Origin of the sequence: Microcystis sp. BLCC-F210 (assembly GCF_042134685.1) — a bacterium.
GTDB classification, from domain to species: Bacteria; Cyanobacteriota; Cyanobacteriia; order Cyanobacteriales; family Microcystaceae; genus Microcystis; species Microcystis aeruginosa_D.
Genome location: NZ_CP169647.1, coordinates 3,681,723 through 4,604,468 on the forward strand (window position 1 = coordinate 3,681,723; position 922,746 = coordinate 4,604,468).

Below are 922,746 nucleotides of genomic sequence, written 5' to 3' on the forward strand. Positions count from 1 at the left end.
CAGGGTTCTCTTATTCTTTGTGTGATCAGTTTAACTTACTATAGAAGCGATCAATCTTTGTGTCCTCTGTGTCTGGAGTGGTTCCTTCCACTCCCTCGCCAGCAGGACTGTATCTTAGAATACATTTTACCCACCAAACCTAAGAGAGCCATTACAGTTTTAAGTGGACAGTGTTAATAGTAATACAATTAAACTAAAAATAAAATTGGCGGGGCATAATGAGCGAAACTAAAGTAATTAATCGAGAAAATTTACTGGTCAATCTCCGGCAACAACTGCGTGTAGGACAACAGGAATTAGCCGATTGGCAAGGGGGAAAAATGGCCATTTCTGCGGTGCCGGGGGCGGGAAAATCCCACAGTTTGGCCGTAGCTGCCGCTATGGTTATTGCTCGTGAGCAACTTCATGCTAAAAAACAGTTAATTATTGTCACCTACACCCGCTCGGCTGCCGCTAGTATTAAAGCTAAAATTAAACAACGCTTGCAAGATTTACAGCTTTCTGCTCAAGGGTTCAGCGTTCAAACTCTGCACGGACTGGCTCTACAATTGGCCCGTCGTTACCCGGAATTATCGGGATTAGACCTCGAATCTTCTACATTAGTTATTCCGACTCCTAGCCACAGAATTATTAGAAACTCGGTGGAAAAATGGCTAATTGCCGATCCAATTCGTTATCAAAAGTTATTAGAAGGAGTAGAATTTGATGGGGAAGAAACCGAAAGATTACGCCGTCAATCGGTGCTGAGAACCGAAATTTTACCTAGTCTTGCTTATGCGGCCATTCATGAGCTAAAAAGTTCGGGATTATCACCGCAGCAAGTCTGGGAATTAAGCCACTATAGCGACGATAATTATCAAATTCTCGCTATTGCTAGTGGTTTGTACCAACAGTATGAAATCCTGATGCGTCAGAAAAACTACATAGATTATGATGACATGATTTTAGGAGCCTTGCGAGTATTAGAGGAAGAAAAAATTCGCCAACAATGGCAAAAATCTGTCTTTGGAGTCTTTGAAGATGAGGCACAGGATTCTAGTCCTCTCCAAGAAAAACTAATTACTATTTTAGCAAAAAATAATGACGAGGAAATACCTAATTTAATTCGCGTTGGCGATCCCAATCAAGCCATTAATTCCACCTTTACTCCCGCCGATCCTGTTTACTTTAATTGGTTTTGTGAAAGTTGTCAAAATGAAGGCAATTTATCCACTATGAACCAAGCAGGTCGCAGCAATACTAAAATTATTGAAGCTGCTAATTTAGTGTTACAATGGGTCGATCGAGATTGGAAACAGGGAAAAGATAATCATAAAGTTACCGAGGCTCCTTTTCGAGTTCAAGCGATTCTTCCCGTCGGCGCTGAAGATTCCCAACCTAATCCAGTTAAGGAGGGAAAAGGATTAGAAATTTATCAACCCGATGACATTTATCAAACAGTGGAATTAATCGAAAAACGTCTAGTTAAATTACTCCAAGAAAACCCTCAACATAATGCCGCTATTCTCGTTAGAGAAAATCGACAAGGACACTTTTTTGCTCAAAAATTCGCCCATTTTTATAAAAGTTATCAGATCAGAATTTTTGAAGCTAACGAAATTGATCGCTTTTCCCAAATTCCCGCCGAAATGCTGAAACTATTGGCTTTTGTCGAACGTCCCCACTCTCCTGATTATCTGAAAGCGGCCTTAGAAGTGTTACAATTGAGGGGTTTAATTACTGCCCAAGATTTAAATCCTTTAGTTACCTATCCCGAACAATTTCTTTATCCTACTCCCCTCGATCCTGAACTGAAATCTAACGAAAAAATCGCCCGTCGTTATTGCTGCAGTTTACTAAAAGCTAGATTAGAATTACCCCATTATCAACTCCTATCTTTTTTCGCTATGACTCTCCAATATTCTGGGTCAGAATTAGCAACTTTGCAAAAATTAACCGCCCGTATTTATCAGGAAACTGCTGGTAATAGTTCTCTCAAAAATACCATTAATACTCTTAATGAAATTATCGCCTCTGAGCGATTTGAAGGGGTGGAAGAAGATAACGACGATTGTTATACTCGTCCCGGACAACTGACGATTATTACTATGCACAAAGCCAAGGGTTTAGACTGGGATTATGTTTTTATTCCCTTTCTTCATGAAGATATTATCCCGGGCAAACCTTGGGTTCCCAATGGGGCAAAGTTTTTGGGAGATTTTAGCCTTGCAGAAGTGGCCCGGGCGCAAATTCGAGCAGCAGTTCATCAACGCTATTTAAACCCCGACAGCATACCAATTATTCCCCCACCTTTAAGCGCTTGGTTAGAAGCTGGACAACTTAAAAAAGCTGAAGAATACCGACTTTTGTATGTAGCGATGACGCGAGCAAAAAGACTTTTATGGATGTCGAGTGAAAAAAAAGCTCCCTTCCGTTGGAACACTTTTCGCGGAGATGAAAGTAGTCAATTACAGGATAAAAATCCCTGTCCTGTCTTTCCTGTTTTAATCAATGCTTTCCCCGATTCTTTCTGTGTTTAACTGTTGCTGCAGCGTCCGCGGATAAAGAATTAGGAAGACAAACCACCAGAGGAGTATGGGAACAGATAAGAGTAGGGTTAACCAGAGACGCTGAGTTAAAAACCAACACCCAGCAATCAGGGTAATTCCTGTCAACAAAATCGACCAAGGTTGACACCAACGGGGTTTGTGGTCCCAAACGCTACTAGATTTCGAGTTAGACATTGGTTAAGGTTCGGTAATTTACTAACTTGATTTTAGAGCGATCGAGCTTAAAAACGCTTGGGAAGACCGAAAGAGTCAAAAATTACTCGATTTACTTATTTAAAAATAACTTCCCCCAATCATAGCCGCTAATAAAATAAAACCGACCCAAACATTTTGACCGAACATTTGACCATAAACTGGTTTAGGTAAATCCGATTGACGTAACAGCCGGTATTGACGCAGCCAAGCGATCGCAGCTAGACCCAACCCTAGCCAAAAAGAGGATGATAACTGCATTTTTTGCCCCTCCCAAGCCAATAAACCCACTGTTATGGCAAAAAAGACCCCCACGGCTTCTGGGGCGTATTTGCCGAAAAATATGGCACTGGAGTTAATACCAACCTTGAGATCATCCTCTCGATCGGACAGAGCATAAATTGTATCAAATGCCAATGTCCAAAAAATCACCGCTCCCCATAATATAAATGTATTACTATCTAACGACCCGGTGACGGCACTCCAACAGATTAAAACCGCAAAACCCCAAGCGAGAGAAAGAACCAATTGGGGTACAGGAAAAAAACGCTTGGCGAGAGGATAGCAGATAATCAAGGGAACGGCGGCTAAACATAGGCAAAAACTCAGGAAATTCAGATATAAAGCTAAAATCGCGGCGCAAAAGAAAGCAATCAGAGCGATAATCAAACCAACCTTGATCGATAAAGCTCTGGCCGCTAAAGGACGGTTACGAGTGCGATCGACTTGTGGATCGATATCCCGATCCCAAAGATCGTTAACCACACAGCCGGCGGCGCTAGTGGCCAAAGTTCCCAAAATGATCACCCCGATCAAGGGTAGTGGTGGCACCCCGTCTGCCGCCAAAAATACCGCCCATAAAGCGGGAACCATCAAAATTAACCTACCGGCGGGTTTATCCCAGCGCAAGAGGCGAATAATCGTCATCCAAGTGGGTTCTAGATCGGGTTGGGATATAGTCATAATTTCTCGTAAAAAGTAGAAACTAGGAGTTAAGGGGAATTATGAATTATAAATTATGAATTATGAAGTGGGAAGTGGGGTGTGGGGTGTGGGGTGTGGGGTGTGGGGTGTGGGGAGAAAATTAATGAATTTTGGCCAGTAGCTGCCTTTTGCCTTTTGCCTTTTGCCTTTTGCCTTTCCTAACCAAGAAGTTAATTTTGCACGACTACTTACTTAACGTGATTACCAGCCCCAACTATTGGGAACGCCTTTAAACGGACCAACTACATCGGAGGTTATCCATCCCCCGTAAAAGTTGCCCGGTTGCGGTTGTACTAATTCCCCGTCGGCATAACAAGCGGTCATTTTGGCAGGATAAAAAGCCAGATAATTCTTAATTGCTTGAAACTCTGGTGTCGGATCCGGATAATACCAAGCGACGTTAATTGCCTGTTGATCCCCAACGGTGATATTGTAATATCCCGCTAGACCTTTCCACTCACAAAAAGACTTTTCTGCTGTGGCTTGCAGGTATTCCATTTTAATATCTTGGGGCGGTAGATAATAAACTGGAGGATGACTGGTTTCTAGAACTCGATAACTGCTTTTAGTCTCGGCAATTGTCACACCATTAAAGATGATTTTTAGGTGTTTAGGCGATAATTCTAGGCGCGGGGGACGAGGATAATCCCAGACGGATTCCTGTCCTGCTTTTGCTGGTATCGGTTGGGGACGAAACATAATTTTTCTTATATTATTCTCCGAGTCAGTAAACAGTAAACAGTATTCAGTTTACTGTTTACTGTTTACTGATCACTGAAAAGAGTTTTCTCAAGGTTTCCACTCGTTCTCGATTGACATTTAAATCCGATTCTCCTAACCGGGAGGCCGAGCGAACATCGATCGCATTTTTGCTAGGATTAAGAGAAAATTCCAGATCATCGACAAATCCCATCCATTGACTGCTAAATTCGGCGTAGAGATAGTTACTATCTTGGTTAATAATTTTAGTTCTCGGTTGGGAAGCGATAATTTTAGCTAATTGCTCGATCGCTTGTTCCCCGCTACCCTGATAACTAAGGGGTTCGATCGAATGAGCCGGATCCTGACTCTGACTACTAACACAATTAGGAGTGACCGGACAAGGGGCCAGTTTACCCTCCCTGACTCCCAAATAATCGGGACGAGTACCAGCGAATAAACTGACGCTATCGGGAGCAATTAACCTAATTCCTAGCCAGATGAGCAGTATTCCCAGGAAAATAAACGGGGTTAGCCGGAAAGATTTTTTCACCGTGTCGGAAGTTTCAGTCATGCTAGTCTCACAGAATCACTTCAATTAACTTAACATTGATAGGTGTGACAATATCAGGAGATAGAATAAGATGTTTCTCGATGAATTACAACCCGTTGTTAAAGAACTGATTCAACAACCGATCGCTTTTTTCGGTGGTTTTGCCTCTGGATTACTCCACTTGAAACTTTCGGACGATCCCCTCAAAACATGGTTAGAAGAGCAGGGATTAGTCAGTTTTAACGACAATAATCAGGATAACGGCAACAGTCCCCAGTCGATCTTGATCGATTAGGGATCAGGGGTTAGCTGTTGGGGGTGAGGGTATTCTCCCATCCCCAAAACCCCCGCTTACCACCCCATCAGCTTAACTTGTTGCTGAAAGTAGATAAATTTCTTCGGCTACTCGTTTTAAGCGTCTTAATTGCGCTTCCATATCCTTTTTAGTCCATTTAGCGGCGAATTGCTGAAATCCCCACCCCACAATCGGATTAGGAATCGCAAACTCAAAACGATTGATTAAACAAGTGCCGCTGTCATTGGGTTGACATTCCCAGCGATCGCATCCGCGGAAAAAGCCTTCAAATTGCCAGACAATTAACCCCGGTTCCCTCTCAATCACCGTACTTTTTAGCGTCGGCTGAATTAGGGGAATTTGAATCAAAAAACGACTTCTCCCACCGATATCGGTCTTCCAATCGCCGATAGGTTCACAAACTAACACCGGATTCAACCAACGACGCATTAACTCTAAATCCGTGATACAACGCTCCACCGTCGTCGCACTAGCTTTAATCTGAATTGATTGTTCAAATACTTGACAAGATGACATTGATCTGCTTATAAATTGCTGGCTGAGAATTATCAGTGTTCGGACAAAAGTAAAGTTAACTATTGTTTATTTATGTGCGACTACTGACAGCGTTTTTTATTTTAACTTAAGTAAAGATGTGATCAATGGACAGGATCGGGGTAAGCTAAGACCCATTTTAACCGCCTATCTTCATATCCTTAGATTAGCTGAATCTGTCCCAATCCCTTTATTGTTGGCTGTTGCAAAAGTGCCTCATCTCAACCCGCAATTCCATGTGTGGGCAGCTTCTCTGACAATTTTTAACACCTACCTGCTTAACCGCAGAGCAGATTACACCTTGATTGTCTTTAATCGGGATGACAGGATTCGAACCTGCGGCCCCTTCGTCCCGAACGAAGTGCGCTACCAAGCTGCGCTACATCCCGAAAATTTTTAGCTAAATCATCATAGCATATTTTGCCTTGAGTGGGTCGAGACTTGCTAGGATATTAGGGATATAGGCAAAAATTATCGGAGTAGTTCAGGCGTGACGGTCAAACCAGAGTGGTTACGGGTAAAAGCACCGCAATGGCAACGAGTCGGCAGTGTTAAGGAGGTTTTACGGGATTTAGGCTTAAATACCGTTTGTGAGGAGGCTTCCTGTCCTAATATCGGCGAATGTTTCCACGCGGGGACGGCTACCTTTTTAATTATGGGTCCTGCTTGCACTCGCGCCTGTCCTTACTGTGATATAGATTTTGAAAAAAAACCGCAACCTTTAGACTCCAAGGAACCCCAACGACTAGCGGCAGCCGTGCAACGTCTTGACCTTAATCATGTAGTGATCACTTCTGTCAATCGCGATGATTTGGCTGATGGTGGCGCTAGTCAATTTGTCAGTTGTATCGAGGAAATCCGCCGTATTTCACCGAAAACCACCATCGAAGTCCTTATTCCCGATCTTTGTGGCAATTGGCAAGCTTTAGCTTTAATTCTTGCCGCTAAACCTGAAGTTTTAAACCACAATACCGAAACTGTCCCCCGTCTCTATCGTCGCGTGCGTCCCCAGGGTGATTACCAGCGTTCCCTAGAATTATTGCAGCGCGCTCGCGCTATTGTTCCCGCTACCTACACAAAATCGGGCATTATGGTGGGATTGGGGGAAACCGACGAGGAAGTGCGGCAAGTGATGGGCGATTTACGGGCCGTCGATTGTGATATTCTCACCATCGGGCAGTATCTGCAACCATCGTCAAAACATCTCGGTGTCCGGGAATTTATCACCCCTGAACAGTTCCACGCTTGGCGCGAATACGGGGAGTCGCTGGGATTTTTACAAATTGTTGCGAGTCCCTTGACAAGAAGCTCTTATCATGCTGAACAAGTCAGAGCCTTGATGAATTTATATCCGCGAGAGTCTTGAGATGGGGCAGCAATTGCTGAAAAGCTCGTCCTCGGTGGCTAATTTTTCTTTTTAATTCGGGAGACATTTCCGCAAAAGTTAAAGCGTATTCGGGGACATAAAAAATCGGATCGTAACCAAAACCACCCTCACCCCTAGGACTGGTGAGAATTTCTCCTGTACAGATTCCTGTAGAACTAAAGGCAATCTCACCATCGGGACTAGCGATCGCAATTACACAGACAAAACGGGCCGATCGATCCTGATTATCCCCTAATTCTCTGACTAGGCGATCGATTCTTTCTCGATCATTTTGACCATAGCGGGCCGAGTAGATTCCCGGGGCATTTCCTAACCCAGTTACTTCCAATCCCGAATCATCAGCGATCGACCATTCTCCCAATGTTAGGGCAATTTGAGCAGCTTTTAAATAAGCATTTTCGGCAAAAGTCGTCCCTGTTTCCTCTATCTCTAAATAATCAGGTTTTAACTGCAATTCTAGGTCGATATCGGTTAAGTATTCGCCTATCTCTGCTAATTTACCCGGATTGCTCGTGGCTAGAATTAATTTTTTCATAATCGCTACAATAATACATAAAACCCCAATTGTGAGGAAAGCCTATCGATACCATCTTCGGCAATACCCAGGGACTGAAAGCTAGTCAGATGAAACAGCTACAAAGGCTGTATCATGAACGCTTGCCTATCGACACTCTCACCACCCCAGAATTCGCCCAAAGACTCGCGGCCATTAGTACCGATATCCATCAACCCCTCTGCACCTATATCAACCGTCGCGGCCAGGTAATTCGAGTGGGAGTAGGAACCCCCCGACAAACGCAATTTTCTCTCTTGGAGTTACCCCGCTACGGTTCCGAACGTCTTTGCGGAATTCGTTGCATCGCCACGGAACTTAAGCAGGAACCGCCAAAAGAATCCAGTTTAACGGCCATGGCTTTGCAAAGATTAGACGCACTGGTGATCCTAACATTAACTGGTACAGGCATGATCCGTCGCGGTGGTGGGGCGACCGGTTATGTGGAGCAAGTCTATTTGGCGCATCTCACACCACAAAGTCAAACAAATGTCAATAGTAATATATACTGGTCTGTCTCCCCGCCCTTAAATCTAGAGGATTTAAGCAAACAGGACTTTTTAGAGTTAGTGGAAGGACTAGAGGCGGAGTTTCAGCGAGAATTTACCGCTATAACCGTTGATACAGCCGAAGATCGGGTGCTATTGGTTGGTTTAATGACCGACAACATGAGCGATCGCCAGTTTGAGGACGGTTTAAGCGAATTAGAACGTTTAGTTGATACCGCCGGTGGCAAAGTTTTGCAAGTCACCCGACAAAAACGGGATCATCCCCATCCTCAAACAGTGATCGGTTCGGGAAAAGTGGCAGAAATCGCCTTACAGGTGCAAACTTCGGGGGCTAACTTAGTCGTGTTCAATCGCGACCTTTCTCCCGCCCAAATTCGCAATCTAGAGAACCAAATCGGGGTGAGAGTGGTTGATCGCACCGAGGTGATCCTGGATATTTTCGCCCAACGGGCCCAATCCCAAGCGGGTAAACTACAGGTAGAATTAGCCCAATTAGAATACACTTTACCCCGTCTCACCGGGCGCGGATTAGCCATGTCGAGATTAGGGGGAGGAATTGGCACTCGCGGACCGGGGGAGACAAAATTAGAAACAGAACGTCGAACTATTCAACGTCGTTTATCCCGTCTCCAAGATGAGGTGGATCAACTGCAAGCTCATCGTTCCCGTTTACGCAAACAACGGCAAAAACAAGAGGTGGCCAGCGTGGCGATCGTTGGTTACACCAATGCGGGAAAATCTACTTTAATTAATGCTCTCACCGCTGCCGAAGTTTATACCGCCGATCAACTGTTTGCTACCCTTGATCCCACCACTCGACGCTTAACTATTACCGATCCCCTCACCCAAGTCTCTCACCCCCTCTTACTAACCGATACGGTGGGTTTTATCCATGAATTACCCCCCTCGCTGGTGGATGCTTTTCGGGCAACTTTAGAGGAAGTAACGGAAGCAGACGCATTACTACATCTGGTGGATCTCTCCCATCCAGCTTGGGAAAGTCAGATTGCCTCGGTATTAAAAATCCTCTCCCAGATGCCGATTCAAACCGGTCCGATGTTAATGGTGTTTAATAAGTTGGATCGGGTAAAAAGCGAGGATTTGGAAATAGCTAAGGAAAAATATCCCCAAGCTGTTTTTATCTCGGCTATTCGTCGGATCGGACTGGAAACTTTAAAACAAAAGTTAATCGATTTAATCGCCTAACTAGAGCAGTAAGGAGTCCCACAGAAATAATTTGAAGATTTAATCCTAAAAAATGATATGATAGAGATAGACACGGCGTTTATCAAGCCTGTGTGGTACAGTTAAACCTTTGCTGATTAAGCTTTTCAACATTGATAATGTACCTCTCGCAAACAGGAACCGCTATAGACTAAGCTGTACACTTCATACTTTTTCCGTCTAGGGAAGAGTATTGATCTATCTTGTCTGAGACCCTTGATTTTACCTATATGTTGTACAATGTCTCCCTTTTTCTTGGCTCCATCAGAGATTGTGATGGAGACCTATTTGATTTATTTGCCCAGTCAAGAAATCCTAACTCTCATTTATTAATCCGAGAAACTCATAACCGAAAATTGAACCATCTCGAAGAGAGGCCAATAATTGCTTCTCTTGCGGGTTTTTCAGGTGAAAAAGACGACTTTTAGGCTTCGGCCGTGAGCTAAGTAGTTCGACAAGCTCACTAACACAAACGCTAAGGCTTCGACGGTGAACCTGGCGTTAAAATAATTTATTTGAAACTGCGAAGGTTACATGACATCAGCAAAACTTGGAAGCTATCTCATCCAATTAGTTGACCTATAGAACTCCCTTGAACCCTCTTGCACAATTTTCTTTTTTTGTCAAGTTTTATGTTAAGAAAGATGTGACTAAATGGATAGCTTAATAAGGGGGAATGTGACAATTTTCAACACCTACCTACTTAATTCCTTAAAATTCATGAAAAGATCAAAGCTAGATATAGCCAAACGTCTAAATCGATCCCGAAAAAGGAAACATGATAAATTTCTGACTTCTTCCTTATATTTAACAGTTATACTGGGTTTATGTTATTTGGTTTATCTCAATCTTCCTTGGTCTTTCCATCTTTTCATGCGTTGGGTAACTAAAGGAGGTGATTTAGACAAAATTCCTGCTAAGTTTTATTCAGAACTTAATCAATTGTGTTTGACGGCAGATAGTAGGGGGGAAGTAAGAACGAGAAACTATACAGAACATACAGAAATCGCCGAATCCTTGGGTACATTCCAATGTACTTTAGTTAATGGTGGTCAAGAATGGTTAATAGAAGATTATAAATCTTTTAGTTCCGCCGATGAAGCGATTTTAGGCACTCAGTTAGCGGTTTTGATCGCCGAGATTTTGGGAACTGATTATAGTTATAGAATTCGCGCTTACATTCCCAGATACTAAGGAGCAGATGACTCCTGAAAAAAACGTCAACCTAAGGATGGGTGCAGAACCCATCCTTAGAAAAAAATTAGTTTTCCGATACGGGTTTCGGTCGGGAAGGCCTAGGAACGGGAGATTGTCCGGGGGTAAAAGGTCGTTTTTCTCCCTCCTCCGAAGGACGACGATTTTTATCAAAAGGCTTTTTAAAACCTCCCTTACCCATCGGTTTTTTCTTGCTGGCAAAACCTAGGTCTAAACCTTCCAAAATAGTTAAGGCATCCCCTTTTAGTTGTACCTGAAAATCCCAAAAACGACTGACCGGTTTACTAGGTAAAGTGCCGCGCAATTTTAGTTTAAAAAACTTGGGTTTGTCTGCTTCAGTTTTGGGCATTTGTCGGATTTTGATCACTACCGCTTGATTTTCCCGTTCGGTAAAGATGACTTCACCTCGAATCGAGAAATAACCCGGGGTAGAAGCGCGGAGAGTTTCTATCTCCTGATCATCCTCTTTTTTCAGGGTTTCTGGTTCCCAAACACCGACAATCTGAACATGAAGGGCATCATTTTCCTGACGGGTGCGCGGATAAACTACCCAGAGATGGGGTTTTTCCAGATCGAGATGATTTTTAACCAAACTGATTACCCGGCCGAGAATCACAGAATCGATCAAAGTACCATCGGCAGTTAAAATATTGCCTTTAGTTAATTGTTCCTCCGATCGCTGATAATGGCCATAGACGAGACCGATCGCCCGATACTGCCGCAGATGACTGGGAGGGGGGATCGGTTGTTGACGTTTGACTTCTGCGGGGGTGGCTGACTCTACGGCTAAATCAGCTTCGGTATGGGGGGATTCAAGGGGGACTTCCTGAATTTCCACTTCAGGAGTCGGGGGGGTTTTCGGTGATTCGGTAAACCGATTCCCAGGACGATTCATATCACACTCCTAGCGGCGGAGACACATAGTAAATTGGTAATCAATCAAGTCAAAAGAGCGATCTGGGAGGTTACAATAACCTTCTAGAGCGACTCTACTGGCATCTAATATATTAAGAACCATGATCTTTTGACTGTCAACCTGGTCAAAACCCTTTTGAGTCTTGACCGTTTGCCCATTGTACTCAATAAAGAGCGGGGAATTCGATCGATCTCCTCATCAAATCTCCAGATTTCCATAACATTTTCCTGTTTGTTCCCTCGCACCCCAGTCTATGAAAACCTCTCTCTCTAACCGTCGTTGGCTGTCCATCGGTCTCGTCCTGATGTTATTGGCCTTGTTGTCCTTCTCGATCATGCCGCTATTGACTTCTATTCTCCAGAGTCAGCAATCTTCGGGCCAGAGTCATCTGTCCGCAGTGGAACAAGAGAAATTGGCCAGTCAAGCAATGGGTTATCAGATGGTTTTAGAGCGTGAACCCGATAATCAGACGGCTTTGCGGGGATTATTAGATATTCGCTTACAGCAGGGTGATTTAAAGCAAGCGATCGAACCTTTAGAAAAATTAGCGCAACTTAACCCCCAACAATCCGATTATTTACTACTTTTAGCAGAAGCAAAACAGCAAATAGAGGACTATGCAGGAGCCACAGGCAGTTATCGCACCCTTTTGGCCTCTTATCCCCAAGATCTACGGGCTTTAACTGGATTAACTAATTTATTTCTCAGCCAAAACCGTCCGATCGAGGCGATTAGTCTAGTCAAAGACACAATTGATCGCACTTTAAAAGCCGCTGCTGATCCCAATAATTCTGCTAGTTTAATCGATATTGTTTCCCTTCAGTTACTTTTAGGCAAAATCTATTTCGAGCAGCAAAATTATCCAGAAGCTTTAACAGCCTATAAACAAGCTCAACAAATGGATGTTAACGATTTCCGACCGATTTTAGCCACAGCGATCGTACTAAAAGAACAGGGCAAAAATCAAGAGGCTCAACCCCTCTTTCAAGATGCTCTCAGTCGCGCTCCTTTTGCCTACAGACAGGAGATTCAGACCCTAGCCGATGACAATAACAAAATTCAAGCCACAGCCCCTAATTAGGGTTTGCTGAATAATGGTAAAAACCTTGTAAAATAAGGCTTTTGACCTGTTAAAATCCGATGTTAGTGCCAAAAAATCGGATGGAGACCCTCAAAAACCTTGCATTATCCCTTGAGGCTATTGGGATTCTTTGATCGTAGGTTCTCAAGAGCGGTAAATTGAATAAAGAATTGTCCAGCTTTCCTTCACCCATGACTCTCCCCTCGGATTTTCCCCTAGAACCACCGGCTACCAATAAAGATCCCCATCGTGATTATCGCGGACTCGATCGCGGTAAACTCACCCCCATGTACCAGCATTATGTGGAGGTAAAAGAAACCTATCCCAATGCTCTTTTACTCTATCGTGTGGGGGATTTTTTCGAGTGTTTCTTTCAGGATGCGGTGATTATCTCCAGAGAATTAGAATTAGTTCTTACCAGCAAGGAAGGGGGTAAAGGGATTGGGAGAGTCGCCATGACCGGGGTTCCCCACCACGCCCTAGAGCGCTATAGTCGTTTATTGGTGGAAAAAGGCTATGCTGTGGCGATTTGTGACCAAGTAGAGGATTCAACGGAAGCAGCCGCCGAAAAACGGCTAGTAGAACGCGCTATCACCAAACTGCTCACCCCCGGAACCCTCACCGATGAGGGAATGTTAAACGCAAAAAAGAATAATTTTCTGGCTGCAGTGGTGATTACCGGAGAAAATTGGGGATTAGCATATTCAGATATCTCCACCGGAGAATTCTACACCACCCAAGCCAGCGATTTAACGGCTTTAAGCCTAGAATTAACCCGTTTACAGCCCTCAGAAATCCTTTTTCCCATCAATGCCCCCGATTTAAACCGTATTTTGCGCCCCGGGGAAAAATCCGACCATCTCCCCCCCTGTTTACCCGATAGTTTTTGTTATTCTCTCCGTCCCCAAACTATCTTTACTCTCACAGAAGCGAAAAATCGTCTCCTAATCACCTATAAAATGCGTTCCCTAGAGGGGATGGGCTGCGAACATTTACCCCTTGCTATTCGCGCCGCCGGAGGCCTATTAGAATACATTGAAGAGACCCAAAAAGCCAATCAAGTCCCCCTACAACCTTTAAAAACCTACTCTGTCTCGGAATTTTTGATTTTAGATGGGCAAACCCGTCGTAACCTTGAAATTACCCAAACGGTGCGCGATGGTAGCTTCTATGGTTCTCTATTATGGGCGATTGATCGCACTTGCACGGCCATGGGTAGTCGCGCTTTACGTCGTTGGTTACTGCAACCTCTCTTAGATTCTCGCGGTATTCGCGCCCGTCAAGATACTATCCAAGAGTTAAAGGATAATCCCTCCCTGCGCCAAGATATTCGGCAAAAATTAAGGGAAATCTACGATATAGAACGTTTAAGCGGTCGTGTTGGCGCAGGAACGGCTAATGCCCGCGATTTACTTTCCCTAGCGGCATCCTTAGTCAAATTGGCCGATTTAGCGGCTTTGGTTGCTGCGGGAAATTCGCCCTATTTGAAAGCTTTACAGCAAATTCCCGCCGATTTAGAAAAATTAGGCCAGCAGGTGATAGCGCATCTGGTGGAATCTCCCCCGCTGCACCTCAAGGAAGGGGGGGTGATTCGGGAGGGAATTGATGCCCAATTGGATGCCCTGCGGCGCGACTATCAGGAAGTAATCGATTGGTTTAAGAATCTGGAGACGACAGAGAAAGAAAGAACGGGGATTAGCAATCTTAAGGTTAATTATAACAAAACTTTCGGTTATTATATCAGTTTACCCCGCAGTAAAGCTGATTTCGCCCCAAAAGATTATGTGCGTAAGCAAACCTTAGTCAATGAGGAACGTTATATCACCACCGAGTTAAAGGAGAAAGAAAATATAATTCTGACGGCAGTAGATGAATTAAATAAATTAGAATACGAGATTTTTAGCGATTTACGCCGTCAAGTAGCCGAATTTTCCCCAGAAATCCGGGAAGTGGCCACAAAAGTCGCCGCTTTGGATGTGTTGGCCGGATTGGCAGAAATCGCCGTTTATCAGGGATATTGTCGCCCAGAAATCGCCGATGGTCGTCTTATCGATATTAAAGATGGTCGTCATCCCGTGGTGGAACAATCCCTTGGGGCCGGCTTTTTTGTGCCAAATTCGATTAATTTGGGCAATCAGGAGGGTTTAGAATACCCTGACTTGATTATTCTCACCGGTCCCAATGCTAGTGGCAAAAGTTGTTATCTGCGACAGGTGGGATTAATTCAATTGTTGGCCCAAACCGGCAGTTTTGTCCCGGCAAAGTCGGCCAAAATCTCCATCTGCGATCGCATTTTCACCCGGGTGGGGGCTGTGGATGACCTCGCTACTGGCCAATCCACCTTTATGGTGGAAATGAACGAAACCGCCAATATTCTCAATCACGCCACAGACAGATCATTAGTATTATTAGACGAAATTGGCCGGGGGACAGCCACCTTTGACGGTTTATCCATAGCTTGGTCTGTGGCGGAGTATTTAGCCACGGTACTGCAATCGCGGACGATTTTCGCCACTCACTACCACGAACTGAACGAATTAGCCTCAATTTTAGAGAATGTAGCCAATTATCAGGTAACAGTCAAGGAATTACCCCATGAGATAGTATTTTTGCACCAAGTACGACCGGGAGGCGCGGATAAATCCTACGGTATCGAAGCGGGGAGATTAGCCGGTTTACCAGCTTCTGTGATCGATCGTGCCATGCAGGTGATGGGTCAAATCGAAAAACATAGTAAAATTGCGATCGGTTTGCGTCAGGGAATTAAGAAAATTAAACCAGTTAAGTCGGATAATTCCCCCTCTCTGCAGCAGTTAGATATTTTTGATGACAGTAAGTAGGGTTTGCTGAATAAATGTGAAATGTAGGCAAAGTAAGGGTTTTGGGGCTTTTCTCCCGAAACAGGTGCAAGATTTTGAGAGAATCGTCGTTCAAAACCTTGCGTCTTCATCGGCCCGCGTCCTGTAGGGGCGAAGCATTCGGGCAATAACCTATAGGTGAAACCGTAGATTTTCTATCCGAATGCTTCGCCCGTACTTTTTCAGCAGACCCTAAGTAGTCGTGGAAAGCTCAACTTTGTGTCCTTTGTGTCTCTGTGGTTCACAAAAACAAAAAAGGCTTAATTTGGCAACAGTATTAAAACTGTAAAAACTTTTTAATTTGTGTCCAAAGATTGCTAAAAGACTCTTTCATTTCCTCCTTAATTTTCCAGCGTTTAAATGCTTCTTCGTAGGCAATTCCTTGATTTTGGAAAGTTTTCCAAGCCGAGAGAGAAAGAGGTAAACCCATCAGCAAAAAGATATAAATTGCCCAAGAAATTGTTCCCGCACTAATTAAATTAATGATAATAAAAAAACTATTAATAATCAGATAGCGAACGGTTTTATTTTTTAGCTCCTCGCGACGAAAGCGATCGAATTCTTGCCGTTTATAACTGAGCATTTTTGACTCTTGCCAGTCCTTTTCTGCCGCTTCTAAGTCTTTAACTTCAATAGCTAAATCGTCGGCAATTTCTAACAACTGTTGACGGGTAATTTCTCCCTTATCCCCTTGACGGGAGATAGCCAAATAGAGAATTTCCTGCACATCCTCTTGACTATAGGATTGGGGAGGGAAAAAATCGGGGTTTGGCATAGCGATAGAGAAAGAAATAGGTTCCTTCTCTATTATGGGCGATCGATTAGCGATTGACAGTTAGACGAGACAGGGAGTTTTTAACTGATTCATCCATGCTTCTAAATCCTGCAAAGAGCGCTCGGCATATTGACCGTAACGTTCCCGTTTATTGCGGATTTTTCTGGTAAAATTCGGCAAAATGCCAAAATTTGGCGGCATCGGTTGAAAATGTTTCGGTTCGGCACTGCTGATAAACTCAAATAATGACCCCATCATCGTTGTGGTTGGCAATGTCACCGTTTCTAATCCTAAAGCTAAACGAGCGGCATTAGTTCCCGCTAACCATCCCCCAGCAGCCGCAGCCGTATAGCCTTCCGTCCCGATTAACTGTCCTGCCGCTAATAGCGTCGGTCGCGATTTAAACTGGAGACTGGAGGATAATAACTGGGGAGAATTGATAAAGGTGTTTTTGTGCATCACCCCCATGCGGACAAATTCGGCCTTTTCTAATCCCGGAATCAGACGGAAAACCCGTGTTTGTTCACCCCATTTTAAATTAGTTTGAAATCCCACCATATTCCACAATTGCCCCGCTTTATCTTCCATTCGCAACTGTATCACTGCGTAGGGACGTTGATCCGGATATCTGGGATCCGCTAATCCCACCGGTTTCAGGGGACCAAAACGCATGGTATCCTCTCCCCGACAGGCTAATTCTTCGATTGGCAGACAAGCCTCGAAAAATTTGGCATTTTCTCGCTCAAAATCCTTTAATTCTGCTTGTTCTGCCTGTTTTAACTCTTGCCAGAAGTGCAGGTATTGTTCCCGATCCATAGGACAATTGAGATAGGCGGCCTCACCTTTATCGTAACGAGAGGCCAGAAAAGCGATCGATTGATCAATAGATTCCCCTAGAATAATCGGACTAGCGGCATCAAAAAAACTCAGATAGTCCAGGCCGGCAAAATTTTGCAGATCTGCGGCTAAAGCAGCACTGGTTAACGGTCCAGTGGTTAAAACGACGATACCATCCCGGGGAATTTCCGTGATCTCCTGACGTTTTAAGGTGATTAGAGGGTGGTTGGCCAAGATTTCCGTCAAATTTCGACTAAAGACCCCTCGATCGACCGCTAAAGCCCCTCCTGCGGGGACACTATGCTGATCGGCCTGGGCAATAACTAGAGAATTTAAGCGTCGTAATTCTTCATGGAGTAACCCAGTGGCGCGATCCACCGCCATGGCACCAAAGGAGTTACTACAGACTAATTCGGCTAAAAATTGGCTATGGTGGGCAGGACTAGAGCGAATTGGGCGCATTTCGTGCAGGATCACGGGAATACCTGCTTGGGCTATCTGCCACGCCGCCTCAGTCCCCGCTAATCCTCCACCAATTACATGAATAGGGCGATCGATCATAGTTGGGAGAAAATGGCTAGAGTAGGACTATTTTAGCGTTAGTTCCCAGTCACCAAAAAATAGGACGGGCTGACGACGATCGCATAAAGATTGGGGCTGATCGCAAACTCAGGTTATAATTAAAGAGGGGATAGAATATTATATTTTATCTCGGTGCGATTTTTGCTTTCGAGAAGGTGGTAACACCGCCCCACTTTCTCACCATCTCCTTCCAGATGGGTTAGTTAGCGGTTTGACTTCTATGAACACCAATTATCTTGAAGAATACCAAAAATACCTAGCCGAATGGCAGAAACTACTTCTGTCCGCTTGGGGTAATGGTGTTCCCACGACTACACCAGTGTTTGAGTTTCCAGAAACTTTGGTTAAATCCCTCGAATATCAACAAGAATGGGTGAAATCCTACCTAACCGCCCAAGAAACCGCCACCAAAGTTGCCCTCGATAGTCAGAAACAATTCTGGGATGGTTATTTTAGTTTTGCTCGTCAGTCCATGGCTGTAATCAATAAACCGGCCTAATTTAGATATAAATTGGCTAGATAGTTCAGTTAGTGACTTAACTTACCTTAAAAAATGAAATTCCTCAAATACAATCCCCTCTGGCGTTGTATTTGAGGCTTTTTTGGTTTTATTCCCTTTAAGCAATCAGGGAATTTTGGGGTTTAGCAAAAATCATCCTTCCGGCCGAGGTTTGCAGTGCAGATGTCACCACTACCCGCAATTCTCCCCCTAGATAATCTTTTCCTTCTTCTACCACTACCATCGTGCCATCTTCTAGATAACCGATGCCTTGGGTGGGTTCTTTTCCTGCTTTGAGAATTTTTAGATCCAAAGTATCCCCAGGCAAGTAGATCGGGCGTACTGCTTGAGCGAGATCGTTGACATTCAAGATGGTGACTTTTTGCAGATTGGCCACTTTGCTGAGATTGTAATCGTTAGTGAGCAAGGTGGCGTTAATTTCTTGGGCAAGATGGACTAATTTAGCATCTACGGTGCTAATATCCTCATAATCGGCCGGATGAATGACAATGCGATCGGGAAATTCTTCTTGCATCCGGTTTAAAATATCTAATCCTCGTCTTCCTCTAACTCGTTTTTGGTCGTTACTACCATCCGCTAACTGCTGCAATTCCTGAAGGATAAATTGGGGGATGAGTATCTGTCCCTCGATAAATCCCGTGTCTAACAATTGTTCGATACGACCATCGATAATACAACTGGTGTCAACAACTTTGGTGGCGGCCGCTTGCAGGGTTCCCTCTGCCACTAAAATTGATTCCATACTATTGGGGTTAATCAGACGCAGAAAAGTGCGACCGTGGGTATCTGCTAAACTAACCCCCAGATAGGAAAACATAATACTGCCTAAAATGGCGATTATAGGCTTGATAAACGAGAACTCTCCCGGAATCGGTAGGAAGAAAATCGGAGCTAGGATCAGATTAGCAATCAACAAACCGATAACTAGACCGACCGAACGGGTTAAAATAACTTCGATCGGAGTTTGTCGTACTTGGGTTTCTAGACGACGATAGGTAGTTTGGGCAACTAAACCAAGAGCTAAACCAATAATTGAGGCAAAACCCGCCGATAACCAGCGTAAAGCTTCAATATTGCTGATTTGCGACTGGACAGTAACCGGCAGCAAGTCCACACCACTATAACCAATACTGGCAATAGCGAAGACGAATAATAAAATTATGACAGCATCAAGCATGGGGATAATACCAGAGAGGATAGGGGGGGAATGATGGTAGAAAAATGATGGGTATGGATGCTTTTATCGAAAATTTGGGTTTAAAACCTCGTCGTAGAAAGACGGCTTTTCTTGATCCCTAATATAGCGCTTGAGAACTTCTAATGGCACACCTCCCACGGAAGAAACAAAATAACTAAGCTGCCCCGCGCATTTAAATTGCTTGTTGAGACGAGGCAAGACCCCCCAACCCCCTGCCCCCCCGATGTCGGGCTTCCGGGAAACCACTGATCAGGGGGAATGGGGGGAAGTTGCTAACGGGGAGAATTGCCTTAAGGCTGTTTGGTATTTCCCACAAGACTACAATATTTTCACCAGTTGAAATTGTTCGCCTTCGTCCAGTTGCCAAGCTTGTAAATCGATCGCTCGTCCTGAAACTACGGAGACAATTAAATAAGTATATCCTGACCAGGCTAATTGACGATCAATTTCCGAGGGAATGGCGGCATGATCGGGATGGGAATGATAGATACCAATAATATCTAGCTGGTTTTCCCGGGCTGATTTTTGAGCTTGTAAAAGCACTTCTGGAGCAATACTAAAGCGGTTTTTCTTGTTGCCGGACCAGTTATTTTCTGTGGGCTGCGTGGTAATCACTTGGGATGCTGTTTCGGTAATTTTTCCTAAGAGTAACCCACAACATTCTTCGGGATAGGTGGATTCTGCGTGGGTGAAGAGCTGCTGGTAAATTTGGTCTGTAATCAGGAGCATGATGGAAAATTTTCCCAACCTATGTGTCTCAATGCCTCAAAATCAGCTATTTGCCCAGACTCCGAGGGACGAAGTTTTCCTTTTGGGGAGTCGTTCGTCAGTAGTGGATGCCAAATTAGATTATACTTTATATTTGTGGGCAACACGGTAGAGTTAATTTTAACAAAACTTTTTCAAATAAACCTGGAGGCGACTGAAGATGAGAAAAGTCATAGAATTAATTTTAAGAAAACTGTTTCAAAGAAAGCCAGAGGTGCCTGAATTGGTAGAGATTGTCCACAATCGGGAAATGTCAGCGGTGGGAATATTTGCCAAGAAAGCAGAATCGATCGATAGTGATAAGTTTAGCGGTCAAGAATTTCTCATGTTTGTCAAGATGAAATACTGTCTAGCTAGAGGAATTGAGGAATACGCAGGACTAGATCAAAGTATTAAACTACTGCAAGGAGCGATCGAAGCCAAAAATAGTTATTTAACCCTTGACCAAACAGAATTTCGTTATCGTAGTTCTAAACAACAGGATTTTTATCAATATGTAGAATCTCTGCTTGCTTCTGACTACGAAGATAAGGCAGCTTTTCAAGCTAGAGTAGCAGAAAAGTTACTGTCAACGCTGCCCCAGGTGAAAACAGAGGAAGGAAAAATTGCCCTAAAAGCCTATCAATCTGAATTAGAACGTCTGGCAGATTACGAATTAGGATTAAAACTTTTATCCCTATTTAAAACCTACCAACTAGCGGACTATTCTGTCCTGAGAACTATTTCTGATATCCTGGAGACTTTTCGGGAAAAACAAACACTAGATTATTCCAGTCTGGTTGTTTTGGTAATTAGTAAGTACGAAGTTTTTGAGAAGCTGAAAAATATTATCGGTGTGGCTGATAATAAGAACAAACCAGAAACCTATGCTCGAATGATGCAATACATTGCCCTTACCTACAGACATGGCAAATCCTACGCTCAATTTGCTGAATTATTACAGGTAATGCGTAAATGGTATCTTCCCTATCGCGCCATTCTTGATATTCGGCAACGCTATCCCCGCAGCTCTTTTAAACTACCGAAGCAATTCTCGGAAGATATTCCGGGTGTGGCAATTTATGACAAATATCGTAAGTCCCTAACCGATGCTAAAACAGGATTCACCTATGTGGATTTTGGGGATGATGACTAAAGTCCACTTATGCTCCATAATTAAGCCATTTTGGAATAGCAGGGGGATAAGCGAGCTAGAAGCTTTGCTCACAAAGGCTTTGAGCTTCTCTCGCTAGAAATAAATCTAGCGATTCTAGGCAAAAAGCTAAGGAAAGAATTAGGGATAGGAGCAAGCTTACTAGGAATTTTATTAATAAGTGAGAGATGGTGCGGCGAACTTTTTCAAGCTAAAACCATGGAAAGCTTATGATGTATGGATTTCAGTCCTCTTGTCCCCCTGTCAGATGCTTTTCCTATCAGCGTAAGCTGGAATTAATCGCTCAAGAAACGGCCTTGGATGGTGTGTATGTGTTAAGAACTTCTCTGCAGTCAACCTTGATGGATGCAGCGACCACGGTTAAAGCTTATAAAAGTTTATCTCAAGTGGAGGAGGCATTTCGCTGTTATAAGTCAATTGATTTAAAGGTACGTCCTATCTATCATTATAAGGGTAATAGAGTGGCCCTCTTGGATTTGGTGGGTAAAATGTATTCTAAGATACATTTCTTTTGGCGAGGGGGTGGAACGAACCACAAAGACACAAAGAACACAAAGATTGGTCGATCCTATGTAAGTTAAACTTATCACACAGAACCTAGAAGAGCCATTGTCCAATTGACGAAACGCTCGGCAACCCTAAAGATAGCCTGATCTCTATGCTGTTGCCAGATTTTGTTTAGCTTTCCCGTTTTTTTGACTAGAATGACACCGCAACCGATCACCAGCAATCCTGCGAGGGTTGAGGGTTCGGGTACGGTTTCCACGCCAAAGGCGAGAAATTGAGTAAATTGGAACTGGGTAAAGTTATTGTCGCTGACGAGAATTATTGATCGCTTGCCGTTCGGTAAATCGGGGCCGAAGGTAATCCCCTCCACGTTATCGATGGGGATATTTAACGAGGTCAGATCGAATAATAGGGTTTTCTGGGCGGCCACGATACCCGAAACCCCATTAATACTGGGAAAGTCACTAATATCGGTGGCCCCCTCCAGGGAAACCTCGTAGATTTTCACAGTATAGCCCGTATTCCCTGGTGTTCCCGTCGTTATGGAGAAAGAACGTTCTAGGGAGAGAAAGCGTTTGCCACTATTATCAAGTGCCAGTAAATCGACGAGTCCGTTGACATCGACTGGGCTTGGAATAATCGGGGGAAGGGCGATTGGATCGGTATTGTAGAGGAATTGAGCGATCGGCTGTCCATTAGCGAGATTGTACTGCAATATCCGCGAGGGAGAACCGTTCGTTGGTGTCGCGACCGGCCCATCCTGCACAAGCGCGTTCTCGGAGGCCGTGAACAGGAATCGCTGATCTGGGGTGGTGGTCAGACTTTCTAGAGCCAGATTATTGCGAACCCCGCTTGTGGTGGGAATCGAGTTCGGTGCGGGGATAAACTGGTTCGGAATCGGTAAAGTATCGTTCTGTTGACCGTTGGCCAGCGCGAATCGATTGACAAAGGGATTGAGAATCTGATTGCTAGAAACCTCCCCTTCGGAGGAAATATACAGATTAGAACCCACGAGCGCGATCCCCTCTGGATCGAGACTCAGCGCCGGGAAAGTTTGCCCGTTAGTCTGTAAAAGTGGGGTAACACCGGTAAAGGTAACGCCGCTATTCGTCCCATTAACATTAAATAGCGTCGGATCGATCGTTGCGGTGTAGAAACGCGCCGGGCCGTTCTGAGAGCGATCGTCCGAGATGATGTAAAAGTTATTACCCGCCGGATCGTAGGTAATGCCCGATAATCCCCCGACCGGAACGGAGACACCGTTCACGGTTCCCGCTGGGCCTGGGGGAACAAACCCCGTGGGAACAATCGATTGACCGAGAAATTGTAAATTTAAAGGCGAAGCTTGAACCGACGAGGTAGCGAGGAAACCGACCGTTATGGTTCCGGCGATCCCGATGAAAAAACGAGAGGGGGATTTCATGATTTCTATCCAAAAAAACATTAGAACTCTTGCAAATTAATTATATGTTAGAATCCTGTGTTAACTAATTTTCCCAAAAAAATTAGTTATTGAGTACATTTGCGCTAAATGAAAGCCTGAAGTTTAACTTTTAACCCAAAAATATTTAGATATGCTTTAATCTCTTCGGGTCTAATTCCCCGCCGCTCGCAGCGTATAATAGAAAAATGAGTGAATACATCCATAAGAGCCATAATGTAAGTGTTTTGCTATATATCGTAAAGCCGTTTTCGACAAACAGGTAGATAGCTTGTTGAAAGAAGTCTGTCTGGAGATGGAAAAACGATAGGAGATCAAGTTTGTAGAAATTGGGCTGTTCTCGACTTTGTCTGATAATTTTTGCTTATGAAATCGTGAAATGTTTACTGGGAAAGACTTTTAGGACTATTTTGTTAAATAAACTATCAGTATACTGAGAGGGGGACAAGCGCGGGGTTTATGTCTCTTTGTTATAATTCAAAGGCTAGGCTATAATAACTCTTCATAAACACCGATAATTTTAGTCAAAGATCTAAAAAAGGAAGAGTATTATTGTGAGAGCGTGTAATTAGTATAATTAAAGTAAAAATCATTCCAATGTAGCCATGATTAAAAACATTAATGTAACTGGACTTAAACCTGAACAAATTCAGCAGATACAGGTACTTATTGCCGCATTTAAAGCTCAAAATCAACTCAATCAAAGTGAACCTGAAATTGATATGATTGAATACCTGTTGGAAAATCCTATAGAGGTTGATAATTTAGAATTTATGAAACGAGAAGAAATTTATGACAGAACTTAAAAATCATAGTTGTTTTGTTGATTCTAATATTTGGCTTTATGCTTTTTCCACTGATAAAAAAGAAGAAAGTAAAAGAATATTGGCGAAACAATTAATTAAAGAAAAGTCCATCATTATCAGTACCCAAATAATTAATGAGGTTTCTTGTAATTTACGGTTCTTCGGTTTGTCTTATGCAATGGACGGGGGTTATAAGGGATGGAACCCTTATATACAAAGGCATTTGGCGATTTTTGTCAATTGCTTTTGATCTAAAGCGAACTAATCAATTAAATTCCTTGCCAGATAAGGATTTAGTCGATTTATGCCTCCTATCGAACCATACCAAGTAACGAAGAGCCTAATTTACTTAAAAAGCATAAGCTTGATGAAAAACAATTGTTTAAATTAATTGTTTCCTTTTATAGAAAATATCAAGTTATCTCATTTAATCTTGATATTTTTGAATCTGCATCTAATCTGAGAACTCAATACCATCTATCATTTTGGGATAGTTTAGTGATTGCTTGTGCTTTATTTTCTGATGCAAATATTTTGTATTCAGAAGATATGCAAGATGGTTTAATTGTTGATAAAAAATTAACTATTATTAATCCCTTTAAGCAATAAAATTATTTTACTGGTTAATGATGCTGTCTTCAGCATTTCTAAAACCAGTCCTAACGGTACAGTTGTCGGGACAATTAACGCCACTGATGCCGATAATAACCCCTTAACCCTACAATATCACCGCAGGTAATCCTAACCTCGATGGCGACGGTATCTCCGCCTTTACCATCAATAATAGCGGCCAAATTGCCATGGCTGACTCCGATGATAAGGCTGTAGTCATCTCCCTAACCTAACTAATCATAAAATAACTTAATTTGCTGGCTAACTTGACAAAAGTTTATCAAAATATAACCTTAGCAACATAAATCGGCTTATCCCTAGGTAAATCCTTGCAGGAGTGGCATTATACCAGATATTGTCTCTCTGCTCGATTTATTTAATAAGCTCTGCTGATGAATGAAAAAAAAAATGGTTCTTCGTTACTTGGTATGGTTCGATAGAGGGTATAAATCGACTAAATCCTTATCTGGCAAGAGACTTAATTGATTAGTTCGCTCTAGATAAAAATACTTGATAAATAACCCCCGTCGATGGCATAAGACAAACCGAAGAACCGAAATAATGCTTCTCAATTAACCCTTGATCAGGTAGTAGCGATCGCTCTAAATGCTCTTTCATCCTTAGATGGGCGTTCGCATGATATTGCTTGAACCCAGTTAAAACCCCTATTACGATAAGAATTGTTCGCACCTAGACAACCTAATAGAGAAACGTTAGAGCCGCCTAATGGGGCTGGGTGGAACTCATTTGTTCGTACACACTATACTCAAAAGAAGAAAAGATGATAAAAACCTTCATTCAAGTAGCTTCTTCTCTGTTCGTTAGTGCGATCGTTTCTTCGGGTCAACTGGATCTGATGATAGTAGGAACAGCACTCGCGACCGCCACTTCTACCTCTGCGATCATTGTTACTAAAGAAAAAAAGAAAATCAAGACTCTGATTGAAGGAAGTCTGACTAACTCCCAAACTATGATTAAGGGGATCGAAAAAGAGGTTAAAGCTGTCACACACACAACAGAAAAAGTGGCTAGAGAAGTCAGGATACTGAAAACCAGTAGCCGTTTACTGGTAGGCGCAACCCAAAAAGTTCAACATCAACAAAAGCTAACAACTGCAACTCTAAATCAGCAACAACAACAGTTAAATCAACTTACTCCCCAAGAGAAGCCAACCCCAGGGATAGAAACTGAGAAGCGAGTCATTCCCCTACCCCAAAAAAGACAGACGGTGACTCACATCTACATCGATGGTAACAATTTCAGCAAAACGACCGAAACACTAGGCTTAGAAATTGACTGGAAAGCCTTAAAAATTGCTCTGGTGGAACCAGCAAAACAGACAGATACTTTTACTTTAAAGTATTATACTGGACTCCATGAGCATCTTTCTCCGAATCAAAAACAATGGCTTCATCACTTAAAACAACTTAACTATGAGGTAATCACCTTCCCTTTATCACAACGGGAAAATGGATGGAAAACTATTGGCGATGATTTAGCGATGGGGTTGGATTTAATAGAGGCGGCTAAACCAGGCGACCGCGTTATCTTAGTAACTGGTGATGGAGATTTCATTCCCTTAATTGAGAGACTACAAGCACGCAACGTTGATGTCAATGTGGTTGGGGCTTCTGTAAACACTAATTCTCGCTTACAAGCATTACTACAACAGGACTTTATCCCCCTAGAATCTATCAGTGATCAGATTGTTAAACTTAAGAGACTAACCGCTTAAAAGTCACATCTTCCACCGCCTCTAAAGCTGGTCTTGAAATTAATTGTCCCCGCCTTTGCGGGGATTCAATGGTTAAATCAATTGTTGACAAATTTCATCTCGTAATTGGCTATAGAGATAATAGGGAGTGTTTTTATCCCAACCGACATAAGGAGATGATTTTTGTCCAAGTAACTGATAAGTATGGACAGCAATATTGAGAACTTCCCCTAAAATATTGTTAGGATGACACGCTTTATGGGGATCAGCTTTATATTTATCTTTGTCGTCAGTCCAATTTCGTTTGTCTTCTTGCAATTGATCAATCATAGTTTGTACTGATACTCCTCTGCCACTATGAATGAGCGCATTTCGATTATCAAACCAATAATCTAATTTTACCAAAGAGGCTAGAATCTGTTGCCATAATTCAAGGCGATCTCGCGTAGCGAGCGCTTTGCGTTCAGGATGATCAATTTCTATTAAGGTTTGAACAAAATTTCTCTTACTATAACGATTTCCTAATTTGTAGAAATCCCTCCTTTCAAAATCCTGTTCTAATTCCTGAAACTTATTATAAAATTCTTGAGATGCTTTGTTTCTGGCAAATGCCCAATCTTGATTTTGATTATTATTTCTCAAGTATTTTTGTCCGCGTAAGCCCATAATTAATTCATTTAAAGTGACTTCATAAAAAGAACTTAATCGGATTAGAAAGTTAGCGATTTCATCTAGTTCCCAATAAATCCGACATTGAGTATAAAGATTTAACCAAAAGTTATGCTCCATTTTATCATTATCTCTCACGGCATTTTTATCAAGGTTAAAACAGCTAACCGCTAAGTTAATTTTTTTGATAACTTCTGTTAACTTTTCTTGCTCTTTTTGGGTGTCACTGGCTATTGCAGAAACTTGTTTTGCTAAATAAATCAAAGTTTCTTGCCAATCTTTAACAATCACTCTTGCTCCATCAAAATCCCATCTTTTTTGTAATAGTAACTTAACGGTTTGATATTTTTGATTCCGTTGATAAAGCCAATAAGAAGTTAGTTGACATTCAGAGTTTTTGCCCTCTAAAAGTTGATTAAGGTCTAAAATGGGGTCAATGAACAGAATATTTTTAAAATCACTGGCAATTGCTTGAATTTTGAGTGCAGTTTTTTGGTGCAATGTTCCCCCTTTAACATTGACTAAAATAGTTGATTCTTGGGATGAATTTTCTTCTAAATAAATCTCATTCAACTGATTATAGTAGTATTCAAGAACTAAATCTTCAAGGTTAGGATTTTGCGGATCTAAATTAAGTTGTAGCTCTTTTTGAATTAATTCAAAATCAGGATATTCCTGTTGTACCCACTGTTGAATAATCTGGAACAAATAAATGGTATCTTGAGGGTGTAAAGTCGGTTGATTGGTGACGAAAATATAGGCTTTAGATGCTCCCATTGCTACTGCTTTTTGGATTACACTTCCAATTCGAGTCGGTCGAATAAGAGAATGCCATTTATGGGATTCTTTTTGATAGCTTGATTGTAGAGCTTTGGTTAATTCACGAACTGCTTGTTTTTGGGTAGGAAATCCTAAATCTTGGTAAACTTGACTATTAGGAACATAGTTAAAACCTTGATACATATTGTCCCAAATAGTTCGACGCTCATTATCTAAATCTTTGAGTTTTTTATTTAGATTAGGTTCATTCGAGAGAAAATCAATAGGAAAATAATAATTTTGGCTATCTACTGTTACTTTAATAGATAAGTCAGAAGTCCCAAGGTTCGCAAGAAGAATAGTCATATTTGTTAACTGTAAATTAATGGCTATTGACGACGTTACCCTAAATTAAAGCTTATGAGAGTATATTTGGTGCGAACACCGATATCTTCTCTGGGTTGAGTTAAGAAACTCCATATTGAAAAATTTCACCAAGAAGTGGGAGTTCGCATGAAATGGTCATTATTTCTCGTTAGCGATTATCAAGCTTAATTCAGGACATTAGCTCACCGTCTATTATATCAGGGCAAGCGCATCTTAACAATCCTTGACAAAAGGGACTTTGTGGGGATTGCTTACCCACGATTCAGGCATATTTGAGGAGAATTTGCCATCTCAATTGTTAAGCAAAAATCAACCAAACGGGTCGATTTCGTAACTATTCTGATTGACTGGTATCATCTGAAATGCCCATGCGGACTACAAAATTAGCTAATTGTCAATAGCTTTTGAGATGCTCTCACCCTGTACATATAAGACAATTCCAGACATCTTAAACATTATTCTCAATCATCCTTTATTACAATTGAGGAGAGACTATAAAGAACAGTTTATTAACGCCGATCAATACTATATCTATTCTGCGGTTAAAACACAGGTGATCGCTATTTTACTGAACGATCTTAAATGGCTAGAAAATGTACGGCGATAGAACGTACTTATATGATAGGATTGACTCGGATAGATATACTTTAATTCTTTATTCTTCTGCTGTGGAGGTTTAGATGAGTCCAGAACGAGTCACAGATTCAACCAGAATATGGGAGCATCTCATTTATGCAAGTGAGTAATTATACTTGTCCCTAAAACTTGCTTCTGGTAAGGCTTTCAAAATAGCTTGACATAAAGCTTAATTTAGGAGTTACAGATGCTCCTTAGAATATCAACTTCCTAAATCAGAAAAGGGAGCGATTAGACAAACTAAACTTACCCATAGTAACGAATCAATCAATTCTTTGACTCAAATTGAACAATTATACCGTTATTTTACGGCCTTTCAAACTATGATGAAAAAGCTTGTAATTTGTCACTTTTTGATTGGACTTCCTGCAAGCGGTAAATCAACGTTTGCTCAAGTTTTGGCAGAAGAAATTAATGCTGTCGTGGTTTCAACCGATGAAATTCGGGCGCAACTTTATGGAGATGCTGCAAATCAAGGAATTTGGGCGGATATTGAGGTAGAAGTCTTAGATCAAATTAAAACCGCCGTTGAAGAAGATCAACCCGTCATTTATGATGCCACTAATGCTATGCGCCCGTGGCGACTTGATTTTCTGTATAAAACGGTTAATTTATTTAATATTCAATGGATAGGATGGCATTTACAGACTTCTGTGGAGAAATGTAAACAAAGAAATCAACAACGTGATCGCCAAGTTCCTGACGAAGTGATTGATAAGATGAACGCTAATTTACAAGAAAATCCCCCAGAGTCTAACGAAGGACTGTTAAAAATCTATCCTGTTCCTGTTAAAGACAATAACTTTGATCTTGACGAAATTTGTACAATTCTCACAGGATTCAAGCGTCTTTTAGCTAACATAGCTAACTTGAATAAGAATAAAGTTTTTCACCCATATTCTCGTTTATTAGACTTTGAAAGATTAATGCACTTAATGTCCGTCATTATTAACTACCCAGGGATTGGGAATTTAGCGGAAACTGAACCAGAAAACCTGAAAGAAATTTTAGAAGTCGAAGAATTACCTCAGTTTAGCACTTCAATTGAGGAAATTTGTGCAGTAATTACTAAAAAGTATCATGCTATTTATGCCCATCCTGAAGCAATAGAAAAAGACTTATATTGGTTAGAAAAGAATGGGATTTTAGCCAGAGGAGATATAGCGGCTGATTTAGTTGATATTGAAACCATTCAAGTTCCTGATGTAATGACTCATCGCTATTCTAACTTAGAACAATTTGAGCGATTAATCAAAACCATTCGTTTTATTGTTCATCGTCCTTTTCTTAATAGTCCTATTAAGGGAACCCAAAAATTCTTTATTGAAAATATGCTTAAATTAGGGTTATTTGACGAAAATAAATATAACTTATATATACTCAGAAAAGACATCGAATTTGTACTAAATCCTTATCAAATTCTCCCAGAGATTTCTATGAAAAAAGGCTACTTTGCAGGAACAGGTATTTTATCTCAATATGAGTTAAATAAGCTCTATCAATCTCTCCGATCCCATTCAGTAGAGAAATATTTTAAAGATCCTCTTGCTGCCGAAATTTATGATATATTTAAACAACGATTAGAGAATTCCAAACTTTTAGAAGGAGAAGCCCCTTATTCTACTCGCTTAATTGGCACAAAATCTATTGTTGATGTGGAGAAATATCAACAACAATTTGAACAGTTAGAAGAAGCGATAAAAAAAGGAGAGCTTTTGAAATTTAGTCATATTCAAGGAAGTGCTAAATGGCCAAAAGATCAACCACACTTTACCGCTTATCCTTTACAAATTGTTTTTCATAATATTGCATGGTATTTAGGGTATGAAATAGGTGAAGGAGACAAAAAAGGTTTATTTGCTTTCGCAAGAATTGATAGAATCCGATTTCAACAAGTAAATACTCAGAGAGATATAAATGAGCAAAAGAAAGCGTTAGATAAGCTCCATAAACTTTATGATGCAAGTGCAGGAATTTATTTAGGCGATGATGTGGCAAAACAGCGTCAGTATTTAGATTCCCAACAAGGAAAGAAATTAAATGTTACTGTCATTCTCTACGCCACAGAACTTGCGTTTAAATTTATTTGTGAAGGAAATCAAAGATTTCAGAAAATAGAAATGTCTTCACCTGATTGGTTAAAAGGAACGAGTTATGAACGCAAAGCGCTCGCTACGCGAGATCGTGGAATTTTTAAGTTAGACCAAAATATTCCTCCCTATCAATATACTATTAAAGTTACTGTACCCGAATGGTCTTTAATGGACATTGATCTCATTCGTTGGATTTCGGGTTGGGGAAAAGAAGTTAAGGTGATTGAACCTCAATCATTAGTTGACAGAATTTATAGTATTGGAGAGGGAATTACTAATATTTATCAAGATATTGAACTGATTTGTTGTGACTTAGAAAAAGTCAATGACTTAGTTAAAAATAAGGAGGGAAGCGACTATCGATTTATTTCAATTAAAACCCCTAATGGCAATGCTGAACCTCAATCTGTTCAATCTGAACTTAACATGAATCCTGGGCATATTCACCCCCTTATAATAAATGATATAACTCAATTTAATGAGGAAGATATTAAAAAAACAGTGGCTTTCATCAAAAAAAAGAAAAAAGCTTCAAAAATAGTGGATGGTTTGCGGTTTTTGATCTACTCCCATTCAGGAATTAACCTTGCTAGTGAAGTGGCGATCGCTATCTATAGAGAGTTAAAGCAAGATACTGAATTAACTAACTTAAGAATATCATTGAATTATCTTTAAATCACCGTCAATAGATAAAGATTTAACAGTGTTAAATCCCTACAAAGGTTAATAAATTCCTAATTGTAGGGACATAATATCATTATGTTTTAATATTACTGTGCTGAAACGATAAAAAAATTGATGGTGGGCAATCATTTAGGCTATACCATGCAGAATTAATAGAAAAAAGGGATTGGCAATCAAGAAAACTGTGCAATCCCTTAATTGATTTTAAAGCCAAAATTAGACTTTATTTTTTACAACTGTTTTAGTTCAGCTATTGACCAAATTATTTATTGTTGTAGTAGCATTATTTTGCTGAAGAATGACTGGTTTTGGCTGTTTATTAACCATTTGTTGTTGGCGAAGTTTTTTAGTTTTTCTGGCTTTTTGGCGCGGGTTAGAATAGAGGGGATAAAAACGCTTGACGGATGAGCTTTGAGGACGTTCAAGAGCTTTTGACTTTGACTTCATTCAAAGGCATCATCAACATAATCTTCCACAGAGTCATAGACATCAGAAACATAATCTTCAACAGAGTCATAGTAGGATTCCACAGAGGTAGCAAAGGCTTCTCCACCGTTTTGCCAGATTCCCCCACTATCGTTATAGAAATGGTTCCATAGTTCTGAACTATCGCCCTTATGTCCATCGTATTCATTGGCGGTTCCTCTCATTCCTGCGTATTGATGGTTTTCGTCGATTAGATTACCTGAATCATCGTAGAAACACTCTTGTTGTGGACTTTCAGGAGAAGGGTCTTTATTTTCTAAGTATCCCTCCATTCCCCCGTGAAATGCGTATTTGCCAAAGGGATTGTCATAAGAACTCCATATATCTTTATCTTGTAGTTCTGGACTATCTATTGTGCTGGGACAAGAAGTATTAGTCTCACCGTTAGTAGATGTGTTTTGGTCAGCCATATTACTATTTCCTTTTTTTGAGATGATTGATTACTGCCAAGAGCCTGGAATATCAGGTCGATTTCTATGTCGCTCAATGTTGACTTGCTGTTGAAGAATTTCATGCAGCTTCAAGGCATCTGTAAGCGAAATTGCCTGAATAACCACGAGTTTGTTATTTCTATCTGTAGAGTAAATGTAAAGATTTGCTATTCCAAATAAACGATAAAGAAATGGCTTTAAAATGCGTAAATCTGTCACACGAAATAGCCAAACTTCGTCAATTTCTTGGTTAAAAAGTCCCGTAATAATCCTAAACCGTTGAGTTGTGAACATATATTCGGTTCGTTGTAGAGTTAGGTACTGCCAGGCTATAGAAAAAAGAGGAATTATGAAAATTATTCCACGGAGGTTTTTCCAACTTAAAAATACTGACCAAGCTTTAGGTTTCAAGGCCACGATTGGTTTTTCCGGACGAGGAGCATAGCTCGCTCCAAAAGGGGATTCATTCAATTTCATGGTGAGCAGCTCCATTTCCATATTGAAAATCTTCTACTTTTGATTCGCCGTACACAGTAACGATGGAAAACTTGGTTAATTCAAGGCTAAATTTTTTAACCTGTTCCTGCAATTCTTTCAGTCTTTTTTCTAAATCTTGCATTAGCTCTTTTATTCCCATTTCATTCAGTATTTCTTCTATCATATTGCTATCAGCTAATGAACCTGACCAATATGATGATTTTTTTAGTACTGACTTGAATTCCCATTCTAAGTCATTTAATCTGCTGATGGATTTTTCATGATTTCTGACTTGAGATTCAGCAAATTTTAAGTCTTCTTTAACTGTATTTATTGCCAAGAAATAGGAGGGATTTGGAGCGTTAACAGCCCGGGGATAACTGTGTAGAGATTCTGCTTGTTTCCGAATTTCTTCAAGCTTTTTATCTCTCTGTGATAAACAGTTTTCAAAAGACCGTCGGTGGTCTTGCTGAATTAATTTTATGGCTTTATGGAGAGAGCGGCAAGCGACTTTTTGCTGAAGGATTTCAACCATTTTAGATGGTGACAGACTTGCATCTGAGACATAAATACTGGTCAGTTCGTTTAAATCCTGAGAACTCATCTCGTTAATATTTATCAATCTAATATTCATTTTAGACCTCCTCATAATACTGCTGATATTTTTTTCTAAGCTGCTTAAGAGCTTTTGGGTAAACTATAAGATGTCCCTTGAGGATTCCCGTTCCTAAATTTAGTAATCCTGCTAGAATAGGAGCAATAGACATGAACCAGGGCAAATCCTCTCGCTCTAGTAATAAATAAGCACTCACAATAAACTCGGTGATTAGGTAAATGGTACAGCCAAGACGATTAATAATTGATATGACTGATGTTTCTAAGAAAGGTGCTTCAAAAAGTTGGAACAGATAGATATATGTTTCCAGTCTAATTGACCCTAATCGAGTTTGAGTCAGTCTTTCTCTCTGAATATTTATCCAATTTAAGGTCGCTTTCGCGAATCCTTTGAGGCGTTCACGCATATACTCCTCGCTAACTTTGTTGTCGAAAAGAATACAGGCTATCAAGGAAACTGGAATGGCAAACCATATTTTTATATCGTCCCAATCCCCCGGCACTAAAACCATAGCCGTGTTAAAATTTAAAAATGCGATGATGGTCGTGGCAAACAAAGAAAAGAAATTATCTTTCAAAGAAGAGAAAGTACCTCTATCCATAATACTCCTTTAGTACAATTCATCAATTTTAATAAGTTGAGATCGACAAAACTCCGCAGCAGCAACTCTCCTCTGTGCGATCGCATAGCAAGGAAAGCGTTGTAACAGGTCTTCCTGATCCTGGGGATGAAGGTCTTCGGCGATGAGTCGATTGAATTCCTTTGATTGATTGATATTGACTGTTGCTTCCGACTCTGGCCACGGGTTAGATTCTGATTCTCGTTCGGTGTGGCCACTGGCATTAGATACATGGGAACTATTCCAACCGGTGCCCTCAAAGTGAGGGAAACTATCTGATTTGTTCATGGTTTTGCCTCAGCTTTTCTTCTAGTTTCTTGGATAACGTTCTTAATAGCAAATTCCACGTCAGTATGAGCATATGTAACTGGGAGACCCTCCAAAGCAGTTTCGATCTCTAAGCGAAAGGATTCGCCGCCGTTGTTTGTAGCATTCAAAATGAGTACAGATCCCCCTTTTTCAATGACATTTTTAACGGTAGTTCTCCAATCTTGAGGGCAAGGTAATTCCCGCTCGTTGGTCTCTATAAGGACTAACAATACACCAGGTTTTTTTGATGACTGAAAAATTTTATGGGCTGTGCGAACAGCTGGACAGGCCAAAGTTCCCTGTTTTTGGGTGGTTCTTACGGCTCCACACTGTTTTTTCGCATCAGTTGGATTGGTGGGCGTAAGATTTTCAAAAAAGTCCTGCTCGCCATTGACTTGAATAACTTTCAATTCATCACCACGCGAAATGGATTCTGTTATACCCTTACAGGCTTTCTTGGTTGTCGTCTTAAACTCTTCGTTATTTTGTCCACTTATAGATGTGTCTTTTAAGAGAACAAGAGCGATCGGATTCTTTTGTGAACAAGATGGCAAAACGATAAGTATGGAGACAGTCATAAATCGAAGGAACGATCGTTTCAGACTCTTTTTCATAAAATGACAAGGTAATAAAGTTTTCAGACTCAGGGAACTCTATCTTCCCCTGCGTCTTGATTTCGATTCTAGAACCTATCTGAAGAAAAATCGGAGTGCTGATGCGAACACCGAAAGGATGATGAGAGATCAACCCTGAGCAACAAATACAGAGCTACCAGAGTCTGCTGCTATTAAGGTAAAGCAACTAAAATATCGGGAGCATCTCATTTATGCAAGTGAGTAATTATACTTGTCCTAACACTGGTTTCTAGCAAGGCTTTCAAAATAGCTTGACATAAAGATTTAGGGGTTATAAAGGTGAGATGCTCCCGATCGCATAGGCATTAACGTGGAACAAATTCTATTGTTTCATGCCGATGGAATGGGGGGTTTCTCAACATTTTTCGTGGGTTAGACACAATGGCTAAAAATCTAGAGTTTTCGTTGAGGTGCGTCGATGCCTTGCCCAGCAAGGCTTTGAGCCTTATGACTGAGGTAACTATTGCGAATCATTATTAATAATGTCTATGCTTTTCAATATCCCACGAAAAATTGCTGTACAATCCTTATGCAGCCTAGTTTTGCCAAGCTAGTCTTTTAACTTCTTAGCAAGTTTAATTAATGGAAACGACTGAGAGTTCATCTGTTCAGCCACCTTTTGAGCAGCTTTTAACTTCTTAGCAAGTTTAATTAATGGAAACGCGGCGTACCATTTTACAGCACGCATGTTGCCATTGTCTTTTAACTTCTTAGCAAGTTTAATTAATGGAAACTATTAAGCAGAATATACTAACAAACAAAAGCCATTGCATGTTATCTTTTAACTTCTTAGCAAGTTTAATTAATGGAAACGTCCATAAAACGCATGCCAAGCATGCAAATAAAGCTATCTTTTAACTTCTTAGCAAGTTTAATTAATGGAAACTCTTCTTTACCCACCACCGCAGATTGTCGGTGAGGGGGGTCCTTTTAACTTCTTAGCAAGTTTAATTAATGGAAACGATTAGACCGGTCGATATGTTGAGTCCGAGGTCTTTCCACTCGTCTTTTAACTTCTTAGCAAGTTTAATTAATGGAAACGCACTATTGGCCTGTTGTAGCCAATAGTTCTTTTTCTTTTAACTTCTTAGCAAGTTTAATTAATGGAAACTCGAATGTGATAAAAGTCATGACGGAAATATTGGGCTTTTAACTTCTTAGCAAGTTTAATTAATGGAAACCTCCGAGAAGGAGTGCTATTATCATTGTCAAATAGTACCTTTTAACTTCTTAGCAAGTTTAATTAATGGAAACGTGGAAAACTTACGTTTTCATTGTGAAAGTTAGTCTTTATTGCTTTTAACTTCTTAGCAAGTTTAATTAATGGAAACTACTTTTTCTGTTTTTTTCGTTTCTTCAAATAAAAAGAAACTTTTAACTTCTTAGCAAGTTTAATTAATGGAAACCATCTCTAACCTCGCACCGCGATGGTATTGTTTTTGACAACCTTTTAACTTCTTAGCAAGTTTAATTAATGGAAACAGTGCATCTCTTTGTGAGAGAGGTAGTGCCGCTCCTTTTAACTTCTTAGCAAGTTTAATTAATGGAAACAATTCGCCGAGTTCGCGAACGATCCCAGCGATTATTTTGACCCTTTTAACTTCTTAGCAAGTTTAATTAATGGAAACTGTTCGCGATACGATGAATTTGCCTGAAGAAACTTCAGCTTTTAACTTCTTAGCAAGTTTAATTAATGGAAACTCCTTGGCTCTCGCTAGGAAGTGGATTCTTTGAGCTAAGCTAGTCTTTTAACTTCTTAGCAAGTTTAATTAATGGAAACACTATTTATTGCATCCTTGCACAGGGTGATTTCCAACAATACTTTTAACTTCTTAGCAAGTTTAATTAATGGAAACATAAAATCTGCCAGAGTTTTTTCTAGGTCCGGCTTCCCCTTTTAACTTCTTAGCAAGTTTAATTAGGGTCTGCTGAAAAAGTAGGGGCGAAGCATTCGGGCAATAACCTATCGGTGAAACCGGAGATTTTCTATCCGAATGCTTCGCCCCTACAGGACGCGGGCTGATGAAGACGCTAGGTTTTGAAGCACGATTCTCTCAAAATCTTGCACCTGTGGGAGCAAGAAAAGCCACAAAACCCTTACCATGCCTACATTTCACATTTATTCAGCCAGCCCTAATTAATGGAAACGTTTTTGCTAACCAATTGTTAGCTTTAGGAACCCTCCAGACTTTTAACTTCTTAGCAAGTTTAATTTTTAAAAAATCTCTGAGTTGGTTGGCATCGGGCCAATTTACTGAATTTGCATAGGGTTTAATGAGTTTAATTGTTGAATAAATGTAGCGCGATCGCGCTGGTTAACTCCAAAAATTGTTACTGTTTGATAAGGTTCCTGTTGTGGGGGAAAATTAGATTTAATTAACACATAAGAAGGTGTAGAAGCAGTTTCTCCTCGTTGGCTGATTCGTCCGCCAACATTAGCATTTCCATTTCCTTTTTGATTGACACCTTTAAAGCCACTACTATAAAGGAAATCCAGCCCTTCTCCCCGTACTTCTGACCTTAATCCTTCGTTTTGCCAATTCTTGACATCGACAGTTCCAGGATATTTTAAACTAGGACAAGAAATTAAATAAATTTGAGTCTGACTATTCAAAACGTCTTGAGAGCGATTGCCAGGATTTCCGGGAGGGCAATTAGCAGGATCTCCTATGGCAGACTGTAGGGCAAGCAAAGAATCTCTTACCTCTCTAAGAAACTGCTGCCATCGTTCTTGATTACAAGGTAGTTTTTTAGTGTCAACTTCCCAATGGCATCCCCTTAATCCTATTGAATTATTCCAATGCAATGATCGTCTCGATCCTCTCCCAATTCCTGCTAAATGAGAAGATAATTGCAATAACTTTTCTGCTAAGTTGAGAGCATCCTGATTTTTAGCTTCTAGTAGAATATTACCTTCACAAAAATAAGGACGATTGCGATCACCTTCTTCCTCTTCCCAATCTACAGAAATACGAATTAGTCCTTCTTGAGCTTGCGGTTCAATAGTACCAAATAACCTACCTTCTAAATCTTTACATTGCTGCGGTGAATAAATACTTAATCCTACTGCACGAAACCAATAACGCAGGGTCCCTCGCACTGCTACGGGACGAAATTCATTATTTCCCTGATATTGATTATCTTTAGTGGGAGGATTTGCGCCATATATCCCTTGCGTCCATAATTTAAAAGCATGGGAAGAGTGATGAGACAAACTAGAAGCAACAGATGTTCTACCATACCCCGCACTAACCCGCGAACCAATTCCTGCTGATAAAGCTATTTGTAACCAATCTTTGACTGTGCTGACATCTTCTAATTTACCTCTGCTAGTACGAGTCAACCCAATTAAAATCTCAGGTTCTTCCATTGACAACAGATAATGGGGGACAGGTTGATAGCATACTCGGTTATTTTCCCAACTCCATTGAGGATTAGCGATATCTACAGTCAAACAAGGTGCAGTGGGAAAAGCATCAAGAAATTGAACGCAACCGATACCATCCTCTAGTTTCCCCAGAAGTCGATTTACCTCAGCTTCTGGTCGATGTTGTCTTGCCCAAGCTCTTACTACACCTTTTAAACTACTAGAAGGGATATAAGGTACACCATAGACTGGATGAAATACAGGAAGAAGTAACTCCTGAAAACCGCGCATTCCCCCTACACGCAGCCTCCAGGTGAATTCAACAGTCAGAGTTTCATCAGCTAATCGTTTAGTTTTCTCCGTTAATTGTTGGTATAAAGACTGACAAGTTTTATCCGCCGCCGCCGCTTCTATTAGAACTGGTTTAGCTGTGTCATTATTATTAAATAATCGATGATTCAGTGCTTGTAGAGGACTGGTTAATTTCCGACTGGTTGGATTATTTGTTCTTGCTGTCGATCTTGTCATTGCAGTAATGGGGGCAGCGGCTAACTGTCCAACTTTGAAATTAATCTTTTGATTTTTCCAGTGTGGCGGAAACTTGGCTTGTAATTTCTGCCATTTAGCACTTGCTTTTTTTTTCGCTTCTTCATCAGAAAAATAAATAGTTATTTCTGTACCTATTTCTAACTGACTATCTTTATACAAGTCATAAAGAGGATTTTTATCTTTTTGGAGTTTTTCCAAAAATTTCTGCCATTCTTGTTGTGCTGTCATGATTGTTCTGCCTCTCCTAAGACTGCTGGCGACCAAAAAGACCACTCTTTTGCTAATTTAATTGCCAAGTGATTGAGGGCGGTATATTTTCTTAAAGGCATATGAATTAATGTGCCTTGATCATTAACATCAAAATCTGCCTCGCTAAACTCTTTGAGCTTAGTAAGAAATTTTTGATAAACTTTCCCTTTATAGCGTGTATCTTCGGCAGTTCCACCGAGAAATTTTTGCATATCTCCACTAAGTCGATGCAGTCCCCAAGTAGATATATAAGTGCTTAATCCTTGAACTAATCCACTAGCTTTTTTGTGGTAAGTTACTGCTAACTCACTTTTTATTTCAACTAAAGCGTTATGTGCTTGTTTGCTAAATTGACGCGAATCTAATTTCATTTTTGACTTCCTGTAATAGTTTCAGTAGTTTCAATTGTTTTTAGATCGCACCAACCGCGACCTAATCCTTCTAGACCTCCAAATTGTAGTTTATTTTTAAGTAATTCGCTAGTTTTTGCTCGAATATTCTGAGTATTTTCGGTTTGTTTCATAGGTTTCATTCCCCAAGGAAAGAAAAGTACAGTTTCAGGGGGAATGGCTTCTTCCGAGCGAAAAGAACCACCTTTAACAGTTTTTTCGCCTTCATTAAGAGCAACGCGCACTTCTCGCTGCAATCCCGTTTCTACCAAAGCAATACAGTCTTCATCATCCACAATCACTAGCTTTTTCAGAAGCTGATTAATCATCCCATTAGCATTAGTAAGATTTTGAAGAGATTGTGAGATGCTATTAGAATCATTAGTATTTAGTTGCCCTAGGGCATTTTGTTGCAGAATTGCAGTTTGCAAGTAAAGGGGTTCGGGTGTAAAGCTAACTAAAGCTGGTCTTGCTTCTGTAATTTGCTCTCGACAGTTTTGAATCAATTGAGTTAAAGGGGATTTTTGTAACCAACGATTCCAACGTTCTAGCCAGAGAGGACAGGTAATCCAGACTAAGTGATGACTTAAGGATGCGATCGGAAAAAACAGGAGAGTTGCCTCAGCAAACCAAACTTCTCCTTCTGTGGGTTGTTGTCCATCTTTGATTTTTTGACCGAAAAACTGAGAGACTTCTTTTGCTAATGCTTTTTCTTCTTCACTTTGAGGATTGCTCGGTTCTAAGGCAGAGCGAATTTTACCTCTCAAGGAGGAAGCAGGAAGATAGGGAAACTCGGTATGGACTTCGCGGGCGATTCCCATTAAATTACCCTCATCAGCACTTCCGCCCGTGTGTAAAGGGGTCAGCAGATATAGGTATGTTAAATAACTATTCATAATGGTGTATTACCCCATAATAATTTACCATAGTTGAGTTTTTGAAAACTGGTTAACCAATTCCCCGTCGATTCAGGTTTAGGTAAGAGTGCCTCAGTTTCAGATGGAATCTGGTTAAAGATATAGACAGTCCCAGGTGGAACAAAGGCTCGTTGTGGCAATAAAGCAAATTCCTCATCTCCTTTTGTTTCTGAGTTAGGGGATGTGGAAGAAATCTGCGAAGCCGTGCGCTCCTGATTCTCTTTCCCACAGGAAATAACTAACTTGCGCCTAATTTGAGAAACACCACCCCACAATAAAGAACGATCGCTAACACATCCTGCTAAGATGGGTTGCCAATCACAGGGATAAACCCCATAAACGGCTTCCTCCTTAACCGCTAGTCCGGGGGTGAGTAAATAAGCAAAATCACCTGTTGTATTGGTCTTAGGATTAAGCAGTGTTTGATCAGCATCGGACAAAGTAAATGGGATGACAATCGCCCGATGTCCTTCTCCTCCCAACCGGACTACTGTTTTCGCTAACTTTATACTAATTCCCGCTACTAATCGCCAACCTGGTTTAAGACGAATCGCTACTTCAGTAAAATAGCCATCTTCATCTTTTACTTGTCGCTTATCCGCTTGCATTTGAATATGAGGCATGATCTGCACATTCCAAGGATCTTCCTGAAATTGTGTAGGGTCTGTAAGTTCTTTTCCTTGTAGATATTCGCTTAAAGCTTCTGCTGTAATCCAAGGATAGGGACGACAGAAAAATTCTCTTCTGTTCTCTTCTTCAACTAGCTCTCTAAAAGGAGCTACCATTGGAGCTAATCCCGCCTCGTCGAACAACAAATGTTCCCACGCTTCATCGGTTCGATCAACAGGTTGAAGACGTAAAGTTCGATGCCAATCCGAAGCTGTATCGTCTAAATTATCTTCTTCTCTTTCCTCTTCTTTTGTTTCCTCATCTTTTGGCTGACTCTTTTTGCTCCAACTCACTGCAACTAAATCCTTAGGAGTGGGGAAACATAATCTATCTTGGGGACTTAAGAGAAATGGCCCCATAAAATCTAAATCTTTGACATCTTTGGATAAAGTCGAGCGCAATGCTTGAAAAACTGTACTGGGAAACGGGGGAAATAGTCCTTTTGCCCAAGCACTCTCCCCTGGACTAAAAGGTTTAGCTTCCCGAAATAACAATACATCTAAAGGAGTGATCGCATACCAATACATTTGCTGTTCATCCATAGTTTATTACTCCGTTTCTCCCCATTTCATTTGTTGCATCCTTTTGTCATTCCAGAAAGCACTAAACCGCAAAAGATTAGCTAAATCCTTTTCTGTCGTGCCTAAAGGTACTTCTTTTTCAGTTTTATTTTTATTTACTTGATTATAGGTTCTATAAGCCCAGTTTTCCCACTGATCCAACCAATTTAGCAAGTTTTCTTGAATATGAGACTCTAGTGTTTGATCTCGACGGTTGATGATCACTTGTGCGGCTTTTCTCAATAAGCGATCGCTTTCAGTAACACAAGCATGACGTGGTAATTCTTCGGCTAATCGATAGAACAACGCACTCAAATCGTGCTGATCATACTGCATAAAATTCCACCATAAGTCTAATAACTCCCCTTTCATCAAGGCTTCTAAAGTATTACCCGAACCATAAATCACCCGAAAACAGAGTCCATCTTTTCCATATAACTTTTTAGCACGGTCTTTTTCAGCCGTCCACAGGCTTTCTAATACGGTAGGAAGAGGTACACTTTTATGAGCGATAACAATGCCTAGACTCATGGTTGCCCCATCTCCCATCGTAAAATAGGGACGTTGTTGTAATCCTTGCAGAGTTTGTTTAGGAGTCCAGTAACCCCCCTCTGTGCTGAATTCTCTTTCTGGATCTGGGTCAGCACACCAAGCAGCACGGAGCGATCGCAAATATCCCGGTAAATCTGCTAGAGGTAACACGGCCATCACATCATCACCGCCACTATAGACGACTTTACCACAATAACGTTCTTCCGTAAGGTAGGGTACTAAGCGATTAGAAAAGTCTAATAAGGCGCGATTTAACCCGACATGGGTTGCTGGCCCCATGCGTTTTTGCGTTGCTAGTAAATCTGGGTAATCTTGATGATTTTTGACATTTTCTGCGATCGCATCTGTGATTAAATACTCTTTGTATTTCTTTAATTTTGACCCAGAGACATATTTCCCCATCCCATCCCCATCACCGAGGACAATTACCCACCAATCGGCTGGACTTCCTTCGCCAAATTTTGCTTTTTTGTGCGCTTCTTCAACTAAACTTCTTAATGTTGCTGTTTCTTGAGCGTTACAATTCATGTCATCAGCTAACCATTTACTGGAAAACATGACTCCATTAAAATTCTGTCCATTCCTATTTTCTGCATTAATTTGCCGATCAACTTTTGATATCTGATAAGGACGACCACGAGTACGGGAGGCAAAAGTGTCTGCTTTGTTAGGCAATTGTTGGTTAATAAGCGTGTTAAGACAATTCCAATAGTTGCGTGTTTTTTGTCCTCCTTTTTTAAAATCTTCGTAAGCAAATCTTGCAGCAGCAATAGAACTTAAATTAGGAAAACGAATTAAATTATCGTAGTTAGTATCATCTTCTTGCCCTAGATTAATTCCCAAAGATTCAGCAACTCCCCCATATCGCCAAGCCATGCGTTTTGTTAATTCGATCGCATTCAATTTTTCTGAGCCATTAAATAACCCTGGATAAACTTCAGCCATTAATCGCCAAAATAGACGCATTGATCGCGCCGAAAGTCCACCTCCATTTTTAAACTGCCCGTGATAATGTAATTGGGGATGGACTGCGCTAAACTGACCCGATAAAGTGGAACGTTCCCCAGGTGCTGTAGGAATTGCCCAAGTGCGAGTATTTTTTACGGCTTGAATAGACTGTCCCAAACGAGCTTGTAATGCCCCCCACCAAGTACCAGTATTTATCTGTTCGTAAAGGTTTTCTTCGGCTGTTGTAGGTAGAGATTCAGCTAAATGAGAAGGGGCGATCGCATTTTGCGATTGTTTCCATTGCTGATAATTTTCCTCTGTAGGATTAATAGTTAAGGGCTGGTCTGGATTGCCTAGAGGCATTGCAGTCCAGTAAGTTTCCCAAGTTTTCTCTATTTGTGCTTCCCAGAGTTTATTCCACTCCCAACAACTACCATGATGTCCTATCTGCCATTTTTTTAAATCTCGTTTACATATTTCTTGTTCGCTTAAAAACTCTTTTAATAATATTTCATCTATTTTCTGCTGATTTTTAGTATCTTTAAGAAACTCTAGGGTTCGTTTTTTGATATCTTCCCTAACTTTTTTGGCAATCTCTGACCATTCTTCTATTAAACATTTTTTTAATTTCTCTCCCAATTCTCTAGCTGCTTCTTTACCAGGAACTAAAGCCATAATCACATTAGGAAATCCAGCCGTACTTAAACTTGTAGAGATGCCATTATCAAATCTACCAACTGGAGATGTTCCGTCTTGAAAAGAAGCAAAATTAGCTGCAAAATCTGGATATTTTTTAACAATTAAAGCATCGATAATTTCTTGACTCCAAAGAGAAGGAGTAATCACAGCATCAGACCCATAAGTTTCGGCAATATACCAACAGAGTTTAACACTGAGATAATGCAGTAGATAGGAACCTGCCCAAAAATCGACAAATTTTCGGGATGCTTTAATAAATTCTTGTACTGGGGAGAAGGTAAAGAGAAAAAGATAGGGATGTTGGGATTTACCTCCTTCTTGCCAATGTTCGGGATACATCGCCCCAACTAGAGCGGAAACGGTACTTTTGTAGCTATGTAGGGGACAATCAGGAAGGATGCTGTGAGCAGGATAGAGGAAAAAATCATTCTGGTTTTGTCGGATGAGTTCGGGATAAAATCGCCAAAACCACCAAAATAGTTTTTCTATATCTGTTTCTGAGGTAATCTCTGCGGGAATTTCTGGTCGTGAGTCTTGTGAAGTAATATTTCGAGTTTGTCCACTGATGGGATGTTTCACGCTATTAATATTAGTGCCTTGAGCCTCTCCTAGATTAACGCGATCAGAGGAACTAGCTATTTGCTGGGGTAACTCTTCTATCTGTCCTTGTAACTCTTCTGGGTGAATAGACTGTAATTGTTGCAAAATAGATTTGTGTTCTAGCAAGGCACAAAGTTTACGAAAATAGAAATTTCTTGAATTAATAGGGGACTCTGATTCTGGCATAATCATAAATTGCTAAGGCCTCTCTTTAAACTTTATCACGAAAACGAAAATAGTTAAGCAAAATAATTGATTAACTATCGCATCTGACAGGGGGACAAGCTAATAACCTAGAGAGCATCTCATTTATGCCAGTGAGTAATTATACTTGTCCCTAAAACTGGTTTCTAGCAAGGTTTTCAATAGCTTGACATAAAGCTTAATTTAGGGGTTACAAAAGGTGAGATGCTCCCTGTTAACCCCGTTTCCTTATGGGAGCATTCTTGAGACGACTAGCACTTAACGCTCTTAACCAAGAATCGACTTACCGACGTAGTCTAGCACAAAAAAGTAAACGGGCGGCCATGGATAATAACTATATAATGGCTGTGCTAAAAGCCTTTTGTCAAGCCTAATTGAAATGCTCTTACCCTGGCCGTATTATTCCGATTTTACTGCAAGCTTTTGCCAATCTTGTCGAAAAAGATTAGTCAACTTTCTTTAATAATTACTTGATTTGGCGAAAATTTTTAAGTCAGAAAATTTAAAAATTGCTGGATGATAAAAGCATTAAACAAATCAATAAAAAATGCCCCCACCAAAGGAACAATAATAAATGCCTGGGGAGAAGCGCCAAAATGTTCCGTCACCGCGGTCATATTGGCGATCGCTGTGGGAGTTGCCCCTAGAGTTAAACCCAAATAACCGGCGCAAACTACTGAAGCATGATAGTTTTTTCCCATTAAGGGAAAGACCAATAAAACAGTATAAATAATACTGAGTGAGAACTGCACTAATAACAGGATAGCAATCGGTCCGGCCAAATCAATCAATGTCCATAATTGTAAACTCATCAAGGACATAGATAGGAACAAACCGAGACTAACATCAGAAATTAAGGCTAAAGAGGGCGTATTAGCAGGCCAAGGAAAGCGTTTCAATAGCAAAGGTACGGTATTAGTCAGGATAATTCCTGCCAATAAACAGCTGACAAAATCTGGTAATTTTAAACCGAGGGTAGTTACCCAGTAGTTAATCTGAATACCCAAACCGATAGTTAAACCAATCACCAAGATTGAATGGAGCATTGTATTGTAATCGATATTAACATTCCTCTGGCTTTGTTTAATTCCCACCGTTAAATCTTGGTCTTGATTATTGGCTCGCAGTCGATTTCTCGTAATTAACCATCGAGCCACCGGTCCGCCAATAATTCCCCCTAAAACTAGCCCAAAAGTAGCACTAGCTACACCAATTTCTGATGCTTTGACGATGTCATAATTATCACGAAAAATAGGAGCCCAAGCAATGGCAGTCCCGTGACCCCCACTCAAAGAAACGGAACCAGCAATCAAACCGATGGGTAAATCTAATCCCATCACTTTTGCCACTCCTAGACCGGCTAAATTTTGTAGAATGAGATAAACCACGGCAGTTATCAATAAAATTAGCAAGGGTTTCCCCCCTTGCAGCAGGGTTTTTAGTTTTGAGGACAGACCGATAGTAGTAAAAAAAACGATTAACAGGGCATCCCGAACATTAAGGCTAAATTCAATTTGCCATTTAAAAACAGCAAAAAATAGACCGAAAAATAAGGAAGCCAAGACACCACCAGCAACGGCATCAGGAATGTTATAATATTGTAGAAATTTGATATTTTTGCTTAAATACTTACCGAGATAGAGGACTAGAATAGCAATAATAATTGTCTGGCGTTCGCTAAATTGGTAAATTTCCATTTTCTTAATCTTAGTCCTCCAAGATGGTTTACTTAGGGTTTGCTGAAAAAGCTTTTCCTGGGGGCAGGGTGTGGGGTGTGGGGTGTGGGGTTTTACCGATTTTGAGGTAGTCAGTTGCCTAATTTTCAGGGAAAAAGTCCAGGGATTTTGCCCCCGATCCCCGCAATGGCTGGCACTTTTTGAGGGAAAAAAAGTCTAAAAGTCTTATCCAACAAGGTTTTTAGATTTATTCAGCAAGCCCTACCTAAGTTTAGTCCTAATTTTCGGTGACAGACTTATCTTTAAGAAAGCTGCAACAAAAAAAGGACACAAGTTACCTTGTGTCCTTCCCGAAGCTAAGAACTTAATTTTTATTTAGCGTCGGAGAATTCCGCATCGATGACATCATCGCCACCACCAGCACCACCAGAGGGGCCATTATCATCATTGCCACCAGTGGGATTACTAGGGACTCCTTGCTGATACATACTGCTACCGATCGCGTAGAGGGCTTGTTGTAATTCCGGTAAGATGGTTTTGATCTTACCATCATCCTCTTGGGCGATCGCCTCTTTCAGATCTTTAACCAACGCTAGGGCTTTATTTTTCTCGGATAGAGGAACCTTATCGCCCAACTCGGCTAACTGCTTCTCTGCTTGATAAACCAAGGAATCAGCTTGATTTTTACGTTCAATGCGTTCACGACGTTCTTTATCGGCCGAGGCGTTCGATTCTGCCTCATTAACCATACGTTCCACTTCATTTTGGGGCAAGGTAGAAGCGCCGGTGATGCTGATCGATTGTTCTTTTCCTGTACCTTTATCCTTAGCGGTGACATTTAAAATACCGTTAGCATCGATGTCGAAAACCACTTCAATTTGAGGCACACCACGAGGAGCAGGAGGGATGCCATCGAGTCGGAAAGTTCCCAAACTCTTGTTATCTTTGGCCATTTCCCGTTCCCCTTGCAGGACGTGGATTTCCACGTTAGTTTGTCCATCTACTGCTGTGGAGAAAACTTCCGATTTTTTGGTGGGAATAGTGGTGTTGCGGGTAATAATCCGCGTCATCACACCGCCGAGGGTTTCCACACCCAAAGACAAGGGCGAAACATCCAGCAGAAGAATATCTTTGACTTCACCGGCGAGGACACCACCTTGAATAGCAGCGCCTACGGCTACCACTTCATCGGGGTTAACGCTTTGGTTAGGATCTTTGCCCAGAACTTTTTTAACTAATTCCTGGACGGCGGGAATCCGGGTTGAACCACCGACGAGAACCACTTCATCGAGGGCAGATTTATTGATTTTGGCATCACGGATGGCGTTTTCGACGGGAATCCGACAGCGATCTATTAAATCGGCGCAAATTTCCTCAAATTTAGCTCTGGTTAACGTGGTATCTAGGTGTTTTGGCCCTTCGGCAGTAGCGGTGATGAAGGGCAGGTTAATTTCCGCTTGGGTAACGCTAGAAAGCTCAATTTTGGCTTTTTCTGCCGCTTCTGTGAGACGTTGCAGAGCCTGTTTATCTTGACGGAGATCTATTCCTTCAACTTTTTTGAATTCTCCGGCTAAGTAATCAACGATTTTTTTATCGAAGTCATCACCACCAAGATGAGTATCTCCAGAGGTGGCAAGAACTTCAAAGACACCATCACCGACTTCTAGAACCGATACGTCAAAGGTTCCCCCACCCAAGTCAAAAACGAGAATGGTTTCGTTAGCTTTTTTGTCTAATCCGTAGGCAAGAGAGGCGGCGGTGGGTTCGTTGATAATGCGGAGAACTTCAATCCCGGCAATTCTTCCGGCATCTTTGGTGGCTTGACGTTGGGAGTCATTAAAATAAGCGGGTACGGTGATGACTGCTTGGGTAACGGTTTCGCCGAGGTATTTACTGGCATCTTCCACCAGTTTCCGCAGTACCTGGGCGGAAATTTCTTCGGGGGCGAATTGTTTGCCCTGGGCGGGACAGTCTAATTTAACGTTGCCGTTGCCGTCCTGGAGAGTTTTGTAGGATACTTCTGTGGCTTCGTTGGTAACTTCGTTGAATTTCCGGCCGATGAAGCGTTTGACGGAATAAAAAGTATTTTGCGGGTTCATTACCGCTTGACGTTTGGCGATTTGTCCTACTAGGCGCTCGCCATTTTTGGCGTAGGCGACGACTGAGGGCGTGGTTCTAAACCCTTCGGCGTTGGCGATAACGGTGGGTTTGCCCCCTTCCATAACCGCAACGCAGGAGTTAGTCGTCCCTAAGTCAATTCCAACTACTTTTCCCATAATCTTTGTGCTGCTCCGATACAACTATAGTGATTTCTAGAATCGGAACTGTACTCGGTTTTTAGGTGATACCCACCCCTATCAGTTCCTTCGTTATCTCTATAGTGCAAAACAACCTCGCTTTCTCGATAGTGTAGGTATCCGAACCTTTTTGGTAGTATTGCTCATGTCAGTTCCCCATCAAAGAGTTAGGGGTGAAGGAAAGGAGTTAGAAGGAAGACAAACTCTTATTTCTCACCTCTCCATGCTTTCTCCCCTTCTTAGTCAAGAGGGGAATTTATCTCAACGGCAAATGGCCGTCTGGCTCGGATGTCATCAAAGCACGATATCACGAGAATTAAGAAGGAATCAAAGTTTTCTCAGCTGCTATCTACCTAACATAGCACAAGCTGAAAGCGAGACGTGCCGAAAAAATGCCAAACAACCCTTTAAAAATGTCAGCGAGTCGGCCTTAGAGTTGGTGAAATAAGGATTGAAAAATTATCATAGTCCCGAACAAATAGCAGGTCATCTGAAAAAAGCTGGTCAAGAATAGCTCAGTCATGAAACCATCTATCAAATGATCTATCAAAACTACCCTTGACTGTGGAAAATATCAAGAATACCTACGTCAAGGACAAGGAAAAAGAAGGAGTCAAAATGGAGCAAAAAGTAAGCGTGGAGGGATTCCAATGCGTTTAGATATTAGCGAGCGACCAGCAATTGCTGACCAGAAAACCGAAATCGGTCATTGGGAAAGTGACACAATGATTGGAGGCAATCATCTAGGAGTTCTCGTTACATATATGGAGAAAGCCTCAAAATTTTTAGTAGCAGGATTAGCCAAAAACAAAACCGCATCGGAAATCAAGAGAGTCACTGAAAAACTTTTTCAAGAGATTCACCCTGACAAAAGAAAAACCTTTACTTGTGATACTAAATCCGTTGAGTATAGGTAACCTATCAGGATAGGCGGCTCTTCTCGACTTTGTGTGATAATTTTTGCTTATGGAATCGTGAAATGTTGACTGAGAAGGACTTTTACGACTATTTTGCCGAAGAAACTATCAGCATAGGCTTCGTTTCCACACATAAACCAGAATAGCCGATAGGCACTCATGCAAGAGGCAAAAGGGGGAATAAATAATCAGTTTTTAATAACTAGATTTAGTATGATTTGAGAGATGTTTTCTGCATAATTGTTCAGTTAAAAAATACCGTTTAATTCCTTGGCTCTCTTAGGTTTGGTGGGCAAAATGTATTCTAAGATACAGTCCCGCTGGCGAGCGAGTGAAAGAAACCACAAAGACACAAAGGACACAAAGATTGAGCGATCATATTGTAAGTTAAACTTATCACACAGAACCTAGAAGAGCCATTCCTTTTCATCGGGGTGAATCCAATCAAAAATATCTTGGATTAATTTTTTACCGTCTCGCTGGGGTTGCCATCTGGTTATAGAACTGATTTTGCCAGAATCAGTGATAAAAATTGGCATATCTCCAGTGCGATTTTCGGAAAAAGTCATGAACCAGTGTCAACTTCCCAAAGAGGTGTTACCTTTATTTCTGGGGAGAATAGCAGAGGATTACTGACAGAAAAGCTAAAAGATTTGACTTGTGGTGGTAATTTTCCTTGAAAAAATGCCATTAATTCCTGATCATTTCTTGGTAAGTGACTAAGAATAACTCCATTAGCTGAATTATCTTGAACAAAGCGAAAATTGCCTTGAGTTCCATCGAGATAATTAACGTTAATTATTACGGGAGGGATTCTAAAGAGTTGTTTGACTATTTTACCCAACCAAGAATATTCAAATTTAACTTGAACACGAGTAATCCTACTATTACGAGTAGGTAATTCATAGACTTGATCCCAAGTAATGTTAGTAGTCTCTCCTAGAGGGGTTGGACTGCAACGACTGACTTTTTGTTTTTCTAGAAGATAAAAGTTGGTTTTGATTGCGGGGACTTGGAAGGGCGAATTTACCGAGTCAAGTTGATAATTACAAACCACATAGGAAAAGGCTTTAGGTTCATCAAAAAAAGGATGTCTGCCATCAATAGCTTGAAAGTGATAAATCAGATAATCTCTGGGAGATTGAGATAAGCTTTGATAATTTAGTTCATCCAGTTTTTCTGTATAAGCAGAATAGGATTGAATAATCGGCCGCGGTTTCCAATTAAGCTGATTGCCCGGAATAAGTGAAAATTCCCAGGGAATTATATCAATAGTTTTACCTTGCACTTTTTCCAGCACAGAATCGGGTATTTTGGTAGCGGTAGCAATGACTTGTAAATTTTTAGTTGTACTCCTTTCACCTCGCATTTTTAATTCTGTGGGATTAAGCATAGAGGAAATGACAACCCCAATATTATTAGCCACTCTATCGGGACTGAAATTACTCCACTGGCGAGCATTTTCCAATATAGTCCAATTAGGACTAGAGGTAATAATAATACATCCCAAAAAAATTATTCCCCAAGCACAATAAGCAATTTTCTTAAACCGAGATTTTTTAATAATTGTTGTATAGAGAGAAGCTAAGAGAATAACCACAAGTGTAAAAACAACAACGTGAGCATCTTGCCTAACGAATCCATGCTTAAATGATAAAAACACAGGAAAAATATAGGCAATAGCCAGACTAATTTTTTGATCCATAATTGCCAGCGACATTAAAAGCAAACTTAAGGCAAAGCAGAGCAAAGCAATTAGTAAATGTGGGTAATTTCCTACAATACTCATCGCAGTAGAATAACCAGAAGAAATTTGCCAAGAATTGCTTAAATATCCCATGAGAGAGGGAAAACTATTTAGATTAATTGTTTGGAGGAGAAGTAACCCATAAAGCCCATAAAATACTAACAGAGGTAACAAGTTAAGTAAGTGATTCTGATTAAATAGAAGATAGATTTTGCCTTTGATCCCCCCTGCATCCCTTAATAAGGGCGGTGCCGATAGGCGGGCAGATCTGACGATAAACCAGAGAGTTAAAGCCACTCCTCCAGCAATGCAAAGATTAACTATAATGTGGATAAAGGCTCGGTTATAAGACGCTGGATGGAGAAAAATAAAGGCGATGGAAGGAATGGTTAAAGTTAAGTTGATACTGGCGATAATATTTTTTATAACTATCGATGATGACTTCTGAAAATATCCCCGAACAATATTAACGATTATGTAGATAAACAGGCTGCCCGCTAGATAAATTCCTAAAGTTAGTTTCGTGAGTATAGAGAACCCAGTGATCATGCCAATAGCTATAGCTAAATAGTTGATGTACTTTTGAAAAAAGTTATCAAAAGACATTAGTATCAGGAGGATAAATATCATCTGATAATCAACGGTAAAGCCGATACTGTTGTAGGGATTTCCTACTAGAGTAGCAAAAATAATTGACAGCACAAAAACTATTTGATTGCTATAGCTTTTAATAAATAATAATCTGAGAATAACCACCGCTAATAGACAAAGGTGTATCAACCAGCGAAAATAGATAATTTGGGAAAAGTTGTGGTTTAAAGATGTGCCATGAACCAGATAGCCTAGGGGTCCATAGGTGAAGATAATATCTTGGCCAAAAATTAACTGTTTATGGGCAGCATCACTAATGGCAAAAGCCCAAGAAGCATCTAAACCAATTTCTAGCCAATCAATAATAGGCAAATTTGCCAAAAAAAAGTAAGCGGTAATGATAATTAGTATTCCCTTGACGACTACAGGTGATTTGAGAGATGTTTTCTGCATAATTGTTCAGTTAAAAAATACCGTTTAATTCCTTTTCATCGGGGTGAATCCAATCAAAAATATCTTGGATTAATTTTTTACCGTCTCGCTGGGGTTGCCATCTGGTTATAGAACTGATTTTGCCAGAATCAGTGATAAAAATTGGCATATCTCCAGTGCGATTTTCGGAAAAAGTCATGAACCAGTGTCAACTTCCCAAAGAGGTGTTACCTTTATTTCTGGGGAGAATAGCAGAGGATTACTGACAGAAAAGCTAAAAGATTTGACTTGTGGTGGTAATTTTCCTTGAAAAAATGCCATTAATTCCTGATCATTTCTTGGTAAGTGACTAAGAATAACTCCATTAGCTGAATTATCTTGAACAAAGCGAAAATTGCCTTGAGTTCCATCGAGATAATTAACGTTAATTATTACGGGAGGGATTCTAAAGAGTTGTTTGACTATTTTACCCAACCAAGAATATTCAAATTTAACTTGAACACGAGTAATCCTACTATTACGAGTAGGTAATTCATAGACTTGATCCCAAGTAATGTTAGTAGTCTCTCCTAGAGGGGTTGGACTGCAACGACTGACTTTTTGTTTTTCTAGAAGATAAAAGTTGGTTTTGATTGCGGGGACTTGGAAGGGCGAATTTACCGAGTCAAGTTGATAATTACAAACCACATAGGAAAAGGCTTTAGGTTCATCAAAAAAAGGATGTCTGTCATCAATAGATTGAAAGTGATAAATCAGATAATCTCTGGGAGATTGAGATAAGCTTTGATAATTTAGTTTATCCAGTTTTTCTGTATAAGCAGAATAGGATTGAATAATCGGCCGCGGTTTCCAATTAAGCTGATTGCCCGGAATAAGTGAAAATTCCCAGGGAATTATATCAATAGTTTTACCTTGCACTTTTTCCAGCACAGAATCGGGAAGTTTTAGTCGATTATTTAACTTAACTAAATTTTCGCTCGTAATCCTTTGAACCTCTGCTTGAAATTTATTGTTATCGAGCAGTAAAACAACAATATTTATGTTATTGGCTACTTTGGCAGGATTGAGTTTACTAAATTGATAATTTCTAAGAGTTGAAATAACGACACAAGATAGTAATAAGATTAAGTAGGTAATGTATAATTTTGGTTTATTTTTAACTGGATTATCGTCAATTTTGATCAAGTACAATGAGATAATTAGCAAGACAATAATACAGAACAGCACTACATGGGAATCCTGACGAACAAATCCGTGCTTAAATCCTAAAAATAGAGGAAATAGCAGGGCAATACTTAGGCTGGTTGAACCACTATTGTACAGACGAAACAGCAGATTTATTATCACTGCACAACATAATATTGCTAAGAGAGCATTTATATCTCTGATCAAGGATATAAATGCTCTCTTAGAACCTGTAAGACTCATGGCACTGGAATAACCTGAAGATATTTGCCAAGAATTGAGTATATATTCATATAAAGAAGGAAAGTTATTTGATGAAAAACTTTGAATTAATGAAGTTGTATAAAACAGATAAAAAACTAGATAAGGTAATAATTTTTTTAAAAATGTTGTCAGCCTTGTTTTATTCAAAATTTTATCAATAACAAAAGCTACTATTCCAGAAATTATAAAATTAACCAATAGTTGTGTTAAAACTGTTATTGATTGCCCAGAATATAAAAAAATACTAGCAACGGAAATAGCGATTAAAGTAAAGTTAAACAGGCATTGAATATATTTACTCAAATTCTTTAGTTTTTGTTTTCTATAGGCTAGGTAAAAGCTGGAAAATAAAAAGAGATAAAAAGTACCCGCTATATAAATTCCCAAGGTTAACTTAGTTAAAATAGCTAACCCAGTAAACATACCTACTATAATAGAATTTACTTGTAAATATTTTACAAAAAATTTCTCAAAACTTAAAGCCAGTAAAAATATAGAAAATATTTGATAATCTGTAGTAAATCCTATAGTATTGCTGTAATGAATTCCTAGAACAAATATAAAAATAAAATTAATTAATATCAATACTTTAAGACTATTTTTTTGTAACTTTATAATCCTTAAAATCAATAATCCTAATAGGACAAAATGAACTGCAAATCTGAAAAGTATAATTTGCTTAAAATTGCTAGATAAAGCAGCTCCTTGAGTTAAATATCCCAGAGGACCATAGGTAAAAACTATCTCTTTTCCAAAAACTAACTTTTCCTTGGCTGCTTGACTAATTCCGTAAGACCAAGAAGCATCTAATCCAGGATTTATTAAGTGTATCGTCGGCAAAAATGCCAAAAATAAGTAAGTCAGAGTTAGACTAATAATTAAATTAAAAACAATTGTTTTTGAAGTAAGTATTTTGGGGATTTGCATAGCTTTATTTCCAGAATTTTTCTTTAAAAAATACCTTTTAATTCCTTTTCGTGATTATGAATCCAATCAAAAATATCTTGGATTAATTTTCTACCGTCTCGCTGGGGTTGCCATGCAGTTATAGAACTGATTTTGCGAGAATCAGTGATAAAAATTGGCATATCTCCAGTGCGATTTTCGGGAACTGCCTCAATCATTATACTATTGCCCGTGATTTCTTGACATAGTTTTGTAGTTTCATAAAGGGACAAAGAAAAATCTTTCCCACCCCCCACATTAAAAGTCTGCCCTTTGAATTGTTCTAAATTAGCAATCTGAATATCGATTAAATCGAGTAAATCAGCTACATGAAGAAAATCTCTAACCTGTTTCCCCGTACCCCCGTAACCGATATATTTTAAGGACTTATGAAAGTAATGATTAGCTACCCAAAGGGCAAAAACTCCCTGATCAACTTTTCCCATCTGCCAAGGACCGGTTAAAACTCCACAACGATTAATTAAAGTTCTTAATCCGTAGGCATCCCCATATTCATTAATAATCAATTCTGATGCTAACTTAGTGGAACCGTAGAGAGAACGGGGCAAATCTAGGGGAAATTGTTCACTGATACCAAAAGCAGAAACCCCGGGTAAATCTTGCTGTTCAGATAACTGAAAACGAGTATCTGTTTCTGTATAGTTTAATTGATTAAGATAGGCGATGGGATAAACTCTGCTGGTGGAGAGAAAAATAAAATCTGCTTGGGTTTGTCTAGCTAATTCTAAACAGTTAATCGTTCCAATTAAGTTTGTTTGCAAAACATAGCCAGGGGAAGTATAACCAGCTAAAACGGAAGGTTCTGCCGAACATTCTAGGATTAAATCCACTGGCAAAGCGGATGCTTCTAAGTCTTCCGCATTTCTGACATCTCCATGAACAAATTCAATTCCCGCCTGTTTAAGACGGGGAATATTCAACTCGGAACCGCGACGTTTTAAGTTATCTAAGGCGATAATTTTCCAATCGGGATAACGTTGGGCTAATCCTAAACCTAAAGAACTGCCCACAAAACCCGCACCACCAGTAATTAACACTTGTCTAGTCATCAAAAATCCCCCTCTAGATAATAATTATCAACCGACTTGATTCTTTTTCTGTTTGCGCTTATAGTCGCCTCTAGAAAGGTGTTTTTCTAACCAGATAGAGAGAACTATAAATAAATAACGACTGCCCATTTCTTTGAGTTTTAACTTGGAAACCCCCGTGGTACGATTGCGCCAAGTGATGGGAATTGTCGTGTAGGAATATCCTCGCACGATTGCTTTTAAGGGCATCTCTACTGTTAAATTAAAATGGTGAGACAGTAGAGGTGAGATTCCTTCGATAACCTCCTTCCGATAGATTTTAAAGGCATTAGTAGTATCATTAAATTTTAGCCCAAATAAAACTTGAATAAATAGATTAGCCAAACGATTAACGATTAACTTGTGTATGGGATAATCAATAACTTTTCCTCCCTTGATAAAACGAGAACCAAAAACGCAATCGTAGCCTTCTTGCAGTTTATAATAATAGTCCACCATGTTATCAGGAGAGTCGGAATTATCTGCCATTACTACTGCCACTGCATCACCGCTAAAATTTTCTAATCCACAGCGCACCGCAAAACCAAAACCATTGGGATAATAGTTATTGATGTAGCGAATACGGGGATTTTCTTGGTTGATTTTTTGCAGAACTGCTTCGGTGTTATCTTTGCTATTGTCATTAACCACTAGGATTTCATAATCAATTTTATCCTCTTCTAAACGTTCAGATATTAAGTGAGTTGTGCTTTCGATGCAATCTTCTTCGTTGTAAGCAGGAATAACTATTGATAAGGTTTTTACTGCATAGTTATCCCTTGATTGACGTGGGTGAGAGTAACCGTCCATCTGGAAAGCTGGTGCTAATCCTTCGGGATAGTACATTTCTGTCTCATTAGTCTTATTCTTAGGTTTAAAAATTAGGCTATCACTGGCAACATAATTAATACTAGCTCCCACTAAAACCCCAATCATTGTGTTAACTCCGGGGCTAATTCCTAACCAGTTTAAGAAGGGAAATATCAAGAAAACTCGCAGTAAAACTGCTAAACCTGCCGAGAGATGATAGAGAGGAAGTTGTATCAAAATCACATCTCTGATTGTCCAATCTCCTCCAGTCCACACCCAGATTCTATAGATAAAGAAACTAGCAATTAAAGATATTTCTATAGAGATAACGTTGGCCACATTTTTGAGCCAAGGAGTAGTAAATCCCAAGTCATAGATAAACCAGTAAATTAGGGACAGGTTAATTAGAAATGCCACTCCTCCAGCGATGAGAAATCGGAAAATTTTATTGTTGTAGATTTTAGTTAACATAAGGAACTCAACTCAATATAAATTACAGATGATTATCTCTTATTTACCGTGTCTTGTTATGTATATATCACAACGTTTGTTAGAAAAAACGGGCTTGTCATTAGGATTATACAGGCTATTTAAATATTTTTTATCTTCTCGGTTTTCTCTTGTTTTGCGGCAAAAAACTATCGCCTCAACTTGATAATTAGCTCTTGATAACTTATAGAGAGCATTTTTTGATTCTTCCTCACTTGCTTGATTATGAATCATTAAGGCACGACGTTGACTATAGTAGGGTATCAATGAACTCCAATAATCTCCGTAGATTAACAAAACACCTTCAGGAGAAGTAACAGTTTGGACTTGAGAGGCAATTTCTAAGTAATTGATACTATAAAATTTTGTTTTAGGATGCCAGAAAGCTCGATAAAATTGCAGTTGTGATAACAAAATTAAAGCTAGGAAAAACCAGCCTACAGACTGCCAAATTTTCCGTTGTTTCTCTATTAATCCCATGATGGTAAATCCAGAAGCACCGAGGAGAAAGATAGCATTAGCATAGGGATAATAGTTATGAACAAAATGCAAATTGGTAAAAATGGCAACTGTCAATATAAATAGTAAACTTAAGCCATAACTTAGTAACTTTTTTGAGGTGAAAATTGGTAATATTACTAAAGCCATAACGCTGATTATCAATCCGCCAAAAACGTCATTTAGAGTCCTAGTTAGATAATTTCTCCACTGTGACCGAGATAATTTTTGAGCGATAGTTCCAAAGTTCCAATCTCTCAAAGCTTTCGAGGTGATAAAATCTGCTGCCATGGGATTGAGTAGCTTTTGGGCATCGGTAAAGTTAACCCAAATTTTGGCTATAAGGAAGGGTATGATTATAAAAACAACGACCGGTATCAATAAATCTCTCGCTAAGTTACGAGATGACTCTTTCTTAAACCAATTAGCACCTATCCAGACAGAAGCTAAAATTAAAAATCCAGCCATAGTCGTTACTTTAGTCAGACTGGCAGCGATTCCACAAAGACAGGCTAGTAAGGCAATAATTGGCGATTTATAGCGAAAATAAACCGCAATACAGGCCAGGTAAGCTAAAGAGAAAAATAGGGCGGTTGATTCAATCATGAATGTTCGCGCCCAAAACAGATAAAGAGGACTGGCTAAAAATAAACTCAAAAACAGCCAACGGAAAGCTCGTGCTACTTGTAAATAAGATAGGATTACATATATAGGAATCAAACTTAAATAAAAGAAAAAAGCACTCACAAATCTACCAGTTTGGTCAATGGGAGTCTGAAAAAGCTTAACTAAAATTGCAACTATTCCTTGATAGAGGGGAAACTCCATTGGAATTGACCAAGGCACTCCTAAAACAGGGGTTTCATAGGCTAACCAAGGACTACCTTTGAGTAAATAAAAGACCGAGATGGCCGTTTGAGTTTGACGAAAAGCGTGGACATCTATCAAAGGATTATTCCAGCCGCCGCTAATCCCCCAAAAACTATGGATTAAGCAAACTGCAAAAATTAAAAACAATATTTTCTCAGTCCATGATTTAGAAGCAAGCATATTTGACCATCTCCAGTTTTTTAACCCCATATACGCACAGACCCAGATAGTTTTGACATAGTAATCTAATGCTCTACTATAACCAACGGCTAACGTTTTGACTAAAAATTTCTTTGAGAATATCTGTTACTGTGTAGGTTAACTGCCAATCAGGATAATGATTTTTAAACTTACTCACATCAGAAATCCACCAGATATGATCACCAATACGATTAGTCTCTACATACTGCCAGTTTAACTTTTTAGCCGCAATCGCTTCACATTCTTGAATAGCTTCTAACATGGAACAATTACTAAAGCGACTACCACCAATATTATAAACTTCTGCCACTCGCGGGGCCTGATAAAAATGATAGAAAGCATTGACGAGATCGTAACTATGAATATTATCGCGTACCTGCTTACCCTTATACCCATAAATACTGTATTCTTTGCCAATCATCGTACATTTCATTAAGTAGGATAAAAACCCGTGTAATTGGGTTCCCGAATGACTAGGACCGGTTAAACAACCGCCACGAAAAGAGGCAGTTTTCATCTCAAAATAACGCCCGTATTCCTGTACTAATACATCCGCCGCTACTTTTGAGGCACCGAACAAAGAATGTTTACAAGCATCAATACTCATCAACTCGTCAATACCTTGAGCAAAATAAGGATGACTTTCCGAGATTTCCCAACGTAATTCTTTTTCTACTAAAGGCAATTCATTCGGTCTATCCCCGTAAACTTTATTAGTGGAACAAAAAATAAATACTGCTTGGGGACAGTGTTGACGAGTATTTTCTAATAAAACTAAAGTTCCGTTAGCATTGACACTAAAATCCATATAGGGATCCTTAGCTGCCCAATCGTGGGAAGGTTGCGCCGCCGTGTGGATAATTAAGGATATATCATGACTATAGGTTTTAAATATAGCTGCAATAGCTTCATGGTCGCGAATATCTACAGCGTGGTGAATGTATTTATCCCCGTAATCTTGGGATAATTTGGCTCGATTCCACTCCGTTGAAGCGTCTTCGCCAAAAAATACCTGACGCATATTATTATCGATACCGACGACAGTATAACCCCGATCACAAAAAAACCTGACTGATTCGGAACCGATTAAACCAGCAGAACCGGTTACTAGAACGATCGCCATAACTATATCCTGAATTTTTTGCCTAGTTGTTGAGAAATTTCCCAAGTTGAGAAAACTTTACCCGACTTTACTAGATAGGTTCGCCTTTGTCAATTAAACAGGAGGAGATTCCCTTAACTGCGGCAATTCCCTCAAAAATGATCGTCTTATCCACTAGGAGCGATGTAATGGCGTTTTCTTGCCAGTAATCCCTAATTAAGTCCCCATCTCCCCCTGTTAAAATTATCCTGCTCTCTGGAGATAAATTTAACCATTCCAGACTGAATTTTTCTATTCCCGCCAAAATTGTATAAATTATCCCACTTCTTATCCCTTCTGCTGTTTCTTTTGCCCACATCTGCGGTAATCTTGCCGATAAGGACACCTCTGGTAAGGCTGCCGTCCGTTCCCTTAAACTGGCTAATTGCACCTTTAACCCGGGTAAAATTGCCCCCCCCACTAGCTTTTTATCCCTATCCACTCCCGTAAAAGTTAAAGCTGTTCCCGCATCGATGACTAAACAGGGAAATCCGTATTTTTTCCCCGCACCTAAGACAGCTAAAGCTCGATCGATGCCGAATGTTGGATATAAATCCAGTAAAGGAATATCTTTTAAAGTAATTATCCGTAAATTGCCATAATTTGCCCATAATTCTCTTTGGCTAGGAACCACGGATGCGACAATCAATGCACAGTTACATTTATTTGTCAAGAGTTTAGGGAAAATTTGTTGCAAAAATTCATTACTTAGGGGTTCCCTCAGGTGAGGAGTATCGAGACAAGCTAACAGGGTTTGACCGCGAAAATACCCCCAATGTAGGCGAGAATTGCCGATCATCAACCCTATCCAGTCAGCATCTTGCTCAGTCATTTAGTTAGTGGAAATTATGAATTGGGGTGTGGGAAGTGGGGAAGTAGGGAAGTGGGGAAGTGGGGAAGTGGGGAAGTGGGGAAGTGGGGGGGGAATTATGAATTATGAATTATGAATTGGGGTGTGGGGTGTGGGGAGAATAAACAAAATAATCTTCTGTCTCCTGACTACTGACTCCTATCTCGGAGTCTCCTGTCTCGGAGTCTCTCGATGGCTTCAAGATAGTTGATATTCGGGGGAATTATCTAGAAATCATGACACAAGTTTTTTATATGGTTGAGCAGGCAAGAGATAATATAACCTATGTATAGAATTTAACAAAAAATCTGGTTAACGGACATTGATCAAGTCGATAGCGCAGTGTCAAACAAGTTCTTTTCCCGCTCAGGTATGGCAATTAGATCACGGCTTAACCGTAATTCATCAGTACTTACCCGTGACTCCTGTGGTGGTAGTAGATGTGTGGGTGAAAGCAGGTGCGGTCGCTGAACCCGATCCATGGTTAGGTATGGCCCATTTTCTCGAACACATGATCTTTAAGGGGACGAAAAAACTTCCCCCCGGACTCTTCGACTATTTAATCGAAAATTGTGGCGGAATGACCAACGCTGCCACCAGTCACGATTACGCGCACTTCTATCTCACCACCAGTGCGGATCAAATTGAACATACCCTACCCCATCTGGCCGAAATTCTCCTCCATGCTGAGATTGACGATGAAGAATTCTATCGGGAAAAAGATGTAGTCTTAGAAGAATTACGGGCCTGTTATGATGATCCCGATTGGATTGCCTACCAAACCCTCTGCGGAAGTATCTATCAAAACCATCCCTACGGACGCTCTATTTTAGGCGATCAACCCCGTTTAGAGCAATTAACCCCCAATCAAATGCGCTGTTTCCATCGCACCTATTATCAACCAGAAAATATGTGTGTGGCGATTATCGGGGGAATTGAACCCCAAGCAGCTTTAGAAATTATCCGGCAATCTTTTCGGGAATTTCCCGTCCCCTCGGAATCCCCAGCGAATCCAGTGGCTGCCGAACCCCCCCTGATCGAAATTCGTCGCTCCCAAGTATATTTACCCCATCTAGAACATTCTCGTCTCTTGATGGGATGGACTGGACCAGGATGCGATCGCCTAGAAGATGCCTTTGGATTAGACGTGCTTTCGGTAATTCTTGCTGGGGGACGCTGTTCGCGGTTAGTGCGACAGCTGCGGGAAGAAGCGCAAATCGTCCTCGATATTAACAGTAATTTTTCCCTGCAACGAGATTCCAGTCTCTTTACCATCGGCGCTTGGCTATCTAGCTCACAAATTGGGACAATTGAAGCTATTATCTGTGAACATCTCCAACATCTGCACGATCATCCCGTCACCCCCGCAGAATTACACCGCACTCAACAGTTATTAGCTAACGATTACATTTTCTCCACAGAAACCCCAGGCCAATTAGCCGGACTCTATGGATATTATCAAACCCTGAGAGCTGCCGACCTAGCAACGATCTATCCCCAAGTTATCCAAAGTTTGCAACCGTCAGATCTCCAGCGTCTCGCTCGCCAGTATCTCTCCCCAGAGCGATATGCTATTACAATAATGCAACCCCATGAATAAACGATGTCCGCTTCCCCCATTCACCGCTTAACCTTAGAAAATGGCATCACCCTTTTAGTGGTGGAAAATACGGCCGTGGAGTTAGTTGCAGGGAGGATTTTTCTCAAAAATGCGGGTACTCGTTGGGAAAAAACCGAAAAAGCGGGTTTATTTCGTCTGTTGGCCGTGCTGCTCACCAAAGGTACAGAAAAGTTATCTTCCCTAGAAATTGCTGATCGAGTTGAGTCCACGGGGGCCGGTTTAAGTGCGGACACGGGGACCGATTATTTTGTGGTTAGTTTAAAGACCGTTACCAAGGATTTTCTAGATATATTGCGTCTAGCGGCGGAAATTATTCGTTTTCCCAGTTTTCCACCCCCAGAAATCGAATTAGAGAAAAATCTCACCCGTCAAAGCATTCGCTCTCAATTGGAACAGCCTTTTAATGTAGCTTTTAATCAATTACGCGCCGCTATGTACCCGGATCATCCCTATGGTATGTCTTTATTGGGTACGGAGGCAACGGTTTCGCAGTTGCAACGGGATGACCTTCTCGCCTATCATAGTCGCTTTTTCCGTCCCGATAACCTCGTGATTAGTCTTTCTGGCCGTATTACCCTAGAGCAAGCAGTAAAAGCAGTGACGGAAATTTTTGGCAGTTGGTCAATTCCCGATCTTCCTTTATCTAGTTTACCCCCCGCCGCTTTTGATTTTCAGCCCACCTGTTTAACTACCGTCCAAGCTAGTCAACAGGCGATCGTTATGTTAGGATACCCCGGCTCTTCTGTACAAGAGGATGATTATGCCGTTTTAAAATTATTGAGTACCTATCTGGGAAATGGCTTATCTAGTCGTTTATTCGTGGAATTGCGAGAAAAACGGGGATTAGCCTACGATGTTTCTGCTTTTTATCCCACCCGTCTCGATTCTTCCCAATTTGTCATTTATATGGGAACTGCACCCCAAAACACAGCGATCGCAGTGTCGGGATTGCGTCAGGAAGCAGAAAGGTTATATAAAGTAACTTTGAGTGAGGAGGAGTTACAGTCAGCTAAAAATAAGTTATTGGGTCAATATGCTCTCGGTAAACAAACTAACGCCGAAATCGCTCAGTTATACGGTTGGTATGAAAGCTTAGGTTTGGGGATTGAATTTGATCGCACTTTCCTGGATTCTATTAATCAGATTACTCCCGAACAAGCGCGATCGGTAGCCAGTAAATATTTTCAAAATCCCTACATTTCCCTAGTCGGTCCAGAAAATGCGATCGCAGAAATTCTCTAGGTAGTCCCACAGAAAACGGGTTTCTCCGAGAAACCCGTTTTCTACTCATGCACTCATGCAAAATGGAGAATAAATAATCAGTTTTTAATAACTGGATTTAGTATCAGGAGATAAGATATAGGAGATAGGTGTTGGGGTTTTAGGGTTTTGGGGTTTTAGTTGAAATTCCCCATTTTCCCAACCCCCGCTCCCATCTCATAGACAGTCTCAACGAGTAATTTAGATAGTCAACAGCTTAGTTAAAAACATCAAAAAGCGGCAATAAAAAACTATTGCCGCTACTATTTTTGATGAACTCCCCGGGTGGGATTCGAACCTACGACCAATCGGTTAACAGCCGACCGCTCTACCACTGAGCTACCGAGGAAAGCTACTCACAATTAACAATTATAATCATAAGTCCCTCAATAATGCAAGTGTTTTCTGGATTTTTTCTCAAAAAATTTCCGGTGCCGGTAGCGGTGGGCGGAGAATCAACTATTGTGGAGATAAGGACACCATTAAGTCTAGTCTATGCTTGCCCATCACCGCCGTCCCGTTTCCTTCTGTCTGCTCTCGACAGATCTACCCATCCTCTCCACTTTAGACACTTCCGCTACCCTCTACCAAAAGGATCGCCACCGGTTTCATCTTCTCCTCAATCAACCACCAGTCGCTCTCTCAGAAATAGAGACACTTCAACCCAAAAATAATCAAAATAAATTAATTTGGCTAGAAATTTCGGCCAATCGGGTAATTATGACCATGCAGGGCCAGGGAAAATTCGCCTATCGTCATTTTTGGGAGCAAGGGGTTTTTGGTGTCAGTCGCTACTGGTTAAATGCCGAAAGTCCTCAACCGAGTTACGCTTTTCGCGTCCGCAACTATACCCGTAGTCTCCAATTAGAGGGGAATAATTTCCCCGAATATTTGCGTCTAGAGTACGAATTATGGTCAGATAACCTGATTTTAGGTCATTATGTCCTTCATTTGCAAGTACACCAATAAATAGGCTTGGCTGAATAGAGCTAAAAATCTTGTGGGATAGGACTTTTAGGCTTTTTTGTCCTCAAAAAGTGCCAGCCACGGTAGCGATCGGGTGGCAAAATTTAGACACTTTTTCCCCGAAAATTAGTTAATTGTCGGGTGGATTGAAGACTTAGTGCTACACTTCCCGAAAAGTCTATTTTATTTCAGCTTGCTGTTAGGAATCCACTTAAAAGACGTTGTTTAATCTGGCTAATATGCTCTTGGCTATGATATGGGAAAAAGTTCCAGCAATTGAGCTAAAATGGGGTAGTATGCAGAAAATTTCCACCTATCGTTACTCTCAGGACTGTTAGACAGAAAGTTTCTGTATAATATGCAGTTGTGTGTCTATGACGAGGTAATGCTATGGCCCTTTTGGCCGAAGAAATAGTTGAAGAATGGCTGAATAGGCAGGGTTACTTCACCATACGTGGTATCCGTCTTGGCGTTAATGAAATTGATTTGGTTGCGGTGAAGTTCAGATCAGGCGAAAGTCCTGTCTGCCGTCATGTAGAGGTCCAGGCGTCGATGAGGCCAGTCAGCTACATCTCCAAGGTTCCCAAAGCTGCGCGAAAGACTGGTCGGGCTGCGAATAGCGCAGCACGTTCGCCCGAGGAACTCGTGGAAGGTGTCGCCGAGTGGGTTGAGGGGAAATTCCACGCTACCAAAAAGCGCTCCCTTATGGAAATTCTGTGGAGCGGTGAGTGGTCTTCGGAGCTAGTCATAAATAACGTCAAATCTGAGCAGGAAGTAGAGCTAATTGCCGAGCATGGAATAATCATACACCGGCTTCCAGATATTGTTCGCGAGCTTAAAATTAACAAATTCCCCATCAAGAGTGCTGCTGGTTCGGATTTTATAGACCTGTTGCAGCTATCGCCGTAGATCGCTATCGCTCGCTGTAGGGTGCGTTCCCTAATGCAAGTCCTACTACTGCAGCGATCGCTTTTGGGGAACGCATCATGCACATTGATGGAAACTGTGAAGTTAGAAGCATGAAACCCAACCCCCGATCATGTTACGCTACCGCTAACCCGTCCTAGAAATAATTGTGCCTCCCTACTTATCAAAAAAATGTTTGATATTATGCTTGAAATTCCTAAAACCTCTCTTCAAGTATTAGGCAGTGAAATATTTAATCAGATAACCAAAAGTAAATAAAAACAAAAGATTTATTAAATCAAAAAAGGTTGAACATGGTAAGAAATGCGACAAATAAATTATTGCAAAATGCTAAAAAACTAAAAAGTGACGAGTTTTATACACAACTTTCAGATATAGAAAGTGAGTTGCAACATTATAAAAGTCATTTTGAAAATAAAGTAGTTTATTGCAATTGCGATGACCCCCGAATTAGTAACTTTTTTAAGTATTTTGCTGCAAACTTCAAAAAGTTAGGTCTAAAAAAAATAATAACATCTTGTTATCGAGAACAAGTGAGAGATTTATTTAATACAGAAGAAGATGAAAAGGGTTTTTTCTTTGAATATACAGGTACAGAGAGAGAAAAAAATAAACCTATTTCCCCTGACATTGTTTACTTTAATGGAGATGGGGATTTTCGTAGTCCTGAAAGTATTGAACTATTAAAAAAGTCCGATGTTGTTGTGACTAATCCCCCATTTTCATTATTCAGAGAATATGTAGGTCAATTAGTTAAATACGACAAAAAGTTTTTGATAATTGGCAATATTAATGCAATAACCTATAAAGAAATTTTCAAACTAATTAAAGAAAACAAAGCGTGGTTAGGAATAAATCTTGGTAGAGGTATTTCTGGTTTCATTGTTCCCGAACAATATGAACTTTATGGAACAGAAGCTCGTATTGACAATTCTGGAAATAGAATAGTTTCTCCAAATAATTGTTTATGGTTAACCAACTTAGACACATCAAAACGGCACGAAGATATGGCTCTCACAAAAAGATATTTTGGCAATGAAGCTGAATATCCAAAATATGACAATTATGATGGAATTAATGTCAATAAAACCCAAGACATTCCCTTAGACTTCAAGGGTGTTATGGGTGTACCAATAACATTTTTACATAAATTCAATCCCGACCAATTTGAAATAATTAAATTCAGGAAAGGGAATGATGATAAAGATTTATCAGTAAATGGGAAATGTCCTTATTTTAGAATACTAATCAAGAATAAACGAACACAGACTGAATACATTGATTTAACTGACAAAGAAAAACAATGTATAAATCAGTCCTAGGGTGCGTTCCCTAATGCAAGTCCTGCTGCTCCAGCGATCGATTTTGGGGAACGCACCATGCACATTGATTGCAGCTGTCAGTCTAAGTGCGATCGCTATCGCCGTAGGGAGCGTTCCTTAAGGTCATTGCGATCGCATTGATGATCTTAATGCGCTTGGGATTCGGTTCACACCTGGTAGTAACTGGAGATGTCACTTAAACCGATTTACCGCAACAACAAGAATCGGGGTTAATTGCGGCTCAAAAAATCCTAAAATCAGTAGAAGGGATCGCTTTTTGTTACCTATCGCGGGCCGATGGGGTGCGTCATCCCTTAATACAAAAAATCCTCTCAGCCTACGAACAGCACGAAAAATAAGAGATTATGGATATTAAAAATGGTTTCGTCGACGCGGTGGGTAATACTCCCCTAATTCGTCTCAACAGTTTTAGCGAGGAAACCGGCTGCGAGATTCTCGGTAAGGCCGAATTTCTTAACCCCGGTGGTTCGGTCAAAGATCGCGCCGCTTTATATATTATCCAAGAAGCGGAAAAAGCCGGTACTCTCCAACCCGGGGGAACCGTTGTCGAAGGAACGGCCGGCAATACTGGCATCGGTTTGGCCCATATCTGCAATGCTAAAGGTTATAAATGCCTGATTGTCATTCCCGATACCCAATCCCAAGAGAAAATCGACTTATTAAGAACCCTTGGTGCCCAAGTGCGTACTGTTCCCGCCGTTCCCTACCGAGATGCCAATAATTACGTTAAATTATCGGGGAGATTGGCCAGGGAGATGGAAAATGCTATCTGGGCCAATCAATTCGATAATCTGGCAAATCGTCGCGCTCACTACGAAACCACCGGCCGGGAAATCTGGGAACAAACCGACGGTAAAATTGATGCTTGGGTGGCTGCCACGGGAACCGGGGGAACCTACGCGGGGGTGGCGATGTTTTTAAAAGACCAAAATCCCCAGGTGCGTTGCGTGGTGGCGGATCCGATGGGTAGCGGTTTATATAGTTATGTGAAAACCGGGACAATTATTCTGGAAGGTAGTTCAATTACCGAAGGGATTGGGAATAGTCGTATTACGGCTAATATGGAAGATGCTCCCATAGATGATGCCATTCAAATTGATGATCCCACTGCCATCAAAGTTGTTTATCAACTATTACGAAAAGATGGTTTATTTATGGGGGGTTCTGTGGGGATTAATGTCGGTGCGGCCGTCGCTTTAGCAAAACAAATGGGACCAGGCCACACCATTGTTACTGTTCTTTGTGATGGTGGGGCCCGTTATCAATCTCGTTTATATAATCCTCAATGGTTAGCTGAGAAAGGATTAGCTTAAATTGCTGTTAGGGTTAAGTCACCTGTCAGCTAGATTAAGGCGATGAACCCAGAATTTTACAGGAAAATCAGGAATTATCGAAAAAAATAGTTAATTAGTGCATTTGTTCTCAATAAAAACCTGAAGTTTTACTTTTAACTCAAAACTCTTTAGATAGGGGTTGCTGAAAAAGTTTGTTGGTGGGGTTAGGCTTCGGCGTGAAACTTCGGCGTGAGCTTTTGTCGAACGCTCAGATAAGCAAGAGGGCTACGCCACTACTACCAAATCATTACCCAGTATCTGAGTTTTACTGCTGAGGTTGATTTTTTTTAGCATTATTGACCTTCTCACCTCTAAGAGCAGAAAATAAGCAGAGACGACCTAAACCTAAGATTGCTGGTGAGAAGTTTTCTTGCCCTTCGACTTGGCTCAGCTTGCCCTGAGCTAAGTCGAGGGGAGCAAGACTGGGGGACTCTAGATTACAATCAGCAAATTCTTGCTGTATTTCTGTTAGAAAATAGGGCCAAATAGTTAAGAAAAAATTACCGCTAAAAATTATTCGATCGATATCTTCAAGACTTTTTTGCTGTTTTTCTAACAAATCATTAACTTTTTGTTTTAAATTATCTAGATATGGTAATATTATCTTCCTACTTAGATCGCTGCGACTGACCGTCCAAGTATGACCAGCTAGAGAGGAAGTAAATTCGCTTTCTTCTTGCAGGATTAATTTAGTTAATTTGGCGGCTGCCAGTAAAGATTTTTTTAAGGGATTAGTATCGGTGAGATCGGAAAGGGAAAGAGGCAAAAAAGAACGCCAGAGAGGATAAATTAACTGAGAGAGTATGGCCTGTTCGTAGGTGTTTTCCCCGTAGTTAAAATGACTCATAGCGATCGCTTGACGGGATAAAGAGCAAGTTTGCGGTGGGACTTCCACTATTGCTAAAGTGGTGATTTCTCGTTTCCCTTCGATCACCAGTAGGGTTTGGGGTTGGGGTTGGCTGCTAGTGGGAATATAGGCCAGAGCAGTAGCGATCGCTGTTTCTAGACTAGAGAGGCGATCGGGGGGTATTAGTTGCGCTCTGAGAAGGGCTTTTTTTAGGTCATCCGTGCAGGTTTCCCCGTCATCACTGATAACAATAGCTTCTAATCGTTCTAGGGCTTCCCAGAGCCAAGAATCGGCGCTAAAATCCCGATTAGATAGCCAACTAATTAGATATTCGTCCACCTGGGAGCAGGGTAAGCGATCGCTTGTTCCCGTTGCCAGACTCCAAGAAAGAGGATACAAATCGATTAATCCTTGGCTTTCCCGAAAAAAGACGATTTTTACCCCTGGTGGTTGTACCTCCATTCCCAGAGACCAACGGGCAACTTCCGGGGTTTGATCAGGCAATAATAAGGGAGAAAGCATCACTCTGGCCGATTCTAAATGTTGACGAGTGGCGATAATTGTCTCGGAAGTAACTTCCTGCGGGTGAACTAGAGATGAAATCACCCCAGAAAGAATCTGATCGATCTCGGTTAGTAGGGAGGAAAAATCCTGTTTATTGGTCACTGGATAGATAAATAAAAATACCCACAACTGTATATTGTAGAATCACCCGCCTAAAACGAACAAAATTTAAGTATTAAACCATGGAAGAAAAACGCTATCCTGCGGAAAAATCAGCAGAGATTCAAAAATTATTGGATACTGCCACTTTATTGGTGGGGTTATCGCCTGAAACCCTCAATAAAGTTACTGCTCATGCTGTGACCCTTAACCATCCTGCTAATCGGGCGATTTTATTAGAAAATGATTGGGGAGGTTCGGTTTACTTTATTTTGGATGGTTGGGTGAAAATTCGTACTTACAATATGGAAGGCAAAGAAGTTACCCTAAATATCGTCGGTAAAGGGGAAATAGTGGGAGAAATGGCCGCTTTAGAAGAATCTCCCCGCTCTACTGATGCTATCACCCTAACTGCGGCTACAATTAGCAGTATTCCCGCCCAAGATTTTGTTAATCTGCTCAAATCGGAACCTTTAGCGGGAATTCGTCTTGCTCAATTGATGGCCAAGCGTTTACGTCAACTTAACCGGCGTTTACGTTTGCGCGAGGCCGATAGTCTCTCCAAAGTCGCTGATACTTTACTCTTTTTGGCCGAAGGTCAAGGACAAAAAAACAGCCAGGGTACGATAATTCCTAATTTACCTCACCGGGAATTGAGTGGTATTAGTGGCTTGGCCCGGGAAACCGTAACCCGCTCCTTGACTAAATTGCAGAAAAAAGGCCTGATTCAACGAGAGCAGGAATCTCTGTGTATTCCCGATCTGGCCGCTTTAGAAAAAGTGATCACCTAAATTCAGTGATCAGTTATCGGTTATCATACTAAATCCGGTTATTAAAGACTGATTATCTATTCCTCCTTTTGCCTTTTGCCTGTTGCCTATTGCATTAGTGCCTATCTTCACTAGGAAATTTATTTTGCACGACTACTTATGACTGAAAAATTAACAGGTTTTGGAGTGGTGCTGGTGACAACGGCCAGCGAAACGGCAGCGGAAAACTTAGCGATCGCCTTACTTAACGATCGCCTGGCCGCTTGTGTCAGTATTTACCCGATGCGTTCCATTTATCGTTGGCAAGGACAGATTGAAAACGAGAGCGAATGGCAATTAGTAATCAAAACCGATTTAAAGCAGTTTGAGCAGTTATCGGAGAAGATACAGGAACTTCATAGCTATGCCGTCCCAGAAATCATCGCTTTACCGATTGTGGCGGGTTCTCAGACCTATTTGGACTGGTTAGCCTCCCATACCGGTGGGGTGTCAGAATAGACCAATCGGCCACTTGAGCGAAAAAAATCTATACAATTCTTAATAAACTATCTCAGGAAGCGCAAAAAGTTTTAATCTAGATGCTGATTAAATTTTTAAACATCTGGTTTTAAGACCGATCGCCTCCACGATTGGAGAACTCAGCACATCGTCAAGGGAGATAGTTAAAATCCAATGAGTCTTAAGGCAAGCGGTGGCAGCTCCTTAGCGCGTCCCCAACTCTATCAAACCGTCCCAGTATCTGCCATTACCCAAGCAGAACAACAAGACCGCTTTCTCGATAAACCCGAACTCAACGAACTGATCGCCTACTTCCAATCGGGGAGCAAGCGTTTAGATATTGCCCAAACGCTCACCCGGAACTCCGATCTGATCGTCTCGCGGGCAGCTAACCGGATTTTTACCGGTGGTTCACCCATGGCCTACCTAGAAAAACCCCCCGTGGAAGAATTGGCCCTGGTGGGTGCGGGTAAAGTAATCAACGTCCAAGAAGGGATGAAATTAGGAACCGTTACCTACGCTGAAAGCGGTTCTGGTGGCGGTGGTGGCTTCCTCGGTGGTTTAAAAGGGATTTTCGCCTCTAGCGGCCCGATTCCCCCCGGATTCCGACCGATTAACGTCTCTCGTTACGGTCCGAGCAATATGCAGAAGTCCCTCCGGGATTTATCCTGGTTCCTGCGTTATATTACCTATGCGATCGTGGCTGGTGATACCAGTATCCTGATCGTTAATACCCGCGGTTTAAGGGAAGTTCTCGAAAATGCCTGTTCTATTGATGCCACCATCGTGGCCCTACAGGAAATGCGGGCCGCTTCGATCGAGTATTTCCAAAGAGACAAGGATGCGGTCACTTTAATCAGTGACTATTTCAATATCCTACTAGGGGAATTAAAAGCCCCCACCCCCTCTAATAAACTGCGTCAGCGTCCCAGTAGTGACCAACAGGGTTTAAGTCTTCCCCAAAGCTACTACAATGGGGCTGAAAAACGACAAAAGTTTGTCATGAAAACCGGTTTATCGGAGTCGGAAAAATCTTCGATTATCAAGGCAGCCTACAGACAAATTTTTGAACGGGACATCACCCGAGCCTATAGTCAGTCCATTTCTGACCTAGAATCGAAGGTGAAAAACGGCGACATCTCGATGAAAGAATTTGTCCGTCGTCTCGGTAAATCGCCTCTCTATCGTAAACAGTTCTTTGAACCTTTTATCAATAGTCGCGCCCTGGAATTAGCTTTCCGTCATTTCCTCGGTCGCGGTCCCTCTTCCCGGGAAGAAGTGCAGAAATACTTCTCGATCGTCTCTAGCGGCGGTTTAGGGGCGTTAATCGATGCTTTAGTCGATTCTCAGGAGTATTCCGACTATTTCGGCGAAGAAACCGTTCCCTATCTCCGAGGTTTGGGTGCAGAAGCACAGGAATGTCGTAACTGGGGGATGCAGATTGACCTGTTTAACTACAGCGCACCTTTCCGCAAAGTTCCCCAATTTATCACCACCTTTGCTAAATACGATCGCCCCTTACCGGATCAGCACGTTTACGGTTCTGGAAATGACCCCCTAGAAATCCAATTTGGGGCAATTTTCCCGAAAGAAACCCGCGAACCTAGTTCTAGTCCCGCTCCCTTCGGTAAAGATAGCAAACGTATCCTCATCCACCGCGGACCGGCCACTAATAACCAAAATAGCAACCCCGGCGCCCGAGGTGAATTCCCCGGTACTTTGGGACCGAAAGTTTTCCGTCTCAATAACGAGTTACCCGGTTCTAGCAATGGGGTGAGCGTTAAATTTGGCGAAAGTTCCACCCAAAGAGTGATTTTAGCGGCTTATCGTCAGGTTTTCGGTCGAATGCCCTACGAAGGTCAGCGTTTATCCGTGGCCGAGATTAAGTTAGAAAATGGCGATATTACTCTGCGCGAGTTTATCAAAACCCTAGCTAAATCCGAGACTTTCCGGAAAATCTACTGGACTCCTCTCTATGTGGTGAAAGCGATCGAATATATTCACCGTCGTCTGCTCGGTCGTCCCACCTACGGTCGTCAGGAAATGAATCAATACTTCGATATCTGCTCGAAAAAAGGCTTCTATGCTTTAATCGATGCTCTGATCGATAGTCCTGAATATACAGAAGCTTTTGGCGAAGATACGGTTCCCTACGAGCGCTATCTAACTCCCCAAGGGATGCAGTTACGGATGGTGCGTTTGGGTAATCTCCGCGAAGATATCGGCCAAAGAGTTGATAAAGAGGAAACCCCGCGCTTTATTGAATTGGGTACACCTTCGGTCTCGATTCGCACTGAACCGGATATTCAATCTCGTGTCGGTCAAGGTGTCACGGTTCAACGGGAACAAACTAAGGTCTTTAAACTGTTAACTAATCTCGATAAAGTTGCCGTACAAAATACTGTTCGTGCTGCCTATCGTCAGATTTTTGAACGGGATCTCGAACCCTATATCATCAATGCCGAATTTACCGCTTTAGAGAGTAAATTAAGCAATGCTGAGATCACGGTGAAAGAGTTTATTGAGGGTTTAGGTGGTTCGGATCTTTACCTGAAAGAATTCTATGCTCCCTATCCGAATACGAAAGTAATTGAATTGGGAACTAAGCACTTCTTAGGTCGCGCTCCCTTGAATCAAAAGGAAATCCAGAAATATAACCAAATTCTGGCAACTCAGGGATTAAAGGCCTTTATTGGTGCCATGGTTAATAGCATGGAGTACCTACAATTATTTGGTGAAGATACGGTTCCCTATCGTCGTTTCCCAACTCTACCGGCCGCTAATTTCCCCAATACGGAACGCTTATACAATAAGCTGACTAAACAGGATAGTGAACTGGTTGTTCCTAGTTTTAAACCAGTAGTTAAGGTCGGTGGTTAGTTAGTCCTTGAAGTTAGTTAATTTAGCTCGTGTTCAACACGAGCTTTTTTCAGGACAAATTACTGTCCAAAATTTATTATCGTCAATCTAGGGGATAACAATAGGGGTTGCCTTCCGACCACCAAACTCTTTTCCATTGTAGGTTAGCTTCTTGTAATTTTTTGGTGCGACGGTGGGAGTGGGACACCGCATAGGCGTTATTGGCCTTTTTCCCCGTCATAGTACAGACTCTAGACATAATTTACTCCTGTGCGATCGATGTTTGTCAATAGTCAACCTTTCTAGTTTAACTCAAATCTCGCCAGAAGTCCTCCCTTCCCCCTGGGTGAAGTGAACGGAGATAAATTTAACAGCAAGTGGGGGGATTAAGAATAGGTTTTAAATAGTTTCTAGTATTCTAGTTAATTCATTTTTATTTTTCCACAATTTTACTTGAAAATTTTGGTATATTTTGGCGATAAAAGGGGCTTGATTACCTTGGGTTATTTTTTCAATTTTATCGATTGTTTCGACAAAAATATTAATCATGGTTTGACGAGGTAAGTTACCAGAAACTAGAACAAATACTTGAGCCTGATAACGGGCTATCTGTTGAACTTCTAAAATATTTCTACCAATGTTTACATCTTTAGTTAATACTATCCATCCTCTTTGACTAACAATAGGTAGCCACTCCGTATCCGGTGCATCTGGGGCAAAATGGGCATGATGAAATTCAATTTTAACCCCTATTTCTTGCAAAGCTTCACCGATAGATTTTCCTAAAGCGCGGTCGATAAAATAGGTGTATTGATAGGTCATGCCGCTTGCCAATTGGACTCGAATAAAATCGCTTTTTCAATTTGCCAAGGTTGACAATTATAATCATTGGCAATATCTTCTATAGAGTCCCCCACGTCATAAAGTTCTGTGACAATTTTAGTGGGAATTCCTGTTCCTGTGATCACGGGTTTTCCGAAGGAAATATTAGGGTCTATCTTGAGGACTTTATCGCTGAAGTCTTGCCCATTTATGTCGATAGTGGGAAAAAGCCGTGTGGCGATATCTTGTTCATCCCATTCAATACGAGTTAAGAGATTATTTAAGACTTGTTTCATCGTCAATTGTCCCGAACGGGAGGCATTAATTAAATGTTCAAATTGTTCGATAAAAAGGTCAATTCCATCGGTACTAAATTGTTTTTGAACCAGAGGATGATCGGTGTTAAATTGTTCACTAATATAGTCTAGGGCAAGTCTAACTTTATCGAGAGGGATATTATGAACGGTGCGAATAACTCTTAAAACGTGCGCTTCCACTAAGTTAGTAAAGGAAAGTTGCGGAATATTCGGATTAGGCCGTTGAATGAGGGGTAAAAACTCTTTTTGTCCTTTTTTTGTCGGGTAGGTGCGTCCTCGTACCCACGTTCTCAGAGTGGGTAAAGGAATATGGAGATAGCGCGCAGTATCGGCTATAGTGTAGGTGGGAACATTGTAGAGATGCTCCAGAGATAAGGGAGATGATACTTTGACCATCGTTAATATTTTGGTGAAGTTTTTGGGATGAGATTATCGCCTATTGATTATCTCATTTTAGCTGATTTTGATATCCTTGAGGATAGGGATAAAGTAGGATGAGGGCATCTCAGTGGACATTGGGGCCAAATGAGGTTATATTTTATCTATAGGAGAACGTTTGTATGTCGCAACGATAATGAGTAACTCACTGCCAAAATATCTAGAGGAAATCGCGGGAATTTATCAACAGGGTAACGCCACAGAACACAGTTATCGTCCTGCTTTAAAAAAATTAATTGAATCCCTAAATAATAACCTACAAGCTCTCAATGAACCCAAAAGGATTGCTTGTGGCGCTCCGGATTTTGTGATTAATCAGGGTATGGTAGAAGTTGGCCATCTGGAAGCAAAAGATATCGGAACTTCTCTCAAAAAGGTTGAAAATACTCCCCAAATAAAACGTTATTTACAGGCTTTGGGTAATTTAATTATCACCGATCATTTAGAATTTCGTTGGTATGTATCGGGAGAATTGCGTCTATCAGCTGCCGTGGCAAGTCTTAATCAAAAAAAGCAAATTAAACCTGATTCCCAGGGTATTTTACAAGTAGAACAATTGTTCTGTCAGTTTTTCCTCTCAAAAGTTATTCAGATCACAACACCGCGAGAATTAGCCAAAAAAATGGCCGCTTTAGCGCAGTTAATTAGAGACGCAATCGGCCAAGCTTTAAAAGATCAAGATTGTGGGGGAATGTTGCGGCAACAATTGCAATCTTTTCAACGAGTTTTAATTAGTGATCTCAATGAAGCGCAGTTTGCGGATATGTATGCACAAACAATCTGTTATGGTTTATTTGCAGCGCGCTGTAATACGGATCAAATAAGTTCTTTTTCCAGGGAAACGGCGGGATTTCGACTACCGAAAACTAACCCTTTTTTGCGGGGAATTTTTCATCAAATTGCTGGTACAGAATTAGATGAGCGGATTACTTGGGCCGTGGATACTCTAGCGACTATAGCGGTTCTCGCATCTGTGCGGCACACTTAAACCTTTGCTGATTAAGCTGTTCACAATCGTGAATGTACCTCTTGTGAATCAGAAACGCTATATTTTACAACAAACGGATATGGAGGGGATTCTCGGCAGCTTTGGAAAACGCACGCGCAAGCAGGATCCTGTAGTTCACTTTTATGAGACTTTTTTAGCCGAATACGATAGTAAAATGCGTGAGTCTAGGGGGGTTTATTATACCCCTGAACCCGTGGTTTCTTACATGGTTCGCAGTGTGGACTATATTCTAAAAAATAAGTTTCAGATTCCTAAAGGTTTGGCCGATGCCAAAAAAATTACGATTAAAAATCCTAATAATAGCCAAGAAACTCAGGAAGTTCACCAGGTTTTAATCCTCGATCCTGCTGTGGGAACTGGCACTTTTTTACACTCTGTTATCGACCATATCTATGATAGTTTTCGTCAACAGAAAGGGATGTGGTCTAGTTATGTCAGTAAACATTTATTACCCCGTCTCTTTGGGTTTGAATTACTGATGGCTCCCTACACCGTAGCACACATGAAATTAGGTTTACAACTTCAGGAATTAGGCTATGATTTTAGTGCCGATGAACGCTTGGGAATCTATCTCACTAACACCCTACAGGAAGCTTTTCAAATTCCCCCTGCTGATGGTTTTTTAAATCGTATTCGCGATGAAGCAGCCGCGGCAAAAGATGTTAAGCAAGAAATGCCAGTTATGGTGATTTTAGGCAATCCACCCTATTCCTATCAGTCGATGAATACTGACCCTTGGATTGTGAATTTGGTTAAGGATTATTATCAATTAGATGGAAAACCATTGGGAGAGAGAAACCCTAAAGGTTTATTAGATGATTATGTGAAGTTTATTCGCTTTGCTCAGTATCGGGTAGCGGAAACTGGTTATGGAGTTGTGGCGTTAATTACAAATCATGGTTATTTGGATAATCCCACTTTTCGGGGAATGCGTCAAAATTTGATGCAGACTTTTGATGAGATTTATGTTTTAGATTTGCATGGGAATAGCAAGAAAAAAGAAGTTTGTCCCGATGGTTCACCTGAACAAAATGTGTTTGATATTCAGCAAGGTGTAGCGATTGCGTTTTTTATTAAGTATCAAGATAGTCAGCAAGATTTAGCGCAGGTTTATCATGCTGATTTGTGGGGTGTTAGAGAGGTTAAAGAGCATAAGGAGTTAGTTGGGGGTAAGTATTATTGGTTAGATGAAAATGATATTAGTTCAACTGAATGGGAAATTATAAATCCCAAATCAGATTTTTACCTATTTAATCCTCAGAGCAAAGTCTCATCTGATGAATATCAAAAATATTGGGAACTTGATACAATCATGTTGACAAACGGTTCTGGTATCAAAACCCATAGAGATCACTTTGTCTATGATTTTGATAAAGCTAAATTAATCGAGCGAATCAATGACTTTAGAAATACACTTATAAATGATTCAGAAATAAAAAATAAATATAAGTTGGAAGACAGTTTAGATTGGAATTTAAATCAAAAGAGAAAATCTTTTACATCTGAATCTAATTGGCAATCTTATTTCACTCAATGTTTATATAGACCTCTTGATATTAGACCTTATTATCATCATGATGCTTTAGTAAATCGGTTGAGGCATGAAATAATTCAGCATACGATGAATAAGAATAACATTGGTATAGGTATAGGTCGTCAAGGAATTGCGGTTAATGATCCTGAATGGGCCTTGATTACTGTTTTTGAGAATGCCATTGATACTAATATTTTTAGAAGAGGTGGAGTTAATATTTTTCCCCTCTATCTTTACCCAACCAATACCCCAACCCTATTTGAAACAGAACCAACCAACTCGCCAAATGGTCGCCGTCCCAATCTAGCGCCAGAATTTATTAACAAACTTTCGGCAAAACTTGAATTAGAATTTATCAGTGATGGCAAAGGAGACGAAAAGAAAACCTTTGGACCAGAAGACATTTTTAACTATATTTATGCGGTCTTTCACTCTCCCCAATATCGCCAACGTTACGCCGAATTTTTAAAAATAGACTTTCCTCGCGTTCCTCTCACCAGTAATCAAGAATTATTCTGGGAATTAGTCAAAAAAGGTGACAGATTAGTACATTTACACCTGATGAAAGCAACGGGAAAAGAAATTAGTAGCTATCCCGTGGCGGGTTCTAATCTGGTCGAACAGGTGAAATATAACGAAAATAAACAACAAATTTCGATTAATTCTGACCAGTATTTTGCGGGGATTCCGCCCCAAATTTGGAACTTTTATATCGGCGGTTATCAAGTGTGTCAGAAGTGGCTAAAAGACCGCAAAGGTCGCCACCTTAGCTACGATGACCTAGAACATTATCAACAAATTATCTCCATTTTGGGAGAATCGATCGCAATTATGGAAACTATAGATATAATTATCAATAAATATGGTGGTTTCCCCTTTAGTTAAGCCACCGGTGAGAGAAGATTAACTTAATTTTTGCCCACTGGCAAGAGTCCCTTTTCAGCGATAAATGATTCTCTACTCCCAACCAGAGTGATACAATTGTTAACACCACAGATCAAGAGCCAATCGAAGCGAGAGAATAAAAACTGCTATGTTAAAAGCCCTACTCGGAGATCCCAACGCCCGCAAAATTAAAAAATTTCAGCCCCTCGTCACCGAAATCAACCTGCTGGAAGAAGACATTAAAAACCTGTCCGATGAGGAATTAAGGGGCAAAACCAGCGAATTTAAGGAAAGATTAGACAAAGCGAGAAATTATGACGAAAGAGAGGAGATTCTCGAGGAAATCCTCCCCGAAGCTTTCGCCATTGTCCGGGAAGCGGGAATCCGAGTCTTAGGGATGCGTCACTTTGACGTGCAGTTATTGGGGGGAATGGTACTGCACAAAGGACAAATCGCCGAGATGAAAACCGGGGAAGGAAAAACCCTGGTTGCCACACTCCCCGCTTATTTGAATGGATTGACCGGAAAAGGGGTTCACGTCGTCACCGTTAACGATTATCTCGCCCGTCGTGACGCGGAATGGATGGGGCAGGTACATCGCTTTTTAGGGTTAAGTGTGGGACTAATTCAAGCCGGCATGAGTCCAGAAGAAAGAAAGAAAAATTATGCCTGTGACATCACCTACACTACTAACAGCGAACTCGGCTTTGATTATCTGCGCGATAACATGGCCACAGTGATGGGGGAAGTTGTCCAAAGACCCTTTAACTACTGCGTTATCGACGAGGTGGACTCCATTCTTATTGATGAAGCGAGAACTCCATTAATTATATCAGGAGCGATCGATCGGCCCACAGAAAAATATATTCTCGCCGCCGAAATCGCCAAGCAATTAGTACGCCAAGAAGTAGAAGACGGACCGGGAGACTACGAAGTTAACGAAAAAGACCGTAACGTTTTAATGACCGATGAAGGCTTTAAAAAAGCGGAAGAACTATTAGAAGTCACCGATTTATACGACCAAGAAAATCCCTGGGCGCACTATATTTCTAACGCTATTCGTGCCAAAGAACTCCAGAAAAAAGACGTTAACTATATCGTTCGCAGTGGTGAAATTGTTATTGTTGATGAATTCACCGGACGGGTATTACCGGGCCGACGTTGGGGTGATGGTTTACATCAGGCAGTGGAGGCTAAGGAAGGGGTAGAAATTCAACAGGAAACCCAAACCTTAGCCACGATTACCTATCAAAACTTTTTCCTACTCTATCCGAAATTATCCGGCATGACCGGGACGGCCAAAACCGAAGAAACGGAACTAGAAAAAGTCTATAACCTGCAAGTAACAATTATTCCCACTAACCGCGTTTCTCGTCGGCAAGATTTAGCCGATGTGGTCTATAAAAATGAACAGGCAAAATGGAACGCCGTCGCCGAAGAATGTCAACAAATGCACGAACAGGGTCGCCCGGTTTTAGTTGGTACTACCAGTGTGGAAAAATCAGAAGTGCTTTCGCTGTTATTACAGGGAAGAAAGATTCCCCATAACTTACTTAATGCTCGTCCAGAAAACGTGGAAAGGGAATCGGAAATCGTCGCCCAAGCAGGCCGGGCCGGAGCCGTAACTATTGCCACAAACATGGCAGGACGGGGAACCGATATCATCCTCGGTGGTAACTCCGACTATATGGCCCGATTGAAAATTCGCGAGTATTTAATGCCCAAATTAGTTATGCCCGAAGATGACAATTTGGCCTTTAGTTTACCCAGTTTAGGAGAACGCAATCGCCCCCAAGGATTCGCTCCGGATAAAAAGAAAAAAAACTGGCGTGCCTCAGCAGAAATTTTTCCCACCGAGTTACCGAAAGAGGTAGAAAATACCCTGAAAGAAGCGGTTAAATTTGCCGTTGATACCCACGGAACTCAAAGTTTACCGGAATTAGAAGTGGAAGAAAAAATCGCCATCGCGGCTGAAAAAGCTCCCACGGATGACCCGGTTATTCAAAAGTTACGGGAAGTCTATAAATTAATTCGCAAAAGTTATGAAGATTACACAGGTAAAGAACACGATGAGGTAGTAGAAAGGGGCGGACTGCACGTTATCGGGACGGAACGCCACGAATCCCGCCGTATTGACAACCAATTGCGAGGCCGGGCGGGCAGACAGGGCGACCCCGGTTCCACACGCTTCTTTTTAAGCCTAGAAGACAATTTATTGCGGATTTTTGGGGGCGACCGTGTGGCGGGTTTAATGGATGCCTTCCGGGTAGAAGAAGATATGCCCATTGAATCGGGAATGTTAACTCGTTCCCTGGAAGGAGCGCAAAGAAAAGTGGAAACCTTCTATTATGATGCCCGGAAACAGGTGTTTGAATACGACGAGGTGATGAATAATCAACGGCGTGCTATTTATGCTGAACGTCGTCGGGTTTTGGAGGGGATGGACTTAAAAGAACAGGTGCTGCAATACGCCGAAAAAACCATGGATGAAATCGTCACGGCTTATGTGAATCCCGAACTGCCAGCGGAAGAATGGGATTTAGAAAAACTGATTAGTAAATCTCAGGAATTCGTCCATCTCTTGGCAGATACTACCGCTAAGGATATCGAGGATATGAGTGTTAATGATATCAAGATGTTCCTACACGAAGAAGTTCGCAAAGCCTACGAAATTAAAGAACATCAAGTGGATAGTATTCGTCCTGGTTTAATGCGTGATGCCGAACGTTATTTTATCCTGCAACAAATCGATATGTTATGGCGTGAACACCTGCAAGCTATGGAAGCTTTACGCGAGTCAATTGGTTTACGCGGTTATGGTCAAAAAGACCCACTAATTGAGTATAAACAGGAAGGCTACGAGATGTTTTTAGAAATGATGATTGATATCCGTCGTAACGTGGTTTATTCCCTGTTCCAATTCCAACCGCAAGGACAACCCCAAGCAGTGGCTAGTGAATAGTAAAAACTAAAAGTTTGTTTAAATTGGGGAGAATTGGCTAAGGCTGATTCTCTCATTTTTTTTTCCCTGAGAAATCAGTCACCCACAATCCACACTAGGACTAAAATTATCAGTCCGATTACTCCATAGGACAGCAACGACCCCAAAGAATTGAGGATTTGTATGGGAAAATGAATCAAAATTTGGTAAGTAAAATCCGTAACTGCCAGCAAGGCAGTGAAAAATATAGTCACAAGTGTTATCATAAGTAATATCTTCTCAATCTGATAGAATAGATAGCTATCCTTTGCGGGAATCGGCAGTGGATAGTCAGGAGTTAGGAGATTATCCCCAAGAAAAAACTCGGAGTGCGGTAGAATCGGGAGAGCGTTGGGTTTCATGCTTCAACCGTTCGGCAAAAGCTCACGGCCGAAGCCCAACCTACGTTCTTGTTAAATAAGATTTAGTATAACTCGATCGCTGTTAAAATTGCGGTAGAATCAGGAGAGCTAATTTGCTATAACCAGTCCAGAAGAGCGAGATTACTAAAAATTGACCAGTTTTTTGCGGGAACTGGGAAAATTAACAGCTAATCTGGGACAAGACGAGCTAAAAGCAGCAGAGAGCAACAATCAATGTCTAAAAACTCTATACCTCGAATCGAAAATCTGCGCGTACAAAATTACCGAGCTTTACAGGACTTAGAATTAAAAAGCATTGCTCCTTTAACCGTTTTTCTCGGTCCTAATGGGAGCGGAAAATCTACCATATTTGATGTCTTTGCTTTCCTCTCTGAATGTTTTACTGTTGGTTTAAAAAAAGCTTGGGACAAACGGGGAAGATTTAAAGAATTAAGAACCAGAGGACAAGAAGGTTACATCATTATCGAATTAAAATATCGAGAAAAATTTCCATCACCTTTAATTACCTATCATTTGGCTATTAATGAAGCTAACAATCGCCCTTATGTTGCCGAAGAATGGTTACAGTGGAGACAAGGAGCGAGGGGCAAACCTTATCGCTTTTTAAACTTTAAAGAAGGGGAAGGAATAGTGATTAGTGGAGAAAATCCCCAAGAAGAAGATGAACGAATTTATGAACGATTAGACTCCCCAGAATTTTTAGCTGTTAGTACCCTCGGACAATTGGCCAAACATCCCCGGGTTAGTGCTTTGCGTCGTTTTATCACAAGTTGGTATCTTTCCTACTTAACCGCAGATAATACTCGCACTCAACCAGAAGCAGGAGCGCAAGAAAGATTATCGCCAACTGGTGACAATTTACCTAATGTTATTCAATATTTAAAAGAAGATCATCCTCAACGATTAGAATCTATTTTACAAACCCTTTCTCGTCGAATTCCTAGATTAGAAAAAGTCGAAGCATCTATTATGCCGAATGGACAGCTTTTACTTCAAATTAAAGACGCACCTTTTCAAGAGCCAATTCTTTCCAAATTTGCCTCCGATGGCACTTTAAAAATGTTGGCTTATTTAACTATATTATACGATCCAAGCCCTCCGCAAGTACTGGGAATAGAAGAACCAGAAAATCATCTTCATCCCCGTTTATTACCTGAATTAGCAGAAGAATGTCGGGCAGCGACCGCAAGTACACAATTAATGGTAACAACTCATTCTCCCTTTTTTGTAGATGGTTTGAAACCAGATGAGGTTTGGGTACTTTATCGAGATGAAAATGGTTTTACTCAAGCTAAACGTACTTCAGCAATGCAAGGAGTTAAGGAATTTATTCAAAATGGTGCTTTGTTGGGTCAATTATGGATGGAGGACTATTTTGATGTGGGTAATCCTAGCATTTAAGTTTAATAGCAAAGGAGGGAAAAAGTGCATATTGAATTTTTAGTTGAAGAATTTTCTACCCAAGAATGTTTAAATCGAATTTTACCTAAAATATTATTTGAGAATGTCACCTATAAAATTCATGCCTTTCGAGGTAAATCCGATTTAATCAAAAAACTACCGGAGCGATTAAAAGGCTATCAATGCTGGATACCCGATGATTATCGAATCATTATTCTTGTAGATAGAGACAATGAAGATTGTCAAATGCTCAAAGAAAAGTTAGAAAATATTGCCCAACAAACAGGACTGATCACCAAAACGATTAGTGAAGATAAAAAAACATTTCAGGTGTTAAATAGAATTGCTATAGAAGAACTAGAAGCTTGGTTTTTTGGTGATATTCAGGCTATAGTCTCAGCCTATCCCAAAGTTTCTACTAATGTGGGACAGCAAGCAAAATACAGAAAACCCGATGAAATTACGGGCGGAACTTGGGAAAACTTAGAAAAGATACTTCAAAAAGCTGGGTATCATCGAGGAGGTTTAGAAAAAGTGAAAGCAGCCCGAGAAATTTCTCAATTTATGACTCCTGCTCATAATTGTTCTCCTAGTTTTCAGATTTTTTATCAAGGTTTATTGGCGATGATTAGCTAAGTATATTTAGGAAAGTAAATGATGAAACTGCTAGATCACTGTCAAGGATAAATCGATTTTTAACTGTTGAATAAATTGTTGCATAATTGTTCAAAATTCGGTGTTTAACTATAGCGTTTCCTAAGCTAGTAAGGTACACCTATTTTTCTTCCCTTTTGCATAAGTGCCTAAAACCCATAACTTTTGTACCTTAGCAGACTGAAAAACGCTATAAATCTTATTGAAAAAGAACGTAGGTTGGTTTGAAGCATGAAACCCAACCCTCTCCTGATTCTACCGCAATTTTAACAGCGATCGAGTTATACTAAATCTTATTTAACAAGTATAGAGTGGGAAGTGGGAAGTGGCAAGTGGCAAGTGGGTTTTTAAAGTTGGATTGGCAGTTAATGATACTATCAAAAATCAATTTAGTATAAGCTTTCATTGCACTGCAAAAAACTTCAGCAGAATAGTTCATCCTTCCTAGCTAATTAGCTAATAAGGACAAGTGAGGGAAAATATTTCCCCGTTTCCTGTTCCCTTTTACGATAAGATAATTAATATAACTGCAAGGGTACTACTTTATGAATATTCGTATTGGTAACGGCTATGATATCCACCGATTGGTAACAGGAAGACCTTTAATTTTAGGAGGAGTAGAAATTGCCCATACTGTCGGTTTATTGGGTCACAGTGATGCCGATGTCTTAACCCATGCTATCATGGATGCCATGCTGGGGGCGCTTAGTTTAGGCGATATCGGTCATTATTTTCCCCCCACAGACCCACAATGGCAAGGAGCGAATAGTTTAAAATTATTAGAACAAGTTAATCAATTAATTATCGATAAAGGTTGGCAGATTAATAATATTGATTCGGTAATTGTTGCCGAAAAACCGAAAATGAAACCCCACCTTAATGCGATGCGAACAAAGTTAGCAGCAACTCTTAATATTAATCCGGAACAAGTGGGAATTAAAGCCACTACTAACGAACAATTGGGACCGGTGGGACGAAAAGAAGGTATCGCAGTTTATGCCGTGGTTTTATTGGTTAAGCAGTAAGTACCTAAGCAAAATTAATTACACATTTCGATAAAGCTTTTGCCTCTTGCCTATTGCCTCTTGCCTGTCTTCACTAGGAAATTTATTTTGCATGACTACTTAGGTTAAATACGGTGTTTTCTCTGCTATTTTCCCAGCCATTCTTGTCTGGTAATACCCGCTTGATTGAGAATGCGTTTTAACAGTCCTAACCCTATTTCACCTTGATGGGGATTGGGGATAATTATCGTTAAATTATCCCGACGCATTTGAGGGTGTTTACCCCCGGCGTAGGGACCTTCAAACCCAAGTTCTCGTAATCTTTGAACTAGATTAAGCCATGATACGGCGGTTAATTTAGGCATATCTTAAATTGAAGACATGGGTTGAGGAAGAACATTAAGATCTATTCCTGCTAACACTGGAATCGGCAAACCTAAACACAGACGTAAAGCAATCCAATCGCTTAAAGCTTCGCGCAATTCTTGCCGGCAATCTTCTAGATTGGCGTGATTTGCCCAAACTCCCTGAAGGGGTGGAATTTCACCCCAATAAGTGCCATCTTCTTCGATGATTTCGTATCGAGCTAATGCCATCGCTTGATCAATATAACTGGCTAACATGGTTGTACTATTGGTAAAGCTTACTTACTATATTAAAGCAAATGTTTCCCAGCAGCAATTCTCATTTTGAAACGATTTTGCGTTGTTTCAGCGATCTAGAGATTCGTTAAGAATTATTAACCCCTCTAGGTGCAAGGGTTTTAATGTCATGAAACCTTAAAATGAGAATTGCTGGTTTCCCAGCAGCCAGCTGCATTGGATTCGCCTTCAGATTATGATAAAGTAAGACGGTCAATAACCCAAGTTATCTGGATTGTTAATCTCGTTGGCTCGAAACTATAATGAATACACCACAAAATATCATCAAAAAAGTCTTGAAAGAATACGATCAATCGGTCTCTTTAGTAGCTAATTCAACCCACAATCTAGTTACTGCTAGAAAGCTAATTGATTCCTTCTCAATTTTTGTCTAATCCCTAACTGCTAAATTCTCTCTATGACTGCCATTATCCAACAAATAAAAGAGCGTTTTTCCCAATCCCTAGTTAAATCCTTTGGGGAAAAATTCGCCGCTACCGATCCTCTAATTGTAGCCGCTAGTAACCCCCGTTTTGGCGATTATCAATGTAATATTTCCCTCTCTTTAGCCAAAGAATTAAAACAAAAACACCGGGAAGTAGCGACAACTTTACTAAAAAATCTAGAGATAGATGATCTCTGTCAAACCCCCGAAATTGCTGGACCTGGTTTTATCAATCTTACCCTTAAACCCAGTTATCTAGAAACCCAATTAAAAGACCTAATTACTGACAACCGTTTAGGAGTTGCCACCGCTAACCCCAGTCAAAAAATTATTGTCGATTTTTCCAGTCCCAATATTGCCAAAGAAATGCACGTCGGTCACTTGCGATCAACTATAATTGGTGATTGTATCGCTCGGATTTTAGAATTTCGTCATCATCAAGTAATTCGTCTTAATCACGTCGGGGATTGGGGTACTCAATTCGGAATGTTAATCACTTATCTACAAGAAGCTTATCCTAGCGCTTTAACCCAAGCAGATGCTCTTGATTTAGGGGATTTAGTTAGCTTTTATAAAAAGGCTAAAATTCGTTTTGATGAAGACGAAAACTTTAAAGAAACTGCCCGTCAAGCCGTAGTAAAATTACAGTCGGGTGATCCTGAAAGTCGTCAAGCATGGCAGTTACTTTGTCAACAATCACGACGGGAATTTCAGAAAATCTATGATATTCTCGATATAAAACTGACGGAAAGGGGGGAATCTTTTTATAATCCCTACCTTGAGGCAGTAATCAGAGAATTAGATCAACAGGGATTACTAACAGAAGACAATGGTGCTTTATGCGTCTTTCTCGATGGTTTTACCAACAAAGAGGGGGATCCTCTGCCCCTAATTGTCAAGAAATCCGACGGCGGTTATAATTACGCTACCACCGATTTAGCGGCAATTTGTTATCGAGTGCGTCAAGATAAGGCCGAAAGAATAATTTATGTTACCGATGCTGGACAAGCTAACCATTTTGCCCAAGTATTTCAGGTGGCTAAAAAAGCGGGATTTTTACCCGATAATGTAGCAGTAGTTCACGTCGCTTTTGGGTTAGTTTTAGGGGAAGATGGGAAAAAATTAAAAACTCGTTCCGGGGAGACGGTAAAATTACAAGAATTACTTGATCAAGCGATCGCCTGTTCCCTAGCTGACTTAGAAAAAAGACTAGCAAGCGAGGAAAGAGAAGAAACCAGCGATTTTATCGCTAAGACTGCCGAAACTGTCGGTTTAAGTGCCGTTAAATACGCCGATCTCAGCCAAAATCGCAATAGTAACTACGTTTTCAGTTACGACAAAATGCTCAATCTACAAGGCAACACCGCCCCCTATATGCTGTACGCTTACGCTAGGGTCCAGAGTATCAGTCGCGAAGGTGGTATTAATTTTCAGGATTTAAGTGCCAATTCACCGCTAATTCTCAAGGATGAAAGCGAATTAATTCTGGCTAAACAATTACTGCAACTGCCAGAAGTAATTAGTGCCGTGGAAGAGGATTTATTACCCAATCGTTTATGCGATTATCTTTATGAACTCAGTAAAAAGTATAATCGTTTCTACGAGAATTGTCCCGTTCTGAAAGCAGCAGAACCGATTAAAAACTCTCGTTTAGTTTTGTGTGATTTAACGGCAAGAACCCTAAAATTAGGCTTATATCTCTTGGGAATACCCGTTTTGGAAAGAATGTAAATCAGTTATCAGTTATCAGTTATCAGTTATCAGTTATCAGTTATCAGTGGAAAGTTATCAGTTATCAGTTATCAGCAAAAAACTATCCAATTCATAATTCATAATTCATAATTCATAATTCATAATTCATAATTCATAATTCATAATTCATAATTCATAATTCATAATTCATAATTCATAATTCATAATTCATAATTCATAATTCATAATTCATAATTCATAATTCATAATTCATAATTCATAATTCATAATTCATAATTCATAATTCATAATTCATAATTCATAATTCATAATTCATAATTCATAATTCATAATTCATAATTCATAATTCATAATTCATAATTCATAATTCATAATTCATAATTCATAATTCATAATTCATAATTCATAATTCATAATTCATAATTCATAATTCATAATTCATAATTCATAATTCATAATTCATAATTCATAATTCATAATTCATAATTCATAATTCATAATTCATAATTCATAATTCATAATTCATAATTCATAATTCATAATTCATAATTCATAATTCATAATTCATAATTCATAATTCATAATTCATAATTCATAATTCATAATTCATAATTCATAATTCATAATTCATAATTCATAATTCATAATTCATAATTCATAATTCATAATTCATAATTCATAATTCATAATTCATAATTCATAATTCATAATTCATAATTCATAATTCATAATTCATAATTCATAATTCATAATTCATAATTCATAATTCATAATTCATAATTCATAATTCATAATTCATAATTCATAATTCATAATTCATAATTCATAATTCATAATTCATAATTCATAATTCATAATTCATAATTCATAATTCATAATTCATAATTCATAATTCATAATTCATAATTCATAATTCATAATTCATAATTCATAATTCATAATTCATAATTCATAATTCATAATTCATAATTCATAATTCATAATTCATAATTCATAATTCATAATTCATAATTCATAATTCATAATTCATAATTCATAATTCATAATTCATAATTCATAATTCATAATTCATAATTCATAATTCATAATTCATAATTCATAATTCATAATTCATAATTCATAATTCATAATTCATAATTCATAATTCATAATTCATAATTCATAATTCATAATTCATAATTCATAATTCATAATTCATAATTCATAATTCATAATTCATAATTCATAATTCATAATTCATAATTCATAATTCATAATTCATAATTCATAATTCCCACACTCCACACCCCACACCCCACAGCTTGGATTGCGTATCTTTGACAAAAGCGGGTGATATTTTATACCCAGAAAAAGTGTACTATGCTGAGGTGAAAAAACCTGAGTTTTTGCTAACCTAGAAATAGCTTTAATCAGAGCCAATATCTTTGGGGGAAGCTTAGAGATTAATCTAGTTAAACTGACTCATGACGTTATTTTATTGTCGTCTGTTGTCTATTAGCTGTCAGGTGATAACTCGGAGATCGGAAACCAGTACAAAAGTTCAAATTTCCTCCCCGTAGCCCCCGCGTTCCTGTGCAGTCTTAACGAGCAATTTTATCCCAGAGATGTTATCGTTAAAGCGGCCAACTATCCGAACGTCCCAGGGGATTTTCGGGAAACGGTATTTGCCCTGTCGTAATCTTAGATAGAACCTTATGAGTCAATCAATTGAAGATAAAGCTATGGCCGATGCTGATGTATCAGATTATACCACAAATAAAATAATTGTCTCTAATTGGATCGCCCCTTGGTCGAAAGGCAATCGGAAAAATCCTTCACCAGAACCAAAATGGGATTTATGGCAACCCCTGCGGCAACGAATCGATCGTTTAGACATCAATACACCTGAACTAGCCCACAGGATTTGTCGCCTAATTCCGGCTCAATGTCCCTTTGCTCGGAAAATTACCCTATTTAGCTGGACAATTCTAGAGATTCCGCCCCTTTGCAAGCTAAATCCCCTCTACGAAAACCTGATGATGTTAAGATTTCGCGCTCTTTCTTACCTGGCCGATGAATGTGGAGAGGATATCGGTGCTTACTGCTAAAATAGGAGAGTGTCTTTAATCGCCACACCTATGGCCATCATCGCTCTAAAAGCTTGGTATCTGGACAAATACGAACCTATCCGCGAGGTTGTCAAACGTCCCCACGACTTGCGCTTAAGTCGCAATAGTCTCTTAAAATCGGGTTTAAGAGCCGATTTTCTCGATGATAGTCTGACGATACAGGGTTCTGTCTGGTTCCAACGCTATCTAGAAGGGGAAAGGGTGGAATTTTACCTCGAAGGTAGCGGTGGTTACGTCATCTCGAATATTGACCTGATTTCCCAAGAAATTTACTTTACTAAACAAGACCTCAGCACTTGGCTGGATCCCGTCATTTATTTTAGCTCCCAAAGCCAATTTAAGGACTCTAGCACCGCTTTAAAAACAGTTTTGACCGAAACCGTCGAAAATCTTAATAAACGCTCCCGTTTGCCCTTAAATATCGAAGAAACGCCTCGAACCGAGGGCAATGTCACCAGATTGAGTGATAGTCAATTACGCAAAATTCGCAAAAGTTTATTATTTATTGCTGATGCTACGGCGATTAGCCAACAGGAAACGGAATTACTGCCCAGTCCCCTAGTGGGTGTAGAATTAGGTTATGCGATCGCTTGTAAACAGGGCGGACAAATTCTGCTAACCTATCAGAATCGAGCAGAATTAAAGGGTAAACTAGCTTTTGACCTGCCAAGCTACCAAAAATTAATTTTCTCAGATATTAGCGAATTACGTCTCACTTTTCCGCCTTTAATGGCAACTTTATTACAAAAATTCAATCTGATTAGTTAAAAAAATGAGTAGAAAAGCTGATGAATATGCAGTACATTTGTTCTTAAGCAGTGGACATTGCGAGGAAGTCCGCTTTTTGACTATTCAAGAATTTCAAAAGTGGTACAGTAACGAATTAGTTCCCAAAGCTGATTCCCTCGATTTTATCAATGTTCCGATCAGAAATATCCAAGGGGAATATATGGTTTTGCGTCCAGCTAGTATCGTTGCTATTCGCGTGGAACCCGTCTTTTTTGGTAGTGTGGAAAGAGTCTAATTTGTCGTTATCGCTAAAAAAGATAGTTAGATAGGGAGAATTTTAGAGATTATTGATAATTCTCTCAATATCAGCTTGAATTTGATTGCTGACTTTGCCTTGCCAGCGTTCTTTTAATTCCCTTAATCCCACTTCTGCGTATTGACAGATCTTATCTAAAATTTCTTTGCCATCGCTAGGTTGAGCATAAGAATTCTTTTTACAGATAATATAAATTCCTGCGGTTAAAGCTAAAATAACTTCTGGCTCGATTTGACTAATAGTAATTAAATCTTGTCGATTGCTGAGATTGATTCCGTAGATACTGAAGTCTTCTTTAATAGCAAAAGCAGCCGCGAATAAATAGGCATCTACCATGCGCTCAAAGGTTTTATTATCTTTTAGTACCTGTAGATAATTTCTGGAAGTTTCCGAGGCATAAATCTTCAAACTGGGATCGATTCTCTGCATTAGTAATTCTCCATCACTTCAATCACGGAAGCATCTTCATCGGCAGCCAAACGGTGTATTTTGAATATATCAGTAGTGTAGGGAAGCAGCAGATTTAAAAGTGGATCGGGAAGATCGCGATCGGTGGCTAAAATAATCACTTGGGAGTTTAAATTAGGGAGAGAGTTAATAATATTTTTTCGATGTTCTTCGTCTAAATGGCCAAAAGGTGTATCCATAATTAGGGGGACACAGGTATCGGTTATTTGATTTAAACCAGTGATAAAAGCAAAAGCTAAAGCTTCCTTTTCTCCCGCACTTAAGACATCGGGATTTAATAATTTTCCTGTGATGGTACGGATTCCTAAAGTGTATTCGGGAGTAATTTCTACTCCTCTATATTCCTCTGGTTTGTTGGTTACTTGTAAATAGCGATCGCTGGTTACTTGATTAATCATTTTTTGGGAATTATCGATATTCCATTCGATTAATTCGTTAGTGGCATTTTTTAAACCTCTGGCCATTTTAACCTGATTAGATAACATCAATGTGGTTTGATTTTCACTAGCTAAAACTTCCACTTCTTTGCGTAAATTTTCTAATTGCTTTTCTTTGATTTCAATGTCCTTTTGCAAGCGTTCGATCTTTTCTTGTATCCTCTCAACATTTTTACCAGATTCGCCAACTTTTCGCCAAATATCATTAGCTGATTCTTGATTTATTCCCGTGGTTTCCTGTTTTAGCTGTTTAATATGTTGATTAATTTCTTCGATTTCTTCTTCTAAAAGATCTCTTTGTAAAAGCAATTGACTATAGTTGCTAAATTTGGCATTATCTCGGATAATTCCCTGTAAATCAATTCTAAGTTGGTCTTTTTCTATTCTGGTGGCGTTGTCCACTTCTAAGGACTCTAGTTCGGCAATTTGTTGCAGGATAAAGTCACGAGAATTTTGATCTAAACAACGACCACATAGACAGCTTTCATCGTCAAGTATTGCTTTTAAAACTGCTGTAGAATTAGTTTTATAAGTGCTTTTTAAGCTAGTAACTTGCAAATCGTCAGCCATTTCCTGCACAAAGTTAATCAGCAAAGGTATCGCAGCTTTTTTTAACCAAGAATCGATAGACTTTTGTAGGTTATTTAACTGAGTTTGTAAACCGATACGCCTTTTCTCTAAGTTATGAATTTCCTCTAATTTTTCTCGCAAACTTTCAATCTGAGCGGCTTTTTCTTGAGCATCATGATGGATAATTTGAGCATTTTTTTCCTCATCTTTAGCATTTTTACGCTGACCTTGTTGCAGATCAATTTCTTCTTCTAATTCTCGCAATTGTTGCAGCTTATCTGTAAATTTCTGACTGGTTCCCTCTGCTTTATTTAAACGTTTTTCTAATTCTTGTAAGGCTTTTTCTGTATCATCGCGCAGATTTCTTAATTCCGGGATACCCAAAACTTTTTCAATTGCTTCTTTTGCTTCTTTAGTTTGAGTTATCTGGGTATATTGTTCAATTTTTAAGCCATCAAAACAGAAAAAATCTCGAATAGATTTAGGAAGCAATGCTTCGATATATTCCCTAGAGTTACTTGCTTTTATGGTTCCATCTTCATAAAATAATGCTTCCTCTACGCTGGGATAAGAAGTGATCCCATTATCTTTTAATTTCGCTGTGCGACTGATAAAGTAATTTTTCTCGTTTCTAGTAAAATTTAATTCTACCCGCATTTCTATTGCTGGTGAAGAATCATCCTTACCTCGATAAAAATAGGTTTTCAGAGTCTCTTTAGGTACAATATCTCCACCATAGAGACACCATAAAATCCCTGTCATCAGAGAAGTTTTACCGTGGCCATTATTACCGAAGATAATCTGAATTTTTCTGTCGGGATGCAGGTTAAAAGTAATATTTTGACTAGGATAACATTTCCAATTAGTTAAGCGAATTTGTTTCAGTCTCAAAGTCATAGAGTTTATTTATTGTGAGGAGTCGGTATATTTTTCGATAAGTTCGACAATTTTAGGTGATAGCCGCCGATTTTGTAGAGTAATTTTTTCTACTTCTAAAGCCCTGGCTTCCTCCAGAAGTTGGGGAGGTATTTCATATTTTTGTGCCAGTTCTTTAATTTTAGCAGTTATGTCCATGAATTTTTTGTGGGTTGGGTAGTGGGGATTGTCAAGTCTTAATTCCTATTGGCCAAGAGATACCTTGATGACGAGAAATTTTATAACAGATCTGAGTAGGTAAGACCATAGTAACTTAATTCTTGGACTAATCTGTTAATAACTGTAGCTTGATTGCTGGCTGCCCGGGCAAAATCAATAACTCTTTTGATCTCCGATGCAATTAATTTTACCTCACCATCGCCCCAAGGGGGAACCACCAAGACATCGATTAAAGTCGCTTTCTTCTTTGCCACGGCTGCCCGGAGAATTCTGCCGCGACGTTGAATAAATTGACGAGGAGAAGCATCAGCAGCGAGGATAATTCCCTGACTGACTTGTGGGATATCAACTCCCTCATCGAGACATTTTACCGCCACTAATGCGTCAAGATTTCCCGAAGATAACTGTGATAATAACATAACTCGATCGCTGTCTAAGGAACTATAGCGAGCGACTCTTTTTCCCTGACGCGCCAATCGGGTACTAATAGCAGTTGCTTGGGCAATATCGGCACAATAAATTAATGTTTGTTCTAAGGTGTGTTCAGCCAGAATACGATCAATTATAGTTAATTTTGCCCCCGCTGCTTTAATTAATTGCGCCCGTTGAATTAATAAACAATTCACTGCTTTACTGTCTTCTTGAGTAAATAAGCGAGCAATTTTTGCAGTTAACTGACGATATTTTTCCTGTTCTTCTTCTGCGAGATAGGTGACATAAACGTGATAATCGTACTCGCACAAAATACCCTGCTGAATAGCTAACTCTAACCCGTATTCATAGACAATTCCCCCAAAATAATCTAAAACTTTTTCCGTACCGAGTTCATCGTAGGCACGCAAAGGAGTTGCTGATAAACCCAAACGATAACTAAAATCATCGCGTAAAAGACGCTGATAAACTCCCGCACCAGTAGCGTGAACTTCATCGGCAATTAATAAAGATTCTTTTGGCAAACCTCCCGCATCAGTAATTAAATCACTAATGGTATTTTTAGCCAACTCTCCATAGGTTCCCACCACAATTACAGGATATCTCTGAGAGGGCAATTCTTGATGATTAATTAACCGTAATTTGCGAAATAAAACCTCACGCCAAGCACGAGAATTACCCATCGCTACCACAGGAAAAGCATAGGTAGTTCGACAGTTTAATTCTTTCACCCACTGCTGGACTAATTCTTTAGTAGGTACACCGATAACAATTAATTCTAACCTTGATAAACCACTAGCGGCAGCCAGGGCTGTAATCGTTTTTCCCGCTCCTGTTGCCATGGCAAGTATCCCCTGATATTTGGCTTGTTTCCATGCACTTATTGCCTCAATTTGACGGGGCTGGGGTGTTATTTTTAGGGGAGAGGATAACTGATATTTGCTGGTATCGGCGGCAACTTTAAAAGTTTTTTTGCTACTGCTATCGGGTTCGGTAGTGGGTGGAAAATCAGGACGAAATTTTAAGAGAGATTGGGCTGCTGCTGCGGGAAAATCCCAAATATCTAGATGGGGAGTTTGATTGTGCCAGAGTTTTTCAAAATTATCAATTTTTCTCTGGACTCTTAGCTGTTCCTGAGATTGCCAAGAGCGAAAAACATCGATACACTCGAAATTATCCTGTAAACTGCTGTGACTTTCATTCGCAGAACCAGTAAAAGCGATCGCATTTTCAAAAGCATCAATAAATAGGCCTAACTTTTCATGATATAAGCCAAAATTAACTAAGTTTTTGGGAATAGCTAATTTAATTTCTAAGACTCCTTGACTTAATAGCCACGCTAAACAGGCAAAACGATTTTTAGTAATTTCGTCTAAGTCAATTTCTAGAACTGATAACAAAGATTTAGTAATCACTTCTTCCCTTTGCTTTAATCCCTGAGTAATCGCCTCTATATCCTCTTTCGAGAGATAGGGAGAAGCAATTAAACGCATTTTTCCACCTCCGCGAATTAAAGCGGTTAATCCTTTGGCTAGAGAGACAAGGGAAGAACTAGAAAAAAAGCCGACTGCTCGACAATAGAGGGTAGATTGTGCTAAACAAGGTAGATAAAAATCGGCTATGAGATTATGGCGATCACTACGGTATTCTTCTAATAGGTCTAACTGTTGTAGTGGCAATTTAAATTCCTCCTCGATCTCGTTTTAAGTCATAAATCACTTTTTCATAACACCAGCTTTTACTACGTTGGGGATTTCTTAATCTAATACTTAAAAGCAATCGACTCGCTAAAGCTTTATCTCCATTCACGAGGGTTAAAAGTTCTCTTTCTAAGCAGAAAAGTTGCTGCTGACTGGTTGGCAAATTTTGACGATTATTTTTAGAAGTAGCTCTTTTCGGTTTAGTGGGGGATAAAGATACGGTATCGACTAACCACCAGATAGCTACAGCTAACCCCAACAAAAGCACTCCCATAAAAGAGTATAAAACGATGCCTAGTAAATTCATTAATCGATTCCCGTATTTCTTAATGATCAAGGTTTTAGGCTAATTTACCCTATACAAAAACACCATAAAAGCTAAAATAGATAGCTGACAGTGATTCTGAACACAATATCAATATAGACTAAACCGCCTTGTATTACCGTCTTATTCTTGATTTTAACACCCTAGAAAACGGGTTAATTGCCCTAACATCCGAACAAAGTCATTATCTTAAAAAAGTTGTTCGTTTAAAATCCCATGAACGTTTTATTGCCCTCAATGGACAAGGACAAGCATGGTTAGCGGAAATAATTGATAATTCGGCCCATCTTTTAGAAGTGATAAACGAAACTAGCGAACTACCAGTACAAGTGAATTTAATGGTAGCAATTCCCAAAAATGGCTTTGATGATATCGTTCGCGCTGCCACCGAATTAGGAGTTTATCGGATTATCCCGCTGCTGACAGAACGCGGTTTAGTCAATCCTAGTCCTCAAAAAATTGACCGTTGGCGAAAAATTGCCCGAGAAGCTGTAGAACAATCAGAAAGACAGATTATTCCCATTATCGAAGAACCACAGCCATTTTTAGCCATCCTTAAGCGGGGAGCTAACCCACAGACAACTTGTTATATTGGTGTTACCCGTAGAACAGTGGCCCCGCTACTTGCTCAATTGCAAACATCAACCGAGATAACCATGGCCATCGGACCGGAAGGGGGATGGACGGAGACAGAAATAGAACAAGCGCTCGCTGCTGATTTTGTGCCTGTATCACTGGGAAAACGCATTTTGAGAACAATAACTGCTCCCTTAGTAGCTCTTGCTATCATTAACGCCTATTTAGACAGCTAATTGACCATAGTTTCTATGACCAAAACCAGCAATCGAGATAACTGAAATCCTTTCGCTTCTTACCCTAAAACAACAACTAGCAGCAGTTCCCCCGTGGTCAGATTGTCCCCTTTTTGTCGAATAGCACCCTCACATTCCCCGAAAAAACTCGTCCTACCGCAACTTTATGACCTCTAGTAGCCCTTCTAACCCCTCTTTTGACTGGTTTAACCCCTCGCCCCGGCAAGACAGCGATTTACTGGCACAAATCGGCTTTATCCCTGGTTTCAAAGAATTGCTCACCCTGCGACAGGTTCACGCCTTGGAACACGCCACCGTCTGGGTATTAAGCGAAATGGCTGCCCGTCGTCAATCGCCTTTTGACCATTCCCCAGCGGATAACGAGGCCCTGGGGGGACTGTCCACCGATAGAGGTTTTTATCTCTACGGGCATATTAATACAAATGAACTACGGATTGCGGCCAAACAGGCTCTCCATCGTCTCAAAAATGGCGAGGGGCAATTGGCATTACATCCGCGTTGTGGCACCAATTTATCGGTAACTTTAGCCTTAACCGCCGGCTTAGTCTTAGGAACTCATCTCATCTTCCCCAGAGGTCCGATTTCTCAGTTATTAGGCTTAGGTTTGGCCACCGCCACCGCTTTTCAAATCGGGCCGGATGTGGGAATGTCGGCCCAAAAATACCTGACTACGGCCATTCCCTTTAACTTAACAATCGTTAACATTGCCCCAAAGGCAGACCTGTGGGGACGTTCGGGGCATTTTGTCGAAACAGAGTGGCAAGATTTGCAATAAAACTTAAAGTAAAAACCCTTTCAGCAAACTCGCTCTGATTGTAACCTGTTAACTAAACCCTAAAAAAAAACAACACCTATGCCTGGAATCGAACGCGGAGCCAAAGTTAGAATCAAACGTAAAGAGTCTTACTGGTACAACGATGTAGGAACTGTCGCCAGTGTTGATAAAAGTGGTATCCTCTATCCCGTTATCGTTCGTTTTGATACTGTTAACTACAACGGTTTTAGTGGTAGTGCCAGTGGACTGAATACCAATAACTTCGCTGAAGGTGAATTGGAACTCGTTAAGGCTGCCCCCGCTAAGAAATAAAGCTGAGTAAAATTCGGCCTATTATCATCGACTGACTGACAGGAATTATCTCTTGTCGGTCGGTTTTTTAGGTTATATTCCACTCGATTAAAGCGCTAGTCAATCCTTCTAGGGTATATTCTCGCGCCTCGATATCAACACGACCAAATAACTCTTGACAGGTTTTTGAAGTTTGCGGACCGATAGAAGCCAGACAAACTTTTTCTAATAGGGAATTAACCGATAATTCTGCCGTTTCTTGTTCCAATAACCGATAAAAATTCTGGACGGTTTTGGAACTAGCAAAGGTGACTATATCGACTTTCCCATCTCGAAAGGCTTCCCAGATGCCCCTATCCATGCGTGCGGGACATCCGGAATAATATGCGGCCACTTCCGTCACTTGACCAGCTTTGGCCGTTAATTCCTTAACTAATATTTCTCTCCCTCCCGTTTCCACGCGAGGAAAAAGGAATTTTTGCCCCCTAATCGGGTCGGGAAACTCGTTTACCAAGGCATCAGCGACAAAATCCCCCGGGATAAAATCCGCTTTTAATCCCCGTGAGTGTAAAACTTGGCTGGTTTTTTTGCCCACTACGGCGATTTTTATGGTCGCTAAAGCTCTAGCATCTTTTCCCCAAAATGTCAACCGATCAAAGAAAAAATTAACAGCATTGGCAGATGTTAAAATCAGCCAATCAAACTCTTTTAACTTACCGATGGCATCGTCTAAACCTTGCCAACGGTCGGGGGGACGAATCTCTAAAGCAGGCATTTCTAGGACTTCTGCACCTTGATTTTGCAAAATTTCGCTAAATTGACTTGTTTGCTCGGCGGCACGGGTAATAACAATAGTTTTACCTCCTAGGGGTAGGGGAGAGGACATAATCGCCAGATCCACAACTTGACCAATGACCATAATAGAAGGTGAGAGGGACAGCCCGGCGGTTTGAGCGAGAATATTTTGTAAAGTCCCGCGCCAAATTTGTTGATCCTTGCGTCCCGCCTGACGGATAATAGCGATCGATTCGTGAATATTTCGCCCATTTTCGCATAATTTCTCGATAATTTGCCCTAAAGACTGACCAGCCATTAATAGTACCAGTGTATCAATTTTAGCTAAAGCTGACCAATCGAGAGACTCGGGATCGTGAGCGCTCAAGACCGCAAAACAGCGACTAATATCCTTTTCGGTCAGGGGAATTCCGGCCAATAAAGGAGCGGCTAAAGCGGAGGAAATACCAGTTATCAGTTCAAAATCGCAGTCAGCCTGCTTTAAGGCCAACATTTCGGGATATACTCGCCCAAAAACCCCCGGATCACCACTTTTAAGCCGAACAACTCGTTTTCCCTCTTGACAATAATTAACGAGTATGCGATTAATCTGATTCTGCTCGGCCCCGGGTTGTCCCCCCCGTTTGCCCACATCGACTAAAACACAGGTTTTCGGCACTAGGGAGAAGATTTGGCTATCCACTAGGGCATCATACAGCAAAACCTCGGCCTTGGCTAAAACTGCTCGCGCTTGCAGGGTAAGAAAACTGCTCTGGCCGATTCCCGCACCGAGAAGATAAACTTTACCCCGGGGATGGACGACTGCTGACATAATCGCAAATTTGGGTTTAAGCTTGAATTTAGCACTGGAGAAGAAACAAACTACTAACGCAACAAGGGCAGCAGTAAAGTGACGAAATAATATACTAGGGGAGCAGTGAACACATAACTATCGGTGCGATCGAGTATCCCACCGTGACCGGGGATTAACTGCCCAGAATCCTTGACCCCAGCATCTCGTTTCATCATCGACTCGGTTAAATCACCCAATAAACTGACAATACCAATTAATAAGCCCAAAATTAAGCCCGTCAGCTGCCAATAGGGCCAATCTAAATACCAAGCACCCAACTCAGCGATCGCTATACTGCCTAAAATGCCAAAAAAGGAACCTTCCACGGTTTTTTTAGGACTAATCAGCGATAAACTGGTTTTACCTAACCATTTTCCCATGATATAGGCTCCGATATCGGCGGCCCAAATGCAACCGAAAGCTAGAAAAGTCACCGTCAAAGCGGCCGGAAATAATTTCGGTTCCATCCAAGATTCCGGCCAATATCCCATCAGAGGTAAGTTACTGGCCATGGCCACGGGACTACTTTCAGGAGAAAAACCGACCCTTAAACGAATCCAATAACTAGGTAAGTAACCACCGTAAAACAGACCGAGAATTGAGGTGGAAATATCGGCAATTGTCGCCATTTTAGGCTGAAAGAGCAGATAAAAACAAATTAACGCCCCAGCAAGGGGAAACATAGCATCGGTGAGAGGGGCTGCCATCGTTGCCGTCAGTAGTAATAATTGCGAAACTACGAGAGTGGTTTTAGCAGCCGGTTCAATGCCTTTAGCGCGAACTAAGCGAAAATACTCTAATTGTCCCAAAAAGACGATAACACCGATGGCAAGGGTGAAATACCAACCCCCAACGATAATAATTCCCAGTGCGAAGGCAATAGCAAAAATGGCGCTGACAATGCGTGGCCAAGGCATGGTTAATCCAGATAAATTAGGCGGCATTATTCTAATTATATAGATTAAGAAAACTTTATGGAAGGTTATCCCGAAGTGAACTGCTCTCAGGGTTGTTGAGAGCTTCCTATTTCACCGGGGATTGCCTCAAGACGGACTAACACCCAGCTTTTGTCCTTATGTCCCCCCTATAGTCAGTATCGCTAGTTCCTAGAGGTCCCACCGAACGTCAATAACCTTCCGCTTCTCTCAGGACAAGCTTCAGCTTTCCTCAGTATAAGTAAGTATCCGTAAGACCTGATTTTTGATATTTAGGGTTGGTCAAATAAATCTAAAAACTTTATTGGGTAAGACTTTTAGACCTTGTGAAAATCAAAAATTACCAGATATGGGAGTGACCGGGGGGAAAATTCAGGTACTTTTTCCCTGAAAATTAGTTAATTGACCAGATGAAAATCGCTAAAACCCTAAACCCTTTCAGCCGTCTGGATGAACGTTCGTGTTAGTGAGCCTGTCGAAGTCTTTATGATGACACAGCTTGCGGGAATTGTCTATACACCAAGTCAGCATTGATTCCACCGCTAAAGTCGGGGGACTTCTGCTGACATTAAGTTAAAATAAATGTAAGGATATGTAAACTTTCGTAACTATCTCGCCAATCGGCTAACCAATGATCCCAACAACTTCTTTATTCGCACCCGTTGACGATGATCTCCGTCTTTTGACCGATAACTTAAAAAACCTCGTCGGCGCTCGTCATCCCATTTTAGCAGCGGCAGCAGAACATTTGTTCGAGGCCGGTGGTAAACGCGTTCGGCCAGCGATCGTGTTGCTGGTATCTCGCGCTACCATGTTAGACCGGGATATCACTCCCCGTCATCGTCGATTAGCGGAAATCACGGAGATGATTCACACTGCCAGTCTTGTCCATGATGATGTGGTAGATGAGGCAGAATTGCGGCGCAGTGTTCCCACCGTTAACAGTTTATTTGACAATCGCGTGGCGGTTTTAGCGGGGGATTTTCTCTTCGCTCAATCCTCTTGGTATCTAGCTAATTTAGATAATTTAGAAGTGGTAAAATTGCTCTCAGAAGTGATTCGCGATTTTGCTGAAGGGGAAATTCAACAGGGAATTAATCGCTTTGATACCAGTATCTCCCTGGAAGCTTATCTAGAAAAAAGTTACTACAAAACTGCTTCTTTAATTGCCAACAGTGCCAAAGCAGCTGGAGTATTAAGCGAGCAATCGGCTGAAGTTAATCATCATTTATATAATTATGGTCGCAATTTAGGATTAGCTTTTCAAATCGTCGATGATATTCTCGATTTTACCTCCCCCACGGAAGTATTAGGAAAACCCTCTGGCTCCGATTTGATCAGTGGTAATATCACCGCTCCCGCTCTCTTTGCCATGGAGGAAAATCCCTATATAGAAGTGTTGATCGAACGGGAATTTAGTCAGGAAGGAGACATCGAAAAAGCTCTTGATTTAATTCACTCTAGCCAAGGTATTCCTCGCTCAAAAGAGTTAGCCAATCAATACGGTCAAAGCGCCTTAAAACACCTTGACTGTTTAGCTTCTTCTCCCTCCAAAGATGTGTTAATCGAGCTAGTAGATTACGTTTTGAGCCGAATTTATTAGGGAATAATAGTTCTCGCCGTAGCAATAGTCCAAGCATCGACTAATAATAAAAATAGGGTGAGAGTAAAAAGAATTCCATACATCCAAGGCTGAGAAAGGGGGCGAATATCAGTCATATCCAAGTTGGTTTTTTCCTCGATTATTTTGACCATGCGATTAAATCCCACTACTCGCATCGGCAATAAATAGGCTTTTTCCGCAGATCGATCAAGGAAATAATAAACTAAACCACCCTGTCCTGTACTGCGACATTTAAGTTCTTTTATATCTGTCCAATTTAACCACCAACCAGAGCGAAGAAAAGCGGGAAACCATTGGGGATATGTAACTTGTATCCCTGTCTCTGATAAAATCACTCTTTCACTTAAAGCTCCGTATAAAGCGATTAATCCTAAGCTAATTCCTACCCAAAGAAAATTGGGATTAACGGGGGAATTAGTGACTTTTGCTAAAAAGGGTAAAGGGATGGTTAACGCCACATATAAACTTAATAAAGTTACCCGAATTATTGGTGATATCCGAAAAGTTGTTGTCTCGTTCATTTGATAACCTTAATCAGTAAACAGTAAACGGGTGCATCTCAATTTTGTAGAAATATCTATAGGACATTTTGGGCGCAATAACATCATTGTAGGGGCGAATTGCATTCGCCCTCTTTTAATGACTTCTGCTGCTCACCTATATGTGAGAGAAAGTCCCAGATATGAGATGGACTCAGAGTAATCAGTAAACAGTAATCAGTGAAAAGAAGGCTCCGAACTTGCCACTTAATACTTTAACACTTTAATACTTAATACTGCTCACTGATAACTCAAAAGTGATCACTGCTCATTGATCACTGACTCTCCTTGTCCCCAAAAACCATCGTATTTAGTCACTTCGATATCACCAAAAACTTTGACTTGACAAGCAAGACGACGGTTATTATCGGGGTTATGGGGAGGTAAAGAAAGACGCGCTTTTTCCTGCCAATTGATAGCAGAAACTTCGCCCACAATTGCCACCGCACAGGTCCCACAGCTGCCGATGCCGCGACAATTGATTAACTTGGAACCGCCATTATACAAAGAAATGTCATGTTTTAATAATATGCGACGGAGATTTGCACCTCGATCGCAGGTGATTGTTTGACCGTAAACTGTTATTCTAGGCATTAGGGACGTTATTTTAACCTTGCTACAGTTATTAATTAATATTAACATCTATTGACTATTTCTATGAACAATGGTAAACGCATTTGGGTCTATGACACTACTCTCCGGGACGGGGCCCAGCGAGAAGGTATTTCCCTCTCCCTCGAAGATAAAATTAAAATCGCCAGGGAATTAGATCGGATGGGTATTCCTTTTATCGAAGGCGGTTGGCCAGGCGCAAACCCAAGAGACGGTCAATTTTTCTGGAAAATGCACGAAGAACCCCTAAAACAAGCGGAATTAGTCGCTTTTTGTTCCACTCGTCGCCCCCAGATCGAGGCCCGGGAAGATCGGATGTTAACCGCCATTCTCGCCGCTAGAACCCGTTGGGTGACAATTTTCGGCAAATCTTGGGATCTGCACGTCACAGAGGGCTTAAAAACCAGTTTGGAGGAGAATTTAGCCATGATAGGAGATACGATCGAGTATCTACGCTGTCAGGGAAGACGAGTCATTTATGATGCCGAACATTGGTTTGATGGTTACAAAAATAACCCCGAATACGCCCTTTTAACCCTGAAAACCGCCAGGGATGCCGGGGCCGAATGGTTAGTTTTCTGTGATACCAACGGTGGCACTTTACCCCAAGAAATCGCGCCTATTGTGGAGAAAATGCGGGAGCAATTGGGCATCGATCCCGATGATGAAAATGGGACTAAATTAGGCATTCATGCCCATAATGACGCAGGAACCGCCGTAGCCAACTCCTTAGCGGCAGTTAACGAGGGCGCACGCATGATTCAAGGCACAATTAACGGTTATGGGGAACGCTGCGGCAATGCCAATTTATGTACTTTAATTCCCAATCTTCAGTTAAAAATGGGCTTTTCTTGCCTAGAAGAAAATCAATTAGGTCGATTGACGGGAACTAGCCGAAAAATCAGCGAAATGGTCAATTTAGCCCCAGATGATCATGCTCCCTTCGTCGGACGTTCCGCTTTTGCCCATAAAGGCGGAATTCACGTTTCTGCGGTGGCGAAAAATCCCCTCACCTACGAACATATTAATCCAGAAGCGATCGGTAATCAGCGCCGCATCGTCATTTCTGACCAATCGGGATTAAGTAATGTGTTAGCGAAAGCGCGTAGTTTTGGCATCGATTTAAATAAAGATGATCCCACCTGTCGCCAAATATTGGAACGTTTAAAAATCTTGGAAAGTCAGGGTTATCAATTTGAAGCAGCGGAAGCTAGTTTTGAGTTATTAATGCGGGAAGCTTTGGGACAAAGAAGCCATCTTTTTGAATTAAAAGGATTCCAAGTTTATTGTGATATGCTCCGGGATAGTGGTAATGCGATCGCAACAATTAAAGTACGGGTAAAAGAGGAAGATTTATTAGAAGTGGCCGAGGGTAACGGACCAGTGGCTGCTTTAGATCTGGCTTTAAGAAAGGCTTTAGTCAAATTCTATCCCAAAATTGCTAACTTTCACCTGACCGATTATAAAGTGAGAATCCTCGATAGTGGTTCGGGGACGGCAGCGAAAACTAGGGTTTTAATCGAGTCCAGTAACGGTCAACAAAGATGGACTACTGTGGGAGTGTCTAGTAATATTTTGGAAGCTTCCTATCAAGCAGTAGTAGAAGGAATTGAGTACGGTTTATATCTGCTGCAAAACAATAAACTAGAATTATCAGGTCAATTTTGTCCTTTAGGGATAATTTAGAGTTCAGTTATCAGTTATCAGTTATCAGATTTTTTATCCTCACTCCCCTAATTCATAATTCATAATTCATAATTCATAATTCATAATTCCCATCTCCCCTTTCTAGGATTAAATAACCCCTAGGATAATAATCGGGTAACAAAAGAATTTTGCCAACGACGGGACAAAGCCCGTAGATACATATTAACGGGAAACTGATAATATTCGATAATTAACCAGAGTAAACAAATAGCATGGCAAATAAAGGTTAAAATCGACCAAAATAGAGGCACCCATGACAGAGGACTCCCCTCGACTGGAGGAAAAAGATAGGCCCCCGTAGTCACAATTGCTGTGGGAAAAATCACAAATCCTAAACCGATAATTAAGTAAAAACCTGCTATCTCCATTCCTTCTCTCGGTAAACCCTGCCAATACTTACCATTCCAATACCAAGTTAAGGGTAATTGACTATCGGCCATTTTTAAAACCTGTTGTTCTAAATTAGCAGTAAAAATGTGTTGACAAAAGTTACAAGCATAGGCTTCCATGAGTGGTAAAGTGGCGATTTTACCATGGCGACAGACGGGACAAGAATAGGTATCGTGATAGTTTAATCGGGTTGGCTCAGTCATGGTAATGTGAGTGCGAGTAAAAAAGGCCATTGCAGATAATTAACTTTTCCCTATTGATAACGATTGAGTTATGCGGCGCTCGCCAACACTATGGCTCATTAGTATCAAACGGGTTCAAATCTTGTGGATGAGTTATTGTAATACTTGATATAAGTACCTAAGCAAAATTAATTACACATATCTAACCCCCTCTTGCCTTTTGCCTCTTGCCTTTTGCCTATCTTTACTAGGAAATTAATTTTGCACGACTACTTACCCGCAAAATCACTGGGATTAAAGGTCAACAGATGTGTAATTTCATTGGCAAGCATAGCCGCAACGAGACGAACATCATGAGTGCGTTTACCCATCACCCTGTTAGTTGTGACTAAGTTCAGCCAATTTGTAAAAATCTGCCGAGATTCTGCCAAGACTGGAAAACGCGCGAGAAGTTGATCTATCATGCTTCTGGTTTGTTCTACAGACCAACCCAAACCATTGACTTGAGTTGGTCTGGTGGCAACAACCCAAAACTCAATTATTACTTGTGTCGCCAGGAAACATTCATCTGATTGCATGAGCAGACGAGAAACTGCATTGGTTGCCAGCTTATGCTGTAGGTCGGAAGAATTGCACAATCGCATAACAATATTAGTGTCAAGTAAATATCTCGTCATCATTCGTAAATACTATCGCGACTAAAGGCTTCATCTCCTAGACTCGGACTATCTTTGGGAAGTTGTAACACCCATTCACGCAATTCCCTAGCTCTCTGGGATGGTGTTGCTCTTTGCCAAAGCGGAACGGACGATGGGACTTGTTCAGACTGAAACTCAAGGTCGGCTATGAAATCAGCAATCTTTTTCAGTTGATCATCGTTTAGTTTATCTAATTCTTTCTTAAGAGCTTCTCGCAGCATAGGTCGGTTTTGAGAAAATAGACACTTTCTATAGTAACCGATATGCTCCTAGCCGTTTGGCTCAGGTGCTTGTTTATACAATCGGCTCTAAATAATCTCCCTGATTAGGCTAGACTCAAGTTGCCAGCTTAAAAAGTCTGGTGGCGACATCTAATTCGCCTTGATTAAGGATAACTAATTAAGCAAGATTGGCAGGAATTTTCCCTAGTTTTTGCAGTTGTTTTTCAATATTAGCCTTTAATTGGGTCCGGGAGATTTCTTTTCCTGTTTGAGCGGTGTGTGCATTTTCCAGAAAAATAATACTATCTACTTTTTCTACGGCAAATAATTGGAATAAAAGATGGGTTACGGGAATTAGGAGCGTTGATAGGGGTGAATTAGCAGTATTTTCGGCAGATATAGCCATTTTTTCCGTAGCAAAGGCATAGATCACCCTTTTTTCTTGCTGAGGCTGCTGCCGATGAGCTAAGGTGGTTAGTAACCAATCACCTTGGCTATTCTGAACTACATAGTATTGTAAATGTTTTAACTGTCTAGCAAAAGCTGCAAGGACGGGATTAACCGCTTCTTCCATGACCACGGTTGCCAGTCCGTAATTGACCGCTTCTCGACTTAAAATATGCAGTTGTGCCTTTAATTTCATGGCTAATCATCTCTATAAACTAATCGATGGCGATGACATTCGGCAACCCCATTTAAAATTGTCGTCGTGAAAAGATGAGGATGGAGATACCCAATAATAGACCAGTATAAACGAGACTGTAGAGGGCATTACCGATTAGAACATCAGCACTAGGCAGCAAACCATAAACGGCCTCGTTTCTAAAATTCAATCTCTCCAAATCTGGGAGAATTAGATAAATATTTTTGGTGATAGCGAGAATATTGGGATTTTTGCTGATTATACCCAATTGGATCAGATCTTTGCTGATGTGACCCATTAGATAGACCCCAAAAGTCATTAGCGTGGCTAAAATCGAACTGGTAAATACCCCAAAAGCGATCGCCACGGCTGCGATCAGAATTAATTCCAAACCGAGATAGAAAACCGAGACAATCAGGGGTAAAGCTTGAAAAGATACTTTCATCCCCAGCAACATCAGCAGGTAAATCACCAACATTACCCCCAACATCACCGCTAAAACCCCGGACAAACCCAAGTGTTTACCGAGGATAAATTCGGCCCGACTCAGGGGTTTGGGAATCAAAACTAAAATAGTTTTCTTGTCAATTTCCCGATTGATTAGTCCTGTACCCACAAAAATCGCGACAATTACCCCTAATAACCCGATAGCGGCTAATCCCAAGTCAAGAAAGATTTTCTCATGGGTTCCCACCGCAATTTCTGGTAATAAACGCCAAGCGAAGGCCATCAACAAGGCAAAAAACCCGATAAAGTAAAGAATGCGATCGCGAATAACCTCGCGAAAACCATTAGCTGCGATCGCCCAGATTCTCAGGATGCTGATACCCATAGCCTTTCATCAAAATAATATCTGTCTTTCCTTTTGAGATTACCCATTTCCGTGACAAAAGTGGACCTCCTCTCAAAATCAAAAATTGTCACGGTAGCAGTCCGTAACGATGACTAGGTATTCTTAAAGTTAGCCAAAACAGCAGCTAATCCTTACTGTTCCATTGTCACCTTATCTTTGTCGAAATCCGCCATCAAGAATCAGCCTAGGATAAATTGATCTCCAATAACCCCGGTGGTGGCGAGATCTCGATGCGTGCCGCTTTCAGATCCACCAGTGGAACAATTTCTTTGACAAAGGGAACCAGGGCCCGGTCCTCTGAGTCGGAGGATGGACTTTTTTTCTTGACGGAGGCGAGATTTGCTTCTAGTTGCACTGCTAAAATGTCATTACCCGCCCACAAAATATCTACTACAACTCCGATTTTTTCTCCTGTCAGGTGATGATAAACCTCCAAGTTTACTAGCTCACTAACATGATATTCATCCGCTTTTAGGCGAGGTTTTTCTAGTTTATTCGCCCATAATTTATGTCCGCGCAAAGCTTCGGCCTGTTCCCGATTTTCAACCCCCTCTAACTTGATAATATAAACATTTTTGCCCGGTAGCTCACGTCCCCTAAGCAGGGTAATTTCTCGGATTTCTCCCCCTTGGGGTCCTTGTATTCCCCTAATACCTCTTTTCTGAAAACGTTCGGGAAAATCTGATACCGATAAAACTCGCAATTCTCCCTCCAGTCCCTGGGGTGCTACTATTGTCCCAATTTCTAGCCAATTCTCTTCCATTGTCTCGATATTTTTTGCTATAGCTTTCCCTAGTATATAGCCTTTTTTGTCTCGCTCCTAGATTTTTAAAGTCTTGGTAGGGTAAAATTTTTAGTTGACCTCTACTCCTGACCATTTTTTGACTTTTTACTGGTGGCTTGTTACTGAATTATGACTATTTTGCAAGCGGATTTTTATAAATCTTCATCTTCTTCTCCTCTTGGGACAGTCTGGCAATTGTTAATTTCCGATTCTCTTGGTCATCTTATCTATGAAAATTCCTGTCCCCAATCCCAAGCTAATAGTGACTGGTTAACTCAACAGTTACAGCAAGCTTGTCAAGTCTCCCCCCCAGAAATTATCCAAGTTTTTCGCCCCCAATGCGCCAATTTATTTCTCCTCGCTGGTCAAAATTTACAGATCAAAATTGAGTTAACCCGTCACGTTAACGCCCTGAAAAAACAGCTAGAATTACGGCAAATCCCCATCAATATCGACTCTCCTCCACCGCAACCCCTACCAGACCAATTTTTAGGTCAAGAGTGGCGTTTTGCTCGTTTTCCCGCCCTTGATTTAGTTAACTTTTTTGGCGATCGCAGAATACCGATTCTTTCCCTACCAGAGGCCTTTTCTCCTTTAAAATTAGGTTTAGCCTCCACTCTCATGATCCCCGGTGTGGTTATTACTGGTGGTAAAAAATCTCTTGCCATCGCTCGTTGGTTAGAGGAAATTAACCCAGTATTTATCGATCATATTCCCACAGAAAGGGGGCGATCGGGCGGTTTAGTCTTGGAATCGGGTCTAAATGAGCGTTGGATTTTTCTAACCTACGAAGATGAAGAAGTGGCCCGGGCCGCCAATATTTATCAAGCAACCAAACAGGAAAGCCAAGGTTTGCACTTTCTCCTGATACAACCGGATGATTCTGGCCGCACTTTTACCGGCTTTTGGCTACTGAAACAAGTTTAACCCCCAAGCTGTCCCCAAGAGGCAAAGAATACCCGCTAAACCCGCTAAAGGTTGGTTATAGATACCTTTAACCCAAACTAACCCAGAATCGCTGTAAGACATCAATTCGGCACTGTCTAGCAAGGCCAATCCCCACACCCAACCGCTATGAAGTCCCCAAGCTAATCCTAAACTACCATGATCGATCGCCCGCGCCCAGACCAGAACCATCCCCATCAGAAATAAACCGGGTAGTTGCGGCAGCGTTTGCTGACGTTCCCAAAGCAGATGCAGCAGGGCAAAAATTAGGCTAGAAATGGCTCCCGCCACCCAAAAACCGTATTCTTGGCTTAATTGGCTCAAAAAGATGCCCCGAAAGATTAATTCCTCGGTAATACCCACCCAGAGGGCCACTATCAACAGGGGTAAACTCAAGGCAAAAGCACGAGTTAGGTTTTTGGGCTGCCAATGTACCCAGGCCAAAATCCCCTCTAGAAAAAAAATTATCCCTAATCCCACCACTGCCAAGATTAATCCTTTGGTTAGGGAGATAAATAGGGAAAATGACCAAATTAATCCGTAATTATGGAGGCTGCTCCCCTCTATCTTCAATAACCCCCAGATGACTAAGGGAGCCAAAACGTAAAGAGAGGCCACTAGGGGCAATTTCTGCTCAGGTTTTGTCCCTTGCAGCGGTTGCCATCCCAAACGACTCCCTAAACCAATGGCAATCGGCAGCCAGAGAATTAACCAGACCAAAAGGAAAATAATAATTTTTATTAAGGCAGCTATGTCCATTGTCAATTAGGTGCTAGGGGCGGGAATTATAAATTATGAATTATGAAGTGGGGAGAGGAGTGTGGGTTTTGAGGTTTTGAGGTTTTGGGGTTTTGGGGTTTTGGGGTTTTAGTTGAAATTTCCCTATCCCCCCATTTCCCCATTTCCCTACCCCCTACCTCCTACCCCTAACACCCATAAAACAAACCCCCTAGGCATAGGATAACTGTGGAACTTTGCTCTGGGAAAGCCTAGCTCCAACAAAAATCTATCTCTAGGGGGTTGCGAAAAAGAAGAAAAAGTGCTTAGGGAAACCCCCTCAAGTTGATGAAAGGGGCGGTCAGGGGTTAGAATTAGGGATAAGAATCTATATTGTCTTTTTGGTCGGTCTTGTCAAAACTAGCCCTTTTGACTGCCGATTTTTTTTGTCCTTATCCCCACTCCGTAACCTGTTTAAGCTTCTGCCAGTTCTTCTGATTCCGTTTGTTTGAGGTGGATGTGCTTGTAACCAAGCTTGATTTCAAACTCATCGCCGGGCTGCAAGTTCATTTGTTCGGTATAGGTAGAACCGATGACGATTTGACCATTTTTGTGGACACTAACCCGGAAAGTAGGTTCGCGGCCGCGGCCATCTTTAGCACCGTCGGGATCTAGAGGAACCCCTTTTGCACCTAAAACAGCATCGTAAAAGTCGGTTAAATTAACCCGAACTTGGCCATCTTTACTTTGGGAGTAGTAACCACAACGTTTTGCCGTTTCGCGACGGGGTAAGTGGGATAACTCTTTGACTTTTTGTAGTAGAGCTTTCCCGGTTAGGGGAGTAGGAGAGATGTCACTCATGGTACTTTTTAATGTTCCTTGATTTTTTACTGACTGTCAATTAAGCTTACACTGACAAATTAATCATACCAAAAATCTTGCCAAAAATGTCTAGAGGGGAATAATAAATTTTTTAAAACTGATGGTTCGGTGATGACAATCGTGCTAAGAAGACCCCGGACTAGGTAGTAAGTGTAAACCTTGTGGGGGAGAGGAAATTTTTGGCCAAGACTCGGGCAATTTTTGGTCGGGTGCGAGGAAAACAGGGGGGAGAAAGTGAGGAGAAAAAACCGTTTAAGCTATACCTAGCAAGGAATTGAGAAACTATACTTGTGGTTGGAGTTGGCAAAAAACTAATGACCCAGAGCAGTAAATCCAGGGTGATTAAACTGTTTTCGAGCGACTTGCCCATCTATCATTAGGCCTAGATACCCACCCCTTGGCTCAACCGGCCGGGGAAAATCTTAAGGATTAATTACCATTACTAGCTCCCTCTTGGCCCGTTAACATCGATTATCCTGAGTATTAGGAGTCCCTCATCCCCGTGCCGAGTATGGAAGTTTATTTTAAAATTCTGCGTCAACAACCCAACGACACCCCTTACCTAGAAAATTTTACCCTAGAGGTGGAGGCGGGAAATACAATTCTCGACTGCCTTAATCGCATCAAATGGGAACTTGATGGAACTTTGGCCTTTCGTAAAAATTGCCGCAATACAATTTGTGGCAGCTGTGCGATGAAAATTAACGGTCGTTCGGCCTTGGCTTGTCAACAAAATATCGCCAGTGAATTAAACCATTGTAGCCAAAAAGATGCCGGAGAAATTCCCGAAATCACGATCGCCCCTCTGGGGAATTTACCGATTATTCGGGATTTAATCGTCAATATGCAGCCGTTTTGGGACGATTTAGAAAAGGTTGAACCTTATATCAGTAGTCAAGCGCGCACCATTCCCGAACGAGAATTTCTGCAAACTCCAGAAGAAAGAGCCAATCTCAATCAGATGGGTAACTGCATTATGTGCGGCGCCTGTTATTCGGAATGTAACGCCAAGCAAGTCAATCCTGATTTTGTCGGTCCCCACGCTTTAGCAAAAGCGCAGCGCACCCTAGCAGATTCCCGCGATGGTAATCAGGAAAGTCGCCTAGAACTTTATAACCAAGGCACCGCAGGGGTTTGGGGTTGTACGCGTTGCTATTTCTGTAATGCGGTTTGTCCTATGGAAGTGGCTCCCATGGATCAGATTGGTAAAATTAAACAGGAAATACTCGCTCGCAAGTCGGACGATAGTAGTCGTCCCATTCGTCACCGGAAAGTTTTAGTAGAATTAGTCAAAGCAGGGGGATGGGTGGATGAACGCAAATTCGGCCTCTATGTGCTGGGCAATTATTGGCGCGATTTACAGGGTTTATTAAGTATTGCCCCCTTGGGATTGCGGATGATTGCTAAGGGTAAATTTCCCACTTCCTTTGAAGCTTCCGAGGGAACCGAGGAGGTGAGAGGTTTAATTACTGCCATTCAAAATCCTCGCTCTTAACCACTCTCGATAGTTAGAGCAATTTTCAGATGTATTATGATCTATATCCTAATATGACTGGAGAACCCCTTATCATGTTCGATCGAGATAGTATCCGTGGTTTTTCTGCTCTGATTACCCTTGTGGGAGTCGCTTCTAGTTTGGGTTTTAGCTTCAACGCACCGGCTTTCTCCCAAGCTACCTCTAACAGTTTACCATTACTCTTAGCCCAAAAAAGCGAAAAGGTGCGCGTAGCAGTTTTAGACTTCGATTATAGCGGTCTCAGTAATCCCCAGTGGTTAACATTTCTCAATGGTGGGGCCAGTGGTGTCAGTGATATTCTCGTCAATAAATTGGTGGAAAGTGGTCGCTATACAGTCATTGAGCGCAGTCGCATTGATGCTGTCCTCAGGGAACAGAATTTTGGGGCTTCGGGACGGGTAGATGCGGCTACCGCTGCTCAAATCGGGCAAATTTTGGGGGTAGATGTGGTAATTATCGGTTCGATTACCCAATTCGATTTACAAAAAAAACAATCTGGTGGCTCGTTTATTATTTTTAGCACTGCTAAGACAGAAACCGATGCTTTTGTCAAGTTAAATGTCCGAGCAATTAATACCACCACGGCCGAAATTATTACCACCGCTCAGGGAGATGGTACTGCCAATCAATCCGATGGTTCAACCGTGGTTTTAGGGGTTGGAGGTGGTTCCCAAACCTCCAACGAAGGGAAATTACTCAGTATTGCCACTGATAAGGCAGTAGCACAGGTGGTGAATAATCTCAACAATAAAGCTGACCAAATCGCCGCTACACCTCGCTCGCTCCCGACTGTCACCGCTTTAGTGGCTGCTGTGGCAGGAAATCAGGTAATTCTCAATAAAGGTACGGGAGAGGGTTATCGTGTCGGTTTACGCATTTCCATCGAACGGACGACTCAAACGGTCAAGGATCCCCAAACGGGTAAGGTTATTCGTCAGATTACTCAACCGATTGGCACTCTCGAAATTGTCGAAGCTGATGGTCAATCTAGCGTCGGTCGCATCATTACCGGTAATGGTTTTAAAATCGGTGATTTAGCTAAACCCATCCGTTAATTATGAATTATGAATTATGAATTATGAATTAACCCCTTGTGCAACTATAGTTTTAGTCTTGATTTACAAGGCTTTCAGAAATCAGCAGAGATGAAAGTATCCTCTGGAACCCTGATTCTGTCGTTTTTAGTTGCACATCGCAGCTTAAATTCAGTACAGCTTACCATCACCTATTCCTTAGAGGAAATTCTCAAAGAAATCAAACAGAGTCTCAACAATAGACCTCTTGTAAAAATCAAAAATTGTGGCGTTGTCAGATCAGAATAGGAAAAATGCAATGCAATCCTTGCTATCCTTCGACTTGGCTCAGGGCAAGTCAAAGTAATTTGAGTTCCGAGCTGATTCGGATCATCTTTCAATTTGACAACGCCGTTTCCCTTTGCCATACTCGCTCAAGCTGAGAAACAAGAAAACCTACTGCGGCAAATTGCCCAAGAAATCGAGCAAATCAGCGATAGTCGAGAACAAAGTAATCTGGCCGCATCTACCGCAATTCTAGCTGGGTTAGTATTAGAGAAAGACATCATTCAACGATTATTGAGGAAAGACATCATGAAAGAATCCGTTATCTATCAAGAAATCTGGTCGGAAGGTTTACAAGAGGGACGACAAGAGGGACGACAAGAGGGAGAAGCTAACCTAGTTTTACGTCTATTAAATCGGCGTGTAGGGGACATTTCTCCCGAATTACTGCCCAATATTCGCAGTCTTGACCTAGAACAGTTAGAAAACTTGGGAGAAGCTTTGTTAGATTTTCAGTCACCACAAGATTTAGAACAATGGCTGGAAAATTGCCGAACTAGTTAGTACAAGTAAACTAAATGCTGTCTATCCATTCCCATGGAAGCAGCAAGCTCTCAACTCCCTTGAGAGTAGTTCGCATTTTAATCTATTCCCCGGTAGAGATCGGCGATCGCTAACTCTAGGTTAATACTTGACAGGATCACGAGATCGCCTGTCTCGTAAATAGTCGTTTCCCATATCCCCAGAGAATTACGACGACGGCATTCCACGCGCTGGATTTCTTGGGAAATTAATACATATTCTTCTAAAGTTTCTATCTGTTGATAATCTTGGAATTTTTCGCCCTTGTCAAAAGCAATCGTACTGGGGGAAAGCACTTCCGCGATCAGTTTCGGATAGCGTTTCAGATAACGATCTTGGCGATCGCGAGGATCGCAGGTAACAAAAGCATCGGGATAGTAATAAAACTGATCTTGATAGTTAACCTTGACATTACCCGAGTAAAACCGACAGTCTGTAGAGTCGCCGAAATGTTCGTCAATGACTTTGAGAAAATTGAAGGCAATGCGATCGTGATTATCCGTACCACCGGCCATCGCGTAAACCAAACCACGTCGGTATTCATGACGGATCTGGCTCTGGCGCTCGATAGCGAGATATTCTTGGGGACTGATGTAGTTGGGAACCGCGATCATAATCTCTAGGGGAAAGCCTAATCTTAATTATAGTCGGAAGGTTTAGGAGAGGGACTTCTGCTGACACTAGGTTAAATTTTGGGCGCGGACAGTTCGATCAACTCACTGACCACGATGCGCTTCTTCTAATTAGTACAATTATATTATTGTAGGGGCGAATTGCATTCGCCCTCTTTAAGGGGGAATAATAATACAATTGAGAATGCAGTCAATCCCCTTAATCTCTATGGTCAATAAACTATACTACGGTGATAACCTAGAAGTGCTGCGGAAATATATCAAAGATGAATCGATCGATCTTTGTTATATCGATCCACCCTTTAATTCTAAACGTAATTACAACCAAATTTATAACAACTTAGGCAAGGAAGATCAAGCACAAGCACAAGCGTTTGTGGATACCTGGACATGGGATAATCACGCTAACGAAGCTTTAGAAGAAATTCAAAGTAACTATCAGGGTAAATTTACCAGTCAGACTATCGATTTAATTGACGGTTTAACCAAAGTTTTGGGTAAAGGTAGTCTTCTCGCTTATCTGGTGAGTATGACTCTGAGGATTGTGGAAGTCCATCGAGTTTTAAAATCTACTGGTAGCTTTTATCTTCACTGTGATCCTACTGCTAGTCATTATTTAAAAATAGTTTTAGACACTATTTTTTGCTCTCAGAAAGGAGAATTTCAAAATGAGATTATTTGGTGTTATTCAATTGGCGGAAAATCTAAAAACAGATTTGGTAAAAAGCACGACGTAATCTTATTTTATACAAAAAGCAATAAAGAACATACATTTAATCAAAAAGGTGCGACAATTCCTAGAAAACAAAATTCTCACATGAAAGTTGGAACAGATTCTGATGGCAGACAATATCAAGAAAAAAAGGATAGTCAAACCAATAAAGTTTATAGATATTATTTAGATGAAGGAAAAATTGCTGAGGATTATTGGACAGACATTGAAACTCTTAATAGAGAAGATAGAGAACGTCTGGGTTATCCCACGCAAAAACCAGAGGCATTGTTAGAAAGGATAATCAAAGCAAGTAGTAATAAAGGAGATGTAATTTTAGATGCCTATTGTGGGTGTGGAACGACTATCGCTGTAGCAGAGAGATTAGAAAGAAACTGGATTGGAATTGATATAACCTATCAGAGTATTAGCTTAATGTTAAAGCGATTAGAGGACTCCTTTGGTAAAAATGTTTTAGATAAAATTGAACTAAATGGTATTCCCAAAGATCTAGAATCAGCCAAGGCATTAGCCACTAAACCCGATGATCGTACCCGCAAAGAATTTGAGAAATGGGCAGTTTTAACCTATAGTAATAACCGGGCTGTGATTAATGACAAAAAAGGGGCAGATAAAGGAATCGATGCTATTGCCTATTTTCAGGGAGATAAAGACAACCGGGAGAAAATTATTTTTCAAGTAAAATCCGGTAATATCAAATCGGGAGACATCAGAGATCTACAGGGAACTATGACACTACAAGGGGCGGCCCTGGGTATATTTATCACCTTGAAACTCCCCAGCAAAGATATGATCCAAACAGCCAAATCTGCGGGAATTTATCGCGGTCGTTACATGAGTCAAAGTGTCGATAAAATTGAGATTGTGACAGTACAAGAAATCCTTGAACAGAAAAAACGTCTCGATGTTATCCTCACCTTTGAAGTCCTGAAAGCTGCCGAAAAACAAAGGGAAACCCAAGGACAACAAATGAGTTTAGATATACCCTTCCCCGAATAAACCTGTTTTTGTTATTTTTTGGGATAGGGTGATAATTTTGTTAAAATATAGATCAGGCTTAACCTAGAATTGAATTAAAAATGTATGATTCTACCTGTAAATTTATCGCCCTTGAATATTCGAGAGACTTAGCCACTTGGTTACTGGGTAAACCCTTAGAATTAACAGAAATTAAACCCTCGGAATTATCCCTAGAACCAATTAGAGCCGATACTTTAATCTTTTTAGAGTCGGAAGAATTAATCTTACATATCGAGTTCCAAACCGACCCTAAAGAAGATATTCCCTATAGAATGCTAGATTATGCCACCAGACTCTATCGACGCTATCCCCATAAACCTATCCATCAAGTGGTTATTTATCTAAGGAAAAGTGAATCCCCCAAAGTCCGACAGAATGATTATAAACAAGGGAAAACCTCTCATCAATTTGAAGTGATTAGACTTTGGGAACAACCCTCGGAACCCCTATTAAAGGCTCCCGGACTGTTTCCTTTTGCCATACTCGCTCAAGCTGAGAAACAAGAAAACTTACTGCGGCAAATTGCCCAAGAAATCGAGCAAATCAGCGATAGTAGAGAACAAAGTAATCTGGCTGCATCTACCGCAATTCTAGCCGGGTTAGTATTAGAGAAAGACATCATTCAACGATTATTGAGGAAAGACATCATGAAAGAATCCGTTATCTATCAAGAAATCTGGTCGGAAGGTTTACAAGAGGGACGACAAGAGGGACGACAAGAGGGAGAAGCTAACCTAGTTTTACGTCTATTAAATCGGCGTGTAGGGGACATTTCTCCCGAATTACTGCCCAATATTCGCAGTCTTGACCTAGAACAGTTAGAAAACTTGGGAGAAGCTTTGTTAGATTTTCAGTCACCACAAGATTTAGAACAATGGCTGGAAAATTGCCGAGCAAGTTAGTACAAGTAAACTCAATGTGGTCTCTCTATTAGTCACATCTTTCCTAACATAAAATTTGACGAAAAGAGAAAAGTGTGCAGGATAGCTTAAGGGGTTTCTACAATACTAAATCCGTTGAGTAACGCACAGAAAACGGGTTTCTCGGAGAAACCCGTTTTCTGCTCATGCAAAAGTCAAAAAGGGGAATAAATAATCAGTCTTTAATAACCAGATTTAGTATAAGGATTGTATAAGTCAGCGCAAGAGGGCAAAATCTTGATAAACTGAGGGGATAACTATCCTAGACCATCCCCATGACCACTCACTTTATTAGTGCCGAAATCGACCTACAGGAAACCCCGCAACAACTGCAGCAAGAAATCGAAAAAGAATTAGCCAAACGCGGTGAACCCTTGCGTTGGGCAATCACAGAAGTGGATACCGAGAATAATCAAGTCAAAGTCGAAGCGATTGTCACCACTGTCTCGTGAATTCTCGTCCCTATACCGCCGTACTAATTATTCCCACCGGCATCGGGGCAGCGATTGGCGGTTATGCTGGGGATGGCATTCCCGTGGCCAGAGCGATCGCCGAAGTTTGCGATCGCCTAATTACCCATCCCAATGTCCTCAACGGCGCACAACTGTACTGGCCTCTGGACAACACCTATTATGTGGAGGGTTACGCTTTAGATCGTTTTGCCCGGGGGGATTGGGGATTAAGTCCCGTCCATCAAAATCGCATCGGATTACTATTCGATCGCGCCATTGAATTTGACCTCTTGCAAAGACACCTTCAGGCTGCCGATGCTGTCCGGGCTACCCTAGGCTTAGATCTCACCGATTACGTCATCACCGATGCCCCCTTAAATGTGCAGTTGCGAGAGGCAGCCTCCGGGGCCAGTTGGGGAACAATTGGCAATCCCGACAGCTTGCTGCGGGGGGCAGAAAAACTGATTAAGCAAGGCCGGGCAGAAGCGATCGCCATTGTTGCCCGTTTTCCCGACGATCCCGATAGCATTGCCCTGGCTAATTATCGCCATGGTCAGGGGGTGGATCCCCTTGCCGGGGCCGAAGCAGTGATTTCCCATCTGGTAGTCCGACAATTCCAAATACCGGCGGCCCACGCTCCCGCTTTAATTCCGCTGCCCCTCGATCCGCAACTTTCCCCCAAGGCCGCGGCCGAAGAAATCGGTTATACTTTTTTACCCTGCGTTTTGGTGGGTTTAAGTCGCGCCCCTCAATTGGTCAAGCGGCCCGGTCCCGATGCTATTTGGGGCCGGGAGGTGGACGCGCTGATCGTTCCCGCCAGTGCCTGTGGCTCTAGCACAGTTTTAAGTTTTTGTCAAGAAAAAACCGTACTGATTGCTGTGCAGGAAAATAGTACGAGAATGAAGGTGGCCCCGGAACCTCTGGGGGTGAAAGCAATTAGGGTACACTCATATACAGAGGCGATCGGTGCGATCGTTTGTCAACGGGCCGGGGTTAGCCTCCCATCTCTTCGCCCTAATTTCAACTCTTTACGCTGTTTATCCGAGAATCTGTGACTAATTCCCCTAATTCCGAATTTGATCCCCTGACACGCACACAAGTCCTCACCATTATGGCGGTAACGGCGATTATCTTGCTGGTAGTCGCCAAAGTCTGGCAATATTTCGGTGCGATCGCTATTCCCGCCATTCGCTGGACTCTCCCAGATTTCCTGTTCGGATTAGCCTTAGCGGGGGCAATTAGTGGAATTAGTGGGCTTCTCTATCGTTTTTGGCCCACTTATCGCCATAGTGCTAACGCTTACTTAGAATTAGTCATTAAACCTTTAGCATGGCCCGATTTAATTTGGGTTGGATTACTGCCGGGGTTAAGTGAAGAATTATTATTTCGCGGGGTGATTTTGCCAGCTTTAGGATTAAATATCTTTGGTCTAACCGTTTCTAGTCTAATTTTTGGTATCCTCCATTTTAGCGGTTCCCAACAATGGCCCTATGTTATCTGGGCAACTGTTGTCGGTTTTGCCCTCGCTTATACCGTCATCATCACCGGTAATTTATTAATCCCAATTCTCGCTCATATTATCACCAATCTCCTCGCTAGTTTTCTCTGGAAATTACAGCATAGTAATCAGTAATCAGTTATCAGTTATCAGTTATCAGTGGGTAAGTTATCAGTGATCAGATTTCAGTTTTAAGTGAGCAGTATTAAATAAAAGTTTCCTACTGTCTTTTCACTGATTACTGTTCACTGTTCACTTAAAATACTCCCTTCTCCCCAATTCATAATTCATAATTCATAATTCCCATCTCCCGTCTCCGAGTCTCCTCTAAAAAATATGGAAGTACAATTTCGCGAATTTAATCCTTTTGATGTCTGGTTTTGGCTGGAATTTTCGACAGTTCCCTCGAATATGGAACAGCAGTATGTAGAAGAAGTTTTTGCCTCTTGGTTTTATTTGGGTAAATTAGGAGCTTTCAATGCCGAAAACCTACAGGTACAGGAGGTGGGAATCGATATTAGTTATATGGAATACGATCCAGATATGGCCGAAAATGCCTTCATGTCACCGATGCACAATATGACCGATTTTGAATACTTAGGTACTTGGGGACGTTGTTGGTTTGATCTCGGTACTAGCGATCTTATTGCTTTAGATATTTTAATCAATGCCTTGACCCAATTAAGTAAGGATTTTGTCGATATTAAACGTTTAATTATCGGTGGAGAAAATCAAGATTGGCCAGTTAGCGATCGCAGTAATTATCTCTTTAGCGAATAATTAGGGTTGACTAAAAAAATTTCTTGGTGTGGTCAGAGATCAGATAAGAGTTTTTCAGTTTACTAGATATCTCCAAAAATTATAACCCAATCACAGCCTACTTAGGGTTTGTGTACTAGCTAATTAGTTCGATGGTTAAAATGTATATCTATCGTTGCTAATTCAATTTTACTTAGAAAATATCAGGCAATTGAAATCATTTTTTATTTGGCTAGATTCCTTAACTATAGAGACTTTTAGTCTTGAGATCATATTAGATTGATGTTCAATCCCACATTCCGCACCCTAGTCGTTGAAATCAAAAGTTGCTCTAGCCCTTGTATAGTAAGACTTTTAGCGATTACTAAGAATTATGAAGTGTCACACTCTAGTCAGCGATCGCCAGCTTAATGAGAGTTTATCTCATTAATTTGGTATCAGAGCTACCAGATTTTTAGGGCTAATTGTGCATCTGCTAGACAAACAAATTAGCCTGTAATTCAGAGCCAGCAATCGTTTTGACGATTTGGATAAAATTTTCAATGTGACACTTTAGGGTGCGGAATGTGGGTTCAATGATTACTGTTTACTTTTTACTGAATCAGTGACAAAGCACTCCCCACCCCGGCTCTCCCCTCTGAGGGCAAATGTTAAAAAGTATTACGAAAATAGTGAGAAGGTGAACCAGATGCCGCAGAATAGTTGCGTTAGGTCGCTCTAGCTAAGGAAGTCTTGAGATGCCAAGGCGGAAACGAGACAACTTGAGCGTAGTGACCACAACTGCTATAAAATGTCAGATTAAGTTTATTAATCTCACTTAGTTGGGAGGAATCCATCAATGAGTATCGTCACGAAATCGATCGTGAATGCTGATGCTGAAGCTCGTTACCTCAGCCCTGGCGAATTAGACAGAATTAAAGCCTTCGTTACCAGTGGTGCCGCTCGTTTACGCATCGCTGAAACCCTGACTGGCGCTCGCGAAACCATCGTCAAACAAGCTGGTGATCGCTTATTTCAAAAACGTCCTGACATCGTTTCCCCCGGTGGCAACGCTTACGGCGAAGAAATGACCGCCACCTGTCTGCGTGACATGGACTACTACCTACGTTTAATCACCTACGGAGTAGTTGCTGGTGATGTCACCCCGATTGAAGAAATCGGTTTGGTCGGTGTGCGTGAAATGTACAAATCCTTGGGAACCGACATCGGTGCCGTAGCTCAAAGCGTTCGCGAAATGAAAGAAGTTGCTACCGGTCTTATGTCTTCTGACGATGCTTCTGAAGCTTCTTCCTACTTCGATTACGTGATCGGCTCTATGTCGTAGAATAACTCCTTTGTGAATTGTTCTAGACACACCCCTCGTAAACCTCTTAAGATTAAGCAAAACCCAAGGAAGAACCACCATGCAAGACGCAATTACTTCTGTTATCAACTCTTCTGACGTTCAAGGCAAATACCTTGACACTTCTGCTCTCGGCAAACTGAAAAGCTACTTCGCCACCGGTGAACTGCGCGTGCGCGCCGCTAGTGTCATTAGTGCCAACGCTGCCGGCATTGTTAAAGAAGCCGTGGCTAAGTCCCTGTTATACTCTGACGTAACCCGTCCCGGTGGCAATATGTACACCACCCGTCGTTACGCCGCTTGTATCCGTGACCTCGACTACTATCTCCGTTATGCTACCTACGCTATGTTAGCTGGAGATCCTTCTATCCTCGATGAGCGCGTTCTCAACGGACTGAAAGAAACCTACAACTCTTTAGGTGTACCCATCTCCTCCACCGTTCAAGCTATCCAAGCGATGAAAGAAGTCACCGCTAGTTTAGTTGGTGCTGACGCGGGTAAAGAAATGGGGATTTACTTCGACTACATTAGCTCTGGCTTAAGCTAGAAGTAACGAACTCGGACAAAATAGGGTTCGGGAAGCCGAGGATGAGTGCTAGGTCTTTAAAGGCTGAATCTGTCCAAGATAGGTTTTGACGAGCTAGTATTGATTCTTGACTCCCGACCTTTGTTATTTTAGGAAAAAGCCTTCGTTAGTTTGAGCGACAAGTTTTTCAGCGATTAGGAGAAGTCAATCCATGCGGATGTTCAAAATCACCGCTTGTGTTCCCAGCCAAAGCCGCATTCGGACACAACGGGAATTACAAAATACCTATTTCACCAAACTCGTTCCCTACGATAATTGGTTTCGTGAGCAACAACGCATCATGAAAATGGGCGGCAAAATTGTCAAAGTGCAGTTGGCTACTGGCAAGCCCGGGACTAATACAGGTTTACTGTAATTGACGGCAACTGGAACTTAAAAAAAAGAGGTCTGGAAAGACCTCTTTTTGCTTGAGGGATTTTTTTCAAACTGTAAAAAATAAACAGAAAACTCCATATTTAAGTAATTTTGTCAAGAAAATGAGCGAATTAAAATCCAAAATCATCGCTATTGATGATCAACTTTCTAAACGTCCGATCGCTCTCGATCCCGCAGGATATTTTATTATTTATCTAGACCGAGAAGCTGGGTTAATCTGTGCCAAACATTATAGCAATATCATCAACGAAAAAGGTTTAGCCGTCGATCCAGAAACGGGAAAAGTTATCGGTGTTAGGCAAAAACTTGATCGCAATCCTGAGTCTATTTACACCGCTAGGACTGCCAAAGAATTAGCCGTCAAAGTAATCGAAGAAACCCAACCTTGTCCCATTACTATGTTCGATCATGCTGCTTATTTAGGTCGAGAATTTACCCGCGCTGAATACGCTTTAATCACCGGGGAAGAATATATTCAGGATTAAAGATTGGGCTTTTCAGTAATCAGTGAACAGTAATCAGTAAACAGTAAACAGTAAACAGTAAACAGGGATAAAGATGAAGATAAATAACTTAAAACTTAAAACTTAAAACTTACATCTGATAACTGATAACTGATAACTGTTAAACCGTGCCTTTAAATAAACCTTGGGGACGGAATAATAACAGCAAGATCATAATTAATAAAGCCACGGCTAATTTATAATCAGAACCAATTAAGGGAACACTAATTTCTTGAGCAACACCAATAATTAAAGCCCCAGCAATCGCTCCGTAGGGATTACCAATACCACCTAAAATAACGGCCGCAAACATTGGTAAGATTAAAAACCAGCCCATATTGGGACGTACTCCCCCGGTAATTAAACCGAACATACCTCCGGCTAAAGCAGTTAAAACCCCCGTAATTATCCATGTCCAGAAGACAACCCATTCGACGTTAATTCCGGTTACTCTAGCTAAATCGTTGCTGTCAGCTACGGCGCGCATCGCCTTACCAATCTTAGTTTTTTGTAATAAAAAATGGAGGGCAATAATAACTATAATTGCCAAACCAATGACTAACAAGCGATCGAAAGCTACTTTAATACCAAAAATTTCTGTAGCGGTCATCACAGGCAGATCGTAGCGTTGATTACTACCGCCCCAAATCATTAAAATACCATTGCGAAGAAATAAAGCCAAACCGATCGAAATAATAATTAAAGTGGTAGAGTCAGCCCGTCGATCGCGCATGGGTTTCCATAATAATCTCTCGGCAATGAGCATGGCAATAGCTGTCACCGCTGCCCCCACCGGCATGGCTAACCAGAGATTAATCCCTTGAGCATTTACCAGCCAAGTTATGTAAGCACCCAAAGTCATAAAATCGCCGTGGGCAAAATTAGACAGACGCAAAATGCCACAGGTAAGGGTTAACCCGACAGCAGCCAGAGCAATAATACTACCGACGGCTAAACCATTGAATAAAAGTTGCGGTGTATCCATCAAACCTCTTGTATAAATCAGAAATCGTCCTTAGAAATAGAAGTCAGGAGAGAGAAAATTAACTAACTTTTGTCTTTTACCTTATTTAACTGAAAGCTGAGGGCCTGTGGCTTAAATATTTTTGTTTAGACCAAATTGCATGACAGTATAAGCTCAGACAGCTATTATAAAGGTTTGTGTGCCAGCAATTTCTAGCGGCCAGCGAAAAGCTGATGGCTTACCAAAAATTTGGGTTTAAAGCCTCCCCCTTCTAGGGGGACTTGGTGATACAATATTAAAGTCTTCAGGTTGCAATGCCGTCGCACATCGTGAAAATTCTGCTGAAACAGTGCAGCACTTTTGAGGGAAGAATAGATAGACAAGAGCCACCGAAAACTCTTTAAACAGGGCAGTAAGTCTTCAAAAAGACTGAATGAATCGAATAAAAACTTTTGTCGTAAGACAGATAGGGTAGGGCAGATCCGAATTTTCCTTGAAATAGGAAAACGCTTGGAGAGTGAACCACAAAAAGGGAAACTAGATAGCAACTGATATTCTAGTAATCTCGGTTCAGACATAATCGTGTAAGACGCGAGTAAGGGAAACCAGAAAGCGCAGTGATGAGCTTCGAGAATCCTCACGCCTTTAGGCCTAGGAGTGTCAATGCTATAAAATCAAGAATGCCCACTGATGGAATTTGCCGCCAATGAAGACTATCTTTCGATTAGCGATCGCTTTTTTTGCCCTACTATTTATCCTATCTCCTGTCAATGCCTTAGCAGCCAGTTCTGCTGCTGTCACAGGAGCCAATGCCAGTTATGAAAACCAGAATCTGACAGGAAAGGATTTTTCGGGACAAAATTTGCAATCTGCCCAATTTACTAACGTTAATCTGCAAGATTCTAACTTTAGCTCTGCCGATTTGCGCGGGGCAGTGTTTAACGGAGCCTCTATCATCGAAGGCAACTTTCATGGAGCGGACTTAACCAATGGGTTAGCCTATCTGAGTACCTTTAAAAATTCCGATTTAAGCGATGCCATTTTTGCCGAAGCAATTATGCTGCGCACCATTTTCGAGGGGGTAAATATCAACGGTGCTGATTTTAGTTTTGCCGTGCTTGACGCTCAACAAATCAAAAATCTCTGTGAAAGAGCCGAGGGTGTCAACTCAAAAACCGGCGTCTCTACCCCGGAATCTTTAGGATGTGATCAATGATGCAAACAAGGGTTGGTGTTATTGGTGGTGGACAATTAGCATGGATGATGGCACAGGAAGCCAAGAAATTAGGCATTTCTCTAATTGTACAAACACCACACCCCGACGATCCCGCCGTTGCTTTAGCTGACGGGGTTGTCTTTGCGGAAATAGCCGACGTGGAAGGCACAAAAAAACTAGCTCAACATTGTGATCTGATCACTTTTGAAAATGAGTTTGTTAATTTAGATGCCCTAGAAGAATTAGCGGCCACAGGAGTGAAATTCTATCCTAGTTTGGCAAATCTGCGCCCCCTATTGGATAAATACGAGCAAAGATGTTATTTACGCTCCCTAGGGTTGCCTGTGCCTGATTTTTGGGCGACAGATAATTTATCCCAACTAGAAAATTATCCTTTTCCGCTAGTGCTGAAAGCGCGACGACACGGTTATGATGGTCAAGGAACCTTTATTATCCGCACTCCTGAAGAATTAAACGCCAAAAAGCCGCAATTAGAGCGTCTCGACTTGATGTTAGAAGCTTATATTCCCTATGAGCGAGAATTAGCCATCGTTGCCGCTAGGGGATTAACCGGGGAAATCGTCACCTATCCCGTGGTGGAAACCCATCAAGAGGAGCAAGTCTGTCACTGGGTAATCGCTCCCGCCGCTCTTAACCAATCTTTACACGCTCAAACCGAACCTATCGCCCATCATCTGTTAAGTAGTTTGTCGGCGGTGGGTGTTTTCGGGATAGAGTTATTTGTCACTCCCCAGGGAGAGGTATTGATTAATGAAATCGCTCCCCGTACCCATAATTCGGGTCATTACAGCCTTTCTGCCTGTCTTACCTCCCAATTTGCCCTACAACTGCAAGCAGTAGCTAATTTGCCCCTCGGAGCCACGGACTTAAAATCTGCCGGGGCAGTTATGGTTAATCTATTGGGTTTTGAGGATAGTGACGGTGATTATGCCGAAAAAAGAGCAGTTTTAGCAGCAATTCCAGACGCTCACGTTTTTTGGTACGGTAAAAAATCTCGTCCCGGTCGAAAATTAGGCCATGTCACCCTCTTAAGGGATACAAGCGATCGCTCTAAGTTATTAGCCCTAGCAAAACAGATAGAAAAGCTTTGGTATGGTTGTTAGGGAATTATGAATTATGAATTGGGGAGTGGGGAGTATTTTCAGTGAACAGTAAACAGTGAACAGTAATCAGTAAATAGTAAACAGTAATCAGTAAATAGTGAACTGATAATTGATAAAAATGTGAACTGAAACCTCACATCTGATAACTGAAACCTCACATCTGATAACTGATAACTGATAACTGATAACTGATTCAGCAACCCTAATTAAAAGACCTTTTTGATTGCCTCGGCCAGTTTTTGACTGATTAACTCGTTACCGTCTCGGCTGAGATGAATATTATCGCGATAGAGAGAATCAGGATTAGGATTGGCCTGAAAAATGGGCAGAAAATCTAGATAAAAAATCTGCTGGTTGCCGGTGAAATCCGCTAGTCTTTGACGGGCCTTTAATTCATAATCTCGCCCCTGTTTTTGAGCTTCACGAATCAGGGGGGTAATAGCGATAATTAAACCTGCTTGATTAGCCTGAGCAAGCTCCTGAATTTGGGCAAGAGCGGTTAAATTATTACCCACTCGATCGCCCCCTTCTCGCACCGGTGGCAGCGGAGGATAACGCTTAAAATATCGATCGTACAACTCAATTAACGCTAAAGCCGGCCGACGAGCGGGATAATTAATTTCTCGTCCCACCACCGTCGAACTAGGAGCTAAAGCGAACAGATCATCAGTATTCATTAATAACACAATCACCTGGGATTCAAAGGTGCCAAAACGTCGCAGATAGGCCAATTGATTGCGCGGTCCCCAAGAATTAGCCGAAGCATTGAGAACTTCCACCGAACCCCTCAGATTCTTTCTTAAATTTTTGGCGATTAAAGCAGAAATGATCTCTTTTTGATCCGTCCACCAGGAGCCATTAGCGATCGAATCACCGATTAACATTATTCTTGTCGTCTCCGGAGGCCGTTGGGGTGTAATCGGCTCGCTGCGCATCGAATACTGATTAACGGCGATAAGATTGGAAAACCGGCGAGTTTGTTGATTAGGAGCCAAAAGATAGCCAATTTCAGCATCGGCTTTGTAAATAAGCGGATTACCGAACCCCAAGACAATTCTTAAAATAGCCTCAAGGAAAAGGGCAAGGGCTAAAAGAACACCTAAAGTGATTAAAGACAGACGAATGATAGCAATTTCTAATAACAAAGATAGATAACAGTTCGCTAATTTATGATATTAACAAAATATAACACGGGAAATACCCATCGGAAAGCGAAGCAGGGTGGCGATGTGCCAAGTGTATCCTTTTCACTTTTCAAAAAACCTATAAGCTGTCAAGCATTTAAATTGCTTGTTGAGACGAGGCAAGAGGCAACAGTAAAAGGATTGGGGGAGATTCGGCTAATCTTAAGAATAGGCGGTTAAGATGCGTCTTAGCTTACCTAACTTCACGGCAGGTTAATGGTAAGTATTCAAACTTAATCAGTCTGATTTGCCCCTAAGTAAGGAAGATTTATCGAAACTATCACAAACAGTGCTAACCAATGAATCATATTTTTTCTACCATTGATTTTCAGGCAATTAAAAATAACCCTAACTTTAAGGAAGACAGCGTTAGAGAAGTGATTATTTTACCTCTTTTAACAAGTTTGGGCTACCAAGAGGATAATATCGAAAGAAGTAAAACCCTACGGCATTCCTTTTTAAAGGTTGGCAGTAAAAAACGTCCGATAAATTTAATTCCTGACTATGTTCTCAAAGTTAATCAAAGTTATGCTTGGGTATTAGAGGCTAAAAAACCAACGGAAAATATCTACGAAGGTGATTCAGTAGAACAGGTCTATAGTTATGCGACTCATCCTGAAATCAGAAGCAATTATTTTGCTCTTTGTAATGGCCTAGAATTTAGTTTATTTAAGACCCTCGATACCAGTACACCTATCTTATATTTTTCCCTTGATGAAATTGCCGATAGTTGGCAAGAGTTGACCCAGTATTTAGCGCCAGATAGATTTCAAGTGGGGAAAAGTTTTACCTATCAAAACCATTCCCCAATCAGTCGCAAAACTTTTGACTACTCAAGTCGTCCCTTGTTAGAACCAATTGAGGTAAAAAAACAACAAGCTAAAAGACATTTTGGTGTGCATGGATATTTTACTAAACAAGCATGGAATGTGGTGGCAGAATATATTAAAAACTTTAGTCAACCGGGGGATGTCATTCTTGATCCTTTTGGGGGTAGTGGAGTGACGGCAATTGAAGCTTTAATGAATAACCGTCAAGGGATTAGTATTGATATTAATCCTCTGGCTATTTTTCTTGTTAATTCTTTAATTAGTCCCGTTGATTTTGATGATTTAAGTCAAGCTTTTGAACGAGTTAAATTAGCCTACCAAGAGCGAGAACCCCAAACCAAAGAGGAAATAACAAAGGCACTCAATACCTATCCCTATCCCGAAGGATTGAAACTGCCTAAAGGTTCTGATGTGGCTACTGTTGAACAGTTATTTAGTAACAAACAATTAGCTCGACTAAGTTTATTAAAACATTTGATTAAACAAGAACTAAACGAGAATATTAGAGAGTCTTTATTGTTAATGTTTTCTGGCTTATTAACTAAAGCTAATTTAACTTATCATAACAATAATCAAAGACCTGCAGCTGGACAGGGTGACACTGCTATATTTAGATATTACCGTTATCGCATAGCACCTCAACCTGTAGAAATTGATATTTTTACTTACTTTGAATTGAGATTTAAAAAGATAGTTGCTGCTAAAAAGGAGATGACGTATTTTATTAATAAAAATACCATCAACTATGCCAAAATTGTTAAAGGAACAGCGACAGACTTAAGTTTTATTGAAAATGAAAGCGTTGATTATATTTATACCGATCCTCCCTACGGAAAAAAAATTCCCTACTTAGATTTATCAATAATGTGGAATGCTTGGTTAGATTTAGAAGTGACGGAAAAGGACTATCAATTAGAAGCTATTGAAGGTGGAACAATCCAAAAAAGTAAACAGGAATATAATCAATTAATTGCCCAAAGTATTCGAGAAATGTATCGAGTTTTGAAATTTGAGCGATGGTTATCCTTTGTCTTTGCTCACAAAGATCCTGAGTTTTGGCATTTAATTTTAGATACCGCAGAAAGTTGCGGATTTGAATATGTGGGAGCAGTGCCACAAAAAAATGGCCAAACTAGCTTTAAAAAGCGGCAAAATCCCTTTACAGTTTTATCAGGACAGTTAATTATTAATTTTCGGAAAGTTCCTACTCCTAAAGCAGTAATGAAAGCTAACTTAGGCATGGATATCACCGAGATTGTCATGCAAACTGTTGAAGGAATTATTGCTAAAAATGATGGGGCAACCTTAGAACAAATTAACGATGAATTGATTATTAAAGGTTTGGAATTAGGGTTTTTAGATTTACTAGCAAAGGAGTATTCAGACTTGACTCCAATTTTGTTAGATAATTTTGATTATGACGAAAAGACTGAACTATATACCATCAAAAAAGATAGTAAGTTTAAATCAAAAATCGATGTTAAATTGAGAATTAAATACTATTTGATTAGCTATTTGAGAAGGATGGAAAGAGATAATAAAAGCTCTAGTTTTGATGATATTGTTTTTAATATATTACCTCTGTTAAAAAATGGCACAACTCCCGAAAATCAGACGATTCTAAGCGTCCTCGAAGATATTGCTCAGAGAGTTGGTGATGATAACTGGCGCTTAAAACAAGAAGGACAATTGAGTTTATTTTAAATCCACTGGCAGCACACTTTGTTCTTTTTGTCAAAAAAACTTTCTCTTTGCAACAAAACTACACAATTAATTGATCAACGGGTTGGGTTTTAAAAGGCTCTTTAACTGCCATTGATTGCTGTTCCCAAATAGGTGAGTGTAGATTTAGCAAGGGTTTTCAGGATTACCAGACAGATAAAACCCTAAAAAGCACAGAAAAACCCATCATCTCATACTGCGAAATTATACCATAATCGCTGGAAGTATTGCAACCTCGTAAACAAATGAGAATTTTTTCAATAAATTCTTAAGAAAAGACAAATATTGCGAAATATAAATTTAAATATTCTCAACTATTAACGGCTGTTTGATATAAAAAACTTATAATACTAAATCCGTTGAGTAACGCACAGAAAACGGGTTTCTCCGAGAAACCCGTTTTCTACTCAGGCACTCATGCAAGAGGCAAAAGAGGGAATAAATAATCAGTTTTTAATAACTGGATTTAGTATAAGTAGGGAGGCACAATTATTTGTAGGATGGGTTAGCGGTAGCGTAAACTATGCGGGCGTTGGGTTTCATGCTTCAACCCAACCTACTGATCACTGATTACTGATAACTGATCACTGATGACTGATTACTGATGACTGAATTGATGATCTGAGAGAAACTTTAAACAGGAGTCACAACTGCTGTTAGAGCGGCAGTAACTGCGTCCATCGGTTGATTACCGTCGATATGGTTAAGAGTCCCCTTTTGACCGTAATAATCTAAAACGGGGGCAGTTTGGTCGATATAAACCTGTAGGCGACGGGCGATCGTTTCTTTAGTATCATCTTGACGACCCCGTTGCATGAGACGCTCAATTAAGACCGTATCTGGTACAGCCAAATTAAGCACAAATGTGTGGCTATCGGCCAATTCTTCCAGTAATGCGTCTAAAAAGCTCGCCTGTGCCACCGTGCGGGGAAAACCATCAAGAATCCAACCCTTAGCACTGTCAGGCTGTTTTAAACGTTCCTGAATTAAACCTAATAACAACTCATCGGGGACTAATTCCCCCTTTTCCACATAAGCTTGTGCTTGCTGACCAAGTTCTGTCTTCTCTGTAATTGCTTGACGTAAAATTTCACCAGTAGAAATATGGGGAATCGTTAGAGATTCCGCTAATTTTGCCGCTTGGGTCCCTTTTCCCGATCCGGGCGGTCCCAAAAATATCACACCGATCCGTTTGCTCATGGATTAAATATAGGGTTTTAAGGGAAAAAATAACCAGCAACCGCTAAAAGGTCACTGGCTGACTATCTAACTACCGTTTAATCATGTCCTCATAGCGTTGAGACATGACATAGGTTTGAATTTGTTTCGCCGTATCGATCGCCACCCCCACCAGAATTAACAGAGAAGTTGCCCCCAAACCGCGAAAAGTGGTGACACCGGTAGCGCTTTCTACCAAAGTCGGAATCGTAGCCACCAAACTTAAAAAGACAGCGCCCAAAAGGGTGAGACGATTCAGCACCCCTTCCAGATAATTAGTAGTAGCGGTCCCCGGTCGAATCCCCGGAATACTGGTCCCCATTTTTTTCAGGTTTTGGGACATATCCTTGGGGTTAACGATCAGGGAAGCGTAGAAGAAACTAAAACCGAGAATTAGTAAGCTATAAAAAGCCACATAACCCCAACTATCGGGACGCAGAGCATTAACCAACTGAACTAAAACCTGACCGACCGGGTTATCCGTGGGTAAAGCTTGCACCAATTGGAAAGGTAGCACCAACACTGCGGAGGCAAAAATAATCGGCATCACGCCCCCCTGATTGAGTCGTAGGGGTAGATAACTGGTTCTCTCCCGATAGAGACGACGACCCACCTGACGACGGGCAGAAACGATAGGAATCCGACGGGTTCCCTCCTGAACAAAAACAATGCCGATAATCATCACCAAGAAAACCAGCAAGAGAATCACCACTTGAGCGATCGCTTGTCGGCCACCCTGTTGAGCAAAAGTAATCGTATCACCGAGGGTTTTTGGTAAAACGGCAACAATGTTGACAAAAATCAGCAAAGATGCCCCATTTCCCAGACCACGTTCCGTAATCAGTTCCGAAATCCACATTACGAACATAGAACCAGCCACTAAAGCGAGAACAGTAGCGGCGATCGAGGGTAAAGTTCCGGCCACAACGCCGTTAGCCACCAATAAACCTAGAGTAATACCGATACTTTGAATAATTGACCAACCAAAGGCAATATAACGGGTAATTTGGGCAATTTTTCGCCGTCCTGCCTCTCCTTCATTTTTCTGTAAATCTTCCAAAGAAGGAAGGGCAGCGGTGAGCAGTTGCACGATAATTGAGGCGTTGATATAGGGAAGAATGCCGAGGGCAAAAATCCCTAACGTCGATAATCCTCCCCCGGTAAACAGGTCAAGGATTCCCAAAGCGGCGTTACCTTGAATAATTTCTGCTAATCTTGCCCGATCTAAACCGGGTATCGGTACAAACATCCCAAAACGCAGCAGAACCAGTAAACCCAATGTAATCAACAAGCGACCGCGTAAACCGGCCGCTTGTGCCATTTGCATAAACGTTTCCTGTGCCGTGGGAGCCTTATCACGACTGACGACCATTAACAGTTACCTCTAGTGCAGTTTTTTTATGGGAAAAAGTAATCGAGGGGGAAAACTTTGGCGATTTTTTTAAGATTTCCCCTGTGTTTCTTATGATATAGCAATCAGGTCTTGGGAATTGGGTGTGGGGTGTAGGGTGTGGGGAGAACAAAGCTGCCCTTTGCCTTTTGCCTTTTGCCTTTTGCCTCCTGTCTCCTGTCTCCGTTAAATTTCTTCCCAAGTACCTTGAGCGGCGGTAATTTTCTCTTTAGCACTATTGCTAAAAGCAGCGGCCTTAAACTTGAGGGGAACGGTAATTTCACCATCACCCAGAACTTTTAAAGGGCCGTCGTTACTGGTGAGAATGTTAGCTTTTAGGAGACTTTCCAGGGTAACTTCCGTATTAGCGGGTAAAGAAGCTAATTTTTTCAGATTAACGATTGTGTATTGACGGGGGTTAACCAAAGGAAAATGCTTTAATTTCGGCACCCGACGATAGAGGGGCATTTGTCCCCCCTCAAAACCGGGGCGAGTCCCTGTCCCAGAGCGAGATTTTTGTCCGCGCATTCCCAGACCGCAACTAGCACCCTGGCCGGCTGAGATACCCCGTCCCACACGACGACGACGTTTAGTTGACCCCGGTTGGGGGGCGATTTCGTGGAGTTTCATGGTGATTTCTTTAGGTGTACAAATGTTCTACAGATACGCCTCGATCCTTAGCCACTTCCGAGAAAGTGCGGAGGGTTTCCAAAGCGTTAACAGCGGCTCTAGCGTTATTGAGCGGGTTATCGCTACCGAGTTGTTTAGCGAGGATATTTTTCACCCCAGCTAATTCCAAAACGGTACGGACAGCACCCCCAGCAATAACCCCAGTTCCCGGAGCAGCTGGACGCATAAGCACCTGAGCGCCACCGGAAGCGCCTCGGGTGAGGTGAGTGATAGAACTAGCCTTAGTTAAGGAGACTTCAATTAGTTGTTTTTTACCATCGGCCACACCTTTACGGACGGCCCCGATAACATCCCCTGCTTTGCCGACTCCCACTCCCACCTGGCCGTTTTCATTACCGACCACGACGATAGCCCGGAAGCTGAGTTTTTTACCACCCTTAACCACTTTACTAACCCGGCGGATCTGGATGACCCGCTCTTGCCAAGTGGTTTCTTTTTCTTTTTCGCGGTTGCCTTTGCGACGTTTTGCCATAGTTTTATCAGTGTTGAAAGGATATTTTAGAAGTTTAAGCCGGCTGACCGAGCCGCTTCTGCTAAGGCTTTGACGCGACCGTGATAGAGATTGCCACCGCGATCAAAAACCACTTGTTCAATGCCTCTTTCTAGGGCCCGTTGAGCCACCAGTTTACCCACGGCAGCCGAAGCTTCTTGGGTAGCGGTGGACTCTAATTCCCCGCGCAAGGTGGCCTCTAGGGTAGAAGCGGCCGCGAGGGTATGTTGGGCCACGTCGTCGATAATTTGGGCGTAGATGTGGTTATTAGAACGAAATACGGATAAACGGGGCCGTTCAGCAGTGCCATTAATTTTGCGACGCACACGCTGGTGACGACGACGGACTGATTCTTTGCGACTAAGTTTCATGGTTTATTTTTTACCTCCTTTACCGCCTTTACCGCCAGCTTTACCAACTTTGCGACGGACGACTTCACCAAGATAGCGAATCCCTTTTCCTTTATAAGGTTCGGGGGGACGAACTTCGCGGATTTTAGCTGCGGTGTTACCGACGGCTTCTTTGTCGATGCCACTGACGATAACTTGGGTATTATTTTCTACAGCTACGGAAACACCATCGGGCATCTCCATTTCCACGGGTTTACTGTAACCAACATTAAGAACTAATTTACTACCCTGCGCCTGGGCGCGGTAGCCCACCCCTTGGATATCGAGGCGTTTTTGAAAGCCAGTAGCGACTCCTTCCACCATGTTGGCTACTAGAGTTCTACAGAGTCCGTGGCGTTCTCTGGCGGTACGGGAATCGTCTTGACGGGTAACGAGGATGGTTTCGCCATCTTTATTGATGGTGACGGCGGTGGGTAGGGTTCTCTGGAGAGTTCCTTTGGGCCCTTTCACCGTCACGGTAGCACCATCGATATCGACGGTGACTTTATTGGGAATAGGAATCGGGCGTTTGCCAATACGAGACATAACAGTTATCAGTTATCAGTTATCAGTTATCAGGGAAGAGTTATCAGTGGGTCAGCTATCAGGTTTAAACTTGGAAAGGCTGACGGCTGATAGCTTATCCTTGTTTACCAGATGTAGCAAAGGACTTCGCCGCCAACGTTTTGTTTACGCGCTTCGCGATCGGTCATAATGCCTTTAGAGGTGGAAACAATGGCGATGCCAATGCCACCGAGGACGCGCGGTAAGTCTTTACTGTTGGAATAAACTCGCAGGCCCGGTTTACTGACTCTGGTGAGGGTAGTAATGATCGGTTGACGGTTTTTGCCTTTATATTTGAGGGAAAGAACTAATTGAGATTTAATCCCCTCACCCACTTCCTCAAAGTCAGCAATAAAGCCTTCGTTCTTGAGAACTTGAGCAATACTGCGCGTCATCCGCGTGGTGGGAATTTGAGTAGTGGTCTGCCGAACCGCGCAAGCGTTACGGATGCGGGTCAGCATATCCGAGATGGTATCGTTAGCAGACATGAATTACCTGTTTTTCTCCTAAATTGGGATCAACATCAGTGGTCAGTTATCAGTTATCAGTGGTCAGTTATCAGTTATCAGTGGTCAGTTATCAGATTTGAGTATTAAGTGAGTAGTATTAAATAGCAGTTTCCTGCTGTCTTTTGACTGAATCACTGTTTACTGTTTACTGTTCACTGTTTACTGTTCACTGATCACTTATTTACTGGTCACTGTTTACTTTTCTCTTGATTGATTTATCTAAAGGGCATTCCCATCTCTTTGAGGAGGGCGCGTCCTTCTTCATCGTTTTTAGCGGTGGTGATGATTGAGATGTCCATCCCGCGAATTTGATCGATTTTGTCGTATTCAATTTCAGGGAAGATCAACTGTTCACGAATGCCTAAACTGTAGTTACCACGACCATCAAAACTGTTACCACTGATACCGCGAAAGTCGCGAATACGTGGTAAGGCCAGATTAATTAGACGGTCTAAAAAAGCGTACATTCGATCGCCGCGCAGTGTCACCATGACACCCACGGGCATTCCTTCGCGAATTTTGAAGCCAGCGATCGCTTTTTTCGCTCTAGTCACTACCGGTTGTTGTCCGGTGATGGTGGACAGTTCCTCCTTGGAGGACTCCAAAGCTTTGGCATTTTGTGAAGCTTCCCCAAGACCGCGGTTAACAGTAATTTTGATAACTTTAGGTACTTGATGGATATTGGTATAACCAAATTGTTCTTTCAGTTTCGGAACAATGGTTTCTTGATAGGTGGTTTTTAGTTTTTGGCTCATAGTTTTTCTGCTTACTTTTCCTGGGCTTGGTCAGGAACTAGAATTGATGGGAAACTAATCAATAATTTCGCCAGTTTTCTTCAGTATCCGCACTTTCCGACCGTCTTCGGTAAAGGTATAACCCACCCGACTGGCGATTTTTTTCTTCTCGGAATAAATCATCACTTTGGAACTGTGAATCGGTGCTTCGTAGGTAAGAATTTGACCCGATTCTCCTTCCTGTTGGGGTTTAGTATGTTTGGTGCGGATATTAACTCCCTTGACCACCACGGTACTTTCTTGGGGTAAAGCGCGTAAAATTTCGCCCACTTTGCCCTTATCGGAACCGGCGATTACTTGCACAACATCCCCTTTTTTAACGTGCATTTTTTGCCTTTGGGGCGGGGTTTGAATGTTTTTCTTACTCATTTTTTTGACCTCCGATTGCCTTGATAATTTTGACTTTGATCAGAGAACTTCTGGGGCTAAAGAAACAATTTTGGTGTAGTTTTTATCGCGCAATTCCCGGGCGACTGGACCAAAAACCCTAGTACCTTTGGGATTACCGTCATTATTAATAATCACGGCGGCGTTATCATCAAAACGGATGCTCATGCCACTATCGCGACGGACGGTTTGACGGGTTCGCACAATCACCGCAGTGACCACATCGGATTTTTTCACGGGCATATTGGGGATAGCATCCTTAACCACGGCGATAATTTTGTCACCGATGCCACCGTAGGTACAGTTACCTGTTCCCAGCACCCGCAGACACATTAGTTTCCGCGCCCCGCTATTGTCAGCGACATTTAAGTAGGTTTGTTGTTGAATCACGGTTTTTACCTAGGTGAAATTTAACTATCGGTTAATATTTCCGCCACTTCCCAACGTTTGGTTTTACTGAGGGGGCGGGTTTCACGAATACGAACTCGATCGCCTTGTTTGGCTTGATTCTCTGCGTCGTGAGCCTTAAATTTCTGGGTTTTCACGACGATTTTGCCGTATTTGGGGTGAGGAGAGCGGTTTTCAATGGCTACCACTACGGTTTTATCCATTTTGTCGCTGACCACTACCCCAACTCTTTCTTTAACTGCCATAACGGGTTATGCCTCCGGGGTGGACTGGGCTAGTTGGCGCTCCCGTTCTACGGTCAATAATTGGCCAAGACGGTGGCGGGTGTGTTTGAATTCGTGGGTTTTTTCCAAGCGGCGGGTGGCCTGTTGCAAACGCAATTCAAACAGTTTCTTTTTGGCATCGAGGATAGCGTCGGCGATGTCGTCATCGCTCATCTTCCTCACTTCGGCGATTTTCGGCAGAGCCATTAGACAAAATCCTCCTCGCGAGTGATAAATTTGGTCTTAATCGGTAATTTTTGGGCGGCTAGACGCATTGCTTCCCGGGCTACCGGTTCAGCTACCCCGGCAATCTCAAACATAATGAACCCCGGTTTAACCACGGCCACCCAGAATTCGGGGGAACCTTTCCCGGAACCCATCCGAGTTTCTGCGGCTCGTTGGGTGACGGGTTTATCGGGAAAAACGCGGATCCAGATTTTGCCACCCCGACGGATATAACGGGTCATTGCCCGTCTGGCGGCTTCGATTTGACGGGAAGTAATCCAACAGGGTTCGGTGGCTTGCAGGGCGAAATCGCCGAAATTAATCGTATTTCCGCCGGTGGCCAGCCCGCGCATCCGTCCGCGCTGTTGTTTGCGGAATTTTGTTCTTTTGGGACTTAACATGAGCTATTTACCACTGATAAATATTAGGGATCAGCCTTCGCTAGAGCGATCTTCAAACTGTTGACGGCGACGCTGTTGACGGCGCGGTGCTTGAGCGGGAACGGCGGCGGCAATTTCTTCTTGGCCGGGGATAATTTCGCCCTTAAATATCCAAACTTTCACGCCTAGAATCCCGTAGATGGTGCTGGCGGTTTTATAGGAGTAATCGATATCGGCCCGCAGGGTATGGAGGGGAACTCGTCCTTCCCGTACCCATTCAGTCCGAGCGATTTCTGCCCCGTTGAGACGACCGCTAACTTGAATTTTGATCCCTTTGACTTCGGCCCTTTGCGCCCGTTGGATAGCTTGCCGGACTACACGACGGAAGGAAACCCGTCTTTCTAGTTGTTGGGCGATGTATTCGGCGATCAGATTGGCATCGGCATCAACGCGAGCCACTTCGATGACGTTAATGCGAATTTGACGCTGGCCACCGAGGGTTTTTTGTAAACCTAGGCGCAGCTGTTCGATTCCCGTGCCACCACGACCGACGACGACCCCAGGGCGAGCGGTGTGGATGGAGATATCTACTTGATCGGCCTTCCGTTCGATGCGAATATCGGCGATACCGGCATTAGCGAGGTTTTTTTCGACGTAATTACGAATGCGGCGATCTTCTTGCACTAATTCGGGGTAACGTTTCGCGTCGGCATACCAGCAAGATTTGTGATCTTTGATAACGCCGAGACGAAAACCGAGGGGATGGATTTTTTGTCCCATTGTGGTTTTTTTAGTTAAGGTGATTAGTCTTTGTTGCTGGGAGCGACGGCGACGGTGATATGACAGGTGGGTTTGCGAATTTGGTAGGCGCGGCCTTGGGCCCGGGGTCGAAAACGTTTTAGGGTTGGACCGCCATCGGCAAAGGCTTGGCTAACCACTAAAGTGGCGGGATCGAGTCCTTCGTTATTTTCGGCGTTGGCAACGGCGGAACGCAGGACTTTCAGAATCGGATCACAGGCCCGGTAGGGCATAAATTCGAGAATAATTAGGGCTTCCCGATAGGAGCGACCGCGGATCTGATCGAGTACCCGTCTGACTTTCAGGGGTGACATCCGAATATAGCGGGCGATCGCTTTGACTTCGTTAGAGGTATCGATGGTCATTTCAGTTATCAGTTATCAGTTATCAGTTATCAGTCATCAGCTATCAGCTTTTATTTTTTGAAAATTAGCTAACTTGGTGATTTATGGTCACGACTCTTCGGCCTTGCTCAGAGGCCACTATCTAGCTGACGACTGAGGGAGTAGCGGCTGATTTATTTCCGTCCTGCTTTTTTGTCGCTCTTGGCGTGGCCGCGGAAGGTGCGGGTGGGAGCGAATTCACCGAGTTTATGACCGACCATCTGCTCGGAAACATAGACGGGAACGTGCTGTTTGCCGTTGTGAACGGCGATCGTGTGACCGACCATATCGGGAATGATGGTCGAGGCCCGGGACCAAGTTTTAATCACTTGTTTACTGCCCTGGGCGTTGAGTTTTTCGATTTTTTCCATCAGGTGGCCGGCGACAAATGGCCCCTTTTTCAGTGAACGACCCATAATTTTCAGTCAAAAGTAAAGTAATAATTTCTAACCCTGGTTACGACGGCGCACGATCAGATCGCTACTGCGTTTTTTCTTGTTGCGAGTTTTGCGACCGAGGGCGGGTTTACCCCAGGGAGTCATCGGGCCGGAACGTCCGATCGGAGCGCGACCCTCTCCACCTCCATGCGGGTGATCCACTGGGTTCATGACGCTACCCCGAACATGGGGGCGTTGACCGCGGTGACGGGTACGACCGGCTTTACCGAGACTAATATTTCTCGCTTCGGCGTTACCGACTTTTCCGATGGTGGCGTAGCATTCACGCCGGATCATGCGTACTTCTTTGGAGGGGAGGCGGATGGTAACGTAATCGCCTTCTTTGGCGACCACTTGGGCGAAACCACCAGCAGCCCGCACCATTTGACCACCGCGACCAGGAACGAGTTCGATGTTATGAACTTCTGTCCCTAGGGGGATGCGACTTAAGGGTAGGGCATTACCAACCTCAAAAGGAGCGTTTTCTCCGGCGATGACGGTATCACCAACGCCTAAACCGGCGGGGGCGATGATGTAGCGTTTTTCCCCGTCTTTGTAGAAAAGCAGGGCAATGCGGGCGTTACGGTTAGGATCGTACTCGATCGCCGCTACTGTGGCGGGAATATCCCGTTTATCGCGACGAAAATCGATAATCCGGTAAAGGCGCTTATGGCCGCCGCCCCGGTGACGACTGGTAACGACACCGCGATTATTACGCCCTTGTTTGCTGTGTTTGCGATGAGTTAGGGACTTTTCCGGTTCGGTTTTGGTGATCTCCTTAAAGTCGGAGATGGCCGCCTGCCTTGTCCCGGGGGTTAAAGGTCTAAAAGAACGAATACCCATAGTTTAGTTTTCCGTTATCGGGTTTCTTGGTGGTTATACGTCGGGATAGAGGGCGATCGAGTCGCCAGCTGCTAGGGTCACGATCGCGCGTTTGTATTGGGGTTTGTAACCGAGGAAACGGCCGACGCGTTTTTTCTGACGAGAGGGGCGGCTGGTGTTCACTTTCGTTACTTTTACGTCAAACAACAATTCGATCGCCGCTTGAATTTCCGGCTTAGTCGCTTTCAATGCGACATCGAAGACGTATTTATTTTGTTCTAGGAGCAGGGTGGCTTTCTCGGTGACGATCGGCTTTAGGATCAGATCGGCGAGTTGTCTGGCTTCAGTTTTAAGCACCATAGACCTCCTCAATTTTAGCTAGGGCTGCGGCGGTGGCGATAACTCGATCGGCTAGGATGACATCATAGACGTTGAGACTATCGGCGCGAATAATTTTGAGATTGCAGATATTACGTCCCGATAAATAGACATTTTCGGGAATTTCCGTCAAAATCAGCAGAATTTTTTCCTCTGGACTGGCTCCCCAGCGACTTAAGGCAGCGGTGAGTTCTTTGGTTTTGGGTTGGGAGAATTGTTCGGCGAAGCTTTCAACCACGATAAAGTTATCGGCCTGGCTGATCAAAGCGGTTCTCAGGGCTAATCTTTTCTCTTTGCGATTGACCTTAACCTCAAAATCTCTCGGTTTTGGTCCGAAGATGACACCGCCACCACGCCAGAGGGGAGAACGGATCGAACCGGCTCTGGCCCGACCGGTGCCTTTTTGCCGCCAGGGTTTGCGACCACCGCCGCGCACTTCCGAGCGGGTTTTGGTGGAGGCGTTACCTTGACGGGCCGCCGCTAGATGGCTGACGACGACGCGGTGAATTAGGTGTTTGGCGGTTTCGGGTTTAGCGGTTTTCAGTTCCAGGGTGCCTGTTCCCGCTTCTTCCCCTTGCCAATTTTTGACTGTGTAGTTAACCATGGCTTTAATCTTTCCTTGCCCTATTTACCAAATTTCTTGGCGGGGGTGATGTTTAACAGGGTTCCTGGTTTGCCCGGGACGGCTCCTTTGATCAGGATTAGGTTGCGTTCGCTATCGATTTTGACTACGGACAGTTTGCGGATGGTCACTTGGGTTGATCCGTATTGTCCGGCCATTCTCTTACCCGGGAAAACGCGGCCGGGGGTGGTACCGGCACCGGTGGAACCGGGGAGACGGTGGTTTTTGGAACCGTGGGTCATGTTACCGCGTTTGAAGTTATGGCGTTTTTGATAGCCAGAGAAACCTCGTCCGATGGTGGTTCCAGCCACATCGACTAAATCGCCTTCTTGGAAGATAGCGGCGGTAATTTCTTGGCCTAAAGTGTAGGCGGATGCGTCCTCGAGGCGGTATTCGATTAAATGCCGCAGGGGGGAGACACCGGCTTTGGCTAAATGGCCGAGTAGCGGTTTGTTGAGGGCTTTTTCTTTGACGGTTTTGTATCCCACTTGAATGGATTCATAACCGTCGGTTTTTTTCGTTTTGACTTGGGTGACGGGACAGGGACCGGCTTGAACGACGGTGACGGGAATGGCGACTCCCGTTTTGTTGTCGAAGATTTGGGTCATGCCCAGTTTTGTACCGAGGATACCGATAGACACGGATTGTTCTCTTTATCTTTACTAGACGACAATCAAAAATAACGTGGCCGTGGCTATAGGAGCGAGAAAAATCTTTCCCGCTTTATCAGCCTGCCCAACTTGAATGACTTTTTTCGAGTTATTTAAGCTGGCATCCCGTTAAATTCGTAAGTAGGACTAGACAGGGTTGCTGGTTCTGCCTAGATTGTTGCTGGTCTTTGTTTCTTGGGGACTTAAAGGGTTTATCTTCAGTATCCCGGCGAAGACCGAGCGACCAAGGCGGTTCTGCTGGGCAGTGCCTTTAGCACCACCTAAGACCGATTTTGGCCACGATCAAACATTATATAACACTTGTGACTTTTTAGGCAAGGTTTTTTTTAGTCACCGGCAATGATCCTATCTAGTCTGGAGGTTGAAGTCTAGGCTGGGTGCAGGGTCTAGGCTGTGGGGTTCTGGGAAAATCTCCTCGCTGTCACCCTTCAAATTGATTAACTTAATTCTCTCGTTTTCATTGCGGGGAAAGTCTCAAGGGTTTTCCCTACCCCCCACACCCTGTCTCACTTTCAATCTGCTTGTCACCCCTTCAGGTTTCTGGTACTTTTTTAGCCAAAAAATTTGCAAAACTCTTTCATAGCAAGGCTTAAACTGATATTCAGTAGATTGCAATTATAGTATTTATCTTAATGGTGAGGCACAAAGTTTTTCTTTGGGGGAATCGGTCGTCGGTGGTCGATATCAAATTAGGTTACACTGCTTGATGGGGATTACTTTCAATGGGGAGGGGGATGACAGCATTGTACTATCATCCCTTGTTTGGAGGTTAAATCGCTTGCAGGTCTTTTTCTCCGGTACGGATGCGGACGATCTGTTCCACGGGGGAGATGAAGATTTTACCGTCTCCGATTTCACCGGTACGGGCTGCCGAAATCAGCTTATCGACGACCATATCGACTTGCTTATCTTCGACGACGATCTCGATCTTGAGTTTTTGGAGAAATTCGACGGTGTACTCGGAACCGCGATAACGTTCCGATTGACCTTTCTGACGACCGAAACCTCTAACTTCGGAGACAGTCATGCCGACGATGCCCGCGTTAACTAGGGCGATTTTCACCTCTTCCAGTTTAAAGGGTCGGATAATCGCTTCTACTTTCTTCAAAATATCTATCTCCTCGTTGCGTGACGATACCTTCTTGGCGAATTACCTGTTAATTCTAAACGCAGAATCCCTACAATAGCGCTTAAAGTCATGATTTCTTCAATTATGGGCCTTGGCCCCGGTCTTCTGTGGTGAAAAATTTCTGGGTGGGAATTAGCCCACCCGAAGCCATGAATAAACCAACTAGAGAGATAATCCTAACTGAAGACCAAAAACACCGTGAACTAGCAGTAAAATTAGGGCAATACTGCCGATATAGGCGTGAACAGTCCGGAAAAGTTCTTTTTTCCCGCCAGCGAAGCCAGTGAGGGATAATAATCCATTGAAAGCTAATAAGCCAATCGCGATCGATCCCGTCCAGAAATGGCTGCTTTCAAGGATTAGATGTTTCTGCATGACTAGGGATAAAACACCACCGGTGTAACCGAGAGCGATAAATAAAAACAGCCAAGGGGCGAGTTTGCGGTGATCAGCCCGATTTTTGGCTACTACTTCCCCATCTTGGCTTAAACGGCTTTGCCAACCAGCATAGGCAGTATAACTACCCATAACTAAAACCACAATCCCCATCATGACTGGATGTCCCCAATGAACGATCGGTTCGGGAGTTCCGAGACTGCGAAAGGCAGCAGCGATCGGCTCTAGCGCATCACTTAAACTTTGATTCATCTTTGTTACCTAACTTTACAAAACCCTTTTGCCTAAGATTTTAGCCGATCTCTGGTCTGGAAAAACTGCGGTTAGCTGAAAAAATGTCAAGCCTTCGCTAAATTTCTTAATATTTCCGCTAGAGATGAGCGCAGAAATATAGAATAAAGGCAGGGGAAACCAGGGATCCCCACGGGGATTAACTCCTAGGAGGGCATTATGACTTATCTGTTCAAAGATCGGCGATCGGCTGGGAGACTATTAGCTAGTTACTTGACAGAATATACCAATAGTGCTGGGGTGCTAGTTTTGGCTTTGCCTCGGGGTGGGGTTCCGATCGCCTTTGAAATTGCCCAAAGGTTACATTTACCCCTGGATATGTGTTTAGTGCGAAAATTAGGTGTACTGGAGCGAAAAGAGTTAGCTTTTGGGGCAATCGGTCAGAATGGGGTGCGGGTAATCAATGAAAGTATCGTTGAAGACTTGCACCTATCGGAGGCGATGATGGAACGGGTAGCAAAGGAAGAAATGCTCGAATTAGAGCGACGGGATCGCTTGTATCGAGGTGAGCGACCCTTTCCGGTCTTGACGGGAAAAACGATTATTCTAGTAGATGATGGGATCGCTACGGGAGCAACGATTAAAGCGGCGATTCTGACCCTTAAATCTGGAAATCCTGCTGCTATTATTATTGCTGTTCCTGTTGCGCCACCGGAAGTCTGTGATCAATTAGAAAAATTAGTCGATCGAGTAATTTGCTTACATAAACCCTACGAATTGAGATCAATTTCTCTTTGGTACGAGGACTTTTCCCAAACCAGCGATGAGGAGGTGCAAACACTTTTAGCCAGCGTCGATAGTTCTTTGATTTCAGTTTAGGGAATTATGAATTATGAATTAGGAAGTGGGGAGTGGGAAGTGGGGAGACCACTTAGTGTGCGTTGCGGGGGGAGAGTAAATAACAGCAATCTCCTGAATTCAGAAGTCAAAATTGAGACTTCAGAGTTCTAACTTTTGACTTCTACGGCATCGGTATCAACGGTATTGGTTGGGGAAGAAACTTCAGTTTGATTATTTACTCTCCCCGGACGGCGATTGCGATAATCAAGAACTAATCGTGATAATTCCGTGGTTAAAAGGGTGAGGACAATCCCATCATCAATCCAACCAATAATCGGGAAAACGTCAGGAGAAATATCGAGGGGACTAAACAGATAAACCATAGTTCCCAGAATGATAATCCAACGATATTTAGGGTGACTGATTTTGCTGCTGTACCAGTTGTAAAAAGATTCAACAATCGGTTTCATTAATTTGTCCTCGTTCACTGGGATAATTTAATTGTGTCAGGTTCCACTTGGGGGTGATAGTGGGGTTTTGCCCCCCATTATGTAGGGTTATCCCCGCTAATTATCCACTAAAAATGCCCCGAAGAAAATTCACCTTTAGGGATGAGCCTGAAGTATTATTACTGGATGCTTAAGAGGGGAGATAGTGGCATCTTTATCCCCTATAATAGGCGATGACAAACTAATCAATTATCTGCCAGTGTAAGGATGGAAACCCTCTTTCATCTAGCTACTTTTACCTTTGTCTTCGCTTTTGGTGCCTCGGTGGGCAGTTTTTTAAACGTGGTCATCTATAGATTGCCCCAGGGGATATCTCTAGTTTATCCCCCTTCCCACTGTCCGAAATGTCACCACAGGTTGGGGAAAAGCGAGAATATACCCGTTTTTGGCTGGTTATGGCTAGGGGGTCGCTGTCGCTGGTGCAAAACCCCGATTTCTGTCCGTTATCCAGCGATCGAAACTTTTACTGGTTTATTATTTTGTCTGGTTTTAGAAGATTTTAGCTTTTCTTGGCAGACCCTCGGCTATTGGATTCTCCTCAGTTGGTTATTAGCTTTAGCTTTGATTGATTTTGACACGATGACGCTGCCTAACTCCCTCACCCAATCGGGATTAGTTTTAGGGATAGTTTTCCAAACTCTTTTAGGTTGGCAAAATAATCAAAGTGTTATCTATCTTTTTTCAGCGATCGCTAGTGCGGTTTTAGGAGTCTGGTTATTTGATCTGATCCGGTGGGGGGGGAGTTTTGCTCTCGGACAACAGGCCATGGGGGGAGGAGATGCGAAATTAGCGGCCATGATCGGTGCTTGGTTAGGATGGCAAGCATTATTAGTCACCGCTTTTCTGGCCTGCGCTATTGGGGCGGCGATCGGGATGACGGGCATTTTTCTGGGTAAAATGGCAAAAAAACAAGCTATACCCTTCGGTCCATGTCTTGCCCTCGGCGCTCTGATGAGTGTATTTTGGAGTGATAAGATCATCTCAGTCTATCAAACCATTTTTTTCCCTTTGTTGTAAAAAAGTTATCCTGTAATTAAATCTTGATACAATAGTCTTCCGTGTCTTGGATCACCGTCAGAACAACCCCGAGTCGTTGGGAAGCAGATTGGCTACAGGAAATGCTCAAAGCTCACGACATCCCCAGTCGCGTTATCGCTATTGGCCCTGGTATTTATTGCGGCCAAGGTCATCAGGCTGCTCTACAAGTCCGTCCCCAAGATCGCTGGATAGCACTTTTGTTATTAAGTCCTCTAGAGGAAAGTCTATAAATTGTCTTTATTTTAAACTATGTCTCTATTTGATTGGTTTGCAAATCGCCAAAAAACAGAACCCAAGGTTCAACAACAACAGGAACGAGAAATAGCCGATGGTTTATGGACAAAATGCCCAAATTGCGGCGTTTTGGCCTATACGAAGGATTTATTAGCTAATCAACTGGTGTGTCTCGATTGCGGTCATCATAATCGGGTGGAAAGTGAAGAAAGAATTCGCCAGTTAGTGGATGCTAATACTTGGAATTGCCTTGATGAACAGATTCGACCGACGGATCCCCTCAAATTTCGCGATCGAAAAAGTTATAGCGATCGCATCCGAGAAACCCAAGAAAAAACTGGTCTGACGGATGCTGTCCAGACGGGAATGGGGACAATCGATGGTTTACCCTTAGCTTTAGGGGTGATGGACTTCCGTTTTATGGGAGGTAGTATGGGATCGGTGGTGGGAGAAAAACTCTGTCGTTTGACGGAACGCGCTACCGATGAAAGTTTACCCCTGGTGATTATCTGCGCTTCTGGTGGGGCGAGAATGCAGGAGGGAATGTTAAGTTTAATGCAGATGGCCAAGATTTCTGGCGCTCTTAACCGGCACCGGGAAGCAAAGTTACTTTATATTCCCGTCTTGACTAATCCCACCACGGGAGGAGTCACGGCCAGTTTTGCCATGTTGGGAGATATTATTATCGCCGAACCGAAGGCTACTATCGGTTTTGCGGGGAAGCGGGTAATTGAACAGACTTTGCGGGAGAAATTGCCGGAAGGTTTCCAAACATCGGAATACTTGTTAAAACACGGGTTTGTCGATGCGATCGTTCCCCGTACCCATCTCAAAAAAACTCTCGCTCAATTAATTAGTTTACATCAGCCCTTTTTCCCCTTGTTATCCCCCCTGAACAGTCATCATCCATACAGTCAACCGGAGTTAATCCCCCTGAAAACAGCCCAAGGACAAATAATAGTTGAATCCCTGTAGGACAGCACTGAAGTTGCCAGTCCGAGCATTTGTACTAAAATTTTCCTGATCGGCAGTTTCAATTTAGTACATCCCACACTTAACCGGGTTGACAGTGATCGCAAAGTCCAAAAAATTCGAGAGTATGGTAATAAACCTTGAATTGGTGGGATTTTTCGAGTTTTTCTTCCAATTCGTGAACGGGACACTCATTAAAGACGATAGACCGACCGCAATGAATACAGGTAAGATGGTGTTGATCCTGCTGAACGGAACTGTAGAGGGATTCTCCTGTGACTAGGGTTCTCACCTGCACTGCACCCTGTAGCTTTAGGGATTCTAGGGCGCGGTAAACAGTGGCTAACCCCATATTTTGGTCACGCTGACGGAGTTCCACAAACAATTCCTGAGCGGATACTGCCCGATTTAAGGTTTTGAGTAAGTGGATAATGCGCTCTTGCGATCGGGTGCGTTGGGATTTCATATCAAAAAGGTCAGCGATCAAAATTAATTCTATGTCAAAAAATTATCAGTGCTTTATTTATGTTACCCTGCGTCCTTCGGTTCTCGATCCGGCGGGTACGGCGGTAGAGTCGGGACTAAAGCAATTAGGTTATGATACTGTGGCCGGGGTGCGAATTGGTAAGTATATTGAGCTTACCGTAACAGCAGCGGATGAAACCAGCGCTCGCGCGCAATTGGATCAAATGTGCGATCAACTATTGGCTAATCCTGTGATTGAAAATTATCGCTTTGATTTGCATTGTCAGGAGATAGGGGATAGAGATTAGGGGATAGGGAAATGGGGGAATGGGGAAATGGGGAAATGGGGACATGGGGAAATGGGGAAATGGGGAAATGGGGAAATGGGGAAATGGGGACATGGGGAAATGGGGACATGGGGAAATGGGGACATGGGGAAATGGGGACATGGGGAAATGGGGACATGGGGAAATGGGGACATGGGGAAATGGGGACATGGGGAAATGGGGAAATGGGGAAATGGGGAAATGGGGAAATGGGAAAATGGGGAAATGGGAAAATGGGAAAATGGGGAAATGGGGAAATTCACCCAATACCCCAACACCCATCTGATGAGAGCTTTCTGCACAATGAATTAACCAAGTTAAAAATTATGAAGTTTGGGATTATTGTTTTCCCTGGATCGAATTGCGATCGAGATGTGGCGATGGTGACGGAGGGGATTTTTCAGCAACCTACCCGCTATATTTGGCATCAAGAGACGGATTTAGGGGATGTGGATGTGATTGTGGTACCGGGGGGATTTAGTTACGGTGATTATTTGCGCTGTGGTGCGATCGCTCGTTTTTCGCCGGCGATGAAAACTGTCCGAGAAGAAGCCGAAAAAGGTAAATTAGTTTTAGGCATCTGTAACGGTTTTCAGGTATTAACGGAAATCGGGCTGCTACCCGGTGCCTTAATTCGTAATCGCGATTTACATTTTATCTGCGATCGAGTGCTGGTAAAAGTGGAAAATAATCAATCTGTTTGGACGCGGGGTTATCAACCGCAACAGGTGCTTAATTTGCCGATTGCTCACGGAGAAGGGCGTTATTATGCCGCCGAAGATACGTTAAAATCTCTAGAGGATAACGGACAAATTCTCTTTCGTTATTGTACTCCCACAGGAGAGGTAAATGAGTCTGGTAATCCTAACGGATCGTTAAATAATATTGCAGGAATTACCAATAAAGCAGGAAATGTGCTAGGAATGATGCCTCATCCCGAACGGGCTGCCGATCCGCTGCTCAATTTGACCGATGGTAGTCTATTATTTCGGGAGTTGATCAATTGTTGATGACTAGACCTCTTGTAAAAATCAAAAATTGTTGTTAGGGTTAGGAGTTAAGTAGTCAGTAGTCAGGAGAATTAAAAATGAACAATAATCAATTAAATGGGCTATTTACGGATTTTATGCAATTTAATCCTTATTTTTGCCGTTTTTAAACCATCAAATAGTTGGGTTTTTAGGGGTTTAGTTGAAATTTACCGGATGACTGATAACTGATAACTGATAATCCTGTGGCTGTTTTAAAAGATAATCGGGCTACTGTCCAAAAAGTTCTCTGGATCACCCTGCTGCTGAATATGTTGGTTATGGCGATCAAAGCGGGGGTGGGTTTGAGAATTAGTTCTTTGAGTCTGCAAGCGGATGCTCTCCATAGTGTCACCGATAGTGCTAATAATGTCTTGGGACTGATAGCGATGCGGTTTTCCTCTCCCTATCCCGATCGAGATCATCCCTACGGACATCTGAAATACGAAGCGATTGGAGCTTTAGCGATCGCTGCATTTTTGGGGATTGCCTGTTTTGAAATCTTGCAAGGGGCGATCATGCGTATTATCAAAGGCGGAAAACCCGTCGAGATTGCCGGTCCAGAATTATGGCTATTAATTATCGTTTTAGGGGTGAATATTTTTGTCACCTATTATGAAAGATCCGTGGGGCAGCGTGTCGGTAGTGTGATTTTGATTGCCGATGCTCGTCATACCATGAGTGATGTATGGGTGACAATTACAGTTTTATTGGGTTTAGTCGGGGTTTGGGTGGGTAATACGGCTAATATTTCCCAATTACAATGGTTAGATGTGATTTTGTCCTTTCCTGTTGCTTTTTTGGTGTTTAGCAGTGGTTGGAAAGTTCTCAAGGAAAATTTACCTTTGTTAGTGGATGAAATGGCGATCGCTCCTGAAGTGATTCATGAAATTGTCCTGGAGGTGCCGGGGGTGCTTAATTGTCATGCGATCGCGTCTCGGGGAGTGGTGGGAAGACAGGTATTTATAGAAATGCACCTAATTGTCTCCGCTGAAGATGTGGAAACTGCTCACGCAATCACGGAAGCGGTAGAAGCAAGATTAAGTCAACAATTTAGCCCTGTGAGAATTTTAATTCACGTTGAACCGCCAGATTATCACTCCGATCGGATCACTTTTGATGAAGAAGTGTGAAGCAAAAAAGCCTAGAATAAGTAGCGAACTTTTGCTAGAGGTGGCCATGGCGACAGAAAATCAAGCTAGAAGCATAGTAATTACTGGTGGAGCAGGATTTATCGGCTCGAATTTTGTTCATCATTGGTGCGAGAATTATCCTGAGGATCGTGTCATTGTTCTCGATGCTCTTACCTATGCGGGCAATTTGAATAATTTAGGGACACTGAAAGATAGAAAGAATTTCCGTTTTCTGCAAGGGGATATCTGCGATCAAGCTTTAGTTAATGAATTATTTGCCAGTGAAAATATCGATACGGTTGCCCATTTTGCCGCCGAATCCCATGTGGATCGATCGATTCTTGGTCCTGGGGCTTTTGTGCAAACTAATGTGGTGGGAACTTTTACTCTATTAGAAAGTTTTCGGCAACATTGGTTAAGTAATCACCAACCCGATAACTATCGTTTTCTGCACGTTTCCACCGATGAGGTTTATGGCAGTTTAGGAGTAGATGATCCAGCTTTTACCGAAACTACTCCCTATGCTCCTAATAGTCCCTATTCTGCCTCAAAAGCGGGGAGTGATCATCTAGCGAGAGCTTATTTTCATACCTACGGAATGCCGACAATTATTACTAATTGCTCTAATAATTATGGTTCCTATCATTTTCCTGAAAAATTAATTCCTTTGATGTGTATTAATATTCTTTTAGGTAAACCTTTACCCGTTTATGGTGATGGTCAAAATGTTCGAGATTGGTTATATGTGCGGGATCATTGTCAAGCTTTAGATACAGTTATTCACAAGGGAAAAACGGGAGAAACCTATAATATTGGCGGAAATAATGAGGTAAAAAATATCGATTTAGTCAGGATGTTATGTGATTTAATGGATGAATTAGCTCCCGATTTACCCGTGAAACCTGCTCAGAATTTAATTACTTTTGTCAAGGATCGCCCCGGACATGATCGCCGGTATGCTATTGATGCCAGTAAAATTCGCACTGAATTAGGTTGGCAACCCCAAGAAACGGTAGAGGGAGGATTAAGAAAAACCATTCAATGGTATCTCGATCATCGGGATTGGTGGCAACCTTTGTTATCCAAAGAATATCAAGAGTATTATGGGAAAGTTTACGGTTAGAGAAGGGTAAAAAATCTAATCTTAATTTTGGGTGTGTTAGCTAAAACTAACACACTTATTACTTTAGCTAGATTAATATTGTAATTGTCAGTGATTAAGATCACAAAAAAATCACAAAAAAATAGTTAGCTTTGAGAGATAATAGGAGCAGAGCAGACTAAGACTGGCAATCTTTACTTTTTATTAGCAGCAACCATGGCATATAAAAGAAATTATCGCCGCCGCAAGAATCGGCCATCGGGAAGGACAATTCCAGGGATTTTCATCTTTTTAGTTTTAATGTCCGTTGGGATGGCATTTAAAAACCAAAGTTCTCAACTGCTCAGTAATTTTCAATCATTTAAACCGGCAAATGACTTAATTTATAATACTAATAATCTGCAACTTTCTCAGCCAATTATTCCAGGGAATAATCCCCAAGTTAGACAGGGAAATTATCAAAATATTGATCGTCTAGCTCGCAGCATCAATTACCAAGGAAATTCTCTATCAGAATTAGCAACAATTCTATCTAAATATACCAAAACAGAAGCGGAAAAAGCCCGCATTATTTACGTTTGGATCACCCATAATATTACCTACGATGTGGCAAGTTTTTTAAGGGGTAATTACGTTGATGCTAGTCCTTATACTGTCCTCAAAAATCGTTTAGCTGTCTGTTCAGGTTATGCCAATCTTTATCAAGCTTTAGCAGAAAAAATGGGATTAAAATCAGCAGTTGTTATCGGTTATGCAAAAGGATTAGGCTATCTAGTGGGTAATTATAGTGATGCTAACCATGCTTGGAATACTGTGAGAATTAATAATGCTTGGTATCTAATTGATGCAACTTGGGGTGCGGGAGTAGTCAATAACAATCAATTTCAACGGCAATTTAATCCTCATTATTTTGCTACTCCACCCGCACAATTAATTTATAGTCATTTTCCCGAACAAACCCAGTGGCAATTATTCCCGAAAGTTTATAGAAAACCACAATTTGATTCTTGGCCGATTGTGACATCACAATTTTTTCGAGATGGTATAAAATTAGTCAATCACAAGAGTTATGATATCCAGTCTTCAGGAATGACAGAAGTTATTTTACAAGTTCCTAATCACACCCAGATTTCTGCTCAATTGCAACAAAATAATTTACCTATCAATAGCCATTTACCCTTAATTCAAAGAGTCAATGGACAAGCAATAATTCAAGTTTCCTTTCCCCAAACTGGCACTTATGATTTGATGGTTTTCTCTAAAAATAAATCCGATCAAAATAACTTTAATCATGCTTTATCCTATCGAATTACCAGCAATGCTAGGGGTGTCCCTATCCCGAAAACCTTTGCTACTTTTGAAGAAAATAATGCCTATCTTTATAGTCCCACAATAGCCAAATTAACTAAGAATCAATTGGCAAATTTTAAAATAGAAGTACCCAATGCTTTAGCTGTGGTTATCATCGATCAATCATCGGGTAACTGGACTCCTTTAACTAAGTCAGGTAATTTATTTTTCGGTAATGTTAAAGTTGGTTCAGGAAAGATAACTATCGCTGGCAAGTTTACCGAGGGTAATAACTATGCTAGTTTAGTTGAGTACGAGTAATTTGTCTTTGAGTCATTAAGGAGCAAAAAAATGAATTTTGATACTTTTAACAACTCTCGGAAAATCATTATCGAAGATGATAATAGTGTATTGATGTTTGAAGATGAAGAAGTTATTTTAGTGAGAAAATTTAGGGAAAAAATCCAAGCAGATTTTTTAAACTATATCGGCAAATATACTTCCCATGGAAGACTACGAACAGATATGCAAGATAGGTCTTCTCTATTTGGTCAAATTAATAAAATTGAATGGGTTCATTATCCGAGTGAAGGGAAGAATTGTAAATTATTAATACGGGGGGAGAAAGACTGGAGAACAGGAAAAGTTAAAACTTATGGAGAATGTACTTTTTCTAGTGTTTTAGAAAAACTGCCTAAAAAAACACCTGAACGTCCAGATTATGATGACGAATTTCTGCAGGAATTACAAAAACAGGGATTTGAGCATTTCAATGAAACTCGTCAAATAAAAATTACTCTAGAATTTATTCCCGAAAATAGCCCACTGGAACCAGAATCACCCCTAGAGGAAATTCGGCAAATGTTGCGAGAAAATACAGAAAAAACTAACTTCAATTCCTGAAAACCTAATTAGGTAATATGGCAAAAACTCCGAGAATACCGATTCCGATCGAAGTGAGAAAATATGTTTATCAAAGGGATAATTATCAATGTCAGAGTTGCGGTAAACCCGAAAAATTAGCCCAACTTTCCATAGATCATATAATTCCCTTGGCTTTAGGTGGCAGTAACGACATTAGTAACCTGCAAACCCTTTGTTTATGCTGTAATCGCCGCAAAAAAGACCATTTAGACCCTCGTTTTCGGCGTTATTTTCAATAATATCCAATGGCTGCCGACCCTTTCCTCGATCGCCACTTGTGGAAATACCGCCGGGATGAGTTAGAATCGGAAAGAAGAATTTTTGAGTAGCTATGATCAAATTACGTCTAAAACGCTTTGGTAAAAAACGCGAAGCCAGTTATCGTATCGTTGCGGCCGTTAGCACCAGTCGTCGCGATGGTCGTCCCCTAGAGGAGTTAGGATTCTACAATCCCCGCACCGATGAAGTGCGTCTGGATGAAGAAGGAATCATCCGACGCTTACAACAAGGAGCGCAACCGACGGACACCGTGCGCGGCATTCTCACCAAACAGAAAATTTTCGAGAAAATCAATGCCTAGTACCCCCAATTATCTCGAACTGGTGAAATTTATGATCGAGCCGTTTTTGGAAGATCCAGCCAGTCTGAGATTGGATATCGAGCGCTGTAAGGAAAATGAACGTCTTTGGGTGCGTGTAGCCTTCGATGATGCCGATAAAGGCAAAGTTTACGGCCGGGGAGGACGCAATTTACAGGCGATTAGAACTACCCTAGAAATGGCGGCCGCGAGTGCGGGTCGCTCTCTTTATCTAGAAGTCTATGCGGCCGAAAATGAAGGCGAACAGCGCCGCACCCGTCGTTCTAATGGTAACTTTGAAGGTACGGAAAGAAGACCGAGTAATCGACGACCACCCGCACCCCGGCAGCTCAACAACTAACGAGCGATTTTAGGAAAACAGGGAAGGGGTTTCATCCTCGACCCTCTCCAGTTGCTCTAATTGCTGCCAAACTTTGGCGAGTAGAGTGGTTAATCCGGCTCCTGTTACGGCGGAAATAGTCAAAATCTCGGCATTGGTTATTTTAGCAAACTGCTTTTGATAGTTATCTATCGTTTCCTCGTCCACAGCATCAATTTTGTTGAAAACCAGTATTTGCGATCGCTTTTCTAAGCCTCGACCATAGGCGGCTAATTCCCCTTGGATAATTTGATAATCGGCGATCGGGTCTTCTGCTGTCAAGGAGACAAGATGAATTAACAGGCGTGTGCGTTCGATATGGCGTAAAAATTCGTGTCCTAGGCCGATTCCTCGGTGCGCTCCCTCGATTAATCCTGGAATATCGGCGAATACTGTCCCGTCTCCTGTGGGTTTGCGTACCACTCCCAAGTTAGGGATAAGAGTCGTAAAGGGATAATCGGCGATTTTGGGACGAGCAGAGGAAACGGCCGAGATTAGGGTGGATTTTCCCGCATTGGGCAGCCCGATCAGTCCCACTTCCGCTAATAACTTCAATTCTAGGCGTAAATGACGTTTTTCTCCGTCTAAACCGGGTAAAGCGTATTCGGGTGCGCGGTTATTATTGCTTAAAAAGTGGCGGTTGCCTAATCCTCCTTTTCCCCCGGCAGCGACGATTAAAGTCTGTTCGGGAGTGACCAAATCGCCGATAATTTCCTCGCTATCGAGATCGTAAACCACTGTACCACAGGGAACTTTAATAATGCGATCGCTACCGTTGGCTCCGGTGCAGTTGTTCGGACCGCCCCGTTTACCGTCATCGGCCTTAAAATAGCGACTATACTGGAAATCTAGCAGGGTTTGCAGGTTCTGAGTCGCCACAAAAATCACCGAACCACCTTTTCCCCCATTCCCTCCGGCCGGACCGCCTGCGGGGACGTATTTTTCCCGACGGAAAGCGACAATTCCATCACCTCCCTTACCCCCTTCCACTTCTATTTCGGCGCGATCAATAAACTGCATAAGATTAAGTAGTTAAAGTGAAAAAATGATCAAGCTGAAAGCTTTTATAGGTTAATATCTTGCCAATTTAAAGCTTCTGCAAATCCCTGAAAATGTTTGACATTAGTAGTAGCGATGACTAGATAACGACTCGGATATTGTTTTTTTAATAACTGCCAATGAGCAAGAATAATAATATCTACGTCAATATTGTAATTATCAGCCGTTTGTTTGCCAATCTTTCGAGTTTCTACCCAAATTTGTGACGATGCTAACATCACATCGGTATCTAAATTTAAAAAATCAATCACATTGCGTAATTCATTAAGATTATCTAGGCTATTAAAGGAATTTTTTTTGACCGATTCTAATAATAGGCTTCTTCTGACTTCATAATCACAGATATCGGAACTAACTACATAAACGCCTTTAGACAAAAGTGAATAAAGCCAGTCTTCGCATTCAGCTGATTTACCCGCTTTTTTAGGATGAGTTAATAAACCCAAAACCCCCGAATCGATAAAGACAATCATCCTTGGCTATAAAGCTTTGAACCCAAAGGACGAGCATTATCAATCGCGGTCTGAAAATTGAGCAAACACTGGGAAATTTCTTGGTCTTGCTCATCGGTTATTTGTGACCGTTTTTGTCGTCTTTGTTCTAAGATAGCCAAAGCCGAACGATTTCGTTTAATTTGTTCTTTTCGATCCCAATCCGGATAATTGACGAGTTTGGGTTTTAATTGATTCATCTCTTTTAAGTAGGTAGGTGTTAAAAATTGCCAGACATCCCCCTTATCAAGGGGGGAAGGGGGGATCAAAGACAGAATCTATCTTCAATTTAATTGATTCATCTCTTTGACTGGAAATTGTCTATCACAATCTTAGCCGATCCCTTGACCAAGAACAAGAGGTAACAGGCCTCCCCTTTCAAGGGGATGAAAATTCAAATCTTGCTGATTTCAAGCTACCGACGACCGGTGATAGTCACTGATAACTGATAACTGAAATGATACCTCACAACTCCAATCACTATCCCCAAGATTTTTAGTACATTTGTTTGCTAACAAAAAAACTTGTTTCTGGGCGGGGAATCCCTACAATAGGAAACAGGATAATTAGTAGCAGATGAAAACCGATGGGACAGTTTTTTAAACAAACCTTCGCTAGTTGCTTGGGAACTTTATTGGGATTATTGGTGTTTTCGTCTTTAGGTGTGGGGGGATTGGCATTTTTACTGCTTTCCTTGCTTATTTCTAGCGATAGCTCCTCAGTTAAGGAAAAATCAGTCTTAGTTTTTAACTTAGCCACCAATATCAGCGATGCTCCTCCTAGTTCTAGTTTAGCCGATAGTTTGACCGGTGAGAGTGCGACCACTTTAAATTTGCGACAGGTGATAGCGGCGATCGAAAAGGCCGCCCTGGATGATAATATTGTCGGTCTGTTACTCTATGGTCGCGACAATATCGGTGAATATGGCTATGCTACCCTGACGGAAGTGCGGCAAGCTTTGGCAAAATTTCGTCAATCGGGTAAAAAAATTATCGCCTACGATATGGAATGGACGGAGAAGGAATATTATCTCGCTTCCGTTGCTGAAAAGGTGATTATTAATCCCGTCGGGAGAATGGAAATTAATGGTTTAAGTAGTCAGCAAACCTTTTTTGCCGATGCACTAGAAAAGTATGGTGTGGGGGTACAAGTGGTGAAAGTGGGTTCTTTTAAGGGTGCAGTTGAACCCTATACGCGTCAGGATTTAAGTATCCAGAATCGTCAGCAGCTGCAAACCCTACTCGATACAATTTGGTCTAATTATAGTTCCACAGTGGCCAAAAGTCGCAATTTAACCCCCCAACAGGTGCAAACTATTTCTGATACTCAAGGTATTCTGGAAGCAACCACGGCGAAAAAGGCGGGTTTTGTTGATGAAGTGGCCTATTTAGATCGAGTAATTGCTTTAGCAAAAGAGTTGACAGGAGAAGCAAAAAATCAAACTAATCAAGAGGAAGATTCTAGCTCTTTCTCGCAGATTTCTTTAGCTAATTATGCTAGTTCTCTTGATGAGGACGAAGATAGTAGCAATCAAATAGCGATAGTTTATGCAGAAGGGACAATCGTAGAAGGTCAGGGAGATAGAGGCGAAATTGGTGGGGATAAATTGGCGAAGGAACTGCGAAAATTACAGGGGAAGGAGGCGGTGAAAGCGGTAGTTTTGAGAATTAATAGTCCGGGGGGAAGTGCCACCGCTTCTGAGGTAATTCTACGGGAAATTAAGCGTTTAGATGCGAAAAAACCAGTAATTATTTCTATGGGTGATGTGGCAGCTTCTGGGGGTTATTGGATCGCCATGGGGGGTCAAAGAATTTTTGCCGATAATGATACAATTACTGGTTCGATTGGTGTGTTTGGATTATTGTTAAATATTCAGAAGATTGCTAATAATAATGGCATCGATTGGGATACGGTTAAAACTGGAAAATTGGCCGATATATCTACTATTACCAGACCGAAAAATCCCCAAGAATTAGAAATTTATCAAGGGGCAGTTAATCAGTTTTATGATTTATTTATCGAGACGGTGGCCCAGGGGCGAAAATTATCCCCAGACAAGGTTAGACCTGTGGCCCAAGGTCGCGTGTGGACGGGAAAAGATGCGGTTAAAATTGGTTTAGTTGATCAAATCGGTGGTCTAGAAGCGGCAGTACAATACGCAGCCAAAACAGCTAAATTAGGGGATGATTGGAGTATTAAAGAATATCCTCGATCGCAAAGTTGGCAAGAAGAACTTTTTTCTAATTTCTTGCAAACCTATCTTCCTCCTCTCACTAAAAATAATTACCCTTTGACGCAGGAATGGCAAAATTTTCAGCAGGAATTATTGAAGTTACCTACATTTAATGATCCCCATAGTGTTTATGCTAAGTTACTTTTTAATCTCGATTTTCGCTGATATTAGGTAAAAATAATTGCCGCTAATTCTGAAATTATTTGACGACAAAAATTTCTATGAATCGCCCTAATAGCGTTATTCTTGGTTTAGCCTATATTCTGGGATTATTATCTACAGGTCTGCTAGATTTTAGTCCCCAGTTAAACCGATGGCAGGAAGTGGTAATTAGAATTGTTATTATTAGTCTAATTACCCTGTTAACCACAACTTTTATCCGTCGTTTTTGGTGGCAAAGTCCCCCGAAAAAAATTTGGCTGATAGCGGGATTAATAGCTATCTTTGCCGTTGTTTATCTGGAAATTCGCACTCCTTACCCCAGCGCAAATGATATCAGTAATCTTTTAAAAAATAATGTAGTTAACTCTATTAAAATCACGGGTAATATTATATCAGAAATTCGTCTCAATCGCCGAGAAAATTTACAATTTTGGTTAGAAGTAAAGGAATTTAGCATTAGGAATTTACCCACAAAAAAATCCGAGGGTAAACTCTACGTTACTCTACCCAATCTAGCAAAAAATCAGGTTTATCCCGGACAAGAAATAACAATTAAAGGATTACTTTATCGTCCCCGTCGTGCCAATAATCCTAGTGCTTTTGACTTTGCTAATTATCTAGCGCGTCGGGGTGCTTTTGCTGGTTTAAAAGGGGAAATAATTATCAATAAAAAGTCACCGACTTGGGGAGTTTGGCAGATTCGTCAGCGCATTGTTGAGGCACAAATTCAAGGACTAGGCCAAGAAAAAGGGACTTTATTAAGTTCGATTACCCTCGGACGACAAGCGGTTAATTTACCAGCAAAAATCACCGATTTATTTATTAAAACTGGATTGGCTCACATTTTAGCAGCTTCTGGCTTTCATGTGTCTATTTTGTTGGGGTTTGTTTTAACTATTACTCGCAATTTATCCCCTAAAAAACAGTTTATTATTGCCGTTACTATCTTAATGATTTATGGCACTTTAACAGGGTTACAACCTTCAGTTATGCGGGCGATTTTGATGGGAATTGGGGCATTAATCGGGCTGCTTTATAATCGACAAGTTAATAGTTTAGGTTCCCTGTTACTAGCGGCTACAATTCTATTATTATGGCAACCTCTCTGGATTTGGGATTTAGGATTTCAGTTAAGTTTTTTGGCGACTTTGGGATTAATTATTACCGTTCCCTTACTGAAAAATAAAATTGACTATTTCCCTAATTTAATCGCTGAACCTGTAGCTATTAGTCTAGCTGCTACTCTCTGGACTATGCCTTTATTAATGTTTACATTTAACTCGATCGCTCTTTATAATATCCCCATTAATATTATCACAACTCCCCTAGTTACCCTAATTAGTTTAGGAGGAGTTTTTACTGCTTTTTTAGGCTTAATTTATCCCCCTTTGGGCAGTATCGGCGCTAGTATTCTCTATTACCCTCTAAAGTTATTACTGCAAATTACCAACTTTTTTAGTCTGCTTCCTTTTAGTACCTACTCCACGGGTAAATTATCTTTAGGAGTGATGTTAATTATTTATATTTGCCTTACCTTAATCTGCTGCAATCTCTGGTTGCGTCAACGGTGGCATTTAGTCGGTTTATTTATCCTCACTTTAATTTTAATACCGATTATTTATCAACATTTTACTTTAACTCAGGTGACAGTTTTAGCCACCAAATCGCAACCAGTAATAATTATTCAAAATCGAGGAAATACTCTCTTAATTAATGGGGAGGAACCCGCAACAGCACGTTATACAGTTTTGCCTTTTTTGCGACAGGAGGGAATTAATCAAATACAAGGAGCAATAACCGTCAATAATTCGGCGCAATTCTCAACTATCAGTGAGGACATACCAATCAAAAAAACTATTACTTTATCCCAGTTAGAAAAATTTAATTTTGGCGAAATTACTGGACAATTGATCGAGAAAAATTTATTTAAATTTCAGGTAAAAAATCAATCTTGGCTATGGATTATCAACCCGAAAATTCCCGTTAACTTATCCCAAAAATTTAGCCCCCTAGTGTTATTATGGCAGGGAAGCAATCTAGATAAACAATGGTTAGAGTCAATTCGACCGCAAACAGCGATCGCTGTCACTAATAATCTCTCCCGCAATGCCAGAAATCAACTGAGAAAAGCCCGGATTAAGACTTACTGGACCGGGAGAGATGGTGCAATTCAATGGACAGCAAAAAATGGATTTCAACCCTTTCTAATTAATGAGTGATGTGTATCACCAAAACTGAACAGGGAGCATGATGTACCACATAATTACTGACACTACCTAAGATTAACTCAGATAAACCCGATCGACCGTGACGACCAACAATAATTAAATCTATCCCTTCCTGCTGGGCAACTTGACAAATTTTCTGTCCCGGATCACCGATATAATAATCAGCCTTGGCCGTGATATTATCTTCCTTAGCTCGATCGACTAAACCGTTTAACCAAGCTTGTAATTCCCCTTGCATTTCTTCGGTGATTTGTTGTTCTAAGGCGATCATATCGGGGGGATAACCACCACCATAACCGATCAGATTACCATAAATAAAAGTTTCCGTGTAGGGTGTCAAAGGTTTAGACAGACTATAAACAATTCGCAACTCACTAGCGTAGGTTTTCGCTAAGAGAATAGCCGCATTCAAAACCTCTGGAGTGGGATCTTGATAATCCACAGCCACGAGAATTTTATTATAGAGTTTGTTGGTATCCCGATCGACTGAGATTGTTTCCGTATTATCCATAGAATTAGCCTCCTCGATAGTAGATAAGTACCTAAGCAAAATTAATTACACATATCTAACCCCCTCTTGCCTTTTGCCTCTTGCCTTTTGCCTATCTTTACTAGGAAATTAATTTTGCACGACTACTTAACGTCAGGGTTGAAGTTAATCTTTTTTCCCACCGGCTGCCAGCAATACCCTGGATCGCTGACGATCCCCTACCTCTAGTGTGACATTTTTCGGATAATGTAGCTAAATCCCCAAAAAAATTAACAATTTACCCCACTGTCACCCCTGTCCTCACTTATGGCAGTTATTTTAATGGTGAGGTATGAGGTTTTCGTTTTGAGGAGACTCCGAGACGCTCCCCGATCTGATCATACTTCATCTTTATGAGAAAAGCCATAACTAGAAAAATGGTCAATTAATGGGATAAATGCAATTTTTGTCTTTTTCTCTTGCCTTGAGAGATTTGCCTACAGCTAAAGTGTATAATCCAATTAGAGCGAGTTCTAAACCCACAGCTATGATTAGTCGCTACATTGTCCTATGGCTCCCGATGATCGTAATAGGAATTAGTAACGGTATTCTCAGGGAAAGCACCTACGGAAAATATCTCGATGAATTACGCGCTCATCAAATTTCTACCCTGACAGGAATTCTCTTTTTTAGTCTTTATATTGGCACTCTTGTCTATTTTTGGGGTCTAGAATCGTCCGGTCAAGCAATTACCATCGGTTTAATTTGGTTAGTATTAACAGTAGGTTTTGAGTTTCTGTTCGGCCATTTTATCGTCGGTCACTCTTGGTCAAGATTAGGTCAAGATTATAATCTTTTAGCGGGACGAGTTTGGATTTTTGTTCTCTTGGTCATCACTTTTGCTCCCTTACTATTTTATCAACTTTTTTCTTAATTATGAAAGCTATTATCATTAATCGCTATGGCGATAGTAATGTTCTCCAATACACAGACATAGAAAAGCCAATTCCCCAAGGAAAAGAAGTCTTAATTAAGATTATGGCAGCGGGAATTAATCCGATTGATTGGAAGATTCGTCGGGGAATGCTCAAAATAGCCACAGGTAATAAATTTCCCCTGCAATTAGGTTTTGATTATGGGGGAATTATCGTTGAAAAAGGCAGTCAGGTGGAACAATTTCAGAACGGAGATGAGGTTTTTGGTTTTCTCAATCAATTACCTGGTAGAACCTATGCTGAATATGCAATTATTCCCGCTTCCCTATTAGTTAAAAAACCGCATAATCAGAGTTTTATTGAAGCTGCTGCCACTCCTTTGGCTGCTTCTACCGCTTTGCAAGTCTTGCGCAATTTTGGCAATATTCAAGCAGGAAATCGGATTTTAGTTAATGGTGCATCGGGAGGAGTGGGTAGTTTTGCTGTGCAGATAGGAAAAATTTTCTCCGCAGAAGTAGATGGAGTTTGTAGTAGTAAAAATATCGATTATGTCACCTCTTTAGGAGCAGATAAAGTTATAGATTATACCCAAGAAGATTGGAGAAAAACTGAGCAGAAATATGATATAATCTTCGATGCTGTGGCTAAGTCTTCTTTTTGGCACTGTCGTCAGCTTTTAAAACCCCAAGGCACTTATATAACCACCCTACCAAATCCCAGAATTATCCTTTTAAATTATCTCACTTCTTGGTTGCCCCAAAAAGGGAAACTGATATTTTTTGCTCAAGCACAAGCGTCTGACTGGCAATTTCTCAAAGAAGCGATCGAATCGGGAAAATTAACTGTTAGAATCGATCGCACCTATACTTTTTCCCAGGTGATAGAAGCTCATAATTATAGTGAATCGGAAAGAGTGAGCGGAAAAATAGTCTTGATCCCCGATTAAGGATAAATAGTTAGGGATTGCTGAATAAATCTAAAAACCTTGTTAGGTAACACTTTTAGACCTTTTGTCAATCAAAAAGTACCAGATATGGGAGTGATCGGGGGGAAAATTCAGGTACTTTTTCCCTGAAAATTATGTAAGTGCGTGGGTGGAATTAAATATAAGATGAACGTAGGTTGGGTTGAAGCATGAAACCCAACGCCCGCATGGGTTACGCTACCGCTAACCCATCCTACAAATAATTGTTCCTCCCTACTTAATTGACCTCCTGAAAATCGATAAAACCCCACACCCCACACCCTGCCCCCGGGAAAAGCTTTTTCAGCAAACCCTAGTTAGGGGTTTTCCTGATTTTTGGGGGAACGAGTAAATAGTTTTAAGTAGGTAGAAACAGAGAATTCCTTAATTGGAAAGGTGATAAAAGTCAAGGGATTAATAGTAATAATAATATTGCGGCTATCCCTTTGTACCGCCTTGATAATCTGTTTAGCCACCCAATCGGCGGACATAATACCCACAGGATTTAAATTACTCTTAAAAGGGCCAAGAATTAGCTTTCTTACCACACAGGGAGCATCTAAACGACGCAGGGTAATCATATCACCGATCGCTCGTTTACTGAGTTCGTAGAGGGGACTAAAGGCAGGATTAACCTCCGCTTCCGAGGTATTCACCCAGACTTCCTTGCGAGCAATTTGCTCGTTAGTGCGGACAGTTTTAAAGAATAATTCCATTAAACGCCAGACGGAAAAAGTATTCACTTGGTAGGCTAATTCGATCGCTTCTGGGGTTCTTTGGCCGTGGACATTAACGCCATGATTTAAAATCAGTATATCTACAGACTTAAATAGGTTCTCAAGTTGCGTTTCTTCACCGATTTGCCATTTTACGGTTTTTACAGGTACTGATTCGCCGTTAATTTCAATAGCGATCGCATTTTCCCCAGAAGTGAGCGCGATCACCTTGGCTCCCTTCAGTTGTAGGTACTTTAACAGCGATCGCCCTAAAGTTCCATTCGCTCCGGTAATGGCGATCGTTTTACCCTTGAGAGAAAGTGCCGTCCCCATCAATTTATCCATAAAGGTGAAAGTTCCACAATAATAAGCCTTTTGGTTATCAAAATGGTGTCGCCAGTGGTAAGTACGATTAACGCGCCATTGAGCCGGTAAACTCTCAAATTGTCCCGGACGATGGGTTAAATCGGTTAATTCGTCCAAATTGGCGATACCTAAACCTCGACCGATCGCCGTACTGAGAAAAGCCAAAGTATAAAGGGAACCTAACCAACCCAACCAAGGGCGATCGAACCCCCAAGAGTAGGCCAATAGTACAGGTAAAACACTGGCAGCCAACATCACCAAGGCCTCCGGTACATCATTGTACCAGTGGGCCCGACGATAAATTTCCTCGCTCATTACCGACAGATCGGGACGAAAAACCCGATGATGCCAGACGTGCAGACGATAAAGGGGCTGCCAATGGTGGGCTAGAGCATGATAGCAATCACGCACGATCTCCACCCAAATAATTGAGCCACAAATCAGTCCGACACAGAGGAGCAGGTTTGACATAGGGGATAAATGTTAAATTTTCTCAACGAATGTAAACAAAGCAATCTTAACCGAAAAAGCGCATTTATCGGGTAAAAAGAACCAATAGCCTGAAAAACTGGGGTTTCTTTCCCGAAAAAACTTAAGATTCTGTTAAAAATTTTAACAATTTTCGGTAAGATAAAGCAAGAAATAAGCTTCTATTTGAACAGTTACTTAACCTGAGTCGATTATGGCAGAAAATTATTGGTCGCGAGAGGATGATAACGAAGAATTAGACCCGATTGGTTCCCTCCTATCTGACTGGTCCGATCCCGAAGATGAGGAGGACGAATTTAGGAGCGAAATTTTTCAAGGCCGATCGGGACGCAGACAGAAAGCGGCTTTTAGCCTCATGGCGATCTGGACAATAATTATCGGACTTCATTGGCTGAGTTGGGGATATTGGGCAATTATCGCCCTAACTATAGTACTATCGGGGCAAGCTTTGCGGCTGCTGTTCACGAAACCAGAAACGCCACCAATTCCTTTGCTAGATCAGGATTTAGCCTCTGTCCCCAGGGTTTCCCTCTTAGTAGCGGCCAAAAATGAAGAAACCGTAATCACGAAACTGGTTAATTATCTCTGTCATCTAGACTATCCCCAAGATAAGTTAGAAGTTTGGATCGTCGATGACTATAGCACCGATAACACCGGTGCAATTCTCGATCGCCTTGCTTTAGAATATCCCCAATTACAAATTCTCCATCGTGCTGCTAATGCCGGAGGTGGCAAATCTGGCGCCTTGAATCAGGTTTTATCCCTGACTAATGGGGAAATTATCGGCGTATTCGATGCGGATGCGGGATTATCCTCCGATTTACTGCGTCATGTGGTCCCAATGTTCGACGATCGAGAAGTGGGTGCGGTACAGGTGCGAAAAGCGATCGCCAATGCCGCCGAAAACTTCTGGACAAAAGGACAAGCGGTGGAAATGATCTTTGATAGCTGTTTTCAACAGCAACGGATCGCAGTGGGAGGGATCGGAGAATTGCGCGGAAATGGTCAATTTGTCCGTCGTAGTGCCTTAAATCGTTGCGGGGGTTGGAATGAACAAACGATCACCGACGATCTTGATTTAACTATTCGTCTCCATATCGATAATTGGAAAATTAATGTCTTAAATTTTCCCGCAGTAGCGGAAGAAGGGGTGACAACTGCGCTCGCTTTATGGCATCAGCGCAATCGTTGGGCCGAAGGTGGTTTTCAGCGTTATCTCGACTATTGGAAAGCGATTTTAAAGTCTCCCATGCCTTGGCCGAAAAAGTTTGATTTAATTGCTTTTTTGATCGTTCAATATATCTTACCTGCGGCCGCTATTCCCGATCTTTTAATCACTATTACCCAGCATCAAGCTCCGATTTTAACTCCTTTAACTGGTTTGGCTCTTTCCCTTTCTGTCTGGGGGATGGTGACAGGATTAATCCGAGTTAATACGGGTAAAAAATTGACTTTTGCTCTCGGTTTGGACATCCTTGCTCAAACCATTCGCGGCATGATTTATATGATGCACTGGTTTATTATTATTCCCAGTGTCAGCCTGCGGATGGCTTTGCGTCCTAAACGTTTAAAATGGGTGAAAACCGTTCATCTGGGGGAACATCTCCGCGCCGAAGTTTAATTTTCGAGGATAGACTCCCAAAACTTTGGCCTTATCAGACTCGAAATCCCCTGTCAGTCAAGGTTACAGCCTTTGGAACCCCCTTTCGGAAAAATTTCCAATTTCCTTAATCATGCTTGCTACCAATAATGTGTTAATTTAGATACAGAATTGAATTCCGTGACAGCACTGGGGTGGCGAAAAGCGCTCGCTCCAGTTTTTTTTCTCGAGAAAACGGGTTTCTTCAAGAAACCCGTTTTCTGTGGGGTTTTTTGCGGGAAGCATCCCCCTTTCCTTGTAGGTTAAGGGGGTGAGATCATAATAATCCGTTGCCAAAACCGACTTTTCAGAATACAATAGAGAATAGTAGTCATTCATCGCTCAGATTCGTTAAGATGATATTACATGACTAACAATATTGACCATGATCGCTTATTTAAGGAGTTAATCTCCACCTTTTTTGTCGAATTTATCGAGTTATTTTTTCCTCAATTGATGGATTATTTAGATAGGGACTCGATTACTTTTTTAGACAAAGAAGTATTTACCGATGTCACGGAAGGAGAAAGGTATGAAAGCGATTTAGTCGCACAAGTTAGGTTTCGAGGAAAGGAATCTTTTTTTCTGATTCATGTAGAGGCACAGGAAAGTTCCCGCAAGTGGTTTAATCGGCGAATGTTTACTTATTTTGCTCGCTTTCATGAGAAATTTGTCCTACCGATTTATCCGATTGTAATTTTTTCTTATTCAAAGCCAAAAAGAGAAGCGATTAGTCAATATGTAGTCGATTTTCCCGATTTTAAGGTATTAGAATTTAACTATCAAGTAGTGCAGTTAAATCGATTAAATTGGCGAGATTTTCTCAATCAACCGAATCCAGTTGCTTCAGCTTTGATGGCTAAGATGAACATTGCCCAGAAAGAGCGAGCCAAGGTAAAAGCGGAATGTCTGCGCTTGTTAATTACTTTAAGGTTAGATGCGGCGAGAATTCAATTAATTTCTGGATTTATTGATACATATCTCAATCTAAATCCGGTGGAAGAGAGACAATTTCAAGAAGAGATTAGCACATTTAGTCAACCCGTACAGGAGGGAGTTATGCAAATTACCACCAGTTGGATGCGTCAAGGTATCGAACAAGGTATTGAACAAGGTATTGAACGGGAAAAGACATTGATTCTTCGTCAACTTAAACGCAAGTTAGGGGAGATTAATCCTTCATTGGAAACTCAAATCATGCAGTTAAGTATTGATGATGTTGAAGTATTAGGAGAAGCTTTATTCGATTTCTCTAAGGTTGAAGATTTAATCAATTGGTTAAATACTTTAACTGCCTAGTTGTCACGTTAGCGATCGCATCTTCGTCATGACAAGGAGTAATACTATTAGGGGTCGAGAAGGTCGTCACCGACCTCCCCTCCCATTCAGAACCGTGCATGAGACTTTCACCTCACACGGCTCCTAGTTTGATTGTTCCTTTGTTAAGGATACAGCTTGACTTCTTTTGGTTGTCCTTGTATTGTCTATATTAACCTCTGATGATGTTAATGTAGATGATTTAAGGCTTCCATCAGTTGCCGATTTATCATCGTGACAGTGGCGGTGTAGTAATTGAAGGTTTTAATATTCATCCTTTCCGCCTAAGCTTAGAGGGTGAATGTGGTCAACTTCAATTAAATCCGATGGGGTGAAATATTGTCCACATCGGTTACACTTGCCTTGTTGCTTCTTAAGTAGTTTGGCTACTCTCGTAGGTGTGTCAATTGCTTGTCCTCTTCTGGTCGCCCAGTAAGTCCAATTTCCGTCGTAGGGTGAAGCGTCGGCGCGTACTAGGGTATGTCTGACAATTGGTGTCCAATTATGTTTCCATAATTGATAACCATCTTTGGTTTTAAATAACCAAGATTCGTGTCTTTCTTTCCCATTACTGAGTTTAACTGTACCCGGTCTAAAATAATTTCTCAGCTTTTTGTAATTCGCTTTACCGCATCTTGATACTGTCCATGCCCTTAACATTAACCAGATTGTGTAGTCTAGTTTATTGAAGGTATCTTTAGATACTGCTCCTGAGTAGTAGTTAGCCCAACCTCTAATGATTGGGTTTAATTGTCTAATCAGGGCTGATTGAGGTGCTGTTTTGTGTTTTTTGATTACACCTTTTATCACTTCTGTGTGGGCTTTAACTGCTTTTTGGCTAGGTTTAATGTGGGTTAGGAATGTTTTAGGTATTCCTTTCGTTATTTTACCTGCTTTGTATTTTCCGGCTGGGTATTGCCTGATATTGAATCCTAGAAAGTCAAAACCGGGTTCTTCCGTTTTCCCATTATATTCAATGGGTTTGATTGTATGACACACTCTAGTTTTTTCTGGTTTGAGTTCTAATCCAATAGGCTTTAGCCATTCAGAAATGGCAGTTTGGCACTGTTCGATGATTTCGAGTGATGGTGAAATCACTACGAAGTCATCGGCGTATCTTATTAAAACAGCTTGATTCCTATTTTTCTTTTTGGGGAATAGTGTTTCAATTAATCTTGCCATTCCATCCAGTGCGATGTTGGCTAGTAGTGGACTTATTACCCCTCCTTGTGGTGTCCCTGTTTCTATTTTTTCAAATACGCCGTTATCCAATACTCCTGCTTTGAGCCATTGTTTAATATCTCTTTTCAGGGAATTTGGACAATGAATTTTGGACAGTAAAAGGTCGTGATTAATGGCTCTACCGAACCTGTTATGTAAAACTATTAACAACTTATGCTTGTAAAGCTTGTATAGTAAAGCTTTGAGTTTTTGTTAGATTGATATTTATCAACTTTAGAGCATTGCTGGACAGAGAGGGAGCTTGGGGAATTTTCTACATTGTAAGTTCGGAAGAACCTGATTAATTCGGTCGAAACATTTGGCAATATCGGCATCTAATACAAAGTAACTACCTTGATTAATGGTAATGTATATCTTTGATATTGCGTCATGGGCAGACTTTCCGGGTCGAAAACCGTAGCTGGTTCCTTCCATTTTTGATTCCCATTCTGGTTCGAGTGCCGATTTAATCAACGCTTGTCTAGCCCTGTCTTTGATGGTTGGTATTCCTAATGGACGTTTTTCATCCCTACCTGGTTTAGGAATCCACACCCTTCTTAACGGTTTTGCTTTCAGTGTTCCTTTGATTTCTTCGGTTAGATTTAGCCTTTGTTCTGGGGATATTGCTATCATTCCATCGACACCTGCTGTTTTCTTTCCTTGATTGTCTTGGGTTACTTTGCGTACTGCTAATAGACGAGCGTAGTATGATACTAAATCCTGTTTTAAAAAGATGATAACAATCAGTCATAAGTTAGCCAATGATAGTTAGTCAAGTTTTTAATTTCATTAGTCATTGTTTCGAGATACTGACAACGAGTTATCAGAATTTCTTCTATTTCTTCAATTGTTTCAAAATACTCATTAACCAGAGGTTCATCTACTAGAGACCACAATCTCTCGGCTGGCTGTAGTTCTGGCGAATAAGCTGGTAGAAAATCGAGCATGATTCCATTAGGAACTTCAAGTTTTTCACTTCTATGCCACCCAGCATTATCTTGTACTAATAGGACAATTTTTTCTGCTGATAACCCGACATCTTTTGCAAAAGATTGATAGACTAAACTTAACCATTGATGATTAACTCTTGGGATTAAATACCAGAGTATTTTTCCTGTTTTTGGCTCAACAAACCCGTAAACATATAACCTTAATAACGATGATGCACTAGCGCAGAAGGCCTTTCTCCTATTGGAGCCCAGACTTTTCTAATGATTGGTTTTAAGCCAACTCGATGTTCGTCAAAGAATCAGACTTCTACTTGAGAATTGGGAAATTTATTTCTTAATTCTTGAACTTTTACTGGTAAGTTTTGCTTGAATTTTTCTTGTTCAACTGGGTCTCCCTTTTTATGTTTTGCCCTGGGTTTTTGACAAGAATATCTCGACTTTTTTAGGTAATCCCATCCTCTTTGATTCCAAACTTTTTCTCGCCCCGTTTCCTTTTCTATCCATCTGGCTACCTTCGGTCCTGTCCAAATTCCTCCATCCGCAGGACGTTCTTTCAGTTCTTCTTTTAATTTTTGAAATTGTTCTTCCTTCAATAAAGGTTCTTTTCCTCTCCGATGTTCTGCACTTTTTTTCTTGAGATTTTTAACTCCTTCTTCTCCTAATTCATTATATTTCTTGAGAATTCTAAAACTATATTGATAATCTAACCCCACAGCTACCGCCGCATTTTTGATTGTCCATCCTAAGGATATTTTCCACAATAAGTGCCATCTTCTTGTTTCCACTGAGTCTTGACTGTTTCTGTATCTATCTTTCAGTTCCTCTGAACTCAGATGTTCGGCTAAGTAAGCTTTCTTGGGCATTTTATTTCCTCGTCTTTACTTGTTTTATTATAACAGGATTTAGTATAACATATCAGGAGAGGCAAAAGGCAAAGGGGAATAAATAATCAGTTTTTAATAACCAGATTTAGTATTAGTGATAAATGACAAAAAAGGCTGAAAATGCTTCAGCCTCGTCTAAAAAATCAGATTTTACCCGCAAAATTAAGGAATAGGATTAGCCGAATCCTTGCTTGCTAGGGTTTCGGGAACAGCTTCCGTCTTACCAAAAGCGATTCTGAGGAAGGGAGGGGCCAGGAAAGTCGTCAAGATTACCATAATAATAATCGACACCTCCAAAGGCTTATCCAAAATTCCGCTGGCCGAACCAATCCCAGCAAAAACTAAACCCACCTCACCCCGGGGAATCATACCCACACCGATGGCGAGGCGATTGATGCCGGATATGCCAAAAACTGCCCAGCCTGTCACCAGTTTACCGATAATCGCCACAACCATCAAAAAGACAGCGATCAAAAGTCCGGCCCGATTCTCTGGCACCGTTGGGTTTAACACACCGAGATCGGCACGCGCTCCCACCGTCACAAAGAAAATCGGTACAAGCAAATCGGCGATCGGTTTAATTAACTCATCCAACTCGTTGCGGGTATCAGTTTCATCAAGCACCAAACCCGCAGCAAAGGCCCCTAAAATCGCTTCCAGATGAATAGCATTGCCTAAAAATGCCATAAAGAAAGCGAAGACAAATGCGGGAATAACAATATTTCCCCGAGTTTTCAGCCGCTCCACGATCGCCACAAAACTTTTGTTAAAAACACCTCCCAACAAAATTGATCCGATCAAAAAGGCCGTAGCGCTGACAATCAGATAAATAACATTGGTCACATCAATCTCACCGGTTTTGGCTAAACTAGCCACCACAGCCAGAACAATAATACCAAGGACATCATCGATCACCGCCGCACCGACAATAATTTGCCCTTCTTTGGATTTGAGTTGACCTAACTCTGATAAAACTTTCGAGGTAATACCGATACTGGTTGCCGTTAAGGCTGCCCCCGCAAAAATCGCCGGGATAGCCGCCACATGAAAGACGAGCATTAACCCGGCTGTACCTGCCGCAAAAGGTGCCGCAACCCCCACACAGGCCACCACCGTGGCTTGAATTCCCACTTCCTTGAGTTGTCGCAGGTCGGATTCTAGGCCAATTTCAAACAGCAGAATAATCACACCGATTTCAGCTAGAACCGAAATCACTTCACTTTGGGACTCAAAGATTCGGTCCACGGCAGCCGGGGCCAATTGATTTAAACCTTGCAGTACCGTCATAATCAGCGAGTCCGAGGCCGATAGTCCCCCTTCGGGAAAGATGAGCAGATGCAGGGCCGAAACGCCGACAATCACACCGGCCACCAGTTCTCCCAGTACGGGAGGAAAATCCAATCGTCGGGCGGCCTCTGCGCCGAGCTTGCTGGCCAGATAAATCACCACCAGTGTCAGCAATACGCCAGAGAGAATAATCGGTGAATCCTCGGCCACAACGGTGGCAAGCAAGGGGAGCGGAGTCATGGGGGCTGCTATCTCCCCGATCGAAGGAGGCAGAATAGGGGACAAAATCATCAGTTTAAAGGGATGAGGGTTAAAGATTTCAGGTGGTCATAAAACTGGGGGATAGGAAAAAGGGCCACCGCTCAAGGACAGTCAGGCTGAGGATGGGGTGGCCCAGATCAAGACAAGCTTAGTTGTCTAGATTTCACAGCCCTCTGGTCCACAGAAACTCTGTCCGTACAGAACCTCCGCATCACAGAGATAGATCATGCCCGCAAAATTGAGGAAAAACTGATCGGCAACCTGCTTGGCAATATTTTGGGCCATAATTCGATCGGGGGTAAGTATCTCGAACTTAACATTACTGTCGGTTTCGGAAACGTGGGGTTGTCCCGACGAGCGCACGTTGCGACTGCCTTTACCGCCAGTATCCATCACCGTGTAACCGGTCGCCCCGCATTCTTCGATGATCTTGGCGACTTTTTTCAGCAAAATCTTTTCTGTGACGATGACGAGCTTTTTGGCTGGTTTAGCCATGTTGATTATCTCCTTAAAAAATATGTACATTTATTTGCTTGGTAAGCCCCGTCAAGGGAGCGCCCACCGACCACAATCCTAGCCGCCGCTGAGGGCCTGGGCGAGACCAAGGAAGAACGGGATACATAAGCCGATCGCTACGGGCGTACCGATGGCCGTGGACGCGCCTATATAGGCGGAGGGATTAGCCGAGGGGATACCGGCCCGCAACGTGGGCGGCCCGGAGATGTCGGAACTAGAGGAAGCGATGACGGCCAGAACCACGACACCGCCCCAACTGAACCCAGTGGCGTAGTGGGCAACCATGCCGAGACCGAAGGCGATTAGACCATGCACAAAGGGTGCTAGGACGCTATAGACGACATACCACTGGGCCACCTTACGCAGTTCACCCACCCTTGACCAAGCCTCCATCCCCATGACCAGCATCAAGATCGAAAGCAAGCCGCGAAAGAGGGGATCGTAGAAGCTTTTATAGACAGTTTCCGGCTGGGTGAAGATGCCCAAAGCCAGACCTAATAACATGGCCGATAGGGCAGGTCCGCGAAGGCTTTCTTCAATGATCGGCCAAATCTTGACCCGATTATCCGCTGGCTGCTGTAGGCTGAGATATTCCTGCCGACTGCTGGGATAATCCTGCTGATCGGAATAATCCCCGGCCGCCACCGGCTGCTTGCTAAAAGACTCTTGGTCGTAGGCTGCTTCTTTCTGCTTCTTCTTGTTAAGATAAATGTTAGCCACCACGATCGCCGTTACCAGCGCCGGGATATCCATAAAAGGATAGAGTGCGCCGGCCCAGGCCTCGTAGGGGATCTTTTGTTCTTCTAGTACCGTCAGACCGGCTGCCATAGTCGAGCCACTCACGGCTCCAAATAACCCCCCAGTCGCGATCGCATCCACCACCTTCACCTTGGGCAGATTGGCCAAGGTATAGCGGGCGATGAAGACCACCAGAATCCCTACTATGACGGCAAAGATCATGGGTAATACCATTTCCGTCAGGTTGGAATTGCGGATGGCAATCCCGCCGGTCAGACCGATTTTGGTCAGCAGCATGAAGACGATGATCGTACAAATCGACTCTGGGATGACCAATTCACTACCGAGAGCGGCAATGATCATCCCACCAATCAAAAAGGCCAGCGTTGGCGACTGCAACTGCTGGATAAAGTCCATGACAAACAATGAGAAAAAATCCACGAATACCTCCTTAAGCCTCCCCTGATGAGGAGTATTGAATATAAACGGACTAAATGAACCTTCAAAAGCTGAAAGAGAGTAAGAGTAAGGCTCTTTACCCCTTAAGCAAACCTGTTGCGGGCAGAACTTTGGACAGTGTCAAGTCCGCAGGTAAGCCTAATTCGGGATTTTTGGCGGTTGAACTGGCCCCGATCGCCGTCCCAGAAGCTACCCCGAAGGCGAGAGCTAGAGGGTGATAAACGATGGCAGCTGTTAGACCACCGAAGATATCACCCCGCAAATTGTCAAAATGAATACGATTGGTTATTTCCATGAGAATCCAACTGAGCAAAGGATTTTTTGCCACAACAAAGCCGGCGGTTGACAGACCAGCCTTGATAGACAAAACTTTATGGTTTTTAAAGATCGATTGTTATAAATCTATACTAGAACGGATATCTTGACAAGCAAATTTTTGTAAATTGAGTTTGAATCGATATATCTTTACAAAAGTATTGATTTAAACCTATGATATAAGCGGGGTGGGGAGGTTTTCACTCGTTCCCCTCCATTCCTGCTTCTGTTTAGCAAAGCTCCTCAAGGCAGTAACAGAAGTGTAGCTCTCTAGAGGCCTCTCTTGATTCACGCCACTTTACATCAACTGATTGTCTTTGAAGCGACCGCTCGTCATGGCAGTTTTACCAGGGCTGCTGAAGAACTATCGATCACCCAACCCACCGTTTCTACTCAGATGAAACAACTGACTAAATCCGTGGGTTTACCCTTATTTGAACAGATAGGCAAACGTTTGTATTTAACCGAGGCCGGACGCAGTTTATTAGTCACCTGTCAAGCAGTCCTCAAGGATCTTGATAACTTTGAGATGGCGATCGCCGATATCAAGGGCATTAAACAGGGTAAACTGCGTTTAGCGGCGGTATCCACAGCCCAATATTTAATCCCTCAGATACTAGGTCCTTTTTGTCAACAGTACCAAGGGGTGGATGTGTCCTTAGAATTGACCAATCACCAAGACCTAGAAACAAGGATGATCAATAATGTTGATGATCTATATATTTTAAGCGAACCCCCCCAAGAGCTAAACCTGGAGATTCAACCGTTTCTGGAAAATCCCCTCGTGGTTATTGCTCGCAAAGATCACCCCCTAGCGGGACAGAAAAAAATTCCAATTAAACGACTGCAAGGGGAACCTTTTATTATGCGGGAAATGGGATCGGGAATTAGACGGGCAGTACAGCAAATTTTTCTCGACCATGGCATCACCCTATCTGTGCGTTTGGAAATCGGCAATAATGAAGCCATTAAACAAGCGGTCGCCGGTGGGTTAGGAATTTCAGTTCTGTCTCAGCACGTCTTAAATTTAGATCCTCCCAATGGGGAATTTACCATCCTTGACGTGGAAGATTTTCCCATCCAACGCCATTGGTATGTGGTTCATCCCAAGGATAAAAAACTATCGGTGATCGCCAAGACTTTTCTGGATTATCTCCTCTCAGGGGACGTACGGGTGTATGCACCCAGAGACCTGCGATCAAATCGAATTCCTTAAGCGCAAGCGATCGATCTATCTTCCATCCGAACAGGTGAAGATCAAGAACTCGATCGCCTAGGGAAACCGATCAGCAAACCCTAATTAGTGAGTTATACTAAATCCGTTGAGTACAGGCTAGTTATGAGGAGGGGCAAGAGGCAAAAGGGGGAATAAATAATCAGTTTTTAATAACCAGATTTAGTATTAGTATTATCTCTATCCGCAGGGAAATTAATTCCCGAAAAGCTCAACTTTTTTCTGGGTCAATATCCTACCAAGAAGACCCCCGATAGCGCATTTCTCGACGCAGAGCATAACGACGGGCAAAATTGGGAACATCGCCCCGATGACCTAATAAAATCACCGTATCGCCTTGCTGTAGAATGCTGGAATTGTCGGGATGGGTGATGACACGACCATCAAATTGACGGATAGCAACGATAATAAAAGCACCCTGTCCCCGCACTTCCATCTGACTGATGGGTTGTCCCAAAAAAGGCGAATCGCTTAAAATCGAGTATTCTTCAAATTGCAGGTCGATATCGGCTAATAATTCGTTAAGATTGCGCCTACCTTCATCTTCCTGTAAAAAATCAATCGCGGCTGGATGGGTGATTAAATGGGCCATTCTCTCTGCTCCAATGGTAGCAGGTAAAACCACTTGATCGGCTCCAGCTAGTTTTAATTTTTTCTCGGTGCTGGGATATTCTCCCCTAGCGATTATGTATAGTTGCGGACTGAGTTCTCTTGCGGTTAAAGTGATGAAGACATTTAAGGCATCATCGGGCAACACCGTCGCTAAAACTCGCGCTTTGTCGATGCCAGCTTTTTGGAGAATACTTTCATCGGTGGCGTTACCATTAAGAGTTATGTAACCTTTTTCCTGAGCTAATCTAATGCGATCGGGGTTATTATCGACGATAATAAAGGATTGGGCTGTTTTTGCCAATTTAGTCGTTAGGATGCGTCCTATACGCCCAAAACCGCAGATTATGACGTGATTTTCTAGGGATTCCATCTCTTTATTCATCCGGCGATCGCTAAAGGCTTTGTTAATTTCTCCCTCGGTGAGCATCTGAAAAAACCCTCCCACCACATAAACGGCCGAGGTAGTCCCACAGATGATAACTAACATGGTAAAAGCTCTCAGACTGGGAGTGTTAATCGGTTTAACTTCCCCGAAACCTACCCCAAATATGGTGATAATCACCATATAAACGGCATCTAGAAAACTCCAACCGTAGGCCATATAACCGATAGTTGCTCCGACTACCGTAGCGAGAAAAAAACTCGCACCGATGATAATCCTTTTCAGTGAACTTTGCATCGATTTCCGTGACCTGACCATCTAGCCATTAGCTTACAGCAGAATCGAGGACGCAGGAGACAGGAGACAGGAGACAGGAGACGGGAGACGGGTTTTGGGGTTTTGGGGTTTTGGGGTTTTAGTTCAATTTCCCCACTTCCCCACTTCCCCACTTCCCAATTCATAATTCATAATTCATAATTCCCTTGAGACTTGACATTGGGGACAAAAATGAGAGGAGCGTCCACTTAATTTAATTCTGGCAATAGTTGCACCGCAAAGGCGACAATTTTCGCCAGTACGACCATAAACCCAGGCCATCGCCCCATAATTGCCATTAACTCCCGTAACGTGGAGAAAATCGCTAAAACTGGTGCCGCCTTCAGCGATCGCTGTTTCCAGTACAGAAATAATGTTTTTTGTCAATAAGTCTATTTGCTCAATTTTTAAGAGATTAGCGGCAGTTTGGGGATGGATACCACTTTTAAAAAGAACTTCATCCGCGTAGATATTACCAATTCCTGCCACCACATTTTGATCGAGGAGAAAAGTTTTAATCGGACGACGACTTTTTTGACAGTGACTATAGAGGTAATCGGGGGTAAAATTGCGATCAAAGGGTTCCAATCCCAGTTTTTTGAGAGCAGTAATCACGCTTTCTGGGGTTTTATCGGCGGCAATCCACCAAATTTTCCCGAAAGTGCGGGTATCGACGAAGCGCAATTCTTGTTGATTGGCAAAAAAGAAGCGTAAGCGCGTATGAATCGGCAGGGGAGTGGTATCTTTTACCCAGAGCAATTGTCCGGTCATACGCAGATGAACCCCGATACTGCTACCATTATCTAAATTGGCGAGGAGATATTTGCCTCGGCGCTGCCAATTGGTAATCGTAGTCTGAGCAATTCCTTGCAGAAAAGTTGCCTCACAATTAGGATAGGCTAGGGTACGCTGTAATAATACTTCCCCACCGATAATTTTTTTGCCCTGGGTAACTTGATTTAATCCGCGACGCACCGTTTCTACTTCTGGCAATTCTGGCATATAAGTAATTGAACAAAATTAAGTTCTTGGTTAGGGTAGGCAAAAGGCAAAAGATAGATAAACAGAACTTTTCATCGGGAAACGACACCAAATTAACGTCAATTCTACTTTAACTTTAACATTTCGATAGTATCAATTATTTCCCGTTCAAAACTGACTTGAGCGCGATTAGTTTTACCACCAATATAAAAGCGATCGCCTGATTGTAAAGCCCAAATTTGCGAATGGGAAAAGTAACTCATTACCACTCCCATCATCAATAAAGCAAAACCTAAATAGACGATAGGCACTCCCGGATCTGCCTTAATTTGTAACCCTGTACTGCCCACTAATTCGACTATTTTTAGATTAACTCCATTGATAGGAATTGTCATTCCTTCTCGTACAGCAGAGGTTAAATCTCCCTTAGCATCATAGACAATTACCGTACCTTGTAAATCTCTGGTTAAAAGAGAAACTCCCTCACTAAGATCGGTTTTAGTCGGAATCCAAGTTCCCCAGATTTGTCCATTACCTTTGGTGTCTAAACTAGCCATCGGTAGCTGTAGGATCGGACTATTATTCACCTGTACTTTTACCCCGGCAATTCCCCAACTGGTTTGATAAAAAGTCACCCCTTTATGGTGCAAAGGTTGGTTAACTTGAATAGTTTTGCGATCAATCTCCTGTCCTTGATTATCGATCACCGACAAATCAGAATAAAATTGTTCTATATCACCTTTAGGACTATAATCAATCCAAAAACGATTAACTTTAATCCCCCAATCCTTAGGGAGAGAATTTTTAGATAAGGGTCCAGCTTCAATAATATTTTTAACCTGAAAACTATCGCCACTAGCTACCATTTCTTGAGCGAAAAACCCCGTTAACGCTCCCCAGATCGACCCTGCTAAAATAATTAACATGGCTGCATGAACGATAATCGGACCGATTTTACCAATCAGACCTTTACGCGCGTAAAGACTGTTATTTTCTAGAAAAACTTTGTAGCCTTTTTTTTCTAATAGGGGGGTGAGGGATTCTAGGGAACCAGTTTCTAATTCAGCACTTAAAGCTAGTTTTTGAAATTGGCGAGATTGTTGATAAAATTGCCAGTTTCTGGCCGCCTTTAAAGCGGGTAATTGTCGTCGGAAAGTGCAAGCGGTTAAACTGGAACCAAAGAGAATTAATAATGATAGATACCACCAAGTGCTATAAACATGATTTAATCCCAATAGTAATAAAACTTTCCAAGTCAGAAAGCCAAATAAAGCCGGTTTCTCAGGATAATTAGCTTGGTAAAAAGATAGGGATTGTCCCTGTTCGATTACTGTCCCAGAAATGCTAAAAATAGCGATTAAAAGTAAGAGGATAATTGCCAATCGTAGATCGGCAATAGTCTGGATAAATTTCCGTCCCCATCGGACCAGTGTATTCTTTAAATTTGAGGAAGTTTCCGATATAGTCATAGTTAAAAGTTTTGCAATTCTAGCCAATTATCTATCATAACTCTCCACCATCACAGCAGACGGGATAATAAAGAAAAAACTCCAAAACCGATTAATAAAACCCCACTGACAGGATTAATCCACCCGGACCATTGACGCAGGGAAAGAAAGCTTTTCAGCGAGGCAGTAAAAGAACCGACGATAATTAGGGGTAAAACATAACCGCCAGTGTAGGATAACAATAATCCCCCTCCTAAGCTTAAATCCCCCGTATTTGCCACCCATGCCAATAGAGTTGCCAGAACTGGTGTACTACAGGGAGAAGCGATTAAACCAAATGTTAAACCGAGAAGATAGGACCGCAAAATCGGCGGAAAATCGCCGGTAATCCAATCGGTAGCGCCAAGGGAAGGGAAGCGCAGGGGTAATAATTCCAAGAGGTTTAACCCCATCAAAATAGCGATCGCACTGACGATAATTGGTAAACCGATCCCCACCTGTCCATAGACTTTGCCTAAAGTAGCGGCAATTAGTCCCAATCCCGCTAAGGTGGTGGCTAATCCTAGGGAAAACCATGTGGACTGCCAAAAAGCCGCTAAACGGCCTTGATTTTCGTAACCCCCGATATAAGCGACGGTAATCGGCAACATCGACAGCATACAGGGGGTAAGACTGGTGAGTAAACCGGCTAGAAAAATCACGGCAATACTGACAAAACTAAGGTGAGTTAGTTGGGAAGTCACTAAGCGATCGGCGTATTGTTCAAGGTGATAGAGTTGGGTCTGTAATTGGTCTAACATATTGGGGAATTTTTCAGGCTAAATTTGGCTCATTTCTAGGATATTACCATCGGGATCACTGACAAATAATGCCTTTCTACCCGAGGCACTCATTTGAATTGTATAACCTTGACTTTCTAGATAGTTACCCATGGCTGTCACGTCATCAATAGCGAAGGCAAGATGAGGATTACGTCCCCATTTTTCGGGATTGGGACGGTAGTTTTGGTAATTGCTATCGACAATTAAATGAATTTGATAATCTCCCACTTGATACCAAACCCCATCGTATTGAAAAGGGCGATCAATTCTAGTCAATCCTAGAACATTTTCGTAAAAGTTAATGGCTTTTTCTAGCTCCGTGACTAAAATCGCCGTGTGTAAGGATTTTGTGATGTTCATAGTTAATATCTGACTCGCGGATCGAGCCAACTATAGGTTAAATCGGCAATTAAGTTAAAGATAACAATTAAAATCCCATAGATAAAGGTAATCGCCATCACTACGGGGGTATCACTGCGGGAAATAGAATCGATTAATAAAGCACCGATACCCGGCACACGAAACACTTGTTCTGTGACTAAAGCTCCAGTAAAAATTGAGGGAATATCAAGAGCAATCAGGGTGACAACGGGGATTAAAGCATTGCGAACTATATGCTTAGTTAGGACAGAAAAATTAGTTAGTCCCTTCGCTAAGGCAGTTTTAACGTACTCTTGGTGAATTTCTTCGGTTACGGAAGAACGCACGAAACGCATCAACATCGCTCCTTGATATAAGCTTAATACAGTTACAGGCATAATTGACTGTTTCACCTGCTCGACCAAACTATTAAAATCACTGATTTTTAGGGTACTGTTATAAAAAGATGGTAGCCAGTTTAACTGCACACTAAAGATAATAATTAATAACAATCCCGTCACAAAGGTGGGTAAAGAAAAACCAAGCATCGAAAAAGTAGATATAATTTTGTCTAACCAAGAATAGCGCTTGACTGCTGAAATTATACCCAAAGGAAAAGCGATTAAAACCCCGAACATATAGGCACTACCCACAATCCAGAGAGTTGTGGGTAAACGCTGCCAAATTAGGGTAAAAACTGGGCTGCGACTGGTGAAAGAATAGCCCATATCTCCTTGAAGAAATGCTAACAACCACTTGACATAACGCACGGGAAGGGGTTGATCTAATCCGAGACTTTTGCGAATATTTTCTCGCACCGCTTCCGTAATAGCAGGATTAGCGGCAAATTCCCCCATCGGATCCCCCGGCGCTAGGGCCAAGATGCCAAAAACCACCATACTAATAGCTAAAAGAGTGGGAATCGAAAATAATAATCTTTTCAGAAAATATTTGAGCATTTATTTACTACGCTTCCAGTCCTTGATGTTCCAAGTATTTCTATCCCAGGGAGTTAATTCAAACCCCGACAAACTATTGCTAATTGCCACCACATCGGCACGATGAACCAGGGGAATAATTACAAAATCATTAATTAACATATCATTCATTTTAATCGCTATTTCTCGCCGTTTTTCTGGGTTTAATTCTTGACTAAAAGCTTGCCATAATTTATCGTATTCAGGATTACAATAACGAGCATAATTATCCCCGGCCCAACCATCAGCTTTTTGGGGAATTTCGCTACAGGTAAAGGTTTTAAAATAGGCTTTCGGATCGGGACTATTATTACCGGTAGTGTACATTTGTAGGTCAGCATAAAACTTTTCTACCGTGTCATCGTTAGCAGGATCGCTAGAAAAGAAAATACTGGCATCAACAGTTTTTAATTCTACTCCTACCCCGATCGCTTGTAAACTTTGTTTGATAATTTCTTGGGTTTTCTGACGAAGAGGATTGACGGTAGTTTGAAAAACTAATTTCATTTCTACCCCATTTTTATCCCTAGTGCCATCACCATTACTATCTTTCCATCCCGCATCATCTAGTAATTTGTTAGCCTTTTCTAGATTAAATTCATAGCTAGTATTGGGCGAATTATATTCCGATGGCATCACGATAAAATTAGGAGTTGTTTTCCCAGTAATACCATAAAGTTGCGTGGCAATAGTATCTCTATCAACGGCTAAAGATAAAGCTTCTCTTACTTTTACATCACTCAAAAAAGGATGGGGAAACTTAATACTAGACCTCTCACCTTCAGGAGTAGCTTGATTAGGATCACTCAAATTAAATAAAACTCGTTCAATCAAAGAACCGAAACTAGATATTAACTGACCCCGACCCGCTTTTTCTAAATCACTTAAAACCTTAGCCTCTACTTGCAAATTATAGGCATAATCCGCCTCCTGTGTCTGTAAAACCGCTCGTGCCGCAGAAGTGGCATCACCTCCTCCTTTTAATTCTATTCTTTGAAAACCTAATTTATCTGCTTCTCGAAAGAAAGAATTTGGTTCATAAACCGCCGTATCTCCCGGTTTAAATTCTACCACTTTATAGGGGCCAGTTCCCACCGGTAATAAATTAGCAGGGGCCTGGCGTGCTGTTTCATTGCTATACTTTTCATAGAGATGAGCGGGTAAAATCATCCCTTCTGTTCCCACAAAAACTAATGACCAAGCGGGATTAACTTGCTTAAAAGTTATTTTAACTGTATGGGGATTGATCGCTTCCACACTTTTAACTATTTCATAATCGCCAGCGCTAGTAGAACCAGTTTTTGGATTGGTAATAAAATTATAGGTAGCGATGACATCTTTGGCAGTAAAAGGAGTACCATCCGACCATTTAATATCTTTTTTTAGCTTCCATGTCACCGATTTACCATCCTGGGCAACTCCCCCATTTTCAATAGTAGGAATTTCCGCCGCTAAAAAAGGAACTAATTCCCCTTTTTCATCGAAACTAGCCAAAGGTTCTAAGGTAATGCGACTCGCTTCTGAGTCTTTAAATCCCGTGGAGAGATGGGGATTTAAAATCGTCGGTGCTTGCCAATATAAAAGTTTTAAAGTTTCTGAATTATTATTGGTCGTTGCTGGGGGATTATTAGCTGTTTGTTGATGACAAGCACTAAAAAGCAGCGTACAACTAAGGGATAAAATTAACAGGGTCAAGAAAAGCGATCGCTTAAACATTTTTAATGACAATCAATAGTTCAACAGGGTGACTTAGGTGATTCCCTACCCCACCAATAACAAGTTATCAGACATTGAGTCTTGATCTCGATCGATTAATCGATTATTTGCCTTTATCCATTCCTAGTCAAGTTAAATCGATCATGCTATGGTAGCGATGCTGTACTAGACAATAAAATTCTAGGCACGGCGACGAAAATGCTTATGACCTTATTTCATCAGGGTGCGACAGCAGCGGAAATCGTTAATCGTTACCCATCACTAAATCTAGCTGACGTTTACGCCACGATCGCTTTTTACCTCAAGCACCAATCGGAAGTAGAATCCTACTTGCAACAGCGACAACAGCAAGCACAGGAGATTCGGGTAATCAATCAAGAGAGATTTGACCCCCAGGGATTGCGAGATCGCTTTCTTGCGCGTAAAGCAGCGCAGCAAGAATGATTAAGCTTCTGGTTGATGAGAACTTTGATAATACTTAACTGGCTTTCTGTGTTACGATGGTGTCAGTTTTCAAAATACCCGTTATAAATCAAGGAAAATAAAGTTATGTCAAACGGTAAAGAAATTTTAGTTATCGGTGCAAGTCATATAGACATAATTGCACAATACGGATCGGGGGAAGAACAATCAGATTCTTATTCCTATTCAGAGTTAGACAAGGAAGGTGAAGTTAATTTTTCACTAGGAGGAACTGGTCTTATTATCGCCTATAGGATTGCCACTCTACCAGATAAAGAATATAAAATCCGGTTTTTAACCACCGTCAATCCTAATACATTAAGAGGCAAGAGTATGCTAAAAGTCTTAAAAAAGTTTGATATTGACGACACATATTGCATTAAAGATAATGCTATTAAAGAGGGTTGCTTCGTCGGAATGTATAACAAAGATGAAAAAAAGATTGAAAGTGCGGTTACTCAAACTTCACTAGAGACAAATAAGATAAATGATAATCTGAGTAAAAGAATTACAGATAAGATAAAAGAGGCAATTAGTAAAGAAACTTCTATTGTGATTGCTGACTGTAATTTACATTCAAAACATTTATGTGATATTTCTAATAAATGTTTGGAAACAAAAACTTTATTATTCGTTGAAGGTGTTTCCGAATACAAGTGTAAAAGACTAATAAGAATAACTAAGCAACCCAATTATAAGCAGCCAGATAATTCCCATAACTTTATAATTAGTATTTTTTCATGTAACATGGATGAATTTATTAGTTTAGTAAACTATGCCAAAGAAGTAGGTATTATTTTAAATGGTGAATGTGAAGATTTAGTTTCTGTATTTAACGGGAGAAATAGTGCTAACCAAGATTGTATTGCTAGTGTGTGTAAAAAATTCTTAGTTGAGTGTTTTTTAATACATGATAATAATAGAGGTTATCTTATTTTGACAAAGGACGGAAGTTCTTCTTATTTTCAATTGAAAAAACCAAAAGGAAAAGGAGTTGGCGATGCAATCATTGCTGGTGCTGCTCACTATTATTTTCATGAAACTAAAGATATGAACTCAAGAACTAATTTTGAACCAGATTTTGACAAGATGAATAACTTTATCTATGCAGCGACAGAAGATATTTCATTAAAAATAGATGCTGATTTGCTAATAAAAGAAGATATAACAAAAATGGTATACGATGACTATAAGGAAGTGACTGCTTTATCTACCAATTTTATTAAAATTGGATTTTTCATGTATATGATATTGGTCAATATTGCCTGCTTTTATTTTGTTACAGTCAAAGCCCTACCAGCAACAATGCTTTTTTACACTTTCATTTTTAGTGGGATTATGATAGCTTTCTTAAGTCGTCTGATTCCTCCTGATGTATTAATTGAATTCATCAAAAAAATCACTAAAATTTAGACTTAGATTAAATTAGGATTTGAAATGTCTATTAGAGTCAAAATCTGCGGTAATCGAACTCTATCAGATGCTCTCATATCATGCCACTCTGGGGCTGATGCGATAGGACTGATACATGGTATAAACTATGCCTCTGAAGACGAAGTTAGTCTTACGAATGCATCTCAGATTTTAAAGAAAATCCCTGTTTTCGTAGATGTTGTACTAGTTACTCATTTTATGTTTGCTAATCAAATATTAGATGTTTATGAGCATATTCCCACATCTTCAATACAATTACAAGATAATATTTCTGAAAAAGAAGTTAATATTATTAGGGACAAACTTGTTTATGTAAAGCTTATTAAAGCAGTTCATGTTACCGGGAGAAATAGTATAAAAATGGCTCAAGACTATTCGACTTTTTTTGATGCAATATTACTTGATACCAAGACAGATTCACGAATAGGTGGTACCGGTAAGACTCATGACTGGAGAATTAGTCGTGAAATCGTCCAATCAATTAAACCATGTGATGTTATTTTAGCAGGAGGTCTAACAATTGAAAATGTTGAACGAGCAATAGAGTATGTTCATCCTTACGGAGTGGACGTAAATTCAGGAGTTGATGATATTAATGGTGACAAAAATCTAGAAACTGCAATTACTTTTGTAAAGCGAGCGCAGTCGAGTGCCAATCTAATCAAAAATGATTGTCAATTTTCTGGTGTACATTTGGCAAATGATTAGCTTAACATTGCTAAAAATTTCTCTTCAGAGCGATCGCAATCTTGTAGGGTGCGTTCCCTAATGTGGCTCCTACCGCTCCACTAGCAGTAGGCTAATCTGGCTAACACGCTTTTGGGCGTGATATACGGAAAAGTTACAGCAAAAAAGGAGGTTTATTATGGCTGAACGATTAGCAGTTGATGTTTCACAAACTTATGAAAGTGGATTTCTTGGTAAGTGAGGAGACGATAAATTTCCTTGCACCGGAGCAAGAATAACACGGGTGGAATTCCACAAAGAGGTTTCCAAACACCGTATTACTCCCTTTGATGATGGCATAGGACGGGGTGACGCTCACACAAATGATACTGAACTGCCAGTGCGATCGCTGATCTTGTAGGGTGCGTTCCCTAATGCAAGTCCCACTGATCCAGCGATCAATTTTGGGGAACGCACCATGCCCATTGATTAAAGCTGTGGGTTTAAGTGCGATGCCGCTCTTGTGGGACCAGTTGGGGAATGTTAGCGAAGATTCCCGATGTTTAGGTTAAAATAGAGGGCAAAAGTTGCCACAGGGTCAAGCCAATGACAATCCATCAACCCCGCTATAGCAAAGAAGAATTTGCCCAACGTGGCGATCTGATTTATCAAACTCAAATACGTCCACAAGTCGAATTGGGTAATCAGGGCAAAATTGTAGCAATTGACCTTGAAACTGGCGACTTTGAAATTGATGCGCGTGAAATACCTGCTTGCAATAGACTCGAAGCCCGTCACCCAGATGCTCAAATCTGGATTGTTCGAGTCGGTTCTCGCTATGTTCGCCGATTTGGTGCAGCAATTCTCATTTTGAAACGATTTTGCGTTGTTTCAGCGATCTAGAGATTCGTTAAGAATTATTAACCCCTCTAGGTGCAAGGGTTTTAATGTCATGAAACCTTAAAATGAGAATTGCTGGATTTGGTGGACGTACAAAGAGATTAGTATGATCGCAGGAATCGTTAACGCGGATTTTGAGGCGATTATTTCACTTTCGATATGTGACTCTGAAGGAAATATTTACGCGCAAGATGCGGTCGTTGATACAGGTTTTAATGGTTGGCTTTCATTGCCACCAGACCTAATCGATCAGCTAAACCTGAAATGGAAAAGACGAGGACGCGCTATTCAGCAATTCTCATTTTGAAACGATTTTGCGTTGTTTCAGCGATCTAGAGATTCGTTAAGAATTATTAACCCCTCTAGGTGCAAGGGTTTTAATGTCATGAAACCTTAAAATGAGAATTGCTGCCGCTGTAGGACGAGCATTGCTAAACAGGAAAAACTTTGATCGCTTTTTCGTAGTAAGCTTGACGATCAGCTAGTCCGTTAAGACCACCATTCACTCGTCGGGTGATTTCTTCCACCGTTGCACCGCGATCACAAAGAGCATTCATGTTATTATTATGCCACCAAAAACCGCCACTGGTAAAAGGATAGGTGGTACTAACATAATCAACTCCATCCATCACTTTCGGATCATGAATATAATTCGCAAAAGCTTGATAGTTACTGCGTCCCGTTAGTTGAATAACGCCTGCTCCCTTATATTTGGGACCATCTCCTGGATAAATATTTCCCAGGTCTTTCCGTCCGTTATACTCCTCACCGCTACCGAGTTCTTTCATCCATTTCAAGCCTCCACTTTCATGGGCAGTTTGGCTTAAAAAATGACACATTCGGGGGTGAGTGTTAATTTCAAAGCGATTTAAGCAAGAATTGAGATCTGCTAATTGTCCATCGCTAATGACATTACCATAGATAGATTCGGCTTGAGCTTTGGAGATTAAATTATTACCCCCTGGTAATTCTTTAAGTTCTAGTAAAAGTTTCGCCGAAGATGCTCCCAAGGTATCCAATTCGTCTTCTTTGATTTTTTGTTTGAATTGCTCAAAGGCTTGTTTTGTTTGGGGTCCATAAATGCCATCAACACCATTAGCAGGAAGTAATCCGAGAACTTGCAAACGGGTCTGAACTTCTCGGCAAAGTTCCGAGTCTCCAGCTAAGTAATCAATAGGTTTAACGAGGTTTTGTTGAATGATGTCTTCTAATTTCATGGTGTTTATTTCCTAGTTTAGATTTTCCGATGGTGATCTTGGTTATTTGGGCTGTTTTTGTATTTCCTGAGTCAGGAATTATAAGAGGGATAAAATTGCTGGAATTTTTCATTCCTTGCAAAATTTTTATCCCGTATTTGTCCCCTCAGAAATATGACCTTGTTCTGGGTTTGTGCCAGACCAGAGAACCATATTATGGGTATCAACATCCTCCTGTAACCAGTCAAATACAGACTTGGGATTTGTCGCTGTAATCGCCACTACATATTGAGGATTATTTGTTGTCAGATTTTGACCTTTAGCGACATACATAATATTATCCCAGCCATGACTTTTGGGAGCGTGATCAGAAATAACAGTATCCCAAACTATCGTCCATTGAACGATTTTTGTTTTGTTACCATCACTGATATTAGCAAACATTAAAAGACAGAAAAGCAAAATAATTCTTTAAAAGTGTAGGAAAATTCAAAGAACTATTAGGACGAATTTTGGCTCTTCTAGGTTCTGTGTGATAAGTTTAACGGCTCTTCTCGACTTTGTGTGATAATTTTTACTTATAAAGAGTGAAATGCTGACTGGCAAAGACTTTTAGGACTATTTTGCTGAAGAAACTATCAGTATAGACCTCGTTTCCATACAGAAACCAGAAGAGCCAGTTTAACTTACAGAGGATCGATCAATCTTTTTGTCCTCTGTGTCTCTGTGGTTCCTTGCACTCACTCGCCAGGAAGAATGTATTTTAGAATACATTTCACTCACCGAACCCAAGAGAGCCGAATTTTCGGCAACTCTATAACTTAGCTTCTAGGTGTGTCCGTACTGGCTATAGCTAAAAGTCTTATAGAGCCTGAGTTAAAGTTATGTAATTATAATTCCTGTGGGTGGCATTTTTAGTCCCAAAAACATTCCCCCCGGCAGAACCGAGGGGAAAGTGGGGAAAAACTGCTAATCTAGCAGTTTAAGGCTAAGTCTTGGGATTCTTTTTTCAAGAGATTAACGAGGGTTTCGTCACCACTCTCTTGAGCGATTTGTAAACGACGTTCCAGACGATGACGAATATTGTTCAGATGGATGCTAGAAAGGGTTTCCTCTTGGACAACAACAGGGGGTTTGACAACGGGCAACGGACAAATGTTTGGGGTGACTTGTCCAGCAAGATGAGGACGAGTGCTGTAGGCAACTCCACGATACTGACGATGCAGTTTCGGCTCTAATTGGATCATATGACGAGGATAATGGTGATTCCAGTCCTGACCTCGGTATTTACCCCCGATATCTCCGGTTTTCATCTCCAAGGGGAGCGAATCCCTTTCGTACTTAACTCCTCGATAGGCTAACGTCATATCACTGACTCCCTGCAATGCTTTCAATTGACTTTAATCTCTCTTGTCGTCTCTATTTAGGGACAGCAAGTCAGAAGACTTTATTTCTTATTCTGTATCTATTTTTACATTTCGTTAGGGAAATTGAAAAAACTTTATAAAAATTTAATATTGTCTAGGTGACGATCGTATCATTTTCCGGCTGAGTTTGGTTGCCCACCAAAGGAACCTCTAGGGGTTTGAAGACTAATTGGGGTTGTTCATGCTCAGGGATGAGACGAATTTGAATTTGCGGGCCAGAGGCGGCTAAACGAACCACCATACCATCAACGATGACAGTTTTCTCGATCGGTTTGCCATTGAGAAACGTCCCATTTGTCCCTAAATTTTCCAATTCCCAATGACCGCGATCATTCTGGCGGATTTCTAAGTGCCGCCTCGAAACCACAGCACTATAAAGAACTACATGATTATCCAGCGCCCTGCCAATGAGAATAGTTGATTGGTCATTGTCAAATTGCCAATGTTGTAAGGGCGTGGCTTGATTGGGATGTAAAAGAGTTAAAGTGATCACGGTAACTATTGGCGGCACGATAGGGGTGGTGAACAGGGTAAATCTTATTTGCTCTCAAGATTTATCTTGACATTAAGTCTTTAATCCTAGCAATGAAAATCTCTAGTTACTCGACTGAGCCTTTCTCCTCTATTGTCTCACACTTTCCCGTTCCCTCTGAACCGACCTCGCCCCAAAAATCTAACCCCTTCGCTCTAGTATTAATAAAACTAATGGGAGATGACTTCCACATTTTGACCAATTTTTAACCTCTTCAGGGATAAGATAGTGCTTATGCCACCTAAACATTGATCTATGAGCGGCTTTATTATCAAAATAATCTTGATATCGGCTTTGATTTCCCTGGGAATTAAATATCTAGCCCCTTTATTATCGATCGCTCCCAGTCCTCTTAACACTTTAATTCTGGTTTTTGCTCCTTTTCTGCTCACGGTTTTTGCCCTCTGGAGACGGACAACAACTGATTAGAAATTTTTCTCCTTACTCATCATGACTTTTGGCAGCAGCCTCGGTTTAGTCCTGTTAGTCTTTTGTCTGTTGATTCTCTGGCAGATTCGACAGATTCTCTTATTATCATTGATGGCGATTCTTCTGGCTCAGATTTTAAATTTGGCTGTGACTTGGTGGCAGCGTCATCACCTCAAGCGTTCCCACGCCCTAATTATCACGCTTTTAAGCTTTTTTATTGGTATTATCGGTATTTTTGTGGGGATTATACCCGCTTTAGTCCAACAATTTCGCCAATTATTTAGTTTACTTCCCCAAGCTATAGAAAGACTCTGGGGACAAGTCCATAGTTTTGAGGATTATCTCGATCCTAGTCTGGCCACTGTCTTCCCAGACTTTAAAACGCTGCTGGCTCAATTACAACCCCTAATTAACCAAATTGCTGGCCGGGGTTTGAGCATTTTTTACGGTACTTTCGGCATTATCCTCAGCTTACTGCTAATTGTTGCCCTGAGCTTGATGATTCTCGCCGATCCTGCCGCTTACCACCGTTGTTTTCTGCGTTTATTTCCCGCTTTCTACCGTCCTAGAGTACGATCGATACTAGAACAGTGCGATCAAGATTTAAAAGCTTGGCTAAAAGGAATTTTCTGTCATATGTTGATTATGACCTTGGGCAGTTGTCTAGGTCTATCCTTGATCGGCATTCCCCTCGCTTTTTCCCAATCTATTCTGGCAGGATTTCTCACCTTTATCCCCAACCTCGGGCCGGTTTTAAGTACGATTTTACCCTTTTCTATCGCCCTTCTGGAAGCTCCCTGGCAACCCTGGGCAGTTTTACTACTCTACAGCAGTATTTATCTGTTAATTCAATATTTCGACCATCATCCACCGTTGCCCATTTTAACAGTGCGGTCGCTCAAGCTCCTACCCGCTTTTACCCTGTTGGCCCAGTTGTTTTTCGCCTCGATTTTTGGCTTTTTAGGGCTATTTCTGGCGGTTCCCCTGACTCTTATCGGTCGCATTTGGCTAAAGGAAGCTTTGATCGAGGATATTCTCAATCATTGGCGCATCGGGGATAAGAAATTTTAAACTGGGGATCTAGGATTCGAACCTAGGAAATGGCGGGACCAAAACCCGCTGCCTTACCGCTTGGCTAATCCCCATTGGACAGACCTTTTTAATATTAGCATTTATCTCCCCGGTTTTGTCAAGAAGTTGATAAAAATTTTTTGCTTAGGGATTGAGAGATGCTATAAAAAAGGGAATAGAGGGATTAAGGAGAAAAATCTATGGATAATACCGCACAAAACTGGTACATTGTCCAGGAAAATACGGGAATTTGTCAGATTATAGCCCTAGAAAACGGAAAAACCCCAGTTAATGGTCAATACTGGGGTCCTTTTGCCGAGCGGGGAGAAGCGATCGCCCGTCGGGTGGGTTTAATTCGAGCGGGCAAATGTCAACCTATTGTTTAGCGGTATTGGTGGGCGTTTTCTTGCCTTCAGTGATTTCTTTTTCCAAGATTTCAAAAGCTTTCTTGAATTGAGGATCCTGGAAGGTTCCCACCCGATCCCGTTCCTGTTGAAGATTTTTGCGATCTTCCTCGCTCAGTTCCGACTCCACATCCGGATGAATACCATCTTTATTGATGTCCCGTCCGTCGGGGGTGAGATACTTGGCAATCGTCACCGCTAATCCCGAACCATCACTGAGACTGCGTACCGATTGCACTAATCCCTTACCAAAGGTTTTCGTACCGACAATAACCGCCCGCTCATGATCCTGTAAAGCTCCGGAGAGAATTTCACTGGCACTAGCGGAACCACCATCGACGAGAACAACTAGGGGTTTATTAGTCAAAGCTTGATTGTTGGCCCGTTGACGTTCCGTCACCCCTTTGCGATCGACCGTAGAGACAATTAAACCATCGGGTATCCACATCCGAGCGATTTCGATGCTGGCGTAGAGTAAACCGCCGGGGTTAGAACGCAGATCGAGAATATAACCCTTCACCTGTTCAGCTTCCAATTCGCGAATCGCTTGACTCATATCGCCACTAGCTTGGGCGCTAAATTGATTGAGACGGATATAACCGACTTTACCGATCGGGGTGTTTTCCGTGTGGGAGCGCACTGGGTGAATTTCAATTTTCGCCCGGGTAAGAGTCAATTCTTTCTTCTCCTCACCCCGTTGAATGGTGATCTTAACACTTGTCCCCACTTTGCCGCGGATCATGCTCACCGCTTGCTCGAGTTCCATACCTTCGGTAGATTTACCATCGATAGAGATAATCACATCTTTGGGCAGCACACCAGCTTTAGAAGCGGGAGTGTCTTCAATGGGTGAAACCACGACTAACTGCTTGGTTGTCTCATCTTTGGTCAGTTGAATCCCTACCCCAGTCAACTCTCCCGATGTATCGATCTTCATATTGTTAAACTCTTTGGGATCCATAAAACGGGTATAGGGATCATTGAGAGTTTTCAACATCTCGCGGATAGCGGTGTATGCTTCCTCTTGATTTTTGTAGGAACGATTTAAATACTGATTGCGGATGGCGTTCCAGTCCGATTGATTAAAAGTGCCATCTAAATAAGTGCGGTTGATGATCTGCCAAACCTCATCAACGGTTTCCTTGGGACTTTCCTGAAAAAAAGCTTGACTTTGGGAGAGACGGAATCCCGCCCCCGTGACGGCGACGGTAGACAGGACCACTGCTGTAGCACCGAGAACAAGTCCGCGTTTGTTGATAACCATAGGTAATTTTCGGATAAATTAGGCTGTTCTTGCCGGAACGCTCTTTCTGGCTGACCGTCGAAATATCTTGGCAAAAAGGAGCGTTTAGGTTTACTGGAGACAGACAAAAGAACGCCTATAGACTACTACTGTTATAACATTTATTATCTCTTTCTTTGTCAAACTGATTACTTGAGTAGCGATCGAGTTGTCAGCAGCCCACCTCGCGACCTAAGATAACAGCAAAACTGTCCCGGATTTCCCCTATGAGCGATCAAATTCTTTCATCCCTCTCCCTGGAACAAAAACGACAAACCCTGCGCCACCAAAGGCGATCAAAGGTATGGCAAGCTCTAGGTCGCTTTCTGGTGGTTAGTGGTTTAGCGACGGGATTAGCTTGGGGGATGACTTCACCCTATTGGACAATTACCAAGGCCGGACAGGTGGAAATCGCAGGCACGGAATTAATGTCCCCCGAGTCGATTCGCGCTCGGCTGAAATTAAGCTATCCTCTATCTCTCTGGGAATTACCTACCCATCAATTGCAAGAAAAATTAGCGGCTATTCCCGCTATTGCCGACGTTAAGATCGAGCGGCAATTATTACCCCCGAAAGTGATTGTTTCTATTCAAGAAAGAAAACCTGTTGCCCGTTGGCGTTCCCATCAACAGCAAGGCTTTTTAGATGCCACCGGAACGATAATTCCTCAAAACTATTATGGTCGAACTCTGACTAAAACCCAATTACCTAGCCTAGAAGTGCTTGGTTACGACCGACAATATCAACAACAGTGGCAAAAAATTTATCCCTTAATTGATAACTTATCGATTAAAGTTATCGCCATCGATTGGCGCAATCCTAGTAATCTTGTACTAAAAACTGAGCTAGGACAGGTCTATTTAGGTTTTTATAAAGATAGATTGCCCGAAAAATTAACCGCTCTCGTACAATCACGGCCATTGTCATCCAAGATACCTCTAGCGCGAATTCTCTACATTGACCTAAGCAATCCCGATGCTCCCACTGTACAGTTAAAACCGCAGCCAGCCCCTAGGGTTGCCAAAGTAACGGCAACTGGTAGGGATTAACTGGAATTGATCAGTAAATAAATGTAATTATTCCCTTTAGCTATTGGCAAAAAAACCAAATTATGATTTTATGAACAAGAAACTGATACTGTAGATACTGGAACCAACATAATATTAGTGATAGTGTTAACAGTGCCCCTCTGATTAATCAAATCAATAACAGAATCTTGTACTAAGAGTGTTCCAATTCCAATGACATCGATTAATGAAATTGTTTCCATCTACCCTAATCCGAACAGTAACGATTATGCCAGTTCAGCGATGAGCGAAGATAATCATTACTCCCAGAATAATACTGGTGTATTACTTACTCATCCCCATGAATCACAGATGACACCCCGAGAAGAAAGTCGTAGTAATCGCATCGTGCCGAGCAATGTCGCCAAGATCAAGGTGATCGGGGTCGGCGGTGGGGGCTGTAACGCCGTTAACCGCATGATCGCCAGCGGCGTAACTGGAATCGAATTTTGGGCAATTAACACCGATGCCCAAGCCCTGGCCCACTCCTCCGCCCCCCAGAGGTTACAAATCGGGACAAAACTAACCCGCGGTCTAGGGGCAGGGGGTAATCCGGCGATCGGACAAAAAGCGGCAGAAGAATCTCGGGATGAAATCGCCCAGGCATTGGAAGGAACCGATCTAGTCTTTATTACCGCCGGCATGGGGGGCGGCACGGGAACGGGGGCCGCTCCAATTGTGGCCGAAATTGCCAAAGAAATCGGCTGTTTGACCGTGGGCGTTGTCACTCGTCCCTTTACCTTCGAGGGTCGTCGTCGCACTAATCAGGCCGATGAGGGGGTGGGGGGTTTACAAAGTCGGGTCGATACCCTGATCATTATCCCCAATAACCAGTTATTACAGGTAATACCCGCCGAAACTCCCCTACAGGAGGCTTTTCGCGTCGCTGATGATGTGCTGCGGCAAGGGGTACAGGGTATCTCGGATATTATCACTATCCCCGGTCTGGTGAATGTGGATTTCGCCGATGTGCGGGCAGTGATGGCCGATGCGGGTTCGGCCCTAATGGGCATCGGCATCGGTTCGGGAAAATCTCGGGCTAAGGAAGGGGCGGTCGCCGCTATTTCCTCACCGTTACTGGAATCCTCGATCGAAGGGGCGAAAGGTGTGGTCTTTAACATTACCGGTGGTCAAGATCTAACCCTACACGAAGTCAATGCCGCCGCCGAAATTATCTATGAAGTGGTGGATCCTAACGCTAATATCATCTTTGGGGCAGTAATTGACGAGAAAATGCAGGGAGAAGTCAGAATTACCGTCATTGCCACCGGTTTTTCCGGGGAATCCCCCTCTCGTCCCACCAGTAGCAAGGTGGTGATCAATACCCCCGCACCCAGTCCGGCACCCACTCCCGAACCACCAAAACCGGCGGGATTAGATATCCCGGAATTTCTCCAACGTCGTCGTCCTTTTGATCGCTAACCTCCTATGACTGCCATTGCCCTCACCATCGCCGGTTCCGATAGTGGTGGCGGTGCCGGAATTCAAGCGGATTTGAAAACCTTCGCCTTCCACCGAGTTCACGGCACCAGCGCCCTTACCTGTGTTACCGCCCAAAATACCCTAGGGGTCGAGCGCGTCGAGTCCTTAAGTCCAGAAATGGTAACGGCCCAAATCGATACCGTGGTCAGGGATCTATCTGTGTCAGCGGTTAAGACGGGAATGCTGTTTAGTAGCGAGATTATTGAAGCAGTGGCCGAGGCGATTGAGCGTTGGTGTTTGACCAGTTTAGTGGTGGATCCGGTTATGGTTTCGCGGGTAGGAGCCAAATTAATTGATGATCGGGCTATAGATAGTCTTTTTGATAGTTTAATTCCTCTGGCTTCGATTATTACCCCTAATCGTTACGAAGCACAGCTTTTAAGTGGCATTGAGATCAATGATTTTGAGACGATGAAAGCGGCCGCTGCAATTATTTTCCAGAAGTCGGCCACACCAGTATTAGTGAAGGGGGGAGCCATGAAAGGACGGCTGCGTGGGGTTGATATCTGCTTTGATGGGGAGAAATGGGAAACTTTTAAGACCAGAAGCGTCGAAACCACTAATACTCACGGGACTGGTTGTACCCTGTCGGCGGCGATCGCAGCTAACCTCGCTTTGGGTGATGAACTGAAAATAGCGGTGAAAAAAGCTAAGGATTACGTTACTAACGCCCTCGATCATTCCCTCGCTATCGGTCAAGGAACAGGTCCGGTGGGTCATTTTTACCCCTTAAAAGCCCTAAATTAGTCACTTCATGACCACTACGTCGCGTATTTCCCCCCAAGTACCCCAGAGTTGCACCGGTCGCCCCTCGGTTCCCCTCTCGGTCTATCGAGAATTAGTCAAAGAATTGCAGACTACCCAAGCACGGGTGGAATTTCTACAATCACAAAACCAGCGACTTGTCAAGAGTAATCGGCAATTACGTCAGGAAATCGAGACAGTAGTTGCTCAGGGAAGACGATTAAAAAAAGTGGTACAGGGTTTCGAGAGAAATCCTATCGAGGAACCCTCCTTCCTGATCCCAGTTCGTCCTCGTCTGGTTACACCCTCTTCTCCTTCGCTGCGGGTTAAGGAAGAAGTCTCAGTCACCCCTCCTATCAGCGTCACTGCTTCAAGACAGCAATTACCTAAAAATATTTGGTTAGTGGTCGGGTTAATTATTCTCGTGGTTCTTACCTCTGGTTTTGTGGCTTTTTGGCTGGTTTCTGCCTCTAGAAATGCGGGTTCGACCGACTGATTCACTTTCATCGGGGCATTTTCAAATCAATTTTTTGCCAGATATGATAGAACCATCGTCAGCGACCGCGAGTATAGGCTACATATCAGGAGAGGCAATAGGGGCAAAAGGTGCAATAAGTACCTAAGCAAAATTAATTACACATATCTAACCCCGCTCTTGCCTCTTGCCTCTTGCCTATCTTCACTAGGAAATTAATTTTGCACGACTACTTAGAGTATTTTTTAGGGAGAATGACCGATTGAAAACTGTTTTTTCGGGGATTTTAGTCCTATTTTTCTTTTTTTCGACCGTGCAGGTCTCTTTTGCTCAAGAATCGAGACGACTGGAGACTTATCTCCCAGATCTCAGTGGTTTAGCTTGGGTAGAAGCAGATATTTTTCTAGGGGTTCACGATGCCAAAAATAAGGGCAAAAAAAGTGATCCATCTCAACCAAGGCTGAGTCTTTTACAGCTGCCTACCCAGGAAAAACCGCTATTATGGCAGGTTTTAAGGGTAGATTGGCCAAATCCAGAGGGATTGAGCAACGATCTCGAAAGTATTACTCATATCCCAGAAACTAATTTATTTCTGTTGGCTGAAAGTGGCGAGAAAAAACCTTTTCAAAGACTATTTTTAGCAGCATACAGCCAGCAAAAAGTCAAGATAGTTGAGCAAATAAACTGGCCGATTGCAGTGGAAAATGTAGAGGCGATCGCTGTTAGTCGGCAAGGCGATCGTTATCTATTTATCTACGCGGAACGGGCTGATGGTCAAGAGAGTACAAAGATTCGCTGGACGGATATCTCGTTCAATCCCTTAAAATTCGGGGAATTTCAGTCGGTAACTTTTCGGAGTCCTTTTGGTAGTGGTAAAAACATTCGCCTCATCTCTGATTTAGCCGTAGATAAGCAAGGTAATATCTACATAGCTTCTGCTTACGATCCAGATAATGCGGGGGTGTTTAGAAGTGCTGTTTATCGTATTGGTCAAGTTACAGCTGATAATCACCTAATTCTTGCCCCTAATCCCCAAAAAATTGCAGAAATCGACGGTTCCAAAGTGGAGGCGCTGACCACCAGAGAATCTCCTAGAGGTGAAGTAGAAGTCTTTATCGGTACAGATGACGAGAATTATGGCGGTTTTCTGCGACCTTTGCTCTTAGATAATTAGCTATCCGTCGTCAGGAGATAGGAGATGGGAGTCAGGAGTCGGTCGTCAGGAGATTATTTTTATTTATTCTTCCCACTCCCCACTTCATAATTCATAATTCATAATTCACTGACAGGGGGACAAGCTGGCTGAACTCCTTACAGCATAAGCTTTTTGGGGTGTTCGAGCGAAAAAGTTCTATGCAGATCACCCCCCATTGTTGATAAAGATTTCTAATAAGCTCGCCCAAATCCCTGATTCTCTCGTTAGCTTTTTGGCTGAAAGGGATGTATCTATTTGTAACTGAGGAGCCTAAAAACCTTTGTGGACAACGCTTTGAGATGTCTTGTCCCCCTGTCAGCATAATTCATAATTCATAATTCACAATTCACACTTTGTGCTTTTTGTCAAAAAAACTTTTTTTTTGCAATAAAACTACACAAAAAAAAGATCATCGTTGTGGGTCAAATTGACTCATTTACCTGTCTTAATTAGGATCACCTTCTAGGTTTGGTAAGGGTTTCAATCGTTGCTGCCAAAAAAAGCATAGAACAACCCACTATGAAATTCTATCAAATCGCTGTAACCAGCGTAACATCGTTGTTAAATAAAAATCTTTCTCAATAAATTCTTAAGAATTTGTAAATATTGCGGAATGTTAATTTAAATATTCTCAAGTTTTTGGAGTCAATGAATAATTTTTGCTTATCTTTTCCCACATTGGGTTAGAAGTCAGTAGTCAGGAGATAGGGTGGTCACTGCGTGCGCGTTGCGGGGGGATTTAGGGGTTTAGGGTTTTGGGGATTTAGGGGTTTAGGGTTTTAGTTGAAATTCCCCCACTTCCCACTTCCCACTTCCCTTCTCCCTACCCCCCACTTCATAATTCAGGCTTTTCGGTTTGTGTTATGCAATGGACGGGGGCTATAAGGGATGGAACCCTTATATAGAGAAGCATTTAGCGATTTTTGTCAATTATTTTTGATCTAGAGCGAACTGATCAATTAAATCTCTTGCCAGATAAGGATTTAAAGGATTTAGTCGATTTATGCCTCCTATAGAACCATACCAAGTAACGAAGAGCCATAATTCATAATTCATAATTCATAATTCCTGCTCCCCAACTTCTATTTTCCGTCTAAACTTTTGTATAGGGATAGTCTGGGAAAGTATGGATAACTCTTAGACTAATTAATTCGGGACTCACATCACAATATAGACTATGGCTTACTATTGGTTTAAAGCATTTCATCTGATTGGGGTAGTTGTTTGGTTTGCGGGACTATTTTATTTAGTACGTTTGTTTGTCTATCATGCGGAGGCAGCAACAGAAACGGAACCCGCACAAGCTATTCTGAAAGCACAATACGAGATCATGGAGAAGCGACTCTACAATATCATTACCACACCGGGGATGATTGTCACCGTGGCCATGGCGATCGGTTTAATCTCCACAGAACCGGAAATTTTAAAATCGGGATGGTTACATATTAAATTATCCTTTGTGGCTCTTTTACTGCTCTATCATTTCTACTGTGGTCGCATCATGAAAAAGCTAGAAAAAGGGGAATGTAATTGGACGGGACAGCAATTTCGGGCCTTAAATGAAGCACCAACCCTGTTATTGGTAGTTATTGTCCTTTTGGCAGTATTTAAGAATCAATTACCCCTCGATTTGACCACTTGGTTAATTGTAGCTTTAGTGGTATTAATGGCAGTGACAATCCAACTTTATGCTAAAAAACGTCGCCAAGATCAAGAAAAACTTCGGCAAAACACTCCCCAAAAAGAAGAAGTAGCGACCAGGTAAATTATCCTAATCGTTCCCTAGGTTTCTAGGATAACAGTTAAGAGTGGTTTGATAGTTGTGGGATGGTCTTTTTAGTCCATCCCCATTCTATAGGTAGCAACCTTGAGCTTTAAAATTTTTGGCTTTATGCTATTTTTAAATCTATACCAAAACTATTTAGGGTTTGCTGAAAAAGTACGGACGAAGCATTCGGATAGAAAATCTCCGGTTTCACCGATAGGTTATTGGCCGAATGCTTCACCCCTACAAGACGCGGGCCGATGAAAACGCAAGGTTTTGAACAACGCCATAAATAAAAACAATCTTCTGACTACTGACTTCTAACCCTAACAACAATTTTTGATTTTTACAAGAGGTCCTATGAATAGTTGCTGGATAGATTGGGAAAAAATAACTAGAGATTTTCTCAGTTCCCGCAAAATCAAGCAAGTTGCTGAATTGCGAGGATTCTATCGAGTTAATCCCTCGGGTATTCCTAGAATTCCTCCCAATTTAGAATTGAGAGACTACCAAAATACAGCGATTATCAGTTGGTTTCGTAATCGGGGACGAGGAACTTTAAAAATGGCCACTGGCAGCGGTAAAACTATTACTGCTTTAGCTATTGCCATGGAACTTTACGAAGCGATTGAACTGCAAGTATTATTAGTAATTTGTCCCTATTGTCACCTAGTCAATCAATGGCAACGAGAAGCGGAAAAATTTAATCTTAAACCGATTTTAGCCTACGAAAGTGTCCATACATGGCAAAGTCAACTATCCACAGAATTATATAATGTGCAAGCGGGTAATCAAAAATTTGTCACTATTTTAACTACTAACTCAACTTTTATTAGCGAGGGGTTTCAATCACAAATCAAATTTTTTCCCGATAAAACTTTAATCGTTGGTGATGAAGCCCATAATTTAGGTTCCCCCCGATTAGAAGAGTTATTACCTCGTTCTTTAGGTCTAAGATTGGCTTTATCTGCCACTCCTGAAAGATATTTTGATGAGGAAGGAACCGACGCTATTCTTGATTATTTTGGACAAATTCTACAACCAGAATTTACCCTAGCTGATGCTATTAGTAAAGGTGCTTTAGTCAATTATTTTTATTATCCAATCTTGGTTGAATTAACCGATAATGAAGCTTTATTATACGCAAAATTGACCCAGAAAATTGGCTGGACTTTGCAGAAAAATAGTAATTTAAATGGCAATGAAAATTTAACAGCACTGTTAATGCAAAGATCGCGATTAATTGGCTCAGCGAGTAATAAATTACAGGCTTTACAACAACTAATGCAAGAGCGTTTAGATACGGATCATACCTTATTTTATTGTGGGGATGGTTATGTAGAAAATTATACGGCTAATTATCGTCGTCAGGTAGAGGCTGTTACTCATTTATTGGGCAATCAATTAGGTTATCGAGTTGCTACCTACACCGCAGAAACTTCCCTAGAAGAACGAGAAAAAATTCGCCAACAATTTGAGGAGGGTTATCTGCAAGGATTAGTGGCAATTAGATGTTTAGATGAAGGAGTAGATCTGCCCTCAATTCAAAACGCAGTTATTCTGGCTAGTAGTGGTAATCCTCGCCAATTTATTCAGCGTCGCGGGCGAATATTGCGCCCCCATCCTGATAAAAAACAGGCGACTTTATTTGATATGATCGTTATGCCACCCACCTTAGATCGAGAAACCTGGGAAGTAGAAAGGAATTTATTACGCAAGGAATTAAAACGCTTTCTAGAGTTTGCCCAATTAGCCATTAATGCTCAAGAAGCTGAGACTAAATTAGGGGAGATTCAAGATAGATATTGTCTTTTGTCTAATTAAAACTTGAAAAGTTAAATCTTGGCAGCTTTTATGCTAGAATAGAAGTTAGTCAAAAATTGATCGCCGAGAAAAATTAACCAAACCGAATAGCGATCGATAAAGTTGTATAATTTTCTTTCCTCTCCTTCTAAATTTATATGCCTCCCCGTCAACAACCCCGTCGCATTGCTCGAGAACTTGCCCTTTTGAGTTTAAGTCAGATTAAAGGCAATCCTGAAAACCTAGAACAGCAAACTTTAAACGATTTAATTTTAGTCGCAGTTAGAACCTTAACCCTAGAAATTCAAGAAACCCTAGAAACCGCTGCTGCTGAAATTAGTCGTGGTAATGAACGGATTCTCGCTAGTGATACTAAGGCAACAAATCTAAAAAGCGCCCAAACTATGGTAAAAGAAGCAATTTCTCTTACCCATAATGCCATTAATCGTTTAGGAACCGTGATAGATTTTCCCGAAATTGTCCAGTTATCTAGTCAGTACGAAGTGCGGGAATATGCCCTAGAATTAATCGGTACAGTCTATCGTCGTCGTGCGGAAATTGAACAGGAATTAACCAGCGCTTTAGTGGATTGGCAACTGCATCGTTTACCAAGAATCGATCGGGATATCCTGCAAATTGCCGTGGCAGAAATGCTCTATCTCGATATACCTCAAAAAGTAGCAATTAATGAGGCGATCGAATTAGCCAAACGTTATTCTGATGATGAAGGTTATCGCTTTATTAATGGCGTTCTCCGACGGGTAACGAATAAGCTAAACGAAGCCGAAAAAGCCGTATCTACCCAGAGTTAAACTGGGAGTAAATTAATACTACAATCACCACATTTTATAGGGAAATTTCTGTAAATTGCTATTGTAGTATCGCTCATCTCCCGTGACTTCTTCGCCGATCCAATCAGGAATAGTAATGACTTGATCCTCTTGTTCTAACTCAATTTCAGCCATAATCAAACCTTGATTATCCCCCAAAAATTCATCAACTTCCCAAGTTAAATTATCCAGAGAAATGCGATGACGAATCTTTTCAATTAAAGGTTTCTTACAGAGGTTTTCTAACATGATCTCCGCATCTTCTAGGGGAATTGCATACTCGAATTCTTGGCGACTAATGCCCTCAGTCTTACCTTTAATGGTTAAATAACCCCGCTCTCCAACCACACGAACTCGCACAGTTGTCAATCCCTCTTGGGTAGGAATATATCCTTGACGATACAACTTGCTGGTCGCCAGCGAGCGCCAGTGATCCCCTTTAACCAGAAACTTCCGTTCAATTTCAACAGACATAAGCTTTTGACGATAATAAATTTAAGCCGTAGCCACGGCAGCAGCTTGGGTTCCCAGTTGAATTAACTCGATCTTGTAGCCATTAGGATCTTCCACGAAAGCAATCACCGTAGAACCGTGTTTCATCGGGCCTGGTTCCCTGGTAACATTGCCACCAAGACCTTTAATTTTCTCACAGGTGCTATAGATATCATCCACGCCTAGGGCAATATGACCGTAAGCGTTACCGACTTCGTAGCGATCAACTCCCCAATTATAGGTCAGTTCGATGACAGCATGATTAGCCTCATCGCCATAACCGACAAAAGCCAGAGTAAATTGACCATTAGGATAGTCTTTCTGGCGCAGTAACTTCATTCCTAGAACATCGCAGTAAAATTGTAGAGATTCCTGCAAGTTATTGACCCGGAGCATGGTGTGTAAGAGACGCATGATTATTTTTAGATGACATCGATCGAAAAATTATTCATCCTTGATTGTAACCAGTCCTTGGGCCTTCTTGTCTCCTTGAGGCTCAAAAATCATACTAATACAAGTGTACAAAAACTCACCTTAAATGTCGGCATTCTCCCTCTGTTAGACCCATCTGGTTAGCGGGGGAGGAATGTTGACCAGTACAAAGCGTGCCTAGCGCATCAACGCTCAATATGTGATGCTTCACCTTGGTGAGTTTTCTGGAACCGTAGAACAAGTCCCGATACTAAATCTGGTTATTAAAAACTGATTATTTATTCCCTTCTGCCTTTTGCCTCTCCTCATAACTAGCCTGTACTCAACGGATTTAGTATGACTCTAGTAGTCAAGCTTCAAGTGGGTAGCGAACAGCAAAAATTGTTGTCCGATATCTGTTCGGTTTTTGCGTCAGCTTGTAACTGGATTAACGAGAACGTCAATCCCTGGCTGACTAACCGGAACTCGATTCAAGCTGTCTGCTATCAGGACGTTAAGGATCGGTTCGGATTGACGGCTAACCACGTTGTCAGAGCTTGCGGTCGGGTGGCGGCTAATCGTTTGACAGCAAAACAGAAGGGGAAGAAGGTCAAGAACTTTGCTCCGACAAGTTTCGATTGCGACGCTCGAACTTTTCGGTTTTAAGACCGAAAGAAGGCGGTCTAACTCTTGGACTTTTTATCAGCTTCGACAATTTCTCGAATACAAAGGCATTAAAGAAGGAGTTGAGGTCATCGCGGTTAATCCATGATATATCTTTCAAACTTGTCATTGTTGCCTACATATCGGAATTAGAAGCGGGAAATCGTTTAAGTGTAGCAATAAGGCTTGTGGTTGGAGCGGTGACGCAGACGCAAACGGTAGCCAGATGATTAGACTTTTGGGGAGTCAGTGTAATCCAACCCAGAAATCCGAATGTATTGGCTTGCCCGATAAGTTCAGGGTTATAGAAAGCTCCCGTTAAGCTGACGCTTTAACGGGAGTAGATTACTTCTAACTCCTGAATACTGTCTCTGTTCGGACTTCGGCGTGAGCTTTTGTCGAACGCTCAGTCGAACGCTGAGCTCACGGCCGAAGCCTGTCTCCTTTCTCCTAACCAAGCAGGACAATTTTCGATTTTTACAAGAATTTTATTACAAAAGTCCTTCGAGACGACGACGGATGCTGTCCAACTCCGCATCGGGAATCTCGGAGAACTCCTCCTCAGCGGGGGGGACTTCCTCTTTTTGCCAATCCAACTCTGAGGCATTGCTTTCGGGGGGAATCACCAACATACCCGCTTCAATCATTTCCGCTTGATAACCAGCGCCGCGACAAAATTCTGCCACTTCCTCCGAATCAATTTTCTCTACCGTGGGAGTCGGAAAATCCTGTGCCTCTAACAGCAGAGCATAACGGGTGGCATCATCTTCCGATTCAAACATTAACACCTTATTGATAGCTCCCATTTGAATCGTGTGGATACCTTCGTTTTCTGTGCCTGCGTTAAAAAGTAGTACAAATACACGCATAATTACTATTGGCGATCGATAAGCAGTGGTCATCTATGCTCATTTTACCCCCCTTCTCGATCGCTAATCCTCAGTAATTTTAGTTTCTGGTCAACCACTTTTGACCGTTAAGCCGTTGCAGGGTGTAAAACAAGAGTAAATCAAGACTAACTTTCCTTTCATCGATCATAAATGATTCAATAGTACTAGGTTGAGCTCCACCCTCAGCTTGCGAAAAAGCTTTTTTACCATTGATGTCTTCTTCCGGAAAATAAATGCTAAATTGACGCATTCCCTGGAGCCAGTTGCCGGTTAACTGCCAACAGGGAGAGCTAGAAAAGCCCTGCCCAGGAATTTTATCCTGTTTAAAGGATAGCTTAATATCAGTTATACCCAGCTTTTGCAAGGCTGCCGCTAGTGCGGGCTGAAAATGCTGCTCAATAAATTCAGCAAAGGGTTTTTCTTCGACGGTAGGCTCCTTGGGCTTTTTAGCAGCCGCAGGTTTGGCCGGTTTTTCTGTTTCTGCTGCCGGAGTTGCCGGGGTGGTGGTTTCTTCTGCCATAGGAATTAATCTGGAATGGGTAGGTAGCTACAATTATATTTTCTCCGGGGTTATCAGTTATCAGTTTTTTTAGCTATCAGCTTACCCATCCAAGAATTCCATCTCGAAAGTGGTCAACAGCTGTCCATATCTAGATTTTGTTCTTTTTTTTGCAATAAAGGTCTCTAATTCATCTAGTTCTCCCACTTCTGGAATCGTTTCTGAGTTATGGGAATCAGGCGGCAGTTTTCCCACTTGTTTAACCCAATCCATAATAGTTATTCGTGAGACTCCCGTCACTCTCTCAATGCCTCGAAATCCCATGCCATTTACATACATTTTCAGACGGGTGCGCTTCACATCATCGCTATAGCCCTTGGTTTCATAGCTATGGATGAACTGACGACTCTCTTAGGTTTGCTGGGCAAAATGTATTCTAGGATACATTACTCCTAGCGAGGGAGTGGAACGAACCACTAAAGACACAAAGGACACAAAGATTGATCGATCATTATGTAAGTTAAACTTATCACACAGAACCTAGAAGAGCCAACTGACGACCACAGTTTACACATATATGGTTTTGTTTTTGACCACGATGACCATTTTTATTGATGTGGTCACTTTTACATTCTGGACATTTCATCGTTTTCTTCTCTTCATTGAGTTTCTATTTATTTTGCCTTCTCATCTCTTTATGTGACAACGCCAGGAAAAAGGCAGAGAGGATTAAATATTTAAGAGCCAATTTTAAAGGCTTCTAGAAACAAACTATAGGTAATACCAATTTTTAGTAAATTGAAAGATTCTCGCAGAATTGGTGCGGGTTTAGCCTGGGAACTTTTTCGGTAAGCAATCCAGCTAATTGCCTCCGTAAACAGCAGCAATAAACCGGCACCGGTGACATCCCATTGAGCAGTTTGACCGGCAGTGGTGACAATTGCTTGACCAGAAAAAACTCCAAATAAAACACAAATTATTTGGAGAGAAATCCGTCGCCAAGGATTACTAAAAAAGCTATTAAATCGACTGCTGGTAACATTAGCCAGCGTACTTAAACGAGTGCGTTGCATGGTCATATTTATTTAGAAGTAATACGATTAAGAAGCCACAAAGAGGTAACTATACCAGTAAAGTGAGCGAGAATTGTATTAGTATTAGCCTGCACAATTAACAGGTCAACAGAATTAACAAATTGACTGGGGTTAGAGGCAACATTAAAAGTACCTTGGGGAACATTGAGGGATTTAATTAAGACGATTCCCGCTAACGCTTGCGCTCCCAAAATAGTTAAAAACATCCCAATAATATTAGCGATTAAACCCTGACGGATTAACTGGATAGTATCGGACTTTTTCGGGCGACTATCCTCATCACCCCTCAACATTTGACGGGCAATTTTCATGTAACGAGAAGAAAAGAAAATGGCTACCACTAAGAAACAAGCCCCACCAATGGCACATAAAACACCGATTTCAATACCAGAAGTGCGTTGTCTCGTCCCTAATAAACTGGCGGTAGCAATGAGTAATAAAACCCCTGAAATTACGCCTAGGACAATCTGCGTCCAAAAACCGATTCTTCCCTGACGTAAAAGGATATTAGCAGCCCGTTGGACGGCCGGAGGTAAGGAATAAAGATCAGAATCTCTAGTGGTGGATATATTGGTAATTTCTGATTGTTTGTCTCTCATCGGGGTTAAGCTAGGATTGGGTAAATCTGGTCTTGATCTATTTTCGTCTTTTTTTTTGCCCATGGCTAGAGATTTAATAAACCTCTTGCATAATTAATTTTTCAGGGTTCAAAAACGGCAAAAATAAGGATTAAACTGCATAAAATCTGTAAATAGACCATTTAATCGATTATTATTCATTCTTAATTCTCCTAACTACTGACCACTGGCTACTGACTCCGTTCGGCGGTTCGGACATCGGACGTTCGGCGAGACTTCGGTGGTGAGCTTTTGTCGAACCCTCAGTTGAACGCTGAGTTCACAGCCGAAGCCTCACCCTAACAACAATTTGTGATTTTTACAAGAAGTCTAATTTCGGCACTGACTAGCTATCTGTTTAGCTTCCACCTGTAAACGCTGGGCCATGCGGAACATTTCTTGGCCCGTATGGAGAGAGTGATCGTCGTAGTTAAGGGTAAAGGTTTTTAATTCTTCTAGTCCATCACTGAGATGATTGAGACAGTAGTAAAGAGAAGCGGCCACTCTGGCCATTTTGGCAGGGTTAGGCCTTTGAGAAAACAGGGTTTTGGCTCGATCGAGATTTTGGCGACAGGTTTCTAGATAGTCTTGAAAAACAGCCATTAACTGATCATCGAAGGGATCAGCAGATAGGTGATCGATCTGACCTTTGAGAGGCCGGATAATTTGACCAATCAGGCGATTAATCGGGCTATAGGTCTGGTTATACCACTGTTTGACCAAGGCCTCGTCTTCCTGGACTGCTTCTTTGTAACGATGATAATTTGCTTGGGCTGCGGCCGTGCGTTGGCTGCGGGGAGAATTGCCGATTAGTTGGTTATCATAGTCCTTTCTTAGCCTCGGATCGCTTAAAATCTCGTAGGCGGCGTTAATAGCGACGATTTTATCGTGACTGGCACTATCGTTTTGACTATCGGGATGGAATTGTCTGGCTAAACGCCGATAGGCCTGTTTAATCTCGTCAGGGGTCGATTTATGGCTGATTTCTAAGGTTTGGTAGTGGTTGCCAGTCATGAGCGCAAGCGATCGATCTTCTTTTGTTATTATCGACCATGGTTAACGCAGCGGGGAAGAACAATTATCGAGAATAGGGTGGTGGGGAGCAGAGAAGTGGGGTGTAGGAATTATCAATTATGAATTATGAATTATCAACTGGGGAGCGGAGAAGTGGGGTGTGGGGTGTAGGGTGTGGGAAGAGTAAATAAAAATAATCTCCTGTCTGGGAGTCTCCTGTCTCCTGACGACATCGGCAAAATTAGACAAAAGGATTGATTTCAGGGATATCCTCGATCGAGGGTAACTCTATTTTCTCCGATCGCTCTTGTCTAAGATAATAGGGACAATGAAGCTGACAATCGGGACGATGGGGAAAATTAACTAAATCATTTTGGTATGCCGATAGATAACGATCAAGCTCCTTTAATAAACGGCGTAAATCTCGCCCTGTCTGTTGGTGTAGTTTCTGATTATAGTTAAAAGTAATTTGTTCGGGGCTGCGGGGCAACTGCACAAACCAATAGGTCATCGATAAACTATCAAGAGGATAAGCAGAAGTTTCTCCCAAAACATAGAGATAAAGTCTCGTCTGCCAATTTTTGGCTAGTTTGTCGGCATCAGTAGGTTTTAAGTAGGTTTTCCAGTCAAAAATTACCGCTCGATCGCTCTCTAATAAAATTAAATCATAGATAACCGTTAGTAAATAATTACCCACAGTTAAACTGCGACAATGTTCCGCTTCTCGATTAGCTTCTCCTGGATTTTGGGCAATTGCCGGGGCAGCCTTTAATAAGGCTGTTAAACAATGTTCTAACTGTTCATTTTCCCGTAATAGAGACGCGATCGGCATCCCTAATTCCCGCTGCTGTAACAATAAGTGAAACTGACTGCCCCATTCTTGCCGCTGCAATTGCCCGGGGTCAGCTGGTGTGTTAAGTTCCTCTAGATAGACTTTTTGAAATCTCGGTGGACAGGTTTCCAATAGATTTAAATGGCCTTGAGCAAGACGATAAATCTTAGACATAATAGGTTTATCTTTAATAAGCTGTTCGTAATTTAAATTGCTTGTTGAGACGAAAGAGTCGGCTCTTCTAAGTTCTATGTAATAAGTTTAACTTACATTATGATCGATCGATCTTTGTGTCCTCTGTGTCTCTCTGGTTCCTTCCATTCCCTCGCCAGCAGGACTGTATCTTAGAATATATTTTAGCCACTAAACCTAAGAGAGCCTTGATTTTTTCCCTGAAAACAAGGGATTGCCTAACGCACCCTACTTGACTTGACTACTACAGCGATGGCGATCATACTATTTTTGATATCTGGACTTCCCCGTTGACAAAAAGCCATAACCTGTGCTGTAGAAGGGATTAAGAGAATTTCCAGCGCCCCGTTACTGGGTACAAATCAGGGAAACTTCCAATAAATCTAACGCTTTTTGTTGCAGTTGGGTCGGTCGAGTTATCTTAGAAAAACGATAACTTCCCTCCCAGAAGTGTTGAACGTTGAGAAAAGCGAGACAAAAAATGCTATTATAGATAGAATCTAGACAACTTATTACCCTCACAATAGTGAGTTTGCCCTGATGACAAATTTTTCAAAACTCATAAAAGATACTCTCAATCCACTGCCCAAAAATGACTAAGAGGGCGATTATAGCAATTCTCTGACTTATGAGGTACAGTAGCAACAGTGAGTAAACCAATTGCGAATATCTTTTTGAGTAACTTCTAACATAGCCAATTCAATCCCTTCTATTAAGTCTTTGTAAGTTCTCGCCTTTAGTTTTCTTAACATCGCTTTGACTTTTGACCAAAAGTTTTCAATAGGAGAGAATTCGGGAGAATAAGGAGGTAAATAGATGAGTCTAGCTTTTTCTTGTTCGATTATTTCTCTGACCATTTCTCCGAGATGAATCTTGGCGTTATCCATGATCAGACAGTCTCCTTCTTTAATTTTTGGCAGCACTTCCTTCAGAATAAATCCTTCAAATGTTACCGCATCCACTGCACCGTATATGTTGACTGATGCGACAACTTTTTCTAAGCTTATAGCACTAATTATTGAAATATTTCTCCCTCTTTTTTGTGGTTTTCTTCCCCTAGCTCTTTGGCCAATTAAGGCTCTAGCATAGAGTCTCAAAAGGGCTAAATTTACCCCCGATTCATCGATAAAAATTAGTTTTGATGCCTCAATTTCCCGAACTTCTGACCAGTATTCCACTCTTTTTTGCTGTACCCTGTCACTTTCTTTTTCCGCCGCGTGTAGTGTTTTTTTTTGAAACTATAATTGAGTTTTTGCGTCAGCCGCCCCAAGGTGGCTCTACTGACTTTCACCTGTGTCTTTTCATACAGTAAGTCCGATAATTCTTCGAGAGTTGCATCATTGTTAGCTTCGATGATTTCTATTAAAATTATCAATTGTTCACTATTTAACTTGGTTGGCGGACTTCCCCCTTGCGGACGAGGACGGATATCTCCTGTTTCTTTATGTTGCTTCAATAACTTCTGAATAAAGCTTTTGGCCACGTCAAATCTCTGAGCTAGTCCTCGAATGGAAATTTTTTCTTTCTTCCAGACATCGATAATTTTTTGGCGAAAATCTACGGAATAGGGTCTCATAGGAAGCTGGTAAGTTCTATTATTTGTCTATTTGCTTTCCATTGTACCTCATAGCTCCAAGAATTGCTATAGTACATTTACCTTCGTGTCCAGTTGGATAGGTTTCGCTCTAGATAAAAGCCTCGTCAGTATGAGAGATTTATGTACGCGGATGACTCTTCAAGGAATCGACCTTTTACATGGGTACATTAAGAAAAGTTAAGGGGGTGCATCCATTGATGGATAAGGGTTTTCGGCTATTATGGTATATATGTATGGGGGAAGTTCAGATATACAGAAAGTTGACCCATATCGTTACTCTGGAGAGTTTTATATAGAAAGTTGACCTGTAATATGTAGTTATGCGGCAAGTCCTCGGTTAGGACAGTGGCTTGAAGTTGCTTGCGGGGCATTCATTGACGATAAAAATTGCTTGGCATGGATAGCTGTAACGACAATTTATAACTACAATTGGTTATTGTAGCTGTCGTTCGGTTATGGAATATGAATCGGATGAAGCAAAACGTCTTGCTAATCTTCGTAAGCACGGAATAGATTTTACCGATGTTCCAGCCGTGTTTGATGGGGATATTGTAACGGTTGAGGACGATCGTTACGGTTATGGAGAGCAGCGTTTTGTCACATTCGGTTTGTTGCAAGGGCGAGTGATTGCCGTTGTCCATACAGAACGTGAGGATTGCACCCGTATTATTTCTGCAAGAAAAGCGACGAAATATGAACAACGAACCTACTTCGAGCAACTCTCAAACTGATTGGCAACGATTGGATGCGATGAGCGATGAAGATATTGATTTATCAGATTGTCCAGAGATTACGCCAGAAATGTTTGCCTCTACGGTAGTGCGGCGGGGTTTACCTGCTACAAAAGCCAAGACTCAAGTTACACTCCCCATTGATAGTGATGTATTAGAGTGGTTTAAGTCTCAAGGGCGTGGCTATCAAACACAGATCAATCAATTGCTACGAGCGTATATGGAGGCACATCAATAACAGGCAGATTCATGTTTTTGTATTTGAAAACAAGGATTGCAGCGGCATAATACTAAATCTGGTTATTAAAGACTGATTATTTATTCCCCTTTTTGCCTTTTGCATGAGTAGAAAACGGGTTTCTCGGAGAAACCCGTTTTCTGTGCGTTACTCAACGGATTTAGTATAACAAGGGATTTACCATACTTTATTACACTGAAAACCGCTAAGTAGTCGTGCAAAATTAATTTCCTAGTAAAGATAGGCAAGAGGCAAAAGGCAAGAGGGGGTTAGATATGTGTAATTAATTTTGCTTAGGTACTTATAACAAATCACTGCACCCGAAATAATAGTGAAATTTTGTGACAAAGTGCAGCCAGATACAAGGATCTTTGCTAGAACCCTAGAAGGCTTCTGTGATCAGTCTCCTTAAAGGAGATTGTTTGCAGTAAGCTCATCTGGCTAACAGGCTTTTGGGGCTGATATAGGGAAGGTTTCTTGCGATCGCGCCTAAATGGAGTGATATTCTAGAAGTTGACCTATATCGTTACTCTGGAGAGTGTTATACGGAAAGTTTCTGTATAATCTCTAGTTAGACTGAAGAAATCGGCTCTCTGGGGATTACGCCGAGGACTGTATCCTGTTATACAATTACGATTTGACGTTAACTCAGAAAAGCTGATACAGTAAAGGTTCTGGCCAATTAGCTCCCTAACTACCAGCCTCATTCCCGGAGAGCCAAGAAATCCTTAAAAATCCCATTCACTTTAAAACTAGGGGGATCTGTATGTTGAGGCTTTGATGTAACTGCTATACTACCTACTCTTCCTAGAGGTAAACCAGATGATTTCTCCCCAACTGATTGCCACCCTCGACAAACTCCCGTCCCCCCTCCAAGCCGAAATTCTCAACTACGCTGAATACTTGGCTGCCAAATACGCGGCACTGGTTCAGTCTAGTGGTTAAATAGTCTGAAAGCTTTGTCCTGTAAGAATTTTATTGATTGAGGGCAAAATCGCTGTATCCCTTGCTGTGCAGAGAGTTCACCTAATTCCAATAATTAGACGATACCAGTGCCAAGAGCAATTCAATCAACGAAAAGAGGCGATCGCTTCTTCTAGTTTCTTCTGGTCAGACAGCGCAATGCCCAGACCGTTGTAAGCAGTAGCATCATCGGGTTTTAGCTTGATTGCCTGACGATAAGCGGCGATCGCATTTTATCTGCTTTTTTCGGAAAGACGATTACAAAAGTTAATACTTTATCGCTCAAAATCCTATTCTGTCGTTCGCAGCCCAGAATGATACCTTATTCCGACTAAAAATGTTGATTTAATTTTATAATTACCATCATTGAAACTTTTTATAGGGTAAACCATCATGTCTAATTCATCTTTTTCTAGTCTTTTGTCTGTTTATGACTGGCTTGGGAATTTTGCTAATTTAGAAAATTTCTGGAGTTTATTGGAGACAGCCTTTGGGTCAAGTTATGATTTTGCAACAGCGGCAAGTTTTCGTTCTCAATGGCAAAGTCAGAATTTTAGTCAGTTTCCCCAGATTGAAATAGTAAGTAATAACGTTTTAGGTAGTGCTAATGGAGCCTATTCCTTCAGCACGAATACAATTTATCTGTCTGAACAGTTTTTAGCGTCAGCAAGTCAGCAATCTTTAGTAAATCTAATATTAGAAGAGTTTGGACATTTTGTAGATGCTCAAATTAACTCTGTAGATAGTGCAGGGGATGAGGGGGCAATTTTTGCGGCTCTGGTTGCGGGGGAAAGTCTGGATGCTTTGATCTTACAGGCTTTAAAAACTGAGGATGATCACGGATTTATTACAGTAAATGGAGAAGTGATTCAAGTAGAGCAACAGGATTATACGGGAACGAATGGGAATGAAACTCTTGTTGGTACTTCTGGAAATGACACATTTAATCCACTCCGAGGACGAGATACGGTAAATGGAGGAGATGGCAATGATCTACTAATCATCGATTATTCTACTAGTAACCATAATGGGCTTCCGCCTGCGGTCGGAATTCAGACTCTTAGTTTCTATGATTTAGGTAATGGGCTTGGTCAATATGAGGGCGTTTATCAAGTGACTTTAGATCCCATTAGTATGAGTTATGATTCAGTCTCATTTACTAACATAGAACGGTTTCAAATTACGGGAACGGTTGTGAACGATGCTATCACTACTGGTGGAGGCAACGATCTCCTAGCAGGAGCAGTAAGTAATTCTTTGAATCCGGGTATCGGAGAAATTGACCGCTTAGAAGGTGGAGCAGGAGCAGACACCTATATTCTGGGTAACTTTATCACTAGTTTCTATGACGATGATGATCCCATGAGTATGGGGACAACTGACTATGCGCGGATTGTGGGCTTCGACGCCGATGAAGATCGCATTCAACTGAGTGGGCCAACAACGAATTATTTCTTAGGAAATTCGCCGATTCCGGGTATCACAGGTACAGGAATCATCCTCGCCAAACCTGGCGCAGAGCCTGATGAACTGATCGCTATTATCGAAGGTGTAACAGGGTTAGATCTCAACTCCAACGCTTTTTTTGTGGCACCCAATGAGCCAGGCACATTGTCCTTTTCCCAAGCAACTTTTAGTACATCAGAAAATAATAACGCTTCCATTACCGTCATTCGGACAGGCGGAAGTTTAGGAGTCGTTACCGCAACGATAACCCTCAGCAATGGAACGGCCAGTGCTTCAGACTACAATAACTCACCTATCATAGTCAACTTTGCTGATGGTCAAACTAGCCAAACTATCTCTGTTCCCATTATTAATGATGCGCTTCATGAAATAAACGAAACAATTAATCTGAGTCTTGTCAGTGCAACTCGCGGCAACCAAGCTACGGCTGTTTTAACGATTGATGATAGCAGCGATCGGCCAACGATTAGTTTTACCAGTAGCAGTCAAACAGTTGTTGAAGGATTGACTAGCCCACAAAATTTAAGTTATACGGTTAGTCTATCCAACCCCAGTACTCGAACAATCACTGTTCAGTATGCTACTGCTAATGGAACGGCTTTAGCTGGCTCCGATTATACAACTTCGATTGGTACTCTCACTTTTAATCCCACTGAAACCACTAAAACTATTACGGTTCCAATTTTGGATAATTCAGTTAACGAACTAAATGAGACCTTTACTCTTACTTTATCTAATCCTACGAATGCAACGTTGGGTACTGTTCCTACAACAACGACAACCATTACAGATACACTTGGCTCGTCAGTCACCACAATCTTACCGCCTAATGTAGAAAACTTAACTCTTTATAATTCTCCTTTTAGTGGCGGATTTGTTAATACGGATGGAACAGGCAATGGTTCAAACAATATAATTACAGGTACTACTGTTGACAATGTCCTCAATGGGGAGGGTGGAAACGATACTCTAAACGGTGGGGCAGGCATCGATACCCTCAATGGTGGGGCAGGAAACGATATTTTAAATGGACAAGATGGCAATGATACCCTCAATGGTGGAACAGAGAACGATACCCTCAATGGTGGGGCCGGATTGGATAACTTAACAGGAGGAACGGGGGCTGATACCTTTATTTTTCAATTTGGGCAATCTTATGTTGATCGCATTACTGACTTTGCAATTGGAACTGATAAAATTGACCTTCTAACCTCAACAGGTTTAGCCACTCCTGCTCCAACTTCTTTTAGTCGTGCGACCAATAGTGCCGCCGCTGATTTAACCACTGTTGTTAATAACGTCTTCACTGATGCCAACGGAGCGATCGCAGGCAATCAGGCATTAGCAATTAACAGTGCCGCTCTTGTGCAAGTGACTACGGCTGGTATTGCTGGGACTTATCTTGTGATTAATAATGGTACTGCTGGCTTCCAAAATAGTATTTTGGGCGGAAATAATGATTCTATCGTTAATATTACGGGTTTTACTGGCACAGTTCCCGCATTAGGCACAATTTCTGTTAATAGCTTTTTTGTTTAGGGGTTAAGAGCAATGGCACTGGTTCAGTCTAGTGGTTAAATAGTCTGAAAGCCTTGTCCTGTAAGAATTTTATTGATTGAGGGCAAAATCGCTGTATCCCTTGCTGTGCAGAGAGTTCACCTAATTCCAATAATTAGACGATACCAGTGCCAACTCCTGTAGAAGCTCAAGTAGCCCAGTCTCTATTAAACGTTGAATTATCAGCAGATTTCAAAGCTGACTTTGAAGATAGAAATGGAGTAATTCTGGGAACTGACAAACTCTGGAGAGAGGGTGAGGGAAACAGAAAAAGATATACACTGAGGATTCCTAATCGCATTTGGCAAAGATGGTCTGAGGTTGCTCGTATTAATTTAGCTTGCTGATCATGTAGAGTACACTAACGAAGTACGATCGCCGAACTTATATGGCGGTCGCAAATGATTTGTAAAATCTTCAATGCCGGAACCCTTGCGGGTAAAGCGTTTTGGCAGAGGACAATTTACAACCGAGATGTGACCGCTATAGATTGCGCCCCACTCACCCTTTGCATTTTTAAATATAAGCTCGTCTAACATATCACTGCACCCGACCTTATGCTAGACTTTGACCAGTACCCAAAGCTACTGACGGCGGGTGAGTTCAACCGTTATACTTCAGGACATCGGACTTTTGTAATGCTTTGTCAAAGCACTGATGGCTGATAAAGCATGAGGGTTTACAATGAAGTTGTACTAATGTGAGGCACTCATCCAGAATGCTTATGCCCATCCAATTTCGGTTTCATCCAGAGAAAGCTGTTGAAGCCGCAGCGGTGCTTTTAAAACTGCATGGTAGGCCTATGAAATATTTAGGCTTGCTTAAGATGCTTTACATAGCTGACCGTATTGCGCTAAAGCGGATGGAGCAACCCATTACTGGTGATCATTATGTATCTATGGACTATGGTCCTGTCCTCAGTGGTGTCTATGACTTGATCAAGGGGAAACCCATTGATAATGCTTTACCTCTCTGGTCTAAGTTCATTTCTCCTAGCAATGAGCATCTTGTTTCCCTGTTGAATGATCCAGGAAATGCAGATCTTTGTGAGGAGGAAGAGAAAATCATTCAACAGGTTTATCAAAATTTTGGACATCTTGATCCTTTTCTAGTTGCTGAGTGGACTCATGACCTCCCAGAATGGCAAGATCCTCATGGCTCAGCCATTCCGATTGCGGTAGAGGATATCCTAAAAAATGTGGGTAAGAGCGACGAGGAAATAGATGAAATTCAGCAAGAGGCTGTCCGGGAGGCTTATCTAGATGAGGTTTTGAATGGCTAGCATCACCATCAATCTGGGAGATGCATTTTTACTGGATACCCCTCCCAATAGTGAACATCTGTATATCGCCATTGCACAAACTTCTGAAAGTACCTACCTCTTTGTTAATGTCACTACCCGCAGACCTAATTCTGAAGCGACCTGCGTCCTCATGCCAGGTTCGGGCGTGCCGAACTTTGTAGTCCATGAGTCTGTGATCGCTTACCAATATGCCCGCGAAATGAATGTGACTCAACTAGCTGGATTGATTACTGCTGGTAGTCCGATTCCAAAAGGATCTTGTTCGGCGGCTGTTCTGGCTCAGATTCAGCAAGGTGGTCTAGTCTCCAGTCGATTGAAGAATAAGTATAAAACCGCCCTCAAAGCTTTCTTGGGAATACCGTAAGGTTGTGTTGAGCATTGAGTTCCGAAAAACTGAAGTCTAACAACCGCGTTGCACCTGACTTGATAAAGCGATCGGTAATAAGCTAAAATTGGTAAAAGCAGGTGAACTAAACCGTTATGCCGCTCAATCCTCGGAGATAACCTCTATGTTGTGTCTCGGTTTTTGACTTGGAGCAAAAGTGATCATACTTAGTGATATTGTTGATAGCAGCTTTCCTGTGCGGGGGTAGAAAATGACTGGTGAAGAGCTAGAGCAACTGAGAAAGATAACTTTGTCACCTAATCAATCCCAAAGTGGAGCGATCGTAAAGCGGGAAGCTCAATCTGACATCCAAGTTTACAAAGAGATTCTGGGTGAAAGGTTTGCTCTGGCGAAAACAGCGGAAGAATTTGAGAGACTGATAGAAGTGAGACAAAAAGTTCAGGAATTGGATATAGCGTCTAGACGACTTGACTATGCAGAGAAATCAGCGGAAATTCAACTTCAAGAAGCGAAACAAAAAGCCCTGTTTCAACGTAGTCAACAAGTTGTAGCTAGTCTTATTTCAGTTAGTATTGGAATTTATTTTATACAAGCTGTTCCCTTGGCAGGATTACTATTTTTAATTCTAGGATTAGCTAGACCTTTAGGTTATTCTTTGGGAGAAATAAGTAGTCTTTTGGATGGATTAAAAGGGTTTCTCAAGGACTCAGATGAGCTTCTATCCAACGGTAAAGAGCAAGAGATGGAATCTGAGGAGGCCAGAGATGCAAGACCCTAAGCTAGAAGTAGTCAGTACATTTAAGTATGAAAAGCGCCTTAGGATTTTTGTTGCAATATATCTTTCAATGCTCCTGCTTGTGATAGCTGGTGTGTTGGTAAAAGTCGATATGGCTACTGAATTGCAACAGGTTTTAGTTGTTATTTTGGGCTTAATAACAATCGCTACTCTTGACGCATTTAGAAAAGCTCTAGAAAACGCATCTTCGTCTGTGGCAAGTACATTTAATCAGATTGTTGTTCAAGAAGGAGGATTTTATGTTAATGGAGGATATTACGTTAATGGAAACATAAATCAAGGAGGTGAGAGAAAACAAACTCTTGCTGAGGCTGCTGAGGAGATTCAGCAACTTCTAATACAGTTAGAGAAGTCAAACCCTACTGCTACTGATACTGAAAAAGTAGCTTATGTTAATGATGAGACTCCTCCTGCTTTAAAGTCTCGTGTAGCCAGTGCTGTAAGGGCTGGTGGTGTATCTGCTGTCGAAACTATTTTAGATAATAGTGCTTACGGTAACGTCGTTAGGGCTATTTTCAAAGCTTGGCTATCTTCAGAAGAACCTGGCAGCCGCAGCATAACAACCCCGGTGCAGCAGACTGACTCAAATTCTTAGTCTATTGCAAAAGTGCGATGCCGAAGACACTGCGTAGCAGCACGCTATCGCTGTAGGGTGCGTTCCCTAATCTGGCTCCTACTGCTCCACCGATCGATTTTTGGGAACGCACCATGCACATTTATTGAGGCTGTGAGTTTAAGTGCAATGCCGAAGGCACTGGTTAGTCTATCGGCGCGTTACGAGGGCAAGCCTAATCGTAATCAAATTCAGAATGGTACAGTCACACGAAGGGGGCATTGGAACAGTGGAAGAATGCAAACTAAAACCTGGGCTTGGAGCGCAAATTGGTGAAACTATCTTCATTACAGTCCCATTAGGATTCTCAGTCTGTCTTCAACCAATGCCAGGGTTTCTGAGGATACAGTTCCCCATCGCTTCTCAAGTCGTTCTACTGATATTGATCTTACGTCCTCGCACTTGATAAAACTTGGCATTTTCACTCCTCCCTCTGGAGGTTCCACTTTTAGGTGAAAAGGGATTCCTTTGTCTTTAGAAGTTACTGGCAAAACAACAACTAAGCCAGATGCACCCTGATTAAACAGGTCTGCTGAAATCACTAAACATGGACGCTTACCAGCCTGTTCATGCCCCCTTACTGGATTAAGGTCTGCTAGCCATATTTCTCCTCTGGTAATTTCTGCCACTACCCTTCTACTCCATCAGCGAGAGTTTGCTCCCATGTCTGCCTTTCAGAAATTTCCTCTTGCCATAAAGTCTCATTCTTCCTTAAGGCGGCGAAGGCTTCATTCGCTTGAACTAGAAAAACATATCTGCGATAATTTTCGATGGCTTTGTCTAATACTGTTGGGAGCGTATCCCCAGAGGAGTCAACGAGTGCTAACAGCGTTTTGTGAGCAGCCTCACTAATGCTAATTTTTAATTCAGGCATACTTTTCTCTCGTAGCTTGTGTAGGGCTATTGTAGCCAATTGTGTAAGGACTAACAACCTGGTTGGAACTGATTATTTATTCTCCCTTTTGCCTTTTTCCTCTCCTGATATGTAGCCTATACTCAACGGATTTAGTATTAGATAACACCTGTGAATAACGGAGTCGGAGAAGAATTTTTTTTGCCCAATGTTGAAACACTTTTAACTGATGGCGTTGGCTGGGTAAACGCAGAATATAGACAAAGCGACGCATTATATCAGCCAATCTACCAGTAATATTAATGCCAAAACTGGAAACAAGGGCTGATTGTTTACCCAGGGTTAACATATCACCTAAATGCAGATAATAATAGGGTTGGGGCGATTTTTTTCTGATTACTGCCGAGATATTTTTGGCTACCACACTGGCTGCTTGATAGGCTGCCTGTGCTGTGGCAGGAATTACCTGTTTACTAGGATAAATTTCGGCTAGATCCCCAAGGGCAAAAACTTCGGGATAGTCGATTAATTGTAAACTGGAACGGGTTAATAATTTGCCTTGTGCTGTTTTCTGACAATCTAAATTATTGATCCAATCCTGTGCTTGGGTTCCTGCTGTCCACAATAATAAATCAATGGGGATAACTTCATTTGTATTATCTTTAAATACGGTTATGGAATTAGCGGTAACTTCCTTTAATCCCATGTTTAAATAGAGACTAACATTCTTGGCTAAAAGGGAACGACAGGAAGCAATACGCACCGATTTAGGGAAGTTTTGCAGTATTTCCTCATTCCTTTCCACTAGATGAACTTTGCCTTTTTTTCCTAAACGATCAGCCACCTTACAGGCTAATTCTACCCCATTGGGACCGCCGCCAATAATTGCTAAATCAATTGAGGATTTTCCTTGAGTTTCTAAGTCATGAATTGCCGTTTGTAATCTTTCTACATCCTCTAAACTCCGAAAAGTTAGCCCATAATCAGCTAACCCCAGTATAGCTGGCCAACGATTCCGCACTCCCACCGCTAAAACGAGGTAATCATAATCTATAACTTCCTCATTTTCTAAATATACTCGATGATTGTTTAAGTCAATATTACTGGCTTTTTGAGGTTTTAAATTAACCTGAGTTCCTGTTAATAATTGACGGTAGGAGGGGGCAATTTCCCAGCGTTGCAATTCTCCTGTAATCAGTTCATAGAGAAGGGGAGTAAAGAGAAAATGGTCTTTTGGTTCGACTAAAGTTAGTTGCCATTGACCTGATTTTACTGCTGTTAATCGACTCAGATCGAGTGCCGTGTATAACCCTCCAAAACCACCGCCGAGAATGCAAATCTTAGTTATTGGTTTATTCATGGATTTTTATTCTCAGTTGTGTTTAGGATGGGTTTCAGTTCCGAAACTAATTGTTCTGAACGAATAATTCTTGCTGGAGGCAAAAGATGATAGTGAGTGTCAGCAAAAATGGTAGAATCGGTCTTAACATTCAAGTCCTTTGGGTCGTAAATTGTTGGCACAACCCGACTTAATTCTTCGGCAGATTTGCGAATATTAGCAACGGTTTTATCATCATTCTTAGCATAAACCCAGGGCAAAGAAACCACTAAAGTCGCTCCTTTTGCTTCTAAGTCTTTCTTGAGTTTTTCAAGCAATTTAATCGAGTGAGGAGAAGCAGGAGTATCAAAGGTCATTTGCCACCATTTCCCTGTTCTTTCCTTAACTATAGTCGGATCACCTGTATTAGTAATTGGATCGGAAAGATAACCCGTCATTCTGCCTTTAGTGAATAAATCAACCGTGGATTTAGTAACTGCACGCATCCCCGGAATACCTAATAACCAAGTATCCTCGATCATGGTTTTTAAAGGTATTCCACCTAACCCCGGTTTGCCAATAGCGACGCTAAAAGGTGCGGATCCCCAAAGTCCTTCCCCGCGATTAAAACCGTCCTCGTCCATGAGCATGAGATATTCAGGAATCAGCAGAATTACGTCCCCTTGACGTGCTTTTTCGAGAATCATAGCAGCAATGACATTTAACCCGATGTCCCCCTGTAAACCGAAGTTAACCACCGGAATTCCCAATTCTTTGGCCATTAATTCCGAATTTATGGTATAATGCGCCCCCGATCCTGCCGTGACGATTAAACGCCGCGGTCCTTTGATCCTAGCTGCGATCGCTGATTTTTCTTCGTACATCATCCGCAACCAGCTTAATTCGCCGCCGTAGATGACATTATAAACAAAGCCGAGGGACCAAGCGACTCCCAGAGAAGCTAACCAGGGGAAAATGTTAAAGGATTTAGTATTCATCAGAATTCAAAGTAAATAAAGTCACCGGTATTAGTGGAAGCTAGGAGAATAGTTAAACCTAGCAATATTTTAGACAGCCAAGGCGATAACAATAGTTCATATTCAAACTTTTTCTGAGCAATAGCCAGATGTTCGAGGATTAAAACAATGATACCAAGAACTAAAGCGACGCTTAAAACTGCTCCTTGATTGAGACTATAGGAACTAAAAATCTCTCCCATATTAGCTAAGGAATAATTGAAAGGATTGGCAATAACCAGAATTTTGCCGATTAATCTTCTGGTGTTAATCTCCATGAAAAAGAGACAACCAAAAATGACAGCCAATTGCGTTAAAGCCCAGGAGACAATTTGCGGCTGAGAAACGTATTTTCCGACGAAAGCATAGAAAGGTCGGCCTAGATAACGCAGTAATAATAATAATGCTCCGTGGTAAGCACCCCAAAAGATAAAATTCCAAGCTGCACCGTGCCAGAAACCTGAAAGAGTAAAGGTAATGAATAGATAAAAAGGCGCCCAACTTTTATTGGAACCCATCAGGGGTAAAAACACATAATCTCGAAACCAAGTGCTGAGGGTAATATGCCAACGTCGCCAAAATTCGTTAATACTTTGGGATGTGTAGGGAGCTAAAAAGTTTAATTCCAATCTAATGCCGACAAAATAGGCTAAACCAACAGCAATAAAGCTATAACCGCCGAAGTCAAAATAGATTCTCAGGGTGAATAAAAAGGCCTCAAACCAGATATACCAAGCATTATCGATCATTTTATCTAATTCGATGTAGGGAGCTAGGTTATCGGCGAGGACAAATTTCATAAATAAACCGAGGGAAAGCCAACGCAACCCCTTCTCGAAGTTTTCTCCTGTAAATTTGAGGCGAAAGGATTCAATTTGTGGTAATAAATCCCGGCGACGCTCGATCGGACCTGCGACAATTTGCGGGAAAAAGGAGATAAAATTGACATAATCGAGGACGGCTAGGGGTTTCTTTTTCTTTTCTCGTAGAGAGTCCACCACGAAAGCCACCATCTGGAAGGTATAGAAGGATACCCCCGGTGGGATTTGTTTGGGGACGGGAATTGGGGAAAGTTCCTGCCAGTTGGGGGGGAGGGAAACGAATAATCCGATGATTTCCTCGACAAAAAAGCCGAAATACTTGAAGTAGGCAAGGACAAGAATATCGATGACGATAACGATAGTGGCTAGGAGATTCGCCTTCCAGCCGCCTATTTTCAGCACTAGCCAGACCATAATGTAGTTAAAGGCTAGGGAAACGATGAAAACGAGGAAACTGGTACGACTAGCGTAATAAAATAGGATTAGGGACAGTGCCGCTAATCCAACCCCATCAAAAACACCTCGCCAGAGATTGAAGGACTTCGCTATATAGCGCGCCGTTAAGAAAGGAACGCTAAAAAGGATTAATATCCACCAAAATATAAAATCAGAGTAATTCAAGGCTTGTTAACTCCTGATGGTCTGTGTTACCTTGTCTGAGATGGGCTTCCTGACTTCTGATGCTCAGAGACGAGGGATTTTCTTGACAAGCCTATCAAACTTTGTCAGACTTGTCCATAAAATTACCCCCAGCAACCCTCAAGAATTGAGGCTAGACAAGCAATGCTTTATCAAAAACTGTTAGATGCACATAAACGCTATCGGCAATTTAAGACTTATCCTCATATTGCTGATCAATACTGGTCTAGTCAGTTGGCAGAGCATAATATTAGTCCTAATTATGTGGAATATGATGCTAAATCTGGTCAACTTTTTTATAAACCCTTGGGGATCAGTTTAAGCAAAAATAAGCAAGATTTCCTCTTGGGTAGTAAGGTTTTTAACAAAGCTAACGCATTAAAAGCTCTAGCCGATTGTAAATTTTATATCGATGAGCAACAGGAATTAATTATCGAGATTGATGGAGTTAAGCTAATTATCGAGACGGGGCAGGATTTAGATATCGCCCATGAAATTTTCCTTTTAGGTGTATATAATTTCCTCTATGATAAGCCCTGTGTAGCGATCGATATTGGGATGAATACGGGTTTTGCTAGTCTCTTTTTTGCCAATCGAGCTAATGTGAAAGCTGTCTATAGTTACGAACCTTTTAAGGCTACCTACGACCAAGCTTTAAGAAATTTTGCCCTCAATCCTAATCTAGCGGAAAAGATTAAAGCTTTTGATTATGGAGTCGGCGATCGGGATGAAATTATTCAAGTCGAATACGATTACACAGTGAAAGGTAGTGTTGGTATTTCTGGTATTGATAACCAATTAAAACCTTTTGCCTCGAAACGAACCGCTACAGCTGATTTAATTATTAAACCTTGTACCGATGTGTTTAAAGGTATTACCTCTGACTATCCCGATAGCGATATTGTTGCCAAGATTGATTGTGAAGGTTCCGAATACGAAATCCTCGATTCTTTAGCGGCAACTGGTCAATTAGGACAGATGAAAATTATCATGATGGAATGGCATAAAAAGGGTCCCGATGCTTTAGTCAAACATCTGCAAGACTTCGGTTTTATCATCTTTTCCCGAATGCCTCGCAGTAAAAATGTCGGCACTTTGTATGCAATTAAACCGTAAAGTATAGGAGTGAGGTGATGGGGAAATGGGCAAATGGGGAAATGGGCAAATGGGCAAATGGGGAAATTTCCACTAATACCCCAAAACCCCAACACCTTCTAACTGATAACTGATAACTGATAACTGATAACTGCTTTACTGTGCTTGACAATAGGTGTTAAAAGCTTCGCCAGTTTCTTTTTCTAATTTGCCAGCTTTTCTGACCTTTTCCTGTGCCAATTTTGCCCCGTTTTTATTGCGAGTTTCGATCACTTGAATTATTTCACGAGTGGCAGTGGCATAATCTTCATAGACTTGAGCGAAAGCGATTTTATATTTATCTAGTTCAGGATCCTTCACTGCTAATTTTTTCATATTTTCCGCAGCCTGTTCGATTTTATCGGCGGCTAATAGCCAACTTTTTTGGTCAATTTCTGTCCCTTGAACCTTGGTTAAGGATTTGGTTTCTTGGGCGACTTCGTTGGCAATCCTATAGATTTTTTGACATTGAAACTGTTTACTATCAGCACAACTTGCTAAAAAAGTCAAGCCTATAAATGTTAAGATTATTTTGTTATTCATAGCACTGTATTCGAGAGGATTCTAGAGAAGCTTATAGCAGTAAACTATCAGCCTCTAGTAGTTTTTTACTGTTAAGCGTGTCTTTTTTGATGCCAATTCCAAGCGTGTTCAACTATTACCTTGAGATCGGCATATTGGGGATGCCAACCGAGAACCTGTTTAGCTTTATCACTACTGCCGATTAAAATGGGGGCATCACCTGCCCTTCTGGGACTTTCGATGACGGGAATATCTAAACCAGTTACCTCTTTCGCTGTTTCAATCACTTCACGCACAGAAAAACCGTTACCATTGCCCAAATTAAACACATTACTTTCGCCCCCATTTAAGAGATATTCTAAGCCTAAAACGTGAGCCTGGGCCAAATCATTAACATGGATATAATCCCGCACAGCAGTGCCATCGGGAGTATCATAATCTGTGCCGAAAATTGACAGGGAATCTCGTTTTTTCAGAGCAGTTAATAAAGCTAGGGGAATTAAATGGGTTTCCGGTTGGTGATCTTCCCCTAATAAACCACTGGGATCAGCCCCTGAAGCATTAAAATAACGGAAAGCCACCGATTTTAAACCATATGCTGGATCAAAATCCCTAAGAATTTGTTCCACCATTTCCTTACTGGCAGCATAGGGACTGAGGGGATGATGAGGGTGACTTTCCGTCATCGGAATTTCCTTCGGCATTCCATAAATGGCACAGGTGGAAGAAAAAACAAATTTCTTCACATCGGCAGCGATCATCGCTTGCAAAAGAGTCAGACTACCACTAACATTATTTTGATAGTAAATGGCTGGTTCCTGCACCGATTCCCCCACGGCAATAAAAGCGGCAAAGTGCATGACGGCGGCAATATCACGACTAGCAAATAAATTATCCAGCAGCGATCGATCCCTAGTATCACCGACAATTAACTCAACTTTTAATATATCCTTAATGATTTCGGCGTGACCGTAGGATAAATTATCGAGTACGATGACGGAATAACCGGCATTTTTGAGCGCTAGAACTGCATGGGAACCAATATAACCCGCACCGCCAGTAACGAGAATCGTAGGTTTAACTTGAGACACGCGATCATACCTATTTGAAATTGACTTGTCTATAACTTTATACCCTAATTTTGCTTTGAGTTGACCATCATGTTAAGTCCCCTCGATCTATCTCTTTCCCTTGACAAAGAAACCTATCAATCACAAATTAAAGATTTAATGGAACAACTGCGATCGCTACAGCAGTCCTGTTGGGAATGTAAATTACCCGTGGTGGTGGTTTTGGAAGGTTGGGCGGCGGCGGGGAAGGGAACTTTAGTCAAAAAAATGGTTAACTATATGGATCCTCGCGGTTTTACCGTCCATCCAATTTTAACCCCTTCCCCCCAAGAGGAAAGTTATCCGTTTTTGTGGCGATTTTGGCAAAAACTGCCAGCAAAAGGCAGCATCGGCATTTTTTATCACAGTTGGTACACCCATCTACTAGAGGATCGACTCTTAAACAAATTGCCCTCCTCCCAGATTCCCCTAGTCATGCGCGATATCAACACCTTTGAGCGACAATTATTTGATGATCGGGTTGCGATCGCTAAATTCTGGATTCACCTCAGTCAAAAGGAATTAAAGTCACGCATCAAAGAATACGCCGAAAATGAACTAGAATCTTGGCGCGTGCGTCCAGAAGATTGGCAGCAGGCCAAACGTTATGATGAGTATGCCAGTTTAGCCGAGGAAATGATTACCTACACTAGCACGGGGGCCGCCCCTTGGATATTGGTGGAGGGCAACTGTCAACGTTGGGCCCGGGTAAAAGTTCTCTCCCAATTAGTCGGTACGATCGCTCAAGCCTTGGATCAGCGCCAATTACCGATCGAACCTCCTGTCAATCTACCACCCCAAGCCCAATTACTGCCCACGGAACCCGATTATCTGGGGAGAGTGGACTTAAGTTCCAAATTGGAAAAAGAAGACTATAAAATCCGTTTGCGTCAAGCACAGGTAGAATTAAGAAAACTGCAATTAGAGATTTTTCAGGCAAATATTCCCGTTTTAGTCCTCTTTGAAGGGTGGGATGCCGCCGGTAAGGGAGGTGCGATCAAACGCTTAACCGATACCCTCGATCCTCGCAGTTATCAAGTGATTGCCTTTGCTGCCCCGACGGAGGAAGAACACCGCTATCATTATCTCTGGCGCTTCTGGCGCAAATTACCCGCGGCCAAAACTATCGGTATATTCGATCGCAGTTGGTATGGACGGATTTTGGTGGAGAGAGTGGAAGGATTCGCTAAAGATATGGAGTGGAGACGGGCATATCAAGAAATTAACGAATTTGAGGCACAATTAACCAATTCAGGCTGTGTTTTAGTCAAATTCTGGTTACATATTAGCCCCGAAGAACAGTTAAATCGCTTCAACGAGCGCCAAACTAACCCCTATCGTCAGCATAAACTCACCGATGAAGATTGGCGCAATCGAGAAAAACAGCCCCTCTACCATGTGGCAGTTAATCACATGGTAGCTCGTACTAGCACCCCCGTCGCTCCTTGGACGATTGTAGCGGCAAATGACAAGTATTTCGCCCGCGTTAAAGTCATAGAAACAGTAATTGCCGCTATTGAAACCGGTTTGAAACAACGGGGATAGGGGATGGGATGGGGATTTTTTCGATTCCCCTCCCTTAACCCTGATGTGCTGAGAAGCAGAGTCGAGAACTTTATTGAACGTTTTCAATATCCACCAGAGGAGAAACAATCATGAATCTCAATGAGTTGCCAGGGGCCGAGATCATCTTACCCGGACTGAGGGATCTTCACAATGGGGAGTCCAATACCATTGGGGCGTTGCTAGTTGCGATCGCAGCGACGCGCCTAACGGAAGTCGGTTTCGATATCCCTAAAAATCACCTAGCTTCAGAGCCTGAGCTAACCTTGTATGCCTATCTCCAAGAGGAACGGGATGATGCTTATTCTTACTATAATGCTTTGCTGAATCGCCTCAATAGCTTTTGCAATGCACTCGAACTCGCTTATAAAATATGATGACAATTTCCCCAAGTTTAATTTCTCCCGATCTTAGTTTGGCCGATATTCCCCTAGAGGAAACCCTCTCTTTAGGAGTGATGGCTTCTGGTAGTGGTTCCAATTTTGCTGTTTTGGCAGCAGCGATCGCAAAAAAAAAGCTAAATGCCCGGATTTCTGTCCTCATCTACAATAATCCCGATGCCAAGGTAAAAGAAAAAGCCGCTCACTACAATATCCCCGCGATTTTCCTCGATCATCGTCAATTTAAACCCAGAGAAGAACTCGATCGGGCAATAGTCGAAACTTTCCAAGAATACGGCGTAAAATGGGTAATTATGGCGGGCTGGATGCGAATTGTCACCCCGGTTTTACTGGATGCTTTTCCCGATCGCGTGATCAATATCCATCCTAGTTTACTACCCAGTTTTAAAGGTGTGCGTGCCGTGGAACAAGCTTTAGCGGCAGGGGTAAAAGTGACCGGATGTACTGTGCATATTGCTCGCGCGGAGGTAGATAGTGGACCGATTTTAATGCAAGCAGTGGTTCCCATTCTCCCCGATGATACCGCGGCCAGTCTCCACGAACGCATTCAAGTGCAAGAACATCGCATTTTCCCGGTAGCGATCGCTTTAGCGGCGAAATTGAGCCTATAGAGATCGATTTCTCGACTTTCTTGGCGAGAATACTGGCAAAAAAACGAAAATTCAAGGCAAATCGTTAAATATCACTCCTTCGTAAATTTCCTGAAAACTGAGAGTAAAATTGACATAAGTTAAAGATAAACTGGCATTTTCGCCCTCATATTCCGTTAATAACCATTTATTTTTTTCAGTTTTGTTATACTGCATGATATAGGGACGACTTTGACTAATGAGAATATATTCTTGAAATTCCGGCAGCGAACGATAATAGAGAAATTTATCGCCCTGGTCATAATTTTGAGTTGATTTTGAGAGGACTTCTACTATTAATCTGGGATTGGTAACAGTTGTCTTACCAGTTTCATAATAAATCGGTTCTCCCTCAATTAGCATCACATCGGGATAGGTTGCTTGACGATATTGCGCTATCCATAATTTCACATCACCGATAAATATTTTATAGTTAGACTGTGGTAACTTTAGGCGTAAATAAAAGTAAAAATTACCTGCAATTTTATTATGATCGGTAGTGCCTCCTGTCATCGGTACGATTTCCCCATCTTGATACTCATTTTTATAGTCTGCCGTTTCCTCTAGTTGTAAATATTCGGCAAAGCTATAGGTACTTTTATCGGTGGCTAGGGTCATAATTGATTAATTCTTTGGTTAATTTAAGCTGGTTTAAACAACTGGTTTAATCATTGATTATATTAAAAGTAACTCCTTCGTAAATTTCCTGAAAACTGAGATCAAAATTGACAGAAGTTAAAGATAAACGGGCATTTTCGCCCTCGTATTCCGTTAATAACCATTTATTTTCCTCAGTTTTATTATACTGCATGACATAGGGACGACTTTGACTGATCAGAATATATTCTTGAAATTCCGGCAGCGAACGATAATAGAGAAATTTATCGCCCTGGTCATAATTTTGAGTTGATTTTGAGAGGACTTCTACTATTAATCTGGGATTGGTAACAGTTGTCTTGCCAGTTTCATAATAAATTGGTTCACCCTCAATTAGCATCACATCGGGATAGGTTGCCTGACGATATTGCGCTATCCATAATTTCACATCACCGATAAAAATATTATATTTCTGTCCTTTGAGGGCAAATTTTAAATAAGCGGCAAAATTAAGAGCAATTTTATTATGATCGGTAGTGCCTCCTGTCATCGGTACGATTTCCCCATCTTGATACTCATGTTTATAGTCTGCCGTTTCCTCTAGTTGTAAATATTCGGCAAAGCTATAGGTACTTTTATCTGTGGCTATGGTCATAATTTAAGTAGCTGGTTATAATTAAATTAAAAATGGATTTTAGGTTCGATCCCCCCTTAATCCCCCCTTGATAAGGGGGGCATCTGAAAGTTTTTAATACCTACCCACTTATTGATTGAGTCCCTCAATTGATTATAGCAATTATTATACTGGTGAGATACAAAAAAGTTACCATAAATTAGCTATGTTTACCCCTGCAAAAGATAACAGCTATCTTAATAGGACTCTTGAAAATTTTTAGCCGGCAACTAAACAGGAATTTGATTTCTCCCAAATGTGGGACAATTGACAAAGAACTAAGAATTGTAGAATCCCCCCATCATGACCTCGGAATTATCGAAGCAATACGATCCCAAGATCACAGAAACGAAATGGCAGCAATATTGGGAAAATCAAGAAATATTTACAGCCAACCCCGAAAAAGGCGGCGAAACCTACTGTATAGTCATTCCCCCTCCCAATGTTACCGGTAGTCTCCACATGGGTCACGCTTTCGAGAGTTCCTTGATTGATACACTTGTTCGCTACAAGCGTATGACCGGCAAAAATACCCTCTGGCTGCCCGGCACGGATCACGCTAGTATTGCAGTACAAGCTATACTCGATCGCCAATTAAAAGCCGAAAAAACCGACCGTTATCAACTAGGAAGGGAAAAATTCCTCGAACGCGCTTGGCAATGGAAAGAAGAGTCCGGTAGTACCATTGTTAATCAACTGCGACGCTTGGGGGTATCCGTCGATTGGACGCGGGAACGTTTCACCATGGACGAGGGACTTTCCCATGCTGTTCGTACTGCTTTTATCAAACTCTATGAGGACGGATTAATCTATCGCGGTCAATACTTAGTTAACTGGTGTCCCGAATCCCGGTCGGCCGTTTCCGATTTAGAGGTGGAAAACAAGGACATTGAGGGAAATCTCTGGTATTTTCGCTATCCTCTTAGCGATGGTAGCGGTTATCTTCAAGTAGCCACCACAAGGCCCGAAACCATGCTCGGTGATACTGGTGTCGCTGTCAACCCGCAAGACCCCCGTTATCGCCATTTAATCGGCAAAACCGTCACTTTACCGATAATGGGGCGAGAAATCCCGATTATTGCCGATGAATTAGTGGATCCCCAATTCGGTACCGGTTGCGTCAAAGTTACGCCGGCCCACGATCCCAAGGATTTTGAGATGGGTAAACGCCATAATTTAGCCTTTATTAATATCATGAATTTAGACGGCAGTTTAAACGAAAATGCCGGAATATTCGCAGGTCAAGATCGTTTTGTTGCCCGCAAAAATGTCGTTAAAAAACTCGATGAAGACGGTTTTTTAGTTAAGATTGAAGCCTATCGCCATAGCGTCCCCTATAGCGATCGAGGTAAAGTTCCCGTGGAACCCCTTTTATCTACCCAATGGTTCGTTAAAATTGAACCTTTAGCCACAAAAGCTTTAACCTGTTTAGATCAGGAAAACTCGCCCCGTTTTGTGCCAGAAAGATGGACAAAAGTTTATCGTGATTGGTTAGTTAAACTAAAAGATTGGTGTATTTCTCGACAACTGTGGTGGGGTCATCAAATTCCCGCTTGGTATATTATCAGTGAAACTAACAACGAAATTACTAACCATACTCCCTTCGTCGTTGCTCAGGATGAAACCTCCGCTTTAGCTAAGGCCAAACAGGAGTATGGAGAGGATATAATTATTCAACAAGACCCCGATGTTTTAGATACTTGGTTTTCCTCGGGATTGTGGCCATTTTCGACTATGGGATGGCCAGAAAAAACCCTTGATCTAGACACCTATTATCCCACCACAACCCTCGTCACCGGTTTTGATATTATCTTTTTCTGGGTGGCCAGAATGACGATGATGGCGGGGTATTTTACGGGACAAATGCCCTTTAAAGATGTCTATATTCACGGTTTAGTTAGGGATGAAAACGGCAAAAAGATGTCTAAATCTGCCAATAACGGCATCGATCCCCTAATTTTAATTGATAAATATGGAACCGATGCTTTACGATATACCTTAATCCGAGAAGTGGCAGGAGCAGGACAGGATATCAGTCTGCAATATAACCGTAAAACCGATGAATCGGAATCCGTAGAAGCGGCCCGAAATTTTGCCAATAAAATTTGGAATGCTTCCCGTTTTGTGATGATGAATCTGGAGGGAAAAACCCCAGAAGAATTGGGAGAACCAGCTTTAGAAAATTTAGAATTAGCCGATCGCTGGATTTTATCTCGTTATCATCAAACAGTGCAAAAAACTAGAGATTATCTAGAAAATTATGGCATGGGAGAAGCGGCAAAAGGTCTATACGAATTTATCTGGGGCGATTTCTGTGATTGGTATATCGAGTTAGTGAAAACTCGTTTATGGAAGGATAAAGAATCGGTTTCCTGTGCTACAGCAAGGCAAACTTTGGCTTTTATCTTGGCAGGGACATTAAAATTATTACATCCTTTTATGCCCCATATTACCGAAGAAATTTGGCATAATTTAACCCAAGAAAATCAGCAGGTTTTGGCTTTAGAAACCTATCCAATAGCTGATAGTTCTCTGATCGATCTAGACTTAGAAAATACTTTTGAGTTATTAATAGAAAGTATTCGGGTGTTGCGTAATTTGCGGGCCGAAGCGGGGATTAAACCGGGGGCAACGATTACGGCAATTTTACAGACAGAAAACAGCCAAGAATTAGCTATTTTGCAACGCGGACAAGTGTACTTAAAGGACTTGGCCAAGATCGAAAACTTAATTTTGACGACCAAATTAACCGAGGAAGTCAATCAAGCGATCGCTGGTGTTGTCGCTACGGTAGAAATCCTCATCCCCCTGTCCGGATTGGTTGATATATCGGTATTGGCCGGGAAATTAGCGAAAAATTTAGCTAAAGTGGAAGGGGAAATCAAGAGTTTGAGCGATCGCTTGAATAAACCTAGCTTTGTCAAAAAAGCTCCCGAAGCTTTAATCCAAAAAACGAAGCAAGCTTTAGCAGAGTCCGAAAAACAAGCCCAAATTCTCCAAGAACGCTTAAAACGTCTGCATTAAGGGAGGCAGGGGTTATTTTGGGGATTTTCCGAAAAATAGGGCAGTTTTCAGACTACCCTAACCGGAAAATTAATCCCCAAAATGGGAGATGATTGCATCGGCAAATTCGGAACATTTCAGGGGAGGATTAACGGGAGGTTCCATCAGACGCGCTAAATCGTAGGTAACTTGTCGATTAGCGATCGCCGCTGCGATGCCTTTTTTAATCAAATCGGCCGCTTCTTGCCATCCCATGTATTCCAACATCATCACCCCCGAAAGAATCACCGAACCGGGGTTAATTCGGTCTAAACCGGCGTGTTTAGGGGCTGTACCGTGGGTTGCCTCAAAAATAGCGCAAGTATCGCCAATATTCGCCCCGGGTCCCATCCCTAAACCACCGACGATCGCCGCTGCCGCATCGGAGAGATAATCACCATTCAGGTTCATGGTAGCGAGGATCGAGTATTCATCGGGACGGGTTTGGATCTGTTGGAAGATACTATCGGCAATGCGATCGTTAACCATAATTTTATCTTTCCACTGCCCATTGCCGTGGGTTTCCCAGATAGCATCGAGAACACTGGTCACTTCTTGGCAGATTTTGGCTTTTTTCTCGTCCGTGAGGGCATCATAACCCGGTTCCACCATACGGGCGTTATCTTCGATGCTCAGATCAGGGTTTTTCTCCTTATTACTCAGGATCCATGATTCCATCTCGGTAACGCACACATCCCGGAATTCACTTTTAGCTAATTCGTAACCCCAATCCCGGAACGCTCCTTCTGTGTATTTCATAATGTTACCCTTGTGGACAAGCGTAACCTGATTTTTGGGTTTCGGTAAAGTCAGCGCTCGTTCGATCGCCCGGCGGACTAATCTTTGGGAACCCGTCTTACTAATCGGTTTGATCCCGATACCCGCATCGAGGGGAATTTGTTTTTTACCGTGTTCGGGAGTGGCGGGAATTAGTTCCGTGTTGAGATAATTAATCAGTTTATCGGCGATTTCCGTGCCTTGTTTCCATTCGATGCCGAGATAAATATCCTCGGTATTTTCCCGATAGACGATGACATCGAGTTTTTCCGGGGTTTTATGGGGGGAAGGGGTTCCCGCATAGTAACGACAGGGACGAACACAGGCATAAAGGTCAAAAATTTGCCGCAAAGCCACATTCAGGGAACGAATCCCGCCACCGATGGGAGTGGTCAAGGGACCCTTGATGGCAATACCATATTCTTTAATCGCTGTCAAGGTATCTTGGGGTAGATATTGATAAGTCCCGTAGATTTCGCAAGCTTCATCGCCAGCATAGACTTTAAACCAATGGATTTTCCTTTGACCAGCGTAGGCTGTGGCGATCGCTGCATCGATAACTTTTTCGGTTGCGGGCCAGATATCGACCCCCGTACCGTCACCACGAATAAAGGGAATGATCGGATCATCGGGAACTAGCGGTTTTCCCTCAGAAAAAGTAATTGTCGAGCCTGTTGTCGGTGGGGTGATTTTTTCGTAGCTCACAGTCATGGGCTTCCAGAAACAGTATTTATCTATACGTTGGGAGTCTAGCGCCGTCAATATCTAGACTCAGGGATTTTGGGTAATTTCTTAAAGATTCCCTAGCTGGCAGCAACTTTGTACCTCACCATTAAGATAACTGCGTATTTAAATTGCCTGTTGAGATGAGGCAAGAGACTTCGCAGAAATTTGATGAGGGTTTACCCAAAATTGATCGGGAAATTATCGACTAATCGTTGGTTCTATAATCTCAATTTTTTCGATGATACCGAAGTTTTCACTAATTGCTCGTGTTGCTTTCAGTTGACCGGTTACTAAAAACTTCAGCTTCATTTTATAGCGGGTTTCAGTAGGCTCTTTAAAAGGGGTATCGCAATAGCAACAATGGGTAAACCAGTGATGGATGTCTCGCAATGTAATCTGACTAAAGGCTTGAACTATCGCTTTTTCTAGATCAGCATAGGTACGAGGTGACATAGAACGAATCAGTATTTTCCCTTTCGACCAACAGTTTTCAATGGGAGAAAAATCGGGAGAATAGGGAGGTAAAAACTCCAGTCTAGCACCGACTTCTTGAAGAATTGGTTCGAGGGTTTCTTTTTGATGAATCGAAGCATTATAGCGGTAAGCGCTTGAGTGAAATACAAACCAAGCTTTGCCTAGCATGGTTTATAGCTCGTGACACTGTACCTCATACGACTGCACACGGCTATATTGCGAACAGGAAACGCTATATTTAAACAAATCTGCTTTTATATACTAATAATAATTAACTAAATTGAGGGAAATTTCCCAAGACAATTTTATCGATTGTGCTTCGATATACAAAAAAAGTGGCAAGGCAAAAAAAATCGACAGGGATTATCCCCGCCGACGCACTGCACTTCAATCTAAAAAGCATTGTAAAACATTTAAAATACATATATAATCAAAAATAGCCAACAAGTATAAAGCAAGTGGGATTATGCCGATCGCAAGAGACATCACCCAATTGGTAGGACGGACTCCCCTAGTCCAACTGAATCGAATCCCAGTAGCAGAGGGAGTAAAAGCCCGCATCGTCGTCAAACTGGAAAGTATGAACCCCGCCGCCTCGGTTAAGGATCGCATCGGTGTCAGTATGGTGGAGGACGCGGAAGCCGCCGGACTAATTCACCCCGATAAAACAATTCTGGTGGAACCCACTTCCGGCAATACCGGCATCGCCCTGGCCATGGTAGCGGCGGCCAAAGGCTATCGCTTAGTCCTGACTATGCCCGAAACCATGAGTTTAGAACGACGGGCAATGTTAAAAGCTTACGGGGCGCAATTAGAGTTAACCCCGGGTAGCCAAGGCATGAAAGGAGCGATCGCCAGAGCCGAGGAAATAGTCGAAAATACCCCCAACGCCTATAGTTTGCAACAGTTCCGCAACCCGGCCAACCCGAAAATTCACCGAGAAACCACCGCCGAAGAAATCTGGGCCGATACCGACGGACTGGTAGATATCGTTATCGGTGGCGTGGGAACCGGGGGAACCATTACCGGTATTGCCGAAACCATTAAACCCCGTCGTCCCCAATTTCAAGCGATCGCAGTTGAACCCTCTAATAGTCCCGTCTTATCGGGAGGACAACCGGGACCGCATAAAATCCAAGGCATCGGGGCCGGTTTTATTCCGGCAATTTTCCGACCGGAATTAATCGATGAGGTGATTATCGTCGATGATACGGACGCTTTCGCCTACGCGCGACGGTTAGCTCGTCAGGAGGGACTACTATCGGGCATCTCGGCCGGGGCAGCTTTATGGGCGGCAATTCAGGTGGGCAAAAGACCCGAAAACGAAGATAAATTAATCGTCATGATTCAGCCTAGTTTCGGAGAACGTTACCTCAGCACGGCCCTGTTTAAAGACCTCGAAGATATCGACTAATAGGACAGTAAATTGATGGAATTTGAAACGAGGGCGATTCATGGGGGGCAAGAACCAGACTCTAGCCATGGGGCAACGGTTGCCATGTATTCCACTTCCACCTATAACACCGGCTTTACTAGGATTATCGATTGGGATCGAGAATAGGAACGATTTAAAGCGGGATCTGGAAAAGGCCTTGATTAGTTAGGCGAAGTTTTTATCTCATTTGATGGGTTAAGCAATGTTTTTTGACTCGACAGATTGGCAAACGATTATTTTTCGGCTGAGTATGGCTATGGCCGTCGGCTGTCTGATTGGTTATAACCGACAGCGAGGCGGTCGTCCGGCTGGATTGAGAACTTTTATCATCGTTAGTCTCGGGGCTGCCATGTTCGTGATGATTCCCCTACAAGCGGAGGGAGATGTGGGTTATGCGTCTTCTAATGCTCTCAGTCGTACTATTCAAGGGGTCGCTTCTGGTGTCGGTTTTTTAGGGGCGGGAATCATCCTACAACAATCCCATCGGGAACTAAATAAGGTACAAGTGAAAGGTTTGACTTCGGCGGCGACTATCTGGTTAGCGGCAGGATTAGGCGCGGCTTCTGGCTGCGGTTTATGGCAGATGGTTCTGGTGGGAACTTTTTTCACTCTCTCCACCCTCAGTGGCATTAAACGACTGAAGAAAAAACAACCTTTAGCTAAATATATTAAAGGTCGTAAAAAAATATCTCCGATTAATCAAGAAATAGACTCATCGGATAGTTCAGCGTCTCATTAATAAAAAAAAGCGATAAAAATTAATTTTTATTAAGAGAGCAAAAGCTTTTCTGTAATGGCTTTTGGCTCAAAAAGTGTATATTTTGTCTGCAATTTATTGGTTAAAAAAGATAATAAATTATTTATAAAATTTTCTGTATATAAACAACATACAAATATTTTATATGATAGCATTTAGAGAGAGTAACTAATTTTTCTAAACAGGAGAAAATCAAATCATGATCAACCGAAATAAGAGCTTTCAAAGCCTCAAAAATCAAGTCTTCCGGCTGCTGATTTTCCTCTTAACTGTCACTTTGCTCCTAGGAGGAAGAGGAAATGCGATCGCCTTGCCGCTACTCCCCGAACAGTTGGCCGTCATCGACCGTACAACAGCAACGGGTGGCACTGTGGTGGAACCAGTCAAGAAAAAAAATGAGGTTTCTAGCCCAAAAATTCTCGAAGATGCCCAAATTGCCTATGAAAAAGCCATCCAAGCGACAAAATCGGCTATCGATGACCTAAATGCTCAACTGGCCGCTCCTTCTCTCGACAAGAATATTATCGAAGCTCAACAGGACAACCTAGAGGACTTAGCGGACAATATTGACGATCTGGGGGAAAAAGTGAGTAAATTTACGAAAAAATTGACCAAATCCGGAGCTAAACTCAGTGAAACCGTGCAAAACAACCTTATTACCCTAGAAAATAGCCTCGTTAATACCTCGGAGACGATCGATATCTTAGCCGACGACACCGAACGACTCAAAGACAATGCTTCCCCTTTCCTGAAAACTCGCGTGGAAAAGACCATCGACGCGGTTAAACAAACTCTACAGGAAAGCGATCGAGCTTGGCAAGAACTGATCTCCTCGGCCACCACGGAACTGGAGAAGACTAACACCCCGAAATAAATAGGGCTTGTAAGGGCATAAAATCAGTCTTTTTTGGGGTAATTATCGTTTTTACCCCAAAATTATCAAAAAAACCTTAACTCGTCTAAAAACCCCCTTTATCGAGGAAATTGTGCTTTTGACTAGCTAAGTACCCAATCAAAATTAATTACCAATCATGACGCTTACCTATCAACCATCAACCCCCCATCGCTGGCACTTTGATAATCGGGCAATTTTGCCCCTGAGAAACCCTAATTTCTGGAAAATCGAGAGTGGAGTTGTGAAAACCTCCACCTGGTTAGAAGATGGAACCCTGATCGTCTTGGGATTGTGGGGACCCGGCAATTTTGTTGGCAAAACCCTAGAGAGAGTCAATCCCTATCAAGTTGAGTGCATCACCCCGGTGCAAGCAGTTTCCTTTTCCACAGTTGAGAGTTATCAAATGGCAGAAATTCTGCTGTCTCATCTTCAGCAAGCACAAGAACTAAGTATTATTCGTAGCTACAAACGTACTGATGTTATGGTTGTGAAATTACTGTCATGGTTAGGCAATCAATTTGGTAAACAAACCGGTACCGGACAATTAATTGATGTGCGTCTAACTCATCAGGATATCGCTGACTTATTAGGAACCACCAGAGTCACAATTACCCGCGCACTTAATCATCTTGAACAACAGGGGGCCGTGGAACGTCTTCCCGTCCATCGTCTTCTTTTACGAGAGGAGGACATCTGGCACTACGAGATTTAGAATGGGAAGGATTATCTCTTTTTTCAATCTATGAATTGGTTAGTAACCCTTTTAATTACTAGCGTGACGAGTTTTGTAGCCACAAATCTTGATGATCTGATGGTGCTAATGTTGTTTTTCTCGCGACTTAATGCTAATTTTCGACCTCGACACCTGATTATTGGTCAATACCTCGGTTTTACCCTGATTCTTCTAGCTAGTTCCCTCGGTTTACTATTTGGGTTACTGGTTTCTAAAGAATGGATTGGTCTATTAGGATTTATCCCTCTAATTATCGGCATTAAACAACTTTTGTCAAGGGAAAATGAGGATTATATTCAAGAAGTAAGATCAGATGTTAATTATTCTAAAAATCGCTCCTTTTTTCCTCGTTTTCCCTCCCAAACTTATTACGTTGCTGCCGTGACCGTGGCTAATGGTGGTGATAATATTGGTATCTATACCTCTCTTTTTGCCAATAATTCCCCGATGTACGTCTTAATTATCATGATAGTTTTTTATCTCATGATGGGGATTTGGTGCCTCCTAGCCTATTTTTTGATTACCCATCCTAGGATAGCTAAAGTGGTTACAAACTATGGACATAAAATTAGTCCTTTTATCTATATTGTTCTAGGGATTTATATTTTAATTGACAGCCGATCCTATCGTTTATTTTTAATGTCTTAACCAAGAATGCCTAAAAATCGTCTTTTAGCTAGACCAAGTAATATCTTTTTTTTGTTATTAATTTTGGCAATTATTTTTAATCCTTTCGTGATTGTCAATGCGGGAGAAAGAGGGGTTTTAATGGTTTTTGGACAGGTGCAAGATCACATACTTAATGAGGGCATTCACGGGATTATTCCCGTTGTTAACACGGTAAAAAAACTAAGTGTGAGAATCCAAAAACAACAGATAGCGGCCGAAGCTTCCTCCAAAGACCTACAGGAAGCATTTACAGATGTGGCCCTGAATTGGCATATTTTAGCATCAGAAGTTAATAATATTTTTCAACAAATTGGCGATGAAGCGGCTGTCATTGAACGAGTGATCGATCCAGCAGTGGAGGAAATTCTCAAGGAAGTTATGGCTAAATATACCGCCGAAGAATTAATTACTAAACGGGAAGAAGTCAAAGGAGAAGTGGATATTCGTTTGAGTGAAAGACTGAAAAATTATCATATCGGTGTCGATGATATTTCTTTGGTTCATGTCAATTTTTCCGATCGCTTTACCGATGCGGTGGAAGCCAAACAAATTGCCGAACAGGAAGCCAAAAAAGCCGGTTTTATGGTACTGAAAGCATTGAAAGAATCGGAAGTAAAAATCAATCTGGCTAAAGGAGAGGCGGCAGCTCATCGCATTCTCCAAGATTCCTTAAGTCCAGAAGTTTTACAGAACAAAGCGATCGAAAGATGGGACGGTAAACTCCCCCTATTTATGGATGATAATCTGCTCAAGTCCCTTGAATTGGTTAAAGATAAGCGAAAAACTAGATGATAAAAACAATTTATTAAAACCAGAAGAAAGAATAAGTAGTCGTGCAAAATTAATTTCCTAGTAAAGATAGGCAAAAGGCAAGAGGCAAAAGGCAAGAGGGGGTTAGATATGTGTAATTAATTTTGCTTAGGTACTTACTTGATTTTATTGAACTTCATGGCGAGGAATTCCTCTATGCTGTTTAAATCCCGAAAGACAAAGCAGAAATTTAACCCTGATTACTGGCGAGATCATTCGGCCAACGAACGCACCTATCTGTCTTGGATGCGTGCCTCGATCGCTTTGATGGGTTTTGGTCTGGTGATTTTGCGTTTACGGACGGCATCTTCTACGGCCCTAGAGGTCTGTCAAAGCAATAATTATGGATAATGGGAGGAGTAAAATAAGCAAATTAACCCACTTGTATCCGTCAATTTCAACTTTACCGACTACTAGGGCCTGGTGATGAAACCCTAATTTTTCTCGATCGCGTAACAGAATCGGCCGATTTTCGGGGGATTTTCGGCCATGAGGTTGGCCGTGATCGTTTTTAGGCCTCGAAGAAAAGGGAGTAAATTATTCGTTTTCGAGCCATCTTGTTGATTATCCCGGCCGATTTGCCAGTTCCACTCTTCCCACCAAGGTTGTTCCTGTAGATTCTTGGCGACGAGATCGATCGTGAAGAGGTAAATTCCTGGTTCGGGAAACTTATCGGGGTGGATCGTGGTGACAAAATTTAGCTTTCGGGGAGCTTGTCCTGCTGGGGAATCGAGATTCCATTTGGATATCTTGATCGCTTTTTGTAAATTGGAATCATCTTTTAAAACTTCTTTTGAGTTTTGAAATGTGTTCGAGAATTTATTGGGAACCTCGATGGTTTGTAAGGGTTCGATCGAACGGATATCGATCGCCACCGTATGCTCGATCGTATCAAGGGAAACACTATCGGAAATCTCAATCGCATCTGTAGAAGTTTGCGGTATTTTCCAGAGTTGATTATTCTGGTCTTTAGCTTGAACTCTAAAGCCATTTAAGGATAGATTCCATTCTCCTAAAACTGCTTTTTCTTCGGCGGGTTTTTCTTCAATTTCTCGATCTAACAAAAATGGTTCCTTTACAAGATGATTGGGTGAAAAAATAGCAATTTTGCTATTGGCTAAAATGTTCTCTTGGCGTTCTTGTAGGCTGGCAAAATATTGAGTTATGTCGTTGTGACGACCAATAAAAACTACATAAAATGGACGAAATTTATTGCTAGATTTCTCGTTGGGAAAGGGAAATTTTTTGATCCTGTTTTGCTCTTGCACATAGACGGTTCCTTCAAATTCGCTTTGAATCGCCCAAATCGCTACGGCGTATTCAGGATGCTTTGAGTTTAAATAAGTTTCTTGAATTTTTCTCGTGAGAAGTGTCACATCTCCCGATGCTTGATCGAGATCAGTAACGATAACCTGTAGGGAATTTTTTGTCCCTGGTTCGACAATTAGATTTTGAATAGGAGCGGAAACATCGGGAAAATCTGTACCATTATAAAAGGTGGGAAGTTGGGCTTTTCTAAAATCACTACGGGTGAGCGCATTTCCCGAACGATAGTATTGAACAGGAGTTTTACTGACTAAAGATAGGGTTTCGTCGAGCAGTTTTAGGGTTTGCACATAGAGGCTACCAGCATCGCTAACGTAGCCCAACATTGAGCTAGATCCATCCACTTGAATCGAGATGCCTAGAGGGGTTGAGCGAGTATCCGTCTGTTCGATCGGGGTAGGTACGCACGAAAAAGGCTTTTCTGCTGTATTGCAAGATACAATTCCTAAACAAGTGACTATTGTTATTACTAACCATCGAGCGCGCACCATTCGATCTCCTCGTGAACTACTGCTACCTTCTCTCCTATACTAGGACGGATTCGACGAAATTGGCAGGATGAGAAGGAGTTAACTTTTTTTACAATCCCCCGTGTTGTAATAATAGCACTATAATATGCCAAGTATAGGTGTGCAGTTAATTTCGAGATAGATTGGTTGAAGGGGAAAGATAACGGATATGTATATAGAGCGGCCAGCAGATCGAGATCTCTATGATAGGTTATCGCATGGAGATGATTGTCTTGTTTTAAGTCCTCCAAAAACTGGAAAAAGTTTTTTACTAGAAAGAACGCGCTCGCGTCTTGAAAATGATGAAGTTAAGTGCGTAAGTCTTCGGATGTCCAGAAATCAGCAAGGTAAACTTAGAACTAGCATTCCTACAGAGTTCTATTGGGAATTCATTCACGATCTAGCGACACAGTTCACGACCCAGAATCGCACTAAGCTATCGGACGATCCAGAATATAAAGCGACTAGGCTTGCTACTAGCATATCTAATGACGAAATTTTACGATATTTTATCGAAAACATTTTATTAGAAAAAGTTCAAGATGACAGAATTGTTATTTTTATCGATGAACTAGAGTTTCTTTTGAATGAAGAATCTTGTTTTTCTTCATTTTCTCACAATTTTCTAGAGACACTACTTTATTGCTACCAGCAACGCAATCCCAGAGTTGCTAACAACCAAAATAACTTTAACAGGATTACTTTTGCATTATTTGGCGAGAATAATTCTCTAAATGAGGATAACCGGTACGATCGTATCTTCGACCGAAACACCAAGATAGAGATTGGCGATTTTATATTTGAGGACTTAAGCGGATGGCGAGATGACTTAAGAAGACGGGCAGAACGGGCAGAATTTGAAAATGATTCGGAAAGAATTTATTCGGAAAAAGTTGGTAAACTTAGACAGTCAGGACAAGCACTCCAAGAAATACTGAATTGGACAAGCGGTCAACCACTACTGACTAACGAATTTTTACTATTATTTTTTGAGTCCGATGATTTCATGCTACCTTGGATTACGGCAAAAATGGCGCAAAATTGTATTGCAAATATTGCTCGACAACGTATATCGGGAGTACAAAAAATTTCAGAGCATCTGAGCAATATTCGTGAGATGCTAAATAGAAACGGTCAGTACGTCAATATTTGTCAGGAAATTTTACAAAGAGGAGGCAGCGACACTTATCGTTGGACTCCAAAACAACAAGAACTAAAAGAACTAATTAATTTAGGTCTATTGGTCAGAGAAAATAATGAGATAAAGATTCACAATCGAATCTACGAAATCTTTCTTCAAGACTTTATCGCCTCTGCCCCAAATCTGCCTGAAAAACCGAATCTGACTGAACCCCCGAATCAGACTGAATCCCAAAATTCGACTGAACCCCCGAATCAGACTGAACCCCAAAATTCGCCTGAATCCCAAAATTCGCCTGAATCATGGCTGAAAATATTGGCTGATTTTGCGATATTAGTCTTGTCTTTTTTCGAGAGTTCCTGGTCAAGCATTTGCAGTTTTTTATTATCACGTGTAATACCCAGAATAACAGAAAGTTGGCGTGAAAAAATTATAAATTTTTGGGCAGAGATTCAATTTTTTTGGACTGGTCAAATTTGGAATAGTAAAAAAATATTACTATCTTTATTTGTGGCTATAGGATTGATTTTTTTTATTGGATTAACTTTCTACATCCATGTAAATCAAATGCAAGAAGCAGGAATGGAAGCTTTAAAAAATTTTGAAAATCAAGAAATAGAAGCCTTAGAAAAGGCAATAACATCAGGGGATCAAATTTATAATAGCCGATTTAATAAGATACCCCTACTTAGAGAAAATCTGCCATCCTCTCCTCTATTAGCCCTACAAACTATCGTTACTCAAATTCATGAAAAAAACCGAATTACCCCCGATCCGAATATTCAAGACCTAATGAAAGCGGTCAGTTTTAGTCCAGGGGGTGATTTAATTGCTACTGGTGGAGAGGATAATAAAATTCGACTCTGGGAATTATCGGGAAAATTTAGAGGAGACTATAATAATTCAAAAGAAATTATAAGTCTAGAATTTAATCCTGATGGAAAACAACTAGCAGTTGGTGGAGAAAACGGATCTGTAAAAATCTTGCAAATTCCTGACTTGACATTGATTTCCGACCTAACTAAAAAATGTCATCGAGATACTCAGGGCATCCGTAGTCTTAGTTTCTCTGAAGATGGTAAGTACCTAGTTACTGGTGGTGGTGATAAAGTGTGCCTATGGAACTTGGAAACAGGCAATAAAGAACAAGATTTCGATACTAATGGGAATGTATATAGTTTAAATTTACGAGATCAAACAATTGCGATTGCGATTGCAGGAACAAAAGGATCGATAGAGCTAAAAACTTTAGAAGGAAAAAGTCTTATATCAAAAGAACTCGGACAAAGAGTTCCTTTTGACATCAGCTTTAATTCAAAGGATACAAAGCTCGCTACAGCAGAAAAAAATGGAAAAATTACGCTTTGGAACTGGCAAGAAAATAACTCTCTTAATTACCTAAACGATTGGGATATTTACAAAGAACCTGACAAGAATCCATACACGAAGGTTGATTTTTTTGAAGACAACTTATTTGTTGTTTATGAAAATAAAGATTTACTCAAACTTCTTGTAATTAATTTGGAAAATGAACCAAAACCAGAAATATTCAAAGAAATTGCTTTAAAAGGTTATGCCTCAAAGCAAAAAGCTAAAGACAAGGAAATTGAAAACGCTAGTTTTAATCTTAAAAGTAAGAAACTAATTACAGTCGCCCAAGAAAATCAAGCTCGTCTATGGGATTTTTATCCAAAATCTAAAACAAAAACAAGTTTCTCGACGGGGGAGGTATCGCTTAAAAACTTAACCTTGCGTTCTGACAATAATTCAAACGATCCTAAGACACTATCCATTGTTACTTTAGACGAAAAGGGCAACGTTCAATTATGGTCTATCGAAGGAAGGGAAATTCCCTTCAAAGATGAGGAGAAAGTATCCCCATCTATAGCAATTGGTTTTACACCAGAAAGCGATCGGCAAATTGTTTCTGTCAATAAAGATGGAGTTATTGATTTCTTGAATTTAGAAGGAGTAGTACAAAATCCCATCTCGATATCTACTGGACAGGATAATATTACAAGTATTGCCATTCATCCTTCTAAAAAGATTATTGCTACAGGTGATAAACAAGGTGCGGTCTATCTTTGGGATTATGGAAAAAAGCCCACTGAAAGCCAAAGGATGCCTGATCCTAATGGGGGAGAAGTAAAGTTCATGAGCTTCAGTCCAAATGGTCAACAGTTTGTTTCTGTAGGAACTGAAGGTGTAAAAGGTGTAAAGCTCTGGAATATATCTGATTTGAATGATCCGAAAGAAGTGCCATTGGAAGCGCATGACAATGACTACTCGGGAGGTGTTAGCGGTTTGGATATCAATGAGAACGGGGATATCGCCATAGCGGCAACCGAAAAGAGTAAGATTTACTTATTCGATCGATCTGGTCGAAGCATTGAGCCGCTCGATACTGAATACGAAAAAGGTATTATAGATATCGGCTTCGGTCAATTTAACGAGAATCCATCAAGCTGGCTGAGTTCGGCTCGCTCGTACTTAGCTACGGTGGGTGATGATCGAGTTATTAAGATATGGGATTATTCTAAGCGGCAAAAAATCGCTGAATTCACCAGCGATTTTGTTAAGGTTAATAAATTTAGTTTCAGTCCCGATGGAAGATCTGTTGTCGTCGAGGGGGATAAGGGTAAAATTGAAGTATTTTCAGTGCAACCCTTACACGAATTATTAAAAAGTGGTTGTGACTGGCTCGTTGACTACCATTCTAATCCTAGCCGCTCAGAGTCAGAAGTGGCTAAAACCTGTAGTAAATATGTACGGAAATAATCCCATTAGATAGAGATAACTATGAAACCTGGTGAAATAATTCGTGTGATCGCTATTATCGTTGTGGGGGCGATCCTTATGTTCTTGATTCAACCCTTTATCTTTAGAACGGGAGCGATTTGGTCGCCCAGCGTTCAAGATCCGGGAGCGGCCCTAGCGAGTTGGGCGAGTGGGGCGTATATGGTGGCGGCGGGGGTGGTTTTCGGATTGTCGATCGCTTGCACAATTCTCTGGTGCGTGATGACGGCGAAATCGGCCGCTAGACGACCGGATGAACTCAGAGCTTGGAGCTTGTGGTGGTGGCTTCTCGGAATCGTTCCTATTCTGAGTATCGGTCTCGCCATCGGGTTTTTCAATCCGATCGAAGAACTGCGTTTACTCCTCGCCCTCTTTTTTGTACTGGATATCCTCATCCTGTTTTGGCTACCGACTGCCAGTAGCACCCCGGGCCTGTTGATCTACACACCACCCCTATCCCATCAACTGCGGGATATCATCGATCGATTTTAAGAAAAAAAAGGAGGCAATTCAGTATGGCCATGTATGTGATCGGCATCGGGGGAACGGGGGCGAAATGTATCGAGGCAATCACGAAACTCGCCTCGGTGGGACTGTTTACCGAACAACCGTTAAAAGTTCTCTTTATCGACGCGGACGAAACCAACGGGAATCTAGAGCGATCGAGAAACGCGCTCAGTATCTACAGCCGATGTCAGGAGTTGATCGTCGGCAAAGAGAACCAAGATAATAGCCAACTCCATCCCTGGATGAAAACTAAGATCGAATCCTTCGATCTCTGGTCGCCCTTTGGGGGGGTTAATTCCAGTAAAGAATTGAAAGCCTTTTTCAACTACAACACGCTCAAACAAAATCAACCCGCTCTCGGTAATCTATTCGATGTTCTCTACACGAAAGACGAACAGGAAGTCTCGCTAGACGTGGGTTTCCGCGGTCGTCCGGCGATCGGTTCGGCGGTGATGAGCCAAGTGGATCTCGAACGATTGGATCAAGAACCCTGGGGAGCGCTGATCAAACAAATACAAGCAGACACAGGCGCAGGAAAAGCCCCGAAAGTGTTTCTCTGCGGGTCGATGTTTGGGGGAACTGGAGCCTCTGGACTACCGACGATCGCCCGTTTACTGGCCAATAAACTGAAAAATATCGGGGTCAAAGATCGAGTCAAGATCGGTTGTCTGTTCCTGTTGCCCTATTTCGGGTTCACTCCGCCGCCTGGAGAAGATCCAGACGGGATTTTCGCCCGTTCCGAACAATTTTTACTGAACACCGAAGCCGCCCTACGCTATTATGTGACCCAAGCGCGAGAGACCTTCGATACGGTTTTTCTGCTGGGAAATGAAAACTTCTCGAAAGTGGAATTTAGCGTCGGCAAAAATAGCCAGCGCAATGATCCCCACTTCCTAGAACTCTATAGCGCCCTCGCCGCGCGGTATTTTTTCCTCCATACCGCCGAAATAGGGGAAAAAGTCGTTTTAATAGGCCGGGAGCAAATCGGTCGGCTGATTTGGGACGATCTGCCGGATCGAGCGGAAATCCAACCTGCGCTCGTCAACGGGACTCGATTCGCCTACAGTTGGCTGTCCGAGTTTGAACCCGAACTCAACGGCATCCTCAAAAGAAAAGATGATCGCCTGGTACTTACACCCTGGTCGCGCCCTTTCTTTCCCCATAAAGGCTCGGCAGAAGGGATGACGCGGTTAGGTGACACCCAACAACAGGAAGCACTGAAGACGATTAGCGCCTGGTGTCGGGATTATCTGACTTGGTTGTACCGCCTGCACCAGATCGAGGGAGAACAGATCCAACTCTTCAACACCCAAGCGATGGGCGATCCAGAAAAGTCCCTCCGACGAGAACAGTTAGCAGAACTGGTACTCGATCGCCCTCTCGACAATAAAACCAAATCGAGAGACACGATCACCTCTCTGATGCAAAGCCTACAGAGCTATAAACCGGACAACTCCGCGGAGCCTGGGATCGCCGCATTAGCCAAAGCCCTATACACCTTTTGTAAGCAATAGCCTTTAGTCTATGTTTTTATTACTGCCGAAATTAAAATCCGATAGCGATGTCCGTCCCTCCGATCAAGCGGGAAAATGGGACGCGCAAGACTTTAAAACCTTTGGCGATGTGGCCTCCAGTCTCGATTACAAATCCCCCGGCCAGGTAAAAAGTGTCAGTTCCGTCCCCACCATCTGGGCCCGTCCCCTGTCGATGCAAATGGCTCTTCACAACAAGGCCTATCCCATCCATCGGCAGATGATCGACCAGTGGCAAGGAATGTTAGCGGCCTTGGCCCTTGCGGAAATGCGGCGTTTTCCCCTCTCGGCACAACTGCTAGAACTGGGCCAACTCCGCCATCAAGATCCCTTCGCCCGTGCCCTCTACGAACTGCGCCCCAATCCCCCCAGTAAAGCCCTTTATCTTCTAGAGGCAAAAAACCCGTGGGAAGATGTCTACGTCTTTTTATGGGATGGGAAATCGGTGGGAATGTCCTCCCCCAGTACGATCGTCGTTCCCTCCGAAGCCGGCAAGTGGGAAAATCTGCCCTGGTGGAATCGGCAGACCCGTTGTTTGGAAGCGCCGCAAGGTTATCTCAATGCCAGTGAAAAAGCATTGCTCTGGCGTTGGCTGGAGAACCTCAATAACGAGTTAAATCGCTATACTGGGGACGCGATCGCCCAGAATACCATGCGGGGTCTGTTAGCGGAATTTCAGAATAGCTTGGGAGGGCAACCGGAACAACGGCTGAGTTTAAGTAATAATCCCCAATTTTTCGGCGTTCCTCTCAATCGAGGCCTTTTAAACGCCCTCAATCGTCCCGTCAAAGCCGAACCGAAAGAATCCTGCGTGCGGGTCGTGGCCAGCGAGAATAAGCGCGGCCTCGTTCCCCCTCTCCTGATTATCGATCCAGAAATCGCTCGCTCGTGGGATCGATCGCCCCAAGATATCTGGATCTATCAGGATCAAACCCTCGCCTCTCCATCTATCCTCAAGGATTTACAGACTGGGAAAATCCTCTGGAAAGATATCCGGTGGATCGAGTCCAAGGATCTATTTACCCCGGAATTTCACTTTATCGATGTGGAAGATGCCCTACCAGGGGGGTTTTTGCCGGATAACACTCCGTCGATCGTGTTCAAAGGACAGGAAATCACCCCTCTCCTGCCCCTCAACCCGATCCTCCTGGACTACTTTACCCCCGAAGAGTTACTGCGGAAGCTCCAGTTCAGTACGCTCAACGGGAGTGAGGGGCCAGTTCTGCGGGTATCCCTAGACCTGCCCCTATCGGGCATGAACAATGACGAGAGAAATCCCCAGAATTATCGGGTGTTTAAAGACTATCCCATCAAGGAAGACAACGCCCTGACCCAAGTTCCGGTTTTAGAGATCTGGCCGAACTTCCGGGCCCAGGGTTGGAAGGAATATTACGCCTTTTACTACGATCTGGAATTTCTCGGTTCCTCGAATCCGCTTGATCGCACTTTTCAGGTGAATTTGCCCGGCGCCAAAGAACCGCATATTTTCCAAGATGGCAAGGGTTCCTATCAACTCACCCGACTAGAGGAGTATCCCTCCTGTATCGAATGTCGGGATCGATCGAAAAACTTCCTCGGCCTAATCCTGCTGAAAACGCCGGCATCGATCGCTCTGGAGGGTTCCTGGAAAGTGGGGGTCGATTTTGGGACATCTTTTACCAATATCTACGTCAATCGCCGGGGAATAACCGAACCGCTTCCCTTAGAAAGTCTGCATCTCAAAGTGACGGAGGTACTGTCCGATACTCGACTGCCCACCCTGTTCGAGTATTTCGTTCCCGAAAACTTCATTCCCTTAGAGAAACCGTTACCTCTCAGTAGCGTGTTAACCACCCGGAAAGCGAATAACGTAGCGAAAGAACGCCCGATCTACGACGGTCGGATCTATTTTCTCGGTCCCTTCGGCAGGCGCGCGAATGAGCCATGGATCGAAATCGATCTCAAATGGACAAATATCATCGTCAATCGGCTTTTTCTCAAGCATTTAGCCCTTCATGTCACAGCCCTCGCAGCCAAAAACGGCATCCAACAAATCCAGTGGTCTCTCTCCTATCCTTCCGCTTTCTCCCGCGCCGATAAAACCCGCTACGCACGCAACTGGCAGGATTTAACCGAAGAGTTGCAGGCAAAAACCGGGATCAGCCAAATTTGCCCGCAACAGGATAATCTCACCTATTTCCGCACGGAAAGTGTGGCAACGGCCCAGTATTTCGCCGATCAGGAGGATCACAACCTCGTCAATAGCACCTGTATCGATATAGGGGGAGGAACTTCGGATATCTCCATCTGGACGGAGGCCCCCGATCGCTTCCAACTGGTGCATCAATGCTCGGTACAATTAGCCGGGCGACATCTGTTCTCCCAATTCTTGGAACTCAATCCCGGATTTCTCGCCGAGAAGTTATTAGGAGGGAGAGACGCGAGCGAAGGTGGCTACTGGCAGGGATATAAAGGGGGGGAGTTCCACTACCAGATTGATTTATTACTTCGTAACATGGGTGATGACTTACTCAAGAAAAGAGACTTTCTTGAAGAAGATCCCCAATTCCAGGGTTTACTCCGACTGATGGCGATCGGTACGGCGGGACTATACTACTACGTGGGGATTCTGTTACAGGTTCTCTACGAAAAAGACCGCTACAGCCGACCGGAAATCACCCCCGTGTACATCGGTGGCAACGGTTCGCGCCTGTTGAACTGGCTGGCGATCGGCGGACGGTTTGATCGTCACTCCGAAGTTAACGAACTTTTCAGTCGGATGCTGAGTAAGGCCTCCGGTTTCCCGGACACCAACGAGATCACCCGATTAAGCACCCGTCCCAAGGATGAAGTCGCCTGTGGTCTGGTACTAGACCGAACTCCCCTAGGAGGAATTATCAGCAAAAAACCAGAACCAGTCATCGCCGGGGAGGATTGCGAGGTGAACGGTCAAAAAATTACGTGGAAAGACTATCTGGAGTTGGAAGGCAATATCACCGGCTTCGATATGCCCCAACTCCAGGAAGTTCCCGCTTTTCTAAACGAGTTCAACACCGCAGTGAAAGAGATCGACATTCAGGGACTTAAACCCATGCCCGCTTTTAAAAATGGCGAACTGGAGTCTAGTTACAAAGATCGTCTCTGGCGTGAAGTCCATAAAGAACTGAGAACGAATCTCGTTTACATTCGGGGAGATTCAGAAAACATCCGCGTCGAGCCACCTTTTATCCTAGGATTAAAGGCACTCCTCCGCGTTTTAGGCAAGGAGTGGGCTGGCAAATAACGGCTAACCAGAGGGGAAGTAGGAAAAATACCGGCGAGGTCTTTTCTACTCCCCTTAGTAAAAAGTCTAAGGGAGAACGATGATGTCTAATTGTCCGGTTTGTGATGCTATATATAACGAAGGGCAAGAGAGTTGTACGGTATGTAACTGGCCTCTGAATAATGACTCTCAAAAAATTATTATCTGGGCGAAAGGTATTTGGGAAGAGAGAAATAGTCTCAAGGATAAATATAACAAGCGCAAAACAAAAGATGAAGAGTCTTTAGTGGATGAAATCAAAAGGGATTTGATCGACCCTTTGCAAGCCGAGCTTATGGATTTGAAAAACTCCTTACAAGAAAAGTTACAAACCATACATTTAGAGCCAGATAGAACTCTAAAAGAACAACTAGAATCAATCAATAGTAATATTAAAAATATCGAGGAAAATCAAGAACAGTTAGCTACAAAAAATCAAGAAAACTTTTCTCGATCTCAAGAAGAAATTGAAAAAATTAGCAATAGAGTAGGAGATTTAGAAAACAATATTCGAGTGAACGAACTTGCCAATCGAAAAATGGTTTCTAACCCATCATCTGGTTTTTCTGAAACAATCGATACCTGTCTAGAATCCTCTCCACAAACTCAGAACCCGATTAGCCTAGAAGAATCGAATCTAGCAAGAAAATATAATCACAATCGAGATGCTTTTTCCCAACAGGCAATCAACGTCACCGCCACCGAAGACAGCTTAACCAAGCTCGAAATTGGTATTTTCTCGGGGGTAATCTTCGAGAAAAATCGTCGCGGCAATTATTCGATCATCAAAGAAAACGGCACAGAATATTTAGTACCGAGTAACAACCTCAGACTGAACCAACACAACTACAAAGCGATCGAAGACTTCTTCGACTGTAAAAATCTTCAGCTAGAGGGTAACTTTGAACTTCTCAAACCCGCTAGAGTTTCCGCTTTACCCGGAGGGGAAACTTGGCAATTCGAGGAACGCGGCATCCTACAATTCTGATATATAAAATCGGTGAATCCTATGAAAAAAATCAGCTATGCTAAATTGGCTCTATCCCTGCTCCTCGTTTCTACTGTCCTCGTCGGATGCGGGAAAGGGACTAATTCTGTAAGCACTCAAACCTCCTCGGCAACCGTCGAGAAATCTCCTCAATTACAGAGCGATATCGATAAAGCTTTCGATGAGTTAAAAAAAGAACAGCAAAAGTTTCTCGATGCCCTCAAGGGAGCGATTACTGACAAGGAAAAGCTGGAAATTATTAAGAGCGATGCGGTTAGTACAAAGATAGAAAATTTACAGACAAAAATAAAAGAGTATCGCAAAAATCAGCTACCGAAGTTACAAGGTGAAGAAAAAACAACCATTGAGAAAATTTTGGGTGACATCGATAGCTCTTTAGAGGAAATCTCTCAAAAGGTAATCAATCCTTTTAAGACAGGATTGACAAGAGATGCAATTGAAAATGTTCAGAAACAATTAGATTTTTTTACAAGAAGAAATATCTCCCAAAATAATTATGGTAACTTTGGAGATACTACCGTCGAGGAAATTACAAAATTTCTCCAAGATAAACAGAAGTCACTAGAAGATAATATTAAAAATTTAAAATCTCCTGCTCAAGCCAGCCCGAAATCTACCATCGATTCAGAAATACAAAAATTATCTGATCGAATAGCACAGTTAGAAAAAGAAAAAACCTCTTCTAATACCACTTTTCTCGTTGCTATATTAGCATTGTTAGCGGGCGGATTTTTTTTGTTAAGATCCCGCAAAAAATTGCGTCAAAGTTTTTCTATACGAAACCTATCTTCTGTATTAAAGTTTTGGAATCGGGGAACAAACCCAGCAGGAAAACTAACAGAGGAAAATATAGACAACTCATCTACTCAAGTTGATACTCAAAATTTGAGTACAAATGAAACTCAAATTTATCATAAAATTTACGATCAGGTCTACAAAGAACTTTACCAAAAATTCTCTGAAAAGTTTAAATATATCGAGCGAAAAATTACACAAGAAAACCGTAAAATTAATGATAGAATTGCCGATTTAGAATTAAAAATACACAATTGGAAAACCAAAGATACAAAAGTTCGGGAACAAAAAGAACCAACTGGCATAACCACTTTGAACCCTTCTGCACCACCCGCGAGCCAGACTTACCAGAGTACAGCACCTTCAGTATCTAGCTCTTCCCACTCCCTAGGAGGAGATAATTATGATCAGGATGCTCGTTCCTCATCCCTGATCGAAGTATCTCCTACAGAAGAAAGCCTAGCGAATCGCGAGATGGGAGGGACCGATCCAATTGTACTAAAAAATAAACGTCGGGGTATCTATGGAGTTTACCTCGACGAGAACTATCATTGTTTGGTACCTAGCCAATATTTTAGAATCAACCAGAATAACTATAAAAGCGTTGAGGATCTATTCGACTGCCAGAACTACGATCCGAATTATTCCGATAGCTATACCGTCATCCGTCCTGCGGTAGTCTATCCCCTAGCGGGTGGGCAAACTTGGCAGTTACAACAGCGAGGAGTTTTACGTTTTTAGTGCGCTAGAGTACGATGAGGAGTGATAAGAGAAGTTACCCAGATGACGAAACTAAATTTTGCGATCGCCGAAATCGTGGATATTTATAATTTCCTACCCAAAGTTCTGGCCCCGAAAGTGGTCAAAGTTGCGGTTCATCCTTCTCAATCTAATAGGGACAGGCCATCTCTAGCCGAACAGAAAAACGGGAACTATTGGATAGTCCTAGTCGAGGCTAATTACTGGCTACTGCCCCAAAGCGGCCTACGCATCAATCAATTTAATCTAGCCACCGTTAAATCTCTATTCGACTGTCAAGGATACGAACTTTCTGAACACGGGGATTTTGTATTACTAGAGGCCGCTCAGGTGTCGGGAATGCCAAACGGGACAGAGTGGAGACTAGAGAAAAAAGGAGTAATCAACTTTGATCCTAACTATCCCGCAGACGAATTGCGATCGCAACAAAAGCAAGCGCAACAGGAGATCGATCGTCTTCAGTCCGAGTTAGAGGAGACTAGAAAGCAAAATAACCGACTGAACGCTCAAGTGGCCGAATTAGCCTACAATACATTACAAAAGATCCGCGCTGATTTAGTCACCAGAGATGAGTTTATCAAACAAGGCCGACGGGTAGAGACTTGGGAAGAGAAATTAAACAACACACTGAATAGCTTAAGTGAAACAATTTACAATCAAGTTTACAAAGATCTTTCCCAAAAATTCTCTAAAAAGCTGAAAGATATTGAGCAGAAGAGTACACAAGAAACCTTAGATAAATTTGAACAATCGATAAGTCACCAAGGAGAGACAATTGTTGAATTCAGCAATCAAATTCATCCCATTTTCGATCAATTAGAAAGGTTAGATGTCGATGATTTTCGCGGACATATTAGACTTATCGGTCCACGTCCATCGGGAAAGCTAACTTTTTTAGCGGCTCTTCTTTGCTTAGATCGAGCTTTAAAAAATACGAATTTAATGATAAATATAGTTCCTAGAAACGATGAATCAGTAAGATTAAAAGAACAAGGAAATGATCTTTTTTTACAAAGATATCTACTCTCTCCTTTGCCTGTTGTGTCTTGTTGCATTTTGCCTATTTATGATGCATTAATTGAAATAAACAATTTGAATAAAAATAAATCCATGAATTTGAACTTTTTGAATAAAAAAAAATCCATGAAATTGGACTTTGTATGTAAACCTTATCCAGGAGAAATCTTTGAATTTTTTTGTGACACACAGAAATATCGAGATTTAATTGATGAATACCTACAAGATTTAGCTTGTGTCAATCATGTGATCTTAATGATTGATGTTCTATCTTCCGACAAAGATAATTATTATGCTGAAGGATTAGTTTTCTTGGAGCAATCCCTGCGAATAAGAAGAACAGATTCCAGCTTATCATCCTATCGTATTGCCGTTGTCTTTTCTAAATTTGATCTCTCTCACTCTTGGGATGATCGCAACAATTTAGGGCAATATGTAAAGTGTAACTATCCCCAAGTAAAATCCGTACTAGATCGATGGTATAATTCTTGGAATTGTTCGATCGAGTATTTCGCTTGTTCCGCTTATGGAAGACAAGGTATAGCAGATCCCTCCCAGTGGAAGCCATTGGGTTTAGTATCACCAATTTATTGGTTGTTAACAGGAAAACGAGAGAAAAATCTAGAAAAATCTGGCTTATAAATCAATATGAGAAAAACACATTTCGTTAGAAATTCAATGATTTTTTCCATCTCGTCAAATCTATACCCCCATGAACGTAATCATTATTGGTAATAAAAGTGTTGGTAAGACCAGTATGGTCATTACCCTATCGAAAGGAACCGAAAATGTTAAAGTGATCCCTTCTGGCCCTGGGGGTAAAATCGCTACACTGTCCAATGATAGCATTGAAAAACTAGCGGGAACTTCTCAAAAAGAAGAAGAACCTCTCCTGCTGAGAATTAACCTTCCTTCCGGTTCGGAAAGAGAGGTGAGAGTTCAGTGGATTGATACCCCTGGGGAAGCCTGGTCTAAACCCGCGTGGCAAGAAAGCAACCCAGAAAAATATCAAGATCTGGTACACACTCTCAGTCAAAGTCAAGCGGTTTTACTCCTGCTGCCTCCCTATCGATATCGAAGTCGAACTCAAGAAATAGAAGATACTCCCGAATTTGAGGAAATTCTCGACCCGGAGACCTGGAAAAAACAACTCAAGGAACGTCTCGCTCTCTTGCGATCGCACTGTCCCAGCGTACAACATATTTTAATCTCTATCCATAAAGCCGATCTATTTCACAACCTAGAGGAGGAAAAAAACACCTGGCAATACAACACCAACGCTTCCTTTCTCTGGGGGAAACACGACACTCATATCCGAGAGACCTATTTTTCCCTAGCCGATGATATAATCCGCGAACATAACTCCCAACCTCCCTACCTCAATCCCAAATTTTTCGTCACCAGCATTCACCATCCCACTCTACTAGAATTACCCTGGGTCTATTTAGGAGCTTATTTCGCCAATGCCTAAAGCCTCTACAGAAATTCGCGTGATCGGGGCGAGAAGTTCGGGAAAAACCACCTATCTTGCCACCCTAGCCGTTCTTCCATCGGGTTTACTACAAAAATATCCCAAGTTAGAGGTGATTCCTCGCAATGATGAAGCCACGGCCCTACGGAAACGCGCGCTCGATACGCTCAAAAATCAAGGAAAGATAGCGGGAGATGCCTTCGAGGCTGATCAACTTCATAACCTCAAGGACTATGACTTTCTCATCAAAATCCCGCCGGGGAAAAAGCGATCGAGCATCGAACTAGAACTCCTTGCCAAAGATTTCCCAGGGGAATTTTTTGAACTTATTCCCATCCCTCATCAATGGAAAAAAATCACCCCTTGGGTTGATGACCTATTCACTACCGTAAGCTGGATGGTGATGATGACCGATTGGGAACCCGAACGCGACACATCGCTATATCTCCCGGCGTTTACCAAACTATGCGAGGAAATTCGCGAGCGGGAAATTCGCAACCCAGAAATTGAAAAACTCCGGATCGCCGTCGTCATGGCTAAATGTGAAAGGGGAGAACTCTGGCCCTGTCGTCTCGATCCCGACGAGGATTTATTCGAGGTACGATTGCCCGAAACCTATAAACATCTCACCAAAACTTTAACCCCCGATCGATTACAATTCTTTGCCTGTTCTGCATTCGGGGTTTTGGGAAGTCGCCGCGATCGAGATTTTGATCCCCGGCCAAACTGCTACTTACCCGACGACGGTTCCCCAGAAGAAAAAAACGCCTATTTACGAGAACCCGATCGCTGGTATCCCTACGGATTAATTCCTCCGCTATACTGGTTAGCGACAGGCATTCGACTCGAAGAATAATTATGTGGAGTCGTCAACAACCCCCAAAAACCACCGATTCTCAGCCTACCGAATTTCGGATCATCGGACCGAGGCGATCGGGTAAAACCACCTATCTATCTGCGTTGGCCTACTGGCCGAACGCGAAACCCGATAGTCCGATCGAGAAAGTTATTCCCCGCGACGACGATACGGCTAAACTAATCGCTATGGCAAAAGATATCCTAGAAAATAATGCCATGTTAATGGCTACCTATCTAGCCAGCAATCCGAGCGAAATTCCCACTTATAACCTCTCGATTCAAATGAAGCCCACTTGGCAAGGGGGACAAGCGATCGATATAATTTGTAAAGACTTTGCTGGGGAATTATTTGAAAAACTATCCCAAGGCAAAACTTCCCACATCGAAGAGTATCTAGAAGAATGTGCCTCTGCCCTAGGATTACTCATCCTACTCGATGGTACTTTCTTCACAGAAGATCAAAAGTACGCCCAGGGATTGGCCACCTTGAAACAACAATTAAAGTGGCGACTAGAAAAGAAAAATCAAAACCTATCCCAGTATCGTATCGCCTTAGCCTTTACCAAAGCCGAACAATCTAAAATGCGAATCCACCGGCAGGATATCCCCAGATTTATGAGGCTAAAATTTAATAAAACCTATCAATTACTAGAAAATTGGGGCAAAGAGTGGCCCTGTCCTGTTAAGTATTTTTTTTGTTCGGCATTTGGCATGAAGCCAGGTGCTTCTCCCGACTCTCCCCTCGCCAACGTTCAAGTTACTAGCCGTGAAGGGGGTGTGACTTCTGGAGTGATCGATAACCCAAAAGTGTGGAGACCCTTGGGATTAATGGCACCAATTTACTGGTTACACACGGGTACCGATCATCCCCAACTCAGAGACATAGAGGATTAGAAAAACTATGAGCGATTCCATTTTGATCAAGGAATTTTCTCGGAAATTGTTAGAACCGAAAAGACAGGGCGATCGGTGGGTTTCTAGCGGATTCGACAAAGAAATCGGTTTAAGAACCCATGAGAATCCTCCCACCCCCATTCAAAATGCAGTCCATAACCACTGGTTTCGGATTAATGATAGTTATCCTCCGGCAGAAGGAAAGATTGCCCTCATCGCACGAGAAATCGATAGATACGCAGTTTTAGCGGTAGCCTCTCCCCTAAAAGATGATTGTGATCGACCTCTGGTAGGCTATCGTTATTTCTGGCTAGAAAAGCCCCTAGATGGAGAAATAGATGCCGTGGGAACGCTCCTCCGATGGTGGGACAAGAACGAGCGACCCCGTTTCGAGCTAAAGCCTTGTTCAGACATCATACATATTCAGCAACAGAATCGTGGACAGGGATATTATTCAGCGATTCTTCACAGTCCTCATGATTTCGATAAAGTTCGTCAATTTGAGCAACTTGCTTTAGAAGTACAACAAACTCCTCATATTTTTACTCCTAGCAATAGCTTTATTCCTAGTTATTGGCATTTGCATTTTTTTTCTCGATATCTCAAACAAAAATATAATCGCCCGATCGCTTGGGCGTGGAAGGTTACTGTTTTAGAAAATCCTAATCAATTTACCCTAATCGCTTGCACTACTCAAGAATACTGTCAGATCAATTCCGATGTCAACAAAATCCCAACCGCATTAACTCCCCATAAAACTGGGCAAGATATACTAGATACTTCCCCTGTACAGGTTCAATCAATTCAAAGTTTAAAAAGAGCATTAAAAGAACTCTCAGAAGGCAAAGAAATTGATCAAAACCTAAATATCTTAGTTCAAGAACTAGAAAAAACCGATAGCACTCGATGGGATTGGGCAACGCTGATCGATAGCACCTGGCTGGAGCAACGACAACACACCCAACAAGAAAAGATTTATAAATCATTGATTCTACTATTAAATCCCAATTTACAGCATACTGACTTAACGATTACCGTCTCCGATTGGCTCAATAGCCTACAAGCGCCAGGCTCTCCCGCACCTCAAAAATTGCTGGATTTCTCTCGCTTTCTTCCCTCAGCCTTATTGACTCATTTCCAGCCATCCGAATTACCCGTTACTCAAGAAGCGAAAAAAGCACTCGATCGACAACACCAGTTGATACAATTGTATTCTAGAAATTCGGCCATATTAGCCAAGAATAAAACAAGACTCCATCAACTCATCGCTCGGTTATTTCTCCTACTGCGATCGAACCCCTCCCCCAAATCAGAAGAAGTAATTCAATGGCTACTTATCGACTACTCCCCACTCTGGAAAGAATCTCTAGAAATCTACACCAACGATCTGTTTAGAAAGCTCGATCGAGCCTATCTCAAAAAAGAACAATTACCCCCTCAAGAAAGGGATGAGTTTATCGAGAAAATCCTCGAAGACTTAAAACAGCGTGAGCAAGGACAAACCACCGAAAATCCCTCGTCCTACGAGAGCATCGCACGGATTCTAGAAAAGAATAAATCCTATCCGATCGCCGCTTTTTTCTATAAACTCGCTACGGGTAAAGTTCCCGATAAAATTTGGGAAAACTGCACGAACCTCCCCGAAATTATTCCCCTAGAAAGACCCCCCGCCATTCCTCCACAATCCTCCGAGAAAAGTCCCAATTCTCTCAAGAAAATCGCCCTAATTCTTTGGCAAAAATATCCTTGGCAATGTCTAGGGTTGAGTGTGGCAGTCGGGACGGTGTTGGGGGTGGGAGTCCTGTGGGGAGTTCAATCGATCGGACGGGTATTTTCTCCGAAGATTTCCGCAAATCAATCGGCCATTATTCCCTCCGATCCCGTTCGGGAACTATACTTATATTTTAATCTCCTAGAATCTGGCGATCGCCGACAAGATCTGCAAGCGAAAAATCTAGACAACCTAAAGAAGTTACGGGAAAAGATGCCCGATTTCAACGCTTCCCAGTGGAAAACCAGCACTCAACGCGAAGCATGGCTAAGAGAAAGATCAAGTATTATCAAAGATCCTTTATATCGCTTCCTTCAACAACTGACACCAGCAGTTCCGGTAGAATTAAATAAAACTTACACCGCTAACCAAGTGACAGCCAATCCTCCCCTCAACGCCCCAGAAATTGCCCTAGGGAAAAGTCTTCTCCACTCGCTACAATTGTATGAGGGGGAAATCACTCCGATTTGGGATCAGAAAGTATCGGATGCGATCGCTAAGTTCAAAACACAATACCAGATTCAGCCAGCAGGAGGGGATTTAGATAAAAACACTTGGTCGATTCTCGCTCCCATGATTCAAGATCGGCAGATAAAAACAGCAATCAATACCCTAGAAAGAATCCTAAAAGAGAGCGAAAATTACTCGATCGCTCTCCCTCGATACAAAGCCTTTCAGCAGTGCAAAACTCAGACAAATACCGCCTATTCTGCCTGCCTAGATCAAATATTCAAACCCGATAAATAGACGCTTAATGATGTGGAATCAATGCGAAATTTATCAATTCTCTCGAAAACTTCTAGAGCCAAAATGGTCTAAAAGACATGAGTGCTATGTGAGTACAGGATTTGATCGAGAAATCGGCGGAGAAAATCAGGAAGTACCCCCGGAAATTGCGAATGCCGTCCATAATCATGCCTGTCGAATTAATGATAGTTATCCTCCCCAAACTATCGCCCTAATCTCTAGAGAAATCGGCAAATATGCTCTATTAGCGGTGGCAACAGCCTTAAGAGATGACAGCGATCGCCCTCTAATCGGCTACCGCTATTTCTGGTTAGAAAAACCCTCGCAAGATGGCGAAATAGACGGAATCGGAACGCTGCTAGAATGGTGGATGACTCAAGGTTCTCCCACCTTTCAACTACAACCCTCCTCTTCATCTCCCAAAACACCCCCAAAAGCTTCTAGTTCTTGGCTAAATCGCCATGATTTTTTTAAAAAATATTCAACCGATTCGGTGAATATTTCTATCAAAAAAATAGAACAAGAAAAAAAATACTCTCGATCTCCATTATATTTAGACAATATAACTTTTGAGGATTGTCGAGAATTTCATGCCCTAGCCCTCTCTCTACAAGCGAACAATTCTAGTCCCCTAAATTGGGCTTTTCGAGTGTCTCAGTTAGAGATTCCCGAACAATTCTCTCTGGTTTACACCCAGGATAGCGATCAGGAACAATTAATTATTCGGTTTGATCGAGTTCCCGAATCCTTCTCGACGGTTTCCGAATATATATCCAGTGATATCCAAGTCAAACGATGTTTACTAAATCTAGCGAAAAATAAAGATCTAGAACGAAACTTACAAGCCCTCTCCAGTTATTTATCTAGTCTTGACAGTGACCATTGGAACTGGGAAATTATTGTTGATAAAACTGCGCTTAAAAATCATAATATTACAGCGGCTAGATATCGAGCATTACTGGCTATTTTAAAACCATTTCCAGAAATCGCTAACTGGCTAGACTGGCTACGGCAACGAAGAGGAAATAAACAGTTTGGGCGCGCGGGCATCGAGATGCAACAACAAGCGCTCGACCAAAATCCCGACCTCGAACAGCGACTATACGCTCTCATCGATGATCTATTAATAACGGAGCAATACAAAAATAGCAAAATTCCCGATCTACCCAAGGAAAAACAATGGTTATTAATTCGCTCCAAAAGCTTCTGGTCAGATTATTTTTATGACTCCGCAAAATATTATACTAAATCACTACTCATACAAATCCACTATCCAGAAGATTGTCAACTAGACAATCATTTTTTTAACAAAATTTTACAAAACTATCAACAAAAAAAATTACCCGATGCTACTAAAAAACGATACGAATTTCTCGCACGACTATTCGCCGAAGTGCGCGCCTATAGCCTAGCGGCTCTGTTTTATCAAGTAAGCCAAGGAGAAGTTCCCGCAGATATATACACCCAAGCCGAAATCCATCTCATCGATCTTCAAGAAAGCCACCGCTCATCTGGACTGATCGGCCTAGCTTGGGCGAACCTGACACAGGATCTTATGCTATTATTTAGAAATCTGAGGGGAGGCTAGGGCAACCCAACGATAAAACCGAAAATTCCCCAACTACGAACGCACTAGCAGCATTAGACTATGGCGGAAACCTTTCTAGTCAATACTAGGAATACTTTGTCTCTAAACGTTTAACTGGATCAGGAAGGGAGTATTGAAAAAATGAGACTTGTTTTTTATCTGTTGGGGGGCATTATTTCAGCGCTGATCGGCTGGAACTTGAGCTTAGTGATCTTAGACCTCTTTAAATTCGCATCGAAGACAATTACTGGAAGCACTTTCCCTTTTTACGTCGAGTTTATTCTCTTCCCGATCGTCACTATCTGTTTAAGTGTCACCCTTGTCCTAACGACCATTTATCTGAGTAATCCGATTCACTACAAAGCGAATCGAAGAATCCGCAATAGTTATCTCAAAATCGCCCTAAAAACTGGTTTAATCGCTGGAGCGATCGCCGCAGTGCTAACTGTGATTATTTACCAGGGAAAATTCCCCCCGGCAAGTGTTCGCATAGTGGGCTGGAGTTTAATCGGTTTAGGGGCCGGTGTAGCCGAGGGATTATCTTGGCGATCGCTGAGTACCGAGGGTGCGAAAAGTAACACCTTTGAGCGACCGATAAAATCTGCCCTTTTCGGATTACTTGCCGGTTTAATTGCCGCCCTAGCGATCGAATTTCTCCGAACAATAATCCCCCTTGGCGGTTATGAAGATCTGTTAGGATTCACCCTTTTCGGTGCTGGTTTAGGGATGGCGCTCGCCATTTCCACAACCCCCACCTATCAAGTCGCACTGAGAGCCGGTAGAGGATTCGGACGCGCCCGAAAAGATAACCAATCGGGAAACTATCCCAAAATTAACGATCGCTGTTTAAGAATTGTCAATTTCGAGCAAACCCAAATTGAAGAAGGATTATCTATCCAGCTACCTCGCCATACTTCCCAATCTTTACAGATCGGTTCTGCGGAAGATGCTGATATATTTTTGCCAGATGTACCTGCAATAGCCGCCAAGCTCAGTTTAGAGAGAAAACAATGGAGACTTAGCACCCCCGTCGAGAATAAAGTACAAATACAAAGAAGAATGTTATCGGAAAATGCCACGGAAACCTTATATCACAATCAAATGTTGACTTTCTATCATGAAAACACGAATACTCGCTATTACCGATTTATTTTTTGCGATCGCTTTCTCGATCCGGACAACTAAAAAAGCTGGTAGAAACCTTCTGCTTTTTCCCCTATCGATCCTCGCGTTCACTTTCTTCGATTCTGCTTCCGTCCGAGCGAATTCCGTCAAGATTCTCCGCGCCATTACCGACCACGATCGAGTGACTTTAAAAGTACAAGTTCGCGACCATCGTGACCTGCTCGTACCCGGATTACAAGCGAATAACTTTACCGTCCTCACCACGGCGGCCAATCAAACCGAATTTAAATATCGATTGACTCCCCTAACTCTCCCGAAAATTACTATAACCCCACCCGATCAAGTCAAACCCGATCCCGCCTATTTAGTGATTTTGCTAGATATGAGCGGCAGTATGAATAATCGGGATGAATCCCAACAAGTCAAACTCCAGGGAGCGATCAAGGGAATCCAAAAATTTATTACCACGATCGAAACTGAAAAGCTTCCCGTAGAAATTGCCCTAGTTCCCTTCGGGGAAGGTGGGGAAGGTTGCGCCCATAGCTATCCAGTCAATCAGGCAGTAATTCAAAAGTATCTAGAAGCCTATCCCTACAAAACAACCAAAACTCGACTTTCCGAGTTAGCCCATGTTGATGTCTGTGCCTCCACCAATCTCTATCAACCCCTCGATGAAGCGGTCAAATTTCTGACCACTTCTGAACGTTTTCAGCAAAATTCTTGGGGTCCGCCTCCCCGTCTCGGCGTGATCCTATTTACCGATGGATTCGATGCCGATCCCGATCGAAACAAGGAAGAACAACGCTTTCAGTCCACGCGAGATCTGCTGGCTCTTTCCCCTCACGTCACCGTCCACACGATGGGATACGGCGAATCCCTAACCCGACTCCGCGCCCGCGCCCAATGCGCCCAGGAGCTACACAGCCGCCCTCTCACGGTGGATACTCTCCTTACCTACTGTCAGCTTCCTTGGGGAGAAGATATCCGCGAGTTTATCGTCGATCGATCTCGATTGACAGCGATTGCTAAAGAGACCGGCGGAATTGCCCGATTCCCGCGTTCAGCTGAAGAAGTGAGCCAAGGATTACGAGAGTTCCTGACCGCGCTCCGAGAATACGAGATCAGCTATCCACAACCAACCGCCGATCGGCTCACCATCCATCAAGCCAAAGTTATCGTCAATGCTCCAGGACAAGGTATGTCCTCTCTCATCTCCGCACCGCTCGAATTCCAGATGCCGAATTATCTCTATCACTCTCTCTCGATTTGGGAACGTTTGGCGATTTTTCTCGGTACGCTAGTCGCAACAGTATTCGGTGTTCGCCGGTTCAATGCCTGGAGCCACCAACTCAAAGAAGAAAGCCGCCGAAATTTAGGGGAGTCTTAATGGTCTTCGGTCAAGTACAGGAGAAAATACTTAATGAGGGCATTCATGGGATTATTCCCGTTGTTAACACGGTAAAAAAACTAAGTGTGAGAATCCAAAAACAACAGATAGCGGCCGAAGCTTCCTCCAAAGACCTACAGGAAGTATTTACAGATGTGGCCCTGAATTGGCATATTTTAGCATCAGAAGTTAATAATATTTTTCAACAAATTGGCGATGAAGCGGCTGTCATTGAACGAGTGATCGATCCAGCAGTGGAGGAAATTCTCAAGGAAGTTATGGCTAAATATACCGCCGAAGAATTAATTACTAAACGGGAAGAAGTCAAAGGAGAAGTGGATATTCGTTTGAGTGAAAGACTGAAAAATTATCATATCGGTGTCGATGATATTTCTTTGGTTCATGTCAACTTTTCCGATCGCTTTACCGAGGCGGTGGAAGCCAAACAAATTGCCGAACAGGAGGCCAAAAAAGCCGGTTTTATGGTGCTGAAAGCCTTGAAAGAATCGGAAGTAAAAATCAATCTGGCTAAAGGAGAGGCGGCAGCTCATCGCATTCTCCAAGATTCCTTAAGTCCAGAAGTTTTACAGAACAAAGCGATCGAAAGATGGGACGGTAAACTCCCCCTATTTATGGATGATAATCTGCTTAAGTCCCTTGAATTGGTTAAAGATAAGCGAAAAACTAGATGATAAAAACAATTTATTAAAACCAGAAGAAAGAATACTTGATTTTATTGAACTTCATGGCGAGGAACTCCTCTATGCTGTTTAAATCCCGAAAGACAAAGCAGAAATTTAACCCTGATTACTGGCGAGATCATTCGGCCAACGAACGCACCTATCTGTCTTGGATGCGCGCCTCGATCGCTTTGATGGGTTTTGGTCTGGTCATTTTGCGTTTACGGACGGCATCTTTGTTATCTCTAGGACTAGGTTGGTTGTTGGGTTTTGTCTTCGCTATGGTGGGATTATTAACCGTTGTCATCGCCACGCGCCGGTATTTTCTCATCCGGCGAGCGATCGATAATAATAGCTACGAACCTGCTCAAGTCTGGATTATTTGCTTTAGTATAGCGATCGCTTGTCTCGGATCAGGAATTCTCTATTTTGTTGCCACCAGTCCCGATAGCGGTGGAGTGGAAAGCATCGGTTTCGATTAAAACCCCATCCTCGCAGGGAGCGGGATGGGGAAAAATTGCTCGATACAGGTGGTAAAATCCAGACAACTACTTAAAATTGCCCATTTTCCGATCTTTCCCAGGAAGGGGCGAAAGGTGGACAATTTAAAGGACAGGCGCGCCAATGACTGTGAACAGGGACTCCCAAGCGTTGACAATAGCCATTTCCTCTCCCCTGAAACTTATAAAACCGACAGTAACGACAGGTGGAGGAACAAGTAGCAACTTTCGGGAGAGGATTTCCTGTGGATTCGATCGCTGTTAGTTTTGGGGATAGGGTGGAAATGGTGTCTAGCAAGGAAGTCTCGAAGGTTAACGGGGTTCACTAGCGACTCTTACCGTACCTAGTCCCGAATTATGTCACAGTTGCCCATCCTCCCGGAGTATAACGGTTGACACGCTCCTAAAAAATTGAGAGAATCCGGGCGGTGATTCGGTAGTAGTGATGGCAGCTTAATCCTTTCCTGTGCATTGTAGTCATGGATAAAATACCAAAGGGTTCCCCAACGTGATTCTCCATTTTTTTAGAGAAAGATAGACTCTCTCTCACCAGCCGAGAAATCCTTTATCTAAAGGTATTATAAGTAGTCGTGCAAAATTAATTTCCTAGTAAAGATAGGCAAAAGGCAAGAGGCAAAAGGCAAGAGGGGGTTAGATATGTGTAATTAATTTTGCTTAGGTACTTACTAAATCTGGTTATTAAAAACTGATTATTTATTCCCCTTTGCCTTTTGCCTCTTGCATGAGTGCCTCTCCCCATAACTAGCCTGTACTCAACGGATTTAGTATCAAACCAGAAAAAACCAGAGTGTGTCATACAATCAAACCCATTGAATATAATGGGAAAACGGAAGAACCCGGTTTTGACTTTCTAGGATTCAATATCAGGCAATACCCAGCAGGAAAATACAAAGCAGGTAAAATAACGAAAGGAATACCTAAAACATTCCTAACCCACATTAAACCTAGCCAAAAAGCAGTTAAAGCCCACACAGAAGCGATTAAAGGTGTAATCAAAAAACACAAAACAGCACCTCAATCAGCCCTGATTAGACAATTAAACCCAATCATTAGAGGTTGGGCTAACTACTACTCAGGAGCAGTATCTAAAGATACCTTCAATAAACTAGACTACACAATCTGGTTAATGTTAAGGGCATGGACAGTATCAAGATGCGGTAAAGCGAACTACAAAAAGCTGAGAAATTATTTTAGACCGGGTACAGTTAAACTCAGTAATGGGAAAGAAAGACACGAATCTTGGTTATTTAAAACCAAAGATGGTTATCAATTATGGAAACATAATTGGACACCAATTGTCAGACATACCCTAGTACGCCCCGACGCTTCACCTTACGACGGAAATTGGACGGCTCTCTTGGATTTGGTGGGTAAAATGTATTCTAAGATACAGTCCTGCTGACGAGGGAGTGGAAGAAACCACAAAGACACAGAGGACACAAAGATCGATCATAATGTAAGTTAAACTTATCACACAGAACCTAGAAGAGCCATTGGACTTACTGGGCGACCAGACGAGGACAAGCAATTGACACACCTACGAGAGTAGCTAAACTACTTAAGAAGCAACAAGGCAAGTGTAGCCGATGTGGGCAGTATTTCACCTCATCGGACTTAATTGAAGTTGACCACATTCACCCTCTAAGCTTAGGCGGAAAGGATGAATATTAAAACCTTCAATTACTACACCGCCACTGTCACGATGATAAATCAGCAACTGATGGAAGCCTTAAATCATCTACATTAACATCATCAGAGGTTAATATAGACAATACAAGGACAACCAAAAGAAGTCAAGCTGTATCCTTAACAAAGGAACAATCAAACTAGGAGCCGTGTGAGGTGAAAGTCTCATGCACGGTTCTGAATGGGAGGGGAGGTCGGTGACGACCTTCTCGACCCCTAATAGTATGACATCCCCCCCTGAACAGTTATTCCAAAAGACTTCATAAATTCAGTTCAGCTTTGACAAAATCGGCAGTTTTATAGAGAGAAAACCCCACTTTAGCCGCTATCATCTGCATAGCGCGGTTATCCCTTAAAATTTCCCCTTCGATTCCCTCTAATCCTTCCTTTTTGCCAATATTAACTAAACGCTGTAGTAGCTCAGTACCAATACCTTGACCTTGATAGTCATCCCTAACTAATAGGTCAAATTCCGCCACATTAACGCCGTGCAGTTTATTTAAGCGTCCTATAGCGATAATTTCTCGCTCTTCCGTCTGATTGTTATTAATCTCCACCACTAAGCTCATGACTCGATCGTAGTCGATAAAACAAATGCGGGTAAGACGATCATAAGCGGTTTGGCGATCGAGATTGACAAGGTGAAAATAACGATAATAAATGGTTTCTTCCGAGAGATAATGGTGAAATTGTCGCACTGAAGGCTCATCTGCTGCCCGAATCGGACGAATTAGCACTTTTAAGCCTTTTTTCGTCGTCCAAGGTTCTATATAATTTTCGGGATAGGGACGAATCGCCGGATGAGATAACTTTTCTGGGGGAGTAGTTGGAGGATGAAGAAGGATAGAAGCAGAAAGGGCGAGCAATTGCTCTGAATCGGCAAAAAAGGGATTAATATCGATAGTTTTAATGCGAGGTTGTTCACTAACCAGGTGACTAAATCTCACGATTATTTGCTCCAAATTCGCTAAATTAAGCGATTTAAGCCCATTTAGTCCCTGAAAAGCCCGATAAATCTTGGTTTTTTCTAAAAGTCGGCGAGCGAGATTAGTATTTAAAGGAGGTAGAGCGGTGGCGTAATCTTGAAAAATATCGACTAAACGACCACCAGTGCCGAAAATTATCACCGGTCCGCACTGATCATCGTAATTAGAGCCGATAATTAACTCATATCCTCGATCAATTTCTAACATCGGTTGAATAATCACCCCGAGAAAATGCTCCCCACCCACTTGTGCGCTAACATTAGCTTTGATCGCCTGATATGCTTGTACCACTGCCCTAGGGGAAAAAAGCGGCAATTGTACCCCACCCACCGCACTTTTATGGATAATCGTCTGGGAATGCAGTTTCATCACCACGGGATAACCGAGAGATTCGGCGAGATTAACTGCTTCTGCGGCACTTTCAGCAATTTCAGTGACAATAACAGGGATTCCATAAGCTTTCAGTATAGCTAAAGACTCTGGCTCACTGAGAATTGTTCTATCCCCTACTTGCTCGATAATCTGACTCACTAAAACTCGATCAGAGCTATTTTCCTGAGAATTGGCTAAAATTGGCGTTTGATAAAGACCGTGCAGATTCTCTTCATATTTCCAGAGCAAATTAAACACCCGGGCCGCCGAATCGGGATAGCGATAGGTGGGGATCCCCTGCTGATTTAATAGCGCTAACCCCTCTGCAATGCCCTCCCCTCCCATCAAACTTGCTAAAATGGGTTTTTTGCTATTTTGAGCAATTAAAGCGACTCTACAGGCAATTTCTCGCAGATCGGTGTTAAAGCGAGGCGAGAGAATCATCAACACCGCGTCGGTATGTGCATCCGCTAAAGCGATCTCTAGGGCGCGAGCGTAGCTATCGGGATCGCTGCCGCGACGCAGATCGATGGGATTTTGGGGGACAATATCCGCAGGAACAAGAGGCGCTAGTTTTCCGATCGTTGCCGGGGTAAGGGTTGCCAGTTGTCCATCTTCCGCCAGTAAAGCCGAGGCCGCTAAAAGAGCGGGAGCAAAACCATTGCTGATGATTGTCAAGCGTTTTCCCCGGGGAAATCGGGGAATTTTCGCTAAAACTTGCGTGATATTCAAGAGATCGGCCAGTCTTTGTACTTCCACGATGCCACAGCGAGCAAAGACAGCGGAGAGAGTTAGCTGATCGCTGGTTAATTTGCCAGCATGGGAAAGAGAAGTGGGGTCAAAGTCGGTACTGTGGCGACTAATGGCGATAATTGGTTTATTTAGGGCAACTTCTCGGGCTGAGGACAGAAAAGAGCGGGCATTATTCAGGGATTCCAAGTAGATAACGATGCTTTTGGTTTGGGGATCGTCTCCTAAATAATAGAGTAATTCGCCCCAATCCACATCTAAAAGGACTCCGAGGGAGATGAAGTGACTAAAACCGACATTTTCGCTTAAACTCCAATCAAGCACGGCAGCAGCGAGCGCACCACTTTGACTAATCAGGGCAATTGAACCGGTTTTCGGCAGGATGGGGGAAAAGGTGGCGTTAAGATTTTGGCTGAGATTGCAGATTCCTGAGCTATGGGGACCGATGATGCGTAATTTTTGACCAGCGATCGCTTTAATTTCCCTAAGTAAATTTTCCCCTATCTGTCCAGTTTCCCGAAAACCAGTGGAGAGAATCAGGGCGCATTTAACCTTTTTTTCGACAGATTGGGCGATAATAGCGGGAATTTCGGGGGCAGGGGCGGTGATAATTACCAGATCGATCGCTGCCGGGACATCGGGTAAACTGCTATAGGTGGGAAGATCGAGCCAGTTTTCGGGGTGAGGATTGACTAGATAAAGGCGGTGCTGACCGGGATTATCATAGAGATTATGTAAAAGAGTGCGATCGAGTTGGGGATTTTGGCGATTAAATCCCACCACAGCGATGGTTTTTGGCTCAAAAAAGGCTCTTATGGTTTGATGTTCGCCACCACGAGGATCTAAGATGGGATTTAACATAATTGATGCTCCCAAGAACTTTAAAAACCCACTCCCACTTCGCACTCTCTATACCTTTCAAACAGGATTTAGTATGAAAAATCCCCACCCGATGAACATTTTCCCCAAGAGATCTAGTAAACTAACTGATGCTGTAAATATTTAGAGACAAACGATGGAACTGGAATATCCCGAGGATTTGAGATACCTAGAAACCCACGAATACGTCAGACTCGAAGGTGAAATCGCTACCTTGGGAATTAGTGCTTTTGCTGTCGATCAATTGGGTGATATCGTGTTTCTAGAATTGCCCGAATTGGGAGAGGTGCTGGAAGTAGGTAGTAGTTTCGGCACGATTGAATCGGTAAAAGCGGTGGAAGATCTTTTTCCCCCCGTATCGGGGACCGTAGTCGATCGCAATCAAGCGATGATTGACTCCCCCGAATTAATTGCCGATGATCCCCACGGGGAGGGTTGGTTATTAAAAGTGCGGGTAGAAAACCCCGATGCGGACTTGCTTGATACCCTCTCCGCTAGTGAATATCGCGATCAAGTAACAGGGGAAAGTTAAATAATATTAACAACAGGGAGCCAGACCCTCACACTATCATAATCATAGAAAGAATTGAAAAAACAGGAAGCGATCAAGTCTTCCTGATTTTTGTCTCTAAACCGTGCTGAGACGAAATTCTTGCCCGAATCGAGTCAGGTTTCACTATTTACCCAATCTATGCTAAATCCTAATCTCGCGGCGATCGAACTTTCCAAAGAGGAGGTTCAACGCTACTCTCGACACATTATTCTGCCCGAAGTGGGCTTAGAAGGTCAAAAAAAACTAAAAGCCGCCAGTATTCTCTGCATCGGCACCGGGGGACTCGGTTCCCCGCTTTTACTCTATCTAGCGGCGGCTGGCATCGGTAGAATCGGTATTGTTGACTTTGATATCGTCGATAGTTCCAATCTGCAACGTCAAATTATTCACGGCACTTCTTGGGTAGGTAAACCGAAAATTGTTTCCGCTAAGGACAGAATTCTGGAAATTAACCCCTATTGTCAGGTGGATTTGTACGAAACCCGCATAAGTTCCGAAAATGCCCTTGACATTTTAGCCCCCTATGATGTAGTTATCGACGGGACCGATAATTTCCCCACCCGTTATCTGACTAATGATGCTTGTGTTCTTCTCGACAAACCCAACGTCTATGGCTCAATTTTCCGCTTTGAAGGACAGGCAACCGTTTTTAACTACCAAGGCGGTCCCAACTACCGCGATCTCTATCCCGAACCGCCACCACCGGGGATGGTTCCCTCCTGTGCGGAAGGCGGCGTTTTAGGGGTTTTACCCGGAGTAATCGGCACAATTCAAGCCACAGAAGCCATTAAAATTATCCTCGGCGCTCCAGATACCCTTAGTGGTCGTTTACTGCTTTACAATGCTTGGGAAATGAAATTCCGCGAGTTAAAATTGCGTCCGAATCCCATCCGTCCCGTCATTGAAAAATTAATTGATTACGAACAATTCTGCGGTATCCCGCAAGCGAAGGCACAAGAAGCAGCAGAACAGCAAAAAATGACAGAAATGACCGTAGTGGAGTTAAAAACCCTACTTGACAGCAATGCTAATGATTACGTTCTCATCGATGTGCGTAATCCCAACGAGTACCAAATCGCTAAGATACCCAACTCGGTATTAATTCCCCTACCCGATATCGAAAATGGTGCGGCAATTCCCAAAATTAAGGAATTAGTCAACGGTTATCGTCTTATCGCCCATTGTAAGATGGGGGGACGTTCCGCTAAAGCCCTCGCTATCCTCAAAGAGGCAGGTATCGAAGGAATTAACGTCAAAGGTGGTATCAGCGCCTGGAGTCGCGAAGTCGATTCCACCGTACCAGAATACTAATTTTGGCCCTTGGGTTTTGGGGGTTGGGTGTTAGGGTTTTGGGGTTTTGGGGTTTTGGGGTATTAGGGTATTAGTCGAATTCCCCCATCTCTCCATTCCCCCATCTCCCCATCTCCCCACTTCATAATTCATAATTCATAATTCATAATTCCCTCTCCCCATTCCCCCATTCCCCCATTCCCCCATTCCCCCACTTCATAATTCATAATTCATAATTCATAATTCATAATTTCCTCCCCCCCATTGCCCGTGAATCTGTTAAAATCAAGGCCAGTTAGCCTTAAAATCTTCGGTGTGAGCAAACGATGAAAAACCATATTAAAAAAATTGCTAGTTGGAGTGCGATCGCTACTATTTCCCTTGGCTTAGTAGAAATGAACCGAACAGCGATCGCATTCGGCAACAATAATCAATTTAGTGCCTGTATCAGTCAGATTGTCGGCACGGGAGTCAGTCCCGAAGATGCCGCCAGCGCTTGTTCAGAGGCATTAATTCCTAAAGAATTATCCCGGTGTGTGGTGATGATTAAATCCAAAACCCCGATCGATGGTAATCTGGCCCTGCAAGCTTGTTTTCAAGTGCGTCGTCCCATCGACCTAGGTCACTGTGTAGTCGATATCCATCGCGCTGCCCCCTTGTTTGCCACTAATTCCCTCAAACAAACAGAAACAGCCAAGGAACCCGATAAATTAGGGATTTCTAAACAGGTTTTAGATTCCTGTCGTCAAAGTTTATTACCCGGTCGCTTTTCCCAATGCGTTATCGCTGTCAGTCGTGGTGTGGACAAAAATAACCCCTCCCAAGCTTTACAAACCTGTTTAAGTGCCGAGGATTTCCCCAGAGATCTATTCCCCAGTTATCCCCAAAATCAAGACCAGAGACCTTAATCAAGATTATCGAATGTGCTAAAATCCCTACCCAGACTCCTAGGGGGGTAGGGAAGGAATTAAAACCATGCCTTTAAGTTGGAATGAAATTAAAAATCGCGCCATCGCTTTTCAAAAAGAGTGGGAAGGAGAGACTTCAGAAAAGGCAGAATCTCAATCTTTTTGGAATGAGTTTTTTCATGTCTTTGGCATTTCACGGCGTAGGGTAGCCAGTTTTGAGCAACCGATCAAAAAAGCAGATAATAAACAGGGTTTTATTGATTTACTCTGGAAAGGAACGATTTTAGTTGAGCATAAATCGAAGGGTAAAGATTTAGAAAAAGCCACACAACAAGCTAAGGATTATTTTCCCAATTTAAAGGAACATGAGTTACCGCGTTATATTTTAGTCTCGGATTTTCAACGGTTTAAATTATATGATTTAGATTCGGGTAATCAATGGGAATTTGAATTAAATAATTTTGTTGATAATGTTCATTTATTTGATTTTATTGCTGGTTACGAAAAGCGAGTTTATAAAGACGAAGATCCCGTCAATCTCCAAGCTGCCGAGTTAATGGGAAAACTTCATGATTGCCTGAAAGAAATTGGTTATATGGGGCATGATTTAGAAGTTTATCTAGTGCGTTTATTATTTTGTTTATTTGCCGATGATACGGGTATTTTTAACAAGGGGATTTTCTGGGAATATATTGACCTACATACCAAAGAAGATGGCAGTGATTTGGCGATGCACATTGATGCTATTTTTCAGGTTTTGAATAAACCAGAAGAAAAAAGATTAAAAAATCTCGATGAGAATTTAACTCAATTTCCCTACATAAATGGCAAGTTATTTGAGGAGTCATTACCGATGGCGGCTTTTGATAACAAGATGCGAGTCATGTTATTAGAAGCTTGTGCTTTTGATTGGGGAAAAATTTCCCCTGCTATTTTTGGCTCTATGTTTCAAGCGGTAATGAATCCAAAAGAGCGACGTAATTTAGGGGCGCATTATACCTCCGAGAAGAACATTCAAAAGGTGATTAAACCCTTATTTTTAGATGATTTACACAGGGAATTTGAGAAGATTAAAGGCAATCGCAATAAATTACTAGAATTTCAGAAAAAGATTGCTAATTTATATTTTCTCGATCCTGCCTGTGGTTGTGGCAACTTTTTAATTATTACCTATCGGGAGTTACGCGATTTAGAGATTTTGGTATTACAGGAGTTAGATAAATTAGATAAAACGGGGCAGTTAGTAACAGATATTAGTACCATTATTCAGGTGGATGTTAATCAGTTTGCTGGTATTGAATACGATGAGTTTGCAGTGAGGGTGGCAGAAGTGGCGATGTGGTTAATTGATCATCAGATGAATATTAAAGTTAGTAATACTTTTGGTCAATATTTTGTGCGTTTACCATTAAAGAAAGCGGCAAAGATTGTTCATGGAAATGCCTTGCGGATTGATTGGGAGGAAGTTATCTCAAAAGAAAAGCTCAATTTTATTTTAGGAAATCCTCCTTTTGTTGGTGCGATGATTATGAACGATGAGCAAAGGAATGATATGGCTTATGTTTTCGACGGTGAGAAAGGAATAGGCGTTTTAGATTATGTGTGTGCATGGTATATTAAGGCTGCTCAAATAATTCAGGGCAATAGAATCAGGGTTGCTTTTGTTTCCACAAATTCTATATCTCAAGGTGAGCAAGTTGCCTTACTTTGGAATATTCTTTTTCAAAAATATCAGTTAAAAATTCATTTTGCCCATCGTACTTTTAAATGGAGTAATGAAGCCAAAGGAAACGCGGCAGTTCACTGTATAATTATTGGCTTTGCAAGTTTTAATATAACAAATAAAATCCTCTTTGATTATGAAGATATTCAAGGTGAATCATTAGTTGTTCAGTCGAATAATATTAATCCCTATTTAGTTGATGGAAGTGACATCATTATTTCTAATCGAAGTTTTCCTTTATCTAATGTTCCATTAATGCGTTTTGGTAGTATGCCAAGAGATGGTGGTAATTTTATTTTTACAGAACTGGAAAAAGAAGAATTTTTAAAATTAGAGCCGAAGGCAGAAAAATGGATTAGACCTTATACAGGAGCGCAAGAATTTATTAATGGTTATAGTCGCTATTGTCTATGGTTACTTGATATTTCTCCCAGGGAATTAAAGACATTACCAGAAGTCATCAAAAGAGTAGATAGGGTTAAAAATTTTAGATTAAAAAGTAAAGCTGCTGCTACTCGTGAATTTGCGGCGACACCTACTCTATTCTGTCAAATAGCACAACCTGATACTAATTATTTACTTGTTCCCCGTGTTTCATCTGAAAGAAGAAAATATATTCCAATAGGTTTTATGAATAAAAATGTGATTGGTAATGATCAAGTTTTATTAATTCCTAATGCAAATTTATATTTATTCGGTATTCTTACTTCAGCAATGCACATGGCATGGGTTAAATATGTGTGTGGCAGATTAAAAAGCGATTATCGTTACTCAAAAGATATTGTTTATAATAACTACCCCTTTCCAGAAAATATCACCGACAAACAAAAACAAACCGTCGAAACCTGCGCTCAAGCTGTGCTAGATACTAGGGTAAAATATCCTGATAGTAGCCTTGCGGATTTATACGATCCTTTAACCATGCCTCCCGACTTGCTCAAAGCTCACCAAAAACTTGACAAAGCCGTTGATTTGTGTTATCGTCCCCAACCTTTCACCAGTGAATTAAACCGTATTGAATACCTCTTTGAACTCTACGAAAAATTAACCGCTCCTTTACTCCCTACCAGCAAACAAAAACCCGCAAAAAGAAAAAATCCTCAATAACCGAAAATGCTTGCTTGTGTGTCTTTTATTGTCGCTTGTGCCAAGGCTCTGCCTTGACAGACAATATTTAAGGCAGAGCCTTAAACTATTCTTCAGGTAGAACCTGGGAACGAGATGAAGAGATAATCGTTATTAGGGTTTTATTGCTTGTGCCAAGGCTCTGGCTTGGCATAGAATATTTCTAAATCGACAATTTACAATGTAAACAGTGTGATTTAAGGTTGAAAAATTTATGTCTCAAGTTATTAGTACCCGACTTCCCGATCGCACAGCAGAACGACTTAAACAGTTAGCCCGTCAATTAGGAAAAACCCCTAGTGAAACCAGCGCAATTTTAATTGAGGAATCTCTCAGAGAAAGCGAGTTCCCCTATATTGAATTTCGCCAGTCTCCTTTGGGGCGACAACCCTATCTCAAAAACTCCAGTTTGGCTCTCTGGGAAGTCATGCAAATTGCTCAAAGTTACGCGCTAGATGAACAAAAAACGGCGGCACATTTTCATCGTCCCTGCGAATGGGTCCGCTCTGCTTTGCTCTATGCTGAAGCTTATCAGTCAGAAGTGGAAAAGGCGATCATCCAGGCTCAAACCCTCAATGAAACGACACTCAAACGACTTTTACCCCAATTGGAAACAATTACGGTTTCTCCTGATTCCCTGTGGGTGAGTGGGGAATAGCTAAAATGCTATCTTTTTTATTAGATGAACATATTTCTCCGACGGTTGCCGAACAAATTAGTCGTAAACGTCCAGAAATCCTGATTTTTCCCCTAATCACTTGGCAAGAAGGTCGATATTTAGCTGATTCAGATGAAATCGTTTTAAAAGCCGCAACCGAAGCCCAGTTAACCCTAGTAACATACGACCAGAACACTATTCCCCCACTTTTGTGCGAATGGGGAGGAGCTCAAAAAAGTCATAGTGGCGTTATTTTTATCGATTATCATTCGATTCCTCCCAGCAATTTTGGTCTTTTAATTCGTTCACTTTTAGCTTTATGGGATCTACAAAGCAAACAGAATTGGACAAACCGACTTGTTTATTTGAAGCCAAAAATTTGATTCATTGCTTGTGTCAAGGCTGATACAGTTATCAGTGAACAGTTAACAGTTATTGCTTGTGCCAAGGCTCTGGCTTAGTATATAACATCTAGCGAGCAGACTACCTGAATAATTAGCGAGCAGGATGCTCGCATTCCCTTAAATCTAAGGCACTAAATTAGCTGTTTCAATCCAGTATTATGCTATACTTATTACAGGTATAAACTCGTAAATTGGAGGAAAAAGCCATCAATAATGATACCCACTCCCGAACAGATGCTTACTTGCATTAGAATGTGTCAAACCCTGTCTAACTTCTATACCGATATTCATCTATTTCGGTATGATTAAAAAAGAAAGGAGATTTATATACTAGCAGGTGAAACTCTTAGCTTTATCATATTAACTAACGGAAATGTGGAGTTTGAAGATGAATCATCAACCTGATTTTTACCAAATGTCTCGCCCAGAATTAAGAAAATATGTCCTCTCCCATCGAGAAGATGATGAAGCCTTAAGAATTTATATGGATAGAATGCGAACCGAATCAGGTGTAACTAGATTTACCCTTACTCCTAGTCAAGAAGATATGAAGAAATTAGAAGAATTTCTCAAGGCAAAAATGGATAAATAAAATCAATTTAACTTGCTTGTACCAAGGTTCTGCCTTAATGTATGCTTCAGGTAGAACCTGGGAACGAGATGATGCACAAGCTTTTGCCGATATTTTTGAAGATCCTATTGGTCAAGTTTTATTAGACAACAAACGATTAAAATTATTAATTTTTGACGAAATTGAAGAGGTTATTTTAAGATGTATAGGTTAGAAAAAATGAGAAAAATTATTATTGAATCTCTCCGTTATTATGCAAACTTGCGCTATGCTACTGGAGAGGTAAACCGCCTCCTCATTATTGACAAAGACTCTGATAACTATCTAATTCTCTTAGAAGGTTGGGATAACCGAGAAAGAGTCCATGGCTGTTTACTGCATTTACAAATTATTAATGGTAAAATCTGGATACAACGAGACGGAACCGAAGACGGTATTGCCACTGATTTATTAGCCGCCGGTATTCCTAAAGAGCAAATTGTCCTTGCCTTTAAACCCGAACATATTCGACCCTATACTGAATTTGCTGTAAAATAAGCTATAGAATGAAATTCTAGAAGGTTATGAGTATGGTTCCGGTATCCAACGGGCAATCAGCTGTTATTCGTACAGAGCGTGGATTGACAATCGCCGGTACGCGAATTACCCTTTATGATGTTATGGATTACCTAAAGGCTCAGTATCCCCCCAAGCTGATTCGTGAAAAACTTGGTCTTAATGATAGACAGATTGATTCAGCCCTAGCATACATTGAGACCCATTGTACTGAGGTTGAAGCCGAGTATCAAGAATGCTTGCAGACAGCGACAGAAATTCGTCAATACTGGGAAGAGCGAAATCGTGAGCGATTTGCCAAGATTGCGGCGATGCCCCCTAAGCCTGGTCAAGAAACCATTCGTGCGAAGCTTCAAGAGTGGAAAGCACGCATTGAATCTCAATCATGAACTTCCTGATTGACTACAACTTAACGGGCGATGTTGTTTTATTCTGGGGAACCCTCTCAGCAGAAGGATGGCTTGATCTTTTGCCCATCCGCTTCTTCACCTTTCAGGATGTTGGATTGCCGATGGATAGTAGTGATCGGGTTGTTTGGCAATTTGCTCAAAACACTCAGATGATTTTAATTACAGCAAATCGAAATAAGTACCTAAGCAAAATTAATTACACATATCTAACCACCTCTTGCCTCCTGCCTCTTGCCTTTTGCCTATCTTGACTAGGAAATTAATTTTGCACGACTACTTATGAAAGGAATTGATTCGCTCGAACAAACCATACGTGAAGAAAACACACCCGCTTCCCTGCCAATTCTGACAATTGGAAACCCTGATCGCTTTGATGAAAGTAGTTATCGGCAAAGATGTGCTACCCGCTTGATTGAGATTTTATTTGATCTAGAAAACTATATGGGAGTCGGTCGAATTTTCATCCCATAAGACTGTTGTTGAAAAGCATTCTTCAGGTAGAACCTGAAAAGAGCGTTACCAGGTAGAACCTGGGAACGAGATGATGAGATAATCTTTATTAGGGTTTTATACAATTCCAAAGATATGACAAAGCTATTAGAAGAGGCGATCGCTCAAGTCAAACAACTCCCCGAATCAGAGCAAAATAGGATTGCCGCAATGCTCATAAAGCAGCTTGAATCCAGATCCCCAGAGTATGATTTTTGGGACGAGTTTGACCAAATCTTAGAAGAGTGCCAGATGAATACAGGAATTTCCGATTTGTCCTATCAGCACGATCATTACATTCACGGACTACCCAAGCAAGAAAGCGAGAAAGATTGCCCTCAGAGCCTTACTTATTCGGCAAACTGAGTCAATTGCCATAGAAGTTCTCGTCTAAGATTTGCTCTGGCAAGAAAGGGCAAATTTGAGGATAATCATTTTCTGGGGGAATCCGAACACCAAATTGAGCAAGTTTTCCTTCCTTAATTGCCACTTGACGAGCATCTAGATAGGCTTCCTGGATAGCAGTTTCTAGATAGGATTTCAGAGAAGGAGTATTGCGTAAGTTTTTCTCAATTCGCTGGCGATGCTCAATAATAGAACAATACCAGCTATCCTTCATTGATGGCGGTGCGTCGTGCTGTACTTTTAATTTGAGCAAGTGAGCCAAAAGAATCATCAAATTACTTTCTAAAGTTCTTTTTTCCGATTTTCCCAACTCGGTTAACTCCTCAATTAAGTTATCAGTATCCAGCGCAGCAAATTCCCGCTTCTGTAAGTGATTAATTGTTGTTGCGAGCCACAATTGAAAATCTTGTTCGTAGAGGGTATTGGACATAGCGATAAGTGTTCGTTGGAGTCAATAACTGCACTGATAACTAAGAGAATAAAATTCTCAAGGCGTTGCTAATTTCTAGCTTCCCTTGTAGTTTACCAAAAAATCACCTAAAATGGAAACTAAGTAGGTAGGCGTTAAAAATTATCAGATGCCCCCCTTATCAAGGGGAGATCCCCCCGCCTATCGGCACCCCCCTTATCAAGGGGGGCAGGGGGGATCGAACCTAAAATTTATCTTCAATTTAATTATAACCAGCTACTTATCTGTATCCCTTGCTGACTGCATCTGGCTCCCTACAACATTTTCTACTATCTTTGAGCAAACCCGCAAAAGATAAGGAATTAAAACTATGCCTTTAAGTTGGAATGAAATTAAAAATCGCGCCATCGCTTTTCAAAAAGAGTGGGAAGGAGAGACTTCAGAAAAAGCAGAATCTCAATCTTTTTGGAATGATTTTTTTCATGTCTTTGGCATTTCACGGCGTAGGGTAGCCAGTTTTGAGCAACCGATAAAAAAAGCCGATAATAAACAGGGTTTTATTGATTTACTTTGGAAAGGAACGATTTTAGTTGAGCATAAATCGAAGGGTAAAGATTTAGAAAAAGCCACACAACAGGCTAAGGATTATTTTCCCAATTTAAAGGAACATGAGTTACCGCGTTATATTTTAGTCTCGGATTTTCAACGGTTTAAATTATATGATTTAGATTCGGGTAATCAATGGGAATTTGAATTAAATAATTTTGTTGATAATGTTCATTTATTTGATTTTATTGCTGGTTACGAAAAGCGAGTTTATAAAGACGAAGATCCCGTCAATCTTCAAGCTGCCGAGTTAATGGGAAAACTTCATGATTGCCTGAAAGAAATTGGTTATATGGGGCATGATTTAGAAGTTTATCTAGTGCGTTTATTATTTTGTTTATTTGCCGATGATACGGGTATTTTTAATAAGGGGATTTTCTGGGAATATATTGATCTACATACCAAAGAAGATGGCAGTGATTTGGCGATGCACATTGATGCTATTTTTCAGGTTTTGAATAAACCAGAAGAAAAAAGATTAAAAAATCTCGATGAAAATTTAACTCAATTTCCCTACATAAATGGCAAGTTATTTGAGGAGTCATTACCGATGGCGGCTTTTGATAGCAAGATGCGAGTCATGTTATTAGAAGCTTGTGCTTTTGATTGGGGAAAAATTTCCCCTGCTATTTTTGGCTCTATGTTTCAAGCGGTAATGAATCCAAAAGAGCGACGTAATTTAGGGGCGCATTATACCTCCGAGAAGAACATTCAAAAGGTGATTAAACCCTTATTTTTAGATGATTTACACAGAGAATTTGAGAAGATTAAAGGCAATCGCAATAAATTACTAGAATTTCAGAAAAAGATTGCTAATTTATATTTTCTCGATCCTGCCTGTGGTTGCGGCAACTTTTTAATTATTACCTATCGGGAGTTACGCGATTTAGAGATTTTGGTATTACAGGAGTTAGATAAATTAGATAAAACGGGGCAGTTAGTAACAGATATTAGTACCATTATTCAGGTAGATGTTAATCAGTTTGCTGGTATTGAATACGATGAGTTTGCAGTGAGGGTGGCAGAAGTGGCGATGTGGTTAATTGATCATCAGATGAATATTAAAGTTAGTAATACTTTTGGTCAATATTTTGTGCGTTTACCATTAAAGAAAGCGGCAAAGATTGTTCATGGAAATGCCCTGCGGATTGATTGGGAGGAAGTTATCTCAAAAGAGAAGCTCAATTTTATTTTAGGAAATCCTCCTTTTGTTGGGAAACAATTACAAAATGTTGACCAAAAGGCTGACATGAATCGTGTTTTAGGGGACGTTAAAGGAGCAGGTGTTTTAGATTATGTGACATCATGGTATATCAAAGCAGCTGAATTTATTCAAAACAGTTTAATTCGTTGCGCTTTAGTTAGCACAAATTCTATTTCTCAGGGTGAACAAGTTGGGATTCTTTGGCAAGAGCTTTATCAAAAATATAAAATTAAAATTCATTTTGCCCATCGAACGTTTAGCTGGAGCAATGAAGCCAAAGGAAACGCCGCAGTTCATTGTGTTATTATTGGTTTTGGTCTAGAAAATATTGACAATAAACGTATTTTTGATTATGCTGATATTAAAGGTGAACCAACAGAAAGAAGGGTCAGAAATATTAATCCTTATCTAGTCGAGGGTAGTGACTTGGTAATTTTAAGTAGAAGAAAAACCATTTCATCTGTTCCAGAAATAAACTTTGGAAGTATGCCAAATGATGGTGGTCATCTTATTCTTTCACAATCTGAGAAAGAAGAATTAGTTAAGAATGAACCTGATTCTCAAAAATGGATAAAGCCCCTATTAAGTGCAAAAGAATTTTTAAATAATGAGGATCGTTATTGTCTATGGTTGACTAATATTCAACCACAAGAATTAAAAAAATCAAAAATAATTGCATCGAGAGTTGAGCAAGTAAAATTAACTAGAGAGAAAAGCAACCGAGAGTCAACTAGAAAGCTCTCTAATTTTCCTACTTTATTCGGAGAAAATAGACAGCCAAAAACTAGCTATATCCTAATACCGCGTCATTCTTCAGAGAATAGAAAATATATTCCATTTGGTTTCTTTAGTCCAGATTATATTGCTAGTGATAGTTGTCTCTTTGTTGCAAATGCTGATTTATATTTATTTGGTATTCTTACTTCAGCAATGCACATGACATGGGTTAAATATGTTTGCGGAAGATTAGAAAGTCGCTTTCGTTATTCAAACACCATCGTTTATAATAACTACCCCTTTCCAGAAAATATCACCGACAAACAAAAACAAACCGTCGAAACTTGCGCTCAAGCTGTGCTAGATACTAGGGTAAAATATCCTGATAGTAGCCTTGCGGATTTATACGATCCTTTAACCATGCCTCCCGACTTGCTCAAAGCTCACCAAAAACTTGACAAAGCCGTTGATTTGTGTTATCGTCCCCAACCTTTCACCAGTGAATTAAACCGTATTGAATACCTCTTTGAACTCTACGAAAAATTAACCGCTCCCCTACTCCCTACCAGCAAACAAAAACCCGCAAAAAGAAAAAATCCTCAATAACCGAAAATGCTTGCTTGTATGCCTTTCGCTTGTGCCAAGGCTCTGCCTTGACAGACAATATTTAAGGAGCTGCCTTAAACTATTCTTCAGGTAGAACCAGGGAACGAGATAAACACTAAATCTGGTTATTAAAGACTGATTATTTATTCCCCTTTTTGGCGTTCGGACCTTGGCGTGAGACTTCGGACGCTCGGTCGAACGCTGAGCTCACGGCCGAAGCCTTTTACATGAGTAGAAAATGGGTTTCTCCGAGAAACCCGTTTTCTGTGCGTTACTAAACGGATTTAGTATAATTGATAGAGGGCGACGCAATATTTTAAGAGTTTGTTTGTATCAAATTGAGTTTGAGCCTCTTTAAATTCTAGTCGCTCATTTTCCACTGGAGCATTTAACCAACCTTCTAGGGTCTCTAGGTTTATCATGCAGTCATCTCCTTCCGGGTGGGAATTTACGTTTAGGGGGGAACAGTGCGGGTTATACTGATTCCTAAGATGAGAGCAGCTCTATTTTCTCGCAAATTCTGTTCTTATTGGCTTGTCAAGCTCTTTGTCCTCTACTAAGAAGAAAAATCAATGGTTATTATCGAGATTACCAATGTGGAAGAAATATTAAGCGCAAAAATTGGCTCTTTCGCCGCTAAAATCGTCCAAGCTCTAGCAGATGATGAAGGGAAAGTGGAAGAGGTTCTCATCAAAGAATTACAGGCTAATTTTCAGGAAAGGGGGATTAAAGCTAATCTGTTTAGCGTCACTGGGTTAGATATGCTCGGCAATGGCAGACTAGAAGTTAACGTTAATGTTCGTTCTGCTAATATGATGTCCTAAGAGAAGACAAAATCGCCAATGGTTGGGTTAAATATAGTTAAACCCAACCTTATTCTGATAGTTACCATCAAAAGCAATGGCAGGGAAGCTTGAGGTTATAATAAACCAACAAAATGTAACGGTCCTTGACCAGTAATTAATTCGATAATAATTGCCAGAAAACCGATCATCGCTAATCGGCCATTCCACACCTCGGCTGCTGTTGTCATACCCCATTCCCAACGCTCCTGGGGATACATTTTCATATTCGCTTTCGGATGGGTAATTTGCTCGAAAGTGGTGGGTTTTTCCTCTAGGGATCTTACCACCAACTGGGAGAGAGATTCGATAAACATCGGGTGAGTGTTAAGAGCCGGGACTCGCTGAAAATGTTCAATTCCCGCTTCTTCTGCCACTTCTCGGTACTCTATATCGATTTCTTGCAGAGTTTCAATGTGTTCCGAGACAAAGCTAATCGGCACGATCAATAAATGCTTAATTCCCTGCTCTCCCAACCCTTTTAAAGCATCTTCAGTATAGGGTTTTAGCCATTCCACCGGACCGACACGACTTTGATAGGCTAAAGTGTACTGATTGGGCCGGTTGAGCGTACGCATGATCGCCCTAGTGCATTCTTCAATTTCCCTTTGATAGGGATCTCCCGCTTCCTCCACATAACTTTGGGGGACACCATGGGCGCTAAAAAAGATATGTACTTGGTCAGGATTAGCACACTGCTCTAATTCTCGCACAATCAGATCCGCCATGGCACTAAGATAAGTGGGATGATCGTACCAAGAAGGGATGAGAGTATATTCCGTTAAACGCAGATAGGGATCCTGTTGCCACATTTCCTCCAGCACACGAAAACTGGAACCACTGGTACTGATCGAAAATTGGGGATAAAGGGGGAGAATAACTAATTTTTTGATATGATCCCGTTTAATCCGCTCGATCGCTTCTTCAGTGAAGGGATTCCAGTAACGCATCCCGATATAAACGCTCACTTCGCGGCCCATTTCCGCAAGACGTTGTTGCAGTGCCGTGGCCTGTGCTTCCGTAATCTTGAGTAAAGGGGAACCACCACCGATCTGACGGTAATTTTCTTGGGATTTACTCGCTCTTAGCGTCGATATTAACCAAGCTAACGGTTTTTGTAGTCCTTTAATCGGTAAACGGATGATCTCTGGGTCAGAAAAAAGGTTAAATAGAAAAGGACGCACATCCTCTAACCGCTCCGGCCCACCCAAATTTAATAATAAAACCCCAACGCGACCCATAGTGTTAACAGATAATTTTTAAATTTTCAGATTCTTTACCAAGTTTAACAATATATCGGTGGAACCGTTAAAACAAATTACAGACAGTATAGAACTTAATCAAATTTTGGAGGTTGATCTTGGCCACAATTTTACGTCCCCTCAGTTATCAATATCAATGGCTTTACGATGGTATCTCCCGTCTGGCTGCCCTAGCAGTGGGCGGGGAGTCCCGTTTTCGGCAATTAGCCCTAGAAGGCTTAAAAATCGCTAAAAATGACCCTATCCTTGATCTCTGTTGTGGTGCGGGTCAAACCACCCGTTATTTAGTCCCCCTATCCGATCGCTGTGTCGGTTTAGATGTCTCTCCCCGGTCCCTAGAGCGAGCTAGTTTAGCGGTGCCGCAAGCGCATTATGTGGAGGGATTGGCCGAAAAAATGCCCTTTAGTGCTGGAGAATTCGCCTTTGTTCATACTAGCGCTGCTCTCCACGAAATGGAGCCGGAGCAGTTAGAGGAAATCCTGAAAGAAGTGTATCGAGTTCTCAGACCGGGGGGAATTTTTGCCCTCGTGGATTTTCATCGACCCACTAACCCGCTTTTTTGGCCTTCTTTAGCCCTATTTTTGCAATTATTTGAAACCGATACCGCTTGGCAGTTTATCGATCGGGATCTGATCCAATCTTTACAGGCGATCGGTTTTCGTGATTGTCAACAAAAATTATACGCTGGTGGCAGTTTACAGGTGATTCAAGCGGCCAAGTGAAGGGATTGACCGGGCAAGATTTTCAGGGGCAGTCGCTCATTTATACTAAAGAGGGAAGCTGAGTTCGAGCGACTCGCTGCCAGTTATTTTTGAGAAGTTAATGACTAGAGCAAAAATTTTACAACCCGATTTAATTTTAGGGGATACGATTCTCGGTCTCACTCTGGAGATTTTGAATCAGCATCAGATTAAGGGATTGATTCTTGATGTGGATGATACTCTTGTTCCCCTGCAAGAAACGACGGTTTCTGACGATTTACAGCGTTGGGTCGATTCCTTGCGTCTTGATCTACCGATTTGGTTGGTAAGCAATAATCTCAGTGAAAATCGCATCGGTGCGATCGCTGATAATTTACAACTTCCCTACCTTCTCGGTGCGGTGAAACCCTCTCGACGCAAACTCCGGCAAGCGATGGCAGCCATGAGTCTTCCCCCCCAACAAATTGCTATGGTTGGCGATCGCTTGTTTACCGATGTTTTAGCGGGAAATCGTCTGGGAATGTTTACCATTCTGGTGAAACCAATGGTAAATCCCTTGACGGGGGAGCAAGCTTATCCAATCCACGATTTTGAGGTATGGCTATCACAAATTCTCGGTGTTTCCTTCCATCCGCAACATTACTTAATAAAACCTGACCAATCCTCACAAAAGTAAATATTAAAAAATAATTAAGTATAGAGGAAACGATGGAAAAGTAGTAAATACTATAGACGATTTAAAATGAGGTCAGCCGAGATAAAGACCTTAAATATATGAAAGTCAGTAGATAAACAGTGTCAGTTTTTGCTTATATCCGCCAAAAGCTGGCACTACTGTTTTTGAGTTTTATCTCTTTGGATGTCATCCTAAATCCGGTTATTAAAAACTGATTATTTATTCTCCCTTTTGCATGAGTGCCTGTCCTAATATGTCGCCTATACTCAACGGATTTAGATCACATTACCGTGCGCTGTTATGGAAAAAATCAATCATCACCCGAAGAAGATCAAACCAGAGAGATATCCCAGGTTTGGTAGGTAAAATGTATTCTAAGATACAGTCTTGCGGGCGAATGAATGGAACGAACCACAGAGACACAAAGGACACAAAGATCGAACGCTACTATATAAGTTAAACTGGTCGCAACGCGCTCGCTACGCAAGATCACACAAAGAATAAGAGAGCCACCAGAGGATGATAGAAAAGTTAGAATTACCCTTGCAACTATGACCCTAGATATTATCCCCGAAGGTAAAGAACGCAAAGTGGAAGCTGTCAGTAGTGCCGCCATTGATGGTGCGCCGATCGCCTATATTGTCGTCTTAGCGGCCATTGTCACTACCCTATCTTTTATTCCCTTCTCGATTGTCCTCGCTTCCGGCGGTAGTATGCCCCTCAGTCAAGCGGTTTTTCCCCTCTTGGGTTGGTTACTCGGCCCGATCGCTGGAGCGATCGCTAGTGGCATCGGGTCCTTAATTGGGGCTTTCCTTGCCCCCTACACGGCAGGAATTCCCGCTATTTCAGTCTTTGGGGCAATTATAGCCAGTTTTGTGGCGGGAACAATGGTTTTAGGCAAAAAACGCCGTTATTGGTGGTTAGGATTAACGTTAATTTTTCTGATTCCCCTGTTTATCTACGCTAACCGGGCGATCGGCATGAACGGTATTTCGCCACGAGTCTTTATTGCCGGGGCTTTCGTCGATTGGTCGGCTTTGCTATTATTTATCCTACCAACCCGGACTCTTTTTAGCTACTGGCTCAAAAGTAGTAATTTTGTTCTAGTAGCAGTGGGAATTTTTGGCGGGACATGGACTGCCAGCGGTCTCTCCCATTTAGGGGCCGTCGCCATTACCTACTCGATTTTTAACTGGCCCGAAGAAGTCTGGATCGCGTTAATTCCGATCATTCCCATAGAAAATCTGATTCGTTCCTTTGTCGGTATGGTGATCGGTGGTGGTGTGATTGCCGGTTTACGGGCGATCGGTCTGGTCAAATCACGGGAGGCAATCTATTAGGTAGGAAGTTTTCCCTTTCGGGGGTCGGGTGTCGGGGCGGACTCAACGGCAAGAATTGCCCGGTTGCGTCCAACCCCGCACCGAAAAAAAAGAGAACTAGCGTTTTAGCCAACTCATCATCGCCCGCAGATCCTGACCGACTTCTTCGATCGAATGTTCTGCCTCTTGACGACGCATAGCGGTGAAACCCGGTTTACCTGCTTGATTTTCGAGGACGAACTCTCGGGCAAATTGTCCCGATTGAATTTCCCGGAGGATTTTCCGCATTTCGGCCTTAGTCGCTTCCGTCACCACCCGCGGACCACGAGTGTAGTCACCGTACTCGGCTGTATTGGAAATACTATCGCGCATTTTGGCCAAACCGCCCTCGACGATCAGATCGACGATCAGTTTTACCTCGTGTAAACACTCAAAATAGGCTAATTCGGGCTGATAACCAGCTTCCACGAGGGTTTCAAAGCCAGCTTTGATTAAAGCACTTAAACCGCCGCATAATACTGCCTGTTCGCCAAAAAGGTCGGTTTCTGTTTCCTCGCGGAAAGTGGTTTCCAAAACCCCGGCCCGAGTGCCACCGATACCTTTAGCGTAGGCCATTGCCCGATCGCGTGCTTGGCCAGTAGCATCTTGATAGATGGCGAATAAACAGGGAACCCCTTGACCTTGTTCGTAGGTGCGACGGACGAGATGGCCCGGTCCTTTGGGTGCGACCATAACCACATCAACGTTAGCTGGGGGAACCACTTGACCAAAATGAATATTAAAGCCGTGGGCAAAAGATAACACCTTGCCTGCGCTTAAATTCGGGGCAATTTCGTTGAGATAAATCGTTTTCTGCACTTCATCCGGTAAGAGGATCATGATCCAGTCGGCAATTTTAGCGGCTTCGGCCACATCATAAACGGGAATACCGGCTTCTTTGGCTTTGATGGCCGATTTACTGCCGGGATATAGACCAACAATCACATTAACGCCACTATCCTTGAGATTTAATGCGTGGGCATGACCCTGGGAACCATAGCCAATAATAGCGATCGTTTTTCCCGCTAATAAATCTAAATTGGCATCCTCATCATAGTACATTCGTGCCATCAAAATCGCTCCTTAACTTCTTTTGTCACTGTGCAAACTCCTAATTATACGGGAAAATCACGCCCGTCAGAAGCATTTGATCGCCGGTTTCCCAGAGTCAAGAGAAAATAGTGCTTAGAAAAATTGCAATTTTCTTGAGATATTTGGGTACTCTAACTAGGCTGGGCTGACTTGATCTGGTGGAGCGGAAAAAAAAAGGGGGGGAATCCTCAATTTTTGGCTTGGACTTAGTTTTTTTCGGCAAAATTGAGTACAATGTCAATATCATTAAGCACTTCCTCTCCTCCTATCCAGTTAAAATTAACCTCGATCTGATACAGAGATAATCGGGTTAATATTAGTGCAGAAATAGCGGCTCTCCTCCTCGATTTTCACCTTGATTGGGTAATTTACCCAATCATAATCGTTTATACACTGATTTACCGCCTTGTTCGACCCTAGATCAAGTCAGGTGAAAAACCATTGGCCTTGTCCATCACCAATCCCCTTAGAGCTGCCCAAGAAAATCTATGGTAAGTTTTTTAAAAAAGCTGTTGACAAAAAAAACTCAAGGTGTTGGGTTAGAGATTACCCCAGAGCGCATTAACGTCGCTCAAATCGCCAAACAGGGACAAAATTATCAATTAGTTAAATACTGTTCATCGGATATCCCAGAAGGCATCTTTGAGGAGGGGAAAATCGTCGATTCCCCAGCTTTAGCAGAGTTAATCCAAGAAGTCCTCAAGGAAAATAAAATTAACAGCAAAAGAGTCGCCACTGGTGTGCCGATGCGTGAGTCAATTATCCGGATTATCCCCATTCCTTCGGAATTGGACGAGCGGGAATTGCGAGAGCTGGTCTTAAATCATGAGGCTAGTTTATACCTTCCCTATCCTCGCGAGGAAGTGGATCTCGACTACCAAAAACTGGGCTACTTTCAGGATGAAGACGGGATCGAAAAAGTACAAGTATTATTAGTTGCTACTCGTCGGGAGATTACCGATGCCTATATGGAAACCTTCCAACAGGCAGGATTACAGGTAGATGTGCTAGAAATTAATAGTTTTGCCCTAATTCGGACGATTCGCGAGCATTTGCGACAGTTTAGTTCCAATGAAGCTGCCGTTATTGTTGATATAGAATTTGATAACACGGAAATTGCCATCGTGGTGGACGGCGTTCCCCAATTTTCCCGCACTGTCCCCATCGGCACTTTCCAGCTACAAAATGCCCTCTCTAGGGCGATGAATTTGCCCACCTCCCGCAGTCCTGAGATTCTTTTGGGGATGACAATCCCGATTACTGCCTTTGATAGTCTTAGCACTAATCCGGGCACTTCTAGAGTCTCTACCAACGCCGGGATGACGGCACTGATGCGGGTTTTAGGGGAATTAACCGATGAATTGCGGCGATCGATTAATTTCTATCTTAACCAAAGTGATGAACTGGAAATCGTCCAATTACTTTTAGCCGGTCCCGGGGGCGGTTTAGCGCAACTAGACGAATACTTTACTCAACGTCTCAGCATCCCCACCATGGCAATCGATCCCATCGCATCACTGAATTTAGATACAACTCAAGAGATTCCTAATACCGAAAGACCGGGATTAGGAACAGTTCTCGGTTTAGGATTACGGGAGATATAGAGACAAAAATTATGTATAGTCTTGATGTTAATTTTCTTAAGGATCGCCATCTTACCCAAACCGGGAAAGGAACCCCCGCAGATCAGATTTCCACAGTTATTAACCTACGTAAACAAACACCCCTGTTAATTGGTGTGGGAGTGGGGGCCGGATTATTGGTGCTGACGGGATTACTCGGTTTAATCGTCGGTTGGCAAACCGGCGAAACTCAGGCCCTAATTCAGCAACTGGACGCGGAATTAGGTCAACTGCAAATCCAAGGTAAAAAGCTAGAAACCCTCAGAGGGCAATTAACGGCGTTAGAAGGAGACAATAAAGCTCTAGTAGATGTCTTCAATCAGATTAGGCCTTGGTCAGCAATTATTCAAGAAATTCGTCAACAAACTCCCCCTACTGTCCAGCTAACCAGTGTGCAACAGGTGGAGTTTCCCGCTGCCCCGAATCAAGAGCAACCGAATCAGGTTACGCGCTTAAAAATCAGTGGTTTTGCCAGTAATTACGAAGCAGTCAATGATTATCTCTTAACCCTACAAGCTTCTCCTTTTCTACAGGGTAGGCAAACGGTGATCGAAAGTGCTGCCCTGGCCGATTTACCCATAACAGTGGACAATCAGTACAAAAATATTGATGTTACTTTCCCGCAAGCGGTTCAATTTGTGATCGCTGCCCAATTAAGTGATACTCCCGCTACCCAACAACTACCTAATCTTGCCCGAAATGGCGCAATCGGGGTGATCACTAGAATTAATACTCTCAAACGCCAAGGAGCCATTCAACCATGACCTTTACCGAAGAATTCGAGGAGCGGGAATCAGAGGAATTTGACGAATATCCTATCGCTTTCGGGATAACTTTTACTCCCCGCAATAGTGGCATCGCCATCGCTGTGCTAGGTTTACTTGGCTCTTTCTATCTGCTTTTTAACTGGGTGATGCCCGCTTATAATACCTTGCAACAGTTGCAAAACGATGCAGCTGGCAAACAACAACAGGTAGATCAACAAAAAAGCAGTCTTGTACCGGCCCAATTCCAAAAAATTGAGAGTCAGTTGCAACAAAAAAAAGCGATTAAACAGCAAATACTCTCGCTTTTTGCCAAAGAAAAGGACTTAAGCACCATTCTCTTAGATATTAGTAATATCTTTAAGTCTCGCAATGTTAAGCTGATTAGTTTCCAACCCCAACGACTAGAACCAGTGGTGGTCTCCGATGGTTCCCTCGGTAGCGCAGTTAATAATAAGCTCAAACGTCAAACTTTTAACGTCAAGATCGAAGGGAACTATACTAACACTCAAGAGGTTATTCGAGATTTAGAAAGATTACAGCCGCTCATTTTGCTCAACAGTCTCAATACCCAGATGGAAAAGGAGGGAGCGGCGGTTAAAGTGGTTAGTACCGGCAACAATAAAGCCACTATCGTTCCCCAAAGTGATCAACCCGTGACCACAACTTTTCTTCTCAATGTAATTATTCCTCTCAGTGCCGCCGAATTAGCGAAATTAGCGCCACCCCCACCCCCCAAAGGTCAACCCCCCGCTAGTCCTTCCCAATAATAGTCTTCAATCCGGTGTGAGTATTGCGTTTTTTGTCCGTTGAATCCCGTAATCGTTGAGGAGTGAAGTTAAAGTGAATCCGTCCCGTTATGCCCTGTTTATCCCCGAAATTGCCTCGTTTTTATTGATGGCTCCCCTGAGCGCTTTGGCCGAGACCCCCATTTTTTTCCATGGTTCAGAGTTAAAATCTCTTACATCAAAAGTTGAACCCTTCGACTTGGCTCAGGGCAAGTTTTTGCAAGAGTTTAGTCAAGAAACTTTACAAAAGTCGCCAAATCAGCTTGTCCCTTCCAGCGCGGCCGTAGAAAAGGAAATCAGCGATCGCATTTTAGCCAGTGAAAAACTACTTGCCCAAAGTGCGCCCCTTGTCCCCAATCCTGAAATTATTATTCAAGGCGCACCCCAAACCCCCAGCGCTCCCACCCTACCCCGGGCCGTCGCCCCACCAGTGGGAGATATTGCCATCTCTAACATCGATGCTAGTGCTGAAAAGGTCAAATTCGAGCGTAATATAACCGTACCTCGTGTTTTACTCCGGGAAGCTTCCGCTAGAGAAGTGTTAATGACCCTTGCTAACTATGCCGGTTATAACGTCGTTTTCACCAGCGCCCAGGGGGAAACTAACGCCACCTCTCAGACAGTTTCCTTGGAATTTACTAACGAATCGGTGGAAAACATTTTTAATGCCGTGTTGTTAATTTCTGGACTCCAGGCCAACCGTCAGGGCAAAACCATCTTTGTGGGGGCGCAATTACCCCAAGGCGCTCGTAATCTGATTAGCCGCACCCTGCGTCTCAACCAAGTTAAAGCCGTCAATGCCGCCACTTTCCTCGCCACCCAAGGGGCAGAATATCAGCGTTTAGTCTCGAAAACCGAGGATATCGTCGATCCCCTCACCGGACGAGTCGTCGGTCGCCGAGATGTTCCCGCCACTCTAGAGGCAATTAAACCCCAAAACACACAAGGCTCACAAGCCGCCCTACTTTTAACCGGTTTAAGAATTGCCGCCGATGATCGCCTTAATTCTATTAATTTAATTGGCGAACCCCGACAAGTCCAGATCGCCACCTCTTTATTAACCCAACTGGATGCCCGTCGCCGTCAGGTAGTGGTTAATGTCAAAGTTATCGATGTTAACCTGCTCAATACAGACCGTTTTAACAGTAGTTTTTCCTTCGGTTTTAACGATGGTTTCTTTGTTCAAGATAACGGGGCGGCAGTCGTGAACTTTGGTAATATCAACCCACCCACTAGCTCGACTGTAGGCAGACCGGGGGCTTTTGCACAGCCTGTTGTGCCGATTCTTGATATCATATCGGGGAGTGGAGAAGCAGAACTAGCACCTTTTTTTGATGTTCAGAATGCTCCTTTTAGTAATATAACTCAGGGAAGAATCATAGACCCAAATACTGGGCTGGTTGTTCCCTATGCGCGTCCTAATTTTGGAAGATTTAATAACCCTTTTCAACCCGGTGTAACAGATGTAACAGAAGATGGGGAAGTAGAATTTGGACTACCCGGCCTCTTCCAATACCCCCAAAGATTCCTGATGACCCTGCAAGCCTCAATTCAGACAGGAAATGCCAAGATTCTCACTGATCCCTCGCTGGTGGTGCAGGAAGGTCAACAAGCCACCGTTAAGCTCACCGAGAAAGTGCTAGAAAGTGTCCAGACAAGTGTAGATCCTCTCAGTGGCGAACGCACCACTACTCCCGTCCTCGCCGATGCTGGATTAACTTTAGCGGTAAACGTCGATCAGGTGGATGATAACGGCTTTATTTCCCTGTCGGTTAGCCCTACCATCGCCTCTCCAGGATCTCCAATTCAATTTAATAGCGGTGGTCTGACAATCAACACCCTTACCCCTCTGATTCGTCGGGAATTAACTTCTGGTTTAATTCGTCTCCGAGATGGACAGAGTTTAATTCTTTCTGGGATTATCCAAGAGCGCCAACAGAGTTCTGAGTCAAAAGTGCCAGTTTTAGGCGATATTCCCATTTTAGGAGCTTTATTCCGCAGTCGTACTAATCGCAACGATCGCTCGGAGGTGATTATTCTTCTCACTCCCAAAATTATCGAAGATACGGCCACCTCTACCCTCGGCATCAACTATCAACCCGGACAAGACGCGGCGGAAATCCTTCAGCGTCAAGGGTTTCCCGTGCAGCCGCGACAGTAATCAGTAATCAGTTATCTAGGGCTAGCTGAATAAATCTTAAAAGCCTGTTAGATAAGGCTTTTAGACCAAATCCTGTTATAATAAAAAGATTAAAGACGAGGAGATAAAATGCCCCGAAAAGCTTACTTAGCCAAACATCTAAGTTCATTTGATCCGCAAGGACTATCTCCTGTCAAATTTTCAAGGGACAGCTTGTACTCCCTTCTCGCAACTGTCTGAGAGAATTGTGCTGTAAGATATCTTCAGTTTCAATTGTTTAGGTTCGCAATCCTAGATGAGAATAAATTTCGGTAGCTTTTGCCGCAATCTCAGGAAATTAACGGTTAACTATATGAATTCTGCTAAAATTATCGCTATTATCACGGGAGCGATTTCGATTTTAATCGCCGTTGCCTATTTAATCCTAGTTCAGATTCTGGACTTTCGCAGCGAGATGATTCCCGCTCCCCTAGAAGTTATTTTTCCCAGATGATAAAAATCGGGGTTGAAAAATTTTCAACCCCGAAAAAAAGCAATTTTTGAGCGGATTAACCCACTGGTTGTAACTGTAATTGCGAGAGAATATTGTTCTGCTCGGAGCGCTGATGACTAGAGACTGTCACCACACCGTCCGCAGTTACATCTAATAGCGCATGGTCTCCAGAATTGACTTTTCCCGATAACATCGCCTCGGCTAAACTATCCTCTAAGCGTCGAGTTAAAGCACGACGTAAAGGCCGCGCACCGTAGCTAGGATCATAACCCTCATTGATAACTAAATCCTTAAAAGCGGCGGTAACTTCCACAGAAATGCCTTTTTCTGCCAATTGTTTGGCTATATCTGCGATCAGAATATCGGCAATCTGGGTAACTTCTTCGCGAGTTAACTGTCGGAAAACAATGATTTCATCGAGACGGTTGAGAAATTCGGGACGGAAATATTGTTTTAACTCGTCCGTCACCCGATTAGAAATCTGTTGGTAACGCGATTGAGCAAAATCGTCAGCCATCTCGAATCCTAAGCTATTACCGCCTTTTTCGATGACTTTTGAGCCAATATTCGAGGTCATGATAATTAGGGTGTTCTTAAAGTCCACCCGACGACCTTGGGAATCGGTTAAACGACCATCTTCTAACAGTTGCAGGAGAAGATTAAAAACATCGGGATGTGCTTTCTCGATTTCGTCAAACAAAACTACTTTATAGGGTTGACGACGCACTGCTTCCGTTAACTGACCGCCTTCATTGTAACCGATGTATCCGGGAGGCGCACCAATTAACTTAGAAACCGTGTGGGATTCCATAAATTCCGACATATCTAGGCGAATCATACTGGATTCCGAGCCAAAGAGTAACTTAGCTAAGGCTTTCGTTAATTCAGTTTTACCCACTCCCGTGGGACCAGCAAAAATAAACGAGGCAATCGGACGGTTAGGATTCTTTAAATTTACTCGCGCTCGACGAATAGCACGAGAAACGGCATTTACTGCCTCCTGTTGACCAATAATCCGCTCGTGCAGTTGATATTCCAGATTTAAGAGCGATTCCGACTCAGTTTCAGTTAATTGAGTAACGGGAATACCTGTCCAAGCGGCGACAATTTGGGCGATTTCCTCCGCATCCACCACCGGAATTAAAGATTCGGGGTTAATTAGGGGTGATTCTTCGCTAACCTCTGCGGGACTTTTACTTTGTAGGGAATAGCGCAGATGGGTGCGCGATCCTGCTTCATCGAGAAGATCGATCGCTTTGTCCGGTAAAAAGCGATCATTGATATAGCGAGAGGATAGATTAACGGCAGCTTCGATCGCTTTTTGATCGTATTTTACCTGATGGAAATCCTCGTAGGTGGCTTTTAAACCGCGTAAAATCTCGATCGCTTGCTCTTTAGTCGGCTCTCCCACCATAACTGGCTGAAAACGTCTTTCTAGAGCCGCATCTCGCTCAATATGCTGTTTATACTCATCGAGAGTGGTGGCCCCTAAACACTGTAACTCACCGCGAGCTAAAGCAGGTTTAAGTAAGTTAGAAGCATCCATGGCTCCTCCCATGCTACCAGCACCCACAAGAGTGTGAATTTCATCGATAAACAGGATAATACTGCCCGATTTGCGAACTTCCTCTACAATACCCTTTAAACGTTCCTCAAAATCGCCGCGAAAACGGGTTCCCGCCAGTAAAGACCCCATATCGAGGGCAATTACCTGTTTATCCCGCAAAAGTTCGGGAATATCGCCATTATAGATGCGTTGTGCTAACCCTTCAGCGATCGCTGTTTTCCCCACCCCCGGCGCACCGAGTAAAATCGGGTTATTCTTGGTGCGACGACCTAAAATTTGGATAACTCGCTGGATTTCTGGCTCTCTACCGATTACAGGGTCAATTTTGCCATTTTTGACCTCTTGGCTTAAATTGCGACTATATTGGGCTAAAATACCGCCTTGGGGAGCATTTTTCTGGTCTTCATAGTCACTGCTTGCCGTGAAGCGACCACTAGCGACTTTTTCCCCTGCGTTTTTCAGTAAAAGGCCGCGAAGTTTGATCAAATCAACACCCTGCATAATTAAAATTTTAGCGGCTAGGGATTCGGGATCGGCGGTGATAGCAAGTAATAGATGTTCAGGTGCGATCGCCTGTTCTCCTAATTGTCGAGCTTCCTGAAATGCTTGCTCGAACATCTTTTTCGCTTTCGGGGTAAAAGGGATGTTAACGGGACTGTAACCGCTGCCGCGGCCAGTCATTCCTTCAATCACGCGGCGACTTTCGTGCAGGGTGACTTTTAAATCCTTGAGAATTAAGGCTGCGCTGGCGGTGGCTTCTCCTATCAATCCTAACAGTAAATGCTCTGTACCGACGACACTGTGACCGGTACGACGGGCTTCCTCTTGAGCGAACATCACCGCTTTGATAGCTTTCTGGTTAAAGTATTCAAACATGATCGACGGCTTCCTGGCTACTGGGCTTTACTTGTTACTGTAACGTTTTCTTTACATTAGCCGGAAGGGGGATATCCGTATCAGCAGGGTGGGTTAGGGGGGTTTTTACTGTGAACAGTGAACAGTAAAGATAATATCTTTTTGGAGAGTGGGGAATAGTTAAAGGTTTCACCAGTTTGTGTCATCGGTTAAAATCCTGAGCTACAAGTAGAACGCTAATTGCTCACTCCCCTCTTAATCAAATACTTAAATCCTACTAAAATCGTCTAAAACTGACTGAAAGTGTTGGCTAATTTATCAGCAATTCCCTCGATCCAAATTTCGTCTTGTTTAGTATAACTGCGCGGTGCATTTGCCGCCAAAATTAACACCCCTTCCTTACCGATGGGTTGACAGATTAGTCCTTGGGTGTTTTCTGGCAAATAGTCAAACTCGATTTTAGCGGGATATAAATTTAAATTAACTAAATAAACTGCTTTACTGGTTTCTAAAACTCTTTTGATAATATTACTAACTTTAACTTCAGAATTCTGGCTTAAGATACCGCGACGTAATAAAACTTCTCCCTGATAATAAACGATCAGAGATTTTGTGGCGGTGTTAGTTAAAAGTAAATGGGAAGCCCAAGCAAGCTCAATTTTAACTGATTCTGGCAAATCTGGGGCAAATTCCAGGCCTTCGCGCCCGATTAATTCCACCGCATCCGGTAAGCGGGGTTGAACTCTTTGCCAGATTAAACCCACCAAAATTAAAACCCCACTCAAAATCACTCCCATCACATCGGAACGCGCTTGCGATGGGGTTAAATCGGCAGTGGCAAAACGATTAAACATTAATACCGTACCCCCGACGATGCCGGCGAACAGGGGTAACAGTCTTAAAATACGATTGGGATCAGCTGGTGCCATAGCTGAGAACTATTCCTCGTCTAGTTCTAAAATCCGCTGGAAAAGATAGCCTGTACCTCTAGCGGTGAGAATTAACTCAGGATTACTGGGATCATCCTCTAATTTGGCTCGTAAACGGGAAATATGCACATCTACCACCCGCGTATCCACATGACGTTCGGGGGTATAACCCCAAACTTCCTGAAGGATTTCCGAACGGGAAAAAGCTTCTCCCGAGCGACTGACCAATAATTCCAGTAAACTAAATTCCATACCAGTCAGACGGATGCGTTCATCCCCCTTATAAACTTGGCGTTTATTAGTATCGATTTTAATGGAACCAATATGAATCACACCGGAACTAGGAATCCCCGGAGCGCCATTTTTCTCCACCCGACGCAACACCGAACGAATCCGCGCCTCGAGTTCTTTGGGAGAAAAAGGTTTAACTACATAGTCATCCGCCCCCAATTCTAGCCCGGTAATTCGATCGGCCACATCGCCCAAAGCGGTTAACATAATGATAGGAATATCCGATTCTTTGCGGAGTTCCTGACAGACACCGTAACCGTCTAATTTCGGCATCATCACATCCAAAACCACTAAATCGGGTTCAGCGGTGCGGAAGGTTTCTAAAGCTTCCTCACCGTCGGCGGCGGTGACGACTTCATAACCAATCATCGACAAACGAGTCTCTAAGATACGACGGATGCTGGCTTCATCATCAACAACGAGAATTTTTTCCTTTTGGTTCTCCAACTGACTTAACACTCCTTAGTTAAATAGTGTGATGAATTTTAAAGTTAAATAACGAGCGTTCCTGTTTATAGAATATCCTTTGGCCGTTATCATTAAGCCTAAATTTCTTATTTTATTTCTTTTATGGCGATTATCAATAACTTCAGTGGCTTCCTTCCCCCCTATCATACTTAATTAAATTTGACAAGAGAATTGATCCTCAAACCGCTTTTCTTCAACTTTTCTTAAAAAACATGGCGAAATCGCGAACAATATATATCTGTAGCGCTTGTGGGGCGGAATCTCCCCAATGGTTGGGAAAATGCCCCAGTTGTGACACCTACGGGACGCTAGAAGAACAAGTGATGGCTGGTGGCAATAATCCGGCGGGAAATCGCCCAGGATGGCAAAATAGTCGCCCAAATAACGGCAAAGGGCAACGCAACCCCCAACCGCGCATCTCGGTGCGCTTCTCGGAAATTACCCAGTATGAACAGGAACGTTTTCCCTCCGGTTACGGGGAATTCGATCGCGTTCTCGGTGGCGGCATTGTCCCCGGTTCTCTTGTACTAATCGGTGGCGATCCGGGTATCGGCAAATCGACGCTTTTACTGCAAGTTACCAACCAACTCGCCCAAAGATTACCGCGCATCCTCTACGTTTCCGCCGAAGAATCGGGACAACAGATTAAACTGCGGGCTGCCCGTTTGGGGGTGGGAGTGGTTCCCGTGGAGTCGGAAAATAACGGCAATGGCAAGGAGAACAAAGCCTCTGAATCAACCGCAGAACTCGATAATCATCTCTATGTTCTGCCAGAAACCGATTTAGAGGAAATTTTGCGGGAATTAGAATCTTTACGCCCACAGGTGGCGGTAATTGACAGTATTCAAACTCTTTATTTTGGGGCGTTAACTTCCGCACCGGGATCTGTCGCCCAAGTTCGCGAATGTACCTCCGCCTTGATGCAGGTGGCAAAACGGGAGAATATTACTTTATTGATTGTCGGTCATGTTACTAAAGAAGGGGCGATCGCCGGTCCGCGAGTTTTGGAACATTTGGTCGATACGGTGTTATATTTTGAAGGCGATCGCTATGCCTCCCATCGTCTCTTAAGATCTGTGAAAAACCGTTTTGGGGCAACCCATGAGATCGGTATTTTCGAGATGGTGGATCACGGTTTGGTGGAAGTGGAAAACCCCTCAGAATTATTTTTAGGCAATCGCGACGAATTTTCCCCGGGTACGGCGACGGTGGTAGCCTGTGAAGGTACACGCCCGATTGTGGTGGAGCTACAGGCATTAGTTAGCCCTACCAGTTATGCTTCCCCGCGAAGATCGACTACTGGCATAGAATACAACCGATTACAGCAAATTCTCGCCGTTTTAGAAAAGCGCGTCGGCATTCCTTTATCGAAATTAGATGCCTATGTTGCTTCCGCAGGAGGGTTGGGAGTGGAAGAACCGGCGGCGGATCTGGGAGTTGCGATCGCTGTTGTCGCTAGTTTTCGCGATCGAGTCGTGGATCCGCGCACAGTCTTAATCGGGGAAGTGGGATTAGGCGGACAAGTGCGCTTAGTGTCGCAAATGGAACTAAGATTAAAAGAAGCGGCGAAATTGGGCTTTAAACGGGCGATTGTCCCCAGAGGTCAAGTTTATCCCGAAGATGTGGGCTTAGAAATTGTTCCAGTCGGCAAGGTAATCGAGGCAATTGTCGCCGCAATTCCCCCCCAGCAGCGCTTTGGGGAAGATATGGAAGACGAGGAAGGGGAAGGGCAAGAATAACGGTACAATGCTAAAAAAGATTAAATTACTTGGGAGATTTTCACCATGTCTGTGTTAGCTGTTGCCGCTTTAGCGGGTTATCTGATCGTTTTTAGCGGAATTGCCCTCGGTCTCTTTTTCGGTCTGCGCTCCGCTAAAATTATCTAGTATATAAAAGCTGTAGTGATCGGTTTAACTGGTCACTATTGCCCATTCTAGGGGAAATAAAAAATGACTGTTATTCCCGACTTAAAAACTCTCTACGAAATTGATGATTCTCTTTGGTTAGAAGCAACTATCGAACTGCTCAAGGCTAAAAAATTTGACGCTTTAGACTTAGATAATTTAATCGAGGAGTTAGAAGACTTGGGAAACGAAAAAAAGTTTCGTGTTGCCAGTTTATTAGAGCAAATTATCAGACATTGTTTATTATTACAATTTTGGACAAGGGAAAGAGAATATAATCAGGATCACTGGGAGTTAGAAATAGTCAACTTTCAAATTCAGCTAAAAAGAGGCTTAACCACCAATCTTCGTAATTATTTACAAAATGAATTAACTAGTATTTATGAAGATGCAGTTTTCTTTGTGCGGAAAAAGACAAAGAATAAAGTTATTTTCCCTGATACTTGTCCCTACAGTTTAGAAGAACTTCTCGATCCTAATTGGCTACCACCTTACGAATAAAGTAGATAAAAAATGACTGTTATTCCCGACTTAAAAACTCTCTACGAAATTGATGATTCTCTTTGGTTAGAAGAAACCATCGAACTTTTGAAAGCGAGAAAATTTGACGCTTTAGACTTAGAAAACTTAATCGAGGAGTTAGAAGATTTGGGAAACGAAAAAAAGTTTCGTGTTGCTAGTTTTTTTCAGCAAATTATTCGTCATGCTTTGTTACTGCAATTTTGGACAAGGGAAAGAGAATATAATCAAAGTCATTGGCAAGCAGAACTAGTAAATTTTCAAGATCAATTAAATACCTACCTAACGGCAAGTTTACGGAAATATTTAGAACAAGAATTTGATAATATTTATCAGAAAGCACTCCGTTATGTGAGAAAAAAGACCAACAATCAAGTCAACTTTCCTGATATTTGTCCCTACAGTTTAGAAGAACTTCTCGATTCTAATTGGCTACCATCTTACGAATAAAGGAGATAAAAATGACTGTTATTCCCGACTTAAAAACTCTCTACGAAATTGATGATTCTCTTTGGTTAGAAGAAACTATAGAACTTTTGAAAGCGAGAAGATTTGACGCTTTAGATTTAGAAAACTTAATCGAGGAGTTAGAAGATTTGGGAAACGAAAAAAAGTTTCGGGTTGCTAGTTTTTTACAGCAAATTATTAGACATTGTTTATTATTACAATTTTGGACAAGGGAAAGAGAATATAATCAAGCTCATTGGCAAGCAGAGATAGTGAGTTTTAAAGATAAACTAAAACGTTATTTAACCACAAATCTTCGTAAATATCTGGAGCAAGAGTTTGATAATATCTATGAAGATGCAGTGCGATACATTCGTCAAAAAACTGATAATCAAGTTAACTTTCCCGATACTTGTCCCTACAGTTTAGCAGAACTTCTCGATCCTAATTGGCTACCACCTTACGAATAAAGGAGATAAAAAATGACTGTTATTCCCGACTTAAAAACTCTCTACGAAATTGATGATTATCTTTGGTTAGAAGAAACTATAGAACTGCTCAAGGCTAAAAATCTTGCATCGCTAGACTTAGAAAACTTAATTGAGGAGTTAGAAGATTTGGGAAACGAAAAAAAGTTTCGTGTTGCTAGTTTTTTACAGCAAATTATTAGACATTGTTTATTATTACAATTTTGGCAAGATGAAAGAACATATAATCGTAGTCATTTGCGCTCAGAAACTGTCAATTTCAAAAACCAGATCGATACTTATTTAACTACTAATCTCCGCAATTATCTCAGTCAAGAATTACCTCGCATTTATCAGAAAACCTTAAATTATGTTAGAGAAAAAACCGATAATCAAGTTAGTTTTCCTCAGAAATGTCCCTACAGTTTAGAAAACCTGCTCGCTCTCGATTGGTTTCCTCCAGAAAATGAATAAAGGAAAAAATGAAATGCTGAAAAAGTTTCTACGTTGGCTGATTATTGGGGGAACCTTATTTTTTGTTCTCAGTAATCTTAAAAATAACTGGGATAACGTCACCTCAGTTAGAATTGAAAATCACGGTTGGTTATTTCTTTTCTTGGCACTTGTAACCACAGTTATCGCTCAAATTTGGGCAGGATGGGTGTGGACATGGATACTCAAAAGCTATCAACAACCGATTAAAACCTCCGCAGGAATTGGGATCTATATGATTACCAATTTAGGAAAATATCTACCCGGTAATATCGGACACTTTTATGCTCGCATTGTGGCAATTAATAAAGCAGGAAGTGATTGGGGAACCGCTAGTTTAAGCGTTTTATTAGAACTTTTATTGCTGGTGTGTGCAGCCTTAGCCATAGCAGTTATTGGTAGTGGTTTAGGTTGGATGAAATCTAGCGCCAGTCTAGGGATACAGATATTAGTTTTAGGATTGATTTTAATCGGCATTCATCCCAAATTTTTAAATTATCCTCTCAAAATCCTTAGCCAAAAGAAAAAGATTACTCAAGAACCTGTTTATTTAACTAGATATCCTCTCGTCCCTCTCTTGGGTGAAACCGGATTTTTATTGTGGCGCGGTGCAGGTTTTATTTTAGCTTGGATGGTATTAAAAATGATTACTCCCGCTCAGATTTTACCCCTCTTAGGAACCTTTAGTTTTGCTTGGTTATTGGGTTTAGTTGTCCCCGGAGCGCCGGGAGGATTAGGAGTGTTTGAGGTCACAGCGATCGCACTTTTAGACACAGAGAAATTTCCCGCCGCTAACGTACTTGTCACCGTTGCTATCTATCGTTTAATTAGCATTGTCTCCGAAGTGATTGCCGCTGGAATCGGGACAAAATTAGTTAAAGATAAAGCCAAGTTTTTTGGCTAGCTTAAGAATATTATTCCTAGACAGCAATTCTCATTTTAAGGTTTCATGACATTAAAACCCTTGCACCCAGAGGGGTTAATAATTCTTAACGAATCTCTAGATCGCTGAAACAACGCAAAATCGTTTCAAAATGAGAATTGCTGATTCCTAGACTTCCCTGTTGACAAAAGGCCATAACCTGTGCTACAGCAGGGATTAAGAGAATTTCCAGCGCCCCATTACAGGGTACAAATCAGGCAAGCACCCGATAAATCTAACGCATGATTGTTGCGGTTCAGATGTTGAAAAAAGCTTCCTTGTACCGATTCTTGGGGTAAGGGTTTAGGTTGTTTCTCACTCTTTATCTAGGGTTGGCTGAATAATCGACCCACCTAGCGGCGGGAAAAAGAGGAAAATTGAAAAAAGGGTAAAAAAGGTTACAGAGTCCTCCCAGCACCGCACACCACCCGAAAACTGAAGCTATCGTTGATGTAGTCGGGATAGCCCCTGTTGCGATCAGCAGAACGACAGCTACTAGGGTAGTCAAACCAAGAACCGCCCCGCAGACACTTGGGAGATTGAGAGCGATTATCATTATCGATAAGCCACGCTGATCCATCCTCGGTTGCTCCAATATAGTTATTATGCCAATCGTCTTGGCACCACTCCCAAACATTGCCACTCATGTCATGGAGTCCCCAAGCATTGGGTTTTTTCTGGCCCACAGGATGAGTTGTCTGCTGAGAATTTCCGCTATACCAAACGTAATCTCCTAACTGATTGGCATCATCACCGAAATAAAAGCGCGTGGTTGTCCCCGCTCTACAAGCATATTCCCATTCCGCTTCCGTCGGTAGGCGATAGATTTTCCCTGTTATTTGACTTAATTTCTTACAAAAAGCTCGAGCATCTCTCCAACTAACCATTTCCACTGGATTTTGCGGATTATTTTCAAAATGAGAGGGATTGGTTCCCATTACCGCTTTATATTGTGCCTGAGTCACTGGATATTTCCCGATCGCAAAACTGTTGACTTGAACTTGGTGTTGAGGCTTTTCAGAATTGCTGTCAGGAGATCCCATAAGAAATTCACCTGCTGGTAAGTTCACCATCTCCAGTGTTACTCGATTGGGTAATTTTTCGATAAATGAAGTTCTATTGCCTAGTGCTGTCTCTAGTTGAGAAAGGGGAGGAATAGGAGAGTCACCGACTACAGAGGTGGTAAAATTCCCGACTCTCTCGATTACATGGTTATTGATGCGTTGAATGGCGGTTTCCAGTTCGATTTCCTCGTTGGGGATTTCTACTTCCGTCCATTGCCATCCTTCCTGCTCGGCTCGCTCTAATGCGATCGCTAAACGGCCGCGCTTTTCTTCACTGGTGACGAGGAAATTGAGCAAACTAGCCGATAGATTCTCGTTTCTGCCGAAAGAGAGGGCCAATTCGGAACTGAGAATGTTCTGGACGAGGGATTCCACTTCGCTGACACTGCGAGAAAGTTCCCCGTCAATGGTCACTACTCGATCAATTAAGCCCTGAAACTGTCCGATAATTGGTTTTAGGTATTGTTCTAGATTAATGGCTACTTGAGACATTTCGATCGCTTCTTTTTCCAGATTATCTAACTCCAGCTGCAGCTGATACACTTGTTTATAACGGTTCAACTGGCCAGTCATTTTCGAGAAAACCTGTTTGTGTGTATCCTGATCTTCAGCTAATTTCTCGATACTTTCGCCGATTAGGTCGATTTTCTTGAGCATAAGCAAGCTAGAGCGACCAACGAGAATCACGGTCTGCAAAATCTGCTGTTTCTGTAGTCTCAGGGTATCTCGCAGTTCGAGTTCGGCCGATCCGATGCTATTCTCCAAAGATTGGCGTTTTCGCTCTGTTTCCGCCAATTTCTGGCATTTAACCGCCACGGCCTCCTTGATTTCCTCGGTCAGTGACTGGAAAAACCGCCGGTATTCATCCTTATGGTCGGCGAGAAATCTGATTAACTGGTTATAGTCCCCGACTAATCTTTCTAATTCTTGAAAAGTTTCCTCGAAATTGAGGGGTTCTTCTTTTTTACTCAATCCCAGCCATATATTGCGAACCCGTTTCCCGGTTTTAATCAGTTGCTCTCTTTCTTGAATCTGATCCTGCAAAACTAATAAATCGGGGCGATTTAGTTGGGGAAGTTGATAGGTTTTTCGATAAAGCTTGATTTTTGCTGTTTCTTCTGCCATCGCCGTGGTCGCTGAGGATGAGTTTTTTCTATTTTAGCCCGATTTTTGATAACCAAATAGGGCTGGCTGAATAATGGTAAAACCCTTTTAAAATAAGGCTTTTGACCTGTTAAAGTCCGATGTTAGTGCCAGAAAATAGGATTAGGACATTCAAAAACCTTACATTATCCTTATCACAGTACATGAACTCGTACAAAAAAGGAGGGCAACAAAGCCTGAAACTCCTACCCTACCCTAGGTCTTTTTCAGCAAGCTCTAGATAGTCAACAGCTTGTTACTTTCGATCGCCCATTGGGTCAATTCCGTGCGATTATGAAGACCGGTTTTATGGAGCATATTCGACACATGACTTTCGATTGTCCGTTGACTAACATTGAGTTTTGTTGCGATTTCCCGATTAGCCAGTCCCTGGGCGACCAATTGTACTACTTTTAACTCCGTTGGGGTTAATTCCACATTAGCTGGAACCTGAAGAGGGGTGACATACTCGGAATGGCTGCGGGTGATGCGTTTCGGCAACTGGCCCGCTTGTTTGAGGGAAGACTCCACCAGGGCCACTAATTTCTCTGGTTCAAAGGGTTTGACTATATAAAAATCGGCCCTGTTGGTTAAACCTGTTGTCTTGTCCTGACTTTGACCACTAGGGGAGAGAAAAATCACAGGAATGCCACTAAAACGACTGTCCTGACGAATTTTTTCGAGGAAGGCATAACCGTCCATTTCCGGCATGATCAGATCACAGATAATGATATCGGGTATTTCCGATGCTTTGGTAGCATTTGCCCCGCTTTCGAGGATTTCTAGAGCTTCCCGACCGTTTTCTGCGGTTATCACCCTATAACCACGAAACTCTAGATAATCTTTCACCAAAAGTATTAAATTTGGGTCATCGTCGATTAATAAAAGTTGTTTATTGTCTTTGTTGGTCTCTTTCATCGCTATTTTTCTGGGCTGCAGGGTTGGGGGAATGGAGACGGCCAAAGGATCGACAGGCACTCATGCAACAGGTAGTTAGATATGTGCAGTTAATTAGGGTTTCAGCTAGTTTTAACCCTGTTTTCCTCTATTGTTTCGGTTTCTTCTCCTAGACAGTTCAGAGAGATTGCTGGTAAATCGTGGCAAAGGAAAGCATTTTCGGTGACGATTTGATTCCCGATTAGGTGTTCTTGGATAATTCTTTCGATCGCTTCCTTGTTGACCCTTCCATACCAGACTCCTTCCGGGTACACTAATAAAATTGGGCCTTGGCTACAAACCCGCAAACAGTTGGCTTTAGTGCGAAAAATACAGCCCGGACGGTCGGCGCTGGGGCGATCGAGTTCTAATTCACTTAACCGCTTCTTTAGATAATCCCACACTTCTAACCCTTCTTGCTTGTCACAACATTTTGGCTTAGTCTGATCGCAGCAGAGAAATAGATGACGCTGGATCTGGGACAATCCCAACTTAGCGGCATTTTCCCTCAAGATATCTCTAGTGTCTGTTTCTTCCATAAGTTTTTTTTATCAACCAAACTCTTGACATTGAACAGAAAATGTGCATAGCCGACTAAAATTTCGGTTTGAGGATGTAACGATAGATAAGATAAAAAATAGCTGCGAGGATTAAAGCGCTTAAAACTGCGCTAACTAGCCGTAAAATTGCCGTTAAAATCGAAAAAGTCACAAAAACCCCCGCCACTGCCACAACCACCTGTGCTGGTGTGGACAAGCTGCCGTACCAAGTTTTCACTTTTTCAACAGTGGCTGCGAAACTAACCCGGGTATCAACGGGGGGGAAATCGTCGGTTTCAATTTCCACTTCCACTTCTTCTGGGGTATATTTAGTATCGAACGGTTCGGGAGACTTCATAAATACTCAAGCTACTTAACACTTCATCCCTATTTTATCGGTGATTGGGGTTGATAGGGGTTGAGGCCAGATCAATGTAACAATGAGTTTATCAATAGCTAAACGACCGGAATCTATGAGCCTATCGACTCCCACCGTTACCGCCATCAATTATCCTGATGCTACCATCACTAGGGCCGAACGCGCCCTTTGTTGTTCCCCTTTCCGTCTTACTTTATTCGTCGCTATGCTGGAGCAAAGTGTATCACTTTTAAGCATTCCGGGTGCTGGGGGTTTAGAGAAAGGTTATACTTCCAGACTACTGACGGAAGCAGCAGCGGAAAGCTATCTTCTCTGGTTGATTAAAGTGGGAATTTTGCGGCGCGAAGTAGATGGACAGGGGATAACCGATAGTTTTCGTCTCACTCCTTTGGGGAGGAAATTAATAGAAAAATGGCAACCCCAAGGGGACTTTTTCCCTAAACCCAATTTCTGGCAAAGATTTTTCAATACTCTGCAACGTTGGTTTTCTTTTTAATGCTGTTGGGAGTCAGTTATCAGTTATCAGTTATCAGTTAACTGAAAATGCTCAATTAAAAAAAACTAGATGAAAGCAATTATGGTAGTGGGGACGACTTCCCACGCGGGTAAATCTTTTTTAACTGCCGCTTTATGTCGTTTATTCAACCGAAAAGGTTGGCAGGTAACACCCTTTAAAGGTCAGAATATGGCCCTTAATGCCTATGTTACCGCCGGAGGGGGAGAAATGGGTCACGCCCAGGCGGTACAAGCATGGGCCGCGGGGACAATTCCCCGGGTAGAAATGAACCCAATTTTATTAAAACCCCAGGGAAATATGACCTCTCAGGTGATTATTAAAGGTAAGGCTGTTGGTGTCACCACGGCAGTGGATTATTATCAGAATTATTTTGAGCAAGGTTGGCAAGCAATTAAAGAATCTTTAGCTAAATTATCAACAGAATTTGATCTAGTTGTCTGTGAAGGTGCGGGAAGTCCGGCGGAAATAAATCTCAAACATCGGGATTTAACTAATATGCGGGTGGCTAAATATCTCGATGCCGCTACTATTTTAGTGGTGGATATTGATCGCGGGGGGGCTTTTGCTCATGTCGTCGGTACGTTAGAATTATTAGAACCGGAGGAAAGAGCTTTAATTAAAGGTATTGTGATCAATAAATTTCGCGGACAAAAATCTCTCTTAGATTCGGGGATTACTTGGCTAGAAGATTACACAAAAATTCCCGTGTTGGGAGTTCTTCCCTATAGTGATATCTTTTTAAGTGCCGAGGATTCTCTCAGTCTACTTGATCGCCCTGCTCAAAAACCCAAAGCTGAACTAAATATCAGTGTAATTCGTCTGCCTCATATCGCTAATTTTACGGATTTTGACCCTCTCTGTGGTGAAGCAACGGTTAATGTACGTTATCTAGAATTACAGGAATCTTTAGGTGATCCTGATGGGGTAATTATCCCCGGTTCTAAAACCACTGTTGCTGATTTAATTGCTCTTAATCAAAGTGGTATGGCTAATCAATTACAAGCCTATCACCAAAGGGGAGGTATTATCTTTGGCATCTGTGGTGGTTTGCAAATGTTAGGGCGATTAATCCTGGATCCTGATCATCGAGAAGGTCCCGATAGTGAGGCAGCTGGCTTAAATTTACTGCCCTTAAAAACGGTAATTACTGCCGAAAAAATTACCCGTCAACGACAAGTTTTATCTAATTATCCCCAAGGGGGTTTACCAGTAACAGGATACGAAATTCACCAGGGAATAAGCGAATGGGAAAGTGAATCAGGTTATCAAAAAATGTTCGAGGAGGATGCTAGTCTAGGAATTGTTAATGATTCTCTCTCAATTTGGGGCTGTTATTTACATGGTATCTTTGATAATGGTTCTTGGCGAAGAAATTGGCTAAATCATCTGCGTCAGCGTCGCGGTTTATTGTCTTTGCCTACGGGAATTGCTAACTATAGTGAACAAAGGGAAATAACCTTCGATACTATGGCTAATTTATTGGAAGAACATTTAAATCTTAAACCTATTTTTGCTCATTTGTAAGGAGAAATTATGACTATTTCAGTGCGTTTTTTACCAGATGATATTATCATGGAAGCGGAAACGGGAGAACTATTATTAGATGTGGCCAAAAAAGCAGGAATTGACATTCCCACTGGCTGTTTAATGGGTTCCTGTCACGCTTGCGAGGTAGAATTAGATGATGGTACTCAAATCTGTAGTTGTATTACTGGTATCCCCGGCGATCGAGATTCTTTAACTGTTCATTTATACTCCGATCCGCTTTGGTAATTGTTGAGGTTTTCTGATAACAGAGATCAGCTATTAATGGTAAGTTTACGACTTCTGACTAGGAGAACAATGGCTCGGAGAATTTTCACATAAGCGAAGGTTTTTAATTTTTGCAGGATGTCCATTGACAATAGCATATGCGATGTATTGATAAAATGCTATGCTATATCCTATCAATGGGATGTAAGAATAAATTTCACCAAACCCTTGACAAAAGTTACTTTTTGTATTACCCTGCGATAGTGGTGATACCACGAAAAATACTTATATACTAACTATTTTAAGATATGTCAGATTATTATCATTATCAAAATTCTTGCTGTGGGACTGCCCACGCTTATTTGCTCCCCTCTCTAAGTCAGATTTTTGCCGATCTTGCTCCTCCTGAAAAGCGTATTTTTGACCTCGGTTGTGGCAACGGTTCGATCGCTAATTGGTTATCAGAAAAAGGATTTCAAGTCAGTGGCTGCGATCCTTCCGAATCGGGGATAGCAGAGGCAAAAAAAGCCTATCCTGAACTTGATCTATACGTTGGCTCCGCCTATGATGATCTGGCTAGTAAATTTGGTACTTTTCCGCTGCTAATTAGTTTGGAAGTGGTAGAACACGTCTATGCTCCGCGCGATTATGCTAAGAGCGTTTATAATCTGCTGCAACCCGGAGGATATGCGCTGATATCCACTCCCTATCATAGTTATCTCAAAAATTTGGCCCTAGCGGCTACGGGTAAGATGGACGATCATTTTACCGCTCTTTGGGATCACGGACATATTAAATTCTGGTCTGTCAAAACTATCACAAAACTATAGGGCGTTTCACGTTAAGGAGTTATCGACAAATTTTGCCAACAAATAGTTTAAGTCTCTTGCCCATGCCTCATTCCGATGAAAACTGCCCTAATCACACAATAGCGATCTTCTGGTTTCTGTGTGAAAACGAGATCTATGAGATCTATACTGATAGTTTCTTCCGCGCCGCGGCTCCACTGAGCTTCACCGAACGCCAAAATAGTCTTAAAAGTCTTGTCCGGTAAACATTTTGCGTTCCCTAGGCAAAAATTATCACACAAACTCGAGAAGAACCCACAATAAATACAGACAATAGCTTATGAATACATCACGAACAGGTTTTCAAGCTGGTTGGTTAAATTTAGAGCAGGAATTAGTTTTACTTTTAACAGCAACAATTAATATTAAAGGTATGCCGAAAGCCTATCCAACTGTTCCTGAGCAAAGGCAGGAAGATTATTATAATTCCCTGAAGTATTATATTAATTTTCATCCTCGTATCAAAAAAATACTATTTGTGGAAAATTCTGGTTGGCCTCTTGAGCGATTGCAAGAAACGACTCAAGAAAATCCCCATAACAAACAAATTGAATTTATTTCACTAGATGCCAATGATTTTCCTCGTAATTTTGGCAAAGGTTACGGCGAAACCCTATTAATAGAGCAGGGAATTTTAAAATCAGCACTGGTCAAAGAGTCTTCTTATATTGCCAAGATAACTGGTAGAATTTATCTTCTAAATATGACCGATATTTTAGAGAGGGTTAAAAGTCCCTTTGAGTGTTTATGTGATTTTAAATGGCCGATTTGGCAACAATTACAGAACAAACAAAATAATCCTTCCTATGCAGATACTCGTTTTCTTGTCTTTAGCAAATGCTTCTATGAAAGTTACCTGCAGCCGATGCACAAAAATCATCAGCAGGGTTGTTTTTATAGTGAACATCAATATTATCAAGCTATTAATTTAGCATCACAATCGGCTAATGTTTGTAAAAGGTTTCCCGTTGAACCGAAATTTTCTGGTATTGCGGGACATTTTGGGGGAAAAGACTATAATAGTCGTTCCGAACAGTTGAAATACGCAATTCGTGTCTTGACTCGTCAAACTATGTCCTGGCTATATCTGTAAAGGGTCTTGCTTAGGGACGCATAAAAGTCAGTGGAGCCTCAACCACAGAAAAGGTGGCGTTTGACCCCGTTGTGAAGTAGTGAAATTGTCTCGTCGTCAACTGTTGAGTTTTTTAAGTACAGTAATTCTGGCATTTTGCTCCCTTAGCAAAGACGATGATTATTCTCGCTCGTCGGGATCGATAAATCAGTAGCTTATGGACGATTTTGTATAGTAAACTTGGGAGCATCTCACCTTTGTAATCTCTAAATCAGGTTTTTATGTCAAGCTATTTTGAAAGTCTTGCTAGAAAACAGTTTTATGGATAAGTATAATTACTCACTTGCATAAATGAGATGCTCCCGTAAACTTTTCGCTGCTGTTGTTGTCGAAATCGGCTAGGAATAGTCAAACTTGGGAATAATCCAAGCTGCTATAATAGCCAATAAAATAACAATTTCTAAGACTTTATATAAGTTAAGAGATTGTAGCCACTGAAAAGTATTGGCTAGACGCAAACTTAACCCCCATTGACGTAATTGAGATAACCATAATTTCGGGCTATCTTGTTCACGAAAACCCCATTTAAGGATAGACAATAACAGGGGAACTCCCCCCACTTTAGCAGTCATGAGCAGGTGCAGCACCAGACATACTACCATAATTAACCAACTGAGCAAATGGGCATAATACCAAAAGTGATTTAATTCCCCTTCCGGTAGCCATTTGGAATCCATCATCCGGCCACTATACAAAGCAAAAGTTAGGGCAAAAAGAGTCAAAGTATTGACTAAACGATGGAGACTATACCACCAAATCGGCTTACCAAATTGGGTTAATTTGTTAAGAGAATCACTTTGAATTAATCTTTTGTTGCCGCGACGAAAAGCATAGATAGCAAAAACGGGAAAGATAATCAGAGTATAGAGGCCAAAAGTGCCATGAATACTTTCAATTTCTTGATATTCTGGTAGGGGCAGTTTTAACCAACGACCGTCAAAAGTATCATAAGTCCAATAGGCCGTAACCATGGCGGCAATGAGGACAATTCCCGTTAATCCGTGCAGAATTCGCAGTAAAAGAGGTTGATAGGGTTGATTAGTTTTCATCGACTCGATCGATACAATGGGGGAGGTAAACTTTGTCTAGATACTATGTTAACTAATCCTTGGCTCGTCGCTGTTCTTCTCAATACCGTCCTCCTCGGAATCGCTGCAATTGCCCCAAAAAAGCTCTTAACTCGGATGGGTTATCTCCATGCTTGGGTTTTAGGGGTAATTGTCTGGGGAAGCTTGGGATGGCGCGGTTATCTAATTGTTTTATTCTATTTCCTCGTCGGTTCTACTGTCACCCGCATCGGTTTAGCGCGCAAGGAAGCGGAGGGAATCGCCGAAAAAAGAGCGGGGGTACGCGGTCCAGAAAATGTCTGGGGTTCCGCTTTAGCGGGGGCAATTTGCGCTATCCTCAGTCTTTTTGCCGCTTCTCCCTGGGATTACCTCTTAATACTCGCTTATGTGGCTAGTTTTAGCACCAAATTAGCCGATACTACTGCCAGTGAGGTGGGTAAAGCTTACGGTAAAACTACTTATCTGATTACTAATTTTAAATCCGTCCCCCGGGGAACAGAAGGTGCTGTTAGTTTGGAAGGAACGCTCGCCGGTTTGCTGGCAGCCACGGCGATTTCCCTGTTAGCATGGGCTATCGGTGCGATCGATCTTCTTGGTGTGTTATGGTGTGTAATTGCGGCATTTATCGCTACCAATATCGAAAGTCTCATCGGCGCTACCCTACAAACCCGCTTTCTGTGGTTAACTAATGAATTGGTCAATGTAATCAATACGGTTATCGGTGCGATCGTGGCTATACTGTTAAGCTTGCTCTGGTCTTTCCGCTAAAATTAAGTGACTAAAAAAATTTTTCAGAGAATATCTATGCTAAAGTGGCGTTTTTGTGCATTGTCCCTGTTTTTACTGCTAATTACTGCCTGTGGGACGGAAAATCAACCTAATTCTAGTTCTAACACCGCAAGTAGTCCCGATGCGGGCCGCTTGCAAACGGTGAAAAATCGCGATAAGTTAATTTGTGGCATTAACGGAGAAGTGCCGGGGTTTAGCTTTGTTAATGAAAAGGGCGAATATTCCGGCTTAGATGTGCAAATTTGCCGAGCTATTGCCGCAGCTATCTTTGATGATACCGCCAAAGTCGAATATCGTAAACTTAGTCCCCAAGAGAGATTTACTGCCGTACAGACGGGAGAAGTGGACATTCTCAGTCGCAACACCACCTGGACGATTAACCGGGATACCGCTCTGGGGATGGAGTTTATCACCCCGGTTTTCTATGATGGTCAGGGAATTATGGCCACAAAAGCCAGTAATATTAAGAAATTAGAAGATTTAAGCGGAAAGTCCATTTGTGTGCTATCGGGAACCACCACAGAACAAAATCTGGCCGATGCCATGGCAAAAGCGGGAGTTCAAGGTTATAAACCGATCGTTTCCGATGATGTGGAGGCCTTATATACAGCTTATCAGGCGGGGCGCTGTCAGGCTGTCACCTCCGATCGCTCCCAATTGGTGGCCCGGCGCTCGGTTTTTCCCCGACCGCAGGATCATCAATTATTAGAAGTGGTAATATCGAAGGAACCCTTGGCCCCGGCCGTGGCCGATGGTGATCCCGCTTGGTCGAATGCCGTCCGCTCGATCATTTTTAGTTTAATTCAAGGGGAAGAATTCGGGATTAACTCCCAAAATATTGGCACTTTTGCCGATAGCAAAGACCCCAGTATTCGGCGCTTTTTGGGTATTGATGAGAAGTTAGGCGAAGATATGGGTTTACCCAATGATTTTGCCCAAAGAGTCTTAAAACAGGTGGGTAATTACGGTGAAATCTATGATCGTGAAATCGGTAAACCCCTGCAACTCGATCGAGGTTTAAATAATCTTTGGACAAAGGGGGGTTTATTGTATTCTCCTCCTTTTCGTTAGTTTTAAGATTGTGTTTCCTGACGGGGAATATAGACCCCTATGGCCGCTGGAATAACTCGAAATATGGCGGGAGTAGTGCTAGTAATTTCGCCATCGGTGTTGATACTATGGGGTTTACGAGTCTCAATTTGAATTTCTTTCCCCTTAAGAGTTCTCACCCAAGATAATAAACCCTGTTGTCCTCGCGGTAATGTCCATAAAAGCGGGAAAATTTGCCACCAGTGTTCAATTTCTAGGCTATATAAATCTAACCTTTGATCGTCGATTTGGGCATCATGAGCGATTGGCATTCCTCCCCCATAATAACGACCATTTCCGATCGCTATTTGTAGGGTTTTAACTTTGATATTTTGGCCATCAACACCGATCATAGCGGTAAAAGGACGGGTTTTACTTAATACCTGTAAGGCTGTCCAAGCATAGGCCAAAATTCCCAAACGTCGCTTTAAACCCTTGCTCAGTTTTTGGGTAATTTTCACACTTAATCCCAAACTAGCCACGTTGAAAAAGTATTTATTATTTACCCAACCTAGATCGATATATTTTAAATTACCTTCGGCAATAATTCGACAGGCTTCGGCAATAGAATTCGGTATCCCTAAAGTCCGGGCTAAATCATTAGCTGTTCCCAGAGGTATAATGCCTAGGGGCAGTCGAGTTTCTACCAACACATCCGCCATAGCATTAAGAGTACCATCGCCACCACCGACAATAACTAAATCAATATTAGAGCGATATTTTTCCAGCAAAAAAGGTATATCTTCTACCTTTTTCAAAGGGACGCTGATAATTTCAAAATCCCAATGATTGAGCAGATCAACAGTTTGAGCAAAGTTTTCTTTACCCTTGCGCGAATGACGATTAATTAGTAGTAAAGCTCTTTTAGTCATAGGTCAGTTTCTCAGCAGTGCAAGGATAAAGGTTCTGTAATTAGGAGTTGCTGAATAAATGTGAAATATAGACGAGGTAAGGGTTTTAGTAGCTGGTTTTGCGAAACAGGTGCCAGTCCTGTAGGGGCGAAGCATTCGGGCATCAACTATCGCTGAAACCGTAGATTTTCTATCTAAATGCTTTGCTCTTACTTTTTCAGTAAGTCCTATGTATAATAGCAAATTCAGACCCTTCAAGGCCATGAACCGAAGATAATGGCAGACAATTACTTAATTTTACTGATAACGGGCGTTTTTTCAGGCTTATTAGCGGGTTTATTCGGTATTGGGGGTGGCACTATCTCCGTGGCGATCCTGTTAAATTTGGGCTACAGTTACGGAGAATCGGTGGCTACCAGCAGTTTAGCGATCGTTTTTACTTCCCTAGGGGGTACGATCCAAAATTGGCGATTAGGTTCCCTCAAATGGCAGCGAGTTCTCCTCTTAGGTTTACCCGGGATTTTTACGGCATTTATCGGAGTCTATCTGGTTAAATATAGCCCGAAATACATCCTAGAAGCGGCTTTTGGTTGTTTTTTACTGTTCAATATCTATTTAACCAACCTCAAGCAGAATTTAAGCCAAAAAGAGCCAGTTTCTGCCATTAGATTGCATCCTAATCTAGCCCGTCTGCTAACCGGAGGAATCGCCGGATTTCTAGCTGGTATTTTCGGAATTGGCGGTGGGGCGATCATGGTGCCACTACAGATGATTTTTTTGGCAGAAAAGATCAAAATCGCCATTGTCACCAGTTTAGGTGTGGTTTTACTCAATTCGATCGCTGCCTGTTTCGCTCATGCCCAAGCCGGTTATATTCTTTATCTACAAGGGATTATTTTAGGTATCGGTGGTTCCCTAGGTGTACAAGTAACCACTCGTTTTTTACCGAAATTACCCGATCAATTGGTGCGGATCACTTTTTATATTTTTCTGCTACTGATGGCCATTTATTTCTTCATCCGCGCCTGCTCTTAGACCGCATCAACGGACTGGTTAATTTCTAACCCCAGAACCAGATACTCTTTTAGACTTATTAGCGGTGGGTTCTCTGGGTGTATTGGCTCGCAAACGGCAATAAATGACCAATTCCTATGGTAAGGAAGGTTTAAAAGCCTTCCTTTTTGGTTAGGGGGCGATATAGTCTTATGTCTCTTTTTGTATTGTAAAGTATATTTACCCCAGACAAGAGATTAGTCCCCTGACAGCGACTTCTAGCGGAACATTGCGCGGAGGGAACTGGAGAGTTGATTGGCTGCCCGTGCGGCCACCAATCCCGAAAGGGCGGCGACCACTACTGTGGCAAGGCAGGTTAGCTGGGCTGCCCCCGGTCCACCCACCCCCAGCACCATGGCCATGGCGGTCAGAGGTAGGCGATAGCCGCCAGCAATACCAGCCGCTGCCCCCGCTGCCCCCGCCAGATCCCCCGAAATTTCAAAGGTGGTGGCGAACACCCGGCCACTGAGGTCGCCGATCGCCAGAAAAGGGACAAACACACCGCCACAGCCCCCAGCTAAAACCGCAGCGGTAGTGGCCGCAGCCCGGAGCAGAGCTACTGCCAACAGATGGTAAGGAGTTGTTTCAATGTTTTCAGCCCAGTCGATAGCGGCTCTCCCTGGCCCAAAAGCTGCTGCTGGAGTCGCCACCTGCCCGATCACGATCGCCAAGAACAGCATCATCAGGCCACCGATGAGAAGACGAGTGGCGGGCTTGTCCCGCAAGCCTCTAGCCCAGTAGATCGCCTCCCCAGTGAGGGCTGTAATCATGCCAGCGATCGCTCCGATCAATAAAGTGGCACCCACCGCATCCCAGAAGTCAGTCGGGGCAACCTGCGGCACCACCAGCCGGATTAGTTGCAGTTTAAAGGCAACGTTGACTCTCCATCCCACCAGTCCCCCTGCTAACATCGCCGCTGCCCGCTCCGGGGTGAGCGGAACCTGACGTCGCTGACTCAACTCAAACATAAAGAAGCTGCCCACCAGAGGGATTCCCATCAGGGCAGAAACACTGGCCGCACCGCCGCCGATGGCCAGGGGCCGCACCAGTTGGCCTAGGGCTGGATTTATACTACCCAACCAGGTCCCTGTTGCCACGCCAATATGAGCCGCCGGTGATTCTGTTCCCATGGGCGCACCCAGTCCAACAGTGGAGAGGATGGCTAGGGCCCGCAAGGGGGCTAGATTCCAGGGGAAGCGCTCTTCCGCGCCAGATGCGTTCACCACGTCACCGGTCAGATCGGCGCGCGCAATGTCATGGGGGAAGGAGTACCAGTCCATGAGAGAACTCCAGCGGCCAGAGGCAGTGGCCTCCCGGGGAGCTAAGGTCTGCACGGGTTGGCCCCTACCCAGTCCAAACAGGACTAGCACTGCTAAGGTAACGCCCACCAGAGGCAGCAGCAGTAGCCAGACGTTGCCTAGGCCTGAGGCAATCCCGAGGGTTTGTTTAATTGCCTCAGTCAGCAGTACCGCAGCCAGAGAGCCGATCAAACCGCCGATCAGACCAGCAACGGCCCATGTGCCTACCCTGGTTAACAGAAGTTGTAGTTTGTTATTTAGCATCGCGCAAAGTAAAGTTAAACTTTTATCGTCACTTATAGCAATTTTATTTGAGTCGTCAACCAAAACACCCTGAAAGCTTTGTCTAGTAAAGATACTATTTTACAACCGACATTCCGCAAATCTTCATATATTTGGCTCTCTTGGATTTGGTGGGTAAAATGTATTCTAAGATACAGTCTGGCTGGCGCAGGAGTGAAAGGAACCACGGAGACACAGAGGACACAAAGATTGATCGATCATATTGTAAGTTAAACTTATCACACAGAACCTAAAAGAGCCTATATTTTTATATGTTTTTACATTTCCCAAGATGTTTTTACGAAAAACTGTCATTGTAGAAACGTATCCGCTCAATAAGTAGGGGTAATAGAGAAAAAAAGTAAGCAAGGGACACGCGATATAATAGAATATGACAGATGACGCAAAAACTAGATTCGAGCAAGAAATCAGGAGAACATATACTGCAAACCATCGAGCCAAAAGGGATTGCAGACTAACCAATGGGTCGGACAGTAGAAATATTACTGAACTTAAGAGAGGAACTACAAGCAGAAGTTAAAGAATTACGAGCATAAAATCAACAGTTAAAAAACGAAAACAACCGTCTCAAAAGAGAACAAGTTAAGCCAGGCATCAAAGCCAACAAGAAAGGGTTTCCCAACAATCAGTCTTCAGAGAAAGAGCGAAAAACTCCAAAAAAGCACAATAAAGACAGTAAGAACGGGACTATAAAAATAGATAGAGAAGAAATCGTAAAATACCCCCAAGATAAACTGCCATCAGATCCAGAGTTTAGCTGCCACTTAAGTCAGTAGGTAATTGAATACAGTCAATTTTCGCCATATTTAACACTCTACTTTCATTTGATGTTTTTAGTCTATCCGACTGACATAAAAATAACATTGGGATTGACTATCAATATGTTCTTTAATTAATTCTTCATTGTTTTATTTATTAAATGCTAGTTACTAGACGGTAAACAACGGATATTGAGAAATAGCTTACAGCCTTTTTTATAAAGATGAAGTATAAACTGACTTGGTATCTACGACCTAAGACCATCTACTTTTAACCGTTTCGACATTACTCAGAACGAAAACTTCGTACCTCATTATTAGGAAAAAGTCCCAAGCAATGCCGCTCAAAACCCTTTAATTCTGAAGATAATCCTAAGATTTAGCCCGAAAAAGAGCTAGAAAGGTGAGGATAGCTAGGATAGAAGTGAAAAGCAATTTTGACTCGAAATTATCCCAGGGGATTGATCGCATTTAACGAAACCCTTACCCTAATAGCATAAGACAAGAGAAGGACTTATTAAGGAGAAACCCAGCCATGAAAATCGGCGTAATCAAAGAAAGTGACCAAGGCGAGGCGCGGGTGGCGCTAGTGCCGGATACCGTCGCCCGTTTAGTCAAGGCGGGATTTGAGGTAATTGTCGAAAATGGGGCGGGAATTAGTGCCAACTTTGCCGATAGTGCCTATAGTGCCGTGGGAGCCGCCCTGAGCGAAAACAGCGAATATATCTATGAAACTGCCGATATTATTCTCAAAGTCGTCCCTCCTAGCGATAGCGAGATCGATCGCCTGAAAAATGGTGGTATCCTCATCGGCTTTCTCGATCCCCTGCGTCAACCCCGGCGCATTGCCAAATTAGCCGATCGCGGGATCACCGCTTTGAGCATGGAATTAATTCCCCGCAGTAGTCGCGCCCAGAGTATGGATGCCCTCTCCTCTCAGGCTAACCTCGCCGGTTACAAAGCGGTACTCCTCGCCGCCGTGCAGCTGCCGAAAATGTTCCCGATGATGACTACCGCCGCCGGTACGATCGCCCCAGCCAAAGTGCTGGTATTGGGGGCAGGAGTTGCCGGATTGCAAGCTTGCGCTACCGCCCGCCGTTTGGGGGCAGTGGTGGAGGCTTTTGATATTCGTCCCCAAGTCAAAGAAGAAGTGCAGAGTGTCGGGGCGAAATTTATTGAAATGCCCCTAGAAGAAGATACCGTCGCCGATAACGGTTACGCCAAAGAGGTTTCTCTTAGCACACAGGAGCGCATTTGTCAAGCCCTAGCCGAACCAATTAAGCGGGCTGATGTGGTGATCACCACCGCCCAAGTACCGGGGAAACAGGCCCCGCTGCTAGTCACCAAAGAAATGATCGCCACCATGAAAGCGGGGGCGGTAATCGTTGATTTAGCGGCGGAACAGGGCGGAAATTGCGCCTACACCCAACCGGGACGAGAAATCATCGAAAATGGGGTAAAAATCGTTGGAGCCGTTAATCTTCCTGCCACAGTGGCCACCAATGCCAGCCAGATGTACGCCAAAAACCTGCAAATGCTGCTACAGCTTTTAGTCAGCAAAGAGGGCAGTTTAAACCTCGATTTTGCCGATGACATCATTGATAGTGCCTGTGTCACCCACGCTGGCGAAATCCGCAACCAACGCATTAAATCCGCCCTCAGTGAACAGTTATCCGCTTTTTAGCTATCAGGAGTCGGTCGTCAGGAGTCAGCTTTGTTCTCCCCACTTCATAATTCATAATTCCTACTTCCCCACTTCCCCAATCCCCAATCCCCAAACCCCATCCCATTTTTACTTAACCAATGACTGCCCAACTTTTAACCGCTTTAGTGGTATTTGTCCTCGCTTCCTTTGTCGGTTTCGAGGTAATCAATAAAGTCCCTCCCACTCTCCATACACCCCTGATGTCGGGAGCGAATGCAATTTCAGGTATCGCCGTTGTCGGTGCGCTCCTCATCGCCGGAGGCACGGATTGGCACCAATTAACCGTAATTTTAGGGTTAATTGCCGTTATTTTGGCGATGGTTAACGTGGTCGGTGGTTTTGTCGTTACCGATCGAATGCTGCAAATGTTCAAGAAAAAAGAGGCTAAATCATGAATAATGCCCTGATCACAGGGATCGAGTTATCCTATCTACTCGCCGCCATTTTATTTATCATCGGTCTTAAACAATTATCTTCCCCCGCTACCGCCCGTCAAGGCAATTTTCTGGCTGCCATCGGGATGCTAATCGCCGTTATTGCCACCTTAATCAATCAAGAAATCCTCAGTTATGGTTTAATCGCCGTAGCGTTGGTGATTGGTTCAATTATCGGCTTAGTTTCGGCGCAAAAAGTCCCGATGACAGCTATGCCCCAAATGGTGGCGATTTTTAACGGTTTAGGCGGTGCTGCCAGTGCTTTAATTGCCATGGGCGAATACTGGCGTTTACTGCAAAGTGGTGAAAATATTGCCTTTGACTCGATACTGATCGCTATTTTGGGTATATTGATCGGCGGTGTCACTTTTACCGGTAGTGTCCTCGCTTTTGCCAAATTACAGGAATTAATCAGTGGCGCACCCGTAACTTTTCCTTTCCAGCAACCCTTTAACATTCTCTTGCTACTCACCTTTTTAGGTGGTAGTGTCTATCTCTTTTTTAATCCCACCTCGATCGATGTTTTCCTGACTTTGGTGGGACTTTCCTTAATTTTCGGGGCTTTATTCGTGCTTCCCATCGGCGGCGGCGATATGCCCGTAGTTATCTCCCTCTTAAACTCTTTTTCGGGACTTGCCGCCAGCGTAGTCGGTTTTATCCTGATGAATAGTATGTTGATCATCGCCGGTGCTTTGGTGGGTGCGTCGGGGATTATCCTGACTCAGATCATGTGTAAAGCCATGAATCGATCGCTGGCTAGTGTACTATTTGGGGCATTTGGTACCGGTGCTAGTGCCGGAGGTGAAGCGAGCGCCACTTCTAGCCTTGATAAATCGGTTCATGCGATCGATTCAGAAGAAGGGGCAATGATGCTCGGTTATGCGCGTTCTGTGGTGATTGTACCAGGTTACGGCATGGCAGTGGCCCAAGCACAACACGCAGTGCGAGAATTGGCTGAACAGTTGGAAAAAAATGGCGTTGAGGTTAAATATGCTATTCACCCCGTGGCCGGAAGAATGCCAGGACACATGAATGTATTATTGGCCGAAGCTAATGTTCCCTATCCGCAACTCTACGATATGGATGATATTAATCCTGAGTTTGAGCGCGTCGATGTGGCGTTAATTATTGGGGCAAATGATGTGGTTAATCCCGCTGCCCGTCACGATAAAGCTAGTCCGATTTATGGAATGCCGATTCTCGACGTGGATAAGGCACAGCACACGATCGTGATTAAGCGCAGTATGCGATCGGGTTTTGCCGGGGTAGAAAACGAATTATTCTACAATCCTAAAACTTTTATGCTCTTTGGTAGCGCTCAAGATGTGGTAGCACAATTAGTATCACAAGTCAAGGATTTGTCATAATTCTTAACAAATAGGACGGGGTGAAAACCCCGTCTTTTTTTATGTGATTTTTCAGAGTTTAAAGATAATCCAGAACTAATTCCCCTTTGCTCACTTTTTCGGTAATTAAAGTTCTGACTAACTCTAATTCTTCCAGGGTCACTTTACCATCAGACCTCATAGCTAGGGTGATTCTTTCCCTTTCCCCTTGAGTGATCACGCCATCAACACTAGCCTGTTCGATAATAGCTCGCAACTTTTCTAGTTCCTGTTGTTCTTCGGCGCTTAATTCTGCTTGATTAGGACGAGATATTTCCATAAAAATTTCTCCTTGAGTGATCAACACAAACTTGGTAATTTTTTTCTAAGTAGTAGAACCCTTGGCAGTTATCCCCAGTCAGCATCAGCAATCAGGGACAATGATTTTAGCAAAAGCTAGACCTTGATTCTTGACAGGGAGCCACTAAACCTGAATAGATGATCGATGATAACTGATAGAGCTTACAGTATAGTGATTAATAGAAGCAATTTGCAAAGAATTATCGAGATAAAGAATGGATATTCGATCGACTGACACCTCGCTCCTTACTTGGACAGGAGATACTTTAGCTCTAGGTTTACCAGAAGGAGCCATCGAGATTGCAGGAGAATTGGCAGAATTAAACGATAAACTAGGGGGAAACCTGGGGGATCTCATCTCCGAGACGGAATTCGAGGGAAAATTAGGCAGCAGTGCGGCAACTCGTCTAGGTGGTGGTCTGATTCGCAAATTAATCCTGGTGGGATTGGGAAAAACTGCCGATTTCGACCTGCAAACCCTGCGTCTAGCGGCCGCTGCCATCGCTCGTCTGGCCAAACAACAAAAAAGCCAAGCTCTGGCCATCAGTTTACCAGTAGTTGGCGATCAGTCCGCCACTGCCGGAGCAATCGCAGAAGGGCTGCTGCTGGCCAATCATCAGGATACCCGCTTCAAGTCCACTAAAGAGGAAAAAGGAGCCAAATTAGAAACCGTCGAGTTATTGGGTTTAGGAGAGCAAACATCAGCGATCGCCAAGGCCGAGCAAATCTGTTCCGGAGTCATTTTGGCCAGAGAATTAGTCAATGCTCCTGCTAACAGCGTCACCCCCCTAACCATGGCAGAAACCGCCGGGCAAATTGCCGCCGAATACGGATTAAGTCTCAAAATTCTGGAACAGGAAGAATGCGAAAGCTTGGGCATGGGAGCTTTCCTAGGAGTGGCCAAAGCCTCGGATATTCCCCCAAAATTCCTTCATTTAATCTATAAACCCCAAGGAACCCCGAAACGTAAACTAGCAATCGTCGGTAAAAGTCTAACCTTTGATTCCGGCGGTTTGAATATTAAAGGGGCCGGCAGCGGCATCGAAACCATGAAAATGGATATGGGGGGTGGTGCCGCCACCCTAGGCGCAGCCAAGGCGATCGCTCAATTACGGCCAGAAGTGGAAGTACACTTTATCTGTCCAGCTACGGAAAATATGATTAGTGGTCGCGCTATGCACCCTGGGGACATTTTAACCGCTTCTAATGGCAAAACTATTGAAGTCAATAACACCGATGCCGAGGGACGATTAACCTTGGCCGATGGCTTGGTTTTTGCGGAAAAATTAGAGGTGGATGCGATTGTAGATCTAGCCACGTTAACCGGGGCCTGTGTCGTCGCGTTGGGGGACGATATCGCCGGTTTATGGAGTAGCGATGAGAGTCTCGCTGATCAAATCCAAGAGGCCGCTAAATTGGCCGGCGAAAAATTCTGGCCAATGCCTCTAGAAGAAAAATATTTCGAGGGTCTGAAGTCTCCAATTGCCGATATGAAAAACACTGGCCCGCGCCCCGGCGGTTCCATTACAGCCGCTTTATTTTTGAAGCAATTCATTAATAATACTCCCTGGCTCCACCTAGATATCGCAGGACCCGTCTGGTGCGATAAGGAAAATGGCGTTAATAATTCCGGGGCCACTGGTTTTCCCGTCCGCACTCTAGTTAATTGGGTGATGGCCAATAATTAAGTTATCGGTGATCGGTAAGCGGTATTAAGTGAGGAGTATTTTCACTGATTACTGTTTACTGATCCCTGAGAGATATCCTCAAACCCTGACCCCTATTCTCCAATAACTGATAACTGCTAGACTAATTGGGTGATGCTTGCAAGATTAATAAAACCAGTGTCGAGATTAGAATGCAGGGACTTTTAAGAAAACTTTGGCGTGCGATCGAAAACTTTTTTACCCGACTTTTGGGGGGACAAGGAGGAAAGGGGAGAGTACAAGCGATCAAATCTGTTCCCCTAACCGATACGGATTACGAGTTTCTCTATATGCAGTTACTCGATGGAGTGGCCCACGGTTGGCACGAAGGCAGAATTCTGAGATTTTTTGAGAAATTGGGCGATCGAGGTCGGCAAAAAGATTGGGTAGAATGGTTAGAGCGTTTTGGAACCCGTCTGCAATCCTCCGCTTCCCTTAACCAAATTCTCGCCACCAGAATGATCCGTTTAGGAGAATTAGCTCGCGCTTTCCCCGGAATTGAACGTATTGGTGAAGCTTCCTACGAGATCGGTTATCAACTCTACATCAAAGAAACTGCCACTTTAATCTGGGAATACGCCGGCGACGATGAGGCACCGGGTAGTTATTCCCTGCCGCAACCCCCAGAAAATTTCTTATATTCCGGTGAAACTAGCGATTTTAACGGTGATGACTCGGAAAATCCCCAACTAGAAACCCTCACCCTCGATCAATTATTTAACCGTCTGCAAAACGATCCTACCCTAGCGGGCCAAATCGCCGAACAATTGGGCATCGAAAATAAGGACGCAGAAAGCATTATTGATAGTCTGATCGCTCAATTTTCCCCCCAGGAAGGTAAAAACCCTGAAACTGCCGAAGATTGGTTTCATCAGGGCTTAGAACAGGCAAATTTAGGCAATTGGTCAAATGCGATCGCTGATTGGGAACAGGCCTTAAAGATCGATCCCCAATTAGCCTCGGCCTGGCATAATCGGGGTAGTGCCTTAGCCATGGTCGGTAACTACGAAGAAGCGTTAAATAGTTATGATCGCGCCCTGGAAATCACCCCCAACGATCACCAAATCATTAACGCTAGAGGCAGCGCCCTATACGGACTGCAACGTTGGCAAGAAGCTTTAGAATGTTGGCAACAGGTGCTAGAAGCGGACGATAATTTTTATCAAGCTTGGTACAATCTCGGCAGTACCCTAGAAAATTTAGGCGAAAGCCAAGCATCGATCGCCTGTTATCAAAAAGCTTTAGGGATTGCGCCGGATTTTGAGCTTGCCCAAACCCGTCTAGAGGCTCTACTAGGGCAAAAACCGCCCGAAGACGACGGTAATCCCCCCGCCTGATTCAATCTGAACTTGAGCAGTCAACAGCCTACAATGAGGAGAGGATAGAGACTAATTTTAATCAATCAGGCCCAGCAATGAGTATAAAAAGCAAACCTCCTTCACAATCCCGCCTGATCGGTAATGTTTTATTAGCCGTGGGCGGCTTATTTCTGATTGTTAACCTCCTTTTTCCGCAATTATTTGGCCCTAGCGTCCCCAAAGTTCCCTATAGTCTTTTTATCGACCAAGTGGAAGATGGCAACGTCGCTAGGGTATCCGTGGGACAGAATGAGATTCGTTATCAGCTTAAAAACGACCAAGAGGGCAACTACGGACGAATTTTCAGCACTACACCGATTTTTGACCTAGAATTGCCCAAACGTCTAGAAGTTAAGGGCGTAGAATTCGCCGCCGCACCACCGCCAAAAAATGGCTGGATTGGTAGTGTTCTCAGTTGGGTGATTCCTCCCCTGATTTTTGTTGGTATTTGGCAATTTTTCCTCGCTCGCAGCGGTGGCGGTGGTCCAGCCGGGGCTTTATCGATTACCAAAAGTCGCGCTAAAGTCTATGTGGAAGGAGACACCACCAAAACCACTTTTAAAGATGTGGCCGGTGTGGAAGAAGCGAAAACCGAATTGGCCGAAATCGTCGAATTTCTCAAATATCCCCAACGTTACATTCAAATCGGAGCGCGGATTCCCAAGGGTGTCCTCCTAGTCGGTCCGCCGGGGACAGGAAAAACCCTGCTGGCAAAAGCAGTCGCGGGAGAAGCGGGAGTTGCTTTCTTTAGTATTTCAGGTTCGGAATTCGTGGAACTCTTTGTCGGTGCAGGTGCAGCCCGAGTGCGAGATCTGTTTGAACAGGCCAAGAAAAAAGCCCCCTGTATTATTTTTATCGATGAATTAGACGCGATCGGTAAATCTCGCGCTAACGGTAATTTTATGGGGGGTAACGATGAACGGGAACAGACTTTAAACCAATTATTGACGGAAATGGACGGTTTTAACGCTGGTGATGCGACGGTGATCGTGCTGGCCGCTACTAATCGCCCAGAAACTCTTGATCCCGCCCTTTTACGTCCTGGCCGTTTTGATCGCCAAGTGTTAGTTGATCGCCCCGATCTGGCTGGACGCTTAAAAATCCTCGAAATCTACGCAGGTAAGGTAAAATTAGGCTCAGATGTAGATTTAAAACAGATTGCTACCCGCACCCCCGGTTTTGCTGGTGCTGACTTAGCTAATCTAGTCAATGAGGCCGCTTTATTGGCAGCCCGCAATCAACGCAGCACTGTCGCCCAAGAGGACTTTAATGAGGCAATCGAGCGGGTAGTGGCGGGTTTAGAGAAGAAAAGCCGGGTTCTCTCGGAAAAAGAGAAGAAAATCGTCGCTTATCACGAAGTTGGTCACGCTCTCGTCGGTGCAGTTATGCCGGGGGGTGGTAAAGTTGCTAAGATTTCGATCGTGCCTCGCGGTATGGCAGCCCTCGGTTATACCCTGCAAATGCCCACGGAAGACCGTTTCCTTATGGATGATACGGAATTACGCGACCAAATTGCTACTCTTTTGGGTGGTCGGGCGGCCGAGGAGATAATCTTTGGTAGTATTACTACTGGGGCCGCTAATGACCTGCAGCGGGCGACGGACTTGGCCGAACGCATGGTGACTACTTATGGTATGAGTAAGACTCTCGGTCCCCTAGCCTACGAAAAAGGTCAACAGAATAGTTTTCTGGGAGATGGTATGATGAATCCCCGGCGCTTGGTGAGCGATGATACGGCCAAAGCGATCGATAATGAAGTTAAAGAGATTGTCGAAAATGGTCATCAGCAGGCCCTGGATATCCTTGCTCAAAATCGCGATTTGCTCGAAGAAATTGCCCAAGAAATCCTCAGTAAAGAGGTGATTGAAGGGGAACAATTGCAGACCCTGCTCGATCGCGTTCAACCCCTCGATCGAGAACCTGTTACTGTTTAGATTAATTTGATTTTTACCTGACCCTATCTTGAAGAAAGATGGGGTTTTTTTCTTTTATACTAAATCTGGTTATTAAAAATTGATTATTCATTCCTCCTTTTGCCTCTCCGCAGTCCCAGAACCCCAAAAGTTCCAATTAATCTTAACCCCTATTAGAGATTGAAACTTGCAGGCAAAAATCAGCGATACTGATTGATAATTTAATTGGCTACAAGTTACCGAAAAAGCTTTTACTTCGTCAAATTATTCTCCCAACTTTGATAAATTGATATAATTTCTGGGGTCTATCTATTTAGCGATCGAGGTGGCTACATTAGGACTATTGGGGTTAATATCAATAGTCCGAGTTGCGGGAATAACGATTAAGTCTAAATCTTCCATTGGGATAGCACCAAGCAATACTTGATCCCCCATCACCAAAGCACCGACGAAACCGACGCGGTTTTTGAAACGAATTTCGATCGGTCCAACGTAGGGAACCAGTTGACGGGAACCATCAGCTAAAATTACCTCTTTGCGATCGATTTCAGTTAATTTTAACTGAATTTGAATATGTGCAGGAATGCAGAGATGCAAGGCTCCCGTATCAGGCAAGGCTGGGGTTTCTAGAGGTGATAGGGAACGATCAACGGGGTTACTAAGTTGTATTTTGGCTGAAACTAAACCCATTTTATCCTGTTGAGTTGGAGGAGTGGTCGGTCAATTATATTATACTAAATCCGTTGAGTATAGACTACATATCAGGAGAGGCAAAAGGCAAAAGGGAGAATAAATAATCAGTTTTTAATAACTGGACTTAGTATTAGCAGTGGCTATCTTTTGCTGGTAGCTATCAAGTAAATCGAAGAATAAAGTAGGTGGGGTTAAACGATAGTGAAACCCGACATTTAAGTAATTGAGTTAGGTTTCGTCAAATAAATTCCTGTAAAATAGCTTCGATTTGTCCTTTTAGAGGAGGAATATCATTTTCAACAATATCCCAAATAATCTCTAGATTAATACAAAAATATTCATGAATAGTTAAGTTTCTTAGATCGCTGGCATCTAGCCGTTGTTCAAACACGGTTTTTCCCTGTCGAGCCTACTTTTCTACACGCTCAATTGCTTCTAAAATATCTCGCAAGCGTTCGGTATCATCCCTCATAGTGGTATTGCTTCTTTAAGTACGCGCTCTCTGATTCTATCTTTAAGTCCCTGTTCGGTAACAATATCAACTTTGCAGCCTAACAAGGCTTCCAGTTCTCGAATTAACGGCAAGGGAAACCAGGGACTCCGACGTTCGCTACAATAATCAATTAATAAATCAATATCGCTTTTTTCGTCAGCTTCTCCCCGTGCAACAGAACCAAAAATTCACACGTTATTTGCGCCGTGTTTAGCAGCAATAGCAATGATTTTTTCCCGTTTGTTTTTGAGTAATTTGTCAATTTTCATGATCTACTTAGGGCTGGCTGAATAAATGTGAAATGTAGGCAAGGTAAGGGTTTTGTGGCTTTTCTCGTGAAACAGGTGCAAGATTTTGAGAGAATCGTCGTTCAAAACCTTGCGTCTTCATGGTTCCACGTCCTGTAGGGGCGAAGCATTCGGGCAATAATACTAAATCCAGTTATTAAAAACTGATTATTTATTCCCCCTTTTGCCTCTTGCCTCTTGCATGAGTGCCTATCCTGATATGTTACCTATACTCAACGGATTTAGTATAACCTATCGGTGAAACCAGAGATTTTCTATCCGAATGCTTCGCCCGTACTTTTTGCCGCAAACCCTAAATATTTGAGATTATACTAAATCCGCTTATTAAAAACTGATTATTTATTCTCCGTTTTGCCTCTTGCATGAGTGCCTGTCCTGATATGTAGCCTATACTCACTGGGGAGATACAGGCAACACGAATGATCAAGGTAATGCGTTACGGCGGATTGTTAATTTTAGTTTTTTTGACCGAATTGATAGCCGCAAACACGCACCCTACACTCTACCTCTAACTACTGATTTTATCGTCATCAATCAACCAATTCTCTAACTTTAAAGCAGGCACACGCTCAAATTCACGGGTATTTGCAGTAACAAGAGTCAAATCAAGCGCTAGGGAATGAGCAGCAATTAGTAAATCATTTGGACCAATTGGGGTTCCTACTTGCTCTAAATGTTTACGAATTACGGCATAGTGCTTATCTACAGTTGATTCTAATGGCAAAACTGTCAAGAACTCAAGAATGCGTTCTAGTTGCTGCACTAGACGGGAGGAGCCACGGCTCTTCTGGTTTCTGTGTGGAAACGAGGTCTATACTGATAGTTTCTTCAGCAAAATAGTCCTAAAAGTCTTTGCCAGTAAGCATTTCACGTTCTATAAGTAAAAATTATCACACAAAGTCGAGAAGAGCCGAGCCGAGCCACTCTTAACCACTCCAAATCTTAATTCACAGGCCACAATGATGCTTGTACAAACGCTTTCTTCGCCGACATCGACAATATGCTGGAAAACCTGACCTTGAGGATACTTGATCAAATTTGACAGGATGTTAGTATCAAGAAGATATTGATAGGTCATTGGGTGGTACTAAAATGTGCTGTCATCAAGGGGAAGCAACCCTTCATCTATGTCAGGAAAATTGTCTGTAATGTCTGGTAAAGTAGTCAGCAAAGAAAGTAGAGAACCGGAAGAAATCGGCTCAATGATTAAGCGATGACCTTCTTTGCGTAACAAAACTTCTGTGCTTGATAGGGCAAGTTCAGGAGGAATAGTTAAGACTTGCTCTTGTCCATTTGTTAGTAAAGAAACCTGACGCAAGTTTTGCATCTGTTGACCTCTTTGTTAATAATCGCCTTACTATTTTAACCTGAATATTGCTTGATATAAATAGGGTTTGCGGCAAAAAATACGGGCGAAGCATTCGGATAGGAAATCTACGGTTTCAGCGATGGGTTATGCCCGAATGCTTCGCCCCTACAGGACGCTACGTTCTGTTGTAATCGTCGAAACTGCTCATCTGAGGGTTCTCCTCGACTTTGTGTGATAAGTTTAACTTACAATATGATCGATCTCTGTGTCTGGAGTGGTTCCCTCCACTCCCTCACCAGCAGGACTGTGGCTTGTGAATACAGGCTCTTCGGTAACTGTTATGCAAATAATTAACTTAAAATAAAATTCGATGAGAGAGCCTACGCCCAAAAATAGCTGAAACCCATACAGGAAAAGGTTTAAGGCACAAACTGGTTAATACAAAAAGATAGACAATCGAGTTAAGATTTGATATAATAGCCAAAAACCAGAGTATTTTACTTATGATACTTGACAAATTTTTGAACCTAGAAGGAACCTCTATTCAAGGCTATCTACACCTAGAAAATATCGGTATAGTTTGACCAGTCGAATCGAAAAATAAAAAAGCAGTCTGTCCTCGTTGTGGGTTAGAGAGCGATAAACTCCACCAAAATCATCGACATTTAGTCAAAGATTTACCGCTCTCAGGTCAACCAGTGTACCTACAAGTTAATCGTCGTCAATTTAAGTGCGGTAATTGTCAGAAACCCTTTAGCGAAGAGTTAGATTTTGTCGGCAAGAAACGAACCTATACGAAAAGACTAGCCGAGAATATACTCGAACAATTAAAATCAGGAGATATTTTAAATGTTAGCCGAAGAAATGACGTAACGGAAGAAGAGATTCAAAGAATGATAGAGGACATAGCTGAAGAAATTACAGAGACAGACCTATCGAAATTAAAAAGACTAGGAATTGATGAAATCGCTCTAGTCAAAGGACAAAAAAATTACTGTGCAGTTTTAGTAAATTTAGATACGAGAAAACTAATAGCTATTCTAGAGAAGCGAACACAAGAAGAATTGAGGGAAACGCTTACGGGGTGGGGAAAAGAGGTGTTAGAGCAAATTGAAGAAGTCAGCATAGACCTTTGGTTGCCCTATAAAAATTTGGTGAAAGAATTGATGCCATCGGCCGAGGTAGTCGCCGATAGATTCCATGTAATGAAACAAATTAATCAAGAGTTAGACGAACAAAGAAAAGCAGAAAAAAGAGCCGTAGAAGCGCAGAAAAATAAAAAACAGAAAGCGGAAAAAGAAGCGAAGCTAGAAGTTTTAAAGCGAAGTAAATATAGCTTGTTAAAAAATGAAAAAGATTTAACGGAAACCCAAAAAATCAAACTAGAAGCTATCAAAGAAAATTTCCCAAGTTTGAAAAAGATGCACGAGTTAAAGGAAGAATTGAGAAAGATTTATGAAACCTCAGAGAATCCGACAGAGGGAATGCTATCCATCTCGGAATGGTTGGCAAAATCCTCCAGTGTTTTTACTAAGAGTTGTCAAACAATCCGAAACTGGTTTGGAGAAATAATTAGTTATTTCGAGCAAAGGACAACAAATGGGGTGGTCGAGGGAATCAACAATAAACTTAAACTAATAAAACGGAGAGGCTATGGCTTTAGAAACTTTCGGAATTTTTGGGTTAGAAGTATGTTGTCTTGGCATCTTGTCTGTTGATTCAGCATAAAGGGTAACGAAGAGCCTGAATACATTTTACCCACCAAATCCAAAAGAGCCATTGCTAATTGTCGGTATTTCTGCAAATGTGGGATGCACCCCTTTGATTACCCGTTAATTCCTACGTCGTGGTTAGTCGGTTGATTCGTGAATCAACCTACATCTTTATCCCTTTTGATGTGGCCGAGTTTTAAGACAATTGGTTATTAGGTCAAGAACTCGCGTTAATGTCAGCGAATAGAGAACAATGATCAGGCCAGCGATTCTCCCACTTCTAAGAGAGGACAAAAGGGAAAATAGGGGGAAACCGTCCACCGATAGAATTTTTTGCTGCTGGTGGACTGAAGATTAAAACGCAGGGAAACAAAAGGGAAAAAGGGAGATACGGAACAATTCCAACTGAAAGCCGGCTTAGAACTGCTATGATCGCCCTGCAAAGACCAAGCAGGGTAGTGAAAAACCTCCCGGACGAGGGATTTTCCTTCATCGGTAACTTGGGCGCAGCTGCGATTAATGCCCGAAACCAAACAGAGACTATTACCGATACAATTGTCGTTAGAAGCCACGATCAGGATATCTTCCCCAGTGGTGGTTAGTTCAAAAGCGATAAAATCTCCAGCTTGCCAACGACTCAGGACTTGTCCCTGGGCATTCTGGTAGATAGCGCCGCAGTTTTCAGGATCGAGAAGACGATTACTATCGGGATCTAAGTAACCGCAAACCCTTCCCATCAGACGAGTTCCATCCTGAAACCCATACACCCAATCAAAGGTATCAATGTTAGCGGCCTTTTGATTGTTTTTGTTAATCAATAGTAATCGATCGCTGACCACGGTTATTAATTCTCTATAAAACTAAGCTTCCCTTAATAATAAAGGTATCACTAAATACTAATTTCCCAACGAAAAGATTTATTAATCTTAACTTGTCAGTCCTGGGAGAGAGTCAACTGGTTAGCTTAAATCAAGGCCAAAACCTGCTATCTTATGGGGAGACAAAAATTATCTAGATCTTGTTTTAGCGAGTGGTAGTAAGGGCATGGCGTACAAGCGGGTATTATTAAAACTGAGTGGGGAGGCCCTGATGGGCAATCTCGGCTATGGGATCGACCCGATGGTGGTTTCCGCTATCGCTCAGGAAATCTCCGAAGTGGTTGACCAGGGCATCCAATTGGCGATCGTGGTCGGTGGGGGCAATATTTTTCGCGGGGTGAAAGCCGCCTCGGCCGGCATGGATCGGGCTACGGCCGATTATATTGGTATGATAGCAACAGTCATGAACGCTATGACCTTGCAGGATGCCCTAGAACGAGCGCAAGTACCGACTAGGGTATTAACGGCCATTGCGATGCAGGAATTAGCTGAACCCTACATCCGCCGGCGGGCAATCCGTCATCTGGAAAAAGGTCGGGTGGTGGTTTTCGGTGCGGGATCGGGTAATCCTTTCTTTACCACTGATACCACGGCAGCCTTGCGCGCTGCCGAAATTGATGCGGAAGTGGTGTTTAAAGCGACGAAAGTGGATGGAGTTTATGATTCCGATCCCTCCCACAACCCTAATGCGCGACGCTTTCAAAGTCTCACCTACGGTCATGTGCTGACCCATGATCTGCGGGTGATGGACGGAACTGCGATCGCTCTGTGCAAGGAAAATAATATCCCGATAGTCGTTTTCGATCTGTCGGTAGCAGGTAATATTGTTCGCGCTGTCAAAGGTGAACCCGTTGGAACATTGGTAGGAGGATTCTGTGAAGTTAGCTGAAGTTCAAGACCACATGCAGAAAACCGTCGAATCGACCCAGAGAGCTTTTAATACGATTCGTACCGGCCGCGCAAATGCTTCTCTTTTAGATCGGATCGTGGTGGAGTATTATGGCATGGAAACTCCCCTCAAGTCCCTAGCGACTATTAGCACTCCCGACGCAACTACGATCGCGATTCAACCCTTCGATCGTACCAGTATGGGGGCGATCGAAAAGGCGATTTCTCTCTCGGACGTGGGTTTAACCCCCAGTAATGACGGTCAGACCATTCGTTTGAATATCCCTCCCCTCACTAGCGATCGCCGCAAGGATTTGGTCAAATTAGCGGCAAAATTGTCCGAAGAGGGAAAGGTAGCGATCCGCAATATTCGCCGGGATGCGATCGATGCTATCCGTAAACAGGAGAAAAGTCACGAGATTTCTGAGGATGAATCCAGGGATTTACAGGATCAAGTGCAGAAATCCACCGATAAATTTATCGCCAAAATCGAGGATTTATTAACGACAAAAGAAAAGGATATCATGACCGTTTAAGTTTTTTTCTTCTAAGGGATAGAACAGACAAAAAGTCTGTTCTATTTAGGGTTTTATACCCCTGTAAAAGCTAGGGGAGAGCGGGAAGGTTTGAGGGTGAAGTCTTTCCGCATGAAAATGACGAAATAATCGATGCTATTGTCCCTATCGATTTGTGGCGAGAGATTGGGTCTGAAGAGTCGGCTGTATAGTGATCGCTAACCTTATTATAACAGATAAGTAGTCGTGCAAAATTAATTTCCTAGTAAAGATAGGCAAAAGGCAAGAGGCAAAAGGCAAGAGGGGGTTAGATATGTGTAATTAATTTTGCTTAGGTACTTAATGTCATTAATCTCTATAGTCAGCGATTCCCTCTGGCGATTGGGCAATCGAAGGTAATAATGGATACTGGCAGAAAAAAAGTAAGTCAGTCTCTTGTCACTGGATTTCGACTGCCAAAGCAGAGATCGCATCTAATACCAAATTTCTAAATCCATGACAGACATCCAGGCTCGAATGCTTGCCAAACCTGTATTCGTTGTGACGCGAATAAAAAAAAATGGTATTAGAAGGTTCTCAATTAGCCCCGCAATACTTATCAAAGCTGATAATTGTTATAGCTATCGCCTATACAAGTGCCACAATGCAAGGTAAAAAAATTAAGGATATGGGAATCCAAAAATATGTCACAAGACCTGAAAAAAGATATAAAGGTCAACGCAGACACAGCAGTTTTTATGTGGGTCAACATCTCTATCATTGGCTCCAGCTACATCAAATGTTCCAAAAAAATATAGAAGAGCTAATGCAAATTAGCAGCTATCGGTTGAAGGATTACATCAAAGGACAAAGAGCGATATCGCTTGCCCTATCTACCTTCTAGCTCGCTTGTCCCCCTCTCAGAGAAAAACCATAGTAATTACTTTAGTTACCAAGCAGGATCTATGGTGGAACAACAGGTTAGAGGTTAATAAACACTATGTTGAGGGAGCCTATGAACAACTTATCCAAAATATTCGTAATCAGCGAGGAGCAAACAATTTTATTCATGAATATCGCTCTACTTCATTAGTAATGGAAAACTCTCTGTCAGGAGATAATGAGTTACTGATACCAACTACCCAAGGTTATGTTCAACGGTTAAAAGTTGCCAATTTTAGGTATTTTCTCAATGCGATCGAGTCTCTTTTTCAAATCTCATTGAGCGTTTAGGAGAAGTAAGCTAATGGCTATTCTTGATGAGGAAGACAGAAAGCTGATTATCTCTTTGTTAAATGAATACTCTGAGAAGCTTCTTAATATGTGCGAACAAATAGATAGGCAGCAAAGAAACTTCGATTTTTTATGGTTGCTGTTAACATTTGCCTGGACGATGGGTGTTTATTGGTTATTTTCTACAAAAATAATTACAATTATTACAATTCTTATAATAACTATCGTTTCGCAATCATTCATAATTTACATTTATTTGGGAATACAAAAGCCAAGGCTAGAATTATTACAAAGAAAAGCTTCAATAATATCTTCAAAACTTGAGAAAGTTATACGGGCCGCCTCTCAAGCTCAGGAACATACTACCATGACAGGAAAATTTTTCGGCAATCTTGAAGTAGATTTGCGTTTATCAGATGCAGAATATGCTTTACAGCACTACAATAATCTGGTCAAAAAAAGAAAATTTTTTGATATTTATAAGCTCAATTATCTCCTCCCGTAGCGACATTTTTAAATCTTTCTTGCGCGGCAGAAAAAGCCTCTTTCATCACCCTTTGAATCCTCTTAGGATCGGGTTTTTTACCCCCCATTAAATCGCCAAAATAGACACAAGCGCCCTCTCCTAGGGCCCAGGTATAGGCTGCGGACCAAGAAGCGGCGATGACACTGCCAAAACCAGGGATAAATTTCACCAATTCCCGACCGATGGCCTGGGCTAAAAAGCCACCAGCGATCGCACTGACGACTCCACCGGCTTGAGATGGGGTTAAGACTTGACCGTATAATTTACCTAAAACCCCCACCATTGACACTTGTAGGGCGGTTAACACCGGCATAGTCGCGAAGGGTAAGGGAATCGCCGCCAAGGTCGCCGCTATGACGGAAAAGGCTAACATATAGCGTCGGGCCACGTCCCGATAGAGATGGCCTAATTTATTGCTGGTTTCCCGGTCTAAAAGTTGGTGGATGGTGTTAGCCTCAGCTTTTGGCAATAAATCGGCTAAATTGTCTCTAAATGCCTCTAAACCGTAAAAAACAGGGTTGTAACCGTCTTCCTCTAGGGTAAAATCGATTAGCACAGAATTGTCGTATAAATCCTTAAAAGTTTCTTTAATTTCTTGATAGGCGCGATTGATATCCTCGAAATCGGGAGGATAAGGGGGATGATCGGCGATATTAGGAGGATAAAGCTGATGAATGCAGGTTACAGCCAGTAAACAGGGGATTTTAGGATATTTCTGCCGCAGTTGTTTGGTAATTTCCAGAAGGCTATCGGTGGCAAAATCATCAATTTTTACCGTCACGATAAAAACTTGGGCGCGTCCCGTATTTTCGGCTAAATCTGCCAATAATTCCGCGATTACTGTGTCTGTGTGTTGATAGGCATCCCCTAACCCCACCGTATCGGTAAAAATCAACAGGGGTAAATCTTCTGCGGGGTAGGTGTAGCGCTGGGTGTTTTCGGTGTGGGGACGGAAACCTTGCCCGACGATTTCCGCCGAAACTCCCGTTATTCCCCGAATAATCGAACTTTTTCCCGTTTGCGGTTTACCGATTAACAGCGCCTCGGTGGTGGGTAATTCTTGACGGACTTTTTCTAAAATTTCCGCCACTTGACTATCACTGACACTAAACCACTGGAGGACAGTATTAGTCAACTGGTCGATGGGAAGTCTTTTCATCACTTCCCCCGTGAGACTATTCCAAGTATTGACCAAAGAATCAATGGGCAGTTTATTAGTCATGGGGATTAGAAGGGTTTATGATAACTAAAATAGAGATTTTCAGCCATAGAATCAGACGATGACAAAAGCCGCAATTAGTCCGCAAGATTTATCATGGCCTTTTTGGCCAATTGTACCACTTTATCCCTACGGTCAAAGACGGACAATTCGCCAAGAGGTGGTGAAAGATACGCTCTGGACATTTGAGCAATTGCAGGGTATTTTTTATGTGGTTGTGCCGATTCGCATGACGGTAATTAAGTTAGCATCTGGGGGTTTATTTGTTTATGCACCTGTGGCCCCGACTCTGGAATGTATTCGCTTAATGCGTGAGTTGGAAAGTGAACAAGGGGAAGTTAAATATATTATTTTGCCGACGATTTCTGGGATTGAACATAAGGTTTTTGTTGGTCCTTTTGCCCGTTATTTTCCTAAGGCTATAGTTTATGTTGCTCCTAATCAATGGAGTTTTCCTCTTAATTTACCTTTGAGTTGGTTGGGTTTACCGGCAAAACGAACGGAAATTTTACCTGCTGACTCGGCAACTACTCCTTTAGGAAAAGATTTTAGTTATGAAATTTTACCCGCAATTGATCTAAATGTGGGATACTTCTCGGAGGTGGCTTTTTTTCATCACTACTCTCAAACTCTGCTGCTAACCGATGGAATTATTTCTATCCCAGAAAATCCTCCTACTATTTTAGAATTAGACCCCTATCCGCTGCTGTTTCACGCTAAAAATACGGCTAAGGATCTGGTGGAGGATACCCCAGAAAATCGCCGTCGGGGTTGGCAGAGAATTTGTCTTTTTGCTCTTTATTTTCAACCTCCTGTTTTAGCTGTTCCCAATTGGATTAAGGTGTTTAGAGATGCTTTTACTGCTAAGGAAAAGAGTAAAAAAGCCTATTTTGGTTTATTCCCTTTTCAATGGGGGGATGATTGGCAAAAGACTTTTTTAAATTTGCGTTGCGAGGGGAGGTTAATAGTAGCCCCCATTTTGCAAACTTTGATTCTTAATCGCACTACTGACGAGGTTAGTCAATGGGTTGATAGAATTTGCCAATGGCCGATTAAACAGGTTATTCCTTGTCATTTTGCTAGTCCGATTCAAGCTGATAGTCAAGAGTTTCAGCAGGCTTTTTCTTTCTTGTCAAAAGATTCTTATTTACCCAAAGATGACTTGGAATGTTTAGAAAGTATTGATAGCTTTTTAGTGCGTTGGCGATTGACTCCTCCTTCTGATAAAAAATTGTAATTTATGGCTAATATCTGCTATAATGTATGCGTTTGTTAGTTGATTGCTAATTAAGGTCATGCAAATTACTGAAAATCCCAGTAACGATGACATCATCATTGGGGGAGTAAATTACTGGCAGCAGTGAAGATGACCAAAAAGGGCAAGAAAGAACTACAAAGACACAAAGAACACAAAGATTTTCTCAACCATAACTTTCTAGCAGGAAGCATACTACCAAAAAATCGGAGCGGTGGCTGAACCTTCAGTCACAGATATCGAAAACCCAGAACCTACATCACTTCTTGGAAAATTACCCTTTGGTAAATGCTTAAAAAGTTCTGTAAAGCTATATGTTAGACTTTCTTAAGTCTTAGTTTTTATCCCCAGCCCTTTACTATTGCCCCCACATTTTCGCTAACCGATGTGATTGCCAAAACCTTCCCATAATTTCGTTCTATGTCTTTCCATCCCCCAAGGTCATCGTAAATTTTTGCCTGTCCCTTGATGCCAAATTTACCTTCGCTTCCACTTTTGTCCCATGCAAGCCAACTTTTTTACTAATATCCTCTTACCCATTGGCCTAGGCGTTTTAATGTTAGGCATGGGATTGGGGTTGATTGTCGCCGATTTTCAGCGTATTACCCGTTATCCCAAAGCAGTCCTCATCGGTTTAGTCAATCAAATTATTATCCTACCGATCATCGGCTTTATTATTGCTTCTCTTTTGCCTCTCCAGCCAGAAATTGCCGTCGGTTTAATGATTGTCGCCATTTGCCCTGGTGGTCCATCTTCCAATGTTTTAACCTATTTAGCTAAGGGAGATGTAGCCCTTTCTGTTACTTTAACGGCTTTTAGTAGCATCATCACAATTTTTACAATACCTTTTTTAGCTAGTTTAACTATCCAGCATTTTATGGGGAAAAGTGCCGCCATATCCCTACCTATTGGTTCCACTATGGGGCAGATATTTTTGATTATAGTTTTACCTATGATCATCGGTATGACTATCCGCCATTATTTCCCTTTATTGGCCAAAAGTCTCGAACCGATAACTAATCGTTTGGCCGTAATTTTTCTAGCAGTTATTATCTGTTTATTAATCCTGAAAGAATGGGAACGTTTACCTTTATTTATCGCTCAAACTGGCATCTCAGTGATCATTTTAAATACCACTGCTTCCCTAATTGGGTTTTTCAGTGGTCGTTTATTTCAATTAACTATTCCCCAAAGAATTTGTATCGCGATTGAAGTGGGTATTCAAAGCGGCACTTTAGCTATTGCTATCACAGCCGGTTTATTAAATAATCCCGATCTAGCCATTCCTGCAATTGTCTATAGTTTATGGATGTATGTCAGCGCTTTTATCGCTGTTTATTATGGTCGCAAAAAAGTAGCTTTGGCAAAATAGGTAAATCCGGTGATAGGATGATGACGTGAGGAGGAGTGCCGGAGGTGTTAGCGGGGAGAAAAAGCGGCCGTAATCATTATAAGCCAAGACCGAGGTGCAAATACGAGATACACTCCAAGAATACCTAGGGATTCTCACCAACCACAGCGATGCTACTAGCATAAATCTGAGCATTTTTCAAGTTAATTGGAGGAGGATTTTGTGGGAATTTATCTCGGTCATAATTTTACCAAAAGTAGCGATCGGGGTGAATAGTTGTCTGACGTTGTTGGGAATTGTATTCTAGCAGGTATTTTCGGGCGATTACTTCCTGTTCTTCTAATAAGAGTAGCTCATTTTGTCCAATTTCTGTATCGGTAGAAAGGAGGATGACTTGAGAGGAAGCAGCGGGAAAATAACGTTCAACTAAATTATGGCGATGGGAAGAATCTAAACGTCCAAGGGGTGTATCGATAGCGATAGGTAAATCTCGTCCAGAGACTCGCGCTAATCCCCACAAAAAAGCGATCGCTAATAGTTGTTTTTCTCCAGCAGAAAGACGGTGTTTAGGCACATTTTGTCCATCGGGACCAAAGAGAGATAGACCAAAAGTATCAGCATCGATCGCTATTTTCTGAACTAGATCGGACTTATGCAATAAATAACGAAAACATTCCGCCACTTCTCCCTCTAATCTATTTAATTTTTTTAAAGTTAAGCGTTCTTTAAATACTTTTAAAGTTTGCTGTGCTTTGACAATAGCATTGACGATATGTTCGTTACTTTGGGATTCTAAAGCTTTCTCACTATAGGCAAATAATTCTTTTTTAGTTTTCTCAATTTTCTTTTTGATTTCCTCATAATTTTTGTGGCTTTGCTCGTATTCCCCTTGAGCATTTAGATACTTTTTTTGAGCGGTTTTTAAGTTATTACTCAGGGTTTCGTATTCTTCGGGAGAGGCTGCTACTGCTAATTCTCGCTCTAAATTATCTAAGTCAGTTTCCAGATTTCTTAATTGTTCTATTGCTTGATGAGCGAGGTTAATTTGTGCCGGTAATTGATGGGTTAAGACTCGATTTAATAACTCGATCGCCTCTTCGTCTAAATCTAAGTAAGAAGTAACGAAAGAATCGTTATCCTCAGCTAAAAACTGATTTTCTTGCTCTAAAAACTCCCTAATATTCTCTAATTGTTCTAAAGTTAAATTCAGTTGTTCTAAATAAGTAAGTAACTTTTTATCTCTTGATTCTAAAACCGATTGAGCGACCTTAGCTGATTGAAATTGTAGCTCTTTTTCTCCCTGAATTTTAGCCGCTTCTAGGAGAGGGAAAATTAACTTTAATGGTAATAATTCCCCCGCTAACTGACCTAAATATTCCCTCTGTTTATCTAACTTTTTATCTACCTCCTTTTTTCTGCTCTCTAATTGACTTCTTTCGGCGGCAATTTTGCCGCCATCAATGCGAAATTTATCCGAGACTGCATCAAAATCATTTCTAACTAAATCTAAATTTTTTTGTTGAGTTTCCATCTCTTGCCGAGCCAATTCTAAATCTTCTTGGTACTCGGCTAATTTTTTCTCGATCGCTTCAATAGTTGCCAGTTCATTTTCTGCTGCTAATAACCGGCGCTTGCGACTAGCTAAAATATCCAGATCAACGGCTAATCTTTCCGCTAATTCTAACCCTAATAAAGTCTGCATCGAATCCTTAACGCTGTCAGGAGGTACATCCTGTTCTGCCAATTCTTTTACCTGTTCCCCATCAAATAAAAACAGGTTAGAAATACCCAACGGTAATAAAGTTTCAATATATTCATCCCAAGTATTAGCTAAGGCAGGATCGGGCCAATCTTCATCTAAAATACCGAGGGTATCCTTACCATCTTTAGGCTGTTTTGTCCAGTATCTAACGATACGATATTGTCGCCATTGTTCATTAACTAGATGTTCAAAAGCCAGTTCAATTCTCGCTTGATCGATGAGAGAAGCTTGATTATTAACTGCCTGACTAAGAAACTCGGCATAACTTAAATTATTGCGAGTAGAACACTTCGCCCGCGCACCGTACAAAGCCAAACGAATCGCATCCATTAAAGTAGTTTTACCGCCCCCATTCATGCCTCCTAAAAGGATAATCGGACAGGGATTGTTATCTTTTTCAGGACGTAAATTAATCACTTGACGACCGGCGTAGGGTCCGAAATTTTGCAAAATTAATTCAGTAAAAATCATTAACAGTCAGGGGTGAGGAGCGGTAATTTCTATCCTAGACAAGTATAACAAGCGATCGGAGCTAATCTCCCTATTTTCGGCTTGTGGGATGGGCAGACTAGGGAGAAAGTAAAATAGAGACGTTGGGGGCAACGTCTCTAGGAAATTTAGCAAAATGTCGAATTTTTATTTAATTTTGCTTTTTATCAGGCGTGTTAGGGAGAAAATACCGCCTAGGGTCAAGAGGGCGAGAACATTATCCGCTTCTGGAGTAGTAACGCCACCGTTGATAAAGAATTGAGAGCGGTTCCAAACACTTCCCCCTACCCTGCGACCTAAAATTCTGCCTTGAATATCGCCGTCGAGGAAGTGAATACCGCCATAGCGACGGGAAATACCGGCTTCATCCGCCGCTTCTGAGAAAGTATCCCAAAAGAGAGTTACCGGACTACCCGGAGTGATGCCCGGTTCAAAAGCTGAAGTACCGGGGGCAAAGGTGACAGAACCACCAAAGACATCACTACCAGTGAAAAGACGCAGGATTTCCGCCCCGGCGGCACTAAAGGCACTATGGCCAGAGGTATATTCGGCAAAGGGGGGCGAAGGAGGACCAAAGGGATTTTGGTAGGTGAGAAATTGGGTAGCGGGAATAGTAATCGTTCCTAAACCGGGGCCGCCCCAAGCGTTAATTTCAAAGACTCCATCGCCGTTACTGTCAGTCCCGATTAAACCCAAGCGACCTAACTCGCGAATCACGCGCACGGGACGGGCAGAATTATAGGATAGTTTCGCTTCCCAGGTGGCAATCCCCGCGTCCATAACCGCGTTACCGAGGGCGAAGAATAACTGCACATCTTCGTCGAGAGTATTATTATCCCGCTGCGAGATATCTTGCCCGAACTCCATCCATGTACCCGGAGGGAAGGGGGTTCCAGGGCCATCTTCCCAAAATTCGGCGATTAGTTTCTGTTCGTCGGTGAGATTGGCGCTGAATTCCACTACATCAACCGCCTGCTGAATGAAAGCGGGATTGATATCTACTCCCACTAAAGCTGCACTAATAGGAACCACTGTACCATCAGCCCGGGTGATTGTTCCCGCCTGTAAATCCGCCGAAGCGTTGCGATCTGACAGAAAACGAATAATTTCAGGGGGACGATATTGAGCATTATCGGTTAAAGAGAAGGATTGCACCGTTCCCCAGTGGGGGGTGAGATATCTCTGTAGTGCTGAACCAGAATCGATGGGAACACTCTCTGGAGTCCAGAGTTCGATATTGACCACTTGAGTGGGAGTGTTGGGGGTGCTATAACCGATGGTATCAACGTAACCGTTTAACTGGTTAGAACCATCATTACGACGAGCATTCATCAGCGTGGCGGCGATGGTGTTACCTATTCCGGCTGCCGTAGTGGTATCGGTGCTGGTATTGTTGGGGTCGTAACCGAGACTATTCATCCGAGCAGTCAAATTAGCCGTTTGTGTGGGTAGCAGTTCCGTTAACACCCGATAGGCCGCAAAACTAATCGCTTCCTGTTTATTGGCTTGAGTATTTTCGCTCGTAGGACGTTGTAAAGTATCTCCCAGAACGGTACTAATGGGGGTAGCTTCGTAGGCTGACCAGCAATTCTCATTTTGAAATAAATAGAGCATTAACCCCGATTTTGGCAAGGAAAATATAGTACGAAGCAACTATTTTCTAGAAGAGGCGAACAATAAAAAAAACAATTGGCTAGACAAATTAAGTATAAATACTCAAGCAATCAAAGAGGTTGGCTGAGAACGAACGGGGTTAAATCAGGAAGATAGTTCTGTTTTTAGAATAGGGAATTCAAGGGAAATAAAAATTTATAATTATTGTCAGCTAAGGTAAAATGGGTGAGATAGAAATCCACCAGCACGTCAAATTATTCCAAGATGGCTCAAAAAGCGGCAACCCTAGAAATTTCGGAATTAATGCAATTTTTACATCAAGAATTAGATGATTTACCCGATGAGAGGAAACCTGGAAATAATAGAAAATATGAGATAAAAGATGCCGTGATGGCTGCATTTTCAGTCTTTTTTACTCAGTCGCCGTCTTTTTTAGACCATCAACGTTTAATGAAAAGCAATAAGGGAAAAGATAATGCTGAAAGTTTATTTTCAATTAAAAAAATTCCTGGGGATAATCAAATAAGAAATTTGCTAGATCCAGTGCCAGCATCTAATATCTCTAGGACTTTTCAAAAAGTCTATGAATGGTTAAAAGAAAAGGGAGTTTTGAAAAAGTTTCTCTACTTAGATGGAGAAATATTAGTGGCGTTAGATGGCACAGAATATTTCTCATCAAAGAAAATTAATTGCCCTCATTGTAACTGTCGTAATCATCGAAATGGAACTACAACTTATTTTCATGGCTGTGTCACACCGATAGTAGTTTCTCCTAAGCAAAAACAAGTAATTAATTTAGAGCCAGAATTCATTAAAAAACAAGATGGACATCAAAAACAAGACTGTGAAAATGCGGCCGTTAAAAGATGGTTAAATAGGAATCATAAAAATAAGTATGGTTATCCTGTAACTCTTTTAGGAGACGACTTATATTCTCACGAACCTGTCTGTAAATTAGCGGTAAAACAAGGTTATAATTTTATTTTTGTTTGTTTGGAAACGTCGCATAAAACTTTATATGAATGGCTAGAATTTTTAGAAAAAAGTGGCGAAGTTAGGACCGTTGAAAAGAAACAATGGGATGGACGAAAAAATCTAATTTATCGTTATCGTTATGCTTCTAGAGTTCCCTTAAGAGAGGGGGACTCAAGTCTCGAAGTTAATTGGTGTGAAGTGACTGTTATTAATGAAAAAACCCAGAAAACTATCTACCAAAATAATTGGATAACTAATCATAAAATCACGGAAAATAATGTCGAAGAAATTGTCAAAGCTGGACGTAGCAGATGGAAAGTTGAAAATGAAGGCAATAACGTTCTTAAAAATCACGGTTATAATTTAGAGCATAACTTTGGTCATGGTCAGAATCATTTGTGCGAGTTCTTATTGTCTTTGAATTTACTAGCTTTTTTATTTCATACCGTGTTGGATTTAGTTAATTACACCTATCAAAAGATTCGTGAGCTATTAGTAACTAGGACTTCTTTCTTTAATGATATTCGTACCCTATTAAAATTTATTTGGTTTAAGAATTGGTCGGAATTTTTCTCATTTATTCTAACCGAATATGTCCCATTTAAAAAAGTAAATTCTAGTTAAAAATGTCAGAACTCTTGAAGGAGAAAAAGAAAATTGTTTATAAAAAAACTAAAAATTTTGTTAGAATTTCATCCAGATTTATGAGTTGAAATCGATTTTTCGTGGACAAAGTTCTTAAAACCTGTCTATCTCCAGCTTTGGATGATAATTATCTGTCAAAAAATCATGCTTCTACACAAGTTCTCTATTTAAATAAGAGAATTTTATCTGATTTTTTTCAAAATGAGAATTGCTGTAGGCTGACCAAGCATCGTACATAGCAGTGCCAAGGATGCCATAGAGCCGAGAAGCTACGGTTGGTCCCTGGGGTTGATTTCTAACACCTTGAGTGGCGGCACCAATCCAATCACTGGCCACCGTGACCGCTTGAGCAGATGAAACTGGCAGCAAGGCAGTGGAAGCAATCCCTAAAGGAAAAAGGGTTAAAGAGAGTATTTTTTTGTACATGACCAGCAAATGGCAATAAATGAGCGGAAAGCGGGGAAAAACAGGCCAAGAGAAGGATTATCTCTCAGATAATTTCAATTCAGGGCAGCTTAGTTTTTGGATCTTTGGAATCTCGATAAAATTCCCAGAGTTCCCAAGACAACTAACCAGGGTAATTTGTACTATATCAGTTGATTAGCGGCACAACTTTTTTGAATAACCAGCGTGGCCATTCCCAAAGGTAGATGACTAACTTTTCCGATCAGTGTAAGCGCATTTATGCCCAGCGTCAAGTTAAGTTTTGTCAAAAAAATGATCGTACTTTAGGGGGAGGCAAAGCTTAAAAAAAGCTTAAAAAAAGTTGCAATGGACAACATTGGCTCGATAAGTTTTCCACAGAAATAATCCTTGGGCTGCCCATTTTCACTTTTTTTGATGACCTCTCAGTGGATTAATTCTTTCAAAACTATACCTATCAATCGTTTCGGACTCTTTTAAGTTTTCTATCTTTTTGTTAAGAAATGTCCGAATAATGGACATAATAAGGTAGATGGCATTATCATAACGCAAGAGAAAATAATCAACTTTTGCGGAATAAATCTCAAAGAGCTTGTATTCCTGAATCATTAAGACAAGAGGAATATAACCAGCTACTTATCTAAGTTAGTCGGTCTTTTCCTAGCAAGAGCGGTCGGCATTTTGGCTGAAAGTGAGTAAGGAAAATTCCGCACCGATATCCCGCTCATCTTTGCGAGAAAATTGCTATGATCACCATCGGCGAATATTTATTCCAGCGTCTCCATAATTTAGGGGTTAATCATATTTTTGGGGTGCCGGGGGATTATGTCCTCGATTTGATGGATGTTTTGGTGGAAAGTCCGATCGAATTAGTTTGCACCTGTAATGAGCTTAACGCAGGTTATGCCGCCGATGCCTACGCGCGAGTCAAAGGTATGGGCGCTGTCTGTGTCACCTACGGAGTCGGGGGATTTAGCCTCGTTAATGCTGTGGTCGGTGCTTACGCTGAACGCGTTCCCCTGGTGGTAATTAGTGGAGCTTCCGATCGCTCGATTCGCCGGGATAATTTATTATTACACCACACCACGGGCGATTATAATCTGCAATTTTCAATCATGGAAAAAGCCACGGTTGCCTCGGTTATTCTCACTAATTCTGCCCAAGCAGCCAGTCAAATCGATCAAACTTTAGCAGCTTGTTTGCATCACAAACGTCCTGTGTATATCGAAATTCCCCGGGATCTGGTCTATCGTCCCTGTATCCCCTCAGAAAATCCAATTTATTTAACCGATAATCTCACGGATACCGCCGCTTTAGAAGAAGCCATTGAAGAGGCGGTTTTTTTATTAGAAAAAGCGGAAAAACCAATTATTTTAGCGGGGGTAGAATTTCATCGGTTTAAACTCCAAGATAAGTTGCTGAAACTTTTAGAAGTAACGGGTTATCCCTTAGCCACTACTATTTTAGGTAAGTCGTCAATTTCAGAAATGCAGCCGCAATTTATCGGCACTTATGTGGGAGCATTAAGTCGCGAATACGTTAGTCAACGGGTGGAAAATGCCGATTGTGTCCTCTGTTTGGGGGCAATTATGTCCGATATGAATTTAGGCGGATTTACGGCTAATTTAAATCCCAATAATTTGATTAATGCTAATTCCGAGAAAGTAAAAATTAAACATCACTTTTACCAACCAGTATTCCTAGGGGATTTTATCGATGGGCTAATTAATAAGTTAAGTCACAAAGAAGCGGCAACACTAGAGATTAACCCCGCGGCCGAATTGAAGGATTTAGAATTCATCGCCGTGCCAGAGCAAAAATTAACTAATGCTCGTTTCTATGAGCGAATGAATCATTTTATCGCTCAAGAATCTTTTGTTATTTCCGATACGGGGGACGCAATTATTGCCACGATTGATTTATTAATGCCTCAAAAAACTGACTTTATTGGTCAAGCATTTTATCTCTCTATTGGTTATTCAATTCCCGCCTGTTTAGGAGTAGCTTTTGCCGCACCAAATACTCGTCCTATCGTCTTTGTGGGGGATGGTGCTTTTCAAATGACTGCCCAAGAACTTTCGACAATTATCCGTCATCATCTCAATCCAATTATCTTTTTAATTAATAACGATGGTTACACGATCGAGCGAGTAATTCAGGATAATGTTTATAATGATCTACAACCGTGGCAATATCACCAATTACCAGCAGTATTTAACGGGGAAAGTTGGAGTTGTCAAGTCAGGACAGAAGGGGAATTAGAAAAGGCTTTATCGATTGCCCAGGGTAACATCGATCGCCTATCATTTATTGAAGTACATCTCGATCGTTTTGACTGTTCCCCAGGCTTAATTCGTTTAGGTCAAGCTGTACGTTCACCCCATGTTTAGACTGGTTATACTATTAGGTTTTAACTGTGTAAAGCTACCCTAAGACACCAGACTGAAACTCTTTTCGCTCCCAAGAGTCAACAATTAAGATACAATCGGTATCTTAATCAAAGTGTGATGGTGACAACCGCAACTAAAAACCCTATGAATGCTTTTTGGAAACAAATCACCCTACTGAACTTTTCCCCCGCTTCTTGGTCAAAATATAGCTATCTGCATCGTTTCGTCGGCCTTTTTAGTCAATGGCGACAGGGTAGCCGGTTTGTGGAGTGGACAGAACTGATGGGTGCGCTGTTAATCTCTCTCCTTATCGCCACTGCGCCGTTTTTCTCCACCAGTCAAATCGGTTTTTTATTGTTAGCAATAGCGGGTTATTGGCTACTGTTAACCCTTGTGGATGAAGGCAAAATCGGGGTGACACCGATTCACATTTTGGTGCTTTTATACTGGGGAATTGCCACGGTTTCTACAGCTTTTTCTCCCGTTAAAATGGCAGCTTTGGAAGGATTAATTAAATTAACTCTCAATCTGATCTTTTTTGCTTTTACTGCCCGAATTATGCGATCACAACGCCTAACAAATTGGATTATGACTACTTTAGTTTTAACCGCTTTAGTAGTCAGCATCTACGGCATTCGTCAGCAAATTTTTGGCGCGGAACAGTTAGCAACTTGGAACGATCCCACTTCAGAATTAGCGGGGGATACTAGGGTTTATAGTTATCTCGGTAATCCTAATTTATTAGCTAGTTATTTATTCCCCGGTATTGCTTTTAGCGGTGCGGCATTATTTGTGTGGCAGGGATGGCTACCGAAAATTTTAGCGGCTTTACTAACTTTAGCCAATGCTGCTTGTTTATTTTTTACCGAGAGTCGTGGCGGTTGGATTGGTTTGATGGTTTTAGGAATTGTCTTCTTATTGCTGTTATTTTATTGGTTCAAAAATTATCTACCGTTATTTTGGCAAACATGGCTTTTACCCTTAGTTTTAGGGGGTTTAGCCGTGGTGGTTTTAGGGGCGATTTTATTGGTGGATCCCCTGCGAATTCGGGTGATGAGTATTTTTGCGGGCCGGGGAGATAGTAGTAATAACTTTCGGATTAATGTTTGGGATGCAGTTATTCGCATGATTCAAACTTATCCGCTTTTGGGCATCGGACCAGGTAATGATGCTTTTAAGAAAATTTACCCCCTATTCATGAAGCCAAAATACACGGCTTTAAGTGCCTATTCTGTCCTATTAGAAATCATGGTAGAAACGGGAATTATTGGTTTTACCTGTTTCCTCTGGTTATTAGTTACAACTATCGGCCAAGGCATCCATCAAATTAAACTTTTACGCGATAAAATGGATAGTCAAGGCTTTTGGTTAATCGGGGCAATTGCCGCTATGGCTGGAATTCTTGCCCACGGTTTTTTTGATACGGTTTGGTATCGTCCCCAAGTTAGTACCCTCTGGTGGTTAGTTTTGGGTTTAATTGCTAGTCGTTGTTATTCCCTTGCTAAAGCTTTTGATCGCGACAATTCTCTCCTCTAGGGGTTCAAAGTAGTTCAGGCACAGATACGATCCTCGATCGCCACCGATTGTAGAAGTCTTTCCACGATCGCTTTAGCTTGACGACCGTGACTAGGAATCAGACGATGGCAGAAGACGTAAGGAGTAATCAACTTAACATCATCGGGGATAGCATAATCGCGACCTTCGAGGAAAGCGTAAGCTTGAACTGCTTTTTGCAAAACCACACAACCCCGGGGACTGACTCCTAAACTAATATCTTCGTGATCACGGGTAGCGCGGACTAAATCGACGATATATTGCTGTAAAGCAGGAGCTACCCGGACCAGACTGACTAATCTTCGCAATTCTCCCACCTGTTCTAGGGAAATACAAGCTTCTAGGGATTTAACCGTCTCTTGAGAATGCTGTCTTTGTAACATTTTTAATTCTTCTGTGGCGCTGGGATAACCCAAACTCAGGCAAACAGCAAAACGGTCCATTTGTGCTTCTGGAAGCGGAAAAGTGCCTTGATATTCGATCGGATTTTGGGTGGCAATCACAAAGAAAGGTTGGGGGACCGGCCGCGCTTCTCCATCGACGGTAACTTGTTTTTCTTCCATGACTTCTAGAAGTGCCGATTGGGTGCGCGGGGTGGCCCGGTTGATTTCATCGGCCAAGAGGACGTTAGCAAAAGCGGGTCCGGGGATAAATTCAAATTCGCGACTGTTGGGGTTCCAAATCGTCGTTCCCGTGATATCACTAGGAAGGAGGTCGGGGGTGCATTGTACCCGTTGGAAACGACCGTTAATTGAACGCGCTAAGGATTTCGCTAACAGAGTTTTGCCGACTCCGGGTACATCTTCCAGGAGAGCGTGGCCACCACTGAGTAAAGCCACCAGCACAATGCGAATCGATTCAGTTTGGCCAACGATGCTCTGGCTCAAATTTTCCATCAAAATATCAATAGCGTCTCTCATAGCACAAATAGGGTATTTTGTCAAGAAGATTAATGTTAAGTTTTTTTGATCTTAACGATTCTTTTCCTAATTTGCCCACACTAGGGAGGAAAGTTGACAGACAAGGGCGGGAAATTTTCTCCTAGGGAGCTAATCAGGGTTAGGGTGGCTAGTAGGGAGAAAATTAGTTAAGAATTGTTGCCCGTGGGCGAAATCAAGATTTTAAGTCGGTTCAGTCTGATAAAATCGAGAAGAATTTCTCCTAATCGATGAAGATGAAAGCCAGTTCGCTCGTTTTTAGTCTTGTTTTGGGCATCGCAGCCAGTACATTAACCAATAGTTTACCCGAAAATTTTACTTTCAATTCTCGGAAAATATTGGCTCAAGATCAGGCTCCTTCCTGTCCCCTCCCTCCAGATATTGCCGTCACTTTTCGCAATAGTGAATGTCAGGCAGTTACCCTAGAAAAACCCCAGACTTTTTTCCGTTATTATAGTGACGAAAATAGCAAAAAAGGTCGTTTTCTGACCACGGATCAATATACCACCAATGTGGAGGTGATCAGAAATTTAGCCCTCGATCAAAAGTGGAATCCTCCCAATCAAGCGACCAAAGTAGTATCGGTGACTTTACCTGCGGGAACAACGGTTTATCAAGGAATTGTCGCCCCCCAGAATCCGGCTGATTGTTATCCCGGTGGTGGTCAGCAAACTTTTATTAAAGACTCGCGAGATGCCAATATACAATGGGGAGAGGGACGAGCAATAACCGTTACATCTCTTTCCTGTCGCTAGAATATTATGGAAACGAACATGAGGGAATTAATTCAATCAATTGACCAAGCTATTAACGTGGCCGAACAGATGCCGAAAACAGAAAGAGCGACTCGGATTGAGGGTTTGATTTCTGTCCTAAAAACCATCAAAAGTCAGGCTTTAGCTGGTCAATTACCACCGTCTCAAGGCATTGTTACCCTAGGATTAGCGCGAGAAGTAGCTGATTGGATCGATTCCCTCGATTCTCCTTTATTGAAAGCGGTGGGTAAAGTGGAAAGAGAATACCAAAAATATTAGTAGTTGTCGGTTACAGAAGTTAAAATTAACCGAGAGCGATCGCAGTCTATCTCGATCTGATTTTTTAATCGATCGAGAGAATTAAATTTCTGTTCTGGTCGCAGGAACTGCACTAAATCCATCGTTAAAATGCGATCATATACATTGCCCGACCAATCCAATAAATGGATTTCCACACTGATAGTTTTTCCCTCGATCGTGGGACGATAACCGATGTTCATAACTGCCGGTAAGCGAGAACCATCGAGATGCACCCAACCGCAATAAACCCCCAATCGCGGCAATAATTTATCGGGAGGAACCTGTAGATTAGCGGTATGAAAACCTAATTGTCTGCCTAGCTGTTGCCCGATGACCACGCGACCGGTTAAACTATAGGGACGACCTAACATTTGTCCGGCTTGCTCAACGTTTCCTGCTGCCAAAGCTTGACGAATTAGGGAACTACTAATTCGACCCGTCCCACAGTTTTTTAAAGCAACAATCTCGACTTTAATATTAAATTGAGAGGCGATTTGTAATAAATCTTCCGCTGTACCTTGACGACGATAACCGAAGCGGAAATCTTGACCAACACTGATCGATTTAGCCTGTAATTTTTCTACTAAAATCTGTTCGATAAAAGCCAAGGGAGTCAGGGAAGCTAATTGAGCAGAAAAAGGCAGTAAAACTAATTGTTTAACGCCTAAATTCTCTAAAACCTCCACCTTTTCCCCTAGAGGAGTTAATAACTGCCATTTTTCCCCCGTAAAAAATTCCCGCGGGTGGGGAGTAAAACTAACAACGGTGGGATAAGCGGGTTCATCCTGAAAAATTGGCTGTAGGACGGTTTGATGACCCAGGTGCAAACCATCAAAGTTACCAAGAGCGATCGCACTAGGGGCTAAAATACGGGTATTAGGGGAATCTACAATCCACACGCTGGCTTTAAGAACAGATACAAGAGAATAATTCAAGCAATTAATCTTGAGTGTAGCCTTTTGATTCTATATCAATCGGGCGATCAAGCCAAAAAAAGGCCCCCAATCCCTTGGAGGCTTTTTCAAAGAAAAATAACTGTCATTAACCTTCTGCTAATTTCAGATCCCGCAGGGTGCTAATATCCACTTGAATCGATGGCCCCATGGAAGAAGAAACGTAAACTGTACGCCAGTAACGACCTTTGGCCCCGGAAGGACGGTTTCTGTCCACCGTTTCCTGCAAAGCTTTCAAATTGATTAACAGATCCTCGGCACTAAAAGAAGCTTTGCCAAATTGAACGTGAACGATCCCGGTGCGATCGGCCCGGAATTCCAATTTACCCGCTTTAAACTCAGAGATTGCTCCCGTTAAATCCGTGGTTACGGTTCCCCCTTTCGGTGAGGGCATTAAACCCCGTGGACCGAGTTGACGACCTAATTTCGCCACTTTCGGCATCATATCAGGGGTGGCGATTAACACCTCGAAATCCATCATCCCCTTGGCGATTTCTTCGATTAATTCTTCTGAACCAACGATATCGGCCCCGGCGTTGTTCGCTTCCTGCACCTGTTCCCCGCGAGTAATCACCGCTACTCGCACCGTGCGTCCGGTTCCTTTGGGTAAACTTACCGTTGTCCGCAGTTGTTGGTCGGTATATTTAGGATCGATACCTAAACGAATATGAGCTTCGGCGGTTTCGTCGAATTTCGCCGTCGCTAATTCCTTTAATAATGTCAGTGCCTCTAATGGCTCGTAGGCTTTATTTTCTACCTTAGCCTGGGCATCTCGCAAACGTCGTGAAACTTTTTTTACCATCTGATTTGTTGCTCCTTGGGTAATAACGAAGCTTAACTTCTCCCCGTAATAAGATTTAGTCTGAGATCTTGACACCCATATTTCTGGCCGTTCCCGCCACAATATTCATGGCCGCTTCGATGTCGTTAGCGTTAAGATCGGGCAGTTTAGTCTGAGCGATTTCCCGTAATTGGTCGCGGGTAATGGTGGCGACAAATTTCTTGTTAGGTTCGTTGGAACCTCTTTCCACACCAGCCGCTTTACGGATGAGAACGGAAGCGGGGGGAGTTTTGAGGACAAAGGTAAAACTACGATCCTCAAAAACGGAGATTTCCACAGGGATGATCATCCCGGCCTGATCGGCGGTTTTAGCGTTGTAATCTTTACAAAACGCCATAATATTCACCCCGTGTTGACCCAAAGCAGGACCCACGGGAGGAGCAGGGTTAGCCTTACCAGCAGGTAAAGCTAGTTTAATAATTGCGACGACTTTTTTAGCCATGATTTAGTTTTGTTTTTCGACTTGATTAAATTCCAATTCGACCGGGGTATCCCGACCAAAAATGGAGAGCAGGGCCTTGAGTTTGCCGCGCTCGGGACTAACTTCGATCACTTCCCCTTCAAAGTCCTTAAATGGACCGGATAGAACCAAGATTTGATCGCCAACTTCCATATTGATTTTGACGACGGGTTCTTGAATCTGAGCTTGTTTGAAGATGCGATCAACTTCTGACATACTCAAGGGTAGCGGGGTGACGTGACCGCGGCCGCGTCCGTAGTGGCGTTTTTGTTCGGCCCCGACAAAGTTGATCACGTGGGGGGTGTTTTTCACCACCTGCCAAGCGTCATCATCCATGATCATTCTGATCAGGACATAACCGGGGAAGACTTTTTCCTCACCGTGCTGCCGTGAACCATCCTTGCGGACTTTGACGGTGGCCGCTTGGGGAATCTGAACTTGTAGAATGCGATCAGCCACATCGAGGGTGTGGATGCGCTGTTCCAAATTAGCTTTGACCCGTTTCTCACAACCGGAAGCCACCTGCACGGCATACCAACGGGGTTTTTTCGGTAGGCCGCTAAGATTGAGTTCTTCGGGAAACTGCTCTTCTTCTAGATTCATGGGAACACCTTCCCTGCACCCCAGGCAAAGAATTTATCGATCAGATAGATGAGAGTGGCTACTAAAGTCACCATTAACATCACCGCCGCCGATTCGCTCAAAAGTTGCTGACGGGAAGGCCAGACGACTTTGGCGAGTTCTTCTTTGGTTTCATTGACGAATTCCTTGACCTGAAAGGAGCTTCCCTCTTTCTTGTCGCTCGCGTCTTTTTCTAGGGTTTCTTTTTTGGCCACGATCGCTACTCCTTAAAATGATACTCAGGCTATCCTTAACTTATCATTTTCACCGGACAACCCACACTAACCCTCAGACATTTAGATCATGTCCTTTGCAATTATCGGCTTGGTGATTACCAAACGCGCCCTGGAGGACTTGAACCCCCGACATCAGGTTTTGGAGACCTGCGTTCTACCAACTGAACTAAGAGCGCCCATTCGCTAAACTATTTGGCTTTTTTAAGGCCTTTATTTATTATAGCGTAGTTGTTGGCGATTGTGCAACTTTCTTGGTTAGGCTGTCGCCGGAAATTTTTTAGAGAGGGCGATCGAAACGTTCTTGTACCCTGGTGGCTTTGCCAACCCGATCGCGCAGGTAGTAGAGTTTCGCCCGGCGTACTTTACCACGACGGATGATCTTAATACTGGCAACCCGCGGCGAGTGGAGCAGGAAGACTCTTTCTACTCCCACACCCTGGAAGACTTTGCGTACTGTAATCGTTTCGTTGATACCGCCATGGCGTTTGGCGATGACAATGCCCTCGTAGGGCTGAATCCGCTCTTTATCTCCTTCGACGATTCGCACCCCTACCCGGATCGTGTCACCGACATGGATAATGGGCAGATCGCTCTTGAGATACTCGGCTTCGATTGATTTGATAATCTCTTCCGTTTTCATCGGCTTTCGTAAAACTCACAATTTCCCATCATACCATATCTTTTGAGTAAAAAGGGGTGGCTATTAGATATCCGCAGCTACTCCCCCTCAGTGATTGCTGATAAATCCCCCAATCCACCCATCTTGCCAGTCAATCCCCTAGTACTATTTTTCCTTATTCATGGAAGATATCTTAATCTTTATTAGAAACGCTATCAGTTAAAACCCGTAATTTTTCTTCTTCAGGTTGCAATCGTTTTGTAAATTATCAAGACAAATTTATTGACTTATTAACTCCTGTGTAGGATGAAAACCCGATCATAAAATATTCGGTAAGATGCGAGATTAACGCAGCCAAAATTAAAGCCTACTTATAGGATAACAAGTTTATCGGCTAAAGCCGATAAATTTAAACTATTTAAAACACGGGGTTTTATTGGTCGTTTTTCATTACAAAATATCAGGGAGGAATAAAATTCTCTGCCGGAGAAGAATTGATAAGTCATAAGGTTTTTTGAGCAGTATCTCTATCTAAATCATCTAAGCTTAAGACGTAAAAGGTATCATCGAAAATAACTGGTTGATTTTGACAGGGTAATATAAGGTTAAAATTTAGTTTTTTATAAAGTTCAAAAATGGTAATCTTAAAAGGTGAGAAGCTGTAAGAACTGACACTAAATATATAAAAGTCTGACTAATTTTGATAAACTTTGCTTGTTCTACCTAGAAAATCATTTTTATAATTAGCTAAATATTGCCAAGTTTTTAGGACAATGTCCGGTATATTTTCCGTAGATTCACCGATAAACTTATGATCATGATTAAGTCAGGGAATATCAGTCACAATCAAAAAAATTCTTCTGTTCAATTTGTATTCTTTGATCTTGGGATATTTGCCGATCTTGATTAATCTGAGTGATATAATTAGGATTAATTTCAAAGCTAAGAATTTTTTCAGTTTCTTTAAAGGTAAGTGATGCTGCTTTTAAAAAGTTACCCATACCACAAGTTGGCTCAATAATCATATCGGGGTTAACATGAATTTGCCATAATTTTTGACAAATATTTTTGGTTAACTCTGGGGGAGTTTGAAAGTCTCCATATTCAATTTTAACCTGAGAAACTTGCATGACTAATTCTCTCTATAAATGGCTATTAATCCTTCTTCTTGACCAGCAAGATCGATTACTCTAGTATATTCTAATCTCTATTGTCAGGGATTAGAAATAGTTAAAAAAACTTGCGCTAGGGGATGAACAAGAATTTCATTAGCTATATTAGCCGCTTCCATTTCATCAACAGGTAAGTTTTTATCTAAAACAAAAGCAATTAAATCAGGCTCTTCGTTTTTTCTTATGCAAGGGACAGGATTATAAAAGATGAAACCCTTATAAAAAAAGACATTTGGCGATTTTTGTCAATTGTTTTTGATCTAGAGCAAACTAATCAATTAAATCTTCTGTCAGATAAAAATTTAGTCTATTTATGCCATCTTATCGAACCATAACAAGTAACGAAGAGCCAAAATCGCCAGGATAGGAAAAAGACAAAAAACGCAACACAACAAATCGATATCCAGTGATTAAAAAAAGAAAAAGTTCCGAGAAAAAAGGAACAAGTAATTCGACTTAGACATAATTTTGACTTAATTTATACAAGTCTTAGCTATTTTTTGATGGCTGAGTCATTTTGTTATGGGATAAACTTCAGGTTTAACGATCGCCGCTTAGGTAAACATTTAGTCTAAACTCTAGTTTGTGACAAAAACTGTATATTATTTTGAAGAGCGATCGGGTAAAGTTGGTCTTAGGGAAAATAACCACCAGATCAATAAACCTAATATAATCCAGAGAATATCTTTAACCCGGCGAATTACAGAAATCGCTAAACCTAATTCTAGACTACTGGTTAAGGAAGCACCCAGCAGCACTAAAGAACCTTCTAAAGTACCGATATTAGCGGGAATAAAAAAGGTTCCAGCGCGCACTAATTGGGCAACAGAATCAAATAACCAAGCATCGGCAAAACTGATCGGATGTTGGAGAAACTGCATTAAAACATAGATTTCTAAAGCTCCGAGAGGCCAATTGAGAAACCCGACGATCAATCCATTTCTAAATAGGGGCAGATTCCGGTAAAATTCCCCTAAACGATCATCGACACTGCGAAGATTTTCTAAAGGTTTAGCTAGGCGATCGCCTAAAAAAGAATGACCTAATCGATTAACTATTCGGGAGGATAAACGAAATCGCTGAATCAAGAAAAATATCAGGATACAACTGGAGAATATAGCAAGACTTAATCCAGTAAAAGTTTTAAAAGAATTGGAGAATTTTGGGGAAGCTAGGAGCAGAAAAAAACCGATAATTGCAAAAAAGACAAGGGAAGCGGTATTTAACGTTTTCGTCAAAATAATCGAGGCACTGGTTTCTTTATAGCTAATCTGATAGTGAGTTTTTAACATCACTGCTTTAAAACCTTCTCCTCCCAAGGAAGCGAAGGGAGTTACGCGATTAAAGGCTGCCCCTACCATGTAAATTAATAATAGGCGAATTGTCCATCTAGGTTGGATAGGAATACTTTTAAAAGTTAGTTGCCAAGTAAAAACATCGGTGAGGAATTCTAGGAAGTAAAAAATAATTACTAATGTCATTCCCCACCAACCAACTAGGGTGATTTGTTGCCAAACTTCTTGCAGATTTGTTTGGCGTAAAATTACCCCTAGTAAAACAAAACCTAAACCCAGAAAGATAAATTTAAGATATTTCATATTAAATTATGAATTATGAATTATGAATTATGAATTATAACTGATAATTGATGACTGATGACTGATGACTAAAAATAATTCCAACGTTGAATAAATGGCAGCCAATGAGATTCGACTAATTCGATCGCTTTTGGGTCTGGGGGATAATTATTTTTTTTATATCCTTGCAGACTGGCGATATATTTCTCAAAGCGAGGCATAGATATTTTTAGGTCAGGAAGTTGCAGTTGATCGTAGATTTTCTCAATTTGTGCTAGGGGTTCTTTTTCTAAATCTTCAAAACTAATTTCTACAAAACTATCGGTAGGTAAATCGGCACTATCTCCCAGGAGAGAATTAAGCATTGGGGGATAACTTTTCAGAATTGTCTGCTCGATGACATCAATAGATAAATTATCATAGGATTGTAGTGCTAGTTCTGGTAGGATGCGGGTAAAAAAGTGGCGGGTTGAGGAAAAAACTAGATAGGGATTGCGGTAGATATGAATAAATTTAGCATCGGGCCAGATAGCTCGCAATTTGGCGATGTGTGCCGTATAAACGGGGTTTTTAAGTAGTAATTGTTTGCCTTTTTGATGGATGGAAACTTTTTTTAATAGATGAGTATGCCAACGTTGCCAATTGGCGATTTCTTTCTCGCTGCAGCCTTGAAAAAAAACCCCTCGATCGAAATGATACTGAAAACGTTGGGGAAAGTATAAACCATGGTAGTAGGAAAGGGGGGTCATGCTGGCCAGGGCGATCGAGTCTTCTTGGGGTGAATTGGGAGTAACGGCGACGTTATCCACATGGCGATCGCTAGGTAGAGCTAATTCCAGCAGTGGTTGAAATAAGCGGACGATACCGAGGATATCCCAGGGCAATCCCACCGCTAGGGGCGAAATATAGCCAAAATGCTCCGATTGACCGAGTAAATTGTGCAGATGGGTCGTGCCACTGCGCCAATAGCCGACAATAAAAATGGGTGCTTTTATCTGCACGCGGCGCTCATAAAACCCTGTCATCAAAATCCGTTCTAGGGTAGAAAAAGGCAGTCGTGCCAGGGTAACTGCCAGGGCCAGGGTTGCTGGGGCTAAATTGGGGCGATCGATGCCGCCATTAGTCAAAAATAAACGAAGGAGAGTGCTAAGGTTACTACCGCAGAGGGGATGAAACAAACTGGACATATTAACTATTTTTTGGCGGTTTTTTGGCGGACAGCTTGACTGGCCAAGGTTTTGCCGAATTCCCAAGCAGCTCCAGGTATGCGGTGAGCATCAGCGACCACATCTTTAACGGCGGTCACAATCCAACGGCAATCCTCATCGGAGAGGGTGAGGGGGGGGATAAACTTAATGATATTCATGCCGTGGCCGGAAACCTGGGAAAGGATTTGATGGCGGGTAAACAGGGGAACGACGATTAACTGGGAAAATAGCCCTTTATTGGCGGTTTCTAGCATTTTCCAGGCGGCTTTTAGTGACCAACTACTCGGCTCGGCAAATTCCAGAGCCATCATCATACCCAATCCCCGCACTTCCTGCAAACATTCGTACTGATCTACGAGGGGCTGTAGTTCTGCGATAATTTGTTGACCGATTGCAGCCGATCGCTCGACTAATTTTTCCTCCTCAATCACCTGTAAAGTGGCAATACCGGCGGCCATGGCCAGATTATTTTTACCAAAGGTGCTACCGTGAACCACAGAACGATCCATGCGATCGAATACTCGATCAAAGATCCAGCGACGACAGAGAACCGCTCCCACTGGCACAAAACCGCCCGAAAGAGCCTTGGCAACGCATAAAATGTCCGGTTCTACCCCCCAATGTTCCACAGCCCAAATTTTGCCAGTCCGGCCTAAACCGGTCTGCACTTCATCGGCCACAAAAAGAGTGCCATAACGACGACAAAGGGCAGCCGCCGCCGGGAGATAGTTCGGTTCGGGAATTCTCACCCCGTGACCTTGGATCGGTTCGGTAATAAAAGCCGCTACGTCTTGGTTAATTAGAGCTTTTTCGAGTGCGGCCAGATCGCCGAAGGGAATTTCCTTAAAATCGGCCAGAAAAGGCCCAAATCCCTGGCGATAATGGGGATCGCCGGTGGCGGAAAGGGACCCCATGGTTAACCCGTGGTAGCCTCCCTGACAGTAAACAATTTTGCTGCGTCCGGTGGCGTAGCGGCTGAATTTTATGGCGGCCTCGACAGTTTCTGTGCCGGAATTAGCAAAGAAAACTCGTTCTAATCCAGTCGGTGCGATCGCTGCTAACCGTTCCGCCAGCAATCCCGCTAGGATAGAAGCATCCAATTGGACTAAATTGGGCAATGCTGCCGTCAATACCTCCTGTAAAGCTTGCACGATCTTGGGGTGATTGCGTCCGAGAGCGAAAACACCAAAACCACTCAGTAAGTCCAGATACTTTTTTCCCTGATTGTCGAATAGGTATGCACCTTCAGCTTTAACGTAGTGGCGATCGTAGCCGATCGTTTTTAGTACCCTAACCATCTGGGGGTTTAGGTATTGTTCGTGGAGCGTAAAGTTTTCTTCTAGTCTTTTTTCTATCAGTTCTAAAATGCTCATAAATTCCAGATTTGATTACTGAAAAACTAATTTTGACACTCCCGTCGCTAAAAGCGAGGGATTCTTGGTTGATCGAATTTCCTTAACCTGACAGGACTTATCCAGCCAAACCAGAGGGAATCGGCTCTTCTGGGTTCTGTGTGATAAGTTTAACTTACACAGGATCGATCAATCTTTCAATTTTTGTGTCTTTGTGGTTCGTCTCACCCCCTCCCTAGGAGGAATGTATCTTAGAATACATTTTATCCACCAAACCCAAGACAGCTGGCAATCTCTCCCCAAGCGTATTAGTTTCGGTATGCCCTACCGTACTTAGTCCCCTTTTAAGGATGATTAAAGTCAGTAAGAGAGTCGCCTCTCCTACTGCTCTACAAAACGGAACGTGACAATTTCTCGTCATTCCGCTCCTCAACTACACGGGGTTTGTCATTCCTACGTCATTACCAACATATCCTTTACCCAGATGTAATTATCTGGTATGGGCGGTTCTGGCTTGACACTATTGCAGTCAGATTTGTTGCCTAGACTGCCATCATTGGCTGTCTTTTCATCATGGCAATGTCGATGAAGAAGTTGGAGGTTATTGTAACTGTTATTCCCCCCTAGTGATTTAGGGGTGATGTGGTCTATCTCCATTAAATCCCCATCTCTTAAGAAGTGTCCACAGTGAGTACATTTCCCTTTTTGCTTTTTCAACAGTTTTGAAATTTCTGTTGGCATTTCGGGATGAGTCCCCATTCTTGAACTCCAATAAACTAGGTTTCCATTGTAGGGTGAGGCGTTCCCTTTGACCTTCACATAGCGTCGGATTTCCGTTTCTCTATGTTCGTACAACCTTAGAGGATTATTTTCTTCTCTGGTTGTGAAAGCCCAGTTATTGCCACCTATTGTGTGAAAGTGTCTTTTAGAAATCCACTTTCTTCCTTTGTTTCGATGGCGTTTTATCCCCCATTTGATGAGTTTATGCCCTAGGATGTGGGTTAATCTTTCAAAAATTTTCTGACTAACCACTGTTGAGAAGTAATTGCACCATCCTCTTATTACAGGGTTTAACCTTTTAATGAGTTCAGCTTGGTTGATTCCCTTGCTGGTGTTTATGATGCGTTTAAGTTCTCTATAGTGTCTTATTTGACTCTCTTTGTTAGGGGTTATTATTGTTTTGAAACCAAGCAGATTACCTCTGACTTTTCCCGAGGTGTATTTACCGACGGGAAATTGTCTTATATTAAACCCTAGAAAGTCGAATCCAGCTTGTTCGCTTTCATGTTCTCTCAGTGTGTGGGCTATTCTTGTTTTACTTGGTTTTAACTCAAGTCCGATGTTTTGTAACCATCCCTCTATTTCCTTTTTGATTAGGAGAATAACCCCTAGGTTTTCATGTAGTACCACAAAATCGTCTGCATATCGGATTAAGGTCACTGATTTTATTTTGTCTCTAACACTCATTTGTGTCCCGTCTTTGCGTTTCATGTCAAATGAGGGTGCTAGATTCATAACCAATTCCTCTAACCCATGAAGTGCTATATTTGCCAATAATGGCGATAACACTCCGCCTTGCGGTGTACCTTCTGAGGTTGGGAATAACTGTTTGTCGTCTATGACTCCTGCTTTTAACCATGATTTGATTTGTTTCCTCATGGTTGGGTAGGTGTTAAGTTTTTCTAACAGTTTTTGATGGTCAATGCGGTCAAAGCATTTAGCTATATCTGCATCAAGAACATACTTTGCCTTTTTGTTAATGGCTTGGAATATCCCTGCTATAGCATCGTGACAAGAGCGTCCTACTCTAAATCCATAGCTGTTAGGCTCGAATTTGGCTTCCCACTCTGGTTCTAGTACCAGTTTAGCTAGTGCTTGTAAGGCACGGTCTTTCATGGTAGGTATTCCTAAAGGTCGTTTTTCGCCGTTGGGTTTGGGAATCCATACTCGGCGTGTGGGTTTGACCTTTGTTCCCAAGTTTAGTTCAGTCATTAGGGTTAACCGTTGTTTTGGGGTTAGAGATTTAACTCCATCCACACCTGCGGTTTTCTTTCCTTGATTGTCTTGGGTTACTCTACGCACCGCTAACGCTTTAGCACTGTAGGACTTTAACAATAATTTTTGGAGTCTGTGAACCTTCTTGACATCTCCACAACTAGACGCTCTGAAAATTCGTTTTTGTAACTTAAAAACCTGACGTTCAACCTTTTTCCAATTGATGTCTTGCCAAGTCTTCCATTTATCCATCTGTTGAACAGTGGTCATAACTTTTACATTACTACTTACAACTTTTCATTCCATGTAATCGTGAGTCCGTCTGCATATCCTATTCGTTACAAATAGGCGTTGGCTTTTGACTCAATCTTTCCCTACTATTACCTGCTGTATTGCAGAGTTTTCGTCTTAGCTGACTGCTCTTAGTTTTCGACCTTTACTAAAGAGTAATAATAGGGTTACTTCGTTCCTCATAACCTTTGGTTTGTTCCCTTTAGGATGTCATCTCTTTACCGAGTTTTTGGGTAACGCTTGGTATATCGATACAAATCCTTATACCACCCTATACTATTGACCTTTTGGTACTGGCAGTGTGTCAGCCTTATTTCACTGCTTCGCCGTAACGGTAATTCGGACGATGACTTAACTTTCGTTATCCATAGGAACTTGCTTACGGTTGACTTATTTAGGCTATAAGTCGCTTTTTCCGCTCGATTCCCTGCTTTACGGATTGATGGCTAGTCGCTACCGTAAGGGCGTTTGCTTTCATTCCTGCGTCTGGAAGGTAATACTTGGGGTTTCTAGGATACTAGCCCTCACTTACAAGGTTATGAAGTTGTCATCTGCTGAGGATTAAAGTGCGTACTCAACCCAGTTAGGGTTACTCAACAGAAGCCAGTCATCCCCCTATTTCTAGGTTTCGACTGAACGAATCGCACTTGATAGCGGCATTAATATCTCTATCTTCTACATAGCCACAATCGGGACAAACATGGGTTCTTGTAAATAGAGATTTAGGGACTTTTTGACCACAATTAGAGCAATTTTGACTGGTGTTATGGGGGGCTACTGCTACCGTAGCCCTACCATATTTAGGGTTTGCGGCAAAAATTTTGTTGGTGGGATTAGGCTTCGGCCGTGAGATCAGCGTTCGACGAAAGCTCACACCAAGGTCCGAACAGAGTCAGTAGCCGGTCGTCGGTCGTTTCAGGCTTTATTGCCCTCTCTTTTTATACTAATTTATGCACTATAAAGAGAATAATGCAAGGTTTTTGAGGATCCCAATCCGATTTTCTGGCACTAACATCGGATTTTAACAGGTGCCAATTCAAAAGCAGATTTGGTAAATTTGGCACTTCCTCCTTGATGTTTTTTCTTAAAGTTAGGATACTTAGTACGACCAGCAAAAAAATTGGTAAAAGCTGTTTGTAGGTGTCTTAACCCTTATTATAAAGGTAAACAGCTGACTTCATTGAGAAAGTCTAATTCTTCTTGCTTTTTCCAATCGGTTAGCATTGAAGACGTTTGGGCATATCCTACTCTTTCTTGTCTTTCATAAGTACCTAAGCAAAATTAATTACACATATCTAACCCCCTCTTGCCTTTTGCCTCTTGCCTTTTGCCTATCTTTACTAGGAAATTAATTTTGCACGACTACTTACCAAGCTTGTGTTCTGAGATGGAGAGCTTTATTGTAAACCAATCTTACAGGGACCAAAGTGCGCTGCAATAGCGCCTCTTGTTCGGGTGTGGGGTAAAATCGAAACGGATGGGCTTTTTCTATACCTCACATTCTAGAATATATCTTGTAAATGCGCTAGTATTTAACAGTAAAGCCAACCTAGAACGACGGGGTTTCAGACCCAAAATTTTCGATGAGGGGAGAATTATTAGTAGCCTGGGCAGCACAACAAAAATCCTTGGATAGCAGTTCTGCTGTGAACAGCCAAACGGTGGGAGACATTCCTGAACTGGTTCTTATCTTGATCCTGCTGCTCCTGATTGCCACTGCCGTTGCCCTAGTAACCCAGCGATTACGCATTTCCTATGTGGCAGGTTTAGTCTTAGCAGGATTACCGATTACCGATCTGTTAAGTAGTCGTATTGGCTTAGATCCGTTTTTAGTGCTTAACCTTTTTCTGCCGATTCTGATTTTTGAAGCGGCGATTAATACGGATATCAGCCGTCTTCGCAGTACCTTTAAACCGATCGCACTGCTCGCAGGTCCCGGCTCGGTTTTTTCTGCGGCGATTATTGCAGTTTTGGTAAAATTTGGACTGGGGCTAGATTGGATTCCCGCCTTATTGGTGGGAGTGATTCTAGCAAATACCGATACTGTCTCAATAATTGCCGTCTTTAAGGAAATTCGGGTTCCCTCTAGGCTCTCGACTATTGTAGAAGGGGAAACACTATTTAATGACGCAGCCGCACTCGTCACCTTTAATTTGCTCTTGGTGATTTACGCCACCGGAACCATCAGCACCACACAAGTCATCGAGGAAGTGTTGATCGTTGCTCTGGGTGGGGGATTAGTGGGCGCTGTCCTAGGCTATCTGTGTCTTCCCATCTATGTGCGCTTACGGGATCCGCTTAGTAGCCTGCTGCTTACGGTTGCGCTTGCCTTGGGAGCTTTTCAACTCGGGCAGTTTTTGGGTGTATCGGGAGCGGTAGCGGTAGTTATTGCCGGACTTGTCTTTGGTAACTTGGGGCTGCCTCGCAGCGCCTCTGCATCCGATCGCATTACTCTGATCAGTTTTTGGGAATATGCTGGTTTTATCGTCAATACCTTTATTTTTCTGCTTATTGGCATTGAAATCAACCCCTTGACCATCTGGCAAACCTTGCCATCGATTGTGCTGGTCATTTTGGCTTATCAATTGGGGCGTATTCTGTCAGTATATTCTTTACTATCGGTACTTCGCTGGATCGATCGACCGATCCCCTTACGCTGGCAACATATTCTGATTTTGGGCAACATCAAGGGTTCCCTCTCCATGGCCCTAGCGGTCGCCATTCCTTTGGCTCTAACAGGGCGGGAATTGATCATCGAGCTAGTCTTTGGCTCTGTGTTATTTTCTCTGGTTATCCAAGGATTAGCCTTACCTTGGCTAATTAAGAGGCTCAATATTAGTCAGGTTTCGGCAGTAACACGGGAGATTGGGCAGTTACAGCTGCAGTTGATCGCGTCGAAAGCGGCACAGGATGAGTTAGCCAATTTACTGAAATCCGGCGTTTTACCGAAAGCAGTGTACGAAGAACTGTGGGCATCTTATCAGGCAAAAGTGGCGGTATCGGAACGGCGGCTGCGGGATGCTTATAATCAGTCTCGATCGGGGCAAATGGAGCCTAACAACAGTCAGTTAGATGCCATTCGACGACGATTGTTCCTCGCTGAGAAAGCAGCCTTGAGCGATGCACTTCGCAAACGCATTGTACCAGAAGACTTGGTACAATCCTACGTTAAAGGTTTGGATGAGAAACTTCTATCGTTGGACGATGATTAGTTTGAATGCCGAGGTAATCGATCATCGGTTTGACGAATTCCGGACGAGTAACCACCAGAATAGTTGAGTCTGCTTCTAGGACGGTATTGCCGTTGGGAATCTCTAAACTGGCACAAGGGTGACACTGATAGCCAATAATCAGCGAACCGGTCGGAAAGTTGGCATCTTGAGCGATTTGGGCAACGGTACGCCCAGCTACATAACAATCCTTGGGGACGGGCAGCTTTAGCACCTCCACTTGTCCCTGTTCAAAGTGCATCATCGATTCTACTTCGGGGTATTCGATCGCATTTGCCATGGTGACAACGGCTAAATCAATCGTGCTGATGATGTGACTAGCTCTAGCAAGACGATAGGCCTCGAGAAACTCGCGATCGCACATTCTCACCACAATATGGGAAATGCCATAACTTCTAGACAAGGTGACTAGGGCTAGATTCATGGCATCGTCTCTCAGGGCGGCAACAACCGCGTTAGCTTGTCGAATCCCCGCCTCTAACAGGACTTTTGTACTGACAGCACTCCCCTCAAAGGCCATGACACCGATTTTTTCCCTAGCAAACCGACAAGCTAATGGGTCCACATCAACGATGGCGACGGTGTGTCCCAAGTCTAAAAGCTGTTGGGCTAAACCTAGCCCCATCATTCCCGCCCCACCAATTAAAACGTACATAGCGGCTCTTCACTTAACAAAATACTGCCTAAGTAGGTAGGCGTTAAAAATTATCAGATGCCCCCTTATTAAGGGGGGATTAAGGGGGGATCGGCACCCCCCTTATCAAGGGGGGCAGGGGGGATCGAACCTAAAATCCATTTTTAATTTAATTATAACCAGCTACTTAATTAAGTGGTTTCAATTAGATTATAACCAGCTACTTACCCCAAAAATCTCCACAGACAACATCAAATAAATTTATTTTTATCAATTCAAATACAAGAAAAAACAACTCTGGCAGTTATCTTAAGGGTGAGGCAGGAAGTCTCTGATTTTAGGAAACACTGGAACCAGAGATGATGCTAAATCTTGTCATTTCGTCCATACCATAATTTGGGCATTTTGTCAAAAAAATTTTGACTTTGCAACAAAACTACACAAAAATTAGATCAACGTTGTTAGGGAAAAAAGGGATAATTGGCGCAAGTGTTTGGTTTGGCTAAAAGGGAAAGTCTAGATTTAGCAATGGTTTCAAGGCAAGCTAGACCCTAAAGAGTCCAAAAAAGCACAGAAAAACCTACCGTAGCATAATGCAAAATTATACCAGAATCGCTGGAAGTATTGCTATCTCGTAAATAAATAGAAATTATTCTCAATAAATTCTTGAGTAAAAATAAATATTACCAATTGTAAATTTAAATATTTTTAAGTATTGAAGGTATTTGCATATAAAATACTTATCATTTTGCCCCGATTGCCTCTAACTTTTCCCTCCCCACAGCAATCACCGGGTAAGTAGAAAATTTCTCACTCTTTCTCCTAGAGATGAAGTACAGAGTAATCCTTACTCATCAAGTATTTTAGCAACAATAACTAACCTCATCTTTCTGAGAAAGGCTGTAGCGAAAGAACATCTGATCAGTGGGAGCGTTACTTTTCATGCTTCCTAAATTTTATGCGAAGTTGTCGGGTTTCCTCGATCGAACTGTTCTAGGTTTGGGAAATGGAGTCAAGATAGAGAGTATCCGGACAGATATCTTGTTCGTTCGGCCAAGTTACCGTACCATCTAAAATTTTTACTTGATTAAAATACTGTTTGTTTTTAAGTTCTTGAAAGATGCCAAAATCGAGCAGTGGTGAACAATCATAAATTTTCTTTTCTTCATTAGTAAATATGAGTTGTAATTGATAGTTGGGCAAAGGGATAACTTCTTTAACTCTAGGATTCATGATTTATCTCAGTGGTTCAATCTTATACAGTTGTTGTCCTGAAATAGCGAGTTCCCAGTTAGCCATCAATTCATCTTGATGAATCTCGATCCAAGCGGAAAGTAATTTCATTTTAGCATTAGGAATAGCTCCTTCAAGGATTTCTCCATCTGGAATGGCGACAATGACTTCCGAATTTTGATATTTAGCATGAATGTGAGGTTTATGGTGTTGTTTATTGTCCATGAAGTACATATAAATAATAATTCCGTAAAACATGGATATGGCTGGCATTTGTATCCTTGTGGTTATTTGAGAGGGATAGGTTTATTATAGCGAAGGAAAATCCGATAAGTCGGCGCGTTACTTTTCATGCTTCCTACTCTACAATAGTTACCAGAGCCGCAATCGCACTATTAATGAATGTAGAGGCAAAAAACCTAACACCCATCTCGTTAATTTTATGCGAAGTTGTCGGGTTTTATTACGGAACACGCGATATGATCGATCGGCGCTCGAACTATATCTGATCTTTTAATTGCTCAATAGCCTGTTTATTCAGTTCAACTGCACGATCGATAATCTCCACAAGTTTGTTAACTATAGTGACAAATATATGATTCCCCATTAGCGCAAACAGAGTATTTTGATCTATTCTATTGAACAGAACCCTTTTGTTTGAATCCAAGTGTGCATAGTCTCCATAGAAATATATATCCATTAATTTTCTATTAGTAAGCTGGTCTGGGTTTGGTTCTGAAGTTGACAACTTTTCAAAACGCATTTCATGGCTGTTTATTGTGAGTGGAGAATGGCGATCAAGATAATCGTTGAGTTCAGATATAAGGCTCTTGAATTCATCTTTTAGATTTTTAGACACATTGAGTCTAGAGTATAAGTCTTCCATCTTTTTGAAAGAAATGACGTCACTTTTTTGGATGAACATTCTTAGTGTCAGTATAGCGGCTGATATAGAATCTTCATCGGGCCCGATTTTTTTTACTTCTACCTGATCGTCAGTAATTCTACAAGTAATCTCTCGTTCTCGGTTAAGATATTCCGAAAATCTCGATCTATGAATCTTTTCGGCTATAGTGTTAAACAATTCCAGTATTTCAAGATCAGACATTATTTCCTCCTCGACGGGGATGATGGTTGGAAATTTTCCCTATAAAACGTCCCTAGGGATATTATAGGTATTTCTCTAGCGATTGCCATGACTGCTAGGAAATAATAGGTGGATGAGGCTGCAGCTATCCACCCTAGAGAGCTAAATCTTCGGCGCTAAATTTCTTGTGAATCTGAGGAAAACCTAACTGTTTAATCACTTGATGTTTGCGTTCTTCCTCAAGGGATGACAACTGATTATAATTAACCCAGTGAATACAGTTAACCGGACAAGTCTCGATCGCTTCTTGAATAATTTCTTCTTCGTCACCGTCCTGATTATAGACACGAGAGCGACCGTATTCACCTTCAATAAAAAAGGTATTGGGGGCAACGTGGGCGCAGTGTTTACAACCAATACAAGTGACCTCATCGACGTAAATCGCTTTCTGGCGCAGTAAACCGCCCAATTCCGGTTCAAAACCAGTGCGGTCGGGGGAATCTCTTAGGAATCCCCCTAACTCTGGTTCAAAACCAGAGCGTTCGGGAGAAAAATCAGCCATTAGGCGCTCCAACGTTGTACCACTAGACGAATGGAACCATCAGTATTTTTTTCCTGTGCTGCCACCTGAAAACCCTGTTTAGCAGTTTCTGCCAGAATGGTGTGGTAGGCATAACCTTGATTTACTTTTCTTAAAAATCCTTCTACGGTTAGGGGTTGTTGCCAGTATTGCAAATCGGCAACTAACTCGTACTCGTTACCATTCCAGCGAAAACCGATATCGTAATTGTTATCCTGCTCGATTACCACCTCTGCGCTTAAAGTTTGACCTTGATAACCTTTGACGGGGTGGGAACCCTCTTTCCATTCCATCCCCATATCGCTGAGGGCGGCTTTTAGGTAGGATAGATCGCGGATTTTGGTTTTGATATTGCTAAAGTGTGACATGGCTTTTCAGTGGCTTAAATAAAGGGATTGGGAAAAATGAAAAATTACCAGTCGCTAAAAGTGGCTGCGTTGCTGACTTTCTCTGACTGGCTGACGGTTTGATGGTAATAATCCGAGGTTTTCTCTTGAGACATCAGCTGCCCGAGTTGTGCCTCGATCGCCGCCGTCACCTCTTGACAAGATGAACCGACTATGCCTGTCACCTTTTCCATGACGCGACCATCGGGATAGATGATAAACTCTAGGCTTTCCATGCTCATAGCTCTTCTCGGCGTGATCTGGGGTTTGTAAAGCTCCCTATCGTTTTAATTTACGATAGTTTGCTAATCGTAGCAATCTGGTTAAAATTTTAGCAAAACTTTATATTATCTCGACCAACCACTTTCATTTTTTGTAAGTTTCCCGTAACTTTTCTTCATCGTCAAGGGCGAACCTTAACCTAGTAGGCATAATTTAACAAAACTACACAAAAAAGACGACCTGAAGCGATAAATTGAAAATAAAGGAGATGCAACGGCGAACCACGACCGCCGAGATCATAGAATTTTGTCTATAGGAATCAAAACAAGTATGAATAAACAAATAGCCAGCGATCGCATTCGGATCGGTGTTTTAGGTTTTGGTGGTTTGGGACAGGCTGCCGCTAGAATTCTCGCCCCCAAACAGGAAATGCTTTGGACTGCCGCCGCCGATAAAGCCGGTTTTGCATACCACAAAGACGGTCTAGATGTCAATACCTGTAACAAAATTTATCATGACCGAGGTTCGATCGGTTATCTGGAAAATTACGGCAGTCTCAGCCAGAACAGTATCGAGGAATTAATCAAAACTGCCGATGTAGAAGGCTATTTTCTCGCCTTACCAAATTTACCTAACAATTTCATGGCCGGTATCGCTAAAACTTTCATTCGCTTAGGTTGGCGCGGGGTTTTAGTCGATGCTCTCAAACGTACCAGCGCCATGGAACAAATCTTAGCACTACAAGCAGACCTAGAAGCTGCCGGCATCACCTACATGACCGGCTGCGGTGCTACCCCCGGACTGTTAACTGCGGCTGCTGCCCTAGCTGCCCAGAGTTATGCGGAGATTCATAGCGTTAAAATTACCTTTGGCGTGGGAATTGCCAACTGGGAGGCTTATCGTGCCACTATTCGCGAAGATATCGCCCATTTACCCGGTTACGATCCAGAAACAGCCCACCAGATGAGTGACGCAGAAGTGGAAATGCTGTTAAATAAAACCAATGGCATTCTCAGCCTCGAAAATATGGAACACGCGGACGATATTATGCTGGAATTGGCTGGAATTTGTGGACGCGATCGGGTTTCCGTCGGGGGTGTGGTGGATACGCGCAACCCGAAAAAGCCTTTAAGTACCAATGTTAAAGTCACGGGGCGGACTTTTGAAGGTAAAATTTCCACCCATACCTTCACTTTAGGTGATGAAACCAGTATGGCGGCTAATGTCTGTGGGCCAGCTTTCGGTTATCTGAAAGCGGGGATTTCCCTCCATCGTCGCGGTATCTACGGATTATGGACAGCAGCGGAGATTATGCCGCAATTTGTGCGTTAGGGGTTTCTCTGGCGTAAAATAGCTAAAACTTTCGGGAAAATAGCGGGTAAGGGAGCGATCGCTTCTAGGCTCTCCCCCGTGACCGGATGTATTAAGATTAAACGATAGGCGTGGAGTAATTGCCCTGGTAGATTAATTCCGATGGAACGACCAGAACTATAGAGGGGATCCCCAAGAATCGGATGACCGATGTGGCTGCTATGAACGCGAATTTGATGAGTTCTGCCCGTTTCTAGGCGAAATTCCATTAAGGTGTAGTTGCCTAGTCTTTCCTTGATTTGCCAGTGAGTGACAGCATTTCTACCTCCTTTTTCCACGGCAATAATAGCCATCTTTTGGCGATCGCTGCGGTGACGACCGATCGGCAGATCAATTGTACCTGTTTCGCTTTTGGGGACACCGTGGACGAGGGCCATGTATTCCCGGCGGGCAGTTTTGGTTTTTAATTGTGCCTGTAGGTGTTGATGGGCCTGGTCGGTTTTGGCAATAACAATCGCACCCGTGGTATCCTTATCTAAACGGTGAACTATACCGGGGCGTTGAATTCCACCAATTCCGGCTAAATTTGGACAGTGATGTAGTAAAGCATTGACTAAGGTTCCCGATTCGTGGCCGGGGGCCGGATGAACCACTAAATCAGCCGGTTTATTGATAATAATCAGATATTCGTCTTCGTAAAGAATCTCAAGCTCGATCGCCTCGGCGCTTAATTGCAGGGGTTGACTGTCGGGAATGGTAATCTTTAGGCGATCGCCTTGAGCAACTTTAGTATTTTTATTGGTGCAAATTTGACCATTTAACTGTATATATCCCTGTTCTATCAGTTTTTGCAGCCTCGATCTCGATAAATCGGGCAATTGTGACCCCATCCAAGCGTCTAAACGTTCTTTTTTTCCCACAACTTCTAAGTTTAATTGGTTCATCGATTTTTAGTCATCAGGGTGTAAGGTTTAGGAGAATCAAGAAAAACTGACTTGAGATTATTTAAACTTAGCTCAACAATTCCAGTTATTTTAACAGTAATTGAACTTGCTCCAAAACCCATCTTCAATTTAATTATAACCAGCTACTTAACGACAAAAGCCAGAGTAAATCAGTAGAGATTTCCTCATCTCCAAAAAATAGAGAGACGTTGCTATAATCAACGTCTCTAGATCAGAAATTAATCAATCAGAGTAAGCCAAGCTGTTTTAAACAAGCGAATTTTGACCACTTTAGTCAACAAAAAAACCATTTAAAACTCCTGAAATGATCGAAACCACGATCGAACCGAATAAAGCGGCAAAGAATGATTTTACCTCAAAGCCACTGATAAAATAGGAGGCTAAAGAAAAGGAAATGGCATTAACCACAAAAATAAATAACCCTAGGGTTAAAATAGTTAAAGGCAGGGTAAAAAGAATCAACAGGGGTCTAATAATAGCATTAATTAAACCCAAAGCCACAGCAGCTATCAAAGCCACGGTAAAATCTTTAATTTCTATACCGGGTACTATTCGCGCTGTAATCAATAAAGAGACGGCGGTAATCAACCAACGGAGGAAAAAAGATAACATAAGTCCATCCATCTAAGATAGTTCATCCTCATCTATTCTAATCGCCATCGCCCCTTAAAAAGACGGAAGTTTTCAGGAGATGACAACGAAAACCGACGTTGACTGCTGCCGCTGCTCGAAAACCAGAGCGGGAACATAGTATCGGTTACACTGGTTATAAACAGGAGGATTTGCTCGGACTATCACCCCCCGGACAGAGGCAGCACTAAAGATGATATCTAGAAAAAATTTTAGCCAAAGCCAGCAAGTACCAATCGGTAAAACGAGAATTATTCAGGGAGCAACTGGCACTTTAATGCTAATGAGTCTGCTTTCTCTCCTCTTAGCGACACCTAGTTTAGCATCTCCTGAGCCACCCAATTCGGTCATCGCCGCTACCCGTCAAGATTTGAGTCGGAAAACCAATATATCCGTTAATCGCTTGCAAATTCAAGCAACACAACCACAAACCTGGCCCGATGGTTGTTTAGGATTAGCTAAACCGGGAGAATTATGTACTCAAGCACTGGTGCAAGGATGGCGAATTATTCTGACTGATAAGCAAAAAACTTGGGTTTATCGCACCGATAGCAGCGGCGCTAATCTCCGCTTAGAAAAGTGAATTTCTTTTGCTCTTTTCTGGCTGCTTTTTCGGCATCCCCAAGGCAGTGTTTTCCTGATTTGATGATCATCCTCCCGGGTTTGGGTGATGAAAATCGGCTGAGAATGGCTCTATGATTTGTTTCAAGAACCCAGTCGTATATAGAAACTCTATTTAATTAATAATCCCAGTTTTTTGCTCTTTTTTGCCTTATAACCCCAGTGAGGCTGGGAAAAGTAAACAGTAATTTAGTCAACAGCTCTCAACTATCGTTAAGATGGGTAGGAGAAGGTAAAGTTTTATATGTCCCCTTCAACTGCGTTTAGGAGTTCCTGCTAAAGATGACACAAGCTACTCAGATTCAAGGAAAAGGAATTTTACTCAGTCAGGCTGCCCTCAAACACCTTACCATGCTCAAAGAGCAACAGGGCAAGGATTTATGTCTGCGCGTGGGTGTGCGTCAAGGTGGTTGTTCCGGAATGTCTTATATGATGGATTTTGAGCATCCTAGCAATATTAGCCCCCAAGATGAGGTTTTCGATTACGATGGCTTCAAAATTGTCTCTGATAAAAAAAGTCTGCTCTATCTCTACGGTCTCATGTTAGATTACAGCAACGCGATGATCGGCGGTGGTTTCCAATTCACTAATCCCAACGCTAGTCAAACCTGCGGTTGTGGTAAGTCTTTCGGCGTTTAATTATTTCTCTGGGGTGATACCTTTCACCCCCGCCTCTGACGGGCGATTTTTTTTGGTTTTCTCCCCCATTATACCAGTCAGTTATCAGCTTCTGAAGGCAAAAGGCAAAAGAAAGAATCTGGCAATTCTCTTACTTAAAAAGAAGGTTAGAAACTAAAAACTATCAGACACCCCCCTTATCAAGGGCAGCAGGGGGGGATCGACACCTAATAACCAGATTTAGTATAACCCCTAAACTAATACACTTGTTCTATAGTATGCCCCAAAAAATTCCGGAAAAGGGAATGAGGGAAAAAAGGGAAAAAAAGAGAAAAAGGGTTACAGGGTCCTCCCAGCACCGCACACCACCCGAAAACCGAGGTAGTAGAAGTTGAGGTCGCGGCGGTAGTTGCCGTAGCGGTAAGCAGAACGGCAGTAATAGGGATAGTTGTACCAAGAACCGCCCCGCAACGGAGAACGATTATCATCCCCATTTTTTATCCAAGCACTGCCATCCGTCGGCGCACCGTTATAATTATCGTGCCAAGTATCGGCGCACCATTCCCAGACATTGCCGTGCATATCGTACAGTCCAAAAGCGTTTGGAGGGAACTGTCCCACGGGAGTCGTTTGTTGTCGATATTCTCCTGTAGGTTCATCGGCATAAGTTTCAGTAGCTCGATAGTTAGCTAAATCTGCCGTTATCGTTTCCCCAAAATGAAAGGGTGTTTTTGTCCCGGCTCTACAGGCATACTCCCATTCTGCCTCACTCGGTAGCCGATACTCCCGTTTTGTTTCCCTTGATAGTCGTTTACAGAATTCTGTTGCTTGATACCAGTTGACTCTTTCTACGGGTAGCTCATCCCCTTTGAAGCGAGAGGGGTTTGTCTCTAGGTTGATGTCTATTTTAGCGGTTGCGGCAATCGCTCTCCACTGGCCCTGGGTAATCGGGGTTTGACTCATGTAGAAAGCGGGGACTTTGACTAGGTGTTGTGGTCTTTCCTTTTTATATCTGTCCCAATCAAATTTTTTAACCAGTCTTTCGATTTCCTCATCTTCCGTTCCCATCCAGAATTCTCCTTGGGGAATATACATCATGCGGATATAGTTTTGAGCTTCTTTCTGCTTGCCAACTTCCGGAAGGTTTTCATCGTAAAAATAGGCTTTAACAGGTTTTCTCTCGATAACTTGGCCTGTTTTATTAACCAATACCGTTTCTGCGGTAAAAAGGAAAAGGTTTTCATTGTAGGGAACAATAGCGGCTACTTCGTCTATTAAACGTTTTTGGACATTGCCAACGTGGTTTAAATCCCCTCTAGAATAGGCGGCAATCGGTTCATTAAGCAATAATAAGGGTTCATAATCGGCTAAAGCAGCGGATATATTTTCTAATAAAGCTGTTAATCTCACAAGACGCACTCGGTTATTATTTTTGATAGCTTCTGCTAGTACCTGTTTGATTTCATTGACTGCTTGACTGGGTTTTAGGTAGGCAAGAGCTAACCATTGTTGATTTTGCCAATAAACGGATTTTGAGCAATAATCACCGATTTGTTCCTGAATATAGGTTTGTAACTGATAGGCCAGAGATTTGAGTTCCTCTGGGGTTAATTTTTCTAATAGTAGTTTACGAACATCGGGAGACATTTCATAGAGTTCTCGATCTATTTTGCGGACTAAACTGGACAGTAAAATATCAGCGATCGCATACCAGGGAGCTTGATTATTTTTATCTTGATGTTGACGCAGATAATAAAGTAAATTAGGGGATAAACTAAGGGGAAAAGCCGCTCGTTTCGCTAGTTCTCTGGTGTTTAGTTCGTTTTCTTCTTCAAATAATCTTAAACGGCTTTTTGCGCTAAAAAAATCTTCATCCTCATCCCAATTATCCCCTTGTTGAAACTGATTAGGATCAAATTGAAAATGACGGGGTGGGATAGCTTCTTCTTTTAGCCATGTTATCAAGTTTTCCCAATCCTCTGTGGTTAGTTCAAACATGGAAAAATTGGGTATATCTTCAGCTAAATCAGCAATATCGATCGCAGTTGTCCCATACCATCGATGATAGGGTAAGGGGTTTAACCATGCGACTCGGCTAAATCTTCGGCTAAATCGTCGGATAAGGGTTTCTGTTGCGCTCAAGCGCTCTTCTACATAACGTTTTCTAGCGGCACCCGCATCACTAAGAATTAGACAACTGGTTACTTCCGGAGAATAGTTAGAGAGAACTTTGGTTAAAGATTGACTTTCCCAACCGTTTTCTTGTCGTAAAACCTCGTCTCTAATCAGATTATCAAAGTAAAAATGGGGAACATTTGCCCAAGTTTGCTTCATTATCCGACCAAATCCTGCAAAGGGAATCATCGAGTCAGAACAATCAATAAAAATAATAATTTCTCGGCGATAAAGTTGTTTCTTTTGGTAAATTATTTGATCAAAAAAACCTCGTTTAGCCGTTGCCATCACCGTGGCTTTTAGATCCCAAGTTTGTCGAGGACTTTCTAGAGGTAATGGACGCAGTTGCTGCCAACTTTCTTGTAACTTAGCGATGCCAATAGGATAATAATCAGGATTATCTAGGGAGGTGATTTTTTTTCGCTTTTCAATAGCTGTGGCAATTTGTGGAAATGAAGTCTCCGGTGCTATTGGTGTATCCCCAGAAGGGGTAATTTCTAATGAGGGAGATTCCCTATCATCCATCGGGTTTATGCTTTTGCTAATCGATTCTTCTGGATGGCGAATAGGTGTTTTTTTGGCTATTTCTGTATTTATTTCTGGTTGGAATTGTAGCATCTCTGTCCAGGCCTGATCAAACTTTTGTTTTTCTTCTAGAGATTTAACCCATAAAGCTTGACAAAGAAGTTTAATTTTAGGATTGTCTAAGTTGGGATTCTCTTGAATAGCAATATCAGAATCATTGGCGAGTTTTTGAATCAGGTAATTTTCCACCCGATAATATTGTTCAATAGACAGCAGAAATCCTTCTTCGTCTCTGAGGTGATAAAATAGGTCAAGTAGGGGGGATGTCATTGGCTTTTTTAACCTCTTGTTCCATAATCTTGTAAATCGGTACGGCTTTTTAGTAAAACACTAGCGTGGGGTAATTTGTCCTCGTTTAATTTGGCGATAATTTCTTCAGGTTTGTACTTGAGTAACGATTTAAACCAGGCTATTAATTCACTTGTGCTAACTTTTTTTTCCCCTTCAGATTTAGTCTCGTCTTGTGATGTTCTCACTTCCTGAAAACGGTCCACTGCTTTGATGATAACCTCTTGTTCAGCGTCGGTAAACCGTTCGGTTAATATTTTTCTTAATCTTTCTTGGTTGGGTAGCTCAATATAGTGATAAATGCAACGTCTCAGAAAAGCATTGGGTAAGTTTTTTTCTTGATTACTGGTAATGATAATCAGAGGAAAAGCTTGATCATTTGCTTGAATTAATGCTCCTGTTTCTTTAATGAAAAAACGACGAGATTCAATGGCTAAAAGTAAATCATTAGGAAAATCTCGATCTGCTTTATCTATTTCATCAATTAATACTACCGATTGTTCTTGCTTATCTTGACTTTGTTTAAATGCTTTACCCAAGGCTTGTAAATCAACCCAATCTTTTGAAGTAGCTGGATTTTTTTGCTTTGAAGTAGCTGGATTTTTTTGCTTTGAAGTAGCTGGATTTTTTTGCTCAGAAGAAGATTCTTCTATTTCTTTTTGGCTTAAAATTCCGCTAATTTGAGCAGCTTGTAAACGGCCAATATAATCATATTGATAGAGACTATCTTCCGCTTTACTTGTAGATTGAACTATCCACTCATAATATTTTATAGGATTACTTTCCTGACGATAATTAAATTCATAAACTAAGGCATGAGCTAAACGACTTTTGCCACATCCCGGTTCACCTTCTAGTAACAAAGGCATTCCCAATTCAATAGCCAAGTTAACAACTTCTATTAACTCATCACCTGCGTCATAGGGATAAATTTTCTGTTGAATCGGTTCATAATAAAGATCCGATTTGGGTTGAATTTTTCCCGTGTAAGTTAAGGATAGTTTAGCCATCTATTTTCCCTCGGTAATTGTCCTTGAAATTGTTGATAAAAAGCTTTCAGTGTCTTTTCTATGTCGCCTTGATTGCTATTTTCCCATAATTTCTGCAAGGTAGATTTAAATAAGTCTGTGGTTTCATCCTGTAAGTCACAACCTAACTGAAGTTGTTGAGCAAAAGTAGGAATAATTTCCTGAAAAGACCGTTGTTCAAAGCAAGAGTCAATCTGTAAGCGGTGAATAGGACTTAATTCTGATAATTTGTCCTTATCTCTCCAATCATTACTTTTTCCATAATCTAACCAAATCATTAATAAAAAGCCTGGAATGGGACTATTTTGTATTTTACTAGCTTTTTTGGTTAAATTTTGCCAAAACGAATCAATGTCCTTTAAACGGTCAAAGTCTGCACAATCAATTCCTTCAAAAATCAAACAAAAATTATTAGCTTTTAAATTTTTAATTCCTCCAGAATTATTGAAAAAATGTTCATGAAGACTATAGCTATCCCATTCTTCTTGACCATCTCCTTGAAATTTAAAAACAATGGGTTTAACTGGCAAATTATTAGTGATCAAGATTTCTTTTTCTAAACGACGCAAACACAAAACACGATATTGATGAGGACAAGGGGGAATATAAATACTGCCTTCTCGTAAAGGTTTAGCAGCTATTGAACGGGTAAAATTTACTAGATTAGTATAATTAAATTTTGTCAAAACACGATAAATCTTTTCATTATTTGTTCGTTGATCTTTTGGGTTTTGATGATGAAGTTGACAACATTGTAAGCTTTCAAAATCTAGGCCTAATACTTCGCAATAAGCTTGAACAATATAAGATTGTTTAGCGGTTCGCCCTTTTTTTCCTAGTCCATATTTTTTTTCAGTACAAAACCGCAAACTATCTCCAGATATGCCAATTACCTTTAAAATAGACGAATCTAATAAACCATTAATATCTTCTAAGGTTAAATGAATTGAATTATCATTAATATCTTCAATTCTGTACTCGCTTTTCTTCTCATTTTCAAATCCTTTAAAATCAGATTTATTTTGTAAGTACAATTTCTTACCCTTTGGTTCTAAAACCTCTTTAGTTGCTCTAGATTTTGGCTGAGATTCTGTCATCCAAGCTTTCAAAACATTTAATGGAATGGTATAACTGGAAGTTTCTGTTTGACTACGGTATTCTTCGAGAAATGCCTCAAGTAACCATCGACTTGCTTCTATTAATATTTGCTCTGTTTTCTCCGAAGCACAAGAATAGTTTCCCTTATAAGCATCTTTAGCCTTACGAAGGGTTTCTACATCTTCATCCGATAATCTGATTTCGCCAGACCTTAACATAAATCTCGTCAAACGTCAACCTACCATCTGATCCACTTTTTGATCCCCTTTTGCCAGCATTTGCTTAAAGCATTTTAATCAACTTGTCCTCAAAAAACAAGCCATAAGGCGAAAGGAGTAAATATGAAAAAGGAAAATTTCTGGCAAAAACATAAAGCGGACATTGACGTGATTTGCCGCATCATCACCACTTTAACTGCCTTGGCTAGTTTGGGTGTTCAGGTGGGAGAGTTAAAGATTCCCCAAAGCGAGATTCTTCCCCCTATGACTGAGGTTCAGGTGGAATTAAATATCAGATGAACGTAGGTTGGGTTGAAGCATGAAACCCAACGCCTGCATGGGTTACGCTACCGCTAACCCATCCTACAAATAATTGTGCCTCCCTACTTAAGCACATTACCTGAAATAAAGGCCGATGTGCTTTTTTTATAAGACTAGGCCAAAACGAGGGTGAGTTAATAAGATAACCCACCCTGAAGGATATTTAGCGATCGACTGACCCCATAATAATATCAATACTGCCTAAAATCGCCATAATATCGGCAACTTTTACCCCTTTGAGGATATGGGGCAGAATTTGAAGATTATTAAAATCGGCGGCCCGAATTTTCCAACGCCAAGGGAAAACATCATCATTACCGACGATAAAGATGCCTAATTCGCCTTTACCACTTTCCAAGCGCACATAATGTTCACCTTTAGGAATCTTAAAAGTGGGGGCGACTTTTTTGGCGATATATTGATAGTCAAAATCATTCCAGGCTGATTTTTTCCCTTCTGCCATCCGTTTCGCTTCCAGATTTTCGTAGGGACCACCGGGTAAACCTTTCAGTGCTTGCCGGATAATCTTCACCGATTCGCGCATTTCCCGAATCCGCACCAGATAACGAGCAAAACAATCGCCGGCGGTTTCCCAATGCACTTCCCAGTCAAAATCGTCGTAACACTCGTAATGGTCAACTTTTCTTAAATCCCATTTCACCCCAGAAGCGCGTAACATCGGACCGGATAAACCCCAATTAATCGCTTCGTCTCTGGTAATGCAGCCTACCCCTTCGATACGACGGCGGAAAATCGGGTTATTAGTGATTAATTTCTCGTATTCGTCCACTTTGGGGTCAAAATAGTCACAGAAATCCTCGCACTTATCCACCCATCCGTAGGGTAAATCCACCGCCACACCACCAATACGGAAATAATTATTATTAATTAACCGCATTCCCGTGGCAGCTTCCCAGAGGTCATAAATCATCTCCCGTTCCCGGAAAATGTAGAAAAAGGGAGTTTGTGCGCCTACATCCGCCATAAAGGGGCCTAACCAGAGTAAATGGTTAGCGATGCGGTTGAGTTCCAACATAATCACCCGGATATATTGCGCTCGTTTGGGAACGGCGATATCGGCTAATTTTTCGGGAGCATTGACCGTAATCGCCTCATTAAACATCCCTGCGGCGTAATCCCATCGACTAACGTAGGGAACGTACATGACATTAGTGCGATTTTCGGCAATTTTTTCCATGCCCCGATGAAGATAACCGATCACGGGTTCACAGTCAATCACGTCTTCCCCGTCAAGGGTGACGATTAAGCGCAAAACTCCGTGCATTGACGGGTGATGGGGTCCCATGTTTAAAACCATGGGTTCTGTTCTCGTTTCAATTTTTGCCATAGGGCTACCGATGATCCCGAAAATCTTTTTAAAGTTATTATAAGTAAACGCTTCGACAATACACAAGGACTATAGGGTATCAGTAATCAGTGATCAGTAATCAGTAATCAGTAATCAGTAATCAGTGATCAGGAGACAGGAGATTATTTTTATTTATTCTCCCCACTTCCCCACTTCCCCACTTCCCCACTTCCCCACTTCCCCACTTCCCCACTTCCCCACTTCCCCACACCCCACACCCCACACCCCACACCCCACACCCCACACCCTCTTTGAAGTCAGGAGATTATTTTTATTTATTCTCCCCATTTCCTAATTCATAATTCATAATTCATAATTCCCTCTCCCCGCTCGATCGAGTACAATAGAGTGTTCAGCAAAAGTGATCGGCTATTAGCTTTGATTAGTCCTTCGGTAAGAATATAAACCAGAGAAAAGAGCTATTAAGAGCGGCAATAAGCTGAAAAAGCTCAAAAACTGAATTTTAGGCTGAAGGCTGACGTTAGCTTGCTGAAAGCTGAATCCCGTTGATAATTTTTTTTACTTGAATCACCGTGGTTATCCAAATCGACTCAACTCAAAACTACGAAACCAAAACCCAAGAGATCGCTAGACAACTTTTAGCCGAAACTCGCGAAAAAAAAGGTCTTTGGTCTGCTTTACAGGATCAAATGCGTTGGGATGATAAATTACTCGATTGGGCCATGTCTAACCCCAATTTACGAGTACAATTATTCCGTTTTATTGACTGTTTACCCGCTTTACGCAGTAATGCCGAGATCGCTAATCATCTCCAACAATACCTCGGTGATGCTTCCGTAGAACTGCCCAGTGCGCTGAAAAGTATCCTCAACTTTAGTGATCCTAACTCCCTACCGGCTCAAACGGCCGCCAGTGTGATCAGTAAATCCGTAGAAACCTTAGCTCGTAAGTATATCGCTGGGGAAGACCTAGGGCAAATTACTCGCACTGTCACCCGTCTGCGGAAGGAAAAAATGGCTTTTACTATAGATCTCCTCGGTGAAGCGGTAATTACTGAAGCAGAAACCCAAGTTTATCTACAAAGTTATCTCGATTTAATGACCCATTTGGCTCAAGAAGCGAGCAAATGGAACAAAGTTAGCCAAATTGATGAAGCGGACGGCGACTTATTACCACAAGTGCAGGTTTCTGTCAAGCTAACTGCCTTTTATTCTCAGTTTGATCCCATAGATCCCATTGGTAGTAAGGAAAAAGTTTGCGATCGCATTCGCCTACTATTGCGACGCGCTCAGGAGTTAGGGGTAGCAGTCCATTTTGATATGGAACAGTACGTTTATAAAAACCTCACCCTGGCTATCCTGAAAGAATTACTCCTAGAAGAAGAATTTCGCAGTCGTACCGATATTGGTATCACCCTACAGGCATATTTAAGAGATTCTGCCCAAGATTTACAAGATTTAATTAATTGGGCCAAACAGCGCGGTTATCCCCTGACTGTCCGGCTAGTCAAAGGCGCTTACTGGGATCAGGAAACGATTAAATCTCGGCAAAATCATTGGCCACAGCCGGTATATAACGAAAAATCGGCCACCGATGCCAATTATGAGCGGATGACGCGGTTATTATTGGAAAATCATCAATATTTATACGCTGCTATCGGTAGTCATAACGTGCGATCGCAAGCTTTGGCTTGTGCAATCGCAGAAAGTTTGGAAATTCCCCGTCGTCGCTTTGAAATGCAGGTATTGTACGGCATGGGCGACCAATTAGCCAAAGCCTTAGTGAAGCGGGGTCATCGGGTGCGGGTTTATTCCCCCTACGGACAACTTTTACCCGGTATGGCCTACCTAATCCGCCGTTTATTAGAAAATACTGCTAATAGTTCCTTCCTACGGCAAAATTTGGAGGATCGTCCCGTGGAAGATTTAATCGCAGCCCCCCGGGTTTTAGGCAATGATAACCCGATTATCCCCGGTTTTCCTAATGCCCCCGATACAGATTATGCCAACGAGCAATTAAGAAATAAAGCGAGTCAAGCTCTTACTTTTGTCAAAAATTCCCTTGGTAAGACCTATTTACCCCTAATTAATGGCGAATACGTTGCCACCAATGTTCAAATCAATTCCGTTAATCCCTGTAACCCGCAGGAAATAGTGGGAAAAGTAGGCTTAATTGAGGTGGAACAGGCAGAAAAAGCGATCATAGCGGCTAAACAGGCTTTTCCTGCTTGGAAACGCACCCCAGTGGCTAAAAGAGCCGAAATACTGCGAAAAGCGGCAGATTTGATGGAAGCGCGACGACACGAGTTATCGGCCTGGATTTGTTTGGAAGTGGGCAAAGTTATCCAACAGGCGGATCCAGAAGTGTCAGAAGCGATCGATTTTTGCCGTTATTACGCCTCCGAGATGGAAAGACTGGATTTAGGGCATAATTTCGACGTAGCAGGCGAGAATAATCGTTATTCCTACCAACCCCGGGGTATTGCTTTAGTGATTTCTCCCTGGAATTTCCCCCTAGCGATCGCAGTTGGCATGACAGTGGCAGCTTTAGTAGCAGGTAACTGCACGCTATTGAAACCGGCCGAGACTTCTTCGGTGATTACGGCGAAATTTGCCGAGATTCTCCTAGAAGCGGGTATTCCTGCCGGAGTCTTCCAATATATCCCGGGTAAAGGTTCCCAGGTGGGGGCGCATTTAGTTAGCCATCCCGATGTTCACCTAATCGCCTTCACCGGTTCACGAGAAGTGGGCTGTCGCATCTATACAGATGCCTCTATCGTGCAAAAGGGTCAAAAACAACTAAAACGAGTTATCGCCGAAATGGGCGGCAAAAATGCCCTAATTGTCGATGAGAGTGCCGATTTAGATCAGGCCGTTGTCGGTGCGGTTAAGTCCGCTTTTGGCTACACCGGCCAGAAATGTTCGGCCTGTTCGCGGATAATCGTTCTGGAAAGCGTCTATGATAGCTTTGTGGATCGCTTTGTCGAGGCTACCAAGTCCCTCAATATCGGGCCGACGGATTTACCAAGTACGGAAGTAGGACCGGTTATCGACGAGAAAGCTCAAGCAAGAATTCGGGAATATATCGAAACTGGCAAAAAAGAGGCAGAATTGGCTCTAGAGATGCCAATTCCAGAGGTGGGTTACTTCGTCAGTCCCACCGTCTTTAAGAATGTTCCCCCTGATGCGGTAATAGCGATGGAGGAGATTTTTGGTCCAGTGGTGGCGATTATCAAAGTGAGTAATTTCGAGCAAGCTTTAGCCGTAGCTAACGGAACCGACTATGCTTTAACTGGTGGCTTATATTCTCGCACTCCTGCCCATATTAACCGAGCTATGCAGGAATTTGAAGTGGGAAATCTCTATATTAACCGGGGAATCACCGGTGCGATTGTCTCCCGTCAACCCTTCGGGGGTTTCAAGATGTCGGGGGTAGGTTCCAAAGCAGGGGGTCCCGATTATCTGCTGCAATTCCTCGAACCTCGTCACATCAGCGAGAATATTCAACGTCAGGGATTTGCACCGATTGAAGGGGTCGATTAAGCGATTTATAGCTAAAATTGGCGATTATTGGGGGTTTCTACCCCCAAATCGGGTTAAATTATCGGCTAATACTAAATTCGGTTATTAAAGACTGATTATTTATTCCCCCTATTGCCTTCTGCATGAGTAGAAAACGGGTTTCTCCGAGAAACCCGTTTTCTGTGCGTTACTCAGGAATCAGGAGTCGGTCGTCAGGAGAATATTTCTATTTGTTTTCCCTTCTCCCTGCTCCCTTCCCCCCACCTCCCTATCTCCCCACTCTCCTAGACTTTTTAAACAGGATTTAGTATGACAGGGGACTCCCCAACTGTTGTCTTTCTTACCTGATTTCTTGGCTGTCAACCTACTGCTATATACTTAAGTTGAGAATTGCGTCGGCCCATCAAGAAAAGACTATGACGATTGAAACCGTTGCCACAAAACCCTTTAGTGACCAAAAACCGGGGACTTCCGGACTACGAAAATCCGTTCCCGTTTTTCAACAACCCCATTATCTGGAAAATTTTATTCAAGCTATCTTCAACACTTTAGACGGTATCGAGGGTCAAACCCTAGTTGTCGGTGGAGATGGTCGTTATTATAACCGTCAAGCTATTCAAACTATCCTGAAAATCGCCGCCGCTAACGGTATCGGTAGAATCCTCGTGGGAACCGATGGTATTGTCTCCACTCCCGCTATTTCTGGGTTAATTCGCGAAAATAACGCTTTTGGTGGTATTGTTCTCTCCGCTAGTCATAACCCCGGCGGTCCAGAGGGGGATTTTGGCATTAAGTACAATATTACTAACGGCGGACCAGCCCCGGAAAATATCACCGATGCAATTTATGCTGAGACTAAGGTGATTAGCAGTTATAACATCCTCTCAGGGGCCGATATTAACCTCGATCGCCCCGGTTCCTTTAAACTGGGAACTATGGATGTGGAAGTGATCGATGCGGTTACTCCCTACGTCAAAATGATGGAAAAGATTTTTGATTTCGATCGCATTCAGGCCCTACTCACTTCTGGTAAGTTTAAAATGTGCATGGATTCTCTCCATGCGGTGACGGGTCCCTACGCTTATGCTCTATTTGAACAGCGTTTAGGTGCGCCCAAGGGTACAGTGTTAAATGGTATTCCCCTAGAGGACTTTGGTGGTGGTCATCCCGACCCTAACCTAGTCTATGCCCATGATCTGGTAGAAATTCTCTTTGGTCAAGAGGCTCCGGATTTTGGGGCTGCTTCCGATGGCGATGGCGATCGCAATATGATCCTCGGTCGGAATTTTTTTGTTACCCCCAGTGATAGTTTAGCTGTACTAACTGCTAACGCTCATCTAGTACCGGGCTATCAAAATGGTATCACGGGAGTGGCGCGATCGATGCCCACCAGTGCGGCGGCCGATCGCGTAGCGGCTAAACTGGGAATTGACTGTTATGAAACTCCCACCGGTTGGAAATTCTTCGGTAATTTGTTAGATGCGGGGAAAGCAACCCTTTGTGGTGAGGAAAGTTTCGGCACGGGTTCCAATCATATTCGCGAAAAAGATGGTTTATGGGCGGTTCTTTTCTGGTTAAATATTTTGGCAGTTAAAGGGGAATCGGTAGAGGAAATTGTTCGCAGTCATTGGCAAGAATTCGGTCGTAATTTCTATTCTCGTCATGATTATGAAGAGGTCGCCTTAGAACCGGCTAAAGAGATGATGGCACGTCTCCAGCAGTTGGTTTTAGACCTTAAGGGTCAAAAATTTGGTAACTATGAAGTGGAATATGCCGATGATTTTAGCTACACGGATCCCGTGGATGGTAGTGTCAGTAAAAATCAAGGTATTCGCATTGGTTTTACCGATGGTTCTCGGATTGTTTATCGTCTATCGGGTACGGGAACTAAAGGAGCAACTCTCCGGGTTTATCTAGAAAGTTATGAACCGGACGCAAGTAAACACGATATCGACACCCAAAAGGCCCTACAACCCTTAATTGATTTAGCGGAAGAAATCGGTCAAATTCGTCAATCTACTGGACGGGAACAACCCACGGTTATTACCTAAAATCTAGGGAGAAGCTATCAGTTTTTGTCGGGGAATTTTTTGACCTGCTTATCACTGATAGCCCCTCTTTAGTTACTTTCAGTAATTGCCCTGTGGTACAATTTCTGAATTCCCGTCACTAATTTATCTAACATTGAACGATGGCTATCGTGAGTCGGATCAAAACTTTGCACTTTGGTTAATAACTTTGCTTCCTGTACGTCCACGTCGTCATCGCTATAGATTAAAGTGCTAATCGATGCTAGTAGATCTTGATAGGTTTCTGGACTAGGATTATCGCCTAAATAGGACTCCAACCATCGATAACATTCACTGGTTTTAACTGGTTTTAGTTCCGATAATAGTGGTTTAATCTCTGGATCATCATCAAGTTTTTCCCTCACAGCTACCTGTCGTAAATAACTTCTTTCTGATGGTTGAATCACACCATCAATCCAAGCAACACCGATGAGAATTTTCAGTAATTGTTTATTTTTCATCTCACACTTCCTTGACTAACTTAGCCATAAAAAAACCGTCTTGATTATGTCGATGGGGTAACACTTCGATCGCTCCCGTTTCTGTATAGTATTCTGAGAAAGATGAATTAGAGTCGGGAGTGGCCATTTTCCAATCGGGATGAGCGGCTAAAAACTGCTCGATCACTCTTTCATTTTCTAACGGATTTAAGGTACAGGTGGCATAAACTAAGATTCCCTTCGGTTTTACCCAAGTGGCAGCCGAGGCTAAAAGTTCCCCCTGTCGTTTGGCTAGTACAGGTAAATTTTCGGGTGTTTGTCGCCAACGTATATCAGGACGCTTGTGCAGGGTTCCCAATCCTGAACAGGGAGCATCGATTAGTACACGATCGGCGATGCTACACCACTGGGGACGATCGCGACTATCCCCTAGATGTATTTCGATCGCTTTTAAGTCTAATCTTTTAATATTGGCTTCTAACTGTCGTAAACGGGATGCCGTTTGATCACAGGCTAATATTCTACCTCGATCGCCCATTAATTCGGCAATATGAGTGGTTTTTCCCCCCGGTGCCGCACAAGCGTCGATAATTGTCTCTCCGGGCTGGGGATCGAGGAGATAAGTGACTAATTGGGCGCTAATATCCTGTAGGGTGTAATTTCCGGCTCTAAATCCCTCTAAACGCTCAATATTGCCTAAACCAGAGGTTAAACGGCAAGCTAGAGGTAATTTAAGATGATTAAAAGTTATATTGGCTGATTCTAACTCATTTTCTAGGGCTTCTCGGCTAGTTTTCAGGGGATTAATCCGAATATCGAGGTCAGGAGAGCGATTAAACCATTGACACAGTTGTTCCGTTTCCGTAACACTAAAGCGATCTAACCACAATTGCACCAACCAATCGGGGAAACTGTGGAGAATGCCCAATCTAGAAGCGGTATTTTCTGGCAAAATTAAAGGATCGTCGCCATTAGCAGTTAAACGGAGATATTGCCGCAGCATTCCGTTAACCACCGCCGCTAATTTGCCTAAATGACTGATTTTAGTTAATTCTACCGCCGTATTCACCGCCGCTGATGGGGGAATCTGGGAGAGATAACGCAGTTGATAAAGACCAATATGAAGAATTCGCCGTAAATCTGGGGGTTGCTGGGCCGCGGTTTTTTTCCCCAGGCGATCGAGCAGCGCATCCAGAGTTCTTTGTCGGCGCATTGTACCATAAACAATCTCCGTTGTCAAGGCTTTGTCAAAACAATTTAAGGAACTAGCGGACAAATGACGATCAAGAGCGCGATCGGGATAGGTGGAAAAGCGATCGATATCGCGTAAAATCAGCCAAGCCAGCTGACGAGCATTATTCATGCTGTTTCTAGACGATTGCGGAGGAATTGGCGTAAAATAGTCAGCGCCGGAATCGGGATTTCGTGGCCCATATTTAACTCGTGATATTCGACGTTAACCCCCAAACCAAGCAGTAAATCTCTGGCTTGACGAGCGGCAGTAATAGGAACGACGGGATCCTGCTTACCATGAACAATTAAGACATTTTGTGGACCTTGGGGATGGGGTTCACTGTGCAGATAACCACTCAGGGAACCCAATCCCGCCAAGGGTAAGGATAAACCCACATCCAGCGTCATCGCTCCCCCTTGGGAAAAACCAGTCAAAAAAGTCCGCTCTAGGGGAATACCGGTGGTTGCTTCTAGGGAAATAATCCAATCGTGCAACTGTTGACGACTAGCGACTAAACCTTGATAATCGGAGGTTTCTAACGCATACCAGGCGCGTCCCCCCGGCACTTGCGGATGATTAAAAGGAGCATTGGGAAACAAAAATTGACAATCAGCCAGATCCAGCATCGATGCAAGGGGGGCCAGATCCATCGCATCCGCACCCCAACCGTGCAGCATGATCACTAGATAGCGAGCGGGATTTTCCGGGGAAGAGGGAATGACAATCGGGTTAAAAGACAGAGTTTTTTCCTCGCAATTCTCTTTTTTTTCTATTCTATAGCGATTTTCCCCGGGGTGAGATGGCTGTTGGGGAGTCTTTTTAGCGCTCGGTGATCAGTAATCAACACTATTCTACTGTTTCGGTTAAACCGACAATCCGCACTTCAAAATGTAGCCTAAAACAGCATAAACTCATTCAAGAAAGAATAAGTAAAAATACTCAGATAATTAGTCCCAAAAAAATGAGACAATCAAAAAGCTCAAAAATCTATTAAAGAAACAAAAACTGTCTCCTATCTCAGAGGTAAAACTTAACAACCTAGATCACTTAGGAATAGTAGCCTAGCTAATTGACGTAATAAGAATAGTTGAAATAATCAACTCTAAATTAGGAATCGACCATCGAGAAAAAAATTCAGCAGGAACAGTGGTCAAAGCTATTCTAATCAATGAATTAGGATTTATTTCCAGACCTTTACACTTATTTTAAGTGGGTTTTGCGGAAGAACTTTTTCAGCAAAACCTATTGATGCTTATAGGATAGTCACTACTCCTGGAATTGTTGGGAATTAGTTTAACTCTTGCATCGGAAAAAATATTTGGTATTTTATGATTTCTCCTCAACCCTTGATTGGTTGAGTATTTTTTTGATTATTCTGTTTTTTTTTCTTTGAAAATACCGGCTGTTTTTTATGCTTCAAAGTGAAGTGCGGAATATGGGTTAAAATAAAAAGGGGAACCAAAAACCAAGCTGCTGGTATTTTTCCTCTGGGCATGGTGGCGCAGTTTATAGAATTTAGCTGGAATTTATGAATCATTTTCTGCATTCTTTCACTGTTTTTCCTGATTTTGCCCGAAAATCTCGCTCTTACTCCCTAGGTAAACTGCGACGACCCTTAATCTTCCTGTTTACCGTCGGTTGTCTGACTAGCGTGGTCGGTTATCGTTTCTATAATCAGCCGAAATTGGCCGTCGGGACTATTTCTCCAGTCACAATTATCGCTCCCGAAGATGCCAGTTTTCAAGACCAAGAAACCACCGACCTCAAACGCCAAAAAATTCGGGCCGGACTGCTTCCCCGACTGAAAAGAGACCCCCAAACCACTGCCGAGATTGAGCAATCGCTACGGGACACTTTAGGACAGTTAAGTCAAATTAGCCCATTTTTGCCAAAAAATTCGATTTTACTGAGCAGGACTATTTCTAACGCCACACTGGGAACGCTGCTCACCTTTTCTGCCGCTCAATGGTCAACTCTAAAAAGCGGCCTCAACTATGAAGAATCTTTTGCAAAACCCTTGACAAAAGAACAGGAATATGCAGTACAGGAAATACAAGCCTATCGTCAGCGCGTGACGAAGGGAAACTTTGAGCAATTTATCGATCGATTGGAGCAGTTACGGCAAATACAGGAGCAAACCAGCCAAAATTATCGGCATTCCAGCTTAAATAAACTCAAATATGCCGCTCTGATCACAGTGGCCCAAATGGGCGATCGAGAATGGCAAAACCTAGAAAAAGCCGTCCTGCAAGCGGGGCGCCGGATTTTGGTGCAAGGCATTCCCCCCGGGATTTCCACCAGTCACCTACAGGATACCATCGCTGTGCAGATTAGCAGCGATCGCCTAAACCGTCGTCAGCAGCTTTTAGCTGAAAATATCCTTCTGGCAGCTCTAGAGGGACAAACGAACCTGATAGAAGATCGAGAGGCCACCAAAGAACAAGCCACTAAAGCGGTGGAAGCGGTAGATATGGTCATGTCTAATGCTCAAACAGGTCAAATTATCGTTAAAGCAGGCGAAAAAATTACTCAAGCTCAGTTTGTTCTCATCGATGGCTTTGGTTTAAGCGAACGGGGCATTAACTGGATGGGTTTAGGATCAACGGCAATCCTTGTCACCGGCGCGATCGGGACTTTTTGCCTCGTTGCTCAACGTCTCCATCGGCCTCTGCGTCACAGGGATTTTCTGCTCTTGGGTTTACTGAGTTTTACCACACCGATCCTAGTGATCGCCAATATTCCCTTTACCAATCTGGCAGCCGTGGGTTTATTAGTCAGCAGTTTCTATGGCCCGACTTTGGCCGTCACCCAAGTCCTCTTAACTGCCGGTCTTTCCCTATTCAGTATCCAAGCTATCAGCGCTGATTTAATCGCCGGGACGATTGGGGGACTATTAGCTGCGATGATAGCGGCAAAATTGCGCTCCCGGGATGAATTATCGCTCCTAGGGATGGGAATCGGAGTCAGTCAAGGGGGTGTTTATCTGCTCACCTACCTAATCGTTAGCGCCACGGCCAGCACAATCATCTATACTCTACTACCCACGGCGCTCGTCTATGGTCTATCGGGAATAGCTTGGACGGTAATCGCCCTAGGATTATCCCCCTATTTGGAACGCTGTTTCGATGTGGTGACTCCCATTCGTCTGGTGGAGTTGTCCAATCCTAATTGTAGTTTGCTCAAACGTTTGGCCACGGAAGCGCCGGGTACTTTTCAACATACCCTTTTTGTCGCCTGTTTAGCTGAAGCGGCCGCCCGAAAACTGCACTGTAATGTGGAATTAATTCGCACGGGAACCCTCTATCACGATATCGGGAAAATGCACGATCCCCTCGGTTTTATTGAAAATCAAATGGGTGGCCCGAATAAACACGATGAAATTAATGATCCCTACGTCAGCGCCGAGATTATTAAAAAGCACGTTAGCGAAGGGTTAGTCATGGCCCGCAGACACGGTTTACCGCGAGTGGTCCGCGATTTTATTCCCGAACATCAAGGCAATCTCTTAATTTCCTATTTTTATCAGCAAGCTTTGCAAAAATCCGCCCAAAATGTTCAAGAAATCGTTGATGAGGCGGCCTTTCGCTACGATGGTCCGATTCCCCAATCTCGAGAAACGGCGATCGTTATGTTGGCCGATAGTAGCGAGGCCGCTTTGCGATCGCTAAAGGAGGCCTCCCCAGAACAAGCTATGGATATGATCAAAAAGATTTTTCAGGCCCGATGGCGCGAGCAACAATTAGTAGATAGTGGTATTCGTCAAGAGGAATTACCAATTATTGCCGAGGTTTTTGTGCAGGTTTGGCAACAATTTCATCATCAACGCATTGCCTACCCAAAAGCGGTTTTAGAAGTCTCCTCAGCCAAAAAAATATGAAAAAAGATACTTGGCTAAATCAGTTACAATTTCTCTACGAACAAGATGAACATCTCTGGTTGACTGAAACAATTAAGCTTCTCAAGGCAAATCGTCTAGCTGAGTTGGATATTCAACATTTAATCGAGGAGTTGGAGGCTTTGAGCAAACGGGATAAAAATCGAGTTGAGAGTTTTTTAAGACAGATAATTATTCATCTTGTGCTGTGGCAATATTGGTCAGAAGAATTTGAATTAAATCATCGACATTGGCAAGGAGAAATCGCCACGTTTAGAGTTCAGCTAAATCGATACTTAAGCACCAATCTAGAAAAATATCTCCTAGATAACCAAGAAAGAATCTATCAAGATGCGGTTTTTATTGTCGGACAAAAAACTGAAATGTCTCCGCACAATTTCCCTCTAAATTGTCCATATTCCCTCGAACAAATGCTTGATAGGCATTGGTTGCCAGAGCGAAATTAGTTAAATCCCACAGAAAAAAATCAAGGATAATTACCAAAATGCTACTAATTACTCTCAACGAAAATACTTTATCTTTATCTCCGGGCAGTCAAGTTATTTTTCCGTATCAGACTTGGGAAGATTACAAAAGATTGCTGAGGTTACGTCTCCATAAAACCTATCCCAAACTCTATTTTAATCGCAAAACTCAAGAAATTCGGCTTATGTCTCCCCTACCAAGTCATGGCAATCGTATTGATACATTAAGGGATTTAGTAAAAATTATCCTCCGTCGTCAAGGTAAAGACTGGCAATGTTTTGATCCGATTACCTTGAAAATACCGGGAGAAGCGGGAGTAGAACCAGATACTTGTTTTTATATTGATAATAGACAGGCAATTTTAGGCAAAGAAAGAATTGATTTAACTGTTGATCCTCCTCCCGATTTAGCTATAGAAGTGGATTTTAATTCCCTGACTGATGTAGAGGCTTATCAATTGCTAAAAATACCCGAATTGTGGGTTTATCGTCGGGAAGAATTAAAAATATATTTGTTAATAGAAGATAGTTATCAAGAAAGGGGAAATAGTCGTCTCTTTCCCGATATAAATATTAAGAAACTTTTCCCCTATTATGTTGAACTAGGCTGGAATCAAGGGTCTAGTCTGGCCTTACGTCAATTTGAAGCTTTAGAGAATTTTGGTTAAAACACTTTTTGTATAAAAGTGAGCCATGTACTCAATTAATATAAATAGTTTTTAAGCTATTCCAGTTGAAATTAACCCAATTGCAGAAGCTCAGATTGCACCGGAATATATTCAATGCCAATCGGCAAGACCTCAAAAACTAATGAAAGAGATTCTGGCATGATTACAATAAAATAGGGTCATCTGGCCGCATTCAGGTTTAACCGACTTAAAATATTACTTTGTCTGAGGAGCTTTTCAAATTGACAGACGATCGCGTTTATTGGTTAGCATGGTCAAGTATTGCTGGAGTGGGGCCAATTTCCCTGAAGCGACTTTATCAGCATTTTGGCAGTGTCGCTGTGGCCTGGAATGCGTCCGCTAGTGCGATCGCAGAAGTGGCGGGATTTGGCAAAAAGTTAATGGTAGCGGTACAGGAAGGGCGATCGCAAATTGACCCAGAAGCCCTTTTCAGCGAACACATCCAGAAAAACCCCCTTTTTTGGACTCCTAGCGACCCAGAATATCCCCGCTTTCTCGGGGAAATTCCCAGTCCTCCCCCTTTACTTTACTATCAAGGAAAGGTCAATTTAGGGGAAAATCAGGGAAATATCCCCACTGTCGCCATTGTGGGTACTCGTAACCCCACGGATCACGGCCGGCGTTGGGCGCGGCGCTTAAGTACCCTTTTGGCCCAACAGGGATTTACTATTGTTTCTGGTATGGCCGAAGGAATTGACGGAGAGGCACACCAAAGCTGTTTAAAAGCAGGGGGAAGGACGATTGCCGTCTTGGGAACGGGGGTCGATGTGGTTTATCCTAGTCATCATCGGCAGCTACACGCGAACATTCAGAAGCAGGGTTTAGTCATTAGTGAACATCCTGCCGCAACTCAGCCGAATAAAGCCCATTTTCCCAGTCGTAATCGCATTATCGCCGGTTTAAGTCGTGCGACGATTGTTATCGAGGCCCCCGAAAGGTCAGGCTCCCTAATCACAGCTAATTATGCTAACGAATTCGGTGGCGATATCTATGCTTTACCCAATTCTCCCGATATTGCTGCCGCTAGGGGTTGTTTACAACTGATTCATCAGGGAGCAGAAATTATCGTTTCCGAGGAGAAATTATTAGAAATGTTGGGAGCAATTCCCACCACTGACCAATCCGCACCGATTAATCTCTCCCCTTCACTCCCTCCAGAGACATCCCAGGTCGTTAATGCTGCTCCTCCAGCGAATCTAGAACCCAGATTAGTGCAAGTGTATCAGTTATTTAGTAGAGATGCCCTGTTGTTTGACATTATTGTTCAAAAAACGCAAATCCCCACCTCAGAAGTGGCGGGGATCCTATTGGAATTAGAATTAATGGGTCTAGTGACTCAGTTACCCGGTATGCGTTACCAGAAAACCTAGTCAACCCCCAAATGCTTATTTAGGGTATTAGCTAAAGTAGTTTTCGGTGCAGCCCCAACCACCAGATCAACTTTTTGAGCCCTTTTGCGGATCATCAGATTCTAGGTGTTTAGTTAAGGTATTGGCTAAAGTGGTTTTAGGTACAGCCCCGACCACCATATCGACTTTTTGACCTCCTTTGAAGATCATCAGAGTGGGAATACTGCGAATCCCGTACTGACTAGCGATATTGGGGTTTTCGTCGGTGTTGAGTTTCACCACCTTGACCTCCCCCTCGAACTGTTTGGCAATTTCCTCGACAACGGGAGCCACCATTCGACAAGGGCCGCACCAAGGAGCCCAGAAATCCACTAGGACAGGGTCGGCACTATCTAAAACTTCATCTTTAAAGGTGGCATCTGTAACGGCAGTAACCTCTGACATACTTAAGAAATCCTCTAGTAATCACGGTTATCTAGAATACGCAAAAATTCCGTTCTAGAGATTCGTGGTGCGATGTTGACATTCCACTGGTGAAAAGGACGAGAACTAGCTCTAAATCCACTTTAAAGGCCTTAACTTGCATCAGAGGTAGCTTCTTGGATCAATTTCACAAGGGGCATTCTTGTATTTTATAACCCTAGAGGCTCTATTTTGACTTTTTTTTGATAAAGTTTTGTAATATTGCCCGAGTCAAGGACGGGTGATGGCAGCCAGATAAAATTTTCTGGAAGAAAAACCCAAAAAGTCAGCGATTTTATCTAGGCTTAACCTGAGTTTGATTATGATCGGCATAGCCCACTTCCTAATTGAGCTTTTTTATGAAAATTCTGGTCTTAAATGCGGGATCGAGCAGTCAAAAAAGTTGTTTATACGATTTAGATTTTTTCCCCTCCCATCCTCCCCAACCAATTTGGGCAGCGGGGATCGATTGGACGGTTAACCCTGATTACGGGGTTTTAACGGTCAAAGCTCAGGGAACTAAACAGGAAATTAATCTTTCTAGTCGGGATCGTCCAGCGGGAATTGCTCGGATGTTAGATACCTTAGTAACTGGAGAAACTAAGGTAGTAGCCAACCTCACCGAAATTAGTATAGTCGGTCATCGAGTTGTCCATGGTGGCACGGAATATTCCCAGGCAACCATAATCACTCCCCAAGTCAAAGAAACGATTAAAAAGCTGATCCCCCTTGCTCCTAGTCATAATCCCGCTCATTTAGAAGGAATTGAAGCGATCGAGCAATTTTTCGGCGATGTTCCTCAAGTAGCAGTGTTTGACACCGCTTTTCATCGTTCTATCCCTCCTGAGTCTTCTTTTTATCCCATTCCCTACCAATGGAGTGAACTGGGAATCCGTCGCTATGGTTTCCATGGCACCAGTCATCAGTACTGCTCGCAACGGGCCGCCGAATTGTTGGGAAAACCCCTAGAATCCTTGAAAATGGTCATCTGTCATCTGGGTAATGGTGCTTCCCTATCGGCAGTCAAGGGGGGTAAAAGTATCGATACTACTATGGGATTTACCCCCCTAGAGGGATTGATGATGGGAACCCGCAGCGGTTCGATCGATCCGGGGATTCTGATTTATCTAGAGCGAGAATATCAATACAATCCCGATAGTTTAAATAGCTTACTCAATAAAGAATCGGGTTTAAAGGGAATTTCGGGTATTTCTGGGGATATGCGGGCAATTACCACGGCGATGGACGAAGGGAACGAGAGGGCAAAATTAGCATTTGAGATGTATATTCATCGTCTGAAAAGTTTAATCGGATCGATGATCGCTTCTCTAGAGGGGTTAGATGTCTTGGTATTTACGGCAGGAATCGGCGAAAATTCAGCTTTAGTACGGGAAAAAGCCAGTCAAGGCTGGTCTTTTTTGGGTTTAGAGTTAGATTTGGCTAAAAATGCCGCTCGTCCCCGGGATGAGGATATCGCCACCGACAGATCTAAAGTACGAGTGATGGTAATTGCTACGGCGGAAGATTGGGCGATCGCACGAGAATGCTGGCATTTCTTTCAATAGATCGGTGAAGTTAGGCAGATGGCAACTTCAATTACTTGCGATTTTTCCAGTATCCAGGCTCACGACTGCAATGCATGACTGCCAAAATCAGAATGTAGTCTTGCTCAATTGTGTAGAGAACACCGTAAGGAAACTTACGCGCCATACACAGCCGAACATCTTCATCAATTGCAGCGTAACGGGTTGGAGACTCCCTGATCCGATAAACTGTATCCTCGATCGCGTTTATGAACGCTTGAGCAACCTCAACTCTCTGCTCTGTGTAGTATTGAACTGCTTCAGCGTATTCATTCAGCGCTTCAGGATGAAATACGTACCTCATGGCTCAATCAGCCGTCTGACTTGGGCTAAAGCGTCTTCGCCTGGAATTGGTTGAATAGAACCATCTCGCACCTCATCTCTTCGGCGCTTGGCTTCAGTTACCCAAACTGCCTGAATTGCTGAGTCGGTATCGAATTCCAAGCTTTCCACCAACTTGTCTGCTAGGAATGCTCTTGATTCGCTAGGCAGCGACAATATTTCCTCAGTCAGTTGCTCAATTGATCGCATAGTCCCCATCCCTCGCAGAAGGCTCAATCCTGAATGAATTGTATCAAACTTTGACATGAGACGAATTTGAGGAAGCAATCGTCCACCTCAGATCCCACATTATACGGCTTGGTTAGTTGCTCGAAACATTTCGCACCTCTTCGACTAATTTATGCACCTCTACTCCTGAAAAGTGCCTTTGTCCACAACCATTCCACAAGTTCTCAAATTGCTCTCTAAAATGTTTATACCAGTGAGGATCTTGATCGGGTCGCAACTCAAAAGTAGGGGCAAACGAATCAGAGTGGTGTGGGTACATTTCAACGATTATTCGTCCATACGGCTCATCAGGGTCGATCACCACTATGCCAAAGGCTGGTTTGTATGGAAGTAACCCTAATTCGATTTTGTCAGAAGCATTGGCTAGCATCCCAACTCTCTCAAGGGTAGGACGCAGCGTATCAATATAGAATTGACGGCTGCTAACCCCCTTACTACGTAACACTGCTTGATCTGGGGCTGTACTTGCTGGATCCATCAAAATTATTCGTACTTTAGCTCCAACCCTCAAACGCTCTTCTAGACTGACTGAATAGTCACGAAGAGTTCGACTCAGCACTACCCCTCCAAAGCCAATGTACTTTGCTTGTGATATGTCAGGTTCAATAGAACGCTTAACGTTCCAGAAAAAATCGTCTGCGCTTTGAGCTTTTGTCAATTTTTTAGAAAGTTCTTCAAGACTTTCCCTTGTACTGAGACTGGTAGAAACAACTAAAGCTAAGACGGCAAGTGTGATATTTGTCAGTACATCAGGTGAAGCAAGATTGAATATGTCTAGAGCAAGGATGACGAAGGATAAAAAGTAACGTGATGTAATATTCGAGATTGCGCCCCAACGATATATCTCGAAAAGCTTTTTTGATGAACCTAATCACAAACGTTACACTCCTCAAGTCCTCACTCTAATAGACGAAATTTAAGCACTGTCCTAACCGATAGATAAATCTGCCTAACTTACCTTTGGCCATTCTCTTTTGGCTCTTCCGTTGTGGGAATCTCGATAATCGGATGGTTAAGAGCAATCATCAAATGGTCTCCCTCTTGGCTAATACTGCTCGGACTGCTCGCCATTTGGGAGAGGGGATCATTGCGTACCGAGACGAAGTAGGAGCCAACAGCGATCGCCATAGCCGTTAAAATTGCGCCACCATAAACATAATATTGCCGACGACGCTGACCATCGACTTTTCTGAACACCTGTTCTGCCAATCGGTCGCCGGCCATAGTAGCCGGTACGGGAATTTGCCTGAAATTAGTTTGTAATCCCAAGAGCTGCCGATAGAGTTTTTTAGCAGCAGCATCATGGTCTAACCAATGCTGAACTAGCTTTCTTTCCTCTACCGTTACTTCGTTATCAATATAGGCGCTAATTAAATCGAAACGATGAGCTTCCTCGTTATTTTCATCTAAAAACAAAATATCCTCGGTTGCGGAGTTGCAATCGCTGTCATCGTGACGCAACAAAGACTTGATCCATTGAACGTCTTCGGGTTGATAATTATTCATGGTTGACCTCGACCAGAAGCGATCGGTATGCAATCACTTTTCACCAGCACGGAGCTAGTTAACTTTAACGACTCCTCACTTCGGCCGTTAGTGCCGAATCACCACAATTTTCTTTAGCCTTCGGTAAAATAGGGCTGTAAAACGGATTGTAATTTAGCGCGAGCGCGAGCAATGCGAGATTTAACAGTTCCTAAAGAAACTCCCGTCATCTCGGCAATTTCTTCGTAGGCCATGCCTTCAATTTCTCGCAGAATAATAGTTGTCCGAAAAGCTTCTGGTAAACCAGCGATCGCCGCCTGCAATTGATCGTAGAATTCGTGGGTGGTGAGATGTTCATCGGGACTGGGGTAATCGGACTCGATATCCCAATCGATTTCGCCATCTTCCACGCGCCGGGGAGCATCGAGAGAAATGGGGTGATTAACCCGCTTGCGTTTCCGCAATTCGTCGTAAAAAAGATTAGTAGCAATGCGACTTAACCAACCGCGAAACTTGAGGGGTTCATGGAGACGGTTAATATTGCGATAGACGCGAATCCAGACCTCTTGAGCCAAATCAGCGCGATCTTGCCAATCGGGAGCCAAATGATAGAGTAATTTATCAATATGAGCCTGATAGCGCCGCAGCAGTTCCGCAAAAGCTGCTCGATCTGGCTGACACCCTTCCTGACAGCGTGCAATTAGATCGTAGTTGGAGAGTTTGTCAGGGGACACGGGGTTTTGAGACTGTTTGGACTCAAGTGACCAAGATGCTGGAATCGATTGACTCATGGGATTTCCTCAAGGGTATAAGCTCCTCACTCAGAGGTTGAGGACGGGACAAGTCAGTAAAGGTTCCCGAAAATAAATAATTTTTTTCCCATATTTCGATTCTAACCGATCGAGGCATTCATCTGGGGGAGCAAGGGAGCAGCAAGTGGGGAGGTGGGGTAGTAGGGTAGTGGGGAGAATACATAAAAGCTGTCTCGGAGTCTCGGAGTCTCCTGAATAGCTCTGTAAGTTAGGTTTTTTCCCTAGCGAGAATAAAGACGCTGCCTTCGCTGCCGCGACCGATGCGGAGATCTTCATCGAGATAGGTGATATCGAGCCAACCGGTTTGTGGGCGATTATTGAAGGAAAAATCGAGGGGAGGAAATTTTTGGCCACTCTCGATCGCATCGATAAATTCTTGGGCAGAATGATAATTGAGAAGACGTTGCAGACCGAGGATCGAGCGCTCAAATTTGACCATTATCCGACGCTCGGATGTGGGTTCAAAGGTAGCGGAGACGATTACTACCCCTTCTAGCCAAGGCACGCCGATAATTTCAGCAATATTGTAGAGTTTAGCCTTGTTCAGGTCGAGATATTGATAAATTTGCCCTAATTGAAAAAAAGGTAGGCGATCTATTCCCAGAATGTTGCGGCTGCTGGTAAATAATAAGCGCCAATTACCCCCTAATAGTTGTTTAACTTCGAGGGGATGGGGATGGGGATTGTGATCCTCCAATTGTTCGATCGCCGCTAAAATCCGCACGCGGTCGCTTTCCGTGGCCAGGAGTCCGCGATTTCTACCAGCGATCAATTCCAGTAATTTCGCTTTGGCATCCATAGAATCTCCCTTATTTTATAAATTACCTCGACCTGCGAGGCACTCGATCGAGGTTTTTGGTGGCCCTAAGAGGCCCACCCACGCCGATGATTTCAGGGGTTCAACGGGGTTTTAACCTCGGTGAGCGGCATTTTTAACTGTTGACTTAATTATTTTAACACAGATTAAATGCCGCAGTTTTAAAACTTTTTCATAACCGTAATTAAGTGATCGAAATAGGGAACAATTGCGGTTTTTTCTGAGTCTCTAAAATACGCTAAACTGTATGCTTTTAAAGCTTCTAACCCCGAAATCATCGCCCCTAATGGTACTTGTAATTCTTGGTAAAGAAGACGCATATTTTCCAATCCCTCGGCGCTGGTGTAGGGAATCTGCTGTCCGGCGACACCGTAGGTAATACAACGTAAAAAGTTCCAGAAATCACGCCAACAAGCTTCGGCGCGGTGGGGTGGATAAAGATCGCCCCCGGGTTGAAGAATGGTAGGAAATTGGCTGAAGACAGTCTGACGGGCGTTATCGACGATAAAATTAGCATTATCCCGCAGTTTTCGAGCTTGTTGACTAGAAACAAGTAAATCAGGCTCTAAATTGACGATAGTATCTAAATCCCTATCGTCGAGATAGCGAGTTTGATTATCCGCTTGTTGCCAAATAGCGATCGCTGCTTGCTGATAGGGCCAATCAGCGAAACTGATGATTCTCGCTTTTGGGATTAATTGCTGGGCGCGCTCACTCAAAGGCATCGATCGCTCTCCGTCGGGTCAAATTAGGCGGTTAAGATCTCTTTTACCATAAATGATCGAAAAATTAGCGATAACTAGAGATTTTTTGCAATCTGCCCGGGAGGATCGCTTACAATGAACAAAGGCTAAATCATTATAATTTGATCATCATGTCAGTTTTAATAGCGATCGGTGTACTTGCCCTATTAATTGTCGTTCACGAATTAGGTCATTTTGCCGCTGCTCGTTGGCAATCTATCCATGTTAGTCGCTTTTCCATCGGTTTTGGTCCAGCTTTAGCTAAATATCAAGGTAAAGAAACAGAATACGCCCTCCGCGCCATTCCTTTAGGGGGTTACGTTGGTTTTCCCGATGACGATCCCGATAGTCAAATTCCCAATAACGATCCTGATTTATTACGCAATCGTCCTGTTTTCGATCGAGCTATCGTCATTAGTGCCGGGGTAATTGCTAATTTAATTTTTGCCTATTTTTTGCTTGTTACCCAAGTCGCTACGGTGGGTTTTCCCCAAATTAACTATCAAGAAGGGGTAATTATTCCAGAGGTTTTCACCTCGGAAAATTCCGTCGCTAAACAAGCGGGAATACAAGCAGGGGATATTGTCCTCGCTATCAATGATCAGCCCCTTGGTGCTTCTCAGAATGCCATTATTGACTTCCGTGACATTATTCAATCTTCCCCCGATCAACCCCTAAAATTAACCATCAAACGCCCCACAGAAACTCTCGATTTAATCGTTACTCCGGAATTGGGAAGTGATGGTCAGGGTAAAATTGGGGTGAGATTGGCTCCTAACGGTGAAGAAACTCGCCTGAAAGCCGATAGTTTTGGTCAAGCTTTTAGCTTGGGTGCGGGTGAATTTCAACGATTAACCCTATTAACCGTGCAAGGTTTTGGGCAGTTAGTTAGTAACTTTAAAGACAGTGTTCAACAGGTAGCAGGACCGGTTAAAATTGTCGAATATGGAGCAGCAATCGCTCGTAATGATGCGGGTAATCTTTTTCAATTTGCCGCCCTAATTAGTATTAACTTAGCGGTGATTAATATTCTGCCTTTACCTGCTCTTGATGGTGGTCAGTTGGTATTTTTATTAATCGAGGCTTTGGTAGGTAAACCTCTCCCAACTAAACTGCAAGATAACATCATGCAAACAGGTCTAGTTTTACTCTTAGGATTAGGAGTTTTCTTAATCGTGCGCGACACGGCTAACCTAGCAGTTTTTCAGGATTTATTCCAGTGATGGCCCCGCGAAAAAAAACTAAGCTTCAACTGCGCGCCCTAGAGATTTTAAGCAACTTAAAGCGATTATATCCAGAGGCAACCTGTAGCTTAAATTATCAAACTCCCGTGCAGTTATTGGTGGCAGTTATTCTCTCGGCACAATGCACTGATGAGCGTGTAAATAAGGTAACTCCTGCTTTATTCGCCCGTTTTCCCGATGCTAAATCCTTAGCTTTTGCCGAGCGAGAGGAGTTAGAAACCCTGATTCGTTCCACGGGATTCTATCGCAATAAAGCTAAAAATATTCAGGGTGCTTGTCAAAAAATCCTCAAGGATTTTCAGGGGGAAGTACCCAAGACAATGGCGGAATTATTAACTTTACCCGGGGTAGCTAGAAAAACCGCTAATGTGGTACTTGCTCACGCTTACGCGATTATTGAGGGGGTGACAGTAGATACCCACGTTAAGCGCTTAAGTAATCGTTTGGGTTTAACTACTAATAACGATCCGGTGAAAATTGAACGGGATTTAATGGCTTTACTACCTCAACCAGATTGGGAAACTTTTTCTATTAGTATTATTTACCACGGCCGGGCAGTTTGTAAAGCAAGAAATCCCGCTTGTTTTTCCTGTCAATTAGCCTCTCTTTGTCCCGCAGCAAACAGTAAACAGTAAACAGTAAACAGTAAACTCACACCTGATAACTGGTAACTGAATCACTGATAACTGATCTGGTGGCTATCTCAATGGAGCGAGATGAATCGCCACCAGAATAAAACTAACGCGGTAGGGTTTCCACTTTTGGGGAGTTTTTTTGGTTCTCGACGTATTTTTTTAGTTGTTCGACGGTAACGCCGCCACAACTAGCCACGAAATAAGCTCCCGTCCAAAAATAGGGTTTATTGTCGAAATACTTTGCCGCCAAATCTGGAAATTCCTTTCTAATTAAGCGACTACTAACTGTTTTAAGGTTAGCGATTAGTTTGGATAAAGCGATGTCAGGCTTGTCATCGATAATCCGGTGAACGTGATCCGATTCACCGTTGAAATCAAGCAATGCGCTTTCCCATTTTGTGAGCGTTGATACAAAGATTTCTTTCAGTCGGGCTAAGATTTCATCGTTAATAAGTAGTCATGCAAAATTAATTACCTGCCCGATCGAGCTAAAACCCTTACGGGGCAATGATCGTCATGTGTAAATAATTTTGCCTAGGTACTTAGCAATGGTCGGTATTTGATGACGAATACAACGTGGGCGGTAAGTCTATAAACAGAACGAAATCCATGATTGTAATCAGTTGACATATTAGGCAGTAAGTGTTATAATCTAGCTATACATCACGAAACTAACGACAGTGATAACGCTTACCTACCAGTACAAACTAAAGGTAAACAGGCAACAGGAACGGGAGATCGTCCACATTCTTGATGTTTGTAAGAGCGTTTATAATTACGCGCTCTCGGAACGGAAAGATTGGTTAAACTCTCGAAAGTGTCTTGCGGATCGTTGTTCGTTAGTTTCCGAGTACATAATTCCTGCGGATGAACCCTATCCTAATTACTTCGTTCAAGCCAAAAATCTAACGGAAGCTAAAAAAGTTTACCCGATATTAAAGACGGTTAACGCTCAAGTCTTACAGCAAGTCTTAAAAACTTTAGATAAAGCGTTTGACCAGATGAAATCGAAAGGCTTCGGCTTTCCTAGATTCAAGAAAAAGATGCGAAGTTTTGTTTTCCCCGCGCTGTCAAAAAACTTTCTAGGGGATGGATGTTTGAATTTTCCACAATTGGGAAAAATTCGGATTAGGAAATCCAGAAAGTACCCGTCTGGGTTCGAGCCTAAACAAGCTCGAATTATCCAAAAAGCGTCGGGATTTTACGTTTCGGTTTCCTTCCAATCTACGGAATTAGTTCCCGATATGACATTTGGGAAAACCTGTTTAGGAATCGACTCTACGGAATTAGTTCCCGATATGACATTTGGGAAAACCTGTTTAGGAATCGACGCGGGGATTGAGAGTTTTGTCGCTACTTCACGAGGAGATTTAATCAAAGCCCCTCGATTTTTGTTGAAAGTACAGAGTAAGCTTAAATTGCTACAAAGACGCTTGAAACGGAAAACTAAAGGCTCTAGCAATTGGTTAAAACTTCAGGAGAAGATAGCAAGATTACACGAAAAAGTGTCTAATACTCGTAGAGATTGGCACTTTAAACTAGCTCATTACCTTTGTGATCTTGCTGATAATATCTTTGTCGAAGATATTAACTTCGTTTCCTGGTCTAGAGGGATCGTTAGAAAACAATCTCTGGATTCAGGCATCGGTAGTTTTATTAATGAGATACTACCGTTTGTTATTTGGAAACGGGGAAAATATTATCTTAAGGTTGATAAAAACGGAACTTCGCAAGAGTGTCCTAATTGTGGCGCGATTACCGGCAAAAAAGCGTTATCAGAAAGAGTTCACCGGTGTGATTCTTGCGGCCACATTGAACCGAGAGACACGGCATCAGCAAAGGTAATCGAGAACCGGGGAAAAAACGCGGTCGGACTGACCGTGTTAGAAAACGCTCGCGGAGGCGATTTGACGGGGATCGACCGGTTAAACCAAGTCGATCTAGTTAAAAGCCTAAGAACCGAGAATCCCCCGCTACACCGCGCGAGCGGTTAGCGGGGGAGAGTCAAAATGGGAAAAAATAACTCATCCATCAATCTTATGAGTCAAGGATCACGGCAAGAAATAAAAACCCAAGCAATAATCCTCGCTACCTTTGTGGCGATTTTTTGGCTGTTAGAGATTTTAGATCAATTTGTTTTTCGGGGCAGTTTAGACTATTTCGGGATTATTCCCCATCAAGTCATCGGATTGCGGGGTATTCTCTTCGCACCTTTCCTACACGGGGACTTTCCCCATCTTATTGCTAATACGGTTCCTTTTCTGATTCTCGGTTGGTTGGTGATGTTACAGGAAACCAGTGACTTTTTTATTGTGACTGGGTTAACTATGCTGGTGGGAGGGTTAGGAGTCTGGTTATTTGCTAGTCCCGGATCCATCCATATCGGGGCAAGTATCTTGATTTTTGGCTATTTAGGTTTTTTGTTACTGCGAGGCTATTTCCAGAGAAATATTCCTTCTATACTCTTGTCAATTCTAGTTTTTTTACTCTACGGTGGTACAATTTGGGGCGTTTTGCCTTCCCGTCCGGGGATTTCTTGGCAAGGACATTTATTTGGCTTTCTAGGCGGGGTTTTAGCCGCCAAATTAATCGCCACCGAAAAGAAACATTATTCCTAAATGGGGGAACCTTCTATCTCGCTACACACTTCGTAAAAATCGGTGACAGGCGGTTTCACAAACAGAGGAGCCATGGATTTCAGCAATAATTCATGGGCTTCGCTTTTATTGGCCTCCATATCATCGATTTTATCCCAGATGATTACGGCAATTCCTTCGTCAGTTCCGGGTTTTTGCAGCAGAAAAGCCCCCTGGAATCCCGTAGAATAGGTGGAAACGGCCTTTTCGTAGAGTTTTTGGGCCTCGGAAAAACACCCCGGTTTAAATTCACCAATAGCCACATAGGCATATTTATGTTTGAGAAAATCGAGAAATTCTGGCATGGCAATCAGGGGAAATGGAATAAATCTTTCTATTCTCATTAAAACTTAGATCGATCGCTCTCTCCGCCCCATCGACATATTTTTTTAACTAAGCTTGCCCCAATTGTCTCTTTTTTTGTTAGCTTATATGTAGTCGTTATGAGTTCGCATAAATTCTATGATCAAAGTCGTTGGTATTAATGGCAGTTTACGCCCCGGATCCTATAGTACGATGGCGTTAGAAGTTGCTATCAGTCGAGTAGGGGCGTTAGGAGTAGAAACGGAGATAATTGACCTGAGAAAACTCTCTTTACCCTTCTGTAACGGGGGAGATGACTATTCTGACTATCCCGATGTGGCCAAAATGCAGCAAACGGTTAAATCGGCAGCGGGATTAATTTTGGCGACACCGGAATATCATGGCAGTGTCAGTGGTGTGATGAAGAATGCCCTAGATTTAATGAGTTTTGAGGAGTTATCGGGAAAGGTTGCGGGGTTAATCAGTGTTTTAGGCGGCCAATCCAATAGTAACGCCCTCAATGATTTAAGAATTATTCTCCGTTGGGTTCATGCTTGGGTAATTCCCGAACAAATTAGCTTAGGACAAGCGTGGAAAGTCTTCAACGAAGAAGGAAAAATCCTTGATGAGAAGCTTTCCCAACGTTTTGACGCTTTTGCGCGAAGTTTAGTCGATAATACCCGTAAACTCAACGGGATCTAGTAATATCGATGGTGATTTTACCAGTGAAATGGGGAATTGGGGCGGCGGGTTTCGATAATTGTACTCTTACCTGTCGCACTCGATCGAGTTTTAGGATATCCTCAGCGATAACTGTGGCCAATTTTTCCACTAGGGCAAATTTGCTGGTTTCAATCTGGTGTTTGACAATTTTGATCGCCTGTCGATAATCTAGGGTATCTTTAATTGCGTCACTTTTGCCAGCAATGCTGATATCAACTTCTAGGGATAAATCCACCTCAAACCATTGACCTAAAACCTGTTCTTCGGCTAGATATCCTGTGTAACCGTAGGCACGAATTCCTGTAACGTGAATAGTATCCATAGATAGGGTTTGCTGAAGTGGAACGAACCACAAAGATACAAAGGACACAAAGATTGGTCGATCATATTGTAAGTCAAACTTATCATACAGAACCTAGAAGAGCCGGCAATTTAAATGCGCGAGCAGCTTATATGATCGAGTTAAACCTGAGCATCAAGATTCTACCATGGAGATCGAACGTCTTAACGCCCTTTCTGATAATTATATTTTCCTCCTCTACGATCGAGCGCAAAAAATTGCAGCCGTGGTGGATCCAGCGGAACCTGAACCCGTTTTCAGGCGATTAGAGGCTTTACAGGTGGATTTAGTCGCTATTTTTAATACCCATCACCACGGCGACCATGTGGGGGCTAATCAGGCTTTAATTAATCGTTATCCCCATCTTTGCGTTTATGGGGGAAAGGAGGATCGCGGTCGCATTCCGGGGCAGCAAATGTTTTTAGAGGAGGGGGACCGGGTGGAATTTGCCGGTCGCTGGGCCGAGGTTTTCTTTGTCCCTGGCCACACTCGCGCTCATATTGCCTATTATTTTCCCCCGGCTAACCCCGGAGATTACGGCGAGTTATTCTGTGGTGATACCCTGTTTTCTGGGGGTTGTGGTCGTTTATTTGAGGGAACACCGGGCCAAATGGTGGCTTCTTTAACTAAATTGCGATCGCTACCTGACCAGACTAGGGTTTGGTGCGCTCATGAATATACGTTAAATAATTTAAAGTTTGCCTTGACAGTTGACCCTAATAATGCTGCTCTGCAGCAGCGTTATCGGGAAGTGGAGAAAAATCGCACTGAAGATCTTCCCACGATTCCGGCAATTTTGGGGACGGAAAAGCTGACTAATCCTTTTTTGCGCTGGGATAGTCCCGCTTTGGCCATGACCATGGATAGCAATGAACCAGTACAAGTGTTTGCACGACTGCGGGGGAAAAAAGATAATTTTTAAGTGGTAGCTAAGTAGGTAGGTGTTAAAAACTGTCAAAACCCCCCTTATTAAGGGGGGTAGGGGGGATCTTCCCCTTATTAAGGGGGGTAGGGGGGATCTTCCCCTGATTAAGGGGAGTGGGGGGGATCTTCCCCTGATTAAGGGGAGTGGGGGGGATCCAAGGCAAAATCTGTCTCTACAAGCTCAAGGGTTGCGGATCTAACTTCAAATCGGCAAGACTGACCTCACCGTGACCATTTACCGCCACCTCTAGGGGCAAATTGCCGTGATAAGCTTGAATTAACAGGTTTTTTAAGTCCTCAATCAGGGGATAACGGGGATTGGCTCCGGTACACTGATCATCGAAAGCTTGTTCAGCTAAATGGTCTAATTTGGCCATAAATTCGGCTTCAGTTTCGGGAATTACCTCTTTAATACTGGCCGGAATACCGATTTCCCGTTTTAAACATTCGATCGCTAATACCAATCTTTCCACACTTTCGGTCTCGCTTTCTCCCCCCAATCCCAGAGAATGGGCGATCCTGGCATAGCGCCATTTTACGTTAGGATATTTGTACTGAGAGAAAGTCGCCTGTTTAAAGGGGGCATCGGTGGCATTATAGAGGATGACGTGGGAAATCATCAAGGCATTGGCTAGACCGTGGGGAATATGGAAAATTGCCCCTAATTGGTGGGCCATGGAGTGACAGATGCCTAAAAAGCCATTAGCGAAGGCCATTCCTGCCATTGTCGCCGCATAATGGACTTTTTCCCGCGCTTTCGGGTCTTTAGCTCCGTTATGATAGGAACTGGGCAAGTATTTAAACAGCAGTCGGATGGCATCTTGACCAAGAGCATTAGTATATTCTGAGGCTAAAACCGAGACGTAGGACTCAAGAGCGTGAGTTAAAGCGTCAATTCCACCGTAGGCTGTCAATTTTTTCGGCATATTCAGCACTAATTCCGGATCGACAATGGCCATGCTGGGAGTTAGAGCATAATCTGCCAAAGGATACTTAATATTATTACGGCGATCGGTCACGACGGCGAAGGGAGTCACTTCTGATCCTGTTCCCGAAGTGGTGGGAATACAAACCATCAGAGCTTTTTCGCCTAAAGGGGGCAATTCATAGACTCGTTTGCGGATATCCATAAAACGCATGGCCAAGCTCTCGAATTCTATCTCTGGATGCTCGTAGAGTAGCCACATGATTTTAGCGGCATCCATGGGGGAACCACCACCGATAGCGATAATGACATCGGGATTGAAGGTATTAATAACATTTAACCCCCGTTCGACGGTTTCTAGGGAAGGATCGGGTTCCACATCATAAAAGATATTAACCGTGATGCCGATTTCTTCTAAAATTTCCTGTAAAGGTGCGGTAACTCCTAGGTCGAAAAGAGGTTTATCGGTGACAATAAAAGCCCGTTTTTTGCCGGCTAATTCCCGAATAGCAACGGGTAATGACCCGTATTTAAAATATACTTTTGGTGGTACTCGGAACCAAAGCATATTTTCCCGGCGCTCGGCTACGGTTTTAATATTTAATAGGTGGGTAGGTTCGACGTTTTCGCTGATGGAATTACCGCCCCAAGTGCCACAACCGAGGGTTAAACTAGGATCGAGACGGAAGTTATAGATATCACCAATCGCACCCTGGGAGGAAGGGGTATTAATTAATACCCGGGCCGTTTGTACGTTGTCTTCAAAGCGCTTAATATTTTCCCGATTGGAGGGTGCGGTATAAAGCACGGCCGTATGACCTCGACCGGCAAATAAGACCAGTTTTTCGGCTTTTTTTACCCCATCTCCAAAGTCTTTCGCTCGGTACATGGCTAAAATTGGCGAGAGTTTTTCGTAGGAAAATGGTTCCTCTAAGCCAATATTTTCCACTTCTGCGATTAGTAAGCGGGTATCTTCGGGAACAGAAATTCCGGCCATGGTGGCTAATTTTTCTACCGGTTGTCCGACAATATCGGGGTTGATATGACCATCTTTTAGGAGAATCCCGACGACTTTTTCCCTTTCTTCAGGGGAAAGAAGATAGGCCCCGCGATCAATAAATTCCTGTCGAACTTCTTCATAGATGCTATCGACAACGATTACCGATTGTTCGGAGGCGCAAATCATGCCGTTATCGAAGGTTTTACTGAGAATAATCGAGGAAACAGCCATTTTTATGTGCGCGGTTTCGTCCACTAAAGCGGGGGTATTGCCGGCACCTACTCCTAGGGAAGGTCTTCCGGATGAATAGGCCGCTTTTACCATACCGGGACCGCCGGTAGCAAGGATTAAATTAATGCTGGGATGTTGCATTAATGCTTGGGAAAGTTCCACCGATGGCTGATCTATCCAACCAATAATACCGGCCGGTGCGCCCGCTTTGACGGCCGCTTCTAAGACTATTTTGGCCGCTGCGATGGTGCAGTCTTTGGCTCGCGGATGGGGGGAAAAAATGATGCCGTTGCGGGTTTTCAGGGCAATTAGGGCTTTAAAAATGGCTGTAGAGGTGGGATTTGTGGTGGGTACGATCCCCGCTAAAATGCCCACGGGTTCGGCGATTTTTTGCAATCCAAAGGATTTATCTTCTTCGATAATGCCGCAGGTTTTGCTGTGTTTATATTTGTTGTAGATGATTTCTGAGGCAAAATGGTTTTTAATCACTTTATCCTCTATTACTCCCATCCCTGTCTCTTGGACTGCCATTTTAGCTAGGGGAATGCGCGCGTTGTTGGCTGCTAATGCGGCTTTTTTGAAGATAAGATCTACTTGTTCTTGGTTATAGTTGGCAAATTGTTGTTGAGCTTTTTTTACCTGTTGTATCAGTTCTTCTAGCTCTTGTCTATTGGTAACTATCATAACAATTTTGTCGAAAAAATTAGGCATTTTATTCTATTATAGCGTTTTTCGCCAAGGTACTCGCTCAATCTTGGGATTTTCTTTATAGTTTCCTAAGCATTGGTATTATAGGATACTAATAATCCTAGGTAATAGGTATGGGGAAGTGAGCAGAAGGTTTTTAAAGTTCGATTGGGAGTTCATCATACTATTCAAAACAGAATTTATCATGAGAACGATTGTATCCCCCTAAATCCCCTTTAAAAAGGGGGATTTAGGGGGATACAATTTTTGTCAGTCCTTTGGATGCTTTTGGGTGCGTTACTACATTTATATTTATTTTATTTCCCCCTCTATTATCCTGATTTCTTCCTCGCTTAATCCATACAATTCATACACTATTTTGTCAATCTCTTTTTCTAACTCGCTAGTGTCGGCAGAATTATCTTCTGATTTCTTGGCTAAAATTTGGTTAACAAGAGTTTCAATTGTTTCTTGTGTTTTACTGTCTGCAAGTTTTATAGGTAGCTTTTCTACCGATGAAATTCTTACTTGTGGAAAAATATCACCACCTTGAGAATTTGTTTTTTGATAATAGAACTTGAACAAGGTGGAATTGAAAAGTCCTAAAACATATTTTGTTTTAAATCTTTTGTCTGTGATATGGCAACTATGTATCGTTTGTTCATAGTAAATACCTTTTTCTGCGTATGTGGCGATGAGTTCTTTCCCAACTTTGCGGTAAATAATTTTATCTCTCTCAAATATTTTTTTATCTCTCATCCAAAGACCAGATCTTTTACCCGCTTGTCTTTTAACTTCTTGTTTCATCATCTCTTCGGGTTTATAATTAACCCAAACATCAGTTGTGCCTAAATAAAATCTTGAAAGGTTTTTACCGAAATAAAGTTTGTGACTGTCTTTGTCTATTTTTTTATCAATAAACAAAATGTCTTTGATTGTACCTGCAACAATTCCGTCTTTCACTTCTGCAATTTCTTTTAATTTCAGTGTATCTGCCTCAATTTTAGCAATGAGGTTATCAAATTTGGTATTTATTTCTAAACGAAAAATTATCTCCTTATCGTTCAAGATACTTGATACTTCAGTTTCTGAAAGCTGTTGCAATTCTTGCCTTGTGATTTTAAATGCTTTGTATTGTGCTTTTGTAGTGGGATAATTTTCTACAATTACACTATTTACTTGTGCATCTTCAAATACTTTTTCGTCAATTTTTACAACCGTAACTCCGTGATTATCGCAAACAATTTTACGAGCAGTAACAAATTGTTTGTTGTTTAAAAACTTTCCTGGAATAATGTAAGTGAAAACACCTGTCGGCTGTTTTATTTGCATTGCTTTCTCAATGAATAGAGAATACAAGTCAAATCTTCCAGTAGCCGTTTGATAAATGGTTTCGTAAAATCTTCTATGGTCCCAAGTTATATCTTCAATACTTATATAAGGAGGATTGCCAATTACCACATCAAAACCGATAAAATTCCCCTTATCATCTAGAACTTCGGGGAACTCGAAGCGCCATTCAAAAGCATTATGATAAATCTTACCGCTTTCAATCTCCTCTAGTTGCGGACGTAACTTATCAATCTCATTCCTTAACTGACTAATCTTCCTTTCCCGCGCTTTCTTTTCCTTGGGTGACTCCTCAAATAACAAAATTTGATTCTCTAGACTATATAAATCCGTTTCCAAACCCCGCAAGCGCTTTTTCAGAGGATTATCTCCCTGTAAAGTCTGACGAAAACTACTCTTAATCTCACTTATCAATCTCTCCATCTCGCGCTTTTGCGATTTATCCTCTGCGTTGCGATAGACTCTCACCGCATCCTTATAACTCTCGATACTTAAACGACTTTTGCGGGAAAAGACTTGTAAATCATTGGATAACCCAAAGCGACTAATCAGAGAATTGCCAACCTTGATATTAATATCGATATTCGGTAACGTCTCTAACTCGTTATCTGCTTTGTAGTAAGCATTCTTGAGTAACTCAATCCATAAACGCAGCCGACAGATTTTCACCGAGTTGGGATTGATATCAACTCCAAAGAGACACCCCTCAATCAGACGCTGTTTTTCCTGAAATAAAGTCTCCTGTACTCGCTGACTTTCTCGGTTGCGGGGATTATATTCAAACAGATTACCGTCATCATCGGTGACGATTAACTCATCGTTCACCACCTCAACCCGATAATCCCTGAGAGTTTTTCCCTCTTTATCCACTAAAATCTGTAACTCACTCTTAATCGCGATTATCTCGTTCAAAGCAGAAACAAGAAAATGTCCCGAACCCACCGCAGGATCACAAATTTTGAGACTATTGATAATAGCATTGGCTGCCGTTTTATCTTTGATGCGGTTATATACATCCTCGATTGTCTGACAATTCCATCCCTGACTCTGGTTAAATTTCTCTATCACTGCGCGTCGAATCGTTTCCCGACACATATACATAGTGATGAAACCGGGGGTGAAAAAGGAACCATCCTTATATCCGTTGATTTTCTCGAAGATTAATCCCAACACTGACGCATTGATAAGAGTCTTGTTGTCTTCCTGTATCGCTTCCCCACCTTCGCTGCTAAAATCGTAGGCATTGAGAAACTCGAATAGGTATGCTAAAGCGTTGATTTCTCCTGTTCGCTTTTTCCCCTGACTATCCTTTAAGACTGTTCCTGCAAAAATCTCTATATTCTCCGAACGCAGGTTACTGATGACTATGGTTGATTGTTCTAAGTCTGTCGGTTCAAATAGGGAACTGTTGAGATAGGGAACCTGAGTATGGGTATTCTGGATGTCTTTGCTTCTTTCTGTCTGTTTTTTGGCTAAGACGCTGAAAAATAACCGATTTAAGTCGTCATAGTTGGCAATTTTGCCTAAATTGAGAAACCCTAGGGATTTATCCCCCCGATGATACCTAATTATCTGCGCTTCTAATAGTTTGAGGAAGAGGATTCTATTTATCCAGGTTATCCCCAACTCTAAACCGATATTAAATAGTCTCTCCTCCTCCGTCTCCCCAAATTCTTCGGGATTGGGTAAACGAGAGATTTTATCTAAACTCTCTACTTGACTGATAGCGTTCTCTAGCAGCGAACCGGGTTGACGCGCTGCCGGTTGCAGACGTTGGATGAGTTTTTTTCCTCCCTCTTTTATCTCTGTCAATCCGATGATATGCAGCAGTTCACTATAAAAGTTTTTGTCGAGACTGTTACTATCGTTCGCAAAGGGGAGTTTTAACAGGTGTTCGGGAGAAAAGATTTTATAGAGACTGATGAGGTTATGTTCGTCCTCCCGGATGGTTTGGGTGTATTCCCGCAAGTCAAAATGGGTGTATGTCAGGGAATCGAGTATGGAGTTCAGGAAGGGTTCTCCTATCTGTTTGTAGAAGAAGTCGGTGGTTTTTCCTGTTAGTCTCCCCGTCTCAAAGTCATTAAACTGTCTGATAAGTTCCTGATTTTGTGCGAATAGTCTCTCGAAGACATTCCCATCGAAGATAAACCACTCATATATATTGGTAGCAATCAGGTGTTTTATCTCTAGGTTTTTCTCGGTTATTCTTTCCCGTAGGAAGTAGAGGAGTAATTCCTGTAATGCTTTACAGTTGAGTTTGTCTCTGCGCAGCATCTCGCTTTTATTGCTGGGTTTCTTGACTTCCAGTATCACCCCCACGGAATCCCGCGACTCTTTCCCATTATGGATGACTAAATCATTCCTTCCCTTGGTGTTGATGAAATGTTGGGGACTGTAGTAGCTGTGTTTGAGAAAGTCTGCAAGCAGGTTTTTATGGAACTCCTCCGATTCTGTCTCGTTTATACTCCCCAAAAGTTGTTCTAGGTGGGTTTGAAACTTCTCCACCTGACTACGACTCGGTTTGACTCTCAGGAATGCTTTGTTTAATGCTTGTCGGGGAGAGAAATTTTCTGTCTTCATACCTTATATCCTCTTCCTACTCAACCCGATTTTTGAGTCTATTTTTTTCTCTCTTATCTCTGCTCAAAAACCCTATATATATGAGCGCACGGATTCCCATTATATAAAAAGTCTAAAGCAAGTCTCGTCATTTGTCAAGGGTTTTGGGAAAAAAAATTAGGCTCTTTTAGGTTCTGTGTGATAAGTTTAACTTATATAGGAGCGATCGATCTTTGTGTCCTTTGTGTCTTTGTGGTTCCTTCCACTCCCTCGCTAGGACGAATGTATCTTAGAATACATTTTATCCACCAAACCCAAGAGAGCCAAAATCAGTCCGATTTGATATCACCGTAACAACAATTCAGATCGTCAGAAATGCTTTGTTTAATGCTTGTCGGGGAGAGAAATTTTCCGTCTTCATACCTTTATCCTCTTCCTACTCAACCCGATTTTTGAGTCTATTTTTTTCTCTCTTATCTCTGCTCAAAAACCCTATATATATGAGCGCACGGATTCCCATTATATAAAAAGTCTAAAGCAAGTCTCGTCATTTGTCAAGGGTTTTGGGAAAAAAAATTAGGCTCTTTTAGGTTCTGTGTGATAAGTCTAACTTCCATAATGATCGATCTTTGTGTCCTTTGTGTCTTTGTGGTTCCTTCCACGAATACATTTTACCCACCAAACCCAATAGAGTACTAGCTGCTTGATAACAATCTATCCAGATTTCAGAAATCAATCTTCTCAGACTTAGACTCTGTTTAAAAGATCAGAGCTTTAAATTTAAGCTAAAACTGGGTAGAACGTCTTCACCCGATAAATCACTGGGATTGTCTAAAATTTCCACTTCCTTTCCTTGACGATAAATTTCAACTTGGCGATTCTGGGGATCGATTAACCAACCTAACCTTGCGCCATTTTCCTTATATTCGAGCAGTTTTTTCTGTAATTTGTCAAGACTATCGGATTCAGACCGCAATTCCACCACAAAATCGGGACAGAGGGGAATAAATCCCTTTTTCTGCTTAGGGGTTAAAGATTCCCAGCGTTCTCGACTCACCCAAGATAGATCAGGAGAACGAATCGCCCCATTTGGTAGTATAAATCCGGTGGAAGAGTCAAACCCGACTCCTAAAGCTTCGTTTTCTTCGCACCAGCGACCCAGTTGAGTCGTTAAGCTAAAATTACGCTGTCCTGATTCACCACCTGTCGGGGGATTCACGATTAATTCTCCTTGGACTGTACGTTCTAATTTTAAGTCACGGTTGACCGCAGCAAGGGCTTCAAACTGTTCAAGGGTGATAGAGAGAGCGATCGCCGTAGGAATTTCTAAGGAGAGGGTTTCGGGTGAGGTGGTAACTGCTAACATAGTCCTTTGATCAGGTGGAACTTACATATACTATTAAAGATTATTTGTCAAGTTTCTGCACAGAATTCTTGAGCTTGCGCTGAACAAATTCCCGATTTTTTGGGGAAACTTCCACCTCGATCGGGCGGTTTCACTAAATAAAAGGTTACAATAGCCAATAATTAACTAAATTACCTAAAAACTATCGATCGTGTTCTACGCTATTGATTTCGGAACCAGTAATACCGTCATTACTCGCTGGAATGGGGCGACAAATAGGGCCGAAACCGTGAAATTACCGGAGTTATGCCAACAAATAGCCGACAATCCGCCCCTAATTCCCAGTTTACTCTATATTAAATCAGCCAATCCTCTGCAAGTAATTGCTGGTCAAGCAGTGCGCGATCAGGGTTTAGATATCGATCGAGATCCGCGTTTTTTTCGTCGCTTTAAACGAGGGATCGGGGCAAAAATTCAAGGATTTTTACCGGAATTAGAGGAAACTGTCCTCAGTTTCGAGAGGGTTGGCCAATGGTTTCTTGATAGTATCATCGACAACTTAAAAAACACCACCCTGGAAACCCCCCAATCTCTAGTTTTAACCGTCCCCGTCGATAGTTTTGAAAGTTACCGCAATTGGTTAAGCAATGTTTGTCAGGGGTGGGAAATCGAACAAATTCGACTAATTGATGAACCCACGGCCGCCGCTTTGGGTTATGGAACCACGGGTGATCAAGTGATTTTAGTGGTAGATTTTGGCGGTGGCACTCTCGATCTTTCTTTGGTACAATTAGATTTAGATAATCCTCAAAAAAATCAAGGTTTTATTCTCAAGTGGGGAGAAAAACTTTTAGGCAATAATTCCGCTCAAAAAACTAAACTAGCGAGGGTTTTAGCTAAAGCAGGTACAAATTTAGGGGGGTCAGATATTGATGATTGGATTGTCGATTATTTTGCCCAAAAGCAATCTTTAGCGAAAACTTCCCTGACTACTCGTCTAGCAGAAAGATTAAAAATTAAACTTTCTTCCCAATTGACCGCCGAGGAGGTATATTTTGATGAGGAAAATTTCGAGAGTTACGAGTTAAGTTTAGATCGAGAACAATTGACCGATATTCTCCAACAACAAAACTTTTTTAATCAATTAGATGATTTAATGACGGGAGTTTTGCAACAGGGAAGACGCAATGGAATTGAAGTTAGCGACATCGATGGGGTGTTATTAGTTGGGGGAACTGTACAAATTCCGGCGGTAAAAGATTGGGTGCGACAGTATTTTGATAGTAGTAAAATTAAAGAGGATCGACCCTTTGAAGCGATCGCTTTGGGAGCGTTACAATTAGCCCAAGGTTATCAAGTCAAAGATTTTCTCTATCATAGCTACGGGATTCGTTACTGGAATCGTCGCAAAAATGCCCACGCTTGGCATCCAATTATTAATTCTGGACAACCCTATCCTATGGAAAAACCCGTGGAATTAGTCCTAGGTGCTTCTGTGGACAATCAACCTAGCATTGAGTTAATTATCGGTGAATTAGGCACAGAAAGTGGGGCAATGGAGGTCTATTTTGATGGTGATAAATTAATCACTCGTTCCCTGGGTAATGGAGAAACTAGCGTCCAACCCTTAAATGATCGCGAGGGGGCCAGGTCGATCGCTCAACTCGCTCCTTTAGGTTTCCAGGGTAAAGATCGCATTAAAGTGCAGTTCTGGATTGATGATCAGTGTTTTCTGCGGATTAATGTGGAAGATTTACTCAGTCAAGAATTGTTACTAGATAACCAAATCGTCACCAAATTAAGCTAGGGTTTGCGGCAAAAAGTTGCTAGTGGGGGCAGGGTGTGGGGTGTGGGGTGTGGGGTGTGGGGTTTTACCGATTTTGAGGTAGTCAGTTACCTAATTTTCAGGGAAAAAGTCCCAGAATTTTACCCCCGATCACTCCAATGGTCAGCACTTTTTGAAGGAAAAAAAGTCTAAAAGCCTTATCTAACAAGGTTTTTAGATTTATTCAGCAAACCTTACCCAATTTTCAGGGAAAAATTACCTGAATTTTACCCCCGCTTACTCCCATATCTGGTACTTTTTGATTTCCAAAAAGTCTAAATTTTAGATTTATTCAGCCTGCTCTAAGTTAGACTCGGCTTCACCTAAAAATCAAGTGCAGACTCATGGTAAGTTTGCACTGATATTGTCGCAATATTCTGTTTTACTGGTGGCTTTATCGACTGTGATCGCGCACGGGGATCGGGATTAGTTCGGGTTCGGGTTCGGGTTCCGGACCAAAAACACTCTCGACCAGTTTGCGCGCCCATTCTCTCAATTTTTCTATCACTTCATCTAAATAGTCCATTGACCAAATGGCTCCTTTGAGATACTAGCTATGAGTTTTCGTCGATTGATCCCCGCAACAGCTTGATCCTAGAGAATTTTAGCTAATTTTCATCGTTTGGCTGTTCAATTTGATGAGCGGGGGAATCTATATCTTGTACTTATGTTAAGCTTAACATAACTTTTTAGTCTGAGTATATATTCTTGGCAATTCTTTTTTAAGATATTGTTAATAAATTCCGGCGTAGGCGATCGAGGGCGGTGTAGGCACTAATCTGGCGAATAGTCGAGCGAGATCGATTTTCTCCGAAACGATGCTCAGATACGGTCACTTTTCCGTCAGGACCGACTAAACCGATATAAACTAGGCCTACGGGTTTTGTCTCGCTGCCTCCTCCCGGTCCGGCAATACCCGTGATACTGATCCCCCAATCGGTAGCGAGGCGTTTTTGCACCCCTAGGGCCATCTGTTGGGCAACAATGGCACTGACAGCCCCGACATTATTTAAATCCTCCTCATTTACGTCTAAGAGGGCAACTTTTACCCGATTATCGTAGGAAATAACCCCACCCCAAAAATAATCAGAACTGCCGGCGATTTGGGTGATAATTTCCCCTAATCCCCCTCCAGTACAGGATTCCGCCACACTCAAAGTTTGTTTTTGTCGCCGCAAAAGTTCCCCCACCACTGCGGGTAAAGTATCATCATCAGAGCCAAAATAATCTAATCCAGCGATTTCCTTAATTTCCGTCGCTACTGGTTCAATTACCTGCAAAGCAGCTTGTAAAGAAGGGGCTTTCGTCGCAATTCGTAAACGAACTTCGCCTAAACCAGCATAGGGAGCAACGGTGGGGTTAGTCAGATCAAATAAATGGGCTACTTTTTCCGCTAAAGCTGACTCACCAATACCGCGAAATTTGAGAGAACGACTATAAATCCTCTCTTTGCCCCATCCTTGACTTTTTAGGTAGGGAATCGCCGTTTCTACCCACATTCTCTTCATTTCTGAGGGTACTCCGGGGAAAGTAAGAATAGTCACGTTAGTCTGTGGTTGCCAGATCATGCCGGGGGCGGTTCCCGTCGGATTTGGCAAAAAATCAGCCCCCACGGGTATTAAAGCCTGTTTACTGTTACTAGGAGGCATTTCTCGCCCTAAACTCGTAAATTTAGTCTCGATTTCCGCTAATATATCCTGATCTTCCCTGAGGGGCGTTTGAAAAAAATCGGCGATTGTTTCTGTGGTTAAATCGTCGGGAGTTGGTCCCAGTCCACCGGTAAAAATTAAAATTGAAGAACGTTCTTGGGCAATTGCGATCGCTTTTTTCAGTCTTTCCACATTATCCCCCACCACCGTTTGATAATAATGGGGAATACCTAATTTTGCCAATTCTAGGGCTAAATATTGGGCGTTAGTATTAACTATATCCCCTAATAATAATTCCGTTCCTACACAAATAATTTCAGCAGCCATAATTTTTGACAATTAGCTTAAATTTTCAATTTTGATAATTAACTGATCTCCTGTCACCACAGTGCGATCGGGTTTCGAGTGCGCTCCAGTATTATACCAGTAAGCTATCAAGAATCAAAGTCTTGTATATTAAATGCCACTTTTAATAACCAGATTTAGTATCACTACCTATTAGCAAACGTAAAATCAGCCTAGCATTCCTCTATATAACAATAATTGATCATAATCAAGCATAACAAAGTATGGCCGAGCATCACCTCCTCCTTGCTGTCATCACAAACCCCACCAAAATCATCTAAAATTAAAATGTCCACTAAATAATAAAATTCTATGACTCGCTGGTTTAATATTGCAGGTCCCTGTAAAGACGATATCCACTATATGCTCTCTCCCACAGTGCGATTACCAGATTTAGAGGAGCTAATTCAACAGCATAGTTACTTTGTCCTACACGCACCACGACAAACTGGGAAAACCACCGCTATGTTATCCCTAGCAAAACAACTTACCGATACTGGAAACTATGCCGCAGTCATGGTATCAGTGGAAGTAGGAAGTGCATTTAATCATGATCCTAGTGCCGCAGAATTGGCAATTTTAGGGGCATGGTATAATACAATAAATATTCGTTTACCTAAAGAATTGCAACCACCTGTAAAAGAATGGCAACAGGAAGAAGCAGGAAGCAGAATTAAGGCTTTTTTATCAGATTGGTCAAAATCGATAAATCGTCCCATAGTATTATTTATAGATGAAATTGATTCTTTACAAGACCAAACATTAATATCAGTTTTACGACAGTTAAGAGATGGTTTTCCTAACCGTCCTGAAAATTTTCCCTCATCAGTAGGATTAATTGGTTTACGAGATGTGAGAGATTATAAAGTAGCATCGGGAGGTAGTGATAGATTAAATACATCTAGTCCTTTTAATATCAAAGTTGCTTCTCTGACTATGCGAAATTTTAATCTTGCAGAAGTGGGAGAATTATATCAACAGCATACAGCAGCAACTGGACAAATTTTCACACCAGAAGCAATAGAAACAGCTTATGATTTAACTCAAGGACAACCTTGGTTAGTTAATGCTTTAGCTAAAGAAATTGTAGAAAAAATGGTAAAAGATAGAAATATCGCTATTACCATAGAACACATTTTAACAGCTAAAGAAATATTAATAGCTCGTCAAGATACTCATTTAGATAGTTTAGCGGAAAGGTTAAGAGAACCAAGAATAAAGGCAATTATTGAACCAATGTTAGCAGGTTTAGAATTAGGGAATATTCCCAATGATGATATTCAATTTGTCAGAGATTTAGGATTATGTAAAATGCACCCTTATGGAGGATTAACTATTGCTAATCCCATTTATCGAGAAGTGTTACCCAGGGTGTTAACAGTCACACCAATGGCATCTTTACCCATGATTGCACCCACTTGGTTAACCCCAGAGGGTGAATTAAATCTAGATGCCTTATTAACAGCATTTCTCAAGTTTTGGCGACAACAGGTCGAACCATTATTAGGTAGTACAAGCTATCATGAAATCGCACCCCATATTGTATTAATGGCTTTTTTACATCGTGTGGTTAATGGTGGGGGAGTTTTAGAAAGGGAATATGCCATTGGTAGTGATAGAATGGATTTATGTTTGCAGTATAAAGATGTAATTTTAGGGATTGAATTAAAAGTATGGCGGGATAAAAAACGCGATCCGCAAGCTGATGGAATTGAACAATTAGAATCTTATTTGGGACGTTTGGGGTTAGATTTTGGTTGGTTGTTTATATTTGATAGACGGAAAAATGCTTTACCAATGGAAGAAAGATTATCAACTGAAGTTGTGGTGACAGAAAATCAATATAGAATTACTGTAATTAGAGCTTGAGTATTTCCAAAACTCACTGTTTGTGTTACATTTCATTAACGCACCCTACAGGATTAACTTTTAGAATTTTGCTAAACTAGAAATAGGTAGAAAACAAGAAAATATAAAGTTATGACAGTTGTTAATTTATCACTTTCTCAACAATACATACTTGATATTGAACCATAAGGACGTTTAACTTTACCGCAAGAAATCCAACAAATTCTTAATTTAGAATCTGGAGATAGATTAATTTTAACTCTGGAAGATAATGGAACACTGCAATTAGTTAGTCTCAAAAACCAAGTTAAAAAATTAAGAGGTTTATTAAAAGATAAATCACCTGATAGAAATTTAGTAGATGAACTTATTCAAGAACGCAGACAGGAGTATTTAAGTGAATAAATCTGTGTTAGGTGCTTCTGCATTTTTAGCTTATCTTAGAGATGAACCAGGAGCAGAAGTTGTAGAAAATGCCTTGATTAATGGGTGTTATATCAGTATTATTAATTGGGTAGAGGTATTATCAAAAATTGTTGACTTAGGAGAATCCCCAGAGGAAATTATTGGCTCGTCGATTTATGCCACCCTGTTGAGAGACTGTAAGATTTTTGCCAGAGTTCCAGAAGAGCGATATGACTCTTAAACTATATTATTGTCCTTGAGTAAAAAATGCAAGTTTTAGCCGTGCAAAGCGTATCTACCTTCTAGCTCGCTTGTCCCCCTCTCAGCTGATTCACCGAAAAGTTTATCCAGAAATTCCTGCTAAAGTTGCCTATTCTTTAACCGCTTTCGGAGAACCCCTAAAACCGATTATTCTGCAAATGCACCAATTAGGAATTGTTCCGACATTCCGCACATCTTCATATACCTTTATATATTTTTACATTCCCCAAGATGTTTTGACGAAAAACCTTTATTGTAGAAACTACTATTGAAAACATTTTCAATAATTGATTTTTTCTGAGAAAACAAATTACAATTCTTCACCTTTATGAAAATCGATCATTGTAGCTACAATCCTTACTGACAAAGGGTTGTCAGCAATGTATTAGTAAAAATTATCAATTGAATGTTAAGAAGTGCGGAAGGTGGGATTGTTAAGAAACATTAACTCCGTACGTAAAAATAAGGTAGTTCGATGGATAGGATTATGATGACGGTTGTTCTTCATGAACTCGATCACAAAAATGTAACTTTAGCGACCTCAAATATTTGGAGTTTAACTAAAATGACAGTTTCGACGCAAAAAAACAACGGATTCACTCATTTTTGTCAAAATCTTGCCATTGGTTTTGTCGGATTAATGAGCTTAGGACTAAGTGCAGAAGTGTCTCTGGCGGATGCTAGTGTCATCCTCAACGGTTTTGGCGGACCCGCTGGTTTTGGTGAATTATCCCAGGGACCAAACGATGATGGATCTTCGAGTCAGTTAAACTTGCCCAGCAATTCTCATTTTGAAAACAAAAGAAGATAAAGTTCTCTTGTTCACATAGAGAACTTCTGTCTAATTATCATTTTTTTTCAAGATAATCATCATAATTAGCTTCAAGAGACAGTTTTAAAATATCTGCCCATAAAAAACTTATCTCAACTCATAAATTTAGCTGAAATTCTGACCTAATTTGTGGTTTTTTCAATGAATAAAATAATCTTTCCTTCTCTCGAAAAATTGACATTTTTAACTAGAATTTACTTTTTTAAATGGGACATATTCGGTTAGAATAAATGAGAAAAATTCCGACCAATTCTTAAACCAAATAAATTTTAATAGGGTACGAATATCATTAAAGAAAGAAGTCCTAGTTACTAATAGCTCACGAATCTTTTGATAGGTGTAATTAACTAAATCCAACACGGTATGAAATAAAAAAGCTAGTAAATTCAAAGACAATAAGAACTCGCACAAATGATTCTGACCGTGACCAAAGTTATGCTCTAAATTATAACCGTGATTTTTAAGAACGTTATTGCCTTCATTTTCAACTTTCCATCTGCTACGTCCAGCTTTGACAATTTCTTCGACATTATTTTCCGTGATTTTATGATTAGTTATCCAATTATTTTGGTAGATAGTTTTCTGGGTTTTTTCATTGATAACAGTCACTTCACACCAATTAACTTCGAGACTTGAGTCCCCCTCTCTTAAGGGAACTCTAGAAGCATAACGATAACGATAAATTAGATTTTTTCGTCCATCCCATTGTTTCTTTTCAACGGTCCTAACTTCGCCACTTTTTTCTAAAAATTCTAGCCATTCATATAAAGTTTTATGCGACGTTTCCAAACAAACAAAAATAAAATTATAACCTTGTTTTATCGCTAATTCACAAACAGGTTCGTGAGAATATAAGTCGTCTCCTAAAAGAGTTACAGGATAACCATACTTATTTTTATGATTCCTATTTAACCATCTTTTAACGGCCGCATTTTCACAGTCTTGTTTTTGATGTCCATCTTGTTTTTTAATGAATTCTGGCTCTAAATTAATTACTTGTTTTTGCTTAGGAGAAACTACTATCGGTGTGACACAGCCATGAAAATAAGTTGTAGTTCCATTTCGATGATTACGACAGTTACAATGAGGGCAATTAATTTTCTTTGATGAGAAATATTCTGTGCCATCTAACGCCACTAATATTTCTCCATCTAAGTAGAGAAACTTTTTCAAAACTCCCTTTTCTTTTAACCATTCATAGACTTTTTGAAAAGTCCTAGAGATATTAGATGCTGGCACTGGATCTAACAAATTTCTTATTTGATTATCCCCAGGAATTTTTTTAATTGAAAATAAACTTTCAGCATTATCTTTTCCCTTATTGCTTTTCATTAAACGTTGATGGTCTAAAAAAGACGGCGACTGAGTAAAAAAGACTGAAAATGCAGCCATCACGGCATCTTTTATCTCATATTTTCTATTATTTCCAGGTTTCCTCTCATCGGGTAAATCATCTAATTCTTGATGTAAAAATTGCATTAATTCCGAAATTTCTAGGGTTGCCGCTTTTTGAGCCATCTTGGAATAATTTGACGTGCTAGTGGATTTCTATCTCACCCATTTTACCTTAGCTGACAATAATTATAAATTTTTATTTCCCTTGAATTCTCTATTCTAAAAACAGAACTATCTTCCTGATTTAACCCCGTTCGTTCTCAGCCAACCTCTTTGATTGCTTGAGTATTTATACTTAATTTGTCTAGCCAATTGTTTTTTTTATTGTTCGCCTCTTCTAGAAAATAGTTGCTTCGTACTATATTTTCCCTGCCAAAATCGGGGTTAATGCTCTATTTATTTCAAAATGAGAATTGCTGAAACTTGCCCTTTAATATTGACTTTTTTGGCAGTGATTTCAGCACTTTCTTCGTCAACAACAACGGTAATTTAACTTTTGTTAATCCACTGGGTCAATTTACTCCCAGTCCTTTCCCGATTACCAACCAACCGATGATTGCACCCTACTGGGGTGATGTGGATACCCGCGGTACTGGGGCGGTTTATGTGGCTTCTCCCAATGAAAGTACAGTGGTTGTAACTTGGGATCAAGTAGGCTATTATAACTCTCAGACTGATTTACTCAATACTTTCCAAGTCGTCCTCCGGGATCGGCCTGATACCGGACTTGATGGGAATTTCGACATCGAGTTTCGTTACGGACAACTGCAATGGACAACGGGAGATGCCAGTGGTGGCAGCGGTGGTTTAGGTGGAACTCCCGCTCAAGCTGGTTTCGATGCGGGGGATGGAATTAACTTCTTTACTCTCCCCGGTTCGCGCACATCGGAAGTGTTAAACTTAGCCAATATCAGTAACGTTTCCCTTGATACCCCCGGTTTATGGTCTTTCGCTATCCGCAACGGTGAAACACCTGGTAGTACCCCTGACAATCCCTTGCTCCCAGTGATTATCGAGGATGGTTTTCAGTTTGACTTCAATATCACTGAACCCGACCGTCCTTTCTTTATCGACCCCGATGTGGCGGTAGGTTATAACTATATCGTCGATTCAGGTCCGAATATGACCTCAGTGCTTTTACCCACGGGTATCGGTGATGGTTTCTATGAATTGTGGTCAGATTCTAGTGGTGGGAACTGTACCGATTTTGTTTCCAGTGGCACAACCTTGACGGGAGGCACGACTTTTAACTTTGCTTCACCTCTCCGTTGTTTCAGTGTTCGTGGTATTGAAACCAGTGCGGGTTTAGATCCCACCAATCCTCTCGCTTTTGTCACGGGATTGACATTTGAGTCTGCCGGCTCAGTTTCCATGCGTCAAATCCCGATCACTGTATTTGTTGATGATGGTACGACTCAAGTTCCTGAACCGACCACTTCTGCTTTTATTTATGCAGGATTAATGGGTTTAGGATTGTTAGCGCGTAAAGCTAAGTAAGTTGTCAGTTTTATCTTCTTTATTTCACCCCCTACTCCATGAAGAAGTAGGGGCTTTTTATGGGAAAATTTTTTCTTAAGGTTTTAAATTTCCTCCTCGAATAAACCAAGTAATTGTGGCACTGGTAAAAGCAGTGATAGCGACAATAGCTATTTGTTTCCAGTTTTTTAATTCCCCAACTTTCTCGATTAAATCGGGAATTTTTTGGGTTAATACTGCTTGGGATTGAATTGTTCCTTCAATTTTAGCCGTGATAATTTTGACTTCCGTGATTTCTTTGTGTAGGTTAATAAATTGCTTGTTATTTTCTTCTCTCAGGGTTTCTATTTGTTGGCGATTATCTTCCTTTAGCGTATCAATTTGCTCGCGGGTTTCTTCTCGCAGGGAAATCATCTGCTCGCGGGTGTCTTCTCGCAGGGAACTTATTTGCTCGCGGGTTTCTTCTCGCAGGGAAGTCATTTGCTCGCGAGTTTCTTCTCGCAGGGAAGTTATTTGCTCGCGGTTTTCCTGTCGCAGGGAAGTTATTTGCTCGCGGTTTTCCTGTCGCAGGGAAATCATCTGCTCGCGGTTTTCCTGTCGCATTGCCGAGAGTAAGTCTTTCAATTCTTGAATATCATTGCTAGTAACAGTAGTCATACAATTACCCCTAAGAGAATCTATTTAACCAGCATCTTTTAATTTTATTATACTTCACTGACGCTAAAAAGCTCAAATTCATCAAATTTAATTACCTCGGAGTCAGGATAACGAGTATCAAAACGATAACTGCTCACGGTTCCTTTTTCTGTATCTAAAATGCTAAAAACCGTCAGATCATTACTGGCAATATAGGGTAAAGGTTGATTAACCCAATCCACTAGAGGAGCAATATTCGGGATAATTGCTTCTAATCCATTGGGATTACCAATGACCGCATAATTTCTATCGAGAGGTACAGGACGTTTTTTATCACCTAAATAAGCACCATAACTATTACCAACGTTAGAAGATTCGAGAAAATTCATACCCTTAGGACTAAGAAAACGATTCCATAAATGAGAATGACCATAAAAAACCAAATTAACCTTAGCTGATTCTAATAAAGGAATCAGATCACGAATAATATAATCATTTTCTTGAGGATAATCATAACGTACCGATGTAACTGTTCCCGTGGCATCCCGTTGAATTGTCGGCACGGGTTCGGTGTAGGGTGGAACGATATTTACTCCTAGGGTATGGGGAGGATGATGAAACATAACTACCTTATATTTCGCCTCTTGAAATTCTCGACTATTTAACTCTTTTTCTAACCATTGATACTGAGGACTACCCTGGGCAATTGGCTCAAAAATATGCTGACCATAACCCCAGCGATCTGGTCTATCTAAGTCTCTTTGATTTTCGTAATATCTTCCCCTTGCATTGGGTTCTAAATTGGGATTTCTCCAGATATTAGTAACATATAAAACCACTAAACGAATATCGCCAAAGTTTAGAGAATAATATTTATTTTGAGGCAAAGAAAAAATTTCTTCGTAGGTGTCTGTGTTAAAAGCATGATTTTTTAACCATTTTTCATTAATTGCTGCTGTATCCTCCGCTAGTTTTTTAGCAATAAACTGAGGAATAGCATCTTTAAACTGTTCATTTAAATCTATAGAAGTAGAAAATCTGCCCATAACTTCATGATTACCAATAGCAGGAAATAAGGGAGCATTTTGAATAATTTCTCCCCCTTTATAAATAGTCTGAATACCATTCTTTGTAAGAGGATAATTAGCACGACCTTGTAAACAGGGAAAGAATGCCCCACCGCGACTATCATCAAACCATTCGGAAGCTCGATCGGGTATATTAACTAAATCTCCCGCTAAAAAAACCGCATCTACCTGTCCAATAGTTTCGCTAACTTTTTGTAAATTAGCGGCAGTCATAGGCATTAATTGATGATCGGAAGTGAGCAGAATTTTGAGATTAGTTCCTTTTTTTGGTCTTGGGGTAAGGGTATAAATATCACTTCTAATCGCTGTATTTTCTTGAAAACTGGTGACTTGATAGGGAATCCTTTCCCCGGGATTTAAATCAGTAATTTCGGCCTGGTGTCGCCAGATTTCTCGATCGGTTAAAGATTGATAAGCTTCAAGGGTTCTCGATTGAGCATCTTCTCTAACTCTAGTTAATTTGCTAGTGCGAGCGGGTGCTATTTTCTCTAGTTTTTCCCCGTAGCGGACTTGATGGCCAGTGCCAAAAAATTCCGTAAACCAAATCACTTGTATTGATGTTTCGGTGGGTAATTGTAAAAAAGGTTCGGTTAAAAGTTGATCCTTGTTCATTGTCGCTAAAAGATAACTGCTGTGCTGCATTTAAACAGTCTTAAGGAATAATTGAGATATAGCGGTTCTCGCATCTGTGCGGCACACTTAAACCTTTGCTGATTAAGCTGTTCAGGATCGGGAATGTACCTCTTGTGAATCAGAAACGCTATATATAAGTTATCTTGATGCTTAACTATTTATTTAGACGAAAAGTTTACGTTGATCACGCCAAACAATCTAGTCAAATGTATTACACATAATTTGGTCATAATGTCAAGAGTTTTTTCGTATATCGTTAAGATTCACCTATTAATATTTTCCATGCTGTTAGAAATTTCTGGCATCCCTAATTTTTAATGGTAAATAACCATCGTTTTCACCTGAATATCAACATTCAGTTTTTTTCGCAAAACATTGAAAATAGCAGTCAAATTATCCATCGTTGGATTACCTTTTGCTGATAACATTCGCTGTAAACTTTTACTAGGTTTAGAGGTTTCAATTGCTAACTGTTCAAAACCTACAGTTGCATTAACAATATCTCTTAAAATTAATCTTGCTGTTTCTGGTTCACCATTTAGGAAAAGAGAAATAGCTTCATCAAGTAAAGCAATTGTAAATTCAGAATCTCTTTGTACTCTTGCATTAACAGTTTCCTTAAAATCTCTAGTTAGTGCCATAATAACTACCTCTTATCTCTATTATCGTTGTCAGTTGCTTGCTCTTTGCTAATTTCTTTTTTTCGTCTTTTGTACTCTTGGTATAATTCTTTAGCACGATTAATATCAGATTGCTGATTTTTCTTTGTTCCTCCACCAAATAATACTATAAGCTGTTTACCATCTTGAGCTAGATAAATCCGGTATCCTGGACCCCAATCAATCTTATATTCCCCAATTCCATCAAACCATTTAACATTTGATGTATTGCCTAATTCCAAACGAGACTTAGCAACTGTTACCTTTGCAGCAGCTTGGACATCCAAACTATTAAACCATTCTTGGTAAGGACTCGAACCATCTTCTTTAAGATATTCTTGAACTTTTATAATAGGCATACTGTTATAGTAACTTATGTGTTACCTTATGTCAAGCAGTATTATTTTAATTATTTTAAATAAACTTTTCCAAATAAATGTGTAAACTTAAAGAGTTCACCTATTACCAAAATTCTATGACTCGCTGGTTTAATATTGCCGGTCCCTGTAAAGACGATATCCACTATAAGTACCTAAGCAAAATTAATTACACATATCTAACCCCCTCTTGCCTTTTGCCTCTTGCCTTTTGCCTATCTTTACTAGGAAATTAATTTTGCACGACTACTTATGCTCTCTCCCACAGTCAGATTACCAGATTTAGAGGAGCTAATTCAACAACGTAGTTATTTTGTCCTTCACGCACCACGACAAACAGGGAAAACCACCGCTATGTTATCCCTAGCAAAACAACTTACTGATACTGGAAATTATGCCGCAGTCATGGTATCAGTGGAAGTAGGAAGTGCATTTAATCATGATCCTAGTGCCGCAGAATTGGCAATTTTAGGGGCATGGTATAATACAATAAATATTCGTTTACCTAAAGAATTGCAACCACCTGTAAAAGAATGGCAACAGGAACAACCGGGAAGCAGAATTAAGGCTTTTTTATCAGATTGGGCAACATCCTTAAACCGTCCCATAGTATTATTTATAGATGAAATTGACTCTTTACAAGACCAAACATTAATATCAGTTTTACGACAGTTAAGAGATGGTTTTCCCAATCGTCCAGAAAATTTTCCCTCATCAGTAGGATTAATTGGTTTGCGAGATGTGCGAGATTATAAAGTAGCATCGGGAGGTAGTGATAGATTAAATACATCCAGTCCTTTTAATATAAAAGTTGCTTCTCTGACTATGCGAAATTTTAATCTTGCAGAAGTGGGAGAATTATATCAACAGCATACAGCAGCAACTGGACAAATTTTCACACCAGAAGCAATAGAAACAGCTTATGATTTAACTCAAGGACAACCTTGGTTAGTTAATGCTTTAGCTAAAGAAATTGTAGAAAAATGGTAAAAGATAGAAGTATTACTCTTACAAAAGAACACATTTTAACAGCCAAAGAAATATTAATAGCTCGTCAGGATACTCATTTAGATAGTTTAGCAGAAAGACTCAGAGAAAAACGAGTGAAAAACATTATTGAACCGATTTTAGCAGGGCAAACCTTACCCGATACCCTAGCAGATGATCGCCAATATTTAATAGATTTAGGATTATTACGACTTGATCCGATGGGGGGATTAGTTATTTCTAACCCCATTTATCGTGAAGTAATTCCACGCGTTTTAGTACAAGGAACTCAGGACAGTTTACCTTTAATTAGTCCTAGTTGGTTGACAGCAAAAGGTGAATTAAATATAGATGGTTTATTAACTGCATTTATCAAGTTTTGGCGACAACAGGTCGAACCGTTATTAGGTAGCACTGGTTATCATGAAATCGCTCCACATATTGTATTAATGGCTTTTTTACATCGTGTGGTTAATGGTGGGGGAGTTTTAGAAAGGGAATATGCCATTGGTAGTGATATAATGGATTTATGTTTGCAGTATAAAGAGGTAATTTTAGGGATTGAATTGAAGGTGTGGAGAGATAAAAAACGCAATCCACAAGCTGATGGAATTGAACAATTAGAATCTTATTTAGGACGTTTGGGTTTAGATTTTGGTTGGTTATTTATCTTTGATAGGCGTTGCTTTACCTATGGAAGAAAGGTTATCATCTGAAGTTGTGGTGACGGAAAATAAATATAGAATTACTGTGATTAGAGCTTGAGTGTTTTTAAAACTCACTGTTTGGGTAGAGTCGATGGGAGGTATTATCCTCCGTACCTCTCTCTTAGAGCCGAGCGTGCGACTTTCACCGCACTCGGCTCCCGATAATCTTAGCTTTCACTTTTGCACCTGTGGATGTAATTTTGGCATGATTCGTGTACTGCTAACAAATTATTAGCTCGACTGTTATAATGATTTCTATTGATGTGGTGCAGTTGTATTTTTTCCTCATCAATAAATTTCAAGCCACAATATCCACAGGTATGTTTCTGTCGGATTAAAGTCCTAGAAGTGGCTCCGTTGTCAAGTTTGGACTGTCTCTTAGACCAGTAAACTAAGTCACCGTTAAAAGGTGAATAATCTCCTCTAACGTTGATGTGCTTGTTTTCTGAATATGGCACAGGTGGAAACGCTTTTTTGACTAAATTTGCATCCATCTGGCGGGTTACCTTTTTTTCTTTTAAGAACACTTTATATGTCATAAGCTGTTGGTAATTTAAATTGCTGGTTGAGACGAGGCAAAAGGCAAGAGGCAAAAGGCAACAGTAAAGGGATTGGGGAGGGGTTCAGCTAATCTAAGAATAAGCGGTTTAAATGCGTCTTAGCTTATAATTAAGTTGCCATAATGAGAATCTTGAGCCATTCAGTTGACAATAGCGGTGGTAGTTTCTCCATCCTCTGACTATTGGAGCTAATTTTTGGGCTTTAATCTTTGCCCCATAATTCGAGTGATTGACGATAGCTTTAACTTTCTGACGAAAGGCTTTAAAGTTTTCCTCTGAGGGATAACTTCTAAATTTTCCGTTGACTTGCACAACAAAGTGCCATCCTAAAAAGTCAAATCCTTCTCTCGAGGCTACTAACCTTGTCTTCGATGGCTGAATATTTAGACCTCTTGTAGCTAGAAAACTTGCAACTTTTTCCCGAATCTCTTCCGCTGAACGAGAATGAATTAGTTGATGCTTGCTCAATATCTAACAAAGACTCGATTACAGAATTAACCACAGCAGCTACGCAGGAAATCGCTACACTATTACCGGTTAATTTTCGCATAGTTTGATAACTACCGACAATTTGATAATCATCGGGAAAACCTTGTAAACGGAGCATTTCTCTTGCTGTTAAACGTCTTTTCCCATCCACTAACAAATAATTATAGGATGCTCCTGCTCGCAAGGCACAGGAATAGGGATAAGCGCTGACATTTCCTCCTTTATTTTCGTGCCAGATAGTCGGTTCACTATAAGTTTTTTTTCCCTCTCTTTTCAGCAGGCGACTTTTTTGAATTTTTTCGGAAGCATAATAAAAATCCGAGACATTTTCCTCTAATATTTCCGTTAAACTTGTTCTAGATAAAGCTGGTTTTGGCCAGATAAAACCCCTAGTTTCTCGGAAACCAACGATAAAAATTCGTTCCCGTTTTTGCGGTAAACCAAAATTAAGCGCATTCAAAACCCGATAATCGGTATAGTAATCTAAATCTTGCAGAGTATTGAGAATAACTTCTAAGGTTTTTCCCTGTTGATGTCCCTGCAATTGCTTGACATTTTCCAGAATAAATGCTGCGGGTTGTTTGGCTTTTAAAATGCGAGCAATCTCAAAAAATAGCGTGCCTCTGGTGTCTTCAAACCCCTTTAAATCACCACAAATACTAAAGGGTTGACAGGGAAATCCCGCCATTAAAATATCATGATTGGGAATATCTAGGGCAGCGATTTCGGTAATATCTCCCTGGGGTTGTGCGCCAAAATTAGCGTGATAAATTGCCTGAGCGTCTTTATCTATATCACAGGAAAAGACACAATCAGATTCTAAGTTTTTTTGGCGACAAACTTGTTCAATTGCCAATCGAAACCCTCCCAAACCAGAAAAGAGGTCAATAAAACGGATTTTTTTACTATCTTTCAGGAGATTCATCGGTAATTAAAATTGCAGCGATAGGGACATTCTCTTTGATTTTAACTTATTCAACTTTCACTAAAGAGCGGACGGTAAATATTTCATTGGCCTGTAGGGGTTTAATCGCCGAAATTGGCACAGTAACTACTGAAATTGACTCACCGAGAGCGTTAAAAACCTCTAAAATTGCTCCCATTTCGCCATTGCTAGGATGGGGGATTAAATCCACTAATACTGCCACATCTCCCGATTTGAGATTGTCTTCGGGAACATCAAGACAAAGAACCACATGATCGTATAATCTAACATCCATAATTATCTATCCTTTCGGGGTTTGAGAGTAACAAACTGAAAACAGTCGTCAATGTCTGAACAGCAATCGGCTTTTGATCCTTGTCTAATACATAGCTTTTGGTAATTTCTAGCATTTGGAGTTCCTCTAAAAGTTCTCTAGATTATTATTGATAAGCTGAATCGTGATCGGAATGTAAAGAAAGTATTCGTAAATAATCACCTTCTCTAGCGGCAATTGCTCTACATTTTTGCGTGATTCTAAAACTGTACAAGTTTTCTCCTTTTTGACCTTTTTTAGAATTAATCTTCTCCCATTTTAATCCTTGATCTTGATATAACTGCTCCCAAGTTAGTTGAGAAATTTTCCTGAAAGTTTTCAGAGCGGATGATGCTTCACTTTTGGATAAATTGAATAAATCTCGCTGAAAAATTGGGTTGTTCAGATCAAGTAAAACCTTACTCATGATTTTCGAGTTTGCTCTCTAGGGATTCTAGATCTGATAACTGCGGTGGATGATTAGCATTCCATGTCAGAGCTTGATCTAATTTTTCTCGAAAAGGCGATCGATTTATCCAGTCTTCGTTTACCGGATAGCGATCGAGTAAATTTTGATAAAACTCATTCCACAGTTGACCCCATTCTTTTAGATCGATAACAACTGCTGTTTTTTCTCCTGTTTCATCGACAATATACTGAATACCTTTCATGATTTAAATTGTTGTGAGATGGATATTAACTAATAACTATATTTTAATCGATTCACGAGAAGATATGGATTTGACAATTTTATCCCGTTCCCATATTCTACCGGGGAACGCTCCCTTCAGTTTCTACCTGAATACTGGTTTAAGGTAGAGCCTTAGATATGGTGTTCTAAGGCAGAGCCTCGGAATAAGAAATCATGCCGAAGTGAAGCTAACGATATAATCGGATACAGCCCAAGCTGCATAATTAATAGCCTGACGAATATCTTCCTCTTCTAACTCTGGATAAGCCTCTAAGACTTCCTGAATAGATAACTGACTAGCCAACAGTTTCAGAACAAATCCCACAGTGATACGCATTCCTCGAATCGTTGGCTGTCCAAGACATATTTGTGGATTAACAGTAATACGGTCTAGCTCTTTAATCACTGTGGAACTCCTGAGATAAACTTATTCTGTATTGTTACATACAGCCATGAATCATTATCGCTTTAACTCTTGTGTTGGCAATGAATTGGCAATTAATCAGAATTAATCTATAGCGTTTCGCTCAAGCCAACCTAAGAGGCTGTTGTGTTGGCGTTGAAAGCTTTGGTGTGTTCTTCTCGAATTTTATGAATTTCTTCAGCATACTTGAGAGTAAACCCGTAGGATTCCGCAGCCTTTTCCGCAGCAATGCGAGACTTAACTAAATAGTCATGGATAGACGTGCATTCCTCCGATAATCTTGTTTGAGTTTTATCTTTTTCTTGCAAAATCTCTGAGTGGATCATAAGTTATTCTCCTCTTTGAATAGTTCAAGTGGTGTGACAATTTCAGGTGTTGACAAACCAAGGCGGGCATTGATAACGCGAATATGCTTCCGTTTGTTAGCATTCGCTAGGTGGTTGCAATTCCAAGTAACGAGATATTGAATGTCGAAATAGCTGGCATAGGCAAGATAAAACTCGACAACTTGTTCAAGAGCAGAAGTCGGCGGTAGTAAAGGAATCCTCGAAACCAAATGAATAATTTCAGCTTTACGCGGATAGTTTCCGTTGGTTAGTTCTTGAAGCACGGCATCCGAAATATATAAATCATAATAACTGGACATCTCCGACCACCACTTCCTTGTGATTTCGGTAAAAGTTTTTAGAGCTTCACGCTCATCAAAGTAATAACTCGGAACCGTGGAATCCAAGTACACTTTTTCTTTCATGATAATAACTGATCGACAAGACTAAATCAAAGCCTGAAGCAGCGGTATGGTAGCCCCCTCTATTCTACTATCCTATCTCTGTAACGAAGTTATTGCACTGTCATGCTTGACCTCGATCATTTCTCAGAGCAATCGCACTTGGACTTGATCGCATTGAAACTTCTCCATTTTATCCCAAACATTAGCGGTGCGTTACACGCGCGTTTTCGCACCCTACAAGATCAGCGATCGCACTCCTCTTATATTGTTACATACAGCAATGAATTGTTATCGCTTTAACTCTTGTGTCGGCAATGAATTGGCAATTAATCAGAAATTAATATAAGCAATTATTGTAGGTTGGGTTGAGCGAAACAATACTGGGTCGAAAATGGCTCAATTCGATTGTTTAAGCGAAACCCAACCACCCCAAAGGTTACTACTGAAATTGACTCACCGAGAGCGTTAAAAACTTCTAAAATTGCTCCCATTTCGCCATTGCTAGGATGGGGGATTAAATCCACTAAGAATAACAGAATTATATAATTTGCAATTCATCCTGTTTAAGATTTTGAATTGATTCAATCTTGGAAACTTCTACAGCGATAACTGTATAGGCTTTTCCCTGATTATTTAACACTTCTAAAACATAGCCATCCTCTTGGCCTTCGGGTCGAGGACAATAATCCACGATAATCGCGTGAGTGCCACGAGACAAATTAGATTCTGGCAAATCTTCGGTTAATTGAACTTCGGAAAACATATCAAATTTCATAGTCTAACTCTTTTAATCTGGTAATAAAGTCACAAATCTTGTTTCTTTCGTAAGTGAGTCGATAATCCAATAAGTAGAGACTCGTAAGTTTATCCCGTTCACCCCTTGTAAAAGTCCTTTAATTTCATAAATATCACCGAACTTTGTTTGTTTATTTAAGGTGGCCTCGTTGAGAAGAATACGTCTTAAATCTTGTTCTAATACCTGCCAGTTGTCTAAATTATATCCTGCTTGTGCCAGAAAGCCTGATTTATCATCTTTGGGTTGTAAAACTAGCAAATACCGGGTTAATTTAGCTGGTGGGATTGTCGCATTGGGATTTAAATAAGGCATTTATATTGTAATTTAGCCAATTTCTTTATAGACTTCTATAAAATAGATTTTACAGTATATGCGGGCAGTATTGCCAGGCTTTTTCTTTGTCTAGGATTTGATCATTTTCAACTTCTTCGATGAGTTTTCCTAGTCCGTAATCCTCTAGGATTTCTTCGATTTTTTCAAATTCAGCAATGGAAATCTGAACGGCAATCGGCTTTTTATCTTTGTCTAATACATAGCTTTTGTTAATTTCTAGCATTTGGTTCTCTCAATAGTATCATTTTCGCTATTTTTTGTCATGTTTTGGGCGGTATTTAACCGAACTAATTTTCTACCACTTTTCCCTTGTCTCTCCCTCCAATCAGCGCAAATCGCTTTTATATCGTAGTTGAAAGACTTGGCGTGTTCTTCTCTAATTTTATGAATTTCTTCGAGTATTTCATCTTCCCACATAGCTCATTCTCCCATTAACTCGTAAGGTGTACAGATTAGCGGTAATTTGTAGCCGAAATCCGCGCATATATTGAGAAGTTTTTTCTGAATTTGAGCATTAGTAATATGTTTACAGTTCCATGTTAACAGATAAAAGTCGCGGACAGGATGCAGGTGATCGGTTACGCTTCGATATACTGGCAATAGGTGGCTGGTTGGGGAATTGGCAGCCCTTCCTCTTGTAATCCATCCAGATGAAATTGAATTGCTTCTTTCATATTTTCTGTGATTTCCTCTAGGGTTTTACCAGTAGTAACACAACCGGGTAAATCGGGAACATAAGCGGAATAGTTATTTTCAGCTTTTTCGATAATAATCGCATAACACACGATTTCTATTCCTCAATTATTTGATTTAATTTTTCCTTGAAAATCGTTTCTATTTCTTTATAGGACATCGTTTGAGGTGCGGGATATTTAAAACTGTCTTTTTTTCGGCTTAATAATACTTCTAGTGCTTCACTAAAAATAGCTTCTTCGTTTCGATGTTCCGAAAGATACTGACGGAGTTCTGCGTTAGTCATTTCCGAAGGTGATTTTTTCATAATTCAAAGTTCCAATTTCCCTGTTCATCGATTAAAATGCTGATGTCTTCATTGGTTCCCGCTAAAATATAAATAATTTTGAGTCGGCTATCATAGCGGAATAGGTATATCGGTTGGTAGAGATTAGACAGCAATTGACAAATAAAGATAGCGGTATCTTTCTGTTTTTGAGTCGGCAAATATCTTCTCCTAGAATTGTGCCAGTTTTGTTATCCCTATTTTACAGGATAGGAGGGTGGTGGGTTACGCTTCTCTAACCCACCTTAAGCACTGTAACCTTTATATGTTACATTTTACAAGTCTCGACGCGAGAGAAGATAGAACGACAAGCCTCTCCTACCCTCCAAGGTCCTCCCAATAAAATTTGCTGTCCTGGGAGGTGTCCTAGGGGTGCTTTTAGGTCAAAAGTAACATCATTGTAGAATATCCAGCTATTATTCACTCGCCAGCCTACTCTATCTCCGAAAGCGTCCCAAACTCTTCTATTATACTGCCGCGTCCCACCGAGTTCGCGGTAGATTTTCGCCTGCACGGAAAACCCGAAGCGACCGCCACTATATTTAACCCATAATTGGTCAATGGTTCGCAAATCTTCGCAGGGGAAATTATCCATATCCTCTACCTGTAGCCATCCTTCTTTTGTTCGATTGGCAGCCTGTAGCATCACTGTCGCGGTTTCATCGTCCGCTTGCTTCCATTGCTGCCGTTTTAATAAATCTTCTAAGTTCCGATAATCGATTCCTTTGGCACTTTTAAGTTCGATTTCTTCCAGTTTCGGTGCTGCGGGTTTCGGGGTTTCTGTTATCGTTTTCGCCGACTCGCCATTTATCGGTTCCGTTTTAGGGGAAGGTGGGACGGGTTGTTGTGCTAGTTTCAGGGTAATCCGGTCATAAACTTTTAAAACCTTCGGATTCGTGGGGTCTAAGGCTAATACTCGCCTCATTAACTGTTTTGCTTCTTCTAGTCTCCCGTCACCTTCTAAATCTAACGCTTCCTCTCGCAGTAACGCGATATCGGTGATAGTTGCTTGTTTCGGTAACAGAATCAGATGATTCTTGTAGTTTGGTTCGACGGTGGAGTGGGGAGTCTGCGGGGGTTTGTTGTATTGTCGGTTGATTTCCGGAACTCGATGGAATAGATGATTACAAAGTCTCTCCACTGTCGCGCAATTCCTTTCCCCCTCAATTCGCAAAGCCTCCAGAAGCGCGTAGGTAAACGAACTCATTCCCAAAGCGGGAATTTGATAGGATTCTTCCCCCGGACTACAGGAAGCGATGGTAATCACTCCCTGTTGGGGTTTTCCTCCCGCGGATTTATTGCCGAATCGCATCTCGTTCCGGCAAGAGTCCAACAACAGAATGATATTATCCGCGCCGCATTTGCGTAAGCGTTGGGTGAGATAGGTGAGAGAAATGGTGGTATCTGGGAGCAATTGGGAGTGTCCATCGTGGGGAACGAGGTAATCCTGTTCCTGATGTCGTAATCCGTGGCCACTGAAGAAAAACCAGAAGTTATCCCCCGTCTCCAACTGCGGGGACTCGAAAAATTCATGGAGGAAGATTTTTAAATTTGTGGCGGTGGGTTTCGTTTCTAGAAAAGTACCGCTAGGCGTTTTAATGGGGTCAGAATCATCGGTAAAGAGGAAAACTTCGTCAAACTTGGCTTCTTCTTTACAATAGCGAAACATAGCCTTCGCGTCTTCGATGGCGCAATCTAGCTTGTTAAAGTGTCCCTGTTTATAGGCTGTAATGCCGATGATAAATGCCCAGTTCGCCATTAGTCCGCAGTCGGTGTGTTTTTCTCGTCTCGCTTGAATTTTAGGGTTAATCCGCCTTTAGTGCCGGTCTTAATCCCCGTCCCTAACAATTTTACTTCACCCTCCCCGGTAATCTCTACGCAAAGCTCTACTTCGTCGAGTTTAAAACCGGTTTGTTGGTTGACCTGTTTCTGTGCTTGATTGAAGACTTTGCCGATAAGCTGGAGAAAATGGGAAAGTTCTGTCTCTAGCTTCTCTATGCTCACTTTTACGCCACGAGTCGCAGCTTCGGTGATAGTTTTCCTCGTGTCCCAGGGATTGTCATAGGTGTCGTTTCCTTTGGCATCTTTATCGACGGTGACGGGGGTATCTTCTGCGGTGATAATCCAAATGGTTTCTTCTGGCATAGCGTTCTCGTTTTTCGGCAATGGTTCTCCTTTATTATTCTAGTTACCCATTGCTAACTCACCTATAGAGATAGGGGTTAATAGTCCCAAAAAAGGGGGTTTAAATACCCCCAAAGCTCATAAGTTTTATGTTTTAGAGTATTGGTTTTAAACCGTTTCTACCAAGGGACGGGTTAACTTATCCAACTGTTGGGTTAACAGACTCAGGAATAAACCCACATCGGTGACAATACCGACGGATTCTACGGAACCTCGATCGCTTAATTTTGTCACCACGGCCGGGTTAATATCAACACAGACCATTTTCACCCCCGCCGGTGTCATATTGCCCACACCGATGGAATGGAGCATACTAGAGAGCATGAGAATCATGTCTGCACCTTGAATTAAGCGGGAATATTCTTCCTGTGCTTTAATTAAATCCATCTCCGTATCCGGAAGCGGACCATCATCGCGAATTGAACCGGCCAAACTGAAGGGGATATTATTCTTGACGCATTCATACATTACGCCTTTTGTCAATACCCCGGCCGATACAGCTTTAGCGATGCTGCCGTGGCGACGGATGAGGTTGATAATCTTGAGGTGGTGACGATGGCCACCGCGCACCGGGATGCCTTTCTGCATATCCACCCCTAAAGAAGTACCCATGATCGCCTGTTCCATGTCGTGAACTGCGATCGCATTTCCCCCCAGTAAAGCGTGAACGTAACCATCGCGGATTAAACGGGAGAGATGTTGCGCTCCTCCAGTGTGAATGACCACCGGACCTGCCGTTACCACCACTTTACCGCCCTGGTCGCGAATTTTACGCATTTCCCAGGCAATCTGCTCGACGGTTAACTCGACTCGGCGCTCGCTGGAAACCCCCGCACCCATAAAGGTAAATTCCTGAGTGCTGTTGCGTTGTTCCCTGGATTCCGCCTGTCGGATAGTACGGATGCCCTCAACTCCCACCATAACGCGATCGCCAGCTTTTAAATCCCGCAGCAGAGTACATTTTGCCGTTTTGCCTTCCGGACTTTCAGTGACGACGATGGCTGCATCCATGCGTTGATTTTCCACCCGCACCCATTCACAGTTAACCCGCACTTCCGTGGGATAGATGGTGCTGACATAAAAATCATCGGGAGCGACCCCATCTTGTGCCACCACTGCGGTATTGACATCACAGATTTCTTGGGGACGAGCGGCCGCACCGAGGTCGATCAATTGTACCATGATCTCCTCCATTACCTCGTGAGAGGGTGCAGAAACCCGCACTTCGGCCGAGGAGGTACTTTGGCGCTCAATCCCTAAGGTGAAGTTTAAAACCTTGAAGCTGCCCCCATTTCCCACCACAACATCGAGAGCTTTATTCATAATTCCCGCGTCGAGCAGATGACCTTCTAGCTGGAGAATGCGACTTTCAATGGTGACATTAGCGTGATGGTCTGGAATTAAGGGTTCTGTGGTACGCAGGGTTAAACATTTAGCGGCTCCCCCTGCTTTTAAGAACTCTGTCAGGGGAGTTTGTACCACTTCAAAGCCTTTTGACGCTAACTTATGTTGTAAATCGTCACTAATTTTATTCATGACGATTACTTGACCGATATTCACAGCATTACAAGCAAAGTTAACCGCATCTGCTTCTTCAACGATAATGCGTTTTTCTTCGGGAATTTTTAACTCAATTAACCGATTAGAATAGGCATCAAAAGCATCAGGATAGTAGAGTAGATAACCGCCACTAAGGGGACAAAAACAGGTATCAAGGTGATAGAAACGTTCATCGATTAAACGTAAGGATAAAACCTCAATATCGAGCCATTTAGCGATTAAAGGGTGAGAATCTAACTCAGTTCTAAAGCCATATCCTGCCCATAACCAGCGTCCTTCCCGATCTAATAATGCGTCTCCTGCACCTTCAAAAGGTAAATCTTTGGGCAGTTCGTGAACTGTAAAACCGTTATCTTCAAACCACTGTTTAAAATAGGGTTCCTCTCCCTGTCTTTCTTTGTGTAAAAAGCGACTGAGAACGACTATTTTTTCCAGAACTAAACCTGCATTAGCGGTAAAAACCATGTCGGGCCAGCCTTTTTCTGGTGGGACTAAATCCACGAGCGCCCGATCTTTGAGAATATGATAAAGCTGCTGCCATTGTTGCCTAGCTTTTTCCTGGGAAGATTTGTGAATGTTGCCCTCCATCCAGGGATTAATCACATAATCCACATCGTAATGATCGGGAGAACACATCAAAAAGCGAATAGTTTCAGTCATATTTTTTGACAATGAATATTCAGTATAAGTAGTCTGGGGATAAGTTTAGACCAATCTTCCATTATACTCTACTTTGCCCCAAAATATCACTAGGCCTAAGATTAGGACAATTCCCGCTCTACAAGCTAAAAAGAGCATGGTTTTAGCCGATAACTGACGGCTAGAAGCTTAAATCATTGTAAATCCTGATGTTTAAATAACCCCATAAATTTCGATTTGCGTCCGTGTTCCTTAATTAAACTTTCCCGATAAGTTTGCCATTCTTCCCGTCTTCCCGACATATAAAAGGCATTACGAGCTTTTTTCAGCCATTTAATCGCTTCTTCGTAGCGATCAGCCTTTTTTTCGTCGAGTATCTTTTCCGCAGGAGGACGCGCGTGATCGATCACCCAGTTAGGATCGACGGTAGCAGCCGCATCCATTATCCGCCAAATTAGGTGAGACTGCACATAGGAATTATCAGAAACGACTTTAATTGCATCTCTAACTAAATTTTCGTGGAGAAATATATCGATTTTAGCCTCTGTGGAACGTCCACCGCTAAACTCGCGCAAGTAATCTAACAAATCTAATTTTAAATCGGGCCAATCTTCCCCCGCTAAAGACTCAATTTTTTGGTAATGGGAGAAGGAAGGTTGGTCTTGAAATGCCTTAATTCTAGCAGCCAAAGCTATATCTATATCCCCTAAAGATTCTGCTAGTTCACTTGTCCAGAGAGCTAATTTATAATGATAATTCCCAGGGAAATTTAGACCACCCTTGGCAATTATGAGAGCGGATTCTGGTGCGGATTCATCCCGTAAAGCTTTGGCAAAAAAGAAGGCTTCATCGTTTTTAGTTATCATGTTTTTTGATGCTGCCATCGCTTCCTCAATGCGATCAAGATAGACTAACTTAGTTAGGTATTCTACCACTTGTCCTGAAGCGAAAGCTAGATTCAAATACTCCTGATCTTTTTCCTGTTGCTCGAAAATTTCTAAGCGAATAGAAGTTAATGTTTGGGCATAATAGGGGATATTCCCTGACCACATTTCTGAAAAATTAGCCGATTCTCCCCGTAAAATCTTCTCTAAAACTGGATCATCCCATCCCTGTTGTAAGGCTGCTAAACTCATCTCAAAATCGGCACTCCATTCATGCTGCCACTGCTCGATCTTTTCCCTTAAATCTTGCTTTTCTTGGGGATTAAATTCCTTGCTTAAAATTGCTGCAGTTAGAACTCGATCGATTCTAGCACTTAAATCATCATTAACAGCACCGTAATCTTCTAAATCATCCCATTCCTCGATACAGGCGCTAATAATTGCTTCTAAAATAGCGATCGCATTATCTGATTCTCCCTTTTGATAATAATCTTTAGCCTCATCCACTAGGGCATAAATTTCATCAGAAATTGGATCTTCTTCGTAGTAATCTTCTTCAATCGCTCGCAGGGATTGCCGCAGTTCATTACGGACAGTATTACGATAAGCTTTGACATTAATAGTTATCTTCCCTCCCGCTTTATTAACTGGGGTAGCTGGCACTAAAAACTTATCAATTGTCTCGATAATTTCTGGGTGTTTAGCCACTAAATGATTAAGCAATTTTCTTAATTTACCTTCATCGATCGGTGTCAATAACTCCTCTAGAGAGGCTTTTTTGATAATTAATTCTGGTTGACGAGAACAGGTTAATAAAACCGCCACAATATGCTTACACCAACCCTCGTAATCGTAGGGACAGGAACAGGAGACATTCTCAAGGTTTTCTTGGTTAAAATTTATGGCAACTCGATAGGGTTTAACCTCACTACCACTCACTAAAGCTTGTAGATTTTGCCCCCGTTGCCAAAGAGAAATAACTGCACCGCTATCGTAATAATATTGACCGCGCTGATAGGAAGCATTGGTGCTATTTTGCCGGATAATTTTTTCATTGATAGGAGGAATAGTCATAGTCAGAAAAGGAGAGGATTGGGTGATAGAATCTTGTCTGTGGCCAGAAAACTGCCAGTAGCGAGCCAGACCAGTGCATCAGCAACCGAGTTAACTTATCTTCAGTTTAGCCTAAATGTGCTATAGTGAAGACACTATGGAAATTAAAAACATTCCTCTGTCCCAAATTCGTCGTCCTTTACCGCGACAAACCGATCCCGAAAAAGTTAATCAGTTGATGCAATCGATCGCTGAGGAGGGATTACGAGAACCGATCGATGTTTTGGAGGTGGATGGTAACTACTACGGTTTTTCCGGTTGCCATCGCTTTGCCGCTCATCAGCGTCTCGGTAAAGACACAATTCTCTGTCGAGTTCGTCGCGCTCCTAAATCCGTTTTAGCTAAACACATCGCTTAAGCTGAGAAGTCCCATGAATGAGTCCTTATATAAATATCATCGGCAAAAATTAGAGCAGTTAATGGCAGAAATTGGCTGCAAAAATCTGGAAGAATTGAGTCAGTTATCGGGTCTATCTTCTTGGCAATTGCAGAGAGTTTGCCATGGTTTAATCGCCAAATTATCCTCTGAATCTTTGGTGAAGTTAGCTAAGGGTCTGCAGCTGCCAGTTAGCGATCTTCTCGCTCATTTTCAAATTCCGACGATCAAGACAGAGGATTATTCAGGGGAATTAAAAATTCTCGAACAAGAGTATCAAAATTTACAGCAAAAATTAGACAAGCAAAAAGACGAATTAGCCGCAGAATTTCAACGTCAAAGTATCGAAGCGATCGAATCTTGGTTAGTGCAATGGCCTACGGCCGAGGCCGTTGCCCGCAAAAATCCTGACCTAGCAGCGGTGAAAATCCTCTCTTTAGTTAAACCGATTATGCAGTTACTAGAGCGCTGGGGAGTGCAACCAATTCACAGCGTCGGTGATCATGTTAGTTATGATCCGCAAATCCATCAATTGATCGATGGTCAAGCAGAAATCGGTACACCTGTTCTAGTGCGTTATCGGGGCTATCGTCATGGGGAAAAACTACTTTATCGTGCTAAAGTGAGTTTAATTAAAGTAGAAATGCCAGAAATTCAACCAGTAGAAACAGAAAATGTCACCGATTAAAGTGATAATTCTTGCAGAGCTTTAGTGCTATGAAAAGTTCACCCGTGGTCTGCTTTTATCTCATCGGGAAAGATTGCAATCCCAAAAAAAGGCTCTTCTGGTTTCTGTGTGGAAACGAGGTCTATACTGATAGTTTTTTCGACAAAATAGTCCTAAAAGTGTTGCCCGATAAGCATTTCACGATTCCATAAGCTAAAATTATCACACAAAGTCGAGAAGAGCCGAAATGGGAATCACTGGCGAGCAAAAATTATCAGTTTTCGCACTCAATTAAAAAAATATTGAACGACAAGTTTATATAATTATTTAGCTGAGTAATTACCGATAATCTATCAGGATGCTTTAGATTATGTTCACGAAAAAACTGGGTTTTCTGACGATTTTTCCCCAGAATGTCCTTACACTTTAGAGCAATTATGGCTCTTCGTTACTTGGTATGGTTCGATAGGGGGGCATAAATCGACTAAATCCTTATCTGGCAAGAGACTTAATTGATTAATTCGCTCTAGATCAAAAACAATTGACAAAAATCGCTAAACGTCTTTCTATATAAGGGTTCCATCCCTTATAACCTCCGTCCATTGCATAACACAAACCGAAGAGCCGCAATTATTAGATAAAAATTGGCTCAACTGTGAAGATTAGACATTAGACCTCCTGCAAAAATCAAAAATCTTCGGTTTGGTGAGGGGACAGTAGTCGGTCGTGAGGAGAATTAAGAATAAGCATTAATCAGTTAAATGCGCTATTTAGGTATTTTCTGCCTGTTTTTGTCATTTTTTAACTCTCAAAAATTAATTATGCAAGAACTCTGATATAAAATATCCTTACTTGACAAACATTTATTTGTTAAGAGATACTTGTGAAGTATTCCTTTGGACTTTTAGAGGTTTGTAACTAACTATGCAACTAAGAGCGTTTTTCATGGGTCTGACTGTAGCCGGTTTAGTTATCCCCAGTGTATTAGGAAGCACATCAAAAGTTTTAGCTGAAGACATTACCTTTACCTTGGAAAATAAAACCAAGGTAAATATGACAGAATTTTACGCTTCTCCTAGTGGGGTTAAAAGTTGGGAAAACGATATTTTAGGTGATGACGTTTTAGGCTCTGGAGAGCAGGTGGAAATTAATATCAATGATGAGCGTACAACTTGTAACTACGACTTTAAAGCCAAATTTGCTGATGGTGATGTAGTGGAAAAATACGATGTCAATATTTGTAAATTGGCAGGTGGTAGTTACGAATTTTATGATTAGGTCGAATAATCACTCTCCACTCGCACTTAAAAATTAGCTGAATCTTCCCCAATCCCTTCCCTGTTGACTCTTGCCTCACCTCAAGATGACTGACTTCCCAACCCCTGCTATACAATGGTTTTTGACCTGTTTTTTGGAAGGGAACGCTAAACTATGTATTCGATCGATATTACCCTGAAACTCTCGCCCATCCCCCTTTCCGTGCAGCGCAAGGAAGAAGCAGCAGCAGACGCTTTGTATCAAACAATTATTAACGCTATGCGATCGCCGAATCCCGAATTATTAGAATTAACCTGCGAAAAGCAAACCGATAAAAAGGTAGCGGTTTTAAGCGATCAGATCAGTGCGGTGATTGTTTCACAAAAATCCGGGGCTGCCTCCACCGGCAGAGCGCCGGGGTTTGTCGCTGAAGCCACAAAATAGTTCTTTAATCAGTTATCAGTGAGCAGTAATCAGTAATCAGTGACAAGAAAACGGCAAGCGCCTACATAACACTTTCTACTCAAAACTCAAAACTCAAAACTGATAACTGATAAGCTGTTTATAATTTAAATTGCTTGTTGAGACGAGGCAAGAGGCACTCTTGCAAGAGGCAACAGTAAAGGGATTGGAGGAGATTCGGCTGATCATTAAGAATAAGCGGTTTAAATAAGTCTTAGCTTAACTGATAACTGATAACTGATAAGTAGCTGGTTATAATTAAATTAAAAATGTATTTTAGGTTCGATCCCCCCTGCCCCCCTTGATAAGGGGGGCGCCGATAGGCGGGGGGATCTGACAACTTTTAACGCGTACCTACTTAACTGATAACTGATAACTGATAACTGATAACTGATAATTCATGACTATAAAAGTAAAAGATCTCTGGTTTAGCTGGCCGAATGGGAAATCAGTATTAAATGGCTGCTCTTTGCAAGTTCCCAGAGGGGAATTTTGGATGTTGTTGGGGACAAATGGCAGCGGTAAATCGACCCTGCTGCGGCTCTTAGCGGGATTATTAAAACCTAGTCGCGGGGAAATAGAGATACCTAACCCCCTCGGTTTTGTTTTTCAAAATCCCGACCATCAGTTAGTTATGCCAACAGTGGGAGCAGATGTGGCTTTTGGGTTGGTATCCGAGGGTTTATCTACGCCGGCAATTCGGGCGCGGGTGCGGGAATCCCTAGGGGCGGTGAATTTATTAGAAATGGAAAAACGACCGATCTATGCTCTCAGTGGCGGACAAAAGCAAAGAATCGCCATTGCGGGGGCTTTAGCTCGTCATTGCGAGGTTTTGCTCTTTGATGAACCCACCGCTCTTTTAGATGGGGATACTCAGTTAGAATTAGTCTCTCAAGTGCAGAAATTGGTCAAAAACCGGGGAATTACAGCCCTTTGGGTGACGCATCGCCTTGATGAATTGAATTACAGCGATGGAGCATTTTTGTTGGAGGGTGGCAAGGTAGCGGATCAGGGAAATCCCCTAGAATTAAAAGCGAGATTATTGGCAAGTGTGGCAGTCGAATCTTAAATTTTTTGTTAATATCATTAAGATGCTGTTTTTTAGAACTGCCCTTAATGCTACACCAATTACTCTCAAAGCCATGGTTAACTCTTCTGATCGTTCCCTTCTGCTGGTTGACGGCTACAACGTCATCGGCTCTTGGCCGTCCCTGAAAAAAATTAGCGATCGCCACGGTCTCGAACCGGCGCGAGACAAGTTAATTGAAACCCTAATCGGTTACACCCACCATCAGGGTTATCAAACCCAAATCGTCTTCGATTCCTACCTTCAAGATACCCCCGGCAGCCAAGAACGCTACACTAACCATTTATCGGTTTATTTTACCGCTCACGCTCAAACCGCCGACACCTATATTGAGAAAACCTGTGCCGATTTTTGGTACGATCGCGCCCCAGCTATCGGACGGATTATCGTCGCTACCTCTGATAATGCCCAAAAAATGACCATTATGGGTTATGGGGCCCAGTGGATTTCCGCTCAACGTCTGGAAATCGAGGTGGATTTAACCGGTCGTCGTCTGAGAAAATCCCAGAGTTCTTCTCAAAGTCCCAAAGGGCGTTTTTTATTCCATTCTCTCGATGCTCAGGTGCAACAGAAATTAGAGAAAATGCGCCACGGAATTTAGTTATCAAAAACCTTGACAAATTACCCCAAATATGTATCGACAAAATCGCCATTAGAGGCACAGGTAACTGTGTCTCTAAGCTTTTCAAGGTCAGTTGCGGTCTAGGGGATTTGGTCAAAAGCTTATACTAAATCCGTTGAGTACAGGCTAGTTATGAGGAGAGGCACTCATGCAACAGGCAAAAGGCAAGGGGGAATAAATCATCAGTTTTTAATAACCGGATTTAGTATTACTTGCTGGCCCCTCTAAACCACTGGTTTCACAGTTGCAATTCTGCTAAACCTAAATAATAAATTCCCGTGGGTGTCACTTGGAAGCGACAGGGTAAAACCTTGACTCCTTTAGCCACTGCTTGACGCAATAACTGCCCGTATTTAGCATCTTTACTATCCCCCGGAGCAAACCGGTCACAATCACCCCGATTGATAAAGTAGAGCATAATCGCTTCCGCTGCGGGCAATAAAGCCATTAATTCGTTTAAATGCTTCTGTCCTCGCGTGGTGACAGTATCGGGAAAAAGTGCCGTTTCTCCCCGATTCCAAGTGGTATTTTTAACCTCGATATAGGTGAGGGAATTATCGCCATGAGTCAAAAGAAAATCAATTCTACTGCCATTATTTTGACCGTAGGCCACTTCCGATCGCACTTCGGTGTCATTTTTGACCAAATCGGGAAAAACTCCTTGCAACAGGGCATTTTTCACCACCTGATTAGGAAGATTGGTATTAACTCCCACCCAAGTTTCCCCCAGTTGAATCATCTCCCAGGTATAAGCTAATTTTCGCTTCGGGTTATCACTGCGAGAAAGATAAACCGGTTGACCCTCTACGCATACATCTGTCATCGGTCCGGTATTAGCGCAATGGGCCGTAATTAATTCTCCGTTGTCCAGTTGTATGTCGGCAAAAAAGCGTTTGTAACGTTTAATTAAAATACCCTTGACAAGGGAAGGGTATGTGTGAACCAACAAGGAAGTCATCAAATTTTCGCCAGGCTATATAAGGTAAAGAATAGCCTTTTTTTGGGAATCTTAACCTGAAGGCAGGAGACCTTTCAGTTATCAGTGAACAGTGATCAGTAAACAGTAATCATACTATTTTCCTTTATTCCTAGCAGGCATTTTACTCTCTTGGGTTTGGTGGGTAAAATGTATTCTAAAATACAGTTCTGCTGGCGAGCAAATGGAACGAACCACAAAGACACAAAGGACACAAAGATTGATCGGTATTATATAAGTTAAACTTATCACACAAAGCATAAGAGAGCCGGCATTTTACTCCCCTCTCCCTTTGGTTGTGGGGGTAAGGGAAATTAACCATCTCTGCGATTACTTTTGAAAAATGGCATCAGTGACAAGAAAACGGCAATTTTCTACTTAAGACTGTCCACTAAAAACTCACATCTGATCACTGATAACTGATCACTGATAACTGATAACTGATAACCGCTCAGGTACAATAAAACCTTGAAGCTTAGTAGATATTGAGATTATGGGTAACACTTTCGGACGACTATTTCGGGTTTCCACTTTTGGAGAATCTCACGGGGGTGGGGTAGGAGTGGTTATCGATGGTTGTCCTCCGCGCTTAGAAATTTCCGAAGAGGAGATTCAAATTGATTTAGACCGTCGCAAACCGGGACAAAGCAGAATCGTGACCCCGCGTCGGGAAAATGACCTTTGTGAGATAATTTCGGGCGTTTTTGAAGGTAAAACCCTCGGTACACCGATCGCTATTTTAGTGCGGAATCAGGATGCTCGCTCGCAAGATTACAACGAAATGGCCGAGAAATTCCGACCTTCCCACGCGGATGCCACCTACGAAGCAAAATACGGGATTCGCAACTGGAAAGGAGGAGGCAGATCCTCGGCCCGGGAAACCATCGGCCGGGTGGCCGCAGGAGCGATCGCTAAAAAAATCCTTAAATCTGTCTATAATGTCGAGATTATCGGTTATGTGAAGCGAATTAAAGATATTGAGGCAATCATCGACCCCAACACCGTCACCCTCGACGAGGTGGAAAGTAATATGGTGCGTTGTCCCAACGAGGAAACGGCCGCCAAAATGATCGCCCTGATTGACCAAATTCGCCTGAATAAAGACTCGATCGGCGGTGTGGTGGAATGTGTAGCCAGAAATGTGCCGAAAGGTCTAGGAGAACCCGTTTTTGATAAGCTAGAAGCCGATTTAGCTAAGGGGATGATGTCCTTACCCGCGAGTAAGGGATTTGAAATCGGATCGGGATTCGCGGGAACCTTCTTAACCGGCAGCGAACACAATGACGAGTATTTTATCGATGATAACGGGTTAATTCGCACCACGAGCAATCGTTCGGGGGGTATCCAAGGGGGAATTAGTAACGGTGAAAATATTATTATCCGCATCGCTTTTAAACCGACCGCGACTATCGGTAAAGAACAAAAAACCGTGACCCGCAGAGGGGAAGAAACCACCTTGGCAGCCAAAGGAAGACATGATCCTTGTGTTTTACCCCGGGCCGTCCCGATGGTGGAAGCGATGATGGCTTTGGTATTATGCGATCATCTGCTCCGTTTTCAGGGACAATGTACGATTAGCGATCGCTTTTTCTAAACGTTTATCTGCGATGAAATTTTTATTCCTTCATTCCAATTTTCCCGCCCAATTTCGCCATTTAAGCACGGTTTTGGCTCAAGACCCCGGAAATCAAGTGATTTTCGGCACTACCCGGCAAGAGGGAGAGATAGCGGGGGTAAAAAAATTTATTTACAAGGAAAGTCGCGCTGTTTCTCCCCAAACCCATCATTATGTCCGTCCCCTGGAAAGTGCGGTTTTACAAGGTCAAGCGGTTTATGGTGTTTGCCAACAACTGAAAAATCAAGGATTTTATCCCGATATTGTCTATGCACATTCTGGCTGGGGGCCGGGCCTATTTATCAAGGATATTTTCCCGAAAACTAAGTTTTTAGCCTATTTTGAATGGTTTTATCATGCCCATGGTTCCGATGCTGATTTTGATCCGGCGGATCCCCTTAATGCTGATGCCGAGGCCCGGATTAGAATTAAAAATGCGCCAATCCTCATCGATCTGGTCAGTTGCGATCGAGGTTTATCGCCGACTATCTGGCAAAAACAACAATTTCCCCAGGAATTTCACTCAAAACTGACGGTTTTACACGATGGCATCGATACGGACTATTTCTGTCCCCGTCCCGATGTGCAGTTAGTGATTCCAGAGATAGGTTTAGATTTATCCGGTGTTAAGGAGATTGTCACCTATGCAACCCGGGGAATGGAACCCTATCGCGGTTTTCCCCAATTTATGACGGCTGTTTCCCTAATTTTAGCCCGTCGGCCTAACTGTCATGTGGTGATTGTCGGTGAGGATCGAGTCGCTTATGGGAAAACTCTACCAGACGGCAAAACCTATAAACAATTGATGTTAGAAAGCCTTTCTTTGGATTTATCCCGGGTGCATTTTACCGGTTCTCTGCCCTACGGTCAATATAAACAGGTTTTACAGGCATCGGCGGCCCATATCTATCTTACCCGTCCTTTTGTGCTGTCTTGGTCAATGTTAGAGGCTATGGCCATGGGTTGCGTGGTGATTGGTTCCGATACTCCCCCCGTGCGAGAATTAATTACTGATGGGGAAAATGGTTTATTAGTGGATTTCTTTTCTCCCCAACAAATAGCCGATCGCGTGGATGAAGTGTTAAATTATCCCCAGGGTTGGCAAAATCTGCGTTTAAATGCGAGGGAAACTATCAAGCAACGCTACGACCTCAAGCAATGTTTACAGTATCATCTAGATTGGTTATTGAGTTGATGAAATGAGAGCATTTTCTCAAAAATACTGTCTTTTAAAGGATTCATATCGCTATTAAATTCTTTCTCTTACAATCCTAATTCCTTGCCAAGCAGGAATATTACCGGCTCGTCTTTCTTCTAATAATACGGAGGCGATAAAACGGTTAAAAACTTGTTCCCTTTTGCTGGAATATTGAGAATTTAATTCTCGGCATTCTGCAACTGTTAAGTTAACCCATAATCTTTAGATAGGCGAAAAAATCAGCATTTTATATGGTTATGTTGATTCAATATTTTTTATCCCTCCTCTAAATTCCCGCAGTGCTTGAGCATGATTTTCCGTACTAATACAACGCATCAATAAACCTACATCTAAATTCGGTAAAAGTTGCGATTTACTAACAGCCTCATAACCCTCATTTCCTAAACTATAAAACAATAACTCATCATTCATCCAAAACCAAACTTCAGGAATTTGTAACCGTTTGTATGCTTCCAGTTTATTAATTCCTCCACTACTAACAACCACCTCAATCACTAAATCAGGATGTTTTCTATTTGCTCCCAATTCATAGGATTCATCACCTTCTCTTTTAACCTTTTCAAATTCATTTTCTAAGGTGACAGAACCAGTAGGAGTAAAATCTAATCCCAAAAATTCTAAATAAATTTCTACTAAGGAAGCAATACGTTTTTTGATAGTTTCGTGTTTTTTCCCTGGCATTTTTCTAATCTCCAAAACTCCATCTAAAAAAGATAACCTTAACCCTGGGCGATCGATTAGCTGTTCAACAGCTTTAAATTCTCTCCAGGTTAAGTCACTAATTAAAATTGGTTCTGCTTCTCGTTCGATGAGTGTAGTTATCATAATTTAAACCCAAATTTAGAGCGTGAATTTTGTTCACTATGATATGATATAAAAACAGACTATCATAAAAAACATCATGCAAGCATACAAACTCAAAGGAAAAATTGATCAATCTGGTAACTTGCTGATTACCGAACCCCTGAATTTACCCCCCGGAAACGTGGAAATTGTAGTTTTGGTAGCCACAGACACCCTTGATCATACCACAACCCCAACCACTGAACCAGCACCAGAAACACCAAAAAGACCAACTAAAATCAAGGTTTTGCAAAACTGGTTTGAGAAAACCCAACCTGCATCTCCTGATTTTGATCCAGATCAAGCTAAATGGGAATATTTAAAGGAGAAACATAACCTGTGAAAGTCTTGCTTGATACCAACATCATTATAGATATTGCCCTGGAAAGACAGCCTTACTTTACTAATAGCGAGACAGTTTTGGCATTTGTTGAACAGGGACAAATAGAAGGCTACATTTCAGCATCAACTATTAGTGACCTTTATTATCTTATTCGTAAACAAAAAGGTCGAGATTTAACTATTGAGTTTTTGCAAGAAATACTTACTTTTTGTCAAATTGCTACAGTAAATCAGGCTGCAATTAGAATGGCTTTCACAACCAATTTTCAGGATTTTGAAGATTCTATTCAATACTCTAGTGCGTTAGTTAATCAATTAGATGCAATTATTACCCGTAATCCTCAAGATTTCCCCATTGTCACACCACGAATTATCACTCCTGAACAATTAATTGCCGAATTAACCAACTCTCATTAGCTGGTGGTTTTAATAATGTATTAAGAGTATAAAAAATGTCTAAACTTAAAGAGTTCACCTAAGTACCTAAGCAAAATTAATTACACATATCTAACCCCCTCTTGCCTTTTGCCTCTTGCCTTTTGCCTATCTTTACTAGGAAATTAATTTTGCACGACTACTTATTACCAAAATTCTATGACTCGGTGGTTTAATATTGCCGGTCCCTGTTCAGACGATATCCACTATATGCTCTCTCCCACAGTCAGATTACCAGATTTAGAGGAGCTAATTCAACAACGTAGTTATTTTGTCCTTCACGCACCACGACAAACGTGGAAAACCACCGCTATGTTATCCCTAGCAAAACAACTGACTGATACTGGAAATTATGCCGCAGTCATGGTATCGGTAGAAGTAGGAAGTGCATTTAATCATGATCCTACTGCCGCAGAATTAGCAATTTTAGGAACTTGGTATAATACAATAAATATCCGCTTACCTAAAGAATTACAACCAGCTGCTAAACAATGGCAACAGGAACAACCGGGAAGCAGAATTAAGGCTTTTTTATCAGATTGGGCAACGTCTTTAAACCGCCCTTTAGTATTATTTATAGATGAAATTGATTCTTTACAAGACCAAGCATTAATATCAGTTTTACGACAGTTAAGAGATGGTTTTCCCAATCGTCCAGAAAATTTTCCCTCATCAGTAGGTTTAATTGGTTTACGAGATGTGCGAGATTATAAAGTAGCATCGGGAGGTAGTAATAGATTAAATACATCCAGTCCTTTTAATATAAAAGTTGCTTCTCTGACTATGCGAAATTTTAATCTTACAGAAGTAGGAGAATTATATCAACAGCATACAGAAGCAACTGGGCAAATTTTCACACCAGAAGCAATAGAAACAGCTTATGATTTAACTCAAGGACAACCTTGGTTAGTTAATGCTTTAGCTAAAGAAATTGTAGAAAAAATGGTAAAAGACAGAAGTATTGCTATTATTAAAGAACACATTTTAACAGCTAAAGAAATATTAATTGCACGTCAGGATACTCATTTAGATAGTTTAGCGGAAAGGTTAAGAGAACCAAGAATTAAAGCCATTATTGAACCAATGTTAGCAGGTTTAGAATTAGGAGATATACCTAATGATGATATTCAATTTGTCATAGATTTAGGATTATGCAAAATGCACCCATACGGAGGATTAACTATTGCTAATCCCATTTATCGAGAAGTGTTACCCAGGGTGTTAACAGTCACACCGATGGCATCTTTACCCATGATTGTACCCACTTGGTTAACCCCAGAGGGTGAATTAAATCTAGATGCTTTATTAACTGCATTTCTCAAATTTTGGCGACAACAGGTCGAACCGTTATTAGGTAGCACTGGTTATCATGAAATCGCACCCCATATTGTATTAATGGCTTTTTTACATCGTGTGGTTAATGGTGGGGGAGTTTTAGAAAGGGAATATGCCATTGGTAGTGATAGAATGGATTTATGTTTGCAGTATAAAGATGTAATTTTAGGGATTGAATTGAAGGTGTGGCGGGATAAAAAACGCAATCCTCAAGCTGATGGAATTGAACAATTAGAATCTTATTTAGGGCGTTTGGGTTTAGATTTTGGTTGGTTATTTATCTTTGATAGACGGAAAAATGCTTTACCAATGGAAGAAAGGTTATCAACTGAGGTGGTGGTGACGGAAAACCAGTATAGAATTACGGTAATTAGAGCTTGAGTCTTTCCAAAACTCACTTTTTGTGTTACATTTTGTTAACGAACCTTACAAGATCGGCGATCGCACTGTTTTACAAATTGATGTAAAATTAAATATAGTGATAAGCTGTTCCTAATTTAAATTGCTTGTTGAGACGAGGCAAGAGGCAAGAGGCAAGAGGCAAAAGGCAACAGTAAAGCGATTGGGGGAGGTTCGGCTAATCTAAGAATAAACGGTTTAAATGCGTCTTAGCTTATTCAAGAATTAAACTGTAAAAATCATGTACAATCGGAAAAGCTTCTGGTGTATAAATACGAGAAATATCAGGCTTGACTATGGTGGATTTTTAGAAGATACAGAATCAGAATATGGTCATAATCTTAATGTTTTACTATTTAATGAGAACTCTTGCAAATTAATTATGTGCTATGATAGGTCGCCAACTTATTTTCTCCAGAAAATTAATTAGTACATTTGTTTTGAATGAAAACATGAAGTTTAACTTTCAACCCAAAACTCTTTAGATATGCCTTAATTTGGTTGTCAAAACATGGCTCTTCGTTACTTGGTATGGTTCGATAGGAGGCATAAATCGACTAAATCCTTATCTGGCAAGGAATTTAATTGATTAGTTCGCTTTAGATCAAAAGCAATTGACAAAAATCGCCAAATGCCTTTGTATATAAGGGTTCCATCCCTTATAACCCCCGTCCATTGCATAAGACAAACCGAAGAACCCAAAACATCTTTATTTAGGGTTTGCTGAAAAAGTTTTTCGTGGGGGTAGGCTTTGTGAGACTTCGGACGTTCGGCGAGACTTCGGACGTTCGGCGAGCTCAGTAGTTCGACAAGCTCACTAACACGAGCGGACGGTGAGCCTGTCGAACCGCCGCATGAGCTTTTGTCGAACGCTCAGTAGTTCGACAAGCTCACTAACACGAACGCCTGTCGAACCGCCGAACCGCCGCATGAGATCATTACTATTATTCAGTGTTGGAGAACTGGGGAGCTTTGTTCAGTGAGCAGCAAACAGTCAAAAGACGGCACTGTTAAGGCTATTTGTGGGGAACAGTAGTCTGTCCTCTGGGGATGATAAGCTAAACGGCGCTTAACCTGCATGATCCAATAGCTATAACCCTTTTGGAGTCTATATCGGTGATCCGAAGTAAAAGCCGTTTAGCTTACTAAATCCCGTCATATTTCATCTTATTGCCAGCCGACTCCCTGATCACTAATTTTTGATAAGCTAAGAGACAGTAATTATAATTTCGTCGTCAATCCTATGATTTTGCCAGGTAGTACCGTTCGAGTCACCAATCCCGATGATACCTACTATAAATTTGAAGGTTTAGCCCAGCGTTTAAGCGATGGGAAAGTGGCCGTTCTTTTTGAGGGGGGCAACTGGGATAAGTTAGTCACCTTTAATCTCTCGGAATTAGAAGAAGTAATTATTGCCCCCGCTAAAGGCAAAAAATAACCATGCGTCCACCCTTACCGCAATTAGCCACGGATAACCGCCATCCCGATCATATCGCCGAAGTTATCGAGACGACGACGACCGAGTTTTTAGCGCAATGTTTGGAACCAGAGGAGTTAAACTTTCCTTTTATGCCCGCTTTTGGTAGTTGGGTAAAAGCCTACGATGAAGAAACGGGTAATAAGATTTTTGGGATTGTCACCTTTGCCACCACTGCACCCATCGATTCGGTACATCGCGCTAGAGCTTTGGGGTTATCTTTGGCTGAATTGCGGGAACAACAGCCGCAGATTTTCGCTATGTTAAAAACGGAATTTCGGGCAACTATTGTCGGTTTTGAAACCTTACCCGGACAATTTAATGGCAATGGTGCCGGGCGAGGTTATATCTATCAATATATTCCTCCCCGGCCCCCACAAATTCATCAGGCAGTTTATCAATGTGAGTCGTTAGAAGTGGTTTATTTTAGTGAACAATTAGACTTTTTACGAATTTTATTACAGGTCAAAAATACTCCCGTGGAAGCTTTGGCAGCCGCTTCTATCCGTCAGATGTATCAATTGCGTCAAGCCGATCGACAATGGTTAGTAAATGTGGGCAGACAGTTAAGTGTTTTACTTAAAGATGATTATGATCGCTTGCGTTATATTCTCAGTCAAATTCATATTAGTCCTTAGATGATACGGCTCTCTTGGCGCTCTTAGAGTAGTGAAAATCCCTTACTTCCTCTCTTTGTGTCCTTTGTGTCTTTGTGGTTAAGAAAAAAATCAGCAACCCTTGGCCATTCTCGGAAATGTCGGTAATGTTTCTAGATAATATTCTCTACCCGGTGAATATAGGTCAAGTTTCTGTTTTTTGTCCTCTGGGTTGACTAGACAAAAAATGTCGATATAATAAATGGTTATGCGGTAACTCTCGCTATTTTTAGCCTTGATTGTAAATTCTAGATAGTTTAAGCGATCGCCCCTTAAGAAAATGGCAATACAAACAACCTTTGCAGAGATTCTAGAAGCAGCCGAGCAACTTCCCCTTGAAGATCAAGAAAATCTCATTCATATTTTACAGAATCGTCTTCGAGATCAAAAAAGAACAGAGTTGTTTAGAGATGTTCAAGAAGCTCAACAGGAATTTGCACAAGGTCAATGTCAACCCCTGACACCTGAACAAATCATGGAGGAAATCCTTTCGTGAATTTTGTTTTATTACGCTCGAATATATTTATTAGAAATGCTCGAAAAATTGTGAAAAAACAGGCTTTTTTAGTTCAAAATATCCAAGAAACTTTAGCTTTATTATCCGTAGATCCATTTCAACCTCGATTAAGAACACACAAATTAAAAGGGGAGCTTAAAGACTCTTATGCTTGTAGTGTGGGCTATGATTTAAGAATTGTCTTTAAATTCGTTGAATATGAGCAGAAACAGGCAATTCTTTTAGAGTCAATTGGGACTCACGATGAAGTTTATTAGGCTCTTCGGTTTGTGTTATGCAATGGACGAGGGTTATAAGGGATGGAACCCTTATAGAGAAAGGCATTTAGCGATTTTTGTCAATTGTTTTTGATCTAGAGCGAACTAATCAATTAAATCTTTTGCCAGATAAGGATTTAGTCGATTTATGCAACCCTATCGAACCATACCAAGTAACGAAGAACCCTCCAATTATAGGTTCGATCATTATCTCCCCCCAGGGTGCGGTTAGCTTATTGGGAAACATGGTCGGTGGTTATAACGTTCATTCTCTCATTTTCTGATTGAACTGCTGAAATCTGGCGTTACTTTCGATTTTATTACTCAATCCAAGCTTTTGGGGGGTTCTACCCCCCCAAACCACTAGGGTCCCTAGAAACAATTGCCGAATTGAAAAAATTAGGTCATCCAGTCGCCTATGTGGGGGATGGAAAATGTCAGGTATTTAGGTTTGCTAATTGTTCCTGAATATTAGCTTGAGTAGAGAGTTTTTCGGATTTTTCCCATAGAGCGTTAAAGATACTTTTATCTGTCTCGACAACTCTTGTTTGATAGGAAATATAACCTGATTCTGTTTGACCATTCATAATTCTTCTCGCTGTAAAAGAATTTCTGGGAACAGATAAGTTTTCGCTAATCAATAGGTTGGTATCATCCCAAGGATAGCCTTCATCTTTGGCTTTTTCCTGACAAATACAAGCAACTTCTATGCGAGAGTTAAGTTGTTCCTGAATCACCTGTAAATGCTTTGGAGTCGGAACTTCAGGAAGAATAAAGACTCGTTGAATAGAAATCCCCCTTTTGATTAGTTCTTCGTTAACTTCCCAGAATTTTTGACCAAGGGGATTATCCCACCAGATGCAATCTGTCATGGAGTGAACAGCCAAGATTCGAGATTGACTTTGAGGATCAATGTGTTTGAGTAGTTGACCAACCTTTTCTAAACGGGATTCGCCGCTAATTTCAATGTTAATTTCAGGCATAATTGTGTTAGTCAAAATTGTGCCATCAAGGAGGGTTAGATTATTTTCATCTAATTTAATATCGGTCAAGTTAGCTCCCGTTAAATTAGCTTTGCTCAAATTGGCATGACTTAAATCGGCTCCTGTTAAATCAGCATTAGTTAAATTACCCCCCGAAAGATTAGCCTAACTGAAGTTACATCCCATCAATTTTGCATCGGAAAGATTGCCTTCACTATCCATTAAATTGACTTGGCTGAAATTCAGTCCATGAAAATCTCGTTCGCCAATTTTGTGCAAATATGTCAATTCTTTTGTGCTATGAATATCGGGGTGATATTCATCGGGTGCATAAACGGCAATCATCGCTTTGACGTAGGCGAAAAAATAAGCCTTGAGAATATTTTCATGGGTGTGGATGGTAATAACTTCTTTACCATCATACTCAACCGCTGCCTTGACAGTTGTGGCTCCTTGTTGACCCGGTGTCAAGTTGGCTAAATAGATAGATTTAAGGGTATGTTTAACCTCAACTAAATGAGCTAGAGCCTCGTTAAAAGCAGTACAAAGTGCATCTACTGAACCTTTTTTAAAGGCCGATTCAGTGTAACGTTTTTGAGTTTTTGTATTACATAGGATAACTGTCGCAGCAGTTAAATTGTTATTAGCACAAAGAATTTCAAAGTACTCAATTTTCCAGCCTTGAAAAAGCAAAAGATTATCTTCAAAGAATAAGTTTTGTTGAGGCTCGTTTTCTAAAAGCTGATTGAGTTTTACTTTTTCATTTTCCATTGCTGCTTTACCGAGATTTTTGAGAGTTCTTTCGATAGAAGCTGGCGAGGTATCTTCCCCTAAAAACTGTAAGAATAAGGAAGGAGAACCCACAAAAGGATATCCACTGGCAATGAATTCTCGATCTGCGATGGTGATAATACCTGCTAGGCTATACTTTCTGGCAATCTCAACTTGAATTGCCGTTTTTAAATTAACGTTCGGATATTTTTCTAGGTCAATTTCTTTCAAGTTAACTTGACCGACGTTAATCTTACTCAGAAGTTCAATGATCAAACGATTGGCATCTTCTCTAGATTTCAGATTTTTGATATTATGCCAAATTTGTATTAATCCCAGTTCCTCAATGTAAGGGTTAATTTTTCCCTCTAAAACAAGTCCCATAACCCTAGTAGCTTCACTGTTAAGAGTCGTCTGATTTCGTAATAAAAACTCTTCAATTAGATCAGCGTCAATTAAGACTTTTGGAGCTTGAGAATTGTTATCTTTTGATTGGAATACCTCTAAGTTACCCAGAAAAAAATCAATATTTATATTAGGATGATTAGTCACTTTATGCAAACTAAGCTTGATTTCGTACTGCACAAAATCATCAGATTCGCTTTCGAGATTATTTCTCAAATCCCAAAGTTTTTTAATCACTTGAGGCTCAGGATATTCTCCCAATTTCCTTATGATTTCAGCACGGATATCGCTATCCTGTTCCTTTTCTAGTTGAGCTAACAAACCATTAGTGACCGATGTTGGTATCTCGCACAATAACTCTGTGTTTTCCATTTTTAAATCAATATCCTTGATAGGTGGTCTTCTCATCCGCACTAATTGTGTCTGACAGTAAAAGACTGCTCTAATTGAGAATTTTCAGCGTAGCGTGTTGGCAAAACTCTCACTAATTCATCGTCATTAATGTCAACACAATAGCCCTTTTTAAAGAGAATCCTTCTTAGGGAAGTAATTCCCAGACGATCACTGTCATCTAACTCAAGGTAATCCTTAAGATGGGAGCCTAGATTTTTGTTGAAATCTGCGTTTAGATTTTTGCCGCTGCTATGATTGAACTTTTCAGCCAAATCATCGGCGGAATAAAGACCTGCAGCCGCCAGATAGAAAATAATTTTGTATTTTTCAGATAGGGGTTCGATTTCTGCCAACAAAGCTTCTAGCTTGGGTATATCCAAACCACAGTTTCTTGCCTGCTTTTGGGCTTCACACAGTGATGGGGGCATTGACGAGAGCGTCTTCATGGCTGTATTACAGTTTCTTGCCTGCCTTTCGGCATCGGATAGGTTTTGGGACATTTCGGATAGGTTTTGGGGCATTGACGAGAGCGTCTTCATGGCTGTATTTTCGAGCTAGTTAGCATATTTTGAAATGGAGTACCAACAATTATTGTTTAATGATAGCAATATTTGTTGGTTTAAATGGACAACAATTGTTGGTTTAACTTTGCAATATTTGTTGGTTGATATCCTTACAGTAAGTGATTATATTGTGGATACCATTGAAGAAAATAGAGCGATAGTAAAAAACAGTACAAAAAAGCTGGTCGAGTGTTGCCGCACTGCCCAGCCTGAATTAAATAAACGTTCTACCTATCGCTTCCCGTCTTTATTATCTCCACCCTGACGTTTTGCTAGTTCGTTGATGGTGTAGATAAAAACGTAGTCATAGGGATGAATCTTCCCGACAGCTACGCCGTAAGCAAGGGAGCTTAGGAGCATGACAGTGAGCAAGCTCTTCATATTGATTGACCTCCTGGCTTCTTGAGTCCACTAATAAGGTTTTTAAGTCTCCTGGTGGGCTAATTGAGAGGGTTAATCCCGATGATGCGAAGCTAGGAGAGGGACAGTATCCTCGCGGGTGCTGGCCCTTTACTCATCATTATCATCCCCGCATAGTAGCCCATGAGGGTAGATTGAGTCAAGCTAATAATGTTAGGGATTCCTGACATGAGGAGCCGAAACACTACTAGGCAAAAACAAAGATCCTGATCAAATCAACCTCCACCTTAGCCATGAAAGCACTTAGCCACAAAACAGAAGATTTGAGTATAGCCGATGTCTCATCCGATTACCCCGATCAATGGGTGGTCGTAGAGATCACTGGGTGCGACAAATATGGCTGGCCAGAGAAAGGTAAGGTTATTGGCTACTCGGACGATAAACGTAAGCTGATACAAGAAACTAAACATTTGAAGGGAGACTTGTATTTGTTTTATACAGGCCTTGTTGACGGTGGTAGGGTTGCTTAAAAATGTTAGAATCTATACAAAAAACACAATCTCCTTTAGCTTTGGCCTCTGCGTTGGAGGCTGCCATTAAACGAGGCGAAGAAGCGAAGAAACGGTTCCTATCTAAGCAAGGCGGAACCTTAACCAGCGCTGAGATTTGTAGTGTTTTAGCCTGTAGTTCTTTGGAATTAGAAACTATGAGGCTCAATCATCAGGTCTTAGGTTTATCTGTCAACGAAGAATTAGTTTATCCTGCTTGGCAATTTATTGATGGCAAAGTTTTGTCTGGTTTAGACCAAGTGTTAGCCGTTTTAAAAGAAGACGGTGCTTGGACACAAATGCTCTTTCTGCTCACGGGTGATATTCGTTTAGAGGGAGCAACCCCGCTAGAAAAACTCCAAAAGGGAGAAATCGAGCCAGTGGTTTTGGCCGCTAAGTGTTACGGGAGTCATAGCGCGGCGTAATGGGTTTGCCTCCTTCTGTTTGTGGGTTAGTACGTTTGTGAATTAGTTCACCAATTTTATAAAAAATAATATCTCCTGCAAGAATCAAAAATCTTCAGTAGCAGACAAAAGATAAGAGATAACTAAGTAGTCGTGCAAAATTAATTTCCTAGTAAAGATAGGCAAAAGGCAAGAGGCAAAAGGCAAGAGGGGGTTAGATATGTGTAATTAATTTTGCTTAGGTACTTATCCTATTCATAAAACCTAAGATTATGTCAAATTTATCTGGGGTTTTAGATATTTTGACCCGATAGCGGCTCGATAACTTACTTTTGCAGGAGATAACTGATCCTCTTGCCCTATTTTGGTAAAATCAACTATAATGGGGAGAAGTTAATTTTTGCCAAGCTTGAGCAGACTTAAACTAATCCCTCAGTGAGCAAGCAATTGAATCCTATGCTTAAAATTGCCCTTTTTGGAACCAGTGCCGATCCTCCTACTGCCGGTCATCAAGCCATACTAAAATGGTTATCGGAACAGTACGATATCGTTGCGGTTTGGGCTGCCGATAATCCCTTTAAAAATCATCAAACCAGTCTCGAACATCGTCTGAGGATGTTAAATTTGCTCATCCGGGACATTCAAACCCCAAGAGATAATATACAACTGCGACGAGAATTAAGCGATCGACGTAGCTTAATTAGTGTGGAAAAAGCGCAAGCAATTTGGGGAGAACAGGAGGAATATACCCTAGTCATTGGTTCCGATTTAGCTGGACAAATTAGGCACTGGTATCGCAGCCAAGAATTACTAGAAAAAGTCAAAATTCTTGTGATTCCCCGTCCAGGTTATCCTATTAACCAAGATGATATTGAACAACTGCAAACATTAGGGGGTGATTGTCTGATTGCCGATGTCTTTGCTCCGGCTGTATCCTCAACAGATTATCGAGAAAAAGGCGATAAACAGGCTGTTCCTGCACCGATTAAAGATTATATCGAAGGTCAAAAACTTTACGCATGAAACCGCTAAATACCCTAGCTAATAAATCTCTAGCTGATTTTAAAGTGGGAGTTGATAACGTGATCTTTTCCGTTGATACCCAATTAAATCGGCTGCTGGTGCTTCTGATTAAACGACGGGAAGAACCTTTTAGTAATTACTGGAGTTTACCCGGAACTTTAGTGAGAAATGGGGAATCACTGGAAACGGCAGCCTATCGAATTTTAGCTGAGAAAATTAGTGTCAATAATCTCTATCTGGAACAGTTATATACTTTTGGCAGTCCAGAGGGAGATTCCCCGGCAGCGGCCGAGAGTTTTGGGAAACGTTATCTATCGGTGAGTTACTTCGCTTTAGTGCGGTTTGAAGAAGCAAAATTAATCACCGAACGGGATTATAATATCACTTGGTATATGATTGATAAAGTGCCAGATTTAGCCTTTAATCACGGTCAAATTTTAGCTTATGGCTGGCGAAGATTACGCAATAAAGTAGAGTATAGTCCCGTCGCTTTTGAGGTTTTACCAGAATTATTTACTTTAAATGATCTTTATCAATTTTATGAGACAATTTTAGGTAAAAATTTTAGTGATTATTCTAACTTCAGAAATCGGCTATTGAAATTAGGATTTCTCAAGGATATGGGTTTAAAAGTCTCTCGTGGTGCCGGTCGTCCGGCTAGTTTATATCGCTTTGATGAAAAAGCTTTTGCTCCCTTTAAAGATCAACCGTTAGTTTTTGTTTAAATAGGAAAAAATATGAGAATTGCTATCGCTCAATTAAATCCCATTGTTGGAGATATCGAAGGAAATGCCCAAAGAATTTTAGAGGCTGCTCAAACGGCATTTAATCAGGGAGCAGAATTACTTTTAACCCCAGAATTATCCCTCTGTGGTTATCCTCCCAGAGACTTATTGTTAAATCTGGGTTTTGTGGAGAAAATGTCTCAACAATTGCAATTATTGTCCCAACAATTACCAGAAAAATTAGCTGTCTTAGTCGGTTTTGTCGAAAAAAATCCCTCGGCAACGGTCAGGGGAGAAAAGCCGTTATTTAATAGCATAGCTTTGTTAAAAAGTCAAGAAATTAAACAAATTTTTACTAAACGTTTATTGCCTACCTACGATGTTTTTGATGAGGATCGTTACTTTGCTTCTGGGAAAGAAAGTCAATATTTTCAACTAACAGAAAATAATGTAAAAATCGGTGTAACTATCTGTGAAGATGTTTGGAATGATGAACAATTTTGGGGTCAGCGTCAATACGCAGTTAATCCCATCGCCGATTTAGCTAGTTTAGGAGTGGATTTAATCGTTAATCTTTCCGCTTCTCCCTACAGTGTCGGTAAGCAAAAATTGCGAGAATCTTTATTGTCCTATAGTGCCACTAGATATAATTTACCTATAGTTTATGTCAATCAAGTGGGAGGTAATGATGATTTAATTTTTGATGGTGACAGTGTTGCTTTTAACCGACAAGGAGAAGTGATTTATCGCGCCAAGGCATTTACTTCTAGTCTAGAATTGATCGAGTTTAATCAAGATTTGTTACCCGCAATTATTCATCCTTTACCCGTTGATGAAGATGAGGAAATTTATCAAGCTTTAGTCTTAGGAGTGCGAGATTATGTGCAGAAATGCGGTTTTAAACGGGTAATTTTTGGCTTGAGTGGTGGCATTGATTCCAGTTTAGTTGCCGCTATTGCCAGCGACGCATTAGGTAAAGAAAATGTTCTCGCTGTGATGATGCCTTCTCCCTATAGTTCCGACCATTCCATTAGCGATGCAGTGGCTTTAGTTAATAATTTAGGTATCAAAAGTGAGAAGTTAGCAATTAAAGAAATTATGAACGCTTATGATCAACTTTTAGATGGTCTTTTTGCGGGGACTGATTTCGGTATTGCTGAAGAAAATCTTCAGTCACGCATTCGCGGTAATTTATTGATGGCTCTCTCTAATAAATTCGGGCATTTACTATTATCCACTGGCAATAAATCAGAAATGGCCGTCGGATATTGCACCCTTTACGGTGATATGAATGGTGGTTTAGCAGTGATTGCTGATGTGCCGAAAACCCGTGTTTATTCCCTCTGTCGCTGGTTAAATCGGCACGGGCAAATTATCCCCCTCAATGTGATTAATAAAGCTCCTAGTGCTGAATTAAAACCCAATCAGAAGGATCAAGATTCTTTACCTCCCTACGAGATTTTAGATGCTATTTTAGCACTATTAATTGATCGCCATCAATCCACCGAACAAATTATCGCCGCCGGTTTTGAGCCTGAAATTGTGCAGAAAGTGATTAAATTGGTTAAAAATGCCGAATTTAAGCGCAAACAAGCTCCCCCTGGCTTAAAAATTAGCGATCGCGCTTTTGGTACTGGTTGGCGAATGCCTATCGCTAGTCGCTGGGGTTAGAGGGGTTTTTCAGTTATCAGTTATCAGTTATCAGTTATTAGTTATCAGTTATCAGTTATCAGTTATCAGTTATCAGTTATCAGTTATCAGTTATTAGTTATTAGTTATTAGTTAAGTATCTAAGCAAAATTAATTACACATTTCGATAAAGCTTTTGCCTTTTGCCTCCTGCCTTTTGCCTATCCTAACCAATAAATTAATTTTGCACAACTACTTATAAGATGTGAGTTATCAGTTATCATTGATTAGTGATTGGTCACTGATTACTGATTACTGATTACTGATCACTGTTTACTGATTACTGTTCACTGAAAGGGGTATTCGTGAGAGAGGAAGGGTAAGGGGATTAATTCTCCTGTTGCCTCGCCGATTTGTACTTTTAAACCCTCTCCTCCCGCTTTTGTTTTCACATAACCCAAGCCAAAATCCTCCAGCACACTGGTGAGTAAACCGACTTTTTGCGCTTCTAAAATAATCGGGGTATTGCTGGGGACGGGTTGGCTGAGTTTTATGCCCCAAAGTCTCTGTTTTACGCCTTTATAGGTGTTGAGACGGGCGATAGTTTCTTGACCAATATAACAGCCCTTATCAAAAACGATCGCTCGCCATAAACCGGCCTCTAAAGGGTTATAATCTTCGGTTAATTCTCGATCGACTGCCGGTCGGCCCTGATGGATTCTCAGGTATTCCCACACCTGCTCATCGGCGGGAGTAACGCCATTTTTAATTAAATTTTCCCAGAGGGGACCGGCTTCGGCGGCGGCAACGATTAAAGTATATCCGGGCAGATCTAAGCCGGTACCGACGGCTACTCTCAGGGGGGGGTCAGAAAGGAGATAATGACTATGCTGCACCCCCGTTAAAATCTGCTCTGGAATGGCGATTTTTTGCAGTTTTTGCCCGCTTTTAGTACCTATTAGGGTGAAAATGGCAAAATTATCGGTTAAGTCGCTAATTTCCACCTTATCGAAGGGGAAAATATAGCGATCGATCAATTCCAGTAAAAATTGACGACGTTGGGGAGAAACGAGGATGAGGAGGGAATCATCGCCGGCGTAAACTGTGACAAAATCGAGGGTACGACCGGTAGAGTCAAGGAAAATTGTCTCACAACCCTGACCCGGTTTCAGGCGATCAATCGCGTTACTGGTTTGATTGTGGAGAAAACGCAGTCGGTCCTGGCCTTTTAATTCTAATAAACCCCAATGGGAGCGATCGATTAAAATTGTTTGGGATGCTAAACGTTGGGGATCATTGTGGTAATCTTTGAGAAAATTAGCGGCATACTCTGCCTTGATCGTGTCTAAATCTGCTTTCATTGGGGTAAATTAGCGAATAATTGCTTAATAATGCGCTCGGTTTTCGTTTCCAAACTCTGCCAATCTAGTTCACCGGTGGGATCGAGGAGACTGGTATCGATGGTGACGCTCTCTCCTTCATCGGTGGGATAATCGAGAAAACAGACTTGAAAACAAAGTTCCCAAATATTTACAGTAACGGAGCGATCGAGATAAGTCAAACAGAGCAGATAACTGGGATAGGGATCTTGAATTTCTGTATAAGTTCCTTTCCAGAGGGAATTTTCTAACTGTTTACGCAGATTATCCAGCACCCGAATAAATGCTGGCTGCATTAATAATTGTGCCTGTTCCCAAGCAGTAATATCTTTAAATTTTGGATTCATCTTATCAGTTATCAGTGATCAGTTATCAGTTATCAGTGATCAGATTTGAGTATTAAGTGGGGGGATACCCCTGCCACCCTTGATAAGGGGGTATCTGACAATTTTTAACACCCACCTACTTATTAAGTGAGCAATATTAAATAGACAAAGACATACATTTCAGGCTCTTCTCGACTTTGTGTGATAATTTTTGCTTATAGAATCGTGAAATATTTACCTGGAAAGACTTTTAGGACTATTTTGCTGAAGAAACTATCAGTATAGACCCCGTTTCCACACAGAAACCAGAAGAGCCCATTTCAGCCATAGAACTATTTTGTTTCACTCTTGGAGATGTCTAATGGCATTAACAGTGCTGTCTTTTCACTGTTTACTGTTTACTGGTTACTGTTCACTGTTCACTGGTTACTGGTAACTGATAACTGATAACTGATTTAGGCTGTTACTAGGGTTGCTTCCTTAGCTGCCATCATTTTCATTAGGTCTAACATCCGGCAGGAATAACCCCACTCGTTATCGTACCAAGAGACGACCTTAAAGAAATTGGCATTAAGTTGAATGCCAGCTTTAGCATCAAAGATACTGGAGTGGGGGTCGGTGATAAAGTCACTCGATACCACTTCCTCATCGGTATAACCGAGGATACCTTTCATCGGTCCTTCGCTGGCGGCTTTCATAGCGGCGCAAATTTCCTCGTAACTGGTGGCTTTTGCGGTTTTAAAGGTTAAATCCACCGCCGAAACGTTGGGAGTTGGCACACGGAAGGCCATACCGGTTAATTTGCCTTTTAGGGAGGGAATAACTAGGGTTACTGCTTTGGCTGCTCCCGTGGAGGAGGGGATAATATTTTGACCGGCGCCGCGACCACCGCGCCAATCTTTTTTCGATGGACCATCTACGGTGGGTTGAGTGGCGGTCATCGAGTGTACTGTGGTCATTAATCCTTCCGCTAGTCCGAAGTTATCGTTAATAACTTTGGTGATCGGGGCTAAACAATTGGTGGTACAACTAGCGTTAGAGACGATCAGATCCTTAGCGGGATCGTATTCATTGTCGTTGACACCTAGTACAATAGTACGAATTTTGTCGGGATCTTTGGTGGGTGCGGAGATAACTACCCGTTTGGCCCCTGCTTCTAGGTGTTTTCCTGCTCCTTCGGCGGTGGTAAATAAACCGGTGGACTCGACCACATAATCGGCCCCGGTTGCACCCCAGGGTAGTTGAGCGGGGTCTTTAATCGAGTAACAGGGGATAAACTTACCATCCACGACGATGCCATCTTCTTTCGCTTCTACCGTACCCTGAAAACGTCCGTGGGTGGAGTCGTATTTGAGCAGATAGGCAATATTATCGGGAGGGACGAGATCATTTATACCAACAAACTCAAAATCAGGATTTTGGATACCCGCCCTAAAAACGAGGCGACCGATACGACCGAATCCGTTGATAGCGACTCTTACTTTTGTCATGAAAAAAACTCCTTTACAGCTGCGATAAGCTTAGGCACGATCAAGAAAAAATAATTTGAGAATTGATTGGCCTCTAGAGAATCACTATATATGCTAATCAGCTTTTGTTGATCGCTAGATGAAGTATAGAAAGATTTTAAGTTTCAGTGCTTCAAAAGCTCTCCTGCAAAAATAAAAAATCTTTCGTTAGGTGAGGAGACTCCGAGACTCCGAGACAAAAGATAACTATAATATCCATAAAATCTAAGATTATGTCAAATTTATCCGATTTTTTAGATATTTTGACCTGATAGCGGCTCTAAAACTTACTTTTGCAGGAGTTCTAAAGATAAAAAATAATAAATTTGCTATTCTAGTAGTCCTCACCACTGGCATCGAGAAGGCCTAATTAGGCTCTTCCCGACAAAAAAGTTCTCAGAGAATTTATTGCTCTATAAGTTAAGAAGAAATTAATTTTCCTTTAAAAGCTATTTAAAAACCCCGCCCGACTGACATAAATTAGCCAAGCCAGATCAGTAAAATATAGTTTATTTTAATAGTTTTTTGCGCCCCCAAAGGTTAGACTCTTGATTACAGTTTGAAAACTGAGCGAGGGTTAACCCTCTCGATGGAGAAATTGTCTATCAACTCTCTTAATCTCATCGTTCATAGATATTGGAGAAATATTCATGGTATCCGCACCAGAAAGACCCTTAACAGAGCAAAATCCCCTTTCTCAAGACGAACTCTACAAAACCCATGCCTATTGGCGCGCTTGTAACTATTTAGCTGTAGGTATGATTTATCTGCGCGATAATCCCCTGCTCAAAGAACATCTTAAACCCGAACACGTTAAGTATCGTTTGCTCGGTCACTGGGGAGCAAGTCCGGCCTTAAGTTTTACCTACGTTCACCTCAACCGTTTAATCAAAAAATACGACCTCGATGTGATTTTTATGGCAGGTCCTGGCCACGGGGCGCCGGGGGTACTCGGTCCGGTTTATCTAGAAGGAACCTATTCGGAAATTTACCCCGATAAAAGTGAAGACGAGGAAGGATTACAAAAATTCTTTAAACAATTTTCTTTTCCCGGTCACATCGGTAGTCATGTCACTCCCGAAACCCCCGGTTCTATCCATGAGGGCGGCGAACTGGGTTATAGTGTTTCCCATGCCTACGGTTCTGTTTTTGACAATCCCGACCTAATTACGGCCGTGGTGGTGGGTGATGGGGAAGCAGAAACCGGTCCCCTTGCTACCGCATGGCACTCGAATAAATTCCTTAACCCGATTCGCGATGGTGCGGTACTGCCAATTTTAAACTTAAACGGTTATAAAATCGCTAATCCCACCATTCTCTCCCGTATTTCGACCCACGAGTTAGAAAGTCTCTTTGTTGGTTACGGTTACACTCCCTACATCGTCGAATGTAAGGAAGATGAAGACCTGCTCCACTGCCATCAAAAAATGGCCGCTACCCTAGAACACTGTATCAATCAGATTCGCTCCTATCAACAGGAAGCTCGCAGCACGGGAGTGGCTAAACGTTACCCCTGGCCGATGATTATCCTCCGGTCCCCCAAGGGTTGGACGGGTCCGAAAAACGTGGATGGTCATAAAGTAGAAGGATTCTGGCGCGCTCACCAAGTCCCCATGGGTGGGATGCATGAAAACCCCGACCACTTGAGAAAATTAGAGGAGTGGATGAAAAGCTATAACCCGGAGGAATTATTTGACTATACCACGGGTCAATTTAAGCCGGAATTTAAAGAACTCGCTCCTATTGGTCATCGTCGCATGAGTGCTAATCCGCACGCTAACGGCGGATTGGTGCGTAAAGACCTAAAAATGCCCGATTTTCGTCAATATGCCGTAGATGTCACCCATCCGGGCCAAGTGGAAGCGGAAAATACGGGAGTGATGGGGGTATTTTTGCGGGATGTAATGCGAAATAATATGACTAATTTTCGCGTTTTTGGTCCCGATGAAACTGCTTCTAATCGTTTAGCGGCTCTCTATGAAGTGACTAAAAAAGCTTGGTTAGCTGATACCTATCCAGAGGATTTAGATGGTAGTCAATTATCTCCCGATGGTCGTGTGATGGAGATGCTGAGTGAACATACTTTAGTCGGTTGGTTGGAGGGTTATTTATTATCCGGTCGTCACGGTTTATTTCACTCCTACGAGGCTTTTGCCCATGTTATCGATTCCATGTTCAACCAACACGCTAAATGGCTCGATATCTGCAAAAATCATGTGCCTTGGCGTGCTTCTGTTTCCTCTTGGAATCTGTTATTATCCTCGGTAGTTTGGCGGCAGGATCACAATGGTTTTAGTCACCAAGACCCCGGTTTTATCGATTTAGTAACCAATAAAAGTGCCGACGTGGTGCGGGTTTATCTTCCCCCCGATGGGAATTGTTTATTAAGTGTGGCTAATCACTGTCTCAAGAGCAAGGATTACACTAATATTATCGTTGCTGATAAACAGAAACACCTGCAATACTTGACCATTGAAGAAGCAATTAAACACTGCACCAAAGGTATCGGTATTTGGGATTGGGCAAGTAACGATGATGATGGAACTAATCCCGATGAACCAGATGTAATTATGGCTTGCTGTGGGGATATTATCACTAAAGAATCTTTAGCAGCAACGGCAATTCTGCGGGAGGAATTCCCTTACTTAAAAGTTCGCTTTATCAACGTGGTTGATCTGTTTAAATTACAGTCGGAAAGTGAACACCCTCACGGTTTATCGGAACGGGATTTTGATAGTTTATTTACCCCTGATAAGCCAATTATTTTTAATTTCCACGGTTATCCTTGGCTGATTCATAAACTTACCTACCGTCGCAGTAATCAAGAACGTATTCATGTGCGCGGTTACAAAGAAGAGGGGAATATTAATACTCCCCTAGAATTAGCGATTCGTAACCAAGTTGATCGTTTTCATTTAGTAATTGATGTCATTGATCGCGTGCCGAAATTAGGTTCTGCTGCTGGTCATGTGAAGGAACGGATGAAAAATGCTATTATCGAAAATCTCGATTATGCTTTTACCAATGGCATCGATAAGGACGAGATTACTAACTGGAAATGGCCTTATTAATTAGGCTAGAAAGTGGTTTAGGTGATGATAATTTATTAGTTTACCGATAAATTTCATCTTCCTATTCCACCTAAAAAATATTCTTGATTTTCTACAGGGTGAGACCATCTCAAAAGCTGTTGACAATTGGACAATCAGGTGAAAGATTTTGAGAGAATCTTCGTTCAAAACCTTGCGTCTTCATCGGCCCGCGTCCTGTAGGGGCGAAGCATTCGGACAATAACCTATCGGTGAAAAGGTAGATTTTCTATCCGAATGCTTCGCCCGTACTTATTCAGCAAACCCTAATTAGATTTAATTTACTAAGAAAATTAAAATCATCAATATTGCGAGTTACAATTGTTAAATTATAAACGAAAGCTGTTCCCGCAATAATGGCATCTCCTAAGGACATCTTTCTGATTTGTTTTAAAGTTACTGCTTGGTTAATTACAGGTTGAGAGATGGGTAAGATTTGAGAAGCATTAAAAAATTCTTCAAAATAGACTTTATCCTGATGAGTTAACCGATGGTAGCCTAAAACTTCCAGATAGGATAAAGCAGAGACATAAGGAGAATTTTCTGCAATAAACTCCCGGAGAAACTCATTTTCTAATTGAGCGGCATAGATAATAATATTGCTATCTAATAACATGATTTAATCCCGATTAGGAAGAGAGCGATCGCACCGATTTTGTTGTTGCCACTGTTGGGTATCAACATCAGTAAAAGTATTATTGTTAGCAATTTTTTTCAAAGCATTGGCCATTTTTTGACCGTTAGATCGATTTTTACCAATGATATTTTCTTCTAATAAGGTAATATAAACATTAACAGGATATTCTGAGTTGATTTCAGGGGTTTCATCAAGCCATTGAAGGGTATTATTTTTCAAAATTGCTTTAAAGATTTTTACCATAGTTTTCTCCACCGTTAAATGATACAGGATAAATGATTCAGACTAGCCCTAACCCAATTTTAACACAAGACCAACCCAATAAACTCCCCTGAACTCAATCTTTTAAATTAACGTCTTTGGATCATTTCATAATCAAAAGTTCATTACCAGAGCGAAAAATTACGCAAAATGGTGATAGTCACTTTACCTGTTTTTAAGGCAGGTTAATTTATCGGCGATGACTGGGTGAAAATTAATCATTAAATCAATTTATAACAAGCAATCGAGGGTTTTACTCTCGCGTTAATGTACCTTAAAAAGATAGCTATCTCTTTATTTTAGCTTTTGGAAATAAAATTAAAATAAAGCGTACTAGAATAGATAATTTATTCGTTTGAAAAAAACGCATTCAATCATCTATTTTAATAAATGTTCTATTTCTTCATCTGTAAAACCAAATTGTCTAAAAATTCGTAAAACATAAGCAGGGGACATTTCTTTTGCACCTATATCGATAGGAACGATTCGATGTTGATTATACAATACTCTACAATATAAACGATGATCACCTTTTCCTTCTCGATAAAATTGACAGCCTCCTTTTTCAAGAATTTTGATTAGTGCTTTGGGTTTAAGAGAAGGAATATTTTTAGGCATAAACTTTTCTGAGTTCGTAAGTTTCGGGAGTTTCAGAATCTCCCACAGTTAAAAATTCATGAAGTTCGTCTATAGGAATAGGACTGGTATAGATATTGGCTTTATCACGATAAATCTCCCAAAAAGATTCAATCGCTTCTTTTAGTTTCTCAATAGCTTTTTCCTGAGTTTCTCCTTGTCCAACTAATCCATTTTCAAGACATAATGAGACCCAATAATCTGCACTTTTTCTCAGAATAACGGTATAAAAGTTCATGGTAATTGTTCCGTTGAAATTTTAATCGGGGATTAGAATTTACTCCAACTTAATTTTAACACAAGACCAACCTAACAAACTTCCCTGACCTCAATCTTTTAAATTAACGTCTTTGGATCATTTTATCAATAAACAATAAATAAAGTGCATTATACTTTGTTAATGCACCCGATCAGAAAAGCGATCGCTTAGGATAATATATGATTATGCAATTACTAAAACGGACTCGGTAGAGTTATCGCTAAATTCCTTAATAGCTTGTTTATGTTTTAAAATAAGACTGATTAGATGATGAGTGGTACAATTTCCAATCCTCAACCAGATGAACTTTGGAGGTTGGCCATACAATAAACTCCGTTGATAAAAATCAGCATCTTTCGAGACAATTATAAATCCATTGATACGCGCATATTCCCAAATCCTTTGATCGGGAAACCCTTTTAGGCTACAATCTCTAACATGAGCGCTATCGGGAAAATGTGATACCAGTAACAGAGGTAGTTTAGGTGATAAGTTTTCGTCAAATAGCAGTTTCATAGGGAATAACCATTAAACGACGATCCCGCTCGGCGGCAAATGCAAAACAGGCTTGTATATCTTCTAAGGTAAGATCGGGGAAATCATCTAATATTTCTTCAATAGTCATCCCTCCTCCTAGATAATCAAAAATATCTGCTACTGCAATACGAGTATTGACAATGCAAGGTTTGCCACTGCGAATGTCTGGGTTAATCACAATCCGATCTCGATATTTAGCTGCAAAAGACATAGTAATAATTGTTGTTGGCTAATGATTATTATAACTTAATGTTAACTGTACTTTAAGCTTGATAAATCTTAAAACCAAAGCCCTCGACTTTTAGGTTTCAAAAATTCTATTATCAATAAGCTGCATTACACTACCTTAATCCACTCTAAAAGAGCGGCGATCGCACTTTTGATGTTAAACTAAGATCAGAAAACTTTTTCTATCATTTATGAAAAAACTTAGAGTTTATATTGATACATCAGTCATTGGAGGCTGTTTAGATGATGAATTTTCCTTAGAGTCCAATCAATTGATGGAAGCCATTAAGCAAGAAAAGTTTATTTTGTTAATGAGTGATATCATTGTTAGCGAATTAATTAATGCCTCCCAAGCGGTTAAAGATATTTTATTATCGATTCCGCAGAGAGTTATTGAAGTAGTTAAGATAACAGCTGAAGTTTTACAGTTAAGGGATGCTTATATCAATGAAGGAGTTGTTACATCAAAGTCTATTAATGATGCCACTCATGTAGCGGATGCAATCATATCATGGAATTTTAAACATATTGTGCGCCTAGATAAAATGAAAGGCTATAATCAAATTAATTTACTCAATGGCTATGGGATTTTGACTATTATTTCTCCTTTAGAGGTAACAATTGATGAAGCCAACGACAATTAAAAAAAGTTTTGACTGTTTAGCTTTTAAACAAACCAGTCAAGAAAAAATGGCTGAAGACATGAAAAATCTCAGCTATTCAGATCAGATTGAATATCTTCAAAAAAAGATTAATGAAAGTGATTTAAAGTTATGGTGGGAATCCATCAATAACAAGAAATAAGGCGAATTATACTCTGTTAATGCACCCGACAAGAAAAGCGATCGCACTTCTAATATTCTGCCAAATGCGATCACAAATCTCCATTTTTACGGAAAAAATGATAATATAAAACTCAAATTTGAACTATTGTTGTGGAAAGATAGTAAGATGACAAAGTTACAATTAACTCAAGCGGAAATTGAAAGCCTTACTTTTGATGAATTTTTGTATTTAAGAAATTGGATTAATAAGTTAGACGATCAACAATGGGAAAAACAAATCAAATTTTAGTAAGAAGGAATTTTGAGCTTTTAAAAAGTGACTTAAACCATCCTTCTTTGTCTTTTAAAAAAGTTGGAGAATTTTGATCGGCAGGATTTGGTATTAATTATAGAGCTTTAGCTTTTAAAGATGGTGAAGATTATATTTGGGGGTGGATAGGAAGTCATGAAAAATAGGAAAGATTATTAAAATAAAAGCGTTCACCTCTTTATTGCCAAAATGTAGTTAAACAAAGTGCAACCCAACACCAACCAAATAAATTAATAATTGATCATCTTGGATCGCACTCAATCTACAGGTGATCGCCATTTTAAAACAGTCTTTTCAATAGTTCATCTTTACTTAGATTAAAATGTAGAGCGACATCACGCAAAATATTATTTAAAGTGCCTATTTTGACAGGATTATGAGCAGGAATAGTAATCTGATGTGTACCATTTTCAGAAGTAGTTAGTCTAATATGGCTACCCGTTTGACGACTCACTTCATAACCTAACTCAGACAATTTTTTGATTAAGTCATCACTGGATAAATCTCTGGGTAGCTTCATACCGCAAATACCTCATCCCTAACAATATGTAAACGAATAATTTTAGGGCGATTTTCCCTATCATCATAATGACAATTAACGGCATCTTTTACCATTTCTCGTAAAGACTGTAAATCATCGGCTTCGGTAAAAATAGACTCGCCTAATGCCCTTGCTGTATATCCCCCTTCCGGTGCATCTTCCACTAAAAAAACTATTTCTGTCATATTTCCTTCTTTACTCTCTAAATTTTTGCAGTAATTTTAATTATAGTTTGTTTAGTTTTTTATATAGCACTGTTTAAAGCTTACAAGATTAGCGTTCGCCGTTTATCCACCCTAATCGCCTCTTTATTGCCAAAATGTAGTTAAACAAAGTGCAACCCAACACCAACCAAATAAATTAATAGTTGATCATCTTGGGTTTCGTGCCTCAACCCAATCTACCAGATCGGCGATCGCACTGATGTTGCCTTACTGGGAAAAAATGGTATAATAACAAGGATTGATTGATCTTATTGGCAAGTAATTATGTCATCTTTAGTTATCTCACAACATATTGAAATCACTCCTGGTATCTGTGGTGGAAAACCTCGTATTGCTGGACATCGAATTAAAGTTCAAGATATTGTAATTTGGCATGAAAGAATGGGAATGTCACCAGATGAAATTATTTATCATCATCCTACTATCACCCTAGCAGATGTTTATGCGGCCTTGGCCTATTACCATGACAATCGAGAAGAAATTAGACGACAAATTGAAGCAGGAGAAACTTTTGCTAAACAACTACAAGGAAACAAACCATCTTTAATTGAGAAAATATTACAGGGTGAAAATGCCAGTCAAGATTAAATTTCATCTGGATGAAAGTGTTAGTAATGCTATTGCAAACGGCTTGAGAATGCGGGGAGTTGATGTCACAACATCCCCAGAAGAGGGTCTAATTGGTGCATCTGATGAAAGACAACTAGCTTATGCTTTGTCCCAACAACGAGTCATTTTTACTTTTGATGATGATTTTCTTAGTTTGGCCTCTACAGGTATTGAACATTGTGGCATTATTTACACTCGCCAACAACGTCAGCCAATTGGAAAAATTATCAGTGATTTAGTCTTAATTTGGGAATGTTTAGAACCTCAATATATGTATAAAAAGATTGAGTTTTTGTAAAGATTAGACACAATAATAAATAAGGCGCATTATACTTTGTTAATGCAGCCGACAAAATAAGCGTGCTGCTACGCAGTGCCTTCAGTATCACACTCAGTCTCCAAAAATGCTCTCAAATATCTCACGCTTGACTCTAAAGTTAATTTCTCTAAGTCTTTGATAAAAACTCTCCAAATTTTCAATTTCTATCTTTCCTTCTTTGAGAAGTTTACGAATAATCGCTAAAGTTCCTTTAACATTTAAGCCTAAGTGTAGTGCTTCTTTTCTTGCTGCAAAGTCATCAAGGATGATATAATCAGTTTGTAATTCTATTCCTAAAGTAATGGCATCAGATTCACCTTTCCCTAAACGTTCATTTAAACTATTTGCTAGAGAGATTAATTTAATATTTAGGATAATTAATTTCTGTTGATTGATCAGCTTATTAAGAGTCTCTGAAGATTGATCTTGTTTGGCATTAATTTCTTGTTGTACGGTTGCAGGCAAATAAAAATTATCATTAGAATCTAGGGATTTTTCTAAAAATCCTAACTGAGACAAAAAGATTAAAAGGGAAGAATTGAAAACAATTTTCATAGAGATTACCATTTTTTTTCTCTATCTATGTCTTCTGTAGTAAGATAAGAAAAATCGATTCTCATTAATTCTAAAATTTTCAAGAACATTTCTGTATCCATTTCCATGATTTCTGCGGCTTTATGAAGACTGATGATGCGAGAAACTAAAGCACCCACCACAAAAATAAATTGTTCTTTTTGTTCAAAATTATCAAATAATTGTATTTCGGCGGCAATTTCTTGAAAAGTAATCGAAGTATTCATTGTCTTGTTAAGTTTTATTAATTAAGACATATCTAACTTAATTTTAACGCAAAATCAACCCAACAAACTGCCCTTATCTCAATCTTTTAAATTATAGACAACAAATGAGGCGCATTATACTGTGTTAATGCACCCGATCAGAAAAGCGATCGCACTTCATCAATTAACTCCGAGTTCGCCTTTTGAATTCCTCAATTCTTTTCTCTATCACTCTAGGGTTCGGGTTTTCCCAGTCATCTAGAGAATTATAAAGAATTGCTGGAATTAATACTTTTCTCTTTTTGTCAAATTTTATGTTAAGAAATATGTGACTATAGGATCGAGAAAACGGGTTTCTTAAAGAAACCCGTTTTCTCGACTCTGAGTCAAGTTAATCAGGTGGCTGGTAGTAGAAATCAAGGTTTAACCGCACCGAATTTAATTTGATTTTCTCTGATTCATGAATAAACCTGATGAAAAAAAAAAAAAAAAAATAAGCATATTTTATATCCTATTGACGGTAGAAAAAAACGGTCTTAGGATGATGGAAACCATTAATTGATGATTTGATAGTTTTTAAGCTTAACCAGCACTGCGGGTTAAATAGTTGGGGAGGTTTTGGGGACGGCGAACGATGTATATTCCAGCAGTAAGCTCAGACGCATTTAAATTTAGATTGTCGATGCTTGAAGCCTTTGGCTGACATCGATTACTCGATCAACTTAAACGTCGAAAAGCTTAACACCATGACAACACCATGATGAGTTGATATACTCTAAGGATAGCATCTTGAAATATTGAGTCAATGCAAGTTATTTAAGTAATAGATGACACATTATGTTTTTAACAAAACATCCCGATCTGAAGCTAAACATTCCTTGGTATTTAACTCAAATTAGTTTTTTGCTGTTGCCTATCAACCCCTTAGGGGGAATGTTAGTTATTTGTACAGCGATTATAATAATTTTTAGATTAAAATATAGAGTCATTATTTCTCAATATATTAATTGGGGATTTGCTATCTTAGGTGGCTCATTAATAATGACCAGCCTTTTTGCCTTTGATCGGGTTTCTGCCATCTCTGGATTGATAAATTTTTTGCCTTACTTTATTATTTTTGCTGGACTCAGCCAACTACTTTACTCAGTGAGTACATTAGAACAATTAGCAAGGATAATATACTTTGGTTCAGTTCCTATAACCGTGTTAGGCTTTGGACAAATTTGGTGGGGATTACAAGGAGAAATACAAAATATATTGATCCCTGGATGGTATTTAAGAGCAATGGGCAATCCTTCTGGTAGGATGTCATCTTTATTTTATCATGCTAATTTTCTAGCAAGTTTTCTAACTATTATTTGGGTGTTGGGACTGGGCTTAATAATTCTAGAGTTAAGAAAATCGAATACTGATAAAAAAATTTTTTATCTTAGTCTGCTTTTGGTCATCAATTCCCTAACATTTATTGCTCTAATTTTAACTCATTCTCGTAATGGTTGGATGACTACATTAGTAACTTGTCTTGCTTTTGCTATTTATTTAGGCTGGCGATGGATTTTGCTAACAGTAGCAATCGTGAGCGGGGCGATTATTATCGCTGCTTTTGGCAATCCTCCAGTAAGAGATTGGTTTAGATTAATTGTTCCAATGTTTATTTGGGCTCGAATAAACGATCAATTTTATCCTAATCGAGATGTAGAAACTCTCCGAATAACTCTGTGGAAATTCTCCTGGCATTTAGCCCTTAAGTCACCTTGGAAAGGATGGGGTTTAGGAAGTTTTAAACATCTCTATCAGCCTCAATCTCAGATAGTAATAGGACATTCACACAACTTAACACTGATGCTTCTGTCTGAAGTGGGGATTCCCTGGACAGTTTTTTTCTATTTTTTAGTTGGCTGGATATTGGCAAAAGGGATTATACTTTTAACCAAAATAAATCTGGATAACTCAGAAGAAAAATTGATTATATTTACTTATTTAACAGCTTTTTTTGCTTCTATATTATTTCATGTCTTTGATGTTACTATTTTTGATGAAAGAGTCAATCTTATATCCTGGTCGATTTTGTCAGCGATTCATGGCTTAACAAATAATAAAAAAAGAAAATATTTTACCTAAACTAAATATTATTGTAAATGCTCATGAAATTCAGTATTGTTATAACAACATATAATCGCTTACCATTTTTAAAATGGTCATTAGAATCGGCAATCAATCAAACTATAAACTGTGAAATTATTGTTGTAGATGATGCTTCTTCTGATCAAACTGAAGAATATATCAAGCAGTTAGGTGATCGAGTTATATATCATCGCAACTCGATAAATTTAGGACATTCAGAAAGTGTTAATATTGGAGTCAAAATTGCCAAAGGAGAATGGATTAAGCTGATTGATGATGATGATTATATTATGCCTGAATGTATCGAAATTATCGGCAAATCTCTCGTTTATTTTCCTGATGCTGTTATTTGCTCTTGTCAGGCAAAAAAAATTGATATAATAGGCAACATTATCGATGATAAACATCAAGTTCAATTTAATAATTTAGCTCTTTGTATTCGGCAAGAAGACATACACTACGGTATGCTTTTGGATATCTGTCCTTTGGGAACACCTGTTCAAGTTGCTTTTCAAAAAAAAGCATTTTTGCGATCGGGAGGCTGGGATAAAGACTTTGACGGTAATTATGATGATATTAACTCATGGATAGAAATTGTCAAGTACGGCGATGCTGTATTTGTCGGTAAGTGTCTATGTTTTAAAAGAGTATGGTCGGGATGTTGCCATAGCAATATATCAATAAAAGAGCGATGCAAAAAAAATATTTTAATCAAACAAAAAATTTATGACATGGTACATCCTAAACATCGGGAAAAGTTACCAGAATTGTCAGTTATAGAAGATTATATTTGCCTGCATTGGCTTTTGATTTGTATTAAAAAATTAAACATAAAAATTGTCCTAGAATTGGTTCCCTATGATGCAATTAATTGGGATGCTTTAAAATTGATGTTTAAAATAATATGTATAAAAAGATTTAGGCTTTTATTTAAAGAACTTTTACCAGAATTACAGCAAATTGATATTAAATAATGGTACAGCCAATACCCGACTAGATGCCGAAATACTAATGTTTTTTTGTTTGTCTAGGATTTAAGAGATTTCCTGTTGCTTTTCAATAGCACGGGCAATGAGAGGAGCTTTTCTTGCTAATCCCTCTAGGGTGATTTCACCTTGTTCATACATTCTAAACAACGGGAAGCAAACCTCAAATCCAAGCGGGGAAATCTGTTGCGCTTGCGAGGTGTTTCTGAGATTTCGGCAGCTACAGGGGAAACTAACGCCCCAACCGATTATTTAACCTATCTGATCGAGAAGCATCAGTAATGGGAGTTCTGATTGATACCAATGTCATTCTTGATTTTCTACAAGAACGAGAGCTATTTGTGGAAAACGCAGCAAGATTATTTGAGCGTATTGATGCTGGGGAAATTCAGGGATTTATCGCATCAACGACAATAACTAACATTAGTGGATAGAATGCACAAAATTAGCATTCAGGTCTTGATTCAGCAACGCCTTTGACACTGGCAATGATTTGTCCGATGTCTTGAGGAGTGGCACCTGTTGCCAACAGCGATGGGATAAGCAATTCCAGTGAAACTGACGGATCGCCATTTTCAGCTTTGGCAATCCGAGGTTGACTAGAGCCGATTTTATTGGCCAGTTCACTTTGAGTCATTATCTTCTGCCGCTGACTTTTCAAACTTTTGCTAAGAGCTAGTTTGATTTCAACAAGGATAATCTCTTCGGGCGTTAACTCTAAAAAGTCGGAAACGGTTCCGATTTTCCAGCCTTTTGATTCCAAAAGCCCTTTTTTAGTCTCTTCCATCCTCTTATTCCTGCTGATCAGTATCGTATTTACTCAAGCGTTTCTTACAAACCTCAATTAGACTTTTGGGTGTTGCTCTTGTTGTCTTATTAAACACCTCAATAATCAAGATTGCATCTTCATCAATTCGATAAATAATCCTCCAATTTTTATCGATGTCTCTAATGCGTAGCTCATGACAATGATAGCCTACACTTGGCATAGGACGCGAATGTGGCAAACCAAGAGGTTCGCCTTCCTGTAGTTGCCTGAGTAAGACACCTGCTTCGATCCGTGCTTCTAAACTGAAAGGTGGGGTCTTGATCTCACCATGCAGCCAAGCTAAAGGTTTGCTTTGATCAGCCATTATGTATTTATATCATATCTGATGTACTAAAATATGGCAATCGCCTCACTACTATCTAACAATTCAAAGGTGGCGGAGCGACGAAATATGAACAGCTAACCTACTTTGAGCAACTCTCAAACTGATTGGTAACAATTAGAGGCAATCAGCGATATTGATAGCGATGTGTGAGATTATTCTTGAGATAATAAATGGCTGGTTATAATTAAATTAACAATGGATTTTAGGTTCGATCCCCCCTGCCCCCCTTGATAAGGGGGGTGCCGGTAGGCGGGGGGATCTCCCTTGATAAGGGGGGCATCTGATAATTTTTAACGCCTACCTACTTATAAAGTCGATGTCTGATAACTGATGATTGATCGCTGAATTTAACTTCTTAAAGAAACTTGGAACTGTTTAACTAAAGCTTCTCGCACTTTTGTCATTAAGGGTTCCACATCTTCATCGGTTAAAGTTCGATCGCTGGCACGATAGACTAAACTAAAGGCCAAACTACAATGATTTTCTGGCACATTCTGCCCCTGATAGCGATCGAATAATTCGACTTTTTCTAAAAGAGTTCCCCCAGCATTTTTGATAGTTTTTGTCAATCTATCTACGGGTATATCTGTAGAAACAAAGAAGGCGATATCTCGCGCTGCCCCCGGATAGGTAGAATAGACCTGTAAACGCGGGGTAATTTTGGCACTATCACTAAGAGTTGCTAACAGGATCGGGAACTGGATTTCAAAGGCATAAACTGCCTCAATTAATCCCTTTTGCTGACGCAATTGCGGGTGTAGTTGACCAAAAATTCCTAGGCGTTGTTTACCAATCCATAAAGATGCTGTTCGTCCGGGATGAAAACGCGCATCTTCGGCATATTTTTCGTAGCTTACTGTCAGCGAAAGGCGATCGAATACTGCTTCTAAAATGCCTTTTGCTTCGTACCAAGTCATGGCCACCTCTTTACCCGATCGCAGCCAACGTCCAGCAGGGAAGAAATCACCGCCAAAAATACCAGCAATTGCATCGTATTCGTTGATATTATCCGATTCTAAGCGGAAAACTCGCCCTATCTCGAAGCCATTTAAGGAACCGTTACCCTGAGACTGATTATACTCAAACGCTTCGATTAAACCGTCGAGGAGATTAGTCCGCAAAGCAGAATACTCGACAAAAAGGGGATTAGCGAGGACAACTTCCGCTAATTCCGGTTTAACTAGGGAATACTGGACTAATTCCGTCAAACCGACGGCGCGAAAAGCTTCCCGCACTCGACGCTGTATAGTTTCCTCAAAGGATAATCCTCCAGCTGCGGTTTTTGCCGGCAAAGTATCGACAAAGCGATCATATCCGTACAGTCGCGCCACTTCTTCAATTAAGTCAATTTCCCGTTCTAAATCCCGATAACGGTAGTCTGGCACTGTTACAGTCCACAGAACAGGATTTTTTGAGGTTAACTGCAATTCACAGCCCAAATTGCCTAAAATCCGTTCCACATCTTCGGCGAGAATTTCACCGATCGCACCATCATCTAGGGTAACTTGACCCAGTATTTGCTGCAAACGTTCTAAACGCAATTCGATCGAACCACTGGACTGATCAGCGCGATAATCAGCTTTAACCTGACTGCTGACAGTTCCCCCAGCTAACTCTAGAATCAAATCGATCGCCCTTTGACAAGCATATTCCAAAGCGGCGGGATTAACACCGCGTTCATAGCGTCCAGAAGATTCGCTGCGTAAACCCTGCGCTTTTGAGGAACGACGGATGGCGATCGGATCGAATAAAGCCGACTCTAGCACAAGATTAACGGTTTCCTCGTTAACTTCCGTATCTTGACCTCCCATCACTCCTGCTAAAGCTACAGGCTTATTATTGGCAGTAATTAATAAATTAAGCTCTTTTAAGCTTCTTTCCTGACCATCAAGGGTAATGATTTTTTCCCCTTCCTCAGCAAAACGGACCCCAATAGTAACGGATTTACCTCCGGCAAAACTCTGTAAACGATCGCGATCGAAAGCGTGTAAGGGTTGTCCCCACTCCAAGAGGACATAATTAGTAATATCGACCACATTATTGATCGATCGCAATCCGGCAGCCTGTAAACGCTGTTGCAACCATAGCGGAGATGGGCCAATTTTTACCCCCTCGATCACCGTACCAATATAAGCAGGACAGGCTTTATTTTCTGATATTTCCAGCGTTAAATCTTTTTTAGGGGAAAATTCCCCTAATTTCACTTTTGGTAGGCTTAATTCTCCTCCTGTCAAAGCTGCCACTTCCCGTGCAACTCCGATCATACTCAAAGCATCGGCACGGTTAGCGGTGGGAGAAATATCTAAAATCACCTCATCGAGTCCTAAAAGGGGGCGAACATCTGTACCTAAAGGGAGATTTTCCTGACTAAAAATGTGGATTCCTTCAGAATCCTTGGTTAATCCTAATTCCGCGAGGGAACAGATCATCCCTTCCGATTTTACCCCCCGCAATTTAGCCGGTTTAATCGTTAAATTGATTTTCGGTAAATAAGTTCCCAAAGTAGCCACAGGAACTAGAATATCAGCCCTAGCATTGGGCGCACCACAGACAATTGTACTAGGGTTTTCCTGACCGATATCCACCTGACAGACACTTAATTTATCTGCGTTGGGATGGGGTTGGCGATCGATAATTTTACCAATAACCACACCCTTTGCCCATTCTCGGCGATCCTCGATCTCTTCCACTTCTATTCCCGCAATTGTCAATAATTCGGCTAATTCTTGGGGAGATTGGGCAATTTTGACTAATTCTCGTAACCAGTTGATCGAAATCCGCATCGTTAATTCTTGCTTGCCGTTGGTTCTTAACTATTGTAAACCGTGGGTAGTCAATGATTTAGAGATTAGGGACGATCGGCTGTTAAAATATTAAGGGGAGGATGGAAGGACTGTGTAAATAACCGCTCATTTTCCTTGGCCAGGGGTGATATTATCTTTGAACAGATTACCGATAATTTGGGGAGATAATCAGTAGTTAGCTATCTATATCAAAAAGGATTATTGATGCCACCCGATCAAATAGAAAACCTGCTCAAGGGAATTTTGAGACAATACCAAAGTTCTTTTAGTGACAAAATCTATGGAGAAGAAAATGATGATTATGATTCGCTTATGAGGGTATTTGGAATTACTCCTAGTTTTAAAAGAGAAAATCGTCAGTATTGGGGCAGGGAACTAGGAATGTGTTGGCAACGTCTGGTGACAGAAGTTTTTAAGGCTAATTGTTTAGATTATCAACCAGCTTTAAAGATTGCAGATGATCAACCTTGTGACTGCATTTTAGGTAGAGATGCCATTGATACTAAATATAGAATTGGTTCGGGAGATTCTGGCACACTTAAAAAGTTTAAACAGTATGGAAAACTATTACAGGAAAGAGGACTTAGACCTATTTTACTGATTGTGCGAGAGGATAACTTACCAGCAGCGATTAAAGCTTGTCATCTGGGTGGCTGGACTGTTTTGCAGGGCCAACAAAGTTTCGATTTGCTAAAAGCTTTTGATAAATTTTCTGAAACACAGGAGTTTTATATTTCCCGATGAATATCTCAAAAAGATGGCAACTTCTGCACGGTGATTGTAGAGAAATTTTCACTTTACTAGAAGAATCTAGTATATCTTGTGTGATCACATATCCACCCTATAATTATGAGTTCATTGGCAGAAATTGGGATCATGATGAAATCCAAAGACGCAGAGAACGTATTCAAAACAGTTCCACACTGGTCAAAAATATTCCCTATGGAAGTGGGTTAGCCGGTGGGGTTCGTAATCAGCGTTGGTATCAACGCAATTGCGAAAATTGCGTAGGCTTAATCCTCCCCCCAGTTGCTCAAAATCCCCATCGTTAATTTCACAGGTTCACTAACATCAATTCCTCGACTAAATCAAAATTAGCTGTTACCGATTGCACATCATCGAGGGATTCTAGGGTGTCGATTAACTTGAATAAAAGACGGGCCTGCTCTCGATCGCTCACTTCTAAGGTGTTAGTGGGAATCCAGCGTAATTCTGCTTCTTTGACCTTAAATCCCACTTCTTGCAGAACCCGATTCAATCTCTCCAGGTTAAACACCTCAGTAAACACTTCTGTCCCTTGACCTTCCTCCTCACTGTCAAAAAACTCGTAGGATTGGGCCTCACCCTCTAGGGAAGCTTCTAAAAGCTTATCCTCATCAATAATTCCCTCAAGACGAATTACCCCTTTATGGTCAAACATCCAGCCCACACAGCCCGTTTCACCTAAATTACCGCCATTTTTGCTAAAAGCTGCCCGCAGATCCGCCGCGGTGCGATTGCGATTATCGGTCAGTGCTTCGATCAGGATCGCCACACCCCCGGGACCATAACCCTCGTAGCGAATTTCCTCAAAAGCTGAGTCATTTTCCCAAGTTCCCGCCCCTTTAGCGATCGCTCTTTCGATATTGTCATTAGGAATACCGGCAGCCTTGGCTTTTTCGATCGCCGTGCGTAGCTGAAAATTGCCCGCCGGATCAGGAACACCGTTACGGGTAGCCACGATAATCGCCCGGGATAACTGGGTGAAAGTTTGCCCTTTTTTTGCGTCAACCCTGGCTTTTTGTCGTTTAATATTTGCCCATTTACTATGACCAGACATATCTATCTAAGATATCCAACATCAAAAATCTAGCAGATCGATCGCTTTTGGTAAATCCGGGGATAATTGTCAACCACTGCCAGGTAAGACCAAATCCTGTTTTAAAAAGCTGATAATAATCATAAGTAGGGTTTAGGCTCTCTTAGTCTTTGTGTGATAAGTTTGACTTATATAGTAGTGATCGATCTCTGTGTCCTTTGTGTCCTTTGTGTCTCTGTGGTTCCTTCCACTCGCTCGCCAGCAGGACTGTATCTTAGAATACATTTTACCTACCAAACCTAAGAAGGCCCAGTTTGGTCAAGTTTTTAATTTCATTGGTCATTGTTTTGCCCTAATCTCTAGACCGGCTGTAGTTCCCAATCGTTTTTTAATAGTATGATTGGCTGCCAATCGAACTGTAAAAATCTAGTTATGAATTGTTTTTACCCACTCTAGTGCCGGCTGCCCCCGCACTCGCTGCCCTCCTATACCTTTTAAACAGGATTTAGTAAAATCATTGGGGACTATTGTCAACCCCGTCCATAGTATATATGATAGTTGAACTCTAATTTAGAATCTAGCTGGGTCTAGAGAGGATAACATGGATAAGATCAGGGTGGGATTATTATTTGGTGGTCGATCAGGAGAACACGAGGTATCTATCAATTCGGCTCGATCGATCCTGCAAGCTTTTAATTACCCCGAAAATCTTGACAAATACGCCGTTATCCCCTTCTATATCGATAAAAATGGCTGTTGGCATTCGGCAGCAACTGCTAGACAAATTTTAACCTCTGGGCAACCCCTAGCTATTGAGAGTGATATAAAAGTCAATATCTGGCAATTTCCCCCGGAAGTGAGGGAAATCGAGGTTTGGTTTCCAATTCTCCACGGACCGAATGGAGAAGATGGCACTTTACAAGGATTACTCACTCTCATGCGGGTTGCTTTTGTGGGTAGTGGGGTTCTGGGTTCATGCTTGGGAATGGATAAAATTGCCATGAAAACTGCTTTTGCAGCCGCTGGATTACCCCAAGTTAAGTATAAGGCCGTAACCCGCTCGCAAGTGTGGTCAAATCCCTGTATTTTTTCGCAATTGTGCAATCAAATCGCCGAGGAAATAGGTTATCCCTGTTTTATTAAACCAGCTAATTTAGGTTCTTCGGTGGGTATTAGTAAAGCGCGTAACCAGCAAGAATTAGAGGCTGCTTTAGATAGTGCTGCTAGTTATGATCGACGGATTATTGTTGAAGCAGGAGTAACCGCAAGGGAGATCGAATGTGCGGTTTTAGGTAATGATAATCCCCAAGCTTCCTTGGTGGGAGAAATTACTTTTGATAGTGATTTTTATGACTATGAAACTAAATATACTGACGGGCGATCAAATATGGTGATTCCCGCTAATATTCCTGATAAAATTGCTGATCAAGTGCGAGAAATGGCTGTAGAAGCATTTAAAGCTGTGGATGCTGCGGGATTATCGCGGGTAGATTTTTTCTATGTAGAAAATACTGGGGAAGTATTGATCAATGAAATTAATACTCTGCCGGGGTTTACTAATTTTAGTATGTATCCCCAACTCTGGAAAGCTACCGGTTTAGAGTTTGATAAATTGGTTGATAAGTTGGTACAATTAGCCTTAGAAAGACGGGAAAAATAAGGTTAAATTACCACCATTTCTAGGATAGGAATTACCTATTAAATAGAAGATAAATTTTGTCTTTGATCCCCCCTTAATAAGGGGGGAAACTGACAATTTTTAACACCTAACTAGGGTTTGCTGAATAAATGTGAAATATAGACGAGGTAAGGGTTTTAGGGTCTTGTTTCGCGAAACAGGTGCAAGATTTTGAGAGAATCGTGCTTCAAAACCTTGGGTCTTCATCGGCCCGCGTTCTGTAAGGGCGAAGCATTCGGATAGAAAATCTACGGTTTCACCGATAGGTTATTGCCCGAATGCTTCGCCCCTACTTTTTCAGCAAACCCTACTTGGAGATATTGATCAATCAGATAGTTTCGGGATCAATGCCCAATTCTCGTAATTTTTGGGCTAATCTTTCCTTCTCCAAGATAGCTTGTTCTTTTTCGAGGATAGCCTGTTCCTTCGCTTGTCGTTCCTGGTCCCTTTCTAAAAGAATCTGTTCCTTTGCTTGTCTTTGCTCTAATTCAGCTTCTTGGGGAGTGGGAACCAATTGACCATCGGCGGTAAAATAACGCAGTTTACGGTCAAAAATGCCTAAATATAGTTCTAATTGTTCACTCCATAAATAGCCGTTTTCATTAGTGGGAATAGCCTGATATTGTCCCGCAATTAGTCTAAATCCTTGCAATTCTAAGGTATTAGGATCGAACCAAAAATAATTAGGAGTGCGAAAGGTATTTTGATAGAGAATTTTCTTTTTAGTGCGGTCAATATTGGCCGTAGAATCGGAAAGAATCTCGACGATTACATTGGGATATTTACCCCCTTCTCCCCAAACTACCCAACTTTTGCGGGGACGTTTTTCTGTATCTAAAACCACAAAAAAATCAGGACCACAGAAATCACGTTTTTTTAGTTGTTCTTCGTTATAGTAGATAGTCAGATTACCGGAAGCATAGTAATCGTTTTTCTCTTGCCATAATAATTCTAGACAACTGAGAAGAATTATGATCTGTTGCAGATGTAAATCACTTTCCAAGGGTGGTTCATCACTCCATAAATCCGTGGGGGGACAGGTAACTTCCGGTAAAATGTCGAGAGTTGTCATAGTTTTTCCCCGTTATACTAGCTTTGTTTAATTATAACTGTGACGCTGTTAAATACTTAAATTGCTTGTTGAGATCAGGCAAGAGACAAGAGGCAAAAGTACGGTCATAAAAAACTAACTTTTGGCTGACTCACGAGTAAAACTGTAGATAATTTGGGTAGCTAATTGTGACAATTGTGAGAAATCTTCATCGGACATTTTTTGACGATCGAGTTTCATTTGTAATCCCGTCATCGAATCATCTCCGTCGGAAATTAAAAATTCTAAGCGTTCAATTTCCGACCAATCTTTAATGTCATTTAATATTTTGTTAATAACCAAAAGGTAAGGATGGGAAGGATTTTTATACCAATTACTGCTGACACCCTGACGAATATCTAAACCTAAATGTACGATCAAAGGGGCGCGATTAAAAAGGGCATTGGCTACCGGTCGGGTTTCTTCTTGGAGAGATAATTGATTAGCGCGACTTAACTGCCGTAACTTCTCTAATTGATGATATCTTTGCGAAATTGACGGCGGATTTTCCCCCCAACTGAGAGCGATGGTGACTAGATAGGTTTGTAAGAATAGATGTCCTAACTTTTCCGCTTTTGTGGCCAGATAATTGGAATTATAATCATTAGCCTCGATCAGCAAAGGTACTCGCTCGACTATTTCCAAACCGTAGCCTTTTAATCCGGCAATTTTACGGGGATTATTGGTAATTAAACGAATATTTCTCACCCCCAAATCGTTGAGCATTTGCGCTCCCATGCCGTAATCGCGCAAATCGGCGGGAAATCCTAACCTTTCGTTGGCTTCCACCGTATCTAATCCTATATCCTGTAAAGAATAGGCTTTTAGCTTATTAATTAAGCCAATTCCCCGGCCTTCCTGTCGCAGGTAAACCACCACCCCTAAACCGTTGTTTTCAATCATTTTTAAGGCACTTTGTAACTGTTGCCGACAATCGCAACGCAAGGATCCCAAAGCATCCCCAGTCAGGCATTCTGAGTGCATTCGTACCATTACAGGTTGATCGCCAAAGAGAGCGGGATCACCTTTCACAATAGCGATGTGTTCGGTTTGATCTAATAAATTTCGGTAGGCATAAAGCTGAAAAGTGCCGAATTGACTGGGAAAATTACAGACCGTTTCCCGATGGACAAAGCGATCGTGCTTTAAGCGATAACTGATCAGATCGGCAATGCTAATTAACTTTAAATTATGTTGACGAGCGTATTCAAATAGTTGCGGTAAACGGGCCATGGAACCATCGGGATTTTGGATCTCACAGATAACTCCCGCCGGATACAACCCGGCTAATCGAGCCAGATCCACAGCTGCCTCCGTATGACCAGCGCGTTTTAAGACTCCACCGGCCTTAGCACGAATCGGGAAGACATGACCGGGACGGGTGAGATCGTCGGGACGAGTGATCGGATTAATGGCAACTTGTACGGTTTTCGCCCGATCTTCTGCCGAAATGCCAGTTTTAACCCCTAAATGGGGGGCAGCATCGATGCTAACGGTAAAAGCGGTTTGATTGCTATCGGTGTTTTTTGTCACCATCAACGGTAATTCGAGAGCATCAAGACGCTCTCCCGTCATTGCCAGACAGATTAAACCGCGAGCTTGCACTGCCATGAAGTTAATCAGATCGGGGGTGGCAAATTGGGCCGCACAGATTAGATCTCCTTCATTTTCGCGATTCTCATCATCAACTACGACAATGGCACGTCCGGCTTTGATTTCCGCTAAGGCAGTATCGATAGAGTCAAAAGCGATCGAAGTGACAGTCACAGGCATTAAAACGAGGGAATTATTTTCATTCTACAGGTTTGCTCGATCTGCTGAGGGTCAATTTCTGCCAGTTCCCTAGAAAGAAGTCTCCCGGTGAACCTGACGGCTGCCCGGGAGACTTTTAATTATCTTAAGCTAGAAAATTAGTTCAAACTAGCGGGGGTGATGCTGGCAACTTTGCCACCGAGACGGTTGATCTGTTGCAGGGTGTTATTTAACTGTTCAAAGGGGACGATAATCGCTTTGCTACTGCGACGGACACGGGGATAACCCGGTTTGCTGATGGCGGCAATTTCCACGCGATAGAGCTTACCCACATCACCATAGGCCACACTACCACCCAGAGCTTTACTGGGGGTGTTGCGTTGAGCAGAGGGACGATAGGCCCAACCATCGCTGCCACCGGAGGGACCGACCACTGCCGAAGCACCGTTTTGAGCTAATTCCACCGCTAAACGGGAGGTTTTGCCGGCAATCTGAGAGCGATCGCTGTTGGCATAACCGCGATAAAGTTGGAACATCCGGGTAAATCCCACGGTTTTTTGACCGGGTTGGGTGGCAAAACCACGATAGTAGGGAACGATGCTATCGCCGAAGTTTTCGGTATATTCGGCGGAATCGATGTAGGAGTCGATATCGGCCTCGAATCCTTTGTTTTCATAGAGATCGAGGTGATAGACCACTTCCGACTCATCGTAGGGAGCGCGACCTAAAAGATGTTTGATATTAAGTTCGATGACGCGGGTTTGGAAGTTACCGTAGAAGAATTTGTTCTTATACAGTTCCGATTTGGCCACGGCGCGGACGAATTCCCGCACGGTGATCGAACCGTTGCAGAGTAAGGATTCGGCACTGGTAAGGCGCTCGGAACGCATGATATAGTCATTGCCTAGCACCTGACGATAGACGGCGCGAATAACCGCCTGTGCGTCGTCACGGGACCAATCGGGACGTAATTCCACGGGAGCAACCTCGCTAAAAGCGGTTGTCCCTAAACGGGAAGCTGAGGTAGTAATTGCCACTAAAGTTCTCCTACAAAAAAATGATCGTTTTCTGACCCCTCAAAACTAGGGGAGGATCAGTTCGATTATCTGGCCGTCTTGACGATGGATATAACAAGGTCTGGAAGAACAGGTGATTGCTAACCCTTTTGCTAACAACCTCCTGTCTTTCCAGACCAGCAGTTTTTTCGATTGGACTAGCTGAGAGCGTTGATAGCGTAGTCGATATAGGAGTTGGCTTCCACCGCAGGGTCGCCACTTAAACCATGGTTGGCTTTGATATATTTGAGAGCTTCGATGTACCAGCTAGGAGACAGGTCGAAGGTGCGGTTGATTTCGTCGATACCAGCGATGAGGTACTCGTCCATCGGACCGGTTCCACCAGCAACTAAGCAGTAGGTCACCATGCGGAGGTAGTAACCGATGTCACGAGCGCATTTGTCTTTACCGCGTTGGTCCGCCGCAAAGTTATTCCCCTGCATTTGGGTGGTGTAGGGGTACTTGTTGTACACGGCTTGAGCAGCGCCAGAGATCAAAGAACTGGCTTTTTCGGTCAACGCTTTAGCGGCGGTGAGGCTGGCAGAAGCTTGACGAAAACGACCGAAAGCAACTTGGATTTCGGTGCTGCTTAAGAAACGGCCTTGAGAATCAGCGGCTGCTACGGCTTCGGTAAGGGGGGTTTTCATTGTTTGGTATCTCCCAATAATCTTGCAATAAGTTTCCTACGGTTTAATTAAGACTAGCCCCAGGGACTAGGCGACAGCAGCGGCGGCGCGGTCGAAGTAGCTGGCAATTTCAGACATCAAAGCACTGCAATCGCCGAGGGTGACACCGTTGCGATCGTTAGCAATGGACAAAGCAGCTTCTTTCATTTTGCTTACGCCAGCAGCTACGGAAGCTCCGGGCACTCCTAAAGCTACATAGGTTTCGCGAAGACCATTTAAGCAACGATCATCGAGAACACTGCCGTCGCCAGAGAAGGTAGCGTAGGTAACATAACGCAAGATGATTTCCATGTCGCGTAGGCAAGCGGCCATACGACGGCTGGTGTAGGCATTACCACCGGGGGTGATCAGTTGGGGCTGTTCAGCGAACAGGCTACGAGCGGCGTTAGCAACGATGGTGGAAGCGTTACTGGTGATCCGGTTAACAGAGTCCATCCGTTTGTTGCTGTCGGCAACCATGGCGCTGAGAGCGTCTAGTTGGGAAGAGCTTAAATATTCGCCACGAGCATCAGCTTGGGATACTACCCGGGTGAATGCGTCAAACATTGTGACAATCTCCTAAATTTAAATGGGATTTGCTTGCAATTAATAAGGTTTTCCCTCTTAAGGGATTTCACGGTGAGCCTGGACGAGCCTTGACCGCGATTGTTGCGATTTACTTTAAGAAACCTGAAAAAACTTCATGGCTCTCTCATAAATCACCTAAGGAGGTTAAACAAGTATCCAGCTTAACTTTTGTCTGTTATCTTGGCCCCTCAAATTAAATTTATACACTGCTGTCGAAACTTTGTTTGTTACATCTTATTAAGTTTTTTGCTGTCTTTTTGTAACAGTCACTTAACAATGACTCGATCGAGTTGGTCATCAATTCCTGACATGGCTCAAAGCCTCTCACCGTCGGGAAATCAGAGAGAGCAAGGCTTTAAGGGTATAAAGGCCAGCAAGATAAAAATTTTAAGTTTTTTTTAATATTTCCCCGCTTTCCCTTCCCCTGTTACCCAAGGATCGCCCTTTCCAGTCCTGAAATAGGATGAAGTTTTGTAAAGAGGGGTGTGGGGTGTGGGGAGGGGGAATTATGAATTATGAATTATGAATTATGAATTGGGGAGTGGGGAGTGGGGAAGTGGGGAAGTGGGGAATTGGGGAGGGGGAATTATGAATTATGAATTATGAATTATGAAGTGGGGAAGCTGTCTCATCACCCTATCACCCGTTCGGCGGTTCGGCTGAGCTCACCGTCGAAGCCTGAGCTCACGGCCGAAGCCCAAAACCCTATCACCCGTTCGGCGGTTCGGCTGAGCGTTCGACTGAGCTCACGCCGAAGTCTCACCGTCGAAGCCTGAGCTCACGGCCGAAGCCCAAAACCTTATCACCCGTTCGGCGGTTCGGCTGAGCTCACCGTCGAAGCCTGAGCTCACGGCCGAAGCCCAAAACCTTATCACCCTATCTCCTGACGACCGCCTCCTGAAGTTAAACTAGAAACCAGTGACCAAAAAAACTAGCCGTCCGAACCCGATGATTTCCGCCTTTCCCGTTGCTAATAGCTTAAATTGCCCTCAAATTCGCCTTGCTATTCGTTCTCTACAGCCGCAATTAGTCCACTGGCGCCGACAAATACACCAAAAACCAGAACTAGGTTTTCAAGAATATCTCACCGCCTCCTTAATCAGTCAAACCCTGACTAAATACGGAATTGACCATCAAACCGGCATCGCTGGCACCGGAATTGTCGCCACTATTGAAGGCAGTCAACCGGGGCCAGTTTTGGCCCTGCGGGCCGATATGGATGCACTACCGATCGCCGAAGAAAACCAAGTCCCCTATCGTTCCCAACATCCGGGCCAAATGCACGCCTGTGGTCACGATGGTCACACAGCGATCGCCCTCGGTACAGCAGTTTACGTAGCACAAAACCGTCACTATGTCAAGGGGACCGTAAAAATTATTTTCCAACCCGCCGAAGAGGGGCCGGGGGGTGCGAAACCGATGATCGAAGCCGGAGTGCTGAAAAATCCTGACGTGGAGGGAATTATCGGGCTACATCTCTGGAATAATCTGCCACTAGGGACAGTAGGCGTAAAAAATGGAGCGTTAATGGCAGCGGTGGAATGTTTCGATCTCCAGATTCAAGGCCGGGGCGGCCACGGGGCAATTCCCCATCAAACCGTCGATTCACTACTGGTGGCGGCCCAAATCGTCAACGCCTTGCAAACTATCGTCGCTCGCAACCTTAACCCCCTCGATGCCGCAGTGGTGACTGTGGGTAAATTAGCGGCGGGAAGCGCTAGAAACGTGATTGCCGATAGTGCTAATCTCAGTGGGACGGTGCGCTATTTCAATCCCCAGTTAGGGGGCTATTTCCGACCAGCAATTCTCATTTTAAGGTTTCATGACATTAAAACCCTTGCACCTAGAGGGGTTAATAATTATTAACGAATCTCTAGATCGCTGAAACAACGCAAAATAGTTTCAAAATGAGAATTGCTGATTTCCGACAGCGGATGGAAGAAATTATCGCGGGCATCTGTCAAAGTCAGGGGGCCAGTTATCAATTCGATTACTGGCAATTGTATCCCCCGGTAATCAATCATGATCGGATGGCGGAATTAGTGCGCTCCATCGCCGCACAAGTGGTGGCAACCCCAGCCGGAATCGTTCCCGAATGTCAAACTATGGGAGGGGAAGATATGTCCTTCTTTTTACAGGAAGTACCGGGCTGTTATTTCTTCTTGGGATCCGCCAATCCCGAATTAGGATTAGCCTATCCCCATCATCATCCCCGCTTTGATTTTGATGAATCGGTGTTAGCCATGGGAGTCGAGATTTTTGTCCGTTGCGTCGAAAAATTCTGTAATTCTAAGACTTTCTAGCAATCGGTTCAAGGTGAACAGTTTTTGTCAAACCCGAAACCGCTAAACTGATCACTGAATCAGACAGGTAAAAAAACCCATGAACAATAATACCCACGAAAACGATGCCCAACGGGTGAAAATCCTCAGCGAAGCCCTACCCTACATACAAGAATTTCGCGGTCGTACTGTAGTGGTTAAATACGGTGGTGCGGCCATGAATAACAGCGATATCAAAGACACGGTGATGCGAGATATCGTTTTTCTCTCCTGTGTGGGGGTTCGTCCCGTGATTGTCCACGGCGGCGGTCCAGAAATCAATAGTTGGCTGGATAGATTAGGCATTGAACCCCAATTTAAAGACGGTTTACGCGTCACCGATGCCGCCACCATGGATGTGGTAGAAATGGTGCTGGTGGGGCGCGTCAATAAAGAAATTGTGGCCCTGATCAATCAAGCCGGCGGTAAAGCGGTAGGATTATGCGGTAAGGATGGTAATCTGATCACTGCTCGTCCCGTGGGTAAAGAGGGCATTGGTTTTGTGGGAGAAGTCAGCAGTGTCGATACTAGCGTCGTCGAATCCTTGGTCAATAGTGGCTATATTCCCGTGATTTCCAGTGTGGCTGCCGATGAAACTGGCCAAGCTCATAATATCAATGCCGATACGGTAGCCGGAGAAATAGCGGCGGCTTTAGGGGCAGCTAAACTGATTTTAATGACCGATACAGCCGGAATTTTAGAGAATTATCAGGATCCTTCCACTTTATTGGCTAAATTAGATATCCAACAGGCCCGGGAGTTGATTCAAAAAGGCATCGTTGCCGGCGGGATGATTCCCAAAGTAGGCTGCTGTGTGCGATCGCTAGCCCAGGGAGTTCAAGCTGCTCATATTATCGATGGTCGTCTTGCCCACGCCCTTTTACTGGAAATTTTCACCGATCGAGGCATCGGTTCCATGATTGTGGCTTCCGGTTATACTAATCTATAGTAGTAATTACCGTACTTTTGCTCAAAAAGACTTGCCTAAAACCACAGATATGGTGTACAAGTAAGTTAATAAATGCGCTTCTCGATCCTTTGTAAGGGCAAAAGTTTTAGTCTTGAGTTAGTTTAGTCGGGAAGCGCAAAATCCTGAGTTTTCATAGCAATTGAATTTATGACCAAACAAGCTGTAGCTCACCCGATGGTGAAGTTTCAACGCAAGGCTAGCAAGTGGATAGATGCAAAAGTAGTCAAACCTAGCGATAGTATCTGGAAACTGGCTCTTTTATACGGAGATGAGTGGACATACTGGAAGCAAGAGTTGCTCGATTTCGGTTTCTCCATGCAAGACCCTCTCAGTGAAGTGGTAGCAGTAGAAGCTTGGGACGAAGAGTAAGCGACCATCGACTGAAAAGCGGCTTTCTACTAGGACTATCGCCATGGGATTGAATCCGATTATCCTTTCCGCTCTGGTTATCTTATCCTTCAGTACCAGTTGTTCTCCCCAGACCGAAACCCAACCACTGCCACCAGCAGCCCGTACTACCACCGTCAACGTCACCAGAGCTAAACCAGTGACCAGCGGACGCAATCTTGATTATACGGGAACTACCCGACCTTTGAAAGTGGTTTCTCTGCGATCGCAAGCCACTGGGCAGTTACTCAATCTTCTCGTTGATGTGGGAGATGAGGTGCAAATAGGGCAAATCCTCGCCCGTGTTGATGATCGTCTCCTTGCCACCGTTGTCCGGCAAGAAAAAGCCGCCCTATGGGCCCTAGAAGCCGAATTAGCTCGGGCGAGAATTGAAGTCAATAACGCTGAAATTGAAGTGCAGCGCCTACAACTGCAATATCAACAGGCTAAAAATGATGCCGAGCGCCTGCAAAAATTAGCCCTAGAAGGGGCGATTCCCCTGCAACAGGCCGAAACAGCCCAAACTACGGCAGCAGTGGCTTTAAAAGCTGTTAATAGCGCAAGATCGAGAATTAAAGTGGAGGAGCAGGTAGTAGCGGCAATTATTGGGAGAATTGCCGCCCAAAAATCGGTCATCGCTCAGGAACAACAACGTCAGGCCTACGCTACTCTTCAATCACCAGCGACGGGGATAGTTATCGAAAAACTAAAAGAGCCGGGGGATTTAGTCAGTATCGGCGATGATGTCCTCAAAATTGGTGATTTTCAGCAGGTCAAGGTGGTGGTGTTATTATCAGAATTGGATTTAAAAACGATTAATTTAGGACAAACGGTTAATGTCAGCCTTGATGCTTTCGGTAATAGAAATTTTTCCGGTCGCATCACGAGGATTTTTCCACTTAGCCAAGGCACGGCCCGGCGGATTCCTGTGGAGATTACTCTACCCAATGGGGATGGTTTAATTAAAGGGGGATTATTGGCCCGGGTGCGGTTTAATAATAATTCTGCCGCGCAGGTGATTGTTCCGGAAACAGCAATTGTCAGTCAAGGGGAATCCTCGGCCATTTTCGTCCTTTCCGAGGAGAACTCGCAAGTAGAAAAACGTCCCGTTCGTCTCGGTCAAGCGCTCGACGGTCAAGTAGAAATTATCACTGGCCTCGAACCGGGGGAGCGTTTCGTCGTTAATAGTAGTAAACCCTTGCAAAATGGTGAAAAAGTCCGCGTCAGTATCCTGAGTAATCCTTGAGCAAACCAGGGGCAGGCAGCTTTTATCCCATCTGATGCTGTTAGGGTTGAGATAGGTCGGTTAGTGACTCACCGTTCGCTCATTTCTCGAACCGAAAATTTGATAAATTGTCTCATTATTATAAGTAGCCACAATACCCTTCATAATCTACAATCAAGTACCCGATGGGCGGGGACAAGGGAGGGGATGATTGAAAGTTCGTGATGTACTCAAACGATTAGAAGCTGATGGTTGGTATCGGATCCGAATGCGCGGGAGCCATCGTATCTTTGCCCATGAAACAAAGCCAGGAATCGTGGTTGTTCCTGGCAAGTCTGGGGACGACATACCCAAAGGAACATTAGCATCGATTTGGAAACAAGCTCAATTGGAGGATAAACGATGAAAGAGTATGCCGTCATTTACGAACAAGGCGAAACAAACTGGGGCGCAATGGTTCCCGACTTGCCCGGTTGCGTGAGTATTGGAGATACCTTTGAAGAGGTTCAGGAAAATATTAAAGAAGCGATTGAATTTTACCTTGAGGTTTTGCAAGAACGCGGGGAACCCATTCCAGAACCCACAACTAAAGTCGGATTGGTTGGAGTGGCTGCAGAAGGGTTCTTACCCACTACCCAAAAACTGCTGGGGTTTCACTGAAGACTAGCTATCAGGCTCTCTTAGGTTTGGTGGGTAAAATGTATTCTAAGATATAGTCTTACGGGTGAGTGAGTGGAACGAACCACTCCAGACACAGAGGACACAAAGATCGAACACTACTATATAAGTTAAACTGACCACACAAAAAATAAGAGAGCCGCTATCATTGCCGGAACCCTAACCTATTTTTTAGTTTTTACGTCAGGAGTGAACCGGGATAACATTAAAATAATGACATAAGTAAGTCAAGCTTGACAGTCTGATAGCAATGGTAATAATCCGAAAAAACTTCTTGTTAATAATGATAATTAGTCTAAAGTAGTGATTGTAGCTGTCCTTCTAGGTTGAGACAAAATGGGGGTTTCTTTTTAGCGAAAAAAATGTCTTTCAAGATGATAACCATCTCCCTTGATCTTTATGGTCAATTATTTCCAGAAATAAGCCAAATAAAATAATTTTTTCCCATCTCCCTGCATATTTTCTCGATCGAGCGGCTTTTCAGTCCCCAAAATCCTTACAATAGGAGATGAAGATAGCCTGAAAAGTTGGAGAATATGAATTATCTCATTGCCGTGTTAGCTGATCGCATAGAAGCAGAAGAAGCTGCCGTTGCCCTCGAAAAAGCGGGAATTCCCCAATCTCAAGTAACCATTCTCGGTCGCGGCTATAAAAGTGCTGATGAGTTCGGTTTGATCGATCCCTTCCAACAGGCTAAAAAACGGGCTACTCTCATGGCTTTTTGGCTAGTTCCCTTCGGTTTTGCTGGGGGCTACCTTTTTAACCTGATTACAGGATTGCATACTTTTGATTGGGCCGGAGAACCGGGGAATCATATCGTCGGCGGCATTGCCGGAGCGATTGGGGGGGCGATGGGCAGTATTTTCGTCGGTGGTGGTGTGGGTTTATCGTCCGGCAGTGGCGATGCACTTCCCTATCGTAATCGTCTCGGTGCGGGAAAATATATTATTATCGTGCAGGGTTCGGAAAACCTGAAAAATCAAGCGACTCTTATCCTGCGTCAATTTAACCCCGAAAATCTGCAAGGATACGCCCTAGAACGGTGAACGGTTATTAGGAATAAGTTATCGGTCATTTGATTTTTTCCTAAGAATTTTTGATTAATTACCAGAAAACAATGTTACCAAGAGAAGAATTACTAAAGGGTGTCGAAAACCGCGAGGACATAGCGAAAGTTATTGATAAAGCCGAACAAGCGATTAAGACTTGGGAAGTGACGACGACAGACTTTCTTTCTCCTGCGGTTTTAGCGGAAGTAGAACGGGTTTTTCAGCGTTTAACCGATGTGTCAATGGAAAAATGGGGCGGTTATCCCCAAGCAGAAAGACAGCGCCTGGGTATTGCTAGAGTTGATCTACCTTTGACAGTAACAGATATTCCCCTGTCTGCTCTTGATATTGCTGGTAATTTTCTTTTTGATACCGCTAACCATCGGGATTTTTTAGGGGCGATGTTGGGGACGGGTATCGTTCGGGAAAAAGTCGGCGATATAATTGTTTTAGGTGAGCGAGGAGCGCAGGCGATTGTAGTGCCTGAATTGGCAGATTTTTTATCTGCTAATTTGCGACAAGTGCGTTCGGTTCCAGTGAAAACTAGCCTGATTCCTTTGACGGAATTAAAAGTTAGACCACCGCAAAAAAAAGAAATTAATACCGTGGAAGCTTCCTTACGGTTAGATGCGATTGCGTCGGCGGGTTTTGGCATTTCTCGCAGTAAAATGGCCGAGGCAATTAGCGCCGGGGATGTGCGAGTTAACTGGAAAGATATCAGTCAATCTAGTTATAATGTTAAAACTGGTGATTTGATTTCTTTTCGGGGAAAAGGTCGTCTAGAAGTGGGTGAGGTTACTGTGACCAAAAAAGAGCGCTATCGGGTTCATTTAACTAGATTTATTTAGTTTTTTCTGTCTCTAGAATTTGTTATTAGACAGATTAATTGCCATGGCTGAGAATTTCGTCTTAATCGTGCAACTGTGTCAAGTTAGTCCCATCGGTAAACTATTACCGGGGGCGCTTTATGTTCATCGAGAAGCATTACATCAACTGGATCCTATTCTCCAGAGTTACGAACAACAAGCAAGAATTAATCAGCATTTATCTGAGGCAACAATAATTAAATTTAGCACCGATAAACCGAAAATATCCTATCTTTTTTATCCCGATTTTGATCGGGAACCTCACCCGGTTTTAACTAAAAGTTTAGTGGTAGATATGGGGACATTAATCTTAAGTGAATGGAATTATCAAAATGCTGATAATCCGCCCATTTTACACCGAAAAGAAACTTTTGTTACTAGGGACTATCCTCTTTATGAAGAATTCGAGCATCTCACAAAAATCGAGAGTGCTTTAGGACTTTTAAATAGTTCTTATCCCATCGGTACTAAACAGGAATGGCAACGGCTTTTAAGAAAGCATCACCTTGATTTTGCAGGAGATTATTTAGTTTGTAATCTAGAGGGACAAAGGGAAAAATCGATAATAATTGATCGCCACAAAGCTGCTCTTGTTCGCAAAACTCTTTCTCGTCCGATAAGATTAACATTAGCACTGGGATTATTTCTTCCTGAAACCACTTTTTTTGATTACGGTTGTGGTTATGGAGGTGATCTAGAACGCATAGCTGAACAGGGTTATCAAAGTGAAGGTTGGGATCCTTATTATCGTCCTGATAGTCCTTTAATTGAATCTGATATTGTTAATTTAGGCTATGTAATTAATGTTATTGAATCCGCCGAAGAACGGCAGGAAGCTTTATTAAAAGCTTGGCAATTAACCCGTCAAGTTTTAATCGTTTCAGCACAGATTTTAATTGATGATAGTGAACGGGGGTTAATGGCCTATGAAGATGGAATTATAACCCGTCGTAATACTTTTCAAAAATACTATCAACAGGAAGAACTCAAACAGTATATTGATAGCAGTTTAGGGGTTGATTCTATTCCAATAACTTTGGGAATTTATCTGGTTTTTCGAGAGGAAGAAAAAGCCGAAACTTTTCGTTTATCCAGATGTCGTTCCCGCGCTACCACCCCTAAAATTAAAACCCATCTCAAACGCTTTGAAGATTACGAAGATTTATTAAATCCCCTGATGGAATTTTACACCCAGCAGGGACGTTTACCCGTCGCGGGAGAATTATTACAAGAGGAAGAAATTAAGGCAGAATTTGGCACTTTTAGACGCGCTTTTCAAGTGATTCTACAAGTAACAGAAGGGGAAGAATGGGAGATAATTGCCGACAAAAGACGCGCCGATCTTTTACTTTATTTAGCTTTAAGTCAATTTAGCCACTGTCCGAAAGTACGGGAATTATCCCCCGCTACCCGTGCCGATTTTAAAGCTTTATTTGGCAGTTATCGCAATGCTTGCGCTTTAGCAGAAGAAGTGTTAATAAGTGCGGGAAATCTGCCAGCGATCGCTCGTGCTTGTGAAAATAGTTCTTTAGGCAAACTTTCCCGTTATTCCCTAACTATTCATATTAGCGTTCTGGAAAAATTACCGATGTTATTACGCTTATACGAAGGTTGTGCTAGTCAAACTATTGGACGGTTAGAAAATACTAACGTTGTTCGTTTATCCTTTCGTCAACCCAAAATTTCCTATCTCTATTACCCCAATTTTGATACAGAAATTCATCCGATTTTAGCCACTAGCATGGATGTATATTTGGGTTCCGCTGATTTTAGTTTTCGCGATTATCGTGATAGTCCTAATCCACCAATTTTACACGAAAAAGAGCTTTTAGTAACGGCGGATTATACTAACTATGATAAATTGGTTCGCTTAACTCAATTAGAAAAGGATTGGGGATTGTTAGAAGATAGAAAAGCGATCGAACGTTTACAGGGTTGGCAAAAATGTTTAGAGGAGCATTGTGCTACAATCAAAGGCTATCAGATTCTATGGCGAAAAGATGCCGATCCCTATAAAGTTAGGATTTTACGCGCTAAAATTAACGTCAGAAGAAATCAAAATAAGTCTTCCTGAGTAATTAAGTAAAATAGATGAGGTAATTAATTTTATGATGACTACGATTCGGTTACAAGGATTAGAAGATTTCGAGTTAAAAGCTAATGATCCTGAACAAAGGATGTTTATTTCTGGGGTTAATTGGCAACAGTACGAAACCCTCTTAAAACATTTAGAAGATAGTTCCAGTTATCGCATTACTTACTTAGATGGAATGGTAGAAATTATGGCTCCTAGTCGTCGTCATGAAGTTAGCAAAGAAGATATAGGTAGATTGGTGGAAGCTTATTTAGAATATGCTGAAATTGATTTCTGGGGATTAGGTTCCACCACGTTGCGAAAACAGGAAAAAGAAGCGGGAAAAGAACCAGACAAATGTTTTTGTTTATTTACAGAAAAAGAGTTTCCTGATTTGGCGATCGAAATAATCTTAACCAGTGGCAGCCTGAAAGTTTTAGAAGTTTATCAAAGATTGGGAACTCAAGAGGTTTGGTTTTGGCAAGATAATCAGTTAAAAATTTATTCTTTGCAAGAGAATGGCGAATATATTTTAATCCCTAAAAGTGCTTTATTACTGGATTTAAATTTAGAATTATTAGCCGAATACGTCAACCATCCTAATCCCCGTCTTGCTGTCAAAGAATTTCGCTCGCGTTTATCAGAAAATTCCCAGTTATCATAACTATTATCTTTCTATGAATTCTAAAGTAAAATTTAACCTATCTATCCTAGGGATATTTGTATTTTCCCTAGGAATAAGATTCTGGAATCTCAGTCAGTTTAATACTCTTGTTTTTGATGAAGTTTATTATGCTAAATACGGCAATGAATATCTAATTGGTAAAGAATTTTTCCAGTCTCATCCACCATTAAGTCAATATTTAATTGCTATTAGTATCTGGATTGGTTCCCATTTTCCTGCCGATCCTGAAACCATTAATAATTTAACGGGTTCCCTGCGCTCAACTTTTAGTTATCGCTGGTTAAATGCTTTGACTGGTTCTTTTATTACCTTAATTATTGGGGGAATTGCTTATCAATTAACTCAGAGAAAAACTGTATTTTTAATCACAACTTTTCTCGCTAGTTTAGACGGATTATTTTTAGTGGAATCCCGCTATGCTCTCAATAATATTTACTTAATTTTATTCGGTTTGTCTGGACAATTATTTTTTTTATTGGCACTTCAGAAAAATAAGAAACTCAATTGGCTATTATTATCGGGAGTTTGTTTCGGTTTAGCGGCAAATATCAAATGGAATGGCTTAGGATTTTTACTGGGAATATTTATTTTTATCGGTATTGCTTGGTTAATAAAATTATTTAATCAAGAGCAGTCAAAAGATCATCTTTGGACAAAGGCAACTAACCTGAGATTAGAGGAAATTTTTATTGCCTTAATTGTCTTTCCTCTTGTTACCTATAGTTTGCTGTGGATACCGCATCTTTTCGTCAACCATCAATATAATTTTTGGCAAGTACATCAAGAAATTTGGTTATTTCATCAGAGAATAAAGGGCAATCAATCTGATGTTCATCCCTATTGTTCTCCCTGGTATAGTTGGTTAGTAATGGGGCGACCGGTGGCTTATTATTTTGAGAGAGTGGGTGATAAAATTTATGATGTTCACGCTATGGGAAATCCGTTTTTGTGGTGGTTTTCTACGGGAGCGATTCTAGTGGTTTTTAGTCGATTATTTAACCGAAAAGAGCGAGTAATTTCCGCCTATCTTATCTGTAACTATATTGCCAATCTGCTGCCCTGGTTAAAAATTAGTCGCTGTACCTTTCTCTATCATTATATGGCTGCTTATAGCTTCACTTTGATTGCTCTAGCTTGGCTCTTAGCTGATGGGTTAGAAAGTTCCAGTCCTATTTATAAAAATTGCTCACGCTCGCTGATAATTTTGGTAATTTTTGCTTTTATCCATTGGCTACCAATTTATTTAGGCATTCCCCTATCAGTGCGGGATTATTATCTGAGAATGATTTTTCCCAATTGGATTTAGGATGAAATTAGCACCAAAAACTGATACAATGAAATCATGAAAAAAAGCGATCGCATGAGTTATGGGTAAACAAAGAATCTTATCTGGTGTGCAACCAACTGGCAATTTACATTTAGGCAATTATCTCGGTGCGATCCGCAATTGGGTGGAGGGACAACAAGACTACGATAATTTCTTTTGTGTGGTCGATTTACACGCGATCACCGTTCCCCATAATCCCGCTACTCTTGCGGAGGATACTTTAGCAATTGCCGCTCTATATTTAGCCTGTGGAATTGATTTAGAATACGCGACGATCTTTGTCCAATCTCACGTTAAAGCTCATACAGAATTAACTTGGTTGTTAAACTGTATCACCCCTTTAAATTGGTTAACCGATATGATTCAATTTAAAGAAAAAGCAATTAAACAGGGGGAAAATGTTGGCACAGGTTTACTCGATTATCCCGTATTAATGGCTGCCGATATCCTACTCTACGATGCCGATAAAGTACCCGTGGGAGAAGATCAAAAACAACATTTAGAATTAACCCGCGATATAGCTGTTAGAATTAATCATCTTTTTGGGCAACCGAAACAACCAATTTTAAAACTTCCTGCTCCGATGATCCGCAAGGAAGGAGCGCGGGTGATGAGCTTAACCGATGGCCGGAATAAAATGTCTAAATCCGATCCTTCCGAGATGAGTCGGATTAATATTCTCGATAGTCCCGATGTCATTGCCAAGAAAATTAAACGCTGTAAAACCGATCTAGTTAAGGGTTTAACTTTTGATGATCCGGAACGTCCTGAATGCCATAATTTACTAACTCTTTATAGCATTTTATCGGGAAAAAATCAAGAGGTGGTCGCAGGAGAATGTGCCGATTTAGGTTGGGGACAATTTAAACCGATGTTAACAGAAGTCACCATAGAATCTCTGCAACCTATTCAGGAAAAATACGCCCAAATTAGAGAGGATAAAGATTATTTAGCCACAGTTTTACGGCAAGGTCGTCTCAAAGCAGAAGCGGTGGCCAATCAAACTCTCGATCGAGTCAAAAATGCCATGGGTTATTTACCACCATTTTAGGGATAATTTTCGGGTGCATCTCCTAATTATCAATCTACTCAGTTGAGATTTTTCAAGGAAAACTCGCTGCTTTATCAGTCAATCTTTAACTCTTGGTGGGGTTCTACTCCCCATCCAGGGTAAGGGAAGGAGAATGATTACAAAAGTTATTAAATTAAGCACAACTCCAGTGATATTTTGGTAAAATAAGGGCATAATTGAAACTATCAAAATACTTATCTGTCCTTTGAAATTATGGTTGTAGAGTCCCAGGGGCAACAAAAAAACTATCGTCTAGGGAAGATGAGTCTCGCCCAATTGCCAGCAAGGAACAAAACTCTTATCTAGCAGAGGGAATTCTAGATCATCAATCAACTCAGATTGCTCCTTCCTCCTTCCTACAGCCATTTTCTCCAGAGTTAGAAAAAGATAGAGCCAACAAATTTAATTTTCTTAAAGAAATTCTGGTTAGTTATCTTGGTCAACCTTAAACCCTAGTTAGGGTTTGCTGAAAAAGTTTTTCCTGGGGGCAGGGTGTGGGGTGTGGGGTTTTATCGATTTTCAGGACGTTCGGCGAAGCTCAGTCGAGTGGACGGTGAGCCTGTCGAACCGCCGTGGTCAACTACCTAATTTTCAGGGAAAAAGTCCCGGAATTTTCCCCCCGATCACTCCAAGTGCTGGCACTTTTTGAGGGGAAAAAAGCCTAAAAGTCTTATCCGACAAAGTTTTTAGATTTATTCAGCAAACCCTAGTTATTTCCCGTGACAATGAGGAGGATCGATAACATTGGCAAAAATTGCCCAAAGTACCATGAGCGGCATCGGCAATAAACAGATTAGCCATTGATGACCGGTTAGGGTCGCCGTTGCAAACAGACTGTTCATCACCCCCCATTGACTAAACAAAATTTGTAGGGCAACAGCAGCCACAATCCCCAAAATTAGGATCGGTGCATTAGTAATCGAGGTTGACTGACGACGCAGGTAGTCCCCTAGGCTCATCCCTAATTGGCTGATACTGAGCAGATAGATAACCCGTGCTGCCACAAGGGATTGAATTGCCATTGTGCGGGCGACGGCAATATCTCCTGTGGTCGATTTAGCCCACTCAAACATACCAAAAATTAGAATCCAGTTAAACAATGAAACAGCCAAAATTCGGCGCAATAGTTTTTTGGTGATCAAAGGTTCATTGGGATTGCGTGGTGGTGACTGCATAATGCTGGGGGATTTTGCTTCAAAGGCCAGGGGAACAGTCATCGTAACCGAGTTGATCATGTTCAACCAGAGTACTTGTAGGGATAGGATCGGTAAATCTCGTGCCAGTAAAGTACTGATCAGAATGGTCATCGATTCGCCACCATTGACAGGTAAGAGAAAAGATATCGCTTTGCGTAAATTTTGATAAACGGTGCGTCCTTCTTCGACAGCGGCCTTGATCGAGGCAAAGTTATCATCAGTGAGGAGCATATCAGCAGATTCCCTGGCGACTTCCGTTCCTCCTTTCCCCATGGCAATGCCGATATCGGCCTGCTTGAGAGCCGGCGCATCATTGACACCATCGCCCGTCATCGCCACGATTTCTCCTTGAGACTGAAGTACTTCCACCAGTTGCAGTTTTTGGGTAGGGGCAACCCTGGCAAATACCGATCCATCGACCACCGCTTGGGCCAGTTGATGATTATCCATTTGCGCTAATTGTTTTCCCTCAAATGCTAAGACTTGTGTTGCCGTTTTAATGCCCATCCGTTCCGCAATCGCCCGCGCCGTGACAAGATGATCACCAGTAATCATCTTGACCCGAATCCCAGCACTTTGACAGGCATGAACGGCAGCGATCGCCTCTGGACGAGGCGGGTCAATCATGCCCTGTAATCCCAGAAACACCAAGCCTGTTTCGATATCCTCATGGTCGATAGAATGCTGATGGGTCGCGGCTGCTTTTTTGGCGAAGGCAAGCACCCGTAAACCCTGCTCTGCCATCTTTTCTACCGCTTGCTCGATCTGTTCGACGTTCAGCGCGGTCATCTGACCATAGCGATCGATCATCTGGGAACAACGACGCATCAGGGACTCAACCGATCCCTTGACATAGATCAGACGAGGTATGCCATCATGCAGGGTTGCCATGTATTGGTACTCAGATTCAAAGGGAATTGCATCCAATCGTGGGGTTAAAGACAATAGCCCCAATTGACTGAGACCTGCTTTGGCAGCGGCCGCAATCAGCGCCCCTTCCGTAGGATCCCCCACCACTGACCAATCTTCTCCCGTTTGTTTTAGCCCGGAGTCATTACAAAGCAAACCAGCCACCAGACAATCCCCCAGGGCCGGCGGTAATTCCTCTGCAAATGGGCTGCTGGGGTTGCCATCGGTGATCAGACTAATTTCGCCCTTGGGACTATAGCCACCACCACTAACGGCGTAATATTGCCCCTCGGTATAAATGGACTGTACAGTCATTTGATTTTCCGTTAGGGTTCCAGTTTTGTCGGAACAAATGACGGTCGCACTCCCCAATGCTTCCACTGCGGGCAGTTTACGAATAATCGCATGACGACGGGCCATGCGGTTGACTCCAATGGCCAAGGTAATCGTTACCACTGCCGGCAGCCCTTCTGGAATCGCACTCACTGCCAGGGCAACGGCAGCTTCAAACATATCGATCCAAGATTTCCCCCGTCCTAACCCGATGGTAAAGGTCAAGGTTGCTAGGGTCAAAATTGTGTAGAGTAGGGTGCGGCTAAATTGGGCAAATTTACGGGTCAGGGGTGTGCTAAGGCTGACTCGGCTTTCCATCGACTGGGAAATCTGCCCCACCTCGGTGGCATTGGCCGTAGAGACAACGATCCCTTTGCCCTGTCCAAAGGTAACGAAACTCCCTGCGTAGGCCATGTTTGTCCTTTCTGCTAGGGGCGTATCCCCGGGTAAGGGTTCGACCGCTTTTGACCCGGGCAAGGATTCCCCAGTCAAGGCAGACTCATCCACCTGCAAATTGCGGACTTTCAGCAGCCTCAAGTCCGCTGGCACTTTATCCCCCGATGCCAATAAAACGATATCTCCCGGCACCAAATCCCGAGATGGAATCCGGAGGGTTTGTCCCTCTCGCAACACCGTCGCTTCTGTGGTTACGGCTTTGGCCAAGGAAGCAATCGCACCTTCCGCCTTAGCTTCCTGCACATAGCCGATAATGGCATTGATCAGGGTAACTCCCCAAATCACCGAGGCATTCGTCCAAGACCCTAAAAATGCCTTAATAGTACCCGCCAGCAAGAGGATATAGAGTAGCGGCTGATGAAATTGCTGCAAAAATCTCAACCAAGCTGGTTTCCCCGGCTTAAATCGCAGTTCATTCAGGCCATATTTTTCGTAGCGACTGGCCACTTCTTCTGCTGATAAGCCCGCTGACCCATCGCTGGTCAAGTATTCAATCACCTCTGGTTGAGAAAGTTGATGATACAAAGGCAATGATAATTGAACTGGCATCATGCTCTCCAAATATTTAGCAGATGGATATTCTGATCCTATCAGTCGGATAGGTTTTTGCTCTTGCTGCACACCATAAGCCGAAGTCTCGCCGAACGCCCCGAATCAGAAACTTAGTAGTGGCGATGATTGTGGCAAGAATCATCAATCCCAAATCGAAATTAGCCACAGCCAGAGGATTTAATGGCGAGACTTGCAGTCAGAGTTTAGGACAATTGTTAGACTCAGAGAAAGCCGATGAAGACCAATTATATCTGGACTTCCCCCATACATAAATACTAGAAAATTAACAAAACCCTTACTGCAGGTCGCTTCTAAGAAAAAATTGAAAAGAGGCTACTGGGTACATTTTTCCCTTGAAAATGGACGTTCGGCGATGCTCAGACGTTCGGCGATGCTCAGTCGAGCCGTCGAGCCGCTGTACCGTTGACTGTATCTGGAGTAGAGCGATTCCGTAGAGTTGGCTGTATAGTGATCGCTAATCTGATTTTAACAGATAGTGTCATTAATCTCTAGAGTAAGGGATGCGCTCTGTAGCCATGTTTTTGCTGGTTTTCTGCCCCAAAACAAGCTATAATGGTCTAAAGGTCAAATTTGAAAATTTTTGCCTCAAACCCTATCTGCGTAAGAACTTCAGGATCTTGTGTTCAGTGGTTCATTTGTATTGCATTGCTTGAACTCAGGCTCTGTAAGACTTTTAGCCATAGCTAGTATGTTTATACGGGGGAAGTCCAGTTATATAAAGCCTTGCTGGCTCTTCGTTACTCTTTATGCTAAATCAACATACAAGATGCCAAGATAACATACTTCTAAGCCAAAAATTCCGAATTTTGGGTGTTGCGGGTGTTTTCGGTGGTTCTCTTTTCTCCGCTATGCACGGTTCTTTGGTGACTTCCTACCTCGTCTGGGAAACTTCCGAATCGGAATCGCAAAACCACGGTTACAAATTCGGTCAAGAAGAAGAAACCTACAATATTGTCGCCGCTCACGGTTACTTTGGACGCTTAATCTTCCAATACGCTTCCTTTAACAATAGCCACAGCCTACACTTCTTCCTGGGAGCTTGGCCGGTGGGTATCTGGTTCACCGCTATGGATATCTCAACCATGCCTTTTAACCTCAACGGTTTCAACTTTAACCAATCGATTATCGATTCCCAGGGACGTGCGGTCGCAACGCGCTCGCTACGCGAGACCGCAACTTGGGCGGATGTGGTCAACTGCGCTAACATTGGTTGAAGTGATGCGTGAACACAACGCTGATAACTCCCCCCTCGATTTAGTTTCTGGTGATGCTATCCCCATGGCCTTGACAGTGCTGGCGATCGATGGTTAAAAATAAACAGATGCTAGATCCCCATCCAACATCCGCATTCTAACTCTGCACACATTTTGCTAAGTCCTCATGATAAGTTAAAAAACGCTCCCAAAAAGGAAGCGTTTTTATTTATTCGATTGAAAAAACCGATGACAATCATTACTAAAGCTGATAAGAAAGTGGGGTGTAGGGTGTGGGGGGAGTGGGAATTATGAATTATGAATTATGAATTATGAAGTGGGAAGTGGGGAGTTTTCTCAGTGAACTGATAACTGATAACTGACTTCTAACCTAATTTTGGACAAAGATAAGTAAAAATTATTTATTGACCGTAAACACTTGAGAATATTTAAATTAACATTCCGCAATATTTATAAATTCTTAAAAATTAATTGAGAAAGATTTTTATTTAACAACGATGTTATGATAGTTACAGCGATTTTGCTGAATTTCACAGTGGGTTGTTTGGTGCTTTTTTGGACAGCAATGGTTGAAACCCTTGCCACATCTGGAAGGTGATTCTGATTAAAACGGGTAAATCAGTCAATTTCACCCACAACGATGATCTTTTTTTTATGTAGTTTTATGGCAAAAAAAAAGTTTTTTTGACAAAAAGCACAAAGTATGATAGAAGCCAAAGGTATTTCTGGTTGCGAGCAATTATTGTAGAGGGGGGAGAAGAGAGAAGGGAGATGGGAGAATAAATAAGCAATCTCCTGACGAACGAATACTGATAATTGATAACTAATGAAAAGATTAGCTTGGTTTGATCGCTTAGTATTAGCGACTATTTTGGCTTTAATTGCCGCAATATCGTCGATTTTGATCCAAGGAAATCAAGTTCCTACGCGAGGGGAGAATTTTAGCTGGCAAGGGCGAAAAATCGGCGTTAGGGACAATTATTTTACTTTAAGTTTTAATCGACCGATTGACCGTTCGGACGTGGAAACCAGCTTGGTGATCAATCCTCCCTTGCGGGGTAAAATTAGCTGGGCCGGAGATCGCTTGACCTATACCTTGACGGAATTACCGATCTACGGCAAAAAATATCAGGTAAAGTTACCCATTGCCCAAGGTGAGGACTTTATCGGGGAATTTTACAGCCACGATCGAGCTTTTGCCTATATTGGAGTCAACCAAGAGGAAAGAGGCCGTTTAATCGTCTGTAATATCATTCAGGGGCCAAATAACGTCACAGAACTGAAAAAAACCATCCTTACCCCTGGGGATCTGGTGGTCACGGATTTTCAAATCTATCCGAGGGGAGATAGAATTTTATTCTCGGCCTTTGATCGCTCCGACTTAGGACGAGATACCCCGAAACAGCAACTTTACACAATTACTACGGGTTTAAATCATGACGAAAATAGTCAAAATTTGCCTAGTGGTCGTATAGAAAGGTTTTTAGACGCGAAAACCTATCAAAACCTGCGCTTTAATCTCTCAGATAACGGCAAAACCCTAATCGTGCAGAGAATCAATCATGGGAATCCGGGGGATGCCAGTTTATGGGTAATCAGCGATGATGGACAATCGCGACCGTTAGGAATACAAGGGGATAATTTTTTACTATCTCCCGACGGTAAAAAAGCGGTTGTCAGTCAAACGGGAGGGGTAGCGGTGATTCCTTTGGATGTCCAAGGAGGAAAACCACAATTTTTGCCCACCTACGAGAAAATCCTCGCTTTTTCCCGGGATGGTCGCCAAAAACTGATGGTGAAATCGGAACCAGATAATCAGCGATCGCTATTTTTGCTCAACGATCAGGGAGAGTCAAGACTACTGCTAAGAACAGCTAATCCGATTATTAGCTGTGAATTTGAACCGCGACAGGAAAAAACCCTTTACTGTCTGAAAAGCGATCTGGTTATGGGCAGCGATGGCAAGGTGAAAGAAGAACCATTTTTAGGGATTATTGAGCTAGAAACGGGTAAAATGATCCCTCTGCTGGCCTTACCTAATTATCGTGACGTGCAGATGAGTATGTCTCCCGATGGCGTGGCCTTATTATTTGATCAGTTAGCAACCATACCCTTTGGAGTCGGAAATGATTTAGTCACTGGGGAGGGGTCGAGCATTGCCGATGGTCGTCTCTGGTTATTACCGCTTCCTGATCAGTTCAGTCCCAATAGCATCCCGAAAATTCTGCCTCAAGAACTCAACGCTGGTTTTAAACCCCGTTGGCTGCCCTAAAATTATTGATCGGTAGCTATGTTATCAGGTTCAAGAGTTAAGTTTTCAGTGGATTTATGCTACTTCAGCGATTTGGTTTTTTATTGCGTCCTAGTGGCGATATCGAGATCGAGCGGGGGATTCGGACTTTATTAGCCATCACAGTGCCGATTATTATCGGTGATATTTTAGATCGGTCAGAAGTGGGGTTAATGGTCGGTTTAGCGGCTCAAACCTTGATTTTAGCCGATGTGGGGGGACTTTACTGCCTGAGAGCGAAAACCCTAGTCGCTACGACTATTGGGATGGCTCTAGCTTTGATTATCGGTACATTAGCCAGTGCTTGGCTAGGATTGACCGTGGTGATAGTTTTTTGTGGGTTGTTTCTAGCGGGTTATTTGACGGTTTACGGGGAAAATGGGGCGTTAGCTGGGGTAGTAATTAGTTTATTGCTGCTTTTTGCCGTTTCTTTGCCATCGGGAGATATGGTCGTCGCTTTACAACGGGCCGGAATCGCTGTGTTGGGAGGGGGATGGACAATTTTTTTAGCCCTGTTTATCTGGCCTTTTCGTCCTAATCAGCCTTTACGTCAGGTAACGGCGGAAAATTTTCATGGTATCGCCACCTATCTCCGCTCTTTGCCTTTACACTCTCGTTCTAATGCTCATGAGGAGCCATATTTTGACCAAATTCGCCAGCTGTTGCTCCGTTCGCGGAAAACTGTCACCTTGACGCGTCGGGGACGTTGGGGAAAGAATGAGCTGCGGGAATTGTTAATCGTCTTGATTGAAGATAGCGATCGCATTAATACCAGCTTAATTGCGCTGCGAGAATTGCTTCATCTTCATCCCTTGCCACAACTGACCACGGTGAGTATTTTATTAGAAGATATTCTCGTGCAGGTGGCGGAAATTAGCGAAGATATTGCTGGGTTAATTTTGGGTAGAAATAAACGACCGGATTGTGAGCGATTGCAGCTATTACTCAAGGCGATCGAGCAACAAAAAAATCTGCAAGCTAAAGTTTTAGAAAATGCTGAGGATGATTATAGCAGTTATGTGGCAATTTCGCAATTAAATAATCGTTTAAAAAAATTATTTAAACAGCTAAAAATAGCCAGTGAAACAGCGCAACATTTGCGGCAAAGCGAGGAATTTTCAGATAAAAAAAATCCCTGGCAGCGGAACTTTGAAGGGATAGAAAAAGAGTACGGTCAAGAAAAAGCTTGGTGGGAACCATTAAAATCTAATTTTAATCTAGAATCGCCCCTATTTCGTCATGGTTTACGCTTGGGTTTGGGAAGTTCCGTAGGAGTTTTGATTTACAATAAGCTAGGAATTACCCATAGTTTTTGGATTGGTTTAACCTTAGTTATTGTGTTAAAACCAGATTTTAGCTTGACTTTTCAACGCTTTTTTAATCGGGTGTTTGGCACGATTTTAGGCTCGTTTTTTGTTTTGGCATTGTTGCCAATTATAGACAATTCGATCTGGTTAGAAGTTATTGGGGTGATTTCTATAGCGATCGCTTTAGCTTTGGTGCGATTTCACTATAGTTTGGCAGTATTTTTTATCACAATTTTTGCTTTAATTATCAGTCGTCTCGATGCGAGCAATGACGGGATTGATTTAGAGTATATCAGAATAGTTTATACTTTAATTGGTAGTGCTTTAGCTTTTATACTTTCCTTCGGTTTTTTACGGGTTAATGAAGATGAACGTTTTTCCCTCGCTGCCATTAAAGCATTAGAAGCTAATCAAGTATATTTTCAGTCAGTTATGGCAGTTTATTTAGGAGAATCATCCTATCAAACTGCAAGTTTATCTTCCTATCGAGATAAAGCTCGACGAGCAAATACAGCTATACAAACGGCCCTACAAAGATTAATTGATGATCCTAGCACACCTTTTCCACAAATGGAACCGGCAATCACTTTAAGTAATTATATTCCTCGTTTTGGTCGCGGGGTGACAGTTTTATTGACGGAATTGGAACAATATCGCGGTAGTCCTCCCCATCCTAATCTAAGTCTGTTTACGCAACAAATAACCCAAGCTTTGACGCAATTAACCCAAGCTTTGCAAGCAAATAATCCTCCTTCTCTCTTACCTCCCCTCGAAGATACTTTAGAAAATATCCTCGATCATTTGCAAGAATTGCGAGAGGAAAGGTTAGTGGAAATTGGTCGTCAAAAAGAGGGAACTAATCTCCAGAAATATTTAAGGGATTATAATATTGTCACCACGGAACTTGTGGAATTATCCAATCGTGTTGGGGTAATGAACACAGCAATTGATCGTTTTATTAGAAGTTAAAATTTAGTTATTATAACAAGGGTGTATCTGATTTTTGTAAATCTACTGAGTTGGGTATTTTTAAAGGGAAACTGTCTTCTAAAATTGGTCATTACTTCCGATTTTATCACTCAATCCAATCCTTTGGGGGGTTCTACCCCCCAAACCCCGGAGCGCATTAGCTTTTCGGTGAGATGCTTATACGCGATTGTTCATATTTTTGTACCAATTTAAAAGTGACTGATAATTGCTGATTGTCTGTATTTCTGCAAAGGTGAGATGCACCGATTTAAGAGTCAGGAGGAAAATCGATTAACTTCGATAATTTCCGTATATTCAAAATTATTAGGACTGCGTTTAACCAGAGAATAATCAACACCATGAAGATTAATTAAGTCCTCTTGACAATCTGCTTTCGGAGAATTATAAACTAACACATATTCTTTACCAATATAGGGAGAAATCTCGGTTTCTACTTCTCCTCTCCATTGAGTTTTTGTCACTAAAACAATTAACTGATTAGCTAATTTAGGAATAGCGATCGCAACTTGCCGACGATAGATATGATCAAGACTACCAAAAGGGGAATCCATCACCAGAGGAAAAGTGCTGCTATCAATTCCCATCAAAGTATTTTTCTGACTCCATTCGCGCACTCGATCGATAATTCCTCCGATAAAAGATAAACTGAGAATCTGATTTTCTCCGGTGGAAGCTGCCACGGGAATTGCGAATCCTGTAGTATTTTCTAATAGTCTTACTTCGTAATCGGGACTAATACGGGGAATATAGGGAGTAAAAGAAATTGAGCTAAAGATTTCCTGTACCCGTTTTTCTAAGGACAAACGAAACTGATTTTCTAACCTCTGTCTTACCTCACTAATGCGATTAATTGCCTCTTGAGTCACTAAAATACGTCGTTGTCCTAAATTATATTTTTCCTCTTTTTGTTGCTGTTTCTGTACCTGTTTTTGCAGGGATTCTAACTCTTTTTCATAGATATCTAGTTGATTTTTATTGCTACCCTGTTCCAAGCGTAAATCTTTTAGGGAATCCTCGATCGCATCTAAGCGAGATTGCAGATTTTTAATATCTTCATCGGGATAATGACGAAATTTATCCCGCACTTCATCTAATTCTGATTCTACTAAAGATAATTCTAAGCGCCATTGGTGAATATTAGCTTGATAATTATCCACTTCTTGCCAAAAATCTAAGACTTTTTTATCGATTTCTTTGACTGTGGAAGATAAGCGAATGGCTGCTTCTTCTACATCGGCCATTCCTGCTTTATTCATCCAGTCTTGTACCTGTAAATAAGCTTGGCTATTTTCCTGTAATTCCTGGCCACAAATACATTTTTTCCGCTCTAATAATTGTTGGACAAATTGCTGTTTAATACCACTGGGTAATTCCCCTTGTTGTCGTAGGCGATCGATTAACTCCTGAAAATTTTGATTAATTTCTTTTAAAAAGACTTGATAAGCTTGCTGAGAAATTAATTTCTTTAATTTATCTTTAGTTCGGACTAAATCTTGTCGCAGATTTCTTTCCTGTTGTTCTAATTTTTCTTTTAACTGTTTTAATTCTTCGGCACCACTTAACTCTAATAAGCGATTGTTCACGGCTTTTTTTAATTCTTCCTGCTGGGATAACTGACTAATAATATCTTGCTGATGCTGTTTTAATTTCTCGAAATCCTGCTCAATTTTACTTTCCTGTTTTAGTAACTTTTTTAAATCCGATTCACCTAAATCTTTAAGATCATCTTGTAAAGATTTTTTGGCTTTTCTTAAATGCTCGATCGCTCGATCTAATACTTTAACTCCCAATAATTCTTTTGTATCCTCGGCGATTTTACCTTGACTACTACTGCGAAATTGATGATCGATATATTCCCCATCAAAAAAGAAATAACGGTGTAAACTTTCTGGTAAAATTTGATTAATAATATCCTCCGCTGGTTGATTGGGTGTGTACCAATTGCCATCATCACCAGCGTAGAGCATATATAAACTATTTGAACCGTATTTAATTTTACTATTTACATCTTGATAGGCGAAAAATTTTCGTTTTACCTGATAGCGTTTATTTTCATGTTCAAAGTTTACTTCTGCGGAACATTCTATGGAAGTTCCCGTGGTTACTTCGGTAATTGCCCGTTTATTAACTAATAACTCTGGTTCGGCAAAAGCTGCTGTAAATTTTTCATAAAGAACCCAGGTACAAGCATTTAAAATTGTTGTTTTTCCTGCCCCATTATTGCCATAAATTACCGTCGTATTACGAGAACTCGCCGCTAAATGTATCTCAGGAGTCTTACCATAAAATTGTCGAAAATTACATAACTTTATTGATAGTAGTTTCATATTTATATAGAGGGGATGATGGGGAAGTTTTTTCAGTAAACCGATAACTGATAACCGATAACTGATTATTGAATTACTTCTTTAATAATTGTTAAAACATCATCATTGATATTGCGAGGATTGCGCTGGTATAACTTATCTCTTTCCAATTTTAAAACGCGATCAATGATTTTTCGCACATCTTCGGGAGCGTTTAAAATCGGTTCTTGGATATTTTGGAGATTATTATCAGAATTAGTCATAGGGCAGATTTTTAAATATTTACAGATGCTGCATTTCCAACAAAATCCCTGCCGGGGTACGTTAATCTATTACTAACGCACCCTCAGATTGTTTCTCTAGACGAAACTTAAATAGGGTAACTTTTGCGCGGTAGATTGAATCAGATCGAGATTTTGTAACAGCTGTCCGCAGGTATCCCAACCCCCTTCTATTAACATCTGTCGGGAACCTTCATTCATAGAGACAGTAGCGACAAAATCCCCCCATTCCACTGTCATGGTTGTCAAGGAAAGATCGACGGGAATTTCGGGATTAGCGGCAATTAAATCCTGTAAATGGGTGATGGTTTTTGCCTCAGCAGTGACACAGGGAACCCCATTAGCGATACAATTACCAAAAAATATTTCGGCGAAACTTTCCCCGATAATTGCTTGAATTCCCCAACGTAAAATCGCTTGCGGTGCGTGTTCCCGAGAAGAACCACAACCAAAATTACCATTAACTACCAAAATTTTCGCTCCTTGGTACTGGGGTAGATCGAAAGGATGACTTCCCTGTAAAGCGGCTCGATCATCGGCGAACACTTGTTCTCCTAAACCTTCAAAGGTGATACAACGCAAAAAACGAGCTGGAATAATGCGATCGGTGTCAATATCGTTGCCTCGCAAGGGTAAAGCTCGTCCGGAGATAGTTTTAACTTGACTCATGATCTTTTTCTAACTTTTACTAGCAGTGACAAAAAAAGTGGTTGCATCTTGCCATACTCCCTGATCGGTGGCATTTTTCTCGATTTCTCGCCGATAATTGTTCACTAGAGTCGCAATTTCGGCAGCCGATAGGCGGTCAAGAGGGTTATGCTGAGGATGAAAATACTGCCCATACCAGAAGTTTTTGGCGGTTTCTAGGGGCAAATATCGACCTAGTTGCTCGACATTGACCGATATATTGGTAAATCCCGCATTTTCCAGCAATTGATGGCATTTTTCTGGGGTGGCGATGGGAGTATGCAGATTAGGCAACTCAAAACCACTATGTTTGCGACAAACACCACTGATCAAGGGTAGGAAGTGGGATTCTAAATTATGACAGGAAAAAGCGACCGAACCGCCTTTTTTTAACCATTGATACCATTTTGCCAGCACTTGCGGGATATCGGGGAAAAGTGCAATCGCCAGAGAACAGGTAATCAGATCGAAACTAGACTCGGCAAAGTCAATGGCAGCTATATCGGCGTTAATTAGGTCAATATTCTCGATATTTAATGCTTCTAGCTTTTTTTCGGCTCTGGCAATCATTGCCGGTGTGAAATCAACCCCGATGACACTTTTTACTTTTGGGGCAATTGCGACCGCAATAAATCCCGTTCCCGTTGCCACGTCTAGCACAGATTGGTTTTTTTGTAAATAGAGATAATTTACTAATTTAAGGGCGCGAGCTTCTGTAAAATCGTTATCGTAATCGTGACGACGGGCATAAAAATCAATCACTTGACGCTGATGATCGTTGCTCATCTTCTCTACTGCCCAATTATCGACAAAGATTGACCCAATTGACTTAAATTAAGAGCATGGCCGCCGGTAACTAGATAAACTGCGTCTGCTATTGTGCCAATTCTACGACAGAGATCGCCTAAACGATCGCGAAACAGACGACCGAGGGGATAAGCGGGAACCACACCCCAACCGGTTTCTTCCGCTACCAGAATAACATCAACCGCCGCATTTTTGAGGGAATACAAGAATCGATCGCTGATTTCTGACCATTCAGCTGCCGACATTTCTAAACAATTGGCTACCCAAGTACCGAGGGAATCGATCAATAAACAGTGAGAAAATGGGCTATTATCAATAGTTTCGCTTAATTGTCGGGGAATTTCTTGGGTTTGCCATTGGGGTAAACGTCGCTGCCGGTGTCTTTCAATGCGATCGCACCATTCTTGATCTTTTTCATCCACCGAGGAGGTGGCGATATAAATAACGGGTTTTTGGCTGATTTTGGCTAAATATTCAGCCCATTCACTTTTTCCAGAACGGGCGGCCCCTGTAACTAGGATAATTTTTTCATCCACGATCGAGATTTCGGCAAATAACTAAAGTATATAGGGGAGAAAACTGTCCTATTCTGCATCATCAAAACGGTGAATATCATCGTCTCCTAAATATTCGCCATTTTGTACCTCGATCATCACCAGAGGAATAGAACCGGGGTTTTCCACCCGATGACGGGTATTCATAGGAACGTATGTAGATTCTTTTTGTTTGAGGAGAGTTTCTTTTTCATCACAGATTACCCGCGCTGTACCGGAGACGACAATCCAGTGTTCACTGCGATGGTAGTGCATTTGGGTACTCATGTGATGGCCAGGTTTAATGACAATGCGATTGATGCGATACCGCAGACCTTCCTCCAATACCGTCACTGTTCCCCAGGGGGGAGTCCGTGTCATTTCTAGGTCTTGGGGATAAGGGGAGGGATCATTAATTAAGTCATCCATGGCGGTGGTCTCCAAACTTGATTAACATTCTAGTGGACAGTCTCTGGTTTGCAACTATTATACTAAATCCGTTGAGTATAGGTAACATATCAGGATAGGCAAAAAGCAAGGGGCAAGAGGCAAAAGGGGGAATAAATAATCAGTTTTTAATAACTGGATTTAGTATTAGCTAAAGGGAAGTGGGAATTATCAAGTGGGAAGTGGGGATAATAAATAAAAGCTGCCTTCTGCCTTGAAAATAGAGGCTGAAATAACGCCAATTCGTCAATCAGAATATTTTCATGCTTGGCGGTGCCAACTTTAGCATCAGGACTGACTCTCAGGCTAAAAAGCTCTATTGAGGGAACAACCTTTTTGTTTTAGCCTTAATGGGAGGCTATCATATTTTCATGCTTGGCGGTGTCAACTTTAGTATCGGGACTGACTCCTGAGGGCTAAAATAACTGATAACTGAAAAAACGGTAGCAATTTCTACCAAAAGTCAGAATAAAATTCGTTATTGTCATAAGGTCATGAAGGAATGTAATTAAAACCAGAAAGAATGCGGATCGAGCAATTGCAAGCCTTTTTAGCCGTAGCCGATACGGGCAATTTCGGTCAAGCCGCGCGCGAGTGTGGAGTCACCCAATCGACTATCAGCCGCCAGATTCAATCCCTAGAAAGCGATTTAGGTTTGCCTCTTTTCCATCGCACCGCCCAAGCGAAGTTAACCATTGCCGGGGAGAAATTACTGCCTCGGGCGAAACGGATTTGTCAAGAATGGATGAATGTTCACGAGGAAATCACTGACCTACAGGCAGGAAAACAGCCAGAATTGTGCGTGGCGGCGATTCATTCCGTGTGCGCCCATTATTTACCGCCGATTTTGCCAAAATTTTGTGCTGAATACCCAGAAGTGCAGTTAAGAGTTACAGCCCTAGGTAGTGATCGCGCTTTAAAAGTGCTGCGGGATGGTTTAGTAGATGTGGCGTTGGTAATGAATAATCGTTTTCTCACCTCTAGCCCAGAGATGGTGGTCGAGGTACTATACCAAGAAGCGATCGAAATTCTCATGGCCGCTAATCATCCCCTCGCCCAATACAAAGAAGTGCCATGGTCAGAATTAATCCCCTATCCGCAAGTGGTTTTCAAAGATGGCTACGGAATGCAAAGATTAGTACAAGAATGGTTTTCCCGTCAGGATGCCCACCTGAAAACTGTTATGGAATTAAACACCCTTGATGCTTTTCGCGGTGTGGTGCGTCAGGGTAATATTATTGCTCTTCTGCCTCAATCTGCCCTGATGGAGGCTCGTAGTGATGCCACCCTCGCCATTCGTCCCCTTCGACTTGGCTCAGGGCAAGCTCTTGCTTCCCCTAGGGGCGAAAATCCCCATCCTAATAATGGTAAATTTAGTCATCGTCTCACCCGTCAGGTAGTCCTTGTCACCACTAGCGATCGCCTACAGATACCACCGATCGCTCATTTTTGTCAATTAGTGCGGCAAATGAATCAAAGTGTGGTTAAAAGCTTAGAAAATCCCCCTGTCCAGCCTTAAAAATCCCAATCAATCCCATTTACTCTTTATTTTTTTCCTTGAGATGAGCGATACTTTTCGAGAATTACTAAAAGCGATCGGTAGTGGCACCCATACGGGCAAAAATCTAACCCGTCCCGAAGCGGCAATGGCCACCAAGATGATGTTAACCCAAGAGGCAACCCCTGCCCAAATCGGTGCTTTTCTGATTGCCCATCGCATTAAACGCCCCACCAGCGATGAGTTAGCGGGAATGCTTGATGCCTACGCCGAGCTTGCCCCGCAAATAACCCTAGAATCAGCCTCTTTTCAGCATCCGATCACTATTTTTGGCAATCCCTACGATGGACGTTCTCGCACTGCCCCGGTTACTCCGATCACTACTTTAATCTTAGCGGCTGCGGGGATTCCTGTCGTCCTGCACGGGGGCGATCGAATGCCGACTAAATACGGTATTTCCCTCAAGGAAATCTGGCAGCAATTAGGAGCAGATTTTAGTCAATTATCCTTAGCAGCAGTGAAAGACTGTTTAATCACCACAGGATTAACTTTTTTCTATATTCCGCGCCATTTTCCCCTAGTACAGAATTTTATCACCTATCGGGAGCAAATCGGTAAACGTCCGCCTATGGCCACGGTAGAGTTAATGTGGTCACCTTTTGTTGGTAATATTCATCAAATATCGGGTTTTGTTCACCCCCCCACCGAAGATCGTTTTCGCGAAACTTTTGCTCTGAGAAATATCTCTCATTTCACGACTGTGAAAGGATTAGAGGGGAGTTGTGATTTAGCCTGTAATCGGACGGCGATTATTGGTTTAGGAAACCCCACCGATCCCCCTTCTTTTCAGCGATTTTTCTTAAATCCTCGCGATTATGGCTTTTTTCCGTCGGATTATACCCTCGAATCTTTGGAAATGCTCACCGCTAAATTAAAAGGTTTATTAGCCGGAGAAAATAATGAATTAACCGATGCGGCAATTTTTAACGGTGGTTTTTATCTTTGGCGCTGTGGAATTGCTCCAGATATCCCCACCGGTTTCCAACAAGCACAACAATCTTTACAGTCAGGAAAAGCCCTGGCTAAATTAGAACAAATCTGTAATTATCTGGAAAATCAGCAATAGATAGGGTCTAAAGTTTTTCCTAGGGGTAGGATATGAGGTGTAGGGTTTTGCCGATTTTGAGGACGTTCGGCGAGACTTCGACGTGAGCAATGTCGATTAGAGATTCTTGATCACGAGGCATATATAATCTGTGCTGATTCTAAAATGTTTTTACATCTGGCTCTCTTAGGTTTGGTGGGCAAGATGTATTCTAAGATACATTCTTTCTGGCGAGCGAGTGGAAGGAACCACAAAGACACAAAGGACACAAAGGACACAAAGATTGATCGATCCTCTGTAAGTTAAACTTATCACACAGAACCTAGAAGAGCCTACATCTTAGCCAGTTATCACTGCGTTTGAGTGCTGCTTTCACAATTAAATCTACTTTTCGATTGAAAATTGCTTGCAGTTCATCGCGCATTTGTAGGGTTTCGGTTAAACCTCGTTTAGCAGTTGGGAAAAAGGTAATTAAAATATCAATATCGCTATCTGAACGGAAATCTTCGCGTAAAACTGAACCAAATAATGCCAATTCGGTGACTTGCCACTTTTGACAAAATGCTTTAATTTGTTCCATTGGTAGATTTATTTTTGTGTTCATCAGATTAGGTTTACTCCCAAGCTTTCTAGTTGTTGGTTTATCCAAGCTGTTGCCGTTTCTTCATCGGTTTCTATTGCTTTTTCTACTCCTATTTTAGCAATTTCTAAGAGTTGTTTGGATTTTTGCTTTAGTGCAAAAGATAACTTGATTTTCTCAACGATTTTTTGCTGTTGTGATATTGGCAACATTGGAATTAGTAAATTAGCTAAATCTGGTTGAGAAATGCTGTAATAAGCTACGCCATGAACTCTACGTTCAACCTGTAAGTATCCGAATTTTGAATTTAAAAATAGACTCACATATTCTGGTAAGATTTCTTGTTTAAAAACTGATGTCAAACGCAAAAGCATAATTTCACTGCTAATAATTGCATTTAACTCTAATTCGGTAACAACTGCGGAATTACCAAAGCTACCTTTGCGAGTAAACAGAATATCTCCAGTTTTCAGACCTACTGGTTTATCAATATCAGAGATTGTCATTGGAATTTTTACAGCACTTTCAAAATTAATTTGTCCATTTTTAACATCACCAACTCGAATGTAAGGTGTACCTTCTTCTGTGTACTCTCGATAGTCAAAACCGTTTTGAATTGGCTCAATCAAACTACCTAATCTTTGAGAATGAAAACTACAGCTTTGAATAGCTTCCTCTACTTGATAAAATTTCGGTTGATAATACTCAGCATCTAAGCGTCCAGAAGACAAAAAAGACTCAGAAAAACTCTTAACGGCGATGCTTTCTTCTGTGGGTTTCCAATCTTTTAAACCAAGTTCTGTTAATAGTAAATCTTCAGCTTGTTGGTAAAGATTACAGCTTTTTGTTTCCATCTCAAATGCAGACAGTAAAAGTCTTTCACACTCATTTTGAAATTGTTTACTTATCTCTGGTAATTTTAGGTTTCTAACAGTATCCGTTGATATTGTTGGTTGAGCAACCGTTTTGACTGATCTCATAATCTGTAAAAGCCCATATTTTGAGTTAAAAAATACACTTAGGAAATAAGAACTATAATTCTCACCCTTCAATTCAGTAGCAATAATATTTGGACTTATAGTTACTTCATTTTGTGTAAGAACACCACATCTAACATCACCAACTCTAGAGAATAACAATGCCCCCTTGTGAAAAAGCTTTAACCTCTTTTCTACAATGTCGCTCTCAGAAATATAAACTAAATTAGTATTCTCAACCTTGAAATTTACTAAATTGAAAGGTCTAACTACTATTACACCAGTCTCTTGATATGTATCGTCCTGAATAGTCGATCCAAATGGACCGCATGTAATTGATTGTGTGTATTCTTCTAATCTGTGATTATTTTTAAATTTTTTGCTAATTAATATAAACTCTTTTTGAAAGAAGTCATTATCAATTCTAAAGACATCATTTTCGCTGAGAACTTCAGAGAGAGTTAACTCAACCGCTTCCAACCTATCCATTAACTGCTGATATTTAACCGGATCAAAAGCTCCCCCCTTACTCAGAGGGGAAAGGTCAAAAAAACTTAAATTCTCCTTTTTAGCAAACTCAATAAACGCCTCAGCGATACCATCTTCCGTTAATCCATCATGATTAAAAAGATCATGATCCACAATCCAATGATTATGTTTATCTAAGAGAAAATCCCCCGAATCATCAGACACTTTAACATAAACTTTTTCCCCAGAATTATCCTTGCCTGACTTCTGCATCGTCGCAAAAAAGATATTATAATCATCCTGACGAGGACAAAGTGCGCCTATTTTGGGATCATCATTCCATTTTTGCACCAATAACACCGAGGTTTTTGTTCCTGTATGGGGTTTAAAAGTATTACCATGTAATCCCACCACTGCTAAAATTCGACATCTTTCGGCAATAAAATCCCGAATATTCTTATCAGAGGAATTATTAAAGCGTCCTTGGGGTAAAACAATCGCCATTCTTCCCCCCGGTTTCAAAAAGTCTAGATTGCGCTCAATAAATAAAATATCGCGTCCTACCTTAGTTTCCCATTTACCGTTAGGCTTTTTTGCCAAGTCATAACGAGCAATCATGCGCGGTTCTTTGATATCACCCGCAAAAGGTGGATTTGCCATCAAAATATCGAATTGAAACTCCCTATAGTCTGGACTTCCCTTTGGACGGAGTTTTTTCAAGCGTCTGAAACCTTCATGATAAACATCATCCCATTCTTCCTGTTGCGTCACCTCATCCCATAATTCATAATCTAGGGTGTTTAAATGTAGTACATTTGTCTGTCCATCTCCAGCAATCAGATTGAGGGTTCGTGCTACTCTCACCGCTTTTTCATCAAAATCAATAGCAAACACCTTTTCTTCCACATATTCCTTACAACGGGGTGGCTTTTCTTCCAATGAAAATAAATGACTTACTTCTAATCCCTCATCCTCTAGAATCTGCCGCCAAACATGAAAGATCGTATGTACTGGAAAACCCGATGAACCAGCTGCGCTATCAATCATATATTCATCTTCTTGGGGGTTAAGCATTTTTACACACAGATCAATCACATAACGAGGGGTGAAAAACTGTCCTTTTTCCCCTTTACTGCTTTGATTGATTAAATACTCAAATGCTTCATCAATTACATCCAAATTGGAGTTAAATAGCTTCACATTCTCTAAAGATGACACACAAACTGATAAGTGAGAAGGTGTGAGACTAATCTTGGCATCCTCACTAAATACCCCTGGCCATTTTTTCTTAGCTTTGTCAAAAAGATCCTGAATTTTCGTTTTTAATGCGCTTTCTGTTTGTCCTGTATTACGAAACTCCAGAGAACGAGTAGAACGTCGATTACCCTGTCCAGAATACCATTCATCATAGAGCTTGGCAAAAATCAGCTTAAATAATTCCTCAAAGACATCTACCCCCGCATTTGCTAATACCTCATCTTCCATTTCTTCGATTAGCGTTTTCAGAGATTTATTTTCTTTGACTAACTTATCATTGGCGATTAAATCATCTAAAGTGAACTTAATCTGGAGAATATCTGCTAGGGTTTGATTAGAGTTAGGGATATCTGGAATATCTTCAAAATAATTGGGATCTTTGCGTTGATAATAGGAAATCTGATCGCCGTTCGTCCAGACAGCCATCGGCGAACCAGTGCCGTTACAATAGGAACGTAGTTGTGCTTTTCCTTCCTTGAGTTTGGGTTTTTTTACCTCTACTAAAATATAAACCGTGTTCGGACGATCTTTGTCCATCACCGCAATATCTGCTCGTTTTACCTCTCTGCCAAAATTCACCCCATACTCCACCTGAATGCGACTGAGAGGATAATTTAAGCGATCGCTTAAAACCCTTAAATATAATTGTCTAATCGCTTCTTCTGGGGTAAGTTTAATCTCTTTTTTCCTTACTAAGCAAATTGTATAAGGAGCTTCCCCATTTTTCGTCTTTTTAAGCGTAATTGCCTGCTCTAATTGCTCAATTTCCGTCGGCGTAAACTGGGACAACTTATAACTTGAGTCTTTGAGAATATCAGCTAATTTCATAAGTTAAAGATGATAGAGATAAATAACAATTTTTATACCAAGCATTGAAAGTAATCCACGCTTTGACAAATTGAGTTAAGTAATCTATTGACGCAAGACTTTTCCGTGGACAAGCCGGTAGGCATGACTTGAGATCATTGTATTCTTGGCTACTAACTTAAGTTAAAGGTAGATGGGGACTTAACTTTTCCATTGGATCGAATTTTTTAAGATTCTTTCGATGTTTGCGGTTTCTCATCTCGGCAAAAGCGAGAAAACAGCGATCGCATTTGGGGCAGCTTTACCGTGGCAATTGTCCGTGACTCAATATCTGTAATAATCTAATAAAGCCCTTGTAAACCTTCTTGAAGCTCTGGGTTTTCGTCTTGATCGAGATGCACAAAATCGCCCTTAGATGAGAATTAGTTTACAAAAATTTACATTTGGAGATAAGGAGCAATGAGTCAAGTTTCCGGTACAGATGTTCCCGATTTGGGTCGTCGTCAATTTATGAACCTGTTGACCTTTGGTACAATTACCGGAGTAGCAGCGGGGGCTTTGTATCCGATTGTTAAGTATTTTATTCCCCCCTCGGCCGGTGGTACGGGTGGCGGTGTCACCGCTAAAGATGCCCTCGGTGATGATGTGATTGTCAGTCAATTTCTGGCCAGTCATAACGCTGGCGATCGCACCTTAGCCCAAGGTTTAAAAGGCGACCCCACCTATTTAGTCGTCCAAGAGGACAAAACCCTGGCCAACTATGGAATTAACGCCGTCTGTACCCACTTAGGTTGTGTGGTGCCTTGGAATGCCAGCGAGGAAAAATTCATGTGTCCTTGCCACGGTTCCCAGTACAATGCCGAAGGAAAAGTAGTTCGCGGTCCAGCGCCTCTATCCTTAGCCCTCGCCCATGCCAACGTCACCGATAATGATAAAGTCGTCTTCTCCACTTGGACGGAAACCGACTTCCGCACCGGTGAAGAACCCTGGTGGTCCTAGATTATTCAATGTGACGAGATTTGGAATTATTTAACCGATAGAGATGAGAACATTCAACTTTTTAAGCTTCCCGCAAGTCCACAGACAGGCCCTAGTGAAAGCTGTCCTCGTGGCGATCGCTACCGTTTCCCTACTCCTAACCAGCGATGTCATTAACCCCCAATCTGCCCAAGCATATCCTTTTTGGGCGCAACAAACCGCCCCGGAAACCCCCAGAGAAGCGACCGGTCGGATTGTCTGCGCGAACTGCCATTTAGCCCAAAAACCCGCCGAAATTGAAATCCCTCACTCGGTATTACCTGATAGCGTCTTTGAAGCAGTAGTAAAAATCCCCTATGATCCCGCCAGTCAACAGGTGTTAGGAGACGGATCCAAGGGGGGTTTAAACGTCGGTGCAGTCTTAATGCTACCGGATGGTTTTAAAATCGCGCCTCCCGATCGCATTCCCGAAGAAATGCAGGAAAAACTCGGTGGAGTCTATTTCCAATCCTACAAAGAAGGTCAAGATAACGTGGTTATCGTCGGCCCCTTACCCGGAGATCAATACAAAGAAATCGTTTTCCCCGTCCTGGCCCCCGATCCTAGCCAAAATAAGGCTATTCACTTCGGTAAATATGCTGTGCATTTAGGGGCCAATCGCGGTCGCGGTCAAGTGTACCCCACCGGTGAACCTAGCAATAATAACGCTTTCAAAGCCTCTGCTGCTGGTACAATTAGCCAGATCAGCAAAACCGAAGCCGGTGGTTATGAAGTGACCATCGCTTCCCAAGCTGGCCCCGTGGTGGAAAATATTCCCGCAGGTCCTGAGTTAATCGTCTCGGAAGGTCAAGCGATCGAAGTGGGACAATTTTTAACCAGTAACCCCAATGTCGGCGGTTTTGGTCAAAAAGAGACGGAAGTTGTCCTGCAAAATCCCGGCCGGATCAAAGGATTAGTCTTATTCCTCGGTGGTATTATGCTCTGCCAAATCCTCTTAGTTATTAAGAAAAAACAAGTGGAAACAGTACAAGCGGCCGAAATGAATTTCTAATCGCAATATTTCGGTTATTTTTGCTAGAAAGCGGGTTATTTGCCCGCTTTTTAGCTTTGAGTCAGGAAAACGCTCGCTGCCGTCTGATACAATCGGTTCAACTTAACCGATAAGTGTCAATTTTTTATGAATCAGTCGCTTGTTCCAGTCATTCTCGCCGGGGGTAAAGGGGAACGTTTTTGGCCCCTCAGTCGTTTAGCGCGTCCGAAACAGTTTCTCTGTCTTGATGGTAGTGGTCGCAGTCTTTTACAAGCAACGGCCGATCGTCTATTATCTTTAGGCGCAGGTTGGGAAAATCTCTGGGTAATTACCGCTAGTGCGATCGCTGATGGAGTCCGCGAACAACTGCCCGATTTACCGGAGAGTAACCTATTAGTGGAACCGGTGGGCAAGGATACGGCCCCGGCTGTGACTTGGGCTACTTTAGAAGTGATAAAACGTTATGGTAAGGAAGTGGCGATCGGTTTTTTTCCTGCCGATCATTATATTGGTGATCAAGAGGCTTATATTAACACTTTAAAAGCGGCCGTAGAAGTGGCCGTCAGCCAAAAAGCGATCGTTACTTTAGGGATTAAACCCGATTATCCCTCCACCGGTTACGGTTATATCGAACAGGGAGAAAATCAGGGCGAATTTAATGGTTTACCCGTCTATAAAGTGAGTCGTTTTACGGAAAAACCTGATCGCAGCACGGCCGAAAAATTCCTAGAAACGGGACTTTTTAGCTGGAATAGCGGAATGTTTATCTTTCAGGGACAAGTGGTTTTAGAGGAGCTAAAAACCCACGCTAATAATATTTTACAACCTCTGAGCGATCGGGGCATCGCTGCCTATGAGGATTTAGAGAAAAAAAGTATCGATTATGCTTTGATGGAAAAAACTCAACTCGCTTACGTTTTACCCGCTAATTTCGGTTGGGATGATCTAGGAGATTGGAATTCTCTGGAAAGATTACTAGAAGCAAAGGGCAAAAATATCGAACTGGCCAATCATGTCGGTTTGGACACGGAAGGGGCTATTATCTATGCTAGTGATGAGGAAGAAGCGATCGTTACTATTGGTTTAAAAGATCTGGTAATTGTTCGCGACGGGAAAGCAACTCTCGTTGTCCACAAAGATCGTACCCAAGATATTAAACAGGTTCTCAAGCAATTACAAACCGATCCCAAATTAAAGAAATTTTTATAGGATCGATAAGTACCTAAGTAAAATTAATTACACATCTAAGCCATCAGCTTTTTCAGTAATCAGTGATCAGTAACCAGTAACCAGAGAAAAGACAGTAGGAAACTTTTATTTAATACTGCTCACTTAAAACTCAAATCTGATAACTGATAACTGATAACTGATAACTGAAAGGGGTACATCTCATTTTTGTAAATCTACTAAGTTGGGATTTTTTAAGGGAAACTCTCTACTAAAATCGGGCGTTACTTTCGGTTTTATCGCTCAATCCAAGCTTTTGGGGGGTTCTACCCCCCAAACCCCCCGTCGGGGGACGAAGCGCCTCCCCCGAACCCCCCGCGCATTAGTTTTTTTGTGGGATGCTTACACGCAGCTGCTGATATATCTGTAATAATTTAAGAGTCACTGATAATTGCTGATTATCGGTATTTCTGCAAATGTGGGATGCAGCCATCGATAAGTACCTAACTTACCCACTGATAACTTACCCACTAATAACTGATAACTTACCCACTGATAACTGATAACTGATAACTGATAATACTGTGTTCTCACTCCCCCAAACCAGTCAAAGACAAAAAGAAATCCTTGAGATAGTTCTCGGCAACGGTTGGGACTATATGCGCGGGGTTTTAACCCTAGGAAAAACAGAAAATCCCCAGATTCCTACCCCAGAAGTTCTCAAAAAAATCCTCGTGGAATTGGGTCCTTTTTATGTCAAATTGGGACAGTTACTTAGTACCCGTCCCGATCTGCTACCTGCTAATTATATCGAGGCTTTAACTGCCCTACAAGCGCAAGTTCCTCCCGTTGCTTGGAAGGATATAGAAATAGTCATCACTGAACAGTTAGCAAAACCGATCGAACAGGTATTTAAGTATATTAATACCCAACCGATCGCCGCAGGATCGATCGGGCAAATTCATCGGGCAACTTTATTATCTGGGGAAGAAGTAGCGATTAAAGTCTTGCGTCCGGGGATTGAAAAAATTGTCGCCCAAGATAGTGCCTTAATTAAGGGAATTGCTGATTTAGTTGCCCTAACAGAATTTGGTCAAAGTTACGACGTTGTTGACTTAGCAGAGGAGTTTATTAAAGCAGTTAATGCGGAATTAGATTTCACCCAAGAAGGTCATTATACTGACCAATTACGCTATAATTTAACCCAGAGTCGTTGGTCAGAACCCAAACAGTTAGTTATTCCTAAAATTTATTGGCACTTAACTAATTCTAGGCTATTAGTGTTAGAATGGTTAGAGGGAAAACAAATTTTAGAGGCTGATGTTTCTAGACCGCCAACTGAGCAAGCAATTTCCCAAAGAAAAACCGAAATAACTAGGATTTTGTTTCGGTCATTTTTTCAACAAATTTATATTGATGGCTTCTTTCATGCCGATCCTCACCCGGGTAATATTTTCTATCTTGATGATGGTAGAGTAGCTTTAATTGACTGTGGTATGGTGGGCAGATTAGACCCGCAAACTCAACAAATTTTAACAGAATTGTTATTAGCAATTGTTGACTTAGATGCGAAAAGATGCAGTCAACTAACTATTAAACTATCCGAGTCAGTAGTCCCGATTACTTTAGTCCAATTAGAGGTAGATTATGAGCGGATGTTGCGAAAATATTATAACCTCAATTTAAATCAAATTAACTTTAGTGAGGTAGTTTATGAACTTTTGCAAGTTGCCCGTCGCAATAGAATTAAACTCCCGGGTAATTTAGGTTTATTCGCCAAAAGTCTCGCTAATCTAGAAGGAACTGCCCGAAAATTTAATCCTGACATTAATATCCTAGAAGAAGTTAAACCGCTATTAACTAATATTCTTGAACAACAGTTAATCGGTAGCACTCCCCTACAAACTGCCCTAAGAACAGTTTTAGACTTGAAATCTTTTTCCTTGAAATCTCCTCGTCAAATCGAAGTTTTACTAGATGGTTTAACCTCAGAAACTTTAAATGTTAATCTGAAAATTCGGGAATTAGATAATCTCCGTCGCAGTTTAGATAATTCCGCTAATCGACTAGCTTTTAGTGTGATTATTGGCTCCTTAATTATCGGGGCTGCTATTGTTACGGCCAGCGCCCAATCTCGGCAATTAACTATTATTAGTACCGTATTATTTGCTACAGCTAGTTTTATCGGTTTATGGTTAGTTGTCGGTATCCTGCGATCGGGAAGATTGCGCTAGAAATTATCGGCATTAAATTAAGATTTGTTGTTGTAAAAATTTCGCCCACTGACTAGCCAATTCAACTTCAGTAAAGGGAATTTTTTCAGGTGATCGCTCCTTAAAAATAAATTCTAGAAAAGGGGAACCTTGGGGGGGAAGAGCATCTAAATCCACCACTTGATTATTAACTAACAGACGGATTTCTTTGACCTCCTCTAGGGAAAAAGTTTGTAAATTAATCACTCCCTTACGAGTTGGTTTTCCCCAGGTGATAATTCTATCTTTTTGACCTAAGACAGAATATATATCATACTTAGCTCGATCGAAGTTTTCCGCCCATTCTCGATAGATTTCCACTTTTTGGTATTCATTCCAACCACTCCAAGCCAACCAAATAAACAGAATTAATAAAGGTGTCCACAATAAACCGCGTTCCATAAACTATCGCCCCGAAATTCTAGAATCTGATAACTGATAATTGTCTGCGATCTTGACGAGAAAATTAATTCTGCACGACTACTTAGTACAAACGCTTACGTGGGCGATAATTAGCCACGGATTCCACTAAACCCAAAGCGATAAAATTGGTTAATAAAGATGAACGTCCATAACTTAACCAGGGTAGAGGAATCCCTGTAATCGGGGCTAATCCCACGGTCATGCTAATATTAAGAATTGCCTGAAAAGCGATCATTGAGAGAACACCGATCGCTATTAAAGAACCAAAGTTTTCTTTAGCAGTATTAGCAATGACTAACAAACGCCAACAAACTAACCAGAAAGCTATTAAAACTAGAATACTGCCAACAAAACCGAGTTCTTCCCCGACTACCGAGAAGATAAAATCGGTGTGTTGTTCGGGAATAAAATTTAATTGGGTTTGGGTGCCTTGGTGTAATCCCCGTCCCAATAATTCTCCCGATCCGATGGCAATGCGGGATTGAATTAATTGATAACCTCCCCCCAAAGGATTCTTTTCTGGGTCAAGAAATAGGGTTAAACGATCTTTTTGATATTCTTTTAATAAACCCCAAAAAACCTCGCCTAATTTACCCACTGCCAGATTAGTTGCCACCACGAGGAAAGTAGATAAAAAACGGTAGGGAAGGGTAAACCAAGCAAGTACAGCGATGATAATTGCTAAAACAATCCAAGCAGGAAAAAGTAAATTAAACAGAAAAACCGATGCGAGAGGAGATAAGAGGATAATCATCCAAGGCAGTTTCGCATTAGCCCAGTAAATCATGCCTAGGGTAATTGCACCAAAAACTAATCCTGTCCCCAGGTCCGGCTGCGCCATAATTAATACCCAAGGGATGGCAGTGACGAAAAAGACACGAGCGATCGCAAAAAGATTATCGGCGGGACGATGATGTAGGAGGGCTGCTAGGGTGATAATTAAACCTACCTTGGCAAATTCCGACGGTTGCACGTTAAAACTGCCGATATTAATCCAACTTTGCGCCCCATTCGCCGTCACCCCTAGGATAATTACCGCGATTAGGGAGAGATTGGTGAGAAGATAGGTTAACCAGTGCCATTTCAGCAGACTTTCGTAACGACAACGGGCCAGAAATAAAGCGATCGCCACTCCCACGCATCCGAATAACCAGTGTTGCCACCAATCGAGAGCCGTGGTATGTCTTTCGGCACTACGAATCATTAAACCACCGAAAACGGTTAAACCCGTCACCAAAACGAACAAAAGCCAATCAATTTGGGCTATATCCCGGAAAATAAAGCTAAACTGTTCGTTAAAACCGCTTAGTTTCCTTCTAACAAGGGACTGTCTTCTCACCATTTCTCTCCCTACATTTACTGACTAACTATAGGCTGCCACGGATACTTTCGCCGCCACCTGACGAGCGATCGCTATTAGGGCTTTAGCTGAGGCCGATTCTGGTTGCCCTAAAACTACTGGTACACCAGTATCACCGCCTTCCCGGAGGGATATTTCCAGAGGCACACATCCCAGTAAAGGAATGCCCAATTCTTGCGAGGTTTTTTCCCCACCACCGGACCCAAATAGATCATAGGAGCGATCAGGCTGATCGGGGGGGATAAAATAACTCATATTTTCCACGATACCCAAAACCCGCGCCCCTAGCTGTTGGAACATTTTTAAACCCCGACGCGCATCAATTAAAGAAACCGTCTGGGGAGTGGTGACAATCACCGCACCGGCTAGGGGGACCGATTGAATTAGAGTTAATTGTGCATCCCCAGTACCGGGAGGCATATCGACGATTAAATAGTCTAAATCGCCCCAGTTGACTTGATAGAGAAACTGACGGATAATGCCGTTTAACATCGGACCGCGCCAGATTACCGGTTGATCGGGGTTGATCAAAAAGCCCATGGAAACCATTTTGATGCCATGGTTAAAAGCGGGTTCCAATATCTCGCCATTTGCACCCTGTACGGTTACTTGTGCGTCATTTAAGCCCAACATTGTCGGCGCGTTGGGGCCGTAGATGTCCGCGTCTAATAGCCCCACTTTTGCCCCTAAATGAGCCAAGGCGACGGCGATATTGACAGCCACGGTACTTTTTCCCACACCGCCCTTACCACTGGAAACGGCGATAATATTTTTAACCCCCTCCACACCTTGGCGATCGGGTAAAGCTTTTTGTTGCGGGGTTTCGGCAGTTACATCCACGGCGACACTTTCCACCCCGGGCAGCTGTTTAACGGCTTTTTGGCAGTCTTCCACGATAAATTCGCGTAAAGGACAGGCGGGAGTGGTCAAAACTAGGGTAAAGCTAACTTTTCCGCCATCGATCGCCACATTGCGGATCATGTTCAATTCCACTAAGCTTTTTTGCAGTTCTGGATCTTGAACGGGACGTAATACTTCTAAAATCGATGCGGTATCAAGGGGCATGGTTTCAGTGTCTCTAGTCAAGTATTGTTCTTATGGTTATTTATCTTAACCTTGTGGGGGTTGGGTGTTGGATGGTGTTGGGGTTTTAGGGTTTTAGGGTTTTAGGGTTTTAGGGTTTTAGTTGAAATTCCCCCACTTCCCCACTTCCCCATTCCCCCATTCCCCATTCCCCCACTTCCCCACTTCCCCACTTCCCCATTCCCCCACTTCCCCATTCCCCCATTTCCCCATTCCCCCATATCTCTATCCCCCCATATCTCTAGATCTCTAGATTACGGTAATAGGATCGCCGACTTTAATTGTACCTATCTTTTCGGGGACGACATTTTCTCCGAACATGATACCTCCGGGGAAACGGCGAAAAGTGCTTAAGGTTTTTAGAGGTTCCTGTTGGGGATTTCTCCTACCTGTTTCTTGATCGGTGGTGGTGATAATACAGCGACTACAGGGTTTAACTAGGGCATAATTTATCTCTCCAATTGTGATCTTTTGCCAACTACTTTCGCTAAAAGCTCGATCGCTACTAATAACAATATTAGGCCGAAAACGATTCATCGGCACTGGTGCAACTAAACGTTGATTTAAGTCCTCTAAAGAAGCAGTATTAGTTAATAAAATTGGATAACCATCGGTAAAGCTGACGGGAGTATGATCGTTCCCTGCATAGCGAGGATTCGCAGGACGTGGATAATCGGGAGATTGTCGCACTAAACGACAGGGAATGTCGAGAATTTTCTCAAACCATTCGGCGATTTCATCTCCTTGATCCATGGCTATGGTTTGGGATTCCCAGATTTGAACCGCTCTTTTTTCTCCTGTGAAATTAGGCTGAAAAGTCAGGGAATCTTGAGATGTTTTCAGAGAAAAGTTATCTCCTGTAATCGTGACAGAAACGGTGGCTAATTGCGGATATTCCCTTTGGGTGATAAATTTACCCTTGCCATCCACTAACATCATTTCTCGATCCCAGAGTAAACCTTTAGGAGTCACTTCAGCTTGGGATAATTGAATACCTCGACAGGATTTAATCGGGTAGATATAGAGATCAGTAACCTGCATTTTCTTTCAGTAGTTCTACATATTTTTTCGCCACATCTTCCCACGTCCAGAGATTAATTTTATTGGGAATATCTTCGGGTAACAAGCGAGGAATTGGATTGAGGATAAATTGTTCTAAACAATTGGCTAAACTGTCCGCATCTCCCCTAGGATAGAATTGCACTCTTTCGGGACAATTATATAATTCTACCTGTTCTTGAAACACTTCTAAATCGGAAGCGATAACGGGAATACCTTGTAAAATTGCTTCCGCTATTGCTAACCCAAAACCTTCGTATTTTGAAGGAAATACCACACAGGAACAGGTTTGATAATAAAACTGCAAGGTTTCATAGTCTTGATAACCTAATCCTTTGATATGACTCTGGAAAATTTCTTGATTTTCCTGATAAAGTTGGGTACATTCTTTGAGATAGTCTTGGTATTCTTGGGTTTTGGACTGTTGAGACAATTGCAGATTTCCACTAACTAGATTATCGGTTTCTTTACCAATAAAAACTATTTGAAATTTTAAACCTTTTTTCGCTAGTGTAATGGCTGCTTTCAGTAAAGTTAGATGATCTTTGTAGATACCAAAAGAGGAGGGAAAATAAAAAGTAACTAGCTCAATTTTGACTAAATCAATCTTGGGATGAGACTGCTCGACAAATCCCGCTAAAGGTACAGCTTTTAACTTACTAGCATAGGTAGCATTGGGAAAAACTTTTAAAACATCGTCTTTAGTTTTTTGGGAAATTGTGAACAGTAGATCGGCATTATCTAACCATTCTTTTAAGACTTCATTGTAGGGTTCTTGATAGGATTCTGAGTAAGTTAAGGGAGCAAATTGCCAAAAGACATCATAAATAATGCCACTTAAAGTAACCTTGACATTGGGTGGAGAAATCCGATTAGTCATTCCATACAAACAGTGATCAGCTTGGTAACGCTTGATAATCTGATTAATTCTTGCTTCGATGCGTAAAAGGTCAATTCTACGAGAGAAAAGACGATGAATCGAAGTCAGTCTTAGGATTTTGTAAAAATTCGCTATAAGATCATAAAAATAGATTAATTTTGTCTCAAAACTCTGGGAATAAAAAGCAAAATCTTCGTAGATGAGTTTGTCAGAAGCAGGCATCAAAGACTTAAAATATTCAATTTCCTTACGAGGAAGAACGATAATAATTTGTTCGACGTATTCTAATAAGCTAGGTATTAAAGAGATAATCACTCTTTCTACTCCTCCTTTGCGATAAAACACGATCGGAATGACAATTTTCATAAATTTCCCTGTCGATAACTGGCAATAAAAAGATTGATTTTTGACTTGAACCCATTATATGATAGGCTCGAATTGTTCTACTGAGTCGAGAAATCGAGTTAAATTCAAGGAACTAAGACTCTATCACCCATCGCCCCTATTTTTCCTCAATCTTGGAGAAAAAGAGTGTCACAAGCTACTCCATCCCTACAATCTAATCTCAAACAATGGCTACGAGCCAGCGCACCTTCTCTATTTCAAATTAAACAACGTTTAAGCTCCCGTCGTTGGCCAAAAAAATCGATCGTTATTTACACAGAAAAATATCGTCCCATGCTTCCGGCGGAAATTTGGCAACAGGGGGCCAGTGGTACCCAAGCATCGGTGGCTTTTTTAGCGCAAGAATGGACGAAACGCGGCTATAAAGTGACGATTTTTGGCAATTGTGAGGGCATGGAAGGGGAACAGGACGGTATTCGCTATGTTAATTATTACCGCATGAATTGGCAGGATCACTTTGAGACATTGGTGATCTCTCGTCATCCCACCTATTGCCGTCCTGGTACTAAGGCAGAACGAATTTTTTTTGATTGGCAAGATATTAAAGTTCCGGCAGCCTCCTATACCCCCGAAATTTTGGCTAGATACGACAAAATTTTCTGTAAGAGCCGATATCAAAGGGATTTACTGGATTTCTGTCCCGATCATCAATGTCCAATTGTTCCTAATGGTATCGATACTTCTCTTTTGACTGTAAGTGAGACGGTGCCAGAAAGTGAGTATCTTCCCTATCGTCTAGTCTATGCCTCTCGTTATTATCGCGGCCTGGAGTCGATGTTAAAGCATGGCTGGCCGATTATCAAGACGGAAATCCCAGAGGCAGAATTACACCTCTACTATGGTTTTACTCAACGGGATGGCATTGGCGATCGCAGGGAATGGCGGGATAATTTAATCGCTTTGATTAAAGCTAGTGCGGGGGTAGTTGATCGCGGAATGATCGGTTATCGTCAACTAATCGAGGAAAAAGCGCGCTCTGCCATTCATTACTACGGTTGCACCTATCGTGAGATCGATTGTATTTCCGTGCGCGAGTCAGCAGTGGTGGGCTGCCTGCCAGTGGTGACGGATTTTGCTGTTTTTCGAGAAAAAGACTACTGTGTGAAAGTGCCGGGGGAAGTAACCGATCCAGCTACGCAGGAAGCTATAGGCTGGAAAATTGTTGAATTACTGAAAAATCCCCAGCTTTTGTCCCAAGAGCGCCAAAGATGTCGTCAAATTGCCCTAAATGACACTTGGGAGCGATCGTCCGCCACTTGGTTAGATGTGATTGAAGCGGATTCTTAGGCAAGCATTTCTTCTAAAACCCCGGCTACCCTTAGGATTAAGTCTTCGCGATCGGGAGCGGCGATGATTTGCAAACCTAAAGGTAGCTGGGATGGACGTTTAATCGGCAAAGAAAGGGCAGGTAAACCGATAAAAGAAAAAGGTTGGGTAAATATGCCTAAATTAGGTCTAATTAATAGCTCTTGCCCGTCAATAATCATTTTTTCTACTCCTAACGGCGGCGCAATACAGGGAATCGTCGGGGTGAGGATAATATCGACTTCGGTGAAAATCTCTCGCAGACGATCGCGATACCAACGGCGAAAACGTTGAGCCTGTAAATACCAGCTAGAGGGAATTAATGCCCCTGCCAAGAAGCGATCCCGGGTTGCGGGGTCAAAATCCTCTAATCTGGTCTGTAAACGCGGTAAATGCCAATTTGCTCCTTCTGCAGCGGTAATTATATAGGCGGCTGCCCTGGCGCGGGCGGTTTCGGGAATGGTGATTTTTTTGGTCACTCCTAAACGTTCGGCGATCGCTGTCACCGCCTCGAATACTTCCGGTTCGGCTCCCTGCTGAAAATAATCATCGGCAAGGGCTATTTTTACGCCCTCTAAGCCACTTAAAGGAGCTTTAAGGTTATTTTTGGCAAAAAGACTCCAAATAGCCGCCATATCCGCCACATTGCCGCTAAAAAATCCCGGATGGTCTAAACTACTAACGAACAAAAATAAGCCCTGACGGGATACGCGCCCAAAGGTGGGTTTTAGCCCCACCACGCCACAGCAAGCGGCGGGAACCCTCACGGAACCATTAGTGTCGGAACCGAGAGCGAGAGGCACTAAATTAGCGGCAACGGCAGCGGCGGAACCGCCGGAGGATCCTCCCGATACGCGACTAGGATCGAGGGGGTTGGGAGTTGCCCCATAATGGACATTTTCGGTGACAAAACCGTAGGCGTACTCATCCATATTGGTCGCCCCCACCAAAACTGCCCCGGCTGCTTCTAGGGTTTGAATAGCGATCGCATCTTGTCCGGCGGCAGGGTGATCTCGATTGATTTTGGAACCGGCAAGGGTGACAATACCCTTGATATCACAGAGATTTTTGACGGCGAAGGGGACTCCTGCTAAGACACCGACGGGTTCACCATTGGCGATCGCTTGATCGATTTTTTGGGCTTGAGCGAGCGCCCTAGGGTGTAAAATGTCGGTGAAGCAATTTAAATGGGGATTTTTTGCCTCTATCTCCGCCAAAGTCTGGCTAATAACTTCTAAGGCTCTAGTTTGACGATTTTGGATCGATCGAGCTAAATTGCACACAGAAATAGTCATGGTTCAAAGCTGAGGGCGCTTTCCCCGTCATCCTCTAAGGGAAATTCTGTCACTAAACTGGCGATTTCTTGCAAGCGTTGCCAGTTTTCAACCACAGAATTTAAATAGCGATCGGGAATGGTTAAATCTAGGATTTTCGCCATGATTATAACGTATTCTTCTGGATTATTCATAGAGGTTGCATTCCATATTTGTGATTCAAAGAGGGCGAATGCAATTCGCCACTACAATAAATAATATTATTGCGCCAATAGTAGTGGCGCACCGTGGTCAGTGAGTTTATCGAACTGCGTGTACCCAAAATGTCATCTAGACATTTCGACCAAATTGAGATGCAGCCTTCATAGATTTCGTTCTGGTTGGGGTGAAGGAAATCAAGATTTGCTTGAAAGCAGCGCTCAGGAATAAAATCGACACCTAGTTAAGCTGTGAAAATTGCTAGGATATAAGAGAAAATCTCCTGTAAATACAATAGCTATCCCTAGGGAGGAAGTATAACTTAAATTTGTTCTTGACTCCCGACTCCCCAGCATCATAACCTGAGATATGATCATAGAACTGTATATTGAGATATTTTCCCCTCCTTCACCTCCAGATTAAATTAAACTTATATATGACTAAAAACAAGAGGTAACAAGTCTCCCCTAGCAAGGGTATGAAAGTTAAAATCTTTCTGATTTTAAGATACTGATAACTGATAACTGATAACTGATAACTGATAACTGATAACTGATAACTGATAACTGATAACTGAAATGACCATCTTACAAGACGAGAAACTTCTCTTTACTCCCGCAATACCCCACAGTGATGCCATTAAAACTATTTTTGCTTTTCCTAATCAGTATTCCGTGGGTATAACCAGTTTAGGTTATCAAATTGTTTGGGCAACTTTAGCCCTGCGATCGGATATACAAGTTAGTCGTTTATTTACGGATTTTCAAGAATCTTTACCCCGTTATCCCGAATTAGTTGGCTTTTCCTTTTCTTGGGAATTAGACTATGTTAATATCCTCTCGCTGTTAGAATCTTTAGAAATTCCTTATCACAGTCATCAACGGCAAGATCAGCAGGCGATAATTTTCGGAGGTGGACCAGTTTTAACCGCTAATCCCGAACCTTTTGCCGCTTTTTTTGATGTAATTTTATTGGGAGATGGTGAAAATTTAATTGCTGATTTTATTAATGCCTATCAAGAGGTAAGAAACGCTGATCGCCCGACAAAACTCCGTCATTTAGCCCAGGTTTCGGGTGTGTATGTTCCTAGTTTATACACTGTTAATTATGACAGTCCCGAAGGTGAGATTACGGCAATTCTACCCATAGATAATAATGTTCCTACCTTTGTTAGTAAACAAACCTATCGCAGTAATACCCTTTCAGCTTCTACGATAGTAACAAAACAAGCGGCATGGGAGAATATTTATATGGTAGAGGTGGTGCGAAGTTGTCCAGAAATGTGCCGTTTTTGTTTAGCTAGTTATCTAACTTTACCCTTTCGTACCGCTAGTTTAGAATCCCTAATTCCCGCCATTGAAAAAGGTTTAAAAGTGACTGATCGCCTGGGTTTATTAGGTGCTTCCGTCAGCCAACATCCCGAATTTGAAACCTTGCTTGATTATCTTTTTCAACCAAAATTTGAGGGAGTTAGACTCTCGATCGCTTCAGTTAGAACTAATACTGTCACGGAAAAATTAGCCAGAATTTTATCTCTAAGAGACAGCAAATCAATTACTATTGCCGTAGAAAGTGGTTCCGATCGCCTACGGGAAATTATCAACAAAAAGTTAGCCAATGATGAAATTATCCAAGCTGCCATTAATGCCAAAGCGGGCGGTTTAAAAGGGATAAAACTCTATGGTATGGTGGGAATACCGGGAGAAGAAACTGAAGATATTGCGGCGACTATAGAAATGTTAATAGCATTAAAAAAAGCTGCCTCTGGACTGCGAATTTCTTTTGGTTGCAGCACCTTTGTGCCTAAATCCCATACTCCTTTTCAGTGGTTTGGCGTTAATAAAATGGCCGAAAAAAGATTAAAATATCTAGAGAAACAATTAGGTAAACAGGGCATAGAATTTCGCCCAGAAAGTTATAATTGGTCAGTGATTCAAGCGCTATTGTCTAGAGGCGATCGCCGCTTAACTTCCCTGTTAGAATTAACCCGTGGCTACGGTGATTCTTTAGGCAGTTATAAACGGGCTTTTAAAGAACTAAAAGGACAAATTCCCCCTCTAGATTATTACGTTCATCAACAATGGCGTTTAGAACAGGTTTTACCCTGGAGTCATTTACACGGTCCTTTATCCTCAAATGTTTTATTAAAACACCTGGAACAATCCCAAACAAAAAGGTAAAATATGGCTAATAAGCTAAGACACATTTAAACAATGCCTTGACTATCAGAACCCAAATGAGGTATTCTATCAAGATAGATCGGATATTGGTGCAATTCAGAATTGAATTGGCGTTTTTATTAACTATCAATCTCGATTAAACCATTAATTTAATCTTAGTTGATCAGCCCATGAGCCAGAAAAATGATACAGTTACCCTGCTTTTATCCCTGCTGATTACCCTAATATTTTTTGGGGCTGGTAGTTGGTGGTTATACAATCGTTTTCAAGGAAAAAATAACCCAACCAATCTTTCTGAAATCGAGAAAATATCACCAGAGCAAAAATCGGTATCGGCACAAGCAAAATTTAGTCAAGGGGAAAACTTATTAATAGTTGAAGGGGCTTCTTCTGACAAACAAGCTGCTATACAGGCACTCGGAAAAGGAGACTTTCAGCAAGCAGTTTACCTCCTAGAAAAATCCCTGCGAGCTAATCAAAATGATCCCGAAGCTCTCATCTACTTAAATAACGCCCGTATTGGTGAAGCTAAGTCCTATACTATCGCCGTTTCCGTGCCAATTGGGAGCAATATCAACACCGCCCTAGAAGTTTTACGAGGAGTTGCCCAATCTCAAAATCAAATCAATCAAACCGGAGGAATTAATGGCATTCCTTTAAAAGTTCTCATTGCTGATGATGCTGATAATCCCGAAATTGCTGCTCAAATTGCCCAAAAATTAGCGGCTGATAACAGCATTTTAGGAGTAGTAGGACACACTAGCAGTGATACCTCTTTAGCGGCGGCTGCTATCTATCAAAAAGCGGGATTAGTAATGATTTCCCCCATCAGTACCTCAGTTAAACTCTCCAATTTTGGTGACTATATCTTTCGTTCTGTTCCCAGTGATTTTGTGGCGGCACGGGCATTAGCTGAATCTAGCTTGCAAAAAATTCCTAACGTCAAGGCAGTGGTATTTTTTAATTCCCAAAGTAATTATAGTCAATCCCTAAAATCTGAATTTACCACCGCTTTAGGATTAGGAGGAGGTCAAGTGGTGAGTGAATTTGATTTATCTTCCCTCACTTTTACCCCTTCTAAAAGCCTCCAACAAGCTCAACAGGAGGGAGCAAATCTCATCGCCCTTCTTGGGGATAGTGGTACCCTAGATAAGGCTTTGCAGGTGGTTCAAACCAATGGTCAAAAATTACCGATTGTGGCGGGTGATGACGTTTATAGCCCCAAAACTCTGGATGTAGGCGGAAAAAATGCCCTTGGCATGATTGTAGCTGTCGCTTGGCATTTGGGGGCTAATCCGAATAGTCCTTTTGTCAATAATTCCCGCCAATTGTGGCAAGGAGACGTAAATTGGCGCACTGCTACTGCCTATGACGCTACCCAGGCTTTAATCGCCGGCATTAAGGCAGAATCTAGCCGAGAGGGAGTTCAACAGGCGTTAAGAAGCAGTGATTTTTCTGTCCCTGGGGCGACTAATCCAGTGCGATTTTTACCCTCTGGCGATCGCAATCAATCGGTGCAATTAGTGGTAGTTCAACCCGGTTCTCGTTCTAGTTTTGGGGTGGATTTTGTGCCAATTTCTCGATAAAATAAAAACTAAATCAAGATGAATTATAAGTAAGTATTTATAATTAAATTGAAGATAGATTTTACCCCTGATTCCCCCTTAATCCCCCCTTGATAAGGGGGGTGTCTGACAACTTTTAGCACCTACCTACTTATGTTAGAAACTCCCCCTAAATATTCAGTTCTCGGTTTACCGGTTCATCTTCTCGATAACTACAGTCGTTGGTTAATTGATCGCGCCTATCAAGGTTTTGGTTCCCACGTTGTCACTCTTAATGCAGAAATGGCAATGTTAGGGGAAAATGATGCTAAAGTAGCCCAAGTTATTCGAGAAGCAGATTTAGTTATTCCCGACGGTGCTGGGATTGTTATTTACTTAAAATTAAGGGGCAAAAAACAACCCCGCTGCCCCGGTATTGAATTATCAGAATCCTTAATTACTGAGTTAGGAATGCAGGGAGAGAGTTCTCCTATTGCTTTTTTTGGTGGTAAACCGGGGATTACAGAAAAAGCGGCAAGTAATTGGCAAAAAAAGATACCTAATATCCGTATTCTGGCTAACCACGGTTATCTATCCTCCGAGGAAATGTCCGATTGGATTGAGGTATTAAAAGATCAACAACCGCGGTTAATTTTAGTTGGTTTGGGAGTACCCCGACAGGAATATTGGATTAGGGAACATCGATATCTCTGTCCCCAAGCTATCTGGGTAGGGGTGGGGGGTAGTTTTGATATCTGGTCCGGGACAAAAATCCGCGCCCCTCGCTTTTTCTGTGACAATAATTTAGAGTGGTTGTATCGACTCTATCAGGAACCTTGGCGCTGGAAAAGAATGTTAGCTTTACCTAAATTTTTCTGGCGCTCTCTTTTTTATTCCTAGCAATAAGTACCTAAGCAAAATTAATTACACATATCTAACCACCTCTTGCCTCTTGCCTTTTGCCTTTTTGCCTTTCTTCACTAGGAAATTTATTTTGCACGACTACTTAGTTATTATAAATTCTTTTCGATAAAGGCAATCACTCGCTCTAATCCTTCCCGTGTTTTTAAGTTGGTGAAGATAAAGGGTTTATCCCCGCGCATCTTTTTGGCATCTCTATCCATCACCCCTAAATCTGCCCCCACCATCGGGGCTAAATCTATTTTATTAATTACCAATAAATCCGATTTGGTGATACCTGGTCCACCTTTGCGAGGGATTTTATCCCCGGCTGCCACGTCAATCACATAGATGGTTAAATCTACTAATTCGGGGCTAAAGGTTGCCGCTAAGTTGTCGCCACCACTTTCCAGAAAAATTAGCTTTAAGTTAGCAAATTTTCTCTCTAACTGTTCCATGGCAACTAAGTTAATTGAGGCATCCTCGCGAATAGCTGTATGGGGACATCCTCCCGTTTCTACTCCTAAGATTCTTTCCGGGGCTAAAGCTTGCGATCTCACTAAAAATTGGGCATCTTCTTGAGTATAAATATCATTGGTGACTACGGCGATCGGATATTGATCCCGCAAATTTTTACACAGGGCATCGAGCAGGGCTGTTTTTCCTGAACCCACCGGACCGGCAATTCCCACGCGCAAGCAAGACATAGTTTTTTCGGGAAAAAGTGAAAAGGAAAGGGTTAAAAATCTTGGGGCTATCGGATAGAAAAAAGAGGGGTTCGCAGGGCGACACGGATTCCCATTATAATAAAAGGTTAACACAAATCCGAGAATTTGTCAAGCCCTTTTGCCAATAAATTTGGGCAAATTATCGGCAAAAAAATCACCAAAAGTCAGTGATTTGGTAGCCAAAATCCGTTAACATCTGCCTAAATAGGGGCAAACTTAAACCGATAACATTACTATGACATCCCTCTAATCTTTCCACGAATAGACCCCCCTTTCCTTCTAGGGCAAAACAGCCGGCACATTTGAGGGGTTCTTCGGTGTCAACGTAGGCAATAATTGTTTCATCGCTGATATTGGCAAAGTGAACTTTAGTAATCCCACAACGAGTCAAGGTTTGATTATTAACTCGATCAATTAAAGCATGACCTGTATAGAGTGTACCCACCTGACCGCGCATTTTTTGCCAACGATCAATCGCTTCTGATTTATCCTTGGGTTTGCCATATACTTCCCCCGCTAATTCTAAAACGGAATCACAACCAAGAATTAATCCTGTATCAAATTGGGGGGCGATCGTTTGCGCTTTACATTGGGCTAAAGTTTGGACAAGATGGAGAGTATCATCAGCATTAATTGTCGATTCATCAAAGTTACTCACCCGCACAATCGGATCGATTCCGACCATTTGTAATAGTTTTTTACGCGCAGGAGAAGCAGAAGCAAGAATCAAAGAAATAGACATAAGTTTTAAAGTAAAAAGTCAAAAGGATAAAAGTTAGGTAGGGTGGGTTAGGCAATGAAAAATTATTAGACTTAATTATCAATTTATCTATTTGCCGTAACCCACCATCAGTTATCAGTTATCAGTTATCAGTTATCAGTTATCAGTTATCAGTTATCAGTTATCAGTTATCAGTTATCAGTTATCAGTTATCAGTTATCAGTTATCAGTTATCAGTTATCAGTTATCAGTTATCAGTTATCAGTTATCAGTTATCAGTTATCAGTTATCAGTTATCAGTTATCAGTTATCAGTTATCAGTTATCAGTTATCAGTTATTAGATTTGAGTTTTAAGTGACAGTATTAAATAGAAGTTTCCTACTGTCTTTTCACTGTTTACTGATTACTGATTAAGTAAGTATTTTATCTTTAATTGTGACCGGCTACCTAGTTGATGATAGGTGGTGCGTTACGACGGATTTTTACCTTTAAGTCAAAACAGGAATTTTTGCCGTCTAACGCACCCTACGTTTTACTATTGCCTATTGCCAGTGGTGCGTTACGACGGATTGTTACCTTTAAGTCAAAACAGGAATTTTTGCCGTCTAACGCACCCTACATTTTACTGAAAATTTCCTATCCTCTGACATTTAACTAACCGAGAAAGAATCAACGATAGTTTCAAAGAGTTCTTGAATTTGCGTCCAACGTTTTTGGGAAGTGGAAAGATTAAAAGAATAGAGTTTATTATTATTAACCGTGACGCTGGCCAGATTATGACGTTCTTGGCCGTTCGCTAATTTAACTTGATATTCGAGGATGTAATAATCTTTGCCGTCGATTTGATGGGATTCTGAGCGAATTAATTCTACTTCCTTATCAAGATTGGGGTTAAGACTGTTATTTTTCAGGAGACGATAGCCAACTTCCGAGGGGGTCCCTAAATCTGTTAAAGTTTTATTGTCGGGGACGGGGTTGATAATAACGCTTAAATTTTCGCTCGTTTCGATCAGGTCATGAAAAACCACATCTACTCCTGCAACTTTTTTCACATCCACCTGCGTCCACCCCTTAGGATACAAGAATTGATAGCCTTGGCTGCCACTGGTATATCCTTGCAGTCCAGCAATGGGAGTTGTACAACCGGTGAAGAGGAGGGTGGTAATTAGGAGGAAAGTCGCCAAAAGAGATTTAATCATGATATTTTGACCTGTAAGTAGGGCTGTTTAATTTTACCTTGAATTGTTTAGGTGAAGGGATTATGAAAATTAAGAAAAAATTGACAATTATTATCGCTATAGCCAGTTTTTTACTGACTGTCTCTCCCCTAAGCGCTCAAACTACCGCTAACCCCGTGAAAGCTGTAGAATTTTATAATCGGGGGGTGGATCGTTTAACCGCAGGGGATTACTCAGGGGCGATCGCCGATTTTACTCAAGCTCTACAATTAGAACCGAAGGATGCCGATGCTTACTATAATCGCGGCTATGCGGAATTAGTTCTTGGCCAGTACGAGCGAGCGATCGCAGATTATACCCAGACCTTGACAATCAACCCCAATTATGTTAATGCTCTCGGTAATCGTTGTTATGTGCATTATCTGACGAAAAAATACGAGGCAGCCGTGGAGGATTGCACAAAAGCGATCGCTTTAAACGGAAATTTTGCTGATTTCTTTATTTATCGCGGTAATGCTAAGGATGACTTAGGTAAACACCTAGAAGCGATCGAGGATTACACAAAAGCTTTGAGTTTACAGGGAACCAGAGGACAGGATAGCATTTTCTATAATCGCGCCTTGGCCTATAACCGAGCCGGACAGCAGGAAATGGCTTTAAGGGACTATGATGAGAGTCTGAAAATCAATGCCAATTTTGCCGAAGCGTACCACAATCGGGGTTTGACCTATTATAAATTGGGAAACAGGGAAAAAGCGATCGCTGATTTAGAAGCAGCAGCTCGTTTAGCGTTATCTCAGGGTAAACAGGGGACTGCGGCTAAGTCTCAGTCAGCAGTGGCATTAATTCAGGGTCAAAAGCCCTAAAATGGGGAGTAGTTGTGATTTTAGCCCTAAAGAGGAGTGAACGAGGCTAAATCGCAACTACGAGGGACTAAATTTTAGCCAGCTTGAGATGCGTAAAAAGCGACGGCTAACAGTCCACCCACAAGTGTGATCGCAGCAACACCCCAGAAAATATAATTACGTTGTTCTGATTTAGTCGGGGGATCCGCTTGATAAACTTTCGGTTCAGCGGCGAAATTATTTAAGCGTCCACCTTCTTCGTTTGTATAAGGCATAATCAAAACCTCAAATATGACAATTTTTCAGGAAAAAAATCCTCTTATTACAATCGTACAACATATCAGCAACCGAGTCGGGGGTGTTGGAAATTCCCACGGGGATAACAATTCTCAGTCTTGGGGTAACTACTGGACTCTGCTATTTTTATTGGCGATCGCATTTCCAAGGATTGAAACTGCGAAAACAAGTTTAAAAAGGCTAATCATAGTAAATCCGTTTTTAATACTAAGTAGTCGTGCAAAATTAATTTCCTAGTAAAGATAGGCAAAAGGCAAGAGGGGGTTAGATATGTGTAATTAATTTTGCTTAGGTACTTATGATTAATACTAAATCCAGTTATTAATAACTGATTATTTATTCCCCTTTGGGCTGTTCTAGGTTCTGTGTGATAAGTTTAACTTACTATATGATTGCTCAATCTTTGTGTCCTTTGTGTCTTTGTGGTTCCCTTCACTCGCTCGCCAGCAGGACTGTATCTTAGAATACATTTTACCCACCAAATCCAAGAGATCCGCTAATCTTAGCTTGTCTTCCCAGTCACCATAAGTATTGTGAACCTTTTGCGGGGGGAGCATCTATATTCTTTGCCAAGGAAAGTGTAGCAGAGAATATTCTCAATGACAAAGATGAGGAATTAATGAACTGTTATCGACATATCAAAGATCATCTTAATAGTCTAATTGAATTATTAAAAGGTCTAAACGCTACCAAGGAATTACACAATTATTATAAAAATGAATTTCAACCAGCCAATGACCTAGAAAGAGCCATGCGTTGGTATTATCTAAATAGAACTTCCTACTCAGGAATTATGAAACTTGAAAATTGTTATTGGGGCTATGGTGATAAGTATTCTATGCGTCCTGAAAACTGGCCTTCTCACCTAAAAACCACTTCGGAAAAACTGCAAAATGTCAATTTATCTTGTTTAGATTTTGAAGATTTAATCAATCAATTACCCGATGATTACTTTTTATTTGTCGATCCTCCTTACTTTCAAGCAGATCAAAATAAATTCTATTCCTGCTTCTTCAGTCTAGAAGATCATGAAAGGTTATGTAAGACGTTGAAAAAACATCAACATCGATTTAAATTTCTTTTGACTTATGATAATTGCTCCGAAATTAGAGAAATGTATGATTGGTGTATTTCTTTACAAGATAATGAATGGAATTACACTATTAATCGAACTGATGATCAAAAAAATGGTTTAAAATTAGAACATGGTTATCAGAGTGAAAGACGCAAGGGCAAGGAGGTATTTATTGCTAATTATGATCTTCAGAAACCCACAAGATTCACACCTCTACAATTAAGTTTATTAGATGCATCTTGATTGCTAATTTTCATCAAGTAAATTCTCTATTTTTTCGATCGGGAGCTATGGTTGTAGAGGTTCAGCCGTATTAACATCAAAGAAAAGGGATAATTAGGGATGAAATTACAGTTGTAGTCCTGGCATTTCTGGCGAGAACACTTGATATTATTGGTTTGATTTGCTGTTAAATATTTACTTCTGGCAACGTACATTTTTAAAAGGGCTTTTTCTTGATTATTAATATTAATTTTGCTTAAAAATATTTGCTCTTTTGGTGTGGGCTTCCAAACAAATAGTCCTGTTTCTAAATTGGTCTGAAAAAAAGCATTGGCAAGAGATGTAATTACTAAATCAAAATCTGTTTCAATATATTGATCTTTGTGAATATTTATGCTTGTTGAAGGTATTCCTATCAATTTAGACCTTTGTTCTGCCGCTTTGTCTCCTAAGGTTCTTGATCTCATACATTTGACTTCAATAAAAGGTCTGATACCTCCCTGAAGACGGAAACTACCTTTTTTGGCTAACTTACATTCAGCATCGTATTTTTTGGCGTTTTTTTGATTGATAATAGCTACGTCTATATCGTGAGAACCAGCTTGAGGATTTAAGCGAGGATTAGTAACTAAATAATTATTCGAGAGTATTTTTGACAGTTCATCTTGTACAGTGAACTCAAAAAACTTGCCACGAATCATAGGAATAACTTTTGGATCATTGAGAACTTCTGTAATATATTTGATATTCAAACTATAACTCTTACAAAAACTTTCTATTTTTTCAAACCATTCCCATTCAAGCTCGTTATCATGTAAAAACTCCTCAAGCAATTTAATCAAATCTTCTGACATCATTAGTATTTACATCGGAATTTATGGCTCTTCTGGTTTCTGTGTGGAAACGAGGTCTATACTGATAGTTTCTTCGACAAAATAGTCCTAAAAGTGTTGCCCGATAAGCATTTCACGATTCCATAAGCAAAAATTATCACACAAAGTCGAGAAGAGCCAATTTATAGACATAGTGTTAAAAAGCTCCGAAAGACTTATGTTTAATGCTCTACATAAAGAAATCAAGCATAGTAAAGAAGGATTCCTTTTACCACGTTCAAGAAGACTGATGTAAGTTCTATCCAAATTGGCCGCTTCGGCCAACCTTTCTTGGGATAAACCCTTTTGAATACGAGCATTATGTAAACATCTGCCAAATTGAGCTAAATTGTCCTTTGCCATGCTTCGATTAAACTGCCTGACGTGACCCCTAGTCCACTGACTGACAGTCACAATAGAAAAACAAAAAAATGAGCCAGATTTTTCTGACTCATTACAGCTAAGATTTCAGGTGATTAACCTAACAACGCTTTTGCCTTCGCTACCACGTTATCCACGGTAAAACCAAACTTCTCTAGAATCACACCCCCCGGAGCAGAAGCACCGAAGGTATCAACCCCCAACACATCCCCCTCATCGGTGATGTAACGATGCCAACCCATAGTTGAACCCGCTTCCACCGCGAGACGTTTTTTCACTGCTTTCGGCAATACCGATTCCTTGTATTCTGCCGATTGTTCCTCGAATAGCTCCCAACAGGGCATAGAAACGACGCGAGCTTTAATTCCTGCCTCTTTTAACACCGCAGCCGCTTTATCGCAGAGATATAACTCGCCCCCCGTACCGATGAGAATGACATCGGGAGTGCCTTCACAATCGGTGATAACATAAGCACCTTTAGCCACACCCGCAAGGGAAGTTCCCGCTAAATTGGGCAGATTTTGACGGGAGAGAGCCAATAAAGTCGGGCGTTTCTTTTCGCTCACCGCTACTTTATAAGCACCGGAAGTTTCTGTACCATCTCCCGGACGCATGACTAACAGGTTAGGAATAGCTCGCAGAGAAGCAACGTGTTCCACGGGTTGGTGAGTCGGTCCATCTTCCCCTAGGGCAATGGAATCGTGAGTCATTACCCAGATGACGCGAGTTTCTGACAATGCCGATAAACGGATAGAATTCCGCATATAGTCGGTGAAAATCAGGAAAGTCGCCCCGTAGGGAATCAATCCCGTGTTATGGAGAGCAATACCGTTACAAATCGCCCCCATCGCGTGTTCCCGCACGCCAAAGTGAACGTTACGCTCCTGATAACTGCCTTTTTGGAAATTACCAAAATGCTCTAATTCCGTGTAGTTAGAGTGGGTTAAATCCGCCGAACCACCGATTAAACCGGGTAAAACCCCCGCAAGGGCATTTAAGCAGATTTCCGAGTGTTTACGACTAGCGAGCGCCTTATCTTCGGGTTTATAAACCGGTAAAGCTTGCTCCCAACCTTCCGGCAGTTGACCGGTGGTTAACTCTTCAAATAAAGCCGCTTCTGCGGGATATTTAGCCTGATATTCGTTAAATAACTTATTCCAGTCCGTTTCTGCCGTCGTTCCCTTGTCCACTGCTTGCCGGAAACGATTTAACACCTCATCGGGAACCACAAACGGCTCGTATTCCCAACCTAATGCTTTTCGGGTTAACTCGATTTCTGTTGCTCCTAAAGCTGCCCCGTGAACATCGGCGGTATTAGACTTATTGGGGGAACCATAACCGATGGTGGTGGTGATTTTAATCATCGAGGGTTTATCGGTGACAGCTTTGGCAGCTGCGATCGCATTGGCAATGGCATCTAAATCAGTGTTACCATTCTCGACGTGCTGAACGTGCCAACCGTAGGCTTCAAAACGCTTGCTCACGTCTTCGGTAAAAGCGATATCGGTGGAACCATCGATCGAGATATGGTTATCATCGTAGAGGGCGATTAACTTGCCTAAACCCCAGTGACCGGCTAAGGAACAAGCTTCCCCGGAAATCCCCTCCATATTGCAACCATCACCCAAAATCACATAGGTGTAATGGTCGATAATTTTGGCATCCGGTTTGTTGAAACGGGCCGCTAAATGGGCTTCTGCTAGGGCCAAACCCACACCATTGGCAATCCCTTGACCCAGAGGACCGGTGGTCACTTCTACCCCTTCCGTGACGAAATTTTCGGGGTGGCCGGGGGTTTTCGATTTCCACTGCCGGAATTGTTTAATCTCCTCGAGGGGAACGCTATCGTATCCCGTCAGGTACATCAAAGCGTACTGCAGCATACAACCGTGACCGGCGGAGAGAACAAAACGATCGCGATTGACCCATTGGGGGTTTTTCGGGTTAAAACGCAGGAATTGATCCCAGAGAACAAAGGCCATGGGAGCAGCTCCCATCGGCAGTCCGGGGTGTCCGGATTTAGCTTTTTCCACGGCATCCACCGCTAAAAAACGCACCGCATTAATACAAAGTTCTTCGAGGGATTGAGAGGCGACAACCATAATGTTTTTTAGAATGAACTACAAAAATAAGACCCAGTTAAAGAGGGAGCCACTCACAGATTACTCTTTCAGGGGCATCGACTCAAGCATATTTTCTAAAAGCTAAGGTGACGTTATGGCCACCAAATCCAAAGGAGTTGGAGAGGGCAGCGTTAACTATCTGCTGACGACTTTCGTAGGGGACGTAATCGAGATCACAATCGGGGTCAGGATTGTCCAGATTGAGCGTCGGGGGAATCCGGTTATTAGCGATCGCCATGACCGTGGCCACGGCTTCAATGCCGCCAGAACCGCCTAAAAGGTGGCCTGTCATCGATTTGGTGGAACTGACGGGGATTTGGTAGGCCGATTCTCCTAAAGCTTTTTTAATCGCCTTGGTTTCCGTGGGATCATTGGCCCCCGTACTGGTGCCGTGGGCGTTGATATAGCTAATTTCCGCCGGAGTCAAACCGGCATCTTTGATCGCTAATTCGATCGCTCTGGTGGCTCCACGACCATCGGGAACTGGAGCTGTCATGTGATAGGCATCGCAAGTCAGACCATAACCGATCATTTCACCGTAAATCCGCGCCCCACGGGCCAAGGCCGTTTCTAATTCCTCTATAATCAGGATTCCTGCCCCTTCCCCCATGACAAAACCATCCCGATCCTTGTCAAAGGGACGACTGGCCCGGGTGGGGTCATCGTTGCGGGTGGACAGGGCCTTAGCGGAGGCAAAACCAGCCAATCCTAGGGGAGTAACGGCCGCTTCTGTGCCACCGCAGATCATCGCTTTGGCAAAACCCCTTTGCACTAGACGAAAAGCATCGCCGATGGCATTGGAACCGGCAGCACAAGCGGTCACGGTGCAGTTACTCGGTCCCTTGGCCCCCGTGTGGATAGCGGTTAAACCGGCGGCCATATTGGCAATCATCATCGGGATCATGAAGGGACTACACCGGCTCGGACCTTTTGTCAAGTAAATTTCCTGTTGGTCCTCCAGCACTTTTATGCCACCTACGCCCGTACCAATTAGTACACCTATATCATCGGCATTGAGAGCGTCGATAACTAACCGAGAATCTTGCAGCGCTTGCAAACTAGCGGCGACGGCAAATTGAGCGAAACGGTCCATGCGCTTTGCCTCTTTGCGATCCACATAGTCGTGGGGGTCAAAATCCCGCACTTCCCCAGCAATGCGACAAGCGTGACGGGAGGCATCAAAGTGGGTAATTAAACCAATGCCACTTTTGCCGTTGATTAAGCCTGTCCAATAGTCTGCTAGATTATTGCCGAGGGGAGTGATCGCACCCATCCCCGTGATGACAACCCTTTTTAATGGCAATTCTGTCATGTTTGTTCAAAAATAAGGGCAGATTTTGCCCCAGATATTTAATTCTAAATTGTCAATTTTCCCGCAATAACTAGGCGGTTGCTTCTACTTTCCCGCTAATATAATCGGCAGCTTTGCCCACAGTGTCAATTTGTTCGGCCGCTTCGTCGGGAATTTCAATATCAAATTCTTCCTCTAAAGCCATCACTAACTCGACCACATCAAGGGAATCAGCTTTCAGATCATTAGCAAAGCTTGCTTCGGGAGTAACTGTACCCGGATCCTCTACTTCTAATTGTTCCACAACAACTTTTTTAACTCGATCGAAAATTTCTGTACTCATGGATGTCAATTTTTATCCGCTGGTTTACCAGACTCTAGCCCCTAGGGTCTGGGGAAATGGGGCGGTGTTACCATTTCCAGCAATAAATTTTGGTCAGCTTTTTCACTGACCATTTTTCATCTTACTGGAAGTTGTTCCCCTCTTGATGAAGTTTTTTTGTGATCATCAGGCGAGCAGGGAGCAGGGTGTGGGGAAGTGGGGAGATGGGGAGAAAAAGCGTTCGTGTTAGTGAGCGGATCGAGTGAGCCTCGCCGAACTACTGAACTCACGCCGAAGTCTCACGCCGAATTCTGACGGCTGACAGCTAATATTGATATCGATCGCGATTTAGGACTAGGGTGGCATTTTTAGCGACAAAATCGATAATTTTTTTGGCCACATCCACACCAGTGGCTGCTTCTATTCCTTCTAAACCTGGAGAGGAATTGACCTCAATAACCACAGGCCCGTGATTGGACCGTAATAAGTCCACACCCGCAACCCGTAAACCCATGGCTTTAGTGGCCCGTATCGCTGTACTGCGTTCCTCTGGGGTTAATTTTATCTTTTCTGCTTTACCACCGCGGTGAAGATTAGAACGAAAATCCCCTTCGACCCCCTGTCGCTTCATCGAGGCTACCACTTTTCCATCGATGACAAAACAGCGCAGATCTGCCCCACTGGCCTCTTTAATATACTCTTGTACTAGAATATTAGCCTCTAATTGCCGAAAAGCTTCAATAACTGACTTGGCTGCTTGGTCTGTTTCCGCTAGGACTACCCCAATACCTTGGGTTCCTTCTAATAATTTAATCACTAGAGGGGTGCCGCCGACGGTTTCGATTAAACCATCGATATCTTGAGTTGCGTGAGCAATTCCCGTCACCGGTAAACCTATCCCTTCCCGAGCGAGGATTTGCAGACAACGCAATTTATCCCGTGACCGAGAAATTGCTTGCGAGTCGTTGGCAGTAAAAATATTCATCACCTCGAATTGTCGGACGACTGCGGTTCCATAGAAGGTTTTGGAGGCGGCAATACGGGGGATAATCGCATCGAAACTCTCCAAGGGTTTACCATTATAGACAACCGTGGGTTTATGGGAGGTGATGTTCATGTAACAGCGCAAATAATTGATCACTCGTACCTCATGGCCTTGAGCTTCTCCTGCTTCTTTCAGTCGCTTGGTCGAGTAAAGAGAAGCATCTTGCGATAAAATAGCGATTTTCATAAATTTTCGCTTAAATATTGCTTTTACAACTGAAAAGATTCTTATTTTCCCCTATTGACTTTTTTGACTGGCAACTCATAAAATTTCTGTTCTCGATCGAAGTCCATCGATCATTATGGCGCTGACAGTTCCCTTTGAACAGTTGGGTTAAATGAAAAGTAAAAAGAGCAAGCTTAAGACTAGATTTATTTTTGTCCCCAAGCTCAGTTTAAGTTATAGTTTTAAGTATCTAAGCAAAATTAATTACATATTTCGATAAAGCTTTTGCCTCTTGCATGAGTGCCTATCCTAACCAAGAAGTTAATTTTGCACTACTACTTAAGTATTTAATTGACTGACAAAGACTAGAGAAGGAGCAAAGGGAAAAAATGTCAATTAATCAATACAATTTTGTTACGGTTTTGCTACTAGGGATAATCGATCGGTTAGAATGATAGGGCGATCAACAATAACAATTATGACTTTACTAGGGAAATCTTTAGAGGAACTCACTGACTGGGTAAAAGACCAGGGACAACCCGCTTATCGGGGGAAACAATTACACCAATGGCTATACGAAAAAGGGGTGCATTCTTTGGCGGATATTTCCGTATTTCCCCAAGAATGGCGCAACAAGCTGGCGGATTATCCTATCGGTCGTTCCCTTATACATTATCGCAGTGTAGCACCCGATCGCACTCGTAAATATCTGCTAAAACTGGACGATGGTTTAATTATCGAAGCAGTGGGAATTCCTAGTGAAAAAAGATTGACAGTCTGTGTTTCTTCCCAAGTGGGTTGTCCGATGGCCTGTGATTTTTGTGCCACAGGAAAAGGGGGTTTTACTCGTAATTTAAAAGCCTATGAAATCGTTGACCAAGTGTTAACAGTACAGGAGGATTTTCAACAGCGAGTTAGTCATGTGGTATTTATGGGGATGGGGGAACCTTTATTAAATATCCCCGAAGTGGTGACAGCGATTCATTCCCTCAATCAAGATGTGGGTATCGGTCAGCGTTGTTTAACGATTTCTACCGTGGGATTACCCCAGAAAATCAAGCAACTAGCCGAACATAATTTGCAAGTAACTTTTGCTGTTAGTCTCCATGCTTCTAATCAACAAGTTCGATCTAAATTAATCCCCAGTGCCGACCATTATCACCTAACTAATCTGATCCAAGACTGTCAGAAATACGTTCAAATCACGGGACGAAGGGTGACATTTGAATACATTCTTTTAGCGGGAGTGAATGATTTACCCGAACACGCAAGGGAATTAGTCAAACTGGTAAAAGGGTTTCAATCTCATGTCAATTTAATCCCCTATAATCCCATTCAAGAGGTGGATTATCAACGGCCTGATGAAAAGAGAATTAAGGCTTTTAAAACTATTTTAGAACAGGAAAAAGTCGCCGTTACTGTCCGTTATTCGAGAGGTTTAGCGGCCGATGCGGCCTGTGGACAATTGCGATCGAGCGTCATGGTAGAATAAACGGCCATAAATCGGCCATTAACTAGATTGCTAGTCTCCCTGCTAGGCTAAACTAGAGAACTATAACATCAATGTAGGAGCCATTTCGATGCAAAGTCTCTCTAGTGCCAAGGAAAACCGCCTTTTTGTCTATGAAGTCGTCGGTTTGAGTCAAAATGACAAGACTGATAACCTAGATTATTCTATCCGTAAGAGTGGCAGTGTATTTTTAACCGTTCCCTATAGCCGCATGAATCAAGAAATGCGTCGGATTACCAGTTTAGGCGCTCGCATCGTCAGCATTAAACCCTTAAACACTGCTGCGGCCGAGTAGTTCATCGGAAATTTTGGGTCTGAAACCCCGCCGTTCTAGGTTGGCTTTACGTTAGAATTAAAAGGCCAGTCTCGAAAACCAAGTGGACGGCGCAGCACCGTTCGGCGGTTCGGCTGAGCGTTCGTGTTAGTGAGCCTGTCGAACTACTGAGCTCACGCCGAAGTCTCACGCCGAAGTCTCACCGTCGAAGCCTGAGCTCACGGCCGAAGCCTTGAAAACTCAGCTTAGGGGGTTCCGACCAGAAAAGCTTGGCCGGGTAAAAAGTCGCGCGCAACAAGTACAAGAAGCTATAGGCGGTCAACGTACCGTGGGACACACGGAATCGGGCTTCTGAAATAGGGCGAAAGTCTGTGGACTCTGTGTAAGACAGTACATGGTTTTTTAACTGTGGTATGCGACGGTGGTGGAAGCAGAAACTTAAATCGTGAGGTTTAGGAATCGCCGCACTTTTGGGGCGGCGAGGATGTCAAAAAATAATTATCGCTAATATCTGTCCCCCGCTCTTGTCCTCATCAGGCAGACCAGGGGGATTTTTAGCATAAATGGGGAAAAGTAGCATAAATCTTAATAAAAAGTAAAATGCTGCAAATGTAACAGATTTTAACCAGAGAGTTGAGCTATTTTCAGAGAAAGGATAAAAGCGATGTCTGTGGTTTTTTTAAGATAACTCTCAATTAGGCCTAGGTGTAGTGTACCGATGGTAGGCTAAACTATGGAACGATTATCGTGACTTGAGTTGGGAGTTATATTTAATGTACAGTCCGAGTACACTAGCGGGAAACCGTTTATTTGTTTACGAAGTGGCGGGTCTCAATCAAAACGACAATACCGACAGCTTGGATTATTCAATCCGTCAGAGTGGAAGCGTGTTCTTCACGGTTCCCTACAGTCGCATGAATCAAGAAATGCGTCGGATTACCCGTTTAGGTGGTCGTATCGTCAGCATCAAACCCTTCAATGGGATTGCCCCCGTAGCAACTGTTTCTAGTGCCTCCACACCACAGCCAATCGCTCAATCATCGCCCGTCCCCGAACAGACCAAGAAAAAGGCCATGACTCAAGCGAAAGAAAAAACAGATATCCCCGTCAATATCTACCGTCCGAACCAACCCTTTATCGGCAAATGTATCGAGAATTATCCTCTGGTTGATGAGGGAGGTATCGGCATCGTACAACACGTCACCTTTGACCTTTCTGGGGGCGATTTGCGCTATTTAGAAGGGCAAAGTATCGGTATTATCCCTCCGGGTACTGATGCTAATGGCAAACCTCATAAATTGAGACTCTATTCGATCGCCTCCACCCGTCATGGTGATAAATTAGACGATAAAACCGTATCCCTCTGCGTGCGTCAGTTAGAATACCAACACCCAGAAACCAAAGAAACGGTTTATGGAGTTTGTTCCACCCATCTTTGTCATGTAGAGGTGGGTGCTGATGTGGCCATTACCGGTCCCGTGGGTAAGGAAATGCTGCTACCGAGTGACGAAGATGCCACTATCATTATGATGGCCACTGGGACGGGAATCGCTCCTTTCCGAGCTTTCCTCTGGCGGATGTTCAAGGAACAACACGAAGATTATAAATTCAAAGGTCTAGCTTGGTTGATTTTCGGAGTTCCCAAAACGGCCAATATTCTCTACCAAGAAGAATTAGAGAAAATAGCGGCGGAATTCCCCGATAACTTCCGTCTCACCTATGCCATCAGTCGGGAACAGCAAAATCCCCAGGGCGGCAGAATGTATATTCAACACCGGGTAGCCGAACACGCTGACGAAATCTGGAATCTACTCCAAAGTCCCAAAACCCACGCTTATATGTGCGGACTGAAAGGGATGGAAGATGGAATCGACGATGCCATCAGTGGTGCCGCTGCTAAAAATGGCACCGATTGGTCTGTCTATCAGAAACAACTGAAAAAAGAACATCGCTGGCACGTAGAAACCTACTAAACCCAAAAGGTTCTCTGAAAATTTTTGCGGGTGGGCATTGTCCACCCTTTTTTTCTTGGCTTCGGTTAAGATAGGTTTCTTAAAAGGCCTTTAAAAAGATGAAATTCTCCCGACGCTTTTTTCCCGTTTTCCTTGCCCTCTGCTTACTGTTTATTTTGCTGCCCCGGGCCTGGAGTTTTACTAATAGCCAAAAACAAATTCTGGCCGATTTAAAAACAGCCGAGATTATTTATCTGGGAGAAAGGCACGATAGTCAAGCCGACCATCAGGCCCAATTAGCTATTATCGAGTATTTACAGGCTAATAATCCCCAAATAGCGATCGCTTTCGAGATGTTTCAACGTCCTTACCAAATCTATTTGGATCAGTATTTAGCCGGCAAAATTAGCGAAAATCAGTTGAGAGAAAAAAGTGAATACGACCAACGTTGGGGATTTGATTGGGAATTTTACGCCCCGATCCTGCGCTTGGCCAAGGCGCAACAACTACCAGCGATCGCCCTAAATACACCCACGGAAATCACTAGAAAAGTGGCACAGGAGGGCTTAGAAAGCCTCTCAACCTCAGAAATGACCCACATCCCTCCTAAAAGCGAAATAAACCAGGATAACGAGGATTATCGTCAACAGATCTTAGCCGTTTATCAGCAACACACGGGGGGCAAAAGTCAGGGATTCGATCGCTTTTTTCTGGCACAAGTCCTCTGGGATGAAACCATGGCTGATGCGATCGCTAAATTCTGGCAAGCGCATCCCGAATATCAGATCATCGTCCTAGCAGGAAAAGGTCATATTGCCTACGGTTACGGTATTCCCAGTCGAGTCCAAAGAAGATTAGGCGATCGCGTCAGCCAGCGCTCGGTTTTCTTGGGAGACGCGCCTCAATTATCACCAACAGAAACCAAAAAACCCGCCGATTATTTTTGGCAAGAGCAAAATTAAGCAAGTCAGGAGCTAGGAAACAAGAGATGATAAGCTAAGAGGATGTTTGAAACCCACATTCCACCAGTTCCTCTACAGAGAAAATAATATTTTTGACAAGCCGAACCGAGGAAGCGCAAAATGTGTCTTTGAACATCGTTCAAGCTGAACTTCCCTCATACATATATCTGAACTTCCCCCATACATATATACCATAATAGCCGAAAATCCTTATCCATCAATGGATGCACCCCCTTAACTTTTCTCAATATACCCATGTAATTTGTAACATTTCTTAATGGACAAGAATTCTCTCTATTTGCTAAAATGATAGCCATGTATATAGAAAAAGTTCCTAACCGTAATTCCCCCCCCGCTGTTCTTCTTCGGGAGTCCTACCGAGAAGGAGATCAAGTCAAAAAAAGAACCCTGGCCAATCTCTCAAAATTACCCGATGATATTATCGACAATCTAAAACTGGCTCTTAAAGGAGCAACACTGTCCATGAATGAAGGCATTCCCAATCATTTTGAAGTGATTAGAAGTCTTCCTCATGGTCATGTGATGGCTATTTTAGAGACGATTAAAAAATTAGGTTTAGATAAAATAATCAGTGAAAAATCCTCACGAATCAGAAACTTAGTGGTGGCAATGATTGTGGCAAGAATCATCAATCCTAAATCGAAATTAGCCACAGCGAGAGGGTTTAATAGCGAAACTTGCAGTCAGAGTTTAGGACAATTGTTAGACTTAGAGAAAGCCGATGAAGACGAATTATATAACGCCTTAGATTGGTTATTAGAAAAACAAGAGAAAATTGAGAAGCACCTAGCACTTAAACACTTAGAATCAGGAACATTAGTCTTGTATGATGTCACTTCTAGTTACCTAGAAGGAGATGGTTGTGAACTGGGAAAATATGGTTATAACCGAGATAAAAAGAAAGGAAAAACTCAGATAGTTTTTGGTTTGTTGTGTTCAGCTAAGGGTTGTCCGATAGCGGTAGAAGTATTTGAAGGAAACACTTCAGATGGTGCTACTTTAAGCGGACAAATTGAGAAAGTCAGAAAGGGTTGGGGGATTGAGAATGTGGTCTGGGTAAGCGATAGAGGAATTTTAACCAACTCGAAAATCAAGGAATTAGTAAAACCCATAGAAGGATTAGACTATATTACTGGTTTAACTAAGCCTCAAATTCGGAAACTGGCTGAGGTAGAAGTGATTCAATTAGGATTATTTGAGCAGGTAAACTTGGTGGAATTTGAGAGTGAAGATTATCCCGACGAAAGATTAATTGCTTGTCGGAATCCCTTCATTGCCGAGAAAAATCAACTACAAAGAGAGGCATTATTAGAGGCAACAGAGAAGGAACTAGATTTGATTGTTCAGGCGACTCAAAGGGAGAAAAGAGCTTTAAAGGGTCAAGATAAGATAGCTTTGAGAGTCGGTAAGGTTCTTAATCAGTTTAAGGTCAATAAATACTATAACTTAGAGATAACAGAAGAATGCTTTTCTTATCAGCGTCAGCTGGAATTAATCGCTCAAGAAACGGCTTTGGATGGTGTGTATGTGTTAAGAATTTCTCTGGAGTCAACCTTGATGGATGCAGCGACGACGGTTAAAGCTTATAAAAGTTTGTCTCAAGTGGAGGAGGCATTTCGCTGTTATAAGTCAATTGATTTAAAGGTACGTCCTATCTATCATTATAAGGGTGATAGAGTCAAGGCTCATATCTTTTTATGTATGTTGGCTTATTATGTGGAATGGCATTTAAAACAGTGCTTGGCTCCTTTGTTATTTGAGGATGAAGAAATTGATGATGGTTCTCTGAATGTGATTAAAGCGAGTCGCAGTGAATCCGCTCAGTCTAAAGAGAGAAAAAAACGGAATCAAGAGAACTTTCCTGTGCATAGTTTTCGGACTTTGTTGGAAGACTTGGGGACGATTTGCTTGAATACAGTGGAATGTACGATTAGGGAGGGAAGTTATCGTTTTTCTAAGATAACTCGACCGACCCAACTGCAACAAAAAGCGTTAGATTTATTGGGAGTTTCTCTGATTTGTAGCCAGTAACGGGGCGCTGGAAATTTTCTTAATCCTTTCTACAGCACAGGTTATGGCTTTTTGTCAACGGGGAAGTCCAGGAATAATTAATGCGGACATTGCTACCCTAAATGGTAAGACGTGCGCACCCTTGTTTTCGCAGAAGCTTTTTGCGTACTCTTCTTCAAATTTTGGCTCTTCTGGTTTCTGTGTGGAAACGAGGTCTATACTGATAGTTTCTTCGACAAAATAGTCCTAAAAGTGTTGCCCGATAAGCATTTCACGATTCCATAAGCAAAAATTATCACACAAAGTCGAGAAGAGCCAAATTTTTCCCAGGGAATTAAGTTGGCCATAATAACCCAATGGTTTTCATTTGATAGTTTTCCGCCAAAGGGCAGTTCAAATGATTCGATTTCTGATGGAGTTGCGGTCAAGACACGATACATCTGTACTGAATGGAAAAAAGTGCTTGGCTTTTAGTGTATTTTACCTTTTTTTGGTCCTTTTTTCTCGACTTTATTGAGTCGAAACCTTTTTCCTATCGGCATTTCAGGCTTTTTCAGCCAGCCCTAACTATCATTGGCTAACTTATGACTGATTGTTATCATCTTTTTAAAACAGGATTTATTATCATACCAGGTAAGCAAGAGGGCTACGCCACTACTACCGAATCATTACCAACCTTTAGTCTAAACTCCAGTTCCTAATTCATAATTGATAATTCCCCTAACCCCCACCCCCTAATTTTGAGCCTAATTCCCGCTTAATCCGGTTGAGAATCGAGGTTTCATCGAGGGAATCGAGAATGCTGGCCACCACTGCCTTCGGGCCATCGGGTCCCCAAGTGGCCCCATTAGCGAGATAGGTTTTCGTCACTTGGCCGATCGCATAACAGGATACACCGGCAACCCCCGCTTGAGTCAGGGCGATCGAAGTATAGGGAAGGAGAGAAATGCCGCCAGTGGCAGGAATCGAGAGGCCAAGCAATCCTTTGAGGGAACTTAAGCCCAAAACCGCTAAAAATTCGCTGGCACTAATACCCCCCATATTGAGGGCAATTTTTTGTAAAAGAGCGATCGCCCCCTGACGAGTTAAATCGATGCCGTATAAGCGAGAAAGAGCGAGAATCATGGCTAAATCGATAACTGCTCCCGTCAACAGATCCAACACTGTCACCGGATTAAGAGCGATCGCCGACGCTTTGATCATCACTGCTTTTTGAATCAATTGATTAGCGCCGCGATCACGGATAGCCATTTTGCGGGCGACAATTTGCTCGTTTACCTCGTCGGCATACAGCATAGAATTGAGTGCTACGAGGGATTTACCCTCTCGCTCTAGAATTTCCAAAATTTTTAGTTTTAGAGCTTCTATCTGGGGTTTTCCCCGAAATCGTTGCGTTTTTAGCCGCCCATCTTGCTCTCTAATCGTCTCCGCCAAGAGGGGAGAGGCCGCCACCATAACGATCTCATCGGGGGAGAGTAATTCTTTTACACGTTCTGAGGCGATTTTCTCATAGATAGCGAGGCGATCGACTTCTGGATACTGATCAATTTTATTAAAGACCAAAATCATCGGTTTTCCCGCTTCCCGCAACTTGGCCAGGGCGGAAAATTCCACTTTGGTCATATCACCGGAGATGATAAAAAGGATTAAATCCACCTGCTGCGCCACCTGACAGGCGATAATTTGCCTCGTTTGCCCATCTACCTCATCAATACCGGGAGTATCAAGCAATTGCACCTGAGCATTACCCTGGCCGTTCAGGGTCAGACGCGCTAGATTGGGGAAAGTATCATCGCTGCTTAACTGCCAATTTACCCCTTTAATGGTGCGGGTAACTCCGTGTAGAGGACCGGTTGTAAAGATTTCTTGGCCAACTAGAGCATTTAAAATCGAGGATTTTCCCCGGCCCACCAGACCAAAAGCGGCAATTTGAATCAGGGAGTGATCGAGTTTTTCTAGCACGGCCACTAGGCGATCAATCTCCGCTTCTAGACCAATTTTCTCGATCGAGGTAAGATCCAGACGCTCAAGAAGTTTGCCCAGAGAATTGCGTGCCTGATTATAGTTGAGTTCTTCTTGAATAGTGCCGACACCTCGAAGCGCTTGTTCTAGGTCTTCGGTATTCCAAGCTCGATCGAGGAACGGGTCAGAGGTCATTTCAGTTATCAGTTATCAGTTATCAGTGACTGAGTGGGTGGGTGTTAAAAATTGTCAGACACCCCCCTTATTAAGGGGGGATTAAGGGGCGATCAAGGGGGGATTAAGGGGGGATCAAGGGGGGAACCGTCTTCAATTTAATTATAACCAGCTACTTTATTAAGGATAATCAGGATGAGTGTCATCTACGACTTGGAACACATCACCACCTATCATTATCGTAAACCAGTAACTTTTGGGGAACATCGGGCGATTTTTTTGCCTAGTGCTGGTCACGGTGAAAGAATTATCAGTTATTCTGTGGAGGCAAATATTGCCGCCAAAACGCGCTGGACTATGGATACCCTATCTAACAATGTGGTAGAGCTTGAATTTGCTGAAGCAGCGTCAGAATTAATCGTTATCTGTCGATTACGGGCGGAACATTTTGGCTTAAAAGCGATCGCTGATTTTCCCCTTGCTCAAAGGGCGATCGAAATTCCCATCCAGTACACCCCCGATGAATGGTTAGATCTGGTGGTGTTTATGCGTCCCCACGCTGAGGATGCCGACGGCAGCTTGGCAGCTTGGGCTAAAAGTTTTGTAGCGGGGGATCAAGATAATACCCTCGATACCATGGCAAGAATGATGGCGGCTATCAAAGATAATTTTACTTATCAATATCGGGAGAGTGAAGGAACTCAATCCCCAGGAGAAACCCTGCGGCTAAAGTCGGGAACTTGTCGCGATTATGCTTGGTTGATGATCGAAGCTTTGCGAAGATTGGGTTTAGCCTGTCGTTTTGTCAGTGGCTATCTCTACGATGCTGCCCTCGACGGTGGTGAAGTGGGAATGACTGGCTCTGGCGCTACCCATGCTTGGTTACAGGTTTATCTACCGGGGGCCGGTTGGCGTAATTATGATCCGACTAATCAAATTACCGCCGGCTTTGATTTAATTCGAGTGGCGATCGCTCGTCATCCCGGTCAAATCATTCCTCTTTCTGGTTCTTGGTTTGGTGATACTGATGACTTTTTGTCGATGGATGTTAAAGTGACCATTCGCAAGCTGGGGACGCTGCCAGATTTTGATCCGAGGGAATAGGTTGAATTATCGGGTTTTTCCTTGTGGCGATCACAGAAAAAGGGTTTCTTCGAGAAACCCTTTTTCTGCTTTCTAACTAATCTTATTTCTGAACTTCCCCCATACATATATCTGAACTTCCCTCATACATATATACCACAATAGCCGAAAACCCTTATCCATCAATGGATGAACCCCCTTAACTTTTCTCAATATACCCATGTAATTTCTAACATTTCTTAATGGACAAGAATTCTCTCTATTTGCTAAAATGATAGCCATGTATATAGAAAAAGTTCCTAACCGTAATTCCCCCCCCGCTGTTCTTCTTCGGGAGTCCTACCGAGAAGGAGATCAAGTCAAAAAAAGAACCCTGGCCAATCTCTCAAAATTACCCGATGATATTATCGACAATCTAAAACTGGCTCTTAAAGGAGCAACACTGTCCATGAATGAAGGCATTCCCAATCATTTTGAAGTGATTAGAAGTCTTCCTCATGGTCATGTGATGGCTATTTTAGAGACGATTAAAAAATTAGGTTTAGATAAAATAATCAGTGAAAAATCCTCACGAATCAGAAACTTAGTGGTGGCAATGATTGTGGCAAGAATCATCAATCCTAAATCGAAATTAGCCACAGCGAGAGGGTTTAATAGCGAAACTTGCAGTCAGAGTTTAGGACAATTGTTAGACTTAGAGAAAGCCGATGAAGACGAATTATATAACGCCTTAGATTGGTTATTAGAAAAACAAGAGAAAATTGAGAAGCACCTAGCACTTAAACACTTAGAATCAGGAACATTAGTCTTGTATGATGTCACTTCTACGGCTCGGCTGAGCGTTCGACTGAGCGTTCGACTGAGCTCACGCCGAAGTCTCACGCCGAAGTCTCGCCGAACGCCTACCTAGAAGGAGATGGTTGTGAACTGGGAAAATATGGTTATAATCGAGATAAAAAGAAAGGGAAAACTCAGATAGTTTTTGGTTTGTTATGTTCAGCTAAGGGTTGTCCGATAGCGGTAGAAGTCTTTGAAGGAAACACCTCAGACGGTGCTACTTTAGGCGGACAAATTGAGAAAGTCAGAAAGGGTTGGGGGATTGAGAATGTGGTCTGGGTAAGCGATAGAGGAATTTTAACCAACTCGAAAATCAAGGAATTAGTAAAACCCATAGAAGGATTAGACTATATTACTGGTTTAACTAAGCCTCAAATTCGGAAACTGGCTGAGGTAGAAGTGATTCAATTAGGATTATTTGAGCAGGTAAACTTGGTGGAATTTGAGAGTGAAGATTATCCCGACGAAAGATTAATTGCTTGTCGGAATCCCTTCATTGCCGAGAAAAATCAACTACAAAGAGAGGCATTATTAGAGGCAACAGAGAAGGAACTAGATTTGATTGTTCAGGCGACTCAAAGGGAGAAAAGAGCTTTAAAGGGTCAAGATAAGATAGCTTTGAGAGTCGGTAAGGTTCTTAATCAGTTTAAGGTCAATAAATACTATAACTTAGAGATAACAGAAGAAGGCTTTTCTTATCAGCGTCAGCTGGAATTAATCGCTCAAGAAATGGCTTTGGATGGTGTGTATGTGTTAAGAACTTCTCTGGAGTCAACCTTGATGGGTGGAATGGCATTTAAAACAGTCCTTGGCTCCTTTGTTATTTGAGGATGAAGAAATTGATGATGGTTCTCTGAATGTGATTAAAGCGAGTCGCAGTGAATCCGCTCAGTCTAAAGAGAGAAAAAAACGGAATCAAGAGAACTTTCCTGTGCATAGTTTTCGGACTTTGTTGGAAGACTTGGGGACGATTTGCTTGAATACAGTGGAATGTACGATTAGGGAGGAAAGTTATCGTTTTTCTAAGATAACTCGACCGACCCAACTGCAACAAAAAGCGTTAGATTTATTGGGAGTTTCTCTGATTTGTAGCCAGTAACGGGGCGCTGGAAATTTTCTTAATCCTTTCTACAGCACAGGTTATGGCTTTTTGTCAACGGGGAAGTCCAGATATTATTGTCTTTGAGTAAAAAATGCAAGTTGTAGCCGTGCAAAGTATAGCCCCCGCTTTTTCTTTCCACCCTTATCCCGAACTGACGTTGGTTATCAAGTTACTCTTGAGCCTGTTCTAGTTGTCTCTTAAATTGGTCTAGAATAGGCAAAATTTTGACTGTTATCCTTGAAGACACTGGCCAACTCGTTCATAACACTTTTTAGTCGGGTCATCATTTTCAAGTCAGGAGATTATTTTTATTTATTCTCCCCACTTCCCCACTTCTCTCGTTGCTCATTCTGCAATCGCTATCTGAGAAAATTGCTGATTTGTCATCTAGATTGCATCCTGATTGGAAACCTCTGGGTAATCTATGAGTGGAGATGCTTAAACCTCCTCTTCATCGCTGCCTATCTGACGGGGATATTTTTTCTCTCATAAACTTTACAATATTTAATAGTTGTTGTAACATTAGTTAAATAACTGAGATTCTCACTACTTGCCATTTATGCCCAGAAAATCTATATCTAGCCAAAAAAGGACTATAGAGGCAATTAAATCGTCAATTAGATTTCTCTCTATCCTTGAGTAACCACTCACTTATCTCTTTACAAAACTAGAAGAAACTCTGATAGCATCTCCTTCAATGACTCTGGGGAAGCAATCTGAAAAAAGCCATCAATCGCTGAATATCAACCCTCAACCGACGCGCACTCATGAAAACCTCGAAAAACCCCACCGATCCAGTTCGCGCCTATCTCAGAGAAATTGGCCGAGTTCCCCTTCTCAGCCATGAGGAAGAAATTCTCTACGCGAAACAGGTACAAAGATTAATTTTTCTGGAAAAAATCAAGGAATCCCTAAAAGCTAAACTCGGCAGCGATCCCAGCGATCGCCAGTGGTCAGAAGCGGCGGAAATTAGTGAAGAACAACTGCGTCGAGAATTAGGAGCAGGGGATTTCGCCAAACGCAAGATGGTGGAAGCGAACCTGCGTCTAGTGGTTTCCGTCGCTAAAAAATACCTAAAACGTAATCTAGATCTGTTGGACCTGATTCAAGAGGGAACCATTGGAATGCAAAGAGGCGTGGAAAAATTCGATCCCACTAAAGGCTATCGCTTTTCAACCTATGCCTATTGGTGGATTCGCCAAGCTATCACCCGGGCGATCGCAGAAAAAAGTCGCACCATCCGTCTGCCTATCCACATAACCGAAAAACTGAATAAAATCAAAAAGGCCCAGCGTCAACTAGCTCAAGATAAAGGACGCGCCGCCACCATTGCCGAATTAGCCGAGGAATTAGACCTAACTCCTAAACAGGTACGAGACTACTTGGAAAGGTCTCGTCAACCCCTTTCCCTTGACTTAAAGGTGGGGGACAATCAAGACACGGAATTAGGGGAACTCTTGGAAGATACGGGACTTTCCCCAGAAGATTACACTGCCTATTCTTCCCTCCAGGTGGATTTAGAAAAACTGATGGCAGACCTTACCCCCCAACAAAAAGAAGTGATTTGTCTGCGTTTTGGTTTAGATAATGGGCAGCCCCTCACCTTAGCGAAAATAGGAGTGCGACTCAATATCAGTCGTGAACGCGTCCGTCAGATCGAACGAGAAGCGATTGCCAAATTGAGAAAACGCCGAGCTAACATCAGAGAATATCTAGCTAGTTAAGCCACAGATAACCTAGAATTTGGGTCAAATTGATCGTCTGGATCACAGCGAGAAAAATGACCCATTTCTAGATTCAGCGGCGACTTTTCTCGGCTATGTCTCTACTTCTTCAAGATATTTTTTCAAAAAGAGAGCTAATTTTTCTTTAGTGGCGACGGGAACAGAATCTAGACGGGTAAGAATGGCGTATTTAAGGGCAGAATGAGCGGCAGAAACGGGAGGATTAGCTGCCAGACGGCGCACCGTTTCTTGGATCACTTTTTGGGCATTAATAGCGTTATGGTGGAGATTTTCAATCACCATTTCTACAGTGACGTGATCATGATCGGGATGCCAACAATCGTAATCGGTAACTAGGGCTAAGGTAGCGTAGGCAATTTCCGCTTCTCGGGCTAATTTAGCCTCGGTTAAATTGGTCATACCGATCACGGTTGCGCCCCAACTTCTATAGAGATTTGATTCCGCTTTAGTAGAAAAAGCCGGCCCCTCCATACAGATGTATGTACCACCGCGATGCAGGGTAACTTCCGGTAGGTTTAAACTAGAGACGGCATCCCCTAAAATGTTTGCTAATTGGGGACAAACGGGATCACCAAAGGCAACGTGGGCAACAATTCCTTCCCCAAAAAAAGTCGCTATTCTCTCTTTGGTTCTATCAATAAATTGATCGGGAATAACTAAATCTAGGGGTTTAACTTCGGCTTTTAGGGAACCAACGGCCGAAGCGGAAATAATATATTCAACCCCTAATTGTTTGAGAGCGTGAATATTAGCTCGAAAGGGTAATTCAGTCGGTAAAAGATGGTGATTTCTGCCATGACGAGCTAAAAAGGCAACTTCTGTTCCCTCTAAAGTCCCCAGAATTAAAGCATCGGAAGGAGAACCAAAAGGAGTATCGAGGGATACTTCCCGCACATCCTTGAGAGCATCCATTTTATACAAACCACTGCCGCCAATGATGCCAATTTTTACCGTCGTCATAGTCTTGGAAAGAATTAGTTATCGTTGGCTTGATGTTACCACAATTGAGCGATCAAACTATGATAATTTTTCTGTCAAGGCCTTACTTTTTCTTTTTCTTGCCTTTGAGAGAACCATTAATTAAAGCATTAAAGCCATAAATTTCTTCGCTTCCCGCAATGGCAACTAATTCCACCTCTTTCGTGTCTCCCGGTTCAAATCGAACTGATGTACCCGCAGGAATATTCAGATGGGTTCCCCTAGTTAATTCTCGCTGAAACTCTAGGGCCTGATTAACTTCATAAAAATGATAGTGGGAACCCACTTGAATCGGTCGATCACCTGTATTAGCCACAGAAATACGCAGGGTGTCACGACCGACATTAATCTCGATCGCTCCAGATGGTGTGATAATTTCTCCCGGAATCATAACTGCTAAAAATCTCCTGTTAGTGAATGGGATTGTGAACGGTAACTAATTTAGTACCATCGGGAAAAGTCGCTTCGATTTGTACTTCCGTAATCATTTCTGGGATACCTTCCATTACCTCCTCGGGAGTTAATAAAGTCGTACCGTAACTCATTAATTCAGCGACGCTACGACCTTCCCTAGCACCTTCGAGAATGGCGGCGCTAATATAGGCGATCGCTTCGGGATAATTTAACTTAATACCGCGATTTTTGCGTCTTTCGGCGAGCAGTGCCGCCGTGAAAATGAGTAATTTATCTTTTTCTTGGGGCGAAAGTTGCATAGATAGGCCTTTTTTGACACAGATGCTAGAGTTATTGTAGTTGTTGGCTGGATAGTTGTAGCGATCAAGTTATGAAAATTTATTAGATCTTCTGCGAAAATCAAAAATCTTCCGTTAGGCGAGGAAACCCCGAATTTCTCTTGACAAAGGCGACTTGACATGATATTATAGGTATTATGGGAAATCCGTACGCCTACAAACCTCTTTCTTCAAGTTTCAATAATCCCCAATAAAAGCTTGGATAACGATAATTTCTTTAAGGATTAATAACCATGAACCATCAAAGAGAGTTTTATGTTGTCATTGAACGAGATGAAGATAGGTGTTATGTTGGGCAAGTTCCTCAACTTCGGGGTTGTTAAAGTCAAGGGGAAACGATTGATGAATTGATGAAGAATATCAGGGAAGTGATTGAACTTTGCTTGAAAGGTTCTTCGGTTTGTCTTATGCAATGGACAGGGGTTATAAGGGATGGAACCCTTATATAGAAAGGCATTTGACGATTTTTGTCAATTGCTTTTGATCTAAAGCTAACTAATCAATTAAACTCCTTGCCATATAAAGATTTAGTCGATTTATGCCCCCTATCGAACTATACCAAGTAACGAAGAGCCGCTTGAAAGATGACAATCCTAAAGATGTATCGGAGTTTGTTGGAGTTGAAAATGTGTCTATATCACACTGACGTTTCGGCTTGCCATTATGTGTAGAACCATTTTTGATGGTATGATAAGAACCACATCGTAGGACAACAAAATATCGAAATTCGTCAATCTTTGGCCAGAAGACAATGTTATAAATCTTCATTATAACTTAACTAAATGTTAATTATGATGAAGAATATATTGATAAAAATATCAGTCATAAAAAGCAGATCTCCAACATTTATCAAGGGATTATTTCTATTAGTAAATGTTCTACACGACTCTTGACAGATACCTCTCGGACGACAAAGCTCTATTGAGGGAACAAGCTTTTTGTCTTAGCCCTAATTAGAGGCTATCATATTTTCATGCTTGGCGGTGCCAACTTTGACATCGGGACTGCATCCTCACTATCCCCCATAGATAATCATGTTAGAAAACATCTCCCTAAGCGGTCTATCAATTCGTCGTCATATAGGAGTATTGATGTTAACTATAGCAGTTATCATCATCGGTCTTTTTTTTCTAAATCGTTTACAAGTAGATTTGCTTCCTTCTATCACTTATCCTCGCATTAGTTTAAGGATGAATGTCCCGGGGGTTTCCCCGGAAGTTATTCTCGAAGAAGTAACTAAACCCCTAGAAGAAGGAATGAGTGCCACCGAGGGAGTAGTGCAAGTTTATTCAGAAACTCGCGAGGGAAGGATGCGAGTAGATTTATTTTTTCAACCGGGGGGAGATTTAAACGTTGCTTTAAATGAAGCTACCGAAAGTTTTAATCGTGTCCGACAAAATTTACCCGATATTATTGAGGAACCGCGCTTAAACAAATTTGAACCCTCTCGTTTACCCGTCTATGAATTTGCTCTCGTTTCTGATACCCTACCCCTAAAAGACTTAAGATTATTTGCTGATGAAGAATTAGGGAGAGAATTAGGGTTTGTGGGAGGAGTTGCAGTGGTGGACGTGATTGGGGGAGTTAGAGAAGAAATTCAAGTTAATATTGACCTGCAGCGATTACAATCTTTAGGGGTGGGATTAAATCAGGTTTTAGACACCCTAAAAAGACGTAATCAGGACATCTCAGGGGGACGACTAGAGGGAGAAACTGGGGAACCTTTAACCCGTGCAGTGGGGAAATTTAAAAACGTAGCGGATATCCAAGATTTAGCACTGACCGATAGTAATAATCCCGAAGAAAAAATCTATCTGCGGGATGTGGCCAGAGTTATCGATGGGACAGAAGAACAAAGAATTTTTGTCACCCTAAATGGAAAAAATGCCGTGCGGGTTAGCATCCAAAAACAACCGAATGCGAACACGATTGCTGTGGTAGAAGGGGTCAAAAAACGCATTGCCGAATTAAAAAAATCCGGGTTAATAACCGGGGGGATGCAAGTCGTCACCACTACTGATGAGTCTGTATTTATACAAAACGCGGTTAATAACGTGGTTTCGTCGGGACTAGCGGGGACAATTTTAGCAGGATTGACTGTATTCGTCTTTCTCGGTTCTCTGCGACAGACTTTTATCATTATCCTAGCGATTCCTCTTTCTACCCTCGTCGCAATCATCTGTATGAAGTTATTTGGGTTATCGATAAATGTGTTTAGTTTGGGAGGATTGGCGCTAGGGGTGGGTATCGTGGTGGATAATTCCATTGTCATGCTGGAAAATATTGCCCTCAAAGTTAATCAAAACCAAAATAAGCGAGATTTTTTAGAAATTGCCCGGAATAGCAGCCAAGAGGTAGAATCTGCTTTAGTGGCCTCCACTGCGACTAATCTCGTCTCTATCCTGCCATTTTTATTACTGGGTGGTTTTATCTCCCTGCTATTTAACGAGATTATCCTCACTATCAGTTTTGCTGTGGCTGCTTCTCTGCTGTGTGCGTTAACCGTTGTTCCCATGTTAGCCAGTCGTTTGTTAAATATGCGGTTTTCTAGTGGTATCCAGCGATTTTGGCTCTTAAAAGTCTTTAGTCAACGTCTAGAAGGTTTAACTATTCTCTATGGTCGTTGTTTAGCTAAAATCATCCGCTACAGAATAGCTGTTATCCTACTGGCCTTTTTAATTTTAGGGGGAAGTAGTTTTTATCTCTGGCAATATATCCCCCGGTCAGTCTTTAGTCGTATTCAAACCGGACAGGTGAACGTTTTTGCTCAATTTCCCCCGGGTACCAATTTAAATACTAACCGTCAGGTGATGGGGGAAGTAGAAAAGATTTTATTATCACAACCAGAGACTAAGTACGTTTTTACTACCAGTGGCGGTTCTCTTTTTGGCACAACTACCAATGAAAATATTTTGCGCGCTTCTAGTACGATTAATCTCAAAAAAGGCACTAATACAGAAGCATATATCGAACGCATGAGCAAAGCACTAGAGCAATTAAACCTCGTTAACGTGCGTTTGCGTCTCACTCCCGGTCAAGTGCGCGGTATTATTCTTAATAACTCTCCCTCCGTCGGTGCCGATGTGGATGTGATGTTACAGGGACGCGATGGGAAAACTTTAGAGCAAGCTGGTGAAGAAATCCTCAGTATTCTCGATGAAAAAGTCCCTAGTGCGCGTTTTCGTGCCGATGCTGACCCCAGACAACCAGAAATCCAGATTAAACCCGATTGGACCCGCTTAAATAGTTTGGGATTGAGTACCCTGGAAGTGGGACAAACGCTACGGACCGCTATTCAAGGATCGATCCCCACCCAACTGCAACGGGGAGAAAGATTAATCAATATCCGGGTGCAATTAGACCCCAACTCGCGGCAAAAAATTAGTGACATTTCACAAATACCTATTTTTGTCAATAGGCAAGAAGACTTAAAATTAGCCGATATCGCCAGTATTGAAGCAGGAAAAACCCCAGCAGTCATCCAGAGAATTAATCAGCGTCAAGTTTTTATTATTATCGGCAGTTTAGTCGAGGGTGCGAAATTAAGTGACGCACTCGCGGGGGTACAATCGGTTTTAAATTCTACTCCCTTACCCGATGGTATCAGCATTTTACCCAGTGCTGCCGCCATATCTAATCAAGAAATTCAGGGTTCTTTGGGTTTATTAGCGGGTTTATCGGTATTTTTAGTCTTTGTGGTCATGGCCGTGCAGTATAACTCGCTCATAGACCCTTTGGTGATTATGTTAACCGTTCCTTTGGCCCTAGCGGGGGGAATTTTTGGACTATATTTGACCAAAACCCCGATTAATGCCATTGTCATCGTCGGGGTGGTGTTATTGGTGGGGATTGTGGTTAATAACGGGATTATTATGGTGGAATTAGCCAATCAATTGCGGCAAGAATTCGGTTTTACTCGACTACAAGCTATTTTAAAGGCCGCTCCCCAACGTTTACGACCGATTTTAATGACTACCGTGACCACGGTTTTAGGTTTATTTCCCCTCGCTTTAGGATTAGGAGAGGGGGGAGAATTCCTGCAACCTTTAGGAATTGTCGTTTTTTCGGGTTTGTCTTTAGCAACTCTGTTAACTCTGTTTATTATTCCCTGTTTTTACGTTTTATTCTCCAGAAAATAATCTTTTTGGCAATTATGAATTATGAATTATGAATTATGAATTATGAATTATGAAGTGGGATAAAAATAATCTCCCGACTCCCGACTCCCGACTCCCGACTCGGAGAATACTGTCTCCTAACCCAATGTTGGCTAAAGATAAGTAAAAATTATTGATTGACTCCAAAAACTTGAGAATATTTAAATTAACATTCCGCAATATTTATAAATTCTTAAGAATTAATTGAGAAAGATTTTTATTTAACAACGATATTGTAATGGTTACAGCGATTTGATAGAATTTCATAATGGGTTGTTTTGTGCTTTTTTAGGCAGCAACGGTTGAAACCCTTGCCACAGCTAGAAGGTAATCCTAATTAAGACAGGTAAATTAGTCAATTTCACCCACAACGATGATCTTTTTTTTGTGTAGTTTTATTGCAAAAAAAAAGTTTTTTTGACAAAAAGCACAAAGTATGGATCATGAAGTGGGGTGATGGGGAAGTGGGGAAGTGGGGAAGTGGGGAAGTGGGGAAGTGGGGAAGTGGGGGGATGGGAAGAATAAATAAAAATAATCTCCTGACTCCTGACTCCTGACTCCTGACTCCTGACTTCTAACCCGACAAAAAACCTATTCAGCAGACCCTAAGTTAAATAAGCGATAGTTACCCCCGAACCCCCCTCATTTTGGGGTGCTAATTGAAAGCGTTTTACCTGGGGATGACGGGATAGGAAATCGTGAACACCTTGACGCAATTTCCCCGTACCTTTACCGTGAATAATCCATAATATACCCGATGGGGTAGCCCTGACGATCGCTTGTTCGATATCCGTTTCTGACTCTGCCACCCTGGAACCGCGAATATCGACGGTATTATTAGCAGTACGAATTAAAGGAGTCTCCTGGGGTTTTGCGGGAGTTTGGGGCAAATTTTTGACAGGTTTTGGCGCAGTTTCCACTTTTTGACCATCCAAAGACTCAATCTGGTCTAAGGGTAGGGTCATCTTCATCATCCCGAAACGTAGGGAAATCTCCTCTGATTCCGGTGAAATTGCTAAAACTTCGGCAGTTTGTCCCAAATTAGGCAAGCGTACCCTTTCCCCCACTTGCGGACGATAATTAACCTTAGTTTTTTCTGTTTTTGGTAATAACCTTTCTGCGATCGCAGTTAACTCCTCTGTGGCTTTTTGGGCATCCCTACCGGTTTTTGTTCCCGCTTGCAACCGGCGAATAACGTCATTAATCTCTGCTTTTGCCGATAATAAAGCCTTTTGTATCTCCTGCTCCTGATAACGCTTTAATTCTCGCTCTCTCTCCTGTAGAGAATTAGCCCGTGTAGAAACCTCTGTATAAAATTTCTCTGTTTGTTGGAGTAATTGACTAGCCTCCTTAGCTTTTGACTCCTGTTCCCGTCTTTGCGCTTCCAAACCAGCAATTACTTGATTTATCTCCTCTGATAACCCTCCCAGATGATTTCTCGCTTCGGCCACAATTTCGGGACTTAATCCCAAACGCTGGGCAATAGTTAAAGCATTAGAACGCCCCGGAATGCCCCATAATAGTCGATAAGTGGGGGAAAGAGTGCGATCATCAAACTCTACCGAGGCATTTTCAAAGCGAGAATCTCGATACTTTAACGCTTTTAATTCCCCGTAGTGAGTGGTAGCCACCGTCAGTAAACTATGATCGGCGAGGTATTGTAAAATAGCGATCGCTAAAGGACTTCCCTCGGCCGGATCCGTACCTGCTCCCACCTCATCGAGTAAAACCAAGGAACGAGAATTTAAAGCCGCTAAAATGCGGACAATCCGGCGAATGTGACCCGAAAAAGTCGATAAACTCTGTTGCAAAGACTGTTCATCCCCGATATCGGCCAAAACCTGATCGAACCAGGGGATCTCCACCGGTTCCCGCGCTGGAATAAACAGGCCCGCTTTCGCCATTAAAGCCGCTAATCCGAGAGTTTTTAAAGTAACGGTTTTTCCGCCGGTATTTGGTCCGGTGATGGCAACAACGCGAATTTCTGGGGTAATCTGCACATTTATTGGTATGACCTCCCCCCCCTGTTCATGGTGTTTTTGCCACCAGAGCAAAGGATGACGCAAATTCCGTAAAGTAATCGTTTCCGAACCATCGATAAAGCGGGGGGGATTACCCTCTAACCATAAACTGTAACGGGCCCTAGCGGTGGCCAGATCGAGCCTAGTAGCGATCGCTAGTAAATATTCTAAGTCTTCAAAAGCTTCGGCGATCAGATTACTTAACTGCCGCAGGATTTTTTCTTCTTCGATTTGTTCCTGACGACGATATTGCCGCAGTTGATTGCCTTGGTCAACGATAGAGTGAGGTTCAATGTAAAAAGTCGCCCCTGTGCTGGAAGTATCGTGAATTATCCCCGGTATTTGCTCTTTTTGTGCTGCTTTGACGGGAATCACCCAGCGTTCGCTTCTTTGGGTAATCACCGCTTCTTGGATAGCACCACCCTGTTTTTGCATGATATCCTGTAATTTTCGGTAAATTCGCTCTCTAATCACCTTCATTTGTCCCCGAATTTCCCGTAATTGGGGACTAGCGCGATCGGATATGCGGCCATCTTCATCGATACAACGGTGTATTTCCTGTTCTATCTCTGGATAGGTGCGAATTTCGGCTACTAACTCTTTTAAAACTGGTATATCTTCCTGCTCGTCAATTAAACGCCGTAAACGTCGCACTCCCGCTAAAGTCGTGGCAATATTTAAAAGTTCCTGTCCCGATAATAAACCCCCCAGATGCCCCCTTTCTAGAGCATCGCCGATGTCGCTAATGCCATCAAAGGAAAGACGGCTATCTAATTTTTGTTCTAAGCTATAAACTTCTTTAGTTTGGCAGAGTAGGTTTAAACTTTCCTCTTTGGTTTCTGGTAAAGGCAATTGACGAATCGCAATCGCACCGAGTTTAGTCGCTGCAAAAGTAGCTAGGTGTTGACATAGCCGCGGCCATTCCAATAATTCTAGGGTTTCGTCTTGAATCAATTTTGTAGTTTTTTGTAATACGCTTTGTATTCCTAGTCTAACCAGATTTAGTCTGATTTTTACAGGAGTCATTTCAGCCAACAGTAATCAGTCATCAGTAATCAGGGAAAAGACAGCACTGTTACTCGCACTTAATACTGGTCACTTAACAATCCCACCCAGCTGTTGACTATCTAAATTACTCGTTAAGACTGCACTGGAGTGCCGGAGTTGGGGGTAGGGAGAGGAAGTTCGAGCATTTGTACTAAAATTTCCAAGACGCAGTTTAAATTCAGTACAGCTTATAATATTAGGTCGAGTTGCACTGATAACTGATAACTGATAACTGATAACTGATCACTGTATCTAAATTCCTTTCTGGAGAGAGAATTGCACCTGTTTAAATTCTTGTTTTAAACGTTGTTTGAGTTTGTCGGGGACAGGACGGGAACCGTAGGCGGTATAATAACCAGCTAGAGAGTTTAAGGCTGTTTGCATAGTAGTGAAAGAACGCAAACCCCCGGATTTTTTATCTCGTCGGTAGAGGGAGATGTAATCGTTGATTTGTTCCTTTGCTTGCGACTCAACTGCCGCTTTATTCGGGTCATCTTTGACCACATCAAGGGCTGTGGTTAAAGTTTCAATCACCGTCAGGGTATCCTGTCCATAATTGCCCGTTAACCCCGAACTACTGGAACAACCCATCAATCCGATGACAAGGACGAGAACCAAAGCTAATAAGCGAGAAATGTAAGGTTTTAGAGACATATTTTCAACACCATAAGTTAATCCCAAGTCACCTTATCCTATCAGGAAACCGTGACCAGTTCCCCAGGAGAGTCAACCTGCTGCAAAAATCAAGGGTCAACCGGGGGGTAAATAGCCAAAATATAGGCTTTTTTGACGGGGAAAGCCCTATTTTTGTCTAAAAGTTGCGATGCCATCAACCCGGAGTGAGTTGATTCTGGACTAATTCGGGCCGCGATCAGGCACTGGTGGCGGTTTCAGGGTCGATCGAGATTGGACCTTGCGATCGATTAATCTAGAAGATAAGTAGGTAGGTGTTAAAAGTTGTCAGACACCCCCCTTATCAAGGGGAGCAGGGGGGATCGGCACCCCCCTTATCAAGGGGGGTGCCGATCCCCCCGCCTATCGGCACCCCCCCTTATCAAGGGGGGCAGGGGGGATCAGAGGCAAAATCTATTCTTAATTTAATTATAACTACTTACTTAAAAATTCTTCTTTGCTTTCGTCCTGTTTCGGAAGAAAGAAAGTTACATTCTTTTCGTAATTTTTAGGCCGCTCAAGCTGAAACTAGGGTGAAATGGGCAGTTTGACGGTAAAGCTTGTTCCCTTATCCACTTGGCTATCTAGGGCGATTTCGCCACGGTGGAGTTCGACGCATTTTTTAACCACTGCTAACCCCAATCCCGTGCCGATAATATTTTCCACATTCTGACCCCGATAAAAGGGTTCATAGATTTTACCTCTATCTTCCTCGGCAATGCCGATCCCTTGATCCCGGACTTGAAAAACAATGCGATCGCTATCTTTCCACAAAATCAAACTAATCCCTGCTCCCGTGGGGGAATATTTAATCGCATTTAAGAGTAAATTACTTAAAATCGAGTAGAGCAGTTTCTCATCTAGATAGGGACGAATCATCAATCCCTGACTGACAAATTTAATCGGTGTATTATTTTTATTGATAAATTGAAAATCTTCGACTAAATTTAAACAAAAAGCTTCAATATCGAGCGGCTCTAGTTGACAACTGAGATTGCCAGATTCTGCCCTAGTTAAAATCAAAATATCTGTTAAGAATTGATTCATTAGCTTGACAGAAGACTGGATTCTATATAGGTTTTTTCTGCTCGACTGATCTGCATCTTTTAAGCCATTTTCTAATAACTGCGAGGCGGAAAGAATCACAGTTAAAGGGGTTCGGAACTCATGGGATATCATAGAAAAAAGCTGAATTTTTAGATCAGAAATTTCTTTTTCTTGTAGTAATAATTGGTGAATTTTCTCACTTTTTTGTCGCCGTTTCTCTTGCCAAAAAACTAAAAAATAAACTCCGCAAATAATCCCAAAGCTAGTAAAAGTTCCCAGTAAACCCAACAGAGAATTTTCGCGGATACTATCCCTAGAACTAGCGATGCTACTTCTTAAATTCCTTTTCTGACTAGCTTGTAAATAGGTAAGAAGATTTTGAAACTTATCCCGGATATCGACACTTTTAACCGTGATTGCATCTTGAAAAATATCATCGGATTGATCGGATTTATAGGTAGCGATCGATTGATTAAATAGAGCAATTCGCCGATACATTAAATCCCCGATCTGAGTCACCATTTCCCGCTCGAAATCCGTGCCGTTTTCTAATTGTTTAGCCAAGAGTTGCCAGTTAGATTGCATCAAAGCGATCGCCCGACGATGACGGCCCAATTCACTGGGGCTGCCAGTTTTGATATAACCCCGTCTTCCCGATTCGGCCACCGCCATGTTAGCGTAAAGATTAGCGAGATTATCGATAATCTCGTAGGTAACTTCCACCTCGGCAGCGCGCTGACGCAGGGCGAGGGTATTGCGATAGGAAACTAGGCTAATAGTTCCCATCAGTAAAACAGTTAGCCCGAAACCTCCCGCGATCCATTTTCCTTGTTTGAGCCAATTCATCAGGAGTTAACCGACGCTATTTCCAGCTTACTCCATCTCTAGACCATGCGAATTTTAGTAGTAGAAGATGATATGCAACTAGCCGAGATTTTGCGAGAGGCATTGATCGAGCGACAATACGTTGTTGATGTGGCTAGAGACGGAGAAGAAGGCTGGAATTGGCTAGAATTAGGCAAATATGATCTTTTAGTTCTCGATGTCACCCTGCCAAAATTAAGCGGAACTTTGCTCTGTCAACGTCTGCGACGAGCGGAATCCCATCATCCCGTCTCTGCTAATGCCACCGTTCCCGTCCTATTATTAACCGCAAGGGATACGGTAATCGATAAAATCGACGGATTAGACGCAGGGGCCGATGATTATGTCACTAAACCCTTCGATTTGGGCGAATTAATGGCGCGGATTCGGGCCTTGATCCGACGTGGCAGCAGTACCAGCAGTGTTTTATTATCTTGGGGGGGGTTGCAGTTAAATCCCAGTACCCACGAGGCCAGTTATAACGGTCAACTTCTTTCCCTCACCCCCAAGGAATTCGCTCTCTTAGAATTACTTGTTACCCATGGGCGCCGGGTCTTAAGTCGATCGGGTATTATTGAGCGAGTTTGGTCTTTGGACGATTCTCCGGCCGAGGAAACCGTTACTTCCCATATTCGCGGTCTTCGTCACAAGCTAAAATCCTTGGGCGCGCCGGAAGACTTTATTGAAACCGTTCATGGTCTTGGTTATCGCTTAAAGTAATATCTGCCTTTAGATAGTGGACAAAATCATTTCTGCATGAAATCTGCACGAAGTTTGCAGAGGGTTTCCATAATCACCCGTTAAATTAGAAAGTTAGACAGGTGCGGGACTTCTAGACAATCAGAGCGGTCAAACCTGTGACTTTCCTCTCCTAAAAGGGGCTGCTTGAGATGATTTACACGCGATTTGACTATCACGGTTGGCAGATTGAATTGAGCGCAGAAATGCAGGGTTATTCTTTTCAATGTTGGCGAGTGGATGGCAGGGAAGGAATTAGCAATCGCCTAGTTTATGCCACCTGCGAACAAGCTTTAGCGGCTGCCCGACACCGGGCAGATATAGAGTCCGCTTGTCTTGCCCTACTGCGATTTCTCAATGATATCGGCGGCCGGAATTATTATCTCACCTGCGATGATCGCGATGCTCTTAGCCAGTCAATTTTAGAATATGCCCGTCTAGGTGGTGTTTCCTAATTTCTTCCCTAGAAGTTTTCCCCTGATTGAGAATGATTCTCGCTCCGATTTATTGATTTTCAGGCCACTTTCGGTAATAGAATCGTGACAGTGGTTCCATTGCTGGGGATAATAGCAATTTCGATCGAGCCTCCGTGTAGTTCCAAGCATTTCTGCGCTACCACCAAACCCAACCCTGTCCGGGCGATGTGACGGACATTTTTATATAACTGTTTTTGATCTTCTCTGCTTGGAGAAATTGCGATAAAATTAACGATCATAACGATCAATAAAAAAATTTTATGGTTGTCACTGTTAATAATTCCCTGACACTAAGGGAATTTCTGCAATTACCAGAAACTAAACCCGCCAAGGAATTTATTGATGGTCAAATTATTCCTAAACCGATGCCCCAAGGTAAACATAGCACTATTCAAGGTGATTTAGTTCCGGCTATTAACGCCAGTCTAAAACCCCAACGAATTGCCCGTGCTTATCCTGAATTGCGTTGTACTTTTGGCAGTCGTTCTCTAGTTCCTGATGTTTCAGTTTTTCTCTGGGAAAATATTCCCCGCGATGGCGAGGGAAAAGTATTAAATACTTTTGCGATCGCTCCTGACTGGCTAATTGAAATTCTCTCTCCAGATCAAAATCAGACTAAAGTTGTTAAAAATATCCTTTATTGTCTGGATCACGGCACTCAAATGGGTTGGTTAATCGACCCTGAAGAAGAAATTATCTTTGTTTATTTTAGTGATCGAACTATCGCTATTTTTGAATCAGAAAATGCTCTTTTACCCGTCCCCGCTTTTGCTACGAATTTTCAAATTACCCTCGGTCAATTATTTGACTGGTTAAGAGATTAACGGATTATCAGTTATCAGTTACCAGTTATCAGTTACCAGTTATCAGATATGAGTTTTTAGTTTTCACATTTGGGTTATCAGTTCACTGATTACTGTTTGCTGTTCACTGATTACTGTTTGCTGTTTACTGATTACTGATAACTGATAACTGATCACTGATTACTGATTAGCTGACACTTTGAAATAATTGATTCCAATCGAGATTGGTCGCATCTGAGGGAGCAACAATTTCGAGAATTTTATTGTTAGCGGCGGGATAAAATAGGGATTCTACGCAAACGGAAGCCACTTTCGAGCGGGGAATATTGCCCTCAGATAGGGTATCGGCAGATGACATTTTAATGGCATTAAGATTATCCTCGTTTTTAAGGCCTCCAGGGCGCACAATCGTGTAGGTTAGTCCACTATTGATTAAATAGTCTTCCGCTTGTTTTTTCCAGAATAAAATTAACCAAAATAGATTGAGGGGATGGAAAAAGTTCGATACACAGAGGGAAGTAACGAGAACAAAATGTTCGATTCCTTTCTTTTTGGCGGCATCGATGAGATTTTTAGTTCCCAAGTAGTCCACTAACAAAGGTTCCGTGGGATTAAAACTCGGTCTGGCTCCCGTGGCGCATAACAAAACGCTACAATCAGCGATTAGTGCCTCTAACTTATCCGCCTGTTGCACATCTCCGACGACGATTTCCACCCCTGCGGGCAAAATTTCCGCCGCTTTCTCGCGGTTTCTCACCAAAGCGCGGACGGGAATCTGACGTTCGACTAATTGGGCAACGATTCTCCGTCCCGTTTCCCCTGTGGCTCCTGCTACAAATGCTTTCATCGCTTCTTGACCAAATAGTTTTTAACAATACGTTACACTAATCTCAATTCTACAAATTTCCCCGATCCTTTGGCGGTTAATCCCCAAATTTTTCTAACACTATCATTTGCCAGGTTTATAAGTCATGCAGTGTCCCCCCATTAACTCCCTAGCTCGCAAATCTGTAGAAGTCAAAGAAGACAATCAATTTCTCGGTTTTCAAACCCGTTTTGCCGGAGCTATGGATATGTATAGCAATCAGGATAAGGTTGCCGATTATCTGGGCGCTCACGAAGGTTGGTTTTGTCGTTGTGCCGAACCGATGAAAACTCTGCCCTTCGGTGACAATGGTTATATTATCACCATCGGTAAATATGGTGCTTTTGGCTATGAAGTGGAGCCGAAAATCGCTGTGGTTCTGGAGCTGCCCGTCAATGGAGTCTATCATACTCGCAGTGTTCCCATTCCCGATCAACCGTTTTTGGGCTATCTAGTGGATTATCAGGCGATTATGAAACTAGAGGAAATGCCCCTATCTTCTCCTAGTCAGGAAATCGAGGCAATTTTTCGGCAACGAGGAAGGGAAATTCCGGCGGTTATCACCCAAGTCACCTGGGAACTGCGTATGGATGTTATGGTTAAGTTTCCCAAGTTTATTTATAAAATTCCCCGTCCCATTCTCCAAAAAACCGGTGATAAACTATTGACGCAAATTGTTCGCCAAGTTTCCCCCCGCTTAACCTACAAAGTTCAAGAGGATTTTCACTCTAGCTTCAATTTACCCCTACCCCCCGCCTCCAGTCGTCTTTTCTATCGTCTCGACTCCTGCGAGGGTGGGTTACTTGCCTAGGGTTTGGGGAGTCTGTCAACAGTAATCAGTAGAGCTTGCTGATGGGAAATCAAGGAAAAATAAAGATTTGCTAACGGGGCCGGTCAGTCTAAGCTAGAATTATTAAGAAATGTTTACCCGTAAAAATAAACCTAAGACTACTTCAATATTTTATGTCTCTGCCTATCCGTAACGTTGCTATCATTGCTCACGTTGACCACGGGAAAACCACCCTCGTCGATGCACTCCTCAAACAGTCGGGAATCTTTCGAGAAGGGGAAGATGTACCCACCTGCGTCATGGATTCCAATGACCTCGAAAGAGAACGCGGTATCACCATTCTGGCCAAAAACACCGCCGTTCGTTACCAAGACACCCTGATTAACATCGTCGATACTCCCGGTCACGCCGACTTTGGTGGCGAAGTGGAACGGGTTTTAGGTATGGTGGACGGTTGTATCCTGATTGTCGATGCTAACGAGGGGCCGATGCCGCAAACCCGTTTTGTGCTGAAAAAAGCCCTAGAAAAGGGATTAAGACCGATTGTCGTGGTTAATAAAATCGATCGCCCTAACGTGGATCCTAACCTAGCCGTGGACAAAGTTTTCGATCTGTTTGTGGAACTGGGCGCCGATGACGACCAATGTGATTTTACTACTCTGTTCGCTTCCGGGATGCAAGGATTCGCCAAAGAAAGCCTCGAAGACGAAGACAAAGATATGCAGCCCCTGTTTGAGGCGATTTTACACCACGTTCCACCACCTGCCGGGGACGTTAACAAACCCCTACAGTTGCAAGTAACCACCCTCGATTACTCGGAATACTTAGGACGCATCGTTATCGGCCGCATCCATAACGGCGTAATTAAAGCCGGTCAACAGGCAGCTTTAGTAAAGGATACGGGCGCGATTGTCAAGGGGAAAATAACAAAACTTCTTGGTTTTGAAGGCCTCAAACGGGTGGAACTAAACGAGTCCAGCGCCGGTAATATCGTTGCTGTGGCTGGTTTTGCTGACGCTAACATCGGGGAAACGGTAACTTTAGCCGATGACCCGCAAGCTTTACCCCTAATTAAAGTCGATGAACCGACCCTACAAATGACCTTCTCGGTGAACGATTCTCCCTTTGCTGGTCAGGAAGGCACTTTTGTCACCTCGCGGCAAATTCGCGATCGTCTGATGCGAGAATTAGAAACTAACGTCGCTCTGCGGGTGGAAGAAAGTGATTCTGCCGAGAAATTCCTGGTTTCGGGACGGGGAGAACTACATTTAGGTATTCTCATCGAAACCATGCGTCGGGAAGGCTACGAATTCCAAGTATCCCAGCCGCAGGTTATCTATCGGGAAATTAACGGTCAACCCTGTGAACCCTACGAATACCTCGTTTTAGATGTACCCGAAGAAGCGGTAGGTTCCAGTATCGAACGTCTCGGCCAACGGAAAGGGGAAATGCGGGATATGCAGACGGGCAGCAATGGCCGTACTCAATTGGAATTCGTGATTCCGGCCCGGGGTTTAATCGGTTTCCGAGGCGAATTTATCCGTCTGAGTCGCGGTGAGGGGATTATGAACCATAGTTTTCTCGAATATCGTCCTTTCTCCGGGGAATTAGCCACCCGTTACAATGGTGTGATTACTGCCTTTGAGGAAGGAGTCGCCACTTTCTACGCCCTCAAAAACGCCGAGGACCGGGGGGTATTCTTTATTACTCCGGGGACAAAAGTGTACAAAAACATGATTATCGGCGAAAGTAACCGGCCCCAAGACGTGGAGATCAATATCTGCAAAACTAAACAGTTAACTAACCATCGTTCCGCCACTGGGGATGAATTGGTTCAGTTACAATCCCCCGTGGATATGAGTCTCGAACGCGCCCTCGAATACATCGGACCAGATGAGTTGGTAGAAATTACCCCGAAATCGATCCGTCTGCGTAAATTACCGGTGAAAAAGTTAGCCAAACGTTAATCGGTTTTGACAAAATCTGGCGGCAATTTGGCCATGGCAATTGCCGCTAAAAGGGGCAGCAACGGCTCGAAAATGATCTGTAATTGGTTATGATTGAGATCTAACAAAGAAATCCACTCAGATTTTCAACAAAACTGAGATGATAGAAAAAAGTGCCTTGAGTTTGAGGGTAAAGAATCTGCTGTGAGCTATTCTGCTACTTTGATGCGACATCCGATGTTTCCCGCCGCGTCGGACAGCAATCGTCTCCGTCTCTTTTCGGGATCCGCTAATGTATCTCTTGCCCAAGAGGTGGCCCGTTATCTGGGCATGGATGTGGGTCCGATGATTCGTAAACGTTTCGCCGATGGTGAATTGTACATCCAGATTCAGGAATCGATCCGGGGCTGTGATGTCTATTTAATTCAACCCTGTTGCCATCCCGTCAACGATCATTTGATGGAATTGTTGATCATGATTGATGCCTGTCGTCGTGCTTCTGCCCGACAAATTACCGCCGTAATTCCCTATTATGGTTATGCTCGCGCTGATCGCAAAACCGCCGGACGAGAATCGATCGCCGCTAAACTGGTGGCTAATCTGATCACGGAAGCGGGGGCAAGTCGCGTGTTGGCCATGGATTTGCATTCGGCCCAAATTCAAGGTTATTTCGATATTCCCTTCGATCACGTCTATGGTTCCCCAGTGGTGGTGGACTATCTTCTCAGTAAAAAATTACCCGATATCGTCGTGGTTTCTCCCGATGTGGGTGGGGTGGCTAGGGCGCGGGCTTTTGCCAAAAAACTCGATGATGCACCCCTAGCAATTATTGATAAACGCCGGCAAACCCATAATGTGGCGGAAGTGATGAACTTGATCGGCGATGTTAAGGATAAAACGGCGGTTTTAGTCGATGATATGATCGATACGGCCGGTACGATCGCTCAAGGGGCGCAGTTACTGAAAGACAAGGGGGCGCGACAGGTTTATGCTTGTGCCACCCATCCGGTTTTTTCTGGTCCGGCGATCGAGCGTTTATCGAGTGGCATAGTCGAGGAGGTGATCGTTACTAACACGATTCCCGTCCCACAAGAACATTTTTTCCCGCAACTGAAAGTCTTGCCGGTTGCCCCGATTCTGGGTGAGGCCATATGGCGCATCCATGAGGACAATTCCGTGAGTAATATGTTCAAATAGATGCTCGAATCCCCCTAAAACTAGGGGGAATTTTTATATTGATTTTCTTGACATTAATTCTGATTTGTGGCAGCGTCGGGGTTGTCCAGTCCTCCCAGACGATTGAAGGGCCAAAAACGCACCACGGCGCGACCGATTAAGTTTTCCCGAGGAACGAAGCCCCAAGCGTGGGAATCATAACTATTATTGCGATTATCGCCTAAAACCAGATATTGATCGGGGGGAACTGTCTTCGGTCCGAAAGTATAATTAGGTTGTTCGGCGATATAGTTTTCGGCTAGAACTTTACCGTTGACGTAAACTAGACCGTTTTTGACTTCCACCTTATCCCCCGGCAGTCCAATCACCCGTTTAATAAAAGCATCCTGAAAATTTTGAGCTTTGAGAGCGGCTGTCGGACTAAAAACCACGATATCACCCCGTTCTGGCTTATGAAAATGATAGCTAACTTTCTCGATAATTAGGCGATCATTAATCTGGAGAGTGGGTTCCATGGAAGAAGAGGGAATATAACGGGCCTCGGCCACAAAAGTGCGGATGCCAAAAGCCAAAATTCCAGCCGTGACAATGGTTTTAACTGCTTCTAGCCAAGGATTTTCTTGGGGGACGGGAGGGGGAGAAGGTTTTTCGGATTTATGGTTCAAGCTTTCAGCCATAGAATTTTAACTTTTGAGAAGGATTAAGCTAATGCGCTCTTTAATTTTCTAGTTTAGTGATAGTAGCAGCGTAGATAATATTTTAAGACAATTTTCCCAACTAGATCACTGTTAATTTGTCAAGGCCGCATTCTGCTGCTGGAAGGGGAATTTCCTCGGGTGCAGAAAACGGTAAGATTAGTCTATCAAAAAAGACAGTTTTTCGCCACTATTAAAGGAAAAACTGAAGATTTCGAGGATCAGAACCCTACATCCCTTAAAAGTCTCTTCTAAGTCACCACTCAGATCTATTTCTGCACAAATTCCCGAATGGTCGATTGGAAACTTGGATATTAATTTAGCAAAACGACTTGACTTAGATATATGTATATGTTTGCACAAATTCCCGAACGCTCGATGCACTATCTGCGATGGGTTCTGACCATTGCATGGTTAATTCTGATATTTTCTCTGTTTTTTGACCCTATTTCAGCAAAATTAACCGATTATAATAATCTTTCTAGTCCCCTGAGAGTTGATCCCGATGTCTGTATTAAAGTCCAGGGAGTTTGCTTACCCCAATCCTCCTATCAGTTAGGTGCGCCGATTTTTTGGGGAATAGTGGTTCCTAGTGGTGTTTTTATCTTATTAGTATTCGGTCACGAACTCTGGCGGCGTATCTGTCCTTTATCCTTTCTTTCTCAAATACCGCGTGCTTTGGGTAAACAGCGTCAGAAAAAACAGACCGATAAATCGGGAAAAGTCCGCTCTGAAATCTATAAAGTGCCGAAAAACTCTTGGTTAGCTCGGAATTATCTCTATCTACAATTAAGTCTGTTATTTTTGGGTTTATGCGGACGGATTCTTTTTTATAATTCCGATCGCTTAGTCTTGGGTAGCTTTTTAATCTTTACTATTCTAGCGGCGATCTTTGTGGGTTACTGGTATGGGGGCAAATCTTGGTGTAACTATTTCTGTCCCATGAGTCCAGTTGAAAGGATTTATGGTGAACCGAGGGGGTTGCTGAATAGTACCGCTCACGAAGACAGTCGCAGTGGGATTACTCAATCTATGTGTCGTATTGTCCGAGAAGATGGTAGCGAACAAAGTGCCTGTGTTGCCTGTCAAAGTCCCTGTATCGATATCGATGCGGAAAGAGCCTATTGGGACGGGATTACTCAAAGCGATCGCCAATGGCTTTATTACGGTTATTTTGGCTTAGTTTTTGGCTATTTTATCTATTATTATCTCTATGCTGGCAATTGGGACTATTATTTCTCTGGAGCTTGGGCGCACGACGAAAATCAGCTAGAAGCCCTCTTTAAACCGGGTTTTTATCTTGGGGGTAATCAGATTCCGATTCCGAAGTTGGTAGCTGTCCCCTTAACTTTGGCAATTTGCACTTTTTTGGGTTATTTTCTCGGTAAAAAAGTTGAAAATGCCTATAAAGTCTATAGAATTCGCCAAAAGTCACCCTTACCAACCGAAATTATCCGTCATCGAGTCTTTACTGTCGGAACTTTTCTGATTTTCAATTTCTTCTTTATTTTCGGTGGTCGTCCTTTTATTAATCTTTTGCCAAAATTTTGGCATTATTTCGCTAGTATTTTAGCGGCTGTTTTGAGTAGTTTATGGTTATATCGCACTTGGATAAGGGATCCGAGTCGTTACCAACGGGAAGGACTCGCAGGAAAATTGCGTAAACAGTTGCGTAAACTGAATCTCGATACGGCTAAATATCTTGATCGGCGATCGCTGGAAACTTTGGACGCAGATGAGGTGTATGTGTTGGCCAAGATACTGCCGGATTTCACGCACCAGAACTGTTTAAAAGCCTATAAAGCCGTGTTAAAAGAGACTTTGGAGGAGGGATATACTGACTTCGGCCACAGCCTCGAAATCCTGCAACAAATGCGCTTAGAGTTGACGATTACTGAGGCAGAACATCAGGCGATTTTAACAGAGTTGGGTGTGGAATCGGCCGAACTTCTCGATCCAGAAAAGCAGTATAGTCGCGAGGATTGGTTACGTTTGCAGAGTTATCGCGATGCTTTGTTAGAAAGTTTGTTGGTGACATGGAAAAAAGACCCTGATCACAAGGTGGGATCGGAATTACTGGAAGTGTTAACCGGTAAGAGTTCTAGGGAAGCGATCAAGCATTTATTGACGGAATTGCCGGCTGCGGGAACGGAAACTGTCGAGTCTTTGCGTCGTCAGTACAGAATTACTGGTCAGGAGGAGGAAGCCATTCTCCATCGTCCTCCGGCCGATCAATTATGGCAAAATATCGCCCGCGCTTTTCAGGTCTTCGATCGTCTATCTTTTAGTAGTCAGAGCGATCGTGAGCAACAGGAGAGGATTTTATTGGAAAGATTCCGTCTATTCGATAGTGATGGTTCGGGACAAATTAGTCTTGAGGAGTTAAAAGCTTGTCTTCAGGCGATCGAACCGGGGGTGACAGACAAGAAAATCGAAGCTATGTTACAACGGGCCGATACTGGTCGCGATAACCAGATTAGTTTTCAGGAATTTCGCGACCTACTGCACCAATTCCACCAATAAACTGTCTTAGCTAAGGAGTCTTTATTTTCCCTGACTCCTTTAATTCTCTCGAAAAATAGCTGTTCGTAGGCAGGCACGGATTTCTACTATACTAGAAAGTATAAGTTAAGTTGAGGGATTTTGTCAAGCTTTTTTGAGAAAAAATTTCGAGGTTTTGCTGAACTCTATGAGGGTAAATCCGATAGGGACGACTCTCTTAGGTTTGGTGGGTAAAATGTATTCTAAGATACAGTTCCGCTGGCGAGCGAGTGGGAGGAACCACAAAGACACAAAGGACACAAAGATTGATCGATCCTCTGTAAGTTAAACTTATCACACAGAACCGAGAAGAGCCTAGGGACTATAGAGAGGGGGATTTAATAGCAAAATGTAGTATATTTTTGGTAAGGACGGCGAAGTTCATAAAAGGAGTCAGTTGCCAGTTAGTTTTAATATCTCCATTTGGTAATATTACACCCTCATAAAATTTTTTACCATAGGACAGGCCTAGTAAGTTTATAAAGAGGTCTTCTTGATTAACGCTGAATATTCCGGCCCATCTAGATACTTAAACCAGAAAACGGGTTTCTTAAAGAAACCCGTTTTCTAGTAATTTGATTAACGCTGATGTCGGGGGCTTAGATGTATAATTAATTTTGCTTAGGTACTTAATCGATCATAATTGATCATCATGTATCACATATCAAACTAATATCATTAGCAATAGTAACGCTAACTCTTCGCAACATCGCACCTTGAAACTCGCTAGGAATCTTTTGTTTATATTGAATTAGGAAGTTAGAATTATGATTTGAGAAAGCTCTAATAATATCGACATTTTGTTCGATGTTATTAATATATAGTTTCATATTATCTATTATTCTGTCGCCCAAATTTTCATCACAAGGGGTGATTATCTTTGGTTTAGTAAATTCAACTTTGAGTGTCATCTCGCTACTAAGACGAGGAAGATTGCACGTGATCTTCTGTTGTTGTCCTAACCAGTTATAGACATAACATAGTTTTCCCTGATAGATGTAGAAACTATGTCCACCAAAACATCCACCCTGTGCCATCAGAACACCTTGTAAGTCCCCTTTAGCTTTGGAGAAATCAATAGTTGCTTCGATCGCATAGAGAAGAGTATTAATGTTAGGAACAACAGCTTCGGAAATTTCCAATCCCCCTGGATAATTTGTCGGGGGAACCGTGAACGTAGGGATTTCCCTAGCAAGAGCTTCGGAAATTTCTGATTCTCCTGGATAATAGATATAGCTATCGGAAATTTCCAATCCCCCTGGATAATTTGTCGGGGGAACCGTGAACGTAGGGATTTCCCTAGCAAGAGCTTCGGAAATTTCTGATTCTCCTGGATAATAGATATAGCTATCGGAAATTTCCAATCCCCCTGGACAATAGGTATAGCTAAATGTGGTATATTGTGGGTCATCAGAAAATGCTGGGGGACGTAATTGAGGAGTTTCTGCACCCAATACCCTAGAGCAATCTTTAAATGGCATATATGCTTTAACCATCGACATTTACTTGGTAATTGATAACGGGAAAAAGTGAGAGATTTAAACGGAACTACACTGATGGACAAAATTAACCAATCAACCCTGCTGTAACTCATACTACTCAGTCCTCTATGCTAAAATGATCCAAAAAACGCAAGTTTTTAAATTGATGGGCAAAAAAGTTTAATTTTACTCAATAACCAAGGAGTTATACATAGATGTTTATTTTTGACAGTAAAACCAATATTTTAATTAATTCTCAGGAATTAACCTTTAAAAGTGAATATTTTTGCAACTTTTCTCGTTATTTTCAGAATCGAGAATTTGTCAACTTAGATGCTTTACAACTCAGTGGTGATCATTTTGAAGGGTATCTTTCAAGGATCATCATCGATAAAGTGATGTTAGAATTATCGCAACGTAATTGTTTAACGAATGTTAAGGGAGTAACCCATTCTAAAATGTGGGTTTTTGCGATTCCTTTTCAGGTGAATCCTGTCTTGTTTCAAAATTTGTACTCATTAGAAAATAACTATCTGGGGATTGTCCCCCCTAAATCAGAAATTTCCGTTTTTCAACATCCTTTTTCCAATCGTTTTCAGCTTTACGTTGATGATGATTATCTGCAACAATTGTGCCAAACTTTAGAGCTACCAGAAGCGAAAAAGTTTTTAAATTCTTCCATTTCTTCTATCGTGATTTGCCCAGAAGAAAAAATTCGTCATCTCCAACAATCTTGTCATCAACTTTATCAAATGCTATTTAATTTAGATCGTCAACAAATATCTGAGAGAAGAAAGGTATTAAAATTGAATTTTGTCAGTCAAAAATTAAAAGAAGAAATTGTCAAAGATTTTCTTTTGACTTTAGCAGCAACCAAAGATATTAAAACCCCTAAAAACACTATCAGACGCACCTCTATCCTCAAAAAAGCAGAAGAAATGATGAGAGAAAATCTGCGTTCTGATCTGAGTATTTCTACGATTTGTCAATACTTAGAAGTAAGCGAACGCACCTTAGAATATATATTTAAAGACTTCTATCAAATGTCTCCTTATAGTTATTTTAAATTGCTTCGTCTTAATGTTTTATATCAATCTCTTAACCAAAATAATCAGACAAAATTAGTTTATGAAATTGCTGAAGAATTAGGTTTTTTCCACCGGGGATATTTGGCATCTGATTATAAAAAAATCTTTGGTTACTTCCCCTCGGAAACCTAAAAAAATAGTAGGGGTAAGAATTATAATTATTGTTAGATTTATCTGACTTATTTTTGATTCAGTGCCTCTCCCGTATTTGTTTGGTAGGGGCGTATATTGTACGCCCTTTCTTCAATCCCATAACCTCAAGAGAGCCATTAATAATTAGCCCCACTGAGACTAATTTACTTAACTCCCACTAAAAAAGTTATACCGATCGCCATAATTGCCAATCCGATGAACTTGCTAATTAGAGTCGCTTGCTGGGTTAATTTTTCCTTGATGACACTGCCAAGGAAAAAAGCACCAGATGCGATCGCTAATTGGACTACGGTAAAACCGATTAAATAGGCAACTAAAGTGGCAACTCGCGCCCCGATAATGGATTCTCCGTAGGCATAACCGTGGAAAATTCCCGCGATCATTGCCAAAGTTGCCAGAGCGATCGTATAGAGATTAGAATGGTTTTGTAAACCTTTTTTCAGGGTTAAAATCACGCCAAAAATCACCACAGAAAGGGCAATAATTCCTTCAGGAAAAAGTAAATTTATTCCCTGTAAATGAATCCCCGTCCCGATTAAAGTGGCGATCGCAAAAGCGATCGGAATTAATAAACCCTGTTCCATCCCCACAGCAATTAAACCACTAGCCACCACAAAAGCTAAATGATCTAAACCAATAACTGGGTGAGCTAAACCCGATAAAAATCCGTTCCAAAAATTATCGGGAGTTTGTCCTCCCGTGGCATGATGGGCAAGGGTTTTGCTGACAAAAATTAACAGGAAGAGAGGGACAATAGTTAATATCTTTGCCCAGCTTTGACGAAAAATTATCTTCATTGATTACCTCAAAATTATGATTCGGAAACCCGCGCAACAATAGCCCGGTGTCGGGGACTGGTGGGGGTAATGATCGGTGCTTGAAACCCCGCTTCAACTAATGCCTGTTCGATATCGAGAGTAAAATATTGATCGAGATAGGGTTCGGTACTCTTGAGTAAGGTGAGGACATAAGGGGGCATTTTTCGATAAATTTCCGAGCGCGGATTCATATCCATCAGCGTCAAATAACCCCCCGATCGCAATAAACGACGCGCTTCGGCGAAAATTTCTCTAGTAGCCTGTTGGGGTAGTTCGTGGAACATTAAAAACGAAGATACCAGATCGTAGGACTGACTGGGTAATTGAGTTTTTTCTGCGGCTGCGTGTTGCCATTGAATCGTCTTTTGTTTTTGTTGAGCTTGGTATTGGGCAACGGCTAAATAGTAGGGAGAGAGATCTAACCCAGTTACCCGCGCTTGGGGATAAGTATCTTGCAGAGCGAAGCTGCTCATGCCAACACTACAGCCTAAATCGACAATATCGTTAATTTCTGCCTTGATTTGCTCCTTTAATATCCGGTGATATTCCCGCCGCAATCGCGGGTCGCCGTCCATCCCCGCCCCAGGCCAGATGGTAGAATGGACAGCATAGGCGGCAGATTCTACCTCAAAAGCTGGCAACCAGTCTAAATTGCCCTTTTCGTAAGCGTGGAAAGAACAAACGTAGTATTCGGGATAGACGAGATCGGGGTTTTCTACCGCTTGCAGTTCCTGACTCCAATCCCGTTGCTGCCATTGTTTGACGGTTTCCCGCCAAGGTACGCCTAGTTTTTCGGCTCTTTTAATCATCATATTGCGCGCCTGATAGCGAGCGATGTCAAAAAGCGGTTTTATGCCGAGAATACGGTTAACTAGACCAGAAACAGGATTAAAGGAGGTTGGAACGGGTGTAACTGTCATAGAAAAGCTTCGATCGTAAATTTTCCCTTTTTCATCTTATAACAGTAATCAGTAATCAGTAATCAGTGAAAAGACAGTAATGTCACCGCCATTTAATACTGCTCAGTTAATACCACTGACTGAAAACTCACATCTGATAACTGTTGACTGACAACAGCAAAAAGCTCCCTAACCCCCATCGGGCTAATTTTTATTATGAGAACAATCGCTGAAATCAACGACAAAATTGCTAAAAAAACGGCTGTAGTCTGGACAGTAGAGGAATTAAAAAGCCGTGTGAGTGAGATGGGAATTAAGGAAGTTTTTTCCCAAGTAGATGTGGTTTGTACGGGAACTTTTGAACCGATGGAATCTTCGGGGGCAATTATTAATTTAGGTCAGACGGATCCGCCGATAAAAATTCGTCAATGTTGGTTAGATGGGATTCCTGCTTATGCTGGTTTTGGGGCGGTGGATTTATATTTAGGAGCCAGCGCTATTAGTGATCTAGCAACCAAAAATGAGAATTTAGAGGGAGAAAATCCCGAAAGGGGTGGCGGACACATTATTGAGGATTTAATCGCTGGAAAATCGATTCAATTGCGCGCTGTCGGACAGGCCACCGATTGTTATCCTCGCGCTTCTTTTGAAACGATTATTTCTAAGGATACCATCAATCAATTTTATCTTTTTAATCCTCGCAATCTCTACCAGAATTTTATCGTCGGAGTCAATGGGGGAGAGCGGACTTTATATACTTATTTAGGACCACTACAGCCGCGATTAGGTAATGCGGTTTATTCTAACCCTGGGGCAATTTCTCCCCTGTTAAATGACCCCGATTTAGAGGCTATAGGCATCGGTACGCGCCTTTTTTTAGGAGGAGGAATCGGTTATATTGCCTGGGAAGGAACCCAACATTTTCCCCTGCAAAAACGCCTACAAAATCGCACTCCTATTGGACCCGCTTCCACTCTAGCCTTAATTGGTGATGCTAAACAAATGAATGCTCGCTGGGTGCGGGGTTGTTATTTCAAAAATTATGGGGCTTCTTTAATGTTAGGAGTAGCAGTACCGATTCCGATTTTAAGCGAGGAAATTGTTCGACATTGTGCGGTAAAAGATGAGGAAATTGTCGCTCCAGTGGTGGATTTTTCCATTCCCCGGCGAGTCCGTCCTACCTTTGGTTTAATCACTTATGCTAAACTAAAAAGCGGTCGGATTATGATCGAGGGAAAAAGTGTTAGGGTGGCTCCTTTGGCAAGTATTTCCCTGTCCCGGGAAGCAGCTTTAGAATTAAAAGCACTGATCGAATCGGGAGAATTTACCCTCACAGAACCCGTGGCAAAAATTAATCTAGAGCGGACTTTTATTCCCCAGGATCGTTGGGGTGGAAAATTATCAATTGAGTGAAGAGTTAAAGGATTGTGTGTAGGTGGTGTTATTTTAGTAAACCTAGTTACCAGTTTACTCCCCTATCTGTAAGCTTCCCCCTTCCCCTTTTCCCTATCCATGAGACTGTGAATTTAATCTTGTCCAACTACCTAAGTAGTCGTGCAAAATTAATTTCCTAGTAAAGATAGGCAAAAGGCAAGAGGCAAAAGGCAAGAGGGGGTTAGATATGTGTAATTAATCTTGTCCAACTACCTACAAGTTAAGACGGCACTGGAGAAGGCAGTAGCGATAACATGATAGGTTAGATCTGATTGACAATGTAATGTTAGGAAAATAATGACCAGAGTAAATCCGAAGTTAATTATTCATGGGGGAGCGAGTTCCCTAGAGGATAAAGGTGGTTTGGAATCAGTGCGCGATTCTCTCCGGGGGATTGTGAAGAATATTTACAACCTCCTTGACAATGGTGCTAGTGCTGTAGAGGCGGTGACAAAAGGATGTATGTTACTGGAGGATGAACCGCGATTTAACGCTGGGACTGGTTCGGTGGTGCAATCGGACGGTCAGGTGCGAATGAGCGCAGCCTTAATGGATGGTCGTCACCAGCGTTTAAGCGGTGTCATTAACGTCTCGCGGGTACAGAATCCCATTAGCCTAGCCCAATTTCTCCAAAGTCAAGAGGATCGCATTCTCTCGGAAATTGGAGCTGCAGATCTGGCCAGAGAATTACAAATTCCCCTCTATGATCCCCTAACCGATTATCGGATTCAAGAATGGATGGAGGAGAGAAAGACGAACTTTAATCGCAAAATGGCCCGTTTATTCGCCGATTCCTCAGCACAACGGGGAACTATCGGGGTAGTGGCTCTTGATCAGCAAGGAGACATCGCCGCCGGAACTTCTACCGGGGGTAAGGGATTAGAAAGAATCGGTCGCGTTAGTGACAGTGCCATGCCGGCTGGCAATTATGCGAATTCAGAGGCTGGAGTAAGTTGTACGGGGGTCGGGGAAGATATTATCGATGAGTGTTTAGCCGCTAAGGTGGTCATTCGCGTCACCGATGGTTTTTCCCTCACCGCTGCCGTGGAGAAATCCATGCGCGAATCCCAAACTAATGGTCGGGATCTGGGCATGATTTCCCTTGATCGTCAGGGTAATATTGTTTGGGGGAAAACGGCGGAAATTCTCTTGGCTGCCTATCATGACGGTCAGGCGATCGGTGATACCCTAGAATGGCACGGTGAAAACGTCGGTTTAATCGGTCATCTGGCTGCCAGATAGTGGAACAAACTGCGATCGAGCCTAGTCTTCTCGGTTAATCTGTACAAGATACTTCTTCTCGAAAAATCTCCGTGTGGCAATATATTATCCCTATTTTTGACCCCGATGTGAAAAACTGGTCAGCCGAAGCGCGATTATTGCGCTGGATGACTTTTTTGTGGCTGTTAGTCGGGTTGGTGGTGCTTTTTTCCGCTTCCTACGCTCTGGCTGACAGTCGCTTTGATAACGGACTACACTATTTCATCCGCCAATTAATCTGGCTTTGGATTGGCTTAATTGGCTTTAATTTCCTAGTGCGATTGCCGATCAAGAATCTCCTCAAAATCGCACCCTGGATGATTTTATTAGTTTTAGGATTAATTTTGATCACTCTCATCCCCGGTTTGGGAGCTAATATCAATGGTGCCACCCGTTGGATTAAAATCGGGCCGATTCTCTTGCAACCATCGGAATTGATGAAACCTTTTCTCGTCCTGCAAGGGGCGGCCGTTTTCGGTGGTTGGCCCCGTTTAAATATTAATCAACGGTTAACTTGGATCGCCATTTTTGGGCTAATTCTAGCTGGCATTCTCTTACAACCTAACTTGAGTACCACTGCTCTGTGTGGTATAACTCTCTGGCTGATCGCTCTTGCCTCTGGTCTGCCTTTATCCTACATGACCAGCACCGCTCTACTCGGTGTAACTATGGCCGTGGTTAGTGTTACTTTCCGCGAATACCAGAGAAAACGGATTTTATCTTTCCTAGACCCCTGGCAGGATCCCCGGGGTGATGGTTATCAATTAGTGCAGAGTTTACTGGCCATCGGTTCTGGCGGAACCACTGGCAGCGGTTACGGTTTATCCCAACAAAAATTATTTTATCTACCCTTCCCGGATACGGATTTTATTTTCGCTGTCTTTGGCGAGGAATTTGGTTTTATTGGCGGTATTTTACTGTTAGTCATGCTATTTCTCTACGCTACTCTCGCCCTGATCGTGGCGGTTAAATGTCGTCATCGCATCAAAAAATTAGTGGCGATCGGAGCGATGGTTATTTTAATCGGTCAATCTCTGTTAAATATCGGTGTAGCCACTGGTTCTTTACCCACTACAGGCCTACCTTTCCCTCTCTTTAGCTATGGCGGCAGTTCCAGTTTAGCCAGTCTCTTTTTAGCTGCCCTCTTAATCCGGGTGGCTAGGGAAGAAAATGACCCCGATCGAGTTCCCACCAGTAAAAAAAGTCCTCAGAAAACTGTCTCGGTTTTCAGTCATCAGTGATGAATGATGAATGGTTCTTCGGTTTATATCTGGACTTCCCCCATACATAAATACTAGAAAATTAACAAAACCCTTACTGCAGGTCGCTTCTAAGAAAAAATTGAAAAGAGGCTACTGGGTACATTTTTCCCTTGAAAATGGACGTTCGGCGATGCTCAGTCGAGCCGTCGAGCCGCTGTACCGTTGACTGTATCTGGAGTAGAGCGATTCCGTAGAGTTGGCTGTATAGTGATCGCTAACCTGATTTTAACAGATAGTGTCATTAATCTCTAGAGTAAGGGATGCGCTCTGTAGCCATGTTTTTGCTGGTTTTCTGCCCCAAAACAAGCTATAATGGTCTAAAGGTCAAATTTGAAAATTTTTGCCTCAAACCCTATCTGCGTAAGAACTTCAGGATTTTGTGTTCAGTAGTTCATTGGTATTATATGACTTGAACTCAGTCTCTGTAAGACTTTTAGCCATAGCTAGTATGTTTATACGGGGGAAGTCCAGTTAAAACAGCTTCTAAGCAGAACATTAAGTCTAATTAAAGTGGAACGATTAAATCCTCAAAAAACCGGCAAGCTCCATCGCCCCTTATGGTTAATTTGGGTGGGAGAAGCATTTTTGCCTTTAGAAAAAGTGTGGTCACAATATGCACGCCGTTTTAGAGTTGACCATTGGTATCGCTTTGCGCTCGCAAAGATTACACTGGAATTTACCATCTTTGAGTACAGCTGTTCAATGTGACAGATGGAGTGATTTAATGCCGTTGATGACTTGGCAACTTTGGTTAGCCAAAGATTTAGTAACAGATTATCATCTTCCCTGGCAAAAACCACAAACAAATTTAACTCCTGAAAGAGTGGCACAATCCCTATTTTCACTTTTAGTGGAGATTGATTCACCTGCCCAACCACCCAAAACCAGAGGAAAGTCTCCTGGCTGGGAAAAAGGTCGCAAACGAAGTAAAAGAAATACCTATCCTACTGTAAAAAAACGATATTCTCCCCCTAAAAAATCGCAAAAGAAAGCATCCTAACTCTACTTTTTGCTTCAAGATTTTTGATTTCAGCTATTTTCATAAAGCTGGATTATTTTCGGCTGACTTTTTTAGTCTAAACTACAGATAGTTGCTTTGTACTTTATTTTCAATGCCAAAAATCGGGGTTAATACTCTATTTATTTCAAAATGAGAATTGCTGCCCCTACAGTAACGGATTTTGTCCACGATGTAGGGGCGAACTGCGTTCGCCCAAAAGGTACATTATCAAAGCGCAAGTCCCATAAATACTTTAAGGTTCAATACTGACAATCCAAGTACCGACGTAGAGACGGACGGGAATATTGCCAGAGGCAGTCACATCACAGGTAAAGTAATAAGTGCCTAATTCGGGATTTCTGACATTAGACATGACGATTTCAACTTTGCTGGTGGGATCGATCGCTTGTTCGGGGACAATTTGAATAACACGACTATCCTTATCCCAAATCACTTCCTTTAAAGGTAAAGATTTGCCGTTGATGCGTACCTCGATTTTATTGGTGTCAAACTGGCCGTTAAAATAATCAGGATAGGAAATAAAAAAAGCTGAAGCCCCTTGGGAGAGTTTTTTCGGGGGAATATAGAGTTTATAACGATCCATTTGCTTGGGACGACCGCCAAATTGCAAGAAATAATCTAAGATATCCTTGCGATCAACTCCGCTAAAAATTGTTAGGCCAGGGTTGCCATTGGCTAAAGTTATTTTTGGTAAAATAATTCCCGCACCTACCGCTAAGGATAGAGCAATCAAAGCGGGTGTCTTAGCATATTTAATTATTTTTGTCAAGAGTTTTAACATAAATTTTAACCCAAGGTGAGGGGGATGGTGATGGCCGCAAGAGGCCGAATACAGTTCAACTGTAACAAAACTTGATCGTTTCTTACCTAGACCTTTGCCAGTCCGATAAGTGTCTTGGTTAACGCTTCATCGCTCGTGCCATATCCCGTTGATCCTGACGACGTTTCAAATCTTCGCGTTTATCGTGTAATTTCTTGCCTCTACCGAGGCCAATGCTGATTTTTACCCAACTACCTTTAAAATACATCTTCAAAGGCACAAGAGTTAAGCCTTTCTGTTCCACTTGACCGATAAGCTTGCTGATTTCCTTTTTGTGCATCAACAATTTTCTCGTCCGGCGCGGATCGTGATTAAAATATTCGCTACTCTGTTCGTAGGGGGAAATATGAACATTAATTAACACCGCTTCACCATTGCGGACTAAAACGTAACCATCCCGCAGGTTTACCTTACCAGCGCGCACAGATTTAACCTCAGTCCCCACCAACTGCACCCCCGCTTCAAAAGTCTCTAAAATCTCGTAGAGATGGCGTGCTTGCCGGTTATCAGTGATAATTTTGATTTTGTCGTCTTGATTGGCCATAAGTACCTAAGCAAAATTAATTACACATATCTAACCCCCTCTTGCCTTTTGCCTCTTGCCTTTTGCCTATCTTTACTAGGAAATTAATTTTGCACTACTACTTATAGTCAAGTGAAAAGTGAAAAAGCTTTTGGGTGTTGGGGTGTTAGGGTGTTGGGGTGTCAGGGTGTTGGGGTGTTAGGGTGTTGGGGTTTTAGGGTTTTAGGGTGTTGGGGTTTTAGTTGAAATTCCCCATTTCCCCATTTCCCCATTTCCCCATTTCCCCATTTCCCCATTTCCCCATTCCCCCATTTCCCCATCTTACTCGCTCTTTTGCTCTCTCTGGACTGACTGCTGGCGGCTCTTTGGTGATCACCGGCCTTGTCAGGGGGAACGAGAAGGGGGAAAATGAGAGCAGTGTTAAATTTTTATGAAGTTTGGTTCTGTGGACAAAATTCGTACTGTTTCCGATAGTAAGCGTGATTTTTATACTCGCCACACCCGCCCCATCAATTCGGTATATCGGCGCGTGGTTGAGGAATTATTAGTTGAGATGCACCTGCTCTCCGTTAATGTAGATTTCCATTATGATCCAATTTATGCCCTTGGTGTGGTTACTTCTTTCGAGAAGTTCATGGAAGGCTATCGTCCGGGGGAGGATAAACCGAATATTTTTAATGCTTTGTGCCAAGCGGTTAACGGTAATTCCGAAGTTTATCGTCGTGATGCCGAAAATATGATCGCTATTGCCAAAGAAACTAATATTGATTCCTTGCTTTCCCAACTGCAAAACCCTGCTTTAGGTGGTAACAATCAGTTATCTGATAGTCTAGTTTCGGTGATTAATGCGCCTAAGTTTAAGTATAGTCGCCTGTTTGCCATCGGTCTTTACACTATTTTAGCCGAAGCACAACCGGACATAATCAAGGAAAAAGAAAAACGCGAACCAATTTTGCAAAAATTCTCAGAAATTCTGCATCTCTCCAGCGAGAAACTGCAAAAAGACCTCGATGTTTATCGCGGTAATCTCGATAAAATGGATCAGCTGCTCAAGGTTATCGAAGATGCTCTAGAAGCAGAAAAGAAAAAACGTCAACAAAAAGAACAGGAAAAACAAACCACCCTGCAATAAAGGCTCTCAACCGGAAATTACCGCGTGCAGACAAGGGAATGGGGAACAGAAAAAGGATTAAATCGGCTCTCTTTCTTTACTGTTCCTTCTGACCTCGTTCTACAATTAGGATCGGCAACCCTCAATATTTATTTCCCGTGACTAACTCCTCCATCACCGCACCCGTAACCGATATTTTGGCAAAAGCGCGGTCAGGGGCAAATTTATCGGCAAAAGAAGCGATTATCTTGCTAGAAACTACCGATAACCGTTTAATTGCCCAGATTCGGGAAACGGCCGACTTTTTGCGTCGTCAACAGGTGGGAGATACCGTCACCTACGTGATCAATCGCAACATTAATTTTAGTAACATTTGTGAGCAGCATTGCAGTTTTTGTGCATTCAGACGCGATGAAAATGAAGAGGGAGCATTCTGGCTTAATTTAGAGGAAATTATCGCTAAAGCGACGGATGCTGTCCATCGTGGGGCCACAGAAATTTGTATGCAGGGAGGATTAAACCCAAAAGCCAAGATTAAGGGCAATTCCTTAGACTATTACCTAGAAATTGTTAAAAACCTGAAACAAGCCTTTCCTGACCTGCATTTACACGCTTTTTCGCCTCAAGAAGTCCAATTTATCGCTAGGGAAGACGGTTTAAGCTACGAAAAAGTTATCGCTTCCCTGCAAGAAGCAGGAGTCAATTCTCTCCCGGGGACGGCTGCCGAGGTGTTAGTGGATGAGGTAAGATGGGTAATCTGTCCGGAAAAAATCGATGCTGCCACTTGGTTAGAAATAGTCGGTGTTGCTCATCGCTTGGGGTTACATACCACCAGTACCATGCTCTGCGGTCATATTGAAACCCCTCGCCAACAGGTGCAGCACCTTGAAAAAATTAGAAAACAGCAAGAAATCGCCCTAGAAAATAATTATCCAGCTAAAATCACCGAATTTATTTTATTGCCTTTTGTGGGACAATCGGCTCCCAAACCCCTGAGAAATCGAGTCGGACGAGATCAACCAATTTTAGCTGATACATTAAAATTAACAGCAGTGGCGCGGATTTATTTGGGCAATAGCATTAAAAATCATCAACCCAGTTGGGTAAAATTGGGCTTACAGGGGGCGACAGAAGCCTTAAACTGGGGTTGCAACGATCTCGGTGGTACTCTCATGGAGGAACATATTACCACTATGGCCGGGGCTCTGGGCGGTACTTGTTTGACCGTCGAGGAATTAGCAACGGCGATTAAATCCCTCGATCGCCCCGCCCGTCAACGGGATACAATCTATTAGTTCTCATGACTCGACGCTGCAGAGCGGGAGAAAAATAGGGAGGAAGGCGGAATACTGAAGACACGGGAAGTTTTTCACTGAGGGTTTGATGATCACTATAGCCTGTTCTCAGGCAGACAGATCATTTTTCTTGCTAAAAATCCTCGTGGGAAAAGAGGGAAGTGTTAGGGTGGTCCAAAATTGCGATCGAGAATCGGCTAAAGTTCAGATTGGCGAGCTTAGGTGTTAAGATTGTTTGCAATCAAACTCAACTTTTTTTAGTAATAAATAGATCAACAATATTCTGTAAACTTATATATAGAAACCTCAAGAAATATGTTAATTTGCGCTCTTTAAGACAGTAAATTCTGATAGACGATCTAGAGTAGTAAGTATAAATACCGCACCTAATTTTACCTAGTCACGCCAGCTGTCTAACTCATCTATTTCACTTCCGCACAGAGTTAAAACGTCCTTTGTTACGTTCTGAGAGGCAAAAAAATGACTACTCAACTACAACAAAAAGCCGAACTTGAAATCGTCACCTTGAACCCTGTTTACGGAGTTAACTATAACAAGGGTTACATCGGTTTTACCTATGACGGAACAAATCCAGTCGGTCGGGGGATTGCTTATTTTACTAAGTGGGATAAAATCAGCAATATTTCTGCTACTCACGCTCTCATCGTTACGGGTGAAAATACCTGTATTGAAGCGAATGCTGGCACGAATATGGTGGAAGAAAATCCTCTGTATCCCTATTTTGAACCTTCTAATTGCCAAATTTTCTTCCGCAAACCCAAAGATTTAACTGACGAGATTGCAGAGCGTATTGTTGAGATTCTCAAACCAGAAGTAGGTAAAAAATATGACTATAAACTAATCCTAGCTCATGCCTTTTCTGGAAGTTTACCCGGTCAAATACTCAATCTTTTATCACGGCAAAAAATCAAAAAATTACTGTCTGAAGCTCTCAACTGTCCTGATAAATGGATTTGTAGTGAGTTAGCAGCTTACGCTTTAGATGAGCAACCTGAATACCGAGATATCGGAGTTCTGATCAATCCTAATTCTACCATTAATCCTCAAAAATTATTTGAAGATGATCTGATTTTTCAGGCGTGGGAAAATCAGGTTGCAGCAAAGTTTAAAGATTTAATCACCGGGACAACAGTAATTGCTTAGATGTATTACCTGCATTATTGATGCCATCAGGAGAATATCAAATGACCACGACAACTATTGCTAGAGTTCCTCTTCACGAACCGGGAAAATTACTTGATCCCTATATCAAGGATAATGATGCTTTAATTGCTCCTGCGGAGGATTTTACTATTTCGATCAATACAGTTTCACTGCAACTATACACTAAATACAAAGGTGATTATTTAGCAGGACAGTGGGATAATAACTATTTCGCCCTTGTCAGTCAGATAGGATTAGGAGATCAAGAAACCCCTATTTTAAAGGTTCACTATCTTAATCACATCTCTGGAATGACTTTAGATGTAACAGATATTTGGGCTGAAAATGTTGCTGTCATTGAAGACTTTCAAAAAGATGAAAAATCTCAGCGATTGTATTTATCATTTAGTAGTTTTTGTCAAGGATTAGGACGTTCTACTTTAGAACAAGTTACCAATTCATTGAAGCAAGTTGTGGGAACTGTAGGGGCGGCTTTTCCTAGTTTAATACCTTATACAACACTGGGAAGTACAGCCTTACAGGGCATTAATAATATTCTAGCCACTGTTCTTGAAGCTAGATTTCAACCCCAAGTGAAAACATCAACTTTTGGTCTTTATCCTGCTAACGTTGAGCAAAGACCTGTGATTGGAGAAGCTCCCTTACAAACAGGAGCTTATGCCTTTTTCTTTGAACCCGTTGAGATAGAAACCTTGAAAATGGGATCGAATGGGATTGTGACTGCAACTAATAATAAACCCGTCAGTCCTTACATTGTAGTTAACATCAAAAAAGGGATTACTTTAGCCCCCAGTCAAATCGAGAAAAACTTAGCCACTGAAGTATTAGAAGCTTACCACAGAACTACTAACTATCCTCTAACCACTTCTAATACTGTGATTCCCTACTTCAATGCTTTAGAAGAATTGGGTAAAACTATTCGTTTAGCTAGTTCTACTAAGCGGTATTTTGAGTTAAAACAAAAAGGTGAACGAGTGACTGAAGCGGAAGCAAAACGTCTAGAGATTCTCTTGGCTTACTTAAAGGAAAATCTTAAGAATTTTGAGCAGTAATCAATTAATTTACATTCCCTAACTTTTAGTATTTGGAAACTGTTTAATAATAGGAGGAAACGATTATGATCTTCTCATGGACTGATTATGTGCGTGCCGTTGCTACCACCGAACAAATTCCCACTCGGTATCGCAAATTACGGGTTGTTCAATTAGCACAAGCAATCGTTGAATCTGCACGAGGTACGAGTAAACTTTTTCAAGAAGCGGGAAACCCCGGTGGACTCAAATGGCGAGATAAAATTGACGACAATTACACCGAAAAAATCACCCATCAAATTTGGTTAGTTACCCCTAGCGAACCCAATGGTTGTTATTGGTGTCATTGGAAAACCGCAGAACAGGCCGCAATGGGATATTGGCGGTTTATCGGTCGTCCGAATTCCCCCTATCAGGGATGGGAAGCCTATGATAATGATCCCGAAGGCTATTTACAATATATTTGGGAAAAGGGCTATGCCACCGACCCAAACTATGTCAGTAAGGTCAAAAATGTTTTCCCTGAAGCTCAAAACTTACTAGATGAATATGGTGGAGAACAACCTCCTCCATCACGGATTTTCAAAGTTGCTATTATGCCAGGACATGGAGGGACAGATTCAGGGGCAGTCAACCATACGTTAAATTTACGGGAAAAAGACTACAACTGGAAAGAAGCAGTGGAAATTAAAGCCCGTTTAGAAGCGGAAGGCAATTATCAAGTGATTATCTGTCGTCAAGAAAATGAATTAGCTTCCCTTTCCACCTTGCAACAACGAGCTAATGACAGTGGTGCAAATGTTTGTTTGTGTCTGCATCATAATGCTTGTAACCGACAGGCAAAAGGTTGGTGGTTATTTTATGTGAATCGGAGTCCAGAATTTGAGAAATTTATCAAAATCATGGATAAACACTTCCGAGGACTGCCTTTACAAGCACGGGGTTATGAATACGCTGGAACGCCCTTTGCCCATGACTGGTATAGTCGTGTCTGGAATTGTACCCATGATTGTACTATGCCCACCATATTGCTTGAAAGTTGCTTCATTGACAATGATGAAGATGCTCGTTGGTTGAGAGATGGCGGTTATCAGCAAATTGTTGAGAAAATTTGTGCGGGAGTTAAGGAATATTTAGGAAGTCAACCACCCATCGTTAATCCACCTCAGTCCGAAAAATTCGTCTTTGTCTGTGATGCCAATCCGCCTTTAAATGTGCGGAAAGGTGCAGGAAGTAATTATGATCCTGTGGGGCGTTTAGATAACGGGACACGATTAACGGTTGTAGGTGAAGAGGGCAATTGGCTGAAAATTAGTAAACCGATTGAAGGTTATGTTCATCGTGACTTGACAAAATCTTCCTATTGCGTGTTTGTCAATGACCCAAATCCGCCCTTAAAAGTCCGTTCAGGAGCAGGAACAAACTTTTCAGTGGTGACAGAACTGACTAATGGCACACCCTTAAACGTGATAGGGACGGATGACAATTGGCTCCGCATTGATAAACCTGTGGAAGGTTATGTCTTTACTTCTTTAACTTCCTCGCTGCATCGAGTCTTTGCTGCTGATGCCAATCCTCCCTTAAATGTGCGCTCTGGACCTGGAACTACCTATGAAAAAGTGGGTCAATTAGACAATAACACGGCTTTAACTGTCGTAGATGCTGGTTTGGATAGTCAAGGTGCGAGATGGATTCGTATTAGTTCACCTTGTTCCGGTTGGGTTCTAGAAAGTTTAACCTCTGATCGCCTGATGGGTTCGGGAATCAACCCTCCTGCTTCTAATCTATCGGAAAGTGAGCAATACGATTATTGTGCCGAGATTATCACCCATAATGGCGGAACATTGCGTAAACGCAACTTAATCTCTTTCCGGAAGGAAACCAGTACAAAAGTCAATCAAGGGAAAGGTCTTTATGATGATGTAACTTTCATGATCTGGAAAGACAATTCAGGAAAGAAATGTGTCAAGCGGTACACCTCTAATACAGAACCTTCCTATCAATATACAGGTCGCTATGGAGTTGATGCAAATGGGGATGGACGGAAGGATTTAGGGCGTTTACCAGAGGGTTATGGCTCTTCGTTACCCTTTATGCTGAATCAACAGACAAGATGCCAAGACAACATACTTCTAACCCAAAAATTCCGAAAGTTTCTAAAGCCATAGGCTCTCCGTTTTATTAGTTTAAGTTTATTGTTGATTCCCTCGACCACCCCATTTGTTGTCCTTTGCTCGAAATAACTAATTATTTCTCCAAACCAGTTTCGGATTGTTTGACAACTCTTAGTAAAAACACTGGAGGATTTTGCCAACCATTCCGAGATGGATAGCATTCCCTCTGTCGGATTCTCTGAGGTTTCATAAATCTTTCTAAATTCTTCCTTTAATTCCTGCATCTTTTTCAAATTTGGAAAATTTTCTTTGATAGCTTCTAGTTTAATTTTTTGGGTTTCCGTTAAATCTTTTTCATTTTTTAACAAGCTATATTTACTTCGCTTTAAAACTTCTAGCTTCGCTTCTTTTTTCGCTTTCTGTTTTTGGCTCTTCGGGACTTGGTATGGTTCGATATGGGAGCATAAATCGACTAAATCCTTATCTGGCAAGAGACTTAATTGATTAGTTCGCTCTAGATCAAAAATAATTGACAAAAATCACTAAATGCCTTTCTATATAAGGGTTCCATCCCTTATAACCCCTGTCCATTGCATAACAGAAACCCAAGAACCCTGTTTTTTATTTTTCTGCGCTTCTACGGCTCTTTTTTCTGCTTTTCTTTGTTCGTCTAACTCTTGATTAATTTGTTTCATTACATGGAATCTATCGGCGACTACCTCGGCCGATGGCATCAATTCTTTCACCAAATTTTTATAGGGCAACCAAAGGTCTATGCTGACTTCTTCAATTTGCTCTAATACCTCTTTTCCCCACCCTGTAAGCGTTTCCCTCAATTCTTCTTGTGTTCGCTTCTCTAGAATAGCTATTAGTTTTCCCGTATCTAAATTTACTAAAACCGCACAGTAATTTTTTTGTCCTTTGACTAGAGCGATTTCATCAATTCCTAGTCTTTTTAATTTCGATAGGTCTGTCTCTGTAATTTCTTCAGCTATGTCCTCTATCATTCTTTGAATCTCTTCTTCCGTTACGTCATTTCTTCGGCTAACATTTAAAATATCTCCTTCTTTTAATTGTTCGAGTATATTCTCGGCTAGTCTTTTCGTATAGGTTCGTTTCTTGGCGACAAAATCTAACTCTTCACTAAAGGGTTTTCGACAATTATCGCACTTAAATTGACGACGATTAACTTGTAGGTACACTGGTTGACCTGAGAGCGGTAAATCTTTGACTAAATGTCGATGATTTTGGTGGAGTTTATCGCTCTCTAACCCACAACGAGGACAGACTGCTTTTTTATTTTTCGATTCGACTGGTCAAACTATACCGATATTTTCTAGGTGTAGATAGCCTTGAATAGAGGTTCCTTGTAGGTTCAAAAATTTGTCAAGTATCATAAGTAAAATACTCTGGTTTTTGGCTATTATATCAAATCTTAACTCGATTGTCTATCTTTTTGTATTAACCAGTTTGTGCCTTAAACCTTTTCCTGTATGGGTTTCAGCTATTTTTGGGCGTAGGCTCTCTCATCGAATTTTATTTTAAGTTAATTATTTGCATAACAGTTACCGAAGAGCCGGAAATCAATTAAAAATTATTGGTGAACTGATCCAAAGTCCTCAAATCGATTCTAAAGTTCTCTTTCAAGGTCTAGATGTGAATTCTAACAAGATTATCAGTGCCGTGAGTCGTGCTATTGATGAGGCGGAAACCAAGGCTAATCAATCATTAGGAGATAAAGTGGCGTGTGAACAAGCCAATGCTTTTAATGCGGAAGGAGCAGTAGCCATTCCTGAGCCTTTATCCCTCGAAAAATTCAAGATTTGGATTGGCTTACGTTCTCCCGTTGTCACATTAGACGCTAAGAATTATGCTGTTTTACTATCAATGGCTAATCTGGATAACTATCAATTCGATGGTGCAACACTTCTAGATTTAGGGGGACGGGGAATCAGAGAAATTACCTTTGATAATAACCAGATTTGGGGAATTGCTGGCGGGCCGAAAGATGGTCAAGATAATTTCGTTTTTTGGAAACTATCGGCTGAGTATCTCAAACCCAATACGATTCTTAAACCTGAAATCCTTCGAGAATTACCCCAGTCATCAGAAGGATTAGCGATCGTTGATGGAACAGCCTATATTTTGATTGATGGCAATAGTGGGGATTCTGGAAATCAGTGTGCAATACCTGCCAAGTTTATGCAATTTACTGTCCCTAATTAGGGTTATGTCCTCAAATTTTGCTAGTTTTGAGACTTAGATAATCCTCTGATATTGAAAAAAAGGAGAATCAATGATGACTAACCAAAAACTGAAAGCTCTAGTCAATACTGTTATCAAACAATCTACCCTAGATAGCAGTCAGATTACTGATCTTACTCAAAAATTTTCCTTGACAGCAGGAGATGAACTTGAGATTAATAATTACAAATCTGCCGACAATAATCACTGGGAATTAGAATTAACAACCCCTGTTAATCAGATGACGAAATGGTTCGCTTATATTCCCCATGTCGAAATTAAAAGTAATGACCCTGTGGCCAAGATATTACAAGACATTAAGCAGTCTAAATTTAAGGTGTATCATCGACCAACAGAACAAGATTTAGAAGGAGTGGGGATTCCCCCTAATGGACAAGACAACCGTTCAGAAAGAATTTGTCCTGTTTACGTTCTTAGTCCAAGAAGACAAACAGATTCTTTAGTTAGACAACTGATTACACTGCTTCCGGTCAAGGATACAGCGTTCATTATTGCAGAACGATTGGTACAATATCCCGAAGATTATCTCCCCAGTATTTCTCAATTTGAAAAAGCGGTTATTGTCCAATCTTTTGTTGGTGTCGGTCCTCCTCAACCCGATCCAACTCCTTATCCAGATTGGGCAAAAGAAAGACACGACAAAGAGTTGTGGAGACTCGCACAATCTATCCGTCTATTACAGTCGATAAATCGAAAAATCTCAGCTGTCGTTTGTGCGATGGGAGATTCTCAAAAACATTCATCCAAAGATGTGCGAGAAACAATGCAAACGAGATTAGACAATCTTCTGGATAAGTATAATCTCTCGGCTCTCAAACAGCCAATTACTTGGGGAGCAGATGAATTAGTAGCAATGGGAATCGCTCAAACTCTTCCTAAAACTAAAGTGCGTGTCCGCATCTCTAATGAGGAGACTGAAATGTGGTACGACGGGAGACGACCACCACGAGAACTTGTGACTGAAAAATTACAAGCAGTTGGTTTAGAGGAATTAGAAACTGACTGGGATTTCGAGGTAGCTATTTTAACTCGTCGTCAAAATGGTAGTATTAATGATTATCAGAAAGACGACAGGGAACAAGCGAAGTTAGATGAGCATTTTCTGGCTAAATACAAGAACTATTCTTCCGAGCAACGCGCTAAATTAGTCATCATTGATGGCCGACTTTTTAATGGGGCTTGGAATGTAACTTCTGTGTTACCTTATGATGATTTATTGGCCTTCGGTAGTTGGGGAACATTTGGCAATTGTGTTGGCTCAACTTTGGCGGTGGCAAAAATTCTTTTCTACGCTAAAAATCCCGCCGCTCAAAGACAACTTTACCTAGAGGCAATTGCTCATGATGTTTTTGCTAATGGCTATAAAGAAGTTCAACGATCCGAAGAACCTAAAAGCTTCTGTAATCAGCTAAAAAATCAAACAGGAATAACTTTCAAGCATTACGACGGATATGATAATCCTGCTACGGTCAAAAAAGTCTTTGAGGTCTTAAATCGGCGCGTTAATGCCAGAATGCAAGAACATTTTACTGGACTTCCTTTTGTTAATAACCGAGTCTTCCGAATTACCCCGCAATTTTGGCGCACTTTTGAGAGTGAAGTCCACATCTGGCCAAGATTACCAGAGGAAATTCATAAAGTTGGTATCTATCGTACCGATCTGGAAGCGATCGCTTTTAATCCTTCATTGGGTGATCAATTCGTCTAACAGTCAATTTTTCAACAATCTCATAGGAGAAATACCATGACTTCCTTACAAATTATCAATCCTACTGATCAGGCTCGATTTGAACGTCTAAAACCTGTTACTTTTACAGGCAAAGTAGATCCTGGAATAGTCACTGTAGAACTAAAAGCAGATGACAAATATTCCCTAGGTAATAATCAGGTTAAAGCAGACGGTTCTTGGTCGATTACTTATTCAGGATTCACGAATCCTGGGAAGCGCAAAATTACTGCCTTTGGCTATGATCAAACTAATCATGAAGAAGAAACCAGCATTATAATTTATGTGGCCGATTCCTCAGATTATACTAAAACTATTTATGAGGGTTTAGTTTTAGATGCTTACAAAAAACTTGAACACGCCCAGTCTCTACCAACTGATCACAAGTTAAGTGATGCCGAAGGATGCCAGTTATTTGAACAAGGAATCCTACCCATTCTTCAGTCAAAAGCAACCTTTATGGAAGCAACGGAGGAAGGTCATAAGAAACTAGAGAAATTAGTTGAACAAAACAAAGATTAATACGGTATTCATCATGCACCCTGTGCTTATTCTGTCTCCTGTGTGATGAAATATCTGGCTGAAAAGTTAGGATTAGCCACCGTCAAAGCACTTTTCCAAGACCCCTGTTTAATTGATAATGTTCAAGTTACAGGCGTTGAGAAAAAACTGCGTCGTCTCGGGTTTCTCTACTTTTTGAAAAAAGATTACCTAGCACCTCGTGGGGCAATTGGAGCAACAGCGCCACGCTGAAAGTACCAAGGAACGGAGAACGGGTCTGGTCATATCTATTTCATCACCAAAGATGGGGCAAAACGGACTCAATTTCCTAACCCAGGTCAAGAGAATGAGCCAGCAGAAACTGGAATAAATGGGACTAAATGGCAAATTAAAGACCTTCATGCTGAAAACCTCGATTTCTTCGATCACGTTTATATGCAATGGGAGAATGGCTATACAGAAGGATTTTGGTTGCCACCGGGTATTTATCCTTTAAAACGTTAGGATTTTAAGGATTAGAGCTTTGTCCCTCAGAAGTCTGGGGGAAGTCAGGGAATAGGCTGATTTCTCCCCTAGAATTGACTGACTTTTTAATCATGCAGGAGGTCTATTATTTAGGGTTTGCGACAAAAAGTTTTTCGTGGGGGTGGGGTGTGGGCTTCGGCCGTGAGCTCAGGCTTCGACGGTGAGCTCAGCCGAACCGCCGAACGGGTGTAGGGTTTTACCCATTTTCAGGGGGTCAATTACCTAATTTTCAGGGAAAAAGTGCCTAAATTTCCCCCCCGATCACCCCAATGTCTGGCACTTTTTGATGGGAAAAAAGTCTAAAGTTCTTATCCAACAAGGTTTTTAGATTTATTCAGCAGACCCTAAGTAGGGTTGACTGAAAGAGTTTTTTAGCTTAATCAAGCCCAACAATTTCCCCCTTACCAGCAATCACTTCGCCGATTTGGTAGGCATTAATCCCAGAGGATTGTAGTTGATTAATAGTCAATTGCGCCAGAGCCGATGGGACAATGATCACAAAACCGATACCCATATTAAAAGTATTAAACATGGCTTCGGAATTAACCGATCCCATCTGGGCTAACCAGTGAAAAATCGGCAAAACCGGCCAACTTTTGCGGTAAATCTGCACAGAATGCCCTTTACCTAAGCAGCGGGGCAAATTTTCCGGGATGCCACCCCCGGTAATGTGGGCCATGGCGTGAATATCTAACCCAGAGCGCAAAAGTTCTAGCACAGGTTTAACATAAAGTCTAGTGGGAGTTAACAAAACTTCACCTAAGCTAGAGCCAGCCAAAATTTCGGGGCAATCTTGCCAATTTAAGCCCTGGGTGTCGATAATCTTACGAACAAGACTAAAACCGTTACTGTGAACCCCACTACTGGCTAAACCGATAGCCACATCGCCGATTTGCACCTTACTGCCGTCGAGTAATTGACTTTTTTCGACAATACCGACGCAAAAACCGGCTAAATCGTACTCTCCCGCCGAATAAAACCCCGGCATCTCCGCCGTTTCCCCTCCCAAAAGAGTACAACCACTATCACGACAGGCCCTAGCGATTCCCGATACCACCGCCGCTAACTGTGACGCTTCCAGTTTACCGGTGGCCAGATAATCCAAGAAAAATAAAGGTTCGGCCCCGGAGGTTAGGACATCGTTGACGCACATGGCCACCAGGTCAATTCCCACCGTATCATGACGATTGAGACTATGGGCAATTTTTAGCTTGGTTCCCACACCGTCAGTTCCCGATACTAACACCGGTTGCTGATAACCGGAAGGTAGCTGAAAATAGCCGCCAAAACCGCCTAAACCGCCGATAACTTCGGGACGGAAGGTACTTTCCACATTTTGGCGAATTTTCTCGACAAAAGCGCGTCCCGCTTCCACATCCACGCCCGCTTCTTTATAATCCATGCCCAATTGACCGATTGTATCTCTCAAATTTTACCCAGATTTCGGTCGCACTCGCTCCCTTTTCCAGCTAACCCCAACAACAATCTTTTATTTTTACAAGAGGTCTAATCTTCTTGGGGATATTTTTCCCAAAGATCCGTGATTTGGCGAAGACTTTGGAAGTTGCCATTACCGAGGATCAAATGATCTAGGAGAGGAATGGCTAGATAGGTAGCTCCCTGTAATAATTGTTCTGTGAGTAAAATATCGTCTTGACTAGGCACAAGTGACCCGGTGGGGTGATTATGGGCGATAATTAACTTAGTAGCTGATTGTTTCACTACTTCTCGAAAGATTTCTCGCGGATGTACCAGTGTTTCTGTAGCTGTGCCGATAGTAATCACTTTGAGTGCGATTAACTGATTTTTGACATCGAGTAAAATAACGGCGAAACGTTCCTGAGACTGATACATTAGTTCGTGGCCAAGGATAGCGGCAGCGGTATCGGGACTATCGATAACCATTTTTTCCGTCGGTCGTCGTTGAAAAGCCCGTTTTCCCAATTCGATCGCCGCTAGAATAGTAGTGGCCTTAGCCGGTCCAATGCCATGAATAGCGGTTAATTCCTGGGGGTGAATATCCCTCAAAACGTCCAAAGGATCCCGGCGATATTTACTCAATTCGTTGAGAATATGCTGTCCTAAACCCACCGCCGAGAGTTTCCCCTTACCTTGACCTGTAGCCAGTAAAATCGCTAATAATTCGGCGTTACTGAGGTTTTTCGCCCCGACACTGATTAAACGTTCCCTCGGTCTTTCACTGACGGGAATATCGGCAATTCTTAAGCTGTAGGTCATGGAAGTGGCAAGCTACCGCGATAAAATTCCATCATAATCGCAATTTTAGTCAGCGCCTAGAGGGATTTTGCGGGCAAATCAAGGGGAAAAATTTTGGGTGCATCTCACTTATGCAGGAATACCGACAATCAGCAATTATCAGTGACTCTTAGATGATTACAAATGTATCAGCAGCTGCGTGTAAGCATCCCACCGAAAAACTAATGCGCTCCGGGGTTTGGGGACGGCACTTCGACACGCTCAGTGACCGCGCTTGCGTCCCCAACGGGGGGTTTGGGGGGTAGAACCCCCCAAAAGCTTGGATTGAGTGATAAAATCGGAAGTAATACTAAATCCGGTTATTAAAAACTGATTATTTATTCTCCGTTTTGCATCAGTGCCTCTCTTTATAAGTAGCCTATACTCAACGGATTTAGTATGATGCCCGATTTTAGCCGAGAGTTTCCCCGTAAAAATCCCAATTGGTAGATTTACAAAAATGAAATGCACCCAAAATTCTCCTTACTGATAGCGAACTCCCGCATCTTCGAGGCGCTGTAAAGCTTCCCCTAATCGCGGGATATCGGCGATTAAACTGACGCGCACATAACCTTCCCCTCCCTCTCCAAAAGCATTGCCCGGAGTGACGACGACGCCGGTTTTTTGCAGGACGCTGAGGGCGAAATCCGTGGAAGTCATGCCGACGCTACAGGGAATCCAGAGATACATTGTCGCCCTAGAGGGGGGAATATCCCAACCTAATTGCCCCAAACCTTTGATTAAAAAATCCCGTCGCTGCCGGTATCTTTCCTGTACTTGTTTGACGTATTCATCGGGCAGTTGTAGGGCGGTTTCGGCCGCTTTTTGGATGACGGAAAAGATGCCATAATCGAGATTAGTTTTCAGGGTGCGTAACCCTTGAATAATATCGGAATTGCCCACGACAAAACCGACGCGCCACCCAGCCATATTATAGGTTTTTGAGAGGGTATGAAATTCTACACTAATCTCTTTTGCCCCCGGAATTTCTAATAAACTGGTGGGCTGATAACCATCAAAACTCAATTCAGCATAACAGAGATCGTGGACAAGCATAATCTCATATTGCTGGGCCCAAGCAACGATTTTTTCAAAAAACTCCCGGGGGGCAACGGCGGCGGTGGGATTACTGGGATAGTTAAAATAGAGGATTTTCGCCTGTTTAGCCACATCTTCGGGGATAGAATCGATATCCATCAGCCAATCCTGTTCCGCTTTTAAAATAATCGGGTATAGCGTCGCCCCAGCAATCAAAGGACCGCGAAAATGGGCGGGATAGGCGGGACTGGGAACCAAGACCACATCGCCGGGGTTAACATAAGCTAGGGCAAGGTGAGATAGGCCCTCTTTGGAACCTAGCAGCGGTAAAGCTTCGTTATCGGGATTGAGTTCCACACCATAAGAGCGATCATACCATTTAGCGATCGCTTCTCGGAAACTGGCGGTTCCTTCAAAGGGGGGATAACCGTGAAATTGGGGGGTTTCAAAAGCTTGAATGGCCGCTTCGATAACTGGACGCGGAGCAGCACCGTCCGGGTTGCCCATACCTAAATCGATTAAATCTAGTCCTTCTTTGCGGGCTAAGGCTTTCAATTCATCCAAGCGGGCGAAAACGTAGGGGGGTAAGGCACTTAATCGCTTGGCGCGGCTATTCGTCCAATTTACACTCATTACTTCTTGGCTTACTGATCGAGGTAATCTAACATTATGGCACGAGTGTATGGCTAATTCAGCAGTTAAGCTGTTCGTAATTTAAATTGCTTGTTAAGACGAGGCAAGAGGCAAGAGGCAAAAGGATAATTTTCCCTTTAACCTTTCCCCTTTTCCCTACATTTGCCGAAAATTTTTTGATTTATGCAAGAGAGCTTTTTTGCTGCTTCAGTATGGCTGGAATTGCCCGACATCGGAGATGGAGAGCCAAACTAAGGTAATCTGATTAATAGAGTCCCAAAATTACTGATTAGCCCCAGCATTACCCCCATTCTTCGCCATTAGCGGCCAGTAAGTCCTTACTCCTCAATTCTTTTGTAAAATATGACTGCGATTGCTGCCCAGATAACTTCTATTTTACCCCCCGACACGACGGTTATTGCCTGGCCACAAGTGCCAAAAGAGGAACAAGAAAGATTATCAAGGGCAATTAGGGGCAAAAGTCCTGAAATTCTAGTTTATCCCGCTAACACGGCCGCTTTAGTCTGTCTAGTGCGTTTTGCCAACGAAAATCGTCTGTCTTTATTGGCCTACGGTCAAGGCAGTAAATTAGATTGGGGTGGATTAGTCGAGTCGCCGGATATTTTAGTCAGTACCCAAAATCTCAACCGAATTATTGACCATGCGAGGGGAGATTTAACTATAACCGTGGAATCTGGGCTTAAACTAGCAGATTTACAGGCTTTTTTGGCTCCTAGCGGTCAATTTATTCCTCTTGATCCCAGTTATGCCGATAATGCCACGATTGGCGGGATTATGGCCACGGCCGATGCGGGAACATGGCGGCAAAGATACGGTGGAGTCCGGGATTTGATCCTAGGATTCTCCTTTATCCGTCACGATGGCGAGATTGCTAAAGCGGGAGGACGTGTGGTCAAGAATGTGGCGGGATACGACATGATGAAGCTATTTACGGGTTCCTACGGCACTTTAGGGATTATCGATCAGATTACCCTACGACTGTATCCCGAAACTGCTAACTCAGAAACCCTAATCATCACTGGAAATAGCGAAAATATTAGCAAATTGAGTCAAGTTATGCGGCAATCGGCCTTAACTCCCACCGTGGCTGAATGTCTAAACCCAGGGATGACGCAAGCACTAGGATTAGGGGAAAAAGTCGCTTTACTGCTGCGTTTTCAAAGCATTCCCGAAAGTATTAGCGAACAATCGCAACAGGTGAGTTATTTAGGACAACAGTTAGACTGTCAGACTCATTATTATCGGGATGAGGCAGAAGTTTCTCTATGGCAAAGATACCGAAAAACAATCGATAATTATGACCAAGAGGGCAATTTTTTCGGCAAAATAGGATTATTACCCAGCAGTTTAGCTCTAGTTATCGACCAAATTAACGGACTAGCCTCGATTAATATTAGTAGCGGGGTGGGTAAAGTTATCTTAAAATCGGAGGAAAATCTTGACAAAATTCGCTCTTTATGCAGTGCCAATCAGGATTATCTAACGGTGTTAACCGCACCTCCATCGCTAAAAGAAAAAATTGAACCTTGGGGTTATACAGGTAACGCAATCACCATGATGAAAACCCTAAAAACTAAATTCGATCCTCACGGTATTTTTAGTCCTGAACGCTTTCTTAACAAAATCTAATTAAAAATTATGCAAACCTCCGAACATTCCCTTAACTTTCAAGAATTAATCGACCAAAAAAATCAAGGATTTGACCCTAAAAATCCCCCCGCTCAAGAATTAATCGATAGTTGTGTTCACTGTGGTTTTTGTCTATCTACCTGTCCCAGTTATCGAGTCATTGGCAAAGAAATGGACTCTCCCCGGGGTAGAATTTATCTGATGAATGCCATCAACAAAGGAGAAGCGGTTTTAGACGAAACCACTAGCCAACATTTTGATACTTGTTTAGGTTGTTTAGCCTGTGTTAGTACCTGTCCATCAGGAGTACAATACGATCAATTAATCGCCGCAGTTCGTCCGCAGGTGGAACGCAATCAACCCCGCAGTTTTAAAGATAAAATTATTCGTTTTCTGATTTTTAATCTCTTTCCCTATCCCGTCCGTCTCAAATTATTTTTACCTTTCCTCTGGTTATATCAAACCCTAGGATTACAAACCCTAGTCAGGAAATCGGGTATCTTAAAAATGCTCTTTCCCCGTCTAGCGGCCATGGAATCAATTTTACCCAGAATTACTCTAAATTCTCTATTTAAAAACTATGCCGATGTTATTCCCTCCCAGACTGAAAAACGCTATCGGGTGGGAGTGGTTTTAGGTTGTGTGCAGAGACTCTTTTTCTCGCCGGTAAATGAAGCGACAGTGCGGGTTTTAACTGCCAATGGTTGTGAAGTAGTTATCCCAAAAACCCAGGGTTGTTGTGCCGCTTTACCCGCACACCAAGGACAGGAAAAACAAGCGCAAAGTTTAGCCAGACAAATGATCGATAGTTTCGCATCAACCGAGGTTGATTATATTATTATCAATGCGGCGGGTTGTGGTCATACTCTCAAGGAATATCATCATATTTTAGCCGATGATCCTGAATATAAAGATAAAGCTAAGGAGTTTGTGGCTAAAGTACGCGATGCTCAAGAATTTTTGGCCGCAGTGGGATTAACTGCTGATTTATCGCCGATTACCGAGACAGAATTAACCCTAGTTTATCAAGATGCCTGTCATCTTTTACACGGACAAAAAATCTCGGTGCAGCCACGGCAATTATTGCAAAAAATCCCCAATATTAACTTAAAAGAACCTATCGATGCGGCCCTGTGTTGTGGTAGTGCCGGAGTTTATAATATGCTAGAGCCAGATACTGCCGATCAATTAGGTCAGCAGAAAGTACGCAATTTATTAAATACTGGGGCCGCGGTGATTGCTTCTCCTAATCCGGGTTGTTCCCTACAAATTAAAAAACATCTACAATTACAGGGAAAAGATACACCCGTTATTCATCCTATTGAATTATTAGATTATGCGATTCGCGGCTTGAAAATTGGCTAACTCCCACCATTTGAGTTGTGTTAGTGGTGTCAGGGAAGCAAAAGAAAACCCCACAGACAAAGACCTTGTAATGATAGAATCGACCATGGCGATGGCTTAACTATTAGTATTTTTTGCGTCGGACTAGCAGGAGATAAAAGCGTGACCTTTAAGATTGGTTTACTCGGTTTCGGGGTTGTGGGGACGGGAACAGCGAAAATCCTCCTCGATCCTTTTGGTCGTCATCCCGTACTCAAAGAGATTACCATTGGACGAGTGGGAGTTAGATCCCTAGATAAACCGAGAGAAATCGAGCTTTCTTCGCACCTGTTGACTACTGACCTAGAATCGATCGTTACTGACCCCGAAATTGATATTATTGTCGAATTATTGGGGGGTTTGGAACCAGCACGCTCTTTAATTCTCCAAGCAATCGCATCGGGAAAGCACGTTGTTACGGCAAATAAGGCGGTTATTGCCCGTTTTGGCGATGAAATCTACGCCAAGGCTAATGAAAAGGGGGTTTATGTCCTCCTAGAAGCGGCCGTGGGTGGTGGAATTCCCGTCATTAAACCCTTAAAACAATCCCTCGGCGCTAATCGCATCAGCAGCATCATGGGAATTGTCAACGGCACAACTAACTATATTCTCACGGAAATGAGCCAAAAAGGAGCAGATTTTAGCGAAGTTCTGGCCAAAGCTCAGGAATTAGGCTATGCAGAAGCGGATCCCACTGCGGACGTGGATGGATTTGATGCGGCCGATAAAATCGCCATTTTAGCCTCTCTGGGTTTTGGAGGTCGGGTAAAACGGGAAGATGTTTACTGTGAAGGTATCCGACAAGTTAGCGCCGTCGATATCGCCTACGCTGATAGACTGGGATTTGTGATCAAATTATTGGCGATCGCAAAAGATACGGTTAAGGAGGATTCCGATACCCTAGAGTTGCGGGTTCATCCAACCCTAGTACCGAAAACCCATCCCCTCGCTAATGCTAACGGAGTCTATAACGCTATTCTGGTCGAGGGGGAACCCTTGGGACAAGTGATGTTTTACGGACCAGGTGCCGGTAGCGGACCGACGGCCAGTGCGGTAGTATCGGATGTGATGAATATCGTCGGAATTTTAAAAAGTAGTGGCAAAACCAAGGAACTTGACCCGCTTTTAAGCTGTATTCACCAGCATTATTGTCAAATCGCCCCGATGGAGTCGTTATCGACCCGTTTTTATGCTCGTTTTCTCTGTCGCGATGTGCCGGGGGTAATCGGTCATTTAGGTATGGCTTTCGGCAACCATGGGGTTAGTCTAGAATCCGTGGTACAAATTGGGATTAGGGGTGATTTGGCCGAAATTGTCGTTGTCACCCACGATGTACGCGAGGGCAATTTCCGGAGTGCTTTAGCAGCAATAGAGTCTTTAGAAGCTATTGACAGTATTCCTAGTATTCTCCGAGTTTTGTAATTAAGAGATCTCTTTTTTTATGGTCATGGGTCGGAGAATCAAACGGGAGAAAAGTTGGCTAAGTTTAATTAGCACAATTTTGTTTTTTTGTCTAGGTTTTTTGAGCTTAAATCAAAAATTAATTTTTGCCCAAGGGTTCGATAATGTTTGTCCCCCACCGATTTTATCAAGGTTACAACGCCATAAAATCCAAGCGGGAGAAACGATCGCCTCCATCGCCGAAAAATACGCTCTCATCCCAGCAACGATAATTAAACTCAATCCGACTATTCTTAAAAATGGTTTGGCCCCCGTCGGGAAAGAAATCTTTATTCCCCCGATGAATGGCATTCGCATCGAAGCACCCAAGGGTTCCACTTGGCGCGATTTAGAAGCAGCATATGGTATTCGTGCCGATATACTCTTTGAGCTTAACGGTTGTGGTCGCCGGCCGACAATAGTTTTTATCCCCGGCAGCAATTGGTCTGCCACGGCCAAGCGATCGGATTATACTGGATTAAGTTCTTATCCCTTACCTTTGGCCAGCACTGTCGGATTAGCCTACGGTTGGCAAAAAAGCCCCACGGAACAGAAAAATCTCTTTCATAGTGGTGTTGATCTTCTCGCAGATATTGGTACACCTGTTCTAGCCGCCGAGGATGGTCTAGTGATTTATGTGGGTCAGGAGGGGGCCTATGGTAATTTGGTAGTGATTAATCATTTAGGTCGCCGGCAGACCCGTTATGCCCATTTAAGCAGGGTAACAGTGAGAATTGACCAACGGGTACGAGCAGGAGACGTTATCGGTGCGGTTGGCACTACCGGACAACCGGATATTATTCCCCCCCATCTTCATTTTGAGGTGCGCTTAGATACTCCCGTCGGTTGGACAGCGCAGGATCCCGCTTTGCATTTGCCACAAATCCACCCACAATCAAGTCAAAAGTAAACGGTTAAGTCGATTTAAGTAGGGTTTGCGGCAAAAAGTTTTTCGTGGGGACAGACTTCGGCCGTAATACTAAATCTGGTTATTAAAAACTGATTATTTATTCCCCTTTGCCTTTTGCCTCTTGCATGAGTGCCTCTCCTCATAACTAGCCTGTACTCAACGGATTTAGTATAAGACTTCGGTGTGAGCTTTTGTCGAACACTGAGCTCACGGACGAAGCATGAAGACCAGCTACTACCCCTAGGAAAAACTTTTTGCCGCAGACCCTATCTATAGGGATCGACGGTCGGACTTAGAGCCAAAAAAGACAGGCATTGAGCCTGTCTAGAAAACCAAACAAATTACCTATTAGCTAACCACAAATAGGGAGTTTTTAGCGTCAAATTTCCAAGCAATACCATCGGGATCTCTGATGCGACTCCAATCGGCAAATTCTGTTTCGGATTTATTTTTCTTGTTTCTACCCAAAACGGCCGGGGTAACTCCTAAACGTTTAGCCAAATCTGCCAAACTCATCGATGAGATGGTTTCAGATACAGAGGTTAGTGATTCTTCCCTAACCTCTGTATCTGATTGGGATAAAGAACTGGCAGAACTGTTTAAACTAGAATTAATTATCTCCTCCGGTTCTTGAATTACCGTTTCTTGAACAGCAGTTACAGCGGTATTTTCTTCCTCTTTTTCCTCAAATAATTTACCCAAATTAGTCAGAGATTGGGAGGAGGAAATAACAGGAACTTCCGAGATAGAATTTTCGCTTTTTTCGGCGACAATCAGGGGGGATTTAGCCTCCTGAGATTGCTCTAAATTGGTCAGAGGTGATCTCGAGGCAGTAATCGCAGGAATTTGTTTTTCCCCTATTTCTTCTAAAGAGAGGTCACTCTCATCAAAAATACTACCCAAGGTACTGGCAGTGATAAAGTAATAGGCCATACCCTTATCGCCTACGGCTTTTTTTTGCGCCCCAAATTCCTCAGCTTTTCTGTCTAAAAATTGTCTAGCTAATTTGGCCGTGAGATTGGCTTTTGCCGATAGGTCAATCGGGGTGAGATAACCTTGATTGTCCTGTAAAAGTTGATTGAAATAGGGGTTAATCACCGTCGATAATTTTGACCAGCGATAGTCTTGCCATACCTTGACTGCCAGAGTTAAGAGGAAGACAAGTAGGATCAATGGCCAAGCGGTAAAAAGAAGGATGATTAACACCGCTAGGGGAATGATGAGGACGAGAAACCCCGTCGTCTGACGATCGATAATTTTTCCAGTCATAATTTCATAAGCTGCCACAATTAAAATTCTTAATGGCTAGTTTGACTATCTCCTGCCATAAGTGTATATGACCAGTTTAGGCTTTATTGGTCACGCCGGTTAGTTCTAGTCGTTCAAACATGGCAAATCTTGCTCTCCAGGCCAGAGAATCATCAAGTTTTGTTAAAAAAATCGGTTTTTGATACTTTTGTTCTAAAGCTTTTTGGATTAACCAATCGGCTAAAAAGGGATTTTTGGGTAGTAAGGGACCGTGAGCATAGGTAGCGATCGCATTATGGTAAAATGCTCCTTCATAACCGTCCTCTCCGTTATTTCCGTAACCGGTAATCACCTTTCCTAGGGGAGAAACGGTCTGTAAATAGGTACGACCCCCGTGATTTTCAAAGCCAATTACTAGCGGTTTTTCCCCGGTCATAGCTTTAATTTCTTCCGCTAAGGGAGAGGCAGTAATTTCAAAAACCACGTTACCGATACAGCGTTTTGCATTGAGTCCAGGATGTTTACTTACTAGGTCTAATAATCCTAATCCTTCGATTCTTTGACCGAAAGCTGGTTCGTAATAATGGCCTAATAATTGTGGGGAACCACAGGTAAAAACCCCCGGTATTCCTGCGGATAATTGTTCTTTCATCGCCGCTGCTTTTCTACCCTGTAAATCGCGCATAACGATCTCCTGTTGTCGATCCTGCGCTCCACCCCCAACAATTATATCTACTTGATAAAATGTCTCGGCTTCTGTTTGAGCATCTAGGGGAATAATTGTTACAGGAATATCACGCCATTGACATCTTCTTTGGATAGTAATAACATTACCTCGATCGCCGTAGGTACTCATTAAGGTCGGATATAACCAGCCGATTTTTAGTTCTAGTTCTTGCATAATTTCTTAGGGGATTTAGGGAATTAGGGAATGGGGGAATGGGGGAATGGGGAAATGGGGAAATGGGGAAATGGGGAAATGGGGAAATGGGGGAATGGGGAAATGGGGAATTTCAACTAAAACCCTAAAACCCTAACACCCCAACACCCCAACACCCTAACACCCTAACACCCCAACACCTAACATCAATCTTCACTCTTTTCTAATTTCTACAAAATCTTTCTACCTGTGAGAATCTCTCGTACTTCTAACATAGCAGAATAGGTGGGTAAAATATGTAAAGTTTCCTCATTTTTGGTGTTATTAAGGGCAATTTGGAGCGCTTTTTTTAGATCGGATTCAACAATTAAATTAACGGGATAAGCGAGAGTATCCTGACTATATTGTAAGCGCAAAGCCATGTCATAAAGTCGATCGCCCGTTACCACCAAAGTTGTTCCCAAACGGGTTAATTTTTCCGTATCCACATCCCAAATCCAAGAAACATCCGTACCGTCGGGGATGCGATCATTGAGAACTAAGAGAGTAGTCGAAGACCTTTCTTTCTGTAAAATATCAGCCACTGCACGAATTGTTTCATTCATACCCACGGGATTTTTAGACAGTAAAATTCTAACTTTTTTACCCTCAATTTCTAATTCTTCCGCTCGACCAAAAGCCGCTTTAAAACCCTGAACTGTCTCAAAAATTTCTCGATCTTTAATCCCTAATTCTTGGGCTACTAAACCCGCCGCTAAAGTATTATATTTATTATAAACACCGATTAAAATCTGTGGCCAATCGTGACTATGAAAAGCAGGATTACTCTTTTTAAAGCCGCAACTAGGACAACTAAAATCCCCTAAATGGGAGAGATAAACTCCGCGATAATCCAAAGAAGCACCACATTTAGGACAGTAAATAGAATCGACAGCGTGGGGAATTTCTTCTAGATATAATTCTGGCTCACTTAAGCCAAAATATACAACTCTTTGGGGCAGTTGTTGACCCAAATGGGAAAGAGTCGGATCATCAGCATTGAGAATCACTAAAGTATCGGTGGGTAGGGGAGATATGGCTCCTTGCCAACGGCGACTAATCGTATCCACTTCCCCATAGCGATCGAGTTGATCGCGAAACAAATTAAGAGCTAAAATAGCGCGAGGACGACAATCTTTTAAAACCAAAGGGAGAATATTTTCATCCACTTCTAAAATGGCATAATCAGCCTTTAAAGTGCCGAATAAATTGGCATCGGCTAATAAAGCAGTGATTAAACCATTAATTAAATTCGCCCCGGTGGTATTATGGGTGACTTTTGCCCCTTGACGCTCTAGAATAGTTCTTAGCAGTAGGGAAGTGGTAGTTTTTCCATTTGTGCCGACCACCAAGATTACCCCCCGTCGGACTTGCCCACAAAGTAGCGGTAACAAACGGGGATGGAGACGACGGGCAATTTCCCCCGGCAAGACGCTGGCAGCCCCTAAACGGAGTCCTTTAACCACAGCAGTAACGGTTTTAGCCACCGCTACGGCTATCCCTAAACGGATGCGATCAAACAATTGCATGAAGTGATATTTTTATAGCTGTTTCGTGATTTTACCCCTAAAAGAAGACCGGTTGACAGGGTGAGTTCCCTAATTAGTCTCCCAGTGCGGGTAAATCTCAGTTTATTCTGGCTTTTTTTCTCCCCTAACAAGTTTTTTAATTGTAGTTCTGATCGGAAATTTTCTGCGTAATTCACTATAAGTAATTGTTGATTTTTCCTGAATCATAAATAGAAAAGCTTCTTGTGCAGAATTGTATTTTTGAGGATAGCGAGGACTGCTAGGGTGAATGGCGATTAAATTATAAAAATAAGAACCTTGGTTAAGAGAATGGAGGCGACGTAGATCGTTAGTTAGAAAAGGAGCAGGAGCGAAATAACGAAAGAAATGGTAGCCAATTTCTGCTAAAACTTCTTGCAATTGCTCGATTTTAAATCCATATTTTTCGTAATGGGGTAAACAAACCTCAATATATAGAATGGGGTGATACTGTTTTAAGGTCTTCCTGGCTCCCTGAAGAACTTTAATCTCCATTCCTTCCACATCTATTTTAATAAAATCACACTGTTTTAGATGCAAATTATTTTCTATCCACAAATCTAAGGTTGTGGAAGTAAATAGTTCTCCCTCCACCTCTGATAATTCAATAAAGCGGGTGGCTCCCATGTTTTTAGGAGCTTTTTTAATAGAAAAACTTTTTTGATTATCACTAATAACATCAGTTTGTACTTGTACTAACTGTGAAACATTATTCAATCGCAGATTTTCCAAGAGAATTTGATGAGTTTCTGGACAAGGCTCAAAGGCAAATACTCGACCTTCAGGGGATGATAAACGCGCTGCCAAAGTTGAAAAAGTGCCAATATTGGCACCAATATCAAAGCAAACATCCCCCGGATGAATCATTTTATCGTCGATCCCAGGATAAGCACTCGCCAAATCTCGCAGATTTTCCAATAAATTAGATGTCTTCGGGTCGAGACAATAAAATTTACCTTCAGGTGTATTAACCAGCTTTAAATTATTATTCATAAACTCAGCCTTGAAATATTTGAAAACATCATATTACGCTTCGAGAATTTTGTCAATATTTAAAGCCAATAGATTTCCAGAAAATGTAGCATCTGAGTTAAGTTTTAGCTACTTGATTACAGGGAAGTATTCTTACAGCAGTTATCTTAATAGTAGAATACGAAATTTTCTTTTTGGGGAGTCAGCAGACCAGAGCGCGGAGACGATGCCAAATATACGTTACACTTCACCTTGATGAGAAACGCTTAATCAAAGTGATTGCCACTGCCATCAAATACAAAAAGCCTTGATCTGACCCGGCGGTTCGTCTTTGAAAAAGACAGCCTATAATATAGGTAAGTTTGGGGCCGATTCTACCGCACACGACATTTTAGGGCTAGAGCTTATGGGTTTATTGACAAGATTGGGGATTTCACTGGGATTACTCGCCCTAGGTGGTACTGTGGGAGTGCTAGGAAATCAGTATTTAAGCAGAAAAGCACCCCTAGAGGTAAATAAACCGCCGGCAATCCTCCCCGCTTCCCTCTCTCTTCCTGTTATTCCCCAAACCGACGGTAATGTTAATTTTATCGCCCAGGCCGTGCAGAAAGTCGGGCCGGCAGTGGTGCGGATTGACTCGGCCCGGGAAGTGGCCGACCAAATTCCCGAAGAATTTAAACAGCCCTTTTTTCGGCGCTTTTTTGGTGATCAAGTGCCAATTCCCAAGGAGCATTTAGAACGGGGAACCGGTTCTGGGTTTATTATTAGTGCAGATGGACTACTTTTAACTAATGCCCATGTGGTGGAAGGGACAACCCAAGTAAAAGTGACTTTGAAAAACGGTCAAATCTATCAGGGTAAAGTCTTGGGGGTTGACAATATGACCGATGTGGCCTTGGTGAAAATTGAGGCGGAAAATTTACCGACGGTGACTTTTGGCAAGGCCGAAACTTTAATACCAGGGGAGTGGGCGATCGCAATTGGCAATCCCCTAGGCTTAGATAATACGGTGACGGTGGGTATTATTAGCGCCCTAGGACGCACTAGCAGCGAAGTGGGGGTTCCCGATAAACGGGTTCGTTTTATCCAAACCGATGCCGCTATTAACCCCGGCAATTCTGGCGGTCCTTTGCTAAACGCCAAGGGGGAAGTTATCGGCATTAATACGGCAATTCGGGCCGATGCTCAGGGTTTAGGGTTTGCTATTCCCATCGAAACCGCCCAAAAAGTGGCGGGACAGCTATCTAGTAAGGGTAAAGCGGAACATCCCTACATCGGTATCCAGATGGTAACGCTAACCCCAGAATTACGGCAGCAATTGAACGAAACTAAAGAATTAAACTTTAATATTGACCAAAATGAAGGGGTAATCGTCCTGCGAGTGGTGGAAAATTCCCCCGCTCAAAAAGCCGGAATGCAAGCGGGTGATATCATCGAAACTGTGGCAGGAAACCCCGTTAAAACCGCTTCGGATGTGCAGCAAGGTGTGGAAACCAGTGCGATCGGTGGTAATCTGGAAATCGAGATTAACCGCAGGGGTAAACAACAAACTCTCACCGTTCAACCGGGGGTTTTTCCCAGCAAAACTAGCGAGTGAACTACTTTCAACCGGTCAAGGGGCGGCTCCTTACCCTACACTGGGAGGAGAGAAAATAGCAGCGGAGCGATCGAAATTGAGGCAGCGGTTACAATTAAAACTATCAATTGGGCGCGGGGCTGCCCTTCTAATCGGTTTGCTGGGATTAACGGCCTGTCAACCTCCCGATCCGCCGAAAATTTCACCGACAGAATCGCCTAAAATCGAGGAAACTGGCCGCTTAATTCTCAATAATGCCACCTTAGAACAGGCTAACCCCTCCGGACAACCCCTCTGGAAAATTCAGGTCAAAAAAGCTACCTACACCCAAGACCAAAAAATCGCCCGTCTGGAAAATATCAAGGGTAATATCTATCAAGATGGGAAAGTAGTTTTACAGGTTAGTGCTGACCGCGGGGAAGTCTATAAGGAAGGCCAGGAAATTCTCCTCAAAGATAATATTGTGGCTGTGGATCCCCGCAATAAGGCCATTATTAACGCGCCGGAATTGCGTTGGCTACCCAAGGAAGGTATTTTAATCTCCCCCAAAGGGATCAAAGGTAGTCATCTACAACTAGAAGCCAAGGCCCGCCAAGGACGCTACGACACGCGCCAAGAAAAACTAGAATTACAAGGTCAAGTGGTGGCTACCGCTAAGGAATCTCGTGTCGTCCTGCAAACCGAGCGCCTGTACTGGGAAATTCCGCAACAGGTCATTAGTACCGATCAAAAAGTCGCTTTTGATCGCTATATTAGTAAAACTATTATCGATCGCCTGACTGCTATCGGCGGTCGTTGGGAAAGAAAAAATAATCAGGTTATCCTGCAAGAAAACCTCGAATATCGCTCTTTAGAACCACCTTTACAGATTTCTGGTTCTCAGGCAATTTGGAACTATCAAAATCGTACCCTAACTTCCGATCGCCCCACGGAAATTTTTCAATATCAAGATCAAATCACTATTACTGGTAATCGTGTGGTGGTGGAATTAGGCAATCGCATCGCTTATCTCAAGGATGGGGTTAAGGGGATTAATCAGAAAACTGGGGCGCAATTGTATAGTCAGATCTTAACTTGGAAAATGTCGGAAAAAATTGTCGAGGCCGAGGGGAATATTATCTATGAACAACAGGAACCAAAATTTAATCTCACCGGCGATAAAGCGATCGGCACTTTAGAAGATAATAACATTGTTGTTACCAGTAGCTCCCCCGATCGAGTTGTCACCGAGATTTATCCCCGTTAACAGGGAAAAATTAACCAAAAAAAACTCTCCCCAAAAAAGGGAGAGAGGGGGTAAATATTTAAAAGCTTACCATTTGAGCAGGTTAAACTGTTCCATATCGATCGTGTCGCGGTTACGATAGATAGTCAGGATAATCGCTAAACCCACGGCTGCTTCGGCTGCCGCTACGGTAATCACGAAAATAGTAAAAATTTGGCCTCGGATATTAGCGGGGTCAAGATAGTTGGAAAAACCCATTAAGTTAATGTTAACAGAATTGAGCATCAATTCGATCGACATTAAAACCCGGACGGCATTGCGACTGGTGACTAAACCATAAATTCCGATACAAAATAAAGCCGCCGCTAACAACAAATAATACTCTAACTGAATCTGCATAATACCTCTAACACCGTACAGTGCAAAGTTCATGAGGTAAAAAATTTATGATAACCGCCGCTTATTTAGATACCTGTATCTTTAATATATTTTTTAAACACAGGAGATAAATTAAATAAGATTTCTGATTCTTGAATTTTAGTTAACAAATATCTTTTTTGTAAAGATTGTAACCCTTTAATCAAGTCATCCCCTGATAAATCTAAACTTAATTTTAATTCATTTCTTGAACAATCTTTTTCTAGGTTAATTAAGGATTGAATAATTTGTTTTTCAATGGGCGATAATCTCTTAATTATTGTAGTCAAACTTTCCTTTATTTTTGCTGTAATAACAATATTTTCCTCTCGTAAAAACTCACCGACACAACCATGATAAACATCTTCAATTAAAAGAGCAATATCTTTTAAATAAAATAAATTTCTTTCGTATAACTGAACTACTTTTAACCAACTTTCTTCATCTTCTGAACCTAAATTATTGAGAATTGCCCGATTATTTAAACCTTGTAATTAAAGTAAATCTAATTTTTCATCTGAATAATACATTTCTGCACATCGCTCTTGACTAATTAAAATTAAACTACTTTGATGTTCAATTTTGTTAGTAATTATTGAAAAGAATTTCGGCTCTAACGAACCTGTCATGCAAAACTATTAACAAATCATGCTTGTAAAGCTTGTATAGTAAGGCTTTGAGTTTTTGTTAGATTGATATTTATCAACTTTAGAGCATTACTGGACAGAGAGGGAGCTTGGGAAATTTTCTACAGTGTAAGTTCGGAAGAACCCTTTGAATTTGGTATTGATCGCCTAAAATTTGCCCTAGCAGCATACAGTATATTTCTAGGATAATCCTACTTTTAGGCTAATCGAGAAATTTCTAAACTGCAAGCTAATAAAACCGAAGTTTGACCAAATCATCAAAACTTGGGCTTTTCTGGGTTCTGTGTGAGCAGTTTAACTTATATTATGATCGATCTTGGTGTCCTTTGTATCTTTGTGGTTCGTTCCACCCCCTCGCTAGGAGGAATGTATCTTAGAATACATGGCTCTTCGGTAACTGTTATGCAAATAATTAACTTAAAATAAAATTCGATGAGAGAGCCTACGCCCAAAAATAGCTGAAACCCATACAGGAAAAGGTTTAAGGCACAAACTGGTTAATACAAAAAGATAGACAATCGAGTTAAGATTTGATATAATAGCCAAAAACCAGAGTATTTTACTTATGATACTTGACAAATTTTTGAACCTAGAAGGAACCTCTATTCAAGGCTATCTACACCTAGAAAATATCGGTATAGTTTTCCAAATCGAATCGAAAAATCAAAAAGCAATCTGTCCTCGTTGTGGGTTAGAGAGCGATAAACTCCACCAAAATCATCGACATTTAGTCAAAGATTTACCAATCTCAGGACAACCAGTGTACCTACAAGTTAATCGTCGTCAATTTAAGTGCGGTAATTGTCAGAAACCCTTTAGCGAAGAGTTAGATTTTGTCGCCAAGAAACGAACCTATACGAAAAGACTAGCCGAGAATATACTCGAACAATTAAAAGAAGGAGATATTTTAAATGTTAGCCGAAGAAATGACGTAACGGAAGAAGAGATTCAAAGAATGATAGAGGACATAGCTGAAGAAATTACAGAGACAGACCTATCGAAATTAAAAAGACTAGGAATTGATGAAATCGCTCTAGTCAAAGGACAAAAAAATTACTGTGCGGTTTTAGTAAATTTAGATACGGGAAAACTAATAGCTATTCTAGAGAAGCGAACACAAGAGGAGTTGAGGGAAACGCTTACAGGGTGGGGAAAAGAGGTGTTAGAGCAAATTGAAGAAGTCAGCATAGACCTTTGGTTGCCCTATAAAAATTTGGTGAAAGAATTGATGCCATCGGCCGAGGTAGTCGCCGATAGATTCCATGTAATGAAACAAATTAATCAAGAGTTAGACGAACAGAGAAAAGCAGAAAAAAGAGCCGTAGAAGCGCAGAAAAATAAAAAACAGAAAGCGGAAAAAGAAGCGAAGCTAGAAGTTTTAAAGCGAAGTAAATATAGCTTGTTAAAAAATGAAAAAGATTTGACGGAAACCCAAAAAATCAAACTAGAAGCTATCAAAGAAAATTTCCCAAGTTTGAAAAAGATGCACGAGTTAAAGGAAGAATTGAGAAAGATTTATGAAACCTCAGAGAATCCGACAGAAGGACTGCTATCTATCTCAGAATGGTTGGCAAAATCCTCCAGTGTTTTTACCAAGAGTTGTCAAACAATCCGAAACTGGTTTGGAGAAATAATTAGTTATTTCGAGCAAAGGACAACGAATGGGGTGGTCGAGGGAATCAACAATAAACTTAAACTAATAAAACGGAGAGCCTATGGCTTTAGAAACTTTCGGAATTTTTGGGTTAGAAGTATGTTATCTTGGCATCTTGTCTGTTGATTTAGCATAAAGGGTAACGAAGAGCCGAATACATTTTACCCACCAAATCCAAGAGAGCCAAACTTGAGCATCTCCGATGATAGCTGCCGCGAAATTCGATTATATTGCCCGTTTTTCCCTAATCCTTGGACTAGGCCGAGGGATGTATTTTTTCAGGTTAAAAGAGAAAATAGGCATCAGAAAAGAAAATTGGCTCCTCTCCGTCTGAGGAAAATTAGTACAAATGTCAAGACCATCAACTCTGGCGCTATCATGTAGTCTCAAGGGGTAATTTAGATAGTCACACTGAATCCGGTTATTAAAAACTGATTATCTATTTCTCCTTTTGCATCTTGCCTGTCTTGATATGTAGCCTATACTCAAAGGATTTAGCATCAACAGCTTAGGGGACAAGGGAGCAGCCAGTTTAATTCCCCTCGATGTGGAGTTTCCTGATATAGTTTTAAAAGCAGTCGGTTCAAGACAACAAGACATGGTTACTAGGGGCGAACAAGGGGTAGAAGTGAGGAAAAACGAGAGCTTTTCTCTGGCTTCCTATCTGGAGGAGAAGCGGTTAATTGTCGAGTCAGCTTTAGATAGCTCTTTAGTTATCGGCAATCCCGCCAAAATCTACGAGGCGATGCGCTATTCTCTCCTCGCCGGCGGCAAACGTCTGCGACCGATTTTGTGTGTGGCTACCTGTGAATTGATGGGGGGTTCCCTAGAGATGGCTTTACCAACCGCCTGCGCCCTAGAAATGATTCATACTATGTCATTAATTCATGACGATTTACCCGCCATGGATAACGATGATTACCGACGCGGGAAATTAACCAATCATAAGGTTTTTGGCGAAGATATCGCTATTTTAGCCGGGGACGGTCTTCTAGCATATGCTTTCGAGTATGTGGCTACCCAGACTCGTAATGTACCTCCCCTACAGATTTTAGAGGTAATTGCCCGTTTAGGTCGCACTGTCGGGGCAGCGGGTTTGGTAGGAGGTCAGGTTTTAGACTTGGAATCTGAAGGAAAACTGGATATTTCGGCAGAAACTCTCGGTTTTATCCATACTCACAAAACGGGCGCTCTCTTGGAGACTTCTGTGGTGTCAGGAGCAGTTTTAGCGGGGGCAAAAGGGGAAGATATCGCTAAATTATCCCGTTATGCCGAAAATATTGGCTTGGCTTTTCAAATTATCGATGATGTTCTCGATATCACGGCGACAAAGGAGGACTTGGGTAAAACCGCCGGTAAGGATTTACAGGCACAAAAAGCCACCTATCCTAGTCTCTGGGGAATAGAAGGGTCTCGCCAGCAAGCTCAACAGTTAATAGATAGTGCCATCGGTGAATTGACTGGCTACGATGAAGCCGCTGAACCTTTACGGGCCATCGCTGAGTATATTGTTAATCGTAAAAATTAAATTAAACGAGTGAGATTATGCAGGACTTCCAGCAGGTGTTACACAATCAAATACTGCTAATCTCTCTTTTAGCTTGTTTCACTGCCCAGGGACTAAAAGCGCTGATTGAGTTAATCCGCGATGGTAAGGTGAGTCTGCGCTATCTAGTCTCGTCCGGGGGAATGCCTAGCGCTCACTCGGCACTGGTGGGGGCCTTGGCTACTGGGGTAGGATTACAGGTGGGTTGGTCTAGTCCCGAATTTGCGATCGCCGCGCTTTTTGCGGTTATTGTTATGTATGATGCGGCCGGAGTGCGTCAAGCAGCGGGAAAACAGGCCCGGATTCTCAATCAAATTATTGATGAAATGTTCCAAGGGGGCAAGGAATTTAACGAGGAACGTTTAAAGGAATTAATTGGTCATACTCCTTTTCAAGTGCTGGTCGGTTTAAGTTTAGGTATCGGTATCGCCATCGTGATGCTCCGTCATTAATTGAGGTGTTTTCTGGGGTTGAGATAAACTAGATTTAATAACTAAAATCCGGGGTAATCACTTATGTTACAATCCCTAAAAATTGAAGGCTTTCGCGGTTTTCAGAATTTTGAAATGGCCAACCTTGGTCGAATCAATCTCTTAGTAGGTAAAAATAATAGCGGTAAAACTTCTATTTTAGAAGCGATTCTTATTTATGTTTCTAAATTTGATATAGGAAAAGTACAAAAAATTTTTAATCATCGGGGCGAGTATTCTCATAGAGAAATAGATACGGCTAATCTTCTCGGTGCGAAAGTGCAATTTTATCAGATAAAAAATTTATTCTATAAATACTTACTAAAGGATAATCAAAAAATAGTTATTTATGAGCCAGATAAACCAGCCAATCGGGTGATTTTAAGTATTCAATCTACATCTAAAGAACTACTCTCTAAAGTCAATAAAAATAATTTACAATCCATAGGTAGTTTTTGCTTAGTGGTTGAATTTGAGCATCACCAAAAAGTCTATTCTTTATCACCTAAAGAAGAAATTTTACAGATAAATTTAACCGATAACAAACCGTCTCACGATTTTAAAAAACTAGAATTATTTTGGATTCCTCCTCAATCTATAGCAGTTAATACAAACAGATATTTTTTCAGTCAAAGTCTGCTTAACTCTACGGATAACCTAATTATCGAAGCTTTAAAAATCATTGAACCTAAAATAGAAAAAATTGCGACTACCGCAGAATTTCAACCTCCAGTATTTAGTAGTACGTTGGGAGGACGTGGGGGATTTATGGTTAAACTTAAAGGAGCAGAAGAACCAGTTCCGATTGGCAGTTTAGGAGATGGATTTTGGCGGATGTTTGGATTAATTTTAGCGATGGTTAATCTTGAAAATGGAATTTTATTAATTGATGAAATTGATAGCGGATTTCACTTTACTGTCATGACTGATATGTGGAAAGTCGTCTGGGAAATCGCCAAAAAACTCAATATTCAGGTATTCGCCACCACTCACAGCCGGGATTGTTGGCAAAGTTTAGCCGAATTAATTACCGAAGAAAAAATTACCGATAACGAGATTACTATTCAAAGGATAGATAAGGAAAAAAGCCAATCTGTAATCTTTGATCCAGAAGAAATTGTTATTGCCGCTACAAGTAATCTTGAGGTGCGGTAACAATGCCTAAAATAGAGACAAAAAAGTTATTAGTGGAAGGTGCAGAGGAATTGAGAGTTATTCCCCAATTAATGGAAGCAAATGGAGTTACTTGGAATAGAGGAGAAGAGCCACTAAATATCATAAATTGTGATGGTGTTGAAAATTTACTAAAACCTAAATACATCTCTGCACAACTAAAAACTCCTAACGGACTAACTCATTTAGGAATTGTCATAGATGCAGACGAAGAACCTGATAATCGTTGGAAAAGTTTATATAATGCCTGTTTACCAAATATACCTAACTTACCTCAAAATTTACCAGCAGCGGGATTAATTATAACTCTAGAATCGGGGTTAAAATTCGGTGTGTGGATGATGCCCGATAATCAATCGAGAGGGATGTTAGAGACTTTTTTAGCCTATTTAGTTCCCGATAATAATCTTTGGCAATATACACAAAACAAGGTGATAGAGGCAAAACAACAAGGGGCAACCTATAGGGATTATCATCTAGATAAGGCTAATATTCATACCTATTTAGCTTGGCAAGATCCGCCGGGGAAACAACTTCACGATGCAGTAAAACAAAAAATACTTAATCAATCCCATCCCCAATCAGCAAATTTTTTGATATGGTTACAGGAGTTATACGAGATTTGAGATATCTATGGCTTTGCCTTGGAAGCATCTCACTGACTCTCCCAGGTTTGGTGGGTAAAATGTATTCTAAGATAGATTCCTCCTAGCGAGGGGGTGGAACAAATCACAAAGACACAAAGGACACAAAGGACACAAAGGACACAAAGATCGATCAATCATATTGTAAGTTAAACTTATCACACAGAACCTAGAAGAGTCGGATTTCTCGGCTGGAGAGAGAGAGTCTATCTTTCTCTAAAAAAATGGAGAATCACGTTGGGGAACCCTTTGGTATTTTATCCATGACTACAATGCAAAGCAAAACAAAGGATTAAGCCGCCATCACTACTACCGAATCACCACTCTCTCGTGCTTCGTTGATTTTTGATTAGGATAAGCTAAGACGCATCTTAACCGCCTATCCTTAGATTAGCTGAATTTCCCCCAATCCCTTTACTATTGACTTTTGCCTCTTCTCAACAAGCAATTTAAATACGCGGGTAGCTTACCATCTTTTTAAAAGAGCCGCACCCTTATAAATTATGAATTGGGGAATGGGGAAGTGGGGAAGTTGGAGCATTTGGCTGAGATTTCCCTAAACCCCTAAACCCCTATCTCCTGCCTTCTGATGATGGTGTTCTAGAAAACTTGACAAGGGAACAGATTACAGGGAAACTCAGCTTGTAATCAGTGGGCTTTGCTGACGAGAAAACAAAAGCCAAAAATCTAGATAAAAAGCAGTTTTTTCGGTAAATCAGGGACTATCTGCTTTTTTGCCCCTTCTTTTCTACTTTTTACTTTATTACTTGATCTTATGCGTTGGCAAGCTCGGCAAAAATCTTCGTTTCCCTTGTTTCCCTTATACGGATTTTTGGTATTTATCGTCACTTGTCTGATTATTTGGGCAATTTCTGTCTATCCTCGCTCTAATGCTCTGGTGGGGGGTGATTATCTCCCCGCACCTTTTAGGGAGTTTCAACCGGAATGCGCGGATTATGTTCTAGAAAATAGTTCTTTTAAGGATATATCGAGAATTTTTGACTGTAAAACCTATAAAAACCTCTCCGACCGCGTGATTCTTCCCCTATCTCTCCAAAAAAATGATATTAGTCTCGATAATTGGCCAAATAACTCGGCAACAGCGATCGAATTAGCACCCTGGCCGGAAATTCATCCCCGCGCTCAAGAGACAAAAGTGCCGATTTTAATGTATCACGACATATTACCAAAAAAAGAGGTATTTTTTGACGTTACTCCCGCCGAATTAGAGGCACATTTTCAATTTTTGCAGGAAATCGGGGCAACTCCCATCAGTATCGATTGGTTAATTTCCCATCTGCGGACAGGAATCCCCCTTCCCGCTAAACCGGTTTTATTGACTTTTGATGATGGTTATGGGGGACATTATCAGTATGTCTATCCTTTATTGAGAAAATATAACTATCCTGCTGTTTTCTCGATTTATATCAATAAAATGGCTCAAAAAACTGGCAGAACCAGTGTTACTTGGCAACAACTCCAAGAAATGGCCGCCGATCCTCTAGTACAAATTGTCTCCCATAGCGTCAGTCATCCTCGGGATTTAAGATTATTATCCGATGCAGATTTGGAGCAAGAAGTCAAGCAATCGAAACAAATCTTAGAAAAAGAATTGGGCATTCCCATTAATTATTTCACCTATCCGGAAGGGAAGGCGGATGATCGAGTGAAGGAATTCGTCAAAAAAGCAGGTTATCGGGCGGCTTTATCGATGAATGACCTCGATGAGCATTTTGCTGGACAATCCCCCGATTTACTCACGATTGGACGCTTTGGGCAATCGCGCACGCGCGAAATTGTACCGCAAGCTTGGGGGGGTGATCCCTTACCCCGTAGGGATGACGGTTTTAACTTTGCCACCACCGTCCAAAAACGGGAAGTGGAATTTTCAACTAATACACTTGTATTGATTAGTGGCGGAATTCCCAAAACCATCCACGCTGATAGTCGTTATCAAGTGGAGGAAATTATCGCTGGCACAGAAGCGATCGCAGCTGTAGATGGCGGTTTTTTCTCTCTCAAGGAATTGGACTCAAATCAGATGATTGGGCCAGTTTTAAGCGAAAATGGCGGCTTTATACCGGGATATGAGGGAGAAATCGACAAGTTAGAGGGTCGTCCTTTAGTAATCATTACCGATCAATGGGTGCGTTATCTTCCCTTTGATCCTGCCCGTCATAATACCCTAGAAGGAATTGCAGCGGAGGCTAGAAATGATCTCAAGGTTACGGATGCTTTTGTCGCAGCCGCTTGGTTAGTCAAAGATGGACAACCACAATCGCGAGAATCCTTTGGTACACTTTACGGTTTTGATGCCCTGCGTCACCGAGCTTTTTGGGGAATTAATCAGGCAGGACAGCCAGTAATAGGGGTTTCCAGAGACCCTATCGATTCGATGTCCTTGGGAGAATTATTAGTACAGGCTGGTTTTCGGGAAGCAGTGATGTTAGACTCAGGGGCAAGTACCTCCCTCGCTTATCAAGGTCAATCGCAAGTGCATTATACTCCCCGTCCCGTTCCCCACGTTGTCGCTTTATTTCCCCCCACAGAAACCTATATTGTTCCCATTAGTCATGTGGGAATTCCCTGCGTAATTTTCGCCGATTCCTGTGCTGCGGGGAGTTAGGTTAGCACTAATACCAAATTTCAAAAACTATGAGATACTTAATAGAAAAGATGATTAAGTGGATAAATATTTAGCGGTATTAATGGGACGAGGGGAAAGAACAATTCATCGCTGGTTAAGTTTTTACAGAAAAGGAGGAATCGAGGGATTGTTATCTGAAGGAAACCCACCAGGAAGACCGAAAAAGATTTCGGTAGAAGAAGTCGGTCTTTTACAAAACGAATTAAAAGACCCAGTGAGTTTTACTAGCTATAAAGAGATTTATTTTTGGCTCTCGGTCGTTCGAGAAATTTCCGTCAGCTATACAACAGTTTATCGTTTCGTTAAACAGGAATTAGGAAGCTCAATTAAAAGTACCTAGACCACGAAATTCGAGACAATTGTCTGGCGAAGTAGATGAGTTTAAAGTGAACTTATCTAAACGACTAAAAGCTTTACTAGAAAGGGAAAGCGAGAAAGTCAAGCGTTACGAGAAAGTAAGTTTTTGGTGCGAGGATGAAAGTAGATTTGGTTGTCACACTATTGCTCGGAATAAAATAACTCTTTTCGGAGTTAAGCCGATTGGTAATTTTCAAGATAACTTCCAATGCTTTTGGCTGTACGGGGCTGTAGAGCCTCGACAGAGCAGAAGCTTCTTCTATGAATTCTCCCATTTAGATGGGGATTGTTTCGGGGACTATCTATTACAACTATCGCAAGCTTTTGCCAATGAATTAAATATTTTACAAGTAGATAACGCTCCTGCACATATGGCGGGATACTTAGAAATTCCCGACAATATGATCTTGTTTTATCAACCTTCTTGTTGTCCTGAAGTTAACCCAGTAACAGAGAGTTTGGCTGTACCTGAAAAATTTTCTGGCATGGGAAACTTTTGAATCTCTTGATGCTTTAAGAGATAAACTTGATACTCTTTTAAATCGTTTATCCAATGACACTATCGGGTATTTAACGGAATGGTCTTGGATTTTAGAAGCTCTATGTCTGTCAGGAATTTAGAAATTTGGTGTTATACTAAATCCGTTGAGCATAGGTAACATATCAGGATAGGCAAAAGGCAAGATGCAAGAGGCAAAAGGGGGAATAAATAATCAGTTTTTAATAACTGGATTTAGTATAATCAGTTTTTAATAACCAGATTTAGTATTATTGCCTAATTGTCCAGTTAAATCATCTATGAATTGGAGCGATCGATGATCTGTTTTCTGACGGGGGAAGGGACGAAAGACTTGCTCGCGGCGGCAATTCCCGTCTATGGTTCCTTGTGAGTGTTTTTTGTCTTCAGGCTGATAAACTGATAAGGACGCTCACTCTTGCTAACAATTGGGGTTAATTTATGCTTATTCCGGTTCTTATCAGTCTTACTATCTTGCTTTTATCCTATCTGCTTGGTTCGATTCCCACGGGTTATTTAATCGGTAAATACAGCAAAGGTATCGATATTCGTGACTATGGTTCTGGTTCCACTGGGGCTACCAATGTGTTGAGAACTCTGGGAAAAACTGCTGGGGCGATAGTGTTATTAATTGATATGTTAAAAGGAATGGCGGCGGTGGCTTTGGTACGAGTGCTATATTTTATTGATGTCAATCCTCTACCAGACAGTTGGTATTATTGGTTAATTATTGGGGCAGGATTGGGGTCAGTCATCGGTCATAGTAAATCGATTTTCTTGAATTTTAGTGGGGGTAAATCCGTTGCCACCAGTTTGGGGGTTTTATTAGTGATGAATCCCCTAGTCGCTTGCGGAACTTTGGCGAGTTTTTTAGTTATGCTTGCACTTTTCCGAATTGTTTCTTTAGGTTCGATTATCGGGGCGCTAGTTGTGAATATTTTAATGGTTGTTTTGGGTCAACCTCTCCCCTATATTTTATTTAGTTTGATGGCGGGGACTTATGTGATTCTTCGTCATCAGGGCAACATTAAAAGATTGTTGGCAGGGAAGGAACCGAAAATAGGTCAGAAGGTACAGCAATCATCGGAAGTAAGTTAAGTAATACCAATTCTCCAAAGTCTGACTACAGAAGTTTAATCCCCCTAAATCCCCCTTAAAAAGGGTGACTTAAATTCGATGTGTAGTTTTCATTTAGAGAAATGGTATAACTTTCTCCAGTCAGAATAACCACTGTGAAAGGAAAGGGATTTTTCCCCAGGTGATAATAGAGACTTCAGCCTTGGAACAAGGGAAATTCCACATTTAAAACCCCATCTCACAATGACAGATTATAGGGTTCTTCCGAATCTGTCGTGTGAAACTATCAGCAACTTACCTTTGTAAAGCTTGTACACTAAAGCTTTGAGTTTTCGTTAGATTGATATTTATCAACTTTAGAGCATTGCTTGACAGAGAGGGAGCTTGGGGAATTTTCTACAGTGTAAGTTCGGAAGAACCATATTTCTTAGTACAAAAAGACCATTTTGAGGTTAACGAATTGATTAGGGTGTGAGGGAGCCAATTGGTGATCGCACTCTCGGCAATGTTATGCTTACCTTATTCGCTAAAAAGCATACAGAATAAAGGTGACAGCAATTTTAAAACCCTTCCCTTAAAAAATTAAGCGAACAATGAGTTAACTCTTGGATAATACATTTGTTTTAAATTCTTGGCTTTTCTTCGGGATTTCTGAAAAACAAAAAAGGGGACTTAGCCCCTTTGTCTGGATTAGTTAGGTTTGCTGAATACATCCAAAAACCTTGTTACGTAAGACTTTTCGACCTTTTGAAAATAAAAAAGCAGCGGATATTGGGAGTGATCAAGGGGAAAATTCAGGTACTTTTTCTCTGAAAATTAGGTAGGGTTCGCTGAAAAAGTTTGTTGGTGGGGTTAGGAGTCAGTAGCTAGTCGTTTCAGGCTTTGTGGCCCTCCTTTTTTGTACCAATTTATGTACTATAAAAAGAATAATGCAAGGTTTTTGAATGTCCCAATCCTATATTCTTGCACTAACATCGGATTTTAACAGGTCAAAAGCCTTATTTTAAAAGGGTTTTACCATTATCCAGCAAACCCTAGGTAATTGACCCCAGCGGTTCGGCGGTTCGGCTGATCTCACGGCCGAAGCCTACGCACTGCCTCCACGAGAAACTTTTTCAGTAAACCCTAGTTAGTTATTTTTTCGGCGATAACATCATCATCATGTTACGACCTTCTTTTTTTGGTGCTTGCTGTACCTCAGCTACATCCTCTAAATCTTTAGCCATGCGCGCCAGCAATTCTTCCGCTAGGTTAGAATGTTGAATTTCTCGGCCTCGGAAGGTAATCGTCGCTTTTACCTTATCTCCCGCTTTTAAAAAACGTTGCGCTTGGTTGACTCGCACGTTATAGTCATGCTCATCAATTTTATAGCGCATTTTAACTTCTTTTATATCGGCAGTATGCTGTTTTTTCTTGGCTTCACGGGCTTTTTTCTCCTGTTCAAACTTGTACTTGCCATAGTCCATAATCCGGCAAACAGGAGGACTTGCCGTTTCACTGACGAGGACGAGATCAAGTTCCTTCTCTTCGGCCACGCGCAAAGCTTCGGCAGGAGTAATAATGCCCAGCTGAGAGCCATCGCTATCGATAACGCGGATTTCAGGAAAGCGGATTCTTTCGTTAATTTGGGGGAGATCGCGAGTAGTGCGTCTTTTATCTATCACAGGCGTTCTAGGTTATCTCTATTCTGGTTAATTAATCGGGTGCAGTTTACAAAATGATTTACTTGCTATTCTACCCACTCGATCGAGTTTCTTGGCCAATTGTTAAGTTTTCTTGCAATGTTAATTTTTAGCCCTCAGCCCTTAGCTAGATAAGCCATTGTACATCGGCTTTGTCAGACAAGGATACCATACTCTCAGGAATTGATCAGTGAAGGTGCGTTCCCCCTCCTCGAAAGGAGATCTAGGTACTTCCTCTGTTACTTGAAAAACCCTTACCCAGTAATGCTTCTACGTCTCGTTGTTCTCAATAAGGCTGTCCTTATTGCGGTGACTAATTACAAAGCCCAGATTATCTCTCCCAAATGCTTGACATAAACCCCGCGATAATGTTATGGTAGTGGACTGGCTTAAGCCAAAGACAGCAGGTGCAAAACAGCTTAAATACCCTGCCGAGGTCAAAGCGAGAAAACAGCGGACAAAAAGACTAAAGAAAGAGATATTTTCTCTCTTCGTCTTGCCTGAACTGAATTCTCTCCACTCAACCCCGGCGCTACAAGGGGTTATTTTTGTGCCTGTGGAACCGGTCCCCCGCATACAGGAGGTAAACAAGGGATGGGGAGAAGCAGAGAAAGCAAGGGAGTAATTCTAGAAGAATTAAAAACCTCCCTTAGCGAAGCTCAATTAACGATGGTCATCGACTATCAAGGTTTAACCGTCGCCGAAATCAGCAATCTACGCCGCAAATTGCGCCCCACGGGAACGATTTGTAAAGTCACCAAAAATACTTTGATGGGCTTGGCGATCGCTGAAGATAGTGGCTGGGAACCGATGAAAAGCCTTTTATCGGGAACGTCCGCCTTTCTGCTCGTAAAAGAGGATATCGGTGGAGCTTTCAAGGCCTATCAAGAGTTCAAAAAAGAAAGCAAAAAAACTGAATTGCGCGGCGGTGTCCTCAAAGAAGGAACCAAAGGCCAACTCTTAACGGAAGAGCAGATCAAAGCGATCGCTGATTTACCGTCGAAAGAACAGTTAATCGCTCAGGCCGCTGGAGCAATCAACGCCATTGCCGCCAAACTCGCCCGCAGCATCAACGAAGTTCCCGCATCTTTGGCCCGTGCCGTCGATGCCGTGGCCCGTCAAGAAGAAAAAGAAGCGGCTTAACACCGCACCAATCAATCACTTACAAACAATTAGGAGTCTAACCCATGTCTGCTGTAGCTGAAATCTTAGAAAAACTCAAAACCCTGACCCTCTTAGAAGCTGCGGAATTAGTCAAAGGTATCGAAGAAACCTTCGGAGTTAGTGCCGCCGCTCCCACTGGTGGCATCATTATGGCTGCCCCCGGGGCTGCTCCTGCGGCCGCTGCTGAAGCGGTGGAAGAACAAACCGAATTTAACGTCGTTCTCGAAGAAGTTCCCGCCGACAAGAAAATTGCTATCCTTAAGGTAGTGCGCGAATTGACCGGTTTAGGACTCAAAGAAGCGAAAGACCTAGTAGAAGCCGCTCCCAAAGCGGTTAAAGAAGGCACTAACAAAGATGATGCCGCCGCCGTCAAGAAAAAACTGGAAGATGCCGGGGCAAAAGTTAGCGTTAAATAGATGGCCACTGATTCTGGGGATATAATCTATATCCCCAGACAAGCCGAAAAGCTCATTTCCTGATACTATAGGATTGTTATAGCAGTCTTGTAGGATGTCCAACCATGGAAAGCGTCGCTTACATTTTGGTTTTAACTATGGCTTTGTCGGTAATTTTCTTCGCCATCGCCTTCCGGGAACCTCCCCGGATTCAAAAGTAAATTTCTTAACTCCGTTTAGGTTAATAATTTTCTTCCCCGGGCCGCCCGCTTGTCAAAAGCAGGTTAGCGGCTCTGGTTTTCGTGTTTAAAGGCTTAAATTAAAGGTTCCCCTCACCAAGCGCCTCCTATGCAGTGTCCTAATTGTCAGCATACCGATAGTCGCGTTTTGGAGTCCCGTTCCTCCGAAAACGGTCAGAGCATTCGTCGTCGTCGTGAATGTTTACAGTGTAAATATCGCTTCACTACCTACGAGCGCATCGAATTCGTGCCGATCACGGTGATTAAAAAAGATGGTAAACGGGAATCTTTTGATCGCTGCAAACTGCTCCGGGGTATCGTCCGCGCTTGCGAAAAAACCGGCATTCCTCACTCAAGATTAGAGGCGATCGTCAATGATATCGAATCCCGTCTGCAGCAAGACTCAAAACGGGAGGTAACAAGTCAGGAGATCGGTCAATTAGTCCTAGAATATCTCCGGCAAGAATCGGAAGTGGCCTATGTGCGCTTTGCTTCGGTTTACGGTAATTTTCAGGGAATTAGAGACTTTATCGCCGCTTTAGCCCTGCTGCAATCCTCTGAAATCGAACGCACTCATCCTTCTTGGTCTCCAGTGGAAGAGGCCAGCGTGATCACCTCGTCTTAAATAGTTCCCGATTCAGTTATAATGAGGATCCCTTGTGCTATTTCAAGCCCAAGCTCTGGTTAGATTATTAAAAGTCATTCTTGAGGCAGATTGCCTCCAGGAAAGCCGGATGCGGCAGTTCATCCCCTAGGCCCTACCTAGAAACTAAATTAGGAGGCATCTCCTTGATTTAGAAACTGTACATCACATAGGAGGAAAAACCTACGGAAATTCCGAGGCCCAAACAACGTACATGACCACCCAAAAAACTGCAAACAAAAACATAGGCTTTACCCATGAAGATTTTGCCGCCCTTCTAGACAAATACGATTATCATTTCAGTCCGGGAGATGTTGTCGCCGGGACTGTTTTCAGCATGGAACCCCGGGGAGCTCTCATCGATATCGGTGCTAAAACCGCCGCTTTTATCCCCGTACAGGAGATGTCGATCAACCGCGTCGATAATCCCGAAGAAGTTTTACAACCCAACGAAACCAGGGAATTTTTCATTCTTACCGACGAGAATGAAGATGGACAGCTAACCCTGTCGATCCGTCGCATCGAATATATGCGCGCTTGGGAACGGGTGCGTCAATTGCAAAAAGAAGATGCTACCGTGCGATCGAATGTTTTCGCCACTAACCGTGGTGGGGCATTAGTCAGAATTGAAGGTCTTCGCGGCTTTATCCCCGGTTCTCACATTAGCACCAGAGAGGCGAAAGAGGATTTAGTCGGTCAGGAATTGCCCTTAAAGTTTTTGGAAGTGGATGAGGATCGCAACCGTCTGGTTTTAAGTCATCGTCGTGCTTTAGTGGAACGCAAGATGAACGGTTTGGCCGTGGGACAGGTGGTAATCGGTTCCGTGCGCGGAATCAAGCCCTACGGTGCTTTCATCGATATTGGTGGAGTCAGTGGTTTACTGCATATTTCCGAAATTTCTCACGATCACATTGACACCCCCCACACGGTTTTCAATGTCAATGATGAGTTGAAAGTGATGATTATCGATCTCGATGCCGAAAGAGGTCGCATTTCCCTCTCGACTAAACAATTAGAACCAGAACCGGGAGATATGCTCAAAAATCGCCCGTTAGTGTTTGAAAAAGCCGAGGAAATGGCGATTAAATACCGAGAAAAACGTCTAGCAGAAGCGGAAGGCCGGACTATCTCGGAAGTAGTGGAAGAAATCGAAGTTCCCCCCGCCTTGGAGGAGGAAGATTTAGTTCTCGCCGCCACCGAGGAGTAAGTCAGTTATCAGTTATCAGTTATCAGATGTGAGTTTTTAACTCATCATTCGCTCATTTTTTGGTGGTGATTCGGTAGTAGTGATGGAGGCTTAATCCTTTGCTGTGCATTGTAGCCATGGATAATACTAAATCCAGTTATTAAAAACTGATTATTTATTCCCCCTTTTGCCTATCCTGATATGTTACCTATACTCAACTGATTTAGTATAAAATATCAAACAGTTCCCCAATTGAGAACGTACCTGAGATTCGTAAATCTTATGACCACGTCGAGGGAATTCTTCTTGGCTGTAGCGGGGTTGTCTAACTGTCATTGAAGCGACCCTGGGGCGACTTTTGCCCCTCTATTTTAACCAAACATTGGGAATCTTCCCTAATATTCCTCAACTAGGTCCACCAGAGCGGCATCGCACTTAGACTCACAGTTTCAATCAATCTGCAGGGTACGTTCCCCAAAATCGATCGGTGGAGCAGTGGGAGTCAGATTAGGAAACGCACCCTAGGGCTAAAATTCCTCAACTCCAACGGGATTGTTAGGCTGCGGTTTATTGCAGCAACCCTAATTTCTTCAACCGAGAACGAATACCTCCTGGCTTTCTTTGAAACTCCCTAGCCAAATCGTTGATCACTATACCTTGTTTGTAACGTTGCCTTAGCCGCTCATCTTCAGCTTTAGTCCAAGGCTCATAAGCACGCGGGTGCGTTTTCTGAATGTCCTTAATGCTGTAAGACTTTTTAGGCAAAGCTTCTTCTGATGACTTATCGTAAGCTCTAGCACCTTCTTGCTTGGAAGTTTCAGGTCGAACCACCTCAAAGCGTACTCGCCCCGCATTGATTGCTTTCGCAATAGCCTGTTGCAACTGGGATAGATTTGCTTGCCCTGTTTTAACATCTAAAATTACAACTTCTAAATTGTTCTCGTTACCACCGTTATCTTTGATATCTGTATAACCATTAAAAACAACGTAATCGATCGGATCGCCTATAAATCTAGCATCTGACGGCAAATACTTAAAATTTGGAAGAACTGGTGCTAACTGCTCTGCTATTTTCCCCTTTATAACAGCGCGACTTCCATCTAAGCTTCTATTCCTGGCATCCTTAAGGGCTTGCTGATGCTGTTCTTTTAAAACTTGAATTTGAGTTTCATATTCTCTAACGGTTTTTCTCAGGTTTATTTTCTGCAAAACGTAATACGTGACCGCACTACCAATAATTATGCCCAGCAGTAATGAAACTACAATTTCCATTATTCAAGCCCAACAGCTTTTCTTCGACTTTATCAATTAAGGAATACCCGTCAGATAGCACCAAATAAGGTCCCAATCGAGAATTTGAGCGGTCTAACTACATATTATAGGTCAACTTTCTGCACAACACTCTCTAGAGTAACGATATAGGTTAACTTTCCCTATATTAGCCCCAAAAACCTGTTAGCCAGATTAGTTTACTGCAAACAATCTCTTTTAACGAGACTGATCACAGAATCCTTCTAGGATTCTAGCAAAGATTCTTAGAGCTGACTGCACTTTGTCACAAAACTTTACTATTATTTTGGCACTCTTAATGGTTAGAAGGTAAACATCGATCGCCCTCTCTCAAATTAGAAAAAAGCGATCCTAAAACCGAATAAATTCAGTAACAATCAGTAGTGAAAAAATTCAACCAGGCGATCAGCCACTATCATGGCTAATCGTTCGTCTAGACTGCCAATTTTGGCAACAATTCGGATTTTGTCAATCGCCCTAATTTGGTCTAAAGCGATACTACCTCGCACATTTTCTTGGTCAATTGTGATTCTAGTTGGGTAATTTTTGACATTACTGGTGATCGGTGCAATAACGACTGTTCTTAATCGAACATTAATCTCACTAGGAGAAACAACGACACAAGGCCGAGTTTTTTGCAGTTCAGCCCCCCTAGTTGGATCGAGTGCCACCAACAGGATGGCAAATCTTTCTACCATTGATTTTCTCGCTCAAACTCGTTTTCTACCCCCAACCAATCCTGTAAATCGGTTTCAAGAGGAGCATCATCAAATAACTCAGCCCAACCTTCCCTCACCTTCTTTTTAGCACTCAGAATAATCATTTTACCATCAACTATCGCCTCAACTTCATCTGTGAATTCACACTGTTCCATGATTGCTTGAGGAATTGTAATTGCTTGGGAATCACCGATTTGTACGATTTTAAGCAACATTTTGACGACCAGATAAACATAGGATAATTATATCAATCTATACCGATCAGAGGGAGATCGCCTCTCCCTATTTTTTCAGAAAAGCGATCGCCTGATTAAAGCTGATCAATTTATCCGCAGGATTTGCTAGGATGGGGATGCTAACAACTTATTTAAGGATGAGTAAGTAGATGTGGTGGCCAAGTTCCCAATTAGATCGTATTGAAGCAAACCTAGAGGCAAATCAGAGCTAACTACCTCTTGCCTCTCCTAACCAAGAAATTAATTTTGCACCACTACTTATTACTTAATTACTGTTTATTCTGTAATTTTATCACTAATTCCTGGAAAGGTTGCCAATCGTCTTTAGAGGTAATTGCTTCCCAAACCGATTCGATTAGCGGTCTAAGTAAAGCAGTTTTAGGATTATAATGCTTTAAAGTGTCGTCAATTTGAGACAAGGAATCTGGGGGTGATTGATTTAAGACCAAACTATATAACTCTCGCCAACGTTGCCAATCAGCTTTTGGTAAATCCATATTTTCAATAATTAGAGAACTATTTTCTCGCCAACCGTAATTAAATTGTTCACTTAATTGATAGAAAAAGTCGTGATAACCGAGGCCAGTTTCTTGGAGAACTTCCACAGTTTTGCTAACCAGTAAAGCGGATTCGGGAGTAAAAATATCCTCAAAACCTAACTTTTTAAGCATCATTTTTTGATAATAAAAATTGTAGTGCTGGTCATAGTTAGCCAAGGCCATATCTAACTCTAACAAGGAGACAACCATGGACAGGGGAGATTGCAGTAACTCTAGATTTAAACGACAGATAAAAGGCTGATTACCGTAACTATAACGGCCACCGTAGTCGAAATAGGCCGCCGTAAATTGGGGGTTATAGGAAGGAATAAAAGCGTAGGGACCATAATCAAAACTTTCCCCCGTAATTGACATATTATCGGTATTGAGAACCCCATGACAAAAACCTGCGGCCATCCATTGGGCTGCTAATTTAGCGGTTCTTTCAATCAAAGCGGCGTAAAATTTTAAATAGCGATCGCTATCTTGGGGATCGATTTCAGGATAATAATAAATAATCACATGATCGAGGAGTCTTTTAATTAAATCGGCACGTTTAATATGAAATAAACGCTCAAAAGTCCCGAAACGAATATGAGAATTACTAACTCGAATCATCACCGAAGATTGCGTCGGGGAAGGTTCATCACCCCGCCAGAGAGCTTCTCCCGTTTCCACCAAACTGAGACAGCGAGAGGTATTCACCCCTAAACTGCGTAAAGCTTCCCCAGCTAAGACTTCTCTAACTCCACCCTTGAGAGTTAACCTACCGTCCGCATGACGGGAATAGGGGGTCCGTCCCGATCCTTTCGTACCAAAATCGTATAATTTGCCATCAATACCCCTAACTTGACCGTAGAGAAAACCGCGACCATCCCCCAAGAAAGGATTATACTCGCCAAATTGATAACCGTGGTAACGTAGAGCTAAAAAAGGGGTCAGGGATTGAAATTTACCAAAAGCCTCGATAAAATGCTCATCTAAGGTTAATTCTGGCTGAATTCCCACCAAAGGTAATAAAGCATCATTGCGAAAACGAAGGATATGACGGGGAAAATCCGCGGCCGCCACTTGATCGTAGTATTGGTCCCCCAAGTCCTGCATGGCGCTTTCGTAAGGGAGACTGAGAAAGGGATTGGTGAGATGGTCTGTCATAGTGGTGGTGTCGATCGAGCTTTGAGGCGATAAAGTGATAAAGATAGCCAAAAATTTTTCCTACTGAGACTATCAAACAGCGATGCCCGATTCTATTATGTATCAAGGGGACTATTTTCTTGTCCTTGAGGCCGATCAACCCGAACAATTCCAGACTCCCAACCAGTTGCGGGATAAGTTAAAAGATTTAATCACCGCAAAACCGGAAATTTGTCCCAGACAATTGGCAAAATTCTCTAGTTTTGAGGAAAAAGCTCTCTATCTGCGCGATAATTACTGCGAGTTAGACCTGGGTGAGGGGGGTTATCTACAATGGTATGTGGTCCGTTTGGAAAAATAAGGAAACCCATTATTCAGTAGTTAGGTGTTAAAAACTGTCAGACACCCCCCTTATCAAGGGGGGATTAAGGGGGGGATCAATCTCCAATTTAATTATAACCAGCTACTTAGTTATTAAGGCAGAGGCAATCAGAGCAATTATCTTTTTAACTTTTAACTTTTCTAACTTGATCATTATGGGAGAAATAGAAGATTTACTGGCACAAATGAAGGCAGAATACCAGAAACGGGATCAGGAAAAACCGATGCCGTCCCCTTCTTCTCGCCAAGAAAAAGATCGTTCCCCGGCCGAATTTAAGGTTAATTATGCCGGCGATTCTTCTACCGATGCCCTTTTAAAAGCTTTAGCCTTAGAAAACCAAGAAAGGCAACAACAAGAGGCAGCGGAAAAAGAAAAAGCGACGGCATTAAAACAACAGCGCAAGCGAGAAGCTTTAACTAAAAAGGCAAAACAATGGTTAGATAAATTGGATGTTAAATCGGAGGAAGGACGCTGGTTTGAGGAGTTTTCCTATAGCTACGATTCTCCTTTAGAAGCGGCGATTACCTATCTAGAAGCTTTAGGAGAAGTGGATATTTCTAAATGATCAGGTCTAATTTAAAGTTGTGGGTAAATTGGCCGCATCAAAAACTCGATTATGCCACCAAATATTATCACCAGCTATAATATTTGTGCCGTAACGAGGGACGATACCATAAACAGTGCCGGGGTCATAATCCAAAGCTTGACTGATGAGATTGTAGAGACGTTGTAGATCAAAACCCCGGGGGTCACAATGGGGATATTTTCCTTGATTAATCAGAAAACTATCGACGGCAAAATGGCTGACAATTTGCGGTAATTGTCCCGTTTGTAAGGCTGCGAGGAGATAATATTTCGCCGTTTGTTGGTATTGAAAATCGCTGTAACCGGGGAGGGTTTGCAAGCGTCCTTTGGTCAAACAGTGGGATCCCGGCGCTTGTACCAGTTCAATGTTAACACTGGAGATAACCCGACGATTTCTTTCGGCAAAAACCGGCCGCAAGCGATCGCAATTAGGGTGAGATAGCTGTTGACAAATCGCTTCTGTTGCCCATAATGCGGTAGTTTTTGCCCCATCAAAGTAATTTATGGGATATTGCTTGACTAAACGCTTAAATACGGCTTCTGAAGGCGTATTTAACCAAATTCTCGCCCTTTTTTCTAACTCAGAGGCCGATCGTGTACTCAAGGGAACACCCTCTAAAGCAAGTGCAAAACCCTTGACGCGGATAGTTTCTGGGGTAAGTTGCCACAGTTGACGCACTAATTGATCCCTGGTGTCTGCGGGCAGCATTTCGGCTGCTTGTTCATAAAAAGTGGCCGTGGGACGGTGACGCTCAAAAAAAGGCCGGGCGATCGAGTCTAAAATATCTCTATCCCTAGAATTCGGTTTGCGGGGGATGTAAACATTCGGACCCAATTTCATCGGACCGCGAGCATATTTTTTCTGTTCTTCGATGTTACCCGCAGTCATGCTCCAAGCTGTATCGTGGAGAATAAACAAAGGAGTGCGATCGAGGGTTAATTCGGTTTCTGGCGCGTTAATTTGCAAAAATTCGGCAATTTTCTGTTTTTCTAACTTATTTAGACTCTTACCAGCTAAATTCTCCCCCACAGTGGAGGGATTAAAAATATCTATGGTTGCAGTGGAGAGACTAGAGGTATTCAGTTTTAAAATCACTAGGGACAAGACTAAACTAATCACCAAAGAAGTCACTCCCCATCGCCATTGCTCCCGGGGAAAGATAGAATATCTGGGGGGAGAAAATTGTCTTAATTTTTGCCGTCTTTGTCGATTCATCGGACTCTTTTAACTCGCTTTCCACCCATTGTATTCACTTTCTCGAAAAAGGGAATTAATACTAAATCCGTTGAGTATATGCTACCTATCAGGATAGGCACTCATGCAATAGGCAATAGGCAATAGGCAATAGGCAATAGGCAGCTTTATTCTCCCCACACCCCACTTCATAATTCATAATTCATAATTCATAATTCCCACACCCCACTTCCCCACACCCTACACATAATTACTGAAGAACCATTGAGTATTAAAAGCTCGATCGCAGGATATTTCTAGTAATCTTAGTCCTGATTCTGGTAAAACTGCGATTTTTTGCTGAAAATCAGTCCAATCACTGATTAAATGGTAATCGATACCGTAGGTGTGACAGAGTTGGCAAAAGTCAATATTTTGGGGAGTGGCAAAAAATTCTTCAAAGGGAGGGTCAAATTTGGCGATCGGCAACATCTGGAAAATGCCTCCCCCTTTGTTATTAATTAAAATTATGGTCAAGGAGCCAACAAAATATTTTTTGATTAAAAAACCATTTGTATCGTGTAACAGGGCTAAATCTCCCGTTAATAGCAGACTAGGGACATTTTTATAAGCCATTCCTATTGCAGTGGAGAGGTTGCCATCGATGCCATTGGCCCCGCGATTAAAATAGGGACGGATTTGGCGATCGCTAGGCGGGTTAAAAAATTCGGCATAGCGAACAGGCATACTATTAGAGATAAAGATCGGGGTGCGGGGGGGGAGGTATTGGGAGAGCAGCCAGGGGATTTTTCCTTCAATCAGTTTAGTTTCTGCTGCCAAAAGGCGATCGATTTTAAATCTGGCTTGCTGGTCGAATTTTTGCCATAATTGCCGATATTCTCGGTTATTATCGGGTTTTTCTGGGAATAAATGCCCTAATTGCTCGATATTTCCCCTGAGATGTTTGGTTTTTCCCTGTAGAGGATCATAATTATCAGGATGGGGATCGATAATCCAACGCGGACAGTCGATTTCTTCTAACCATGTCCGTAATTCTTTGCTGGTGGGTAATTCCCCAATTTGCAGGACAACATCGGGGGTTAATTGGGTTTTAATGGCAGCATTCCGCAATAATAAATCATAGGTGGTGATCAGATGGGGATTTAAGCCTGCATAGTTTCGCAGAGGAGATAAAGCTTCCGCTAAGACGGGATATTGTTGCGATCGAGCTAAATTAGCGATCGCCTGACAGTAACTTTCGGGGTTTTGCGGGGAAGCTAATCCCGCGATGATAATTCCTTGACGGGGTAAAGAAGGAATTTCGAGAATTGAGTGGTTAATGGGGATATTTGGCCGAGATATATGGCTAAAAAAAGCTTCTTGGTCAAAATTAGCCTCTAAATTGCTGATTTCCAGATCGGGAGTTGGTGCAAGGGGATCCCGAAATGGTAAGTTCAGATGCACTACTCCGGGGACAGGATCGAGACAGCGCCACCACGCGTGGATGATGGTTTGACGGAGATAGCGTAAACGCTCGATATTGGCACTAGGACAGCTAATTTCCGCTTGCCAGTTGGGATAATTACCGTAGAGTTTGACTTGATCGATAGTTTGACCGGCATGAGCATGACGCAATTCTGGGGGGCGATCGGCGGTTAGAATTAATAAGGGGACATGACTTTCTTTTGCTTCAATGACTGCGGGATAAAAATTAGCCGTGGCAGTGCCAGAAGTGCAGACTAAAACCACTGGTTGATATAATTGTTTGGCTAATCCCAGGGCAAAAAAGGCGGCCGAGCGCTCGTCTAAGATGGGAATAGCTTCAATCTGGGGATGTCTTGTTAAGGCTACCGTTAAAGGAGTCGATCGCGATCCGGGAGAAACCACCCCTATCTTCAATCCCAAACGGGCCAATGTTTCGACTAAAATAGAACCCCAAAGTGTATTAAGATTGCGAAAATCGATCGACATTTATTAGTTCAGTGCAAAGGTTAGGAGACAATAAGTTAAAGAGTCTAAACTGTTAACTATCTAAATTACTCGTTAAGACTGTCTATGAGCAGGGAAAAGGAGTTTGAGCATTTGTACTAAAATTCTCAATAGGCAGTTTAAATGCAGTACAGTCTATTAATAAATTTAACATTGGCCGGAACTGGCTAAGAATAAGTTATTCCTGAGTCAGCGATCCGGGTTAAGTTTACTCTCGATTCCCAGGCCAATTTATCCCTTTTCGGGTTCCTTTCTTGCTAAGTTTTAACCAGAAAATTTATAGGTTAATACCACATTGATATTAGCTGCCAGCAGGGCCAAGAAGAGCAGAAAAGTAAAGCGATCGATCCAGAATTTTTTAAAGAGACCAAAGATATCCTTGAGATAGAATACTCCCAGAATTGCTGCCGTACCGATTATAAAATAATAGCGGCCGTAGGGAGAAGCTAAAATCCAGGCTGTCAGATTGAGATGAATCGACCAAACTCCCAGAAAGATAAAAATAATTGAGGCAGTTAATCCGTCCGTTTCTTGGCGAAAATCATCGAGAAAGATGCCTAGAATAATAAACATAAACGGATAAAAAGGAATCATATACCAAGTAAAAAAGTGACTTTGCGCTCCTGTGGAAACTAAAATTAAGCTGTAGAGGATTACCGGTAAAGCGAGTAATCTAACTTGGGGACTAGCGGGATTTTTTCTCAGAAAGGGTAAGAGGGTTAACCAGCTAAAAATTAACCAACCATCCTCAAAAAATACCGTGGGAGTGATTAGATATTTGACAAAGTTAAAGTCCTCGAAGCGCAGGGATTGTTCTTGAAATATCTTCCGAAAAAAATCGTAGTCGTAGATAGCACCGTAGAGAAAATAGAGAGAGAAAAAGAAAGCACCGATCACAGTTACATAAATAGCCTCGCGTCCTTGCTTTTCGTAAATCAAGAGGACAATTAATAATGCTACTAAATAAATAGCCGTTACTTTGACTAAACAAGCTAAACCAGCTAAACAAGCGGCGATGTAGAGATATTTTTTTTGCTTAGTTTGATAGTATTGCCAATAAAGTAAGACGATCAACAAGCATAAAACAATCATTAAATTTTCACTAATCGCTAACCGAGATAGAAAAACTGTATTGGGATTGGTGGCATAAATTAAACTAGCGATAATAGCGATCGATAAATTACTTAACTTCAGAGCCAGTAAATAGACCAAAACTATCGCAGCAATACCTAAAAGTAAAGAAGGGACTCTAATAATAGTTAAACTGCAATCAAAAAAAGTCTTTGCTCCTCCTAAAATAGCAAATAAACCCACCAATAAACCAAATAAAGGAGGATGATCAAACCAAGGAGTTACCAAACGATAACGGATATTTTTTGCTTCCCAAACCACCGTAGGAAAATTATCCGTGGGATTCAACCAAGACCAACTGGTGGGGATACCCGTTTGTAATAAACTCATGCCACTCCAAGCAAAAGCATATTCGTCAGCAGTCCAATTATCCGGAGGCAAGGAATCATAATTATAGATTCGCAAAAAAGCACCTAAGCAGGTGATAATTGCTCCAATCAACCAATATTTATGGACAGTCAAAAAGCTGGGCATCGATTATTAAGGATAAGTGGCAGTGACTAAATGAGAGTCAGAATTTCATGGTATAATAGATAGGGTGATATTGACAGAAAAATCGGCATGAATCAAAAAATTGCCTTTTTAGGATTAGGAGTAATGGGAGCGCCGATGACAGCTAATCTTGTCCGTCAGGGTTTTGCTGTTAATGCTTGGAATCGCAGCCCAGAAGCGCCGGGGATAACCATTGCTGGGGCAGCGGGTGCGAACATTTGTTCTAATATTGCCGCCGCCGTCAGGGATGCCGAGATTGTCTTTACCTGCGTCGGGGATGTACCTGATGTGGAAGCGGTAATTTTAGGACTGGGGGGTGTCATGGAATCGGCAGCGGTGGGAACTCTGGTGGTGGATATGAGTACCATTGGCTCTCAAGCCGCTAGGATGATTGGGGAAAAGCTAGAGGCAAATAATCTCCGTTTTCTCGATGCTCCCGTTTCTGGGGGGGATATTGGGGCGAAAAACGGCACTTTAACTATTATGGTGGGGGGGAAAGAGGCGGATTTTCAGACTTGTTTACCCTGTTTTCAAGCCATGGGCAAAACTATTCGCTGGTGTGGAGAAATCGGCAACGGACAAGCGGTAAAACTCTGTAATCAAGTCTTGGGGGCGGTTCACATGGTGGCGCTGTGTGAGGCTCTAAAAATGGCAAAAATTCAAGGATTAGACCCCAATTTAGTCATAGAAGTCTGTAAAACGGGGGCGGCAGGTTCTTGGGCGTTGGAAAATTTGGGACCAAAAATCCTCGCCCAAGATTTACAGCCGGCTTTTATGATTGAACATATCTTAAAAGATTTGCGATTAGTCAAAGAAACTGCCCAGACAGCCGGGGAAATTCTGCCCGGGACAGATTTAGCAGAAGCTTTATTTAAAGTAGTAGCGGAATTGGACGAAGGCAAGGGAATTAAACAGGGAACCCAAGCGATGATTCGCGCCTACGATTAAGCATTTTGTTGGCGATAAATATCATCGGTACGGGCAGCCATGATGAAATCATTTTGATGTAATCCACCCACGTCATGGGTCCACCAAGAAACGGTAACTTTACCCCATTCTGTCAATAAAGCGGGGTGATGACCTTCTTTTTCCGCTGCCTCTCCCACGGCATTAGTGAAGGCGATTGCCTCTTGAAAATTGGCAAATTTATAGAGTTTTTGCAGACGGGGAATACCCTCGTATTCTAAGAGATTCCAATCGGGAATTTTAGCCTGTAAAGCGATAATTTCCTCGGCAGTGATAGGAGAAGAACCCGATTGATAAGGTTGACATTTTTGTTGAGCAAGTTCGGTCATAGGGGTATCAATCCAGATTTTTTACCTTTATTATAGAGGAAAATCCCCCAGAGAAATTTTCTGGCTCTACCGAACCTGTCATGTAAAACTATTAACAACTTATGCTTGTAAAGCTTGTATAGTAAAGCTTTGAGTTTTTGTTAGATTGATATTTATCAACTTTAGAGCATTGCTGGACAGAGAGGGAGCTTGGGGAATTTTCTACATTGTAAGTTCGGAAGAACCAATTTTCTATTCTTCCTCTGACTCTGGAGAACTTACCCAAGGGGTAGAAGATTCGGCAGCTTTCGGGAAAGAAAAAGATTTTTTTGGAGGAGAAGGCAATAATTCCAATTGTCGATTACTGGTTTTATAGCTAGTTTTATTTTTCTGCTCTCCCCGTCGTCGTTGGGAGGTTTTTTCCTCTGTTGTATTTTCGGCTATCACTTCATACAAAATCGCCCGTTTATCCTCTTGTTGACCTTTTCTTAAAACCCGTCCTAAACGCTGAATATATTCCCTCGTGGAACCGGTTCCTGATAAAATAATCGCGATGCGTGCTTCCGGCACATCAACCCCTTCATTAAGAACATGGGAAGTCACTAGAATTTTGTATTCTCCCTGACGAAAACGGGTCAGGATTTCATGGCGTTCTTTCACGGGAGTTTGATGGGTTATGGCAGGTATTAAAAAGCTCTCGGAAATGCGGTAAACTGTGGCGTTATCGTTGGTAAAAATTAAAATTGCTTCTGGATAGTGTTCACAGATTAACTCGGCTAAAACCCGCAATTTTCCCTGGGTTCCGGAGGATATTTCCTTCGACTCCCGGTGCGCTAACATCGCCCGGCGCCCTTCGCTACTTCTGGCACTAATCATGACAAAATTTTGCCAACCATCTAAACCGGACAAACTGAGATTATTTTTTCTTAAAAAATCATTGCGAATTTTAATTGCTTCTTGATATTTTTCCTGTTCTTTGGCAGATAGTTTCACTTTGATTTGAATTATTTCATGATCCGCTAGGGCTTTTCCTGACAAGTCTTGGGGACTTTTTTGATAAACAATTGCACCAATAAGATAATCTAAATCTTGATGACTACCATCACCGCGATCCGGTGTTGCTGTTAAGCCTAAACGATAGGGTGCGATCGAATCTTCCGCTATTTTCCGAAAGAAATCCGATGGTAAATGATGACATTCATCAAAAATTAAAAAAGCGTAACGATTGCCAAGAGTTTCTGAATAAATTGCCGCACTTTGATAGGTGGCGATTAAAATAGCACTATTATCCTTAGAACCTCCCCCTAATAATCCCACCTCGGCATCGGGAAAAGCCGCCAACATCTGGGCATACCACTGGTGCATTAAATCAATAGTCGGCACGATAATTAAAGTGCTGCGGGGAGTCGATTGTAGAGCTAATTGGGCAAGATAGGTTTTACCGGCAGCGGTGGGAAGGACAATAACACCCCTTCTCTGGGATTTTTTCCAAGCGATTAACGCTTCCGTTTGATGGGGGTAGGGTTCCCGTTCAAAACTGGCAATTAATTCTAAATTGTTAAAAGCTTTTGCTTCATCTTGGAAGTTAATGCCCTCCTCCTGTAGAGTTTCCACGAGAGGACGATAATGAATGGCCAAAATGCGAAATCTTTCGATACGATCATCCCAAGTGGCAAAATCTAGCCATTTTTTCCCTTTTGGTGGTGGATGGAGAATTAAGGTTCCTCGCTCATATTTGAGGGTGGGTAAGCGCATTTTTCAGTTATCAGTTATCAGTTATCAGTTATCAGTTATCAGTCATCAGTTATCAGTTATCAGTTATCAGTTATCAGTAAACAGTTAAGCTAAGACGCATTTAAACCGCTTATTCTTAGATTAGCCGCCCCCCCCCAATCCCTTTACTGTTGCCTTTTGCCTCTTGCCTTTTGCCTCGTCTCAACAAGCAATTTAAATTACGAACAGCTTATCAGTAAACAGTAAACAGTATAAGTGAACTGAAAACTTACATCTGATAACTGATCACTGATTCAAGGCTGATGGCTTATATTTATTTAAGGGAGGACTTACGCCCTACGCCCCTACAGAAAAACTAATGCGGGGTAATGTAGGGGCGCAATGCTTGCGCCCAAAATGTAAAATTTACGAACACTTTACACCATGATGTCAAGAGAGCCAATTCATCTTGTTAAAAAAATAGAGTGTGAATTAACACACTCTCAGCATATCGGAACAGCCAAAGTTTAGCAATAGATTAAATCTTTTCGGTTAGCTTAGTCAAAACGCGATTGGAACGTTCCACAAAAGCTTGCATTCCCTCAGCATCAAATCCTTTTTGAGCAATTAAAGCTAAATCATAAACGTGCTGACAGAGCATTTTCGCTAATTGCGCCGATGGAGAGTCACCACTACCAGTAACAATACTTCCCTGACTAATCTGGATAATTTGTTGAATTAAGGGATGATTAGTATTAATCATCAGAATATGTTCTTCGGGGAAAGCCATGGCTTTTTGTTGCATCATTGCCGTCATTTCCTGTAAGCGTCGCATCGCTTCTGGAAGTAAGACAATTGCCGGGGGAGTACCTTGGGGATCATCGGATTTCAAGGCTTCAGTTTTGATATTGATGCGAGAATTATCGAGAGCTTTGGCGAAGATTTCTTTGATTAATTCGGCCCTGGTTTTATTACTACCCGGATCGATAATTTCACTAGCTTGATCCTGTTCGAGCAGCGTCGAGTCTAATTCAGAATCAACCCGGGTGAATTTCACATCAGAATATTCTCTTTCTAGGAAAGGAATAAAGTAATTAGTATCGATGAAAGAATCAAAGAAGAGGATTTCTAACCCTTGATTTTTGTAGAGTTCAACGTAAGTGGATTGGCTACGAGGATCGGTACAGTAAAAAACTCGATTTTCGTGGCGTTCTTTATGGCGTTCTAGGTAGGCTTTGAGAGTAGTATAACCTTCCTGTTCGATCGCTTCTAGGGGAGTTTTCGCCGTTGTTTCTTGCCATGCGTCACCTTCGGCGGTTTGCACTTCCACTTGTACTGGGGTTTCTGGGGGTTTGTAGGTAGTCCGATAGATTAAAATATCTTCTACCTGCTGTTTAAATTTATCCTCTTTTAAGGAACCAAATTTAATAAAAGTTCCCACATCTCCCCAACAACGAATATATTCTTTTGCGTCTTCATTGTAGAGAGATTTGAGGCGATCAGCAATTTTTTTGGCAATAAAATCGGCAATACGGCGAACGGTGCGATCTTTGGTTAAAGCACTTCGAGACACATTTAAAGGAATATCTGGACTATCGATAACTCCTCGCAAGGGCATCAGGAAATCGGGAATAATTTCCTCGCAATGATCGCTGACAAAAACCTGATTACAGAATAACTTTAATTGTCCTTTTGAGACATCCACATCCGGTCTGAGTTTGGGAAAATAGAGAATACCATTGAGCAAGAAAGGATAATCGGTATTCAGATGTACCCAGAGTAAAGGTTCTTCTTGGAAAGGATAGAGATAACGATAAAATTCTAGGTAGTCTTCTTTCGTCAGATTTTGAGAAGATTCTTTCCATAAAGCCCGTTGTTGATTAATCACTTCCCCATCAATTTTAATGGGAACGGGCATAAAATCTGAGTAGGTTTTGACTAACTGGCGAATGCGGGCAGGTTCTAAATATTCCCCTTCCTCATCCATTAAAGTTAGGGTGATAGTGGTGCCGATTTGGCTGCGGGAAGAATCGGTTAATTCAAACTCCGGAGAGCCATCACAGCACCAATGGACAGGGGTAGCACCTTCCTGATAGGAAAGGGTATCAATTTCTACCTTTTTAGCCACCATAAAAGCCGAGTAAAAACCTAGGCCAAAATGACCGATTAAATCGTTGGCTGATTTTTGGTATTTATTGATAAATTCTTCCGCACTGGAAAAGGCAACCTGGTTAATATATTTCTTGATTTCTTCCCCCGTCATCCCGATCCCATTATCGGTAATTGATAGGGTACGATTTTCTTTGTCGATGGCGAGATTAATTTCTGGTTCGGGGACTTCTCCTCTCGCTTCTCCTGCTAAGGAAGCCATTTTAAATTTCGAGATGGCATCAACACTATTAGATATCAATTCCCGCAGAAAAATTTCATGGTCAGTGTAGAGGGATTTTTTGATAATAGGGAAGATATTCTCGGTATGAATCGTGATATTACCTTTTTCGAGTACCGTCATACGTTCAATCACTAAGGGCTTGACTATTCTAACTTTTTTATTCTGCTCGATAATGGCAGCACTGATCACAGAGCGATTGCCCAACTTCCTCTAGGGGGATAACCGTACCGATCAAGGGATTTAACGGCAGCGGGGCGATTTCTAGAACTCGATCGCAAAAATCAGGGTTATTGATCACTTTTTGACTTTTGCAAGCGGTTGGTTGAGATTTGCCGATTGAGCCAGAATTGCAGTAGCTCTACTGTTCACTTTGCAGATATCCCTCAATCAAAATATCGGGATTGAGATAATTAACCGTGACATTTTCTAGCTGTAAAGCTTCGCTCATTAACTGGAAACCTAAATCACCCACGGCAGTAGGTGCATTAATTCCCCCGATGATTTTGGGCGCGATAAAAGCGATAATTTTTTGTACCATGCCCTCAGCGATCGCTGCCGCACTTAAACCGCCGCCGCATTCCCACAAAACCTGACAAAATCCCCTTTGATCAAGATTTTCCATCACTAAAGTGGGTGTCACCTCGGTGAGTTCGATCACTTCCACGCCTTTTGTTAATAATTGTTGCTTAAGCTTGACATTAGAATTAATTTGTGTATAGACAAGGGTGGGAAATTGACTGGTATCCCAAAGATGGGCCGAGGGTGGTAAATCGAGCGATCGAGTCATGACCACGCGCAGGGGATTATGATCGGAGAGGCCGTGAGTGGTGAGGTGGGGATTATCTTGACGGACAGTACTACCGCCGACAATAATCGCATCACAGGCCGATCGCAGTTGATGGACTATTTGGCGAGAAGCGGGGCTAGTAATCCAAGCGCTATGACCGCTAGTAGCGGCAATTTTGCCATCGAGAGTCATGGCATATTTGAGGATACCGAAGGGTTTTTTAGTGGTGATGCGATGGATAAAACCCTGATTGAGTTGACGACATTCGGACTCCTCCACCCCCACCAGCGTCTCGATGCCTACCGATGCTAGTCTTTGAATGCCTTTCCCCGCCACCAGGGGATTAGGATCGATCATCCCTACCACCACTTTTTTAATGCCTGCTCGCACAATTGCCTCGCTACAGGGGGGAGTACGTCCATAGTGGTTACAGGGTTCTAGATTGACGTATAAAGTGGCACCACGCGCTTTTTCTGCCGCCTGTCTCAGGGCGAAAACTTCTGCATGGGGTTGTCCGGCCCCCGGGTGAAAACCTTCGCCGATAATTATACCCTCTTGAACGATCACAGAACCCACCAAAGGATTAGGAGAAGTCCGCCCCAAGGCTTGCCTAGCAAGGGTTAGACATCTTTGCATCATTTTGCGATCGAATTCCGTTGCCTCGGCCATGGTTTATTTCTCCAAAGGAGGGGAGACTTTATCAGTGATCAGTGGGAATTATAAATTATAAATTATCAATTATAAATTTATGAATTATGGGTAATGTTCTAGACCTGTGGATCGTATTTCTGCGAGGTGGTCAGTCTATTCATTGTGACTTGTCTTATCCAAAGAGTCAGAACACTACCCATTTTTGAAATTATAATGCTGGAACTTATAGCTTCCATTACTACTGTAATCGAATTTGATATCTAACAAATCATTGCACCCGACCAACCAAAATCGACTAATGCTGGAAAATAGGCTAAAATGGCAGGTGAGTTCAACTGTAGGGTGGTTTAGGCGACGGTAACTGCTACAGTTTAGTATTGATTTTGTGTTCGCCGTAACCCACCAAATTATTGATCCTTTTTTCTTGGTGCGTTATATTAATATTAACGCATCCTTGTATTTTAGGAGATTAGGATAGGGGCTATCCCAATCTCAACAAGAACAAGAAAAAGAGTGAACCTAGACGCACCCGAAATCAAAAAGCTTGCCTTATAAATAAAGAGTCTCCTATTTGTTCTTCGGAATGTCAACTTCCGCAGACTGGAAAGTATCAACGTGGTTTTTCTCGAAATTATTCTCCTTGACGGCTAATTTATCCGATAAGATCAATGATTACACTGTAGTTATAATATTGTTACGGCGGATTCGTGTTTGTTCTGGTAAATTCTCCAACCTGAAAAGCTTACCCAATAAGGAATTGGCTGTACCAGAGGAATAAAGTAACTGCTGTATGCCATCAACAACCATCGTCAACCAATGATCCCTAAACTACCCTTTTCTAGGAAAAACAATCAGCAAAAAAGTCATCAATCCGAACAGTTCTCTGTAAATTCTACCACACCAGAGACAAAACCAAAACAATCGATCCTTTGTCTAGGTTATAGTGGGACAGTATCGGGCAACAGTTGAGAAGATTGTCCAGTATGGTTAAATGTTGCGCTGATGTTTTCATATTACCTATCGCCTAAAACTATGATTACTTATATTAAAATTCATGGCTTTAAATCCTTTCATAATTTTGAAATGGTATTCACGCCGCTTACTGTAGTCGCTGGGGTTAATGCTTCTGGTAAGAGTAATTTATTTGATGCTTTGCAATTGTTGGCGCGGTTGGCAGAAGTGGATCTGAAGACGGCTTTTAGCGAGCAGCGAGGACATCCTAGCGAACTTTTTACCCAGTATGATGAGGACGACTACGCCACGGAAATGGAATTTATAGTTGAAATGTTAGTCAATCGCAAGGTAAAAGATAATTGGGGTGGGGAAGTTGATCTTAAATATACAAGATTACGCTATCAATTAAAAATTAAACGGGAGTCTAATATAAGTGGATTTGAAAACTTGTATATTGTTGATGAACGTTTAGAAAATTTAAAGCACAATGAAGATAATTGGGTAAAAAATTATATTCCCAAGACAGTATTGGAAACTTGGCGACCAAAAGTAACGGGTAGGAGAGCCATTCCTTATATTAAGACTGAAGATATTAGTGGTATTGCTACCATTGTTGTACCTCAAGACGGTCAACAAGGAAATAAAAAAGTATTTCCCGCAAAAAACGCATCACAAACTGTTTTAAGCAGCATTAATACCATAGATTTTAAACATATATTAGCCGCCAAACAAGAAATGCTGAGTTGGAAGTTTATGCAGCTTAATCCCGAAGATCTGCGAGAACCTACTCGTCAAGATATGGGCATCAGAGATACAATAACAGCAAGCGGAAAGAATTTAGCTGCTGCTTTATTTCGCATCAAACAAGATGATAAATATAACCTCACAGCAATTTCCCGTGATCTCAATAATCTGCTACCGAATCTCACAGAAGTTAATGTTTATGATGACAAAGCAAATCGACAATTTATTATCAAGGTAAAAGGTGATGATGGTCGGGAGTTTTCTTCGAGAGTGCTTTCCGAAGGAACCCTACGTTTATTAACATTATGTGTCCTGCAATACGACCGACAACACACAGGATTACTGTGTTTTGAAGAGCCAGAAAATGGCATTCATCCTTTTCATATTGAAGCAATGGCAAGATTATTAAAAGAGCTAACTGTCGATTTTGAAGATACTGAAATGCCTTTACGCCAAGTAATAGTGAACACTCATTCTCCGGTTCTGGTGAGTCAATTAATTAATTGGCAAGATGATGAAAATGTCAGCATTTGGCTTTCTCAGCTTACCACTATAATATCCACTATTGAAGGGAAGCGAATTAAGATGAAAAGCAGTAATTTTCACCCTGTTATCAAAGATAATAAAAAGCAATTAACCTTATTTTTCTCCGAAAATGAGGCCAAGCTAACTCTCTCGGAAGTTGTCGAATATCGGCTCTTCGTTACCCTTTATGCTAAATCAACAAACAAGATGCCAAGATAACATACTTCTAACCCAAAAATTCCGAAAGTTTCTAAAGCCATAGGCTCTCCGTTTTATTAGTTTAAGTTTATTGTTGATTCCCTCGACCACCCCATTCGTGGTCCTTCGCTCGAAATAACTAATAATTTCTCCAAACCAGTTTCGGATTGTTTGACAACTCTTGGTAAAAACACTGGAGGATTTTGCCAACCATTCTGAGATAGATAGCAGTCCTTCTGTCGGATTCTCTGAGGTTTCATAAATCTTTCTCAATTCTTCCTTTAACTCCTGCATCTTTTTCAAATTTGGAAAATTTTCTTTGATAGCTTCTAGTTTAATTTTTTGGGTTTCCGTTAAATCTTTTTCATTTTTTAACAAGCTATATTTACTTCGCTTTAAAACTTCTAGCTTTGCTTCTTTTTCCGCTTTCTGTTTTTTATTTTTCTGCGCTTCTACGGCTCTTTTTTCTGCTTTTCTTTGTTCGTCTAACTCTTGATTAATTTGTTTCATTACATGGAATCTATCGGCGACTACCTCGGCCGATGGCATCAATTCTTTCACCAAATTTTTATAGGGCAACCAAAGGTCTATGCTGACTTCTTCAATTTGCTCTAATACCTCTTTTCCCCACCCTGTAAGCGTTTCCCTCAATTCTTCTTGTGTTCGCTTCTCTAGAATAGCTATTAGTTTTCCCGTATCTAAATTTACTAAAACCGCACAGTAATTTTTTTGTCCTTTGACTAGAGCGATTTCATCAATTCCTAGTCTTTTTAATTTCGATAGGTCTGTCTCTGTAATTTCTTCAGCTATGTCCTCTATCATTCTTTGAATCTCTTCTTCCGTTACGTCATTTCTTCGGCTAACATTTAAAATATCTCCTGATTTTAATTGTTCGAGTATATTCTCGGCTAGTCTTTTCGTATAGGTTCGTTTCTTGCCGACAAAATCTAACTCTTCGCTAAAGGGTTTCTGACAATTACCGCACTTAAATTGACGACGATTAACTTGTAGGTACACTGGTTGACCTGAGAGCGGTAAATCTTTGACTAAATGTCGATGATTTTGGTGGAGTTTATCGCTCTCTAACCCACAACGAGGACAGACTGCTTTTTTATTTTTCGATTCGACTGGTCAAACTATACCGATATTTTCTAGGTGTAGATAGCCTTGAATAGAGGTTCCTTCTAGGTTCAAAAATTTGTCAAGTATCATAAGTAAAATACTCTGGTTTTTGGCTATTATATCAAATCTTAACTCGATTGTCTATCTTTTTGTATTAACCAGTTTGTGCCTTAAACCTTTTCCTGTATTGGTTTCAGCTATTTTTGGGCGTAGGCTCTCTCATCGAATTTTATTTTAAGTTAATTATTTGCATAACAGTTACCGAAGAGCCCGAATATCTAAAAACTGCTGATGCTGAAAGTGCGATTAAAAATATTAAAAATCAACAAAACCAATTAACATAAATCAATTAAGATGGTCAAAAAACCCAAACAAATAATTATTGCCTTAGCTACAGAAGGCAGTTCCGATCATAGATTTTTACCGAATATTATTCAGCGCACTTTCGAGAGAGTTGCTTTTGACGATGAACAAGAAATAGAAATTTTTGAACCAATTTGTCTTCCACAAATCTCTGGCGAAAATATCCGAGAAAAAGCTAAAAAATACGCAATTCAAGCGGTGGAGAAGGGAGCAATGGTTTTGTGCTTCCATGCAGACGCAGATGATAAAACAGATGAAAACGCATTTAAGGAAAGAATTGATCCGGCTTTTAATGCTATTAAATCAGACGAGCGAGACTTATGTAAAAATTTAGTTGCTATCGTTCCAATACAAATGACTGAAGCCTGGATATTAGCAGACAAAGAATTACTAAAAAAAGAATTGTGTACAAATAAAAGTGATAGTGAGTTGGCAATCGATAAAGATCCCGAATCTTTTAGCAATCCGAAAGAAACGATTAAAAATGCCATCAATAAAGCCAGAGAAGGTATGACTAAACGGTATCGAAATAAACTAAAAATTGACGATTTATATTCACCGCTTGGTACAAAAATCGAATTGTCGAAATTAGAATCCTTATCTTCCTACAAAAAATTTGAAAAGGCAGTACGAGATATTTTTCCACAATTAACGAAAGTCAACAATATAGAGGATAATCCTGATCAAACGTGAATAGGATCTTGCTAATACCATTTTTCTAAAGTAATGGCAGAGATGGTTAATTGCCTCCAACCTAAAACCCTATTCTAGAAAGGGAGAAAGGAGTAGAATGTCTGCCACGAATAAAGAAAAATGGCATAGGGTGCGTTCCCTGTCGTAGATTAGTTGCTTAGTCGGATTTGCAGCAAGAAACGGCATTGCTGAATCAAGGCATGAATGGCAACTGTACAGGTTCCCGTGCAAAAGTTAGTTTGGCTCTAGGTTTTAAAAATACCAGAAAAGAAGATTCATATCTCAAATCAGCAACGCCGATTTCTCTACACCACTTTTTTATACTAACTATTGATTAGGCGACTTACCATCTCTACCATTCGACATAGGTTTAAATTTTTAATCTCTTCCTGAATTTGATCGATTGAACTTTGAGAATCATCACTACAGTAAGCCAATTGAACTTTCTTTCCCTGCGGATCGGTTAATAGGGTGATCCAGTCTTGATCGCTCGACACCTGATAATCTATATAGATGCCTTGTCTATCTTTGGCGGGAGTGAATTTACATGAATAATAGTTATCCTGTTTACGTTTGTCCGATGCTTGTCTAGCCAACAAGTTTTCGATTAACAAACAATCGGATTCTTTATGTTGCTCGTCGTGACTATGCTTTATTTTGCCTATTTTGCTTAAATCCGCTTTCCTGTGAGTCTTGGAAACATAAGGATAAAGCTCCGCTTTAGAATTATACGGGATAGGTAAAATAATAAATCCTTTCTCCTCTTCCTCTTTGATCGCCTTTCGAGGAATATCGGCATTATAGGGAGTTAATAGGATAGCTTGTAATTTATATTTGAGTTTACTGGTGACATGATCGGCAATTTCTTGTTTTAAAATATCTCTAAAAGTTGTAATTTGTTCGATACCTGTACTCGTGGAATTTTTATTAGTTCCCTTCATCTCGATAATCGTCAGCAGAAGTAAGCCATTCTGAATAAAAAGAGATAAATAATCAGGTCTTTTCTGCTTTTGATTTCTAACGAGAGGATCCTTCTGACGATCAGTTTTAAATAAAATACAAACGGAATCTTTTTCTGGCTTGGTAATCCGAAAGCTGACACCGCTTTCGGGTGGAGCGATCCGATCGGGTACGGTACAGAAAATAAGCAGATTTTCTAAAAAGTTAAATTTTTGCCAATCGAGTTTATTCTTCTTCTGAGGAACATCCTTCTTCGGTTTCTTGGTTTTGTTGTCCTGCTTCATAAATTGCAAAAAACTTTTGTTGAATATCAACTGATACATCGCTGAGAGTATCCCAACGAATACCGTATTCAGGGTCGTGTAAAGAAAGTAATTTATTATTTTTCATTTCATAGGCGCTAACCTGTTCCATTTTAAGAAAAGCTCGGCTATCTTGCAGATAAAGCAATTTAGCTTGTTCGGCTAAAAGTTCTGGATTTTGGTGATTACCATTAACGATATTGTTAAGATGAGCCATCAAATAGGGGCTATGAGTCGTCAATAAAATTCTAACTCCTAAATTTACTAAAATCGCTAAAGATTCTAACAATTTTACCTGAGATTCTGGATGTAAGTTCATTTCAGGCTCATCGATCACCAGAAAATCCCCCGATTTTGCTCGATAGCGTAAATAGAGTAAAAGCGGGGCTAATTGTTTAATAGACGAGGAAGCATTATAAAGATCGATCTCTAAACTTCTTTTTACCGAAACTTTAATTTCTCTGCCTCCAATTTTAGTCTTTTTAAAGATTGTTTTATTGTTATTTTGAATATACTTTTCAATTTGATCAGCTAATTTTTGAAAATCATTTTTGTTTTTGGCAATGGGATCGGGCTTATTTTCTAGTTCTATGTCAGTTAAAAAATCTAAAAAATCCTCTACTGGTTGAGGATAGCGAATATCTCCCTGTTCTTTCAGTAACTCTAACTGTCTATCTCGATTAATACGTCTATTAATACGTCCTTGTGTCAATAGCTCTCTCTGATTCCCTTTAAGTAGCTTATATCTTCTATTGCCCAGCATTTTATAGGTATTTATAAAAGCGTTTCTTTCGGCGGGTAAAGGAAGTGCGTCGGAAAATGAAAATTTTACAACAGCAGCAACAAAATTAAGAAAAACTATGTCTTTATAATTATTAATTTTATCTTCCTTTTCTTGATAAAATAAAATCTCATTATTGTTCTCGCTTCGCTCGATTTTCTTGATTCCAAGTGAAGCTAATGACCCGCGATATTCAATTGTGTCCGCTAAAACTTTTTCTATAGCTGTTTTAATATCATCTTCGGAAATTTCGATACTGAATTTCGTTTTTTCAAAAATCTTGCCGCTAGAATCTTGGAAAAAAGATTGTAGTTTTATCCCGCTAAATTCAGATGCGGACTTTTGAACAATTTCGGATATAACATCATAAAAATGTCGGTCTATTTTTAAAGACCAATGATCGGCTTGATTTGTAAATTCTATTTTTTCTAAAATTTCACTAGAAAAATAAAAGCCGTCAAGCTGATTAATCCATAACCCATAAATCGAGTAGGCGATATAAGTTTTATTAGAATTATTCGGGCCAATAATAACGGTTAGAGGCCGAAGATCCACTTCTGCCTCTTTAATACTACCTAAATTCAAGAGTTTGATTTTCATCATAAAAACGAACACTCCGAATACAGACCCTTATTTTACCCGATTCGTACTCGCCTGCGCCGATTCTTTAGTTTTATCTTCAAACGCGACCTTGATCGAGAAACGAACAGCGATCGCTTTCTGAGAAAAGATCGATCGCCAACCGACAATCCAAAACGCTGTCATTACCTTTCTAAAGCAACAAGCTAGTGGTTAGCTGATCACTGAAAGCTCCTTAAATATCTAACCTTTGGTAGATGCTATTAAGATGATTTAGGTGCTGCTGGGGATCAAAGCAACTTTCGATCTCGTCGGGGGATAAAATAGCGGTAACTCGCTCATCTTGACCGATAAAAGCTTTAAAATTGCCGTTATCAGTGTTCCAAGCGCGATGGGCGTTTTCTTGGACGATTTTATAGGCAGATTCCCGGCTAATTCCCTTACTCACTAAAGTTAAAAGAACTCTTTGACTGAAAATCACGCCACCATAGACATTCATATTTCGCTTCATGTTTTCGGGATACACCAGCAGATTTTTGACTAAATCGGTGATTTCCTTGAGCATAAAGTGGGTCAAAATGCAAACATCCGGCAGCATCACCCGTTCTACGGAACTATGGGAAATATCTCTTTCGTGCCAGAGGGCGATATTTTCTAAGGCGGAAACGCTATGACTACGGATAATTCTCGCCATTCCCGTTAAGCGTTCTGAACGGATGGGATTACGTTTATGGGGCATAGCGGAGGAGCCTTTTTGTCCTTTGGAAAAGTATTCTTCCACTTCTAGGACATCGGTTCTTTGCAGGTTGCGAATCTCCACGGCAAAACGTTCGATCGAAGCCGCTAATAAGGCTAATTGTTGCACATAATCGGCGTGTCGATCGCGCGAGATAACTTGAGTGGAAGCGGTATCCGGTTCTAATCCTAACTTCTGACAGGTTAACGCCTCAATTTTCGGGTCAATATTGGAATATGTTCCCACTGCACCAGATATTTTACCGATGGCGATGTCTTGGCGCAAGCGAATTAAACGATCGCGTCCTCGCAGCACTTCCGCTAACCATCCCGCTAGTTTAAAGCCAAAGGTGATCGGTTCGGCGTGAATGCCGTGGGAACGTCCCACCATGACTGTATAACGGTGTTCTTGGGCGCGATAGCGCAGGGCTTGGATAAAATCTTCTAATTGTTCTAAAATCAGGTTTAAACTGGCGACTAATTGTAAGGACAGGGCGGTATCTAATACATCAGAACTGGTTAAACCCAAATGAATATAACGTCCCGGCTCGCCCACATATTCGTTAACATTTGTTAAAAAGGCGATGACATCGTGGCGCACTTCTGCTTCTATTTCTAAAATGCGATCGGGATTAAAATTAGCTTTTGCCTTAATTTCTGCCACTGCATCCCCGGGAATATAGCCTAATTCTGCCTGCGCTTCACAGACGGCTATCTCTACCTCTAGCCATGTTTGATATTTATATCTATCCGTCCACAAATTCCCCATTGCAGGGAGAGTATAACGCTCGATCACTATTAATTCTTCCAAAACGACCGTTTAATTGTATCCGATCGGGGCAAGTCTGGGAATAGGCAGGGGGCAGCGGAGAGTTTTGTTTTCCCCACTCCCTTTTCACCGGTTAGTAATTCGGTAGTAGCGGTGAGACTCTTCTAGGTTGTGTGTGATAAGTTTGACTTACAATATGATTGATCGATCTTTGTGTCCTTTGTGTCTTTGTGGTTCGTTTCACCCCCTCTCTAGGAGGATTATATCTTAAGAATACATTTTACCCACCAAATCTAAGAGAGCCGCGGTGAACTATCTTGTTTAATTTAGCCTGAATCGAATCCCTACCCCCTTGCTTCAACCCATGCTCGCATTTTACCCGGATTGTTCAATCCGTAGGGATCGACGAGTTTTTTAAATTCTAATTGCAGTGGATTAATCTGTCTGCTGCCGCCATCTTCCATGATATAAGTGTGAGGATTGGCAATGGCTGCCCCCTGTTGTTCATAGATAGCAATAATCTCATTTAATCGAGTTTCTGTGGTAAATTCTAGCAAGGGAAGACCGGCGGGAATAACTTTACCTTTAAATTTCAAAAATTCTAGGTGCATCATGATTTCCTCACCAAAATAATTATAGAGTTTCTCTACCGTGGCTAGATTAAAATAAAAAGCTTGTAGATAAGTTATCTTGGGGTTACAACTACGCGCGTGGAGAGTGGTATGATTCCAAGTAAATTCTAAGATACTGTTGCCTTTTTGGGTTTCTTCTGGCGTTTTATAGTAGGTAAGTTCACCCTTATATTCTTGAATTAAAGACTCTAAGGCGACTTGATCGCTGTCCGATACTATTAACAAAACTGCCGCTTTTTCTGTGGGTAAATAATCCTTAAGAGCGATAAAATAAGCAGGAATTGGCCAGGAGTGAACACTAACCATTTTCTTAACGATGCCATCACTATCACTGAGAGCTTGACCAAATTTAGCGGCGGTGATAAAATCGGCAAAAGTAACGATAAATTCTGCCCAAGGATAACAGGGAGCGAGGGCTATTTCTAACTCGGTAATAATACCATTTGTTCCGTAGGCATGATTGACTTTTTCCACCTCATCCCCCCGTAGTTCGATAATTTTTGGTTCTGTTTCTAGGGTGACTAATTGCACTGCTTGCAGATTGCCCCTATCCTTCAATTGTCCATAATTAATTGAACCCATACCCACACTGCCACCCCCGATAAAACCGCCAATTGTTGCCGTGCGATAGGTAGAGGGAGCCATTCTTAATTCCCAACCAATTGCGCGGGCTTGTTTATCAAAAAATGCCATTTTCACCCCCGCTTCTACTCGCGCTGTCCCCGGTTCGATCGAGATGATTTTTGTTAGTTTGGTTGTGTCTAAAATTACTCCTCCCCCCAAGGGAACACATTGACCATAATTACCTGTACCCGCACCTCTAACTGTTAAAGGAATTTGGTATTTAACGCAGGTTTTAGCGATGTCAATAACTTCTTGGCTATTGTGGGGACGAATGACTAAATCAGCCCGTTTATCTTGCAGTTGTGCCTCTAAAATGGGACTAAAATGATAATAATCTAAGGAAAGTTTCGCCACTTGCCCCGGATCGGTGATAATTTCCAAATGGGAAAGCTCTTGAATGAGATTTTGACAGTTAGATTTCATGGTTAGGTAGGGTTTGCTGAAAAAGTCTATTGGTGGGGTTAGGATTCAGGATTCAGGAGACAGGAGATTATTTTTATTTGTTCTCCCCATACCCCAATTCATAATTCATAATTCATAATTCATAATTCATAATTCAAAAGGGAAAAATTAAAAACCGATCCCCTAGGCGATCGGTTTTACTAAGAAGTATAAACTTTTATTAACTTTGTTTGCTGAGAAACTGTTGAGCTTGTCTAATAGCGGCGGCGCCGATATTGAAGAAAGCCCAGCCACCAGCAATAAGCAAAGGGGTTAAAACGATTAACACTCTCCAGTCCATAGATTTCCTTCTCCTCGGTCAGTGCTTAAAAGATTGTTACTTGATTCTCATTTTATATTTATACCCTAAACCGCCCCTTTTGGGAATCCGGTATCAGTACCTTTTCCCCCATGAACGAGGGCAAGTTTAGCATAGCGCTCGGCGTGTTCAATCAACTCTTGAGCCTCCTGTGGCGACACTTCCCGGACGCGTTTAGCGGGAATACCCACCACTAAAGATCGCGGTGGTATATCTTTTGTCACAATACTACCCGCCCCAACAATACTACCCGCCCCGACGCGCACACCATCGAGAATCACTGCCCCAATGCCGATTAAACAACCGCGTTCAATATGGGCTGCGTGAATTACCGCCCGATGTCCGATGGTAACGTAATCCTCAAGGATAGTAATTTTGCCCGGATCTCCGTGTAGGATTGCCCCATCTTGGATATTAGTATAAGCCCCAATTTCGATGCGTTCCACGTCGGCACGCAATACCGCCCCATACCAAACACTCACCCCCACAGCTAGGGAAATATCGCCCATTACCGTGGCATTAGGGGCAATAAAAGCCGCTTGACTGACATCGACAATCGGCCAGAAATTAGAAGTTGATCTTAAGTTATCTAAAGACATGGGAGGATCTGCACTAAAGTCGGAAGAGAATACCCGTCCAATTTGGTTGGGTATAATATGGGTAGGATTATTGGTACAAAGATAGCAATTTTTAGTTTAGGTTCTCCCATGATCAATGCAAGTTTACAATACCCTGTTTTTGGCCCCGATATCCATTGTCCTCACTGTCGGCAGCTAATCCCCGCCCTCACTTTGACGGATACCTATTTGTGTCCGCGCCATGGGGCTTTTGAAGCCGATCCCAAAACGGGTGAGTTGGTTCACTTGCAGTCAGGACGACATTGGCGACTCTGGAATGGTGAGTGGTATCGTCAACACACTCACCCGGATGGTATTCGTTTTGAGATTCACGAAGCACTCGATCGCCTCTATACTCAAGGATTTAAAGCGACTAAAGTGATTATTGCCAACCGTTATCGCGATTTAGTTAGTTCCTACCTAGAACGTAACACCACTTGGCGCGGTAATGAACCGGGTGAAGCCACTATTCCCCGTCTCTACGGTTTACCTGTAGAATTTAGTCCCGATGCCCCCGATGAAGCCTGTTGGGATGTAATTAACTTTGATCTGGAAAAAGAACCGGGGGTTCCCAAACGTTACCCCTATTTTCGCCTTTTTGATTAGTCATTAGCCATCAGAAGGCAGTCCCGGTGCCAAAGTTGGCACCGCCAAGCATGAAAATATTCTGATTGACGAATTTGCCTTATTTCAGCCTCTATTTTCCAGTCAGGAGGTAAAAGGCAGTAGGCAGGAGATTATTTTTATTTATTCTCCCCATCACCTTATCACCCCACTTCCCCACAGTATCGCCCCCATATGACCAACTCAGACCGAATTATTGTTCCTCTCGATGTGCCGGATTTAGAGTCAGCGATCGCACTGCTTAATCTGTTGCCAGAAGTCAATTTTTGGAAAGTTGGACTAGAATTATTTGTCAGTAGCGGTGCGGAAATTCTGGCGCTTCTGCAAGAAAGACAAAAAAAGATCTTTCTCGATCTCAAATTCCATGATATTCCCAATACGGTCGCCGGGGCCTGTCGTTCAGCTAGTCGCTATCAAGTGGATTTACTCACCCTGCACGCAACGGCCGGACGGCAAGCACTGACGGCGGCTAAGGGGGCCATCTCTGACCTGCTATCGCCGCCAAAACTTCTCGCTATCACCGTTTTAACCAGCCTTAACGCCAGGGAATTAGCCCTCGACCTCAAAATTCCCCTAGAACTATCGGAATATGCCTTAAATCTGGCATTATTGGGCAAGGAATCGGGAATTGATGGGGCGGTTTGTTCTCCCCAAGAGGTGGCGCAATTGCGGCGCGTCTGTGGAGAGGATTTTCTCTTAGTTTGCCCCGGAGTTCGTCCCTCCTGGTCAAGCAAAGGGGATCAAAGTCGGGTGATGACTCCGGCCCAAGCGCTTAAAGCTGGGGCTGATTATCTAGTAATTGGACGACCGATCACCGGTGCAGAGGAGCCAAAGGTAGCATGGACAAAAATTTGTCACGAATTAGCCGATATTTAGGGGTATTACTGGTTATTTTCGGGATTAACTCACCAGCAGTTAGTCTTCCTCTTTCTAGCTGTCCGGAGGATTTAAATCTTTTAGTCGATCGCCTCTTGTCAGATTTACCCGGTTATGCTAACCGAGTTATTACCCGTTCCCAAATCGACCAAAAATTATCTACACCGGTTTTTGTGATTATTGCCGGTCGTCCCGAATTTGCACCCCTACCTTTAAGTGCTAATCAATATTCTGGTCAAATTGCCGATGACACTCAACAGGTTTTTTTTACGACTTTAGAGCGTCAGTATAGCAAAAATCGCTCTGTCACTCTCCAGAATTATCACTGGTTATTTTTAACTAAAACTGGGGAAGGATGGCGATTAGTGACGATTTACAGTCAATTAGCTGCCCTTGAACCCGCTCAAGTCCCCTTACCTCCCCTAGAAACCAGTCAAGGGACCATCGGCCAAGCGGTGCGTCTCTGGCTGCGGGACTGCGAAGCGGGTGCATTGCGCTAAATTCGCTCGGCCAAAACAAAGCGATCGAAACCTGCTAGGTCGTTAATAATCTGAATTTGTCGATAATTGCCCTGATTTTCCAGCATTTGCGCTACTTTTTCCCCTTGACCGGCTCTCATTTCCACTAGCCAAAGGCCTCCCGATCGCAGATAATCGGGAGCAGTGGCCACTAGATATTGAATTGACCGCAATCCGTCTTCACCTCCATCGAGGGCCAAACGGGGTTCATGTTCCCGCACTTCAATTTGTAGGTCGAGGATTTCTGCACTGGGAATATAGGGAGGATTGGACAGCATACCGCTAATCTGTCCCTTCCACTTCCCTAGGGGTGTCCACCAAGAACCCTGTTTTAAGATAATTCTGTCGGCAAAACCGGTATTGATGATATTTTCTTTGGCGATCGCTAAAGCCGCTGGACTGTAATCAACTGCATATATTGCTGCTTTTGTCAATATACTAGCTAAACCAATAGCGATCGCACCACTACCGGTTCCCAGATCTACCCAGATTCCCCCGTCGTCTCCTCTGACGGTTTCTCCAACGATATCGATTAATAACTCGGTTTCGGGACGAGGAATTAAAACCCCTGGGGAGACTTTCAGGGTAAAATTACGCCAGACCACCGATTCGAGCAAATACTGCAAGGGAACCCTTGCTTGCAGGCGTTTTTGCCAGCGTTTAGTAATTTCCGACCAGGAATAACTCAAAGGGATTTTTTCTCGTTCGCGAAAGGATTGTAAGCGCAGGGAAAGACCATCTAAATCTGTCACTGCTTGCAGAAAGATATCCACTTCCTTCGGAGATAGTTGCGCTTGCGCTAAATCCGCGATCGCCTGTTGGCGCCATTGACTTAATTCTTGACCGGAAATACTAGCAGTCACAAGGCTTAACGATTAGGGGTGGGGGGATTATTGGTATTATTAGGGCGTGGTTGATTTGCTGGGGGTTGATTGGGAGCATTTTGGTTATTATTTGCCCGAATAAAATCAATCGTTTCTTGGCTAGGATAGAGGAGAATTTTAGTTAAAGCTTCATCGTTGCTTTGTTGTAGGGTAGCGATGACACTTTCTAAGGGAATAACATCAATTTTCACCGTAGTTGCTTCTGCGGGATTAGCTTTTTTATATTGTTCTACCATTTGCAAAGCGGCGGCTTTTTCAAAGAAGAAAGGAATAAAATCCTGATTATTGCGACTGATCACCAGAAAATTACTCTCTTTTCCTGCTTTCGGCACAAATAAAGGTACACCACCCTGATATTGTTGACCTCTTTCACTAAGCAACTTTTTCGCTGATTCTACTTCCGACTCTTTGGGAACAAAATCGATAATTAAACGATTTTGTTGGGTTTGACCGGTTTGCATTTTATAGACTTGTGCCAAAGAAACAGCCTGAACTTTAACTTTGCTGGCCACTTCAGGATTCTCTTTTTTCAGTCGCTCAAAAAAGTTTTGTGCGTCTTGCTTACTAATAAAAATCCCCGTGAATTTCTGTTCTTTTTCTACGGCAATTAGGGGAACTCCTTGATCATCGGCAATAGCGAAGACAGGTACAGACTGCAAGGTTTTGACGATTTGTTCTTCTGGTAAAGCGAGCGCTTTAGAATAGCTGCCCAGCAGCGAAGTCAACATTGTCGTTCCTACTAAACCGAGAGTTGCCGTCCAACGAATGAGAGATTTCATCAAAATAATTACCTCGTTATTACTATTAACCAATATTTGCCGTTAATCTGAACTATATCGTCTGCTTAACTCCTCCGATTAGGAGTTTTTCGATGAATAACCAGCCTCGAAAGTTCCCTTTATTGGCTTGGTTCTGAACTATCATAGCTAAAAAGATCCGCACTTGGTGAGATGAGATGGCAGCAGCAGCCCAAAAACAGAGGCAATTTACGAGCTGATCTGGAGAATAATAGGAATTAATTAGATTTTTTAACCTAAATTATCCGAAAAAATCCTTTTAGCTCCGGTTTAAGCTGGCTTTGACCCTAATAAGCACCAATTTGAGATCAAAAGGCCTCCTCTTGTCTGAATCAGTTAGTCAATTGGCCACCTCTTGATCTTGGTACGACTAATGACTTTCCGAGAGATGGTGCGGATTGGCGATCGCTAACCGCAGCCATTGATAGGAAACTAGATTTAAAATCAGTCCGATGATCAATAAAATTGCCATGAGAGCGATTTGATACCAGGCGATCGGTCTGACCAAAAGATCGGCGATCAGATGGGCTAAATTCAAGACAGAATAGAGAATTGTCAGCCAGAAATGGACTTTTCTCAAGGAGCGACTTTCGCTAAAATTGACCCCGATAATCCCTAACATTGGCAGCAAAAAAAAAGAGCAACATTCCCCAGAAAATCGGATCGAGATTGCTGGTTTGATGACTCTCGACGATCGATTGACCATGGAAAAGCGGCATTAAACCCAGTTGGGTGTGAAATAGGGTTCCCAAGAGGAATGTTGTCCAGAGAGCGGCAATTTTTTCGGGATATTTCGCTGTTTTCACGGTAATCATCCTCGGAATTAGTTAATATAAAAGCTCAGGCTAAGGGAGAAAGTATTCTTCAATTTTTCCTAGTCACGGCTCTTTTTCTTTGTGTGATAAGTTTGACTTATATAGAAGCGATCAATCTTTGTGTCCTTTGTGTCTTTGTGGTTCCTTCCACTTCCTCGCTGGCAGGACTGTATGATTAGAATCAATTTTACCCACCAAACCCAAGAGAGCCTAGTCACTTATCTATACATTCTAGAAAAAATTTCTGTATTTAAAATTACTTTTTACAAAAAAACACAAAGTGCAGAAAGCCGGCTGCTATAGTGGTAAATTCGGCTAATTCTCAATCTAAAAATGTTATGACCACAACTACCCCCGAGAGTAACTCAATCTATCCCGTGCGTTGGCAAGATAACAAAGTCTGGCTGATCGATCAAACCCGTTTACCCATGGAGTATGGGGAAGTTGAGATCACCAGCAGTGAAGCCATGGCCCGGGCGATCGAAACGATGATTGTCCGCGGCGCCCCGGCGATCGGGGTAGCGGCTGCATACGGTATGGTTTTAGGAGCGCAGGAAATTAAAACTGACCAGAAAGAGGAATTTCTGGCGGATTTAACTAGAATAGCTGATCGATTAGCGCAAACCCGGCCCACGGCGGTGAATTTATTCTGGGCGATCGAGCGAATGTTAAAAGTGGCCAGGGAAAGTGACCCAGAAGTGGCAATAATTAGCAAAAATCTCCTTGAAACTGCCCACAATATCCAAAAAGAAGACGTGGAAACCTGTCGGGCGATCGGTCATCATGGTTTATTGGCGCTGCCGGAGCAACCGGAAAAACTGACAATTTTAACCCACTGTAATACTGGTTCCCTAGCCACGGCCAGTTATGGTACTGCTTTAGGGGTAATTCGTTCCGCTTGGACGGCGGGTAGATTAATACAAGTGTATGCAGATGAAACCCGGCCAAGGTTGCAAGGGGCAAAATTAACCGCCTGGGAATGTGCGCGGGAGGGAATTCCCGTCACCGTGATCACCGATAGCATGGCAGCCCACTGTATGCAGCAAAAACTGATCGATGCGGTGATTGTTGGGGCCGATCGCATTGCGGCCAATGGGGACACGGCCAACAAAATCGGAACCTATTCCCTTGCGGTGGTGGCAAAAGCTCATAATCTGCCTTTTTATGTGGCTGCCCCCCTATCGACGGTGGATTTTTCCCTTAAGGATGGTACGGGTATCCCGATCGAACAGCGCGATAGTGCCGAAATTTATCAGGTGGGGACGACAACCCTTTGTCCTAGAGATGTTAACTTTTATAACCCTGCCTTCGATGTTACTCCGGCCGCTTTAATCACCGCTATCATCACTGAAAAAGGGGCGGTAACACCAGCTGAATTAATTTTTTTACAGGACTCCTAGGGGGTGAGCTTTTTCCCTACTGACACCATTTTTATCTGGATTGGCACAGTGGGGAAAAATTCTCTCTCGTTGATCGCACTCAAGCGGCAGTGTTGGCCCTGCGATCGGGATTAGTGGCTTAAAAAAAACCGGCACCCTAACCATATAGGATGTCGGTTCGGTCAAAACTAAAAACTAGACTGACGCTGCTACTTTTGCTTCGGCTACCATTAGTTTTTCGTAGGTTTCACGCATTTTGAGACCGACTAACACCTGGAATAAACCCGTACCATTGGTGGAACCGGGATAATCTTTGTGTTTGAGCAGTAATTCGGTCATTTCACCGTAGTATTTAGTGCCGGTTTTGCTTAAATGGCTTTCGATGTAGATCATTTCTTCGAGGTTATCGAATTGACCATCTAGTTCTAGGATCGACACTTCATTCCCCAAGAAGCCATCTGGACCATAGTAGAGTTTAATACCGGGATAAGTGCAGGTCAATTTACGACCACAGGGCCGCCAATCGATGGTGGAACCTTCATCAAACAGATAAGCGGGTTCAAAGTTTTCTACCCCTTCTTTCTGGATTAAACGGACTCGTAGTAATTTACTTTCGTGATCTTCAAGTAATTTGGTGGGCAGCACTTGAATCACCACGTCAGCGTACTGTCTTTGGGGATCGATATAGGCACTGAAATCGGGTTTTCTAGAATTAATGGCCGCCATCACATCATCATAGGTGTGACCGCGCTCGGCCATATCCCGTTGAATTTTCCAGTTAACTTTGACTTCATCGCTAATATCGAGATAAACGCTGAAATCTAATAGAGACCGGACTCGTTCATCATATAAGGGGTGTAGTCCCTCGATCACGATTACCTTATTCGGTTCGATGATTTCGGGGGGATCGATCATCCCCGTTTCATGATTATAAATAGGTTTATTAATGGCTTGACCTTGCTTGAGTGCTTTAATCTGCTCATACATCAGGTCAAAGTTATTCGCTTTCGGATTGAGTGCGGTGACACCCACCTCTTTTCTCTGTTTGCGATCGAGGCAATGGTAGTCATCTAAACAGATCACTGTCATAAACTCGGCCCCGAATAAATCGGTCAAACGACGTAAAAAAGTAGATTTCCCACAACCGGAGTCCCCAGCTACACCGATTAGAACCACGCGTTCTGGCTTATTGGCCATAGTTTCCCTCTAAATACACAACTAATTGTTAACCCTATAGTATGTAATTAAACCAGACTCTGGATCCAGCAGTACCCCGCCGTCACAAATTTCTGCTGCTGACAGGTTCGGCAAGAGCCTTATACTAGAATGAGTAGGTATTTGATACTAGATATTCTGTTCAGATCATACCGGAGTCAGTGACCAAAATCAGTTATCAGTTATCAGTGATCAGTGATCAGTGAAAGGACAGCACTGTTAATGCTATTTACTCCTCCTTACTAAAAACCCAGATATGATAACTGGTAACTGATCACTGATCACCGATCACTGAGAGGGTACGATGGGTGTGGAGAAATTTGGTCATTTCCTCCACTGCTAGAGGTCCACTGATGCGATTGCCTTGCATTCTCTCAAAGCCTAATTGTTGCAGGATTTCTAATTGTTGTTGGGTTTCTACTCCCTTGGCGATCGCTATTAAGTTGAAACTTTTCGCTATTGCCAGTAATGACGAGATAAAACGGGTATCCTGGGGATTGTTACCCAGTTTTTTCGTTAAAAATTCCTCTATTTTCAGTTTTTTCACGGGAAATTGATTAAGATAGGCGATCAAAGCGTAACCGCTGCCAAAATCATCGAGGGTAATACTAATACCCAATTCCTGCAAATCCCCAAGAATTCGACCGTTTTCGCCGCTATTTTCTAGTAAACTTGTCTCGGTTATTTCCATCTCCAGAAAGAAAGGCCCGATGTTGGTTTCAGTCAAGACTTCTTTGAGGGTGGTAAGCAACTGGGGATCGCGCAATTGGTGTGGGGACAAATTGATCGAGATGGGAGTGTACAATAATCCTCGCTGTTGCCATATTTGCGCTTGTTGACAGGCATTTTTTATTACCCAACGATTAAGCTCAAGGACTAATTCGCTTTCTTCGATTAAGGGTAAGAAACGATGAGGAGCGATTAATCCGAATTGAGGGTGTAACCAGCGTAATAATACCTCTAATCCTTCCACTTGCCCCTGAGTGATGTTAACTTGCGGTTGATAGTACAGAGCTAATTCATTATTTCTGATTGCCTGATGGAGAAAATATTCAACTTTAGAACTACGAGTATTTTTAGGGTGAACATTAACTGGCTCTATCTGGGATTTATTGTTTATGTTATTTTTGAATGCTGCTAAATTTTCCTCCAGTTTCTGTAAAATTACTTTTCTATCTGTGCCGTCAGGGGGATAGATGACTGAACCTACATTTAATCGCACCGCTAGGGATTGATTTTCGATTTCGTAATTATTTTCTAAGGTTTTCATGATTCTTTGACTAATTTTTTCCAGATCATTAGCGCTATGAATTTGTGGCAGCAGGATAATAAACTTGTCTGTTCCCCAATGAGCGACAGTATCTTCTGATCGCACATTTTTTCTTAAACGTTCACTGATGATTTTTAATAGTTTATCTCCCAGTCGATAACCTAGTGGATTGTTGACATTTCCTAGCCGCTCTATGTCCACTAATAAAAGACCGATAAGTTTATTACTTTTCTGGGCATTATTAATAGCATTTGATAGATGTTCGTTAAAGAGAGAACGGGTAGGTAAATCCGTGAGATCATCTGAGAAAGATTCGTCTTGATTCCTAGGACCAAAACTAATGGTCTCGCAGGGGGAATGACGGAGAATTAGGGTATTTTTCGCGTGGGGATTATTCTGACTATAATTTGTTTCTGTTTCCCTCAGTTTTATTTGTACTTGTTCTGGATTTTTAACGGCTACTGGCTCTATTTTTTCTTGATTGGATATTAAATGAAAACTGGCATTTATATCACAGCCAAAGTTAATTAAATCACCGTCTTTTAATTCATGAACTAAGCACTTAGAGCCATTGACATAAATACCATTATGACTCTTATTTCCCTCTAAATCACCATCAAGAATCCAATAGGAGAAATTTTGGCGATCAATACCCTTTTTAATTAAAGTTGCATGATAGCGAGACGCGTGTTTGGAGTGAAGAACAATTTGATTATCGGACTTACGGCCTAGAGAATATTTCATTTCCTCTAGGGGAATTGTTCTTATACCTTTAGGATCTTCCACAATGAGGAGATAACGACAATTGGATGAACCATTAATCATTTTTTTAGTACCTCGACAAAATATAAGTTAATATACTTCCTCAAAAATTATGGCTTACTCCTCTTTAACTTAATTTATTTTCTCAATACAGTATTGGGTGTGATTCGGAACAGTTACTTAACAAGAATTCCGTTACATCTTCTGGTTTCAAGGTCTGAGTCAATCAAAATCCTTGTACTTCTTCAAATTCTGCCCTAGGCTGATCATAGTCGATAACATGGCTGAATGCTTGGTTTTTGGTGGTAAAGATTGGGTAAAGGTTCGAGCGGTCTTCAAACTGTTGAGGGTATATCTATAAATATAACTTAAAAAACAATAGCTGCCATTAAAATCATCTAAAACTCGCTTTACCCCTAATTCCTTCGCTTAAAGCTGACCCCGCTCCCATGCAGTCTTAATGAGTATTTAGATAGTCAACAGCTTAAGCTTACCAACAATCAGCAATGATCAGTCATTCTTGTGGTGGTACAAATAGTGGTACGATTAACTGATGCTTTCTTCCCACTTTCCAGTCCCCAACAGGGGGTTTGAGGGGTAGAATCTCACAAGGGACGAGATTGCGTGATAAAATCGGAAATAACGCCCAATTCTAGCAGAGAGTTTCCCTTGAAAAATCCCAACCCAGTAAATTTATAAAAATGAGATGCAACCGATAGGAGTTTTCGCTATGGATAGCAATCGATTAATCGAAGAATTAAAAAATCCTGACTTTTATCCTCATTCTGTCAAAATTCCCGTTGAAATTATCCAAACCCATGCTTCAATTATCTTCTTAACAGGAGATTATGCCTATAAACTCAAGAAACCAGTTAATTATAATTTTTTAGATTTCTCCACTTTAGAAAAGAGAAAGTATTATCTAGAACAGGAACTAGAGTTAAATAAAAAGGTCGCCGATAATATCTATCTAGAAGTTTTGTCAATTAATTATCAACAGGGTAGCATAAGTTTAAATGGAAAAGGGAAAGCGATCGAATACGTTTTAAAAATGAATCAGTTTCCCCAAGAATGTTTACTTAGTAAAATGTTTGAACGGGGAGAACTAACGGAAAAATCTATAGAGTCTTTAGCTCAAAAAGTGGCAGGATTTCATCGGCAATCGGCGACTAATTCCTATATTAATCAGTTTGGTAATTTAGAAGTTATTAAACAAGCTTTTGATGAAAACTACCAACAAACTGAGAAATATATTAATTTTGTCCAAACCCAAAAACAATACGATGAAACGAAAGCTTATACAGATAAATTCTTTGCAGAACACCGAGATTGGTTAGAGGAAAGACAAATAAAAGGGATGATTCGCGAATGTCACGGCGACTTACATTTGAATAATATCTGTCAGTGGCAAGGAGAAATACAATTATTTGATCGCATAGAATTTAATGAATCTTTTCGCTTCGTTGATGTCATGTATGATATTGCTTTTACAGCTATGGATTTAACCGCTAGACGGAGAGAAGATTTTGCTAATTTATTTGTGAATACTTATTTAGAACAAACCGCAGACTGGGAGGGGTTAAAAGTCTTGCCTCTCTACCTGACTAGACAAGCATATGTGAGAGCAAAAGTCAATAGTTTTTTGCTTGATGGTGACAGTTTTTCTGAAAAAATTAAAGCGGATGCAGAGGATTATTATCAATTAGCTTGGCAGTACACACAACCGCAGAAACCGAGATTAATTCTGATGTCGGGATTTTCTGCATCGGGTAAGAGTACCATAGGGAAAGTAATTGCTAAAAATCTTAATGCTATTCAGATTCGTTCCGATGCAGTTCGCAAACATTTGGCTGGAATTGACTTAAATCAAAGAGGAAGTCTAGATATATATAGTCTCGAAATGAGTCAAAAAACCTTCACTAGACTAGCGGAATTAGCCCGAATTTTAATAACTTTAGGTTATCCAGTTATTCTCGATGCACGCTATGATAAATATGCTTGGCGAGAACCTTTATTAACCTATGTACAAAATTTACAGATTCCTTTTCATATTGTCCATTGTCACGCACCTATAGAAGTTTTAAAACAACGGATTGCCGCTAGAAAAGACGATATTTCTGACGCTACTATCGAGGTTTTAAATGCCCAAATTGAGAAAACAGAACCTTTTAATGAAAAAGAACAACCCTATCTAATTTCCCTAGACACTACTAATCCCGATTGGCTAAAATTTTTAGAGAGTCAATTAAGTAAATAGGTTGAGATGAATCATCGATATAGCAATTCTTATAAAGTAGCAAAAAGGAGAAGCGATTATGGAAACTGTAGTCTTAAATATCGATGCAGTTAATCTGACCGATGCACAATTTTATCATCTCTGTCAGGCTAATCAAACATGGAATTTAGAACGTAATCAAAAAGGAGAATTATTAATTATGCCTCCCGTGGGTGGAAATACTGGTAAACAGGAAGCTAATTTGATTGTTAAAGTTGGGGTATGGAACGAGCAAACTCAACTTGGGGAGGTGTTTAGTTCTTCGACAATTTTTCGTTTACCAAAGGGAGGATATCGTTCTCCTGATGTTGCTTGGATAAAACGGGAGAGATGGGAAGCTTTGAGCGCAGAAGAGCGAGAAAAGTTCCCACCTTTATGTCCCGATTTTGTGATTGAATTACGTTCTCGTACTGATTCCTTAACCTCTTTACGGGAAAAGATGTGCGAATATTTAGCTAGTGGTTTACGTTTGGGTTGGTTGATTAATCCGCAACAGCAGCAGGTGGAAATCTACCGACTAAATAGCGGTGTAGAAATTATTAATTTACCTGCTACCTTATCAGGGGAAGATGTCTTACCAGGGTTTGTTTTGCATTTAACTTAGGAGACAGAATTAATTACACATATTTTTCTCTGAACTAATAACTGATATAGCAGTTCTGACGTTCCCTAAAACCAGAGACTTACTACCTCACCATTAAAATAAATGCTATGAGTTATCTTGTATAAAGTAGCAAGAAGGAGAAGCGATTGTGGAAACTGTAGTCTTAAATATCGATGCAGTTAATCTGACCGATGCACAATTTTATCATCTCTGTCAGGCTAATCAAACATGGAATTTAGAACGTAATCAAAAAGGAGAATTATTAATTATGCCTCCCGTGGGTGGAAATAGTGGTAATCGAGAAGCTGATTTAATTGCTGATGTAACGATTTGGAATCGTCAAAGTAATTCAGGTAAAGTCTTTAGTTCTTCGACAATTTTTTGTTTACCAAAGGGAGGATATCGTTCTCCTGATGTTGCTTGGATAAAACGGGAGAGATGGGAAGCTTTGAGCGCAGAAGAGCGAGAAAAGTTCCCACCTTTATGTCCCGATTTTGTGATTGAATTACGTTCTCGTACTGATTCCTTAACCTCTTTACGGGAAAAGATGCGCGAATATTTAGCTAGTGGTTTACGTTTGGGTTGGTTGATTAATCCGCAACAGCAGCAGGTGGAAATCTACCGACTAAATAGCGGTGTAGAAATTATTAATTTACCTGCTACCTTATCTGGGGAAGATGTATTACCCGGGTTTGTTTTGCATTTAACTTAGCAAGGATGACAGGGAATAACAAAGGGAATGACACCGAATCAGGATATCTTTGTCAAAACATTTCCAGAAAAGCGATCGATTGTCAAATTGAAGGTGTATAATTTCTCAAAGGCCAGCATCAAGCTAAAAAGTTCTCAAGACCACCCAAAAAAAACCATCAGGATTTCAGGAACAGATGCTCTGGCTACTTCTTCAAAGAAAGAAGAAACTCTCAGCCACAACATTGATATTTCTCAATAATGTCCCCTAAAATTTTCAATCATCACTTTACTCCTCTTAAATCCCTCTCTCTGGGATTATTTCTCCTACAAGCTTTCACTCCCCTTACCCTAGCGGCCCCCCCGCGAGAACCGGATCAAAGCGTCGGCTGTGATATTCTGGTGGTGGGTGGTGGTTTAGCCGGTGCCGGTGCAGCCTACGAAGCTTTATTATTAGGAAAAACCGTCTGTTTAACCGAAATTACCGACTGGGTGGGGGGACAGATATCTTCTCAAGGAACCTCCGCATTAGATGAAAGACGAACACAAAGAGAAAAATTATTTTTCCCGAAAGGTTATCTAGAATTTAGGGAAAGAATTAGAAAGCATTACGGGAAACGCAACCCGGGAGAATGTTGGGTCAGTGGGTCTTGTTTTTTACCTTTTGACGGACATAAATTATTATTTCAACAGTTAGAAGACGCTGCCAAAAAAGGTAAAGGAACCCTGAAATGGTTTCCCTCCACGGTAGTCAAAGAATTAAATATTGAAACTTTACCCAATCGCGGCACCGGTCAACAGATTACCAGTGTAATTGCTATCCAACATAGTCCCGCAAAAGGTACTCCTCCCCTAAATACCGAGTTTTTATCGCAAAAAATGGAGGATATCTATCGCTACGAAAATTCTCCCCGTTTTGATAAAAAAATCCTCCGTTTTGTCCCCAAATCCTCCCAACCGAATCAATTAGCAGATTGGTATGTGATTGAAGCGACCGAAACTGGGGAAATAATCGGATTATCAGATATTCCCTACCGTTTAGGTGTCGATAAGCGCAGTTATCTGGAACCTTCTTCTTCTAGCGTCACTGGAGACCCCTACTGTACCCAGGGTTTTACCTATACCTTTGCCATGGAGGAAACAGAAAAACCCCAAACCCACGAGAAACCCGTTTATTATGAACGCTATGCCCCCTATTTTAGCTATGAATTGCCGCGATTAGCCGATTTTGACCTCGTTTTCACCTATCGTCGTATTTGGAGTCCACAACTGGGTAAAGAGAAAACCTTTGGGGGAATTACTTTTACCGAACCCGTCCCGGGGGATATCTCCATGCAGAATTGGACTTGGGGGAATGATTATCGTCCGGGGACTGCAAAGGATAACTTTATCTACACCCGTGAACAGTTGCAAGAGTTAGGACAGTTATCTCCCGGGGGATGGATGGGAGGATTACGCACCGAAACCCTCGCGAGGGGCGAAGAACACGCCATTTCCTACTATTATTGGCTAGTAGAAGGAACCACCGATTCCCAGTTAGGAGACGGGGTAAAAGTCCCCCACTTGAATAACCGTTATCTCTCTGGTTTTAATTCTCCCATGGGTACTGCCCACGGTTTGTCAAAATATCCCTATATTCGGGAAGCAAGACGGATTATCGGTCGTCCTTCCCTGACTTTCCCCGATGGTTTTACCGTCACAGAAATCGATATTTCCCGACAAAATTTTCAAAGCGATTTCTATCGTCAAAATCTTTCCCCAGCAGAATATCGGCGCTTAATTGCCACCTTAGCAGGATTAGAGGGATTTTCCGTACTTGATGGCACATTATCCCCCGATGCGGTTGTTAAACGCAAGCGATCGACTATTTACCCTGATTCCGTCGGTATCGGTCACTATGCGATTGATTTTCATCCCTGCATGACGGAACATCCCCCCGAAAAACCGGGTAATACAGAAAAAGCAGGAGAAAGACAGGGACAGGGCCAAGCTTATCCCTTCGAGATTCCTTTAAGGGCTATAATTCCCCAAAAAATCGATAATTTACTGATAGCGGGCAAAAGTATCGCCCTTAGTCATATTGCCGCGGCCGCCTATCGTGTCCATTCTTTCGAGTGGTCCTCCGGGGTAGCAGCAGGCATCACGGCAGTGTATGCTTTAGATAATAATGTACTGCCCTATCAATTAGTAGAAAGTGATTTTCTCATCGGCAATCAAAAACTGCGAGAATTACGGCAAAAAATCGACGCAAGTGGTAATCCCACCGTGTTTCCCGATGTCTCAATTTTCCGGTCGATGGATGATTGGTATTAATTAGGGTCTGCTGAAAAAGTTTTTCGTGGGGACAGGGTGTGGGGTTTTACCAGTTTTGAGGTGGTTAATTACCTAATTTTTAGTGAAAAAGTGCCTCAGTTTTCCCCCTCATCACTCCCAGTCCGGGTACTTTTTGATTGACAAAAAGTCTAAAAGTCTTACCCAACAAGGTTTTTACCATTATTCAGCCAGCCGTAAGTAATGCAGATTGAGTAAAAATGCTTAAGTACACGCTCAGTGAATACCTAACAAACACTGAATCATAGATGAAAATCAGGAATAAATTGGGTCTTTTTTCAGCAAACCTAGCAATTTTTGCATTTTAATCCAAACTCTTCTCATTTGCCAGAATTTACTTTTTTCCATGGCGGCTATTTTACTGTCAGCTTCTCGATAATCCAATTGGGTTTTTTGCAAGTCTTGTTGTAATTCTTGTTCATGAATTTCTAATTGTTTAATTCGTTCTCTAGCCTGTTCCAACTGAGCGAATATATCGACTCTTAAGGTGACTAAAGCAGCAAAAATGGCTTGGATATTTTGGGAGTAAAGTTGGGGATGATTATAAAAAAGTTGGGTGTAGGAATAAATATAGTGTTCTGCGGTCATTGAGCGACTCATAGAGTCAGCTTTTTGTCGATAGAAAAATAATACTTCTGGGATACGATAGACTTCTCGACCTAATTCGATCAGAGATAGCCAGAAATCGTGATCTTCCCAACCATAAATCAAATTAGTATTATAGCCCCCCACAGTTTCCCAGTCGGATTTCCGAAACAAACCGGAGCAAAATATCATATTATCTACTAATATATCGGGAAATTTGTACTCAGGCAGCGGCCAAATACCTTCTCTGTCGCCAAAATACTCCGCTTCGCAATAAACTATACCTAATTGCTCATTACTTTCTAGCAAAGTAACCGCTTTTTCTAGATAGGAATCGGCAATTTTATCATCAGCATCAAGGGGAAGAATATAGGTTCCTTGCGCTTGGGCAATTCCTAAATTTCTCGCTGTGGCAACCCCTTGATTTTCTGTGCGGATGATCCGGGTTTTTGGCTGTTGATAATCTTGTAAAATCTTGATGGTTTCTGGTTCTGTGGATCCATCATCAACCACAAGAATTTCAAAATCTTGGTATATTTGCACTAAAACAGATGCGATCGCATCATCAAGATAGCGACCTTGATTATAGCAAGGAATAATCACGGAAACTTGAGGAGCATGACTCATTGAGGGCAATTCTCTCCTACTTGAGCAAAAACTAGGTTATTAATAGCTTATACCAAAAGCTCCCCTTTATCATTTTTCTAACTAAAGAAAGTGTTGATATCCCCACTAGCAATTTCCAGATAGTAGGACATATCATGGATAGATTCTGAAATTATTCCGATTGATGGACAAAATCACCCAATTGGGTGATCCCCGTGAGGGAAGCATCTCTTTTTAATAGAAGATAAGTTATTCAATAATCCGATTATTATTACCAATGATCCTTAATCATGGAAGCTCATCAACAAAAACAACTCCGGACTTTCCTCTTGGAAAAACTAGCAATTTCCCCCCGTTCCTTTGATATGGCTGTGCGTCTCTGTGAAGCATCGGTGGGTTCTTTGCCGATGGTTTTATGGCAGTATGGTTTAATTGATTTGTCGCAATTGAATCAGGTCTTTGACTGGATGGAAACTGTATAATTAAATTAATTATCATTTTTATTAAGCGACCAGCAAGTTACTGTGATTTATTTAATTTTGCAATCCTTGATCGCCTTTGTGGTTGTCATGACAGTAAGGTATAAACAAACTTAATATACCCTGGTTTCTTGAGTTAGACATCGACTAGATAAAACTCTTTCAGAGCCGGATAAAAGTTGAGATTTTCGTGACTAGGACGACTAAGTTTAATCAGGGCAAAACGTTGGGATGGCTCTAGTTTTTGCCATTGTTCTAAACTAATTTCAACCTGTAATTCCCTAGCTTTTTCTAGGACTGTATTGGGAATCTGGCTATCATCTAACCAAGCAGGATGGTTATCTATTGCTACTTCTCCTGGGGGAGTACCGGTTTTTTCGGTGATTAATTTTTGCAGAAAATCTCGATAGATTTTAGCCTCTGCTGCCGTCGTACAAGCCATATTAACTAATACCATTCTTTCTGGTTGAGTTAACTGCATCCAATGGGATAATTTTAATTTAACTCCACAGGTATCTAGTTTCATTCTCACGGTCATTGGTATGCAACGTAAGGAGTCAACAAAATCGGTTTCAAAGTCAAAAAAGGTGTTCATATTATTTCACTGATTTACTGAGGATAAATCTATAATACAGCCTTGGGGTGTAATTGCTGGCAAAATGTTATTTTGATTGAATAAAATTGGCTCGATATTGATGACTAGAGAGGAGAGTTTCCTCTAGTTCCTGCCATTTTTCTCCTGCAATATAGTCAATAACTTGATCCAGATTTTGCCGATAATTTGTCAAGGATATCAATAAAGCTTGACGATTGTATTTAGCCATCATTAAACCTAATTCGGAGTTGCCAGCACCGACGCGACTGGTATCGCGAAAACCAGAACTAGCTAAATTTTCCGCTAATTGACGAATCTTCAGATCTTTTTCTTTTCCACAAGCTTGGATTAAACTGGTACTAATCATGACTGGCAGATGGGAAATCCATGCCACGGCTCGATCGTGTTCTTCGGGGGAGGAATAATAAATTTTACAGCCTAATCTTCGTACTATTTCGGTTAGGATTTGCACGGCAAAGTTAGGAGTAGATTCAAGGGGAGTAATCAGATATGGGGCATCGACAAATAAACCCAATTGTGCAGCATTAATTCCCTGTTCGGTTTTCCCAGCCATGGGATGACTACCGACAAAATTCGGCCATAATTGACTACAATTGTCCACAATTGCCCCTTTAACTGATCCCACATCGGTGACAATGGCTTCGGTTTTTAAATAGGGAGTTAATTTTTCCAAAGTTGGCACAATTAAATGTATGGGAGTACAAATAAAGATTAAATCGACAGTGGCTAATAATTCTAAATTGGTACTAGATTCATCTACCACTCCTTTTTGTACAGCGATATCACAGGTGGATAGTTGACGGGAAACTCCCCAAACTTTATGACCTTGTGAGCGAAAATCTAACCCCAAGGAACCACCAATTAAACCCAGTCCAATAATGCCAATATTCATTAGTTTTACTCAAAGATAATTTCGTCTTCTAGTCGCCAAGCAGGATCGACAATGCACAAAAAAATTAAGGGTTCCTCACCACAATTATGAATATATTGTTTAGCTAGAGGAGGTATATAAATGGTAGCACCGACAGTCACTAATTGCACTTCCTCATCGATGTGCATTTCTCCTTGTCCTTGCAGAATATAATAAACTTCCGCAGTTTTTAAAGCGTGGGGAGTAGAAGTTTCCCCCACATCTACCCAAGCATGGGCTAAACTATAACGTAGATTTAAGGGCTGTTTATCGGGATGCAATAACTCACGCAATCTGGTATGATCACCAGCGATGAATTCCTCACATTCGAGCAGTTTTCTGATTAACATAGTAAAATTAAACCTCGAAGATTGTTTTTATTTTATCATTGAGTCAAAAGCTAAAGACGAATAGCCGTTATCATAGAAATATTCAGCATCGCCAGAATTAACGAATGACTTGGTTAGAACATAGTGTAGAGGTAGAAGTGGACGCACCGATCGATCTGGTTTGGGATCTCTGGTCAGATTTAGAACAAATGCCCCAGTGGATGAAATGGATCGAATCGGTGAAAATTCTCGATGAGGAGCCAGAACTTTCCCGTTGGAAGTTAGCCAGTGGTGGTCTAGAATTTACTTGGTTGTCACGGATACTGAAAATTGTTCCCCACCAGATGATTCAATGGGAATCTGTGGACGGTTTACCTAACCGCGGGGCAATTCGTTTCTATGACCGTCATGGTAGAAGTATTGTGCGACTGACAGCAGCCTATGCTATACCCGGTTGGTTAGGAAAATTGATGGATAATCTTTTCCTCGGTCGAGTGGTGGAATCAACTCTGCAAGCCGATCTAGAGCGTTTTCGCCTTTATGCGCTCAATATTGTCAATAATACGTCGCCAAGGTGAGGCAATTATCGTTAATAAGCTTTTGACTAGCTAAATTGCTGGTTAAGACTGTCTATGGTTAGGGAGAATGGGTAGGGAGAGTCGGTCTGAGCGTTTGTACTAAAATTCCCCATGCCCAGTTCAAATGCAGTACAGTTTATTGCTGACGATCAACTCCCAAAAACGAAAACTTCCTAAGAATATCCCAAGTAAATTCCGCTATCATGGTTGAGTTATTGCTACTCAATTTTATAGAGATAGGCTTCCGGGGTTTCCAGAAGGGAGGCCGTCGGGCGATCAAGAGGGGGAGTTTTGACGAGGGTAAAAATTGGAAATAAATCGTTCATTTGGATAGCCATTTTAAATTTCGGCTGTATGTAATAACTACCCGATGGGCAGGCATTGGTGATCGTTAGCTCTCTTTTGGTCATAAAGGTATCGATATAATCATACTGACCATGCTCTCTTCTTTTGCCTTTTTTGGCTGGATCACAAAGGGTTGAACCGACCGGAATCTGATTGATAATTTCCACTGTATCGGCCACGGATAGGAGTCTTTCGGAACCGTATTTACTAGCAAGATAACGTTGATTAAAATACAGATTGGTTGCGATAGAATAGCCGATGATAATTGCTAGAACTAGAGCAAGTATCCTGTCGAAAGTCTTAGTCAAGTTCAGATAGGCCAGACTAGCGATCGCCAGAAGTATAGGAGCAAACCAGAGTAAGATTTTGCGATGGGAATAAAAATGCTCATCAGGATAATTGGAGGAAGCGTAGAGAAAAATTACCCAAGTAATCGCCAAAAAGCCAATCAGTGTTTTATTGCCTCGATATTTTTTGATGACTATGTACAGAGAAACGCCGAAAAAAATAGCTGAAACTACGACATTAAAAATCGATATATTGTCATTCAAAAAAAATACTTGATTGCCCAGATAAACCGTTTCCCAAATCGCTTTAAATAGACGAGCGAACAGATTGCTCGATGGTTCAGAGCTTGCCCCCTTTTCCGTGAGTGCTCTCAGCATCCCTTTAGTATTTGCAAATCTCCCAACTATCTCACTGTGCCAATACATAAATAAGGCGAGATTTGCCGAGAGAATCGATAGAAAAGGCAAAAGACATTTAAGAGTATTCTTGCGATTTCGATAAACAAACCATAGACATGCGATAACAGAAGTCACTGGGATAATTAACATCGTGGTGGTGTGTAAACTCACCAATATAGCGACAGTAATCCCGAAGAATATCCAAGCTATAGCCTGATAGAGCAGCGGCTTAGTCGTTTCCATCTGGAACCGATAGAGTAAAGCAAAAACGAGGATAAAAAATGGTATTGGACTAGGACCCCAAGAAAAATTATTAATAAAATAGTCCGCATAAATCGTGCTATACCAAAATCCTGCTAAACTAGACAGGAGAAGACGTTTATCTTGTTCTACATTTTCTAAAAGTTGATAAACAAAGTAGATTAACAGGGGAATCGATAGAAAAGAAAATAGACCATTGGTAAGGACTTGAAATTCGGGAGCGGTACCGAAAATTGTCAAAGGAAATGCTAAATAACCATAGAGGGGAGGAATTACGAATCCATATTTTCCACCTCCCCCTGCGGGTCCCAATTGAGGAAAGTTTCCCTTCCACATATCCATCCAAAGATAACCACCGCTAATCTGATCGGGATCGGGTCCGATATCGAAGGTAACATATTCAAAGATACTGACAATCCTGGTGAAAAAGGCAAAGGCGATCGCTAGAATTCCTAAAATTAGCGCCATTAATCGGACTTTATTGATTGATTTCCCCATAAGTGTCAGTATTTTTATCCTAAAATTGTCTGTTAGCTTCGTGACCGTATCTCCGAATATTTATTCTCCCATGATAGCACAAATTTTTAATCCTACTCGATTATAATTTAGCGTTGCCTATAAAGTAGATAAATGTGCCAATTATTTGCTTAATCATCGCGATTATCTCCGATATCAAGATTATTTGGCGGCAGGTTTTCCCATTGCTACGGGGGTAATTGAGGGGACTTGTCGTTACTTGATGAAAGACCGCATGGAGATTACGGGTACGAGATGGAGTCTCAAGGGTGCTGAGACGGTTTTACGTCTTCGCTCCCTTCAGGTTAGCGGTGATTGGCCTGATTATTGGCACTTTCATTTACAGCACGAGCATCAACGGTATCATCGGGCCCTGTATCAAGACGGTGTTCCTTTGCTCACAACTGTGATTCAAGCTTGTTGCTCTACTACTTCAAGACACACAACGATGCTTGTTTGACTTGCCATAGGTCTTTCTAAAAGAGCCCCCACTGATAACCGGTTACTGTTTACTGGACGGCTACGCCGTGCCTTTGGCAACACTGAAAAACCCCATTACCCCATCTTCCGCACTATGTTCACGGGGGTTAAACTGGTAAAGCGTGACACAAAACTGCTAGAGTTACCAAGGACGAGTATATAAACTTTACAGATATTGTATGAGAGTTTTGGTTATTGGCGGAGACGGCTATTGTGGTTGGGCAACGGCACTCCATCTATCAAATAGAGGTTACGAAGTAGGCATACTTGATAGTTTAGTTCGTCGCTATTGGGACTTACAATTAGGCTGCGATACCTTAACACCGATCGCACCCATATCTCATCGGATTCAACGCTGGCAAGATCTAACGGGAAAATCGATCGATCTTTTTGTCGGAGATATTAATAACTACGACTTTCTGATTCAATCCCTGCGACAGTTTCAACCAGACACCATTGTTCACTTTGGAGAACAGAGATCTGCACCCTTCTCCATGATCGATCGCGAACACGCAGTTTTAACCCAAGTTAACAACGTGGTTGGCAATTTAAACATCCTCTACGCGATGAAAGAGGAATTTCCCGACGCGCACCTAGTGAAACTGGGAACCATGGGTGAGTATGGCACACCGAATATAGATATTGAAGAAGGCTACATCACGATCGAACATAACGGTCGTAAGGATACTTTACCCTATCCCAAACAGCCCGGCAGTATGTACCATCTCAGCAAAGTCCACGATAGCCATAATATCCATTTTGCCTGTCGGATGTGGGGTTTAAAAGCCACAGATCTCAATCAAGGGGTGGTTTATGGAGTCCTCACCGAAGAGACGGGAATGGATGAAATGTTAATTAACCGTCTCGATTACGATGGGGTTTTTGGTACTGCTTTAAACCGTTTTTGTATTCAAGCGGCGATCGGTCATCCCCTAACAGTGTACGGTAAAGGTGGTCAAACGCGAGGATTTTTAGATATTCGCGATACCGTGCGTTGTTTGGAGTTAGCGATCGCTAATCCCGCTCAATCCGGGGAATTTCGCGTTTTTAACCAATTTACCGAACTGTTTAGCGTCGGTGACTTGGCACTGATGGTGAAAAAAGCTGGTTCTGCGTTAGGGTTAAATGTGGAGATTAACAATCTTGACAACCCGCGCATCGAGTTAGAGGAACATTATTTTAACGCTAAAAACACAAAATTACTCGATCTAGGACTACAACCTCACTATCTCTCCGATTCTCTCCTTGATTCCCTCCTAAACTTCGCCACCAAGTATAAAAATCGGGTAGATATGAATCATATCCTACCAAAAGTCACTTGGAAACGATAATTTATTAGTTAATGATAAGTAAAGGATGGGCAAGTAACCCATCCTTTCCGTTTTTCTAATGTATCGCCATCAAACTCGATCTTAATCCGCACTGATGGGAATTATTGTCGTCCGCGATTGCGGGAATTAGCGCGACGTTCCTGCATTAACTGGGAAAATTCCTGTCTTTGAGCGGGAGTTAAGACTTGACGAATTTCTAAAAAACTTTCAAATTGCAGGTTACTGATTTCTTGGCGATTCCGAGAGACTTGCTGATGTTTAGCACGAATATCTCGATCGGAGGCATTATTCGATAATAAACTATTTAATTCTTGTTCGTTGCTTCTCAGGGTTTCTCGCAACTGTTTGGTTTTTTCCTGATATTTCTGACGAATAGCGGCAACTTTCGACTTTTGCTCATCGGTAAGGTTCAATTGTTCAATTAGTCTTTCTCTAGAATTATTAATCCGACGGGGACGATTTTCAGGACGCTGGGGAGAGCTAGTTTGAGCAATAAATAGACGATCTTGGGGATAGGATAGCACAGTGGCACTTGGGGCCAAGTTAGCGGCCAGAGTTAAAACCATAGTCGTGCCGAGAATCGAGAGAGTAGAAAAGTACATAATTGACCTTGACAAAGAAATTAAGGATTATAGGTAGAATAGGTGAGTTGAGACTCGTTTAAGCTCATCCAAGGGGAACTATAAACGCTAGGAGCAGCAATCGGTGGAGCGATGCTATGGTTCCAACTTTCCACTAAAAAAGCTTCCAACTGCTCGTCAGAAATTTGGCCCAGTTGTGGATGAGGATCGGACCAACGATAGGAAGCAAAAATCAGCGCCGATAAGGCAGTAATACCGGTAATCCACCCCAATAAAGGCGGCAATTTTGGGAAATTTACTGGCTTTTCTCCCCTAATCATTTGCATTAACTGTTCTTCTTCATCTATCGGTTGAGGTGGCAGCGATGGACGATAGCGACGCAGAAAATTAACCACTTTCTCATCTTCTGGGGACATTAGAGAACTCCTTGTTTTTGCAAAAATTGACCCATGGTTTTACGCGCATAATGAAGACGTGATTTCACCGTACCGAGGGGAATTTCTAAGATTTGAGCGATTTCCTTTTGGGGTAAGTCTTCTAGATCGTGAAGGACAAGGACAGCACGATGTTCTAAACTGAGAATTTCTAACCCTTGTCGGACCACTTCCTCATAATGCAGTTGCATCAAATCGGGACTATCTTGGGGACGGGATTCGCTATCAAAGGAGTTTTCCTGATCAGTACTTTTGGCCATCCTCATTTGTCTTTTGGCTAATTGTCGTCGACCATCGAGTGCCACATTCCAAGTGATCCGATAAACCCAAGTGGAAAAGTATTCAGGTGAACGCAATTTCGGCAACCCGCACCACACTCTTAAAAAGACCTCTTGGACAAAATCCTCTAGGAATTCCTGTCCACAGAGTTGATAGAGAGTAGAGCGGATTTTTGGTTGATAAAGACGGTAAAGGTGACGAAAAGCACCCCGATCACCCCTTTGACATTTTAAAATTAACTCTCGATCGCTCACACTCGTTTGCTTCTCGGTTATCACCTCGATCATTCCCCTCACCCCTAGCTACTTGTCCCTTTAGACTAGGGGGTGTCAAGAATGGTTCATAACCAGTGATCAGTGATCAGTTATCAGTGATTCAGTGATCAGTTATCAGTTGTAAGTTATCAGCTTTTTTCTCCCCATCACCCCACTTCCCCATCACCCCACTTCCCCATCTCCCCGGGAGCATCTCACTTACGCGATGAGTAATTATACTTAGCTTAAAAGCCACTCTTAATCGTGTCTTGGAACGAAATAGAGGCTTTTAAAGACCGCGTACATGGAGAATTAAAACAAGAATTACCCTCGAAAAGCCTATTTTTCTACTAAGTATTTATGCTTATTGCAAAGGTGAGATGCTCCCATCTCCCCAGACCCCAGACCCCACACCCGATCACCGAGGGAGTAATTGTTGATAGAAATCCAATTGTTTTTGAGCGAGGGCTTTATTAGTATAATTGGTCATTACTCTCTGATAACCCCTCTGGCCTAATTCTTGAGCGAAACTGGGATTATCTAAGAGAGTTTGTATAGATTTAGCCAGTGCTTCCCCATCTTTTTCGGGAAAAATTAACCCGGTATCAGCAATAACAAAGGGAATTTCTCCCGAGTCAGAACCAATAACAGGAACCTGACAGGCCATAGCTTCAATTAAAACATGACCGAATTGTTCTTTCCAACCCACAGCAGTTAAAGTTTTGACTTGATAGGTGGTTTCTGAAGGCAAAACTAAAGTGTTCATCAGGTTAATATAATTAACTACTTGATCGTGGGGAACACTTTCCACTATTATCAAGCGATCGCCTATTCCTGCGGCTGTAGCTTCGCTGACTATTTTATCTTTCAGGATGCCCCGACCTAACATTAATAATTTCCACTTACCTGTTAATTTAGCTGCAGCTTTAATCAGCGTTAGAATGCCTTTTTCTTCTACAAAACGACCGACAAAACCAATCACAAATTCATCGGGTTCAATGCCTAAAGATCGGGACAAATCGGGTTGCTTGCTGGGGGAAAAAAGAACTTCATCCACTCCTAATTGTGGTAAAACGGTGTATTTACCCCTGTAACCCCGTTCTTTTAAAACATCTACCCCGTCCTGATTACCAGCGATTAAACCATCGGTATTTTTCAGGTTATAAGCTTCTAACCAAGAGATGGGAAATTTAGGAGTATAGGGAAGATTCCACCAAGTAAAGAATACATTTTTAGCCCGGAGATTTAAGAGACGATTCAGAGTGATAAATTGGGCATAAGCGAGAGATTTAGAACCCTGCTCCACTTGAATAATATCGGGTTTAAATTTTTGCAATAAATAAATTATATCAATGCCAAAAGTCAATAAAGCTTGGTTATTCTGGCTAAAATTAGAGACAGGAATAACTCGGAAATTATCAGCTATTTTCGGTTGACTTTCAATGATTTTATTTTGGACTCCTCCCGGTTGCCAACGTTGGGGAACAACAATAGTAACTTCAATACTGGGATTTAATCTTGTTAGGGCGCGCAGTTTCTCACAGTTGAGATCAACTATATATGTATGACTAGCAACTAAAATTCTCATAGATTATCTAGTTTTGTATAAATTTGGCCATCATTCCAGAGAGACTTAACTTGAGTTTTCAGAGCATCCAGAAAACCTAAACCATAAAAAATTCCCCTAGAAAGGATTTTAATCGGGGAACCACCTTTATTACAGGGAGGATTGCCAAGAACGTGACAATCAAATAACTTAGCATAGAGTCGCAATTGTTGCGCGGGAGTGAGATTTTTCAGGGCCATCAAAAAGTGATTATGATAAAAAGTCGTCTGATAACTCAAAGAACGAGTGCTAATATCATGACAGCCGCCGGTTTCTTCCCCTAAATGAACCAGATAAGCGGTGGGATCGTACCAGACATGATAGGGAGTCTGGCGTAATCTTAAGCAAAAATCCGATTCCTCGCGCACGGCACTGCCACGAAAGCGTTCATCGAACCAAATGCCGTATTTAGTAAATATATCCTTCCGGAAAGACATATTACAGCCCCGGGCCGAGATTACCTGCTGGGGTTTAGTGGTGTGGACAAGATCGATGTAATACCAAGCAATGCCCGGATCCATCGCTTGGGGGGGTAAACAGTCGATTTCGTAGGGGTTGCTGGTGTCTGTCACCATTTTTTGAGAGTCACCCAATTTCATGCGATCGAATACTCGACCGGCCACTACACCTATCTCAGGGTTATTGACAAAATTCTCACTATGTGCTTTGAGATAATTATCCGGGAGCCGCACATCATCATCGATAAAAAGAACGATATCGCCCTGAGCGCGACGGACTCCATAATTTCTGGCACCGGGTAAACTCGCCCAATCCAGCCGATACCAGCTAATTTTCTGCTGATTAGCCAAATTTTCTAGATAGAATTGTATGGCGGGACTATGGGTAGCGGTTTGGTCAATAACTAATACCTCAAAATTGGGGTAATCTTGTTTGAGTAGGTCATCGAGGGTATCTTTAAGAGGCTCTTCGCGTCGATAGGTGGGTATGATGACAGAAATCAAGGGAAAATTCATAGCAGTAATCAGTAATCAGTAATCAGTAAACAGTAATCAGTAAACAGTAATCAGTAATCAGTAAACAGTAATCAGTAAAAAGACAGTAGAAAACTTCTAAGTAGTCGTGCAAAATTAATTTCCTAGTCGAGACTCCGAGACAGGAGACTCCGAGACTCCGATACAGGAGACTCCGATACAGGAGACTCCGAGACGGGAGACTCCGATACAGCTATTAGGGATCGCATTTGAGTTTTCAGTTCACTGTTTACTCACAGCAAAAGGCTGACGGCTGAGAGCTTAGATGTGTAATTAATTTTGTTTAGGTACTTATTTAATACCGCACACTTAAAAACTCAAATCTGATAACTGATAACTGATAACTGATAACTGATAACTGATAACTGATAACTGAAACCCCCAACACCTATATTTCAAGCTAAAGAAACACCTTTGCGTTTAAAATTTAAGCCCTTTTTAGAGGATTTTGTTTCGGTTTCTCCCGCCAGAATTTTAGCCTCTTTTTCCTGTTTTTCAATAATGGGTAATTTAAAAATTACGCCCGCGAATATCCAGTAATAAACACCCACAGGATCCGTATCGAGGGCATACCAATAGGGAAGATAGGCAACAAAGAGCAGCAAAACCCAATAACTACCAGCAAAACCTCGCAGAGTCGGATCTTTGAGGGAACGATAGGTGCGGAAGGTCAGATAAACTAGATGGGTTATAAATATCATGTACAAGGCAAAACCAATGTATCCCAACTCGAATAAAACTTTACTGTGAAAGGTTTCCACAAAAGAAATATCACCGAAAATTCTAGCAGCAGATGTGGCCACACCGAGTCCACGACCTAAAATACCGCCCTGATTACGAATAGCAAAATCCATCTGTTCTTGGACAAAAGCGGTGGGGGGAGCCTGTTGCCAACGACTAACGGCACTATCGTAGCGTTGTTGGACAAAATCGGGGTTAAGGAAAGAAAAACCGATAGCTAGAAGTAAAGAGGTGACAAAAATAATCGGCAAAAATCGTTTTAAGTTAGCGATTTGTCCCGTAAGAATCGTCAGCAGACCAATAATAATCGGTACAGCAAAGAAAGCTAATCTTTGCCCAGAGACCACTGCATTAATAAAAACTAGGGTTAAACCCACTAGGGCTGCTAGTCGCCATTTTTGGGAAATTTCACTAAAGGCGTTGGCATAACAAATTACGGCACTAGAGACCAAAAACCAGGCCCAGTGCCAGGGGGAAACAAAAGTACCGGGTAAACGGATCATATTCACTTCTGGACTATACGCTAATCCCCCACCGACCAAACACCTCGCATCTAAGTGAGCTTTGAATAGTGCATCAGCCACAAGGCCTCTAGTTCCTTCACAACGACCGGTTTTCAGCATCCAGTATTGCATTAGTCCTAGTACACAACAAATAATCACTAAAGTCACTAAAAGACGACCAAAAAATAATAGGGTGGGTTTATCTTTGATCAAGTAATAAGTACAGAAGATCAAGGGGACATAACCTAGCAAAACTTTAAATCCTAATAGTCCTTGCAGAAAAGGCTCACCTGTCCGACAGGGAAGTCCGACCAAACGGCCACCGCTAAACACAGTCATCCCAGCTACGGAATCACAAGTAGGCAGCAATTGTTTCTGTAAATTGAGAGCTAATAGACAGACTGCACAGAAAACAAAGATTAATAACAGGGTTATACCTAATTGTTTGGGGACAATAATCGGTAATTGCTTTGTTCGACATTCTAAAACTAAGGCGATTAAAGCGGGTATATAAAAAATATCCTTAGTAAGCTGCAGGATTTGACTACCTCCCAACCAATAGACAATAGTGCCATTGAAGGGGACATAGATAATAAATGCCCAAAGGGCCATGCGGGGATACATAAAGGAGAAAACTACTAAAATTAAGGATAAACTTACTCCTGCTCCTATCTTGGCATCAAATAATAGGCTGAGGGGCAATCCGAGCAAAATTGCCACACAAATGGCGAAAATAATCAACCCCCCTAACTTTTGTTTCTTTTGTCTTTCCTCTTTTTTGAGTGCAAGTTTCCCCTTAAGGTTAAGCGGGGGACTATCAGCTTGTTTTCGGTCTTGTTTATTCTTTTTTTTGGGGCGATCAATACTTAGTCCTGTCATCGAAAAATTGGGTCTGAAACCCCGCCCTTTAGCGATAGCGGAGGGCGGCTTTACATAAGTCAGTGAGAAACAATTAAACCGTCAGAACGACGAATTAACTGAATCTTGCTAACAGCTATCTGTCCCAATCGTTGACCATTGGTATCGCTTACAGATAGCTGTTTTTCGGTATCTCCACTAATATAACCAATTCCTTTGGGAGAGGAAACTAAATCTCCTTTACGGCAGCGATTCTCATTTTAAGGTTTCATGACATTAAAACCCTTGCACCTAGAGGGGTTAATAATTCTTAACGAATCTCTAGATCGCTGAAACAACGCAAAATCGTTTCAAAATGAGAATTGCTGCCTTTACGGAACCCATGTCTTGTGGTAGAGCCACCATATTTAAGTCGTTTACCACCTTTGGAAAAAACAATCAGGTGAAGTTGACGACGACTAATAGGAGGACGTTTGATGACAGCAAAGGAAGCGTTTGTTACTTCAACAGAACCCTTCCAATCATATCCATGACTATTATAAGTCTGAAATGGCCAATAATCTAAAAACTGAAAACAGACAAGAGCAATGCCATCGTTAGCATGACTTTCTGGTGATTGTTCTGCTTTATTTTTCGACTTTTCTAATCGCAAATGTTTTCTAAGATTAGAGGTTTGCCAACCAAAGCGAGTATGGACTGTTGCCAATTGAGATAGTTGCTCAATAGCCCATTTTTGTCCGACCATAACCGACGAGAAACCTTTTCCAGATTTAGCTCCTTTTCTACCGGAAGTTAGATCAATATCGGCTTTAATGTACTCAAAGTAAATGTCAGTAATTGGATAGATTTTGGTTAGTTCAGAAACGACTCGAAGTTCAAGTTGACCCTGAGCTACGTCGAAGGGTTGACGATTAGCTCTGATTGAGGGAGCTAATTTTCCTTGTTTTCTATTTGAAAATCGTTTTTGTCGATGCGCTCTTAGATCAAAAGAAAGTTGGCGGTTAATCCGTCTTCCTCTACGTCCTTTTCGCATTAACCGTCTATTGTCCATGCGTTCTTTTACTCGTTTAAAAGGAAGTTCTAAGTGAGCCTTCCAAAGAGTAAAAAGAGAGGATTGAACACCAATTCCAGAGAATAATTTACCCGGGTCAATACCAATGGCAATCGGTTGGGTTTTGTTATCGGAAGGTTCATCGGTTAGCTGGACATAGAAAATATCTAAGTCGTTGAATTTGCCGATAGCTTTTCCTTCCTTAATCCACCGTCTGGCCCGACTGGGTTTGGTGGGCATTAACGGTTTTCCGTCTTTTGAGATAACAGGAACTCTTTCCATGGAGATAATCCTTAAGAGTAAAGTTAAAGTCCCTTACCGCAACACAATCAAGATGTCTTGTCTAACAACGCTTTACCAATAAAGCTGAGAGGTAATCCGAACTAGGGAAGTATTCGGAGGTCTGGGCCAGATTGTGTCTCGATGCGGTAGTCTCTACTTGCGTCGCCTAAATTGGTTTAGGCAAGCCCCGTCCCTTTTAGGGCGGGGTTAGTGACAATTATCCCTTGCTACGCTAGGCTAAAGGCATTATAATCCCTGTCCCCCTCGATCGACTACAAAAGATAGCTTCGCACCGCTTCCACTAGTCTTTCTGTCCAAAAACTGGCTAATTCTAGGGTTTCTGCTTCCACCATCACCCGAATTAATGGTTCTGTACCGGAAGCTCGTACCAAAATTCGGCCTTTTTCTGCCATAGCTTTCTCAGCTTTGAGGATTTCTCGCCGTAAGGGTTCACATTGCTGCCAATTACGTCGCACTTCTCTATCTTCCACCCGCACATTGCGTAAAATCTGCGGATAGGTGACAAAGCTATGATCGACTAAGTTAGCCAAAGAAACCGCCGATTTCTGCACTAAAACCGCTAAATGTAGGGCGGTTTGCATTCCATCCCCAGAAACCCCGTAATGATGGCAGAGAATATGGCCGGATTGTTCACCCCCTAGCATGGCTCCAGTTTCCCACATTTGCGCCTGAACGTGCTGATCACCCACGGCAGTCCGCAGAAATTGACCCCCCAGTTTTTGCCAAGCGCGTTCAAAGCCTAAATTAGCCATCACCGTTGCCACTAATAACCCATCGGGTAGCTGTCCTGCTTCTAAGAGGGAACGACCCCAAAAATAGAGGATATAATCGCCATCTACTACTCTACCCTGACTATCCACGGCCATGACTCGATCGGCATCGCCATCGAAGGCAAACCCTAAATCCGCTTGCTGATTAATCACCGCAGCCTGTAGGCTTTCCAAATGGGTAGAACCACAATTAACGTTAATGCGATCGCCATCGGCTCGATCGTGTAGGCAGATAACTTCGGCCCCCAAAGTTTGGAATACTAAAGGTGCTAGGTTAACGGCTGCCCCCCAAGCTAGATCTAAAACTATTTTTAATCCCGATAGGTTAATGTCCGTCCCGACGGAAGCAATCACAGCTTGATAATATTTTTGGATTAATTCGGGACAAAAAGTCGCTTTTCCCCAATTTTCCGGTTTATATACTAATTCTAAATTGCCCCTTAAACCCGCTTCTATCTGTGCCGCTAAACTGCCAGATAATTTTAAACCGTTGCTGTCAAAAAATTTAATGCCATTATCTTCCGGAGGATTATGACTGGCAGAAATCATGATCCCCCCCATCGCTTCGCTTTCTCTGGTTAAATAGGCGACGCAGGGGGTAGGACATAATCCCAGTTGCCAGACTTCTATTCCCGCCCAAGTTAAACCCGCAGTGATAGCATTAGCTAACATATCACTGGAATTACGCGAATCTTGACCGATAACTACTGGTTTGGTAACACCAGCTTGATTTTTTAATACCTGTCCTGCCCAAAATCCGATTTGTAGCGCTAGGGGGGCAGTTAATAATTCTCCCACTTGGCCGCGAATTCCGTCCGTGCCGAACAGGGGTGATGACGGTAATTCGATCAAACCCCCTAAGGATAACAGGGGATGCGATCGAGCTTTTTGCCCATTTTGATACGAGAGAGACGCTACCATGGCCAATTCCTTTCCTCACACAACACACTCAGAGAATAACATGATCGCCGATTTTTTAAAATTAATGTTCCCAGTTGACCTTAATCCTCCTCCCGGAGTTCCTGACACTGTGGGGAAGTGGGGTGTGGGGAAGTGGGGTGTAGGATGTGGGGTGTGGGGAGCTTTTTCAGTAAAAAGGCAGCTCCGAGCTTATCGCTTAATACTATTGACTGATAACTTACCCACTGATAACTGATAACTGATAACTGATAACTGAATTAAAGATTGTTGATTTTTGCGGGAAGTCTAATCAAGAAGCCGAGGTTATTTGGTAAGCTAAAACGGTAATCTTGACCCCCGAATGCGCATGCTGATCAGTGTTGTCATCCCTACTTACAATCGCGAAGCAATCTTAAAAAAATGTTTACTCGCCCTAGAAAATCAGCGTTTAACTGATAATAAGGTAGAAAACTACGAAATAGTCCTTGTCGATGATGGCTCTACCGATGGGACAATCGCTTGGCTAGAAACTCAAAAGGCTAATTTACCCCATCTGCAACTGTGGCAACAGGATCACGGCGGACCGGCGATCGCTAGGAATCTAGGGGTAGAAAAAGCTAGTGGTGATACGATTATTTTTATCGATAGCGATCTGGTAGTAACAGAAAGTTTTTTGCAAGCCCACGCCGACGCTTTAACTGCTGGAGCAGCCAGTCTCGGCAGTGATCGCTTATTTACCTACGGCAGCGTCATTAATACCTGTAACTTCGAGTATCCCACCAGTGAACCCTATAAAATCACCGATTTCTCCGCCGCCTATTTTGCCACTGGTAACGTGGCGATCGCAAAGAAGTGGTTATTAGCAGCGGGATTATTCGACACCCAGTTTCAACTCTACGGTTGGGAAGATTTGGAATTAGGGGTGAGATTGAAGCAATTAGGACTAAAATTAATCAAATGTCCTGAAGCCGTCGGTTATCATTGGCATCCCCCCTTTAATCTCGCTCAAATTCCCAATCTCATCGACAAGGAAATTCAACGGGGACGAATGGGAGTGCTTTTTTATCAAAAACATCCCACCTGGGAAGTGCGGATGATGATTCAAATGACTTGGATTCATCGACTGTTGTGGGGTTTACTTTCCCTAGGAGGAACCCTGAATGAACGCAGCCTCTCCCCGCTGTTACAGTGGTTAATCGATCGAGGTAAACCGCAATTAGCCCTAGAAATTGCCCGCATTTTTCTCAATTGGTACAACGTGCGCGGCGTTTATCAAGCTTATCGGGAAATGCAGCTTCAGTGAAATGTCTTGCCGAAAACCATGGACGGTACTTCTCATAAACATGAGGTATAAAAGAAATTGGCATCGTCTCCGATGATCCGCTACTGTTGACCATTCTTGATTCCCTAAAACCAGAGACTTTGTACCTCATTATTGAGATAAATGCCCTAAGGATTAACATTTGCCGATAAAAAAGTTCATATTTTCTTTCTTTTTCTGATAATTGCTGCCACAATCAAAAGCAATAGCAATAGCAATCGACATAGAGAGCGGCGAAAAACACTGACCACATTTGCCCCTTGGCAGTTATCCTCTGAGATTGGGCATATTAAAAGTAAATTTTCCTAGAGGAGGAATCCCATAATGAATATCTTCGATATTTTAATCGGTTTTATCGGTGGAGGTGCGATCGGGGGTGGGGCTTTATATGCCCTCCAACAGGGAAAAATCAAGGAAGCACTACAGAAATATGAGAAAATTCGCACGGCTTTAGGTGAAACCGAAGCAGAGTTGAAAGATAGCAAAGGACAATTAAAACTACTCGATCTCTCCGAAGAACGGATCCGCAATATCGAAGCCACCTATAGAAAAGAAGTGGCTAAACTGCAAAAAGAGTTAGAAGATAGCCAAGGACGTTTACAAGAGATAGCCAGCGCAACCACCCCTCAATCGGTGGAATTCGCCGATAAAAACCAAATTGAGGAACTTCAACGGGAACAAAAAGCTAAAATCGAGGAATTGCGCCAAAGCTATCAAAATCAAATACAAGAGATACTAGACGGGAAGCAAGGAGAAATAGAGGCTCTGCGTCAAAGTCAACAGGCACGGATTCTAGAATTAGAAAAGGGCTATCAGTCGCAAATTCAACAACTAGAACAGGGTTATCAAAGCCAACTATTAAAATTACAAAATGCCCGTCAAACGGGAGTGGATGATCGAACCACTGAAATCGTCGAACCTTGGGATGATTTTCCCGATCGCCCCAGGGACGAAGAAATCAATCCTTTTGATGGTTTTATCACCGAAGAAACCCTAGAATTAGAACCAGAATTTGCGCCTGAGACGCTCCTAGAAACACTGGTTTCCGAGGAGAGATTGGACGGTTTAAATAGCAGGGAAGAAGCTTTATTTTCTCCAGAAATGACTGAAATCGAAGATTCTTCCCTCATGGCAGCACCAGCAATCTCCGACTGGGAGATGTCCGCTGCCGAGATAGCATTTATCAACAGTTTAACATTAGAGGAAGAAACTAGAACGATCGGTAGTCTCGAAGAATTATCGGGTAATTACGATCAGATTCAAGAAACCGTTAGCACTGACACCAGTTTCTCTGATTTATTAGTCACCGATGCCGAAAAATTCCCTGACAATCAAAATTTTCTAGACGACTTATTTGCTGATACTGCTGACAGTAATAGTCTCGAATTATTCGATCCTTTTGCCGAAGAAACCACTACATTTGCATCCAACAGCCAAAATATTGCTTCTGTTGCGAGTGACCAAGAAGAGCTAGATTTCTTCAGTATGTTGGATGATGAAGAAACAGATAATCTAGAATCCTTACCTTCTGACGAAGAACTGTCCCTTGATGATCTATTTAACGATGATTTATTCTCGGATGGGGACAATAGCAACACCACGAGGCTAGAATCTCATCAGTAGGCAGATACCCCGCTATGAAAACAGAAGACAGAATTTCTTCCCCACCCGATTTCTGGCTTCTGACTTTCCTAAATGCGCCACCAGACGGGTGTTTTCCCCTTGTCCCCCGATTCCGTACCACAAAGTGGAAAAAATTTTATATCAAAGTAGTTGACATTCGCCAGCAAAACAAATATCATACGGCTGGATACGCTGTGTCCTTTTAACCGTACCTAACCTTTAATCAAGGAGATTTCCCAGTGAAACCCACTATTACACCCCTTGTTTTATCTACTGCCACTTTCGGCCTAATGCTGGGTGTGGCACAAAACGCCCAAGCCGCCCTGATTCCTGGCATTTCTGTTACAACCACTCTGGGTGTTGATCCCGATGCTGCTTGGAATATAATCAATACCGTCAACGGCCAAGGGCTACTTCCCGGTAATACTCCGAGTCTTACAGGGAACCACGTTGCGTCGAATAATATTCCGACGGCTTGGCGGTCGGTGGCTTTAGGTAACGCGCCAGGCAGTACAATTCCTGGTGCTAGTATCACTTTTAACCTCAATGGTACTTATCTTGTATCTGGGTTTACATTCTGGAACTTTGGCGGTAGTGCTGCAGCCTTAACCCGACAAGGAATCCGAGATGTGACGGTTGAATACTTCGATGGAACAAATTGGCTTGCTGCGCCTGGTGCTCCGCCTACCTTTACGCAAGGGCTTTTTAATGCAACAACCCCCGCCGATCAGATAGCACAGCCATATACTTTTACTACCCCGGTCACTGCAACTCAAATTAGATTTACTAATCTGAGTAACTTTGGAACCCTTGCTGATGTCAATAATAAGATTGGGTTCAATGAGGTTCAATTTGATGGAACTGTTCCACCACCACCACCAACCCAAATACCCGAACCTTCTTCCTTACTTGCCCTGTTAGCTGTTGGTTTAGGGGGTGTTAGTTTGAGAAAAAGAATTTGACTTAGTGTCAGCAGATAGTAGGTTAGGTTATTGGACAATCCTATACAGATTGTCCTTCTTGGGTTTCATCCCTAGAAACCAACCTACTTAGGAACCTGCGCTTTGATCATGTGCCATTTAGAACTTGTCTAACTTTTCTAAAGAGAGGTTGTAGCTGGCACATTATTTCTACGCAAGCTCCTTACTGGGAATACTTAGTAGAACTGTGCCAATGCAGCGGCGAGGGGGTCGATGGAATTCTTAGCTAGAGGATAAGCTTTTAGAGTTCTACCACTGTGGTGAACTGTTCGTCCCTGACACAATTGGGCGAAATATCGCCGTGAATTGTAAACATTTTTACTAGGGTTTCTCGCGAGTGCTATAAAGGTAAATAGTCATTTCGATCCCCTACTAGTCCTAACTATGCCACGCACTCAACGTAACGATAATTTTATAGATAAATCTTTTACCGTCATGGCGGATATCATTTTAAAGATACTGCCCGCCAATAAAAAAGCCAAGGAAGCCTTTGTTTATTACCGCGATGGGATGTCTGCCCAAGCTGACGGTGAATACGCCGAAGCCCTCGATAATTATTATGAAGCTTTAACATTAGAAGAGGATCCCAATGATCGCAGTTATATCCTCTACAATATCGGCATTATCCACGCTAGTAACGGCGAGCATGAAAAAGCCCTGGAATACTACCAAGAGGCTATCCAACTTAACCCTAGAATGCCCTCCGCTTTGAATAATATCGCCGTTATTTACCATTTTCAAGGGGAAAAAGCGAGAGAAGATGGTCAACAGGCCGAAGCAGAAGCACTCTACGACAAAGCAGCAGAATACTGGAAACAGGCCATCCGGTTAGCCCCCAATAACTACATTGAAGCCCAAAACTGGCTGAAAATCACTGGGCGATCGGAAATTGATGTTTTCTTCTAAATTGAAAAGTCAGTCGTCAGGAGATTATTTTTATTTATTCTCCCCACACCCGTTCGGCGGTTCGGCTGAGCGTTCGTGTTAGTGAGCCTGTCGAACTACTGAGCTCACGGCCGAAGTCCACACCCCAATTCATAATTCATAATTCCCACACCCTACACCCCTAACCCCATTTCTCCCATGATCGATCGAGCTACGGTTGAAAAAATCGCCCATTTAGCCCGTTTAGAGATTAAGAGCAGCGAAGAAGAACAGTTTGCGTTGCAATTAAGCGGAATCCTCGATTATTTCGAGCAGTTAAGCGAATTAGACACGGAAAATGTGCCACCCACCACGCGAGCGATCGAAATTCAAAACATCACTCGCGCCGATAGTAATAGACTTTATCCCGATCACGAGGTTTTAGTGCAAGAATCACCGGTCCCAGAAGGGGATTATTTCCGCGTTCCCCGTATTCTCAACACCGACGAAGAGTGAATTAGTCATCAGTGATCAGCTATCATCCATATCCTTGGGATTACCAGATTTCCTTCCTCTCTGAACGATTACAAATTTTCTAGAACTTGACAAGCCTTGACAGCAGGGAAGACAGTCAAGCAGACTAACCTAAAAAGGTTCTTTGAGCGAAAATATAGTTCTTCCCCTTCTGTCTCCCTAAAAGCAGTCTTAGCTATGATGACGAGCATAGTCGTCCTGAAAACGCACTATGTCATCCTCTCCCAAATATTCCCCATTTTGCACTTCAATTAACACCAATTTGATCACCCCAGGATTTTCCAGACGGTGGGCGGTACACTGAGGTACATAAGTGGACTGATTGGCGCCGAGAATTTCCTCGTTATCTCCACAGGTGACTTTTGCCATCCCCGAAACGACAATCCAGTGTTCACTGCGATGATAGTGCATCTGTAAACTGAGACGATGACCCGGATTCACTTCAATTCGCTTGATTTTATAACCAGGACCTTCTTCTAGGGTAGTGAAGGAACCCCAGGGTCTAAATTCTGTTGCCGCCGATTCTACGCTCGAAATAAGCTGAAATGGTGGGACATCTTGGGATGCGATCATGATATATATATGTCTCCATTGCTAGGTCTGATCTTAGTTCAAGATAGCAGCAAAAACCCTAGATGACATCTAAATTCGTGATCGAAGTGCCAAAGAAGGGGGCGGGAAGTGGGGAGATGGAAGCCGCTGTTATACTAAATCCGTTGAGCATAGGTTAAATATCAGGAATTGACCATCCGCGTTAAAATGACTGCTCTGGGAGAAAGGACCTAAATCTGTTCTCATGCCCTTTTAAGTCGCAAAAAAGCTCTTTAACCGTTGTCGCAGCCAAGAGACGGGGTTTTTCAGGTCTTCTGAGTCTAAAAGCCCCATTTCTCGCAATTTCTGCTGATATTCGCCCAATTCCTCCTGACGTTGGGCGAGTGCTTGTGTGAATTCCTCCGCTAGAGCCGGATGAGTAGTGATAAGATGCTGAAACCCCTGACGATCGAGCAAAAATAACAAGGTTTCCCCCACTGCTTGCATAGTGGTGGGATAGGGAACCTCTAATATTAACGGTAATTCCCCAAAATATTGACCTTTATTAAAAGTAAAAATTTTACGACTAATTTGATCGTTTTCATAAAAAGCATCCACTTGTCCCTGCAAAACAATACAGAAATAATTAGTTCTTTCTCCCTGTCTAATGAAAATCTCCCCGTCCTGGAGATGTTTACGACAACCCATTTCAATTAATACACGCAATTGCAGATCGTTAAAATGTTTAAAGTAACTCACCTCCAATAACATTTCTTTTAACGATAGCGGTTTTGAAGGTTTAACTATCTCCTGCTCCTGTTCCTTAACTGCCTCAAAACTGTCGGTATTATGCAACCATAACTCTCGCTGGGGAAAAGGAATCGTTATGCCCCGATGACGCAGATTATGCTCGATAATGAAGTGTAGGGAACTTCTCAGAAAAACGGCCTGTTCGACTTTTTCCACCCATACCCACAACTCAAAATTTAAAGCACTATCACCAAAACCGTTAAAAATCACCTTGGGAAGGGGATTAAAGGCAATTTCTCCCGACATATAGGCTGATTGCAGCAGGATTTCCGTTACTATCAAAGGATCCGTACCGTAGGCAACTCCCACCGGCACAATGACTCGAATGCGCGAGTCGGGATAATGCCAATTCTGGACGCGATTGCTAGTTAGGATTGTGTTAGGAACGATTAACTCTGCACCATCCACAGTGCGAATGGTGGTGGAACGAATCGATATTTCCCGGATATAACCCTTTGTTTGCTCAAATTCGATAAAATCGCCCACTTTTAACTTGCGTTCCACCAACAAAGTTAAACCACTGGTGAGATTTTTGGTTAACTCCTGCAAACCGAAACCGATACCCACCCCCAAACCACCGGCTAAAACAGCGATCGAAGCGAGATTAAATCCAGTCAATTGTAGGGCGATAATATAACCAAAAGCCCCAAAAGCAAAACTAGCCAGAGTTGCGATCGCTTCTCGATTACCCTCATCAAAACCGATAGTTTTCAGCAGACGATTTTTTAGTAAACTTTTAAAAGCGATCGTCAGACAGGTGACAAGAATAAACAGTACAAGAGTGCTAATAATCCAACCGAGAGTGATGGATACACCCCCAGCGCGCCAAAGGGGAGTGTAAAAAAAGGGCGTTAACCAAGCTGAGGGAGAGAAAGTCATCGCTAAAGTTTAGATTTGATAGGGATTACCTAAGCGATCAACAAAAACATTGTAATCTAAGGGTAAACGCCCCGGATTAAGCCGTGGTTCTGCCGCGTAACCGATGGGAACAACAACAGCGATCGCCAGATGGGGATGATCGGCAGCACCGATCACAGCTTTTACCTTGTCCTCGATCCAACCGTTGAGAAAACAACTAGATAAACCGAGACTTTCGGCAGCTAAAACCAGATGAGTAGCGGCAATCATGGCATCTTTAATCGCGTATTCCCGGGTTTTTTCGCCCAAATCCTTTTGAAATCCCGGGATTGCCTGTTTAAAATATTTTACCGTGCCTTCGCTCCAAGCACCTGTACTGAGGGCCTGTTCATAGATGGGGGTTAGATCTCCTCCTCCTGCGGCAGCATCGGCAGCGAAAACAAAAGTAACCGGCGCTTGGATAATTTGCTTTTGTCCCCAAGCGGCCTCAGCTAAAGCGGCCTTTTGTGCCTCATCCTGTACTAAAATAATTCGCCAATCTTGGATGTTGAAACTACTAGGTGCAGCAACGGTTAATTCTACTAGGGTTTTCAGCAGTTCTGGGGCGATCGGATCGGTGGTAAAAGTTTTAATGGAACGACGTTGATTAATCGCCGTGGGAACATCGAGAGGCAAGGTCATAAAGTCAATGGATTGAGTTACATATTCCTAACTATTATAAGGTCAAGCTATCAGCCTCAGCCTTCGGTGTGGCAAAACAGAAATACTAAAACATCGGGGTTAAATTGTGGCAGTCATGAAAATATCCACTATACTGTTAGACTTAAACAGGTCATAACCCAATGACTATCTAGCTATAATCATGTCACCGCCACAAAGATCATTTTATGCTTTCTGATCCGGAACCGAGCGACACCCTCACCACTACCACCGTCAATACAGGCCCTCCGGGGGCTGATATTAAGCCAATTTTAGCTTTAAAAGAGTTGGTCGCCAGTTTATATCGCGAACAAAACAAAGTTCAAAATCTCTTAAGTTCCCTCGGTTTTGCCCTGCGGAGTTTCAATAATTTAAACCAATTCCTCGATCTTACCCCCCTGATGGCCGCACGAGTGGCAGATGCAGAAGGAGGGGCGTTGATTTTGAGCAAAAATAACGGTCAAGTGGCGCTTGATCAACTGCATTGCCAAGATAATCAAATTAATGGGGAACTACGCCGACAATTAGAGGCAATTATCCGACAATTGAACCAAGAAATGCCACTTGAGCATAAAAATAGTCGTTCGCTTCTCGATAGTCTCGACCATCAAATCCGGCAAACTCTCGGACAGGGTACGCAGGTTTATAGTACACCTGTTTTGGTAAAAAATAGTGAGCGGGGACGTTTATACGTTTTCAGTCGCAATCCCGATTATGGTTGGACACCCACCCGTCGTAAACTGCTGCAGCTAGTGGCCGATCAAACGGCGGTAGCTATAGCTAATAATGAATTAACGATCGAATTACGGGCCAAGGAACGTCAGGATCGAGAGTTAGAAATCGCTTCCGAAATCCAAAATCGTCTTTTACCCCGGCAATGTCCGAAAATTCAGGGGGTAGAATTGGCGGCCCACTGCAAAACGGCTAATCGCGTTGGTGGCGACTATTATGATTTTATCCCCTGCAACTACGATCAATTTAAACCGGCAAGGGAGGCAGAAAGGGAAGCTAGTACCGCTCCTTGGAGTATAGTCATCGGTGATGTCATGGGTAAAGGTGTCCCAGCAGGATTATTGATGACCATGACCCGGGGAATGTTGCGAGCGGAAGTTTTAAATCGTCACTCCCCGGCCCAGATTTTGCGTCATCTTAATCGGGTTATGTATGCCGATCTCGATAATTCTCATCGTTTCGTGACATTATTTTATTCCGAGTATGATCCTCTGACGCGCCGTCTTGGCTACAGTAATGCTGCCCATTATCCTACCCTCTGGTGGCGGTCTAAAACGGCAGAGTTAGAGTCTCTTGACACGGAAGGGACATTAGTTGGTTTAGAGGCCGATTCTATCTATGATGATGCCCAAGTGCAATTAGAAGCGGGAGATACGCTAATTTATTACACCGATGGCTTTACCGATGCAGTCAACTCGAAAGGGGAAAGATTTGATCAGAAAAATTGGCTATCGGCAGTTAAAGAAGCCTGTCAACAGTACACCGATCCCGAACAGATTCTCGAATATTTATTTGGAAAAGTGGCCGCTTTTACTGGGTTGGGAAATGATAGTAGTGACGATATGACTTTAGTAGTTATGCGAGTGAAATCGGAGGAATAAATCATCAATTAGCTCAATTCTCCTCTTGCCAAGGAGCAAATAAAGGCAATAAAGCTAACCCGGGTAAAGCGGCAATTACCGTGATTAAAAAGAACAACTGCCAACCGATTGCCTCGGCTAAAAGTCCGGCGGGAGCTACTAAAATATCGCGACTAAAGGCCATTAAACTTGATAAGAGGGCGTACTGAGTAGCGGTAAAACGAGCATTACAAAGACTCATTAAAAAAGCCACAAAAGCGGCAGTTCCTAAGCCGCCGCAGAAGTTTTCAATATTAATAGCTAAGACCATAAAAGGATAATTTTGCCCTAAATTTGCTAAAATAAAATAGGCTAAATTACTAATAGCTTGCAAGCCGCCAAAAATCCAGAGCGATCGATTAATTCCCCAACGACTTAACAGGGAACCACCTAATAAAACTCCCACCATAGTTGCTATCATGCCCATGCCCCCTTGAATCGCTCCGATATCGGTTTGACTGAAACCAGTTTTTAAGAGAAAAGGAGTCACCATATTATTAACTAAAGCATCCCCTAAACGATAGAGAACAATAAAGGCGAGAATACCGATTCCTTTACCTATTTGATAGCGTTGAAAAAACTCTTGGAAAGGCAACCAAACCGCCTCTAAAAGAGTTTGGGGAGTATCATCTCTAGGGGGAGTAGCTGGGGCGAAAAAAGACCAAATAATCGTTAAAGCCATCAATACAGCTAGGAAAAGATAGACGAGAGGCCAGGGAAAGTGATCGGCTAAAATTAAAGCGATCGAACCGGTTAAAATTAAAGCCAAACGATAACCTAAAACCCCGATCGCTACCCCAGCACCCATCTCCCATTTTTCTAAAATATCTGTACGATAGGCATCGTAAGCAATATCTTGAGTGGCACTAAAAAAAGCGATCAGTAGAGCATTAATTGCCAATAAGTCCAAAGATTGTTTTGGTTGTTGAAAAGCCATAAAACCAATCGCTAAAGTTAAACAAATTTGAGCGATTAAAATCCAACCGCGACGACGACCAAGAAAAGGAGGAACATAGCGATCGAGTAAGGGAGACCAAAGAAATTTGAGAGAGTAGGGGAGAGCGACTAAACTAAATAAACCGATCGATTTCAGATCAACTCCTTCGGTGGTCATCCAAGCTTGCAGGGTGCGACTGGTGAGCAATAAGGGTAATCCAGAAGCAAAACCTAAGAATAACAAAGCCGCCATTTTTTGACTGCGGAACACTTGCAAATAAGCAGAAATTTCTTTGATCATAGAGGGGATAGGATGATAGATTAGATTAAAGAATATAGTTAATTGACCCAAAAAGAAAGAGATTAGTTCTGACCGGCATCATCCCCCTCTTAACCATTGCCCAGCGATCAAAAAAAGTTCCCGAAAAATAGCGGTCTTTCCCCCAACTGGGGCTATAGGCAGTAAAATAGATGAGATTTTGATTCAGTAGTCTTGAAAAATTGCGGTATTCTCCTTAAGATAGATGCTTGATTCCCCCAAATAGCTCTCATCCCTATTTACCTTTCCCAGACAAAGACTGTTATCCCCACCTTCCCTCCCGACTCCTGTGATTAAAGTGGACTCCTGTTTTATCTCATACCTACTGTCTGATCCCTCCGACACGGAAGCGATCGGTGACACTGCCGCCATTACCGTCGAGGTGCGTTTGGCCCAAGGCCAAGATCTCAAAAGTTTGGCGGAGATTCTCACCGATAGTTTTTTCCCCACGGCCAATTATTGGTCTTTTCTGCGTCCTATCTTTAAATTAGGCATTTACGAGGACTTACGGGGACGATTGCGCGCCAATACCCCTTACTATCACTGTCTGGTGGTCAGTCAAACCAGTTTCACCACCACAGGTCATCAGGAAATTATTGTCGCTACGGCGGAAATCTGCTTAAAATCCAGTTCTTTTTTAGCTGTTCCCATTCCTTATATTTCTAATTTAGCCGTTAGTCCCGATCGCCGGCGTGCCGGTCTGGCCCGGAGATTGCTGCTCAAGTGTGAACAAATCGCTAGAGAATGGGGTTTTGAGGAACTTTCCCTTCATGTTCTCGATAATAATCGAGCGGCCCAGTCACTCTACTTAAGTAGCGGTTATCGTCTGCAAAAAACCGACGGTTGGTTGAGCAATTGGTTATTTAATCGACCACAAAAGTTATTTCTGCACAAAAAAATCAACAAACCTTAAATAGGGTTTGCTCAAAAAGGCTTAGGGTGGGGTCAGGGTTTTGGGTTTTGGCTTCGGCCGTGAGCTTTTGTCGAAGTCCGAAGTCTCGCTGCCAGGGTCAATTACCTAATTTTCAGGGCAAAAGTCCCTAAAATTTCCCCCCGATCACTCCCATATTCTGTACTTTTTGATTTCCACAAGGTTTAAAGGTTTTACCCAACAAGGTTTTTATACTAAATCCGCTAAGTACAGTCTAGTTATGAGGAGAGGTAAAAGGGAATAAATAATCAGTTTTTAATAACCGGATTTAGTATTAGATTTATTCAGCAAACCCTAAATAGTCAGAACCCCAAACCTGCCCTCCACAGATGGAGTCAAGAAGCAAAAGAACACAAAAAGTTTGAGAAAATGAAAAAAAACGGTTTCTAATAATGACGTGGAGTATAAACCCATTGCTGGTTTTTACCTTGCTCAATAAGGCGAGTTTTACTCGATCCGATCAAAATTATAGTCCGCATATCCGCATCGTTAATAGTCATATCCTCTAGGAATTTCACCGTCACTGTTTCCCCTTTTCGCCCTAAATTACGCGCTAGTACCACGGGAGTTTGCGGCGATCGCCATTGTAATAAAATCTCTTTTGCCTTCTCCAATTGCCAAGTGCGCTCTTGAGACACAGGATTATAAAATGCGATCGCTAAATCGGCCCGGGCCGCTAACTCAATACGCTGAGAAATCACCTGCCAAGATTTGAGAATATCCGATAGGGAAATCGCACAAAAATCATGGCCTAAAGGTGCGCCAACCCTAGCAGCCGCCGCTTGCATAGCCGAAATCCCCGGACAGACCTGAATGGCCACCTGCTGCCATTCCTGTTTTGCTTTTTTTTCTAATACCTCAAACACGGCTGCGGCCATGGCATAAATGCCAGGATCTCCGGAGGAAACTAAGACAACAGATCGCCCCTTAGCCGCTAAATCTAGGGCTATTTCTGCGCGATCGAGTTCCACCCGATTATCCGATTCATGGCGGACAATTTCTGGTTTTCGCAGGAATTCTACCAAATCCAAATAGGTTTTATAACCCACCCAATCCGTGGCTTTTTCCAACACTTCTCGAACTTCTGGCGACATCCAATTTAGCGCACCTGGTCCAGTTCCGACTATGGCTAATTTACCTTGACTTTCTTGATCCAAATCCCCCGGGTAAAAACTAGATTTTTCCTTAATTTGCTGGCTTTCCTCACAGAGATAAACTAAACATTTACTGCTAGGTTTTGCTAAGTTTAAGTTATTTTTATCTATAATCTGAATGCTTAATTTTGCTGCTGATGAAATTGGTAAATTACTATTTTTTAACCAGTCCGCTTCACCGATTAATTTTACTTTTTCACCTGCCAATAAATCGGACAGAAACTTCTTAGCATCATCGGGATTAACTAACTGATAACCCGGGGGTGGCGATAATAAAGTAGTTTTAAATCTAATATCACCAGTGGTGGTAATTGCGGGGGAAATTTGCCAAACCGAGGCAATTTGACGAGCGAGATCATTAACCCCTTGTAAACCCCCCAACAAAGGCACTACGGCACTACCATCTTCTGCGATTGCTAATACAGGCGGTTCTTGCCATTTATTAGTTAATAAAGGTGCTAAAGTGCGAATTAAAATACCCGCCGCACAAATACCAATAATTGGCGTTCCTGTCTGGAAAAATTCTCGCACCGTTTCGCCAAAATTATTATAGGTAAAATCAGCCGATTGGGTACGATTTATTAACCCATAAACTGCTGATTCTGGTAAGGCCATTTGCACTTGACGAGCCACGGGAATGCTGGTTTCTCCTAAAATGAGAATAGCTGGAGGTTTCATTTGGCTTCCCCCGACTGCGCTGCGGTTAACTTTTGGATAAATTCTTGATGTTCTACCGAGTTAATTCCAGCTTTTAAGATGTCTAACACCCGTGACATATTGCCGTTGAGCATGGCAGATTCGACAAGCTCACTGCAAACTGAAATATCTAACCACAAACCCGGAAATACTAGAGAGCAAATCACCCCTTCTTGGTTGGGTAACAAAGAAATATAATCGCCATCTTGTAAACTAAACCAATCAATTTTTTGGTCAAATACCTGCCAAACAAGGTATTCTTGAATGCCACTGCGTCGATAAGCACGTTTTTTATCACCTAAATCTATGGCGGCACTACTAGCGGCAATTTCTACCACTAATTCCGGCGATCCTTCTAGGTATCCCTCTACACTTAGGGTTGATTTTCCCCCGCTTTCTTGACTGATTAATAACACCCCATCCGGCTGTAGTTCGTTGTCGATATCCAAGCGAACTGTTGGCTCAATACCCATTTGTACTTGGGGGGTAGCAACTTTGTATGTCCATAGCCAACCAACAAGATTGCCGTGGGGTTCAGCATGAAATTTAAACCTTAATGGGGATGCCATATACACAACTCCTTCGATAAGTTCGGCTTTTTTTAATCCTGGCATAGCTTGATAACGGCGCTCGAATTCGGGACGAATTAAGCGATCCCCATTTTCTAACGGGGGTAAATGTTGAGTGGTTACAGTCTGAGAAGTTAAGGATTTAACTGGGGAAGAAGTCATGGTGGCAGTCTTTGTAAACAAAACAGCATTGATTTTATTATAGATTGTTTCATTGGACTTCTTGAGGGATTTAACTTTTAACTGAAATTTCGCCAGAAGTCCTGAGCTTTTAGCGATGGGATGAATGGCAACCAACATATAGACAATTCCCCAAAACTATAGCATTTATCTTAGTGGTGAGGTACAAAGTTTTCGTTTTGGGAAGTCGGTAGTCGATACCAAATTAGGTTACACTTCATCTAGTATGAGAAACGCTGTCATAACTGATATAGCGCCCCTAAATGAAAGGTAAACGTCCTCTTCTAGAGCCTACCCGTTCACGAATAATCGATAACTGATAATGTTGGTTCCCCTTACCCGTCAATCGATCGAGCAAATTGTCCCGATTATCGCCACAGGTCCCCAGTACGCTCACTATTGGGGTAAATGGTCTGATTTTCTGCGCCGTTTATTTATTTCTATCATCGCTCTCACCGCAGCTTGGTTAATCGGTAATTTATTCGGCCCCGGTGGTTTAACGATTAAACTAATTTTCGACATTATCGCCGGTTTATATTGGCTCTGGGGTCCGGTTTATTGGGCCAGTGTTCGCAATAATACCTATCGTCGTCTTCCCTACGGGGGGTTTTGGCGCGGTCGCGTTTTCGATGCTTTTGTTACCGAGGAATTAATCGGGGAAGAAGAAAGGGTCAATAAACGCGGGGAATTAGAGATTATCGAAAATCGCCAACGCTGTATTAATCTAGAAATCGGTGATCAAACTGGTTTTTCGGCGATCGTTCGCGCTCCCCTCAAACGCATCCATAAATCGATCCGTCCCGGAATGGTGGCCGAAGCTTTGTTAATGTCTCGAGATCCCGATTTAGGGGATATCAATCAACTTTCTGATGTCCATCTTCCCCAACTCGACCAGTGGATAGGGGAATATCCCGTGCTGCGACGGGATATTTTTCAGCAAGTTAGTCGCGAATTGGGAGGGGGAAAAGAACCCCGGCCAAAACCTTCTCGTTATTCTAATAATGTCATCCGAAGACGCAAAACCCGTTAATTTTTTGGCGATCTTTGAAAAGATACCAGTTTCCCGGTCATCAATGAATCATAATTTACAGATTTTAGTCCATTTAATCCTTGTTTTCGCTGTTTTTGAACCATCAAAAATTAATTATGCAAGAGGTTTAATATAATGTTAATTGAGCTTAGAAGGAGATAAATTGATGACGGCATCCTATGAGCAAGACTTTGGACTTTGGGCCGAACAAATGGCCGATTTATTAGCCTCTGGTCGGTTTTCCAAGTTAGATATTGAGAATTTAGTTGAGGAGGTGCGGGATTTGTCGAAACGGGAGCGCGATCGCTTACTCGCTAGTCTCAGATTAATTTTGCATCATTTATTAAAGTGGGACTATCAACCTCAACGGCGATCCTGGGGTTGGTTGGGAACTATTCAGCGAGAAAGAGCTAATATTAGGCTTTATTTGGACGATAGCCCCAGTTTAAGGCGATATTTAACCGATGAAAGCCTATTTAAACTCTATGCTGTTGCTTGTGCCGATGCCTTTAGAGAGACGGGATTAGAGTTTCCCCCCGTTTGTCCCTACGGTATTGAGGATATTTTAAATCGTTCTCTTCATTTGTCGGAATGATAGGCGAAAAACGATTAAAGTTGGTAAGCTTAGATAGTATCCACAGGATCTTAAGTTTATCGCCATGATTGACTGGTTAATTGTCTGGGGGGTTACTCAAGCCGCAGGTTCGCTTGTTCGTTCAGTAATGCAAGAGTTGGCAATAGAGGGTGCAAAAGATTACGGAAAGGAATTTTTTAAAAATAGTCTAGGTAAAGTGTTACACTTACCCGAAAAAGATGTTCAAAAAGAAGCTTATGGCAAAGCAATGAAGGAGTTTTTAGAACTCTTTCAGCAACAGTTAGAAATGGCCGATCTGGAGGATGATCAAATTAAAAACTTTGAAAAACCTCTCAAGACTTTCATTAAAGATGACCAAGTTAAACCTATTTTAGGGGATGCTTTTGATATTGATTGTCAAGTTCTTGATAATTTTACGTTAGCTCAATCTTGGCAAAGACTTAATTTATCGCCGTTACCTGCTGAATTTAACTGGGAAAAACTCAGTAAATTTTATTTGAGAAAAACTCAGGAAATTATTCAAAATTCTGAAAAGTTAAGAGCCGTTTTTTTAGTTCAGTTACAGGATAAAAATAGCCAAAATATTCAAGAAATAGCAGGAGTTAAAACAGATTATAATTTAGATAACTATGCGGAAGGCTTAAAAAAGGAATATGGCCATCTTAAATTAGAATGTTTAGACACAACGACTTATGAGCAAATCAAACTCTGGCGAATGTTTGTGCCGCAAAATGTGAGACGATGTAAACAATTTATTCCTCAACTTTATGAATTACCTAAAGAAGTGCTGCAGGAACTTGTAGATAGGGGAGAAATTACTCAAGCGGAGTTAGAACAAATACAAGCAGAACTAGAACGAAAACGGCGAGAATATCTGAATGAAAAATTAGATCCTGTTTTGAATATCGTCAATTCTTCTGAATACCCAAGAACTGTAATTTTAGGTGATCCGGGGGCGGGAAAATCGAGTTTATTGCAGTATTTAGCTTTAAATTGGGCTGAAAAAGAACCCAGTCAGCGTGTTTTGCTTCCCCTTCCTCTTTTGATAGAATTGCGTATTTATGCCAGAGATAAGGATGAAAAAAAGTGTAAGAATATTCTAGAATTTTTCCATCAAGGTAATCTGATTTGTCATCTCAATCAACTTGCTTTAGATGATAAGCTTAAAAAAGGTCAGGCTCTTGTGCTTTTTGATGGTTTAGATGAAGTTTTTAATCCTCAACTAAGAGAAGAAATTGTCACGGATATCAAACGTTTTAGTATTCAATATCCTCAAGTGCAGATTATAGTAACTTCTCGCTGGTTAGGATATAAAGCAGAAGAATTAAATCATGCTGGTTTTGAACATTTTATGATCCAAGATTTAGATAAAGATCAGATTGAAGATTTTATCAAACGTTGGCATGATTTAGCTTTTGAAAATCGAGATGATAAAACCCAAAAACAAGAACGTTTACAAAAGGCAATTAAGGAGTCAAAAGCGATTCGGCAATTAGCAGGAAATCCTTTATTATTAACGATGATGGCTATTCTGAACCGAACTCAAGAATTACCAAGAGATCGCTCAAAACTTTATGAAAAAGCGTCAGAGGTGTTATTACATCAATGGGATTTTGAAACCAAGGAAGGATTAATTGATCCTGAACTGAAAAAATATCTTTACAATATTGATCTAAGAGATAAAAGGGACATTCTGCGTTTAGTCGCAAGTGCCATGCAAGCAGGGGAAAAAGGGTTAGCTGCTAATTTAATCTATAAGGAAGAATTAGAAAATGTTTTGACTCAATATCTTGAAAAAACAGGAATTAACAAACGAGATGCTAGTGATCTGACTGATTTAATTATCAAACAACTGCGCTATCGTAATTTTATTCTTTGTTCTTTAGGTGGCAATGCTTTTGCTTTTGTTCATCGAACTTTTTTAGAATACTTTTGTGCTTGCGAGTTTTATGAAAGATTTAAAAACCGAGGATTACCAGACGGAATTAGTCTTGAGGATTTGAAAACCAAAGTATTTGGAGAACATTATTCATATCCTGTTTGGAAAGAAGTTTTATGTTTATTAATGGGGATGCTAAGTGCAGAATTTCCTAAAGAAATTGCTGAAGAATTAATTAGTTATCTCATTGATATAGAGGAAAAAGATCAGGAATTTACTTATCTTTTTTTGGCGGCAGATTGCTATGGAGAATTGCGAAACCAGTCTATTTATGTTGAACTAAGTCAGCGATTGTTAGATAGTCTTCAATCCTTAACTAAATTGTCTTATAGGTATGCTGATACTGATTTTAAGGAAAAACCAGTTGCTAAAATTGGAAACATCTGGCAAGATGATCCGACAGGATGGAGTGTTCTTCAATCCATAGCAATTGAGCAACATTACTGGAGTGGCGCAAGGGAAGCTGTTAATCAATTATCTAGAATTGCTAAAATTCATTCTGAGGCGTTAGTTTATCTACAGGAAGTTGCTAGACAAGGTGAATCAGCGGCAGGTAGAGCGGGTGAAGCTTTAGTAACCCATTGGCGAGATAATCCTCAAACTTTACCCATTATTCAACAACAAGCTAATAAGGGTGAATATAGAGCAATTCAAGCTTTAGTAACCCATTGGCGAGATAATCCTAAAACTTTACCCATTATTCAACAACAAGCTAACAAGGGTGAATCAGATGCAATTGAAGCTTTAGTAACTTATTGGCGAGATAATCCGCAAACTTTACCCATTATTCAACAACTAATTAATAAGGGTGAAAGGGAAATTATTGAACTTCGTAGAGCATTAGGTAAAATAACAATTGACTCGGAAATAGGAGCAATTATCGAAACAATATTAGCTAGAAAGGATCTAGATTCTGACATTAAAGAAATGTTTCGAGAACTTCTTGGGCGTAATAATTTCAGAGAGTTGAGAAATCCTGATCAAGATAGTCAGAACAAAAGAGAGCAGGATATTCAGAACAAAAGAGGCGGCGGCGGTCATTTTTCTGTTTTAACAACTAAAATAACTGATCCTGAAATTTTAGTAAAATCTTTGCAGGATTTAGGAATAATAGTTAAACGTGAAGCAGATGTTCGTGGTGGTTCTAATGGTCAAAGAGTTAGAGCAGATATTGTTGCTGTGCTAGAGGGAGATTATGATCTAGGTTGGAGTCGTAATGGTGAGGGAACTTTTGACTTGATTGTTGTTTTCTGGGGAGTTGCCAAAAAACATAATTCAACTGAATTGATTAATAGTATCAATGCAAAATATGCTGTTAATAAAACCCTTAAAGAAATTAAAGAGAGAGGTTTAAATTAGCGCGATCTCTAATCTGCTAATTTTGTAGGGTGCGTGTTTGCGGCTACCAATTCTGTTAAAAAATCAAAATCAATAATCCGCACCCGACGCAGCAAATTTATTATTAAACTGCTGCGTTATTCTATCGAAGGACGTACCCTAAATTCTAACTATGACATTTTGGGAGTATGACAACGACAAAATTTGAGAGGGTGCCGTTTAGGGGGAGATTGAACTAAAATTGAGTTTATGAACTTACAATTTGAGTGGGATAACCCCAAGGCGAAACTTAATTTCAAAAAGCATGGCATCAATTTTAAAGAAGCCAAGGCTGTTTTTCAAGATCCTCTAGCCTACATTTTTGATGATGCGTGGCATTCGGTCGGTGAAAAACGAGAAATTATTATCGGACACGATAACAAGAATCGCCTTTTAGTAGTTTGTTTTACTGAAAGAAATCAAATAATTCGGATTATCAGCGCACGTTTAACAACCAAAAAGGAACGTCAAGACTATGAAAAATACACAGGATTCTGAAAGCAAACAAAATTTACAAGATGATCTACTTCCTGAATATAATTTTGATTATACTAAGGCTCATCCCAATCGTTTTGCTCCTCAGGTAAATGAAATAAAAATAACTGTCACCTTAGAACCAGATGTCGCTAAGGTTTTCAAAAATTCTGAAGATGTAAACAAAGCACTTCGAGCTATCTTATCCGCTATCCCTGAAAAATAAGTGCGATTGCCTAATCTTGTAGGATGCGTTAGGTGACTATCAATTTAATTTAGCAATTCTTGCTAACATTTTCGGTCCAATTTCATCGCCATCATGGAAAGCAAAAACGACATCATTCCAGCCAGACCTCTCTAAAATTTTATGAGAGCTTGTCTGTCGTTTAATTTTCCAACCTAATCTGGCAAGGAATTTAATTGATTAGTTCGCTCTAGATAAAAAATAATTGACAAAAATTGCTAAATGCCTTTCTATATAAGGGTTCCATCCCTTATAGTCCCCGTGCATTGCATAACACAAACCGAAGAGCCACTTATTTGTTCTTGGTCTAAAGTATCTAAGCACAATTAATTACACATCTAAGCCACTACTCCGTCAGACTTCTGCTGTGAGTAAACAGTGAACTGAAAACTCAAATCCGATCCCTAATAGCTGTCTCCCGTGTCCTGACGACCGACTCCTTACCCCACAGTTAACTTTATTTTTGTCCAACTACTTAAGACTGCGAATGTATGAAAACGCATCAATTGGGCAAAAGCTCAACGATGCGTTTTTAAGCTCCAAAAACCGCTATAGTTGTCAACCAAAACAAATTAATTCTGATTAGAGTCAGTGGCTGCGGCCATTTGCATTCTCTGCACCAGATTATCGAGAGCTAATTCTAGATGTAAACCGGCATCTACGGCGGTCCAACCCTGTTCGGTTAGGTGTCGCCATTCAAAGTGTAGGTGCGGACCGGTAGAAAGTCCCGTACTACCCACACGACCGATAACCGCGCCCTGTTCCACCCATTCTCCCGGTTTGACGGTAATTTCCGAAAGGTGGGCATAACGAGATTCTTGACTACCATCGAGGTGACGCAAAATCACCGTTAATCCGTAACCTCCCAACCAGTCGGCGGTGGCCACTTCCCCTGCGTAGGCGGCTAATACAGGTGTTCCCATCGGTGCGCCTAAATCAGTACCCGCGTGCATGGCCCGATTCCCGCTGACTGGATGATTTCGCCACCCGAAAACTGAGGTAATTTGGGCAGGAAGAGCGAGGGGAAAGAGTAAATCCGTGCGTTGAGTTTGGTTAGAATCCGTGGGACTTAAACGGGTGGCCCGCTCATAGGTGGTCGCTTCGCTGATGGCTTCCACTTCTGCGCGAGTCACCGGGGCCAAAGCCAATTTTACGCCATTCCATTCCGGGGGATTGAGGGCTACCACCTGACTGGGAATCACCGTCGGGGCGGCCAGACGTACCGGAGCGCTAGAAGCGACGAGAGTGGGGGCATAACGACGCAGGGAATTATGAGCGATAACCGGCTGATTTTGGGACCGCCGTCCTACGCGCACGGCAGGATTAGGATTGAGACGTACCCGGGCCAGATTAACCGGGGGTAAGGGTTTGGCCACATTGCTGACCTGCTGACGACGGGAGGCCCGGGCCGCCAGATTACAGCTACCTCCTACCAGTTGACCATTTTGGGCGATGGTTTGGCAACCACTGCGGCGCTCGGTGACAACAACGGAACTGGGGGGGTTAAAGTTTCTAGTATCGATAAAGTTATTTTTACCGCCGGCCCGGGGGGCAAGGGTAGGCATATCGGTTTGATGGTTTTCGGGGATAGCCAGACGGGGGGCGGGATTAGTATTTTCTTTGATAACGGGAGCTTTTAGAGTCGGGGCGGCATTTTCCACCACTGGGGTTTCGCTGCCAATTTCAGAATTAGCGATCGCATTGGGAGCAAGAGTAATCAGACCGCTGATTACTAAACCAAGACCACTGCATAAACTCAGCTTCTTTTTTAAGGATTTTCCTAGAAAAAGTTTCAATATCACCGATGAAGGATACATAGGGCGGCCTCACTTCTCACAGTTTAGTCAAAAAAATATTTAGACTCAATTATAGCCGAGACTGACCCTACCGGCCGGTATATAGATTTCGCTACTGGCATTGTCCGAGGTTAATTTAACTTTTAATTCTCCTCGATCGCTTACCCCCGTTATTATGCCCTGATAGCCCTCGAAAACTATCTTTTGCCCAAAATTAGCAAAAAGTTCTAAATAGGAAGCTAATAAAGCTTTTATGCCGTGATGACAGTAATATTCATAGCCGTATAGAATAGCATCGCTGGTGAGAGAAGTTAATTGAGCGATCGAGGTGATTTTATTGCCGGCCAAAGCTTGTAAATTAATGCCGGTGGGGGGGACGGGATTGGCCCAATTGATGCCCACTCCGATGACTGCTTGGGGGATGTTTTGACCCTGAATACGGGTTTCTAGGTTAATTCCCCCTAGTTTGCGCCCTAGTAATACTAAATCGTTCGGCCATTTGATTTTAACGGGTATTTCTTGACAATTCAGGTGATGAGCGATGCCCCAAACTGTAGCGAGAACGAGATGGGCAGATTTATCCACCTCTAAATCCAGATTTAACGCCAAGGATAAATATAATCCTCCCGGTTCAGAAATCCACTCCCGTCCCCATTGTCCCCTCCCAGCACTTTGTTGACGAGCAGTCACCACAAAAGGCGGATTTTCCCCCGATGCTAATAATTGCCAAGCTTGAGTATTAGTGGAAGGTAATAGCTCAAAGTGATGGATTTTGGGCATAAATGGGGAATTATGAATTATGAATTATGAAGTATTTTCAGTGTTGCCAAAGGCACGGCGTAGCCGTCCAGTAAACAGTAAACAGTAATCAGTGACCTGATACTAAATCCGTTGAGTATAGGCTAAATATCAGGAGAGGCACTCCTGCAAGTGGAGTGACTCTTAAATGATTACAGATGTGTCAGCAGCTGCGTGTAAGCATCCCACCGAAAAACTAATGCGCTCCGGGGTTTGGGGGCGGCACTTCGACACGCTCAGTGACCGCGCCACGCCCCCAACGGGGGGTTTGGGGGGTAGAACCCCCCAAAAGCTTGGATTGAATGATCAAGTGGGAAGTAATGCTAAATCCGTTGAGTATAGGCTACATATCAGGACAGGCAAAAGGCAAAAGAGGGAATAGATAATCAGTTTTTAATAACCGGATTGAGTATGAAAACTGATGACTGAATCACTGATAACTGATCACTGATAACTGATCACTGATAACTGATTAGGTGCAAGGGAGAGAACGCAGGTACTCACTGAGGTGGGAACGTAAACCGATGCCATGGAAAAGCGGGCCACGACTGCCTAATTCGACGATACTGACAGCGGCCACGGGCATTTCAAATCGATCGCGATAACGGCCCACATCAATACCCATCAGACTACAGAGCATGATCCGGATGGTGGCCTTGTGGGAAACGATCAGGATATTGCCATCACTGTGGGTGTGTTCGATTTCTTCCAAAACTGCCGCGGAGCGACGGGCGATATCGATGCCCCTTTCCCCGTTGGGGGGAGCATTCCAAGCGGGATCCGTCAACCAACGTACATAGAGATCATGATATTGACGATCGATATCGTTGGGGTGCATACCCTCCCAAAGACCATAACCGATCTCTTGTAATCCCTGCCGGATTTCTAATTTCAGTCCCACCGCTTCACAGAGAGGTTTAGCGGTTTGAATAGCTCTTTGGAGGGGACTGACATAGGCCGCACACCAAGGTAAAGAACGATAGACATCAGCGAACTCTTCCGCCATTTCGATGCCTTCGGCAGTCAAACCGGGATCATTTTCTGGAGTACCACAGTATCCCCCCGTTTTGCTATAGGCTGTCTGTCCGTGTCGTAGAAAATATAACATCAAGCACATAGTTTTTCAGGAGACCAAATCTGGGGCTTCCCTTGTTACTGTTGACTGGTTAGGTTCCCGCTCGCGAGCGCAGGTCATTGCGGATGTGAGAGCGATCGCCCATGACTTGAAAGAGGGGACCATGTTCGGCTAATTCAACGACCGTCACCGAGGCCACAGGCATGGCAATTCGATCGCGATAACGGCCGATATCAATGCCTAAAAGAGAACATAACACGATTCGGATCGTTGCTTTATGGGAAACGATCAAAATATGGCCATCATCGTGATGATGGTCGATTTCCTCTAATACCTCCGAACTGCGGCGAGCGATATCGATGCCTTTTTCGCCCCCCGTGGGAGAATTCCAGCCCGGATCTGCTAACCAGCGCACATAATCATCATGAAACTCCCGATTAACCTCAGCTGCGGTTTTTCCCTCCCATTGGCCGTAGGCAATCTCTTTTAATCCTTCCCGTTTGTGGATGGGAATACCTAAGAGTTCGCTTAAAGGTGTGGCCGTGGCCATGGTGCGTTTGAGGGGACTAGAATAAATTCCTGTCCAAGGCACATCTCGATAGGCAAGGGCGAAATCCTTGGCCATTTCATAGCCGGCTGGGGTTAGTTCCAAGTCTAATCGACCGCAAAAACTACCCGTTTGACTAGCTGTGGTTTCGCCATGACGCAAAAAGTAAAGTTTTAGACTCATTTTTTAGGTTCCTCTTAATATTGGTGACTCTCTCCCACCTATAGTGATACTAAATCTTGTTTAAAAAGTATAGGAGAGCAGGGAGTAGAGGAAGTGGGAATTATGAATTATGAATTATGAATTATGAATTGGGGAACAGGGAACAGGGAGCCAAAACGAAAACTTCCTCTTAGCTTATACCTTGCACTGCAAGCTAACTCAGCAATTTAAGCGAAAATTATGCCGTTCTCTAGGATGCCATTCTGGGTTAATCTGGGTTTTGTGACAATTTATGGCTAAATTTTAAGAGGCAGTATGGAACGCACTTTCTTAATGATTAAACCCGACGGTGTGCAGCGCAATCTGGTGGGGGAAATTATTCAACGCTTTGAAGCTAAAGGTTTTACGCTGGTTGGGTTGAAAATGATGCAGGTTTCTAGCGAATTAGCGGAAAAACACTACGCTGTTCATAAGGAACGACCCTTTTTCCGTTCTTTGGTCGATTTTATTACCTCCTCCCCCGTGGTAGCCATGGTTTGGCAAGGAGAAGGAGTAATTGCCTCCGCTAGAAAAATTATTGGCGCCACTAATCCCCTCAATGCTGAACCTGGTACGATTCGCGGTGATTTTGGCATTAGTGTCGGACGCAATCTTATCCATGGTTCCGATAGTCCAGATACCGCCAAAGATGAAGTTAGTCTCTGGTTTAGCGATACAGAATTGGCTGATTGGACTCCCGCCATCACTTCCTGGGTGGTAGAGTAATTCCCCACTTGAAGCCGTTAGGAGTCGGTTGTCAGTACTCTCCGAATCAGGAAATAGGGTGTTGGGGTGTTAGGGTTTTAGGGTTTTAGTTGAAATTCCCCGACCTCCCCACCTCTCCACCTCCCCACCTCCCCACCTCTCCACTTCTCCACTTCATAATTCGGCTCTTCTCGACTTTGTGTGATAATTTTTGCTTATAGAATCGTGAAATATTTACCTGGAAAGACTTTTAGGACTATTTTGCTGAAGAAACTATCAGTATAGACCCCGTTTCCACACAGAAACCAGAAGAGCCATAATTCATAATTCATAATTCATAATTCATAATTCATACTTTGTGCTTTTTGTCAAAAAAACTTTTTTTTTGCAACAAAACTACACAAAAAAAAGATCATCGTTGGGGGTGAAATTGACTGATTTACCTGTCGTAATTGGGATCACCTTGTAGGTGTGCCAAGGGTTTCAACCATTGCCGACCAAAAAAGCAAAGTATAACCCATTATGAAATTCAGCAAAATCGCTGTAACCATTGTAACATCGTTGTTAAATAAAAATATTTCTCAATTAATTTTTAAGAATTTATAAATATTGCGAAATGTTAATTTAAATATTCTCAAGTTTTTGGAGTCAATAAATAATTTTTGCTTATCTTTGTCTAACATTGAGTTAGGAATCGGTCGTCGGTGGTCAGTAGTCAGTCCCGATAAAAAAGTTTTCACCACCAGAGATGAAAGAGGTTTCCTTCCCTACACCCGTTCTGCTGATCGTTCGTGTTAGTGAGCCGGTCGAACCACTGATCTCACGGCCGAAGCCCACACCCTCTTTCAAGTCAGGAGATTATTTTTATTTATTCTCCCTGCTCCCCTCTCCCCAATTCATAATTCATAATTTCCAGCAGTTAACCCATGTCTTCCCACGATACCGAAAGCATCCAGACTATTTTTCAGAAAATTTGGGGCTATGAGGCCTTTCGCTTTCCCCAACAGGAGATTATCGAGACAATTTTAGCGGCAAAGGATGCCCTAATTGTCATGCCCACGGGATTTGGTAAATCTATCTGTTTTCAACTGCCCGCTTTATTAAAAACCGGCTTAACCCTAGTGATTTCTCCCCTAGTGGCCCTAATGGAAAATCAGGTGGAGGAATTATTAGCCAAAAAACTACCCGTTGCCCTGATTCATCACGAAATCCCCCGACAACAGAGAAAGAAAACCTTAAACGCGATCGCAGATCAAACCCTGCGACTTCTCTATCTTTCCCCGGAAACCCTCTTAAGTCCGCCCCTCTGGTCAAAATTAACCCTTCCCCAGGTTAAAATTAACGCTCTCATCCTCGACGAGGCCCATTGTTTAACCCAGTGGGGCGATAATTTTCGTCCTGCTTACCGTCGTCTTGGGGCTGTCCGTCCCGCTCTTCTGCAATCAAAACCGGCCGGCAGCCAAATAGCGATCGCTGCTTTCACCGCCACCGCTAACCCCGCCACCCGTGAGACGCTCACCCGCATCTTACAACTAGAAAAACCACAGCTTTTCTTAATAAATCCTTACCGTCAAAACCTTGACTTAAGCACCAAAATATGTATTAGCCCCGGTTGTCGTCGTCATCAACTATTAAACTTCCTCACCAGTCAACCTCGACAATCCGGCCTGATCTATACTCGTTCCCGTCGCCATAGTGAAAATTTAGCGGCATGGTTGCAATCTCTCCACTATCGCACCAGTGCCTATCATGCCGGTTTATCCCCCTTTCAGCGTCGGGAAATAGAACAAAATTGGCTGCGGGGGGATTTAACTTTTGTTGTCTGTACCTCAGCTTTTGGCATGGGTATCAACAAACCCGATGTGCGTTGGGTTGTCCACTACCAACCCCCAGCTTTACTATCGGAATACCTACAGGAAATCGGCCGCGGTGGTCGCGATGGGGGTAAAATGCAGGCTCTCACCTTAATTAGTGAACCGACGGGATGGTTAGATAATAGCGATAAAAACCAGCAAAAATTCTTTAACTCCCAACAGGAACGCCAATACCGACAAGCTTGGCAAATTTTAGCCCAAATTCCCCTAGAGGGCAAAGTAGAGGCGATTAGTGCCGAATTTCCCGATGGTGCGCTTATTCTCTCTCTTTTACACAGTCTCGATCGCCTAGAATGGCTCGATCCTTTTCATTATCGGCTTATTTATCGCCATAATTCCGCCAAGATGACTTTTAAACCCAGAAATGAGATGTTTCCCTATCTCTATACCCGTCGCTGTCGTTGGCACTTTCTCTTAGATGCCTTTGGTTTTCAGGAAAATGCCGATAATTTTCGCTGTGGTCATTGCGATAATTGTCGTCGCAATCGACCTCTGGTAAGCTAGGGAGCGCCAGAGCAGGGAGAACAGAGCATTTGTACTAAATTTTTTATGTCTTTTTTCTCCTCCTGTCTGGGATTCTCCTCACCTAAGGTCAGATTTTTGATTTTTGCAGGAGATCTATAGCGGTTTTCCCAGAAGTTAGTCCCGATTGAATCTATCAAGGGATTTACTATACCTTACCCGAAATAATAGTGAAATTTTGTGACAAAGTGCAGCCAGATACAAGAATCTTTGCTAGATTTCCAGAAGGCTTCTATGATAAGTCTCCTTAAAAGGAGATTGTTTGCAGTAAGCTAATCTGGCTAACACGCTTTTGGGCGTGATATGGGGAAAAGTTCGGGCGATTGCGCCTAAATGGAGTGATGTGCTAGAAGTTGACTCATATCGTTACTCTGGAGAGTGTTATACAGAAATTTTCCGTATAATCAATAGTTATGCCGCTCAGCCCCAGCTAGAGATGACCTCTTAGGTTCCTCTTATGCAGATGGCAGAGTTAAGCGTCTAAAATGTTGACAGTGAATTGAGATAAGTTGCGATGATAGGTGATATTGCTAGTTTTTTAAGCCTCCTCAACGACCTTGCAGTCAGAAAATCTGGGATCAATCGCGAATACTTTGAGGGTTTTATTGAGCCTATTTGGTTAGCATTTACTGAAGTTCATGAAGATTATAAAGAATCTCTCCAAAAATATAGAGATTTACTTCTAAGTCGTGAAAATCCTATAAGGATCCTGCATGAAATCAATTTTGATTCTTGTTTAACTAGCGATCTACGTGTAAAGCTTGAGATTAATCTAAATGGTATCAAATCTAAAAAAAATGCTAAAAGAAGAAAAATGGTGTATGACTTTGTGACTCATATTCTGAACTATTTTGATTGCAATTATCAAAGAGCGCGGGCTTTTGAGGTTTTGAAAGAAAATCAATACCAACCAGATAGCCAATGCCAATTGGGAAAGAAAGATAGAGAAGTAATAACAAATCAATATGGTTTGTCAGATCTGTCACGACGAGCTATTATAGAAAACTCTCCTCGCGAAGGTATTTTTGATTCAATAGCGAGGCGATTAGATAGTCCTGAAGGCGCTGTGTTAGTTATTCAGTTTACACTTGACCATCTTCAAGATTCCTATCGTTGTGTAGCAGAAAGTTACTTTAAAATTAGACAAGAATTGCTTCAATAAAATATGGCATAAAAATTCGCTTAGAGCGAACTGAAGGAAACTGCTGGTGCTGAGTTCAGGGTCTTCATATCGCCGATCTTGTAGGGTGCGTTCCCTAATGTGGCTCCTACTGCTCCACTGATCGATTTTGGGGAACGCACCATGCACATTGATTGCAGCTGTGATACCAAATCCTGTTACAATAAAACGAGATATAGGGTGCGTCCCACGCAGCCTTGACCTTTTTGAAAACACTTTCAATGATGTAGCTATGGACTGGGAAACTCGAATTACACTAAATACCGATATTTTGGTGGGAAAACCTATCATTAAAGGAACAAGGATTGCGGTTGAATTTATCATCGATCTTCTCGCCCAAGGTTGGAGTATTGATGAAATTCTGCGAAACTACCCAGGTATTACAGTAGAAGATATTCAAGCTTGTCTTAGCTATGCTAGTGTAATGCTCAAATCTGAGAAAGTCTATGCTATTCCTGCTTAACTGATGCGTTTTCTAGCGAACGAAAATTTCCCCCTTGGTGCGGTTGAAGCCCTACGACAAAATGGCCATGATGTCCTGTGGATTAGGGTGGAATCCCCCGGAATCTCGGACCGGGAAGTTTTAAGTCGCGCCCAGGCAGAAAATCGTATTCTCTTGACATTTGATAAAGATTTTGGAGAACTCGCCTTTCGTTCAAGGTTGCCGGCCAGTGTTGGTATTATTTTGTTTAGAATAAGAGTACCTTCTGGATCTGTAGTCGCTGAGAAAGTTGCCAAGGTTATCTCATTGCGGGATGACTGGTATGGACACTTTACAGTTATTGAAGAAGACAAAATTAGAATGAGAGACTTAACGGTGAGATCGCTGATCTTCTAGTACGATCGCCGATCTTGTAGGGTACGTTCCCTCATGTGGCTCCTACTGCTCCAGCGATCGATTTTTGGGGAACGCACCATGCACATTTATTGCAGCTGTGATCCCAAATCCTGTTATAATAAAACGAGTAAAGACGAGGTTTTAGACCCGATTTTTTTGATACCATTTAGTGAATAATCGACCTCTGGTAAGCTAGGGAGCGCCAGAGCAGGGAGGGCAGAGCGTTTGTACTAAATTTTCTCTTCTTTTTTCTCCTCCTGTCTGGGATTCTCCTCAGCTAAGGTCAGATTTTTGATTTTTGCAGGGGATCTATAGCGGTTTTCCCAGAAGTTAGTCCCGATTGAATCTATCAAGGGATTTACGATACCTTACCCGAAATAATAGTGAAATTTTGTGACAAAGTGCAGCCAGATATAAGAATCTTTGCTACCTTCCTAGAAGGCTTCTGTGATAAGTTTCCTTAAAGGAGATTGTTTGCAGTAAGCTAATCTGGCTAACAGGCTTTTGGGCGTGATATAGGGGAAAGTTCTGGCGATCGAGCCTAAATGGGGTGATATGCCGAAAGTTGACCCATATCGTTACTTTTAAGAGTGTTATAGGTCAAGTTTCCGTCACTGAAAAAACTATTGAGTTGGGCTGAAAACAAAAAGAAAACTACAAATAACAGATGTCCTGAGTCTGACGAAAGTTTTCTGAACATCGGTTAAAATAGGGAAATTGTAGTGTTTATTGCGATGAACCCATGACCAAACTGCTTCAACAGGCAATTGCTCAAATCCAGCAACTCCCACCCGAACAACAAGATGCGATCGCGGCTCGATTTTTGGCGGATTTAGAAGATGAACACAAATGGGAAACTCGTTTCGCCGCCACAACAGAAGAGCAATGGGATCAGATGGCTGCAATGGTGCGTCAGGAAATAGCCAAAGGTGAAACCATGCCACTTGATCAAGTTTTTCCAACACAAAAATGAAATCAAGTGTTACAAAGTCATTTCGTAAGCAGCTAAGTGATCTTCCTGTGTCAGTTCAGGGACAAGCTGATAAAGCCTACTCTCTTTGGCAGGAAGATCCTTCCCATCCGAGCCTTCAGTTCAAACGAGTAAGCCAAAAACAACCGATTTATTCTGCTCGTGTCAGCATCAACTATCATGTTTTGGGTTTGCTAGAATCCGATCATATTTACTGGTACTGGATTGGGGCACACGACGAGTACGATGAATTGCTGAAGCGGATGTAGCACATTGATTGCATCTGTGGGTTAAAATGCGATACCGAAGGCACTGCGTAGCAGATCGCTGATCTTGTAGCTTGGGTTGACGAAAAGAAATCCAACACCTTCGGAACTAAACTGCGAACGCTAATCTTGTATTGTTCTTAACCTTAAATAGCCTTTGGCCTACACGAGCATATTCACAGATTGACAGTCAGCGAGGCATTCAGCTATGTTTGAGATGTTTAGAGCAAAACTTTTGAATGCCCACGCTGTTGACCGTTGGCCCATATCGATTCTTTTGCTACGCAGGCGATCGCCATGAGCCACCTCACATCCATGTTGAACGAGATCGAGAGATCGCTAAATTCTGGCTTCAGCCGGTTCGTCTTCAGAGTAACCAAGGATTTAACCGCACCGAAATTAACCGCATTCAAAAACTTGTTCAAGAAAACCAAAAACAATTACTAGCAGGCTGGAATGACTTTTTTAACGAATGAAGTATTTGAAACATTGGCAATTGAGCAATTGGCCATCACAGATGACACACTCAGTGTAGATTTGTCTGATGGGCGCACTATATCTGTTCCCCTGGCATGGTATCCTCGGCTCCTGCATGGCTCAATTGAGGAGCGCAATGATTATCGCTTGATCGCTGGTGGCAGTGGAATCCATTGGAATCAACTAGATGAAGACATTAGCACTAAAAACTTGATTCTTGGCCAACCATCAGGGGAAAGTCAAAAATCCTTGAAGCGTTGGTTAAATAATCGAGTACGATCGCCGATTTTGTAGGGTGCGTTCCCTAATGTGACTCCTACTGCTCCAGCGATCGATTTTAGGGAACGCACCATGCACATTGATTGAAACTGTGGGTTTAAATGCGATGCCGCTCCTCCCGCTCAAACCCCGGAACCCTCTGCCCTCGTCGCTCTGGGAGTTGGCTTAAAGCGTCGTCCCACCCAAGCAGACAAAAACTAAGCGTTAGTTGAAGGTGTTACAACAGGAGAACCGCAAGGGTCTCTTTTTTGCTATTTAAAAGAGGATGATTTGATATTTGCTTCTTTTTAATGGAGATTGGAGAAATCATCAACCTCCCTCAAGGCACTAGACAGAAGCGAGCTATCATAAAACCATCGCTGATTTGACAATCGCCAACCCCTAAAAATTATGAGCGTAGTTATTCCTAATGACATACTGACCGCATCAGGACTCTCCGAAGACGAGCTAAAACTAGAAATCGCCATCATGCTCTTTAAACAAGACAAAATCAGCATTGGCAAAGCCCGTCATCTTGCAGGCATGAACCTCCTCCAATTTCAACACGAACTTAATCTAAGAGAGATTTGTGTCCATTATGACCTTGAAGAATTAGAAGAAGATATCCAAACCTTACAAAAACTAGGCAGACTATGATCGTCGTGAGTGACACCTCACCCATTACCAACCTAGCCGCCGTTAACCAGTTAACCCTTTTGCATCAACTCTATGGAACAATTATCATTCCTCAAGCCGTTTATGAGGAAATGGCGAGTTTAGGTTACGCCGTACCCGGCACGATTGAAATCATGACCTTATCTTGGATAGAAACACGGCCCGTCACCCAGCAAAACCAAGTTAATCAACTACTCAATAAATTAGACCTAGGAGAATCAGAAGGGATTATTTTAGCGCTAGAATTAGGCGCAGATATATTAATTTTGGATGAAAGAAAAGGACGCAAAGTTGCACAATCTCTTGGGCTAAATATTACTGGAATATTGGGCGTTTTACTCGAAGCCAAGCAAAAAGAATTGATTATGAATATTAAACCGATTGTTGATCAGCTAATCTTAAAAGCAGAATTCCGAATTAGCGAAACACTCTACAGAAAAGTTTTGACCATTGCGGGATAATGATTCTATTGCAATATTTCAACCCATTTTAAGCTAAAACGCACTTAAACCACCTAAAATAGAAATAGTAACTTGAGAAAAATCCTACTTATGCCAGCCAAAGATTTCCTAGACTTAGAAGAAAAGAAAAACTTACAAAAAGCTCTTAAAGAAGAAGAAAGAGCAGAGGTTAGGGAAAGAATTTTAATGTTTCTCTTGCTGAACGACGGAAAAACTCAACGTCTCGACTTCGCGGTTCGGCTGAGCTCACCGTCGAAGCCTCGACGTTGACCCGTTCGGCTGAGCTCACGGCCGAAGCCTGAGCGAAGCCGAAGGGTCAACGAGAAATAGCTGATTTTATTGGCTGTTCACTCAAAACGGTCGCCCATTGGTGTGTTCAGGGCGATCCTAACAATTTAGGGTTCTTCGGTTTCTGTTATGCAATGGACAGGGGTTATAAGGGATGGAACCCTTATATAGAAAAGCATTTAGTGATTTTTGTCAATTATTTTTGATCTAGAGCGAACTAATCAATTAAGTCTCTTGCCAGATAAGGATTTAGTCGATTTATGCTCCCATATCGAACCATACCAAGTCCCGAAGAGCCCAATTTAGAAAGTCTAGAAGATGGGAGAAAAAATGGAAATCATAAAAAAGCCACAGAGGAATATATTAATTTACTATTGAAAATAGTTGATGAAGACCCGAAGGAATTTGGATATGAATTCGGGAGATGGACAGCGGCAAGATTAGCAGAGCATCTAGAAAAGGAAACAGGAATTAAACTGAGTGGCTCGCAAGTGAGAAGAATATTGAGAAGAAAAAAGTATGTGTATATCTGGGCGAAATATAGTCTGGAAGATAAGCAAGACAAGAAATTAAGAAAAGCATTTAAAGAAAAATTAGATGAATATTTAAAGTTGGCCAAAGAAAAGCCAGAGTCAATCCAGGTATGGTTTTGGGACGGGGCTTTCAAGGTGGCGACGCAGGTTCGCCACACAGCCCCTCATGAATGTGGATTTAGTTTGAGAGTAATAAGAAGGAGAGCTTGGACAAAAAAAGGAAAGCGAAAAAAAGTGAATGGACAAAGAAAAAGAGGAAGGGTGAATGTGATGGGAGCCTTAAGATATAATGACAAAAAACGAGTCTGTTTTATGATCAAAAAAGGAAATTCAGAAACTTTCCATGAACAATTAAAGAAACTTCATGAAGAGATTCGTCAAGAATGGATAAACTTGGGAAATCTGCCCGAAGATTTTCGAGAAAAGGGACCTAAGATTATCATTATATTAGACAATGCTAGTTATCACAAAAAGAAAGATGTTATTGAGCAGGTGGAAAAAGAGTTGCCCAATATTAGGCTAGAGTTTTTACCAGCTTATAGTCCAGATTACAACCTAATAGAATTAGTGTGGCATTCCGCTAAAGAATACATAGCTAATCGAGAATTTGAAAATAAAGAAGAACTGGAAAAAGTAGTCAATCAGCTTTTAAATGAAGGGGGATTGATTATTAAATGGAGTAGAAAACTTAAAAATAAGGGTAATGCTGTCAATGTAACTTAAATGCGTAAAAGCTTACCAAGTGCGATGCCGAAGGCACTGCGTAGCAGCACGCTGATCTTGTAGGGTGCTTTCCCTAATGTGACTCCTACTGCTCCACCGATCGATTTTTGGGGGAACGCACCATGCACATTGATTGCAGCTGTGGGTTTAAGTGCGATACCGAAGGAACTGCGTAGCAGATCGCTGATCTTGTAGGCAGGAAATCCAACGCCCTCAAAACCAAGATTAAATGCAGTAGGATAGACGTGGGATAGATTTTCTCTTATTGCCGTGAGCGAAACCGTCTATATTGAAACCAGTATTTTGGGTCATCTAACCGCAAGACCAACAGAAAACCTGATTCTTGCGGCCAACATTAAGATTACACAAGACTGGTGGGATGAGTATAGTAGTTCATTGGTTCTGTATGTTTCGGAAATTGTTGAAGATGAAGCATCGAGAGGAGATTCAAAAATTGCTACTCAAAGACAGAACTTGTTACAGTCCTTGATTTTTCTCGATCTAACCGAAGAAGCGATCGCTCTAGCACAAGAATTCTTACAACAAAGCAACCTACCCCCCAAAGCGTCTAATGATGCCTTACACATGGCACTAGCAACTGTTTATGGCTTAGACTATCTACTAACATGGAATTGTAAGCACATGGCAAACGCTCAAATCCAAAGAAAGCTATCCCAAATTAGTCTTGAGCTTGGATACAGGCTACCATTTGTTTGTACCCCTTACGAGTTCATCGGATTTAAGCTTCGAGGAGAATAACTATGTATAAAGATGAAATTGTCGAAGAAATTCATAGATATAGAGAAGAATACGCAAAATCTTTTAATTATGATCTCAAGGCAATATTTGACGATCTTAGAGAAAAGCAAATTGCCAGTGGACGTAAAGTTATTAAGCTCCCGATCAAGCGACAGTATAACAAATCACTGCACCCGACTGAGAGTTAGATCGTCTTCACGCACTGAAAGTTATTAGCTGTAGGGTGCTTTCTCTAATGTGACTCCTACTGCTCCAGCGATCGATTTTTGGGGAACGCACCATGCACATTGACTATACTTTTGCAGAAATTGACCCAGAAATAAAACTCCTGGGCTAACCATAAAAAGTTGCAACTGGTGGACTAAGCCGCCAAACGAAGAATCTGGTCTAACTCACGGGAGCGTGACGGCAAGTCCGCTTCAGGAGCGGACTTTTGAGAAAGCACTTGGGTAATGGCAAAGTGTTGAAGTCCTCTACGAAGGCGGAAAAAACTGAAAAGTGAACATGAAGGCGAAACTTTTGGCATCCAACTTTGTTCTATTTCTTTGATTTGAAATAAACGGAATAGGCTCTTCTGGTTTCTGTGTGATAATTTTTGCTTATAGAATCGTGAAATATTTACCTAGAAAGACTTTTAGGACTATTTTGCTGAAGAAACTATCAGTATAGACCCCGTTTCCACACAGAAACCAGAAGAGCCCGGAATAAACAATAAGCAACGCAAGCTAATTGAACAAAACGGTCAATAGCTATTCCTAAATAGCACTGATAATCACCCAAACCAAAGTGCTGTTTTAAATCTCTAATGGCTAATTCAATAGAGAAACGGGAGCCATAAATTTCAATAATTTGAATAGCAGTTAAAGTGATATCAGTTGACATTAAAATAATCGGTTCTTTAGCTCCTTTCATTACCACAACTTTGACTTTTGGTTGAAATCCACGAATATAAACTTCTCGCTCCACAGCTTCGACTTGGGTAAATTTTCCATAAATTTTAACTGAGAGTGATTGAGGTTTGAGGCTCTTCGTTACCCTTTATGCTAAATCAACAGACAAGATGCCAAGATAACATACTTCTAACCCAAAAATTCCGAAAGTTTCTAAAGCCATAGGCTCTCCGTTTTATTAGTTTAAGTTTATTGTTGATTCCCTCGACCACCCCATTCGTGGTCCTTCGCTCGAAATAACTAATAATTTCTCCAAACCAGTTTCGGATTGTTTGACAACTCTTGGTAAAAACACTGGAGGATTTTGCCAACCATTCTGAGATAGATAGCAGTCCTTCTGTCGGATTCTCTGAGGTTTCATAAATCTTTCTCAATTCTTCCTTTAACTCGTGCATCTTTTTCAAATTTGGAAAATTTTCTTTGATAGCTTCTAGTTTAATTTTTTGGGTTTCCGTTAAATCTTTTTCATTTTTTAACAAGCTATATTTACTTCGCTTTAAAACTTCTAGCTTCGCTTCTTTTTCCGCTTTCTGTTTTTTATTTTTCTGCGCTTCTACGGCTCTTTTTTCTGCTTTTCTTTGTTCGTCTAACTCTTGATTAATTTGTTTCATTACATGGAATCTATCGGCGACTACCTCGGCCGATGGCATCAATTCTTTCACCAAATTTTTATAGGGCAACCAAAGGTCTATGCTGACTTCTTCAATTTGCTCTAATACCTCTTTTCCCCACCCTGTAAGCGTTTCCCTCAATTCTTCTTGTGTTCGCTTCTCTAGAATAGCTATTAGTTTTCCCGTATCTAAATTTACTAAAACTGCACAGTAATTTTTTTGTCCTTTGACTAGAGCGATTTCATCAATTCCTAGTCTTTTTAATTTCGATAGGTCTGTCTCTGTAATTTCTTCAGCTATGTCCTCTATCATTCTTTGAATCTCTTCTTCCGTTACGTCATTTCTTCGACTAACATTTAAAATATCTCCTGATTTTAATTGTTCGAGTATATTCTCGGCTAGTCTTTTCGTATAGGTTCGTTTCTTGCCGACAAAATCTAACTCTTCGCTAAAGGGTTTCTGACAATTACCGCACTTAAATTGACGACGATTAACTTGTAGGTACACTGGTTGACCTGAGAGCGGTAAATCTTTGACTAAATGTCGATGATTTTGGTGGAGTTTATCGCTCTCTAACCCACAACGAGGACAGACTGCTTTTTTATTTTTCGATTCGACTGGTCAAACTATACCGATATTTTCTAGGTGTAGATAGCCTTGAATAGAGGTTCCTTCTAGGTTCAAAAATTTGTCAAGTATCATAAGTAAAATACTCTGGTTTTTGGCTATTATATCAAATTTTAACTCGATTGTCTATCTTTTGGTATTAACCAGTTTGTGCCTTAAACCTTTTCCTGTATGGGTTTCAGCTATTTTTGGGCGTAGGCTCTCTCATCGAATTTTATTTTAAGTTAATTATTTGCATAACAGTTACCGAAGAGCCAGGTTTGAACTCTTTAAGTAGATGTGCAAGTTTCCATTTTCCATCCAAAATGAAAGACTTCTTCGATTTATTTTCAATTCTATTATCCCAGGCAACAGCATCTTTTCTCATAGGAGTAATGACATTAATTAGTTTATCAACTAAGGGAGATAAGAAAGGAGCTTTACTAAAATAAGCATCTACAACAACCCGCAAGGAATTTAAACCAAGTGTCTTTTTTAATTCGAGAATCAAAGGGATAACTCCATCCCAGAAATTGGCTCTACGGGTTACTCCGTCCTCGTTAACAATGAATTGGAAGGGATTTAAATTACCAGATATCAACCTCAATTTAGTCACCCAACACCAATAGCGCTGACTGGTTTTCTCATAACTAATTAACCCAAGAATTGCCCAGTGGTGTCCTTTAAGTTCTTCTCCTCTATCAGCATTTCCACTGTGATCATGCCACTTCTGAACTCCTAACATTCTAGTTCCATTTTTGGCAATTAATAAAGTATCCACACAAGCCAAATAAGCACCGTGAAATTTTAATTTATCCTCTAACTTCTGAACTAGGATCTGAACCAAAGTATTTCTAACTGCATTAACGTCCCATAAATTATCAGATAAAAAGCGTTCCCAACTACATAAATTTCGGTCAATCCAGAAACAACAGTGAGCAATATTGTTCATAGTTTTTCGTCCCCCAGTCAGCAACAGCCCCCATAAATACCCTTGAAAATAAATGAAATTCGGTTTTGAGAAATGGGTCTGAAACATCAAAAAATAGCTGATTAATTCTAGAGGAATAAACTGTTGCATACTGAGAATACTCAACGAAAGGAAGCCACAGCCTACTTTATCATTAGAGCGTTCCAAAGAATAAAATACAGCTATCGTATCAAGTCATGCCATGAGTATTATTACTTATTCGCAAACAGTAAAAACTGCAAAAGTATAGACATTGATTGAATATGTGATACCAAATCCTGTTATAATAAAACGAGTAAATACGAGGTTTTAGACCCGATTTTTTTGATACCATTTAGTAAATAATTGGCCTCTGGTAAGCTAGGGAGCAGCGATTCTCATTTTAAGGTTTCATGACATTAAAACCCTTGCACCTAGAGGGGTTAATAATTCTTAACGAATCTCTAGATCGCTGAAACAACGCAAAATCGTTTCAAAATGAGAATTGCTGGCTAGGGAGCGCCAGAGCAGGGAGAGCAGGGCATTTGTACTAAATTTTCCTGTCTTTTTTCTCCTCTTGTCTCGGATTCTCCTCAGCTAAGGTCAGATTTTTGATTTTTGCAGGAGATCTATAGCGGTTTTCCCAGAAGTTAGTCCCGATTGAATCTATCAAGGGATTTACCATACCTTACCCGAAATAATAGTGAAATTTTGTAACAAAGTGCAGCCAGATATAAGAATCTTTGCTAGATTTCCAGAAAGCTTCTGTGATCAGTCTCCTTAAAGGAGGCTTTTTGCAGTAAGCTAATCTGGCTAACAGGCTTTTGGGCGTAATATAGGGAAAAGTTCTGGCGATAGTTGACCTATATTGTTACTCTGGAGAGTGTTATACAGAAAGTTGACCTATAGTATGTAGTTGGGCAGCTAAAAAGAAAGAATAAATATGAGTAAAGAACTAACAAGAAATCAAATATTTGAAATTTTAGATACGAAACCCACTAATCCTAGATGGTCTTGGTGTGCAATCTCACCCGATCATAAACGCGCTATTTTTACTTTATGGGATGATAAAATTAGAGATGGGAAATATAAATTTTTATCCAAAAGTGATCCATTAAGAAATCGTCCGGGGGAAAACGATCAAAGACGAATATTAGAGCTAGTAACTGAGAAAAATATTTTGACCTATGGGTTGGTGTGCATCGCTAAGGATATAACAGCATCTCCTAGAAGCATTAAAGAAATTGATAATAGTTATATAGCGGTTCTCGCATCTGTGCGGCACACTTAAACCTTTGCTGATTAAGCTGTTAAGGATCGGGAATGTACCTCTTGTGAATCAGAAACGCTATATTTTAAATATTAAGATCAATAAAGACAATGGCAATTATGTTGCTATAATTAAAGAAAAAACTTTGATACTGGCAATTGTTAATGAAATTAAGAAAGAGAATAGAAAATCGCTTTCTTCAATAGCTGACTTACCGATTGGCTCAGAAATTCCAGATCGTGCTAATAGGGTTACATCATCATTCGTTAGAGACAATAAGGTTAGAAAATTTGTGTTAAATCGCGCTGGCGGACAATGTGAATATTGTGGAAAAATAGGTTTTGAAATAAAAGATAATAAATACTACATTGAAACGCATCATATTATAGCCTTGGAAAATAATGGTAAGGATACTATCGATAACGTTATTGGCCTATGTCCTAATCATCATCGGGAAGCGCATTATGGTATAGATGGAGATAAATTAGAATTAGAATTTATAAAAATATTAACCGCGAAAATGAAAGCGGACCAACAAGGCGATGCACCGGAGCTGGCGACTAAGGCAATTTCTGCTTCGCAACCATCTATTGCGCCGGCCCGGTGATCTTTGACGTTATGCAGATTTAGTGAGATGCCGAAGGCACTGCGTAGCAGCACGCCGATCGCTGTAGGGTGCGTTCCCTAATGTGGCTCCCACTGCTCCACTAATAGATTTTTTGGGGAACGCACCATGCACATTGATTGCAGCTGTGGGTTTAAGTGCGATGCCGAAGGTACTGGGTAGCAGTACACCAATCTTGTAGAGACGTAGTAGAATGGGCATTAGTTCATCCTACTGGATTGTTTCAGCTAATTTGGTGTATTAGAAAAATGCTAGAAATTCTATAATCTAAGACTTTAAGCCGAAATCTATTGCCCTATTTTAGCTGAAACAGTCCACTACAAGTTCTAGCCAACCACCACTGATACTGGATTGATGACGGGAGAGGTAGTGGGGAAGGTCGTGGGGAAAGTAGTGATAGGACGGATGGTGGTAGGACGGATGATGGTAGGGCGGGTGAAGGTAGGATTAGTTCCTCCCACAATGTTGTTAATCTGTTGGTCAGCAGAGAGTTCGTCCAGATAGCTTTCTGAATCGAGGAAAAGTTCAGAACCGATGGGCCGTAAATCCGAGTCAATTTTAATCGAAGCCATGTTTTGTCTCCTGGGTCAGGTCGATAGTGGATTGATTAAAGTCAGTTTAGTAAAACCCGACCAGTAACTGACTTTTCATATAGTCGCAGATTCTCATTGTGTTCGTCAAGCAATTTAATAATTATTTTGAGAAAAAATGGCTCTCTTAGGTTTAGTGGGTAAAATGTATTATAAGATACAGTCCCCCTGGCGAGCGAGTGGGAGGAACCACAGAGACACAGAGGACACAAAGATTGATCAATCCTTTGTAAGTTAAACTTATCACACAGAATTTAGAAGAGCCAATGGGCGAATTACAAATCATCCAACAAGAGCGTGACTAACACCTTATCGACGCGATTACCGTCCATATCCACCACTTCCAAGCGCAACCTTTGCCATTCAAAATGATCAGCAGCTCCCGGAATCCTGCCAAGATGGGTAATAATAAAACCCCCTAAAGTGTGATAATTCCCCTGTTTTTCCCCGGGTAATTCACTAATTTCAAATAATTCTTTAAAATCTTCGATCGCTACTGTGCCATCGATCAACCAAGAACCGTCTTCCCGCTGCACGATCTGAGCATCTTCAATATTATCTAATTGGGGTAAATCGCCGACAATTGCCTCTAAAATATCCTGGCGCGTCACCAATCCTTGAATCACCCCATACTCATCCACTACCAAGGCAATATGATGGCCACTTTGCTGCACCAATTCTAAAACCTTTAAACCCCTAGTGCTTTCCGGTACAAAAAGCGGCTGCTGTAAATCCTTCGTTAGGTCGAAACTTTCACCGGTTAAACAATCGGCCAATAAGTCTGTGACTTCGATTACCCCCAAAACCTCATCTAAACTGCCCTGACACACAGGAAAACGGTTATGATTGCTCTCAATTAGCTTCTGGCGGTTAATTTCGGCACTATCTTCCAAATCTAGCCAAACAACATCCGGACGCGTGGTCATAATCTGACTTACTCGGCGATCACTCAATCCTAACACCCTTTCCACCATATCCTGTTCTGCTTCCTCAAAGGTTCCCGCTTCGGTTCCCTGTTTAAGCATAATTTTCAATTCTTCCTCCGTAATGGGGGAATCATTATTATTCCCGCTAATCCCCAACAAACCGAGAATCAGATTAGTCGATTGACTCAAAAGATGGACAACAGGCGAAACAATTTTTGATAACCTATTGAGAGGATCAGCAACGAGGATAGCGATTTTTTCAGGATTACTTAAACCTAACCGTTTCGGCACTAATTCCCCCACCACTAGGGATAGATAGGTAATAATTAACACCACTAATCCTAATCCCAAAGCTTGACTATAGGGGGCTAAAACGGGAACTCGCGCCAATAATTGGGCCACACTGACCGATAAATTGGCTCCTCCGTAGGCCCCGGCAAAGATACCCACGAGGGTAATGCCAATCTGCACCGTCGATAAAATTTGATTGGGATCATTGGCCAATTTTAAGGCCACCGCCGCCCGTCGATCATCTCTGGCTAATTGTTCCAAACGGATTTTGCGGGCTGAGACAATGGCAATTTCCGAGAGAGCAAAGACTCCATTGAGGAGGATGAGGAAGAAGATAACAAGAATTTCGGTAGTCGCCGAGAACATGGTTAAAATTTACAGGTAAAAGGGCGGATAGTTGTTTAGATCATAGTGGGAGGATCGGTTAAGTTCAGTAAAGAATCATCTTGATTTTTAACGAGTTACGAAGGCTTGTGTCTGGAGAGGGTTACTCCCAGTATAAATGGGATAGGATCAAGTCCGCACTCTTAGCTCAGTTAGCAGTGAACAGTCAAGAGTGACCCGTTGCCAGTCAAAAAAGTTGTCCCTGGGAGAGTGGGGACAAACTATCTCAATCTATTCGCCTGAAAAATTATGATCGCTACACCTGTATCATCGAAATCGAACCCTATCACGGAAATACGCCCCGGACTACCAACTATTTGCGGTTGGGAACAGGAAATCGCAGCGATTGTCAATCACGATGATCCGATCTTTTTACCGACAACAAATCTCAAATTAGACAATATTAAAGCTGGTTTTGCCTGTGCCTTGCATATGCACCAACCCACCATCCCCGCGGGTGTTAACGGGGAATTAATCTGCAATCTCCAGCATATGTTCGAGCATCAAGGGGATGGTGATAACCATAATGCCAGCGTTTTTGCCTGGTGTTACAGTCGCATGGGCGATTTTATCCCGGAATTGGTGGCGGAAGGCTGTAATCCCCGAATTATGCTCGATTATTCCGGCAATCTCCTCTGGGGTTTGGTACAGATGGGACGGCAGGATGTCCTCGATAAACTCAAGTTAATCACCTGTAACAGTCAATATCAACCCTATGTGGAATGGTTGGGAACGATGTGGAGTCATGCGGTGGCTCCTTCCACACCGATTCCCGATCTAAAATTACAGATGCAAGCATGGCAAACCTATTTTGCCTCGATTTTTGGCCCGGATGCCCTAAAACGAGTCAAAGGGTTCTCTCCCCCAGAAATGCACCTTCCTAACCATCCTGATACCCTCTACGAGTATATTAAAGCTCTGAAAGAATGCGGTTATCGTTGGTTATTGGTACAGGAACACTCGGTGGAAAATCTCGACGGTTCGGGATTGAGTCAGGAACAAAAATATATTCCTAATCGCCTGGTGGCCCGCAATTCTCGCGGTGAAATGATTGCCATTACTGCTTTGATTAAAACCCAGGGTTCCGACACCAAATTAGTCGCCCAAATGCAACCCTACCACGAGGCTAAATGCCGCGGTAAACAGCAAATCGGCGGCGTTTGGGTTCCTTCCCTAGGTTCCCAGATTGCCGACGGTGAAAATGGTGGCGTGATGATGAATGAATTTCCTCGCGATTTTCCCAATCCTTGGCGGGAAATGCAGGGGGGTTCCAGTGTGGCAGGATTTAACGGTACGGAATATCTGGAGTTAATCGAGGCTGCTGGTGTTAATCCCCAAGATTATCCGGCAATTCAAGCCGTACATCAGCATAAAATCTGGCAGCGAGTTAATCCGGATGCGACTACCCCAGAAGCGGTAGAACAGGCGATCGCTGATTTAAAACAGTCCGACCACCGTTTTAGCATGGATGGGGCATCTTGGACAAATGATCTCAGTTGGGTGCGCGGTTACGAAAATGTCTTGGAACCGATGAACCAATTAAGCGCTAAATTCCACGAGAAATATGATCCTTTAGTACAAGCGGATCCTAGCTTCACCCGACGGCCGGATTATCTGGAGGCACTGCTTTATAATTTGCTCGTGCAAACCAGTTGTTTCCGTTATTGGGGCCAGGGTACTTGGACCGATTATGCTCGCACTTTGTACGAAAGAGGCGCAGCCTTAACCCGCTAAGATAGCAAGATATCTAGGGTGCAGATTCTGCGCCCTAGTAATACTAAATCCGTTGAGTATAGGTAATATATCAGGATAGGCAATAGGCAATAGGCAATAGGCAATAGGCAATAGGCAAAAGGGGGAATAAATAATCAGTTTTTAATAACTGGATTTAGTATAATACAAAAATATTACTATAAGTTCTTCGCCGATAACGGCCGCTACTAGCATTGATCTCAAAAAGCTAGAAGATTTAATTAGGGTTGGCTGAAAAAGTACGGGCGAAGCATTCGGATAGGAAATCTACGGTTTCACCGATAGGTTATTGTCCGAATGCTTCGCCCCTACAGGACGCGGGCCGATGAAGACGCAAGGTTTTGAACGACGATTCTCTCAAAATCTTGCACCTGTGAGAGCAAAACAGAACCCTAAAACCCTTACCTCGTCTATATTTCACATTTATTCAGCAAGCCCTATCTACCAATCTATCTGAACAGGATATTTTGCTAATATTGAATCATGGCTAATCAGTCTAGCATTTTCAAGATTAGCTTGAGCAACTAACAAGCGGTCAAATGGATCTTTATGGATGTTAGGTAAAGTATTTAAAGCTAAAACATGGCTGACTGTAATTGATAAAAGGCCAATTTGGTTAGTTTCCTGCTGAGTATTAATCATTTCTGCTAAAGGTATCTTGAGTGATAGTTTACCTAGTTGTAGTTTGATTTGCATTTCCCAAATACTTGTAATACTAAGTAACAGCGTATTACTAGGATCTCTACACAGTTCTAAAGCTCTTTGAGAGAGTTTTTCTGGTTCGCTATACCACCAAATAAATGTATGGGTATCTAAAAAAATTTTTATGATTCACCCGTCCAAAATTCTTCAGGAAGTGGCTCATCAAAATCTTCGCTAGTCCTAATTTTTCCAGCGTGTAGTCCTGGTTGTCGTAACTTAGGAGAAGGAGTTTCAGACGTTGTTTTTTCAGTATCTCCCCAAGGAATTAGACGAGCTACGGGCTTGTTTCCTTCGGTTATAATAATTTCAGTATCTACCTTTATTAAGGCAAGTAGTTCTTGTAAAGTTAACTGTACTTGATTGAGATCAATAGTTTTGTTTGACATGAATAATTTTCTCTCTTTATTTACTTCACAAAATAAAACAGGATTCAGTGATAACTGCCTCACAAGTTAATAAAGGGTTGGCAACTTTTTCCCATTGCTGAATTACCCAATTGTGATAATTATCACTCCGGTCGAGAACGGCGACTAAGACCCCCGTATCTAGAATTACTCTTTTAAGCATATTAGACTAGATGCTTCTTTTTAAATTCCCTCTTTTTTAGGGATAAATCTCCTTTACCACTGTCTAAACACCCCACTAAGTCTCCGGCTGATTCTAAAGCAGAAATTTCTCTTTCTCCCTCATGAATTGCTGTCTTATCTGCTTTAAGTTGCAAAAATTCAATAAACTCTATTACTTGTTGTTGTTGTTGTGGGTTGAGGGTTTGCAGTTTTTCTAAAATGGTTTGTTGGTGGGTGTTTGACAGTGTCATAGCAATTGTTCTCCTGATTAGGATCGAAAGTTGTGACTTAAGAGTTATTATACCCTAACTCTGATGATGGGATTGCTTTCGACATAGATAGTTATCTCTTTTTTTATTTACTTAACTTAGCAATGATTGAAACCGCTCATCTCCCCGAATCTGCTCAAAATCTTTATCTGTTTTTGCCAGATCCTGATATTCGACATCAAGACTGATAGCGCGTTGTAAGTTTTCGATAGCTAATTCCACATTATTTTGTAAGCCATAACAGCAAGCTTTATTGTAGTAAGCATTAGCATAATTTGAATTAATTTTAATAGCACGATCACAAGATTCTAATGCATCTTTATATCGTCCCATACAAGTTAAAGCAGCTCCTCGATTACCCCAAGCTTCATGGTAATCGGGTTTCAATTCTAAAGCTCGATCGCAGGATGCGATCGCTTCCTCAAATCTGCCTAAATTACCTAACGCATTCCCTCGGTTGTTCCAAGCTTCATGGTAATCGGGTTTCAATTCTAAAGCTCGATCGCAGGATGCGATCGCTTCTTCTAATCTGCCTAAATTCTTTAACGCAATCCCTCGGTTGTACCAAGCTTCATGGAAATCGGGTTTAATTTCTAAAGCTCGATCGTAGGATGCGATCGCTTCTTCTAATCTGCCTAAATTACATAACGCATTCCCTCGGTTGTTCCAAGCTTCATGCAAATCGGGTTTAAATTCTAAAGCTCGATCATATGATGCGATCACTTCTTCAAATCTGCCTAAATTACATAACGCAAACCCTCGGTTGTACCAAGCTTCATGGAAATCGGGTTTAATTTCTAAAGCTCGATCGTAGGATGCGATCGCTTCTTCAAACCTGCCTAAATCATCTAACGCATTCCCTCGGTTGTGCCAAGCTTGATGGTCATCGGGTTTAAATTCTAAAGCTCGATCGTAGGATGCGATCGCTTCTGCAAATCTGCCTAAATTACCTAACGCAATCCCTCGGTTGTTCCAAGCTTCATGCTTATCGGGTTTAATTTCTAAAGCTCGATCGTAGGATGCGATCGCTTCTGCAAATCTGCCTAAATTACCTAACGCAATCCCTCGGTTGTACCAAGCTAGATGGTAATCGGGTTTAATTTCTAAAGCTCGATCGTAGGATGCGATCGCTTCTGCAAATCTGCCTAAATTACCTAACGCAATCCCTCGGTTGTACCAAGCTAGATGGTAATCGGGTTTAATTTCTAAAGCTCGATCGTAGGATGCGATCGCTTGTTCAAATCTGCCTAAATCATCTAACGCAAACCCTCGGTTGTACCAAGCTTCATGGAAATCGGGTTTAATTTCTAAAGCTCGATCGTAGGATGCGATCGCTTGTTCGTATTCTTTTCCCATTTGATGAATTAAGCCTTTTTCATGCCACAATTCAGATGCTTGAACAGGATCGAGAGATGGGGAATCGCTTAAATAGGCCTTAATTTCGGCTAACTTTTCCTGTCGTTGTTGGGGAGTGAATTGTTGATAGGTATCGAGATCGCCGTCTAAATAAACCAGTCTTCTAATTTCTCTTTCCAATATGTCCTTATCCGTCGGAAATTCATAAACTCCCGAATACCAATCAAAAAAATCCGACGCACGACGAATAAAATACCGCAAGGCAAATTCTGGCAATAGGAATACTAAAGTAAAGGGAAATTGCCGCTCAAATCGCTCACGGGATAGGTTTAAATAGCCTAAAATCTTAGGAACTCCGGCCCAGGTTCCCCCATAAACCGGACTTTGACTCGACAAGAAATAGCCTTCACTTTCCGCTTCTTCGTAGCGCAGTAGTGCATTTTCTAAACCGCGCACAAAAAGAATGTTTAGATTGGTATAATTTGGTAGATCGACAATTTTCTCATACAAATTATCGGTTTCTGAATCAAGCTGCAGGACTTGAATATTTTTATTAGGTAAATCTTGACTGATTCCCCGAATAATCTCATCAGCTTGCACGGGAGAACAGCGAACAAAGAGTAAATTAAAGCCATTTTTTCGTCTCAGCGATCGCAGTAATGCTTGATAGGATTCTGCTGCTGTTAGGGGTTGCTCTTCTGGCAATCCTTTAAAATCCGATTCCTGAAAGTTAGTTAAGGGTTTTACTTTTGGGTTTGTCATTATTATATATAGCTGTATTCAGATTTATGAGGTACACTGATTTTCTTACCTGTTCCCTGTTTCCCGCTCCCCATTCATCATTCATCATTCATAATTTATCATTCATAATTCATCATTAAACTCCTTAATTTTGGTAATTAAAGGATGCACATCATACCAACTTTTCAACTCTGCATCTGCATCAAAATAAGCATATTGTAAAATACAACGATTGAATAATAATTTACGATGAGCTTCATCATTTTGAATTTCGTTGGTACGATATACCTTAGCCAGAATTTTCCACTGCTCGTGTTCTACTGTTCTCTGATAAACATCTCTAGCTTGAGTTATTGCTCTTTGAGCAGCTTTTGCGGTAATAGGTAAAGCATCCACATGATCTAAAGCGGTTTGCATTAATAAAATTAGGTTTCGTACATGACCTCCAGTCATTAAACATAATCGCTCCAGAACTTCTTGACTTTCAAAAATATCTGTTTCTAGCTTTTTCTTCGGTAAAAATTGCTGCGTTCTTTTCTCAATAATAGCCTTAATTTTTGCCATACCATCGGGATTAATAGTACGATCAAGATTGCGGAGCATAATCATCGGTAAAACCATCGGGTCATTATCATAAATATCCCGTAGATCATTGGCCCGATTAGAATAGGCCATTGAAATAGGTATAGTATAGATCAAATGACAATTTAACCCCTTTAATTGATTAGCTCGATCTAAAAAAATCTCATCATGATTAGTTTTATGATCTCGCCGATATATCGGCACAATCCGATCTAAGTTATCAACAATTACCACTAACTTTGTTGAATCATCTAAGACGGTTTTGCTATTATCAATAAACTCATTTAGTGCTGTTAACAGGGTAACAGTATGAGGATTGATTTTATTTCTTATTTCTTGTCTTTGACTGGGAATTGCCCGAATCGCCGCAGACATTTTACCAAAATATTTAATCAATTCTCCCGTTTCTAATTTGACATCTTCCACTTTAATCTCTGTTAAAGCTAAATCAATTAAATCCTGCCAACGGGATTTTATCCAGTTTTTTAAAGGGGTTGAATTAGCCTGTTTTAGTTGTTCTAATAAATGGCGCGTACAGGCAATGAGAATATCTGTATATTGAGCATCTTCTGGATCGATATCGTCTTCATCTGCCGCAAAATAAACAACAAAACAATTTTTTTGCTCTAGATATTTTTTCAGCCGCAATAATTCCGTGGATTTCCCCCCTCCTCGATGTCCTGTGTAGAGTTGATGGGTGTAGTCTGTTGGCAGCGCACGAATAATTTTTCTGCCTAAATCTTGACAAACATCGGCATCCGCTCTCACTGCTTTTAGATCCACATAAAAGGGACTATCGGCAGGTAAAGGAACTGGTTTAAAGGCATTAGCAAGATTAGCGATTAATTGTTCAGACATAGGCGACTATAGCTTAATTGATGTCATTATTATAACAATAATTAGGGTTTGCTGAATAAATGTGAAATGTAGGCAAGGTAAGGGTTTTGTGGCTTTTCTGGCGAAACAGGTGCAAGATTTTTAGAGAATAGTGCTTCCAAACCTTGCGTCTTCATCGGCCCGCGTCCTGTAGAGGCGAAGCATTCGGGCAATAACCTATTGGTGAAACCGGAGATTTTCTATCCGAATGCTTCGCCCGTACTTTTTCAGCAGACCCTAAGTAGGTAGGTGTTAAAAATTGTCAGATTTCCCCCCTTATCAAGAGAGGATTAAGAATTGCTCTTCGGTTAAAATCACCAAACATCCCACATATCTTCACTCAATGGGTCATCGTATCACTCTAGGGTTTCCAGCCATTCACTCAGTTCTTCCTTGATGGTTTCTTTAAGTTCTCGCAAATCATTTTTATCTATTAGACCTTTTTCAAGTAAGAAAGTGTAGAACTTTTTCAGACTACCTGCGTTAGCCTTGAGGCTTGATTGACTGGCCCACAGTGCCTTTTTGATAAACCAATAACCCAAAAAGTCACCGACCATATCTACCCCGTCCTTAGCTTCTACTGCATCCTCATAGAGTAAATATTCGTTGATATAAAAATCTATATTTGAAATATGATTATTAATGGTTTTTTCCGACAAACCTGATGATTCTAGCCAACTCTCAAAATCCTTTAGTAATTCATGATTGACTTTTCTTATCCTTTGACAGTCAGCCTCATATTTCTGGGAATCATCCATCTCAAATTTCTCTCCTGCAAATCGCTGCTCGATGGTCAATAGGGTAATCAATCAGGTGTTCTTTTCCAAGCGTCTAAAGCCGCCATTTTCTCAGGGTTAACGTCGGCCAACCGCCAGAATCGCCTTTCTCTTTTCTGCTAAATAGCTTCAACGATGTTAGACTGAATTTGCTCAATGATGGCGGCCACATCTTCTTCTGTATCTCGAGGTTGGGTTAATTCCACATCCGTTGAGGAGAGGTACATTTGGGACCAGTTTAACTTTTCCATTTCACACTGGTCAATCACCGAACTGGGGATGTTTTTCAGGGTGATGCTATCCCATTCAATGCCGATGAGATTGCTCTGCCGCTCAATTATCACAATTCTTCCTTGCCAACCACCGATGTCAGTCCCCAAATCTGGGTCAAGTACACCCTGTTTGACGATGACCGAGTCGCCGACTTTGAAGGCAAACTCTGACTCGGAAAATTCTGGCGACAAGCTGGAGGCAACCGAGAGATGATACTCGCTTCCTAGCTCTTTTAACTCAAAATCCACAATCATCCGCTTGTTTTCCGAGAAATAACGGTTTTTCCTAGCGATTAGCTCCTGGATTAGCTCTTGAATCTCCGCCTTGAGCCTTTTATCTCCTTTAAGAAGGTCTTTATTAAAAACTCGGTCTATCATCTCTTGCCGCTTTGATTCGGGGGACAACGCCAGATTCCAAGCGATTATCCCTATGGTCAGCAGTGTTCGCATAGATCCCTTCGTTTCATTGGATTTGCGGTAAGGCTCGATAAAATCCTCCAGAACTTCCGACATTGTGACTTCCCCAGAAGGAGAGACGATAAAGTCCTTGAAAGGCAAGGACTTTTCTCTTAATTTCTTCTCAAAGCTTTTCAAGGGTTTTTCGGATCCTTGGGACATTTTCTGCAGCCTGAGCAGTTCACTAAATGCCTTCGATTTTTTAGCCATGATTGAGCGGGAAAATATGTGTTAGTAATCCTGTTGGGTTACTGAACAACATTGGAATAGGGAAATTGTAACTGCTGTCAGAGAGCGATTGCGCTCTCATTATTAAATCTTAAAGTTCTGGTCTGAGTCGTCAGCTGTTGACTACTATCCGATACTTTTTTGTTAACATAGATTAACAATCCACTTTCAGAGATTCTCTTAAAACAGAGGATATCTCCTTCCCGAATCCCCCGCAGGGGAAAAATATGTCTCAAAAACCGATTTATCTAGATTGCCACGCCACAACACCCCTAGAGCCGCAAGTTCTGGCGGCGATGTTGCCCTATTTTACCGAACACTTTGGTAATGCCAGTAGTATTAATCATGTCTATGGTTGGACAGCCGAGGCCGCAGTTAAACAGGCAAGAGAAACAATCGCCGCTGCTATTAATAGTAGTCCCGAAGAAATTATTTTTACCAGTGGAGCAACGGAGGCTAATAACCTCGCTATCAAAGGGGTTGCCGAAGCTTATTTCGCCAAGGGAAGGCACATAGTTACGGTGGTGACAGAACATCGGGCCGTTTTAGATCCCTGTCATTATCTGGAAAAATTGGGTTTTGAGGTGACAATTTTACCCGTCGGTGCTGATGGCCTAATTGACTTGGAACTACTAGAAAAATCTTTGCGTCCTGACACGATTTTGCTGTCAATTATGGCTGCTAACAACGAGATTGGGGTGATTCAACCTTTAGCGGCAATTGGGGCGATTTGTCGCCAGTATCAGGTACTTTTTCATACGGACGCGGCCCAAGCAATCGGCAAAATTCCCCTAGATGTGGAGGAAATGAATATAGATATGATGTCCTTAACTGCCCACAAAGTCCACGGACCAAAGGGAATCGGTGCGCTGTACGTCCGGCGCCGAAACCCCAGAGTCCGTCTCGCCGCTCAAATTCAAGGGGGAGGCCAGGAAAAAGGATTGCGATCGGGTACAATATTTACACCGCAAATTGTCGGTTTTGCCAAGGCAGTAGAATTGGGCATCAAAGCGATTGAAGAAGATAACAGCTACTTAAATCAGTTAAAAGGCCGTTTATGGGAGATTATCAGTCAATTAGACAGAATTTATCTCAATGGTCATCCTAGCCAAAGATTAGCCGGAAATTTGAATATTAGTATTGAAGGGGTGGACGGTGCGGCATTATTGTTAGGATTACAGCCAATAGTGGCTCTTTCCTCCGGTTCTGCCTGTTCTTCTAGCCATACCGCCCCCTCCCACGTTTTAACTGCCTTGGGTCGCCCCGAATCTCTCGCCTACGCTTCCCTGCGCTTCGGGTTGAGTCGTTTTAATACTTTAGAAGAAATTGAACTGGTGGGGGAACAGGTGGTTTTAACGGTTAATTCCCTCCGCAAAGCCAAAAATTTTTGACGTTTCGGCGCCTATCCACCAGTTGCTTTCGGTCTAGGTTTAAAAAATTCCGAAAAAGCTTTCTAAGCTAAGACGTATGGTTCTTCGGTTTGTGTTATGCAATGGACTGGGGTTATAAGAGATGTAACCCTTATTTAGAAAGGCATTTGGCGATTTTTGTCAATTGTTTTTGATCTAGAGCGAACTCATCAATTAAGTCTCTTGCCAGATAAGGATTTAGTCAATTTATGTCCCCTATCGAAACATAACAAGTAACGAAGAACCTAAATTATTACAGATGTATCAGCGGCTGCGTGTAAGCATCCCACCGAAAAACTAATGCGCGGGGGGTTTGGGGGCGGCGCCACGCCCCCAACGGGGGGTTTGGGGGGTAGAACCCCCCAAAAGCTTGGATTGAGTGATAAAATCGGAAGTAACGCTAAATTCATTGAGGGGTAGAACCCCCCAAAAGCTGGGATTGAGAGATAAAATCGGAAGTAATACGGCCATCCGTTGAGGGGTAGAACCCCCCAAAAGCTGGGATTGAGAGATAAAATCGGAAGTAATACGGCCATCCGTTGAGTATAGGCTACATATCAGGACAGGTAATAGGCAAAAGGCAAAAGAGAAATAGATAATCAGTCTTTGATAACTGGATTTAGTTTTAAACCGCTTATTCTCAGGTTAACCGAATCTCCTCCAATCCCTTTACTGTTGCCGACCGCCGACCACCTCCGTTAGGATTACCTTTGACTGATTGCCGTGCCGGTTAATAACATTGATGCTTGGTTTTCACTCCAGTGAATCATCCAACTCGGTTGTAATCCCAAAACAATAATAAATAAAGCCAAAGCAATTTCGGGAAATCTTTCGGGCCAGGTACTGCGAGGAATGCGCGATAATTCGGGGGTTAAACGACCAAAGAAAACCCGATTAATCATCAGGAGAAAATATACTGCGGTTAAACCACTAGCAACCAAACATAAGAGCGTTTGTATTGGAAAAATCGGGAAACTGCCACGAAAAACTAAAAATTCGGCAATAAATCCCACCATTCCGGGGATGCCGGCACTGGCCATAGCCGCTAAAATCATTAACATTCCCGTGATTGGTAAACCTCTTTCTGGATTTAATAAACCGCGTAGATAATCCACATCCCGGCTGCCGGTTTTTTTATACACTACTCCCACCAACAAAAATAACAAAGCGGAAATTAAACCGTGACTAATCATCTGCAAAATCGCCGCAGTGATGCTTAATCTGGTGGTGGCCGCCGCCGCTAGTAAAATATAGGCCATGTGGGAAATGGAAGAATAGGCCACTACTTTTTTCATATCCTTTTGGGCAATAGCGCAACTAGCCCCGTAGAGAGCGCTGATAGCTGCTATCGTTGCTAACCAAGGGGCGAGAGTCACCCAAGCATCGAGAAATAAACCGACTCCAAAGCGCAGCAGTCCATAGGTTCCTAATTTGAGTAATATTCCCGCTAAAAGCACAGAAACGGGGGTAGATGCTTCCACGTGGGCATCCGGTAGCCAAGTATGAAAGGGAAAAATCGGGATTTTGATGGCTAATCCAATCAGAAGGGGGATGAGGAGCAGTAATTGGGTTTTAACGTCTAAATTATTCGATAAAAGGGGGTTATAGGCGAAATTATTAGCACCAGTTAGCCAAACTAAGCCAAGGAAAGAGATTAGCACTAAAAAGCCTGAAATTGCCGTGTATAATAAAAATTTCATGCCCGCATAACCGCGTCTTTGACCCCCCCAAATGGCAATGAGAAAGTAAAGGGGGACAATTTCTAATTCGTAAAATAGGAAAAATAGCAGTAAATCCTGCGCTAGAAAGGCTCCCGCTACTCCAGCATTGAGTAACAAGAGTAGGGAATAGTAAAATCTCGGCCGGTTAACCTCTGTACCACTAGCATAAAGAGCAATTATTGTCAAGATGCTGTTAAGAAAAAGTAATGAAAATGATAAGCCATCGACCCCGAGGGCATAATTGAAACCGAGGAAATTAATCCAAGGCAGGTTAACCGTGAACTGCATTTGCGGGTTACTAGGGTCAAATTGCCAGCCAAGGAGAATATTAAGCAGTAAGAGAACGACAGCAAGAGCTAGAGCTAATCCTCGCACTTTTTTCGCCTCTAGAGGCGTGTAGGCAATCAGTATCGCCCCTATAATCGGTAGCCAAATAAAAGCGTTGAGCATTCTTTAATGGGGATGACAAGCCTTCCCATTATTGCCTGAGCGGTCAATCTTTAGCAAGATAAGTAGATAGGTGTTAAAAGTTGTCGGACACCCCCGTTATCAAGGTAGGGTTGATTCAAGGTAGGGTTGATTCATGAATCAACCCTACAGGGAAAGGGGGGATCGAACCTAAAACCCATTTTCAATTTAATTATAACCAGCTACTTAGGACGTACCTTTAAATCAATTGACTTATAACAGCGAAATGCCTCCTCCACTTGAGATAAACTTTTATAAGCTTTAACCGAGGTGGCTGAAGTTTGTTCTGTTTTTCAGCATATCACCTTCCCCTTTTTTAACTTTTCTCAGAAAAAGAGTTAGCCCTGTGACTGGGTTAAACTTGCGGGCCCAGCGAACTACTTGGTGAACGCCTGATTGGTAGCGATCGCCTAATTAGTAACGATCGCCCGACTGGTAATGATCGCCTGATTGGTAGCGATCGCCTGTTAACCAAGGGGGTCAGAATCCAGAGTTGGCAAAGGTTTTCCCACAGTCCCGTAAGATAGCGTTATCCCGAACTCAGGTTAATTACACATATCTAACCACTTCTTGCATGAGTGCATGAGTTCCTATCCTCAGCCAGAAATTGATTTTGTCCGATTTTACTGTCCGGGGGGAATAACTTCTAACGGAACACTTTCAGTGTCTCCATCTTTAGATGGATTGACATCGGGACTTTTTTCTGCATCTGGAGTTTTTTCCACCGCTTTGGTTTCCGGAGTGGGGGGGTTTTCGGGGGGTGCTTCTGGACTGGGGTTATTTTCTGGGATGGGAGTGAATTCCACTGGAGTTTCGCTTTTGGGAGACGGGGAAACTTCGGGGGAAGCTTCGATATTACGGGTAGTTTCTGGGGGAGTTGTTTCTATCCGGGGAGATTCCGGGGTAGTTGCGGGGGGGGATTCCGGGGTAGTTGCGGGGGGGGATTCTGGAGTAGTTGCGGGGGTGTCTTCGCTGGTTTTTTCTTCTTCGCGGGGACAGGCTGCCGATTCTAAACCGAGATGACATCGGACTTCCTCCCGTCCCAAAGATACGGCAATTCCCGACACCGACATTAATAAAGCTAAGATGGCTAAGATATTCTTCATAAAATTAAACTTGATTCTACTCCTCGACATCACATTGTCTATTTTAGATGGGATCGAATTGATATTGAGAACCCTTTGGCCCCTCATTGCCGCGATTAGCACGCACTAGGGGAACTTGATTAAAAATGTTAAAATCCGTGGTGTTTCCCTGCAAGGTGATTCCTCGATTTAAAGTTTCGACTAAAGTAGCACGGTCAGAACTTTTAGCGATCGCTTCTCCTAATACTTTCATGGTATCGTAGGCGGTAGCAGTACGCCAACTGACGCGACCGCGCCAACTTTTCAGCGCATCTTTAGCAAAAGGATCCGTTGCTTGGAAACTCCAAGGTACTGCTAAAACTAATCCGTTAATGCTATCCGCTCCTTGAATGAGTATATCGGGTGTATAAAGTTCATTTCCGCCTAATAAGAGCATTCCTGACGATTCTTGGGCAATAGCCACGGCTTGATCAATGCGATCGCCATCTTTACTCAAGGCCAAAAATACCACCTTAGCGCCGGCTTGTTTGGCCTGATCTATGGCGGTTTTAGCATTAAAATTGCCTTTAGTGGCGTCTATTTCCTTAACTATCTTGCCTCCCGGTTCTTTGATCGCTTTAGCAAAGGAATCCTTTAATTTTTGACTATAGGGACTATCGGAATTATAAAAAAGAACCACTGAGGGAGAATTCTCTTGCTTACTAGCATAATTAGCCAAAGTTTTGGCCACTGCTTCCAGATAACTGCCTAAAACTTCCTGAGACTTATCCTTAAGGGGAATGGTTTTCAGGGTTGCATTTCCCGTTTGACTAACACTGGTAGTCAGGGGAGAAAGAATCGCTAATCCTTCTTTTTCGTAACTTTCAATCGCTTTTTGACTAAAAGGATCGATTCCGTGGCCCATAACTGCCAAAACTTGACCGGATTGAATCAGATCATCAGCGATCGCTTTTGATTGTAACCCACCGCCATCATTAGCGATGACTATTTCCAAAGGATTACCCGGATTAGAATTATTAAACTCCTCTTGATACTTTGCCACACCTCGGAGAATTTCCTTGGCGCTGTTGGGGTCGTTAGCGATGGGGACAACGACGGCTATAGTATTTTGATTACCCTTTTCTCTGGCTTTGGCGTTATTGTAATAGATTTTGCCCTCCGGATCGTTTGCTTCGGGAGTGGCTGCTAGTTGGTAAGATGCGATCGCATTTGCCCAATCTTCCTTTTTAAAGGCTGCTGCGCCTTTTTCTTTGTTAGGAGTGGAATTAAGCAGTATTTTCTCACCTTGGCTAAATAAATCGGGATTTTTAGCCGTATTACTCACAAAAGTTGCCTTGGGTTGCTTGTCTGGGGTTTCTTCTGGTGTAACTTGGGAAGTATCGGGTTTGGGAATGAGCATTTGCAATAGACTCCAACCCCCTAAACCTGCGGTTAAAGCGGTAATTATCAAAGCGAAGGGAAGTAACCAGTTAGATTTTTGGCCGACTCTCGTTGTACCCCCCGGAGACACCACCACCGTGGTTTTAACCGTGGTTGTCACGGGATCCATCGCTTCCCTAGGTAGGCCACAGATAGGACAATCAGGAGTAGTATTTTCGCAGGGTTCATGACCTCCCGCAATCGCTTGCGGATAAGTTTTACCATCTTTAGGGATACCGTCACATTGCCAAGTAGTCATAATCAGTTATCAGTTATCAGTTATCAGTTATCAGTTATCAGTTATCAGTTATCAGTTATCAGTTATCAGTTATCAGTTATCAGTTATCAGTTATCAGTGGGTAAGTTATCAGATTTGAGTTTTAAGTGAGCAGTATGTGTTAAGTGAGCAGTATTAAATAGCAGTTTCTTGCCATCTTTTCACTGTTTACTGATCACTGTTTGAGGACGTTGTCGTAAGCTTTGGAAATAGAGGCCACCGATAAGCAGTAAAAAGAGGATATAAGCAACAATTTGACTGATATAGAGGTTTTGACGATAACCAAACAGAGATTTAAGGAGGAGTCCGGGGAAAGTGCGGTCGCTCAAAATTTGGGAACCGTCCCAAACTTGAAAACCGAGAAGACAGGAGGAGGGGAGAGAAGGACAGAAATTGCGATAAAAAGGGTCAATTTCACTTAAAAGACTGATTCCTGCGTCGATATGTTTCAAAACACCGATGAGTAATCCCGCAACGATTAAGAGGAGGAAAGTCCCCATAATTTGGAAAAAGAGACGGATATTGATTTTTACTCCCCCTGCAAATAGGAGAATTCCCAACAAAGTTGCGACACTTAACCCTGCTATCGCACCGAAGGTTTGTATCTGCCAATCTTTTTGGAATTGGGCCAGGATAAAGAGGACAGTTTCAAATCCCTCTCGTAAGACAGCGATAAAAACGAGTAGAAAAATCGCTTTTCCTGCCCCATTTTCCGCTTTTAAACCTGCTTTTACCGCACTTTCTACCTCAGATTTCAAATATTTGGCCTGTTGAGTCATCCAAATTAACATCCAACTCAACATCAAAACGGCAATCAGTCCAAAAGTGGCGGCCAGTAATTCCTTGATCATTGGTACATAAGGACTAGGAGAGGCATCCACTTGAAAAAGGATTCCCCCTAGCAAAACACCGACCAAAACACTAGCCACTACTCCCGCACCAATACCACGATACACCCATGAGTTAAGTTGCGATCGACCCGATTTTTGCAAACAAGCGAGGACAATTCCTACCACTAAAGCGGCCTCGAAACCTTCCCGGAGAGTGATAATAAAAGTGGGTAAAGCGGAACTAAGATTCATAAGCTAGTCGATAAACTCTAACTTTGATCCTAGCTCAAGCAAAATCCCGCAGCATCTTGCGAATTTCCAGATTGTGTAATTCTTCTTGTCCGATCATACCGCGAGCGAATTCTTCCAGGTAAATACTGGCATCTTCGACGGTTTCTAGGAGTGCTTTGTACAAATCAAGGGATTTTTTCTCATGATTGAGGCTCTCACTCAAGATTGCTTTGATATTATGTTCATAGCTTTCCTCGATGGGGGCAATTTTTAGGCTAGGATGACCTTCTAAACCGGTGAGAATTTCCCCAACTTGTTGCGCGTGGGTGAGGGACTCCGTGGCCTGGGTCTGGAAAAATTGGACGATGGGGATGCGATGGGGACCTGTCACCATCAGGGAATAGTGGGTATAACGGACAACTCCCGCTAGTTCAAATTCCATGATTTCGTTTAGTTGTTCGATGGTTTTGTCTCTGTCTAGTTCTCGCATAGGATTCTCAATAATTTTTCTCTAATTGCAATTGTAGCTAATCCAAACCAGCTAAATGAATCTAAAAACCTTGTTGGATAATATCTTTAGGCTTTTTTGCTATCAAACAAGTGCCAGATATTGGAGCAATCGGGGGGAAATTTTAGGCACTTTTTCCTGAAAATGCCTAAAATCCCCCACAACCCCCAAAAAACCTTTTCAGCAAACCCTAGGTGCTGCAAAAAGACTTTAGCTGGGGGAATAGCAACTCAAGAGGTCATTAAAGGTTTCATTTTGCCTTAAACCATCGAAAACAAAGTTATTACGCGCTAATTCGCCGCAAATATCTGGTTCTATGTCTAGAGCTTCCCGTAAACAGTCGATCGCTTTTTGTTGTTGACCGAGGGCGGCATGACAGCAAGCGGCATTATACCACGCATAGCGATCATCTTGATCGATTTTTAACGATTCTTCATAACAGGCGATCGCTTCTGTTAAACGCTGTAATTCCTGTAGGATCACACCCTGTTGATACCAGGACCAGTAATCTTGCGGTCGGATATCGAGGGCGGTACGATAATTAAATAAAGCCTCTTGGGGATTGCCCCAATCCCGGAAAGCGTCGCCGCGACGATACCAGGCCCAATAATCCCGGGGTCGCGCTCCCAAGGCCAGATCATAGGAAGTAATAGCGCGTTCGTAGTTTTTGAGCAATCGATAGGCCTCTCCTTGCCGATAGGCGGCCCAATAGTCCCCCGGACTGTGACTTAGGGCCCGTTGAAAACAAGCGATCGCTTTTTCGTATTCCTTTAGTTCCTGTAGATAAACACAACCTTGATCATACCAAGCCCAATAGTTATCGGCCTTTACCTGTGCGGCGTTAGAGTAACTTTCAGCCGCTTCTTCATACATTCCCAAGTCTTCTAGTATCATACCCCTTTTGTACCATGCCCAATAATCATCTGGATAATATTCTAAGGCTTTTTCGTAGCTGATTAAGGCTCCAAAATAGTCCATTCTTTCTTTTAAAATATTGCCTTGGTCATACCAGTCCCGATAGGTATCCGGACGGCATTCGAGCGCTCGATAGACAGTAAGTAGATAGGTCATAGTTATTAATCTTTAACGGAGTCAGGAGTCAGTCGGCAGGAGAATTAAGAATAAGCATTTAATTAAATGCTCTATTTAACCTGAGCTAGGGATAAGCTAAAACCCTAATTTTTTCGTTCGCTGTCAACCCTATTCTTTTGTGGAATGAGTAGGAAAATAGCCTTAACCAGAACCGAGGTTATTTAGGGATTTTATGCAATTTTATGTCTATTTTTCTCGTTTTTGCACTCTCAAAAATTAATTATGCAAGAACTCTACTGATTACTGTTTACCGATCACAGCAAAAAAGCTCTGGTGTTCCCTAACTAATATAACAAAGAAACGGCGATCAATTGTGATCGCCATTGCTAGTTATACTTTTAGAACAGATTCAGATCCGTTAAAGCGCCGAGACTGCTAGAGGAGACTAACTTGGCGAATTTGCCGAGAATTCCCGTTTTATAGCGTGGGGGACGCGGTTGCCAATGATTACGACGACGGGTTAATTCTTCCTCCGATACATTTAAACTCAAGAGACGCTGACGAGCATCAATAGTGATTTGATCCCCTTCCTCTACCAGAGCAATTGTACCACCAACCGCCGCTTCCGGAGCAACGTGACCAACCACCATGCCATAGGTTCCCCCAGAAAAACGACCATCGGTAATTAATCCCACGGAATCCCCTAAACCGGCGCCGATAATTGCCGAAGTGGGGGCCAACATTTCCCGCATACCCGGTCCACCTACTGGTCCCTCGTAACGGACAACCACCACATCCCCAGCTTGAATTTTTCCGGCTAAAATTGCCTCTAAACAGGTTTCTTCCGACTCAAACACCCGCGCAGGTCCGGTGATGACTGGAGTTTTCACGCCGCTAATTTTGGCCACGGCCCCCTCTGTGGCCAGATTTCCTTTTAAAATGGCTAAATGACCCTCTTTATAGACAGGATTGCTAAAAGGACGGATAACGTCTTGGCCTGAGGGCGGTTGGTCGGGAATATCGGCTAAAATCTCAGCGATAGTCTGACCGCTAATGGTGAGAGCATCCCCGTGTAGTAAACCATTAACCAGGAGAATTTTCATCACTTGGGGAATACCACCGGCTTTGTGCAGATCCACGGTAACGTAACGCCCGGAGGGTTTAAGATCGCAGATAACCGGTACTCGCTGCCGGATAGTTTCAAAATCATCGATCGATAATTCTACTCCCATGGTGCGGGAAATGGCTAAAAGGTGCAGGACAGCGTTAGTGGAACCTCCCACTGCCATAATGACCGAAATAGCGTTTTCAAAGGCTTTACGGGTCAAAATTTGGCTAGGTAGAATCTGTTTTCTAATCGCCTCGACTAAAACCTTGGCCGATTCTTCGGTACTATCGGCTTTTTCCTCATCTTCGGCGGCCATGGTCGAGGAATAGGGTAAACTCATCCCCATGGCTTCAAAAATGGAAGACATGGTATTAGCAGTAAACATTCCACCACAGGAACCGGCGCCGGGGCAAGCGTTGCGTTCAATTCCGATGAGGTCTTCTTCACTGATTTTACCGGCGCTGTACTGTCCCACGGCTTCAAAGGAACTGACCACGGTTAAATCGCAATCTTTGTAGCGACCCGGTTTAATTGTGCCACCATAGACGAAAATAGCGGGAATATTCATCCGGGCCATGGCAATCATTGCTCCCGGCATATTTTTGTCACAACCCCCGATAGCGAGGACTCCATCGAGACTTTGACCATTACAGACGGTTTCAATGGAATCAGCGATTACTTCCCTAGAAACGAGAGAATATTTCATCCCTTCTGTTCCCATGGAAATCCCGTCACTAATGGTGATAGTCCCGAAAAGTTGCGGCATTCCCCCCGCTAATCTGGTGGCTGCTTCGGCACGCATTGCTAAATCATTAATTCCCATGTTACAGGGGGTAATGGTGCTAAATCCGTTAGCGATGCCGATGATTGGTTTGCTAAAGTCCTCATCCCCAAAACCTACCGCTCTTAACATGGCCCGATTAGGACTGCGTTGGGTACCTTGGGTAACAATGCGACTTCTGTAGTTATCTGCCATAACTTTATCTTTCTCCAATGGCGGCTGACGGGTGCGATCGCAGCTCAAGTTCTCTAATCGCACCTTTATTTCTATTTTCTGACTTTTGGCCGCTCTGAGCAGGTTTTAGGACAGCCCATCTCTAAAGAAAATATAAAACTGTGGGATGATTCAGGGGACAGGAGGTAGCAGCGAGATTGTATCATCGATTTGAAAAAAGCTCTAAATCCTGTTTAAAAGGTATAGAAAATGGCGTTGCTGAATCAAGATATGAATACTGATGACGACTGCTCAATCCGTGTTAGGAATAACTGCATTAAATGCCAGCAATAGCTTTATTTATAATGATTGGACTAGAAAACGGGTTTCTTGAAGAAATCCTTTTTCTGGACTTTGACTTTAAGACAAAAAAACGTTTTGCTGACAAACTCTATAAATAAATTAGGTTGTTTTGAAGCATGAAACCCAACGCCTGCTTATGTTAAGCTACCGCTAACCCATCCTGTAAATAATTGTGCCTCCCTAACAATTAATTGAGATTACTTGCTTACAAGCCCGAAATATGATATAGATATTTATATAAAATTGATTCCGTAACCTTTCACTGATTACTGATTACTGAAAGGTTTCCTATCTCAACTAGAAAATTAATTTTTCACTACTACTTATGGTTAATCATGTATTTTTGGCAATTTCGTGTTTATCAGCGTCCTTTGCTGCGTTCCCTACAAACCCATCACGGACTATGGGAAATTAGGGAAGGAATTATTATTCGCTTAGAAGCGGAAGATGGACGTATAGGATGGGGAGAAATTGCTCCTTTACCCGAATTTGGTTCGGAAACATTATCCGCAGCAATATTATTCTGTCAAACTCTCAAAAATCCCCTATCAATAAATTCAATTTTTTCTATTCCTGAACAATTTCCCGCTTGTCAATTTGCCTTTGAATCAGCTTTAGAAGATTTAAGTATAGAGAATCAATCAAGAGAATTAGAACCGAAAAATTATAGTTATTTATTACCGACTGGTGCGGCAGTATTTCCCAGTCTAGATGATATTCTAGCCGCTCATAAAACTAATACTTATAAATGGAAAATTGCAGTTAATTCTCTCAAGCAAGAGTTAAACTTATTTGAAAAATTAATTGACCGATTACCCAGAGAAATTAAATTGCGTTTAGATGCCAATGGGGGATTAAGTATTGCTGAGAGTAAAATCTGGTTAAAAATTGCCGATGAATGTCAAATAATTGAATTTATCGAACAACCTTTACCCCCATCTCAATTAGCGGAAATGTTGCAATTAAGTCAAGATTTTACCACGGGAATTGCCTTAGATGAATCCGTAGCTAATCTTCGACAAATAGAGGAATGTTATCAACGGGGATGGCGAGGAATTTTTGTGATTAAACCTGCCATTACTGGTTCAATGCAAGGGTTAAGAAATCTCTGGAAAAAATATCCCTTAGATTTAGTATTTTCTTCGGTTTTAGAAACTAATATTGGCAGAAAATCCGCTTTACGTCTAGCACGAGAATACCCCAGAAAAGAGCGAGCTTTAGGTTTTGGTGTACAACAATGGTTTAATAATAGTGACCCCGATTGGTTAGGAAAACTGTGGACAACATCAGCAAACAATTAGCATATCTCAGTCAAAAAGATTGGTTATATGGATACAATAGCCAAAAATTTTATCAATTATATCAGTCCTATTCTCGGCAATTTATTGCCGCAGATAATCATCGATTAACTATACTGCTTGCTGAAGACAATCTCATTAAATTTTTAGCCATATTCTTGGCTGCTGTCAGGGTCAAAAGTTGCCTATTTCTAGCTAATCCCGATTGGAAAACTAACGAATGGCAGCAGGTTTTCTCTCTGGTGCAACCCGATTATATTTTTGGCAAAAATATCAAGGTTTATCACCAGAATTTTTCTCCTGTCAATTCCTTGATTAATTCTCTGATGATACCCACGGGAGGAACCTCGGGAAAAATTCGCTTTGCTATCCATAACTGGTTAACTTTAACTGCTTCTGTTAAAGGTTTCTCTGAATATTTTCAAGTCAAGCAGGTTAACTCTTTTTGCCTACTACCTTTATATCATGTTAGTGGTTTAATGCAGTTTCTGAGAAGTTTTTTAACGGGGGGAGATTTTGCTGTTATTCCTTACCATAAAATCAAACAAAAGCGGATAAATAATCTCAATCTTCAAGATTATTTTATCTCTTTAGTACCTACTCAATTACAATTCTTTCTAGAAAATGATCCTCGCTGGTTAGCCAATTTTAAAACAGTTTTACTAGGAGGTTCCCCTGCGTGGCCATCTTTATTAGAAAAAGCTAGAGAATATAATATTTCCCTATCTACCACCTATGGAATGACGGAAACTGCCTCACAAATTGTCACCCTTAAACCGGAAGATTTTCGACGAGGTAATAATAGTAATGGACAGCTATTACCCCATGCTCAGATAAAAATTAATCCCGATAACCAGAAAATTATTATTGAAGCAAAATCTTTATTTTTAGGCTATTATCCCCATCTTAATCAAGCAAGCTACTTCGAGACGGATGACTTAGGTTATTTCGATGAAAGTAGTTATTTATATATCATTGGTCGCGATAGTCAAAAAATAATTACTGGAGGAGAAAACGTTTATCCTTTTGAGGTAGAAACTGCTATTAGACAAACTAATTTAGTTAAAGATGTAGTGATTTTAGGGATGCCAGATTCTCGATGGGGACAGGTAATTGTCGCTTTTTATGTCCCCGTTAATTCTCAGATAAACCAGACAAGTATTCAATCCCAGATTAAAAATAAATTAGTCAATTACAAACTGCCGAAATATTGGATAAAATTACCAGAGATACCAAAAAGTCCCCAGGGTAAGATTAATCAAACCACTTTAATTAAATTAGCTGAAACTTTTTTGACACCGAGTCAAACCCCGGACGATAATTATAACAGTTATCTTAATGGTGCGCCAATTCAAAAATGAAACGCATCAACCTCAAGAGTTGACAAAAAAAGGCCCATCAGGTACTGTCTGATCATTAACAAAAACAAATCAGACCCAAAAACGAAACACCCAACATCTTAACATAGAACAAAGAAACTTGTTCTACCAACTTAGTCAGCAGCAATTCTCATTTTAAGGTTTCATGACATTAAAACCCTTGCACCTAGAGGGGTTAATAATTCTTAACGAATCTCTAGATCGCTGAAACAACGCAAAATCGTTTCAAAATGAGAATTGCTGCTTAGTCAGGAGGGAAATTTATCTCAACGGCAAATGGAGCTCTAGCTCGAATGTCATCAAAGCACGTATCACGAGAATTAAGAAGAAATCAAAGTTCTCTGGGCTGCTATCTACCTGACACAGCACAATCTGAAAACGAGACGCGCACCAAAAATGCCAAACAACCCTTTTAAAATGTCAGCGAGTCGGCCTTAGAGTTGGTGAAAAAAGAATTGAAAGATTATCATAGTCCCGAACAAATAACAGGTCGTCTGAAAAGAGCCAGTCAAGAATCGCTCAGTCATGAAACCATCTATCAGAACTATCGAAACTGTGGAAAATATCAAGAATACCTACGTCAAGGACAAGGAAAAAGAAAGAGTTGAAATGGAGCAAAAAGTAAGCGTGGAGCGATTCCAGTGCGTGTAGATATCAGCGAGCGACCAGTAATTGCTGACCAGAAAACTGAAATCGGTCATTGGGAAAGTGACATAATAATTGGAAGCAATCATCTAGGAGTTCTCGTTACTCACGTGGAGAAAGCCTCGAAATTTTTAGTAGCAGGATTAGCCAAAAACAAAACCGCATCGGAAATCAATAGAGTCACAGAAAAACTTTTCCAAAAACCCCAAATACAGTACAATTATTACAGTTAAGGGTTTGAAAGGCCTAGGATGATGGCAAAGCAATCAAGGGCAATCGCGGTAACAGAACATGATAATAAGTGTCCCGAATGTCTGCACTTGGAGATTTCGGGAGAACCCCTTGCGCTTGAGTCTAAGGGTGTTTTTTCCCGTTTCAAAAAATCTGAACCAGAGGCGTTTTCCCTATCGGTGCGGATTATTTTTAATGAGCAGTGGCTTGATTTTCGCTTTGGACGGGTTAAGTTTGGTTTGCGGGGGGGAGAGTTACGCTTAAAACTGGAGAATGGCCAAATGCCTTCTGAGTTGAGAAATGAAGCGTTGAAAAAGATTTTAGCAAGGGAGTTGGAGATTGAACGTCAGTTAGGAGGAGAACAGGAAAGCAAGTCTCAACTAGAAGGAACTGTAACTCCTGATTTATCGAAGGCAAGCTTCAAGGGAGTTAGAGAACAGCGTCGGAAAGAGTCCCAGGGGGATAAGTTTCAGCTTAAAATAGCGCAAATTAGTCACAAGGGAGCAAATAATCAGCCTGTGTGGGTGTTCGAGAATAGGACAGGTGAGCCTGTTTTGATTGGGGAATTAGCGGATTCCCTGGGTAAAATGTTAATTGCGGGTGTTCCCTGGAGCGTTGAAGCGACATTTACTCCTGAAATGCGTCAGGTTGTGATTACGGGTTTAGAAAATTTATTTAAAGATGATATTTATCGACACGAAAAATTAAACATATTTGAGTTAGCCTTAGCTAAGTTATTTTTAAAGCATAAAACCCAACCCTATCTAAGTCGTCAGGTATTACGTTATGAGTGATGCAGATTTTATTCGAGAAGTTGAAGAACTGTACCTGCGTCTTGCTAATGCAGATACAGATGATCTAGTTGAGTTAGCTAAACTTGCGGGTTTAGACCCTAAAACAGATTTAGCCGACTCTGTTTGGGTTCCCTATCCCAGCTTTGGGGAATTTCGCCAGAACACCTTAGCGGCGGTGGTGCTGACAGATTATCTAGAAGAGCATGGGATAGAGGTAGATGCTGCGGCGGCTGATAATGCTCAAGTGGTACTACCCAAGCTAGGTAAACTAGAAGCTATATTGATTCCTCAAGAGTCTGGTGAAGAACTGTTAGATTTAAGCCAAATTAGGGTCGAAATTGACCTAAATCCGGCAACCCTAGCCTATATTTTAGTCGAGTTAGGGGAAGGAGGAGCTTGGTTAACTGGGGTTCTGTTGAGTTCGGATCTGCGCCAGGATTTCCCAGAAGGCGGCGCGGTGTCCTTGGCGATGAGGAAACCTATATCGGCGCTGTGGGAAGCTTACCATCGGTGGGAAAACTGTCAGCAAATCATGGCGCAGTATATCGATAAACAAGGCTGGTCAGCGGAACAGCGAGCGGAGGTAATCACGGTGTTAAACTGGGTCTGGGACTATCGGCAGGACTATGAGCGTCCGACGCTATTAAAGGAGTTTTTAGAAGAGAAGGCCAGCGAGAATCATGAGAATTTTAAACCCTTAGTCTCGCGTCCAGAAGGGGTAAGGGAAGCAACGCCTAAGCCGTCTTCAGAGGGTGCGGTGGACTGGCTAGAGGTGGCGATGGATTTGCTTGATGAATTGGGAAAATGTATTTAAAAATAATAATATCAGAATGTAGGGTGCGTTGGGGGTACGGGCGAAGCATTCGGATAGGAAATCTAGGGTTTCAGTAATAGGTTATTGTCCGAATGCTTCGCCCCTACTCAATCATCTAACAATCCGTCGTAACGCACCACACCTATCATTAATTTAACTTCGTTATAACATATAATTAATTGTCAAGAGTTCTTATCTGATTAGGTAGGCGTTAAAAATTATCAGATGCCCCCCTTATCAAGGGGGGACTAAGGGGGGATCAACACCCCCCTTATCAAGGGGGGACTAAGGGGGGATCAAACCCAAAATCTATCTTCAATTTAATTAGAACCACTACTACTAAAAACAATCATGAACGAAGCAAGAATAGAAGCTTACTTAGCCCTAATCCAAGCGCTCCTCCAGTGCGAAAATGGTCAGGAACCAGCACTATTACAAGCTAACGCGGAATTAGTTGATGCAGGCTTAGTCGCTGTGATGGAGCAGTATGCAGGCTTCTTAGAACAGCAAGGAGACAGCAATAACGGGAGATGGTTGCTGAATATGGCGCAACAGTTAGAGCAAATTTTAGACCCGCCAAGAGATAACCAAAACCTCTACATCAGTTTTTTAGAAACCCTACTGCAAACTGTCGAGGAAAGTGACGGAAACCGCCAAGTAATTTATCCCCTGCTCGACAATAACCTCCATCTCTTAGATGAAAACTTAGTTAACCTCCTCCGTGCTTGGGGAAATGATACCAAGGAACAAGCCAGTCCAGAGGAAACTTACGGACTAGCGGCAATACTCTATTACCTTGCTGATGCTTTTCGTGAATTTCCTAAAGGTAATCCGGGCATTAACCTAGCCATTGCCGTCTATGGATACGAGTTTTGTGCTGCAACTAAACGCCAACCGGGATTAGAAAGGGATTTAGCCGTTACCCTCAATAATCTCGGCATAGCCTACCTCACCCAAGCCCAACTGGGGCAAGAGCCAGTGGCCAACCTAGAACGGGCGATCGCCGCCTATACCGAAGCCACCACCATCTTCCGCCAACCCGGATTAGAAAGGGATTTAGCCCAAACCCTCAATAATCTGGGCGTAGCCTACCTCACCCAGGCCCAACTAGGGAAAGAGCCGGTAGCCAACCTAGAACGGGCGATCGCCGCCTATACCGAAGCCACCACCATCCGCCGCCAACCCGGATTAGAAAGCGATTTAGCCCAAACCCTCAATAATCTGGGCAATGCCTACGGCGTCCAAGCCCAACTGGGGCAAGAGCCGGTAGCCAACCTAGAACGGGCGATCGCCGCCTACACCGAAGCCACCACCATCCGCCGCCAACCGGGATTAGAAAGGGATTTAGCCCAAACCCTCACTAATCTCGGCATAGCCTACGACACCCAAGCCCAACTAGGGAAAGAGCCGGTAGCCAACCTAGAACGGGCAATCGCCGCCTACACCGAAGCCACCACAACTTACCGCCAACCCGGATTAGAAAGGGAGTTAGCCGGAACCCTCACTAATCTGGGCAATGCCTACCTCACCCAAGCCGAACTAGGGAAAGAGCCGGTAGCCAACCTAGAACGGGCGATCGCCGCCTACACCGAAGCCACCACCATCTTCCGCCAACCCGGATTAGAAAGGGATTTAGCCCTAACCCTCACTAATCTGGGCAATGCCTACCGCACCCAGGCCCGACTGGGGAAAGAGCCGGTAGCCAACCTAGAACGGGCGATCGCCGCCTACACCGAAGCCACCACCATCCGCCGCCAACCCGGATTAGAAAGGGATTTAGCCCAAACCCTCACTAATCTGGGCAATGCCTACAGCACCCAGGCCGAACTAGGGAAAGAGCCGGTAGCCAACCTAGAACGGGCGATCGCCGCCTATACCGAAGCCACCACCATCTTCCGCCAACCCGGATTAGAAAGGGAGTTAGCCGGAACCCTCAATAATCTGGGCAATGCCTACAGCACCCAAGCCCAACTAGGTCAAGAGCCGGTAGCCAACCTAGAACGGGCGATCGCCGCCTATACCGAAGCCACCACAACTTACCGCCAACCCGGATTAGAAAGGGATTTAGCCTCTACCCTCACTAATCTGGGCAATGCCTACCGCACCCAAGCCGAACTAGGGAAAGAGCCGGTAGCCAACCTAGAACGGGCGATCGCCAATTATCGAGAAGCACTTTCCTTTCTCAACCCCGCTCTCTTACCGGCTGACACCCTGAGAACTGGGCGCAACTTAGGCAATCTCGGTTTCCAGCAGGGTTGGTGGGACATTGCCCTAGAAGGCTACACCGTCGCCGTGGAAGCCGTTGAACAAAGCCGGGCCTGGGCAACCAGTGAAGCCCTTCGCCAAGAGATTGTCCGCAAGTCTATCGGTGTTTATGAAAACCTAATCCAAGCCGCCGTTAACCAAGGCGACCTCTCCCTGGCGTTGCGAACCGTCGAACGTTCCCGCTCCAAACGCCTCGCCGACCTGATCGCTGTGGGCGACCTCTACGCCGATGGGCGCGTTCCCCCAGAGATCCAAGCCTGGTATCAGCAGGTTAAGGATAGCCGTCAGATCCAATCCCAACTCCGTCAAAACCCCCTCGACCAGCCCGGATTCACCCAGAAACCCCAACCCTACCCCATCGGTAACACCCGCGCCAGCTTTGCCACAGAACAACTCCAGGCCGCCGAAGCCGCTGAACGTCAAGCCTGGGACGCTCTCTACCGCTTTGATGCCATCACCGCCCAACTTCAGCAACCCCAACCCCAACCCCGACTCGATGAACTAACGGCGCTGCTTCCATCCCCCCAGACTGCCCTCCTCAGCTTCTACACCACCGCCACCCATACCCACATCTTTGTCCTGCGTCGCCCCGCCCAGGATGGCGGGGAATGGGTCAACTGCCACACTATTCCCAATCCCCCGGAGTCCGCCAACGACTTGCAAAACTGGCTGATCGACAACTGGGTTAACCCCTACATTGCGATTAATCAAGCAGAGACCGCCCAATCCCGCCAGCAGCGTCGGCATGAGTGGCACCAAGCTATGGCCACTCGTCTGCAAGAACTGGCAACCCGCCTGCAATTCGACACCCTCATCCAACAGCACCTCCAGGGCATCACTGAGTTAATTCTGATTCCCCACCTGTTCCTGCACCAAATTCCCTTCGACCTTCTACCCACCGCCCAAGGTCAACTACTGGGCGATCGCTTTCGCCTTCAGTTTGTCCCCAGTACGAAAATTCTCGGACTGTGCCAAGAGCGATCGCAACCCACTCCCGACACCCTGGGGATTGTGGAAAACACCACAGAGGATTTGCCCTATACTCCCCTAGAGTGTGAGTGGGTCGCCCAAACCTGGAACGTGCCTCGCCAACGGCGGCTACAGGGGCGCACAGTCACCCCCGACTCTTATCTGCAATTGCTGAAACAAGTGCAGGCTTTGCTCTCCAGCCACCACGCCACCAGCCGCCCCGATGATCCCCTCAACTCCCACCTCGTCCTAGCCGAAGAGCAAAAAGTCACCCTCCGGGATTTACTTAGTCCCCTGTGGCGTTTTCCCGAATTGTCGGAAGTGTTTCTCTCCTGTTGTGAAACCGGTCTCAGTTTTGCCACTTCCCGAGATGAAGAGGGAAACCTGCGACGGGAATTACTGGACGAACCCCTCAGCTTAGGTACAGGCTTTCTGCTGGGGGGCGCTCGTGCTGTGATCAGTAGTCATTGGGCGGTGGCTGATCTAGCGACGGCGCTGTTTTCCCGGGAGTACCATCGCGCACGACGGGCCGGAGAGGAACGTTTAACGGCTCTACATCAGGCTCGTCAAGCGTTGCGGGAGACTTGCCAAAAAGACTGGCGGGACCGTTTGACAGCCGATTATCAGCAGGCTTTCCAGACTTGGCAACAAATGCGCCAAACTAAGGATCCCAACGTCAATGCTGCTCAAGCCAATTATCAGAAAATCGGCGAATTGATCAAGTGGCTTGACGATTTTGCTCCCGATGCAGTGCCTTTTCAGGATTATCGTTACTGGGGGGCGTTTTATTGTCTGGGACTTCCTTAAAATTAGGAATTATTTCCTTGTTGCAAGTAAAATGTAGTAAAATGTAGGGTGCGTTAGACGGCGACAATCTCTGCTTAAACTTGAATCTAACAATCCGTCGTAACGCACCACACCTATCATTAATTTATTTGGTGCGTTGCTAGAGAAAAACTTGGGGTACGGGCGAAGCATTCAGATAGGAAATCTACGGTTTCAGCGATAGGTTATTGCCCGAATGCTTCGCCCCTACAGGATTCTCAAAACCTTGTACCTGTTTTGCAAAAAAATATCCTAAAACTCTTATCTAGTCTATATTTCACATTTATTCAGTAAACCCTAATTAAATAAATGTTCCAGCCAGGGGAAAAACTATGACAACTCTCGACATTTTACCAGAAGTTACCTGTCCCCCCACCGATTTATGGAGTGATGAACCACCCTTGGAAAGTGATTTACACCTGCAACAGATCATAATTCTCCTCAATTGTCTAGAATTATTATGGCAAGAGAAAAACGATTACTACGCTTCCGGTAATCTGACTATCTACTATAACGAAGAACAACTGAAAAAGCGCGATTTCTGCGGTCCTGATTTTTTTGTGGTTTTAGATACAGAAAAACGTCCCCGCAAAAGTTGGGTGGTTTGGGGAGAACAGGGTAAATATCCCAATGTAATCGTCGAGATTCTCTCCGATTCTACGGCTAATATTGACCGCACTAAAAAGAAAATTCTCTACCAAAATACTTTTCGCACTCCTAATTATTTTTGGTTCGATCCTAATACGTTAGAATTGCAAGGATTTAGACTAATTGAGGGACAATATCAAGCTATTTCTGCCAATGAGCAGGGTTATCTCTGGAGTGAAGAGTTAGGATTATATTTAGGCATATTTGACCGTAAACTGCGTTATTTTACTGTCGATGGTCAATTGGTTCCCACACCCCAAGAAGCTGAATTACAGGAAAGACAGGCAAAGGAACAGGCTCTTTTAGAAAAGGAACAGGAAAGACAGGCAAAAGAACAAGCTCTTGTAGAAAAAGAACAGGCTCTTTTAGAAAAAGAACAAGAACGACAAGCTAAGGAAAAATTAGCGGCAAAATTACGAGAATTAGGCATCAACCCCCAGACAATTTAGCTGGTTAAAATTCCCCATCCCTAATTCCTACTGTTATAATTAGATAAATGTTCCAGCCAGGGTAAAAACTATGACAACTCTCGACATTTTACCAGAAGTTACCTGTCCCCCCACCGATTTATGGAGTGATGAACCACCCTTGGAAAGTGATTTACACCTGCAACAGATCATAATTCTCCTCAGTTGTCTAGAATTATTATGGCAAGAGAAAAACGATTACTACGCTTCTGGTAATCTGACTATCTACTATAACGAAGAACAACTGAAAAAGCGCAATTTCTGTGGTCCTGATTTTTTTGTGGTTTTAGATACAGAAAAACGTCCCCGCAAAAGTTGGGTGGTTTGGGGAGAACAGGGAAAATATCCCAATGTAATCGTCGAGATTCTTTCCGATTCTACGGCTAATATTGACCGCACTAAAAAGAAAATTCTCTACCAAAATACTTTTCGCACTCCTAATTATTTTTGGTTCGATCCTAATACGTTAGAATTGCAAGGATTTAGACTAATTGAGGGACAATATCAAGCTATTTCTGCCAATGAGCAGGGTTATCTCTGGAGTGAAGAGTTAGGATTATATTTAGGCATATTTGACCGTAAACTACGTTATTTTACCGTCGATGGTCAATTGGTTCCCACACCCCAAGAAGCTGAATTACAGGAAAGACAGGCAAAGGAACAGGCTCTTTTAGAAAAAGAACAGGAAAGACAGGCAAAGGAACAGGCTCTTTTAGAAAAAGAACAGGAAAGACAGGCAAAAGAACAAGCTCTTGTAGAAAAAGAACAGGCTCTTTTAGAAAAAGAACAAGAACGACAAGCTAAGGAAAAATTAGCGGCAAAATTACGAGAATTAGGCATTAACCCCCAGACAATTTAGCTGGTTAAAATTCCCCATCCCTAATTCCTACTGTTATAATTAGATAAATGTCCCAGCCAGGGGAAAAACTATGACAACTCTCGACATTTTACCAGAAGTTACCTGTCCCCCCACCGATTTATGGAGTGATGAACCACCCTTGGAAAGTGATTTACACCTGCAACAGATCATAATTCTCCTCAGTTGTCTAGAATTATTATGGCAAGAGAAAAACGATTACTACGCTTCTGGTAATCTGACTATCTACTATAACGAAGAACAACTGAAAAAGCGCAATTTCTGTGGTCCTGATTTTTTTGTGGTTTTAGATACAGAAAAACGTCCCCGCAAAAGTTGGGTGGTTTGGGGAGAACAGGGAAAATATCCCAATGTAATCGTCGAGATTCTTTCCGATTCTACGGCTAATATTGACCGCACTAAAAAGAAAATTCTCTACCAAAATACTTTTCGCACTCCTAATTATTTTTGGTTCGATCCTAATACGTTAGAATTGCAAGGATTTAGACTAATTGAGGGACAATATCAAGCTATTTCTGCCAATGAGCAGGGTTATCTCTGGAGTGAAGAGTTAGGATTATATTTAGGCATATTTGACCGTAAACTACGTTATTTTACCGTCGATGGTCAATTGGTTCCCACACCCCAAGAAGCTGAATTACAGGAAAGACAGGCAAAGGAACAGGCTCTTTTAGAAAAAGAACAGGAAAGACAGGCAAAGGAACAGGCTCTTTTAGAAAAAGAACAGGAAAGACAGGCAAAAGAACAAGCTCTTGTAGAAAAAGAACAGGCTCTTTTAGAAAAAGAACAAGAACGACAAGCTAAGGAAAAATTAGCGGCAAAATTACGAGAATTAGGCATTAACCCCCAGACAATTTAGCTGGTTAAAATTCCCCATCCCTAATTCCTACTGTTATAATTAGATAAATGTCCCAGCCAGGGGAAAAACTATGACAACTCTCGACATTTTACCAGAAGTTACCTGTCCCCCCACCGATTTATGGAGTGATGAACCACCCTTGGAAAGTGATTTACACCTGCAACAGATCATAATTCTCCTCAGTTGTCTAGAATTATTATGGCAAGAGAAAAACGATTACTACGCTTCTGGTAATCTGACTATCTACTATAACGAAGAACAACTGAAAAAGCGCAATTTCTGTGGTCCTGATTTTTTTGTGGTTTTAGATACAGAAAAACGTCCCCGCAAAAGTTGGGTGGTTTGGGGAGAACAGGGAAAATATCCCAATGTAATCGTCGAGATTCTTTCCGATTCTACGGCTAATATTGACCGCACTAAAAAGAAAATTCTCTACCAAAATACTTTTCGCACTCCTAATTATTTTTGGTTCGATCCTAATACGTTAGAATTGCAAGGATTTAGACTAATTGAGGGACAATATCAAGCTATTTCTGCCAATGAGCAGGGTTATCTCTGGAGTGAAGAGTTAGGATTATATTTAGGCATATTTGACCGTAAACTACGTTATTTTACCGTCGATGGTCAATTGGTTCCCACACCCCAAGAAGCTGAATTACAGGAAAGACAGGCAAAGGAACAGGCTCTTTTAGAAAAAGAACAGGAAAGACAGGCAAAGGAACAGGCTCTTTTAGAAAAAGAACAGGAAAGACAGGCAAAGGAACAGGCTCTTTTAGAAAAAGAACAGGAAAGACAGGCAAAAGAACAAGCTCTTTTAGAAAAAGAACAAGAACGACAAGCTAAGAAAAGATTAGCGGCAAAATTACGAGAATTAGGCATCAATCCCCAGACAATTTAGCTGGTTAAAATATATAAACGGCGATCAATAACCCCTTGAGTTACAATTATCTTGATTTGACTGGATAGACCTGAATGCAACTCACTCCCGAACAATACAAAGAAAAAATGCAGCGCCGCAAGGCAATCCAAGAGGAACGTTTAGCCGAAAAAATCGCCGAAAAAGGTTTAATTATCGTTAATACCGGCGATGGTAAGGGAAAAACCACGGCAGCACTCGGTATGGTTTTACGTTCCCTCGGTCATGGTTACAAAGTGGCGGTGGTACAATTTATCAAAGGTGCTTGGGAACCTGCCGAACAAAAGATTTTTAGTGTTTGGGGGGAACAAATCGAGTTTTATGCTATGGGGGAAGGTTTCACCTGGGAAACTCAAGATAAAGAAAGAGATATAGAGAAAGCCCAAGAAGCATGGCAAAAAGCCCTAACTTTTCTCGAAAATCCCCAATATAAATTAATTTTACTCGATGAGATCAATATCGCCCTTAAATTCGGTTATCTGGATATTCAGGAAGTTATCGCTGGTTTAGCCCGAAAACCCGCTAATTGTCACGTTATTCTCACTGGTAGAGGAGCTTTACCGGAATTAATCGAGATAGCGGATTTAGTCACGGAAATGAAGTTAATTAAACATCCCTTTCGTCAACAGGGAGTGAAAGCGCAACCCGGCATCGAATTTTAACTACTGCTTAAGCGTTGTACCGTCTCTCCCGACAATAATCGATGAGTTTCGGCGAGAAGATAAGGAATTTTATTAGCGTGGGGACTAGCGGCTAAACAGGCAGTTAAATCGAGTTTTTCCACCTCTTTTGCTTGTTGACCGGGAAACCAATGATCCCCATTCCCCAAGAGATTGTATCTGGCCTTAGCAAAGTCGATCATATCGTAGGCGATAGCGAGATTGTGTAACCAGACGATAGAAGGAATATTGATGTGATTGGGGGTATTTTCCCAGCTAGGTAAACCCAAAGACCAAGTTTTCACCCAATTATCGCCTAAACAGTTGATCATCTCCCCTTGCAATCTCTCGATAATTGCCGGTAAAATCTTCTCGGACCGATCGAGTAAGGGTAAAGTTTTCAGGTGTTCATCAAAATCTGTGGGTTGCGCTGCACCGATACTCAGGGTATGAACGGCCGGATGACTGAGACAGAATAGGTCATTAAAAACCATCGGACTGAGAGGAGAACAGAGAGCGACGAGCTTAGGGGGAGGATTGTAGAGATGGCCACCCTTATCGGAGGGACTAATGATAAAAACCCCCATATCGTGCTGTTTTGCTGCTTCTATGGCCGGCCAGTTATTCTGAAAAATATAGTACCAGTGCAAATTGACATAATCGTAACAATTTGTTGCAATAGTCTTGACAATTACATCAGTTGGTGCATGGGTGGAGAAACCGATAAAACGAACTTTTCCCTGTTGCTGTAATTTTTTCGCCTCTTGCCAACAACCGCCCTCGGCCATAGTATCATCGAGAATTTCAGCCGTGTTGATGCCATGGATACCCAACAAATCCACATAATCTAACCGTAAAAATTGCAGGGATTGCTCAAATTTACGGCGAAATTCCCGCACATCTTGACTAGGAGAAACTTTCGTCTGCACGATAATCTTATCCCTCGGTAGTTGCGGCAAAATTTTGCCCAATTGCATCTCGGAAGTGCCGTAACCCCTAGCGGTTTCGATGTGATTAATCCCCACTTCCAGAGATTTATTGATAATTGCCTCTAAATTGCCTTGATTCTCGTCGGGAATTTGCGACATCGGCACATCCTGCCACTGAAATTGATAGCGCATTCCCCCACAGGAAAACACTGGCATTTGTAGATTAGTGCGACCGAAACGACGATACTGCATATATTCAGTTATCAGTGGGAATTATGAATTATGAATTATGAATTATGAAGTGGGGAGATGGGGTTTTAGGGTTTTGGGGTTTTGGGGTATTAGTTAAAACTTCCCTATTTCCCCATTCTCCCATTCCCTATCCCCTGTTCCCTGTTCCCTAAATTTAATCGGGTAAAGTGAGAATTTCAACACCGGTTTCGGTGACGGCGATGGTGTGTTCAAATTGGGCTGAAAGTTTACCATCTTTAGTAATAGCAGTCCAACCGTCTTTTAAGAGAATATGTTGCCAAGTTCCCTCATTAATCATTGGTTCAATAGTAAATACCATGCCGGGGCGAATTGTTTTGCCTTTGCCGCGAATGCCGTAGTGGGGAACCTGCGGACCGGTGTGAAAAACATTACTGATACCATGACCGACAAAATTTCTAACCACTGAAAATCCTTGTCCTTCGGCGTATTCTTGGATGGCCGCGCCGATATCGCCGATTTTACCCCCCGGCTGCACTGCATCTATGCCTCTTTGCAGACATTCTCTAGTCACTTCTACTAACTTTTTGGCCAGGGGGGAGGGAGTACCGACAAAGAAAGTCTGCGAAGTATCGCCGTGATAACCTTCTAAAATCGGGGTGACATCGATGTTAATAATATCCCCATCTTTGAGAATTTGATCGGCACTGGGGATGCCGTGACAGATAACCTCGTTAATGCTAGTACAGATGGACTTAGGAAAGCCATGGTATCCTAGGGGCGCACTTTTGGCTCCATGGGCGCGAGTCCAACGTTCTGCCTCGTCATTGATTTCTAGGGTACTTACCCCCGGTTTAACCATATCTGCGAGATGGTCTAAGAGTTTAGCTGCTAATCGTCCGGCTCGACGCATTTTTTCAATTTCCCGGGAGGAGAGTAAGGTGATGGTATCGTTGCCCATGAATTATCCGACTGTTAAGAAAGATTCTTGTTACATTTCTTATCCTAGCAAAATCGGGCAGCCTTATGGTTTCGGGGATTGGGTTATGGGAGTGGGGTGTGGGGTGTGGGGTGTGGGGTGTGGGCTTCGGCCGTGAGCTCAGCGTTCGACCGAGCTCACGCCGAGGTCCGAACGGGTGTGGGGTGTGGGGAAGTGGGGAGAACAAAGCTGCCTTTTGCCTTTTGCCTTTTGCCTTTTGCCTTTTGCCTTTTGCCTTTTGCCTTTTGCCTTTTGCCTTTTGCCTTTTGCCTTTTGCCTTTTGCCTTTTGCCTTTTGCCTTTTGCCTTTTGCCTTTTGCCTTTTGCCTTTTGCCTTTTGCCTGTCCTGATATGTAGCGCATACTCAACGGATTTAGTATCAGACCCTACAGATAAACGTTTTTGTTGTCCTTTCGCCCATCAGTTTGATGTATTTTCGATAACATTCAACTTTAGAATTCTTAATTATATATATCAACTTTTTTTGAAATAATATTATGTAGTTATTGACTGATAACGGGGACAGAGACAATGAGTAAAAGCGACAAAAATTCTGTGAAAATGGTATTTTCTGCGTTAAGTATTTTTGGAATTAGCCTACTGTCGGCCTGTGGCATAGGGGAATCTCCAGCTAACAAATCAATTAAAATTGATGGTTCTAGTACCGTATACCCGATTACCCAGGCCGTGGCCGAGAAATTCAAAAGCAGTCAACCGGGTACAGCAGAAGTGAGCGTAAAATTTTCGGGAACCACTGGGGGATTTCGGGAATTCTGTGAAGGAAAAACTGATATTAGCAATGCCTCTCGACCGATTCAAGCCGATGAGATGTCCCTGTGTAATCGCTATGGCGTAAGATATATTGAATTACCCGTGGCTTTTGATGCCTTAACTGTAGTCGTTAATCAGGAAAATAACTGGATTGATAGCATTACCCTAGAAGAATTAAAGAAAATGTGGGAACCGGCTGCTGAGGGTAAAATTACCAATTGGAATCAAATCAGACCGGAATTCCCCAATAAACCCCTAAATCTCTTTGGTGCAGGCCAAGATTCCGGAACTTTTGACTATTTTACCGAAGCTGTGGTCGGTAAATCCGGTGCTAGTCGTAAGGATTATGTAGCCAGCGAGGATGATAACACTTTAGTCCAGGGAGTCAGTCAAGATCCGAATGCTCTTGGTTACTTTGGACTAGCTTATTATGAACAAAATCCCCAAAAATTGAAAGCTTTAGGCATTGATAGCGGTAAAGGGGCGATTTTACCCTCTAGAGAAACCGTAGTTAACTCCCAATATCAACCCCTTGCTCGACCTTTATTTATCTACGTCAATGGGGAGAAAGCGCAAAAAAGCCGAGCTTTACAGGAATTTGTGGAGTATTACCTCGATAATGCCGAGAGTATTGTTAAAGAAGTCGGTTATATCCCCCTAACGGATGAACATTACCATTTAGCCACAGTTACCTTCTTTAACGGTGAAGTGGGAACGGTTTTCGGAGGACAATCGCAATTTGATGTTACCCTAGCGGAATTATTGCGGCAAAAAGCCAAGTTTTAGAGGAGAGCGTTGGGGAGATAATTGCTTTCTCTCCCCAAACAATGGCGATTTTTTAACCAAATCGACCGCTAATATATTCTTTTGTTTTCTCGTGAGTTGGTTCTTGAAACATAATTTTAGTTTGTCCAAACTCCATCAGTTCACCCAAATACATAAAAGCTGTGTAATCAGAAATCCGGGCTGCCTGTTGCATACTGTGGGTGACGATTAAAATGGTAACTTTTTCCTCTAATTTACCAATTAGTTCTTCTATACTATTAGTGGCGATCGGATCGAGAGCGGAAGTGGGTTCATCAAAGAGGATAATTTCAGGATCCGTAACTAAAGCGCGGGCAATACAGAGACGTTGTTGTTGTCCCCCCGATAAATCGTAGGCACTGGTGTTGAGACGATCCTTGACTTCATCCCACAAAGCGGCACCGCGCAAAGCTTGTTCTACTTTATAATCGATAAACTCCCGTTTTTTTTCACCCCTAACCCGCAAACCGTAGGCGACATTTTCGTAAACAGATTTCGGGAAAGGGTTCGGTTTTTGGAAAACCATACCAATCCGCATCCGCACCTCGATCGGATCGACCTTGTGATCTAAAATATTGACGGTATCGATATAAATACCCCCTTCGTAGCGATTAGCGGCATAAAGGTCGTGCATTCGATTAAAACAGCGCAAAAGCGTCGTTTTACCGCAGCCAGAGGGGCCAATTAGAGAGGTTACTTGTCTTTCGGGAATGGTGAGATTGATACTTCGCAAAGCGGGTTTATTGGTGCCAGCGTAGTAAAAGTCAAGGTTTCTCACCTCAGCTTTTGGTTGAAATTCTTTGATATTAGACATCATCGAGGGAAAAATAGAGTTTACCATTTGATACCTTTGCGGAAACGATAGCGGAGATAGATAGCTACAGCGTTCATACCGAGAGTCATCACAATCAACACTGTACCAGCGGCAGCCGCATTGACTTCAAATTCTGGCTCTGGACGAGAAACCCAGTTAAACATCTGGATAGGCATGACTGTAAAGGGTGCTTTCAGCCAATTAAAGTTAATAAAGGGAAAATTTGCTTGTAAAGGAGCATCGGGTAGAAAGGCAATAAACGTGAGCGCACCAATAGTAATCACGGGAGCCGTTTCTCCAATCGCTCTGGAAAGCCCGATGATCACACCAGTTAGGATACTACCGAAGGAGTAGGGAAGAATATGATCGGCCACTACTTGCCATCTACTTGCTCCCACGGCATAGGCCGCTTCCCGGAGACTGTTGGGTATTGCCCGAATTGCCTCTCTGGTGGTGACAATAACCACAGGTAGGATCAGCAAAGCTAGGGTTAAACCGGCGGCAATAATACTTTGTCCGAGATTAAATTGATAGACAAACAAACCGAGGGCGAGTAAACCATAGATAATTGAGGGAACACCCGCTAAATTAGTGACGTTAATCTCAATAATTGCTGAAAGCCAATTTTTCTTACTATATTCTTCCAGATAAATTCCCGCCGCAATACCGAGAGGAATCGCAATCAAGGCTGTTACCAACATCACTAGCAAGGTTCCCACCCAAGCGGAAAGAATACCAGCTTCTTCAGGGTGACGACTAGGAAAAGAAGTAAAAAACTGGGGGGTAATGCGCGGCAACCCTGCTATCATCATCTGGGCAATCAGGATAAAGAGAATTAGGGTAGAGACAAAAATAATCAACAACCCTAAGCCAGAAAATACAGTGCTAATCAGCTTGCGCCTTTCAATATTAGCTCTTAAATTCGATAATTGTTCTTTTTCCATGATTAGTAAACCTCCCGATATTTTTTGGCGAGGAAATAACCGATAATATTAAAGATTAAAGTCAAAATGACTAGCATAATACCGGCGGCAAAAATTGATTGATACTCGATCGAACCGTGGGGTAAATCGCCTAAACTAACCTGAACAATATAAGCGGTAATGGTGGCCGCTTCACTAAAGGGATTGAAGGTTAAATTTGGCTGTAATCCTGCGGCGATCGCTACAATCATCGTTTCTCCCACGGCCCTGGAAACTCCTAAAATATAAGCGGCACTAATACCAGAAATAGCGGCAGGCAAAACCACATTTAAAGCAGTTTGTAAACGAGTTGCTCCGGTAGCGTAGGAACCTTCCCGGAGGGTCAAAGGTACGGCACGCATGGCATCTTCACTGATGGAACTAATCAGGGGAATAATCATTAATCCCATGACCAAACCAGCACTGAGCATATTAAATGAAGGTAAGTCAGGCAAAAAAGTTTGTAGGAAAGGTGTGACATTTAAAAAGGCAAAATAACCATAAACTACTGTCGGTATAGCCGCTAATAATTCTAGACAAGGTTTAACCACTTCTCGCAGACGCGGGGGGGCAAATTCACTGAGATAAATAGCGGCAATTGTTCCCAAAGGAACAGCGACAAACATCGCCACGATCGAAGTGGTTAAGGTTCCCGAAAGTAGCGGTATAATACCATAACGAGGATCGGCAAAAAGCGGACTCCAAACCGTATCGGTTAGGAATTGAATCAGGGGAACTTTCTCGAAAAAATGCACGGATTCTAGAATCAAAACCTCCATAATGCCGATAGTGGTGGCCACAGAGGAAAAAGCCGCCAAAAATAGAATAACTTCAATAATAGTCTCTTTGAGGTTGCGAATCTTTTTGGGAGTAGCTGCCTGAATCCAGACACTCTCTGATTTAATTTCTGGTTTAGTCATGCTTTAAATATCTAGTTGCTGGGTTTTTTAATTCAACTCCAAAAATGGGGAAGATAATCGCTTCCCCATTCCATTTATTGGCAGATAAGCAACTATTCTTTAGCTTCTAGCTGGACAATATCTTGGATTGTTAAACCCACCACATCTCGGCCAACGAATACACTCCCTGTTTTATTATTTCTAAAGTTTCTCATTACCGATTGATAGACATTAGCGGGTAAAGGAACATACTTAACTTCCCGGACTAATTTGGGAGCATTGTTGATGAAAAATTCGACAAAACTTTTTACCTCTGGACGTTTAGCCGCATTAGCATTAACGTAGATAAAAACAGGACGGGAAAGGGGGTTATATTTACCGTTGTTGACATTTTCTGCTGAGGGAGATATGGCTCCTTTGCCGTTATCAATGGCTAGGGCTTTCAGACGACCTTTATTTGCTTCATAATAGGCATAGCCAAAGTAACCTAAAGCGTTACGATCTCTGATAACTCCCTGCACTAGAACGTTATCATCTTCACTGGGGGTAAAGTCGGTGCGACTTTTCTTCGATTCACCGACAATTGCCTCGGTAAAGTAATCGAATGTTCCCGAATCTGCACCTGGTCCGAACAGTTTTAGGTTGGCATTAGGCCATTTAGAATTAACTTGATTCCACTTAGTGATCTTCCCTTGAGCAGCGGGTTCCCACATTTTTTTCAGTTCAGAAACCTTGATGCTATTAAGGGGATTTTGTCTATTGACTACCACTGTTAAAGCATCAAAAGCGATCGGCAATTCTAAGAATTTAACGCCATTTTTAGCGCACAATTGACGCTCAGAATCCTTAATTGGACGAGAAGCATTAGAAATATCCGTTTCACCAGCACAGAATTTTTTAAAACCGCCACCTGTTCCCGAAATACCGACAGTTACTTGTGTCTGACGATTTATCTTTTGAAATTCTTCCGCTACTGCTTCTGTAATTGGGTAAACGGTGCTAGAACCATCAATTTTGATAGTATTGCGGCTTTGGGAATTAACCGCCGGGATGGTGAGAGCTAGGGCTGCTCCTACTGCCGCTAAACCAGCGCTGATTGTCCATCGATTTAGTTTGAATTGGAAATTCTGCATACTCATTTCGCTATTTCGCTAATTATTGCTGGTTCGGAAATCAAAAAATTAACTTTTAGGTTGGATTGTACATGAAACCCTAAAATTATGATCAATTATTTTAGTTAATTTAAGGTTAAGGTTAAGATTTAGTTTGGTTAAATCTAGTTTAAGCTTTGGTTAATTAAGCTTAACTTAAACAAATATCTCTCACATTTTTGGTTATTTAAATTAGTTGATGACCACCCTATTGCAAATTAAAGTCAGTCAAAACGCTCAATAATGTAGTTTTATTAGATAATAACAAGAAAAAATCAGAACAAGTTGATTAACTCATTCCGATAATTGATCTCAAAAAGACTAAAGTAATTAACCAAAACGACCGCTAACATAATCTCTAGTGGACTCTTGGGAAGGATTTTGAAAGATTACCTCGGTGCGATCATATTCCACTAAATAACCTACTTTACCACCTTTTGGGGTCGGTTCAGCATTATAAAAAGCCGTTAAATCAGAAACCCGCGAAGCTTGTTGCATATTATGAGTAACAATAACTATAGTATATTGGGTTTTCAATTCGTGAATTAATTCCTCAATTTTTAGGGTAGAAATTGGATCGAGTGCCGCACAGGGTTCATCCATTAAAACAACTTCCGGTTTAACCGCAATAGCGCGAGCAATACATAACCTTTGTTGTTGTCCTCCCGATAAAGCTAAGCCACTTTCTTTGAGTTTATCTTTAACATCATCCCAGAGAACGGCTTTTTTTAAAGATTCTTCCACTAATTGATCCATATCACCAGTGTAACCATTTAAACGCGCCCCAAAAGCGATATTTTCATAGATAGATTTGGGGAAAGGATTCGGTTTCTGAAAAACCATACCGATGCGACTGCGTAACCCGATAGGATTAACGGAATTACCATAAATATCTTGACCGCGAAAGGTAACTTTTCCCTCAATTTTGGCACTTTTAACCAGGTCATTCATACGATTAAAACAGCGCAAAACCGTACTTTTTCCGCAGCCAGAGGGACCAATAAAAGCGATCGCTTTTTTCTCAGGAATATCAAGGTTAACATCACGAACAGCGAGATTAGAACCATAGTAAACGTTTAAGTTTTTGGTTCTCAAAACCGCATCGGTGACAACATCACTACTATACATAATCTTTAAAGGAATAGGTGTTGGGTGTTTTTTTCAGTGACCAGTGAACAGTAAACAGTAATCAGTGAAAAGAAAACTCCAAACTTGCCACTTTATACTGATAACTGATAACTGATAACTGATAACTGATAACTGATAACTGAATTTAGCCAAAACGTCCACTAACATAATCTTTAGTTGCTTGTTCTTGAGGATCACCGAAGATTTTGTTCGTATGATCAAACTCGACTAAATAACCAATTTTGCCACCTTTATCGGTGGGTTCAGCGTTATAAAAAGCCGTTAAATCTGCTACTCTAGTAGCTTGTTGCATATTGTGAGTAACAATAATAATTGTATAACGTTCTTTTAATTCGTGCATTAATTCCTCAACCTTTAAAGTTGAAATTGGATCGAGTGCCGAGCAGGGTTCATCCATTAATAATACTTCTGGTTGAGCGGCAATAGTACGAGCAATACATAATCTTTGTTGTTGTCCCCCCGATAGGGAAAAACCGCTTTCTTTCAGTTTATCTTTTACTTCTTCCCAGAGAGCTGCCCGACGCAAGGAAGTTTCTACCAATTCATCTAAATCGCCTTTATAACCATTTAATCGCGCTCCGTAAACCACATTATCATAGATGGATTTGGGAAAAGGATTAGGGCGCTGGAACACCATACCGATACATTTTCTGACTTCGACAGGATCCACCTCTTGAGAGTAAATATCCTGGTTATGATAAAAAACTTTGCCGTCAATACGAAAACCGTGAATTAAATCATTGAGACGATTAAAACACCTGAGAATGGTGCTTTTCCCGCAGCCAGAGGGTCCGATAAAAGCGGTGACTCTATTTTTGGGAATATCGATGGAAATATCTCGTACTGCTCGATAATTACCATAGTATATATCAGCCTTATCGACCTTTAAAACGGTTCCTGTAGAATGGGGGTTAGAGTTAGTTAGCATAAATTATTTACCTTGAATTTGGCTAATTGAGGAATCAGAAAGATAGGTAGATTTTTACTTAAATATCCCTTTTTGCTTTTCACTTTTTACTTTACTTAATAGGTTTTCTGGCGCGTGGCTAAACGAGATAAAATGTTAGTTATCAACACCAAAAGCACCAGAATTAAAGCACCTGCCCAAGCTAATTGCTGTTGAGGGGCAAAAGGGGCAGTAGCAAAGTTGAAAACTAGGACCGAAAGGGTGGCAATCGGTTCAAAGACACCCCGAGGCCAAAAGTTAGAGAATAATGCCGTAAAAATTAAGGAGGCGGTTTCCCCGGCAGCCCTAGCAATTGCTAAAGTCACACCGGTTAAAATAGCGGGAACTGCGGCAGGAAGGACGATTTTCAGGACGGTTTGGTAGTTATAGGCCCCTAAACCCATGGCTGCCCAGCGGATGTCTTGGGGAACGATTTTTAAAGCCTCATCGGTGGTTCTAATAATAGTCGGTAACATTAACACCGCTAAACCGATCGAACCGGCCAGGGCAGAAAAGCCTAAAAGGGCTGTTCCTTCGCCAAATAAGGGCGCAACTAACAAACCGTAGGCGAAAACCCCGACAATAATCGAAGGGACACCCGCTAAAACGTTGGTAGCAAAGCGCACACCCTGGGCAAGTTTGTTATCACCGCTAAATTCCGAGAGATAAACCGCCGCTAAAACGCCGATGGGAACTGCGATCGCTGTGGCTAGGGCAACGACGATAATTGTCCCTAAAATGGCATTAGCTATGCCTCCTCCTCCTAACCCCGGCGGTGGCGGTAATTTAGTAAAGAGATTAGCGTTTAAACGACCCACCCCTTGCACAAAAACGAAGCCTAGGACGGCAAAGAGGGGAATCACGGTGACAGCTAAACATAAAGCCGAGAGGACGGTCATAATTGTCCCCAATAGTGATCGAGGACTACTCGGTTTCTTTTTGAGATTATTGCCTAAATTCGCACTATCCATATCAGTTATCAGTGGAAATTATGAATTATGAATTATGAATTATGAAGTGGGGGAGTGAGGAGAAAAAAGCTGCCTTCTGACGGCTTAATACTTAGCTTTGACGCGATTAACGATTAATTCTGCGAAGATATTGACTACTAGGGTCAAAACCAAGAGAACAAAACCCGCATACATGAGCGCCGATACTTGCATTCCCGATGCTTCGGCGAATTGGTTAGCCAATAAGGAAGCGATCGTGTTAGCAGGGGCGAGAATAGAGGCACTAATGCGGTTAGAATTGCCGATAATCATCGTTACTGCCATGGTTTCCCCTAAAGCGCGCCCTAAAGCTAACATAATCCCCCCGACAATCCCAGAAAAAGCGGCAGGAATTAAGACCCGAAAAATCGTTTCCCAACGGGTAGCCCCCAAACCGAGGGAAGCTTGCCTTAGATCCGGCGGTAAAGCGGCCAAAGAGTCACGAGAGATAGCGATAATAATCGGCAGGATCATAATTGCTAAAATAACCCCCGCCGGTAACATCCCCGGACCTCCTAAAGGCGTGCTAAACAGAGGAATCCAACTAAAATTAGCATTTAGCCAGTTACCAAGGGGTCTGAGGATAGGAATCAATACAAATATACCCCATAATCCGTAAACAACACTGGGAATAGCGGCCAAAAGTTGTACGAGAAAAACCAAAATTGTCCGCGCATTTAAGGGAATAAAATCTTCGCTTAAAAAAATGGCTGAACCGATACCGAGGGGAACAGCAATCAGTAGGGCAATCAGAGAACTAACGAGAGTTCCGTAGATAACTGGCAGAACTCCGAATTCTTCCCGACCGCGCACGGGATTCCAAGCGCTACTGGTCAAAAATCCCGGACCAAAGGTTTGAATCGCTGGTAAAGCCCGAATAAAAATAACTAGGGCAATTAGGAGCAAAATCAGCCCAATAGCGATGGCAAAGGCGGTGGTTAATCCAACAAAGCCTTTATCGAGGATTTTTTCCGATTCTGGACGTTCTTTAAAATTTGAGTCGGGTGGAACTGTGGGCGCACTCATGATTAGGGTTTAAATCCAGCTAGTTTGCGGTAGCTAAGGTCGAAATTGGCCTTTCTACACTATTGTAACTTTGAATACATTTTTTCGGCGACTAATCCACCTTGATCGTGTAATCAGGATAGATGACATCGGCAGCGGCGGCTACTCGTTCCCGGACGTTTTTCGGCAGGGGAATATAACCAAGGGGAGCTGCTTGTTCTTGTCCTTGGTTAAGTCCAAATTCGATCATCGCCTCCATAGCTAAAGCTTTTTGGGGATCGTTGTATTTTTTGTAAACCAACATCCAGGTATAGGTGACAATGGGATAGGAATTTTCCCCCGGCGGATCGACGATAAAAGCGCGTAAATTTTCAGGCAGTTCAACGTTAGCGAGGGTAGCAGCGGCGTTGGTTTCATCGGGAATGACAAATTTACCCGCCTGATTTTGCAGGGCGGCCATGGGCAGGTTATTATTTTTAGCGAAACCGTACTCGATATAACCGATCGAGCCTTGATTTTGTTGAATTAGGGCAGTTACACCCTCATTGCCTCTACCGCCAAGAAATTTACCTTTTTTGGTCGGCCATTGTACGGCTTTTCCTTCCCCGATGCTTTTTTTCCATTCGGGACTAACGGCGCTTAAAAACTTGGTAAAAACTCCCGTTGTTCCGCTACCGTCTGCCCGGTGAACTACGGTAATTTCTTGATCGGGTAGTTTTAAATCGGGGTTATCGGCGGCAATTTTGGCATCGTTCCAACGGGTAATCGTGCCTAAAAAGATGCCTACATATGCTTCCCTACTTAGTTTCAGCCCTTCTACTCCGGGCAAATTATAAGCCATAACGATGCTTCCCGCCGTCATCGGTAGCAGTAAAACCCCGCGGCTAACTCTGGCCATATCCTCGTCACTCATGGCCACATCGGAAGCGCCAAAATCGATCGTACCTTGAATAAATTGTTCGACTCCCGCCCCGCTACCGGTAGATTGATAGTTAATTAGCAGTTTAGAAAATAGTTGATTGATGGTGACAAACCAGTTTTGATATAGGGGTGCAGGAAAAGAAGCGCCCGCACCATTGAGGGCAACTTCTCCTTTTAGGGGAACCTGGGCGATTCTATTGCTTCCCTCTCCGCTAGTTCCTGCCGTATCGGTGCCACCACAAGCGGTTAAAGTAGCTAGGGATAAGGCTGTTAGTAAATGGGTTCTGTTTTTGTTGAGCATAGGATTAATTTTGATCCGTAAACTGCATTAAATCTTACGCTAAAACTTACCACGCCTTGGTAAAGAATAGGTTAAGAAGTGAATAAAAGAACGTAATGTATTGTCAAGAAAATTTTTCTCGATAACTAGACAAAAATCTCCACTTCTTTTACCATTTATTTTGACTAAACATTAGTTTTAAGTCGCAGGTAAAGCCACTAACTTTTCTCGTCTAGATAGGGGTTTTCTCTTTCCCTACCATTATAGCGACGTAAAAACAACAAAGAAAAGATTAAGGTTTACAGCCATCATCCCTAAGCCTTGAATCAGTTATCAGATGTGAGTTTTCAGTTCACCGATTACCGATTACAGCAAAAAATTCCCCAACACCCAACACCCAAATCCCTCACTGATTACTGATTACTGTTTACTGATAACTGAAAAGTCTCCCCAATACCCGTTTTTACTTTCTCCTTGTTGACACCTATGCTAGAAATTTTTACTCAGCTATCTCGTCCCACCAAAGTAGTGGCAACCATACTAGGAACTGCTCTACTTTTCCCCGCTTGTGCCAATATTAATCCTCAAGACCTAAAACCAATTAAAATCGATGGTTCGAGTACCGTAGCACCAATTACCGATAAAGTTCTCGAAGATTTTAAAGCCAATCCTCCCCACAAAGCTTTGGCTGATGTTAAAGTTGACGCTAATATTTCAGGAACCGGCGGCGGTTTTAGAAAATTTTGTGCAGGAGAAACCGATATTAATAATGCTTCTCGGCCGATTTCTGTGGAAGAATTAAAAAAATGTGATGCTAATAAGATAAGATTTATTGAACTACCGATCGCTTTTGATGCTTTAACCGTGGTAGTCAATCCCCAAAATAACTGGGTTGATGATATTTCCACCACAGAATTAAGAACTATTTGGGAACCAGCAGCCGAGAATAAAATCAAACGTTGGAATCAAATTAATCCCGCTTGGCCCGACCGACCGATTACCCTTCACGGGCCGGGTAAAGATTCCGGAACCTACGATTTTTTTAGTGATGTAATTAACGGCAAAGATGCCAGTCGTGGGGACTTTAATTTTAGTGAAGATGACCAAGCTTTAGTTAATGCCGTCAGTCAAGATCCCAACGCTTTAGGCTATTTTGGCCATGCTTACTATGAACAAAATCGGGATAAATTAAAAGCTTTGAAAGTTAATGGTATTGAACCAACTCGCAGCAATGTCGAGGATAGTAAATATCAGCCTTTATCTCGTCCTTTGTTTATCTATGTTAATGCTCAAAAAGCCCAAGAGAATCCCGCTTTAGAGAAATTTGTTAAATATTATCTCGATCGAGTTCCTGATTTATTAGATAGTATTGGTTATATTCCCCTACCGGATGAGGCCTATCATTTGGCACGGGTACAGTTGCAAAAATTTGAGGTAGGAACGGTTTTTGAGGGCCGACCTCAACCCAATTTAACCATCGGGGAATTACTTCGCAAACAAGCTCAATTTGAAGCTAAGTAACGATTCCCATCTCATACTAAATCCCTTGAGTATAGCCTACATATCAGGCTCTTCTAGGTTCTGTGTGATAAGTTTAACTTACATTATGATCGATCGATCTTTGTGTCCTCTGTGTCTGGAGTGGTTCCTTCTACTCCCTCGCCAGCAGGACTGTATCTTAGAATACATTTTACCCACCAAATCCAAGAGAGCCACAGATAATCAGTCTTTAACAACTGGATTTAGTATGGAAGGAAAATATATAAAGATTTTTCTGCTGCCATCTGCCCCTTACTATAGCAAGAGGTTTGCCAATTTCACCCAACAGAGATACAGAAAAAAAGAGGGGATAAACCCCCCATTCAGCGTATCGAGAAACTTGTTAATTAACCCTTCGGTGTCGCCCCAAATTGCTCGATGAGGATAGAGGTTAACACCGATTTTAGGTCTTCACAGGGAATCCCTTTTTGTACACAACTTCCCAGGTGAGCATCTTTACCCACTTTACCCCCCATGTAGAGGTCAACTCCCTCCACGGTTTTGCCGTCTTTGCGCGCTTTTGTCCCCATCAAACCGATATCGGCCACTTGGGGTTGTCCGCAGGAGTTAGGGCAACCGGTCCAGTGCATACGCACACCCCGGGGGATATTTAATTCGGCATCTAACTGACGAATCAAGTCCACAGCCTTATTTTTGGTTTCAATCAGGGCAAAATTGCAGAATTGCGCCCCCGTACAGGAAACGAGCGCTCGTTGTAAAGGAGTGGGATTGGGGGTAAACTTAGCCAGTAAAGGCTCGGTTAAAAGAGTCGCCATATTTTCAGCCGCTATATTGGGAATAATCACGTTTTGTTCCACGGTTAAACGCAATTCTCCGCTGCCATACACTTCAGCAATCCGGGACAAATCGAACATATCATCGGCAAATAGACGACCAACGGGAACACAAAGACCGATATAGCTTAATCCCTCCTGTTTTTGCGGAAAAACTCCCAAATGATCCCGTTTTTCCCAGTCGATTGCATCTTTTTCGGCTGCCGTTGCCAAGGGATAACCTAAGTGATTAGCCACCCGCGTGCGGAATTCCTCGATTCCCCACTCATCAATTAACCACATTAAACGGGATTTTTGACGATTGGAGCGTAATCCGTTATCGCGGTAAACTTCTAAAATCCCTCGGCATAAATCCACCACCTCCTGATTCGGTCTCACCCAAACATTCATGGGAATTGCCGCTTCACAGCGTTTAGCCGAGAAAAAGCCACCCACCACGACATTAAAGCCTAATTCTCCCTCTTTATAGGCAGGAACAAAGGCAATATCGTTAATTTCCGCATGAACGGAATTATCCCGGCCTCCCTCGATGGCAATATTAAATTTGCGGGGCAGATTGGTAAATTGATAATTACCTTGACCGCAGTTAGTAATCATATCTTGGACTTTTTGGACTAATTCCCTGGTGTCAATTAATTCATCCGCGTCTAGTCCTGCCATGGGTGAACCGGTAATATTTCTGACATTATCCATGCCCGATTGTACCGAAGTCATACCCACGGATTTTAGTCGTTGGAAAATATCAGGAATATCTTCGATACGAATACCGCGTAATTGTAAGTTCTGACGAGTAGTAATATCGGCATTACCATCATCGCCGTAACGCTGCACAATTTCCCCTAAAACGCGCATTTGCTCACCGCTAATAATGCCGTTAGGAACCCGCAAACGCATCATAAATTTGCCCGGGGTGACAGGACGATAAAAAACACCCACCCATTTTAAGCGATATTCTAAATCGGTTTTATCCATCGCTTCCCACCCGATTTGGGCAAAATGATCTAGTTCATCTTTAATGGCTAATCCGTCTTTCTCGGCTTTAAATTTCTCGAATTTATTGAGAGTTGTTCCATCTTTTTCAGGTGCTTGTACCACGAATCTATCTCCTTCTGGTTGGTGGGTGTAATTGTTCTAGTTGGTGCGGGTTAGAAATGAAGAAATCGGGATTTAACAATAAGTATTCTGTAAAATACTGTCGTCATTAGCAAAAATTTAGTAATTTACCTAGTCTCTAAGTAGTCGTGCAAAATAAATTTCCTAGTGAAGATAGGCAAAAGGCAAAAGGCAAGAGGCAAGAGGTGGTTAGATATGTGTAATTAATTTTGCTTAGGTACTTATTTGTTATTTAATTCTTTTTAACTTGGATAATTTTGTATTGTTTGTAACAGAAATCCTTTAACCATCGTGTTTAAGGATTTCTGTCATGCAGTAAGTGCATTAAGGTGGGGTGTGGGGTGTGGGGTGTGGGGTGTGGGGAAGTGGGGAGATGGGGGGAAGTGGGGTGCGGGGGGAAGTGGGGAGAGGGAGCATCTCACCTTTGCAATAAGCATAAATACTTAGTAGAAAAATAGACTTTTCGAGGGTAATTCTTGTTTTAATTCTCCATGTACGCGGTCTTTAAAAGCCTCTATTTCATTCCAAGACACGATTAAGAGTGGCTTTTAAGCTAAGTATAATTACTCATCGCGTAAGTGAGATGCTCCCGTGGGGAGATGGGGGGAAGTGGGGAGATGGGGGAATAAATAAAAATACGGCGGTTCCTCTATCCATCTGGCACAGATAAATCCTTATCGGATAAGCCTTTCGGCGTGGAGAATGTACCAGAACCAAGATAAATCCGCCGTAATCTCCTGAATTCATAATTCATAATTCATAATTCATAATTCCGTGAATTTTCCTAAGCGAGAAACTTAACCAACTCCTCTAATTTTTGCCAAGCTAACCCACTGGCTAAAATCTCGCGTGCGAGGGCGAAACCAGCAGCATGATCGCCAAAAGTGACCTTTTCTGCCACCTGTAGGGCAAGAGCGGCATTAATTGCCACAGCATCCCGTTGAGCGGGCGTTCCCCCCCCTTGCAGGATATTTTTGAGGATTTCGGCATTTTCTGGCACTTCCCCGCCTTTAAGGGCATTTAAACTAGCTCTAGGGATAGAAATTGACAAGGGATCGATCTCCCCAGAAATCACCTCACCATTATTTAATAAAGCCATATCGGTCAGATCTCCTAACCCCACCTCATCGAGTTTTTCCCGTCCGTGAACAATAATCGCCTTTGGGGTTCCCATTTGTGCTAAAGCTGTGGCCATGGGGATGAGAAATTGCCGGTCATAAACTCCGATAACTTGACCTGTGGGACGCAGAGGATTAACTAGAGGACCCAAAAGATTAAAAACCGTGCGAACTTTCAGGGTTTTGCGGAGATTAGCCACACTTTTCAGGGCCGGATGCCAACCGGGGGCAAAAAGAAAGGTCACTCCCACCCCATCTAAGGCCGCCGCTACTTTCTCGCTCGGGGCGCTTAAATTAACCCCAAGATATTCTAAAACATCGGCCGAACCGACCTTGCTGGAGGCAGAGCGATTGCCGTGTTTAGCCACTTTTACGCCTCCAGCGGCCGCCACAAAAGCCACGGCAGTGGAAATATTAAAGGTTGCGGCCCCGTCACCGCCGGTGCCACAGGTATCGATAACGGGAGTAGTATGGGGTTTAGGGTCTTCTAAGCGAGATTGTTGGCGTAAAACTGTGGCCATTCCCGCTAATTCGGCGGCTGAGACTCCTTTTGCTTGCAAAGCCGCTAAAATCGCCCCCGATAAAACTTCTGGAATCTGGCCGTTTAACCATCCGGTCATTAATTCTTCAGCTTGGTTAAGGGAAAGGGATTTTTGATCGAGTAGTTGCTGCAGTAGGTTTGGCCAGTCTTGATTGGTCATCGCTGTTCCATTGGTGTCGGGATGGGGCGATATACTATCATAGCGGTTTGTCTGGAGAATCGATCGCTCCTAGGAATTTTTACTTTAAATCGAGCAAACCCTGTTCTTTTAACTTGGGATTAAAACGAATTTCCATCTGTACTCCCCGTTTTTCTAGGGTTGATAAAATATCGTTTTCTACTCGTCTGGATACCTGTTTTAATAACTTAATTTTCCCTAATTCATCAGCATTTTGATAAATTTCTTTTTCTGTCTCAGTCATGGCTAATTTAACATCAATTGGCTCTGTCCAGAGTTTTTCATTGCTGATTACTGACTGACTTTCTCTTAGCCAAGCTTGTTTAATCGATTCGAGAATAGTTCGATTAGGACGCTCAATCACCTGTATTTTTAGCCAATAACAAGCTTGGGGCTGTCGGGCAAGATGTTGTTTTAAACTGAGATAAATATCACGAGAATAGCCGACAAAATTTAGGACTTGCTCTCGATTAAAAATGGCATAAACCCCAATTTTTTCCTGTAAGTCAGCAGAGATATTACCCGTGGTATCTAGGTAGGGAATATATTCTAATTGTTGGAGATTAGCAAAAGTATCAGGCTCGTTCATAATTAATCATCGCTCATTGGTTGGAGATAGCTAAATTATACCTAAGTTTGAATTTTATATTCCGGGCTGTGGCTAACCCAGGAGGGTAAACTAACAGTTATCTGACTCGATAAACCCAGAGGTACTGAGATATAATAAGGTAGGTTACTAAACTATCAAGTTAGATACAATGCTGGCTATATTTACGATCGGGCATTCTAACCACACCCCAGAAAAGTTCCTCGAACTCCTCTCCATTCATAACATCAATGCTTTAGCAGATGTGCGTTCCGCTCCTTACAGCCGCTATCTTCCCCACTTCAACAAACAAGCCCTCCAGTACTACCTACCCACAGCAGAGATTCGCTATGTTTTTTTAGGGGCGGAGTTAGGGGCGCGGCCCGCAGATAGTAGCTGTTATGTGGAAGGCAGGGCCCTTTACGAAAAAATTGCCGTCCTTGACTCATTCCAACAGGGACTGAAGCGCATCATCAAAGGATCGCAAAATCATCGCATTGCCCTGATGTGTGCCGAGAAAGACCCGATCACTTGCCATAGAGCCATTCTGGTGTGCCGGCATCTCCTGTCTTTTAACCTTGAAATTGCCCACATTCACAGCAACGGTGACTTGGAGTACCAGGAAAATCTCGAAGAACGACTCTTGCAAATTCATGACTTGCAAGACAAACAGGAGAATATACAACTATCTCTTTTCCCTACAGTCAGTCAACCTCAGTTGCCACGAAGCGAGAGAATTAGTCAAGCCTATCAGCTGCAGGGCGATCGCATAGCCTATGTGGAGAAAGATCATGATTAAACTTTTCACCATCGGGTTTACCCGAAAATCTGCCTCTAGTTTTTTTGAAGGCCTAAGAAAAGCGGGCGTTACTAAAATCATCGATACTCGCTTGCATAATACCTCCCAGTTATCCGGCTTTGCCAAACAAAACGACTTAAAGTACTTTCTCTCTGAGATTGGCGGCATCGATTACTCCCATGAACTATCACTTGCGCCCACTCAAGAAATTTTAGATGCCTACAAAAAGAAACAAATATCGTGGGAAGATTACTCTAAAAAATACCTTGGCATTCTGCATCAAAGACATATTGAATCAACGATCAAACCGGATAGCTTACAGAATTCCTGTTTTCTTTGTAGCGAAGACAAACCTCACTTTTGCCACCGGCGACTTGCCGCAGAATATCTTCAGTCCCATTTTAATAATATAGAAATTATTCATCTGTAGGGAGATCGGCACCCCCCTTATCAAGGGTGGCAGGGGGGATCGAACGGAAAATCCATTTTTAATTTAATTATAACCAGCTACTTATATGGAGATAATTTGTCTAGCTAATTCTTACAAGCATCAGGGAAGATGTATTGCGGGGATAGACCGAGAATCGGGTCAGTGGTTCAGACCAATTTCCGAGTTAGAAGACGGCAGAATCCCTCTAGATAATCATTGTATTCAGACTGGGGAAATTAGTATTTTGGATATCCTCAGTATTCCTATCGACAGCGAGAGAAAATCTGGCCATGAGATTGAGAATATTGGCTACAAAAACTTACCTTGGGCAATTATTGGCAAAGCAGAGGTGGCCAATCTTTTACAGTTTTGCGAGGGCGATTTATTATATCCCGATTACGGAAAGTCGATACCTTATGAATATCTGAAATCCCAAGCTCCAGTACGCACTCTCCAATTGATTGAGGTAAAATCATTCTGCTGCCGTAAAAACAGCAGGGGGAAATGGCGGGGGATTATTGCCGATGCTCAGTATGATTTCGCCGATTTTGATCTTAGCATCACCGATCCGATAATTCTAGAGAAACTCGATCGAGAGGAAGAAATAAACCCTCACTGTTTAATCTGCCTCAGTCTCGGACAGCCTTGGCAGCCCGATGCCAATCTTCCCCTATCATGCTATCGTTTGATTGCGGGAGTGGTTGAACTTTTGCCAGAAATTCAACTCATCGCTACGGAAATGGAGAGATTATCTTGGAGTAGAGAACAAGGAAAGGAATATTTAAAAGAAAAATTTGGCAAAGTTTCCCGCTATCAACTTACTGAAAATGAAGCTAAACAGTTTCTTGATTTTTTGAGAAGCGGTGGAAAAATATAGCCAACTAACAAATCACTCACGGTGGTGAGTTCAACCGTTAGACTGACAGTTTAGCTGCCAGGGAGTGAACTAAAGATTAATGGGACGGTGTGATCGTTTTCTGATTCTGAAAGGTTAAGAAGTTGACCATTTTTGACAAGAGGTACTAGGAGCAACTGTTAGTAAAATTAATCTTGATCCACTGCTTGCCCTTTAAAATTGTACCAAAAAGTCTTAGGCTAAATTAGTCCCCAAAAATGATCAATTCTTAATGCCTACTGCTTCTCTTAACGAAATTGTTCACGCGGCCCTCAGTGGTCAAGTGGTTTCTTTTCCCACCGATACAGTCCCCGCTTTAGCGGTTTCTCCGCCCTATGCGGCCTTAGTTTTTGCCGCTAAAAAACGGACTTTTGATAAACCTTTAATTCTCATGGCGGCCTCAGCAGCAGATTTATGGGATTATGTCAAGGGAAATCAGGAAGAAAGGGAGATTTGGCAGCAAATGACCGAAAAATACTGGCCCGGCTCCCTAACTTTGGTTTTACCTGCTTCTGAAAAAGTACCAAAAGTTATTAACTCTAAGAATCCTAGCACGATTGGTATCCGAGTTCCTGCTCATGCGATCGCAAGAGAAATTCTCAGTCGAACTGGTGTTTTAGCGACCACAAGTGCTAACCTGTCAGGACAAGAGCCTTTATTAACTCCTGAAGCGATTATGACTACTTTTCCCTCGGTGACGGTGTTAGCGCCCACAGAAAGGCAAGCATGGGGAATAATCAATAGTGGACAACCCTCCACCGTCGCGCGTTGGCAATGTCAAAGATGGGATATCTTACGACAAGGGGCAGTTTTTCTGTAAATATGGACGATATTGACGCTTTAAAACGGGAATTACAGCAAACTCGCCTCGCTTATCACATGGCTGTGGCAATTAATCACCTCAAAAGCAGTTTTTTGGCACGGGTTGCCCACGAATTGCGATCGCCATTGAGCAGTATGATCAGTCTCCATCAAATGATTCTCGCCGATCTTTGCGAAAGTCCGGCCGAAGAAAGGGAATTTATCGCCCAGGGGCAACTGGCGGGCCGTAAACTGATGGCAATGCTCGATGAGATGATTAATCTCTCCAAACTAGAGTCGGGTACTATACCTCTGGAGCGAGAAATTTTTTCTTTAACTAAACTCTGGCAAGATTGGGCAAGTTTAACCCATTTACAAGCAGCTAATCGCAACATTCAGCTTAAATTTAGCCCTTTAACCGATGATATTGCTATTATTGCCGATTATCAACGTTTATCCTCCGCTCTTGTCCTTCTCGTCGATGCAGCGATCGCCGACTTAGCGAGTGGCTCTATTTGTATATCCGTAAGCGCTCTTGACGAGAAAAAAGTCACTATTGTCCTAGAATTTCCGGGGGAAATCCCTCTTTGGCAAATGCCAGAAATTTCCCCTTTGAGTTTAGAATCAAAGCCGGAAGAAGTAAAACAATTTACTCAAGTTCTTGGCTTTTCTCCCGGTCTTAAATTCCAGTTAGCGAAGGGAATTATCGAAGTATCGGGGGGGGAAATGAGCTTAGATCAAATCGATAACAATAGTCAGGACAAGCTCACACGGATCGTTTTTTCTTTACCTCGATCGCCGGATAGGAAAACTCCTCGGGATAACGATTAAATAATACCATCGTCGTCATGGCGTTGTTTTGGAAACCAATGCGCTGGTAAAATTGTTGTTGGTTAGTAGTCATCAAATAGACTCTTTCCACCCGATTCATCCGGGGATGGGCCAAAACTGTTTCTACTAATTTACGTCCTAAACCGGCTCCCTGATAATCGGGATGAACAATCACATCCCAAATAGTAGCCCGATAAATGCCGTCGGAAGTGGCCCGAGCAAAACCAATTAATTGCCGCTCATTCCACACCGTCACCACCGGATCACTATGGTCAATTGCGGTTTCTAAATCTTCTAAACGGCGATCTATTGCCCAAAATGCGGTTAAATTAAATAATTCTCGTAGTTGCAATAGATCTATCTTGCTTTTATCCTCGTCAAACTGAATCTGACTACAATCAATCATGATATTTCCTTAGTCTAAGACTAAAAAATAGGAGAAGATATTTTTCCGAGAAAAAGGATTCACGCTCGATCGGACTGATTTATGAGCAATTTCCCCTAATCTATGTGTCTAATTATACTCAATGCCTCAGATAATCTCTAGTTGATTTATCGTCATTTCTTGACAAGTCATTAATCAGTGAGCGGGAGTCAGGAGATAGGAGTCAGGTTTTAGGTTTTGGGGGTTGGGGTTTTGGGGTTTTGGGGTGATAGGGTTTTGGGGTGATAGGGTGATAGGGTTTTGGGGTGATAGGGTGATGAGACAGCTTCCCCACTTCCCCACTTCCCCACTTCCCCACTTCATAATTCATAATTCATAATTCATAATTCATAATTCATAATTCATAATTCCCACAGCAATGCTTAACAATCAAAGATCTTCGCCGGTGTCTGTAATTTGTTTAGGGGAAATCCTCTATGATCTAATTGCCGATCAAAGCGATTGCGCTATAGAGCAAGTAACTTCTTGGACAAACTACGCGGGGGGTGCGCCAGCAAACGTGGCCTGTGGATTGCGAAAATTGGGCATAAATTCGGCTTTTATCGGTTGTGTGGGCAAAGATCAACCCGGAGAACAGTTAATCGCCTTGCTAGACGCTCTCGGAGTTGATACCACTGGTGTACAGTATCACCCCACCCTACCCACCCGACAAGTTTATGTCACCCGCGATGCTGGGGGAGACAGACATTTTGCGGGTTTTGTCGGCAGAAAAACGACGGATTTTGCCGATGCTGCCCTTAATGCTGACCTATTGCCCGAAAATCTCTGGAAAAATGCTGATTATCTAGTGATGGGAACCCTAGGGTTAGCCTATCACCTTTCCCGCCGGGCAATGCAACGCGCCCTCGAATTAGCTAAAATTTACGCGGTAAAAGTATTGATCGATATCAACTGGCGACCGGTTTTTTGGACTAATCTTGAGGCTGCTCCTGATATCATTCGAGATTTTATTGCCCAGGCCGATTTGCTCAAATGTAGCGAGGAAGAAGCAGCATGGTTATTTAGCACTGATACCCCCAGAGAAATATCATCACAATACCCCAATTTAGGGGCAATTATGGTTACTGGTGGCGCAAAAGGTTGTAAATATCATTTAGGCAAAAATAGCGGTAATGTCGAGGCTTTTACTGGGGAGGTAGTGGATACAACCAGGGCGGGGGATGGCTTTGTGGCGGGTTTTTTGGCTCGTGCTGGTCTGGGAGGCGATCAAATCGAGGAAAATGCCGATTTAGCGCGTAAGGCGGTGATTTATGCCTGTGCGGTGGGGGCAATGGTGACAAGAAGAGCAGGAGCGATCGCATCCCAACCGACTCGGGAACAGGTGGAGGAGTTTCTAGCGGCCTTTGACTCCTAGAACCCACATTCCGCACCCTAAAGTGTCACATTGAAAATTTTATCCAAATCGTCAAAACGATTGCTGGCTCTGAATTACAGGCTAATTTGTTTGTCTAGCAGATGCACAATTAGCCCTAAAACCCACATTCCGCACCCTAAAGTGTCACATTGAAAATTTTATCCAAATCGTCAAAACGATTGCTGGCTCTGAATTACAGGCTAATTTGTTTGTCTAGCAGATGCACAATTAGCCCTAAAAATCTGATAGCTCTGATACCAAATTATTGAGATAAACTCTCATTAAGCTGGCGATCGCTGACTAGAGTGTGACACTTCATAATTCTTAGTAATCGCTAAAAGTCTTACTATACAAGGGCTAGAGCAACTTTTGATTTCAACGACTAGGGTGCGGAATGTGGGCTAAAAATCTGATAGCTCTGATACCAAATTATTGAGATAAACTCTCATTAAGCTGGCGATCGCTGACTAGAGTGTGACACTTCATAATTCTTAGTAATCGCTAAAAGTCTTACTATACAAGGGCTAGAGCAACTTTTGATTTCAACGACTAGGGTGCGGAATGTGGGCTAGAAATTATCAGCAATTCTCATTTTGAAAAAAATCAGATAAAATTCTCTTATTTAAATAGAGAACTTGTGTAGAAGCATGATTTTTTGACAGATAATTATCATCCAACACTGGAGATAGACAGGTTTTAAGAACTTTGTCCACGAAAAATTGATTTCAACTCATAAATATGGATGAAATTCTAACAAAATTTTTAGTTTTTTTATAAACAATTTTCTTTTTCTCCTTCAAGAGTTCTGACATTTTTAACTAGAATTTACTTTTTTAAATGGGACATATTCGGTTAGAATAAATGAGAAAAATTCCGACCAATTCTTAAACCAAATAAATTTTAATAGGGTACGAATATCATTAAAGAAAGAAGTCCGAGTTACTAATAGCTCACGAATCTTTTGATAGGTGTAATTAACTAAATCCAACACGGTATGAAATAAAAAAGCTAGTAAATTCAAAGACAATAAGAACTCGCACAAATGACTTTGACCGTGACCAAAGTTATGCTCTAAATTATAACCGTGATTTTTAAGAACGTTATTGCCTTCATTTTCAACTTTCCATCTGCTGCGTCCAGCTTTGACAATTTCTTCGACATTATTTTCCTTGATTTTATGATTAGTTATCCAATTATTTTGGTAGATAGTTTTCTGGGTTTTTTCATTGATAACAGTCACTTCACACCAATTAACTTCGAGACTTGAGTCCCCCTCTCTTAAGGGAACTCTAGAAGCATAACGATAACGATAAATTAGATTTTTTCGTCCATCCCATTGTTTCTTTTCAACGGTCCTAACTTCGCCACTTTTTTCTAAAAATTCTAGCCATTCATATAAAGTTTTATGCGACGTTTCCAAACAAACAAAAATAAAATTGGCTCTTCGTTACCCTTTATGCTAAATCAACAGACAAGATGCCAAGATAACATACTTCTAACCCAAAAATTCCGAAAGTTTCTAAAGCCATAGGCTCTCCGTTTTATTAGTTTAAGTTTATTGTTGATTCCCTCGACCACCCCATTTGTTGTCCTTTGCTCGAAATAACTAATTATTTCTCCAAACCAGTTTCGGATTGTTTGAGAACTCTTGGTAAAAACACTGGAGGATTTTGCCAACCATTCTGAGATAGATAGCAGTCCTTCTGTCGGATTCTCTGAGGTTTCATAAATCTTTCTAAATTCTTCCTTTAACTCGTGCATCTTTTTCAAATTTGGGAAATTTTCTTTGATAGCTTCTAGTTTGATTTTTTGGGTTTCCGTCAAATCTTTTTCATTTTTTAACAAGCTATATTTACTTCGCTTTAAAACTTCTAGCTTCGCTTCTTTTTCCGCTTTCTGTTTTTTATTTTTCTGCGCTTCTACGGCTCTTTTTTCTGCTTTTCTCTGTTCGTCTAACTCTTGATTAATTTGTTTCATTACATGGAATCTATCGGCGACTACCTCGGCCGATGGCATCAATTCTTTCACCAAATTTTTATAGGGCAACCAAAGGTCTATGCTGACTTCTTCAATTTGCTCTAACACCTCTTTTCCCCACCCTGTAAGCGTTTCCCTCAACTCCTCTTGTGTTCGCTTCTCTAGAATAGCTATTAGTTTTCCCGTATCTAAATTTACTAAAACCGCACAGTAATTTTTTTGTCCTTTGACTAGAGCGATTTCATCAATTCCTAGTCTTTTTAATTTCGATAGGTCTGTCTCTGTAATTTCTTCAGCTATGTCCTCTATCATTCTTTGAATCTCTTCTTCCGTTACGTCATTTCTTCGGCTAACATTTAAAATATCTCCTTCTTTTAATTGTTCGAGTATATTCTCGGCTAGTCTTTTCGTATAGGTTCGTTTCTTGGCGACAAAATCTAACTCTTCGCTAAAGGATTTCTGACAATTACCGCACTTAAATTGACGACGATTAACTTGTAGGTACACTGGTTGTCCTGAGATTGGTAAATCTTTGACTAAATGTCGATGATTTTGGTGTAGTTTATCGCTCTCTAACCCACAACGAGGACAGATTGCTTTTTGATTTTTCGATTCGACTGGTCAAACTATATCGATATTTTCTAGGTGTCGATAGCCTTGAATACAGGTTCCTTGTAGGTTCAAAAATTTGTCCAGTATCATAAGTAAAATAATCTCGTTTTTGGCTATTATATCAAATCTTAACTCAATTGTCTATCTTTTGGTATTAACTTATTTGTGCCTTAAGTGTTTTCCTGTATAGATTTCAGCTACTTTTAGGCGTAGGCAGTCTCATCGATTTTTATTTTAAGTTAATTATTTGCATAACAGTTACCAAAGAGCCATAAAATTATAACCTTGTTTTACCGCTAATTTACAAACAGGTTCGTGAGAATATAAGTCGTCTCCTAAAAGAGTTACAGGATAACCATACTTATTTTTATGATTCCTATTTAACCATCTTTTAACGGCCGCATTTTCACAGTCTTGTTTTTGATGTCCATCTTGTTTTTTAATGAATTCTGGCTCTAAATTAATTAGGTTCTTCCGAACTTACAATGTAGAAAATTCCCCAAGCTCCCTCTCTGTCCAGCAATGCTCTAAAGTTGATAAATATCAATCTAACAAAAACTCAAAGCTTTACTATACAAGCTTTACAAGCATAAGTTGTTAATAGTTTTACATGACAGGTTCGGTAGAGCCATTAATTACTTGTTTTTGCTTAGGAGAAACTACTATCGGTGTGACACAGCCATGAAAATAAGTTGTAGTTCCATTTCGATGATTACGACAGTTACAATGAGGGCAATTAATTTTCTTTGATGAGAAATATTCTGTGCCATCTAACGCCACTAATATTTCTCCATCTAAGTAGAGAAACTTTTTCAAAACTCCCTTTTCTTTTAACCATTCATAGACTTTTTGAAAAGTCCTAGAGATATTAGATGCTGGCACTGGATCTAGCAAATTTCTTATTTGATTATCCCCAGGAATTTTTTTAATTGAAAATAAACTTTCAGCATTATCTTTTCCCTTATTGCTTTTCATTAAACGTTGATGGTCTAAAAAAGACGGCGACTGAGTAAAAAAGACTGAAAATGCAGCCATCACGGCATCTTTTATCTCATATTTTCTATTATTTCCAGGTTTCCTCTCATCGGGTAAATCATCTAATTCTTGATGTAAAAATTGCATTAATTCCGAAATTTCTAGGGTTGCCGCTTTTTGAGCCATCTTGGAATAATTTGACGTGCTGGTGGATTTCTATCTCACCCATTTTACCTTAGCTGACAATAATTATAAATTTTTATTTCCCTTGAATTCCCTATTCTAAAAACAGAACTATCTTCCTGATTTAACCCCGTTCGTTCTCAGCCAACCTCTTTGATTGCTTGAGTATTTATACTTAATTTGTCTAGCCAATTGTTTTTTTTATTGTTCGCCTCTTCTAGAAAATAGTTGCTTCGTACTATATTTTCCTTGCCAAAATCGGGGTTAATGCTCTATTTATTTCAAAATGAGAATTGCTGTCGAACCATCGCCCCCACTCCATTTACGGGGATCGCTGCTACCGTTTTCTCTCCTTCTTTAGAGTCATGACCTTGCCCGAAATGGATCACGACAACCGTAGAGGGAATCGTGATACTATTAAGACCCGAAAACAGCTTGACTTGATGCCATCCTTCCTCCCACAATAATTTACTCGTTAAGGTGATTATTGTTGAGTCGGCTCTTCTCGACTTTGTGTGATAATTTTTGCTTATAGAATCGTGAAATATTTACCTAGAAAGACTTTTAGGACTATTTTGCTGAAGAAACTATCAGTATAGATCCCGTTTCCACACAGAAACCAGAAGAGCTTTGAGTCAATGGGAAACATCGCTTGTGCGTCCGCCTTTCCTTTTTTGGCGATTAATCGTTTCGTTAACTCTTCGATTATTTTCTCGAATGGTTCACTTTCTCGGATTTTACTGGCTTTAGAAAATGTGGAGAGATTAAGGTTGATTCCTTGAAGAGTCATCCGCGTACATAAATCTCTCATACTGACGAGGCTTTTATCTAGAGCGAAACCTATCCAACTGGACACGAAGGTAAATGTACTAATCGCCCTCTTAGTCATTTTTGGGCAGTGGATTGAGAAGAGCTTTTATGAGTTTTGAAAAATTTGTCATCAGGGCAAACTCACTATTGTGAGGGTAATAAGTTGTCTAGATTCTATCTATAATAGCATTTTTTGTCTCGCTTTTCTCAACGTTCAACACTTCTGGTCGATAGCCTTGAATACAGGTTCCTTGTAGGTTCAAAAATTTGTCAAGTATCATAAGTAAAATAGTCTCGTTTTTGGCTATTATATCAAATCTTAACTCAATTGTCTATCTTTTGGTATTAATTTATTTGTGCCTTAAGTCCTTTCCTGTATGAATTTCAGCTACTTTTAAGCGTAGTTGCTCTCATCGAATTTTATTTTAAGTTAATTATTTGCATAACAATTCCCGAAGAGCCCAAAAAACTTTGGGCTAGTTTACCAGGTGTTTACCGACAATGCGCGGTTGCTTACACAGGCTTTTGGGAGTCCTATAAGACAGTAATTCCCAGTAAACGTCATCGACCGGTCGGGAAAGAAACTGATCAAACTAATCCTATTGAAAGATTAAATAATACCTTTCGACACAGGCTTTCTTGGTTGGTGAGAGAGAGTCTATCTTTTTCTAGAAAAATGGAGAATCATGTTGGGGAAACCCTTGGTATTTTATCCATGACTACAATGTAAAGCAAAGCAAAGGATTAAGCCTCCATCACTACTACCGAATCACCAACTCACCACCTCAATTTGGTTATTTACCATTTTTTCACTACTCTATTTTCTCACATAAATCCCAATGCCCTCAACTTCATCCACCATGCGATAGTTATTTTCAATCACAGTGGCGATTTCGGGATAGGCATCGTAACGACAATTCGTCTCCTTGCGACGACAAAGCTTCTTATCGACATAGGACTCATCCCCAGCTGTGGCATCTACAAAAACCTTGGATTTTGACTTTAATAGATCGTCTGCGAAGCTTTTTAGATGATAAGCCTGCTGGGGACCTTTAAAAACCATCCATTGAATCGCACCGTCTCTAACTCCCGGATACAGTCCAGTCTCGACATATAGATCATTCCTCTTGCCCCAGACCGCCATTGAATCAGTCGGTGAAGCGTATTGCAAGATTGTCCGCACGACGGGAGTTTGATAGTCCTGAAGATATTTTTGGTGTCGAGAGAGATAGGGGTTTTTGCTTCTGATAAAAGTATAGCTCTGTGGGAGGATGACCGCGATCATCAATAGCAATATCAAAAACTGTATCTGTTTATAAAAAGCATTATTCTCCGACAATTTAAAAATTTCTCCGATTATCACACCGATCAAAAAACCACAGGGGAAAACAAGAAAAAGAAGATAATGCAGGAAATGATTACCAGGGCGAACGACGACATAAAGAGAAACTACTAGGATAAACAGGCTGTAGAAGAAGAAGATAAAAGTATTTGTGAAAAATAGCTTTCGCCGTACAATACTTTCCCTGAAAAATAAAATCGTTGCGGGGATGAGAAAAATCGAGGTAATTTGAAATAGTGAACTTGAGTTTAATCCTTCACGATTAGCCATTGATATAAATTGGCTGAACTTTTCGCCGAAGGTTAGGTTCTTTACATCGGCATAAATTAATAAATTCTGGAGGATATACCTTCTCCAGAAATCTTCAGAGGTTGAAAAAAGAATTAAAAAAAAGAGATTGATAGCAGAAAACAGCAATAAGCCTAAGGCAAGCGTAGCTAAACTTTTGAGAAATTGTCGGAGATTTTCTTTTCTAGTCCAAAGTATGTGAGCGAAAATTAAAGTGATTGCCAGCGCTACGGGAAGACCCTGCATTTTTGCGTAGGGCATCATTCCGATAACTGCACCAAAGATAAAAACCATGCGATCACTAAACTCGCGGGTGTAAACGTAGCAGGTCATCCAAAGAGCAGCACTTAAAATAGCGATCGGGAAATGTTCGCTGCTATAGTGAACGAAATTACTGTGGACTGCCGAGGAGAAAAATAAAACAACTGGGATAGTCGCAATACGGGCGACTCGATTATCGTATAAATATTTAAGCGAGTAATAGAAAAAGATAACGGACAGAATCACTAAAAATAAGCCGATAACTCGAGTGCTGGCGTAATCGATGGGAATATTCAATAGCTTAGGAATAGTCAGGGGTATAATATTCAGCGGACCCGATGAACCAGTATCAACTGATCGCCAGAAAGCCGGATCCTTAACCAGTTTCATCGCGGCGGCAATGAATTGATCTTCATCCGAATTAATAGAGGGAGCGAGTAAAACTGGCCAACGACCAGCGAGAATCGCTAACCCCGTCCACGCTAAAAAAACAGGTTCCGAGAAAACCCGTAAGACAAATCTACTAACCTTCGACTCGTTGAAGATTGTAGGAGAAAGCGCTAGAACGACAAATATGAATAATACAACAATCAGACTTATCCTATATAGATTAGCTAATCCAGATAGGTTTTCTATTGCATTTAATAAAGATAAGCGTAAGTCAAAATTTTCCATGGTGAATCGGGGCGTTGGTTCGACAGTTATAGATTAATAAAAGTTGATTCTTTCACGTTCGACAACTAAAGGCCTTTTTAAAATTCTCATGTGCATTAAGCCAATATATTCGCCAATAATGCCGATAAAAAATAGTTGCACAGAAGATATAAAAAACAGTCCTACTGTTAGGGGTGCAGTTCCCAAAGGAAAAGATTGCCAAAAAATGAGTTTAGCGATTAAATACCCCATTCCCACCATAAAAGTCACTAGCGACATAAAAAAACCTAAGATAGTCGCTAATCTTAGGGGAACTTTGGAATGGCTGGTAATACCCAACATTGCATAATCATACAACCGATAAATATTATTACTACTAATCCCCCTTGTGCGTTGCTTTTGTCGATAGGAAACTTCTGCGCTTTTTATCCCTAATTCGGAAATAATTCCCCGCAGATAGGGATAAGGATCATCCAGTTTTCTTAAAATTTCAATCACTTCCTGATCATACAATCCAAACCCGGTAAAATGCCCCGTTAGTTTAACTTCTGCCACCTTACCAATAAAAAAGTAATATAAAGTTCTAATCAGATAAAACAAAGAACTTTCTTCGCTAGAAGTCTTAATTCCTTTCACCACTTTATAACCTCTTTCCCATTCCCGAATAAAATCAGAGATGAGAGCCGGGGGATCTTGCAAATCAGAAAATTGTAAAACAACCGCATCCCCATAAGCTTGTAAAAGTCCATAATAGGTGGAGCGTATAGCTCCAAAGTTTCGAGCATTGACGATAATTTTTACACGAGGATCTTTAAGGGCAATGTCTTTTAGCACCTTCACTGTTTGATCTGTTGAGTCATTATCAACAAAAATGTGTTCATAGTCATATTCAGGTAAGGACTCAAAGACGGCGCGGGTCTCAAGATATAATTCTTTAACATTTCCTTCTTCATTATAGCAAGGACTAACTACACTAATTTTTTTCATGGTCTATTTCCTCTAAAAACAAAGGTTTTATTTAAGAAATAGGAAACAATTGCTAGAGGCAATACTAAGATAGCTTGTGCCACTAACATATTAATTCCTAGCATCTTGACAATTCGTAAGGATTCAGCGTTTAATAAGTAAATCACTAAATAAACACCAATAAAGCGAGCTAGTAGTCGATTATTTTGGTCTCTAAAAACGATCGCTCCGATAGTTTTAAAGTTGAATAATACTCCGCAAATAGTAGCAATAAGTAAGGAATAGCGATAATCTAATCCTAGACGAAACAGCAAGGCAAAGACAGAATAACCAAATAAGGTATTAACTACCCCCACTAACAAAAATCTAACAAATTTGCTTTTTTGGAACAGATACATTTTTCAAGTTTATTTTGATAATTAGTGATTACATCAGCATTCTTTTCACCTCACTTCTAAAATGGCTAATACACTCTTTGTAGCATGGCCAGAGCCGATTGCACAATGCCATCCAAATCAAGTCCTTGTTGGGAACGTAAAACTGTTTGACTACCAGCGGTTTTAACCGCTGCTCTTTTTAACCTTAAAGGCTTAAATTCAACAGTTTCGCCCGACTGTGCCAGAACTTCTGCAACTGCACTTCCTAAACCGCCAATTCCATGTTCTTCTAGGGTGATTATCTTCTTAGTCTTTTGGGCAGATTGTAAGATAGATTGTTCATCTAGAGGGTAGAGAGTCGGCATACTCAAAACTTCCACAGAATAACCCTGCATCGTCAGTTTTTCAGCCGCTTTAACGGTTAAATCTAGCATACCCCCTATACTGATTAAGGTCAAATCTGTTCCCGACTGTAACTCGATTGCCTTACCAATTTCAAACTGAGGTTCCCTAGTGTGAACTTGAGGCTCACCGGCTTTCCCTAATCTTAAGTAACACGGACCAGATAGGTTGGCAATGGCTTGAGTAGCTAACTTAGCTTCTAGAGGATCCCCCGGAGCGATAACCGTCATATTGGGTAAGACTCTCATCACCGCTAAATCTTCTATGCCATGATGGGTATAACCCAGAGAACCATAACTTAGTCCGCCACCAACAGCAACGATGTTAACATTGAGATTGTGACAACAGACATCATTGCGAATCTGTTCAAAACATCGCATAACGGGAAAATTGACAATAGAGTAAGTAAAGACAATTTTGCCACTCATCGCTAGTCCAGCCGCAATTCCCATCATATTTTGTTCGGCTACTCCCACGTTGACATATTGATCAGGAAAGCGGTCAGCAAATCTTTCCAAGACTGAATAGCCTAAATCAGCACACAGCAGCCAAATTCTCGGTTCCTGTGCGGCCATTTCACAAAGAGTGTCTATAAATGCTGTTCTCATGATCTCCCCTCAATTTCTGCTATGGCTTGTTCTAGTTGTTCTTGATTCGGTGATTTGTAATGCCAAGCCAGTTGATTTTCCATAAAACTGACTCCTTTTCCCTTAACAGTATGGGCGATAATACAGCTAGGTTTGCCCTTTTCAAAAGGAACACTATTGAAAGCGTCTTCAATCTGCTGGAAATTATGACCGTCAATTTCTCGCACTGACCAACGAAATGCCTGTAATTTAGCTGTTAAGGGTTCAAGGTCAAGCACTTCTTGGACTGTGCCAAAACTCTGAATTTTGTTATAGTCCAGGATAACAACTAGGTTATCGAGTTGATGCTGAGGCGCAAATAGGATTGATTCCCAGTTTGAGCCTTCGTCCATTTCCCCATCACTAACTAGAACAAAAACTCGGTAGGGTTTATCTTCACGTTTACCAGCTAAAGCTATACCACAACCGATAGGTAAACCATGACCTAAAGACCCGGTAGAGGCTTCTATTCCGGGTAGATAATGACTGATATGACCGGTTAACTTAGAACCATCTTGACAATAGGTTTCTAGCCATTCTCGGGGAAAAAATCCCCGTTCAGCCAGTACTGCGTAGAGAATAGCGGCACTATGACCTTTACTGAGAATAAATCGATCGCGATCTAGCCAATTTGGGTTAGTCGGATCAACTCGGAGAATTTTGCCATATAGTACGGCTAATAAATCAGCCATACTTAAGCAACTGCCAATGTGAGAGGCATTGGCTCGATGAACCATCCGTAAAGCCTGAAGGCGGATTGATTGAGCTAATTGTTTGATTGTGTTTGCTTGAATCATTACTCTTTAACAAAGTAGGAAATATAGGGGTCATAAGGAAAGCGACAGAGTTTAACCATCCGCAAGTCTAGGCTTTCTAAAAGGGCTTGGGTCTCACCTGGAAATTCGGCGCAGTTTAGCTCATCAAAAGCAATAATTCCCCCCTTAACAACCCGAGGATAGAGATATTCAAAGGCAACTTTAGTCGGTTCATAAATATCAAAATCTAGGTATAAAAGACTAATCAACACATGAGGATTATCTCTCACATATTGAGGAATCGTTTGACAAGCATCTCCGACGACTAATTCGATTTTAGGAATATGCCCTAGCGGACGATTGTTGTCGTGAATGGTAACTAGAGATTTAATTTCTTCTAGAATCGCATTGTGGGTTTGAAATGCTCCTTCTTTTAGATGTTCAGAAACTCCAGTTTGAAGGTCTTTCTCGTGAACACCAGGAAAGCCTGAAAAGGTATCAAATCCGATTACTTTGCGAGTATGATTATAGGGTTCAGAAATTGCTGAATAATGATACCAAGACAGTAATCCACCCCCTCCAAAAACGCCACACTCAACAACACTGCCATTAGCGGGGAGGCTAAGTTTGAAAATTTCCCATTTTGTCAAAAATCGAGCAATGTCTTGGCGACGTACCTGACGAGGAAATGTTTGTAGTCGTTGAGATAATGGTAGTTTAGATGCCTCAAAAGATTCACATAAACGCTCAAGAATACCTTTTTCCTGATTAGTATATTTAACTAAATGATGCCCTAATTGGCTTAATGCTTGGTTGTTTTCTGAAGGAATTGGTTGTTCTTTCATTGTTTTAATATCCTTTTAACCGTTTCTAGTAATCCTTGCTCAATAGTAATTTTAGGCTCCCATCCCGTCAAGGTTTTGATGCGAGTAATATCCGCTTGTAAGTGCATCACCTGATCGGGACGATAGGGAACTGCACCATATTCGGGTTGAATAGTGGGATTGACACAATTTTTAAGGGTTTCTACAACTTCTTTCAAAGGTATAGCTACGCCCGAGCCAAGGTTAAATATCCCAGTTGCTTGAGTATAAGCTACACTTAAGATAGCTTTAGCGGCATCCTCAACATACAGATAATCCCATAATTGCTCACACTTTGTCAATTTAGGGCTATTGCCCGAGGCGATTTCTCGGATCAAATAGGGAATTAACCAGTAGGAGTCATCCCCAGGTCCATAGGGATCAAAAAGACGAATCCAAGAACCTTGAATATTATAAGCTTGACATAATCCTAGGGCTGCCCAACAGGCTGCTAATTTAGCTTTCCCGTAAAGGGTGGTGGGATAGGTAGGAAATTGTTCATTCACTTGACGGTTAGGATTCCCATATTCGGCTTGAGAGCCGATGCCAATCCATTGTGAACACCCGACTGATTTAGCTAATTCAACACTCTGTAAAGTTAAGGGAAGATTATCTTGGATTTGATGCAATTCATTGCGATCTTTTCCTGCCACTCCTCGCCAAGCGAGATTAATCAGAATCTGTGGCTGATAATCCTTGATTTTTTCAATTAATTGCCCATCCGTTAGATTTTGATAAACAAAAGTAGGATACCCTTCTAAATGTTTGAGTCGAAACGGATTGGAAGAAGGTCGTTGCAATACTAGGGGAAGATTGCCATCTTTGAGGATTTGTTTGAGTACAGCAGCCCCAACAAATCCTGAAGCCCCAGTTAGGATGATAACTTTTTCTTGAGAAGATTGTCCCATTACATTTTCCTCCCGTCTAAGACATCAAGCATCGAGTGAAGTTGCTTCGATGAATAGCCAAATTTTTGTAAATCCTCTTGAATCTCTTTTAGATAACCGAAACTAAAGACAATTATATCGTCAACGGGTGATTCTTGCAGTTTTTCAATACCAAAGACGGGGACTTCCGATTTGGGACAGTAAATTCCCTGCCCTTTCGGTTTTTTATCCACTAAATACTCTAAGTAATGAGCCTTATTCATAGCTGCTAGAGTCATCACACCACGACCACCAGCACCATAGCCAGCTATTTTTTTCCCTTTTTGGCTATTTTTCTCTAAATAATCATCTAGATTCTGAATCCCTTGATAGATTTTTTGGACTTGAGTTTCATAAAAATTAAGCTCCTCAAAGTTATCAAGTTCTACCTTGGGTAAAGCTTGATTAGCGAAAATAGAGCCTTTGGGAGTAGCCACAAAAAGTAGAGAATTTGCCCGGCGGATTGACTCAGGAACAATATTAAAATCAATAATTACATAGCCCATTCTTTCCATTAACGATTGAGCGGTTGAGGAAGTTAAATAAATTGAGTGTTCATGTTCAAATAAACAATACTCTCGTCGATCAAAAATTTTCTCTAAATCGTGAACTTCTACTACTAAAATTCCCTTTTCAGGATCAAGTATTTCCCGAACAGTCTCCAGAAAATTGACGGGATCTGGCAGATGATCGAAGGTATAGGATAACAGCACAATATCGACTTTTTTAAAATCTTCAGGCAGTTTTTCAATAGATGATTCGTTGAACAATCCTTGAATAGTTTTGATCCCTTGATCTTCAGCAATTTTAGTCAAATACGAGGAAGGTTCATAACCGAGAACTTTACCCCCCATTGCTTGAAAAGGAATTAATTGTCCTCCATCTCCCGATCCAATTTCTAAAACTTTAATTTTGTCCTCGATAAAGTATTTATCAATTAAGGACTTGGCTAAAGTTTCCATAAATTTACTGGCTGTTTTTGATGTTCCTACTGAGTATTGATAGTCTTCATAGTAGTCAGTTACATCAACATCATGTTGAGTTTGAACTGTATAACAATCTAAACAAAGATGGATAGGAATATCGGCTTTAAATTCTCTGCCTAATTCTTCTTGAAGGATAAATTCATCCGTAAATGGCATTTGAGGCAAAGTGAGAATTTTCTTTAAATTCTCTGATTGACAGATTCGGCAGTGATTTTTTAAGTGAATTTTAGCTTTCATAAATTTGCGATGTTCAGGTATAAATTAAAGGATTCCGAGTAGGCAATGCCCACAGTTTCTCAAGATCATCTCTCGGTTTTCCCAGTTGTAAGACAACTTTGATAATATTCGATTTGTTGGCGGGTAAGGTCTTGGGATTGTACCTTATCCTCCCGTAGCTGTTTTTTGTGCTCGTATTTGGATAATTTGGCGTAAAAAATATCATAACCTTTCTGACTTACTTTTGTATCAGCATAGACGAAACTACAGCGATTACAACATAGTATATCACATCCAGTTGAGATGGGATGACCTTCAGGTAAAACAGAATTTTGTGTGTGAAGAATTTCATCCTTTTCTTCTTGACAAATCGGACAATTTTGCAGTGATTTTTTCTAATTCATGGTGTAAATTCTAAAATATAGAGGCTCTTCTCGACTTTGTGTGATAATTTTTGCTTATGGAATCGTGAAATGCTTATCGGGCAACACTTTTAGGACTATTTTGTCGAAAAAACTATCAGTATAGACCTCGTTTCCACACAGAAACCAGAAGAGCCATAAGTACCTAGGCAAAATTAATTACATACTCGCCTCCAAAATTGTCCAGCACTTTTTTAACGTAAGCGAGGAGGCTCTTTCGGTCTTTATAGGCGCTAAATTCAATCCATTCATATTTTAAAAATCTCCATAATATTTCAATTAAATTTAAATGAGGTGAATAAGTGGGCAACCAAAATATTTTCAAGTTTTTCTTTTCCCATTCCTCAAGTTTCTCGATAAATGCATCGCTGGTATGAATGGAAGCTTGGTCAATTATTATGACAGTTTTTTTCTGTATATTTTGGCAATATTTATCCAGAAAATTGATAACTATCTCGCTAGTAACCGTTCCGACCTGTGTCTCATAAAATAATTGATTATCTCGTTTCATTATTCCTAAAATATTTAGTCTTTTACCTTCAATTGGTGGTAACTTTATCGTGGTTTTTTCTTCTTGCCAAGCATAAGGAATACAAGGCTTTGAATCCCATCCCATTTCATCCAAATATCCTATCTCAATCTCTCCTCTTTTTTCCTGTTTTTTGAGTTCTTCTAAAATAGGTAGTTTGACCTCAAGCTCCCACTCATCAGGGGTTTTGCCCAACCCTCTTCTCACCCTTTTCCACCTCATGTTGATTTTTTTTATTAGTCTTTTTATCGTGTCTTTGCTTATGGTTAATTTCCATTCTTCTACAATTTTGATCTGGATTTTTTTTAAGCTTTTCGGTTCTTCTTTTACCCAGTCAATAACTTGTTGACCTTGGGCTTCTGTCAATTTAGGTTTTCTCCCTCTTCCTCGACGATTATAAAAACCAATTAGTTTTCTATCCTCCCAGTTCGTCAACCAATTATAGATGGTCTTTCTCGTAACTCCAAATATTCCGCTCAATTCTTCTATCGTGGTTCCCTGAAAACTTAAGAGTATACATTTCGCTCGCTCTCTTACTTGATGATGTTTACTAGCTCGATAAATTCTCTCTAGCATTTTCTGGCTCTCGGGGTTTAGGTCTCTAATCAATCTCATTGTATTTTCCTGCTACTTCGTTTTTTCATGTATTATACTTCTTAATTTTTTATTTGGGTAATTAATTTTGCATGACTACTTATAGATTTTTATTACATTCACTCTATCCAATGGGATAAGAAAAGGGTAACTTAAAAAAGAGATAACAAACAAGTCCATTATATTGTCTAATTGACGAGATTGACTAAAATTTCTGGTCGCAAAAAACATCCAAAAAAATAAAAATGTTAGGCTCTTCGGTTTGTGTTATGCAATGGACGGGGGTTATAAGGGATGGAAACCTTATATAGAAAGGCATTTAGCGATTTTTGTCAATTGTTTTTTATCTAGAGCGAACTAATCAATTAAGTCTCTTGCCAGATAAGGATTTAGTCGATTTATGCCCCCCTATCGAACCATAACAAGTAACGAAGAGCCAAATGTTACAAAAAACGCGAACAATGGAAATTTACCTACGCTCCGACAAAACTCTCGGATAATCGCTGTTACATACTCTAACATCTCCTCCGTTAATCCTAGAAATAGCCCAATCCAGAAGATTCCTGCCATGATTTTATCAGCATTTGACAAGTATGCTACAAAGTTTTTGGTTCAACGCCTAATTCTCTTAATTTTTCAGCTAATTTTTGCCGTAACATTCGCTCCTGTTCGAGTTGATATTCAGTTTGTGCGACTCGTTCACTCCCCCATAATAACAGATTGCCCGACAGATCCCACCAACGTAACCAATAGGCTGTCACTTCAGCTTTGATTCCTTGCCAGAATCCCAAAAATAAGTCAATCTCTGCTATCCAATAACGATTGTTTTCATCAGGTTTTTGTTGTTCATACCTTCCTTGATTTAATCGATAAATTTCTAATTCTCCTGTTTTTGGCTGAAAAATTCCATAGACAGGTACTTGTAAGATTTGCTCGTAAAAATACCATTTTCCATAGGGATAGTGAGGGTTGATGGAATATTCACCCCCTTCGGTTTCCGAGATAAACTCTAGGACGATGGTAGGAATTTCTCCTTCAAGATGGGGAGTATAACTGCGCCGAATTTTTCCGCTAGGAATCGGTTTTACTGAAGGAATATAAACCCAGTCAGGTGCTTTGACAACTGTTTGAGTTTTAACGGTAGCACACAAGCCAAAATTAGAGGCAATTAACATCGATTCTAGAATTAGTCCTGCTAATTCTAGGGATTCGCGTAAAGCGGCTGCTAAGAGGGGTTGCAGGTTGTTGTCCACAGGTTCGTCAGGTAGAATAAAATCATCTGGCAGTTTTTCCCAGGTGATTGGCGGTGATTTTGGGGGTAAATCAATAGCAGATGGTGTCATTGTCGTAAACAGTCCTTTCTATATTTAATAAGCTCTCATAAACTGCCCGCCACTAAGTAGGTTCATTAAATTAATTATAAAATAGACCTGTAGGTGGACAATGTCGGCAATTATTTCATATACTATCATCAACTTCAACCCCTAGCGCTCTTAATTTTGCTGCCAAGCGTTCGGCTCGTTGCTTTTCTTGCCCCACTAACTCACTGCCCCATAATAGCAAATTTCCTGACTTATCCCACCAGCGCAACCAATTAGTAGTAAATTCAGCTTTGCTTCCTTGCCAGATACCGATAAACAAATTAAGTTCTTTTATCCAGTAACGATTATTCTCGTCTGGCAACTGCTGCTCATACTTTCCTGCCACTAAACAATAAACATCTAATTCTCCCGTTTTTGGCTGAAAAATTCCATAGACAGGTACTTGTAAGATTTGCTCGTAAAAATACCATTTTCCATAGGGATAGTGAGGGTTGATGGAATATTCACCCCCTTCGGTTTCCGAGATAAACTCTAGGACAATAGCTGGAATTTCTCCTTCAAGATGGGGAGTATAACTACGCCGAATTTTTCCGCTAGGAATCGGTTTTACCGAGGGAATATAAACCCAGTCAGGCGCTTTGACAACTGTTTGAGTTTTAACGGTAGCACATAAGCCAAAATTAGAGGCAATTAACATCGATTCCAGAATTAATCCTGCTAATTCTAGGGATTCTCGTAAAGCGGCTGCTAAGAGGGGTTGCAAGTTGTTGTCCACAGGTTCGTCAGGTAGAATAAAATCATCTGGCAGTTTTTCCCAGGTGATAGTTGGTAAGGGGTTTGACTGAAGTAGTTGCATGGCTGTCATAAGTAATTTCACTAATTCAAATATCTAAAATGGGCTATAGATTCTCAGGATTAACTCCCAACTCTTTTAACTTTTGCACCAAACGTTGGCGAGAAATTCGTTCTTGCTCAAGTTCTAACTCAGCTTGTTCGGCTCGTTGCTTTTCCTGTTCTGCCCTTAGTTTTTCCTGTTCGGCTCTTAGTTTTTCCTGTTCGGCTCTTAGTTTTTCCTGTTCGGCTCTTAGTTTTTCCTGTTCGGCTCGTTGCTTTTCCTGCTCCACTAACTCACTGCCCCATAATAGCAAATTTCCCGACTTATCCCACCAGCGCAACCAATTAGTAGTAAATTCAGCTTTGCTTCCTTGCCAGATACCGATAAACAAATTAAGTTCTTTTATCCAGTAACGATTATTCTCATCTGGCAACTGCTGCTCATACTTTCCTGCCACTAAACAATAAACATCTAATTCTCCCGTTTTTGGCTGAAAAATTCCATAGACAGGTACTTGTAAGATTTGCTCATAAAAATACCATTTTCCATAGGGATAGTGAGGGTTGATGGAATATTCACCCCCTTCCGTTTCCGAGATAAACTCTAGGACGATGGTAGGAATTTCTCCTTCAAGATGGGGAGTATAACTGCGCCGAATTTTTCCGCTAGCAATCGGTTTTACCGAGGGAATATAAACCCAGTCAGGCGCTTTGACAACTGTTTGAGTTTTAACGGTAGCACACAAGCCAAAATTAGAGGCAATTAGCATTGATTCTAGAATTAATCCTGCTAATTCTAGGGATTCCCGTAAAGCTGCTGCTAAGAGGGGTTGCAAGTTGTTGTCCACAGGTTCGTCAGGTAGAATAAAATCATCTGGCAGTTTTTCCCAGGTGATAATTGGTAAGGGGTTTGACTGAAGTAGTTGTATGGCTGTCATAAGTAATTTTACTAATTCAAATATCTAAAATGGGTTATAGATTTTCAGGATTAACTCCCAACTCTTTTAACTTTTGCACCAAACGTTGGCGAGAAATTCGTTCTTGCTCAAGTTCTAACTCAGCTTGTTCGGCTCGTTGACGCTCTTGCGCGGCTCGTTGCTTTTCTTGCTCCACTAACTCACTGCCCCATAATAGCAAATTTCCTGACTTATCCCACCAGCGCAACCAATTAGTAGTAAATTCAGCTTTGCTTCCTTGCCAGATACCGATAAACAAATTAAGTTCTTTTATCCAGTAACGATTATTCTCGTCTGGCAACTGCTGCTCATACTTTCCTGCCACTAAACAATAAACATCTAATTCTCCCGTTTTTGGCTGAAAAATTCCATAGACAGGTACTTGTAAGATTTGCTCATAAAAATACCATTTTCCATAGGGATAGTGAGGGTTGATGGAATATTCACCCCCTTCCGTTTCCGAGATAAACTCTAGGACGATGGTAGGAATTTCTCCTTCAAGATGGGGAGTATAACTGCGACGAATTTTTCCGCTAGCAATCGGTTTTACCGAGGGAATATAAACCCAATCAGGCGCTTTGACAACAGTTTGAGTTTTAACGGTAGCACATAAGCCAAAATTAGAAGCAATTAGCATCGATTCTAGAATTAGTCCTGCTAATTCTAGGGATTCTCGTAAAGCGGCTGCTAAGAGGGGTTGCAGGTTATTGTCCACAGGTTCGTCAGGTAGAATAAAATCATCTGGCAGTTTTTCCCAGGTGATTATCTTTGATTTTGTCGATAAATCAATAGCAGATGGTGTCATTGTCGTCAACAGTCCTTCCTAATATTTAATAAGCTCTCATAAACTGCCCGCCACTAAGTAGGTGCATTAAATTAATTATCAAATAGACCTGTAGGTGGACAATGCCGGCAATTATTTCATACACTATCATCAACTTCAACCCCTAGCGCTCTTAATTTTCCTGTCAAGCGCTCGGCTCGTTGCTTTTCCTGTTCAGCCCGTTGCTTTTCCTGCTCGGCCAACTCCTCTATAGTGGGGAGCAATTGCCCCTCTGCTGTTGCCCAACGTAGCCAAGTAATCGGCTCTTGTTCATCCCCATAAATTCCCTGCCACCGCACTAACACTAGCCCTAATATTTCGCTGCTGAACCTGCCTTGAGCATCTGGGTTTAAAGATTTATAAACACCCCCCCCTAAGCGATGTCCCGCTAAATCTTCTGGGTCAAAGGGATCATACCAAAAGTATTCTGTCACCCGCAAACGATTCTGATAGATGAGTTTTTTCTCTTCTTTATCTTTTTTGGCTGTACTTTCAGAAAGCAACTCAATCACCACATCAGGAGCTTTTTCTTCTTCCCAGACGACCCAGCTTTTCCGTTCTTTTCGAGGCACGTCCAAGACGACAAATACATCAGGTCCGCGATAATCTTCGTTCCGCACTTGATTGGGGCTAAAGTAAACAAACATATTGCCCCCCACAAACGCTTCTCGTCCTTGGGTTTTTAACCACCCGGAGAGAGGTCTAACTAATAACTGCATTTGCAGTCCGTGTCGCTGGGTTTCCATGGGAATACCATCATCAGAAGGTAGTTCATCTTGGGTCGGTGGTAGCTTGATCCCTTGTGGGTTAGCTGCAATTAGGAGGTTTTCTTGAGCCATTGGATTAGTTGGGGTGAACAACTGATGCCACTTTCTTATCATAAACTATTGTCAATGTCAACCCCTAGCGCTCTCAATTGTGCAGCCAAGCGTTCAGCCCGTTGCTTTTCCTGCTCAGCCCGTTGCTTTTCCTGTTCGGTTCGTTGCCTTTCTTGCTCTACTAACTCACTCCCCCATAATAACAGATTGCCCGACTTATCCCACCAACGTAACCAATAGGCTGTTACTTCCGCTTTTTTTCCCTGCCAGACTCCCAAAAATAAGTTAATCTCTGCTATCCAATAACGATTGTTTTCATTAGGTTTTTGTTGTTCATATCTTCCTTGATTCAATCGATAAATTTCTAATTCTCCGGTTTTTGGCTGAAATATTCCATAGACAGGTACTTGTAAGATTTGCTCGTAAAAATACCATTTTCCATAGGGATAGTGAGGATTGATGGAATATTCACCCCCTTCGGTTTCCGAGATAAACTCTAGGACGATGGTAGGAATTTCTCCTTCAAGATGGGGAGTATAACTGCGCCGAATTTCTCCACTAGCAATGGGTTTTACTGAGGGAATATAAACCCAATCAGGCGCTTTGACAACTGTTTGAGTTTTAACGGTAGCACATAAGCCAAAATTAGAGGCAATTAGCATCGATTCTAGAATTAATCCTGCTAATTCTAGGGATTCGCGTAAAGCTGCTGCTAAGAGAGGTTGCAGGTTATTGTCCACAGGTTCGTCAGGTAGAATAAAATCATCGGGCAGTTTTTCCCAGGTGATTATCTTTGATTTTGTCGGTAAATCAATGGCAGATGGTGTCATGTTTATCTCTTTTTCATTAAGAAAAGCCAAGAATACTTAAAAAAAGTCGGTTTTCCATTAATCACCCTTGGCAGAAACTTTTTAGCGTCAAGACAACATATTCTAACATTTCCTCCGTTAATCCGGGATAAATGCCTAGCCAAAAAACACTACTCATGATTTTATCGGCATTACTTAAATCCCCAATAACTCGATAATTTAAACCCTTATAAAGAGGCTGTCGCAGTAAATTTCCTCCAAATAATAGCCTTGTGCCGATGCGTTTTTCCTCCAAATGCTTAACCAAATCATTGCGGCTAAAAGGCGCATTTTCCTTGACAAAAATCGGAAACCCGAACCAACTCGGTTCAGAATCGGGGCTGGCTTCAGGCAGAATTAAAACATCTTGAAGCTCCTGTAACTTTTGATGCAAAAAGTCGAAATTTTCCCGACGCTTTTTGATAAATCCTGGCAATTTATCCAGTTGCGCTACCCCAACGGCGGCTTGCATATCCGTCATCTTTAGGTTATAACCCACATGAGAATAGGTGTACTTATGGTCATAGCCAAAGGGTAAATCTCCTAACTGCCAACCGAAGCGCTTATTACAGGTATTATCTACCCCCGGAGGACACCAACAATCTCTGCCCCAGTCACGGAATGACTCGACAATCTTTTTCAAGCGGGTATCACTGGTTAAAACGGCTCCCCCTTCTCCCATAGTCATGTGATGAGCAGGATAAAAGCTAACCGTTGCTAAATGCCCAAAGGTGCCGGTTTTTTGCCCTTTATAGAGACTTCCCACCGCATCACAGTTATCCTCAACTACCCAAAGGTCATGTTTTTCGGCAAAAGCCATCACCGCTTCTAAATTAAACGGATTTCCCAAGGTATGAGCGATCATAATCGCTTTAGTCTTCTCTGACAAGGCCGATTCCAGTTGCTCGATGTCAAGGTCATAACCGGGTAATTTAACGTCTAAAAAGACCGGAATTAGCTGATTTTGAAAGATGGGATTAACGGTGGTCGGGAAACCTGCGGCAACGGTAATGACTTCATCCCCCGGTTTAAGTTGTTTTTCCCCAGTTTAGGGGAAGTTAAGGCACTTAAGGCCACTAAATTGGCCGAAGAGCCGGAATTGACTAATAAACAATGTTTTACCCCCATCCACTGGGCAAAACGTTCCTCAAATTCCGCCGCATATCTGCCCGTCGTTAACCAGAAATCTAGGGAAGAATCCACTAATTTGACTAATTCTTGCTCATCAAATACCTTACCCGATGCCGGAATATAGGTCTGCCCCGCCACAAAAGCCCGGGGTTGAAATTTGTGCTTATAATATTCTTGTACTGCTTGAAAGACTTGCTCTCGCAGTTCTGTTTCAGTATTGGTATTGAGGGGAGAAATAGATTGAGTCATGGTTAATTTCCTTTCAGGGGAGAAATGGGAACTTAATTATTACTTACTTTGCACTATTATGAGCCTTGAGTTCGCTAATCGCTCAAACAACTTTGATAATATTCGATTTGTTGGCGGGTAAGTTCTTGGAATTGTGCTTTATCTTCAGAGTCCATTTGCGCCGCTTGATAATACCATGTCACGGTTTCCTTGAGGGTTTGCCGAAAATCCCAAACGGGTTGCCATTTTAGGGTATGAAAAGCCTTATCTGTGACTAGATTAAGCAATTTAGCCTCATGAACAGCCTTCGGATCACTTTGATCGAGCCAAGTCCCCGGCCAAAGTTGTAGGATAGACTCAACTAACTCTTTAACTGGGCGATTAGAAGTCAGAGACGGACCGAAATTAAACGCCCCATATAACCCCCGGCTGTCTTGCTGCCAATTAGCCGTCATCAACTGCTCATAAATCGACTCAGCTAACCGTAAATAGCCACCTAAAGGCTCTAAAACGTGCTGCCAAGGGCGAGTCGCTAGAGGGTTCCGCACCGGAATCGGTTCGGACTTGATCAAAGCCCGCATGGCATCAGGTACAATCCGATCTAGAGACCAATCTCCGCCACCGATGACATTTCCTGCCCTGGCGCTCGCAATGCCGATGGGGGTTTGAGGGGTTTTAAAGAAGGAATTTCGCCAAGATGCGATCGCTAATTCCGCACCAGCTTTGCTAGAACTATAGGGATCATAACCCCCCAGTGGGTCATTTTCCCGATAACCATAGACCCATTCCCGATTCTCATAGCACTTATCGCTAGTGATAAACACGGCGGCACAGGGATGAGTCAGGCTTTTGAGGGCCTCTAAAACGTGAATAGTCCCCATAACATTTGTGTTCCACGTTTCCACCGACTCCAGATAAGAAAGTCGCACTAAGGGTTGTGCCGCTAAATGAAAGACTACATCCGGTTGCCACGAAGCGATTAAACGAGCCACTAACTCAGCCTCTCGAATATCCCCTATATGGTGACTCAAATTTTTAGCTAAGTCTAATTGGTCGAATAAGGCGGGGGTGGTATTGGGAGCTAAACTGAGGCCTTTTACCTCTGCTCCTAGATGGAGTAACCAAAACCCCAGCCAAGACCCCTTAAAGCCAGTATGACCAGTAATAAAGACCTTTTTGCCCGGCCAAAATGCTTCCTTTACCATATTTTCCATCTAGCTTGTCCAGTGTCATAAAGGTGATTGAGCATTTCCATTTCTCGGTAAGTATCCCTACACTGCCAAAACCCATCAAGCTCATCCCAGGGGGAGAGGGGAGCTATTATTGTTCACAAGTCAAATAGCCTCGCTATAGTGGGTTTTCAGTTAATTTCAACGGCTTTGTGCAAGTAATCGCCGAAAAGAGTCTTTGTGAAGGCTCAAAGCCATCACCCTAAATCTTTGGGAGCTACTATACAGGAACTTGACCGAGGATGTCAATTGGTTAAGCTGTTAGGCATCTAGAATGGTTAGCTGAGACAAAAGAGCAGCAGGGAACTTCTGAGCGGGGAGAGTCGTTCTTGATTTTCGATGCCTCGTGATTCAAGGGAAAATCAATTAAGTATTTATACTTATTGTATATGACTTGAATTTGGTGTAAACATACAGCTATGCCCAGGTGGCAGGGATTTTAATATAGCGTTTTTCAGTCTGCTGAGGTACAAAAGTTATGGGTTTTAGGCAAAAGGCAAAAGGGAAGAAAAATATGTGTACCTCACTAGCTTAGGAAACGCTATATTAAGCTAAAATTTGAACTCGTACTGAACTTTATCTAATTTGTAAATGAGTAAAAAAACCTTCTGTATTTTAGAACAGGGCCAACTAATTAATGAGCCTTGCACTATAGAAAAACGAGAACTATTTACTACTGAATTTAGTGACTTTTATCGACTTAATTGGGCAACGGAAGATGACCCCAATGCTTTCATTACTGCGAAAGGAGTGACTTGGAGTGAGGGCAGGAGCTTGCTATATAGGGAAGTTCCCAAAGATTATGAATACTACATTTTTATCGATGATGATGTTACCTTTGTTGCTGATGAAGGGGTAGATATTCCTAAAAAGATCAAAGAATTACTCGACGAATATCATCCCATTGCTGCAACTTTTTATGATCCTAAACAGTGGGCATTTCTGCCGATTAAAGCTTCTTATGAAGAGTTAATCTCCAGAAAATGCTTTCCCATTAGCGGATATGATGCAGAATCTCAAATCCTCTCCCAAAGTTATGCTGATGTCATCTTACCAGCGATTTATCATGGGGCACATCGGACGGATTGGTATCTTCAGTGGGTTTGTTATCAAACCTTTCCCCTGAAGCAAATGTGTTTTACTGACATTCGAGTTAAGAATGCCCGCAGCGGTGGTCATAGTAAAATTAAAAAGCCGCAGCATTACGAACCAACAGAAGCAGTGTTTTTGTTTAATCGACACGTCAAGAAGCCATATTCATTGTTGAAAAAAAAGGATGATATTCTTGAAAACAATGTTGAAGTTCTTGAGCGGTCAGTTGATAAAACCCCTATTGAGTTCACTCTGAAAGACCTGGCAAAGGTCTATGATATCAGCAATACTGATTTTAAAATTAGACAACCTACAGCCAGTAGTCGGTACTTGTACAGAAAACCTTGGAATCGTTTTCTGTGGAAACTGGTCAGAAAACTGACAGGGGAATATCAATATTAATTCCACCGCACTCCAGCTTTGAAAGCTGTCAAATTGCTACTCACTTATGCTGGGACAGCCTGACAAAAAGGCATTTTAGTTGTCAGTCAAAAGTCTCAGGAAGTATTTAACGTAGCCAGTCTCAATGATTCTTAAACACAATTCCTCTCCGCTCTCTGGAGTGAGAGAGGGGTTAGGGATGAGGAGCTTTTACAATTCATTTGGTTTTGCTATATATTATACCAATTTTCAATAGTCGTGACTAACATCTAAAAGCGCAATTCCTGTCCGAGAGCGGAATTGCGCTTTGGAATAATCAACTAAGTCTGTCATCACTTTTGAAAAATGATATTAGGCTGTGGTTAAACTTTTATCCAGAAAATTTGCCAGATAATCTCTTATGGACTAAAAATTTTAGCCATTCAGGCATAGAGAGAATTGCCATGTATAATAAATTGGCAGCTAAGAGCCAATTGATCATTTCATCAACTAACCAAGGATATAAGAATGGACTTGCGTAAAACGTTGCCACCATAGCGACTAAAGCCATACTGGAAGGTAAGCTCAATTGATTTTCTTCCTTAATCCAATCCAAAATTTGAGGAAGGGCAAAGATTAGAAAAGTTAATTTATAATCATAAAGCATACCAATAACAAGAAAATTTCCTAAATGAATTGCTGCCGCAAGACGGAAATAATCAATATATTGACTTTTATCTAAAGATTTGTCCGAATCGGTTGAGACAAAATCCGAACTAAGCCATTCTTTAAAAATTTTAAATTTCGACAATAAAACTCTGGTTAAGATTAACATAGTAAATAAAATCATAATTATATATATCATATGTCTGATCGGAATCGTATTTTTAATATCAGTTTCGCCGCTAGTAAGCTTTGATAGAATATATTGGACTGCACTAAAGAGGACTTTATAGCCAAAACTATACCAAATCCTCCCATCATGAAAGCTTGAAATAGCTTTCATCTCCCCCATACTAGCGAGAAAATAAGTAATAAAGGCAGTGGTAAAAATAGCCGCCAAGAACAGAAATAGATTTCTTTTTTCTTTAATAATTACTGCCAGACCGAAAATTGGAAATAGTTTAACAATTCCCCAAAAAAATATTAACAAATAGGCACACAACCTAAAAATTAATGCTCGGCTGTTCTTAATTATTATTAGTCCGACACCCAGCCAAGAATAGATAACAATATCTACGTTGCCACGTTCGACTAAAAGCATTACTGGTGGTGAGCATAAAATTAGGGCATAAACTATAGCTTCTTGATAATTTAATCTGCCAATGATAATTAAAGTTATCACATAAAAGATTAAAGCAAATAAAACTCCTAAAAATATAGTATTACGCTGCTCTAAACCCAGCCAAGTTAATGAAGACCAACTACTAGGATAAGCTATTTGAGTGAAGCAGGAATTATGGTTCTTCCGAACTTACAATGTAGAAAATTCCCCAAGCTCCCTCTCTGTCCAGCAATGCTCTAAAGTTGATAAATATCAATCTAACAAAAACTCAAAGCTTTACTATACAAGCTTTACAAGCATAAGTTGTTAATAGTTTTACATGACAGGTTCGGTAGAGCCGGAATTATTTGCTAGGGAAACTTCGCCTGTCAATCGATCACAATCAAAAGCACCTAATATCGCCCCAAGATCTATAAAAGGGTTTTTAACCGCAGGAACCCCTAGTTTCCTCCAAAACTTGTGATAGGGAACAAAAAAATTAGCTACATACAATAACCCAAAATATCCTAAGAGTGCGGCAACTACCAAAAATCTGCCATCAATTTTTGATGGCTTTTTGAGCATTTTCCTAATCTGGAGATGTATTGAATTTACTATGTCCACTTTGTGCCTCCTGCTATTAAAGGATTGATTATCTGTCAATTACTTGAGTTCAGTATAAGACGATCATTGCGCCGCTAAATGAAAGATTACATTCGGTTGCCATGAGGCGATTAAACGGGCCACTAACTCAGCCTCTCGAATATCCCCTATATGATGACTCAGGTTTTGAGCTAAGTCTAATTGGTTAAATAAAGTGGGGAGTAGTATTGGAAGCTAAACTGAGGCCTTTTACCGCCACCCCTAAATGGAGTACCCAAAAAGCCAGTCAGGACTCCTTAAAGCCAGTCTTTTTGCCCGACCAAAATGCTTCCTCTACCATATCTTCCATCTAGCTTGTCCAGTGTCATAAAGGTGATTGAGCATTTCCATTTCTCGATAAGTATCCATGCACTGCCAAAACCCTTCATGCTTATAGACGGTGAGTTCTCCTAAAGCCGCTAGAGTTCTGAGGGGCTGTGCTTCAAAAGTCGTAGCATCTCCCTCAATTAAATCCAAAACCTTGCGATTTAAGACAAAATAGCCGCCATTAATCCATCCCTCAGCCGTTTGGGGCTTTTCTTGGAATTGAGTGACTAAATTACCCTCAATGATTAACTCGCCAAAGCGAGAAGAAGGACGAACCGCTGTCATAGTGGCTAATTTCCCATGGGAGTAATGGAAATCCAACAGATCCGCAATATTCACATCACAAACCCCATCCCCATAGGTAGCTAGAAAGATATCACTTCCGCTTTGGTCTATATAAGGGGTGAGACGTTTAAGACGGCCTCCCGTCATGCTTTCCTGTCCCGTATCAATTAACCAAATACGCCAGTCTTCCTCCTCGTGTCCACTATCGAGTTTGGTCACTTTTTTATTGCCCAACTCTAAGAGGACATCACTTTGATTCCAATCATAGCTAAAGAAATAGTCCCGAATCATTTCCCCTTTATACCCTAGACAGAGCATAAAGTCAGTTAAGCCATAGTGGGCATAAGTTTTCATGACATGCCAAATAATTGGCCGATTTCCGATGGCAATCATCGGTTTAGGTCGAAATTCGGTTTCTTCCCGCAGCCTAGTTCCTTTACCACCACACAAGATGGCCACGGGAATATTAGACTTATAGTCCTTAACTGTTAAACTGACCGATTGTATTACCATGGAATTATATAGTGAAGGGTTTTTAGCGTGACATCATCTTATCGGGGCAGTTTAACACGCGGTTCCTGATCCTGTCCAATATCACTGGACTAAATCAGCAATTCTAAATTTCAGAACTGTTAGTCGCTTTTCTCATAATTTTATTTTGGGTTTGTGCAGTCTCTTGAAAATCCTAGTCATTCTCCTCAATCAACCCCTTTTTGTTAGCCGTCTGATGCCGACTCTACTGTTCCCTCAACAGAGGCCAAGAATAGTAATATTTTAGCTGACGGCTAACGGCTACAATAACCCCAGATTTACGGCAAATGAAACTAGAAACCACGGCGATTAAACGGATTCTCGATGCTAACCTGGACCGCGCTAGAGAAGGACTGCGAATTATCGAAGAATGGTGTCGTTTTGGCTTAGATAATCCCGATTTAGCCCAAGAATGTAAGGAAATGCGCCATCAGTTGGCTAGTTGGCACTCGATCGATCTTAAACGACATCGGGACACAGCTGGCGATATCGGCAGGGATTTAAGCCATCCCAGGGAAGAAATCCGGGAGACTGTCGAGGGACTGCTGCAGGCCAATCTCGCTCGCGTACAGGAGGCTTTTCGGGTTTTAGAAGAATACGGTAAACTCTATGATCTAGAGCTAGGGATAGCCTGTAAACAGCTGCGCTATCGGGTTTATCAGCTAGAGAGTAAACTTTTAATCTCTCCACCTCTGGAAAAACTAAAAGCATCTCCTCTCTATCTAGTCACTTCTCCCGCCGAAAATCTGTTAGAAATCGTTGAATTAGCCCTAAAAGGAGGGTTAAAATTGGTGCAGTACCGCCATAAAACCGCCGTTGATACCATTCGTTTAGAAGAGGCCGCTAAACTGTGTGAGTTATGCCACCGTTACGATGCTTTATTTATTATGAACGATCGCGTCGATATTGCTAGGGCCGTTCATGCCGATGGTGTTCATCTCGGTCAACAGGATCTACCGATTTCCCTCGCGCGGCAATTTCTCGGCCCGGCGGCAATTATCGGCAAGTCCACCACTAATCCCCAAGAGATGGCCAACGCAATCCAAGAAAAGGCCGATTATGTGGGAGTCGGGCCAGTTTATGCCACCCCCACGAAAGCGGGGAAAACCCCCGCAGGATTGGAATACGTCCGTTATGCGCGGGAAAATTGCCCTTTACCCTGGTTTGGGATCGGTGGTATTGATAGTAATAACATTAAAGAGGTTTTAGAGGCAGGAGCGCAACGGGTGGCTGTAGTCCGGGCCATCATGGAAGCGCAGCACCCCGATGTGGTGACACAACAATTATTAACCCAATTAAAGTAGGAATTATGAATTATGAATTATGAATTATGAAGTGGGGGTGTGGGGAGGGGAATTATGAATTATGAATTATGAATTATGAAGTAGGGTGTGGGGTGTGGGGAGAAAAAAGCTGTCTCCTATCTCCTGAATACTGTCTCCCTTCTCCTGTCTCCTGAATACTGCCTCCTGTCTCCTGAATACTGTCTGCTCCGATTAATTCATTTGTTCATATCCAAATCCATGTCAGAAATAACCTTGCAAATCAACGGCAAAACTCAAACCTGTTTACCCGCAACTAAACTACCGCAAATGCTAGAAAATTTGGGCATGAATCCTCGGTTAGTGGCAGTGGAATATAACGGGGAAATCCTCCATCGTCAGTATTGGCAAAACACGGAAATCAAGGAGGGGGATAAATTAGAAATTGTTACTATTGTCGGAGGGGGATAAAATAATCAACAATCGACAGTTGAGGCAAAAAACTTGTTAGTTATCGGTTTAATCAGTGGCACATCGGTGGATGGCATCGATACCGCTTTAGTGGAGATTAGCGGTACAGTGGAATCTCCACAGGTGCAGTTATTAGCAGGGGAAACCTATCCCTATTCTTCCCGATTACGAGAGACAATTTTGCAAGTCTGTGGGGGAGAAAAGCTATCTATTGAAGCTTTAGCCAGCTTAGATGATGATATCGCCGCAGAATTTGCCCAAGCCGCCTTAAATATCCAAAAAGAAGCCACAAAAGCCCAATTAATCGGCAGTCACGGTCAAACCGTTTTTCATCGACCCCCCAAAAACGATCGCCTCGGTTACACGGTACAATTAGGACGGGGAGCAGCGATCGCAAAAATTACCCGTATTCCCACCATTAGTAATTTTCGCGCTGCCGATATCGCCCAAGCTGGTCACGGTGCGCCCCTAGTGCCGAAAATTGACGCTTATTTGCTTTCTCACCCCACCAAAACCCGCTGCGTCCAAAATATCGGCGGTATTGGCAATTTAACCTATCTACCCCCCCGACAAAGGGAAAATTGGCAGCAAAAAATTTTCGGTTGGGATACCGGCCCCGGCAACGTCCTCATCGATTTGGCCGTACAATTTTTGAGCCAAGGCCAACAAACCTACGACCATAACGGTCAATGGTCGGCCCAGGGTCAACCCTGCCCCGAATTAGTTCATAAATGGCTACAGGAGCCTTATTTTCAACAATATCCCCCTAAATCCACTGGCAGAGAGTTATTTAGCCCCGCCTATCTAGCCCAATTGCGCGAGGATGCCCAAGCTTATTCCCTCAGTGATGCCGACTGGTTGGCCAGTTTAACCGATTTAACCGCCCTTTCGATCGCCCACAGCTATCAAACCTTTTTGCCGGAAATGCCTGCGGAGGTGCTTCTCTGTGGAGGTGGCGCTCGCAATGCCTACCTGCGCCAAAGACTCCTAGCACATTTGGGGACAAATGTCAAGCTTTTGACCACTGATGAGGTAGGATTAAATAGCGATTTTAAAGAAGCGATCGCTTTTGCCCTTTTGGCCTATTGGCGCTGGCACGATTTCCCCGGTAATTTACCGAAAGTCACGGGAGCAAAAGAAGAGGTTTTATTAGGAGAAATTTATCTATGAGCAGCATATATGAAACATTTTCAACAATTCAACGCCAAAGGGTCAGCGATGGGCAAATAGTGCCAATTTTAAGCGATTGTGCCGACTATAAACGTCTTTTAATTCTTGTTTGGCCGCAATTGGGGGATTTTGACAGTCTCGAATACGCTTGGTGGTTAGAAAAAGAGGCGGCCCTTTGGCAAAATGCTGGGATCACCATTCGTGCTATCGGTATCGGCGATCGCAATTCAGGCTTAAAATTCGCTGAATATACGAAATTTCGGCAAGATTGGCTGTTTGTTGATCCGAAAGCCGAATTACACAATTTATTAGGACTGTATCGGGGTTTATCGGTCAAATTACCAGGGTTTTCTTCTGGACAAAATGCCTGGTTAAATCTAATTTTGATGTGTGCGGGTGTGGGTAGTCCGGGGACTCTGGCCGAAGTGCTGCGGGGTTATCGTGGCGATCGCAAAGCCCCCCAATTAATTGCTGAGGAGGAAACAATACAAGCGCGGCCTTTACCAGCTTTCCGGGGTTCCCTATTCAATCTTGCCGGGGGTCAAGGTTTTCAGCGACCTTTTGAATTAGCCACCCTGAGACTGCGTAATATGGGTCAAGTTTTGGGCAATTGGTCAACATATATCCCGGATGGTAGTTATCTAACCCAACGGGGAGGGACTTTTTTATTTGATAATCAAGGAAATTTACTCTATGAGCATCGAGATAGAGGCATCTTGGGATTTGCTGAGAATATGAGTTATCCCCTCGCTTTTTTGCGGGATTAAGCTTTTTTCTTCTGCATCTCACCCACTCCCAACTTTTGCCTTTTACCTTTTCTAGCTGATAGTTAAACAAATTTAATGTTATCCGACTACTTAAGTACCTAAGCAAAATTAATTACACATATCTAACCCCCTCTTGCCTTTTGCCTCTTGCCTTTTGCCTATCTTTACTAGGAAATTAATTTTGCACGACTACTTAATTACCCAAGAGATAAGTAAATATTATTTTAAGTTTATTTAAGGCTGTCATTACTAATGGTAAGTTGAGTCGGGTAAATTTTCCCGTAGTATCAAAAGGGAAACTCAAGGGATTTTGAGACTCAGGAACAACCTATGGCAAAGAAAACAAAGACAACCACTTATAAAGTCACTCTGAAAACACCCGATGGCGACCATACAATTGATGTTCCAGATAATGAATATATTCTCGATGTAGCCGAAGAAAAAGGATTGGATCTACCTTTTTCTTGCCGTGCTGGTGCTTGTTCTGCTTGCGCTGGTAAAATCGAATCTGGTAGCGTTGATCAGTCTGAACAATCCTTTTTAGATGCCGATCAAATTGAAGCGGGTTATGTCCTCACCTGTGTCGCCTATCCTACTTCTGACTGTGTGATTGTCACCCACAAAGAAGAAGATTTGTACTAATTTAACTCAATATTTGGGGGTTAGATACTCCAACAATACAACAATAATAGAGCGGGAACTGCAAAAGCGACAGTTCTCGCTTTATTTGTATTTTTGCCTCTTGACTCGACGGTGAGATAGGGTCCCAAAATTAATCCTGCTAAAGGTTTCCCACAAATTATAATTATATGGTAGTATAGTTATAAAGCTATACAAAGGGAGTCAAAGATCATGCTATTCCGTCAGATGTTCGATCCCGAAACCAGCACTTATACTTATTTGATTGCCGATCCCATCAGCAAGGAAGCGGTATTGGTGGACCCAGTACGGGAACAGGTGGAAAGGGATGATCGGCAATTACGGGAGCTAGGATTAACGCTAAAATACTGTTTAGAAACCCATATTCACGCCGATCACGTCACAGGAACTGGAAAATTAAGGCAAATCACAGGCTGTTTGGGTATAGTTCCTGAAAATGCTCAAGTAGCCTGTGCCGATCGCCATCTGACGGATGGAGAGGAATTGTTACTAGGAAATATCACCATCAAAGCGATCGCTACTCCTGGCCACACCGATAGTCATCTAGCCTATTTAGTCAATAACAGTCATATTTTGACAGGAGATGCCCTATTCATCCGAGGTTGTGGTCGTACCGACTTCCAAAGCGGCGATGCTGGTACTCTCTTTGATTCGGTCACGCAAAAACTTTTCAGTCTCCCCGATAGTACCCTAGTTTATCCTGGCCACGACTATCGCGGTTTAACTGTCTCCACTATTGCCGAAGAAAAACAATACAATCCCCGTTTTGTCGGACGTAATCGCAGACAATTTATCGAGTTTATGAGCAGTCTTAATTTACCAGATCCCAAAAAGATCATGGAGGCGGTTCCCGCTAACCAAGGCTGCGGCAATTTAGGAGTTGTTTTAGCTTAAATATCCATTCAGGAGATTAACGATGACTAATACCACAAATCAAGCAAAATTACTAGAATTTGATGCCCATACTTTAAAAAACTTAATTGAGCGTCGAGAAGTTTGCTTGATCGACGTGCGAGAAGCGGGGGAGTACGCCAGCGATCGCATTCCAGGGGCGAAATTAGTACCACTTTCCAGTTTTAACCCCGATTCGATCGCTTTTGACCCCGATCAAACCCTAGTTCTCTACTGTAATTCTGGCAACAGGTCCACTGTAGCGGCACAAAAACTGATTGCGGCAGGATTTAGCCAAGTTGCCCAGCTTAAAAACGGCTTAAATACTTGGAAAAGTGCGGGTTATACCACCGAAAAAGACCAAAATGCGCCAATTAGCCTATTTCGTCAGGTGCAGATCGTCGCTGGTTCCCTAGTTGTCCTCGGAACGGTATTAGGAGCTTTTCTCTCGCCTTGGTTCCTGATTTTAAGCGGTTTTGTCGGTTCTGGTCTGGTTTTTGCGGGGATTAGTAATACCTGTGCTTTAGCTATGCTTCTAGCTAAACTTCCCTATAATCAACCCCATCGGGGGAAATAGGGGGTTGGGTGTGGGGTGTGGGAATTATAAATTATGAATTATAAATTATGAATTGGGAAGTGGGGAAATTTCAACTAAAACCCCAACACCGTAACACCGTAACACCGTAACACCCCAACTCCCTAAAACCCTATCTCCTGCCTTCTGACCACCGATAGCTAAAATAACTGATAACTGAAATGACTTGGTTAATTGGACATTTATTAGCCGTTTGTACGGGGATTAGTCTGGGATTGTTAGGAGGAGGAGGTTCTGTACTAGCATTACCGATTCTAGTCTATGTGATGGGAGTACCGACCAAATCGGCGATCGCTATGACGCTTCTAGTCATTGGTAGTGTCAGTTTACTCGGCACGATTCCCCACTGGAAAAAAGGCAACATTAACTTAAAAACTGCTTTTATCTTCGGTTCTGCGACGATGGTAGGGGCTTTTTTGGGAGCAAGATTAGCTACGTTACCCTTTGTCACTGCCACCTTCCAGATGCTCCTGTTTGCGACACTAATGCTCCTAGCGGCAGCCTTTATGATTGGTAGATCAACACAGATAGATAATCCTGATGATAAGGCCCACGATCGACAAAAAGATCTGACTCTTTACCCGCAACCAGTCTGCCGATATTGCTGGCTCTGGTTAATGACCGAAGGAATCGCTGTGGGTGTGCTGACGGGATTAGTTGGGGTTGGGGGAGGCTTCGCTATCGTTCCTGCGCTGGTATTATTGGGTAAAATCCCCATGGTGCAGGCGATCGCTACTTCGCTCCTGATTATTGCCCTCAATTCTGTAGCTGGATTGCTGGGCTATTTAGGTCATATTAGCGTGGATTGGCGACTAACTCTATCCTTTGCTTTTGCGGCTGCCCTCGGTACTCTTATCGGTTCCTATCTGGGACAGTTTGTGTCTGCGAAACAGTTACAAAAAGGTTTTGGTTATTTTCTGTTAGTGATCGCAACTTTGGTTTTAATTCAAAATCGTCACATATTGGACAATTTCCTAGCTCCGAAAAGCCATTCTATTATCCCCGGAGAGAAGCAGCTGTCGGGAAATGTAAATTCCCCGACAGCTTAGTATATTTTCTGACTGCTATTTTTCGATTTTATTGGTGAGAGTTCCCACTACATCAATACCGAGGGTTTGATGGACACTGGCGAGGAATTGGTTGAGGATTTCGGGATAAACTTTGATCAGGGTAGCGAGGGATTTACCATCACCATTGTCAACGATATTAACTCGATCGAGGTGTAAGCGTTTAGGAATTTTAATCGCTTCTTCTAGGATAGTTTCTAACTGTTGAATCAAGAAAATTGCTTCTGCTTCACTGCCGGTATTTTTCCAGACTTCTGCAAATAATTCATTAACCAAAGCTTCAGCTTTAGCATTTTCTTCAAAAATTGCCGCTTCTCCTCTAGCGCGGAAAGTTTCGGCCTCTTGTTGCGCTTCTGCGGGTAAAACTTGATCTGCTTGGAGACGTAATCTTTCCAATTCTGCCCTAACCTGTTGCAATTTTTCCTCAACTATAGCACGTTTTTCATTAGCGGCAGCAATAGTTATTTCTTCTTCCGATTTTGCCTGTTGTTCCAGTTTTGCCTTTAACTTTCTCAACTCGTTTTCTTGCTCTAGAATGATAATTTGATCGCGGGTTTTAGCCACGGTTGCCTGTTCCTCACATTCCGCGACTATTTGTTCAGCTTCATTGAGGGCATTTGATTCAGCAATTTCAGCATCACGCATGACTAAAGCGATTCTTTCCCGTCCGAGGGAGTTAAGATAATCCACGTCATCGGCAACATTTTGAATTTTGAGAGTATCAATTTCTAAACCGAGTTTAAACAGGTCTTGACTGACGTTACTGGTAATACTTTCGGCAAATTTTAGGCGATCTTCGTTCACTTGTTCGGGGGTCATTGTTGCGACTACACCCCGCAGGTTTCCTTCTAAAGTTTCTTTAGCTACGCGAATAATTTCTTCTCGATCTCGGTCTAAAAAACGTTCGATCGCATTGCCGACTATTTCAGATTTAGAACTAACTTTCACGTTAGCAATGGCCACTATATTCAGGGGAATATTGCCCTTGGAATAGGCATTTTTAATCTCAATTCTGATCGGGGTTGTGGTGACATCCATGCGTTTAACGGTTTCTAAAATTGGAATACGAATCGCCCGACCCCCCGATACGACTCGATACCCCACATCCTGTCTATCTTTTGATTTGCGTTTCATCCCACTCAGGATTACTACTTCATTGGGTTTACAAATACACAAAAAAGAATTGATAAACCAAATCACACCGATCCCAAAAAATATCAATAAAGCAATGGGAACGCTATTTAACAATAAATTACCAGCACTGTTGTTATTATTGTTGTCGTATTGGTTGGCGTTGATTTGGATGAGATAGGAATTATTTTGACTATTCATAGTTAGTTACCCTTTGGTTTAGAAGAAATTACAAATCGCCTCTGATGTACTTTTCCGCAATGACTAAAACTTTATTGTCCTGTAAATTGAGAATAAACGCTTGATCCCCGACATTAAATTGTTCTTCCCCTTCCGTTATCGCGACTATATCGATTAGACTATCCCCGACATTAACTCGTACTTTTCCCTTGCTATTTTTATCGAAGGGGATTTGAACAACTCCGATTAAACCGATGAGAGAGTGATGATCGACGATACTATTTACCTGTTGGTTGTAGCGTCTTAACTTGACTAAAATTAGGAGTAGAATAGCCAAACCAATACCTACCCCTAAAGAAATTAAAACGATTGTGAGCAGTTGATCATTCATAAGTTTAGTTATTTACCGTTATAGTTGCCCCCAACCTAATTACCGTTCACTAATTCGAGACTTCGGCCATTTCAATCACCCGATCAGCATTATCTTTGACCAAAAAATTTAAAGGTTTATTGCGACGAACTTTATACTTTAAGCGTCGTGATTCCACCCGCAGCAGAATTTGTTCTAAACAATCGTGATCAAAACAAACGTGACGATGACGATCCTTATAACCTGCGGTTGCTCCACCAACGATGTGCAGTTGGGTATTTTTCTTCAACTGATACCATAAACCCTGGGGTTGATCTCCCAAAGAAGTATGAGCAGCAGTCACAGCCGGATTACTAGACATATAAAATGGGTCAATTATATTATTACCCATCGTCTGCTCGTAATTGTAATAGTAATGGAGGGGGACATCGGCCGTGGGTAAATTTAAAAGTCCTTCATAAAATTGTCGGGCTGTCTCCAAATCTGTCACCATGATTGTATGAACTTTTGGGGCGCTAGTTAGAAACATCCACATGGCTAAGGCATAAGCGGCCAGAAGCATAACCATAATCCCCTGGGTGGACAGGAGAGTATCAAGGGGTAGGAAAGCGCCGAAGAAAAGATGATTTATCAACACTGATGTGATCCTATTGCCTAAGAATTTCTATCATTCCCTAATTATAATCACGACCCTGAAACTTAAGTGAACAGGATGAGGAGTGACTAAGTTCGTACATTTGTATTAAAATGCTCCCTATCCAGTTTAAATGGGCTGCAATTTACCTCAAATTCTCCTATGGGATGAATAAATGATGAGATGATGACATTGGGGACGGAAATATGAGGAATTAGCGGAGATGAAAGCGTATATTGGAACTAGAGCCATCCCTAGAAAAGTGAGCTACTGTTATGAATTCTTTTGCGCTTCCCGTCTTTCTGCAATCAGGTTTAACCCTACTGGCATTTTTAGTGCTGGTTATCCTGATGGCCTAAATTTTAATCCGTCTGTGACTTCGATCGGGTAGGGGCCGATCGATAGCGCAGACTAAATCTTGATAGACAGTTAACAGCTGTTCAGCGATCGCTGACCAACTATATTGATTTAAGACTAAATCCTTGGCATTTTTCCCCCTTTGTTGGCGAATTTCAGGATTAGTGATGGCCGTTGCTAAAGCATTAGTTAAATCCTCAAGCTGACAAGCTGTCACCCATCCCGCTGCTGCAGCTGCCACCGCAGGATGCAGATCCACCCGGTCCGAGATCACCACAGGAATTCCGGCAGCCATAGCTTCGGCAACCGCAATGCCAAAATTTTCATAGTAGGAAGGTAAAACAAATAAATCGGCCCTAGCGAGGAGGCTATTTTTGACTTCTCCGGTAACAAATCCAGTAATTGTCGTATTTTTGCTCAATATTGACCGCTCGATCTGATTTTTAATCTGATTTTCGTACTCCTGGTTCTGGGGATTGCCTCCTGCTAAGACAAAATGAAAATCTAGACCCTTTTCTAACAATCTTTCTAAACTGGGCAGCAATAAATCTAGACCTTTTTTCGGATCAAGACGGGACATATAGAGAATGATCGGTTTATTTTCGGGAAGATCAAAACCCGTTACTGGTAAAGCTTGTGAGTTAAAAAAATCTACCCCTAGGGGGATGACAATATCCTTAGTTTTTATATTAAATCTTTCGGCAGTTTGACACTCCTGCTCACTGGTGAAATGAACTGCGGCTGCCGCCGCTAAATTGGGTTTTTCGAGAAAATTGGCATATATTTGTTTAAGTTGCCGTTTTTTTTGCAAATCTGCCGGATCGAGGGTGCCTAGGGGACGGAGAATATAGGGCAGTTGATGGTAACGAGCGATCGAAGCCGATATACTGCTCACTGGGGAGAATAAGGCATGAATATGGGCGATATCGTAATCTTTTGCCCTATTAGCCAACCAAGTAAACAGATCAAGGGAAAATTTATAGCGCCGAAAGGGAGAACAGCGAAAATAATAGATTTGATAGCCATTTTGACTAACAGGGACCCCTAAAGGTACATCTAGGGGTGCTTGTCCCGTGTCACCATTGGAATCGGTGGTAATAATAGTCACCTCTTGGCCCAGTTGTGCTAAGGCTGCTGACAAACCGAGTACCATTTGACTCGGACCACCGTAAACAAGGGAAATCGAAGGAACAATCTGAAGAATTTTCATCTCTTTGGTGCAAAGGTCAAGACTTGTTAAAATCGATCAAGCCGTTCGCTCAAATTTACCACTTCTGTGGCTCTCATTTATGGTAATCGACTTTCTGCCCTTCACTATCAATATTTCTCCGGCCTTTATTGCTGGTAGCTGTCTCTGGTCTTTAGCATTATATTTGGGGTTAGCTGGGGTACGAAATTGGTTTATAGAAATTTTCTATCGCTGGTTTAATTTTGCCGAGCGTTTCCTCTATACTTCCCTAGAGGAGTTTGAAAAAACTCGCATTGCCAGAGAATCCCAAAATGCTTTTTATGCCTCTATCTTTAGTATTATTCCCTTTCTCATTTTCGGCGGTTTCTCCGATTGGTTAATTGAGATTAGTTTAGGAAAAAGTTGGCCGATTAGTGTCGGTATTCTTGCCTGTGTTGCCTCTGGTGTCTATGAATTAGGAAGACAGGACGGCAGCGGCAATCAGTAAATTAAGCTGTTAACTATCTCAATTGCTTCTCAGCACAGCATTGGAGGTTCAAGTTAGTCGATTTTAACCCTTGATTATAGCTCAATCTTTTCCTTCCAGACGATTTTTATGTTTATTCAGAGTCTTTTGTAGTAAATTCAAAACCTCATTGGCAATCTCAATAACTTCATGGGTTCCAAAACCGGCCTGAGTTAATTCTTTAAAAAAAGCCTTAGCGACAATTTTGGCTAATTTCGGGGGATAAGGATGGACAGCGATCGAATGTTCGGACTGAATTTCTGCTATTTCTCTAGTCACTGCCATAGCCACAAAACGAGATTTTAACATCCCTTGCAAATGAAAAATTTGCAGGGATTGGGCTGCCTGTTGAGCGAATAACTGCAAGATTTCTAAATCTAATGGTTCAAAATGTTTTTTGTCTAGGGGAAAACTGAGATTAATTACTCCAATTACCTGCTGATTGAGGATAATCGGTGCGGAGATAAAACTATTACTATTTGATTTTTTGGGATAACGGGCTGCACTGGCAAATGGCGATCGAGTGATATCCTTAATTAGTAAAGGTTTTCCTGTAGTCGCTACAGTATCGGCAATAACTTGATCGAGTTTAATTATTTCTTGAGCGTCTAAAGGTGATGGATCATCATAATGGGCAAAAACTTCTAGATAATCGGTAATTTCTCCTTTTAATTCCTCTGGAGAGCTTAACATAATTGAACATCGCCGCGCTCGCAATTGATGAGCGCTTGTACTAGCTATTTTCCAAAAAATATCTTCAAGATTTTCCTCAACATTCAAGACAAGAGCCAGAGTAGCTATTTTGGGGTTAAAATTATCCATGTATTCAATCACTTATTCAGTCCGAGTTTAGGTTTTCAGGGTGAGGGTGACATTCCTTGTCTCCCTGTTTGTCTGAGTCTATAGCTTGCCATAGCATCCCCTGGAAGGGCTTTTTTGACTCGTTAACTGCTCTATTGTAGATGTAGCCAAAACTTCTGTGTCTCTCTTGTTTTTTGTCTTCCCTCTAGCTACTCTGAGATCTAGTAGGTTCAGACGAGTTTAACCTGACTTGAGTGAAAGATGGTACGTTTTCTCTGGGCAATTTTGGCCGGTGTGGGGATGGGGTTAACAGTAGCGCCAGTTTCTTGGTGGTTACTAGCTTGGATTTCTCTTGTCCCCCTGTGGATTATTGTGAGATTAGCGGAAAAATCCCTAAAAAAACAGCTTTTATACGGTTTTGGCTGGGGTTTTGCCTACCATGGTCTCGCTTTATTCTGGATTACGGGAATTCACCCGATGACGTGGATGGGTGTCCCCTGGTTAGCGAGTTTGTTAATTGCTCTGTTTTGTTGGTTGTTTATCACTTTTTGGGGAACGGCGATCGTGCTAACTTGGACGTTAGTTATGTTTTATGTCAACAAAAGTGTTAATCAGTCATCTTTTCGGGATGCCCTCCTACGAGTTTTCATCGGCACTGCTCTCTGGTGTGGGTTAGAATGTCTCTGGAGTCAATCTCCTCTCTGGTGGACTACCCTTGCTTATAGTCAAAGTCCCCATAATTTATTGATTCTGCAATTGGGCAAATTATCGGGTTTTACGACGGTAACGGCGGCAATTGTGGCAGTTAACGGTTTAATCGCCGAAAGCTTGCTCCTAATCCGTCAATCGCGGCAAAATCTCGCTTTTCTCTCTTTACCCCTCCTCATTTGTTTTAGCCTCCATCTCTGGGGATGGAATACATACCATAAACCGATCGAAAAGTCAAGGGATTTAGGGATAAAAATTGGCGTAATTCAGGGCAATATTCCCAACACAATTAAACTTTCGCCCCTAGGATTTCAAAAGGCGATCGAAGGTTACACCTCTGGTTATCAAATTCTCGCCGATCAAGGAGTAGATGCCGTCTTAACTCCTGAAACCGCCTTACCCTATTATTGGGAGAACTTAGTCAATAATAGCTCGATTTATTCGGCAATTTTAGCCAAAAAAACGCCGATCTGGTTGGGTGCATTTGGCAAGATGGATAAGGGTTATAACAATAGTCTCTTGACTATTGATGGCGAGGGACGGGTGATTAGTCGGTATGATAAGGTAATTCTCGTGCCTTTAGGCGAATACGTTCCTTTTCAGGAAATTTTGGGCGGAATTGTCGATCGCCTTTCTCCCTTGCAAGCGCATTTAATCCCGGGAGATCCCGATCAAATTATTGACAGTCCTTTCGGTAAAATAATTGTGGGCATTTGTTACGAATCGGCTTTTTCCGAACATTTTCGCCGTCAAACTGCTAGGGGAGGCGAATTTATCATTACTGCTTCTAATAACGCCCATTATAGCCACTCCATGCCCGCTCAACACCATGCTCAGGATACCATGCGAGCGATCGAAACCGATCGATGGATGGCCCGGGCCACCAATACGGGTTATTCTGCTTTTGTTGATCCCCACGGTAATCAGCTTTGGTTATCGGATCTGGATAAATATCAAATTCATAGCGAAACAATTTATCGACGGGATACGAGGACTTTATATGTGCGCTGGGGAGATTGGTTAACTAGAGTTTTAATTATTACTGCCGGACTAGCTTGGCTCTGGAGAGCTTGGGACTAAAGTGACAGTGGTATAATTTTTCGTGAATAAACTGTTAAATAATCCGAGTTTTTGCTGCAATGAAAGAGCAATTTGTCAAGTGGTTGAATAGAATCTTAATATTTGATGTGTTTTTAGTGATAGGGGGTTTTCTTTGGTTTGCCGTGGCTGTTATCGGTGAATCCACGGGGATTTCCCTAGGATTTAAACTTTTTCAGCGTCTTTGGCTGCCCCTATTCAATCCTGCTATTAGTATTTTAATTGCGGGGGCGATTTTAAGCTGGGCGATTAATAAAATTCAAGAACGCTGGTCGTCTAAATAACAATTAGTTGATTTCTGCTCAAGAAGTTACCCAATAGGTTAAATCGACAATCCGCACTTGAAAATGTAAGATAAAGTAGCATCAACTGATTCAAGAAAAAATAAATAAAAATCCTCAGAGAATTGCTTCCAAAAAAGTGAAACAATCAAAAAGCTCAAAAATCTATTAAGTAGTCGTGCAAAATTAATTTCCTAGTAAAGATAGGCAAAAGGCAAGAGGCTTCGGCCGTGAGCTCAGCCGAACGGCAAAAGGCAAGAGGGGGTTAGATATGTGTAATTAATTTTGCTTAGGTACTTAAAGGTACAAAAACTCTCTCCTAAAATCTGAGATAGTAAGAACAATTAAGGAGCAGTATCAAATAGTATTTGACAAGTTAAAACCAGAGAATTTCTTAATACTAGGTAAAATAACTGATTATGTTAATTGGTAAATATTTAACTCTAGAGGAATTATGTACCTGTTCGCGAACTTATCAAAAGTATGCGGCACAAATCGATCCCTATCCGAAAAATCCTGAAACCATAACCGCTTTGAAAAATCTTGCTCACTTTATTATCGACCCAATTATTGATAATTTTGGTCGAGAAAAATTCCAACTAACCTATGGATTTTGCTCCAATGATCTGAGAAAATTACTACAAAAAAAAGACCCAATCACTGGCTTAAAAAACGGTAGAATTGAGCCAAGTTGCGATCAACATTGCGCCCACGAAATTAATCAAAAAGGTCGATATTATTGTCAGCGATTGGGGGCAGCCTGTGATTTTCGGATTATCGATTTAACTAGCGATCGCCTGATAAATTGGATTTTAGCCCAAAAATTGCCCTTTGATTCCCTCTATTTTTATGAAATGAATCGCCCAATTCATATCAGCTATGGTCCCCAACACAAACGAGATATATGGACTTTTACCAATAGAGGAACACCAATCAAAATGAGAATATCAGAATAAGCTCGCACAATGCTAGGAACTAAGCTGGCAAAAACTAAGTACCTAAGCAAAATTAATTACACATATCTAACCCCCTCTTGCCTTTTGCCTCTTGCCTTTTGCCTATCTTTACTAGGAAATTAATTTTGCACGACTACTTACCAAAGATTCACCGCTTCTCGACGCAGCTCGGGGGATGAAATGATGGGTTTGGGTGCTGAAATAGGATTTTAACAAAGTCTTTGCGCCCAAAAAAGTATTCTGTATCCCCCGCACAAAAATGAAACAATCCACAATAGGGATAAGGCGGGTTATCATCAGTAACAAGGGATTAGATTAACTGCCGTAATTTTGCTTGCAAAGTCTTTTTGCCGAATTTAGTCACAGTTTGTTGACGTAACCATTGGGGGTGACAACGTTGATCCTGACCTTGCAAAATTTCCAGACAAGCTTTAGCCACCTTTTCGGCATCTCGATGGGGAACGCGCCACCCCACCAAACCATCCTGCAGCGGCTCTGCTGAACCGTCCTCATCTCCAGAAATCACGGGAACACCGCAGGCCATCGCTTCTAGGTAAACAATCCCGAATCCTTCCCGGGAAGGCATAACGTAAGCATCGGCGAGACGATAATGGTCGGTTAATTCCTCCGTGGGGACAAAACCGGCGAAAATTACTTGTTTATCGACTCCTAACTGCTTGGTTAAAGCTTCTAACCTTGGATAGTCGTCCCCTCGTCCAATGACTAGATATTTTACTTCGGGATAAGTCTCTAAAATTGTCGGCAGAGCGCGAATGGTTACATCTACCCCTTTATAGATATCCCCCGACCACAATCGAGCCACTGTTAATAAAACTTTGGCATTTTCAATATCATATTTCTTGATTAATGTCAAGGACTTTTCGCCTAAATTAAACTTTTCCTCATCCACCACACAGGGGAGAATTGCTACTTTTTTGGGATCAATAGCGTTAGCCTCACACATAAGATCGCGACTATAATGGCTAATTGTCCAGATCGATTCGGCCGCTTGCAGGGCCTGTTTTTGGGAATTTGGTAAAGGTTCCCAGACTTCTTTCCCGTAGGTGAGGACGGTGTAGGGTATGTCTAAAGCTTGACAGTAAAAATGGGTGAGGGGAGCTAAATTTATATGACCACAAAAAACCCGTTGGGGACGTTTTTGGAGGAGAGAAACTAAAAACTTAAGGGCTAATTGGATGCGTCCGAGAGTGGCTGAGTTATTTTTCAGGTAATGAAAGGTAATATCTTGATTTTTGAAAGGATTAGGACAATCAGGGGCATCCCGCAGCAAAAAAACCTCGGCTGCGTCGGAATCGGGCAAAGTGAGATAAGCTTGCAGGACATCCTTAATGTAGGATTGAATGCCGCCTTCTTGGGAAAAAATCTCTAAAAATAGGAAGATATGAGGCATCATAGAACGTCAGTGTCAAAAAGTTTTGGATTTGGCGAAAAAATTTTCCCTGATCTCTTGTCTGTACTATCAAACTTGCTTGATCTATTTTGATCGTTTCCCAAGTAACAGATCCTAACCGCTAACATTGCGAAAAAGAATAATCTGGTGGCTCTTCTGGAGTTTAACCCCCAGAATCAGGGGAATTCCGATGCTGATAGCTCAAATAACTGATATTAGTCAGTTTAGCTGATGATGCCGCTGAGGTCATAGATAGAAAGTCAAGAACGGGGAAATAGTTAGGGTTTTCCAGGATACCAAAGATAAAGCCATTTATTTGTCCCTTGTGTCATCTGTCATTGAGGAATCTTTCTCTTTTTATGCTAGATATTTTCAGGAATTACTAGAGATAAAAAAAATTAAAGTTCCTCAACCGCTCTGGCAAAGGTTACAAATGTCCCCAGAACGGTTAAGCTTATTTTAATCTCTGTAATTGCTTTTATGGCTCATTTGACTGCTGAAAAACTGAATTTAACCACAAAAATTGCCTATGGTGCTGGCGATTTGGGACCGGCTATCACTGCTAATATCTCGGTATTTTACCTGCTATTTTTCCTCACTGATGTGGCAGGATTACCAGCAGGATTAGCTGGTAGTGTGCTGATGGTTGTGAGAATTTTTGATGCTATTAACGATCCGATTATTGGAATGTGGAGCGATCGAACTCGTACTATTTGGGGTCGTCGCTTACCATGGATGTTATTGGGGTCAATTCCCTTCGGAATTAGCTATTTTTTACTGTGGTTAATTCCGACTAATAACCAATTATGGCTATTTTTGTATTATATTTTTATTGGCATTATCTTTAATTTAACCTATACAGTAGTCAATCTTCCCTACCAGGCACTCACTCCTGAATTGACCCATGACTATAATGAGAGAACCCGCTTAAATAGTTTTCGTTTTGCCTTTTCCATCGGGGGCAGCATTCTCTCATTAATTCTCTATATTCTCGTCTCATCTTCCTATGCCAATAATCTCCATCAAGCTTTTTTATTGTTAGGTGTAGTTTGTGCTTTAATGTCGATTTTAGCAGTTATTTGGTGCGCCTTAGTTTTACAAGAACGAGGAGCAAAAGCAATTCTCAATTCTCCCCAGAAAAAAGTTTTGGCAATTACTTTTATAGTTGTCGGTGCGCTTTTCTTGGTCTATGGACTAGGAAAAATTGGGGTTAATTCCAGAGACTTTATCGCTATTTCCACAATTTTATTAGGAATACAAGGGATAGTTTCGGGGTTAACCTTTTACTATGGAAAAACTGAAAATCATCTCAAGGATAGCGCAGCAATTCAACAGAGAGAAGCGGCTAATAATACCAAAACTATTCCCCTGAAAGAACAATTAAAAATAGTTTTTGGTAATCGTCCCTTTTTATACGTTATTGGTATCTATCTTTGTGCTTGGTTAGGAGTACAATTAACTGCCTCGATTTTGGTTTACTACGTCGTCAGCTACATGAGACTATCGGAAGCAGAATCAGGTTTAGTCGCTTTAGCAGTACAGGGAACAGCTTTAGTGATGTTATTTTTCTGGCAAGCAGTTAGTCAGAAATTAGATAAAAAGATAGTATATTTTTTAGGAATGACATTCTGGATTATTGCCCAAATCGGTTTATTTTTGCTCCAACCGGGACAAATAACTTTAATGTATGCTTTGGCGGTTTTGGCAGGATTTGGCGTATCTGTGGCCTATTTAATTCCTTGGTCAATGGTTCCTGATGTGATTGAATTAGACGAATTAGAAACAGGAAAACGTCGAGAAGGTATTTTTTATGCTTTCATGGTACTTCTGCAAAAAATCGGTTTAGCTTTGGGGTTATTTTTTGTCGGTATTGCTCTGGAAACATCGGGTTTTAAACCGAGAATCCCAGGAGAAGCAATTCCCCTGCAGCCAGATAGTGCTTTAATGGCAATTCGCCTAGCAATTGCCCCCTTACCAGCATTTTTCCTGATCATTAGCTTAATTCTTGCCTATTTTTATCCAATTACTCGCCAAGTTCATGCCGAAATTTTAGACCAATTAGCAGCAAGAAGACAAGAGGAAAAGTAAACATCAGTTGTCAGTTGTCAGGACTCACCGTTCGCTCATTTCTCGAACTGAAAATTTGATAAATTGTCTCAAATGCGGTCTAGCAAAAGCATTGAGCGTTTTATGCGAATATTTATTAGTACAAAAAGGCCATTTTGAGGTTAACGAATTGATTGGGGTTTGAGCGAGCCAATTGGCGATCGCACTCTCAGCAATGTTCTACTTACCTTACTCGCTAAAAAGCATACAGGATAAAGGTAAGAGCAACTTTAAAACCCTTCCCCTAAAAAATTAAGCGAACAATGAGTCATAACTAGCCTCTGCCTGTACTCAACGGATTTAGTATTATTCCTACGGCTGGTTTTTTTTTGAAGAAGCGACAGAAAGTGCGACCTCAGCCTTAGGTGGGTCGAGTGTAGTTCATATTTTACAAATCAAATAGAATTGCTATAACACTTTAAGAGGAGGAAACAGGAACAGAAGAACTATTTTCTTCATGCTGTTGATAGAGTTGAAAAAGAAGTTTAGCGACGGAAATAAATGTAGTAAGATTGCTGTCTGCCGTCGTTATCGCAGTGTTAGGAATTAATTCTGCTGAACTGGGAGCCATTTCGGTATAAACAATCGAATAGTAATACAGTCCCGTTAGACCGCAATTGACTAAAAGATGCAAGTTTTGATCAGCATAGAGAGCATAAGGAGGTCCCAATACAACTTGATTTTGCCAAGGAGAAACTATCCCTGAAGCCGGATTATATGTGTAAATGCTACCCACTGTTGTATTGGTAATATTGGCTGTGTTGCTACAGGTTCCGATAAATAAAGATCCCTGGGAAAATTGCGGATTATCTACGTTATTAGGATTAGCCGAACCGTGGAGAGATAAAAGAATCTGATCGGTGGGTGTCCAAATAACATTACCAGCACTTTGGAGATTACTAAAAGCATTGGCAACCAGGGTATTTTGGGTAGCAGTGTAAATGAGTTGAGCATTATTATCGACTACTGTTGCGACACTATTAGTTGTTCCAGGAATTAATGTGCCATTAGCAAGAATGCCATTATTTTCGCTACTAATAGCAAACACAAAACTGCCATTTGTTGTTGTTTGTTGCTCAGTAAAGGTTAATCCAGTAACAATTAAACTAGGTTGATTGGGAGCTAAATTAACCAAGGACAGAGAAATTGTCAGATTGTTAGGATTGGTGTAATTTTTATTAGCTCCTTGATAGGAAAAAACTGGTTGACCTTGATTATTCCAGCCGACATTATAGGTATAAAGATTACCATTTTGACCAGCAATAAATAGTAAACTTAGTGGCGAATAATACAAGATTGAGGCGATGCTACTGTCAAACGGAACCGAGTCAATTTTTTCTACTTCAGCAATATTACTATCACTGAAATTACTGACATCAGCGGCGGGAGTAAAGGAATAAAGCCACAAGTAGCCGATTTCACTACCCAGGAGAAAATAATAAGGAGGCGTTTGATTGACTCCCGAATTATTCAGGATAAAAGCCAGGGCAGTTGTGCGACTTCCTTGGGCTAAAATATTGTAAAGAAAGGAAGATTGGTAATTTATAGAACTACCAGAAGTTGCTGTTGGTTGAATTTGTCCTGCACCAATGCCGTTAGAACTAGCAGAAATGACAAAAGTATTATCTGCATAATTTCCCTGGGTCGGGGTAAAAGCTTGTAGAGTTTGATTATAGGGAAAGGGATTCGTGGTCATCGTGAATGGTTAATAGTGAGTGAATTGATGGTTAATGGTTAGTCTTGATAGACATTCATAGTATGTAGCCAGATGGTATCCGTATCCGCGTTTTCTTGTGTACTACCTAACAGAATTTCAAAATAAGAACCACTATCATAGACATGACGAAGAATGTTACAACGTTTGCTGTCTTCAATTACATCAAAACCCGCCGTTTTATTGGGGATTAAAGTAATAGACTGCATCCTATTCTTATCCGCAAAGCAGAAGGGAAAGTTATTAAAATCCCAAAACAAAGATTCATCTTCATTTTTGATGGTGATAGTATAGCTTTCTTTGCATCGGTATAAAACCATAAATTGATGGCCTCCTTGAATATTTGATTAAGTTTTGTTGATTCAAGAGATTGTTATGTTGGTTGAGGAAAGTTTGTTTTTTTTCTCAGTGAATTGATATGAGCAGGGTAGATGGGTTATGCACATCTACCCCATTTTTTAACTTAATCCGAGCCTGAATTGCCGGTGGGCGGATTATTGCCAGTACTTGCTTGCCCACTGGCCGCTCCCGCTTCTTCCAATCCGGCGGTTGCCAGCACCACGCCGGTAATACTCACTGCCAGCGCCTCCGGATTAAAGGTGGCAATGGAAAACGCCATAGCCAGTACCGCAGTAATTAACGCCGCGATGCCATCAGGTTTCTTTGTCGAGCTGCCCTGATTGTCGATCATTTGGAAATACTCGGTCTCTAACTGCGCACTAGGGCAAGGGTTGGCAATGGCAAGCCCTGTACTGCCGCTATTGATCAACACATAGCCAGCGACATCACCCAGCACACTCCAGGTTGCGCCAGGAATGCCGTCACTATTGATTACCTGGGTAGTTCCAGTTCCCGTTGCCGGATTGTAAGCATACAAGCTGCCTGTGCCAGAATCGCCACTGTCATTATTGGAGAAAGTACCGATATAGAGAGCGCCTTGCGTGTAAATGGTATCCTGGCAGTTGGAGAAGCTTAATGAGGTGATGGTTTTACTGATGGTTTGGCCACTGGTTGACCAAAGCTGAGTAAATCCACCAAATTCCAATGAGCCACTATTCCAGGTACCTTCGTACAGTGCATTTTCGGTAGCGACATACGCGGTGCTACCGTTGACAGCAACGGCAACCGTAGCGGTTATATCGCCGGATGTCGAGGTGGTAGTTAAAGCCGCCGGATTGCAGGAATCGCTTAAGGTGTCAGCAACGAAATCATACAGCCCTGCGCCGCTTATACCTGTTATCAGATAGCGGGTTGAATTACCGGGTACATAAAGCGGTGCGATTTGCACCTGCCCACCCGATGCACTGGAAAGGCTGGTGTTTTTGACCGTTTGCGTCAAAGTCGGTGCTGTGTAACCCGAGCTGTTCCATTGTTGTGGAGAAAGATTTGTCAGGTAATCAGATTCTAAAACAACCCAAGTACTCATGCTGCCACTGCCTTGATAAAGGGTGGCAAGCGTGGCATTGTTAGCAGTGTCAATGATAAAAACCGTGCCATTATCGCCCAAAGCCAAATCGACGGTAGATGTGGAGCCGGACCAAAGGATCTGATTCACGGATCGACCAAAATTCTCGCCCATTGTAACGATAAGGTCACCATTTTGGATATGTGCCCAAAATTCCTTCGTATTTTGAGGACTATCGTTGTAAGTAGCGCTGGCATCCCATTCGCTGCACGGGGTCGAATTCCATAGCGGTTTATAACCGGGGCTATACAGTACCAGACTGCCAGTCGATGACATCACCAGAGAGTAACTGTTGCAGTACAACAAGTTCGTCATTGATCCCATACCGGTCGTAAAGCTGTTGTTAAACGTGACGCTATAGGCATAAATATCGCCATTGGCGAGGGCAACAAATAAATTATTGCTGGTGGTTGCCTGCGGGTCATAACAAATGCTGGCGACGGCTGAGTCGAAACTGGCGATTTTGGTAGAACTTGATAAGTTACTGGCGGTCAGTGCGCTGGCATTCTGTGCTATCTCAACCGCATACAAATACAGGTCGCCCGCTTCGGAACCTGCCAGTAGATATTGGGTGTTATTGGCCTGATTTTGCCCATTGGTCAAAAACGTCATCGCGGTGGTTGAACTGCCAGAGTTTTGTATATTACCGATACAGTTCCAGGTAAATTGAAGTTCGTTACTCGATGACAGGCCATTGGGCTGAATCTGGCACAAGCTGAAACCGCTGGAATAAGCACCGACAACAATGGTCGTGCCGCTGTTGCCACCGATAACTGGCGAAAAAGCGGCAACGGTTTGGTTGTAAGGAAAATAAGTATTAGACATTAAGCGTCGCTCCGTTTTCTGGGGTAAAAACCTTTGTTGCTAGTTGATTTAGCCTAACTTAGTGGCAATATTATCTAAATCTTGATCCTTTAGCGTGAGAGCATTAGCCACATTTTCTGTCAGCGGCCATTGAATATCCAGGAGGTTGAAATAAGCTTGGATATGCTGAAAATAAGCTTCTTGAAGAAATTGCTTTAGGGGAGTTGTTTGCGGTTGAGAAAAAACGCCACATTGACCTTTCATGGCAAAAGTACTGGGATTTAAGGCGAGATAATTGCAGTTTTTAACTTTCTGAATTTGACTATTAACTAATAGTGCAATTCTCGAAGATTTAGGAATATTACAAGATTGATACAGGGTGGGAATCTGCTTTAATTGCTCAATATTCCAAGCATGGGGAACAATATCCAAACTATTCCAGAGGCGGCTGCTTTGATTGAGACCTGGCTCCGTATTTCCGTAGTAATCAGAGAAGGTTTGATCCCCTGGGGTTGCTCCCGCAGAAAACTGGGTATTGACGGTGATTTGTTTACCAGTCGGGTTCCAAGTTGCTTGATTTTCGTACAGCCATAATGCCATTACTGGAGATAATGCACCACCTAAACTATGGCCGGTGGTAATGATTTCGATGGGTTGGTTGGATTGGCTGGGAATTTCCTGGGTCAAAAATTCTAACAGAGAGCGGTTAGAGGAGTCTTTCAGGTTTTGCAGAATAGTAACTCCAGTATTTGTTCCTTGGGAAATTTTTCCGCGTTCGGGGAATTGCGTTGACCAGGAAACCATGTTATGGGTAGCAGCATCCTCCTGTAACCAGTCAAAAACTGATTTCGGATTCGTAGCAGCGATCGCAACTACATATTGAGGGTTATTGGTTTCGGCATTTTCTCCCTTCGCCACATACATAATATTATCCCAGTTCTGATTTTTAGGATCATGATAATAAATAACGGGACCCCAAAGAATTGTCCATTGACCAATTTTTCCTTGAACCGTAGGATTGGCTAAATCTGCAATAACTTTCTCGCTATTGCTGATGTTAGCGAACATGGAAAGACAGAAAAGGATCTGTTGTTGATCATAGGTAGGCATTGTAAAATTTTCTCCGATTGTCAATTGATTAGGCGTATCTTAGACAAGTCTGGGTAATAGTCATAAAACAAATTTCACAAAAAAGGGATGACCGCCCTTTTTAACTTGATTAAGTTGACTCCAATTTACCCCATCATTAGAAGTGTAAAAATTAGCACCAGAACGGCTATTTATAGGGCATAATATCAATATATAGATGCCCGCACGTCAAGTCAATTGTCCAAAGATTAAACTTAGGTTAAAATTAACCACTGAGGCACACCACCATCGTTATCGATATAGGTAATATCTTGGTCAATGCCAATACCATTAACTGGTTCACCAACGTAAGACTGTACCATTTGATAACTACGAACCGCTACTGGGGGAACAGTACTTTCTGATTGCCAATAATGTTGAAAAGGCAAATCGTAAAGTTGCTGGCTATTCAAAATTGAATTAGCCCCTACATATAACCCAGGTAAATAACCTGCTCCTGCGACAGCATTATACCAATTTGTGCAGTATTGAATTACTGCTTCGGATGCAACTTCCGAACTAATTCCTTCCAAGTCTAGCCAAACATTTACTTTCGTAGGAAAACCCACTGAAATTGCATTATTGGCCGCATTATTGCCGTAGGTTGTTCCCAACTGGGACGAAGGAATCCAACCAGGAGAAGAAACGTGCTGTACAGGCATTAATGCGAGTCCTCCTTGTAAAATACCGAGGGCTTCTTCGTAGGTTAAATCTCCTGGCGCTTCTCCCGCACCCAGGGAAAGATAACGGATACAAAATTTGTAGCCTTGACTGGCAAATTGTTGTGCGGTGGCTTGAGTAATTACGGAATCCGCATCAAAACCCAAAGATTTATTGGGCGCACCTTGAACAATTCCAGGTAATTGAGTCATGGGTGATGTCTCCTTAAGTAAAATCTAAGTAAATTGATGAATTATTTATTGAATGACGATTGAGCAAAAAATTAGTTCCTGTGAGAAAGAGTGGTAGAACAGTAAACTTTTACCCCATTTTTCCAAGTCGAAATAACTGGGATATTTCTCATCGTCTGATATTGCTGCTCCACATTTTTTAAGGTTAATGGATCTTGTTGCAAAATCACAAAATCGGCAAATTTACCAGTTTCCAGGGAACCAGTCCAACTGTCGGCGTAACATTGCCAAGCTGCATCATAAGTTACAGCACGCAGCGTTGTTCTGTCGTGAGACGCTCATCAATATTCAAGACATTGGTAAGTAGTCGTGCAAAATTAATTTCCTAGTGAAGAAAGGCAAAAGGCAAGAGGCAAGAGGTGGTTAGATGTATGTAATTAATTTTGCTTAGGTACTTATCAGCAATAGGCTGTCCAGTTTTCCATTCTTTCATTTCAGGAGAGCCTTCAGTGACACGAGTAACAGACTGTTCCATAAAACGCAGTGGGCCAGGGGGACTGACAATATACAGCAATTCTCATTTTGAAATAAATAGAGCATTAACCCCGATTTTGGCAGGGAAAATATAGTACGAAGCAACTATTTTCTAGAAGAGGCGAACAATAAAAAAAACAATTGGCTAGACAAATTAAGTATAAATACTCAAGCAATCAAAGAGGTTGGCTGAGAACGAACAGGGTTAAATCAGGAAGATAGTTCTGTTTTTAGAATAGGGAATTCAAGGGAAATAAAAATTTATAATTATTGTCAGCTAAGGTAAAATGGGTGAGATAGAAATCCACCAGCACGTCAAATTATTCCAAGATGGCTCAAAAAGCGGCAACCCTAGAAATTTCGGAATTAATGCAATTTTTACATCAAGAATTAGATGATTTACCCGATGAGAGGAAACCTGGAAATAATAGAAAATATGAGATAAAAGATGCCGTGATGGCTGCATTTTCAGTCTTTTTTACTCAGTCGCCGTCTTTTTTAGACCATCAACGTTTAATGAAAAGCAATAAGGGAAAAGATAATGCTGAAAGTTTATTTTCAATTAAAAAAATTCCTGGGGATAATCAAATAAGAAATTTGCTAGATCCAGTGCCAGCATCTAATATCTCTAGGACTTTTCAAAAAGTCTATGAATGGTTAAAAGAAAAGGGAGTTTTGAAAAAGTTTCTCTACTTAGATGGAGAAATATTAGTGGCGTTAGATGGCACAGAATATTTCTCATCCAAGAAAATTAATTGCCCTCATTGTAACTGTCGTAATCATCGAAATGGAACTACAACTTATTTTCATGGCTGTGTCACACCGATAGTAGTTTCTCCTAAGCAAAAACAAGTAATTAATTTAGAGCCAGAATTCATTAAAAAACAAGATGGACATCAAAAACAAGACTGTGAAAATGCGGCCGTTAAAAGATGGTTAAATAGGAATCATAAAAATAAGTATGGTTATCCTGTAACTCTTTTAGGAGACGACTTATATTCTCACGAACCTGTTTGTGAATTAGCGATAAAACAAGGTTATAATTTTATTTTTGTTTGTTTGGAAACGTCGCATAAAACTTTATATGAATGGCTAGAATTTTTAGAAAAAAGTGGCGAAGTTAGGACCGTTGAAAAGAAACAATGGGATGGACGAAAAAATCTAATTTATCGTTATCGTTATGCTTCTAGAGTTCCCTTAAGAGAGGGGGACTCAAGTCTCGAAGTTAATTGGTGTGAAGTGACTGTTATTAATGAAAAAACCCAGAAAACTATCTACCAAAATAATTGGATAACTAATCATAAAATCACGGAAAATAATGTCGAAGAAATTGTCAAAGCTGGACGTAGCAGATGGAAAGTTGAAAATGAAGGCAATAACGTTCTTAAAAATCACGGTTATAATTTAGAGCATAACTTTGGTCACGGTCAGAATCATTTGTGCGAGTTCTTATTGTCTTTAAATTTACTAGCTTTTTTATTTCATACCGTGTTGGATTTAGTTAATTACACCTATCAAAAGATTCGTGAGCTATTAGTAACTCGGACTTCTTTCTTTAATGATATTCGTACCCTATTAAAATTTATTTGGTTTAAGAATTGGTCGGAATTTTTCTCATTTATTCTAACCGAATATGTCCCATTTAAAAAAGTAAATTCTAGTTAAAAATGTCAGAACTCTTGAAGGAGAAAAAGAAAATTGTTTATAAAAAAAACTAAAAATTTTGTTAGAATTTCATCCAGATTTATGAGTTGAAATCAATTTTTCGGGGACAAAGTTCTTAAAACCTGTCTATCTCCAGTGTTGGATGATAATTATCTGTCAAAAAATCATGCTTCTACACAAGTTCTCTATTTAAATAAGAGAATTTTATCTGATTTTTTTCAAAATGAGAATTGCTGCAGTTCGGGAGAAGGTGAAAGAAGTGAGCGTCGATATGTGGTCAGGATTTACAGCAGTGATCAAGGAATTATTTCCTAATGCTAAAATCATCTATGACCGTTTTCATGTAATGGCTATAATCAATGACGAGCTTAATAAATTGAGAAAGTTAATGGGGGTGCATGACAAAGAATTACCTCATTTATTATGGAAGAATAAAGAGGACTTAAAGGATGAGCAAAAACAACAACTAGAAGTTATCCTGAAAGAACATCCATGCTTAGGAATAGCCTGGGAAATGAAAGAAGAAATTAGACAAATTTATCAAAGTTGTAGAACGTTCAGAGGTGCTGAGAGAAAATTGAAAAAATGGATAAGAATAGGCGGGATATTATATCAAAGTAGTGCCAGCATGATCCAGAAGCATTTGCCAGGTATTTGTAATTACTTTGAAAATTATACAACCAACGGATTAATTGAGGGAATGAATACCAAAATAAAGCTTATTAAAAGAATGAGTTATGGATTTACCAATTTTGAACATCTTCGACTTAAGCTGTTTGCTTGCTTTAATTCATAACAAAAATTAACACACGAAAACCAGAAGAGCCGAAATAGTTCCTCTCAGTAGCGTTAGCCATAGATTCAGGAAACTCGGCGGAACCAAGAATCCCTTGCGCTTAGTGCGAAGGGAGTGTCAATTCCGTTCACTTCACCCATGGGAAGGGGGGGACTTCTGGCGAAATTTGAGTTAAACTAGAAAGGTTGACTATTGACAAACATCGATCGCACAGGAGCAAATTATGTCTAGAGTCTGTACTATGACGGGAAAAAAGGCCAATAACGCCTATGCGGTGTCCCACTCCCACCGTCGCACCAAAAAATTACAAGAAGCAAATCTACAATGGAAAAGAGTTTGGTGGTCGGAAGGCAACCGTTGGGTAAAACTACGCCTCTCCACCAAAGCTATCAAAACCATTGAAAAGAAAGGATTAGCCCTCTTCGCTAGAGAAGTAGGCTTAAACTTAAATTTGTACTAAGCAAGTAGTTCAGGAGTGGAGATGAATTGGCTGTATGGTTGACTCCTGTGCTTTTGATTATTAAGTATTGCAACAGGGCGTGATGTGGGGTGAAAACTACCTTTAAGATTAAAAACTTAAAACGACCTGTTCAGGAGAATTTCAATGTATTCAACCCTATTAATGGCCGCCACCGTCGTGCAAGGTTCCAGCGAATGGAGTCCCAAAGTGGCGGTTATCATGATTATCTGCAATATTCTCGCTATTGCTTTCGGTAAAGCGACTATTCAACGACAAAACGTTGGTCCAGCTTTGCCTTCCCCCGCTTTATTCGGTGGTATGGGATTAGGCGCTTTACTGGGTACTACCAGTTTTGGTCATGTCCTCGGCGCTGGTGTTATCCTCGGTCTCTCCCGTCTGGGGGTTATCTAAATACGTTTTGATTTTCTTAATCGGTGGCCAAAAGTCACCGATTTCTTTTGTTAAGTACCTAAGCAAAATTAATTACACATATCTAACTACCTCTGACCTTTTGCTCTTTACCTTTTGCCTATCCTAACCAAGAAATTAATTTTGTACGACCACTTATGACTTTACATCAGAAAAATTCTTTTTGGTACGATGAGCGATTTCAGAAGATTTTTTTACAGGTAATTATCCTGCTAATTGTCTGCCTAATTTTCTGGTTTTTTGGTCGCAATTTAGTGATTAATTTCCAACGCTTACGCTTAAGTTTTGGCTTTGGCTTTCTCTTTGATCCTGACCGACCAGCTTCTTTTGCGATTGGTGACTCCCCTATTCCCTACAGTCCCACCGATACCTATTTTCGCGCTCTTTTGGTGGGATTAGTAAATTCCCTCCGTATTATGATTAGTGGCATATTTTTGGCGATTAGTCTGGGAATAGTCATCGGGTTAGGTCGCTTGTCCGATAATTGGTTAATTCGTCAGTTGGCTACAATTTATGTGGAAACTATTCGTAATACTCCTTTATTATTACAATTATTTTTCTGGTATTTTGCTGTATTTCTAAAACTGCCAAAGATTGAGGAATCCTTAGAGTTTTTTGGCAGTATATTTTTAAATAACTCAGGAGTATATTTACCCTTACCTGCTAATAGTTTTAGAACATGGTTAGCCTTATCTATCATGATTTTAGGAATAATTCTTTCAGTATTTTTATATATAAAAAATAAACTTATTTTATACCTAACTAGCCTACTAATCCTAGTTATAATTCCTCTAATCTGGGGTTTAAAATGGCAAAGCCCCCAGATTAATCCTATTAATCAAAATATTGACTTTGGTTTACATCTTTCTTCCGAGTTTGCCACCCTCTTGATCGGTTTAACTGTTTATACAGCTGCCTTTATTGCGGAAACGGTACGGGGGGGGATTCAATCGGTTAATCGGGGACAATGGGAAGCAGCCAAAGCCTTGGGATTAAAACCTTTATTAGTGATAAGATTAGTAATTTTTCCCCAAGCTTTGCCGGTGATTATTCCTCCTTTAACTAATGAATGTTTAAACCTTGTTAAAAACTCTAGTTTAGCGATCGCTATTGGTTATAATGATATTTATGCTATCTCTAGTACCATCGCTAATCAGACAGGAAAAGCTGTAGAAATGTTAATAGTAGTTATGGCAACCTATTTATTCTTTAATTTGGTGATTTCTCTGACTATGAATCAATTAAACCAACGGGTACAAATTCAAGAGAGGTAGTGTGGGTGTTTGTGCGTATTAAGCTCTCTTAGGTTTGGTGGGCAAAATGTATTCTAAGATACATTCTTTCTGGCGAGCGAGTGGAAGGAACCACAAAGACACAAAGGACACAAAGATTGATCGATCCTCTGTAAGTTAAACTTATCACACAGAACCGAGAAGAGCCCTGATCAAACTAGGCTAACCCAAGAAACACCCAACCCCCAACACCCAACCCCCCACGGATTACTGAAAAAGCCTAGCTCAATCCGGAAATTTTGATTATGATCATTAAGTAATTGACCTGTATTTGCGATATAGATTCAAAGGAGAGACACGGTGTCCACAGAAGTCATCGAAAAGCGTTCCACAGCGACAATCCGTAAACCAGCACCGCGTTATCGCGTTTTACTCCACAATGACGACTTTAACTCGATGGAGTATGTGGTTCAGAGTTTAATGCAAACGATCGCCGGTATGACGCAACCCCAAGCAGTTGATATCATGATGGAAGCGCACACGAATGGTACAGCCTTGGTGATTACCTGCATCCAAGAACACGCGGAATTTTACTGTGAAACCTTGAAAAATAAAGGTTTAACCAGCAGCATCGAACCCGATGAATAAAAGATTACGGGTAATTGCCACTTACCCAGTCCCCCTGCGACTGGGAATTTTTATTTTGCTCTTACTTTTTCTCTGGTTGCCGATCGCACTTCCCCTCTATCACTTTTTTGCCACTAATGCTAATCTGGTCTCAATTTTGACCCTTTCTGTTCTCTATCTAGAGTTTTTGGGGTTATCCCATTGGTGGGGACGGATAATTTATGGTGATGAGGGATTAGCCGATTATGGGTTGATTTGGCGAAGAAAAACGCTGATCGAGTTAATTAACGGGTTAGCGATCGGTTTATTTTTCACTTTCTCGCTTTTTCTGTCCCAAGCGTTCCTAGGTTGGTTAAATTTCTTACCCGCAAATCCCCAAATCAGCAAAATCATCCTGGAGGGGTTTTTAGTCGCTTTAGCGGTGGGTTTTGCCGAAGAATTGCTATTTCGGGGCTGGTTACTGGGAGAATTAGAAAAGGATTATCGTCCCGCTATCGCTCTAGTGATTAGTGCCTTAATTTTCGCTCTTACCCACTTTATTAAACCTTTAGCCGAAATTATCCGCACTTTTCCCCAATTTCCTGCCTTAGTCTTGCTAGGATTGATTCTCGGTTGGGCAAAACGCGCCTGTGGTGGTAATTTGGGTAAAAGTATCGGTCTGCACGCGGGTTTAATCTGGGCATACTATATATTAAATGTGGGTCAGTTAATTAAATACACTGGTACTGTTCCCAATTGGTTAACTGGAATCGGTAAAAATCCTTTAGCGGGAGTGATGGGTTTACTTTTCCTGACAATTCTCGCTATCTGGATCAGAAAAAAAGCAGTTTTGAGTGAACGATAGGGGATTAAATCAATTACTATAAAGGGGAAATTGCCCATGAGAGTTATAGGCGATTCTAATTTTTGATGGGTTATTTTTAGTTTAATTCTCTGGCTAATGATTGGCAATCTCCTCTATTATATGCAAGTAATTGTTTTACGTCAAAAGAACCCACAGGTTAATTTTTCTCCTGTTGTCAGGAGTCAATCCTTCAATGTTTCTGACCTATTCTTTTTATTTTGGTCACGGGGAAGGGAAGGAATCCGAGTATCATTATCCGAGGAATTAACGGGTAGTGATGGGGTATTTAGTGATTGAAAAATTAATGTTTATTCAATAAGTTTTTGGCAATTTGGATTATCTTGCAAAGCTCGATCGATATCCGATTTCCAAGCTTTGTCCTTATACCAAAGTTTTGCCAAAGATTGAGCTTCTTTAAAGTTATCAGAAGTTGGGGGGATTTTGCACAAAATTTCAAAAGCATCTTCTCTATCCGGCACATTAGCGACAAAATTATTGGTAGCTAGTCCTATTGCGTGTTGAATTAACCTTAATTCATTTAATTGAGTCCCACACTTGTAAGGAAACTGATCACCTTGTTTCCTTTCCAATTCTTGCAGTTGTTGAATGTTCATTTCTAAGGTAATATTAGAGTCTCGTTTAGCACAAATTTCTGGAATACGCTGAATTAACCTTAATTCATTTAATTGAGTCCCACACTTGTAAGGAAACCAATCACCTTGTTTTCTTTCCAATTCTTGCAGTTGTTGAATATTCTTTTCTAAGCTAATATTAAAATCTCGTTTAGTACAAATTTCTGGAATACTAGGTGAGGTTGTAACCACGACATTAGGAGTCTTTTCAGGAGTCTTGAATGACAAGAAAGTAAATCCAAGAAAGCCTAATAGTGCCAAGAAAGATAATATTTTAGTTAAATCAGCATGAGAATTCTTCATTTTCGTGACAACCACATGAGAATCTGACTCATCAATATCTTGATTTTCACTCCAAGTTAAAGCTTCTGCTAAATCTTGATCAGAAAGAAGTTTAGTGTCATCTTCCCCTGAATTTAACCAAATTTCGTACTTTTCAATGTATGGGTGGATTTTATCTAATTCCGTTGTCACCCAAGTTTCATCAAAAACATTTCTATAAATCTTATTATAAACTTTTAACTTTTGTCGGTCTTGGACTACCAATCCCGTTAAGCGTAATTCTATTTGATCAAGACTACCATCATCGGTAATTTCACCATTTTTTAAAATTTCTAGGTAAAGCTTCAGCATTCTTCTACCCGTGACACGCTTATTTAATAAACGATTCCGAATAGTTTTTAGGTGTTCTGGACTATCTTGAGATACCCAATTATTAATTACTTGCGACTGGATAAAATCGCTGACATTAATCGTGTTTGCTGGGGATTCCTTGCCAAATCCAGTGCGAGATGTGGAGATTAAATGACAAATTTTTTGAGTTAAAAATGGTTGTCCACCTGTCCAGTCTATAACCTCCTCTAAAACCCGTTCTGGTGCGATAACTTTGTCCTGCAATCCCTCGGCCAGTTTTCTGGCATCCTTTATAGTAAATCCAGATAATCGAATATCTTGACTAATATTAAAAGGACCACGATAATTATCTAGAATAAAGTTAGAAACTGTCGCTACCCCCAACATACAAAAGGTTAGACGTTGGTAATCCCTATTATGAGGACGTTTTTCATGACAGCTACGCAGCCAAGCAAAGAAATCATCTGTGGAAAATTTTAACCTCAGAACGCTATCAATTTCATCGAAACAGATAACAATAGGTCGGGATACCTCCTTTAAGAGAATTTCCTCAACAAATTCATCAAGACGATTAATAGCTGATTTATAGGATCGTTCATCCCACCAAGTTTGCTCTTTTTCCCGAATAGAAAGATTGAAGCGTTTAACCAGTTGCTCAAATAATACTCGATACCAAATATCTTCGGATATGTTTTTTCCTAGACCACTCAAATCAATGGTAGCACAATCAATATTATCCTCTTTTAGTCGTTTTTGTGTTTGTACCCACAAACTTGATTTTCCCATTTGACGGGAATTTAACACATAGCAATACTGTCCATTTTTTAGATAGTTATAAAATAGATCATCTGCTTCCCGCTTGATATAACTAGGTGCATTTAGGGGAACGCTGCCTCCAACACAATAAAAATTGGTCGCCATAGGATTAAAATTAGCAATTTGTCTGATTGGTTAAGTTCGATGAATAATTTAATCAAAGGTTATCTGTGCCTAACTCAATATATCGGATTTTAGGAGGATAGGCGATACCTAAAATAGTTGCTGTATAGTGGATAACGGGGTTGAACAGCATTCTGCACAAAGGTTACTAATCCTAAACTATGAAGTTGCCAATTAATTGTTGCACCTAAATCAACGGGAGAAGACGACTCTACAACCTTTTTCATTCCTGCTGCTAGGTTTGGATGTTCTTGTAAGTTTAGCAAATGTCCTCGCAAATGATCCCCATAAATCCCCGCTTCCGTGGCTGCTGTCTCTAAAAAATCTGCTAGAGACAGTTGTTTTTGGCTAATCGTATAAATCGCTTTTTGGATTAAATAGGGATGTCCCCCGACAAGATTAATTATTCTTTGCAGTTCATCTTCTCCCAAGTTAGCCTGATATTTATTGGCTAGAGTCAAGACCTGTTCTAGAGTAAAATCAGGTAACAGTATTTCTGTTCCTACATTCAAAGGAGATTTATTCAGGTCAGCAGGAACATAATTTTCTGTGGAATAGGTGATAATTAAGTGTAACTTTTGCCAAGTATTATTATTTTTTGCCTCCTCGTGCCAAAGACGAAATAAACTAAGGAAATCGTCGGCAACGCTGGTATAGGTAAAGAGACTATCTATCTCCTCTAAAACTAAAATTAGGGGTTTATCCAGCTTTTTGAGCAAATGATCTTCAAAATAGGCAGTACAGCTATAAAGTCCTAATCCTTCTAGCCATTTTTCCTGAAAGAGAGCTGCTAACCCTAATTTCTTGGAAATAATCAAAGCAAACCAAGAGAGCAATCGGTCTAAATCGCCGATAATTCCTTTGCTTGCTTGTAAAAAACTCAAACTGACGGTTTTATACTGTCTTTTGTCAACTTGACTCAAAATTCTATCGACTAATAGGGTTTTACCCATTCCCTTGGCTGATTTAATCCGCAATAATGAACCTGCTTGACTCACCGTCTCCAGACAAAGCTGTTCCACTGGAGGACGTTCAATATACTTGGAAAAATCCGCAGCCCGGTTTTCTCCCTCATCCTCAGACGTGGCAGCCGGTGTTTCCTCCAACTCATCCCAGTCAGCGATTTCTTGATAATCAAGGGCTAATTTTTGACAAATTTCAAAAAAATTGAGATTACTAATCGATTTACCGTTAAGAAAAAGGCTAATAGTCGATTTTGCGAACCCTAACTCCTCAGCAAGCAGCTGTTGAGTTGCGTAACCATTGCGTTTAACTGCTTGTTTGACTCTAGGGATATATTCCGATTTTACTTTAAGCGATCGCGCCATAAACTTCCATCAATCGACGTAATTTCTATTTTATCGCAAAAAACTCAGACATATCTCAGTCATGAGATCAGAGTCAGACATATATCAGTCATGAGATCAGAGAGTTATGACTGAGGATCAAGAGCTACTGGTCGAAGTGTATTTATAAACTACACAAAACATAATGCTTGACATATTTCCTCCTAAGCCCAAAGACAAGGACACTTATAAGGGTGGTTCTGGGACTTCAGCTAAGTCTGACAATTATTTAACCTCCGCGGAGAAGTCTCTTTTATCTGATTTACTCAAAGTTAATGCTGCCACTGTCTTGAGCTTTGAAATTGAAACAGATAGAATTGGAGAAGCTAACTTACAAGACAAATTAGAAAAACTAGCGGACAAAGGCTATATCAAAGTCAATAAAGAAGAAAGCTACAAAATCTTTACTCCCACTTGGAAAACTCGTTGGCTCAGGGTAAATGGTATTTTGTAGTCAGGTTCTAACGGAATTAGATAATTTTCCTTTTTTCAGTTCATTCACCCATTACCTATTTTTGGTAGATTCTCAGACAACCGCCGCCACCGATCTTTTTAGCGAAATACGGAAACTTCTGGGAGAAGATCGGTGGCTTTTTGTGGTGACTGCGATAATTATTGGAGTAGCAGTTGAAACTGGAAGTACCTATTTCTCAGCTTTTAGGATTCGTCATTTATTTCCCGATTTAAAAAAGGATTTTTTAAAGACTTTCAGTTTTTTATTAATTGTCAAAATTTTTGTATCAATACTTTTATACCTTTTTATTCAGTTTATATTTTCTCTATTAAGCTTGATCGAGGATAATGTATATGTGGGTTTAATCATTGCTCTGGTCTTTGGTTTTATTATTAGTTCCTTAAACCCTAATTTAGAACAAATTGACCAAGTAATGGGTGGATTTAGCTTATCGACAATTAATCCTGTCTCCAGTCTGATCAAAAAGATATTAGGGTTGTACAAACAATTTCAAGCATCTATTATTGAGCCTTTCCAAAAGAAATTGGGAAACAAGAAAACCAGCCTATATATGTCTATCAAGTCTGGATTTGATTTTAAAATAGTTACTATTCAGCAATACATCCAAGAATTAATCGGTAGATTTTTTACACTAAAAGAAACGCAAGAGAAATATCAAGGAAGATTAAACGCTATCATCGGGGGAAATTTTAGTGACGAGGATAAGAGAGAAAGATTAATATGGTTATTATTTGATATTATGAGTCCTGAAGATATTAATAAAATTAGAAATCACCCAGATGAATCAGAAATTTTAATAGGACTGGGAAAAATAGAACAGGGGAATAGTAGGATAAATTAAACTTCGGCCAGTCAATTAAATACACTGGTACTGTTTTTGATCGATTAACTGGAATCGGTAAAAATCCTTGAGAGGGAGTGATGGGTTGACTTTTCCTGACAATTCTGGCTATCTGGATCAGAAAAAAGCAGTTTTGAGTGAACGATAGGGGATTAAATCAATTATCATAAAGGGGAAATTGCCCATCATAGCTATACCCCATGAATCGATTATTATCTTTTCTAGAATATCGCCCGCGTTTGCGTAATATCCTATCTTTTTGTTTCTCTCTTATCGTCATGCTGTTGATCGGTGTAGGCAAAGTCACAGCACAGGATTTAAATAATTCTACTCTGGATTTAGTTGCTAATATCTGGATGTTAACAGCTGGCTCATTAGTATTCTTTATGAATGCAGGTTTTGCCCTGCTGGAAACGGGTTTTTGTCGTACTAATAACGCCACTAATGTTTTAGCTAAAAACCTAATTGTCTTCTGTATTTCTGCCTTAGCTTATTGGATGTTTGGTTTCGGTTTAATGTTTGGCAATACATCGGTACTACAGGATAGTTTCTCTGGTGGTACAGGATTTTTCTTGGAAATTTTAACCCCTAATAATCAATACAGTCAATTCCAAGAATCGTGGCCAGGTCGTTCAATTGCTACTTTGTTTTTCTTTCAATTAACCTTTGCAGGAACTGCGGCAACCATTGTATCGGGAGCGGTGGCAGAAAGGGTTAAATTTTGGGCATTTTTGCTATTTAGCTTCTTTTTAGTCGCTTTTTCTTATTCTATTACAGGACATTGGATTTGGTCATCGGAAGGATGGTTATATAACTTATTTAAGTTTCGAGATTTTGCTGGTTCAACGGTGGTGCATTCGGTGGGAGGAATGGCCGGATTAGTGGGTGCTTGGTTACTAAAACCGAGAGATGGACGCTTTGGTTATAATCGCAAAACTGATCGTTATGAAGAAAAAGAAAGGGGAAATTTTGCTCCCCATCAGTTAGGATTTGCAACTCTTGGTTGTTTCATTCTTTGGTTAGGATGGTTTGGTTTTAATGGTGGTTCGGCAGTAAATTTGAATGATGTCCCCATGGTAATTACTACTACGGTTATTGCCGCTGCTACAGGAGGATTTTTGTCCTTAATTTTTAATCCTTTAATTGGCCGCAAAGTCAGTTTATCCATAATTATTAATGGCATTTTGGGGGGATTAGTGGGGATTACGGCATCCTCAGGTTATGTTAATATCAAATCAGCTATTATCATCGGTGGCATTAGTGGCATTATCGTCTTATTGGGGGGAGAATTTTTAGTTAAAACTAAAGTAGTTGATGATCCAGTGGGAGCAATTTCAGTACATCTTTTCTGTGGTTTTTGGGGAACAATGGCAGTGGGTTTCTTTAGTACCAAAGATGCGGGAGAATTCGCCCTTGGATTAACACAAAATAGTCGCATATCTCAAGTCGCTTTTCAATTTTTTGGATGGGTTATAGTCATGGCATTTACCTTTATTTTTAGTTTAGTTCTCTGGCTAATGATTGGCAATCTCCTCTACTATATGCAAGTAATTGTTTTACGTCAAAAGAACCCACCAGTTAACTTCTCTCCTTTTATCAAGAGTCAATCCTTCAATGTTTCCGACCTATTCTCACTATTTTGGTCACGGGGAAGGGAAGGAATCCGGGTATCATTATCCGATGAATTAACGGGTAGTGATGGGGTATTTAGTGACTAAAAAGTTAATGTTTATTCGATAAGTTTTTGGCAATCTGGATTATCTGGCAAAGCTCGCTCGATATCCAGTTTCCAAGCTTTGTCATTGTGCCAACGTTTTGCCCAAAATTGAGCTTCTTTAAAGTTATCAGAAGTTGGGGGGATTTTGCACAACATTTCAAAAGCACCGTCTTTACCCGGTAGATTAGCCACAAAATTATTGGCAGCTAATCCTATTGCCTGCTGAATTAACATTAATTCACTTAATTGAGTCGCACACTTTTCAGAAAGCCGATTACCTTGTTTCCTTTTCAAGTCTTGCAGTTGTTGAATAGTCCTGTTTAAGCTAATATTAAAATCTCGTTTAGCACAAATTTCTGGAATACTAGGTGAGGTTTTAACTACGACATTAGGAGTCTTTTCAGGAGTCTTGAATGACAAAAAAGCAAATCCAAGAAAGCCTAATATTGCCAAGAAAGATAACAATTTAGTTAAATCAGCAGGAGAATTTTCCACCTTAACTAATTTTTCTAGTTCTTGTCTAACCCATTGAACATTAAATACCTCTTGGTAAATTTGATTACTCACTTCTAGATAATCATCATTTTTAATCACTAATTCTGCTTGCTGCAGTGCCAGTTTTTCTGGTTTGTTATCAGCAAAGACTCCCCCCTGCTGCAAAATTTCTTGATAGATTTCTAATCTTGACCTAACATTTTCATCAGCAGTTAAGAGACTGTTTTGTATTTTCTGGAGATGGGATGATGCTTTATTTTCTAACCAATTTTTTACAATATGTTTCTGAATCAATTGTTCAATTAATGGTTTTTCTTGTCCTTCCTGTAACTCATTTTTATTGTCGATTAGCAAACGGATCACTATTTCCGTTAACTCCAAGTTACCACCCGTCCAAGCTAGAGTCTCCTTAATTAAAGCTGCTCTTTGATTCTCCTCAAATTCGGGTGTTAATTTTTCTTCAGCTAGTTGATATGCTTCCCTTTGGCTTGCCATCTCTACTTTTCGCTCCGTTGGGATTTGACTTAACTCTAACAAACGCTTTTCTGACTCATTAGGATCCTGATTTTCACTCCAATTTGAAGCTTCTTCTAAATCTTGATCAGAAAAAAGTTCGTATGTACTAACTATTGATTCCGCTTCCGGGTTAATCAGGATTTGTGGTAATTTGGCGGCGGCTAATAATTGCAATTCTTGACTGACGGTGATTTCTTCCCCGCGACCCCATTCTAATAAATCACTAGCTTGTTTTAATTCCCTAATAATAACTGGGGCGAGAGTGCGGTAGGAATGTTTGGGGTTGGCTAAGGCTGATTGGGCATTTTTAACTAAATATTGCCATTGTTGTTGTTCTGAAGCTAATTGAGACAGAGATAAAATTAATTCTTGCAATTGCTCACGGGAAGTGCTGGTTTCTTCCTGTTTAAACAGTTTTAACATCTGTTTGAGGCTATCTCTGACGCTGATGGAGATAGAAGATCTTGCCGCAATAGCGGGGGTGGATTTTACTTGGCCGAGCAGATAGTTAAGATGGGCCTGTAATTCAGCAAAAGTCGGTTCACCGTTTTTGACGATAGCATTAGCTTCTTCGGCCTGCAAACCTAATGGCTCCTGCAGCTTATCAATCAATACGTGAAGTAGCTCATAACTCTTGAGGAACAAAGACTCTAATTTTTGATCCACTTCTATGGGGTTTTCTTTCAATATTGTGAAAGCATCCTCAAGACGGTGAGCAGTTTTCTGGATACTACTATAGCCTAACATGGCCGCCCCTGCCTTGACGGAATGGGCGGCACGAAACACCTCGTTAATCTGTTCAGTGTTGTTGACGAGATGGACTAAGTTTAAAATCCCCTGTTCTAAAGTTTCCAGGTGTTCTTTCGCTTCTTCGATGAAATAGCCGAGAATTTTCTGATCGTTAGCGGAGTCCAAAGTCCTATCCCCCTTATCACGATGCTATCTAGTCCTGGATTGGCCTAGTTTTTCATTAAATATATCAGTGACTCTTAAATCATTATAAATACATTAACAACTGCCTGCGAGCATCTCATGAAAAAATTAATGCGCTCCAGGGTTCGGGGGTTACGCTGTTTGTAATTTAAATTACTTTTTGAGACAAGGTAAGCGGCATTCATGCAAAAATCAACGGTAAAGGGATTGGCGGAGATTGGGCTAATCTAAGAATAATTGGTTTAAATAGGTCTTACTTACTATTCCCGATCGATTAACTCGAATCGATAAAAATCCTTAAGCGGGAGTGATGGGTTGACTTTTCCTGACAATTCTCACCATCTGGACAAGAAAAAAAGTAACAGACGTAAAACCAGACAGTCTAACTGTCTTCTCTCCCTGTCGATTCCAGTGTTTTCAGGGGTTTTTTCGCCCATAAGTATTAAGGGGTATGCTGCCGATATGTCCGATGATTGACAATTTTCTGGCGATCGAGCCTTTCCACTACCGAAATTCGGGTTTATTATAAAAAGAAATCCTCTCTCAGGTAAGAGCGGTAGTATGGCTTACTCGACACAGCAGTTAATTGAAATCCTCGAGCGAGAAATGCACGCCACTTGCAAAGGGGAACGTCTGTTACTCTCTCCAGCGGAGCGCATTGATAATCCGGTGATTGCCAAGGCGATAAATCTAGAAAAGGTGGGCAAAGTCTTCGCCTATCAGGATTTTCGCCGCCAAGTTCACGATTATCAACAACAATATCAGGTTTCAGGCATTATCTGGCGTGTTTGTCAATGGGGCGATCGCACTATCCGTTATCCCGAAATTCATAATCAATTAGTTGCCGTCGCAGGTGACAAGGAAATTCTCATGGCTGCTAAAGCCTCGGTTTTAGATTTTTGGAACAGTATCACCCCTAATATGAATTTTTGGTTGGCACTTAACTCCCGTCGTCCCATTTCTGCCGACTCTCTAGCCGAATTAGTCGCCCAGTCCGAATGGGCGGAATTAGATGTGGCGCGCACAGAATTATACCTCGGTCTCTGTTGGGGTAATCCTTTAGAACACCAGTATCAATGGGCGCAACCCTTTTCCGGTTGTCATCGCATTATCGCTGCCCTCGATGAACCTAGTTCGATTAAGGTATAAGGGCGATTGATGTCTTGGGAATTATGAATTATGAATTATCAATTATGAATTGGGGTATGGGGAAGTGGGGAAGTGGGGATAATAAATAAAAGCTGCCTTCTGCCCTCTGCCTTCTGCCTTCTGCCTCGGAGTCTCCTATTGTAAAGTTTTGTTAATTTTTCTGGGATTAGGACGTTTTGTAAAAATAGATACAGAATTGTATGTTATATATATTAGTGGGTGATTTAAAAAGTTCTAAACACGATTTGCAGCTCGGAGGAAATGATTATGTCCACAGAACAACAAGCTCGCGCCTTAATGATGCGTCACCACCACGCCGTTAAAAATCGTCAACAATCGATGTTAGACAGAAGTGCTTCTGAAATCGGTATTGACAATGATAATGGCCACCGGGAAACCGTTCAACGTCGCTTCTCGGCCGACTTTTCTTCCCAAACTTATGATCGCTCTGGTGCTACTCTGAGTTAGGGTCTGAGGTTTCGCCAAAGTATCAGCTTTCAATCTTAGAATTAAGTGAACAATCAGCCCACACAAACCGAGATCGGAAGGTGTGGGCTTTCGGTTTTTAGAGATGAGGGTCATTCCTGGGCCGATTACGGGGTTTCATCGGGATTTATGCCTAATTGCCGTAATTGCGCTGCTAAACGTTCTGCCCGTTGACGTTCGTTTTCGGCCTGTTGATAGGCTGCCTGAGCCCGTTGACGTTCAATTTCGGCATTCTGACGTTCAATTTCGGCATTCTGACGTTCAATTTCGGCTAATTCTGCAGGTAAGAGGATTAAATTGCCGTCTAGGTCATAAAAACGCAGCCAAGGAGCTTCTTCTCGCTGTATGCTGCCCATCCAGACTCCTAACCATAATCCCAAACGTTGACACCATAACCAACCGCGGGGGTCGGGAATAATTTCTTGATAGCATTGATTTGGGTCTAAAGCCCAACCTTGCAAGGAAGTGGCATCAAAGGGATTATAAACGAAGTATTGGGAACAGCGAAAAGTCCGCTCATAGAGGTTTTTTTTGGTAGTTAAATCGATTTTTGCGGTGCTTTCTGACATTAATTCCACGATCACATCGGGATAACGTCCGTTTTCGTTCCAAACCACCCATCCTTGTCGTTTATAACTACCATCAATATCAAGGACAACAAAAAAATCGGGGCCACGAAAATCTTTATTAAAAACCCGCTCACGGCTAAAGTAAATAAACATATTACCGCCAACAAAAAAGTCCTCTCGATCCTGATAGGCTTGTTCGATAGAATCGATTAACACATTCATGGCCTTGCGGTGACGGTACGTTTCCAAAGGTTCTCCATCATCAAAAATCAAGTCTTCTGGGGGAATCGGGGGTTCTTCCCAATCGATAACTGGAGGAGTGAGGGGTTGAGTCATCGGGGTTAGGTCCGGGATAGAGATGGTTTTATTTTATTTGCAAGACGAGGCGATATTTAGGTTGTCCGGTTCGCAATTTTTCCATGGCTTCATTCACCTGGGAGATAGGATAGGTTTCCGTCACCGGTTCAATGTCATGACGAGAGGCAAATTCGATCATTTTATTGATGGTACTGGGACTACCCAAAGGACTGCCAGAAATCGATTTTTGACCCATAATCAAGGGAAAAGCATAGGTAGCCATGGGTTCAAGAACAGCCCCAACAATATGCAGACGACCTTTGGGACGTAAACAGGCGATATAAAGACCCCAATCGAGATTAACGTTAACGGTAGAGATGATGAAATCAAAGTAATTTTGTACCGATTGCAAAGCCTCCTGGTCTCTGGAATTGATAAAATGAGTCGCCCCTAGTTCTTTTGCTTCTGTTTCTTTGTCGGGACTACTGGAAAAAGCGGTTACTTCGCAGCCCCAAGCTTTGAGGAATTTTAAGGCTATATGGCCCAATCCACCAATACCAATGACACCAACTCGAGCCGTGGGTTTAATATCAAATTGAACAATCGGATTAAAGACGGTAATACCACCACAAAAAAGCGGGCCAGCTTTGGCAGCATCTAACTGCTCTGGTAAGGGAACCAACCAACTATGATGGGCCCGGACTCTTTCAGCAAAACCACCATGGCGACCGACGATAGTTCCTTCAGCAGTAGCACAAAGGTTTTGATCCCCTGACATACAGGTTTCACAGGTGGAACAGGAACGGGAAAACCAACCAAGACCAACTCTTTGCCCTAATTTTAACTCTTTGACTTTAGCACCAAGAGCCGCGATCGTACCGACCACTTCATGGCCGGGGACAAAGGGATAGGTGGTCAGTCCCCAATCGTTATCGAGCATACTTAGGTCGCTGTGACAGATGCCGCAATATTCCACTGCAATTTCTACATCTTCATCCGCTAATATACCCGGATCGTAGTCAAAAGGCTCTAGTTTCCCCCCTTTTTCTCGGGCAGCATAGGCTCTAATCATGATTAAGTCCTCTAGAATCGGTTTACTGGTTATTTTATCCTAAATTTATCTGAGTATGGCTTGTCCTAAATCCTGTTTAAAAGGTTTCTCTTGTATCTAATCTACTAGAGCACTCGCAGGTCGCTCGCGGATTTTACTGACAAGTTTTGTTAAGATAAGATGAAAATTGTCCTGTTTTATCCTCGGCAAGATTAAACGAGGTAAAAAGCCCGTTTCTAATTTGGGGATATTTTTCGTAAACGATTGTATCCTAAGTTAACCACCGTTATTATCAGAACGCTATGGGAAAAGTCATCGGCATCGACTTAGGAACAACCAACAGTTGTGTTGCCGTACTAGAGGGAGGTCAGCCGATTATAGTTCCTAACTCGGAAGGGGGAAGGACAACTCCTAGTATCGTGGGATTCGGCAAAGCCCAGCGCCTAGTGGGACAACTGGCCAAACGTCAGGCGGTTACTAATGCCGAAAATACCGTTTATAGCATCAAACGCTTTATCGGTAGGCGTTGGCAAGACACCGAGGCCGAAAGGGGACGAGTTGCCTATCATTGCCAACGCGGTCGCGATGATACCGTCAATATCAAAATTCGCGATCGGGAATTTACCCCCCAGGAAATCTCGGCCATGGTTCTGCAAAAATTAAAGGCCGATGCCGAGGCCTATCTGGGAGAACCGATCAAAGAAGCCGTAATTACAGTTCCCGCCTATTTTACCGATGCCCAACGTCAAGCCACTAAAGACGCGGGGATAATTGCGGGACTAGAAGTATTAAGAATTATTAACGAACCCACCGCCGCCGCCCTAGCCTACGGTTTAGATAAACGAAACGAAGATCAACATATCCTCGTTTTTGACCTAGGGGGAGGAACCTTCGACGTTTCCATCCTGCAGCTGGGGAAGGGCATCTTTGAAGTAAAAGCCACCGCTGGTAATAACCATCTTGGCGGGGACGATTTTGATAACCTCTTAGTGCGGTGGTTGGTGGAGAACTTTCAAGGCCAAGAAAACATCGATCTGGCCAGCGATCGCATGGCGATCCAAAGACTGCGGGAAGCCGCCGAAAAAGCCAAAATCGAACTTTCTAGCCTGATTACCACCTCGATCAATCTTCCCTTCATCGCCGCCGACGAAACCGGACCTAAACACCTAGAATTAGAACTAACTCGCGCTAAATTCGAGGAATTAACCAGAGAATTGGTGGAAAAAACCCTGGAACCCGTACAACAGTCCCTCAAAGATAGCGAATTGCAGCCTAACGATATTGATCGTGTCATCCTTGTCGGCGGTTCCACCAGAATACCCGCCGTACAGCAATTAATCTCCCGTTTCTTTTCTACGGGCCAAATTGATCGCTCTGTTAACCCCGATGAGGCCGTTGCTTTGGGGGCAGCGATTCAAGCGGGAGTTTTAGGTGGAGAAGTAGAAGATATCCTGCTACTCGATGTCACCCCCCTTTCCCTCGGCATTGAAACCCTCGGCGAAGTTTTTACCAAAATTATTGATCGCAATACCACGATCCCCACCAGTAGATCTGAGGTTTTCTCCACCGCTGCCGATGGTCAAACTTCCGTGGAAATTCACGTTCTGCAAGGGGAAAGGGCTATGGCCCGGGACAATAAAACCCTCGGTAAATTTCTCCTGACGGGAATTCCTCCCGCCCCTAGAGGTATGCCACAAATCGAAGTGGCCTTCGAGATCGATGTTAACGGCATCTTGAAAGTAGCCGCCAGCGACCAAGGCACAGGTAAAGAACAAAGCATTGTCATTAGCCACACTGGAGGGCTGAAAACAAACGAAATTGAAAAAATGCGCCTAGAAGCCAAAAAATACGCTGAATTTGATCGCGGTCGTCTGCAAATGATCGACATTCGCCAGCAATGTGACAGTCTTTTCTATAGCTACGAAGTCACCCTCAGGGAAAACAGTGAGTTAGTTGCCCCCGATATCCGGCAACTGGCCGACCAGAAGCGACAGCAGTTGGAAATCGCCCTGCGCGACCCCTCCCCATCCCCAGAAAAGCTAACAACCACCCTGGAAGAATTTCGTCAGATTGTCCTCGAAATCGGTACCCGCATCTACAGGGGTAAACAAGAGGACACGCAAATCCTCAACGGTAATGGTTTTAAATCGATCGATGTCTCCGAAAAACTGACCCGAACCACCCGCATTCAGGCCACTTCCTCGAATACCCTCACTGAGGGGCAAACCCTATTCCAGACTAGAACCAGAAACTATAGTAATCTGGAAACTAAATCTACCGAATCGGACAATGATGATGATCCCTACAATGACGAAGAAATGATCTCCAGTGACTATGAGGCCGTAGATTAAAAAGGGAAAAGCTATCGGTCGTCAGGAGACGGTCGTCAGGAGATAGGGTGATAGGGTTTTGGGGTGATAGGGTTTTGGGGTGATAGGGTTTTGGGGTGATAGGGTTTTGGGGTGATAGGGTGATGAGACAGCTTCCCCACTTCCCCACTTCATAATTCATAATTCATAATTCATAATTCCCCCTCCCCACTCCCCCACACCCCTAACCCCCAGCAAAAAAAGTAGGGATAACCCAACTAAACTATTATGTATAGTTTGTTAAAGTAACAACTAGACCGAAAATTTATTTATAAATTGCCAGCAGAACCATAGCCCCCTATGCCCACTGATTATTACGAAATTCTAGGTGTCTCGCGAGATGCCGGCAAAGAAGACATCAAACGCGCCTATCGTCGTCTCGCCCGAAAATACCATCCCGATGTTAACAAAGAACCGGGAGCCGAGGAATACTTCAAAGAAATTAACCGCGCCTACGAAATTCTCTCGGAACCAGAAACCCGCAATCGTTATGACCGTTTTGGTGAGGCTGGGGTTTCTGGAGGAGCTGCCGGTTTTGATCCCGACAATATGGGCGGTTTCGCCGATATATTTGAGACAATCTTTAGTGGTTTTGGGGGCATGGGCGGCCAAACAACGGCCCGCCGACGCACAGGCCCGACCCGGGGCGAGGATTTACGTCTCGATTTTAGACTAAAATTCCGCGAGGCGGTTTTTGGCGGCGAAAAGGAAATCCGCATCCGTCATCTGGAAACCTGTCAAACCTGTAAAGGCAGTGGGGCGAGACCGGGGACCAGTTCTCGCACTTGTACTACTTGCAGTGGTACGGGGCAGGTGCGTCGCGCTACCCGTACTCCCTTCGGTACTTTTGCTCAAGTTTCGGTCTGTCCCACCTGTGACGGTACTGGAGAGGTGATCGAGGAAAAATGCGACGTTTGCGGCGGCTCTGGACGTAAACAGGAAACCAAAAAACTGAAAATTACCATCCCCTCGGGGGTTGACAACGGCATGAAATTGCGCGTTGCCCGGGAAGGAGACGCAGGACTTAAGGGCGGACCGCCGGGGGATTTATTCGTTTATCTAACCGTGGAAACAGATACAGAATTTCAACGGGAAGGCAATGATATTAAATCGAATATCTCGATTAGTTATATCCAAGCGATTTTAGGATGTACCATCAAAGTTAATACGGTAGATGGCCAAGAGGACCTGACTATCCCTGCCGGTACTCAACCGAACACCGTACTGATTTTAGAAAATAAAGGGGTTCCCAAATTAGGCAATCCCGTCAGTCGCGGTGATCATCGCATTACCGTTAAAATCTCGATTCCTACCAGTGTCAAGGGAGAAGAACGGGATTTACTGGAAAAAATAGCGAAAGTTCGCGGGGAAACCGTCGGGAAAGGCGGCATCGAGGGATTTTTAGGTAATATCTTCCATAAATAACTATGACTTTAGACCTGCGCGGCACTCCCTGCCCAATTAATTTTGTCCGGACAAAATTGCAATTAGAGAAAATGACCGCCGGGGAACGGTTGGAAGTCTGGTTAGATGCCGGGGAACCGATCGAACAGGTTCCCACTAGCCTGACAGTGGAGGGTTATCAGATAGAATCGATCGAGGATCGAGATAGCTTTTTTGTTCTCAAAGTCTATCGTCCCGATTCCTAAATGCTAGATGCACAATTAACCGATTTATACGGCACAGTGGTGGCTGTACAGGCGAATTTCTATCAGGTACGCTTGGATTCTGCCGTTATGGGCGAGAATCTTCTCTGTACCCGTCGCGCTCGCTTGCAAAAAATCGGTCAATCGGTGATGGTTGGTGATCGGGTGCGCGTGGAGGAGGCCAATTTTGATGATCGGCAGGGTGCGATCGCAGAAGTTCTCCCCCGCAGTACCGAGATCGATCGACCGGCCGTTGCTAATATCGAGCAGATTTTGCTAGTTTTTGCCCTTGCTGAACCTGTCCTCGATCCTTGGCTGATCAGTCGTTTTTTGGTGAAGGCCGAGTCCACAGGCTTGGAAATTGCGGTCTGTGTCAATAAAATTGATCTGGGGGAACCAGAACAAATAGAGGTCTGGGGCGATCGCCTAGCTAGTTGGGGATACCAGCCCTTTTTTGTCAGTGTCGAGAAAAATCGGGGATTTGAGGCTTTATTGGCACAATTAAACCATAAAATCACTCTCTTGGCCGGTCCTTCGGGGGTGGGAAAATCGAGTTTAATTAATTGCCTAATTCCTGAGATTAATCAACGGGTGGGGGATGTGTCGGGAAAACTGCAAAAAGGTCGTCACACTACCCGTCATGTGGAGTTATTTGCTTTACCAAATCGGGGTTTATTGGCCGATAGTCCGGGGTTTAACCAACCGGATATTAACTGTTCACCGGAACAATTAACTTTTTATTTTCCGGAAGTGAGACAGCGTTTAGCTTTAGGAAATTGTCAATTTAATGATTGTACTCACCGTCAGGAACCTAACTGTGTGGTGAGGGGAGATTGGGACCGTTACCAACATTATTTAGAGTTTTTAGAAGAAGCGATCGCACGAGAACAGTCATTACAGAAAACTAGCACAAAAGAGTCAAGTTTAAAGTTAAAAATTAAAGAAGCAGGTCAAGAAACCTACGAACCGAAATTAGCCAATAAAAAATATCGTCGTCCTTCCCGTCGCGGCAAAAATCAAGATCAGGAACGCTATGAAAATAAAACTCTCCAAGATATTTATAATGATGATTCTGAATAAAATCGGTTAGGTTGCCTTTATCTTCAGGGTTACTAAAGTAAGAATCGGGAAAAGATGCTGGGGGGGTTAGACTATGAGTGTATTTGGTGCATTTTTTGATAGAATAACTCGGAAATTTTTGGGAAAATTTGCCAGTTTTGAGCCTAGGCAGCATCTTGGGTAAACACAGCTAAAATATAAGCAACTTGACCATCATTAATATAAGCTACCTCATTACGACTGTCACTTGTCCAACCAGCTTTAGAAGCAAATTCTTGGATATTTTTAGGGTCACTGTTGGCAAAATATTCACCAAAAAATCCTTTAATCGGATTAAAATGACCTTGACCTTGATTTTGGTCAATACTTTTCCAGCTGCCATCTTGCATCATGTTTATTCTGTTTAAATAGTATCGCATCTCCTGACTAGATTCGGACGATATAGCTTGTCCTGTAATAATTTCATACATTAATCTAGCAGCTTATTCAGTTATAATTTTATTTCTAATCGGATTTTTAGGATCATTGCCTCTCATTGAAGAGCCATTTTGACGGACAATTTAGTAAAGTGATAACAGCTATGAAGATTTTGACGATTTTACAGGGATTAATCGACAAAAATCCCTTAACTCAGACGGATCTAGAAGAATTACTAGAGAGCGAATCCTTAAATTTTCACCAGACTAACCTTCTCATTCTACAGGAAAGAGCGGAACTGTTAACGATTCTCTGGCCGCGAGTCTGGCAAAAATGTCAGGAGTTAGGGATAAATCAGCCAAATCAGATTTTGATCAGCTGTTGGCGCTTCTGGATTCCCTGGGCGCTAGAGCTACGCAGTCACGTAAAACCGTTGATTCAAGGCATTTTGGCTCCTCAAGGCACGGGGAAAACCACTTTAACATCCATAATGTCGATTATTTTAGCCTATTTTGATTTAAAAGTAAATAATCTCTCTTTAGATGATATTTATAAGACCTATAATGAGCGAATAAAATTGCTTCAAAAGGATGAAAGATTGCGCTGGCGTGGTCCACCGGGTACTCATGATATAGAATTAGGAATTAAAGTTTTAGAACAGGTTTGTCAGCAAGAAAGTCCGATTTTAATCCCGCGGTTTGACAAGTCCCTGCATCAAGGACAAGGAGATAGAATTGCACCGGAAAAAGTGGAACGAGTTGATATTCTTTTTTTCGAGGGTTGGTTTGTGGGCATGAATCCAATAGAAGAAACAGTCTTTGATCATGCCCCCGATCCGATTAATAGGGAAGAAGATCGACAATTCGCTAGGGATAATAATCAGAGATTGCGAGAATATCTACCCCTCTGGTCAAAAATCGATCGCTTACTGATTCTTTATCCCCTTGACTACCGTTACAGTTTACAATGGCGACAGGCGGCCGAAACAAAAGGAGGTATGACCCCATCAGAAATCGAGGAATTTGTCAAGTATTTTTGGAAAAGTTTACATCCGCAATTATTTCTGCCACCCCTGCTCAAACAAGCAGATGTAGTGGTAGAAATTAATCAAGATCATAGTCTGGGAAAAATCAGTTATCAGTGAGCAGTAATCAGTAATCAGTAATCAGTGAAAAGAAAGCCCCGAACTGGTCACTTAACAGACTGAAAACTCCCATCTGATAACTGCTAACCGCTAACTGCTAACTGGTAACTGATAACTGATAACTGATAACTGATAAAGCTTATGATTGAAGTGGAACATCTGAGTAAAATTTATGGTTCGACCCCGGCAATTAGTGACGTGGATTTTACCGTAGAAAAAGGAGAAATACTCGGTTTCTTGGGACCCAATGGAGCGGGAAAAACCACGACTATGAGGATTTTATCTGGGTATATTCCCGCTACGACGGGAACAGCAAGGATAGCAGGATACGACGTACATCAACAATCCTTAGAAGTGCGTCGTCGCATTGGTTATCTTCCTGAAAATCCCCCCTTGTATCCAGAGATGACCGTGGAAGGTTTTCTTGATTTTGTGGCACGTATTAAAGGCATCTCATCGGGGGATAGAAAAGCGCAGGTAGATTTAGTTTTAGGCAAATGTCAGTTACTAGAAAAAAGAACAGTTATTATCCGCAAGTTGTCTAAAGGTTATAAACAGCGTGTGGGAATTGCCCAAGCGATTGTACACGATCCACCGGTAATTATTTTAGATGAACCGACAGTAGGATTGGATCCGAAACAGATTATCGAGGTGAGAAATCTGATTAAAAGTTTAGCGGGAGAACATACAATTATTCTCTCCACTCATATTTTGCCAGAAGTGAGTATTACCTGCGATCGAGCGACAATTATTAATCGGGGTCGCATCGTAGCCAATAATATTACTACCGCTACCCCTGCTGGTTCCAGTTATGAAATTGAGATCGAAGGTGATAGGGATTCCCTGTTAGAAATCCTGCAACAAATGCCGCAAGTCGAGCAAGGGGCAAAAGTCGGCGATAACCTGCTTAAAATTGTTGGTCAAGCGGGGACAAACCTAGGGGCAGAACTTGCTAGAATAGTTGTCAACAATGGTTATAACCTATTAGAAATGCGTCGCACCCGTAAAACCCTAGAAGACATCTTTCTGGAAGTAATCGGCAGCGGGGAAAGTAACCAGCAAGAGGAGAGACATGATCAATAATATCTGGGCGATTTTTCGCAAGGAATTTCAAAGCTATTTTACCGCCGCTAATGCCTATATCATTATGGGTATATTTTGGTTAGTAGCAGGATTTTTCTTTAACTCCCTTCTCTACGGCATTATTCTCGATATTGGTATTCAGGAACAATCGGGATTTCTGGTAGCCAGAGATACGGTATCTGAATTTATGACCACTTTCATTGGCATTATTTTATCCTCTTTATTGTTGGTAATTTTGCCGGCCCTGTCTATGGGATTATACGCAGAGGAAAAAAAACAGGGAACCCTAGAACTTTTAGCCACTTCTCCCCTGACTAATTGGAGTATAGCCATCGGTAAATTATTGGGAGTGCTGGCCTTTTTTACCGTGATGATTACCCCCCTCTGGATTTACGAAATAGTGGTTTTTAGTGCCGCAGTTCCCCCGGTGAATATAGCCAGTGTTTTACTAGCTCATCTAGGATTAATTTTACTGGCAGCGGCCATCCTAGCCATCGGGATGTTTATTTCTTCCCTTACCAATAGTTCTATCCTTGCTTACATCATCACCTTTATCACCATCTTATTTATCTGGATACTGGATGTCATTGCTAACAATGCCGAAACCTTCTTTCGAGATCGCATTGGAGGAGAAGTGGGAGAACAGATCGGATTTTTCCTGAAAGAATTGCTCTCCCATCTATCTTGGTATCAACCCTTTAACAATTTCGTGCGGGGAATTTTTGACAGTAGTAGTTTAGTCATCCTCCTCAGTTATATTCTGCTGGGAATCTTCCTAACTACTCAAGCGATTGAAGCGAACCGTTATCAAAGAAACTAACTATGAGATCCTGGCAAAAATACAGTAAATTTCTCTATATACCCGCCCTATTTCTGGGTAGTGCCGGCTTAACCGTGGGGTTAATCTCCGGTCAGTGGTCATCCCTGTCTCTGGGGTTATTAATTGCTGGAGCTATTCTGTTTCTAGGGTGGCTATTGTTATTAGTAATCACTCACAAAGACTTTTGGCAAAAAAGAAGTACCCGCACCGGTACTCAAACCCTCATTACTACTATTATTGTCCTCAGTGTTATCGGCTTAATTAACTTTCTCGCTCTCCGTTATCCCTATCGAGTTGATTTAACCGAAAACCAAATCTTTAGTTTATCCCCCCAAACCGAAAGACTATTAACCAATCTGTCAAAACCCGTTAAAGTCTGGATTTTTTCAAGCCGGGGAATCAGTGCCAACGAAGAGGAACTTTTAGCTAATTATCAACGCAAAAATCCCCAATTTCAGTACGAGATAGTTAACCCAGAGAAAAAACCCAATATCGCTCAGGAATTCAAAAAACTAGCTGATGATAATCTGTCTAGAGTCTATCTACAGTATGGTGACAAAAAACAACCTCTAAAAACTATTAGTGAAGAGGAAAGTCTCACGGAAGCGAAACTGAGTAACGCCATCGAAACCGCTAAAACTAATCGCACTTTAACCGCTTATTTTCTGCAAGGTCATGGAGAAAATGCCATCAAAGAGCCTCAAGGTGGATTAGTGCAAGCAGTCAATAGTTTAGAAGCAAAAGGTTATCAAGTAGAACCACTTAATCTAGTGGAACGTTCCACCATTCCCAATAATGCCGATGTTATTATTATTGCCAGTCCCAAAAGAAAAATATTTCCCCAAGAAGTCACCGCTTTAAAAAACTATCTTGAGCAAGGGGGCAAAATTTTATTAATGATTGACCCCCAAACCGAAACCGGATTAGAACCCTTATTAACCCCTTGGGGTGTGAAACTAGATAATCGAATTATTATTGATGCTTCCGGTGCTGGGGAAATCATCGGTTTAGGTCCGGCTAGTCCCATTATTACCAATTACGGCAATCATCCGATTACTCGCGATTTTGCTAACGGTATTTCTATCTTTCCCTTTGCTCGTCCCATCGCTACCGTTCCCATCGAAGGAATTGAAGCCGTATCTTTAATGATTACTAATGATAAAATGTGGGCTGAGAGTGATTTAAATGATCAGAATCTCCAGTTTAACCCTGAAAAAGATTTAGCTGGCCCCTTTGATTTAGGAGTTGCTCTGACGGGAAAAAAAGGTAAATTAATCGTGATTGGTAATGCCAGCTTTGCCAGCGATGGACTATTTGAACAACAGTTAAACGGAGATATATTTTTAAATTCTGTGCAGTGGTTAGCCAGTGGTGAAACAGCCACCTTATCTATCCGAGCTAAGGAACCAGAAAATAGAAGAATCAATTTAAATCCCCTGCAAGCTAACGCTATTTTTTGGATAGCGATGGTAGTGATGCCTTTAGTAGGATTTACCCTAGCTGGATTGACTTGGTGGCAACGTCGTTAATCGAGTTAGAATCTAGAAAAATGATCTCTCTTATTTACCCTAACTGCCATGACCACAATCCAAACTATCCCCCAATTGTTGACTTTTGATGACTATATTAATCAATATCCCGATGATGGACAACAATACGAATTAATCGCAGGAAAATTATTGGCCATGATGCGACCGATCGGAAAACACGAAGAAATTGGCGGATTTGTTTCTGGAACCCTATTCTTAGAGATAAATCGGCAGCAATTACCCTATTTTATTCCCAATACTGCCGCAGTAAAACCCCTTCGCCCCCATACAGGTTATCTACCCGATATTATTGTCTTAGACAGAGAAAATCTAGTTAATGATCCCTATTGGGAAACCGCTTCCTCAATTTCTCTGGCAACATCAGCTAAATTAATTATTGAAATTGTCAGTTCCAATTGGCGAGATGATTATCTGAAAAAATTCGATGACTACGAACAATTAGGAATTGCTGAATATTGGATTATCGATTATTTAGCCAAAGGTTCGTCCCGATATATCGGCAGCCCCAAAGAACCCACCATTTCTATCTATCAATTAATCGATGGAGAATATCAAAGTAATTTATTTAAACAGGATCAACGTCTTATTTCAGGGGTTTTTCCAGAGTTAAACCTCACTGCTAATCAAATTTTTTGTGCTAGAGCTTAAAGAAAAACCCGTATTTTTAGATTGAATCTATGGCAAAAATCAAAATTGTCCTGAAAGTAAGGAGTCAGGAGCTTATAATAGAAAACAACTCAAGATCGGAGAAATCAATTAATGTTTGCCACAATAGAAGATAAACAAGCTCTTTCCCTCGAAGTATTTCTTGCCCTTCCAGAAACTAAGCCTGCTAGGGAATATTATCATGGAATTGTCACTCAAAAACCTATGCCCAAAGGAAAACACAGCATCTTACAATTTGAGTTAGCCTCTGCCATTAATCAACAGACTAAACCTCAAAAATTAGCTTATGCTCTACCTGAATTGCGTTGTACTTTTGCAGAACGTTCAATTGTGCCAGATATTGCGGTGATTCGTTGGGAGAATTTGCCAAGAGATGTAGATGGAGAAATGGCCGATCAATTTTTACGTTATCCCGATTGGATTATTGAAATTATGTCTCCTGAACAATCTGTTACCTTAGGGATGGAAAAGATTATTTTCTGTTTACAACAAGGAACAGAATTAGGTTGGTTGATTGATCCTTTAGCAAAGTCAGTCACCGTTTTTCAAACAGGATTACCGAAAGTACATATTGCAACTGAAGGAAATAATGAGTTTTTAGCAGTGATTAAAGGTTTAGAAAGTTGGTCAATATCAGCAGTGGATATTTTTGCTTGGCTAAAGGTTTAATTTGTTCTGTCAGCATCGTTTGGTTTATCAGTTTATTCCAGAAGAGTAAAGTTGTCAAAGTTATAGGGATGTGGATTTATTTTTTAATTATTTTGGTTCTTCGGTTTGTCTTATGCAATGGACGGGGGTTATAAGGGATGGAACCCTTATATACAAAGGCATTTGGCGATTTTTGTCAATTGCTTTTGATCTAAAGCGAACTAATCAATTAAATTCCTTGCCAGATAAGGATTTAGTCGATTTATGCCCCCTATCGAACCATACCAAGTAACGAAGAGCCATTATTTTATACTCGTAGCATTAATGATTGATTTGGATTGTAAAAATTAGGAACATGAAAAGCTTATGGTATAAGACTTTTGACTTCGCAAAGCGGTATAAATACCCTCAAGATAACATAAAAATATGATATAAATGCCCCTCCTCAACTGACTAAATGAAGGGACATTTATAGTATTTTTAGATGCAATTTAGCCTACTTTTCTGGTTTCTTTTTCAGTAGATTTGGATAGTTTGAGTTTGCGCTTCAGGGTTAAAGCTGCACCGAGTGTACTAAGTACCGGGAGACTTAACGTTCAAGTTTTCCAGACAGAAAATTAAACTAATTAAGCATTCCTATTAGTGTTTTATAGCGGTTCTCGCATCTGTGCGGCACAATTAAACCTTTGCTTATTAAGCTGTTCAGGATCGGGAATGTACCTCTTGTGAATCAGAAACGCTATATATTAAATATAATGTGTATCGCATCGCTTCTTCCAATTGCTGTAAATAACTAGAAGAAAGTGTCCCCAACTGTCTCTGAAGTCGTTGTCTATCAATAACAACAATTTGATAACATAAGGCTACTGATTCCTGATTTAAACCTCCTTGTTCTGCGGGAATAACCATTGTTCCAGGGATTTGTGCGCGACGTAAATTACTGGTTAATGGAATTACAACAACAGTGCTAGTGAAGCGATCAATATTGTTATGTTGGACAATAATAACAGGTCGAATACCAGCTTGTTCTAAACCACGACTCGGATTCAAATCAGCTGGATAAATATTGCCTCGCATTTATTTCTTATCCTCTTGTTTAAGGTGAGATAAATAATCGGGTAAAATACTTTCTGAAAAGCCAATATCCTCTTGAGCAAATTCATTTTGTAGCGATTGTGCTTCTGCATCTGAAATATTATCCCATTCCTGAAAACGTGAATTTCTTTGTAAGGATTTGACAAATTCAAGGACTTGTTGCTGTTTTTCTAGCGGTAAAGTCTTAATACTTTGCAAAATCTGGTCTTGAAGATTATTAATATGGGTGATAGACATTTTAACTTTTACCATATCTACACTAGAATAACCATCTGGCTCTTCTGGTTTCTGTGTGGAAACGAGGTCTATACTGATAGTTTCTTCGACAAAATAGTCCTAAAAGTGTTGCCCGATAAGCATTTCACGATTCCATAAGCAAAAATTATCACACAAAGTCGAGAAGAGCCACCATCTGACCACAAAAAACGCTCTTGTTGTCAATTAGTTAGCAACAATTAAATAATAGACAATAAACGGTTCTTTGATTTGTATTATTCAATGGACGGGAGTTATAAGGGATGGAACGCTTATATAGAAAGGCATTTGGCGATTTTGGTCAATTGTTTTCAATCTAGAATGTTTTAGCTTGTTTTTTGATAACTTTCTAGTCATTTTCTCCTTGTCACATTAATCAAACGTTTGACCCTGGATAATTGTGATATATTTGTTATATTTCGTTACTTAAAATAAAATTATGCTTGCTTTGAGTTTTTGAATCTACCTCAAAATTATCGGGAGCATCTCACCTTTGCAATAAGTAGAAATGCTTAATGAGATCAATAAAAAAGTTAAAAAAGGCAACCATTTAGATAAGCACAGCGATGACGAAGGACTTGCGGTACATTACCAGATTCCCAACTTGCACCAGTAATTTTGAGACGATGAGCAATTTGTTTAATTTTTGATTCAACAGAGCCAGAGCCGATAGAAATGCCCTCTGCCTGCAAATAACCATAATTGACAATTCGATGTTTATGCTTGTTCAAATAAGTAATAAAATTCTCAACTTGCGGCTCTGACCATCCTTCACAACAAGAGATAGCGGCGTCCACGTCCCCCTTCCATAGAAAACATTTTACCTCCTCAATTCGCTGGAATGACCCGCCAACTTTATAGAGGTTTTCGATTAAATGATACCAATCCAATATTTCAATTCTTTCCTGTTTCTCTCCGATCTCACGAAATAAATTCCAGATACCATCATGTCCATCTCCTAAACAAATTAAAGGCTTGGCCAAAACTTGAGAATTAACCAAATCTAATAAAGCTGAGTTATCTTGAAAAAAAGCCGCTACCCCCAGTTGATGAAAACTCACTGCTTTATAATCACGCCAAATTAAGGCTTTTCCCTTGGCAGTTCTTAGTCGTACCTTACCGCCATCTAGGCTCATTTCTTCCACTTCCACTTCTGGGTTAGACGGTAATTCTTCAAAAGCATAGCGATGTACGAGGCGTTGTTGGGTACTGTGAGAAACAGCAATCCCTGTCAATGATTTGATTTTCTGCGCCGATTTCTCGTAGGATTCATCGCCACTTAATAGCAAACAGTTCTTCTCTAACATTGGACTCATCTGAGTCCGAGGCTTTACTTCTAACTTCTTCGCTTGTTTTTCTGTAATTGGTAATTCCCCCAAAATGCTTTTCACTTTTCTCGTCCGACCGGCGGTTTCTTCTGTGCTTGTTTTGACAAAAAAATACCGATTTCTGGGTTAACATAATGAATCATTAAATCTCTAACAGTCTCCTCTATCTCTCCCAAGTTATTAAATTTCTTAATTTGGGATTGCTCATAGAGACATTGCCCTAACTCTTGACATAACTCTTTAATTCTTTTTTCATTTTCTGATAACATTGAATTATTCCTCCCATCGAGAGCTATTCTGAATTGTAAGTTATAACCATTATAATCTCATTTCTCTTTGTGATCAAGTTGAAGATTTTCTAGTTTTTGACGGTTATAAGTATTAATACTTATTGCATAAGTGAGATGCTCCCAAATTATCTAGTCTTAAACAGCTATCTAATTGATCTTGTAATATATTTGTATTAATTGTCTCCGTGCTAATTAATACCAATTCGGTAAAGGGTGGATTATTACCCCATTCCTCGCCTATTTCTAAGGTAATTCTCGGCCCCACTTGTTGCAAAATTACCCTTTTATTGGGATATTCAACAGTAGATAAAATACCCTTGGCTCGCAATACAGTTACGGGTAATTTACCTAATATTCTTCGCAGGGTTAATAACTGAAAAGGACGAACACTTTCATAACTCCAAGTATGAAAGTTATCCGAGGGATTAGATTTTAATTGACTAGATACAGAATGAACGGGAAATGAGTCCCTAAATCCTAATAATAAATCTAGGGAAACATCCCCATAACTCCCTTTTAACAAACGCGCCCAGGGTGCTATTTTTTGGATAATCTGACTAGCATTAATTTGTGCTTTTTCATCAATCAAATCAATTTTATTGAGAACCACAATATCAGCCGCTGAAATTTGATCAATTAGCAAATCTTGATAGTTAATTTTTCCAGATGGTTCACAAATTTGGGGTAGATAGGTGGCATCAACTAGGGTAATAATGCTTTCTAAGCGAATTATTTTACTTAAAACTGGACGCTTTAGGGTTTGTAACAGGGTGTAAGGATTAGCAATTCCACTGGCCTCAATTAATATATGATCTGGACGGAGAGATAGGATTTTGGGAAGAGAATTAACCAGATTATTTTGTAAATTACAACAAACACAACCTCCCTCAAGAGTGATGAGATCATCGTCTCTATTTTTAATTAACATCTGATCAATATTAAGACTACCAAAATCATTGACCAGTATGCCAAAACGGCGATCACTTTTACCCTTAAGAATGGAGTTAAGTAAAGTAGTTTTACCAGCACCTAAAAAACCTGTTAGCAGTGTTACTGGTGTCTTCCAGAGATTTGATGATAAAACCACTATGCTTGTTCTCCCGATGGTTGTTTATAGATGACTCCCCGTTTCATCACAAAATCAACTTGACCAGTAACATTAATATCATCAAAAGGATTACCCGGCATAGCGATAATATCAGCAAATTTCCCCACCGCTAACGCACCAATATTCGGCTGCATTAATAATTCAGCCGCTACAGTAGTTGCTGCTTTTAAAGCGCGTAAAGGAGTAATACCATTTTGAACCATCGCTGGAAACTCTTTCCAGTTATCTATATGAGGAAAAGTTCCTGCATCAGTACCAAAAGCAATCTTAACGTTACTTTTAGCTAAATTATCAGCACAAGCAATCAGTTGAGGGGCATATTTTTGATATTTAGCGTGTTGCCAAGAAGAACGATTTTGCCAATATTCAGGATTATTAGCATTGCGAGCTTTTTCTAAAACAGTGTATTGAGTTGGTACGAGATAAATTCCCTTCTGTTCCATCAATTGCAAAGTCTCGGAACTGGCAAGATTTCCATGTTCAATGGAACGTACCCCCGCATTAACAGCACGTTGAACCCCTTCCCCTCCATAAGCGTGAGGACAAGCAGAAATACCGAAATCTTTGGCGGTGCTAACCAGAATATTCATCTCCTCTTGGGAATAAGTGGTTTGACTGGGATCATCTGTAGGAGAGCTAAAACCTCCTGTAGCACAGAATTTAATCCAATCTGCTCCTGAGCGAATTTCTTCCCGTACTATGCGGATAATTTCTGCTGTTCCGTCTGCTACTTCAAATTTTTCTGGTCTGAACTGAAAAGCAACTAAAGAGGTAAAATCACCATGTCCTCCTTGGGCTGAAATCAGGTGAGGTGCTACCAATAGATCTGGTCCAATAATCCAGCCGTTGGCGATCGCTTTTTTAAGATCGACAGTAATAAATTCTGGATCGGGACAACCCACTTCCCGTACAGTAGTAAAACCGTTCATTAACAGTATTTTCAGGGGATTTAAGCTATAAAGGGTCATGAATGGCACTGTCACCATATAAGGATTTTCTGGAATTGTAGGATCCCCTTCACAGAAGGTAATATGAACATGACAATCAATGAAACCAGGGGTAACGGTGTGTCCTTTTAGTTCAATAATTTGAGCGTTGCTGTGATCAACTGTTGCGGCGATCGCAGTAATATTCCCGTTTTCGACGCGAATTTCCGTGGCACCAAGGGGATTATCAGCCAAACCATCCCAATATTGATCGGTTACGATTACATAATTTGGGCTAGTGGAATTAGTACCAGTCATAGTTGTTGCTCCTGTCGTTAATTTTTGCAGCGTTTTTCTTAGTTTGCAAGAGGCTTTTAAGCAAGTTTCGGAAAAAGACCTTCGTAATTGGTTCACACACTGTTGCTATTGCACCTCATTTATCTGAGAAAGGCTGTAGTAAAACCGGGACTCTCTTGGATTTGGTGGGTAAAATGTATTCTAAGATACAGTCCTGCTGGCGCGGGAGTGGAGGGAACCACAGAGACACAGAGGACACAAAGACCGATGGCTATTATATAGTGCGCCTAATTGATTTGTGAACGGGTAGGCTCTAGAAGTCAAGTGTAGCACGACGGCAAACGGAGGGTTTTTACATTTCATTTAGGTGCGCTATATAAGTTAAACTTGTTACACAAAGCATAAGAAAGCCGATAAATTCTCAAAACTTGCTATGATTCAAAAAGATTGTTAATGCACTTTCTCGGCTTAATTATCCCCTGCAATGACTCGCCAAATTCACGACCAATTTGCCAAGGAATATTTAGAAGAACTCTTAGCGTCTCTAGGAACGATTAAAAAGAGCAAGAAAGTAAAAAGTGAGGTTCAAGAAATCGATGTTTGGTTTGAACCAGCCACAGCATCAAGGACGGAATTACCCTTGGGTTTACTCGCTAAAATGGCGGCGACTTGCTGCTTATTTGAACCTTTCCGTAACCCCCCCTCCGAGGTAGAGATTCGCAGTTGCATCTCAAAGTTATACGCGGTTCATGGCGAAGTCTTAAGGAAGGCGAAAAGGACAAGCAAAACTCTAACAGAAGCTGAACTACCAGTTCTCTGGATTTTAACGCCTACTTTTTCAGCGAGAATGATTGAAGAAGTCGTGGGAATCCCCCCTTCATTCCTACCGGAAGAGGGGATGAAAGAGGAGTGGGGAAAAGGAGTTTATTTTTCCCCTAACCTATTCAAAACGGGAATTGTCGCCATCCATCAATTACCAGTCAATGAGGAGACTTTATGGTTGAGGGTGCTAGGTAAAGGAGGGACACAGAAACGAGCAGTAGAAGAATTAGTGCAATTGCCTGAAGATAATCCCTTCCAAGAGAATTTACTGGAAATTCTGGCCAACTGGCGCAAGAATTTAGAGTTGAGAGATAATTTAAGTACCGAAGAACAGGAAGACATCATGAACTTATCACCAGCTTATCTAAAACAACGGGAAGAGTGGAAGCAAGAAGGGATACAAGAAGGGATACAAGAAGGGATACAAGAAGGGATACAACTAGGCAGTTTAGAAGAACGGTATTCCCTGATAACCAGTCTTCTGGAAGGACGCTTTGGCAGCCTAGATGCAGAATTATCTGGTCTGGTGGAACAGATTGTCCAACTTCCTATCTCGGAACGCACCGGGTTACTTCTTTCTTTGGCTAATTTATCTCGCTCAGAACTACTAGAAAGATTCAGGGAAAATTAAACTTTCAATCCCCCTAAGCTAGGAAAAACTATCCCCCAGCATTAATAGAAAACGGGTTTCTCGGAGAAACCCGTTTTCTGTGCGTTACTCAACGGATTTAGTATGACAACTGATAACTGGAGAATTCCCATTCCTGTGGCTGACTCACCAAACCCGCTTTAACTGGATTACAGTGAATATACCTCGACAAATTCAACAAATACTCTGTGTCATTTACTAGAATTGCCTGAAACCGCCCTTGAAACAATGAGCCAACTCGCCCATATCGCCGATTCATCGCTTTGGTATAAGACAGGGAAAAGGCTTGCATTGCCGCAGAAAGCTCGGCTTTTTTCAGCCGTATTAGCAGGTGATAGTGGTTGGGCATCAAGCAATAGGCAATAACATCTAGCGTTTCTACCAGATATTTACGCACCAATCGCAGAAAAAAAAAGATAATTTTCTCGCTCAAAGAAGATATCTTGACGGTTATTGCTGCGATTATAGATATGGTAGTATTGTCCTGTTTGAAAGATATTCTGACGATAGGGCATATTTATCTTAATCTCTAGAAAACAGCTTTCTCTGGCTTACTATTCTAAGCTAAGAGAAACCCGCTTTCTGAGTTGATAATGAGAAAGCGGAGAAACCCGCTTTCTGAGTTGTTGAGAAACCCGCTTTCTGAGTTGATGATGAGAAAGCGGAGAAAGCGGGTTTCTGGGTTGATGATGAGAAACCCACTTTCTGACTTGTTGAGAAACCCGCTTTCTGGCTTATACTGAACTTTAGAGGATTTACAGGGGTTAAGTTATGGAAATTGAAACAACAAAGATTATTGTAACAGCATTGACTAATAGTTTTATTGGCCAAATGATTAAATCGGGGTGGGAGGGTATTAATAAAAATGAGTTATTGAATAAAGATGTCGGGCAGCTTATCAGAGAAGGAAAGTATCTTTTTTTACGGGAATATACTCAACGTTACTGGGATCGGCACGGCATAATTAAGGTTTTAAAAATGTCTAATCCGATGGATTTGGAGTCAATTTATGTTAATGTCAAATGTTTGGGAAATTTAGTCAGGGATTATTATGATGAAAATTTAGAAAATAAATATCGTGAGAGTAAGCAGCGACGGTTTAACTTTAGGGATGATGGTAAAAAAGATGGTTTACTTTTGGCGAATCAAGAACAATATTTAATGGTACTTGGTGATCCCGGTATTGGTAAATCTACATTTTTGCGAAAAGTTGGGCTAGAAGCTCTCAAGGGAAATAAAGACAGTTATCAGCATTCTCTAACACCTGTTTTACTGGATTTGAAAAACTTTAAAGAAAACGAGATTAATATTCAGGCATTAATTGAAGAGGAGTTTAAAATCTGTGGTTTTCCCAATGTGGAAAAAAATATTAGCAATAAACTAGAAAAAGGGGAATTACTAATTTTATTAGATGGTTTGGATGAAGTGCCAACAGCATCTTCGGCGCAGGCAAAGCCTACCCCAACGACATCGCCAACATCTTCGGCGCAGAAAAAGCCTACCTCAACAAAGGCATTATCGCCACCACCATCAGCGGCCCCTTCAGCGTAGGCAAAGACGACAAAGCCAACGCCATTGATGAGTTTGTCCTGTTAGTTAACTTATTGGCTCAGGATCGAATTGTTTCTAAGGTTAATTTTTGCCAATTAATCGCTGATTTAGAAGCTTTCAAACAAAATATTCCTGATGATAAAGCAACTAAAAAAGAACGTCGAGAATTTGCTGATCAATTCTTGAAAATGTGGAATACTGCTTTTAATTTAACGCCTGAATTGCTGAATTTATCCATCCAAGAAATTCGCAAAATAGACAAGCATTATTTTTATATTAATCGCCGCCTGATTCTCGACTGCCAAAAAGTGGCTGTTAATATTTCCCCTACCGTTTGGCAAGAAATCGAAGAACGAATGCTCCGCGTTCCTTAACTTGTACTTTTTTTCTCAAATTTTGCCTTTCCAATTGGATGAGATTAGCGAAATATTAACACTATGAGGATTGAGAGCTTCAAAAACCTTGCATTACCATTAAGATAACTGTTATCAGTTTTGTTGAGAAATGTGTAGAGTTGGAGCCGACCCTTGACTGGAACCCAAGCTCTCGTGATAACTTGTAAGGGAGTTATCAACAAGACACCATCAGCTAGACAACCCTTCCAGTTTCTCTATGTTTCATCCTAACCAATCGGAAACCCGTGAAGATATCCGCGAGTATGTAGCTCAACTACAACTTCACATGGCTTTACAAGCTCGTAATCTCGTCCCCAGTCTGACTAATACTAGCGATAGTCGCGAGAAACTGCTGCAGGATACCCAAGCAACCATCGAAAAAATCGTTTCCCGTCATTTCTAGTTAACCGATTTTACTCCAGTCACTTTTTTTATCATTAACCACATGACAAAGTGGCCACTGCTGTGGTATTATCCTAGGATAGGAAGTTTTCGGGAGTCAGTCGTCGGTCTTTCATACCAAATTAGCCTACACCTCATCTTGATAGGAAAGGCTATATTTTTTGCAGCTTCTTAGGGAAATTATGACCACTAATCCTCTTAACTCGCTCATTTTAGAGCAGATTAGTCATATCTGTGAGCAATACTCGATCGAAAGTCGTATTCTCGAAGATTTTGCCGATTTTGTCATCCAAAACCACCGTAAAAAGTCTCCCAAACCATCGTTAACTAAATCAAAAACTGTAGCCACCACCACAGTCCCAAAAGTTAAACCTTTAACTCTAACGCAACTTAAACAGGCAGTTTATGCCTATTTTGAGGTTAGTAATACCACAGAATTAAAAAAATCGAGTATGTTTCAAATGGCTACTAGAGCCTTTGATAATATCAATTTATCTCAGCGAGAAAGTTGGGAAAAAATTTACAGAGAGTATGTAGGTATTTTACCAGAAGAAGATGGGGAAACAGGTAAGCATTGTATTAATGGTATTAATATATTTAAATATTTTTATCCCTATCGTGTTTTCGAGCTTGATCCAAAAACTGCCACTAAGGAAGACATTAAAAATGCCTATTATCGTCTTTCTAAGATCTATCATCCTGATAACCAAGAAACAGGAGACGCAGAAGTTTTTGATTGTTTAACTGTCATGTATAAATCTATCACCACGGAGATAAAATAACCATGCCTCAGAAAGCAAATACTTTCATGATCCGGGATACCGAATTAGCTCAATGGTTTTCTATTACTCTCGAAAAATTAGATCAAATTGTTGATATTTTTGATGCTGATCCTAATGATGATTGGGATTTAGTTGAAGGTGTCGATTATCAATTTGTTAACAAAAAAGATAAAGTTAGAGTGTTTTCTTTTGAAGGTGCTTTAAAAATTGCTTCCTATATTGATCAGCATGAAAAGCGAGGAATTTTATACAGATTTAAAGAATTTTTTACTAAACACGATCAAAAAATTCGTCGCTCTCTGGCACGAAAATTAATTTTTGCTGAACTCACTGACTCTGGCGAAATTCAAGTTTATCAAGGAGTGGCTATGATTCATAAACAGAGTTTGCGGCGAATTTTAAAAACTAATGGAGCCAAGCTAAATCAAACATTCAATAATCTCAAAATACAGGAATCTTCATCTTTGAAAGTTGATGATGAAGAACTTGCCAAGGTATTCAGAAATACTAAAACAGAAGTTCGTCCTTTAAAAATAGGAGTAGATTTTTATGAAGATGAAAAAAGAGAGTTTTGGTTCTCTGAAAGTGGAGTTGTTCGCATTTCTAAATCCATGAGTGAAACTTTGACGAATAAATCGCGCCAAGAAATGTGTAAAATGATTGAAATCGAGTTTCCTCTTGCTTTTAAAGAAATTCAGGAAAATCTAGATGACGATACCAAACAAAAAATCGAGATTGAAAAGGCTAAAAAACGAGCTAAAACTAGAGATAAAAACACTTGTCAGGTGACAGGGCAAAAACCGGATAGAAATAATAGATTTAATCTCGCTGTCCATCATCTTTACTCTGTCCAGAAATATCCCCATCTAGCGACATTAGATCTGAATTTAGTGACTATTAAAGAAGAAATTCACCAAGAATTCCACGGTAATTTAGGGGGATTTCATCAACCTTGTACCATCGAGGATTTTATCGAATTTTTGCACGTTTACTATCCCGAACATCATGGTAATTTAGCCTTAAAACTTCAGAAAGCTAAGAAAAAACTAGAAAAATTAGCCAAATAATCATTTTAAAAAAGTATGAGAGAATTGGGAGTATTGGAGCAGGGACAAACAATAAAAACCGATTTGATAAGTAGCTAGACACAATTAATTACACATATCTAACTACCTATTGCCTATTGCCTATTGCCTATTGCCTATCTTCAGTAGAAAATTTATTTTGCACGACCACTTAATTCCATCTCGACGCGGCAGTACGGTTTATTATAGAAAGGGTTGATTGATCAGGTGGCAATATGGCGCAATTTTCTCGTAAAACTCTACTAACCTTGTTTGCTAGTATATTAGTATTATTATTCTCCTTGGCCCCGGCCCAAGCCCTAAGTTATAATAACCGTAATTTGACCGATAACGACTTTGCGGGGCAGGATTTGCGCGATTCCACCTTCGATCACTCTAATCTGCGCGGTAGTAACTTCAGTCATGCCAATCTAGAGGGAGTGCGCTTTTTTTCGGCCAACTTGGAGGGTGCCGACTTTAGCGATGCTAACATGAGAAACGTGGATTTAGAATCAGCCCGTTTAACCAGAGCCAACTTTACCAATGCCGTTCTCGAAGGAGCTTTCGCCACTAATATTTTAATCAAAGGTGCAATTATCGACGGGGCCGATTTTACCGATGCAATTATTCGCTCCGATGTGGAAAAATATCTTTGTGAGATAGCCAAGGGAACTAACCCCATAACTGGCAGAAATACCCGCGATACCCTGTTTTGTCCCTGATATCTAACTACGCTGCTCCTAATCCCCCTGCCGTGGCCGATCGAACTAGAGCCAGATCGGCCATAATTGCTGTAAGCTAGTATTCGATTTTTTAACAAAACCTTTAGAATAGACTTTCAAGCCAGTTCGATCGATTAGTCCCCTCTTGGAAAAAGGAAATTGTAACCATCGTGTCCACCAGTACCCTCGGCAATCAAGATAAAGAGCAGCAGTCCAGTAGTTCCCCCGATAGCTTTCTTCAGGGAGTCTCTAGAGTTGCAGGGGGAACCGCTCTGGGCCTGTTGATGGTATCCACGGCCGTGGTGACGGGGGCTGTGGTAGGATTAGCGATTAGTTACCGCAATCTACCAGATGTGAGGATTTTACGCGGTTACGTTCCCACAGAAACCAGTTATATCTACGATGTTAAAGGCAGACTCCTGACCAGCTTACACGGAGAAGCGAATCGGGAAGTGGTGGAACTCGATCAAATTTCTCCCAATCTGAAACGCGCAGTGATGGCGATCGAAGATAGCCATTTTTATCACCATCGTGGTATTAATCCTAATAGTATCGGTCGAGCAGTAGTGGCTAACTGGAAAAGTGGCGGTGTGGTGGAAGGTGCATCTACTATCACCATGCAGTTAGTCAAAAATATCTTTCTTTCCCATCAGCGCACCGTTAGCCGTAAATTAGCCGAGGCAGTCCTGGCAGTACGAGTGGAACAGGTTTTTAGCAAAAATGACATTCTGGAAATGTACCTCAATAATATCTATTGGGGTCATAATAATTACGGAGTGCAAACCGCCGCTAAAAGTTATTTTAATAAACCCGCTGCCCAGTTAAATTTAGCAGAATCGGCGATGATGGCCGGATTAATCCAAGCGCCGGAAGTTTATAGTCCTTTTAATAATTATAAAACCGCCAAGGAAAGACAGGCACTGGTTCTCAGTCGGATGCGTACTTTGGGTTGGATTACCCCCGCACAGGAAGAGGCCGCTTTAAAGGAACCGCTGAAACTGGGTAAACCCACCGCTTGGCAAGAAAGTAAATTACCCTACGTTACCGATGCAGTGGTGGCAGAATTGCGGCAAGAATTTGGCAAAGAAACCCTAACTAAAGGGGGAATGCGGATTCAAACCACGATAGATCTCGACTTTCAAAATATGGCCGAGTCCACCATCCAACGGGCCTATAATAGCTTGCGTGGTCGCGGTATTCGCACCAAAGACCTACAAATTTCTCTAGTTGCGGTGGATCCCCGCACCCATTTCGTCAAGGCGCTCGTCGGTGGCGTTGATTACAATAAAAGTCAATTAAACCGCGCTATTCAATCCCGTCGTCAACCGGGGTCAGCTTTTAAACCTTTCGTTTACTATACTGCCTTCGCTAGTGGTCGTTTTACCCCCGAAACCGTGGTTAATGATGCTCCCATCCGTTTTCGCGAGGCCGGCGGCTTCTATAGCCCAAAAAACTACGGTGGCGGCTTTTCTGGTCCGGTTTCCCTGCGTAGCGCTCTGATGCAGTCTCTGAATATTCCCGCAGTTATTCTTGGTCGTCGTGTCGGGATAAATAAAGTCATTGAAGTCTGTCGTCTGCTGGGTTTCGAGAGTCCTTTAATTGCCGTCACCTCTTTACCTTTGGGTTCCGTGGATGTTACCCCTCTGGAAATGGCGGGGGCCTACGCTACTTTTGCCAGTAATGGCTGGCATTCCGAGCCTACCTTTATCATGCGTGTTACTGATAGCCGTGGTAACGTCATGCTCGATAATACACCCAAACCGAAGCTAGTTTTAGACCCTTGGGCCACCGCTTCCCTCAATTCTGTCCTACAGGGAGTTATTCAAGGAGGAACAGCCACCTCGGCCCAAATCGGTCGTCCGGCAGCGGGAAAAACCGGTACCACCGATAACGAGAAAAATGTCTGGTTTGTCGGTTATGTTCCCCAATTAGCCACCGCAGTGTGGATTGGAGATGACCGAAACCGCACTTTAGGTAAAGGTATCACCGGTGGCGGTTTTGCCGCTCCCATTTGGCGCGATTTTATGGCACAAGCACTTAAAAATGAACGAGTAGAATATTTTCCCTCTCCCTCCAAATTCCCCAAACCAACGGTTAAGTAGATGGTTAATCTAATTGGTTTGATCGTAATTTATCGATCGAGTAAAGGTGGCTAGGTTAAAAATGAAACCCACGCTTTGAGCCTTCAGGTTTCCGATTAATAGGTAAGTTACCATGAGTACCATCCAAGTTCAAATTCCCGACTCATTACAGAAAAGTTTAGATGATCTAGCGGCTCGTGATGGAATTTCGATCGATCAATTTATCTCTACTGCGATCGCTGAGAAACTTTCAGCGTTGATGACAGAAAATTACCTAATAGAAAGGGCCAAAAGGGGGAGTCGAGAAAAGTATCAGACAATCTTAACAAAAGTTCCCGATGTTGAGCCAGAAGCCTATGACCGGCTGCCGACTGTCTGACATATTACTGCACCCGACTTTCTGCTAGACTTTGACAAGGCGGGTGAGTTCAACCGTTAGATCGATAGCGATATACCCATTAAGTTTGTCTATTTCTCGAAGGGATTAGACGAGCAAAAATGGTTAGCTTCGTTGCTGAGTTCCGAGAAATTATCGATGATCGCAAAGGTTAAGAATCGATAAGCGGGAGCGGTCACGAAGTGTTCTAAGCCATGATGCAAGCAGATCGAGGTATAACCAATCATTGCACCCGACTCAATCAAATTGACTAGCTGAGAGACTGTATGTCTGGGAAAAAGTTAGGTATTCATACTACTATCGAAATTGTAGCTTTTCTATCAGCTTTGGCTACAATTATGGGTTTTGTCTATTTTTTCTATGATCGCCACTTTGTAACTTGTAAACCTATGGAGGGATTTTCGTCAAACAGAGACGCTTATTATTCATGTCTTCGTAAACTACTTAAAGAAAATAGGTGGGAGGACGCTAATAGAGAGACTCTAAGACTAATGTTGCAAACGGTCAATAGAGAAGGAGAAGGATTTATAGATACAAAAACTATGAAAGAATTTCCTTGCAAAGATTTGTTGATTATTGAAGATTTGTGGTCAAAAGCAAGTCAAGGCAGATTTGGCTTTGATACTCAGCAAAAAATATGGAAAAGTGAAGGCGGCAAACCCTATTTAACTGATGAGAATTCAGAGGCTTACCATAGGTTTCGCAGTGCAGTGGGATGGAAAAAAGGAAAAGATCCTAACTTTTCTCTGAATGCTCCATATGGCCATTTACCAATATTAGGATCTCATGGAAAAATAGGAGGAATTGCAAACACATATCGAATTGCAGAGTGTAATGCAACGAATTCAAAATAAACAACTAAGATAGCAATTTTAAATCTAGTGCGATCGCTAACTTTATAGCGACTGTCTTGATTGTCAAGGGGTAACTCCTAATCACGCTCAAGGGGTCTTGGATGTGCTTTGTCGGTCTAACCACCCTAGACGAGATATTAGGCAGATTCCAGTCAGTCTAATGAGTAGTGATGCGCCTAGTTCTGGTTTCGGGTCAGTTAAAGGGAAATATCGACAGCTAACTTGACCTATAAATGTGCTATAATGAGAAAATTTTAATACAATTATGATTGTGACCGCAAAGACATGACAACTAAGCCGACAGAAGAAGAGCGAATTCAACTATTAGAAAGCTTGCGAGGAGCTATGCAGGCCGTCACGGAAAAACTTCAGAGTGTGGAGACTAACCTGACTTATACGGCCGGTCAGCTAGAAACTCAGTCTGCTTTGTGGAAAGCTGCTACCGAAAGATATGAAAGACTCATTAGCGAAGCGAATGGCTCTGTTAGATCTATTGAGAAACAACTAGATGAGTTTAAGAAAGAAACAGATCGTTTCAAACAATATTCTAGTGGTATTGACGAAAATCTCAAGGAGAGGTTTCAAATTTTTGCGGAAAAATTTGACAATCAAGGCAAATCTCTAGGACTGCTAGAGACATCTATTTCGAGAATTCGGGAGTTAGATTTAGATAGAATTAATGACAAAGTAAAAGAGCTGCCAAGCTTAGAAGTTATTAGAAGGGAGTTGTCAAATTCAACAAGCCCTTTGGTTTCTAAAGATGATTTTAACAAACTAAGCCAACAGGTATCAAAGATCGAGGGATCTGTTGAAAGTTATTTTAGGAATAATATGATTACTTTATTTTTGGCATTGACAACTATTATAGGAACAAATGTTATATCCTATTATACTTTTGTCTCAAAAATCGACTCTTTAAAGACAACCTCACCTTTACAAAGCTCTCCTGTTCCGACAAACTCTTCACCAACATCTTCTCCAAAAACACCGTAGATTATGGGCAAGATCTTTGCATAACTACTACAGGAAAATTTGGCTCTTCTAAGTTCTGTGTGAGCATGGTATAATGGCAATACAGAACCAGAGGTGAGTTATGTGGATAAATTTTGATCAACTCCTCGATTTACCAAATGTAACAGTGGTCAATTATCAAAAAATTGATCAGACAATTTTCCTAAAGCTTGCTCTTTTAAATGAAACAATTGAATGTCCGAATTGCCATCAAGTCTTGGACAGAATCAATCAGACAGAGTACAATCTAGTCAGAGATTTATCAATATTAGGCAGTCCAGTATATTTAGAAGTGCCACGCCGCCAGTTTCATTGTCAAAAGTGCCAAAAGTATATTAGCGAAAGATTGAGTTTTATGAGATTAAGACAGCATCATACAATCCGCTATGAATCGATGATTTATGAGAGAGTAAAAAATTCTAGTATCGAAGAAATAAGTCGAGAAGAAGGGTTAGGATTGGAAGAAGTTGGGTTAATATTTAATCACTTTGCTAAAGAACTAGAAAAGAAAGAGTGGGAAGCGCCATAAACAAGGTGAGAGCATCTGAAAAGCTATTGACAATTGGCCAATTTTGTGATCTCTGTGGGCATTTCCAGTGATACCAGTCAGTCAGAATAGTTAAGAAATCGACCCATTTGATTGAGATGGCCAATTCTCCTCAAATATGCCTGAATCGTCGGTAAGCAACCCAGATAAACTTCATTTATAATGAAGTCACAAAAAAAACCTTTGCTTGAACCGATGACGACTTCCTTGACTGAGAGTCTCACCCTTGAAGATTTCCTCAAATTGCCATATTTGGAGGATTCTCCAGCATGGGAATACTTGCATGGAGTCGCAATTCAGAAACCCATGCCTAAGACTCGACACTCTATCCTGCAAAAACGTCTTTTAGCTGAGGTTGACAGCTACACTACTGATTATACAGCCTTACCTGAGTTGCGATGTACCTTCGGCGGGCGTTCGATCGTTCCTGATGTGGCGGTAATTGCATGGAATCGAATTAACCTCAATCAAGCAGGTGAACCGGAGGACGACTTTAGGGAAGCACCTGATTGGACTATCGAAATTTTTTCACCGGATCAAAAGGTAAACCGTGTAATTGACAACATTCTACATTGTTTAAAACATGGCAGTAAATTAGGATGGATGCTTGATCCAGATGATTATTCTGTTTTAATGTTTACTCCCCAACAAGAGCCGCAAGTTTGCAGAGGGGATCACCAGCTTAAGGTAATTGCAGGGGTTGAGTTGACACTGACGCCACAACAAATCTTTGCATGGTTAAAAGTTAGTCAAGCTAGACAAAGTAAGTAGAAGTCGGGGGAGAATCACGAGGACTAATATGAATTGATGGGAGAGTAAATTTATGTGGGAAGATGAAATTCTTGAAGAATTACACAGAATACGAGAAGAACAAGCCAAATCTTTTAATTATGATTTCAAGGCCCTATTTGCTGATTGGCAGAAAAGACAAGCAGCGAGTGGCAGACAATTAGTATCACTGCAACTTCAATAATAGTGGCGACTTCAGGTGGTAATGGGTCTAGCAGCGCGGGTGAATCAGACAGTAGTAAGTAGTCGTGCAAAATTAATTTCCTAGTCAAGATAGGCAAAAGGCAAGAGGCAGGAGGCAAGAGGTGGTTAGATATGTGTAATTAATTTTGCTTAGGTACTTAACTGATAAGGTCCGAACGTCTGAACGTCCTCCCTACCCCGCTACGCGCTCAGGGACTCATGGGGGTTTGTTGAAGACGGCTGTTGGCCAGGATCCCTTATAATGGGGAAGTCGGAATGTTTTTTCTTCCTATGCCAGTAAGCGCTGAAGCTCTTAAGCAAGACTTGGATCGACTGACTGATAATCAGCTTCAGCAAGTGGCTGATTTTATTGCCTTCTTAAAGTTTCGCAGTCAGCGTCATCGGGCTGTTCTCGATCCCATGCAACTGGCCGATCTGTTTGCGGAGTTTGCTGATCAAGATCGCGCCTTTGCTGAAGAAGGTATGAATGACTATGCAGTAATACTCCATCAAGAAGACCAATGATGACTAATCCTCTGAAACGGGGTGCAGTCTGGTTAGCCGACCTCAATCCAACTCAAGGTTCTGAACATACATATCAGGACAGGCACTCATGCAAGGGGCAAAAGGGGGAATAAATAATCAGTCTTTAATAAACGGATTTAGTATAAAATGTCAAAAATTAAAAGTCCCTTGCGTTATCCGGGGGGGAAATCCCGGGCAATTAAGCAAATTCTGCCGCAAATTCCTGTGAATATTAGAGAATATCGAGAACCTTTTTTTGGTGGTGGTTCTGTGTTTTTTGCTGTTAAGCAACTCTTTGGACAGCAAATAAAAACCTATTGGATTAATGACTTAAATTATGATTTGTATTGTTTCTGGCAATGCGCTCAAGAAAATATTGAGTTATTGGTAGCAAAAATAACAGAAATTAAACAGAAATATGATAGCGGACGAGAATTATTTCAAGATTTGACAAGGGAAGATTTAAAGTTAACCGACTTTGAGAAAGCAGTGCGTTTTTTTATCTTAAATCGGATTACTTTTTCGGGAACAGTCGATTCGGGGGGTTATTCTCAAGCAGCTTTTACCAGTAGATTTACTGATTCATCAATGGCCAGATTAACTCAAATTGCGCCGTTATTAGCATCGGTAAAAATTACTAACCAAGACTACGAAGAATTATTATTTGCTGAGGGAAAAGAAGTTTTTATCTTTCTTGATCCCCCCTACTATAGTGCCACAAAATCCCGTTTGTACGGCGTAAGAGGAAATCTACATACCAGCTTCGATCATCAACGTTTTGCCGATAATATGCGTCAATGTCAGGCTAAATGGTTAATTACCTACGATGATTGTCCAGAGATACGAAAACTCTTTGATTTTGCCCATATTATCGAGTGGAATCTTCAGTATGGCATGAATAATTATAAACAAGGAGCGGCGGCATCCGGTAGAGAATTAATGATCAAAAATTATTAGTACCTTGTATTCTTAAGCGGAAGCTGTTGGTAATTTCACGGTTTTTAATATCAAAGGTAATCGCTACCGTTGAACGTCTCCAAGAAGCTGGCTTTTGGGTTGCACCCGGCCTACAGATTTTTCTGCTAAAACTATCTACACAACGGTACACAAGCGCGAAAAGCAATAGTCTATGCTAGAAAAAATCGGAATGGGAGAATTCCGGGATCATCTCGCCAAATATTTAAGTTCTACTACTCCCATCGCCGTCACTTGCCAGGGTCAGACGGTGGGTTATTTCTTACCGGCACGACCGGAGCCATCGGAAGCGGAGATCGACGGGTTAAAACGCGCCGCCGAGAGGTTGGATGCGCTTTTACGCGAACAGGGACTTTCTGAAGATGCGCTCGTTCGCGAATTCCGTCAACTCCGGGAAGGCGAGCATTAGGCTTTCTGCTATGACGAAAAGAATCGTTCTGGATGCCAATATTCTCATCCGTGCCGTGTTGGGGTTAATCTCAGACCGGCTAGATAGAGCTTGCTGAATAAATCTAAAAACTCTGTTGGATTGGAGAGAATGACATTTGAGGGAATGAAACGACCCTACCCCACACCCCGCCCCCACAAAAAACTTTTTGCCCCAAACCCTGAGGGCGAATGCAATTCGCCCCTACAATAATATTATTACGCCAATGGTAGGGCCGCACTGTGGTCAGTGAGTTTATCGAACTGTGTGCGCCCAAAATGTCCTATAGATATTTCGACCAAATTGAGATGCAACCAAATTATCCCTATTCTTCTTCCTTCCACACAAAAACCGGAAGAGCCATCTATTTCACCTATGATAGAACTAACTGGTAGCGGCTCCCATAATTTTATGCAAATCACTGTTGATATTCCCGACGAAATCGCCCAGAGATTAGGTCAAACAGGGGATAATTTGGCTCATAAACTGCTAGAAATGGTTATTGCTGATGCTTACCGTGCCGGTATCTTGAGTACGGCCGAAGTTGGACGCATCCTTCAATTACCTTCTCGGTTAGAAACTCATGCCTTTTTCAAGCGGATGGCAGTCTATCTGAATTATGATGAAACTGAACTAGAACGCGATTTACAAACTCTCAAAGAACTCAGAGCGAAATGATAGTTGTCTCTGATACTTCTCCGATTTGCTACCCCCTCTTAATTGACCAAATTATGATCCTACAAGAACTGTATAAGCTTGTGGTCATTCCTGAAGCTGTAGCTGATGAATTAAAGGCCTCAGAATCTCCATCTATAAATAATCCAGCTTTATGAAAATAGCTGAAATCAAAAATCTTGAAGTACAAAGTAGAGTTAGGATGCTTTCTTTTGCGATTTTTTAGGGGGAGAATATCGTTTTTTTACAGTAGGATAGGTATTTCTTTTACTTCGTTTGCGACCTTTTTGCCAGCCAGGAGACTTTCCTCTGGTTTTGGGTGGTTGGGCAGGTGAATTAATCTCCACTAAAAGTGAAAATAGGGATTGTGCCACTCTTTCAGGAGTTAAATTTGTTTGTGGTTTTTGCCAGGGAAGATGATAATCTGTTACTAAATCTTTGGCTAACCAAAGTTGCCCAGTCATCAACGGCATTAAATCACTCCATCTGTCACATTGAACAGCTGTACTCAAAGATGGTAAATTCCAGTGTAATCTTTGCGAGCGCAAAGCGATACCAATGGTCAACTCCAAAACGGCGTGCATATTGTGACCACACTTTTTCTAAAGGCACAAATGCTTCTCCCACCCAAATTAACCATAAGGGGCGATGGAGCTTGTCGGTTTTTTGAGGATTTAATCGTTCCACTTTAATTAGACTTAATGTCTGCTTAGAAGCTGTTTTAAAATGTAATTGTTTCCATTGGCTCACTCGAATTAGTCCCAGTTTAGGGTCGTTGATTTCCACTATTTCCTCCGCTTGCCACCATGTTGCTTGGTCATTGATTTTGAATTGCTTACCATGTTTTTTCGGTCTTCCTTTACCCCCATAAGCTTCTGGTTCGCCATATAAACAACCATTTGAGCGGATTCTCATCAGTTTACTCCCTTCAATATCTGCTGTTTGATTTACCCATGAACTGTTGCCATATTCACAATCTAATACTACCAAGACTTTTTGTTCCATTTGTTGACATACTTCTTGGAGTTGCCCTTTGGCTTTGGATATCGGTGTTTCAAACGATGTGATTCTTTCATGCCTTAATGGTAATGCCCAACTTTTTTCTCCTTCGGGTAGCCAGACAATGGTGCTATAGTCTTATCCTAATACTGTTCCATTTTTTGATGCCGCGCTATGTTGATAGCCTCTATCTTTCATCGTTTTAGCATCCCTCAATTCCCATGCTTTATGATCGATTGCTAACAAGATATACTCTAATTCTGGTATTTCCTGAACATATCTTTTCATTAGCTGATTGCGGTCGGGACGACAATCTTGCACCGCTTCGTATGTACTATGCCATTTTCTTCTAAAAAAGGGCGACAGTGAAAAATCTCCTATGCAATAGGCATTTCTGGTGGTCATGATGCTATCCATTACGTCAAAGGTTGCATCTTTAGCATTACCTAACTTTTGGTATGTATCTTGGCGAAATCTGCTATATCTGTTATATTTGCTCATAGAGAGAAGATAAATTCACTTACATCTTTTATTTTCTCTCTATTTGGCTTCATTCTTGCCTTTTTTTCTGCTTCGGTTTTTCCTTTAGTCTAAACTACAGAGCTGACCCACGACTATAAAATTAACATCCATCTTGCGGGGGTATTACCCTGGTTAATACCCCCTATTTTTGGTTCGGTATAGTGTTAAGCTTCTCCTGTGATTGATAAACCCTCTACCCAAACGTAGGGACAAACACCACTGGGAGTAATAACCGCTTCCGGTTCCAGATAAACAATCGATTTGAGTAGTGTTAAAATATCTCCAGCTACGGTAGCGGAATCGATGCTAATGCGCTCATTTTTGTTCACTAACCAACCATCAAAGGGCAAAGAGAAGGAACCTTGTAGAGAATTAACTCCTGCATGAAGCGCCCGTAAACTATCAATTAAAACCACATTTTCTACTGTTTCCAAAGAATAGCTTTTGGGTTGATTAGCACTAGCAAAAACGTGATAAAAATGGGGACTAACCATTACTTTTGCCCCAATGTTGCCGTTGCCAGTCGGTTCCGTATTCATCCGTTTAGCGGTAATCGTGCTATGGAGAAAATTACTCAAAATCCCCTCTTTAATTAATTCCACACGACGGGTGGGAGTGCCTTCACTATCAAAAGTTTCTGCGGAAACATTAGCCAGATGGAGGGCATCATCGCACAAATTTAAGGCAGTGGCAGCGATTTGTGTTCCCAAAGATTCAGGAGTAGAAAGACTCTGTTTATCAAGGATATTTTGGGCATTAAACAGATTAGAAAATGCTCCGATTATACTCAAAAAGGCCCGGGGGGCAAAAACCACCAAATACTTACCCGTGGTAATCGGTTGATAGTCCAGATGGCTAACAGTTTTGCTAATCGCTTCCTCGATGCAACCATCGATATCTAATTTTTCCAGGCCCGGACTCACCCGAAAAGCACCGGCACTGCGGGGTTTTTTGCCTTCCTGTTCGGTTTTGGTGTATAAATACACGCTGGCATAACTACGCGCTTCCTGACGCATTGCCCCGTCGCTATTGAGATAAAAACGTCTGACCTGCTGTTGTCCCAAACCGTTATAGGGAACACTGGCAATAGCTGGATGGGCTGCTAGTAAGGATTTTTCGGCGGCCAATAACTTATCGATGAGAGTCGATACAGGTGCTTGATTAGACATTTCGCTGGCCACTTCTGTGGTAGGTGCGGTGGCAGCGGGACTAAAATCGGGGACATTTTCCTTAACCCCAAAAAAGCTGGCTTCTTGGGCGGTTTTTAGGGCTAATTGCAGTCCCACCGGGTCCACATCGGTGGTCGAGGTGATACCGACTTGATTATCCTGATTCCAGACGCGAACGATAACGCTGGAACGATTGGAAGCTTGTACCTGTTTCGGTTCCCCTTGAAACACATCCACATCGGTTTCATCCACAGAGGAACCATAGATGTCGTATTTAGCAATTCCTAAAGCTTGGGCGCTAGAATTAGCGAGTTGGGCGATATCTTCAACTTTTTGCATAGATTTTTTTTGGTGTTGGAGGATTTTTCAGTTATCAGTAATCAGTAATCAGTGAAAAGAAAGCTCAGAACTTGCCACTTAACAGTGTCCACTGAAAACTCAAATCTGATAACTGATAGCGGTCAGTCGTAAGCTAGATAAGTAGGGAGGCACAATTATTTGTAGGATGGGTTAACGGTACCGTAAACCATGCGGGCGTTGGGTTTCATGCTTCAACCGTTCGGCAAAAGCTCACGGCCGAAGCCCAACCTACGTTCTGACAACTCAAATCTGATAGCTGAAAACTGATAACTGATAACTGATAACTGAAGAGAGATTGGGCCAAGTGGTGACAATAAAGACGATAACGGCGGCCGTGGCCAGCATAGCTTTGGCAACGTGACCGATAACCGTACCGACGACGATACCGACACAGACTTTTAGGGATTGTTGCAAACGGGGGGTTAATTCCAAATCGCGACGATAGGCGTATTCTCCCAAAAAAGCCCCCACCACAGGACCGACAAATAGGCCGATAATTGGGCCGCCAATGGGTAAAGCGGGTAAAAGCCCGAATATTCCCGCTAATAAACCCACTACTAGCCCGATTTGACTCCAATTGCTCGCCCCAACTTTTTGGGCGCCGAGATAACTAGCGAGGAATTCCACCCCCAGACTGAGGAGAAGGATAACAAAGGCCACGGTTAAAGCGACCCCCATCCCCGCGAATTTGGTGACAAAACCCCACACCACCATGGCGATTAAAATCAAACTCATGCCGGGGATAGCGGGCAGCAGTTCGCCAATTATCCCCACTATCATGATGGCGATGAGGAAATAGTAGAGAATTACTAAAGCCATGATTAACGACCGCCAACGGTAATAGAATCGACTTTTAAATGGGGTTGACCAACGGTGACATAAACGCTACCACTGACGGAACCGCAAAAACCCGCCGCTAGTCCTAAATCTTGGGAACACATAGAGATTTTATTCATAATCTCCTTAGCTGAACCGATTAAAGTCGCACCTTTTAGGGGTTTAGTCAGGTTGCCGTTTTCGATAAGATAAGCTTCCTCGACAGCGAAATTAAATTCACCGGTCGCCCCCACACTACCACCGCCCATTTTTTTGCAATAAATGCCTTTATCGATGGAATTAAAGAGATTATCGAGGGTATATTCTCCGGGGGCGATGTAGGTATTCCGCATCCGACTAGCGGCCGCATAGGTGTAGTTTTGGCGGCGACCGCTGCCTGTGCGCGGATGGCCGGTTTTAATTGAACCGGTGCGATCGGCAATGAAGTTTTTTAGGATACCATTTTCAATGAGGAGAGTACGCTGGGCCGGCATTCCCTCATCGTCCATATCGATAGTACCGAAAGCTTTATCGGATAATCCTTCGTCCCAAGCTGTCAGGTTTTCGTGGGCGATTTTTTCGCCTTTTTTATCGAGAAAGGGCGTGGTTTTTTGTTCGATTTGCGTAGTTTCTAGCAAATGACCACAAGCTTCGTGGAAGATAACACCGCCAAATTCATTGGCCATGACGATGGGATAACTGCCGGATTCTACATAGTCAGCGTAAAGCATTTTACCCGCCGATTCGGCCACTTCTGCCGCCGATTCCTCGGCATTCCAAGTCCGCAGAAAATCGGGATTACTGGTACTACCTACCCGTTTACCAATGCTAGAACGATTAGTTCCATCGGCACAGAGGAGATTATAGCCCACGGATTGGGTGAGGCGAATATCCCGGGCAAAAGTGCCGTCACTAGCGGCAACTAAAATTTCTTGCCAATCGCGAAAATAAGCGGCGCGACGAGATTGGACGTGAGAGGCTTTCTGATTGAGGTAAACGTTAGCAGTTAGGAGAATATCACCCATTTCTCGCAAATAACTGCAATTATTCAGCCAAATATCTTTATTTTTGACCGTGGCATAATCCCGGAACATTTCCAGATTGATTTCGGGAATATATGCGTTAGGACTGGGTAGGTTTAAACCGAGAATCGATAAACCTTTTTCTAGGGCATTTTTTAAGCCTTGGAAGCTTAAATCGTTGGTACTGACATAACAATCAGCTTTACCGCGAAAAAGGCGGATTCCTGCCCCTGTAGATAGTTTCGGTGAGAGACTGGTGATGCTGTCATCTTCGGCTAAACAACTGATATAGTTGACTCTTTCCAAGAAAAATTCGATAAAAGTTGCCCCGGCAGCCCGTCCCAGTCCCAGGAGAGTGGACAAGGGAGCCGCCCAAGAGCTATCAAAGCGCTCCAGACTAGGATTATATTTCAGGGTGGGGAGTTCTTTGGAGATGAGTAGAGTGGGTGACATAAAGCTCGTTTATCAGTTAATCTGCTGGTTTCTAGTCTAACAGCTATCAGTTTTTTCCGTATTGGGGTGCGTTAGCGCGGCCCAACCCTGCTAAATTTTTCTCCTTCATATCTCTTAATAAAAACCTTGATTCGATCGCTCATCGCCCGCAAGATTAAAGAAAGAGCAACTCAGGATTAAAATAATGGCCACAGCGACACAATTCTTAAACATTTCTGACTTGACAAAAGATGATTATTGTGTATTCGGTTTAGCGATTTGTTTTCTCAAACAGGCTTACCCTGAGCTTGGTCGAAGGGAGGGAGAATTAGAAAAAGTGGCGGTGTTAGAACCGATTCCCTCGGCAGCCCTAGAGGCAATTGTCAAAGGGATTCCCACTTCCTACGAATTTGCCCGCGCTATGAGTTTAGGAGAGGTATTTCAGGACGATAATCCTCAAATACCCAGTAATTTTCCTGATAATGCCCAATTATGCGAGAATTTTGTCGAAAGGGCGATTGCGGCCACTCGCACCTATAAAAATCAACCCCACCTACAAGGGTTAATCCCCTTGGGCAGCCAAAAAGACGATTTAAACTTTTCCCTAGAGAAAAAACGCATCTTAAATGCTGTTCATGTGGTGCGGACGGAGGATAACGTCAAACAACATTCTCACACCCATAAGGTTTTGTAATCAAGGTTAGTTCGGGTTAGGGAAATTTTGCCCTTTTCCCTGATTCCGAACTCAGGTTATAGCAGTTATCTTAAGAGTGAGGTGTCAAGTTGTGATTTTGAGGAGTTGATGCCCAATTAAGTAGGGAGGCACAATTATTTGTAGGATGGGTTAGCGGTAGCGTAACATGAGCGGGCGTTGGGTTTCATACTTCAACCCAACCTACGTTCATCTAAAAAGATTATAATTTGTTTTCTCAATTTAGGATTAGTAAACCATGGCAAGTATAGAAACATTATTAGCAGAAATTATTAAGGTTGCATCTCACATTTGCAGAAATAGCGACAATCAGCAATTATTGGTGAATCTTAAATTGGTACAAGTATATTAACAACTGCGTGTAAGCATCTCACCGAAAAGCAAATGCGCTCCGGGGTTTGGGGGGTAGAACCCCCCACAAGCTTGGATTGAGTCATAAAATCGAAAGTAACGCCCAATTTTCAAAGAGAGGTTCCCTTTAAAAACCCCAACTTAGTAGATTTATAAAAATGAGATGCACCCAATTATTAAGGCAATGCTACACATAAATTTTTGCTGACTGAATAAATATCTTCAAACAAATAATCCCATTGATGTTCTAGATGTCTAGCAATGTGGTAAGCAAGCAAGGGTGGGACAGCATTACCAATTAGTTTGTAACCATCCGTAGCCGAAAGTGAATATTTTTCATCTCCCTTGTTTTGTGGACGCACAAATTCAAAATCATCGGGAAAGGTTTGTATTCTCGCACATTCCCGCACAGTTAAACGTCTCATTTTTAACCCTGCTTCTAACTCATTAACTATCTTTCCCCCTAATTCTAAAGATAATCTCCTAAATTCAATATTGCCGTGATGTTCCGAACGAATAGTCGGACCTAAACCCTGTAAATTAACCTCGATTTGTCCCTGAGTTTTACCATAATGTTTAGCTTTTGAATAGCTTTTTTGTGAGAGGTCAAATAACTCATCTTCCGGTTCTGCTAAACCTGATAATATTTGGCCCACTGTACTGTAAGTTTTAAGAAGATATATTGAATCAAACAGATTTAATTGATGCTTAATAACTTCATGGGTTGGATGCGGAAAAATATCATGATTTTCTAGATGTCCTATCGCTGTCGCTTTTAAATAGGTTTTATTTAAACCGATAAAGATAATTCTTTCCCTAGTTTGGGGAATTCCGTAATCGGGAGCAAAGAGAAGTTTAGGGATAACTATATATCCATCTTTACCAATGGCACTAAAATCATCTTCAATTATATCTTTAACATTGGCCAAAGAGATTAAACCTTTGACATTTTCAGCAATAAAAACTTTAGGTAAGGTTAATTCAATAACTCTTTTCATCCAATAATAGAGTTTCCCGCGATTGTCCTGAAAACTATCTTCACTTTTGTCTAGGAGTCTCCCCCTGTGACTTTTGTGAGAATTAAACCCCTTTCTTTTTCCTGAAACACTAAAATCTTGACAGGGAAAACCTCCCGTTACTACATCGATATTACTGGGAAACTGAAACTCGCCTTTTTCTGCTTGTTTGACTAAATCTACAATACTCCCCAAGTGAAATCCATTTGTTTTACCCCTTTTTTCAAAGTAGGGAATCCAAGCATTATGGGCAGCTTTAGTTATATCATTAGCAAAGACAGTTTCAAAAGAAGTACGCAGTAGTTTTAGCCATGGTTCCCGTCTTTCTACTATCCAATCTCGATGAATATTTTCATTAACACAGTCTTGGTGTACCCAAAAACCTCCCTCTAATCCTAAGTCCATTCCCCCGCAGCCAGAAAATAGGGATAAAACTCGCTTTTGTTGCCTATTCATCACTGTTGATTAAATGAGTAATTAAATAATATCATACTTATAATCAACTCGATCGAAAAACTGGGCTATTTCATTCTAGATGATAGAATATTGAAGTAAAATAAAAACAAAGAGAATAAATATCTGAAATAGCTATTCTGAAGGTTTTTGAAGGAATACCTAACAAAAGGAGAGAACAAGGACAAAGACATTCTCTAAAACTATGTCTTGCTTTGTGCAGAACACTGACTAGGCTTAAGTAAAGCTTTCATTTCTAAGATGATTATTGTTTATTGGTCTCAAACAACTTATTTTTGTACTAATTTATACAGAACAGATTGTTAAGATTTTAGTTAACACTGAGCTTTTACATTGAGCCTGTCGAAGTAATGTTTTATATAGGTCGGAGCTTCGGCCGTGAGACTTCGGACGTTTGGCGAGCTCAGGCTTCGACGGTGAGACTTGGGTGTAAACTCAGTAGTTCGACAAGCTCACTAACACGAACGCTCAACCGAAGTGCCGAACCGCTTGTCGAATCCGTCGAACCGTCTTGACCCGGAATTTATTAGATAAATTTGAGGAGCAAAATCAGGGTAAATAACTCAAATATCAACTTAATCAAGTTTTAATAGATATTTAAGGCATAATAGATTATGGTTACTTTTTTTTAAGCCGATATGCTGTCTCACTAATCTTTTTAAGACCCAAAAACTGGCTATTCTGTTAGGGGTTGGACGTGAGAGGGGTCAATTTTCAAGGATAATTTGTAACAGAGTGTTGAAAATTTCTTTAATCTTAGTCATGAGCGATCGCCCACCAGAACTAACCCTAGCCGACCAGGCCCCTGCTAACTACGAATGTCGCTCCTGCGGCTACGTTTACGACCCCAGCAAGGGAGATAGTAAAACCAACACTCCCGCTGGAACCCCCTTCGAGGAATTGCCAGAAACGTGGCGCTGTCCCGTGTGTGGTGTGCGTCGTTCCCAATTTATCAACATTGGAGCTAAAGATGCTCCTTCGGGATTCCAAGAAAATCTTAGCTATGGTTTTGGGGTCAACCGTCTCACTCCTGCGCAAAAAAATATTTTGATTTTCGGGGCTTTAGCACTAGGATTTGTTTTCTTTATTAGTTTATATGGTTTAAACTGACTCAAGCACTCATTATCTTTAATCTAACGGCTCTGATGAGCCTGTAACCCATCGGGTACAAACCCTAATCCGTCCCGATTCCTTGACCAATATCTGAACCATTGATGAGAAAACTGAAACAATTCGTAATAGTTCTAGCTGTAGCTTTTTTCTGCTTTAGCTGTAGTAGTGTGCCATCCCTGAGCAATAGTCCTTGGCAAATCCTCACCCTCGACACTGACTCCACTTTTGCCGATATCGCCTTTACCGACGACCTGCAGCACGGTTGGTTAGTGGGAACCAAATCTACCCTCTTTGAAACCAGCGATGGGGGGGAAAGCTGGCAGCAAAAAGTCCTCAACCTTGGGGACGAAAAAGTTAGCTTTAGTGCCGTCAGTTTCCACAACCAAGAGGGTTGGATTGTCGGTAAACCCTCGATTCTTCTCCATAGCGAAGACGGGGGCAGCAGCTGGTCCCGCATCCCCTTAAGTGAAAAATTACCCGGTTCCCCCTACGGAATTATCGCTCTGAACGACAAAACCGCCGAAATGGTCACGGATTTAGGTGCTATCTACCGCACCAAAGACGGGGGCAAAACTTGGCAAGCTTTAGTGGAAGGTGCTGTGGGTGTGGCCCGGACAATTGTTCGTTCCCATGATGGTAAATACGTGGCCGTTTCCGCACGCGGGAACTTTTATTCCACTTGGGAACCGGGGTCAACAGAATGGCAACCCCACAATCGTCTTTCCTCCCGCCGCTTACAAAAAGTCGGTTATGGTGAAAATGGGGAACTGTGGGCCCTGGCCCGGGGTGGTCAACTACAATTTACTAGCCCCAATGATCTCGATACATGGGAAGATAAGGTATTCCCAGAGTTTTCCACCAGTTGGGGACTTTTGGACCTCAACTACCGCACCCCCGAAGAAATTTGGGTTGCTGGTGGTAGCGGCAATCTGTTGGTCAGTGATGACAACGGCCAATCTTGGCAAAAAGATCGCGCGGTGGAAAGTGTCCCCTCCAATCTCTATCGAATTGTTTTTATCAATTCCGACAAGGGTTTTGTCTTGGGACAAAATGGGGTTTTACTGAAATATAATCCCCCGAGCGAACCAGCCTAA

Annotated in this window: 865 protein-coding genes, 4 tRNA genes, 69 pseudogenes, 1 CRISPR repeat array and 1 other annotated feature; of the genes and pseudogenes, 473 read left to right on the forward strand and 465 right to left on the reverse strand. The window is 41.9% G+C overall.

Annotated elements, in window-relative coordinates; translation table 11 throughout:
• The first annotated feature begins 218 nt into the window (after positions 1-218).
• Positions 219-2,519, forward strand: a complete 2,301-nt coding sequence (locus ACE3JL_RS17735; RefSeq protein WP_150978438.1) for an ATP-dependent helicase — start codon at positions 219-221, stop codon at positions 2,517-2,519.
• Here ACE3JL_RS17735 and ACE3JL_RS17740 read toward each other — a convergent pair.
• The 4 genes from ACE3JL_RS17740 to ACE3JL_RS17755 all read right to left on the reverse strand — a co-directional run bounded on the left by ACE3JL_RS17740 (position 2,484) and on the right by ACE3JL_RS17755 (position 4,998).
• On the reverse strand, positions 2,484-2,723 hold the full coding sequence (locus ACE3JL_RS17740) for a DUF6737 family protein (RefSeq protein ID WP_272077808.1): 240 nt from the start codon (positions 2,721-2,723) through the stop codon (positions 2,484-2,486). The two genes, ACE3JL_RS17735 and ACE3JL_RS17740, sit on opposite strands and share 36 nt — an antisense overlap.
• A 99-nt stretch (positions 2,724-2,822) precedes the next feature.
• Complete coding sequence (locus ACE3JL_RS17745) at positions 2,823-3,704, reverse strand: 4-hydroxybenzoate solanesyltransferase (protein ID WP_375328038.1); 882 nt, start codon at positions 3,702-3,704, stop codon at positions 2,823-2,825.
• A gap of 222 nt (positions 3,705-3,926) precedes the next feature.
• Entirely contained in the window at positions 3,927-4,424 is a 498-nt protein-coding gene (locus ACE3JL_RS17750) for a DUF427 domain-containing protein (protein WP_271990896.1), read from the reverse strand.
• A 58-nt stretch (positions 4,425-4,482) separates the two neighbouring features.
• Positions 4,483-4,998, reverse strand: a complete 516-nt coding sequence (locus tag ACE3JL_RS17755; RefSeq protein WP_375328039.1) for a DUF1499 domain-containing protein — start codon at positions 4,996-4,998, stop codon at positions 4,483-4,485.
• 70 nt (positions 4,999-5,068) lie between these two features.
• Between ACE3JL_RS17755 and ACE3JL_RS17760 the strand changes: the two genes are divergently transcribed.
• Complete coding sequence (locus ACE3JL_RS17760; RefSeq protein WP_271990901.1) at positions 5,069-5,272, forward strand: hypothetical protein; 204 nt, start codon at positions 5,069-5,071, stop codon at positions 5,270-5,272.
• Positions 5,273-5,344: 72 nt separating this feature from the next.
• On the opposite strand, the gene ACE3JL_RS17765 is transcribed toward ACE3JL_RS17760, so the two are convergent.
• Together ACE3JL_RS17765 and ACE3JL_RS17770 are read right to left on the reverse strand one after the other, a co-directional pair.
• The gene (locus ACE3JL_RS17765; RefSeq protein WP_271990903.1) at positions 5,345-5,809 is read right to left on the reverse strand and encodes an SRPBCC family protein; all 465 of its coding nucleotides are present in this window, start codon (positions 5,807-5,809) and stop codon (positions 5,345-5,347) included.
• Positions 5,810-6,142: 333 nt separating this feature from the next.
• Positions 6,143-6,216: transfer RNA gene (locus ACE3JL_RS17770), tRNA-Pro, on the reverse strand.
• Positions 6,217-6,287: 71 nt separating this feature from the next.
• On the opposite strand from ACE3JL_RS17770, the gene lipA reads away from it, so the two are divergent.
• Complete coding sequence (lipA, locus tag ACE3JL_RS17775; protein ID WP_375329626.1) at positions 6,288-7,193, forward strand: lipoyl synthase; 906 nt, start codon at positions 6,288-6,290, stop codon at positions 7,191-7,193.
• Here lipA and rdgB read toward each other — a convergent pair.
• Positions 7,156-7,749 carry an RdgB/HAM1 family non-canonical purine NTP pyrophosphatase gene (gene rdgB / locus ACE3JL_RS17780; RefSeq protein ID WP_375328040.1) on the reverse strand — a complete coding sequence of 198 codons (594 nt, stop codon included), beginning with the start codon at positions 7,747-7,749 and terminating at the stop codon, positions 7,156-7,158. The genes lipA and rdgB overlap by 38 nt on opposite strands.
• Positions 7,750-7,838: 89 nt before the next feature.
• On the opposite strand from rdgB, the gene hflX reads away from it, so the two are divergent.
• Both hflX and ACE3JL_RS17790 read left to right on the forward strand, forming a co-directional pair.
• Positions 7,839-9,482, forward strand: coding sequence for a GTPase HflX (gene hflX, locus ACE3JL_RS17785; RefSeq protein ID WP_375328041.1), 1,644 nt, complete (start codon positions 7,839-7,841; stop codon positions 9,480-9,482).
• Between the two features lie 738 nt (positions 9,483-10,220).
• On the forward strand, positions 10,221-10,694 hold the full coding sequence (locus ACE3JL_RS17790; protein WP_375328042.1) for a hypothetical protein: 474 nt from the start codon (positions 10,221-10,223) through the stop codon (positions 10,692-10,694).
• Between the two features lie 67 nt (positions 10,695-10,761).
• Here the strand turns inward: ACE3JL_RS17790 and ACE3JL_RS17795 are convergent, their stop codons facing one another.
• Positions 10,762-11,610 carry a hypothetical protein gene (locus ACE3JL_RS17795; RefSeq protein WP_271990911.1) on the reverse strand — a complete coding sequence of 283 codons (849 nt, stop codon included), beginning with the start codon at positions 11,608-11,610 and terminating at the stop codon, positions 10,762-10,764.
• Positions 11,611-11,884: 274 nt separating this feature from the next.
• On the opposite strand from ACE3JL_RS17795, the gene ACE3JL_RS17800 reads away from it, so the two are divergent.
• On the forward strand, positions 11,885-12,712 hold the full coding sequence (locus ACE3JL_RS17800) for a lipopolysaccharide assembly protein LapB (RefSeq protein ID WP_271990913.1): 828 nt from the start codon (positions 11,885-11,887) through the stop codon (positions 12,710-12,712).
• Between the two features lie 191 nt (positions 12,713-12,903).
• Positions 12,904-15,552 carry a DNA mismatch repair protein MutS gene (mutS, locus tag ACE3JL_RS17805; protein WP_375328043.1) on the forward strand — a complete coding sequence of 883 codons (2,649 nt, stop codon included), beginning with the start codon at positions 12,904-12,906 and terminating at the stop codon, positions 15,550-15,552.
• A 295-nt stretch (positions 15,553-15,847) separates the two neighbouring features.
• Here the strand turns inward: mutS and ACE3JL_RS17810 are convergent, their stop codons facing one another.
• Together ACE3JL_RS17810 and trmFO are read right to left on the reverse strand one after the other, a co-directional pair.
• Positions 15,848-16,345, reverse strand: coding sequence for a 2TM domain-containing protein (locus ACE3JL_RS17810; protein WP_375328044.1), 498 nt, complete (start codon positions 16,343-16,345; stop codon positions 15,848-15,850).
• 60 nt (positions 16,346-16,405) lie between these two features.
• Positions 16,406-17,743 (reverse strand): FADH(2)-oxidizing methylenetetrahydrofolate--tRNA-(uracil(54)-C(5))-methyltransferase TrmFO, encoded by a 1,338-nt coding sequence (trmFO, locus tag ACE3JL_RS17815; protein ID WP_375328045.1) that lies wholly within the window; start codon positions 17,741-17,743, stop codon positions 16,406-16,408.
• Between the two features lie 241 nt (positions 17,744-17,984).
• On the opposite strand from trmFO, the gene ACE3JL_RS17820 reads away from it, so the two are divergent.
• Complete coding sequence (locus ACE3JL_RS17820) at positions 17,985-18,263, forward strand: thylakoid-associated protein (RefSeq protein ID WP_151695539.1); 279 nt, start codon at positions 17,985-17,987, stop codon at positions 18,261-18,263.
• Positions 18,264-18,381: 118 nt separating this feature from the next.
• Here the strand turns inward: ACE3JL_RS17820 and ACE3JL_RS17825 are convergent, their stop codons facing one another.
• Positions 18,382-19,461, reverse strand: coding sequence for a PIN/TRAM domain-containing protein (locus ACE3JL_RS17825; protein WP_271990920.1), 1,080 nt, complete (start codon positions 19,459-19,461; stop codon positions 18,382-18,384).
• Between the two features lie 339 nt (positions 19,462-19,800).
• Positions 19,801-20,211, reverse strand: coding sequence for a Mov34/MPN/PAD-1 family protein (locus ACE3JL_RS17830; protein ID WP_375328046.1), 411 nt, complete (start codon positions 20,209-20,211; stop codon positions 19,801-19,803).
• A gap of 199 nt (positions 20,212-20,410) precedes the next feature.
• Here ACE3JL_RS17830 and ACE3JL_RS17835 point away from each other — a divergent pair, with 199 nt between their 5' ends.
• Together ACE3JL_RS17835 and ACE3JL_RS17840 are read left to right on the forward strand one after the other, a co-directional pair.
• Positions 20,411-21,385, forward strand: a complete 975-nt coding sequence (locus ACE3JL_RS17835) for a hypothetical protein (protein ID WP_375328047.1) — start codon at positions 20,411-20,413, stop codon at positions 21,383-21,385.
• 269 nt (positions 21,386-21,654) lie between these two features.
• Positions 21,655-21,867, forward strand: a pseudogene (locus tag ACE3JL_RS17840) (tail length tape measure protein); the annotation flags it as partial.
• Positions 21,868-21,989: 122 nt separating this feature from the next.
• On the opposite strand, the gene ACE3JL_RS17845 reads toward ACE3JL_RS17840, so the two are convergent.
• Positions 21,990-23,354 (reverse strand): esterase-like activity of phytase family protein, encoded by a 1,365-nt coding sequence (locus ACE3JL_RS17845; RefSeq protein ID WP_375328048.1) that lies wholly within the window; start codon positions 23,352-23,354, stop codon positions 21,990-21,992.
• 185 nt (positions 23,355-23,539) lie between these two features.
• Here ACE3JL_RS17845 and ACE3JL_RS17850 point away from each other — a divergent pair.
• From ACE3JL_RS17850 to ACE3JL_RS17875, 6 genes and pseudogenes are all read left to right on the forward strand, one after another.
• A pseudogene (locus ACE3JL_RS17850) lies at positions 23,540-23,658 on the forward strand (IS200/IS605 family transposase); the annotation flags it as partial.
• Between the two features lie 298 nt (positions 23,659-23,956).
• Complete coding sequence (locus tag ACE3JL_RS17855; protein WP_002770256.1) at positions 23,957-24,157, forward strand: hypothetical protein; 201 nt, start codon at positions 23,957-23,959, stop codon at positions 24,155-24,157.
• On the forward strand, positions 24,144-24,407 hold the full coding sequence (locus tag ACE3JL_RS17860) for a hypothetical protein (RefSeq protein WP_375329658.1): 264 nt from the start codon (positions 24,144-24,146) through the stop codon (positions 24,405-24,407). Before ACE3JL_RS17855 ends, ACE3JL_RS17860 begins: the two co-directional genes overlap by 14 nt.
• Positions 24,331-24,548 (forward strand): annotated as a pseudogene (locus tag ACE3JL_RS17865) (hypothetical protein). Before ACE3JL_RS17860 ends, ACE3JL_RS17865 begins: the two are co-directional and overlap by 77 nt.
• Complete coding sequence (locus ACE3JL_RS17870) at positions 24,536-24,766, forward strand: hypothetical protein (protein WP_375328049.1); 231 nt, start codon at positions 24,536-24,538, stop codon at positions 24,764-24,766. The pseudogene ACE3JL_RS17865 and the gene ACE3JL_RS17870 overlap by 13 nt, the downstream one beginning before the upstream one ends.
• A gap of 784 nt (positions 24,767-25,550) precedes the next feature.
• Positions 25,551-26,504: an NYN domain-containing protein gene (locus ACE3JL_RS17875; RefSeq protein ID WP_271990929.1), complete on the forward strand. Its 954-nt coding sequence runs from the start codon at positions 25,551-25,553 to the stop codon at positions 26,502-26,504.
• 72 nt (positions 26,505-26,576) lie between these two features.
• On the opposite strand, the gene ACE3JL_RS17880 is transcribed toward ACE3JL_RS17875, so the two are convergent.
• Positions 26,577-28,277, reverse strand: coding sequence for a hypothetical protein (locus ACE3JL_RS17880; RefSeq protein ID WP_375328050.1), 1,701 nt, complete (start codon positions 28,275-28,277; stop codon positions 26,577-26,579).
• Positions 28,278-28,707: 430 nt separating this feature from the next.
• Here ACE3JL_RS17880 and ACE3JL_RS17885 point away from each other — a divergent pair, with 430 nt between their 5' ends.
• Positions 28,708-28,905 (forward strand): hypothetical protein, encoded by a 198-nt coding sequence (locus ACE3JL_RS17885; RefSeq protein ID WP_375328051.1) that lies wholly within the window; start codon positions 28,708-28,710, stop codon positions 28,903-28,905.
• A gap of 304 nt (positions 28,906-29,209) precedes the next feature.
• On the forward strand, positions 29,210-31,702 hold the full coding sequence (locus ACE3JL_RS17890) for an AAA family ATPase (RefSeq protein ID WP_375328052.1): 2,493 nt from the start codon (positions 29,210-29,212) through the stop codon (positions 31,700-31,702).
• A gap of 255 nt (positions 31,703-31,957) precedes the next feature.
• Here ACE3JL_RS17890 and ACE3JL_RS17895 read toward each other — a convergent pair whose 3' ends face one another.
• The 12 genes from ACE3JL_RS17895 to cas10 all read right to left on the reverse strand — a co-directional run bounded on the left by ACE3JL_RS17895 (position 31,958) and on the right by cas10 (position 44,969).
• Entirely contained in the window at positions 31,958-32,158 is a 201-nt protein-coding gene (locus tag ACE3JL_RS17895; protein ID WP_375328053.1) for a hypothetical protein, read from the reverse strand.
• The gene (locus ACE3JL_RS17900) at positions 32,155-32,607 is read right to left on the reverse strand and encodes a hypothetical protein (RefSeq protein WP_106908583.1); all 453 of its coding nucleotides are present in this window, start codon (positions 32,605-32,607) and stop codon (positions 32,155-32,157) included. Before ACE3JL_RS17900 ends, ACE3JL_RS17895 begins: the two co-directional genes overlap by 4 nt.
• A gap of 30 nt (positions 32,608-32,637) precedes the next feature.
• Complete coding sequence (locus tag ACE3JL_RS17905; protein ID WP_375328054.1) at positions 32,638-33,126, reverse strand: PH domain-containing protein; 489 nt, start codon at positions 33,124-33,126, stop codon at positions 32,638-32,640.
• On the reverse strand, positions 33,092-33,739 hold the full coding sequence (locus tag ACE3JL_RS17910) for a hypothetical protein (RefSeq protein ID WP_375328055.1): 648 nt from the start codon (positions 33,737-33,739) through the stop codon (positions 33,092-33,094). Before ACE3JL_RS17910 ends, ACE3JL_RS17905 begins: the two co-directional genes overlap by 35 nt.
• A gap of 1 nt (position 33,740) precedes the next feature.
• Positions 33,741-34,322 carry a hypothetical protein gene (locus tag ACE3JL_RS17915; RefSeq protein WP_103672869.1) on the reverse strand — a complete coding sequence of 194 codons (582 nt, stop codon included), beginning with the start codon at positions 34,320-34,322 and terminating at the stop codon, positions 33,741-33,743.
• 9 nt (positions 34,323-34,331) lie between these two features.
• Positions 34,332-34,628, reverse strand: coding sequence for a hypothetical protein (locus ACE3JL_RS17920; protein WP_375328056.1), 297 nt, complete (start codon positions 34,626-34,628; stop codon positions 34,332-34,334).
• Complete coding sequence (locus ACE3JL_RS17925; protein ID WP_375328057.1) at positions 34,625-35,263, reverse strand: hypothetical protein; 639 nt, start codon at positions 35,261-35,263, stop codon at positions 34,625-34,627. Before ACE3JL_RS17925 ends, ACE3JL_RS17920 begins: the two co-directional genes overlap by 4 nt.
• Positions 35,264-35,839: 576 nt before the next feature.
• Positions 35,840-37,213: direct repeats of the CRISPR family, unit length 35 nt; unit sequence CTTTTAACTTCTTAGCAAGTTTAATTAATGGAAAC.
• A 322-nt stretch (positions 37,214-37,535) separates the two neighbouring features.
• Positions 37,536-39,428: an RAMP superfamily CRISPR-associated protein gene (locus tag ACE3JL_RS17930; RefSeq protein ID WP_375328058.1), complete on the reverse strand. Its 1,893-nt coding sequence runs from the start codon at positions 39,426-39,428 to the stop codon at positions 37,536-37,538.
• The gene (locus ACE3JL_RS17935; RefSeq protein WP_287627007.1) at positions 39,425-39,820 is read right to left on the reverse strand and encodes a hypothetical protein; all 396 of its coding nucleotides are present in this window, start codon (positions 39,818-39,820) and stop codon (positions 39,425-39,427) included. The genes ACE3JL_RS17930 and ACE3JL_RS17935 overlap by 4 nt, the downstream gene beginning before the upstream one ends.
• Entirely contained in the window at positions 39,817-40,734 is a 918-nt protein-coding gene (cmr4, locus tag ACE3JL_RS17940; protein WP_375328059.1) for a type III-B CRISPR module RAMP protein Cmr4, read from the reverse strand. Before cmr4 ends, ACE3JL_RS17935 begins: the two co-directional genes overlap by 4 nt.
• Entirely contained in the window at positions 40,731-41,966 is a 1,236-nt protein-coding gene (locus ACE3JL_RS17945) for a type III-B CRISPR module-associated Cmr3 family protein (protein WP_375328060.1), read from the reverse strand. The genes cmr4 and ACE3JL_RS17945 overlap by 4 nt, the downstream gene beginning before the upstream one ends.
• Positions 41,967-41,972: 6 nt before the next feature.
• The gene (cas10, locus tag ACE3JL_RS17950; protein ID WP_375328061.1) at positions 41,973-44,969 is read right to left on the reverse strand and encodes a type III-B CRISPR-associated protein Cas10/Cmr2; all 2,997 of its coding nucleotides are present in this window, start codon (positions 44,967-44,969) and stop codon (positions 41,973-41,975) included.
• Between the two features lie 248 nt (positions 44,970-45,217).
• On the opposite strand from cas10, the gene ACE3JL_RS17955 reads away from it, so the two are divergent.
• Positions 45,218-45,361, forward strand: a complete 144-nt coding sequence (locus ACE3JL_RS17955; RefSeq protein ID WP_375328062.1) for a hypothetical protein — start codon at positions 45,218-45,220, stop codon at positions 45,359-45,361.
• A gap of 114 nt (positions 45,362-45,475) precedes the next feature.
• Here ACE3JL_RS17955 and gltS read toward each other — a convergent pair whose 3' ends face one another.
• Both gltS and dnaK (ACE3JL_RS17965) read right to left on the reverse strand, forming a co-directional pair.
• Complete coding sequence (gltS, locus tag ACE3JL_RS17960) at positions 45,476-46,684, reverse strand: sodium/glutamate symporter (RefSeq protein ID WP_271990960.1); 1,209 nt, start codon at positions 46,682-46,684, stop codon at positions 45,476-45,478.
• 350 nt (positions 46,685-47,034) lie between these two features.
• On the reverse strand, positions 47,035-48,939 hold the full coding sequence (dnaK, locus tag ACE3JL_RS17965) for a molecular chaperone DnaK (RefSeq protein ID WP_375328063.1): 1,905 nt from the start codon (positions 48,937-48,939) through the stop codon (positions 47,035-47,037).
• Between the two features lie 244 nt (positions 48,940-49,183).
• Here dnaK (ACE3JL_RS17965) and ACE3JL_RS17970 point away from each other — a divergent pair.
• A pseudogene (locus tag ACE3JL_RS17970) lies at positions 49,184-49,853 on the forward strand (IS30 family transposase); the annotation flags it as partial.
• Between the two features lie 431 nt (positions 49,854-50,284).
• Here the strand turns inward: ACE3JL_RS17970 and ACE3JL_RS17975 are convergent.
• The 9 genes from ACE3JL_RS17975 to ACE3JL_RS18015 form a co-directional block, all read right to left on the reverse strand.
• Positions 50,285-50,446, reverse strand: coding sequence for a hypothetical protein (locus ACE3JL_RS17975; protein ID WP_271990964.1), 162 nt, complete (start codon positions 50,444-50,446; stop codon positions 50,285-50,287).
• Positions 50,443-52,668 carry a hypothetical protein gene (locus ACE3JL_RS17980; RefSeq protein WP_375328064.1) on the reverse strand — a complete coding sequence of 742 codons (2,226 nt, stop codon included), beginning with the start codon at positions 52,666-52,668 and terminating at the stop codon, positions 50,443-50,445. The genes ACE3JL_RS17975 and ACE3JL_RS17980 overlap by 4 nt, the downstream gene beginning before the upstream one ends.
• Positions 52,669-52,678: 10 nt before the next feature.
• Positions 52,679-52,846 carry a hypothetical protein gene (locus ACE3JL_RS17985; protein ID WP_375328065.1) on the reverse strand — a complete coding sequence of 56 codons (168 nt, stop codon included), beginning with the start codon at positions 52,844-52,846 and terminating at the stop codon, positions 52,679-52,681.
• Positions 52,843-55,023 carry a hypothetical protein gene (locus ACE3JL_RS17990; RefSeq protein ID WP_375328066.1) on the reverse strand — a complete coding sequence of 727 codons (2,181 nt, stop codon included), beginning with the start codon at positions 55,021-55,023 and terminating at the stop codon, positions 52,843-52,845. The genes ACE3JL_RS17985 and ACE3JL_RS17990 overlap by 4 nt, the downstream gene beginning before the upstream one ends.
• 23 nt (positions 55,024-55,046) lie before the next feature.
• Positions 55,047-56,111: an NAD-dependent epimerase/dehydratase family protein gene (locus ACE3JL_RS17995; protein ID WP_375328067.1), complete on the reverse strand. Its 1,065-nt coding sequence runs from the start codon at positions 56,109-56,111 to the stop codon at positions 55,047-55,049.
• Positions 56,112-56,138: 27 nt separating this feature from the next.
• Entirely contained in the window at positions 56,139-57,410 is a 1,272-nt protein-coding gene (locus tag ACE3JL_RS18000) for a glycosyltransferase (protein WP_375328068.1), read from the reverse strand.
• A 39-nt stretch (positions 57,411-57,449) separates the two neighbouring features.
• Positions 57,450-58,976 carry an ArnT family glycosyltransferase gene (locus ACE3JL_RS18005; protein ID WP_375328069.1) on the reverse strand — a complete coding sequence of 509 codons (1,527 nt, stop codon included), beginning with the start codon at positions 58,974-58,976 and terminating at the stop codon, positions 57,450-57,452.
• Between the two features lie 76 nt (positions 58,977-59,052).
• Positions 59,053-60,120 carry an NAD-dependent epimerase/dehydratase family protein gene (locus tag ACE3JL_RS18010; RefSeq protein ID WP_375328070.1) on the reverse strand — a complete coding sequence of 356 codons (1,068 nt, stop codon included), beginning with the start codon at positions 60,118-60,120 and terminating at the stop codon, positions 59,053-59,055.
• A 70-nt stretch (positions 60,121-60,190) separates the two neighbouring features.
• Positions 60,191-60,970: a pantothenate kinase gene (locus ACE3JL_RS18015; RefSeq protein WP_271990973.1), complete on the reverse strand. Its 780-nt coding sequence runs from the start codon at positions 60,968-60,970 to the stop codon at positions 60,191-60,193.
• A 340-nt stretch (positions 60,971-61,310) separates the two neighbouring features.
• On the opposite strand from ACE3JL_RS18015, the gene ACE3JL_RS18020 reads away from it, so the two are divergent.
• Together ACE3JL_RS18020 and ACE3JL_RS18025 are read left to right on the forward strand one after the other, a co-directional pair.
• Positions 61,311-62,588 carry a M16 family metallopeptidase gene (locus ACE3JL_RS18020; RefSeq protein WP_375328071.1) on the forward strand — a complete coding sequence of 426 codons (1,278 nt, stop codon included), beginning with the start codon at positions 61,311-61,313 and terminating at the stop codon, positions 62,586-62,588.
• A 3-nt stretch (positions 62,589-62,591) separates the two neighbouring features.
• The gene (locus tag ACE3JL_RS18025; protein ID WP_002789786.1) at positions 62,592-63,851 is read left to right on the forward strand and encodes a pitrilysin family protein; all 1,260 of its coding nucleotides are present in this window, start codon (positions 62,592-62,594) and stop codon (positions 63,849-63,851) included.
• A 295-nt stretch (positions 63,852-64,146) separates the two neighbouring features.
• Here the strand turns inward: ACE3JL_RS18025 and ACE3JL_RS18030 are convergent.
• Positions 64,147-64,218 (reverse strand) — tRNA-Asn (locus ACE3JL_RS18030).
• A gap of 146 nt (positions 64,219-64,364) precedes the next feature.
• Here ACE3JL_RS18030 and ACE3JL_RS18035 point away from each other — a divergent pair.
• From ACE3JL_RS18035 to ACE3JL_RS18060, 6 genes and pseudogenes are all read left to right on the forward strand, one after another.
• The gene (locus ACE3JL_RS18035) at positions 64,365-64,838 is read left to right on the forward strand and encodes a hypothetical protein (RefSeq protein WP_271990981.1); all 474 of its coding nucleotides are present in this window, start codon (positions 64,365-64,367) and stop codon (positions 64,836-64,838) included.
• Between the two features lie 387 nt (positions 64,839-65,225).
• Positions 65,226-65,744 (forward strand): hypothetical protein, encoded by a 519-nt coding sequence (locus ACE3JL_RS18040; protein ID WP_012265322.1) that lies wholly within the window; start codon positions 65,226-65,228, stop codon positions 65,742-65,744.
• Positions 65,745-65,915: 171 nt separating this feature from the next.
• Positions 65,916-66,020, forward strand: a pseudogene (locus ACE3JL_RS18045) (EcoRI family type II restriction endonuclease); the annotation flags it as partial.
• A gap of 35 nt (positions 66,021-66,055) precedes the next feature.
• Positions 66,056-67,084: an adenine-specific methyltransferase EcoRI family protein gene (locus ACE3JL_RS18050; RefSeq protein ID WP_375328072.1), complete on the forward strand. Its 1,029-nt coding sequence runs from the start codon at positions 66,056-66,058 to the stop codon at positions 67,082-67,084.
• A gap of 140 nt (positions 67,085-67,224) precedes the next feature.
• Positions 67,225-67,443: pseudogene (locus ACE3JL_RS18055) on the forward strand (PhoH family protein); the annotation flags it as partial.
• 6 nt (positions 67,444-67,449) lie between these two features.
• Entirely contained in the window at positions 67,450-68,418 is a 969-nt protein-coding gene (locus ACE3JL_RS18060; RefSeq protein WP_271990987.1) for a cysteine synthase A, read from the forward strand.
• A 286-nt stretch (positions 68,419-68,704) separates the two neighbouring features.
• Here the strand turns inward: ACE3JL_RS18060 and ACE3JL_RS18065 are convergent, their stop codons facing one another.
• Complete coding sequence (locus ACE3JL_RS18065) at positions 68,705-69,979, reverse strand: hypothetical protein (protein ID WP_334311264.1); 1,275 nt, start codon at positions 69,977-69,979, stop codon at positions 68,705-68,707.
• Between the two features lie 53 nt (positions 69,980-70,032).
• Between ACE3JL_RS18065 and ACE3JL_RS18070 the strand changes: the two genes are divergently transcribed.
• From ACE3JL_RS18070 to ACE3JL_RS18080, 3 genes are all read left to right on the forward strand, one after another.
• Entirely contained in the window at positions 70,033-70,740 is a 708-nt protein-coding gene (locus tag ACE3JL_RS18070; protein ID WP_271990991.1) for a Crp/Fnr family transcriptional regulator, read from the forward strand.
• A gap of 138 nt (positions 70,741-70,878) precedes the next feature.
• Positions 70,879-71,217 (forward strand): divalent-cation tolerance protein CutA, encoded by a 339-nt coding sequence (cutA, locus tag ACE3JL_RS18075; RefSeq protein ID WP_271990993.1) that lies wholly within the window; start codon positions 70,879-70,881, stop codon positions 71,215-71,217.
• Between the two features lie 174 nt (positions 71,218-71,391).
• Entirely contained in the window at positions 71,392-74,097 is a 2,706-nt protein-coding gene (locus tag ACE3JL_RS18080) for a phycobilisome rod-core linker polypeptide (RefSeq protein ID WP_375328073.1), read from the forward strand.
• Between the two features lie 106 nt (positions 74,098-74,203).
• Here ACE3JL_RS18080 and rpmB (ACE3JL_RS18085) read toward each other — a convergent pair.
• The 3 genes and pseudogenes from rpmB (ACE3JL_RS18085) to ACE3JL_RS18095 form a co-directional block, all read right to left on the reverse strand.
• A pseudogene (rpmB, locus tag ACE3JL_RS18085) lies at positions 74,204-74,335 on the reverse strand (50S ribosomal protein L28); the annotation flags it as partial.
• Positions 74,336-74,475: 140 nt separating this feature from the next.
• Entirely contained in the window at positions 74,476-74,898 is a 423-nt protein-coding gene (locus ACE3JL_RS18090; protein WP_271990998.1) for a hypothetical protein, read from the reverse strand.
• Positions 74,895-75,611, reverse strand: a complete 717-nt coding sequence (locus ACE3JL_RS18095; RefSeq protein WP_375328074.1) for a DUF433 domain-containing protein — start codon at positions 75,609-75,611, stop codon at positions 74,895-74,897. Before ACE3JL_RS18095 ends, ACE3JL_RS18090 begins: the two co-directional genes overlap by 4 nt.
• A 178-nt stretch (positions 75,612-75,789) precedes the next feature.
• Here ACE3JL_RS18095 and ACE3JL_RS18100 point away from each other — a divergent pair, with 178 nt between their 5' ends.
• The 7 genes from ACE3JL_RS18100 to ispF all read left to right on the forward strand — a co-directional run bounded on the left by ACE3JL_RS18100 (position 75,790) and on the right by ispF (position 85,524).
• Positions 75,790-76,641, forward strand: a complete 852-nt coding sequence (locus ACE3JL_RS18100) for a hypothetical protein (protein WP_375328075.1) — start codon at positions 75,790-75,792, stop codon at positions 76,639-76,641.
• 28 nt (positions 76,642-76,669) lie between these two features.
• On the forward strand, positions 76,670-79,081 hold the full coding sequence (locus ACE3JL_RS18105; RefSeq protein ID WP_375328076.1) for a type ISP restriction/modification enzyme: 2,412 nt from the start codon (positions 76,670-76,672) through the stop codon (positions 79,079-79,081).
• Between the two features lie 148 nt (positions 79,082-79,229).
• Positions 79,230-82,043: a preprotein translocase subunit SecA gene (gene secA / locus ACE3JL_RS18110; RefSeq protein ID WP_375328077.1), complete on the forward strand. Its 2,814-nt coding sequence runs from the start codon at positions 79,230-79,232 to the stop codon at positions 82,041-82,043.
• A gap of 301 nt (positions 82,044-82,344) precedes the next feature.
• A complete protein-coding gene (locus ACE3JL_RS18115; protein ID WP_375328078.1) occupies positions 82,345-82,482 on the forward strand; it encodes a hypothetical protein in 138 nt (45 codons plus the stop codon).
• A gap of 175 nt (positions 82,483-82,657) precedes the next feature.
• Entirely contained in the window at positions 82,658-83,845 is a 1,188-nt protein-coding gene (locus tag ACE3JL_RS18120) for an AAA family ATPase (RefSeq protein ID WP_271991011.1), read from the forward strand.
• Positions 83,846-83,869: 24 nt separating this feature from the next.
• Positions 83,870-84,481, forward strand: coding sequence for a DUF4276 family protein (locus ACE3JL_RS18125; protein ID WP_052276065.1), 612 nt, complete (start codon positions 83,870-83,872; stop codon positions 84,479-84,481).
• 563 nt (positions 84,482-85,044) lie between these two features.
• Positions 85,045-85,524: a 2-C-methyl-D-erythritol 2,4-cyclodiphosphate synthase gene (gene ispF, locus ACE3JL_RS18130; protein ID WP_375328079.1), complete on the forward strand. Its 480-nt coding sequence runs from the start codon at positions 85,045-85,047 to the stop codon at positions 85,522-85,524.
• Positions 85,525-85,649: 125 nt separating this feature from the next.
• Here the strand turns inward: ispF and ACE3JL_RS18135 are convergent, their stop codons facing one another.
• The gene (locus ACE3JL_RS18135) at positions 85,650-85,868 is read right to left on the reverse strand and encodes a type II toxin-antitoxin system HicA family toxin (protein WP_271991016.1); all 219 of its coding nucleotides are present in this window, start codon (positions 85,866-85,868) and stop codon (positions 85,650-85,652) included.
• A gap of 3 nt (positions 85,869-85,871) precedes the next feature.
• On the reverse strand, positions 85,872-86,126 hold the full coding sequence (locus ACE3JL_RS18140; RefSeq protein WP_271991018.1) for a type II toxin-antitoxin system HicB family antitoxin: 255 nt from the start codon (positions 86,124-86,126) through the stop codon (positions 85,872-85,874).
• A gap of 436 nt (positions 86,127-86,562) precedes the next feature.
• Between ACE3JL_RS18140 and argS the strand changes: the two genes are divergently transcribed.
• The 4 genes from argS (at position 86,563) to ACE3JL_RS18160 (ending at position 91,434) form a co-directional block, all read left to right on the forward strand.
• Positions 86,563-88,320: an arginine--tRNA ligase gene (argS, locus tag ACE3JL_RS18145; RefSeq protein ID WP_375328080.1), complete on the forward strand. Its 1,758-nt coding sequence runs from the start codon at positions 86,563-86,565 to the stop codon at positions 88,318-88,320.
• A gap of 1,676 nt (positions 88,321-89,996) precedes the next feature.
• Complete coding sequence (locus tag ACE3JL_RS18150) at positions 89,997-90,389, forward strand: Mo-dependent nitrogenase C-terminal domain-containing protein (protein ID WP_271992878.1); 393 nt, start codon at positions 89,997-89,999, stop codon at positions 90,387-90,389.
• A gap of 30 nt (positions 90,390-90,419) precedes the next feature.
• The gene (locus ACE3JL_RS18155; protein ID WP_271992877.1) at positions 90,420-91,178 is read left to right on the forward strand and encodes a hypothetical protein; all 759 of its coding nucleotides are present in this window, start codon (positions 90,420-90,422) and stop codon (positions 91,176-91,178) included.
• Between the two features lie 4 nt (positions 91,179-91,182).
• Entirely contained in the window at positions 91,183-91,434 is a 252-nt protein-coding gene (locus ACE3JL_RS18160) for a hypothetical protein (protein ID WP_271992875.1), read from the forward strand.
• 42 nt (positions 91,435-91,476) lie between these two features.
• Here the strand turns inward: ACE3JL_RS18160 and ACE3JL_RS18165 are convergent, their stop codons facing one another.
• The 5 genes from ACE3JL_RS18165 to ACE3JL_RS18185 form a co-directional block, all read right to left on the reverse strand.
• Positions 91,477-91,884 carry a hypothetical protein gene (locus tag ACE3JL_RS18165; protein ID WP_271992872.1) on the reverse strand — a complete coding sequence of 136 codons (408 nt, stop codon included), beginning with the start codon at positions 91,882-91,884 and terminating at the stop codon, positions 91,477-91,479.
• Entirely contained in the window at positions 91,884-93,827 is a 1,944-nt protein-coding gene (locus ACE3JL_RS18170) for an AAA family ATPase (RefSeq protein ID WP_271992871.1), read from the reverse strand. The genes ACE3JL_RS18165 and ACE3JL_RS18170 overlap by 1 nt, the downstream gene beginning before the upstream one ends.
• Before the next feature lie 9 nt (positions 93,828-93,836).
• Positions 93,837-94,004, reverse strand: a complete 168-nt coding sequence (locus ACE3JL_RS18175; RefSeq protein WP_172967340.1) for a hypothetical protein — start codon at positions 94,002-94,004, stop codon at positions 93,837-93,839.
• An 80-nt stretch (positions 94,005-94,084) separates the two neighbouring features.
• Positions 94,085-96,136, reverse strand: a complete 2,052-nt coding sequence (locus ACE3JL_RS18180) for a DEAD/DEAH box helicase family protein (RefSeq protein ID WP_271953841.1) — start codon at positions 96,134-96,136, stop codon at positions 94,085-94,087.
• Position 96,137: 1 nt separating this feature from the next.
• Positions 96,138-96,464: a hypothetical protein gene (locus ACE3JL_RS18185; RefSeq protein WP_271990784.1), complete on the reverse strand. Its 327-nt coding sequence runs from the start codon at positions 96,462-96,464 to the stop codon at positions 96,138-96,140.
• A 128-nt stretch (positions 96,465-96,592) separates the two neighbouring features.
• Here ACE3JL_RS18185 and ACE3JL_RS18190 point away from each other — a divergent pair, with 128 nt between their 5' ends.
• The 3 genes from ACE3JL_RS18190 to ACE3JL_RS18200 all read left to right on the forward strand — a co-directional run bounded on the left by ACE3JL_RS18190 (position 96,593) and on the right by ACE3JL_RS18200 (position 98,402).
• Positions 96,593-97,294, forward strand: coding sequence for a 16S rRNA (uracil(1498)-N(3))-methyltransferase (locus ACE3JL_RS18190; protein ID WP_271990781.1), 702 nt, complete (start codon positions 96,593-96,595; stop codon positions 97,292-97,294).
• A gap of 166 nt (positions 97,295-97,460) precedes the next feature.
• Positions 97,461-98,090: a DUF6391 domain-containing protein gene (locus ACE3JL_RS18195; protein WP_271990779.1), complete on the forward strand. Its 630-nt coding sequence runs from the start codon at positions 97,461-97,463 to the stop codon at positions 98,088-98,090.
• A gap of 78 nt (positions 98,091-98,168) precedes the next feature.
• The gene (locus tag ACE3JL_RS18200; protein WP_150978060.1) at positions 98,169-98,402 is read left to right on the forward strand and encodes a photosystem I reaction center subunit IV; all 234 of its coding nucleotides are present in this window, start codon (positions 98,169-98,171) and stop codon (positions 98,400-98,402) included.
• A gap of 67 nt (positions 98,403-98,469) precedes the next feature.
• Here the strand turns inward: ACE3JL_RS18200 and cobA are convergent, their stop codons facing one another.
• Both cobA and ACE3JL_RS18210 read right to left on the reverse strand, forming a co-directional pair.
• Positions 98,470-99,987, reverse strand: a complete 1,518-nt coding sequence (gene cobA / locus ACE3JL_RS18205; RefSeq protein ID WP_271990775.1) for a uroporphyrinogen-III C-methyltransferase — start codon at positions 99,985-99,987, stop codon at positions 98,470-98,472.
• A gap of 53 nt (positions 99,988-100,040) precedes the next feature.
• On the reverse strand, positions 100,041-100,952 hold the full coding sequence (locus ACE3JL_RS18210) for a phosphatidate cytidylyltransferase (protein WP_150978058.1): 912 nt from the start codon (positions 100,950-100,952) through the stop codon (positions 100,041-100,043).
• Positions 100,953-101,574: 622 nt separating this feature from the next.
• Here ACE3JL_RS18210 and sds point away from each other — a divergent pair.
• Complete coding sequence (gene sds / locus ACE3JL_RS18215) at positions 101,575-102,546, forward strand: solanesyl diphosphate synthase (RefSeq protein ID WP_271990771.1); 972 nt, start codon at positions 101,575-101,577, stop codon at positions 102,544-102,546.
• Here the strand turns inward: sds and ACE3JL_RS18220 are convergent.
• Both ACE3JL_RS18220 and ACE3JL_RS18225 read right to left on the reverse strand, forming a co-directional pair.
• Positions 102,543-103,088 carry a hypothetical protein gene (locus ACE3JL_RS18220; RefSeq protein ID WP_375328081.1) on the reverse strand — a complete coding sequence of 182 codons (546 nt, stop codon included), beginning with the start codon at positions 103,086-103,088 and terminating at the stop codon, positions 102,543-102,545. The two genes, sds and ACE3JL_RS18220, sit on opposite strands and share 4 nt — an antisense overlap.
• A gap of 279 nt (positions 103,089-103,367) precedes the next feature.
• Positions 103,368-103,700, reverse strand: a complete 333-nt coding sequence (locus tag ACE3JL_RS18225; protein WP_375328082.1) for a 2Fe-2S iron-sulfur cluster-binding protein — start codon at positions 103,698-103,700, stop codon at positions 103,368-103,370.
• A gap of 63 nt (positions 103,701-103,763) precedes the next feature.
• Here ACE3JL_RS18225 and cimA point away from each other — a divergent pair, with 63 nt between their 5' ends.
• The gene (gene cimA, locus ACE3JL_RS18230; RefSeq protein ID WP_375328083.1) at positions 103,764-105,404 is read left to right on the forward strand and encodes a citramalate synthase; all 1,641 of its coding nucleotides are present in this window, start codon (positions 103,764-103,766) and stop codon (positions 105,402-105,404) included.
• A gap of 119 nt (positions 105,405-105,523) precedes the next feature.
• On the opposite strand, the gene ACE3JL_RS18235 is transcribed toward cimA, so the two are convergent.
• From ACE3JL_RS18235 to rimM, 6 genes are all read right to left on the reverse strand, one after another.
• Positions 105,524-106,018 carry a hypothetical protein gene (locus tag ACE3JL_RS18235; RefSeq protein ID WP_375328084.1) on the reverse strand — a complete coding sequence of 165 codons (495 nt, stop codon included), beginning with the start codon at positions 106,016-106,018 and terminating at the stop codon, positions 105,524-105,526.
• 248 nt (positions 106,019-106,266) lie between these two features.
• Positions 106,267-106,677: a type II toxin-antitoxin system VapC family toxin gene (locus ACE3JL_RS18240; RefSeq protein ID WP_375328085.1), complete on the reverse strand. Its 411-nt coding sequence runs from the start codon at positions 106,675-106,677 to the stop codon at positions 106,267-106,269.
• Positions 106,674-106,916, reverse strand: a complete 243-nt coding sequence (locus ACE3JL_RS18245; protein WP_271990757.1) for a hypothetical protein — start codon at positions 106,914-106,916, stop codon at positions 106,674-106,676. Before ACE3JL_RS18245 ends, ACE3JL_RS18240 begins: the two co-directional genes overlap by 4 nt.
• 178 nt (positions 106,917-107,094) lie before the next feature.
• Positions 107,095-107,559: a hypothetical protein gene (locus tag ACE3JL_RS18250; protein ID WP_271990754.1), complete on the reverse strand. Its 465-nt coding sequence runs from the start codon at positions 107,557-107,559 to the stop codon at positions 107,095-107,097.
• A gap of 52 nt (positions 107,560-107,611) precedes the next feature.
• On the reverse strand, positions 107,612-108,391 hold the full coding sequence (locus ACE3JL_RS18255; RefSeq protein ID WP_271990752.1) for an ABC transporter permease: 780 nt from the start codon (positions 108,389-108,391) through the stop codon (positions 107,612-107,614).
• Positions 108,392-108,596: 205 nt separating this feature from the next.
• Positions 108,597-109,175 carry a ribosome maturation factor RimM gene (gene rimM / locus ACE3JL_RS18260; RefSeq protein WP_375328086.1) on the reverse strand — a complete coding sequence of 193 codons (579 nt, stop codon included), beginning with the start codon at positions 109,173-109,175 and terminating at the stop codon, positions 108,597-108,599.
• A gap of 150 nt (positions 109,176-109,325) precedes the next feature.
• Here rimM and ACE3JL_RS18265 point away from each other — a divergent pair, with 150 nt between their 5' ends.
• Entirely contained in the window at positions 109,326-110,123 is a 798-nt protein-coding gene (locus tag ACE3JL_RS18265; protein WP_271988633.1) for a Tab2/Atab2 family RNA-binding protein, read from the forward strand.
• On the opposite strand, the gene ACE3JL_RS18270 is transcribed toward ACE3JL_RS18265, so the two are convergent.
• Entirely contained in the window at positions 110,106-110,900 is a 795-nt protein-coding gene (locus tag ACE3JL_RS18270) for a CPBP family intramembrane glutamic endopeptidase (RefSeq protein ID WP_271988634.1), read from the reverse strand. The genes ACE3JL_RS18265 and ACE3JL_RS18270 overlap by 18 nt on opposite strands.
• 432 nt (positions 110,901-111,332) lie before the next feature.
• The gene (locus ACE3JL_RS18275; RefSeq protein WP_271988635.1) at positions 111,333-111,719 is read right to left on the reverse strand and encodes an AbrB family transcriptional regulator; all 387 of its coding nucleotides are present in this window, start codon (positions 111,717-111,719) and stop codon (positions 111,333-111,335) included.
• 532 nt (positions 111,720-112,251) lie between these two features.
• On the opposite strand from ACE3JL_RS18275, the gene ACE3JL_RS18280 reads away from it, so the two are divergent.
• The 3 genes and pseudogenes from ACE3JL_RS18280 to ACE3JL_RS18290 all read left to right on the forward strand — a co-directional run.
• Entirely contained in the window at positions 112,252-113,235 is a 984-nt protein-coding gene (locus tag ACE3JL_RS18280) for a succinate dehydrogenase/fumarate reductase iron-sulfur subunit (protein ID WP_271988637.1), read from the forward strand.
• 74 nt (positions 113,236-113,309) lie between these two features.
• Positions 113,310-114,311 (forward strand): CsgG/HfaB family protein, encoded by a 1,002-nt coding sequence (locus ACE3JL_RS18285; RefSeq protein ID WP_375329627.1) that lies wholly within the window; start codon positions 113,310-113,312, stop codon positions 114,309-114,311.
• A gap of 372 nt (positions 114,312-114,683) precedes the next feature.
• Positions 114,684-115,118: pseudogene (locus ACE3JL_RS18290) on the forward strand (Rpn family recombination-promoting nuclease/putative transposase); the annotation flags it as partial.
• A 77-nt stretch (positions 115,119-115,195) separates the two neighbouring features.
• On the opposite strand, the gene ACE3JL_RS18295 reads toward ACE3JL_RS18290, so the two are convergent.
• On the reverse strand, positions 115,196-115,750 hold the full coding sequence (locus tag ACE3JL_RS18295; protein WP_375328087.1) for a Uma2 family endonuclease: 555 nt from the start codon (positions 115,748-115,750) through the stop codon (positions 115,196-115,198).
• A 226-nt stretch (positions 115,751-115,976) separates the two neighbouring features.
• Between ACE3JL_RS18295 and ACE3JL_RS18300 the strand changes: the two genes are divergently transcribed.
• The 10 genes from ACE3JL_RS18300 to ACE3JL_RS18345 all read left to right on the forward strand — a co-directional run bounded on the left by ACE3JL_RS18300 (position 115,977) and on the right by ACE3JL_RS18345 (position 123,938).
• Positions 115,977-117,500 (forward strand): DNA methyltransferase, encoded by a 1,524-nt coding sequence (locus ACE3JL_RS18300; protein ID WP_271989780.1) that lies wholly within the window; start codon positions 115,977-115,979, stop codon positions 117,498-117,500.
• Between the two features lie 80 nt (positions 117,501-117,580).
• Positions 117,581-118,423, forward strand: a complete 843-nt coding sequence (locus tag ACE3JL_RS18305) for an Rpn family recombination-promoting nuclease/putative transposase (protein ID WP_375328088.1) — start codon at positions 117,581-117,583, stop codon at positions 118,421-118,423.
• 293 nt (positions 118,424-118,716) lie between these two features.
• The gene (locus tag ACE3JL_RS18310; protein WP_190358725.1) at positions 118,717-118,893 is read left to right on the forward strand and encodes a hypothetical protein; all 177 of its coding nucleotides are present in this window, start codon (positions 118,717-118,719) and stop codon (positions 118,891-118,893) included.
• Positions 118,890-119,948 (forward strand): DUF3326 domain-containing protein, encoded by a 1,059-nt coding sequence (locus ACE3JL_RS18315; RefSeq protein WP_375328089.1) that lies wholly within the window; start codon positions 118,890-118,892, stop codon positions 119,946-119,948. Before ACE3JL_RS18310 ends, ACE3JL_RS18315 begins: the two co-directional genes overlap by 4 nt.
• The gene (locus tag ACE3JL_RS18320; RefSeq protein WP_271992159.1) at positions 119,945-120,526 is read left to right on the forward strand and encodes a CPBP family intramembrane glutamic endopeptidase; all 582 of its coding nucleotides are present in this window, start codon (positions 119,945-119,947) and stop codon (positions 120,524-120,526) included. Before ACE3JL_RS18315 ends, ACE3JL_RS18320 begins: the two co-directional genes overlap by 4 nt.
• 201 nt (positions 120,527-120,727) lie before the next feature.
• Positions 120,728-121,171: a DUF3531 family protein gene (locus tag ACE3JL_RS18325; protein WP_002752631.1), complete on the forward strand. Its 444-nt coding sequence runs from the start codon at positions 120,728-120,730 to the stop codon at positions 121,169-121,171.
• A gap of 817 nt (positions 121,172-121,988) precedes the next feature.
• Positions 121,989-122,474 (forward strand): allophycocyanin subunit alpha, encoded by a 486-nt coding sequence (locus tag ACE3JL_RS18330; protein ID WP_002744263.1) that lies wholly within the window; start codon positions 121,989-121,991, stop codon positions 122,472-122,474.
• Positions 122,475-122,553: 79 nt separating this feature from the next.
• Positions 122,554-123,039, forward strand: coding sequence for an allophycocyanin subunit beta (gene apcB / locus ACE3JL_RS18335; protein WP_150978039.1), 486 nt, complete (start codon positions 122,554-122,556; stop codon positions 123,037-123,039).
• 190 nt (positions 123,040-123,229) lie between these two features.
• Positions 123,230-123,433, forward strand: a complete 204-nt coding sequence (locus ACE3JL_RS18340; RefSeq protein WP_002739162.1) for a phycobilisome linker polypeptide — start codon at positions 123,230-123,232, stop codon at positions 123,431-123,433.
• Between the two features lie 121 nt (positions 123,434-123,554).
• Positions 123,555-123,938 carry a DUF4346 domain-containing protein gene (locus tag ACE3JL_RS18345; protein WP_271992156.1) on the forward strand — a complete coding sequence of 128 codons (384 nt, stop codon included), beginning with the start codon at positions 123,555-123,557 and terminating at the stop codon, positions 123,936-123,938.
• 139 nt (positions 123,939-124,077) lie between these two features.
• Here the strand turns inward: ACE3JL_RS18345 and ACE3JL_RS18350 are convergent, their stop codons facing one another.
• The gene (locus ACE3JL_RS18350) at positions 124,078-124,941 is read right to left on the reverse strand and encodes a branched-chain amino acid ABC transporter permease (protein WP_002747356.1); all 864 of its coding nucleotides are present in this window, start codon (positions 124,939-124,941) and stop codon (positions 124,078-124,080) included.
• Positions 124,942-125,626: 685 nt separating this feature from the next.
• Between ACE3JL_RS18350 and ACE3JL_RS18355 the strand changes: the two genes are divergently transcribed.
• Together ACE3JL_RS18355 and ACE3JL_RS18360 are read left to right on the forward strand one after the other, a co-directional pair.
• Positions 125,627-126,136 (forward strand): pentapeptide repeat-containing protein, encoded by a 510-nt coding sequence (locus ACE3JL_RS18355; protein ID WP_002760385.1) that lies wholly within the window; start codon positions 125,627-125,629, stop codon positions 126,134-126,136.
• Entirely contained in the window at positions 126,133-127,260 is a 1,128-nt protein-coding gene (locus ACE3JL_RS18360) for a 5-(carboxyamino)imidazole ribonucleotide synthase (protein WP_375328090.1), read from the forward strand. Before ACE3JL_RS18355 ends, ACE3JL_RS18360 begins: the two co-directional genes overlap by 4 nt.
• Positions 127,261-127,466: 206 nt before the next feature.
• On the opposite strand, the gene ACE3JL_RS18365 is transcribed toward ACE3JL_RS18360, so the two are convergent.
• A complete protein-coding gene (locus tag ACE3JL_RS18365) occupies positions 127,467-128,405 on the reverse strand; it encodes an SGNH/GDSL hydrolase family protein (protein ID WP_271992153.1) in 939 nt (312 codons plus the stop codon).
• 338 nt (positions 128,406-128,743) lie between these two features.
• Here ACE3JL_RS18365 and ACE3JL_RS18370 point away from each other — a divergent pair, with 338 nt between their 5' ends.
• The gene (locus tag ACE3JL_RS18370) at positions 128,744-130,978 is read left to right on the forward strand and encodes a DNA methyltransferase (protein ID WP_375328091.1); all 2,235 of its coding nucleotides are present in this window, start codon (positions 128,744-128,746) and stop codon (positions 130,976-130,978) included.
• 651 nt (positions 130,979-131,629) lie between these two features.
• Here ACE3JL_RS18370 and ACE3JL_RS18375 read toward each other — a convergent pair.
• The 22 genes from ACE3JL_RS18375 to ACE3JL_RS18480 form a co-directional block, all read right to left on the reverse strand.
• A complete protein-coding gene (locus ACE3JL_RS18375; protein WP_271992150.1) occupies positions 131,630-132,196 on the reverse strand; it encodes an adenylate kinase in 567 nt (188 codons plus the stop codon).
• 70 nt (positions 132,197-132,266) lie between these two features.
• A complete protein-coding gene (secY, locus tag ACE3JL_RS18380; RefSeq protein ID WP_271992148.1) occupies positions 132,267-133,586 on the reverse strand; it encodes a preprotein translocase subunit SecY in 1,320 nt (439 codons plus the stop codon).
• A 204-nt stretch (positions 133,587-133,790) separates the two neighbouring features.
• Positions 133,791-134,234 (reverse strand): 50S ribosomal protein L15, encoded by a 444-nt coding sequence (rplO, locus tag ACE3JL_RS18385; protein WP_375328092.1) that lies wholly within the window; start codon positions 134,232-134,234, stop codon positions 133,791-133,793.
• A 10-nt stretch (positions 134,235-134,244) separates the two neighbouring features.
• The gene (rpsE, locus tag ACE3JL_RS18390; protein WP_002757584.1) at positions 134,245-134,766 is read right to left on the reverse strand and encodes a 30S ribosomal protein S5; all 522 of its coding nucleotides are present in this window, start codon (positions 134,764-134,766) and stop codon (positions 134,245-134,247) included.
• A 26-nt stretch (positions 134,767-134,792) separates the two neighbouring features.
• Positions 134,793-135,155 carry a 50S ribosomal protein L18 gene (gene rplR / locus ACE3JL_RS18395; RefSeq protein ID WP_002746610.1) on the reverse strand — a complete coding sequence of 121 codons (363 nt, stop codon included), beginning with the start codon at positions 135,153-135,155 and terminating at the stop codon, positions 134,793-134,795.
• Between the two features lie 3 nt (positions 135,156-135,158).
• On the reverse strand, positions 135,159-135,719 hold the full coding sequence (rplF, locus tag ACE3JL_RS18400) for a 50S ribosomal protein L6 (RefSeq protein ID WP_002746609.1): 561 nt from the start codon (positions 135,717-135,719) through the stop codon (positions 135,159-135,161).
• A 104-nt stretch (positions 135,720-135,823) separates the two neighbouring features.
• Positions 135,824-136,225 carry a 30S ribosomal protein S8 gene (gene rpsH, locus ACE3JL_RS18405; RefSeq protein WP_002771056.1) on the reverse strand — a complete coding sequence of 134 codons (402 nt, stop codon included), beginning with the start codon at positions 136,223-136,225 and terminating at the stop codon, positions 135,824-135,826.
• A 236-nt stretch (positions 136,226-136,461) separates the two neighbouring features.
• Entirely contained in the window at positions 136,462-137,001 is a 540-nt protein-coding gene (rplE, locus tag ACE3JL_RS18410; protein WP_002734750.1) for a 50S ribosomal protein L5, read from the reverse strand.
• A gap of 54 nt (positions 137,002-137,055) precedes the next feature.
• The gene (rplX, locus tag ACE3JL_RS18415) at positions 137,056-137,409 is read right to left on the reverse strand and encodes a 50S ribosomal protein L24 (RefSeq protein ID WP_002753906.1); all 354 of its coding nucleotides are present in this window, start codon (positions 137,407-137,409) and stop codon (positions 137,056-137,058) included.
• 39 nt (positions 137,410-137,448) lie between these two features.
• Positions 137,449-137,817: a 50S ribosomal protein L14 gene (rplN, locus tag ACE3JL_RS18420; protein ID WP_002732358.1), complete on the reverse strand. Its 369-nt coding sequence runs from the start codon at positions 137,815-137,817 to the stop codon at positions 137,449-137,451.
• Positions 137,818-137,837: 20 nt separating this feature from the next.
• Complete coding sequence (rpsQ, locus tag ACE3JL_RS18425; protein WP_002734070.1) at positions 137,838-138,080, reverse strand: 30S ribosomal protein S17; 243 nt, start codon at positions 138,078-138,080, stop codon at positions 137,838-137,840.
• A 6-nt stretch (positions 138,081-138,086) separates the two neighbouring features.
• Positions 138,087-138,305 carry a 50S ribosomal protein L29 gene (gene rpmC, locus ACE3JL_RS18430; RefSeq protein ID WP_002746608.1) on the reverse strand — a complete coding sequence of 73 codons (219 nt, stop codon included), beginning with the start codon at positions 138,303-138,305 and terminating at the stop codon, positions 138,087-138,089.
• The gene (gene rplP, locus ACE3JL_RS18435) at positions 138,305-138,724 is read right to left on the reverse strand and encodes a 50S ribosomal protein L16 (RefSeq protein ID WP_002734310.1); all 420 of its coding nucleotides are present in this window, start codon (positions 138,722-138,724) and stop codon (positions 138,305-138,307) included. Before rplP ends, rpmC begins: the two co-directional genes overlap by 1 nt.
• A 30-nt stretch (positions 138,725-138,754) precedes the next feature.
• Positions 138,755-139,483 carry a 30S ribosomal protein S3 gene (gene rpsC, locus ACE3JL_RS18440; RefSeq protein ID WP_271992146.1) on the reverse strand — a complete coding sequence of 243 codons (729 nt, stop codon included), beginning with the start codon at positions 139,481-139,483 and terminating at the stop codon, positions 138,755-138,757.
• A 23-nt stretch (positions 139,484-139,506) separates the two neighbouring features.
• The gene (rplV, locus tag ACE3JL_RS18445; protein ID WP_002746605.1) at positions 139,507-139,866 is read right to left on the reverse strand and encodes a 50S ribosomal protein L22; all 360 of its coding nucleotides are present in this window, start codon (positions 139,864-139,866) and stop codon (positions 139,507-139,509) included.
• 152 nt (positions 139,867-140,018) lie between these two features.
• Positions 140,019-140,300 (reverse strand): 30S ribosomal protein S19, encoded by a 282-nt coding sequence (gene rpsS, locus ACE3JL_RS18450; RefSeq protein WP_002753908.1) that lies wholly within the window; start codon positions 140,298-140,300, stop codon positions 140,019-140,021.
• Between the two features lie 30 nt (positions 140,301-140,330).
• On the reverse strand, positions 140,331-141,164 hold the full coding sequence (gene rplB / locus ACE3JL_RS18455; RefSeq protein ID WP_002746601.1) for a 50S ribosomal protein L2: 834 nt from the start codon (positions 141,162-141,164) through the stop codon (positions 140,331-140,333).
• Positions 141,165-141,197: 33 nt separating this feature from the next.
• Complete coding sequence (locus ACE3JL_RS18460; RefSeq protein WP_002771034.1) at positions 141,198-141,503, reverse strand: 50S ribosomal protein L23; 306 nt, start codon at positions 141,501-141,503, stop codon at positions 141,198-141,200.
• Positions 141,493-142,125 carry a 50S ribosomal protein L4 gene (gene rplD / locus ACE3JL_RS18465; protein WP_002771031.1) on the reverse strand — a complete coding sequence of 211 codons (633 nt, stop codon included), beginning with the start codon at positions 142,123-142,125 and terminating at the stop codon, positions 141,493-141,495. Before rplD ends, ACE3JL_RS18460 begins: the two co-directional genes overlap by 11 nt.
• 20 nt (positions 142,126-142,145) lie before the next feature.
• Positions 142,146-142,784 (reverse strand): 50S ribosomal protein L3, encoded by a 639-nt coding sequence (rplC, locus tag ACE3JL_RS18470; protein WP_002746597.1) that lies wholly within the window; start codon positions 142,782-142,784, stop codon positions 142,146-142,148.
• 799 nt (positions 142,785-143,583) lie between these two features.
• A complete protein-coding gene (locus tag ACE3JL_RS18475) occupies positions 143,584-143,922 on the reverse strand; it encodes a P-II family nitrogen regulator (protein WP_002746593.1) in 339 nt (112 codons plus the stop codon).
• A 183-nt stretch (positions 143,923-144,105) separates the two neighbouring features.
• A complete protein-coding gene (locus ACE3JL_RS18480) occupies positions 144,106-144,591 on the reverse strand; it encodes a DUF4079 domain-containing protein (protein ID WP_271992379.1) in 486 nt (161 codons plus the stop codon).
• A 198-nt stretch (positions 144,592-144,789) separates the two neighbouring features.
• On the opposite strand from ACE3JL_RS18480, the gene ACE3JL_RS18485 reads away from it, so the two are divergent.
• Positions 144,790-145,449: a phosphoribosyltransferase gene (locus ACE3JL_RS18485; RefSeq protein ID WP_271992378.1), complete on the forward strand. Its 660-nt coding sequence runs from the start codon at positions 144,790-144,792 to the stop codon at positions 145,447-145,449.
• 128 nt (positions 145,450-145,577) lie between these two features.
• Here ACE3JL_RS18485 and ACE3JL_RS18490 read toward each other — a convergent pair whose 3' ends face one another.
• Complete coding sequence (locus tag ACE3JL_RS18490; protein ID WP_375328093.1) at positions 145,578-145,880, reverse strand: YkvA family protein; 303 nt, start codon at positions 145,878-145,880, stop codon at positions 145,578-145,580.
• Between the two features lie 246 nt (positions 145,881-146,126).
• Here ACE3JL_RS18490 and ACE3JL_RS18495 point away from each other — a divergent pair, with 246 nt between their 5' ends.
• From ACE3JL_RS18495 to accD, 3 genes are read left to right on the forward strand one after another with little or no spacing between them, the layout of a single operon-like run.
• Entirely contained in the window at positions 146,127-146,936 is an 810-nt protein-coding gene (locus tag ACE3JL_RS18495) for an A24 family peptidase (protein ID WP_271992374.1), read from the forward strand.
• A 41-nt stretch (positions 146,937-146,977) separates the two neighbouring features.
• On the forward strand, positions 146,978-147,187 hold the full coding sequence (locus ACE3JL_RS18500) for a hypothetical protein (protein ID WP_271949596.1): 210 nt from the start codon (positions 146,978-146,980) through the stop codon (positions 147,185-147,187).
• Between the two features lie 19 nt (positions 147,188-147,206).
• A complete protein-coding gene (gene accD, locus ACE3JL_RS18505) occupies positions 147,207-148,166 on the forward strand; it encodes an acetyl-CoA carboxylase, carboxyltransferase subunit beta (RefSeq protein WP_271992373.1) in 960 nt (319 codons plus the stop codon).
• Positions 148,167-148,245: 79 nt separating this feature from the next.
• Here the strand turns inward: accD and ACE3JL_RS18510 are convergent, their stop codons facing one another.
• Entirely contained in the window at positions 148,246-148,629 is a 384-nt protein-coding gene (locus ACE3JL_RS18510) for a Fur family transcriptional regulator (RefSeq protein ID WP_271992372.1), read from the reverse strand.
• 31 nt (positions 148,630-148,660) lie between these two features.
• Here ACE3JL_RS18510 and purS point away from each other — a divergent pair, with 31 nt between their 5' ends.
• The 9 genes from purS (at position 148,661) to ACE3JL_RS18555 (ending at position 155,369) form a co-directional block, all read left to right on the forward strand.
• Positions 148,661-148,936, forward strand: coding sequence for a phosphoribosylformylglycinamidine synthase subunit PurS (purS, locus tag ACE3JL_RS18515; protein ID WP_375328094.1), 276 nt, complete (start codon positions 148,661-148,663; stop codon positions 148,934-148,936).
• A gap of 344 nt (positions 148,937-149,280) precedes the next feature.
• The gene (gene purQ / locus ACE3JL_RS18520; protein WP_375329628.1) at positions 149,281-149,964 is read left to right on the forward strand and encodes a phosphoribosylformylglycinamidine synthase subunit PurQ; all 684 of its coding nucleotides are present in this window, start codon (positions 149,281-149,283) and stop codon (positions 149,962-149,964) included.
• A gap of 224 nt (positions 149,965-150,188) precedes the next feature.
• Positions 150,189-151,115 (forward strand): cation diffusion facilitator family transporter, encoded by a 927-nt coding sequence (locus ACE3JL_RS18525; protein WP_271992364.1) that lies wholly within the window; start codon positions 150,189-150,191, stop codon positions 151,113-151,115.
• Between the two features lie 46 nt (positions 151,116-151,161).
• Entirely contained in the window at positions 151,162-152,238 is a 1,077-nt protein-coding gene (rfbB, locus tag ACE3JL_RS18530) for a dTDP-glucose 4,6-dehydratase (RefSeq protein WP_271992383.1), read from the forward strand.
• Between the two features lie 195 nt (positions 152,239-152,433).
• Positions 152,434-153,828: a transglutaminase domain-containing protein gene (locus ACE3JL_RS18535; RefSeq protein ID WP_271992363.1), complete on the forward strand. Its 1,395-nt coding sequence runs from the start codon at positions 152,434-152,436 to the stop codon at positions 153,826-153,828.
• Between the two features lie 30 nt (positions 153,829-153,858).
• On the forward strand, positions 153,859-154,410 hold the full coding sequence (locus tag ACE3JL_RS18540) for a KGK domain protein (protein ID WP_375328095.1): 552 nt from the start codon (positions 153,859-153,861) through the stop codon (positions 154,408-154,410).
• A 17-nt stretch (positions 154,411-154,427) separates the two neighbouring features.
• Positions 154,428-154,670, forward strand: coding sequence for an HNH endonuclease (locus tag ACE3JL_RS18545; protein WP_002738070.1), 243 nt, complete (start codon positions 154,428-154,430; stop codon positions 154,668-154,670).
• A gap of 92 nt (positions 154,671-154,762) precedes the next feature.
• A complete protein-coding gene (gene rpsP, locus ACE3JL_RS18550; RefSeq protein ID WP_002780060.1) occupies positions 154,763-155,011 on the forward strand; it encodes a 30S ribosomal protein S16 in 249 nt (82 codons plus the stop codon).
• Positions 155,004-155,369 carry a KH domain-containing protein gene (locus ACE3JL_RS18555; RefSeq protein WP_024970856.1) on the forward strand — a complete coding sequence of 122 codons (366 nt, stop codon included), beginning with the start codon at positions 155,004-155,006 and terminating at the stop codon, positions 155,367-155,369. The genes rpsP and ACE3JL_RS18555 overlap by 8 nt, the downstream gene beginning before the upstream one ends.
• A gap of 9 nt (positions 155,370-155,378) precedes the next feature.
• Here ACE3JL_RS18555 and obgE read toward each other — a convergent pair whose 3' ends face one another.
• From obgE to ACE3JL_RS18570, 3 genes are read right to left on the reverse strand one after another with little or no spacing between them, the layout of a single operon-like run.
• Positions 155,379-156,407, reverse strand: a complete 1,029-nt coding sequence (gene obgE / locus ACE3JL_RS18560) for a GTPase ObgE (RefSeq protein WP_151695340.1) — start codon at positions 156,405-156,407, stop codon at positions 155,379-155,381.
• Positions 156,408-156,451: 44 nt separating this feature from the next.
• Positions 156,452-156,919, reverse strand: coding sequence for a type II toxin-antitoxin system VapC family toxin (locus tag ACE3JL_RS18565; protein ID WP_375328096.1), 468 nt, complete (start codon positions 156,917-156,919; stop codon positions 156,452-156,454).
• Positions 156,916-157,137: a hypothetical protein gene (locus ACE3JL_RS18570; protein ID WP_150978015.1), complete on the reverse strand. Its 222-nt coding sequence runs from the start codon at positions 157,135-157,137 to the stop codon at positions 156,916-156,918. The genes ACE3JL_RS18565 and ACE3JL_RS18570 overlap by 4 nt, the downstream gene beginning before the upstream one ends.
• 386 nt (positions 157,138-157,523) lie before the next feature.
• Here ACE3JL_RS18570 and sppA point away from each other — a divergent pair, with 386 nt between their 5' ends.
• Together sppA and ACE3JL_RS18580 are read left to right on the forward strand one after the other, a co-directional pair.
• A complete protein-coding gene (gene sppA, locus ACE3JL_RS18575) occupies positions 157,524-159,335 on the forward strand; it encodes a signal peptide peptidase SppA (protein ID WP_375328097.1) in 1,812 nt (603 codons plus the stop codon).
• Between the two features lie 56 nt (positions 159,336-159,391).
• The gene (locus tag ACE3JL_RS18580; RefSeq protein ID WP_375328098.1) at positions 159,392-161,551 is read left to right on the forward strand and encodes a ComEC/Rec2 family competence protein; all 2,160 of its coding nucleotides are present in this window, start codon (positions 159,392-159,394) and stop codon (positions 161,549-161,551) included.
• Here ACE3JL_RS18580 and ACE3JL_RS18585 read toward each other — a convergent pair.
• Positions 161,541-162,071, reverse strand: coding sequence for a universal stress protein (locus ACE3JL_RS18585; RefSeq protein WP_271992354.1), 531 nt, complete (start codon positions 162,069-162,071; stop codon positions 161,541-161,543). The genes ACE3JL_RS18580 and ACE3JL_RS18585 overlap by 11 nt on opposite strands.
• A gap of 505 nt (positions 162,072-162,576) precedes the next feature.
• Between ACE3JL_RS18585 and ACE3JL_RS18590 the strand changes: the two genes are divergently transcribed.
• Both ACE3JL_RS18590 and ACE3JL_RS18595 read left to right on the forward strand, forming a co-directional pair.
• Entirely contained in the window at positions 162,577-162,963 is a 387-nt protein-coding gene (locus ACE3JL_RS18590; protein ID WP_271988396.1) for a hypothetical protein, read from the forward strand.
• A gap of 2 nt (positions 162,964-162,965) precedes the next feature.
• Positions 162,966-163,910 carry an NAD(P)-dependent alcohol dehydrogenase gene (locus tag ACE3JL_RS18595; protein ID WP_375328099.1) on the forward strand — a complete coding sequence of 315 codons (945 nt, stop codon included), beginning with the start codon at positions 162,966-162,968 and terminating at the stop codon, positions 163,908-163,910.
• Positions 163,911-164,245: 335 nt separating this feature from the next.
• Here the strand turns inward: ACE3JL_RS18595 and ACE3JL_RS18600 are convergent, their stop codons facing one another.
• Positions 164,246-165,481, reverse strand: coding sequence for a bifunctional sterol desaturase/short chain dehydrogenase (locus tag ACE3JL_RS18600; RefSeq protein ID WP_375328100.1), 1,236 nt, complete (start codon positions 165,479-165,481; stop codon positions 164,246-164,248).
• A 211-nt stretch (positions 165,482-165,692) separates the two neighbouring features.
• On the opposite strand from ACE3JL_RS18600, the gene ACE3JL_RS18605 reads away from it, so the two are divergent.
• On the forward strand, positions 165,693-167,120 hold the full coding sequence (locus ACE3JL_RS18605) for a glycosyltransferase (protein WP_375328101.1): 1,428 nt from the start codon (positions 165,693-165,695) through the stop codon (positions 167,118-167,120).
• 138 nt (positions 167,121-167,258) lie between these two features.
• Here the strand turns inward: ACE3JL_RS18605 and ACE3JL_RS18610 are convergent, their stop codons facing one another.
• Entirely contained in the window at positions 167,259-167,477 is a 219-nt protein-coding gene (locus ACE3JL_RS18610) for a hypothetical protein (protein ID WP_271988400.1), read from the reverse strand.
• A 27-nt stretch (positions 167,478-167,504) separates the two neighbouring features.
• Between ACE3JL_RS18610 and ACE3JL_RS18615 the strand changes: the two genes are divergently transcribed.
• Positions 167,505-168,437: an Rpn family recombination-promoting nuclease/putative transposase gene (locus ACE3JL_RS18615; protein WP_375328102.1), complete on the forward strand. Its 933-nt coding sequence runs from the start codon at positions 167,505-167,507 to the stop codon at positions 168,435-168,437.
• A gap of 123 nt (positions 168,438-168,560) precedes the next feature.
• Here ACE3JL_RS18615 and ACE3JL_RS18620 read toward each other — a convergent pair.
• The 8 genes and pseudogenes from ACE3JL_RS18620 to ACE3JL_RS18655 form a co-directional block, all read right to left on the reverse strand.
• Positions 168,561-169,811: pseudogene (locus tag ACE3JL_RS18620) on the reverse strand (group II intron reverse transcriptase); the annotation flags it as partial.
• Positions 169,812-169,982: 171 nt separating this feature from the next.
• A pseudogene (locus ACE3JL_RS18625) lies at positions 169,983-170,387 on the reverse strand (reverse transcriptase N-terminal domain-containing protein); the annotation flags it as partial.
• Between the two features lie 32 nt (positions 170,388-170,419).
• On the reverse strand, positions 170,420-170,878 hold the full coding sequence (locus ACE3JL_RS18630) for a transposase (protein WP_375329629.1): 459 nt from the start codon (positions 170,876-170,878) through the stop codon (positions 170,420-170,422).
• 47 nt (positions 170,879-170,925) lie between these two features.
• Positions 170,926-171,489: a transposase gene (locus tag ACE3JL_RS18635; RefSeq protein WP_375328103.1), complete on the reverse strand. Its 564-nt coding sequence runs from the start codon at positions 171,487-171,489 to the stop codon at positions 170,926-170,928.
• A 183-nt stretch (positions 171,490-171,672) separates the two neighbouring features.
• Complete coding sequence (locus ACE3JL_RS18640) at positions 171,673-173,088, reverse strand: cation:proton antiporter (protein WP_271989691.1); 1,416 nt, start codon at positions 173,086-173,088, stop codon at positions 171,673-171,675.
• Positions 173,089-173,214: 126 nt separating this feature from the next.
• Entirely contained in the window at positions 173,215-173,553 is a 339-nt protein-coding gene (locus ACE3JL_RS18645) for a P-II family nitrogen regulator (protein WP_375328104.1), read from the reverse strand.
• A gap of 78 nt (positions 173,554-173,631) precedes the next feature.
• Entirely contained in the window at positions 173,632-174,753 is a 1,122-nt protein-coding gene (locus ACE3JL_RS18650) for a sodium-dependent bicarbonate transport family permease (protein WP_185241089.1), read from the reverse strand.
• Positions 174,754-174,847: 94 nt separating this feature from the next.
• On the reverse strand, positions 174,848-175,138 hold the full coding sequence (locus tag ACE3JL_RS18655) for a sulfate permease (RefSeq protein WP_104396137.1): 291 nt from the start codon (positions 175,136-175,138) through the stop codon (positions 174,848-174,850).
• Positions 175,139-175,369: 231 nt separating this feature from the next.
• On the opposite strand from ACE3JL_RS18655, the gene ACE3JL_RS18660 reads away from it, so the two are divergent.
• A complete protein-coding gene (locus ACE3JL_RS18660; RefSeq protein WP_375328105.1) occupies positions 175,370-176,302 on the forward strand; it encodes a LysR family transcriptional regulator in 933 nt (310 codons plus the stop codon).
• 253 nt (positions 176,303-176,555) lie between these two features.
• Here ACE3JL_RS18660 and ACE3JL_RS18665 read toward each other — a convergent pair whose 3' ends face one another.
• From ACE3JL_RS18665 to ACE3JL_RS18700, 8 genes are all read right to left on the reverse strand, one after another.
• Positions 176,556-177,611, reverse strand: coding sequence for a potassium channel family protein (locus ACE3JL_RS18665; protein WP_375328106.1), 1,056 nt, complete (start codon positions 177,609-177,611; stop codon positions 176,556-176,558).
• The gene (locus ACE3JL_RS18670; RefSeq protein WP_375328107.1) at positions 177,596-177,775 is read right to left on the reverse strand and encodes a hypothetical protein; all 180 of its coding nucleotides are present in this window, start codon (positions 177,773-177,775) and stop codon (positions 177,596-177,598) included. The genes ACE3JL_RS18665 and ACE3JL_RS18670 overlap by 16 nt, the downstream gene beginning before the upstream one ends.
• 10 nt (positions 177,776-177,785) lie before the next feature.
• Positions 177,786-178,631, reverse strand: coding sequence for a DNA-formamidopyrimidine glycosylase (locus ACE3JL_RS18675; protein ID WP_375328108.1), 846 nt, complete (start codon positions 178,629-178,631; stop codon positions 177,786-177,788).
• A 104-nt stretch (positions 178,632-178,735) separates the two neighbouring features.
• Positions 178,736-180,079, reverse strand: a complete 1,344-nt coding sequence (locus ACE3JL_RS18680; RefSeq protein ID WP_375328109.1) for a cytochrome c biogenesis protein — start codon at positions 180,077-180,079, stop codon at positions 178,736-178,738.
• A gap of 50 nt (positions 180,080-180,129) precedes the next feature.
• Positions 180,130-180,858: a cytochrome c biogenesis protein CcdA gene (locus ACE3JL_RS18685; RefSeq protein WP_002799052.1), complete on the reverse strand. Its 729-nt coding sequence runs from the start codon at positions 180,856-180,858 to the stop codon at positions 180,130-180,132.
• An 18-nt stretch (positions 180,859-180,876) separates the two neighbouring features.
• Complete coding sequence (locus ACE3JL_RS18690; protein ID WP_052277350.1) at positions 180,877-181,239, reverse strand: VOC family protein; 363 nt, start codon at positions 181,237-181,239, stop codon at positions 180,877-180,879.
• 2 nt (positions 181,240-181,241) lie between these two features.
• Entirely contained in the window at positions 181,242-182,198 is a 957-nt protein-coding gene (locus ACE3JL_RS18695) for an ABC transporter permease (protein WP_375328110.1), read from the reverse strand.
• Entirely contained in the window at positions 182,199-183,932 is a 1,734-nt protein-coding gene (locus ACE3JL_RS18700) for a peptide ABC transporter substrate-binding protein (protein ID WP_375328111.1), read from the reverse strand. It lies immediately after the preceding gene.
• A gap of 204 nt (positions 183,933-184,136) precedes the next feature.
• Here ACE3JL_RS18700 and ACE3JL_RS18705 point away from each other — a divergent pair, with 204 nt between their 5' ends.
• From ACE3JL_RS18705 to ACE3JL_RS18725, 5 genes are all read left to right on the forward strand, one after another.
• The gene (locus ACE3JL_RS18705; RefSeq protein ID WP_223210923.1) at positions 184,137-184,376 is read left to right on the forward strand and encodes a DUF433 domain-containing protein; all 240 of its coding nucleotides are present in this window, start codon (positions 184,137-184,139) and stop codon (positions 184,374-184,376) included.
• 105 nt (positions 184,377-184,481) lie between these two features.
• Positions 184,482-185,807: a hypothetical protein gene (locus ACE3JL_RS18710; protein WP_375328112.1), complete on the forward strand. Its 1,326-nt coding sequence runs from the start codon at positions 184,482-184,484 to the stop codon at positions 185,805-185,807.
• Between the two features lie 24 nt (positions 185,808-185,831).
• Positions 185,832-186,536 carry a phosphoribosylanthranilate isomerase gene (locus ACE3JL_RS18715; protein ID WP_002778611.1) on the forward strand — a complete coding sequence of 235 codons (705 nt, stop codon included), beginning with the start codon at positions 185,832-185,834 and terminating at the stop codon, positions 186,534-186,536.
• Between the two features lie 564 nt (positions 186,537-187,100).
• A complete protein-coding gene (locus ACE3JL_RS18720) occupies positions 187,101-187,397 on the forward strand; it encodes a hypothetical protein (RefSeq protein ID WP_375328113.1) in 297 nt (98 codons plus the stop codon).
• Positions 187,398-187,500: 103 nt separating this feature from the next.
• The gene (locus tag ACE3JL_RS18725) at positions 187,501-187,701 is read left to right on the forward strand and encodes a hypothetical protein (RefSeq protein WP_375328114.1); all 201 of its coding nucleotides are present in this window, start codon (positions 187,501-187,503) and stop codon (positions 187,699-187,701) included.
• Positions 187,702-187,825: 124 nt separating this feature from the next.
• On the opposite strand, the gene ACE3JL_RS18730 is transcribed toward ACE3JL_RS18725, so the two are convergent.
• The 4 genes from ACE3JL_RS18730 to ACE3JL_RS18745 all read right to left on the reverse strand — a co-directional run bounded on the left by ACE3JL_RS18730 (position 187,826) and on the right by ACE3JL_RS18745 (position 190,528).
• On the reverse strand, positions 187,826-188,611 hold the full coding sequence (locus tag ACE3JL_RS18730) for a chitinase (RefSeq protein ID WP_271988224.1): 786 nt from the start codon (positions 188,609-188,611) through the stop codon (positions 187,826-187,828).
• Positions 188,612-188,737: 126 nt separating this feature from the next.
• Positions 188,738-189,034, reverse strand: coding sequence for a hypothetical protein (locus ACE3JL_RS18735; protein WP_271988226.1), 297 nt, complete (start codon positions 189,032-189,034; stop codon positions 188,738-188,740).
• A gap of 530 nt (positions 189,035-189,564) precedes the next feature.
• Entirely contained in the window at positions 189,565-189,957 is a 393-nt protein-coding gene (locus tag ACE3JL_RS18740) for a DUF4278 domain-containing protein (protein WP_271988227.1), read from the reverse strand.
• Between the two features lie 154 nt (positions 189,958-190,111).
• Positions 190,112-190,528, reverse strand: a complete 417-nt coding sequence (locus tag ACE3JL_RS18745) for an FHA domain-containing protein (RefSeq protein WP_375328115.1) — start codon at positions 190,526-190,528, stop codon at positions 190,112-190,114.
• Between the two features lie 276 nt (positions 190,529-190,804).
• On the opposite strand from ACE3JL_RS18745, the gene ACE3JL_RS18750 reads away from it, so the two are divergent.
• The gene (locus tag ACE3JL_RS18750; protein WP_271988230.1) at positions 190,805-190,978 is read left to right on the forward strand and encodes a hypothetical protein; all 174 of its coding nucleotides are present in this window, start codon (positions 190,805-190,807) and stop codon (positions 190,976-190,978) included.
• A 21-nt stretch (positions 190,979-190,999) separates the two neighbouring features.
• Complete coding sequence (locus ACE3JL_RS18755) at positions 191,000-192,049, forward strand: AI-2E family transporter (RefSeq protein WP_271988231.1); 1,050 nt, start codon at positions 191,000-191,002, stop codon at positions 192,047-192,049.
• Position 192,050: 1 nt separating this feature from the next.
• Here ACE3JL_RS18755 and ACE3JL_RS18760 read toward each other — a convergent pair.
• Positions 192,051-192,123, reverse strand: a tRNA-Gln gene (locus ACE3JL_RS18760).
• 126 nt (positions 192,124-192,249) lie between these two features.
• On the opposite strand from ACE3JL_RS18760, the gene ACE3JL_RS18765 reads away from it, so the two are divergent.
• Entirely contained in the window at positions 192,250-192,435 is a 186-nt protein-coding gene (locus tag ACE3JL_RS18765; protein ID WP_104398279.1) for a hypothetical protein, read from the forward strand.
• Here the strand turns inward: ACE3JL_RS18765 and ctpC are convergent.
• Complete coding sequence (gene ctpC, locus ACE3JL_RS18770; RefSeq protein WP_271988232.1) at positions 192,425-193,717, reverse strand: carboxyl-terminal processing protease CtpC; 1,293 nt, start codon at positions 193,715-193,717, stop codon at positions 192,425-192,427. The genes ACE3JL_RS18765 and ctpC overlap by 11 nt on opposite strands.
• 245 nt (positions 193,718-193,962) lie before the next feature.
• On the opposite strand from ctpC, the gene ACE3JL_RS18775 reads away from it, so the two are divergent.
• The 9 genes and pseudogenes from ACE3JL_RS18775 (at position 193,963) to nusB (ending at position 203,078) form a co-directional block, all read left to right on the forward strand.
• On the forward strand, positions 193,963-194,784 hold the full coding sequence (locus ACE3JL_RS18775; RefSeq protein ID WP_375328116.1) for a cell division protein FtsQ/DivIB: 822 nt from the start codon (positions 193,963-193,965) through the stop codon (positions 194,782-194,784).
• Positions 194,785-194,976: 192 nt separating this feature from the next.
• Positions 194,977-196,224, forward strand: a complete 1,248-nt coding sequence (gene ftsZ / locus ACE3JL_RS18780; RefSeq protein ID WP_271988234.1) for a cell division protein FtsZ — start codon at positions 194,977-194,979, stop codon at positions 196,222-196,224.
• 6 nt (positions 196,225-196,230) lie between these two features.
• Positions 196,231-197,031: a bifunctional hydroxymethylpyrimidine kinase/phosphomethylpyrimidine kinase gene (thiD, locus tag ACE3JL_RS18785; protein ID WP_271988235.1), complete on the forward strand. Its 801-nt coding sequence runs from the start codon at positions 196,231-196,233 to the stop codon at positions 197,029-197,031.
• A gap of 7 nt (positions 197,032-197,038) precedes the next feature.
• Entirely contained in the window at positions 197,039-197,524 is a 486-nt protein-coding gene (locus tag ACE3JL_RS18790) for a bZIP transcription factor (RefSeq protein ID WP_271988236.1), read from the forward strand.
• A gap of 193 nt (positions 197,525-197,717) precedes the next feature.
• Complete coding sequence (locus ACE3JL_RS18795; protein ID WP_271988245.1) at positions 197,718-198,677, forward strand: hypothetical protein; 960 nt, start codon at positions 197,718-197,720, stop codon at positions 198,675-198,677.
• Between the two features lie 884 nt (positions 198,678-199,561).
• Positions 199,562-199,749, forward strand: a pseudogene (locus ACE3JL_RS18800) (hypothetical protein).
• A gap of 126 nt (positions 199,750-199,875) precedes the next feature.
• Positions 199,876-200,463, forward strand: coding sequence for a protoporphyrinogen oxidase HemJ (gene hemJ, locus ACE3JL_RS18805; protein WP_002756136.1), 588 nt, complete (start codon positions 199,876-199,878; stop codon positions 200,461-200,463).
• Between the two features lie 360 nt (positions 200,464-200,823).
• Positions 200,824-202,287, forward strand: coding sequence for a DNA phosphorothioation system restriction enzyme (locus ACE3JL_RS18810; protein ID WP_271988238.1), 1,464 nt, complete (start codon positions 200,824-200,826; stop codon positions 202,285-202,287).
• A 137-nt stretch (positions 202,288-202,424) separates the two neighbouring features.
• Positions 202,425-203,078: a transcription antitermination factor NusB gene (gene nusB / locus ACE3JL_RS18815; RefSeq protein WP_002789075.1), complete on the forward strand. Its 654-nt coding sequence runs from the start codon at positions 202,425-202,427 to the stop codon at positions 203,076-203,078.
• Between the two features lie 24 nt (positions 203,079-203,102).
• Here nusB and ACE3JL_RS18820 read toward each other — a convergent pair whose 3' ends face one another.
• Both ACE3JL_RS18820 and gloA read right to left on the reverse strand, forming a co-directional pair.
• On the reverse strand, positions 203,103-203,570 hold the full coding sequence (locus tag ACE3JL_RS18820; protein ID WP_271988239.1) for a CYTH domain-containing protein: 468 nt from the start codon (positions 203,568-203,570) through the stop codon (positions 203,103-203,105).
• A 21-nt stretch (positions 203,571-203,591) separates the two neighbouring features.
• Positions 203,592-204,002, reverse strand: a complete 411-nt coding sequence (gene gloA, locus ACE3JL_RS18825; protein WP_271988241.1) for a lactoylglutathione lyase — start codon at positions 204,000-204,002, stop codon at positions 203,592-203,594.
• A 354-nt stretch (positions 204,003-204,356) separates the two neighbouring features.
• Here gloA and ACE3JL_RS18830 point away from each other — a divergent pair, with 354 nt between their 5' ends.
• Together ACE3JL_RS18830 and ACE3JL_RS18835 are read left to right on the forward strand one after the other, a co-directional pair.
• Positions 204,357-204,665 (forward strand): hypothetical protein, encoded by a 309-nt coding sequence (locus tag ACE3JL_RS18830; RefSeq protein ID WP_271988242.1) that lies wholly within the window; start codon positions 204,357-204,359, stop codon positions 204,663-204,665.
• 145 nt (positions 204,666-204,810) lie between these two features.
• Positions 204,811-204,984: a hypothetical protein gene (locus tag ACE3JL_RS18835; protein ID WP_375329630.1), complete on the forward strand. Its 174-nt coding sequence runs from the start codon at positions 204,811-204,813 to the stop codon at positions 204,982-204,984.
• A 169-nt stretch (positions 204,985-205,153) separates the two neighbouring features.
• Here the strand turns inward: ACE3JL_RS18835 and ACE3JL_RS18840 are convergent, their stop codons facing one another.
• From ACE3JL_RS18840 to ACE3JL_RS18875, 8 genes and pseudogenes are all read right to left on the reverse strand, one after another.
• On the reverse strand, positions 205,154-205,531 hold the full coding sequence (locus ACE3JL_RS18840) for a DUF3110 domain-containing protein (protein WP_002795498.1): 378 nt from the start codon (positions 205,529-205,531) through the stop codon (positions 205,154-205,156).
• 79 nt (positions 205,532-205,610) lie between these two features.
• Positions 205,611-206,072 carry a DUF2996 domain-containing protein gene (locus ACE3JL_RS18845; protein WP_271988243.1) on the reverse strand — a complete coding sequence of 154 codons (462 nt, stop codon included), beginning with the start codon at positions 206,070-206,072 and terminating at the stop codon, positions 205,611-205,613.
• Between the two features lie 82 nt (positions 206,073-206,154).
• Positions 206,155-206,456, reverse strand: a pseudogene (locus tag ACE3JL_RS18850) (IS1 family transposase); the annotation flags it as partial.
• Between the two features lie 332 nt (positions 206,457-206,788).
• Positions 206,789-207,130 (reverse strand): DUF565 domain-containing protein, encoded by a 342-nt coding sequence (locus ACE3JL_RS18855; protein WP_150978209.1) that lies wholly within the window; start codon positions 207,128-207,130, stop codon positions 206,789-206,791.
• Between the two features lie 2 nt (positions 207,131-207,132).
• The gene (locus tag ACE3JL_RS18860) at positions 207,133-207,744 is read right to left on the reverse strand and encodes a DUF3611 family protein (RefSeq protein WP_334311261.1); all 612 of its coding nucleotides are present in this window, start codon (positions 207,742-207,744) and stop codon (positions 207,133-207,135) included.
• A gap of 348 nt (positions 207,745-208,092) precedes the next feature.
• Entirely contained in the window at positions 208,093-208,776 is a 684-nt protein-coding gene (locus ACE3JL_RS18865) for a J domain-containing protein (RefSeq protein ID WP_271990410.1), read from the reverse strand.
• A 241-nt stretch (positions 208,777-209,017) separates the two neighbouring features.
• Positions 209,018-209,782: a PD-(D/E)XK nuclease family protein gene (locus tag ACE3JL_RS18870; RefSeq protein WP_375328117.1), complete on the reverse strand. Its 765-nt coding sequence runs from the start codon at positions 209,780-209,782 to the stop codon at positions 209,018-209,020.
• Between the two features lie 644 nt (positions 209,783-210,426).
• Positions 210,427-211,376, reverse strand: a protein-coding gene (locus ACE3JL_RS18875) for an IS630-like element ISMae26 family transposase (protein ID WP_375327693.1) whose coding sequence is annotated in 2 segments (ribosomal slippage) — positions 210,427-211,034 and positions 211,034-211,376 — 951 coding nt in all. Because the reading frame shifts where the segments join, the coding sequence is not laid out codon by codon here.
• 476 nt (positions 211,377-211,852) lie between these two features.
• Here ACE3JL_RS18875 and ACE3JL_RS18880 point away from each other — a divergent pair.
• The 3 genes from ACE3JL_RS18880 to ACE3JL_RS18890 all read left to right on the forward strand — a co-directional run bounded on the left by ACE3JL_RS18880 (position 211,853) and on the right by ACE3JL_RS18890 (position 213,311).
• Positions 211,853-212,128, forward strand: coding sequence for a BrnT family toxin (locus ACE3JL_RS18880; RefSeq protein WP_375328118.1), 276 nt, complete (start codon positions 211,853-211,855; stop codon positions 212,126-212,128).
• 19 nt (positions 212,129-212,147) lie between these two features.
• A complete protein-coding gene (locus ACE3JL_RS18885) occupies positions 212,148-212,366 on the forward strand; it encodes a BrnA antitoxin family protein (protein WP_375328119.1) in 219 nt (72 codons plus the stop codon).
• 822 nt (positions 212,367-213,188) lie between these two features.
• Complete coding sequence (locus ACE3JL_RS18890) at positions 213,189-213,311, forward strand: DUF2281 domain-containing protein (protein WP_271987878.1); 123 nt, start codon at positions 213,189-213,191, stop codon at positions 213,309-213,311.
• A gap of 125 nt (positions 213,312-213,436) precedes the next feature.
• Here ACE3JL_RS18890 and ACE3JL_RS18895 read toward each other — a convergent pair.
• Positions 213,437-213,562: pseudogene (locus tag ACE3JL_RS18895) on the reverse strand (tetratricopeptide repeat protein); the annotation flags it as partial.
• 160 nt (positions 213,563-213,722) lie between these two features.
• Between ACE3JL_RS18895 and ACE3JL_RS18900 the strand changes: the two are divergent.
• From ACE3JL_RS18900 to ACE3JL_RS18920, 5 genes are all read left to right on the forward strand, one after another.
• On the forward strand, positions 213,723-216,335 hold the full coding sequence (locus ACE3JL_RS18900; RefSeq protein ID WP_375328120.1) for a Calx-beta domain-containing protein: 2,613 nt from the start codon (positions 213,723-213,725) through the stop codon (positions 216,333-216,335).
• A gap of 742 nt (positions 216,336-217,077) precedes the next feature.
• Positions 217,078-217,635, forward strand: coding sequence for a Panacea domain-containing protein (locus tag ACE3JL_RS18905; RefSeq protein ID WP_271987882.1), 558 nt, complete (start codon positions 217,078-217,080; stop codon positions 217,633-217,635).
• The gene (locus ACE3JL_RS18910) at positions 217,628-218,020 is read left to right on the forward strand and encodes a hypothetical protein (RefSeq protein WP_375328121.1); all 393 of its coding nucleotides are present in this window, start codon (positions 217,628-217,630) and stop codon (positions 218,018-218,020) included. The genes ACE3JL_RS18905 and ACE3JL_RS18910 overlap by 8 nt, the downstream gene beginning before the upstream one ends.
• Positions 218,021-218,252: 232 nt before the next feature.
• Complete coding sequence (locus tag ACE3JL_RS18915; protein WP_375328122.1) at positions 218,253-218,780, forward strand: hypothetical protein; 528 nt, start codon at positions 218,253-218,255, stop codon at positions 218,778-218,780.
• Complete coding sequence (locus ACE3JL_RS18920) at positions 218,767-219,393, forward strand: hypothetical protein (protein ID WP_271987889.1); 627 nt, start codon at positions 218,767-218,769, stop codon at positions 219,391-219,393. The genes ACE3JL_RS18915 and ACE3JL_RS18920 overlap by 14 nt, the downstream gene beginning before the upstream one ends.
• 305 nt (positions 219,394-219,698) lie before the next feature.
• Here the strand turns inward: ACE3JL_RS18920 and ACE3JL_RS18925 are convergent, their stop codons facing one another.
• From ACE3JL_RS18925 to ACE3JL_RS18945, 5 genes are all read right to left on the reverse strand, one after another.
• Entirely contained in the window at positions 219,699-220,040 is a 342-nt protein-coding gene (locus ACE3JL_RS18925; RefSeq protein WP_043996813.1) for a type II toxin-antitoxin system PemK/MazF family toxin, read from the reverse strand.
• Positions 220,040-220,285, reverse strand: coding sequence for a hypothetical protein (locus tag ACE3JL_RS18930; protein ID WP_002739747.1), 246 nt, complete (start codon positions 220,283-220,285; stop codon positions 220,040-220,042). The genes ACE3JL_RS18925 and ACE3JL_RS18930 overlap by 1 nt, the downstream gene beginning before the upstream one ends.
• A gap of 76 nt (positions 220,286-220,361) precedes the next feature.
• Positions 220,362-221,624: an NAD(P)/FAD-dependent oxidoreductase gene (locus tag ACE3JL_RS18935; RefSeq protein WP_375328123.1), complete on the reverse strand. Its 1,263-nt coding sequence runs from the start codon at positions 221,622-221,624 to the stop codon at positions 220,362-220,364.
• The gene (locus tag ACE3JL_RS18940) at positions 221,621-222,580 is read right to left on the reverse strand and encodes a hypothetical protein (protein WP_375328124.1); all 960 of its coding nucleotides are present in this window, start codon (positions 222,578-222,580) and stop codon (positions 221,621-221,623) included. The genes ACE3JL_RS18935 and ACE3JL_RS18940 overlap by 4 nt, the downstream gene beginning before the upstream one ends.
• Positions 222,580-224,040, reverse strand: a complete 1,461-nt coding sequence (locus tag ACE3JL_RS18945; protein ID WP_375328125.1) for an MBOAT family O-acyltransferase — start codon at positions 224,038-224,040, stop codon at positions 222,580-222,582. Before ACE3JL_RS18945 ends, ACE3JL_RS18940 begins: the two co-directional genes overlap by 1 nt.
• Positions 224,041-224,202: 162 nt before the next feature.
• Here ACE3JL_RS18945 and ACE3JL_RS18950 point away from each other — a divergent pair, with 162 nt between their 5' ends.
• Positions 224,203-225,174, forward strand: a complete 972-nt coding sequence (locus ACE3JL_RS18950; RefSeq protein ID WP_375328126.1) for an FkbM family methyltransferase — start codon at positions 224,203-224,205, stop codon at positions 225,172-225,174.
• 135 nt (positions 225,175-225,309) lie between these two features.
• On the opposite strand, the gene ACE3JL_RS18955 is transcribed toward ACE3JL_RS18950, so the two are convergent.
• The gene (locus tag ACE3JL_RS18955; RefSeq protein ID WP_375328127.1) at positions 225,310-225,735 is read right to left on the reverse strand and encodes a hypothetical protein; all 426 of its coding nucleotides are present in this window, start codon (positions 225,733-225,735) and stop codon (positions 225,310-225,312) included.
• A 71-nt stretch (positions 225,736-225,806) separates the two neighbouring features.
• Complete coding sequence (galE, locus tag ACE3JL_RS18960) at positions 225,807-226,805, reverse strand: UDP-glucose 4-epimerase GalE (RefSeq protein ID WP_375328128.1); 999 nt, start codon at positions 226,803-226,805, stop codon at positions 225,807-225,809.
• Positions 226,806-226,874: 69 nt separating this feature from the next.
• On the opposite strand from galE, the gene pap reads away from it, so the two are divergent.
• The 3 genes from pap to purN all read left to right on the forward strand — a co-directional run bounded on the left by pap (position 226,875) and on the right by purN (position 229,398).
• Positions 226,875-228,368 carry a polyphosphate:AMP phosphotransferase gene (gene pap / locus ACE3JL_RS18965; protein WP_375328129.1) on the forward strand — a complete coding sequence of 498 codons (1,494 nt, stop codon included), beginning with the start codon at positions 226,875-226,877 and terminating at the stop codon, positions 228,366-228,368.
• A 110-nt stretch (positions 228,369-228,478) separates the two neighbouring features.
• A complete protein-coding gene (locus tag ACE3JL_RS18970; RefSeq protein ID WP_158200771.1) occupies positions 228,479-228,763 on the forward strand; it encodes a hypothetical protein in 285 nt (94 codons plus the stop codon).
• The gene (purN, locus tag ACE3JL_RS18975; RefSeq protein WP_271992829.1) at positions 228,760-229,398 is read left to right on the forward strand and encodes a phosphoribosylglycinamide formyltransferase; all 639 of its coding nucleotides are present in this window, start codon (positions 228,760-228,762) and stop codon (positions 229,396-229,398) included. Before ACE3JL_RS18970 ends, purN begins: the two co-directional genes overlap by 4 nt.
• Before the next feature lie 51 nt (positions 229,399-229,449).
• On the opposite strand, the gene ACE3JL_RS18980 is transcribed toward purN, so the two are convergent.
• On the reverse strand, positions 229,450-230,034 hold the full coding sequence (locus tag ACE3JL_RS18980; RefSeq protein ID WP_375328130.1) for a Uma2 family endonuclease: 585 nt from the start codon (positions 230,032-230,034) through the stop codon (positions 229,450-229,452).
• A gap of 46 nt (positions 230,035-230,080) precedes the next feature.
• The gene (locus ACE3JL_RS18985) at positions 230,081-230,668 is read right to left on the reverse strand and encodes a Uma2 family endonuclease (protein ID WP_375328131.1); all 588 of its coding nucleotides are present in this window, start codon (positions 230,666-230,668) and stop codon (positions 230,081-230,083) included.
• A 321-nt stretch (positions 230,669-230,989) separates the two neighbouring features.
• On the opposite strand from ACE3JL_RS18985, the gene ACE3JL_RS18990 reads away from it, so the two are divergent.
• On the forward strand, positions 230,990-233,710 hold the full coding sequence (locus ACE3JL_RS18990; RefSeq protein ID WP_375328132.1) for a valine--tRNA ligase: 2,721 nt from the start codon (positions 230,990-230,992) through the stop codon (positions 233,708-233,710).
• Between the two features lie 69 nt (positions 233,711-233,779).
• On the opposite strand, the gene ACE3JL_RS18995 is transcribed toward ACE3JL_RS18990, so the two are convergent.
• Together ACE3JL_RS18995 and ACE3JL_RS19000 are read right to left on the reverse strand one after the other, a co-directional pair.
• Positions 233,780-235,216 carry an NADP-dependent isocitrate dehydrogenase gene (locus ACE3JL_RS18995; protein WP_375328133.1) on the reverse strand — a complete coding sequence of 479 codons (1,437 nt, stop codon included), beginning with the start codon at positions 235,214-235,216 and terminating at the stop codon, positions 233,780-233,782.
• Between the two features lie 470 nt (positions 235,217-235,686).
• A pseudogene (locus tag ACE3JL_RS19000) lies at positions 235,687-235,780 on the reverse strand (transposase); the annotation flags it as partial.
• 391 nt (positions 235,781-236,171) lie between these two features.
• Between ACE3JL_RS19000 and cysK the strand changes: the two are divergent.
• The 8 genes and pseudogenes from cysK to ACE3JL_RS19040 all read left to right on the forward strand — a co-directional run.
• The gene (gene cysK / locus ACE3JL_RS19005; RefSeq protein WP_016516226.1) at positions 236,172-237,119 is read left to right on the forward strand and encodes a cysteine synthase A; all 948 of its coding nucleotides are present in this window, start codon (positions 236,172-236,174) and stop codon (positions 237,117-237,119) included.
• Positions 237,120-237,134: 15 nt separating this feature from the next.
• A complete protein-coding gene (locus tag ACE3JL_RS19010; protein WP_271992839.1) occupies positions 237,135-237,266 on the forward strand; it encodes a hypothetical protein in 132 nt (43 codons plus the stop codon).
• A 76-nt stretch (positions 237,267-237,342) separates the two neighbouring features.
• Positions 237,343-237,879 (forward strand): MgtC/SapB family protein, encoded by a 537-nt coding sequence (locus ACE3JL_RS19015; RefSeq protein WP_004158351.1) that lies wholly within the window; start codon positions 237,343-237,345, stop codon positions 237,877-237,879.
• Positions 237,880-238,096: 217 nt separating this feature from the next.
• Complete coding sequence (locus tag ACE3JL_RS19020; RefSeq protein ID WP_375328134.1) at positions 238,097-238,771, forward strand: hypothetical protein; 675 nt, start codon at positions 238,097-238,099, stop codon at positions 238,769-238,771.
• Positions 238,772-238,928: 157 nt separating this feature from the next.
• The gene (locus tag ACE3JL_RS19025; RefSeq protein WP_150975572.1) at positions 238,929-239,504 is read left to right on the forward strand and encodes a Crp/Fnr family transcriptional regulator; all 576 of its coding nucleotides are present in this window, start codon (positions 238,929-238,931) and stop codon (positions 239,502-239,504) included.
• Between the two features lie 30 nt (positions 239,505-239,534).
• The gene (locus tag ACE3JL_RS19030) at positions 239,535-240,173 is read left to right on the forward strand and encodes a cadmium resistance transporter (protein WP_271992843.1); all 639 of its coding nucleotides are present in this window, start codon (positions 239,535-239,537) and stop codon (positions 240,171-240,173) included.
• A gap of 6 nt (positions 240,174-240,179) precedes the next feature.
• The gene (locus ACE3JL_RS19035; RefSeq protein WP_375328135.1) at positions 240,180-240,986 is read left to right on the forward strand and encodes a prohibitin family protein; all 807 of its coding nucleotides are present in this window, start codon (positions 240,180-240,182) and stop codon (positions 240,984-240,986) included.
• Positions 240,987-241,160: 174 nt separating this feature from the next.
• A pseudogene (locus ACE3JL_RS19040) lies at positions 241,161-241,325 on the forward strand (YidH family protein); the annotation flags it as partial.
• A gap of 113 nt (positions 241,326-241,438) precedes the next feature.
• Here the strand turns inward: ACE3JL_RS19040 and ACE3JL_RS19045 are convergent.
• Positions 241,439-242,821 (reverse strand): hypothetical protein, encoded by a 1,383-nt coding sequence (locus tag ACE3JL_RS19045; protein WP_288138191.1) that lies wholly within the window; start codon positions 242,819-242,821, stop codon positions 241,439-241,441.
• 187 nt (positions 242,822-243,008) lie between these two features.
• Here ACE3JL_RS19045 and ACE3JL_RS19050 point away from each other — a divergent pair, with 187 nt between their 5' ends.
• From ACE3JL_RS19050 to ACE3JL_RS19125, 16 genes are all read left to right on the forward strand, one after another.
• Positions 243,009-246,758 (forward strand): WD40 repeat domain-containing protein, encoded by a 3,750-nt coding sequence (locus tag ACE3JL_RS19050; RefSeq protein WP_375328136.1) that lies wholly within the window; start codon positions 243,009-243,011, stop codon positions 246,756-246,758.
• Positions 246,759-246,779: 21 nt separating this feature from the next.
• A complete protein-coding gene (locus ACE3JL_RS19055) occupies positions 246,780-247,268 on the forward strand; it encodes a hypothetical protein (protein ID WP_016516212.1) in 489 nt (162 codons plus the stop codon).
• A gap of 23 nt (positions 247,269-247,291) precedes the next feature.
• A complete protein-coding gene (locus ACE3JL_RS19060) occupies positions 247,292-248,797 on the forward strand; it encodes a hypothetical protein (RefSeq protein ID WP_375328137.1) in 1,506 nt (501 codons plus the stop codon).
• Positions 248,798-248,807: 10 nt separating this feature from the next.
• Complete coding sequence (locus tag ACE3JL_RS19065) at positions 248,808-252,077, forward strand: hypothetical protein (protein ID WP_375328138.1); 3,270 nt, start codon at positions 248,808-248,810, stop codon at positions 252,075-252,077.
• Positions 252,078-252,159: 82 nt separating this feature from the next.
• The gene (locus ACE3JL_RS19070) at positions 252,160-253,083 is read left to right on the forward strand and encodes a hypothetical protein (RefSeq protein WP_375328139.1); all 924 of its coding nucleotides are present in this window, start codon (positions 252,160-252,162) and stop codon (positions 253,081-253,083) included.
• 21 nt (positions 253,084-253,104) lie between these two features.
• The gene (locus tag ACE3JL_RS19075) at positions 253,105-254,640 is read left to right on the forward strand and encodes a hypothetical protein (RefSeq protein ID WP_375328140.1); all 1,536 of its coding nucleotides are present in this window, start codon (positions 253,105-253,107) and stop codon (positions 254,638-254,640) included.
• Positions 254,641-254,682: 42 nt separating this feature from the next.
• Positions 254,683-256,317, forward strand: a complete 1,635-nt coding sequence (locus tag ACE3JL_RS19080; RefSeq protein ID WP_375328141.1) for a coiled-coil domain-containing protein — start codon at positions 254,683-254,685, stop codon at positions 256,315-256,317.
• A gap of 70 nt (positions 256,318-256,387) precedes the next feature.
• The gene (locus ACE3JL_RS19085) at positions 256,388-257,146 is read left to right on the forward strand and encodes a hypothetical protein (protein WP_375328142.1); all 759 of its coding nucleotides are present in this window, start codon (positions 256,388-256,390) and stop codon (positions 257,144-257,146) included.
• Positions 257,139-258,002: a hypothetical protein gene (locus ACE3JL_RS19090; protein ID WP_375328143.1), complete on the forward strand. Its 864-nt coding sequence runs from the start codon at positions 257,139-257,141 to the stop codon at positions 258,000-258,002. The genes ACE3JL_RS19085 and ACE3JL_RS19090 overlap by 8 nt, the downstream gene beginning before the upstream one ends.
• Before the next feature lie 2 nt (positions 258,003-258,004).
• Positions 258,005-258,898, forward strand: coding sequence for a hypothetical protein (locus ACE3JL_RS19095; RefSeq protein WP_375328144.1), 894 nt, complete (start codon positions 258,005-258,007; stop codon positions 258,896-258,898).
• Between the two features lie 7 nt (positions 258,899-258,905).
• Entirely contained in the window at positions 258,906-261,416 is a 2,511-nt protein-coding gene (locus ACE3JL_RS19100) for a peptidoglycan-binding protein (protein WP_375328145.1), read from the forward strand.
• Between the two features lie 88 nt (positions 261,417-261,504).
• Entirely contained in the window at positions 261,505-263,004 is a 1,500-nt protein-coding gene (locus tag ACE3JL_RS19105; protein ID WP_375328146.1) for a hypothetical protein, read from the forward strand.
• A gap of 141 nt (positions 263,005-263,145) precedes the next feature.
• Positions 263,146-264,189, forward strand: a complete 1,044-nt coding sequence (locus ACE3JL_RS19110; RefSeq protein ID WP_375328147.1) for a hypothetical protein — start codon at positions 263,146-263,148, stop codon at positions 264,187-264,189.
• Entirely contained in the window at positions 264,122-265,516 is a 1,395-nt protein-coding gene (locus ACE3JL_RS19115) for a vWA domain-containing protein (protein ID WP_375328148.1), read from the forward strand. Before ACE3JL_RS19110 ends, ACE3JL_RS19115 begins: the two co-directional genes overlap by 68 nt.
• A complete protein-coding gene (locus ACE3JL_RS19120; protein ID WP_375329631.1) occupies positions 265,465-266,208 on the forward strand; it encodes a prohibitin family protein in 744 nt (247 codons plus the stop codon). The genes ACE3JL_RS19115 and ACE3JL_RS19120 overlap by 52 nt, the downstream gene beginning before the upstream one ends.
• 71 nt (positions 266,209-266,279) lie before the next feature.
• Complete coding sequence (locus ACE3JL_RS19125; protein ID WP_271992846.1) at positions 266,280-266,678, forward strand: YidH family protein; 399 nt, start codon at positions 266,280-266,282, stop codon at positions 266,676-266,678.
• Between the two features lie 70 nt (positions 266,679-266,748).
• Here the strand turns inward: ACE3JL_RS19125 and ACE3JL_RS19130 are convergent, their stop codons facing one another.
• Positions 266,749-266,994 carry a hypothetical protein gene (locus ACE3JL_RS19130; RefSeq protein ID WP_271992847.1) on the reverse strand — a complete coding sequence of 82 codons (246 nt, stop codon included), beginning with the start codon at positions 266,992-266,994 and terminating at the stop codon, positions 266,749-266,751.
• A gap of 169 nt (positions 266,995-267,163) precedes the next feature.
• Positions 267,164-267,261, reverse strand: a pseudogene (locus tag ACE3JL_RS19135) (IS1 family transposase); the annotation flags it as partial.
• Positions 267,262-267,474: 213 nt separating this feature from the next.
• On the opposite strand from ACE3JL_RS19135, the pseudogene ACE3JL_RS19140 reads away from it, so the two are divergent.
• Both ACE3JL_RS19140 and ACE3JL_RS19145 read left to right on the forward strand, forming a co-directional pair.
• A pseudogene (locus tag ACE3JL_RS19140) lies at positions 267,475-268,062 on the forward strand (group II intron maturase-specific domain-containing protein); the annotation flags it as partial.
• Between the two features lie 149 nt (positions 268,063-268,211).
• Positions 268,212-268,547 (forward strand): annotated as a pseudogene (locus tag ACE3JL_RS19145) (HNH endonuclease); the annotation flags it as partial.
• Positions 268,548-268,663: 116 nt separating this feature from the next.
• Here ACE3JL_RS19145 and ACE3JL_RS19150 read toward each other — a convergent pair.
• Positions 268,664-271,372, reverse strand: coding sequence for a GNAT family N-acetyltransferase (locus ACE3JL_RS19150; protein ID WP_375328149.1), 2,709 nt, complete (start codon positions 271,370-271,372; stop codon positions 268,664-268,666).
• A 154-nt stretch (positions 271,373-271,526) separates the two neighbouring features.
• Here ACE3JL_RS19150 and gcvH point away from each other — a divergent pair, with 154 nt between their 5' ends.
• From gcvH to ACE3JL_RS19215, 13 genes and pseudogenes are all read left to right on the forward strand, one after another.
• On the forward strand, positions 271,527-271,922 hold the full coding sequence (gcvH, locus tag ACE3JL_RS19155; RefSeq protein ID WP_271992494.1) for a glycine cleavage system protein GcvH: 396 nt from the start codon (positions 271,527-271,529) through the stop codon (positions 271,920-271,922).
• A gap of 159 nt (positions 271,923-272,081) precedes the next feature.
• Positions 272,082-273,254: a molybdopterin-synthase adenylyltransferase MoeB gene (moeB, locus tag ACE3JL_RS19160; protein ID WP_375328150.1), complete on the forward strand. Its 1,173-nt coding sequence runs from the start codon at positions 272,082-272,084 to the stop codon at positions 273,252-273,254.
• A gap of 305 nt (positions 273,255-273,559) precedes the next feature.
• Positions 273,560-274,141: a hypothetical protein gene (locus ACE3JL_RS19165; RefSeq protein ID WP_375328151.1), complete on the forward strand. Its 582-nt coding sequence runs from the start codon at positions 273,560-273,562 to the stop codon at positions 274,139-274,141.
• Between the two features lie 67 nt (positions 274,142-274,208).
• A complete protein-coding gene (locus ACE3JL_RS19170; RefSeq protein WP_375328152.1) occupies positions 274,209-276,971 on the forward strand; it encodes a class I SAM-dependent DNA methyltransferase in 2,763 nt (920 codons plus the stop codon).
• Between the two features lie 232 nt (positions 276,972-277,203).
• Positions 277,204-277,647 (forward strand): transcriptional regulator, encoded by a 444-nt coding sequence (locus ACE3JL_RS19175; RefSeq protein ID WP_375328153.1) that lies wholly within the window; start codon positions 277,204-277,206, stop codon positions 277,645-277,647.
• A gap of 5 nt (positions 277,648-277,652) precedes the next feature.
• Positions 277,653-278,030, forward strand: coding sequence for a DUF5615 family PIN-like protein (locus ACE3JL_RS19180; protein ID WP_375328154.1), 378 nt, complete (start codon positions 277,653-277,655; stop codon positions 278,028-278,030).
• A gap of 234 nt (positions 278,031-278,264) precedes the next feature.
• Positions 278,265-278,360: a DUF6888 family protein gene (locus ACE3JL_RS19185; RefSeq protein WP_373276118.1), complete on the forward strand. Its 96-nt coding sequence runs from the start codon at positions 278,265-278,267 to the stop codon at positions 278,358-278,360.
• Positions 278,361-278,439: 79 nt separating this feature from the next.
• Positions 278,440-278,643 carry a DUF6887 family protein gene (locus tag ACE3JL_RS19190; RefSeq protein ID WP_002758886.1) on the forward strand — a complete coding sequence of 68 codons (204 nt, stop codon included), beginning with the start codon at positions 278,440-278,442 and terminating at the stop codon, positions 278,641-278,643.
• Between the two features lie 16 nt (positions 278,644-278,659).
• On the forward strand, positions 278,660-278,836 hold the full coding sequence (locus ACE3JL_RS19195; protein ID WP_375328155.1) for a hypothetical protein: 177 nt from the start codon (positions 278,660-278,662) through the stop codon (positions 278,834-278,836).
• On the forward strand, positions 278,824-279,159 hold the full coding sequence (locus ACE3JL_RS19200) for a XisI protein (RefSeq protein ID WP_375328156.1): 336 nt from the start codon (positions 278,824-278,826) through the stop codon (positions 279,157-279,159). Before ACE3JL_RS19195 ends, ACE3JL_RS19200 begins: the two co-directional genes overlap by 13 nt.
• Before the next feature lie 32 nt (positions 279,160-279,191).
• The gene (locus tag ACE3JL_RS19205) at positions 279,192-279,566 is read left to right on the forward strand and encodes a DUF433 domain-containing protein (RefSeq protein WP_193956913.1); all 375 of its coding nucleotides are present in this window, start codon (positions 279,192-279,194) and stop codon (positions 279,564-279,566) included.
• Positions 279,563-280,058 (forward strand): annotated as a pseudogene (locus ACE3JL_RS19210) (DUF5615 family PIN-like protein). The gene ACE3JL_RS19205 and the pseudogene ACE3JL_RS19210 overlap by 4 nt, the downstream one beginning before the upstream one ends.
• 114 nt (positions 280,059-280,172) lie before the next feature.
• Positions 280,173-280,442 carry a hypothetical protein gene (locus ACE3JL_RS19215; RefSeq protein WP_375328157.1) on the forward strand — a complete coding sequence of 90 codons (270 nt, stop codon included), beginning with the start codon at positions 280,173-280,175 and terminating at the stop codon, positions 280,440-280,442.
• Position 280,443: 1 nt separating this feature from the next.
• Here the strand turns inward: ACE3JL_RS19215 and ACE3JL_RS19220 are convergent, their stop codons facing one another.
• Positions 280,444-280,911, reverse strand: coding sequence for a DUF29 domain-containing protein (locus tag ACE3JL_RS19220; RefSeq protein WP_194032780.1), 468 nt, complete (start codon positions 280,909-280,911; stop codon positions 280,444-280,446).
• Between the two features lie 349 nt (positions 280,912-281,260).
• On the opposite strand from ACE3JL_RS19220, the gene ACE3JL_RS19225 reads away from it, so the two are divergent.
• On the forward strand, positions 281,261-284,023 hold the full coding sequence (locus ACE3JL_RS19225; RefSeq protein WP_375328158.1) for a class I SAM-dependent DNA methyltransferase: 2,763 nt from the start codon (positions 281,261-281,263) through the stop codon (positions 284,021-284,023).
• 284 nt (positions 284,024-284,307) lie between these two features.
• Here ACE3JL_RS19225 and ACE3JL_RS19230 read toward each other — a convergent pair whose 3' ends face one another.
• On the reverse strand, positions 284,308-284,445 hold the full coding sequence (locus ACE3JL_RS19230; RefSeq protein WP_271988828.1) for a hypothetical protein: 138 nt from the start codon (positions 284,443-284,445) through the stop codon (positions 284,308-284,310).
• 150 nt (positions 284,446-284,595) lie between these two features.
• Between ACE3JL_RS19230 and ACE3JL_RS19235 the strand changes: the two genes are divergently transcribed.
• Positions 284,596-284,847, forward strand: coding sequence for a hypothetical protein (locus tag ACE3JL_RS19235; RefSeq protein WP_002739055.1), 252 nt, complete (start codon positions 284,596-284,598; stop codon positions 284,845-284,847).
• Between the two features lie 95 nt (positions 284,848-284,942).
• Here ACE3JL_RS19235 and hemH read toward each other — a convergent pair whose 3' ends face one another.
• Entirely contained in the window at positions 284,943-286,106 is a 1,164-nt protein-coding gene (gene hemH, locus ACE3JL_RS19240) for a ferrochelatase (protein WP_271988829.1), read from the reverse strand.
• 119 nt (positions 286,107-286,225) lie between these two features.
• Between hemH and ACE3JL_RS19245 the strand changes: the two genes are divergently transcribed.
• The 3 genes from ACE3JL_RS19245 (at position 286,226) to ACE3JL_RS19255 (ending at position 288,844) form a co-directional block, all read left to right on the forward strand.
• Positions 286,226-286,849, forward strand: a complete 624-nt coding sequence (locus ACE3JL_RS19245) for a class I SAM-dependent methyltransferase (protein ID WP_271988831.1) — start codon at positions 286,226-286,228, stop codon at positions 286,847-286,849.
• Between the two features lie 100 nt (positions 286,850-286,949).
• A complete protein-coding gene (locus ACE3JL_RS19250) occupies positions 286,950-287,504 on the forward strand; it encodes a YqeG family HAD IIIA-type phosphatase (protein ID WP_271988833.1) in 555 nt (184 codons plus the stop codon).
• A gap of 551 nt (positions 287,505-288,055) precedes the next feature.
• The gene (locus ACE3JL_RS19255; RefSeq protein ID WP_271988834.1) at positions 288,056-288,844 is read left to right on the forward strand and encodes an ECF transporter S component; all 789 of its coding nucleotides are present in this window, start codon (positions 288,056-288,058) and stop codon (positions 288,842-288,844) included.
• Positions 288,845-288,940: 96 nt separating this feature from the next.
• Here the strand turns inward: ACE3JL_RS19255 and ilvC are convergent, their stop codons facing one another.
• Positions 288,941-289,933: a ketol-acid reductoisomerase gene (gene ilvC / locus ACE3JL_RS19260; RefSeq protein WP_271988836.1), complete on the reverse strand. Its 993-nt coding sequence runs from the start codon at positions 289,931-289,933 to the stop codon at positions 288,941-288,943.
• Positions 289,934-290,442: 509 nt separating this feature from the next.
• Here ilvC and pilM point away from each other — a divergent pair.
• The 5 genes from pilM to ACE3JL_RS19285 all read left to right on the forward strand — a co-directional run bounded on the left by pilM (position 290,443) and on the right by ACE3JL_RS19285 (position 295,761).
• Entirely contained in the window at positions 290,443-291,558 is a 1,116-nt protein-coding gene (gene pilM, locus ACE3JL_RS19265; RefSeq protein WP_150975668.1) for a type IV pilus assembly protein PilM, read from the forward strand.
• Between the two features lie 11 nt (positions 291,559-291,569).
• Positions 291,570-292,340 (forward strand): PilN domain-containing protein, encoded by a 771-nt coding sequence (locus ACE3JL_RS19270; protein WP_271988840.1) that lies wholly within the window; start codon positions 291,570-291,572, stop codon positions 292,338-292,340.
• Positions 292,337-293,110: a pilus assembly protein gene (locus tag ACE3JL_RS19275; RefSeq protein ID WP_271988842.1), complete on the forward strand. Its 774-nt coding sequence runs from the start codon at positions 292,337-292,339 to the stop codon at positions 293,108-293,110. Before ACE3JL_RS19270 ends, ACE3JL_RS19275 begins: the two co-directional genes overlap by 4 nt.
• Before the next feature lie 73 nt (positions 293,111-293,183).
• Positions 293,184-295,289, forward strand: a complete 2,106-nt coding sequence (locus tag ACE3JL_RS19280; protein ID WP_375328159.1) for a secretin N-terminal domain-containing protein — start codon at positions 293,184-293,186, stop codon at positions 295,287-295,289.
• Positions 295,290-295,620: 331 nt separating this feature from the next.
• Positions 295,621-295,761: a hypothetical protein gene (locus ACE3JL_RS19285; protein ID WP_174237756.1), complete on the forward strand. Its 141-nt coding sequence runs from the start codon at positions 295,621-295,623 to the stop codon at positions 295,759-295,761.
• A 55-nt stretch (positions 295,762-295,816) separates the two neighbouring features.
• On the opposite strand, the gene ACE3JL_RS19290 is transcribed toward ACE3JL_RS19285, so the two are convergent.
• The 3 genes from ACE3JL_RS19290 to rpaB all read right to left on the reverse strand — a co-directional run bounded on the left by ACE3JL_RS19290 (position 295,817) and on the right by rpaB (position 299,850).
• Positions 295,817-298,204 carry an ATP-dependent Clp protease ATP-binding subunit gene (locus ACE3JL_RS19290; protein WP_375328160.1) on the reverse strand — a complete coding sequence of 796 codons (2,388 nt, stop codon included), beginning with the start codon at positions 298,202-298,204 and terminating at the stop codon, positions 295,817-295,819.
• Positions 298,205-298,470: 266 nt separating this feature from the next.
• Positions 298,471-299,112: a cofactor assembly of complex C subunit B gene (locus tag ACE3JL_RS19295; protein WP_271988847.1), complete on the reverse strand. Its 642-nt coding sequence runs from the start codon at positions 299,110-299,112 to the stop codon at positions 298,471-298,473.
• Between the two features lie 9 nt (positions 299,113-299,121).
• Positions 299,122-299,850 carry a response regulator transcription factor RpaB gene (gene rpaB, locus ACE3JL_RS19300; protein WP_002734727.1) on the reverse strand — a complete coding sequence of 243 codons (729 nt, stop codon included), beginning with the start codon at positions 299,848-299,850 and terminating at the stop codon, positions 299,122-299,124.
• A 233-nt stretch (positions 299,851-300,083) separates the two neighbouring features.
• Here rpaB and radA point away from each other — a divergent pair, with 233 nt between their 5' ends.
• From radA to ACE3JL_RS19335, 7 genes are all read left to right on the forward strand, one after another.
• A complete protein-coding gene (radA, locus tag ACE3JL_RS19305) occupies positions 300,084-301,610 on the forward strand; it encodes a DNA repair protein RadA (protein ID WP_002789029.1) in 1,527 nt (508 codons plus the stop codon).
• Between the two features lie 45 nt (positions 301,611-301,655).
• Positions 301,656-301,757: a cytochrome b6-f complex subunit PetL gene (petL, locus tag ACE3JL_RS19310; RefSeq protein WP_002742381.1), complete on the forward strand. Its 102-nt coding sequence runs from the start codon at positions 301,656-301,658 to the stop codon at positions 301,755-301,757.
• Between the two features lie 63 nt (positions 301,758-301,820).
• The gene (locus ACE3JL_RS19315; protein WP_375328161.1) at positions 301,821-302,276 is read left to right on the forward strand and encodes a DUF29 domain-containing protein; all 456 of its coding nucleotides are present in this window, start codon (positions 301,821-301,823) and stop codon (positions 302,274-302,276) included.
• 12 nt (positions 302,277-302,288) lie between these two features.
• The gene (locus tag ACE3JL_RS19320) at positions 302,289-302,744 is read left to right on the forward strand and encodes a DUF29 domain-containing protein (protein WP_375328162.1); all 456 of its coding nucleotides are present in this window, start codon (positions 302,289-302,291) and stop codon (positions 302,742-302,744) included.
• Between the two features lie 11 nt (positions 302,745-302,755).
• Positions 302,756-303,211 carry a DUF29 domain-containing protein gene (locus tag ACE3JL_RS19325; protein ID WP_375328163.1) on the forward strand — a complete coding sequence of 152 codons (456 nt, stop codon included), beginning with the start codon at positions 302,756-302,758 and terminating at the stop codon, positions 303,209-303,211.
• A gap of 12 nt (positions 303,212-303,223) precedes the next feature.
• Positions 303,224-303,682 (forward strand): DUF29 domain-containing protein, encoded by a 459-nt coding sequence (locus ACE3JL_RS19330; protein WP_271988852.1) that lies wholly within the window; start codon positions 303,224-303,226, stop codon positions 303,680-303,682.
• Entirely contained in the window at positions 303,675-304,604 is a 930-nt protein-coding gene (locus ACE3JL_RS19335) for a YbhN family protein (protein WP_271988854.1), read from the forward strand. The genes ACE3JL_RS19330 and ACE3JL_RS19335 overlap by 8 nt, the downstream gene beginning before the upstream one ends.
• 416 nt (positions 304,605-305,020) lie before the next feature.
• Here the strand turns inward: ACE3JL_RS19335 and ACE3JL_RS19340 are convergent, their stop codons facing one another.
• From ACE3JL_RS19340 to ACE3JL_RS19355, 4 genes are all read right to left on the reverse strand, one after another.
• Positions 305,021-306,811, reverse strand: coding sequence for an SUMF1/EgtB/PvdO family nonheme iron enzyme (locus tag ACE3JL_RS19340; RefSeq protein ID WP_271988855.1), 1,791 nt, complete (start codon positions 306,809-306,811; stop codon positions 305,021-305,023).
• Positions 306,812-307,066: 255 nt separating this feature from the next.
• Complete coding sequence (locus ACE3JL_RS19345; protein ID WP_375328164.1) at positions 307,067-307,747, reverse strand: response regulator transcription factor; 681 nt, start codon at positions 307,745-307,747, stop codon at positions 307,067-307,069.
• Positions 307,748-307,848: 101 nt separating this feature from the next.
• On the reverse strand, positions 307,849-308,304 hold the full coding sequence (locus tag ACE3JL_RS19350) for a ferredoxin (protein ID WP_271988857.1): 456 nt from the start codon (positions 308,302-308,304) through the stop codon (positions 307,849-307,851).
• Positions 308,305-308,359: 55 nt separating this feature from the next.
• Entirely contained in the window at positions 308,360-308,662 is a 303-nt protein-coding gene (locus ACE3JL_RS19355) for a hypothetical protein (RefSeq protein WP_271988858.1), read from the reverse strand.
• A gap of 115 nt (positions 308,663-308,777) precedes the next feature.
• Here ACE3JL_RS19355 and ACE3JL_RS19360 point away from each other — a divergent pair, with 115 nt between their 5' ends.
• The 5 genes from ACE3JL_RS19360 (at position 308,778) to ACE3JL_RS19380 (ending at position 312,893) form a co-directional block, all read left to right on the forward strand.
• On the forward strand, positions 308,778-309,179 hold the full coding sequence (locus ACE3JL_RS19360; protein ID WP_271988867.1) for an Npun_F0494 family protein: 402 nt from the start codon (positions 308,778-308,780) through the stop codon (positions 309,177-309,179).
• A gap of 69 nt (positions 309,180-309,248) precedes the next feature.
• A complete protein-coding gene (gene cobQ, locus ACE3JL_RS19365) occupies positions 309,249-310,724 on the forward strand; it encodes a cobyric acid synthase CobQ (protein ID WP_375328165.1) in 1,476 nt (491 codons plus the stop codon).
• A 9-nt stretch (positions 310,725-310,733) separates the two neighbouring features.
• Positions 310,734-310,973 carry a 2Fe-2S iron-sulfur cluster-binding protein gene (locus ACE3JL_RS19370; RefSeq protein WP_002746667.1) on the forward strand — a complete coding sequence of 80 codons (240 nt, stop codon included), beginning with the start codon at positions 310,734-310,736 and terminating at the stop codon, positions 310,971-310,973.
• Between the two features lie 287 nt (positions 310,974-311,260).
• Complete coding sequence (locus ACE3JL_RS19375; protein ID WP_375328166.1) at positions 311,261-311,782, forward strand: class I SAM-dependent methyltransferase; 522 nt, start codon at positions 311,261-311,263, stop codon at positions 311,780-311,782.
• Between the two features lie 298 nt (positions 311,783-312,080).
• On the forward strand, positions 312,081-312,893 hold the full coding sequence (locus ACE3JL_RS19380) for a hypothetical protein (RefSeq protein WP_375328167.1): 813 nt from the start codon (positions 312,081-312,083) through the stop codon (positions 312,891-312,893).
• Positions 312,894-313,270: 377 nt separating this feature from the next.
• Here the strand turns inward: ACE3JL_RS19380 and ACE3JL_RS19385 are convergent, their stop codons facing one another.
• Positions 313,271-313,981, reverse strand: a complete 711-nt coding sequence (locus ACE3JL_RS19385) for a cytochrome b/b6 domain-containing protein (protein WP_375328168.1) — start codon at positions 313,979-313,981, stop codon at positions 313,271-313,273.
• A 45-nt stretch (positions 313,982-314,026) separates the two neighbouring features.
• On the opposite strand from ACE3JL_RS19385, the gene ACE3JL_RS19390 reads away from it, so the two are divergent.
• Positions 314,027-314,767 carry a TIGR00297 family protein gene (locus ACE3JL_RS19390; protein WP_375328169.1) on the forward strand — a complete coding sequence of 247 codons (741 nt, stop codon included), beginning with the start codon at positions 314,027-314,029 and terminating at the stop codon, positions 314,765-314,767.
• Positions 314,768-314,803: 36 nt separating this feature from the next.
• Positions 314,804-315,859, forward strand: a complete 1,056-nt coding sequence (locus tag ACE3JL_RS19395; RefSeq protein WP_375328170.1) for an amino acid ABC transporter substrate-binding protein — start codon at positions 314,804-314,806, stop codon at positions 315,857-315,859.
• Between the two features lie 2 nt (positions 315,860-315,861).
• Here ACE3JL_RS19395 and ACE3JL_RS19400 read toward each other — a convergent pair whose 3' ends face one another.
• The gene (locus tag ACE3JL_RS19400; protein ID WP_375328171.1) at positions 315,862-316,749 is read right to left on the reverse strand and encodes a lipid kinase; all 888 of its coding nucleotides are present in this window, start codon (positions 316,747-316,749) and stop codon (positions 315,862-315,864) included.
• A gap of 255 nt (positions 316,750-317,004) precedes the next feature.
• Here ACE3JL_RS19400 and ACE3JL_RS19405 point away from each other — a divergent pair, with 255 nt between their 5' ends.
• Positions 317,005-317,763: a sulfite exporter TauE/SafE family protein gene (locus ACE3JL_RS19405; RefSeq protein ID WP_375328172.1), complete on the forward strand. Its 759-nt coding sequence runs from the start codon at positions 317,005-317,007 to the stop codon at positions 317,761-317,763.
• 34 nt (positions 317,764-317,797) lie between these two features.
• Positions 317,798-317,866, forward strand: a pseudogene (locus tag ACE3JL_RS19410) (PEP-CTERM sorting domain-containing protein); the annotation flags it as partial.
• Between the two features lie 133 nt (positions 317,867-317,999).
• Here ACE3JL_RS19410 and ACE3JL_RS19415 read toward each other — a convergent pair.
• Positions 318,000-319,343 carry a chloride channel protein gene (locus ACE3JL_RS19415; RefSeq protein ID WP_375328173.1) on the reverse strand — a complete coding sequence of 448 codons (1,344 nt, stop codon included), beginning with the start codon at positions 319,341-319,343 and terminating at the stop codon, positions 318,000-318,002.
• A gap of 1,332 nt (positions 319,344-320,675) precedes the next feature.
• Between ACE3JL_RS19415 and ACE3JL_RS19420 the strand changes: the two genes are divergently transcribed.
• The 3 genes from ACE3JL_RS19420 to ACE3JL_RS19430 all read left to right on the forward strand — a co-directional run bounded on the left by ACE3JL_RS19420 (position 320,676) and on the right by ACE3JL_RS19430 (position 323,646).
• Positions 320,676-321,824 carry a Re/Si-specific NAD(P)(+) transhydrogenase subunit alpha gene (locus tag ACE3JL_RS19420; protein ID WP_375328174.1) on the forward strand — a complete coding sequence of 383 codons (1,149 nt, stop codon included), beginning with the start codon at positions 320,676-320,678 and terminating at the stop codon, positions 321,822-321,824.
• A 119-nt stretch (positions 321,825-321,943) separates the two neighbouring features.
• Positions 321,944-322,240, forward strand: coding sequence for an NAD(P) transhydrogenase subunit alpha (locus ACE3JL_RS19425; RefSeq protein ID WP_002785583.1), 297 nt, complete (start codon positions 321,944-321,946; stop codon positions 322,238-322,240).
• Positions 322,237-323,646 carry an NAD(P)(+) transhydrogenase (Re/Si-specific) subunit beta gene (locus tag ACE3JL_RS19430; protein WP_002733654.1) on the forward strand — a complete coding sequence of 470 codons (1,410 nt, stop codon included), beginning with the start codon at positions 322,237-322,239 and terminating at the stop codon, positions 323,644-323,646. The genes ACE3JL_RS19425 and ACE3JL_RS19430 overlap by 4 nt, the downstream gene beginning before the upstream one ends.
• Before the next feature lie 58 nt (positions 323,647-323,704).
• On the opposite strand, the gene ACE3JL_RS19435 is transcribed toward ACE3JL_RS19430, so the two are convergent.
• Complete coding sequence (locus tag ACE3JL_RS19435) at positions 323,705-323,944, reverse strand: hypothetical protein (RefSeq protein ID WP_271988206.1); 240 nt, start codon at positions 323,942-323,944, stop codon at positions 323,705-323,707.
• Between the two features lie 235 nt (positions 323,945-324,179).
• Between ACE3JL_RS19435 and ACE3JL_RS19440 the strand changes: the two genes are divergently transcribed.
• From ACE3JL_RS19440 to ftsH4, 3 genes are all read left to right on the forward strand, one after another.
• Entirely contained in the window at positions 324,180-325,652 is a 1,473-nt protein-coding gene (locus ACE3JL_RS19440; RefSeq protein WP_375328175.1) for a leucyl aminopeptidase, read from the forward strand.
• A 170-nt stretch (positions 325,653-325,822) separates the two neighbouring features.
• Positions 325,823-327,007, forward strand: coding sequence for a tetratricopeptide repeat protein (locus ACE3JL_RS19445; protein WP_375328176.1), 1,185 nt, complete (start codon positions 325,823-325,825; stop codon positions 327,005-327,007).
• A gap of 77 nt (positions 327,008-327,084) precedes the next feature.
• Positions 327,085-328,962 (forward strand): ATP-dependent zinc metalloprotease FtsH4, encoded by a 1,878-nt coding sequence (ftsH4, locus tag ACE3JL_RS19450; protein WP_271988209.1) that lies wholly within the window; start codon positions 327,085-327,087, stop codon positions 328,960-328,962.
• Between the two features lie 288 nt (positions 328,963-329,250).
• Here ftsH4 and ACE3JL_RS19455 read toward each other — a convergent pair whose 3' ends face one another.
• The 6 genes and pseudogenes from ACE3JL_RS19455 to ACE3JL_RS19480 form a co-directional block, all read right to left on the reverse strand.
• A complete protein-coding gene (locus ACE3JL_RS19455) occupies positions 329,251-329,631 on the reverse strand; it encodes a clan AA aspartic protease (protein ID WP_375328177.1) in 381 nt (126 codons plus the stop codon).
• A gap of 241 nt (positions 329,632-329,872) precedes the next feature.
• Positions 329,873-330,106 (reverse strand): annotated as a pseudogene (locus ACE3JL_RS19460) (DUF86 domain-containing protein).
• Positions 330,103-330,315, reverse strand: coding sequence for a nucleotidyltransferase family protein (locus ACE3JL_RS19465; RefSeq protein ID WP_375329632.1), 213 nt, complete (start codon positions 330,313-330,315; stop codon positions 330,103-330,105). The pseudogene ACE3JL_RS19460 and the gene ACE3JL_RS19465 overlap by 4 nt, the downstream one beginning before the upstream one ends.
• Before the next feature lie 628 nt (positions 330,316-330,943).
• A complete protein-coding gene (locus tag ACE3JL_RS19470) occupies positions 330,944-331,198 on the reverse strand; it encodes a PIN domain-containing protein (protein WP_375328178.1) in 255 nt (84 codons plus the stop codon).
• A 159-nt stretch (positions 331,199-331,357) separates the two neighbouring features.
• A pseudogene (locus ACE3JL_RS19475) lies at positions 331,358-331,513 on the reverse strand (VapC toxin family PIN domain ribonuclease); the annotation flags it as partial.
• Positions 331,514-331,522: 9 nt separating this feature from the next.
• A complete protein-coding gene (locus ACE3JL_RS19480; protein WP_375328179.1) occupies positions 331,523-331,762 on the reverse strand; it encodes an antitoxin in 240 nt (79 codons plus the stop codon).
• Between the two features lie 485 nt (positions 331,763-332,247).
• Between ACE3JL_RS19480 and ACE3JL_RS19485 the strand changes: the two are divergent.
• Positions 332,248-333,462: pseudogene (locus ACE3JL_RS19485) on the forward strand (ISL3 family transposase).
• 251 nt (positions 333,463-333,713) lie between these two features.
• Here ACE3JL_RS19485 and ACE3JL_RS19490 read toward each other — a convergent pair.
• Positions 333,714-334,295: a hypothetical protein gene (locus ACE3JL_RS19490; RefSeq protein WP_271987836.1), complete on the reverse strand. Its 582-nt coding sequence runs from the start codon at positions 334,293-334,295 to the stop codon at positions 333,714-333,716.
• Between the two features lie 205 nt (positions 334,296-334,500).
• On the opposite strand from ACE3JL_RS19490, the gene pyrH reads away from it, so the two are divergent.
• The 5 genes from pyrH (at position 334,501) to ACE3JL_RS19515 (ending at position 337,454) form a co-directional block, all read left to right on the forward strand.
• Entirely contained in the window at positions 334,501-335,223 is a 723-nt protein-coding gene (gene pyrH / locus ACE3JL_RS19495; RefSeq protein WP_002732255.1) for a UMP kinase, read from the forward strand.
• A gap of 13 nt (positions 335,224-335,236) precedes the next feature.
• Entirely contained in the window at positions 335,237-335,758 is a 522-nt protein-coding gene (gene frr, locus ACE3JL_RS19500) for a ribosome recycling factor (protein ID WP_375328180.1), read from the forward strand.
• A 538-nt stretch (positions 335,759-336,296) separates the two neighbouring features.
• Positions 336,297-336,620 carry a transposase gene (locus tag ACE3JL_RS19505; protein WP_375328181.1) on the forward strand — a complete coding sequence of 108 codons (324 nt, stop codon included), beginning with the start codon at positions 336,297-336,299 and terminating at the stop codon, positions 336,618-336,620.
• 191 nt (positions 336,621-336,811) lie between these two features.
• Positions 336,812-336,949, forward strand: coding sequence for a hypothetical protein (locus ACE3JL_RS19510; protein WP_375328182.1), 138 nt, complete (start codon positions 336,812-336,814; stop codon positions 336,947-336,949).
• A gap of 13 nt (positions 336,950-336,962) precedes the next feature.
• Positions 336,963-337,454, forward strand: a complete 492-nt coding sequence (locus ACE3JL_RS19515; RefSeq protein ID WP_375328183.1) for a hypothetical protein — start codon at positions 336,963-336,965, stop codon at positions 337,452-337,454.
• Here ACE3JL_RS19515 and ACE3JL_RS19520 read toward each other — a convergent pair.
• Positions 337,435-338,697: a YcjF family protein gene (locus tag ACE3JL_RS19520; RefSeq protein ID WP_375328184.1), complete on the reverse strand. Its 1,263-nt coding sequence runs from the start codon at positions 338,695-338,697 to the stop codon at positions 337,435-337,437. The genes ACE3JL_RS19515 and ACE3JL_RS19520 overlap by 20 nt on opposite strands.
• 58 nt (positions 338,698-338,755) lie before the next feature.
• Between ACE3JL_RS19520 and ACE3JL_RS19525 the strand changes: the two genes are divergently transcribed.
• Positions 338,756-339,931 (forward strand): DUF4336 domain-containing protein, encoded by a 1,176-nt coding sequence (locus tag ACE3JL_RS19525; protein ID WP_271989045.1) that lies wholly within the window; start codon positions 338,756-338,758, stop codon positions 339,929-339,931.
• Between the two features lie 520 nt (positions 339,932-340,451).
• Positions 340,452-341,321: a bile acid:sodium symporter family protein gene (locus ACE3JL_RS19530; RefSeq protein ID WP_271989043.1), complete on the forward strand. Its 870-nt coding sequence runs from the start codon at positions 340,452-340,454 to the stop codon at positions 341,319-341,321.
• A gap of 226 nt (positions 341,322-341,547) precedes the next feature.
• Here ACE3JL_RS19530 and dndD read toward each other — a convergent pair whose 3' ends face one another.
• Both dndD and ACE3JL_RS19540 read right to left on the reverse strand, forming a co-directional pair.
• On the reverse strand, positions 341,548-343,533 hold the full coding sequence (gene dndD / locus ACE3JL_RS19535) for a DNA sulfur modification protein DndD (RefSeq protein WP_375328185.1): 1,986 nt from the start codon (positions 343,531-343,533) through the stop codon (positions 341,548-341,550).
• 165 nt (positions 343,534-343,698) lie between these two features.
• A complete protein-coding gene (locus ACE3JL_RS19540; protein ID WP_375328186.1) occupies positions 343,699-345,165 on the reverse strand; it encodes a vanadium-dependent haloperoxidase in 1,467 nt (488 codons plus the stop codon).
• Between the two features lie 264 nt (positions 345,166-345,429).
• On the opposite strand from ACE3JL_RS19540, the pseudogene ACE3JL_RS19545 reads away from it, so the two are divergent.
• Positions 345,430-346,678: pseudogene (locus ACE3JL_RS19545) on the forward strand (ISNCY family transposase).
• 257 nt (positions 346,679-346,935) lie between these two features.
• On the opposite strand, the gene ACE3JL_RS19550 reads toward ACE3JL_RS19545, so the two are convergent.
• Positions 346,936-347,211 (reverse strand): hypothetical protein, encoded by a 276-nt coding sequence (locus ACE3JL_RS19550; protein WP_375328187.1) that lies wholly within the window; start codon positions 347,209-347,211, stop codon positions 346,936-346,938.
• Between the two features lie 743 nt (positions 347,212-347,954).
• Between ACE3JL_RS19550 and ACE3JL_RS19555 the strand changes: the two genes are divergently transcribed.
• Both ACE3JL_RS19555 and ACE3JL_RS19560 read left to right on the forward strand, forming a co-directional pair.
• A complete protein-coding gene (locus tag ACE3JL_RS19555) occupies positions 347,955-349,598 on the forward strand; it encodes an alpha-keto acid decarboxylase family protein (protein WP_375328188.1) in 1,644 nt (547 codons plus the stop codon).
• A gap of 144 nt (positions 349,599-349,742) precedes the next feature.
• The gene (locus tag ACE3JL_RS19560) at positions 349,743-351,134 is read left to right on the forward strand and encodes an IctB family putative bicarbonate transporter (protein WP_375328189.1); all 1,392 of its coding nucleotides are present in this window, start codon (positions 349,743-349,745) and stop codon (positions 351,132-351,134) included.
• 14 nt (positions 351,135-351,148) lie between these two features.
• On the opposite strand, the gene ACE3JL_RS19565 is transcribed toward ACE3JL_RS19560, so the two are convergent.
• The gene (locus ACE3JL_RS19565; protein ID WP_375328190.1) at positions 351,149-352,072 is read right to left on the reverse strand and encodes an AAA family ATPase; all 924 of its coding nucleotides are present in this window, start codon (positions 352,070-352,072) and stop codon (positions 351,149-351,151) included.
• Between the two features lie 254 nt (positions 352,073-352,326).
• On the opposite strand from ACE3JL_RS19565, the gene ACE3JL_RS19570 reads away from it, so the two are divergent.
• Both ACE3JL_RS19570 and ACE3JL_RS19575 read left to right on the forward strand, forming a co-directional pair.
• Positions 352,327-352,845: a hypothetical protein gene (locus ACE3JL_RS19570; protein WP_271989034.1), complete on the forward strand. Its 519-nt coding sequence runs from the start codon at positions 352,327-352,329 to the stop codon at positions 352,843-352,845.
• A gap of 6 nt (positions 352,846-352,851) precedes the next feature.
• Entirely contained in the window at positions 352,852-353,124 is a 273-nt protein-coding gene (locus ACE3JL_RS19575; RefSeq protein ID WP_271989032.1) for a hypothetical protein, read from the forward strand.
• Here the strand turns inward: ACE3JL_RS19575 and ACE3JL_RS19580 are convergent.
• The 15 genes and pseudogenes from ACE3JL_RS19580 to ACE3JL_RS19650 form a co-directional block, all read right to left on the reverse strand.
• Positions 353,121-354,044, reverse strand: a complete 924-nt coding sequence (locus ACE3JL_RS19580) for a bifunctional riboflavin kinase/FAD synthetase (protein ID WP_271989030.1) — start codon at positions 354,042-354,044, stop codon at positions 353,121-353,123. The two genes, ACE3JL_RS19575 and ACE3JL_RS19580, sit on opposite strands and share 4 nt — an antisense overlap.
• A 142-nt stretch (positions 354,045-354,186) precedes the next feature.
• A complete protein-coding gene (gene rplA / locus ACE3JL_RS19585; protein WP_052277567.1) occupies positions 354,187-354,900 on the reverse strand; it encodes a 50S ribosomal protein L1 in 714 nt (237 codons plus the stop codon).
• A 55-nt stretch (positions 354,901-354,955) separates the two neighbouring features.
• Positions 354,956-355,381: a 50S ribosomal protein L11 gene (gene rplK / locus ACE3JL_RS19590; RefSeq protein WP_002761138.1), complete on the reverse strand. Its 426-nt coding sequence runs from the start codon at positions 355,379-355,381 to the stop codon at positions 354,956-354,958.
• A gap of 3 nt (positions 355,382-355,384) precedes the next feature.
• On the reverse strand, positions 355,385-356,002 hold the full coding sequence (nusG, locus tag ACE3JL_RS19595; protein ID WP_002735925.1) for a transcription termination/antitermination protein NusG: 618 nt from the start codon (positions 356,000-356,002) through the stop codon (positions 355,385-355,387).
• Positions 355,999-356,235: a preprotein translocase subunit SecE gene (gene secE, locus ACE3JL_RS19600; RefSeq protein ID WP_002737505.1), complete on the reverse strand. Its 237-nt coding sequence runs from the start codon at positions 356,233-356,235 to the stop codon at positions 355,999-356,001. The genes nusG and secE overlap by 4 nt, the downstream gene beginning before the upstream one ends.
• 124 nt (positions 356,236-356,359) lie before the next feature.
• A tRNA-Trp gene (locus ACE3JL_RS19605) sits at positions 356,360-356,432 on the reverse strand.
• A 101-nt stretch (positions 356,433-356,533) separates the two neighbouring features.
• Positions 356,534-356,896, reverse strand: coding sequence for a 50S ribosomal protein L19 (gene rplS / locus ACE3JL_RS19610; protein WP_002738040.1), 363 nt, complete (start codon positions 356,894-356,896; stop codon positions 356,534-356,536).
• Between the two features lie 815 nt (positions 356,897-357,711).
• Entirely contained in the window at positions 357,712-358,005 is a 294-nt protein-coding gene (locus ACE3JL_RS19615) for a hypothetical protein (RefSeq protein WP_271989028.1), read from the reverse strand.
• A gap of 644 nt (positions 358,006-358,649) precedes the next feature.
• Positions 358,650-359,645 carry a lysylphosphatidylglycerol synthase transmembrane domain-containing protein gene (locus ACE3JL_RS19620; RefSeq protein ID WP_375328191.1) on the reverse strand — a complete coding sequence of 332 codons (996 nt, stop codon included), beginning with the start codon at positions 359,643-359,645 and terminating at the stop codon, positions 358,650-358,652.
• Positions 359,646-359,713: 68 nt separating this feature from the next.
• A complete protein-coding gene (locus ACE3JL_RS19625; RefSeq protein WP_271989026.1) occupies positions 359,714-360,811 on the reverse strand; it encodes a sulfotransferase in 1,098 nt (365 codons plus the stop codon).
• A 5-nt stretch (positions 360,812-360,816) separates the two neighbouring features.
• A complete protein-coding gene (locus ACE3JL_RS19630) occupies positions 360,817-362,205 on the reverse strand; it encodes an aspartate aminotransferase family protein (protein ID WP_375328192.1) in 1,389 nt (462 codons plus the stop codon).
• Between the two features lie 432 nt (positions 362,206-362,637).
• Entirely contained in the window at positions 362,638-364,449 is a 1,812-nt protein-coding gene (gene ltrA, locus ACE3JL_RS19635) for a group II intron reverse transcriptase/maturase (RefSeq protein WP_375328193.1), read from the reverse strand.
• A gap of 670 nt (positions 364,450-365,119) precedes the next feature.
• Positions 365,120-365,272, reverse strand: a pseudogene (locus ACE3JL_RS19640) (zinc ribbon domain-containing protein); the annotation flags it as partial.
• Positions 365,273-365,487: 215 nt separating this feature from the next.
• A pseudogene (locus tag ACE3JL_RS19645) lies at positions 365,488-365,736 on the reverse strand (RNA-guided endonuclease TnpB family protein); the annotation flags it as partial.
• A 103-nt stretch (positions 365,737-365,839) separates the two neighbouring features.
• Positions 365,840-365,962: pseudogene (locus tag ACE3JL_RS19650) on the reverse strand (helix-turn-helix domain-containing protein); the annotation flags it as partial.
• A gap of 91 nt (positions 365,963-366,053) precedes the next feature.
• Here ACE3JL_RS19650 and ACE3JL_RS19655 point away from each other — a divergent pair.
• On the forward strand, positions 366,054-367,682 hold the full coding sequence (locus ACE3JL_RS19655) for a cation:proton antiporter (RefSeq protein ID WP_375328194.1): 1,629 nt from the start codon (positions 366,054-366,056) through the stop codon (positions 367,680-367,682).
• Here the strand turns inward: ACE3JL_RS19655 and ACE3JL_RS19660 are convergent.
• The 7 genes from ACE3JL_RS19660 to ACE3JL_RS19690 all read right to left on the reverse strand — a co-directional run bounded on the left by ACE3JL_RS19660 (position 367,639) and on the right by ACE3JL_RS19690 (position 371,862).
• Positions 367,639-368,355, reverse strand: coding sequence for a TrkA family potassium uptake protein (locus ACE3JL_RS19660; RefSeq protein ID WP_002787101.1), 717 nt, complete (start codon positions 368,353-368,355; stop codon positions 367,639-367,641). The two genes, ACE3JL_RS19655 and ACE3JL_RS19660, sit on opposite strands and share 44 nt — an antisense overlap.
• A 972-nt stretch (positions 368,356-369,327) precedes the next feature.
• Positions 369,328-369,567: a DUF2442 domain-containing protein gene (locus ACE3JL_RS19665; protein WP_002773190.1), complete on the reverse strand. Its 240-nt coding sequence runs from the start codon at positions 369,565-369,567 to the stop codon at positions 369,328-369,330.
• A gap of 3 nt (positions 369,568-369,570) precedes the next feature.
• The gene (locus ACE3JL_RS19670) at positions 369,571-369,840 is read right to left on the reverse strand and encodes a DUF4160 domain-containing protein (RefSeq protein WP_149978364.1); all 270 of its coding nucleotides are present in this window, start codon (positions 369,838-369,840) and stop codon (positions 369,571-369,573) included.
• 226 nt (positions 369,841-370,066) lie between these two features.
• Positions 370,067-370,675 (reverse strand): hypothetical protein, encoded by a 609-nt coding sequence (locus ACE3JL_RS19675; RefSeq protein ID WP_375328195.1) that lies wholly within the window; start codon positions 370,673-370,675, stop codon positions 370,067-370,069.
• Positions 370,676-370,808: 133 nt separating this feature from the next.
• On the reverse strand, positions 370,809-371,216 hold the full coding sequence (locus tag ACE3JL_RS19680) for a ferredoxin (RefSeq protein WP_375328196.1): 408 nt from the start codon (positions 371,214-371,216) through the stop codon (positions 370,809-370,811).
• On the reverse strand, positions 371,216-371,602 hold the full coding sequence (locus ACE3JL_RS19685; protein ID WP_002731926.1) for a DUF1257 domain-containing protein: 387 nt from the start codon (positions 371,600-371,602) through the stop codon (positions 371,216-371,218). The genes ACE3JL_RS19680 and ACE3JL_RS19685 overlap by 1 nt, the downstream gene beginning before the upstream one ends.
• 44 nt (positions 371,603-371,646) lie before the next feature.
• Complete coding sequence (locus tag ACE3JL_RS19690; protein WP_002752708.1) at positions 371,647-371,862, reverse strand: DUF2997 domain-containing protein; 216 nt, start codon at positions 371,860-371,862, stop codon at positions 371,647-371,649.
• Positions 371,863-372,172: 310 nt separating this feature from the next.
• Between ACE3JL_RS19690 and ACE3JL_RS19695 the strand changes: the two genes are divergently transcribed.
• On the forward strand, positions 372,173-373,174 hold the full coding sequence (locus tag ACE3JL_RS19695) for a saccharopine dehydrogenase-like oxidoreductase (RefSeq protein ID WP_271989019.1): 1,002 nt from the start codon (positions 372,173-372,175) through the stop codon (positions 373,172-373,174).
• Here the strand turns inward: ACE3JL_RS19695 and ACE3JL_RS19700 are convergent.
• Together ACE3JL_RS19700 and ACE3JL_RS19705 are read right to left on the reverse strand one after the other, a co-directional pair.
• On the reverse strand, positions 373,171-374,097 hold the full coding sequence (locus ACE3JL_RS19700; RefSeq protein ID WP_271989018.1) for an RluA family pseudouridine synthase: 927 nt from the start codon (positions 374,095-374,097) through the stop codon (positions 373,171-373,173). The genes ACE3JL_RS19695 and ACE3JL_RS19700 overlap by 4 nt on opposite strands.
• 291 nt (positions 374,098-374,388) lie before the next feature.
• Entirely contained in the window at positions 374,389-374,730 is a 342-nt protein-coding gene (locus ACE3JL_RS19705; RefSeq protein ID WP_271989017.1) for a phage holin family protein, read from the reverse strand.
• A 211-nt stretch (positions 374,731-374,941) separates the two neighbouring features.
• On the opposite strand from ACE3JL_RS19705, the gene ACE3JL_RS19710 reads away from it, so the two are divergent.
• A complete protein-coding gene (locus tag ACE3JL_RS19710; protein WP_271989016.1) occupies positions 374,942-375,331 on the forward strand; it encodes a hypothetical protein in 390 nt (129 codons plus the stop codon).
• A gap of 320 nt (positions 375,332-375,651) precedes the next feature.
• The gene (locus ACE3JL_RS19715) at positions 375,652-376,008 is read left to right on the forward strand and encodes an iron-sulfur cluster assembly accessory protein (RefSeq protein WP_271989014.1); all 357 of its coding nucleotides are present in this window, start codon (positions 375,652-375,654) and stop codon (positions 376,006-376,008) included.
• A gap of 318 nt (positions 376,009-376,326) precedes the next feature.
• On the opposite strand, the gene ACE3JL_RS19720 is transcribed toward ACE3JL_RS19715, so the two are convergent.
• Genes ACE3JL_RS19720 through ACE3JL_RS19730 form a run of 3 tightly spaced genes read right to left on the reverse strand, consistent with a single transcriptional unit; the run spans position 376,327 to position 381,379 of the window.
• Entirely contained in the window at positions 376,327-379,017 is a 2,691-nt protein-coding gene (locus ACE3JL_RS19720; RefSeq protein WP_375328197.1) for a formylglycine-generating enzyme family protein, read from the reverse strand.
• A gap of 8 nt (positions 379,018-379,025) precedes the next feature.
• Positions 379,026-380,045, reverse strand: a complete 1,020-nt coding sequence (locus tag ACE3JL_RS19725; protein WP_375328198.1) for an AAA family ATPase — start codon at positions 380,043-380,045, stop codon at positions 379,026-379,028.
• A complete protein-coding gene (locus ACE3JL_RS19730; protein WP_375328199.1) occupies positions 380,027-381,379 on the reverse strand; it encodes a hypothetical protein in 1,353 nt (450 codons plus the stop codon). The genes ACE3JL_RS19725 and ACE3JL_RS19730 overlap by 19 nt, the downstream gene beginning before the upstream one ends.
• A gap of 123 nt (positions 381,380-381,502) precedes the next feature.
• Between ACE3JL_RS19730 and ACE3JL_RS19735 the strand changes: the two genes are divergently transcribed.
• Entirely contained in the window at positions 381,503-381,679 is a 177-nt protein-coding gene (locus ACE3JL_RS19735; protein ID WP_192575965.1) for a hypothetical protein, read from the forward strand.
• A 184-nt stretch (positions 381,680-381,863) separates the two neighbouring features.
• On the opposite strand, the gene ACE3JL_RS19740 is transcribed toward ACE3JL_RS19735, so the two are convergent.
• Together ACE3JL_RS19740 and ACE3JL_RS19745 are read right to left on the reverse strand one after the other, a co-directional pair.
• Positions 381,864-383,048, reverse strand: coding sequence for an NAD(P)H-quinone oxidoreductase subunit H (locus ACE3JL_RS19740; RefSeq protein ID WP_159248814.1), 1,185 nt, complete (start codon positions 383,046-383,048; stop codon positions 381,864-381,866).
• Between the two features lie 153 nt (positions 383,049-383,201).
• Positions 383,202-383,357, reverse strand: a complete 156-nt coding sequence (locus ACE3JL_RS19745) for a hypothetical protein (RefSeq protein WP_375328200.1) — start codon at positions 383,355-383,357, stop codon at positions 383,202-383,204.
• 245 nt (positions 383,358-383,602) lie between these two features.
• On the opposite strand from ACE3JL_RS19745, the gene pruA reads away from it, so the two are divergent.
• On the forward strand, positions 383,603-386,572 hold the full coding sequence (gene pruA / locus ACE3JL_RS19750; protein ID WP_375328201.1) for an L-glutamate gamma-semialdehyde dehydrogenase: 2,970 nt from the start codon (positions 383,603-383,605) through the stop codon (positions 386,570-386,572).
• A 395-nt stretch (positions 386,573-386,967) separates the two neighbouring features.
• Entirely contained in the window at positions 386,968-388,602 is a 1,635-nt protein-coding gene (locus ACE3JL_RS19755; RefSeq protein WP_375328202.1) for an alpha-D-glucose phosphate-specific phosphoglucomutase, read from the forward strand.
• A gap of 68 nt (positions 388,603-388,670) precedes the next feature.
• Here the strand turns inward: ACE3JL_RS19755 and ACE3JL_RS19760 are convergent, their stop codons facing one another.
• The 3 genes from ACE3JL_RS19760 to ACE3JL_RS19770 are packed head-to-tail and all read right to left on the reverse strand — an operon-like array spanning position 388,671 to position 391,013.
• Entirely contained in the window at positions 388,671-389,081 is a 411-nt protein-coding gene (locus tag ACE3JL_RS19760) for a TerB family tellurite resistance protein (RefSeq protein ID WP_271989488.1), read from the reverse strand.
• A gap of 1 nt (position 389,082) precedes the next feature.
• Positions 389,083-390,423: a 16S rRNA (cytosine(967)-C(5))-methyltransferase gene (locus tag ACE3JL_RS19765; protein ID WP_271989487.1), complete on the reverse strand. Its 1,341-nt coding sequence runs from the start codon at positions 390,421-390,423 to the stop codon at positions 389,083-389,085.
• A complete protein-coding gene (locus tag ACE3JL_RS19770) occupies positions 390,420-391,013 on the reverse strand; it encodes an alpha/beta hydrolase (protein WP_334311254.1) in 594 nt (197 codons plus the stop codon). Before ACE3JL_RS19770 ends, ACE3JL_RS19765 begins: the two co-directional genes overlap by 4 nt.
• Positions 391,014-391,299: 286 nt before the next feature.
• On the opposite strand from ACE3JL_RS19770, the pseudogene ACE3JL_RS19775 reads away from it, so the two are divergent.
• From ACE3JL_RS19775 to dprA, 5 genes and pseudogenes are all read left to right on the forward strand, one after another.
• A pseudogene (locus ACE3JL_RS19775) lies at positions 391,300-391,500 on the forward strand (DUF4277 domain-containing protein); the annotation flags it as partial.
• Positions 391,501-391,822: 322 nt separating this feature from the next.
• The gene (locus ACE3JL_RS19780) at positions 391,823-394,171 is read left to right on the forward strand and encodes an HD family phosphohydrolase (RefSeq protein WP_375328203.1); all 2,349 of its coding nucleotides are present in this window, start codon (positions 391,823-391,825) and stop codon (positions 394,169-394,171) included.
• Positions 394,168-394,635, forward strand: a complete 468-nt coding sequence (locus ACE3JL_RS19785) for a DUF29 domain-containing protein (RefSeq protein ID WP_375328204.1) — start codon at positions 394,168-394,170, stop codon at positions 394,633-394,635. Before ACE3JL_RS19780 ends, ACE3JL_RS19785 begins: the two co-directional genes overlap by 4 nt.
• Positions 394,636-394,673: 38 nt before the next feature.
• Complete coding sequence (locus ACE3JL_RS19790) at positions 394,674-395,321, forward strand: Uma2 family endonuclease (RefSeq protein WP_375328205.1); 648 nt, start codon at positions 394,674-394,676, stop codon at positions 395,319-395,321.
• A 242-nt stretch (positions 395,322-395,563) separates the two neighbouring features.
• The gene (gene dprA, locus ACE3JL_RS19795; protein WP_271989483.1) at positions 395,564-396,712 is read left to right on the forward strand and encodes a DNA-processing protein DprA; all 1,149 of its coding nucleotides are present in this window, start codon (positions 395,564-395,566) and stop codon (positions 396,710-396,712) included.
• A gap of 66 nt (positions 396,713-396,778) precedes the next feature.
• On the opposite strand, the gene trxA is transcribed toward dprA, so the two are convergent.
• The gene (trxA, locus tag ACE3JL_RS19800; protein WP_002750414.1) at positions 396,779-397,135 is read right to left on the reverse strand and encodes a thioredoxin; all 357 of its coding nucleotides are present in this window, start codon (positions 397,133-397,135) and stop codon (positions 396,779-396,781) included.
• Between the two features lie 377 nt (positions 397,136-397,512).
• On the opposite strand from trxA, the gene ACE3JL_RS19805 reads away from it, so the two are divergent.
• The gene (locus ACE3JL_RS19805; protein ID WP_271989482.1) at positions 397,513-398,718 is read left to right on the forward strand and encodes an acetate kinase; all 1,206 of its coding nucleotides are present in this window, start codon (positions 397,513-397,515) and stop codon (positions 398,716-398,718) included.
• Positions 398,719-398,749: 31 nt separating this feature from the next.
• Here the strand turns inward: ACE3JL_RS19805 and ACE3JL_RS19810 are convergent, their stop codons facing one another.
• The 7 genes from ACE3JL_RS19810 to ACE3JL_RS19840 all read right to left on the reverse strand — a co-directional run bounded on the left by ACE3JL_RS19810 (position 398,750) and on the right by ACE3JL_RS19840 (position 403,145).
• A complete protein-coding gene (locus ACE3JL_RS19810) occupies positions 398,750-399,040 on the reverse strand; it encodes a type II toxin-antitoxin system RelE/ParE family toxin (protein ID WP_271989481.1) in 291 nt (96 codons plus the stop codon).
• On the reverse strand, positions 399,037-399,267 hold the full coding sequence (locus ACE3JL_RS19815; protein WP_002758583.1) for an addiction module protein: 231 nt from the start codon (positions 399,265-399,267) through the stop codon (positions 399,037-399,039). The genes ACE3JL_RS19810 and ACE3JL_RS19815 overlap by 4 nt, the downstream gene beginning before the upstream one ends.
• A gap of 112 nt (positions 399,268-399,379) precedes the next feature.
• Positions 399,380-399,964: a hypothetical protein gene (locus ACE3JL_RS19820; protein ID WP_271989480.1), complete on the reverse strand. Its 585-nt coding sequence runs from the start codon at positions 399,962-399,964 to the stop codon at positions 399,380-399,382.
• 296 nt (positions 399,965-400,260) lie between these two features.
• A complete protein-coding gene (locus ACE3JL_RS19825) occupies positions 400,261-400,812 on the reverse strand; it encodes an anti-sigma factor (RefSeq protein WP_271989478.1) in 552 nt (183 codons plus the stop codon).
• Between the two features lie 113 nt (positions 400,813-400,925).
• The gene (locus ACE3JL_RS19830; protein WP_002765828.1) at positions 400,926-401,582 is read right to left on the reverse strand and encodes a sigma-70 family RNA polymerase sigma factor; all 657 of its coding nucleotides are present in this window, start codon (positions 401,580-401,582) and stop codon (positions 400,926-400,928) included.
• A gap of 229 nt (positions 401,583-401,811) precedes the next feature.
• Positions 401,812-402,402: a PAP/fibrillin family protein gene (locus tag ACE3JL_RS19835; protein WP_002788271.1), complete on the reverse strand. Its 591-nt coding sequence runs from the start codon at positions 402,400-402,402 to the stop codon at positions 401,812-401,814.
• 179 nt (positions 402,403-402,581) lie between these two features.
• Positions 402,582-403,145 carry a phycobilisome protein gene (locus ACE3JL_RS19840; protein ID WP_375328206.1) on the reverse strand — a complete coding sequence of 188 codons (564 nt, stop codon included), beginning with the start codon at positions 403,143-403,145 and terminating at the stop codon, positions 402,582-402,584.
• A gap of 149 nt (positions 403,146-403,294) precedes the next feature.
• On the opposite strand from ACE3JL_RS19840, the gene rseP reads away from it, so the two are divergent.
• Positions 403,295-404,386, forward strand: a complete 1,092-nt coding sequence (gene rseP, locus ACE3JL_RS19845; protein WP_002736295.1) for an RIP metalloprotease RseP — start codon at positions 403,295-403,297, stop codon at positions 404,384-404,386.
• Positions 404,386-405,042 (forward strand): endonuclease III, encoded by a 657-nt coding sequence (gene nth, locus ACE3JL_RS19850; protein ID WP_072924402.1) that lies wholly within the window; start codon positions 404,386-404,388, stop codon positions 405,040-405,042. Before rseP ends, nth begins: the two co-directional genes overlap by 1 nt.
• 103 nt (positions 405,043-405,145) lie before the next feature.
• On the opposite strand, the pseudogene tnpA reads toward nth, so the two are convergent.
• Positions 405,146-405,496: pseudogene (tnpA, locus tag ACE3JL_RS19855) on the reverse strand (IS200/IS605 family transposase); the annotation flags it as partial.
• Between the two features lie 226 nt (positions 405,497-405,722).
• Here tnpA and ACE3JL_RS19860 point away from each other — a divergent pair.
• Together ACE3JL_RS19860 and ACE3JL_RS19865 are read left to right on the forward strand one after the other, a co-directional pair.
• Positions 405,723-407,036 (forward strand): RNA-guided endonuclease InsQ/TnpB family protein, encoded by a 1,314-nt coding sequence (locus tag ACE3JL_RS19860; protein ID WP_375328207.1) that lies wholly within the window; start codon positions 405,723-405,725, stop codon positions 407,034-407,036.
• Positions 407,037-407,051: 15 nt separating this feature from the next.
• Positions 407,052-407,660, forward strand: coding sequence for a rhomboid family intramembrane serine protease (locus ACE3JL_RS19865; RefSeq protein WP_271989471.1), 609 nt, complete (start codon positions 407,052-407,054; stop codon positions 407,658-407,660).
• Here ACE3JL_RS19865 and ACE3JL_RS19870 read toward each other — a convergent pair.
• On the reverse strand, positions 407,657-407,983 hold the full coding sequence (locus tag ACE3JL_RS19870) for a hypothetical protein (protein WP_024969378.1): 327 nt from the start codon (positions 407,981-407,983) through the stop codon (positions 407,657-407,659). The genes ACE3JL_RS19865 and ACE3JL_RS19870 overlap by 4 nt on opposite strands.
• Before the next feature lie 157 nt (positions 407,984-408,140).
• Here ACE3JL_RS19870 and ACE3JL_RS19875 point away from each other — a divergent pair, with 157 nt between their 5' ends.
• Entirely contained in the window at positions 408,141-408,683 is a 543-nt protein-coding gene (locus ACE3JL_RS19875) for an NADPH-dependent FMN reductase (protein WP_271989470.1), read from the forward strand.
• Here ACE3JL_RS19875 and folB read toward each other — a convergent pair.
• Positions 408,670-409,026 carry a dihydroneopterin aldolase gene (gene folB / locus ACE3JL_RS19880; RefSeq protein WP_375328208.1) on the reverse strand — a complete coding sequence of 119 codons (357 nt, stop codon included), beginning with the start codon at positions 409,024-409,026 and terminating at the stop codon, positions 408,670-408,672. The two genes, ACE3JL_RS19875 and folB, sit on opposite strands and share 14 nt — an antisense overlap.
• A gap of 166 nt (positions 409,027-409,192) precedes the next feature.
• On the opposite strand from folB, the gene gloB reads away from it, so the two are divergent.
• Complete coding sequence (gene gloB / locus ACE3JL_RS19885; RefSeq protein ID WP_271989469.1) at positions 409,193-409,966, forward strand: hydroxyacylglutathione hydrolase; 774 nt, start codon at positions 409,193-409,195, stop codon at positions 409,964-409,966.
• Positions 409,967-410,141: 175 nt separating this feature from the next.
• Here the strand turns inward: gloB and adhE are convergent, their stop codons facing one another.
• The 5 genes from adhE to ACE3JL_RS19910 form a co-directional block, all read right to left on the reverse strand.
• The gene (gene adhE, locus ACE3JL_RS19890) at positions 410,142-412,808 is read right to left on the reverse strand and encodes a bifunctional acetaldehyde-CoA/alcohol dehydrogenase (RefSeq protein WP_375329633.1); all 2,667 of its coding nucleotides are present in this window, start codon (positions 412,806-412,808) and stop codon (positions 410,142-410,144) included.
• Positions 412,809-413,123: 315 nt separating this feature from the next.
• Positions 413,124-416,741, reverse strand: coding sequence for an Eco57I restriction-modification methylase domain-containing protein (locus ACE3JL_RS19895; RefSeq protein WP_375328209.1), 3,618 nt, complete (start codon positions 416,739-416,741; stop codon positions 413,124-413,126).
• A 53-nt stretch (positions 416,742-416,794) separates the two neighbouring features.
• Positions 416,795-416,872: an SWIM zinc finger family protein gene (locus ACE3JL_RS19900; protein WP_375329634.1), complete on the reverse strand. Its 78-nt coding sequence runs from the start codon at positions 416,870-416,872 to the stop codon at positions 416,795-416,797.
• 321 nt (positions 416,873-417,193) lie between these two features.
• Positions 417,194-417,271: an SWIM zinc finger family protein gene (locus ACE3JL_RS19905; RefSeq protein WP_375329634.1), complete on the reverse strand. Its 78-nt coding sequence runs from the start codon at positions 417,269-417,271 to the stop codon at positions 417,194-417,196.
• A gap of 215 nt (positions 417,272-417,486) precedes the next feature.
• Positions 417,487-418,086, reverse strand: coding sequence for a Uma2 family endonuclease (locus ACE3JL_RS19910; RefSeq protein ID WP_271992353.1), 600 nt, complete (start codon positions 418,084-418,086; stop codon positions 417,487-417,489).
• A gap of 190 nt (positions 418,087-418,276) precedes the next feature.
• On the opposite strand from ACE3JL_RS19910, the gene ACE3JL_RS19915 reads away from it, so the two are divergent.
• On the forward strand, positions 418,277-419,872 hold the full coding sequence (locus ACE3JL_RS19915) for an Hsp70 family protein (RefSeq protein ID WP_271992352.1): 1,596 nt from the start codon (positions 418,277-418,279) through the stop codon (positions 419,870-419,872).
• Positions 419,873-420,284: 412 nt separating this feature from the next.
• On the opposite strand, the gene ACE3JL_RS19920 is transcribed toward ACE3JL_RS19915, so the two are convergent.
• Both ACE3JL_RS19920 and ACE3JL_RS19925 read right to left on the reverse strand, forming a co-directional pair.
• Complete coding sequence (locus tag ACE3JL_RS19920; RefSeq protein WP_002731870.1) at positions 420,285-420,416, reverse strand: hypothetical protein; 132 nt, start codon at positions 420,414-420,416, stop codon at positions 420,285-420,287.
• Between the two features lie 196 nt (positions 420,417-420,612).
• A complete protein-coding gene (locus ACE3JL_RS19925; protein WP_271989234.1) occupies positions 420,613-421,866 on the reverse strand; it encodes a competence/damage-inducible protein A in 1,254 nt (417 codons plus the stop codon).
• A 330-nt stretch (positions 421,867-422,196) separates the two neighbouring features.
• On the opposite strand from ACE3JL_RS19925, the gene ACE3JL_RS19930 reads away from it, so the two are divergent.
• The 5 genes and pseudogenes from ACE3JL_RS19930 (at position 422,197) to ACE3JL_RS19950 (ending at position 425,209) form a co-directional block, all read left to right on the forward strand.
• Positions 422,197-423,753 carry an AAA-like domain-containing protein gene (locus ACE3JL_RS19930; RefSeq protein ID WP_375328210.1) on the forward strand — a complete coding sequence of 519 codons (1,557 nt, stop codon included), beginning with the start codon at positions 422,197-422,199 and terminating at the stop codon, positions 423,751-423,753.
• Positions 423,754-423,933: 180 nt separating this feature from the next.
• A pseudogene (locus ACE3JL_RS19935) lies at positions 423,934-424,137 on the forward strand (SpoVT/AbrB domain-containing protein); the annotation flags it as partial.
• On the forward strand, positions 424,130-424,378 hold the full coding sequence (locus ACE3JL_RS19940) for a hypothetical protein (RefSeq protein WP_228008479.1): 249 nt from the start codon (positions 424,130-424,132) through the stop codon (positions 424,376-424,378). The pseudogene ACE3JL_RS19935 and the gene ACE3JL_RS19940, both read left to right, overlap by 8 nt.
• 70 nt (positions 424,379-424,448) lie before the next feature.
• Positions 424,449-424,670, forward strand: a complete 222-nt coding sequence (locus ACE3JL_RS19945; protein WP_253256913.1) for a winged helix-turn-helix transcriptional regulator — start codon at positions 424,449-424,451, stop codon at positions 424,668-424,670.
• Between the two features lie 215 nt (positions 424,671-424,885).
• The gene (locus ACE3JL_RS19950; RefSeq protein WP_375328211.1) at positions 424,886-425,209 is read left to right on the forward strand and encodes a hypothetical protein; all 324 of its coding nucleotides are present in this window, start codon (positions 424,886-424,888) and stop codon (positions 425,207-425,209) included.
• A 290-nt stretch (positions 425,210-425,499) separates the two neighbouring features.
• Here ACE3JL_RS19950 and ACE3JL_RS19955 read toward each other — a convergent pair.
• A pseudogene (locus tag ACE3JL_RS19955) lies at positions 425,500-426,748 on the reverse strand (ISNCY family transposase).
• A gap of 300 nt (positions 426,749-427,048) precedes the next feature.
• Here ACE3JL_RS19955 and ACE3JL_RS19960 point away from each other — a divergent pair.
• Positions 427,049-428,122: a nidogen-like domain-containing protein gene (locus tag ACE3JL_RS19960; protein WP_375328212.1), complete on the forward strand. Its 1,074-nt coding sequence runs from the start codon at positions 427,049-427,051 to the stop codon at positions 428,120-428,122.
• A 75-nt stretch (positions 428,123-428,197) separates the two neighbouring features.
• On the opposite strand, the gene ACE3JL_RS19965 is transcribed toward ACE3JL_RS19960, so the two are convergent.
• The 4 genes from ACE3JL_RS19965 to ACE3JL_RS19980 all read right to left on the reverse strand — a co-directional run bounded on the left by ACE3JL_RS19965 (position 428,198) and on the right by ACE3JL_RS19980 (position 431,476).
• On the reverse strand, positions 428,198-428,758 hold the full coding sequence (locus tag ACE3JL_RS19965; RefSeq protein ID WP_375328213.1) for a hypothetical protein: 561 nt from the start codon (positions 428,756-428,758) through the stop codon (positions 428,198-428,200).
• Positions 428,759-428,805: 47 nt separating this feature from the next.
• Complete coding sequence (locus ACE3JL_RS19970; protein ID WP_375328214.1) at positions 428,806-430,467, reverse strand: metallophosphoesterase; 1,662 nt, start codon at positions 430,465-430,467, stop codon at positions 428,806-428,808.
• Between the two features lie 305 nt (positions 430,468-430,772).
• The gene (locus ACE3JL_RS19975; protein WP_190356883.1) at positions 430,773-431,099 is read right to left on the reverse strand and encodes a DNA-binding protein; all 327 of its coding nucleotides are present in this window, start codon (positions 431,097-431,099) and stop codon (positions 430,773-430,775) included.
• Positions 431,100-431,104: 5 nt separating this feature from the next.
• Positions 431,105-431,476 (reverse strand): type II toxin-antitoxin system RelE/ParE family toxin, encoded by a 372-nt coding sequence (locus ACE3JL_RS19980; protein ID WP_375328215.1) that lies wholly within the window; start codon positions 431,474-431,476, stop codon positions 431,105-431,107.
• A gap of 116 nt (positions 431,477-431,592) precedes the next feature.
• On the opposite strand from ACE3JL_RS19980, the pseudogene ACE3JL_RS19985 reads away from it, so the two are divergent.
• A pseudogene (locus ACE3JL_RS19985) lies at positions 431,593-433,246 on the forward strand (AAA-like domain-containing protein).
• A 109-nt stretch (positions 433,247-433,355) separates the two neighbouring features.
• Here ACE3JL_RS19985 and ACE3JL_RS19990 read toward each other — a convergent pair.
• From ACE3JL_RS19990 to ACE3JL_RS20080, 19 genes and pseudogenes are all read right to left on the reverse strand, one after another.
• Positions 433,356-434,183: pseudogene (locus ACE3JL_RS19990) on the reverse strand (group II intron reverse transcriptase); the annotation flags it as partial.
• Positions 434,182-435,162 (reverse strand): annotated as a pseudogene (locus ACE3JL_RS19995) (DNA cytosine methyltransferase); the annotation flags it as partial. The pseudogenes ACE3JL_RS19995 and ACE3JL_RS19990, both read right to left, overlap by 2 nt.
• A gap of 46 nt (positions 435,163-435,208) precedes the next feature.
• Entirely contained in the window at positions 435,209-435,457 is a 249-nt protein-coding gene (locus tag ACE3JL_RS20000) for a DUF4926 domain-containing protein (RefSeq protein ID WP_002789664.1), read from the reverse strand.
• 145 nt (positions 435,458-435,602) lie between these two features.
• Positions 435,603-435,902, reverse strand: a complete 300-nt coding sequence (locus ACE3JL_RS20005) for a hypothetical protein (protein ID WP_271989328.1) — start codon at positions 435,900-435,902, stop codon at positions 435,603-435,605.
• Entirely contained in the window at positions 435,895-436,146 is a 252-nt protein-coding gene (locus tag ACE3JL_RS20010) for a hypothetical protein (RefSeq protein ID WP_271989326.1), read from the reverse strand. Before ACE3JL_RS20010 ends, ACE3JL_RS20005 begins: the two co-directional genes overlap by 8 nt.
• Positions 436,147-436,338: 192 nt before the next feature.
• Positions 436,339-436,572 (reverse strand): DUF433 domain-containing protein, encoded by a 234-nt coding sequence (locus ACE3JL_RS20015; protein ID WP_008198375.1) that lies wholly within the window; start codon positions 436,570-436,572, stop codon positions 436,339-436,341.
• Between the two features lie 131 nt (positions 436,573-436,703).
• Positions 436,704-436,916: a hypothetical protein gene (locus tag ACE3JL_RS20020; protein ID WP_004158042.1), complete on the reverse strand. Its 213-nt coding sequence runs from the start codon at positions 436,914-436,916 to the stop codon at positions 436,704-436,706.
• Positions 436,913-437,341, reverse strand: a complete 429-nt coding sequence (locus tag ACE3JL_RS20025) for a hypothetical protein (RefSeq protein WP_008198370.1) — start codon at positions 437,339-437,341, stop codon at positions 436,913-436,915. The genes ACE3JL_RS20020 and ACE3JL_RS20025 overlap by 4 nt, the downstream gene beginning before the upstream one ends.
• A gap of 517 nt (positions 437,342-437,858) precedes the next feature.
• The gene (locus ACE3JL_RS20030) at positions 437,859-438,095 is read right to left on the reverse strand and encodes a DUF4926 domain-containing protein (RefSeq protein WP_002743276.1); all 237 of its coding nucleotides are present in this window, start codon (positions 438,093-438,095) and stop codon (positions 437,859-437,861) included.
• A gap of 12 nt (positions 438,096-438,107) precedes the next feature.
• The gene (locus ACE3JL_RS20035) at positions 438,108-438,428 is read right to left on the reverse strand and encodes a DUF6883 domain-containing protein (protein WP_024968524.1); all 321 of its coding nucleotides are present in this window, start codon (positions 438,426-438,428) and stop codon (positions 438,108-438,110) included.
• Between the two features lie 49 nt (positions 438,429-438,477).
• Positions 438,478-438,672: a hypothetical protein gene (locus ACE3JL_RS20040; RefSeq protein ID WP_375328216.1), complete on the reverse strand. Its 195-nt coding sequence runs from the start codon at positions 438,670-438,672 to the stop codon at positions 438,478-438,480.
• Positions 438,666-438,866, reverse strand: coding sequence for a hypothetical protein (locus ACE3JL_RS20045; RefSeq protein WP_002743272.1), 201 nt, complete (start codon positions 438,864-438,866; stop codon positions 438,666-438,668). Before ACE3JL_RS20045 ends, ACE3JL_RS20040 begins: the two co-directional genes overlap by 7 nt.
• A 161-nt stretch (positions 438,867-439,027) precedes the next feature.
• Complete coding sequence (locus ACE3JL_RS20050) at positions 439,028-439,234, reverse strand: type II toxin-antitoxin system HicB family antitoxin (RefSeq protein ID WP_061433427.1); 207 nt, start codon at positions 439,232-439,234, stop codon at positions 439,028-439,030.
• Positions 439,235-439,239: 5 nt separating this feature from the next.
• The gene (locus ACE3JL_RS20055) at positions 439,240-439,449 is read right to left on the reverse strand and encodes a DUF6887 family protein (protein ID WP_149989501.1); all 210 of its coding nucleotides are present in this window, start codon (positions 439,447-439,449) and stop codon (positions 439,240-439,242) included.
• On the reverse strand, positions 439,446-439,628 hold the full coding sequence (locus ACE3JL_RS20060; protein ID WP_149989498.1) for a DUF6888 family protein: 183 nt from the start codon (positions 439,626-439,628) through the stop codon (positions 439,446-439,448). Before ACE3JL_RS20060 ends, ACE3JL_RS20055 begins: the two co-directional genes overlap by 4 nt.
• Positions 439,629-439,735: 107 nt before the next feature.
• Entirely contained in the window at positions 439,736-441,226 is a 1,491-nt protein-coding gene (locus ACE3JL_RS20065) for a GUN4 domain-containing protein (RefSeq protein ID WP_375328217.1), read from the reverse strand.
• Positions 441,226-441,612: a hypothetical protein gene (locus ACE3JL_RS20070; RefSeq protein WP_375328218.1), complete on the reverse strand. Its 387-nt coding sequence runs from the start codon at positions 441,610-441,612 to the stop codon at positions 441,226-441,228. Before ACE3JL_RS20070 ends, ACE3JL_RS20065 begins: the two co-directional genes overlap by 1 nt.
• Positions 441,613-441,759: 147 nt before the next feature.
• On the reverse strand, positions 441,760-443,871 hold the full coding sequence (locus tag ACE3JL_RS20075) for a TIGR00300 family protein (protein WP_375328219.1): 2,112 nt from the start codon (positions 443,869-443,871) through the stop codon (positions 441,760-441,762).
• A gap of 173 nt (positions 443,872-444,044) precedes the next feature.
• Positions 444,045-445,808, reverse strand: a complete 1,764-nt coding sequence (locus ACE3JL_RS20080; RefSeq protein ID WP_375328220.1) for an SWIM zinc finger domain-containing protein — start codon at positions 445,806-445,808, stop codon at positions 444,045-444,047.
• Positions 445,809-445,923: 115 nt separating this feature from the next.
• Here ACE3JL_RS20080 and ACE3JL_RS20085 point away from each other — a divergent pair, with 115 nt between their 5' ends.
• The 7 genes and pseudogenes from ACE3JL_RS20085 to ACE3JL_RS20115 all read left to right on the forward strand — a co-directional run bounded on the left by ACE3JL_RS20085 (position 445,924) and on the right by ACE3JL_RS20115 (position 450,297).
• Positions 445,924-446,205, forward strand: a complete 282-nt coding sequence (locus tag ACE3JL_RS20085; RefSeq protein WP_271989316.1) for a sulfiredoxin — start codon at positions 445,924-445,926, stop codon at positions 446,203-446,205.
• Between the two features lie 13 nt (positions 446,206-446,218).
• Complete coding sequence (locus ACE3JL_RS20090; RefSeq protein WP_271989315.1) at positions 446,219-446,911, forward strand: helix-turn-helix domain-containing protein; 693 nt, start codon at positions 446,219-446,221, stop codon at positions 446,909-446,911.
• A 213-nt stretch (positions 446,912-447,124) separates the two neighbouring features.
• A pseudogene (locus ACE3JL_RS20095) lies at positions 447,125-447,349 on the forward strand (DUF29 family protein); the annotation flags it as partial.
• A 465-nt stretch (positions 447,350-447,814) separates the two neighbouring features.
• Complete coding sequence (locus ACE3JL_RS20100; RefSeq protein WP_271989314.1) at positions 447,815-448,168, forward strand: hypothetical protein; 354 nt, start codon at positions 447,815-447,817, stop codon at positions 448,166-448,168.
• Between the two features lie 153 nt (positions 448,169-448,321).
• Positions 448,322-448,591, forward strand: coding sequence for a hypothetical protein (locus tag ACE3JL_RS20105; RefSeq protein ID WP_271989312.1), 270 nt, complete (start codon positions 448,322-448,324; stop codon positions 448,589-448,591).
• A 418-nt stretch (positions 448,592-449,009) separates the two neighbouring features.
• On the forward strand, positions 449,010-449,678 hold the full coding sequence (locus ACE3JL_RS20110) for an energy-coupling factor ABC transporter ATP-binding protein (RefSeq protein ID WP_271989310.1): 669 nt from the start codon (positions 449,010-449,012) through the stop codon (positions 449,676-449,678).
• A gap of 73 nt (positions 449,679-449,751) precedes the next feature.
• On the forward strand, positions 449,752-450,297 hold the full coding sequence (locus tag ACE3JL_RS20115; RefSeq protein WP_271989308.1) for an NYN domain-containing protein: 546 nt from the start codon (positions 449,752-449,754) through the stop codon (positions 450,295-450,297).
• Between the two features lie 259 nt (positions 450,298-450,556).
• Here ACE3JL_RS20115 and sfsA read toward each other — a convergent pair whose 3' ends face one another.
• The gene (gene sfsA, locus ACE3JL_RS20120) at positions 450,557-451,276 is read right to left on the reverse strand and encodes a DNA/RNA nuclease SfsA (RefSeq protein WP_375328221.1); all 720 of its coding nucleotides are present in this window, start codon (positions 451,274-451,276) and stop codon (positions 450,557-450,559) included.
• A 511-nt stretch (positions 451,277-451,787) separates the two neighbouring features.
• Here sfsA and aroC point away from each other — a divergent pair.
• Entirely contained in the window at positions 451,788-452,888 is a 1,101-nt protein-coding gene (aroC, locus tag ACE3JL_RS20125; RefSeq protein ID WP_271989305.1) for a chorismate synthase, read from the forward strand.
• A 13-nt stretch (positions 452,889-452,901) separates the two neighbouring features.
• Positions 452,902-454,104: a glycosyltransferase family 4 protein gene (locus ACE3JL_RS20130; protein ID WP_375328222.1), complete on the forward strand. Its 1,203-nt coding sequence runs from the start codon at positions 452,902-452,904 to the stop codon at positions 454,102-454,104.
• 258 nt (positions 454,105-454,362) lie between these two features.
• Here ACE3JL_RS20130 and ACE3JL_RS20135 read toward each other — a convergent pair whose 3' ends face one another.
• The gene (locus tag ACE3JL_RS20135) at positions 454,363-454,953 is read right to left on the reverse strand and encodes a Uma2 family endonuclease (RefSeq protein WP_375328223.1); all 591 of its coding nucleotides are present in this window, start codon (positions 454,951-454,953) and stop codon (positions 454,363-454,365) included.
• Between the two features lie 76 nt (positions 454,954-455,029).
• Here ACE3JL_RS20135 and ACE3JL_RS20140 point away from each other — a divergent pair, with 76 nt between their 5' ends.
• The 3 genes from ACE3JL_RS20140 to ACE3JL_RS20150 all read left to right on the forward strand — a co-directional run bounded on the left by ACE3JL_RS20140 (position 455,030) and on the right by ACE3JL_RS20150 (position 457,464).
• On the forward strand, positions 455,030-455,314 hold the full coding sequence (locus tag ACE3JL_RS20140; protein WP_375328224.1) for a hypothetical protein: 285 nt from the start codon (positions 455,030-455,032) through the stop codon (positions 455,312-455,314).
• Positions 455,311-455,730 (forward strand): type II toxin-antitoxin system VapC family toxin, encoded by a 420-nt coding sequence (locus ACE3JL_RS20145; protein ID WP_375328225.1) that lies wholly within the window; start codon positions 455,311-455,313, stop codon positions 455,728-455,730. Before ACE3JL_RS20140 ends, ACE3JL_RS20145 begins: the two co-directional genes overlap by 4 nt.
• A 177-nt stretch (positions 455,731-455,907) precedes the next feature.
• Positions 455,908-457,464 carry an ATP-binding protein gene (locus ACE3JL_RS20150; RefSeq protein WP_375328226.1) on the forward strand — a complete coding sequence of 519 codons (1,557 nt, stop codon included), beginning with the start codon at positions 455,908-455,910 and terminating at the stop codon, positions 457,462-457,464.
• Positions 457,465-457,963: 499 nt separating this feature from the next.
• Here ACE3JL_RS20150 and ACE3JL_RS20155 read toward each other — a convergent pair.
• A pseudogene (locus tag ACE3JL_RS20155) lies at positions 457,964-458,163 on the reverse strand (hypothetical protein).
• A 562-nt stretch (positions 458,164-458,725) separates the two neighbouring features.
• Here ACE3JL_RS20155 and ACE3JL_RS20160 point away from each other — a divergent pair.
• The 5 genes from ACE3JL_RS20160 to ACE3JL_RS20180 all read left to right on the forward strand — a co-directional run bounded on the left by ACE3JL_RS20160 (position 458,726) and on the right by ACE3JL_RS20180 (position 460,673).
• The gene (locus ACE3JL_RS20160; RefSeq protein ID WP_002759298.1) at positions 458,726-458,920 is read left to right on the forward strand and encodes an NAD(P)H dehydrogenase subunit NdhS; all 195 of its coding nucleotides are present in this window, start codon (positions 458,726-458,728) and stop codon (positions 458,918-458,920) included.
• Positions 458,921-458,922: 2 nt separating this feature from the next.
• The gene (locus ACE3JL_RS20165) at positions 458,923-459,597 is read left to right on the forward strand and encodes an HAS-barrel domain-containing protein (protein WP_002759297.1); all 675 of its coding nucleotides are present in this window, start codon (positions 458,923-458,925) and stop codon (positions 459,595-459,597) included.
• Positions 459,598-459,895: 298 nt separating this feature from the next.
• Complete coding sequence (locus ACE3JL_RS20170) at positions 459,896-460,111, forward strand: hypothetical protein (RefSeq protein WP_002782275.1); 216 nt, start codon at positions 459,896-459,898, stop codon at positions 460,109-460,111.
• Complete coding sequence (locus tag ACE3JL_RS20175) at positions 460,108-460,389, forward strand: type II toxin-antitoxin system mRNA interferase toxin, RelE/StbE family (protein ID WP_002782273.1); 282 nt, start codon at positions 460,108-460,110, stop codon at positions 460,387-460,389. The genes ACE3JL_RS20170 and ACE3JL_RS20175 overlap by 4 nt, the downstream gene beginning before the upstream one ends.
• A 236-nt stretch (positions 460,390-460,625) precedes the next feature.
• Positions 460,626-460,673 (forward strand): hypothetical protein, encoded by a 48-nt coding sequence (locus ACE3JL_RS20180; RefSeq protein WP_271990368.1) that lies wholly within the window; start codon positions 460,626-460,628, stop codon positions 460,671-460,673.
• Positions 460,674-460,826: 153 nt separating this feature from the next.
• Here the strand turns inward: ACE3JL_RS20180 and ACE3JL_RS20185 are convergent.
• Together ACE3JL_RS20185 and ACE3JL_RS20190 are read right to left on the reverse strand one after the other, a co-directional pair.
• Positions 460,827-462,920 (reverse strand): annotated as a pseudogene (locus ACE3JL_RS20185) (pentapeptide repeat-containing protein).
• A gap of 41 nt (positions 462,921-462,961) precedes the next feature.
• Positions 462,962-463,462, reverse strand: coding sequence for a hypothetical protein (locus tag ACE3JL_RS20190; protein WP_375329635.1), 501 nt, complete (start codon positions 463,460-463,462; stop codon positions 462,962-462,964).
• A 52-nt stretch (positions 463,463-463,514) separates the two neighbouring features.
• Here ACE3JL_RS20190 and ACE3JL_RS20195 point away from each other — a divergent pair, with 52 nt between their 5' ends.
• The 6 genes from ACE3JL_RS20195 to ACE3JL_RS20220 all read left to right on the forward strand — a co-directional run bounded on the left by ACE3JL_RS20195 (position 463,515) and on the right by ACE3JL_RS20220 (position 468,235).
• Positions 463,515-463,769 (forward strand): hypothetical protein, encoded by a 255-nt coding sequence (locus ACE3JL_RS20195; RefSeq protein ID WP_375328227.1) that lies wholly within the window; start codon positions 463,515-463,517, stop codon positions 463,767-463,769.
• A gap of 388 nt (positions 463,770-464,157) precedes the next feature.
• On the forward strand, positions 464,158-464,394 hold the full coding sequence (locus ACE3JL_RS20200; RefSeq protein WP_375328228.1) for a hypothetical protein: 237 nt from the start codon (positions 464,158-464,160) through the stop codon (positions 464,392-464,394).
• Between the two features lie 2 nt (positions 464,395-464,396).
• The gene (locus tag ACE3JL_RS20205; RefSeq protein WP_375328229.1) at positions 464,397-464,837 is read left to right on the forward strand and encodes a hypothetical protein; all 441 of its coding nucleotides are present in this window, start codon (positions 464,397-464,399) and stop codon (positions 464,835-464,837) included.
• 435 nt (positions 464,838-465,272) lie between these two features.
• Entirely contained in the window at positions 465,273-465,839 is a 567-nt protein-coding gene (locus tag ACE3JL_RS20210; RefSeq protein ID WP_159297349.1) for a nicotinate-nucleotide adenylyltransferase, read from the forward strand.
• Positions 465,836-466,564, forward strand: a complete 729-nt coding sequence (locus ACE3JL_RS20215) for an NUDIX domain-containing protein (protein WP_193956731.1) — start codon at positions 465,836-465,838, stop codon at positions 466,562-466,564. Before ACE3JL_RS20210 ends, ACE3JL_RS20215 begins: the two co-directional genes overlap by 4 nt.
• Before the next feature lie 12 nt (positions 466,565-466,576).
• Positions 466,577-468,235 (forward strand): NAD+ synthase, encoded by a 1,659-nt coding sequence (locus ACE3JL_RS20220; protein WP_375328230.1) that lies wholly within the window; start codon positions 466,577-466,579, stop codon positions 468,233-468,235.
• 305 nt (positions 468,236-468,540) lie between these two features.
• Here ACE3JL_RS20220 and ACE3JL_RS20225 read toward each other — a convergent pair whose 3' ends face one another.
• The 3 genes from ACE3JL_RS20225 to gap all read right to left on the reverse strand — a co-directional run bounded on the left by ACE3JL_RS20225 (position 468,541) and on the right by gap (position 471,388).
• Positions 468,541-469,554: a YgfZ/GcvT domain-containing protein gene (locus tag ACE3JL_RS20225; protein WP_375328231.1), complete on the reverse strand. Its 1,014-nt coding sequence runs from the start codon at positions 469,552-469,554 to the stop codon at positions 468,541-468,543.
• Positions 469,551-469,919 carry a hypothetical protein gene (locus ACE3JL_RS20230; RefSeq protein WP_002743680.1) on the reverse strand — a complete coding sequence of 123 codons (369 nt, stop codon included), beginning with the start codon at positions 469,917-469,919 and terminating at the stop codon, positions 469,551-469,553. Before ACE3JL_RS20230 ends, ACE3JL_RS20225 begins: the two co-directional genes overlap by 4 nt.
• A 434-nt stretch (positions 469,920-470,353) precedes the next feature.
• On the reverse strand, positions 470,354-471,388 hold the full coding sequence (gene gap / locus ACE3JL_RS20235) for a type I glyceraldehyde-3-phosphate dehydrogenase (RefSeq protein ID WP_004161594.1): 1,035 nt from the start codon (positions 471,386-471,388) through the stop codon (positions 470,354-470,356).
• 668 nt (positions 471,389-472,056) lie between these two features.
• Here gap and ACE3JL_RS20240 point away from each other — a divergent pair.
• Entirely contained in the window at positions 472,057-474,477 is a 2,421-nt protein-coding gene (locus tag ACE3JL_RS20240) for a phosphoketolase (RefSeq protein WP_375328232.1), read from the forward strand.
• 274 nt (positions 474,478-474,751) lie between these two features.
• On the opposite strand, the gene ACE3JL_RS20245 is transcribed toward ACE3JL_RS20240, so the two are convergent.
• From ACE3JL_RS20245 to ACE3JL_RS20270, 6 genes are all read right to left on the reverse strand, one after another.
• Positions 474,752-475,111, reverse strand: a complete 360-nt coding sequence (locus ACE3JL_RS20245; protein ID WP_375328233.1) for a type II toxin-antitoxin system VapC family toxin — start codon at positions 475,109-475,111, stop codon at positions 474,752-474,754.
• 3 nt (positions 475,112-475,114) lie between these two features.
• The gene (locus tag ACE3JL_RS20250; RefSeq protein WP_271990356.1) at positions 475,115-475,375 is read right to left on the reverse strand and encodes a hypothetical protein; all 261 of its coding nucleotides are present in this window, start codon (positions 475,373-475,375) and stop codon (positions 475,115-475,117) included.
• Between the two features lie 396 nt (positions 475,376-475,771).
• Positions 475,772-476,011 (reverse strand): type II toxin-antitoxin system HicA family toxin, encoded by a 240-nt coding sequence (locus tag ACE3JL_RS20255; RefSeq protein ID WP_271990358.1) that lies wholly within the window; start codon positions 476,009-476,011, stop codon positions 475,772-475,774.
• Positions 476,004-476,267 carry a type II toxin-antitoxin system HicB family antitoxin gene (locus tag ACE3JL_RS20260; protein WP_375328234.1) on the reverse strand — a complete coding sequence of 88 codons (264 nt, stop codon included), beginning with the start codon at positions 476,265-476,267 and terminating at the stop codon, positions 476,004-476,006. The genes ACE3JL_RS20255 and ACE3JL_RS20260 overlap by 8 nt, the downstream gene beginning before the upstream one ends.
• Positions 476,268-476,471: 204 nt before the next feature.
• The gene (locus ACE3JL_RS20265) at positions 476,472-476,804 is read right to left on the reverse strand and encodes a DUF5615 family PIN-like protein (RefSeq protein WP_043999925.1); all 333 of its coding nucleotides are present in this window, start codon (positions 476,802-476,804) and stop codon (positions 476,472-476,474) included.
• A complete protein-coding gene (locus ACE3JL_RS20270) occupies positions 476,788-477,036 on the reverse strand; it encodes a DUF433 domain-containing protein (protein WP_002735373.1) in 249 nt (82 codons plus the stop codon). Before ACE3JL_RS20270 ends, ACE3JL_RS20265 begins: the two co-directional genes overlap by 17 nt.
• Positions 477,037-477,244: 208 nt before the next feature.
• Here ACE3JL_RS20270 and ACE3JL_RS20275 point away from each other — a divergent pair, with 208 nt between their 5' ends.
• The 3 genes from ACE3JL_RS20275 to ACE3JL_RS20285 all read left to right on the forward strand — a co-directional run bounded on the left by ACE3JL_RS20275 (position 477,245) and on the right by ACE3JL_RS20285 (position 478,127).
• Positions 477,245-477,697: a hypothetical protein gene (locus tag ACE3JL_RS20275; protein ID WP_375328235.1), complete on the forward strand. Its 453-nt coding sequence runs from the start codon at positions 477,245-477,247 to the stop codon at positions 477,695-477,697.
• A complete protein-coding gene (locus tag ACE3JL_RS20280) occupies positions 477,678-477,857 on the forward strand; it encodes a hypothetical protein (RefSeq protein WP_002747316.1) in 180 nt (59 codons plus the stop codon). Before ACE3JL_RS20275 ends, ACE3JL_RS20280 begins: the two co-directional genes overlap by 20 nt.
• A gap of 147 nt (positions 477,858-478,004) precedes the next feature.
• A complete protein-coding gene (locus ACE3JL_RS20285) occupies positions 478,005-478,127 on the forward strand; it encodes a hypothetical protein (protein WP_002747315.1) in 123 nt (40 codons plus the stop codon).
• Positions 478,128-478,428: 301 nt separating this feature from the next.
• On the opposite strand, the gene ACE3JL_RS20290 is transcribed toward ACE3JL_RS20285, so the two are convergent.
• Both ACE3JL_RS20290 and ACE3JL_RS20295 read right to left on the reverse strand, forming a co-directional pair.
• A complete protein-coding gene (locus ACE3JL_RS20290) occupies positions 478,429-478,668 on the reverse strand; it encodes a type II toxin-antitoxin system HicA family toxin (protein ID WP_002747313.1) in 240 nt (79 codons plus the stop codon).
• Positions 478,665-478,874: a hypothetical protein gene (locus ACE3JL_RS20295; RefSeq protein WP_002747310.1), complete on the reverse strand. Its 210-nt coding sequence runs from the start codon at positions 478,872-478,874 to the stop codon at positions 478,665-478,667. The genes ACE3JL_RS20290 and ACE3JL_RS20295 overlap by 4 nt, the downstream gene beginning before the upstream one ends.
• Positions 478,875-479,177: 303 nt before the next feature.
• Here ACE3JL_RS20295 and ACE3JL_RS20300 point away from each other — a divergent pair, with 303 nt between their 5' ends.
• Positions 479,178-479,501 carry a DUF433 domain-containing protein gene (locus ACE3JL_RS20300; RefSeq protein WP_103112054.1) on the forward strand — a complete coding sequence of 108 codons (324 nt, stop codon included), beginning with the start codon at positions 479,178-479,180 and terminating at the stop codon, positions 479,499-479,501.
• A complete protein-coding gene (locus tag ACE3JL_RS20305; RefSeq protein WP_002790889.1) occupies positions 479,485-479,820 on the forward strand; it encodes a DUF5615 family PIN-like protein in 336 nt (111 codons plus the stop codon). The genes ACE3JL_RS20300 and ACE3JL_RS20305 overlap by 17 nt, the downstream gene beginning before the upstream one ends.
• A gap of 93 nt (positions 479,821-479,913) precedes the next feature.
• Here the strand turns inward: ACE3JL_RS20305 and ACE3JL_RS20310 are convergent, their stop codons facing one another.
• Both ACE3JL_RS20310 and ACE3JL_RS20315 read right to left on the reverse strand, forming a co-directional pair.
• Complete coding sequence (locus ACE3JL_RS20310) at positions 479,914-480,396, reverse strand: DUF3368 domain-containing protein (protein ID WP_375328236.1); 483 nt, start codon at positions 480,394-480,396, stop codon at positions 479,914-479,916.
• A gap of 5 nt (positions 480,397-480,401) precedes the next feature.
• Positions 480,402-480,641, reverse strand: coding sequence for a hypothetical protein (locus ACE3JL_RS20315; protein ID WP_375328237.1), 240 nt, complete (start codon positions 480,639-480,641; stop codon positions 480,402-480,404).
• A gap of 816 nt (positions 480,642-481,457) precedes the next feature.
• On the opposite strand from ACE3JL_RS20315, the gene ACE3JL_RS20320 reads away from it, so the two are divergent.
• From ACE3JL_RS20320 to ACE3JL_RS20330, 3 genes are all read left to right on the forward strand, one after another.
• A complete protein-coding gene (locus ACE3JL_RS20320) occupies positions 481,458-482,741 on the forward strand; it encodes an O-antigen ligase family protein (RefSeq protein ID WP_375328238.1) in 1,284 nt (427 codons plus the stop codon).
• Positions 482,742-482,764: 23 nt separating this feature from the next.
• Complete coding sequence (locus tag ACE3JL_RS20325; RefSeq protein WP_375328239.1) at positions 482,765-483,718, forward strand: glycosyltransferase family 2 protein; 954 nt, start codon at positions 482,765-482,767, stop codon at positions 483,716-483,718.
• Between the two features lie 293 nt (positions 483,719-484,011).
• Complete coding sequence (locus tag ACE3JL_RS20330; RefSeq protein ID WP_375328240.1) at positions 484,012-484,164, forward strand: PIN domain-containing protein; 153 nt, start codon at positions 484,012-484,014, stop codon at positions 484,162-484,164.
• Between the two features lie 11 nt (positions 484,165-484,175).
• On the opposite strand, the gene ACE3JL_RS20335 is transcribed toward ACE3JL_RS20330, so the two are convergent.
• The 3 genes from ACE3JL_RS20335 to pheT all read right to left on the reverse strand — a co-directional run bounded on the left by ACE3JL_RS20335 (position 484,176) and on the right by pheT (position 487,667).
• Positions 484,176-484,517: a helix-turn-helix domain-containing protein gene (locus ACE3JL_RS20335; RefSeq protein WP_002763718.1), complete on the reverse strand. Its 342-nt coding sequence runs from the start codon at positions 484,515-484,517 to the stop codon at positions 484,176-484,178.
• 4 nt (positions 484,518-484,521) lie between these two features.
• Positions 484,522-484,863: a type II toxin-antitoxin system RelE/ParE family toxin gene (locus ACE3JL_RS20340; protein ID WP_375328241.1), complete on the reverse strand. Its 342-nt coding sequence runs from the start codon at positions 484,861-484,863 to the stop codon at positions 484,522-484,524.
• Between the two features lie 368 nt (positions 484,864-485,231).
• Complete coding sequence (gene pheT / locus ACE3JL_RS20345) at positions 485,232-487,667, reverse strand: phenylalanine--tRNA ligase subunit beta (protein ID WP_375328242.1); 2,436 nt, start codon at positions 487,665-487,667, stop codon at positions 485,232-485,234.
• A 225-nt stretch (positions 487,668-487,892) separates the two neighbouring features.
• Here pheT and ACE3JL_RS20350 point away from each other — a divergent pair, with 225 nt between their 5' ends.
• On the forward strand, positions 487,893-488,432 hold the full coding sequence (locus ACE3JL_RS20350; protein ID WP_375328243.1) for a restriction endonuclease: 540 nt from the start codon (positions 487,893-487,895) through the stop codon (positions 488,430-488,432).
• Complete coding sequence (locus ACE3JL_RS20355; protein WP_271992966.1) at positions 488,429-488,740, forward strand: hypothetical protein; 312 nt, start codon at positions 488,429-488,431, stop codon at positions 488,738-488,740. The genes ACE3JL_RS20350 and ACE3JL_RS20355 overlap by 4 nt, the downstream gene beginning before the upstream one ends.
• A gap of 2 nt (positions 488,741-488,742) precedes the next feature.
• Here ACE3JL_RS20355 and ACE3JL_RS20360 read toward each other — a convergent pair whose 3' ends face one another.
• A complete protein-coding gene (locus ACE3JL_RS20360; protein ID WP_271992964.1) occupies positions 488,743-489,507 on the reverse strand; it encodes a YebC/PmpR family DNA-binding transcriptional regulator in 765 nt (254 codons plus the stop codon).
• A gap of 580 nt (positions 489,508-490,087) precedes the next feature.
• Here ACE3JL_RS20360 and ACE3JL_RS20365 point away from each other — a divergent pair.
• Positions 490,088-491,146: a D-alanine--D-alanine ligase family protein gene (locus tag ACE3JL_RS20365; RefSeq protein WP_271992962.1), complete on the forward strand. Its 1,059-nt coding sequence runs from the start codon at positions 490,088-490,090 to the stop codon at positions 491,144-491,146.
• Positions 491,147-491,492: 346 nt separating this feature from the next.
• On the opposite strand, the gene ACE3JL_RS20370 is transcribed toward ACE3JL_RS20365, so the two are convergent.
• The 5 genes from ACE3JL_RS20370 to ACE3JL_RS20390 all read right to left on the reverse strand — a co-directional run bounded on the left by ACE3JL_RS20370 (position 491,493) and on the right by ACE3JL_RS20390 (position 496,293).
• The gene (locus ACE3JL_RS20370) at positions 491,493-492,236 is read right to left on the reverse strand and encodes a Uma2 family endonuclease (protein ID WP_375328244.1); all 744 of its coding nucleotides are present in this window, start codon (positions 492,234-492,236) and stop codon (positions 491,493-491,495) included.
• A gap of 114 nt (positions 492,237-492,350) precedes the next feature.
• Positions 492,351-494,027, reverse strand: a complete 1,677-nt coding sequence (ribBA, locus tag ACE3JL_RS20375) for a bifunctional 3,4-dihydroxy-2-butanone-4-phosphate synthase/GTP cyclohydrolase II (protein ID WP_375328245.1) — start codon at positions 494,025-494,027, stop codon at positions 492,351-492,353.
• A 137-nt stretch (positions 494,028-494,164) separates the two neighbouring features.
• Positions 494,165-495,043, reverse strand: coding sequence for a phycobilisome linker polypeptide (locus ACE3JL_RS20380; RefSeq protein ID WP_002745355.1), 879 nt, complete (start codon positions 495,041-495,043; stop codon positions 494,165-494,167).
• Between the two features lie 176 nt (positions 495,044-495,219).
• The gene (cpcA, locus tag ACE3JL_RS20385; protein ID WP_002780314.1) at positions 495,220-495,708 is read right to left on the reverse strand and encodes a phycocyanin subunit alpha; all 489 of its coding nucleotides are present in this window, start codon (positions 495,706-495,708) and stop codon (positions 495,220-495,222) included.
• A 66-nt stretch (positions 495,709-495,774) separates the two neighbouring features.
• Positions 495,775-496,293, reverse strand: coding sequence for a phycocyanin subunit beta (locus ACE3JL_RS20390; protein WP_271992954.1), 519 nt, complete (start codon positions 496,291-496,293; stop codon positions 495,775-495,777).
• A gap of 969 nt (positions 496,294-497,262) precedes the next feature.
• Between ACE3JL_RS20390 and ACE3JL_RS20395 the strand changes: the two are divergent.
• The 13 genes and pseudogenes from ACE3JL_RS20395 to ACE3JL_RS20455 all read left to right on the forward strand — a co-directional run bounded on the left by ACE3JL_RS20395 (position 497,263) and on the right by ACE3JL_RS20455 (position 509,633).
• Positions 497,263-498,617 (forward strand): annotated as a pseudogene (locus ACE3JL_RS20395) (M20 family metallopeptidase).
• A gap of 79 nt (positions 498,618-498,696) precedes the next feature.
• Positions 498,697-499,584 (forward strand): acetylglutamate kinase, encoded by an 888-nt coding sequence (argB, locus tag ACE3JL_RS20400; protein WP_375328246.1) that lies wholly within the window; start codon positions 498,697-498,699, stop codon positions 499,582-499,584.
• Between the two features lie 168 nt (positions 499,585-499,752).
• A complete protein-coding gene (locus ACE3JL_RS20405) occupies positions 499,753-499,974 on the forward strand; it encodes a DUF4327 family protein (protein WP_002789177.1) in 222 nt (73 codons plus the stop codon).
• A gap of 43 nt (positions 499,975-500,017) precedes the next feature.
• Complete coding sequence (locus tag ACE3JL_RS20410) at positions 500,018-501,238, forward strand: efflux RND transporter periplasmic adaptor subunit (protein ID WP_375328247.1); 1,221 nt, start codon at positions 500,018-500,020, stop codon at positions 501,236-501,238.
• A gap of 190 nt (positions 501,239-501,428) precedes the next feature.
• Complete coding sequence (locus ACE3JL_RS20415; RefSeq protein ID WP_271992948.1) at positions 501,429-501,623, forward strand: type II toxin-antitoxin system HicA family toxin; 195 nt, start codon at positions 501,429-501,431, stop codon at positions 501,621-501,623.
• Positions 501,620-501,877, forward strand: a complete 258-nt coding sequence (locus tag ACE3JL_RS20420; RefSeq protein ID WP_271992946.1) for a type II toxin-antitoxin system HicB family antitoxin — start codon at positions 501,620-501,622, stop codon at positions 501,875-501,877. Before ACE3JL_RS20415 ends, ACE3JL_RS20420 begins: the two co-directional genes overlap by 4 nt.
• Before the next feature lie 554 nt (positions 501,878-502,431).
• Positions 502,432-502,941, forward strand: coding sequence for a hypothetical protein (locus tag ACE3JL_RS20425; RefSeq protein WP_271992945.1), 510 nt, complete (start codon positions 502,432-502,434; stop codon positions 502,939-502,941).
• 71 nt (positions 502,942-503,012) lie between these two features.
• Positions 503,013-503,792, forward strand: a complete 780-nt coding sequence (locus ACE3JL_RS20430; protein WP_271992943.1) for a photosystem II S4 domain protein — start codon at positions 503,013-503,015, stop codon at positions 503,790-503,792.
• Between the two features lie 43 nt (positions 503,793-503,835).
• A complete protein-coding gene (locus tag ACE3JL_RS20435) occupies positions 503,836-505,884 on the forward strand; it encodes a DNA phosphorothioation-associated putative methyltransferase (RefSeq protein WP_271992941.1) in 2,049 nt (682 codons plus the stop codon).
• A gap of 34 nt (positions 505,885-505,918) precedes the next feature.
• The gene (locus tag ACE3JL_RS20440; protein ID WP_375328248.1) at positions 505,919-506,548 is read left to right on the forward strand and encodes a Uma2 family endonuclease; all 630 of its coding nucleotides are present in this window, start codon (positions 505,919-505,921) and stop codon (positions 506,546-506,548) included.
• A gap of 13 nt (positions 506,549-506,561) precedes the next feature.
• On the forward strand, positions 506,562-507,875 hold the full coding sequence (locus ACE3JL_RS20445; RefSeq protein ID WP_271992939.1) for a dolichyl-phosphate-mannose--protein mannosyltransferase: 1,314 nt from the start codon (positions 506,562-506,564) through the stop codon (positions 507,873-507,875).
• Positions 507,876-507,936: 61 nt separating this feature from the next.
• Positions 507,937-508,947, forward strand: a complete 1,011-nt coding sequence (trpS, locus tag ACE3JL_RS20450) for a tryptophan--tRNA ligase (protein WP_271992938.1) — start codon at positions 507,937-507,939, stop codon at positions 508,945-508,947.
• Positions 508,948-509,431: 484 nt separating this feature from the next.
• Positions 509,432-509,633, forward strand: a pseudogene (locus ACE3JL_RS20455) (hypothetical protein).
• Positions 509,634-509,678: 45 nt separating this feature from the next.
• On the opposite strand, the gene ACE3JL_RS20460 reads toward ACE3JL_RS20455, so the two are convergent.
• Positions 509,679-512,411, reverse strand: coding sequence for a cation-transporting P-type ATPase (locus tag ACE3JL_RS20460; protein ID WP_375329636.1), 2,733 nt, complete (start codon positions 512,409-512,411; stop codon positions 509,679-509,681).
• A gap of 86 nt (positions 512,412-512,497) precedes the next feature.
• Here ACE3JL_RS20460 and ACE3JL_RS20465 point away from each other — a divergent pair.
• From ACE3JL_RS20465 to ACE3JL_RS20480, 4 genes and pseudogenes are all read left to right on the forward strand, one after another.
• Positions 512,498-512,665, forward strand: a pseudogene (locus ACE3JL_RS20465) (tail length tape measure protein); the annotation flags it as partial.
• A 534-nt stretch (positions 512,666-513,199) separates the two neighbouring features.
• Positions 513,200-513,746: pseudogene (locus ACE3JL_RS20470) on the forward strand (photosystem II q(b) protein); the annotation flags it as partial.
• Positions 513,747-514,475: 729 nt separating this feature from the next.
• Complete coding sequence (locus ACE3JL_RS20475) at positions 514,476-515,921, forward strand: hypothetical protein (RefSeq protein WP_375328249.1); 1,446 nt, start codon at positions 514,476-514,478, stop codon at positions 515,919-515,921.
• Positions 515,922-515,977: 56 nt separating this feature from the next.
• Positions 515,978-518,215, forward strand: a complete 2,238-nt coding sequence (locus tag ACE3JL_RS20480) for an FUSC family protein (RefSeq protein WP_375328250.1) — start codon at positions 515,978-515,980, stop codon at positions 518,213-518,215.
• 275 nt (positions 518,216-518,490) lie between these two features.
• On the opposite strand, the gene ACE3JL_RS20485 is transcribed toward ACE3JL_RS20480, so the two are convergent.
• The 6 genes from ACE3JL_RS20485 to ACE3JL_RS20510 form a co-directional block, all read right to left on the reverse strand.
• Positions 518,491-520,563 carry an AAA family ATPase gene (locus ACE3JL_RS20485; protein ID WP_271988440.1) on the reverse strand — a complete coding sequence of 691 codons (2,073 nt, stop codon included), beginning with the start codon at positions 520,561-520,563 and terminating at the stop codon, positions 518,491-518,493.
• A gap of 65 nt (positions 520,564-520,628) precedes the next feature.
• Complete coding sequence (locus ACE3JL_RS20490; protein WP_002740601.1) at positions 520,629-520,805, reverse strand: hypothetical protein; 177 nt, start codon at positions 520,803-520,805, stop codon at positions 520,629-520,631.
• Between the two features lie 96 nt (positions 520,806-520,901).
• Positions 520,902-521,492 (reverse strand): 3-isopropylmalate dehydratase small subunit, encoded by a 591-nt coding sequence (leuD, locus tag ACE3JL_RS20495; protein ID WP_002740602.1) that lies wholly within the window; start codon positions 521,490-521,492, stop codon positions 520,902-520,904.
• Positions 521,493-521,501: 9 nt separating this feature from the next.
• Positions 521,502-522,296, reverse strand: a complete 795-nt coding sequence (locus tag ACE3JL_RS20500) for a class I SAM-dependent methyltransferase (protein WP_375328251.1) — start codon at positions 522,294-522,296, stop codon at positions 521,502-521,504.
• 5 nt (positions 522,297-522,301) lie between these two features.
• Complete coding sequence (cobU, locus tag ACE3JL_RS20505; RefSeq protein WP_271988442.1) at positions 522,302-522,853, reverse strand: bifunctional adenosylcobinamide kinase/adenosylcobinamide-phosphate guanylyltransferase; 552 nt, start codon at positions 522,851-522,853, stop codon at positions 522,302-522,304.
• A gap of 48 nt (positions 522,854-522,901) precedes the next feature.
• Complete coding sequence (locus ACE3JL_RS20510) at positions 522,902-523,279, reverse strand: phosphomannose isomerase type II C-terminal cupin domain (RefSeq protein ID WP_150976180.1); 378 nt, start codon at positions 523,277-523,279, stop codon at positions 522,902-522,904.
• A 541-nt stretch (positions 523,280-523,820) separates the two neighbouring features.
• On the opposite strand from ACE3JL_RS20510, the gene ACE3JL_RS20515 reads away from it, so the two are divergent.
• Positions 523,821-524,816: a LysR family transcriptional regulator gene (locus ACE3JL_RS20515; RefSeq protein ID WP_271991308.1), complete on the forward strand. Its 996-nt coding sequence runs from the start codon at positions 523,821-523,823 to the stop codon at positions 524,814-524,816.
• Between the two features lie 43 nt (positions 524,817-524,859).
• On the forward strand, positions 524,860-525,921 hold the full coding sequence (locus ACE3JL_RS20520) for an anthranilate phosphoribosyltransferase family protein (RefSeq protein ID WP_375328252.1): 1,062 nt from the start codon (positions 524,860-524,862) through the stop codon (positions 525,919-525,921).
• 301 nt (positions 525,922-526,222) lie between these two features.
• On the opposite strand, the gene ACE3JL_RS20525 is transcribed toward ACE3JL_RS20520, so the two are convergent.
• Both ACE3JL_RS20525 and ACE3JL_RS20530 read right to left on the reverse strand, forming a co-directional pair.
• Complete coding sequence (locus ACE3JL_RS20525; RefSeq protein ID WP_375328253.1) at positions 526,223-526,480, reverse strand: nucleotidyltransferase family protein; 258 nt, start codon at positions 526,478-526,480, stop codon at positions 526,223-526,225.
• 23 nt (positions 526,481-526,503) lie between these two features.
• Complete coding sequence (locus ACE3JL_RS20530; RefSeq protein ID WP_375328254.1) at positions 526,504-530,010, reverse strand: N-6 DNA methylase; 3,507 nt, start codon at positions 530,008-530,010, stop codon at positions 526,504-526,506.
• 438 nt (positions 530,011-530,448) lie between these two features.
• On the opposite strand from ACE3JL_RS20530, the gene petC reads away from it, so the two are divergent.
• From petC to ACE3JL_RS20550, 4 genes are all read left to right on the forward strand, one after another.
• Positions 530,449-530,988: a cytochrome b6-f complex iron-sulfur subunit gene (gene petC, locus ACE3JL_RS20535; RefSeq protein WP_271991295.1), complete on the forward strand. Its 540-nt coding sequence runs from the start codon at positions 530,449-530,451 to the stop codon at positions 530,986-530,988.
• 43 nt (positions 530,989-531,031) lie between these two features.
• Positions 531,032-532,018 (forward strand): cytochrome f, encoded by a 987-nt coding sequence (petA, locus tag ACE3JL_RS20540; protein WP_375328255.1) that lies wholly within the window; start codon positions 531,032-531,034, stop codon positions 532,016-532,018.
• 126 nt (positions 532,019-532,144) lie between these two features.
• Positions 532,145-533,206 (forward strand): mannose-1-phosphate guanylyltransferase, encoded by a 1,062-nt coding sequence (locus tag ACE3JL_RS20545; RefSeq protein ID WP_271991290.1) that lies wholly within the window; start codon positions 532,145-532,147, stop codon positions 533,204-533,206.
• A gap of 542 nt (positions 533,207-533,748) precedes the next feature.
• On the forward strand, positions 533,749-535,398 hold the full coding sequence (locus ACE3JL_RS20550) for an AarF/ABC1/UbiB kinase family protein (RefSeq protein WP_271991287.1): 1,650 nt from the start codon (positions 533,749-533,751) through the stop codon (positions 535,396-535,398).
• 12 nt (positions 535,399-535,410) lie between these two features.
• Here ACE3JL_RS20550 and ACE3JL_RS20555 read toward each other — a convergent pair whose 3' ends face one another.
• The 5 genes from ACE3JL_RS20555 to ACE3JL_RS20575 form a co-directional block, all read right to left on the reverse strand.
• Complete coding sequence (locus ACE3JL_RS20555; protein ID WP_271991285.1) at positions 535,411-535,818, reverse strand: hypothetical protein; 408 nt, start codon at positions 535,816-535,818, stop codon at positions 535,411-535,413.
• Between the two features lie 82 nt (positions 535,819-535,900).
• Positions 535,901-537,181 (reverse strand): rod shape-determining protein RodA, encoded by a 1,281-nt coding sequence (gene rodA, locus ACE3JL_RS20560; protein ID WP_271991283.1) that lies wholly within the window; start codon positions 537,179-537,181, stop codon positions 535,901-535,903.
• A 21-nt stretch (positions 537,182-537,202) separates the two neighbouring features.
• The gene (locus ACE3JL_RS20565; RefSeq protein ID WP_002740457.1) at positions 537,203-538,264 is read right to left on the reverse strand and encodes an Mrp/NBP35 family ATP-binding protein; all 1,062 of its coding nucleotides are present in this window, start codon (positions 538,262-538,264) and stop codon (positions 537,203-537,205) included.
• A gap of 267 nt (positions 538,265-538,531) precedes the next feature.
• On the reverse strand, positions 538,532-539,323 hold the full coding sequence (locus tag ACE3JL_RS20570) for an MOSC domain-containing protein (RefSeq protein ID WP_271991277.1): 792 nt from the start codon (positions 539,321-539,323) through the stop codon (positions 538,532-538,534).
• On the reverse strand, positions 539,310-540,587 hold the full coding sequence (locus ACE3JL_RS20575; protein ID WP_375328256.1) for a glycosyltransferase: 1,278 nt from the start codon (positions 540,585-540,587) through the stop codon (positions 539,310-539,312). Before ACE3JL_RS20575 ends, ACE3JL_RS20570 begins: the two co-directional genes overlap by 14 nt.
• 165 nt (positions 540,588-540,752) lie before the next feature.
• Between ACE3JL_RS20575 and ACE3JL_RS20580 the strand changes: the two genes are divergently transcribed.
• Positions 540,753-541,913 carry a glycosyltransferase family 1 protein gene (locus ACE3JL_RS20580; protein WP_375328257.1) on the forward strand — a complete coding sequence of 387 codons (1,161 nt, stop codon included), beginning with the start codon at positions 540,753-540,755 and terminating at the stop codon, positions 541,911-541,913.
• Here the strand turns inward: ACE3JL_RS20580 and ACE3JL_RS20585 are convergent.
• Together ACE3JL_RS20585 and ACE3JL_RS20590 are read right to left on the reverse strand one after the other, a co-directional pair.
• The gene (locus ACE3JL_RS20585) at positions 541,910-543,226 is read right to left on the reverse strand and encodes an AtzE family amidohydrolase (protein WP_375328258.1); all 1,317 of its coding nucleotides are present in this window, start codon (positions 543,224-543,226) and stop codon (positions 541,910-541,912) included. The genes ACE3JL_RS20580 and ACE3JL_RS20585 overlap by 4 nt on opposite strands.
• A complete protein-coding gene (locus tag ACE3JL_RS20590) occupies positions 543,223-543,399 on the reverse strand; it encodes a DUF4089 domain-containing protein (protein WP_002740449.1) in 177 nt (58 codons plus the stop codon). The genes ACE3JL_RS20585 and ACE3JL_RS20590 overlap by 4 nt, the downstream gene beginning before the upstream one ends.
• A gap of 582 nt (positions 543,400-543,981) precedes the next feature.
• Between ACE3JL_RS20590 and ACE3JL_RS20595 the strand changes: the two genes are divergently transcribed.
• The 3 genes from ACE3JL_RS20595 (at position 543,982) to ACE3JL_RS20605 (ending at position 548,027) form a co-directional block, all read left to right on the forward strand.
• Positions 543,982-545,583 carry a B12-binding domain-containing radical SAM protein gene (locus ACE3JL_RS20595; protein WP_375328259.1) on the forward strand — a complete coding sequence of 534 codons (1,602 nt, stop codon included), beginning with the start codon at positions 543,982-543,984 and terminating at the stop codon, positions 545,581-545,583.
• 170 nt (positions 545,584-545,753) lie between these two features.
• Positions 545,754-547,169, forward strand: coding sequence for an ABC transporter substrate-binding protein (locus ACE3JL_RS20600; RefSeq protein ID WP_375328260.1), 1,416 nt, complete (start codon positions 545,754-545,756; stop codon positions 547,167-547,169).
• Between the two features lie 132 nt (positions 547,170-547,301).
• On the forward strand, positions 547,302-548,027 hold the full coding sequence (locus tag ACE3JL_RS20605) for a WecB/TagA/CpsF family glycosyltransferase (protein ID WP_271991263.1): 726 nt from the start codon (positions 547,302-547,304) through the stop codon (positions 548,025-548,027).
• A 113-nt stretch (positions 548,028-548,140) separates the two neighbouring features.
• Here ACE3JL_RS20605 and ureG read toward each other — a convergent pair whose 3' ends face one another.
• Together ureG and ACE3JL_RS20615 are read right to left on the reverse strand one after the other, a co-directional pair.
• Entirely contained in the window at positions 548,141-548,734 is a 594-nt protein-coding gene (gene ureG, locus ACE3JL_RS20610) for an urease accessory protein UreG (protein ID WP_271991261.1), read from the reverse strand.
• Between the two features lie 175 nt (positions 548,735-548,909).
• Positions 548,910-549,497 (reverse strand): Maf family protein, encoded by a 588-nt coding sequence (locus tag ACE3JL_RS20615; protein WP_375328261.1) that lies wholly within the window; start codon positions 549,495-549,497, stop codon positions 548,910-548,912.
• A gap of 434 nt (positions 549,498-549,931) precedes the next feature.
• On the opposite strand from ACE3JL_RS20615, the gene ACE3JL_RS20620 reads away from it, so the two are divergent.
• Positions 549,932-550,135, forward strand: coding sequence for a hypothetical protein (locus ACE3JL_RS20620; protein ID WP_375328262.1), 204 nt, complete (start codon positions 549,932-549,934; stop codon positions 550,133-550,135).
• Here ACE3JL_RS20620 and psbP read toward each other — a convergent pair.
• Positions 550,128-550,676, reverse strand: a complete 549-nt coding sequence (gene psbP, locus ACE3JL_RS20625) for a photosystem II reaction center PsbP (RefSeq protein WP_375328263.1) — start codon at positions 550,674-550,676, stop codon at positions 550,128-550,130. The genes ACE3JL_RS20620 and psbP overlap by 8 nt on opposite strands.
• Positions 550,677-550,738: 62 nt before the next feature.
• Between psbP and ACE3JL_RS20630 the strand changes: the two genes are divergently transcribed.
• Complete coding sequence (locus ACE3JL_RS20630) at positions 550,739-551,521, forward strand: tetratricopeptide repeat protein (RefSeq protein ID WP_375328264.1); 783 nt, start codon at positions 550,739-550,741, stop codon at positions 551,519-551,521.
• A 74-nt stretch (positions 551,522-551,595) separates the two neighbouring features.
• Here ACE3JL_RS20630 and psb34 read toward each other — a convergent pair whose 3' ends face one another.
• Positions 551,596-551,775, reverse strand: coding sequence for a photosystem II assembly protein Psb34 (gene psb34 / locus ACE3JL_RS20635; protein WP_108935633.1), 180 nt, complete (start codon positions 551,773-551,775; stop codon positions 551,596-551,598).
• A gap of 518 nt (positions 551,776-552,293) precedes the next feature.
• On the opposite strand from psb34, the pseudogene ACE3JL_RS20640 reads away from it, so the two are divergent.
• Positions 552,294-553,115 (forward strand): annotated as a pseudogene (locus ACE3JL_RS20640) (DNA adenine methylase); the annotation flags it as partial.
• Positions 553,116-553,141: 26 nt separating this feature from the next.
• Here the strand turns inward: ACE3JL_RS20640 and ACE3JL_RS20645 are convergent.
• From ACE3JL_RS20645 to rimK, 6 genes and pseudogenes are all read right to left on the reverse strand, one after another.
• Complete coding sequence (locus tag ACE3JL_RS20645; RefSeq protein ID WP_375328265.1) at positions 553,142-553,951, reverse strand: restriction endonuclease; 810 nt, start codon at positions 553,949-553,951, stop codon at positions 553,142-553,144.
• Positions 553,952-554,131: 180 nt separating this feature from the next.
• Positions 554,132-554,329: pseudogene (locus ACE3JL_RS20650) on the reverse strand (helix-turn-helix domain-containing protein); the annotation flags it as partial.
• A 113-nt stretch (positions 554,330-554,442) separates the two neighbouring features.
• The gene (tkt, locus tag ACE3JL_RS20655; RefSeq protein WP_375328266.1) at positions 554,443-556,449 is read right to left on the reverse strand and encodes a transketolase; all 2,007 of its coding nucleotides are present in this window, start codon (positions 556,447-556,449) and stop codon (positions 554,443-554,445) included.
• A gap of 82 nt (positions 556,450-556,531) precedes the next feature.
• Positions 556,532-557,782: a beta-ketoacyl-ACP synthase II gene (fabF, locus tag ACE3JL_RS20660; RefSeq protein WP_271991235.1), complete on the reverse strand. Its 1,251-nt coding sequence runs from the start codon at positions 557,780-557,782 to the stop codon at positions 556,532-556,534.
• A 70-nt stretch (positions 557,783-557,852) separates the two neighbouring features.
• Positions 557,853-558,104 carry an acyl carrier protein gene (gene acpP, locus ACE3JL_RS20665; protein WP_271991232.1) on the reverse strand — a complete coding sequence of 84 codons (252 nt, stop codon included), beginning with the start codon at positions 558,102-558,104 and terminating at the stop codon, positions 557,853-557,855.
• 304 nt (positions 558,105-558,408) lie between these two features.
• Positions 558,409-559,314, reverse strand: a complete 906-nt coding sequence (gene rimK / locus ACE3JL_RS20670) for a 30S ribosomal protein S6--L-glutamate ligase (protein WP_271991230.1) — start codon at positions 559,312-559,314, stop codon at positions 558,409-558,411.
• A 457-nt stretch (positions 559,315-559,771) separates the two neighbouring features.
• On the opposite strand from rimK, the gene rlmN reads away from it, so the two are divergent.
• The 5 genes from rlmN (at position 559,772) to ACE3JL_RS20695 (ending at position 566,043) form a co-directional block, all read left to right on the forward strand.
• On the forward strand, positions 559,772-560,785 hold the full coding sequence (gene rlmN, locus ACE3JL_RS20675) for a 23S rRNA (adenine(2503)-C(2))-methyltransferase RlmN (RefSeq protein ID WP_271991418.1): 1,014 nt from the start codon (positions 559,772-559,774) through the stop codon (positions 560,783-560,785).
• Positions 560,786-560,873: 88 nt separating this feature from the next.
• On the forward strand, positions 560,874-561,098 hold the full coding sequence (locus ACE3JL_RS20680) for a phycobilisome linker polypeptide (RefSeq protein WP_150976209.1): 225 nt from the start codon (positions 560,874-560,876) through the stop codon (positions 561,096-561,098).
• A gap of 752 nt (positions 561,099-561,850) precedes the next feature.
• Positions 561,851-563,050: a ferredoxin--NADP reductase gene (gene petH, locus ACE3JL_RS20685; RefSeq protein WP_271991414.1), complete on the forward strand. Its 1,200-nt coding sequence runs from the start codon at positions 561,851-561,853 to the stop codon at positions 563,048-563,050.
• Positions 563,051-563,148: 98 nt separating this feature from the next.
• Positions 563,149-563,991, forward strand: coding sequence for a ChaN family lipoprotein (locus ACE3JL_RS20690; protein ID WP_375328267.1), 843 nt, complete (start codon positions 563,149-563,151; stop codon positions 563,989-563,991).
• 306 nt (positions 563,992-564,297) lie between these two features.
• Entirely contained in the window at positions 564,298-566,043 is a 1,746-nt protein-coding gene (locus tag ACE3JL_RS20695; protein WP_375328268.1) for an IS1634 family transposase, read from the forward strand.
• 699 nt (positions 566,044-566,742) lie between these two features.
• Here ACE3JL_RS20695 and ACE3JL_RS20700 read toward each other — a convergent pair.
• Positions 566,743-568,179, reverse strand: a complete 1,437-nt coding sequence (locus ACE3JL_RS20700) for a GTP-binding protein (protein WP_375328269.1) — start codon at positions 568,177-568,179, stop codon at positions 566,743-566,745.
• A gap of 174 nt (positions 568,180-568,353) precedes the next feature.
• Here ACE3JL_RS20700 and ACE3JL_RS20705 point away from each other — a divergent pair, with 174 nt between their 5' ends.
• From ACE3JL_RS20705 to ACE3JL_RS20715, 3 genes and pseudogenes are all read left to right on the forward strand, one after another.
• Positions 568,354-569,262: a transglutaminase domain-containing protein gene (locus tag ACE3JL_RS20705; RefSeq protein ID WP_375328270.1), complete on the forward strand. Its 909-nt coding sequence runs from the start codon at positions 568,354-568,356 to the stop codon at positions 569,260-569,262.
• A 250-nt stretch (positions 569,263-569,512) separates the two neighbouring features.
• Positions 569,513-571,177: pseudogene (locus ACE3JL_RS20710) on the forward strand (IS1634 family transposase).
• Between the two features lie 770 nt (positions 571,178-571,947).
• Positions 571,948-572,904, forward strand: coding sequence for an RNA polymerase sigma factor, RpoD/SigA family (locus ACE3JL_RS20715; RefSeq protein WP_150976244.1), 957 nt, complete (start codon positions 571,948-571,950; stop codon positions 572,902-572,904).
• 93 nt (positions 572,905-572,997) lie between these two features.
• Here ACE3JL_RS20715 and ACE3JL_RS20720 read toward each other — a convergent pair whose 3' ends face one another.
• From ACE3JL_RS20720 to ureA, 3 genes are all read right to left on the reverse strand, one after another.
• Entirely contained in the window at positions 572,998-573,885 is an 888-nt protein-coding gene (locus tag ACE3JL_RS20720) for an S-methyl-5'-thioadenosine phosphorylase (RefSeq protein WP_271992480.1), read from the reverse strand.
• Positions 573,886-573,967: 82 nt separating this feature from the next.
• Complete coding sequence (ureB, locus tag ACE3JL_RS20725; RefSeq protein ID WP_271992481.1) at positions 573,968-574,294, reverse strand: urease subunit beta; 327 nt, start codon at positions 574,292-574,294, stop codon at positions 573,968-573,970.
• 19 nt (positions 574,295-574,313) lie between these two features.
• A complete protein-coding gene (ureA, locus tag ACE3JL_RS20730) occupies positions 574,314-574,616 on the reverse strand; it encodes an urease subunit gamma (RefSeq protein ID WP_150976247.1) in 303 nt (100 codons plus the stop codon).
• A 272-nt stretch (positions 574,617-574,888) separates the two neighbouring features.
• Between ureA and ACE3JL_RS20735 the strand changes: the two are divergent.
• Both ACE3JL_RS20735 and ACE3JL_RS20740 read left to right on the forward strand, forming a co-directional pair.
• Positions 574,889-575,104: pseudogene (locus tag ACE3JL_RS20735) on the forward strand (type II toxin-antitoxin system HicB family antitoxin).
• 585 nt (positions 575,105-575,689) lie between these two features.
• Positions 575,690-578,794 carry an efflux RND transporter permease subunit gene (locus ACE3JL_RS20740; protein ID WP_375328271.1) on the forward strand — a complete coding sequence of 1,035 codons (3,105 nt, stop codon included), beginning with the start codon at positions 575,690-575,692 and terminating at the stop codon, positions 578,792-578,794.
• A gap of 623 nt (positions 578,795-579,417) precedes the next feature.
• On the opposite strand, the gene ACE3JL_RS20745 is transcribed toward ACE3JL_RS20740, so the two are convergent.
• The 3 genes from ACE3JL_RS20745 to ACE3JL_RS20755 form a co-directional block, all read right to left on the reverse strand.
• Complete coding sequence (locus ACE3JL_RS20745; protein WP_375329637.1) at positions 579,418-581,787, reverse strand: endonuclease MutS2; 2,370 nt, start codon at positions 581,785-581,787, stop codon at positions 579,418-579,420.
• A gap of 345 nt (positions 581,788-582,132) precedes the next feature.
• On the reverse strand, positions 582,133-582,534 hold the full coding sequence (gene psb27, locus ACE3JL_RS20750; RefSeq protein WP_002740409.1) for a photosystem II protein Psb27: 402 nt from the start codon (positions 582,532-582,534) through the stop codon (positions 582,133-582,135).
• Between the two features lie 546 nt (positions 582,535-583,080).
• Positions 583,081-584,445 carry an ATP-binding protein gene (locus ACE3JL_RS20755; protein ID WP_375328272.1) on the reverse strand — a complete coding sequence of 455 codons (1,365 nt, stop codon included), beginning with the start codon at positions 584,443-584,445 and terminating at the stop codon, positions 583,081-583,083.
• 45 nt (positions 584,446-584,490) lie between these two features.
• Between ACE3JL_RS20755 and ACE3JL_RS20760 the strand changes: the two genes are divergently transcribed.
• Positions 584,491-585,183, forward strand: a complete 693-nt coding sequence (locus tag ACE3JL_RS20760) for a response regulator transcription factor (RefSeq protein WP_271989446.1) — start codon at positions 584,491-584,493, stop codon at positions 585,181-585,183.
• A 170-nt stretch (positions 585,184-585,353) separates the two neighbouring features.
• Positions 585,354-585,656 (forward strand): hypothetical protein, encoded by a 303-nt coding sequence (locus tag ACE3JL_RS20765; RefSeq protein ID WP_375328273.1) that lies wholly within the window; start codon positions 585,354-585,356, stop codon positions 585,654-585,656.
• Between the two features lie 59 nt (positions 585,657-585,715).
• Here ACE3JL_RS20765 and ACE3JL_RS20770 read toward each other — a convergent pair whose 3' ends face one another.
• Complete coding sequence (locus tag ACE3JL_RS20770) at positions 585,716-585,916, reverse strand: ATP-binding protein (RefSeq protein ID WP_271989443.1); 201 nt, start codon at positions 585,914-585,916, stop codon at positions 585,716-585,718.
• A gap of 21 nt (positions 585,917-585,937) precedes the next feature.
• Here ACE3JL_RS20770 and ACE3JL_RS20775 point away from each other — a divergent pair, with 21 nt between their 5' ends.
• Positions 585,938-586,501: a Uma2 family endonuclease gene (locus ACE3JL_RS20775; protein ID WP_271989442.1), complete on the forward strand. Its 564-nt coding sequence runs from the start codon at positions 585,938-585,940 to the stop codon at positions 586,499-586,501.
• Between the two features lie 166 nt (positions 586,502-586,667).
• Here the strand turns inward: ACE3JL_RS20775 and ACE3JL_RS20780 are convergent, their stop codons facing one another.
• Entirely contained in the window at positions 586,668-587,327 is a 660-nt protein-coding gene (locus ACE3JL_RS20780) for an SDR family oxidoreductase (RefSeq protein WP_271989441.1), read from the reverse strand.
• A gap of 124 nt (positions 587,328-587,451) precedes the next feature.
• Here ACE3JL_RS20780 and ACE3JL_RS20785 point away from each other — a divergent pair, with 124 nt between their 5' ends.
• The 3 genes from ACE3JL_RS20785 (at position 587,452) to ACE3JL_RS20795 (ending at position 591,278) form a co-directional block, all read left to right on the forward strand.
• Positions 587,452-588,156 carry a DUF1997 domain-containing protein gene (locus ACE3JL_RS20785; RefSeq protein ID WP_271989440.1) on the forward strand — a complete coding sequence of 235 codons (705 nt, stop codon included), beginning with the start codon at positions 587,452-587,454 and terminating at the stop codon, positions 588,154-588,156.
• 152 nt (positions 588,157-588,308) lie between these two features.
• Positions 588,309-590,102: a translational GTPase TypA gene (gene typA, locus ACE3JL_RS20790; RefSeq protein WP_271989439.1), complete on the forward strand. Its 1,794-nt coding sequence runs from the start codon at positions 588,309-588,311 to the stop codon at positions 590,100-590,102.
• Between the two features lie 204 nt (positions 590,103-590,306).
• Entirely contained in the window at positions 590,307-591,278 is a 972-nt protein-coding gene (locus tag ACE3JL_RS20795; protein WP_271989451.1) for a ribose-phosphate pyrophosphokinase, read from the forward strand.
• A 53-nt stretch (positions 591,279-591,331) separates the two neighbouring features.
• On the opposite strand, the gene lepB is transcribed toward ACE3JL_RS20795, so the two are convergent.
• Positions 591,332-591,934, reverse strand: a complete 603-nt coding sequence (gene lepB, locus ACE3JL_RS20800; protein WP_375328274.1) for a signal peptidase I — start codon at positions 591,932-591,934, stop codon at positions 591,332-591,334.
• A gap of 369 nt (positions 591,935-592,303) precedes the next feature.
• Between lepB and ACE3JL_RS20805 the strand changes: the two genes are divergently transcribed.
• Positions 592,304-594,475 carry an EF-hand domain-containing protein gene (locus ACE3JL_RS20805; protein WP_375328275.1) on the forward strand — a complete coding sequence of 724 codons (2,172 nt, stop codon included), beginning with the start codon at positions 592,304-592,306 and terminating at the stop codon, positions 594,473-594,475.
• A gap of 668 nt (positions 594,476-595,143) precedes the next feature.
• Here the strand turns inward: ACE3JL_RS20805 and ACE3JL_RS20810 are convergent.
• Entirely contained in the window at positions 595,144-595,989 is an 846-nt protein-coding gene (locus tag ACE3JL_RS20810) for a hypothetical protein (protein WP_375328276.1), read from the reverse strand.
• Between the two features lie 200 nt (positions 595,990-596,189).
• Between ACE3JL_RS20810 and ACE3JL_RS20815 the strand changes: the two genes are divergently transcribed.
• The gene (locus ACE3JL_RS20815; protein ID WP_271989288.1) at positions 596,190-597,194 is read left to right on the forward strand and encodes a helix-turn-helix domain-containing protein; all 1,005 of its coding nucleotides are present in this window, start codon (positions 596,190-596,192) and stop codon (positions 597,192-597,194) included.
• Positions 597,195-597,358: 164 nt separating this feature from the next.
• On the opposite strand, the gene ACE3JL_RS20820 is transcribed toward ACE3JL_RS20815, so the two are convergent.
• Positions 597,359-598,012, reverse strand: coding sequence for a HupE/UreJ family protein (locus tag ACE3JL_RS20820; RefSeq protein ID WP_271989289.1), 654 nt, complete (start codon positions 598,010-598,012; stop codon positions 597,359-597,361).
• A gap of 14 nt (positions 598,013-598,026) precedes the next feature.
• Complete coding sequence (locus ACE3JL_RS20825; RefSeq protein WP_375328277.1) at positions 598,027-598,953, reverse strand: methyltransferase domain-containing protein; 927 nt, start codon at positions 598,951-598,953, stop codon at positions 598,027-598,029.
• Between the two features lie 195 nt (positions 598,954-599,148).
• Between ACE3JL_RS20825 and ACE3JL_RS20830 the strand changes: the two genes are divergently transcribed.
• From ACE3JL_RS20830 to ACE3JL_RS20845, 4 genes and pseudogenes are all read left to right on the forward strand, one after another.
• A complete protein-coding gene (locus ACE3JL_RS20830) occupies positions 599,149-600,345 on the forward strand; it encodes a homocysteine biosynthesis protein (protein ID WP_375328278.1) in 1,197 nt (398 codons plus the stop codon).
• Positions 600,346-600,663: 318 nt separating this feature from the next.
• Positions 600,664-601,608: an isoaspartyl peptidase/L-asparaginase gene (locus ACE3JL_RS20835; RefSeq protein ID WP_375328279.1), complete on the forward strand. Its 945-nt coding sequence runs from the start codon at positions 600,664-600,666 to the stop codon at positions 601,606-601,608.
• A gap of 71 nt (positions 601,609-601,679) precedes the next feature.
• Positions 601,680-602,867 carry an FtsW/RodA/SpoVE family cell cycle protein gene (locus ACE3JL_RS20840; protein ID WP_271989295.1) on the forward strand — a complete coding sequence of 396 codons (1,188 nt, stop codon included), beginning with the start codon at positions 601,680-601,682 and terminating at the stop codon, positions 602,865-602,867.
• A gap of 513 nt (positions 602,868-603,380) precedes the next feature.
• Positions 603,381-603,888, forward strand: a pseudogene (locus tag ACE3JL_RS20845) (transposase); the annotation flags it as partial.
• Positions 603,889-604,141: 253 nt separating this feature from the next.
• On the opposite strand, the gene ACE3JL_RS20850 reads toward ACE3JL_RS20845, so the two are convergent.
• The 3 genes from ACE3JL_RS20850 to ACE3JL_RS20860 all read right to left on the reverse strand — a co-directional run bounded on the left by ACE3JL_RS20850 (position 604,142) and on the right by ACE3JL_RS20860 (position 605,628).
• The gene (locus ACE3JL_RS20850) at positions 604,142-604,690 is read right to left on the reverse strand and encodes a DUF2808 domain-containing protein (RefSeq protein WP_271988474.1); all 549 of its coding nucleotides are present in this window, start codon (positions 604,688-604,690) and stop codon (positions 604,142-604,144) included.
• 118 nt (positions 604,691-604,808) lie between these two features.
• Positions 604,809-605,273, reverse strand: a complete 465-nt coding sequence (gene smpB, locus ACE3JL_RS20855) for an SsrA-binding protein SmpB (protein WP_002786846.1) — start codon at positions 605,271-605,273, stop codon at positions 604,809-604,811.
• 217 nt (positions 605,274-605,490) lie between these two features.
• Positions 605,491-605,628: a hypothetical protein gene (locus ACE3JL_RS20860; protein ID WP_375328280.1), complete on the reverse strand. Its 138-nt coding sequence runs from the start codon at positions 605,626-605,628 to the stop codon at positions 605,491-605,493.
• Between the two features lie 69 nt (positions 605,629-605,697).
• Here ACE3JL_RS20860 and psb29 point away from each other — a divergent pair, with 69 nt between their 5' ends.
• From psb29 to ACE3JL_RS20885, 5 genes are all read left to right on the forward strand, one after another.
• Complete coding sequence (gene psb29 / locus ACE3JL_RS20865; RefSeq protein WP_271988476.1) at positions 605,698-606,384, forward strand: photosystem II biogenesis protein Psp29; 687 nt, start codon at positions 605,698-605,700, stop codon at positions 606,382-606,384.
• A gap of 137 nt (positions 606,385-606,521) precedes the next feature.
• On the forward strand, positions 606,522-607,658 hold the full coding sequence (gene cofH, locus ACE3JL_RS20870) for a 7,8-didemethyl-8-hydroxy-5-deazariboflavin synthase subunit CofH (RefSeq protein ID WP_271988475.1): 1,137 nt from the start codon (positions 606,522-606,524) through the stop codon (positions 607,656-607,658).
• A gap of 480 nt (positions 607,659-608,138) precedes the next feature.
• Positions 608,139-608,822 (forward strand): hypothetical protein, encoded by a 684-nt coding sequence (locus tag ACE3JL_RS20875; protein ID WP_271989184.1) that lies wholly within the window; start codon positions 608,139-608,141, stop codon positions 608,820-608,822.
• A 41-nt stretch (positions 608,823-608,863) separates the two neighbouring features.
• Positions 608,864-609,895, forward strand: a complete 1,032-nt coding sequence (locus ACE3JL_RS20880) for a hypothetical protein (RefSeq protein ID WP_375328281.1) — start codon at positions 608,864-608,866, stop codon at positions 609,893-609,895.
• A 65-nt stretch (positions 609,896-609,960) separates the two neighbouring features.
• Complete coding sequence (locus ACE3JL_RS20885) at positions 609,961-612,042, forward strand: SH3 domain-containing protein (RefSeq protein WP_375328282.1); 2,082 nt, start codon at positions 609,961-609,963, stop codon at positions 612,040-612,042.
• Here ACE3JL_RS20885 and ACE3JL_RS20890 read toward each other — a convergent pair.
• Positions 611,976-613,385: pseudogene (locus tag ACE3JL_RS20890) on the reverse strand (ISL3 family transposase). The gene ACE3JL_RS20885 and the pseudogene ACE3JL_RS20890 overlap by 67 nt on opposite strands.
• Before the next feature lie 259 nt (positions 613,386-613,644).
• On the opposite strand from ACE3JL_RS20890, the gene ACE3JL_RS20895 reads away from it, so the two are divergent.
• From ACE3JL_RS20895 to ACE3JL_RS20910, 4 genes are all read left to right on the forward strand, one after another.
• Positions 613,645-614,214: a hypothetical protein gene (locus ACE3JL_RS20895; protein ID WP_375328283.1), complete on the forward strand. Its 570-nt coding sequence runs from the start codon at positions 613,645-613,647 to the stop codon at positions 614,212-614,214.
• A gap of 73 nt (positions 614,215-614,287) precedes the next feature.
• Complete coding sequence (locus tag ACE3JL_RS20900) at positions 614,288-615,961, forward strand: DUF4127 family protein (RefSeq protein ID WP_375328284.1); 1,674 nt, start codon at positions 614,288-614,290, stop codon at positions 615,959-615,961.
• A gap of 36 nt (positions 615,962-615,997) precedes the next feature.
• A complete protein-coding gene (locus ACE3JL_RS20905; RefSeq protein WP_375328285.1) occupies positions 615,998-616,501 on the forward strand; it encodes a hypothetical protein in 504 nt (167 codons plus the stop codon).
• Between the two features lie 45 nt (positions 616,502-616,546).
• On the forward strand, positions 616,547-616,732 hold the full coding sequence (locus ACE3JL_RS20910; RefSeq protein ID WP_375328286.1) for a hypothetical protein: 186 nt from the start codon (positions 616,547-616,549) through the stop codon (positions 616,730-616,732).
• A gap of 649 nt (positions 616,733-617,381) precedes the next feature.
• On the opposite strand, the gene purM is transcribed toward ACE3JL_RS20910, so the two are convergent.
• From purM to ACE3JL_RS20925, 3 genes are all read right to left on the reverse strand, one after another.
• Complete coding sequence (gene purM, locus ACE3JL_RS20915) at positions 617,382-618,407, reverse strand: phosphoribosylformylglycinamidine cyclo-ligase (RefSeq protein ID WP_375329638.1); 1,026 nt, start codon at positions 618,405-618,407, stop codon at positions 617,382-617,384.
• Positions 618,408-618,511: 104 nt separating this feature from the next.
• Positions 618,512-619,243, reverse strand: coding sequence for a DNA repair protein RadC (radC, locus tag ACE3JL_RS20920; RefSeq protein ID WP_002753303.1), 732 nt, complete (start codon positions 619,241-619,243; stop codon positions 618,512-618,514).
• 501 nt (positions 619,244-619,744) lie between these two features.
• Positions 619,745-620,932 (reverse strand): aspartate aminotransferase, encoded by a 1,188-nt coding sequence (locus ACE3JL_RS20925; RefSeq protein ID WP_375328287.1) that lies wholly within the window; start codon positions 620,930-620,932, stop codon positions 619,745-619,747.
• A gap of 363 nt (positions 620,933-621,295) precedes the next feature.
• Here ACE3JL_RS20925 and ACE3JL_RS20930 point away from each other — a divergent pair, with 363 nt between their 5' ends.
• From ACE3JL_RS20930 to ACE3JL_RS20945, 4 genes are all read left to right on the forward strand, one after another.
• Positions 621,296-622,582 (forward strand): FAD-binding oxidoreductase, encoded by a 1,287-nt coding sequence (locus tag ACE3JL_RS20930; protein ID WP_375328288.1) that lies wholly within the window; start codon positions 621,296-621,298, stop codon positions 622,580-622,582.
• A 9-nt stretch (positions 622,583-622,591) separates the two neighbouring features.
• Positions 622,592-623,947 (forward strand): (Fe-S)-binding protein, encoded by a 1,356-nt coding sequence (locus ACE3JL_RS20935; protein ID WP_375328289.1) that lies wholly within the window; start codon positions 622,592-622,594, stop codon positions 623,945-623,947.
• Between the two features lie 141 nt (positions 623,948-624,088).
• Entirely contained in the window at positions 624,089-625,387 is a 1,299-nt protein-coding gene (locus ACE3JL_RS20940; RefSeq protein WP_375328290.1) for a homoserine dehydrogenase, read from the forward strand.
• Positions 625,388-625,406: 19 nt separating this feature from the next.
• The gene (locus ACE3JL_RS20945) at positions 625,407-626,315 is read left to right on the forward strand and encodes a LysM peptidoglycan-binding domain-containing M23 family metallopeptidase (protein ID WP_375328291.1); all 909 of its coding nucleotides are present in this window, start codon (positions 625,407-625,409) and stop codon (positions 626,313-626,315) included.
• A 348-nt stretch (positions 626,316-626,663) separates the two neighbouring features.
• Here ACE3JL_RS20945 and ACE3JL_RS20950 read toward each other — a convergent pair whose 3' ends face one another.
• From ACE3JL_RS20950 to ACE3JL_RS20965, 4 genes are all read right to left on the reverse strand, one after another.
• On the reverse strand, positions 626,664-627,584 hold the full coding sequence (locus ACE3JL_RS20950; protein WP_334311248.1) for a hypothetical protein: 921 nt from the start codon (positions 627,582-627,584) through the stop codon (positions 626,664-626,666).
• Positions 627,585-627,660: 76 nt separating this feature from the next.
• The gene (locus tag ACE3JL_RS20955) at positions 627,661-628,464 is read right to left on the reverse strand and encodes a type 1 glutamine amidotransferase (RefSeq protein ID WP_375328292.1); all 804 of its coding nucleotides are present in this window, start codon (positions 628,462-628,464) and stop codon (positions 627,661-627,663) included.
• A gap of 209 nt (positions 628,465-628,673) precedes the next feature.
• Positions 628,674-630,011 (reverse strand): Mur ligase family protein, encoded by a 1,338-nt coding sequence (locus tag ACE3JL_RS20960; protein WP_271988280.1) that lies wholly within the window; start codon positions 630,009-630,011, stop codon positions 628,674-628,676.
• 102 nt (positions 630,012-630,113) lie between these two features.
• Entirely contained in the window at positions 630,114-631,022 is a 909-nt protein-coding gene (locus ACE3JL_RS20965; protein ID WP_375328293.1) for an FkbM family methyltransferase, read from the reverse strand.
• Between the two features lie 385 nt (positions 631,023-631,407).
• Here ACE3JL_RS20965 and ACE3JL_RS20970 point away from each other — a divergent pair, with 385 nt between their 5' ends.
• Positions 631,408-632,598, forward strand: a complete 1,191-nt coding sequence (locus ACE3JL_RS20970; RefSeq protein WP_271988282.1) for an HhoA/HhoB/HtrA family serine endopeptidase — start codon at positions 631,408-631,410, stop codon at positions 632,596-632,598.
• Between the two features lie 76 nt (positions 632,599-632,674).
• Positions 632,675-633,823 (forward strand): LPS export ABC transporter periplasmic protein LptC, encoded by a 1,149-nt coding sequence (lptC, locus tag ACE3JL_RS20975; RefSeq protein ID WP_375329639.1) that lies wholly within the window; start codon positions 632,675-632,677, stop codon positions 633,821-633,823.
• Positions 633,824-633,889: 66 nt separating this feature from the next.
• Here the strand turns inward: lptC and nuoK are convergent, their stop codons facing one another.
• Positions 633,890-634,195: an NADH-quinone oxidoreductase subunit NuoK gene (nuoK, locus tag ACE3JL_RS20980; protein WP_197533180.1), complete on the reverse strand. Its 306-nt coding sequence runs from the start codon at positions 634,193-634,195 to the stop codon at positions 633,890-633,892.
• A gap of 71 nt (positions 634,196-634,266) precedes the next feature.
• Positions 634,267-634,509, reverse strand: a complete 243-nt coding sequence (locus tag ACE3JL_RS20985; RefSeq protein ID WP_375328294.1) for a hypothetical protein — start codon at positions 634,507-634,509, stop codon at positions 634,267-634,269.
• Positions 634,510-635,431: 922 nt separating this feature from the next.
• Between ACE3JL_RS20985 and ACE3JL_RS20990 the strand changes: the two genes are divergently transcribed.
• The 9 genes and pseudogenes from ACE3JL_RS20990 to plsY all read left to right on the forward strand — a co-directional run bounded on the left by ACE3JL_RS20990 (position 635,432) and on the right by plsY (position 644,972).
• A complete protein-coding gene (locus ACE3JL_RS20990; RefSeq protein ID WP_375328295.1) occupies positions 635,432-636,646 on the forward strand; it encodes an ISL3 family transposase in 1,215 nt (404 codons plus the stop codon).
• A 472-nt stretch (positions 636,647-637,118) separates the two neighbouring features.
• Complete coding sequence (gene crtE, locus ACE3JL_RS20995; protein WP_271988367.1) at positions 637,119-638,048, forward strand: geranylgeranyl diphosphate synthase CrtE; 930 nt, start codon at positions 637,119-637,121, stop codon at positions 638,046-638,048.
• 17 nt (positions 638,049-638,065) lie between these two features.
• A complete protein-coding gene (locus ACE3JL_RS21000; RefSeq protein WP_271988366.1) occupies positions 638,066-638,518 on the forward strand; it encodes a divergent PAP2 family protein in 453 nt (150 codons plus the stop codon).
• 63 nt (positions 638,519-638,581) lie between these two features.
• On the forward strand, positions 638,582-639,691 hold the full coding sequence (locus ACE3JL_RS21005; protein WP_375328296.1) for an ATP/GTP-binding protein: 1,110 nt from the start codon (positions 638,582-638,584) through the stop codon (positions 639,689-639,691).
• Positions 639,692-639,693: 2 nt separating this feature from the next.
• A complete protein-coding gene (locus tag ACE3JL_RS21010; protein ID WP_375328297.1) occupies positions 639,694-640,335 on the forward strand; it encodes a DUF3226 domain-containing protein in 642 nt (213 codons plus the stop codon).
• Between the two features lie 191 nt (positions 640,336-640,526).
• Positions 640,527-640,630 (forward strand): annotated as a pseudogene (locus ACE3JL_RS21015) (IS1 family transposase); the annotation flags it as partial.
• A 498-nt stretch (positions 640,631-641,128) separates the two neighbouring features.
• A complete protein-coding gene (locus tag ACE3JL_RS21020) occupies positions 641,129-642,979 on the forward strand; it encodes a polysaccharide deacetylase family protein (protein WP_375328298.1) in 1,851 nt (616 codons plus the stop codon).
• Between the two features lie 64 nt (positions 642,980-643,043).
• Positions 643,044-643,978: pseudogene (locus ACE3JL_RS21025) on the forward strand (IS630 family transposase); the annotation flags it as partial.
• 337 nt (positions 643,979-644,315) lie between these two features.
• Entirely contained in the window at positions 644,316-644,972 is a 657-nt protein-coding gene (gene plsY, locus ACE3JL_RS21030) for a glycerol-3-phosphate 1-O-acyltransferase PlsY (RefSeq protein WP_150977466.1), read from the forward strand.
• Between the two features lie 1,112 nt (positions 644,973-646,084).
• Here the strand turns inward: plsY and infC are convergent.
• Positions 646,085-646,615, reverse strand: a complete 531-nt coding sequence (gene infC / locus ACE3JL_RS21035) for a translation initiation factor IF-3 (RefSeq protein WP_002736104.1) — start codon at positions 646,613-646,615, stop codon at positions 646,085-646,087.
• A 391-nt stretch (positions 646,616-647,006) separates the two neighbouring features.
• Between infC and ACE3JL_RS21040 the strand changes: the two genes are divergently transcribed.
• The 6 genes from ACE3JL_RS21040 to ACE3JL_RS21065 all read left to right on the forward strand — a co-directional run bounded on the left by ACE3JL_RS21040 (position 647,007) and on the right by ACE3JL_RS21065 (position 650,281).
• Entirely contained in the window at positions 647,007-647,258 is a 252-nt protein-coding gene (locus ACE3JL_RS21040) for a hypothetical protein (protein WP_271988437.1), read from the forward strand.
• Positions 647,010-647,191, forward strand: a sequence feature (ribosomal protein L10 leader region). It overlaps the preceding gene by 182 nt.
• Positions 647,228-647,776 (forward strand): 50S ribosomal protein L10, encoded by a 549-nt coding sequence (rplJ, locus tag ACE3JL_RS21045; RefSeq protein WP_375328299.1) that lies wholly within the window; start codon positions 647,228-647,230, stop codon positions 647,774-647,776. Before ACE3JL_RS21040 ends, rplJ begins: the two co-directional genes overlap by 31 nt.
• A gap of 44 nt (positions 647,777-647,820) precedes the next feature.
• Positions 647,821-648,213, forward strand: a complete 393-nt coding sequence (gene rplL, locus ACE3JL_RS21050) for a 50S ribosomal protein L7/L12 (protein ID WP_002781111.1) — start codon at positions 647,821-647,823, stop codon at positions 648,211-648,213.
• Between the two features lie 104 nt (positions 648,214-648,317).
• On the forward strand, positions 648,318-648,413 hold the full coding sequence (locus ACE3JL_RS21055; protein WP_012267019.1) for a photosystem II reaction center protein T: 96 nt from the start codon (positions 648,318-648,320) through the stop codon (positions 648,411-648,413).
• 127 nt (positions 648,414-648,540) lie between these two features.
• The gene (nrdR, locus tag ACE3JL_RS21060) at positions 648,541-649,056 is read left to right on the forward strand and encodes a transcriptional regulator NrdR (protein ID WP_271988436.1); all 516 of its coding nucleotides are present in this window, start codon (positions 648,541-648,543) and stop codon (positions 649,054-649,056) included.
• 232 nt (positions 649,057-649,288) lie between these two features.
• A complete protein-coding gene (locus ACE3JL_RS21065) occupies positions 649,289-650,281 on the forward strand; it encodes a 30S ribosomal protein S1 (protein ID WP_150977470.1) in 993 nt (330 codons plus the stop codon).
• A 546-nt stretch (positions 650,282-650,827) separates the two neighbouring features.
• Here ACE3JL_RS21065 and ACE3JL_RS21070 read toward each other — a convergent pair.
• The 4 genes from ACE3JL_RS21070 to ACE3JL_RS21085 form a co-directional block, all read right to left on the reverse strand.
• Positions 650,828-651,532, reverse strand: coding sequence for a Holliday junction resolvase-like protein (locus tag ACE3JL_RS21070; protein ID WP_002737990.1), 705 nt, complete (start codon positions 651,530-651,532; stop codon positions 650,828-650,830).
• Positions 651,533-651,927: 395 nt separating this feature from the next.
• Complete coding sequence (locus tag ACE3JL_RS21075; RefSeq protein WP_375328300.1) at positions 651,928-652,248, reverse strand: type II toxin-antitoxin system PemK/MazF family toxin; 321 nt, start codon at positions 652,246-652,248, stop codon at positions 651,928-651,930.
• Positions 652,242-652,484 carry an AbrB/MazE/SpoVT family DNA-binding domain-containing protein gene (locus ACE3JL_RS21080; protein ID WP_016514853.1) on the reverse strand — a complete coding sequence of 81 codons (243 nt, stop codon included), beginning with the start codon at positions 652,482-652,484 and terminating at the stop codon, positions 652,242-652,244. Before ACE3JL_RS21080 ends, ACE3JL_RS21075 begins: the two co-directional genes overlap by 7 nt.
• A gap of 290 nt (positions 652,485-652,774) precedes the next feature.
• Positions 652,775-654,250, reverse strand: coding sequence for a YdiU family protein (locus ACE3JL_RS21085; RefSeq protein ID WP_375328301.1), 1,476 nt, complete (start codon positions 654,248-654,250; stop codon positions 652,775-652,777).
• 31 nt (positions 654,251-654,281) lie between these two features.
• On the opposite strand from ACE3JL_RS21085, the gene ACE3JL_RS21090 reads away from it, so the two are divergent.
• Together ACE3JL_RS21090 and ACE3JL_RS21095 are read left to right on the forward strand one after the other, a co-directional pair.
• The gene (locus ACE3JL_RS21090) at positions 654,282-654,539 is read left to right on the forward strand and encodes a chlororespiratory reduction protein 7 (protein ID WP_271988433.1); all 258 of its coding nucleotides are present in this window, start codon (positions 654,282-654,284) and stop codon (positions 654,537-654,539) included.
• A 175-nt stretch (positions 654,540-654,714) separates the two neighbouring features.
• Entirely contained in the window at positions 654,715-655,125 is a 411-nt protein-coding gene (locus tag ACE3JL_RS21095; RefSeq protein ID WP_271988432.1) for a salt stress protein, Slr1339 family, read from the forward strand.
• Positions 655,126-655,131: 6 nt separating this feature from the next.
• Here ACE3JL_RS21095 and ACE3JL_RS21100 read toward each other — a convergent pair whose 3' ends face one another.
• The 3 genes from ACE3JL_RS21100 to ACE3JL_RS21110 all read right to left on the reverse strand — a co-directional run bounded on the left by ACE3JL_RS21100 (position 655,132) and on the right by ACE3JL_RS21110 (position 659,913).
• Positions 655,132-656,361, reverse strand: a complete 1,230-nt coding sequence (locus ACE3JL_RS21100; protein WP_271988431.1) for a hypothetical protein — start codon at positions 656,359-656,361, stop codon at positions 655,132-655,134.
• Between the two features lie 219 nt (positions 656,362-656,580).
• Positions 656,581-658,290: a 2-succinyl-5-enolpyruvyl-6-hydroxy-3-cyclohexene-1-carboxylic-acid synthase gene (gene menD, locus ACE3JL_RS21105; RefSeq protein ID WP_375328302.1), complete on the reverse strand. Its 1,710-nt coding sequence runs from the start codon at positions 658,288-658,290 to the stop codon at positions 656,581-656,583.
• A 282-nt stretch (positions 658,291-658,572) separates the two neighbouring features.
• Entirely contained in the window at positions 658,573-659,913 is a 1,341-nt protein-coding gene (locus tag ACE3JL_RS21110) for an ArnT family glycosyltransferase (protein WP_375328303.1), read from the reverse strand.
• An 87-nt stretch (positions 659,914-660,000) separates the two neighbouring features.
• Between ACE3JL_RS21110 and ACE3JL_RS21115 the strand changes: the two genes are divergently transcribed.
• On the forward strand, positions 660,001-660,879 hold the full coding sequence (locus ACE3JL_RS21115; protein ID WP_271988428.1) for an NAD(P)-dependent oxidoreductase: 879 nt from the start codon (positions 660,001-660,003) through the stop codon (positions 660,877-660,879).
• Here ACE3JL_RS21115 and ACE3JL_RS21120 read toward each other — a convergent pair.
• From ACE3JL_RS21120 to ribD, 5 genes are all read right to left on the reverse strand, one after another.
• A complete protein-coding gene (locus ACE3JL_RS21120; protein ID WP_271988427.1) occupies positions 660,876-661,226 on the reverse strand; it encodes a 4a-hydroxytetrahydrobiopterin dehydratase in 351 nt (116 codons plus the stop codon). The genes ACE3JL_RS21115 and ACE3JL_RS21120 overlap by 4 nt on opposite strands.
• A 231-nt stretch (positions 661,227-661,457) precedes the next feature.
• A complete protein-coding gene (locus tag ACE3JL_RS21125; RefSeq protein ID WP_271988426.1) occupies positions 661,458-662,960 on the reverse strand; it encodes a DEAD/DEAH box helicase in 1,503 nt (500 codons plus the stop codon).
• A gap of 496 nt (positions 662,961-663,456) precedes the next feature.
• Positions 663,457-665,430 carry a molecular chaperone HtpG gene (gene htpG / locus ACE3JL_RS21130; RefSeq protein WP_375329640.1) on the reverse strand — a complete coding sequence of 658 codons (1,974 nt, stop codon included), beginning with the start codon at positions 665,428-665,430 and terminating at the stop codon, positions 663,457-663,459.
• 37 nt (positions 665,431-665,467) lie between these two features.
• Positions 665,468-665,608, reverse strand: a complete 141-nt coding sequence (locus tag ACE3JL_RS21135) for a hypothetical protein (protein WP_375328304.1) — start codon at positions 665,606-665,608, stop codon at positions 665,468-665,470.
• A gap of 60 nt (positions 665,609-665,668) precedes the next feature.
• Positions 665,669-666,766 carry a bifunctional diaminohydroxyphosphoribosylaminopyrimidine deaminase/5-amino-6-(5-phosphoribosylamino)uracil reductase RibD gene (ribD, locus tag ACE3JL_RS21140; RefSeq protein WP_375328305.1) on the reverse strand — a complete coding sequence of 366 codons (1,098 nt, stop codon included), beginning with the start codon at positions 666,764-666,766 and terminating at the stop codon, positions 665,669-665,671.
• Positions 666,767-667,780: 1,014 nt separating this feature from the next.
• On the opposite strand from ribD, the gene ACE3JL_RS21145 reads away from it, so the two are divergent.
• Positions 667,781-669,190, forward strand: coding sequence for an AAA family ATPase (locus ACE3JL_RS21145; protein ID WP_375328306.1), 1,410 nt, complete (start codon positions 667,781-667,783; stop codon positions 669,188-669,190).
• On the opposite strand, the pseudogene ACE3JL_RS21150 reads toward ACE3JL_RS21145, so the two are convergent.
• Positions 669,167-670,381: pseudogene (locus tag ACE3JL_RS21150) on the reverse strand (ISL3 family transposase). The gene ACE3JL_RS21145 and the pseudogene ACE3JL_RS21150 overlap by 24 nt on opposite strands.
• Positions 670,382-670,645: 264 nt before the next feature.
• On the opposite strand from ACE3JL_RS21150, the gene ACE3JL_RS21155 reads away from it, so the two are divergent.
• The gene (locus ACE3JL_RS21155; protein WP_375328307.1) at positions 670,646-671,347 is read left to right on the forward strand and encodes a DUF4276 family protein; all 702 of its coding nucleotides are present in this window, start codon (positions 670,646-670,648) and stop codon (positions 671,345-671,347) included.
• Between the two features lie 323 nt (positions 671,348-671,670).
• Here the strand turns inward: ACE3JL_RS21155 and ACE3JL_RS21160 are convergent, their stop codons facing one another.
• The 7 genes from ACE3JL_RS21160 to ACE3JL_RS21190 all read right to left on the reverse strand — a co-directional run bounded on the left by ACE3JL_RS21160 (position 671,671) and on the right by ACE3JL_RS21190 (position 678,088).
• Positions 671,671-672,591, reverse strand: a complete 921-nt coding sequence (locus ACE3JL_RS21160; RefSeq protein ID WP_375328308.1) for a hypothetical protein — start codon at positions 672,589-672,591, stop codon at positions 671,671-671,673.
• Positions 672,533-673,993: an AAA family ATPase gene (locus ACE3JL_RS21165; protein ID WP_375328309.1), complete on the reverse strand. Its 1,461-nt coding sequence runs from the start codon at positions 673,991-673,993 to the stop codon at positions 672,533-672,535. Before ACE3JL_RS21165 ends, ACE3JL_RS21160 begins: the two co-directional genes overlap by 59 nt.
• Before the next feature lie 27 nt (positions 673,994-674,020).
• Positions 674,021-674,155: a hypothetical protein gene (locus ACE3JL_RS21170; protein ID WP_002747389.1), complete on the reverse strand. Its 135-nt coding sequence runs from the start codon at positions 674,153-674,155 to the stop codon at positions 674,021-674,023.
• Positions 674,156-674,204: 49 nt separating this feature from the next.
• Positions 674,205-675,500 carry an adenylosuccinate lyase gene (purB, locus tag ACE3JL_RS21175; RefSeq protein WP_375329641.1) on the reverse strand — a complete coding sequence of 432 codons (1,296 nt, stop codon included), beginning with the start codon at positions 675,498-675,500 and terminating at the stop codon, positions 674,205-674,207.
• Between the two features lie 317 nt (positions 675,501-675,817).
• Positions 675,818-677,152, reverse strand: a complete 1,335-nt coding sequence (locus ACE3JL_RS21180; protein WP_375328310.1) for an FAD-binding oxidoreductase — start codon at positions 677,150-677,152, stop codon at positions 675,818-675,820.
• Positions 677,153-677,351: 199 nt separating this feature from the next.
• Positions 677,352-677,471 carry a photosystem II protein Y gene (locus ACE3JL_RS21185; protein ID WP_002737284.1) on the reverse strand — a complete coding sequence of 40 codons (120 nt, stop codon included), beginning with the start codon at positions 677,469-677,471 and terminating at the stop codon, positions 677,352-677,354.
• A gap of 65 nt (positions 677,472-677,536) precedes the next feature.
• The gene (locus tag ACE3JL_RS21190) at positions 677,537-678,088 is read right to left on the reverse strand and encodes a gamma carbonic anhydrase family protein (RefSeq protein ID WP_110579616.1); all 552 of its coding nucleotides are present in this window, start codon (positions 678,086-678,088) and stop codon (positions 677,537-677,539) included.
• Positions 678,089-678,196: 108 nt separating this feature from the next.
• Between ACE3JL_RS21190 and ACE3JL_RS21195 the strand changes: the two genes are divergently transcribed.
• The 3 genes from ACE3JL_RS21195 to ACE3JL_RS21205 all read left to right on the forward strand — a co-directional run bounded on the left by ACE3JL_RS21195 (position 678,197) and on the right by ACE3JL_RS21205 (position 680,106).
• Positions 678,197-678,712: a TIGR02652 family protein gene (locus ACE3JL_RS21195; protein ID WP_271992145.1), complete on the forward strand. Its 516-nt coding sequence runs from the start codon at positions 678,197-678,199 to the stop codon at positions 678,710-678,712.
• Positions 678,713-678,904: 192 nt separating this feature from the next.
• Positions 678,905-679,606: an orotidine-5'-phosphate decarboxylase gene (gene pyrF / locus ACE3JL_RS21200; RefSeq protein ID WP_271992126.1), complete on the forward strand. Its 702-nt coding sequence runs from the start codon at positions 678,905-678,907 to the stop codon at positions 679,604-679,606.
• Positions 679,570-680,106: a hypothetical protein gene (locus tag ACE3JL_RS21205; protein WP_375328311.1), complete on the forward strand. Its 537-nt coding sequence runs from the start codon at positions 679,570-679,572 to the stop codon at positions 680,104-680,106. The genes pyrF and ACE3JL_RS21205 overlap by 37 nt, the downstream gene beginning before the upstream one ends.
• Here ACE3JL_RS21205 and prmC read toward each other — a convergent pair.
• The 3 genes and pseudogenes from prmC to ACE3JL_RS21220 all read right to left on the reverse strand — a co-directional run bounded on the left by prmC (position 680,103) and on the right by ACE3JL_RS21220 (position 682,611).
• The gene (gene prmC / locus ACE3JL_RS21210) at positions 680,103-680,987 is read right to left on the reverse strand and encodes a peptide chain release factor N(5)-glutamine methyltransferase (protein WP_271992128.1); all 885 of its coding nucleotides are present in this window, start codon (positions 680,985-680,987) and stop codon (positions 680,103-680,105) included. The two genes, ACE3JL_RS21205 and prmC, sit on opposite strands and share 4 nt — an antisense overlap.
• Positions 680,988-680,992: 5 nt before the next feature.
• Complete coding sequence (locus tag ACE3JL_RS21215) at positions 680,993-681,787, reverse strand: Tic22 family protein (RefSeq protein ID WP_271992130.1); 795 nt, start codon at positions 681,785-681,787, stop codon at positions 680,993-680,995.
• 388 nt (positions 681,788-682,175) lie between these two features.
• Positions 682,176-682,611 (reverse strand): annotated as a pseudogene (locus ACE3JL_RS21220) (hypothetical protein).
• A gap of 347 nt (positions 682,612-682,958) precedes the next feature.
• On the opposite strand from ACE3JL_RS21220, the gene mtnA reads away from it, so the two are divergent.
• Positions 682,959-684,020: an S-methyl-5-thioribose-1-phosphate isomerase gene (mtnA, locus tag ACE3JL_RS21225; protein ID WP_271992134.1), complete on the forward strand. Its 1,062-nt coding sequence runs from the start codon at positions 682,959-682,961 to the stop codon at positions 684,018-684,020.
• Between the two features lie 174 nt (positions 684,021-684,194).
• On the opposite strand, the gene ACE3JL_RS21230 is transcribed toward mtnA, so the two are convergent.
• Positions 684,195-685,196 carry a phosphoribulokinase gene (locus ACE3JL_RS21230; protein WP_271992136.1) on the reverse strand — a complete coding sequence of 334 codons (1,002 nt, stop codon included), beginning with the start codon at positions 685,194-685,196 and terminating at the stop codon, positions 684,195-684,197.
• Positions 685,197-685,488: 292 nt separating this feature from the next.
• Positions 685,489-687,309 carry an EAL domain-containing protein gene (locus ACE3JL_RS21235; RefSeq protein WP_375328312.1) on the reverse strand — a complete coding sequence of 607 codons (1,821 nt, stop codon included), beginning with the start codon at positions 687,307-687,309 and terminating at the stop codon, positions 685,489-685,491.
• A 667-nt stretch (positions 687,310-687,976) separates the two neighbouring features.
• On the opposite strand from ACE3JL_RS21235, the gene ACE3JL_RS21240 reads away from it, so the two are divergent.
• The 5 genes from ACE3JL_RS21240 to ACE3JL_RS21260 all read left to right on the forward strand — a co-directional run bounded on the left by ACE3JL_RS21240 (position 687,977) and on the right by ACE3JL_RS21260 (position 693,128).
• Positions 687,977-689,503: an AAA family ATPase gene (locus ACE3JL_RS21240; RefSeq protein WP_375328313.1), complete on the forward strand. Its 1,527-nt coding sequence runs from the start codon at positions 687,977-687,979 to the stop codon at positions 689,501-689,503.
• Positions 689,504-689,561: 58 nt separating this feature from the next.
• Positions 689,562-690,125 carry a Uma2 family endonuclease gene (locus ACE3JL_RS21245; protein WP_375328314.1) on the forward strand — a complete coding sequence of 188 codons (564 nt, stop codon included), beginning with the start codon at positions 689,562-689,564 and terminating at the stop codon, positions 690,123-690,125.
• A gap of 148 nt (positions 690,126-690,273) precedes the next feature.
• The gene (locus ACE3JL_RS21250; protein WP_375328315.1) at positions 690,274-690,837 is read left to right on the forward strand and encodes a Uma2 family endonuclease; all 564 of its coding nucleotides are present in this window, start codon (positions 690,274-690,276) and stop codon (positions 690,835-690,837) included.
• 27 nt (positions 690,838-690,864) lie between these two features.
• The gene (locus ACE3JL_RS21255) at positions 690,865-691,077 is read left to right on the forward strand and encodes a hypothetical protein (protein ID WP_375328316.1); all 213 of its coding nucleotides are present in this window, start codon (positions 690,865-690,867) and stop codon (positions 691,075-691,077) included.
• A complete protein-coding gene (locus tag ACE3JL_RS21260) occupies positions 691,077-693,128 on the forward strand; it encodes an FAD-dependent oxidoreductase (protein ID WP_375328317.1) in 2,052 nt (683 codons plus the stop codon). Before ACE3JL_RS21255 ends, ACE3JL_RS21260 begins: the two co-directional genes overlap by 1 nt.
• A 273-nt stretch (positions 693,129-693,401) precedes the next feature.
• Here ACE3JL_RS21260 and ACE3JL_RS21265 read toward each other — a convergent pair whose 3' ends face one another.
• On the reverse strand, positions 693,402-694,358 hold the full coding sequence (locus ACE3JL_RS21265; protein WP_375328318.1) for a glycosyltransferase: 957 nt from the start codon (positions 694,356-694,358) through the stop codon (positions 693,402-693,404).
• A gap of 269 nt (positions 694,359-694,627) precedes the next feature.
• Between ACE3JL_RS21265 and ACE3JL_RS21270 the strand changes: the two genes are divergently transcribed.
• Positions 694,628-694,819, forward strand: a complete 192-nt coding sequence (locus ACE3JL_RS21270) for a DUF2949 domain-containing protein (protein WP_002758191.1) — start codon at positions 694,628-694,630, stop codon at positions 694,817-694,819.
• Between the two features lie 133 nt (positions 694,820-694,952).
• Here the strand turns inward: ACE3JL_RS21270 and ACE3JL_RS21275 are convergent, their stop codons facing one another.
• From ACE3JL_RS21275 to ACE3JL_RS21285, 3 genes are all read right to left on the reverse strand, one after another.
• Positions 694,953-695,411 (reverse strand): nitrate reductase associated protein, encoded by a 459-nt coding sequence (locus ACE3JL_RS21275; protein WP_271989850.1) that lies wholly within the window; start codon positions 695,409-695,411, stop codon positions 694,953-694,955.
• Positions 695,412-695,478: 67 nt separating this feature from the next.
• The gene (locus ACE3JL_RS21280) at positions 695,479-696,324 is read right to left on the reverse strand and encodes a prephenate/arogenate dehydrogenase (RefSeq protein WP_271989853.1); all 846 of its coding nucleotides are present in this window, start codon (positions 696,322-696,324) and stop codon (positions 695,479-695,481) included.
• Between the two features lie 5 nt (positions 696,325-696,329).
• The gene (locus ACE3JL_RS21285) at positions 696,330-696,692 is read right to left on the reverse strand and encodes a cupin domain-containing protein (protein WP_271989855.1); all 363 of its coding nucleotides are present in this window, start codon (positions 696,690-696,692) and stop codon (positions 696,330-696,332) included.
• Between the two features lie 104 nt (positions 696,693-696,796).
• Here ACE3JL_RS21285 and ACE3JL_RS21290 point away from each other — a divergent pair, with 104 nt between their 5' ends.
• Positions 696,797-697,249 (forward strand): SRPBCC family protein, encoded by a 453-nt coding sequence (locus ACE3JL_RS21290; RefSeq protein ID WP_271989857.1) that lies wholly within the window; start codon positions 696,797-696,799, stop codon positions 697,247-697,249.
• A 218-nt stretch (positions 697,250-697,467) separates the two neighbouring features.
• Here the strand turns inward: ACE3JL_RS21290 and ACE3JL_RS21295 are convergent, their stop codons facing one another.
• Complete coding sequence (locus ACE3JL_RS21295; protein ID WP_271989859.1) at positions 697,468-699,039, reverse strand: hypothetical protein; 1,572 nt, start codon at positions 699,037-699,039, stop codon at positions 697,468-697,470.
• 124 nt (positions 699,040-699,163) lie between these two features.
• Between ACE3JL_RS21295 and ACE3JL_RS21300 the strand changes: the two are divergent.
• Both ACE3JL_RS21300 and ACE3JL_RS21305 read left to right on the forward strand, forming a co-directional pair.
• Positions 699,164-699,517: pseudogene (locus ACE3JL_RS21300) on the forward strand (ISKra4 family transposase); the annotation flags it as partial.
• A gap of 199 nt (positions 699,518-699,716) precedes the next feature.
• A complete protein-coding gene (locus ACE3JL_RS21305) occupies positions 699,717-700,868 on the forward strand; it encodes an NAD-dependent epimerase/dehydratase family protein (protein WP_375328319.1) in 1,152 nt (383 codons plus the stop codon).
• Between the two features lie 101 nt (positions 700,869-700,969).
• Here ACE3JL_RS21305 and ACE3JL_RS21310 read toward each other — a convergent pair whose 3' ends face one another.
• The 8 genes and pseudogenes from ACE3JL_RS21310 to glmM form a co-directional block, all read right to left on the reverse strand.
• Positions 700,970-701,470, reverse strand: a complete 501-nt coding sequence (locus ACE3JL_RS21310) for a Spy/CpxP family protein refolding chaperone (RefSeq protein WP_271993045.1) — start codon at positions 701,468-701,470, stop codon at positions 700,970-700,972.
• A gap of 20 nt (positions 701,471-701,490) precedes the next feature.
• Positions 701,491-701,865 (reverse strand): hypothetical protein, encoded by a 375-nt coding sequence (locus ACE3JL_RS21315; protein ID WP_271993043.1) that lies wholly within the window; start codon positions 701,863-701,865, stop codon positions 701,491-701,493.
• The gene (locus tag ACE3JL_RS21320; RefSeq protein ID WP_375328320.1) at positions 701,865-702,449 is read right to left on the reverse strand and encodes a sigma-70 family RNA polymerase sigma factor; all 585 of its coding nucleotides are present in this window, start codon (positions 702,447-702,449) and stop codon (positions 701,865-701,867) included. Before ACE3JL_RS21320 ends, ACE3JL_RS21315 begins: the two co-directional genes overlap by 1 nt.
• Before the next feature lie 385 nt (positions 702,450-702,834).
• On the reverse strand, positions 702,835-704,004 hold the full coding sequence (gene hpsO / locus ACE3JL_RS21325; RefSeq protein ID WP_375328321.1) for a hormogonium polysaccharide biosynthesis glycosyltransferase HpsO: 1,170 nt from the start codon (positions 704,002-704,004) through the stop codon (positions 702,835-702,837).
• Positions 704,001-704,996 carry a hormogonium polysaccharide biosynthesis glycosyltransferase HpsN gene (gene hpsN / locus ACE3JL_RS21330; RefSeq protein WP_375328322.1) on the reverse strand — a complete coding sequence of 332 codons (996 nt, stop codon included), beginning with the start codon at positions 704,994-704,996 and terminating at the stop codon, positions 704,001-704,003. Before hpsN ends, hpsO begins: the two co-directional genes overlap by 4 nt.
• Before the next feature lie 413 nt (positions 704,997-705,409).
• A complete protein-coding gene (gene hpsL, locus ACE3JL_RS21335; protein ID WP_375328323.1) occupies positions 705,410-707,137 on the reverse strand; it encodes a hormogonium polysaccharide biosynthesis protein HpsL in 1,728 nt (575 codons plus the stop codon).
• A gap of 59 nt (positions 707,138-707,196) precedes the next feature.
• Positions 707,197-708,449: pseudogene (locus ACE3JL_RS21340) on the reverse strand (RRXRR domain-containing protein).
• Between the two features lie 272 nt (positions 708,450-708,721).
• Positions 708,722-710,161, reverse strand: a complete 1,440-nt coding sequence (gene glmM, locus ACE3JL_RS21345; protein ID WP_375328324.1) for a phosphoglucosamine mutase — start codon at positions 710,159-710,161, stop codon at positions 708,722-708,724.
• 340 nt (positions 710,162-710,501) lie between these two features.
• On the opposite strand from glmM, the gene ACE3JL_RS21350 reads away from it, so the two are divergent.
• The 5 genes from ACE3JL_RS21350 to gatC all read left to right on the forward strand — a co-directional run bounded on the left by ACE3JL_RS21350 (position 710,502) and on the right by gatC (position 715,444).
• The gene (locus tag ACE3JL_RS21350; RefSeq protein ID WP_271993029.1) at positions 710,502-711,443 is read left to right on the forward strand and encodes a glycosyltransferase family 2 protein; all 942 of its coding nucleotides are present in this window, start codon (positions 710,502-710,504) and stop codon (positions 711,441-711,443) included.
• Between the two features lie 342 nt (positions 711,444-711,785).
• The gene (locus tag ACE3JL_RS21355; protein WP_375328325.1) at positions 711,786-713,084 is read left to right on the forward strand and encodes a hypothetical protein; all 1,299 of its coding nucleotides are present in this window, start codon (positions 711,786-711,788) and stop codon (positions 713,082-713,084) included.
• A 239-nt stretch (positions 713,085-713,323) separates the two neighbouring features.
• Entirely contained in the window at positions 713,324-714,046 is a 723-nt protein-coding gene (locus tag ACE3JL_RS21360) for a PEP-CTERM sorting domain-containing protein (protein WP_375328326.1), read from the forward strand.
• A gap of 402 nt (positions 714,047-714,448) precedes the next feature.
• Entirely contained in the window at positions 714,449-714,970 is a 522-nt protein-coding gene (locus tag ACE3JL_RS21365) for a photosystem I assembly protein Ycf3 (protein ID WP_271993025.1), read from the forward strand.
• A 177-nt stretch (positions 714,971-715,147) separates the two neighbouring features.
• Positions 715,148-715,444, forward strand: a complete 297-nt coding sequence (gatC, locus tag ACE3JL_RS21370) for an Asp-tRNA(Asn)/Glu-tRNA(Gln) amidotransferase subunit GatC (RefSeq protein WP_375328327.1) — start codon at positions 715,148-715,150, stop codon at positions 715,442-715,444.
• Positions 715,445-715,633: 189 nt separating this feature from the next.
• Here gatC and ACE3JL_RS21375 read toward each other — a convergent pair whose 3' ends face one another.
• The 3 genes from ACE3JL_RS21375 to ACE3JL_RS21385 form a co-directional block, all read right to left on the reverse strand.
• A complete protein-coding gene (locus tag ACE3JL_RS21375; protein ID WP_375328328.1) occupies positions 715,634-716,035 on the reverse strand; it encodes a phosphomannose isomerase type II C-terminal cupin domain in 402 nt (133 codons plus the stop codon).
• 231 nt (positions 716,036-716,266) lie between these two features.
• Entirely contained in the window at positions 716,267-717,682 is a 1,416-nt protein-coding gene (locus ACE3JL_RS21380) for a mechanosensitive ion channel domain-containing protein (protein WP_375328329.1), read from the reverse strand.
• Positions 717,683-717,691: 9 nt separating this feature from the next.
• The gene (locus ACE3JL_RS21385; protein ID WP_151696132.1) at positions 717,692-718,342 is read right to left on the reverse strand and encodes a nitroreductase family protein; all 651 of its coding nucleotides are present in this window, start codon (positions 718,340-718,342) and stop codon (positions 717,692-717,694) included.
• 206 nt (positions 718,343-718,548) lie between these two features.
• Here ACE3JL_RS21385 and ACE3JL_RS21390 point away from each other — a divergent pair, with 206 nt between their 5' ends.
• A complete protein-coding gene (locus ACE3JL_RS21390) occupies positions 718,549-719,973 on the forward strand; it encodes a PP2C family protein-serine/threonine phosphatase (protein ID WP_375328330.1) in 1,425 nt (474 codons plus the stop codon).
• A 13-nt stretch (positions 719,974-719,986) separates the two neighbouring features.
• Here the strand turns inward: ACE3JL_RS21390 and ACE3JL_RS21395 are convergent, their stop codons facing one another.
• Positions 719,987-721,228 (reverse strand): AmpG family muropeptide MFS transporter, encoded by a 1,242-nt coding sequence (locus ACE3JL_RS21395; protein ID WP_375328331.1) that lies wholly within the window; start codon positions 721,226-721,228, stop codon positions 719,987-719,989.
• A 307-nt stretch (positions 721,229-721,535) separates the two neighbouring features.
• On the opposite strand from ACE3JL_RS21395, the gene ACE3JL_RS21400 reads away from it, so the two are divergent.
• Positions 721,536-722,159, forward strand: a complete 624-nt coding sequence (locus ACE3JL_RS21400; RefSeq protein WP_271993016.1) for a GNAT family N-acetyltransferase — start codon at positions 721,536-721,538, stop codon at positions 722,157-722,159.
• 404 nt (positions 722,160-722,563) lie between these two features.
• Here ACE3JL_RS21400 and cobJ read toward each other — a convergent pair whose 3' ends face one another.
• Both cobJ and ACE3JL_RS21410 read right to left on the reverse strand, forming a co-directional pair.
• The gene (cobJ, locus tag ACE3JL_RS21405) at positions 722,564-724,009 is read right to left on the reverse strand and encodes a precorrin-3B C(17)-methyltransferase (RefSeq protein WP_375328332.1); all 1,446 of its coding nucleotides are present in this window, start codon (positions 724,007-724,009) and stop codon (positions 722,564-722,566) included.
• Positions 724,006-724,896, reverse strand: coding sequence for a Uma2 family endonuclease (locus tag ACE3JL_RS21410; protein WP_375328333.1), 891 nt, complete (start codon positions 724,894-724,896; stop codon positions 724,006-724,008). Before ACE3JL_RS21410 ends, cobJ begins: the two co-directional genes overlap by 4 nt.
• Positions 724,897-725,098: 202 nt before the next feature.
• On the opposite strand from ACE3JL_RS21410, the gene ACE3JL_RS21415 reads away from it, so the two are divergent.
• The 6 genes and pseudogenes from ACE3JL_RS21415 (at position 725,099) to ACE3JL_RS21440 (ending at position 730,417) form a co-directional block, all read left to right on the forward strand.
• Positions 725,099-725,806: a hypothetical protein gene (locus ACE3JL_RS21415; protein ID WP_002740014.1), complete on the forward strand. Its 708-nt coding sequence runs from the start codon at positions 725,099-725,101 to the stop codon at positions 725,804-725,806.
• Positions 725,807-725,972: 166 nt separating this feature from the next.
• Positions 725,973-726,401, forward strand: coding sequence for a DUF29 domain-containing protein (locus ACE3JL_RS21420; protein ID WP_271993010.1), 429 nt, complete (start codon positions 725,973-725,975; stop codon positions 726,399-726,401).
• Between the two features lie 127 nt (positions 726,402-726,528).
• Positions 726,529-727,797 (forward strand): annotated as a pseudogene (locus ACE3JL_RS21425) (NACHT domain-containing protein); the annotation flags it as partial.
• 1,554 nt (positions 727,798-729,351) lie between these two features.
• Positions 729,352-729,699: a DUF1257 domain-containing protein gene (locus ACE3JL_RS21430; protein ID WP_253851994.1), complete on the forward strand. Its 348-nt coding sequence runs from the start codon at positions 729,352-729,354 to the stop codon at positions 729,697-729,699.
• Positions 729,700-729,927: 228 nt separating this feature from the next.
• Positions 729,928-730,215: a BrnT family toxin gene (locus ACE3JL_RS21435; protein WP_271993007.1), complete on the forward strand. Its 288-nt coding sequence runs from the start codon at positions 729,928-729,930 to the stop codon at positions 730,213-730,215.
• A complete protein-coding gene (locus ACE3JL_RS21440; RefSeq protein ID WP_002752641.1) occupies positions 730,193-730,417 on the forward strand; it encodes a hypothetical protein in 225 nt (74 codons plus the stop codon). Before ACE3JL_RS21435 ends, ACE3JL_RS21440 begins: the two co-directional genes overlap by 23 nt.
• 39 nt (positions 730,418-730,456) lie before the next feature.
• Here ACE3JL_RS21440 and ACE3JL_RS21445 read toward each other — a convergent pair whose 3' ends face one another.
• From ACE3JL_RS21445 to ACE3JL_RS21465, 5 genes are all read right to left on the reverse strand, one after another.
• A complete protein-coding gene (locus ACE3JL_RS21445) occupies positions 730,457-730,612 on the reverse strand; it encodes a type II toxin-antitoxin system HicA family toxin (protein WP_375329642.1) in 156 nt (51 codons plus the stop codon).
• Between the two features lie 395 nt (positions 730,613-731,007).
• Complete coding sequence (locus ACE3JL_RS21450) at positions 731,008-732,252, reverse strand: M23 family metallopeptidase (protein WP_271993004.1); 1,245 nt, start codon at positions 732,250-732,252, stop codon at positions 731,008-731,010.
• Between the two features lie 45 nt (positions 732,253-732,297).
• Complete coding sequence (locus ACE3JL_RS21455; protein WP_150975181.1) at positions 732,298-733,011, reverse strand: biotin--[acetyl-CoA-carboxylase] ligase; 714 nt, start codon at positions 733,009-733,011, stop codon at positions 732,298-732,300.
• Between the two features lie 490 nt (positions 733,012-733,501).
• Positions 733,502-734,146: a histidine phosphatase family protein gene (locus ACE3JL_RS21460; RefSeq protein ID WP_375328334.1), complete on the reverse strand. Its 645-nt coding sequence runs from the start codon at positions 734,144-734,146 to the stop codon at positions 733,502-733,504.
• 49 nt (positions 734,147-734,195) lie between these two features.
• The gene (locus tag ACE3JL_RS21465; RefSeq protein ID WP_271992999.1) at positions 734,196-734,834 is read right to left on the reverse strand and encodes a histidine phosphatase family protein; all 639 of its coding nucleotides are present in this window, start codon (positions 734,832-734,834) and stop codon (positions 734,196-734,198) included.
• Between the two features lie 294 nt (positions 734,835-735,128).
• Here ACE3JL_RS21465 and ndk point away from each other — a divergent pair, with 294 nt between their 5' ends.
• From ndk to ACE3JL_RS21540, 15 genes and pseudogenes are all read left to right on the forward strand, one after another.
• Positions 735,129-735,578, forward strand: coding sequence for a nucleoside-diphosphate kinase (gene ndk, locus ACE3JL_RS21470; protein ID WP_375328335.1), 450 nt, complete (start codon positions 735,129-735,131; stop codon positions 735,576-735,578).
• Between the two features lie 651 nt (positions 735,579-736,229).
• Positions 736,230-736,355 carry a hypothetical protein gene (locus tag ACE3JL_RS21475; RefSeq protein WP_271992995.1) on the forward strand — a complete coding sequence of 42 codons (126 nt, stop codon included), beginning with the start codon at positions 736,230-736,232 and terminating at the stop codon, positions 736,353-736,355.
• A 128-nt stretch (positions 736,356-736,483) separates the two neighbouring features.
• Positions 736,484-737,935 (forward strand): ATP-dependent DNA helicase RecQ, encoded by a 1,452-nt coding sequence (locus tag ACE3JL_RS21480; RefSeq protein ID WP_271992993.1) that lies wholly within the window; start codon positions 736,484-736,486, stop codon positions 737,933-737,935.
• A 532-nt stretch (positions 737,936-738,467) separates the two neighbouring features.
• Positions 738,468-739,115 (forward strand): hypothetical protein, encoded by a 648-nt coding sequence (locus tag ACE3JL_RS21485; RefSeq protein ID WP_375328336.1) that lies wholly within the window; start codon positions 738,468-738,470, stop codon positions 739,113-739,115.
• A gap of 250 nt (positions 739,116-739,365) precedes the next feature.
• Positions 739,366-739,596, forward strand: coding sequence for a DUF433 domain-containing protein (locus ACE3JL_RS21490; protein ID WP_271992987.1), 231 nt, complete (start codon positions 739,366-739,368; stop codon positions 739,594-739,596).
• A gap of 3 nt (positions 739,597-739,599) precedes the next feature.
• A complete protein-coding gene (locus tag ACE3JL_RS21495) occupies positions 739,600-739,971 on the forward strand; it encodes a DUF5615 family PIN-like protein (protein WP_375328337.1) in 372 nt (123 codons plus the stop codon).
• A 742-nt stretch (positions 739,972-740,713) separates the two neighbouring features.
• Positions 740,714-740,944 carry a hypothetical protein gene (locus ACE3JL_RS21500; RefSeq protein WP_002789717.1) on the forward strand — a complete coding sequence of 77 codons (231 nt, stop codon included), beginning with the start codon at positions 740,714-740,716 and terminating at the stop codon, positions 740,942-740,944.
• 47 nt (positions 740,945-740,991) lie between these two features.
• Positions 740,992-741,210, forward strand: coding sequence for a hypothetical protein (locus tag ACE3JL_RS21505; RefSeq protein WP_375328338.1), 219 nt, complete (start codon positions 740,992-740,994; stop codon positions 741,208-741,210).
• Positions 741,211-741,446: 236 nt separating this feature from the next.
• A complete protein-coding gene (locus ACE3JL_RS21510; RefSeq protein ID WP_375328339.1) occupies positions 741,447-741,683 on the forward strand; it encodes a DUF4160 domain-containing protein in 237 nt (78 codons plus the stop codon).
• Positions 741,664-741,978, forward strand: coding sequence for a DUF2442 domain-containing protein (locus ACE3JL_RS21515; protein WP_271992981.1), 315 nt, complete (start codon positions 741,664-741,666; stop codon positions 741,976-741,978). The genes ACE3JL_RS21510 and ACE3JL_RS21515 overlap by 20 nt, the downstream gene beginning before the upstream one ends.
• A gap of 375 nt (positions 741,979-742,353) precedes the next feature.
• Positions 742,354-742,599 (forward strand): UPF0175 family protein, encoded by a 246-nt coding sequence (locus tag ACE3JL_RS21520; protein ID WP_002770883.1) that lies wholly within the window; start codon positions 742,354-742,356, stop codon positions 742,597-742,599.
• On the forward strand, positions 742,596-743,078 hold the full coding sequence (locus ACE3JL_RS21525; RefSeq protein WP_271988692.1) for a DUF3368 domain-containing protein: 483 nt from the start codon (positions 742,596-742,598) through the stop codon (positions 743,076-743,078). Before ACE3JL_RS21520 ends, ACE3JL_RS21525 begins: the two co-directional genes overlap by 4 nt.
• A gap of 90 nt (positions 743,079-743,168) precedes the next feature.
• Positions 743,169-744,622, forward strand: a pseudogene (locus ACE3JL_RS21530) (IS630 family transposase).
• Positions 744,623-744,892: 270 nt separating this feature from the next.
• Positions 744,893-745,381, forward strand: a complete 489-nt coding sequence (locus tag ACE3JL_RS21535) for a type II toxin-antitoxin system VapC family toxin (RefSeq protein ID WP_002770872.1) — start codon at positions 744,893-744,895, stop codon at positions 745,379-745,381.
• A 2-nt stretch (positions 745,382-745,383) separates the two neighbouring features.
• On the forward strand, positions 745,384-745,569 hold the full coding sequence (locus ACE3JL_RS21540; protein WP_375328340.1) for a hypothetical protein: 186 nt from the start codon (positions 745,384-745,386) through the stop codon (positions 745,567-745,569).
• A 24-nt stretch (positions 745,570-745,593) separates the two neighbouring features.
• Here the strand turns inward: ACE3JL_RS21540 and ACE3JL_RS21545 are convergent, their stop codons facing one another.
• From ACE3JL_RS21545 to ACE3JL_RS21560, 4 genes and pseudogenes are all read right to left on the reverse strand, one after another.
• Complete coding sequence (locus ACE3JL_RS21545; RefSeq protein ID WP_375328341.1) at positions 745,594-745,722, reverse strand: hypothetical protein; 129 nt, start codon at positions 745,720-745,722, stop codon at positions 745,594-745,596.
• 319 nt (positions 745,723-746,041) lie between these two features.
• Entirely contained in the window at positions 746,042-746,347 is a 306-nt protein-coding gene (locus ACE3JL_RS21550) for a transposase (RefSeq protein ID WP_375328342.1), read from the reverse strand.
• A gap of 82 nt (positions 746,348-746,429) precedes the next feature.
• Positions 746,430-747,644: pseudogene (locus tag ACE3JL_RS21555) on the reverse strand (ISL3 family transposase).
• A gap of 139 nt (positions 747,645-747,783) precedes the next feature.
• On the reverse strand, positions 747,784-748,629 hold the full coding sequence (locus ACE3JL_RS21560; protein WP_375329643.1) for a transposase: 846 nt from the start codon (positions 748,627-748,629) through the stop codon (positions 747,784-747,786).
• Positions 748,630-749,440: 811 nt separating this feature from the next.
• On the opposite strand from ACE3JL_RS21560, the gene ACE3JL_RS21565 reads away from it, so the two are divergent.
• On the forward strand, positions 749,441-749,788 hold the full coding sequence (locus tag ACE3JL_RS21565; RefSeq protein WP_375328343.1) for a hypothetical protein: 348 nt from the start codon (positions 749,441-749,443) through the stop codon (positions 749,786-749,788).
• 43 nt (positions 749,789-749,831) lie between these two features.
• Positions 749,832-750,374 (forward strand): HNH endonuclease, encoded by a 543-nt coding sequence (locus ACE3JL_RS21570; RefSeq protein WP_375328344.1) that lies wholly within the window; start codon positions 749,832-749,834, stop codon positions 750,372-750,374.
• Between the two features lie 344 nt (positions 750,375-750,718).
• Here ACE3JL_RS21570 and ACE3JL_RS21575 read toward each other — a convergent pair whose 3' ends face one another.
• Entirely contained in the window at positions 750,719-750,964 is a 246-nt protein-coding gene (locus tag ACE3JL_RS21575) for a hypothetical protein (RefSeq protein ID WP_375328345.1), read from the reverse strand.
• 293 nt (positions 750,965-751,257) lie between these two features.
• Positions 751,258-752,565, reverse strand: a complete 1,308-nt coding sequence (locus ACE3JL_RS21580; RefSeq protein ID WP_271990097.1) for a hemolysin family protein — start codon at positions 752,563-752,565, stop codon at positions 751,258-751,260.
• A 267-nt stretch (positions 752,566-752,832) separates the two neighbouring features.
• Here ACE3JL_RS21580 and ACE3JL_RS21585 point away from each other — a divergent pair, with 267 nt between their 5' ends.
• Positions 752,833-754,317 carry a glycosyl hydrolase family 57 gene (locus ACE3JL_RS21585; protein WP_375328346.1) on the forward strand — a complete coding sequence of 495 codons (1,485 nt, stop codon included), beginning with the start codon at positions 752,833-752,835 and terminating at the stop codon, positions 754,315-754,317.
• Positions 754,318-754,776: 459 nt separating this feature from the next.
• Here ACE3JL_RS21585 and ACE3JL_RS21590 read toward each other — a convergent pair whose 3' ends face one another.
• From ACE3JL_RS21590 to ACE3JL_RS21625, 8 genes are all read right to left on the reverse strand, one after another.
• Positions 754,777-755,166 (reverse strand): type II toxin-antitoxin system VapC family toxin, encoded by a 390-nt coding sequence (locus tag ACE3JL_RS21590; RefSeq protein WP_375329644.1) that lies wholly within the window; start codon positions 755,164-755,166, stop codon positions 754,777-754,779.
• On the reverse strand, positions 755,160-755,423 hold the full coding sequence (locus tag ACE3JL_RS21595) for a type II toxin-antitoxin system Phd/YefM family antitoxin (protein WP_002752677.1): 264 nt from the start codon (positions 755,421-755,423) through the stop codon (positions 755,160-755,162). The genes ACE3JL_RS21590 and ACE3JL_RS21595 overlap by 7 nt, the downstream gene beginning before the upstream one ends.
• Before the next feature lie 25 nt (positions 755,424-755,448).
• On the reverse strand, positions 755,449-755,604 hold the full coding sequence (locus tag ACE3JL_RS21600) for a PIN domain-containing protein (RefSeq protein ID WP_108937235.1): 156 nt from the start codon (positions 755,602-755,604) through the stop codon (positions 755,449-755,451).
• 1 nt (position 755,605) lies between these two features.
• Positions 755,606-755,854, reverse strand: coding sequence for a hypothetical protein (locus tag ACE3JL_RS21605; protein WP_375328347.1), 249 nt, complete (start codon positions 755,852-755,854; stop codon positions 755,606-755,608).
• Between the two features lie 111 nt (positions 755,855-755,965).
• Complete coding sequence (locus tag ACE3JL_RS21610; RefSeq protein WP_375328348.1) at positions 755,966-757,990, reverse strand: tetratricopeptide repeat protein; 2,025 nt, start codon at positions 757,988-757,990, stop codon at positions 755,966-755,968.
• Between the two features lie 102 nt (positions 757,991-758,092).
• Positions 758,093-759,409, reverse strand: coding sequence for a P-loop NTPase fold protein (locus tag ACE3JL_RS21615; protein ID WP_375328349.1), 1,317 nt, complete (start codon positions 759,407-759,409; stop codon positions 758,093-758,095).
• A gap of 374 nt (positions 759,410-759,783) precedes the next feature.
• Positions 759,784-760,185, reverse strand: coding sequence for a phage integrase SAM-like domain-containing protein (locus tag ACE3JL_RS21620; RefSeq protein WP_002748346.1), 402 nt, complete (start codon positions 760,183-760,185; stop codon positions 759,784-759,786).
• Positions 760,186-760,322: 137 nt separating this feature from the next.
• On the reverse strand, positions 760,323-761,141 hold the full coding sequence (locus ACE3JL_RS21625; protein ID WP_271989535.1) for a hypothetical protein: 819 nt from the start codon (positions 761,139-761,141) through the stop codon (positions 760,323-760,325).
• 245 nt (positions 761,142-761,386) lie between these two features.
• Here ACE3JL_RS21625 and ACE3JL_RS21630 point away from each other — a divergent pair, with 245 nt between their 5' ends.
• The gene (locus ACE3JL_RS21630; RefSeq protein WP_271989536.1) at positions 761,387-762,550 is read left to right on the forward strand and encodes a cysteine desulfurase family protein; all 1,164 of its coding nucleotides are present in this window, start codon (positions 761,387-761,389) and stop codon (positions 762,548-762,550) included.
• A 722-nt stretch (positions 762,551-763,272) separates the two neighbouring features.
• Here ACE3JL_RS21630 and ACE3JL_RS21635 read toward each other — a convergent pair.
• From ACE3JL_RS21635 to ilvD, 7 genes are all read right to left on the reverse strand, one after another.
• Positions 763,273-764,739, reverse strand: a complete 1,467-nt coding sequence (locus tag ACE3JL_RS21635; protein WP_375328350.1) for an NADH-quinone oxidoreductase subunit M — start codon at positions 764,737-764,739, stop codon at positions 763,273-763,275.
• A gap of 641 nt (positions 764,740-765,380) precedes the next feature.
• Positions 765,381-765,863 carry a hypothetical protein gene (locus tag ACE3JL_RS21640; protein WP_375328351.1) on the reverse strand — a complete coding sequence of 161 codons (483 nt, stop codon included), beginning with the start codon at positions 765,861-765,863 and terminating at the stop codon, positions 765,381-765,383.
• Positions 765,864-765,906: 43 nt separating this feature from the next.
• Complete coding sequence (locus ACE3JL_RS21645; protein ID WP_375328352.1) at positions 765,907-767,520, reverse strand: ABC transporter substrate-binding protein; 1,614 nt, start codon at positions 767,518-767,520, stop codon at positions 765,907-765,909.
• A 179-nt stretch (positions 767,521-767,699) separates the two neighbouring features.
• A complete protein-coding gene (locus ACE3JL_RS21650; RefSeq protein ID WP_375328353.1) occupies positions 767,700-768,620 on the reverse strand; it encodes an FTR1 family protein in 921 nt (306 codons plus the stop codon).
• 34 nt (positions 768,621-768,654) lie between these two features.
• Complete coding sequence (locus ACE3JL_RS21655) at positions 768,655-769,089, reverse strand: bacterioferritin (protein ID WP_002731529.1); 435 nt, start codon at positions 769,087-769,089, stop codon at positions 768,655-768,657.
• A gap of 228 nt (positions 769,090-769,317) precedes the next feature.
• Positions 769,318-770,178, reverse strand: a complete 861-nt coding sequence (locus tag ACE3JL_RS21660; RefSeq protein WP_271988217.1) for a lipopolysaccharide assembly protein LapB — start codon at positions 770,176-770,178, stop codon at positions 769,318-769,320.
• 359 nt (positions 770,179-770,537) lie between these two features.
• The gene (gene ilvD / locus ACE3JL_RS21665; protein WP_271988216.1) at positions 770,538-772,223 is read right to left on the reverse strand and encodes a dihydroxy-acid dehydratase; all 1,686 of its coding nucleotides are present in this window, start codon (positions 772,221-772,223) and stop codon (positions 770,538-770,540) included.
• Between the two features lie 656 nt (positions 772,224-772,879).
• Here ilvD and ACE3JL_RS21670 point away from each other — a divergent pair.
• From ACE3JL_RS21670 to cobO, 11 genes and pseudogenes are all read left to right on the forward strand, one after another.
• The gene (locus ACE3JL_RS21670; RefSeq protein ID WP_271988215.1) at positions 772,880-773,845 is read left to right on the forward strand and encodes an o-succinylbenzoate synthase; all 966 of its coding nucleotides are present in this window, start codon (positions 772,880-772,882) and stop codon (positions 773,843-773,845) included.
• Positions 773,821-775,163, forward strand: a pseudogene (locus ACE3JL_RS21675) (2-succinylbenzoate--CoA ligase). The gene ACE3JL_RS21670 and the pseudogene ACE3JL_RS21675 overlap by 25 nt, the downstream one beginning before the upstream one ends.
• Before the next feature lie 295 nt (positions 775,164-775,458).
• Positions 775,459-776,069: pseudogene (locus ACE3JL_RS21680) on the forward strand (IS30 family transposase); the annotation flags it as partial.
• Between the two features lie 51 nt (positions 776,070-776,120).
• Complete coding sequence (locus ACE3JL_RS21685; RefSeq protein ID WP_375328354.1) at positions 776,121-776,891, forward strand: hypothetical protein; 771 nt, start codon at positions 776,121-776,123, stop codon at positions 776,889-776,891.
• The gene (locus ACE3JL_RS21690) at positions 776,884-777,705 is read left to right on the forward strand and encodes a hypothetical protein (protein WP_375328355.1); all 822 of its coding nucleotides are present in this window, start codon (positions 776,884-776,886) and stop codon (positions 777,703-777,705) included. The genes ACE3JL_RS21685 and ACE3JL_RS21690 overlap by 8 nt, the downstream gene beginning before the upstream one ends.
• Positions 777,706-778,056: 351 nt before the next feature.
• The gene (locus ACE3JL_RS21695) at positions 778,057-781,746 is read left to right on the forward strand and encodes a CHAT domain-containing protein (protein ID WP_375328356.1); all 3,690 of its coding nucleotides are present in this window, start codon (positions 778,057-778,059) and stop codon (positions 781,744-781,746) included.
• 350 nt (positions 781,747-782,096) lie between these two features.
• Complete coding sequence (locus ACE3JL_RS21700) at positions 782,097-782,861, forward strand: Uma2 family endonuclease (RefSeq protein WP_375328357.1); 765 nt, start codon at positions 782,097-782,099, stop codon at positions 782,859-782,861.
• Between the two features lie 70 nt (positions 782,862-782,931).
• Positions 782,932-783,738 carry a Uma2 family endonuclease gene (locus ACE3JL_RS21705; RefSeq protein ID WP_375328358.1) on the forward strand — a complete coding sequence of 269 codons (807 nt, stop codon included), beginning with the start codon at positions 782,932-782,934 and terminating at the stop codon, positions 783,736-783,738.
• Between the two features lie 70 nt (positions 783,739-783,808).
• A complete protein-coding gene (locus ACE3JL_RS21710; RefSeq protein ID WP_375328358.1) occupies positions 783,809-784,615 on the forward strand; it encodes a Uma2 family endonuclease in 807 nt (268 codons plus the stop codon).
• A 70-nt stretch (positions 784,616-784,685) separates the two neighbouring features.
• Entirely contained in the window at positions 784,686-785,513 is an 828-nt protein-coding gene (locus tag ACE3JL_RS21715) for a Uma2 family endonuclease (protein WP_375328359.1), read from the forward strand.
• Positions 785,514-785,587: 74 nt separating this feature from the next.
• A complete protein-coding gene (gene cobO / locus ACE3JL_RS21720) occupies positions 785,588-786,193 on the forward strand; it encodes a cob(I)yrinic acid a,c-diamide adenosyltransferase (protein WP_271991922.1) in 606 nt (201 codons plus the stop codon).
• Here cobO and ACE3JL_RS21725 read toward each other — a convergent pair.
• Both ACE3JL_RS21725 and map read right to left on the reverse strand, forming a co-directional pair.
• Positions 786,190-787,371 carry an aldo/keto reductase gene (locus ACE3JL_RS21725; RefSeq protein WP_375328360.1) on the reverse strand — a complete coding sequence of 394 codons (1,182 nt, stop codon included), beginning with the start codon at positions 787,369-787,371 and terminating at the stop codon, positions 786,190-786,192. The two genes, cobO and ACE3JL_RS21725, sit on opposite strands and share 4 nt — an antisense overlap.
• Positions 787,372-787,525: 154 nt before the next feature.
• Positions 787,526-788,290 (reverse strand): type I methionyl aminopeptidase, encoded by a 765-nt coding sequence (gene map / locus ACE3JL_RS21730; protein WP_002745941.1) that lies wholly within the window; start codon positions 788,288-788,290, stop codon positions 787,526-787,528.
• A gap of 548 nt (positions 788,291-788,838) precedes the next feature.
• Between map and ACE3JL_RS21735 the strand changes: the two genes are divergently transcribed.
• Entirely contained in the window at positions 788,839-789,864 is a 1,026-nt protein-coding gene (locus ACE3JL_RS21735) for a PstS family phosphate ABC transporter substrate-binding protein (protein WP_375328361.1), read from the forward strand.
• 52 nt (positions 789,865-789,916) lie between these two features.
• Here the strand turns inward: ACE3JL_RS21735 and pstB (ACE3JL_RS21740) are convergent, their stop codons facing one another.
• From pstB (ACE3JL_RS21740) to pstS, 9 genes are all read right to left on the reverse strand, one after another.
• Positions 789,917-790,723, reverse strand: a complete 807-nt coding sequence (gene pstB, locus ACE3JL_RS21740) for a phosphate ABC transporter ATP-binding protein PstB (protein WP_002752756.1) — start codon at positions 790,721-790,723, stop codon at positions 789,917-789,919.
• Positions 790,717-791,640, reverse strand: a complete 924-nt coding sequence (pstA, locus tag ACE3JL_RS21745) for a phosphate ABC transporter permease PstA (protein WP_104396342.1) — start codon at positions 791,638-791,640, stop codon at positions 790,717-790,719. Before pstA (ACE3JL_RS21745) ends, pstB (ACE3JL_RS21740) begins: the two co-directional genes overlap by 7 nt.
• Positions 791,641-791,642: 2 nt before the next feature.
• On the reverse strand, positions 791,643-792,578 hold the full coding sequence (gene pstC / locus ACE3JL_RS21750; protein ID WP_375328362.1) for a phosphate ABC transporter permease subunit PstC: 936 nt from the start codon (positions 792,576-792,578) through the stop codon (positions 791,643-791,645).
• Positions 792,579-792,670: 92 nt separating this feature from the next.
• Positions 792,671-793,696, reverse strand: a complete 1,026-nt coding sequence (locus ACE3JL_RS21755) for a PstS family phosphate ABC transporter substrate-binding protein (RefSeq protein WP_375328363.1) — start codon at positions 793,694-793,696, stop codon at positions 792,671-792,673.
• A 342-nt stretch (positions 793,697-794,038) separates the two neighbouring features.
• Entirely contained in the window at positions 794,039-794,836 is a 798-nt protein-coding gene (gene pstB / locus ACE3JL_RS21760; protein WP_375328364.1) for a phosphate ABC transporter ATP-binding protein PstB, read from the reverse strand.
• Between the two features lie 145 nt (positions 794,837-794,981).
• Positions 794,982-795,785, reverse strand: a complete 804-nt coding sequence (pstB, locus tag ACE3JL_RS21765) for a phosphate ABC transporter ATP-binding protein PstB (protein ID WP_271989412.1) — start codon at positions 795,783-795,785, stop codon at positions 794,982-794,984.
• Between the two features lie 95 nt (positions 795,786-795,880).
• Positions 795,881-796,774 carry a phosphate ABC transporter permease PstA gene (gene pstA, locus ACE3JL_RS21770; protein ID WP_185240088.1) on the reverse strand — a complete coding sequence of 298 codons (894 nt, stop codon included), beginning with the start codon at positions 796,772-796,774 and terminating at the stop codon, positions 795,881-795,883.
• 84 nt (positions 796,775-796,858) lie between these two features.
• Positions 796,859-797,818 carry a phosphate ABC transporter permease subunit PstC gene (gene pstC, locus ACE3JL_RS21775; RefSeq protein WP_271989411.1) on the reverse strand — a complete coding sequence of 320 codons (960 nt, stop codon included), beginning with the start codon at positions 797,816-797,818 and terminating at the stop codon, positions 796,859-796,861.
• Positions 797,819-797,909: 91 nt separating this feature from the next.
• The gene (gene pstS / locus ACE3JL_RS21780) at positions 797,910-799,019 is read right to left on the reverse strand and encodes a phosphate ABC transporter substrate-binding protein PstS (RefSeq protein ID WP_271989410.1); all 1,110 of its coding nucleotides are present in this window, start codon (positions 799,017-799,019) and stop codon (positions 797,910-797,912) included.
• A gap of 465 nt (positions 799,020-799,484) precedes the next feature.
• On the opposite strand from pstS, the gene ACE3JL_RS21785 reads away from it, so the two are divergent.
• Positions 799,485-800,519 (forward strand): PstS family phosphate ABC transporter substrate-binding protein, encoded by a 1,035-nt coding sequence (locus tag ACE3JL_RS21785; protein WP_271989409.1) that lies wholly within the window; start codon positions 799,485-799,487, stop codon positions 800,517-800,519.
• A gap of 365 nt (positions 800,520-800,884) precedes the next feature.
• Here the strand turns inward: ACE3JL_RS21785 and ACE3JL_RS21790 are convergent, their stop codons facing one another.
• From ACE3JL_RS21790 to ACE3JL_RS21800, 3 genes are all read right to left on the reverse strand, one after another.
• A complete protein-coding gene (locus ACE3JL_RS21790) occupies positions 800,885-802,426 on the reverse strand; it encodes a ferredoxin--nitrite reductase (protein ID WP_271989408.1) in 1,542 nt (513 codons plus the stop codon).
• Between the two features lie 802 nt (positions 802,427-803,228).
• A complete protein-coding gene (gene trpD / locus ACE3JL_RS21795; RefSeq protein WP_271992197.1) occupies positions 803,229-804,263 on the reverse strand; it encodes an anthranilate phosphoribosyltransferase in 1,035 nt (344 codons plus the stop codon).
• A gap of 79 nt (positions 804,264-804,342) precedes the next feature.
• Positions 804,343-804,870 carry a GIY-YIG nuclease family protein gene (locus ACE3JL_RS21800; protein ID WP_375328365.1) on the reverse strand — a complete coding sequence of 176 codons (528 nt, stop codon included), beginning with the start codon at positions 804,868-804,870 and terminating at the stop codon, positions 804,343-804,345.
• A gap of 169 nt (positions 804,871-805,039) precedes the next feature.
• Here ACE3JL_RS21800 and ACE3JL_RS21805 point away from each other — a divergent pair, with 169 nt between their 5' ends.
• The 5 genes from ACE3JL_RS21805 to ACE3JL_RS21825 all read left to right on the forward strand — a co-directional run bounded on the left by ACE3JL_RS21805 (position 805,040) and on the right by ACE3JL_RS21825 (position 808,623).
• On the forward strand, positions 805,040-805,666 hold the full coding sequence (locus ACE3JL_RS21805; protein ID WP_375328366.1) for a DUF488 family protein: 627 nt from the start codon (positions 805,040-805,042) through the stop codon (positions 805,664-805,666).
• The gene (locus ACE3JL_RS21810; RefSeq protein WP_193958278.1) at positions 805,659-806,096 is read left to right on the forward strand and encodes a DUF488 family protein; all 438 of its coding nucleotides are present in this window, start codon (positions 805,659-805,661) and stop codon (positions 806,094-806,096) included. The genes ACE3JL_RS21805 and ACE3JL_RS21810 overlap by 8 nt, the downstream gene beginning before the upstream one ends.
• An 85-nt stretch (positions 806,097-806,181) precedes the next feature.
• Positions 806,182-806,973: a hypothetical protein gene (locus ACE3JL_RS21815; protein WP_375328367.1), complete on the forward strand. Its 792-nt coding sequence runs from the start codon at positions 806,182-806,184 to the stop codon at positions 806,971-806,973.
• Positions 806,974-807,223: 250 nt separating this feature from the next.
• Positions 807,224-807,811 carry an L-threonylcarbamoyladenylate synthase gene (locus tag ACE3JL_RS21820; RefSeq protein WP_271992194.1) on the forward strand — a complete coding sequence of 196 codons (588 nt, stop codon included), beginning with the start codon at positions 807,224-807,226 and terminating at the stop codon, positions 807,809-807,811.
• Entirely contained in the window at positions 807,766-808,623 is an 858-nt protein-coding gene (locus ACE3JL_RS21825) for a sensor histidine kinase KdpD (protein WP_271992193.1), read from the forward strand. Before ACE3JL_RS21820 ends, ACE3JL_RS21825 begins: the two co-directional genes overlap by 46 nt.
• Here ACE3JL_RS21825 and ACE3JL_RS21830 read toward each other — a convergent pair.
• Entirely contained in the window at positions 808,559-809,029 is a 471-nt protein-coding gene (locus tag ACE3JL_RS21830; RefSeq protein ID WP_271992192.1) for a GNAT family N-acetyltransferase, read from the reverse strand. The genes ACE3JL_RS21825 and ACE3JL_RS21830 overlap by 65 nt on opposite strands.
• Positions 809,030-809,203: 174 nt before the next feature.
• Positions 809,204-809,371 (reverse strand): hypothetical protein, encoded by a 168-nt coding sequence (locus ACE3JL_RS21835; protein ID WP_375328368.1) that lies wholly within the window; start codon positions 809,369-809,371, stop codon positions 809,204-809,206.
• Positions 809,372-809,426: 55 nt separating this feature from the next.
• Here ACE3JL_RS21835 and ACE3JL_RS21840 point away from each other — a divergent pair, with 55 nt between their 5' ends.
• Positions 809,427-810,422, forward strand: coding sequence for a carbohydrate kinase (locus ACE3JL_RS21840; protein ID WP_375328369.1), 996 nt, complete (start codon positions 809,427-809,429; stop codon positions 810,420-810,422).
• Positions 810,423-811,322: 900 nt separating this feature from the next.
• On the opposite strand, the pseudogene ACE3JL_RS21845 reads toward ACE3JL_RS21840, so the two are convergent.
• The 4 genes and pseudogenes from ACE3JL_RS21845 to ACE3JL_RS21860 all read right to left on the reverse strand — a co-directional run.
• Positions 811,323-811,860: pseudogene (locus ACE3JL_RS21845) on the reverse strand (ISNCY-like element ISMae2 family transposase); the annotation flags it as partial.
• Positions 811,861-811,886: 26 nt separating this feature from the next.
• Positions 811,887-813,101: pseudogene (locus ACE3JL_RS21850) on the reverse strand (ISL3 family transposase).
• 540 nt (positions 813,102-813,641) lie between these two features.
• Positions 813,642-814,172 (reverse strand): annotated as a pseudogene (locus ACE3JL_RS21855) (ISNCY family transposase); the annotation flags it as partial.
• 526 nt (positions 814,173-814,698) lie between these two features.
• Positions 814,699-815,058, reverse strand: coding sequence for a hypothetical protein (locus tag ACE3JL_RS21860; protein ID WP_375328370.1), 360 nt, complete (start codon positions 815,056-815,058; stop codon positions 814,699-814,701).
• 375 nt (positions 815,059-815,433) lie between these two features.
• Between ACE3JL_RS21860 and ACE3JL_RS21865 the strand changes: the two are divergent.
• Positions 815,434-815,705, forward strand: a pseudogene (locus tag ACE3JL_RS21865) (IS1 family transposase); the annotation flags it as partial.
• Between the two features lie 91 nt (positions 815,706-815,796).
• Here the strand turns inward: ACE3JL_RS21865 and ACE3JL_RS21870 are convergent.
• From ACE3JL_RS21870 to rfbG, 18 genes are all read right to left on the reverse strand, one after another.
• Entirely contained in the window at positions 815,797-817,545 is a 1,749-nt protein-coding gene (locus tag ACE3JL_RS21870; RefSeq protein WP_375328371.1) for a hypothetical protein, read from the reverse strand.
• Between the two features lie 33 nt (positions 817,546-817,578).
• Complete coding sequence (locus tag ACE3JL_RS21875) at positions 817,579-818,511, reverse strand: glycosyltransferase family 2 protein (RefSeq protein WP_375328372.1); 933 nt, start codon at positions 818,509-818,511, stop codon at positions 817,579-817,581.
• Complete coding sequence (locus ACE3JL_RS21880) at positions 818,508-818,888, reverse strand: GtrA family protein (RefSeq protein ID WP_375328373.1); 381 nt, start codon at positions 818,886-818,888, stop codon at positions 818,508-818,510. The genes ACE3JL_RS21875 and ACE3JL_RS21880 overlap by 4 nt, the downstream gene beginning before the upstream one ends.
• Positions 818,889-818,953: 65 nt before the next feature.
• Positions 818,954-819,877: a transketolase family protein gene (locus tag ACE3JL_RS21885; protein WP_375328374.1), complete on the reverse strand. Its 924-nt coding sequence runs from the start codon at positions 819,875-819,877 to the stop codon at positions 818,954-818,956.
• Entirely contained in the window at positions 819,874-820,692 is an 819-nt protein-coding gene (locus ACE3JL_RS21890; protein WP_375328375.1) for a transketolase, read from the reverse strand. The genes ACE3JL_RS21885 and ACE3JL_RS21890 overlap by 4 nt, the downstream gene beginning before the upstream one ends.
• Positions 820,692-821,495, reverse strand: coding sequence for a TylF/MycF/NovP-related O-methyltransferase (locus tag ACE3JL_RS21895; protein WP_375328376.1), 804 nt, complete (start codon positions 821,493-821,495; stop codon positions 820,692-820,694). Before ACE3JL_RS21895 ends, ACE3JL_RS21890 begins: the two co-directional genes overlap by 1 nt.
• Positions 821,492-822,421, reverse strand: a complete 930-nt coding sequence (locus tag ACE3JL_RS21900; protein WP_375328377.1) for an NAD-dependent epimerase/dehydratase family protein — start codon at positions 822,419-822,421, stop codon at positions 821,492-821,494. The genes ACE3JL_RS21895 and ACE3JL_RS21900 overlap by 4 nt, the downstream gene beginning before the upstream one ends.
• Complete coding sequence (locus ACE3JL_RS21905) at positions 822,421-823,662, reverse strand: class I SAM-dependent methyltransferase (protein ID WP_375328378.1); 1,242 nt, start codon at positions 823,660-823,662, stop codon at positions 822,421-822,423. The genes ACE3JL_RS21900 and ACE3JL_RS21905 overlap by 1 nt, the downstream gene beginning before the upstream one ends.
• 546 nt (positions 823,663-824,208) lie before the next feature.
• Entirely contained in the window at positions 824,209-825,207 is a 999-nt protein-coding gene (locus tag ACE3JL_RS21910) for an IS630 family transposase (protein WP_375327663.1), read from the reverse strand.
• A gap of 575 nt (positions 825,208-825,782) precedes the next feature.
• The gene (locus ACE3JL_RS21915) at positions 825,783-826,529 is read right to left on the reverse strand and encodes a Uma2 family endonuclease (RefSeq protein ID WP_375328379.1); all 747 of its coding nucleotides are present in this window, start codon (positions 826,527-826,529) and stop codon (positions 825,783-825,785) included.
• A gap of 115 nt (positions 826,530-826,644) precedes the next feature.
• Positions 826,645-827,373: a Uma2 family endonuclease gene (locus tag ACE3JL_RS21920; protein WP_375328380.1), complete on the reverse strand. Its 729-nt coding sequence runs from the start codon at positions 827,371-827,373 to the stop codon at positions 826,645-826,647.
• A gap of 34 nt (positions 827,374-827,407) precedes the next feature.
• Entirely contained in the window at positions 827,408-828,280 is an 873-nt protein-coding gene (locus tag ACE3JL_RS21925) for a Uma2 family endonuclease (RefSeq protein WP_375328381.1), read from the reverse strand.
• A gap of 34 nt (positions 828,281-828,314) precedes the next feature.
• Positions 828,315-829,103 (reverse strand): Uma2 family endonuclease, encoded by a 789-nt coding sequence (locus tag ACE3JL_RS21930; RefSeq protein ID WP_375328382.1) that lies wholly within the window; start codon positions 829,101-829,103, stop codon positions 828,315-828,317.
• 116 nt (positions 829,104-829,219) lie between these two features.
• On the reverse strand, positions 829,220-829,960 hold the full coding sequence (locus ACE3JL_RS21935) for a Uma2 family endonuclease (protein WP_375328383.1): 741 nt from the start codon (positions 829,958-829,960) through the stop codon (positions 829,220-829,222).
• A gap of 38 nt (positions 829,961-829,998) precedes the next feature.
• Positions 829,999-830,769: a Uma2 family endonuclease gene (locus ACE3JL_RS21940; protein WP_375328384.1), complete on the reverse strand. Its 771-nt coding sequence runs from the start codon at positions 830,767-830,769 to the stop codon at positions 829,999-830,001.
• 61 nt (positions 830,770-830,830) lie between these two features.
• The gene (gene rfbH, locus ACE3JL_RS21945) at positions 830,831-831,799 is read right to left on the reverse strand and encodes a lipopolysaccharide biosynthesis protein RfbH (RefSeq protein ID WP_375329645.1); all 969 of its coding nucleotides are present in this window, start codon (positions 831,797-831,799) and stop codon (positions 830,831-830,833) included.
• Positions 831,742-832,167 carry a DegT/DnrJ/EryC1/StrS family aminotransferase gene (locus ACE3JL_RS21950; RefSeq protein ID WP_375328385.1) on the reverse strand — a complete coding sequence of 142 codons (426 nt, stop codon included), beginning with the start codon at positions 832,165-832,167 and terminating at the stop codon, positions 831,742-831,744. Before ACE3JL_RS21950 ends, rfbH begins: the two co-directional genes overlap by 58 nt.
• A 74-nt stretch (positions 832,168-832,241) precedes the next feature.
• The gene (gene rfbG, locus ACE3JL_RS21955) at positions 832,242-833,360 is read right to left on the reverse strand and encodes a CDP-glucose 4,6-dehydratase (protein ID WP_375328386.1); all 1,119 of its coding nucleotides are present in this window, start codon (positions 833,358-833,360) and stop codon (positions 832,242-832,244) included.
• A gap of 606 nt (positions 833,361-833,966) precedes the next feature.
• On the opposite strand from rfbG, the gene ACE3JL_RS21960 reads away from it, so the two are divergent.
• On the forward strand, positions 833,967-834,869 hold the full coding sequence (locus ACE3JL_RS21960) for a hypothetical protein (RefSeq protein ID WP_375328388.1): 903 nt from the start codon (positions 833,967-833,969) through the stop codon (positions 834,867-834,869).
• Between the two features lie 349 nt (positions 834,870-835,218).
• On the opposite strand, the gene ACE3JL_RS21965 is transcribed toward ACE3JL_RS21960, so the two are convergent.
• From ACE3JL_RS21965 to rfbF, 3 genes are all read right to left on the reverse strand, one after another.
• Positions 835,219-836,172 carry a hypothetical protein gene (locus tag ACE3JL_RS21965; RefSeq protein WP_375328389.1) on the reverse strand — a complete coding sequence of 318 codons (954 nt, stop codon included), beginning with the start codon at positions 836,170-836,172 and terminating at the stop codon, positions 835,219-835,221.
• Positions 836,173-836,427: 255 nt separating this feature from the next.
• Entirely contained in the window at positions 836,428-836,676 is a 249-nt protein-coding gene (locus ACE3JL_RS21970) for a hypothetical protein (protein WP_375328390.1), read from the reverse strand.
• 351 nt (positions 836,677-837,027) lie between these two features.
• Positions 837,028-837,858 carry a glucose-1-phosphate cytidylyltransferase gene (gene rfbF, locus ACE3JL_RS21975; RefSeq protein WP_375328391.1) on the reverse strand — a complete coding sequence of 277 codons (831 nt, stop codon included), beginning with the start codon at positions 837,856-837,858 and terminating at the stop codon, positions 837,028-837,030.
• 305 nt (positions 837,859-838,163) lie between these two features.
• Between rfbF and ACE3JL_RS21980 the strand changes: the two genes are divergently transcribed.
• The 8 genes from ACE3JL_RS21980 (at position 838,164) to ACE3JL_RS22015 (ending at position 844,741) form a co-directional block, all read left to right on the forward strand.
• Positions 838,164-839,180 (forward strand): thiamine phosphate synthase, encoded by a 1,017-nt coding sequence (locus ACE3JL_RS21980; RefSeq protein ID WP_375328392.1) that lies wholly within the window; start codon positions 838,164-838,166, stop codon positions 839,178-839,180.
• Between the two features lie 219 nt (positions 839,181-839,399).
• Positions 839,400-839,609 carry a sulfur carrier protein ThiS gene (thiS, locus tag ACE3JL_RS21985; protein WP_150978172.1) on the forward strand — a complete coding sequence of 70 codons (210 nt, stop codon included), beginning with the start codon at positions 839,400-839,402 and terminating at the stop codon, positions 839,607-839,609.
• A 33-nt stretch (positions 839,610-839,642) separates the two neighbouring features.
• Positions 839,643-840,779, forward strand: coding sequence for an anhydro-N-acetylmuramic acid kinase (locus tag ACE3JL_RS21990; RefSeq protein ID WP_375328393.1), 1,137 nt, complete (start codon positions 839,643-839,645; stop codon positions 840,777-840,779).
• Entirely contained in the window at positions 840,776-841,546 is a 771-nt protein-coding gene (locus ACE3JL_RS21995; protein WP_375328394.1) for a peroxiredoxin-like family protein, read from the forward strand. The genes ACE3JL_RS21990 and ACE3JL_RS21995 overlap by 4 nt, the downstream gene beginning before the upstream one ends.
• Positions 841,547-841,876: 330 nt before the next feature.
• The gene (locus tag ACE3JL_RS22000; protein ID WP_271992038.1) at positions 841,877-842,188 is read left to right on the forward strand and encodes a ferredoxin; all 312 of its coding nucleotides are present in this window, start codon (positions 841,877-841,879) and stop codon (positions 842,186-842,188) included.
• A gap of 210 nt (positions 842,189-842,398) precedes the next feature.
• On the forward strand, positions 842,399-843,100 hold the full coding sequence (locus tag ACE3JL_RS22005) for an MBL fold metallo-hydrolase (RefSeq protein WP_375328395.1): 702 nt from the start codon (positions 842,399-842,401) through the stop codon (positions 843,098-843,100).
• A gap of 22 nt (positions 843,101-843,122) precedes the next feature.
• The gene (locus tag ACE3JL_RS22010) at positions 843,123-843,674 is read left to right on the forward strand and encodes a rhodanese-like domain-containing protein (protein ID WP_150978177.1); all 552 of its coding nucleotides are present in this window, start codon (positions 843,123-843,125) and stop codon (positions 843,672-843,674) included.
• Positions 843,675-843,853: 179 nt separating this feature from the next.
• Positions 843,854-844,741, forward strand: coding sequence for a sulfite exporter TauE/SafE family protein (locus ACE3JL_RS22015; protein ID WP_375328396.1), 888 nt, complete (start codon positions 843,854-843,856; stop codon positions 844,739-844,741).
• Positions 844,742-844,756: 15 nt separating this feature from the next.
• Here ACE3JL_RS22015 and ACE3JL_RS22020 read toward each other — a convergent pair whose 3' ends face one another.
• The 4 genes from ACE3JL_RS22020 to hpsP form a co-directional block, all read right to left on the reverse strand.
• On the reverse strand, positions 844,757-846,091 hold the full coding sequence (locus ACE3JL_RS22020; RefSeq protein WP_375328397.1) for a flotillin family protein: 1,335 nt from the start codon (positions 846,089-846,091) through the stop codon (positions 844,757-844,759).
• A 28-nt stretch (positions 846,092-846,119) separates the two neighbouring features.
• Positions 846,120-846,461, reverse strand: coding sequence for a hypothetical protein (locus tag ACE3JL_RS22025; protein ID WP_271992045.1), 342 nt, complete (start codon positions 846,459-846,461; stop codon positions 846,120-846,122).
• Positions 846,462-846,510: 49 nt separating this feature from the next.
• Entirely contained in the window at positions 846,511-847,077 is a 567-nt protein-coding gene (locus tag ACE3JL_RS22030) for a glyoxalase-like domain protein (RefSeq protein WP_271992046.1), read from the reverse strand.
• Between the two features lie 352 nt (positions 847,078-847,429).
• Positions 847,430-848,641, reverse strand: coding sequence for a hormogonium polysaccharide biosynthesis glycosyltransferase HpsP (hpsP, locus tag ACE3JL_RS22035; protein ID WP_375328398.1), 1,212 nt, complete (start codon positions 848,639-848,641; stop codon positions 847,430-847,432).
• Positions 848,642-848,720: 79 nt separating this feature from the next.
• Here hpsP and ACE3JL_RS22040 point away from each other — a divergent pair, with 79 nt between their 5' ends.
• Positions 848,721-849,107 (forward strand): hypothetical protein, encoded by a 387-nt coding sequence (locus ACE3JL_RS22040; RefSeq protein WP_271992049.1) that lies wholly within the window; start codon positions 848,721-848,723, stop codon positions 849,105-849,107.
• A gap of 81 nt (positions 849,108-849,188) precedes the next feature.
• Here the strand turns inward: ACE3JL_RS22040 and ACE3JL_RS22045 are convergent, their stop codons facing one another.
• Complete coding sequence (locus tag ACE3JL_RS22045) at positions 849,189-849,947, reverse strand: GAF domain-containing protein (RefSeq protein WP_271992052.1); 759 nt, start codon at positions 849,945-849,947, stop codon at positions 849,189-849,191.
• Between the two features lie 240 nt (positions 849,948-850,187).
• Between ACE3JL_RS22045 and lnt the strand changes: the two genes are divergently transcribed.
• The 3 genes from lnt to ACE3JL_RS22060 all read left to right on the forward strand — a co-directional run bounded on the left by lnt (position 850,188) and on the right by ACE3JL_RS22060 (position 852,969).
• Complete coding sequence (gene lnt, locus ACE3JL_RS22050; RefSeq protein ID WP_375328399.1) at positions 850,188-851,714, forward strand: apolipoprotein N-acyltransferase; 1,527 nt, start codon at positions 850,188-850,190, stop codon at positions 851,712-851,714.
• 59 nt (positions 851,715-851,773) lie between these two features.
• On the forward strand, positions 851,774-852,016 hold the full coding sequence (locus ACE3JL_RS22055) for a hypothetical protein (protein ID WP_150978183.1): 243 nt from the start codon (positions 851,774-851,776) through the stop codon (positions 852,014-852,016).
• Positions 852,017-852,432: 416 nt separating this feature from the next.
• The gene (locus ACE3JL_RS22060) at positions 852,433-852,969 is read left to right on the forward strand and encodes a hypothetical protein (RefSeq protein WP_271992056.1); all 537 of its coding nucleotides are present in this window, start codon (positions 852,433-852,435) and stop codon (positions 852,967-852,969) included.
• A 310-nt stretch (positions 852,970-853,279) separates the two neighbouring features.
• On the opposite strand, the gene ACE3JL_RS22065 is transcribed toward ACE3JL_RS22060, so the two are convergent.
• A complete protein-coding gene (locus ACE3JL_RS22065; protein WP_375328400.1) occupies positions 853,280-854,383 on the reverse strand; it encodes a glycosyltransferase family 4 protein in 1,104 nt (367 codons plus the stop codon).
• Between the two features lie 322 nt (positions 854,384-854,705).
• Between ACE3JL_RS22065 and ACE3JL_RS22070 the strand changes: the two genes are divergently transcribed.
• Positions 854,706-854,843 (forward strand): hypothetical protein, encoded by a 138-nt coding sequence (locus tag ACE3JL_RS22070; RefSeq protein WP_375328401.1) that lies wholly within the window; start codon positions 854,706-854,708, stop codon positions 854,841-854,843.
• A gap of 17 nt (positions 854,844-854,860) precedes the next feature.
• Entirely contained in the window at positions 854,861-856,468 is a 1,608-nt protein-coding gene (locus ACE3JL_RS22075; RefSeq protein ID WP_271992060.1) for an MFS transporter, read from the forward strand.
• Positions 856,469-856,904: 436 nt separating this feature from the next.
• Here the strand turns inward: ACE3JL_RS22075 and ACE3JL_RS22080 are convergent, their stop codons facing one another.
• The 6 genes from ACE3JL_RS22080 to ACE3JL_RS22105 all read right to left on the reverse strand — a co-directional run bounded on the left by ACE3JL_RS22080 (position 856,905) and on the right by ACE3JL_RS22105 (position 862,765).
• Positions 856,905-858,182 (reverse strand): hypothetical protein, encoded by a 1,278-nt coding sequence (locus tag ACE3JL_RS22080; protein ID WP_375328402.1) that lies wholly within the window; start codon positions 858,180-858,182, stop codon positions 856,905-856,907.
• Between the two features lie 38 nt (positions 858,183-858,220).
• The gene (locus tag ACE3JL_RS22085; protein WP_375328403.1) at positions 858,221-858,409 is read right to left on the reverse strand and encodes a hypothetical protein; all 189 of its coding nucleotides are present in this window, start codon (positions 858,407-858,409) and stop codon (positions 858,221-858,223) included.
• A 254-nt stretch (positions 858,410-858,663) separates the two neighbouring features.
• Positions 858,664-860,490 carry a hypothetical protein gene (locus tag ACE3JL_RS22090; protein ID WP_375328404.1) on the reverse strand — a complete coding sequence of 609 codons (1,827 nt, stop codon included), beginning with the start codon at positions 860,488-860,490 and terminating at the stop codon, positions 858,664-858,666.
• Between the two features lie 48 nt (positions 860,491-860,538).
• On the reverse strand, positions 860,539-861,579 hold the full coding sequence (locus ACE3JL_RS22095; RefSeq protein WP_375328405.1) for a lipase: 1,041 nt from the start codon (positions 861,577-861,579) through the stop codon (positions 860,539-860,541).
• A 233-nt stretch (positions 861,580-861,812) separates the two neighbouring features.
• The gene (locus tag ACE3JL_RS22100; RefSeq protein ID WP_271992068.1) at positions 861,813-862,469 is read right to left on the reverse strand and encodes a DUF1906 domain-containing protein; all 657 of its coding nucleotides are present in this window, start codon (positions 862,467-862,469) and stop codon (positions 861,813-861,815) included.
• A 71-nt stretch (positions 862,470-862,540) separates the two neighbouring features.
• Positions 862,541-862,765: an amidohydrolase family protein gene (locus ACE3JL_RS22105; protein ID WP_375329646.1), complete on the reverse strand. Its 225-nt coding sequence runs from the start codon at positions 862,763-862,765 to the stop codon at positions 862,541-862,543.
• A 547-nt stretch (positions 862,766-863,312) separates the two neighbouring features.
• Between ACE3JL_RS22105 and ACE3JL_RS22110 the strand changes: the two are divergent.
• The 7 genes and pseudogenes from ACE3JL_RS22110 (at position 863,313) to ACE3JL_RS22140 (ending at position 869,035) form a co-directional block, all read left to right on the forward strand.
• A pseudogene (locus tag ACE3JL_RS22110) lies at positions 863,313-864,561 on the forward strand (ISNCY family transposase).
• Positions 864,562-864,867: 306 nt separating this feature from the next.
• Positions 864,868-865,443, forward strand: a pseudogene (locus tag ACE3JL_RS22115) (transposase); the annotation flags it as partial.
• A gap of 223 nt (positions 865,444-865,666) precedes the next feature.
• Positions 865,667-865,903, forward strand: a complete 237-nt coding sequence (rpmB, locus tag ACE3JL_RS22120) for a 50S ribosomal protein L28 (RefSeq protein ID WP_271988443.1) — start codon at positions 865,667-865,669, stop codon at positions 865,901-865,903.
• Between the two features lie 144 nt (positions 865,904-866,047).
• A complete protein-coding gene (psaK, locus tag ACE3JL_RS22125) occupies positions 866,048-866,314 on the forward strand; it encodes a photosystem I reaction center subunit PsaK (RefSeq protein WP_271988444.1) in 267 nt (88 codons plus the stop codon).
• Between the two features lie 155 nt (positions 866,315-866,469).
• Positions 866,470-867,606, forward strand: coding sequence for an amino acid ABC transporter permease (locus tag ACE3JL_RS22130; protein WP_271988445.1), 1,137 nt, complete (start codon positions 866,470-866,472; stop codon positions 867,604-867,606).
• Between the two features lie 318 nt (positions 867,607-867,924).
• Complete coding sequence (clpS, locus tag ACE3JL_RS22135; protein WP_002738526.1) at positions 867,925-868,212, forward strand: ATP-dependent Clp protease adapter ClpS; 288 nt, start codon at positions 867,925-867,927, stop codon at positions 868,210-868,212.
• Positions 868,205-869,035: a CPBP family intramembrane glutamic endopeptidase gene (locus ACE3JL_RS22140; protein WP_271988446.1), complete on the forward strand. Its 831-nt coding sequence runs from the start codon at positions 868,205-868,207 to the stop codon at positions 869,033-869,035. The genes clpS and ACE3JL_RS22140 overlap by 8 nt, the downstream gene beginning before the upstream one ends.
• A gap of 308 nt (positions 869,036-869,343) precedes the next feature.
• Here ACE3JL_RS22140 and ACE3JL_RS22145 read toward each other — a convergent pair whose 3' ends face one another.
• Positions 869,344-871,221 (reverse strand): AAA-like domain-containing protein, encoded by a 1,878-nt coding sequence (locus ACE3JL_RS22145; protein WP_375328406.1) that lies wholly within the window; start codon positions 871,219-871,221, stop codon positions 869,344-869,346.
• Between the two features lie 89 nt (positions 871,222-871,310).
• Positions 871,311-872,567, reverse strand: a complete 1,257-nt coding sequence (locus tag ACE3JL_RS22150) for an AAA-like domain-containing protein (RefSeq protein ID WP_375328407.1) — start codon at positions 872,565-872,567, stop codon at positions 871,311-871,313.
• A 163-nt stretch (positions 872,568-872,730) separates the two neighbouring features.
• Between ACE3JL_RS22150 and ACE3JL_RS22155 the strand changes: the two genes are divergently transcribed.
• The 4 genes and pseudogenes from ACE3JL_RS22155 (at position 872,731) to ACE3JL_RS22170 (ending at position 875,619) form a co-directional block, all read left to right on the forward strand.
• Positions 872,731-873,039 (forward strand): hypothetical protein, encoded by a 309-nt coding sequence (locus tag ACE3JL_RS22155; protein ID WP_375328408.1) that lies wholly within the window; start codon positions 872,731-872,733, stop codon positions 873,037-873,039.
• Entirely contained in the window at positions 873,026-873,901 is an 876-nt protein-coding gene (locus ACE3JL_RS22160) for a hypothetical protein (RefSeq protein ID WP_375328409.1), read from the forward strand. Before ACE3JL_RS22155 ends, ACE3JL_RS22160 begins: the two co-directional genes overlap by 14 nt.
• A pseudogene (locus ACE3JL_RS22165) lies at positions 873,898-873,990 on the forward strand (CPBP family intramembrane glutamate endopeptidase); the annotation flags it as partial. The gene ACE3JL_RS22160 and the pseudogene ACE3JL_RS22165, both read left to right, overlap by 4 nt.
• A 111-nt stretch (positions 873,991-874,101) precedes the next feature.
• Positions 874,102-875,619 (forward strand): ammonium transporter, encoded by a 1,518-nt coding sequence (locus ACE3JL_RS22170; protein WP_271988452.1) that lies wholly within the window; start codon positions 874,102-874,104, stop codon positions 875,617-875,619.
• Between the two features lie 11 nt (positions 875,620-875,630).
• Here the strand turns inward: ACE3JL_RS22170 and ACE3JL_RS22175 are convergent, their stop codons facing one another.
• Entirely contained in the window at positions 875,631-877,544 is a 1,914-nt protein-coding gene (locus ACE3JL_RS22175; protein ID WP_375328410.1) for an Hpt domain-containing protein, read from the reverse strand.
• A 579-nt stretch (positions 877,545-878,123) separates the two neighbouring features.
• On the opposite strand from ACE3JL_RS22175, the gene ACE3JL_RS22180 reads away from it, so the two are divergent.
• Together ACE3JL_RS22180 and ACE3JL_RS22185 are read left to right on the forward strand one after the other, a co-directional pair.
• Complete coding sequence (locus ACE3JL_RS22180; protein WP_375328411.1) at positions 878,124-878,711, forward strand: hypothetical protein; 588 nt, start codon at positions 878,124-878,126, stop codon at positions 878,709-878,711.
• A 267-nt stretch (positions 878,712-878,978) separates the two neighbouring features.
• Positions 878,979-879,179, forward strand: a complete 201-nt coding sequence (locus ACE3JL_RS22185; protein WP_271992165.1) for a hypothetical protein — start codon at positions 878,979-878,981, stop codon at positions 879,177-879,179.
• A gap of 125 nt (positions 879,180-879,304) precedes the next feature.
• Here the strand turns inward: ACE3JL_RS22185 and ACE3JL_RS22190 are convergent, their stop codons facing one another.
• Positions 879,305-880,102, reverse strand: coding sequence for a Uma2 family endonuclease (locus tag ACE3JL_RS22190; RefSeq protein WP_375328412.1), 798 nt, complete (start codon positions 880,100-880,102; stop codon positions 879,305-879,307).
• Positions 880,103-880,130: 28 nt separating this feature from the next.
• Positions 880,131-881,135 carry an NAD(P)-dependent alcohol dehydrogenase gene (locus ACE3JL_RS22195; protein ID WP_375328413.1) on the reverse strand — a complete coding sequence of 335 codons (1,005 nt, stop codon included), beginning with the start codon at positions 881,133-881,135 and terminating at the stop codon, positions 880,131-880,133.
• Positions 881,136-881,416: 281 nt separating this feature from the next.
• On the opposite strand from ACE3JL_RS22195, the gene dnaK (ACE3JL_RS22200) reads away from it, so the two are divergent.
• Positions 881,417-883,465 carry a molecular chaperone DnaK gene (gene dnaK, locus ACE3JL_RS22200; RefSeq protein ID WP_375328414.1) on the forward strand — a complete coding sequence of 683 codons (2,049 nt, stop codon included), beginning with the start codon at positions 881,417-881,419 and terminating at the stop codon, positions 883,463-883,465.
• 21 nt (positions 883,466-883,486) lie between these two features.
• Here dnaK (ACE3JL_RS22200) and ACE3JL_RS22205 read toward each other — a convergent pair whose 3' ends face one another.
• On the reverse strand, positions 883,487-883,618 hold the full coding sequence (locus ACE3JL_RS22205; RefSeq protein ID WP_375328415.1) for a hypothetical protein: 132 nt from the start codon (positions 883,616-883,618) through the stop codon (positions 883,487-883,489).
• Between the two features lie 165 nt (positions 883,619-883,783).
• Between ACE3JL_RS22205 and dnaJ the strand changes: the two genes are divergently transcribed.
• Genes dnaJ through rsgA form a run of 3 tightly spaced genes read left to right on the forward strand, consistent with a single transcriptional unit; the run spans position 883,784 to position 886,209 of the window.
• Positions 883,784-884,908, forward strand: a complete 1,125-nt coding sequence (gene dnaJ, locus ACE3JL_RS22210) for a molecular chaperone DnaJ (protein ID WP_375328416.1) — start codon at positions 883,784-883,786, stop codon at positions 884,906-884,908.
• Between the two features lie 2 nt (positions 884,909-884,910).
• Positions 884,911-885,132, forward strand: a complete 222-nt coding sequence (locus ACE3JL_RS22215) for a sulfurtransferase TusA family protein (RefSeq protein WP_002738399.1) — start codon at positions 884,911-884,913, stop codon at positions 885,130-885,132.
• Entirely contained in the window at positions 885,133-886,209 is a 1,077-nt protein-coding gene (gene rsgA / locus ACE3JL_RS22220; protein WP_375328417.1) for a small ribosomal subunit biogenesis GTPase RsgA, read from the forward strand.
• 143 nt (positions 886,210-886,352) lie between these two features.
• On the opposite strand, the gene ACE3JL_RS22225 is transcribed toward rsgA, so the two are convergent.
• The gene (locus ACE3JL_RS22225; protein ID WP_375328418.1) at positions 886,353-886,658 is read right to left on the reverse strand and encodes a hypothetical protein; all 306 of its coding nucleotides are present in this window, start codon (positions 886,656-886,658) and stop codon (positions 886,353-886,355) included.
• A gap of 110 nt (positions 886,659-886,768) precedes the next feature.
• Between ACE3JL_RS22225 and ACE3JL_RS22230 the strand changes: the two genes are divergently transcribed.
• The 7 genes and pseudogenes from ACE3JL_RS22230 to ACE3JL_RS22260 all read left to right on the forward strand — a co-directional run bounded on the left by ACE3JL_RS22230 (position 886,769) and on the right by ACE3JL_RS22260 (position 892,867).
• Positions 886,769-887,749, forward strand: coding sequence for an ABC transporter ATP-binding protein (locus ACE3JL_RS22230; protein WP_375328419.1), 981 nt, complete (start codon positions 886,769-886,771; stop codon positions 887,747-887,749).
• A 141-nt stretch (positions 887,750-887,890) separates the two neighbouring features.
• A complete protein-coding gene (locus ACE3JL_RS22235) occupies positions 887,891-888,832 on the forward strand; it encodes an ABC transporter ATP-binding protein (protein ID WP_271992887.1) in 942 nt (313 codons plus the stop codon).
• The gene (locus ACE3JL_RS22240; protein WP_271992886.1) at positions 888,822-889,652 is read left to right on the forward strand and encodes an ABC transporter permease; all 831 of its coding nucleotides are present in this window, start codon (positions 888,822-888,824) and stop codon (positions 889,650-889,652) included. The genes ACE3JL_RS22235 and ACE3JL_RS22240 overlap by 11 nt, the downstream gene beginning before the upstream one ends.
• A 2-nt stretch (positions 889,653-889,654) precedes the next feature.
• Positions 889,655-891,181, forward strand: coding sequence for a GldG family protein (locus ACE3JL_RS22245; protein ID WP_375328420.1), 1,527 nt, complete (start codon positions 889,655-889,657; stop codon positions 891,179-891,181).
• A gap of 48 nt (positions 891,182-891,229) precedes the next feature.
• Complete coding sequence (locus tag ACE3JL_RS22250) at positions 891,230-891,850, forward strand: Uma2 family endonuclease (protein ID WP_271992884.1); 621 nt, start codon at positions 891,230-891,232, stop codon at positions 891,848-891,850.
• A gap of 111 nt (positions 891,851-891,961) precedes the next feature.
• Positions 891,962-892,537, forward strand: a complete 576-nt coding sequence (locus ACE3JL_RS22255) for a Uma2 family endonuclease (RefSeq protein WP_375328421.1) — start codon at positions 891,962-891,964, stop codon at positions 892,535-892,537.
• A gap of 112 nt (positions 892,538-892,649) precedes the next feature.
• A pseudogene (locus ACE3JL_RS22260) lies at positions 892,650-892,867 on the forward strand (hypothetical protein).
• Positions 892,868-893,218: 351 nt separating this feature from the next.
• Here ACE3JL_RS22260 and ACE3JL_RS22265 read toward each other — a convergent pair.
• The 5 genes from ACE3JL_RS22265 to ACE3JL_RS22285 all read right to left on the reverse strand — a co-directional run bounded on the left by ACE3JL_RS22265 (position 893,219) and on the right by ACE3JL_RS22285 (position 897,836).
• Positions 893,219-893,593, reverse strand: coding sequence for a type II toxin-antitoxin system PemK/MazF family toxin (locus ACE3JL_RS22265; protein ID WP_375328422.1), 375 nt, complete (start codon positions 893,591-893,593; stop codon positions 893,219-893,221).
• Positions 893,594-893,848, reverse strand: coding sequence for a hypothetical protein (locus ACE3JL_RS22270; protein ID WP_375329647.1), 255 nt, complete (start codon positions 893,846-893,848; stop codon positions 893,594-893,596).
• Positions 893,849-894,399: 551 nt separating this feature from the next.
• A protein-coding gene (locus ACE3JL_RS22275) for an ISKra4 family transposase (RefSeq protein ID WP_375327681.1) occupies positions 894,400-895,463 on the reverse strand; the annotation gives its coding sequence in 2 pieces (ribosomal slippage) (positions 894,400-895,307 and positions 895,307-895,463; 1,065 coding nt in all).
• A gap of 112 nt (positions 895,464-895,575) precedes the next feature.
• Complete coding sequence (locus ACE3JL_RS22280; protein ID WP_375328423.1) at positions 895,576-896,571, reverse strand: CobW family GTP-binding protein; 996 nt, start codon at positions 896,569-896,571, stop codon at positions 895,576-895,578.
• Entirely contained in the window at positions 896,571-897,836 is a 1,266-nt protein-coding gene (locus tag ACE3JL_RS22285) for an amidohydrolase family protein (RefSeq protein WP_375328424.1), read from the reverse strand. Before ACE3JL_RS22285 ends, ACE3JL_RS22280 begins: the two co-directional genes overlap by 1 nt.
• A gap of 463 nt (positions 897,837-898,299) precedes the next feature.
• Here ACE3JL_RS22285 and ACE3JL_RS22290 point away from each other — a divergent pair, with 463 nt between their 5' ends.
• Complete coding sequence (locus ACE3JL_RS22290) at positions 898,300-899,268, forward strand: hypothetical protein (protein WP_375328425.1); 969 nt, start codon at positions 898,300-898,302, stop codon at positions 899,266-899,268.
• A gap of 97 nt (positions 899,269-899,365) precedes the next feature.
• Here the strand turns inward: ACE3JL_RS22290 and ACE3JL_RS22295 are convergent, their stop codons facing one another.
• The gene (locus tag ACE3JL_RS22295) at positions 899,366-899,635 is read right to left on the reverse strand and encodes a transposase (protein WP_375329648.1); all 270 of its coding nucleotides are present in this window, start codon (positions 899,633-899,635) and stop codon (positions 899,366-899,368) included.
• A 40-nt stretch (positions 899,636-899,675) separates the two neighbouring features.
• A complete protein-coding gene (locus ACE3JL_RS22300) occupies positions 899,676-899,801 on the reverse strand; it encodes a hypothetical protein (RefSeq protein ID WP_271990142.1) in 126 nt (41 codons plus the stop codon).
• A 256-nt stretch (positions 899,802-900,057) separates the two neighbouring features.
• Here ACE3JL_RS22300 and ACE3JL_RS22305 point away from each other — a divergent pair.
• The 16 genes and pseudogenes from ACE3JL_RS22305 to ACE3JL_RS22380 all read left to right on the forward strand — a co-directional run bounded on the left by ACE3JL_RS22305 (position 900,058) and on the right by ACE3JL_RS22380 (position 912,669).
• Positions 900,058-901,211: pseudogene (locus ACE3JL_RS22305) on the forward strand (NACHT domain-containing protein).
• Between the two features lie 238 nt (positions 901,212-901,449).
• Positions 901,450-901,635 carry a hypothetical protein gene (locus tag ACE3JL_RS22310; protein ID WP_002759041.1) on the forward strand — a complete coding sequence of 62 codons (186 nt, stop codon included), beginning with the start codon at positions 901,450-901,452 and terminating at the stop codon, positions 901,633-901,635.
• A 181-nt stretch (positions 901,636-901,816) separates the two neighbouring features.
• The gene (locus ACE3JL_RS22315; protein WP_271988153.1) at positions 901,817-902,416 is read left to right on the forward strand and encodes a J domain-containing protein; all 600 of its coding nucleotides are present in this window, start codon (positions 901,817-901,819) and stop codon (positions 902,414-902,416) included.
• Positions 902,417-902,418: 2 nt separating this feature from the next.
• Entirely contained in the window at positions 902,419-903,483 is a 1,065-nt protein-coding gene (locus tag ACE3JL_RS22320; RefSeq protein ID WP_375328426.1) for a hypothetical protein, read from the forward strand.
• 233 nt (positions 903,484-903,716) lie between these two features.
• Positions 903,717-904,202 (forward strand): pentapeptide repeat-containing protein, encoded by a 486-nt coding sequence (locus ACE3JL_RS22325; RefSeq protein WP_271988156.1) that lies wholly within the window; start codon positions 903,717-903,719, stop codon positions 904,200-904,202.
• A gap of 170 nt (positions 904,203-904,372) precedes the next feature.
• On the forward strand, positions 904,373-906,304 hold the full coding sequence (locus ACE3JL_RS22330; protein WP_375328427.1) for a transglycosylase domain-containing protein: 1,932 nt from the start codon (positions 904,373-904,375) through the stop codon (positions 906,302-906,304).
• A gap of 112 nt (positions 906,305-906,416) precedes the next feature.
• Positions 906,417-906,662: a toxin-antitoxin system HicB family antitoxin gene (locus ACE3JL_RS22335; protein ID WP_271988158.1), complete on the forward strand. Its 246-nt coding sequence runs from the start codon at positions 906,417-906,419 to the stop codon at positions 906,660-906,662.
• 284 nt (positions 906,663-906,946) lie between these two features.
• Complete coding sequence (locus ACE3JL_RS22340) at positions 906,947-907,534, forward strand: GUN4 domain-containing protein (RefSeq protein ID WP_375328428.1); 588 nt, start codon at positions 906,947-906,949, stop codon at positions 907,532-907,534.
• A gap of 285 nt (positions 907,535-907,819) precedes the next feature.
• Positions 907,820-908,527 carry a hypothetical protein gene (locus ACE3JL_RS22345; protein WP_271988160.1) on the forward strand — a complete coding sequence of 236 codons (708 nt, stop codon included), beginning with the start codon at positions 907,820-907,822 and terminating at the stop codon, positions 908,525-908,527.
• A 100-nt stretch (positions 908,528-908,627) separates the two neighbouring features.
• Positions 908,628-909,071: pseudogene (locus ACE3JL_RS22350) on the forward strand (transposase family protein); the annotation flags it as partial.
• A gap of 216 nt (positions 909,072-909,287) precedes the next feature.
• Positions 909,288-909,863 (forward strand): Uma2 family endonuclease, encoded by a 576-nt coding sequence (locus ACE3JL_RS22355; protein WP_271988164.1) that lies wholly within the window; start codon positions 909,288-909,290, stop codon positions 909,861-909,863.
• A 52-nt stretch (positions 909,864-909,915) separates the two neighbouring features.
• On the forward strand, positions 909,916-910,065 hold the full coding sequence (locus tag ACE3JL_RS22360; protein ID WP_002787242.1) for a hypothetical protein: 150 nt from the start codon (positions 909,916-909,918) through the stop codon (positions 910,063-910,065).
• Between the two features lie 290 nt (positions 910,066-910,355).
• Positions 910,356-910,589: a hypothetical protein gene (locus ACE3JL_RS22365; RefSeq protein ID WP_223210331.1), complete on the forward strand. Its 234-nt coding sequence runs from the start codon at positions 910,356-910,358 to the stop codon at positions 910,587-910,589.
• 147 nt (positions 910,590-910,736) lie between these two features.
• On the forward strand, positions 910,737-911,546 hold the full coding sequence (locus tag ACE3JL_RS22370; protein WP_271988161.1) for a DNA adenine methylase: 810 nt from the start codon (positions 910,737-910,739) through the stop codon (positions 911,544-911,546).
• 172 nt (positions 911,547-911,718) lie between these two features.
• Positions 911,719-911,973, forward strand: coding sequence for a type II toxin-antitoxin system Phd/YefM family antitoxin (locus ACE3JL_RS22375; protein WP_271988162.1), 255 nt, complete (start codon positions 911,719-911,721; stop codon positions 911,971-911,973).
• Between the two features lie 393 nt (positions 911,974-912,366).
• Positions 912,367-912,669, forward strand: coding sequence for a UPF0175 family protein (locus ACE3JL_RS22380; protein WP_375328429.1), 303 nt, complete (start codon positions 912,367-912,369; stop codon positions 912,667-912,669).
• Positions 912,670-912,863: 194 nt separating this feature from the next.
• Here the strand turns inward: ACE3JL_RS22380 and ACE3JL_RS22385 are convergent.
• The 4 genes and pseudogenes from ACE3JL_RS22385 to ACE3JL_RS22400 form a co-directional block, all read right to left on the reverse strand.
• Positions 912,864-914,166 (reverse strand): annotated as a pseudogene (locus ACE3JL_RS22385) (NF041680 family putative transposase).
• Positions 914,167-914,351: 185 nt separating this feature from the next.
• Entirely contained in the window at positions 914,352-915,695 is a 1,344-nt protein-coding gene (locus ACE3JL_RS22390; RefSeq protein ID WP_375328430.1) for a TldD/PmbA family protein, read from the reverse strand.
• A gap of 264 nt (positions 915,696-915,959) precedes the next feature.
• Complete coding sequence (locus ACE3JL_RS22395; protein WP_375328431.1) at positions 915,960-916,535, reverse strand: DUF456 domain-containing protein; 576 nt, start codon at positions 916,533-916,535, stop codon at positions 915,960-915,962.
• Between the two features lie 2 nt (positions 916,536-916,537).
• The gene (locus ACE3JL_RS22400; protein WP_375328432.1) at positions 916,538-918,007 is read right to left on the reverse strand and encodes a TldD/PmbA family protein; all 1,470 of its coding nucleotides are present in this window, start codon (positions 918,005-918,007) and stop codon (positions 916,538-916,540) included.
• Between the two features lie 184 nt (positions 918,008-918,191).
• On the opposite strand from ACE3JL_RS22400, the gene ACE3JL_RS22405 reads away from it, so the two are divergent.
• The gene (locus ACE3JL_RS22405) at positions 918,192-918,680 is read left to right on the forward strand and encodes a hypothetical protein (RefSeq protein WP_375328433.1); all 489 of its coding nucleotides are present in this window, start codon (positions 918,192-918,194) and stop codon (positions 918,678-918,680) included.
• 545 nt (positions 918,681-919,225) lie between these two features.
• On the opposite strand, the gene ACE3JL_RS22410 is transcribed toward ACE3JL_RS22405, so the two are convergent.
• Entirely contained in the window at positions 919,226-920,521 is a 1,296-nt protein-coding gene (locus tag ACE3JL_RS22410) for a DNA cytosine methyltransferase (protein ID WP_375328434.1), read from the reverse strand.
• A 780-nt stretch (positions 920,522-921,301) separates the two neighbouring features.
• Here ACE3JL_RS22410 and ACE3JL_RS22415 point away from each other — a divergent pair.
• Complete coding sequence (locus tag ACE3JL_RS22415; RefSeq protein WP_002757647.1) at positions 921,302-921,649, forward strand: rubredoxin; 348 nt, start codon at positions 921,302-921,304, stop codon at positions 921,647-921,649.
• 104 nt (positions 921,650-921,753) lie between these two features.
• Positions 921,754-922,746, forward strand: coding sequence for a photosynthesis system II assembly factor Ycf48 (locus ACE3JL_RS22420; RefSeq protein WP_271988602.1), 993 nt, complete (start codon positions 921,754-921,756; stop codon positions 922,744-922,746).

Coding starts and splice junctions, on each gene's coding strand:
- ACE3JL_RS17735 (WP_150978438.1), top strand. CDS start 219: ATGAGCGAAACTAAAGTAATTAATCGAGAAAATTTACTGGTCAATCTC.
- ACE3JL_RS17740 (WP_272077808.1), bottom strand. CDS start 2,723: ATGTCTAACTCGAAATCTAGTAGCGTTTGGGACCACAAACCCCGTTGG.
- ACE3JL_RS17745 (WP_375328038.1), bottom strand. CDS start 3,704: ATGACTATATCCCAACCCGATCTAGAACCCACTTGGATGACGATTATT.
- ACE3JL_RS17750 (WP_271990896.1), bottom strand. CDS start 4,424: ATGTTTCGTCCCCAACCGATACCAGCAAAAGCAGGACAGGAATCCGTC.
- ACE3JL_RS17755 (WP_375328039.1), bottom strand. CDS start 4,998: ATGACTGAAACTTCCGACACGGTGAAAAAATCTTTCCGGCTAACCCCG.
- ACE3JL_RS17760 (WP_271990901.1), top strand. CDS start 5,069: ATGTTTCTCGATGAATTACAACCCGTTGTTAAAGAACTGATTCAACAA.
- ACE3JL_RS17765 (WP_271990903.1), bottom strand. CDS start 5,809: ATGTCATCTTGTCAAGTATTTGAACAATCAATTCAGATTAAAGCTAGT.
- rdgB (WP_375328040.1), bottom strand. CDS start 7,749: ATGAAAAAATTAATTCTAGCCACGAGCAATCCGGGTAAATTAGCAGAG.
- hflX (WP_375328041.1), top strand. CDS start 7,839: ATGAAACAGCTACAAAGGCTGTATCATGAACGCTTGCCTATCGACACT.
- ACE3JL_RS17790 (WP_375328042.1), top strand. CDS start 10,221: ATGAAAAGATCAAAGCTAGATATAGCCAAACGTCTAAATCGATCCCGA.
- ACE3JL_RS17795 (WP_271990911.1), bottom strand. CDS start 11,610: ATGAATCGTCCTGGGAATCGGTTTACCGAATCACCGAAAACCCCCCCG.
- ACE3JL_RS17800 (WP_271990913.1), top strand. CDS start 11,885: ATGAAAACCTCTCTCTCTAACCGTCGTTGGCTGTCCATCGGTCTCGTC.
- mutS (WP_375328043.1), top strand. CDS start 12,904: ATGACTCTCCCCTCGGATTTTCCCCTAGAACCACCGGCTACCAATAAA.
- ACE3JL_RS17810 (WP_375328044.1), bottom strand. CDS start 16,345: ATGCCAAACCCCGATTTTTTCCCTCCCCAATCCTATAGTCAAGAGGAT.
- trmFO (WP_375328045.1), bottom strand. CDS start 17,743: ATGATCGATCGCCCTATTCATGTAATTGGTGGAGGATTAGCGGGGACT.
- ACE3JL_RS17820 (WP_151695539.1), top strand. CDS start 17,985: ATGAACACCAATTATCTTGAAGAATACCAAAAATACCTAGCCGAATGG.
- ACE3JL_RS17825 (WP_271990920.1), bottom strand. CDS start 19,461: ATGCTTGATGCTGTCATAATTTTATTATTCGTCTTCGCTATTGCCAGT.
- ACE3JL_RS17830 (WP_375328046.1), bottom strand. CDS start 20,211: ATGCTCCTGATTACAGACCAAATTTACCAGCAGCTCTTCACCCACGCA.
- ACE3JL_RS17835 (WP_375328047.1), top strand. CDS start 20,411: ATGAGAAAAGTCATAGAATTAATTTTAAGAAAACTGTTTCAAAGAAAG.
- ACE3JL_RS17845 (WP_375328048.1), bottom strand. CDS start 23,354: ATGTTTTTTTGGATAGAAATCATGAAATCCCCCTCTCGTTTTTTCATC.
- ACE3JL_RS17855 (WP_002770256.1), top strand. CDS start 23,957: ATGATTAAAAACATTAATGTAACTGGACTTAAACCTGAACAAATTCAG.
- ACE3JL_RS17860 (WP_375329658.1), top strand. CDS start 24,144: ATGACAGAACTTAAAAATCATAGTTGTTTTGTTGATTCTAATATTTGG.
- ACE3JL_RS17875 (WP_271990929.1), top strand. CDS start 25,551: ATGATAAAAACCTTCATTCAAGTAGCTTCTTCTCTGTTCGTTAGTGCG.
- ACE3JL_RS17880 (WP_375328050.1), bottom strand. CDS start 28,277: ATGACTATTCTTCTTGCGAACCTTGGGACTTCTGACTTATCTATTAAA.
- ACE3JL_RS17885 (WP_375328051.1), top strand. CDS start 28,708: ATGCTCTCACCCTGTACATATAAGACAATTCCAGACATCTTAAACATT.
- ACE3JL_RS17895 (WP_375328053.1), bottom strand. CDS start 32,158: ATGAAGTCAAAGTCAAAAGCTCTTGAACGTCCTCAAAGCTCATCCGTC.
- ACE3JL_RS17900 (WP_106908583.1), bottom strand. CDS start 32,607: ATGGCTGACCAAAACACATCTACTAACGGTGAGACTAATACTTCTTGT.
- ACE3JL_RS17905 (WP_375328054.1), bottom strand. CDS start 33,126: ATGGAAATGGAGCTGCTCACCATGAAATTGAATGAATCCCCTTTTGGA.
- ACE3JL_RS17910 (WP_375328055.1), bottom strand. CDS start 33,739: ATGAATATTAGATTGATAAATATTAACGAGATGAGTTCTCAGGATTTA.
- ACE3JL_RS17915 (WP_103672869.1), bottom strand. CDS start 34,322: ATGGATAGAGGTACTTTCTCTTCTTTGAAAGATAATTTCTTTTCTTTG.
- ACE3JL_RS17920 (WP_375328056.1), bottom strand. CDS start 34,628: ATGAACAAATCAGATAGTTTCCCTCACTTTGAGGGCACCGGTTGGAAT.
- ACE3JL_RS17925 (WP_375328057.1), bottom strand. CDS start 35,263: ATGAAAAAGAGTCTGAAACGATCGTTCCTTCGATTTATGACTGTCTCC.
- ACE3JL_RS17930 (WP_375328058.1), bottom strand. CDS start 39,428: ATGACAGCACAACAAGAATGGCAGAAATTTTTGGAAAAACTCCAAAAA.
- ACE3JL_RS17935 (WP_287627007.1), bottom strand. CDS start 39,820: ATGAAATTAGATTCGCGTCAATTTAGCAAACAAGCACATAACGCTTTA.
- cmr4 (WP_375328059.1), bottom strand. CDS start 40,734: ATGAATAGTTATTTAACATACCTATATCTGCTGACCCCTTTACACACG.
- ACE3JL_RS17945 (WP_375328060.1), bottom strand. CDS start 41,966: ATGGATGAACAGCAAATGTATTGGTATGCGATCACTCCTTTAGATGTA.
- cas10 (WP_375328061.1), bottom strand. CDS start 44,969: ATGCCAGAATCAGAGTCCCCTATTAATTCAAGAAATTTCTATTTTCGT.
- ACE3JL_RS17955 (WP_375328062.1), top strand. CDS start 45,218: ATGGGAGCATTCTTGAGACGACTAGCACTTAACGCTCTTAACCAAGAA.
- gltS (WP_271990960.1), bottom strand. CDS start 46,684: ATGGAAATTTACCAATTTAGCGAACGCCAGACAATTATTATTGCTATT.
- dnaK (WP_375328063.1), bottom strand. CDS start 48,939: ATGGGAAAAGTAGTTGGAATTGACTTAGGGACGACTAACTCCTGCGTT.
- ACE3JL_RS17975 (WP_271990964.1), bottom strand. CDS start 50,446: ATGACTTTTTCCGAAAATCGCACTGGAGATATGCCAATTTTTATCACT.
- ACE3JL_RS17980 (WP_375328064.1), bottom strand. CDS start 52,668: ATGCAGAAAACATCTCTCAAATCACCTGTAGTCGTCAAGGGAATACTA.
- ACE3JL_RS17985 (WP_375328065.1), bottom strand. CDS start 52,846: ATGACTTTTTCCGAAAATCGCACTGGAGATATGCCAATTTTTATCACT.
- ACE3JL_RS17990 (WP_375328066.1), bottom strand. CDS start 55,023: ATGCAAATCCCCAAAATACTTACTTCAAAAACAATTGTTTTTAATTTA.
- ACE3JL_RS17995 (WP_375328067.1), bottom strand. CDS start 56,111: ATGACTAGACAAGTGTTAATTACTGGTGGTGCGGGTTTTGTGGGCAGT.
- ACE3JL_RS18000 (WP_375328068.1), bottom strand. CDS start 57,410: ATGTTAACTAAAATCTACAACAATAAAATTTTCCGATTTCTCATCGCT.
- ACE3JL_RS18005 (WP_375328069.1), bottom strand. CDS start 58,976: ATGCTTGCTTCTAAATCATGGACTGAGAAAATATTGTTTTTAATTTTT.
- ACE3JL_RS18010 (WP_375328070.1), bottom strand. CDS start 60,120: ATGGCGATCGTTCTAGTAACCGGTTCTGCTGGTTTAATCGGTTCCGAA.
- ACE3JL_RS18015 (WP_271990973.1), bottom strand. CDS start 60,970: ATGACTGAGCAAGATGCTGACTGGATAGGGTTGATGATCGGCAATTCT.
- ACE3JL_RS18025 (WP_002789786.1), top strand. CDS start 62,592: ATGTCCGCTTCCCCCATTCACCGCTTAACCTTAGAAAATGGCATCACC.
- ACE3JL_RS18035 (WP_271990981.1), top strand. CDS start 64,365: ATGCTTGCCCATCACCGCCGTCCCGTTTCCTTCTGTCTGCTCTCGACA.
- ACE3JL_RS18040 (WP_012265322.1), top strand. CDS start 65,226: ATGGCCCTTTTGGCCGAAGAAATAGTTGAAGAATGGCTGAATAGGCAG.
- ACE3JL_RS18050 (WP_375328072.1), top strand. CDS start 66,056: ATGGTAAGAAATGCGACAAATAAATTATTGCAAAATGCTAAAAAACTA.
- ACE3JL_RS18060 (WP_271990987.1), top strand. CDS start 67,450: ATGGATATTAAAAATGGTTTCGTCGACGCGGTGGGTAATACTCCCCTA.
- ACE3JL_RS18070 (WP_271990991.1), top strand. CDS start 70,033: ATGGAAGAAAAACGCTATCCTGCGGAAAAATCAGCAGAGATTCAAAAA.
- cutA (WP_271990993.1), top strand. CDS start 70,879: ATGACTGAAAAATTAACAGGTTTTGGAGTGGTGCTGGTGACAACGGCC.
- ACE3JL_RS18080 (WP_375328073.1), top strand. CDS start 71,392: ATGAGTCTTAAGGCAAGCGGTGGCAGCTCCTTAGCGCGTCCCCAACTC.
- ACE3JL_RS18090 (WP_271990998.1), bottom strand. CDS start 74,898: ATGACCTATCAATACACCTATTTTATCGACCGCGCTTTAGGAAAATCT.
- ACE3JL_RS18095 (WP_375328074.1), bottom strand. CDS start 75,611: ATGGTCAAAGTATCATCTCCCTTATCTCTGGAGCATCTCTACAATGTT.
- ACE3JL_RS18100 (WP_375328075.1), top strand. CDS start 75,790: ATGAGTAACTCACTGCCAAAATATCTAGAGGAAATCGCGGGAATTTAT.
- secA (WP_375328077.1), top strand. CDS start 79,230: ATGTTAAAAGCCCTACTCGGAGATCCCAACGCCCGCAAAATTAAAAAA.
- ACE3JL_RS18120 (WP_271991011.1), top strand. CDS start 82,658: ATGTCTAAAAACTCTATACCTCGAATCGAAAATCTGCGCGTACAAAAT.
- ispF (WP_375328079.1), top strand. CDS start 85,045: ATGAATATTCGTATTGGTAACGGCTATGATATCCACCGATTGGTAACA.
- ACE3JL_RS18135 (WP_271991016.1), bottom strand. CDS start 85,868: ATGCCTAAATTAACCGCCGTATCATGGCTTAATCTAGTTCAAAGATTA.
- ACE3JL_RS18140 (WP_271991018.1), bottom strand. CDS start 86,126: ATGTTAGCCAGTTATATTGATCAAGCGATGGCATTAGCTCGATACGAA.
- argS (WP_375328080.1), top strand. CDS start 86,563: ATGACTGCCATTATCCAACAAATAAAAGAGCGTTTTTCCCAATCCCTA.
- ACE3JL_RS18150 (WP_271992878.1), top strand. CDS start 89,997: ATGAGTCAATCAATTGAAGATAAAGCTATGGCCGATGCTGATGTATCA.
- ACE3JL_RS18155 (WP_271992877.1), top strand. CDS start 90,420: ATGGCCATCATCGCTCTAAAAGCTTGGTATCTGGACAAATACGAACCT.
- ACE3JL_RS18160 (WP_271992875.1), top strand. CDS start 91,183: ATGAGTAGAAAAGCTGATGAATATGCAGTACATTTGTTCTTAAGCAGT.
- ACE3JL_RS18165 (WP_271992872.1), bottom strand. CDS start 91,884: ATGCAGAGAATCGATCCCAGTTTGAAGATTTATGCCTCGGAAACTTCC.
- ACE3JL_RS18170 (WP_271992871.1), bottom strand. CDS start 93,827: ATGACTTTGAGACTGAAACAAATTCGCTTAACTAATTGGAAATGTTAT.
- ACE3JL_RS18175 (WP_172967340.1), bottom strand. CDS start 94,004: ATGGACATAACTGCTAAAATTAAAGAACTGGCACAAAAATATGAAATA.
- ACE3JL_RS18185 (WP_271990784.1), bottom strand. CDS start 96,464: ATGAATTTACTAGGCATCGTTTTATACTCTTTTATGGGAGTGCTTTTG.
- ACE3JL_RS18195 (WP_271990779.1), top strand. CDS start 97,461: ATGACCTCTAGTAGCCCTTCTAACCCCTCTTTTGACTGGTTTAACCCC.
- ACE3JL_RS18200 (WP_150978060.1), top strand. CDS start 98,169: ATGCCTGGAATCGAACGCGGAGCCAAAGTTAGAATCAAACGTAAAGAG.
- cobA (WP_271990775.1), bottom strand. CDS start 99,987: ATGTCAGCAGTCGTCCATCCCCGGGGTAAAGTTTATCTTCTCGGTGCG.
- ACE3JL_RS18210 (WP_150978058.1), bottom strand. CDS start 100,952: ATGCCGCCTAATTTATCTGGATTAACCATGCCTTGGCCACGCATTGTC.
- sds (WP_271990771.1), top strand. CDS start 101,575: ATGATCCCAACAACTTCTTTATTCGCACCCGTTGACGATGATCTCCGT.
- ACE3JL_RS18220 (WP_375328081.1), bottom strand. CDS start 103,088: ATGAACGAGACAACAACTTTTCGGATATCACCAATAATTCGGGTAACT.
- ACE3JL_RS18225 (WP_375328082.1), bottom strand. CDS start 103,700: ATGCCTAGAATAACAGTTTACGGTCAAACAATCACCTGCGATCGAGGT.
- cimA (WP_375328083.1), top strand. CDS start 103,764: ATGAACAATGGTAAACGCATTTGGGTCTATGACACTACTCTCCGGGAC.
- ACE3JL_RS18235 (WP_375328084.1), bottom strand. CDS start 106,018: ATGACTGAGCCAACCCGATTAAACTATCACGATACCTATTCTTGTCCC.
- ACE3JL_RS18240 (WP_375328085.1), bottom strand. CDS start 106,677: ATGATGACGAGATATTTACTTGACACTAATATTGTTATGCGATTGTGC.
- ACE3JL_RS18245 (WP_271990757.1), bottom strand. CDS start 106,916: ATGCTGCGAGAAGCTCTTAAGAAAGAATTAGATAAACTAAACGATGAT.
- ACE3JL_RS18250 (WP_271990754.1), bottom strand. CDS start 107,559: ATGAAATTAAAGGCACAACTGCATATTTTAAGTCGAGAAGCGGTCAAT.
- ACE3JL_RS18255 (WP_271990752.1), bottom strand. CDS start 108,391: ATGGGTATCAGCATCCTGAGAATCTGGGCGATCGCAGCTAATGGTTTT.
- rimM (WP_375328086.1), bottom strand. CDS start 109,175: ATGGAAGAGAATTGGCTAGAAATTGGGACAATAGTAGCACCCCAGGGA.
- ACE3JL_RS18265 (WP_271988633.1), top strand. CDS start 109,326: ATGACTATTTTGCAAGCGGATTTTTATAAATCTTCATCTTCTTCTCCT.
- ACE3JL_RS18270 (WP_271988634.1), bottom strand. CDS start 110,900: ATGGACATAGCTGCCTTAATAAAAATTATTATTTTCCTTTTGGTCTGG.
- ACE3JL_RS18275 (WP_271988635.1), bottom strand. CDS start 111,719: ATGAGTGACATCTCTCCTACTCCCCTAACCGGGAAAGCTCTACTACAA.
- ACE3JL_RS18280 (WP_271988637.1), top strand. CDS start 112,252: ATGGAAGTTTATTTTAAAATTCTGCGTCAACAACCCAACGACACCCCT.
- ACE3JL_RS18285 (WP_375329627.1), top strand. CDS start 113,310: ATGTTCGATCGAGATAGTATCCGTGGTTTTTCTGCTCTGATTACCCTT.
- ACE3JL_RS18295 (WP_375328087.1), bottom strand. CDS start 115,750: ATGATCGCGGTTCCCAACTACATCAGTCCCCAAGAATATCTCGCTATC.
- ACE3JL_RS18300 (WP_271989780.1), top strand. CDS start 115,977: ATGGTCAATAAACTATACTACGGTGATAACCTAGAAGTGCTGCGGAAA.
- ACE3JL_RS18305 (WP_375328088.1), top strand. CDS start 117,581: ATGTATGATTCTACCTGTAAATTTATCGCCCTTGAATATTCGAGAGAC.
- ACE3JL_RS18310 (WP_190358725.1), top strand. CDS start 118,717: ATGACCACTCACTTTATTAGTGCCGAAATCGACCTACAGGAAACCCCG.
- ACE3JL_RS18325 (WP_002752631.1), top strand. CDS start 120,728: ATGGAAGTACAATTTCGCGAATTTAATCCTTTTGATGTCTGGTTTTGG.
- ACE3JL_RS18330 (WP_002744263.1), top strand. CDS start 121,989: ATGAGTATCGTCACGAAATCGATCGTGAATGCTGATGCTGAAGCTCGT.
- apcB (WP_150978039.1), top strand. CDS start 122,554: ATGCAAGACGCAATTACTTCTGTTATCAACTCTTCTGACGTTCAAGGC.
- ACE3JL_RS18340 (WP_002739162.1), top strand. CDS start 123,230: ATGCGGATGTTCAAAATCACCGCTTGTGTTCCCAGCCAAAGCCGCATT.
- ACE3JL_RS18345 (WP_271992156.1), top strand. CDS start 123,555: ATGAGCGAATTAAAATCCAAAATCATCGCTATTGATGATCAACTTTCT.
- ACE3JL_RS18350 (WP_002747356.1), bottom strand. CDS start 124,941: ATGGATACACCGCAACTTTTATTCAATGGTTTAGCCGTCGGTAGTATT.
- ACE3JL_RS18355 (WP_002760385.1), top strand. CDS start 125,627: ATGAAGACTATCTTTCGATTAGCGATCGCTTTTTTTGCCCTACTATTT.
- ACE3JL_RS18360 (WP_375328090.1), top strand. CDS start 126,133: ATGATGCAAACAAGGGTTGGTGTTATTGGTGGTGGACAATTAGCATGG.
- ACE3JL_RS18370 (WP_375328091.1), top strand. CDS start 128,744: ATGAATCATATTTTTTCTACCATTGATTTTCAGGCAATTAAAAATAAC.
- ACE3JL_RS18375 (WP_271992150.1), bottom strand. CDS start 132,196: ATGAGCAAACGGATCGGTGTGATATTTTTGGGACCGCCCGGATCGGGA.
- secY (WP_271992148.1), bottom strand. CDS start 133,586: ATGGTCGTCAGTCGTGATAAGGCTCCCACGGCACAGGAAACGTTTATG.
- rplO (WP_375328092.1), bottom strand. CDS start 134,234: ATGAAACTCCACGAAATCGCCCCCCAACCGGGGTCAACTAAACGTCGT.
- rpsE (WP_002757584.1), bottom strand. CDS start 134,766: ATGGCAAAACGTCGCAAAGGCAACCGCGAAAAAGAAAAAGAAACCACT.
- rplR (WP_002746610.1), bottom strand. CDS start 135,155: ATGAAACTTAGTCGCAAAGAATCAGTCCGTCGTCGTCACCAGCGTGTG.
- rplF (WP_002746609.1), bottom strand. CDS start 135,719: ATGTCTCGTATTGGCAAACGCCCGATTCCTATTCCCAATAAAGTCACC.
- rpsH (WP_002771056.1), bottom strand. CDS start 136,225: ATGTCTGCTAACGATACCATCTCGGATATGCTGACCCGCATCCGTAAC.
- rplE (WP_002734750.1), bottom strand. CDS start 137,001: ATGAGCCAAAAACTAAAAACCACCTATCAAGAAACCATTGTTCCGAAA.
- rplX (WP_002753906.1), bottom strand. CDS start 137,409: ATGAGTAAGAAAAACATTCAAACCCCGCCCCAAAGGCAAAAAATGCAC.
- rpsQ (WP_002734070.1), bottom strand. CDS start 138,080: ATGGCAGTTAAAGAAAGAGTTGGGGTAGTGGTCAGCGACAAAATGGAT.
- rpmC (WP_002746608.1), bottom strand. CDS start 138,305: ATGGCTCTGCCGAAAATCGCCGAAGTGAGGAAGATGAGCGATGACGAC.
- rplP (WP_002734310.1), bottom strand. CDS start 138,724: ATGTTAAGTCCCAAAAGAACAAAATTCCGCAAACAACAGCGCGGACGG.
- rpsC (WP_271992146.1), bottom strand. CDS start 139,483: ATGGGACAAAAAATCCATCCCCTCGGTTTTCGTCTCGGCGTTATCAAA.
- rplV (WP_002746605.1), bottom strand. CDS start 139,866: ATGACCATCGATACCTCTAACGAAGTCAAAGCGATCGCCCGCTATATT.
- rpsS (WP_002753908.1), bottom strand. CDS start 140,300: ATGGGTCGTTCACTGAAAAAGGGGCCATTTGTCGCCGGCCACCTGATG.
- rplB (WP_002746601.1), bottom strand. CDS start 141,164: ATGGGTATTCGTTCTTTTAGACCTTTAACCCCCGGGACAAGGCAGGCG.
- ACE3JL_RS18460 (WP_002771034.1), bottom strand. CDS start 141,503: ATGGTGCTTAAAACTGAAGCCAGACAACTCGCCGATCTGATCCTAAAG.
- rplD (WP_002771031.1), bottom strand. CDS start 142,125: ATGGTTAACTACACAGTCAAAAATTGGCAAGGGGAAGAAGCGGGAACA.
- ACE3JL_RS18480 (WP_271992379.1), bottom strand. CDS start 144,591: ATGAATCAAAGTTTAAGTGATGCGCTAGAGCCGATCGCTGCTGCCTTT.
- ACE3JL_RS18485 (WP_271992378.1), top strand. CDS start 144,790: ATGACTTATCTGTTCAAAGATCGGCGATCGGCTGGGAGACTATTAGCT.
- ACE3JL_RS18490 (WP_375328093.1), bottom strand. CDS start 145,880: ATGAAACCGATTGTTGAATCTTTTTACAACTGGTACAGCAGCAAAATC.
- ACE3JL_RS18495 (WP_271992374.1), top strand. CDS start 146,127: ATGGAAACCCTCTTTCATCTAGCTACTTTTACCTTTGTCTTCGCTTTT.
- accD (WP_271992373.1), top strand. CDS start 147,207: ATGTCTCTATTTGATTGGTTTGCAAATCGCCAAAAAACAGAACCCAAG.
- ACE3JL_RS18510 (WP_271992372.1), bottom strand. CDS start 148,629: ATGAAATCCCAACGCACCCGATCGCAAGAGCGCATTATCCACTTACTC.
- purS (WP_375328094.1), top strand. CDS start 148,661: ATGTCAAAAAATTATCAGTGCTTTATTTATGTTACCCTGCGTCCTTCG.
- purQ (WP_375329628.1), top strand. CDS start 149,281: ATGAAGTTTGGGATTATTGTTTTCCCTGGATCGAATTGCGATCGAGAT.
- rfbB (WP_271992383.1), top strand. CDS start 151,162: ATGGCGACAGAAAATCAAGCTAGAAGCATAGTAATTACTGGTGGAGCA.
- ACE3JL_RS18535 (WP_271992363.1), top strand. CDS start 152,434: ATGGCATATAAAAGAAATTATCGCCGCCGCAAGAATCGGCCATCGGGA.
- ACE3JL_RS18540 (WP_375328095.1), top strand. CDS start 153,859: ATGAATTTTGATACTTTTAACAACTCTCGGAAAATCATTATCGAAGAT.
- ACE3JL_RS18545 (WP_002738070.1), top strand. CDS start 154,428: ATGGCAAAAACTCCGAGAATACCGATTCCGATCGAAGTGAGAAAATAT.
- rpsP (WP_002780060.1), top strand. CDS start 154,763: ATGATCAAATTACGTCTAAAACGCTTTGGTAAAAAACGCGAAGCCAGT.
- ACE3JL_RS18555 (WP_024970856.1), top strand. CDS start 155,004: ATGCCTAGTACCCCCAATTATCTCGAACTGGTGAAATTTATGATCGAG.
- obgE (WP_151695340.1), bottom strand. CDS start 156,407: ATGCAGTTTATTGATCGCGCCGAAATAGAAGTGGAAGGGGGTAAGGGA.
- ACE3JL_RS18565 (WP_375328096.1), bottom strand. CDS start 156,919: ATGATTGTCTTTATCGATTCGGGGGTTTTGGGTTTATTAACTCATCCT.
- ACE3JL_RS18570 (WP_150978015.1), bottom strand. CDS start 157,137: ATGAATCAATTAAAACCCAAACTCGTCAATTATCCGGATTGGGATCGA.
- sppA (WP_375328097.1), top strand. CDS start 157,524: ATGGGACAGTTTTTTAAACAAACCTTCGCTAGTTGCTTGGGAACTTTA.
- ACE3JL_RS18580 (WP_375328098.1), top strand. CDS start 159,392: ATGAATCGCCCTAATAGCGTTATTCTTGGTTTAGCCTATATTCTGGGA.
- ACE3JL_RS18585 (WP_271992354.1), bottom strand. CDS start 162,071: ATGGATAATACGGAAACAATCTCAGTCGATCGGGATACCAACAAACTC.
- ACE3JL_RS18590 (WP_271988396.1), top strand. CDS start 162,577: ATGATTAGTCGCTACATTGTCCTATGGCTCCCGATGATCGTAATAGGA.
- ACE3JL_RS18595 (WP_375328099.1), top strand. CDS start 162,966: ATGAAAGCTATTATCATTAATCGCTATGGCGATAGTAATGTTCTCCAA.
- ACE3JL_RS18600 (WP_375328100.1), bottom strand. CDS start 165,481: ATGTCAAACCTGCTCCTCTGTGTCGGACTGATTTGTGGCTCAATTATT.
- ACE3JL_RS18605 (WP_375328101.1), top strand. CDS start 165,693: ATGGCAGAAAATTATTGGTCGCGAGAGGATGATAACGAAGAATTAGAC.
- ACE3JL_RS18610 (WP_271988400.1), bottom strand. CDS start 167,477: ATGAATGACTACTATTCTCTATTGTATTCTGAAAAGTCGGTTTTGGCA.
- ACE3JL_RS18615 (WP_375328102.1), top strand. CDS start 167,505: ATGACTAACAATATTGACCATGATCGCTTATTTAAGGAGTTAATCTCC.
- ACE3JL_RS18635 (WP_375328103.1), bottom strand. CDS start 171,489: ATGCCCAAGAAAGCTTACTTAGCCGAACATCTGAGTTCAGAGGAACTG.
- ACE3JL_RS18640 (WP_271989691.1), bottom strand. CDS start 173,088: ATGATTTTGTCCCCTATTCTGCCTCCTTCGATCGGGGAGATAGCAGCC.
- ACE3JL_RS18645 (WP_375328104.1), bottom strand. CDS start 173,553: ATGGCTAAACCAGCCAAAAAGCTCGTCATCGTCACAGAAAAGATTTTG.
- ACE3JL_RS18665 (WP_375328106.1), bottom strand. CDS start 177,611: ATGCAAAGTTCACTGAAAAGGATTATCATCGGTGCGAGTTTTTTTCTC.
- ACE3JL_RS18670 (WP_375328107.1), bottom strand. CDS start 177,775: ATGAATTGGGAAGTGGGGAAGTGGGGAAGTGGGGAAATTGAACTAAAA.
- ACE3JL_RS18675 (WP_375328108.1), bottom strand. CDS start 178,631: ATGCCAGAATTGCCAGAAGTAGAAACGGTGCGTCGCGGATTAAATCAA.
- ACE3JL_RS18680 (WP_375328109.1), bottom strand. CDS start 180,079: ATGACTATATCGGAAACTTCCTCAAATTTAAAGAATACACTGGTCCGA.
- ACE3JL_RS18685 (WP_002799052.1), bottom strand. CDS start 180,858: ATGTTAGACCAATTACAGACCCAACTCTATCACCTTGAACAATACGCC.
- ACE3JL_RS18690 (WP_052277350.1), bottom strand. CDS start 181,239: ATGAACATCACAAAATCCTTACACACGGCGATTTTAGTCACGGAGCTA.
- ACE3JL_RS18695 (WP_375328110.1), bottom strand. CDS start 182,198: ATGCTCAAATATTTTCTGAAAAGATTATTATTTTCGATTCCCACTCTT.
- ACE3JL_RS18700 (WP_375328111.1), bottom strand. CDS start 183,932: ATGTTTAAGCGATCGCTTTTCTTGACCCTGTTAATTTTATCCCTTAGT.
- ACE3JL_RS18705 (WP_223210923.1), top strand. CDS start 184,137: ATGACCTTATTTCATCAGGGTGCGACAGCAGCGGAAATCGTTAATCGT.
- ACE3JL_RS18710 (WP_375328112.1), top strand. CDS start 184,482: ATGTCAAACGGTAAAGAAATTTTAGTTATCGGTGCAAGTCATATAGAC.
- ACE3JL_RS18715 (WP_002778611.1), top strand. CDS start 185,832: ATGTCTATTAGAGTCAAAATCTGCGGTAATCGAACTCTATCAGATGCT.
- ACE3JL_RS18720 (WP_375328113.1), top strand. CDS start 187,101: ATGACAATCCATCAACCCCGCTATAGCAAAGAAGAATTTGCCCAACGT.
- ACE3JL_RS18725 (WP_375328114.1), top strand. CDS start 187,501: ATGATCGCAGGAATCGTTAACGCGGATTTTGAGGCGATTATTTCACTT.
- ACE3JL_RS18730 (WP_271988224.1), bottom strand. CDS start 188,611: ATGAAATTAGAAGACATCATTCAACAAAACCTCGTTAAACCTATTGAT.
- ACE3JL_RS18735 (WP_271988226.1), bottom strand. CDS start 189,034: ATGTTTGCTAATATCAGTGATGGTAACAAAACAAAAATCGTTCAATGG.
- ACE3JL_RS18740 (WP_271988227.1), bottom strand. CDS start 189,957: ATGACGTTAGCCTATCGAGGAGTTAAGTACGAAAGGGATTCGCTCCCC.
- ACE3JL_RS18750 (WP_271988230.1), top strand. CDS start 190,805: ATGAGCGGCTTTATTATCAAAATAATCTTGATATCGGCTTTGATTTCC.
- ACE3JL_RS18755 (WP_271988231.1), top strand. CDS start 191,000: ATGACTTTTGGCAGCAGCCTCGGTTTAGTCCTGTTAGTCTTTTGTCTG.
- ACE3JL_RS18765 (WP_104398279.1), top strand. CDS start 192,250: ATGGATAATACCGCACAAAACTGGTACATTGTCCAGGAAAATACGGGA.
- ctpC (WP_271988232.1), bottom strand. CDS start 193,717: ATGGTTATCAACAAACGCGGACTTGTTCTCGGTGCTACAGCAGTGGTC.
- ACE3JL_RS18775 (WP_375328116.1), top strand. CDS start 193,963: ATGAGCGATCAAATTCTTTCATCCCTCTCCCTGGAACAAAAACGACAA.
- ftsZ (WP_271988234.1), top strand. CDS start 194,977: ATGACATCGATTAATGAAATTGTTTCCATCTACCCTAATCCGAACAGT.
- thiD (WP_271988235.1), top strand. CDS start 196,231: ATGACTGCCATTGCCCTCACCATCGCCGGTTCCGATAGTGGTGGCGGT.
- ACE3JL_RS18790 (WP_271988236.1), top strand. CDS start 197,039: ATGACCACTACGTCGCGTATTTCCCCCCAAGTACCCCAGAGTTGCACC.
- hemJ (WP_002756136.1), top strand. CDS start 199,876: ATGGCTTACTATTGGTTTAAAGCATTTCATCTGATTGGGGTAGTTGTT.
- ACE3JL_RS18810 (WP_271988238.1), top strand. CDS start 200,824: ATGAATAGTTGCTGGATAGATTGGGAAAAAATAACTAGAGATTTTCTC.
- nusB (WP_002789075.1), top strand. CDS start 202,425: ATGCCTCCCCGTCAACAACCCCGTCGCATTGCTCGAGAACTTGCCCTT.
- ACE3JL_RS18820 (WP_271988239.1), bottom strand. CDS start 203,570: ATGTCTGTTGAAATTGAACGGAAGTTTCTGGTTAAAGGGGATCACTGG.
- gloA (WP_271988241.1), bottom strand. CDS start 204,002: ATGCGTCTCTTACACACCATGCTCCGGGTCAATAACTTGCAGGAATCT.
- ACE3JL_RS18830 (WP_271988242.1), top strand. CDS start 204,357: ATGACTCTAGTAGTCAAGCTTCAAGTGGGTAGCGAACAGCAAAAATTG.
- ACE3JL_RS18840 (WP_002795498.1), bottom strand. CDS start 205,531: ATGCGTGTATTTGTACTACTTTTTAACGCAGGCACAGAAAACGAAGGT.
- ACE3JL_RS18845 (WP_271988243.1), bottom strand. CDS start 206,072: ATGGCAGAAGAAACCACCACCCCGGCAACTCCGGCAGCAGAAACAGAA.
- ACE3JL_RS18855 (WP_150978209.1), bottom strand. CDS start 207,130: ATGACCATGCAACGCACTCGTTTAAGTACGCTGGCTAATGTTACCAGC.
- ACE3JL_RS18860 (WP_334311261.1), bottom strand. CDS start 207,744: ATGAGAGACAAACAATCAGAAATTACCAATATATCCACCACTAGAGAT.
- ACE3JL_RS18865 (WP_271990410.1), bottom strand. CDS start 208,776: ATGACTGGCAACCACTACCAAACCTTAGAAATCAGCCATAAATCGACC.
- ACE3JL_RS18870 (WP_375328117.1), bottom strand. CDS start 209,782: ATGTCTAAGATTTATCGTCTTGCTCAAGGCCATTTAAATCTATTGGAA.
- ACE3JL_RS18880 (WP_375328118.1), top strand. CDS start 211,853: ATGGAATATGAATCGGATGAAGCAAAACGTCTTGCTAATCTTCGTAAG.
- ACE3JL_RS18885 (WP_375328119.1), top strand. CDS start 212,148: ATGAGCGATGAAGATATTGATTTATCAGATTGTCCAGAGATTACGCCA.
- ACE3JL_RS18890 (WP_271987878.1), top strand. CDS start 213,189: ATGATTTCTCCCCAACTGATTGCCACCCTCGACAAACTCCCGTCCCCC.
- ACE3JL_RS18900 (WP_375328120.1), top strand. CDS start 213,723: ATGTCTAATTCATCTTTTTCTAGTCTTTTGTCTGTTTATGACTGGCTT.
- ACE3JL_RS18905 (WP_271987882.1), top strand. CDS start 217,078: ATGCCCATCCAATTTCGGTTTCATCCAGAGAAAGCTGTTGAAGCCGCA.
- ACE3JL_RS18910 (WP_375328121.1), top strand. CDS start 217,628: ATGGCTAGCATCACCATCAATCTGGGAGATGCATTTTTACTGGATACC.
- ACE3JL_RS18915 (WP_375328122.1), top strand. CDS start 218,253: ATGACTGGTGAAGAGCTAGAGCAACTGAGAAAGATAACTTTGTCACCT.
- ACE3JL_RS18920 (WP_271987889.1), top strand. CDS start 218,767: ATGCAAGACCCTAAGCTAGAAGTAGTCAGTACATTTAAGTATGAAAAG.
- ACE3JL_RS18930 (WP_002739747.1), bottom strand. CDS start 220,285: ATGCCTGAATTAAAAATTAGCATTAGTGAGGCTGCTCACAAAACGCTG.
- ACE3JL_RS18935 (WP_375328123.1), bottom strand. CDS start 221,624: ATGAATAAACCAATAACTAAGATTTGCATTCTCGGCGGTGGTTTTGGA.
- ACE3JL_RS18940 (WP_375328124.1), bottom strand. CDS start 222,580: ATGAATACTAAATCCTTTAACATTTTCCCCTGGTTAGCTTCTCTGGGA.
- ACE3JL_RS18950 (WP_375328126.1), top strand. CDS start 224,203: ATGCTTTATCAAAAACTGTTAGATGCACATAAACGCTATCGGCAATTT.
- ACE3JL_RS18955 (WP_375328127.1), bottom strand. CDS start 225,735: ATGAATAACAAAATAATCTTAACATTTATAGGCTTGACTTTTTTAGCA.
- pap (WP_375328129.1), top strand. CDS start 226,875: ATGTTAAGTCCCCTCGATCTATCTCTTTCCCTTGACAAAGAAACCTAT.
- ACE3JL_RS18970 (WP_158200771.1), top strand. CDS start 228,479: ATGAATCTCAATGAGTTGCCAGGGGCCGAGATCATCTTACCCGGACTG.
- purN (WP_271992829.1), top strand. CDS start 228,760: ATGATGACAATTTCCCCAAGTTTAATTTCTCCCGATCTTAGTTTGGCC.
- ACE3JL_RS18980 (WP_375328130.1), bottom strand. CDS start 230,034: ATGACCCTAGCCACCGATAAAAGTACCTATAGCTTTGCCGAATATTTA.
- ACE3JL_RS18985 (WP_375328131.1), bottom strand. CDS start 230,668: ATGACCATAGCCACAGATAAAAGTACCTATAGCTTTGCCGAATATTTA.
- ACE3JL_RS18990 (WP_375328132.1), top strand. CDS start 230,990: ATGACCTCGGAATTATCGAAGCAATACGATCCCAAGATCACAGAAACG.
- ACE3JL_RS18995 (WP_375328133.1), bottom strand. CDS start 235,216: ATGACTGTGAGCTACGAAAAAATCACCCCACCGACAACAGGCTCGACA.
- cysK (WP_016516226.1), top strand. CDS start 236,172: ATGCCGATCGCAAGAGACATCACCCAATTGGTAGGACGGACTCCCCTA.
- ACE3JL_RS19010 (WP_271992839.1), top strand. CDS start 237,135: ATGGAATTTGAAACGAGGGCGATTCATGGGGGGCAAGAACCAGACTCT.
- ACE3JL_RS19015 (WP_004158351.1), top strand. CDS start 237,343: ATGTTTTTTGACTCGACAGATTGGCAAACGATTATTTTTCGGCTGAGT.
- ACE3JL_RS19020 (WP_375328134.1), top strand. CDS start 238,097: ATGATCAACCGAAATAAGAGCTTTCAAAGCCTCAAAAATCAAGTCTTC.
- ACE3JL_RS19025 (WP_150975572.1), top strand. CDS start 238,929: ATGACGCTTACCTATCAACCATCAACCCCCCATCGCTGGCACTTTGAT.
- ACE3JL_RS19030 (WP_271992843.1), top strand. CDS start 239,535: ATGAATTGGTTAGTAACCCTTTTAATTACTAGCGTGACGAGTTTTGTA.
- ACE3JL_RS19035 (WP_375328135.1), top strand. CDS start 240,180: ATGCCTAAAAATCGTCTTTTAGCTAGACCAAGTAATATCTTTTTTTTG.
- ACE3JL_RS19045 (WP_288138191.1), bottom strand. CDS start 242,821: ATGGTGCGCGCTCGATGGTTAGTAATAACAATAGTCACTTGTTTAGGA.
- ACE3JL_RS19050 (WP_375328136.1), top strand. CDS start 243,009: ATGTATATAGAGCGGCCAGCAGATCGAGATCTCTATGATAGGTTATCG.
- ACE3JL_RS19055 (WP_016516212.1), top strand. CDS start 246,780: ATGAAACCTGGTGAAATAATTCGTGTGATCGCTATTATCGTTGTGGGG.
- ACE3JL_RS19060 (WP_375328137.1), top strand. CDS start 247,292: ATGGCCATGTATGTGATCGGCATCGGGGGAACGGGGGCGAAATGTATC.
- ACE3JL_RS19065 (WP_375328138.1), top strand. CDS start 248,808: ATGTTTTTATTACTGCCGAAATTAAAATCCGATAGCGATGTCCGTCCC.
- ACE3JL_RS19070 (WP_375328139.1), top strand. CDS start 252,160: ATGTCTAATTGTCCGGTTTGTGATGCTATATATAACGAAGGGCAAGAG.
- ACE3JL_RS19075 (WP_375328140.1), top strand. CDS start 253,105: ATGAAAAAAATCAGCTATGCTAAATTGGCTCTATCCCTGCTCCTCGTT.
- ACE3JL_RS19080 (WP_375328141.1), top strand. CDS start 254,683: ATGACGAAACTAAATTTTGCGATCGCCGAAATCGTGGATATTTATAAT.
- ACE3JL_RS19085 (WP_375328142.1), top strand. CDS start 256,388: ATGAACGTAATCATTATTGGTAATAAAAGTGTTGGTAAGACCAGTATG.
- ACE3JL_RS19090 (WP_375328143.1), top strand. CDS start 257,139: ATGCCTAAAGCCTCTACAGAAATTCGCGTGATCGGGGCGAGAAGTTCG.
- ACE3JL_RS19095 (WP_375328144.1), top strand. CDS start 258,005: ATGTGGAGTCGTCAACAACCCCCAAAAACCACCGATTCTCAGCCTACC.
- ACE3JL_RS19100 (WP_375328145.1), top strand. CDS start 258,906: ATGAGCGATTCCATTTTGATCAAGGAATTTTCTCGGAAATTGTTAGAA.
- ACE3JL_RS19110 (WP_375328147.1), top strand. CDS start 263,146: ATGAGACTTGTTTTTTATCTGTTGGGGGGCATTATTTCAGCGCTGATC.
- ACE3JL_RS19115 (WP_375328148.1), top strand. CDS start 264,122: ATGAAAACACGAATACTCGCTATTACCGATTTATTTTTTGCGATCGCT.
- ACE3JL_RS19125 (WP_271992846.1), top strand. CDS start 266,280: ATGCTGTTTAAATCCCGAAAGACAAAGCAGAAATTTAACCCTGATTAC.
- ACE3JL_RS19150 (WP_375328149.1), bottom strand. CDS start 271,372: ATGTTAAATCCCATCTTAGATCCTCGTGGTGGCGAACATCAAACCATA.
- gcvH (WP_271992494.1), top strand. CDS start 271,527: ATGGAACTGGAATATCCCGAGGATTTGAGATACCTAGAAACCCACGAA.
- moeB (WP_375328150.1), top strand. CDS start 272,082: ATGCTAAATCCTAATCTCGCGGCGATCGAACTTTCCAAAGAGGAGGTT.
- ACE3JL_RS19165 (WP_375328151.1), top strand. CDS start 273,560: ATGAAAAACCATATTAAAAAAATTGCTAGTTGGAGTGCGATCGCTACT.
- ACE3JL_RS19170 (WP_375328152.1), top strand. CDS start 274,209: ATGCCTTTAAGTTGGAATGAAATTAAAAATCGCGCCATCGCTTTTCAA.
- ACE3JL_RS19175 (WP_375328153.1), top strand. CDS start 277,204: ATGTCTCAAGTTATTAGTACCCGACTTCCCGATCGCACAGCAGAACGA.
- ACE3JL_RS19180 (WP_375328154.1), top strand. CDS start 277,653: ATGCTATCTTTTTTATTAGATGAACATATTTCTCCGACGGTTGCCGAA.
- ACE3JL_RS19185 (WP_373276118.1), top strand. CDS start 278,265: ATGATACCCACTCCCGAACAGATGCTTACTTGCATTAGAATGTGTCAA.
- ACE3JL_RS19190 (WP_002758886.1), top strand. CDS start 278,440: ATGAATCATCAACCTGATTTTTACCAAATGTCTCGCCCAGAATTAAGA.
- ACE3JL_RS19200 (WP_375328156.1), top strand. CDS start 278,824: ATGTATAGGTTAGAAAAAATGAGAAAAATTATTATTGAATCTCTCCGT.
- ACE3JL_RS19205 (WP_193956913.1), top strand. CDS start 279,192: ATGGTTCCGGTATCCAACGGGCAATCAGCTGTTATTCGTACAGAGCGT.
- ACE3JL_RS19215 (WP_375328157.1), top strand. CDS start 280,173: ATGACAAAGCTATTAGAAGAGGCGATCGCTCAAGTCAAACAACTCCCC.
- ACE3JL_RS19220 (WP_194032780.1), bottom strand. CDS start 280,911: ATGTCCAATACCCTCTACGAACAAGATTTTCAATTGTGGCTCGCAACA.
- ACE3JL_RS19225 (WP_375328158.1), top strand. CDS start 281,261: ATGCCTTTAAGTTGGAATGAAATTAAAAATCGCGCCATCGCTTTTCAA.
- ACE3JL_RS19230 (WP_271988828.1), bottom strand. CDS start 284,445: ATGATAAACCTAGAGACCCTAGAAGGTTGGTTAAATGCTCCAGTGGAA.
- ACE3JL_RS19235 (WP_002739055.1), top strand. CDS start 284,596: ATGGTTATTATCGAGATTACCAATGTGGAAGAAATATTAAGCGCAAAA.
- hemH (WP_271988829.1), bottom strand. CDS start 286,106: ATGGGTCGCGTTGGGGTTTTATTATTAAATTTGGGTGGGCCGGAGCGG.
- ACE3JL_RS19250 (WP_271988833.1), top strand. CDS start 286,950: ATGACTAGAGCAAAAATTTTACAACCCGATTTAATTTTAGGGGATACG.
- ACE3JL_RS19255 (WP_271988834.1), top strand. CDS start 288,056: ATGACCCTAGATATTATCCCCGAAGGTAAAGAACGCAAAGTGGAAGCT.
- ilvC (WP_271988836.1), bottom strand. CDS start 289,933: ATGGCACGAATGTACTATGATGAGGATGCCAATTTAGATTTATTAGCG.
- pilM (WP_150975668.1), top strand. CDS start 290,443: ATGGTAAGTTTTTTAAAAAAGCTGTTGACAAAAAAAACTCAAGGTGTT.
- ACE3JL_RS19270 (WP_271988840.1), top strand. CDS start 291,570: ATGTATAGTCTTGATGTTAATTTTCTTAAGGATCGCCATCTTACCCAA.
- ACE3JL_RS19275 (WP_271988842.1), top strand. CDS start 292,337: ATGACCTTTACCGAAGAATTCGAGGAGCGGGAATCAGAGGAATTTGAC.
- ACE3JL_RS19285 (WP_174237756.1), top strand. CDS start 295,621: ATGAATTCTGCTAAAATTATCGCTATTATCACGGGAGCGATTTCGATT.
- ACE3JL_RS19290 (WP_375328160.1), bottom strand. CDS start 298,204: ATGTTTGAATACTTTAACCAGAAAGCTATCAAAGCGGTGATGTTCGCT.
- ACE3JL_RS19295 (WP_271988847.1), bottom strand. CDS start 299,112: ATGGCACCAGCTGATCCCAATCGTATTTTAAGACTGTTACCCCTGTTC.
- radA (WP_002789029.1), top strand. CDS start 300,084: ATGGCGAAATCGCGAACAATATATATCTGTAGCGCTTGTGGGGCGGAA.
- petL (WP_002742381.1), top strand. CDS start 301,656: ATGTCTGTGTTAGCTGTTGCCGCTTTAGCGGGTTATCTGATCGTTTTT.
- ACE3JL_RS19315 (WP_375328161.1), top strand. CDS start 301,821: ATGACTGTTATTCCCGACTTAAAAACTCTCTACGAAATTGATGATTCT.
- ACE3JL_RS19320 (WP_375328162.1), top strand. CDS start 302,289: ATGACTGTTATTCCCGACTTAAAAACTCTCTACGAAATTGATGATTCT.
- ACE3JL_RS19325 (WP_375328163.1), top strand. CDS start 302,756: ATGACTGTTATTCCCGACTTAAAAACTCTCTACGAAATTGATGATTCT.
- ACE3JL_RS19330 (WP_271988852.1), top strand. CDS start 303,224: ATGACTGTTATTCCCGACTTAAAAACTCTCTACGAAATTGATGATTAT.
- ACE3JL_RS19335 (WP_271988854.1), top strand. CDS start 303,675: ATGAATAAAGGAAAAAATGAAATGCTGAAAAAGTTTCTACGTTGGCTG.
- ACE3JL_RS19340 (WP_271988855.1), bottom strand. CDS start 306,811: ATGGCAGAAGAAACAGCAAAAATCAAGCTTTATCGAAAAACCTATCAA.
- ACE3JL_RS19345 (WP_375328164.1), bottom strand. CDS start 307,747: ATGAAAGAGACCAACAAAGACAATAAACAACTTTTATTAATCGACGAT.
- ACE3JL_RS19350 (WP_271988857.1), bottom strand. CDS start 308,304: ATGGAAGAAACAGACACTAGAGATATCTTGAGGGAAAATGCCGCTAAG.
- ACE3JL_RS19355 (WP_271988858.1), bottom strand. CDS start 308,662: ATGAAGTCTCCCGAACCGTTCGATACTAAATATACCCCAGAAGAAGTG.
- ACE3JL_RS19360 (WP_271988867.1), top strand. CDS start 308,778: ATGAGCCTATCGACTCCCACCGTTACCGCCATCAATTATCCTGATGCT.
- cobQ (WP_375328165.1), top strand. CDS start 309,249: ATGAAAGCAATTATGGTAGTGGGGACGACTTCCCACGCGGGTAAATCT.
- ACE3JL_RS19370 (WP_002746667.1), top strand. CDS start 310,734: ATGACTATTTCAGTGCGTTTTTTACCAGATGATATTATCATGGAAGCG.
- ACE3JL_RS19375 (WP_375328166.1), top strand. CDS start 311,261: ATGTCAGATTATTATCATTATCAAAATTCTTGCTGTGGGACTGCCCAC.
- ACE3JL_RS19380 (WP_375328167.1), top strand. CDS start 312,081: ATGAATACATCACGAACAGGTTTTCAAGCTGGTTGGTTAAATTTAGAG.
- ACE3JL_RS19385 (WP_375328168.1), bottom strand. CDS start 313,981: ATGAAAACTAATCAACCCTATCAACCTCTTTTACTGCGAATTCTGCAC.
- ACE3JL_RS19390 (WP_375328169.1), top strand. CDS start 314,027: ATGTTAACTAATCCTTGGCTCGTCGCTGTTCTTCTCAATACCGTCCTC.
- ACE3JL_RS19395 (WP_375328170.1), top strand. CDS start 314,804: ATGCTAAAGTGGCGTTTTTGTGCATTGTCCCTGTTTTTACTGCTAATT.
- ACE3JL_RS19400 (WP_375328171.1), bottom strand. CDS start 316,749: ATGACTAAAAGAGCTTTACTACTAATTAATCGTCATTCGCGCAAGGGT.
- ACE3JL_RS19405 (WP_375328172.1), top strand. CDS start 317,005: ATGGCAGACAATTACTTAATTTTACTGATAACGGGCGTTTTTTCAGGC.
- ACE3JL_RS19415 (WP_375328173.1), bottom strand. CDS start 319,343: ATGCTAAATAACAAACTACAACTTCTGTTAACCAGGGTAGGCACATGG.
- ACE3JL_RS19420 (WP_375328174.1), top strand. CDS start 320,676: ATGAAAATCGGCGTAATCAAAGAAAGTGACCAAGGCGAGGCGCGGGTG.
- ACE3JL_RS19425 (WP_002785583.1), top strand. CDS start 321,944: ATGACTGCCCAACTTTTAACCGCTTTAGTGGTATTTGTCCTCGCTTCC.
- ACE3JL_RS19430 (WP_002733654.1), top strand. CDS start 322,237: ATGAATAATGCCCTGATCACAGGGATCGAGTTATCCTATCTACTCGCC.
- ACE3JL_RS19435 (WP_271988206.1), bottom strand. CDS start 323,944: ATGGAAATATCTCGTCCTAATCAAGCAGAATTAAGCGCCGAAGAACAA.
- ACE3JL_RS19440 (WP_375328175.1), top strand. CDS start 324,180: ATGGATATTCGATCGACTGACACCTCGCTCCTTACTTGGACAGGAGAT.
- ACE3JL_RS19445 (WP_375328176.1), top strand. CDS start 325,823: ATGCAGGGACTTTTAAGAAAACTTTGGCGTGCGATCGAAAACTTTTTT.
- ftsH4 (WP_271988209.1), top strand. CDS start 327,085: ATGAGTATAAAAAGCAAACCTCCTTCACAATCCCGCCTGATCGGTAAT.
- ACE3JL_RS19455 (WP_375328177.1), bottom strand. CDS start 329,631: ATGGGTTTAGTTTCAGCCAAAATACAACTTAGTAACCCCGTTGATCGT.
- ACE3JL_RS19480 (WP_375328179.1), bottom strand. CDS start 331,762: ATGCAAAACTTGCGTCAGGTTTCTTTACTAACAAATGGACAAGAGCAA.
- pyrH (WP_002732255.1), top strand. CDS start 334,501: ATGGCGTACAAGCGGGTATTATTAAAACTGAGTGGGGAGGCCCTGATG.
- frr (WP_375328180.1), top strand. CDS start 335,237: ATGCAGAAAACCGTCGAATCGACCCAGAGAGCTTTTAATACGATTCGT.
- ACE3JL_RS19505 (WP_375328181.1), top strand. CDS start 336,297: ATGGTATTAGAAGGTTCTCAATTAGCCCCGCAATACTTATCAAAGCTG.
- ACE3JL_RS19510 (WP_375328182.1), top strand. CDS start 336,812: ATGGAAAACTCTCTGTCAGGAGATAATGAGTTACTGATACCAACTACC.
- ACE3JL_RS19515 (WP_375328183.1), top strand. CDS start 336,963: ATGGCTATTCTTGATGAGGAAGACAGAAAGCTGATTATCTCTTTGTTA.
- ACE3JL_RS19520 (WP_375328184.1), bottom strand. CDS start 338,697: ATGACTAATAAACTGCCCATTGATTCTTTGGTCAATACTTGGAATAGT.
- ACE3JL_RS19525 (WP_271989045.1), top strand. CDS start 338,756: ATGACAAAAGCCGCAATTAGTCCGCAAGATTTATCATGGCCTTTTTGG.
- ACE3JL_RS19530 (WP_271989043.1), top strand. CDS start 340,452: ATGCAAGCCAACTTTTTTACTAATATCCTCTTACCCATTGGCCTAGGC.
- dndD (WP_375328185.1), bottom strand. CDS start 343,533: ATGATTTTTACTGAATTAATTTTGCAAAATTTCGGACCCTACGCCGGT.
- ACE3JL_RS19540 (WP_375328186.1), bottom strand. CDS start 345,165: ATGCTCTATTTATTTCAAAATGAGAATTGCTGGTCAGCCTACGAAGCT.
- ACE3JL_RS19550 (WP_375328187.1), bottom strand. CDS start 347,211: ATGTACAAAAAAATACTCTCTTTAACCCTTTTTCCTTTAGGGATTGCT.
- ACE3JL_RS19555 (WP_375328188.1), top strand. CDS start 347,955: ATGATCACCATCGGCGAATATTTATTCCAGCGTCTCCATAATTTAGGG.
- ACE3JL_RS19560 (WP_375328189.1), top strand. CDS start 349,743: ATGAATGCTTTTTGGAAACAAATCACCCTACTGAACTTTTCCCCCGCT.
- ACE3JL_RS19565 (WP_375328190.1), bottom strand. CDS start 352,072: ATGAGAGACGCTATTGATATTTTGATGGAAAATTTGAGCCAGAGCATC.
- ACE3JL_RS19570 (WP_271989034.1), top strand. CDS start 352,327: ATGAAAGCCAGTTCGCTCGTTTTTAGTCTTGTTTTGGGCATCGCAGCC.
- ACE3JL_RS19575 (WP_271989032.1), top strand. CDS start 352,852: ATGGAAACGAACATGAGGGAATTAATTCAATCAATTGACCAAGCTATT.
- rplA (WP_052277567.1), bottom strand. CDS start 354,900: ATGGTAAAAAAAGTTTCACGACGTTTGCGAGATGCCCAGGCTAAGGTA.
- rplK (WP_002761138.1), bottom strand. CDS start 355,381: ATGGCTAAAAAAGTCGTCGCAATTATTAAACTAGCTTTACCTGCTGGT.
- nusG (WP_002735925.1), bottom strand. CDS start 356,002: ATGAATCTAGAAGAAGAGCAGTTTCCCGAAGAACTCAATCTTAGCGGC.
- rplS (WP_002738040.1), bottom strand. CDS start 356,896: ATGAAAACGGAAGAGATTATCAAATCAATCGAAGCCGAGTATCTCAAG.
- ACE3JL_RS19615 (WP_271989028.1), bottom strand. CDS start 358,005: ATGCAAGTTTCTCAGGTTAAAATTGAATATGGAGACTTTCAAACTCCC.
- ACE3JL_RS19620 (WP_375328191.1), bottom strand. CDS start 359,645: ATGAAATATCTTAAATTTATCTTTCTGGGTTTAGGTTTTGTTTTACTA.
- ACE3JL_RS19625 (WP_271989026.1), bottom strand. CDS start 360,811: ATGTCCAGTTTGTTTCATCCCCTCTGCGGTAGTAACCTTAGCACTCTC.
- ACE3JL_RS19630 (WP_375328192.1), bottom strand. CDS start 362,205: ATGAGCATTTTAGAACTGATAGAAAAAAGACTAGAAGAAAACTTTACG.
- ltrA (WP_375328193.1), bottom strand. CDS start 364,449: ATGACCACTGTTCAACAGATGGATAAATGGAAGACTTGGCAAGACATC.
- ACE3JL_RS19655 (WP_375328194.1), top strand. CDS start 366,054: ATGAGGGGAGAATTATTAGTAGCCTGGGCAGCACAACAAAAATCCTTG.
- ACE3JL_RS19660 (WP_002787101.1), bottom strand. CDS start 368,355: ATGTACGTTTTAATTGGTGGGGCGGGAATGATGGGGCTAGGTTTAGCC.
- ACE3JL_RS19665 (WP_002773190.1), bottom strand. CDS start 369,567: ATGAATCCTAGAGTTAAAGAAGTTATCCCTTTGCCCAACTATCAATTA.
- ACE3JL_RS19670 (WP_149978364.1), bottom strand. CDS start 369,840: ATGCCAGCCATATCCATGTTTTACGGAATTATTATTTATATGTACTTC.
- ACE3JL_RS19675 (WP_375328195.1), bottom strand. CDS start 370,675: ATGTCTGATCTTGAAATACTGGAATTGTTTAACACTATAGCCGAAAAG.
- ACE3JL_RS19680 (WP_375328196.1), bottom strand. CDS start 371,216: ATGGCTGATTTTTCTCCCGAACGCTCTGGTTTTGAACCAGAGTTAGGG.
- ACE3JL_RS19685 (WP_002731926.1), bottom strand. CDS start 371,602: ATGTCACACTTTAGCAATATCAAAACCAAAATCCGCGATCTATCCTAC.
- ACE3JL_RS19690 (WP_002752708.1), bottom strand. CDS start 371,862: ATGAGCATGGAAAGCCTAGAGTTTATCATCTATCCCGATGGTCGCGTC.
- ACE3JL_RS19695 (WP_271989019.1), top strand. CDS start 372,173: ATGAATAAACAAATAGCCAGCGATCGCATTCGGATCGGTGTTTTAGGT.
- ACE3JL_RS19700 (WP_271989018.1), bottom strand. CDS start 374,097: ATGAACCAATTAAACTTAGAAGTTGTGGGAAAAAAAGAACGTTTAGAC.
- ACE3JL_RS19705 (WP_271989017.1), bottom strand. CDS start 374,730: ATGTTATCTTTTTTCCTCCGTTGGTTGATTACCGCCGTCTCTTTATTG.
- ACE3JL_RS19710 (WP_271989016.1), top strand. CDS start 374,942: ATGATATCTAGAAAAAATTTTAGCCAAAGCCAGCAAGTACCAATCGGT.
- ACE3JL_RS19715 (WP_271989014.1), top strand. CDS start 375,652: ATGACACAAGCTACTCAGATTCAAGGAAAAGGAATTTTACTCAGTCAG.
- ACE3JL_RS19720 (WP_375328197.1), bottom strand. CDS start 379,017: ATGACATCCCCCCTACTTGACCTATTTTATCACCTCAGAGACGAAGAA.
- ACE3JL_RS19725 (WP_375328198.1), bottom strand. CDS start 380,045: ATGGCTAAACTATCCTTAACTTACACGGGAAAAATTCAACCCAAATCG.
- ACE3JL_RS19730 (WP_375328199.1), bottom strand. CDS start 381,379: ATGTTAAGGTCTGGCGAAATCAGATTATCGGATGAAGATGTAGAAACC.
- ACE3JL_RS19735 (WP_192575965.1), top strand. CDS start 381,503: ATGAAAAAGGAAAATTTCTGGCAAAAACATAAAGCGGACATTGACGTG.
- ACE3JL_RS19740 (WP_159248814.1), bottom strand. CDS start 383,048: ATGGCAAAAATTGAAACGAGAACAGAACCCATGGTTTTAAACATGGGA.
- ACE3JL_RS19745 (WP_375328200.1), bottom strand. CDS start 383,357: ATGGGGAGAATAAATAAAAATAATCTCCTGACTTCAAAGAGGGTGTGG.
- ACE3JL_RS19755 (WP_375328202.1), top strand. CDS start 386,968: ATGACGATTGAAACCGTTGCCACAAAACCCTTTAGTGACCAAAAACCG.
- ACE3JL_RS19760 (WP_271989488.1), bottom strand. CDS start 389,081: ATGAAAAATAAACAATTACTGAAAATTCTCATCGGTGTTGCTTGGATT.
- ACE3JL_RS19765 (WP_271989487.1), bottom strand. CDS start 390,423: ATGAATAATGCTCGTCAGCTGGCTTGGCTGATTTTACGCGATATCGAT.
- ACE3JL_RS19780 (WP_375328203.1), top strand. CDS start 391,823: ATGAATCATTTTCTGCATTCTTTCACTGTTTTTCCTGATTTTGCCCGA.
- ACE3JL_RS19785 (WP_375328204.1), top strand. CDS start 394,168: ATGAAAAAAGATACTTGGCTAAATCAGTTACAATTTCTCTACGAACAA.
- ACE3JL_RS19790 (WP_375328205.1), top strand. CDS start 394,674: ATGCTACTAATTACTCTCAACGAAAATACTTTATCTTTATCTCCGGGC.
- trxA (WP_002750414.1), bottom strand. CDS start 397,135: ATGTCAGAGGTTACTGCCGTTACAGATGCCACCTTTAAAGATGAAGTT.
- ACE3JL_RS19805 (WP_271989482.1), top strand. CDS start 397,513: ATGAAAATTCTGGTCTTAAATGCGGGATCGAGCAGTCAAAAAAGTTGT.
- ACE3JL_RS19810 (WP_271989481.1), bottom strand. CDS start 399,040: ATGAGGTACGTATTTCATCCTGAAGCGCTGAATGAATACGCTGAAGCA.
- ACE3JL_RS19815 (WP_002758583.1), bottom strand. CDS start 399,267: ATGCGATCAATTGAGCAACTGACTGAGGAAATATTGTCGCTGCCTAGC.
- ACE3JL_RS19825 (WP_271989478.1), bottom strand. CDS start 400,812: ATGAATAATTATCAACCCGAAGACGTTCAATGGATCAAGTCTTTGTTG.
- ACE3JL_RS19830 (WP_002765828.1), bottom strand. CDS start 401,582: ATGAGTCAATCGATTCCAGCATCTTGGTCACTTGAGTCCAAACAGTCT.
- ACE3JL_RS19835 (WP_002788271.1), bottom strand. CDS start 402,402: ATGGATGCCAAAGCGAAATTACTGGAATTGATCGCTGGTAGAAATCGC.
- ACE3JL_RS19840 (WP_375328206.1), bottom strand. CDS start 403,145: ATGCCTTTGAGTGAGCGCGCCCAGCAATTAATCCCAAAAGCGAGAATC.
- rseP (WP_002736295.1), top strand. CDS start 403,295: ATGTCAGTTTTAATAGCGATCGGTGTACTTGCCCTATTAATTGTCGTT.
- nth (WP_072924402.1), top strand. CDS start 404,386: ATGGCCCCGCGAAAAAAAACTAAGCTTCAACTGCGCGCCCTAGAGATT.
- ACE3JL_RS19865 (WP_271989471.1), top strand. CDS start 407,052: ATGGGAAAAAATAACTCATCCATCAATCTTATGAGTCAAGGATCACGG.
- ACE3JL_RS19870 (WP_024969378.1), bottom strand. CDS start 407,983: ATGCCAGAATTTCTCGATTTTCTCAAACATAAATATGCCTATGTGGCT.
- ACE3JL_RS19875 (WP_271989470.1), top strand. CDS start 408,141: ATGATCAAAGTCGTTGGTATTAATGGCAGTTTACGCCCCGGATCCTAT.
- folB (WP_375328208.1), bottom strand. CDS start 409,026: ATGGATACTATTCACGTTACAGGAATTCGTGCCTACGGTTACACAGGA.
- gloB (WP_271989469.1), top strand. CDS start 409,193: ATGGAGATCGAACGTCTTAACGCCCTTTCTGATAATTATATTTTCCTC.
- adhE (WP_375329633.1), bottom strand. CDS start 412,808: ATGATAGTTACCAATAGACAAGAGCTAGAAGAACTGATACAACAGGTA.
- ACE3JL_RS19895 (WP_375328209.1), bottom strand. CDS start 416,741: ATGAAGACAGAAAATTTCTCTCCCCGACAAGCATTAAACAAAGCATTC.
- ACE3JL_RS19900 (WP_375329634.1), bottom strand. CDS start 416,872: ATGACGAGACTTGCTTTAGACTTTTTATATAATGGGAATCCGTGCGCT.
- ACE3JL_RS19905 (WP_375329634.1), bottom strand. CDS start 417,271: ATGACGAGACTTGCTTTAGACTTTTTATATAATGGGAATCCGTGCGCT.
- ACE3JL_RS19910 (WP_271992353.1), bottom strand. CDS start 418,086: ATGTTAGCAGTTACCACCTCACCCGAAACCCTCTCCTTAGAAATTCCT.
- ACE3JL_RS19920 (WP_002731870.1), bottom strand. CDS start 420,416: ATGGACTATTTAGATGAAGTGATAGAAAAATTGAGAGAATGGGCGCGC.
- ACE3JL_RS19925 (WP_271989234.1), bottom strand. CDS start 421,866: ATGGCTGCTGAAATTATTTGTGTAGGAACGGAATTATTATTAGGGGAT.
- ACE3JL_RS19930 (WP_375328210.1), top strand. CDS start 422,197: ATGACTCGCTGGTTTAATATTGCAGGTCCCTGTAAAGACGATATCCAC.
- ACE3JL_RS19950 (WP_375328211.1), top strand. CDS start 424,886: ATGATGACGGTTGTTCTTCATGAACTCGATCACAAAAATGTAACTTTA.
- ACE3JL_RS19965 (WP_375328213.1), bottom strand. CDS start 428,758: ATGACTACTGTTACTAGCAATGATATTCAAGAATTGAAAGACTTACTC.
- ACE3JL_RS19970 (WP_375328214.1), bottom strand. CDS start 430,467: ATGCAGCACAGCAGTTATCTTTTAGCGACAATGAACAAGGATCAACTT.
- ACE3JL_RS19975 (WP_190356883.1), bottom strand. CDS start 431,099: ATGGCACTAACTAGAGATTTTAAGGAAACTGTTAATGCAAGAGTACAA.
- ACE3JL_RS19980 (WP_375328215.1), bottom strand. CDS start 431,476: ATGCCTATTATAAAAGTTCAAGAATATCTTAAAGAAGATGGTTCGAGT.
- ACE3JL_RS20000 (WP_002789664.1), bottom strand. CDS start 435,457: ATGGATGTTAGATTATACGATCATGTGGTTCTTTGTCTTGATGTTCCC.
- ACE3JL_RS20005 (WP_271989328.1), bottom strand. CDS start 435,902: ATGAGTAAGGTTTTACTTGATCTGAACAACCCAATTTTTCAGCGAGAT.
- ACE3JL_RS20010 (WP_271989326.1), bottom strand. CDS start 436,146: ATGAAAGGTATTCAGTATATTGTCGATGAAACAGGAGAAAAAACAGCA.
- ACE3JL_RS20020 (WP_004158042.1), bottom strand. CDS start 436,916: ATGATCCACTCAGAGATTTTGCAAGAAAAAGATAAAACTCAAACAAGA.
- ACE3JL_RS20025 (WP_008198370.1), bottom strand. CDS start 437,341: ATGAAAGAAAAAGTGTACTTGGATTCCACGGTTCCGAGTTATTACTTT.
- ACE3JL_RS20030 (WP_002743276.1), bottom strand. CDS start 438,095: ATGAAATTTGATATGTTTTCCGAAGTTCAATTAACCGAAGATTTGCCA.
- ACE3JL_RS20035 (WP_024968524.1), bottom strand. CDS start 438,428: ATGCCTTATTTAAATCCCAATGCGACAATCCCACCAGCTAAATTAACC.
- ACE3JL_RS20040 (WP_375328216.1), bottom strand. CDS start 438,672: ATGCTAGAAATTAACAAAAGCTATGTATTAGACAAAGATAAAAAGCCG.
- ACE3JL_RS20045 (WP_002743272.1), bottom strand. CDS start 438,866: ATGTGGGAAGATGAAATACTCGAAGAAATTCATAAAATTAGAGAAGAA.
- ACE3JL_RS20055 (WP_149989501.1), bottom strand. CDS start 439,449: ATGAAAAAATCACCTTCGGAAATGACTAACGCAGAACTCCGTCAGTAT.
- ACE3JL_RS20065 (WP_375328217.1), bottom strand. CDS start 441,226: ATGGCGAACTGGGCATTTATCATCGGCATTACAGCCTATAAACAGGGA.
- ACE3JL_RS20070 (WP_375328218.1), bottom strand. CDS start 441,612: ATGCCAGAAGAAACCATTTGGATTATCACCGCAGAAGATACCCCCGTC.
- ACE3JL_RS20075 (WP_375328219.1), bottom strand. CDS start 443,871: ATGACTGAAACTATTCGCTTTTTGATGTGTTCTCCCGATCATTACGAT.
- ACE3JL_RS20080 (WP_375328220.1), bottom strand. CDS start 445,808: ATGACTATTCCTCCTATCAATGAAAAAATTATCCGGCAAAATAGCACC.
- ACE3JL_RS20085 (WP_271989316.1), top strand. CDS start 445,924: ATGTGCTATAGTGAAGACACTATGGAAATTAAAAACATTCCTCTGTCC.
- ACE3JL_RS20090 (WP_271989315.1), top strand. CDS start 446,219: ATGAATGAGTCCTTATATAAATATCATCGGCAAAAATTAGAGCAGTTA.
- ACE3JL_RS20100 (WP_271989314.1), top strand. CDS start 447,815: ATGCAACTAAGAGCGTTTTTCATGGGTCTGACTGTAGCCGGTTTAGTT.
- ACE3JL_RS20105 (WP_271989312.1), top strand. CDS start 448,322: ATGTATTCGATCGATATTACCCTGAAACTCTCGCCCATCCCCCTTTCC.
- ACE3JL_RS20110 (WP_271989310.1), top strand. CDS start 449,010: ATGACTATAAAAGTAAAAGATCTCTGGTTTAGCTGGCCGAATGGGAAA.
- ACE3JL_RS20115 (WP_271989308.1), top strand. CDS start 449,752: ATGGTTAACTCTTCTGATCGTTCCCTTCTGCTGGTTGACGGCTACAAC.
- sfsA (WP_375328221.1), bottom strand. CDS start 451,276: ATGACTTCCTTGTTGGTTCACACATACCCTTCCCTTGTCAAGGGTATT.
- aroC (WP_271989305.1), top strand. CDS start 451,788: ATGGGTAACACTTTCGGACGACTATTTCGGGTTTCCACTTTTGGAGAA.
- ACE3JL_RS20130 (WP_375328222.1), top strand. CDS start 452,902: ATGAAATTTTTATTCCTTCATTCCAATTTTCCCGCCCAATTTCGCCAT.
- ACE3JL_RS20135 (WP_375328223.1), bottom strand. CDS start 454,953: ATGATAACTACACTCATCGAACGAGAAGCAGAACCAATTTTAATTAGT.
- ACE3JL_RS20140 (WP_375328224.1), top strand. CDS start 455,030: ATGCAAGCATACAAACTCAAAGGAAAAATTGATCAATCTGGTAACTTG.
- ACE3JL_RS20150 (WP_375328226.1), top strand. CDS start 455,908: ATGACTCGGTGGTTTAATATTGCCGGTCCCTGTTCAGACGATATCCAC.
- ACE3JL_RS20160 (WP_002759298.1), top strand. CDS start 458,726: ATGATTTTGCCAGGTAGTACCGTTCGAGTCACCAATCCCGATGATACC.
- ACE3JL_RS20165 (WP_002759297.1), top strand. CDS start 458,923: ATGCGTCCACCCTTACCGCAATTAGCCACGGATAACCGCCATCCCGAT.
- ACE3JL_RS20170 (WP_002782275.1), top strand. CDS start 459,896: ATGGCAATACAAACAACCTTTGCAGAGATTCTAGAAGCAGCCGAGCAA.
- ACE3JL_RS20190 (WP_375329635.1), bottom strand. CDS start 463,462: ATGCCCCAAAACCTATCCGAAATGTCCCAAAACCTATCCGATGCCGAA.
- ACE3JL_RS20195 (WP_375328227.1), top strand. CDS start 463,515: ATGGAGTACCAACAATTATTGTTTAATGATAGCAATATTTGTTGGTTT.
- ACE3JL_RS20200 (WP_375328228.1), top strand. CDS start 464,158: ATGAAAGCACTTAGCCACAAAACAGAAGATTTGAGTATAGCCGATGTC.
- ACE3JL_RS20205 (WP_375328229.1), top strand. CDS start 464,397: ATGTTAGAATCTATACAAAAAACACAATCTCCTTTAGCTTTGGCCTCT.
- ACE3JL_RS20210 (WP_159297349.1), top strand. CDS start 465,273: ATGCTTAAAATTGCCCTTTTTGGAACCAGTGCCGATCCTCCTACTGCC.
- ACE3JL_RS20215 (WP_193956731.1), top strand. CDS start 465,836: ATGAAACCGCTAAATACCCTAGCTAATAAATCTCTAGCTGATTTTAAA.
- ACE3JL_RS20220 (WP_375328230.1), top strand. CDS start 466,577: ATGAGAATTGCTATCGCTCAATTAAATCCCATTGTTGGAGATATCGAA.
- ACE3JL_RS20225 (WP_375328231.1), bottom strand. CDS start 469,554: ATGAAAGCAGATTTAGACACGATCAAGGCAGAGTATGCCGCTAATTTT.
- ACE3JL_RS20230 (WP_002743680.1), bottom strand. CDS start 469,919: ATGAATCCAAAATTTAAAGATATTACTGCTTGGGAACAGGCACAATTA.
- gap (WP_004161594.1), bottom strand. CDS start 471,388: ATGACAAAAGTAAGAGTCGCTATCAACGGATTCGGTCGTATCGGTCGC.
- ACE3JL_RS20240 (WP_375328232.1), top strand. CDS start 472,057: ATGGTATCCGCACCAGAAAGACCCTTAACAGAGCAAAATCCCCTTTCT.
- ACE3JL_RS20245 (WP_375328233.1), bottom strand. CDS start 475,111: ATGTTATTAGATAGCAATATTATTATCTATGCCGCTCAATTAGAAAAT.
- ACE3JL_RS20250 (WP_271990356.1), bottom strand. CDS start 475,375: ATGGTAAAAATCTTTAAAGCAATTTTGAAAAATAATACCCTTCAATGG.
- ACE3JL_RS20255 (WP_271990358.1), bottom strand. CDS start 476,011: ATGCCTAAAAATATTCCTTCTCTTAAACCCAAAGCACTAATCAAAATT.
- ACE3JL_RS20260 (WP_375328234.1), bottom strand. CDS start 476,267: ATGAACTTTTATACCGTTATTCTGAGAAAAAGTGCAGATTATTGGGTC.
- ACE3JL_RS20265 (WP_043999925.1), bottom strand. CDS start 476,804: ATGAAACTGCTATTTGACGAAAACTTATCACCTAAACTACCTCTGTTA.
- ACE3JL_RS20270 (WP_002735373.1), bottom strand. CDS start 477,036: ATGTCTTTTGCAGCTAAATATCGAGATCGGATTGTGATTAACCCAGAC.
- ACE3JL_RS20275 (WP_375328235.1), top strand. CDS start 477,245: ATGAAAAAACTTAGAGTTTATATTGATACATCAGTCATTGGAGGCTGT.
- ACE3JL_RS20280 (WP_002747316.1), top strand. CDS start 477,678: ATGAAGCCAACGACAATTAAAAAAAGTTTTGACTGTTTAGCTTTTAAA.
- ACE3JL_RS20285 (WP_002747315.1), top strand. CDS start 478,005: ATGACAAAGTTACAATTAACTCAAGCGGAAATTGAAAGCCTTACTTTT.
- ACE3JL_RS20290 (WP_002747313.1), bottom strand. CDS start 478,668: ATGAAGCTACCCAGAGATTTATCCAGTGATGACTTAATCAAAAAATTG.
- ACE3JL_RS20295 (WP_002747310.1), bottom strand. CDS start 478,874: ATGACAGAAATAGTTTTTTTAGTGGAAGATGCACCGGAAGGGGGATAT.
- ACE3JL_RS20300 (WP_103112054.1), top strand. CDS start 479,178: ATGTCATCTTTAGTTATCTCACAACATATTGAAATCACTCCTGGTATC.
- ACE3JL_RS20305 (WP_002790889.1), top strand. CDS start 479,485: ATGCCAGTCAAGATTAAATTTCATCTGGATGAAAGTGTTAGTAATGCT.
- ACE3JL_RS20310 (WP_375328236.1), bottom strand. CDS start 480,396: ATGAAAATTGTTTTCAATTCTTCCCTTTTAATCTTTTTGTCTCAGTTA.
- ACE3JL_RS20315 (WP_375328237.1), bottom strand. CDS start 480,641: ATGAATACTTCGATTACTTTTCAAGAAATTGCCGCCGAAATACAATTA.
- ACE3JL_RS20320 (WP_375328238.1), top strand. CDS start 481,458: ATGTTTTTAACAAAACATCCCGATCTGAAGCTAAACATTCCTTGGTAT.
- ACE3JL_RS20325 (WP_375328239.1), top strand. CDS start 482,765: ATGAAATTCAGTATTGTTATAACAACATATAATCGCTTACCATTTTTA.
- ACE3JL_RS20330 (WP_375328240.1), top strand. CDS start 484,012: ATGGGAGTTCTGATTGATACCAATGTCATTCTTGATTTTCTACAAGAA.
- ACE3JL_RS20335 (WP_002763718.1), bottom strand. CDS start 484,517: ATGGAAGAGACTAAAAAAGGGCTTTTGGAATCAAAAGGCTGGAAAATC.
- ACE3JL_RS20340 (WP_375328241.1), bottom strand. CDS start 484,863: ATGGCTGATCAAAGCAAACCTTTAGCTTGGCTGCATGGTGAGATCAAG.
- pheT (WP_375328242.1), bottom strand. CDS start 487,667: ATGCGGATTTCGATCAACTGGTTACGAGAATTAGTCAAAATTGCCCAA.
- ACE3JL_RS20350 (WP_375328243.1), top strand. CDS start 487,893: ATGCCACCCGATCAAATAGAAAACCTGCTCAAGGGAATTTTGAGACAA.
- ACE3JL_RS20355 (WP_271992966.1), top strand. CDS start 488,429: ATGAATATCTCAAAAAGATGGCAACTTCTGCACGGTGATTGTAGAGAA.
- ACE3JL_RS20360 (WP_271992964.1), bottom strand. CDS start 489,507: ATGTCTGGTCATAGTAAATGGGCAAATATTAAACGACAAAAAGCCAGG.
- ACE3JL_RS20365 (WP_271992962.1), top strand. CDS start 490,088: ATGGATAAGATCAGGGTGGGATTATTATTTGGTGGTCGATCAGGAGAA.
- ACE3JL_RS20370 (WP_375328244.1), bottom strand. CDS start 492,236: ATGACAACTCTCGACATTTTACCGGAAGTTACCTGTCCCCCCACGGAT.
- ribBA (WP_375328245.1), bottom strand. CDS start 494,027: ATGCCTGTGACTGTCACTTCGATCGCTTTTGACTCTATCGATACTGCC.
- cpcA (WP_002780314.1), bottom strand. CDS start 495,708: ATGAAAACCCCCCTTACCGAAGCCGTAGCAGCCGCTGATTCTCAAGGC.
- ACE3JL_RS20390 (WP_271992954.1), bottom strand. CDS start 496,293: ATGTTTGACGCATTCACCCGGGTAGTATCCCAAGCTGATGCTCGTGGC.
- argB (WP_375328246.1), top strand. CDS start 498,697: ATGAACAATAATACCCACGAAAACGATGCCCAACGGGTGAAAATCCTC.
- ACE3JL_RS20405 (WP_002789177.1), top strand. CDS start 499,753: ATGACCAAACAAGCTGTAGCTCACCCGATGGTGAAGTTTCAACGCAAG.
- ACE3JL_RS20410 (WP_375328247.1), top strand. CDS start 500,018: ATGGGATTGAATCCGATTATCCTTTCCGCTCTGGTTATCTTATCCTTC.
- ACE3JL_RS20420 (WP_271992946.1), top strand. CDS start 501,620: ATGAAAGAGTATGCCGTCATTTACGAACAAGGCGAAACAAACTGGGGC.
- ACE3JL_RS20425 (WP_271992945.1), top strand. CDS start 502,432: ATGAATTATCTCATTGCCGTGTTAGCTGATCGCATAGAAGCAGAAGAA.
- ACE3JL_RS20430 (WP_271992943.1), top strand. CDS start 503,013: ATGTTACCAAGAGAAGAATTACTAAAGGGTGTCGAAAACCGCGAGGAC.
- ACE3JL_RS20435 (WP_271992941.1), top strand. CDS start 503,836: ATGGCTGAGAATTTCGTCTTAATCGTGCAACTGTGTCAAGTTAGTCCC.
- ACE3JL_RS20440 (WP_375328248.1), top strand. CDS start 505,919: ATGATGACTACGATTCGGTTACAAGGATTAGAAGATTTCGAGTTAAAA.
- ACE3JL_RS20445 (WP_271992939.1), top strand. CDS start 506,562: ATGAATTCTAAAGTAAAATTTAACCTATCTATCCTAGGGATATTTGTA.
- trpS (WP_271992938.1), top strand. CDS start 507,937: ATGGGTAAACAAAGAATCTTATCTGGTGTGCAACCAACTGGCAATTTA.
- ACE3JL_RS20460 (WP_375329636.1), bottom strand. CDS start 512,411: ATGCCAGTTCAATTATCATTGCCTTTGTATCATCAACTTTCTCAACCA.
- ACE3JL_RS20475 (WP_375328249.1), top strand. CDS start 514,476: ATGAAAAGATTAGCTTGGTTTGATCGCTTAGTATTAGCGACTATTTTG.
- ACE3JL_RS20480 (WP_375328250.1), top strand. CDS start 515,978: ATGCTACTTCAGCGATTTGGTTTTTTATTGCGTCCTAGTGGCGATATC.
- ACE3JL_RS20485 (WP_271988440.1), bottom strand. CDS start 520,563: ATGAAACTACTATCAATAAAGTTATGTAATTTTCGACAATTTTATGGT.
- ACE3JL_RS20490 (WP_002740601.1), bottom strand. CDS start 520,805: ATGACTAATTCTGATAATAATCTCCAAAATATCCAAGAACCGATTTTA.
- leuD (WP_002740602.1), bottom strand. CDS start 521,492: ATGAGTCAAGTTAAAACTATCTCCGGACGAGCTTTACCCTTGCGAGGC.
- ACE3JL_RS20500 (WP_375328251.1), bottom strand. CDS start 522,296: ATGAGCAACGATCATCAGCGTCAAGTGATTGATTTTTATGCCCGTCGT.
- ACE3JL_RS20510 (WP_150976180.1), bottom strand. CDS start 523,279: ATGGATGACTTAATTAATGATCCCTCCCCTTATCCCCAAGACCTAGAA.
- ACE3JL_RS20515 (WP_271991308.1), top strand. CDS start 523,821: ATGCGGATCGAGCAATTGCAAGCCTTTTTAGCCGTAGCCGATACGGGC.
- ACE3JL_RS20520 (WP_375328252.1), top strand. CDS start 524,860: ATGAGCGATACTTTTCGAGAATTACTAAAAGCGATCGGTAGTGGCACC.
- ACE3JL_RS20525 (WP_375328253.1), bottom strand. CDS start 526,480: ATGGAACAAATTAAAGCATTTTGTCAAAAGTGGCAAGTCACCGAATTG.
- ACE3JL_RS20530 (WP_375328254.1), bottom strand. CDS start 530,010: ATGAAATTAGCTGATATTCTCAAAGACTCAAGTTATAAGTTGTCCCAG.
- petC (WP_271991295.1), top strand. CDS start 530,449: ATGAGTCAAGTTTCCGGTACAGATGTTCCCGATTTGGGTCGTCGTCAA.
- petA (WP_375328255.1), top strand. CDS start 531,032: ATGAGAACATTCAACTTTTTAAGCTTCCCGCAAGTCCACAGACAGGCC.
- ACE3JL_RS20545 (WP_271991290.1), top strand. CDS start 532,145: ATGAATCAGTCGCTTGTTCCAGTCATTCTCGCCGGGGGTAAAGGGGAA.
- ACE3JL_RS20555 (WP_271991285.1), bottom strand. CDS start 535,818: ATGGAACGCGGTTTATTGTGGACACCTTTATTAATTCTGTTTATTTGG.
- rodA (WP_271991283.1), bottom strand. CDS start 537,181: ATGGTGAGAAGACAGTCCCTTGTTAGAAGGAAACTAAGCGGTTTTAAC.
- ACE3JL_RS20565 (WP_002740457.1), bottom strand. CDS start 538,264: ATGCCCCTTGATACCGCATCGATTTTAGAAGTATTACGTCCCGTTCAA.
- ACE3JL_RS20570 (WP_271991277.1), bottom strand. CDS start 539,323: ATGCAGGTTACTGATCTCTATATCTACCCGATTAAATCCTGTCGAGGT.
- ACE3JL_RS20575 (WP_375328256.1), bottom strand. CDS start 540,587: ATGAAAATTGTCATTCCGATCGTGTTTTATCGCAAAGGAGGAGTAGAA.
- ACE3JL_RS20585 (WP_375328258.1), bottom strand. CDS start 543,226: ATGACTATTTCTGTGTGCAATTTAGCTCGATCGATCCAAAATCGTCAA.
- ACE3JL_RS20590 (WP_002740449.1), bottom strand. CDS start 543,399: ATGAATAATCCAGAAGAATACGTTATAATCATGGCGAAAATCCTAGAT.
- ACE3JL_RS20595 (WP_375328259.1), top strand. CDS start 543,982: ATGACCATCTTACAAGACGAGAAACTTCTCTTTACTCCCGCAATACCC.
- ACE3JL_RS20600 (WP_375328260.1), top strand. CDS start 545,754: ATGAGCCAGAAAAATGATACAGTTACCCTGCTTTTATCCCTGCTGATT.
- ACE3JL_RS20605 (WP_271991263.1), top strand. CDS start 547,302: ATGTTAGAAACTCCCCCTAAATATTCAGTTCTCGGTTTACCGGTTCAT.
- ureG (WP_271991261.1), bottom strand. CDS start 548,734: ATGTCTTGCTTGCGCGTGGGAATTGCCGGTCCGGTGGGTTCAGGAAAA.
- ACE3JL_RS20615 (WP_375328261.1), bottom strand. CDS start 549,497: ATGTCTATTTCTTTGATTCTTGCTTCTGCTTCTCCTGCGCGTAAAAAA.
- ACE3JL_RS20620 (WP_375328262.1), top strand. CDS start 549,932: ATGATAGGTGGTGCGTTACGACGGATTTTTACCTTTAAGTCAAAACAG.
- psbP (WP_375328263.1), bottom strand. CDS start 550,676: ATGATTAAATCTCTTTTGGCGACTTTCCTCCTAATTACCACCCTCCTC.
- ACE3JL_RS20630 (WP_375328264.1), top strand. CDS start 550,739: ATGAAAATTAAGAAAAAATTGACAATTATTATCGCTATAGCCAGTTTT.
- psb34 (WP_108935633.1), bottom strand. CDS start 551,775: ATGCCTTATACAAACGAAGAAGGTGGACGCTTAAATAATTTCGCCGCT.
- ACE3JL_RS20645 (WP_375328265.1), bottom strand. CDS start 553,951: ATGATGTCAGAAGATTTGATTAAATTGCTTGAGGAGTTTTTACATGAT.
- tkt (WP_375328266.1), bottom strand. CDS start 556,449: ATGGTTGTCGCCTCTCAATCCCTCGAAGAACTTTGTATTAATGCGGTG.
- fabF (WP_271991235.1), bottom strand. CDS start 557,782: ATGACAGAATTGCCATTAAAAAGGGTTGTCATCACGGGGATGGGTGCG.
- acpP (WP_271991232.1), bottom strand. CDS start 558,104: ATGAGTACAGAAATTTTCGATCGAGTTAAAAAAGTTGTTGTGGAACAA.
- rimK (WP_271991230.1), bottom strand. CDS start 559,314: ATGAAAATCGCTATTTTATCGCAAGATGCTTCTCTTTACTCGACCAAG.
- rlmN (WP_271991418.1), top strand. CDS start 559,772: ATGACTTTACTAGGGAAATCTTTAGAGGAACTCACTGACTGGGTAAAA.
- ACE3JL_RS20680 (WP_150976209.1), top strand. CDS start 560,874: ATGCAAAGTCTCTCTAGTGCCAAGGAAAACCGCCTTTTTGTCTATGAA.
- petH (WP_271991414.1), top strand. CDS start 561,851: ATGTACAGTCCGAGTACACTAGCGGGAAACCGTTTATTTGTTTACGAA.
- ACE3JL_RS20690 (WP_375328267.1), top strand. CDS start 563,149: ATGAAATTCTCCCGACGCTTTTTTCCCGTTTTCCTTGCCCTCTGCTTA.
- ACE3JL_RS20695 (WP_375328268.1), top strand. CDS start 564,298: ATGATAGCCATGTATATAGAAAAAGTTCCTAACCGTAATTCCCCCCCC.
- ACE3JL_RS20700 (WP_375328269.1), bottom strand. CDS start 568,179: ATGACCTCTGACCCGTTCCTCGATCGAGCTTGGAATACCGAAGACCTA.
- ACE3JL_RS20705 (WP_375328270.1), top strand. CDS start 568,354: ATGAGTGTCATCTACGACTTGGAACACATCACCACCTATCATTATCGT.
- ACE3JL_RS20715 (WP_150976244.1), top strand. CDS start 571,948: ATGAAAACCTCGAAAAACCCCACCGATCCAGTTCGCGCCTATCTCAGA.
- ACE3JL_RS20720 (WP_271992480.1), bottom strand. CDS start 573,885: ATGACGACGGTAAAAATTGGCATCATTGGCGGCAGTGGTTTGTATAAA.
- ureB (WP_271992481.1), bottom strand. CDS start 574,294: ATGATTCCGGGAGAAATTATCACACCATCTGGAGCGATCGAGATTAAT.
- ureA (WP_150976247.1), bottom strand. CDS start 574,616: ATGCAACTTTCGCCCCAAGAAAAAGATAAATTACTCATTTTCACGGCG.
- ACE3JL_RS20740 (WP_375328271.1), top strand. CDS start 575,690: ATGTTAGAAAACATCTCCCTAAGCGGTCTATCAATTCGTCGTCATATA.
- psb27 (WP_002740409.1), bottom strand. CDS start 582,534: ATGTCTCTAAAACCTTACATTTCTCGCTTATTAGCTTTGGTTCTCGTC.
- ACE3JL_RS20755 (WP_375328272.1), bottom strand. CDS start 584,445: ATGAATTGGCTCAAACAAGGAAAATGGATCGCGGGAGGTTTCGGGCTA.
- ACE3JL_RS20760 (WP_271989446.1), top strand. CDS start 584,491: ATGCGAATTTTAGTAGTAGAAGATGATATGCAACTAGCCGAGATTTTG.
- ACE3JL_RS20765 (WP_375328273.1), top strand. CDS start 585,354: ATGATTTACACGCGATTTGACTATCACGGTTGGCAGATTGAATTGAGC.
- ACE3JL_RS20770 (WP_271989443.1), bottom strand. CDS start 585,916: ATGATCGTTAATTTTATCGCAATTTCTCCAAGCAGAGAAGATCAAAAA.
- ACE3JL_RS20775 (WP_271989442.1), top strand. CDS start 585,938: ATGGTTGTCACTGTTAATAATTCCCTGACACTAAGGGAATTTCTGCAA.
- ACE3JL_RS20780 (WP_271989441.1), bottom strand. CDS start 587,327: ATGAAAGCATTTGTAGCAGGAGCCACAGGGGAAACGGGACGGAGAATC.
- ACE3JL_RS20785 (WP_271989440.1), top strand. CDS start 587,452: ATGCAGTGTCCCCCCATTAACTCCCTAGCTCGCAAATCTGTAGAAGTC.
- typA (WP_271989439.1), top strand. CDS start 588,309: ATGTCTCTGCCTATCCGTAACGTTGCTATCATTGCTCACGTTGACCAC.
- ACE3JL_RS20795 (WP_271989451.1), top strand. CDS start 590,307: ATGCGACATCCGATGTTTCCCGCCGCGTCGGACAGCAATCGTCTCCGT.
- lepB (WP_375328274.1), bottom strand. CDS start 591,934: ATGGCTGAAAGCTTGAACCATAAATCCGAAAAACCTTCTCCCCCTCCC.
- ACE3JL_RS20805 (WP_375328275.1), top strand. CDS start 592,304: ATGTTTGCACAAATTCCCGAACGCTCGATGCACTATCTGCGATGGGTT.
- ACE3JL_RS20810 (WP_375328276.1), bottom strand. CDS start 595,989: ATGGTTAAAGCATATATGCCATTTAAAGATTGCTCTAGGGTATTGGGT.
- ACE3JL_RS20815 (WP_271989288.1), top strand. CDS start 596,190: ATGTTTATTTTTGACAGTAAAACCAATATTTTAATTAATTCTCAGGAA.
- ACE3JL_RS20820 (WP_271989289.1), bottom strand. CDS start 598,012: ATGAAGATAATTTTTCGTCAAAGCTGGGCAAAGATATTAACTATTGTC.
- ACE3JL_RS20825 (WP_375328277.1), bottom strand. CDS start 598,953: ATGACAGTTACACCCGTTCCAACCTCCTTTAATCCTGTTTCTGGTCTA.
- ACE3JL_RS20830 (WP_375328278.1), top strand. CDS start 599,149: ATGAGAACAATCGCTGAAATCAACGACAAAATTGCTAAAAAAACGGCT.
- ACE3JL_RS20835 (WP_375328279.1), top strand. CDS start 600,664: ATGACCAGAGTAAATCCGAAGTTAATTATTCATGGGGGAGCGAGTTCC.
- ACE3JL_RS20850 (WP_271988474.1), bottom strand. CDS start 604,690: ATGTTAAAACTCTTGACAAAAATAATTAAATATGCTAAGACACCCGCT.
- smpB (WP_002786846.1), bottom strand. CDS start 605,273: ATGGCCAATCAAGACGACAAAATCAAAATTATCACTGATAACCGGCAA.
- ACE3JL_RS20875 (WP_271989184.1), top strand. CDS start 608,139: ATGACTACTCAACTACAACAAAAAGCCGAACTTGAAATCGTCACCTTG.
- ACE3JL_RS20880 (WP_375328281.1), top strand. CDS start 608,864: ATGACCACGACAACTATTGCTAGAGTTCCTCTTCACGAACCGGGAAAA.
- ACE3JL_RS20885 (WP_375328282.1), top strand. CDS start 609,961: ATGATCTTCTCATGGACTGATTATGTGCGTGCCGTTGCTACCACCGAA.
- ACE3JL_RS20900 (WP_375328284.1), top strand. CDS start 614,288: ATGACTAACCAAAAACTGAAAGCTCTAGTCAATACTGTTATCAAACAA.
- ACE3JL_RS20905 (WP_375328285.1), top strand. CDS start 615,998: ATGACTTCCTTACAAATTATCAATCCTACTGATCAGGCTCGATTTGAA.
- ACE3JL_RS20910 (WP_375328286.1), top strand. CDS start 616,547: ATGAAATATCTGGCTGAAAAGTTAGGATTAGCCACCGTCAAAGCACTT.
- purM (WP_375329638.1), bottom strand. CDS start 618,407: ATGGATTATAAAGAAGCGGGCGTGGATGTGGAAGCGGGACGCGCTTTT.
- radC (WP_002753303.1), bottom strand. CDS start 619,243: ATGACCTACAGCTTAAGAATTGCCGATATTCCCGTCAGTGAAAGACCG.
- ACE3JL_RS20925 (WP_375328287.1), bottom strand. CDS start 620,932: ATGAGTGTAAATTGGACGAATAGCCGCGCCAAGCGATTAAGTGCCTTA.
- ACE3JL_RS20930 (WP_375328288.1), top strand. CDS start 621,296: ATGACTGCGATTGCTGCCCAGATAACTTCTATTTTACCCCCCGACACG.
- ACE3JL_RS20935 (WP_375328289.1), top strand. CDS start 622,592: ATGCAAACCTCCGAACATTCCCTTAACTTTCAAGAATTAATCGACCAA.
- ACE3JL_RS20945 (WP_375328291.1), top strand. CDS start 625,407: ATGGTCATGGGTCGGAGAATCAAACGGGAGAAAAGTTGGCTAAGTTTA.
- ACE3JL_RS20950 (WP_334311248.1), bottom strand. CDS start 627,584: ATGACTGGAAAAATTATCGATCGTCAGACGACGGGGTTTCTCGTCCTC.
- ACE3JL_RS20955 (WP_375328292.1), bottom strand. CDS start 628,464: ATGCAAGAACTAGAACTAAAAATCGGCTGGTTATATCCGACCTTAATG.
- ACE3JL_RS20960 (WP_271988280.1), bottom strand. CDS start 630,011: ATGCAATTGTTTGATCGCATCCGTTTAGGGATAGCCGTAGCGGTGGCT.
- ACE3JL_RS20965 (WP_375328293.1), bottom strand. CDS start 631,022: ATGAATAATAATTTAAAGCTGGTTAATACACCTGAAGGTAAATTTTAT.
- ACE3JL_RS20970 (WP_271988282.1), top strand. CDS start 631,408: ATGGGTTTATTGACAAGATTGGGGATTTCACTGGGATTACTCGCCCTA.
- ACE3JL_RS20990 (WP_375328295.1), top strand. CDS start 635,432: ATGATACTTGACAAATTTTTGAACCTAGAAGGAACCTCTATTCAAGGC.
- crtE (WP_271988367.1), top strand. CDS start 637,119: ATGGTTACTAGGGGCGAACAAGGGGTAGAAGTGAGGAAAAACGAGAGC.
- ACE3JL_RS21000 (WP_271988366.1), top strand. CDS start 638,066: ATGCAGGACTTCCAGCAGGTGTTACACAATCAAATACTGCTAATCTCT.
- ACE3JL_RS21005 (WP_375328296.1), top strand. CDS start 638,582: ATGTTACAATCCCTAAAAATTGAAGGCTTTCGCGGTTTTCAGAATTTT.
- ACE3JL_RS21010 (WP_375328297.1), top strand. CDS start 639,694: ATGCCTAAAATAGAGACAAAAAAGTTATTAGTGGAAGGTGCAGAGGAA.
- ACE3JL_RS21020 (WP_375328298.1), top strand. CDS start 641,129: ATGCGTTGGCAAGCTCGGCAAAAATCTTCGTTTCCCTTGTTTCCCTTA.
- plsY (WP_150977466.1), top strand. CDS start 644,316: ATGCTTATTCCGGTTCTTATCAGTCTTACTATCTTGCTTTTATCCTAT.
- ACE3JL_RS21040 (WP_271988437.1), top strand. CDS start 647,007: ATGGTAGTGGACTGGCTTAAGCCAAAGACAGCAGGTGCAAAACAGCTT.
- rplJ (WP_375328299.1), top strand. CDS start 647,228: ATGGGGAGAAGCAGAGAAAGCAAGGGAGTAATTCTAGAAGAATTAAAA.
- rplL (WP_002781111.1), top strand. CDS start 647,821: ATGTCTGCTGTAGCTGAAATCTTAGAAAAACTCAAAACCCTGACCCTC.
- ACE3JL_RS21055 (WP_012267019.1), top strand. CDS start 648,318: ATGGAAAGCGTCGCTTACATTTTGGTTTTAACTATGGCTTTGTCGGTA.
- nrdR (WP_271988436.1), top strand. CDS start 648,541: ATGCAGTGTCCTAATTGTCAGCATACCGATAGTCGCGTTTTGGAGTCC.
- ACE3JL_RS21065 (WP_150977470.1), top strand. CDS start 649,289: ATGACCACCCAAAAAACTGCAAACAAAAACATAGGCTTTACCCATGAA.
- ACE3JL_RS21070 (WP_002737990.1), bottom strand. CDS start 651,532: ATGGAAATTGTAGTTTCATTACTGCTGGGCATAATTATTGGTAGTGCG.
- ACE3JL_RS21075 (WP_375328300.1), bottom strand. CDS start 652,248: ATGGTAGAAAGATTTGCCATCCTGTTGGTGGCACTCGATCCAACTAGG.
- ACE3JL_RS21080 (WP_016514853.1), bottom strand. CDS start 652,484: ATGTTGCTTAAAATCGTACAAATCGGTGATTCCCAAGCAATTACAATT.
- ACE3JL_RS21090 (WP_271988433.1), top strand. CDS start 654,282: ATGCCCGATTCTATTATGTATCAAGGGGACTATTTTCTTGTCCTTGAG.
- ACE3JL_RS21095 (WP_271988432.1), top strand. CDS start 654,715: ATGGGAGAAATAGAAGATTTACTGGCACAAATGAAGGCAGAATACCAG.
- ACE3JL_RS21100 (WP_271988431.1), bottom strand. CDS start 656,361: ATGAATCGACAAAGACGGCAAAAATTAAGACAATTTTCTCCCCCCAGA.
- menD (WP_375328302.1), bottom strand. CDS start 658,290: ATGTCGATCGATTTTCGCAATCTTAATACACTTTGGGGTTCTATTTTA.
- ACE3JL_RS21110 (WP_375328303.1), bottom strand. CDS start 659,913: ATGCCCAGCTTTTTGACTGTCCATAAATATTGGTTGATTGGAGCAATT.
- ACE3JL_RS21115 (WP_271988428.1), top strand. CDS start 660,001: ATGAATCAAAAAATTGCCTTTTTAGGATTAGGAGTAATGGGAGCGCCG.
- ACE3JL_RS21120 (WP_271988427.1), bottom strand. CDS start 661,226: ATGACCGAACTTGCTCAACAAAAATGTCAACCTTATCAATCGGGTTCT.
- ACE3JL_RS21125 (WP_271988426.1), bottom strand. CDS start 662,960: ATGCGCTTACCCACCCTCAAATATGAGCGAGGAACCTTAATTCTCCAT.
- htpG (WP_375329640.1), bottom strand. CDS start 665,430: ATGACGGTACTCGAAAAAGGTAATATCACGATTCATACCGAGAATATC.
- ribD (WP_375328305.1), bottom strand. CDS start 666,766: ATGGCCGAGGCAACGGAATTCGATCGCAAAATGATGCAAAGATGTCTA.
- ACE3JL_RS21145 (WP_375328306.1), top strand. CDS start 667,781: ATGATTACTTATATTAAAATTCATGGCTTTAAATCCTTTCATAATTTT.
- ACE3JL_RS21155 (WP_375328307.1), top strand. CDS start 670,646: ATGGTCAAAAAACCCAAACAAATAATTATTGCCTTAGCTACAGAAGGC.
- ACE3JL_RS21160 (WP_375328308.1), bottom strand. CDS start 672,591: ATGAAGCAGGACAACAAAACCAAGAAACCGAAGAAGGATGTTCCTCAG.
- ACE3JL_RS21165 (WP_375328309.1), bottom strand. CDS start 673,993: ATGATGAAAATCAAACTCTTGAATTTAGGTAGTATTAAAGAGGCAGAA.
- ACE3JL_RS21170 (WP_002747389.1), bottom strand. CDS start 674,155: ATGACAGCGTTTTGGATTGTCGGTTGGCGATCGATCTTTTCTCAGAAA.
- ACE3JL_RS21180 (WP_375328310.1), bottom strand. CDS start 677,152: ATGAAATCTAACTGTCAAAATCTCATTCAAGAGCTTTCCCATTTGGAA.
- ACE3JL_RS21185 (WP_002737284.1), bottom strand. CDS start 677,471: ATGGACTGGAGAGTGTTAATCGTTTTAACCCCTTTGCTTATTGCTGGT.
- ACE3JL_RS21190 (WP_110579616.1), bottom strand. CDS start 678,088: ATGTCTTTAGATAACTTAAGATCAACTTCTAATTTCTGGCCGATTGTC.
- ACE3JL_RS21195 (WP_271992145.1), top strand. CDS start 678,197: ATGATCAATGCAAGTTTACAATACCCTGTTTTTGGCCCCGATATCCAT.
- pyrF (WP_271992126.1), top strand. CDS start 678,905: ATGACCAACTCAGACCGAATTATTGTTCCTCTCGATGTGCCGGATTTA.
- ACE3JL_RS21205 (WP_375328311.1), top strand. CDS start 679,570: ATGGACAAAAATTTGTCACGAATTAGCCGATATTTAGGGGTATTACTG.
- ACE3JL_RS21215 (WP_271992130.1), bottom strand. CDS start 681,787: ATGAAATCTCTCATTCGTTGGACGGCAACTCTCGGTTTAGTAGGAACG.
- mtnA (WP_271992134.1), top strand. CDS start 682,959: ATGACCACAACTACCCCCGAGAGTAACTCAATCTATCCCGTGCGTTGG.
- ACE3JL_RS21230 (WP_271992136.1), bottom strand. CDS start 685,196: ATGGCCAATAAGCCAGAACGCGTGGTTCTAATCGGTGTAGCTGGGGAC.
- ACE3JL_RS21235 (WP_375328312.1), bottom strand. CDS start 687,309: ATGATTAATGGTTCATCCAATTGTCGTTATCTCCTCATTGTGGAAGAT.
- ACE3JL_RS21240 (WP_375328313.1), top strand. CDS start 687,977: ATGGATAGCAATCGATTAATCGAAGAATTAAAAAATCCTGACTTTTAT.
- ACE3JL_RS21245 (WP_375328314.1), top strand. CDS start 689,562: ATGGAAACTGTAGTCTTAAATATCGATGCAGTTAATCTGACCGATGCA.
- ACE3JL_RS21255 (WP_375328316.1), top strand. CDS start 690,865: ATGACACCGAATCAGGATATCTTTGTCAAAACATTTCCAGAAAAGCGA.
- ACE3JL_RS21260 (WP_375328317.1), top strand. CDS start 691,077: ATGTCCCCTAAAATTTTCAATCATCACTTTACTCCTCTTAAATCCCTC.
- ACE3JL_RS21265 (WP_375328318.1), bottom strand. CDS start 694,358: ATGAGTCATGCTCCTCAAGTTTCCGTGATTATTCCTTGCTATAATCAA.
- ACE3JL_RS21270 (WP_002758191.1), top strand. CDS start 694,628: ATGGAAGCTCATCAACAAAAACAACTCCGGACTTTCCTCTTGGAAAAA.
- ACE3JL_RS21275 (WP_271989850.1), bottom strand. CDS start 695,411: ATGAACACCTTTTTTGACTTTGAAACCGATTTTGTTGACTCCTTACGT.
- ACE3JL_RS21280 (WP_271989853.1), bottom strand. CDS start 696,324: ATGAATATTGGCATTATTGGACTGGGTTTAATTGGTGGTTCCTTGGGG.
- ACE3JL_RS21285 (WP_271989855.1), bottom strand. CDS start 696,692: ATGTTAATCAGAAAACTGCTCGAATGTGAGGAATTCATCGCTGGTGAT.
- ACE3JL_RS21290 (WP_271989857.1), top strand. CDS start 696,797: ATGACTTGGTTAGAACATAGTGTAGAGGTAGAAGTGGACGCACCGATC.
- ACE3JL_RS21295 (WP_271989859.1), bottom strand. CDS start 699,039: ATGGGGAAATCAATCAATAAAGTCCGATTAATGGCGCTAATTTTAGGA.
- ACE3JL_RS21305 (WP_375328319.1), top strand. CDS start 699,717: ATGAGAGTTTTGGTTATTGGCGGAGACGGCTATTGTGGTTGGGCAACG.
- ACE3JL_RS21310 (WP_271993045.1), bottom strand. CDS start 701,470: ATGTACTTTTCTACTCTCTCGATTCTCGGCACGACTATGGTTTTAACT.
- ACE3JL_RS21315 (WP_271993043.1), bottom strand. CDS start 701,865: ATGTCCCCAGAAGATGAGAAAGTGGTTAATTTTCTGCGTCGCTATCGT.
- ACE3JL_RS21320 (WP_375328320.1), bottom strand. CDS start 702,449: ATGATCGAGGTGATAACCGAGAAGCAAACGAGTGTGAGCGATCGAGAG.
- hpsO (WP_375328321.1), bottom strand. CDS start 704,004: ATGAGAATTTTAGTTGCTAGTCATACATATATAGTTGATCTCAACTGT.
- hpsN (WP_375328322.1), bottom strand. CDS start 704,996: ATGAATTTTCCCTTGATTTCTGTCATCATACCCACCTATCGACGCGAA.
- hpsL (WP_375328323.1), bottom strand. CDS start 707,137: ATGACAGGACTAAGTATTGATCGCCCCAAAAAAAAGAATAAACAAGAC.
- glmM (WP_375328324.1), bottom strand. CDS start 710,161: ATGGTAGCGTCTCTCTCGTATCAAAATGGGCAAAAAGCTCGATCGCAT.
- ACE3JL_RS21350 (WP_271993029.1), top strand. CDS start 710,502: ATGCGCATGCTGATCAGTGTTGTCATCCCTACTTACAATCGCGAAGCA.
- ACE3JL_RS21355 (WP_375328325.1), top strand. CDS start 711,786: ATGAATATCTTCGATATTTTAATCGGTTTTATCGGTGGAGGTGCGATC.
- ACE3JL_RS21365 (WP_271993025.1), top strand. CDS start 714,449: ATGCCACGCACTCAACGTAACGATAATTTTATAGATAAATCTTTTACC.
- gatC (WP_375328327.1), top strand. CDS start 715,148: ATGATCGATCGAGCTACGGTTGAAAAAATCGCCCATTTAGCCCGTTTA.
- ACE3JL_RS21375 (WP_375328328.1), bottom strand. CDS start 716,035: ATGATCGCATCCCAAGATGTCCCACCATTTCAGCTTATTTCGAGCGTA.
- ACE3JL_RS21380 (WP_375328329.1), bottom strand. CDS start 717,682: ATGACTTTCTCTCCCTCAGCTTGGTTAACGCCCTTTTTTTACACTCCC.
- ACE3JL_RS21385 (WP_151696132.1), bottom strand. CDS start 718,342: ATGACCTTGCCTCTCGATGTTCCCACGGCGATTAATCAACGTCGTTCC.
- ACE3JL_RS21390 (WP_375328330.1), top strand. CDS start 718,549: ATGCTTTCTGATCCGGAACCGAGCGACACCCTCACCACTACCACCGTC.
- ACE3JL_RS21395 (WP_375328331.1), bottom strand. CDS start 721,228: ATGATCAAAGAAATTTCTGCTTATTTGCAAGTGTTCCGCAGTCAAAAA.
- cobJ (WP_375328332.1), bottom strand. CDS start 724,009: ATGAAACCTCCAGCTATTCTCATTTTAGGAGAAACCAGCATTCCCGTG.
- ACE3JL_RS21410 (WP_375328333.1), bottom strand. CDS start 724,896: ATGTTGGTTGCCATTCATCCCATCGCTAAAAGCTCAGGACTTCTGGCG.
- ACE3JL_RS21415 (WP_002740014.1), top strand. CDS start 725,099: ATGTTGGTTCCCCTTACCCGTCAATCGATCGAGCAAATTGTCCCGATT.
- ACE3JL_RS21420 (WP_271993010.1), top strand. CDS start 725,973: ATGACGGCATCCTATGAGCAAGACTTTGGACTTTGGGCCGAACAAATG.
- ACE3JL_RS21435 (WP_271993007.1), top strand. CDS start 729,928: ATGAACTTACAATTTGAGTGGGATAACCCCAAGGCGAAACTTAATTTC.
- ACE3JL_RS21440 (WP_002752641.1), top strand. CDS start 730,193: ATGAAAAATACACAGGATTCTGAAAGCAAACAAAATTTACAAGATGAT.
- ACE3JL_RS21450 (WP_271993004.1), bottom strand. CDS start 732,252: ATGTATCCTTCATCGGTGATATTGAAACTTTTTCTAGGAAAATCCTTA.
- ACE3JL_RS21455 (WP_150975181.1), bottom strand. CDS start 733,011: ATGCCCAAAATCCATCACTTTGAGCTATTACCTTCCACTAATACTCAA.
- ACE3JL_RS21460 (WP_375328334.1), bottom strand. CDS start 734,146: ATGTGCTTGATGTTATATTTTCTACGACACGGACAGACAGCCTATAGC.
- ACE3JL_RS21465 (WP_271992999.1), bottom strand. CDS start 734,834: ATGAGTCTAAAACTTTACTTTTTGCGTCATGGCGAAACCACAGCTAGT.
- ndk (WP_375328335.1), top strand. CDS start 735,129: ATGGAACGCACTTTCTTAATGATTAAACCCGACGGTGTGCAGCGCAAT.
- ACE3JL_RS21480 (WP_271992993.1), top strand. CDS start 736,484: ATGTCTTCCCACGATACCGAAAGCATCCAGACTATTTTTCAGAAAATT.
- ACE3JL_RS21485 (WP_375328336.1), top strand. CDS start 738,468: ATGATAGGTGATATTGCTAGTTTTTTAAGCCTCCTCAACGACCTTGCA.
- ACE3JL_RS21490 (WP_271992987.1), top strand. CDS start 739,366: ATGGACTGGGAAACTCGAATTACACTAAATACCGATATTTTGGTGGGA.
- ACE3JL_RS21495 (WP_375328337.1), top strand. CDS start 739,600: ATGCGTTTTCTAGCGAACGAAAATTTCCCCCTTGGTGCGGTTGAAGCC.
- ACE3JL_RS21500 (WP_002789717.1), top strand. CDS start 740,714: ATGACCAAACTGCTTCAACAGGCAATTGCTCAAATCCAGCAACTCCCA.
- ACE3JL_RS21510 (WP_375328339.1), top strand. CDS start 741,447: ATGCCCACGCTGTTGACCGTTGGCCCATATCGATTCTTTTGCTACGCA.
- ACE3JL_RS21515 (WP_271992981.1), top strand. CDS start 741,664: ATGACTTTTTTAACGAATGAAGTATTTGAAACATTGGCAATTGAGCAA.
- ACE3JL_RS21520 (WP_002770883.1), top strand. CDS start 742,354: ATGAGCGTAGTTATTCCTAATGACATACTGACCGCATCAGGACTCTCC.
- ACE3JL_RS21525 (WP_271988692.1), top strand. CDS start 742,596: ATGATCGTCGTGAGTGACACCTCACCCATTACCAACCTAGCCGCCGTT.
- ACE3JL_RS21540 (WP_375328340.1), top strand. CDS start 745,384: ATGTATAAAGATGAAATTGTCGAAGAAATTCATAGATATAGAGAAGAA.
- ACE3JL_RS21545 (WP_375328341.1), bottom strand. CDS start 745,722: ATGGTTAGCCCAGGAGTTTTATTTCTGGGTCAATTTCTGCAAAAGTAT.
- ACE3JL_RS21560 (WP_375329643.1), bottom strand. CDS start 748,629: ATGCAACAGTTTATTCCTCTAGAATTAATCAGCTATTTTTTGATGTTT.
- ACE3JL_RS21565 (WP_375328343.1), top strand. CDS start 749,441: ATGAGTAAAGAACTAACAAGAAATCAAATATTTGAAATTTTAGATACG.
- ACE3JL_RS21575 (WP_375328345.1), bottom strand. CDS start 750,964: ATGGCTTCGATTAAAATTGACTCGGATTTACGGCCCATCGGTTCTGAA.
- ACE3JL_RS21580 (WP_271990097.1), bottom strand. CDS start 752,565: ATGTTCTCGGCGACTACCGAAATTCTTGTTATCTTCTTCCTCATCCTC.
- ACE3JL_RS21585 (WP_375328346.1), top strand. CDS start 752,833: ATGATCGCTACACCTGTATCATCGAAATCGAACCCTATCACGGAAATA.
- ACE3JL_RS21595 (WP_002752677.1), bottom strand. CDS start 755,423: ATGTCAAACAAAACTATTGATCTCAATCAAGTACAGTTAACTTTACAA.
- ACE3JL_RS21600 (WP_108937235.1), bottom strand. CDS start 755,604: ATGCTTAAAAGAGTAATTCTAGATACGGGGGTCTTAGTCGCCGTTCTC.
- ACE3JL_RS21605 (WP_375328347.1), bottom strand. CDS start 755,854: ATGACACTGTCAAACACCCACCAACAAACCATTTTAGAAAAACTGCAA.
- ACE3JL_RS21610 (WP_375328348.1), bottom strand. CDS start 757,990: ATGACAAACCCAAAAGTAAAACCCTTAACTAACTTTCAGGAATCGGAT.
- ACE3JL_RS21615 (WP_375328349.1), bottom strand. CDS start 759,409: ATGTCTGAACAATTAATCGCTAATCTTGCTAATGCCTTTAAACCAGTT.
- ACE3JL_RS21620 (WP_002748346.1), bottom strand. CDS start 760,185: ATGGATGATTCCCAGAAATATGAGGCTGACTGTCAAAGGATAAGAAAA.
- ACE3JL_RS21625 (WP_271989535.1), bottom strand. CDS start 761,141: ATGGCTAAAAAATCGAAGGCATTTAGTGAACTGCTCAGGCTGCAGAAA.
- ACE3JL_RS21630 (WP_271989536.1), top strand. CDS start 761,387: ATGTCTCAAAAACCGATTTATCTAGATTGCCACGCCACAACACCCCTA.
- ACE3JL_RS21635 (WP_375328350.1), bottom strand. CDS start 764,739: ATGCTCAACGCTTTTATTTGGCTACCGATTATAGGGGCGATACTGATT.
- ACE3JL_RS21640 (WP_375328351.1), bottom strand. CDS start 765,863: ATGAAGAATATCTTAGCCATCTTAGCTTTATTAATGTCGGTGTCGGGA.
- ACE3JL_RS21645 (WP_375328352.1), bottom strand. CDS start 767,520: ATGACTACTTGGCAATGTGACGGTATCCCTAAAGATGGTAAAACTTAT.
- ACE3JL_RS21650 (WP_375328353.1), bottom strand. CDS start 768,620: ATGAATCTTAGTTCCGCTTTACCCACTTTTATTATCACTCTCCGGGAA.
- ACE3JL_RS21655 (WP_002731529.1), bottom strand. CDS start 769,089: ATGCGAGAACTAGACAGAGACAAAACCATCGAACAACTAAACGAAATC.
- ACE3JL_RS21660 (WP_271988217.1), bottom strand. CDS start 770,178: ATGACCTATCTACTTACTGTCTATCGAGCGCTCGAATGCCGTCCGGAT.
- ilvD (WP_271988216.1), bottom strand. CDS start 772,223: ATGGCAGATAACTACAGAAGTCGCATTGTTACCCAAGGTACCCAACGC.
- ACE3JL_RS21670 (WP_271988215.1), top strand. CDS start 772,880: ATGTATTTTTGGCAATTTCGTGTTTATCAGCGTCCTTTGCTGCGTTCC.
- ACE3JL_RS21685 (WP_375328354.1), top strand. CDS start 776,121: ATGGCAAAGCAATCAAGGGCAATCGCGGTAACAGAACATGATAATAAG.
- ACE3JL_RS21690 (WP_375328355.1), top strand. CDS start 776,884: ATGAGTGATGCAGATTTTATTCGAGAAGTTGAAGAACTGTACCTGCGT.
- ACE3JL_RS21695 (WP_375328356.1), top strand. CDS start 778,057: ATGAACGAAGCAAGAATAGAAGCTTACTTAGCCCTAATCCAAGCGCTC.
- ACE3JL_RS21700 (WP_375328357.1), top strand. CDS start 782,097: ATGACAACTCTCGACATTTTACCAGAAGTTACCTGTCCCCCCACCGAT.
- ACE3JL_RS21705 (WP_375328358.1), top strand. CDS start 782,932: ATGACAACTCTCGACATTTTACCAGAAGTTACCTGTCCCCCCACCGAT.
- ACE3JL_RS21710 (WP_375328358.1), top strand. CDS start 783,809: ATGACAACTCTCGACATTTTACCAGAAGTTACCTGTCCCCCCACCGAT.
- ACE3JL_RS21715 (WP_375328359.1), top strand. CDS start 784,686: ATGACAACTCTCGACATTTTACCAGAAGTTACCTGTCCCCCCACCGAT.
- cobO (WP_271991922.1), top strand. CDS start 785,588: ATGCAACTCACTCCCGAACAATACAAAGAAAAAATGCAGCGCCGCAAG.
- ACE3JL_RS21725 (WP_375328360.1), bottom strand. CDS start 787,371: ATGCAGTATCGTCGTTTCGGTCGCACTAATCTACAAATGCCAGTGTTT.
- map (WP_002745941.1), bottom strand. CDS start 788,290: ATGGGCAACGATACCATCACCTTACTCTCCTCCCGGGAAATTGAAAAA.
- ACE3JL_RS21735 (WP_375328361.1), top strand. CDS start 788,839: ATGAGTAAAAGCGACAAAAATTCTGTGAAAATGGTATTTTCTGCGTTA.
- pstB (WP_002752756.1), bottom strand. CDS start 790,723: ATGGTAAACTCTATTTTTCCCTCGATGATGTCTAATATCAAAGAATTT.
- pstA (WP_104396342.1), bottom strand. CDS start 791,640: ATGGAAAAAGAACAATTATCGAATTTAAGAGCTAATATTGAAAGGCGC.
- pstC (WP_375328362.1), bottom strand. CDS start 792,578: ATGACTAAACCAGAAATTAAATCAGAGAGTGTCTGGATTCAGGCAGCT.
- ACE3JL_RS21755 (WP_375328363.1), bottom strand. CDS start 793,696: ATGAGTATGCAGAATTTCCAATTCAAACTAAATCGATGGACAATCAGC.
- pstB (WP_375328364.1), bottom strand. CDS start 794,836: ATGTATAGTAGTGATGTTGTCACCGATGCGGTTTTGAGAACCAAAAAC.
- pstB (WP_271989412.1), bottom strand. CDS start 795,785: ATGCTAACTAACTCTAACCCCCATTCTACAGGAACCGTTTTAAAGGTC.
- pstA (WP_185240088.1), bottom strand. CDS start 796,774: ATGGATAGTGCGAATTTAGGCAATAATCTCAAAAAGAAACCGAGTAGT.
- pstC (WP_271989411.1), bottom strand. CDS start 797,818: ATGAGTGCGCCCACAGTTCCACCCGACTCAAATTTTAAAGAACGTCCA.
- pstS (WP_271989410.1), bottom strand. CDS start 799,019: ATGCTCAACAAAAACAGAACCCATTTACTAACAGCCTTATCCCTAGCT.
- ACE3JL_RS21785 (WP_271989409.1), top strand. CDS start 799,485: ATGCTAGAAATTTTTACTCAGCTATCTCGTCCCACCAAAGTAGTGGCA.
- trpD (WP_271992197.1), bottom strand. CDS start 804,263: ATGACCAATCAAGACTGGCCAAACCTACTGCAGCAACTACTCGATCAA.
- ACE3JL_RS21800 (WP_375328365.1), bottom strand. CDS start 804,870: ATGAACGAGCCTGATACTTTTGCTAATCTCCAACAATTAGAATATATT.
- ACE3JL_RS21805 (WP_375328366.1), top strand. CDS start 805,040: ATGCTGGCTATATTTACGATCGGGCATTCTAACCACACCCCAGAAAAG.
- ACE3JL_RS21810 (WP_193958278.1), top strand. CDS start 805,659: ATGATTAAACTTTTCACCATCGGGTTTACCCGAAAATCTGCCTCTAGT.
- ACE3JL_RS21815 (WP_375328367.1), top strand. CDS start 806,182: ATGGAGATAATTTGTCTAGCTAATTCTTACAAGCATCAGGGAAGATGT.
- ACE3JL_RS21820 (WP_271992194.1), top strand. CDS start 807,224: ATGCCTACTGCTTCTCTTAACGAAATTGTTCACGCGGCCCTCAGTGGT.
- ACE3JL_RS21825 (WP_271992193.1), top strand. CDS start 807,766: ATGTCAAAGATGGGATATCTTACGACAAGGGGCAGTTTTTCTGTAAAT.
- ACE3JL_RS21830 (WP_271992192.1), bottom strand. CDS start 809,029: ATGATTGATTGTAGTCAGATTCAGTTTGACGAGGATAAAAGCAAGATA.
- ACE3JL_RS21835 (WP_375328368.1), bottom strand. CDS start 809,371: ATGAAGTGGGGAAGTGGGGAAGTGGGGAAGTGGGGAAGCTGTCTCATC.
- ACE3JL_RS21840 (WP_375328369.1), top strand. CDS start 809,427: ATGCTTAACAATCAAAGATCTTCGCCGGTGTCTGTAATTTGTTTAGGG.
- ACE3JL_RS21860 (WP_375328370.1), bottom strand. CDS start 815,058: ATGACTAAGAGGGCGATTAGTACATTTACCTTCGTGTCCAGTTGGATA.
- ACE3JL_RS21870 (WP_375328371.1), bottom strand. CDS start 817,545: ATGGAAAATTTTGACTTACGCTTATCTTTATTAAATGCAATAGAAAAC.
- ACE3JL_RS21875 (WP_375328372.1), bottom strand. CDS start 818,511: ATGAAAAAAATTAGTGTAGTTAGTCCTTGCTATAATGAAGAAGGAAAT.
- ACE3JL_RS21880 (WP_375328373.1), bottom strand. CDS start 818,888: ATGTATCTGTTCCAAAAAAGCAAATTTGTTAGATTTTTGTTAGTGGGG.
- ACE3JL_RS21885 (WP_375328374.1), bottom strand. CDS start 819,877: ATGAGAACAGCATTTATAGACACTCTTTGTGAAATGGCCGCACAGGAA.
- ACE3JL_RS21890 (WP_375328375.1), bottom strand. CDS start 820,692: ATGATTCAAGCAAACACAATCAAACAATTAGCTCAATCAATCCGCCTT.
- ACE3JL_RS21895 (WP_375328376.1), bottom strand. CDS start 821,495: ATGAAAGAACAACCAATTCCTTCAGAAAACAACCAAGCATTAAGCCAA.
- ACE3JL_RS21900 (WP_375328377.1), bottom strand. CDS start 822,421: ATGGGACAATCTTCTCAAGAAAAAGTTATCATCCTAACTGGGGCTTCA.
- ACE3JL_RS21905 (WP_375328378.1), bottom strand. CDS start 823,662: ATGAAAGCTAAAATTCACTTAAAAAATCACTGCCGAATCTGTCAATCA.
- ACE3JL_RS21910 (WP_375327663.1), bottom strand. CDS start 825,207: ATGAGATTGATTAGAGACCTAAACCCCGAGAGCCAGAAAATGCTAGAG.
- ACE3JL_RS21915 (WP_375328379.1), bottom strand. CDS start 826,529: ATGACACCATCTGCTATTGATTTACCCCCAAAATCACCGCCAATCACC.
- ACE3JL_RS21920 (WP_375328380.1), bottom strand. CDS start 827,373: ATGACAGCCATGCAACTACTTCAGTCAAACCCCTTACCAACTATCACC.
- ACE3JL_RS21925 (WP_375328381.1), bottom strand. CDS start 828,280: ATGACAGCCATACAACTACTTCAGTCAAACCCCTTACCAATTATCACC.
- ACE3JL_RS21930 (WP_375328382.1), bottom strand. CDS start 829,103: ATGACACCATCTGCTATTGATTTATCGACAAAATCAAAGATAATCACC.
- ACE3JL_RS21935 (WP_375328383.1), bottom strand. CDS start 829,960: ATGGCTCAAGAAAACCTCCTAATTGCAGCTAACCCACAAGGGATCAAG.
- ACE3JL_RS21940 (WP_375328384.1), bottom strand. CDS start 830,769: ATGACACCATCTGCCATTGATTTACCGACAAAATCAAAGATAATCACC.
- ACE3JL_RS21950 (WP_375328385.1), bottom strand. CDS start 832,167: ATGACTCAATCTATTTCTCCCCTCAATACCAATACTGAAACAGAACTG.
- rfbG (WP_375328386.1), bottom strand. CDS start 833,360: ATGGAAAATATGGTAAAGGAAGCATTTTGGCCGGGCAAAAAGGTCTTT.
- ACE3JL_RS21960 (WP_375328388.1), top strand. CDS start 833,967: ATGAGTAAAAAAACCTTCTGTATTTTAGAACAGGGCCAACTAATTAAT.
- ACE3JL_RS21970 (WP_375328390.1), bottom strand. CDS start 836,676: ATGCTCAAAAAGCCATCAAAAATTGATGGCAGATTTTTGGTAGTTGCC.
- rfbF (WP_375328391.1), bottom strand. CDS start 837,858: ATGGTAATACAATCGGTCAGTTTAACAGTTAAGGACTATAAGTCTAAT.
- ACE3JL_RS21980 (WP_375328392.1), top strand. CDS start 838,164: ATGAAACTAGAAACCACGGCGATTAAACGGATTCTCGATGCTAACCTG.
- thiS (WP_150978172.1), top strand. CDS start 839,400: ATGTCAGAAATAACCTTGCAAATCAACGGCAAAACTCAAACCTGTTTA.
- ACE3JL_RS21995 (WP_375328394.1), top strand. CDS start 840,776: ATGAGCAGCATATATGAAACATTTTCAACAATTCAACGCCAAAGGGTC.
- ACE3JL_RS22000 (WP_271992038.1), top strand. CDS start 841,877: ATGGCAAAGAAAACAAAGACAACCACTTATAAAGTCACTCTGAAAACA.
- ACE3JL_RS22005 (WP_375328395.1), top strand. CDS start 842,399: ATGCTATTCCGTCAGATGTTCGATCCCGAAACCAGCACTTATACTTAT.
- ACE3JL_RS22010 (WP_150978177.1), top strand. CDS start 843,123: ATGACTAATACCACAAATCAAGCAAAATTACTAGAATTTGATGCCCAT.
- ACE3JL_RS22015 (WP_375328396.1), top strand. CDS start 843,854: ATGACTTGGTTAATTGGACATTTATTAGCCGTTTGTACGGGGATTAGT.
- ACE3JL_RS22020 (WP_375328397.1), bottom strand. CDS start 846,091: ATGAATAGTCAAAATAATTCCTATCTCATCCAAATCAACGCCAACCAA.
- ACE3JL_RS22025 (WP_271992045.1), bottom strand. CDS start 846,461: ATGAATGATCAACTGCTCACAATCGTTTTAATTTCTTTAGGGGTAGGT.
- hpsP (WP_375328398.1), bottom strand. CDS start 848,641: ATGAAAATTCTTCAGATTGTTCCTTCGATTTCCCTTGTTTACGGTGGT.
- ACE3JL_RS22040 (WP_271992049.1), top strand. CDS start 848,721: ATGGTAATCGACTTTCTGCCCTTCACTATCAATATTTCTCCGGCCTTT.
- ACE3JL_RS22045 (WP_271992052.1), bottom strand. CDS start 849,947: ATGGATAATTTTAACCCCAAAATAGCTACTCTGGCTCTTGTCTTGAAT.
- lnt (WP_375328399.1), top strand. CDS start 850,188: ATGGTACGTTTTCTCTGGGCAATTTTGGCCGGTGTGGGGATGGGGTTA.
- ACE3JL_RS22055 (WP_150978183.1), top strand. CDS start 851,774: ATGAAAGAGCAATTTGTCAAGTGGTTGAATAGAATCTTAATATTTGAT.
- ACE3JL_RS22060 (WP_271992056.1), top strand. CDS start 852,433: ATGTTAATTGGTAAATATTTAACTCTAGAGGAATTATGTACCTGTTCG.
- ACE3JL_RS22065 (WP_375328400.1), bottom strand. CDS start 854,383: ATGATGCCTCATATCTTCCTATTTTTAGAGATTTTTTCCCAAGAAGGC.
- ACE3JL_RS22075 (WP_271992060.1), top strand. CDS start 854,861: ATGGCTCATTTGACTGCTGAAAAACTGAATTTAACCACAAAAATTGCC.
- ACE3JL_RS22080 (WP_375328402.1), bottom strand. CDS start 858,182: ATGACCACGAATCCCTTTCCCTATAATCAAACTCTACAAGCTTTTACC.
- ACE3JL_RS22085 (WP_375328403.1), bottom strand. CDS start 858,409: ATGCAGTCTATTACTTTAATCCCCAATAAAACGGCGGGTTTTGATGTA.
- ACE3JL_RS22090 (WP_375328404.1), bottom strand. CDS start 860,490: ATGTCTAATACTTATTTTCCTTACAACCAAACCGTTGCCGCTTTTTCG.
- ACE3JL_RS22095 (WP_375328405.1), bottom strand. CDS start 861,579: ATGCCTACCTATGATCAACAACAGATCCTTTTCTGTCTTTCCATGTTC.
- ACE3JL_RS22100 (WP_271992068.1), bottom strand. CDS start 862,469: ATGACTCAATTACCTGGAATTGTTCAAGGTGCGCCCAATAAATCTTTG.
- rpmB (WP_271988443.1), top strand. CDS start 865,667: ATGTCTAGAGTCTGTACTATGACGGGAAAAAAGGCCAATAACGCCTAT.
- psaK (WP_271988444.1), top strand. CDS start 866,048: ATGTATTCAACCCTATTAATGGCCGCCACCGTCGTGCAAGGTTCCAGC.
- ACE3JL_RS22130 (WP_271988445.1), top strand. CDS start 866,470: ATGACTTTACATCAGAAAAATTCTTTTTGGTACGATGAGCGATTTCAG.
- ACE3JL_RS22140 (WP_271988446.1), top strand. CDS start 868,205: ATGAATAAAAGATTACGGGTAATTGCCACTTACCCAGTCCCCCTGCGA.
- ACE3JL_RS22145 (WP_375328406.1), bottom strand. CDS start 871,221: ATGGCGACCAATTTTTATTGTGTTGGAGGCAGCGTTCCCCTAAATGCA.
- ACE3JL_RS22150 (WP_375328407.1), bottom strand. CDS start 872,567: ATGGCGCGATCGCTTAAAGTAAAATCGGAATATATCCCTAGAGTCAAA.
- ACE3JL_RS22155 (WP_375328408.1), top strand. CDS start 872,731: ATGCTTGACATATTTCCTCCTAAGCCCAAAGACAAGGACACTTATAAG.
- ACE3JL_RS22160 (WP_375328409.1), top strand. CDS start 873,026: ATGGTATTTTGTAGTCAGGTTCTAACGGAATTAGATAATTTTCCTTTT.
- ACE3JL_RS22170 (WP_271988452.1), top strand. CDS start 874,102: ATGAATCGATTATTATCTTTTCTAGAATATCGCCCGCGTTTGCGTAAT.
- ACE3JL_RS22180 (WP_375328411.1), top strand. CDS start 878,124: ATGGCTTACTCGACACAGCAGTTAATTGAAATCCTCGAGCGAGAAATG.
- ACE3JL_RS22185 (WP_271992165.1), top strand. CDS start 878,979: ATGTCCACAGAACAACAAGCTCGCGCCTTAATGATGCGTCACCACCAC.
- ACE3JL_RS22190 (WP_375328412.1), bottom strand. CDS start 880,102: ATGACTCAACCCCTCACTCCTCCAGTTATCGATTGGGAAGAACCCCCG.
- ACE3JL_RS22195 (WP_375328413.1), bottom strand. CDS start 881,135: ATGATTAGAGCCTATGCTGCCCGAGAAAAAGGGGGGAAACTAGAGCCT.
- dnaK (WP_375328414.1), top strand. CDS start 881,417: ATGGGAAAAGTCATCGGCATCGACTTAGGAACAACCAACAGTTGTGTT.
- ACE3JL_RS22205 (WP_375328415.1), bottom strand. CDS start 883,618: ATGAAGTGGGGAAGTGGGGAAGCTGTCTCATCACCCTATCACCCCAAA.
- dnaJ (WP_375328416.1), top strand. CDS start 883,784: ATGCCCACTGATTATTACGAAATTCTAGGTGTCTCGCGAGATGCCGGC.
- ACE3JL_RS22215 (WP_002738399.1), top strand. CDS start 884,911: ATGACTTTAGACCTGCGCGGCACTCCCTGCCCAATTAATTTTGTCCGG.
- rsgA (WP_375328417.1), top strand. CDS start 885,133: ATGCTAGATGCACAATTAACCGATTTATACGGCACAGTGGTGGCTGTA.
- ACE3JL_RS22225 (WP_375328418.1), bottom strand. CDS start 886,658: ATGTATGAAATTATTACAGGACAAGCTATATCGTCCGAATCTAGTCAG.
- ACE3JL_RS22230 (WP_375328419.1), top strand. CDS start 886,769: ATGAAGATTTTGACGATTTTACAGGGATTAATCGACAAAAATCCCTTA.
- ACE3JL_RS22235 (WP_271992887.1), top strand. CDS start 887,891: ATGATTGAAGTGGAACATCTGAGTAAAATTTATGGTTCGACCCCGGCA.
- ACE3JL_RS22240 (WP_271992886.1), top strand. CDS start 888,822: ATGATCAATAATATCTGGGCGATTTTTCGCAAGGAATTTCAAAGCTAT.
- ACE3JL_RS22245 (WP_375328420.1), top strand. CDS start 889,655: ATGAGATCCTGGCAAAAATACAGTAAATTTCTCTATATACCCGCCCTA.
- ACE3JL_RS22250 (WP_271992884.1), top strand. CDS start 891,230: ATGACCACAATCCAAACTATCCCCCAATTGTTGACTTTTGATGACTAT.
- ACE3JL_RS22255 (WP_375328421.1), top strand. CDS start 891,962: ATGTTTGCCACAATAGAAGATAAACAAGCTCTTTCCCTCGAAGTATTT.
- ACE3JL_RS22265 (WP_375328422.1), bottom strand. CDS start 893,593: ATGCGAGGCAATATTTATCCAGCTGATTTGAATCCGAGTCGTGGTTTA.
- ACE3JL_RS22270 (WP_375329647.1), bottom strand. CDS start 893,848: ATGTCTATCACCCATATTAATAATCTTCAAGACCAGATTTTGCAAAGT.
- ACE3JL_RS22285 (WP_375328424.1), bottom strand. CDS start 897,836: ATGACTGGTACTAATTCCACTAGCCCAAATTATGTAATCGTAACCGAT.
- ACE3JL_RS22290 (WP_375328425.1), top strand. CDS start 898,300: ATGACTCGCCAAATTCACGACCAATTTGCCAAGGAATATTTAGAAGAA.
- ACE3JL_RS22295 (WP_375329648.1), bottom strand. CDS start 899,635: ATGCCCAACCACTATCACCTGCTAATACGGCTGAAAAAAGCCGAGCTT.
- ACE3JL_RS22300 (WP_271990142.1), bottom strand. CDS start 899,801: ATGCCCTATCGTCAGAATATCTTTCAAACAGGACAATACTACCATATC.
- ACE3JL_RS22310 (WP_002759041.1), top strand. CDS start 901,450: ATGTTTCATCCTAACCAATCGGAAACCCGTGAAGATATCCGCGAGTAT.
- ACE3JL_RS22315 (WP_271988153.1), top strand. CDS start 901,817: ATGACCACTAATCCTCTTAACTCGCTCATTTTAGAGCAGATTAGTCAT.
- ACE3JL_RS22320 (WP_375328426.1), top strand. CDS start 902,419: ATGCCTCAGAAAGCAAATACTTTCATGATCCGGGATACCGAATTAGCT.
- ACE3JL_RS22325 (WP_271988156.1), top strand. CDS start 903,717: ATGGCGCAATTTTCTCGTAAAACTCTACTAACCTTGTTTGCTAGTATA.
- ACE3JL_RS22335 (WP_271988158.1), top strand. CDS start 906,417: ATGAGTACCATCCAAGTTCAAATTCCCGACTCATTACAGAAAAGTTTA.
- ACE3JL_RS22340 (WP_375328428.1), top strand. CDS start 906,947: ATGTCTGGGAAAAAGTTAGGTATTCATACTACTATCGAAATTGTAGCT.
- ACE3JL_RS22345 (WP_271988160.1), top strand. CDS start 907,820: ATGACAACTAAGCCGACAGAAGAAGAGCGAATTCAACTATTAGAAAGC.
- ACE3JL_RS22355 (WP_271988164.1), top strand. CDS start 909,288: ATGACGACTTCCTTGACTGAGAGTCTCACCCTTGAAGATTTCCTCAAA.
- ACE3JL_RS22360 (WP_002787242.1), top strand. CDS start 909,916: ATGTGGGAAGATGAAATTCTTGAAGAATTACACAGAATACGAGAAGAA.
- ACE3JL_RS22365 (WP_223210331.1), top strand. CDS start 910,356: ATGCCAGTAAGCGCTGAAGCTCTTAAGCAAGACTTGGATCGACTGACT.
- ACE3JL_RS22370 (WP_271988161.1), top strand. CDS start 910,737: ATGTCAAAAATTAAAAGTCCCTTGCGTTATCCGGGGGGGAAATCCCGG.
- ACE3JL_RS22375 (WP_271988162.1), top strand. CDS start 911,719: ATGCTAGAAAAAATCGGAATGGGAGAATTCCGGGATCATCTCGCCAAA.
- ACE3JL_RS22380 (WP_375328429.1), top strand. CDS start 912,367: ATGATAGAACTAACTGGTAGCGGCTCCCATAATTTTATGCAAATCACT.
- ACE3JL_RS22390 (WP_375328430.1), bottom strand. CDS start 915,695: ATGCAAAAAGTTGAAGATATCGCCCAACTCGCTAATTCTAGCGCCCAA.
- ACE3JL_RS22395 (WP_375328431.1), bottom strand. CDS start 916,535: ATGGCTTTAGTAATTCTCTACTATTTCCTCATCGCCATCATGATAGTG.
- ACE3JL_RS22400 (WP_375328432.1), bottom strand. CDS start 918,007: ATGTCACCCACTCTACTCATCTCCAAAGAACTCCCCACCCTGAAATAT.
- ACE3JL_RS22405 (WP_375328433.1), top strand. CDS start 918,192: ATGGCCACAGCGACACAATTCTTAAACATTTCTGACTTGACAAAAGAT.
- ACE3JL_RS22410 (WP_375328434.1), bottom strand. CDS start 920,521: ATGAATAGGCAACAAAAGCGAGTTTTATCCCTATTTTCTGGCTGCGGG.
- ACE3JL_RS22415 (WP_002757647.1), top strand. CDS start 921,302: ATGAGCGATCGCCCACCAGAACTAACCCTAGCCGACCAGGCCCCTGCT.
- ACE3JL_RS22420 (WP_271988602.1), top strand. CDS start 921,754: ATGAGAAAACTGAAACAATTCGTAATAGTTCTAGCTGTAGCTTTTTTC.